This is a genomic window from Methylosinus sp. PW1, from assembly GCF_000745215.1.
Classification (GTDB): domain Bacteria; phylum Pseudomonadota; class Alphaproteobacteria; order Rhizobiales; family Beijerinckiaceae; genus Methylosinus.
On the sequence record NZ_JQNK01000008.1, the window covers coordinates 112,811 to 775,000 of the forward strand.

Sequence of the window (662,190 nt, forward strand, 5' to 3'; positions counted from 1 at the left end):
CCCGGTCAATGGCGTCCGCCTCATTTGCCGAACAGGTCTTTCATCTTCGCGAAGAATCCGGTCGCCTCCGGATGCGTCTGGTGGGACGATTCCTCCTCGAATTCGGTGAGCAGCTCGCGTTGGCGCTTGGTGAGACTTTGCGGCGTCTCGACGCTGATCTGCACATAGAGATCGCCCGATTCGCGCCCGCGCAGCAGCGGCATGCCCTTGGCTTTCACCTTGATCTGCTTGCCGGTTTGGGCGCCTTCGGGGATTTTGATCTCGGTCTCGCCGCCGTCGATCGTATGCACGGTGATCTTGCCGCCGAGCGCCGCGCGCACCATGGAGATCGGCACGCGGCAATAGAGATCGGCCCCGTCGCGCTGGAAGAACGTATGCGGCTTCACCGACAGGAAAATATAGAGGTCGCCGGAGGGGCCGCCGCGCAGGCCGGCCTCGCCCTCGCCGGCGAGGCGGATGCGCGTGCCGTCCTCGACGCCGGGCGGCACATTGACGGAGAGCGTGCGCTCTATGGTGGCGCGGCCGGTTCCCGAGCAGGCCGAGCAGGGGTTGTCGATCACCTCGCCGCGGCCCTGGCAGGTGGGGCAGGTGCGCTCTATGGCGAAGAAGCCCTGCTGGGCGCGGACCCGGCCATGGCCGGCGCAGGTGGGGCAGGTCTTGGGCTTGGAGCCCTTTTTGGCGCCGGTGCCGCCGCAGGGCTCGCAGGAGACGGAGGTCGGCAGCTTCAGCGTCGCCGCCTTGCCGTGGAAGGCCTCCTCCAGCGTGATCTCCATATTATAGCGCAAGTCCGAGCCACGCTCGCGAGCGGAGCCGCGGCCGCCGCCGCGCCGTCCCATCACCTCGCCGAAGAGATCGTCGAAAATATCGGCCATCGAGGCGGCGAAGCCGTCGCCGCCGCCGAAGCCGCCGCCGCCTTGCTCGAAGGCGGCATGGCCGAAACGGTCATAGGCGGCGCGCTTCTGCGTGTCGGAGAGGCATTGATAGGCCTCATTGACCTCCTTGAAGCGCGCCTCGGCCTCCGAGTCGCCGGGATTGCGGTCCGGATGATATTGCATCGCGGCCTTGCGAAAGGCGATCTTCAGCTCGACGTCGGTCGAGGTCTTGGATACGCCGAGAATTTCGTAGAAGTCGCGTTTGGACATGTCAGTCTTGGGTTGGTTCGTCCGAGGCGTCGCCGCGCGCGGCGAGCTCGGCGAAGATCGGCTGCAGGCTGTATATCAGTTCGGGAAGCGATGTCAGCACCGTGTCCCAGATCGTGTCCAAGTTCAGGTCGAAATAGCCGTGGGCGATCCGATTGCGCATGGAGGTCATGTCTCGCCAGGGCGCTTGCGGATATTTCTCCCAGAATTCGGAGTGCTCACGAGCCAGACGCGACGCCATTTCACCGATTACCAGCAGATTCATGATGACCGCCTGCTGGGTGCGCCGGTCGCTCAGAAAATCCGCCTTTTCCATTCCTTCGATGTAGGAAATTGCCCAATTCGCGCAATCCAGCATATGGCCGACCGGGGCGAGGGGAGATTTTCGCTTCATATCGGCCGGGCCTCGGCCAAGACACGCTCCCGAAAATAACGTGAAATATCCCCCGGCGTAAGCAGATCGACGCGAACGCCCAATATTTCCTCGAGTTCGACTTGCAGCCGCCCGAGATCGAAGAGTGTCGCCCCTGGCAGCGCGTCGACCAGAATGTCGATATCGCTGCCGTCCTCGTCGTCGCCGTGGAGAACCGAGCCGAAGACACGCGGATTGGCGGCGCGGTTGCGGCCGACCGCGGCGCGGATCGCCTCACGATTTGTCTGCAGTGCGACCGAGGGTTTCATAAGACTTTTCAATATCACATCTGCGGCCGCATCGAAAAAGGCGCGGCCAACGGGTTCTCCGCTCGCCGCGCCGATCGGCCATTCTGCCTTACTTCTTCTTGTCGTCGCCGCCGACTTCCTTGAAGTCCGCGTCGATGACATCGTCCTGCGCATGGGTCTCGCCCGCCGGGGCGGCGCCTTCGGACTGCTGGGCCTTGTACATCGCCTCGCCGAGCTTCATCGAAGCCTGGGTCAGCTCATTGGTCTTGGCCTTGATCGCCTCGGCGTCCTCGCCCTCGAGCGCGGTCTTCAGCGCCGCAATAGCGGCCTCGATCGCGCTCTTGTCGGCGCCCGACACCTTGTCGCCGAACTCGGACAGCGACTTCTCGGCCGAATGCACGGCCGCCTCGCCATGGTTCTTGGTGTCGACGAGCTCACGACGCGCCTTGTCCTCGGTGGCGTGCGCCTCGGCGTCCTTGACCATCTTGTCGATGTCGGCGTCCGACAGGCCGCCCGAGGCCTGGATGCGGATCTGCTGCTCCTTATTGGTGGCCTTGTCCTTCGCCGTCACATTGACGATGCCATTGGCGTCGATGTCGAAAGTCACCTCGATCTGCGGCACGCCGCGCGGCGCCGGCGGAATGCCGACGAGATCGAACTGGCCGAGCAGCTTATTGTCCTGCGCCATCTCGCGCTCGCCCTGGAAGACGCGAATGGTGACGGCGGTCTGATTGTCCTCCGCCGTGGAGAACACCTGGCTCTTCTTGGTCGGGATGGTCGTGTTGCGGTCGATGAGGCGCGTGAACACGCCGCCCAGCGTCTCGATGCCGAGCGACAGAGGCGTCACGTCGAGCAGCAGAACGTCCTTCACATCGCCCTGCAGAACGCCGGCCTGCACCGCCGCGCCGATGGCGACCACCTCGTCCGGGTTGACGCCCTTGTGCGGCTCCTTGCCGAAGAACTGCTTCACCACCTCCTGAACCTTCGGCATGCGGGTCATGCCGCCGACCAGCACCACTTCGCCGATCTCCGCCGCCGAGAGGCCGGCGTCCTTCAGCGCCTTGCGGCAGGGCTCGATGGTGCGCTGGATGAGATCATCGACCAGCGCCTCGAATTTGGCGCGCGTCAGCTTCAGGGTCAGATGCTTCGGGCCGGAGGCGTCGGCGGTGATGTAGGGAAGGTTGATCTCGGTCTGCGTGGCCGAGGAGAGCTCGATCTTCGCCTTCTCGGACGCTTCCTTCAGGCGCTGCAGAGCGAGCTTGTCCTTGGTGAGATCGATGCCCTGCTCCTTCTTGAATTCGCCGGCGAGATATTCGACGAGGCGGCTGTCGAAATCCTCGCCGCCCAGGAAGGTGTCGCCATTGGTGGACTTCACCTCGAACACGCCGTCGCCGATCTCGAGGATGGACACGTCGAAGGTGCCGCCGCCGAGGTCATAGACCGCGATCGTGCCGGCGCCCTTCTTGTCGAGGCCATAGGCGAGCGCGGCGGCCGTCGGCTCGTTGATGATGCGCAGCACCTCGAGGCCGGCGATCTTGCCGGCGTCCTTGGTGGCCTGGCGCTGGGCGTCGTTGAAGTAAGCGGGAACGGTGATGACCGCCTGAGTGACGGTCTGGCCGAGATAGGCCTCGGCCGTCTCCTTCATCTTCTGCAGGATGAAGGCGGAAATCTGCGAGGGCGAATATTGCTTGCCGTCCGACTGCACCCAGGCATCGCCATTGGGGGCCTTGACGATCTTATAGGGGACGAGGCCGATGTCCTTCTTGGTCATCGGATCGTCGAAGGAGCGGCCGATGAGGCGCTTGATGGCGAAGAAGGTGCGCTCGGGATTGGTCACCGCCTGACGCTTGGCGGGCTGGCCGACGAGACGCTCTCCGTCCTCGGTGAAAGCGACGATGGACGGCGTGGTGCGCGCGCCTTCCGCGTTCTCGATGACCTTGGGGCTCGACCCTTCCATGACGGCCACGCAGGAATTGGTCGTGCCGAGGTCGATGCCGATGATTTTAGCCATATCGCCGTTCCTTTCGTTCTTTCGAAATCGGGTCCCGAAGCGGCCCGTATGTCGCCGATCCTTCGGCGGCTCGCATTTTCAGCCCGCCGCGCATCGGCTGTTCATCGTCACTTCAGATTGTAATCGGCCTGCATCGGCGCAAGTGCGATCTGCATATAGAGCGCGCCGGGCATATAGAATGAAGGCTCCCATGGCGGCAAGCGCCGTCGGGGCCGGCATTTTCTCACCCTGCCGTCGCGGCTCTGCCGTTCCGGCTCGCTTTCGCTTATTCTCCGCGGGGCGATTCGCGAAGCGAAGCTCGGCCGCGGACGAGCCTGCGCCTATTTCCGAACTCCGATTGCCAACAGGCCGACGCGTGCTTCCCCACTCGATCGAACCCCTCCTGCGAATCGTCGCCGCCCTCGGCGACGCCGGCTTCGTCCTTCCGGCGAGCGGCGGGCTCGCCGCGGCGCTCTGGGCGGCCGGCGACCGCCGCGCGGCCGTCGCTTTCCTCGGCGCCATAGCGCTGTGCGGCGTCATGGCGACCGTCGCCAAAATCTTCTCCATGGCCTTCGGCCCGCCGGCGCTGCACAGCCCCAGCGGCCACGCCGCGCTGGCGGTGGCCTTCTTCCTGCCGCTCTCCGCAATTTTCATGCGCGTTCGCGAGAGGCGCGCCGGAATTTTCGCCGCCGCCCTCTGCCTGACGGCGGCCGTGCTCGTCGCCATCGTCAGAGTGGCGCAGGGCGCGCATACGGAGCCGGAGGCTTTCGCGGGATTTTTCATAGGCTTGGCGTCGTTCGGCCTGTTCCTGCGCGCCGCCCCGGCGCAGGTCTCGATCGGCGCGCCGGCGATCATCGTCTTCTTCATCGCCGCTGTCGCGATTCAGTCCCAAATCGGGCTCAGCATAGAAGTGGAGGGGCCGCTCGAGCGCATTGCGACACGGCTCGCCGAGATGCTGTCGCTCTAGCTCCAATGTTTCTATCTTGTTTCTTTAGCGCTTTCGAAAAAAGCTTCGTGGCCAAAGGCGGATAGCTCCCTCCTCGCGCGGCGCGTCCGATGGCGGACGATATTTGATTTTCATCACGAAGCGTGCGATTCGACCTTCAGGAATAGCGTTTTTGGCGGAGAATCGCCGCAATGCAGATGAGTCGATTGTTGCGGTCCGCGGCGGCGTTAACCGTGCTTCTCCTGCTTTCCGCCTGTGACAATTCCGCCCGCAAGGCCGAGGACCCGGCGCGGGTCGTGCTCGTCGCGCCCGTTCATTACGCGCCGCGCTCGCCGACGCGCCAATTCGTCGCCGCCATCCGTCCCCGCGTCGAGACCGACCAATCCTTCCGCGTCGCCGGCAAGGTGGTGCGCCGTCTCGTCGAGAATGGGCAATCCATCAAGGCCGGCGATCTTCTGGCCGTGCTGGACGAGGCCGATCTGCGCCTGCAGAAGGAGCAGGCCGAGGCGGAACTCTCCGCCGCGCGCATGGCGCTGGAGCAGGCCGCCGCCGACGAGCGCCGCGCGCAGACCTTGCGCAAGGACGGCTGGACCGCGCAGGCGGCGCTCGATCGCCAGAAAGCGCAGGCCGAGGAGGCGCGCGGCCGCCAGCAGCGCGCGCTGCGGGCCGTCGAGCTCGCCAAGAATGCGCTGGATTACGCCTCGCTGCGCGCCGATTCGGACGGGGTGGTGACGGCGACCTTCATCGAGCCGGGGCAGGTGGTCGCGGCGGGGCAGGCCGCGGTGCGCGTCGCCCGCGCCGGCGCGCTCGAGGCCGTCGTCGCTCTGCCGGAGGCCTTCGCCTCCCTCGCCGGAGCCGGGGAGGCGAGCCTCTTCCTCTGGTCCGATCCGGCCAAGACCTATCGCGCTAGCCTGCGCGAGCTCGGCGCCTCCGCCGACGCCGCCACCCGCACCTTCTCCGCGCGCTATTCGATCCTCGGCGCAGATGAGAAGGTGGGGCTCGGCATGAGCGCGACGCTGACGCTCGCCGGCAAGGATCAGGGCGTCGCCGCGGCCCTGCCGCTGGCGGCTCTGTTCGATCAAGGCTCCGGCCCCAGCGTGTGGAAGGTGGAGGAGGGCGGCAAGCTCACCCTCGCGCCCGTCTCCGTGCTGCGCTACGAGGCCAAGACGGCGCTCATCGCCGCCGGCGTCGCCGAGGGCGACCGCGTGGTCGTGCTCGGCGCCCATAAGCTCGATCCCGGCCAGCGCGTGCGTCCGGTCGACGCCGAGACTCTGTGAGGCGCGGGGCGATGGGCTTCAATCTCTCGCTCTGGGCGGTCAAGCGTCAGACGCTCACCCTCGCGCTGATCCTCGCGGTGGCCATCGCGGGGGTCTTCTCTTATTTCCGCCTCGGCCGCGCCGAGGACCCGTCCTTCACCATCAAGGTCGCCAATCTCACCGCGATCTGGCCGGGCGTCACCGCGCTCGAGATGCGCGATCAGGTCGCCGACCGCCTGGAGAAGAAGCTGCAGGAGCTTCCCTATCTCGAGAAGATCGAGACCTATGTGAAGCCGAGCTTCCTCGCCATGCAGGTGACGTTCAAGGACACGACGCCGCCCGCGCAAGTGCCGAGCCTCTTCTATCAATTGCGCAAGAAGCTCCACGACATTCAGCCGGAGCTTCCGCAGGGCGTCATCGGCCCGGACGTCAATGACGAGTTCGGCGACGTCGACGCCGTGCTCTACGCCGTCCATGGCGAGGGCGCCGATTATCACCAGCTCGACCGCGTGGTGGAGATGTTCCGACAGCGCCTGCTGGAGACGCCGGACATTGTGAAGGTCAATGTCTATGGCGAGCAGGATCGCAAGATCTTCGTCGAGTTCAGCCAGGCCAAGCTGGCCAATCTCGGCGTCACGCCGCAAGCGCTGTTCGAATCGCTCGCCAAGCAGAATGCGGTGAACGCCTCCGGCGTCTTCGAGACGCCGGCCAATCGCGTCGCCTTGCGCGTCACCGGCGCGCTGAAGGGCGCCGAGGCCATCGCCGCGACGCCGGTGGAGGCGAGCGGCCATGTGTTTCGCCTCGGCGACGTCGCCGATGTCGTGTCCGGCTATCAGGACCCGCCGAACTTTCTAGCGCGCTACAAGGGCGAGCCGACCATCGTCGTCGGCGCGGTGATGGCCAAGGGCGGCAATGTGCTCACCCTCGGCAAGAATCTCGAGGCCACAATGGCCGAAGTTCGCGCCGAGACGCCGGTCGGCATAGAGATCACGCAGATCGCCGATCAGCCGACCGTCGTCTCTCATGCGGTCGGCGAGTTCACGCGCTCCTTCGTCGAGGCGCTGGTCATCGTCCTTTTCGTGAGCTTCGTCTCGCTCGGATTTCGCACCGGAATCATCGTCGCTCTGTCGGCGCCGCTGGTGCTCGCCGTCGTCTTCGTCTTCATGAACGCCTTCGGCGTCGATCTTCAGCGCATCTCGCTCGGCGCGCTCATCATCGCGCTCGGCCTGCTCGTCGATGACGCGATCATTGCCGTCGAGATGATGACGGTGAAGATGGAGCAGGGCGAAGATCGCATCAGCGCCGCCACCTTCGCCTGGACGTCCACGGCCTTTCCCATGCTCACCGGCACTCTGGTGACGGTGGCGGGCTTTATGCCGGTCGGCTTCGCCGCTTCCTCGACCGGCGAATATACGGGCTCGCTGTTCTTCGTGCTGGCCGTGGCGCTCGTCGCCTCCTGGTTCGTCGCCGTGCTGTTCACGCCCTATCTCGGCGTGAAGCTGCTGCCGGACTTCTCGCGCCATGCGCATCACGATCCCGAGGCGATCTATTCGACTCCCTTCTATCTCGGCCTGCGCCGGCTCATCACCTGGGCGGTCGACAATCGCCTGCTCGTCGTTTGCGCCACGGGCGGGATTTTCGTCGCGGCGGTCCTCGGCTTCGGCCATGTGCAGAAGCAGTTCTTCCCTATTTCCGAGCGGCCGGAGCTGTTCTTCCAGCTGCGCATGCCAGAGGGCTCGTCCATATTCGCGACGGCCGCGGCGGTGGACGAGGCCGAGAAGCTGCTGAAAGGCGACGAGGACGCCGTCCATTACACGAGCTATATTGGCCGCGGCCCGCCGCGCTTCTGGCTCGGCCTCAGCCCGGCGCTGCCCAATGAGGCCTATGCGGAGATCGTCATCGTCGCCAAGGATCTCGAGGCGCGCGAGCGGCTGAAGGCCCGCCTGTCCAAGGCGCTGGAGGATGGCGCCGTCTCGCAGGCGCGCGCCCGCGTCGATCGCTTCAACTTCGGCCCGCCGGTCGGCTTTCCGGTGCAGTTTCGCGTCATCGGCCGCGATCCGGCGGAGGTGCGCGCCATCGCCTATCGCGTGCGCGATGTGATGCGCGAGGACAAGGCCGTCGTCGAGCCGCATCTGCAATGGAACGAGCAGACGCCCGCCGTGCGGCTCGTCATCGATCAAGACCGCGCGCGCGTCATGGGCCTCACACCGCAGGAGGTGGCGAACCGGCTGCAGATGATGGTCTCCGGCGTGACCATCACCAGCCTGCGCGACGGCATAGACCGCGTGGACGTCGTCGCCCGCGCCACGCCCGGCGAGCGCGGCGATCTCGGGCGGCTGGACGATATCGTGATCTTGACGCGCGCCGGCGCGCCCGTGCCGGTCTCGCAGATCGCCAAGATCGTCTATGAGCATGAGGAGCCGATCATCTGGCGGCGCAATCGCAACATGCTCGTCACCGTGCGCGCCGATGTGAAGGACGGCGTGCAGGCGCCGGACGTCACCAATCGCATCTGGCCGCGCCTCGCCGAGATTCGCGAGCATCTGCCGCCGGGCTATCGGATCGAGATCGGCGGCGCGATCGAGGAATCCGCCAAGGCCAATTCCTCCATCGCCGCCGTGGCGCCGGTCATGATTCTCGTGATGCTGGTGATCGTGATGTTCCAGCTGCAGGATTTCACGCGGCTCGGTCTCGTGATGATGAGCGCGCCGCTCGGCCTCATCGGCTCCTCGCTGGCGCTCAATCTGGCGAGCGCGCCTTTCGGCTTCGTCGCTCTGCTCGGCCTCATCGCGCTCTCCGGCATGGACATGCGCAATTCGATCATATTGGTCGATCAGGTGCGTCAGGATCTCGAGAAGGGCGCCAATTATCGCGAGGCCATCATCGGCGCCACGGTGCGGCGCGCGCGTCCGGTGGCGCTCACCGCCATGGCCGCCATTCTCGGCATGATTCCGCTGACGCGCTCGCTGTTCTGGGGGCCGATGGCGCTCACCATAATGGGCGGCCTCTTCGTCGCGACCTTTTTGACCGTGCTGTTCCTGCCGGCGCTCTACGCCATGTGGTTCCGCCGCAAGCTCGGCGACGTGCTGGTCGAGACGCCGCCGCCGCCTGCTGCTGCGCAATTCGCCTATCACGAGCTGCCGAAGGTGGCGGAATGATCGGGCGCCTCGTCCGCCGCGGCTGAGCGATTCGCCGAGCGGGCTATGGACGCTCGGTCGAAGCCTCGAATAGGATGTGGCCATTGAGCGAGCGCTCTTCGCCGAGCGCGCAATATCCTTTTCGGAGCGGCATATGCGAAAATCCCTGGCTGTGGCGGCCCTTTTGGCCAATCTCCTCTGCAGCGCAACCGCGGTTCGCGCGGATGCGTCGCTGGAGGACGTCCGCGTCGCGCGGCAAGTCATCGACGCGCTCCATTTGAGCGACCAGATGGCGGTGATTTTGCCGCAGCTCGTCGACGCCGTGGGGCGCGGGCTCACCGCACATTATCCGCAGCACGCCAAAGAGATTTCCGAGATCATGCCGCGGCTGAAAGTCAAAGCGTCGGCGCGGATCGACGAATTCATGAGCCTCATGGCCACGGCGCTGGCCCCGAAGCTGTCGTCGACGGAGCTGCGCGAGCTGCGAAGCTTCGCCACCGGTCCGCGCGACGTCGCAGCGCGCAATGATTTCGCGCGCTCGCCGGCTGGAATCAAATTCTTCTCCCTGCGCGAGGAGTTCACGCGCGAAATGCGGGAGCGGGGAGAGCAATGGGGCGCGAAAATCGGCCGTGAGGTCGATGAGGAATTCAAGGCCGAGCTGAAGAGCCGGGGCGTCCGTTTATAGGACCCGTCATCCTCGAAAAAGAGTCGCGCCGCTCCTTCGTCGAGAAGGGCGGCGCTGCAATCTTCGTCACCAGAGAAATGCGCTCAGGGGGAAGGATTGAGCCCGCCCTCAGCCGCCGTTCTTCTTCTTGCTCTGATCGCTGGCGATGGGCGAGGCCTCGGTGAGGCCCTTGTCGATCTTCTCGAGGATCTTCGGCAGATCATCGGGATCGGGGCTCATGTCGCGCGCGTGATTCCATTGGAAGCGCGCCTCGAGCTTGCGATTGACGCGCCAATAGGCGTCGCCGAGATGGTCGTTGATGACCGGATCGGAGGGCTTGAGATCGACCGCCTTCTCGAGCTCGCGCACCGCCTCGTCATAGCGGCCGAGCCGGTAATAGGCCCAGCCGAGACTGTCGACGACATAGCCGTCGCGGGCGCGCAGATCGACGGCGCGGCGCAACATTTTGAACGCCTCGTCGAGATTGACGCCCTGATCCACCCAGGAATAGCCGAGGTAGTTCAGGACCAGCGGCTGATCGGGATAGAGCTCCAGCGCCTTTTTGAGATCGGCCTCGGCGATCGGCCAGTTCTTGCGGCGCTCATTGGCGATGCCGCGATAATAGTAGAGCAGCCATTGGCTCTTGTCGGTCTGCGGCTGCAGGTCCAGCACCTTGGTGTAGGTGGTGACCGAATCGGCGAACAGCTTGCGCGAGCGCTGGATGTTGCCGAGCGCGGTCAGCGCCTCCTGATCCTTGGGATGCTCGACGATGACCGCCTGGAGGTGGTCGGTCGCTTCCTTCGTCTTGCCGAGCGTCTCCAGCAGCAGCGCCGCCTGCACATCGGCGTTGACGCGCAGCGGGCTGTCCTTCGGCACGCTGTCATAGAGATCGATGGCGATCTCCTCCTGCTTCATGCGCTCGTAAATGTCGGCGAGGGTGATCGTCGCCAGCGCATTGTCGGGCGCGAGGAAGAGCGAGAGGCGCAGATAGATCAGCGAGGCGAGCTCGTCGCCCTGGCGGCCGCCGATCGCGCCGAGACCATAGAGAACCTCGGCCGCGCCGGCGTCGGCGTCGCGAACGAAGGGGGCGAGCGGCTTGCCCGAATCGATGTCGCCGATCGCCGCGGTGACGATGGGATGACGCGGGGCGAGATCGTCGAAGGCGCGATAGACGCGCCGCGCCTCCTCACGGCTGCCATGCGAGACGAGAAAGCGCGCATAGGCGTCGACGAGGCGCAGCGTGTTGCGCTCGGAGCCATAGGCGGATTTGAAGCGTTTGGTCGCCTCGGCCTTGTCGCTGTTCTTCGCCGAATCGACGATGAGCGCCGCATGATAGTCGCGGAAGACGGCGAAGGCGTCTTCCTTGAGCTTGTCGGCCGTCGCCAGCGCTTGGCGGGTCTCGCCGGCGCCGGCATAGGCCCAGGCGGTGAGCAGCGTGGAGGTGACGTCATGTTTGCGGTCGAGCCCGCCCTTGGCGAGGACGGCGCGCGCCTTGGCGAATTTCTTGGCCTTTATCGCTTCGACGCCCAGCGTCAGATTGGCGAGGCCATTGTTTTTGTCGAAGGTCGCGACGCGGGCGGCGAGGGCGAAGGCCTCCTGCATATTGCCATTGGCGAGAGCGGCGACGAAGGCGCGCTCGGTCAGCTCGCGATTGCGCGGATCATTGCGCAGCGCCTCGCGGAAAAATGTCGAGGCCGCGAGCGTGTCGCGTTCCGCCCCGGCGACGATGGCGGCGAGATAATTGCCGGACGCGCTCTCGCCGACCTCGAAGGGCGTCGCGATGGAGAGAGTCGATTCGCGGGCGTGAGCCGAGCCCTCGCCGACGAAGGAGATTTTGCCGGCGAAATCATCGACCCCGAGCGAAAGCGCGCAAAACGCCGCGGCGGCATAGGCCGCGCGGGTCGAGAAAGAGCGAACGCGGCGCCGTCCAGGCGCATCGGACGAGAAGAATCTGTTCACGTGCTGTTTCCCGCAATCGGCCGCAGCGGCGCGGCGCCGGCGCGCCCCGAAAGAGGCCGCCGAGCGCCACCATCATGCGGGAAGATGGCTGTTTTGAGCCGCCCCCGCAAGTGCGAAATATCCCAACGGGGGCAGCCGTCTTTTGTCGCGAAAGCGTCGCGTCAGCTCCGTCCGCGCACGGCGGCGACGATCTTCTGCGCGGCGTCGTCGAGATCGTCGGCGGGAATCACATCGAGGCCCGAGCTGGAAATGATTTCCTTGCCGAGATCGACATTGGTGCCCTCGAGGCGCACCACCAGCGGCACCGCGAGGCCCACTTCCTTCACCGCGGCGATGACGCCCTCGGCGATGACGTCGCAGCGCATGATGCCGCCGAAGATGTTGACGAGAATGCCCTTCACCTTGGGATCGGCGGTGATGATCTTGAAGGCGGCCGTCACCTTCTCCTTGGTGGCGCCGCCGCCGACGTCGAGGAAGTTGGCGGGGTTCTCGCCATAGAGCTTGATGATGTCCATCGTCGCCATCGCGAGGCCGGCGCCGTTGACCATGCAGCCGATGGTGCCGTCGAGCGCGATATAGGCGAGCTCATATTTGGAGGCCTCGATCTCCTTTTCGTCCTCCTCGGTCTTGTCGCGTAGCGCGACCACGTCGGGATGACGATAGAGAGCATTGTCGTCGAAGGAGATTTTCGCGTCGAGGCAGCGCAGCTTCCCGTCCTTGGTGACGATCAGCGGATTGATCTCGAGCAGCTCCATATCCTTGGCGACGAAGGCCGAGAACAGGCGCTCGGTGAGCGAGACCGCCTCCTTCACCAGCGGACCGGCGAGGCCGAGCGCGTCGGCGACGCGGCGGCCGTGATGCGGCAGAACGCCGGTCGCCGGATCGACGGAGAAGGTCACGATCTTCTCGGGCGTCGCATGGGCGACGGCCTCGATATCCGTGCCGCCCTCGGTGGAGACGACGAAGGAGACGCGCGAGGTGGCGCGGTCGATCAGCAGGGAGAGATAGAATTCTTTGTCGATATCGGCGCCGTCCTCGATATAGAGGCGGTTGACCTGCTTGCCGGCCTCGCCCGTCTGCACCGTGACCAGCGTGGAGCCCAGCATCTCCTTGGCGAAGGTCTCGACCTCGTCGAGCGAGCGGGCGAGGCGCACGCCGCCCTTCTCGCCGGCCGAAGCCTCCTTGAACTTGCCCTTGCCGCGGCCGCCGGCGTGGATCTGCGCCTTGACGACATAGACGGGGCCGGGCAGGCCGCTCGCGGCCTGGCGCGCCTCGCCGGCGGCGAGCGCCGGAGCGCCTTCGGCGACCGGGGCGCCGAACTCACGCAGGATGGCCTTGGCCTGATATTCGTGGATGTTCATTTCTCACCGATCCTGATTGCGACCTTCGTCGCGACAACGCGCCCCTCGCCGGGGGCGGAAACGGGGCTCAGCGCGCTCAGGCGAAGGCGGGGTCGAGCGCCTTGCTGGCGGCGATCAGCGTCTTCACCGAGCCGACGGATTTGTCGAACATCTGCTGCTCGGCGGCGTCGAGCGCGATCTCGACGACGCGCTCCACGCCATTGGCGCCGATCACCACCGGCACGCCGACATAGAGCCCGCTGACGCCATATTGCCCGTCGAGATAGGCGGCGCAGGGCAGCACGCGGCGCTTGTCCTTCAGATAGCTCTCCGCCATGGCGATGGCCGCGGAGGCCGGCGCGTAATAGGCGGAGCCGGTCTTCAGCAGGCCGACGATCTCGCCGCCGCCCTTGCGCGTGCGGTCGACGATGGCGTCGATCTTCGCCTGAGTGGTCCAGCCCATGGCGACGAGATCGGGCAGGGGAACGCCGGCGACGGTCGAGTAGCGCACGGAGGGAACCATGTCGTCGCCATGGCCGCCGAGCACGAAGGCGCTCACATCCTCCACCGAGACGTTCAGCTCCTCGGCCAGAAAGAATCGGAAGCGGGCCGAATCGAGCACGCCCGCCATGCCGACGACCTTATTGGTCGGCAGGCCGCTCGCCTTCTGCAGCGCCCAGACCATGACGTCGAGCGGATTGGTGATGCAGATGACGAAAGCGTTCGGCGCATAGGCCTTGATGCCGGCGCCGACCTTGGAGACGACGCCGAGATTGATGGTGAGCAGATCGTCGCGGCTCATGCCCGGCTGGCGCGGCACGCCCGCCGTCACGATGACGACATCGGCGCCGGCGATGGCGGAATAATCGTCCGCGCCAGCGATGCGCGCGTCGAATCCCTCGACCGGCGCGGATTGGGAGAGGTCGAGCGCCTTGCCCTGAGGCACGCCGCTCGCGATGTCGAACAATACGACGTCGCCGAGCTCCTTGAGGCCGATGAGATGGGCCAGCGTCCCGCCGATATGGCCGGCGCCGATCAGGGCGATTTTCTTGCGCGCCATCTTTTCTCCTATGGGCGTGCCTGGAAATAAACTGCTAGCGCGCTTTTTCCCGTCTGAAAAGGCGAGAGTCGCTTCTAGCGAAGCTTCGCACGAAAATTGAGCAAGCGCGCGCGCCTGCGCCGCGCGGCTGTGGAAATAGGCTGTTTCGAACCCGCTCCCTTCCGACGCCGGCCCGCTCGGCCTAGAGCGCGTCCACGCCGCCGAGCGAGAGAATGAGCTTCCACTCCTCCTCGGAGACGGGCTGCACCGATAGCCGCGAATTATTGACCAGCACCATTTCGGAAAGGCGCGGATCGGACTTGATCTCGGCGAGCGTCACCGGCCGCGCGAAAGGCGCGACGGCCTTTATATCGACCATTCCGAATTTGCCGCTCTCATCCGTATGGTCGGGATAATAGGTCTTGATGACCTCCACCACGCCGACGACGGCCTTGTCCTCGTTGGAATGGTAGAAGAAGCCGCGCTCGCCGATCTGCATCGCCATCAGCTGCTTCTTGGCGAGATGGTTGCGCACGCCGTTCCAGAAGGTGCCTTTCGCCCCGGCGGCGACCTGCTGGTCCCAGGACCAGGTCTTGGGCTCGCTCTTGAACAGCCAATGCGCCATCAGAGCTCGGCCCCAACCACGCGCTTCCAAGGCTTGACCTCGACGCTCGCGAACAGCCCCGCCTTCGCGTAAGGGTCCTCTGCGAGCAGAGCCTGCGCCGCCGCCGCATCCGCCGCCTCGACGATCAGCAGCGAGCCGACGGGCTTCTCGGCCGCATCGAGAAACGGCCCGCCGAGCTTCACCTGCGCGGCATGGGCGGCGAGAAAGGCGAGATGCGCCTCGCGGGTCGCGAGCCGAAGCTCGACATGGTTCGGCTTGTCCAGGCAGAGGGCGGCGAAGAGCGGCAAAGCGGCCTCGTGAAAAGGGGAAGCGACGGCGCGGCGGTGATTAGCAGATCGCGGGGGTGCGGTCGATAGAATTGGACGTGAGAAGCAGGGAAGGCATTGGCGTAGACGCCTCCCGCTGCGGTGGGACGATAACACCGATGCGCCCACCTTGCCCCCACCGCCGTTCTCGCCTATAAGCCGCGCCATCCCACAGGCGAAAGTCTCACGGCTCCTGCTTCAAGGCGCCGTTCCGGTGGCCGGCTCTCCGGCTCATCCTGCTTTCGCCGAGGCTAGAACCGGAGAAGATGACAATGGCGATTCCTGATTTCACCATGCGCGGCCTGCTCGAGTCCGGCGCTCATTTCGGCCACCAGTCGCATCGCTGGAACCCGAAGATGGCTCCCTATATCTTCGGCGCCCGCAACAACATCCACATCATCGACCTCGCCCAGACGGTGCCGCTGCTGCATCAGGCGCTGAAGGTCGTCTCCGACACTGTGGCGCGCGGCGGCCGTGTGCTCTTCGTCGGCACCAAGCGTCAGGCGCAGGATCAGATCGCCGACGCCGCCAAGCGCAGCGCGCAATATTTCATCAACTCCCGTTGGCTGGGCGGCACGCTCACCAATTGGAAGACCATCTCCGGCTCCATCCAGCGCCTGCGCAAGCTCGACGAGCAGCTCGGCGCCGGCGCCGCGGGCGTCACCAAGAAAGAGCGTCTGCTGCTCACCCGCGAGCGCGACAAGCTCGAGAAGGCGCTGGGCGGCATCAAGGACATGGGCGGCACGCCCGATCTCATCTTCGTGATCGACACCAATAAGGAGCAGCTGGCGATCAAGGAGGCCAACCGCCTGAAGATCCCGGTGGTGGCGATCCTCGACACCAATTGCGATCCGGACGGCATCACCTTCCCGATCCCCGGCAACGACGACGCCGGAAGGGCCATTGCGCTCTATTGCGATCTCATCGCCCGCGCCGCGATCGACGGCATCTCGCGCAGCCAGGGCCTCTCGGGCCTCGATGTCGGCGCCTTGGAGCAGCCGACGGCGGAGCCGGCGCTCGGCCGCGTTCATGCCGATCTGCGCTCGACCGATGAGGTCGTCGCCGATGCGGCGGCCGCCGAGGTCGAGATCGCGCTCGAGCCCTTCGAGCTGCTCTCCGCTCCGCGCGGCGCGCCGGACGATCTCGCCAAGCTGCATGGCGTCGGCCCGCAGCTGGTCAAGAAGCTCAATGACGGCGGCATCTTCCATTATTGGCAGATCGCGGCGCTGACGCCCGCGGATCTCGAGAAGCTCGATCAGGACCTCAAGCTCAACGGCCGCATCGCCCGCGACGGCTGGGTCGATCAGGCGCGCTCGCTGGCTTCGGCCTGATTTCGCGCCAGAGCGTTTCCAGCCGAAGTGGATGCCGGTTCGGCGTCGGAAACGCGGCGATATAGGAGCGCGCTTTCCGATCGAACGGAATCGTTCGATCGATCAGAATTCGCTCCCAAATAGAGAAATGAGAGCGTCATCCGATCCCGATTGGATCGGATGACGCTCTAGCGTCACATTCACGACAGATTATCGCGCCGGCTCCCAAAGGGGCCGGCGTTAGCTCTAGCTAGAGGTGTCTAACCCCATGGCCCAGATCACCGCCGCTCTCGTCAAGGAACTGCGCGAGAGCACGGGCGCCGGCATGATGGATTGCAAGGCCGCCCTCAACGAGACCAATGGCGAAATCGAGGCGGCCGTCGACTGGCTGCGCAAGAAGGGCCTCTCCAAGGCCGCCAAAAAGTCCGGCCGTGTGGCCGCCGAGGGCCTCGTCGCCGCGATCGTCGAGGATGGCGTCGGCGTCGTCGTCGAGGTGAATTCCGAGACCGACTTCGTCGCCCGCAACGACGACTTCCAGAAGCTCGTCAACAATATCGCCCGCGTCGCTCTGGAGACTGGCGCGACCAGCGCCGAGGAGCTCGCCGGCAAGCCCTATCCGGGCGGCGGCGTCGTCTCGGAGGCGATCACCACCGGCATCGCCACCATCGGCGAGAATCTGACGCTGCGCCGCGTCGCGCCGCTGAAGGTGGAGGGCGCGGTCAATCGCTACGTCCACACGCAGATCGCCGATGGCCTCGGCAAGATCGCGGTGATCGTGGCGCTCGAGTCCAAGGGCGACAAGGAAGTCCTGTCGACGCTCGCGCGTCAGATCGCCATGCATGTCGCCTCGGCCAATCCGCTGGCGCTCGACGCCTCCGGCCTCGATCCGGCGACGGTGGAGCGCGAGAAGGCGCTGCTCGCCGAGAAGAACGCCGGCAAGCCGGCCAATGTGCTGGAGAAGATCATCGATTCGGGCCTCAAGACCTATTACAAGGAGGTTTTGCTGCTCGATCAGGTCTCGAACCACCCGGATCACGGCGGCAAGACCATCACCCAGACGCTCAAGGAGCATGAGGGCAAGGCCGGCGCGCCGATCACGATCAAGGGCTTCGCCCGCTATGCGCTCGGCGAGGGCATCGAGAAAGAGACCAGCGATTTCGCCGCGGAAGTGGCTGCGGCCGCCAAAGGCTGATCGCGTCTCGAGAATTCCCCGGCCGCTGCGGCGGCCGGGAGCCGGTCTCCGGCGCAACCGATCTTTCCAAAAGAAAAAGGCGAAGCGGACCGATGGTCGCTTCGCCTTTTTTGTTTTTGCGCCTGCCGTCCGACGTCCGCATGGCCCCTGAGAGAGAGGCCATGCGGCGTTCCGACTAGAACAGGTTGAAGTGGTAGTTGATGCCGGCGCGGACCGTGTGGAACTTGGCGCGCTGCGGACCGAAGGCGAAGCCGCCATTGCGCTCGAGGTCGGTGTAGAGATACTCGACCTTGGCCGACCAGTTCGGCAGGAAGGCGTATTCCAAGCCGCCGCCGGCGGTCCAGCCGGTGTGCACGTCGCTGCTGAAGGGCGAGTTCAGCTCGCCATAGGCGAAGCCGCCCGTGCCATAGACGAAGAGCTTCGAGTCGAGCAAAGCGAAGCCGGCGCGGCCGCGCACCGTGCCGAACCAGGGCAGGCTGACGTTGCGGAAGCCGATGTTGGAGCGCAGGCTCGTGCCCTGGAAGTCGGTCTCGATGCCGACGACGAAGAGCGGCGAGATCTGGTAGTTGTAGCCGATCTGGCCGCCGCCCACGACGCCGCTGACGTCGCCGCCGAAGCTGTTGTCCGCCTTGAAGCCGCCGCCGACATTGAGGCCGACATAGGCGCCCGTCCAGGAGAAGACCGGCGGCGGCGGCGCGAAGGCCGGCGCATCCTTGCGATAGGGCAGGTCGGCGGCGTGAGCGGCGCCGACGGAGAGAGCGGCGGCGACCGCGAGAGCCGAAAGGCTGTTCTTGATAAGCATGTGAACCTCCGAAGAGCACGAAAAAGGACGCCCAGCCGCCGCCTCGGCTAGAACGTGACCATAGGCGGAAACTCGTCGAGTCGGCCTGATTTGTCAACCACTGTTGATGTCTTCGGCGAGAGCCCCGTCGGGCGCGTCGGACTTCTGGTCCGGTCGAGCCCCGCCGGAGGCTTCACCATGCGGTGGACGAGCGTGACCTTGGCCTGCGAAAGGTTCACATTTCCCTAATAGGTAAAATACCGCGAAATTTTGACGAGAAGTCGGCCGGCCGCTGGAATGCCGATTGACGGCGCGTCGCGCGGGATCGATTGTGAATAAATATCGGGAGAAGGCTTCTCGATGCGGCCGGAAAAGTTGGAAAAGCGTTCGGGGGAGGCGACGCGGCGGCGTATTCTCGCCGCGGCCATCGCGCGTTTCGCGCATGCGTCCTTCGAGGAGGTGAGGCTGCGTGACATAGCCGCCGATGTCGGCGTCGATGTGGCGCTGGTGCATCGCTCTTTCGGCTCCAAGGAGCAGCTCTTCGCCGCCGCCGTCGTCGAGGCGTGTCCGGCGGCTCTCCTATCGGCGGATCGCAGCCGGCTCGGCGCGGTCTTCGCGAGCTTCGCGCTCGAATCGCAGCAGCATGACGGGCTGCATATTTTCATTCGCTCGCTGACGAGCCCGCTGGCGCGCGATCTCATTCGCGCCTGCTGCTATCGGGATTTCATCGGGCCGCTGGCCGCCAAGCTCGAGGGGCAGGCGTCGCAGCAGCGGGCGGCCCTGTTCGTCTCCTGCCTCATCGGCTTCTCCATCATGCGGGAGGTGCTGCGAGTGGAGCCGCTGCTCGCCGATAGCGACAGCGGGCCGATGATCCAGCGGCTGCTCGCAGCCTGCCTCGACGAGGTCGGACCGCTCGTTGCGAGCGATCAGAACTCCTCCCAATCGTCCTGAGCCGGCTGCGGCTTGCGCGCCGCGCCGCCGCCACGCCCGGCGGAGACCGTCTTCAGCGCCGCCCGCGGCGTGCTGGCGTGCGATTGGGCGTGCGAGCCATGCTTTTCGCCCAGCTCGAAGCTCGCCACAGAGCGCGTCAGCGCCTCCGTCTCCTTGCGCAGGCTGTGGCTGGCGGCGGTGGTCTCCTCCACCATTGCGGCGTTCTTCTGCGTGTTCTGGTCCATCTGATTGACAGCGGTGTTGATCTCGCCGAGGCCGGTCGCCTGCTCGCGCGCGCCTGCGGCGATATCGGCGACCACCTTGTCGATCTCCGCCACCTGCGCGACGATGGTGTCGAGCGCCTTGCCCGTCGCGCCGACCAGATCGACGCCCTGATCCACCTCTACCGTGGAGGTGGAGATGAGGCCTTTGATCTCCTTGGCCGCCTCGGCGGAGCGCTGCGCCAGCGCGCGCACTTCCGAGGCCACCACCGCAAAGCCCTTGCCGGCTTCGCCGGCGCGCGCCGCCTCGACGCCGGCGTTGAGCGCCAGGAGATTGGTCTGGAAGGCGATCTCATCGATGACGCCGATGATCTGGCCGATCTGCTGCGAGGAGCGCTCGATGCGGCCCATGGCGTCCACCGCCCGGCGGACGATCTCGCCGCTCTTCTCGGCCTCCATCTTGGTGGAGCCGACGATATTGCTGGCGTGAACGGCGCCCTCGGCGCTCTTCCTCACCGTGGTGGTGATTTCTTCCAGCGCGGCGGCCGTCTCTTCCAGGCTCGCCGCCTGCTGCTCGGTGCGGCGGGCGAGATCGTCGGCGGCGACGGCGATCTGGCTGGAGCCGGCGTCTATGGCCTTCGCGCCGCCGGCGACGAGGCCGAGCGCGGCTTCCAGCTGGCTCATGGCCGCGTTGAAATCATTCTGCAGCCGGCGATAGGCCTGGGGCATGGCGTCGGAGAGCCGATAGACGAGATTCTTGGAGGCGAGCTTCTCGAGACCCTCGCCGATCGCCTGCAGCGCCGCCTCGCGCTCCCTCTCGATCACGGCCTGCTCGGCCTTGCGCCGCGCCTCGGCCTCCTCGCCGCGACGACGCTCCTCGGCGGCGCGGCTCTCGGCGGCGCGCAGCTCCTGCGCATTGCGCTTGAACGTGTCCAGCGCGCGCGCCATCGCGCCGACCTCGTCGCCGCGCTCGACGCCCGCCACGACGGCGCCGAGATCGCCCTTGGCGATATCTCCCATCTGGCCGGTGAGGCGCGCGATCGGCGCGCCGATCTTGCGGCCGGAAATATACAGCGACGCCGCGCAGCCGATGAGAACGGCGAGGGCGCCGACGCCGATCATCGTCCAGATCGTCTGCTCGGTCTGGCGGCGCAGCTCCTCGCCGACGCGCTTGTCCTCCGCTTCGGCGGCTCTATAGATGGAGCGCATCTCATCGACGATGGCGCGGATTTCCTCATCGGCGCCGCGCAGCAGCGACACGCATTTGGCGAGCTGCTCCAGCTCATGCGGCTTCAGGCGCGCGCCGAGCTCGAGCGCCGGCAGCTCCTGGGCGATTGCGATCGCGGGCTTCGCCTGCTCGAAGACCTTGGCGAAGCGGTCGCGATAGCCTTTGATCTGCGCCGCATGGGTCGGGTCGAGCGTCATCGCCTCGCCGAGCAGCGTGTCGACGCGCGGGCCGACCGAGGCCGCCTCCTGCGCGGCGGCGCGCGAAATCGGCGTGTCCGCGTCATAGGCGATCATCTGATGAACAGAGAGGCCGAATTCGGTGATGGCGCGATTGGAGCGCAGCAGCTTCACCACGGCGGCGTAGGAATGCTCGGTCAGATCCTGGTAGCGCTGTCCGAGCTCGCTCATGCGATGGACGCCCAGCCCTGTGACGCCGATGAAGAGCAGACAGGTCAAAGCGAGGGGAAGAAGGCTCTTGGTGGTGAGCTTCAAATTGTCGAACCGCATCGAGAAAGCTTCCTTGTGATCGACGGCGAGCCGGCGCAGTTGTCGCGGGAGTGGCGCTCGCGGGAATACAGTGAAGCCTAAGCAGCAAAAGGTTTCTGAAAAATCTATGTTTTCCACTTTCGCGTGCGCCGGCGCGGTCGACGCGCAGCAGCCTCGCCGTCAAAAAGAGAGGCCGCCGGGGCGTCCCCGGCGGCCTCTCTGATCGTCGAAAAGAGCGAGCGTTCGGTCAGAACTCGGGCTTGCGGACAGCGCAGCCGCAGCCGCAGCTGGCGGAGGCCGCTCGCAGCGCCGGGCGCCGACGTCCGGCCAGCGCATTGGCTCCGCGGTGAGATGGCGACAGTCGCCGACGCGCTCGGAAACTCCGGCGAGCCTCATGCCTCGGGTCGGTCGAACATATCCAGCCTAGACCCGGAAAAGTTTCAGAAATATCTATGTTTTTGACGTATTTGAGCGACGAGACGGGGCGTCTGCTGCGCCGTCTCGTCACCTCTCGGCGCGGCGTTCCGGCGCGGCCCACAGCTCCTCCGCATAGCCGCGCCTGATCCAGCTGCGGAAGCGATAGCGGCGGGAAAAGCCGTAATCGGGCAGCAGCGCGCCCACCACCGATTGCCGGCCGGAGGAGCCGACCACGCGATTGGCCTCCTGATTGACGCTCAGCAGCAATGGCGCCCAGCGCCCGATGCGCGCGAAATAGCTGCGGCAGACGGCGTCGCCCATTTCTGGAAAGGAATCGCAATTGACGATGACGTCGCTCTCGATGAGCGCCTCGTCGTCGATGTCCGGCGCGAGGACGAGATCGACGCCCTCGCCGCGGGACCGCTCGTGAGGATGGCGGAACTGCACGCTCGCTTCGGGCAGGCCGCGGCGCAGCGCGAAAAATTGCATGGCCGCGACCGTCGGCAGGTCGACGATGGTGTAATGGCGCGCGCCGGCGAGCAGCGCATAGCGCGCCGCCTTGCCGAAGCCGCCGCCGATCTCGCAAATTCTGGGACGTGCGACGCCGCTCGCCTCTATCGCGCGCAAGGCGAGATAGAGCGCCTGAATATCGCGCCCATGCAGCACATTGCCGTCCATGGCGAGGCCATAGAGCCCGTCGAAGACGGCGGGCGGCGCGATGGGAAAGCCGAGCGCCGCCTCGATCTCGGCGACGAGCGCGCGCGAGGAGGCGATCAGCGTCTCGCCCACATAATCCTGCTCGGCGCATTCCACCTGCGCGAGGCCGATATATTGCGTGAGCGAGGCCAGCATGTCGTGGAAGGGCGCGACCGCGGCCCGGCGGCCCTCCGGCGAGGCGGCGAGAAAGTCCCGATAGGCCTGCACGCCCTGCTCGAGCCCGGTCGCGGCGGAGGATTTCTGCACATCGACGAGACATTGCGCCAACGCGCGAGGGTCGTCGCCGTCGAGAAGCGCGAGCAACGGCTGATGGCGGCTCGCGACGATATCGGTCCACATGGCGCCGCCGCCGCCCAAGCGCCGCGCGCCGCGGCCGCTGGCGTGCTGCGCCCAGGCGCTCTGCAGCTCGGCGGCGATCTCTATGTCGCGCTCGTCGACCGGCCGCAGCGACAGGGTCGGCTCCAGCCGCGGCAGGCCGCGCCGCGTGGAATTGAGCAGCGCGGCCGAAAGGCTGCGCCGGCCCGCATTCTCCAGCAGCCAGAATTCCTCGCCACGCACGCGGGCGGCCAGAGTCTCCTCGGGATAATCGCCGTTCGGCAGATCGAAATCGAAGCCGTAGCGTCCGTCGCCGAAGCCGGCGCGCGCTAAATCCTCGCGCGGCCGATCGGCGCGCGCGACGCCGATCACGGCGCCGGCGGAGCAGATCTCGACATCGAATCGATCGCGCAGCCGCAGGCGGTCATAGACCCAGCCGGACACGCGGCCGCCGCCCGCGAGATCGACATAGCCGGAGAATTCTCTTTGACGCTTGCGCGAGAAGAACATCGGCCGTGCTCCTATGGCGCGCGCGAGCGCTGCGTGTCACTTGCGCGCAAAAATCGAAAGCCCGGAGGAGCGGGCGCTCTCCGCCTCTCGTATGTTCGTAAAACCGGCTTCATGCAATGCGGCGATCAGATCGTCGTGGCGGAGCGAGGACGCCTCTCCACGCTGCGCGACTTGTGTGTGAATGTATAGCGCGTCGGCGCAGCGCGCGAGAAGCGCAATGGCCGCGAGCGGATCGGAGAAACGGCGCAGCGCGTCGCAGGCGACGACGAGATCATAGCGTTTGTCCGTATCGCGCAGAAACGCCTCCATATCGCCGAGCCAGAAGCGCGTTCGCGAGAGGCGCATCACCTCTTTGGCGACGAGGCAGCGGATGAATGCGGCGCGGCTCGGCTCGATCGCCTCGACATTGGCGCCTGCGGATTCGAGAAGAAAGCTGTGGCCCGCCTCGCCGGGCGACAGTTCGAGCACATTGCGGCCCTCGAGCGGGCCGAAACAGTCGATCGCCCACCGGATGCGCGCATCGTCGAAGGCCTCGATCCGACCGGCGGAGACGCCGCATGTCGGCGGAAAAGCGCAGCTCCATCCGCCGACCAAATCGATGGCGTTCTGCAGGCGCGGAACGCTCGACACATAGGAGTCGAAAACCTCCGCCGGAGGACGTGACGCTCCTCGTTTCGGCAGCATGTCTCGCAGCTTCCTAAGCATCGATACGATCATCCCTCGGCGATGAGCAGAAATGCTTTCGAATCGCATCGAAAACACGACTGATTTTTCTGTTAAAGGCGCCAATTCCATTCGCGCCGGGAGCGCGCACGGGCGCTCGACGCGGCGCGACGGATTACGCTGTCGCGACGCTTTTGGCAATCGGCGGGTCCTACACGCGGAAATGGCGGCCCGGCGGCAAGCTGCTCAGCAGCTGCAATCGTGGCGTCGCATTGTCGCGACTGTACCAGGGGTTGAATGCGGGGTCGACGTAACCGACGAGGTCGTATTTCTTGCGCAGCGTGTCCTGCTCGCGGCGAAAGCGCGCGATATTGGCGTTCGTCTCGTCGCTGCCGCGGCTCGCCGATTCATGATGATAGAGCGTTGCGAAAGGCGTCCATACGACGCGAAATCCGGCGCGGCCGGCGCGCATGCAATAATCCGTGTCATTATAGGCGATGGCGAAATTCTCTTCGTCCAGGCCGCCGACCGCCTCGAGGCAGGCGCGCGTGATCAGCATGCAGGCGCCCGTCACCGCCGCCATGGATTGGCGAACGTCGAGCCGGCCCATGGGACCGGGATAATCGCCGGGCATTCCGCAGAACCAATGTCCCGCCACCGAGCCGAGGCCCATGATGACGCCCGCATGCTGCAATGTTCCATTGGGATAGAGCAGCCGCGCGCCGACGATTCCCGTGGACGGAAAAGCGAGGCAGGAGACCATCTCCTTCAGCCAGCCGGCGTCTATGACCTCTATGTCATTGTTGAGCAGCAGCACGCAATCGCCGCGCGCCGCCCGCAGGCCGCGATTGACCTGCCGCGCGAAATTGAATTTCTCCTCGACGATGTCCACAGAGAAGAAAGGATGCGCCGCCTTCATCTGCTCATAGAGATCGAGAACGCGCTCATCCTTGGTGCCATTGTCGACGACGAGGATCTCCATGCGCGGATAGTCGGACCGCAAGGTGAGATCGTCGAAAAGGCGCGAGACGAGCGCGAAGGAATCGCGGCTCGGCACGATGATGGAGACGAGCGGCCAGGCGTCGTCCTTCGGCGCGAAGCGAACGCGATGCAGATCGGCGTTGCGCGCCGGCTCCACCACCGCCGGCGCGCCGTCGACGGCGTAGCTCTCCGCCAGCGAGCGGCGCGCGCTCGTCGTGGCGCGATCCAGAAAGCTCACCGAATAGCTCTTCCCGTCGCGGCGCCAGAGGTAGGCGGGGTAGGGGAGATGGACGATCTCCTCCGTCGCGAGGCCGCGCGTGTAGCGCAGCAGCAGGTCATAATCCTGCGAGCCTTCATAGCCTTGGCGCAGGCCGCCCAGCGCCTGCAGCCGCTCGCGCCGATAGAGCGAGAGATGATTGACGTAATTGACGCCGGAGAGCAGCACGGGGTCGAAGGCGGGCTTCAGCGAGTAATGCCTGGGCTGCAGCTTCGCGTCGGCGACGATCTCGTCGGTGAAGACGAATTGCGCGCCGGGCGTGCGCTCGATCGTCTCGAGCAGCGCATCGACGGCGAAAGGCGCGAGCGCGTCGTCGTGATCGATAAAGCCGACCCAATCGCCGCGCGCCGCGGCGAGGCCGCTATTGGTGGCGACGGCGATTCCGGCATTCTGCGCCGCGCGCAGAACCGTCACATGCGGCGTGTCGCGATGACGCTCGAGCCAGTCGATCGTCTCGCGCGACGTCGAGCCGTCGTCGGAGAGGATCAGCTCATAGGCGCCGGCCCTTTGAATCCGAAAGGAGTCGAGCAGCTGATCGAGATAGAGCGCGGGCGCGTCATAGACCGGCGTTACAAAGGAGAAGGCCGGCCGCTCGCCCGCCCATGCCGGCGCGCCGGCGTAGCGGGCGTTGGCCATGGCGATCACCTGCTCGAAATGCGGAGTCGCGCCGCGCACCTTGGCGACGCGCGCGCCGACGTCGGAAAGCTCCGGCGCGCCGGGCCGCGCAATGGTCTCGCAGAGCGGCGCCGCGCGCTCGCCGCGCGCGGCCTCGCGCAGCCTGCCGCCGACGAAGGCGCGCACGGATTTCTCGTCATAGGCGATGAAGGCGCGAAAACGAAACCGCGAAGGGTAGGAGGAGGGATCGAAACGGACATGATGCACGCGGCCGAAGCTGCGCAGCGCGATCACATAGAGGCCGTCGCGCGTGTGCTTGAGCTCGATCTCGTCATCCGGCTCGAAGCCCTTGCCGAAATCGATATAGATGCGCGGGTCGAGCGTCTGATCGGCGTCGGCGACCTCGAGAATGATATAGGTGGCGCGCAAAAAGCCCGTGACGAAGACGAAGAGCGGGTCCGCATTCGTGGCCTGCCAGCTCTCCCAGCCGAGCCGGCGCAGGCCGGATCGACGCACAGAAGGAATTCTCAGCAACAAGACCTTGCTTTCCCGACGGTGAGTCGCGGACGTGGGCTCCGCGCTCGCGTGATATAGTCGAGCCGCGGCGCCTTGGCCATAGACGAGGGCTCCTCTCGCGTATGGTGGGGCCATGGCGGAAAAGTGGCGAAATTAGGCCGTCGCGCCCGCGTGGACGCGGCGCTCGCGCTGGGCTATAAGGGCGCGGTTCGCGTCAATGGCGGTTCCCTGGCGAAATCTGCTCGAAGAGAAGATGATCCAACTCTTAGACGTCTTCAAATTCTATAAGACCGAGCGACACTCGAAGGTCATATTGGATCATGTGTCGATGGTTTTCGACACGAGCTACTCCTATGGTCTGCTCGGCGTCAACGGCGCCGGCAAGACGACGACCCTCAAGGTCATAGCGGGCACTGAGCTGCCGAATTCCGGCAGGGTGCGGCGCACGGTGCGCGTCTCCTGGCCGCTCGGATTCGGCGGCGGATTTCATACCGCGATGACGGGCCGCGAGAATGTGCATTTCGTGGCGCGAATCTACGGCGCCGATCCGCGCAAGGCGGCGATGTTCGTCGAGGAGTTCTCCGAGCTCGGCGATTATTTCGACGCGCCGGTCAAGACCTATTCGTCTGGCATGGGCGCGCGTCTGGCCTTCGGCATGTCCATGGCGATCGACTTCGACGTCTATCTCATCGATGAGATCACCGGCGTCGGCGACATGCGATTTCAGAAGCGATGCCAGGAGGCTTTCGAGCAGCGGCGCAAGAATTCGAGCGTCATCTTCGTCTCGCATTCGATGCAGGCGGTGGCGGATTATTGCGACCGCGGCGGCGTGCTCGTCGATGGCCGCCTCTTCATGTTCGACTCGGTCGCCAAGGCGATCGAGATGTACAATCGAATGAACCGATAGAGGCGAGGATGGACGAACCTCCGAAGTCTCCCGATCTTCGCACGGTCAATGCGCTGGAGCGCGCCGAGGCCGTTCAGCGCTTTCTGGCCGAAGCCGCGCGGCGCGCGCGCTTCTCGGCGCGGGCGCGCGGCGCCTATCAGAAATCCAGCTTCGCCGAGCGGCGCGGCGCAAAGGCGATGCGCATCGCCTTTCTCGTCCTTGCGATCGTCATGGTGGCGATCCCCAATGTCGCGGGCGGGCTCTATTACGGGCTGCTCGCTTCGGACCAATATGTCGCCGAGGCGAAATTCACCGTGAGCAGCGCGGCCATTCCCAAGCTCGACGGGCTCGGCTCCGTGACCGGCCTGCCGCAGATGATGATCTTTCAAGATTCGATGATCATCATCGAATATATCGAGAGCCGCACGCTGGTCGAGCAGCTCGAGCGCCAGGTGAATCTGCGCGAGCTCTATGGCTCGGATCGCATCGATTGGTGGGCGCGCTTCAAAAAGTCGAAGCCGATCGAGAATTTCACCGAATACTGGAAGAAGATGGCCACGGCGACGATCAGCTTCCCCTCCGGAATCGTCACGCTGACTGTCCGCGCCTTCTCGCCGGCCGACGCCAAGACGATCGCCGACAAGGTGATCGCCGATTGCGAGACTCTGGTCAATGATCTCAATGAGCGGATGCGGCAGGACACTGTGCGGGCCTCCGAGCAGGATGTCGAGCGCGCCGCCGAGCGGCTGAAGGTCGCGCGCGTGAATTTGGAGCGCGCGCGCAATACGGAAGGGCTGATCGACGTCCGCCAGACGAGCAAATCGCAGAGCGAGGTGCTCTCCGCCGTCCAGATCGAGCTGCTGAAATATCAGCAGGAATATCTCACCCAGTCGCGCTACGTCGACGAGAGCGCGCCGCAGATGCGCGTGATGAAGCGGCGCATCGAATCGCTCGAGAAGCAGATCGCCGGCCTAGAGGCGGAGATCACCACGCGCGAGCAGCAGGGGGTCGACGCGCTGGCGAGCAAGACGCTCTCCGGCAAGATGACGACCTTCGCCAATCTCGACCTCGAGCATAAGATCGCCGAGACGAGCTATCAGATCGCGACCGCCTCGCTCGACGGCGCGCGGCTGTTCAGCGATCGCAAGCTGCTCTATCTCCACCAGATCGAGGCGCCTGCTCTGCCGGAGGACGCGCGCTATCCGCGGCGCTGGCTCTATACGGGCCTGCTGCTCGCCGGCACGCTCACTCTCTACGGCATAGTGGTCGGACTCATCGCCTTCGTGCGCAACCATATGGCTTGAGCGCGCGTCAGCGTTCGCGCGCCACTTGCGTCAGATAGGCGCCATACTGGCTCTTGGCGAATTTCTGCGCGGCGGCGCGTAGCGCATCGGCGTCGATCCAGCCTTGGCGGAAGGCGATCTCCTCGAGGCAGGCGATGCGCTGGCCCTGACGCAGCTCGATCGCGCGCACATATTCGGCCGCCTCCAGCAGCGAGGCCGGCGTGCCCGTGTCGAGCCAGGCGAAGCCGCGGCCCAGGCGTTCCACATTCAGCTCGCCGCGCTGCAGATAGATATTGTTGAGATCGGTGATCTCCAATTCGCCGCGTGGCGAAGGTCGCAGCTCCGCCGCATATTGCGGCGCGCGCTCGTCGTAGAAATAAAGGCCCGTGACCGCCCAATTGGATTTCGGCGCTTTCGGCTTTTCCGCGAGCGATAGCGCGCGGCCCTGCGCGTCGAAATCGACGACGCCGTAACGCTCGGGATCGGCGACGTGATAGGCGAAGACAGTGGCGCCGCGGCGCGATTGCTTCGCCGTGGTCAGCGATTCCGTAAGGCCGTGGCCGTAGAAAATATTGTCGCCGAGCACCAGCACAGAGCTTTGTCCTTCGACGAAGCTCGCGCCGATGATATAGGCCTGCGCCAATCCGTCCGGGCGCGGCTGCACGGCGTAAGTAAAGGAGACGCCCCATTGCGCGCCGGAGCCGAGCAGGCGCTTGAACGCCGCTTCGTCATCGGGGGTCGTGATGACGAGTATCTCGCGCACGCCGGCGAGCATCAGCGCGCTCAGCGGATAATAGATCATCGGCTTGTCATAGACTGGCAGCAATTGCTTGGAGACGGCGAGCGTCGCTGGATGAAGCCGCGTGCCGCTGCCGCCCGCGAGAATGATTCCGCGCATGTCATGCTCCTCCATCTGTAGGGCTGGCGAGCAGCCTGTCGACGCAGGCCGCGAGCGATGGGCGCCAGTCGGGCAGAGCGACGCCGTAGATTCGCGAAAGCTTCGTATTGTCGAGGCGCGAATTGGCCGGGCGCCGCGCCGGCGTCGGATATTCCGCCGTCGTGATGCGGCGAACGCGCACCGGCGCCCGCCCATGCGCTTCCGCGCGCGCGAAGATCGCTTCCGCCACATCGGCCCAGCAGGCTTCGCCTGCGCCGGTCATGTGAAAGACGCCGCGCAGCTGCGGCGCGCCGTCGTCGCAAAGGCGCCTCGCAATGCGCAATGTCGCATCGGCTATGTCGATCGCGCTCGTCGGATTGCCGAGCTGATCGGCGACGACGCCGACCTCCGCGCGCGTCTCACCGAGCCGCAGCATGGTGCGTACGAAATTCGCGCCGAAGGGGCTGTAGACCCAGGCCGTGCGCAGGATGGCCGAGTTCGGACAGAGCGCCGCGACGCGTCTTTCGCCCTCGAGCTTGGAGCGGCCATAGGCGCCGAGCGGCGCCGTGGGATCATCCTCGCGATAGGGGCGCGCAGCGGAGCCGTCGAACACATAATCGGTCGAAAAATGAATGAGTGGAACGCCGAGCGCATCCGCCGCCTCGGCGACATGGCCGGCGCCCTCGCCATTGACGCGCAGGGCGAGCGCTTCTTCCTGCTCCGCTTTGTCCACCGCCGTATAGGCGGCAGCGTTGACGATCGCATCGCAGCGCGCATCGTTCAACGCCGCGCGCACGCTGTCGCGATCCGTCAAATCGAGCCGCGGCCTTCCGAGCGCGATGATTTGCATTTCTTCGGAGCCGCGCTCGCGCAGAGCGGTGACGATCTGGCCCTGCGTTCCGGTGACGGCGATGCGCATGGGCGTGCTCACGCGAATGTATCTGAGAGATCGCGCAGGCGCGGCCAGCGTCGATCTTTCTCCGACAGAATGGCGCGCGCCGGCGCGATCGGCCAAGAAATATCGAGATCGGGATCGTCGAAGGCGAGGCCGCGATCATTGGGCGCCGAATAGAAATTCGTTACCTTATAGACGACTTCCGTATCCGGCTCGAGTGTGCAGAAGCCATGCGCGAAGCCGATGGGAACGAGCAATTGCCGCCAATTCTCCGCGGAGAGCTCCACCGCGACGTGACGGCCGAATGTGGGCGACGAGCGGCGAATGTCGACCGCCACATCCAATATGCGTCCGCGCGTGACGCGCACCAGCTTGTCCTGCGCGAAAGGCGCGGTCTGGAAATGCAGGCCGCGAATGACGCCGGTCTCGCGCGAGAGCGAATGATTGTCCTGCACGAAGCGCAATGGCGGCAGGCCGCGCTCCTGCCAACGCTTTTCATTATAGCTCTCGGAGAAAAAGCCGCGCGCGTCGCCGAAGCGATCGGGCGTGACGATTTTGACGCCATCGAGCGCCGTATCCTCGACTTTCATGCTGTCCTCATGCGCGCGTCAGGCGACGCACCCGAGCCGCTCGCCGCGATATTTGCCTGAGCGTATGGCTTTCCACCAGGCTTCATTTTCGAGATACCAGCGCACCGTCTTGGCGAGCCCGCTGGCAAAGCTCTCCTCGGCGCGCCAGCCGAGCTCGCGCTCGATCTTGGAGCAGTCGATCGCATAGCGCAGATCATGGCCCGGCCGATCCTGAACGAATGTGATCAGCTCGCGATAAGAGCCGCGCGCGCGGGGCCTCAGCTCGTCGAGACGATCGCAGATCGCCTGCACCACTTCTATGTTGCGCATCTCCGAGCGGCCGCCGACATTATAGGATTGTCCGACGACGCCGGCGCGCGCGACGGTGAGCAGCGCCTCGGCGTGATCCTCGACAAAGAGCCAATCGCGCACATTCTCGCCGCGTCCATAGACGGGCAGCGGCTTCTCCTCGAGCGCATTGAGAATGGTGAGCGGAATGAGCTTTTCCGGGAAATGATAGGGGCCGTAATTATTGGAGCAATTGGTGACGATCGTCGGCAGGCCATAGGTCTCGCGCCAGGCGCGCGCGAGATGATCCGAGCCCGCCTTGGACGCGGAATAGGGCGAATTGGGCGCATAAGGCGTGTCCTCGCGAAACAGCCCCTCGGCGCCGAGCGCGCCGAACACTTCGTCGGTCGAGACATGCAGGAAGCGAAAGCCGGCGGCGGTCTCTACATCGAGACGGCGCCAATAATCGAGCGCCGCGGCGAGCAGAGTGAAAGTGCCGACGACATTGGTCTCGATGAAGGCGGCGGGGCCGTCGATGGAGCGATCGACATGGCTCTCGGCGGCGAGATGCATCACGACGTCGGGCCGAAACTCCGCGAAAGCGGCAGTGACGGCGTCGCGGTCGCATATGTCGGCGCGGCGGAAGGAATAGCGCGGATCGCCGGCGACGGGCGCGAGCGAGTCGAGATTGCCGGCATAGGTGAGCTTGTCATAGACGAGCAGCTCATGCGGCGTCGTCTCGATGATCCGGCGCGAAACCGCCGAGCCGATGAAGCCGGCGCCGCCGGTGACGAGAATGCGCATCTATCGCCCGATCCGGGCGGTGTTCGCCGCTGTCTCATGGAGGAAGCGAGAGGGAAGACGCATCCGCGAAAAGCACCTTGTTCCTGGTCCCGAGGATTCGCCTCGTCGCCGCCGCCGCAAGATTTTTCTCTTCTATTCACGCCTATTGAAAGATCGCGGCGCTGGCTGTCAACTCCGGCGCGCTACGCGGAAATATGTTTTTTATGCGGCGTTTTCCGGCGCGCTGGCGTCGGCCGCGAGAATTTGGACTCGTTCCAGACTGCTTGCGCAGCGTGTCGGTTTCGCGCTATCCCGCGATAGATCGGGCCGCGACGGATCGCCGGCCGTACAGAAGAGTAGTCGATGTTTCAGCGTCCCGGCAAGGCGGCCTTCGTCTTCATCCTCATCACTGTCGCGCTCGACATGCTGGCGCTCGGCGTGATGATCCCGGTGCTTCCCAAGCTCATCGTGGAGTTCGAGGGCGGCGATCTGAAAAGCGCTTCTATAGCGACTGGCGTCTTCGGTTTCGCCTGGGCCTTCATGCAATTTTTGTTTCAGCCCATGCTCGGCGCGCTGTCGGATCGTTTCGGCCGTCGGCCGGTCGTGCTGCTGTCCAATCTCGGCATGGGGCTCGACTATGTGTTCATGGCGCTGGCGCCCACTCTGTCCTTCCTCTTCGTCGGACGGCTGATATCGGGCGTGACGGCGGCCAGCGTCTCGACGGCGACGGCCTATATCGCCGACATCACCGAGCCGGAGAAGCGCGCCGGCCGTTTCGGCATGATCGGCGCGGCTTTCGGCGTCGGCTTCATCCTCGGCCCGGCGCTCGGCGGCGTGCTCGGCAATCACGGCTTGCGCTACCCGTTCTGGGCCGCGGCGGCGCTGAGCCTCCTCAACGCCGCCTATGGCTATTTCATCCTGCCGGAGTCGCTCTCGCCGGAAAAACGCACCAGCTCGGTCCTGTGGCGCAGCGCCAATGTGCTCGGCTCGCTGGATTTCCTGCGCCGCGACCGCTCGCTCGCGCTGCTGGCGCTCGCCATATTCCTCTCCTATCTGGCGCATGAATCGCTGCCGAGCCTCTTCGTGCTCTACACGGAATATCGTTATCAATGGGATGCGGAGACGACCGGCTGGGCGCTCGCCATCGTCGGCGTGTCGCAGACGGTGGTGTCCGGCGGATTGGTGCGGCCGGCGGTCAAGCGCTTCGGCGAGCGCGCGACGCTGGTCGTCGCTCTGGCGGCGGGGGCGCTCGGCTTTTCGGCCTACGCCTTCGCGCCCACGGGCGGGATATTCATGGCGGCGCCGCCGCTCATCGCCCTCTGGGCCATGGCCGGTCCGGCCTTTCAGGGCCTCGCCACGCGCTTCGCCTCAGCGTCGGAGCAGGGCCGGCTGCAAGGCGCGCTGGCGAGCCTGCGCGGCGTCTCCGGCATGGTCGGGCCGCTGTTCTTCTCGCAGATTCTCTCCTTCTCGATCGGCGCGGGCGACTTTCCGGGGGCGGGCTATTTCGTCGCGGCGCTGCTGCTCGCGGCGAGCCTTTTCGTGGCGCGCAACGCCGTGAGCGGAGCCGCGCAGCCTCCCGCCGCCTGACGTCGCATTCCGCCGCGCGGCCGCTTATATTGAGGCGGCGCGCCGTCCTGTCGGCCGGCGCTTTCGGAGATTCGCATGAGCTTCGTCGCTGCGGCCGTCTATTTCGCCATTCTCGCCTCCGCGGCGCTGGGCGTCTATCTGAAGGCTCGCCAGAGCCGCGCCGCGCGCGTCGATCGCGATGCGCCTCCGCCCGAATTCGCGGACACGATAACCCCGCAAGAGCATCGCCGCTCCGCCGATTACACGGTCGCGCGCATGCGCCTCTCCGTCGGCGAAACCTTGCTGGACGCGGCGATCTCCGTCGCCTGGCTCGCATTTCTGCTCGGCCCGCTCTATGCGCTGCTCGCGCAATTCATCGCGCCGGGCCTGACGCTCAGCGTCGCCGTCGTCGTCGCGGTGGCGGTCGTCGATCATCTGCTGCGCCTGCCGTTGTCGCTGGTCGAGACCTTCGGTCTCGAGGCGCGCTTCGGCTTCAACCGAACGACGCCTTTCATGTTCGTCCTCGACGAGGCCAAGGGCGCGGCGCTCTGGCTGCTGTTCTTCATTCCCTTGCTCTATGGGCTGTTCTTCGCGGCGCGCTTCTCGCCCGATTATTGGTGGCTGGCGGGCTTCGTCGCGGCGGTGGCGCTGCTGCTGGCCATGACGGTGATCTACCCTTCCATCATCGCGCCAATGTTCAACCAGTTCACGCCGCTCGAGGATGCGGCGCTGAAGGCGCGGATGGAAGAGCTGCTGGCGCGTTGCGGATTTCAGTCGGGCGGGCTCTATGTGATGGACGCCTCGACGCGCTCCACCCATGGCAACGCCTATTTCTCCGGCTTCGGCAAGGCGAAGCGCATCGTCTTTTTCGACACTCTGCTGCGCAAGCACAGCGCGGACGAGATACTCGCCATTCTCGCCCATGAGCTCGGCCATTATAAATTCGGCCATGTGCGGCAGCGGATTTTCCAAGCGGCGGCCTTTCTCTTCATCGGCTTCGCGGCTCTGCATCTCGCCTTGGAGCGCGGGCTCGGCGGCGCCTTCGGCCTGCCGAATGATCCGGGCGTCATTTTCGTCATCGCGCTGATGGCGGCCGCGCCCATTCTGCATCTTCTGTCGCCGCTCACCAATTTCCTGTCGCGCCGGGCGGAGTTCGAGGCCGATGGCTTCGCCAAATCCATTTATGGCGAGGAGCCCATGGTGAGCGCGCTCACCAAGCTCTCGCGCGACAATCTCTCGACGCTGACGCCGGACCGGCTTTATGCGCTGTTCTATTACTCGCATCCGCCGGCGCCGATCCGCATCGCCGCGCTGCAGGAGGCGAGGGGCGCTTGATGTTCAGGCGGCATGCGCCTTGCCGCGGAAATAATGGAAATCGCCGCGCGAGATCAACGCATCGCCGGGCGCGAGCTCATGCGGCGCGAGATCGGCTTCTGACCGTAGATGGTCGTAGATGGGGCCGAAATCGCGATAGCAGGCTTCGAGCAGGCGCTCGAATCCATCGACGACGAAATAGCACTGCTGGAAATCGTCGATGATGTAATTGGTGCGCATCACTCGCTCGAGGTCGAAGGCGATGCGGTTGGGCGAGGAATCCTCGAGCGAGAAGACCGTCTCCGCCGGCGAGGAGAGAATGCCGGCGCCGAAGATGCGCAGCCCCGCAGGCGTCGCCAGCAGCCCGAACTCCACCGTATACCAATAGAGCCGCGCCAGATTGGCGAGCTGGCCGCGCGCCAGCGCGCGCCGTCCGCCCTCGCCATAGGCCTGTAGAAAGCGCGTATAAACGGGGTTCGCCAGCAGCGGCACATGGCCGAAGACGTCGTGAAAGACGTCCGGCTCCTCGAGATAATCGAGCTCCTCCTCCGGGCGGATGAAGGCGCCGGCGGGAAAGCGGCGATTGGCGAGATGCTCGAAAAAGACATCGTCCGGCACGAGGCCGGCGACAGGAACCACGCTCCAGCCGGTGAGCGCGGAAAGGCGCGCGCTCAGCGCGTCGAAATCGGGAACGCCGTCCGGCGAGAGCGCGAGCGTGTCCTTCGACGCGAGATATTCGTCGCAGGCGCGGCCGGGCAGAAGCGCGGCCTGGCGGGCGTACAGCCGGCTCCAGCGATCATGCTCGGCCGCGCTATAGGAGGGCCAATTCTGCTCGATCGTCCAATCGGCGCGGCGGGGCGCGTCGGCGTAGCGGTTCTCGCCCTTCTCCATGCGGCCCTCCTTTTGCGGAAGCCGGGTTCTCGTCCGCGCCCCCTCCCCAACCCTCCCCCGCTTCGCAGGAGAGGGAGCAGATTCGGCGCTTCATCGAAGTTTCGCGAAACGTGGCCGCCTCCCTCGCCTGCGAAGCGGGGGAGGGTGAGGGAGGGGGCGCTCCGGTCTTCGATACGAAACACGCGAGCTATTAGATAAGCGCGCGCCGGCCCGCCGCAAAGCCGCTCAGCCGGGCGCGAAATGCGCGGTGAAATGGCGCAGGAAGGGCGCCTGCCGTGTGATGCGAAACGGCGGTATGGCGGCGCGCTCGCGGAACACATTCTCGATCGCCTCGATCACATAATCGAAATGGCTCTGCGTGTAGACGCGGCGCGGAAAGGCGAGGCGCACCAATTCGCGCGGCGCCGGCGTCTCCGTTCCGTCTTCCGCGCGACGGCCGAACATCACGCTGCCGAGCTCGACGCCGCGCACGCCACCCTCGAGATAGAGCGCGGCGGTGAGGCCGACGCCCGGGAAATCCGTCGCCGAAAGATGCGGGCAAAAGCCCGCGGCGTCGATGAAGACGGCGTGACCGCCCGCCGGCCGCACGATCGGAACGCCGCGCGCGATGAGGCGGGAGGCGAGATATTCCACCGTCGCATAGCGATAGCGCTGGTATTCCTCCTCCAGCGCCTCCTCGAGCCCGACGGCGATCGCCTCGAGATCGCGGCCCGCGAGTCCGCCGTAGGTGGGAAATCCTTCCGTCAATATCAGCAGATTGCGAAAATCCTCCGCCCAGCGATCATCATTGCAGGCGAAGAATCCGCCTATATTGGCGAGCCCGTCCTTCTTGGCGCTCGTCGTCGCGGCGTCGCAGAGCGAGAACATCTCCCGCGCAATGTCGATGAGCGCGCGATCCGCATAGCCGCGCTCCCATAGCTTGATGAAATAGGCGTTCTCGGCGAAGCGGCAGGCGTCGAGCACCAGAGGAATTCCACGCCGCGTCAGCAGAGCCTTGGCGGCGCGAATATTGTCGAGAGAGATCGGCTGCCCGCCGCCGGTGTTGTTGGTCGCGGTGAGCATGCAGAAGGGAATTTTCTTTCCCTCGCGCTCCAGCGCACGCTCCAGCGCCGCGAGGTCTATGTCGCCTTTGAAATGCGTCTCCGCATGAATATCGGCGGCCTTGGCGCTGGGCAGATCGAGCGCCGTCGCGCCGACATATTCGATATTGGCGCGCGTCGTGTCGAAATGGCTGTTGTTGGGCACGATATCGCCATGCTTCAGCCGCGTCGCAGCGAGAATGCGCTCCGCCGCGCGGCCTTGATGCGTAGGAAAAATATGCTCGAACCCCGTGATGTCGCGAATGGTCTTCTCGAAGCGGCGCCACGACCTGCTTCCCGCATAGCTTTCGTCGCCCATCATGAGCGCGGCCCATTGCCGATCCGACATGGCGCCCGTGCCGCTGTCGGTCAGAAGATCGATGGTGATGTCTTCCGCATCGAGCAGAAAAACATTGTAATGCGCGGCCTTCAGCCGCTCCTCGCGCTCTTGCCGCTTTGTTATCGGCAGAGCTTCTGTCATCTTGATGCGGAAGGGCTCGATGATGGTGCGCATATCGCTTCTCCTTCGCAGTGCGAGATAGGGCGCGGCGCCGACGCCGCTTTACGTAGCCGCGCCGGCTGTGGCAAAAGCGTCGGCGCGAAAACAGGAGACCTCATGGCGGCCGACGTTACTTATCCAGCCGCTGCGGCGGCGGGCGTGCTCTCTTTCCTCAGCCCTTGCGTGCTGCCTTTGGTGCCGCCCTATCTCACCTTCATCGCGGGCGCGAGCCTCGAGGAGCTGACCCACGCCGGCAAATCGCGCGCGCGGCGCGACGTGCTCATCGCTTCGCTTCTGTTCGTCGCCGGCTTCTCGACGGTCTTCGTTGCGCTCGGCGCGACGGCGAGCGTGTTCGGCAAGGTGCTGCGCGCCAATCTGGAAATTTTGTCGATCGCCGCCGGCGTCGCCATCATCCTCATGGGCCTGCACTTCCTCGGCGTGTTCAAGATCGGCCTGCTCTATCGCGAGAAGCGCCTCGAGGTCGGCCGTCCGGTCGGGCGTCTCGGCGCCTATGTCATGGGCCTCGCCTTCGCCTTCGGCTGGACGCCCTGCATCGGGCCGATACTCGCCGCCATTCTCGCCGTCGCCGGCTCGCAGGAGACCGTGGCCAAAGGCGCCGCTCTGCTCGGCGTCTATTCCGCCGGGCTCGGCCTTCCTTTCCTCGGCGCCGCGGCGGCGATGGGGCCGTTCATGGGCTTCATGCAGAAGTTCAAGAAGCATTTCGGCAAGGTGGAGAAGGTCGTCGGCGCGCTGCTGGTGCTCACGGGACTCGCCTTCCTCACCGGCGGAATGCAGAGCTTCTCCTTCTGGCTGCTGCAGACCTTTCCCGGTCTCGCGAATTTCGGATGATCGCCCATGTCACAGCGCATCGATGAAAATCTCTTCACCGGGCCGATCGGCGCCGAATATCGCATGCTCGAGCTCATCTGCCCCAATGCGGCGCTGCTCGCCCGTCGCGTGGCGGAGCGCGTCGCGCATTGGCGCGAGGGCGTCGCGCTCGAGGTATTGGAGATCGGCTGCGGCACGGGCGTGAGCACGCTTCCCTTGCTCGCCGGACGCGACGATCTCCATGTCACCGCGATCGACAGCGCCGCCAAGATGCTGGATCAGGCGCGCTCTCACCTCGCGGATTTCGTCGCCGCCGGCCGCGTGCAATTCGTGGAAGCCGACGCGCTCGCCTATCTTCGCGGCCTTCCCGAGGCGAGCGTCGACGTCGTCTCCTCCAATTACGCCGTGCATAATTTCCTCGACGATTATCGTCGGGAATTTCTCGCCGAGATTTTCCGCGTGCTGAAGCCGGGCGGCATTTTCGTCAATGGCGACCGCTATGCGATGGACGACCGCGCGGCGCATCTCTCCGCCACACAGGCGGAGGTGCGCAGCTGGTTCGCAAAGCTCGGGACGATCGGCCGCTATGATCTGCTCGAGGATTGGGTCGCGCATCTCTTCAGCGACGAATCGCCCGAGCATGTGATGTATCTGGCGCCGGCGCTGGAGCGCGTGACGGCGGCAGGCTTCGCCGATGTTCGCATCGAATATCGCGAAGGCGTGGACACGCTGCTGACCGCGGTCAAGCCGTAACGGGTCCCAGAAAAGAAAAACGCCGGACGTACCTCCGGCCCGGCGTTAGAGCCCGCGGCGGCGCGTAGCCGTCGTTTGCTCTTCGTCACAACTAGCGCCGCGCCATGACTGGAAAATGACAAGAGCGCGGCAATCCGATGATTGTCGCGCGTGACTTCTGCTACTGTCGGTCAGGGTGAAGCGCGCCGCGGCGGCTGCGCGCCGATGATGCGAAGACCGCGCTCTTACGGGTCTCGCCACGCCGGTGTCGGCCTGATTTTATTGGTGGGCGCACAAGGGCTCGAACCTTGGACCCGCTGATTAAGAGTCAGCTGCTCTACCAACTGAGCTATGCGCCCGTCCGTCGCTTCGGCTTGCGCTGAATGAGCGGAACGAGGTGGCAAATACCCAATGACGCCGCTCATGTCCAGCGCTGAAAAGAAAAAATCGTCACATTTCTGTTTCGATCTCTCTTCGCTCACGGCCGCCATTCCGGCGCGGGCTCGGCGGCCTTCGCCTCCTCATGCGCCGCCGTCTCCTTGGCGGCCGCCAGGGCGCGCAGGGCCGCCGTCACGCCTTCGCTGGTGGCGGAGGACAGCAGCAGCAGGGCAGGGCGCTCTGTGGCCCCCGTAGGGCCGGCGGAGGCCATTGCGCGTTTGAGCCGCTCTTTCTGCTTCTTCAAATGCTCGGGCTCGGCGGCGTCGATTTTCGACAGCGCGACGATCTCGCGCTTCTCGTCGAGCTCGGCGCCATAGGCCGCGAGCTCGCGGCGGACGATCTTGTAATCCTTGCCGGCGTGCTCGCCGGTGGCGTCCACGAGATGCAGCAGCGCGCGGCAGCGCTCCACATGGCCGAGGAAGCGGTCGCCGAGCCCATGGCCGTCATGCGCGCCCTCTATGAGGCCGGGAATGTCGGCGAGCACGAATTCGCGATCGTCCACCCGCACCACGCCGAGGCCCGGATGCAAAGTGGTGAAGGGATAATCGGCGATCTTGGGCTTGGCGGCGCTGACCGTGGCCAGAAAGGTCGATTTGCCGGCGTTGGGCAGGCCGATCAGCCCGGCGTCGGCGATCAGCTTCAGCCGCAGGATCAGCGTGCGCTCTACCCCCTCCAGGCCGGGATTGGCGCGGCGCGGGGCTCTGTTCGTCGAGGTGGTGAAATGCAGATTGCCGAAGCCGCCATTGCCGCCGCGCGCGATGATGGCGGTCTGCCCGACCTCGGTCAGATCGGCGATCAGCGTCTCGCCGTCCTCCTCGAGAATCTGCGTGCCGGCGGGCACTTTCAGCACGGCGTCGGCGCCCTTGGCGCCATGGCGATTCTTGCCCATGCCATGGACGCCGGTCTTGGCCTTGAAATGCTGCTGATAGCGATAGTCGATGAGCGTGTTGAGCCCGTCGACGCAAATCGCCACCACATCGCCGCCGCGGCCGCCGTCGCCGCCGTCCGGCCCGCCGAACTCGATGAATTTCTCGCGACGGAAGGAGACGCAGCCGGCTCCGCCATCGCCCGAGCGCACGTAGATTTTCGCCTGATCCAGGAATTTCATGGCTGTTTCGAACTCATGTCGCTTGCAGCTTCGGGCGCTTGGCGCCGAAGCTCGTCGGAATGGCGCCGCGGCGCAGGTCGAAAAGCTCCACATCGACCTCGCCGCCGCGCGCCGGCGCCGGGAATTTGCCCTGGCCCGCACGGGTGAATCCCAGCTTCTCATGCACCCGCAGCGAGGCGGCGTTGCTCGGCAGCGCGCTGGAGACGATTCGCTCCAGCCCTGTCATGCCGAACACCATGTCGATGAAGGCGCCCGCCGCTTCGCTCATCAAACCGCGCCCCCAATAGGGCCGCCCCAGCCAGAAGCCGATCATGCCCGCCCCGCGCGCATTCGCCCCATGCACGCCGATCACGCCGATCGCCTCGTCCGCCTGGCGCTTCTGCGTCAAGGCGAGGGTGAGGCCGGCGCCGCTGGCGTTCTCGGCGCGCGCGGCGAGAATGAAGCCCTCCGCGTGATAGGACTCATATGGGTGCGGAATCCGCGCCGTCTTCAGGGCGACCTCGGGATCGCCGGCCAGACGGCAGATCGAGCCCTCGTCGGCGGCGCGCGGCCAGCGCAGCCACAGCCGCTTGGTCTCCAATCTGAAAATGTCGTCGCGGGCAATTTCCGGGAACATCCGAGGCTCCATGGCGGCCGATGCGAAAAAGGGCCGAAAAATGACGAAGGGGAAGCGGGCGTTCCGCTTCCCCTATCGACCCTTTGAGGCCTTTTTCCGGATTTTGCGCCTGGAGCGTCGCCTTTATCGCGACTGCTCGAGGACCAAATCCGCCGGGGATCGAAACGCCGGCGGAAGGTCCTCGCAGATCCTCCGCCTATTCGGCGGCTGCGGCCGCCGGCTCGACGACCGATACCGAAGCGCGGCCGCCGCTGGATTTGAACAGGACCACGCCGTCGACGAGCGCGAACAGCGTGTGATCCTTGCCGATGCCGACATTGCGGCCGGGATGCCATTTCGTGCCGCGCTGGCGCACGATGATGTTGCCGCCGATCACGGCCTCGCCGCCGAACTTCTTCACGCCGAGACGGCGACCGTCGGAGTCGCGACCGTTGCGCGACGAGCCGCCCGCTTTCTTGTGAGCCATCGTTCCTGCTCCTCAAAATTTCACGCCGAGCCGGCGTTCGCCGCTCGGGGGGCCGCGCAGGGCGGCCGCTGAATTGGTGCGCGCGCCGGACGCGCGGCGCGCTTGGTTACTTCTATACGCCGCCGAGCGGCGTCACGCCAATTCTCAGGCGCCGGCCTCGATGCCGGTGATGCGCACGATCGTCAAGTCCTGACGATGGCCGCGCTTGCGCTTGGAGTTCTGGCGGCGGCGCTTCTTGAAGGCCAGCGTCTTGGGGCTGCGGGCCTGCTCGGCGATCTCGCCGGTGACGCTCGCGCCCGCGACCAGCGGCGCGCCGATCTTGGCGGAGCCCTCGGCGCCGACGAACAGCACCTCGTCGAAGGTGATCTTGTCGCCCGCCGCGCCCTCGAGGGCCATGACGGTTATCGTGTCTCCGGCGGTGACGCTATATTGCTTCCCGCCGGTCTTGATGACTGCGAACATCTCTTTTTCCTGTGTTCGTCCCGGCTCTGGCGACGATGCGCCGGCCGGCTTTTTTGCAGTAGACCGGTTTTCGCTCCGCTCCTCGCGCCGAAGCGTCGACGCAAAAAGAAAATCGCGGCGAAACCGCCGCGACGAAGCGGGAAAGCCCTAGACGGGCGCGGCGTCTTTGTCAATCGCCGTTCGGGGCGCCGATTCGGCCGCCGCCTCGATCTTCTGCCGCTCATAGGCGGAGATGATCGACTGCACCATGGGGCCGAAGCGCTCGGCCAGCTCGGCGCAGCGCGTGGAATTGATGAGCTCCACGCCGCGGCGCTCGCTGCGGATGAGCCCGGCCTCCCGCAAAATGCGAAAATGCTGGGAAAGCGTCGATTTGGCGAGCGGCGCCTGGTCGAGAACATTCAGGAATTGCGAGCAGTTCTGCGCGCTTTCCGACGCCGCCAGCCGGGTGAATATCTGCACCCGCACAGGATCGGCCAGGGCGTAGAGAATCCCTTCGACTGTGATCTCTTCCGGCCGCGGATGGTGGAGCTTCCTCATGCGCCACACTAGCACGATTGACATTCATTCAGTAGTTCCGTATTTCAGAACTAATGAATTTAGCGCGAAAGGAGCGCGGACATGGGTCGTCTTTCAGGAAAAATCGCGGTCGTCACCGGCGGCAATAGCGGCATAGGCCTCGCCACGGCGGAGCTTTTCGCCAAGGAGGGCGCGCAGGTCGTCGTCACAGGCCGACGGAAGGCCGAGCTCGACGCCGCGGTCGCGCGCATCGGCTCCGGCGTCGTCGGCGTGCAGGGGGATGTTTCGTCGCTCGCCGATCTCGATCGGCTCTTTGCCGAGGTGAAGGAGCGTTTCGGCCGCATCGACATTCTCTTCGCCAATGCCGGAGTCGTCCGTCTCGCGCCGATCGAAGCGGTGAACGAGGCCTTCTTCGACCACATGTTCGACATCAACGTCAAAGGTCTGCTGTTCACCGTGCAGAAGGCGCTGCCGTTGTTTTCCGAGGGCGGCGCGATCGTGCTCAACTCGTCGATCGCCAATACGGTGGGCACGCCCGGATTCGGCGTCTATTCGGCGACGAAGGCGGCCGTGCGCTCCTTCGCCCGCACTTGGACGGCCGAGCTGAAAGACCGCAAGATTCGCGTCAATGTCGTGAGCCCCGGCCCGATCGAGACGCCGATCTTCGACACGATGGGCCTCTCCGAGCAGCAGCACGATGAATTGGCGGGACAATTGGAGACCAGCGTTCCGCTCGGCCGCTTCGGCAGATCGGAGGAGGTGGCCGAGGCCGTGCTGTTCCTGGCCTCCAGCGCGAGCAGCTATGTCGCCGGCGTCGATCTCTATGTCGATGGCGGGCTTGTGGCGGTCTGATCGACTCATTCTGCATGCGCCGCCGCCATGCACCGACGCATGGCGGCGGCTCTTTCGTTCATGCGCCGAGATCGCGCCTGATCTCGTCATTCGCTCGGGCGAGATGACGCTCGACCGTGCGCACCGATACGCCGACGCGGGCCGCGATCTCGGCGCTGGTCAGATGCTCGAGGCGTTTCAGCAGAAGTATTTCCCGATAGAGCGGCGGCAGCCGCTCCAGCGCGGCGCGCAGCTTTTGAAATTCCATGAGCGTGGCGATCGCGTCACTGGAATTCGCTCGCTCCGCCTGATCGGCGTCTCGCGCGGCTTCCTCTGCGTAGCGTGACCGGATGCGATCCCGGCGTATTGCGTCGACCGAGAGATTGGCGGCGATGCGGAAGAGATAGGCGCGCGGGCTCTCGAGCTTGGCGACATCCACGCGCTGCAGCGCGTGGAGATAAATATCCTGCACCATATCTTCCGATTCTTGCATGCCGACGCGGCGACGCGCGAAGCGGCGGAGCGCCGGCGCATAATCCTGATAGAGCGCGCCGAGGGCTTTCTCGGAGGCGGTCATCGCACGCCCTCCCGCGTCCCGATGTGAGAAAATCTCGCGGCGGCGCCGCTTGCGGATTTCGTTCTCGGCATTGGAAAATCCCTTCATCGAGGGCGGGGCTCCGTCGAGCCGCCATTGTTTTTTGAAAAAAAAGCGAAGTCGGGCGCTGCGCGCGACGAGCGTCGCGCGCGACAAATCTCTGGCCGCGCGACAGGGCTCGCGGCGCGACATGTCGGGCCTCGGCGAGCGGCGACGCGCGAAGGGAATCGATAATGAGCCGTAGATGGAGATCAGATCGCGGCGGGCGGCCCGCGTGCGACGAAGAGAAGATGCGCGATCAGCGGGCGCGACCGCGCATCGCCCGGACGGCGCATCTGCGTCGGCTTCGACCATGGGACGAGATGCGCCGAGGCGAACGCCGTTTCGAGCCAAGACGCGTCATGCGATGCGCAGCCGAACATGCAGCAGTCGAGCGTTCGGCAATGACGATCTAGAGGCGCATCGCTCTTTTCCGTCGCGCTCGACGCGCAGGTCGAAGCCACAGCGCTATGCTGCGGCCGCGGCGCGGGGACGAGCGCGAACAGCGATTGAAAGACGAGCATGCAGAGCAGCATCGCGATATTTCGCGAAGCGCGGCGAGAGAGGAACAATCGGCCGAAGATGCGCTGCATGTCGACGAAACTAGCATCGACGCCACAGGAATACAACTAATACATGTATTCAGAATTATTACAATCTAATGTCGTAGCGCCCTCCGCGTTTCGCGCGCTCAGGCGGCGCGCCAATGTCCTGCATCCGCGAGGAAGGCGCCGATCGACTCGGCGATATAGGCGATATGCGCTTCGCTGAGGCCCGGATAGACGCCGACCCAGAAAGTGCGGCGCATGATGACATCGGTGGCGGAGAGCGCGCCGGCGACGCGATGCGGGCGGTCCTTCATATAAGGCTGGCGCAAGAGATTGCCGCCGAACAGCAGCCGCGAGCCGATGCGCTTCTCGGCGAGATGCTGCAGCAGCGCCTCGCGTCCAAAAGGCGCGCTCTCGCGCAGCGTCAGCGCAAAGCCGAACCAGGAGGGATCGCTGCGCGGCGTCGCCTCGGGCAGCAGGAAGATATCCTCATAGGGACGCAGCGCCTCTTTCAGCAGCGCGAAATTGCGCTTGCGGGCCTCGATGAAGCCCGGCAGGCGCTCCATCTGCGCCAGAGCGACGGCGGCCTGCATATCGGTGATCTTCAGATTATAGCCGAGATGCTGATAGACATATTTGTGATCATAGCCGAAGGGCAGATCGCCCGATTGCCACTCATAGCGCTTCTTGCACGTGTCGTCCTTGCCCGGCGCGCACCAGCAATCGCGGCCCCAGTCGCGGAAGGATTCGACGCTGCGGCGTAGCACGGAGCGCGAGGTGAGCACCGCGCCGCCTTCGCCCATTGTGATGTGATGCGCCGGATAGAAGCTCAGCGTGCCGATGTCGCCGAATGTGCCGACCTGGCGCCCGTCATAGAGCGAGCCGAGCGCGTCGCAGCAATCCTCGACGAGCCAGAGGCCGTATTTCTCGGCGATGCGCGTCACCTCGGCGAGATCGAACGGATTGCCGAGCGTGTGCGCGATCATGATCGCGCGCGTGCGCGGCGAGATCGCCGCCTCTATGAGATCGGCGCGGATATTGTAGGTCGGTATGTCGACATCGACGAAGACCGGCGTCATCCCATTTTGCAAAATGGGATTGAGCGTCGTCGGAAAGCCGGCGGCGACGGTGATGACCTCGTCGCCGGGCTGAAGCGCGCGCTCCTTCAGCAGCGGCGAGGTCAGCGCGGTGAGCGCCAGAAGATTGGCCGAGGAGCCGGAATTGGCGGTCAGCGCATGGCGGACGCCGATGAACGTCTCCAGAGCCTTCTCGAAAGCATCGTTGAAGCGTCCGGTGGTGAGCCAGAAGTCGAGCGCCGAATCGACGAGCGTCTGCATCTCGCGCGCGCCATAGACCTTGCCGGAGACCGGAACGGCGGAGGCGCCAGGGCGAAATTCCGGCTTCGCATGGGCGATCTCGGCGTAGCGGCCGACGAGCGCCAAAATCTGCGCGCGCAGCGCTTCTTTCTCATCCGCCGTCTCGGCGGGGGCTTGCAGGACGGAGGCTGAGGGCGGGGTCATATCGTTGCTCCGAGCGTGCGCGCGCCGTGCTCGGCGGCGTCCATGCGTCTCTCATAGGCGTCGATCTGGGCGAGCGATGCGGTCGCCACATCCTCGCCGCGGCGGCGGCGCGATTCCCAATCGACGATCGCCTCCAGCGCCTCGAAGATCGACCATTGCGGGCGCCAGCCGAGCCGGCTGCGCGCCTTGGCGGAATCGAGCTTCAGCAAATGCGCCTCATGCGGCTCGTCGCCGCCGCTCTTCATCCAGCCGGCGCCCTCGCCATAGGCGCGGCAGAGCGCGTCGGCGATCTCTCCCACCATGCGCTCGCCGGCGGGATCGGGGCCGAAATTCCAGGACTCCGCGAAGGGCGCGCCATCGCTCCACAGACGTTCGGCGAGCGTCAGATAGCCGGCGAGCGGCTCCAGCACATGCTGCCAGGGACGCACCGCGCGCGGAAAGCGTATTTGCGCCGTCTCGCCGCGCTCCAGCGCGCGCAAAATATCGGGCACGAGCCGATCCGCCGCCCAATCGCCGCCGCCGATGACATTTCCGGCGCGGGCCGTGGCCAGCGCCGCCCCGCGCGTGGGATGTTCGGGCGTCGCGAAATAGGAATTGCGGAAGGAGGCGGCGACGAGCTCCGCGCAGCCTTTGCTGGCGCTATAGGGATCGAAGCCGCCCATCGCCTCATTCTCGCGATAGGCCCAGGGCCATTCGCGATTCTCATAGCATTTGTCGCTGGTGACGACGATGATGGCGCGCGTCGACGGCGCGGCGCGCAGCGTCTCGAGCAGATGCGCCGTCCCCAGCGCATTGACCTCGAATGTCTCGATCGGATTGGCGTAGGAGTAGCGCACGAGCGGCTGCGCCGCGAGATGAAAGACGATCTGCGGCGCAAATTCCCGAACGGCGCGCGCGAGCCGCTCGGCGTCGCGAATATCGCCGATGACGCTTTCCATCTTCTGGTCGAGGCGCGCGAGTGCGAAGAGGCTGGGCTCGGTCGGCGGCGCGAGCGCATAGCCCGCGACATTCGCGCCGAGCCGCATGAGCCATAAGGAGAGCCAGCCGCCCTTGAAGCCGGTATGTCCGGTGACGAGGACGCGCTTGCCGGCCCAGAAGGAGGCGTTCACGCCCAGACCTTCCAGGGCGCGTCGCCGCCGCTCCACAATTGCTCGAGGAAACGCTTGTCGCGCAGCGTGTCCATGCATTGCCAGAAGCCGTCGTGGCGATAGGCGCGCAGCTGCCCGTCGGCGGCGATGCGGGTCAACGGCTGCTGCTCGAGCGCGGTGGAGTCGCCGTCGATATAGTCGAGCGCCTTCTTCCACATCACGAAGAAGCCGCCATTGATCCAGCCGCCGTCGCCGCGCGGCTTTTCGTCGAAGGAGAGAATGTCGTCGCCATCCATTGTGACGGCGCCGAAGCGGCCGGGCGGACGCACGACGGTCATGGTCGCGAGCCGGCCATGGGCGCGGTGATAGTCGATCTCGCCGGCTATATCGATATCGGCGACGCCGTCGCCATAGGTGAGGCAGAAGGGCTCGTTATCGGGGAGATAATCGGCGATGCGCTTCAGGCGCCCGCCCGTCATCGTCTCTATGCCGGTGTCGACCAGCGTGATGCGCCAGGGCTCGGCCATCTTGTTGTGGACGATGGTCTTGTTCTCGGCGAGGTCGAAGGTGACGTCGCTCATATGCAGGAAGTAGTTGGTGAAATAGTCTTTGATGAAATAGCCTCTATAGCCGAGGCAGACGATGAACTCGTTGACCCCGTGCTGCGAGTAGATCTTCATTATGTGCCACAGGATCGGCTTGCCGCCGATCTCGATCATGGGCTTGGGGCGATTGTCGGTCTCCTCGCTGAGGCGCGTGCCGAGACCGCCTGCGAATATTACGGCCTTCACGCGCGGTCTCCTCGAGAATGCGAGGGCGCTCCTCGGCGAATCGGGACGCGCCATCCACGCAGTCTAGCCTCGCGCCTTGCGCGAGCCTGTCGCGCGGCGCGAGTGGCCGAGGGGCGTGGTGCTTGCGTCCTCTCGTGCGCGGGCGCACATTATTTCTCGTTGTGTCGGGCGAGAAGACCGCTCGGCGATCGACATAGATCGTGTCGCCGAAAGCTCCGAGCCGCTCGGGTCGAAGCGGTATTCGAGCGATCATTTTCTTTATCGGGGGCGGGGGCCGCCAATGCGTTGGTGTATTTGCAAATCGCACGGCATTATCGACTATCGTTCCGCGGACGCCCCGCCGGCGCGCAAGCCGGACGAGGTTCGAATCTCCGAATCCGTCGGCCTCGGCGGCGTCAATTCCTATTCGGACGTGCTGAAGATTCAGCAGCTTCTCGACAAGATTCCGAAGATCAACGGCGGTCCTGCGCCGCTATTGGCGACAGACGGAATATGCGGACCGCTGACGCGCGGCGCCATTCTCGACTTCCAGAAGAAGCAGTTCCCGGCAAATCCGCAATTCCATGACGGCTGGCGCCCGGATGGGCGCGTCGATCCTGGAAAATGGACGATCGACAAGATGAATGTCATCGCCAATTGGGGGAGCCGAACCGATTTGCTGGAGATCGCGCGGGAGCAGGCTCCGGTCGCGCGGGCGCGGGTGATGAACGCGCTCCACCGTCTTTCGGTCGTGCGGTCCTCCTACGCATTGCCGAGCCCGCTATTCTCCAATGCGCAGCTGAAACGCGAGGCGGATTGGCATTTCAAATTCCACAAGGCGGCCTATCCGTTGGACAATATCGACGCGGTGTCGACGATCTACCAGCGCATGAACGCCGCCCTGAGCAAATTCATCGCCGGCAGCTTCCCGCTCTTCCAATTGTCGGATCACTATCGCGAGGACGCTCTCGCCTATGCGCATGTGGGCGGATATTCTTTCAGCATCGCAGAAATCGAATCCGGCGAGCAGGGCGCCTACATCTATGTCGCCAATGAGCGGTTCGGCAGCCTCCCGGTCATCATTCACGAGCTGGGCCATTATTGTGGCGGCCGTTTCAAATCCGGGCGGGAGATCGACCACGTCAGCACGCCGCATCCCAAGCCCAATGGCGCGGCGCGCGAAGCGGGAAAGCACGACTACCGGCGCATGACGCCGGAGGAAGCGCTGAAGAATGTCTATAGCTATCAGGTCTACGCCCTGCCGGAGATGGGCTATGGCCCGCCCGAGTCGGGCGTGATCTGAGCGCGGCGGCCGGAGCCCGCGGCGCGGCAGGGCGGGCGTCAGGGTTAATCGCCCCTTAACCCCGCCTGCCTACCCTCGGCCGTCACGTCAGCCGAGCGCACCCTTTTTCGGCGCGCTTCGCTGCATTTCTGATTCGTCGCGAGTGGGCTCGTTCGTCATGATGCGCAGCAACGCATTCCGTCACGTTTCCGAGCCGGTGCGCGAGTTCACGGCGCGCCGAGCCGCGGAGCTCGCCGGCGCGGCGCTGATAGCGGCCTCGGTCGCGGCGGCTCTGGCGCTGGTCTCCTGGTCGGCGCGCGACCCTTCCTTCAATCATGCGACCACCGGGCGGGTGCGCAATCTGCTCGGCTCCGGCGGCGCGGTCGCCGCCGATATATTGATGCAGCTGTTCGGCCTCGCGGCGATCGCTGCGATATTGCCGCTCGCCGCGCAGGGCCTGCGGCTCGTCACGCAGCGCGCGCTGCATCGGCCGCTGCTGCGCTTCGGCTTGTGGATCATCGGCGCGCTCGCGGCGGCGGCGGTCGTCTCGCTCCTGCCCGTCACCGATCGCTGGCCGCTGCCCACCGGGCTCGGCGGCGTGCTCGGCGACGCCGTGTTGGCGCTGCCGCGGCGCTTCTTCGGCGATTCGGCGGCGGCCATGGCGCTGGTGGCGCTGGTCGGCGCCGGAACCGCCATTCTCGCCCTCACCGGCGCCGCCGGCTTCGGCTTCGAGGCCGCTGCGGCCGCCCATGGCGAGGACGAGCCCGCCGGGCGCCGAATCGATGAGGAGGAAGAGGATGACGAGCCCGGCGTCGCCATCGTCTCGCTGGGCGCGCTCATTCACGCCGGCCTCACGATAAAGACGCTGGTCACACGTCGTTTCGCCGCGCTGCTGGCGCGCCGTCGTAAGCCGGTCGAGATCGAGGAGCCCTCCGGCCCGCCTTTGCTCTCCGCCCGCCGCGAGCCGGTCTTCGACGCTTTCTCCTTCGTCCCGCCGCCGGCGCCTGCGCGCGCCGCCGCGGCCGCCGCCGCTGCGCCGCGCGAGGAGGATTACGACGAGCCGCCGCCGGCCTCCGCCCGCGTGATGGAGCCCGCCGGCCCGCTGAAGCAGGGCAAGCGGGTGATGCGCGAGCGTCAGCCGACCTTGTTCGAGAGCCGCAACGAATCTCTGCGCTACGAGCTGCCGCCGCTGCTGCTGCTGAGCGAGCCGAAGAAGCAGGCCGCGGCCGCCAAAATCTCGCAGGATGCGCTGGAGCAGAACGCCCGCCTGCTGGAGGGCGTGCTCGAGGATTTCGGCGTCAAGGGCGAGATCATCAATGTGCGTCCCGGCCCGGTGGTCACGCTCTATGAGCTGGAGCCCGCGCCGGGGATCAAATCGTCTCGCGTGATCGGCCTCGCCGACGATATCGCCCGCTCCATGTCGGCGGTCTCGGCGCGCGTCGCCGTGGTCTCCGGCCGCAACGCCATCGGCATAGAGCTGCCCAACCATCGCCGCGAGACCGTCTTCCTGCGCGAGCTTCTCGCCTGCGAGGATTTCGAGAAGACCAAGCATCGCCTCGCCATTGCGCTCGGCAAGACGATCGGCGGCGAGCCGGTCATCGTCGATCTCGCGCGCATGCCGCATCTTCTCGTCGCCGGCACGACCGGCTCCGGCAAATCGGTCGCCATCAACACGATGATTCTGTCGCTGCTCTATCGGATGAAGCCGGAAGAGTGCCGCCTCATCATGGTCGATCCGAAAATGCTCGAGCTTTCGGTCTATGACAACATTCCCCATCTGCTGACGCCCGTCGTCACCGACCCCAAAAAGGCGGTGGTGGCCCTCAAATGGGCGGTGCGCGAGATGGAGGACCGCTACAAGAAAATGTCCAAGCTCGGCGTGCGCAATATCGAAGGCTTCAACCAGCGCGTCGTCGAGGCGCAGGCCAAGGGCGAGGTCATCACCCGCACGGTGCAGACCGGCTTCGATCGCGAGACCGGCGAGGCGATTTTCGAGCGCGAGGAGATGGAGCTGCATCCGCTGCCCTTCATCGTCGTGATCGTCGACGAGATGGCGGATCTGATGCTCGTCGCCGGCAAGGATATCGAAGGCGCGATCCAGCGCCTCGCGCAAATGGCGCGCGCGGCCGGCATTCATCTCATCATGGCGACGCAGCGTCCCTCGGTCGATGTCATCACCGGCACGATCAAGGCGAATTTCCCGACGCGCATCTCCTTCCAGGTGACGTCGAAGATCGACAGCCGCACCATTTTGGGCGAGCAGGGCGCCGAGCAGCTCCTGGGCCAGGGCGACATGCTCTATATGGCCGGCGGCGGCCGCATCTCGCGCGTGCACGGGCCTTTCGTCTCGGATGTGGAGGTGGAGAAGATCGTCGCGCATTTGAAGACGCAAGGGCAGCCGCAATATCTCGACGCCATCACCACGGAGGATGAGCTCTCCGAGGAGGCGGCGGAGAGCGCCGCGCCGGGCTCCATGGATGCGGAGGAGGGCGCCGATCTCTACGACCGCGCCGTGGCGATCGTGCTGCGCGACCGCAAATGCTCGACGAGCTACATTCAGCGGCGCTTGTCGATCGGCTACAACAAGGCCGCCTCGCTGGTGGAGCAGATGGAGCGCGAAGGCGTGGTGGGCCAAGCCAATCACGCCGGCAAGCGCGAGATTCTCGTCGGCGGCGGCATAGATCGCGGGGCGTTCGACATAGACGCTGCGTGAGGGGACTCGCGATGCGTCTCAATAGAGGGCGCATCCCCTTCTCCCACTTGTGGGAGAAGGTGGCCCGACGATAGTCGGGTCGGATGAGGGCGCCGCGGCGCAACCTCTCGAACGGCAGGGACCCTCATCCGACCCCGCTTCGCGGGGCCACCTTCTCCCGCGAGCGGGAGAAGGGGACGTCGCCGCACGTCAGGGCGACGCAATCGTGCTCGGCGAATATGATCCAACATTAGCCATATCGCCGTCCTAGTGAGGACGGCGGACGGCTTCCGATCAGCCGCGCCGAAATGTCCCGGAGCACCAATTCCCGTGAAATCGCCTCTCGCCGCCGCGCTGGTCCTCGCCCTTCTCGCCGTCTCCGGCGCCCAGGCCGTGGAGCCGAAGAAAAAGCCGCAACCGGCGCCGGCCGCCAAGGCTCAGGCAGGCAAGCCTGCGGCTGCGGCCAAGGGCAAGCCGGGCGCGGCCGACGCCAAGGCGAAGCCGGCGGCCGATTCCAAAGCGGCTCAGGCCAAGCCCGGCGACGCCAAAACAATTCCCCCCGCCGCGCCCAAGCCGCCCACGCCCGCCGCCGACGCCGCCAAAGCGGCAGTAGGCGCCGTCGCAGTGGGCGGAGCCGCGGCCGCTGTCGCAGTGGCGGCGCAGCCGCAGGCGCCGCTCACCCGCGACGAGGCGATCAAGCGCGCCGAGGCCTCGCTCAACTCCTCGCCCGTCATGACGGCCGATTTCGTGCAGATCGGCGGCGACGGCCGCCGGGCCGAGGGCAAGCTCTATGTGCATAAGGTCGGGCGCATGCGCTTCGAATATGCGCAGCCGGCCACGATGGAGGTCGTCTCCGACGGCGTGCAGGTCGCCGTGCGCGATCGCAAGCTCAACACGCAGGACCTCTATTTCATCAATCAGACGCCGCTGAAATTCCTTCTCAACGAGAAGGTCGATCTGCAAAAGGACGTGAAGCTCGTCGATGTCGTGATCGACGACGCGGGCGCCTCCATTTCGATAGAAGACAAGGCGACCTTCGGCGGCACGTCGAAGATCAAGCTGATCTTCGATTCCAAGACCTTCCTGCTCAAGCAATGGCAGGTCTCCGATCCGCAGGGCTATGAGACCTTGGTGTCGCTGTTCAACATCGACCGCAGCAGCGCGCCGGACGCCAATCTGTTCAAGATCGACAAGGGCTCGCTGCTCGATTTTCACTGAGCGTTTCCAGCCGAAGCGGACGCCGGTTCGGCGTTGGAAACGCGTCGCAACAAAGAGCGAGCGAGCCCTCGTGAGGCTCACGCGGCTTTCAGCGTCGCCATGTCGATGACGAAGCGATATTTCACATCGCTCTTCACCATGCGGGCGTAAGCCGTCTCGATCTCCTGCATGGCGATCGTCTCTATGTCAGCGACAATGCCCTTCTCGGCGCAGAAGTCGAGCATCTCCTGCGTCTCCTTTATGCCGCCGATCAGCGAGCCGGCGATTTGCCGCCGCTTGAAGATCAGCCCGCCCGCCGACGGCGAGGGATGCGGCGTCTCCGGCACGCCCACGAGAGTCAGCACGCCGTCGCGCTTCAGCAGAGCCACATAGGCGTCGAGATCATGCGACACGGCGACCGTGTCTAGGATGAAATCGAGGCTGCCGGAGCGCGCCGCCATGGCCTCCGCGTCCCGAGAGACGACGACCTCATCGGCGCCGAGCGCGAGAGCGGCCTCGCGCTTGCCCGGCGAGGTGGTGAAGGCGACGACATGCGCGCCCAGCGCATGGGCGAGCTTCACGCCCATATGGCCGAGCCCGCCAATGCCGACGACGCCGACCTTCTTGCCCGGCCCGGCGCCCCAATGCTTGAGCGGCGACCATGTGGTGATGCCGGCGCAGAGCAGCGGCGCCACGGCGGCGAGCTGCGCCTCCTCGTGACGAATGGCGAGCACGAAATGCTCATCGACGACGATGGCCGTCGAATAGCCGCCGTAAGTGTTCTCGCCGGAGCCGTCGAGCGCGCCATTGTAAGTGGCGACAAAGCCATGCTCGCAATATTGCTCGAGCCCATCGTCGCAGGAGACGCAGCGGCGGCAGCTGTCGACCATGCAGCCGACGGCGGCGATGTCTCCCACTTTGAACCGTGTCGCCTCAGCGCCGACGGCGGTCACGCGGCCGACGATCTCATGGCCCGGCACGCAAGGGTAACGCGTGCCCGGCCATTCGCTGCGCGCCGTATGCAGATCGGAATGGCAGACGCCGCAAAAGAGAATGTCGATCGCGACATCCCTCGGTCCCGGCGCGCGGCGCTCGATGGAGAAGGGCGCAAAAGGCGCCGTGGCGGATTGGACCGCATAGGCCTTGGTGGGCATGGGTGGGCCTCGGGATTTTTAAGAAAGAGCGGCGCGCGTGCGTCGCTGCACCGAAGCGATATTGATATCATAATGTTGCGGGTTGGTCACGACGGGTTGGCCGTAGCCAGAGAATGGACAAGTCGGCGATCTAACCCGTTACTTCCTCTTCAATTACTCCAGTCAAGGACCGCGTGCGTCGGCGAACCCATAGATGCTTCCAGCGTGCGTCTTTCCTGATTGTCTGCATGGCTTGTCTGATAGCTGCATCGTCTGCACGCCACCCGAAGGTGATTCCGCTAATCGCATTTGCGGGGATTTCAAAGAGGTAAACCGGTAGCTCCATCGGATCGATGCCTGTGAGTATTTCTTTCGCGTCAGACAGCAGTTTCATAACGCGCCACTCTTGTTCATATTGCCATGGAAGCTGCTTTCTTAAAAAAAGTTCTTTCGGAAGAAAGCCAAGTTCTCCACGAAGAATACTTGCCTTGTCCACCGTGTCGCCGCCAAATCGCACCCACCCTTGATTGATAGTTAATTGGACAGGCTGGTTCGTGTAAAGTATCGGTTCTGGGTGATTTGCGGCAAAGTATTCATTTTGAGGATCGAAGGCAATGCACACGCCCTGATGATTATTTGCATAATGAGCCCACATAGTTTCGTGATAATTTTCAGTAAGACTGAAAATGCCGATCGTTCGGTTGGCGAAAGCTTTTGCCAGTTCCACTGCTCGCTCAGCGAGCACTTTATCATATTCATCCAACGATTCGAATGGCTCCTCCCGAAGCGCTGGCTGACGGAACGGCCATAACCCCGGGAACGACTTTTCATCCATGCGGTGGGCGGGAAATGGCGTCAGGTATCTTGCAACCAGTTCGTTGTCCGACATTCCGCGAAATCCATCGCGGACTGAACGCGCCTTCGCAGCCGCGAGGTCCTCATTCGAATATGCGTTAACCAACAGGCCGGGAAGAGCTTCGTAGGCGTCATTCAATGCCGCCGGTTGGGAAAAGCGGAACAGGCCGTTATCTAGGAATTTCAGATTTGGTGTATACTTTAGCAAGCGATCCGGTCGGTTCATCCCCTTGCCCGCTTCTGAGATGATCAAACGATTCCTGTATAAAGTGTATCTCTCATTTCAGGAATTTCGAAGGGGCCAATAAGATCGGTGAGGCCCCAATACTGCACTTTAAAATTACCAGTTGCCCCCTCTCACCCCCACACCCCCCTCTCCGGCGGATACACCAGCGACCCCTCATACCGCAGCCCCGGCTCGCGGTCCTTCGCCAGCAGCAGCGGTCCGTCGAGATCGACGAACTCCGCTCCTTGCGCCACGATCAGGGCCGGCGCCATGGCCAGCGAGGTGCCGACCATGCAGCCGGCCATGATCGAGAAGCCGAGCCGCCTCGCCTCGGCGGCGAGCGCGAGCGCCTCGGTGAGGCCGCCGGTCTTGTCCAGCTTGATGTTCACGGCGTCATAGCGCCCGACCAGAGCGGAAAGGCCGATGCGGTCGTGCACGCTCTCGTCGGCGCAGATCGGCACGAGGCGGGGGAGGCGCGTGAGCGCTTCGTCCTCGCCCGCCGGCAGGGGCTGCTCGATCAGCCTCACGCCGGCTTTTGCGCAGGCTTCGCTATTGGCGACGAAATTTTCTTCGCGCCATGCCTCGTTGGCGTCCACGATCAGCGCCGAATCGCTCGCTCCGGCGCGCACGGCCGCAATGCGCTCGGCGTCGCCATCGCCGGCGAGCTTCACCTTCAGCAGCGGGCGATGCGCGGCCTTGGCGGCGGCCTCGCGCATTTCTTCCGGCGCTCCGACCGAGATCGTAAAAGCGGTGACGAGCGGCTCCATTCGCTCGAGCCCGGCGAGCCGATAGGCGGCGACGCCGGCGCGCTTCGCCTCCAAATCCCAGAGCGCGCAATCGGCGGCGTTGCGGGCGGCGCCGGGCGGCAGCAGAGCGGCGAGGGCCGCGCGGTCGGCGCCGGCCTCGAGGAGATCGCGCACGCTCTCCAGCTGATCGACGACGCTCTCCACGCTCTCGCCATAGCGGGCGTAGGGCACGCATTCGCCCTGGCCCAGGGCCTCGCCGTCGGCGAGTCGCGCCACGACGACGACGGCCTCGGTCTTGGCGCCGCGCGAGATGACGAATCGCCCGGCGATGGGGAAACGTTCGACGGAAATGGTCAGTTGGACGCCCATAGCGATTTTTCCAGTTGAAACAGAGAGACTAGGCGCGTCGCGGCCAGGCTCGCGCTCGACTCTGGCTGCGGCGGAAGTTAAGACGCTGCGGGGCGCGGAGAAAGGGAGCCGCCGGCCCATAGGGCCGAAAATAGGCATGGCCACGGACCTCGACCATACGGCCCGTCTCTCGTCACGACGCGAGGGCGAGGCCGCGCGCTTCACATTGGGCGGCGAATGGGTGCTCGCCGATTCCGCCGCCCTGGAGAAGGACGTCGCCGGCATGGCCGCCGCCGCCCGCGGCGCCGCTCGCGCTATCGTCGATCTCGCGCAAATCGTCCGGCTCGACACCGCCGGCGCCTGGATCATCGGCCGCGCCATGGACGAGCTCGCCCATGCCGGGATCGCCGTCTCGCTGGAGGGCGCGCGGCCGGAGCATGTCATCTTGCTGCAGGAGACGAAGTTTCGTCCCTTCGAGGCGCCGTCGCGCTGCCGTCGCCTGCTCGTCGTCGATATTCTCGCCGATCTCGGCCGTTCCGTCGTCTCGGCGGCGCAGGACGCCTATAGCGGCGTGGGCTTTCTCGGCGAGTTCGTCGTCGCCTCGGGCGTTTCGCTGCTGGCGGCGGGGCGCTTTCGCTTCACCTCGCTCGTCTATCATATGGAGAGTTTCGGCTTTCGCAGCCTGCCGATCATCGCGCTCATCAATCTGCTCGTCGGCGCCATTGTCGCGCAGCAGGGCATATTCCAGCTGCGACGCTTCGGCGCGGGCGCCTATGCGGTCGATCTCATCGGCATATTGGTGCTGCGCGAGCTCGGCGTGCTGCTCACCTCCATCATGATCGCCGGCCGCTCCGGCTCCGCCATCACCGCCGAGCTCGGCTCGATGAAAATGCGCGAGGAGGTCGATGCGCTGCGCGTCATGGGCCTCTCGCCGGTCGAGGTGCTGGTGACGCCGCGCGTTCTGGCGCTGGTTCTGTCGCTGCCGCTGCTCACCTTCATCGCCGATATGTCGGCGCTGTTCGGCGGCCTTCTGGTGTGCTGGGTCTATGAGGGCATCAGCCCGGCGGCCTATCTCTCGCTGCTGCAGGCGGCGATCGGCCGCAACACTTTCATCGTCGGCCTCATAAAGGCGCCATTCATGGCGCTGGTCATCGGCATGGTGGCCGCCATGGAGGGCATGGCGACCAGAGGCTCGGCCGAATCGCTCGGCCGCCACGTCACGGCTTCTGTGGTGAAGGCGATCTTCATGGTCATCGTGCTCGACGGCTTCTTCGCCATCTTCTTCGCCTCGATCAAATATTAGCCCGATGACCGACCTCGCCTCGCCGACGATCGAAAAGCCCGCCGCGACGCGCGAGACGGTCATTCGCGTGCGCGATCTCGTCGTCGCCTTCGGGCAGACCTCGGTGATGCGCGGCCTCGATCTCGATGTCTATCGCGGCGAGGTGCTGGGCTTCGTCGGCGGCTCGGGGCAGGGCAAATCGGTGCTGATGCGCACCATTCTCGGCCTCGTCGACAAGCGCTCCGGCCTCATAGAGCTGTTCGGGCAGGATCGCGACAAGCTCTCCGCCGCCGAGCGCCGGCGCGTCGAGCGGCGCTGGGGCGTGCTGTTTCAGAATGGCGCGCTGTTCTCCAGCCTCACCGTGCGGCAGAATATCCAAATGCCCATGCGCGAGACCGGGCATATTTCGGCGCGGCTGATGGACGAGCTGGCGATGCTGAAGCTCGAGCTGGTGGGCCTGCCCGCGAGCGCCGCGGACAAATTTCCGGCCGAATTATCGGGCGGCATGATCAAGCGCGCGGCGCTCGCCCGCGCGCTCGCGCTCGACCCGGAGCTGGTCTTTCTCGACGAGCCGACCTCCGGCCTCGATCCTATAGGCGCGGCGGAGTTCGACGAGCTGATCGCCACTCTGCAACATACGCTCGGATTGACCGTCTTCATGGTGACGCATGATCTCGACAGCCTCTATTCCATCTGCGACCGCATCGCCGCGCTCGCCGAGGGAAAGGTGATCGCCGCCGGGCCGATGGAGGAGATGCTCGCCTGCGAGCATCCTTGGCTGAAAGCTTATTTCCATGGCGTGCGCGGATCGCGCCTCTCCGGCGCGCTCGAGGAGCGCAAGACGAAAGAACTGCGAGGACGAGAGTAGGCCCCATGGAAACCCGCGCCAATTTCGCCCTCATCGGCGCTTTCGCCCTCGCCGTGGTGTTCGCGGCCTTCGGCTTCGTCTTCTGGTTCTCGGGAGCGAGCCAGACGGCGCAATACAAGATCTATGAGGTGCATTTCTACGGCTCGGTCAGCGGCCTGCTGCGCGGCGGCGACGTGCGCTTCAACGGGCTGAAGGTGGGCGAGGTGACGCAGCTCGCCATTTCCGAACAGGATCCGAGCCGCGTCGACGTGCTGGTCAGCATAGACCGCAAGACGCCGGTCAAGACCAACACGCGCGCGCGTCTCGAGCAGGCCGGCTTCACCGGCGTCTCCTATGTGTCGCTCACCGGCGGCACGCCGGGCGCGGAGGAGCTGCGCGCGAGGCCGGGCGAGACCTATCCCGTCATAGAGGGCGAGCGCTCCGAGTTTCAGAATATTCTCGAGAATGTGCAGAAGCTCTCGTCCACTGCGACCGAGGTTCTCGAGCGGGTGGGCAAATTGCTCGACGCCAATTCGCAGACCATCTCGGACACGCTGCGGAACACCGAGAAATTCACCAAGGCGCTCGCCGATAATTCCGGCGGAATCGACTCCTTCATTCACGACATGTCGGAGATCAGCGCCTCGATGAAGCCCCTCCCGGCGCGCATCGACAAGCTTCTCGCCGCGATCGACCCCAAGAAGCTGAACAGCATCGCGACCGACATCGCCGGCGCCTCGGCCAATCTCAAGAATTTCTCCGGCGGCGGCTTGAAGCAATATGAGCAGCTCGCCGTCGATGCCCGCAAGACGCTGGAGACGGTGGAGCGCGCCGTGCGCTCGCTGGAGAAGAATCCGCAGCAGGTGATTTTCGGCGCGAGTCCGTCTCTGCCGGAATATCGCGGCAAGTAGAGGCGTTGCTCTTTGATGGCCAGCGACGTTCGAGTAAGCTTGGAATCACTGTGGAAAGCGACGCGGCGTCGCGCGGGATCAGCGGGAAGGATCGGTCCATGACGCCGTCGAGAGCGTCGCTCTCCCTCATTCTGCTCGCCGCTCTGGCGCTCGCGGCTTGCGGCGGCGCGCCGCAGCGCGAGAGCTTCGATCTCGGCGGTCCTGGCGATGTGGGGCGCGCGCTGGCCCGGCCCTTGCGCGGCACGCTCGCCGTCGCCGAGCCGCAGGCGGTGCAGCCCATCGACTCCGATCGCATCGTCGTGCGCACCGGGCCGAACGAGGTCGCCAATCTCGCCGAGGCGCAATGGGTGGATCGGCTGCCGCGGCTCGTGCAGGCGCGGCTCATCGCCGGCTTCGACATCGGCCGCCGCGCCGGCTCGGTCGTGCGCGCCGGAATGATCGCGGACCATGTGCTTTCGACCGAGATTCGCCGCTTCGAGATCGATGTGACGACCTCCGAGGCGGTGGTCGAGATCGCCGCCAGAATGCTCGATTCGCGCGGCGCGCCGGTAGGCCAGGGCCGCGTCTTCTCGAGCCGCGCTCCGGCGCCCCATTCCACTGGCGCGGCGGCGACGCAGGCGCTGGACGAGGCGCTGACCGCGACCGTCGGGCAGATCGTGCGCTGGGCCGCGGCGCAGGTTTGACATCACGCCGTCGCAGGCTCGAGGAAAGACTAGCGCGCCCGCTCTGCCGATGATAACTGATCGCGCGATAGGACGAGCGTCGGGCCGAAGCTTCGGGCGAGGGACTTCGGCGGCCCGCCGAAACTTGCGCCAGCGGCAGGCGCGCCGACACGTCAACGGAAGAGACAGAGCACCATGGTGAAGACCAGCCTCTACGACCAAGCGACCCGCTATGGCGCCGAGCCCGGCGGCGGCGCTCCGACCAAGGCGAAGATCACTTTCGTCGATTCGCATGGTCAGGCCCGCACGGTCGAGGGCGAGACGGGCTCCACCGTCATGGAGACGGCGCGTCGCAACGATATCCCCGAGATTCCGGCCGAATGCGGCGGCGCCTGCGCCTGCGCCACCTGCCATGTCTATGTCGACGAGGCTTGGGTCGAGAAGGCCGGCAAGCCCTCGCAGATGGAAGAGGACATGCTGGACTTCGCCTTCGACGTGAAGCCCAATTCGCGCCTCAGCTGCCAGATCACCGTGCGGCCGGAGCTCGACGGCCTCGTGGTGACGACGCCCTCGCAGCAGGGCTGAGGGCTCCGCGGGGGCGCTGATATTCGACGAATGAAAGCGCCGCCTCGCCGCGGCGTTTTTTGCGTCGGCTTCGATCTCCCGAAGACATTTGCATGACGGCGCGGATGCTATAGACCATGGCCGTGAAGGGATCGGGCTTCGAACGGGGCAGGCTGCCGGACGGCCCGGTTCGATGGCGGCGGCCATGGTCGATCGAAGCGCGCTCGGCGCGTTTCGATCCGACGAGAGTCGCCCCGCCCTCGCGAAATTTCGTTTCGAACGCGGCGAAGGATGGACAATGACTGAGACAATCGAGACCGACGCGCTGATCGTCGGGGCCGGCCCGGCCGGTCTGTTCGCGGTTTTCGAATTGGGCCTTCTCGATATTCGGGCTCATGTCATCGATATTCTGCCGCGCGCAGGCGGCCAATGCTCCGAGCTCTATCCGGAGAAGCCGATCTACGACATTCCGGGCCATCCGCTCGTCACCGGCCAGGGCCTCACCGACAATCTGCTGGAGCAGATCAAGCCCTTCAATCCGACCTTCCATTTCAATGAGATGGTCGAGACGCTGACGCCCACCGGCACGCCCGAGCAGCCCTCCTTCGAGGTGACGACCGACGCGGGAACGAAGTTCAAGGCCAAAGTGGTCTTCGTCGCGGCGGGCGGCGGCTCCTTCCAGCCGAAAAAGCCGCCGATCGCCGGCATCGACGCTTATGAGAACAAATCCGTCTTCTATGCGGTGCGTCGCATGGAGGATTTCTGCGACCGCGACGTCGTCATCGTCGGCGGCGGCGATTCGGCGCTGGATTGGACGCTCAATCTGCAGCCCATCGCCAAGAGCCTGACGCTCGTCCATCGCCGCGACCAGTTCCGCGCCGCGCCGCATTCGGTCAATGCGCTGCAGGAGCATATCGCCGCCAAGCGGGTCGACTTCCGTCTCGGCCAGGTCACGGCGATCGAGGGCGCCGACGGCGAGCTCTCCTCGGTGACGATCCGCGGCAATGACAATGTCGATACGGTCGTCTCGGCGCATCGCCTGATGCCCTTCTTCGGCCTGACGATGAAGCTCGGCCCGGTGGCGGATTGGGGTCTCAACCTGCACGAGAATCTCGTTCCCGTGGACACGGAGAAATTCGAGACCAATCACCCGGGCATTTTCGCCATCGGCGACATCAACACCTATCCGGGCAAGCTGAAGCTCATTCTGTGCGGCTTCCACGAGGCGGCGCTGGCCGCGCAGAAGGCGCATCGCTACATCTTCCCCGACAAGAAGCTGCTGTTCCAATACACGACGTCCTCGACCAATCTGCAGAAGAAGCTCGGCGTCTGAGCAGCTGGCGGTCGAGCGGGAGAGCCCGTTCGACCGCTCGCGGCGTCTTCAATAAAGCGTCACTCGCAATGTTCCGCCGAAATAGCGAGGATGGTCTTGGAGCTGGTAGGAAGCCGGCGCGGTCGGCGTGCCGGCCGTCCAGCCTCCGCCGGTCGGCTGAGCGGGAATGTAGCGCGTGTCGAATAGGTTTTTGGCCCAGAGCTGCAGGCTATAGCGCTCGTCGGCTGTGCGCAGGCCGAGGCCGGCATTCACGATCGAATAGGCCGGCTGCCAATATTGGAACACCGACCATGGATTGGTCAGCTGATATTTGTCGGACCATGCGAGGTTGACATATCCGAAAGCCGTGAGCGGCTGGTCGGCCCACGGCCCAAAATCGCTGAAGATTCGCCCGAGCGGGTGTGAATAGTCGGCGCCGATGTTGAATGTCCATTTCGGCAGATTGGTGAAACGCGTATTGGACAGCGATAGATAAAGCGGAGCCGTTTTGCCCCAGTTCCAATCGTCCGGCACGGGAGCATTCGGGAAATCGACGTAGCGCGCGTCTGTATAGGCGCCGTTGAAAGTCAGCCACAACCGCTCGAGCGGGCTCCAGCGACCGACGCCTTCGACGCCGCGTAGACGCACATGCGGCACATTGCCGAGATAGGTCTGCCGAATGGGCTGGCCCGTCGAATCGGTGATGCTCGAATTCACCATATTGGCTTGGAAATTATAGATATCGTTCCAATAGAGGTTGAGCGTGGCGATGAGCTTGCCGTCCAGCCAGTTGGTCTTCGCGCCGATCTCATAGTCCCAGGAGGTTTCCGCTTCGGTGAGCAGCGGCTGCCATCCCAGGAAGGTCGTCCCGGACCAGATCGCCTGTGCGGAGGTGTTCACCGCGGGGGCCTTCTCGCCGCGTCCCACGAGGCCGTAGAGAAGAATATTGTCGTCGAGCTTGTAGGATGGATTGAGCATGCCGGTCACCATGTTACGGGACACGCTCTGGCCGCCCGTGTCGAAGTAGCCGGTTCCGCTCGCGCCTTTCACGGCGTTGTAGACCTGGGTGAGCGAATATTTGGCGCTTCCGGCCTCGACCCAGGCGAAGTTCGAGCCTTCCTTCACCTCATAGCTGTCGCGCAGACCGAGGGTCAGAGCCAACTGATCGTCGACGTGATAGGTCGCTTGGCCGAAGCCGGCGATGTTGAATGTCGTCGACTTGCCGTCCGCGTGCTGGCGGAAGCCCGCCATCAGCGCCGGATCGGTCGACGGCGACGCCGAATACCATTGCGCTGCGTCGGAGCCGTAGATTGTCTCCCTATAGGAAAATATTTTTTCGTAGAGACCGTACAGACCGACGGACCATTCGAGCGTCTGCTCCTTGGGCGACGAGAGGCGGAACTCCTGCGAATATTGATCCGTCCACACATTGACGTGGTCGTCGGAGATCTCGAGCTCCTGATTGCCCATCGAATTGCGCGGGTGAAGGACGAATTCGCCCCAGGCGGAGATCGACGTGAGCGTGTTCTCGCCGATCTGTATGTTGAATTCATTGGAGAGAGAATATTGTCTTTCGTCGAGCGTGCCGAGATGCGTGTAATAGGGCTTGAATGGATCCAAAGTGAGTATCGGCTTACGCAGCCTATTCCATACTGTCTGCGCATAGGTGGTTCCGAGCGTGCCATTGGCGTAGAGAGGCAAAGAATTTGAGAAAACACCAGTCGTGTTATTGTTGTATTCGTGAGACGTTCCAAAATTGAATATCAGGCGGAGCGCTTCGCAGAATAGCCGAGGTCTCGGCGTTTACGGTTTTTCGGCCGCAATCGACGGGCTTTGATGCGCCCGCGCGCCATCTGGCGCAATGCTCTGCGCCGTCAGCCGGTCATTTTTCGCATCCCTATCCGGTTCGAGACACACCTCTCCCCTCGCGGCGTCATGCCGCCGCTTCGAGAACCCGCGCCCGCTTCATGTTCATCGCCATGACGACGAACTGAAGATGACAATTGTTGCGCGCGAGGCTGCGGTAGCGTACTCGCGCCATCCCATACCAGTTCTTCATCGTCGCGTTGGCGCGCTCGACGCCGACGCGAACGCTCGACGCCGTCTTGTTGAACCATCTCTGCCAGTCCGGCTGTCGCGCTCCGCGCTTCGCCTTATAGGCGATCTTGTCGTCGATCTTCTTGTCGTTCAACGCCTTGCGTAGCGCTGCGCTATCATATGCCTTGTCGCCGTAATAGGCCTCTTCATCGCCCTGGATCATCGCCTCGCCGCGCTGGCTGTCGTGCAGATCGGCGCTCGTCATCTCCGCTTGGCGCACGATGCCGCTTTCTTCGTCGACCGCCAGATGCGCCTTGTAGCCGAAGTAGGTCTCGCCGTTCTTCTTGGTGAAGCTCGCGTCCGGGTCGCGCGGATTGACCTGCCCCTCGTCGTGGGGCGGCGGCTTCACGGCGGCCGCGATGATAGTGGCGTCGACCAGCGTGCCGCGCTTCACGATCAGCCCGCGCGCGTCGAGTTGTCGATTGACCTCGGCAAGTAGTTTCTCGTCGAGGCCGAGCTTGGCGAGCCGCTGACGAAACCGCCAGATCGATGAATGGTCCGGCGTCTCCTCGTCCAGCGGAACCCCGCAAAAGCGCCGAAACGACAGGCGATCGCGCACAGCCTCCTCGGCGGCGGGGTCGGACAGCCCATACCACTGCTGCAACAGCACGATCTTGAACATGGTCAGTGGCGGATAGGCCGGCGCGCCGTCGCTCGAAGAATGCAGCGGACGCAAAATAACGTCGAACGCGCTCCACTCGAACGTCTTGGCGATATCTTCCAGAAACCCACCAGGACGAGAATAGGCTTTCACGAATGCGTCGGCGAGCGAAGGTTGGCTGAAGTTGCGGCGTGACATCGGTGACTCACATCCCTCGGACGCCCCAGAGAATCACGGGTTCGCCGGTTTTGCAAAGCGCTCCAGGCGGTCGGTGAAATTATCGCCGACATAATAGAGCTGCCCGCGCGCGCCCCACCGGTTGTTGTTCAAAACGCCGGCGCCCGTGGCCTGATCGCGAACCCATCCGTCGCTTTTGTCGAGGTAGAAGGTGACGCGATAGGCCAGCTTGTCGTCGATGATCGGACCGGTGACATTCAGCTTCTCGATGATGTGGCTGTAATTGGCGAAAGAAGTTTCGAAGGTCGCCTTGCGCTCGAAAGAAGGCGTCTGCGTGCGGATGTTGACGGCGCCGACGGTCGTGTTCTTGCCGCCGGTCGTGCCGCGGGGACCGAGCTCGACCTCGAAGGAGTCGATGTCGACGAAGTCGGCCCATTGGAAGCCGACATGCTTGTAGAAGATATTGTCGACGATGAAGCCTGTGTCCGACTCGGCCCCGTCGCCATTGCCCGCGCCGACCCCTATGCCGCGGATCGCAGGACGTGATGTGCGTGGGTTGCCGATCGCGGGATTATAGTTGGGCACGAGCTGAGAAAAATCGGAGAGGCGTTCGAGATGCTGCTCCTCGGCTTTCTTGGCGTTGACATAACCGGCGGAGCGGGGCGTCCGGGCCAGAATTTTCTCTTCCCTTGCTGTCGGGCCGGCGTCGACCTCGGCGCCGACCTTCACATCTTCGACTCTCGCCTCGTCGCCATAGGCCGTGAACGTCTGCGACCCGGCCACGCCGAGCGCGGCCAATGAGACCGAAGAAACCCAGGAACGCAGGCGTCGGGGCCATACCGTGGTGTTCATGAGAGAAGCTTCCATATTAATCATATGGAATTTGTATTGTATCTAAATTTCCTGTTGATTTACCTATGGTTAATGCAAGATTGCCCAAGTCTCTTCGGAAAGCGAAAGTGTTTTTTTCAAGGTAAAAAAATGGGATAGTGCGACCCCGCCGCTGACAAAGGGGGATTTCGTGATGTCATCGCAAGCCTGGACCGAGGTCGACGCCTATATTTCAGATCGCCTGATCGGCCCCGACGCCGATCTCGATGCGGCCCTTTCCGCCAACGCCGCTGCGGGCTTGCCGGCGATCGACGTCTCGCCGCCGCAGGGCAAGCTGCTGCATATTCTGGCGCGCTCCATTGGTGCGAAACGCATTCTCGAGGTCGGCGCGCTCGGCGGCTATAGCACCATATGGCTGGCGCGCGCTCTGCCGGAGGGCGGCAGGCTGGTGACTTTGGAGCTCGAGCAGAAGCATGCCGATGTCGCCGCCGCCAATCTCGCGAAGGCCGGTCTCGCGAGCCGTGTCGAGATTCGCGTCGGCGCGGCGCTGGACACTCTGCCCAAGCTCGCGGCGGAGGCGGCCGGTCCCTTCGACCTCGCCTTCATCGACGCCGACAAGCCCAATAACGCCAATTACTTCGCCTTAGCGCTGACGCTCGCGCGGCCGGGGGGCCTCATCATTGTCGACAATGTGGTGAGGGAGGGCTCTGTGCTCGCGGGGACGGACGCCAACGCCGCCGGCGCGAGAGCGCTGTTCGAGGCGATCGCCGCCGAGCCTCGCGTCACCGCGACCGCCATTCAGACGGTCGGCTCCAAGGGCTGGGACGGCTTCGCCATCGCGTTCGTGAACGGCTGACGCGCGGCGTTCCGATACGAAGGATGGACGCAGATGGCGCGCCTCTACAGCGACCAAATTGTCGGCTATTGGCGGAAGGGGATGCGCGAGCTGAATTTCGGCGATGCGCTTTCCGAGCTGCTGTATCGAGAGCTGACCAAGCGCAGCATGCGCGACCGACGCGCCGGACGCTATAAAAGCGACTTCGACGTCGTTCGCTTGATCGGCAGCGTCATTTCCGATCATCAGATCGAGATCGACCTCTCCCATTCTCGCGCCGATCGTGCGCCGAAGATCGCCTTTTGGTGCTGCGGCAAGCGCGATCCGCATCCGCTGAGCGAGGAGCTGCAGCGGCATTGCGTCTTTCTGGGCGCGCGCGGACCGCTCACGCGCGATGCGCTGGGCTTGCCGGCGGAGAGACGCCGCTCGGCGATCCCGCATTGCTGCTGCCCTTGCTCTATGCGCCGCGCATCGATCCGGACCTCGTCGACAAGGCGATCTGCGTGCCGCATTTTCTCGAGCCGAAAACCGATCGGCAGCTGATCGAGGAAACCGGCGTCGATCTGGTCGTGCGGCCGAATATCGCCGCGAGCTTCGACGCCATTCGGCGGGCGATCGACCAGATCGTCAGCGCGCGCTTCGTTCTCTGCGGCGCTCTGCACGCCGCTATCCTGCGCTGCGCCTTTGACGTCCCTTTCGGCTATTTCGACAGCGGCTATGTCGATGTTCCGTTCAAATGGGACGATTTCGCCGCCTCTGTCGGCGTCGGCGCGCGCTTCGCATCGAATCTGCCGCAGGGCGAGGCCTTTTATGCGGAAGATTTCGCGGGAAAAATCCGCAAGCCCGATCTTCTGGCGATTCTCGACTGCGCGCCGATCATCGCGCCCCGCGCTTTGCGCGCCCGCGCCAAAGAGCTGAAATAAAATCAAGATCCTGAAACGCCGAGGGCGGCCTTTCGGCCGCCCTGCGTCTTGGAGTTCTGTCGGCGTCGCCCGCTCAGGCGTCGGCTAGGACCCGGTCGCGCGCGGCGGCGCCCTTTTGGACCGGCTCGCCGGCGGCGTCGAAGAAGGAGGCGTCGATCTGGCGGCCCCTCTCGTCATAGCGCCAAGCGATTTTGGCGACGCCGAGGCCCTTGCGCAGGGTCGGCTTGCCGTCGGCGTTGAAATAGGCTTCCTCGACCTTATTGCCGCGCTCGTCATAGCGGCGGGCGACACGCGCCGCGCCTATGCTCTTGCGCTTCACCGGGCGGCCGTCGGCGCCGAAGTAAGTCTCCAGCACCTCGATCCGCCTGCGCGCCGGCGGATTGGACTGGTCCTGAGCGGGCGCGGCCGCAGTTCGCGCGGCGCGCCGTCCTTCGCGGGGAGCAACATCGTAATCCATTGTCTCGACTCGGCCTCTCTAGCGATTTTCGAGTCGATCCCCGCGCATCGTGGCGCATGCGGAATCGATCATGAATTCGCTTTTGTCTTCTGATGGATGCGCCTTCCCTCCGCCGGGGGCGGGAGCGGAAAGGCGCGCCAGCGGCGCAGCCTCGTGGCTGCGGTCAGACGGCGAGGACGGGCGGAGCGCGCGCTCCGACAGGAAGTTGGGCGAGACGTTTGTGACCGCCGGATTCGCGCAGAGGCAGGAGAATTCCCACCTCGGGCGAGCGCGGCGGCTCGAGCTCGGCGAAGCCGCCGATGACGCCGCCGTCGAGCCCCGTGCAGTGCTGGACGCAGCAGGCGTCCATTCCATGCGTGGGCGCGCGCGGTCCTTGCGAGCGATCGTCGACCGCCTTGGCGGTGACGCAGATCGCACTGCCGAGAGCGCTCTGTCCGGCGCGGGCGCCGACGACGAGGCCCGTGGCCAGGCCCTGCAGAACGAGCAGATAGGCGACGAGCAGCGTGGCCGCCGTCTGTCCATACTGCCGAGATTTGTCGCTCTGCTGGGTCACGATCGCTCCAAGATAGGCGGGCCTCGCGACATGGTCAATGGAGCCTCGCCGGGCGGCTCTTGGAATTTGCTGAAAATGCGAGAGTTTCCGGCGAAAAAAAGTCCGCGGCGCGCAGCAAGGGAGATTTGGCTCCCGGGCAAATCTCGAATTGCGGAGCGTGGGCGACTGTTCTATTCCTAGCTCTAGGAATGAGGTCCGCCATTGGCTGAGATCCTGACGCATGCGCAAATCTGGGCGGCGCTGGACGCGCTCGGCGAGCGCTATGGCCTCACCGCCTCCGGCCTCGCCCGCAAAGCCGGGCTGGACCCGACCACTTTCAACCGCTCCAAGCGGCAGACCGCCGATGGGCGGCTGCGCTGGCCCTCGACCGAATCGATCGCCAAGGTTCTGCAGGCGACCGGCGCGAGCCTGGACGAGTTCATGTCTCTGGTCTTGGCCAAGGGGCAGCGGCCGACGCGCAGCGCCCGCCCGCTCATCGGGCTCGCCCAGGCCGGGGTCGGCGGCTATTTCGACGACGCCGGCTTCGCCACCGGCACGGGCTGGGACGAGATCGACGTCTTCGCCGACGCCGACGAGCATTCCTACGCGCTCGAGATTTCCGGCGACTCCATGGCTCCGCTCTATCGCGACGGCGATATCGTCATCGTCTCGCCGGCCGCGCCGGTGCGCCGCGGCGACCGCGTGGTGGTGAAGACCACCTCCGGCGAAGTGCTCGCCAAGGAGCTGAAGCGGCAGACGGCGCGCACGGTGGAGCTGAAATCCTTCAATCCCGCCTATCCGGACCGCGTGCTGCCCAAGGAGGAGGTGAGCTGGATCGCCCGCATATTATGGGCGAGCCAGTGAGCGGTCCGCGGCGTCATGTTCCATCGACGTCGAGACGCTAGATTTGCCACCCGACGAATAAATTCGGCGCGTCCCTGAGGCGCGTTTTACCTGGAGGACGCGAATGTCTCTCGCCAAACGCAACGCCGTCGTCACCGGCTCCACCAGCGGCATCGGCCTCGCCGTCGTCCGCGCCCTCGCCAAGGAGGGGGCCAATGTCGTCCTCAACGGCTTCGGCGACGCCGCCGAGATCGAGAAGGAGCGCGTCGCCATAGAGACGAAGTTCGGCGTCACCGCCATTTACGACGGCGCCGACATGACCAAGCCCGAGGAAATCGAGGCCATGATCCACAATGCCGAGGCGAAGCTCGGCTCGGTCGATATTCTCGTCAACAACGCCGGGATACAATTTGTCTCGCCGATCGAGGATTTTCCGATCGAGAAATGGAATCAGATCATCGCGATCGATCTCTCCTCGGCCTTCCATACCATCCGCGCGGCGACGCCGGGCATGAAGAAGCGCCGCTGGGGCCGCATCGTCAACACCGCCTCGGCGCATTCGCTGGTCGCCTCGCCCTTCAAGGCGGCCTATGTCGCCGCCAAGCACGGCATAGCCGGGCTCAACAAGGTGGTGGCTCTGGAGCTCGCCACTTATGGCGTCACCGCCAATTGCATCTCGCCCGGCTATGTGTGGACGCCTTTGGTCGAGAAGCAGATTCCCGACACGATGAAGGCCCGCAACCTCACCCGCGAGCAGGTCATCAATGATGTGCTGCTGCAGGCGCAGCCGACCAAGGAATTCGTGACCGTCGATCAGATTGCGGCGCTCGTCCTGTTCCTGTGCTCGGACGCCGCGGCGCAGATCACCGGCTCCAACATTTCCATCGACGGCGGCTGGACCGCGGGATGACCGACGAAAAGAAGAAGGTCACTCTGGCCTTGCAGGGTGGGGGCGCCCATGGCGCCTTCACCTGGGGCGTGCTGGACGCTTTTCTCGAGGATGGGCGGCTGGACGTCATCGGCATCAGCGGCGCCAGCGCCGGCGCGATGAACGCCGTCGTCTATGCGGACGGTTTGCGCGAGGGCGGGCCGGCGCGCGCCCGCGCGCAGCTCCAGGAATTCTGGCGGACGGTCAGCCTCGGCGGCGATCTCAGCAAGGCGCAGCGCGAACTCTGCGACATGGTGTTCGGTTTCTGGGATCCGTTGAAGCTGCGCAAGACGATCGCCCACAACGCCGCCAATTATTTCTCGCCCTATGAGTTCAATCCGCTCGACATCAACCCGCTGCGCGATCTCATCGAGGGGCTCGTCGATTTTCCGGCGCTGCGCGCCACCGACAATCTGAAGCTGTTCATCTCGGCCACCAATGTGCGCACCGGCAAGGTGCGAATCTTTCGGCGGCCGGAGCTCACCATAGACATGCTGATGGCCTCCGCCTGCCTGCCCACTCTGTTCCAGGCGGTGGAGGTGGAGGGCGAGGCCTATTGGGACGGCGGCTATATGGGCAATCCGGCGCTGTTTCCGCTCTACACGGAGACCGATTGCTGCGACATTATTCTGGTGCAGATCAATCCGGTCGAGCGCGACGAGATTCCGCGCACCTCGCAGGAGATCATGGACCGGCTGAACGAGATCACCTTCAACGCCTCGCTCCTGCACGAGTTTCGCGCCATCGACTTCGTGGCCCGTCTCATCGACGCCGGACGGCTGAAGGGCACGCATTATAAGAAGGTGCTGCTGCATCTGGTCGAGGGCGGCGCGGCGATGAAGCGCTTCGGCGCGGACACCAAGCTCGACGCCGATTATGATTTCCTGCGTTCGCTGTTCGATATCGGCCGCGAGGCCGGCAAGGCGTTTCTCGACGAGCATTATGATGCGATCGGCGTCACGGGAACGGCGCAATTGAAGGAGCAGCTCGTCTGAGCGGACCGGCCCAAGCGCTGTTTTTCGCAGGAAATTGCTCCGTGCCGCCCGCGGGCGCCGCGGCGATCGGCGGCTCGTGGCAAAGATCGGCCACATTTCTCTCTATTCCTGGTGGAGCGCGGCGAAGGCCGCACTGGAAATTTCATGCCGAGAGGGGTGTTTCGCGAATATTCGTGAAGGCCGCGATCGACGAAAATCGCGAATGATGGCGTCGAGCGCCGCGGGCTTTGGACCGACGCGCCGACGCAATCGGAGGACTGAAGATGAACGCGCCCGCCGACGAGAAGCTCATCGCCGAGTTCGAGGAGTTCAAGGAGCTGTTGCGCCACACCCCGCAGCCGGCGGAGGAGGCGGCTCATCTTCGGCTCGATCATCCTGCCGAGCCGCCGCCGGCCGCCGCCGCGCCCGAGGCCGTGCGGGCGCCGAGCGAAGTCGATCGGCAGCTGCGCGCGCGGCGCAGGCCGAAGGCGGATGGTTTCCAGAACGAGCGCGGCGCGGCGCCCCGGCGTGGGCGCGGATGGCTGATCGCCGCCGCCATCGTCATTCTCGTGGTCGGCGCGGGCGCTATCGCCAGCGTCTTCCTGCCCGGCGACTTGGAGGACGAGCCTCTCGCCTCGGCGACGCAGCGCGATTCCATCGACCCCGCCGAGCCGGCCGCCATGGACAATGCCGATGGCGGCAGCGCGGCAGAATCGGCGCCCGCCGCCGCGGAGGCCGCGCCCGAGACCGAGCCGCCCGCTTCCGCCGTCGTCGAAGAGCCGGCCGTCGCCGCGCCCGCCCCAGCCCGGGCGCCATCGGCTCTGCCGGAGGGCGCGCTGAGCCCGCCGGCCGCCAACGCCGTCCCGCTCACCACGCCGACCGCCGCGCCGATCCGCGTCATTCCGACGCCCAAGGCGCCGCCGCCGACCGCGCCGGTCGCCGTCGAGCCCGTGATCGCCGAGCCGCCGCCGACGCCGGAGCCCGTGGTCGCTGCGCCTCCGCCCGCCGCCAAGCCCCATGCCGCCAGGGCTGCGCCGCAGCCCAAGCCGCCGGCGGCGCAGCCCGCCAAATCCGCAGCGGCGCCGCCGGCCAAGCCCGCCGCTGCTCCGGCCAAGCCTACCGCCCAGGCGAAGCCCACCAAGCTCAAGCCCGAGACCAAGCCCGGCGCGGCTCCCGCCGCGGCCGCTCCCATCGCCGCGCCGGCCGCGCCCGCTCCCGTGGCGGAAGCGCCGGCCGCCGCTCCGCCGCCCCCCGCCTCTCCGAGAGAGCAGCCCGGCTTCATGGAGCGTGCGGTCGATACGGTCACGGGCGCGGTCGGCGATCTCGGCCGCATGGCGACCGGCGTCATTCCCTGACGGAGAGAAAGAGCGTCGCCTGGCTCAGGCCACGCGACGATCGGACCGTCGGCGGCGCAGCAGCTTGGATGCCTCGCCGATCGGCATCGCCTTACCGAAATAAAAGCCCTGGCCGATCTCGCAGCCATTCTCGGCCAAGCGTCGCAGCACCTCCAGGGTCTCGACGCCCTCGGCGACCGTCGTCACGCCGAGATGCTTCAGCAGGCTCAATATGGCGTCGACGATCCTTCCGCTCTCCTCGTCGTGCTGCATGGCCAGCACGAAGGAGCGGTCGATCTTCACCTTGTCGAAATGGAAGGCGCGCAGATGATAGAGGCTCGAATAGCCCGCGCCGAAATCGTCGAGCGAGATGCGCACGCCTTCCGCCTGCAGCGCGGCGAGCGTCGCGCGCGCAGTGTCGACATCGTCGATGAGCGCGCTCTCTGTGATCTCGACATCGAGACGCGAGGGCGGAAACCTCTCCTCCTCCAACGTCGACAGCAGGCGTGAGGCGAGCAGCGGATCTTTCAGCTGCATCGGCGAGACATTGACGGATAGCCGCACCTGCGCGCCCCATTGCAGCGCCTCGCGGCAGGCGCGCCGCACCACCGACCAGGTGAGCTCGGCGATGACGCCGATCTGCTCGGCGAGCGGAATGAAGACGTCGGGCGGAATAGAGCCGAGCTTGTCGTGCGTCCAGCGCGACAGCACCTCGAAGCCATAGACGCGATTGTCGCGCAGATCGACGAGCGGCTGATAGTAGGGGCGGATGTCGCCGGCGGCGACGGCTTTCCTCAAGGCGGATTCGAGCTCGGCGCGCCGGCGCAGATCCTCGTCCATGCTCTGCTCGAAGAAACGGAACAGGCCGCGTCCGTCGCGCTTGGCGTGATACATCGCAATATCCGCGGCGCGCAGCAGCGTGCTGACGTCGAGACCATTCTCCGGGCATAGCGAGACGCCGATGCTGGCGCTGAGCTCCACGCGCCGCTCGCCGATCTCGATCGGCTCCGCTATCGCGGCGAGCGCGCGGCCGGCGACGCGCATCGCCTGATCCATATGCGTCGCCGGAGTCATCTCCATCAAAATCGCGAATTCGTCGCCGCCCAGACGCGCGACGACGTCGCTCTTGCGCGACGCTTGCCGCAGGCGCCGTGCGGTCTCGCACAGCACGGCGTCACCGAAGCGATGGCCCTCGAGATCATTGATCGGCTTGAAACGATCGAGATCGACGAAGAGCAGCGCGCAGGCTGTGGCGCCATCCTCGACGCGCTCGATCGCGGCGTGCAGATCGGCGACCAGCATGCGCCGATTGGGCAGGCCGGTGAGCGAATCCTGACGCGCGAGAATTTGCGCATGCTCCTGCGCCGCGCGCGTCGCCTCATGCGCGCGCTCCAGCGCCTGCGCATTGGCGCGGAACACGTCGAGCGATTTCGCCATGACGCCGATCTCATCGTCGCGGCCGATCTCGGGAACCGCGACATAGCTCTTCCCCTCCGCCAGCTCGGTGAGCGCGGCGGTGATCGCCGCGAGCGGGCGCGTGATCCGCTCCTTGACGCGAAACAGCAGCCATGCGGCCAAAGCGAGGGCGAGCGCCGAGGCGAGCATTGTGACCTTCAGAGCGCCTTCGGTCACGCGCGCGGCCGTCTCCGCCTCCGCATGCGCCGACCATCTGAGCTCGTCGATCGCGGCGTCGGCGGCTTCGTCGGCTACCCTATAGAGCTGGTGCAGAGCAGTGACGCCGCGCGCGGCTCGGATCGCGGCGACATCCGGCTCCTTTGCGATCCAAGCGTCATGGGCGGCGAGATAGGCGGCGAGCGCCGCGCTGAACTTGGAGAGGTCGGGACGCGGCTCCGCGCCGAACAGCGCGAAATAGTCGCGTTGAAGCTCTTCGACCACGATGCGATGCTCGGCCGCCTGCCGCTCCGCGGTGATGCGTTCTTCTTCCGTCTCCGCCAGCCCGCGATAGGTCTCCTGGATTCTGAACTCCGAAATCCGGTCGGCCAATTCGCTGAGAATGCGCGTTCCGTCGATCCATTTCGACGCGAGCGCGTCTGTCTTGGCGTCGACGACGCGCAAGCTCTGCGCGGAAAGCAGCGCCAATCCCAGAACGATCGCCAGAAAAGCGCCGATGAACAGCGCCAATTGGGCTTGCAGCGAGAAGCGAAAGCTCGTCATGGAGCGCGGCCGAGGCGGTGAATTTGTCTCATCGACAATGATAATTGTAATATGAGCGGCGCATGTCCAGTTGCGCCGGGCGCTATCGCGAGCGCTCGATTGTCGCGGGGGCGGCGTCGCGGCCCTGTTCCAGAGGCGGGGCCGAAGGATAGGCGCGCCGCGCTTTCGCCTGCGACAGATAGAAGCGCTCGCCCTCGCGATAGGCCGCGTTTCCGCTCACCACCTCGAACTCGCAGAACGCCTGCGCCTCCTGCGGCGCGGCCAGCAGCCGCACGCTGCGCGGCAGCAGCGCGAAGCCCGCGCCCTCGTCCTTCTCCAAAATCGTCAGCAGAGCTTCCATAATATTCGTCCCGTTCCTTCGTCACGCTGAGGCATATGGCGCGGAGCTGCGGGGCGGTCCAATTGTCAATTTCGATTCGATGATGCATTTCTCGCATCATGGAGCTGCAGTGGATCGACGATTTTCTGGCGCTCTGCCAGACGCGCAATTTCACCCGCGCGGCGCAGGCGCGCGGCACGACGCAATCCGCCTATAGCCGCCGCATGCAGCGGCTGGAGGAATGGCTCGGCGCGCCGCTGTTCGATCGCGAGCGCCGCCCGGTGACGCTGACGCCGGCAGGCGAGGAGTTTTTGGCGCGCGCGCATCGCCTGCGCGACGAGATCTATGATGCGCGCCGCGCCGTGCTCTCCGTGTCCAGCCATTTGGAGAAGGCGCTGCGCATCTATGCGACCAACACGCTGGCGGCGACCTTTCTGTCGCCTTGGTTGATAAAACATGAATTGCGCAATTACTCCGTCGTCGTCGCCTCCGTCTCCGGCTGCATTGAGGCGGTCAAGCGCGGACATGGCGATCTCGCCATGGTTCCCGATTTCGGCGACGCCGATCATCTCGCCGGGCTCGCGCTCGAGCCTATCGGCGAAGATCGGCTGATCCTCGCGCAGCGCCGCGGCGGCGAGAGCCTCGTAGAGCTGGAGGGCGACTCTCTTATTGGGCGGCTCATGGTCTATGCGCCGGGCACGCATTATGGCGCGCGCATCGCCGCCATGCTCGCCGCGCATGGAATTCGAATGCGCGATCCGCCGATCTGCGAGAGCGCTTCGGCGGAAGCGTTGCTGGCGCAGGTCGAGGCCGGGCTCGGCGCCGCCTGGATTCCAGCCATTCTCTTGCGCGGCGAGAGCGTCGCGCGCTGCCCGCTCCCCGGCTATTTCGATATCGCTTATAAAATTCTGCTGGCGCGCGCGGCCGAGCGCGAAGCTGCGTGAGCGCGGCTATTTCTGATCGAGATAATCGAACACGACCTCGCCCAGCGCGAGCGTGAGATCGGCGGTGAAATGCGTCGCCGAAACAATCTCGCGCACCGGCAGGCGGGCGACGTCGCAGGCGACATGCGGATGCAGAGCGAGCGCCGCCGGCGAGGCCCAGGCGCCTTTCACCACCACATCGGTCATATGATAGCGCACCAGCTCCAGCACGCGCGGCGAGCCGTCGACATGGGGAATGATCTTCAGAAGAAAATTCGGCTGCTTGATCGCCTCGGCGATGGGCGCCGTCTCCAATATGCGATGCTTGTAGCCGACCGAAGCCTCGACGCAGAGGGCGGGGCCATATTTCAGCGTGCAGAGAATGACGTCGCCGTCATGCTCTATCTTGGGCGAGGCGAGCTTTTTGGGAAAGCCCCACAGCTCGCGGCCGCCGGCGATGGGCGCGTCATCGTCGAGATACATGGCGTGGACATAAGCGCCCTTCTGACCGTTGAAGCGCACCGGGATCACCTGGCCGCTCTCGGTATAGTCGCCGAAGCCGGTCGAATCCGGCATGCGGATGAACTCATATTTGACGATCGGCTCGTCCACTTCGAGCGGCTCCGGCACCACCGCGCGCAGCGCGTCGATGTCGGTGCGATAGGCGATGACGATGAATTCGCGATTGTAGAAACGATAGGGTCCGCGCGGATAGGCGGGATTGGTCAGCGGCATCGCATAGGCCGTCTCGAGCACCTCGTCGATCTTCATCTTCGCGGCTCCTGTCCATCAGATTCGATGTCATCGTATTCGAGGCAATGAAGCGAATAGATAGCGCGCTTTCGTGACGATCCGACGCTCGCGCGCCGTCGATCAACGCGCTGAGGCGTCCAATTGCACGAGCACCCATTGATTGCCGTAGAGGTCATGGAAACGAAAATGGAACGATCCTTCGTCGCTCTGGACCGTTTCCGCGATCTTCACGCCCTTGTCGGCAAGGCGTGCAAAATCGCCATGAATGTCGTCGGTGTAGACCACTCCGACGGGCTGACCGCCAGTCTGGTTTCCGACTCGCGCGCGCGCTTCGGCGCTATCGGCGAGAAGCAGCCAGACGCCGCCCTGACCGAAACCGAGATGCAGGAAGCGCCGGGCGCCTTCGCCTGCGTCGAAGAGCGTGTCGAGGCCGAGCTTGTCCCGATAGAAATTCGCGGCCTCGTCAAAGTCGTTCACCAGAATGACGATGCGTCCCAAAGTCTGCATCACGGTCCTATCGGCCTTTGTCCGCAAGCTGCGGAAGATTTGCGAAAAATTCGAGCGCTTCCGGATTGGACAGAGCGCCGACATTCTTCACCGGCCGCCCATGCACGATCTCCTTCACCGCGAGCTCGACGAGCTTGCCGGAGCGCGTATGCGGCAGATCGGGCGCCTCTATGATGACCGAAGGCACATGGCGCGGCGAGGCTTTCTCGAACAATTCGCGCTTGATGCGCGCGGCGAGCGCGTCGTCCAGCTCCGCGCCCTCGCGCGTTTTCACGAACAGCACGATGCGCGTCGTGCCGTCCCATTCCTGATCGATGGCGAGAGATTCGAGAATCTCCGGCAGGCGCTCGACGATATTGTAGATATCCGCCGTGCCGATGCGAACGCCCTGCGGATTGAGCGTCGCGTCCGAGCGGCCATGGATGAGGAATCCCTTGTGCTCGGTCTCGGTGGCGAAATCGCCATGGCGCCAAATGCCCGGATGTTCCGAAAAGTAAGCCTTGCGATATTTCTCGCCGTCGGCGTCGTTCCAGAAATAGATCGGCATCGAAGGAAAGGGCTGCGTGCAGACGAGCTCGCCCTCATGGCCAGTGATGCGCCTGCCCTCGTCGTCCCACACTTGCACCGACATGCCGAGGCCTGCGCATTGAATCTCGCCGCGATAGACCGGGCTCCACGGGTTGCCGAGAACGAAGCAGGAGACGATGTCGGTGCCGCCGCTGATCGAGGCGAGCTGCACATCTTCCTTGAAGTCGCGATAGACATAATCGAAGCTGTCCGGCAGCAGCGGCGAGCCGGTGGAGGCGATGCTGCGCACGGCGGAGAGGCCATGGCTCTCGCGCGGCTTCAGCCCTTGCTTCTCGATCTGCTTCAGATAGCCGGCCGAGGTGCCGAAGAAGGTGGCCTTCTCCTTGGCGGCGAAGTCGAGCAATATCGCGCCATCCTTGCCGGAGTTGAAGAATCCGTCATAGAGCAGCAGCGTCGCCTCGCTGGCGAGGCCGCTCGCCAGCCAGTTCCACATCATCCAGCCAGTGGAGGTCGCATAGAAGAAGCGGTCGCCGGGCTTTATGTCGCTCTGTAGCCGATGCTCCTTCAAATGCTGCAGCAACGTGCCGCCGGCGCCGTGCACGATGCATTTGGGCGCGCCCGTCGTGCCGGAGGAGAACATGATGTAGAGCGGATGGTCGAAGGGCAGGGGCTCATAGCGCAGCGCCGCGCCCTCATGCGCGGCGATCGCCTGCGGCAGCAGCAGCGCATTGGCGAGGCCGTCGAGCGAAGGCGACGCGCTGGTATAGGGAACGACGAGGATTTTCTGAACGGTCGGCAGCTTGCTGGCGATCTCGCGAATATTATCGGCGCGGTCGAGCGTCTTGCCCTTGTAGAAATATCCGTCCACCGCGATGAGAATGCGCGGCGCGATCTGGCCGAAGCGATCGAGCACGCTCTGCACGCCGAATTCCGGCGCGCAGGAGGACCACACCGCGCCGAGCGAGGCGGCCGCCAGCATGCCGATGATCGCCTCCGGCCCATTGTGGATATAGGCGGCGATGCGGTCGCCGGGCTCGACGCCTTGGGCGCGGAAGAAGGCGGCGAGCGCGCCGGCTTGGCGCTCGATCTCGCCGAAGGTGAGCCGCCGCTCGACCTTGTCCTCGCCCCAGAAGACGATGGCCTCGGTCTCGGCCGGGCGCGGGCGCAGCAGATTTTCCGCGAAATTCAGCCGCGCGTCGGGGAACCAGCGCGCGCCGGGCATTTTATCCGCGTCGATGAGGACGCGCTCGCCCTTCTCGCCGATGACGCCGCAAAAGTCCCAGATCGCCGACCAGAACTCGGGCGAATGGGTCAGGCTCCAGCGATAGAGCCCGTCATAATCGAAGCTCTCGGCGAAGGGCTTGGTCGCCTCGATGGATTGCGCGAAGCGGGTGAGAAGGGCGTTCTTCTGGCGATCGAGGTCGGGCTTCCAGATCGGCATCGATAAATCCTTGGGGCGCGGAATTGGGGCTCCGCTCGTCATAGAAGCTCCCGATTGCGCGCGATAGGGGACCGGCCCGCGTATTTTGGGACGGCGGTCGGCGCTGCGACAAGCTTTGGTTTCGGGCTCGGCGCCGCTATGTTGGGCGCCGCGGCGGTCCGTTCGGCATTTATTCATCTTGGCCGCGGCATTGTTTCGGGCCGTCCCGAGGACCCCCTCCCAGGACGCCCCCTCATAGAGGAGATCGATTATGACGAAGAAGTTGATCGCAGCGCTGGCTCTGGGTTTCGCCGTGGCCATGGCTCCGCTCGCCGCCTCGGCCCATCCGCGCGCCCACAAGCATCATCACCACCACCACCATCATCATCATCATCATCATCACCATCGCTGACGATTGGCGCGAGGCGCTCGGCTTCGGGCGCCTCGGTCTCACGTGGAGGGGCGCCGCTCCTAGCGCCCGAGAGCGCGTATGCGCGAAGTCAGCTCGTCCTGGTCATAGGGCTTGCCGAGGAATGGCGCCTCGCAGAGCGGCTCCGGCAATTGCCGCTGCAGATAGCCCGACAGCACGAAGAAGGGCAGATTGCGCGCCTTCAGCGCGTCGGCGATGCTGGCGCTGCTGGCGCCGCGCAGATTGGCGTCGAGGATCACGCCGTCTATGTCCGCGTCCTCGAGCAGCTTCAAGGCTTCGTCCACCGAGCTCGCCGTGCCTCCGATCTCATATCCGACCTCCTCGACGACGAAGCAGAGATCCGCGGCGATGGCCGGCTCGTCCTCGACGACGAGAATGCGGATCGGCTCGTTACCCTTCATCTAATCCTCTCCTTGCGCGGGCTCGATGACATTGTCGAGCGGCGCGCTCACCTTCCAGACGACGCCGCTCGGCGCATAATCGAGCGTCACCTGTCCGCCGAGCGCATGTTTGGCCATTTGCAGAATCACCATATGGCCGAAGCCGTGGCGCTTGGGCGCGACGACGGTCGGGCCGCCGCTCTCGCGCCACTCCATCTCGAAATGCGGCGCATCGCCGTCGCCGACGACGCCGAAGGCGATGCGCACGACGCCCGTGTCATTGGAGAGCGCGCCATATTTGCCGGCGTTGGTGGCGAGCTCGTGCAGCGCCATGCCTATGGCCTGGCTCGCCGCCGGCTTCACCACTGTCGTCGGCCCCTCCACGCAGATGCGCGAGCCGAACAGATCGCGGAAATGGGCGAGCTGCGAGCGCGCCAGCGCATGCAGCTCGACGCCGCGCCATTCGTTCTGCACCAATAGATCATGGCTCGCGCCCAGCGCCGCTATGCGCTGATCGAAGCGCTGCGAGAAAGCGAGCGGCGAGTCGCGTCGCGCCGTCTGCCGCGCCACGGCGCGCACCACGGTCAGAAGATTTTTGGCGCGATGCGTCACTTCGCGCAGCAGCAGCTCGACTCGCTCCTGCGCCTGCTTGCGCTCGGTGATGTCCTGAATCGTGCTGCGCAATCCGACGATGGCGCCGCGCTCGTCGCGCACCGCCTCGCCGCGAATGGTGACATGAATGGCGACGCCGTCGGCGCGATGCGCGGGCAGATCGAGCTCGAAGCCTTCGCCGGTGCGCAAGGTCTCGCTGGTCGCGGCGTCGAGCCGCTCCCAATCCGCGGGGGCGTAGAGCAGGCCCTTCTGCTCGGCGAAGCTCGGCGGCGGCGCATCGGGGTCGAGGCCGAAGATGCGTGCGAGATAGGGCGAGGCGCCGCCGCGATCGTCGTGGCGTCCGCTCCAGCGCCAGCTGCCGATGCGGCCGAGCCTCTGCGCCTCGCGCAGCTCGGCCTCCGTTCGCTGCAACGCCAGCTCGCGCACGCGGATTTCCTCGGCGCGCTCGCGCTCCGCCGCATAGGCGCGGGCGTCGGTCATGGAGGAGGCGATCTTGGCGGCGACGCGATCGAGGAAATAGGCATAGGCGGCGTCCAGCCGCTTGAACGGATTTATGGCGGCGATCAGCGCCGCGGCGGCGCGGTCCTGGCCGAGCAGCACGATGGGAAAGAGCACGGCCTCGTCCGCCGCCGCCGACCATGGCCCTCGAGGCGCCTCGCCGAAGCGCGCGTCGATCGTGCGAATGGCGACGCGTCCCGGCGTCAGCCGCGCGACCTCGGCCAGGCCCCAAATGTCGCCGCGAATCGGATCGGGGTCGCCGAGCGGTATGCGGTTCGGCGCGACCCGGCCGCCGGGCCGCACGCCGGTCGCCGCCATCAGCTCCGCCTCGCCGCGCTCATGGTCGAAGCGATAGATGGCGGAGAAGGGCAGGTCATAGCCATTGACGGCGAGCACGCTGGCGGCTAGGCGGCAGGCCTCGCCCTCGTCCTCGGCCCGGCTCAGCGCGGCGAGATCGCGCAATGTGCGCAATCGGCGCTCGCCGATGACGCGATCGGTCGTCTCCACCACCGGGCAGAAGACGCCGCCTATGCCGCCATCGTCATCGGGAATCGGGCTGTAGGAGAAGGTGAAATAGCCCTCGTCCCGGCGGCCGTTGCGGATCATGTGGAGCTGCAGATCTTCCGACCGCGTCGGCGCGCCATTGGTGAGCGCGCCCTCCAGCATGGGGCCGATGACGTCCCAAATCTCCGGCCACACCTCGCGGGCCGGGCGGCCGAGCGCGCGCGGATGCTTGTCGGCGAGCAGGCCGTGATAGGCGTCGTTATAGAGCAGGCAGAGATCGGCGCCCCAGAAGATGGCGATGGGGAAGGCGCTGTTGAGGCAAATCTCCAGAGCCACGCGCAGGCGCTTCGGCCAAGTCTGCGGCAGGCCGAGCGGCGACCGCGCCCAATTGGCGGCGGAGATGGCCGCCGCGGTCTCGCTGTCTCCGAAGAAAAATTGTCCGCCGGATCGCCTCTCCGAGACGTCGATCCAGGCTGCGCCGGCTGTCACTGCGACGACCCCGGGTCGTTGGAGGCCAGCCCCCCGCATGTCATATCGAGCCGCCGAACGGCCGCTTCAACCCCGGCGCGGCGAAACGCGCCGCTGGCTCTCCGGCGCGCCCTGGTGTAGCAATCGGCCGCGACCGCGAGGTACCATGAGCGAAGCCGAAGAAAAAAAGGGACTCTTCGCGCGGCTGTTCGGCCGTGGAGGAACGCCCGCCGAAGAAGCCGGCGCAGATCGTCCGAAAAAGCGTTCCTGGTGGGAGCGGCTGACCGGGGGGCTATCGCGCTCCTCGCAGGCCATCGTCCAGGGGATTTCCGATCTCTTCAGCAAGCGCAAGCTCGACGCGCTCACCCTCGAGGAGCTCGAGGATGTGCTGATCCGCGCCGATTTGGGCGTCGCCGCCGCGCAGCGCATCGCCGGCAAGGTCGGCGCCGCGCGCTATGAGAAGGACATAGGCCCGGACGAGGTGCGCGCCATTCTGGCGGAGGAGGTCGAGCGCGTGCTCGAGCCCGTCGCGCTCCCCTTCGATCTGGACCAGACGAAGAAGCCGTTCATCGTGCTCGTCGTCGGCGTCAACGGCTCCGGCAAGACCACGACCATCGCCAAGCTCGCCGCCAAATGGACCGGCGAGGGCAAGAAGGTGATGCTCGCCGCCGGCGACACTTTCCGCGCCGCCGCCGTGGAGCAGCTCCGCATCTGGGGCGAAAGGCTCAACTCGCCCGTATGTTATGCGCCAGAGGGCGCCGACGCCGCCGGCCTCGCCTTCGACGCCATCAAATCGGCGCGCGAGCGCGATTCCGACATTCTGCTGATGGACACGGCCGGCCGGTTGCAGAACCGCGCCGAGCTGATGGCCGAGCTGGCCAAGATCGTCCGCGTGATGAAAAAGGCCGAGCCGGAGGCGCCGCACGCCGTGCTGCTGGTGCTGGACGCGACCGTCGGCCAGAACGCCATCGCCCAGGTCGACGCCTTCGAGCGGACGGCCGGCGTCACCGGCCTGGTGATGACCAAGCTCGACGGCACGGCGCGCGGCGGCATTCTCGTGGCCATCGCCGAGAAATACGGCCTGCCCATTCACTTCATCGGCGTCGGCGAAGGCTCGGACGATCTCGAGCCCTTCACCGCGCGCGATTTCGCCCGCGCCATCGCCGGGCTCGACTCCGACGCCGAGGCGGGCGAGCAGCAATCATGACCCAAGAAACCACCGCAGCATCCGCCAAGAGGCGCCTTCATCCGGGACTGAAATTCGCGCTGGAGATGGGGCCGCTGGTCCTGTTCTTCATCGTCAATCAGAAGTTCGGCATCTTCCAGGCGACGGCGGCGCTGATGGTCGCCGTGGTGGCGACGCTCGCCGTCTCCTATTCCATCACGCGCCATTTGCCGACCATGCCGATGGTCACAGCGGTCTTCGTGCTCGTCTTCGGCTCCCTGACCTTCTTCTTGCAGGATGAGAATTTCATCAAGCTGAAGGTGACGATTCTTTATCTTCTGTTCGGCTCGGCGCTGCTCGGCGCGCTCTGGTTCGGCAAGCTGCTGCTGCCGGCGGTGTTCGAATCCGCCTTTCGGCTGGACGACGCCGGCTGGCGCAAGCTCACCTGGCGCTGGGCGCTCTTCTTCTTCTTCCTCGCCGCGCTCAACGAATTCGTGCGCCGCGGCTTTCCGACCGACGTCTGGGTGAACTTCAAGGTCTTCGGCATTTTGCCGCTGACGCTGCTCTACGCTCTGTCGCAAATCCCGCTGATGATGCGCCACGAGCTGAAGGAGGACGTCGGCGAAGAGCCGGACAGCCATTTCTAGAGCGATCTCGTCCTGCTGAATTTTCTCTCTTTCTCGTCCGGCGCGCCTTGTGCGGTCTCGCACAGGCGCCCTCGGACGGCGGCGCTAATTGTCATGGCGTTCGCCGCCGATGCGGCCGTTCCGACGAGAAGGAAGCCCGACATGACCGAGTTCGCCCAGCTCTTCGCCGCTCTTGTGGCCGCGATCGTCATCGGCGCCGCTTTCTCGCTGCTCGATGTGGACGCGGCCGTCGCCTCGGCGCCGGCGGGCGCCGGCGCCGTCCATTCGGTGATCTGCGGCGGCGGCTGGTGCGGCTGAAGGCGCACCCCAAAATCGCTTCTTTCTGTGCTAGCCGGGATGCGATCTCGATGTGGAGCGCATTCTCATGGCCGAATATGAATTGCTTTCGTCGCTCAGCCGCCGTGTCCTGCTCGTCTCGCTCGCCGCAATGGCGGGGGGCGCGGTCTTCCGCCCGGCTCGGGCGCAGGAGAACTGCCTCTTTCCGATCATGGCGGACGATGGCCAGCCGATCGCCAATTATCGTCTGTCCTCGGAAGTCTCGCCTGCCGATCTTCCCGGCCTGCTCTGGCATGGGCCGGCCACCGCCGATGTAATCGTGTTCGAGTTCTTCGACTATAATTGCCCCTATTGCCGCAAGGCCGCGGGCGATCTCGACGCGCTCGTCGCCAAGGACAAGAATCTGCGGCTCGGGCTCGCCGACAACGCCATGCTCGGCCTCGGCTCCTTTCTGGCGGCGCGGGTGAAGCAGGCGGTGCTGCGCCTCTATGGCCCGGAGCGCGCCTATCAGTTCCACAAGCAACTGTTCGCGCATCGCGGCGCCATTGACGGGATCTCCGCTCTCGCGGTCGCCAAAGCCATGGGCCTCGATACGTCCAAGATCGAGGAGTCGGCGAATTCGGAGATGATCGGCGGCGTGGTGAAGCGCCATGTCCAGCTCGGCGCCGATCTCGGCTTCGCGGCCTCGCCGTCCTTCGCCGTGAGCTCGGTCGGCGTGCTCGGCTATCCCGGTCCCAAATCGATGGCGCGCATGATCGCCGCCAGCCGCAAATGCGACGCGCCGGTCTGCGGCTGAACCGTTGCGCCGCTCTCGACTTTGCGGGCGATCTCTCGCAGATTGCGGCTCCGTTCCAGCCGAGACATTCCCATGACCATTCGAACTATTTCCATTTCGCTCGCCACCGAAGATGTTTCCCGTTCCGTCAAATTCTATGTCGAGGAGCTCGGCTTCGTCTGCCTGCTCAAATTGGAGGAGTTCGCGCGTGTGCGCTCGGGCGCGGCGGACATAATGCTCGTCTCTCCCAATGCGCATCGCGAATGGCGGGGGCCGCAGCTCACGGGGGCCATCTATCTCGGCGTCGACAATGTCGATGAATTATGGGAACGGCTGAAGGATCGCGCGCGCATCGTCTATCCGATCGCGACCATGGATTATGGCGTGCGCGAGTTCGGCTTGCTGGACGACAGCGGCTATCAGCTCTCGCTGGCGCAGCCGGTCGCCGGCTGAGCGAGAGAGGCGCGGATCAGACCTGCTCTTCCGCGTCGATCTCATAGGCCGCGAGCCGGCGGTCGTGAACGCCGAGCGCCTCCCACGAGTCGCGCCATCGGCGCAAATGGGCGGATTCGAAATGCGCGCTCAGCGCCGCGCGGCTCTCCCATATTTCCGTCACGCGGATGAGACCCGGCTCCAGCACGTCTTCCGCATAGGAATAGGCGAGGCAGCCCGCCTCCGCGCGGCTCGCGTGGATCATCGCCGCCATGGCCGGGCGCGCCCGCTCGAGCGCGCCCGGCGGGATGCGAATGGTTCCGACGATCAGAATTCGGTTCTGCGGCATAGGAAGCCTCCATTCGTCGCGCGAAGCGCTGTCGCATCATTGAAACAAACGTCGTGCAGTGATTATACTTCACGACGCCGGCGCCGCCGGCCATTGCGTGAAACGGCTTTCTCGCCTTCTTCCGGGCGCACCCATGAAGCTCGCATCCTATAATCTCGAAAATCTCTTCCTACGCGCGCACGCGCTGAACGGCGAAAGCTGGTCCGAGGGCAAGAAGGCGCTGGAGGCGCAGGCCGAGCTCTCCGCCATTCTCGGCAAGCCCGTCTATACGGCCGCCGATAAGAAGAAGATCATCAAGCTGCTCGGCGAGCTGAAGCTCGAGAAATCCGATGATGGCGGGCCTTTCGCGATCCTGCGCCAAAATCGCGGCCATCTCGTCAAGCGCGCCAAGACTGGAATCGAGGTCGTCGCCGGCGGCCGCAATGATTGGATCGGCTGGGTCGAGCTGAAACGCGAGGAAGTGAATGAGGAGGCGACGCGCAACACGGCGCGCGTCATCATCGATGTCGACGCCGATGTGCTCGGCGTCATCGAGGCGGAGAGCCGGCCGGCGCTGGTGCGCTTCAACGACAATGTCATCAAGGGGGAGGGCGGCAAGCCCTACGCCCACGCCATGCTGATCGACGGCAATGACGATCGCGGCATAGATGTCGGCCTCTATGCGCGCGCGGGCTATGAGATCGTCGCCATTCACAGCCATGTCGACGACGCCGACAACACTGGCCGCATCTTCAGCCGCGATTGCGCGCATTATGAAATCCGCACGCCCAAGGGCAATTTGCTGCATCTTCTGATCAATCATTTCAAGAGCAAGGGCTTCGGCTCGCAGACGACCTCCAACGCCAAGCGCGAGCGGCAGGCGGCGCGGGTGAAGCAGATTTACGACGCGCTGCGCAAGAGCGATGAGCATGTCGCCGTCATCGGCGATTTCAACGACACGCCCGACGGCGCGCCGCTGGCGCCGCTGCTGCTCCAGACCGATTTGAAGGACATCAGCGAGCACGCACGCTTCGACGATGGTGGACGCCCCGGCACTTTCGCCGCCGGCGCAGCGTCCAACAAGATCGACTATATTCTTCTGTCGCCGGCGCTATTCGCCGCGGCGAAAGGCGGCGGCATTTTCCGCAAGGGCGTATGGGGCGGCAAGAACGGGACGCTCTTCCCGCATTACCCCGAGATCACCAAAGCCTCGGAGGCGGCCTCCGACCATGCGGCGATCTTCGCCGAGATCGACGTCTAGAGGTCTGCGTCATTCGAGCTGAGGAGCCGAGCGACGCCGGTTCGGCGCGCTCGTCCGGTAAGACCGCGCCTGCGGGCGAAGGGGCGCCGCCTCGTTCCCGCCCGGCGTGAGCGCGGGCGTTTTCTATTCGTCAACCATAAAAAATGCTTCAGATTTACGATTAAAATTCAGGGTTTATTCTTCGCCTGGTTCAGCTAGAGCGTTTCCAGCCGAAGTGGATGCCGGTTCGGCGTGGGAAACGCGTTGAAGCAGTCTAGAGCAAGATGATCGCGCCGGCCCTCGGGCGGCGCGACGGGCGGTGCGTTTCATGTCCAAAAGAGTCTCCTGTCTCCTCGCCATTCTTCTTTCGTCTTCGGTCGGCGCAGCCGCCGCGGCTCCGCGCGTCATCACCGGAATCGGCGAGCGCGAGGCCGGCCGGCTCTTTCCGGCCGAGGAGCCGGCGCCCGAGCCGGCCTATGTCGCGCCGTCGCCGCCGGCCGCTCCGATCGCGCCGCCGGCTCCCGCCTATGTCGCGCCGCAGCCGCGCGTGGCGATGGCGCGCGCCGAGCCTTCCGCGGCCCCCGGCGCCTATGGCGGCGGCTTCATCGAGCTGCTCGTCACCGGCCAGACGCCGCAGCCGCAGCCGCAAGCAGGTCGTCGCGTCGCGGCCCTCGGCGCGGGCGAGGCCATTGTCCAGCGCCAGATCGATCCGGTCTTTCTCCGCACCGAGGTCGATTACGCCGGCGCCGAGCGTCCCGGCACGATCGTCATCGATTCGGAGAACAAGTTTCTCTATCTCGTGCAGGGCGGCGGACGCGCGCTGCGCTATGGCATAGGCGTCGGTCGTCCGGGCTTCACCTGGGCCGGCGTCAAGACCATCTCCCGCAAGGCGGAATGGCCGGATTGGACGCCCCCCGGCGAGATGCTGGCCCGTCGTCCCGATCTGCCGCGCCATATGGACGGCGGGCCGGCCAATCCGCTCGGCGCGCGCGCAATGTATCTCGGCTCCTCGCTCTACCGCATCCACGGCACCAACGAGCCCTACACGATCGGCCAGAACGTCTCCTCCGGCTGCATTCGCATGATGAACGACGATGTGGCCGATCTCTATGATCGCGTCCATGTCGGAACCAAGGTTGTGGTTCGTTGACTCTGGCGAGCGATCGCCCATGGCGGAACAGCCGTCGCGCGCCTATCTCACGAGGCGCGCAGACGGTTGCAAAACAGCCGGCTTCGGGCGATAGCTGCCATTCGTTTTCTTCGAAAGGGGCCGATTCTTGCCCAGCCTCATCCGCTTTTTGGTCATTGTCGGCGTGCTCGCGGCTCTCGCCTATGCGGGGATGCTGGCGATCGTGGCCTATGTCTCGCCGCAGCCGCGCGAGATGACGCAGACGATCGCGCCGCAGCGCCTCAACAAGTGAGACCTTCAGAATGGGCGACGGCAAGCGCCATCCGCTGATCGCCGCCTTTCTCGACATGCTGGCCGCCGAGCGCGGCGCCGCGCGCAACACGCTCGACGCCTATCGCCGCGACCTCGAAGATTATTTCGAATTTTTGAAGAAATCCGGCACCGATCCGCTGCGCGCCGACACGGATGGCCTGCGCGCCTATCTCGCGGCGCTGGAGGCGCGCGGCATGACCGGCGCGACCGCCGCGCGGCGGCTCTCGGCGCTGAAGCAGTTTCATAAATTCCTCTATGTCGACCGCTGTCGCGCCGATGATCCGGCGGCGGCGCTCGAAGGGCCGCGTCGCCATCGCAGCGCGCCGGATATTCTCTCGGTGGACGAGGTGACGCGCCTTCTGGACACGGCGCGGGAGGGGATAGACGACGAGTCGCGTCCTCTCGGCGAGCGTATGCGCGCCGCGCGCCTCCACGCCGCGCTCGAGACTCTCTACGCCAGCGGCCTGCGCGTGTCGGAGCTGGTTTCTCTGCCGGCGAGCGCGGCGCGCGCGCGCGAGCCTTTCGTCACCGTGCGCGGCAAGGGCGCGAAAGAGCGTCTCGTGCCGCTCTCCGAGCAGGCGCGCGCCGCGCTTCACGCCTATCGCGCGCTGCTCGTTAAACATTCGCCGGGGCTCGCGGCCTCGCCTTTCCTGTTTCCGTCCGATGCGGCGGAAGGGCATCTCACGCGCCAGGCCTTTGCGCGCGATCTCAAAAGCGCCGCCGCCGCCGCGGGGCTTCCGTCGCGCGACATCAGCCCGCATGGGCTGCGCCACGCCTTCGCCAGCCATCTTCTGCAAAATGGCGCGGATTTGCGCGTCGTGCAGGAATTGCTCGGCCACGCCGATATTTCGACGACGCAGATCTACACGCATGTGCTGGACGAGCGCATCCGCGCCATGGTGCGCGACCTGCATCCGTTGAACATGGCGAGTAGCGAGTAGCGAGTAGGGGGCGGTCGCCTGTGGGCGACTATTCGCTATTCGCTCACCCCATTCTCTCCACGAAATCCCCGATCGCCCGGATCGTCCCCTCATCCAGCAGCAGCGGCGCATGGCCTTGCCCCGGCACGGTGAGCCGCTCGAGCAGCGGATGGCCGTCGGCCATGGCCGCGAAGGTCTCCGCCGAGAGAAGATCGGAATTGCCGCCGCGGATGACGAGCGTCGGCACGGCGGCCATGGCCTTCCATTCGTCGTGGAGCAGAATCGGCCCGCTGTCCGGCCCCACCTCGTCGAGCGTATGCGAGAGCGCGGGATCATAGCGCAGCTGCAGATGTCCGTCGGTCTCGACGAAGGTCGTGCGCGCCCATTCCTCCCATTCCGCCTGGCCGAGGCTGGTGAATTGCGGTCCGGCGATGAGCTTCAGCGCGGCGAGAGCGATGGCCATCGTCGCCGAGCCCGGCTGACGGCCGACATAGCCCTTTATGCGGCGCAGCCCGCCGGCGTCGATCACCGGGCCGATGTCGTTGACGACCGCGGCCTGCAAAATCTCCGGCCTTCGCGCCGAAAAGCGCATCACATGAATGCCGCCGCGCGAGGTGCCGACGAAAATCGCTTTTTCGACGCCGGCCGCCGCGAGCGTGGCCAGAATGTCTTCCTCCTCGACATCGAGGCTGTAACGCGTCCAGTCCTCGTCCCAGTCGGAGAGGCCGCGGCCGCGATAGTCGAGCGCCAGCACGCGGCGTCCGCGCTCGGCCAGCGCTCGCGCCAGAGCGTCGAAATCCAATGCCGTGCGCGTGAGCCCGGCCAGGCAGACGACCGGAATGGCCGCGCCGTCGCTCGCCGGAGCGTAATCGACATAGTGGAGCCGCAGCCCATCCTCCGCAGTGAGAAATCGGCTTTCGCGCCGCACGCTCTGCTCCGCCATCCGCGTCCTCGGTATTGGCCTCTCGCCTGTGCGGCGGGCCTTCCGCGGATATAGGCGCCGCGGCGCCGGAATGTCTTCCCCCGCCCGGGCGGCGCCTAGAAATTCTCCCGCCTTGGCGGCGGCTGCGCATTCTGCCGCTATTTCGCGCAGGAGCCGAGCCCGCTTCCGCGCCAGTCAGCCTTGATGCGCGCGTCGTTTCTCAATAATTTGCGTTTTACCGCTCTTCGAAACGGCAAATAGCTCGTTTCGAGCGAGCAGATCGTCGCGCCGTCCGTGTTTCGAGCGGGCGCGCTTCCCGAATAAGACTGGCGGCGCTATTGCGCCCCGACGCCCCAGGGGCTCGAATGTCCGTCCTCATCGACAAGAACACCAAGGTCATCTGTCAAGGCTTTACCGGCAAGACCGGCACTTTCCACTCGGAGCAGGCGGTGCGTTACGGCACGCTCATGGTCGGCGGCGTCTCGCCCGGCAAGGGCGGCTCGACGCATCTCGACCTTCCCGTCTTCGACACTGTGGCGCAAGCGCGGGAAAAGACCGGCGCCGACGCTTCGGTCATCTATGTGCCGCCGCCGGGCGCGGCCGACGCCATTTGCGAGGCGATCGATGCCGAGATCCCCCTCATCGTCGCCATCACCGAGGGCGTTCCGGTCCACGACATGATTCGCGTCAAGCGCGCGCTGTCGGGCTCCAAATCCCGCCTCATCGGCCCCAATTGCCCGGGCGTCGTCACCGCGGGCGAGAGCAAGATCGGCATCATGCCCGGCAATATTTTCAGCCAGGGCTCCGTCGGCGTCGTCTCGCGCTCCGGCACGCTGACCTATGAGGCCGTGTTCCAGACGACTCGCGAGGGTCTCGGCCAGACCAGCGCTGTCGGAATCGGCGGCGATCCGGTCAAGGGAACCGACTTCATCGAGGTCTTAGAGTTGTTTCTGGCCGACGAAGCCACCAAATCCATCATCATGATCGGCGAGATCGGCGGCTCCGCGGAAGAGGACGCGGCCCAATTCTTGATCGACGAGGCCAAGCGGGGCCGCAAGAAGCCGATGGTCGGCTTCATCGCGGGCCGCACCGCCCCTCCCGGGCGGCGCATGGGCCACGCCGGCGCGATCGTCTCTGGCGGCAAAGGCGACGCCGAGAGCAAGATCGCGGCGATGGAATCTGCCGGGATCGTGGTCTCGCCGTCGCCGGCGCGGCTCGGCAAGACTTTGGTCGAAACGCTGAGCCGCTGAGGTTCGGCGACAATGCGCGTCGGCGAATCGCCGGCGCGTCCCCCGAAAAAAGAGCGCGGGGCGAAATCTTTAAAGAATTGTCAAAATGATTTCGCTCAACTTCGAGAAGTTTCGGCGCTCGGGAGACTGAACAGAATGGCGCGTCTCGAGACGAATGGCGGACCGGCGGGCGGCGAACAGCAGCCCTCGCCGCGCGGGAACGCTTCTGCCCAGAACGGACTGCTGCAGAGCGTCGACCCGAGATACCTCGAGCATCTGCTCGCAGCCTATGAGGCCGATCCCTCCTCGGTCGGCCCAGCTTGGCGCGACTATTTCGCGAGCCTCGGCGCCGATGCCGCGCTCGCGCAGGCCGGCGCGGCTGCGGGACCGTCCTGGGCGCGGCCGGGCTGGCCGGCGACGCCCGCGGACGAGCTGGTCGCGGCTCTGGGCGGCGAGGCGCCGCGCGAGACCGCCAAGTCCAAGGATGGCAAGCCCACGGATGGCAAGTCCGCGGCCGGCAAGGGGGCGTCGGCCGATCATGCGCCATCGGCGGAGGAGATTCAGCGCGCCGCGCGGGACAGCGTGCGCGCGCTGATGATGATCCGCGCCTATCGCATGCGCGGCCATTTGCACGCCAATCTCGATCCGCTCGGCCTCGAGCAGCGCCATGACCATGGCGAGCTGCATCCAGAGACCTATGGCTTCACCGATGAGGATTATGATCGCAAGATCTTCATCGATGGCGTGATGGGCATGAAATACGCCAGCGTCTTCGAGATGGTGGCGATCCTGCGCCGCACCTATTGCGGCCCCATCGGCTATGAGTTCATGCATATCTCCAATCCAGAGGAGAAGGCCTGGATTCAAGCGCGCATCGAGGGGCCGAAGAAGGAGATCGTCTTCACCGAGGAAGGCAAGAAGGCGATTTTGCGCAAGCTGGTCGAGGCGGAAGGCTTCGAGAAATTTCTCGACGTCAAATATACGGGCACCAAGCGCTTCGGCCTCGACGGTTCGGAAGCCATCATTCCGGCGCTGGAGCAGATCATCAAGCGCGGCGGCGCGCTCGGCGCCAAGGAGATCGTGCTCGGCATGGCGCATCGCGGCCGGCTGAACATTCTCTGCCAGGTGATGGCCAAGCCGCATCGCGCTCTGTTCCACGAGTTCAAGGGCGGCTCCTTTTTGCCGGACGAGGTCGAGGGCTCGGGCGACGTCAAATATCATCTCGGCGCTTCGTCCGATCGCGAGTTCGACAATAACAAGGTGCATCTCTCGCTGACCGCCAATCCGTCGCATCTCGAGATCGTCGATCCCGTGGTGCTCGGCAAGGCGCGCGCCAAGCAGGATCAATATCGCTGCACGGAGACCGACCGGCGCGAGGTGATGCCGCTGCTCATCCATGGCGACGCGGCCTTCGCCGGCCAGGGCGTCGTCGCTGAATGCTTCGGCCTCTCCGGGCTCAAGGGCCATCGCACCGGCGGCTCGGTGCATTTCATCATCAATAATCAGATCGGCTTCACCACCTATCCGCGCTACTCGCGCTCCTCGCCCTATCCGTCCGATGTGGCGAAGATGGTCGAGGCGCCGATCTTCCATGTGAATGGCGACGATCCGGAAGCGGTCGTCTACGCCGCGCGCATAGCGACGGAGTTTCGGCAGCAGTTCCACAAGCCCGTCGTCATCGACATGTGGTGCTATCGCCGCTTCGGCCATAATGAGGGCGACGAGCCGGCCTTCACCCAGCCGCTGATGTATAAGAAAATCCGCGCACATAAGACGACGCTCGAGCTCTATAGCGAGAAGCTGATCGCCGAAGGGCTGATGACGCGCGAGGAGATCGACGCGGTCAAGAACGAATGGCGCCAGCGCCTCGAGCAGGAGATGGAGGCCTCGCAATCCTACAAGCCCAATAAGGCCGACTGGCTCGACGGGCGTTGGGCGGGCGTGAAGCCCGGCTATCAATCCTCCGAGGACGAGCGGCGCGGCAAGACCGGCGTGCCGGTGGAGAGCCTGCGCCGCATCGGCGTGGAGCTGACCACGGTTCCCGAGAATTTCCACATTCACCGCACCATTCAGCGCTTTCTCGACGCGCGCCGCACGGCGATCTCGAGCGGCGCGGGCATAGATTGGGCGACGGCGGAGGCGCTGGCCTTCGGCTCGCTGCTGGCGGAAGGCTATAATGTCCGCCTCTCCGGCCAGGACAGCGAGCGCGGCACATTCTCGCAGCGCCATTCCGTGCTGATCGATCAGGAGGACGAAGCCCGCTATCTGCCGCTCGATCACGTCGGCGTCGGGCAGGGGCGGTTCGAGGTCATCAATTCGATGCTCTCGGAAGAGGCGGTGCTCGGCTTCGAATATGGCTATTCGCTCGCCGAGCCGCGCTCGCTGGTTCTGTGGGAGGCGCAATTCGGCGATTTCGCCAATGGCGCGCAGGTGGTCTTCGATCAGTTCCTCTCCGCCGGCGAGCGCAAATGGCTGCGCATGTCCGGCCTCGTCTGCCTGCTGCCGCATGGCTATGAGGGGCAGGGGCCGGAGCATTCTTCCGCGCGGCTCGAGCGCTATCTGCAGCTCTGCGCGGAGGATAATCTGCAAGTCGCCAATTGCTCGACGCCGGCGAACTACTTCCACATTCTGCGTCGGCAGCTGCATCGCGACATTCGCAAGCCGCTGGTGCTGATGACGCCGAAGTCGCTGCTGCGCCATAAGCGCTGCGTCTCGCGGCTCGAGGAGATGGGCGAGGGGACGATGTTCCATCGCTTCATCTCGGACGATGCGGAATTGCAGCCCTCGGAAAAATTCCGCCTCGCGCCCGACGACAAGATCGCGCGCGTGATCCTGTGCTCCGGCAAGGTCTATTACGATCTCTTGGAGGAGCGCGAGTCGCGCGGCGTCAACGACGTCTATCTCCTGCGCGTCGAGCAGCTCTATCCCTTCCCGCTGAAGGGGCTGGTGACGATGATGTCGCGCTTCAAGCAGGCCGATATCTTCTGGTGCCAGGAGGAGCCGAAGAATATGGGCGCCTGGTCCTTCGTCGAGCCCTATCTGGAATGGGTGCTGACGCAAGTCGGCGGCAAGTCCAAACGCGCTCGCTACATCGGCCGGCCGGCTTCGGCCTCGACGGCGGCGGGCACTATGTCCAAGCATCAGGCGCAGCTGCGGGCCTTCCTCGACGAGGCCTTTGCGACGCGCATTTCTCTCGCGGCGGAGTGATCATGACGGAAATTCGCGTTCCGACCCTGGGCGAGTCGGTGAGCGAGGCGACGATCGGCCGCTGGTTCAAAAAGCCCGGCGACGCCGTCGCGGCGGATGAGGCGCTGGTCGAGCTCGAGACCGACAAGGTGACGCTCGAGGTGAACGCCCCCGCCGCCGGCGTGCTGACCGATGTCGTCGCCAAGGATGGCGAGACGGTCACGCCCGGCGCGTTGCTGGGGCAGATCGCCGAAGGCGCCGCCGCCGCGCCGCGTCCGGCTCCCGCCGTGCCCATCGTCGCGCCGCCGCCGCCCGCCGCTCCGCAGCCCGCCGCCGTTGCGCCGGCCCGTCCGCCGGCGCCGTCCGCCGCCAAGATCGCGAAAGAGCAAGGCGTCGATCTTTCGGGAATCATCGGCTCCGGCAAGCAGGGGCAGGTGCTGAAGGGCGATGTTCTCGCCCTTGCGGCGCGCCCCGCGCCCGTTCCCGAGCCGGCGATCGCTCCGCCGGCGCCGCGCCCGGCCGCCCCGCCGGCCGACGCCGCCCGCGAGGAGCGTGTGCGCATGTCGCGCCTGCGCCAGACCATCGCCAAGCGCCTCAAGGAAGCGCAATCCAACGCCGCCATGCTGACCACCTTCAACGAGGTCGACATGTCCGCGGTGATGGCGCTGCGCAATCGCTACAAGGATTTGTTCGAGAAGAAGCATCAGGTGAAGCTCGGCTTCATGGGCTTCTTCGTGAAGGCCTGCTGCAAGGCGCTGGAGGAGGTGCCGGCCGTCAACGCCGAGATCGACGGCGCCGACGTCATCTACAAGCACTACTGCCATATCGGCGTCGCCGTCGGCACGGACAAAGGCCTCGTCGTGCCGGTGGTGCGCGACGCCGATCGCATGAGCGTCGCCGAGATCGAGAAGGCGATCGGCGATTTCGGCAGGAAGGCGCGCGAGGGAAGGCTCGATCTCGGCGATCTGACCGGCGGCACCTTCACCATCTCCAATGGCGGCATTTACGGCTCGCTGATGTCGACGCCCATTCTCAATGCGCCGCAATCCGGCATTTTGGGCATGCATAAGATCGAGGAGCGGCCGGTCGTCATCGCCGGCAAGATCGAGATCCGCCCGATGATGTATCTCGCGCTTTCCTATGACCATCGCATCGTCGACGGCAAGGAGGCCGTGACCTTCCTGGTGCGGGTCAAGGAGCAGCTCGAGGACCCGTCGCGCCTCGTCCTTGATTTGTGACGGTTTCGCGAAAAAATCTGGGACGGCGCCCTCAAAATCCGCCGTCCCGATGCACAGATATCTCCCGTGCTACGATGAGTAGGCGTCCGCCGGGCGGGTCGATCTGACCGCCGAGGAGTGTGAGATGGAAGGCAAGACCGCGACCGAGAGAAGAATTCCCCTGCTGACCCCCGAGCAATTCGCGCATCTGGGCGATGGAGCGATCGCCTATGTGCGGACGATGAGCTCGGAGGATGTCACGCGGCTCTACCCTCAGGCCCCGGCCATAGAGCCCGGCCTGACGCTTTTCGCGCTGCTCGGGGCGGACGGCACGCCGATCGTCCTCGCCGACACGGAAGAGGGCGCCCTCGCCAACGCCTGGCAGCAGCAGCTGCAGACCGTCAGCCTCCATTGAGGCTGACGCTCGCTTGGTGTAGCCTATCTGAAGCGACGTTTTTGGCCCGAGGGTCCAAAGGGTAGTTTCATGACCGACGCCTCGCGACAGGCCGCTTTTCGGGATTTCACGGTCACAGCGCCCGCTGACGACATATGGTTGGTCGACCGCGAAATTGCGATCGATCTGCACGCGGAGGCGAAGCGCAAGACAGCAGAGCTTCGAAAGCGTCTCGTCGAAACCATCGCGGCCCCTCGTCTGCTTCGCTCGATCGAGCGGCTGGAAAAACATCTCGGCGATTCTCTGGAAGACGTCCGTATCGGTCTTCTTTTATCCTCTTTCCATTCGCTCGAGGCAGATCGCCGGGCCTATAGCACCGACGAGGGTCGCAAGGAGCTCGCGTGCGACCTGCTCGCCATGTTGGACGACACGGCGGAATCGGTGCGCGATCTATTGAGTGTCTTTCCTGAGACTCGACGGTTCGAGCGCGAAGGTCTCGCGCTGTCGACGGAGCCGCGGAACCATCTCGATCGAATGATCGATAATCTCGCCTCTGCGATCACACGGTCCGACGTCGTCACGCCGGAGGCGGCCGCAGCGCTGAATGAGCCGACGCCTGTCCGAAAGGCGGAAATCGCGGCGATCTCCGATCAAGTGCATAAGCTCGCGAAATCGATGCAGGAATATCGAGAGGAATTGCGCAGCTACGCGGCTTGGGCAAAGAACTTCAATTAATTGAGCAAAGAATTTCAATTAATATCGAAAGAGCGCCGACATGTTTGGCCGGGTGTTCGTAGGCGCGAAGAAGCTCGCCGATCTCTATGCCGACATGGTGACGACGAGGGTCCAATTCGACGGGTTGCGGCAATACACGAAAGAATCGATCGATGAGTTCAAGCGCTTGCTCGAGCGGCAGAGCGACAAGATCGATCGCATCGAGCGGGAGAGGATAAAGGCCGAGGCCGAGCTGCAGGCCAGAATCCAAGGCCTGGAGCCGCGGCTGAACGTGCTGAGCGAAAAGGCGCTCCATGCCGCGGTCGCCGACATTGCGGCCGAATATGCTCGGCGCGGAGGAGGAGAGGGGCCGAATGAGGCGCTGGTTCCGCGGCCGCTTCCCGACGGCCGACAGGGCTGAGGCCCGTTCCGGCGCCGAGATTGCTTTGCTCTTCCCGACTTTGTAGCGATTCCGAGGAGGAACGGTATGGAAGAGCCGACACGCGAAATCTTCGCCGTTTGCCATGTGAACGATGTCGCAAAACGCCGGGCCGTCGGCTATGTGCTGGCCCGCGTCAATGACGAGGGCAAGACCGTGCCCTTCCCAGTCGTCATCGTGCGTCACGTCGGCAAATATTATGGCTATGTCAACCGCTGCCCGCACCAGGGCAGCCGGCTCGATTTCGAGCCGAAATCCTTCCTGGACCCGACGCAGCGCTTCCTGCTCTGCGGCAAGCATGGCGCGCAATTCGACATTCCGACCGGCGTCTGCAACGACGGTCCCTGCGTCGGCGCTCAGCTCGAGAAGGTCGAGGTGGTCATAGACGACAATGAGGTCTGCCTCGCCGGCGTGACCATTGCCGAGGAGGACGGCCTCGATCGCGAGGAGAACGACGTCTATCCCGAGGTCGTGATCACTGCTGACTGAGCTTTTCGCGGTCCCGTCATCGTCTCCATTCTGGACCTTTCTGTGTGATCGGCGGCGGCCTAGACTGCGCCGATCCGCATTTCGTCCTGCGAGGAAACGATGAAGACCGCGCTCGTCATACGCCATCTCGTCTTCGAGGATCTCGGCAGTTTCGCCGAGCCGATCGCCGCGGCGGGCTATTCGATCCGCTATGTCGAGGCGGGGATGCAGCCGATCCCCGCCGAGGCGGCCGACGCCGATCTCCTCATCGTGCTCGGCGGGCCGATCGGCGTCTATCAGACAGAAGACTATCCGTTTCTGACGGATGAGGCGGCGCTGCTGCGCGGGCGGCTCGGGCGCGACGCGCCGACGCTCGGCATTTGTCTCGGCGGCCAGCTGATGGCGGCGGCGCTCGGCGCCCGCGTCTATCCGGGCGGCGGCGGCAAGGAAATCGGCTTTGCGCCGATAAGCCTGACGCCGGCGGGACGCGAGAGCGCGCTCGCCGCTCTGGTCGAGCCGGAGGCGGACGTGCTGCATTGGCACGGCGACACTTTCGACCTGCCGGATGGCGCGGTTCTGCTCGCCTCTTCAGCGCTCTATCCGCATCAGGCCTTCGCCGTGGGGCGACGCGGCCTCGCTCTGCAGTTTCATCCAGAGGCGGAGAAGGATGGGCTCGAGCGCTGGCTCATCGGCCATACGTCCGAGCTTTCCGCCGCCGGCGTCTCAATCGCCGGGCTGCGCGCCGCCGCTGCGGCCAAAGCGCCGGGCCTCGCCGAGCGCAGCCGGCGTTTCATCGCACGCTGGCTCGCCGACATCGCCGCATAGGCCCAACAGAAAAGCGCGGTCCGCGGACGCCGGGAATGCGTCGGTGGACCGCGCGAGAGCGACGCCGTCGGGCCGAGACGACGTCGCTACCTTTCAAACGGAAATCAGCCGCGAACCGAGACCTTGCGGAACGGATTCTCGTGGTTCGTCGTGAACACATGGCCGAATTCGGTCTTGGTCCACTCGACGGCCTCGGCGGCCAGGAATTTCAGCGCCGTGACGGCGATGGGGAAATCCTTGGTGGCGGAAACGCTCGCCAGCTTGATCTCCGTATTGCCGGGGCCGACCGAGAGATCGACGACCGCCGTGCCGTCGGCCTTGGAGAGCCGCGCCCAGCCGGGCGTGCCGATGCCGCTGGCGATGACCGTGGCTTCGGCGAACAGCGGCGCGGCGGAGCCGTCGGCGGCGTCCGGGCCGAAAGCGGGAGACTGGAAGGTGAAGGTCGCCATCACCTCGCTACGGGTGATCTTATGGTCCGGTCCGATCGGACGTCCGGTCGAATACAGAACCAGTTTGCCGCCATCGAGCGCCGCCTTGATATCGTCGAGCGTCGCCGAAGCGAAAGCCTCCGCCAGTCTCATATCGCTTTCTCCACTTTGCGAAATGCACGCCGCTTTTGCGACAAAAGCGACATGCGGGACAGGTTCTCATCCCGAGCGTCGCAATTGTCGTGCCGCGCGTCTCACAATTTCAGGAGATCGATTAGCCTCAGCCGCCGAACAGCTTCTCGAATATGTTCTTCTCCTCGCGGGAGGGCGCGCGCCGGCGCGCCGGGGCCTGGTTCGGAATATCGGCCGGCGGCAGCAGCGCCTCCAGCCCATGGACCGAGCCGGTCGCATTGTCCTCCTCCTCGTCGCGGGCCTGCCGGCGACGCGAGGGCTTGGGCGGCTCGGGCTCTGGGTCGGAGGAGAAGAAATCGAGCAGCGGCGCGATGGGCGAGGCGCTCTCCGCCGTGGCGGGCGAGCGCCAGGAGCCGGAGGGCAGGGCCGCGACCGGCACGCCCTGATGCGCCGCTTTCATGAAACGGCTCCAGACCTCGACCGGCAGATTGCCGCCCGAGACCTTCTTCGTCGGCGAATTATCGTCATTGCCGAGCCAGACGCCGGCGACGAGATGCGGCGTGTAGCCGACGAACCAGGCGTCGCGGAAATCCTGGCTGGTGCCGGTCTTGCCGGCGGCGCGCCAGCCCGGCAGCTCCGCCTTGCGCGCCGTGCCGGTGGAGAGCGTCTCCTCCATCATTGTGTTCATCATCGCCACATATTGCGGCTCGATCACGCGGCCATTGCTGGAGCCTTTGCGTGCATAGAGCTGCTTGCCGCCGGCGGTGCGGACCTTGACGATGATATGCGGCTGCACGCCGACGCCGCCATTGGCGAAGGGAGCGTAGGCCGTGACCAGCTCGAGCGGCGTCACCTCCGACGTGCCGAGCGATATGGAGGCGTTGGGCTGCAGCTCGGAGGCGACGCCGAGCCGATGCGCGGTCTTCACCACCGTTTTCGGCCCCACCTCGAGGCCGACGCGCACCGCCACTGTGTTGAGCGACAGCGCCAGCGCCTTGGTGAGCGTGACCGGGCCGAAATATTCGTGGCTGTAATTCTCCGGCTGCCAGCCTTTCACATTGATCGGCCCGTCCTCGCGCACAGTGTCCGGCGTGAGGCCATGCTCGAGCCCGGCGAGATAGACGAAAGGCTTGAAGGCCGAGCCCGGCTGCCGTTTGGCGGAAACGGCGCGGTCGAACTGGCTCTCTGCGTAATTGCGGCCGCCGACCAGCGCGCGAATGGCCCCATTGGGGTCGAGCGCGACCAGAGCGCCTTGGCTGACGCCGAATTTGTCGCCCTTCTTGTCCAGCTCCTCGGCGATCGATTTCTCGCCGACTTCCTGGAGCTTGCGATCCAGCGTCGTCGTCACGACAATGTCCTGGTCGATGGCGCCGATCGTGTCGTCGAGCATGTCCATCACATAATCGGCGGCGTAATTTATGGAGCCGGCGCCGCGCTCGCGATGCGCCACGGCCGGGCGGCCGAGGGCGAGCTTGGCCATCGCCTCGGTGATATGGCCCTCCTGCGCCATCGCCGTCACCACCTGCGCCGCGCGCTCGGTCGCCCCTTCGGGGTTGCGATCCGGCGCGAGCTTGCTCGGCGCCTTCATCAGGCCGGCGAGAACGGCGGCCTCCGCGAGCGTCACCTGGCTCGCGCCATGGCCGAAATAGCGCTGCGCCGCCGCCTCCACGCCATAGGCGCCGGAGCCGAAATAGACGCGGTTGAGATAGAGTTCGAGAATCTGGTCCTTGGAATATTTGTGCTCGAGCCAGAGGGCGAGGATCGCCTCCTGAATCTTGCGCGTGATGGTGCGCTCCTGGGTGAGGAACAAATTCTTGGCGAGCTGCTGGGTGAGCGTCGAGCCGCCCTGCATGCCGCCGCGGCCGGTGACATTGCGCGTCAGCGCGCGGGCGATGCCGATGGGGTCGACGCCCCAATGCGAATAGAAGCGGCGATCTTCTATGGCGACGAAGGCCTTGGGCAGATAGGGCGGCAGATCGCCGAGCCGCACCGCGGCGCCGCCCGTGTCGCCGCGATTGGCCAGCAATTCGCCGTTCGACGCCAGAATGGCGATATTGGGCGGGCGCTTGGGCACGGCCAGAGTGTCGATCGGCGGCAGCTGCGCCGCATGATAGATAAAGAGGCCGCCGACGCCGATCGCGCCCCAAATGGAGAGCACGGCGCCCCAATAGACGAGGCCGCCGAGGCCGAAGCCGCCGCCTCTCTTGGCCTTTTTCGGCTTGGCGGCGCGGGCCGGCGGAGCGTCGTCCGGATCGTCCTCCGGCGGCGGCGCGCTTTTGCCCTTGCGTTTGGGTTTCGCCATGCGATCCTCTCGCGGGTCGGCGCGAAGGTCGCCGCTCCCGTCGCCGTCGAAACGCGGTTCGCGGCGTTGTTTCTCGCGCGCCATGGGGTCCGCCGCCTCGGTTTTGCTCTGCGCCGCGCCGTAATGCGCGCGGCCGACGCCGACACTAGCTTTAATGCTGTCGATTTAAGGGCCGGTTAAGCAAAGTGAGGCGCCGCGCTTCGCCGCAATAGGAACTTATGCACAGAGCGCCGCGGCCCTTGCGCTATTCGCCGCGTCTTGCGAAAATCCCGCCCTTGCTATGAAAAACGCGGCATGGATCGAGCGCAATGAAAGTCACCATCGAGAGAGCGGCGCTGTTGCGCGCCCTCGGACATGTTCACAGAGTGGTGGAGCGGCGCACGACCATTCCGATCCTCGCCAATGTGCTCATCGACGCTTCGGCCGGAACGCTGCTGCTGAAGGCCACGGATCTCGATCTCGAGATCACCGAGAAGGTCCCCGCCGACGTCGGCCAGCCGAGCGCCACCACTCTGCCGGCCCATACGCTTTATGATATCGTCCGCAAGCTGCCGGAGGGCGCGCAGGTCTCTATCGAGGGAAGCGGCGAGCAAGGGCAGCTGACGCTGCGCTCGGGCCGCTCGCGCTTCAATTTGCAGAGCCTGCCGGAGAGCGATTTTCCCGACGTCACCTCGGGCGAGTTCACGCACAGCTTCTCGCTCGCGCCGGCGGACCTCAAAAAGCTGATTCTAAAGACGCAATTCGCCATCTCCAGCGAGGAGACGCGCTATTATCTCAACGGCATCTTCCTGCATGCGACCGAGGTGGAGGGCCATCAGCTGCTGCGCGCCGTGGCGACGGACGGCCATCGCCTCGCGCGGGTCGAGCTGCCGGCGCCGGCCGGAGCGGCGGGAATGCCGGGCGTGATCCTGCCGCGCAAGGCGGTGGCCGAGGTGCTGCGCCTCGTCGAGGACGCCGATGGCGCGGTGGCGATCGAGCTCTCGACCAATAAGATGCGCTTCTCCTTCGGCGAGACCGTGCTGACGACCAAGCTCATCGACGGCACTTTCCCCGATTACGGCCGCGTCATTCCGGCCAATAACGACAAGCGGCTCACCGTCGAGCGCGGCGTCTTCCGCGAGGCGGTGGACCGCGTCTCCACCATTTCCTCCGAGCGCGGCCGCGCGGTGAAGCTGGCGCTCTCGGAAGGCAAGCTGGTGCTCTCCGTCACCAATCCCGATCAAGGCTCGGCGGTGGAGGAGATCGAGGCCGATTACGACGGCCCGCCGATCGATATCGGCTTCAACTCCCGCTATCTGCTCGATATCGCCGATCAGCTCGACAGCGACACGGCGCTGTTCCGCCTCGCCGATCCCGGCTCGCCGACGCTGATCCAGGACCGCGACGGCGCGAGCGCGCTCTATGTGCTGATGCCGATGCGGGTGTGAGTTTTCGCGCGCAGGCCCCCTCCCCAGCCCTCCCCCGCTGCCGCGGGAGAGGGAGTAGATTCCGCGCTTCATCGAGATGTTTGCGTAACGCCGGCCGCCTCCCTCTCCTGCGGAGCGGGGGAGGGTGAGGGAGGGGGCCGCGCCGCTCTCCGACGCCAAAACGGCGTCACTTCACCTCGAATTCCACAATCTCTATCGTCGTCGCGCCGGCGTTGCGCAGCGCGCGGGCCGGGCCGGCGTCGCGCCATTGGAAATCGCCCGGCTGCAAGGCCATGTTCTGCCCGGCGTCCTCCGCATCCGTCTCGATCAGCTCGCCGCCCTCCACCACGATCCGCACGCCGGGCGCGCTCTGCGTGAAGGCCAGCGTCGACTCTCCCGGCTTCAGCGCGAGACGCCAGCCGCGCAGTCGCTCATTGTCGATGATCTGCGCAAAGGCGGCGGGCCGCTCCGAGGGCGCGCGGCCGAGCGGCGCCTTCTGCAAAATCTCGAAGCCGACGATGCTCAGCGGCGCATCCCCGACATTTTCGGCTCTGTGGGTGAGGCTCTGTTTGGAAAAAGCGCCGAAGCCCACCGCGCCGCGGGACCAACGGATCGACGTCGGCGCGGGATCGCCCCAATTCTGGACGAGGGTCGGGCTCTCGCGCACCACCACATAGGCGAAATCGCGCGAATGCTCGTGATAGGGCGCGACGCGATGCGGCGGCGGCAGCACATTCAGCATGGCGACCGCCTCGTTGCGGAAGGCCGGCACATGAAAGGGCGTCCGCTCGACCGGCAGGATTTGCGCTCGCGCTTCCCCGCCCGCGTCGAGCGCCGCAGCCGGCGCGGCGGCCAGAGTCGCGACGAGCAGAAGAGGGAATGAAAATGTCCGCGTCACGCGCCTCTCCCGATGAAAGCCCGAGCCTTGCCAAAGATAGGGCCGTGACGCAATCTCGCGCAGGCCGGACCATGCGAGCGCCATGACATATCTCCTCACGCATTTCTGGGCCTGGGGCGTCTCGGCCTTCGCGGTCGGGATCGCGACGGCGCTCTCCATCGCGCGCCGATCTGAGCGCGGGCCGGTCGCCGGCTGGCTGGTGTGGTTCGCCCTCGCTTTCGCCGCGGGCCTGCCGGTCGCAATGCTCGGGCTGCTGCCGGGGCGCTCCGGCTTCTGGCTGGAGACGGCGCTGCTGCTGTTCCCGGCCTTTCTTCTCGGCGCGGCGGTCGGCGCGCTCATCGGGCGGCATTCGCTGCGGGATAATGAGGGATGGGCGCTCGGCCTCGTTCCGCTGGCGCTCATCTGGCTCGGCGCCGGCATTCTGGCCGGCCGTTCGATGGAGCAGGATTTGCGGCGCAGGGCGGCGAGCGCGATCGAGAAGATCGGCGGCGATCCCGCCTATCTCGACGTCGCCGGCCGCGATGTCCTGCTGCCGCGCAACGCGCCCAATCGCGCCGCGGCGGCGGAAGAGATCGCACATATCCCCGGCGTGCGGGGGATCGCCGATGTGGACGCGCTCACGGGCGCGGCCGCCAAGAATTACGAGAACGCCGCCATTGCGCGGCGCGCGGCCCGAGAGGGCGAGCCGTCGCCGACGGAGCTCGCACCTGCGCCCTCGCCCGCGCCCAACGGCGTCGCCGGACCGGCGCAGAATGGCCAGCCGCGAGCGTCCAATGGCGGCCCCGCCGTGGCGCCTAAGCCCGCGCTCGAGCCGAAGGAGCCGGGGCGGGGAGGGGTGAGGCCGGCGCCTTCGACGCCATCCGCCGTCGCGCCGGAGCTGGCGCGACCCTCCGTAGGCGCGCAGCCCTTCGAGCCGGCCGGCGCAGTGGAAGCCGGCAAGAAATATGAAGCCGGCGGAAAGGCGGAGATGGGCAAGCCTTCGGCGCCGGCCGAGCTGTCCGCCAAGCCTTTGGAACCTGCCAAGCCGTCGGAGATCGCTAAGCCTTCAGACCTCGGCAGGCCGTCCAATATGCCGAAGCCGGCGGCGGGGGAGGAGCCGAGCGCCGCGGTTCCCGCCAGCGGCGAGCTGGACCTCGCGAGCTGCCAGAAGGCGCTGAGCGCCGCGCTCGCCAGCGAGCCTGTGCGCTTCGCCAAGCGCGGCGCCGGCGTGCGGCGCGGCGCGACCAGGGCGCTGGACAAGGCCGTCGGCCTGCTGCAGCGCTGCCCGCAGACCGAGGTCGATGTGCGCGTGCGCGCCGAGGGCGGCGACCGCGCCGCGCGCGAGAAGGCGCGCGACCGCGCCGCCCGCATCGTCGATTATCTCGGCCGCATGGGCGTCGAGCGCGCGCGCCTCTCCGTCGCCGGCGAGAGCGGCAAGCCGGTCGCCAAGGGCGCGCCGGAGGGCGAAAGCGGGAGCGGCGTCGATTTCCTGCTCTCGCCACGGCGATAGGCGCCGCCTTCGCCGCAATGTGGACGCTATTGAATAGCCAAACTGCAGCGAGATTCGCACACCGGCTTCCGGCGGGCGCAAAGAGTTGCGGGCGGAGCGGACGCCGTTCATGAGGCATGAGGCGAGCGGCGGGATTATGCGACGGAGAGCTGAGCGTTGGGAGTCGGGCGCCTGCTTTCCCGCCGTCTATCTTCCCGCCCTATGTCTCGCGCTGACGGCCGCAAATCCCGCGCGGGCGGAGCATCTTCGCGGCGCCATAGCGCCGACGACGTTGAAGCCGACCCCGGTCGTCGAGACGCGAGACGCCGCCGATAATCCGGACTTGCCCGACATTTCCGGAAAACGCTCGGAGCTGCGCAGCCTCGAGGACACGATCACCGTCTCGGCCGAGAGCCGCCGCAAAATCGAGACGGAAATCGAGACGCTGCGCGCCGACCGCGTCAAGCTCAACGCTGCGCTGGTGGATGCGGTTCAGCGGGTCGGCGTGCTGGAGAAGCGCGTCGAGGAGGTGAGCGCCAAGCTCGAGGCCTCGGTGCGGAGCGAGCAGGCGCTGGTCAAATCGCTCGCCAGCCGCCGCGCGCTGATCGGCGAGGTGCTGCTCGTGCTGCAGCGCATGGGGCGCAAGCCGCCGCCGGCGCTGCTGGCCAAGCCCGAGGATATTCTGGAGAGCATTCGCGCCGCCATGCTGCTCGGCTCCGTGCTGCCGCAGATGCGCGCCGAGGTGGAGACGCTCAAGACCGACCTCTCCGAGCTCATCGCGCTGCGCGGGCGCATAGAGGCGGAGAGGACGAGCCTCATTGCCGAGCTCGAGCATTTGAAGGAGGAGCGCGTCCGCCTCGCCGCTCTGGTGGAGACGCGGCAGAAGGCGCTGATGCTGGCGCAGAGCGCGCTGGATTTCGAGGCCGAGCGGGCGCGTAATCTGGCCTCCAAGGCGACGAGCCTGAAAGAGCTGATCGCCCGCATGGAGAGCGAGGTGGATGCGGCCAAGCGCGCGGCGGAAGCGGCGCGGCGGGCCGACGCCGAGCGCGCCGCGGCCGACGCCGCAATGTCGCTGGACAGTCGCGCCAAGGCGTTGGCGGCGCCGTTCAAGGACCCCGCCCGTCTCGCTCCAGCCGTCGCCTTCGCCGATCTGAAAGGTCGATTGACGCTGCCTTCGGCGGGGAGCATCGTCAAGCGCTTCGGCGCCTCGGACGGCCAGGGCGCGACCGAGAAGGGCGTCTCCATCGCGGCGCGTGAAAACGCGGTCGTGGCCGCGCCCTGCGACGGCTGGGTGGTTTTCGCGGGGCGCTACCGATCCTATGGTCAACTCTTGATCATCAACGCCGGCGGCGGCTATTATGTCACCTTGGCTGGAATGGACCAGATCTCCGTCGCCGTCGGGCAGTTCGTCCTCGCCGGCGAGCCGGTGGCGAACATGGGCGGCGGCGCCGTCAGGACTGCGGCGGCCATTGCTATCGGCGCGAAACAGCCCATTCTCTATGTAGAGTTTCGCAAGGACGGAACGTCCATCGATCCGGGCCCATGGTGGGCGAAGCCGGAACTTCAGAAGGTTGGCGGATGATGCGCAAGGCCTCATTGATCATAACGGGAATCGTCATCGGGGCGGGATGCGCCACGCTCGGACAGAATGCGCGCGTGTTGATCGGCTCCCCGGCCTTCGCCGCAGCCGCCGATACGTACAAAAATCTGAGCCTCTTCGGCGATGTCTTCGACAAGGTGCGCGCCGATTATGTCGAGCGGCCCGACGAGCAGAAGCTCGTCGAATCGGCGATCAATGGAATGCTCACCTCGCTCGATCCGCATTCGAGCTACCTCGACGCCAAGGGCTTCAAGGACATGCGGACGCAGACCGAGGGCAAGTTCGGCGGCCTCGGCATAGAGGTGACGCAGGAGGACGGCCTGGTGAAGGTCGTGACGCCGATCGACGACACGCCTGCGTCCAAGGCCGGCGTCATGTCCGGCGATCTCATCTTCGCCATCGACGACGACAATGTGCAGGGCCTCTCCCTCAATCAGGCCGTCGACAAGATGCGCGGCCAGATCAACACGCCGGTGAAGCTCACCATCCTGCGCGGCAAGGACAAGGAGAAGATCGAGGTCAAGCTCACGCGGGCCGAGATCCATATCAAATCCGTGCGCTCGCATAAGGAGGACGAGGATATCGGCTATATCCGCATCTCCCAGTTCAACGAGGAGACCTCGGACGGGCTGCGCACCGCGATCCACAAGTTCCAGCAGGACATGCCGGGCGACAAGCTCAAGGGCTATATCGTCGATCTGCGCAACAATCCGGGCGGCCTGCTCGACCAGTCGATCCAGGTGGTCAACAGCTTCATCGACCATGGCGAGATCGTCTCGACGCGCGGCCGCACGGCCGATGAGACGCAGCGCTACAATGCGCGGGCGGCCGGCGACATCTCTCGCGGCAAGCCGGTTGTGGTGCTCATCAATGGCGGCTCGGCCTCGGCGTCGGAGATCGTCGCCGGCGCGCTGCAGGACCATAAGCGCGCGACCATTCTCGGCACGCGCTCCTTCGGCAAGGGCTCGGTGCAGACCATCATCCCGCTCGGCGGCAATAATGGCGCGCTGCGCCTGACCACGGCGCGCTACTACACGCCGTCCGGCCGCTCGATCCAAGCCAAGGGCATCGATCCGGACATCACGCTGCTGCAGGACGTGCCGGACGAGCTGAAGGGCAAGGACGACACCAAGGGCGAGGCTTCGCTCAAGGGCCATCTGAAGAATGGCGAGGACGAGAAGAGCGGCTCGCAGGCCTATGTGCCGCCGGACGCGAAGAAGGACAAGCAGCTGATCGCGGCGGTCGAGATTCTGCACGGCAAGTTCAAGCCGCAGAGCGCCGCCGAGCAGTCTAAGCCGTCCGATTCGTCGAAGCCCAAGGCTTCCAACTGATCGACTTCCAATTGATCGATCGGGCGGAGAGGGCGCTTCCCTGTCCGCCCGCCGCGTCTCGTTCCGCAGGCCGTCATGATCGCGTTTTCATCCTTAGCCAATCCCGCCGTCTTCCTGCGGCTGACGCAGCGCGTCCTGCCCTGGCTCGGCGGCGTGAGCGCGCTGCTGCTCGGCCTCGGCCTCTATCTCGTCTTCTTCGTCTCGCCGGCCGATTATCAGCAGGGTGAGACGGTCAAGATCATGTATATTCATGTGCCGGCCGCCTGGCTCGCCATGTTCGCCTATGTGGTCATGACCTCCGCCTCGCTCGGCGTGCTGGTCTGGCGCCATCCTCTGGCCGACGCCGCGCAAAAGACCGCCGCGACGCTGGGCGCCGCCTTCACCTTCATCTGCCTCGTGACCGGCTCGCTCTGGGGCAAGCCCATGTGGGGGGCTTATTGGGTGTGGGACGCGCGTCTCACCTCCATGCTGATCCTCTTCCTGCTCTATCTCGGCCTCATCGCGCTGCGCCAGACGATGGAGGACAGTCCCCGCGGCGCGCGCATAGCGGCGATCATGACTCTGGTCGGCTTCGTCGATATTCCGATCATCAAATTCTCGGTCGATTGGTGGAACACGCTGCATCAGCCGGCCTCTGTGCTGCGCGCCGGCGGACCCACCATCGCCGCCTCCATGCTGTGGCCGCTGCTCGTCATGGCGCTCGGCGCGACGGCGCTGTTTCTGGCGCTGCATCTGATGGCGATCCGCAACGAGATTTTGCGCCGCCGCGTCGCGCGGCTGACGCTGCAGATCGCCGCCGCCGGAGAAGAGGGCGGCGCTTCTGGACAATTGCTGGAGCCGGCGCAGTGACCGACGAGCATTGGGGCTATATTCTCCTGGCCTATGGCCTGACCGCCGCGACCATCCTCATCATCGCCTTTCGCATTCTGCTCGAGCACAGACGGCTTTCGTCCGAGCTGGCGCGGCTGGAGAAGAACGGCTCTGCCGCGCGAGGGGAGACGCTGTGAGCGCCGAAGATTCTGCGCCGCGCAGCCGTCTGGCGCTGTTCCTGCCGCTCGTCGTCTTCGTGGCGCTGGCAGGCCTCTTTCTCGCGCGCCTCTTCGCGGGCGACGCCTCGCGCCTGCCTTCGGCGCTCATCGGCAAGCAGGCGCCGCAATTCACGCTTCCCGCGCTGCCGGGACTCGCGGGCGTCGGCGGCCTCACCGGCGACGATCTGCGCAAGGGCCGCGTCAGCGTCGTCAATGTCTTCGCCTCCTGGTGCGCGCCCTGCCGGGCGGAGCACGCGCAATTGCTGGCCCTCGCCAAGGATCCCGCGCTCGCGCAAAAGGGCGTCGCGCTCGCCGGCCTCGCCTATAAGGACGAGCCGGCCAATTCGCTGCGCTTCCTCGAGGAGGTCGGCAATCCTTTCGCGGCGATCGGCGTCGATCTCGCCGGGCGCGTCGCGATCGACTTCGGCGTCTATGGCGTGCCGGAGACCTTCATCATCCGCGGCGACGGCGCCATCGCCTATAAGTTCGTCGGGCCTTTGACCCGGCAGGCTCTGGAAGAGACCTTGCTTCCCGAGATCGAGAAGGCGCTCGCGAGCACGCGGGCCGCGGCGCTGGCCGACACGCAGAAGTAGGCTTCTATTAACCTTAACTTAACGTCGGCTGAGCCATTTTAGCATCCGGCGGCGGTTCAGGATTCTCGGCCGCTCGGGCCTCGTCGCACGGGGCGGGCGGTCGATCTGCCGCGTCGCGAATTATTGCTTGCGGATAGGCGCAAATTAAAAGGGTGATCGGCTTGCGCGCTATTGTTCCGACGGGATTGCGAATGCGGTCGGCGGTGCTGCTGTCCGTCATCGCGGCCATCGCATTCGCGCAGGCCGTCGCGAGCTGGCTCCTGTTCGCCGGCCGCCTGGAGGCGACGCGCGATCCGAGATTGGCGGCGCTCTTCGTCGGGCCGGTTCTCATCGGCCTGCTCTGCGTTCTCGGCGCTGTGGCCGTGCGCACGCGCATCGTCCGGCCGCTCGTCGCTGTGACAGAGGCGGTTCGCCGGCTCGCCGATGGCGACACTTCCTATCGGCTCGAGATCGAAGATTGTTCCGAGAGCGTGCGGCGCCTCGCCGACGCTTTCGTCAATCTTCGGCAGGTCATCCTCGCGCATCGCGCCGATGAGCATCTCATCGCCGAGGCCAACGTCACTCAGGCGCGCATCGTCCAACTGCTCGGCGACGGGCTGGCCAAGGTCGCCGAGAAGGATTTGACCTATCGGCTGACCGATGAGGTTCCCGGCTCCTATCGCCGGCTGCAGACGGATTTCAACACGGCCGTCGGCCAATTGTCGGAAGCGATCGGCGAGATGGCGGACAGCACGCGACTGCTGGGCGCCGGCATGCAGGAGACTGTCGCCGCGGCCGATGATCTGTCGCGGCGCACGGAGAGCCAGGCCTCCAATCTGGAGGAGGCCGCGGCCGCCCTCGCGCAGATCACCGAGACGGTCACGCGGACGGCGGAGGACGCCGGCAATGCGCGGCAGATCGTCTCCGATATGAGCTCGGAGGCGCAGGCGAGCGGCGGCATCGTGCGGCAGGCCATCGGCGCCATGGGCGATATCGAGCAATCGTCGAAGAAGATCGCGCAGATCATCGGCGTCATCGACTCGATCGCGACGCAGACCAATCTTCTGGCGCTGAATGCGGGGGTGGAAGCCGCCCGCGCCGGCGAGGCGGGACGCGGCTTCGCCGTGGTGGCGGCGGAGATTCGCGATCTCGCGCGCCGCAGCGCCAAGGCCGCCAAGGAGATCGACACATTGATCTCGGTCTCCAACGCTCAGATCGGCCGCGGCGTCTCGCTCGTCGGCGACACCGGCGAAGCCTTGTCGCATATCGTCGAGGAGATCGCCCGCGTCAATGGCGTGGTGGCGGAGATCGCCGATCGCGCGCGCCAGCAGGCCGCAGCGCTGAACGAGGTGAATGGCACCGTCCGCCAGATGGACATGATCACGCAGCAGAACGCCGCAATGGCGGAGCAGACCACCGCCGTCAGCCATGGGCTGAGCGAGAAGACCCGGCGGCTGATCGAGATGATCTCGCGCTTCCGCATCGCCCGCGACATGGACGCGCGCGCGAGTGGGCCGCGGCTCGTCGCCTCGGGCGGCGAAAGCGTCTACGAGCCGCGCCGTGTCGGAGCGCCCGACCGGCGCCTCGGCGCGAGCGACCGTCGCAGCAGAGCCTGGACGGATTTTTGAACGCGCATGACAATGAGAGCGAAGCAATTCACCCGCATCCTTCCGCGCCGCGCCGCTATGGCGCTGACGGCCGCGCTCGGCCTTGCGGCCTGCGCCAAGACCACATGGGACATAGAGCCCGCGCCGGTCGATCCCGCGCTCTTCGTCGGCGCCGATTGCGCGCAGCTCGTGGCTCGGCGCGCGCGCATCTCGCAGGCGCTGATCTTCGCCGGCTCGGCGCAGGACCAGCTCGCCGCGGACGATCGCGTCCGCACGCTCGGCGTTCCGACGCCGATGGGCACGCCCTTCGACGACGATCGCGAGCCGCAGATCGCGCGGCTCAAAGGCGAGCTGCACGCCGTCAACGCGCAGATGGACGCGCAGCGCTGCGGGCCGGACTTCCGATGACGCGAAACGCGAATCGGCGGCGTCGCCGCAACGACGGGTTGTCCCGTGGATTGATTCCGGTGAGGCCTTGCTATAGGGCTCGAAGAAAGCGGCTGTCGAAGGTCAGCGTTTGGAGGTCGCCGTGACGCGTGTCGATCCACCGTCCTCGCCGGGCGGTGACGCAGGGTCGCCCTCCCAGGGCGGGCTCGGACCTATTTCTATCGCCGAGTGCCGCGAGCTCGCGCCACAGCTGCGTCGGGATTTGGAGACGCTCGATTACGAGCTGCGCGGCGCCGCCAATCGCCTGCTGGCCGAGGTGGATGACGCCAAGGGAGACGCGGCGACCTTCCTGCGCGCTGCGACGACTGTGCTGCTGTCCGTCGCCGCAGGGCTGATGGAGACGGCCTCCGAACGCGCGCATGAGCCCGTCGACGTCGATGCGTTCAAGAACGCCGCCGAGGATGCGGCGCAATGGGCGAAGAGCCGCAAGCTGCGCGATCTGCTCGCCGACGATGAGTGAGCGCGCGATCGGCGCTCAGAAGAATTCCAGCTCGCCGGCGGGGTGATCCGTTCGCCCGTCGTCGTCATGATCGCCGAGGCGCGCCGCCAGCTCCGCGAGCTTGACGCTGCGCGCCGCGGCGCCGCCGCAGAGCCGCCAATCCGCCGGCGCGAGCTCTGCGAGGGCGCAGACGAAATCCGATAGTCCCGAGAGCGTCTGCTCGATCGAGTCGATCGCCTGCGCCGAATGGATGAGCTCGTGCTTCTCCTCCACATTGCTCCATTCGACGCCGTCGACGAGGCAATGGAGGCGGTCTGTCTCCTTGGCCGCGTTGCGGAGCTCTGTGGCCAGCCGCGAGAGGACCTCGACCAGCGGTTGGGGTCGCTCATGCGCGCCGCAGGGCGAGGTCGTCTTCGGCTCTGTCATCAGAACAGCTCCAGTGAGCCCGCGGCCGGCAGCTTCGGCATGACGACCGGCGCCGGAGCGACGTTGGGCGTCGGGCCGGAGAGAAGGCTCTGCCGCGCGCGTCCCGACACGGGCTCGTATTCGACGCGTCGCCCTCTGTCGCCGCCGAGATGCTCGGCGACGAGGCGGATGCCTTCGTTCCTCAGAAAGCGCTTCGCGAATTCGGCGTTGCGCGCGCCGATGTCCGAGAGGCCTTCCATCATGCGCGCGCCGCCGAACAGCTTGCCTTCGAGATGGTCGCGGCGCGCGCCCTTCTTCAAGAGGCCGTTGACGAGCAGCTCCATGAGATGCACGCCGTAACGCTCTGCCTCGCCATTGCGCGACGAGGTGAAGTCGCCGGGCAGGAGGAAGTGGTTCATCCCTCCGACGCCGGCGCCGGCGTCCCGGAGGCAAGCGGCGACACAGGAGCCGAGCACCGTCGCGAGGACGACGCTGGGATCGTCGACCACCCTATACTCGCCTTGGATGATGTGGACTCGTTTCATGGCTGCGTTCATTTGCGTCACGCGATTTTGCCGATGATCGCTTCGAGCGCTTTTTTGAGAGCCGGAACGGTGAAGGGCTTGGTGAGGAAGTTGTTGACGCCGAGCTTCACCGCATTCTCGAGCAGCGCCTTGTCGGCGCGTCCCGTGAGCATGATGAAGGGGACTTTCTTGGTCGGATTGTAATTGCGGATCGCCTTCAGCAGGCCGAGCCCGTCGAGCTTGGGCATGTTGAAGTCGGAAATCACGAGATGCGCGGGAGTGGCCATCATGAATTGCAAGGCCTGCTCGCCGTCGCCGGCGAAAAAGATGTTGCGAACGCCGAGCTCCTCGAGACCGTCGCGAATGAGCATCCGGCTCGTGCTCGTGTCGTCCACGATCAAGACTCTCAACTGGTCGGCGATGGACATGGAATTCCCCCGTACTGTTACTGGTTCGTCGAAGTGAGGATTTGGGCGGCGATGCGCTGCAGCGTGAGCTGCTTGCCGACGCCGCCGATCTCGAAGGCCGCTTTCGGCATGCCGTAGACGAGCGAGCTCGCCTCATCCTGGCCGATCGTCTCCGCGCCGAGCTTGCGCATGGCCAGCAGACCTTGCGCGCCATCGCGGCCCATGCCGGTGAGAATCACGCCGAGCGCGTTGCGACCCGCGCTCTGCGCGACCGAATTGAACAGGACATCCACCGACGGACGATGCCCGTTCACCGCCTCCGTATTGCTGAGGCGGCACCGATAGCCGCCGACGCTCTTCACCACCTCGAGATGCGCGGCGCCGCCGGGCGCGAGATAGACGCGGCCGGGCAGGATCGGCGCGCCATCCGTGGCCTCGGCGACCTGCGGCTTGCACATGCGGTCGAGGCGCGCGGCGAAGCTCGCCGTGAACACCGGCGGCATGTGCTGGGTGACGATCGTCGGCGGACAATTTTCCGGAAAATGCGACAGTATGGTGAGGAGAGCCTCGACGCCTCCGGTGGAGGAGCCGATGGCGACGAGACGTCCATCCGGCGCATAGCGCGACGCCGCTGTCGGCGCCTCGCGTCGCGACGCGGCGGCCTCGACGCGGACCGACTCGCTGCGCAGCGGCTCATGGCGGCCGATGGGCGAGGCGGCGATCGCCTTGATCTTCGCCGGCAGCTCGTCGAAAGAGCGCGGATCCTTGGATGACGGCTTGGCGACGCAATCGAAGGCGCCGATCTCGAGCGCTTTGATCGTCGTCGAGGCTCCGCGCTCCGTCACGGTCGAGACCATGATGACGCGCGTCGGACGCAGCCGCATGATCTTCTCGAGAAATTCGAGGCCGTTCATATTCGGCATCTCGACGTCGAGCGTCACCACATCGGGATTGAGCGTCTTGATGGCCTGGCGCGCCTCCAGCGGATCGGCGGCCTCGCCGACGACGGAGATGGCGGGATCACGACAGAGGGTCGCTGCGATGAGGCCGCGCATGGTTGCGGAATCGTCGACGATCAGCACACGAACAGACATCTCACGAAATTCCTCTGGAGCGAAGCCGATAAGTGGTGACGCCGTCATATTCGAAGGCGGAGGTGGCCGCGCCGGACACGCGCTCGGAATGGCCGATGTAGAGGCGCCCCTCGGCATTGAGCAGAGGAACGAAGCGGCTCCATATGTTCTCTTGCGTCTTCTCCTCGAAATAGATCACGACATTTCGGCAGAAGATCGCATCGAAGCGGCCGCTCATCGGCCAATGGCCGATGAGATTGAGCTCGCGGAAGGAGACGAGCGAGGCGAGCTCCTCCGTCACGCCCCATTCGTCGCGGCCGCCGCCGAGCGGCGTGAACCAGCGGCTGCGCAGATGCGACGGCACCGCTTCCATGATCTCGCGGCTATAGACGCCATTGGCGCCGGCGGCGACCATGTTCGGATCGATATCTGTGGCGAGAACCTTGACGTCGAGATCGGCCGCATCCGGTATGACGGAGAGGATCGACATGGCGATCGAATAAGGCTCCTGGCCATTGGAGCAGGCCGCCGACCAGATGCGCAGCCGAGCGCCCTTGCGCACGGCGGCGGCGCGCTTGGCCAGCACATTCTCCTCGAGATGCTTGAAGTGATGTGGCTCACGGAAGAAGCGCGTCACATTTGTGGTGAGCGCCGCCATCATCTTCTGCCGCTCATCGACGCCATCCTCGCTGACGATGAGCGCGCAATAGTCGCGGAAGCTCTCGAGGCCGAGGCTGCGCAGCCGCTTGGCCAGACGCGAATAGACGAGCGTGGCTTTCGAGTCCGGGAGATAGATGCCGGCGTCCTCGTGCAGGATCGAGGCGATGCGCCGGAAATCCTCCTGTGTCAGCAGGAATTCCCCAGGGACGAGCGGAGCCGAGGCGAGTTGGCGGGTTTTCATGCGGCTGCTTGCGATTCTATCTGGAGTGGCGGCCCACGCGAGGCGTGGCGCGATGCTGGCGTCGAAGCGGCCTATTCCGCCGCCGCCGGCATTTCCGCGACGATCATATCGGCGCGTGGCCGCGCGACGATCGCATCGACGTCGAGAATGAGAGCGACGCGGCCGTCGCCGAGGATCGTCGCGGCGGCGATGCCATGCACATGGCCGTAGTTCGTCTCGAGGCTCTTGATGACGACCTGGCGTTGACCCTGGATGGCGTCGACGAGCAGCGCGCATTTGGCGCCGCTCTCCGACTCGACGAGAAGCGCGACCTGCGACGTCGGCTCGATCGGCTCGTCGCGATAGAGCAGCACGGCGCCGACGTCGATCAATGGCGTGAAAGTGTTGCGCGTGGCGATGACGCGCGAGCCGGTGCCGAGCTCGTGCACGCTCTCCTTCTTGGGCTGCAGCGTCTCGATGATCGCCGTCAGCGGAATGACCAGCGTCTGTCCGCCGACAGTGACGACCATGCCGTCGAGAACCGCGAGCGTGAGCGGCAGGCTCATCGAGAAGGTGGAGCCGCGGCCGGGAACGGAGGAGATGGAGATGCGGCCGCCGAGCGCTTGAATCGCGCGCTTGACCACATCCATGCCGACGCCGCGCCCGGAGATGTTGGACACGGAGGAGGCGGTGGAGAAGCCGGGCAGGAAGATGAGATTATCGATCTCATCGTCGGTGAGATTGGCTTCCGCCGGTATGAGCCCCTTGGAGACCGCGATCTGACGCACGCGCGCGCGATTTATGCCGGCGCCGTCGTCGGCGACCTCTATGACGATGCGGCCGGAGCGATGTGTCGCCGAAAGACGCAGCGAGCCTTCCTCCGGCTTGCCGGCGGCGATCCGGTCTTCCGCTTTCTCGATGCCGTGATCGACGGCGTTGCGGATCATATGGGTGAGCGGATCGGTCAGGCGCTCGATGACGGTCTTGTCGACCTCGGTCGTCTCGCCGTCCATGACGAGGCGCACGGCTTTTCCGGTCATCGACGCCACCTCGCGCACGGTGCGCGACATGCGCTGGAACACCGGCTTCACCGGCTGCGCGCGGATGGCCATCACGCTGTCTTGAATGTCGCGCGTCAGCTGCTCGAGCTCGTCGAGGCCGATCACGACGGAAGAGGCGCGCGAGAGGCCGGCCTCCGAAACGCGCTGCGACAGCATCGCCTGATTGATGACCAGCTCGCCGACGAGATTGATGAGGCGATCGACGCGATCGAGATCGACGCGGATCGTCGCCTGCACGGAGCCAGAGCCCTCGCCCTTCGCGGATTCCGCCTTGGCTGCGGCGGGATGCTCGTCGCTCGGCGCGGCGAAGGAAGCCGGCGTGGGATCGATGGCGACGCTCGCCTGCTTGGGCTCGGCGACGGCGACGGGCGCCTCCGGCGCCTCATGCGGCTCGAGCGACTCCTGCAGAGCCTCGAGCAGCTTGCCGACATCGGCCGTCTCGACCGAAAGCTCGCAATCCCATTCGACGAACTCGAACACCTCGCGCACCTGCGCTTCGGAAGCGCCGGTCGTCAGATGAATCGTCCACGAGAGATAGGCGCCTTCCGGGTCGAGCTCCGACAGCAGCGGAATCTCGGAGATATCGCATTCGACGCTCGTCTCGCCGAGGCCGCCGAGCTCGCGCAGCAGGCGCAGCGACTCGTTGGCTTTGGCGTAGAGGCCGGCGCTCGGCTTGAACCGAACGATGAAATCCTGCGTCGCCGGCGCCTCCGGCTCGCCGATATCGAAGATGGAATCGAGTGAGATGCAGACAGGCTGGAAGTCGAGCGCCTCGACGCTGACCTTGCCATCGTCGTCGCCATGTCGCGGAGCGCCGCCGAGCAGAGCGCTGAGCTCGTCCGCGATGACCTTCACCGCGCTCGCATCTGCGCTGCCGCCTTCGCGCGCGGCGCGAACGAGATCGGCGAGCACGTCGGAAGCGCGCAGCAGCGTCTTGGTGACGGCCGGCGTCGCTGCGAGCTTGGCGGATCTTATGAGATCGAGCGTGGTCTCGAAGACATGGACGAATTCCACGAGCTCGTCGAAGCCGAAGGCGCCCGCGCCACCCTTGATCGAGTGAACGGCGCGAAACACGGCGTTGACGGTCTCGAGGTCGTCGTCTCCATCCTCCATTCGGAGCAGCCCGCTCTCCAGCTCGACGAGCTGCTCCTCACATTCTTGAAAGAATGTCTGCTTGATGGCGGCCATCGGATCCACGGGCGATCTCCCTTGCAACGCTACGCTTTTACACAGCCACGCGGCGAATTGCGTCCACGAGCTTCACGGGATTGAACGGCTTGACGATCCAGCCCGTGGCGCCGGCGCGGCGCGCGCGGTCCTTCTTCTCGCCGTCGCTCTCGGTCGTCAGCACCAGAATCGGCACGCCGCGATGCTTCTCGTGCCGGCGCACGCCTTCGATGAAGCCGAAGCCGTCCATGCGCGGCATGTTGATGTCGGTGACGATGACATCGGGCGTCTCCTTCTCGAGCACTTCCAGCCCGTGCACTCCGTCTTCGGCCTGCACGACGCTGAAGCCCGCATCGGACAGTGCGAGCATCAGCATCTCGCGCATGGTTCGAGAATCGTCGACGGTCAGAATAGTCTTGCTCATTTCGTGCTTTCCTGTTCGGAAATATCGGTGAAGGGAATGCCGAGCGTCTCCAGGGCGTCGAGGAGAGGCTCGGACGGATGGGCGACATTCAAGGGCAATCCATCCGCCGTCCAGGTCGCATGCGCGGACAGCAGCACTTGGATGCATTGCGCGCCGACCTTGGCGACGCTCGAGGCGTCGATCGTCAGCGGATTGCCGCGCGCGTGCAGAAGCTCCGCGGCGAGCGGAGAGGCCGCGCGAATGTCGAGGATCTCGGGTAGGCTGACAGTGACCATCGGCTCGTCTCTGTGTCGTTGCGGGGGAAGGCGAGGCTTTGGCTCAAGCCGCGTCGAGAACCGGCTCCGGCAGCAGATTCTGGATGGTCAGCACGCTGATCATCTCGTCGCCCGCGGCGACGACGCCCTTCACGAATGTCCGCGCGATCTCGGAGGCGACCTCGGGAGTCGGCTGAATCGCGTCCTGCGTCAGCGTCAGAATATTCGACACAGCGTCGACGAGAAGACCGACGACCTGTCCGGACGATTGCACGACGATGACTGCATGACGCGCCGTCGGCTCGCTCTGCATCAGTCCGAGACGCGTGGCGAGATCAATGACCGGCAGCACCGCGCCGCGCAGATTGATGACGCCGCGCACGAAGGTCGGCGCGTGGGGCAAGGGCGTCGCCGGCGTCCAGCCGCGAATTTCGCGCACCGCCATAATGTCGATGCAGAATGTCTGGGCGCCGATGTGAAAGGCGATGAACTCCTTCGCCTCATTCGTCGCCACGCGGGAAAACGTCTCGGCCATGATCAAAACTCCTCCCAGCCTTCCTCGACCTGCGCAGGCTGCTCTTTCGGAAGTGCGCCGCCACGCGCCGTGACGCGCCGTGGCTGCGGCGGCGCTTTGTTCGTCGAATGCGGCTTTTGCCGCTTGGACGCAAAAGTCGCGGCGTCGCCACGCTCGCCGAGATCGAAGGCGGCGACGGATGTGGCCAGCCGCTCGATGTCGCTCTTCAAGCCATGGCTCGCGGCGGTCGTCTCCTCGACCATTGCGGCGTTCTGCTGCGTGAATTGATCCATTTGGGCGACGGCCGTGTTGACCTCTGCGAGGCCGGTCGCCTGCTCGCGCGCGCCATTGGCGATCTCGACCACCACCTTGTTCGCCTCGACCACCTGATCCACGATGCGATCGAGCGACTTGCCGGTCTGCGCGACCAGCGCCACGCCATCCTCGACTTGCGAGGAGGATGTCGAGATGAGGCTCTTGATCTCGCGCGCGGCCTCCGCCGAGCGCTGCGCGAGCGCGCGCACCTCGGAGGCGACCACGGCGAAGCCGCGTCCCGCCTCACCCGCACGCGCGGCCTCGACTCCTGCATTGAGCGCGAGAAGATTCGTTTGAAAGGCGATCTCGTCGATCACGCCGATGATCTGGCCGATCTGGCGCGAGGAGGTCTCGATGCGCCCCATGGCCTCGATCGCATTGCGCACGATCTCGCTGCTGCGCGTTGCGTCGGCCTGCGCCTCTGACACGACGCCGGCCGCGCGCTGCGCGCCATCCGACGTCTTGTGAACCGTCGCGGTGATCTCCTCGAGCGCCGCGGACGTCTGCTCGAGGCTGGCCGCCTGCTGCTCCGTGCGCTGCGCCAGCGCATCCGCCGCTCCGGCGATCTCGCCGGTCCGCGAGGTGAGTCCGTCTATATGGTCGAGCATATCCGCGAAGGCGCTGCGCAGCTTGTCGAGCGCGACATTGTAGCAATGGCGAATCTTCTCGTAATCGGATGAGAAAGGATCGTTCAGCCGGTGCTTGAGATTGCCGGCCGCGAGACGCTCCAGCCCTTCCGTGAAGGACTTCATGAAGAATTCGTGCGCCTCGACATAGCCGCGCGACTCGGCGTCCTGCGATGCGCGGCGCTCGGTCGCCGCGCGCTGCTCCGCGCTCGCTGCGTCGGCGCGACGACGGACATCGCTCTGCAGTGTGGCGCGAAGATTTTCCAGCGCGTCGAAGACGGCGGTCAGCTCGCCGCTCTTGCCGCTTTTCCCGACCGGAGTCTCGAGATCGCCATTGCGAATGCGATCGAGCGTCGCGACGAGAGACGTAGCCGGGCGGGACACGCGGCTCGCGATCACTCTATGAGCGGCGATCGTGCCGATGAGCGAGACGCTCGCTCCAGCGGCTCCCCATAATGGATCGAAAGAGGCTCCGCCTTGCAGCAAATGCGGGCCGAGCGATAGGAGCGGTCCGACTGCGATCCCGATGACGGGCGCAAGAAGTGTCGCGTATGTTTTCACCGCTCTGCCCCCGCTGCTGATGTAACGACGATCGGGTTCCGCCATGGCGGACGACCTTGCGATCACTGATGCAGGCGAAAGGACGCGAGGTCCCGTCACGCGCGCGCGGGGCTCTCGCGCATAGAGCGGCGTCGCGTTGGTTCGACTGATCGTGCGGAAGGAGGCGCCCCCGACGGGGACATGCCGGATCGCCGGCATATCGAGGCAGCTTCATGCTTTTGACCGACGTCTGAACGGTCAACCCGATATGCTTCGAGCCTAGCGATGGGCGGTTAAATCTTCATTAGCGGGCAATAGAGGCGTCCGCCGCGGGCGGACGCCATGATTCGAGACAATGGACACGCCGCTGCGCCGAAGAACCGGCGCATCGCTCCACCGACGGATCAGGCCACGCGATGCGCGGGAATATAAGGCGTGACGCGGGGGGAGGTGGCCCCGATGTCGCTCTTGTGACGGTCGAGCGCCGCCACTGTCGGCTTGTGCACGGGAGACTCGCTCGCCTGACCATTGGAGCTATCATAGATGCTCGAAAGCTCGCCGATGAACCGCTCCATGGCCTTCAACGCCTGATACTCGGGGATCTGCGTGAGCTGTTCGATCATCTGCTCGCGAAGCTGCTTCAATTCATTGATTGGGTGCATTGTGGAGTCTCCCAGGAACGGCGGGTCGTTAAGAAATTAGTAATCAAATCTGGTGCGAGCCTTGCGCCGTTCCCGCGCTACTCATTGAAGTGAATAGTACGGGCCGCTCATCCGCAGGAGCAATTTCTCATTGTGCGGCCAGCGGCCCTTCATCCGGCAGCCGGCGTCGACGCCATTTTGCCATATCACATTGGCGGCGAGCAGAGCTCCTTGCTGATCGTCATAGAGAATGATGGAGCGCGGCAGCGGCACACGCTGCGCGAGGCGTAGCCTGATGCCGCCGCCAGTCTTGTTCCTATAGAGAAATTCCGTCAGGAAGCGTTCGCCGCCGTCGAGGATCTTGCCGGACTGCAAATGTACTGGACGCCGCGCCTCTCGACGACGCTCGATGAACGACGGCGGCTCCTCCACGACGACAGAATAAGTGACCACGCCCTCGCGCGGAAGCATTCGCGACGTGACCGAGCGAAGCCATGCGCCTGCGCCAAGGTCCCGCGCCTTCATGCCGTTCAAAAGCGGCTTGATCGCATTTCGTCTCGTCAACTCCAACGCCCCTCTGTCGATCGCGCCGAACATCTCGAGAAGTCGAGCCTCTCGTCGGCGTGTGAAAGATAGGAGCGCGATATTATTTCGAGGTTAACCGTTTTCACCGAAAGCTACATTCGCGCGCAGCCGACAGCCTCACGCAAGCCTGGAGACTTCTAATCCCGGCGTCTCACGGATATGAAGGAATGACAGATGACGGCGAGCGCGCTTTTCAACACGTCGGTTATGGGCATGTCGGCGCAGACCACGGCGCTCAGCGCGGTCGCTGAGAACATCTCGAACTCGAACACGGTCGGCTATAAAGAGGCGACCACGCATTTCCAGACGCTGTTGACGAGCTTCCAGGGCGGCAATGACGCCGACGGCGGCGTCGCCGCGAGCAATGTCATCGAAGTCACCAAATCCGGCACCACGCTCAACACGACATCGGCGACCGATCTCGCCATTCAGGGCGACGGATTTTTTGTCGTCAGCGACACGGCCGGCAACACCTATCTGACGCGCGCCGGCTCATTCCTTCCCGACTCGCAAGGGCGGCTCGTCAACACGGCCGGCTATTATCTCATGGGCTACAGCTCATCGGCCGCCTCTGCGCCGACGGATCCCGCCGGCCTCAGCGCCGTCACCATTCCTTATGGCAAGGAGATCGGCACGGCTTCGACGAGTGGCTCGCTGACCGCCAATCTTCCCTCCACCGCCGCGACGATCGCGGCGGCCGATCTGCCTTCCGCGAACTCCGCGACGTCCACCTATACCGATAAGACCTCCGTCACCGCCTATGACAATCTCGGCAATGCGGTGACGCTCGACGTATACTTCGCTAAGACATCCTCCAATAACTGGGAAATGTCGGTGTTCAACGCCGCGGATGCGACGAGTGGCGGCTTCCCCTATGCGTCTGGCCCGCTCACCACTCAGTCGCTCACCTTCTCCGCCACCGACGGCAGCATCAGCAGCGGCTCCAGCGCTTCGATCGCCGTGCCCGACGGCGCGACCCTCGCGCTCGATCTCAGCGGATTGACGCAGCTCGGCTCTTCCTTCTCCGTCTCCAATCCCACGATCAACGGCAATGCTGCCTCGCAGGTCAGCAGCGTCAGCATCGCGAAGGACGGCACGCTCAGCTATGTGCTCGGCAATGGCCAGTCGGTGTCCGCCTATAAGATTCCGCTCGGCACGGTCGCGAGCCCGAGCAATCTGCAGGCGCTCTCCGGCAACACATTCGCCGTCACCAAGGAATCCGGCGCCGCCTATCTCGGCGACGCCAATTCCGGAAGCATGGGCGCGATCGCATCCGATCAGCTCGAGGGCTCGACGGTCGATCTCGCGACGCAATTGTCGAACATGATCGTCGCGCAGCGCTCCTTCACCGCGAACAGCCAGGTTTTCCAGGTCGCTTCGGAAGTGATGCAAGTGCTGAACAATCTGAAATAAGCGATAAAAAGATAGGCGGTCGCCATGTCACTCACGAATGCCGGAGCGATCGCCAATCAATCGCTCGGAACGATCGCCGCGCAAATAAATGTCGTGTCGCGAAACATAGCCGGAGTGAATGTCTCCGGCTATGCGACCAAGACCGCTCTGGTTTCCACGAGTTCCAGTGGCGGAACGCAAGTCGATGGCGTCGCACGCGCCACAAACGCCGCGCTCGTTCAGAATTCCTTGCAGGCGACCGCGACGCAAGCTTCAGCGGCGGCGCTGTCGTCTGGTTTCGACCAGATCGATCAGGCGCTCGGGCTTTCGTCCGGCACAGCGTCTGACACGAGCACAAATCGATCGCCGGCGTCGCTGCTGTCGGCGCTGAAAAGCGCATTGCAGAGCTATAGCGCGTCGCCTTCGAGCACGACGGTCGCACAAAATGTGCTCTCGAGCGCCAAGGCGGTGGCGCAGGCGCTCAACACAGCGAATTCGACCGTGCAGCAACTGCGGACGCAGGTCGATGGCGAGATCGCATCCTCTGTCGCGAATATCAACTCGATCCTGTCGCAATTTCAGCAGGTGAATGCCGAAGTGGTCGCCGGAACGCAGGTCGGGCGCGACGTCACATCCGCTCTCGACCAGCGCGAATCTCTTCTCAAATCGCTCTCGTCCGAGATCGGCGTCACCACGGTCACGCGCGCCAATAATGATATGGTGATCTACGCCGACGGCGGCGCGACGCTTTTCGAGACGACGGCGCGATCGGTGACGTTTCAGCCGACCGGCGCCTATACGGCCTCGACGACAGGCAATGCGGTCTATGTCGATGGCGTGCCTGTGACGGGCGCATCCGCGTCAATGGCGATTCAATCCGGAAAGCTGCAAGGCCTCACGCAGCTTCGCGACGTCGTCGCGCCGCAATATCAAAGCCAGCTCGACGAAACCGCGCGCGGGCTGATCGCCGCTTTCGCGGAGAGCGATCAATCTGGATTCGGAACCACGGCGCCGGGGCTCTTCACCTACTCCGGCGCGACGTCAGTGCCGAGCGCGAGCGTCGTGCCGGGCCTCGCCGGCCAGATCATCGTCAATCCGAATGCCGATCCGAGCCAGGGCGGCAATCTCGACAGGCTGCGCGACGGCGGCATTTCCGATCCGACCAACTCCGCCTATCTCTACAACACCACCGGCGCCGCGGGCTACACGGATCGTATAAATCAGCTCGTCGCATCCTTCTCGACAGCGCAGAGCTTCGATCCTTCCTCTGGCCTCGGCTCCAGCCTGTCTCTCCAGGATTATGCGACCTCCTCCCTCGGATGGTTCGAGGCGCAGCGTCAGCAGGCGAAGGACACCGAATCCTATCAGTCGACGCTGCTGTCGCAGACGACCGACGCGCTCTCCAGCGCCACTGGCGTCAATCTCGACGAGCAAATGTCAAAGATGCTCGATCTCGAAAATTCCTATCAAGCGTCGGCGAAGCTCATCTCGGCGATAGACGCCATGTATAAAGCGCTCTTTCAGGCGCTCTGACGAACGGACGGACAAATGGTCTCGATCACCTCGACCCAATCGCTCACCAACGCGCTGCGACGGTCCGTTCTCGACGTTCAGACACAGCTTTCGAAGACTCAATCGGAAGTCTCGACTGGACGCCTCGCGGATATCGGCCTCGGTCTCGGCTCGGCGATACAGCAGGACTATTCCTACGGATTTCACGCCGATGACCTCGCGGCCCTTACCGCGAGCAATAATGTGATTACGACGCGGCTCAGCGCGACGGATACGGCGCTCGGCTCGATCGCCAACACCGCCCAGAATTTTTTGCAGACGCTGGTGAGCGCGCCATCTGGCGCCGGCAGCGATCCCGGCGCCATAAAGGGCTATGCGGAGACCGGGCTGAAATCGCTGATCTCTGCGCTCGACACCAGCGTCGACGGCGTGCAGATATTCGGCGGCGTCAACACCGGCGTCGCGCCGCTCGCCGATTATTTCTCCACTCCGACGTCCACCGCCAAGCAGTCCGTCGATCAGGCGTTCTTCGGCGCCTTCGGAGTTGCGCAAGGGGACTCTGGCGCGAGCTCCATCACCGATCAGCAGATGCAGACCTTTCTCTCGGGTTCGTTCGCAGATCTGTTCTCTTCGTCGGGGTGGAGCGCCAATTGGTCCAGCGCGACGAGTGAGACGGCGACGAACAGAATCTCGTTATCGCAGACCTCAGAGACTTCTGTGTCCGCCAATGAGACAGCCCTGCGCCAGCTCGCTCAGGCGTATACTATGGTCGCTGATCTCGGCGTCGATTCTTTGAGCCGCTCCGCATATCAACAGATTCTCAAGACTGCATCGGCGACAATGTCTGACGCTATATCTGGGTTGACTAGTCTGCGGGCGACAGTCGGCGTGATGCAGAAAGGCGTCTCGGATGCGAACGACTCGTTGTCGGCGCAGCGTGACATGATCACGACGCAGATCGGCTCGCTCGAAAACGTCGACCCATATGAGGCGTCGACGCGGCTGAACAACCTGACCACTCAGCTCGAGACGTCGTACACGCTGACCGGAAAAATTCAGCAGCTCACGCTGTCGAAATATATCTGAGCGAACGAATGACCCGAAGAGAATCGCATGTATCGTAATGTCTATGCTCAGACGGTCGAAGACTCCCCCGCTGTGGCGCGTGGCCGTGAGCGGGCCTTGCTCGAGAGGGCCATCCGGCTGCTCGCGGTGGCCAAGGTCAAAGGGGTGCGCAGCAGCGAGTCCTTCGAGGCGACCGCGAACATGCGGCGAATCTGGACTGTCTTCATCGAAGATCTCGGCAGCGACGGAAATTCGCTTCCCGAGGCGCTGCGAGCCTCGCTCATCTCGATCGGCTTGTGGATTCTTCGTGAGCTCGAGGCGATCGACTGCGGTAGGTCGGATAATTTCGACGGCGTCATCGAGATCAATCAGATGATCGCCGATGGACTGAGCTGAGGGCGGCATGAATATTTCGTTACGGCGGGGCGAAAAGCTCTATCTCAACGGCGCGGTGATCCGCGCCGATCGAAAAGTCTGCATCGAGCTGCTCAACGACGTGACGTTCCTGCTCGAGAATCATGTGATGCAGGCGAAGGACGCCACGTCACCTTTGCGCCAGCTCTACTTCGTCGTGCAGCTGATGCTGATGTCGCCGAACGACACAGTGGCGGCATTGGACATGTGCCGCAGCATGCTGGCGTCCCTCAACACTGCCTTTCCCGACCCCCGAATTCTCAACGGGCTGGCGCTCGCTGCGAAATATGTCGAGGACAAGCGAATGTTCGATGCGCTGAAGACGATTCGCACGCTGTTCCCATTCGAGTCCGAAATACTGACGCCGAGCGCGGCGCAGGACAGCGGCAAAGCAGCCTGAGGAGGCGATACAGTGACTGTGATATCGACGACCTCCGTCACCAATGCGACCGCGACCTCGAGCGCGAGCTCGACGTCGTCTTCCAGCAGCTCGACGCAGACGCTGGGCTACGACCAGTTTCTGACGCTTCTCGTCACCGAGATGAAGTATCAGGATCCGACCAAGCCGATGGATCCGACAGAGACGGTTTCCCAGCTCGCCTCGTTTTCGTCGGTCGAGCAAGCGGTCAAGACGAACACGACGCTGACGTCCATTCTGAATTCCAATCTGCTCACGCAAGCCAGCTCGTTCATCGGCAAGACCGTGTCGTCCTCGGACGGCTCCACCTCGGGCGTCGTCGCCTCGGTGTCGACGTCGAGCTCCGGCGTGATCGCGACTCTCACCAATGGCGCGACGATTTCTCTAGGGTCGGGCGTCACGGTGAGCGAATGAACGAGGCGGACGCGCTCGAGATCATGCAGCGCGCGATCTTCACCGTGCTCATTGTCTCGAGCCCGGTGGTCGGCGCCGCAATGGCGGTCGGCATCATCATCGCGCTGCTTCAGGCCCTCACGCAGGTCCAGGAAATGACCTTGACCTTCGTGCCGAAGATCATCGTGATCTTCGTCGCGCTCGGGCTCTCCGCACCGTTTCTCGGCGCGCAGATTCAAGCGTTCACCGATTATGCGTATTCGCGTATCGAGAAGGGATTCTGAAGGCGGCAGCGCCCGCGACGTCGCGGGGCGCGAGGCGCGAGGCGCCGCTGGGAGCGAGAGATGACCGACGTCGCATTGGCTGGGGGCGCGCCCGAGGGACGCGCGAAGGACGTCGGATTCGCTCTGGCGATCATCTTCATCCTCTGCATTTTCTTCCTGCCGATTCCACCCTTCCTCATCGACATCGGCCTCGCATTTTCCATTGCGCTCGCCGTGCTGATATTGATGGTGTCGCTCTGGATCCAGAAGCCGCTCGAATTTTCGGCCTTTCCGACGATTCTCCTCGTCGCGACGATATTGCGTCTCTCGCTCAACATAGCGACGACCCGCCTCATTCTCGGACATGGCGCGGAGGGAACGGCCGCCGCAGGATATATAATCGCCGGCTTTTCCAAATTGGTGATGAGCGGCGACTTCGTTATCGGTCTGACAGTCTTCGCTATCATCGTAACGGTTAATTTTTTGGTTATCACCAAGGGCGCCACGCGTATCGCCGAAGTCGGCGCGCGCTTCACGCTCGACTCGATTCCCGGCAAGCAGATGGCGATCGACGCCGATCTCTCGGCCGGGCTAATCGATGAGAAGCAGGCGCAGCTGCGCCGCCGTGAGCTGGAAGAGGAGAGTTCCTTCTTCGGCTCCATGGACGGCGCGTCAAAATTCGTGCGAGGCGACGCAATCGCGGGCCTCGTGATCCTCGCGGTCAATATTTTCGGCGGCATCGTGATCGGCGTCACGCGTCATGGCATGCCTTTGTCGAACGCCGCCGATGTGTTCACCAAGCTCTCGGTGGGCGAAGGTCTCGTTTCGCAAATTCCGGCGCTCATCGTGTCGCTGGCTGCGGGCCTTCTGGTGTCGAAGGGCGGCACGCGGGGCTCGACAGAGCAAAACATCGTTCGGCAGCTCGGCAATTATCCGAAGGCGCTCTATGTCGCCTCGTCTCTGCTGTTCGTGCTGGCGATGATGCCGGGTCTGCCGCTCACGCCGTTCATGATGCTCGGCGGCGCCATGGCCTTCGTCGCCTATTCCACGCCGAAGCAGGCGGCAAAGCTCCGCGCCAGCGAGCAAGCCAAGAAGGCGGAGGACGATAGGCGCGCCCAGGCGGAAGCCAAGGATTCGATCCGAGAATATTTGAAGACGCCGGGTGTCGAGCTTTGTCTCGGCAAGCAGCTGTCCGCCCGTCTCCTGATGTCGCAGGATGAGCTCGCGCATCGCGTCGGCAAGATGCGGCGCAATTTTGCGCGTCAGTATGGGTTTGTGATTCCCGAGATCAAGCTCACCGACGATCTCGCGCTGAAGCAGAAGAGCTATCAGATCAAGATTCACGGGACAGTCGTCACCACGCAGGAATTGCAGCTCGGGCAGCATCTCATCATCGTCGGGCAGGGGCGCCAGCCCGATCTTCCGGGCGATGAGACGGTGGACCCGGCCTTCGGTCTAAAGTCTTTCTGGATTCCCGATGCGCTCGTCGCCGAGGCGCGGCGCGAAGGATTCGAGCCTGTCGATCCGATCTCCGTGCTGCTCACGCATCTTTCGGAAGTGCTGCGCAATAATCTCTCGCAGCTCCTGTCCTATCGCGACGCGCGCATGCTGCTCGATCGTCTCGAACCCGAATATCGCAAGCTCATCGACGAGATGGTGCCGAATCTCATCTCGAATTCTGGCCTCCATTCCGTGCTCAAGCTGCTGCTCGCAGAACGTGTCTCGATCCGCAATCTCGATCTCATCCTCGAGGCGGTCAGCGAGGTGGTGCCCTATGCGCGGCGCGCGGAGCCGATCGTCGAGCATGTCCGCACACGCCTCGCCCCGCAGATTTGCGGCGAAATAGCAGTTAACGGGACGCTCGGCGTGCTGCGGCTCGGCGCGCGCTGGGACCTGTTCTTCCATGAGAGTCTCCGCCGAGACGCCAAGGGCGAGATCGTCGAGTTCAATGCAGATCCGTCGCTCATCGAGCAGTTTGGCCAGGAGGCGGGAGCGGCGATTCGCGAACGCATAGAGCGCGGCGATATATTTGCGGTGGTGACGACGCCCGAAGCGCGGCCTTATGTCAAAATGATCGTCGGCCGTCTCTTTTCGGCGCTTCCCATTCTTTCGCATCTCGAGATCGCTCGCGGCGTCGAGATCAAATCGCTCGGGACGATATCGTGACGGCGGGGCTGACGAGCGTCGTCGCGACGCTCTTCGTGCTGTTCTGCAGGATCGGCGGCTGCATCATGACGATACCCGGCTTCGCGAGCCAACGGGTGCCGGTGCGCGCGCGGCTGTTCATCGCTATTGGACTGACGGTCGCGTTGGCGCCGGCGCTCGCGGATGTCGTCACGCCAGTGGTGGCGAACGCTACGCCGGGCGGCGTGCTCTTCGTCGTAATCGGGGAGCTTTTCATCGGCGTGCTCATCGGCTCGATGGCGCGTCTTTTCTTCTTCGCGCTGGAGACGATGACGACAGCGGCGGCGATGACGACCGGGCTCGGAAACATATTGGGGTCGGCGGTGGAGGAGGCGGAGCCGCTTCCCGCGATGAGTTCGTTCATCATGCTCGGCGCGACGACGCTGATCTTCGTGCTGGATCAGCATTGGGAGATGATTCGCGGGCTTTTCGCATCCTATTCCGCGATTCCGGTGAGGGATGGAATGCCCGCGGACGGAATGTTGCGTGAATATTCGAATGTGCTGTCGCAGTCGTTTCTGCTCGCGCTGCGCATCAGCAGTCCGTTTCTTTTGTTCGGCTTCATCGTCAATCTCGCCTTCGGCTTTCTCAATCGCATGACGCCGTCGGTCCCCGTCTATTTTGTTTCGACTCCGCTGTTGATCGGGCTCGGCATCTATTGGTTCTATGTGATGGCGGATGATTTCTTCACGGCTTTCGCCTCGGCGTTCGGCGCTTGGCTCTTGTCGGGATAATGGCGATGAATTGGAAAAATCAGCGGCGGATTCTCGCAGTTCATGAGCAATTGCATCGCATCGAGGTGGGGCGCCTGTCTCGGCTCGAGCGAAGGGCGCGCGAATTGAAGGAGGAGGAGACGCGAATCGTCGAATGTCTCGACGGCAATCGCAATATGATCGCGCTATTTCCGGAAGTGGTGCTGCAAAGGCTGAAGGCCAATATTCGCCAGCAGCAGGAGCTTCGCAGGGAGGTCGATAGGCAGACGGGCGTGACCTTGGAGCAGGCCAAGCGCGTGAAGCAGGCGGAACGGCTCGTCGCCGACGCTCAGATGGAGCGAGACCGCGCAATGGAGCTGGAGGCGCTGCGCGAGGTGATCGAGCATTGCGCGACGATGCGCGACTTCAGCGCGCCGTAAGTCTGCGCATGTAGAAAAGTCGCAGTCGAAGGATTGGGGACCGATGTCGATCTTTCCCGCTACCGATCTCGTCACCGAAGTCGCCAAAGCCGCGGATCCTGTTCGTCGCAATGCGGCGGTCACGCGCCTCAGCGAAGTCTCTAACGCTACGCCGAGAAATGTCGATGGCTTCGCAGCTGTTGTTGCGGACAATGGAAGCGCGTCGATGTCGACCAAGCCGGCCGTAGCCGCGCCGGTGGTCTGGGATGGGACGGCGGCCGCAACGCGGGCGACAATTCGTCCTGGCGAAGCGACGCAAAAGTTCGAGGCCTTCATCATTCAATCGTCGCTGGAGGCGATGCTTCCGAAATCGGAAAACGGCTATTTTGGTCATGGGACCGCGGGCGATGTGTGGCGCTCGATGATCGCCGAGCAGATCGGCGATCAGATAGCGAAAGCGGGCGGCCTGGGGCTGCGCAAGCTGCTCGATCACAATTTGTCTTCGAGCAACGATCGCACAAAGACGTCGTGATGTCGTCGGCGTTATCCGCGTCGGTGATTGGAACCGGTTCGAATGGATATAGGACATGGCTACGCATCGATATAGCAATGAGAGAGTGAATGGAGCGCCGTTCCGAAGCGATCATGCACAGGAGGCGCGGCGTGCGGCTTTCGTCGGCTGCGTCGATCGATTGACGCGACTGATCGAGCGCGAGACGGAAGCGCTGCGATCGCGCGCCAATGTGGACTTCGAAGATTTCAACGCGCGTAAGACTCATGCGCTGCTCGAATTTTCGCGCGCCTCGCGGGCCTATGCGGCGCCGCGTTCATCGGCGATCGAAGCGAAGGTCGAACTATTGCGCGCCACTCTCGTCGAAAATGGAAAGCTGCTGGAACGGCGCCTTCGCGCGATGCGGGAGATCGCCGGCATCATGATCTGCACGATCGAGATGGCGGAGTCCGACGGAACCTATTCCACGAGAGCGTCGGTGGAACGTTGATTTTGGAGCCCTATCGATGATGCGCATGGTTTTGATCGGGATCTGGGCCTGCGTGGTGACGCTCGGCTCGACCTTCGGCGCGTCCTATTGGAAATCGCATCGTAGCGCGCCGGCGGAAGCGGCGCAGCATGCGGAAAAGCTCGAGGTGAAGAAGGTCAAGCCGATCACGGTTCCGATCATCTCGGAAGGGACGCTGAAGGGCTATATTTCGGCGGAATTCGCGTATGTCGTCGAGGCGTCCAATAAGGGAGGCCATGGCGGCGGCGGCGCGCCGGTCGATGCGGACAGCTATGTGATGGATGAGGCGTTTCGTCGGCTCTATGCCGACAACAACCTCGATTTTCGGCGAATCGAAAAATACGATCTTAATTCGCTGACGAAGGAGCTCACCAAGAGCATCAACCAGCGGCTCGGCGGCGAGCTCGTGCGCGAGACATTGGTCAAGAGCTTCGCCTTTGTCCCAAAGGACGATATCCCGCACTGAAAAAAGGCCGGCCGGCGTAACGCCGGCCAGAGCCTTTCTCTCATTTGTCGAAGCTCAGAACGCTTTTCAGCCGACCATCATGTAGCCGAGGAAGCGTTGCGAATCGATCGGGTCATAGCCGAGGCGCGCACGCAGCTTTTTACGCAGCTTGCTCACATGGCTCTCGACGACATTCTCCTCGACCACATCGTCGAAGAGACCGTAGACCGCGTTGAAGATTTGCGACTTGGTCAGACGGCGTCCGCGATTCATCACGAAATATTCGAGAATCCTGCGCTCGCGTCGCGGCAGGTTGAAGGGCTCTCCGCGCACCAGCGGATCGCGGCCGTCGAAGAACACCTGCATCGGCCCGACCACCGCGTGGTCGCGACGCGTCTCCGCACGGCGACGAATAGCGTAGACGCGCGCGAGAATCTCTTTCACGTGAATCGGCTTGCGGACGACGTCATCGACGCCGGCTGTGAACAGCCCGAGCGTCTGCTCGAGAGACGGCGCCTCGTTCATCGCGATGACGGGCGCCTGAGACCGCTTGCGAATGAGCTTCGGCAGCTCTTCGCGCTCCGGGCACTCCCCGATCAAAAAGGCCTCCACGGCGAGCATATCCGTCTCGACCGCGGAGTCGACCCAATCGATGAACTGCCCGGAACAGAACCCCGCCGAGGAGATTCCCTCCTGGCCGAAGTGGCGCGCATACCCACTCGTCACCAGTTCACGCTCATCGACGATTATGAACATTGCCGTCCCCTTGACATCTGTCTCGCCCTGGCAATCTGCGCGAATCACTATACGGACTACTTAGCCGCATCGATTCCGCGGCGTCAACGAAATAGTAACCAAATAAAGTAATGCTTTCTTTACCAGCCTGTGTCGCGACGCTCGTCGCGCGCCGCGACTCGTGCAAGCCACACGCAAGGCGGATCGGTCAGCCTATGTTCCGTCGAACATAGACGTCGAGCCAGATCCCGGGCCAGATCCAATGTCAAATTTGCGAAAGGCGCTTCCGCTCGTCGCCGCGGCGGCGTTCGTCTCATGCGCCTTCGCCGTCGGGGCGGAGCAGAAGAAGGCGGAGCCTGTCGTCAAGGAGGAGCCTCCCCGGGTGCGCGAGGCGCGCGCAGCGCCGCCGCCTCCCGATGCGCGGCAATATTGCGCCGATATAGCCGCCGCCGCCGGAGCCGCTCGCAATGCGCGGCAGGAGAAGGAGCTGCTGGATATAGAGCAGCGAATCGCCAAGCGCACTGCGGAGCTCGAAGCCAAGCGCGCGGAGCTGCAGGACGTGCTCGATCGCTACGACACGCTGCTGAAGCAGACCGACGAGCGGCTCGTCTCTATCTATGGACGCATGCGGCCGGAAGCAGCCGCCGCGCAATTCGCGAATATGGAGGAGGACATGGCGGCGGCCATGCTCATGCGGCTGCAGCCCAAACAGTCCAGCGCGATTCTCAATGAGATGGAGGCCTCCCGGGCCGTCGTGCTGACCAAGAAGGTCGCCGCTCTGTCGAGCCTCGTCGGCGCTGGAAAGAAGCAATGAAGCGGCTGGCCATCGCGATCGGCTCGGCGCTGGCGCTCGCCGGATGCGCCACGGACCCGCGCGACATCGGGCGCGAGCCACATATGAGTCCCGTCGGCAGCGGCTTGTCAGCCTATGACGATCAGCTGCCGACTGGCTCGGTGCGCCCACCCGCCCTCGGTCCGCAGATGCGGCTCGACGAGAACAGGGTCAATCTCTATCGCGATGTGCGCGCGATGACGGTCGGCGATGTCGTCACCGTGAACATTTCTATGGACGACAAGGCGGTGCTCGGCAATTCGACCGATCGCTCGCGCGATTCGAAGGTCAAGACGACGTGGTCGTTCCTGTTCGACTTCCTCGCTGGCGCGTCATCCGCTCCGCCGGAGCGCAAATGGACGGGCTCGGTCAATAATGATCTGCAGTCGAGCAGCTCGACGCAGGGGCAGGGGTCGATCAACCGCTCGGAGCAGATTCGGCTTTCGGTCGCCGCCGTCGTCACCGCGGTTCTGCCCAATGGCAATCTCATGCTGCGCGGGTCGCAGGAGATTCGCGTGAATTACGAGCTGCGCGTGCTGACGATCGCCGGCATCGCGCGGCCGCGCGACATCGGCAAGGACAATATGATTTCCTACGACAAGATCGCCGAGGCGCGCGTCTCCTATGGCGGACGCGGGCGATTGACGGAGGTGCAGCAGCCCGCATGGGGCCAGCAGGCCTACGACATATTCGCGCCGTTCTGAGACAGGAAGGGGAACGAACGTGGCCGCGCCGTCTGGCACCACCACCGCCGCCGAAACGCATTCGTCGTCCTCCGGTCAGCTGGCGCTCGCGCTCATCGTCGCGACGGTTCTCGGCGCCGGAGGCGGGGGGTTCCTCGGTTTCACGCTGACCGGCGATCCGTCCACGGTCGCTAAGCCGGCCGAACCGGCGCCGGCCGAGAGCGCGGCGCCGAAAAAAAGCGCCGAGCCCGGCGATAAGGGACATGGCGCGCAGGGACATGGCGGGCAGGCGCATGGCGGACATGGCGCCGCCGCGCCCAGCGAAGGCGCGAAGGATGCGCCGCAGGCGAAGATGAAGCTCAAGGAGCTCGCGCCGATCGTCACCAATCTCGCCCTGCCAGAGACCGGATGGGTGCGCCTTCAGGCGTCGATCGTCTATGATTCCCAAGCCGTGCCGCAGCCGGACATATTGATCTCGCAAGTGACCGCGGACATCGTCGCCTTTTTGCGGACGATGACGCTTTCCTCGCTCGAGGGCTCGGATGGGCTGCGGCGCCTGCACGAGGATCTGACGGATCGGGCGGCGACACGTTCGGAAGGTCACATTCAGGAGGTCATCATTCAAGCCCTGGTCGTTCAATGAAGCGCGCAGCCGCGATCCTTCTCCTCCTCCTTGCGCCGACCGCCGCTCTGGCGCAGGGGTTCGACCTCAACGCTCTGCTGCCCGCAGGAGGCGGCGCGGCCAGCGGTAGGATCGTGCAGATCCTCGTCCTGTTGACGGTCCTCTCCATCGCTCCGGGCCTGCTCATCATGGTGACGAGCTTCACCCGCTTCGCCATAGCGCTGTCGTTTCTGCGCAGCGGCTTGGGGCTGCAGAGCACGCCGGCCAATCTCGTGCTCATCAGCCTCGCTTTGTTCATGACCTTCTATGTGATGGCGCCGACTTTCGACGCGGCCTGGAAGGACGGGCTGAAGCCGTTGATGGACAATAAGATCACCGAGGTGGAGGCGTTCGACAAAATCTCGCAGCCGTTCCGCAAGTTCATGATCGCCAATGTGCGCGACAAGGACATCAAGCTGTTCGAGAATTTGACCAAGGACAAAGGGACGACCGGAGATTATGAGAAGCTCGGCCTCCAGGTCCTCGCTCCCGCCTTTATGATCTCCGAGCTGCGCCGCGGCTTCGAGATCGGCTTTCTCATCGTGCTGCCCTTTCTCGTCATCGACATGGTCGTCGCGGTGATCACAATGTCGATGGGCATGATGATGCTGCCCCCGACCGCCATCTCCCTGCCGATCAAAGTGCTGTTTTTCATTCTCATCGACGGGTGGAATCTCCTCGTCGGCAGCCTCATCCGCTCCTACGGCTGAGGCGGCGTCCCCGGGAGCGCCAAGCCGCGCAGCGCGGCTCCAAATCCCTGTTAGCTCTTCATTAATCGCATTTTCTGCGATTTGTGGCGATCCTGCGCCCTGCGTGTAATATCCGATTGTCCGGCGCGGCCATGCGAGACCGCAGGCGCGCCGTCGACAGAGTTCTTCGGATAGGGCAGGGCGCCCAAGGCATGATGCCGCTTCCGTCGAGCCGGTGAGTTTCCGGGATGTCGCGTTCACCTCATCCAAGGATCGACGAGTCATGACCAGCATTTTGACCAACGCCTCCGCCATCACCGCTCTGCAATCGCTGCGCTCGGTTCAGTCGTCTCTCGCTTCCACCCAGAAGGAGATTTCGACGGGCCTGAAGATTTCCTCGGCTACCGACAACGCCTCGACTTGGTCGATCGCTCAGACGATGAAATCCGATCAGGGCGTTCTCTCGACGATCAGCGACTCGCTGTCGGTCAGCTCGTCGGTGCTCAATGTCGCGAATGCGGCGGTGACCAACGCTATCTCGGTCATCAACAACATCAAATCCGCCGTCGCGCAGGCCGCTCAGCCTGGCGCTGATACGGCGAAGATCGGCACCAGCCTCACGGGCCTCAGCGATCAGCTCAAGAGCATCGTCAGCTCGGCGAATTTCAATGGCTTGAATCTGCTCGACGGCTCGCGCAGCACCTTCAATTCCATCGCGTCCTATAGCGACGGAGGCGGCACGGCGGCTTCGGCGCTCAACACGATCAATCTCAACGCGTCCGCTCTGATCGGCGGCGGCGGCGCTTCTCCGGCGGTCGCGGCCGGCGCGGGCCTGTTGGAGGCCGCTCAGGCCACCGGCGCGACGGCGGCGACGAACTTCACGACTCTCTCCTCCGCCGACGTCGCCTCGAGCGCGACGATCACCGACACTCTGTCGAACGCCGACAAGGTGATCGCGGATCTGACTCAATATGCGTCGAAGATCGGCGCGACGCAGACCAGCGTCAACGGACAGGCCGCCTTCGTCAAGACGCTGAACGAGGGTCTGACCGCGGGCGTCAGCTCGCTGGTCGACGCCGACATGAACGAAGCTTCGACCCGCCTGCAGGCCTTGCAGACGCAGCAGCAGCTCGGCGTCCAGTCGCTGTCGATCGCCAATCAGAACAGCCAGATCATCCTGCGCCTGTTCCAGTAATACGCCGACGACTCACCTTTTTCGGCAAGAGGCCGCGCCCTTCGGGGCGCGGCTTTTTTTGTCGCCCGCGCGACGCAGACGCTTTGTCCGCTTAGACCTTTATTAAGGTTATCTAGTTAGGTTAACCACCGTGCAGGCTGTGCTGTAACCGTCGGGACCCGAACAGGTTTCGACGGGTCGTCGAGTGGACTGGCTCCCGCGATGTCGTGGCGCTCCGCCGATGACTGCTTCGGATAGGGCGTTTCCAGCCCAAAGGCATGATGCCGCTTCCGTCGAGCCGGTGAAATTCCGGGATGCCTTTCGTCACTAGTTTCACCCCAAAAGGGATCGATGAGTCATGTCCAGCATTCTCACTAACCCCTCGGCTATCACGGCCCTTCAGTCGCTGCGAGCGACGCAGCATGCGCTCGCGAGCACGCAGAAGGAAGTCTCGACGGGTCTCAAGATTTCGAGCGCCACCGACAACGCCTCGACCTGGTCGATCGCCGAGACGATGAAGTCCGATCAAGGCGTGCTGTCGACGATCGGCGATTCGATGACGGTGAGCTCATCGCTCCTGAACATTGCCCAGACCGCCGTCACCAATGCGATCTCGGTGCTCAACAATATCAAATCGGCGGTCGCGCAGGCGGCGCAGCCCGGCGCTGACACGGCGAAGATCGGCACGAGCCTGACCGGCCTCAGCAATCAGCTGAAGAGCATCGTCGCCTCGGCGAGCTTCAACGGCCTCAACATTCTGGATGGCTCGCAGTCTTCCTTCGCCTTCATCGCTTCTTACACGGATGGCGGCGGCTCGACAGCTTCGGCGCTCAACACGATCAATCTCACAGCGACCGCGCTGATCGGCGGTGGCGGCGCGTCGCCTGCGGTCGCGGCCGGCGCGGGCATTTTGGAAGTCGCGCAGGGAACGGGCGCGACCGCCGCGACCGATTTCACTAATCTGTCGACGACGGACGTCGCCTCGAGCGCGGTCATCACCGATTCGCTGACCAACGCCGACAAAGCGATCTCCGATCTGACCAAATATGCGGCCCAGATCGGCGCGACGCAGACGACGATCACCGGTCAAGCCGCCTTCGTCAAGACGCTGAACGAAGCCCTCACCAATGGCGTCAGCTCACTCGTCGACGCCGATATGAACGAGGCCTCGACCCGCCTGCAGGCTCTGCAGACCCAGCAGCAGCTCGGCGTCCAGTCGCTCTCGATCGCCAACCAGAACAGCCAGATCATCCTCAAGCTGTTCCAGTGACGATTTCGACGATCCGAGCATGGGGCTCGCCGCCGCCGGCGAGACCCTTCCTCGTCTCAGCCGAGACGATCGGCAAAGTTCGCGCAAGCCAGCGGCTGCACATTGGGGAACCGCATCGCGTCAACCCGATGAAACGCCCCCGATGGATCGCCTTATTCAGCTGCGAGACAATCTGCTCGGACTTGGTCCCCGCAAGCTCGCCGCACTCGCCATGATCTTTGTCCTCGTCCTGGCGGTGACCGGGGTCGCGGCCTATTATCTTTCACGTCCGAACTTCGAGGTGCTCTATGCCGGCCTCGATCGAGAGGATGTGAGCCGCATCGGCGCAGCGTTGAAATCGAATGGAATTCCATTCGATATCAATCCAGAGGGCAACGCCGTTTCGGTCCATTACGGCCAGACCGCTCAAGCGCGCATGATGCTCGCTGAAAGAGGCCTGCCCCAGAGCGCCAACGCGGGCTACGAGCTGTTCGACAAGGTCGGCTCGCTCGGCCTCACCTCCTTCATGCAGGAGGTGACGCGCATACGCGCGCTGGAAGGCGAGCTCGCGCGAACCATTCAGCTGATTCGCGGCGTGAAGGCCGCACGCGTGCATATCGTGCTCGCCGACGAGGGCTCGTTCCGCCGCGCCAAGCAGCCTCCCTCCGCCTCCGTCGTCATTCGCACGGAGAGTCCCGACGACTCCAAAGCCGCGCATGCGATCCGGCATCTCGTCGCCGCCTCCATTCCCGGCATGACGGTCGATCAGGTCACGGTGCTCAACACCGACGGCATGCTGCTCACCACTTCCGAAGGCGACGAGAGCGACGCCGTGCCGGGCAAGACGCTCACCCTCGAGCGCACCGTCGCCAAGGATATTCAGGACAATATCCGTCGCACCCTCACGCCCTATCTGCGCTTGTCGAATTTCCAGGTGAGCGTGCGAACGCGCATCAACACGGATCGCAAGCAGACCAATGAGACGATCTTCGATCCCGAGTCGCGGGTCGAGCGATCGGTGCGCGTCGTCAAGGAGAATTCGACGTCGCAGAACAACAGCACCACCGGATCCACCGGCTCGGACCGCAATATTCCGCAGGACAATAAGCAGTCCGCATCCGAGGGCAAGCAGTCCAACGACGAGAACAAGAAGAATGAGGAGCTCACCAATTTCGAGCTCTCGTCCAAGACGATCACCACGGTCAGCGGCGGCTACACGGTCGAGAACATCTCTATCGCCGTGCTGGTCAATCGCGCGAGCCTCGGCGGTTCCGGCAAGGATGCGCCGAAGCCGGACGCCGTCGAGCGGCAAATCAAGGAGATCGAGCAATTGGTCTCGACAGCCGCCGGCCTGCACAAGGAGCGTGGCGACACGGTCAAGATCTCGGCTGTCGAGTTCATGCCGAATGAGAACGACATGGGTCCGGTCGAGGCGCCGGGCTGGGCGGACGCGCTCACCCATCAGCTCGGCTCGGTCATCAACGCGCTGGCGCTGATCGCCGTCACCGTGATGCTCGTCATCTTCGGCCTGCGTCCCGCGACGCGCGCGCTGCTCGCGGAGACTCCGAGCGCGGCTCTCGCTGAGAATGCCTCGCCGATGCTCGATCTCGATGATGGCATAGAGTTGCCATTCACTCCGCTCGAGGCGCCAGAGTTCACAATGGCGGCGGCGATCGATACGGGGCTGATCGAGGATATCGCCGATCAGGAAAAGTTCACCCAGCAGAAGCGGCTCGAGCAGCTGATCGAGGCCGATGAGGCGCAGGCCGTCGCGATTCTGAAGCAATGGATGTATGCGGAGGGACGCGTTTGATGGCGCGCTCGGTCGCCTTCTATCTCCCCTGTTTCGACGAGCAGCCGAAAATTCTCGCGCCGGAGCCACCCCCGCTCGCAATCGAATTCGACGCGCTGGAGCCGACGATCGATCTCCCAGAGCCCGAGCCGGAAGATATCCGACCCGTTCTCACCGATGAGCTGCGCGAGCAATTGCTCGAGGAAGGACGCGCCGCCGCCAAGGCCGAATGCGACGAGATGATCGCGCGCGAGCGCGCCGTCGCCGCGCAGCGCCTGGAGGAGGAGCGGCGTCGCTGGTCGCGCGAGGAAGGCGAGCGGCTCGGTCGTGAATTTCGCGATTCGCTCGGCCGCTACTCCGCGCGCATCGGCGAAGATGTCGAGCACATTCTCGAGCCCTTCGTGGTGCGCGAGATCAGAGAGAAGATGCTCGTCGCTCTCATGGACACTTTGCGCGTCCTCATCGCCGATCGCGAAAATCCGGTGATTCACCTCAGCGGCCCTGTGGATCTGCTCGAGGCGGTCTGCGCCAAGCTCAATGGCGAGGATATCGCCACGAAGATCGAGGATGTCGGCGGCGTCGACGTGCGTGCGCGTCTCGACGCCTCGACGATCGAGACGCGGCTCGGCGAATGGATGGCGCAGCTGCGCGAAGGGGACGACTCCGCATGAGCGATCACGAGGAAAGCGAGATCATCTTCATCCGCAAGAAGCATGGCGATGAAGAGGAAGCGCATCATGGCGGCGTCTGGAAGCTCGCCTTCGCCGACTTCATGACGGCTATGATGGCCTTCTTTCTGGTGATGTGGCTCATCAATTCCACGTCGAAGGAGACCAAGGCGGCGATCGTTCAATATTTCAATCCTGTGCAGCTCATCGACTCCAATCCCGCGCATAAGGGGCTGCGTGATCCAGCCGAAGCGGGGCAGGGGAAGAGCCAGCAATCCAGCACGGCGCCGGACAAGGGCGCGCCGGCCTCGGCGCCGCCGGCTTCCGCGGAGAAGGACAGCCCGCAGCGCGAGGCCGCGCTCCTTTACGACCCGATGTCGACTCTCGACGAGATCGACAAAAAATCGGCGCAGCCTTCGTCCTTCGGCGACCCCTTCGATCGCAGCGCCCATGGCGTCGGCTATGTGGACGAGCGTATCGAGGACAGTGGCTCGCCGGACAAATCGACGACAACCGAGCCGCTGGAGGCTCCGCGCGCAAAGCCCGCGCCATCGACGCCGCAGAGCAAATCCGCGGCGCAGCCTCCGCGTGGTGCGGCTTCGGCGCAAGGCGAGGACAAGAAGGCCGACGCAACGGCCTCCAGCGTGAAGGCCGCAGTGGAGAAGGTCGTGAAAGCCGAGCTCTCGGCGTTGCGTGCGGCTCCGCATGTCGAGGTCGCGGAGACGTCCGAAGGGCTGCTCATCAGCCTCACCGACGACGCCGCTTTCTCGATGTTCGCCGTCGGCTCCGTCGAGCCGCGGCCGCAGGCCGTGCGCATCATCGGCCAAATCGGCCAGCTCCTCGCCAAGCAGAGCGGCGAGATCGAGCTGCGCGGACATACGGACGGGCGATCTTACAAATCGGCCGCCTATGACAATTGGCGTCTCTCTTCCGATCGCGCCAACATGGCCTATTACATGCTCGTGCGCGGCGGGCTTCCCGAGAAGCGCGTGGTGAAGATCGCCGGCTATGCCGATCGTCGGCCGAAGACTCCCAAAGATCCGCTCGCGGCGGTCAATCGCCGCATCGAAATCTTGCTGCGCAGGAGCGATCGGTGAGGATATTCGCGCGAGCCGTCATTCTCGCCGTCGTCCTGAGCTCCGGTTCGACATATTGCGCCGAAGCGGGCGAGCTCACCGAGCAGGTGCGTGCGCTCAACGCTTTGCAAGGGTCGATGGTGCAGGGCGCGGCCGGGGGCCGTGGCGCGATTCCCGCGCAGATCGAGCGCATAGAACAGGTCGTCGCTTCGCTCGAAGCCGACGCATGGAAGGAAAAGAGCAATTCCGTCGCCGCAGCGATCTTCCTGTTCTGCGGCGGGCCATCCCGCTCGATCCGAAAGATTCTCGACGCCCATCTCATCCCCGATGCGGACACGCCGCTCGTCGCCGGCGCCGTCGCCTATGCGGAAGGCCGTAATGATGAGGCCGCCAAGCTGCTTACGCCGATCGATGCGCGAACGCAGTCCGACACGCTCGCCGCGCATCTCGCATTGATCCAAGGCGGACTGCTGATCGGCGCCGATAGAGCGAAGGCGCGCGAGCTGTTCGATCTCGCGCGTCTGCTGATGCCGAGCTCCCTCGTCGAGGAGGCCGCCCTGCGACGCGAGATGTCGATCGTCGACGTGACGCAGGATCCCACCAAATTTCTCGTGCTCGGCCGGCGCTATGGCTCGCAATACGCAAGATCGCCCTTCGCTCGCAACTATTGGGACGAAATGCGCGCAGCGACGCTGCGCGCGGCCGTCAATGGCGATAATTCCCGCTTGAGCGAATTCCGTGGTCTGCTGAAAGGCGCTTCGCCAGGATTGCGTTTCGAGACGCATATGGGCGTCGCGCGGCAAGCGATTCTGAGCGGCCGCGTCGCCCTGGCGACGACGGAGACGCAATATGCAGGCCCTCTCGCCGACACGCCCGCAGCCCGCGCGCGCGTAGAACTCTATCGCGCTGCGGTCGCCGGGCTCGCCGGCGAGTTCGAGACGGCGGAGGCGGAGTTCCAAAAAATCGATCCGAGAATTCTGCCGTCGGCCGATGTCGAAGTTCGCAATATCGTGACCGCCGCGATCAGCCGTCTTCAGGGCGTGACCGACGGCGTCTCTTCCGCCGCGGCGACCACGCCGGCGCAAGAGGAGACGCGTCCCGATTCGACGGTCGAGCGCTCTGCGCAGCAGGCGTTGAGCGACGCGGACGCGCTGCTTCAGCGGGCGACACGCAGATGACTCTCGACGCTCTTTTTCCCAATCTTCAGACCGCGCGTCTTCTCGGTCGTCAGACCGACGCAGCTTCGTCCGGGCAACGTGATTCCGACACAACGGACGCCGATCAATTCGCTTCGCTGCTCTCCGATCTCGACGATCGAAGCTCTGTCTCTGCGCGCCTTCCCGTCACGGAAGCGACGACAGATCATAGGGTGTCGGATTCCGAGGAAGCTGCGGCCGCCGAGGCGACGAGCAATGTGGCGCCGCAGATGCTGGCTTTCGTCGCGGTCCCGGCATTCGACATGAGCTGGCGGCCCGCTGTCGATGCGCAATCGGCGCCGGCGCCATCCGATGGATCGTCCACCGATGACACGGCGGCGCCGACGCGCGAGGACGCGGGTGGATCACGAGCGGATAGTGGCGCGAACGAGGTTGCGCGCCGTTTCTCCGCTCCCGTGCTCTCACCGCGACTGAGCATGATCGAGTCCGAAAGCCGTATCGCGGAAAACGCTCGTCCCGAGGCTTCGCCACAGGCGCGGGCTCTGGATCCGGCTCCCTCGCTGCAGCAGGCCGACAAAAGCGATCTGCGGAACGCCATCGCTTCGGCGGCCAATGTCGTGATGTCGCGCAATCTCAGCGGTCGCGCATCAGACGACGAAAAAGCTGTTGTCGCGACGATTCCCGATCCACTCAGCGCTCCGGTTGCGGTTGTCTCGCCGGGGCTTGCGTCCGCCGCGGCCGCGCCGCAGCGAGCCTCGTCCATGGTTGGGCCGACGAGTTCGCAAACGCCGCCGACCGAAGCGCTCCCGTCGGACCAATCTACCACGCGAGAGGACATCGCGCCGCAATCTGCAGCCGCTTCGTCGGTCGCGACTTTGGTCGCGGAACCTCTGCGCGCGGAAGCCTCCTCGCGTGCGAATTTCGTCCACGTCGATGCGACTGTTTCGGCGCCGTCCGCTGGCGAGGTGAGCGGGGAGAAAGGACTCGACAATCGTTTGTCGGCGCGCCTCATCGGAGTCGATCCCGAGATCCCGGATTCATCGGCGCCGACAGAAGCTATCGACATCCGGCGTGCGAGCCGGCCGGTATCGGGCGATAAGATGTCCGCCACTTCGCTCGGCGCGCCGATCGCTCAGCCAAGCACATCACCCACAGCGACGCCGCAAGCGACATCCGTAAGATTTGCTTCGCCGAACGGCTCGGCGTCATTTTCGACGCCCATCGGGACACTCGGGGCCGGGCGCTCATCGGCGATAGAAGCGTCTGCCGTGTCGGAGCTCGCCGCTTCCGCGTCCGTCCCGAATGACACTTCTGCGCCGCTCGACGAGAATGAAGCGACGACGCAGAGACAGCCGCTTCCGGCCTCCACATCGCCGTCCGGGAAGACGTCGATCGCGCCGCGAGCCGCCGCCGTGGATGCGCGCCCGGATTCCGCCGCGGCGTATGATTCGGATGGTGCTCCCGTACGTTCGGCGTCGTCTGCGCTCGAGATGCAGACGCAGACCCAGTCGCCCGCGCGAAGCTCGGACGAGCGCGCTCCGGAGGCGCCGATCGCTCGCACGAGCGCATTCGCGCCGTTCGATTTGCGTGCTGCCGCGCGTCCATCGGCTCCCGCGTCTTCGCAAACCAATGCGCCGACTCCAACTGCGGACCTCGCTGCATCGCTTTCCTCGGCGCAAATCGATTCCGCTAGAGGCGAGAACGCTTACGCGCCATCCGTGTCATCGAGCCCCGCGTCGGCGCCTCGCTCGGCGCGGACATCCTCAGATGACAGCGCTATTGCAGCCGCTGATCGATCCTCGCTCTGGCAGGGCCGGCGCGCCGCGGTAGCGCCCTCGTCTGTCGATTTGCAGGGAGACGCTTTCGCGGCGGCTGCTCCGCATTCAACAGATGTTGCGAACTGGGAGTGGTCGTCTGACGCTCCAGAATCGACGCCTTCAGTCGCGTCCAATTTTGGCGCTCAGTCGTTCGCGCCCTTCGAGCTTCGCGGCGATGTGGCGCCGTCGGCATCCGATTCCCTTCGGCAGGCTCGATCGACGAGCGTTTCGTCGCAATCCGAGCTCGCGCCCTCGACGTTCTATGCGGCTCCTGCTCCTGACACGCGCGGGATTCCGTCCGACGATCTCGGCGGCGTCTCAGTCGCGCAAGCAGACAAAGCGAATGTCGTCGCTCCGTCGGCGCGCATCGACATCGATCCCTCGGCTTCATCTGTTTCACTAGACGAAGCGTCAACGACGTCGACGCCGTTGGATCGGCTTGACCCCGTGGTTGAAGCTGTTCCGACTTCGATGCGCGCTTATGCCAGCCCTGCTTCGCCGATCGCGGAATTCGCCGTCGGCAACGGCGCACGCACTGCGCCGGACAGCGCCGAGCCGATTGTGCAGGACACGTCAGCACGCGCGGCGGCGATCCAATCGCGCGCATATGGCGAGGTGACGACCGCGGACGCTTCCGCCCGCCGGAAGGCGACGTCTTTCGAAACCTCCGATCGTAGCCGAAGCGATGTTCCTGTGACATTGGTCGATGTCGATGATCGGCGCTCGGACTGGACGGGGACGACGAGCTCCGCATCGACGCGCGCGTCCAGTTTCTCGGGCGTGGCGTTGGATCGCCGCGCGCAAGTCGATCGAACCGCTAGCGCCGCGACCGAGCCGCCCGTTGCGGATACGCCGAGCCCATCGCTGTCTATGCCGCAGCAGGATATGGCGACCGCCGACACGGGCGGGTCGCAGCGATATGTCGCGACCGCAACGACCACGCCCGATTCGCAGATCTCGAGCGAAAGGCGCCGTTCGACGCCTGCCGCGGACATTGCTCGGTCCGTCGCCGCCGCATCGCGCGCCACGCCATCCTCTGTTGCGAGCGCCGCAGACTCCGGCGCTCCGCAGCAGGTTGCGCGGCGTTCGTCGGATGCCGGCGCCTCACAGTCCGCGCCGACTCCCAGCGCGCTTGCCGATCATGGGCGAGCGCGAGATCTTTCTTTCATAGGGTCGATCGACGATCGCGCGCCCGCATCGGCGCTGGCGGATCACATCCAGAGCGATGATCGAGCGCCGGCCGCATCGACAGGCGCGGCGCAGATCCAAGCCTCTTCGTCTCCCTCCAGTGGCGATGCGCCGCGCGCGGCCTTCGTTGCGTCGGGCGCCGCGCCGACCGCATCCCCGCCACAGCGCGATCGTATGAGCGCCGTTCGGTCGAGTGATCGAATTTCGGCCAATGATTGGCGCGCGAGCGCATCGACCGTGGCGGAGTCCGTCGATCCTACCAATGTCGCAACTTCATTCGGCGATGCGCGTAGCGTCGAAGCCGGCTCATCCAGCGGCGACGGAAGTTCGGATCGCCGCCCCGCGGCGGCGACTGCCGATTGGCCGACGCCGTCCGTCGACATGAGAGCCGCGACATTCGACGCGCGTGACAATGTGGCGACGCCGACGATAACGTCTGCCGTGGCGGGCGATGCGCCGAATGTATCCGCAGCGCCGAGCGCCGCGACGGTCGATGATAGAGCGGGCGCTGCTGCGCAGGAGCCGATCGGAACGCTCGCCATTCTCGCGCCTGCGACACAATTGCCGACGGCTTTCGCTGAGCTGCTCGCGCCGCAAGCGCGCAGCCTGATCGCTTCTGCTTCTCTGGCGCCTTCGGCTACGGTAACGGCGGCGGCGGCCGCGAACGTCGGCGAAGCGCAGCGACAGAGCGTCTCGCCCAAAATTCTGACCATAGAGCTCGAGCCTGCAGCGCTCGGCGCGGTCACTGTGAAGATGAAGCTGGCGCATTCGGGAATAGACATGCGCATCAGCGTCGAGTCCACCGAGGCGCTGCACCGGCTCGATGCGACGCGTGAGAAGCTCGTCGAGGCGATGCAGTCGTCCGGCTGCACGATCGACTCCTGCACCATACAGATCGGCCCGACCGCCGCCGGCGGCGCCAATGCGCAAGCCGCGCCCGAGAATGGCGCGGGCTTCGCGCAAGCTGGCGGAGGCGGACGCGAGGAGCAGAGCGTCGGTCGACAGGGAGCGGGCTATGGGGGATCGGGCGGTGATCGCAGGCAAGGCGCGAGCGAGGAGAATGGCGATCGGGCGCCGAATGGCGAGCCTCGCCGCGTCGCTGATCGCCGCGGCGGCGACGTCTATCTGTGAGGCGCACGCCGAGGGCCGGCCGATATCGAGCAATATTTGCGAAAGGGAGATGATCCGCGCTTCCAATGAGAATGCGGTTCCTCTCGCCGTGCTCTATGCGGTGGCGCTCACCGAGACGGGACAGAAGGGCGCGCTCAACGCCTTTGCGATGAATGTCGAAGGGCGCGCCGTGTTCAGCGCCGATTTCCACGAGGCGATGATGCGATTTCTCGCGGCGAAGCGTTCCGGCGCCGTGCTCATCGATATCGGCTGCATGCAGGTCAATCATCACTATCACGGCGCGCGCTTCGCCAGCGTCGAGGCGATGTTCGATCCGCGCGCCAACGTCGATTATGCGGCGCGCTTCCTCAAGGATCTTCACAAGCGGGAAGGGACATGGACCTCGGCCGTCGCGCGCTATCACGCAGGGCCGAAGAATGCGCCGGCGCAGAAGAGCTATGTGTGCGCGGTGATCGCCAACATGATCGCTAGCGGTTTCGGCGCCTGGACAGACGCCTCGCGGGATTTCTGCCGCCCGCGGCGCGAAGCCGCGTCGCGCTGAGCGCGGCTGGCGCTCAGCGTCGCTCGCCCTCGACCGCGGCGCGATGCAGATAGGACGCGAAGGCGTCGAATATCTTGCGCATCTGCGGCGGCTTGTAGGGGAACACGTCGACAGGATCCATGTCGTGGACCAGCAGCGTGTGATCGACCTTGAACACGACCAGCTCGCCGCTCTCCGTCTCGGCGCAATCCACGCCGAAATAGGTGAGGCCGACGCATTCCACCAGCGCCTCGAAGGCGTCCGAATGGCGCGTCACGAAGTCGCTGTCGAATGTCGCGAAGAAATGCTCTTCCTCGCGCCGGCGCCGCAGATCAGCCTCCATTCGCGCATCGACATAGGAGCCATTCCAGCCCTCGGACACAGCGAGATGACAGGCGTAGGGGCGTCGGTCGATGAACAGCAGGCGGATTTTTCGATAGAGACCGTCCCGTCCACGGCAATCGACGAATGGCGACACGAGATAGGCCCGGTCCGAGCGCTTCCCGAGATAGAGGCCGAGGCCGAGCGCCGTGTCGATCTTCTCGGCGCCGCGCTCATTGCGCTGCTCGATCGCTCGGATGACGATCGGAAAGCTTCGGTCGGCCGCGCTCGACTCGGCGACGTCGCGCAGCTCGTTGCGCAGCATGCGACGCAGAATAGGCGTGCGCAGCCCGGCTTCCGTCAGATTGGCGGCGAGCTCGATCGGCTCCAGCATGGAGACGCGGCCGGGAAGGTTGACGACCGGCGTCGGCCAATAGGCGAGCAGATCCTCGAGCTCGGCGAGCAGGCGCCGATTGAGGCTCGTCGCCGCGATCGCGACAAAGGCGAGATCATGATCCGGCAGGACGGTGGGCAGCTCGCGACCGGGCATCACATAGACCATCGTCAAGGCGATGTCGGAGCCTTCCAGCAGAAATTCGAGCGGCGTGTTGGCGCCTATGTCGGCGGCGGCGACGAATGCGAGAACGCGCAATCTCGGATTGGCGCCGCAGCAGGTGCTGCGGAACACGCGCTGCTTGCTCAGCGCCATAGCCTGCCGCTTCAATCCGGTTGCGAGATTGCCTTCGAGCTGATCGATGACCGCGAGATCCATCAGCGCGCCGGCGTGGTTCGGGTCGCGCTCGCACATGCCGAGCAGGCGGCCGGCGACGCGGCTCAGATCGACGCCGGCGAAAGCCAGCCTCGTCAGCTTGGCGAGGCCGATCGGCAGCGCATTCATGGGATCCGACGATTGCTCGATACGCATTAATTCACCGTCTGCCCGCTCCGATCGCCGAACGGAACTCGGCGCATCCTCCGCCGTCGACGCGGCTCGCGTCCGATGAGATAGCTAACGAGCCAACATTTCCCGAAGCTTGTCGAAATTTTGCAGCTCGATTCAACTTTGCTCGATTTTGAGCTATCCATTTCTAGTTCATCGATTCGAGGAACGGTCGCATGGTTGACGCTCCGACATTTCGCTCCGATGGCCCGCGTCGCGCGGCGACGCTGGGCAAGCCGAAGATCGCGCCGCCGCATCTCTTCGCGGAGCGCCGCACGCCGCCGACGCGCCCGACGCGCGATATCGGCGAGCTTGCCCTGCGTACTGTCGGGGTCGCTCTCGCGGTCGTGTCGACGGCCTTCGCCGGCTATATGATCTCGGATGCGGAACGGCGGCCGCAATTTGCCGGTCTCGAGCATCTCGCCATCTACAGCCGCCCCACGGTCATCGCCTCCAAGCGCATACAGACGCAGATCGCCGATCAGCGCGGCAAGGTCGACTTCACGCCCGTCGGCTCGATCGGCGAGCCGCAATCGGAGGCCGGCGTTCCCGGATTCGCGCTGCTCAGCGTGCGATCGGGAGTCGCTCTGCTGCAGACCCCGAATGCGATCATCAAAGTGTCGCCGGGCGATCTCGTGGAGGGGCTCGGCCGCATCACCGCGCTGGAGCGTCGCGGCGAGAAATGGGCGCTGGTCTCCAGCGCCGGAGTCGTCATCGGCGAGTGATCAGCGCCGGGCGGCGCGCGCATTGGCTCGCGCGACAGCCTGGTCGATCTGCGCGTTGAACTCCGCGAGCAGGCGCTCCGCTTGCCGCGCGCGCGATTTCTCCTGGCGATCCGGGTGGCAGGCCCAGGCGAGGCGTCGACGTAGCGCGCCGAGCTTCGCGATCGAGCCTTCGGCGCGCAGAAGCTCGACGAGAACCTCCTCACGCTCAGGCAGCCGTGCGACCTTCGGCTGCGGCGGCGCGGGCGGAGGCTCCTGCGGTATTGCGGGATCGGCGCCATAAGCGCGAGATATTCGCGCCGCGCGATCTTCCTGCGATAGCGGCGAGGGCGCCGCCTTCTCGCGCAGCAGCGTTCCCATTGGCGGGGGACGCACAGGCCCGGCGTCGCGCTCCGCGGGGCGGGACGCTTTTTCCAGGCTATCGAGAATGGTCGCGAAATTCGTCATGGTCCCGGGCCGCAGGCAGCGCCGGGATCATGACCGCGAAGGAATGAAAGATTGGTTGATCGGGCGAGCGCGCCGGTCAGCCGTGCGTCGCGTGCTGCAGCCTGTCCGCCACCTCGCGGAAAGGGTCGACGCTCGGGGGCGATTGGGGCGACTGCGTCAGCGCCTCATAGAGCTTTGGAACGAGCTGCACCGCCTGGTCCAGCTCCAAATCCGCGCCGCGCTGATAGCCGCCGAGCATGCGCAAGTCGCGCGTATCCTCATAGCGCGACACGAGAGCGCGGAGCTTCTGGATGAGATGCCGCTGCTCCGGCTTCCAGGCGTGATGCGCGAGGCGCGAGATCGACGCTTTGAGATCGATCGCCGGATAGCGTCCTTGCTCGGCGATGGCGCGGTCGAGCACGATATGGCCGTCCAGCGTGCCGCGCACGCAATCGGCGATCGGATCATTGTGATTGTCGCCGTCGACGAGCACGGAATAGACGCCGGTGATCGATCCGCGTCCTTCCTCGCCAGGCCCGGCGCGCTCGAGCAGTCGCGGAATATCGGCGAATATGCTCGGCGTGTAGCCATGCGCCACCGGCGGCTCGCCAGCGGCCAAGGCCACCTCGCGCGAGGCATGCGCGAAACGCGTCACGGAATCGACGATGAGCAGAACATTGCGGCCGATGTCACGAAAATATTCAGCTATGGTGGTCGCGGTCAGCGGCGCGAGACGCCGCATCATCGGGCTCTCGTCGCCAGTGGCGACGACGACGATCGATTCGCTCGTCTGTCCGGCCAGCACCTCGTCCAGAAATTCGCGCACCTCACGACCCCGTTCGCCGACGAGGCAGATTACCACCGTGTCGAAGCCCGGCGCGCGCGCCAGCATGGCCAGCAAGGTGGATTTGCCGACGCCGGAGCCGGCGAAAATGCCAATTCGCTGGCCGGCGCAGATCGGGGTGAAGCAATCGACGGCTTTGACGCCGGTGCGCACGGGCACGCTCACACGGCCGCGCCGCATCGCTTTGGGCGCGGAGGCGTCGACGTCGAAGGCCGTGTCGCCGTCGGAGAGCGCGCCACGCTCGTCGATCGGTCGCGCAAAGGCGTCGAGAACGCGCCCGGCCCAATCGGCGCTGGGCGCGACGGAGATCGGCCCCGCGCGATAGGCCGGTGAGTTCAGGCCGATGCGCACGCGATTGTCGAAGGATTTGACGATCGCGCCGTCCCTGCCGACGCGCACCACCTGTCCCAGCGCGCCGTCCGGCGGCGCGCCGATGCGCACGCATTCGCCGAGCTCGACGAAATCGGAGAGGCCGCTGACGCGGCAATGCGACGGCGTCACCTCGGTCACGAGGCCCAAGACGCGAATGTGATCGGCGCGGCGCTGGTCGCGCTCGACCGCCGTGCGGAGCCGCTGTAGCGAGGTCATGAGCCGCCGAGCGTGCGAATGGCCTCACGCTGCGAGCTGTCGAGCATGTCGTTCATCGAGCTCACGCTGTCGAAAGCGCGCGATGTGGCGATCAGCTTGGCCATCTCGTGAATCGGATTGACATTGGAGCTCTCGATAAAGCCTTGCTGCACGCCATTGCGCACGAAGTCGAGCACCGCTGTCGCCGGCTTGGAGGGAATGAGGCTGGCGTTTGGCCCGCGGGCCAAATCCGCGGTCTCGTCGAGGGTGAAAAGGCCGACGGCGCCGACTTGGCGACCGCTCTGGGTGATCATGCCGTCGCGCGAGATCATCGGCGGGCCGCCATTGGGATCGAGCACGACGGCGGAATTGCCCGCGTCGAGAATCGGAAAGCCAGAGACGGTCTGCAGATCGCCGGTCTCCGTCATGCGCATGCGGCCGTCGCGCGTGTAGGCGGTTCCATTCGGCGTGCGTATGGCGAAAAAGCCTTTGCCCACAATGCCGATATCGTAAGGATCGCCGGTCTTGGTGAGCTCGCCGACGGCGCGCGAGACGAAATCCTTGCCGGCCGACACATAGGCGGTCTTGCTCGTGTCCGTTTCGGAAACGACCTGCTGAAAGCTCACGCCATCGGCGCGATAGCCCGGCGTCGCCGCGTTGGCGATATTGTTGGCGAGTGTCTCCAGCCGCTTGTCGACGGAGACTTGCGCCGAAAGCGACACGTAAAAGGCCGATTGCATGTTGTCGAGGTCCGTGCCTGCGCTGCGGCCGCATCGCGCCGCTCCGTCGTGAAGCTGACCGGTTTTGCTTGCGTGAAGCTGAAAGAAAATGTCAGCCTCGCGCAAGGGAGGGTGACTAATTCGTTAATACGAATTTCCATCGGAGACTGGCGTCATGGGCTTTCTCGTCGGGCTGATCATCACGATGGGCTGCATGTTCGGAGGCTTCGCGGCGCTGGGCGGCCATTTGATCGTGCTATGGCAGCCATGGGAGTTCGTGATCATCATGGGCTCCTCGCTCGGCACTTTCGTCGTCGCCAATCCGACCAAGGTGATCATGGACACGGGCAAGGCGCTCGGCCAGGCGGTCATGGACAAAGGCCCCAAGCATCGCGACTTTCTCGACATACTCGGACTGCTGCACGCTCTGATGCGCGAATTGCGCAGCAAGCCGCGCAACGAGGTCGAAGCGCATGTCGACAATCCGGCGGAATCGAAGATTTTCACGGCGTTTCCGAAGGTGCTCGCCAATAAGGAAATGACCACCTTCATCTGCGATTACTGCCGTCTCTTCATCATCGGCAATGTCCGCACTTTCGAGATCGAGGCGCTGATGGACGAGGAGATCGCCGCCATTCGCTACGATCGGCTGAAGCCCTATCATGCGCTTACCTCGGTCGGCGACGGCCTGCCGGCGCTCGGAATCGTGGCGGCCGTGCTCGGCGTCATCAAGGCGATGGGCGCGCTCGATCAGTCGCCGGAGCTGCTCGGCGGCCTCATCGGCGCCGCCATGGTCGGCACATTCGCAGGCATCTTCGTTTCCTACGGCATTGTCACGCCGCTCGCCTTCAAGGTGAAGGTGGCGCGTAGCAAAGAGTGCCACCTCTACGTCATCGTCAAGCAAACGCTGCTCGCCTTCATGAATGGCGCCATGCCGCAAGTGGCGGTCGAGCATGGACGTAAATCCATTCCCGCCTACGAGCGTCCCTCGATCGACGAGGTCGAGAACGAGACGCTCTCCGGCGGCGCCGCCGAGGCGGCGTGATCGGCATGAGCATGGATGGAGCCGTGGAATTCGCCTCGCAGGGAGTGAGGGAGCGTCTGCTCTCGGGCGGCGGCCCCTCGCTCGATCGCATGCCGCTATTGCGAGCGGTGTTCGACGCCATGGCGTCGCAGGTACAGGATTCGATGCGTGGTCTCGCCGAAGGCGCGATGCAATTCGCCGTCGAGACGATGACGATCGCGCGGGCCGGCGAGATAGCGCTCGAGACGGAGCGCGCCGCGCTCGCCGCATCTTATGTCGCGGGCGTCGATTCAGAAGCCAAGACGATCATCGCCGCCGACCGGCGCTTCGTGTTCACGCTGCTCGAGGGATTGTTCGGCTCCGACGGCTCGGAGCCGCCTTACGACGCGGAGCGCGAGCTCACGACGATCGAGACGCGCGTCGGCATGCTGGCCTTCTCGCGCGTCACCAATTCATTGCAGGCGGCTTTCGCCGCGCTCGTCGGAGCGCGCTTCACGCTCGAGCCGGCGGAAGCGCGGGCGGAACCCGCAGGCGCGGCGCGCAAGAGCGGCGGCTTCAGCGTCGTTTGCCGTTGCCGGCTGAGCGCCTTCGGAGCCGAGGGCGCGCTGCTCATCGTCATTCCGCAGGCGATGCTCGATCCGCTGCGCGACGCCCTGTCGCAAGAGGCGCCGAAATCGGCGCCGGCGACGGATCCGCAATGGGCGAAGCGGATGAAAGAGCGCGTGACCGAGACCGAGGTTACGCTGAGCGCCGTGATGGAGAAGAGCGATCTCACGCTCGCGGACGTCGCCCGCTTCGAGGTCGGCCAGGTCATCGAGCTGCCGGTCTCACCGACGGGTCTCGTCGCGCTGATGTGCGAAGGGCAGTCGCTGTTCTGGTGCGAGATCGGCCAGAAGGACGGCTCCTACACGATACGCATCGACGATTTCGTCGATCAGCAGCAGGAATTCATCGACGACGTGCTGCGCGGATGAGCGCTGGCGCGATTGCGGCGTCGACAATGGAGAGATCGACATGGGTGAGTTCGATTTGGAGAGCTCCAAGAGCGAGGAGCTCGAGAGGCTGATCGGCGGCTCGCGCGCGATCGGCGAAGATCTGATGATGGAGGAGCGTGCGCGCGAGCCCGAGATCGACGCGCGCAAGTTCGAATCGATTCTGCGCATTCCGGTCGTCATGCAGGTGGTGATCGGCTCCGTGACCATGCCGGTCTCCAATCTGCTGAAGCTCGGGCGCGGCGCCATCGTGCCGCTGGACCAGAAGATCGGCGAGCCGGTCGATGTCGTCGTCAATGGACGTCTCATCGCGCGCGGCGAGGTGGTCGTCGTCGAGGACGACAATACGCGCTTCGGGGTCTCGCTCACCGAGATCATCGAGCCTGGGAGCGGCGCGCGGCGCATGTGACGGAGGCGGGAGCCCGCGATGACCAATCTGATTGCGGCCGATGCAGGCCGCACGCTCAACGGCCCGGAAAAAGTCGCGGCGCTGCTGTTGTCGGTCGACAAGGATGTGGCGCAGCGCGTTCTCAAGCATTTCGATCAGAACGAGCTGCGGCAGATCACCAAATTCGCCGCCGGCCTCGGCGCGGTTCCGGCGAGCATGATCGAGCCGCTCATCGAAGATTTCATGTCGCAGCTCGAGAGCGGCGGCTCTGATCTGCGTGGCACGGCGGGCGAGGCGGAGAAGCTGCTGGCGGGCGTGATACCGCCGGATCAGATCGCCGAGATCATGTCGGATGTGCTCGGCAGCTCCAACAGCGCAGTGTGGAATCGCGTCGGCGCCGCGCCGGAGGCGACCTTCATCGAATATCTGGCCATGGAGCATCCGCAAACGGCGGCGTTGACGCTGTCGCGGATAGATCCGGCGCGCGCCGCCAAGACGCTGTCCGTGCTGCCTCCCGACTTCCGCGACGATGTGATGCGCCGCATGCTGTCGTCCAAGCCCGTCAGCGATGAGGCGCTTCGGCTGGTGGAGACGACATTGCAGGAGGATCTCCTGCAGAATTCGGCGGCGACCGCCTCGGCGGCGAAGAACGCCAAGCTCGCGGCGATCATCAACAAGATGGAGCGAGAGCATGCCGAAGGCGTGCTGCGCAGCCTGTCCGAACGCCGCCCGCGCGACGCCGAAGCGCTGAAGGGCATGCTGTTCAACTTCGAGGACATTACCAAGCTCACTGTCCGCGCCCGCATGATTCTGTTCGACGCCATTCCCGCCGATCGTGTCATTCTGGCGCTGCGCGGCGCGGAGGTGGACGTTCGCGACTTCGTGCTCGCGGCGCTCTCTGCGCGCACGCGGCGCATGGTGGAGGCGGAGCTCTCCAGCGGCGCGTCGCCGCCGCGTCGCGATATCATGGAGGCGCGCCGCATCATCGCCGACACGGTTCTGCGGCTCGCAGAGCAGGGCAAGATCGATTTGTCCAACGCGGCTCCGGAGGAGGCCGCCGAATGACGGCCTCTGATCGATGAGCGATACGGAAGACGACGAATCACGAACAGAAGAGGCGTCAGAGAAGAAGATTCTCGACGCGCTCGAGCAAGGCAAGACTCCCGTATCGCGCGATCTCTCGGTCGCCACGCTCTTTCTCACCTTTCTGCTCTGTTCCGTCTTCGTCGTTCAGACGGTCGGCCCGCAGCTCGCCAGCGCGCTGGGATTGATGCTCGGCAATGTCGGCCAATTCGCTGTCGCCAATGGCGCCGACGCGTATATGCAGTCGCGAGTGGTGGTGCTGGAGACCGCGCGATTTCTGACGCCGATTCTCGGGATGTTCATCGTCTCGGCGCTTGTCGCCGCTTTCATTCAGGGCTCGCCGCGCCTCGTCTTCCAGCGTATCGAGCCCGATCTCTCGCGCATCTCGCCGCGTGAGGGACTGAAGCGCATCTTCAGCGTCACGGGCCTCGTAGAGCTCGCCAAATCGGTGGCGAAGATCATCATCATCGCAGGCGCGGTCATCTTTTCGCTCAATGTCGACCGCGGGCTCATCATCGATGCGATGCGCGTCGAGCCCGGCCAGGTGCCGGGCCTGCTGCTCAAGCTCGTCATTCGCCTCACCAGCGTCGTCTGCATTCCGGTCGTCCTGCTGGCCATGGCGGATTTCGCTTGGAGCCGCATGAAGTGGCGGCGCGACATGCGCATGAGCCGCCAGGAGCTCAAGGAGGAGCATCGGCAATCGGAAGGCGATCCGATGATAAAGGCGCGCCTGCGCTCCATAGCGCTGGATCGCTCGCGCAAGCGCATGATGGCGGCGGTTCCGCGCGCGACCTTCGTCATCGCCAATCCCACCCATTACGCGATTGCTCTGCGCTATGTGCGCGAGGAGGGCGGCGCGCCGCTCGTCGTCGCCAAGGGAACCGATCTGATCGCGCTCAAGATCAGGGAGATCGCCGAGGCGAACGGCGTTCCCGTGCTCGAGCGTCAGGCGCTGACGCGCGCGATGTACGATCATGTCGATGTCGACAGGATGATCCCGTCGGAATTCTATCGTCCGATCGCCGAGCTCATTCATTTTCTGCATAACAGCGGTCAGGCGTCGCGTCCTGCGTCTCGCTGATTGCTGGCGCAAGTCCAGCTTGACGCAAGACCGAACGGCTAATTTTCCGTTACCAAATCGGCGCGAGGCATCATGGTCGAGCCTGTTTATCTCTTCGATCTCGTCGAAAAGCAGCGGAGCTGGCTCTCTGCGCGTCAATCGGTGGTCGCCCAGAACATCGCCAACGCCAACACGCCCGGCTACAAGGCGGTCGATGTCGCGCCTTTCTCCAAGGTTCTGGATCACAGCGCTTTGGAGCTCGCGGGCACCAATGGGCTGCATATTCAGACAGCGGCATTCGATCCGCGCGCGTCCTCGCCGAAGGAAGGCGCGAATTGGGAGACGAGCCTCTCCGGCAATTCGGTCAGCCTCGAGCAGGAGATGATGAAGTCGGGCCAGATTCGCGGCGCCTTCTCGCTCAGCACCAGCATCATGAAGTCGTTCCACGGAATGTGGATGGCGACGTTGAAGGGATAATGTGAGATGGACGCTCTCGAAGCCTCCATGAAAATCTCCGGCGCGGGTCTCGAGGCGCAATCCTCGCGCCTGCGCGTCGTCGCGGAGAATATGGCCAATGCGCGCTCCACGGGCCAGACCGCGGGCGCGAATCCCTATGTGCGCAAGACCGTCACTTTCGCCAATGAGCTGGATCGCGCGAGCGGCGCCGAGCTGGTTCATGTCGGCGCGGTCGGCGTCGATCGCGCGCCGTTTCGCGTCGAGCATGATCCGGGCAATCCGGCTGCGGACAAGGACGGCAATGTGAAGTTTCCGAATGTGAATATTCTCACCGAAGTCGCCGATATGCGCGAAGCCAATCGCGCCTATGAGGCCAATCTCCAAGTCATGAAGCAGACGCGCGAGCTGCTCTCCATGACGATCGATCTGCTGAAGGGAAGCCAATGATCGGACTCGTCCCCGGAATCGTCGCATCCGTCGCTTCCAACGCCGGCGTCTCGGCCCTGAGCGGCGCGACGAAGAGCGCAGCCGCTTCGTCTGTCGACGGAGCGTCCTTCTCGCAAGTGCTCGATCAGCTCACGACGGATGTCGTCGACAAGGTGAAATCGAGCGAGGCGACCTCCATCGCCGGCGTGCAAGGCAAAGCCTCTGTGCAGCAGGTCGTGGACGAGATCATGTCCGCCGAGCGCGCCTTGCAGACGGCGATCGCGGTGCGCGACAAGGCGGTCGGCGCCTATCAGGAAATCAGCCGGATGACGATTTGAACAAGGATCGGTAGAACCATGCGAGCGCTCGCCATCGCGGCCACGGGCATGAACGCCCAGCAGCAGAATATCGAAGTTCTCTCCAACAATATCGCCAATATCAACACGACCGCGTTCAAGCGCTCCCGCGCGGAATTCACCGATCTGCTCTATCAGGCGGACCGGCTTCAGGGCGTGTCCAACCGCGGCCGCGACGCGACGATTCCGGAAGGCTCGCAGACCGGCCTCGGCGTGCGTCTCGCGGCGATCCGCAGCCTGCAGACGCAAGGCTCGCTGTCGCAGACGGGCAATCAGCTCGATCTCGCGCTGCAAGGCCGCGGCTGGTTCCAGATCGTCGGCCCGGACAGCGAGACCGTCTATACGCGCGCCGGCTCCTTCAGCACCAACGCCAACGGACAATTGGTGACGGGCGACGGCTATCTGGTGACGCCGACCATCGTCGTTCCGAACAACGCCACCGCGATCACGGTCAATCAATCGGGCATCGTCTCGGCCACCATAGGCGGGCAGACGACTCCGCAGCAGCTCGGCCAATTGACCATCGCCAATTTCGCCAATGAATCGGGCCTCGAGGCGCTGGGCGGCAATCTCTTCCGCCAGACGGTCGCCTCCGGCGCGCCGGTCGTCGGCGTGCCGGGCGATCCGGGCTTCGGCACGATCAGCCAATATTATCTCGAGAGCTCGAATGTCGATCCGGTCAAGGAGCTCGTCAATCTCATCTCCGCGCAGCGCGCCTTCGAGCTCAGCTCCAAGGTGATCCAAGCGGTCGACGAGATGGAAGGCACTGTCTCGAAGGGAATCAGATGATGCGGCCGCCGCGGCTCGTCGCTCTCGTGCTGGCCGCGGTCGCCTGCGGCCTCTCGCCGCTCGGCGCGGAGGAGCGCATGCTTCCCGTGCCGTTGGGCGTCATCTATCCCGGCGACGTCATTCGTGAATCCATGCTCGGCGAGCGCGCCTTCGGCCTCGGCGGCGGCGCGGATGGCTCGGTCGCGGAGACGAAAGGCGCGCTCATCGGCAAGGTCGCGCGGCGCACGCTGCTGCCGGATCGTCCGGTTCCGACGATCGCCGTCGATGCGCCCAAGGTCGTCGCGATAAATGCCTCGGTGAAGATCGTCTTCAATGAAGGCGGCATGGTCATCGTCGCTTACGGCTCCGCTCTGCAGGCCGGCTCGGTCGGCGATCTCATCCGCGTGCGCAATCAGGATAGCGGGCTCATCGTCACTGGCCGCGTCCAGGCGGATGGCTCCATCCGCGTGAGCGAGGGCTGATGCGCAGGCTCGTCGCGATCGCTCTGCTCGTGCTGATGAGCGCGCCGGCGCTCGCTTCGGTGCGGCTCAAGGACATCACTTTTCCGCGCGGCGTGCGGGAATATCAGCTGCTCGGCTATGGCCTCGTCGTCGGCCTGCAGGGCACGGGCGACACGCTGCGCAATGCGCCTTTCACCGAGCAATCGGTGTCGTCGATGCTGGATCGTCTCGGCGTCAATGTGCGCAACAGCGCGCTGCGCACGCGCAATCTCGCCGCGGTGATGGTGACGGCGGCGCTGCCGCCCTTCGTCGGCTGGGGCTCGACGATCGACATCACCGTTTCCGCAATGGGCGACGCGACGTCATTGATGGGCGGTACGCTGCTGCTCACCTCGCTCACCGGCATAGACGGCAATGTCTATGCGATCGCGCAAGGCCCGATCGCGGTGTCGGGCTTCGCCGTCGGCGGCCAGAACGAGACGTTGACGCATGGCGTCGCGACTGTGGGGCGCGTGCCCAATGGCGCGACGATCGAGCGCGAGGCGCCGCGTCCCTCCGGCGAGGATGGCGCGCTGATGCTGGAGCTGCGCAATCCGGATTTCCAGACGGCGGTGCAAATCGTCGATGCGATCAACCGCTACTCGCAGGCGAAATATCATCAGCGCATCGCGCGTGAGCGCGACAATCGCACCATCGCGCTGACGACGACGCGCGGCGGCGCGACCCGCCTGCTCGCCGAGATCGGCGAATTGCGCGTCGAACCGAGCACGCCTGCGCGCGTCGTCATAGACGAGCGCACCGGCACTGTGGTGATCGGCCAGGATGTGAAGATCTCGCCCGTCGCATTGACGCATGGCGGCCTCACCGTGCGCATCAACGAGACGCCGGAGGTCTCGCAGCCGGCGCCTTTTTCCAATGGCAGGACGACTGTGACGACCCAGACGCGCATCACCGCGACCGAGGAGGTCGGCGGCGTCGCCACGCTGGAAGGGCCGACATTGCGCACGCTGGTGCGCGGGCTCAATCAGATCGGGCTGAAGCCGACAGGAATCATCTCGATCCTGCAGGCGATCAAGACGGCCGGCGCCTTGCAGGCGGACCTCGTCATTCAGTGATGGAGACTTTAGTGTGAGCGGCTCGCGCGCAAGGCGCTCTCCAGCGCCATAATGACGGGTATGATGGCGCTTTTCTCACGTTGCGCCGCGGAATAGAGCTCGTCGCCATCGGCGTGCTCGATCTGCTGCAGCGCCTCTAGCTGACGCTCGAGGCTCTCGAGCAGCGTCGCTGCATCGACGCGCTCGAGCGTGAGCGAAAGCTCGATCTGATCGCCCATATTCTCCTCCGCTATGCGATCGGCCTCCACGCCTCATTTGGGCGCGGAGCCCGTCCGGAGGTAGTGGCGTCAATGCGCGTGACGATGGCTGGAGCTTTCCAGCCGGCCTTCGGTCGCGGCCGCGCCTGTTCCGTGATGCGCAGCATGGCCGCGATGGCCGCCATGGCCACGATGGCTTCCGGCTCCTTTCGCGTGGCCATCGTGACCGGCGCCATGCTCGGGAGCGCCATGATCGTGACTCTCGTGATCGTGGCCCTCATGATCGTGGCCGTCATGTTCGCCATGATCGTGGTCGTGATCCTCTTCCTCATCGCCGGCCATTTGGATGAGCGGCTTGCCCAGAGTGTCTGGAAACAGGCGCTGCAGCGAGAAGTCGATCGAGGCTATCCAGCCCACGGCGCGCCCGCTCTGGCGGTTGATCGGAATGATTGCCTCGGCGCCGATCTGGATCTTGTCGCCCATCCAGACGAGGCCGGGATTGACGGTTCCGACCGTCGAGGCCGAAGTGGGAGAGGTGGCGAAGACCCTTTGATTATTGGGCGTCAGCTCCACGCCGTAATAGGGCGGCAGGCTGGTCGTGCGCACGCCGGAGAGCGGCGTGCGGAACTGAACCTCGACGATCGGGTTGAGCTCATAGACGAAATCGGGGACGCCGAGATCGACCTTCAGCGTCTTCTTCAAATAGGAGAAGCTGTATTGCAGGCTCGCGCCATAGGCGAAGGTCGGCGAGTGGCGGCACTCGTCTATGCTCGGCATTGCCATGGTCATGTCGAATGTGAAGGGCGCCGGCATGTTCATGCAGGACATGTCCATCACGGAATTGAGCATGCCGGACATGTCCGCGCCAGCGGGGCTCATGCCGCTCAGCGAATAGGCGAGGGTGCGGCGCCATGTCGGCAGGCGCAGGCCGAATTGCCCGGTGGCGGCGAAGGCGCGCGCCCAGCCGAATTCTTCCGGCAGATCGCCGAACCCTTTGCCGATCCATAGCGACGGAACCAGAGTGGTGAAGCCCGGCGCGCCCGCCGAGCGATTGCCGACGCCGCCCCAATCGACGAACAGTCCCGCCGAGACGACGAGCTCGCTCTTCTTGTCGGTGAGCAGCTGATATTTGAACGTCGTCTGCAGATTCTGCCAGCCGCTCATCGTCATGCCGGGCATGTACATGCCCATCGGCATCAGCATGGGCATCATCATCATCGCGCCGTCGGGCGTCATGTGATGATCCATGATCATGCCCATGTAGGAGAGGTTCTCCGGCATCCACATGCGCGCCCATGTGCCGGCGATGGTGACGCCGAAATTCTTGGTGATGCGCTTGGAGAGCATCAGCGGGACGTCGAGCTCGCGCGTGTGATCGCCGTTTCGCGTTCCCATCGCCATGGGCATGAAATCATCCATGACGCAGGGCGTGTCTATGGCCAGCGTCATCGGGATCATGCGGGGGCCGATCATGCAATGGGCGGCCGCGCCTCGCGACGCCAATATGGCCGCGAGCCCGGCCGCGGCGGCGAGGCCGCAGCGAGCGAATGTCATGGGAAGTCCTGGTCGGGAATAGGCGAAAACGCGGCAGGCGCGACGCAACGCGTTGAATCGACGAGAGCGAATCTATCGATGCGGCGCGGCTTCGCCATTGGGGGATTTGCGCAGCGCCGAGCCTCGATCACCAAGCAGATTCAAGCTTCTGTGCAATATTTATACGCTACCGACGTGGCGTCGCCGAGCGGGCTTCGCGTAGCTTTCGAGGGGCTCGGCGGCCGGATTGCGGATCGGCGAAACTTCAAAGATAATCGGCGCCGACGCTCGAGCGTGAGCGTTCAAAAGAACCGAGGGCCTCGGATGCAGGCCCGACCGGCGAATCTGATTGAGGCCCGCAAAGGGAATTCGAGCGTTCTTCCGCTCCCGCTCTCAGGCTCGCCCAAGCGAGTGAGAGAGCAAGAAAATGGCAAAGAATTCCCTGATCGCCCTGTTGCAGGAAAAGCTCGATTCGGCGCGCCGCGAATTGCGGTCGGCGTCGGTCGATTTCGACATTTCGGACGAGCAGCTGCTGGATCTGCGGGCCAGCGCGCGGCAGATCTTCCTCGAGCTCAAGGAGCAGGACCGCCAGGTCGCGCAAAAAGGTCTGCTCGCCGCGTTGAAATTCTGGTGAGCGGCGAGGGGCGCTGCGGAAAATCCTACTGACGGGCTAGCAAGGCGCCCCCAATTGCATTTAAATGCAGGACACGATCATCGGCGGCCGCGATTAAATCGAAACGTTCAGTGACGATACGCGCGCCGCCGGATCATGAGGAAACGACCATGAAGCTCAAAACCGCCGCTCTCACGCTCGCTTTTGGCGGCGCGCTTTTCGCCTCGACGATCGCCCGCGCCGACGACCGGCTCGATCAGGCCTCCAACCACGTCGAGGAAGCGATCACTCAGGTCAAGCTGAAGGATACGGGGCTTCTCGCCTATCATGCCGATCTCGCGCTGGAGAAGGCCGAGTCGCTGCAGAAGTTCAAGCCGGACGCGCATCTCGCCGCGGCGATCGACCATCTGAAGGCCACCATCGACGAGGCCCGGCAGAACCATCTCGCGCAGGCCGCCGAGCATGTGAAGGCCGCCGACGCGGAGCTCAAGCAGGTCGCGAAGTAATTTCTCGCCCCAGGTCGGCGCGCCCCTCCTTGGGGGCGCGCTGCTGATTTTTCATGCCTTTCCGCCCCGATAGAGCACCAGCTCCGGCCGTCCGGAGGCGGCGGGGCGCACCACGCGGCGCCCGACCGGCTCCGAAAGACGAAAATGCGCCTCGCTCGGCGCGATGACGCGGAAGGACGTCAGCCGCAGCGGTTGGGCGGGCGCGACGCCGAGCCAGCGCGGTCGGCGCGCGGGCGCGATGGCGCCGAGAACGCGGGAATGCGTCTTGCCGAAATGACGCAGCGGCAGCAAGAGCAGCTCGAGCTCCAAGACGTCGCCCTCGTCCCCGGCGCGTCCTTCGACTCCCGCGACCACGGGAGCCACCCCGTCGATGACGGTCAGCATGACCGAGGCGAGCGTCCGGCGGTCCTCGGGAGACCACAGATCGAGAAAGGACTTCCCCTTCTGCTCGTCGAGCCATAGCGCATTCAGCCTCGTGCCGCACAGGCGGATCGGAAAGCGCCCCGCCTCGTCGATCTCGATGATGAAGGAATCGGGCAGCGCCTCGCGAATTTCCGCCGGGTCGATCTCGGATCGCTCTGGCGCCGATCGCGCCCCTTTCAAGCGGCTCCAATAGGCGTAGAGTTGCTGGTTGACCTTGTGTCTCATTTTGTTTCCAAAACGGCGTATCGTGAAGGACTTTGCGTCGAATCGGCGCGCCCTGCCGCCCGCCCCCGAGCGGCGAGAGCTGAAGAGCAGGCCGCATGCCAGCGGCAAGAAATCGGTAACCACGCGCAATGGCTCTGGCGAGCCGAGGACGGGCTCTGAGATGAACGATCGTTTCGAGGCGAGGCCCCAGAGGGAGAAAATCCTCAATCTGCCCGGCGAAGTCACGGCGCTGCTCGCCGTGCTGGCGGCGATTCAGTTCGCGCTCGGCGCATTGCCGGGCGCGACGGTCTCCGAGATCTTCTCCGCGCTGGCTTTCGTTCCGGGACGCATCTCGATCGTTTTGGCGCCGGACGCCTTCATGCGCTCCATAGCGGGGCAATTGGCTCCGGGCGTCGAGGCCGGCGACGTGGCCGAGGCTCTGGGCGCGGAGCGCCTGCCCTGGTGGACCTTCGTCACCTATGCGCTGCTGCACGCCAATTGGACGCATCTCGCCGTCAATGGCGTGACGCTGGCGGCCTTCGGCTCGCCGCTGGCGCGCCGTTTCGGCGCGGCGCGCTTCCTCGCCTTTCTGGCGCTGACGGCGGCGGCCGGCGCTGCCGCGCATTTTGCGATCCATCCTTTCGACCTCGGCCCGGTCGTCGGCGCCTCGGCGGCGATCTCGGGAACCATGGCGGCGAGCGCGCGTTTCGCTTTCGCCCAGGATTCGCGGATCGGGGGGGCCTATGCGTCGCGGCGCGCGTCGAGCCTCGCCGAGCTCTGGTCCAACCGGCGCGCGCTCGCCTTCGTCGGTCTCTGGTTCGCGGCCAATCTGATCTTCGGCCTGTTCCCCGGCGCGGCAGGGTCGACGGAGCAGATCGCCTGGGAGGCGCATGTCGGGGGCTTTGTGGCGGGGCTTCTCCTGTTCGGCGCCTTCGATCGTCGCGAGGGAGGCCGTGAGTAACCGCAACAGCTAGCCGCAAGTCGGGAGCGCTGAGATAAACTAGCGAGAGGGGAGGGATTTCATATGAATGTCGCCCGCATACTCGCCCGCAAGGGAGCCGAGGTCGTCACCATCGCGCCTGGACGGACATTGCTGCAAGTGGCGGAGGAGCTGACCCGCCGCGGCATAGGCGCGCTCGTCGTCGTCAGCGCCGATGACGAGGTCGTCGGCCTCATCACCGAGCGCGACATCGTCGGCGCCATTGCGCGTTACGGCGTCGAGGCGCTCCGCGATGAGGTCGCGCGCTTCATGACCGCCGATCCCATGTCGATCGCCGAGGATCATTCGCTGGAAGCGACGATGGAGGCGATGACGGTGGAGCGCCGCCGTCATCTGCCGGTTCTGCGCGAGGGGCGTCTCGCCGGCCTCGTCTCGATCGGCGACGTCGTCAAATGCCGGATCGACGAGATCGAGTCCGAGCGCCAGGAGCTTCGCGCTTATATAGCGACGGCCTGAGAGCCGCCGCTCCGCGAGGGTGACGCCGGAGCCGCTCGGCAGCGGCTCACGGCGTCGCGCCGACGAGCGGTATGTGGGCGAAGATGTTGGGCAGCGAGCGCCTCGTCGCCTCATGGCCGAGCTCGATCAATTCCTCGGCGCGGTGGAAGTCGAACATGCCGACATCCTCGTGACGCGCATGGATGGTGGCGTCCGGCGGATCGCCCGCCATGCGCGAGCGCAAAATGCGGTCCTGGATGATGTTGAACGCGTCGATCATCGAGGCCGCGACATTGGGCGCTGCGCCGGGACGGCGCTGGAAATAGCGCGGCAGAAGATGCGCCGCGAGGCCCGGCTCCGAGGCGTCGGCGAAGGGCGCGCTTTCTTTGGCGCGGCCGCCGCCCGCATGGGCGTGATGATCGTGGATCACATGGGAGCGATACATGGTGTCGGCGGTGACGTTCACCGCGATCACGAAATCGGCGCCCAGCGCCCGGCAGACGGTGATCGGAATCGGATTGACGAGCGCGCCGTCGAAGAGCCAACGGTCGCCGATGCGCACGGGCTCGAAAATGCCGGGCAGGGCGTAGGAGGCGCGCACGGCCGGCGCCAGCGCTCCGCGCTTCAGCCAGACCTCGTGTCCCGTGCCGACCTCGGTGGCGACGGCGGCGAAGCGGACCGGCAGATCCTCGATCGAGAGGTCGGTCAGCTCCTTCTCGAGCGCCGCGCGCAGCCGTTCGCCGCCGATGAGGCTCATGCCCGAGAAGGACAGATCCATAAAGGTGAACACGCGCCTTTTGGTCATGGAGCGCGCGAAGGCCTCCACGGCGTCCAGCTTGCCGGCGGCGTAGCAGCTGCCCACTACGGCGCCGATGGAGGTGCCGGCGACGACATCCGGCACGATCCCATGCGCCGCCAATTCACGCAGCACGCCGATATGCGACCAGCCGCGCGCGGCGCCGGCGCCCAGCGCCAGGCCGATCTTGGGCCGGGTGGCCATGGGCGGGGGCGTCGGCTCGCGCGCGATCGGCGGCGCATCGACCCCGCCGCCGCCATCCGGCGCCCATCTGTCGAAGGGATTGCGAAAAAAGGCCGTCATCGCGCCTCTCCTGCCTACCGTCTCCGCCCGTCTTCTGATTTTTCTTATATTGGGCGGAAGGCTGCGCGCTGAAAGTAGCGGGGCGGTTAACGGCGCCGGCGGCTGCGGCTCAGGCTGGCTCGGTTCCGAAAATCGACCAGCCCATGCGCCGCGCCAGCTTCTCCAGCGCGATGCGCCCGAGATGGGAATTGCCATTGGCGTCGAGGCCCGGCGACCAGACGGCGATGGACGCCTTGCCGGGCGCGACGGCCAATATGCCGCCGCCGACGCCGCTTTTGCCGGGCAGGCCGACGCGATAGGCGAATTCGCCGGAGCCGTCATAATGGCCGCAGGTCAGCATCAGCGCATTGATGCGGCGGGCGCGCTCGGGCGAGACCACCGACGATCCGGTGGAGGGGATACGGCCCGAATGCGCGAGATAGCGCCCCGCCATCGCCAGCTGCCGGCAGGTCATGGCGATGGCGCAATGGTGGAAATAGACGCCGAGCGTGAAATCCACCGGATTGGCGATCACGCCGAAGGATTTCATATAATTGGCGAGCGCTATGTTGCGAAAGCCGGTGCGTTTCTCCGATTCCGCCACGGCCCGATCGACATAGATCGTCTCGTCCTGGGCCAAAAACTGCAGAAAGCGCAAAATCTCGCCCAGAGCCTCGCGCGGCTGATGGCCCGACAGGATCACATCCGTCACCGCTATGGCGCCGGCGTTGATGAAAGGATTGCGCGGCACGCCGCGTTCGCGCTCCAGCTGCACGATGGAGTTGAACGGATTGCCGGAGGGCTCGCGGCCGACGCGCCGCCAGAGAAGATCGCCCACCATGCCGAGCGCCAGCGTCAGCGTGAAGACTTTCGATATGCTCTGGATCGAGAAGGGCAGGTCGGCGTCGCCGCCGGCGACGGCGTTTCCATCGGCGTCGATGACAACAATGCCGAAAGCGCCGGGATCGACGCCCGCCAGCTCCGGTATGTAGCTCGCCACCTCGCCGCGGTCCGGCCGCGCCGCCATTTCGGCGGCGATCTCCTGCACGGCTGTTTCGAGCTCGGTCACTTATGCCTCAGACGTCGCGGCTTTTAGCTGTCGAGAACGAGGCGGGGAGCAGCGCCGCTCTCGCCCAAATTCTCGACATGTCGATAGAAGCAGGATTTGCGGCCGGTGTGGCAGGCCTTGCCGTCGCCGCCGGGCTCGACCGCCAGCAGCAGCGCGTCCTGGTCGCAATCGACCTTCAGCGACACCACTTTCTGCACCTGGCCGGAGGTGTCGCCCTTGCGCCACAGGCTCTGCCGCGAGCGCGACCAATAATGCGCCACGCCGGTCTCCAGCGTCTTCTCGAGCGCCAGAGCGTTCATATAGGCGACCATCAGCACCTCGTTCGTCGCCGCCTCGACGGTGACGCAGACGATGAGCCCTTGGGCGTCATAGCGCGGCGCGAGGGCGAGCCCTTCCTCGAGCGCATGGGCCTCGGCCGGCGGCAGAGCGGACATTGGATTTCCCCAGGGAAGCGGTCAGCGGGCGCCGCGCAGCAGCGTGTAGAAATGCACCTGCTCGGCCGGATCGTCGCGGAACACGCCCGAGAACTGCACCGTCACCGTGGAGGAGCCCTGCTTCATCACGCCGCGCATGGACATGCACATATGCTCCGCCTCCACCAGCACGGCGACGCCGCGCGGCGTCAGATGCTGGTTGATCGCGGTGGCGATCTGCGCCGTCATCGCTTCCTGCGTCTGCAACCTGCGGGCGTAGACGTCGACGAGCCGCGCCAGCTTGGAGAGGCCGACGACGCCGCCGGTCGGATAATAGGCGATATGCGCTTTTCCGACAAAAGGAACGACGTGATGCTCGCAATGCGAGAAAAACGGTATGTCGCGGACCAGCACGAGGTCGTCATAGCCCTCGACCTCCTCGAAGACGCGCGCCAGCTCCTCGCCGGCGTCCTCCTGATAGCCGCGGAAGAATTCCTCATAGGCCTTCACGACGCGGCGGGGCGTCTCCTTCAGGCCTTCGCGCTCGGGATTGTCGCCCGCCCAGCGCAGCAGCACGCGCACTGCGGCCTCCGCTTCCTCGCGGGTCGGGCGCTCGACGGGAGTCTCGGCCGTCTCGTTACGGTCGAGCAAGGACTTAACCACGGCATCCATGTGGCGCCTCCAGATAGACGATTGGCCCGACCACTTCGGGGAAGACGGCCGCTTTCAACGCGGCCTGCGGAATTATATACTCAGTGGAAGGATTCCACGTAACCCCCCGCTAGCAACTTATCGGCCACAATGCTCGATCAAGTCTACAACCAGCGCATACTGGAGCTCGCCGCGCAGATACCGCGCGTCGGTCGGCTCGAGGCTCCAGATGCGAGCGCCACCGCCCATTCCAAGCTGTGCGGATCGACCGTCACGATCGATCTCACCCTATCGGATGGAAAAGTGGCGGATTTCGCACATGAGGTCAAAGCCTGCGCTCTCGGCCAGGCGGCCTCCTCGATCATGGCGCGCCATATTGTCGGCTCCACGCCGCAAGAATTGCGCGCCCTGCGCGAGACCGTCCGCAAAATGTTGAAGGAGAATGGCGCTCCCCCCGATGGAAAATGGGAGGAAATCGCCATTCTGGAGCCGGTGCGCGATTTCAAATCGCGTCACGCCTCGACGCTCCTGACCTTCGACGCCGTCGTGGACGCGATCGGGCAGATCGAGAAACGACAGGGCTGAGGGGGACGCTCCGGCGCCCCTCTTATCCGACGGGCGATCACGTCGATCGGGCCGGCTCGTGTTCGAACGGGCCGGCGACGACGCGCTGCGCGCTTTTCGTATCGCCGCGGCCCAGAAAAGGCGTCGGCGCGCGATGGCGCGCGCCATGGGAGAATGCGAGTGCCGACGACCTATCTCCCGCGCGTCACTGCGGCCGATCACGAGCTTTTGCGTCACAGCGTCGATAATTATCCGGCCGACACGCACGACAAATGGCTTCGCCTCCAAGCGAAGGAAATCGCCAATTGGCGCGCGAGCGGCTGGGATGTCGTCATGATCGACGTCAGCGCCGAGGATTTCGACCGCTATTGCCGCGAAACCCGAGCGAGCCCCAATTTTCATACCTTCCGCGGAATCGCCTCCGCCAAGGCGATCGGCAAATTCGCATGAGCGCCGCGCAATTCTCGAGAGACAAGCGATGATCATTTCATCCGCCGCCGATTATCGCGAGGCCGCGCGGCGACGCCTGCCGCGCTTTCTCTTCGACTATATCGACGGCGGCGCCGGCGCCGAGCGCACGCTGGCCGCCAATATGGCTGATCTTCAGAGCGTGACGCTGCGCCAGCGCGTGATGCAGGGCGTCGCCGGCGTCGATCTGTCCACGCAGTGGCTCGGCGTCGCGGCGGATTTGCCCGTGCTGATCGCGCCCATCGGCATGTCCGGCATGTTCGCGCGGCGCGGCGAGGTTCAGGGCGCGCGGGCGGCGGCGAAAAAGGGCGTTCCCTTCATTCTCTCCACGCTCTCGGTCTGCCCGCTGGAGGAAGTCGTCGCGGCGAGCGCGCGGCCGATCTGGCTGCAGCTCTATATGCTCAAAGATCGCGGCTTCATGGAGAATATGCTCGCGCGCGCGAGCGCGGCTGGGATAGAGCATCTCGTCTTCACCGTCGATCTGCCGGCGCTGGGCATTCGCTATAGGGACGCCCATTCCGGCATGGCCGGGCCATTCGCGCCGCAGCGGCGCCTGTTGCAGGCGCTCACCAAGCCCGCCTGGGCCTATGATGTGGGCCTCATGGGCCGGCCGCATGCTCTCGGCAATGTCGCGGCCTATCTCGGCGGCGCGATGAAGCAGAAAAATTATCTGCGCGACATCGCCGCCAATGTCGATCCCACGCTCGACTGGTCCACGCTGGATTGGGTGCGCGCGCGCTGGGGAGGCCGCATCATCTTAAAAGGCGTGCTGGACGAGGCCGACGCGCGCGAGGCTATGCGCTGCGGCGTGGAGGCGATCGTCGTCTCCAATCACGGCGGCCGCCAGCTCGACGGAGCGCCCTCCGTCGCCCGCATGCTGCCGCGCATCGCCGACGCCGTGGGCGACGATCTCCTCCTCCTCGCCGATTCCGGCGCCCGCTCCGGCCTCGACGTGCTGCGCCTGCTGGCGCTGGGCGCGAAGGGCGTTCTGCTGGGCCGCGCCTACGCCTATGCGCTGGCCGCGGCGGGGCAGGCGGGCGTGGAGACCATGCTGGATATTTTCGCGGCGGAGCTGCGGGTGGGGATGATGTTGTGCGGGGTGGGGGAGGCGAGGGGCGTGGGGCAGGGGATTTTGGAGTGAGGGGCTGCGACTGTTAAAGATTGACCTGCTCGTCGCGTGAAACTTCATGCGGACGGGCTCGCTGCCAGAGTTTGCGGATGAATTCTCGAGCGTCGTTTAGCTCTACGTCTGTGTCAAGGTCTCGCTCTTCAAGAACTTTTTCAACGAATCCAGGACCATGTGCGCCGATACTACGGCAGAAGCCTTCAATCTCGCCAACAGGGACGATCCAAAGGCCTAGCGAGGCGCATTTCTCGTACAACTGATCAAATTGCTTAATCGGCTCACCGGCCGGCAGCGCTCCGCGCCCACTTTGCTTTACGGGGCTCCACGGCGAAACGGTTTTGAATATTCGCTTTATGGCGCTTTCTTTCCCAGAAGGAAAATCACCGGTTCCGGTCACGTCCTCGATCTCGTCGGCTATCAATTTGGCCACTTGGCTAGCGTTCAACGGAGGTCTTTGCGAGATGACCGCATCACAAACTGCTTTCCAATGAGGTTGAATGTCCGACCATTGGCCGCCGAGCCTTTCGATCAGCCGCTTAAATGTGCCCTCTTCGCTCAGGACATCAATGTCGCTAATGACCGAAACGGGAACGTCCAGCGCGCTCAATGTTTCTGCCAACTTCGCCATCCGGTGCTTGCCCGCAGTATGAACGAATAAGACCTCTGGGCGCCGGTTTCCAGACACGGAAGGAAGATTGAGAACCGATTGATAGAACATGCAATCGGCATCGGACTCGCACACAACTACATGCTCAAAAAATATTCCTTCGAAGATGCGCGAAAAGCGCGCAAGTGTATCTTTTGCAATAGCTCGTGTTTGCTCTTTGCCAAGCTCTTTTACTCGGTTTACTTTACCGTCTCTCCTAAGCCGGACAATACGGATTTTGTCCAAGCCTCCCTCGATAAGTCCGTCGAGAATGTCAGTACTATGTGTTGCGATAAAGAGTTGGGACTTTTCGCGGCGGCTTTCCGCAATGAATCGGCCGAGTATTCGCGCCTGTGGCGGATGCAAGAAGGCCTCTGGTTCATCCAACAACTGGATCGAATGTGTTTTTGCTGCGAGGACATGGAGAACAACAGCTGCGAAGCTACGCATTCCATCGCCTTGACTGGTGAGTGGTACATTCGTGCGTTGTAGCGCTTCAACAAATTCGCGAGACAGTTCATCCTTGCCCGGTTTGAGAGTTGGCTTTGTTCCGACGTAGAGCGGGAAATTACTTCCTCCTGCACGGAATGGCGTCAGGTCCAGCCCAAACGCATGTCGGAACTTCATACTGATGTCAGCAGTCAATTCCTCGTCCATCAGTAGCATATGAATGGGGTGACTGGGTGGGCTGTCGAACAAGGGGATAGCATTTGCGGCGCTAGAGTCGTGGATGCGGGTCTCTGTCGGTATCCGCTTCGTGAAGAATGTAGCGACCGGGTGTCGGTCGATTGGCTGATCAAAAAATTGAATGGTGTCATGGCGAATATTATAACCAATGCCGCCGTAATGAATTTCTCCCGGTCCTCCAGATTTCTGTGCATTTTCTTCAAGAAAGGCGCGAAGGTCCTCGGCCGTGCCGCTTTTTCTCAAAGTAGCGGAAGTGACGACGACGCCACGGGTAGAGCGAGCGACCCATGCTTCTAGCTCTCTTAACGTGGCGCTTTTCCCCGCGTTGTTGGGGCCGACAAAAACAATAATGTCGTCGTCGTCGAGAGCGAGCTTCGTGCCATCGGAGAACGTGATCGTCTCGAACGATAGGGTCGGGCGCATCGACTTAGGTGCCGAATTAATTTTCGTTTCCCCTGTGAGTTGGTCAGCCATACGAAACCCTAAGTTTGCTTGCCGTTCCGAAGAATCGAAATTTTGCTGCTAGTTTGCTTAAACGCACAAATTAGTTCAATAGAACACGAATAGCGGTTTGGTCAAAATCAATTGATTGGGGCGCAATTGATCATGTAGCAGCCATCTACGCCAATGTGCGGCGAGGCGCCTCGGAAGTTCGGCGTGACGCCGAAACTCCGGCGGCGCCCGCCGGGGGATGAAATTCGTATCGTTGGAATTTTTCTTTGGTTTTTCAGCTGCTTGGCGTGGGTGGCCGGGACAAGCCCGGCCATGACGGTCGCGCAGGGCGATCGGGTGAACGAGAAGCGGTGATTGAAGAGGCGTTTCCACCTCTCCCTCAAGGGAGGAGGTCGAGCGCCGAAGGCGCTCGGGAGGGGGTGACGCCCCGAGTCTTTGCAGTTGGACCCCACCCCGTCCGGCTATCGCCGGCCGACCCTCCCCCTGAAGGGGAGGGTGAGCGCGTCCCTTTCGGCATTCACCCGATCGCGCTGGGACGGCCGCGGCGTCTCGCGATCTGCGCATTCGACAGCCCCTCGAAGGGTCGCCTCGGCGCGAGGCCGCCCCCCTTGACACAAGGAGACTAAATTCCTATCTTCCTCTCTGCCTCCGCCGGTGGGGCGTCGCCTTGAAGGGTAGGCGGCGTCGGCGGGGGCGCGGTTCGCAAGGGCGGGGGCAGACCCTCTCTCGTCTCGAGCGACGCCACGCCGCCGGCACGGCTTCTCCTTCGTGCGGAGGCATGTGGGAACACATGCGAAAGCTGCGCCGAATTTCCGAGGCTCGCGCGGGGATAGACTACCCGAAAGGGGAAAACAACCCTGAGCCCGCAGGCGGCGAACAGAAAAGGCGGCCGTGGTCCGGGATGCTTCCGGCTTCGATGCGCAATTCCTTTTACGCGACGGCCAAACGGAGCCGCCGCGTCCCGGACCTCCCATCCTCCCGCGCCGAATTTCGGCGGCGGGCGCGAAAGCGCGCGCTTTCGTCGCTCGCGCTGCATCCAAAAAGCTTCGCCCTCCACCCTCCCCTTTAGGGGGAGGGTCGGACCGCGGAGCGGTCCGGGGTGGGGTCAATGCCCGAGACTCGGGGATCACCCCCTCCCGCTCGCCTTCGGCGATCGACCTCCCCCCTCGAGGGGGAGGTGGGGGCGCCGCCCGGCGCGAGAGACGCCGCTACCCCTCGCGCGCCTTTCCCCCTAACCTCCCGCCATGACGGAAGAGACGATTCGCATTCTCGGCATAGACCCGGGCCTTCGCAACACGGGCTGGGGGCTCGTCGAGGCGTCGCGCGGCTCGCGGCTCTCTTTTGTCGCTTGCGGCTCGCTGCATTCGGACGGCGACGCCTCCATGGGCGAGCGGCTGGCGCAATTGCAGCGCGGGCTCGCGCGCATCATAGAGGAGCATGCGCCGCATGAGGCGGCGATCGAGGAGACTTTCGTCAATCGCGATCCGCAATCGGCGCTGAAGCTCGGACAGGCGCGCGGCGTCGCGCTGGCGGCGCCGGCGCTCGCCGGGCTCGAGGTGGCGGAATACGCCGCCAATGTCGTCAAGAAGACCGTGGTCGGCAATGGCCACGCCGATAAGGAGCAGATCGCCATGATGGTGCGCGTGCTGCTGCCGCTGAGCCGGGCCGAGAGTCCCGACGCCGCCGATGCGCTGGCCGTCGCCATCTGCCACGCCCATCATCGCGCCGGCCGCATCGCCGCGCGCAAGCTCGCCGCGGGGGCGAGATGATCGGCAAGCTCAAGGGAATCGTCGATTCCTATGGCGAGGATTTCGTCATCATCGACGTGCATGGCGTCGGCTATGTGGTGAGCTGCTCGGCGCGCACGCTGCAAAAGCTCGCGCCCGTGGGCGAGGCGGCGGCGCTCTCCATAGAGACGCAGGTGCGCGAGGACGCCATACGCCTCTTCGGCTTCTCGTCGGAGGCCGAGCGCGATTGGTTCCGCCTGCTGCAGAGCGTGCAGGGAGTGGGCTCGAAAGTGGCGCTCGCTATTTTGTCCATTCTCTCGTCGGGCGAGCTGGCCTCCGCCATTGCGGGGCAGGACAAGGCGATGGTGGCGCGCGCCTCCGGCGTCGGCCCCAAGCTGGCGGCGCGCATCGTCGCCGAGCTGAAGGACAAGGCTCCGGCCTTCGCCGGGATCGATCCTGTGGTGGCGCGCCTCTCCGGCGAGGAGCCGGCGGCGGCGCCCCAGGCGGCGCAGGACGCGATTTCCGCGCTGGTCAATCTCGGCTATGGCCGCCCGCAGGCGGCCGCCGCCGTCGCCAAGAGCCTCGAGGCGATGGGGGAGGGGGCCGACACCGGCGCGCTCATCCGCCGGGGGCTGAAGGAGCTGGCGGGCTGACGGCCGAGCGCCTCACCGCTGCGCTGGCGCGATCTGATTGCGCGGATCGTCCTTGGCATTGACGTAGTCGATGCTCCAAGGCCCCATGGCGTCGATCTGGAGCACCGTCTCCGCGTCGAAGAAGGCGTAATGCGCCACGCCCGGCGGCATGATGGAGAAGGCGCCCGCGGGCAGCTCCTCGACGCTCGCCCGATCCGCCGCCGGACCGAGGCCGAGCCGCATGCGCCCGGAAACGATCGAGACGACCTCCGCCTTGGGATGCGTATGCGGCGGAATGCGATAGCCCGCGGGCGCCTTCAGCCGCATCACGAAGATGCCGTCCTTGGCGGGATCGCCATAGAGGACGGCGGCCTCCGCTCCTGCCGGCAGCGACGGCGGGCCGGCCGTGAAGGGAATGTCGCCCGGCAGGAGGACCTTATGCGTCCCCACATGGTCGGCGCCCGACGGCGCCGCCGAAAGGAGCGCGGCGACCCCGGCCGCCGCAATGATCGCATGGGCGCGTCTCATCTTCGCCTCCTCTCCTCGCCAGAAACCTCGCGGCGGGCGCTGCGCCCGCGGCGGCTCATATAGGGCGCGGCTCTGACAGGCCGAGGGGCTGATTGAAATTGCGGCGCTATTTTGTTTGGCCGGCAGAAACGTCGGGCCAGTAACACTCGAGCAACCTCCTTGCGCCATATTTCCGCTCGTCTCGCGGAAAAGCGATTGTGTTCGCATGCGTCGTAAGTAACTTGTGCCGGAGAGTAGTGTCATGAAGTCGCGAGATGCCTTGGTTCGGCTGAAACGTTTTCACGCCGAAGAGTGCCGGCGCCGCGTGGCGCAGCTGCAGACGATGATCGCCGAATTCACCCGCATGACGGGCGATCTCGATCGCGAGATCGCTCATGAGGAGCAGCGGGCCAATATCACCGACCCCAATCACTTCGCCTATCCGACCTATGCTCAGGCTGCGCGCACCCGTCGCGACAATCTCCTGCGCTCGGTTGCCGATCTCAAGGACCAGCTGGTCGAGGCGGAGACGCATATGAAGGATGCGGCCGAGGAGCTGGGCAAGGCGCAGGGCCAGGAAGCCCGCGACCGCGGCGGCGATCGCATCATCGATCTCGTCGCCGAGCGGCGCGTCTGAGGTCTTTCTGGCTCAGGCCAGAAAATAGAAGAGGCGCGAGCCGAAAAGCCGCAGCCAAACGCCGACGCTGGGACGCCTCGCCGCGCCCGGCGAGCCGGCCGGGGCCGCATGAGCGCGTCGGTCCGTCGGGCGTGTCGAAATGTCGGGCCGGCGTGGCGGCCGAGCCGGAGCCGGTCGCTGTGGCCGGCATTCAGGCTTGCGGTCGCGGCGTGGCCATGCCAGTGAGAGCGCGCGCTCCGCACCGGGAGCGCCGAACCCACAGCGCCACATGAAAAAAATTTTGGAATTTGTCTGGCCTCTCGTCGGGCTGGTGGCTGTCATCGCCTCTTTCTACCTTCTCTATGGCGAATTTCGCGGGGAATCGGTCGGCGAGGAGGTCTGGGCCGATCTTCGGGCCATTCCCGTCTCCCATTGGATCGCGGCCGGCTTCTGCTCTCTGCTCGCCTATGCGGCGCTCGCCTGGTACGATCGGATCGCGCTGCTGCACCTCGGCGTGAAGCACATCTCCATGGTGTTCATCTCGCTGTGCTCCTTCACTACTTATGCGCTCTCGCACAATATCGGCGCGTCGGTGTTCTCCGGCGCCGTGGTGCGCTACCGGGCCTATTCCACCAAGGGCCTGACGGCTGGTCAGGTGGCGGTGCTGGTGGTGCTGTGCTCCTACACCTTCGGCCTGGGCACAGTGCTGCTCACCGGCCTTTTGCTCACCTATCAGCCGAGCCTGCTCGGCCGCCTTTCCGGCATGCTGCCGGAGATGCTCACCAATGAGCATACGGCGCTGATCATCGGCCTCTCCTGCCTCGGCGCCGTGGCGCTCTATGTCATCGGCTCGCTGATGCATTTCAAGCCGATCGATCTGGGCAAGATCCATGTGATGTATCCGCGGCCCGAGGTGATGATCCGGCAGATGTTCGCCGCGCCTCTGGAGCTGATCGGCGCCGCCGGCATTATTTATTTCGCTCTGCCGGAGGGCAGCGGCACGCCCTATATCGTCGTGCTCGGCACTTTCCTCCTGTCCTTTTCGGCGGCGCTGGTCTCCCATGCGCCCGGCGGGCTCGGCGTGTTCGAGCTCATCTTCATCAAGGCCATGCCGGATGTGCCGCGGCTCAAGGTGCTGACCGCGCTCCTGGTGTTCCGCCTGCTCTATCTCATCGTGCCGCTGCTGTTCGCGCTCGTCGTCGTGCTGGTGTTCGAGCGCGGACGTCTCGCCGAAACCTTGCGCGGCCGCGCCGATAGCGAGAACTGACGGCCGCGGGGGCGAAAGAGGCCATGAAACGACGAAGAGCCGGCCGCCTTGGAGGCGCGCCGGCTCTGCGTTTTTAAAAGAGGCGCCGCGATCGGGCGCCGAAATCACATGCGGTATTGCTGAAGGCGGGTCGTCCGCAATCCGGCGAGACCATGCTGGTCGATCGACATCTGCCAGCTCAGAAACTCGTCCACCGTCAGCGTGTAGCGGGTGCAAGCCTCCTCGAGGGAGAGGAGCCCGCCGCGCACCGCCGCGACCACTTCGGCCTTGCGGCGTATCACCCAACGCTTGGTCGTGGGCGGGGGCAGATCCGCGACGGTCAATGGGCTGCCATCTGGGCCGATGACATATTTGACACGCGGACGATGCGTCTCGGTCATTTTGTTACTCGCATACTCTCACGATCACTCGACCCTCCTTCTATAGGCGAGGCGATTTAACATTTGCCTAAGCCAAACTCCTGTGTTTGCGGCCAATTGAGAAATCGCCGTTTACCATAGCTCACGGTTGGCGCGGCCGCAGGGCGAGCGATCGGGAATCCCGAGCGATAGCGAGCCTATCGCTCGGGATTCCCCGCCGGGAACGACAGAGCCCGAGCTATTCGCCCGCGACCCGCTCCACCTTCACGCGCGCGACGCCCGCCGAACGGAAGCCGAGGCTGTCCGCCGCATGGGTGGAGACGTCGATCACCCGTCCATGCACGAAAGGACCGCGATCATTGATCGTGACGACCACAGAACGGCCATTGCCGAGATTGGTCACGCGCGCGCGCGAGCCGAAAGGAAGGCTGCGATGGGCCGCCGTCAGCGCCCCCACATGGCCCCCGCTCGCCGTCCGGCCATGATAGCCGTAGTAGGAGGCCTTCCCCACCCAGGATTGGCCCGCCGCCGTCGCTGTCGAACCTGCAAAAATCGCCGCTCCGATGATCCATTGTTTCAATGCGCTATCCCCCTTGCCGTTTCTCTCCCGACAGCCGACCGAGCTCGGTCGGGACTGTCGAGTAGACCCGCGGTAAGGGTGAGTTGTGATCAAATAGTGGCGAGAGCGCCAGCGCCGGATTTTGCCTAGTTCCGCGCCAGGCCGCCAAGTATGCCGCATCAATATTTCGATGTAATCTATACTAAAGCCTCAAATAAACATTTATGTATTTTGCAATATATTTGTCACAGAATTACTTTTCTGTGACTGAAATGACACAGGCTGCGAGAATCTGTCGTCCGGCTGTCAAGTCCCCTCATGAACGGATCTATCCAGGGCGAAGCGGCCGGGACCCGCAAGGGCGAAAAGCGCGAAGACGACGCCATAGACGAGCGCCAGCTCGCCGCCATTATGGATCGGCAGAGCGCCGCGGGCGGCGTGGCCGACGACATAGGCGACGACCATTTCCGCCACGAGCACGATGGCCGTCGGCCGGGTGAAGAGGCCGAGGAGCAGCAGCAGGCCGCCGAGGATCTCGATCGCCCCGGCGAGGCCGAGCAGAGAGACGAGCTTCAGCCCGTCGAACATGGCCACATGCGGAAAGCCGAAGAGCTTGGCCGTCCCATGCTGAAGGAACAGCGCAGCGGTGAGAATCCGCAAAAGGCCCAGCAGCGCCTGCGCGCGGCCGGGCGAAGCCAGAGAAGCCATGGGCGTTTCCTCATTTGTCGAGGATCGCGCCTCACAGGATCGAGGCGACCTCCTCAAAGGCGAAACGCGGACCCCGCGGATAGAGTTTCGCCGGATCGCCATAGCCGATGTTGATGAGGAAATTGGACTTCACCGTCCCGCCGGGGAAGAATTCGGCGTCCACCTTCGCATTGTCGAAGCCGCTCATCGGCCCGGCGTCGAGCCCGACGGCGCGCAGCGCCAGCAAAAAATAGGCGCCCTGCAGCGTGCCATTGCGAAAGGCCGTCGTCTCGATGAGCGGGGCGTTGCCGACGAACCAGGCGCGCGCGTCGGTCGCGGGATAGAGGCGCGGCAGATGCTCGTAGAATTGCGTGTCATGGGCGACGATCGCCGTCGCCGGTGCGGCGAGCGTCTTGTCGAGATTGCCGGGGGACAGCGCCGGCGCCAGCCGCGCCTTGGCCTCCGCCGAACGTATGAAGAGGAAGCGCGCCGGCAGGCAATTGGCGCTGGTCGGCCCCCATAGCGCGAGCCGCAGCGCCTGCTGGAGCAGGGCGTCGGGAACCTCGCGATCCGCCCAGCCATTATGGGTGCGCGCTTCGGTGAAGAGCTGCGCGAGCGCCTCGGCGCTCAGAGTTTCCTGCGAAATGTCGTTTTGCGCCATATCATCGCTCCTCGGCTCGCTCGCGTCGCGGCTCGCGGGAGAACGCGCGCGCCGCTCAGATGTCCCGGCCCTCGACTTCCAATCGCAGCCGCTCCTCCGCCTTGCGCCATTCCTCGCGGCGCGGATCGAGCGCGCGGGCGCGGCGATAGGCCTCGAGCGCCCGCGCCGAGGCGCCGGCCCGCTCGCGCAGCGCGCCCAATGCGCCGAGTGCGTCGAAGCGGCGGGGCTCCAGCCGCAGGGCGGATTCGAGATCGCGCTCCGCCCCGTCGAGATCGCCGAGCGCGATGCGGACATTGGCGCGGCCGACCAGCGCCTCCGCCCATTCCGGCTCGAGGATGACGATGCGGTCGAAGAGATCGAGCGCCAGCGCATCCGCGCCTATGCCGACTGCGACCAGCGCGCGGCGCATCAAGAGATCGACGGTGGGGGAAGCGGAGCGCGCCCAGAGCCGGCCGATCGCCTGGGCGAGAGCGCTCTCCTCCTCCTCGCTCTCGGCGAGCGAGAGGCGGCGGATGAGATCGTCGAGCGAGTCGCGCGCCGTCTGCGGCGCCCTCTCGGGCGCGAGCTCTGGCTCGACTGGGGCTGTGGGCCGACGCTGCGGCGAGAAAACGCGCGCGCCCGGCGGCAGCGGGATCGGCACGCGGCCAATGCCGGGAATGTCGAGATATTGCTGCTCGGTGAGCGGACGCTCCGCCCCGGCGGCGAGCGCCCCGGGAGCGGCGAACAAAGCGGCCGCGAGCATGGCGGCGAGACTGCGGGACGAAGGCGCGAGGCGCATGAGCGCGACTGTAGCAAAGGCGCTGGCCTCGAGACAAGGACCATGCGAGACGCAAAAAGGGCCGCCGCTGAGCGGCGACCCTCTCGTTTCAAGCTCAGATCAAAGGCTCAGAGCGCCTTGAGCTGGTCCGCCGAGGACTTGCCGGTGCGGCGGTCCTGCGCGATCTCGAAGCTCACCTTCTGGCCCTCGCGCAGATCGCGCAGGCCGGCGCGCTCCACCGCGCTGATGTGGACGAACACGTCCTTGTCGTCGCCATCCGGCTGGATGAAGCCATAGCCCTTCTGGGCGTTGAACCACTTAACCGTTCCAGTCGCCATTTGTCTCTCCAGACATAGAGGAGAAGGCCCGCCTGCGCGGGGCCGGGTCGATCGATGTAGGGAGAGGTCGTCAGCGGCTCCGTCTCCGAAGCGCGCCCAAGTCGCCGGCCGAAAATCGATGCTCGGGAACATAGAGGGCCGAACCGCCCCGGGCAATGGCGGATCACGCTATAGGCCATAAGTAATTCCCGAAAAAGAAAGGATTTCCTAACCTACACAATTGGAGGAGGCGCCCGGTTCACGCCACATTCATCGAGACGGCGCGATCTTAGCGTTGGATTTACGATCATCGCGTCGAATTGTCGCTGAATGATCGTGACCTGCGACGGCGGGGGGAGACCCCCGCGCGCAGCCAGAAGCGGAGAGCAAAAGTGATCGACCTCGTTCGGCAAGCGATCGACGAGAATGGACTCCTGCCCGCGCCCGCCTGCGACATAGCGGACAACGCCGACCTCTATGAGCTCGGCCTCACCTCATTCGCGGCGGTCAGAATCATGCTCGCGCTCGAGGACGCCTATGGCGTCCAATTCCCGGAGCATATGCTGCGCCGTCGCAATTTCGCCTCCATCGCCGCCATCGTCTCCTGCCTGCATGCGCTGGAGCGCAAGGCGGCTTGAGCTGGCGTTTATAGGCGGGCGCCCGAGGGGCAATAGCGCGCCTTGCGATCGGCTCCGGCCGAGAGCGCCGCTGGAAAGGCGTTCTGCTGCGGCGCGAAAGCCAGCAGCGCCGGCGTCACTGGCCGCGTCGAGGCCGCCCAGCTCTGAAAGGCGGCGGAGCGTCCCTCGCGCGTCACGACGCGCGCGGCCAGCTTCTCCGTCCCCGGCTCGGGCGTCAGCCCCTCGAGCCCGCAATGGGCGAAGAGCGGAATGCGATAGGCCGGCGGCGGCGCGGCGCAGGCGCGCTCCATCAGCACCACTATCGTGAAGAAGGCGAACGCCGAGAAGGCGACGAAAAGCGCGCCGATCCGACGCGCGCCCAAATCTGCTCGTGACATTTTGGACCCCCTTGGCCGCAAAACCGGCCGAAAGGGTCAAATGGAGCGCCGCCCGCGCCGCTCCAGCGCGAGCGTGGGACATGATTAGCAGGGAGTGACCGGAGGCCTCACGCCGGCTGCTGGTCCAGCGCCTTCTCCTTGCGCTCCGCCCCGCCGAGGCGGCGATAGACGAAAGGCGGCGCCGGCAGAAGCGACTCGTTCTGCCCCAGCGCGGCGAATTCCTCGTGATGGGCCGAGCGATGGCAGGCGGGGTCGGTCGCCGCGGCGTCGCCGGTGACGGCCAGCGCCTGACAGCGGCAGCCGCCATAATCGACTCCGCGCTTGTCGCAGCTGCGGCAGGGCTCCTGCATCCACTCCTCGCCGCGAAAGGCCTGGAAGGCCGCGCCGTCGCGCCAAATTTCTCCGAGCGGGCGGTCGCGCACATTGTCGAAGGAGAGGCCCGGCAGAGTCTGCGCGGCGTGGCAGGGCAGGGCCTTGCCGGAGGGCGTCACCACCATGATGCTGCGGCCCCAGCCGCCCGTGCAGGCCTTGGGGCGCGAGGCGTAGTGATCGTGGATCACGAAATCGAAATTGAGCACGCCCTGCAGGCGCTTCTTCGCCTCTTCCACAATGCCGACCGTGGCGAGGAATTTCTCGCGCGTCGGGATCAGCGCGGCGCGGTTCGCTTCCGCCCAGGCGTAATATTGAATATGCGCCACCTCGAGCCGCTGCGCCCCGACCTCCACCGCGAAATCGATGATCTGCGGCAGATGGTCGATGTTCTGGCGATGGATCGGCGCATTGATGGTGAGCCCGAGGCCGAGCTCTCGCGCCCAGCGCGCGACGTCGCGCTTCTTGGCGACGCCGCCCTCATAGCCGGAAATATGGTCCGAGCTTTCCGGCACGACGTCCTGCACCGAGACCTGCACATGATCGAGGCCGATCTCGGCGAGATGCGCCAAACGCTCGCGCGTCAGCAGCACGGCCGAGGTCACGAGATTTGTGTAGAGGCCGGCGTCGACGGCGTGGGCGAGTATCTCTTCGAGATCGCGGCGAATGGTCGGCTCGCCGCCGGAGAGATGCAATTGCAGCGCGCCGATGGAGGCCGCCTGTCGGAACACATCGCCCCATTCGCCGGAAGTGAGTTCCGTATTGGCGCGCTCGAGATCGAGCGGATTGGAGCAATAGGGGCACTGGAGCGGACAGCGATGCGTCAGCTCGGCGAGCAGCCCCGCCGGGCCGCGCTCGAAGGGCGCATAGGATTTCGCCGTCTGCGACAGGGGAGGGGGGGAGAATGCGTCCGGCCCGTCGCGCAGCAGGCGCTTGTCGGCGAGGTCTTGCAGCAGCTTCACCACATCCGTCTGGATCACCTCGACCGGCGCCGAATAGCTCTGCGCGAGACGTTGCGAAATCTCGGCGACGCTGGCGAGGCCATCGACATGGCCGAGCACGGCGAGGCCGATCGGGTCCAGCTCATAGGCGCGTTCCGGCGCGAGGATCACCTTGCGCTTGCGCACGACATCCTCGTGCAGGCGCGAATAGCGCGTGAAGGCCGGCTTCGACTCCGGCGCCACAATGAAACGCGCTTCGCTCATTCTCTCGTCCTTCACTTCTCTCCCGGCGTAAACGCGCCGGGCGGGATGAGGCCGGTCACATAGGCCTGATAGAGCGCGTCGAGCTGCGCCCATAGCACGTCGCATTTGAAGCGCACGGCCCCGACGCAGGCTTCCTGCTCCGCTCGCGTATAGGCGTGCTGGAGAATATACGACAGAGCGAAATCGCTGTCGCGCGGCGCCTGGGCGAGACGGCGCTTGAAATAGGCCATCACGGAATCATCGACGAAATTGTAATTCTCGAGCATTCCCGCGATGCGCTCGCGATGGATCGCCGGCGCGAACAGCTCCGTCAGCGAGGACGCCACCGCAATGACGAGCGGCTGCTCGACGACGAAGCGCACATAGGCCTCAACGGCGAATTTGGTCGCCGGCAGCGCGCCCTTGCGCGAAGTGACGTAATCGCGCGAGAGGCCGAGTCCGTCGGTGAGCACGAGCCAGCGCTCTATGCCGCCGCCTTCCTCGCCCAATCCGTCGTGATCGTGGATGCGGTGAATCCATTCGCGCCGCAATTCGCGGTCGTGCACGCGGCTCATGAAGGCGGCGTCCTTTCGCGGCACGGCCTCCTGATAGCAATAGCGATTGAGCGCCCAGGCCTGCACCTGGCCTTTGCTCAGCTTTCCGCCATGCAGCATCTTATGGAAGGGATGCTTGTCGTGATAGCGCTCCTCGCCGACGGCGCGGATCGCGGCCTCGAAGGCCTCCTTCGACAAGGGAGGAGCGTCGTGCCACTCGGCCGTCGAGAAGTCGTTCATAGCGTCACCTCCATGCCGTCCGCGCCGATCTCCCATCCGGCCGCATTCACGATGGCGCGTTCCTTGGAGGAAGCGTCGAGCGTCGGATTGGAGTTGTTGATGTGCACATAGATTTTGCGCGCGACGGACAGATCCTCGAAGGCTTTCATCGAGCCGTCCTCGCCGCTCATATTCACATGGCCCATGCGGGAGCCGGTCTTGCCGAGCAATCCTTGCTCGATCATCTCATTCTCATGGAATAATGTTCCATCGAAGAAGACGGCGCTCGCGCCGCGCAGGCGTTCCCGCAGCGGCTCGTCGATCTTCGCGCAGCCGGGAATATAGAAGCAGCTCTTGCCCGTCGCGGTCTCGATGATCTCGACGCCGAGCGTGTCGCCCACCTGCGTGCCGAAACCCGCGACGCTCTTGTCCTCGAGCCATAGCGCGATCTTGCCATGGACGGGAAAGGCCTTCACCGCGAGGCCGAGATCGACGCCGGCGCCATGCAGCGGGATCGCCTCGTCGAAGGGAAATTCGACGCGCGTCACCAGCTCGGGGACCAGAATGTCGAAGATGCGATTGCCGGCGAGCACATTCAATATGCGCCCCGATGAATAGATCGAGAAGGCCTGCGCCTCGCGAAGGTTCAGCAGGCCGGCGACGTGATCGACGTCGCCATTGGTCAGCACGACGGATTTGATCGGGCTCGCGCGCAGACCATCTTGCGGCCCGGGCGAGAGCTGCGGCGCTTGCGCGATCTGCTGGCGCAAATCCGGCGAGGCGTTGAGCAGCGCGAAATCGACGCCATTGGCGCTGACCGCGAGCGAGGATTGCGTGCGCGCCGAAAAGCCGGGCCGGCCTTCGCGCACGGCGCGGCAATTGGCGCAATTGCAGTTCCATTGCGGGAAGCCGCCGCCGGCGCCCGATCCGAGTATCTTGATGAACATGACGCGATCCGCGACGGCGCCGTTTTTTAAAGGCGCGGTCTCTCCTCTCGAGCCGACGTTCTAGAGCGAAACCGCCTCTCCTCGAAGCGCTGTTTCGCTCCCCTCCCGATTTTGCCGCTTTTTCCCATGGCGCATGGCCATGGACGGCTTGTTTTCGCAGGCACTATGTCGGCGCGCGCGGCCGCGCGCAAGCGCCACTTTGTCGCGCCGCTCGAGCCGCCGCGTCAGGCTGGCCGCGCTTTCTCCGCCGCTCTCTCCGCCTCCTGCCGCTCCAGTTCCTTGTAGCGCTTCACGCCGAAGGGGATGGCGGCGAGATAGGCGAGGCTCGCCAGCACCAGGGTCTCCATTGGATAGATGGCGAGCAGCAGCGCCGTCACGCCGACGCAGAACAGCACGAGAATGACATATTCGCGCGGAATGCGGCCGATGCGCTTGCCGGAGAAATGCGGAATGCGGCTCGCCATCAGAAAGGCGATGGCCAGCACATAGATGATGAAGAGCGGAACCAGCGCCTTGGAGCCGGGCAGATCGACCACCGAGAGATTGAGATAGAGCGGCAGCAGCACGGTCACGGCGCCGGCGGGCGCCGGCATGCCGACGAAGAAATCCGAATGCCAGGCCGGGCGTCCCGGATCGTCCACGGTGACGTTGAAGCGGGCGAGGCGCAGCGCGCCGGCGATGGCGAAGACGAGCGCCGCGAACCAGCCGAGCCCTTTGATCTCGTGAAGCGACCAGAGATAGAGCAGAAGCGCAGGCGCAACGCCGAAATCGACGAAATCGGCGAGCGAGTCGAGTTCCGCGCCGAAGCGCGACGTGCCTTTGAGCGCGCGCGCGATGCGGCCGTCGAGCCCGTCCAGCACGGCGGCGGCGATGACGGCGGTCACGGCCGTGTCGAACTTGCCTTCCGTGGCGTAGCGTATGGCGGTGAGGCCCATTGAGAGCGCCAGAAGCGTCACCAGATTGGGCAGCACCACGCGGATCGGAATGTTGCGGAAACGCAGCCGGCGCCGTTCCGAGGGCGACAATTGCGCGTCCCGGCTCTCGGGGCCGGCGTCGAAGGACGAAGGTTCGGTCATCGGAGAGGCCTTTGTCGCGGCGACGGCTCAGCCGGCCTTGAAGCTCAGAGGGGCGGCGGTGGAGTTCACATCGGCGAGGATCGTCTCGCCCGCTATCGCGCGCGAGCCCACGGCGACGCGGGGCTTGGCGGCGGTCGGCATGTAGACGTCGACGCGCGAGCCGAAACGGATGAGGCCGAAACGGTCGCCGACGCCGATCGGCTCGCCATCCTGCACGAAGCAGACGATGCGCCGCGCCACGAGGCCCGCGATCTGCACCACGCCATAGCGGCCCGACGGCGCGTCGATGACGACGCCGTTGCGCTCATTGTCCTCACTCGCCTTGTCGAGATCGGCGTTGAGGAAGATGCCGGGCTTATAGGCGACCTTGGAGATGCGGCCGGTGATGGGCGCGCGGTTCACATGCACGTCGAAGACGCTCATGAAGATGGAGACGCGCTGCATCGGCTCCGCGCCGAGGCCGAGCTCGGCCGGCGGCAGGAAAAAGCCGATGGAGCAGACGACGCCATCCGCCGGCGACACGACGAGTCCCTCGCGCAAAGGCGTCAGGCGCTGCGGATCGCGGAAGAAATAGACGCACCAGCCTGTGGCGATGAAGCCCACCCAGCCGAGCGTCGAGGAAATCCAATGCAGCAGCAGGGCGGCGATGGCGAAGGCGGCGATGAAGATATAGCCTTCGGGATGGATCGGGACGAGCGATTTGCGGACCGATTCGAGGATCGACATGGATGAGAGGCTCCGAATGCGGCCCGTCGCCGCAGGCGGGGCGAGTTCTGCCATTTTGCGGCGCGAAAGTCACGCGGGCGAGCCGTCTGCGCCCTTGCCCCTGCGGCGGATTCACGACAGATAGGCGCGGTCGAAGCCCAAAGAGGCCGACACCCCTCGGGGAGGAAACATGAAAGACAATATTCGCAACGGAACGGCCCTGGCCATAGCGGCCGTGTCTCTCGCGCTCGCCGGCGCCGTGACGACCGCCATTGCGGCGACGCCCGGCAAGGTGCAATGCATCGGCGCCAACAGTTGCAAGGGCAAGAGCGACTGTCACAGCCCCAAGAACGCCTGCAAGGGCATGAACGCCTGCCAGGGCAAGGGATGGGTGTTCACGGAGTCGGAGGAGGCTTGCAAGGCCGCCGGCGGCAAGACGCTGAACTGACCACGCTGTGCCGACCAATTACGGGACCGGCGGAGCGCGCCGGTCCCGTCTTTTCGCCAAAATCAAGGGGCGTCCCGAGAAGGCGGAAATTCTAGGCCGGAAATTCGACGGCCGCGCCGTGGCGAAGGCCGAAATTGGGCCGAAACCCTCCCTTCTCGACAAATGGCCGCTTTGGCGGCATGAGGGGGCGCATGTTTCGCCCCTTCGTCGACGACTTTCTCGCCTGCCTGCGCTTCTACTCCCGCCTGCCGGTTCCTGCGCCGCGGGGGCATGAGATGCCGGACTTTCGCACCGCGGTGCGGGCGCTGCCGCTCGCCGGCGCGCTGATCGCCCTCGCGCCGGCCTGGACGCTGCTCGGCGCCCGCGCGCTCGGCCTGCCGCCTTTCCTCGCCGCAACGCTGGCGCTCGCCGCGCTGGTCGCCGTCACCGGCGCGCTGCATGAGGACGGGCTCGCCGATCTCGCCGATGGTTTCGGCGGCGGCGCGACGCGGGAGGAAAAGCTCGAGATCATGCGCGATAGCCGGCTGGGCTCCTACGGCGCCCTGGCGCTGACGCTTTCGTCGGCGCTTCGCATCGGCGCGCTGACGGCGATCGCGCAGCGCGGCGGCTTCGAGGCGGCCGCCATACTGATATTCGCCGCGGCGCTCTCCCGCACGGCGGGGCTGCTGCCGATCATGATCCTCGCGCCCGCGCGCGCGGACGGCGCCGGCCACGCCGCCATGCGTCCGTTCAAGGAGGCGCTGCAGACGGCGGCTCTGCTGGCGGCCGCTTTCTCCGTTCTGCCGATCGCCATGGGCGTTTCGCCGGTCACGGCGCTCGCCGCCGGCGCGCTGGCCGTCGCCGCGGCCTATGCGACGTCCAAGCTCGCCGAGCGGCAGATCGGCGGCCTCACCGGCGATGTGCTGGGCGGCGCGCAGCAAATGGCGGAGATCGCGGCGCTGCTGGTCTTCGCCGCGCAATAAAGAGTCTTTGCGTGTTTCAATGTGGCGCGGAAAGACTCTAGAGACGCGCGACGACCCCTCGAATGAAACGGTCTTGCCGTCGGTATAGGCGTCGAGCTCTTCGGGAAAGCGCGCGGCCAGCTCCCGCCTCAGCGCGGCATACTCGTCTCTCAGCCTCGACGACTCGCGCAGCGCATTGCGGAGGGCGATCTGGCGTCGCCAGAAATCGCCGTCGACAGGCGTCGCATGAACATTGGCGCGTCGGGTCGGGGAAAGTCCCTTGTCCGCCCAGTCGACGAACATCAGTCGGCTCGCGCGGAACGGATCGAGATACCAATGCCAGAAGCCGTCGGATTCGAGAGCCTCGACCAAGGCGGCCACATCGGCGCCGCTCGGCCATTCGAGCATCACGTCAATGACGGGCTTACCGTAGAGATTCGGCACGGCCGTGCGCCGATATGTTCCACGCATGCGCGTAGGACGAGGCGCGCCAGCCGCCCCGCGATCGACATGAAGCGGGCCTCGGCGTCATGAAGAGGCGGCGCGAGATGAATGCGCTTTCCGAGCTTCACGCGTTCGCCACTTCCGCCATGCGCGCCGTTGCGCGCCGCACCTCGTCGACGGCGGCGAGCAGAGTCTCGACGCTGGCGCCGGGCCGCACCGACTCTCCCGCGAGTCGCCGACGGAAGGCGCGCGCGCCGGGCCGGCCGGCGAAAAGGCCGAGCATATGCCGCGTCATGCTCGAGAGGCGCTCGCCGCGCCGCAATTGCGCCTCGACATAAGGGATGAAGGCTTCGACCACAGCGAAGCCGTCGTCGAGCGGCGCCGCCTCGCCGAACAGTTCTGGGTCGACGCGGAGCAGAAGCTCCGGCTCATGATAGGCGACGCGGCCGATCATCACGCCATCGACATGGGAAAGATGCGCGCGCATCTCGTCTATCGTCGCGATCCCGCCGTTGATCGCGATGGGCAGATCGGGAAAGGCGCGCTTCAGCTCATAGACGAGGCCGTAGTCCAGCGGCGGAACGTCACGATTCTCCTTGGGCGAGAGGCCGGAGAGCCAGGCCTTGCGGGCGTGGACGACGAGCGCGTCGCAGCCGGCGGCGACAACGCGCTCGGCGAGGCCGAACAGCGCGGCTCTCGGCTCCTGATCATCGACGCCGATGCGGCATTTGACGGTAACGGGAAGCGCGACCGCATCCTTCATCGCCTTCACGCAATCGGCGACGAGATCGGGACGTAGCATCAGACAGGCGCCGAAAGCGCCGTTCTGCACGCGATCGGACGGGCAGCCGACATTGAGATTGATCTCGTCGAACCCATAGGGCTCGGCGATGCGCGCGGCCTTGGCCAGCTCGCCCGGATCGGATCCGCCGAGCTGCAGCGCGAGCGGATGCTCCGCCGCGTCGAAGCCGAGCAGCCGCGCGCGATCGCCGAAGATCACGGCTCCGGTCGTGAGCATCTCCGTATAGAGCCGCGCGCGGCGCGACATTAGCCGATGGAAGAACCGGCAGTGACGGTCCGTCCAATCCATCATAGGCGCTATACAAAATCGTAAGTCGCTGTTTTTGATGGTTTTCGTTTTCATAACAGCGAATTGGTCTCCGTCAATCGCCCGACATAACGACGGAACTTTTCCGATCTTTGACTATTCCGACACGACATGCACAACAATGTCATGCAAGCCGCAGGAATGTTGTGCAGGGGCGTCATGGGAACGATCGTTGTCAGGCCGAAGAAGGATGGATCGAAGAGCTTCATGGCGCAGATCATGCGCCGCAATGGCGGGAAGGTCCACCGGGAGTCGAAGACGTTCGAGCGTCGGCAAGCAGCGCTGGCGTGGCTGGAAAAGCGCGAGGCCGAGCTGGACGCGCCCGGAGGCATAGAGAAGGCTGCGGCCAAAGACCCGACGCTCGGCGAGGTCATCGACACATACACCGGCGAGTCGAAGCGTCAGATGGGGCGCACAAAGACCCAGGTGCTCAGAGCGATCAAGAAGCACGACATCGCGAATATGCGCTGCTCGAAGATCAAGAGCGAGGACATCATCTCCCTGGCCCGTTCGCTCGCCGATGAGCGGAGCCCTCAGACGGTGCTGAACTACCTATCGCACCTGGGGGCGATCTTCGCCGTCGCTAAGCCGGCATGGGGCTATCAGCTCGACCGCGAGGCGATGAAGGATGCGCTCATTGTTGCGAAGCGCCTTGGCATGACATCTCGATCAAGAGAGCGTGATAGGAGGCCGACACCTGACGAAATAAAACGCCTGCTAGAATTTTTCTCCGATCGCCAAAAGCGTCGTCCAGTGATGATGAAAATGACGAAGGTCATTATATTCGCCATGTTCTCGACGCGAAGGCAGGACGAGATATGTCGTATAGAATGGAAATACTATGAAAAAGATGCAAAGCGCGTAATGGTAAGAGACATGAAAAATCCAGGAGAAAAAATAGGAAACAACGTGTGGTGCGATCTTCCAGACGAGGCGATTAAAGTAGTTGAGTCAATTGAAAAAACAGACGGAAAAATTTTTCCATACACTAACAAGGCTATCACGGCTTCGTTCACTAGAGCCTGCAAGGTTTTAGAAATTGAAGATTTGCACTTTCATGATTTGCGTCATGAAGGAGTATCGCGTCTTTTCGAAACCGGAAGCACGATACCTAAGGCTGCATCTGTCAGCGGTCATAGATCGTGGAGCAGCTTAAAAAGATACGCCCACTTACGCCAGACTGGCGACAAGTGGGCTAAGGAAACGTGGTTGTGGGAGTTCGTGTGACACCCACATTCTAGGTTAGGGCGTGTGGGTCAAAGGTCCCACGTTTTGGCTCGGATAAACGCAGATACGATCTTAGCTGCTTCGATGTATCCGGTTGCGTTGAGATGGAGCGTATCTCCAGTCCTGAGCGCATCTGGCACCCAACCCTTTGCGTAGGCTGTCGCGTCTGGATATGGCCCGCTGGGCGCTCCGAGAGCGACGAGCAAATTAAAGAGGTCCAGGTAGTAGTTTGGATGGGCGGCAGCAATGGCTGCATTCTTCGCATCGATCGCGATCCGGCCAGGGTTGCTATACTCGGTGGACCCCGCAATAAAACCGATCCAATCGCCGACGATGACGAGATGCGCGTTCCCCGCGCCCATGCCATGCGCCGCCTCGACGGCGACTATCATCGCCTCATACTGGCCGTCCGGGTCCGTCCCGCCGTTTTTCCAAACATCCCCGAGATACGTGACCTTCGCCAACTGCGCCGCGGTGGCGGCCTGAAATCGCGCGTAAATCTGATCGCTGGTTTCGCCCGAGACGCCTTGATTCTCACAAGTGAGCCCACGCGCCGCCGCATTATAGGCGGCTGCATTCGCCATTTTCCCGCCGAGGCCGTAAGTCAGCGAATTTCCCCAGCCTATCCACAGCCGGTTATTGCCGCTGTAGTCGGTCGCGCGCGGCGCGTGGGACTTATATAGATGATCGGCGCGTAGTGATCCTTGCAGTCCATACTCCCACGCCAATGCCCCCTCGATGAGCCAGTAATTCGCGACCTGCTCGCCTCCACCAGGGAGCATCGCTGCATTGACCCGCAGATACCGAGCAAGATCAAATTTTGCCCTCACACTCGTCGCCGAGTCGTCGCCTCCGATATACGTGCCGGCCTCTGTTACTGCGCCCGTGGGCGCTGCGGTGGATGCGATCGAGTTGACATATGCGAGATTGGCGGCCCCGTCTGCTCTGACGCCAATTATCGCCTTGACGCCCTTACCGAAACCATCGCCGCTCGCGGGACTAGACCCGCCTCCGGGACCGAGCACGTAGATATGATCTTGCGTGGTGTCGCTGGTTGCCCTCTGCATGTAAGTCATGATGCGCAGATTGTCAGCAGCGCGCCCTGTCCGATATAGAGTCTTGTTGGTAGCGACAGCGTTCTGATCGGCTGACGAGCGACGCGCTACGAGAAATGACTGATAGGCGTCAATATGTGGCTCGTCGCCGCGGAGTATGTTGCCGCCATCGACGCCGTTGAACGACAGCACTGGGATGCCGGTCGCCCAACTATCGGCGGCGAGCGTCGGCTTTTCTGCGGTTGTCGATGCGGTAAACGCCCATGTCCCGCTAGCATCGCTCCACGTCGCGACTTTGTTGCTTCCATCGGCCGTCACATTGATGCGGCTGTCATAGTCGAGATATGAGCCGACCGGGAGCTGCGAGAGGGCGAACGGCGACGGAGCCATCCCAGCGCCCGTAGTTAGGGCGTTGGGGTTGCCGACGCGGTCGGGCCAGCCGGGCGCGATAAGGCCAAAGGGAGTCATCATCGTCACGCCCCGTAGGTGTATCGGACGCCTTCGCCGGAGACGGTCGCGTCGAGATAGATGCTCGCGAGATCGGCGACTGGCAGCGTGACCGCCTCCCCTGCCGCGAGGCGATGGCCCCTGCCTGTTCCCGTTGTGCCGCTGGCGCTCACAGCCGGCCCGCCATAGGCGATGTAGCCGGTGTTAGCCGGGTCCGCCTGCAGCGTCACCCATTTCGCCGGCGTCGTAGCTGCGAGCGTAACCGGAGTTCCGGCCGTCGTGACCTCTTTATGACCGTCGCCAATGCTGGTTGTCGCGTGATTGATCTTTCCGTCTTCGACGATGACGCCCGGCGTAGGATCAAGGCTACCGCCATTAGGATGTGCGCTCATTTGTTCCTCGCGGCTTTCCAGATTTGGATCATGATCGCCACCCAAATCTGAACGATCTTCGAAATCACCAAGGCGGCCGCGAGCCCAGGTCCGAGCATTGCCCCAACCTCTGAAACCTGCTTCGCCGCATCGAACCATAGCGGCGTCGATCCAACAACGCCGGCAGCAATGAGCGCCACTTTATCGCTCGCGGTTTCCGACAAGCCGGAGAGCAGTCCTTGCGCATGGCATGTTGGCGTCGGCATGTCACTTCACCTTCTGCCCACGGCAAATGCGCGCTTCTCCGTCGAGACGGAGCGTGATGTTGATGACTTTGGTGGCGGACGGCGTGCGCGTCGTTTCGACGAACCGCGCAACATCTTCCAGCTCGTCGTCGCTCAACGGCCTCGGGCAGGCCGGAGCAATCTGACGCTGAATTTCAGCTTTTCTGGCTGGTTGAAGGACTGCCGCCGGTGGATTTCCGTGCGCGCAGCCGGCGAGCAAGCTCGTCAGGATCATCGCTCGGGCCAGGGAGAGAGGACCGCTCGTCGGCAATCTCTGCGATTGCCCGCTCTGTTTCGACGGCCGCATCTGCGACAGCCTCGTGCTCATGTGCTTGGACACGATCTTCATCCTGTCGCTTACCTCGGAGCGCTGCGAACAGCGCTCCGAGGATGCTTGCGATAATGGTGGAGAGCCACGTCACGAGGTCGAACTCGTCGCGTTGGCCGCCAGCTTATAGTTGCCAGCGAGCAGGTCCCAGATCGCGCCGACGATCGCCCACGAGCCCGTGGTCGGGATGAACGATCGCGCATGGACGAGAATGTAGAGGATCACCGCGCCGGAGCCGACATAGTTCCAGATCGGATAGAGGAAGGCGGGCACCCACGACGGCGCGGCGATCAGGGGCGGGCCGACCTCGGACGGCGAGGGGAAGATGTAGAGCGTATTGCTGGCGTCGGCGGCGAGCGACGGCTCGGTCAGCGCGAACAGCGCCACGACGGAACTGAGCGCGAAGGCGACGAACGGGCGGCCGATGAAGGCGAGACTGGCGACGATGGCCAGCATGATCGTGGCGAACCAGAACGGCAACGCCGTGTAGCCGATCGCGACGGCGGCGAGAATGATCGTCATGTTCAGCAAGTCTCGCAAGATGTAGTTGTCGGCGTATTTCATTTCAGCTTCCTCGTGTTGCCGGCGATCCGGCTGTTGATCCGACGTTTGGCGTCAGAAGGCGGTATTGAAGGGCGCGCGACCGCTCAGGGCATTCATGAGCGTGTAGCCCTCCAGCTCCCAGAGCTTGTTGCGCGCATTGTCGAAGGCGATATTGCGACCAATCTCGGGGTCGAAATTTTCCGGCGACGCGCAAGCGCTATGGCCGATGGAGATGAAACCGTTGCGCAGCGTCAGCGCGCAAATGGTGACGGTCGTGCCGGCGAGGAGCGTGTAGGTCGTGTTGACGATCAGGCTGTCGATGGACAGCGGTGTGACGCGCGGCGCAGTCAGCCCCTTGGCGACGATCTCCGCGTCGAGCTTCGCTTCGTCACCGCTGGTGTGACCACGCTTCACTTGCGCTTCGAGCGCATCGTTCTTCGCCGCCACAGCCTTCTGGTAAGGCATCCACTCGGCGTATAATTCATTTGTTGGCCTATTTCCGTCCCCCTGCCAAAGCCTGACGCTCGTGCGGCCGTGGGAGCCGCCGTTCGGATCGAAGACGGCGATATTGATGAGCGTGTCGCTCCAGACATAGGAGACGATCGCAGCGAGCGGCTGCGTTCTTCCACAATAAGAGCTGAGTTCCGGGTCATGCTCGCCCGGCCAAAACCACACGACTCGTCCAATGGAAGGCTTGATCATTTTGTGTCACCCATTTCCGGGATACCGCCCGGCACGGATCAGTTGAACGACTTTCCGGTGATCGCTCGCCAAATCGTGTCGATGATCGGCGCGGCGATTGCGAACACGACGACTCCAACAATGAAGAGGCCGCCGTATTCGATGAATTTCCCGATTTCCGCGAGCATGACGCTCACTCCCTCTTGAGGTCGAGCCAGAGCTTGATGAAGGACGGAATGGTGGCGATGATAACGACGCCGATTGCGATGGCGATGGTCGTCTTGTCGGGGTTTGGAAAGGCGTAGGAAAACACGCCGATCGCAATCGCGCCGACGAGAATGGTTCGCACCATCATGGCTTCGAACTGGCCCATGTCACGCCTCGCTTCCGGCTTTGACCGCGCCGACGCGAAAAGCTCCGTCATGCGGAGCCTTCGGGAATGGAGCGCCGTGCGGCCACGAATATGAGTGAATGATCGAGCGCGGGAACTTCACGATGTTCACACGATCGCTCTGGTTGCCGCCGAGCCCCCACACATAGGAGCCGTCGAAATCGACGACGAAGAACACATGGCCGCCGCCATTGCGCTTCTTGGTCGCGATTGCGCCGACGACTGGGCTCGTCACCTTGTCGCCATACTTGGCGTAATCGAGCGCCCAAAGCGTGCCGGTCGAAGGAAGCCCCGCCTGACGCAAGCACGCGCCGACGAAAGCCGCGCACCATGGAACAGCGTCGTGCTTGACTTCCGGGTGGCCGGCAAGCGCGTAGAGCGCGACGACCTTCGGATTGTCGAGATCGCCGATACCCTCATGCAGGCCGATGTAGGAGCGCGCGATATCGATCCATTTGAGGCTCATCGAAGCACCTGTATGGTAACGCGCGCGACGCCAGCGCCGAGCATGGCGAGGCGGGCCGCAGCGGCGCGGGAGAGGTCGATTGACCGGCCGGTGTAAGCCGCCGGCCCGCGATCATTGACGCGAACGACGACGGAGCGGTCGCCATGCGAGACGAGAACCTTCGTGCCGAACGGGAGGGAGCGATGCGCCGCCGTCAGTGCGCCTGGATTGAAGCGCTCGCCGTTTGCTGTGTGGCGGTTCAGCCGCTCGCCGCCGCCATAATAGGAGGCGAATGACCACATCGGCGGCGTGCGCGTGCGCTTCAGACCGCTATTCGACGGATGAAGACGAGCTTCGTTCCACTGAAGCGAGCGGATCAGATCGCCGATCAAATCTGCCTTTGCGGCAGATGGAGCGACGGCGATCGACGCTGCGAGCAATATGGCGCGAATGTTCGGCATGAAATCTCCCCGACGAATTCCGTCGAAACATAGGAGATTTTCCGACGCTCGGCAATACGTCGATTGACATTTCCCGTCGCAATGCTAGGTAGGTAACTGCTTGAGCCCGCTGTTGTCAGCCCAGCGATGCTCGCTTAGAGGCCACCGACGATATCCGGCGTCGGTGGCCTCTTTCATCTCCGATAGATCGACGGCGCGGTCTCTTCCTTGATCCGATCCTCCAGCTTCGGATCGAGATCGACGCCAAGCTCCATGCGATCGTGCTTTTTCCTGAACCGCTTGGCCTCCTGCATGATCGACTTCGGCGTGATCCGCGCCTCCGGCACTTCGGCGTTATAGGCGTCCACTTTCTTCTGTGCCGCCGCAATCGCATCCTGGTCGCCACTCAGTCTGGCTCGTCCAGCCGCCCGAAGCGCCGCCGACTTCTCTCCATGGATGCGAGTTTGCGTGTTCGTCTGGAACGTGTTGCGTGCGTATTGGTCGGATATCTCGGCCGGCGTGAAGCCAATCGCCTGCTTGATAACATCCTGTATCGGAACATTTTCGACGACTGGATTTCCGTTTTTGTCCTGGACGCCTTCGACCGCATAGCGCCCGGCTTTGGCGATGTTACGCACCGCCGCCGGAGCCATCTTCTCGACGCCGCGAACGATATTGCCCTTCACGATCTCCGATCCGCCCTGATAGACCTGATGCAGGAGGCTGAGCGGAGCGCCGCCGAGCTGTTCGAGCCAGCTTGCCCATTGCTGATCGGCGTTCAACTCGCGATTATTCGCCCTGAACCAGAGATCGGCGAGACCGAGGCGGTCGGACAGCGCCGTCCCGGTGATGTAGCCGGGCGCGCCATCCATAATCATTCCGCCGACCGCGCGCCCGACCATCGTGTCGCCGGTGTGCTCCAGCACCCACTTCCGCAGCTCCTCGTCCGGATCGTCGCCGCCGAGGAATGCGCCGGCCATCATCATCACGAGGCTGTAGAAATAGGCCCCGCGAACGCCGGCCGCGCCAGCCGTGAGAAGCATGGTCGAGGCAATGCGCCCGATCGCTGCCTTGCGCGTCTCGGCGTCGGCCCCGCGTAGCGTCTGGTGCATGTCGCGGAATAGCCGGAACAGGATGTTCGCCTGGAACGCCTTCAGGGCGAAGGCGGCTCTGCCGATATCGCTCCGCATGATGCGCGGCTTGCTCGACGACTGGTTGTCGAAGTGCGTCATCCACGTCAGGTCGGCGGCCTTAGCGATTGACTTTTCCTGTGAGAGGCCAGCCGCCTTGGCGATACGATAGGCCGCCATGAATGTGACTTCACGGTTCAGGCGTTCCGTGTGGTGCATCGGGGCAGAGGCCGCCTTCATGATGTTGTGCCGGATCGGATTGTAGTCGATGCCGCTCTCGGCGACGTTGGCGAGATCATGCGCCTGCGTCTTGTCGATCACGCCGAGATCGTAGCCAGCTCTGATCGCCTTCCTCTCGTCGTCGGTGAGCGTTGAGGCATTTTCGATGAAGCCGCGCCCGACAAGCACATCACGAAGCGCGCGGGCATTCTCGGAAGCGGCCCTTCGAAGCCCTGCATTCGTTTCCTCGTCATAGGCGAGGTTCGGAATTCCCTTCGTCCACGCCTGATCCAGATTGACGATCGCCGAGGAGAGATTGAACGCCATTGTCCACATGAAGGCGAAAGACGAGAGCCTGTAGGCCCACGGCTCTCCCTGTGGGTTCATGGCGAAGTCGTGAGCGCGAACCATCTCGTTATAGACAGCGCCGGCCCGGATCGGGTCGTCCGCCTCTTTGACCTCGCGGCCGGCGCTATCGATGTGTTCCTGGAGCTCCATTCCGTAGCGCAGGCGCGCGAGCTGATGGCCGGAGTGGAACATATTGTTGGCGAAGGCGCGGAGCGCATCCGTGTCGAAGCCGAGACGGTTCTTGCGGTGAATACGGTTCTTGCGGATGGAAAGGTCGGGCAGTGTTTCGAGATATTTCTGCCAAATCTTGTCGCGAAGATCGTCTGGCGCGCCGGCCCCTTCCAGGAGCGCATCGACCTCAGCGACGAACTTCGGATCGAGCGCGCGCTCAACCTCGCTCTTCACGGTCGCCAAACCCTGCTCCACCCTGTAGCCGGGCGTCTTCTCCATTTCTTCGGCGAATTTGCGCTGCTCGCCGCGCGACTCGAAGCGCGAGAACGAGATCACCTTCCCTTCGCCATCGCGCACGGTGACGAAGTAGTTACCGAAACGGGCCAGAGGGAAGTAAGGGCCGGTCAGCCGGTTCGCCTCGAACATTTCCCGCATCTTCTTGATGCGAGCGGCGCGGTTCCGGCGCGCGACCGTCCGCGCCTTGGCGAGCGCCAGATCGGCCGCATCCTTGGCCGCGTCGCGCTCCCTGCCGACCAACCCCTCGTCGGTGATGCGCTGCATTTCGTCGCTGTGGATCTGCTCGGCTCGGCGCACGGTGCGATCGAGCGCCTTCTGGACGTTGGCGATGACCTCCGCCTCGGACTCGTCGGCGCGCTTCTCGTAGGCGTCGCGAACGTCGTTGTAGAGCTGCTTGGAAACGTCAGACATGGCGTCATAGCGCGTCTTCAGCTCGCCCCAGGCCGCCTTGCGCGCGGCGTCTTCATTCTGCTTCTTGAGCGCAGCCTCGTATCGCTCGGAGCCTGGGCGGAAGCGCCGCATATCGTCTCGGTCGGCCGGCGTCATCCCCTCCTGGCCCGACCATTCCTTGCTTGGGTCGGCCTGCGCGATCGTGCTCTCGTGCATCAAGTCCATGAGCGCGGTGTTCTCTTCCTTATTATTCCGCGCGTAGGAGAACCATTTTTGCAACAGCCCATCCGCCTCTTCGGCGAGCGTGTTGCGGAACTGGTCCATCGCCTGCTTCGTCGAGATGTAGTGCTTCGCTGAAGGAAGACCCTTCGCCAATTCGAGGAAGAGTGGACGTGTCGGGACTAGCGCCAAGGCGCTGAATTTCCCGACCTGATCGGTCGATCCTTTCGCGCCCACCATGACGCTCGTCAGGAAGTCGCTGGCGGCGTCGGCGGCTTTCTTGAAGAGGCCATGGGCGTCGGCGGCGATATCCTTCGGCGAGGCGATCGAATAGCGCGAGCCGCCCGGCCCCGGAATGGTCGGCTCCGGCGAGTCCGTGACCGATCGCAGAGCGGAAACCGCGAGCGCGCGGAGCTGCGCCGGAGTGACCGAGCCGAACTGCCGCCCGAAGGCGCGCACGGCCCATGCCTTCGCGAGACCGATGAGGCGATCGACCACATCCTTGATGCCTGCCGGCGCACGCTCGTAGTTCTCGACCGCATAGGCCGCCGCTTCTTCGGCGAGACGGCCGCCAGAGGCGCGCGCCTGCTCGATCGCGTCGGCCCAAAAGCCCTCGCCGTCGCCACGCGCCATCGCGTTATCGACCGCTGTCTGGACGCGCTCCATGAGCGATTTCCAGCCCCGCGCGCCGGTGAGCGCTTCGGCCCCGGCGTGGAAGGCTTCGTGCAGGAGGACCGCGCGCGCCGTCTCTGGCGTCAGATTTCCGGCTGCGAGATGGATCGTTCCGTCCGCCGTCGTCATACCCTGAGCGTTGGCTGGCGCGCTGCCTGGAAGCTGTTCGGCCGTGTCGTGCAGGACGATCCGGCCAGAGGAGAGGAGCTTCTGAATGAGCGGTCCATCCTTGCCGCGAACAAGATGGTCGCGAAGATCGGCGGCGGTCATATTGCCCGGCTCGGCTCCAATCGACGCCTTCGGCTCGGCCGGCTTCTTATGCTTCAGCTTGCCGATAACCTCGTTCCACTTCGCCTTTGTCTCGTCCAGTTCGGCGCGTTTCGTCCACTCGCCGACTTGGCCTTTCATGTTCTCGACCATGCGAGCCCGCGACTCGATTTGTCTTTCAGTCTTATAAATTTCCGTCTCATTCGGCAGCATGTTGATGATGCGCTGAGCGACGCCTTGTGCATCGGCAGAGTTCAGGTTGAAGACGCTCGACTCGTATTCGCCCTTGGCGCTCGCCACCAGGACATATGATTTCGGCGCGCTCACGCGGGCGAGCGTGAGGCCAAAGCCGCCGTAGGAGCCGATCTTGACTGCATTACCGCCAGCATCGTCGAGCGCCTTGGCTTCGTCGAGAATGCGCTCTCCTGCCTCGCGCCGCTTGTCGAAAACCTCGCCACGGATTTTGACCTCGAACTTTTCGGGGCGCTCCGTCGTGCGATCGGCGATCATGTCGGCAAGAAACTTGGAGTCGTGCTTATTCGAACTCTCATTGTATTTGATGGCGTCGCGGACACGATACTGGTCCTGCCTATGCGCGTATTCCTCATTCGTGAGCTTGCGAACCTTCTGGCGCAATTCCATTTCGTCGAAGACGAGCGGATTGCCGGAAGCGGCGGCTTTCATTTCGGCCGAGTTCATCGCCTCGCCGGCCACGTCCTCGACGCTGCGCTCTCCCGTTCCCTTGCGAATTTGTTCGATGAAATTCGCCTTGCTCTCGATCGTCTGCCACATGCGCGAGTCGAGCGTCTGCTTCGTCGCATAACGATTGATCTCGACTTCAAAATTGTCAGGATCGCGCGCGAACAGCTCATTGCCCTGGCGGATGATGCGCCCCTCGCGCTGCTCCAGGTCGGACGGCCGCCACGGCGCGTCGAGATGGTGAAGCGCGACAAGACGGTTCTGGACGTTGGTTCCAGCGCCCATTTTCGCCGTCGATCCAAAGAAGACACGGATGCGGCCAGAGCGAACCTTGGCGAAAAGGTCGCTCTTTTGCTGGTCGGTGTTGGCGTCGTGAATGAAGGCGATCTCGTCGGCAGGAATGCCGCGCGCGATCAGCTTGTCCTTCAGGTCGTCATAGACAGAGAACTTGCTGTCGAGCGCCAGCATTTCGTCTGGGCTCATATTGTCCAACTTCTCCTGCGCCGCCTCGTCGCCCGCCTCGGCTTGATCCATCAGCTCGCGAATGGCGCGCGCCTCCTTCGCCTGCGCGTTCTTCGGCGTCGAAAGGTCGATAAAGACGAGTTGCGTCCCCTTATCAGCGTGCCACTTGTCGTAGATTTGCTTGATGCTCTTGGCCGCCTCGTTCACCTTGCTACCGGCGTAATCCGGGTAGCTCGGATCGATAAGACGCATATCGAGCGCCGCCTTGCGCGCGTCCGACATGACCTTCAGCATATTGTCCGCGCCCTTCTCAGGACGCTTCGGAAGATGGTCGGCGCGCCAGATGAGAGAGCCGTTCGGGTATTCGTCGGACTCCTCATTGGTTCCAGGCTTGACGATCGGCTGGCCGATGTATCCCGCCTGATCCTGGCTACGATCGACCACGATATTCTGCGGCTTGCCGCCCTTCACGCGCGGGACCGGGAGACGCTTGCCCTGCTCGGCGAGCTGAGCGCGAATATCATTCAGGCCGATCACGTCCGCGAAAGACGTGTAGCTCTGCATGAGTTCCGGCAGATTGGTGAACTTCGCAAAACGGCTGTTGAGCTTGTATTTGCCAGCCGGCGATATCTCGAATGACGAGACGATCTCGCCATACATGCGCGCCCAGGCGTCGAAATGGCTCAAGCCTTGCTGTTCGAGCGTCTTCCCGTCGAGATATCGCTGCATGGTGAACATTTCGGCCATGGTGTTGCTGATCGGCGTTCCGGTAGCGAACGTCACGTTGCGCCCGCCGGTCGCCTGCAACACCTGATCGACCTTGAGATAAAGATCGGACGCCTTCTGGCTTCCCTGCTGATTGCCGAGGCCGGCGACGCGCTGCATGGAAGTCGAATATTCGAGGTTCTTGAACTCGTGCGCCTCGTCCACGAACAATCCATCGACGCCAAGCTCGCCCCAATAGAGCGCATCGTCCTTACGGCCTGTGTCGAGAAGCTTTTTCATCTTCTCGGTCTTTTTCTGGATTTGCTCCTGTATCTGCTTGACGTTGCGGCCTTCCTTGCCTTCGGCGGAACGAACCTCTTCCTGCGTTTTGACGAGATCGGCGACTTGCTTTTCGATGAAGGCGATTTGAGCCTCTGGCTCGACCTCGACGCGGCCGAAGGACGAATGCGCGACGATCACCGCGTCCCAATCGCCGGTCGCGATGCGCGCGAACAGACGCTTACGGTTTTCCTTCTCGAAATCCTTCTTCGTCGCCGCGAGGATATTGGCGCTCGGATAGAGACGGATGAAATCTGCCGCCCATTGCTCGACAAGATGGTTCGGGACGATGAGCATGGGCTTCTTCATGAGCCCCATGCGACGGCCTTCCATCACCGCCCCGACGATGGTGAACGTCTTTCCAGCGCCGACGACGTGATCCAGGAGCGTCGTGCCAGATTGGAGGATGCGCCAAATCGCGTTTTTCTGGTGCGGGCGAAGCGATATAATGTCGTCGCCGATCTTCCCAGGGAATGTCAGGTGCGATCCATCGAACGTGCGCTGGACGTTCGTATTGAACATATCGTTGTAGATGCGCGAGAGGCGGTCGCGACGATCGTCATCGTCGAAAATCCAGCGCTCCCATTCGTCCTTGACGGCCTGAACTTTGGCGTTCGCCGCTTCGGTTTCCGCCTCGTTGACGACATATTTGTCGTCTTCGGTTTTGTCGCGAATGACCATGGATTTTTGCGAAGCGGCGGCTTCCACGATGTCGGCGACGCGAGCACGGCTAGTCCCCCATTTGACGCTCGCATCATCGCTGGCGACGCCTGATATCGTCCAGCGCCCGCTCGCCGGATTGTAGAACGCATCGGCGTTGCGCGCTCCGGTCATGTGCTGGACGAAGGCGCGCATGTCCTCGCGCGGCAACCAATGCGCGCCCGGCTTCACGGATATGTCAGCCGCCGCGATATCCTTCGGTTGCACCTGTTCGAGCGCGGCAACATTGCGCTCGAAGTCGCCATCGCTTCGCGCCTTGTCTCGCGCCTCGGCGAGCTTCTGCTTGACGTTGCCGGATAGATATTCCTCGCGCGTCACTAGCCCGCGAACGGGATCATTGAAAACAAGATCGCCAAGCTCTTTGAGAACTTGATCTTGCGGCTTGTCGTAGAGCTTCGACATATAGTCGAGATCGACACGGCCGCGCTCGGACAGCGACGAAACGAGAGCATCTTTCGCGCTCTTCGCCGTGACGGGCGGCGAGTAGGGGGCCTGCGTGCGGCGCGAGAAGACGGCCGCCTTGCTGGCGCTCGGCCCGCGCGGCTTTTCGCCCGTCGTCTTGGCGATGGCCGCCGAGACACCCTTGTCGTAGCCTTCTTCGAGCGCGGAAATCTGCGGCCACGAAGGATCATCGCGAAACAGGCGCTTGTTGGCGTCCGAATTGATGTAGCCGTGCTCGCCTTTAAACACGTCATAGACGGAGTTCAATCGGTCGCGAGCCGCTTCGATGCGGCGATCGTCCGCGGTCGGATCGAGTTGCAGGCGGCGAAGATCGGCGAAGTGATCGCGAACCGACAGCATTCCGAGAACGCGCGCCTCGGCCCTCTCGTTCGGGAATTCGACCGCCTTGCCGCGTGGCTCACCGAGCTGGTCTTCTTCGCGGACGAACGCTTTGCCGTCCTGAACAAACATCGATCCGACGCGAACGTGCGAGAGGTTGGCCTTGATCGGAATGGCTTCGAGCGCCGGCTGCACGTCTGAGCCAGTCATGATATTGCGCGGCAGGCGCTCGATGGCCTCGGCGAGAAGCTTCGCCGTATCCTGTCCTTCTCGCGGGATGAGTGCCGGATCGACCTCGCCACGAGCGCGCGCAGCATACATCGTCCCGAAATCGCCGAACTCGCCGAGCATATTCTCGGGATGCGCGGCGAAATATTCGTTGATCGGAACGCTGACGCCGTTTTTGTCCTTGTGGACGAGCGTTCGTCCCCACGGATGACCGGATGGGGCCTCGCCGTCCGCGCGCTTACGCAGGATCACAATATCCGTCGTGACTTCCGTTCCCGCGTTCTTCGCGAAAGCGTCGTTCGGCAGGCGAATAGCGGCGACGAGATCGGCGCGGTCGCGAAGATATTGACGCGCCTCATCCGAGCGAGCATCCATCATTCGATTGGTCACAACCATCGCCATGACGCCGCCTGGACGCAGGCCATCGAGCGACTTCGCGAAGAAGTAGTTGTGGATCGAGAATGACGACAAATCCTTGCGGTTTGGATCGTAGAGCTTTTCCGAGCCGAACGGAGGATTGCCGATCACCGCGTCGAAATAGCCGTCCGGTATCGTGAAATTCTGGAAGCCCATGGGCGCGACGATCTTCGCGGCCGGATAAAGCTGCTTGGCGATGCCGCCTGTGATCGTATCGAGTTCGACGCCGTGGAGCGCGGAAGCCGAGCGCATGTCCGCTGGCATGAGGCCAAAGAAATTGCCGACGCCAACGGATGGCTCCAGCACGCGCCCGCGATCGAAGCCCAGGCGGCGCAGAGCGCTCCACATGCCCTTGACGATCTCGGGGCTCGTGTAGTGCGCGTTGCGCGTCGAGGCCGCCGCCGCCTTCAGCTCTTCGGGCGAGAGGAGATCGCGAAGCTCCGCAACCTCCTTCTCCCACCCCTTCGAGGTTGAGCCGTCGCTGCGCTCGAACGCCTGCGGCAGGCCGCCCCACCCGACCCATTTTGCGAGCGTCGCCTGCTCGGCGCGCGTCGCCGGCCGATCATCGGCCTTCAACTGGCGAAGCAGCCGGATTGCATCGATGTTCTGGCGGAACTTCGTCTTCTGGCCGCCTTCGCCGATCCGATCCTCGTCGGTGATAGCGAAATCGCTCGGGCGATCCTGAGCCGTCGAGCCAGAGGAGGGCTCTACTCCTCCTCGTCCCTCAGCATCCGGCTCTTCTCCCGCGCGATCTGATTGAACTGCCTCGCGGCCTCGCTCGCCACCGGCGGATCGCTCTGTTTTTCCTCCGGCGGGAACAGATACCGCTCCCTCACCATCTCCCAGGCTTCGTGCTCCTTGAAGCCCTGGCTCTCCAGCTCGTTCATTTCGAGGTTCGTCTGCTCGGCCGCCTTCTTCAGCTCGCTTTCCAGCGCCCCTGTCCGCCTCAGTTCCGCGAACCTCTTCGGCTGGAACTCCTTCCAGTGGCTTCTGGCCTGATTGATCCAGTTTTGAAGGTTCATTGGCGTCGTCCTTGGCGAGAATTTTGTCGATATCAGCGGCTTCGACCTCAGCCGCGCTCGTCATGCCTTCAAGAGACGTGCTGCGTGGATCGAACTTGACGCCAAGATACCACGATTTCAGATATGGGCGAATGTTGTCGCCGAGATCGGAAACCATGGCTTTCGCGAAGTCGGAAAAAGCGCGTGCGCCGGCTTCGATATGGAAACCGGCAAGCGTGAGACCATCGATAATGTCGGCCGGGTCTATGCCGGAATTGAACTGGCCTTTGTGACGGTCTGTGAAACGCTTGCGCGCCGCCTCATAGGCTTCCTTGGTGAAGATGGTGTTGTCGGAGCCGAGCGGCTTTTCGGATGGCTTTTGTGGCTCCGGCGCTTTTTCTGGAGCGCTTTCGACCTTCTGCGCCGGCTGAGGCGCCGATGGTTTGAAATTTATCTCTGACGGTCCAGAAACACTTCCGAACAAATAATCATTCAGCATGTCTCTATCGGACATGGAAAGATTGTCTGGGTTCATCGACTTCAGGATTGTATTGCCAATCCACGCATCGCCGCGCGCCTGTGCCTCCTTGCGAGCCTCGTCAACCAGCCACTGATTTTGCCTGTCGAGAGTCGCTGTGCGCTTGCGTGGCGTCGAGACATCCGCCTTCGGTGCGGCGGAAAGAGCGCGCCCAGAAGTGCTGTATAGCTGCGCGCCAGACGACACTGTGTAGCGACCGGCGTCGTCGTTCAGTTGCGTGACGATCGGCGGTGTCAGGTCGATCTTCTTGCCGAGAAGCTCCTTGCCGGCCTCGACGGCTTTCTGACGATCGACATCGGCGCTCGCACCAACGCGCCGCAATGCATCGCGTTGCGCCTCTTCCTTGGTATCACCATATCCAGCTTCAACGGACCACGGCGCTAAACGGCGCGCTACGGCAATAAACTTGCCACCCTTTAGCTGCGCTTCACGCTCATTTAGTGTTGTTGCCGGATCAACTTGATATCCTTGTGGTGCGACAACACTTTCTGCTTCGACATTGGCGCTCTTCGGTGCGACCTCGAACTTGAACTTCCCGCTCTGCTTGATTTCGTGCGTGCCGCCGAGGCCCTTCTTTTCGATGAAAGCCTCGGCCTTTTCGCGCGTGCCGAACCATTTGCCCTTCGCCACATCACCGGCCGGCGCGCTCTCCTGCGAAGTCGTGGCGCTCGGAAATTCCTTGACGGCTTCGAGCGCCTTCTCGACCGGCGCGTCGAGCACGATCGCTTTGACAGGCTCACCCTCGTCCTTGGCTGCGAGCCACTGGTGATGACCGTCGATCACATGACCGTCGTTCGACACGATGACGGAACGATCGCCTTCGCTGTCCTTCGCCTTTTCGACCTTCTCCGGCGAGAATTCCGCCTGCGTTGGCTTCAGCTCGTCGGCCGGAACTTCCTTCGTCTCGTGGTCGATGCCTTTGGCATTGAGGAAATTCGTCAGCGCGCCATGATGCTCGGCGGCGACTTGCGGCATTTCGGCGCGTGGAACGCCGAGAGTGCCGGAGTCCTTGTCGAACTGGACAAAGCCATTCTCGGCCTTTGGAACAGCGGAGAACTTGCGACCGTCCTGTTTGACCTCGTAGGTGTCGCCAATGCCATTATTCTCGATGAACGCTTCCGCCGCCGGGCGCGCACCCCACCAATTGCGCTTGGCGTATTCGACTGCCTTCGCGCGCTTTTCGTCGGTGACGGGAGCAGAGGCTGGCTCGACTGCCTTCGGCGCTTCCGTCTGAGCGCCAGACCGCGCCTCGATTTCCGTCTCGACCTTGCGGCGCTCGACCATGAGCGGCTTCGTCCAGCCCTTGCCAGCCTTGGCCTGCGAGGCGATGAATTTCAGGCGCTCGCGAAGCTCCGCCTCGGACATTTCGGCGAGCGAGCGCTCTTGCGCACGCGGCGCGGGGGCTGTGGGAGATTTGGCGATAGCCTCGTCGCCGACGGATTGCTCTGTGGGCCTACGGGGCTCCGGCTTCGGCTCTTCGGCCTTCGGCGCTTCCTGAGTGGCGGCGGCCGGCACTTCGGCGATCTTCGTCTGGCCAGAGGAGATTTCTTCGTGGCTGACGAGCTGTTCGCCGCCGCCCTCGTCCTTGACGAGAATGCCGTCCGCATCCTGGCCGATGACATGGCCGACATGATCGCCGCTCTCATCCGTCACTACCACGCGCTTGCCGACGACATCGGCCGCGGCCGCCGCGTCTGGCGCGCGCTCTTCGAGAATGCGCGCGAGAGGACCGCCGCCGGTCAACTGCCGCATCGCGCGCGCGCTCTCCGCGCCGGGGGCGAAATCGCGCTGCATAGCGTCGGTGGACACGGTTCCTGGCCGCTCAAGCATCTGCGGAGGCGTATTGCGGCCAGCGACAGCTCCGGGGCCGAAGTCGCGGCGCATCGCCTCCGCGCTCGTCTCGCCCGGCTGGTTCATCATGAGCGGGCCGTTCTGCTCCATGGCGGCGGCCGAGACCGAACCGGGGGGCGGCGGCGTGTAGCCCATGGCGCTCGGATCGCGCGGCGGCTCCGGCGGCGTCGTGTCCATGTTGTGCGTCGCGCCGTGGAACGCGCCGCCCATGCCGGCACCCATAGCCGCGCCAGTCACCGCGCCGCCGAGCGCCTGGTTCACCACGTCGTCCATGAGCTGCTTGTTCGGGTCAGCCTTCTGGACAGCCTCATTCTGTGCGAGCTGTTGCAGGGCGCTCTGCGGAAGCTCCTCGGCGAGACCTTCGCCCGCCGCGCTCTTCGCGAGATTAGCCGCGAGGCCCTTCGCGCCGCCGCTCTTGCCGATATTTTTGAGGAATGTATCGGTGATGATCCGATCGCCCATGCCGCCGAAAGCTCCGGTCACAATACCGCCGGTGACGAAGGCGCGCGTCCCGAGATCACGGGCCAGGGCTTGCTTTGCCGCCTCGTCCGACATGCCGGTCTGCTTCAGCGCATTGAAGGCGTCAGACTTCTGGAGCGTTTCGAGCGGGATTTTCTCGATCTCGTCGCGCACTTCGCGCGCGCTCTGAGCGCCACCGAGCGCGCCTTCCGAGACTGCGCCGCCGACACCAGCGATTGTCGCCGCACGCGCAGCGGCTTCCGCAGCCGGGACGCCCTTCGCGATAGCCTTGGCGAACGAGACTTGGGCGAGCCGCATCGCCGGGCCGGATGTGAGGACTGTTTCCGGCAGCGATTGCAGGATCGGCCCCATGTAGGCGCGCCAGTCGCCCCAGGCGTCTCCGAGCGCCCCCTTGTCGCCGTCCCACCATTTCTTTTGCGACGCAGAGCGCATCTGCGGCGACAGCTTCTCCATCAAATGATCGGAGATTTCCTTGCCGCGCTCCTCCATCGTCTTTCCGCCGATCGACTTATCGGCCCAATCGACGAAATCCGCTGCGAACTTCGGCATGAGCTTGTGCGAAAGCTCATTGAGGTCTTGGACCCCCATGTTGACGCCGAGCGCCACATTGAGCGCCGCGTCGCGCGCGTTGTCGCCAAAAGTCGCCGGAGGAGGGGCGGCTGGCGCTGGAGCTGGCTGCGGAGCGGGCTCGGGAAAATAGGTGTCTGCGAAGTGCTGCGAGCGCGAGAGAATTCCGTTCGCGTAATCCTCGGCTTCCGGCCCCCATTGGTCCTTGTCGGGACCGAACTTCGTCGCTTTCACGGCGTCGGGAACCGACATGCCGGAGTCGAGAAAGCCGCGCATCTTGCGCGCCGCAACGTCGATCGCGTGGGCCGGAATGTAGGGGTTCGAGCCCTTGTTCTCCGCAACGTCGCGGTCGGACATCTTGATGATGCCGCGCGTCTTATCTCCGGGGCCGCGCGAGCGGGAGAACTGGTCAAAGCCGGAGTCGTGCTCGGCGATGGCCATGAGCGCATCGGCCGGCACCTGATGCGCTATGGCCGCATTGGCGAAGTCGTTGACCAGATCGCCGTCGATCTGCGCCGGAGCCTGCGGCCTGACGCCGACAACGGAGCCGGCCGCAGCTTTTGCTCGCTCCACACCTGCGTTTGCCTCTTCGAGAGCGCGATCGGCGGGAGACGAGAAGAAATCGACCATCGGAAATCCTCGGGCATATCGTCGGAAGATTTCCGATTTATGCCTGAGAAAATCCGAAATTGGAAGTCGTCAAATGCCCCGCTGGCGTCTCCACATATCCACTTCGTCGGGATTGTAATAAAGCGGAGCGCCGTATTTTTGCGCGTATTGCTGCTCGACGGTGAGGCCCTGCGGCTGCTGCGCTTGCTGTGGAGCTGCTGGCGCTTGCGCGGGCGGTTGTGCGGCGGCCGGCTGGGCATCCGGCGCGGCCGGCGCGGGTGGTTGCGCGCGCGCGAACAGTGGCACCTGACGCGATGGCGCGACCTGTGGCGTCGTCTGCGCGCCGGGCATGATCGGGCGCGCGCCCGGCGTCGCGCCTTGCGTCTTCTGCCGGATGACGGCTTGATCCACGCGATCGGCTGCAGCGGCGATAGCTTCCTCGGCCGACATCGGAACAGATTTTCCGTTTGCATCCGGCTTCGACAACATGCCGTTGTCGGCCATGTTCTTGCTCATATCGAGCACGGCCTTCGTATATTCCTTCGGGTCCATGCCGATGCCATCGGCGCGCTTTTCGGCGATCTTCCCGGCAATCTCCATGCTCTTGAGGTCGGCTTGGCCTTGCTGCTTGAAGCCTTCCAGTTCGATTTGATCGGACAGCTTGTTGCGCTCACTGGCTCGCTGAGACTTCGCGGCAATCTCATTATCGTGAACCGTCTTCGCCCATTCGAACGCTGAATGCGGATTGATGATCGGCGAGACGAACTGATAAAGCTGGCCCGGATCGGTGAAATCCTTCGTCTGCGTCTGACCATCCGGCCCCGTCGTCGTCCCACGAACGCCGATCTGCTTGCCGGAGTCGTCTCGTATCGGTTCGACGCCAATCTTGTATCCATGCGGAGCCATATAGGCCGGATCGTCGAATATCGATTGAAGGTGCTTCGTCGCCCCGCCCCAATCGCCGACAGCGATGCTGTTGGAAAAGTTTCCGAACGACTTTATGCCTGCTTCGGTTCGCTTGTCGTTCGACCATTTTCCGAACGCATCAGCCTTATCGGTCTCGCCGCGAGACAAATAGTGTTGCTGTATCTTCGGAACCGCTACGGCGCGATAGGCGTCTTCGAAAGAGCCGTATTTTCCAGGATTGGCGTCCATTTCTTTTTGTGCAGCGGAGCCGGCCGCAGATTTTGCATCGCGCTCTGCCGACGCATCATTCAGTCCAGTCAAGATCGATTTGCGCTGAGCATCTTTGATCGGCTCATTCTTCGTCTTCTCCTCCTCAACGGAGTCGCGATCTTCCTGCTTCCACTTCCGATCCTGAGCATTGTTCTCGGCGTCGAGCTTCGCCTTGTCCTCCGCGCGCCTGTCCTGATTTTCCATGATCGAAAGCTGGCGCTCGCGGATTTTTTGAAGCTGATCGGCTTGATCCCACTGACGCGCCGCGTTGACGCCGCTCGTGAGGCCATTGATGAATGAGCCTATGCCGAGACCGATGTTGGCCATTATATCCTCACGAAATAATGCTGCGCTGCTCCGGGAACAGCTCGTTCATGATGTCTGTGGCGTCGGCCGATTTCTTCGAAGTCGTCGAGCCAGACGATAGAGATTTCGGCGTGGCTGTTTGCGCGCCGCCGACGAGATCATTGAAGCGCCGCAGCGTGTTCAATCGACCCGTGAAATTGTGACCGGCTTGCGGATTTGCCTTCGTGTAGCCCTGCGGCTGTTCGAAGTGCATTTGCGCAATCGCCAGTTGGTCTGGTGACGACGCTGCATCCACCATGCCCTTCTCTGGCCGGTTTCGAAGCTCATTCAGGGCGAAATCGCTTTGCTGCTGCCATGTCGGAGCATTATTGCCGGCGAACTTTCGCATGGCGTCGAGACGATCGAGCCTATGACCGAACAGGCCATATCCGGTTCCGCTGTCGTGTGAGGCGCTCGGATTAAAACCACTTTCCGATCCAGCCGCGCCGGTGAGGAGAAGCGCCTCGTTCTTCGATGCGCCCTTACTCGTCAGATAATCGAACATCTCGCGCGGCGACGGAGCGCCACCAGTCGATTTGTCCAGCGCGCCGCCGTAGGTGATGTTGATCGTCCCGTTGCCGGATGCGCCATTCGTTGATCCACTGGCTGGCGTCACAGGCGTCGTCTGGCTCGTTGCTGCCGGCGTCGCATCGCTGCTCGCCGCAGGCGTCGTCGAAGCAAGCGCCAGCTCGCGCTCGCGCGCCTTCAAGAGCGCATCGTTGAGATCGGCCTGCCGCACAGCTCCGTAGCCGGAGCCTAGCCCTTGGAAGAACGATCCGATGCCGATCCCCGCACTCATGCCGCCCTCTTCCTCATCTCTTCCTCGGTTCGCGACCCCTTCGTCATATTGTAAGCTGCCGTCACAACTTGCATATTGCTAGGGTGATGATCGCCGCCACGGGAGAGCGGAATTATGTGATCTACATGGTATTTTACGCCAGTTTGTAGCTCAAGTCTTGCCGCTTCCTGGAAGAGACGCTTAACATTTTCGTGATCTTCATTCGTCCAATTTATCTCGTGTCCACGCTTTAGTGCTCTCCGTTTACTTGTATGTTTAAGCCTTATCGCGTGGCCTTCTGGCGTAGCCCTATATATAGCTGCATATCCTTTAACTTTTACACCATTATCAGCCCTGTATCCATCTTGGTAATTAAGAAGTTTTTCTCTATTATAAGCATAGTATTTCTTGAAATATTTAGCCTGATAAATTCTAACATTATCTAAATTATCAATACGATATTTTGCTTCATATGCTCTTATTTCATGTTTTTTATCTGATCTATATTTAATCTTGTATTCTCTGACATGCTCAGTATTTTTCACAGCCCATGCGGCTGTCCCAGCACGTGAGCAGTCTACGCATTCACCATTCGATACCTTACGTTCAGATATATGACCATGCTTGCATCGATTTCCAGTGAAGTATCTTTTGATACCAGCCGTCTTCGCTTCGGACCTAGAAATAATATCTTTTAAAAACATTATGCGGCCCTCCTCGACATGATGCTTTTGGCCATCGTCCGACTCGACTCATTCACAGGCTTCTTTTCGTCATTGTCGGACTTGCCTTTTAGTTTTTCAACTTGTTCGGCCAATTCTTGCACACCGCCCATAACGACGCCTAGTGCGTCAACAACATGGATTGATCGACCGTCCCCCAATCCGGTCTCTCGTTGAAAATCTTGGGCCATGACGCCTACATGCCGTTCTCGATCCTGTCCATCCTTGTAGCGCCAAGCAGAAACCGGCATTTTCTTGAGTGCGTCGAGAATGCCTCTGACCTCGCGCTTGTCTTCCTTCGCGTCTTCATCGGACTTGTAGAGCCCGAGGCCGAGACCGGCGAGCGAGCCAAGTCCGCCGAGGAGCGCGCTCGTTCCTGACGCATTCTGTTGAGCTTGGTAATTGGCCTGACTCGTCGCGTTATTGTATATGTTTCCCCACATATTACCGGCAGACGAATTTGCCGATGATGCGCCGGAATAGCCGGTGTTCATGATACTCTGGTTGTTGAGCCATGACTGCTGCGTGGAGAGGTTGTTGCTGTTTGCGCTCGATCCAGCGTTGACGCCGAGACTCAAATTACTCGACGCGGACGACGGGAGGCCGTTGCCCATATTGATCGCATCAGCCTGGAGTGAGACGGCCTGCGTGCGAAGGTTGTTGCGTGCGACGTTCTGCGCTCCAGCCTCGGCGAGCGCGCCTTCTGTTCCAGCGGCGCGATCGATGCCGGCCCACGCACCGCTGTCGGGGCGAACGCCCTTCGCGGCCATGGCGCGCTCGCGCTGCTGATCCTGCAATGCGACATTGTTCGCGACATCAGCCTTGGCTTCAGCCGCCGCCTTCGCCTGATTGTCGGCGCTATCCCAATTGTTTGCCTTCTCGATAAACTTGTCCTGCAAAGGCTGAAACACGCTCTTGTAACGGTCGCGATCTTCCGCCGCCCAAGTGTTCGCCTGATTTTGCGCCGTGAGCTGCGAGTCTGTGACCTGCTTCGTCAACGCATCATTCGCCGCCTGACGATCGTTTGCGATACCAAATTGCTGCTTCGAGAAGTCGAGCCAATCTTGCCCGAGCGCAGTTTGCTTGTTCGCTGCGTCGGCTTGCTGAGCTGCGGCAAACGTGGCAAGCGCGCTGTTCGACGATCCAGACGACTTACCCATGCTCCGTCTCCTTGATCCAAATGCACTCCTCGCGGAGCATCCCCATGACGATCTCATCGTCGTGGGCTCGCGCGTGAATGAGGCGACCCTCGAATTGAAAGCCGAGATTGATGGCGTTTATAATAGCCGGCTTATTGCTCGCAGCGATCGGTGCCGTTATGCGCCGCAAATCGAGCTGCAAAAACGGAAACGCAAAAATGCCATAGAGCATTCCACGTGTCGCCCAGCTTCGCTTTCCATTCGTGGCGATATGCGCGCTACACGAAGCATCCATGAACATGTTATAAAGCGTCACTGCGCTCAGTTCGTCGCCATCATAAATCGCGAGCGCCTGCGTGTCGCGCGGCCAGACGACGCCGCCTATGCGCTCAGCCGCCCAAGCGATCTCGTCATCGCCCGCAATGACGAGTCGTTTCATCCCTGTGACGATAAGAGGTTCCATGGCGCGCCATTGTAGCGCGACGGATAAAATCCGACAACCTAGCTCCAATAGGTGATGACGATTATTCCTTGCGTCCCGAGGCCGCCTGCGGGCGTCGTTCCGAACGGGCCGCCTCCTCCGCCGCCGCCCGCGCCATAGAGGCCGCCATCACCACCAGGGGAGCCAGAGACGGGCGGATTGACCGAGCCGAATAGGCCGCCGCCACCCGAGCCGTGCGTCGCGTCCCATTCAGCGCCGGCTGCACCTGCCGCGCCGCCGAGGCTATTGTCGCCACGGCTGTCGTCAGCATCCTTGCCGGCCCCATTCGGCCCCGCCGCGCCGCCGCCCCGATTATGGCCGTTGCCGCCGGAATAGGTCACGTCGCCGATACCGCTCGCCGCTACACCGCCTGCGCCGCCATGGTTCCCAAATGCGTCGGAATAGCCGTTTCCGCCACCCTTAGCCGCGCAAATCGAAGCGCCGAACGTTGCCCCTCCGAACCATGTGTCGCCGCCGGGGCCAGCCGATATTCCACCATCGCCAACTGTGAACAGATAAAATGATCCTGGCGTCAGCGCATTCGCCTTCGATGAATAAGCGCCGCCGCCGCCGCCCGTGTAGCGCCCGCCGCCGCCGCCACCTAGGCATTCGACCAAGCTGCCGAACGACGCGATCAAATCAGGCGGCGCGGTCCACAACGAGCCCGAGAGGAGGAAAACCGTCCTCTTCGTCGGCGGGCCGCCGGAGTCCACCATGCCGCACAATCCGGGGAACATCAGCCGACGCTCTTCGCGAGAGAATATTGAATGAACGTGCTCGTGATGACTTTGTAGCTCAACAGGTCAACGGAATATGGAGACGTGGAAAGCACGATAGGAACCGAGAATGCCGTCTTCCAATATGATCCGAGCGTGCAAAGGCGACTTCCAACGCTATCCTGGACGATGCGTATTGTTCCACATTGCCCCACCTTTGCATTCGTCGGATTTGCGAGCGTGAAGTCTGAAGTTGGGCCGGCTATCAGGAAATTGATTCCAGCGCCGAAATCTGGCGTATATGTCGTCCCGGCCACAGTGATCGTTTTTTCCGCTGCATCTCCCCATACGATATCAGCGGTGAGTATCTTGCCTGTCGATCCTGATACGAAGTTTCCAGCCGCCGCAAGAAGATTGCTCGTCAGATAAAGCCCAGAAGCAAGCGCCGCATTGATCTTGTCGATCGATAATCCGGTTGTGGCGAGAATATCGTTCTTGGCGCTCGTCAGATCACCGACTAGGAGCGCGCGACGCGTCCCGTCTGCTCGCTCTCCTGTGAGGCTTTCGAGCTTCTCGCGCATCTTGTCGAATAGGCGATCGTCGGATGTTCTCATTGCGATCCTCCACTGACGATCGCAAGCTCGCTCGGAGACCACGCCAAGAATGCGCCAGTCACCATGCGCTCGCCGGTAATCTCTATCTCCCACGTCTTCGCGAGAAATCCAGCCGGAAGGCGCGCGACTGCATTTTCTTTCGTCACAGTGCTGATGAGATTGCCATCGGCGTAGACGCGAATTCCGAACGGAACGGTATTCGCGGACGGGGCCGATCCGAACGCCCCGCTATCACCTACGCCAGTGACGAACGTAGCATCTTCGATGACAATAAACGGGAGCGCCGTTAGATCGCCAATACCGACTTGAAGAGTCTCTGTGTCGGCCAAGATAGCGCCGAAATTGACATGACCAGAATGAACGAATTTCTTCGATCTCCACGTCACATTCATGAACGACTGACGGAGTGAGTCCCACTCAGTCGCGATCTGCCCATTCACGCCATAGAGCTTTCCAGCTCCTATCTCGAAAAACAGATAGTCTGAATACATATCAACTCTGACGATGAATGGCTGTTCGCCTGTTAGATCGATGATTATCGATCCAATCTCGTTCGATCCATCGACGTTTGTGTAGTTGTAGCAGGCGACATACCTACCATCATATTGCGCCGAAATGAACGTGTCTGGTGACATTTTCAGCCACTTTTCACGCGAGATAATCTGGCGTGTCGCAATCTGAGCGCCGGCGGACGAGATCGTGACAAGGCCATCCGTGGATGGATAGGCGACAACATAGCCGAGATCGACGATACCGCGCTTGTTAACGCACGGATAGTTGACTTCCAACTGCTCCATAATCATCTGGTCTGGCGTCGTGCCGGAGACGACATACGGCTGTCCCGTCGTCATGACCGCGACAGATGACCCAAACGAACCGAGCCCGACGATATCGAAGTTTGTTGTCTGGACGTATTTTTCTGGCCAAGCGTGAGGAAGCCACGGCTCCGAGAAATATAGCTTCTTGCCGACGAAGCCGGCCAACATTCCATTAGGAAGCGATATTATTCCAGTGAGATTGCTTGGTGGAGGATCGTAATTGAGAGAGGTGATCGGCTCTTGGATCGGATTGTCCTCGACGACATCAATCCAGCTCGGCGTCGGGACGGGGAGGACAACCTCAGCAATGAAATAGAAATCAGTGACGCCACTCGCGCTCGTTTGAGATCGATAAATGCGAATGCGGTTGTAGTTTCTATTGTCTGGCGGTGCGACGAAACCAGTCAGCGTCACATTCATGCCGCCACTACGCAAAACCTCGTTGCTCGATGGGCTAGGAGCTGACTCCTCATCGAATGCGGTGACGTATGTATATGCGTATATGACGGTCGCCTGCGTCGCTGGGTCTGGCGTTCCTGTGACAGATGCAGATAAAGCGGACGCTGGCGATTTTACGGCGAGCGGATAGACGGTCGCGCCATCCAAAACGATCTTCGGCTCACCGTCTCCAGTCATGTAGAGACGATTTGCGGCGATCGGTGCCGGAACGACATCTACGATTGTGTTCCACTCGAACCAAGTCGTTCCGCGCTTGTAGAACATGATATTGCCGGAGACGAGCTTACGATACTCGGCGGGGTGTCGAAACGGAACGATAGCGCCATCAATGAGCCGACAATTGCGCGCGAGCTGCGCTGCGCTATCTGGCAGAAGGCGCGGGATTGTTCTGGGGATTTCGCCGGAAAAGCCTGTGATCCCGATCACGATCTACCCCGTCAAAGTTCGAGCGTCGTTGAGCCGACAAAGCCAGCAGCGGCGGCGGCTTTGGTGCTTGCGGCCGTCGATCGCGCCGCATCTGCGGTAGCTGCTGTCGTCGTCACAGCCGCATCAGCATTGTTCTTGTTGACCAGGGCCGTCGCCACCGCTGCGGACGCATTGGCCGCTGTCGTTGCGGCCGCCGACGCCGCCGTGTGCGCCTGGGCCGCCGTCGCCGCCGCAGCATTGTAATCGGCCTGCGCCTGAAGCGCCGTCGCCTGATAGGCGGGGTTCTGAGCGGCGGCGACGAGCCAGACGTTCATGGCCCCGAGTTTGGCGTTCGCATCAGCGTCATAGGCCGCAGCGGCGGCGTTCTTGGCGTCGAGGTCCGCATTAGCCGCCGTGAGCGCTGAATTGGCCGATGCGTAGGCTGACGCCGCGCTCGCTGCGGCAATCGTCGCGTCATAGTGCGCGCTGTCTGCCGCCGCCGATGCTGCCTTTGCATTCTTCGCTGTCGTCACGAGTGCCACAAGTGCATTATCGGGAGATATCGTGCAGACGCCAGCATTGGCCGTTGAGAGCGTGCAATTTGTTGGAGCGGATAGTTTGGCGGAGAATTTCAGGTCGCGATCTGAAACCGCCAAGATCGGCACATCGAACGAATTTGATGTCTCCCCCGGCGCGAAATTCAGCGTCCCGCTGACAGGTGTAAAATCGGAGCCGGAGACCGCCGTCTTCCCAACCGTGGAATAGTTCATCGAGATCGCAAGCGAATGGGCTTGGCTCAGATTGACGGTGTATGTCGCTGTGCGCGTCATGCCGATGGCACCGTAATGTTGTCGATGTAGGCGACAGGCTGCGAATCAATAGCCGCGCCTGGGAGCGTGCAAAATGCGGTGTCGCGCTGGATCGTCGCCTTTGTCGGGGACGAGAGAGCAACGCTGAATTTTTCCTCGGCGCTTCCTGGAATATCGTTTCGAACTGGCACCGCGATCTGGGCAACCGTCTGGCCAGGGGAGAAGCTGAGCGTGCCGCTGACCGGCGTGAAATCGCTTGGCGAGACGGCGGAGCCAGGAACAGTCGTGTAGCCGACCGTGATAGTCTCGACGCTCGGGCGAGATAGATAGACGCGAAAAATAGCCGTGCGTGCCATCCGTCGAACATACGGGAAAAATCCGACGAAGGCAAAGTAGCGCCCGCGAGAAATTCGCGGTCCATTGGCTTCCTTGTTGGGGTTGGCATGGAGGGGGGTAGTGTGGTTTATGGATCGCCGCAATTGCACAAGGCAGTTGCAGGCCGATAGCTGGGCTGGTTCATGCCCGACCGTTACTTGGAGGACCGGATGTCCCTAAAAGCGGCTTTTGCTCGCCAGCGGGCCGTGATCATGGCGCTGATGCTCCGTAACATCCGCACGCGCTTCTTCGGTCACGGCCTGGGCTATCTGGTCGCGATCGCATGGCCGCTCGTGCATACGCTGATCATCATCGGAATCTTCTACTTCAATAACCGAATGGCTCCCGTTGGAGAAAGCACCCTACTTTTCGTGGCGACCGGCGCAGTGCCTTTTCAAGTGCAGGCCTATCTATCCACCTTCATGATGATGTCGGTCCTTCAGAGCAGACCTCTCTTCGCCTTTCCAGAAGTCAAGGTGATGGATGCCCTACTCGCGAGCATTGTGCTGGAGGTTCTCTCATCCTCCACTGTCGTTCTGATTCTAATTGTGATCGGCGCCGCTTTCGGCGAGAATCTGATGCCGCGAGACTTGGAGCAGGCGGCAAGCGCTTATGGAGCCGCTATACTGCTCGGCGTCGGCCTCGGATTATTCAACGGAATATTGGCTCTGATCATCCCAATATGGGCCATGATGTTCGCGGTATTCCGCATTTTGCTATGGGTTGCCTCAGGCACTGTTTTTTTGCCCGACAGCCTGCCAGAGCCCTATCGCGCGATACAATCCTACAATCCGATCGCGCAATCAATCGAATGGATGCGTTACGCCTATTATGACAGCGTGGGGGCCGGATTTCTGGACCGCGCCTATGTCGTAAAGTTCGGAGTCGTGGCGATTTTCGTAAGCCTGTTGGTCGAACGCATGACGCGCGGCCATGTATTATCGGCTAGATAGCTGAAGCGGAACGGTGTAGAATGCCAATTGTCCAAAACGAGGATAAGATATGAGCAGCATAACCGAGACTCAGAAGCTTGCTATCGAATACGTTCTCAGCACGGGCGCGGAGCGTGCTGTTCGAGCATGTGACGCCGATGGAAATTGCGGGGCCTATAGGGGAGAAAACGAAATCATCGCCTATGGCACGCTGCCGAGCATCGATCGCCCTGGCTGGTATTTTGCCGGCTATGCGGACGATCTAGCTGCGTGGCGGTGACCACCACTGTAGATCGCAAGTTCGCCCGTCAAGCCCTCGGCCTGAGCGCCGAGGGCTTTGTTATGATGGCCCCTACCAAGTGCAGGCTGTAGAGCCATCGGATGTCTTCACCCACGCCAACGCGACACGGTCCATTACGAATTTCGATCTGGAATATTTATTGCTGGTTTCTTGCTAAATATGTTTTTAGCACCGAAAATATATCCATTCCGCTCATGATTACAAATGGCAGCATAATTATTGCCATGACATAATCATGAGCAACCGCGATGATCTCGATAACCAAAAATCCCATGGCCTTAGCGCCGAGGAACATTCCACAGAACAGGGCATCAAATTCGTTCTTGCTGATTTTATCTTCGCTCATCTTTACATATCCTTGCTCTGGACGTTCACAGTCAATTTAGCCGCTCCGTGGTGATATAGTAACCAAACGCAGGTGTTCCAGTTACGCCAGCAAGGTTAATGCCCCAGCTTACGTTAGTGGAGACGTTTGCGAGAAGTATCCGACAATCTGACGATGTTTCCGCTGTGCTAGTCAGGTCAAGCGGAGCCGTGCTTGTAAATGAATGGGCAATGCCGTCGTTCCATGTTAAGGAGAAAGAGGCCGTTCCAGCAGTTCCGGCGGTTTGCGTGGTAAGGTAAGCGCACACACGATACAGGCTTGTCATCGATGCCTGGAAGAGCGTTCCACTCTGGTTATTCGTGCGGTTCGACGCGGACAACGTGGGGAATTCTATACGAGGCAGGTCTGTAGATATTCCTGTGACGTTCGGAGATATCGTAGCGCCGTTAACTTGCTGCATTCCATTTAGATAATTTGGGGCAGATGTATAATACGGAGAGCCTACTGTAAAAACGGCTTGGCCAAGCACCCCTGGGTCCTTAGCAAGCGCTCCACCTACAAGCGAATTTGCCGTTGGGTATATGGAATTTTTTGAGTAGTCGAGAACCAAACCATACGAAGCCGCAGAATACGCTCCGAAAATCAACGGGTTAATAAATAGATTGGTGTCAGCGACTGCGAGGTATATTCCGACTCCGACGTTACCCGGCGTAAGCGTTCCGACGCTAACATTCAAGTTTATAAATGTGTTCAGGGAAGGGTCGGTAGAGCCGTCCGCCGGACCGTCAAGAATAAGCCCTATAGCTCCATTGTGATCCGATGTTGCTATGAACATGTTTTCAATGATATTTCTTCCGGTATTATAAACCGCCGACCCCGGATAGCCAGCGCTTGAATACGTGTCCAGAACGACGCTATGGCCTATGAAGTTATTTGCGACGACACCCCGCGAATACCCGTCAGAGGCTGCATGTAGTTGGAATGCACTCGCCCCAGAATTGTTCCCGTAGAAATAGATATTTTCCAACCCCCAACCATTCAACGGCCCGTCGAACGAAACAACCGGGCCGCCGGAAGCCGGTCCGGTCCAGGAAAACTGCACGCACGGGAGTGGCGCGGCAGGGACAGGTGTCAGCATTACATCACCATTGCCGACGATATGCACACCACGCCTAGTGGACGGGGTGGTTGATGTCCCGTTTCCGATATGCACAGTGGAAGTGAAGTTGTAAAATCCGCACTGATTAATCTTAATCGTGCCGCCCTTATCAGGCAGAGCATCTATCAACGCCTGGAGTTTTACGGAGTTAGAAGATGATCCTGTGTTATCTAGCCCCGCCCATGCAGCATCCCAAACCGAGTTTGGCGTTTGCGCTATCCAGCACTTTCCGTCAGATGTGGGAAATTGTGTGACGCCGTTACCCGCGCCTGCGCCCAGCGAACAAGCAGAACCAGACGGGACGAAAATAAGAGGCTCGCTATCCCCGAGGGCGTAATAACCGAGCCGTGCGACCGCCGTCGCATAAGTGCTAGGAAGAGACGACAGCGCTGTATTGTTCGCCACGACAGCTTGCACCGCACCAAATGTTGCAAAACCATTGGCGCTATTCGCAGCATTACCAAGCGCAGTAGCGACGCCAGCACCAAGGCCGGAGACGCCCGTAGAAATCGGCAATCCAGTCGCGTTTGCCAAATTACCGCCGCTCGGAGTCCCGAGTGCACCGCCATTAATAATTGGCGATCCAACTATCCCAACATTTATCCCGAGCGCATCTGCAATTCCGGTCCCAAGTCCAGACAAATCCGTTCTAGGAACGGTCGTGCTAAATAGCACGGAACCGCCAGCCGCACCTTTCACGTATCCGGTTCCAGGAAGCTTCAAGTTTCCGAGGACCGTCGTGTCCTGATACGTCGGGGAGCTGTATGCGGCATGCGCGACGCCGCCGGAAACGACGAGCGCGATTATTGAGGCTGAACTTAGAAATCGCGCGGCATTCATGACGTCCCTCATTTCGATATCTCTGGCGATCCATCATTGTTCCACGCTGTTCCAGGCGATCCTGGAAACTTTGGCAAATATGATACATACGCTCTAAATAGAGCGTCGAATTGAGCGAGAGACATAATAAGCCTAACATCGCTCAAAGTTGACGGATTACCAGAAGATATCTCAGGTGAGCCATCATTGTTCCACGCTGTTCCAGGCGATCCTGGAAACTTTGGCAAATATGATACATACGCTCTAAATAGAGCGTCGAATTGAGCGAGAGACATAATAAGCCTAACATCGCTCAAAGTTGACGGATTACCAGAAGATATCTCAGGTGAGCCGTCGTTGTTCCACGCTGTTCCAGGCGATCCTGGAAACTTTGGCAAAACTGACGCATAAACACAAAACAATACATCAAACTCTTCTATTGATACAGTTACAAAACCGCTTGAAGATTGAGCATTAGACGGTGCGATATAAACAAGTATAGTATCAATTTTTATCTGACCATCGCTTGTGTAAGCAATTATATCAATTGAATATTTTGACCCTACCACTCCTCCAAAAATTTTGAACAAAGCTCCGTCACCACTGTCAACTATAGTGCTTGCATATATTGAAATAGCTGGAGACGTTGCTGGATTGCAATAAAAGTCAACGCTAGATATTGTTGAACCATAAGATAGCCAACGAGAGTAGTCGATGAAGTATGTGATTTCCTCAAGTGACCGCTGTCTGAACGATCCAGCGAACGAAACCCCCACGTCAGACGCATGGAAGCTTTGCATTCTCGACCTGTTGACCGCCAAAGCCATGACTATGCCTCAGAAGAAAGACGATCGAGAACGAACATGGCCACGCTGCTGGCCTCGCTTGTTTCGCGCGAAATATCGATCGCAGTCAGCGCGAAACTCGGACGACTTCAGCGTCGCCAATTGCGGATTTGTGTATGGTTGTTCAGGTATCATGAGAATGCGCGATAGAGCGCCATTAGCGATCGTCTCAGCGAACTCCTCGAACATGAAATTCGGTATCGCGTCAGCATCTTGAGATGGTTTCAAGAACAAGCTTATTTTCAGCGTCCCGACGCACGGCGGAAGCACAGCGACGGAGTTGTGGCGCACTTGGCAGATCGCGTCAGGAATAACGCCGTCGTTACTCTGCGCAGTCGTAACGGGCCAGGAGGAGGGCTTTACCTCGTCGAATGCAACTCTGTTTAGCGGGCGTTCCTGATACTCATATGCTCCGCTCAGCTTGAACCACGCCTCTTCGATCTCATGGATCGAAGCCTGTGAAGGGCATGGGAGCAGCTCGTATTCATCAGACGTAACGTCGATCTCCTGCACCAATCGCCAGCACCGTGTCTTCTTGCAAAAGTCGATTGCCGCGAGCAAAAGGTTCCGCTCGACGAGCGGATCGCTCGCCGACATCGCGTATGGCGACACATAGGAGTTGATGTCGCACAGCGGCGTCACGCTCTATTCTCCTGCGCTGGCTTGACGTTGAGATTGCGGTTCGCGTCATTCGCGATGCTCACGTTGAGCGCGTTCATGAACTGGCTGTAGTATGCCGCCGCGCGAGCCGCACTGCCTGCGAACTGAGCGTCCTTAGAGAAGGACCGATAGAGGATGTAATCGACGATGATGTTCTCGTAGACATCGTTGATGTCAGTGATCGGCGTCGAATAATTTGAGAGCAGCTCTGGATTGGCCGGCGATACGATCTCGGCGACGCCAGGATGGACGCGCGACACGATTACATCGACGACGCCGGTCCCATCATTCGGCGGATAGACCCAGAATGCGTTCGGATCGTTCTGGTCGAACGCGACATTGCGAACCACGCGAGCCTTCCGCGTCTTCACCTGATCCTGCCAATATGGCGTCTGAGCGTCTAGCATGTCCTTATCGACCGTCTTGATCGAAAGTCCAGGATCGCGCGGCGACTCCGTAACGGTTTTCAAATTCGTCGTGATGCGCAGAATGCCAGTATATTGGCCGTCGATCTTCTGATACGAGCCGACGCCCATAAGAGTGATGACTGGCTTGGCGAACGCAGTCGGCTTCACCAGGGAGATTTCTCTGAGCGCGTCGTTGAACCACAAGCGCATTTCAGCCAGCGGCCATCTCGTGCTGCCCTCGTCTTGCAGCACGATCTTGGCCCGGCTGAAAATGTCGCTCGGGATTACCGTCACTGACGCGCGGCCTTCTCACGGATGGCTTCGATGAGGCGTGGCTTCGTGAGCGAGCCAGACGGAGGCTCGTTGTAAAGCTCGATGTAGCGCTTCGTCAGCGCGATCTTGTCCAGCTCTTCGAGTCCGTTGTCGGCCGGCTCCTGCTCTTGCTCTTCGTCTGGCGTCGGCGCGGGCGCAGGCTCTTTCACCGCAGCCTTTTCGACGACCACGCGATAGGCTTCCGGGATGCCGAGGAAGCGCGCGATGTGATCTTCATCTTCGACATCGGAGACGTGCAGGCCATTCGCATCCGGCGCAAAATGGTATTTCTTTCTGCCGATCTCGACGTGCGTCCCGCCCTTGCGGAGAAGAGTGCATTGAATTTTCATGTCAACCTCTTTGCAATGAGTTGGTGGAGGGCCGTGGTCCTCCACCGTTTTCGGTGTCTCATGCAACTACGCGCAGCGGAGTCCCCACTTCACTGCGCGTAGAAGACCGTCAAATGGATGATCTGGCCGGCGGCCGCCGCGAGGTCGGCGCTGATCTGAAGACCAAGCGAGCGATCGGTGGTCGCGACCGCAATCTTCTGACCGGCGACGGCCGTCTGACGCACGATGCTCGTGTGAGCCGTCGCAACCGATACGGCAGAGTAGAGATCGGTTCCGACCGTGCGCGCGCTGTCGGTCGAGCCGACCGTGCCAGACATGACGCCAGCGCTGATCGTCTTCGCGCCGAGATCGGTCTCGGACCAAAAGAAGTAGTCGTAGATGTCCGCGCCGGCCGGGAGGATGCCGAGTTCGAGCTTGTCCACGGCGAGGAGGCCGGCTGAGGCGTCGTAGATGAACTCGGCGACGTGCAGTGCGCCGGCCGTTTGCGGACGCGGAGGCGTCTCGCGAAGGCGGCCGTATTTTCCCTGAATGATGGCAACCATGATCTTGCTCCGAGAAAGAGTTGTTCAGACGCCGCCGATCAATTCGGCGACGCTGCGGCGGTGTCGATGGCGATGACGCCGAAGTCGCGGCTGTTGAAGCGCGTCTTCTTCACGCCGATGATCGTGCCGGCGACGACGGTCGGCTCGTTGCCGTAGTCGTCCATCTCTTCCTTCCAGGTGAAGCGCAGGCCGCCCGCCGTGCCGTAGGCGACGACGCCGGCCTGACGGCCAAGGAACAGCGCCCGCGCGGCGGCGACGTTCGCGCCGGCTCCGTAGTCGCTGTAGCGGATGACGCTCGCGTGCGAATGCAGCACGACGTTGTTGATCATGCCGAGGCCGCCCTGGAAGATCGGGTTCTTCCGACCCTCGGCCGCCGCAGCCGCCTTCTGGATTTCGAGCCACCCGGTCGTATCGGCCGTGCGAAGATCGTATTCCTGGAACGGCGTCATCAAGCAGACGTAATGAGGCTCGCCGTTGACGGTGACGGGCAGCATATTGGCCGCGTTCGGATCGAGCGCGCGCATCATGGTCGAGGCGATGACCGCCTTCTCGACGACGCCCTTCGTGAACTTGTCGGTCGAGGCGAGCGACGCCTTCGACGTGGCCACGCCGCCGTAGATGATGTGCTGCGCATCAGGAGCCTGGAGCGCATTGCCCGCGTGGCCAGTGTAGTCGGTGTCCTCGATGAAGTCCTGATTGATGCCGCGCGCGCCCGCGAGATACATGAAGTGCATCTCGTCGATATACTGCGACCAATAATCGGACAGGCGATCACGCGCGACCTTGCGAAGATCATGCGACGTGCGCTTGCGGGACATCTTGCCGCCGGCCGAGACCGGGTGACGGAGCTGGTCAATCGCGACTTCATCGGTGTAGAAGCGGAGGTTTTCCTCCTTGCCCTTCACTCGATTGTCGCCGGCTGTGGGCTTTCCGCGCAGCAGAACGGAGAGGTCGAACGACACACGATCGCCCGCGTCCGACTCCAGCTCCGTCTTGCGCTGAATGATGCTGTTTGCTTCCTCGCCGATGAACTTCCGAGTGAAATAGCTCTTCTTGTTCTGCTCGACGGAAAGAAAGGCGCTCCAGCGCTTCTGCGCCTTCGGGTCGCCAAAAGGAATGACTGTTGCGGTCATAGGACGTGCCTCATGAGGGTTTTGAAACCCGCATCAGGCACTCTTGCGCCATCGCGTTCGACGGAAATTATCCGATTTCAGTTTTCACTTCAAGCGGTATTGAATTGGGCTTGTCAAGAATTTCTTTGCGGCTCGCTGAGTTGACGGTGACGGCGATATCCCTGTCCCCATCGATCGACAGTCGCGCCTTCTTGCCGGATTTCTCTTCCAGCTTCACAACCACGCCGCCTATTTCGATGCTATCGCCAGCCGTCAACTCAGCGAACCACATTGTTTTTGCTCCTATTATCGCTCGTAGGCGATGCGCTCTTCGTCAGTCAGCCGAGAGACGGCGCGCTCGTAAGCTGCCGGATCGGTTTCCGCCAGTCTGTCGAGCTGCGCGAAGCGGCCATCGGTCGTCTCCGTGATCTCCTCAGCCGGAAGCCTGGCGAGCGTCGGCGGAATGACCGGCTTCGGCTTTGGCTTCGGGGCTTCTCCGTCGCCGACCTTCTTCTCCGGCGCGCCGCCGAGGTCGGCGGTGAACTCCCGATACGCCTTGTCGAGCTGAGCGCGGTTCGAGAGATTGGCGTTCTTCGGATCGCCTGTGACCGACTTCACATACTGGTCGAACGCCAGGAGCGCGCGCTCTCCGCGATCGGCGATGTGCTTGGCCGTCGTCGAAAGGAAATCCGACACGTCCCGGTTCCACTGATTGACGATTGCGTTCTCGTGCGCCTCGCGGCCGATGTCGGCCTTCAGCCGTTCGCGCTCGATCTCGTTGCGCTTCTCATTCAGCGCTTCGAGGCCATCCGCGTATTCGCGCGCGGTAATGTCGCCGTCTTCGAACTTGGCGACGAGCGCGTCTCGGTCGGCCTTGATCGCCGCCGTGCGCTGTTCCGCATCCTTCGGGCCAGAGGTGGGGAGAATTGGCGCTGGATCGCTCCGCAGCTCTTCCGGCTCCGGTTCCTTGTCGGCCGGCTTCGCCGCTTCCTCGGCCGGCGCGACCGCAGGCTTCGCCTCCGGCTCGTCGTCTCCTGTCAGGTTGTCGATGAGCGCCAGCTCTTCGGCCCCGCCCTCGATCTCGGCGATCTCTTCCGCCGTGAGTCCTTCGTAGTTCGGCTTGTCGGTCACTTCCGTTCTCCCTGCTTCTCTTCGATCAAAAGGACGGCCGCAGCCGCATAGACGATCGCGCCGAGCAGTTCGTGCTTCGCCGCGTCGAGTTGTCCGCGCTCGACCATCGTCGTGGCCTCCTGCGCCTTCTTGCAGATTTGGAACGTCTGGCCGCCGACGCCGACCATGCGTGCGATCTCCATGATCGGCTGCTTGTCGAACGGCTTTCCGTTCCCGTGGCGCTCCTGGCCCTTTCCGCCTTTCGACTGGTGATAGGCCGCCGATAGGATGCGAAGAAGCGCAAAGTGAGTGTCAGGCTCTCCCGGCTTCGCGTGGCAATCTGTCATCGCTGCTATTTTTTTAGCGATAATAAGATCATCGACGAATTCATCCAATTGCCTGCTCACTTCGCAGCCTCCACCATCTTGTGCTCGAACTTCCCGCGAACGTGCGCGCCGAAGTGCTTGCCGATCGACTCGGCTTTCATGAGTTCCTGGTGCTGCTTCGGCGTCACGCCGAAATAGCTGTATTGCTTTCCGTTCGGAAACTTGACGTGCATCACCGCCGCCGCTTCGTCATATGCGACCTCGGAAATCATCGACGACTTGACCTTCGTGAAACTCATTGTCCTAGCCCCTGCTGCTCCAATTGACCGGCGACATTGCCAGCCTGTTGAACCTGTTGCTGTTGCGCCTGCTGCGTGGCGACGGCCGCTTGCTGGCGCTGTGCGTGCTGCTCCATCGCCTGCTGCAAGCTCGCCTCGTCTTCCTGCTCGGACCGGCTCTTGAAGCCGGCCTCATGCAGCAAGCCGTCAGCGACGCCGGCTGCTGGCGGAGCGCCCACGAGGAGAAGCGCTGCTTCGATCGCAGCCTTCTGGCTCTCGACGTTGAGACCAGCCAGCTCGGCTGCGATCCGCTGCGCCTTGTCGTTCGCGTCGGCCTGCGCTTTTCCGGCCTGCGCTCTCTTTAGCTGCGTGCTCGCGACCTTCTCGTCGAGCTCGGCTTGCTGCATCGCGTCCTGTAGCTGCTTCTGGCGAGCCTGCTCCTTCGCCTTCGCGATGTCCTCTGGCGTCGGCTGCTCTTGATCTGGGTCGCGCATTCCAGTCGCCTGCCGAATGCGGCGAACGATCTCGTCGCGGTTCGGGATGTCCATCTTCTCGACGAGAAGATCGAGCATGACGACGACGATCTGCGGGGCGACCGGCGCTAGTTCCATCAACAGCTTGATGAGTTCTTCGACTTGGTTCTGCCTGATCGTCGCATTCCAGTCGTCCTCGCTGATAACGAAATCAGCCTTCGTTCGAACGATATCGTTCTCCGGCATTCCGTCGTTGATGTTCACATACTCAGGCGTGCCGCGCATGTTTGTGATGCGGAATGCCTTCTGCTCGGTGAAGAACTGTTCGATGAGAGACAGCTCCTTCTCGCCGTGCATCTGCGACGCGAGACGAAGGTTGTCGAATATGCCGGTCGTAGCAAGCGAGCCCTGGCTCTGCCGCGCCTGGATCGCCTTGCCAGAGGTTGCGTTCGACTGCCGGCCCATATTCTCGTCGGTGACGCCAGATACCGACTGGATCATCTCGATGGAACGCGACATTAGCTGCATGTGCGCTTCGGATAGATCGCGATCGACATTCAGCTCTAGCTCATATCCCTTCTTCTTAACGATCACCGCGTCAGGCCGCGCGACTTCCTCGACATATTCGTCGATGTCAGGCACAGCTCCTTCTTCCATGATCGTCTTGTTCGTCGAGAGGATGTGCAGCGCCTTCGATGCGCGCTTGTTCACATCGTCCTGAAGATCGCGCACTCCGCGAATGACGCCATATGGAAGCCCGTCCTTTCCGCGCCTGTAGCACCAGATTGGCGTGAACGGGAAATCATTGTGGCGATACGGGCTCTGCGAAACCCACAGCAAGCCTTTCTGCGCCATGATAGCGCAGTGCATTCGCATCTTCACCTTGGAGATGACAACCGACTGGCCAGAGGAGATGGCTTCATCGTGGCTCGGGTGGCCTTCCTCGTAAACGTCGCCGCCGAAGTCTCCGCCTTTCAGGATGCGAACATTGACTGGAGCGCGGAACCAAATCTCTATCAATCGAAGGCGCTTGCGGCGATAGTCGAAATCTTGGCGGTCGGTTCTATACGTTCCGTCCGCAATCTCCATCGTATCCATCGGCGTGTCGCCCATGGAGCTATCAATCAGCAATCGATCCGACTCGATAGCTGATTGATGGATGATGAAGCTGCGATCTTTGAACATCGAGTCGGCTATATCCGTATCGACCCACTTCACGCGGATTTCATATCGGCAGTCGCTCATGTCCTTTTCGATTGAAGCGCTATCCCACAGCATGTTGCGCCATGACTCGGAGCGGGCGTAGACGATCTCTCCGTCGCTCTCGTCCTGCCCGCCTCCTTCTAGCCAACCGACGCCGACCTTCACCGCATCCTCGAATGCGCGGCTCTTGGCGAAGCCAAAACGGTTCACGTCGCCAAGATACTTCATGAGCTGCGTCTTGCGCTCGGCCGGCTTCGATCCATCCTTGCGGCGCGGCAGAATGCGATAGTCTGTCCTGGTCCGCTTCTCCGTTCCGGTGATCCAATTCACCATCGGCGCGATGACGTTGTAGTTCAGCGGCACCTGACCGCGCTCTTTGAGCACCTGTTTGTCGGTGTCGCTCCAAGCGTTGTTGTCGTAGAACTCCTCATCGCGATCCTGCTCATAGCGGTTCGTCTCCTGCCGGCGAAGCTCGCGGATGTAGAACGCCATCAAGCGATGATGAAGCTGCTGCATATCGAAGCTGTCGAGCTTGTGCGACTTCACCGCCGCCGACTGCGCGTCCTTGATGACAGGCAATCTATCGATCGCCGTCCCGCTTCTCTTCGAGTTCTTGAGGTCGAAGCCGCTATCCATCGGATCGTCAAACATTTTCGATGACCTCGTGATGTTGCTGCTTGCCGCTCTCGTCAGTGCGGATGATATCGGCGACGACAATGCTGTCTTCGATCGGCTTCGGCGGCATTGAAATGAGATCGCCGAGGCACTCGCGAATTATCGACGTGACGCGCATTACGTCTCGCACGTTCGCCGAGTTGAGACCGAGATAGTCTGCGAAGCTCACAGAAAGGCGAGCGCACAGCCTTCCGTCGCCCGTCTCTTCCGCCCACTTCCAGGCGCTCGAAAGCGGAACGACGCACGGAATGATTGGCGCAATGCCGAGCCGCGCTGTCGGAGCGAGAACGAGCGCCGGCCGTTTCTTCTGTCCGAACCACGCTCCTATCGCCGTGATGTCGCCGAACGTGCGAACGAAATGCGTCTTGGTCAAATCGAGGTCATGCTGTGTCATGCTGCCATTCCAGACGTGTTTCGACGACGCGGCCTCATCCCTGACGAAACGGCGTGCTCTGCCCAACCCTGTGCGAACTGACGATACGAGTCCGCAGCCTCGCTGTGCTCGTCGTGACGAGGAACGTCAGACCACACGCCTAGGCGCTCGTTCCACTGCTTGCGATACATCGCCAAATGCGCAAGGCCGGATTGGCATGTCTCTTCATCGAACCAGCACTTGGAGAACGCATCGCGCGTCATCTGAATTCCGTGCTGAATATCGTCCACGCGCGGAACGATCTCGAACTTCCACCCAGGCGCGATCTCTTCGAGCATCTGCTTCGGCGACGCTAGGCGTGTTCCTTGTTGGCGAACGTGGTCGGCGTCATGCGGGAGATAATGCGTTCCCCATATCCATCCGCGCGACTGCATCTTGCCGACGAAATACGAGTAGGGCTCACCCCAAGCCTCTTCGAAACCGATGAAGCGATGCTCTGCTCCGACCTTCTGGTGAAACCATATCGCCGTTCCGTCTCCGGCTCCGATATCCCAAAACGAATTGACCGGAACTCCAGAGACGAATGGAACCTTGCCGATCCTTCCATCGCGTCGCGCGGCGGCGAGCTGAACAGCGTAATAGGTTCCTTCTGTCGAGACTTTGAACGCTTCCTCCGGGTAGCTCGGATATTCCTGCCACATCTTCTCAGGATCGCCGGCGAAGTCGCTGTTGCGCGTTGCGACATACCAAGCGCGTTGGTCCATCGCGAGCTTTTGTCCGATCTTCGACTCGACGATATCGAAATACTCATGATCCTTGGCGGTTATGATGACGCCCCTCGGATCGATCCGATACTCAGGAGCCTGCCACCACGCCGCGAAGTGAAAACGATAGTCGCGCAGCGTCAGTTCTGCCTTCGACTCGGCGAGCGCCTGAGCGCGCTTCGTCATGTCGTGGAACTCACCGCCTTGCCCTTCGGCCGTGCTCTCGATGATCGTAATCCCGTCTAGCGGGACAGATGGCAACGATCCGGTAACGACTTCTGCCGCCTTATCTGGAAACTTCGCACATATCTTGCCGAACTCTGAAATGTGCAAACGATGGATCGTTCCAGATCGCATCGACGTGGCGACGCGAATTGACGAGTTGTTGTGCGCAAATAGAAGCTCGCTAGCACTGTCCCTTTCGAGCGGCATTACCTGTTGCAGCACTTCTGGAAGATTGTTGTAAGCGAACTTCACCTTGTCGCGGAAAATCTCCTGCGCTTTCTCACGATCTTGCGCGATAATGCCGCAGCGTTGATCGCTGTTGAACAGAGCATGATCGAGCCAGAGGATGGCGATCAGCGTCGTGAACCCTAGCTGTCTAGCCTTCAAGATCAGATTGCGGTGCCACAGCGATGCGAGCAAACGACGCTGCGCTCTGTTCGGCTTGAACGCGATATTCGTCTCGCCTGTGATCTCGTCAGGCGATTTGACGAGGATGCGATAGAGCTGGCCTGAGCACACGCGCCACATCGGATCGGCAAGCGCGAGCGCCATGTCTTCATTCGATTTCGGAACGAAGTCGATGCCGACGCTCATACAACGCTCCACTCGTCGCCGATCCGACGCGCATAGCGCGCGCGAGAAAGGCTTTTGAGCGCCATATTCGCCGCAGCGATCTTGCTTTGCTGACTCGCATTGCTCCAGCCTTCGATCTGCCAGCGCTCGACGATCTGCTCGACCGTCATTCCGGCGCTCGTCCGCATGATCGCGTAGGCGGCTCGCGCGTGCGGGTCGAGCGCTTCGATCGATTGCCGAGGCTGCTCGGCGAACTGCGGGAGGCTGCGCTTGATGCGGCGCTGAGGCGATTTCATTTGGCCGCCTCGCACCTAAAAGCGAACATGCCGCCTTCGTGAATTTCTGCCTTCCCGTGGCATCTAACTTCGGTGATCCATGACATGGTTTCGTCGTCTCTATGCTTCATGAGACGATCCACAGAATGACCGCATACAACACACAAGATCGACCTGCGCTCGCTGTCGATCTTCTCGTTTTCCGTGTAGGCGTCGGCCAGCGTTCGACCCCGCAAAATTCCATAAGCGTCAGCCATCGTCGTCCTCCATCGCCGCGCCTGGGAAGATCGACATGAAGCTCGCGCCGGTCGTAGCTGCTTCACGCAGCGCTCGCTCGGCGACGCTCTCCGCGCTCGCTGTCACGCTCTGTTCGCTCGACTGCTGCGTCTGCCCAGTCGGCTTGAAAGACGAGCCCTGCACCTGTTTGACGAGCACTGAGAGAGGATCGTCGAACTTGACGCGGACCGGGCTGAACATGCCCAGGTGCTTCATCAGCTTGTCGATCGCGTCTATCTTGTTCGCCAGCTTGACCTTCTTCATCGTGCCGACGAGCTGCCCGTCTTCCGTCACCTGTAGAACATCGAGACCCATGAGCGCGCGACGAGTATCTTCGTCGATCTCGTGAATAGGGCGAAGCGTTCCTTCCTCAGTGAAGGCTTTTCCGATGTCGAAGAATGCAAGTCGAGAAAGTTCCTTCAGCACTCTCTCTTGAGTAACCTCGGTTCGAACTTGCAGTTCGTTCTTACGTTCTTCGATACGCTTTGATACCTGAGGATGTCTTAGCAGCTTCGCCGCACTTACTTCCGCAGCGTTCCCTCTCGCCGAATAACCAGCGCGAATATAAGCTTGAGTGGCATTCAAATCGATCAAGTATTCCTCAATGAAGGCTCTCTGCCTTGCGTTGAGTTCATGCTTGTTGTTGGTCGATTTGGCGGCCATCGAAGAATTTCACATTCTCTATTCGAATGACGATTGACAAACTCGAAACCGACGCTCACGTTGACGGAGAAATTCCGTCACTCGTCTGATTTACGACGGATTTTCCTCTCAAGCAAGCCCCGGCTTTGCTCTCCGAGCCGATCCTCACTTGGTCAAGTGAGGCACGATTTGAGCAAGTGAGGAATGCAAGTGAGGATGACCTAAGCCGTTGATATCGGCTAATTTAGGTCAAGTGAGGCAAGTGAGACGACTCCTAGAGAGGTCTCTGCCTAAAAGATGAGCGCCTACAAAGTAGGCAGCAACCACTCCAAACCCTGTCTCACTTGCCTCACTTGCTTCTGCTTGTCTTTCTTCCTATAGTAATTTTAAATATATATTAAATATAAGAGAAGAAAAAGCTAATGAAATCAATACGTTAGCAGAAATGCACATATGCACATGTCTTTATGTCAGGAATAAATACCTAGAACCAAGTGAGGAATTGGGCTGATCCTCACTTGCTCGAAAACCATCCTCACTTGACCAAGTGAGACGGCGATCGACGGAAAAAATCCGTTGACTGTGCAATTTAAATAAATATCATACGTAAATAAGTTCACAAAAGGAGCTAGCCAAAATGGAAAATAAGCGCGAGTCCGCGATGCGAGCGGCGACCGTCCCGGTGCTCGTCAATGTGCCGGTCGATATCCTGACGGAGGTCGATGCGTGGCGACGCCGGCAGGCCAACCCGCCGTCTCGCACGAAGGGCGTGCTCCATTTCATCCGTGAAGGCGCGAATGCTGTCGCCAAGGCTGGAGAAGAGAAGTGAGCGTGGAAACGATCAACTCATACGCCATCTACCGCGACGAAGATTGCCAAGAGCGCCTATTCGAGACGGTTGCGCAATCGAAGGACGATGCGCTCGACCTGTTCGCGCAATATCGATCCGGCTACGACACGTTCGCTGAAATGTGCCGCTCTACCACCTTTCGCGAGTTCGCCAAATGCGTCGCGATTTGGATACTGCCGAAAACCCGTTGATTTGGAGGGCTGACGAGATGGCTGACAATGCCGAACTTTCGAAGTTCATCAACGAATGCCGGGAGGTCCGCGATGGCCGCCGTGGGTGGGCTTCTGCCAAGAAATCGCGCGCCGCTCTGTGCGGTATCACGGTTGAGGCGCTTCATCGTCATGCGAACTTTCGGGGTTGCGTCGTCGAGAAGCACGGAAAATACGGATATGTCGCTTGCCGCCCGCGAGACGAGGCAGGAAATTACGTCGATCATCCTCTTCCTGAGAAAGATTGATACAATGGAACCCACCGAACAAAACGCCATGATCGTTGGCGTCGATCCGGCCGCCGGTCCTGATTACAGCGTCGGAACCGCGCGCTGTGATAGCGCCGAGGAAGCGCGCAAGATATTCCCCTGGGCGAATGTCTTCATGCCATACCGTGGCGGCTATATGTGCTTTGCCACACTCGGCGACTATCAGGCATATCGCTGGTCTGGAGATCGGAAATAACTCACCCTGGCCAGTCAAAAAACCAAAAGCAGCGGGCTTCGGCCCGCTCTTTTTTTGACTGCGACGACGGAAAAAGCACGACGCGCCACTTGACGACGACGGATATTTTCCGATATTTGAAATTATCGACTTCAACCGGAGACTGACAGATGCCTTTCGATCTTACCCGCTTCAACCAGTTCGTCGCCGAAGGGCGCATCGTGCGTAATGTGTGGGAAAGCCACGACGACGACGGGCGTGAGACGGCGTGCTTGATTGCCGCCATCGCGCCGGGAATGCGCCCGTCGAAATGCCCGGCCGATCTCATGCCCGGGTGGCTCGCTACGATAACGCCTAGCTTCGACGACAAAGGATCGCTCGCTGTGTGGCCGGCGATGATCCAGCGCTACGCCGCCGCAGCCAACCGTTGGCATGTGCTCGGCGAAGCCGCGTGGCGTCGTGTCTTACTGAAAACGCTGCGCGCGAGCCTGGAGATTGCACTGCCACACGATAAGAGCCAGTCGTGCTCCAGTGTCATTGCTATGATCGACCGCGAGATCGGCGGAGATATCCCGACGCGAGACGAATGGGCTGCGGCGGAGGCGGCGGCGGAGGCGGAGGCGGCGCGGGCGGCGCGGGCGGCGGCGCGGGCGGCGGCGCGGGCGGCGCGGGCGGCGGCGGAGGCGGCGTGGGCGGCGGCGCGGGCGGCGGCGCGGGCGGCGCGGGCGGCGTGGGACAAGATCACCGACGCCTGCCTGTCCGCCATCGAGGTCGAGATCGCCGCTGCGGAGGCGGGCCGATGAGCGAGCGGAAATCCCCCACTGGCCCGTGGGCTCCGAGCGACGCCAGCATTGATGCGATGCTGAATGGAAGCGTCGATGCAGAAGACCAGCGTGATTTGATGCGTCAGCTTCTCACGCTGGCCGTCAACGCCGATCCACTCCTGCGCTCGGCCCCGAAGATGCGCGAGCAACTGACGTTCTCCATCGGCACGCTCGTCAATGCTCACGACGCTCTCAATATGGCGTTTCGTAGCATAGACGCCGAGCACGTCTGGCACCGCAAGGAAGCCATCAAAGACGTTCTAGATCGGGCAAAATTCGAAGGCTCGCGGATCGTCGTCACGAAGCGCGAGTTTGCGGGCGTCGAGAATGGAAGCATCATTAAGACACTGGATAGTGATTGCGACTTGGCCATCTACCGCCGCGTCGTCACAGTCAGCGATATCAGCGAAGCTCCGGGAACGCGCGAGCGCGATGTCGGCTTGCTGTCCTATGGCAGCGAAGAGATCATCGTGACGCTCGTCGAAGGCGTCGAATAACCAACAACGGGCGATAGCACAGTCTGGTAGTGCGCTGACTTTGGGTGTCAGAGGTCGCCGGTTCGAGTCCGGCTCGCCCGACCAACATTCATGGAGTTCAATCGTGGCTCTGCTCCTTCTCGAACGCGAGGCGAAAATCAGTGCGATAGCGCGCTGCTTGCGCCCGCTCAAAAACCTCGACGACGCCGATCCGATCAAGGTCGCGCTGAAAGCCGAATTCCAGCTCGTCGATGTCGAGCGCCTGTTCAAGCAGGCAATCGAGGTCGAGCGAGCCCGCCGGCAAGCAATGAGGATTGCAGCGTGAAAACCCCAAAGGTGGGCCGCCCGTTGAGCGGCAGTGGGCGCGTGCTCGTCACCATGACGCCGGCGATGATCTCGGCGCTCGACAATTGGCGCGGCGGCAGAGTGGACAAGCCGTCGCGCCCAGAGGCAATCCGGCAGTTGCTCGTATCGACATTCGAAAAGAAGGCGCGGAATAATGGATGACCGCAAGAAGCTCATTGATCGCATCAAAGCGCTCATGTCCAAGACGACCGAGAACGGCTGCACGGAAGCTGAAGCGATGATCGCGCTGGAGAAGGCGCGCAAGCTCATGGACGAGCACGATATCGCCAGTGCCGATGTGACGTTCGACGGCGAGAAGCCCGGCGAAGGATGTGTCGATCACAGCCGGCGCGATAGAATACCGTTCAATCTAGCCGAGAACATCGCGCAATTCTGCAATTGCCGCGCGTGGCATACGCATCGACGCCACGATGCTCAGGCGACGACGACGTTCTTCGGCTTGGAAAGCGATGTCATGTTCGCCAAGTTTTTGCTTTCCACGCTTTCTCAGTTCGTGAGAAGCGCCGCTGACGATTACATGAAGGAGCGGAAGAAGACCGGAGATCGCGGCGCATCTATCCAGGCCCGCAATGGCTTCATCTTCGGCTGCTGCAATCGCATCAACATTCGCCTGCGCGCGATGAAAGCGGCGTCAGACGCCGCCTCGCCGATCGTCGGCGGAACGGCGCTCGTCGTCGTCAAGAATGCGCTCGTCGAGCAAGCCTACGCCGAGCTGAATATGAAGCTCAAGAAGGCGCACGAGAGCAAGGCGACGCTCGATCCGATGGCTTTCATCTCTGGCTCGAAGGCTGGCGACGGAGCGACGATTGGCCGTCCGATCGAAGACAATTCGCAGCCCGTGTTGATGATCGGGAGGGTGGGATGAGCAAATTCATTCCAGCTATTGGCAAGAAGCCGCCCGTGAAGATTGCCGGCCCGAAGTGGCGCAACTCACGCCAAATTCGCGGCTATCTCGCGCATGTGAAATTCGCCATCACGCATTCTGACGATGGCTCCACTGTGACGCTCGACCTGAAGATTGCGGAAGCGCTGAAGGAGATATGTGAGCAGGCGATCCACACTGAAGAAGGGCATGGATCATGAGTGTCCTCACTAACAACATGAAGCAATGCTTGGATCGCCTCGACACCGCGACGAATTGGGCGACTACGTTTTGGGTCACAGGTGGGAGTGCGATGACATGCGCTCGCGCTCGCTACGCCCTCAACGCGCTGTTCGACCTAGATCTCGTCGAGAAGGAAAAGATCAACGCATCAAACGTCATGTGGAAGCTGACGCAGGTCGGCAAGGATGTCGTCTTTGCGCTCCACAAAGAAGAAAGAACCGGATCATGGCTGACCTGAAATCCATCGCAGAGTCGCGCGGCACGTTCCTCAACTTCGATCCGCGCAAGATCAAGATCAAACCCGATCTCAATGCGCGCGATCTCAATACCGACGACAACCGCGAGCACATCGAATGGTTGGCTGATAGCATCGCCATGGAAGGCGTCAAACAGCCTCTCGTGATCTTCTCGGAAGGCGACGACGTTTTCGTGTCCGATGGCCATTGCCGACTGACCGCGACGATGCTTGCGATCGAGCGTGGCGCAAACATCAAAACCGTTCCGTGCATTCCCGAGCAGCGCGGAACGAACGATGTCGATCGCATCCTCTCGCAAAACCTCTTCAACAGCGGCAAGCGACTGACGCCGATCGAGCAGGGCGTGAATTTCCGCAGAGCCATGGCGCTTGACGGCTCTTTGACGGTTGCCGATATCGCGAGGCGGGTCGGAAAGACGGCGCAATATGTGGCGTTCATCATCGACTTCCAGGCCGCCCCGGCCGAAGTTCACAACATGGTGAAAGACGGCGAGGTCAGCGCTTCGCTGGCGGCGCGCGTGATCCGCGAAGACGGCGCGGAGGAGGGCGCGAAGAAGCTCCGCAAGGCGCGCGACGCGGCCAAGGAGGAAGGTAAGGCGCGTGTCACGCCGAAGTCCATCGAGCCAGAGGATGCGCTGTGGGCGGATCTGCGCACGGTCGTCGGACGGAAGCGCCCCTCTGGCTTGTCGGATGATGCGGTGCGCGCGGCGATCGATGCTCTGAGGTGGCAGTGATGGCGCGAGCACGGAAGATCGCGGCGATCAAAGCCGCCTGGAGGCGCAAGCACTGTCTCAGTTGGCGTGCCGCGCGCTGGCTGATCCGCTACGGAGTCTGTGATGGGCGGCGGCCTGATCGCACGAAATGGGTGCGGTTCATGAACGATATCGCGCATGAGCGGCAGGCGCGGAAAGTGGCGAAGGAGAATGGTGATGGATGAGACATTGAAGGAGGCGACCGAAGTTGCTGCTCAAGCAATTTACGAAACATGGTCGGACGTTGATGGTTATGTTCCGTGGGTCGCTTACGGTAATAGTCTTCGGCAGGACGACGCGCGGCGAGTTGCATCAAAGATCGTCGTCCCTCTTATCGCTGAGCGAGACGCGACAATTTCGCGCCTTGTGGCCGAACGAGATCATTTTGGAGCGCGTAATCGCGAGCTTAACACGTCAATTTTCGCAGCCAGCGATGAGGTCAAGCGTCTTCGCGACGGCCTGTCTGCGCTCGCTAACTGCCAAGGTGGCGTGACGCGATCCGCCATCCGTGAGGCTTGCGTTGAAATACTAAATGGCGGCACGACAAATATGGAGGACCAATCTCCGTTCGTAGAAGCCATTGGGTGCCTGACGAAAGAACTCAATCACGCGAATAAGCGTAGCATCGAACTAGGTGAAAAAATTGTTGCCTTAATGGCAGATCGCGACAAAGCGCGTGACAAGCTCAATCGTCTGGAAGATGACTACGAGTCGATGCGCGCTGGCCGCATCGAGGATAGAGATCGACAGAGATCGAACTATCGCGCGGCTATGGCCACGCCGCAGTTCGATGCGCGAAAGGAAGTTCCGCTCGCGATAGACTACACGAACTGGCGAGGCGAGCGCCGCGAGCGCGGTATCATTCCACTTCGCCCTTTCTTTGGCTCGAACGAGTATCACAAAGAGCCGCAATGGCTGCTCGAAGCCATCGACACCGATGACTGGAAGACGAAGACGTTCGCATTCGCCGGGATGCTTCGTGGGCATGACGTGAGATACGCATTGCACGCAGAGCTTGCGGATGTGCGCGAGCGCTTTCGTAAGCTTCAATCATCAGCGCAAGAGCATGGCGTGAGAGACGGAAATGAGATCACATCGCTCCGCAACGAACTCCGCACAGCGCGCGAGATCATCGAAGGCCAGGAGGAGATGATCGCCGGATACGTCGTCAGGATCGGCGAGCTTGAGAAAACGCGCGAGACGATAGCGGATGAGCTGGAGTCGGACGGTGAGTATGTCGCCGCCGATCTTGTGCGCAACCCAGATTGTGAATAGGTGTAGACAATGGACACAATGTCAGACGACCAGTTTGTTCGTTATTGCGAATCGATGACAGAAACGCCACGCTGCGGAGCTACGCCAAGGCAGATGGAGCGTTTATGTCGATTGTCCGGTCACGTCGATTGGGCTAACGAATGGAAGGATGCGCCAAATGGGGTTTACGACGGTTACAAAAATGCCATCGTGGCCATGATTGACACGTATCGCTCTAAAGCTTGACGAAATGAGATAAATGAACGATGGTTGTCTCCTAACGACAATGGGCGACAACCATGAAAACCGTTTTTGAGACAATAGAATACGCGATTCTTGCCATATATGAAATCGTCAGCATGTCGATCGTGCCGCTGGCCGTTCTGTTCGTGCTCGGGTCAATGATGTCCTTGGTGACCAAGCCCTAATCCATACCGCCGCCAAGGCGGTATTTTTTTACCGCATGTCCGCCCTTTCCGCTCTTGACGACTTCCTCGACGATGAACCCGCCGTCGAGTAGCGTCTTTATCACGTCCTGCAAGTCGCGAGATTTCAGACGGCTCTTGAGCGCCTGAGAGATATCGCGATAGCTCGCGAAGCCGCCCTTATTCGTGATGATTCTGAGCACATTGTTGGCGCTCTTTTGATGATCCGTCTCGCTGATATAGAGGCCAGCTCCGCGTAGCATCGTTTGCGCCGAGAACTCCGCAACCTCTATGCCCCACTTCACATCCTGCGCCGTCACCTTCGGATCGCCGACGCCGAGGCGGGCCAGCGCCTGGATCGTCGCGAGCCGGATCGCGTTCTGAGCGGCGCGCGCGTAGTAGGGCATTCGCTCTGACGCCCCAGGTTGGCCGTGACGCTCGATAACCTCCTCCTCGTATTCGAGCCAGATGCGCTCGACGGCCTCGCTCTCCCAATCGACGATTACCGGCTTCCAGGTCGAGGCCCGCGCTTCAGGCGATAGGCACTGTGCCGACGTTCCGCTCTCGACGCCATCGCCGCCGGCATGGAGCGCCAGGAGCCCGGCGATGATGCTCGACGGGACGATGCTCGGATCGGCTAGCTCCGGCTTCTTCGGCGGCGGGCGATCGTCCATTTCTAGCATGAGAAAACGGTTCAGGAAGCCGTTTAGAATATCGGCCCCTTCGAACGCCGCCCAGAATTCATCTGGGTTGCTCGCGCCGAGGATCGTCAGCGACGCGGCGTAGATATGTGACGCCTTCCGGGAGGCATAGGCTGCCGTCGTCGTGCTGTTGAAATTGAGGCCCCACAGCTCGCGCAGCTCTTTCGAAATGCCGCGCTCGAATGACGACGCCCGCTTGGCGTGAACACGCGCCATGAACGCTCCGAACTCATCCTGCGCGCACAGGCTGACGGGCGTGTCGAGCACATGCGCCTGGATCGCCGTCTGCGACATGAACTCCTTCGGTCCGATAAGCGCGCTCAGTCCGATCGCCTCCAGCATCCGCCCAGGCGAGCGCACGAGGTGCTCTTTGTCGGCCCCGGTCGGCGCGAGGAGCGCCAGATAGAAATTCGTTCCTGATCGCGTCGGCCCCGCCCAATATCGCCCGCAGATGGCTCCGACCGTGGCGATAGCCGGCCCGAGCGCGAGCGCCCTATTTGGTCGGCGAGAGGTCGCGCATATCCAATCGACGATCTCGCCTATGAGCCCAGGCGGGCGCGTCAGGCGTTCGTCCATGCGCGCCGCTGCGCTCATCGCTGGCCGTTCGAAAACCTCTCCGGTCTCCGGGTCATGGAGCGTCCCATCCTCGTCCTCGACGAGCGTTCGCCCGAGCTGCGCCGCAAGCTCTGCGATGGCCGCATCCTCGTCGCGCCAGCCGAGTGCTTCCGCCGTCACGCCGAGCTTGTCGCACAGCCATTTGGCGGCGGCGGTAGCGTCTTCGGCCCCGCCCCATTCCATCGCCATGTCGATGGCTGTGCGCTTTCCTTGTTGCGGATCACCCATGTCGGCGACGCCGAAATCGACAATCCCGGTCGGCGCGAGCGCGATGTCTTCCTGGAGTTGGCGGCCGAGCGACTTCGATGTGACGCGGAACGCGCCCGTGCTCGGCTGGAATTTGGCGCTCGGGAAGATCGCCGTCACCCAAAGATCGAGATTGGCGAGCGCGCGCTCGTTTACTGCTCGGAAGAAGCTCTTGCCGTCGCTTTGAGGCTGATTCTCTCTGCGGTGGTCACCGCCTCTCGGCCTTACGATTTGCTGATGTTTTGGCTGATTTCCTTGCTCGGAAGTCACCGCCTTCGGAGTGTGCGCCGCGACGCGCGCGAGCAGCTGCTCGATCGTCTGCGGAGCAGGGCGGATGTCCTCTGGCGTCTCGTCGATGTGGTTGCCGGTGATCGTCAGGTAGCGCAGCGAGCCGTAAATCTCGACGTGGGCGGCGTCGCATTTCGTCGCGCTCGTGACCTTCCCTCTGGCCAGGAGGCGGACGCCTGTGCCGCTCGGGCTGACCTCGGCGTAGGTCTCCGCCAGCTCGATGATCTCGGCCGCCCACGGCTCCAGCTCGCCGGTCTCTGCGTTCCTGCAGGCGTCGAGATCGATGCCGGTGAGTCCGTCGCCATCCGTCAGGACGAAGCCGACGCCCGCGAGGCGCGAGAAGCGCGTGCGCCAACACGCCTTCTCATAGGCCGCCCATGTCTTCGGATCGCTGTGCGAGCCTGCGCCGCCAGTGTTCGGATCGACGGGCGGCTTCGTCGGCTTCGTCGTGCCTGGACGCAGGAAATATTTCCAGCTCACCCAATGTGGGATTGCGCGCAGCTCGTCGAGCGCGGAAGTCGGCGGCGCGTATTGGAGCGGGTCGAAAACGTCATCATCGTCGAGCATTTCGCGACCTAGAACGGAGGATCGAACGAGGCCACCTTTTTACACAAATCCTTGCCGAAGGCGTCAACGATTGTTTTGCAGAATTTCAACCATTCGTGTTGTTCGAGCTGCGCGAGATCGGTCTTGCCGATCGTGTCGAGATACTGCCCGGCTGCGTAGCCGGCCTCCTCGATCGCCTGAGTCTCGAACGTGTCAAATTCCTTGCGCGGCATTTTGAGCGCCTTGTTAGCGAGTTCGATATGATCGTCGCAGGCCCAGGCGATGCGAGGGTTTCGACGATCGTGCAGATAGACGCCAATTCCATCGCTACGCCGCCTGCATATGCAACAAACTTGCGAGTGCGACGGGCTCAGTGATTTGTAGCCGATGAAAGGAGGCATGGCGTCGAACTCAGAATGGGATGTCATCATCGAGCACCATGCTTTTTGATGTGAATTGATAGGCGTTCTGCCTGACGACATTCTGCCCAGGCGTCGTCTTAACCAAAACGACTTCCTGGTAGCGTCCGGTTTGGCGGACGATGATCGACGATATGCGCGAAAGCTCGTCAGGCGCGCGCGCTACCGCATCATCGACCGTAGTTGGAACTGGCATTTGCCCACCGAGCTTGCGCCACCACATCCGCGCCATGTCCTTTGGCTTGCCGTCGTGCTCGAAGCAAATCCATTGGCTGTAGTCGCGTATCTCATTGTGATATGTCACGCGCATCGTTGAGACCGATCCCATCTTCTCGTGCTTGGAGAAGGTGACGGACTCGACTTCGACCTCGGCCGGCTTCGCCGCTTCCGTCGTCAGGATCGGCACATTCTCGGCCGCGCGCGCCTCGTGGCGCGGCGGCGGCGCTGGCCATTCGAAGCCGCAAAGGCAGATGCGCGTCCCCGGCTCGACGAGGGCGCGACACTGCGGGCATTGCTTCGCCTTCACCGTGTCGTCTTCTTCGGTCGCAGCCTTGCTCTTCGACGATCCGCCACCGGCGCGCTGCGGGGAGATCGCATCCACTGGCCCGTGGCGCATGACGTTTCCGGCGAAGTCGAGAATGAGAGCATTTGGCTTCGGGCCAGATGCGATTGCCGCTACGCGGCCAGCGACTGTCGATAGATCGTATCCAGTCGCGTAGACTGGCCTAAATGCCCTGCCAACGATCTGGACGTATTTGCTTGTAGATAATGTGTCCATTAGCAACGACACCATGTCAACATGTGGGAAGTTCACACCAGTTGACAATACGTTGACTGACGCTAACGATTTTGTTCTTTTCGCCTTGAACTTATTGAATATAGATAGCCTGCATCCTTTTGGTGTGTCGCCAAACACTGCGTCGCACGATATTCCATGCCTAACTACCTCTTTAACAATATCTTCTGCGTGCTGTTTACCTGAACAAAACAATAGCCATCCGTTTCTTTCACTTCCATATTCTATAATTTCAGCAATAGCAGACTCGATGACGCCAGGGATGCGCGCCCGCTCTTCAATTTCTGATTGGATAAATTCCCCACCGCGACGATGGACGCCGCTCGTGTCGATACGCGATAGCGTCGCCTTGGATATCAGAGGCGATAGGTATCCTTGATTTATAAGGTCTATAACGAATGCTTCGTAAACAATCTTCTCGAAAATCGAGTCTTCTCTGCCGTAAAGAAGACCGCTATCAAGTCTGTATGGCGTAGCGGTAAAGCCAGCAATTCTCATATCTGGCACCGAATCAAGGCAGTCAGATATAAACTTTCCATACATCGTGTCTGAGCTTTTTGGGATAAGATGCGCTTCATCTATTATCAAAATATCAAAATCGCCTAGCCTAATCTTTTTATTATATACACTTTGGATGCCCATAAATAGTATCTTAGATCGTAGGTCTCTACGGTTTAGACCTGCCGAATAGATACCGATAGGCGCTTGGTTCCATACAGAAAGAAGCTCTGACGCATTCTGTGTCACAAGCTCCTGTATATGAGTTACGATACCAATTCTCATATCAGGATATGACGCGAGAAGCTCCTGGCAAAGCTTGGCGATAATCAGCGATTTCCCGCCGCCGGTCGGAATGACGATCAAGCCATTCCCGCCACCGCCTCCCCAATAGGAGTAGAGCGCGTCGATCGCCTCACGCTGATATGGTCTGAGTTCAAGAGCCATCACGCGCCTCTCAACTGCCGCGAAAGCTCCGCGCGGTCGATCTCTCCGGCCGCAAAGCGACGACAAATCGCCATCGTGTCGATGCGCGGCTTCTGATCTGGCTCTTTCGTGCGAGCGAACTTCGCGTTCATCCGCGCGCGATCTGAAGCAGCTTTCTTTTTACGGTCATCATCCGTCATGAGCGCCTTTCGCACAGTCCAGATTGGTAGCGATAGTTTGGTAGCTATCTTGTTGACGCTGCTTCCCTGGTCGCGGAGGCGATAAATTTCAGGTTCGAGTTGTCCAGCTTCCCGTCTACCCATTTCGTTCCGTCCTTCAGCGCATAGGTGACTGTTCCAGCAACCTCGTCAGCATCGATTTGCTCGCCTGGAACAATGTCTGGTATCCACAAATGGTTCGCGCAGCCTTTTTCCTGAGCTTCGCGCGAAAGATCGTGACCATGCTTCTCGCAAATCCATCGCGCATCGCCGTCCATTGCCGGCGTCGAATAGATGCATGTCCGACAATTGAAGCGCGGCCATAGATCGCGATGGCAGTGGTCGAGAGCGTGGCACTGGCGACAGGCCCAGGCCATCTTCGCTTCAGGGTCGGCGTGAAGCTTCGGCGGCGGACGATCGGCAGTGATGATCGAGCGTGCCTTGGCAGTCAGCCGCGCGGCGAAAACAGGATCATATTCGCAGCGCTCGCCATAGAGCGCATCGACACGATATTCGTCGAGCGCATCATCGTTTTTTCCATAAGCGATGTAGAAGGCGCGCGACAGCTCCATGTAGTGCATGTATGTCTGCATTTGCGCATAGTGCTGCGGCTTCGATTTGCGGACGCCTTCGTCGCGAAGTTTTCTGAATGATTTCGTGCTGTGTGTCTTTGCCTCGACGACATGCGGTGTCTTTGGTGCCTCTTTGAAGCCGAGGCCAATCCCATCGAGATGGCCTCTGAAGTGGCCGCCAATGTCGGAAATGCCGATCTGCTTCTTCGGATCATCAGGATCGCGGTCCCACACCTGGACGCCAATCCGACGAAGATCGTCAATCATGCGCTCTTCTTCGCGATGCCCGGTCTGGAAGAGGCGCAACAGCTCGCCATTGAACTTCTCTGGCTCGACGATCCATCGGAATGTGTAATAGAGCTTTCGCCAGCACTCGTCGCCGATGATCGACGCCCCGAGATATTCGCGTTCGACCTCATCGTTCGCCTGCTCGTAGGCGTCGTAGATCGCGCGGATCGTCGGTAGCGGCTCGTCGATAATCAGCATTCCGCATCCTCGTGCGAGAGCTTGTCGAAGCGCTCGATCGCGCCTTTCTTGAGAACGAATGTTTGTGCCGAAGCCGATCCGAACAGGCCGTCGCTTGTCGGCTCGATGTATCCACTTACGATTGCCAGCGTCGCCGCTCCAGGCGGTATTTCGACGCCGCTATCTCGCATGTGATATTCAATGCGTGTTTCGCCTTGCCGAGTGTTGCGAAACTGCTTCACGAGCGCGTCGCCGCCGCGCAAGAGTTCGATCACTCTCGCGAGTCGAACGGCTATGTGCTTGCGGCGACGCTTTGGCACGTCATGCGACCGTCGCCGGATCGGCGCGTTTCAGCCAGCCGGAGCGCGTGTCGTTCAAGCGCTCGTCGAGCTGCTCCTCAGTCTCCGGCCACAAGTGCATATCATGGACGAGGCGCACGTAAGCAGCCCGGAACCAGTCGCGAATTTCAACCGCCGGATGCTTGTAGCCGACGATCTCGAATGAGTGCAGCAAATGGAGCTGGAAGTGGTGCGGAATAGCGTCCAGCTCGCGAAGGTAGTCCGATAGAATTCGGTTCATCTCACGAGCCCAGTCGTCACCACGTTCGAGCGCGTCGTAACTCGGTCCCATGAAGGAGCCGCCGCGATGATCATGCGGGTTAGCCAAAACTTCTCCGTCCAGAGAGGAGACGAGAACGCAGCGCCGATACCAGCGCAGCAGCATTTTGACGCCGCCGTATTTCGGCAATCCATCCGGCCCGCGCACGGCGGTAGCGAGAACGGTTTGCTGCATGAATGAAAGCTCAAACGTCCATGGTTGCCAGACTGATGTCGGCGGAAGTCCATTGCGGATCATAGTCATCTCTCCTTGTGTCGCCTTACACCTTCGGTCCGTATGGCAATGGCTGCTCTTCTACTTTCTTGCAGGCATTCATCCACGCTTCGACGAGCGACTTGCCGCGTCCCGAACGAAGCCTTCCACCGCCGTCCATCCATTGGAACTGAACAAACCATGGCCCATCGTAATGTGGCAGCGGCGTGTGGATTTCTCCCGCGTAGGAGATACTGGTGTGCTGGTGCTCAGCACGATAGAGGAACCAGCCCTTCGGCTCTTGGAGAGCGTCCATGGTCACAGCCCCTTGCTTTTGACAGACTCGACGCCGGTCGGAAGGACACCCATCGCCTTGCGATAGTCGCGCGCCGCCGTTTTGATCGCGTCGGCGATCTTCTCCGGCAACACGTCATTGCGCTCGGCCAGGATGAACTTCAGCGCTGCGAGCGCATCGGTGATGACCAGTTCCTCGGTCGTGCGGCGCGAGAGCGCGCGGCCGACGCCGAGCGGATTGATCTTCACATGCGCGTCGCGTGCGGCGAACAGCGCGGCCCTGTCCGCCTTCTTGAACTCGCCGAACGTCTGATCAGCTTCGGCAGTGGCCGCGCCGACATCGGTGAACTCGCCCTCTGCCGCGTTCTCGATCGCCTCGCGTTCTTTGGCTTCTGCCTCACGGGCCAGACGTTCTGCCTCGGCGGCCTTCTTGCGCGCCTCTTCTAGAGCTTCAAGACGGCGCTTCTCCTCCTCGTCCATCCAGACATCGAGCCGCTTTTCCACTTCATCGAGCAGCTTCTTTAATGGATCGCGCGCCGTCTTGAATGTGCCGTTGATCTCGCTCACCTTCTCATTCAGTGGGCGGACGAGGCCGTCGCGATCACCTTCGAGCGTTTTGAGCACACCTTTGGCGTAGTTGATGACGGAAGCCGTCTCCTTCGCCTCGTCCTGCGTCTGGACGACAGGATGCTCTTTCAGGAATTCGGAAATGTGTTGGAACGCTTCCTGCGCGGTGATGATCGACTCGCGCGGAGGGTTGTTCATGCCGATGACGGCACGTTCGTTGTCAGCCTCGTCCATATTCGTTCTCCGTGGGGAAGCGGGCGGCCCTGCATGACCTAGGCCGCCCGGAGAAGCGTGGCGTCAGCGCGCCGGCCGTTGCCAAGGGCGGGAACCGCCGCCAGCCGCCGCTTGCTGTTGCGTGGCCGCTGCCGTCTGAGCCTGCGTGGCTCGCTGCGGTTTGGCGGTCTGCGGGCGCGCCGGTGGTTGCCCCGCGCCATCGAGCGGCTTGTAGGCTCTGATCGAGTTCTGATCGGCGTAGTTACCTTCGCCTTTGCGAATTCCGATCGTGCCGACAAACGGCTTGAAACAGATAGCCTGCTCGGCCTCTGACTTACGAAACGCCCCCGCGCCGACTGCAAAACAGAGCTTGGCGAGGCTTTCTCGGCCGATCTGTTGCGCTTTCTCACTCGCATTGCGGAAGTTATAATTCTCCCACAACATACGGCCTTCGTATTGGCCGTCGATGACCTCGAATGTGATCGCATACATCTCGCCGTTCTTCGTCTCCTTGACGACGGCCTGTGTCGCTTGAAGCGTGACCTCGGTTCTTGCCGGGATGAGCGGAATTTCTTCGATCTCGACAGTTGACGGGTCGAAGACTTCATCGTCGTCATAAGTGCTCACGACATTTCTCCTGTTTTTGCTGCGGTGGATTTCAGGCCGCCTGCTCTGAATCGGCGACGGCGTATTGCGGCGGCAGATACTTCGCCAGCTCAGCGAAGCCGTTCCCGCGCTCGTAGATGAAGTCGCTGATACCGTAGCGGTTCTTGGCCATATGGGCGGGGTTCGGGTTTGCATGGACGAATACGGTCGATCCGCCTTTGGCGATTGATCGCTTTTTCTTGAAGCCCAAATCCTCCTCCTGAAACGAAACTCGTGTTTTCAGAAAAAGAACGGCGTCCACGTCGCGCTCAACCATGCCGACTATATCTTTGTAAAGATCGAGCCCGTATCGGTCATATGACACGGAGTCCGGTGGCTTCATGGTTGTGATGTTGCTGTGGCTCAGGAATATGAGGCCCATGCCGCGCATCCGCCGCAGCTTCGCCAGCTCGTCGAGAAGCTCTTGGGTCACCTGAAGGGATTTTGCGTAGCCCTTGCCATACCCGAAGTCTTCGATGCTACTCTTGCTTTTTCCGTGTTCGTCGCCACGAATGCACGTCTCATCGAAAATCAAGCGCTGCATCGTGTTCGACGAAAAACTATCGAGAACGGCCCACATGAAATTATGGTCGCTCTCTTGCAGATCGACGATCGCGTTCATCACGTCGCCATATGTGTCGAGCGTTCCTAGTGATGCGAGTTCGACACCTTCCGGTGCGCCATCCTCACAGGCTTGTATAAACACAGCATCCCGGAACTCTGAGGCGAGCGTTGTCTTCCCGATTCCGGCTGGGCCGTAAATGACGATACGTGGCGGGCCATCATTTATGACCTTCCGCAATCCCGTTAGAGGTCTTGCCATGTGTTTTTTCTCCGGCTTTTCCCCGCTGTGTGATCAGGCCCGCCCGGCGCGCGGAGAAATCACGCCGGGCGGGCATTCACCTATCCGCGAGCGCGGCGTCGGCGAATTAGGCGGCCTTCTTGGCCAGGATGGTGTCGATCGCGACCGATTGCTTGATGAGGCCTTCCTTGCGGAGATAGGCCGTCACGGCGTGCGTCTTGACCTCCGCGCCGGCGCGCGCGCTCAGGTGCTTGGCGATGGCGCGGGTGGTCGCACCGCCGACGAACAGCGTCTTGGCCAGCTCCTTGTCGAAGTCGGCGCTGGGCTCTTCCTTGACGACATTGAAGCCGAGGCCCTGGAGCAGAGCCGCGCCATTGCCGACGAGCGTGCGGGCGATGTCGTATTTCTTCGCGACCTCGGCGGCCGACAGCTTCGTGTAGTCGGCGATGAAATCGACGAGATTGACGATCGCGCTTTCGTTGTCGTTGATGAACTCGTGATGCTGATCGTCGAAAACGGTATCGTTGTCGCTCATTGCTCTTCCCTCGGTTTGGTGCGGCGGTGCCGCTGGTTCACGCCACACTGGCGAGATGCGTTTTCACCCGCAGAAGACCCCACGCGGTCAGCACGTCCTGCGCTTCATCGCGCGAGCGCACGACGGCGAACGGAAGACCGTTGTGTTGGAGGCGGGCGATGAAATCTTCCTGGTCGTCGGAGAGCGAGCCGCGTTTCGTTTTCACTTCCATGAAGTGCGGGATGCGACGTGCCGGCTCTATAAGAATAATGTCGAGAACGCCGGCCATGACGCCGGTATCCTTCAGCGTTTTCGCGGTATTCCAGTCTCGCTTACCGCCGTTCGGAACAGCGAAATAGATCAGTTCATCGATCGCAGCGACGCGCAAAAGCTCGAAGATTTGCGCCTGTATGGCGTCCTCTTCCTGCCTCCGCTTGATCCGCGTGATTATCGTCTTCATACGAAACCAGCTCCGTCGTTATGACGGAAAATGGCAGGCGAAACGACGGATGTCAAGCGCGGTGGCGATTAGTGGTTGAAAAAATCCGACATTGCGTTTCTTATCTCCGTCATTGTATGACGGATTTTGAGTTGTTGTTTGCGCGTATCACGAGGAACCGGAACAATGGGAAAAACAAGCTCTATCCAGGATGTCATCCGTAAGCGTGTCAAACGGCGTATGGAGTCGTGCCGAATGAGCGCCGCTGCGCTTGATGAAGCGGCGGGGCTTGGTAAAAGTCACGTCAGCGACTACCTGTCTGGCCGTAAGGACAGGTTGAGCGATGATGTGTTGGAGCTGATTGCAGATGTGCTGAACACGACGCCGCAATGGTTGCTCACGGCGAGCGGGCCAGAGACGCGAGACGCGCTCACGAGGCAGAGGGTATCTGCGTCAGACGTGTTGCACATCGATAGGGCCAACATCATGGGTGTTGGTAAGCGCGATAATCGAGAGATAAAAATTATCAGCATGAATTTGATGAGTGGCGATTGCGAACTGGCTGACAAAGCAGCATCCGGCCTACATCGCGGCGTGATCGTCGATCCAGATATCTTCCTGCCAGGAAATGCATACGCAATGGCGATGGCCACGCACAACCAAATCAGCGTTTTGGTAAAGCGCGTCACCATGAAATCCGGTGATGACATTTGGTTCATAACTGACACGGCATAGGTCTCATCGATATTCAGCATCAAAAGCCGCAGGCGAAAGTCTGCGGCTTTTTTCATGGCTTTAGCGTAGGCATTAACCATCGGAGTCGGAAAATCTCCGTTGACTTTAATTAAAATGCGACGGATATTTCATATTGTTAACGGGAAAATTTGGTGGGCAGACATGGTTCAGAAAATTGGTAGGACGGTTATCGTCAGCGCAAAAGTCGTGGAATACGACACATCCACAGGACGCGCTCTCATCGTCCCAACCGACGCCGACTCGCCCGAAAAGGAGTCGATGACCATACCATTCAAAGACATTCTGAAATGGGAGGAACGAAATAAGCCGTCGCCTCAAAAAGAGGGCGATGCGGCATGATAGTCCCAGGCCACAAACTGCCGCTGTCGATCGTCACGCCGTTCAAACCAAGAACGATTTTCGACGGAATGTCGTTCGGCATGAGTCATGCCGGATATGATGTGCGGATCGCTCAAGACCTCATCATCTGGCCGGGACAATTCCGACTCGCAAGCACCATAGAACAATTTTCTATGCCGCTCAACATGGTCGGCGTCGTCCACGACAAAAGCTCGTGGGCACGTCGCGGGCTCGCCTGCCAAAATACCCTGATCGAGCCGGGGTGGAAAGGATTTCTCACCCTGGAGTTGTCCCTACATCGGCTTTGGCCGCTGCGGATCAAGGCAGGAAGTCCAATAGCGCAAATCGTTTTCCATCTCACTGACGGAACGTGTGTCGGTTACGACGGAAAATATCAGGATCAACCGGATCGACCGGTGCCTGCGATAATGGAGCGAGCATGACTCATCGATTGTCGTCTGAGCAAATTGGTCAGCAGCATCGCATCGTTAGAATGCGCAAAGTGGATAGCGCAACGCCAGAAATGCGTGCGCTCTACAATGAATATGGGACGGCGCTTGTTGGCCAGTTTATCGCATGTGGGGTGACGAAGCCAAGGCAAATCCGCCACCTTATCGAAGCAACACTAGACGAGTTCAGCCCAACTCGCGGCTCGTTTGCTAAGCAAGGCATTCGAACGCAGCACGAAAGATAAGCGAGCATGACTGACAAAATCGACGTTCTCGACCACGGCTTCATTCGCTTGGTCGAACATATGGGCTCTGACCTATCCATCGTGCGCGCGGCCCGCGTCTCCTACGATGCTGCATGGCGCGCCGGTGAAGACGAAGGGTCGGATCATAAATTGATCCATTATTTGTGGCGCAATCGCCACACGACGCCGTTCGAGTCGGTGGAATTCCAGTTCGAGGTCTTCGCGCCGATATTTGTCGTTCGCCAGTGGCACCGACATAGGACATGGACGTATTCGGAGTTGAGCGGCCGCTACCGCGAATTGCCGGAAATCTTTTACGTGCCAGACGCGGATAAGATCGGCGTGCAGTCAAAGGATAATAAGCAGGGACGTGATATCGCGCCACAACACCAGATATCCGCTGCGGCCGGGTGCGTGGCGCGAAACGACTACCTGCTTCACTGTGCTGAGGCGTTCAACACGTATCGTCAGCTCCTGAAATGCGGATGGCCGCGCGAGCTTGCGCGAACAGTTCTCCCACTCAGCACCTACACGCATATGTTCGCGAAGGTCGATTTGCGCAACCTGTTCGGCTTCCTCGACCTCCGATCCGATCCACACGCGCAATACGAAATTCGCGTCTACGCCGAGGCGATCGAGAAGCTGATCGAGCCGATCGTGCCGGTTGCGTTTGCGGCATGGAAGGCAGGCAAGAAATGAACACGCGCTTCCTCCTGATGGCGCAATACGGGGCGCGAGCGGTTATCCCGCTCGAACTCGTGTGCAAGGACTATTTCAGCCACCTTACGCCGCGCTGCTTCATGGATAAGGTCGGAAGCAAGGAAATCGCGATCCCGGTCGTCAGGATTGAGGCGTCGAGCCAGAAGGCGGCGCGCGGCGTCCACATCGACGACTTGGCGAATTGGATCGATGCGCGGCGTGAGGCGGCGACAAAAGAGCTGAAGGCGATGGTGGACTGACATGGCGACTGTGGTTTGCAGACCTAGAAAGGATGGCTCTGTCGCCTTTATGGCGCAGATTTTTATCAGAAAAATAGATGGATATGTGCGCGAATCACGCACATTCAACAGCGTTGAGCTAGCTAATGAATGGGTGGATAGCAGGGAGCGAGACCTTAAAAAAATACATACAAGCAATAGAGATGTTAGGCATAAAGATATTTCTGATTATAAGATAATGAACTCTATAGATAATATAAATGCTATGGATAGCAGGAGAAAGGAAATAGATAGTGACATTAGAAGAAAATTATCGTTGTATGGCTCGATTAATAACGAATACAAAATTGTATCTACTTATTTAATAAGGCCATCTAAGGATGGAGCCGGTATATCTAGTTTATCAGGAATATATTTTTTATGGAGCGGAGATGTAGTTGTATATGTTGGACAGAGCAAAAACCTAAACAAAAGGCTTCGTATTGGAGTCCACGAAAGGCTAAATATGAAGCTTATGATATCATATCTAATGTATGATGAAAAAGAGCTAAACTGGGCAGAGTGCTACTATATAGGGATACTCCGCCCACGCCTAAATTTCAATGGCACCGTTGTCGCGTCGAAGAAGCGTCGGTTGCTATGTAGCGATGGTGCATGACTGTGTGCATGACAATTTACGCTGAGCATTTCATACACGATTGAAAATTAAGAGACTACCGCGACGCCGGTTCCCATCCATCATCGGGGCAATGGAGAATCTAATCTCTTGATTTGTAGGCGATATCATCCTGGTCTCGAGGCCAGAGGTCGGAGCGTGCGCACTCTCCAGTCCGCCTCGATACGACACTTTTCGCTCCTTTTCGACTTCTCAGTGCACACAGAGCGCACACGAAATGGCGACCTTCACGAGGCTCAAATCCGGCTCCTGGCGCGCTCGAGCTCGACGCAAGGGGAAATACGTCAACGAGACGTTTCTCCGCCGGCGCGACGCCGAGGAGTGGGCGCTCGACATAGAGCGCCGGATCGACCGCGGCGAGTCGCCGTCGAAGCGGGCGCGCAAGGAGGCGCGAACATTCGGCGATCTCGTCCGGCTCCATAGAGACGACCTCGCGGAAGTCGGAAAGCGGATCGGCCGGTCGAAGGCCGCGAGCCTCGACTTTCTCGAGCGTCGCCTTGGCCGATTGAAGATTTCGGAGCTGGATCGAGAGCGGCTCATTCAATTCGGTCGCGATAGAGCGAAGGAAGGAGCCGGTCCCGTCACGCTCGGCATCGACCTCGGCTATGTCAAAACGATCCTGTCGCACGCAGCGGCGGTTCACGGCATCCAGCTTTCGACGGAGCCGACCGATCTCGCGCGCATCGCGCTGAACCGTCTGGGATTGGTCGGGAAAGGAAACGAACGTGATCGCCGGCCGACGCCGGACGAAATCGATCGCATTATCGCGCGAGCCGATGTGACGCCGAAGCTGACAATTCCATTGGGAAGGATCGTGCGGATCGCGATCGCGACCGCGATGCGCCTCGATGAAATTTGCCGCGTCGCTTGGGACGACTTCGATCCCGACCATAAGATGCTTCTCGTCAGAGATCGGAAAGACCCGCGCCGGAAGTCGGGAAACAATCAGAAGATTCCGCTTCTCGACGTGAGCGGCTATGACGCATGCGCTCTCGTTCACGAGCAGAAGGAAGCCTCGAAAAGCAGCAAGGGTCGAATTTTTCCGTATAACAGCCGGTCGGTAGGGATGGCGTTTCGTCGGACATGTCGCGCCCTCAAGATTTCCGACCTACATTTTCACGATTTACGGCATGAAGGCGCAAGTCGCCTTTTCGAGGCGGGCTTTTCGATCGAGCAGGTGGCGCTCGTCACAGGGCATCGAGACTGGAAGATGCTTCGACGATATACGCATCTCAAACCCGAGCAGTTGCATGCCCGGAAGAGTGGTGTGGCGGCGTGAAATCCGTGCGCGATGGGCTGTGGGAACCAACACCCCTGAGAGATAGAAGACGATAGATCGTGCGCGTCGGAAGACCCCAGCTCTGCCTGTGCGGCAATAGCGTGCCATAGCGTGCAAATTGGATAAGTGAAAGTCCGCTGCCAACTAGCTTGCATCGTATCGAACGCGAGCGTTTTGGATGTTCTCCTGATTGCTGTTCGCCCACGTAACGAGAGCCATTACGGGCGCAAGAAGCGTCCGTCCCACATTCGTCAACTCATAATCAACGCGCGGCGGAATAGTAGGAAACAATGTCCGCTTCACTAACCCGTCACGTTCCAGTCCGCGCAAGGTAATCGTCAGCATCCGTTGTGAGATGCCGTCGATCCGACGCCGCAGTTCATTGAACCGAATTGGTCCATCTTTGAGCGTTGCGATGATGTACAGGGTCCATTTGTCGCCGACGAGATCAAGGATTTCCCGAACCATCCGGCAGTCGTCACCTTTGCTGGGGGTAGGAAAATCAATGTCACTAAGTGTCATTGGAGTGCCTTCTTGCGAGGGACTTGGTAGTCACCTTAATAGTGTTGGTAACAAGAGTTTACTACCCTGTTCAGGTCGGAGCAACCATGACCAACATCCTCCTCGTCACATCGAGCCCTCGTGGCGCCGAGAGCCTGTCCACCCGCTTCGCGACCGAGATCGCCGAAGGCTTCAAGGTTCGCTTGGGCGGCGCCCTTTTGACTCGCGATCTCTCGTTCAACCCACCGCCGCATATCACGCAGGCCTATATTCACGGCCGCGTCGCGACCCCCGAGGCGCGCACGCCCGAGCAGGTCAAAGCGGTCGGCCTTGCCCAGGAGCTCGTCGATGAGGTGAAGGCTGCTGACGTGATCGTCTTGGGTTCGGGCATGATCAATTTCGGCCCGTCGTCGCAGCTCAAAGCCTGGTTCGATCATATCACTTGGCCGGGCGTGACCTTTGGTTATAGCGCAGCCGGCAGGCCGCAGGGATTGCTGACCGGCAAGAAGGTCTATCTGGTCACTGCCGCAGGCGGCGTCTTCTCGGAAGGCGACTGGGTCCCCTTTGATTTCCAGACCGGCTATCTGCGCCACCTCTTGGGCTTCATCGGCCTGACCGACATCGAAATCGTCCGCGTGGAAGGCACCGTCTTCGGTCCTGAGGCGGCCAAGGCCGCCATCGCCGCCACCGAAGCCCAGGTTCGCTCGGTCTTGGAAAAGGCCGCCTGAAGGCGGCCGGTCGGCTGCTCAGGCTGTGAGCGCGACATGCACGTCAGCAGCCAGAGCAGTTGATCCAAGCCAAAAGACTGCAAGGAAGATGAGATGAAGATTGCTCTCTTTGGAGGGACCGGACCAACCGGCAGACACATTATCGAAGAGGCGCTCCGGCGAGGATATAAGCTGTCCGTCTACACGCGGGATGCCGGAAAGTTATCGGCCTTCGGCGGCAAGATCGAGGTCATCGTTGGTGACCTGAACAATCGGGAAGCGATCAAGGCGTGCATCGCGGGCGCAGACGCAGCGATCAGCGCGCTGGGACCAAACAGTCTGAAAGCGCGCGAGAGGCGGCCGATTATGCGCGGCGTCAGCACAGTCATTTCTGTCATGGAAGAGCTGAACGTTCGTCGCCTCATTCAGATTTCGACGGCCATATATCGTGATCCGAAGGACGGTTTCGACTTCAAGTCGCAAGCGTTCGTCATGCTGTTCAAGATAATCGTTCGCAACGCCCAGGATGACATCAAGGCGACCGCTGAACTGGTGAGCAACTCACGCCTCGATTGGACCCTGGTTCGGATTCCCAACCTCAAGGATGGGCCCGCAACAGGTCAAGTGGACGTCGGCTGGTACGGCAAGACGAAGCTCGGCATGAAGCTGTCCCGCGGGAATCTCGCGAAATTCCTGGTCGATCAGGTTGCAGCCAAGGAGTTCGTGCGCGCTGCGCCCGGGATAGCCGATCGCAGCTGAGGGCGGATGGCTCATCAATTTGCGGGCATGCGCGCTGCGACTGCCGCCGATGCACCACTCGATTCGGCATGGCCGCCCGTAACTTCAAGTGCGTTCGGAGCGGCGTTCAGGAGCGACAGACCCAAATGCGCGTCGAGAGGGAGGAGAAATCTGTGCCATCCGAGGGATTCACGAACGCCGATGTGCCCGATCAGTCAGGCAAGTGCTTCATCGTCACGGGGGCCAATACGGGCATAGGCTTCGAAGTGGCGAGCGCGCTGGCGTCGCGGCGTGCGCGGGTGCTTCTCGCCTGCCGCGACGACGCGAAGGCGAGAGCCGCGATGAGCCGGATTCGTCAAAAGACTTCGGGAGCTGAGCTCGCGTTCCTGCCGCTTGACCTGGCGGATTTGGCGAGTGTGCGACGGGCGGCTGAACTCGCCGCCAAGGAGCCACGTGTTGACGCGCTCATCAACAATGCCGGCGTGCAGGGGCCGACGCTGAAGCACACAGCGCAGGGCTTCGAGCAGACGTTCGGCGTCAACCATCTCGGCTGTTTCGCGTTCAGCGCGCTCATGCTGCCCACGCTCATGGAAACGCCGGGGTCGCGCGTCGTCGTCACGAGCAGCGGGCAGCACAAGGGCGCGAAAATCGAATGGGAAGACCTTGACGCGCAGAAGGACTACAAATGGCTCCCGCGCTATGGCGCCAGCAAGCTCGCGAACCTGCTCTTCGTCTTCGAGCTGGACCGGCGGCTGAGGGCGGCAGGAGCGCCGGTAACGGCGGTGGCCTGCCATCCGGGTCTTGTCGGAACGAACCTCGCCCGCGGCAGCTGGTGGGGCAACATGGCGATGTCCCTGATCGGCTTGCTATTCGCCAAGCCCGCCATGGGCGCCTGGGGCGCGCTGCACGCAGCGACCGGGCGAATAAAGCCCGGCGGTTACTACGGGCCGACGGGATTATCTGGGCTGCGAGGTCCTTCCGGTGAAGGTGTTCCCTCTGAGGAGGCGAGGAATCCGCAGTTCGCCAAACGACTATGGGATGTGTCCGTCACGATGACCGGGATTGACCCTGGCTTGCCTCCCGTCAATGGCCCGTCATGACTTAGGGATGGAAGGCGCCGCCGTCGACGCGAAACGGGTCAGATTAATCCAAGACTGTCGGTTCAACGATCAGAAGGATGACACTATGCTGCAAATCGATCTTTACACCGAGATCACCTGTCCTTGGTGCATCATCGGGCATCACCGTCTCGATAAGGTCCTGGCGGAACGTTTCCCTGAGCTGGGGGACTGTCAGGAATCTTGTGTGCGGGGCCGGGTTCCCATCACGCCGCGACGAAGCGATCATCGAACATGATGGCGAATTGATTTTTCGCCTCGCACCATTCGCGAGGCGCCATTTTCCACTCTCCCGCGACTTGGCGCAAGACGAGATAGAGGAGCTTCATCGCCGCGTCATCGGTCGGAAAATGCCCTCTCGTTCGCACGGCGCGCCGCAGCTTCGCGTTCAAGGATTCTATGGCGTTCGTCGTGTATATGATCCGTCGCATCGCGATCGGAAAGGCGAAAAACGGGATGACCTGCTCCCAATTGCGCCGCCAGCCCTGCGCGATCGACGGATATTTCTTGCCCCAATGGCCGCCGTCGAAGGCCTCCAGAGCTTCGCGAGCCGCCTCGGCGGTCGGGGCGCGATAGATCGTCTTCAGCGCGCCGGCGATCGCCTTGCGGTCCTTGTATGAAGCGAATTCCATCGAGTTTCGAATGAGATGCACGATGCAGGTCTGCACGGTCGTCTGCGGAAACACCGCATTGATCGCCTCCGGAAAGCCCTTCAGGCCGTCGACAACGGCGATCAGTATGTCGCCGACGCCGCGGTTCTTCAGCTCGTTCATCACCCGAAGCCAGAATTTGGCGCCCTCCGAGGTCTCGATCCAAAGGCCCAGAATATCCTTGGTTCCGTCCGGCGTGACGCCGAGCGCGACATAGACGGCCTTGTTGCGAACCAGGCCCTCATCGCGGATTTTTACGCGCAGGGCGTCGAAGAAAACCAAGGGATACATCGCCTCGAGCGGCCGGTTCTGCCATTCGGCGACGGTCTCCAGCACGGCGTCGGTGACCGTCGAGATCAGATCGGGCGAGACCTCCAGGCCGTAGAGCTCGAGCAAATGGCCCTGGATCTCGCGCACCGTCATGCCGCGCGCATACATCGACACGATTTTCTCGTCGAAGCCGGGAAAGCGGCGCTGATAGCGCGCGATCAGCTTGGGATCGAAGCTCCCCTCCCGGTCCCGCGGAACTCTGATGTCGATCTTCGACGTCTCGGTCAGCACGGTCTTCTTCGAATAGCCGTTGCGATGGTTCGCCTTACCCGCCGCCGCTTCGCTCTCGAGATGGTCGTCCATTTCGGCGTTCAGAACCCGTTCCGCCAGCGCCTTCTTCAGCTCGTCGAACAGGCCGTCCTTGGAAAAAACCTCCTTCGGATCGCGTCCCGACAGCAATTGGTCCAGTGTGTCCTTCTTGATCGCCATAGCCCGCCTCCTGCGGTTCTACTATGGCCCCGCACACAAGATTCCTGACAGTCCCCTGAGCTGGACGTGGATATCCGTCAGCACCCGGTCCTTTTGCTCCCCGATGCGCCAGCGGAGGGCCTCTACATTCCCGATCTTCTCCGCTCGCGCTATGGCGTGACAGATCCGAAGGCGTCGTTCGCCCGGCCTGAGGCGGAGGCTCGGGCGTCCGGCCTTGACCTCGACCTGAGCCGCCAACCTTGGACTTACCGGACGCAGGCAGCGCACGGGTTGATCCTTGCGGCGCGAGCGCGAGGTACGCAGCATCAGCTCGCGGTCGCGATCACCGATGCCCATTTTCTGAAAGCAAAGAACATCTCAGACGCCGATATCCTCGCAGACGTCGCCGTGGCCTATGGGTTCGAACGCGAAGAAGCCCGCGCGATAGCGCTCGATCCAGAGCAACACCGACGTGTCGAGCGGGAGGCGACCCGATCGACGGCGGCCGGGGTCCGGTCAGTTCCTCACTTCGTCTTCGGCGGGCGCATCGCCATCAACGGTGGACGCAGCGAAGACGAGATTGCACGGGCCATTCGTGAAGCTGCTGGAGTCGCCGCGTCTGGCTAGCAGCGGCGGTTCGCGCATCGGGCCGCGTGCGGGCAGCTCCAACTCCACGCAGCCGATAGCGGCGAAGCGGGCGTGAATTGCTTGGCCGAGATTCTTCGGCGCGATGACGCCGCCGATCGCGCGACGCAGGATCTCCCGCGCTTCTTCTTCCATGGAGCGGCCATGTTCAGCGGCGCGCACGCGTAAGCGGCGCTTCAATCGTCGTCCAGATTGCGGATTGTGATGCTTGCCACGACAGCCTCCAACATCGTCAGCAAAATAGGCAATGATTGCACTGCAATCAAGGTCTCGCTGGCGAGCCCTCGAGGGTTCGGCCGCGGGAGCGAGGCTGTGGCGCAGCACGTCTAAGCGTTAAGGCGGTCGCGATCGCCAACTTTGGCCGCCGGACGAGCATCACAGAGGAGACGATCTTTGTAAGCATCCGGTGAGGCTTTCAATTACCCACAAGTGCACTCAGCGCTGCCTCTGCGCCTATCTCGATGTCGGTTAGGCGCGCGAGGCCGCGCCAGATAACAATGCTTCCCGGCGGCGAGTCGCCGGCCCTCGCGAGATAGCCGCCCAACCGAGCGAGCTTTATGAGGTAGAAGCTGAGCGTCCCGTGCTCGGCTCGTCGATTGCCGACATCGCCGACGAGTCGATCGAGCAAGGCGATCTCCTTGTCCGTGAATGCGATCGAGGGCGAGGCCTCAGGCTCGGCCCGCGCCAACATGGTCAGCCAGAGAACGCGCCAACTGACGATACAGAAAACAGCCATCAAGTTCGCGAGCCGTTCCGCAGTGCGCAATTTGGATGCTTCGGCCTGGCAGCCCGACTTCAGGACCTTGTGGAACACCTCGATTTTCCAACGCATCGCATACCAGTTGATCTTCTCGATCGCTTCGGCGCGCCCGCGCACAGGCAGATCTGTGATCAACTTCCAGACGATCGGCTTGCGGCCTTTGGGCGCATCGCGTTCGATGGCGTGGATGACAGTAAGATCGAGCGCAGGATATCGCTTCTGTTTGCCGATGGGTGGCTGAACGATGATGCGCTTAAACCTGATTTCCAGAACGATCTTCTCGATCTCGCCGTCGTCCGTCTGTACTTCAATGCGATGCAGCCCCTTGAGCCTCGTCGCGTCCATTTCGTCGGCGATGGTGTGGTCGCCATCGCCCGCCAGCCGATCCACGCAGGTCCGCACCAAAAAGTGCGAGCCGAGATCACGCGTCAGGCAGTAGAGTTCGAAAATGTCGCTCTCTCGGTCTCCGACATGGATGAAGCGCTCCGGCTGCCCGAGAAGCTCGATCGATTGCCGGAAATTTTCGAGCCACCGAACGCTCTCCTTCTTTTCGATCGGCACGCGCGTCGGGTTCACCTTCTTCTTCAGCGCCTTGGTTCCCCTGAATTTCTTGCGCGTCCAGAATTTCACCGCCGCCAAGCCGAGCGGCAGCCCTTGGGTTGTCACCGCTAAACTCGAATGCATGAGCATTCCGCATACTGTATGATGGCGGATGCGCCCCTGCTTGTCGCGCCCACTGTTGACGCTCTTCGTCACGCCAACGGCGCTCACATTGGCGCGTTGGAACGAGAATTCCGTGGTGTCCTGGAGCAACAAGATCGGGCCTTCGAATTTATCGCAGCGGGCGCGCGTCGCGGCGAAGTGACCGCTGAGAATGTCGCCCTCATCAACGCGCGCGTTCGAAAGAAACCGATAGGCGGCTTTGGTGTTCGCCCAGTCCTGGCAGGCGTACGGGATGCTCTCGCCCATGGCGTCGCCGATCTGCTTCAAAACCTCAGCGCATCGTCGTCCGAGACGGGGATCTTTGAAAGCGGCTTCGTCTACCTCGCGCTCAGTCCAATGCGGCGCCGGCCCTGATCTCCCAGCTCTTGGACGGCAGAAAGTCTTGGAAAAAGCGGTCTTCGAGGACATGGAGCACCTCGCGCAAGCGATTCGGTGCTCGATAACGAATCACAACCGATTCATCCGATTCAACTTTCTTCTTCCACAAATCCGCCCACTGAGTCAGCTACTTGTGGGTAATTGAAAGCCTCACCGGCTTTCAATTACCCACAAGTGCACTCAGCGCTGCCTCTGCGCCTATCTCGATGTCGGTTAGGCGCGCGAGGCCGCGCCAGATAACAATGCTTCCCGGCGGCGAGTCGCCGGCCCTCGCGAGATAGCCGCCCAACCGAGCGAGCTTTATGAGGTAGAAGCTGAGCGTCCCGTGCTCGGCTCGTCGATTGCCGACATCGCCGACGAGTCGATCGAGCAAGGCGATCTCCTTGTCCGTGAATGCGATCGAGGGCGAGGCCTCAGGCTCGGCCCGCGCCAACATGGTCAGCCAGAGAACGCGCCAACTGACGATACAGAAAACAGCCATCAAGTTCGCGAGCCGTTCCGCAGTGCGCAATTTGGATGCTTCGGCCTGGCAGCCCGACTTCAGGACCTTGTGGAACACCTCGATTTTCCAACGCATCGCATACCAGTTGATCTTCTCGATCGCTTCGGCGCGCCCGCGCACAGGCAGATCTGTGATCAACTTCCAGACGATCGGCTTGCGGCCTTTGGGCGCATCGCGTTCGATGGCGTGGATGACAGTAAGATCGAGCGCAGGATATCGCTTCTGTTTGCCGATGGGTGGCTGAACGATGATGCGCTTAAACCTGATTTCCAGAACGATCTTCTCGATCTCGCCGTCGTCCGTCTGTACTTCAATGCGATGCAGCCCCTTGAGCCTCGTCGCGTCCATTTCGTCGGCGATGGTGTGGTCGCCATCGCCCGCCAGCCGATCCACGCAGGTCCGCACCAAAAAGTGCGAGCCGAGATCACGCGTCAGGCAGTAGAGTTCGAAAATGTCGCTCTCTCGGTCTCCGACATGGATGAAGCGCTCCGGCTGCCCGAGAAGCTCGATCGATTGCCGGAAATTTTCGAGCCACCGAACGCTCTCCTTCTTTTCGATCGGCACGCGCGTCGGGTTCACCTTCTTCTTCAGCGCCTTGGTTCCCCTGAATTTCTTGCGCGTCCAGAATTTCACCGCCGCCAAGCCGAGCGGCAGCCCTTGGGTTGTCACCGCTAAACTCGAATGCATGAGCATTCCGCATACTGTATGATGGCGGATGCGCCCCTGCTTGTCGCGCCCACTGTTGACGCTCTTCGTCACGCCAACGGCGCTCACATTGGCGCGTTGGAACGAGAATTCCGTGGTGTCCTGGAGCAACAAGATCGGGCCTTCGAATTTATCGCAGCGGGCGCGCGTCGCGGCGAAGTGACCGCTGAGAATGTCGCCCTCATCAACGCGCGCGTTCGAAAGAAACCGATAGGCGGCTTTGGTGTTCGCCCAGTCCTGGCAGGCGTACGGGATGCTCTCGCCCATGGCGTCGCCGATCTGCTTCAAAACCTCAGCGCATCGTCGTCCGAGACGGGGATCTTTGAAAGCGGCTTCGTCTACCTCGCGCTCAGTCCAATGCGGCGCCGGCCCTGATCTCCCAGCTCTTGGACGGCAGAAAGTCTTGGAAAAAGCGGTCTTCGAGGACATGGAGCACCTCGCGCAAGCGATTCGGTGCTCGATAACGAATCACAACCGATTCATCCGATTCAACTTTCTTCTTCCACAAATCCGCCCACTGAGTCAGCTACTTGTGGGTAATTGAAAGCCGGTGAGGCACGCCGGTTGATCATTTTCGGCCAGTGACGGCTGCGCGCGGGTCAGGCGGCGACTTTTTTGGCTTGCTGGGCGGCGGCCCAACGCCACGGCAGCAAGGCGGCGAGATCTTTGATCTTGTGATCGTTGATGCGGGCCAGCACATCGGCGAGCCAAGCCTGTGGGTCGACGCCGTTGAGTTTTGCGGAGGCGATCAGCGTGTAGATCACAGCGGCGCGTTCACCGCCGCGATCTGAGCCGGCGAACAACCATGATTTTCTTCCGAGAGCAATTCCGCGCAGTCCACGCTCGGCGGCGTTGTTCGTCAGGCAGATGCGGCCGTCGTCGAGAAAGCGCGCGAAGGCGCTCCATCGTTTGAGCATGTAGTCCATCGCCTTGGCGACCTCGGCGTGACGCGACAACCGCGCCCGCTCGCCGCGCATCCATGCCTCGAGCTCGGTGACGAGCGGCGCGACATGCTCTCGGCGAACGGCCAGACGCTCCGCGGCGGGGCGGCCATTGATTTCGCGCTCGATGTCGAAGATCACGTCGATACGTTTGACCGCCTCCAGAGCCAGAGGCGCGATCGCAGTCTGCTTACCGAGCGCCTTGTTGCGAGCGTTGGCGGCAATGTCCGCGAGCACGAAGAACTTGCGCCTCCCATGGCTCCAGCATGCCGCTTCCATGATCCGCCCCGGCGACCTCTGCGGCGCATAGAGCCGGTTGAATCCGGCATAAGCGTCGGCCTGTAGGATCCCGGAAAAATGCGCCAAATGGCTTTCTGGATGCTCGGCGGTGCGATCCCGCGAGTAGAAGAAGACCGCCGCTGGCGGATCGGCGCCGCCGAAGGGCTTGTCGTCGCGCACATAGGTCCACAGCCGCCCGGTGCGCGTCTTGCCCTTTGCGAGGACCGGAACGGTCGTCTCGTCGCCATGCACGCGCGCGCCGGCGAAAACATGATCGCGAATGAGATCGTAGAGCGGCCGCAGCAGCAGGGCGCAGCCGCCGACCTGATCGGCGAGCGTCGACAGGCTCAGATCCACGCCCTCATGAGCATAGCGCACCGATTGTCGATTCAGCGGCTGATGCTGTCCATACTTCTCGAACAGGATCATCGCCAACAGGCTCGGTCCCAGAAAGCCGCGCGGCAACGGATGAAAGGGCGCGGGAGCTTGGCTGACCTTCTCGCAGTCGCGGCAGGTGAACTTCTCGCGCACATGCTGGACGACCTTCCATTGCCGCGGAACGATCTCGAGCGTCTCGGTCACGTCCTCGCCGAGCTTGTGCAGACGCGTTCCACCGCAGCACGCGCATGCCGTCGGCCCCGCAAGAACGATGCGCTCGCGCGGCAAATGCGCCGGAAAGGGCTGGCGCGACGGCTTCTTTCGCGAGAAGGCGCGGACCGCTGTCGTCTTCGCCGCTTCGGCCTTTTGTTCGGCGGCGAGATCGTCCGCGGCGGCGTCGGCCTCGAGCTCCTCGAGCTCGAGCTCCATCTGCTCGAGCAGCCGCGCCTTGCGCTCGCTGCGCACTCCATAGAGCTCGCGTCGAAGCTTCTCGATCGAGAGCTGCAAATGCGCGATCAGAGCGGTCGCATTCGAAGCTGTCGCGCGCGCCTGCGCCAGCTCCGCATCTCTGTCGCGGAGCATCGCCTTCAAAGCCTCGACATCGTCGGGAATAGAATCGGCGGCGCTCATGATCACGATCGAATCACAATGGCGCGCGCTGGCAAGGCCTATCGCTGCCCATCCCTTGAAAAATCTCAGCCTGCCGCCTCCGGCCTCCATGTGTATTGTGGAGCACGCCAGTCTATGCCGGAAAGAAGATAGCCGAGCTGCGCAGAGCTGATCGTCACTGCGCCGGATGAGGCCGAAGGCCAAAGAAAACGTCCACGTTCCAAGCGCTTGTAACTCACCAGAGAATGCAGCCGCCCCAAGCACAGCTCAGCAGTTAGTGCTGGTGACGCATCCGTTTCATCCTCTGTTTGCTCAGCAACTGCCGTGCGTCGGCAGGCGCTACAACCGATATGGCGAACGGCTTTTGCTGCAAGATCGCAACGGCGCCGTTTGGTCGCTCCCCCCGGGATGGACTGATGTTGCGAGCCCCGACCCGGACGTCGTCATGGGTCATGGGCAATCGCTTTTGCGGGTTTCCGATTTCCTGGAGCTTGCCGATCTGGTTAGCCGCCTCAGTGGCAAATCAGTGAGGCGGCCGCGAAGCGGTATGTAAAGGCAATTATGCCGCCATTGTAAAGCAGATTGCGCCGCAATCCTTCCCCGAACGTGATTCTCATGGACAAAAAGCTGCACAATATCGATCATAAGCTGGCGGAAAATGGTAGGCGCGGTCTTGACGCTGGTTCAGATGGCGGCGTAAATATGTTTACGTCAATATCGAATCACGCGCCCGGCGCCAGCGATGCCCGACAGCAAGCGATCGAAGAGGGACGCCCTCATCGAGGAGGGCACATTCAATCCCACCCCGGACAAGGTGCGCGATCCGAAGTTCCGCGGCGGCGAGTTCTTCGATCCGCACGACGCCGTGCAGGTCAAATACGAGATGCTGCGCCGCGTCTCCGTCGACAAGTTGTCGATCACGGAGGCTGCCGACGAATACGGCGTCTCCAGGCCGACCTACTATCAGGCCAAGGCGAACTTCGACACCGCCGGGATTGCCGGCCTGGTCCAGGCCAAGCCAGGCCCCCGCGGTCCCCACAAGCTCGACGACGACATCATGGTCTTCCTGAAGGCGCGACTGGTTCCTGGCGAACCTGTTCGCGCCCGGGAACTCGCCAGGCTGGTCCGCAACGAACTCAATGTCGAGCTTCATCCGAGAACGATCGAGCGGGCGTTAAAAAAAACGGGCCGGTGAACATCGCCGCGACCTCGACTTGTTCGATCCCGTCGTCGGCTCTTGCGTCCGATTACGAGGTGCTGCGCGCCGCCGCTCTCGGCGAAGCGCTGCCGCTCATGGCCCGCAGCGGCCTCATGCTGTTTCTGCGCCGTGGGATGTGGGGATGGGCGAAGGCGCTGACGGCGGCGGCAGACCCCACTCCAGAACCGATCGACCAGCGCCCGTTCGTCTCATCGAGGCCGGGCGGGCGCGGCGCCGTCGTTCATGTGCTCGCGACAATCGCCGCCGGCACAAACCACGCTGGCTTACATGAGGGGATATTCCCATGAACGCACAGATCAAAGTTCAGCGTCACCATCTCGAACGCGGCGCTTACCTCTACATCCGCCAGTCGTCGATGCGGCAAGTCGTCGAGAACGCCGAGAGCGCCAAGCGGCAATATGCGCTGCGCGGACGCGCTGTCGCCCTGGGTTGGCGCGACGAGCAGATCATCGTCATCGACAACGATCAGGGCGAGTCCGGCGCATCGGCGGCTTGGCGCGAGGGATTCCAGCGACTGGTCAGCGATGTCGGCCTGGGACGCGCCGGAATCGTGATGGGCCTGGAAGTCTCCCGTCTGGCGCGCAACAACGCCGATTGGCAGCGCCTGCTGGAGATCTGCGCCCTTGCCGACACCCTGATCCTCGACGAGGATGGCGTCTACGATCCGGCTAGCTTCAACGACAGGCTTTTGTTGGGTTTGAAGGGTACGATGAGCGAAGCCGAACTCCATGTCATCAAGGCGAGGCTGCGCGGCGGTATCCTCAACAAGGCGAAGCGTGGCGAGTTCCGCTGCCCGCTGCCGACCGGGCTGGTCTATGACCTCTCCGGCAACGTGGCGCTGGATCCGGACCTCCAGGTCAGGGAGACAATCGCTCATTTCTTCGAGACCTTCTCGCGCGTCGGCTCCGCGTCCCAGACCGTCAAGACCTTTCGCAAGGAAGGTCTTCTATTCCCCTCGCGCCTGCACAACAGCGAGACGGTCTTTCGGCCACTGACGGCTTCCACGGCGATGCGCGTCCTAACCAATCCGCGCTACGCCGGCGCCTACACCTATGGCCGACGACAGTTCCGGCGCACGATCGAGGGCAAGAAAACCGTGCGCGCCAGAGACGATGACGATTGGCTGGCCCGCATTCCCGGCGCCCATCCCGGCTATATCAGTTGGGAGCGGCACCAGGAGAACTTGAAGGTTCTCAAGGCGAACGGCCATGGCTATGACGCGGCGCGAACGTCAATTCCGAGAGAAGGCCCGGCGCTGCTGCAAGGACGGGCCATCTGTGGTCGATGCGGCGGGCATTTTAGGGTCCGCTATGCCGCCCGGCGGGGCCGACAGGAGGCGTGGTATGTTTGCGATCGCCCCCACAACTATCGCGGCGAACCCTCGTGCCAGTCGATCGCCGGACCTCCCGTCGATCAAGCTGTCGGCATGCTGATTGCCGACGAGATGACGCCGTTGGCCGTCGAACTGGCGCTCGAAGTGCGCAGGGAGATTCAGGCGCGTCATGAGGAAGCCGACCGGTTGCGTTGCCGTGCGATCGAGCGCGCCCAAACCGAAGCCGATCTCGCTCAGCGCCGCTTCATGCTGGTCGACCCCAACAATCGCCTCGTCGCCGACACGCTCGAAGGCGAGTGGAACGACAAACTCCGCATATTGGCCAACGCCCGCGAGGAGCGCCAGCGCGCCCACGAGCACGATCAATTCGTTCTTGACGACGCCATCCGTAAGCGGCTCATCGCCATGACGGTGGACTTCAAGAAGCTTTGGGCTGATCCCGATACCCCAAACCGAGAACGCAAGCGGCTGCTCGCCCACGTCATCGAAGACGTCACCCTCGTCAAGCTACAGGCGGAAGGAACCACCAAGGTTCATGTTCGGTTCAAGGGCGGCAAAATCCAGACGCTCACGACCTCGAGCCCGAAATCGTCCGCCCAGCAGATCAAGACACAGCCCGGCATCGTCGAACTGGTCGACAAGCTGCTCGACGACCACGTCTATTCCGAGATCGCCGAACTCCTCAACCAGCAAGGATATCGCCCGGGCGAGGCTGCGCGCCGCGGGCGCCACGACGCCCGCTTCACCCCCAAACGGGTTGCCTATCTCGTTCACGAATACAAACTGCGTCCCCGTTACGATCGACTGAGAGAGCGGGGAATGCTGACCAAGAAGGAAGCCGCGGCGCGTCTGAATATCCACGAGACCACCCTCACGAGCTGGGTCAAACATGGCCTCGTCACCGGGCATTCCTACAACGGGCACTTTTGCCTCTACGAAATTCCCGACAAAGACGTACCGCAAAAACAATGCAGCCGATGGAACCGTCTCGTTGACCGAGCCGCTGCCCGCGCACAAAACACCAGCGCGGCATAAACGATCAGCTGAAGCTGGAAGAGGTGTAGTATGAATGCAGATCGTTCACGAATAGGCATTGGCCCTGGCCGTCATGCCAGAGAATTTTTGCCAGATCGCCGCGGCGCCCACGAAAGACGAATAAATGTCCGCCATTGGGATTGCGGCGCAGCGTCTCCTGAACGATCAGCGCCAGGCTCGCATAGCCCTTGCGCATGTCGGTATGGCCGGTGACGAGCCAGACCCGCGCGTCCGCCGAGACCGGGATCATCGCCGCAACGCCTTGACCACGCGCGCCAAGGCCGAGGCGTCGACATCCGCGCCGACCATGATTCTCTCGCCCGTGGAAAGCGTGATCTCCATCCGGCCGATGGTGTCGGGCGCCGACGAGAGAGCCATCGCCGGCGTCGACGTGATCGTCACCGGCAAGATCGCCGGCGGCTCGCCGCTATCGCCGGCCGCGAACCTCCGACGCCAGGTGAACAGTAGATTCGCGTTCAGGCCATAGCGCCGTGCGACTTCCGCCACCGACGCGCCTTCCTCCAAGCTCTCCGCGACAATGCGGCGCTTCTCGTCTTTCTTCCAATTGCGACGCCGGCCCTTGAAACCCGCCGCACCGTCTTCATCCGCCTCGATCATCGGAGATAGTGTCCATCATCGATAGTGGACACGATCCCCGCGCCACGCGCGCAACTATCGACACCATCCGCCCCAATCGCCAGACGGCCTTCGGCGGCTTTCAATTACCCACAAGTGCACTCAGCGCTGCCTCTGCGCCTATCTCGATGTCGGTTAGGCGCGCGAGGCCGCGCCAGATAACAATGCTTCCCGGCGGCGAGTCGCCGGCCCTCGCGAGATAGCCGCCCAACCGAGCGAGCTTTATGAGGTAGAAGCTGAGCGTCCCGTGCTCGGCTCGTCGATTGCCGACATCGCCGACGAGTCGATCGAGCAAGGCGATCTCCTTGTCCGTGAATGCGATCGAGGGCGAGGCCTCAGGCTCGGCCCGCGCCAACATGGTCAGCCAGAGAACGCGCCAACTGACGATACAGAAAACAGCCATCAAGTTCGCGAGCCGTTCCGCAGTGCGCAATTTGGATGCTTCGGCCTGGCAGCCCGACTTCAGGACCTTGTGGAACACCTCGATTTTCCAACGCATCGCATACCAGTTGATCTTCTCGATCGCTTCGGCGCGCCCGCGCACAGGCAGATCTGTGATCAACTTCCAGACGATCGGCTTGCGGCCTTTGGGCGCATCGCGTTCGATGGCGTGGATGACAGTAAGATCGAGCGCAGGATATCGCTTCTGTTTGCCGATGGGTGGCTGAACGATGATGCGCTTAAACCTGATTTCCAGAACGATCTTCTCGATCTCGCCGTCGTCCGTCTGTACTTCAATGCGATGCAGCCCCTTGAGCCTCGTCGCGTCCATTTCGTCGGCGATGGTGTGGTCGCCATCGCCCGCCAGCCGATCCACGCAGGTCCGCACCAAAAAGTGCGAGCCGAGATCACGCGTCAGGCAGTAGAGTTCGAAAATGTCGCTCTCTCGGTCTCCGACATGGATGAAGCGCTCCGGCTGCCCGAGAAGCTCGATCGATTGCCGGAAATTTTCGAGCCACCGAACGCTCTCCTTCTTTTCGATCGGCACGCGCGTCGGGTTCACCTTCTTCTTCAGCGCCTTGGTTCCCCTGAATTTCTTGCGCGTCCAGAATTTCACCGCCGCCAAGCCGAGCGGCAGCCCTTGGGTTGTCACCGCTAAACTCGAATGCATGAGCATTCCGCATACTGTATGATGGCGGATGCGCCCCTGCTTGTCGCGCCCACTGTTGACGCTCTTCGTCACGCCAACGGCGCTCACATTGGCGCGTTGGAACGAGAATTCCGTGGTGTCCTGGAGCAACAAGATCGGGCCTTCGAATTTATCGCAGCGGGCGCGCGTCGCGGCGAAGTGACCGCTGAGAATGTCGCCCTCATCAACGCGCGCGTTCGAAAGAAACCGATAGGCGGCTTTGGTGTTCGCCCAGTCCTGGCAGGCGTACGGGATGCTCTCGCCCATGGCGTCGCCGATCTGCTTCAAAACCTCAGCGCATCGTCGTCCGAGACGGGGATCTTTGAAAGCGGCTTCGTCTACCTCGCGCTCAGTCCAATGCGGCGCCGGCCCTGATCTCCCAGCTCTTGGACGGCAGAAAGTCTTGGAAAAAGCGGTCTTCGAGGACATGGAGCACCTCGCGCAAGCGATTCGGTGCTCGATAACGAATCACAACCGATTCATCCGATTCAACTTTCTTCTTCCACAAATCCGCCCACTGAGTCAGCTACTTGTGGGTAATTGAAAGCTTCGGCGGAGCCTTACCGATCTTTTCGCGGCGACGGCATAAAGGACGTTCGTCTCGATCGACGTCGCGCCGCTCGCGCGCAGGAGAGACAGATTTGTCTCTCTGACACGCGAAAAAGTCTCGAAGTCGAGCTGCGCGAGCGTCCCGCGATAGCCGCTGCCCATCGCGATCGCCCACCAATCGTCCGGCGACTGGAGGTGATGACGGCCTGCTTCCGGTACTATATCGGCTCCACTCACGCCTGCGGCGCTCAGCATTTCGCGCAGACCCGCCGGTTGGGAAATGCGGTCCCATGGATTGAAGCCCCGATAAAGATCGGGGCGATCTTGCCGTATCGCGCTCCAGAAGGCGCTGTTCGCGGGCTCGAACAGGTCTGGACCCCAAGTCGTGATGGCGAGCCGGCCGCCTGGACGAACCATGCGCACAGCTCCCGGACCACCGCGGTCATATCGGGCACGAAAAAGACGCCGAACACGCAAATGACCGCATCGAACGCGTCGTCCGGATAGTCGAGGGCGAGCATGTCGGCGACGCGGAACTCGATATTGTCGAAGCCTTTGCTCTGCGCCTTCGCCGCGGCCAGTTCGATCAAGCGTTCGGCGAGATCGACGGCGATCACTTTGCCATTCGGCCCGACGCGCTCCGCGGCCGGCAAGGCCGATCCGCCGCTGCCGCAGCAGACATCGAGCACGCATGCGCCGGGAGAAAGACTCAGGCGATCGACGGTCTCACGTCCGAAACGATGCCAGAATGAGCTGACGGGGTGATCGAAATAGTCGGCGGCGGCATTGTAGGCGGCGGCTTTCGCTTTTGCGGCTTCCAGTTCGTTCATTCGATCTTTCCGATTCTCGCTCAGGCGCGTGCGGCGCCGGCGCTCTCGTACCATGTCCGCGAGCTGCGGACGATATGGACGACGGAGAGCATGACCGGCACCTCGACCAGCACGCCGACGACGGTCGCGAGCGCGGCGCCCGACTGGAAGCCGAACAGGGCGATCGCCGTCGCGACGGCGAGCTCGAAGAAATTGCTGGCGCCGATCAGCGCCGAAGGGCCGGCGACGCACCATTCGACGCCGAGGCGACGATTGAGGAGATAAGCGAGCCCGGCGTTGAAATAGACCTGGATCAGGATCGGCGTCGCCAAGAGCGCGATGACCAGCGGCTGACGCATGATCTCCTCGCCTTGCAGGCCGAACAGAATGACGAGCGTGAGCAGCAGCGCCACGAGCGAGAGCGGTCCGAGCACGCGAAGCGTCGCCGCCAGCGCCGCCGCGCCGCCCTTCGCCAGCAGCGCGCGGCGCCAGAGTTGCGATGCGATCACCGGCGCGATGATATAGAGGCCGACCGACAGCAGTAGCGTGCCCCAGGGCACGGCGATGGAGGACAGGCCGAGCAGCAGAGCGACCAGCGGCGCGAAGGCGACGATCATGATCGTGTCGTTGAGCGCGACCTGCGACAGAGTGAAATGCGGTTCGCCGTCGACGAGATTGGACCACACGAACACCATCGCCGTGCAGGGCGCCGCCGCCAGCAGAATGAGGCCGGCGATATAGGCGTCGATCTGATCGGCCGGCAGAAAGGGCCGGAACAGATGCGCGATGAACAGCCAGCCGAGCAGCGCCATCGAGAACGGCTTGACCAGCCAATTGATGCCGACGGTCACGGCGATGCCGCGCCAATGCTCGCGCACTTGCGCTAGAGCGGCGGGATCGATCTTCAGCAGCATGGGGATGATCATCAGCCACACCAGCGCCGCGACCGGCAAATTCACTTGCGCGATCGTCGCTTCTCCGATGGTGTGAAAAACGACAGGCGCGGCTTGGCCGAGCGCGATGCCGACGATGATGCAGAGCGCGACCCAGAGAGTGAGATAGCGCTCGAAAGCGCCCATGGCGGGCGTCGCGGATTGGCTTCGATCCGGCGCCGTGGCGACCGGAGTTGCGCGCAGTTCCATCGGACTTCCTTTCGGTGAAATATCAGGCTGTGGCGACGACGCGGCCCGCCAATTCCAGAAGGCGAGAAACGCCGACCGGCTCTTCCTTCAGCAGCGGGACGATCGCATAGCGCCGCGCATGTGTGGCGGCGACGGCATCGATCTCGCGTATTTCATTGCGCGCGCGCTGACGCAGCAGCGGCGAATGCGGATGCGCCGCGGCGACGCTATTGTTGATGATCCACGCCCAAGGCTCGATTCCGGCGCGCCGCAGATCGGCCTGGAGGGCGGCGGCTTCGAGCACGGGCGTCGTCTCGGCGAGAGTCACGAGCAGAACCTTGGTCTGCTGCGGATTTTGCAATTGCATCATCGGCGTCGTGTAATGCGCGCCTTTGGCGTCCAATTGGCGCGCGACCTCGCGATGATAGGCGCCCGTCGCGTCCAGCAGCAGCAGAGTGTGGCCGGTCGGCGCCGTGTCCATCACCACGAAGGTCTCGCTCGCCTCGCGGATGATGCGCGAGAAGGCCTGAAAAACGGCGATCTCCTCGGTGCAGGGCGAGCGCAGATCCTCCTCCAGTAGCGCCCGGCCGGCGGCGTCCAGCTTGGCGCCCTTGGCGGCGAGGATTTCGCGGCGATAGCGTTCCGTTTCCACATGCGGATCGATGCGGCTCACTTTCAGTTGCTCCAATGATCCATGGAGTGTTTCGGAAAGATGCGCGGCCGGGTCGGAGGTGGTGAGATGCACGGGCAAGCCGCGGCGGGCGAGCTCCACGGCGACGGCGGCCGCCAGAGTCGTCTTGCCGACGCCGCCCTTGCCCATCAGCATCACGAGGCCATGACCATCCGCAGCTATGGCGTCGACCAGCTCTGACAAGCTCGGCGCGTCGAGCACGATCGGCACATCCTCGCTCGCGCCCACCGGCGCCAGCGTCGCGTCGAGCAATTGCCGCAAGGCGTCGAGGCCGACCAGATTGAACGGCCTGAGCGCGACGCGATCACAGGGCAAAGCGGCGATCTCGCTGGGAAGCGCGCGCAACGCCGCCTGCTCGCGCTCATAGATGGCGGCGGCGAGCCTATCCTGCTTCGCCTCCTCTTCCGGCAGCAAGCCGTTGATGACGAGATATTGCTGCGCGATGCCGATCGCCGCCAGCTCCTTATGCGTGCGAGCGATCTCGTTCAGCGCCGACCGCTGCGCGCGGGCGACGAGCACGAGGCGCGTGCGCCCGGCGTCGGCCAGCGCTTCGACGGCCTGGCCATATTGAGCGCGCTGCTTGTCCAGCCCCGCCAGCGGTCCGAGGCAAGAGGCGTCGCCCTTGCCGGATTCGAGAAAGCCGCTCCAGGCGCCGGGCAATTGAAGCAGGCGGATCGTGTGCCCCGTCGGCGCGGTGTCGAAGACGATATGGTCGTAATCCGCGGTCAGCGTGGAATCGACCAGCAGCGCGGTGAATTCGTCGAAGGCGGCGATCTCCGTCGTGCAGGCGCCCGATAATTGTTCCTCGATCCCCTTCACCACCGCGTCCGGAAGCACGCCGCGCACTGGGCCGACGATGCGGTCGCGATATCCTCGAGCGGCGGCCTGTGGGTCGATCTCCAGCGCCGACAGACCTGGGGCGCCGGGAATGTCGGTCATCCGATTGCCGATGATCGTTCCGAACACTTGCGCCACATTGGACGCCGGATCGGTGCTGACCAAGAGGACACGCCGCCCGGCCTCGGCAAGCGCGATCGCGGTCGCACAAGCGATCGACGTCTTGCCGACGCCGCCCTTGCCGGTGAAGAACAGGAAGCGCGGCGGTTGCTCGAGGAATTTGATCACGGGCTTCAGCAACTGCCGCCGCCGCAGCATCCGCTCTGCTTCGGCTCCATCGCGGTCTCGACGAGACCCGCCCAACGGGCAAGCTCGCTGCGGCTCGGATAGCGCCCGGCGAGAGCGACCTCGCCCGCAACGAGCACCAGCGGCAGCGCCTCCTGTCCGGAGCGCTCGAGAAAGGCTTTCACCGTCGCATTCTCGGCGAAGGCGAGCGGTTGCTGCGCCAGATTGAAACGCTCGATGCGGGCGCCGTTCTGCTTGGCCCAATCGACATCGGCGGCGAAAGTCACCAGCGCCTGATCGACCTCGGTTCCGCACACGCCGGTGCTGCAACAGAGCGCCGGGTCATAGATTTCGATTGCCGTCATATCCCTCTCCTTCGATCGCTATTTCGTCGCCGCGCGTCGACCATCGGAATCGACTACCAGCTCGCCGTCCTCCTTGCGGAACTCACTGCGTTGCGGCAGCGGCAGGATATCCAGAACCGACTCCGACGGACGGCACAGTCTGACGCCCTCGGAGGTGACGACGATCGGCCGATTGATGAGGATCGGATGCGCCATCATTGCATCGAGCAACCGCTCTTCCGTCAGTGTCGGATCGCCGAGGCCGAGCTCGTGATAGGGCGTTCCTTTTTCCCTCAGAATCGCGCGGGTCGATTTCCCGATTCGTTCGATGAGCTGCGCCAGCAGCGCGGGCGTCGGCGGCGTCTTCAAATATTCGATCACATGCGGCTCTATGCCGGCGTTGCGGATGAGGCCGAGCGTGTTGCGCGAGGTTCCGCAATCGGGGTTGTGATAGATGATCACATCGGGCGCGCTCATGCGGGCTCCTTCGCGCCGCAGCACGCCGCCTTCGCGGGAAGCTCCGGCTTCGGCGGACAGCATTCGCCTTGCGGCGTCGTCGGCGTGCAGCAGGCGCGAGCCTCGCCCTTCAGCGCGTCCAGCGCCGGATCGCCGCCATAGACCGGGCTTTCTCCCGTCGTGAGGAAGGTTTCCCACATCAGCCCTTGCGGATCGGCGATCCAGGATTTTTCCGATTTCGCATAGCAACAGGTGGTCGCGCCCTCTTCATAGACGCGTCCGCCGGCCTGCTTCAGGCGGCCATAGACGTCGTGCAGCTCGTCGGTGGTTTCGACCTGAATGCCGAGATGCTCCAATCCGAGGCTCGTTCCGCCCCGCGCCGAAATGGCGAAATTCACGCGCGGATCGTCGAGCATCCATTTGGCGTAATCGGGCTTTGCGACCGTCGGCGCCGCGCCGAACAGCGCGCTGTAGAATTGGATGGATCGCGGCAGGTCCTCGACGGACACATGCAGATGCAGGCGCTTCATGGAACCCTCTCGGTCTGGCAGGTCGTATCGGCTTCCGTGACGCAACAAGTGGCCGCGTCGCCCTTGCAGCAATTCTCCGTCAGATAGGCGAGCAGCGCGTTCATGACGGGATAGGCGGCCGAATAGATCAGAGAGCGGCCGTCCCGACGGAAGGTCACGAGATCGGCGTGCTTGAGCTGATTGAGGTGGAAAGACAGCGTGGTCGAAGGAAGCCCCAGCCGCTCGCTGATTTTTCCCGCAGGCAGCCCCTCGGGGCCGGCCTGCATCAGCAGCCGGAAGATATCGAGCCGGGACTCGTGGGCGAGCGCCACGAGGGCCGCGATGGCGTCGTTCTTTTCCATGTTTCCAATATATTTGAAGTATGGGCTCCGTCAAGGGAACGAGTTCGTCGCAACGCCCGGTTTGTGGATTTAAAACCTTGGACCTATGCACATCGCAGTGATCGGCGCGCGGCAGGTTCCGCACAAAGCCGCGAGAAAAAGTGAGGAACACGCGTGCGGGACAACAAAGCGGCGGCGTTCGGCGGCGCAGCGATCATCGGAACGCTCGGCGGACTGATCGGGCTGGGCGGGGCTGAGTTCCGTCTGCCATTACTGATTGGCGCATTCCAGTTCGGCGCGCTCGAAGCGGTGATCGTCAATAAAGCGACGAGCCTCGTCGTTGTCGCCTCGGCCTTGCCGTTTCGGGCGTCAGCCGTGTCGCTGGGCGACGTCGCCGCTCAATGGCCGGTTATCCTCAATCTGCTGGCAGGAAGTCTCCTCGGCGCATGGCACGGGGCGGGATGGGCGACGCGCCTCAAATCGGCGACGCTATACCGCGTGATTGCTCTGCTGCTGGTGGGCATAGCCACCCTGCTGCTGTTCGGCCATGACCATGCGAGCGGACAAGCGCTTGCGAGCGGCAGTCTCCAACTCGTTGCGGGAGTTGCGGCGGGTTTCGTCATCGGGCTCGTCGCCTCGCTTCTCGGCGTTGCGGGAGGCGAACTGCTTATCCCGACCCTCGTTTTGCTGTTTGGCGTGGATATCAAGCTCGCGGGCAGCCTCTCGCTCGCGATCAGCCTGCCGACGATGATCGTCGGCTTCGCCCGTTACAGTCGCGATCGCAGCTTCGCAGTGCTGCGACACAATCGCTCCTTCGTCGGCGTCATGGCGCTCGGCTCCATCGTCGGCGCATTCATCGGCGGACGGCTGCTCGGCATGGCGCCGAGCGCGATCTTGCTGCCGCTTCTGGCCGCGATCCTCGTCATTTCCGCCGTCAAGATCTGGCGACATGAATGAGGAGGCGGAGCCTAACCCGGCTTCGCGCCGCCGTCCAACATATCGAGCACAGGGCATGACGGGGCGGGATCGCCGGAACAATGGGCGATCGTCTCGCCGAGAATGCGCTCGAGCTTCATGAGGTCGGCGAGCTTCGTCCGCACGTCGTCGAGATGGGTTCTCGCAATTTCGCGAACTTCGGCGCAGGAAGCGCGAGACGGCGCGGCGAGAGCGAGAAGGGCGCGAATGTCCTCGATGCTGAAACCAAGCTCGCGGGCGCGGCGGATAAAGGCGAGCCTGCGAATGTGCGCCGTGTCATAGGCGCGATGTCCGCTCGCTGTCCGCGCCGGCGGGGGCATGAGATGGATACGCTCATAATAGCGCACGGTCTCGAGGTTGACGCCCGCCGCCGCCGCGAGCCGACCGATCGTCAATGGCCGCATGGAATTTCTCTTGCACCCGTAGCCGCTACGGGTTGCAGGATAGCCCAACCGTAAAGGAAGGGCGAGCCATGACAGTGGACGATGCTGCAGACGAGATGACTTCACCCTCAGCCCCTCCTCCCGCCATACCGGCGACGTCGAAGTGGCTTGCTTCACTGGGGCTCGTCGCGGGTCTCGGCGCTGTCGTCGCCTCCTCATGTTGTGTCATTCCGCTCGGACTCGCCGCGGCAGGCGCGGGCGCGAGCGTTCTCGGCGGCCTCGAGATGGTCGCCGGGTGGCGCGTTCCGTTTCTGGTCATCAGCGCCTTGGCTATTGCCGGGGGATGGGGCGCCTGGTGGTGGAAGCGTCCGGCTCCTTGCGTTTCGCGTGTGGGCTGCGCCTCGCCGGAGCGATCACGCGCGACGCTGGGGCTGCTGCTGCTCGCCTCTCTCATCGTGGCGCTGGCTGCGAGCTGGAGCCACATAGACCCTGTGCTGCTGAAGTTCTTCTGGGGGCGGTGAATGCAACTCGAATCCACGATAACCTGTCCGGCTTGCGGCCATCGGGCGACCGAGACGATGCCGACCGACGCCTGCCGGTTCTTCTATGCATGCAAGGGATGTGGGGCTCTGCTCAGGCCGAAGGCCGGGGATTGCTGCGTCTTCTGCTCTTACGGCGACGCGCCGTGCCCGCCGATCCAGGAGGCGAAAGCGCGTGATCGCGCCGCCGAATGTTGTTCCGGCGCATAGCGCCATCGTTCACATGATCGCGCACATTCGGAAACGTGCGAGATCTCTTCCTCACGCCGCGCTCTTCACCGCCAGCTCCGTCGCCCCCTCCATCGTCGCAATTTCGGCGAGGCGGCTCTTCAGAGCGGCCCGGTCCAGCGACTCGAAGGGCAGATTGACGAAGGCCGTAAGCCGCGCGCCGAGGCGGCGATAGGCGTCCATGAAGGCGGCGCGCTTCTGGACATCGTCGCCCTTCGCCAGCGCCGGATCGGCGACGCCCCAATGCGCCAGCAGCGCATTGCGCGGCCAGGGGCCGCAGGGCTGCTCGCATATGTCGTCGCAGAGCGTGATGACGAAATCCATGCGCGGCGCGTCCGGCCTCGTGAATTCCTTCCAGCTCTTGGAGCGAAACGCGCGCGTGTCGTAGCCGAGCGACGACAGCAATGCGACGCCGATCGGATCGGGCCGCTCGGCGGGCCGGCTGCCGGCCGAATATGCGCGGAAGCGGTCGCCGCCCTCGCGGTTCAGGATCGCCTCCGCCAGAATGGAGCGCGCGGCGTTGCCGGAGCAGAGAAACAGAACATTGCGGACCCGCTTGCTCGCCGATTTGGGGCGCTTCTGCGGAAAGGCGGGCGCCGCGAGAGGGAGATCGTCGAGCGACGTCCCGAGATCGGCCAGCATTGTCGTAAGCACATGGCCCAATTTGCTCGAATTCGCGGCATAGATGACCGAGCGCCCCTCGCGTCGTCCGAGGACGAGTCCAGCGCGCTCGAGATGGGCGATATGGGTCGACAGCGTATTGTGCGGCACGGCGAGAAGGCGGGCGATGTCGCCCGCCGGCAGTCCGTAGGGAAGATAGCGCAGCAGCAGACGATAGGCCTCGAGGCGCGTCGTCTGCGCCAGGGCCTCGAAAATGCCGACGATCTCGGCTGCGGCGATCCGATCTTCCGCCATTTGTCCCTCGCCTCCTTGGACCGTCAGCGGTCCTTTGGCGAGAATAGTCGATTTCTCGACGTGTCCCTATCCGTCGACAAATCGTCCTGGAGTGGATCGCATCGATCGCCTGCCGGAGACCGATCCGCGGCGGCCGTCGCGGCTGCGGCTTCCTCGGCGAGCTGGCGCGCCGCCTCACGGCAGACGCGCCAGAGCCATGAGGCTTGGCGGAAGGCTTCCTCATGCTCAGCGCTCATCCCGCGCCATTGCTGTAACTCGACGCGATCGGCGCGTGTCGCTTCACCCGAATGCGCGCGGACGACCCATGAAACAGCCTCGCACAGCAGCGGGTCCAAATCGGAAGGCGGATCGTCCGGTTCCATCAGATCGCAAGTCCGGCGTTTCGAGCATGACCCAAGCCGTCCGCCTCCGAGCGCGACCCGCTCAGGCGGCTCCGTCGACAGGCGTCGCCTTGCCGATCTCCTCGAGCCGCCTCTGCAAGGAGAGCTTGTCGAGGCCCTTCATAGGAAGAGAGGCGAAGATCGAGATGCGGTTGTTGAGCATGCGGAAAGCGTCGGCGAAGGCCAGATGCTTCTCGACCTCGGTCCCTTCGACAGCGGCGGGGTCGGGCAAGCCCCAATGCGCGGTCATCGGCTGGCCCGGCCAATAGGGGCACTCTTCCTTCGCGGCGTCGTCGCAGACGGTGAAGACGAAATCGAGCGGCGGAGCGCCGGGCTCGGCGAACTCGCTCCAGCTCTTGGAGCGATAGCCGTCCGCCTTGAAGCCGGACTTCTCCAATATCGCCACTGTGCAGGGATTGACCTCGCCTTTTGGCCGGGAGCCCGCGCTATAGGCTTTGAAGCGACCGGCGCCCACGCGATTGAGGATCGCCTCGGCGATGATGGAGCGCGCGGAATTGCCGGTGCACAGAAACAGCACGTTATAGACTTTGCCTTCCGTCATTGCCTTCTCCCGGAACGAGTCGTTATGTCCATAGATATCGACATATCGATATATATATCGCTCGTCACTCCTTCTGCAAAGCGGGAGAGTGGCTTTGATGCGATTTTTTGATTGGCCCCAATACGCCCGCGTACGGTTCCGCCGCGCTCCGACGTGAATTACGAACATTCGCCCGGGACCGCAGGAATAAGAGGCGCTCCGCGGAGGCGAGGCAATCTGCTACGGTGTCGAACCGGGCGGGCTTCCGTGCAGCGCTATTTTCTGCCTTTTGGCGCAGCGCTCGCTCTGGACTCTCGTCATGGAAATGCGAGAGACGCTGGCGCGCAATCTGAGGAAATATCGACGGGCGCAACGCCTGTCGCAGGAGGAGCTCGGCCATCGAGCCGAACTCGACCGCACCTATATCAGCTCGATCGAACGCTGCGTCTATTCGGCGACGGTCGATGTCGTCGGTCGCCTCGCCGACGCTCTCGGAATTCCGGCGCTCGAGCTTCTGAGGCCTGCGAGCGAAACCGCGGAGGCGAAGTTGTCGTCTACGGCATCGACTGAAGGCACTCGCCCGAAGGCGCAGGCCGAGAAAGGCGCAAAGCCAGCTCGCAAGAGGGAGAGGCCCGCGCAAAGGGCCACTGCCCGAAAGAAGCCGGGTCCATAGCCGAGCGGCCATGGACCCGAGCACGAGGATCACATCGGCGAGACTGCCGCTTCCGGGGACGCCAACCGGGCGATATCCGCCAGCGCCGAGCGCAGTTCCGGCCAAGGAAATTCCGCATCTGTCGGGCTCGGCTCGCCGAGCTGAATGAGAATGGCGAGCTTGGCCGCGACGCCCGGCAGGCTGGCGGCTTTCGTCTTCGGGACCGACGCCACAAAATCGCGCTCCTTGCCGAGAGCGGCTCGGAGCTCCGCGTCGACGGCGTCGAAGCCGAGCGTCGCCGCCGCCTCGTTCCATCGCTTTTGCCGCTCGTCGAACGCGGCGATCAGCGCTTCTCTCTCGAGCGCCGGCTCGTGCGCGACCAGCTCCTCGATCTCGTCGACCGATTGCGCGATTTTCGGCTCCTCCTCGCCGGAAAGGCGGATCGCAACTTCGGGGATGCCGACCGTGCGAATGAGCTTCTTCTCGATGCGCTGCCACTGGCGAGTCAGCGCGATGACCTGCGTGTGATTGGCCTGCCAGTTTCGCCAGAGCTGCAGCGCGGGGTCGGACGGCGCCTCTCCCGTCTTTTTCGCAGGCGGCAAAGCGCCGGTTCCTCGCAGAATGGCGCGCCAGCTAACGGCGGGCGGAGTCGTGCTATCTTCAGAATCAGCCATGATCCAGGCTCCACTTCAGCTTGGGTTGTGGTCAGGCCGGGCGGGATGCTCGAACATCCCGTTCGGCCGCTGCTCATGAAATTGCAGCCGGGAGAAGGTAAGCCGCATAGAACGTTTTAGCAACGGATATTGGAAACGCTGGCGTCCATAGCCTTGCGCAGCAAAGCGGTCGGGCTGTTCGGGACGGCGCATCGATTGAGGAGGAATCGGGTCCGTTCGCCGAAAAACCTATAGCTTGCAAAGCGATAGCCGCTCGATCGACAGCCTTGAAAAGGCCATTTATTTTCAATGAAGTATGAAATATTAGAGCGATCGGCGGGGTCCGCGTCGTCGGCATGTCCGATTCTGGAAATCAGCTTGTGAAACCGGGCTTTTCAGGTGAATTCGGAACTTCGAGATCTGAAATGGGCTCTTGTCGCCTCGCGGCATCGAAGCCTTCGGCAAGCGGCGGAGACGCTGAAGACGCGTCAATCCACACTCAGCCGTCGATTGCACGATCTCGAATGTGAACTCGGCGTGGACTTGTTCGAGCGCACGACCGGCGGAACGAAGCTCACGCCGATCGGTCGCGAATTTCTGGATTTGGCGCGGCCCATTGTCGATGAAGCGGACCGGCTCTTCCTCACATTCAAAACGCGACGCAATGGCGGACGCGGGCCATTACGAATAGGGATTTGCTCGTCGCTTTCGGCCGGCAATCTGCGGGAGACGCTCGCGGAGTTGTGCCGCCAGATCGCGGATGCGGATATTCTCCTGGTCGACGGCGCCAAGGTGGGATTGCTCGGCGAGGTCGCCGCCGGCGCGATCGACGTCGCCATACTGACCTCCGGCGGCGGAAAGTGGAGCGACCGCGTTCTGCCGCTCTGGGGCGAACGGGTCGTCGTCGCCGTTCAGGAACATCACCCGCTCAATAGTCGGCCAGCGATCCAATGGCGGGAGCTTTGCGACAATCGGATATTGCTGACGCGGAGCGGCGTCGATTCCGAGCTCGAGCAAATGCTGAGCATGAAGGCCGGCGGCTCGGGTTCTTTGCGTATCAGCTATCAGGATGTCAGCCTCGACAGGCTACTGAGCCTCGTCGGCGCCGGTTATGGCGTCGCGCCACTGCTCGAAGGCGCTGCCGGATTTGGCTGCCCCGGAGTGACTCATCGCGAGCTGCATGGCGACTGTGGGCAAATGCGGCTTCAGTTCGCGGCGTATTGGAAAGAGACGAACAGCAGTCCGATGCTGCAACGATTTCTCGATCTGTTGCGCGCCCGCTATCCCGACCTTTCGGTTTCCGCGACATCGGGTTGAGGTTTCGGACGCGTCCGAGTCTTCGCGAAGGCTCTGTCGGTCGCGATGAAGCGCTGAAGCATCGGAACTATCAGCTTGAGCGGATCGGCGATCGTCTGCCCATTGGCTCGGCCGAGCGCGTCGGCATAGGCGGCAAGATCGCGATGCAGAGAGGCGGGAATCTCGACGGTGATTTTGACGGGCTTGTCGTCGGCGAGCGGACCGAGCTTCAATTTCGTCACGGTCCCTTCGGCCGGCTGCCATCCCGAGGATCGAGCGCGATCGTCTATCGACCAGTCGCTCGCGGCATGCGGCTGGCTTGTCCAATCGAAAGTCGACATGAACCTCGGGGCAGGAGTCGGAGTCGCCGTTCGGGAGTTCCAGACCGAATCGGGTCCCGTCGACTACGGCCTGTTCGTGGATCGAAGGCTCTGCGGCGTCATCGAGGCGAAAGCGGAGGGCGTGACCCTGTCCGGATTTTCCGAGCAGGCGGCGCGCTACATCGCGGATGTACCCAAGCATCTCGTTCGTGAAGAAGGACAGGTGCGATTCGAATATGTCGCGTCTCGAATGGAAATTCTGTTCCGCGACCATGCCGATCCGGAGCCTGTTTCTCGGCGTGTTTTTGCGTTTCATCGCCCGGAAACGCTGCAGCGGTGGATCAAGCAGCCGGCGACGATCCGCGCAAGGCTGAAGGAAATGCCGCACCTGGACAGGGAAGGACTGCGCGCCTGCCAGATCGATGCGGTCGCGGCTCTCGAGAGATCGATGGCGCAGAACCATCCGCGCGCGCTGGTGCAGATGGCGACGGGCGCCGGCAAGACCTTCACCGCCTGCACTCTGAGCTATCGTATCCTGGCCCATGCAGGGTTTCGGCGAATATTGTTCCTGGCGGATCGCGCCAATCTCGTCCGCCAGGCGCGGGACGAATACCTCGCCTACCGACCGCCCGGCGTCGGGCGTTCCTTTTCGGAAGTCTACAATGTTCAGAAGCTCGGAGCGGCCGGGCTCGACAAAGACGCGCAGGTCGTCGTCGCGACCATCCAGCGCGTCTATTCCGTGCTGACCGGCAAACAGCTTTCGGAGGAGGACGAGGAGGCTTCGTCATTCGAGGGCGGCGGCAGCAATGTCGACTGCCTCATCGCCTACAATCCGGCGATTCCGATCGAGAGCTTCGACCTCGTCATCACCGATGAATGCCATCGCTCGATCTATGGGACGTGGCGGCAAGTTCTCGAATATTTCGACGCCTTCACTGTCGGTCTGACCGCAGCGCCCTCGCTTCACACTCTGGGCTTTTTCGGCAGGAATCTCGTCGCGCAATACCCATACGAGCGCTCCGTCGTGGACGGCGTGAATGTCGCCTTCGAGGTCTTCCGCGTCCGCACGGAAATCGGAGAGCGCGGCTCGACCGTCAAAGCGGGATATGATCTGCCGGTGCGCGACAAGCGCACCCGCGCGGAACGCTACGAGACGCTGACGGAAGACTATTCCTACACGCCGGAGCAGATCGACCGTTCGGTCCTAGTGCCGAACCACATCAGAACAATCCTCGAGACCTACCGCGACACTCTATTCACAGAGCTGTTTCCAGGCCGGAAGGAGGTCCCGAAGACGCTCGTTTTCGCCAAGGACGATCATCATGCAGAGGAGATCGTCGGCATTCTTCGTGACGTTTTCGGCAAGGGCAACGACTTCGCGAAAAAGATCACCTATCGCACCGACGGCGCCGATCCCGAGACGCTGATCCGCGCCTTTCGCAACGACTATAATCCGCGCATAGCGGCGACGGTCGACATGATCGCCACCGGCACGGATGTGAAGCCGATCGAGGTCCTGATTTTCCTCCGCGACGTGAAGTCCGAGCTCTATTTCGAGCAGATGAAGGGCCGAGGCGCGCGAACCATCAGCGCCGAAAAGCTGCGCGAGGTCACGCCCGACGCCGAAGCCAAGACCCGCTTCGTCCTCATCGACGCTGTCGGCGTGACGGAGAGCCTGAAATCGGTTTCACAGCCGCTGGAGCGAGACCGCGTCATCTCTTTCGACAAGCTCGTCGACGAGATCGCCGCCGGCCGGCGGGACGACGACGCCTTCGCCACTCTCGCGGCGCGGCTCTCGGCGCTCGATCGGCGGATCGGCAAGAAGGACCGGGCGGCGATCGCGAGGGCCACGGGCGGGATCGACCTCGCCGGTCTCGCTCGCCGGCTGCTGGATGCGATCGATCCGGATTCGTTGGCGGCCCGGGCGCCCAAAGATGCTCCCGAGGCGGAGCAACGCGCGGCGCGGGAGGCGGCGAAGGATGAAGCGGCGTTCGTTTTCGACGATCCGGCTCTGCGGCGTCTCCTCAAGGACGTGAAAGCCGCAGCCGACATTCGCATCGACACGATCTCCACCGATGCGGTGATCTCGTCCGGCTGGGACGAGAACAAGGCCGCCGACACGATCGAGCGCTTCCGCCGCTTCCTCGAGGAAAAGCGCGATGAGCTGGTCACGCTGCAAATTCTCTATCGGCTGCCCTATGTGCAGCGGCATCTCACCTATGAGGCCGTGGATGATTTGAAAGAGGCGCTGAAGCGGCCGCCCTGGCTGCTCGAGCCGGTCGACGTCTGGCGGGCCTATAAGCGGCTCGCCGGCGAGAAGGTGCGGAGAAACCCGGCCGGCACTTTGGCCGACATCGTCATGCTCGTGCGCTATGCGCTCAGCGAGAGCGAGGCGCTGGAGCCGCTGCCGTCGGTCATTGCCGGTCGCTTCAACCTGTGGCTCGGCCGCGAGGAGAAGGCGGGCCGCCTCTATAGCGACGAGCAGAGGGAATGGCTCACGGCGATCCGCGATCATCTCGCCGTCAATATCGAGATCAGGCAGCAGGACGTCATGGACGCGCCGGATTTTGCCGCCCGAGGCGGAATCGTCCGGGCGCGCGCCTTGTTCGGCGCCCGCCTGCCTGTGCTTCTTGACGAATTGACCGATGCGCTGGTCGCATGATATCTATCACGGATAGATGACATTCCACTGAGGCTCGAGATGACCGCGAGCGCCGGCAAGCCCATCGAAGGGAAAGCGACCGCCAAGCTGTTCATGCATGGCCGCAGTCAGGCCGTGCGCCTGCCCAAGGAATTCCGTTTCGAGGGGAACGAGGTGCGAGTCAGCAAGGTGGGCGACAAGGTGATCCTGGAGCCTTTGGAAAAGGAGCCGTTCGACGTGGAGGCCTGGCGCGCGCGGCTCGACGCCTTGGGCGCGCGGGACTTCTTGCCCGATGGTCTGCCTGACGATCCGCCGCTCGAGCCCGACGACTCGATCTCATTCGATTGACGCGGACGATGTTTTGTCTCGACACCAATATCGTCATCTTCGCCCTGAACAAGCGGAGGCCCTGGATCGCCACGAGGCTCGACAATGAGCTGAGGGCGGGAACGGCGCTCATCGTCCCCGCGATCGTGCTGTTCGAGCTCGATTATGGAATCGCCAAGAGCGACCGAGCCGAACAGGCGCGCGCCCTCCTCGATGGCTTTTTGTCCGCCGGGATCGGCCAGCCGGCGTTCGACATCGAGGATGCGCGCGAAGCGGCGGACATAAGGGCGTTCCTCGAAAGGCAGGGGACGCCGATCGGCCCCTTCGACTATCTCGTCGCGGCGCAGGCGCGGCGGCGCGGCGCGGCGCTGGTGACGCTCAATCGCCGCGAGTTCGAGCGCGTGCCGGGGCTGCTGGTGACGGATTGGGCGGCATGACGCTCGTGGAGGAGATGCCGAAGGCTGCGGGCGGCGATGCGGCGAGCGGGGATGGGCCGTGGGAGTTGCCGGAAGGATGGGTGTGGGCGCGAGTCGATCAGGTTGTAGAGTCTGTTGCTTTCGACGGAGCCGACCGACCTCGCACGCATTGCGCTGAACCGTTTGGGATTGGTCGGGAAGGGAAACGAACGCGATCGCCGGCCGACGCAGGACGAAATCGATCGCATTATCGCACGAGCCGATTTGACGCCGAAGCTGACAATTCCGTTGGGACGGATCGTGCGCTTCGCGATCGCGACTGCGATGCGGCTCGATGAAATTTGCCGCGTCGCCTGGGAGGATTTCGATCCAGACCATAAGATGCTTCTCGTCAGAGATCGGAAAGACCCGCGCCGGAAGTCGGGCAACAATCAGAAGATTCCACTTCTCGGCGTGAGCGGCTATGACGCATGCGCTCTCGTTCACGAGCAGAAGGAAGCCTCGAAAAGCACCAAGGGGTCGAATTCATACAATAGTCGATCGGTGGGGACCGCGTTTCGTCGGACATGTCGCGCCCTCGAGATTTTTCAGGATTTACGGCATCGCCGGCGACGGCTACAACAACGCGCTCGCCGAGACGATCAACGGACTCTGCGATGCGAGCCCTGGCGAAGCTCCGAGGCCATGGAGTTCGCCAGGCTCGAATGGGTTCGGTTCGACAAGCACAGACTGCTGGAGCCGATCGGAAACATCTCGCCGACGCCGAAGCGCGCTATTACGCGCGACTCGAGGAGCCCGCCATGCCGGTCTGACTCAAACAAAATGGCCTCCAGCGAACCCCGGGGTGTTTCAACGTGATCCTCAGGCTCGCCCACGACCTACAGGCCGAAAGGCGCGCCGGAGCGCGCTGCAGAGGCGCGCCGCTGAGAGTTGCGCCCGTTCGTCAGGACTTGCGATATTTCTCATACAGGCGATCGGCGTTGGACCAATTGATCGCAGCCATGACGGCCTTCACATAGTCGGCGGCCTTGGCTCCGAAATCCATTTGGTAGGCGTGCTCGAACATGTCGAGAACCAAGATCGGCTCGCCTCCGGCGATGCTCTGAGTGTGATCGTTCGCCCATGAATTGACGAGCCTCTGCCCGTGCCTGTCATAGGCGAGGATGACCCAGCCGGATCCGCCGCCCAGCGCTTTGCCCATGCCGGTGAATTCCGAGCGCCAGCGATCGAAGGAGCCGAAGTCGCGCTCGATCGCCTCGGCGAGCGCCGCTCCCGGCTTGCTGGCTTCGCCGAGACCCGCGAAATAGATTTCGTGCAGGATCATGGAATTGGTCGCGATCAGCTCTTCGCGTTTCAGGCCGTTGATCTGGAACCCCGCCGCCTTGTCGAAGTCGAGCCCCGCGAGCTGCTCGACGATGGCGTTCAGTCGTTTGACCGCGCCGCCGTAATTGTTCTCGTAATGAGAGGTGATAATTTTTTCCGAGAAGCCTTTGACGCTTTTCGGATCGAACGGCAGTGGCTTTATCGTATGAACGAAAGGCTTTCGCGGAGACGCGGCGGCGTCTTCCGCCCGCGAGGGAGCCGTCGCTAACGCTGCGCCGGCCGTCATGGCGGCGCCGAGAAAAATTCTGCGATCGAGGTGATTGCTCATCGTCTACTCCTCAGGAATGTTCGGTTGGTGTTACTCGCGCCTCGTTCATCCATATGGCTGGACTTCATCATCTTCGGCGCGAGCGAATAATTGACGGCCGCCCGCATCGCTGCGCTTTCAGGCGCGGCCAGAGTCCGAGCCGCCGCCGGCGCCGCGCCGACGATAAACAGCAATACCCCGGCCGCCGTGCACAGCGCGAGGGTGCGCGGCGCGCCGAGACCGAAACGAAACAAGGCGAGCGCCGCGCCGATCGTCAATAGCAACGCCAGAGGATCGACGCTCGCGAGCAACGGAATCTCGAAGGAGAAGCCGAGCCCCCGCACGGGCGCCGTCTCGTGGAACAGGACATGGATGGAGAACCAGATCGCCAAATTGAGGATGACGCCGACGACCGACGCGGTGATGGCCGTGAGCGCCCCGGCGAGCGCGCGATTGTCACGCAGTTTTTCGACATAGGGCGCGCCCAGAAAAATCCAGAGAAAGCACGGGACAAAGGTCACCCATGTCGTCAACAGGCCTCCGAGAGCGCCGGCGAGGATCGGCGGGAGGACGCCGGGCTGCCGATACGCCGCGAGAAATCCGACGAATTGCAGAACGATGACGAGAGGGCCGGGCGTCGTTTCGGCCAGTCCGAGCCCGTCGAGCATTTCATGTGAGCGCAGCCAATGAAATTCATCGACGGCTTGCTGAGCGACATAAGCGAGAACCGCATAGGCTCCGCCGAAAGTCACCATCGCCATTTTGCTGAAGAACACGGCGATCTGACTGAAAACGTTCTCCGGGCCGAGCGTCAGCGCCAGGATCGTCACGGGCGCGAGCCAGAGGAACGAGCAGACAGCCACGCATTGCAAAGTCGCTCGAGCGGAAGCAGACGTATGGAGAGGCAGAAGGTCGCCGAGCAGGCTGTCGTCGCTTTTCACGCCACTCGCGTGAGCGCGGCCGGAGAATTGCGGCCATCCCTTCTTTCCGCCGAAATAACCGACGAGGCCCGCGCCGAGAATGATCAGCGGGAACGCCACATCGAAAAAGAAAATCGATGCGAAAGCGGCCGCGGCGATCCCTTGCAGCGCCCGGTTCGCGAGCGCGCGCTTCCCGATGCGGATCACCGCCTCGACGACGATGGCGAGAACGGCGGCCTTGAGACCAAAAAACGCCGCCGCCACGATGCCGATCTTGCCGAACAGCACATAGACGACGCTCAGCCCCATGATAGCGGCCGCGCCAGGGAGCACGAAAAGGCCGCCGGCCATGACGCCGCCGAGCGTTCCGTGCATCAGCCAACCGACATAGGTCGCGAGCTGCTGCGCTTCTGGACCGGGGAGCAGCATGCAGTAGTTGAGCGCATGTAAAAATCGGCTCTCGGAGAGCCAGCGCTTCTCCTCCACCAGAACCTTGTGCATGAGAGCGATCTGCCCCGCAGGACCGCCGAAACTCCAGAAGGCGATCCGCGCCCATACGTCGAACGCCTCGCGCAAAGAGACGCCATGAGCGCGCGCACGACTTCCCATCAGCGCGCTCATGGCGTCTTTCCCGACTTGGCCGGAGGCCAGTTGTGAGGTTCGTCGGCAGCGTCGCGGCGCCAACGATAAAAGGCGTCGTAGAGCGTCATTCCCGCTTCGAGCAGCTCGAGATCATCCGCATACATTCGAGACAAACCGAGCGAAGCCGCGAGCAGGCCGGCCGCTTCCGGCGCGAGATCGGTGCGGGCCGTGTCGGCTCCGCGCACGATGACGGCAAGCCGTCGCAAGGGCTCTATCGTCAGTCCCCATTCATCGAGCATGGCGTCGAAGGTGCAGCGTTCGCCCCTGTGGCTCCAGAAGGCGCCGTCGATGTCGAACGCAGCGCCGTCGAAGCGTTCGGCGACCGAGGAGACTTCGGCGGGCGCGACAAAGAGAAACACCGCTTTCGGATCGACGAAGCGGCGGATCAGCCACGGGCAGGCGATGCGATCGACCTTCGGCCGCGTCCGTGTGACCCAGATCGTCCGACCCAGACGGTCACGCGGAGGCAGCTTCGCTTCCGGGATGAGCGGGCCGCCGGCCTCGACCCATGCGACATGGCCGCCGCTCAGAACGTCCGCCGACGACGCGCCCGCTTGCCGCAGCCATGCCGCAACGCCTTCGCCGGATGCGCCGCCGGTCTGGTCGACGACGATGGCTGCGCGACCGGCGAACTCGGACGCCCACTCGGAAACAGAAGCCTGATCGCGGCGCAGGGCGCCCGCGACGAAACGCGGGTCCGCTTTGAATTCTTCCGTCGTCCGAACATCGACGAGCGCCGGACAATGGCGGACGCCGATGAGACGCGCGAGCTTGTCGGGAGAGATGGAGTTGATCGACGACATGATGCGCCCTTGGTGGAGAACCGGACGCGATTCTTGGGCATGTCGCCTCGTGGGGAGATCGCTTCCCCATGAGCGGACGTTACACCAAACCTGCCGAAGTCTGTCAATACCGTCCAGAATGCAGAAATTCGTCCTTTCGACAAATTTTGGTTGCTAACAATTTTCAATTAAAATCATTGGATTGGAGAGGTTCGTCGAGCTGGCTCCGGGTTCGAGAGTTCCGAGGTCGCCGCCGCGGCTCCTCGGACACGGGCGATGGGGCGATCTGGCAATCGGCGCCCAATGTAAGGCCGGCCCTACGGTTCGCGGCTGTGACTGTGTGACCCTTCGCCGGACGTTGTCGAAGGGCAGGATGCCCGCGAAATCTTCGGTGATCATGATGTCGATGGCAGCGGTCAGACTGTCGCGGCGCTTCCCGGCAGCCGGGTCCGTGCGCAATTCGGCCTCGGCCACCGCGCTAAAAGCAGCTTGGTCGAGTCCTGCGGGCTCAGCCGCGCCGAGATCGAGCGGCTCGGCAAGACGCTCCGCGCCGCCGCCGTGGACGGCGAGCATCCGACCGCGCCGGCCGCCATCCTGTTCCTTCTGCTGACCGGCTTTCGCCGCATGGCAGGACTCGGAGTCGAGCGCGGCTGGCTCGACGAGGAAGAGGGCGCGATCCGATTTCCCGATGAGAAGAGCGGCGCGCAGACCCGCGTGATCGGACACAATACAACAGTCGTTCAGTAGGAACTGCGTTTCGTCGGACATGCCGCGCCCTAGAGATTTTCGACCTACATTTTCGTGATTTGCGGCATGAAGGCGCAAGCCGTCTTTTCGAGGCGGCCTTTTCGATCGAGCAAGTGGCGTTGGTCACCGGCCATCGAAACGGGAGGATGCTTCGTCGATACACACATCTCGAGCCGGAGCGGTTTCATGTTCGGAAGAGCGGGATGGTGGCTTGAATTCAGAGCGTGAGCTGCATGAGAGGGGCTCTGCAGAGGCGTCACGCAGTTTGCCGGTCGAGATGCGATCGCATCACCAGTTCCGAATAGGTTCGTCCTTGGGAAACGAGCTCGTCGTGTGTGCCGCGTTCGACGATCTGGCCCTTCTGCAAGACGATGATTTGATCGGCCTGCCGCACCGTCGAGAGGCGGTGGGCGATCGTGATGGTCGTGCGTCCCTGCGATAGTGTCGCGAGGGCGCACGCCATGGCGTGCTCCGTCTTTGCGTCGAGGGCGCTGGTCGCTTCGTCGAGCAGCAGGATCGGCGGATCGCGAAGAATGACGCGCGCGAGCGCCAGCCTTTGCTTCTCGCCGCCGGAAAAGCGATAGCCTCTCTCCCCGACCAGCGTCTCATAACGGTCGGGCAAGGCCATGATCATCTCGTGGATCTGGGCGATGCGCGCGGCCCTCGCGAGCTGATCGTCGGACGCCTCCGGGCGGCCGAAGCGCAGATTCTCGGCGACGGTCGCATGGAGCAGATAAGGCTCCTGCGTCACGACGCCGAGCATGTCGGCGAGCGTCTCGAAACGAAGCGCGCGAATATCGACGCCGTCGAAGGAGATGACGCCTGCGTCCACGTCATAGAGTCGCGCGAGGAGATAGCCGAGCGTGGTCTTGCCCGAACCGGTCGCGCCGACAATGGCGAGATGGCCGCCGGTCGGAATGTCGATGGAGACATCGCGCAGAGCGGGAGTCGCGGCGCCCGGATAGAAAAAGGAGACATTCTCCACCCGCACCGCGCCGCGCATGTCGGCCCGGTCGAGCGCGATCGTGTCGGCGCGTTGCGTGATCTCGACCGGTCTGTCGAGATAAGCGAAGATCCGCGCGAAGAGCGCGCGGGTCGTTCGCATTTCCCGTCCGATTTCCAGAAGCTGCTCGAGCGGCCACAATAGCTGCTCCTGCAGCGCGATCATGGCGACGAGCGTGCCGATACTGATCGGCGCGCCGGCCTGCATCAGCAGTCCGCCGACCAGCAGCGTCAGCGCCGGAAGCACGGAGAGCGCGAGGTTGATGAGCGCCCATTGCCATTCGCCCGCCGTATGCGCGCGAGCTTCGAGCTTCGCCACCTCTCCGGAAAGGCGCGAGAAGCGATGCGACAAATGCTCGCCGCGATTCATCGTTCTGGCGAGGATCACGCCGGAGATCGAAAGCGTCTCCTGTATCGCCGACGACATGTCGGCAATGCGCTCCTGCTGCTCGAAAAGCAGCTTTTCGCGCATTTTCGCGACGCGATTGCTGATCGCCACCGTTCCGGGAACGATCAGAAATACGAAGAGAGCCAATCGCCATTCGAGCAGCACGATCGCCGCGGCGGTCATGATCACCGTGGCCGACGCCCGCGCCAGCTCGTTCGCGCTGGTGGTCACGAGCGATTGCAGCCCGGATATGTCGCTGGAGATGCGCGACTGAATTTCCCCTGCGCGCGTCGCTGTGAAGAAGCCGAGGGACAAGGATTGAAGGTGCGAATAGACCCTCACCCTCAGATCATGCATGATCGCTTGCCCGATCCCGACCGACAATATCACCTGCGCTGTGCTGAGGCAGGTCGACAGGACAGCGACGAACAGCAGGCCGACCACCAGCGCGACGAGCTGATGCAGATCGGAACTGGGCAGAGCCTCGTCGATGATTGCGCGCAGGAGAAAAGGCGATGACATGCCCGTGCATGCGCCGAGGAGCATCAGGAAGGCGACAATTGCGATCTTGGCGCGGTAAGGCCTGAACAGCTCGAGAACGCGGCGCAGAGACACATGCGTTGCGGCGACTTTCTCGTAATCGCTATCGGCTCTGTCTATCGCAGGCGCGGCAGTCATTCGATTGTCCATGGTCGTTCGATCAGTTTCGTGGCGGCGCCCTCATTCGGCTGGCGCGTCGCCGCCGATGCGATCGCGCGTTCGGGCGAGCGGCAGAATAATCTCGAAGATCGCGCCGCCGGCCGCGGAGGTTCTGTATTGCGCGCGGCCGTGATGCGCCTCGGCTATGGCGCGCACCACGGAGAGGCCGAGGCCCGCGCCGCCGTGGCGGCGCGAGCGCGAGGCTTCCGCCCGGCTGAATGTATCGAAGGCATGGGGCGCGAAGTCGGGAGCGAGGCCCGGCCCCTGGTCCTCGACGGCAATCATGAGCTCATTCTGTTCGATCCGGGTCGAAACGCGCAAGAGCCCTGGCGTCGCATAGCGTTTTGCATTCTCGAGAAGGGCGAGCAGCGCCTGCCGCAATCGAACCCCGTCGCAAGCCAGAATGACGCGGCGAGCGTCGATCTCGATCGTGAAGCCGGCCTCGACGAGAGCGGGCCGCATCGCCTCGACGGCCTGCCGAATCTCCCGCTCGAGATCGGTCGGCTCGAAGCGCATCTCCAGCCGGCGGCTTTCCGACAGAGTGACGATGCGCAGATCGTCGACGAGGCGCGACAAGCCTTCCACTTGCGACAGGAGATTTTGGAACAATTCGTCGCTCGGCGCGAACACGCCGTCTGCGAGACCGTGCAGCCGGCCCCGCAATATCGTCAATGGCGTGCGGAGCTCATGCGCGATGGCCGCGTTCCAGGAGGCCATCGCCGCGACGCTGTCCTCGAGGCGTTGCGCCATCGCATTGAAGTCGTCCACGAGTCGAGCCGTTTCGCCGAGCGATCTGTCGTCGGGCGAGGCCCGCGCCGTAAGATCGCCAGCGGCGATCCTGCGCGCGCCTTCGGCCAGCGAGTTGAGAGGCACGAGAATCCGCTTCGTCAAGCGAAGCGCAGCGAAGATCGCGATGACGAGAGCGACGAGCAGCAGGACCGCGTTCAGCACGAAGTCCGGCGCCTCGGGAAGCAGCGGCGGCGGGCCGGGCGGCGGCGGGTAGTAGGTCAGATAGATGCCGTAGAAGGTGAAGGAGCCGACGAAAACGATCATCACGGCGACGGCGACGACCGCGCTCATCGACAGCGTGATCTGTCGGCTCAAACGATGGAGGCTCATGGCGTCGTCAGCCGATAGCCGACGCCGCGCACGACATTCATCAGGCCGGTCGCGCCGCCTTCGTCGAGCTTGCGGCGCAGATTGCTCATGTGACTGTCGACGGTCCGCTCGAGCGCGTCGCCGCCGGGCAGGCAGGCGTCGACCAGCTCGCCGCGGCTGAACGCGCGCGAGGGCGATTTCGCCATATGGGCGAGGAGGCGGAATTCCGTCAGCGTCAAGGGCAGCGTCGCAGTGGCGTCGCCGTCTCGCACCCTGGCGAGAAAGCTTTGAAGATCGATCTCGAGCTTGCCGATGCGCAAGACGGGGATGTCGGCGCGGGCATTGGTTCGCCGCAGAACCGCTTTCACGCGTGCGACGATTTCCGCCGGATTGAACGGCTTCACCACATAATCGTCGGCGCCGAGACGCAATCCCTGAAGGCGCTCTATGTCCTCGTCGAGCGCGGTGATCATGATGACCGGCGTGTCGCCGCGCCGCCGCAGCTCGGCCAGAGTCTCCCAGCCGTCGACATTCGGCATGTTCACATCCAGCAAGACGATGTCCGGCTTCAGAATCGCATGTTGATCGAGCGCGATCCGGCCATCCGCAGCGCTCACGGTTCGCAGCCCTTCCCGCGCCAGATAGGCATCCAGAATCGCAGTGATTTCCGGTTCGTCGTCGGCGATGAGAACGAGCTCGTTCATCGTCGAACGCTCGCGGGCGTGCTGAATGGGCTCATCGGTCCTCGCAGGTGGGACGGCGCCTTCGCGCGCTCTGACCACCCCGACATATGGCCGAAATTCCGGCCGCTGCAAACGGCCCCCGACGCCTCGAGAGCGCGAACATCCGCGGTCTCCATCAAATCTCCATCAAATCTGCACGATTCTCGAACGGCGACGGCGTAGGTCACGATCGAACCCGAAACCTCGGCAATATTCTCGAAAGCGCGCCATGAATTTTCGCCCGACGATCGCCGCCTTCACCGCCGCCGCCGCGCTCGCCGGATGCGACTTCATGTCGAGCGACCGAAGCAAGGCGTCATCTGTGCGGCCAGAGGTGGGCGTGGTCACCTTGCATCCACGAAATGTCGCCATCGCTTCCGAGCTGCCCGGCCGCATCGTCGCTTCGCTGGTGGCGGAAGTCCGGCCGCAGGTCGCGGGGATCATTCAGAAGCGCCTGTTCCAGGAAGGCGGCGAGGTCGCCGAGGGCGCGCCGCTCTATCAGATCGATCCCGCCCCCTATCGAGCCGCGCACGACAGCGCCGTCGCCGCGTTGCAAAAGGCCGAGGCCGCCGTGCCCAGCGCTCGAGCCAAGGTCGAGCGCTATCAGGGGCTGATCAAAAAGAACGCCGTCAGCACGCAGGATCTCGAGGAGGCCGTCGCCGCTCTGGCCCAGGCGCGCGCCGAGGTGGCGACGGCTCAGGCGAATGTCGCCAGCGCGAAGATCAATCTCGACTATACGACGATCAAGGCGCCGATCGGCGGCCGCACCGACAAATCCTCGCTGACGCAAGGCGCGCTGGTGACGGCCGGTCAGGCCGACACGCTCACCACCATCCGCACGCTCGATCCGATCTATGTCGACCTCACCCGATCGAGCGCCGCCTTGCTCGAGCTGAGACGGGCCATCGACGAGGGCCACATCCGATCGTCGGAGCGCAAAGTCGATGTGAAGCTGAAGCTCGAAAATGGCTGGGTCTATCCCATGACCGGACGGCTCGAATTCACCGAGGCCAAAGTCAGCCAGACGACCGGAACGGCGACACTGCGGGTGGTCTTCCCCAATCCGTCGCGACTGCTTCTGCCGGGAATGTACGCCCGGGCGACCGTCGAGGAAGGCGCCGCGTATGGTGCGTTCCTCGTCCCTCAGCGCGCAGTCGCCCGCAATGTCAGGGGGCAGGCGACGGCGCTGGTGCTCGGCAAGGACGACAAGATCGAGGAGCGCGTGCTCTCCATCGGCAGGACGGTCGGCAATAATTGGTTGGTCACGGCGGGGCTCGGCGACGGCGACCGCGTGGTCGTCGAAGGCCTGCAGCTCGTACGCGCCGGGCAGCAGGCGACAGGCGTGGAGGTCGTGATCGACGACGCCACCGGCGAGCTGCGCGAGCGTGAGCCGACGACGACGAAAATCCAGGCGAAAGGCTGACGCGCGTGATCTCCACATTTTTTATCGTCCGTCCGATCTTCGCCTGCGTGATCGCGATCGTCGTCATGCTCGGCGGCCTGCTGGCGCTCATCGGCCTGCCAGTCTCGCAATATCCGGAGATCGCGCCGCCGACGATCCAGATCACCGCCACCTATCCCGGCGCCGATGCGCAGACGGTCGAGAATTCGGTCACCAAGATCATCGAGCAGGGCATGACCGGCCTCGACCATCTCGACTACATGACCTCGACGTCGACATCGACCGGCCAGGCCGACATCACCCTCACCTTCACCAACGCCGCCAATCCGGATGTGGCGCAAATGCAGGTGCAGAACAAGCTGCAGCTCGTCACAGCGCTGCTGCCGACCACGGTCCAGTCCAATGGCCTCACCGTCACCAAATCGTCGAGCGCCTTTCTGATGGTCGTCGGCTTCGTCTCGACCGACGGCAAGATGACCGGCACGGATCTGTCGGATTACGTCAAGAGCGCGCTCAATGACACGCTGAAACGGGTCGAAGGCGTCGGCAACACGCAGCTCTTCGGCGCCGGTTATGCGATGCGCATTTGGCTCGATCCGGACAGGCTCGCCGGATATGCGCTGAACCCGAGCGATGTCGCGAGCGCGATTCAGGCGCAGAACGCGCAAGTGTCGGCAGGACAGCTCGGCGGTCTGCCGGCGCGCAGAGGGCAGTAGCTCAACGCCACCGTCACCGCGCAGAGCCGCCTGCAGACGCCGGAGCAGTTCCGCGACGTTATCGTGAAAAGCGCTGCCGATGGATCGCTGGTTCGCATCGGCGATGTCGCGACCGTCGAGCTCGGCGCCGAGGATTATGTCAGCGCCTCCACCTACAATGGCGCGTCGGCGACCGGCCTCGCCATTAATCTGGCGACGGGCGCGAATGCGGTCCGCACGGCCGCGGCGATCAAGGCGGCGATCGATCGGCTCGCGCCGACTTTCCCCGAAGGCGTGAAGGTCGTCTATCCCTACGACACGACGCCTTTCGTCAAAATCTCGATCGAGCAGGTGACGCACACGCTGATCGAGGCGATCGCACTCGTCTTTCTCGTCATGCTGGCCTTTTTGCACAATATTCGCGCCACGCTCATTCCGACGCTCGCCGTGCCGGTGGTGCTGCTCGGAACTTTCGGCGTTCTGGCGGTCGCGGGATATTCGATCAACACGCTCACCATGTTCGCTATGGTGCTGGCGATCGGACTCCTGGTCGACGACGCCATCGTCGTGGTCGAGAATGTCGAGCGCATCATGCATGAGGAAGGCCTGTCGCCGCGCGAGGCGACGGTCAAATCCATGAGCGAGATCACCGGCGCGCTCGTCGGCATTACGACGGTCTTGTCCGCGGTCTTCGTGCCGATGGCGTTCTTCGGCGGCTCGGTCGGCGTCATCTATCGCCAGTTCTCTGTCACAATCGTTTCGGCCATGACGCTGTCGGTCGGCGTCGCGCTGATCCTGACGCCGGCGCTCTGCGCGGCGCTTCTGCGTCCGCCGAAGCCGGGCGCGGAGAAGGCCGGCTTGTTCCGCTGGTTCGATCGCAACATGGAACGCGGCGCCGACGCCTATCGAGACGGCGCGGCCGCTGTTCTGCGGCGCCCGAGAGGTGGATTTGCCGCTCTCGCCGTGATGACGATCGCGGTCGCCGCGCTGTTCACGCGCTTGCCGAGCTCGTTTCTGCCGCAGGAGGATCAGGGCTATCTGATGGTCAGCGTGCAGCTGCCTGTCGGCGCGACCAGCGACCGCACGGAACGTGCGCTCGATCGCGTGACTCGCTATTTCCTCGATCAGGAGAGCAAGGCCGTCGATGGCGTCATGACAGTGAGGGGCTTCGCCTTCAGCGGCCTCGGCCAGAATGTCGGCATGGCGTTCGTCGGCTTGCGCGACTTTTCGGAACGCAAGGCGTCCGACCTGTCGGCGACCGCGGTGACGGAGCGCGCGACGGCCGCGCTCACCGGCATTCGCGACGCGCAGGTCTTCGTGCTGGCGCCCCCGGCGATCGAGGGATTGGGCACGAGCAGCGGCTTCGATTTCTATCTCGAAGATATGACCGGCGCCGGCCACGAAAAGCTCTTGGCCGCGCGAGACCATTTGCTCGCAGACGCCGCGCGAAGCAGGCTCTTGAACGGCGTGCGGCCGAACGGCCAGGACGACACGCCGCAATTTGCGATCGATGTCTATCAGGAAAAAGCGAGCGCTCTCGGGATCGATCTCGCGACCGTCAACGCCACTTTGTCGACGGCCTGGGGCGGCGCCTATGTGAACGACTTCATCGATCGTGGCCGCGTCAAGAAGGTCTATTTGCAATCGGCGGCCGATTTTCGAATGCAGCCCGACGATCTCGACCGCTGGCATGTCCGGGCTGCTTCGGGCGAGATGGCGCCTTTCTCGTCCTTCGCGTCCGGCCGCTGGACGTTCGGCTCGCCCCGCCTCGAACGTTACAACGGATCGCCCGCCGTTCAGATCCAGGGCGAGGCCGGAAGCGGCGCCAGCTCCGGCGACGCGATGACGGAGATCGATCGTCTCGTCGCCGGCTTGCCGCCCGGATTTTCCCATGAGTGGACCAGCCTGTCGCGGCAGGAGCGGCTCTCGGGCAATCAGGCCGCTGCACTCTATGCGATCTCCGTCCTCGTCGTTTTCCTATGCCTTGCCGCGCTCTATGAGAGCTTGACGGTCCCTCTCGCCGTCATGCTGTGCGCGCCGATCGGCGTGCTCGGCGCGCTCGGCGCGGCGCTGATGTTCGGACAGGCCAATGACGTCTATTTCAAGGTCGGCCTGCTGACGACGATCGGGCTCGTCGCCAAGAACGCAATCTTGATCGTCGAATTCGCGCTCGACCACCAAAGGGCGGGAATGGATGTGATCGAGGCGACGCTGCTCGCGGCGCGCCAGCGGCTGCGCCCGATCGTCATGACCTCCTTCGCCTTCATCCTCGGAGTCGCGCCGCTCGCTTTCGCTAGCGGCGCCGGATCGGCCGCGCAAAACGCGATCGGCGTCGGCGTCATGGGCGGCATGATCGCGGCGACGGCCCTCGCCATCTTCTTCGTTCCCCTGCTGTTCGTCGCCACCCTGTCGTTGTCACGCCCCGCCAAACAAGAGCTGACGTTATCGAGCCAGCCATACGATTGGCGTTGATCGTGTTTCAAAGATTGTTTCGGGAGCAATTATCATGGAAAGGCGAATAACTCTCACTGACATAGACCGCCCTGGAGAGGCGCTCGAAGTCGATATCATCGCTGCCGACGAGACGTCGCAGGGCTCCGAATCCGGGTTAACGGGGTGAGGCTCCCAAGGCTATGGCGAGATAATCCTCGCGCCAGCTGGCGATTTTTCTGCGCTTGATGCTGGTGCGTGTGGGCTTTGTGGCCTTTCGTTGCGGTTTCATGGGCTTGTTCTCGGGCTCTGGCGCCGTGCGGATCATATTGACGGCGAAATGCCTGACGACGGCCATGTTCCGCGCGCCGTGGCTCTTGCGCAGGCGCGATTGGTCCTCGGCGAAGACGACGTCGAGAACCCAATGCAGCTGGTTTTCGATGCCCCAGTGGCCGCGCACGGCCTCTGCCGCCCGCTTCGCCGCGAGCCGGGCCGAGGAGATGTAATAGCGCGTCTCGAAGCGGCCGCGGTCGGCAAGCTCGGCCAGCGATTTGACGCGGATGATCGTCGCGGCGTTCGGCAGGCGCAGCGCGCCTGGAAAGCGTCGCTCGCCCCGTTCAGCCAGTCGACCTCGGCGATGACGCCGATGGCGTCGAAATGATCGCAATCGGCCATGGAGGCGCAGACGACGAGCAGCAGCGCCTCGCGCAATGGATGCGCGACGCGCCAGGGCTCGCGCGGGTCGTCGATGATCGAGAAATAGTTCCGCGGCGGCGACCGCGGGCGTCGTTCCGGCGCGGGAGCTGCATGACTCGGCAGGTGGTGAGCCATGTCACATTCGACGTAGCGAGCATTACTCGGGCAAACCATGTCGTGTCGCGGAAATCGGGCCGCGATGATCGCGCCGCTGCGTCTCACATGTGTACGGCTTGGAGATTCACGAGCCGTTCATCTGCGGAGCGCGATGCTGGCTCATATCGTCGCCGGGTCGAGCAAGTCCGCACGATGGAGTAGCGAGAATCGCGTGACCGTAACGCTGGGGAGAATGTTCATGGACAAGAAGACCGTCGGGCTGGTCGGCGTAATTTCGGCGTTGCCGCTCGCTGCGGCGCCCGCTGCCGACGCGAGAACACTCGAGCAAGTGATGTCACCCCGTTCCTATGCGGAGCTTCTGCAACCGATCCCGAATGCTGCGGCGCTCCTGCAGGAGGCCGAGGCGCGGAAGGCGACACAATCCGAGCCGCGCATCCAGATGGCGCAATATTATGGCAATCCTTACTACGACGGTCACGGCTACACCTACTATCCGTACCGACGGTGGCGCCATCATCATCATCACCACCACCACCACCACCATCATCATGGCTGGGGTTGGGGCGGCTGGGGCTACTACGGCCCGCCGCGCTATCACCACCACCATCATCACCACCACTGGAATGATGGGCGCTGGTAAGAACACAAGCCGCACCGTCATTCACGACGCGGCTTTTTCTGCTTCTCCTCGGCCGAACGCGCCGCGCCATGCATATGGCGATAGGTGCCGTCGAAAACCGTGTCGCTCGTCGATAGCCATTGCGAGTCGACGCCGAGCGTCTCTCGGCTCGCATGGATGCGTCGCGATTGCAATTCACGTTCGGCCGCCTCGTCGAAGCTCATCGGCTCGAGCTCTATATCGCTTTCCGCCGGAATCATGGTGAACTGAGCCATCGGCGCGCCAGTTCGGAAGATATGCGTTTGTCCTTCCATCGGCGATTTGAAGACGAGAAAATAGATCATCGGCCACCATTCCCGGATGATGGCCGGCACTGCGATCGGCGCGGCGCCGGCGCTGTCGGTATAAAAGCTCGGATGAGTCTCGACCTTGATCGCATAGCCGGGCTCGGGCTTGAGATCGAGCAGGAGCTGGTAGGTGTAGAAGCTGCCCCCAAAATCGCGAAAGGGCGGCCAGCTGCGGCCGGGACTCGGCGGAGCGCCGAAGTCGCCATCGAGCATCAGCCGGCCGTCCTTCTTCGAGACGCGCAGCTCGTTCTCGTAGGGGTAGAAAATTTCGACGCCATATTTGGCGTATTCAGAAAATGGCACGCAGTGCCAAGCGTGCTCATGCGAGCCATCCGTGCGCTTCTCCGGCTGCCCCGCCCAGCCGGGGATTTCCATGCGCGTGCGGCGGGGCGCGAGATCGTCGCCGCTCATCCGGAACTTGATTTTTTTCATGAGTATTTCCGTTCGTTCGGAGGCCGCTCCGGCAGCGCGCTCTGCTCGAATTGCCGCGGCGTTCTAGACGGCGGCGTCGGAAGTCTAATGATTCCGGCGGAACGCGAGCGGATCCGAGCAGTCGTCGATACGCAGTCACCTGGGCGTCATTACGGCGGCGAAATCATGGATCATGAGCGTCGCGACCATGCCCGGTCGCAACAACAGATCGGGATTGAACGCCTTTATGACGACCTGATACGTCGAAGCGTGGTCGGTATCCGGGGTCGAACGTGAAACTCGCTCGATGATTCCCGAGAATGCGCGCCCCGGCAGAGACACGACGCTGAAAGTGACCCGACTGCCGATCTTCGGTTGCCGTAGCTCGCTCGAATGTATCGTGACGACGATCTCGACGACGCTGAGATCGGTCGCGATCGTGAACAGTTGCGCAGGCTTATCTCGCGCTTCGATCGTGACGCCCGCTTTCGCCTCGCGCGCGATCACCGTCCCGTCGACTGTCACAGCCACGGCAGTCTGCGCCAAACGCTCTTCCGCTTCGCTCAACCGAGCTCGGCGCAGAGCGCGCGAGGCTTCTTCCTGATCCGCTCGCGCTCGCGCGCGGGAAAGAGCGACCTCGGATCGGGCGAGCGTCTTTTTCGACAAGGCTCCATGATCCGCCTCGGCTCGTTGGCGCTCGAGCCGCTTTTCTATCCGGGCGAGGGCGGCTCTGGTTGTTTCGCGGCGGGCGTCGGCGAGAGCGAGATCGGCTTTTGCTTGCTCGACGGCGGCGCGGTAAGGCTGCGGATCGATCTCGGCGCAAACCTGGCCTGCCGTCACCTTTGTCCCGACGTCACAATAAACTGCTCGAATGGTCCCCGATAGGCGTGTGGAGATCGGCGTGGCGTTCGTCGCCTCGATGACGCCTGTGGCCGTCACCCCATCTCGCGGCGCATTGCGCTCCCATCGGAAGTAGAGCCATCCGCCTCCCAGGAGGATTGCGAGAGCCGCCAGCGTCGCGAAAGCAGTTCGTCCAACGGCCCTTGCGCGAGACGCCGAACCTATGGCGCGATCAAAAGCGGCAGCCGCTTCGGATTTGCGCGTCTGCGGCTTTCGTAGTGATCCGCTTCCGCCGAGTTCCGACGCGGCCTGCTCATAGACGTCCTCCTCCTGCGCATTATGGACTCGAACGAGAGTCTCGATCGCTTCGATGATCCGCTGCGCGTCGCGGATCAGATATTTGTCGGGCTCGTGCGAGCGCAGTCCCTCGGCGAGGCGCGCCAGCAGCCTCGCCTGATGGCGGATCTCTCGATGCGCCCGGCTCATGGCGCCGAGCCCTTGCCCGCTCGGAAGATAATGCGAGATGCGTGGATAAATGTCGCTCTCGTCGTCGCGCTCGTGCACCAATATGACGTCGGCGACCAGACGATCGGCTTCGTCTATATATTCGGATGCGCGTCGCGGTGAGGCCGCGTCCAACGCATCGGCGATCTGCCGCAGGCGATCGAGGCTCTGCTCGATCTTCTCGTGATCTTCGCGCAACGCCCGCGTCGCCGTCTCCGGCAGAGGACGCCGAAGGAAGGTCGAGCCGCCGCCGAGCGCGCGCAGAGCGTTGAGGATGACGGCGATGTCGATCGCCTCTTGTATCAGCGCGCCGCCCACCGGGCCGATCCAGCCGAAGGCCGCCGCTCCCATCGTCGCGAAGGACAGAGTCATTCCGGCGATGATGCTCTGCAGCGCGATGAGGCGGGTTCGGCGCGCGATCGCCACCGCCTCCGAGACGCGGTCCAGCCGATCGACGAGAATGACGACATCCGCAGCCTCGGATGACGCGCTCGCGCCGCGCGCGCCCATGGCGACGCCGACATCCGCTGCGGCGAGGGCAGGGGCGTCATTGATTCCGTCGCCGATCATCAGCGTCGGATGCAGGCGTCGCTCGATCGCGACGGCGTCGACCTTGTCGGACGGGATTCGGTCGGCGAGGACCGCGTCGAGATCGAGCGCCGCGCCGATCGTTTCGGCGGCGTCGGCGCGATCGCCTGTGACCATGACGATTCGACCGACGCCCGCATCGCGCAGCGCTTGAATCGCGCGCGGCGTTTCGCGCCGGAGCTCGTCGGCGAGAAGGAGGACGGCGATGAGGCGCCCGTTCGACGAGACGAAGACGGTGAGCGCGGAGCGCCAGGAGGCGCGGCGGGCGGCGCGGGCGGCCCAATCCTCGAGCTCTTCGTCGCCTTGAACGAATTGCAGCGCGCCGACACGGATGTCGCGCCCGTCGACCTTTCCCTCGATCCCGGTTCCGAACGTCTCGCGGACTTCGGTGGGAATGTGCAGTGAGAGGCCTCTCTCCGACGCCGCGGCGACGATGGCGGCGGCGACGACATGATGGGACGCCTGCTCGAGCGATGCGGCGAGCCGCAAGGCTTCGTTTGCGTCATGGTCCGGCCCCGTTTCTATCGCGACGAGGCGCGCGCCGCCGACCGTGAGCGTGCCGGTCTTGTCGAACATCACCGTATGCGTTCGCGCGAGCGCCTCCAGCGGTCCGCCGCCTTTGATCAGGACGCCGCGTCGCGCGGCCCGCGAGGCGCCTGCGACGAAAGCCGCCGGCGCCGCGAGAATCAAAGGACAGGGCGTGGCGGCCACCAGCACCGCCAAGCCGCGAATAGGATCCTGCGAAAGCGCCCAGGCGGCTCCCGCCGCCAGCAGGGCCACGGGCAAGAACAGCAGCGCATAGCGATCCGCCATTCTGATGAATGGAGCTTTCGCTGTCTGCGCGGCGGTCGCGAGCTCGACGATCCCGGCATAGGCGCTGTCGCCCGGCGCGGCGGTCGCCTCCATCTCGAATGTCTCGCCGGCGTTGACCGTCCCGCTCGAGGCCGCTTCTCCATTGCGTCTCACGACCGGAAGCGGCTCGCCTGTCACCGCCGACTCGTCGAGCAGCGCATTCGCTCCGACGATCCGGCCATCCGTCGGCACCACCTCGCCGGCTCGGACCAGAAGGCGATCCCCGACTGCGACATTCTCGATCGGGACGTCCTCGATCCTGTCGTCGATCCGGCGATGAGCGATGCGCGGCGCGCGATCGATCAGCGCTTTCAGGTCGCGTTCGGCGCGACCGACAGCCAGATCTTCGATGACGCTGCCGCCGGCGTACATCACAGCGACGATCACCGCCGCCAGAGCTTCGCCGAGCGCCAGCGCCGCCGACATGGAGAGAAGCGCGATCACGTCGACGCCGGCTCGCCCGGCGAGCAAATCACGGGCGATCGAGACAGCGAGGCTCGCGGCGACCGGAACCGTTCCCGCCGCCCAAATCCATCTGGCCAGATCCGGGCGACCGAAAAAGGCGGCGCAAAGCCCCGCCGCGAGAGCGGCGGAGGCGAGCAGGATCAGCATCCGGCGCCAGATTCGTCCTTTTGCCGTCGGACTCATCCTCGTTCCGCTCTCGACGCTATCGACGCGCGAGAAGAGGCGACGAGGTTCGGTCTTCGGTCAATGATCGTGTCGGTGATGCGTGTCGGGCATATGAGGATGCGCGTGCAGCAGCGGCTCGTGCGCGTGCCAATGTATGTGCGGCTGGCCGTTCTCATGATCGGAGTGGTCTCCGTGCCGGTGATGTTCGTCATGAACATGCGAATGCGAATGTTCGACGGCTTCGTGCGAATGCTCGTGCTCGTGGCTTTCGGTAAGATGCAGCCATACGCCCGCGCCCATCAGCGCCGCTCCGGCGGCGAGTTCCATCGTCAAGGGCTCGCCGAGCGCCACGACGGAGACCGCGGCGCCGAGAAAGGGAGCCGTAGAGAAATAGGCGCCCGTGCGCGCCGCGCCGAGATGGCGGAGGGCCAGCACGAACAGCCCCAGGCTGAGGCCATAGCCGAGGAAGCCGACGACGCTCGCCGCGCCGATCAGCGGGATGGAGGGTAGAGAAGCGCCGGCGAATAGTCCGATCCCGAGATTGACCGCGCCGGCGACCATTCCCTTGATCTCGACGATTTGCAGCGGATCGGAGAGCGAGACACGACGTGTGAGGTTGTTGTCGACGGCCCAGGCGAGGCAGGCCGCAGCGATCGCGACAGGCCCGAGCGCGCCGGAGAGGCTAGGCGCTCCCGACCAGGCGAGGCAGAGCGATCCAGCGACGATGAGGGCCATGCCGAGGGCGATGCGCCGATCGAAAGGCTCGCGAAACACGAACCATGCTATGGCCGCGGTGAAGACGCCCTCGAGCGTGAGCAGCAATGAGGCCGTCGCGGCTTCCGCATGCGCGAGGCCGAACATCAGCAGCAATGGGCCGGCGACGCCGCCCGCCAGCGTCGCCGCTCCCATCCACGGCCAATCCGATCCAGTAAGCGTCGCCTCTTCTGCGCGGATGGCGAAGCCGAGTCGATAGGGGAGACGGCGCAGCAGGGCGACTCCGACGCCGGCGCCGCAATAGAGCAGGCCGGCGAGGATGCGCTGATCTATGTCCGCGAGGAGCAGCTTGGCGGCTGGCGTCGAGATCCCGAACAGAGCCGCCGAGAGCAGCGCATAGGATATGGCTTTCGATTTCATGTTCGGCGCAGACATTCAGTGTGTGACAGCGAGCGTGACGATGCGCGCCAGGACGAGCCCTCCGGCGAGCAGAAGATAGCAGCGTAGCACGCTCATCCATATGCGACTCGACATCGAGAGCTTCGCCGGCGGCAGCGCATGCAGCGGCGGCATGCGCCAGCTATCGCGGGCGTGACGGCCGATCGCGCCATGCGCTTTCGATCGCCGTCCCGTGCGGAGACTGCCCGTCCCGAGAGCGATCGCCGCCGCCAGAGCCGAGCCGCCGACGAGGATAGAGGAAATGACGGTCTCGCTCGTCTGTTCCGGGAACAAGACGGAAGCGGTCAATATGATCGACAGCATCACGAGAACCGCGACGATCGCGCCGGTGAAGAGATTCATGCCCCAGCCATTGACCCAGGGGCCGAGGACCGCCTCGTCATTGCAGAGAAGCAGCAGAAACACGGTCGCGCTCGGCAGCAGGACGCCGGCGAGCGTCTGCACGGCGTTGGTCAGCAGGCCGAGCGGCGCGCCGGGGGTCAGCACGAGCCCCGCCGAAACGACGATGAGCGCGAAATAAACGCCGTAGAAGCCCTTGGCGTCGGACGGCTTGCGATGCAGCGAATGCTTCAGCGACAACACATCGCCGAGCGCATAGGCCGTGGACAGCGACACAGCCGCGGCGCCGATGACGCTCGCGTCGATCAGCGCCAGAGCGAATAATATGCCCGGCAGGCGCCCGGCGTATCGCCCCAAGCCTTCCGCCACGCCGCCGGCGTCGGTGAAGCTTCCAGCTTCCGGACGTCCGGCGAAGGCCGCCGCCGTGAAGGCCATCATCGCCGCCGCGCCGATGACGACGAGCGCTATGCCGAGCCAGAGGTCGACGCGCTCATAACGAATGAAGCGCGGCGTGATGCGCTTGTCGATGACATAGCTCTGCTGGAAGAAGAGCTGCCAGGGCGCGATGGTGGTGCCGACGATCGCTATGACCAGCAGCATCACTTCGCTGAGCTTGCCGTCCTTCGGAAGCTGCACAAGGAACATGTCGCGGGCGACCTCCGCCATCGGCGGGTGAATCATCACGAAGATCGGAATGAGAACGAGGCTGCCTGCGCAGAGCATCAGAGCGAAGCGCTCGAAGCGCCGGAAGTCGCCCGTGCCGACCGCCGCCATGATGATGACGGCCGACAGCGCCACGCCGAGCTCCCGCGAGACGCCGAGATAGGAGAACGCGAGGGATATGCCGATGAATTCGGTGACGATGGTCAGCGCATTGAGCAGGAAGAGATCGATGACGCTGAAGGCGCCCCAGAATTTTCCGAAGCGCTCGACGATGAGCCTTGCGTGTCCGACGCCGGTGACGGCGCCGAGGCGCAACACCATCTCCTGATTGACGTAGAGAACCGGAACGAGCAGCAGCAGCGTCCACAGCAGGCTCGTGCCATAGTTCTGGCCCGCCTGAGTGTAAGTTCCGAAGGCGCCCGCGTCATTGTCGCCCACCATGACGATGAGGCCGGGACCGAGAATGGCGAAAAGCGTCTGGAGGCGGCGTTTGAAGCCGATGCGCGGGCCGTGATCGGCGTGATGGATCGTGCCCAGTGCGCCGCGAATATAGCCGATATGGGCCTCGTCGAGAACGGCGCTCTTTGTGGCTTCGGTCGGGTTGAAATGCCGCGTCATGGCTCGCCTTTTCTCCGGCGGAGGGCGAGCCTTCCCGAAAGCTCACGCCCTCTGGACCGCTCGCGCTCTCGCGCCCGGGCAAATTCGGATCGGAATGGATTTCGAAGCGCCCGCCGGGTCGAGCTCGCGCTCGCCGGCGGGCCTGGTTGGGCCGGGGTTCAATCGCTCTCTCCAGTCAAGCGGCGAGCCGTGAAGGGGGTGGCTCGCCATTGTCCTGCGCGAGGCGAGTATCGGCCTCCGCCTCGTCGGTCCATACGCACAGAAGCCGCCCCGAGGCGGCGTCGAGCCTCCAGACGCAATGAGGCGCGCGGCGCGCCTGGCGGCGAAACGCGACGATCCGCGCCTCGGCGCGGAAAGAATCCGCGCTCCGAGCGAACGGACGCGCGCATGCGATTGCGGTGAGCTTGTTCATCGCTCATCTCCTTTTTGGCCGTTGTGATCCACGGCCCGGAGCATGAGCGGCAGGCGGGAGCCTCTAGGCCCTCGCGACGCCTCTCACGCGGTCTCCGAGACCGCGGATGGTTTCGATGTCGAGTGGCGTCGCGAGCGCAGACGAGGCTGCGGGCGCGGCGCCGAAGCGGCTACTGCCCATGTTTCTTTCTTGGGTTGTCGGAGTCGACGGTAGGGGCGAAGCCCGGCCATCCGAGGGCGATATCGGTCCCGAAGCTGTGGTTGTCAAGCACAAATCGCAGGATAGGCGATAGCGATTACCAATCGATGAAGCGGGAAGCCCGAAGGAGTGCGCGCCGATGCCGCTCTCTGGAAACGCTCCTGTTCACTCGCCGGATAAGGTCACGTCGACAAGCGGAGATCGATCCGCTAAGCCGATACGGCCGAGCGTTTCCAAACGGCGAAATTACTTCGAGCGGATTGGCGGGGTCGAGCGACACGATCATACATAAATGCGAAGCTGCTCGATCTCATTTTCACGAGCCCTGTGGTCGCATGGTTCTCCCTCGGCATTTATGGCTCGTCCCAGATGATGGGCGCGTCCGAGGGACTGATCGTGAACTTCTCGCTCGCGGCCAATATCGTGCTTCTTGGTCTCATAATATGCGGGATCTTTCTGCGGCCTCCGTCTCTGCGGACCGCGAAAGGCGTTCTGCCGAAATTGGCCGGCGCGGCGGGCTTTCTCTTGCCGAGCTTCATAGTCGCCGTCCCGCCGGTCGATTTGTCACCTTCGACGAAGGTTGCTTCGGTCGGCTTGGTTCTCCTCGGAACGCTCGTTTCGATCGCGGCGACCATTTGGCTCGGCCGCAGCTTCAGCATTCTTCCGCAAGCTCGCGCTCTGGTGACGGAAGGACCGTATAGATTCGTGCGTCATCCGCTCTACACGGGAAAACTATTGGCTCTGATCGGCATCATGTTTCGATATCAGCAGCCGTGGGCGCTGTGCTTGACGCTGCTATCGATCGCCATGCAATTGCCGCGCATGAATTTTGAAGAACGCGTGCTCGAAGAAGCATTCCCATCATACCAGGAGTATGCGGGTCGCACCGCGAGGCTGATCCCCGGCGTTTACTAACCTTTCGCTCACGATCGAGAGCGGGAGACAAGCGTTGCCGCCATTGCCGAGAAGAGAGATCGACGCGGTAAGGTCCGGGGACGATGTCGGCGGCCGAACCAGGAGAGATCATCGTCTCTCGTTACCCGAATGCGCGAGCCAGCCCGAAGGCCGCCGAGGCTGCAAGTCCTCCCACTGCGAGTGTCTGAATTGCAGCGCGCACTCGATCGACGCCGGTGAAATGCCCTTTTGCCGCGCCGAACGCCAGCAACGCCACGCCAGTGGCGAGAACGGACCTCAAAAGCGCGGTGTCGACGCTGTCGGTGGTCATGTAGGGAATGAGTGGCGTGAGGCCGCCGACAACATAGGCGAAGCCGATGGTCAGCGCGCTCGCCAGCGCACGTCGCGGATCCGGCTTCTCCAGCCCGAGCTCGAAGCGCATCATGAAATCGATCCACCGTTCCTTGTCGGCCGATATGGCGGCGACAAGCGATTTCAGCGGATCGCCGGTGAGGCCGTAACCTTCGAGAAGCTGCTCGATCTCGTGAATTTCATGGTCGCGCATGAGGTCGATCTCTCGACCTTCCCGCGCCGCCTCGGACGCGTAGTGTTGAGCATCGGTCCGCGCGGCGAGAAAGCCTCCGAGACCCATTGCGATGGCCCCTGCGGCGATTTCGGCGAGGCCGGCGGTCACGATCACGTCGGTGCTCGCGACTGCGGCCGACAGGCCTGCGGCGAGAGCGAAAGGCACCGTCAAGCCGTCGGACATGCCGATCACGACGTCGCGAACCATTTCTGTGGCGGTGAAGTGCTTTTCAACATGGGGCGTTATAGGCATCGTTCGAGTTCCCGAGACAGCGCCAGCGTGGAGTAAGGAGCGATTGTGACAGCAGATCAACGGCGACCGCAGAGGATGTCGCGTCGAGAGAGCGAGGGCGCGATCGAGCGCCGCGGACTCTTGTCAGTCGGCCGAACTGGATTTACCGACCATTGAATAGGAAGCGATCGGACCACTTGTCGTCGACTTCTCCGAAATGGGTTCCGGGGTCGTATTCTTCGACGGTCAAAGCGAGGGAGCCAGCGGACAGCCGGCCCGCGGCCGCGAGAACCGCATATGAAGCCACGACGCGATCCCTCTGGGCGACAACGAGTCCGATACGTGCGCTCAGCAATTCCCGCTGGGCGTTGAGAATATCGAGCGTGGTTCGCATGCCTGCCTTCGCCTCCTCCCGGACGCCGAATAGAGCGCGTTCCGCCGCTGCGATCTGCGCGCGAGCCGCGACGATCTGAGCTGACGCAGATTGTAGAGCGCCCCAGTTCGAACGCATCGACGCCGTCAGCTCCGCGCGCGCTACATCGACGTCGAACCGCTTCTGTCCGGCGCTCTCCTTCGCTTGACGGACCCGAGCGGAGGTCGCGCCGCCTGTGTAAATTGGAACCGACAGGCGACCGAGCACTTGCGCGCCGACGGCTCGGTTGCTCCGCCCATCGACATCGGATTGCGTGAAGACATTCGCGACCATCGAGACGCTGGGCAAGAATTCCGCTTCAGCAATCCTGATCGCGAGATCGGCCACATCGGCATCATGCGCGGCGGCGAGAACGAGTGGATGCTCGCTCTGCGCCGCACGCTCCGCTTCCGCGAGCGACTTCGGCAACAAGCGATCGGCGGATCTCGCCGGGGCGAGCTCTTTGGGCTCACTCCCGATCACTTGCCTATAGGCAGCGATACTGGCGTCGAGCGTCGCGCGAGAGAGCGCCGCTTGTGATCGACCAGAGGCCAACCGCGCCTCGGCTTGTGCGATATCGGTTACAGTGATCTGGCCGGCAGCCGCGCGCTCTCTCGTTTGGCGCAATTGCTCGTCGAGCACCGCCACATTGTTCCGATGGAGACCGAGAGCCGCGGTATCTCGCAACACGTTCGTATAAGCGACCACGCCGTCGAGCAGAACGCGTTGCTCCGTGAACCGCAGACGCTGGCGAGCGGCGAATGCGCCCGCTTCTGCGGCATGGGTCGAATGGGTCGCCTTGAACCCGTCGAATAGCGGCTGCTCGACGCTCAACATCGCCGAACGGGGCAAAGAACGTCCGGCCTGAATGCTCTGGACGTAACTCGGATCCCAGACATTGCCGTTGTTCACGTCGATCGCGCTCGAAACCGATCTCCGTTGCTGGACTCCGAGATAGGAGTCGAGGCCGACACGCGGCCGCATTTGGGCGCGCGCCCGAGGAACATTTTCGTCCTCCGCTCGTACGCCGGCCCGGCCCGAATGGAGAATTGGATTCGATCGATAAGCCGCCGCCAATGCGCCGTTCAGAGTTTCAGCGTGAACGGTCGTCGCTTCCAGCAGCACGCAAAGTGCGACGCAGAGGCGGGTCATCTGAAAGCCGCCTCTTCGATCTCGCGCTTCCTCGTCGCAACGCCTTCGAATAGCGTGTAGAGCGCTGGAAGAACTAGCAATGTCAGCAGTGTGGCGCTGATCAATCCGCCGATCACAACCGTCGCGATCGGCTTCTGCACTTCGGCTCCCGTTCCAGTGGCGAGCGCCATTGGAACGAACCCGAGGGAGGCGACGAAGGCGGTCATGGCCACGGGCCGAAGCCTCGTCATGGCTCCTTCCTTGATGGCCGCGCGGACCGGTCGCCCGAGATCGATCAGCTGACGAATATAGGTTCGCATGACGAGTCCATTCAAAACGGCGACGCCCGACAGCGCGATGAATCCGACTGCCGCAGAGACGGACATCGGCATATCTCGAAGCCACAAAGCGGCGATGCCCCCAGAAAGCGCCAGAGGCACGGCGCTGAACACCAGCACCGCGTCCCACAACGCGCCGAGCGCCGAGAACAGCAGCAAGAGGATCATGAAAAAGCAGATCGGAACGACGATCATCAATCGTTGACGCGCTTCGACGAGATTTTGGAATTGCCCTCCCCAAGTGATCCAATATCCTGGAGGAACATGCACTTTGTCGCCGATCTTCTGCTGCGCTTCATTCACGACGGACGCGATGTCGCGACCGCGCACATTCGCGGTGACGACCACTCTCCGTTTGCCATTTTCTCGTGAAATCTGATTTTGCCCTTCGATGAAGGAAATCGAGGCGACTTGCTTGAGTTGAATCGTCTGCGGCCGATCGCCGCGATCGGATGGCAGCGAGATAGGGATATTTTCGATGGCGCGCATGTTCTCGCGCAGGCTGTCTTCGAGACGCACCAAAATCGGAAAACGGCGATCGCCCTCGAAGACCACCCCAGCGCGCTGGCCGCCGACGGCGACGCCGATGACGTCCTGCACTTCTGCGAGACTCAGCCCCAATCGCGCGATTTCCCGCTTGTCGACATTGATCTCACGAAACGGAAGGCCTCCGACCTGCTCGACCTTGACGTCCTTGGCGCCGTCGATTTCTCTCAGGATCGCGGCGATCTGATTGGCGGTTTTCAGCATGATGTCGAAGTCTTCCCCGAATGTCTTGACGGCGATATCGCCGCGCACGCCGGCCAGCAATTCGTTGAAGCGATTCTGGATCGGCTGCGAAAATTCGAAGGAATTGCCGATGAGGACGTCCAGCCTCGATTGGATTCGTCCGATCAGCTCCGGTTTGGGCAAATGGGGATCCGGCCAATCCGCCTGAGGCTTCAACATGATATATGTGTCCGTCAGATTGGGCGGCATCGGATCTGTCGCGGCTTCGGCCGTGCCCGTCTTGGAGAAGACATAGGCGACCTCCGGAACGTCGAGCAGAGCTTTCTCGACGCGCAGCTGCATGGCCTGTGACTGCGAAAGCGACGTGCTCGGAATGCGATAGGCTTGCATAGCGAGATTTTTCTCGTCCAGCGTCGGGATGAATTCCTGGCCCAGTCCGGCGAAGAGAAAGAGCGAGCCGACGAAGATGGCGACCGCGACGCCTATGGTCGGAGCCGGTCTCGCCGTCGCGCGGTCGAGCAAAGGGCGATAGAGCTTCTTCAAGCTTCCGACGATCACATTCTCCGTCTCTTCGATCCGCCCGGAAATCAGGATCGAAATCATCGCCGGCACGAAGGTCAAAGAGAGAACGAATGCGGAGGCCAGCGCGATTATGACGGTCGACGCCATGGGCTGGAACATTTTGCCTTCCACTCCGGAGAATGTCAGCAAAGGTAGATAGACGAGAATGATGATGCCTTGCCCATAGACCGTCGGCTTGATCATTTCCTCCGCCGACGCGATGATCGTGCTCGAGCGCTCGCCCAGCAGCAGATCGCGTCCGATCATGTGCCGCCGTTCCACGAGGCGTCGCAGACTGTTTTCGGCTATAATGACCGCGCCATCGGCGATCAGCCCGAAGTCGAGCGCGCCGAGGCTCATCAGATTGGCGCTGATATGACCCTCCACCATCGCCGTTATCAGCAGCATCATGGTGATCGGAATCACCAAGGCGGTGATCAGCGCCGCTCGAAAATTGCCGAGCAAGGCGAAGAGAACGATAATGACCAGAAGCGCGCCTTCCGCTAGATTTTTGGCGACTGTCTGGATGGTGGCGTCGACCAAGACGGTCCGATTCAGGATCGGCCGCGCCTCGATTCCCGGAGGCAGAGACTTGTTGATCTCCTGCATCCTGGCGTCGATTGCCGCCGATACGGTCCGGCTGTTTCCGCCGATCAGCATCAGCGCGGTTCCGATGACGACTTCTTTTCCGTCCATGCTCGCGCTGCCCGTGCGCAGCTCTCGCCCGACCCCGACTTGCGCGATATCCTCGACTCGCACCGGCACGCCGCCTCGGGTCGTCACCGGAACGGCGAGAATGTCCGCGAAGCTCTCCAGCCGCCCACGGCTGCGAATGACATAGCCTTCGCCATTGTCTTCGACGTAACCCGCTCCTCTGCTCACATTGTTGCGGTCGATGATCGCAGCGAGATCGGTGAAGGAGAGGCCGAGGGCGTAGAGCTTCGCGGGATCGGGGTGAACGCCGTAGGTCTTCACATATCCGCCGAGCGAGTCGACGCCAGCAACGCCCGGCACGAGTTTCAATTGCGGTCGAATGATCCAGTCCTGGACGGTGCGCAGATAGGCCATCTGCTCGAGATCGCTCCGCAGCGTTTCCCCTTCCGGCGTGACGAATGATCCGTCCGTCTGCCGACCGGCCCGTCCAGAATTCACGCTCGAGGCGGAGCGGCGGTCCGTGAATGTGACGCTCCACATATAGATTTCGCTGAGACCCGTCGCGACGGGTCCCGTTCGGACGTCCACACCGCTCGGAAAGTCGCCTTGCGCCTGGAGCAAGCGTTCCGAAACTTGCTGACGCGCGAAATAGATATCCACCTTGTCGCCGAATACCGCGGTCACTTGCGCGAAGCCATTGCGCGACAGCGAGCGCGTATATTCAAGTCCTGGAATTCCCGCGAGCGCATTCTCGATCGGAAACGTAACCTGCTTTTCCATCTCATTCGGCGACAATGACGGAGCCGATGCGTTGATTTGAACCTGGTTGTTCGTGATGTCCGGAACGGCGTCGATCGGAAGGCGGGTGAGCGACCAGGCTCCTGTGAGGCAGGAGAGCGCCGCGACCAGGACGACGACCCAAGGTCGTTGAACAGAAAATGAAATGATCGACTTGATCATATCCGACTCGTCACTTTCATCGAGACGTCAAAGGGAGCGAATTATTCGGCGAGATCCGGCAGCAGGCGGCCCAGTTCGGCTTTCAGCGCGAAAGTGTTGGCGGTCGCGATCAATTCGCCGGGAGCCAGATCGGCGACGACTTCGACCGACTCCTCGTCGGAGGTTCCCGTTTCGATCTTGCGCCGGATAAAGCCTTCGTCCACGCGCACAAATACGGAAGGCTCGCGGTTCACCAGCTGCACCGCGGTGCGCGGAATCATCGCGCCGACTTGCAGACGCTCCAGGTCGATCCGAGCGGTCAATAGGCCGCCCGGTCTTAGAGCGAGATCCGGATTCTGAAATCTCGCCACGACGCGCGCCGACTGAGTGCCCTGGCTGAGTAGCGGACTCACGAAGATGATGGATCCTTCCAGCTGCCGCCCGTCGCTGGCGGCGAGTTGGGCGGCCTGCTTTTGGCGCACGTTCGGAAGATCTGTCAGCGCTACCGACAGATCGGCCCAAACTACCGACAGATCTGCGATGACATAGAGCTCGCCATCGCCACCCACCGGTTGTCCGAGGCTCGCTCGACGTTCGGTCACACGTCCCGAAATCGGCGCGCGGATTTCTTTGCGGCGCAGCTGTGAAGTCGGTTGTTTCGGAAGAGCAGAGATCTCGGCCTCGCTCAAATCGAGGGCCGCGAGCTTCTGGCGCGCCAGATCGAGGCGCAGCTGGGCTTCGGATAGAGCGGTCTGAGCGCGGAGAAACACTTGTTCCGCAGTGATCTTCTTTTCGAACAGCCCTTTCTCGCGCTGGAAGAGCTGTTGCTGCAGATTGTAGCTCACAAGGCTCGCGAGGAAATCGCTCTTTGCGTCGGCGACTTCGCGACTTTCGAGATAGGCGATCGTTTCACCGCTTTCCACCCAGTCTCCGATGTTCTTGCGCAATTCGGCGACCGTGCCGACCACCTTGGCGGCGACATGTCCGACTCGGTCGGTATCGGCGGAAACAAGAGCTGGGACGTTGATGCGTCTCGTCAGGACGCCGCCCTGCACTGGTCGGACGGCGAACTCGGCCGCCGCGATCTGCTCGGCCGTCAATTTGATGAGTCCGTTGACCGTGTCCGACGCCTTTTGCGCGCCGATCATCGGCGATTTCGGCGCGAGAACGGAGCGGAATGGCTCCGCTATTTGCGGAAACCAGGAGCCGATCAATGCGCTCGCGACGCCCACGGAAATGAGGGCGCCCTTGCTCACGCGGGGCTCGGCGGATCGTCGCCAGTGAATAAAAGCTTCCAGCGGGCGCGGCATGCTCATGCTCTGGCCCGCCGACCCACCCAGAACAGCATGAACGCAGCGAGGCGACGGTTGAACAGCAGCATGTAGCTCACGTGTGCGATGACGAAGCCGAGCAGGAAGTTCGCCGACGCTTCATGGACCTCGGTGATCCAGGATTCGCTTTTGTCATTTTCGCGCCGATCGAGGCTCGCCTTCTCCGAGGAGCCGCGCAATTCTCGATTGCTCGGCGCATGCCACTCCGAAGCTGACGAAAAAGCGGCTTCGTCTCGGAGCGAAGGAAGACGCGAAGTCGGTCGATCCGCCAAGATTCCGGTCACGACCGTCGAGACCAGCGTAAGAGCCACTCCCGAAAGGAGGAGCTTGCTCACCGCGGGGTGATCGAACCAGCGGACGTGTCCGAGTTCCGTCAACCCCGGAAAAAACCGAGAGATTCCGAGCTGGCGAGCCTCGACGACGCCCCAGATAATGCGGACGATCAGGATGAACGTCACGCCATAGCCGAGCCATTCGTGAATGGAGCCGAGCTCCCCGCTGGCATAAGCCGATAGCGCCAGCCCTGCCAGGGCGGCATGATAAAGACGGATTTTTTCGGGAAGGGTCATTTCTGACTCCGTTCGAGGACGCCAATCGCAGGCCAAAGCCGGTTTCAACGGCTCTTTGGCTGCCGTGTTCGCGTCTCGTGTCGATCTTCGGGTTCGACGCCCAAAAGCCGCGGCGGCGCTGGGAGGAATTCCACCGTCGGCGCAGAGCGTGTTACGTGGTCTCGACTTGCCTCTGTGAAGGTGTGACGCGTTGTCGTATTTTCTCATGGGGTCGAGGAGGGGCAGATCTGCGTCGACGGGACCTGTTCTTACAGGACGAGACCTGTCGATCCGCTGTCGAGACGTGTCAGGGATTTGTCAGCTCTCTCGCGCGATACAGGGTCATGGCACGAAGAATCGGACATAGTTGTGTGGCCGTGCTGCTCCTCGGAGCGGCCGTCGCCATGGGCGCTGGCGACGCCCTCGCTGTGGAGGAGCGCCTTCGTCGCGAAGATCACGACGTCGCTCGAGCAGCGCTCGAAAGGGGCGAAATTCTGCCGCTCGAGAAGATACTCGCCAGGGTACGGGAGAGCGTTCGCGGTGACGTCGTCGGGGTCGAGCTGGAGCGAGATCGTGGCGCCTGGATATACGAAATCAAAATCATCGGCCCCGGCAGCGCCATGATCGAAGCGCGCGTCGATGCTCAGACGGGTAAAATCGTCAGGAGAGGCGACTGATGCGCGTCCTGCTCGCGGAGGACGACGAGCGTATCGCGCGAAACGTGAGCGCATCGCTGAACGAAGCGGGGTATGTGGTCGATTGGGAAGCCGATGGCCAGGAAGCCTGGTTCAAGGGCGACACCGAGGATTACGCCGCGGTCATCCTCGATCTGGGCCTACCGAGCATGGACGGCCTTTCCATTCTCAAGAAATGGCGATCGGGCGGTCGCTCCATGCCGATTCTCATACTCACGTCTCGCGACAGCTGGCTCGAGCGCGTGGACGGGATCAATTCGGGCGCTGACGACTATTTGCCGAAGCCTTTCCGAATGGAAGAATTGCTGGCGCGACTGCGCGCCATCGTGCGTAGATCCACCGGCTTGTTTGCGCCCATCGTCACAGTAGGAGATCTGCATCTGGACACGCGTCAGATGCGGGTCAGCCTGAACGGTGAACCCGTATCTCTTACGCCGCAGGAATACAGGCTGCTCAGCTATCTGATGCATCACTCCGGCCGAGTGGTGCCGAACGCGGAGTTGCTGGATCAGCTTTTTTCCCATGACTGCGACAAGACCGAGAACGCGGTCGAGGTCTTGGTCGGACGCGTGCGCAAAAAGGTCGGTTCGGAGCGCATCGAGACGCGGCGTGGATTCGGCTACATTGTCGGCGGCGGCAAATGAGGGCGAAATCGCTTCGCCTGAGATTGTCGATCGCCGCATCCCTCTCTCTTTGCGTCGCGCTGGTTCTCGCGGGCGTCGCGCTGGTGGCGCTGTTCGAACGATATGTGATACGTCGCGTCGGCGTCGAGCTCGACACTTACATTCGGCAATTGGCGGCGAATGTGTCATTAGGCCCCGACGGAGCTCTGCAACTCGGCCGACCGCTCGCGGATCCACGCTTCGACCAGCCGCTCAGTGGTCTCTATTGGCAAATCGTCGAGGATGGAGCCGGCGTCAAACTGCGGTCACGATCCCTATGGGATCATGTCATCGATTTGCCGAATGACGAGATCGAGCCTGGAATCGCTCACCATCACGACCTCCCCGGTCCAAATGGCGAGACCCTATTTCTGGGCGAGCGCCGCGTGAATTACGCGACGGAGGGCGGCAATCGGCGCTTGCGGATCACCGCGGCCGTCGACCGGAATGAAATCCTCGAGGCGAGAACGGAGTTTGCTGGCGATGTGGCTGCTTCGCTCGCGGTGCTGGCGCTCATTTTGTTGGCGTCGTCATGGGGGCAGATCGCGGTCGGCCTGAGGCCGTTGGAGGCGCTTCGGCGGAACGTCAATGCGGTTCGAGCAGGAGAGAAGAAGTCGATTACAGTCGATGGCCCCGAGGAGATCATGCCTCTGGTGGCCGAAGTGAACTCCCTGCTGGAAGCGAAAGCGAAAGCGGTCGAAAGCGCCAAGGCGCGCGCCGCCAATTTGGCGCACGCCCTGAAGACGCCTCTCGCCATTCTCGCGACGGATGCGGAACGGCTCCGGAAGGACGGTCGAGACGAGATCGCCGACGAGCTTCAGGAGCTCGCGTTCGGCATGCGGCGTCACATAAATCGGGAGCTATCGCGGGCGCGGTTGCAGTCGCTCGCCGGCTCGCCTGTCCAAGCGACGCCTCTTCGAAATGTGGTGGAAAGCTTGACGAGAGCGCTCATGCGAACGCCGCGTGGCGGCGCTCTGTCCTGGCGATTGGACATTCCTGCGGATGTGACGATCGGCATGGGCGTCGAAGAAGCCACGGAGCTGTTTGGCGCTCTCCTGGAAAATGCGGTCAAATGGGCGGCCACGGAAGTCCATGTATCGGCGGAACGCGAATGCGTGTTGTCGATTCTCGTCGAGGACGACGGCCCGGGAGTTCCCCCCGAGAAGCTCGTCGAGCTCGGGCAGCGTGGCGTTCGCCTCGACCAAAAGACCGAGGGCACCGGGCTCGGTCTATCCATCTCGTCGGACATCGTCGACGCCTATGGCGGGCAAATTCGCTTTGGAACTCGCAGCCCTCACGGGTTTCAGGCGATTATCACACTGCCTGCATGATGGCGCTCAGAAGCATTTGTTCGCCTTCAGCTCGTAGACCCAGGCGGCGCACTCGTTCTGGCGTCCGCCGTGCTGCCTCATGCAATTGTTGTAATTCGTTTCGATCGCCAGGCACAATGCGATTTTGGGATCCGCCTGCGGGACGAAGCGACGCCTGTTTTGGTCTTCGTCATAATCACGCGGCCCGTCTTGCCTTCGGCGCCACTCTTCATATTCGCGCCGGCGGCGCCGCTCGCGCCATTCCTCGCGCATCTCGTCGAGACGGGCGCACGCCTCTTCGTCGCCACTCTCGCAATCCTCATGAAGGCGATGCATGTAGTCTCTTCGGCGGTCCTCCTCTTCTTCTTGAGCGCGTGCCAGAGTAGGGGCCATCGTTACGATCAACCCGATGACAACCGCTTGTGTCCATTTCATGGATGGGCCTTTTCCATCGTACGGAAGGGACCACGCGACCTTCCTTCGAAACCATATAGATGGTGTCCGATTAACGAGTTATTAACAATCTCATTGTCGGGCTTTTTACGGCTATCATTACAATTGCTGTCTATTTCCGTCGAGATTAGACTCAGAATTTCCATTGAGAACTGACCCAGGTTGAGGATGGTTTCCGGGGCAGTCGGTCGTCAAGTTTTGGTCTTCTCCTTTGCTGGTTTGTCCGCTTTCGCCGACATGTCCTTGAACCGGAAGCTGTCGTTTCCGGTTTCGAGGATGTGGCAGCGGTGAGTGAGGCGATCGAGCAGAGCCGTCATCATCTTGGCGTCCCCGAAGACGGCGGCCCATTTGGCGAAATCGCATGCCGATGGGCGCCCGAAAGTCGCGCCAAGGAGAGGAGCTGCGTGTTCCAGCGCGGCCTGGCGAGCAGGAAGAAAAAGAGAACAATCTCTGCACACGGAGCGTGCTATCTATTTGAAATTACAAATATTTTAGTCCAGCCCATCATGGGCGCCGCGGAGAATATAGTCTCTTGATTTATAGGCGATATCATCCTGGTCTCTAGGCCGTGGCGGCTGTGCGCGCATTCTGCGCCACCTCGATACGACGGTTTTCGTCCGCTTCCTCGGACGTCATCTCATTGGCGCTGCACGCCGCGCGAGCGGATCCTTATGCGGTCCTTACGCCCGACGGGGCAAATCCGAATAGCCTCCTTACGCGCTCTGCAGGCATATCCCGAGCATTGTCGAAAGGGAGACTGATCATGCTCGACCTTGTCTATCTCGGCCTCGGCGCGATTCTCTTCGCGCTGATGGGGCTTTATGCGCGCGCCTGCGGGCGGCTCTGAAAAGGGAGCGAATGATGCTCGAACCGATCATCGGCCTGGGCGTCGCCGTGCTGCTCGGCGCCTATCTCGTCTACACGCTCCTTCATCCCGAGAAATTCTGAGCCGAGCGTCTCGGGCTCCGTAAAGGAAACGATCATGAACGCCATTGGCTTGGCGCAAATCGCCGTCGTGCTGGCAGCCGTCGTCTTCGCCGCCGTGCCGCTCAGCGCCTTTATCGCTCGCGTCCTCGCCGGCGAGCGCACTATTCTGACGCCCGTTCTGCTTCCCGTGGAGCGCGTCTTCTACAAGCTCGCCGGAGTCGATCCGGCGCGTGAGCAAAGCTGGCTCGTCTATACGAGCGCCATGCTCGCCTTCAGCGTCGTCGGCTTTGCATCGCTCTATGCGCTGCAGCGCCTGCAGAATGTGTTGCCGCTCGATCCGCAGGGCTTCGATCCTGTCCCGGCCGATCTCGCCTTCAACACATCGATCAGCTTCATCACCAACACCAATTGGCAGAATTATGCCGGCGAGACGACGATGAGCCATCTCGTGCAGATGCTCGGGCTCACCGTTCACAACTTCCTCTCCGCTGCGACCGGCCTCGCAATGGCCTTCGCGCTGGTGCGCGGCTTTGCGCGAGCAGAGTCGCCGACGGTCGGCAATTTCTGGGTCGATCTCACACGCGGCGCGCTCTATGTGCTGCTGCCGCTGTCGATCGTCTTCGCGCTCGCGCTGGTCGCGCTCGGCGTTCCGCAGACGCTTCTCGGCTCTGTCGAGGCGACGACGCTAGAGGGCGCCAAGCAGGTGATCTCGATCGGCCCGGTCGCGAGCCAGGAGGCGATCAAGGAGCTAGGCACCAATGGCGGCGGCTTCTTCAACGCCAATTCGGCGCATCCGTTCGAAAGCCCGAACGCGATTTCCAATCTCCTCGAAATATGGGCGCTGCTCGTCATTCCCTTCGCGCTCGCCTTCGCCTTCGGCCGCGCGGTGCTGGATTTTCGGCAAGGCCGCGCGATCGCCATCGCTATGCTCATCGTGCTCGTCTGCGGCGTGCTCATCGCCTATTGGGCGGAGGCCGCCGGCAATCCGCTGCTGACGTCGATCGGCGTCGATCCTTCGCCCGGCAATATGGAAGGCAAGGAGGTGCGCTTCGGCGTAGCCACCAGCGCGCTCTTCGCCGCAGCGACGACAGGCACCAGCACCGGCGCTGTCAATTCGATGCATGACTCCTTCATGCCGATCGGCGGCCTCGTGCCCTTGTTCAACATGCTGATGGGCTCGATCGCGCCGGGCGGCGTCGGCGCCGGTCTCTATGGCTTTCTCGTGCTCGCAGTCGTCGCGGTCTTCGTCGCCGGCCTCATGGTCGGCCGCACGCCGGAATATCTCGGCAAGAAGATCGAGGCGCGGGAGATGAAGCTCGCCATGCTCGCCGTGCTGATCTATCCGCTCTGCGTGCTCGGATTCTCCGCGGCTTCCGCGCTGCTGCCGGGCGCGCTCGCGAGCTTGAACAACGCCGGCCCGCACGGTCTGTCGGAGATCGTCTACGCCTTCGCCTCGACGACCGACAATAATGGCTCGGCCTTCGCGGGCCTTTCCGGTGAGTGTGATCACGGTTTCTGATGTCGTGCTCATCAGGCTTTTTGATGGGCTTCCCACTTCCGCTTCCCGCACGCTGTAGGGGTGGTGGGAAGCGGAAGTGGGAAGTCAACGTCTGAGTGACTTGAGAGGGCATGCGGCCACAGCGGGGCTGATTTGGTTGCGGCCGTTTATCGCGGCGTATCACTCAGCCCGTGGCGAGGCGATAGCCGTCCGTCGATTTGACGATGCGGCCCGCGGCGGCCATGGCGGCCAGACGCTGATAGAGCGTGGTGGTGCGCACGCGGCACAAGGCGCGCAGATCGGCAAAGGGCTGCGGCGCGCCGGCTTCCGCGAGGGCCGCGACGATGCGCTCGTCGATCGAGCGTGCTTCTGCGCCCTGTGCGGGTTGTGGCCTGCCGTCCACGACCTCGAGGGCGAGCGCGTCGGCGCGCTCGGTGAGCTCGAGCCTGATGGCGGGCATGGCCGACGCGGCGCGGTGCTCGACGGTCAGGGTGAGCGCGTCGCCGTCTCGGCGGAGATAGAGGTTGGAGTCGCCCCAGGCATGGAACTCTGAGGAACCACGTAGGCCTTGGCCCGCACGCATGCTGCTCGCGTTCTTTCTCGCGTGGTGGACGAGGATCACGGCGAGGCCGTGACGGCGTTGGAGCTGACGCAGGAACGCCAGCAGCGGCGCCACTTCGCCGCTGATGTTTTCGTCGATGCGATGCAGGCGCACGAAGGGGTCGAGGATGAGCAGGCGCGGCTCCAGCCGCGCGATGGTTTCCTCGAGGCTGGCGCGATCGGCGTCGAGATCGAGGCGCAGCGACGGGGCGGTGATGACCTGGATGTCGAGATCAAAGATGGAGAGGCCGGCCGCAGCGCCGATGCCCTCGATCCGGCGCCGGACGATGTGCGCCGCGTCCTCGGCGGCGTATAGCAGGACGCGGCCGGGCTTGGGTACGCCAAATCGCCTCAGGCAGGGCGCGCCGCCGGCGACGGCGACGGCCAGATCTAGCGCGAGGAAGGATTTGCAGCATTTGGGCTCGCCGCCGATGATGCCGACCGCTTCTTGGGACCACAACCCCGTGACCAGCCAGTCCTTGTCTGGAGGGCGATCGGCGAGCTGATGGGCGGGCGTGACGGGAAGCGGCGTCATCGTCTACGCCGAGTTCCGGCCGCAGTCGAGAGCGGGGCGGGCGGAGGGGCCATGGCGCAAGTCTCGAAAAACAGCTTCTCGTCGATCTGTCGGGCGTCACGCTCGGCGGCCGTCGCGAGCAGCTCGCCCGCAAGCGTCATGAGCGCGCGCAGATTGCCCTGGGAGTGATCGCAGAGGGTCACGATCAGCTCCGGGGTCATCAGCGTCGTCGCGCCGGCCTGCTGCAAGGCGTGTCTGAGACAATCCTGCAGCTCCTGCGGCGTCGCCCGGTCGATAGCGAGGCGAACTCGGATGCGGCTGCCGAGCGGGAGAAGCTCGTCGGACCGCAGACGCTCCACGAGCCGTCCGTCTCCCGCCAGAACGACGGTCAACAGAATATGGGAATCGAGTTTTGCCGAGGACAGCAAGCGCAGCTCGCTCAGGACGAGCGGCAGCATCTCCTGGGCCTCGTCGACGATCAGGACGGGCCTATTGAGAGAGTCGTCGATATGAGCCTGCCAACGCTGTCGCAGGTTCTTGGCTCCGCCCCAGCGGTTGTTCGGGCGAAGCTCGACGCCGAAGAGATCGCCCATCTCGCGATAGAAGTCGCCGATGCCGGCCTGGGGACGGCTGATCACGCCGACCTTGACGTCGCGCTGCGTCGCCAGATGCTCGGCCAGGATGCGCAGGGCGGCGGACTTGCCGGCGCCGGGCGAGCCGGTGACGAGGGCGAAGCCGCCCTCCTCGGCGAGTTGCGCCACGCGCCAGCAGAAGGAGCGCAGGCGCGGCGTGGCGAACAACGCTTCGGTCGGCGCGCCCGGCGCGAAGGGGTTCCACTTGAGGCCGTAGAGCGCCAATAGTTTGGGGTTCAAGACTCTTCTCCTTCGTCCTTGGGCAGGTAGGCGGGCGGCAACCCCGTTGCAGCCCGCTGCTCCATGAGCTTGGCGAGCAGTGGCGCCATGCCACCGGCAGGCTTGATGGCGATGGGCTCCGCCGCGATCGGCTCCAGCGACCGGCGGCGCCCATCGGCGTTCTTGGTCTTGTCCTGCGGGAACAGCCGGCACAGCACCGCGCCGGTTTGCGCGTCGACGAGATGGACCCAGCCGAGGTCCCAGCTGGCGAAGCGGACCTCCAGGCGCGTGAGGTGGCGGTAGCGGTTCGGGGCCTCGAAGCGGCGGCCCTCGATCAGGAGGCTGCCGTCGCTCTTGCGCAGCGTCCGCTGCTCGGTCCTCGTGAAGGCCAGCTTGAGGCTCGCGCTGTCGGGGCTCGGCCGCGTCACCTCGGGGCCGGCGAGAAAACGCGTGACGGGCGCCTCGCCGATCTCCGAATGGATGTTGCGGTTGTACTCGTACTCGACCCAGGCCTGCGTCGCCTCGTTGAGCGTCGCCAAGCTGAGGTCCTGCACATCCTCCAACATGGCCATCAGCCGGCCTTCGACTGGACCCCAAAACGCCTCCTGCTTGGCGTTCTGATAGGGGCTATAGGGGAGCGTCGTCTGGTGCAGGACTGCGAGCCGGCCGAGGCCCTCGCGGATCTCCGCCGCAGTCATCGCCGCGCCATTGTCGCTCATCGCGGCGCGCGGCAGGCCGCGCTTCTGGATCGCCTGTGACAGACCATGCGCGACGTTCTCGGCCGTCTCCGCCAAATACCATTGCAGATGACAGGCGAGTCGCGAACGGTCGTCGAGAATGCCGAGCAACATTGGCGTGCGCCACTCGCCACGCGGCGTCAGCACCTTGCGCGAGCCGTGATGGAAATCCCAATGCCACAGGCCGTTGACATATTCGGCCTCGTAGCTGCGGACCTCGCGTTGCTCGAGGCGCGCCTCGGCCCGCAATGCGCCCGCCGTCAGCCGCGAGGTGAGCGGCCGGCGTTTGTCCAGACCATTGGCCCTGAGGAAGCGAAGGACGGTCGCATAAGACGGCACGGGTTGAAGCTCGGGCCGACTCGAAGCCAAGGCGACCAGATTGTCCCAGTGCAGCCTGACGCTCCAGCTCTTGTGCGCAGCGTATTGGGCGAGCAGCGCCTGGCGCAGCGGCACGCCGAGCGCTGTCTGCTGGCCGGCGTCCTGGCGACGTTTGCGGCGCAGGACGGCGATAGGGTCCTGACGCTCTCCGAGCGCCCGATAATACCAGCGCTCGATCGTGGAGGCGCCAAAGCGCACCGGCGCGCCGGTCGTTGGATGGCGCCATTCGCGCGCCGCAAGCTCAACGAGCGCCGAACGGAGCGCGCCCTTCTCGGGCGGCGCAGCGAGAAGCTGCCCGATCACCGAAAAGCGCAGCTGCGCCCATTGCTCGTGCACCCGCCCTTTCGCCATGCCGACGCTCCTTGGAGTGGACTGGCGGACGGTAACGGCGGGGCCGTCGACCCGCGACGGGCGTCTTCTGCGGGCCGACGAAAACCCTCATGCAGCGAGCATCGGCGCGGCCCCTCCGGTGATCGGCAAAAGCAATCGCAGCAGCGCGGTCAGTCGTTCGGCGGTGGCGCCGGAAAAGCGATCCAGGAGCGCCGTCGGCAGCTCCTCTCGGGCGACGGGCGGCATGAAGGCGGCCGCGGCCACCCTCCAGAACGGGCTTGCGGCGAAGACATCGCGCCACCATTGGCGCCAGCGCTGAATCGTGTTGCGGCTTGCGCCGACAAGGTTGGAGAGCTCGCGAACCGACGCCGCCGCGCCATTGCGTATCGCCGAAACCAGCACGACGACCGCGCTGAGAAACACCTTGCGCCCGAGAAACCGGAACGACGAGGGCGTCGCGCGCTTGCGGCAGTCCTGCACAGCGCAGCAGAAGCTGAAGCGCAAATTGTGGTCTGCGCCGAGCCCGGCGGGACCGCCTCTGGGCTTGCGCAGGAAATTGCCTGAATGAAGCGCGCCGCCGCAGCGCGCGCATCTCACCTCGCGCGCCCTCGCCGCAAGATCGCGGTCGAAGGCGAGGAGAAGCTCGTGGAATCTGGCGTCCGCCAGCAGGGACCGATACAAGGGATGCCTCGTTCTTGTTCGAGAGTGAAAGCCGCGATGGCCAAGATCGGACGCAATGACGCCTGCCCCTGCGGCAGCGGCAAGAAGTACAAGCACTGCTGCCTCGCCAAGGATGAAGACGCCGAGCGCGCCGCCCACGCGGCACGCGACGCGGCCGACCGCGCGGCCCGTGTCGCGGCCGCCGAATTATGGAGCTTCGACAGCGACGAGGATATGGACGATGAGCTGACCGTGGCGTCGAACGCCGTTGTCGATCTCGTGCACGCGGGCGCGCTCGATGAGGCCGAGCGCGCCGCCCGCGAACTCCTCCAGCGCTTTCCTGACATGCATGACGGTTATGATCGCCTGGGCATGGTCTATCAGGCCAGAGGCGAGGATCGGCAAGCGGCCGACTGCTACCGGAAGGTCATCGACATCATCCGCTCGCACAAAGAACAATACGACGCCGAGTTCGAAACCGTCTTCCACAAGCTCATAGAGCAGCTCGACCCGCCAATCGCGCCTCCACACGAGAGTCAGTCTTCCTGAAATCACGATGAGTGAAGGGCTCGACTCGCAGCCCATCACGTATCCTGCTCAAAAAACCGGGTTCATGCCCTCATTTTGTCCGCGCACGCTCACCGGCAACACGCCTTGGTACAACACGACGCTCGGCATTGCGATGACGCTCGGCCGCTTCGCCTATGTCATTCCCGTGCTGGCGATGGCGGGCTCCTTCGCCGCAAAGAAAAAGGCGCCGGCGTCGCGCGGTACATTCCCGACGCATGGGCCGTTGTTCATCGGCCTGCTGCTCGGCGTCATCGTCGTGCTCTATCTGCTGCAATATTTCCCGGCGCTCGCGCTCGGTCCCGTCGTCGAGCATCTGCTGCTCGCCGCCGGCAAGACCTTCTGATCCGGAGATCAACGCAAATGTCGTCCAAAGTCGCTGCTCCTGGCCTGCTCGATCGGGCCATCATCGGCCGCGCGGCGATCGACGCTTTCAAGAAGCTCGATCCTCGCAGGCTCGCGCGCAATCCGGTGATCTTCGTCACCGAGGCCGTCTCGGCCGTCGTCACCTTCTTGTTCATTCGCGATCTCCTCGCGAATGACGGAAGCGCGCTCTTCTCCGGCCAGATCGCCGCCTGGCTATGGTTCACAGTCCTCTTCGCCAATTTCGCGGAGGCCGTGGCGGAAGGTCGCGGCAAGGCGCAGGCCGACGCGCTGCGTCGCACGCGCACGGACACGAAAGCCAAGCGAACCAAAGGTGGATCGCGTGACTATGACATCGTCTCCGCGCTGGAGCTGAAGCTCGGCGATGTTGTGCTCGTCGAAGCCGGAGACCTCATTCCCGGCGACGGCGAGGTCGTCGAGGGCGTCGCTTCTGTCAACGAGTCGGCGATCACCGGCGAGTCGGCCCCGGTTATTCGCGAGGCGGGCGGCGATCGCTCCGCCGTCACCGGCGGCACCACTGTGTTGTCCGATTGGGTGCGGGTGAAGATCACCGCCGCGCCCGGCTCGACCTTCATCGACCGAATGATCGCGCTCGTCGAAGGCGCCGAGCGGCAGAAGACGCCGAATGAGCTCGCTCTGTCGATCCTGCTATCGGGCCTGACCATCATCTTTCTGATCGTCTGCACGACGCTGTGGCCGCTCGCCAATTATTCGGGAACCGTGCTGTCGCTCACCGTGCTCATCGCTCTGCTCGTCTGTCTCATACCGACGACGATCGGCGGTCTCCTGTCGGCGATCGGCATCGCAGGAATGGATCGCCTCATCCGCTTCAATGTCATCGCGACGTCTGGCCGCGCTGTGGAGGCCGCGGGCGACGTGGACACGCTGCTGCTCGACAAGACCGGCACGATCACTTTCGGCAATCGCATGGCGGATGAGCTTCTCCCCGTCGGCGGCGTCGGTGAGCATGAGCTCGCGGAGGCCGTGCTGCTCGCCTCTCTCGCGGACGAGACGCCGGAGGGGCGCTCCATCGTCGCTCTGGCCAAGAGCCGCTATGGCCTCGCCGCTCCCGATATCGGCGCCGATGCACGCGTCGTTCCCTTCTCGGCGCATACGCGAATCTCCGGCGTCGATCTGCCCGGCCGCGCATTGCGCAAGGGCGCCGTCGACGCCATTCTCGCGCAGACGCAATCCATAACGGGCGATGCCGACATCGACGGCGCGGGCGCCGAAATTCTCGAGCGCGCGGCCGTCGCGACATTGCGCGCGCCAGAGGATTTCACCCGCGCGGTGGAGCGCATCTCGCGCGCCGGCGGCACGCCGCTCGCCGTCAGCGAGAACGGCCGTCTGCTCGGCGTCGTGCATTTGAAGGACATCATCAAGCCCGACATAAAGGCGCGCTTCGCCGAGCTGCGCGCCATGGGCATAAAGACGGTGATGGTGACGGGCGACAATCCGGTCACGGCGGCGGCCATCGCCTCGGAAGCGGGCGTCGACGACTTCATCGCGCAGGCGACGCCGGAGGACAAGCTCACTTACATCCGCAAGGAGCAGCAGGGCGGCCGCCTCATCGCAATGTGCGGCGACGGCACCAATGACGCGCCGGCGCTGGCGCAGGCGGATGTCGGCGTGGCCATGCAAACCGGCACGCAAGCGGCGCGCGAGGCGGGCAATATGGTCGATCTCGACAGCGATCCGACCAAGCTCATCGAGATCGTCGCCATCGGCAAGCAGCTGCTTATGACGCGCGGCTCGCTGACGACCTTCTCCATCGCCAATGACGTCGCCAAATATTTCGCCATCATCCCAGCCCTGTTCGTCGTGACCTATCCAGAGCTCGGCGCGCTCAATGTGATGAAGCTCGTCTCGCCGCAATCGGCCATTCTTTCCGCGGTGATCTTCAACGCGCTCATCATCATCGCGCTGATCCCGCTGGCGCTCAAAGGCGTCGCCTATCGGCCGATCGGCGCCGCCGCCTTGCTGCGGCGGAATCTGCTGATCTACGGCCTTGGCGGCGTCATCATTCCCTTCGTCGGCATCAAGCTGATCGACATGATCGTGTTGGTCCTGCATCTCGCGTGAAGGAGCTTCTCATGCTCTCCCAAATTCGTCCCGCGATCGTGATGATCGTTCTCTTCACCCTTCTCACTGGCCTCGCCTATCCTCTCGCGATCACCGGGCTGGCGCAGCTCGCCTTCCACGACGCGGCCAATGGCAGCCTCATAGAGCGTCAGGGCGTCGTCGTCGGCTCGCGTCTGATCGGCCAGAACTTCGTGGCGGATCATTACTTCCACGGCCGCCCCTCGGCAACGAGCGCGCCCGACCCCAATGATGCGAGCAAGACGATCGATGCGCCTTACAATGCGGCGAATTCCGGCGGCTCCAATCTCGGCCCGACCTCGCAAAAGCTCGTCGATCGCGTGAACGCTGCGATCGAGGCGGAATTCGCCGCCGGGCGCATCGATGTGGTCGCGGCGGATGCGGTGACGACATCGGCCTCCGGTCTCGATCCGCACATCTCGCCGCAATATGCGCTGGCGCAGGCGCCCGCCGTCGCTGCGGCGCGCAAGCTTCCCGAGAGCCGGGTGCGCGCCTTGGTCGAGAGCCGGATCGAGCAGCGCGCCGCCGGCTTTATCGGCGAACCGCGCGTCAATGTGCTGGAGCTCAATCTGGCTTTGGACGAGCTGCATTGATGGCGCCGGCGGCCTCGGTCGTCTGGTTCCCCTCTATCCGAGGCGCGGCGGCTCGTCGCGCCTCGCGCATTTTTCGCATTGGCTCCGCCAAAGTCGGCGGTTCATCATGCGTCCGCGGAAACTCGCGAGCGCGCAAGACGTGAGCGGCCGATAGCGGGCCGGGCTCAGCGTCCGCGAGACTTCGTCGGAACGCGCTTTTTAGACGGCTTCTTCGCCACGGGCTCCTTTTTCCGCGCCGTTCGGCGAGGAGCTTTCGCTGGACCATCCTTTTTCGGCTCCGGCGCGGCGCTCGGCTCCTCGGCGAGGCAGGCTGCGAGAACCCGTGCGATCAAGGGCCGCGTCTTGGCGCTATTGGCGTCCTGCAGCGCTTGCGCTCCCAAGACTTCGCGAAAGATCGCCATTCCGACGAGGCAGGCGTTGAACAAGGTTGCGCGCTCGATCGTCGATGCTCCCTCGAGAGCGGCGGCGACCGGGCCGATGAATTCGGTCAAGCTGCGGGCGCGCAATACCTCCCGCGCTTGTGGATTGGTCAGCGAGCGCACGACGATCTGAAGCGTCTCGTTCTGGCTCGCGCTGAAAAACCCGTCCGTGAAATCCTCGCTGAGGCGGCCGGCGTCGAGCGTCGATTGCGACTCGGCCTCCTTGGAGGTCGAGAGGACGGCCGAGAAGAGCTGCTCCTTCGAGCCGAAGGCGCGATGGACCAGCGCGACATCCACTCCGACCTCGGCGGCGATTTCACGGAGCTTCACATCCTCGTAGGAGGCGGTCGAGAAACGCGCGCGCGCCGCCTCGAGTATGCGCCGCCGTGTGATCTCTCCGCCGCGCTTTTCCTGAAGCTCAGCCAGCGTCGCCATATCGATCCGCCTCCCATTTCCGCGCAGATTATTCGTCTGCTGACAATGGTCAAATGAGACGGGAAGGCGCGAGTGTCAACATTGTTGTGTCAACAGTGTTGACATTCGGACGGCGTCGCGTATTTTCCTCCTCGGCTGCTCGGAGGGAGTCCGAGCGCAGGGGACCGGAAACATGATCGTGAGATATTCGACAGCTTTGACGCGGGCGCTTTTCGTCCTGGCCGCGAGCGCAGGCGCCGCGCCGGCGGCCGATCTTCCTTATATGAAGCCGTCTTTTGCGTTCGAGCCGCCGCCGCCCGCCTTCATCTGGACGGGCCTCTACGGCGGCCTCAACGCCGGCGGCGCGGTGGGAGCCGGAGTCGGCGCCTATGCCGACAAATCGCCGAGCGGCGTCGTCGGCGGCGGACAGATCGGCTTCAATTATCAGCTGTCGCCTCGCTTCGTCATCGGCGCCGAGAACGACTTGCAGGCGTCGAGCCTGAAGGCGCGAGACGGCAGCCCCTATCATCGCGATGCGACGCTTCCGTGGTTCGGAACGGCGCGCGGACGCGTCGGCTTCGCGCTCACGGAGCCGCGCTTGCTGATCTACGCCACGGGCGGCATGGCCTTCGGCGAACCGAAGATCGTCGATGACGGCAAGCTGCGCATCGGCTGGACGGCAGGCGGCGGCGTGGAATGGGCTTTCGCGCAGAAATGGTCTGCGAAGCTCGAATATCTCTACACGGATCTCTACCGGGATCTGCGGAAGGATGTCGCCGATCGTCACGCACGATTCCACACCATTCGCGTCGGCGTGAACTATCACTTCGATTTGTTCTCGCAGCCGTGACGACATGCAGGCGGGGACGAGCTCGTGACGCGACGCATCCTTCTTCTCGATTCCGATCGGCCCGACGAAGCGCTCGAGGTCGACGTCCTCGCTCGCGATGAAGTCGTGCTCGCTGTCGCCGTGCCGAACACGATCGTGAGCTTCGATCTGATACGCGGAGATGATCGCGCGCCTTATCGCGGGCGGCTCGGCGGCCGCAGCTTCTCGTTCGCCGCCGCCATGCCGGACGGGTCGAAGTCGGAAAGCGCCTCGGCGCGGCCGAAGACGTCGACTCGCGCGCGTTCCCGCAAGCCTCGAAAATCGATCCCGAACGATCACGCGGCGACGCACTCGAGCGGCGTTCGACGCAAAGGAGTATTATTGTATGGCGGCACTGGATAAAATGTTGCGACCAACCGTCGCGCTGCTCTGCCTCGGAACGAGCGCTTGCTCGAGCGTGGATCCCATCGCCTATTCCGGGCTTCCATCCTCGGCGCATTTGCAGCCCAATCGGCAGGACGACGCCAAGCGCATTCCGTTTCGCTATGCCGCCGCGACCGATTGGCGCGTTTATAATAGGGTCATCATCGATCCCGTCGCGATCTATCGCGGCTCCGATCATCAGTTCGGCGATATGGCGGTAGCCGACAAGACCTCGCTCGCCGAGCATATGCAGAGCGAGTTCGCGGAGAAGCTGAGGAGCCGCTTCACCATAACGGACCGGCCGGGCGCGAATACGCTGCGGCTGAAATTGACATTGACCGGCGCCGTCACGAGCACGCCCGTGCTCAGCACGCTTTCGCGCTTCGATCTCGCGGGCGGTCTCTACAATGGCGTGCAGACCGTGCGTGGCGGCGAAGGGCTGCTGACCGGCTCGGTGTTCTACGCGGTCGAGATACGCGACGCCTCCGACAATCGATTGCTCACCGCTTTCGTCGCCAAGCAATATCCCAGCCCACTGAACATTCCGGCGAGCGTCGGCGCGTTATCGGCGGCGCGGACGGGAATAGAGAAAGGCGCCGAAGACCTTCTGGAGCAGCTGTCGCGCGCAGCGAAATCCTGACGCCGCGCCAATGTCGATCGGCGCGCAGACCGCCGTCGGCACGCAGCGCGATTTTTCTTTCCATGTCACGGGCGGGGGCTTTCGACACATGCGCATGAGGAGACGAGCATGGATGCGATCACCATTCGACGCGGCTTCGATATTCTCGATCTGACGCCGTGCATAGGCTCTTCGATCGAGATGGATGTCGCGGCGCTGACGCGCGGCGAATATGCGGCGGAGATCCGCGACATTCTGGAACGACGCGGGGTGATCGTGTTTCCGCGACTCCACCTCGATGACGCGCAGCAGCTCGCTCTCTCCCGCACGCTCGGCGAGATCGTTCCGCTGCGCGGCGACGGGCTTTTGCCGATCACGCTCGATAAGAAGGTCGACGCATTCGCGGCCGAATATTTGAAAGGTTCGTTCTTTTGGCACTTCGACGGCGCGAGCGATGACGTTCCGGCGCGCGCGGCGATATTGAATGCGAAGCGTTTGTCGTCCGTCGGCGGTCAGACTGAATTCAGCAATTGCTACGCCGCCTGGGACGAGCTGCCGGTCTCGGTCAAGAGCGCTATAGAAGGGCTTCGCGTCGTCCATAGCGTCGAAGCGGCCCAGCGGCTCGTGAACCAAACGCCCACGGATGACGAGCTGCGCCGATGGCGCCGTCACGAGCCGAAAACACATCCGCTGGTGTGGACGCATAAATCAGGACGCAAGTCGCTCGCGCTCGGATGCACGGCGTCGCATATCGAAGGCCTGGCGCCGGATGTAGGCGGCGCGCTTCTCTCCGAGCTGACGCAATGGGCGATATCGCCGAGATTCGTCTATCGGCACGAATGGAGCGTCGGCGATCTTCTCATCTGGGACAATGCCGGAACCATGCATCGCGTGACGCCGTATGACGCCGAGAGCGGTCGGCTGATGACGCGCACGACCATCGCCGGCGAGGAGCCTCTGGCCTGACGAGAATGCGGACTCTGGCGAGCGATCGGGCCTTTCGTCAGCCGCTTTCTTTCATTGGAAGCGAGCTCTTATCGACCCGAAGCTGCACTCTGCCTCACCAAAAAACTTGCGCCCGCGCCAGGAACAGGCTCGGATGATCGCCGTTGAGAAATGCGCGATCGACGGGCGCGATCAACGTCATGGCGCGCGTCCAATTCGCTTGCAGGCGCACGCCGCGCACCGGATACCAGTTCAGCGCCACGGTGAGATTCTCCTGCCGGCCGCCGAGCGTCGCCGTATTGGCGACGGCTTTTTGCGCCGCCGAGCCCGTGGCTGTCGCGAGATAGACGAAGCTCGCCGGGACGAGTCCGCCATTGTTCAGATCGATCCCCTCATAGCGCGCGGCGACCTCGACGGCGCCATAGCCGCCTTTGTTCAGAGGGTCCTTGATCTTCACATCGGCGAAAGTGCCGGGCGCGCTCCAATTTTTGTCATAGCCTTCATAGGAGGCGGCGCGCGATTCACCGGTGAGGAACAAAGATGCAGCGACATGATAGGCGCTATAATGCAGCTGCGCGCCGCCGCCATTGGCGTAGAGGAAGGCGAGCGTGGCGTCGCGCTGATATTGAGCGCCGACATATTCCGCCTCGACAGAGACGGGACCATAGGCCGCGGCGGCCTCGAAGCCGTAATTATAGGAATATTTCAGGCAGCTGGGTCGCTGCACGAAAGGCGCAACCAGCTGGCCTGCGCCGGTCGTCGCGACATTGAGCGTCGCCGCCGAGGCCGCGCAGGAAAGATCTTGCGCCGCGGGCACGCGGACCGTCGCCCCACCCGCGCCGAGAATTCCGGTGAGCTCGCGCTCGAAGCCGGAGGCGCCGGGCGTCAGATTGGTGGCGTCGGTGGCCGCGGTCGTCCCATTGGGGCGATGATAGACGAAGGATCCGCCGAGGTGGAGCAGCGCATCCTCCTCGTGAATGGGCGCATAGACGGCGCGCGCCGAAGCGTCCCAATATTGCGCGTTTCCGGTGGGCGGGGCGCTCGCCGTATCCTGCGGGCTGGTGGAGAAAATGCCGCCCTTGAGCGCCCAGCTCGCATCGCCGACGCCGACGGCTGCGCCGATGTGGCGAGCGGGACCGAGATTGGCCGTCAGGCTGCGTTCGAGGAAGGTGATGTGCTTGTCGGAATCGAGCGCTTCCCGGCCGAAAGGCTCGTGGAAATTGCCGAGCTGGAAGGAGACCGGCTGGGCGCTGATCCACTCGGGCAGGAATTTGGCGCGATAGGCGAGATAGGCGTCGCGAATGCCGGCGACGCCTCCGGCGGCGGTGGCGAAATCATATTGGAAACGATAGATCCAATTGCCATAGGCGCGTCCCGTGACTTCGAGCTCGGCGCGGCGGAAGCCGATATTGCTGCGCCTTATCGTGTCCGCCGAGCTGGCGAAGCCGCCGTCCGTATGGATGCGTCCGCCGACCTTGAAATCGAAGCTCTTGTCCTCGCTCTCGACATAGAGGCCGGTCTTGAAGCTGACGAAGACGGGTGGCGGGACTGCCGCAGCCGGAGCGGACTTCGTCGGATCGTGGCGCTCCGTCGCCGCTCGATTTGCTCGGGACTGGGCGTCGAGCTTGGTCTCGAGGCGTTTCAGCTCCGCTTTCAAAGCTTTTATCTCACGGGCCGTATCGGCGAGACTCGAGACGGGGGCGCCCAACGCCGCTATGAGCGTTGCAGCTGCGACACTCCTTCGATCTGCTCGATTCCCGCCTTTGCCGAACATGCGCATTTCCTCCAGCAGCCCGATAGCTCGTTAATCACGACTCGCTCGAGCAGGCCTTGCGTTCGTCGGTGGAGCACCAGGGCGACCATGCCTCGCAATGGGCGGCGATCGCGGCAAAGATCGGCGGCAGCGAAACGCTGCGTGGCCGGGTTCGGCAGGCGGAGCGCGACTCCGGCCAGCGTCCTGGCCTGACGAGCGCGCCCGCGCCACGGCCCTCGAGCTTATCGAGGTGCCGCGTGAAGTCGACGCGGAACGCCATTTTGGATTTGCGGCGGGAGAGGCGGCGGGTGTCAGCGGCCGGAAAGAAGCAGCGATCGGCGAGCGCTCGAAATCTGGCCCGCGGCGCTCTCCTCGGGTTGCTGGCGCCCAGGCCGAGAATCAGGGTCGCAGAATTTCTCGATTCGGCAAGCGCCGACGGCACTCGCCCATGGTCTGTTCCGAGACGACGACGCGGAACTCCTCGAATGTCCACTGGCGCAGATCGACGATCCGCCAGCGCACTCGAGCCGTGAGGGTTGTCCGGGGGCCTTGCGATCGACGAGCCCGTCTGGCCCGCCGGCGTTGAAACGCAGCACCCAATCGCGAACGACTTGGAGAGTGACGCCGCCGATCTTCGCCGCCTCGCTTCGTGCGCCGCCATCATAGATCGACGCCAGGGCGAGGAGACGGCGCGCTTGCGGACCGTCCTTCGATCGCTTCGCTATCGCCCGCAAGGAGCGGGCATCGTAATCGCCTCGAAGCCCAATCGCTGCCGCCAAGACGAACCTCCCATAGTTCGCCAAGTCGAATCAAATTTCAGCCGATTCGGGAATCCCTCGACATGAGTCAGCATCTCAGAGGGTTGGTATGACGTTTTTCGACTTTCCTGCCGAGCATTGGACGCATTTGCGAACCTCGAATCCGATCGACAGCACCTTTGCGACGGTGCGGCACAGAACCGTGCGCACGAAAGGCGCGCTCTCGCAGGACACGGCGCGGCTGATGGTGTTCAAGCTGGTGATGGAGGCGTCGAAAAGCTGGCGCAGGCTGCAAGGACAAAAGCTGTTGCCGAAGCTCATCAGCGGTGTAAAATTCCGTGACGGAATCGAAACCGCGCCCGATCAAAAATCCGCCGCTTGATTCACGCCGTCACCTACATTCGGGCATAGCTCGCGACGTGCGGGGACTGACGCTCGGCGAAGCTCGCTTGGCGGCGCTGGTAGGCTCCGGGTTGGCTCCGAAGTCGGCTGCCGAGAGGCTCGGAATTTCGGAGCACGCGGCACGCGCCGTCCTCAAGACCATCTTCGCAGCGACGCCGAATTCGGTCGTTCGGCGCGCCGTGTCGCTTTGGGGTTCGCTGCTCCGAGGACGGTGTCCGAAATTCTCCCGGCCGATCGGCGGAACGCGTTGGTTCCCGGCGCCGGGTCCGCCTCCGATAGAGAGCGAGATGCGTTGACCGAGTCGGGTGGCGCCCATCGCCTGCGTCTGGCCGGCTGCGCGCCGCAGAGGCTTGAGACCCCTGCGCAATGTGAGCCAGCCGATCTAGAGCGCTATGGCGAGTGTCGGAGCCGTTTCCTGTAGAGCGTGGGAGAGATCGACGTAGACGTCATGCGTAAGCGTCGCTTTCAGGCCACAGCCTGTTCTGGCGCATTCTTGATATAGGCGAAGGGCAGGAGCTCGTCGATGCGGCTCATGGGGTGACGACCGACGATCTTCGAGAGGACGTCGGTGAGATAGGCCTGCGGATCGATTTCATATCTCTTGCACGTCTCGACGAGTGAAGCGAGAACGGCTCAATGCTGGGCTCCGCCGTCCGAGCCAGCAAAAAGATGACTTTTACGCCCGAGCCCAATCGGGCGCATAGCGCGTTCGACGGCGTTGGAGTCGATGTCGACGCGGCCGTCGTCGAGGAAGAGGACGAGCCCTTCCCATCGCGACAAGGCGTAGCGGATGGCGACCACGAGCGTGGATTTTCCTGAGATCGTCGCCAGTCTGGCCTCCAGCCATGGCTTCATCGCCTCGACGATCGGCTTGGCGCGGGCCTGGCGGGCGCTCTTGCGCGTCTCGGCGCTTTTGCCGTGAATGTCGCGCTCGATATCATAGAGTGCGCCGATGCACGCGAGCATCTCCGCGGCGATCGGCGCGGGCGTCGCCGCCTGGATCTCGAAGAAGCGACGGCGCACATGCGCCCAACAAAAGGCGAGCGTGACATCGCCGCCTCTCGCCAAAGCCTCATAGGCGCCGTAGCCGTCGACCTGCAACAGGCCTTCGAAGCCGGCGAGATGAGCGGCGGGCCGTTCGTGCTTGCGATCCGGCGCATAGATGTAGGCGACGCCAAGCGGCTCGGGGCCGTTCCAAGGGCGATCGTCGCGGGCATAGGCCCAGAATTGGCCGATCTTGGCTCGTCCTCGACCAGGATCGAGCCCCGGCGACGGGCTTCGTTGCGATCAAGACTTTCACATTGCTCGCCGGACGATCATCACACGGCCTTCGGAATGCGCAGGGCCATCTTCAAGGTCGCGGTGTCCGCATTCGGCGGAACGCGAACCAAAGCCGCACCTATGACGATCTCGATCATCGCATGATCCGTCGCCGTGGCGCTCGCGTTCGCCGCACCGACGACGACGCGCGCGAACGAGTGACCATCAGGCCCATTGGCGCCTGCTTGCCGCCGCGCCTCTCGCCGCCACCCGAATAGCTGCTGCGGCGTCATTCCATGTCGGCGAGCGATATGCGAAACAATCGCGTCCGGCGCCAGCGTCTCTTCGACAATACGCGCCTTCTCCGCGCGCGACCATGCTCGCCGCCGCCCGGTCCCCGTGATCGACTCGAGCCGCCGGACCACTTTCGGTTCGAGCTTATCATCATGCGTATGCACAGGCCGATCTCCCTATCAGAGACCAAAGCCTCGCAAATCACGCGAAAAATCGGAATGTGGGGTCAAAGCTGCGCTTACCGTCATGCGCGAGAGCCGTCCATTCGAAAGCGTAACCATAGACGGCGAGCATGGCCGCGAGCTCGGCGGACGATCCGGGAGGAATGGCGCAGATCGTTGGATTGAATGCCGCAAAGCGCAAGGCTTGGTGAGCTGCGTCAGCCAATTTCAACATGCCCTGCGAGGGAACCTAACGACAGCACGCTTTCCGTAGAGTCCGAGCCATACGAAAAAGACCGGATAGATCGGGCAACGTTCGCCGCGTTAGGTTATTTCAGCGCCTAGGCGCACCTCTTTCGGACCGCGACGGGCAGAGTGTTCACTCACCCGAAGTGCGGTAGCGTGGAAGAACGAACCGAGGCGCATCAGCAAAATTCGTCGTCGACGTCGAAACCTCTCGCCGAGTTCAGCGATCAGAATTTGCGCGCGCACCGTAATCGGGGTCGCATCGCACCAACCACTGAGCCGATTGCGTGGTGAACACGCGTCGTCTGCGCTCACGCGCCGAGTGCCGCTGAGTCTTCACGTCACTCGCTCGTCATTATAGAAACAGAGAAATGAGCATCGATTTCGGTTTCGATCCGAACGGTGGAGAGTCCAAAGTCGTGGCGGCGACTGCCGGCGACCGGAGTGAACCGTCTAGCCGCGATTATGCAGCGCTTGCCGGCTTGGATCGAGAACGCAGCGATTTTTTTGGGTGCGGAGATGTAGCGCGCGCAACGCCATTGGCTCCGGCGAGGGCCTGGAGTTTCAAGGGCAAAGGCTTGCGGGTGGAGAGGCGCTCGAGGCGGCGGTTTCGGTCCGGCGCGATTGTCTAATTGATTTGGCGGCGCGTCGGCGCACGGGTGGAGGACGGAATTGATGGAGCGCGCATACCGCATCTGCGCCAGTTGCGTAATGGACACGAGCGACAGCGCCATCACGTTCGACGAGCATGGAGTCTGCGACCACTGCCTGACGTTCGAGACAAAGATCAAGCCGAACTGGCATACTGATGTGCGTGGCCGCACCGAACTGGATAAGACCGTCGCTCGCATCAAGGCAGCTGGGAAGGGCCGCAATTTCGACTGCATCGTCGGTGTCAGCGGCGGCATCGACAGTTCCTATCTCACTTGGCTGGCGAAGGAAGAACTCGGGCTCAGGCCATTGGTGTTTCACGTCGACGCCGGCTGGAACTCTCAGGAAGCAGTGAATAACATTGAAAGGCTGATAGAGCATCTCCACCTCGATCTCTATACTCACGTCATCGACTGGGAGGAGATGTGCGATCTCCAGCTCGCTTTCTTCAAGTCAGGCTTGCCACACATCGACACGCCGCAGGACCACGCCTTCTTCGCCAGCATGTACAAGTTCGCCACCGAGCATGATGTGAAATACATCCTTACCGGCGCCAACTATTCAACGGAATGCATGCGTAACCCGATCGAGTGGATGTACTATCAGTCGGATGCGATGCAGCTCAGGGACATCCATAAGCGCTTTGGGACACGTGCGCTCGTCAAATTCCCCACCACCTCCATCCTGTACCACAAGGTCTACCTGCCATACATCAAGGGCATCCGCGTGGAGCGGCCGTTGAACTATATGCCATATCACAAGGAAGAGGCGATCCGACTGTTAAAGGAGAAGATTGGCTGGCAACCCTATCCGCGAAAGCATTTCGAATCGCGCTTCACCCGCTTTTACGAGGGCTACTGGCTACCGACCCGATTCGGCTACGACACACGCCGGGTGCAGTTCTCTAGCCTTATCGTCACCGGTCAGATGGCGCGCGAGGAGGCATTGGAGAAGCTTGAGAATCCGGCGTACGATCCCGAGACGATTGCTCACGACAAGGAGTTCGTGGCGACCAAGCTCGGCGTCTCAGTCGAAGAACTCGAGAGATATCTCCATCTGCCCAAGCGCACCTATCGAGACTACCGGTCGCAGAGCAGGATCTACGCCATCGGCGCGCCGATGATGCGGCTGCTCGGGCTAGAAATCGGAGGTAAGAGATGAATCGTGAATTCCGGAGAATTGTGAACGACCCTACCGTGACCGGAGGGAAACATCGTGCCACAGCGGTGACTGGCTGGACCGCAAGCTCTACCCGACGTTCGCACGGAACTGGGATGACCCGCTCTTTCGCGAGCGTATCCTGCGCGCCATCCGACCCGGCCGCACCATTCTCGACCTAGGCGCCGGCATCATCGAGCAACTAAACTTCAAGGGCCTTGCGCACCTTACGACGACTCCACGTTCGATATCGTGTTTGCCGACAATTTTCTTGAGCGCCGGACCGCATTTATCCGGCCATTGCGCGGAAGGCCGCGGCTGAAGGCGGCGAGGTGTTTTTCTGGGACGAGTCCGGGTTTCGCGCGCTCAAAAGCAAGGAACGGTGCCGATGCACAGAAAATTCTTGGCGTTGTTGGCCGACCAAAGACGCGCGAGCCACTAATGCTCAAGCCTACCAAATGCGAAGGCGAACACGTAATCGAAGGCTGGCTTTGTTCTTCAATTGCGCGCTACGCGATCCGCAATGGCATCCCTCGCTTTGTCAGCGACGAAGGTTATTCCCACAACTTCGGCTATCAGTGGAACCGCTGGGCAAAGGTCCAGTTCGAAAACGAAAACGTCGGGCGCCCGATGGAAGGTATTCGTCCGACAGCGACCGCCTTACGAATCAGCGCGTCGGATAAGACACTGTGACTAGCCACAGGATAGTCACAGAGAGCCATGGATCGCATCGAGGTCATCACGTCGGTCGAGCGACGTCGCAAGCACTCTCTCGCCGAGAAGGAGCGCTTGGCCATGGCGGCCGCGGCTCCGGGGGCGAACGTCGTGGAGATCGCGCGGGCGGCCGGCGTCGACCCGAGTCTTGTCTATCGGTGGCGAAGAGCGCTCTCGGCGGCGCCATTGATATCGAGCGAGCTCGACACGAGAGACGCGCCGACTTTCGTTCCTTTGACGATCGCGCCCCCGGCGCCAGCGCCCGCGTCGGAATCCGCGCCGTCGATGATCACCATCGAGTTCGCGGGCGGCGCACGTATGAAGATCGAAGGCGCGCCCGATGCGAAGATCTTGGCGAGCGTCATAGGCGCCTTGTCGAAGGCGGAGCGCTGAGCGATGATCTCCTTCGGCGGTGGCGTTCATGTGTTCTTATGCGCCGGCCATACCGACATGAGAAAGGGATTCGACACTCTTGCCTTGCTTGTGCAGGAAGGCATGAAGCGTGATCCTCACGCGGGCGATCTCTACGTCTTCCGAGGCCGTCGAGGCGACAGAATAAAGCTGATCTGGCACGACGGCCAGGGCGCATGCATGTTTACGAAACGTCTCGAGCGCGGACGATTCATATGGCCTTCGGCGGCGAGCGGCGCGGCGGCGATATCGGCCGCGCAACTGGCCTTTCTTCTCGACGGAATCGATTGGCGAATGCCCCAGAAAACATGGCGTCCGAGCGCCGCGGGATAAACGCGGCCGATCGCGCCGAGTGATAATTTGGCCGAGATTTTTCGACGCGAATATGCTCTACTTCGCTTCGTGACGACGAGCTTCGAGCCGCTTCCCTCAGACCTCGCGAGCGCGCATGCGCTGATCCTCGCGCAGCGCGAGCTGCTGGAGCAAGAGCAGGCGGCGCGCATCATCGCGCAGAGCGAAGCGAAGATTCGCGCGCTCGAGGTGGAGCGGTTGAAGCTGCTGCTCGCCAAAGCGCGGCGCGAGGCCTTCGGTCAATCATCCGAACGCGCCAAGCTGCTCGTCGAGCAGCTCGAGCTGGCGATCGAGGATCTGGAAGAAGCGCAAGGAGCCGAAGAGGCAAAGGCCGATCTCGCCGCGCCGAAAGCCGGCAAGACGCGGGCTCCGAGAGGACCGCGCGGCCCACGCAAGCTGCCGGAGAATCTCCCCGTCGAGCGGATCGTGGAGCCTGCTCCCTGCGCCTGCGGCAAATGCGGCGGCCTGCGCTTGCACAAGCTCGGCGAGGAGGTGACGAAGACGCTCGAATGCGAGCCGCGTCGCTGGAAGATCGTCGAGCATGTGCGCGAGAAGTTCACCTGCCGCGATTGCGACTCCATCACCGAGACGCCGGCGCCGTCGCATCCGATCCCGCGCGGCTTCGCCGGGCCGAGCTTGCTGGCGATGGTTCTGGTGAACAAGTTTCTGCTGCATCAGCCGCTCAATCTTCAGAGCGCGACCTTCAGGCGCGAAGGCGTCGAGATCGACACGTCGACGCTCGCCGATCGAGTCGGCGCCTGCGTCGTCGCGCTCGAGCCCATTCTCGACGCGCTACGTCGTCATGTGCTCGCCGCCGAACGGATCCACGCTGACGACACTACGGTTCCGGTGTTGGCGAAGACGAAGACGCGAACCGGCCGCCTCTGGGTCTATCTGCGCGACGATCGACCCTTCGGCGGAAAGACTCCGCCTGCGGCTTTCTTTGAATATTCGGCGTCGCGCCATGGCGAATATCCCAGCGCTCATCTTTCCGGCTGGGCCGGCGTCATGCAAGCCGACGCCTTCGCCGGATTCAATGAGCTCTATGATGGGAAACGAAAGCCAGGACCGATTTTAGAGGCGGCGTGCTGGGCGCATAGCCGGCGCAAATTCTTCGAGCTCGCCAAGCTCGCGAAGGCGCCGATCGCAATCGAGGCGGTGCGCCGTATCGACGAGCTGTTCGAGATCGAGCGCGTCATAGCCGGAAAGCCGCCCGACGAACGAAAGGCGGCGCGTCGATCGCAATCGAAGCCGCTGGTCGACGCGCTGGAAACGTGGCTGCGAGAGCAACGCGCGCTCGTCTCAGTCAAGAGCGATATCTGCAAGGCGATCAACTACAGCCTCAATCGCTGGGCGTCATTCACACGATTTCTCGACGACGGGCATATCTGTCTCTCCAATAATGCCGCCGAACGCGCCTTGCGTGGCGCAGCGATCGGGCGCCGCGTCTGGAAATTCGTCGGCTCCGACGAGGGCGGACGCCGAGCCGCCGCCGTTCTTTCACTGATCGAGTCCTGCAAGCTCAATGACGTGGACCCGCAAGCCTGGCTCGCGCATGTCCTCGCCAAATTGCCCGACCATCCGGCTACGAGGGTCGACGAGCTTCTGCCATGGCGCTGGAAGGCAGAGCGCGCATCCACGCCGAAAGCAGCGGACGAAATCGCCGCTTAAAGATTTCGGCCTTGCCGGAAATCTCTGCGGCCTTCGCCAGATGAATACGATGGAAGGCCACACCCGATCGATGTTCTGCAAGATTACCGAACTCGACGGAGACCTCTCCGGGAAACTAGTGCTCGACATCGGCAGCGGTCCGGGACGCTTTACAGACATTGCTCTGGCGCAAAGCGGAACGGTCGTCGCGCTCGACTATTCAAGTGCCATTGACGCCCTGCTCGAGAACGTCGGAGATCGGCGCGACGATCTGCTGATGGTGCAGGGAGATGCACTGCAGATGCCGTTCGCCGACGGCATGTTCGACGAAGCGTTTTCCATCGGTGTCCTGCACCACACGCCAGATCCCTATGCTGGCGTCGTCGAGGCACGGCGAGTCTTGAAGCACAGGGGAGCATTTTCTCTCTGCGTTTATGGCGCTGGCGGGGCGACCTACGACTTCCCGACGGTCACCCTACTGCGTAAGACGTTCAAGGCGCTGTGGCCGGTACTGGGGCATTATCCCGCGCTGTTCTACTCCTACGCTGCGGTCTACCTGATCTGGCCAATTTCGAGATTGTCGCGCCTCGTATCGCTGCCGTTCCGGGTGGTGCTGCCGATTGCTTGCCTGCCCGACATTCGCTGGTCCTTGCTCGATACGTTCGACAGCGTCACGCCGAGCTACCAGTCGACCCACAGTAGCGTGGACGTCTATCGCTGGTTCAAGAACGCAGGCTTTAGCGATGTCCACCCGACCGACTGGGGATTCACCAGTTACAGGGGACGGAGGTCAATTTCTTCGGGTAGTGTCTGCGCCAGCGAATAGATTGCGGACGACCTTGGTGCAGTTCGTGTGTAATTAGAGCGCCGGGAATGACGCTGATGTTGCGGGAACGTTCCTGGGCATTTGTTTCTATATCAACCACTTTAGAAGGAAGGCATAATGCCCCGTGGGAATCGTCGGGCGGCCAGCCGACCGCTAAGGGCCGTGAGTTAGTTATGATCGCCATCGTCGACTACGGCCTCGGCAACGTCACCGCCATCGCCAATATGTACAAGAGGCTCAACATCGAGGCTGTACTCGCGTCCACGGCCGATGACTTGCGGCGGGCCGACCGCCTGATCCTTCCTGGCGTCGGCTCATTCGACTGGGCGATGCAAAGCCTCGCGCGCTCCGGTTTGCGGGGGACGCTAGACGAACTGGTGATAAATGCCCGCCGGCCGGTTCTCGGGATTTGCGTCGGCATGCAGATGATGGCAGAGAAGAGCGCCGAAGGCATGGAACCGGGATTGGGCTGGATCGCGGCCAGCGTGGAGCGCCTGCCGTCTAGGCCAGGGTTGATGCTGCCGCACATGGGCTGGAACGACGTCTCGGCGGTCCGGCATTCTACGCTCATCAACGGGCTCGACATTGAGGCCCGCTTTTATTTCCTGCACGGCTACTGTTTTGTGCCCAAAGATGAGAGCGTGACTATCGCGACAGCCGATTACGGGCAGCCTTTCGCCAGCGTCGTGCAATCGGGCAATGTCTACGGAGCGCAGTTCCATCCCGAGAAGAGTCATGGCTGGGGTGTTCGGTTGCTTAAGAATTTCGCGAAGGCTTGACATTGCTCCGCCCCCGCATCATCCCCTGTTTGCTCGTGCACGAGCGCGGCCTCGTTAAGACGCGCCAGTTCACCGAGCCTACCTATGTCGGCGATCCCGTCAATGCGGTGCGCATCTTCAACGAGAAGGAAGTCGACGAATTATTCATCGCCGACATCGACGCTACCGTTCGCGGTGCGGAGCCGGATTACGCCCTGATCGCCAGCCTCGCCGCAGAGTGCCGGATGCCGCTCGCCTATGCTGGGGGCGTGCGCACGGTCGAGCAGGTGGAGCGGATCGTAGGGCTCGGCGTGGAGAAAGTGGCGCTTGGTGCCGCGGCTATCGTTACGCCGGAACTGATCACGGTCGCAGCGGCCAGGCTGGGCAGCCAGAGCACCGCCGTCGTCGCTGACGTGCGCAGGTCTGGCGACCGCTATGAGGTCTACATGCACAATGGTACGCGGGCGACGGGCAAGACCGTCGAGGAGTTGGCCTCCTGGGCCGAGCGGGCGGGCGCCGGCGAGGTCATAGTAAACAACATCGACCGAGATGGCATGATGACTGGCTACGATCTCGATCTCGTTGGGCGCTGTCGCGCCGCGACGAGCCTGCCGATGACGGTAATGGGCGGCGCCGGCAGCCTCGACGACATCGCCGGCCTCATCGCCCGCTTTCCCATCATCGGCGCCGCGGCCGGCAGCCTGTTCGTGTTCAAGGGCAAATATCGCGCTGTGCTGATTAATTATCCGGATCGTCTTCGCAAAGAGGAGTTGTTCGCCCGATAATCCTGAGTGAGTTTTCATGCGCTGTCACGCAGCCGCCGGACGCCCACGCCGCTCTCATCGTCGACCGCGTCGGCTGGCGCATGACCGACAAGCTGGTCGTTCCGTCCAACATCACGCTCGTTCCCTTGCCGGCGAAATGTCCAGAGCTGAACCCGGCCGAAAACGTCTGGCAGTTCCTGCGCGACAACTGGCTGTCCAACCGCGTTTTCAAATCCTACGATGATATCGTCGATCATTGTTGCGCCCGCTTGGAACAAGCTCGTCGAACAGCCTTGGCGCATCATGTCCATCGGCCTGCGTGAATGGGCGCATGGGTTTTGATCAGTGAGGATTGATATTATTATTGCTGGTTCTGGCTTGATCGGCTCTTGCTCATGGCTGCCGAATGTGTTCGGCGACACGGGCTACGCCGGAGACAAATTGAAGGATGCGCTTGAAGCCAAGTGCGATTGGACCATCGAAATCGGCGAAGCAGCTGTCGCGCGAGCGAGGGGTTTGGGCTTGTTGCGGGGCGTTGGATCATCAATCGGAAGACCGAGTGGCTTGAACGATGTCGGGCGCTCGCCAATGACACGAGCCACAATCGAAAACGTTCTCACCTTTGTCTCGTTCGCCCATTGCCACAGGCTCATGCGCAAACTCGCAAAGCGATGATATCTCGTGCAATCATTTTGAGTGAAGTCTGATTAAAGGACTATGCGATAGTGCGCAGGATGAAAATCGTAACCGTACTGGGCGCGCGCCCCCAGTTCGTGAAGGCCGCCCCAACAAGCCGGGAGCTGCGCCGCCGCCATGATGAAATCATTATCCACACCGGTCAGCATTACGACGCCAACATGTCGGACATATTCTTTGACGAACTCGGCATTCCGCAGCCGGACGTGCATCTGGGGGGCGGGGGCGGAAGCCATGCCGATCAGACAGCCAAGATGCTGGTGGGCGTTGAAAAACTGCGTTTGTCGGAAAAGCCTGACTGGGTGCCTATTTACGGTGACACCAACGGCACCGTATCGGCGGCGCTGGCGGCCGCGAAGGTGCATGTGCCCATCGCGCATGTCGAGGCCGGGCTGCGCAGCTTCAACCGCCAGATGCCCGAAGAAGTGAACCGGGTCGTGGCTGACCATCTGTCGTCGCTGCTGCTTTGCCCCAGCCAGACCGCGGCCGACAACCTCGCCAAGGAGGGTATTATCGCCGGGGTCGAGGTGGTCGGCGACGTGATGGCCGATGCGCTGCTAATGGCTGCAAGCGGCTCTTCCGATGTGGTCAGGCGGCTTGGGCTCGAGCCAGGCGCGTATGCGCTCGCGACTGTCCATCGGGCGGAGAACACCGATGATCCGAAGCGGCTCGGCGGCATCGTCACGGCGTTCGCCGCGATGGACCGGCCTGTCCTGCTCCCCCTCCATCCGCGAACCCGCGACGCCCTCGATAAGGCCGGTCTGTCTCTTCCGAGTAACGTCGTCGCCTGTGATCCGCTCGGTTATATAGACATGGTCACAGCCTTGCGGAACGCCGCGCTCGTGCTGACGGATTCGGGTGGACTTCAGAAAGAAGCCTATTGGCTTAAGGTGCCGTGCGTGACCCTGCGAGATGAAACCGAATGGGTGGAAACCCTCGAAACGGGCTGGAACCGTTTGGCGGGCGCCGACCCCTGCGCGATCCTCGACGCGACGAAATCGGCGGTGCGGCTCGACGAACATGCCGTGCTGTATGGCGGAGACGGCCGTGCTGTTGCGCGCGTGGTAGAAGCGCTCGAGAAAGAGCGGCCCTTGTGACAAAGGCGCCTACGGGTGCGAGAGTGATGCTTTCCACTCCTGCCGCCAAGCAGGGGCGGTCCATTAAGGTTGTCGCGCTTTCGCTGGGAAATGCCATGGCAATGCTAGGCGGACTGGCCTTAGCCATGGTCGCTTCGCGCGTTCTCAGCAAGGCAGACTTCGCGACCTATCGCCAGACCTTTCTGGTCTATGATTTTGTCGCGCCCCTGCTGCAACTCGGCATCCCCGCCACGCTCTATTATATGCTTCCTCGCGCAGGAGCGGATACCAAAGGCTTACTTGGGGATGTCTTCACCATTCTGACAATAGCGGCGCTGGCTTTCGCGGCTTTTTTCCTGCTGGGCGGGGCGACGCTGGTAGCCGATTTTTTCGGAAACACCGCACTCGCCACCACGCTGCCTTGGCTCTCGATATACCCATTACTAATGCTGCCGACTACGGTCATCTCCACAATCCTCGTCTATGGCGAGCGCGTGCGTTCCCTCGCCGTATTCAACATGATGGTCGGCATCGTCACGGGGGCGCTCACGATTGGCGCGGTCCTGTGGCGACCGGGTTATGCCTGGTTGGCAGCGGCGCGAATCTGCGCGGCGGCGATCTTCATGCCGATCGCTTTCCTGTTGATGAGCGCTCTCTTCGAGGGACATTGGCGGCCGCCGCGCTTGTCCGGCATGGTGGACATTCTGCAGCTGTCGCTACCGATGGGCCTCGCCTCCATGCTCGGCGTGCTGACTTTGCAGCTCCATTCCCTGATAGTCGCCACGATGACCACGCCGGAGCAATTCGCAATTTACGCCAATGGCGCGATCGAAGTACCGTTTGTCGGCATCGTCGTCAGCGCGATCGGCACCGTGCTTTTTGCGGAAATGTCCAATGCGTGCGCGGCGGGGGTGAAAGCGGAGGCTATCGCCCTGTTCCGCCAGGCGGCGGCGGAGACAGCTTGTATCCTGTTTCCGGTGACTGTGTTCATTGCTATTGCCGCTGGGCCGTTCATCGAGTTTCTCTATTCTGAGGCCTATGCCGATAGCGCTATCCCGTTCACCATCTATCTGGCGACTATGCCGACCCGGATCGTTGTTTATGGCGCGGCGCTAATGGCGCTGAGAATGTCGCATGTCGTGCTATTCCGCAGTATCGTCGACTTGATGATCAATGCCGCGACTTGCTATGTGTTCGTGCGCGCCTTCGGATACAAGGGCGCCGCGCTCGGCCTGGTTGTCACGCTATACTTCTGGACGGTGCCATATAACCTGTTCAAAATCGCGAAGGGGTTCGAAACCAGCGTGCGGAGCCTGTTGCCTTGGACGACGATCTTCAAAATCATCGGAGTCAGCCTTGCGGCTACTCCGCTTGAGTTTCTGGCCCTGTCTCTGACGGCGGAATACCCCCCATTTATCAGGCTCGCCGTGTCTTCGATCCTCTATGGAGTTGTTTTCCTGCCCTTGCTGGTTCTGGGGGCAGGGATTTCGCTTCCGGAGCCGGTGGCGCGGGTCATCGAGCGCGTTCCGCTTCTCGCGAGATTCGCCAATGGCTGAGCAAGGCGCAATCCCGTCAGACAAGAGGCGTCGAGTTCTGGTGATCGGCGCCGACCTCGTCATGCCAAAGCTCTTCTATTTCACTGATCACCTAAAGAGCCTCGGCTATGGCTACGCCGTCTATACCCATGACGACACCGACTATAGCCGCCGCGTTGCGAAGAATGCCGGCGCGACATTTCTCGCCGGCCCCCCCCACCGGCCTACAATCAGACGAATGCTGCGCGACATCTTAATGGCGTTGCTCGTGATCCGCCGCCGCGACTACCATCACGCGGACCTCTATTGTGACTATCATATACTCGCCGCCTCCGCCTATCTCCTGGTACTGAAGCTGAAAGGCATTCCGGTCGTACTGTGGTGCCGCGGCCTGCTAGAAGATTGGGACAACTTTGCTTGGTGGCAACGCCTGTTTTTCCGCACGGCGATGCATGCGTCGCAGCTCGTCGTTCTCAAGGAGCGTTACATGATCGACACGCTGACGCGCGCCGGCGTCTACGCGTCGGACAAAACAATCGAGCTTCACAACACGGTTCCGGTCAGAAACCGCGAAAGGGTGCCGATTCTTTCGGCGCCCGAGATACGGTTGCTGTTCCTGAACTCCTTTGTCCCAATGCGCCATGTCGGTTTCTGCGCCGATCTGGCGGCGGCGCTTCGCGACCGAGACGTGCGGTTTTCCATGACCATCGCGGGCGAAAAGGACAGTTCGGCCTTGCTCATATCCGAGGCGTCATCACTGAAACAGGCGATCGCCTGCCACGGCGTGGAACAGATGGTGACAATTGCGCCGTTCAGCAAGGATCCGCAATCTTTCTACCGCGAGCATGATATCTTCCTGCTCCCGGCGGACCGTATCTACTGCAACTATGCGCTGCTCGAAGCGATGGACTGCGGCCTTGTCCCGATTGTGTCCGACCAGGACGCGGACTATCGTTTTATCATCGAAGAAGGCGTTTCGGGATTCGGACGGTCGCTCGATGCCGGCGAATGGGCAAGGATCGTGGCCGAACTCGCAGCCGACAGGGAGCGCGCCCAGCGCATGTCGGACGCCGCTAGGCTCCGGGTGGCGGAGCGGTTTTCGACCGCCCGAATGTTCACCCGCTATGCATTTCACAGCGGGCTGATCGAAAGAGCCGAGAACGGACTGGCCAAGTGAACGAAACCGGCATTTACTGTCTGACGGCGATCAACCTGATCACCGCAGCCATACTAATCCCCCGCTATCTCAGGCATTCGACCGTTTATCAGGCCGCGTTCGTGCTGGGATGGACGATGCACTATGTCATTGGCAATCTGCTGGTGCTGCTGTCGCAAAACTCCACCTACACGCTTGCGTCCTTCTCCGACTTCTCCGGCGCCTATCTTGTCAGCCTTATCATCGGCCAGTATTTTCTCTGGAGTTATCTGTTCCTGTTCGAAACGACGCGGAAGCCGTCCATTGGCTCGGCCAAGTTTCGGCCTACAGCCACATCGACCCTGGTCGGAATTCTGGCGGTCACGGCGCTGTTCGCCGCACTGTTCATCTTCCAGATCGGCCCGGGGGCCTATTTCTCCCCCGACCTCGCGCGGTACCGCATCAATCTCGGCGAATATGCGGGCGTCGGCATCGGTGTCTACTATTATCTGGCTATGTTCCTCATCTCGGCGTCGATGCTCGTCGGCGGCTTCGCGATCGATCATCCGCGCCCCCGGAACCTGCTCTTGGCCCTAGTCTCGATCGTGCTCGTCGGCATCGTCTTCGTCCCCCTCGGCGGCCGCGGCCGGGTGCTGAACGTCATCATCATTCTCGCGCTGGCCTTCCTGCTTTCGCGGCGCGAAGAACCGCTGATGCGCGCGCTCAATCTCAGGACGATCCTCGTCGCCGTGTCGGTGGTCGGGATCGCCCTGGTGTGGGGCAGCTTTCGAGAGATGCAGGCGGATGCCGAGTTGGAGATGAACGGAGAACAGGCGATCGCCTCGCTGGCGATCGACACCACCCGCCTGCCTAACCAGGCTTTCATCTTCCGCACATTTCCCGCTACCGGCAGCTATTTCGGGCTCCATTACGTCGAGTCGCTGCTTGGCCCTTTCTACAACATGGCGTTTAATAGCAGTGTGGGGCTGATACGCGATTATTCGTCTTACTGGTACTTCACCACGGTGGGCAATTTCGACCAGCCGTCGGCGGTCTCACCCTCGTTTATCGGCGAGGTCTATCTCAACTTCGGGATTGTTGGCGTGATCCTGTCGCCGCTCTTCCTGTTCCTCTTCGTCACGATCGCGAGGCGGTTCGTGGGGTCTGGCCATTCGCTCGCAACCGCGTTGATCCTCTATTACTTCCAGTTCTGGGCATTCCATGGCGGGCTCTATAGCCTGTTCGATCTGCTGGTGCTGGTCGCGCCGGTCTTCCTCGCTCTCAATTTCCTTACGTCCAGGCAGGCGCTCGCGAAACCGCGCGGCGCCTCGCATTGCGCCCCCTGCGAGAGAGCGCGATGAAAAGCCTCATCAAGCGCATAATATCCGCCACGATTTCAGCCATTCCTTTTCTGCGTCAGCGGCGCGAATGGGGCTATGGCTCGGTACCGCGGCGCATCCTGCTAGTCAATTTTTTGTTCCAGCGGATATTTCGCATCAATTCGGACACCAAATGGTCCGTGCATTTCACCAGCCGCGTTCAGAGGCCCGACAACATCCGCATCGGCCGCAATGTCGCCAAATCATTTGCGGTGAGCGGCGGCTGCTACATTCAGGCCTTCAACGGCGTCGAAATCGGTGACGACACAATTTTCAGCTTTGGAGTGGGCATCGTCAGTTCCAACCACGATCCGTCGAATCTGTCCAACTCCATGCCCGATGCGCCGGTGAAGATCGGTCGCAATTGCTGGTTGGGAAAGAACGCGGTTGTGCTGCCAGGTGTAGAGCTCGGCGATGGGTGCGTCGTGGGCGCTGGCGCGGTCGTGACCCGGTCGTTCGGCCCCGGCGCGGTGCTGGCCGGCGCGCCGGCAAGGGAAATTTCGAAGCCTGGACCTGCATGGCCATGAAGATAATGATCCATGGAGCGTGGCGCTGGCCGCAATATGAAGAGGGGTTTGCCTGCGGCCTACGTGAAAACGGTGCTCTGGTGCTGGAGTCGCGGATCGTCAGCGCACCGGGCTTTCTTGGGAGCCTTTCAGAGGCGCTGCCCATTGCCGGGCCGGCTGCTGTCGCGGATGGCCGCCGACTAGTGGCGCGGGCCGAAAGCGAACGGCCCGAAGCGATTCTATTCTGGCGACCAACGCACATTTTGACGAGCACCATCCGTTCGTTGCGCGCCATGGGAATTACGACGATCTCATTTAACAACGATGATCCGTTTAGTCCGCAAGCCGCGCGCAATCCGAAGTGGCGGGTCCGCGAGATGTGGCGGCTCTATCGCAAGGCACTGCCAGAATTCGACTTCAACTTCTTTTTTCGGGACGTAAACTGCCAAGAGGCATTGGCCGAGGGTGCCAAGCAGGCGCGGACAATGCTACCATATTTCCTGCCCTGGCGGGATCGTCCGGTAGGACTCGATGCGGTTGACGAGGCACGGTTCGGCGCCGATGTGGCGTTTGTCGGTCACTATGAGAACGACGGCCGCGACGCGGACATCCGCGCGCTCACCGAGAGGGGAATTCGAGTTAGGGTCTGGGGAGATTCCTCGTGGCGTTACTCGAAAACAATTCAAGATATTCCGATTCCCAAACCAATCCGACCGGCGCTTGGGTCCGACTATGCCAAGGCGCTGGCGGGTGCGAAGATTTGCCTGTGCTACATGTCGAAGCTCAATCGCGACGGCTATACAAGGCGCTGCTTCGAGATTCCGGCTGTCGGCAGTGTGATGCTGGCCGAGCGCACGCCCGAGCTCATGCAGCTTTTTTGCGAGGATAAGGAAGCCTGCTTCTTCTCCTCGCGCGGGGAGCTGCTCGCGAAGGCCGAAAAACTCCTCGCCGACGGCCGGCTGCGCGCGCATATCGCTGCGGGAGGACGACAGCGGATCTGGGTCGACGGCCATGACGTGGTCAGCCGCGCGCGCCAGTTTTTGGAGACCTTGTCGACATTGAGAGCGGACACAAGAGACGCCGCCGAGAAGAAATCCGCCGCTTGATTCATGCCATCGTGGAATTCCAGCATAGCTCTTTCGGTTCGAACGACAAGCCGAAGCCCACCCCGTCTCGGCCGTCGCTCGCCCCAAAAGGGTCTGAAGTGTAGTGATCCACTCGGCTTGACCGGAGCGATTGTCCTCCTCCGCGATCGGAGATGTGGCTATGGACAGAACTACGGCTATGTTGCTCCTCAAGGGCACAGCTACATTCGTGCCGGGCTATCTGGGCTTCCACGCCAAGTATCGGGCGCAGCCGCCCGGCGGAGCAGTCACGGCCGAATACTGCTATTCCGTATGGCTGCGGCACCTGATCCACGCTGCCGAAAGCGGATTGAACGCGTCCCCCGAGGCGGTCGGCGAACTTGGCCCCGGCGCATCGCTTGGCGTTGGCATCTGCGCCCTCCTTACCGGGGCGAGCGCTTACTACGCGGTCGACGCCTCTCACTATGCGAATCGCGAAATTAGCCTACGGCTTCTGCCCGAACTTGTTGACCTTCTCAAAACCCGCGCGCCGATCCCCGGACAAGGGAGGCATAAGCCGGCGTTGGCCTCGTCTGACTTTCCCTCGCACATCCTCACGGGCGAGCGCCTGTCGGCCTCCCTCGGGCCGGACCGCATCGACGCCATCGGAAGAGCCGTTGTCCACGGTCAGGCGGACGGCCTGTCGGTTCGTTACTTCGCGCCGTGGGACGACCCCTCCATAGTCCCGGCCGAATCTCTCGACATGATCCTCTCCCAAGCGGTGCTGGAACACATTGAACGCATCGGGCCGATCTATTCAGCGATGTACCGCTGGCTGAGGCCGGGCGGCTTCATGTCGCACCAGATTGACTACAAGTCTCACGGAATGGCTTCCACATGGGATGGACATTGGACGCATTCCGATCTCACATGGACTTTGCTGAATGGCCGGCGACCGAAGGCGATCAACCGTCTGCCGCACTCCAGCCACATCGGCCAATTGCAACGGGCCGGCTTTACCCTCAGTCGGGAGATGAAAGTGGAGTCGGAAAGGAATATTTCCCCAAGGCAACTGGCCCCGCGGTTCTGCCACCTGTCCCAATCCGATCTCAAATGCTCCGGCGCGTTCATACAGGCCAGAAAGTAACCCTCACTCTCTTCGTTTTCCCGGTTGTAATACCAACCGTCTGAGATGCTGACTCATGTCCGCGTCGTCGTCTCGGAGCAGACCATGAGCCGCGAGCTGCGCAAAATGGGCTATCGCAAGCTGTCGGCGCGGCCGCGTCATCATGCCCAGGCCGAAGGCGCGATCCAGGATTTTAAAAAAGTTTCCCAACTCGTCTGGAGGAAATCGCGCGCGAAAAGCGCGTCGCCTCCGACAAGATAGAAATCTGGTTCGAGGACGAGGCGCGCATCGGCCAGAAGAACAAGATCACGCGCCGATGGGCGAAACGCGGATCGAGGCCGAGCGCGCCCCACGATCAGCGCACCGCCTCGACCTACATCTTCGGCGCCGTCTGTCCGAAGGACGGCAAGGGCGCGGCGCTGGTTCTCCCCGCCTGCAACACCTACGCGATGAATCTGCTCCTCGCCGAAATCAGCAAAACGGTCGCGCCGGACGCCCACGCCGCTCTCGTCGTCGACCGCGCCGGCTGGCGCATGACCGACAAGCTGGTCGTTCCGCCCAACATCACGCTCGTTCCCTTGCCAGCGAAATGTCCAGAGCTGAACCCGGCTGAAAACGTCTGGCAGTTCCTGCGCGACAACTGGCTGTCCAACCGCGTTTTCAAATCCTACGATGATATCGTCGATCATTGTTGCGCCGCTTGGAACAAGCTCATCGACCAGCCGTGGCGCATCATATCCATCGGGTTGCGCGATTGGGCGCATAGGTTTTGATCAGTGAGGATTGGTATAATGACTACTCCCGGCGGCTCCAACGGTCAACTTCAGTACAACAACAGCGGCGCATTCGACGGGGCGGCGGGCACGAATTTCGATGGAATGGATGTCAGCGCAACGAGGTTCTACGCGCCAGGGTCAGGTAACATCGCTACAAACACGGCCTATGGCCAAAGCGCCATTGCCTTTAATACAACCGGGAACTACAACACCGCGAGCGGATACCAAGCGCTCCAATCAAACACGACCGGAGGCTTCAACACCGCGATTGGAGCCAACGCGCTCCAATCAAACACGACCGGAGGCTTCAACACTGCGATTGGAACCAATGCGCTCCGATCAAACGCGACCGGAGGCGACAATACCGCGTGCGGATACCAGTCGCTCCAATCAAACACGACCGGCTTTAACAACACCGCGAGCGGAGCCAACGCTCTCCTTTCAAACACAACGGGCTTCCGCAATACCGCGATTGGAACCAACGCGCTCCAATTAAACACGACCGGAGGCGACAATACCGCATGCGGACATTCCGCTCTTCTAAACAATACGACTGGCGGCAGCAACACTGCGACGGGAGTCACCGCGCTAGGGGTGAACACGACCGGCAATGACAACAGCGCCCATGGATATGAATCGCTCTATAGAAATACGACCGGCAACAGTAATACAGCGAGTGGGCATTGGGCGCTTCTATCAAACACGATAGGCAGCTACAATACCGCCAGCGGAGCGAACGCGCTTTATTCTAATCAGACCGGCGATAGCAACACTGTGAACGGCTATCAGGCGCTCTACTATAACACGACCGGAGCCTACAGCGTCGCAAGTGGCGCTATGGCGCTTCTTTCGAACAGGACCGGCTCCCGCAATATCGCAGTCGGATACGGCGCGCTTGTTGATCTCGGTAAGGCGGTGACCGCAGGATCGTTCGTCGTTGGCGTGTCCTACAAAATCGCCAGCCTCGGGACCACCGATTTCACACTGATCGGCGCGTCCAACAATAATATTGGAACTGATTTTACGGCGACCGACGCAGGATCGGGAACGGGAACCGCCACGCCGAACAGCGCTGATCAAAATACTGTTATTGGGTATAGTTCCGGTGGTGGCATTATCCATGGTCAATACAACACAATCATAGGCTCCAATGTCCTTGACCTCGACGCCGGTCTGTCTAATGCGATCATTCTTGCGGATGGACAAGGCGGTATCAAATACGATTTTGCGAAGACAACGCCGGCCGTTCACACCTTCGCGGGCGGTCCTGTGAAGGTCCCATCTTACACCGTAGCGGGTTTACCTCCGGCCTCCATAGTTGGCGCAGGTTCGATCGCCTTTGCCTCTGACGCTTGCAACATAGGAGAGTCGACGGGAGCTGGGACGGGCTCGATTGTCGCGTCGGATGGGACCAACTGGAAAATTCCCGGCGTTGCTACAGCCGTCACGTCTTAAAATCGAGAAATGCCACAATGTCGTCCACCACTCTTACATTAGGGCCTGTTGGGATTCAGCGTGAGCTTATCACGGCGGCGGCGAGATGGATCATGGCGCAAAAGCTCTGATCTATCTTGTCGGCCCGCATCGCGATGGGTTTGAACTCTTTGAGCTTGCCGAAGAAATTTTCGATCAGATGTCGCCATTTAGATATTCCCAGATCGATTTTGCGCGGCTGACTGCGGCGCGGGTGTTGTGAAATCACGACCTTAGAGCAGTCTCCGAACGGTATGAATCGTTTTAGGATTCCCGAATCGGCCTTTCTCTGATTCAAACGACCCGCCGCGGAAGGAGGCGGCGGGGATGGCGCTTTCCGATGATCTTCGCGAGCGGGTGGTGAAGGCTGTTGTCGAGGAAGGCATGTCGCGCAATGCGGCGGCCAAACGGTTCGGGGTGAGCATTCCGAGCGCGGTGCGCTGGGTCAAACGCTTCGAGACCACGGGCGAGATATCTCCGGCGCCGAGCGGGGGAGACCAGCGCTCGAAACGGATCGAAGCGCATCGCGACTATCTCCTCGGCCTTGTCCGCCGCACGCCGGACCTCACCTTGCTCGAGATCGAGCATCGGCTGCTGCAAGCTTTCGGCGAGCGGTTCTCGTCGTCGGTGCTGTGGCGCTTTTTCGATCGCCATGACATCTCGTTCAAAAACGTATGGCCCGCCCCGTCTGCAAGCAGTTTTATCGAGAGCGCCTTCTGATGGGTCTGCGTCAACGTATCCGGCCTCGGGGCGAGCCCCCGGCCAAGATGGAGATACGCGCGTTCCGGTCCTCATAAAAGTCTCGGCGTCGAACGCCGTTTTTTGAACCAGGTTTCCAGAACGCCGTTCGACTATCAGTCAGGCCATCTTTCGATCCACCACCCGCAAACATCGTCGGACGATCAGCAGCACATGCGCCGAACGACCAGTCTCACGCCGCCAGGATCGCCTCCTTGTCGGCAAATGTTTCTCCACGCCGCAGCACCGCCCAGGAGATCCGCGCCAGCTTGTTGGCAAAGGCGACGACCGCGACATTCTGATGCACGCGGGCGAGCAGCGTCGTCAGCCACCGCCCGAGCGACGTGTCGCGTTTGGCGACATGGGGGAGCGCCGCCCGCGCGCCATGGATGAGTTGCCTGCGCAAATATCGGTTGCCCCGCTTGCTGATCCCGAGCAGTTTCGGCTTGCCCCCCGTCGTCGCCTGACGGGGGACCAGGCCGAGCCAGGCCGCAAGATCGCGACCATGCTCGAACGTCTCGGCCTTTCCGATCGCCGCCAACAAGGCCGAAGCGATCAGGGCGCCGACGCCCGGTATTGTCGCCAGTCGCCGGGCGTCCTCGTTCTCTTTGGCGAAAGCCGTGAACTCCGCGTCGAAGGCGGCGATGCGCTTGTCCAGCTCGCGCCATTGCGTGCGAGCGTCGTCGACGAGCCTGTACATCCGGTCGCTCAAAGTGTGTCGGCCCCCTTCGTCCAGCATGACGGCGAGATAATCCGCGAGATGACGTTTACCCTTGGGAACGACGATTCCGCGCTCCAGAAGGATCGCCCGCAGTTGGTTGATCAGCGCCGTCCGTTCGCCGACCAGTCGGTCGCGAGACCGATGCAACGTCTGGATGTCGAGCTGATCCTGCGTTTTCAGTTCCACAAAGCGCATGGTCGGCCGCGTCGCCGCCTCGGCGATCCCTTCAGCGTCGCGATCGTCGTTCTTCTGCGCTTTCACATAGGGGCGAACATATTCGGGCGACATCAGCCGAACCTCGTGGCCATGAGCCGCGAAGACCCGCCCCAGATGATGAGCGCCGCAGCACGCTTCCATCGCGACGACACAGGCCGGCAGCTTCGCTGCCAAGCCGATCAGCGTCTCCCGCGTCGCCCGCCGCCGCATGACCACCGTCCCGGCCGCGTCGAAGCCAACGAGACTGCAAATATTCTTGCCGATGTCGATCCCGAGCACGGAAACCTTCGTCTTCATGTATTCGTCCGACAGCGACCGCCTTACGAATCAGCGCGTCGGATAAGACACTGTGACTAGCCACAGGATAGTCACAGAGAGCCATGGATCGCATCGAGGTCATCACGTCGGTCGAGCGACGTCGCAAGCACTCTCTCGCCGAGAAGGAGCGCTTGGCCATGGCGGCCGCGGCTCCGGGGGCGAACGTCGTGGAGATCGCGCGGGCGGCCGGCGTCGACCCGAGTCTTGTCTATCGGTGGCGAAGAGCGCTCTCGGCGGCGCCATTGATATCGAGCGAGCTCGACACGAGAGACGCGCCGACTTTCGTTCCTTTGACGATCGCGCCCCCGGCGCCAGCGCCCGCGTCGGAATCCGCGCCGTCGATGATCACCATCGAGTTCGCGGGCGGCGCACGTATGAAGATCGAAGGCGCGCCCGATGCGAAGATCTTGGCGAGCGTCATAGGCGCCTTGTCGAAGGCGGAGCGCTGAGCGATGATCTCCTTCGGCGGTGGCGTTCATGTGTTCTTATGCGCCGGCCATACCGACATGAGAAAGGGATTCGACACTCTTGCCTTGCTTGTGCAGGAAGGCATGAAGCGTGATCCTCACGCGGGCGATCTCTACGTCTTCCGAGGCCGTCGAGGCGACAGAATAAAGCTGATCTGGCACGACGGCCAGGGCGCATGCATGTTTACGAACGATCTGCATTCATACTACACCTCTTCCAGCTTCAGCTGATCGTTTATGCCGCGCTGGTGTTTTGTGCGCGGGCAGCGGCTCGGTCAACGAGACGGTTCCATCGGCTGCATTGTTTTTGCGGTACGTCTTTGTCGGGAATTTCGTAGAGGCAAAAGTGCCCGTTGTAGGAATGCCCGGTGACGAGGCCATGTTTGACCCAGCTCGTGAGGGTGGTCTCGTGGATATTCAGACGCGCCGCGGCTTCCTTCTTGGTCAGCATTCCCCGCTCTCTCAGTCGATCGTAACGGGGACGCAGTTTGTATTCGTGAACGAGATAGGCAACCCGTTTGGGGGTGAAGCGGGCGTCGTGGCGCCCGCGGCGCGCAGCCTCGCCCGGGCGATATCCTTGCTGGTTGAGGAGTTCGGCGATCTCGGAATAGACGTGGTCGTCGAGCAGCTTGTCGACCAGTTCGACGATGCCGGGCTGTGTCTTGATCTGCTGGGCGGACGATTTCGGGCTCGAGGTCGTGAGCGTCTGGATTTTGCCGCCCTTGAACCGAACATGAACCTTGGTGGTTCCTTCCGCCTGTAGCTTGACGAGGGTGACGTCTTCGATGACGTGGGCGAGCAGCCGCTTGCGTTCTCGGTTTGGGGTATCGGGATCAGCCCAAAGCTTCTTGAAGTCCACCGTCATGGCGATGAGCCGCTTACGGATGGCGTCGTCAAGAACGAATTGATCGTGCTCGTGGGCGCGCTGGCGCTCCTCGCGGGCGTTGGCCAATATGCGGAGTTTGTCGTTCCACTCGCCTTCGAGCGTGTCGGCGACGAGGCGATTGTTGGGGTCGACCAGCATGAAGCGGCGCTGAGCGAGATCGGCTTCGGTTTGGGCGCGCTCGATCGCACGGCAACGCAACCGGTCGGCTTCCTCATGACGCGCCTGAATCTCCCTGCGCACTTCGAGCGCCAGTTCGACGGCCAACGGCGTCATCTCGTCGGCAATCAGCATGCCGACAGCTTGATCGACGGGAGGTCCGGCGATCGACTGGCACGAGGGTTCGCCGCGATAGTTGTGGGGGCGATCGCAAACATACCACGCCTCCTGTCGGCCCCGCCGGGCGGCATAGCGGACCCTAAAATGCCCGCCGCATCGACCACAGATGGCCCGTCCTTGCAGCAGCGCCGGGCCTTCTCTCGGAATTGACGTTCGCGCCGCGTCATAGCCATGGCCGTTCGCCTTGAGAACCTTCAAGTTCTCCTGGTGCCGCTCCCAACTGATATAGCCGGGATGGGCGCCGGGAATGCGGGCCAGCCAATCGTCATCGTCTCTGGCGCGCACGGTTTTCTTGCCCTCGATCGTGCGCCGGAACTGTCGTCGGCCATAGGTGTAGGCGCCGGCGTAGCGCGGATTGGTTAGGACGCGCATCGCCGTGGAAGCCGTCAGTGGCCGAAAGACCGTCTCGCTGTTGTGCAGGCGCGAGGGGAATAGAAGACCTTCCTTGCGAAAGGTCTTGACGGTCTGGGACGCGGAGCCGACGCGCGAGAAGGTCTCGAAGAAATGAGCGATTGTCTCCCTGACCTGGAGGTCCGGATCCAGCGCCACGTTGCCGGAGAGGTCATAGACCAGCCCGGTCGGCAGCGGGCAGCGGAACTCGCCACGCTTCGCCTTGTTGAGGATACCGCCGCGCAGCCTCGCCTTGATGACATGGAGTTCGGCTTCGCTCATCGTACCCTTCAAACCCAACAAAAGCCTGTCGTTGAAGCTAGCCGGATCGTAGACGCCATCCTCGTCGAGGATCAGGGTGTCGGCAAGGGCGCAGATCTCCAGCAGGCGCTGCCAATCGGCGTTGTTGCGCGCCAGACGGGAGACTTCCAGGCCCATCACGATTCCGGCGCGTCCCAGGCCGACATCGCTGACCAGTCGCTGGAATCCCTCGCGCCAAGCCGCCGATGCGCCGGACTCGCCCTGATCGTTGTCGATGACGATGATCTGCTCGTCGCGCCAACCCAGGGCGACAGCGCGTCCGCGCAGCGCATATTGCCGCTTGGCTGTAGATTTCCGTCGAGATTTGACCCGGGATTTCCATTGAGAAGTGACCCGGGTTGAAGATGGCTTGCGGCTCAGTCGGTCGTCAAGTTTTGGTCTTTTCCTTTGCAGGTTTGTCCGCCTTCGCCGAGCTGTCCTTGAACCGGAAGCTGTCGTTTCCAGTTTCGAGGATATGGCAGCGGTGAGTGAGGCGATCGAGCAGAGCCGTCGTCATCTTGGCGTCCCCGAAGACGGCGGCCCATTCGCCGAAGCTCAGATTCGTCGTGATGATGACGCTGGTTCGCTCGTAGAGCTTGCTCAGCAGATGGAACAGCAACGCCCCGCCGGAGCCGCTGAACGGCAGGTAGCCGAGCTCATCGAGGATGACGAGATCGGAATGAACGAGCCGCGCCGCGACTTGGCCCGACTTGCCTTGGTGCTTTTCGGCTTCGAGCGCGTTTACGAGCTCGACGGTGGAGAAGAACCGCACACGCTTTCTGTGATGCTCGATCGCCTGGACGCCGATCGCTGTCGCCAGATGCGTCTTGCCCGTGCCAGGTCCCCCGACCAGGACGGCGTTATGCGCATCCTCGAGGAACTCGCAGCGATGAAGCTGGCGCGCGAGCGCCTCGTTGACCTCACTGCTGGCGAAGTCGAAGCCGGCGAGATCGCGATAGTTCGGGAACCGCGCGGACTTGAGCTGGTAGGCGATCGATCTCACCTCCCGGTCGGCGGTTTCCGCCTTCAAGAGTTGCGACAGGATCGGCAGCGCGGCCTCGAAGGCCGGGGAGCCTTGCTCGGTCAGCTCGCTGACGGCTTGCGCCATGCCGTGCATTTTGAGACTGCGCAGCATGATGACGATGGCGCCGGCGGCGGGATTATGACGCATGGCGCGCCTCCCGACCCTTGCGCAGCGCGTCGTAACGCTCGACATTGGCCTGCGGCTCGGTGGTGAGCGTCAGCGCGTTGGGCGGTTTCACGGGCGGCGCGTCGACCGGCTTGCCGTCCACCAAGCGATGCAACAGGTTCAAGATGTGCGTCTTGGTCGGCGCGCCGGCCTCCAGCGCCAATTGGACGGCGGTCAGCACGGCCTGCTCGTCGTGCTGTAGGACCAGAGCCAAAATCTCGACCATCTCACGGTCGCCTCCCGGCTTCTCGAGCATGCGCTGTTGCAGCGTCCGTAAGGCGACCGGCAGTTCCGCGAAGGGCGCGCCATTGCGCAGCGCGCCCGGCTTGCGCTGGATGACGGAGAGATAATGCCGCCAGTCGTAGACCGTCACGCTCTTGTCGTCATGCGACCGGGCGAAGACGCGGGCGTGCTCGCACACGATCTGCCCCTCGGCGGCGACGACGACGCGCTCAGGGTAGACCCGCACGCTGACGGGGCGATTGGCGAATGAAGCCGGCACGCTGTAGCGATTGCGGTCCAGATGGATCAGGCACGTCGGCGTGACCCGCTTGGTGTGTTCGACGAAGCCGTCGAATGGCCGCGGAGGCTGCATCAGTTGCGGAACCTCCTCGCGCCAAGCCTCCGCGATCGTCCCCGGCTGCGCGCTGTGCGGAATCTCGGCCCACAGCTCGCGGCATCGCGCCTCCAGCCAGTCGTTGAGCGCCGCCAGCGACGGAAAGCTCGGGATTGGCTGCCAGAGGCGATGACGAGCATCCTGAACGTTCTTCTCGATTTGCCCCTTTTCCCAGCCGGAGGCCGGATTGCAGAATGCGGCCTCGAACAGGAAGTGGCTGACCATCGCGGCGAAGCGGGCGTTGACCTGGCGTTCTTTGCCACGCCCGATCTTGTCGATCGCGGTGCGCATGTTGTCGTAGACGCCTCGCCGGGGCACGCCGCCCAGCACGCGGAAGGCGTGGTTGTGGGCGTCGAAGAGCATCTCATGCGTCTGCTGCGGGTAGGCGCGAAGGAAGAACGCACGGCTGTAGGAGAGCTTGAACTGGGCGACCTGCAACTTCGTCCGCTCGCCCGCGATGATCGCCCAATCCTCCGACCAGTCGAACTGGAACGCCTCGCCGGGCAGAAACGTCAGCGGCACGAACGCGCCGCGCCCGCAGGTCTGCTGCTCCCGATGCCGCGCCGCCTTCCACTCGCGCGCGAACGCCGCCACGCGATTGTAGGAGCCGTCGTAGCCGAGGGCGACCAGATCCGCGTGCAACTGCTTGACCGTCCGCTTCTGCTTGCGCGATTTTGCGGCCTCCTGACGCAGCATGTGCGCCAGCTTGTCGGCGAACGGATCGAGCCGGCTCGGTCGATCGGGCGTGGCGAACCCCGGCTCCACGCTGTCCGAGCGCAGGTATTTGCGCACCGTATTGCGCGACAGCCCCGTGCGTCGCGCAATCTCCCGGATCGAAAACTCCTGCCGATATCGCCAGCGTCGGATGACGCTCAATAACTCCATGTCGATCACTCCAAGGTCCCCCACGACGGTCGAGGGGGAAAGGTTCGAACATGGGTCAGTTCTCGGTGGAAAAACTCGTGCTGCCTGGGTCAGCTCTCAGTGGAAATCAACAGCGAGGCCTCATCCGGCGCTTTCTGCCTGGGGCGGGGCTATTCATGCTGATCGAGCTCGTCAAGTGAGCGAGCGTGAAGAGTTAGGAAACGGCGATCTGCTCCAGCACAGGTGCCGGCGCTTCATAAAGGAGGCGACGCTGAAACGTTTAGACTGCATCGTCGGGACGCGACCCAATTTCGTTAAGATCGCACCGATTATTAGAGCGCTGCTCAGGCGCGAAGGTTTCGCTGTTCGTCTCGTCCATACTGGGCAGCATTATGACGTCGCCTTGAACGCCGTCTTTTTCGATGAGCTCGGTATTCCAGATCCAGACGTGAATCTCGAAGTCGGCTCGGGCACGCACACCGAACAGACGGCGCGCATCATGCTGGCGCTCGAGTCCGTGCTGACGAACGACCGCCCAGACATGCTGATCGTGGTGGGCGATGTGAATTCGACGCTCGCCGCGACGCTCGTCGCGAGCAAGATGCTGATTCCCGTGGCGCACGTCGAGGCGGGCCTGCGCAGCAACGACCGCGCCATGCCGGAGGAAGTCAACCGGATCGTCACCGACTCCTTGTGCGATCTTCTGCTGACGACCGAGCGTTCGGCTTCGGACAATCTGCTGCGCGAAGGCGCTCGGCCCGAACGGATCGGCTTCGTCGGCAATGTCATGATCGACACCCTGCACGCCTGCCTCGAACGTGCGGTCCCGGCCGGGCGGACCTTCGACGAGATCGGCGCGGGCGTCGTCGCTTCGCGTGCGGAAAAGAGCGGCTATGGCTTTGTGACCCTGCACCGGCCGTCGAATGTCGATGACGAAGCGCAGTTGCGAGGGCTGATCGAAGCCCTCTGCGAGATTACGCACGCCATTCCATTGCTGTTCGCTGTCCATCCCAGAACAAGAGCGAAAATGGAAGCGGCCGGGCTGGGACGCCTTTTCGAGGACGGCCGCCTTCTGGCAACGCCGCCTTTAAGCTATCTGCGCTCGCTCGGCCTGATGCGCGAGGCGCGGCTCGTCATCACCGACAGCGGCGGCATACAGGAGGAGACAACGGCCCTGGGCGTGCCCTGCCTGACCGTGCGCGACAACACCGAACGGCCAATCACCATTGCGGAGGGCACGAACACGCTCGTCGGAACCTCTCCGGCCGCTCTAAAAGAAGCTGCCGCCGACGTGCTGGTGAATGGTGGAAAATGCGGGCGCGTTCCCGAGTTGTGGGATGGCAACGCGGCAGAGAGAATCGTCGACCATGTGAGAACATTTCTCGCTTTTCGATGACCGATCCGCGCCTGTGGTTGAAAAACCACGCCGGGGTTTTCGGGCGCGCCGAGGGACCGGAGCAGAATTCGTCATGCGCATCCTCTTTTTTTCGCATTACTTTCCGCCGGAAGTGAACGCCCCTGCCTCACGCACTTTCGAGCATTGCAGGCTTTGGGCGCAAGCAGGGCATGATGTGACCGTCGTCACCTGCGCGCCAAATCACCCAAGAGGCAAAATATATCCCGGCTACAAAAACAAGCTTTTCGACCTCGAGATGCTCGAGGGCGTGCAAATCGCGCGCGTGTGGACTTTCCCTGCCGCGAACGAAGGGTTCTTGCTTAGGATCCTGAACTATCTCTCGTATATGATTTTCGCGACTCTTGCAGTTGTCCGGCTCGAACGGCCGGACGTCATCATATCCACGTCTCCTCAATTATTTTGCGGGCTGACGGGGCTTCTCGTCAAAGCGATCCGCGGGGCGCCGTGGGTTCTCGAAATCCGCGATCTTTGGCCTGAGAGCATCGTCACGGTCGGAGCTATGCGTAAAGGGGGCGCGATCCGATTTCTGGAGTGGCTGGGGTCGCTCGCCTACCGCAGTGCCGATCATATTGTATCCGTTACCGATTCATTCGTTATGCATATCGCCGCGCGCGGTGGCGCCGGCAAAATCGACGTTATCAAGAACGGCGCCGACCTCGAGTTCTTCAAGCTTGGCGCGGGAAACAAGCAGTTTAAGGAAAAGCTCGGGTTCGAAGGACGTTTCGTCGCCGCCTATGTCGGCACGCACGGAATGGCGCATGCGCTTGAGACAGTCCTCGACGCAGCCGAGCGGCTTTCGAATGATCGTCGCATCGGTTTTCTGATGGTAGGCGACGGCGCAGAGCGAGCGCGTCTCCTCGCCCGCGCGGAGACAATGAAGCTCGAGAACCTGCGCATAGTTGGGCAACTCCCGAAAACCGATATGCCCACCGTGTGGGCCGCGACGGACGTAAGTCTCATCCTTCTCAAGCACAGCGACCTTTTCAAGTCCGTCGTTCCTTCGAAAATGTTCGAGGCGATGGCGATGGGGCGTCCGATCGTGCTCGGCGTGAAGGGCGAGGCTTGCGCAATGCTAGAGGAAGCGGGCGCGGGAATCGCGATTACGCCCGAGAGCGCCGAGGAACTGGCCGCGGCGGTCGTAAAGCTCGCCGACGACCCAGAGCTTGCCGCAAGGCTCGGCCGCCAGGGCAGCGATTATGTGCGCGAGCATTACGACCGAACAAAACTTGCCCGAAATTACCTCGATCTTCTCGAAAGCGTCATTGCGAAATCAAGGATCCGAAAGCAGGAGGCAGGTTCGATCGAGGACGCCGCGTCGCGATGAATGGCGCGAAGGCTTTTGCGCGGGTCAGTCGCGCCTTCCATTTTGGCAGGCATATGCCGCTCGGAAAACTCCTGCGGCGTCTCGAGCTCAATGCAAAACGCGCCCTGCGCGATCGAGCGTCCTTCGACTCCAAAGCGGGGTCCGTCCGTCGCTCCGTCGCTCCGCCGCTTCCGCTGTTCGCTGCGCGGATCCAACTTGGCCCCAGCGGGGTCGACGGCTTTTGCTTTGTCTTTCTCAACCGCAGCGTTGCCATGCCTCGTACCGGCATTGACTGGACGGCGCCGGGGTCTGGAGCCGAGCATCAGCTCTGGCGCATGAATCTCCATTACATGGAGTATCTGGAGTGCGTCGATGATTGTTCATGGGTCGCGCTCGTCGAGAACTGGATCGCATCCAATCCGAGCGGTCGATCCGGCGCTTGGCGCGATAGTTGGAACAGCTACGCGCTGTCATTGCGCATTGTCGTCTGGCTGCAGCAGCTAGCGCGGCGCGCGGCGTGCATCGGGGAAGCTCCGCGTGAAGCGATAGAGGCAAGCGCGGCCGCTCAGCTCCGCTTTCTCGAAAATAATCTCGAAATTGATCTTGGCGGCAATCACTTGATCAAGAACATCAAGGCGCTGCTGTGGGCGTCGGCCTATTTCGCCGGACCCGAGGCCGCGCGCTGGCGCGCCAAAGGCCTACAGCTGCTCGAAAAAGAGCTTCCCGCCCAGATTCTTTCTGACGGCATGCACTACGAGCGCTCGGCGTCCTATCACTGTCAGGTTATCGCCGACTTGCTCGAATGTCGTCATGCGCTCGGCGCAGATCCTTTGGGCGGCGCGTTGGACGACGCGCTCGCGCGCATGGCCCAGGTTGTGGCCGATCTTGCGCATCCGGATGGCCATGTCGCGCTCTTCAACGACGCCGGGTTGAACATGGCCTATCAACCCGGAGAATGCCTCGACATCTTCGAGCGTATGTACAGCCGGCGACCCGTCCCCCGCGCGGTTTTCGCCCTGTCGTGGGCCGGCTATTTCGGATTCAGAAGCGGCGACGATCTTTTCGTGGCCGATTGCGGTCGCATCGCCCCCGACGATCTTCCCGCGCACGGCCACGGTGACGTGCTCTCCTTCGAGTGGTCTGTCGCCGGCAAGCGAATCATTGTCGATCAGGGCGTGTTCGAATATATCGCGGGCGAACGCCGTCAGGCCTCGCGTTCCGCGGCCAATCACAATACGCTCTGTCCCGAGGGCGCCGACCAAGCTGACTTTTTCGCGGCTTTTCGTTGCGGGCGACGGCCGAACGTCGAAGTGCGTTGCTGGGAACCCGGCGCGGAGGGGTTCGTTCTCGAAGGCGCGCACGACGGCTTCGCGCATCTCAAGGGCAGCCCGCGTCATGTGCGCCGTTTTGAGGTCTCCAGCAACGAAATCCTGATCCACGATCGAGTCGAGGGATCGACCGATCGGCGCGCGCGGATAAGCTTCCTTCTCCATCCCTCGGTGCAGGCGAAGAAGACCGCGGAAGGGTTCGAGCTGCGAAGGGAAGGAGTTCGAGTCGCCCTCGTCGCTACTTTCGAATTCGACGCCGAAGCGGCTGTCTGGTGGCCGGACATGGGCCGCGAACAGGCGACCCTGCGCATGGTCGGTTATGTGCCGCAGGAGGAAAACGGGGGGAGCGTGTCGTTGAGAGTGATTTCCAGAGGGGACGCAACCGAATGAAGCAGGTTGAGCAGAATTATCGCTCCGGTGAGCTTAAGGTCGTGGATACTCCCGCGCCGCGCCTGAACGATGGCGCGTTGCTGGTCGCGACGCGCGTATCGCTTATCAGTTCCGGTAATGAGAAGCAGCTCATGGACATCGCGAAGGCATCGCTCGCCGGCAAGGCGATGGCGCGCCCGGACTTAGTGCGCCGCGTCATTCGCAACGTCCAACGCGACGGCCTGCGGCCAACCATGGAAAAGGTCATCGCCAAGCTCGATACGCCAATCCCATTGGGATACAGCCTCGCAGGAGAAGTCCTCGCGGTTGGTCGACGTGTCGGTGGATTCGCTGTTGGCGATCGGATCGCCTGCGCGGGATCGGGCCTTGCCAATCACGCCGAGATCAATTCGGTCCCCAAGAACTTGACTGTACGAATCCCCGACGGCGTCAGCGACGAGGACGCCAGCTTTGTCACGCTCGGCGCCATTGCGCTGCAGGGCGTGCGCCAGGTGGCTCCGACATTGGGAGAAAAGATCGTCGTGATGGGGCTGGGCCTCATCGGGCTGCTCACAGTCCAACTGCTGAAGGCCAATGGCTGCCGCGTGCTGGGCTTCGATCCTAACGCCGAACGCGCGAAGCTTGCAAAGGAACTCGGCGCTGACGTTGCCGTTTGTGAAGGACTTGCCGCAGTCGCCTCTGGGTTCACCGAGGGCCAGGGCGCCGACGCTGTCATCGTCGTCGCCTCCACCCAGTCGAGCGAACCCGTCAATGTCGCCGCGGAAATCAGCCGGCTGAAGGGGCGCATCGTCATTGTCGGTCTTGTCGGGATGAATCTCGATCGCGAAGCCTTTTACAAAAGAGAACTCGATCTCAAGCTCTCGATGTCCTATGGACCGGGCCGCCACGATCCGTCGTACGAGATAGCAGGCCACGACTACCCTCTGCCTTATGTGCGCTGGACCGAGCAGCGCAATATGGCGGCTTTTCTGTCCCTTGTCGCCGACGGCAAGGTCACGCCGGCGCGGCTCGTCACGCATCGCTTCGCCATCGGCGACGCCGAGGAGGCCTACCGCCTCATGGAGCGCGGCGAACCGCATCTCGCCATGCTGCTGACCTACGCGAACGCGAGCCCCGAACATCCAGAGCGCCGCATCGCGCTCGCGCCGCAGCAGGACGAAATCGATCCATCGACAGTGGCGTTCATCGGGTTTGGCAATTACGCAAAGGGGGTGCTGTTGCCGGCGTTGCGCAAGATCGCAGGTGTGAAGCTTGCGACGGTCGTTACCTCAACTGGACTGAGCGCCAGACATGCCGGCGAGAAATTCGGCTTTGCGACGATCGCGACCGAATCCGAGGCGGCGATCGAGAATTCCTCGGTTGGCGCCGTTTTCATCGCTACGCGGCACGATACGCACGCTCCTCTCGCGGCTGCCGCGTTGAACGCCGGAAAACATGTGTTCTGCGAAAAGCCGCTGGCTCTCGACGACAGCGGGCTTGACGAGGTTCTTGCCGCCGCCGCTTCGAGGAAAGTGTTGACGGTCGGTTTCAACAGACGTTTCGCGCCATCACTGGTTTCGGCGAAGGCGGCGCTGGAGCCGCGTCCAGGACCGCTCGTGATGATCTATCGCGTTAACGCCGGCGCGATACCGGCGGATAGCTGGGTGCAACGCGACGAAGGCGGCGGGCGCATCGTCGGCGAAATATGTCATTTCGTCGACGCGTTGACTTGGCTGTGCGGCAGCCTCCCCATAGAGGTCGCCGCCGTCGCCGCTCGCGGACATGACGACGCCGTGTCGATTCTCGTCAAATTTGTCGATGGCTCGACAGGAGCGATCGTCTATTCGTCGCTCGGCGACGCTGCGGTGGCGAAGGAATATATCGAGATATTCGCAGCCGGGATCATCGTTCAGCTCGACGATTTTTGCAGCCTAGCCGTCACGCGCGACGGCAGGCGCAAGACGCAGAAGAGCGCACAGGACAAAGGCCAAACGGCGCTGGTCGCCGCCTTCATGGATGCGGCGAAGGGCGGCCAAGAGCCGCCGATACCCCTCATTGAGCTGGAGGCGGTGACGCGCGCCACCTTCGCGATCGAGGAGGCGATCCGCACGGGCGCGGTCGTGGAGATCAAAATGTTGCGAAACTAACTGAAGCGCGCCGTCCAACCAGGTCGGTGCGCTTCGAGCGAATAAGATCTGAGCTCGCAACACGCAACGTCCCGGCGCACACCCAATTCAAATGGAGGTAGTCGAAATGACCGGCTCTGTGGCGCAATGGATCGACCGGACATTCTACCCGTCCTTCGCCCATAATTGGGATGATGCGCTGCTGCGCGAGCGTATCCTCGCGCGATTGTCGCCGGAACAGTGCATTCTCGACCTCGGTGCGGGTGGCGGTGTTGTCACGCAGATGAATTTTCGCGGCCTCGTCACGAAGACCTGCGGCGTCGATCTTGACCCACGCGTGTGCGAAAATCCGATGCTGGACGAGGGGCGCGTCGCCGACGCCGGTAGGGTTCCTTATGGTGACTCGATGTTCGATATCGTATTCGCCGACAACGTGCTCGAACATCTCGACGAACCCGCGCAGGTGTTCGCGGAGGTGCGCCGGGTTCTGAAGCCCGGCGGCCGGTTCTTGTTCAAGACACCGAACCGCACGCATTACATGCCGCTAATTGCTCAATGCACGCCTCATTGGTTTCATGGCTTTATCAATCGATTACGCGGGCGTTCGGTCATCGACACGTTCCCGACGCGATATCGCACCAACGACGTGGCGACCCTGCGGCGTTTGGCCAGCGAGACCTGCTTCGATGTCGAGCGCATCGAGTTGATCGAAGGCCGACCTGAATATCTGCGCATGCTGTGGCCGGCGTATCTCGTCGGCCTTGTTTATGAGCGGCTGGTCAATTCGACCGAAATCCTTGCGATGTTCCGTGTCCTTTGCATTGGCGAATTCAAGAAGCCTGCGTGATCTGGCGCGCCGCCGGTAGATCGCAATACCGGCGAGGAGGCGCTTCCACGGTAAGCGTAGCGAGCCGGAGGCGCTCGTCTCGAACCACATTTGCAATCGCAGAAATGCGCGACAGTCGGCGCGCATTCGTCGATCGGCGCGCGACGCTTGCGGCCGGTGTCGACGCCGACGCCCTCGCAGGGGCGCTCGCGCATCTCGATCTCGCCCAGCGTGAGGCCGTAGCGATCGAGCAGCTCGGCCACTTTGCGCGCCGAGGCCAGCGCTTCCTGCTCGGTGCAGCCTTGCTCGACCGTCTTGGCGCGCAACGCCTGTATGCGTTGCAGAACGCGTGCGAGTTCGGCGTCGGCCTCGCTGTCGGTCGACTTCGGCCGGCGCGCCGCGAGCAATCGGCGCCGCAGCTCCTCGAATAGCGTGCGGACTTCAGCATGTGCGCCCTCATGCGCGACGGCGCGCTCGACGTCCGCCGTGCGCGCAGCGGCTGCGCCTCCTGGCAATCGGCTGGCGGATCAAGCGAAATCCCACGGATCGATTACCGACGCCCCGGTGTCGTCGAAGTCCGCGGTATTGCGCGTGACGACGATGAGATCGTGAACGATCGCGGTCGCCGCGATCAGTCCGTCCACATCGCTGCGCGGCCGGATCGCGGCGATCCGGCCCCATTCGACGGCGATCTGATCGGTGATCGGCAGGATGCGGTCGGAATGGTCGCTCCGCAGCTTACGAAGCCATTCGGCGAGATGGCCGGCGGCTTTGGGGTTAGACTTCTGCTTCAGCGCGATTCCACGCATGATTTCTCCCAGCGTGAGGACGCTGAGATGGACCCCGAGCGGATCGACGGAGCGCAGCCACGCTATCGCCCTTGGGGAGCCCCGCCGAGCATCGCAGACAACGTTGGTGTCGACCAGATACATCACAAGGGCGAGCTGCGGCTGGGCGTCTTGGCGCGCCGGACGATCGCCTCGGCGAACTCGTCGTCCCAGCTCGGGCCGGCGAGCAGATCGTCGACCAGCGACGGCTTGCCGGCGCGCAACGCGTCATAATCGCGCGCAGACAGCACGACCGCCGCGCGTTCGCCGCGCAAAGTTACGGTCTGCGGGCCTTCCTCGCGCGCCTTTTGCACCACTTTGGAGAACTGGTTCTTGGCGTCTTGCAGCGACCATTCCATGCGCTCGGGTTCCTGGCTAGCCTGTCTAGCTATATAGGACAGCGGCCGGAGACGTCAACGCAGCATTTTTCTGCTGTGAACTCTGTCCGTGTCGACATCCTGATTGGAAGCAATAGCGACACGCTTGCAGCCGGAGCCGACCGGACAGGTGCAATCGCTGCGGATCGTCGTCTTTCCCGCGGCCGAGCGCTCGACCACGATCGCATGCATATAGGGCGAGCGCTCATTGCCTTGCACCTTCGCCGAGATCGAGCCGCCGCCAATGGCGTATTGAAGCACGCGCCGCTGCTGGCGATAGATCCGGCCCGCTCCGAACGCATTCCGCCCGACATGCAACGTCGTTCTCGTCGTAGGTCATCGGCTCGGCCGGTTCGCAGGGACGCACGCAGAAAAGGGCGAGCGCCGCAGCGCGCGCCGCTCGCGTCGCCGATTTTGCGAGGCGGGCGCGAGAACACAATTGCGACCCGTCCCAGCGGCGTCTTAGGCACAAGGAAGGCGGCGAGCGGCGTCGACGGTCGCGCGCGGCTCCGGCGTCGCGTCTGTTCGACGCTCGCTCACGCCTTCTCTTTCGCCTTCATCTTCATCTTCAATTTCACAGTCACTTTGTTCCGTCCCTCCTTCTCGAGCATCTCCTGCTCGGCGAGCGCGCGGAACATTTCGATCTCTTCGCGCGCGCCCGGCGCCGAGACGCCCTTGGCGCCGTCGTAGCGCAGATGCGACAGATCGGCGGCGATGGTCACCTTGTCGATCGCCGTCTTCAGATTGGTGAGATAGATCAGCTTCGTGTAGCGCGTGCTCTCGCTCGTGCGCTCGTCGCTCGCGTGCCCGGTGATCTCTTCGACCCAGGCCGTGTTGAGGCCCGCCGTGTTCTTGAGCTCCGTCGTGACATTGTGCCGGAACGCCAGCGCCTCGAAAGTGTTGCGGGCCGAGCGCGTATTGTTCGGCATGTCCGCCTTCCACTCCTTCAGCGTCGTCTTGCTCTCGACGAAATCCTCCCAGGCGGCGAAGAACGGCTTTTCCGGCGCGGGGGCGGGAGCCGCCACGGGCTGCGGCGCCGGCTGCGCTGGCGCGGCCACATGTCGGGGCACGGGCTCGATCGCGCCGGTCTCGATGGCGAGCGTCTCGTCGAACAGGCTGACGAAGCCGCGCAGCGCCTCAGCGCTCGGCTGCAAATGCGGCGATTGCGCCGACTTGTCGCGCTTCCTCGACGATCCGACGCGCAAAGAATTCATCTTGCGCGCCGCTGAAGCGGCCCGATCGCATCTCGAACAGACGGACATCGACGCCAAGACCTTGGCCAGGGGAGGCCCTACAGCCTCGTCTGCACGAAGAACCGCGCCAGCTCTGGCCACGCTGGCGTCGTCGCATTCCACCCTCTTTCGAGATCGCCGCGCCGCCGCGCCCGGATGTCCGGCCATGCTGGCGACCTCGCTCTCACCAAACGATCATCCCGGCGCCGACGTGCTCGCCTTGTATCGCTTGCGATGGCAGATCGAGCTCGCCTTCGAGAGATTGAAGAGCCTGCTGTGGCTCGACTGCTTGCCGGCCAAGACCGAAAAGGGCGGGCGCAGCTGAATATACGCCCATCTGATCCTCGCCATCCTCACCGACGAATGCAGCCAGGACCTCCTGGACTCTTCCCCCCGAAGACCTGCTCGCGGCGCATTACGCGCCGTCGATCTGGCGCGCGCAAAAGCTCGTCATCGGGATACTGCGCGCCGCGATCCTCGGTCGCCTCACGCTCGACGCCTTGCTCGCCGCTTCCCCGAGATTCCACCACCTCCTCGCAGAACCCCGAAGAAAACGAAAATTGCAGTTCAAATACCCCGTCAGGCCATTATCCTAGCGCCTATGGGGATGACCGTGTCCGGTCCGAGCTGGATGATCTCGGACGAGATGAGGCCGCTGGTGAGCGAAACGAGAGGTATCCAGAACTCCAGCTCGCCGCCGGCCTTGGGGTTTTCGGAGCGGGCGCCTCTCCGAAACACGTCTTGACCGAAGACGAGGTCCAGCTATGCTCTATCGAAGGGCTCGCGCTCGTTCGTGCCTGCGGGGATCTCGATATAGATGCCGCCTGTGATGGCCGTATCGATCCAGCCCGCTCTTTGCGCCGTCGCGAGCAGCGTCGTGATCTGGCCGACGCGTTTGTTCACGGTCGGCGTCTTCAGGCCCGTCGTGAAAAGGTGGTCGCGGAAGGCGATGATGTGCGCACGCGTGATCTCGCCTATGTCGCGCACGCGAGCGCGCTTCTGAAAATCATCGATCGCAAGCTCTTTCTCGTCGGCTCCATGCCGGGTCGTTTTCTTGTTGGCCTGCTGACGATCGCTCTTCCATTGCTCGAAACAGTCGCGATGTCGATGCCGAGCGAGATGGCGCGTTGCTCGCGGAGCTGCTCCGCCGCCTTTCGCCACCTGCCTTTGATGGTGTCGGGAAGCGGGGCCTCTTCCATCTGGCCGCCCTCGCGATCGAAAAAGACCGCGAGATATTCGAGTTCCGCATGCAGACACGCACCCATGAAGCGCTCGAAATAGGGTAGGATTTCGACAACGACGGTGTCGTCACAGGATAAGAGCGATTCAGCGATCCCTAGGCATTTCCTGATGTCTCGAAAAATGGCCTGATTCAAAATGCAGGCTAGGACCGACTCAAACACCGCGCCTTCCGAGATAAGAGCGACTCAATGCGATCTGGGTCGACAGCAGCCTCCCAGGAGCGGGCGGCCCGCCCGGTTACGATGGCTTCGCTTTCAGAAGATGGCGCGTTTTAGGGCGGATGAGGCACGATTTTTCCCCGAGCCCGGCTTTGCGTTCAGGATGCCGGTAACATGTATGTTCCTCAGGATTTTCGTCTTCCTATTGCTGATGAGATTGGGGTTTTTGACGAGGTGCGTCGCTATCAGCCACTCCTCAAGGAAGTCGATAGAGCGCAGAGGCTTGCCGTTCGTGGGTCGCTTCCGGAGCTTTCCAGTTGGCGTGACCATCGGAAGCAGGAACATGACCGGGTTGCCCTTCCTGTGGGGCATATCATTGTATTTCGCGATGTTTGAAGGGTTCATCGCCTCTCCGATGAGAGGCGTGGCGCATGCTTGGCCCGCATAAAAGGGCGTGATTCCCTTGCCGGCCCGCATCGCGAAGACATAGCAGCCGCGGGCGCTCGAAAGCCCCATCCGCTTCTTTTCGGCCTCTTCTCGAAGGTCGACGAAGGACTGCTTGCTGATCAGATTCTTGGGGCCATGCCTAGTGATGACAAATGAGCCAAGGACGTCGAAATTCAAAGCCGTTCTCTTTAGCAGTTCTTGGCCAGAATCGAATTTAACCGGGATGCTTTCAGTGTCGCGGACTAAGCGGAGGCCTTCGGCGCAATGGCGCAGGCTTCTTCTAGGAACCGGTGGCAGGCCGCGTCGCCGCCTCCCGCGCGGGGATCGGGAATTGGCCAGTGTGTTTGCACAGATGGCCTTCGCCGGTGTTGCCGTCAAGGCAGAAACGCGGGTCGTGATGGACCCGGCTGTGCCCCGCCCGGAGCGACGCCGGCGCGCGTGGGCCGGAGAACCTGACAAGATAGAAGCGACTCAATTTAATGACATGGATTCAAATAGTTGAAAAAATTCTGGTAGGAAAAGAGCGACTCAAAATGTAATTTGGCAGGATAGGAGCGATTCAATTTGGGAGGACTCCTCCGACGTTTTTCCCAAGCTGGAAGGGGGGCGATAGGCTGGCTGTGCGTGCTCGCAGCAGACCGCGGGTCGATCTCGTAGCGATCACGACGATGTTCGGCGGCGCGTCGGGTCTGCCGTGTTCGACCATTTGGCGGCATAGGAAATGTATAACGTCGACGACTGTGAACTCGCCGTCCTTGACGTGGGCGTCGATGAGTATACCGCTGTCCGCATCGGAAACGATGAGGGAGCCGATGGACTCTATCCCGCCGACAGGCGGGTACAAGATGTCAACGCTCCACGTTGCTCCATTATGAACGTGACGCGTCGCGGCGTCGCTCGCGCTGCTCATCGCTTCTCGCCATGTTGAGGTAGATGTCCGATCGCCGCTTCCACGGACGCGCGAGGCCAAACAAGATTCTTGTTGCGGCTGACGTACGTGACGGGTTCGATGCTAGCCGCCGCAAGTTTGGTGCGAACGTCGATGTATTTCCACCCGCATCGATGGGCGATTTCGTTGGTGAGGATGTACTCGCGACGAAAGGCATCGACTGCCGTCCAGTCCAGCTTGTATTGGGTGGAGCCGTTGGTCGACAGGAGGCCTGATTTTATGAAGCCGGAGATTGCCCCTTTTGTGGAGTTTAGATACGCGGCGGCCTCGTGGACGTACATGCGTCCGCGTTCTTTTCCGTCGTGGATGGTCGTCGTAGCAGTTAGGAATGGAGTGAGTTCTGACGAGTCTACGATGTAGAGGGAGGCAGTCAGAGCGGAATTGCTCGGCGAGGGCTTGGCGACTACGCGGAGGCGCCCGTCGATGATCGCTTGCAAGATGCCATACCAATGAGGCCGAGCCACGGCGCCCCGTTTGACAGCCTTGGATAGGAGCGTCGCATTCTTTACTTCGAGAACGGAGGAGGCTTTGGACGTTATCGTGTCGATAAATGCATCTGCGCTTGTACGGGAATAGCATATGCCACCTGCGAAGTCCGCCACAGGGCGAGAATGCCGACGGATGAGGCCATTCTGCACCAGATCGTCGAGGGCGATCGAATCAACCCCGAGCCGCATCCGGAGCTGTCGTGCGCTGTAGAGGTCTTGACGCTGATCGACGATGGCGGCGATCTCGTTGCGGTCGACGAGAATGATAGACAAACGAGCTAGGGAGTTCCGCTCGGACCATATGAGACCACTCTTAGCCCAACGCGAAATCAAGCGAACGTTGAGATCAAACTCCGCGGCGGCGCGTCCGATGTTGACGATGGCTCCGTCCGGACGTTGCTCGGCTCGGCGGAGAATGACGCCGGACTTAGCCATGTTTTCGTTGATCAGGTCATGAAGCGCATGCTTGAGAGCGGGTGCGAGATAGGCATCGCGGGCGAGTCCCATGATCGGTCCGAGTTCCTTGTGCTTGCCCCAAAATCCGACACGTTGCTCGGATCTTGCGCGCATGTCGTCGGCAAGTGCATGGAAAGCGCAAGGCCAATCGAGAATGACGCGACCGGCTTGGGCGAGGACATTCGGTGTAAGCTTGTCGTCGACGGTTCTCACCGGCCGAGTAATCACGCGCGGAGCGCTGGGCTCGGTGGCAATCGCGGAGCCGAGGGCGATCACGAGTTCGAAGATTTCGCCATTGTCTAGATCCAAGCAGCCAAGAGCAGGGGGAACAGCGGACAAGGCACGGTTGTTGTGGCGCCGATCTGGGTGAACGAGATCAACAACGAAGTCGAGCGCATCGGCGTCGGCGGTGTCGATTATGGGCTGGCGATATTCGCGCAGGTCTACGCCGCAGTGCTCGCAATATGCTACGCCGAGCGTCCACCTCCAGCCCAGCCCTTTTCCGCAGGACGGGCACTCCGAGATCAGAACCTCACGGCTTTCTGGACAAAACGAAAAGACGCGCAAATCCCAGATCGCGCGTTGGTGAGATGACACGCACAGGGAGGAGGGCGATACTCGTCGACGCTTGACCTCGCGGTAAATCGAGCGGACCGGCGTGCCGAAGAAGTTTATGAAAGTGCCCTTGGGTCTCCCTTGAATCTCGACCCGGGGATGGCATCGCATTGTGATTTCCGCGGACGCCGTGCGGAGGAGGGAAGCAATCTCCTGTGACTTGCCGATATGCGTTGTCGAGATCGCTTCAGGAACAAGGGTGTGAATGCCGGCGACCTTCAAGGCTGGCGCGATGCGATCGAGCCCGTGCTTTGCGACGTTGCGCGCAAGCAGTCCGACGAGGGACTCACCGGGGATGGGCGGATCGCAGAACGGCAGACTACGGCAAGAATCCTGCGTCTCGGCAAGCTTTGCGAGGATGCTAGCGTGCTGTGCCATGATCGTTCCTTAGGTTCTCTCTTTGATGGTCTTGAGATCCCGGGCGCCGAGCATCCACGGATCATGGTCGGTGATGTCGAGCGACATCGCCCAGTGGCGCGTCGCGAGACTGAGATCCTCGCGGTCGATGGTCTTGGAGCCGCGGCGGATCGCGTATTCGGCAGCGGCCTCCGTCAGGCGTGATACGTCGCCGATGACTCCTTTGGAGACGTCGTAGTAGCAGGCGAGAAAGTCCTCGCGCGTCAGATTCTGCGGCTGCGGGAAGATGCCAGAGTCGTAGTAGTGGCCGCCGAGCGCGAAGACGTATCCCGCGAACAATTCGAGTTCATTGGGGACGGAGATGTCGAGGGGGTCGAGCTTGATCGGCGAGGTGCATCTGCCTGCAAACTGCGGATTATTCTTCGCAGAGATAATCCGACGTGCTTCGTAGGTGCCGATGACGGCAATCGGGCAAACCCCGGCGTCGGCGAGGCGTTTGAGTGTTTCGCTGACCGACCATGCGGTCTTGATCGAGCCGTCGGTGTGGACGAGATGATGGATTTCGTCGAGAGCGAGGAGCTGCACGCCGGCGATTTTGAGCGCTGTTGCCGCAGCGTACATGATTTGCGCGTCCTTGAGGTCATTCATTGGGTCTGCGACGCGCGCGCGGCGCCCGCGTTGGCGTCCGAGCATATCGGCGATCACCTCAATGGGTAGGCCGTTCTCGCCGAGTGCGTGCAGAATGTCGGCGCCGAGCGACTTGACAGTGGCTTTGGCGCTGAGGGTCACGTGCAGCACCGGGTGTGGATTGTGAGCGGGGATATTCTCCTTGACGACGATTTTGGCTCGCCATGCGTCGATGTTCGTGGACTTACCCGAGCCCGATGGTCCAATGATCGGCAAAATTTTCTGCGGCTTTCCGATCGTCTTCCGACCGATCGCACGCAGTCGATCCATACGCTCGAGCGCCTCGGTAAGACGCGGATGCTCGATGAGAAACGACTTTGCGGCTGTGCCGAGCAGGTTCAGTCGTTGTGAAGCGTCCGTCATTATTTCTTCTCCTTGGTTTTGTCGTTGACACCGGTGACCCAGGACAGGCTGCTGATCGCGCTGAGATTGAGTGATGCGAACGCCTCGTTGACTTTGGGGAACGGATCCCGCGAGGCCGTTTCCGGCTCGGGCCTCGGGGGCGTCACCGGACGCGTATCCGGCTTCTTTTTCGGCTTGCCCCCGTTGCTGGATTTCTTGGCGCCGCGGCGGGGGCCCTTCTCAGGGAATCCGCCGTCGTCGCGCGTTTGGAGCGTGACCTGCATCGCGACGTCCGCCGGTCCGAGGCCGTTGGCGGTTGGCGTCGCTGTGACGCGTTCCACGGTGTCTCCGGACAAGGGCTTGGGCGGATGCATGAGGCGACGCTTGTTCCGAATCCATTTGTATTTGGCGTCGCCTGCGGCCCTCTCGATCTCGACGCGTAGCTTGTCTCGCGCGAGCCACTTCTCCTTGTCCGATTGGAAATTCAGGTTTTCTTTCTTGGCGTATTCCCGGATCCTGTCGGCGTCAGCGAACGACAGGGCCTCGGCGAATTTGGAGTCGACGTTCGGCAGTCGGGCGTATGTCCGCGTGCGATCGTTCCACACGTTGATCGCGGCGGCATCGGACGGGTCGTATTTGAGCTTCACGCGCGCCGTGGCGCTGCCGACTCGACGCTTGCGGATAGGCGTATCCACGCCCAACGCGTCGAGCAGTCGCGAGACCTCATCCTTGTCGTGAAATCGCATGCCCCGAAATCGGATGCCTTCACGGGAGAGCATCGCTTCGCCGTAGGCCCCGTACGCGGTCCGGAGTACCGAGAGATCGTCGACAAATGGCCGGCCGCCTTTGTCGCCGGGCGCGTTTTTGGACTCCTGCCACGCGCGCGCCGGCGCCATGCCGATGCCTCTGTGCACACGCATCTGATAGGTGTTGCACAGGAATAAGCGTATGAAGGCGTGCAGGGACTCCAGTTCGACGCAGGCATCCTTCTTCGGGTCGAGATCGAATTTTTTCATAAGATTCGGAGGAAACGGGACTCCTCCTTGGCACTTGTGGAGGAGGCCGCTATTCAGGGTTCCGAAGATTCGCTCGCCGATCGCCTTGTATGGAGGCGTCGCGACCGGCGCCCATTCCACCGAAATCCCGGCGTCCTCGCACGCGTCCTGGAATGACACGCCGACCTGCTCCTTCGCGTTGTCCACGATGATGCAGTTAGGCTTTCCCCACCCGTCATAAGGCTTCAGTCCGGGCTGTTCAGCGAGCCAGTATTGTTTAGGCCGATTACACTCGTACAGTGCGCGCATCGCGGTGTACAATGACGGCGGTTCGAATGTCACCACTATCGCGAGGACCATTCGCGAATGGACGTCGATGGCGGCAGTGATCGTCGGCCGTCCGAGAGGAATTCCTCGCTCGTAATCGAATACCCAAACGTCGGCGATCGTCGAGTCGATCATCACATATTCGAGGATTCGCTCGGCGAAAATTCCCGGGGCCGTTCCGCGGAATCGCTCGCGCGCTTCGCGAGGCGTGGTTTTGGCGGCCCAGTTGTCGTGATTTTCGGCGGCGCGGATATGCGCGCGCGTCGTCTCTTCGTTTGGAGGCGTCAGATCCTTCCAGCCCTCGAACTGGCGGGACGCGCGTCTGTTGGTCTTATCGATAAATTTCACCAGCCACGCGTGCGCTTGACCATAGTCATGCGCGCGTTCGGCATAGTACCATGCAACGGTGCGCGTCATTATCTCGGCGACGCATTGATTCATTTTGGGCTGGCGCGGTACTTTTCCACGCCGGCTGGCGATGGCCGCTGTGGTCTGGCGTCCTTGATTTAGGTATGCGTAGATCGCGCGGCGCAACATCGCTTTTTTGGGCTTGAACTGGATCCCCCGAGCGCGGGCGATTGGCGCGGTTCTCTCGATGAATTGCTCAAGCTTTTTGTCGGATTTCGACGTTGGATTTTCGAGCCATTTTCTGACGTAGAAAATCTTCGCGCGCGCCTCGTCGGAGGCACCGTCCGGAGGAATCTCGGCGATGGGATTCGGCTCGTCCCGCCCGCGCGCGTTGCTATGCGTCGCGACGCGGCGGAATTTTCCGTCGGCGATGAGCTGCCCGATTTCGCGCTCGTCGAGTATCGTCTCTCCGAGCGTATCGTCTCGCACGAAGAGCAGGCGGTCGCCCGCCAGCTCGCGGGCGACGCGGAATCTGCCGCCTGGCATATCGATGATCTCGCCTGTTTTAATTCTCAGGGAAATCATCGCGGCGACCTCTTAGCGTCGCAGGATCTATCGACCAGAGTGACGGTGGCCTCGGCCCACCGGCGCGGCGGAGTATCGAGGTCGACGTGCAGGAGCCGCTGGATGACGAGCGCATGGAGGCGCGCCCATCCGTCGGCTCCGTCGCCCAGCAATTGCGCTAGGTTGCCCATGGTGGCGGGGCCTCGCGCGCTCATGTGCGCGAGGACGTCGAGAGTCTGCTGCGTCGTGACGACCGCCGGCTGGTGCGCGCAGACTCTGCGGGCGTTTCGGAATCTTGGCTCTCGCCGGATTTCGACGTCGGTCAAAATTCGAAATCCCCACCCCAATCCGGCGTACACCTCCTTCGCGAGACCGATTTTCTCAAGGTACTCTTTCTTAAGCACCTCGCAGGCACGCTTGATCTCGACGATCTCGACCGACCCGTCGGCCCGCGTGATCGTAGCGTCCGGGAGATAGATCAGCGGATTCTTGGCGCCGACATCGATCTCCAGCCGGTGCGGTTGCGCCATATAGTTAGCGACGTCGGTATCGGCGTCGCAGACGAAAAAGTGATCGCGCTCAGCGCGGGCCTCCCAAGGCTGCGAGCGACCCGTCTTGCTGGAATGCCATCTGCCGGTAGGAACCGTGCGCCGACCGGTGATGATGAATCTGATCGGGCCGCCCGAATCCGATTCGACTAATCTCGCGGTCCGGCGCAGGAGGTCAGAGATGGGAGCGTCGTCCATCACGCCCACCCCTCGATAATGTCCGAGACGTCGGGATCGATGTCGTCGTCGGCGAGATAAGGGAAGTCGTCGCCAGCGGTATGCGCGATGAAATCGTCGAGTTCCTCGTCCGTGAAGACGGGTCCAAAAAAGCGGTCATCCATCAGTGTTCTCCGGCCATACGGGATCGTTCGCTCGGACTGGTGTCCGGGCGTGGGTTCGCGTTTTTTGGAGGCCGGAAAAAAAGCTCTTGCGATCGCCGCGGGGAGAGACGATCGTCAGGTCGCTGATTCCGTCGACGTCACCACCGTTCGTGATGGGGCAGATGGTGACGTCGATGCCGGCCACGGGCGGTCCTCGCAAGGGGGCCGCCTTTGTCGTATCGGGGGGCTCGCTAGCTCATGTGGATTCCTCCTCCGCTAAATGTCTGACTCCGGAGGACGATCGACGCTAGGTGCCCTGCGAATCACTCGTCGCCGGAGAGGGGCTGGTCATCCATCGGGGGAGATCGGAAGATCCGGAGATTTCTCGCTTTTCGGGCGGGCGGACGTGCGAATCACTTGTCGGGATTCGATTCCGGCGGGGGTCGCTCGCAGGGCGTTTTCGCCGCGATCGTCGGCCTGCGAATGATTCGCGAGAGCGGGAAATCGGCGACTCGACCGCATCGAGGATGGGCGCGGGTCCGTCGTTCCGCCTCGTCGAGCACGGCGCGCGCGATCGCGTGTATCGCCGCCCGCGCCGCGGCGCGAAAAGTGGCGTCGCCGAGTCTTTCACGCACGCGCCACAGACGGGCCATCACATCGTCGAAGAGGTCGGCATCGGGGCTCGCTTGATCTCCTTTCATTGATTCCTCCCGTCGTCGTGGAGCGGGGCGTCGGCGAGATCCGCTGGCGTCGGCCCGTCTCCCGCGGCGATGCAAGCGAGGTCGTTCGCGAGGGCGCGGGATTTGACGAGCATCCGGTCGCGGTGGTCGGCTATGAAGTGGATGTGAGGCACCGGTAAATCTCCGTCGTTCGCGCCGGCGAGACGCCGGAGCGGGGCAAATGGGTGGCGATGCCGATCCCCGCGGATGGCGGGGATCGGTTGAGGATTCGCGAAGGGGGAGGGCCTTGGCAGGTGGGGCGCGATCAGGTGCTCACGGAAGGCAAGGTTCCGGTGTGGTGGCGACGTGGCGCCGAGGACGGAACATTGCAATATCGCGTGAGCAAGAACGCCTAAGCGGTCTGCTCGTAATCGAGGCATCCCGCGTAACCACTGTCGGCAGGCTGCTCCACGGCATGGAGAAAGACGGGCTCGACGTCATCGAGACCGTGGTTGAGCACATGCCGCAAGCCGCGACCAAGAGAAATTGGCCGACATCTTTGATCGCGCGGAAGTCGCGCCGTCCGCTGCGGGCACGTTGTCGGCCAATCGGGGGCTCAAGAGCGTTGGCAGCGGAATATTCGGCAGCTTTTTTTGTATTGGCCTCAAGGCCTCTGGATTACATGTAAGGAGACACAGATCAGACATTTACGCACGCTCACGGTAAGAGCCACCCAGTAATTGATATGCTGGGAGCTGGATTGAGTTGCAGCAGTATGGCGGTCTGGGTAGGAGCGAGTGCTTTGTTCAAATGAACTCGGCGGAGAAGCGGATACAAAGTTTTACGGACTATGCCTACTATGGAAAAATACCTGGCCGGAGAAATGTCCATCCGAGAGTTCGGCTCTGCTGATCGACGGAAGAGTTTACAGAGCGGATACCGCGGGTCTCGCGCAGCAAAGTCGCTCGAGGAGCTTCTCCCTATTGCCTTGACCTCTCGGCTTTGCCAATTGCCGACCATCGACGATTCATCGTCCATGAACGCGGCAATGGCGAAAGGCTGATTTGGGCATCCGATATAGAGACGGCCGAGATCGGGACGTCTAGGCGAAGAAATAGAGTTCCGGGACCGTGACATAAAGATCACGGATAGGGAGGCCGGCGGAGTATATTCTCGACCAGTACCGTGAGAAAATATCACTGCCGATCGGGAAGAACGCGCGAGAGGTTCGAATTTTCCTCTCTCCGCGAATTCCTCGCGCCCGGGCCGTCCCGGCAGGGCCGTTCAGTTCTCTATACTTTATAGCGGACGGGCGATTCCCGTCGCGACGGATGTGTGAATCTATAGGCGACAACCCGAATCGGAGGTTGTCGCATGCAGGTGTCGCTTCTGGAGATTTTGCGGGACATTCCGGATCATCGTCGCCGAGAAGGCAAGCGGTTCGATCTTTCGACGGTGCTGCTCTACGCGATCATCGCCATGGTCGGCGGCGCCAATTCTTATCGGCAGATGCATGAGTTCATTCGCGCGCATCGTCTGCGATTGAACGACGCCTTCGGCCTGAAGCTGCCCTACACGCCATCCTACACCGGTCTGCGGCTGATCCTGCAAGGCGTCGATCCGGCAGCGTTGGAGGCGGCGTTTCGACGTCATGCCGCGAGCATGCCGGCGCCGCCCGCCGTGCAGGGGCTGACGGCGATCGCCGTCGACGGGAAGACTCTGCGCGGCAGCTTCGATGCGTTCAGCGACCGGAAGGCCGCGCACATGATGTCGGCGCTGCGACACGCCGATCGGATCGTGCTCGCGCATGTGATGGTCGCCGAAAAGAGCAATGAGATTCCCACCGCTCCGGAGCTGATCGAAGCGCTGGGATTGAAGCGCTGCCTGTTCACGCTCGACGCAGAACACTGCCAAAAAAACTGTTCGAACGCGTGATCGCGTCCGGCAATCACCTGCTGACGCAGGTGAAGGACAATCAACCGGGCCTGCGTCGCCGGCTCGAACTCGGCGCGGCGGGCCGCAAGCCGAGCGGCTCTGCGACGAGCCAGTCGAAAGGCCGCAACCGCTGGGAGACGCGAAAGCTTTCTGTCTTTCCAGCGAAGGCGTGGTTCCGCCATACGGCGTGGGAGCCGCTCATAAAGACCGTGCTGCGGCTGGAGCGCACAATCTACCGCCGCGATCCGGCGACCGGTCTTTTGAAGCAGACGATCGAGACCGTCTATTGGGTGTCCTCGGCGACCGGCCCGACGCCCGAGCGTTGGAACGAATGGATCAGAGGCCATTGGCGCATCGAGAACGGCAGCCACTATGTGCGCGACGTGGCGTTCGCGGAGGACGCTTCGCGCATTCGCAAGAACCCGGACATCGTCGCGCGGCTCCGCTCCTTCGCCTATAATCTCCTGCGCGCCGATGGTTGCGACAACATCAAGAACGCCAGATGGCGCGCCGCTCTCAATATCCGAGCTGCCCTCGAAATGGCAGGGGCTCGTTAAGAACTGCACAGCCCTGGCCGTCCCGGGCTCCGCGCGAATCCATCCGAATCTCCGGGTCCGGAGCGGAATCCGCGCCGCCGGAGCCCGTCGCAGGGGACGGATTCGCTGGGGGATTCGAAGGGGAGTGAATGACGGTTCCGATCGCCCGCGCCTGCATCCGCCGTGCGGATCTAGTGGCGTTTCTTGCGTTCGTCCTCGCGGCGGCGTGGAACGAACGAGTCGCCGCGGCGGATGTATTGCCACGCGAAGCGGTGGCGCACAGTGTCCCCGAACAGATCCACGAACGTCGCCTCTCCGAGCAGGAACAGGGACGCGCCGCCTTCGGCCAATTTCCGGCTCTGCTCGTAGTCGAGTCGGATCTTCGCGACGAGGTCGACGCCGGTGCTCTCGACGCCGGCGCCGAGCACGTGGCGTTTGACGCGCTCGGCGGTCTCCGGGAGGGTCGCGGGGATGTCCGGAAGCGATTCGGCAAAGACGACGTCGCCACGCGTCTCGAGGATCGTGACTTCGGTCCTGCCGGTGTTGGCGAAGGCGAGGCTGACGTGGAACTCCACCTCGAGGGGCCACATGGCCGGGCTGTTCGGGTAGAGTTCGTAGGGTTCGAAGAGTTTCATGGCCTTCTGCTCGGCGATGCGCTCCGAGAGGACGCCGCGCTCGATAGCGAGGAGCGCATTGGCGGAGGCGGTCGCCGCATTGGCGGAGGCAGTCGCGGCTTCGGCGGATTGTCGGGTCAGTCTGATCGTCTTCCACAGGAAGAAGGCCTGCAATAGAATCCCGACCAGTTGGAGGAGGGCGACGAACACCGACGCCCCGGAAATCCACACCGTGTAAAATTCGAGCTGGCTTTTGGCCGCACGATCGTCTGCCTCCTGCTTGGCCTTTTCCTTGGCGTCGTCGGGGGGAAGTATCTTGACGATGGCAGGACGGTCCTCGGAGCCGCGATGGTCGGCGCGGGCATCGTCATTGGCGGCCTTGGCCTGCTCTGGTACTGGCTGTGGCAGTGGGGCTGGTGACGGGCCGGCCTTTTTCGCGAGCGCGGGCCCGACGCTCGACAGGAGCGCGATCAGCAGCAATCGTTTGAACAAGGGGGTCTCCTTTCTTTGGATGGCGTTCGAGCCGGCGCGGAGGATGCGCGCCGCCGACCTGTCCGTTCGCCCGAGCGAAATTCGATCAGGGCGTCGTCGGGTCGGCGAACAGCCAGAAGGTTTCCGAGTGACCGTGATCCGGTGCGGATTTGACCTGCCGGAAGATTTCGCCGCGTTTCGTGACGGCGTCGCGCAGCCTCGGATGGGGGTGCCGCCATCGCGGATTTCCGGGCTCGGCGGCAGCGACCCACGTCCGCGCGTCGCAGGCCGGATCGGTCGGATCGGAGTTCTCGATCGATCCGTGGTGCGGAAGCAGGAAGGTCGCGACCCGGTCGAGATCGTCGCCGTAGGCGCTCCTGAATTCCGCCAGAGCGCGCGGATCGCGCAGATCGGCGTCGCCCGTTCCCATCCACCCGATCTTCGTCGTGAAACGCCAGTCCCGATGCGGGCCGAATGCCGGCGCGCAATGGGGATCGGACGGGCCGGAATAGACGCAGAGCGAGGTCAGGTTCTTGTCGCCGAACGCGGTCCTGTAGGCGCGGGCCACCGCCGTTCTCTTCACGGTGGCCATCTCCCGCCGCACCGCCGGATCCCGCACCTTGGCGCGGAAGTCGCCCCGGCTCCACCCGAACGCATGCTCGATTCTCTTGCGGAAGGCCTCGAGCCGTTTGGGGTCGGCGCGCTTGACGTAGCTGCGAAGCTTCCAGAGTTCCGCGCCGCAGGGGTCGCGGGCGAGCAGTGCGGCGTTTCGCGCGACGACGTGCTCCACGGCGCCGGCTCGATCGGAGCGGGGGCCGGGAAGGAAGCGGCTCCACGCGCGAATGCCGGGGCCCGCGGCTTGCAGCGTCCAGGCGATCCCCTCGATGTCGCCGCCGAGGGGCCTCGGACCGACGGGCTCGAAGCCGGGGCCTTCAGGCGGATCGTCGTCGTCCGCGAGGACGAAATTGATCCGGCGGGGACCGAACGCCGACAGGGCCGCGAGCGGGTCGTCGACCATTCGCATCATGAAATCGTCGATATCCCGGTCGCCGGCGGCGGCGCGGGCGAGCGAGAGAATGCGCTCGTCCATGTCGACGTAGGGCATGACGATCGTGTCGACGCCGAACCCCCGCGGCGGGCCGGCGAGCAGATCCGGCACGCCGCATATGTGGTCGATGTCGAAGTGCGACAGCATCAGAACGTCGATGGTGTCGAACATGGCGCCGGCGCGGAGCCGAGCGATGACGCCTTGGGCATGGCGCTTCGGGATCGAGCCGCAATCGTAGACATAGACGGATTTTCGGCCGGCGAGCGGGCCCGCGCAAAGATGGATGCCTCCGATGTGGAAGCCGCCTTGCCCAACGGGCGCCTGCCACCTCTCGTGGAACAGCAGGGGTTTCGGGCTTGGGATTGGAAATGGATTGCGGCTCATCGTTCGGGCGGTCTTTCGAAGCTCGTCGAAGCTTTCGTCTGCCACGCCTCGCATGCGCGGAGCTGAAACAAAAAGCCGGCCCTCTCGGGCCGGCTTTCATTTTCGCGTTCGATCCGCGGGCGTCACGCCGCGACGAGTCCGTCCTCTGTTGATTTCCACTGAGAGCTGACCCAGGCAGCACGAGTTTTTCCACCGAGAACTGACCCATGTTCGAACCTTTCCCCCTCGACCGTCGTGGGGGACCTTGGAGTGATCGACATGGAGTTATTGAGCGTCATCCGACGCTGGCGATATCGGCAGGAGTTTTCGATCCGGGAGATTGCGCGACGCACGGGGCTGTCGCGCAATACGGTGCGCAAATACCTGCGCTCGGACAGCGTGGAGCCGGGGTTCGCCACGCCCGATCGACCGAGCCGGCTCGATCCGTTCGCCGACAAGCTGGCGCACATGCTGCGTCAGGAGGCCGCAAAATCGCGCAAGCAGAAGCGGACGGTCAAGCAGTTGCACGCGGATCTGGTCGCCCTCGGCTACGACGGCTCCTACAATCGCGTGGCGGCGTTCGCGCGCGAGTGGAAGGCGGCGCGGCATCGGGAGCAGCAGACCTGCGGGCGCGGCGCGTTCGTGCCGCTGACGTTTCTGCCCGGCGAGGCGTTCCAGTTCGACTGGTCGGAGGATTGGGCGATCATCGCGGGCGAGCGGACGAAGTTGCAGGTCGCCCAGTTCAAGCTCTCCTACAGCCGTGCGTTCTTCCTTCGCGCCTACCCGCAGCAGACGCATGAGATGCTCTTCGACGCCCACAACCACGCCTTCCGCGTGCTGGGCGGCGTGCCCCGGCGAGGCGTCTACGACAACATGCGCACCGCGATCGACAAGATCGGGCGTGGCAAAGAACGCCAGGTCAACGCCCGCTTCGCCGCGATGGTCAGCCACTTCCTGTTCGAGGCCGCATTCTGCAATCCGGCCTCCGGCTGGGAAAAGGGGCAAATCGAGAAGAACGTTCAGGATGCTCGTCATCGCCTCTGGCAGCCAATCCCGAGCTTTCCGTCGCTGGCGGCGCTCAACGACTGGCTGGAGGCGCGATGCCGCGAGCTGTGGGCCGAGATTCCGCACAGCGCGCAGCCGGGGACGATCGCGGAGGCTTGGCGCGAGGAGGTTCCGCAACTGATGCAGCCTCCGCGGCCATTCGACGGCTTCGTCGAACACACCAAGCGGGTCACGCCGACGTGCCTGATCCATCTGGACCGCAATCGCTACAGCGTGCCGGCTTCATTCGCCAATCGCCCCGTCAGCGTGCGGGTCTACCCTGAGCGCGTCGTCGTCGCCGCCGAGGGGCAGATCGTGTGCGAGCACGCCCGCGTCTTCGCCCGGTCGCATGACGACAAGAGCGTGACGGTCTACGACTGGCGGCATTATCTCTCCGTCATCCAGCGCAAGCCGGGCGCGCTGCGCAATGGCGCGCCCTTCGCGGAACTGCCGGTCGCCTTACGGACGCTGCAACAGCGCATGCTCGAGAAGCCGGGAGGCGACCGTGAGATGGTCGAGATTTTGGCTCTGGTCCTACAGCACGACGAGCAGGCCGTGCTGACCGCCGTCCAATTGGCGCTGGAGGCCGGCGCGCCGACCAAGACGCACATCTTGAACCTGTTGCATCGCTTGGTGGACGGCAAGCCGGTCGACGCGCCGCCCGTGAAACCGCCCAACGCGCTGACGCTCACCACCGAGCCGCAGGCCAATGTCGAGCGTTACGACGCGCTGCGCAAGGGTCGGGAGGCGCGCCATGCGTCATAATCCCGCCGCCGGCGCCATCGTCATCATGCTGCGCAGTCTCAAAATGCACGGCATGGCGCAAGCCGTCAGCGAGCTGACCGAGCAAGGCTCCCCGGCCTTCGAGGCCGCGCTGCCGATCCTGTCGCAACTCTTGAAGGCGGAAACCGCCGACCGGGAGGTGAGATCGATCGCCTACCAGCTCAAGTCCGCGCGGTTCCCGAACTATCGCGATCTCGCCGGCTTCGACTTCGCCAGCAGTGAGGTCAACGAGGCGCTCGCGCGCCAGCTTCATCGCTGCGAGTTCCTCGAGGATGCGCATAACGCCGTCCTGGTCGGGGGACCTGGCACGGGCAAGACGCATCTGGCGACAGCGATCGGCGTCCAGGCGATCGAGCATCACAGAAAGCGTGTGCGGTTCTTCTCCACCGTCGAGCTCGTAAACGCGCTCGAAGCCGAAAAGCACCAAGGCAAGTCGGGCCAAGTCGCGGCGCGGCTCGTTCATTCCGATCTCGTCATCCTCGATGAGCTCGGCTACCTGCCGTTCAGCGGCTCCGGCGGGGCGTTGCTGTTCCATCTGCTGAGCAAGCTCTACGAGCGAACCAGCGTCATCATCACGACGAATCTGAGCTTCGGCGAATGGGCCGCCGTCTTCGGGGACGCCAAGATGACGACGGCTCTGCTCGATCGCCTCACTCACCGCTGCCATATCCTCGAAACTGGAAACGACAGCTTCCGGTTCAAGGACAGCTCGGCGAAGGCGGACAAACCTGCAAAGGAAAAGACCAAAACTTGACGACCGACTGAGCCGCAAGCCATCTTCAACCCGGGTCACTTCTCAATGGAAATCCCGGGTCAAATCTCGACGGAAATCTACACCGAATGGCGTGCTCAGATGGACAAGCTCGTCGATCTGCGAAAGAACGCTACAATTGGCGAAGTGCTTGACCACCTGAAGCAGACCAAGCGCCCTCGGCTTACTGACAGGGTCGCGAAGCGCGAGGACGAGATCGCCACTCTCGGATCCGTTGAGACGGCGGACGAATCAAATTCGCTGAAGCGCCATCGAAAGCTCAGGAATGTCGCCTACTCGGAGATCGTCGCGCTTGTCGAGTTTATCAACGGCTTTACGCCGTTCGCCACGCAACACAGCGTCAAGGGCGCTGAGTTCGAGAATGTGCTCGTGATCCTGAGCGGTGGCTGGAACCAGTATAACTGGCCGAAGTATCTGGAGCTGCGCCACACCGGAATCATCGCTGCGAAGGATCAGGGCGGCTACTACCGCGCCCGCAATCTCTTTTACGTCGCGCTTTCACGACCGAAAAAGCGGCTCGCAATCCTTGCGACTCAGGAGCTAAACGCCAACGCAGTGGCGTCTGCGGTCGAGCTGTTCGGCGAGGAGCATGTTATACCCCTTTCGCCTCCGTAACGGAATCCTGTCTTCCTTGGCAGATCCAAATCACGTCGCTGTCGCGAAATATCGAGTGTTCGATGACACTCATATGAGTGAGATTCGCACGTCGCTATCAGCTTGCTTGTTTTCATCGAGCGCGAATTGGCGCTACGGTGCTTTTCTTGATTTTCCATCGTGAATCTCCGACGCCGTAGCTCTCCCGGCCTCGGCGCCTGCGGAACCTTCGTTCCTTGGCCGTAAATGCGCGAAGGTTCCCGATTCCCATGTCGCGAGGCCGAACAGCGCGACGACGATGATGGCGACGGCGACGGTCGTTCGCTTTTTTGTGCGGTCGTAGGCGGATATCGCGCTTCTGATCGGGCCGCTGGCAAGCGATTCGTAGTCGTCGCTGTCGAGATAGCCGTACAGCTTGTCGCGCCAGGCCGATCGCGTGTCGTCGACCACTTTCAGGAACTCTTTATTCGTTCGGAGCGTGATCCAGTAGGAGACCCAGATGTAGATCGCCGTCAGGGCGAAGATGATGGCGAACCCGGTTCTTGCGCCCTCGATCTTCGTCGGATCGAGACCGAAACGGATGGCCGTGACGCCGAGGGCGACGGCGATATCGCGCCAGACGTTGGCCGACAGATCCCTCGTCTGTTGCATCAGCTTCTGGATTTCATCCCCGAGGGTCTTGCGGAGATCCGAGAGGGACTTCAGCGTCTCCTTGCTGCCGGATTTAAGATGGGCTTTGTAAGCGAGCTTGGCCGCGTCCAAGGAGGGGCGGAGCCGGGTCCATAGGCCGTCGAGAAACGAGCGATCGTCGCGCCATTCCCGCCCGAGTTCGTTGGTCAGGAGAGTGTGACGAACCTCGATATCGGTACCTTCCTTGAATATCCAACGGGCGCAGGATTGGAGGGATTCGAATTCGTCGTCGGTCGGCGTTCTTTCGTTGCCGTAGTTCAGGCGCCGCGACGGCGTGCTGGCCAACACGCACTGCAATACGTCGCCGTCCATGTAGATTTCGTTCGTCAGGCTTCGGCAAAGGGCGACCGAGGCGACCTCCTTCCAGATATTGCGGAACTCGGACGGCCCGTGCGCGCCCGGCTTTTCGAGCCAAGGCTCGATCTCCGTCGGAGCCATCGCCTGCGGCGCGAGGCACTTCACGAATCTGCGCGGGCTGGCGTCGAGCCGCGGCGACCGCGGGGGCGCGGGTTGCGGAGCATCCGTCCAGGGAACGACGGCGAACGCTTCCGTCTCGAATGGGTTTTGCAATTTCGCAATTCTGACGACCGATACTGCTCCAAAATCGGTCGGCCGGGCCAGAAGGTCCCGGAACTGCTCGCGGACCATGAGATGCTGCGCGCCATCGCAATGCGGCAGCCTTACTCGGAAGCGCAGGCTCCCGCCGGCGGAGCCCGCCGCCAATCTGGCAGGAACAATCGCATCTCCGTCCTCGTCGAAACAGAGGACGCTTATGGCCTCGTCCTGCGCGCAGGCCTCCATGGCCTGCCGCCAAACGGCCAGACAGGATTCGTCAAAGGCTCCGCCGACGTCGAGGTTCCCATCGGTGACATTGATGAAGAACCGGTCGACGGCCCGACTGGCCTCAATTGCGTCGGCGACTATCGTCTGGTTCTGCGTCATCGAATGTCACGCCCGATGTCGTAATCGTGATCCGTTCCCCGCCGCCGGCCAAGGGGTCCCGCTTGATGGTATGGCCGGATGCGTCCTGGTCGAAGATGATCTGAACTCCCTCGTTTGTTCTTATCTGGCGCTTTCGAGGCCTCGGGACAGCCGCGGCGCTCACGGTGAACGACTCTTCCGACAGGCCGGCCCGGTCTAGAGCCTTCTCGAGGGTTTTGCGAACCGGGGAATCTGCCGACAACGGACCGAAGGCCGCATTGATCAGCGGCTCGATGTTTTCAGGATCGTATGAGGGCTCGGATCGCAGGGCGTCCAGAATGCGCTCCGTTCCGTTGCGGCGAATGGACTCCGGAAAGGCCTCCCGGTGCTTCTTGAACGTTTCCGTGAGCACTTCCGCGAGCTTGCCGCTCATGTCCTCCAATGTGTTGATGCGCTTGGCGTAGAGGAATTTGGCAAAATAGTCGGAGATGCCGTCCGGTTGGCTCCTGTCGCGCACGACAATCTTCGCCGTTCCGTCGTCGAAGCGGATGAGCGCGACCTTCTGCATCGCCTCAGGCTGAGCTATGCCCGAATGTGGGTGACGGCGTGAATCAAGCGGCGGACTTTTGATCGGGCGCGATTTCGATTCCGTCGCGGAATTTTACACCGCTGATGAGCTTCGGCAACAGCTTTTGTCCTTGCAGCCTGCGCCAGCTTTTCGACGCCTCTATCACCAGCTTGAACACCATCAGTCGCGCCGTGTCCTGCGAGAGCGCGCCTTTCGTGCGCACGGTTCTGTGCCGCACCGTCGCAAAGGCGCTTTCGATCGGATTCGAGGTTCGCAAATGCGTCCAATGCTCGGCAGGAAAATCGAAAAACGTCAGCAGCGCATCGCGGTCTTTCGTCAGGCAATCGACCGCCTTCGGATATTTCGCCGCGAATTTCTCGGCGAAAACATCCATCGCCGTCTGCGCCGCCGCGCGGCTCTCCGACAGCCAGATCTCGCGCAAATCCTTATGCGCGGCGCTGTGCAAGGCCTTCGGCAGCTTGTCGAGAACATTCAGCGTTTTATGCACCCAGCAGCGCTGATGGCGCGTCGACGGAAACGCCTCGTCGAGCGCTTTCCAGAAGCCGAGCGCCCCGTCGCCGACGGCGATTTCCGGCGCGATGACAAGCCCCCGCGCTTTCAAATCGACGAGCAATTCCTTCCAGCTCTGCGCGCTCTCGCGCATGCCCGCTGAGAGGCCGAGCAGTTCCTTCTTGCCTTCTGGCGTCGCGCCAATGATCACCAGCATGCATTCGGCCTGCGGCTCCATTCGCGCTTGCAAATAGACGCCGTCGGCCCAGATATACACGTAATGCCGCGCCGACAGATCGCGCTTTTGCCAGCGGCTATAATCGTCATCCCAGTCGCCCTTCAGCCGCGCGATCACGCCGGGCGAAAGATTGGGCGCGCTCTTGCCGAGCAAGGCCGTCAGCACATCCTGGAAATCGCCGGTTGAAACGCCGCGCAGATAAAGAGCCGGCAAGAGAACGTCGAGGCTCTTCGTGCGCCGCGCCCATTTCGGCAGGATCGACGAGGCGTAGCGGATGCGCTCGTCGTCGCCAGCGCCGCGGTCGCGCGCCTTTGGCTTTTCCACCTCGACAGGCCCAACGCCCGTCTGGATCGCGCGGACAGGGTCATGGCCGTGACGAACGACGCGCTGGCGCCCATCCGGCAGCTTCAGATCGGCGTGCTGCGCCAAAAACGCGGCGAACTCCGCCTCAACGGCCTGCTCGATCAGCCGCTTCGCGCCGGAACGCAGGATTTCCGTGAGCGGGTCGTCGATTGCGCCTTCCTGTTTGAAGGCGACAACATTATTCTCGGTCATGGCGTAACGCTCCTTCGGGAGGTTCGGGCAGGTTTGGTCACCAACCCCGTTACGCCGCCTGCCTCACGCCGTCATCACCCACTTTCGGCCATAGCTCCCTCAGGCTTCTTGACGAAGTTTTCGTTGAGGTGTTGGAGTTTCGCCTTGTGGTGGCCGCTGGAACGCGCCTCGATCTTGTAGTGAACGACGTCGTCGATGTCGTATTTGATCAGGGCAAATAGACTTCCGCGTCCCGCGCTGATTTGAAAAAGGAAGAAGACGCCGTTGCTGGCGCTTGTGATATGCTGGCGATGGAAGTCGCGGGCGATATCGCCGGAAACTTCCTGAAAAACCGCAGGCTCGGCTAGAATTCGCTTCAGGTTGGCTTCGGTCGGGGATTTCTCGCGAAATTCGAATAGGTTGCCGCGGAGAGCTGTCCGGATGCGCCCCAGAAAGAAGTCGTCGTGCTCTGGAGGGGATATTTCGTCCAATATTTGAGGTTCGTCCATGTCCGGTCCGACGATGTGGAAGATCATCCGTTCGATCGTCAAATTCTCTTTTTCTTCATCGGTCAGGAACGCCATGCCTGATGATCTCCGTAACGAATCTGCTCAAATGCCGCCGGGACGCTTCGTCCTTTTATCGATGGTTGCTGCGCCGGTCCAATTCTCGCTGGCGTTTATCGATTTGAGCCGGCGCGGCGCCATCCTGCTGCGACAGCTTCCTCCTCGGAGCAGAACCACCGGGCGCCGACGCCTTTCATCGTCACCCGATTGTAATCGCGACCGCCGGGTGCATGATAGATGCGTTCGCCCTTGCGATTGACGTTGCCCTTGATCGGGCAGGAGCGCGCGTCCACGTCTGCCTCGGGATTCGCGAACGCCGTGGGGGAGGTCTGGGAGTAGCGGTTGGCCTGCGCCATCGGCGCGGCTGCGGCCCATATCTGTTCGAAACGCGCATCGAAGCCCAATGCTGCGGTCCGCTCGCGCACGACGATGATGTCATTGTCCTGCCGCTTGAGGCCGGACGCGGAAAAATTGGCGGACCCCGAGCGAATCACCTCGCCGTCGAGGGAGTAGGACTTCAGATGCAGAAGATCGCCCGACGCTTTGATGCGGACGTTGTCCGCGATCTCCCGCAGGCGGTCGTATGCATGCCGCTGGGTAGGGTCGAGGACTATCCTGATGGCGACTCCACGGTGGCGGGCGTCGATCAGGGCGTCGATGACAGCCCGATCCGTCAGAGAATAGGCCGCCATGTCGATCTTGGCGCGTGCCGAGCGGAGCAGCCCGACGTCCACGCGTTCGAGGTTTTCAACCGGCGCGTAGTGGATCTCGACCTGCTCGGCGTGGGTAGGTGTTGCTCTCGATAGGACCAGAATAATCGCGAGTGCGAAGACGGCTCTCACTTCCAATCCCCCGACATCCCACTACCACCGTACCATTAAAGAACATATACGGAACAAATATGGCGTTGTCCATGGGGGAGAGCGTCGTTGTGCTCTGTTTGTGAGTGGAAGGAAGGGTTCGGACTTCGAGGGCGCTCGCCCTGGCTTCACTTCGCAGCCAGGTGTGGAATGCGCGTGAGGGAAACAGATGACAGGCTGGAAAGTGGCAGGGTAGGATCGTTCATGGCGGGGCGTTGCGGCGTCGAAATGGCGCGAGTTGGCCTAGACAACCAAATTCTACGTTGAATCAAAGTTCCGTACCCCTCCGCCAACCAGCCATGAATTTTCCGGATTAGTCGGAGGTGCCATTATCTTGGGTGGGCCGTAATGAAGCCGTCGACATAATAATATTTGTTAACATATGTTATCCGTATGATTGTCACTTTGCTTGATTGAGTGGGCAGATTCCAGAAACAAATTCAGTGCGTGTGTCTCAGCTCTTTTATAGAGGCGTGGATATTTATTCAACTCATAATTTTGCCCGACAAGTTTGCCGATGCTCCATTCGCCCTCCCACTCAATTTCTGACCATTTGCAGAGATTGCGCACAGTCGAGGCGCTCAACATTGGAAGCTGCGCTATTGAGAAAATATCAGACATGAATTCTGGAATGTCTCTTTTATTGTTTCCGAGAACTTGTGTATATATTTGTGAAATCCTCATAAGAGACAGGCAGTAATTCATCCAATAGAAATAAATAGCTTCAATTCCGGATGATGCGTGCTCTGATGTGCGAGATTTAACATGGATGTGCTTTATTGATGGCGCTATCTGCCGCCACTCAGATTTTTTTCTTGACGATCTCCTTGCGGCTTTATAGAATACAACATTTGCATTAACAATGTAGCACAAGTCTCGCTTTAGTGGAACTAGCATCGAATCTTCGGTTTCTATTTTGAAGTCAAGAAGCCTACCCCATGCATCTGAGCTGGCGATAGCCGTGTGATCTTTGGTCAGCGCCTTTGCGTGCTCAGAGAGCCAACGGTCGCTTGGGTCGATGGAGCCGGAAGTGGCGGGAATTTGCTCCTCTTGCGGGCGAGGACCATTTGGCGGTTTGGACATGGCACACTTGAGCGTCAGGAAATTCACAGCGGTAACTTGACTACAATGCTGTTAATAAATGCTGAGAGCAAAATTTCGGGCCGGCCACCGGGCAGGTGGTGACGAAAGCGCGCGTCTTCCTCGCTTTCCGTAGCTATTGTCCAGCGAGGCATTAGTGTGTCGATAGGCGCTCACTGCGGGCGGTCGGAGCGAACGGCTGGCCTTTCTGGAGACGTTTTTCAGCGCCTTCTAGAGCCTCGGAAGCGTCTCCGTCGCTTTGTGCTATCCGAAAAATAATGTATTATGGTAACCAATGTCAGTCTCTAATGTGGATGGAACCGCAGAATGCCGGCGATGGCCATTCAATCATGAAGGACAAGAAAAGCGATTCAAATTTCTAAGCATGCCATTTTCATGGGGAACTCAGGCGCCACCTCGACACATGGCGGGAGTTTCTCGAAAAGGCGTCGAGAGCTGTATGAGGTTATTTCGGCTATACGGCTCGCTGCCCCACTGGGTATTAGCAAGTTGAGTCGGTTCAAACCTGTGACGACAGACGGGCCTCCCTGGTGGGCCGGGCAGGACTCGAACCTGCAACCAGACCGTTATGAGCGGCCGGCTCTAACCATTGAGCTACCGGCCCAGCCGCCGTTTCGGCCGGGAATAATGTTCCTATAGCGGATTCGCGCCGCGCCGCAACGCCCGATCGAAAATTGGGCGCCGGCTGATTTTCGCGCGGCCAATTCCCTTGCGATGCGCTAAGTTGCGCCGCCCGCCCGCCGGACGCGCCCGGCGTCGGAGCCGGGCCAGAGCTATCGGAGCGGCGATGACCTATTGTTGTGGCATTCTCGTGCGCGGCGGCCTCGTCATGATCGCCGACACCCGCACCAATGCGGGGCTCGACAATATCTCCACATTTCGCAAGCTCCATGTCTTCGAGCAGCCGGGCGAGCGCGTCATGATGCTCGCCACCGCCGGAAATCTCTCCGTCACCCAGGGCGCCGTCACTCTGCTCGCGGAAGGGCTGGAAAATCCCGAGACTCATGAGATCGAGCGTCTCGTCGACGCGCCCGGCATGTTGGAGGCCGCGCAGCTCGTCGGCCGCGCCGTTCGGCGCTCGCACGCCATGGCGGGGGAGGGGGCGGAGGATTCGGGGGTCAGCTTCGACGTCTCGCTGCTGTTCGGCGGGCAGATCGGCTCCGGCCCGCTGCGGCTGTTCATGGTCTATACGGCCGGCAATTTCATCGAATGCACGCAGGACACGCCCTATCTGCAGATCGGCGAGCACAAATATGGCAAGCCCATCCTCGACCGCGCGGTCTCCTTCGACACGGATGTGCTCGACGCGCTCAAGATCGGGCTCATCTCCATGGATTCGACAATTCGCTCCAACCTCTCCGTCGGCCTGCCGGTCGATATCGCTCTGCTGCGCCGTGACGCGCTGCGCACTGACGTCTCGACGCGCATAGACGGCTCCGATCCTTATTTCCGTGATCTGCGCGAGAGCTGGTCGCGGGCGCTTCGCGCCGCCCATATCGCCATTCCCACGCCGCCCTATGGCGGGGCGCGATGACGCGCAGCGACGACGGCGCGGCGCGGCGCGCGCCGGCCGGGGAGAAGGCGATCGAACGAGGCGCGCGAATTTTGCGCGAGGGCGGGCTCGTCGCATTTCCCACTGAGACGGTCTATGGGCTCGGGGCGGATGCGACCTCGGCCGCGGCGGTGGCGAAAATCTACGCCGCCAAGGGACGGCCGAGCTTCAATCCGCTCATCGCCCATGTCTCCGATATCGACTCGGCGCGGCGGGAGGCGGAACTGCCGCTGGAGGCGCTGCGGCTCGCCGAGGCTTTTTGGCCGGGGCCGCTGACCTTGGTGGCGCCGCGGGCGGCGGGCGGCTCGGTCTGCGAGCTGGCGCGCGCCGGCCTCGCGAGCGTGGCGCTGCGGGCGCCGTCGGCGCCGGTCGCGCGGGCGCTGATTTTGGCCGCGGGGCGGCCGATCGCGGCGCCTTCCGCCAATCGCTCCGGCCATGTCAGCCCGGTGACGGCGGCGCATGTGCTGGAGGATCTCGGCGCGAGGGTCGATCTCGTCATCGATGGCGGGCGGGCGGACAAGGGCGTCGAATCGACGATCGTCGCCTTTCTAGGCGCACGGCCGCGGCTGCTGCGGCCGGGCGCCCTGGCGCGAGAGGCGCTGGAGGATGTCCTGGGCGCGCCGCTGGAGGGCGAGGACGGCGCGGCGGCGATCGTCGCGCCGGGGATGACCGCCTCCCATTATGCGCCATTGGCGCGGCTGCGGCTCGAGGCGAAAGAGCTGCGCGTGGGCGAGGCCGGGCTCGATTTCGGCGGCCGCCTCGCCGAGCGGGGCGAGGCGGGGCCGATCATGGATTTGTCCCCATCCGCCGATCTCGAGGAGGCGGCGGCCAATCTCTTCCTCTATTTGCGCGAGCTGGACGCCAGCGGCGCGAAGGCTGTGGCCGTCGCGCCGATTCCGGCGCATGGGCTCGGCGAGGCGATCAATGATCGTCTGCGGCGCGCCGCTGCGCCGAAGTAATCAGCGGCCTGAATATTCATGCCGCAAGGGCGGCTGCGCCGTCGCCGAGGCGGAAATCCATCGTCGCCGGCTCAGGCAGGCTGCGCCATGGCGCGCATTCATAGCCGCGCGCAGCGAGACCATCCGCGTGGCTCGAGCTCATCTCGACCACGAGGCGCGTCGTGTGATTGAGCACGGGCGGAATGGCCCAGGCGAAGGGCGCGGCGTCGGCGGATGTTTCGCGCATCAGCGCGCGGCGGGCTTCATTGTTCTCTGGCCCCATGCGCCCGCGCCAGCCGGCGCGCGGCTGCTGCCAATCATTGGCGACGATGACCGGGCCGCGCAGCACATTGGCCTCGCGCTCGGTCCGCTCGATCAGCGCGATCTCATGCGGCGCGGTTCCCGTCAGCGTGAACAGCACCGGCCGCGCCAGCGGCTCGCGCGCGAGCAGAGCGACCGCCTCCTCGAAGGTAGCGCAAGTCTCGAAAGCGTAGCGCAAGAGATGATCCGGCGGCCAGCCGGTCTCGTATTTCAGCGCATTGGCGAGGTTGAGTGTGAAGTCGTACGGGAATCCGGCGAGACCTTCGACGCGGCGGCGCATCGGCGCCTGATTGATCACGGCCGAGAAGCGGCCCGGCGCCATGGCCGTCAGCACGCCGATCGCCCCTGGCCAGGTCACATTGTAGAAGCCGCCAGCGGTCCCTGCGGCCCAGGCGATCTCGACGCCGCGGCCGAGGCCGCGAAAGGGCCAGTCGAGCGAGCGCCGAATCGTCGGCGAGCCGTCGGGCGCGACGAAGGCCTGGGTGGTGCAGGCGAAGAGATAGGACATGTTGAGGGTGGCCGCGCCGTGGAACCCCAATATTTCTGCGATGCGCTCCAAATCCTCGAAATAGCGGGAGGCGGATTTCTGCAGCCAGGATCGCGCCAGCCGATCGAGCGGCGCGAGGCAGACATGGCCCCAGCGTGGCATGGGCGCGAGACAGGCGTCGCGCAGCGCCTCGGCCGCCGCGATTCGCGCCGTCGCATGGGCGATCGGCCCGCCGTCTCTCACGTCCAGGAAAGGAATTTGCCGCACCGACGCTCCTCCGCTTGTCATCTGAACGATATAAATCACACATGTAAGTGTCATAATACAGTCAGAAAGCAACCGGCGTATATGGCTGCCGAGATCGGGCGGCGAAGCGATTCGCGCCATGGCGGGCGTCGAGAGCATGTTGCGCCGCAATGGCGCGCTTTCCGGCGGAAGGCCGAGAAGAAAATAACGAAGCGGCGCGCCGCGAGCGGTCGCCGTTATCTGGGGAGGAAACCCGATGTCCCGTCCGCGCGTTCTAAAAGCGATGGCGGCGCTGCAGGAGCGTGCGCCGATCTTGCGCGCCACGCGCACGCTCGATCTGTTTGCCGACGACGCCGATCGCTTCACGAAATTCTCGGTGGCGCTGGATGACTTCCTGCTGGATTTCTCCAAGCATCGGATCGACGGCGAGACCATGCGTCTGCTCGTCGATCTCGCCCGCGCCGCCGATCTCGAGGGCGCGCGCGCGTCGCTGTTCGCCGGCGAGCCCGTCAATGTCACCGAGGGCCGCGCGGCCGCCCATTGGGCGTTGCGCGATCTCTCGGATCGCCCGCTCATCGTCGGCGGCGAGAATGTGCGCGGCGCGGTCGAGGCGGAGCGCGAGAAAGTCTATGCATTTGCGCGCGCGCTGCGTTCGGGCGAGTCACGCGGCGCCGGCGGCGCGCCGTTCAGCGATATCGTCAATATCGGCATAGGCGGCTCTGATCTCGGCCCGGCCATGGCGGCGCGCGCGCTCGCGCCCTTCGGCAAAGGCGGCCCGCGCGCGCATTTCGTCTCCAATGTCGACGGCGCCGATATGGCGGACACGCTCGCCGGGCTCGATCCGGCGCGCACATTGTTCATCGTCTCCTCCAAGACATTCACCACGCAGGAGACCATGGCCAACGCCGCGCTGGCGCGCGCTTTCATCGTGGAGCGCCTCGGCGAGGCGGCGGTGGCGGCGCATTTCGCCGCCGTGTCGACGCGGCTCGACAAGGTCGCAGAATTCGGCGTCGATCCGTCGCGCGTCTTCGGCTTTTGGGATTGGGTCGGCGGACGCTATTCCATCTGGTCGGCCATCGGCCTCTCGCTCGTCATCGCCATAGGCCCGGAGAATTTCACCGAATTTCTGCGCGGTGGCTTCGACATGGACGAGCATTTCCGCAGCGCGCCGCCGGAGCGCAATATTCCGGCGCTGATGGGGCTGATCGGCGTGTTTCATCGCGACGTCGAGGGCAGGGCGGCGCAGGCGATCATTCCCTATGACCAGCGCCTCGCGCGTTTTCCCGCTTATCTGCAGCAGCTCGACATGGAGTCGAACGGCAAATCGGTGGCGCGCGACGGCGGCGTCGCGGAATTCGCGACCGGGCCGATCGTGTTCGGCGAGCCGGGCACCAATGGTCAGCACGCTTTTTTCCAGCTGCTGCATCAGGGAACCGACGTCACGCCGATCGATTTCCTCATCGCCGCCGAGCCGATCGACGCCGATGCGCATCATCACGCGCTGCTCGTTTCCAATTGCCTCGCGCAGAGCGAGGCCTTCATGCGCGGGCGCACGCTCGCCGAGGCGAAGGCGCAGCTCGCCGCCGCAGGGCTCGACGCCGCGCGCGTAGAGGCGCTGGCGCCGCACAAGGTCTTCACCGGTGATCGGCCGAGCAGCGTGCTGCTCTATCGCCGGCTCGATCCGCGCACGCTGGGTCGCCTCGTCGCGCTCTATGAGCACAAGGTCTTCGTGCAATCGGTGATCTGGGACATCAACCCCTTCGATCAATGGGGCGTGGAGCTCGGCAAGGAGCTGGCCAATCGTCTGGCGCCGATCGTGGAGGACAAGAATGCGCCGCTCGCCGGACTCGACGGCTCGACGGCGGGGCTCATCCGCTGGCGGCGGCGGGAAACCTGACTTTCCGCTTGCGCCATTGGCGGGGCGGCGCCGAGCCCTCGCTAGGCCAGGCGGTCCGCGGGCAGGAACGGGCAGGCGTTCGCGCATTTGCGCGCGCAGGAGATGGTGGTCGCGCTGGTCACGACGGATGCGCTGATCGAGTCCTCGGACAATTCGACGTCCGGCGGCGGCGCCTCGATCGCCATCGTGATCGCCAGCGCGCGCGCCTTCACGAATCGGCCAGAGGGACGACGCACGAAAATGCGCGAGGGATCATTCGGATCATAGCGCGCCTCGAGGCGCTTGCGCCCGGCGGCGAAATCATCGGCGATGGCGCGCGACCAATAGAGGCGGCCGTGCAGGCGCAGTCCGTCCTCGTCCAGCACGCCTTCGTCGTCCGGCAGCAGCGATAGGCGGAAGCTCACGCAATCGAGCGGCAGGCGCAGCAGATCGTCGCGCATATGCTTGCGCCACAGCGTCAGCGGCGCGCGGCCGAGATCGCGATGCTTGCGGCAATGATAGACGCCGGCGATCTCTGCGCCGATCCAGCTGTCGAGCTCGCGCAGCGTCAGACGTTGCGCATGCGGCCCGACATAGAGATCGCGCTCGCCGCGCTCCATGGGGCCGACATCGGTGATGAGCGGAACGCAGCCCAATCGGCTGCCGATCAGCTCCTGTATATGCGCGCCATAGCGTGCGCTCGCCGGCTCGCTCCAGACCGTCTCTATGCCGATCTCGCGACAGGCGCGCACGAAGGCGCGGCGACCGAAGAAGCTGTTGGAGTCGACATGGATCGCCTCCGGCAATCCGGCGACGGGCCATTCGAAATCGACGCCGCGCTCCTTCAGCCAGCGCGTCTTGTCGCAGACGGAGTGGAGGATGGCGAGGCTCGTCGACAGCCGCGTCGGCGGCGTGAGCGCGAGGTGAAAGCCCGTCGCCATGCGTGTGAGCGCGTCGACGCCGAGCGTGATCCACGGCCGGCCGAGCTCGCGGCCGGAGTCTTCGTCGACGATCATCACGTCGACTTTCGCGTGATCGATCTGCACGGCCTCGAGCGGCCGTGTGGCCTCTGATCTCTTCCGCACCTTGCTCGCCGCCGCTTTCGTTCTACTCGGTCTCGCTACGCCGCCGCGCCCGCGTCTGAATGTCGATGTCGTGCACGCGCGCCTTGATGGTGCGCCAATTGGGCGCCGGCAACCGCTCCTTCAAGCAGCGCTTGGCGATCTCGCGCACCAGCTGGCTGAACTTGGGCCGCGAAGGCTGCAGATAGAAGCTCTCGATCGTATCGCGAATGAGAGTCTCGCGCGCCGAATCGAGTACACGCGCGCCCTTTGGGCGGCCGACCGGACGCGTCATCGGCGCGGTGACGGCGCCGCAGCTGCGGAAGGTCTTGATCATGCGATAGGCGGTGGCGCGGGAAACGCCGAGATCGCTGGTCAGCTTGCGAATGACCTCTTGCGACAGGCGCTCGCCCTCGCGCGTGAGAACCTCGCGAATGACCTCCTCGCGATGACGATTCTCATCCGGGCGCCGGCTGCGTCTCTCGCGTCCAATCGACGTCTCGAGCTTGCGTTCGGGCGCCGGGGCCAGGCGGGGATGGTCGGGATCGAGAACATTTCCGCTCATTTCCAGGCGTTCCTCGTGCAGACTGAACTTCTCGCCTCATGCGCGCGTCGAGCTGATCGCCGCGCGGCGCTGCGAGGGGCTTTTTTCTCATGATTTCAAAACCGAAGACAATGTTCGATTTTGAACAGTCCACGCGCGCCTGTGGAGCCGCGCGGAGACGCTCGCGCGAGCGCGCCCGCCTCCGCGCCGGGCCGCAGGCGAGAAAGCCCTAGTAAACCATGTGTTTCGATGATGTTTCACGGAATTGGAATAGTTCAAAATAGCAGGAATGGCGGCCAAGAATCGAATAGAGCCAGTCTTGCTACATAATGTCGCAGCGTAGACTCTCGCCGATTCAGTGGAGCGTGTATCCGTACGTAGTTGATTTCACGAGGAGCGCAGCGAGTGGCGCCGCGGCCTCTATCGATTGCGGCCCTTTCGGTCGCGCGAATCGACTTTATGGAACGGTCGTCCCGCCGAGCGGCCGGAAGCGGAACATCTCCCATTTGTAAGGCTCGTCGCGGTCGCAAGCGACCGAGCCTGCCGGATTGGCAGAGAGATATTTGGCGTTGTGGCGAATGGTGAATTCGTCGTCCTCATTGTGAATGAGCTCGAAGGTCATGCTCTCTCGCCGCCCTTTGCTCGCGAAGGCGAGCGATCTATCGTCCATTACGGACAGCAGGAATCTCGTTCCGCCGATGGTCGCGAGCAGCGTGACCTCGGCGCCGTGGAATTCGGCCTCGACCAGAAATTCCCATGGCGTGAGCGGCCCGGCCTTGTGAATCGCTCTGTTCTCGGAGGCGTCATAGACCAGCGCTGTGTCATGTGTCGTCGCAATGGCGATGCGCGCGCCTGTCACGCTGGTGAGAAAAGCGCCGATCAGCCGCCGCTCCGCTGGATGGGGGATCAGCGAGGCATGTTCCTCGAAGAAGGCGACCGCGCGCGGCGCGCCGAACGTCTCCGCGATATGGCTGACGAGCTGTGGGAAATAGCGCCAATGTTCGCGCGGCAGCTCGCGATTGTCGGAGCCGGCGAGATAGGCTGCGCCGAGGCGCGGGAAGCGGCGCATCGCATATTGCAGAATGCGGCTCTGCCAGCGCCAATGGCTCTTGCGGATCTGACGCGCGATGCCGCGCAGCTCCGCCATGTCGCGCGTCAGCGCGCCGTCGATGAACGCGCGCAGATTGGCGGCGCCGGCGAAAACAGTGGTCACATGGTGGTCCACTCTCGGCACATTGATGAAATGCGCGTCCGGATAATTCTCCACGATCCTTCGGCAGTGAAAATCGTCGATCGCATTATAGGAGTCGGCGAATATAAACACATCGCTGGCGACGTCCGCCGTGCGGTCGCCATGCCGCGCATGGAGGAAATGAAGTCCTGCTGCCAGTCGGGTCTCTGCCGTCGCATTCCTCGCGATCGATCGACCATTGCGGACACATTGCGATGACATGTGTGGCGGCGAGAAGACGCGAGAATTTCACCGCGCCATAGCCGCCCATGGAGCCGCCATAAGCGACGCGCGTCTCATAGTCCGCGATCATCTCCAAAGCGATCTGCGACGCTCTGCGGAGATTTTCGGACGGATACCAATTGGCGCGCTTGGCCATCACGCCGATCGCCGAAATTTCCGATTTCCGCAAAGGCGTATCGGCAAAAAAAACGATGATCCTTGGCCGGCGTGATCGCATCGCCGAAAGTGATCAGAACGATTTTCGAATCGGCGGGAGCCCAGATGATGCGTATTTCGTCGTCATAGAGAATCGTCGTCGGCAAAGTATGATCCATCCCGCCGCCCGCGGTTTCGAGCCGCGGCGGATATAGACCAATTCGCTCGGCGCGGAAACCTTCCGCCGTTTCGGCGCAGGCGGATTTTCCCTGCCTGCGCCGCCCTTTGCGTGCGGCGAGCGCGCAGCGCTCGCGCGTCGCGCGCAGGATCAGAGATTGAGCGCTCTGTTCACCGTCGGAATGAAGATCGCGAATACGAAGACCGTGACGAGGATCCACAGCACGACCCATTTGAGTTCTTCGACCTTGTGCAGCATTCGAGCTTTCTCCTCCCGTTTTTTAAAATTGGTCCACGCCGCGCCTCGAAGGCGGCGCACGCTCTGTTTTTGAGCCAAGACGCCACGAGTCACAACAAGCATATGCGGGCGGCACAATGTCGCAGTGCTTAATAATACGGGACAATCTCATATTTTATAATTCGTATCATTCAAAAGCGCAGCGTAAAATGTGGAGATATCCGCGTAAGTCTCAATTTTTATAATATGAAAATATCAAAATATCGCGCTATATAAGTATTAACTGCAGTATATGCAGCATAATGTCGCATATGTATTCTTTATGATCAATTGACAAGCGCCGAGAGCGACATGGTAGGTTCCGGCATGCAAAGAGCTTTCGGGCTCTACTGCAAAGAGGCGCGGCGCCGAAATAGTTCCGGCGTCCGCGTCACGCGCCGAACGTGGCGCGCGGGGCTGCGACGCCGCTGGGAAGGCAGTCGCGGTCCCGCCGCACGGGGAGACGAAACGTCATTCGGAACGGCGGGAGACCGATTTCGAGCCGATGACTTTATAAAGAGGAGGAACCCGACAATGAGTTTGACAACGGAGAAAGCGGCCGGATCCGTCCGAGTCGCAGAGAGCGACACCATCGTCAATTACTGGCCCGCCTATTGGACGATGATCTGCCTCTTCGTGTTCTATGTGACGATCCGCATCTATGAGCAGTATTTCGGCTGGAAAGCGGGTCTCGATTCTTTCGCGCCCGAGTTTCAGACCTATTGGCTGAACCTGATGTGGACCGAGCTGCCGCTCGAATTCATCGCCTTCTGCGGCATCGGCGGCTATCTCTGGAAAACGCGCGACCGCAACATAGACGCTGTCACGCCGCGCGAGGAGATGCGCCGTCTGCTGACGCTGATCGGCTGGCTCGCGATCTATGCTTTCACTGTCTATTGGGGCGCTTCCTACTTCACCGAGCAGGACGGCACCTGGCATCAGACGGTTATTCGCGACACCGACTTCACGCCCAGCCATATTCTGGAGTTCTACCTCAGCTATCCGATCTACATCATCGCCGGCTGGGGCGCCTTCATGTATGCGCGCACGCGCATTCCGCAATTCGCGAACAAGATCTCGCTGCCCTTCCTGCTGTTCTTCGCCGGTCCGTTCATGATCTTCCCGAACATCGGCCTGAACGAGTGGGGCCACACCTTCTGGTTCATGGAGGAGCTGTTCACGGCGCCGCTGCATTGGGGCTTCGTGTTCTTCGGCTGGTTCGCGCTCGCCGTCTTCGGCACCGCCTGCCAGGTGCTCGATCGCGTGATCGAGCTCTCCAAGGAATATGAGAAGGACGCGCTCTCTCTCTGATCCTTCGCACGCTCGCACATTCTCCTCCTCGGCAAAGCGATCGCGCCTCGTGCGCGGTCGCGACGGGGGCGGAGCAAGCAAAAAAGAAATATCCGGCGCAGCTGCGCCGGGGAGGCGACAATCTCAAGGAGCAAGAACGAAATGTCCATTTCCACAGAGGCCGGCGCTCCAGCCGGCAAGGCATGGAAATCGAAGGAGGAGTTTCTCGGCTGCGTGATGCTGACCGATTGGATTCTCCTCGTCGTGCTATTCGCCGTGGTGCTCGGATCCTTCCACATCCACTATATGCTGCTCGCCGGCGACTGGGACTTCTGGATCGACTTCAAGGACCGCCGCATGTGGCCGACGGTGGCGCCCATTGTCGCAATGTGCTTCGCCGCCGCGGTGCAGTCCTTCCTGTGGCAGAAGTTCCGTCTGCCGATCGGCGCCACGGTCGCGACTCTCGCGCTGCTCACCGGCGAATGGATCAACCGCTACGACAATTTTTGGGGCTGGACTTTCTTCCCGATCAATCTGGTCTTCCCGTCGGCGCTCATCCCCATGGGCTTCTGGCTCGATGTGGTGCTGATGATGTCGGGCAGCTGGCTGGTGACGGCGCTGGTCGGCTCCATGGGCTGGGGCCTCTTGTTCTATCCGATCAACTGGCCGGTGCTGGCGCAATATCACCAGTCCGCCGAGATCGACGGCGTGCTGCTGACGCTCGCCGATCTCATCGGCTTCAACTACGTCCGCACGGGCACGCCGGAATATATCCGCATGGTCGAGCGCGGCACGCTGCGCACCTTCGGCAAGGACGTCGTTCCGGTCGCGGCCTTCTTCTCCTCCTTCATTTCCATGCTGATCTACTTCCTGTGGTGGAAGATCGGCACCTGGTTCACCAACACAAAATACATCGAGGTCGACGACATCTGATCCCGCGAATATTCGCGAGCGCGAGGCGGACCAGCGGCCCGCTTCGCCCAGATTTAGCGAGAAATCCAAGAGGCCCGTCGCGAATGACGGCGCGGCCGAGAAAACAAGGACAAGGGAGACCGATCGAAATGATGAACAAGCTCCTCGCGACACTGGCGGGATGCGTGAGGCCGCGGGCGCTGCGCGCTCTGGCCTTCGGCCTCGCCGCGGCGATCGCCGCCACCACTCTGCCGGCGGCGACGCCCGCATCGGCGCATGGCGAACGCTCGCAGCAGGCCTTTCTGCGCATGCGCACGCTCAACTGGTACGACGTGAAATGGTCGAAGACCGAGCTCAACGTCAACGAAGAGATGGTGCTCTCGGGCAAGGTTCACGTCTTCTCCGGCTGGCCGCAGGCCGTCGCCAAGCCGGATGTCGCCTTTCTGAACGTCGGCGAGCCCGGCCCTGTGCTCATTCGCAAGGGCGCTTATGTCGGCGACGTGCCGGCGCCGCGCTCCTTCTCTCTGCAGGTCGGCAAGGACTATGAGTATAAGCTCGTGCTCAAAGCCCGCCGGCAAGGGCGCTTCCACGTCCATGTGCAGATGAACGTCGAAGGCGGCGGACCCATCGTCGGCCCCGGCGAGTGGATCACCATCAAGGGCGACATGGCGAATTTCACCAATCCGGTGACTTTGCTCGACGGCTCGACCATCGATCTCGAGACCTATGGCATCACCTGGACCTACATCTATCATTTCGCCTGGATGGCGGCCGCTGCGGTCTGGATCCTCTACTGGTTCATGACCAAGGGCCTCATCGTGCGCTATTGGTGGGTGAAGGCCGGCAAGGCCAATGAGCTCATCACCACCCGCGAGAAGCGCATCGGCGGCCTGTGGCTGGCGGCCACTTTGCTGGCGGTCCTGTTCGGCTACGCCTGGGCCAATAGCGCCTTCCCGCGCACTCTGCCGATGCAGGCGGGCCTCTTGAAGGGCATCGATCCGATCGCTCTGCCGGCGGCCACTGTGAGCGCGCAGTTCAAGGGCGGCTCCTACACAGTGCCGGGCCGCGAGCTGTCGGTGAAGCTGCGCATCACCAATAGCGGAGCCGAGCCGGTGAAGATCGGCGAGTTCACCACGGCGGGCCTGCGCTTCCTCAACCCCGCTGTGTTCACCACGCGGCCGCAGTTCCCCGAATATCTGCTCGCCGATCGCGGCCTCGCCGTCAGCGACGAGACGCCCATCGCGCCCGGCGAGACGCGTGACGTGACGATCATCGTTCAGGACGCCCGCTTCGACATCGAGCGCCTGTCCGACCTCGCCTATGACACCGACAGCCAGTTCGGCGGCCTGCTGTTCTTCTTCAGCCCGTCGGGCAATCGCGTCGGCGTCGAGATCGGCGGCCCGGTGATCCCGCGCTTCGCGGCCGGAGCGACGCTCTGACCGAACCACGAGCTTCACGCGGTTCTCTTCACTCTTCTCCGCGTGTTGGTGTGAAACTTCCTCCCCCGCCCGGTTCGTCCGGGCGGTTTTTTTTGCCCGTGGATAGGGGAGGGGGCACGGCGCTTGCGTGCGGAGAGCGCATCCCGGCCTCCGCCGGGCGAGCGAGCAGGATCGCCATGCACGAGCACGAGCAGGCCGGGGACGTCCGCGCCATTCCGGCGCAAATATTGGAGCGCGGCTTTCGGCTTCTCGTGCTGCGGGAGTTTCGCGCGACCGATCAGCCGCCGGCTCTGGCTTTGATTCGGCAGAGTATCTTGCGCGATGTGCATCGAATTCATCGCCATGGCGTCTCCTTCGGCTGCGCGTTTCTGCCCGAGATCATGCAATGGCTGATCGAGCTGCTCGGCCGTCCCTCGCTGCATCCGCCGGATTATCCGGCGAGCCCCGCCTATCGCAACCCGGCCTGGCCGTCCTTTCATTGGCGCCAGGAGAGTCGGCTGTGGGAGGAGGGCGTTCAGACCATCGAATGGCATGTCGATGTGATCTTCGCCGATCAGGCGTCTTTCGAGGCCTTCGTGGCGTGCTGGCGCGACCGTCTGACGGAAGCCGACGCGCCGGGTGAAGACGGGGGCCGGTCATCGACCGCGCTCTGATGCTTTCAGCTCTTCGGGGCGCGTTCCCCCTCTCCCCGCCTGCGGGGAGAGGGCCGGGGTGAGGGGCTCGGGGCGTGAGCCACCGACGGAAAGCGCCCCGAGCCCCTCATCCTCACCTTCTCCCCGCTGGCGCACGGCTGTCCGGGGAATGAGTCGATAGGTCGCGGGCGCATGCCCGGCTTTCCCGAGAGTTTCGGGGTACTTTCTGGTTGTCGAGACTCAGAAAGAAAGAGCCGGACATGCGCCTCGAGAATAGCGTCTTCGTCGAGCTTCTCAAACCGATCGATCGTCGCAGCTTCCAGAAGATCGTGGATCGTCACGGCGGCGACGCCTACGACAAATCCTTCAGGAGCTGGAGCCATCTGGTGGCGCTGATCTTCGCGCAGCTGGGCGCGGTCGTCAGCCTGCGCGCCCTCGTCGCCGCCTTCAACGCCGAGGCCAATGGGCATTATCACCTGGGCGTCGGGCGTTTCGCGCGCTCGACGCTCGCCGAAGCCAGCGCCCGCCGGCCCGTCGCCGTCTTCGCCGATCTCTTCGCTCTGCTCGCCGCGACGCTCGACCGCAAGACGCGGCGCGAGGGAGCCGAGATGCTCCGCCTCATCGACTCGACCCCCATCCCTTTGAGCAAGTTCCATGCGTTCGCCCGCTCCAACGGCCGCATCCACGGGCTCAAAATGCATGTCGCCTATGATCGCGGGGCCGACCGTCCCTATCGCGTCGAGGTGACGCTCGCCAATGTCAATGATGTCACCATCGGCAAGAAGACGCCGATCGAGGCGGGCGCCACCTATGTCTTCGACAAGGGCTATTATGATTTCAAATGGTGGAAGGGCATTCACGACGCCGGGGCGCTCTTCGTCACGCGGCCAAAGACCAACACGCGCTTGAAGGTCGTCGCCGAACGGCCGCTCGATAAGACCCGCGGCGACGGCTTCACCGTGCTCGCGGACAGCGAGGTCGCGCTGGCCAGCAAGGGCGATTCCAAGCTGCGGATGCGCCTGCGCCGCATCCGCATCGAGCGCGACGCGGCGAGCCGGACGAAATCGCCGATCATCGAGGTGATCACCAACGACATGACCCGCGATGCGGTGGAGATCGCCGCGCTCTACAAGGCGCGCTGGGCGATCGAGCTGCTGTTCCGCTGGCTGAAGCAGCATCTCTCGATCCGCAAGTTCTTGGGCAAGAACGAGAACGCCATCAAGCTTCAGCTGCTGGCGGCGATGATCGCCTTCCTGCTGCTGCGCATCGCCGCGCACAGCCACGGCGTCACTCTGCCGCCGCTGCGCTTCGCCGAGCTGGCTGGCCGCTTCCTGTTCGCGCGCCGGCCCGTCGCATCGATCGACGAGCCGCCGCCCAAATATCGCGTGCCGAGCCGGTGGAAGTCCGACTGCCAGATCGAGATGATCTATGCCTGAGTTTCCCCGGACAGCCGTGCGCGAGCGGGGAGAAGGAAGGCGGCGAACGCCGCGCGAAGCGATCCGCTGGAAACGGCATGACGCGCGGCTAGGAAATAATTCAGCCCGCGCGGGCGCGCCCCGGCGCCTCGCGGCGGCGGGGAGGGAAGGGCGGTTCGGGACGCTCCGGCCCCTTCGGCCGGTGCGCGAGGAAATCATCCGGGGCCGGAGCGTCCCGAAACGCGGTTGTCGTTCTCGTCGACATCCCGAGGCTTGGTCGAACCCGCGAATCCTGGGATTTCTCGATCAAGACGCGATCGAGTCCGACGGCCTTGGATCACGGAGCGGTTCTTGTTTCTCCCTATGGACGGGAGAAGAACGCCGTCCGGCGACGCGCTGCCTGTCCATGGACGGGGGTCGCCATCCCGGATGGAGCCGCCCCCCGCCCGCGCTCCCTGACCCGAGAAACGCGCCCTTCTTGGGCGGAGGTGGGAGGGGTATAGGAATATTTTCAGGATGTGTCAAGGGGCGCGGTTCGGCGATCGGATTTCGGCTGATGATCCTGAGTGGACTCTCACGGAGTTTGCTCTGAAGCGAACATCGGCGCGTTCCTGCCGAGCGCGCAGAATGGTCAGAAGCTGGCTCATGGCGTTTGATTCGTTCGTGGAGGAAGGGGTCTAGGTGATCGCGGTCCACAACTATCCGAGCCTGCTGAGACGACGATGCCGTCCGCAGGCGTCGGTCACCGAACTCGCCAGATGGGTGCCAGCGCTACCAGCCCTTCATCTTGAAAAGCCGGCCATTGTCGCCCTCGTCGTGGAGTAGCGCCACAATCTCGGAAGGCGCAAAGACTGGGTCGTCATCGTCGCGCGGCGGCAGATCCGAATCGATCAGGGTGATGATTGATTGCAGCCCGAGCGCAGAGTAACGCCGGATCACGCCGAGAAGGTTCTCCTTCTTTCGATCGTCCAGTGATTCGAACACGCCATCATGGAAGGCGAAACGCGGGAACGCGTGGTCCAAATGGGCGCGCAACACAGCGAGGTCGAAGGCGATGCAGAGCAGCTTCTTGTAGCTGAACCCTCGGTCGGCGTTGGTCGCGATGCCGGCTTCGTCGAGCAGTTCCGCGCGGAAATCGAGGTGCCCGTAATGATTGACCACGACGCTGAGCAGCGCTTTCTGATCGATCACATCCTCGACTATCTCGTTGAAGAACAGCCGAATGCGTGAGAACAGGCTGTCGACATCCGCGTTCTTGGCCTCGACATCGGCCTCGATCGCGGCCTGCAAGTGCGTCTTCTCCTCGGCCAGATTGCGAATGTCGGTCCGGAGTTGCTGTAGGCGATGGACGAATTCGCGCTGCCGTTCGAGACCTTCGATATCGGCCCGCAGCGTCACCAAATCGCCGGACAGTCGCTTGTATTTGGCGAACGAGTCGGTGCTGCTGAGGAAAGCGAGCATCTCGGATCGGCGCTTGCCTAGCGTGTTCAGCTCCGCATTGACCGTTTTGAACTCGGCCTCAATCTCGGCGCGCTCCTCGACCAGATATCCGCGCCGCTCGTCTGTGATCGCCTTGTTGAAGGCAATAAGCTGCTGGAAATCGCGCTTGATCTGCCCGGCGAAGAGCACGCCAGCCTCACGGAACAGCTCACTCGCATCTTCGGGATCGAAGAGAATCTGGTCCTCCTCCAGTGAGGCGATCACCTTCTTTCGGTTCTGCGCGAGCGAGTAGCGGCGCTGGTTGAGGGCCGCGATCCGCTCATCGACTTGGTCCACCAGTTGCTTGGTTTCAGCCTTGTCCTGGCTCCTGAAATCGAATGCGTCGAGCAGTTGTTGCTTCTTGTCGACTTCCTGCCGCTTGAGTAGCAGGAGCCCATCGATCTTGCCCGCGTCCTCGATCTCTCCGCCGAGTTCCTGGCGGATTGTGCTCGCCGTCTGCTCCTTCTCCTTAAGCTCCTCCTCCTTTGCATAGTGTCGGGTGACGAGATTCGCGTCGAACCCCAGGATGTGGGCGAGGAAGGGCTTCCAGTCGGCGTGCGAGTTGGCGAATTTGCGAAGGTTGAAGACGTCACGGAAGTCTTCCTGCGATCGCAAGAGATAGCCAAGCCCCTTGCGATAATGCCACGGCTTCAGCGCCCGCCAATCAAGCAGACTGTCGAGCAGCTCCTTGGCGCGGTCGAAGGGCACATCGACATGATCCCATTCGATATCCGGCAGAGTCGAGAAGTCCTGGTGGCGGGCCGTATGCTTCTTGAAGGCGATTTTCGACGCCTCGGCGACGCTGCGGCGGACAGTGATGTAGGAGCCGTCGAGCAGCTCGATCTCAAGGAAGAAGACGAACTCCTCGAAGCGGTCGAGATGCTTGAACAGGAAGAATTTGGTGTCACGGCTGGCGAGGAAACCGAAATCCAGCAGGCGGCCGAGCGTCGTCTTGCCGAGGTTATGTGTGTCGCGGTCGCGGTTCTCCGGCAGCCGAATTTCCGCGAGCACGACGTTGAGCTCGGGCGTGAACTCGACCGGCGCAAAGATCGCAGGCCGGTTGGAGTAAAGCTTAGACGGCTTCATTCTGGCCTACATATTCAATGGCGTCGGTCTTAGGGTGATATTCGATCAGCCCCAGGAGATAGAGGAAGTTGAGTGACGGCAGGAACAGCACGTCTCCGCCGATCACGGCCTTCCGCACATAGGCGCGCAGTGCATCATATTCGCACAGTCGCTGGGCCCGAAGCCGGGCGAGCAGCAGCAGCGCCACGTTGATGACCGTACGATCGGGGTGCGCGTGCTTGCTAGCCGCGATTATGCAGCGCTTGACCGGCTTTCGCGGTGAAGTGGAACATTTTTTGGTTCCAGATGACGCGCGCGCAGCACCAGCGGCTCTGGCGGCGGGCCGGAGTTTCGAAAGGCGAAGGCTTGCGGGTGGACGGAAAAGGGTTCGGATTTCGGGGGCGCTCGCCCCGCCGGTCATGTCGCGAGGCGCGGAATGCGCGCGAGCGCGATGCGAAGGAATCGCTGGTCGGGACAGCTCGTCGGCAGATGGATTTTGATGGCGGTCTTCATCTCGACGACACGCGCGGCGATTTTCACGAGACGTAGACGCAGAGTGTCGAACTGAGCCGTCCGCCAAGCCGAGCGCTTGGGCGCCGCCATGCGCAAGCCCCACATGATCCAATAGGCTCCGGCGTGCAGGAACAGGCGAAGCTGATTGGCTGTCGCCTTCATGCATGAGGTTCGGTCGGCGCAAAGATGCGTCTTCCAGGATTTGATATGGTTCTCGGCTTGGCCGCGTCGGCAATAGACATCTTCATAGAGACGGCGGGCATTGCGGGCTTCGAGATTGGTGACGACGAAGCGCGTGTCGACGCCGTCGGGCCCTGCTTCGGTTCGTGCGATGATGCGCTCGACGCGGCTCCAGCTCTGTGCGCCGTCGAGGAATTCCTTGTAGCGCCGCGCCTTGCCGGCCGAAGGCGTCGCCTCGAACGCGGCCTTGGTTCTGGCTTCGAGGCCGAGGATATGCGATCTCAGCGTCGTCGTCGGGGCGACGCCGAAGATGAAGTCGAGGCCATTGGCGCGGCAGAAGTCGATCGTCTCGGGCGTGCAATAATGGCTGTCGGCGCGCAGCAGAATTTTCGTTCTCGGCCAATTGGTGCGAATGGCGCGCAGCAGGCGGCGCAGGAAGCGCTCGGCCTCCCTGCCGCTGGGGCGCTTTGCCGGCCGCAGCATGGCCGAGACGAAGCGGCCAGAGCCGTCGAACACGACGATCGGTTGAAAACCATATTCGTCATGATGCGCGTTGAAGAGGCGGAGTTGCTGGCCGCCGTGGACAGCGTCGAAGGTGTCGTCGATGTCGAGCGTGATGCGCTCTGGAACGCGATGGAACGACTCGCAATAGAGATCGACCAAGGCGCGGCCCATGCGCAGCAGAGCGCGAGCGTCCGGCAGATTCTCGAAGCGCGAGATCGTCGACTGCGAGGCGAGCTCGCGCTCGGACGGCGCGACGCCTTGCGCCATCTTGAAGATCGGATCGCTGCGCAGAGCCGAGGCGTCGTTGCCGTCCTCATAGCCGGCGCCGATCATGAGCAGGCGAAAGCGCATGATGTCGGCGAGCGTGTGGGTGACGAGATCGGGATCGCGCGGATCGCGGATGCAGCCGGCGAGCCGCTCGGCGACGCGCAGGCGCTGCTCGATCTCACGCAGCAGCAGCACGCCGCCATCGGAGGACACGAGGCCGCCGTCGAATTTGGCGACGACGGTCTTGCCGGAAACAGGTGACAGGCCGGAAAGCGGCAGGGTAAAATCGTTCATGGCGGGCGTGGCGGCTTCGAAATGGCGCGAGTTGGATTCGACACCCGAACTCTACGCTAAATCAAAAGGCTGTACCACTCCCGCCAACCTGCGGTGAATTTTCCGGGCTAGGCCTCAGCATTCGCGACCTCCCCGATGTCGCAATTCCAGTACATATAGAAAAGCACGGCGCGGGTCAGGCGCTTGTGCTGCCGCTGGCGCAGGATTGGATCACGCTGGAACAGAAGATCAAGAAGATACTCCATGACAGCGTCAAAATTCTGGAAGCTCTTGCGCTTCGAAATAATCTTCATCTGGAACTCCTCGGCGGTTACCTCATAAAATTTGAGGATTTCCAGATTCTCCGGAGCGGCCAGGAACGCCCGAATTTGCGCGGTATCTTTGAGATAACGTCTGCGCAACTCCTTCGCATATTCGGCGGTCATGTTGTTGAGCGCGTTCTTCTCTTCGTAGGAGGTTCGCTCGCCGGGCGGCGTGTCGAGGACAGCCGATAGATCGGCCTCATGGCTCGCAATTGCCTCGACGACGATGGCCAGCTCGTCGGGCGATACGATCAGCGGTGAATCGACCGGATCGAGTTCAGCTAGCGCCGGCACGTCCGGAAACTGCGTCAGATACAGTTCGAGTTGCTCCACGCCGCATAGGTAGATCGAGGCCTCCGGCAGATTGCATTCCTTTGCGATATGCTTGGTGATGTTTTGATCGGCATTGCCGGCGAGGCGGCGGTTGGCGAACAGCATATAGTAATCGAGTTGCTTCTCTTTACGCAGCTTGGCGATCCGCGGCACCTCCTTACCGATCACGGTGTCCTTCGCGGTCGAGCTGAAGAAATCCGCCTCCCCGAAATGCCGATTGTAGCCGTTAGTGTGCTTGGCCTGGATGATGATCGTCCCGCTCCAGGGCGCTGCCTTGCTCGGGTGGAGTTCCGCTGTCCCGACGTACTTAGCGTCACGGCCTCCGTCAGGGCCCTTTGCGAAGCCCTTCGCCGATATGCCGAGCAGCCGCTGGCACAGTAGTACGATCAGCTTCTCGAACTGATCCTCGCTCAGAGTCGGTCCGCGAACTTCATGCTTGATTACAAAGCCTTCTGAGCATGAGGCGGATGGAGGCGAGGTGTAGAAACGCCAATGCCTTACGGTTGAGGTTTTCGAAGTCCTTGGCCAACCTTCGGCAGCGACCGAGCCATGAAAAGGTTCTTTCCACGACCCAGCGGCGGGGCAAAACCTCGAAGCCTTTGGCCACATCGGAACGCTTGACGATCTCGGTGTCGACAAAGGGCAAGGCCTTCTTCTGGGCGTTGCGGAACTGCGGGCCCTGATAGCCGCCGTCTGCGAACAGCTTTTGCAGAAAAGGAAACTTTCCGAACATCGTGCGCAGCACGAGAACGCCGCCATCGCGATCCTGAATATCGGCGGGATGAACGAGGGCATGAAGCAGCAGGCCTATCGTATCGACGAGAATATGCCGCTTCTTGCCCTTGATCTTCTTTCCGGCATCGTAGCCGTGCGGATCGATGCAGCGCCCCCTTTTTCGGCGCTTTTCACGCTTTGGCTGTCGATGACCGCGGCTGTCGGGCTGACCTCGCGCCCTGCCGCTTCGCGACACTTCACGTAGAGAGCATGATGGATGCGATCGAGCGTTCCGTCGTATGTCCAAAGATCGAAATAGCCGTGGACCGTGCTCTTGGGCGGCAAATCCTTGGGGATCGCGCGCCACTGGCAACCGGTCGAGAGCACATACATCAAGCCGTTCATGACCGCACGCATCTCGACCGCGCGCTTCCCTCCACCCCGTTTCGCAGGTGGGATCAACGGTTCTACGAGCGCCCATTCGGCATCCGTCACGTCGCTCGGATAGCGCAATTTGCTACGATCGTAGCGCACGCGATTTTCATTCGTCCACATCGGCGGTCTCCGCGAGAATCAGACCGCCTCATTGAATCACAACCGATTCATCCGATTCAACTTGTCCTCGGACCGACACTCAGATCCTCATAGGCGAACTTCATCTTGGACATTCATAGGCTCCAACCTCAAGGAGAGGAGACCATCCCGGCGAGCGCGGTGCTGCTGGTAGCACGTGAGCCCGGCGACGGGGAACAACAATCATCGTGCCACAACTCTCCGCCGGCGAGCCGGCATTGGCACCGCGGCTGGCACTCCCGGCCTCAAGGGTCGCCCGCGCTCGCGCCTTCTCGCGGCATTTGTGACGCGGCGGCGCGCGTTGTATATGCCGATGCCGCGCGGGCCATGGGAAACGGCGCCGCGGCGGGAGATCGAGCCAGATTGCACACCGACGCCGAACATTCCCCGTCGCCGCTCAGCGCGCTCCGCGCCAGCGGCCTCACTGGACGCTGCCGGCCGCCCGGCGACAAATCCGTCTCGCATCGCTCGCTGATCCTGGGGACGCTGGCGGTGGGCGAGACGCGCGTCGAGGGGCTGCTGGAGGGCGATGACGTTCTGCGCACCGGCGAGGCCTGCCGCAAGCTCGGCGCGCGCGTCGAGCGGCTCGGGCCGGGTAGCTGGAGCGTGCGTGGGCCGGGCCTCGGCTCGCTGCTGGAGCCGCGCGAGACGCTCGATTTCGGCAATGCCGGCACGGGCTCGCGGCTGATGATGGGCGTCGTCGGCGGCCATCCGATCAAAGCGCGCTTCGATGGCGACGCCTCGCTGCGCAAGCGGCCGATGCGCCGCATTCTCGATCCGCTGGTCCTGCAGGGCGCCCGCGTGCTGGAGCAGGCGGAGGGCGGGCGCTGCCCGATTCTGCTGCAGGGAACCGCCGAGCCTCTGCCGATCGAATACAAGACCCCGGTCGCCTCGGCGCAGATCAAATCCGCCGTGCTGCTGGCCGGGCTGAATTCGCCGGGCCGCACTGTGGTCATCGAGAGCGAGGCCTCGCGCGACCATACGGAAAAAATGCTCATCCATTTCGGCGCCCGCGTCGCCTCCGAGCCTTATGGCGAGCATGGGCGCAAGGTGACGCTGGAGGGACGGCCCGAGCTGCGCCCGAGCCTGGTGCGCGTGCCGGCGGACCCGTCCTCCGCGGCCTTTCCCATTGTGGCGGCGCTGATCGCCGAGGGCTCGGAGATCGTGGTGGAAGGGGTGATGACCAATCCGCTGCGCTGCGGGCTCCTCGCCACGCTCGCCGAGATGGGCGCGAGGATCGCGCTCGAGAACGTCCGAGAGGAGGGCGGCGAGGAGGTCGCCGATATTCGCGTCGCCGCCTCGCGCCTCACGGGCGTCGATGTGCCGGCGGCGCGCGCGCCGTCGATGATCGACGAATATCCGATCCTCGCCGTGGCGGCCGCTTTCGCCGAGGGCGAGACGCGCATGCGCGGGCTCTCCGAGCTGCGGGTGAAGGAGTCCGATCGTCTCGAGGCGATCGCCGCCGGGCTGAAGGCCAATGGCGTCGATTGCGAGATCGTCGGCGACGATCTCATCGTGCGCGGCGGGGCGGGGCGCGTGAAAGGCGGGGGAAATGTCGAGACGCATCTCGACCATCGCATCGCGATGAGCTTTCTCGTCATGGGGCTCGGCGCCGACGCGCCCGCGGTGGTGGACGACGATCGCATGATCGCCACGAGCTTTCCGAATTTTCGCGCCCTGATGGAAGGGCTGGGGGCTCGCTTTGCCTGAACGGGGACTTGTCATCGCCATAGACGGGCCGGCGGCCTCGGGGAAGGGCACGCTGGCGCGCCGGCTCGCGGCGCAATTCGGCCTGCCGCATCTCGACACCGGACTGCTCTACCGCGCCACCGCCTGCGCGCTGCTCGATGATGGGCGCGCGCTCGACGATATTCGCGCCGCGGTGGAGGCGGCGCGCGGCCTCGCGCTCTGCGATTTCGACGAGGCGCGGCTGCGCTCGCGCGAATTGGGCGAGGCCTCTTCCGTCGTCGCCGCCATTCCGCAGGTGCGCGCGGCGCTCATCGAGGCGCAGCGCAGCTTCGCCTCGCGCTCGGAAGGCGCGGTGCTGGACGGGCGCGACATAGGCACGGTGATCTGCCCCGACGCCGTGGTGAAAATCTTCGTCACCGCCAGCGCCGAGAAGCGCGCGCAGCGCCGCGCGCTGGAGCTGGCCTCGCGCGGCGAGCGCGTCGATTATGCGCATATTCTCGAGGATATACGCCGCCGCGACGAGCGCGACAGCGGCCGCAGCTCGGCGCCGCTGAAAATCGCCGATGACGCCGTGCGGCTCGACACCACCGATCTCGACATAGAGGCCGCCTTCGCCGCCGCTTGCGCGATCGTGCAGGAGAAGACGGCGCTCGCCGGCTGAAGCGGGATGCGCGCGAATGAGCGGGGACGAGACGAGAAAAGTCTTTCGCTTCGCGCCGTCGCCCAATGGCTATCTCCATCTCGGCCATGCCTATTCGGCGCTGCTCGATTTCGATCTCGCGCGGCGCGAGGGCGGCCGCTTCTTATTGCGGATAGAGGACATCGACCAGGGGCGGGCGCGGCCGGAATTCGAGGCCGCTATCTATGAGGATTTGGCCTGGCTCGGCCTTTCCTGGGAGGAGCCGGTCCGCCGCCAATCCGAGCATTTGGACGATTACGCCGCGGCGCTCGCGAAGCTCGATGCGCTGGATCTGCTCTACCCTTGCGTTTGCTCGCGCGCCGATATCGCCGGCGCGAGCAGGGAGCGCGATCTCGACGGCGCGCCGCTCTATCCGGGAAGCTGCCGCGGCAAGAAGCTCGCGCGCGCCGGCGCCAATTTGCGGCTCGATATGGCGAGAGCGGCGGCGCTGGTCGGCGGCGAGGTTTCGTGGCGCGAGCATGGGAAGGAGATCGTCGCCGCGCCGCAGGAGTGGGGCGATGTCGTGCTGGCGCGCAAGGACATTGGAACGAGCTATCACATCGCTGTCACCATCGACGATGCGCTGCAGGGCGTGACCGATGTGGTGCGGGGCAGGGACCTCTATGAGGCGACGCGCATCCATCGGCTGCTGCAGGAATTGCTCGGCCTGCCGGCGCCGGCCTACCGCCATCACGCGCTGGTGCTGGACGAGGACGGCCGCAAGCTCGCCAAGAGCCGGCTCTCCAAGCCGCTGCGGGAATTGCGGGCCGAGGGCGCGACGCCGGCCGACGTGCGGGCCATGCTCGATCTGCCGTGACGGTCGGGGCTGGAGCGGCGCTTGCCGTCCGGGAGAAAATCAGACATGCTTGCTCGAGTTTAAATCTCCCGCCTTTCCGCGAAGGAACATCCCGTGAGGACATTGCTCGCCGTGCTGGCCGCCTTGGCGGCCACGACCTCCGCCGCCCGCGCCAATTACGGCTATTGCTTCACCCATGGCCTGCTGGGCGGGACCAAGGTCGTCGTTCACGATCAGGTGCGCGAGGCCGATTTTTGGGACGGCGCCACGGTGAACGCCTATCGCCAGAGTCTCGAGGCCTCGCATCGCTTCCGCTTTGGGGCGCTGACCTGCCCGGGCTTCGACACGGAGAAGGAGGCGCAGGACAGTCTCGCGAAGCTCCGGCGCGCCTCGGTCGAGCAGGGCTTCGCCGATTTCCCTTTTCCGCCGCAGCCGGCGGTCGATTGAGGCTCAGCCCTCGTCGCGCGGCCCTTTGTCGGAGAGCAGCGCCGCGACCCAGCGGCTCGACGGGAATTGATCGCACAGCGTCAGGAAGGCGATGGCGATCGGCACGCCGATGAAGGCGCCCGGCAAGCCCCAGAGAAAGGTCCATAGAAGGACGGAGAAGACGACGATTGTCGGCGACATGGCCAGCGCCGAGCCGGAGAAGGCCGGCTCCAGCCCGCTGCCGATGACGAGTTGAATAATGCTCAGCACGCCGAGCACGAGAAGCGCCATCTGGCCGGAATCGAACTGCGCATAGGCGAAGAGCGCCGGCAGCAGCGTCGCCGCCGCCGGGCCTATGTAGGGCAGGTAATTCAAGGCGAAGGTCAGCACGCCCCAGGCCGCGGCGAGATCGAGGCCGATCGCCAGCGCGAAGAGGAAGACGACCGCGCCGGTGGCGAGGCTCGCCACTGTGCGCACCAGCATGTAGCGGCGCAGCTTGGCGGCGATGCGTGCGCCGGCCTGCAGCAGAGAGCGCGCCGTCGCCTCGCTGCGCGAGGCGGCGAGCTTCTTCTCGAATCCAGACGCCTCGGCGAGGCCCATGATCACATAGATCAGCACCACCAGGGCGAAGCCGACGAATATGTTGACGCGCGTCGCCGCCGCCCGCAGCAGCGCCAGCACCCAGGCGGCGTTGAAATGCTCGGTCATCAGCGAGGCGACGAAAATATCATGCGCCTCCAGCCATTTTGTCGCATTCTCGAAGGCGGTCTTCACGCGCTCGATATTGCGGATGAACCAATCGACGATCTCGCCGCCGCTCCACACGATCAGCGAGGACAGAGCGATCATGACCGCGAGCGCGACGAGAATGCTGAAGGTGAGAGCCACCGGTCGCGGCGTCATCTTCTGCAGCCATTGCTGCAATGGCCAGATGAGCGCGATGATGAAGAGCGCGAAGACGACCGGCTCCAGCACGGATTGGCCGATCGAGAAGGCCGCCAGCATCACGAATGCGATGACGATGACCGCCGCCGTATCGGCCGCTCGCTCTCCCATGCTCGCTCCGCTTTTTCGTCAATTTTCTCGAGCGACGCGCTCGCGAGAAAAAGGTAGAGCGCCGCCGTCCCGGGAAAACGTCTCGCAATTGTCGAAAGCGCGCCGAGCGCTAATTCCCTGCGAGCGTTTTCGGACGAATTGGAGAGACGAGATGACGACCACAGTGGAAAACAAGGACGAAAATTTCTCCCGCCGCGCTTTCGCCGCCGGTCTTCTGGCGGCGCTGGTCGCCGCGCCGCTCGCCGCCGTCGTCGCTCCGTCCGAGGCGGAAGCGCAGGAGCGGCAATTCGTGCGCCCGTCCCATACGCCGCGCGTGCAGCGCCCGCGCAGCCATGTGCGTGGTCCGACGACCCATCGCAGCCTGTTCCGCCGGCGCGTCCGCATTCCCGTGCGTTGACGCGCAGGAACCCATTCGCGTGCCTCCAAGGGCAGGGGATAAAGATGAACGACTATAGCGTCGCGCCGGAATTCGGAGAGCAGGCCGTCGCGGCGCGGGCGGGCGCCTGGCTGAAGCGCAAGGCGCCCTATCTCATCGTGCTCGGCCTCGCCATTTTCGGCGTCGCCTACACCAGCCTCGCCCAGCAGCCGCTCTATGGCTATTGGGAGTTTCTCGGCGTCGCCATCGGCGTCGCCTGCGTCGCCATAGGCTGGCGCCAGGCGTCGGACCGCCAGGCGCGCTTCATTCTCGCGCGCACGCAGGCGCTCCACTGGGCGGCGTTTCTCGTCGCCATGAACATCGTGCTCTGGCCGAGCGTGAACAGCTTCCTCAATGCGCCGGCGACCGGGCTCGCTCTGCTGCTGCTGCTGGCGCTCGGCACATTCGTCGCCGGAATTCAGGTTTCCTTCGACATAGCCGTTCTCGGCCTCGCCATGGCGGTCGCCGTGCCGGCCATCGCCTGGTTCAAGCAATCGGCTCTGTTCCTGATCTTGGCGGTCATCGTGCTCGGCGCGCTGGCCGCGGCCTTTTGGCGACGCGGCGGCGAGGCCTCGGCGTGAGACCTCGGGCCTCAGCGCCAAGGGCCGATAAGTTGAAGCTTCCCTCATCCTGACGGGTGGACGGCCCCCGACGGCATCATGGCGCCAAGCTGGCCGGTGGTGATACGAGCCAGAGGCTGGGAGGGCCGCCCGACATGAAGTGTATCACGATCGGATTGGATATCGCGAAGAACGTATTCCAGCTTCACGGGATCGACGCTTCGGGGACGCGTGTGCTTTCCGCGCGGCTGCGGCGGGACAAGGTGGAAAATACTTCGCCGCGCTGCCGCCCTGCGTGGCCGCCATGGAGGCTTGCGGCTCGGCGCATCATTGGGCGCGGGTCATCGCGCGCTCGGCCATGAAACGCGCCTCTTTCCCGCCGCTTATGTGAAGCCTTTCGTGAAGCGCAACAAGACCGACGCGCGCGACGCCGAGGCGATCTGCGAAGCGGCGCTGCGGCCGAGCATGCGCTTCGTCGTGGTCGAGAGCGTCGAGCAGCAGAGCGCGCGGGCGTTGCAGCGGGCGCGCGATCTTCTGGTTCGCCAGCGCACGCAGCTCTGCAATTGCCTGCGCGGGCTTCTGGCGGAGACGGGCGTCGCGGCGGCGCAGGGCACGGCGGGACTCGCCGCATTGGTCTTGCTCGTCGAGGACGGGCGACGCGCGTGGCCGTCGTCGCACAGGCCGCCAAGACGACGTGCATCATTTGGACCCTGCTGACGAGCGGAGAGAGCTTTCGGGCGCGGCCGGCGACGGCCTGAGCGCCCGTAAGGAGGCGTAAGGAGCGAGAAAGGCGAGACGGCGAGACGACAAAATGGTCGGGAACCTCGGACGGAACATTCCAATTCCTCGGCGCGCGGCACAGCGCGTCATCCTGATTGGAATCCGTTCGGCGATGGGCCAGCGGTCATGCGCCGCGCGAACAGGCCGGATACATGACCGTTCCCAGCCGAGCCGAAACGCTGATCTTTCTCCTTGCGCAACGGGGGCCGTCCATACATGAGGAGCCCGCATCGATCTCGGGTTTACCCGAGATCGGCATGATAATGCCCAAGTCGGGCTTGCCCGACTTGGGTGCGGGCGTCTCGAAGGACGAGGAAACCGTCAGCGCCGTCTGCAGGAGTTCCCCTCGCGCTTCGAGACGCGCCCTTCGGGCGCTCCTCAGCATGAGGGGGAGGGGGCGGCTCTAGGCGATCGCCGCGCATTCGGAAAACCGGCGCTCTTTCCGGGCCGGCGCGAAAAAGAGTATTCTCTTCGCCTCTCATAGCAGCGGAGCCGTCGCTTGGTTTCTTCCGATCCGCAGAGCCTCTCGGGCAAGCGCATTCTGCTCGTCGTCGGCGGCGGCGTCGCCGCCTATAAGGCGCTGGAGCTGGTTCGCCGGCTGCGCGAGCGCGGCGCCTTGGTGCGCGTCGTGCTCACCGCGGCGGCGGCGCGTTTCGTCACGCCGCTGTCCTTCGCCAGCCTCTCCGGCGAGCGCGTTTATGAGGACCTCTTCTCGCTCATGGACGAGCAGGAGATGGGCCATATCCGGCTCTCGCGGGAGGCCGATCTCGTCGTGGTCGCGCCGGCGACGGCGCATCTTCTGGCGCGCATGGCGCAGGGGCTCGCCGATGATCTGGCGACGACGCTGCTGCTCGCCACCGACAAAAGGGCGCTGCTGGCGCCGGCGATGAATCTGCGCATGTGGCTGCATCCGGCGACGCAGCGCAATGTCGCGACCTTGCGCGGCGACGGCGCGCTTTTCGTCGGGCCGGAGGAGGGCGAGATGGCCTGCGGCGAATATGGCCCCGGCCGCATGGCGGAGCCGCTCGCCATCGTCGCGGCGATAGAGGCCGCGCTGCGCGAGGATACGGTCTTGCCGCTTCCCGTCGTCGCGGGGCGGGGGCCGCTCGCCGGGCGCCATGTGCTCGTCACCTCCGGGCCGACGCGCGAGCCGATCGATCCGGCGCGCTTTCTCTCCAACCGCTCCTCCGGCAAGCAGGGCCACGCCATCGCCGCGGCCGCGGCGCAGGCCGGCGCGCGCGTCACTCTGGTCAGCGGCCCGGTCGAGATCGCCGATCCGACAGGCGTCGCCGCGCGCCATGTGGAGACCGCGCAGCAAATGCTCGAGGCGGTGGAGGCGGCGCTGCCGGCCGATGTGTTCATCGGCGCCGCGGCCGTCGCCGATTGGCGCGTCGAGCCTTCCGCCGACAAGATCAAGAAAGGCGCCTCGCGCGCGCCGCCGACGCTGGTTCTGCGCGAGAATCCGGATATTCTCGCCAGCGTCGCGCAGAGGCGCGAGGGGCGGCCGACGCTGGTCGTCGGCTTCGCGGCGGAAACGCGCGACGTGCTCGCCCATGCGCAGGAGAAGCTCGCGCGCAAGGGTTGCGATCTCATCGTCGCCAATGATGTCGGCGCCGGCGTGTTCGGCGCGGACAGCAATGAGGTTCATCTCGTCTCGCGCGCCGGCGTCGCCTCCTGGCCGCGCTTGGACAAGACCGAGGTCGCGGCGCGACTCATCGCGCATATCGCCGAAACGCTGGGAGAGACGCCGTGACCAAGATCGCCATCCGCCGCCTTCCGCACGGCGAAGGCCTGCCGCTTCCCGCCTACGCCAGCGCCGGCGCGGCGGGGCTCGACCTTCGCGCGGCGATCGCGTCCGGCGGCAAGCTGGTGCTGGAGCCCGGCGCGCGCGATCTGGTGCCGACGGGCCTCTCGCTGGCGCTGCCGCCGGGCTATGAGGCGCAGGTGCGGCCGCGCTCCGGCCTGGCGCTGGAATTCGGCGTCAGCGTGCTCAATGCGCCCGGCACCATCGATAGCGACTATCGCGGCGAGGTGAAGGTTCTGCTGGTCAACTTCGGGACGCATCCATTCGAGATCTCGCGCGGAATGCGCATCGCGCAGCTCGTGGTGGCGCGCTACGAGCATGTCGAGCTCGTCGAGACGGCGGAACCGCTGGAGGAGACCGCGCGCGGCGATGGCGGCTTCGGCTCGACCGGGACGAGCGAGGTCGCGCCGGGCGAGGGCGGAGCCGAATGAGTCTGCTGCCGCGTCCCGCGCGTCTCGCCGTGCTGGCGGCGCTCGACATCGCCTTGCATGCGCGGGCGCGGCCGGTGTCGTCGCGGGCGCTGGCGGCGCGTCACGATCTGCCGCCGCGGCATCTCGAGAGCATGCTGCAGGCCATGGTGCGCGCCGGAATCTTGAAGAGCGTGCGCGGCCCCGCCGGCGGCTATGAGCTGGCGCGCGAGCGTCGCCGTCTCAATGTGGGCGAGATCGTGCGCGTCGCTCTGCGCGCGGAGGAGGGCGCGCAGGATGGCGAGGAGCCGCGTCTGCTGGCGCTCGCGGTCGATCCGCTCTTCGCGGAGGCGGAGCGCCAGGCGCTCGCCAGGCTCGACACGATCACGCTGGACGAGCTGCATGGGCGCGCCGTCGCCGCCGGCCTCGGCGAGATCGAGGCGAATGAGGGCGACTTCGAAATTTGATGGGCGCATGATAGCGACGAAAAAGCAGGAGGCGGCCTTGGATTACGAGACGATCGAGATCGAGACGCATGATCGTGTCGCGCTGCTGCGGCTCAACCGGCCGCGCGCGCTGAATGCGCTGAATGCGCGGCTGATCGGCGAGGTCGCCGACGCTCTGGCGCATTTCGAGGCGGACCCTCAAATCGGCTGCGTGGTGCTGACCGGCTCGGCGGAGGCATTCGCCGCCGGCGCCGACATAAAGGAGCTGCGCGACAAGACCGTCGCCGAAGCCTATCTCGACGATTTCCTGGCGCGTTGGGACGGCGTGGCGCGCGCGCGCAAGCCCGTCATCGCCGCTGTCGCCGGCTATGCTCTGGGCGGCGGCTGCGAGCTCGCCATGATGTGCGACTTCATTTTGGCCGCCGACACGGCCAAATTCGGCCAGCCCGAGATCAAGCTCGGCGTCATTCCCGGCTCCGGCGGCACCCAGCGGCTGGTGCGCTCCATCGGCAAATCCAAGGCGATGGAGCTGGTCCTCACCGGCCGGCTGATGGGCGCGGAGGAGGCGGAGCGCTGCGGCCTCGTCGCCCGAATCGTGCCAGCGGACAAGCTTGTGGATGAGGCGCTGAAGAGCGCGCGGACGATCGCCGCACTGTCGCTGCCGGCCGTGCTGATGGCCAAGGAGGCGGTCGAGCGCGCCTATGAGACGCCACTCTCGGAGGGCGTGCGTTTCGAGCGGAGATTGTTCTATTCTCTGTTCGCGACGCATGATCAGAAGGAGGGCATGACCGCTTTCATCGAGAAGCGCCCGCCGCGTTTCGAGCATCGCTGAGCGGGCCGCTCCGGCCCGGCCATTGACGAAACGACGCCGGCCCGAGTATAAGGCCGGCGAACTGGCCGCGATTTCGCGGCCGCTTTGCTTTTTTGGGCGGCGACCCCGCCCGCCTCGCCTCGACCGTCGAAGGAACAAAGATGGCCAACACCAGCTCGGCCAAAAAGGCCGTCCGCAAGATCGCCCGGCGCACGGCCGTCAACCGCGCGCGTCGCAGCCTGCTGCGCACGCAGGTCCGCAAGGTCGAGGAGGCGATCGCCAGCGGCGACGCCGCGACGGCCGCCGCGGTGCTCAAGAGCGTCGCGCCGGTCGTGATGCGCGCCGCCCAGCACGGCGTCATTCACAAGAACACCGCATCGCGCAAGGTCTCGCGTCTCACGGCGCGCGTGAAGGCTCTTTCGGCCTGATCTTTTCTTGCGCAAACGGCGTGTTTCGAAAGCCCGGCTCCGCCGGGCTTTTTTGCGTTCTGCGTAATATTTCGACGCGCGGGCAAACCGACTCCGCTAGTCTTCGTAGTGTAAGATTTTTTTTCACACGCTTTTCTTGTGCGCAGCGTATATGGTTTAAAAACAGTAAATTGCGTTAAAGGCCCGCTGCGTCGCCAACGCTCGCTGGGCTTGACAGGCCCCGTTCGTTAACGCGCGCGCTACGACAATGCGAAGATCGCCGCATCGCGCCTTCCATCGTCGTAAATTTTTCTGAGCGGCGAATCATGACTTTATCCTGGCAAAGTGCGTCACTGCGGCGGCGATGCGGCGACGTTCGGCGCATTCTGCGGCTCGACCATCGTTGCGTGCGCAAAAGCGGGCGTGTAGGTTCGAAAAGTGGCGTGGCGCTGAGGAGCGGCCGTCGCTTGGATGGGTGAGTAGACGCATGTAATCCTCCGGGTGACACCTTCTCTGCGATGGACTGCCCGACGCGTTTCACGAATGCGTCGACCACACCACGAATGCATCGGCCGATAGCCGCTAGGTGCGTTTTTGTCTGCGTATCTTCAGATCGATTATCAAGACCGCGACGGGCTTTCGCTCATCGCGGATGTAGGGGTGATGTGATGGCTTTTGGGCGGCGAGCCGACACGAGACCGAGCGACGACGCAGCGCAGCGCTGCGAGCCGCGAGGTCGCAGTCGAAAGGACGGACGAAGTCCCTTCGACCGCGGCGAAAACTCCGTGGGTCCCCCGAACCTGCCGTAAGCGTCCTTTAGAGCGTCGATCGCGCCTATCGATCGAAACCGACCATTTATCCGCTTCACTATGACGACGCTGTCGCGGCGCCGCGCCTCGACTCGTCTTCAGCGCGAAAGAAAGCCATGTCCGATAATAGCGATGACCAGTCGAATTCCAGCGAGCTGTCGGCGGAAGCCCGGCAGAAATGGGAGCGCGTGCGCGGGCGGCTGCGCGCCGAGCTCGGCGAGGCCGTCTACAGCTCCTGGTTCGCGCGGCTGGAGCTCGAGGGCTTGAAGGACGGCGCAGCGCTGCTGACGGTGCCGACGAAATTTTTGAAGAGCTGGATTCAGTCTCACTATGCGGATCGCATCCGCACGCGGCTGTGCGCCGAATTCACCTCGCTCGAGCAGATCGTCATCGACGTGCGCTCTCCGACGCGCCGTCCGCGCGCTCGTGATGCAGACGCCGTTTCCGGCGCCGTGGTCGAGAAGGCGCCGCCGGCGCCCGCCGCCATTGTCGTCGAGCGCGCGGAAGCGCCGCCCGCCAAGGCGCCTATGCGCCCCGCGGCGCGCGGCGATGGCGAGTCTTTCGGCGGCTCGCCACTCGATCGTCGTTTGTCTTTCTCGACCTTTCTGGTCGGCCCTTCCAACCAGCTCGCCTATGCGGCCGCCTGTCGCGTCGCCGACGCCCGTCCCGGCGAGCATCCGCTGTTCAATCCGCTCTACACGCATGCGGCCGTCGGACTCGGCAAGACGCATCTTCTGCAGGCGGTGGCGCGCTCGGCCAATGACAATAAGCGCCGCGTGCTCTATCTCACCGCCGAGAAATTCATGAGCGGCTTCGTCTCGGCGCTGACGCAGCAGAATTCGATCGCCTTCAAGGAGCGGCTGCGCAACATCGACGTGCTCATCATCGACGATGTGCAATTTCTGCAGGGCAAGTCCATTCAGCAGGAGTTCTGCCACACGCTGAACTCGCTCATCGACGCCGGCAAGCAGGTCGTCGTCGCCGCCGATCGCCCGCCCTCCGACCTCGAGACTCTCGACGAGCGCGTGCTGTCGCGCTTCAAGGGCGGGCTCTGCGTCGACATCGGCCCGCTCGACGAAGAATTGCGCATGAAGATTCTGGAGGCGCGCATCGCCGCTGCGCAGGAGGCGCAGCCCAATTTCCATGTGCCGCCGGCGGTCATGTCCTATATCGCCAAGACCATTGTCACCAATGGCCGCGATCTCGAAGGCGCCGTCAATCGCCTGCTCGCCCATTCGACGCTGAACGGCGCGCCGCTCTGCGTCGAGACGGCTGAGAACGCCATTCGCGATCTCGTGCGCAGCGCCGAGCCCAAGCGCGTCAAGATCGACGACATTCAAAAGCTCGTCGCCAGCCACTACAATATTTCGCGCGCCGATATTCTCTCCTCGCGCCGCACCGCCAATGTCGTGCGTCCGCGGCAGATCGCCATGTATCTGTCCAAGGTGCTGACGCTGCGCTCGCTGCCGGAGATCGGCCGGCGCTTCGGCGGACGCGACCATACGACCGTGCTGCACGCCGTGCGCAAGGTCGAGGAGCTCGCCTCCAAGGACAAGAGCCTGTCCGAGGTCATCGAGCTGCTGAAGCGAATGCTCGCCGAGTGAGCGGGGGAACACGGCCGCGCGCTCAGCGCGGCCGCCACATGCGCGCGTCCGGCTCTATCGGATAGGCGGCGTCCCAATCCGCGAGCTTGCGCTCATAGAGCGCGTGATAATCGGCGTCGCTCAGCAGCTCGATCTTCTCGAGATCGAGGTCGAGCCCGATCTCGTGATAAATGTCGAGATTGCGCAGGTCGGGCCGCGGCAGCTCGCCATTCTCATAGTCGCGCCACATGTCGCGATAGAGCTGCTCCAAATCGCCGACGAGCCGCGGCGTGTCGAACAGCAGCGAGGTCTCGCGCACATTGGCGAGCCGGTCGCGCAGGCCCGCGAGCTTGCGCCTGTCCTTGCCGAGCTCTATCGCGAGCGCGACATAATCCTCCGCGCTGGCGCAGGCGAGCTCGCCGACGCCCGCCGCGCGCACCAGGCTGGCGCAGACGCGCGAGGCGAAGCTGCGGCCGGCGAAGGTGACGATCGGCACGCCCATCCACAGCGAGTCGGCCGCCGTCGTATGGGCGCCATAGGGGAAATTGTCGAGAAAGAGATCGGCGAGCGGATAGCGCGCCAAATGATGCGGATTGGCCATCTTCTCGGCGAAGACGATGCGCTCCGGCGCGACGCCGCGCGCTTTCGCCTCCTCGCGCACGCGGGCGTTGGTCTGCTCCGTGCCGGTCAGCAGCCACAGCACGCTGCCGGGAACCGCCGTCAGTATGCGCGCCCAGCGATCGAAGGTGAGGGCGGTGAGCTTCTGCATGCCGTTGAGCGAGCAATAGACGAAGGCGTCCTCCGGCAATCCCGCAGCAGCGCGCGTCGGGCGCTGCGGCGCGACCACGCGCTTGCGATCATTGGGCTGGTAGCAGGCGAGCCGCGTCACCTTCTCGGAGTAGTAGAGCTCCGCGCCTTCGGGAATGATCACCGGATCGGCGATGATGTAATGATGATAGGGGCTGCCCATCGTGCCGGGGAAGCCGAACCAGTTGACGATGATCGGCGCCGGCCGCAGCGAGAATACCTTGGTGCGCGCATCCTTGGTGTAGCCATTGAGATCGACGAGAATGTCGATCTCGTCCTCGGCGATTTTTCGCGCCGCCGTCTCATCGTCCATTCCATTGATGTCGGTCCAGCGATCGACGGCCGCGGCGATGCGCTCGCGCGTCGGATCATTGCGCGCGATGCCGCAATAATAAGCGTAGATCTCGAAATGCGCGCGATCATGCGACTCCAGCACATCGGTCATGGCGAAGCCGACCGCATGCTCGCGCAGATCGGAGGAGACATAGCCGATACGCAACCGCTGCTTGCGCGCCCGCTTCGGCTCTGCTGTACGCAGGCCGCGTTTGGGCCGGCCGATGGAGCGCTTCTCGTAATGATGCGCCTTGGCGAGCTGGAACATCGGATCGTCGGCATGATTGGCGAGCGAAAGCGACGATATGCCATTGGCGAGATCGGCGAGGCTCACGCGCTCGGAGGGCTGCACGACCGGCCACTTGCATTGGCGCTGGCGCAGCGCGATCCAATGCTGCACGACTTCCTGCCGCTTGGGGTCGATCTCCAGAATTTGCCGCAGCGCGTCTTCCGCCGCCTCGTCCTTGTTGAGGCTTTCGAGCACGCGCCCGGTCTGCTGCAGCGCGCTGAGCTTATGCGCGACCGACTCGCCATTGACGGCGGCGGTCCGCTCGACGAGCGCCATCCATTGCGCGACCGCCGCGCCGACGAGGCCGGAATCCTCGAGCAGCCGCCCGAGATTGATATAGGGCGGCTGGAAATCCGGCTGAATGCGGACCGCCTCGCGCAGCGCATTGATCGCGCCCGGGCGATCGCCCGAGTCGGCCAAAGCCGTCGCATAATTGAAATAGGCCGCATAGACGACGGGATCGTCGGCGTTGAAGGCGATCCAATGCTTGTAGAGCTCGGCCGCCCGCCGATCGAGCCCCAGCGCTTTCAATTGCGCTGCGGCGGTGAACAGATCGGCGATCGTCAGCTTGCGCGAGTAGGATTTTTCGATCGCTGCTTGGAACAGCGCGAGGGCGGTCTCCGATTCGTTCGGCTGCGTGGTCATGTCGACGTCCATTCGAGAGGGCGGCGCCCGGGCGATGCCGCCCGGAGCGCCGTTGCGGACGGGTGACGAAAGTCACCGCGTCTCGCGCCCCTCGCCGTCAGCCGATGAGAGACACGAGCGCGATAGCTTGATCCACGGACATTGCCTGAATCTGGGTTGTCGTGAAGGCGTTGCCCTGGGTCGTGGACAAAGCGGCGATATCCGTCGTCGTTATGCCGGCGATCGCCGTCGTCGTGAGCGCCGGAATGCCCGTCGTGCTGGTCAGAGAGGTGAAATTGGTCGTGCTCAGCGCGGCGAGCTGCGTCCTGGTGAGGCCGGCGACCTGCGTGCTGCTCAGAGCGTCGATCTCGGTGGTGGTCAGCGAGTTGATCGCCGCCGCGGAAAGCGCGCCGATTTGCGCCGCCGTCAGCGCCCCGACTTGGGTCGAGGTGAGATTGCCGACCGCGGTCGAATCCAGTCCGCCGATCTGGCTCGTCGAGAAGTCGCCGGCGTCGATCGCATCCAGATAGCTCGCCGACAGCCCATCCAGCTGCGTCGCGGTGAGGCCGCGCACCTGCGTCGAGGTGAGGTCGGTGACCTGGGTCGTCGAGAGGTTCGAGATCGCGGTGGTGGTGAGCTTGCCGAGCTGCGTTGCGGTGAGGCCGGCGAGCTGCGTGGAGGTGAAGGCCTGCACTTCGGTCGAGGTCAGCGCGCCGAAGGCGGTGGCCGAGAGCGAGCCGATCTGGGTGGAGGTGAGATTGCCGACCTGGGTCGTCGAGAGATCGCCGACCGTGGCGGCTCCGAAGGCGGCGATCTGGGAGGTCGAGAAGTCCGCCGCATCGATGGCGTCGAGATAGGAGGCCGAGAGGCCGCCGATCTGCGTGGCGGTGAGGCCGCGCACCTGCGTCGAGGTCAGATCAGTGACCTGCGTGGTGGAGAGGTTCGAGATCGCCGTGGTGGTGAGCTTGCCGATCTGCGTGGCGGTGAGGCCGGCGAGCTGAGTGGAGGTGAAGGCCTGCACCTCAGTGGAGGTCAGCGCGCCGAAGGCGGTGGCGGAGAGCGCGCCGATCTGGGTTGAGGTGAGGTTGGCGACCTGGGTCGTGGAGAGATCGCCGACGCTTGTCGCGTTGAAGGCCGCGATCTGCGAGGTGGAGAAGTCGCCGGCGTCGATGGCGTCGAGATAGGAGGCGGAGAGGCCGCCGATCTGCGTGGCGGTGAGGCCGCGCACCTGCGTCGAGGTCAGATCAGTGACCTGCGTCGTCGAGAGGTTGGAGATCGCGGTGGTGGTGAGCTTGCCGATCTGCGTTGCAGTGAGGCCGGCGAGCTGGGTCGAGGTGAAGGCCTGCACTTCCGTCGAGGTCAGCGCGCCGAAGGCGGTGGCCGAGAGCGATCCGATCTGGGTGGAGGTGAGATTGCCGACCTGGGTGGTGGAGAGGTCGCTGACCGTGGCGGCTCCGAAGGCTGCGATCTGGGAGGTGGAGAAGTCTCCGGCGTCGATGGCGTCGAGATAGGAGGCGGAGAGGCCGCCGATCTGCGTGGCGGTGAGGCCGCGCACCTGCGTCGAGGTTAGATCAGTGACCTGCGTGGTGGAGAGGTTCGAGATCGCCGTGGTGGTGAGCTTGCCCAGCTGCGTGGCGGTGAGGCCGGCGAGCTGGGTCGAGGTGAAGGCCTGCACTTCGGTGGAGGTCAACGCGCCGAAGGCGGTCGCCGAGAGCGATCCGATCTGGGTTGAGGTGAGATTGGCGACCTGGGTGGTGGAGAGGTCGCCGACCGTGGCGGCTCCGAAGGCTGCGATCTGGGAGGTGGAGAAGTCGCCGGCGTCGATGGCGTCGAGATAGCTCGCCGACAATCCGCCGATCTGCGTTGCCGTGAGGCCTCGGACCTGCGTCGAGGTCAGATCAGTGACCTGCGTGGTGGAGAGGTTCGAGATCGCGGTGGTGGTGAGCTTGCCGAGCTGCGTGGCGGTGAGGCCGGCGAGCTGGGTGGAGGTGAAGGCCTGCACTTCGGTCGAGGTCAGCGCGCCGAAGGCGGTGGCCGAGAGCGAGCCGATCTGGGTGGAGGTGAGATTGCCGACCTGGGTGGTGGAGAGGTCGCCGACGCTTGTCGCGCTGAAGGCGGCGATCTGCGAGGTGGAGAAATCGCCGGCGTCGATGGCGTCGAGATAGGAGGCGGAGAGGCCGCCGATCTGCGTGGCGGTGAGGCCGCGCACCTGCGTCGAGGTCAGATCAGTGACCTGCGTCGTGGAGAGGTTCGACAGAGCGGTTGTGGTGAGCTTGCCGATCTGCGTGGCGGTGAGGCCGGCGAGCTGTGTGGAGGTGAAGGCCTGCACCTCGGTCGAGGTCAGCGCGCCGAAGGCGGTCGCCGAGAGCGATCCGATCTGGGTGGAGGTGAGATTGCCGACCTGGGTGGTGGAGAGGTCGCCGACCGTCGCCGCGCCGAAGGCTGCGATCTGGGAGGTGGAGAAGTCGCCGGCGTCGATGGCGTCGAGATAGCTCGCCGACAATCCGCCGATCTGCGTTGCCGTGAGGCCTCGGACCTGCGTCGAGGTCAGATCAGTGACCTGCGTGGTGGAGAGGTTCGAGATCGCGGTGGTGGTGAGCTTGCCGAGCTGCGTGGCGGTGAGGCCGGCGAGCTGGGTGGAGGTGAAGGCCTGCACTTCGGTCGAGGTCAGCGCGCCGAAGGCGGTGGCCGAGAGCGAGCCGATCTGGGTGGAGGTGAGATTGCCGACCTGGGTGGTGGAGAGGTCGCCGACGCTTGTCGCGCTGAAGGCGGCGATCTGCGAGGTGGAGAAATCGCCGGCGTCGATGGCGTCGAGATAGGAGGCGGAGAGGCCGCCGATCTGCGTGGCGGTGAGGCCGCGCACCTGCGTCGAGGTCAGATCAGTGACCTGCGTCGTGGAGAGGTTCGACAGAGCGGTTGTGGTGAGCTTGCCGATCTGCGTGGCGGTGAGGCCGGCGAGCTGTGTGGAGGTGAAGGCCTGCACCTCGGTCGAGGTCAGCGCGCCGAAGGCGGTCGCCGAGAGCGAGCCGATCTGGGTGGAGGTGAGATTGCCGACCTGGGTGGTGGAGAGATCGCCGACCGTGGCGGCTCCGAAGGCTGCGATCTGGGAGGTGGAGAAGTCGCCGGCGTCGATCGCGTCGAGATTAGAGGCGGAGAGGCCGCCGATCTGCGTCGCGGTGAGGCCGCGCACCTGCGTCGAGGTGAAGTCCGTGACCTGCGTCGTCGAGAGGTTCGAGAGCGCCGTGGTGGTGAGCTTGCCGATCTGCGTTGCGGTGAGGCCGGCGAGCTGCGTGGAGGTGAAGGCCTGCACCTCGGTGGAGGTCAGCGCGCCGAAGGCGGTCGCCGAGAGCGATCCGATCTGGGTGGAGGTGAGATTGGCGACCTGGGTCGTCGAGAGGTTGCCGACGCTTGTCGAGCTGAAGGCCGCGATCTGGGAGGTGGAGAAGTCGCCGGCATCGATGGCGTCGAGATAAGAGGCGGAGAGGCCGCCGATCTGCGTGGCGGTGAGGCCGCGCACCTGCGTCGAGGTCAGATCAGTGACCTGCGTGGTGGAGAGGTTCGAGAGCGCCGTGGTGGTGAGCTTGCCGAGCTGCGTGGCGGTGAGGCCGGCGAGCTGGGTGGAGGTGAAGGCCTGCACTTCGGTCGAGGTCAGCGCGCCGAAGGCGGTGGCCGAGAGCGCGCCGATCTGGGTGGAGGTGAGATTGGCGACCTGGGTCGTCGAGAGGTTGCCGACGCTTGTCGAGCTGAAGGCCGCGATCTGGGAGGTGGAGAAGTCGGCCGCATCGATGGCGTCGAGATAGGAGGCGGAGAGGCCGCCGATCTGCGTCGCGGTGAGGCCGCGCACCTGCGTCGAGGTCAGATCAGTGACCTGCGTGGTGGAGAGGTTCGAGATCGCCGTGGTGGTGAGCTTGCCGATCTGCGTTGCGGTGAGGCCGGCGAGCTGTGTGGAGGTGAAGGCCTGCACCTCGGTCGAGGTCAGCGCGCCGAAGGCGGTGGCCGAGAGCGAGCCGATCTGGGTGGAGGTGAGGTTGCCGACCTGGGTGGTGGAGAGGTCTCCGACCGTGGCGGCTCCGAAGGCGGCGATCTGGGAGGTGGAGAAGTCCGCCGCATCGATGGCGTCGAGATAAGAGGCGGAGAGGCCGCCGATCTGCGTCGCCGTGAGGCCGCGCACCTGCGTCGAGGTGAGGTCGGTGACCTGCGTGGTGGAGAGGTTGGAGAGAGCGGTGGTGGTGAGCTTGCCGAGCTGCGTGGCGGTGAGGCCGGCGAGCTGGGTCGAGGTGAAGGCCTGCACTTCGGTGGAGGTCAGCGCGCCGAAGGCGGTGGCCGAGAGCGAGCCGATCTGGGTGGAGGTGAGATTGCCGACCTGGGTGGTGGAGAGGTCTCCGACCGTGGCGGCTCCGAAGGCGGCGATCTGGGAGGTCGAGAAGTCTCCGGCGTCGATGGCGTCGAGATAGGAGGCCGAGAGGCCGCCGATCTGCGTCGCGGTGAGGCCGCGCACCTGCGTCGAGGTCAGATCAGTGACCTGCGTGGTGGAGAGGTTCGAGATCGCGGTGGTGGTGAGCTTGCCGAGCTGCGTGGCGGTGAGGCCGGCGAGCTGCGTGGAGGTGAAGGCCTGCACTTCGGTGGAGGTCAGCGCGCCGAAGGCGGTGGCCGAGAGCGAGCTGATCTGGGTGGAGGTGAGGTTGCCGACCTGGGTGGTGGAGAGGTCTCCGACCGTGGCGGCTCCGAAGGCGGCGATCTGGGAGGTGGAGAAGTCTCCGGCGTCGATGGCGTCGAGATAGGAGGCGGAGAGGCCGCCGATCTGCGTGGCGGTGAGGCCGCGCACCTGCGTCGAGGTTAGATCAGTGACCTGCGTCGTCGAGAGGTTCGAGAGCGCCGTGGTGGTGAGCTTGCCGATCTGCGTGGCGGTGAGGCCGGCGAGCTGCGTGGAGGTGAAGGCCTGCACCTCGGTCGAGGTCAGCGCGCCGAAGGCGGTGGCCGAGAGCGATCCGATCTGAGTGGAGGTGAGGTTGCCGACCTGGGTGGTGGAGAGGTCTCCGACCGTGGCGGCTCCGAAGGCGGCGATCTGCGAGGTGGAGAAGTCTCCGGCGTCGATGGCGTCGAGATAAGAGGCGGAGAGGCCGCCGATCTGCGTCGCGGTGAGGCCGCGCACCTGCGTCGAGGTGAGGTCAGTGACCTGCGTGGTGGAGAGGTTCGAGATCGCTGTGGTGGTGAGCTTGCCGAGCTGCGTTGCGGTGAGGCCGGCGAGCTGAGTGGAGGTGAAGGCCTGCACTTCGGTGGAGGTCAGCGCGCCGAAGGCGGTCGCCGAGAGCGAGCCGATCTGGGTGGAGGTGAGGTTGGCGACCTGGGTCGTCGAGAGATCGCCGACGCTTGTCGCGCTGAAGGCGGCGATCTGGGAGGTGGAGAAGTCGCCGGCGTCGATGGCGTCGAGATAGGAGGCCGAGAGGCCGCCGATCTGCGTGGCGGTGAGGCCTCGGACCTGCGTCGAGGTCAGATCCGTGACCTGCGTCGTCGAGAGGTTCGAGATCGCGGTGGTGGTGAGCTTGCCGAGCTGCGTGGCGGTGAGGCCGGCGAGCTGTGTGGAGGTGAAGGCCTGCACTTCGGTCGAGGTCAGCGCGCCGAAGGCGGTGGCCGAGAGCGAGCCGATCTGGGTGGAGGTGAGATTGGCGACCTGGGTGGTGGAGAGGTCTCCGACCGTGGCGGCTCCGAAGGCGGCGATCTGGGAGGTGGAGAAGTCTCCGGCGTCGATGGCGTCGAGATAGGAGGCGGAGAGGCCGCCGATCTGCGTGGCGGTGAGGCCGCGCACCTGCGTCGAGGTGAGGTCGGTGACCTGCGTGGTAGAGAGGTTGGAGAGAGCGGTGGTGGTGAGCTTGCCGATCTGCGTTGCGGTGAGGCCGGCGAGCTGTGTGGTGCTCCAAGCCTGGACTTCCGTCGAAGAGAGACCGGCGAAAGCCGTCGCCGACAGGGCTCCGATCTGCGCGGAGGTGAGGCCTTCCGCCTGAGTGGTGGAGAGATTGCCGGCTGCGGCGCCGTCTAGTCCGGCGATCTGGGAGGTGGTCAGATTGGCGAGATTGACCGCGATGAGATCGTCAGTGCTCAGCGCATTGAGCTGCGAGGTGGTGAGGCCGCGCACCTGCGTCTGGCTCAGCGAGGAAATCTGCGTCGTCGAGAGATTGCTGATCGCCGTGGTGGTGAGCTTGCCGATCTGCGTGGAGGTGAGCGCGCCGAGTTGCGTGCCGTCCCAGCCCTGGAGCTCGGTCGAGGTGAGCGCGCCGATCTGCGAGGTGGTGAGCGCCGCGACCTGAGTGGCGGTGAATTCATCGGCCTGCGTCGTCGTCAGATTGCCGATCTGCGCGAGCGAGAGGCCGGCGATGGCGTTGGCCGAGAGCGCCGCGATCTGCGTCTGCGCGAAAGATTGGAGATCGGTCGAGTTGAGCGCGTTGAGCTGCGTCGATTTGAGCGCCGCCGCCTGCGTGGTGCTGAGCGCCGCTATGTCCGTTGTCGTCAGATTGGATATGATCGTCGTGGTGAGCCCGGCAACCTGAGTGGCGGTGAGAGAGGTAAAGATCGAGGTCATCGGGCGCTCCGCTTCCAATGAAGCTGTTTACGAAGAAACGAAAGTGTGACGGCGTGACGGTTCTCGGCCCGAGCGCGCTCGGTCCGCATCGGGCGTGAGCGTAGGACGCAGCGAGGACGCGCGAGCGATCGCTCCGGCGCGAGGGGCCGGCGGCTGTGCCTTGGTCACGAAGGTTTTGGAGAACACCGTCGCGCTTGGCCGTGCCTCCAGCGGAGTCCTGCGAGCCGGAATGGGCTCGCGAGTTCCTGGCCGGGCCGGCGGCGGACAGATCATCTGTCCTGTTCGGCGCGAATACGAAGCGATCCCTTATCGGAGGCTTCGCGGTTTTGAAGATCGCATGGAGGTCTTAATAAACATCTAAATGAAAGAGCTAACGAATTCCTATGATTTCGGCTCGAGGATTCGTGTCCGAGAGCGTCGCTGGCGAACCGGCGTCGCCACGCTTGCGCGGCGGCGCGCTCACGCGTTTGCGCGGAGCTCTCTCTCGTCCAGAGCCACCGATTTCACCAGCGCATAGACTTGCGCGCCGACGCTCAGATTCATCTCGGCGACCGACAGCCGCGTCGTCGCCGAGATGAGCCGATCGCCGCCTTCGAGCTCCAGCCGCACGAAGGCGAGCGGACTCGCGTCCTCGTCGATCGCGGCGATGCGGCCGAGCAGCACGGTGCGTATGCTGGTGTTCTCCGGCTTGCGATAGGCGAGCGCCACATCGGTGGCGTTGATGAGCGTGCGCGCCTGCCGGTCGCCATTGGCGACATGCGCCGCGATGATGATCTCGCCCGCGGGATGCGCGAGCCGCGTCACGCCATAGCGCGCATCATAGGCGCCGACATGCGCCACCAGCGCGCTGACCACCGAGAAGCGGCCGCCTTCCGTATGCCGGCTCGCGGCGGCGAGCGTCTCCGAGGGCAGGCCCTGCGCGACGATGCGGCCGCGCTCGAGCGAGATCACCTCGTCGGCGAGGCGCAATATCTCGTCGGCCGCGTGAGACACGAGCAGGATCGGAATCTGGAATTCGTCGCGGAGGCGCTCGATCAGCGTCATGATCTCCTGGCGCCGGTCATAGTCGAGCGAGGCCATCGGCTCGTCCATCACCAAAAGGCGCGGCGAGCAGAGCAGGGCGCGGGCGAGGCCGACGCGCTGCCGCTCGCCGCCCGAGAGCGCGCCGGCGCGGCGGCGCAGCAGATGCGCGACGCCGAGCGTCTCGACCACGGCCTCGAATGGCACGCGGCGCTCCGCCTTGGGCGTGAAGAAGCGGCCGAATAATATGTTCGTCTTTACGTCGAAATGCGGAAACAGCAGCGCATCCTGAAACACGAGGCCGATTCGGCGCTTCTCCGGCGGCGTGAAGAGACGCTGCGCCGTATCGACGAGAAGCGCGCCATTGACGACGATATGGCCCTCGTCCGGCGCCGCGAGGCCGGCGACGAGATGGGCGAGCGTCGTCTTGCCGGAGCCGGACGGGCCATGCAGCGCGAGAATGCGGGCCTTCGAGGTGAAAGCGGCGGCGAGGGTGAAATCGCCCCGGCGCAATTTTATGTCGACGCCGATCATTTGCCGGCTCGCGTCGCATCGGCGCGCTTTTGCAAGATCTCCGAGACGACGAGCGCCGCCACGGCGATCGTCGCCGAGACGGCGGCGAGACGCAGCGCGTCGGCGTCGCCGTCCGGCGTCTGGGTGAAGCTGTAGATGGCGGACGGAATCGTCTGCGTCTCGCCGGGAATGTTGGAGACGAAGGTGATGGTCGCGCCGAACTCGCCGAGCGCCTTGGCGAAGCCGAGAATCGAGCCGACGATGACGCCGGGCGCCGCCAGAGGCAGCGTCACCAGAAAGAAGGTCCATAGCGGATCGGCGCCCAGCGAGCGCGAGGCCAGCGCCAGCCGCTCGTCTATGCTCTCGAAGGAGAGGCGAATCGGGCGGATCATCAGCGGAAAGCTCATCACGGCGGCGGCCAGCGCCGCGCCGGTCCAGCGAAAGGCGAAGACAATGCCGAAATATTCCGCGAGGAAGGCGCCGAGCGGCGTCTTGCGGCCGAGCAGCAGCAGCAGGGCGAAGCCGGTGACGACCGGCGGCATGACCAGCGGCAGATGAATGAAGGCGTTCAGCGCCGCATGGCCGGGGAAGCGCCAGCGCGCCAGCGCATAGGCGACGAAGACGGCGAGCGGCAGGGAGAACGCCGTGGCCGTCCCCGCCACCTTCAGGCTGAGGACGATCGCCGTCAGCTCCTGCGGGGAGAATTGGAGGGAAGGCGCGAAATCCGAGAGAGTCATCCCTCGGATTTACGCCTTCACTCCCGCTACGTCGAGCGCTTATATAGCGCCGTTGATCCAACGCAGCAATTCGCCCTTGGGCGCGGCGCCCACCTTCTGCGAGGCGGCCTTGCCGTCCTTGAAGATGATGAGCGTCGGGATGGAACGAATGCCCAGCATGCCGGCGACATTGGGATTCTCGTCGACGTTGAGCTTGACGATCTTGAGCTTGTCCTTGAGCTCGGTGGCGATCTCCTCGAGCGCCGGCGCGATGGTGCGGCAGGGGCCGCACCATTCGGCCCAGAAATCCACGACGACCGGCTGGTCGGATTTCAGAACCTCGGCTTCGAAGCTCGCATCGGAGACTTTGACGGTCGCGGCAGACATGGCTTTCCTTTCGAATTGAAACTTTGTCGAAAGAGTAGGAACGGCGCGGCGGCGCGTCAAGCCGAGGTCGACTGCCGAGGTCGACTGCCGAGGTCGACTGCCGAGGTCGACTGCCGAGGTCGACCCCGGCGCGGTCGATCCGGCCCGCCCGGCGCCCGACCGTTGACAGAGGCGGCGCCGAGCTGGTCTATGCGGCTGCGCGCCGTATTCGATCGAAGGAGGTTCGGCCTGTCGCTCGCTCAGATACCGCCCATCGCCTATGTCGCTCCCTTCGAGCGGGCCTGGCACCATAGGGAGCTCATCCGCGCCGTGGTGCGGCGGGAGCTCACCTCGAGGTTCCGCGGCTCCGTGCTCGGGCCGCTCTGGGCCGTGCTCTCCCCGCTGATCATGCTGCTGACCTATACCGTTTTGTTTTCTATAACGGTTCCGCAATTGTCCGCGGGCATGAGCACGACCGATTACGCCGCCGGCATCTTCATTGGGCTCATCGTCTTCAATGTGTTCAGCGAGCTCGCCTATCGCGCACCCGGCCTGCTGCACGAGCATGTGACCTTCGTGAAGAAATCGATCTTCCCCAGCGAGACGATCGCCTGGGTGGCGACGATTCGCTCCTTCGTCTATGGCGGCATCAGCCTCGGCGTCTATGTGGTCTTCCGCCTGGTGACGGCCGGCGAATTGCCGATGACGATTTTTTTCGCGCCGCTGCTGATTCTGCCCTTCGCCTGCTTCATGCTCGGCGTGGTGTGGTTCTTGATGGCGCTCGGCGCCTTCACCCGCGATGTGGCGCATATCATGGTGTCGGTCGTGCCGGTGCTGATGTTCGCGACGCCGATCTTCTATCGGCTCGATCAGATGCCGTCGCATATCTCGATCTGGCTGCGCCTCAATCTCGTCGGCGACTATATAGAGATGCTGCGCGGCGCGGCGCTCGACGGCGTCCTGCCCAATCCCATCGCCTATGTCGCGCTGTCCCTGGTGTCTTACGGGATATTCCTGTTCGGCTATCAGTTCTTCATGCGCTACAAATCGGTCATCGTCGATGTCATCTGAACCCATCATCCGCTGCGAAAGCGTCGGCAAGGCGTTCCAGCTCTATCTGCACCGCAACGATCAGCTGAAGCAGATCCTGTTCGGCCTGTGGAAGAAGTTCTATCAGGAGCATTGGGTGCTCCACGACATAGGCTTCGAGGTCGCCAAGGGCGAGAAGGTCGGCATTATCGGCCGCAATGGCGCCGGCAAGACGACTCTGCTGCAAATTCTCTGCGGCATCACGCGGCCGACGCGCGGCTCCTTCGAGGTGAAGGGCCGCGTGGCGCCGATTCTGGCGCTGGGCTCGGGCTTCGACGGCCTGCTCACCGGACGCGAGAACGCCATGATCGGCGGCGCGATCCTCGGCCTCAAGCGCAAGGAGGTGGAGAAGCGCCTGCCGGCCATCGCCGAATTCGCCGATATCGGGCCTTTCTTCGATCAGCCCATGCGGCTCTATTCCAGCGGCATGGTGGCGCGCGTCGCTTTCGCCATCTGCGCCAACGCCGACGCCGATATTCTCATCGTCGATGAGGCGCTGTCGGTCGGCGACGAGGTGTTCCAGGCCAAATGCGAGGCCTTCATCGCCGATTTCGCCAAGAAAGGGACCATTCTGATGGTCTCGCACGATCTGCGCTTCCTCGGCGATCTCTGCGACCGCGTGATCTGGATCGACGAGGGCGCGGTGCGCGAGACCGGCGCGCCGGATGTCGTCATTCCCCATTATCGCGAGGTGGTGCTCGCCGCCGCGTGATGTCGTCATTGCGAGCGAAGCGAAGCAATCCGGGAGTCGAGGGCGGTTCCTGGATCGCGCCGCGTCGCTTCGCTCCTCGCGATGACGAAGGTTGGTCAGGCCGCGACAGTCTGCGGCTCCGCGGCGATCGCCTCGAAGGCGGAGAGCTTGCGCATCGGGCTGGTGCTTCTGTTGCGCCGGTAGATCAGCAGGATCGAGACGCCGACCTCGAGCGCCGCCGCTCCCGCCAGAAGGAAAGCGAAGCGGGCGTCGGCGCGCAGCAGCGATTCGAGCGCCACCAGAAAGAAGATATGCACCGCCGGAATGGCGATGATGACGAAGGAGCTCATGCCGCCGCGTCGTCCGGTGATATTGCCGAAGGTCAAGACCAGCGCCATGGCGAGCAGCGTATGCGCAATGGCGAGCGACGGCACGCCGAAGCGCTTGGCCGCTTCCGCCATCCATTCGCCGGCCTGGCGGCGGTCGAGCTTGGCGGTCTGCCAATTGGCGATGAATTCCGGCAAAGTCAGCTCATAGACGCCGCGCCAATTGCGTGGCGGCAGCTGCTCGCTGCCCTGCATCGGCAGCGCCATCGCATATTCGTCGAAATTGGCGATGCGGACCTCGTCCGTGTCGAAGGGCTTGGTCTGAATGCTGCCGTTGGACAGCGCCACCACGACGCCGGAGGGCTGGCGGCGGAACTCTGCGCGCGCCGCGGTGATCGTCTCCTCCTGGCGCTTCTCGATGGAGATCTGCCGCACGAAGAGATTGACGGCTATGTCCGGCGTCTCCCAGCGCTGGAGGTAGAGCGTCTTCACGCCATTGTCGAAAGTGTAGAAATGCGCCGCGTCCAGCATGCGGTGATTGAGCGAGTTGCGCACCACATTGATGACGTCCTGCAAGCCGCTGGCGTAATAAGGCGCCATGAGATTGGCGAGCCCATAGCCGAGGACGACCAGCGCGCCGGCGCAGACGATCGCCGGCCGGCACACGGACCAGACCGACAGCCGCAGCGCATAGAGCACGGCGATCATGCCCTCATTGGACATTCGCGCGAATTCGAGCGCCGTGGCGACGCCTATGGCCATGGGCAGGGTGATGAAGCCGACCGTCGGCATGGTGCCGATGAGCGCCGGGGCCAGCAGGCCGGCGCGAATCGCCGCCGGCGTCAGCGTGTAGAGCAGATAGGAGAGCACGACCGGCACGATGAGCGCGAGCTGGACGACGAGCGTGGTGAACAGGATGCGCCGTGCGAGATAGAGGAAGAGTAGGCGAGGCATGTGTCCTGTTCCGTGCGACGAAATCGACCCGTCCCGGAGGGAGGGCCGCCGCCGCACGAGAGTCTCATAGCGGAATTCGGCCTATTTGCGAAATTTCGCCCAGGCGGCTTTGGAAAACTCCTTCCACGAGGCGTCGAAAACGCCCGTCGAGGGGAGGACGGTCGCTCCCGCCCAATGGCAGAAGTAGATTTCCTTGCCGTTTGGATCGAGCGGCTTGCCGTCGGCGAAGGTGATTCCGGGCGCCTGATAGAAGCTCTCATGCGAGGCGCGCTCGACGCAATGCGGCAAAAGCGTGATGGCGAGCCCGCGCCGATGCGTCACGAAATTCACCAGCGGCTGGGCGAAGAGCTGCCCGCGCTTGCGCACCTCATGGAAGAGCTTGGCGTCCTCGCGCATCGTCTCGATGAAATGGTCGAGCTTCAAATATTGGTTGGACGTGACCCAGAAGCCGTCATTGAACAGCAGCGCGTCGCGCAGGAAGGGGTAGTTCGCCTTCTTCTCGTTGTAGACATATTCGAAGCTCGGCGAGGCGACGATGAATTCCGTCTTCTTGGCCTCGAGCCGGCCGAAAATGGGCGAGAAATCGCGATAGAGCACCACATCGACATCGACATAGGCGACCTCGTCCAGCGGCAGGGCGAGGGCCTGCAGCTTGCGAAGCCGGCGGCGATTGCCGTTGAAGGGGCCGGGATAGAGTTCCGCGGCGAGCCTGTCGATCGCCTCGGGAACCTCCTCGATGAAATGCGCGCCGTATATGTCCGCCGCGCGGCGCGTCTGCGCGACATTCTCGTCATAGGGGACGAGATAGAGCGGCAGATGCGCGTTGGTCTGCGCATAGCTCTCGAGGAAGGGGAGCAGCCAGTCGATGATCTTGTCATTGCCGACGATGGCGATCCCATAACGCTTGCCAGCGGCGGCCCCGCTCTGGTCCGGGGCGGAGCGTAGTGGGGAAAAATCTGGATTTGCGGGTCGAAGGCTCATATACCCCGTCTACTTGGAAACGCCGCCGCAGGGCAAGCGGGGGCGGACGGACGGCGCCGGAGTCGGGGGAGGTGGAAACGCGCAGGAAGAGGCGTTTCCACCTCCCCCTTCGAGGGGGGAGGTCGAGCGCCGAAGGCGCTCGGGAGGGGGTGACGCCCCGAGTCTCGGGCCTTCACCCCACCCCGTCCGGCCATAGGGCGTTCTGAAAGAACGCCCGTCGCAAGCGCCGGGCTATGGCCGGCCGACCCTCCCCCTGAAGGGGAGGGTGAGGGCGCCATGCGTCCCATCGTCGCGCGGAACGGGAGGGGTCGATCGAGCAGCTGGTTTCCAATGACGCTTCCGTCGCCGCAGGCCCACTCGCGGGGAAGACGGTCGCGGTGGTTCACGCCGCCTGGCATTCCTGCGGCAGCTATCAGGTCAATGTAAGCCAGCTCGAGGCCTATCGCGCGCTCGGCGCGCGGACGATCTCCGTCGCTCTGATGGACGCGCCAGCCCCACGTCCGCCGCATGGGCCGCGCTGGGAGGCCTATTTCGCCGCTTCCGCCGATCTGCCGGCCGATAAGCGCTATTTCTGCGGTCCGAGCCGGCTCGCCGCCCTCTCGCCGTCCTTTCTCGCGCACGCGTGGTGGCGGCTGATTCATGGCGATCAGGCGACCTGGCTCGTCGAGCTCGCCAAGCTCGTCGATCTTCCTCCGGGCCTCGCAGACGAGAATGTCGATCTCGTGCATGCGAATCATTATTTCACGCTGCCCTTTGTTGCTCGACTGCTTCGTGGAAGAAATACGCCGGTCATGGTCGAGACGCAGGACATACAAGCGCGACAATATATTCTGCGCAATCAAGGCGGCTTCTTCCTGCCGCCCTATGTGTCCTATGACGACATGCTGTCGATTGAGCTCGAGTGGATGCGCGCGGCGGATATCTGCATACATCTCAATGAGGAGGAGCGGGCGGAGTTCGCCCGTCTGCTGCCGCAGGCGCGCCATCGTCTCGTCTATCCCGCCATCGCGCCGGTTCCCTGCGGGCCGGGCGGCGATCGCATCATCATCGTCGCCAGCGACAATTACGGAAATTTCGTCAGCCTGCGCTGGTTCCTGCGCGAGGTCGCGCCGCTCGCCCCTGGCGTCGAGGTGGAGATCTACGGCAATATCGACTCGGGCGTGAAGCGCCTCGACAAATCGCTCTACGAGTCCCATCGGGCGTTGTTCAAGGGGCGCGTCGACGATATCGGCGCGGTCTATGCGCAGGCCGCCTGCGTGCTGCTGCCCACAGTCGAAGGTCATGGCCTCTCGGTGAAGGCGGTGGAGGCGATGGCGAGCGGCGCGCCGCTCATCGCCACACGCCGGGCCTTTCGCGGCATGGCCATCGATCCCGAGCGGCTCGGCAATGTCATTCTCGCCGATGAGGCCGCCGATTTCGCCGCCGCTCTGCGCGAGATCGGCCAGCGTCGCGACGCTGGCGCGCGCGAAGTCTCCGACACGCGCCGCCTCTATGACGATATGTTCAGCCCCGCCGCCTATGCGCGCGCCTTGCGCGAGACGGCCGCGCCGTTGCTCGCGCGATGAAAGACACTGCTTCTCTGCCTCTCGCCGGGCGTCATGTCGCCATTGTGCATCCGGCCTGGCATTCCTGCGGCACATATCGCGTCGTGCTGGGGCAGGTCGCCGCCTATCGCGCGCTCGGCGCCCGCGTCGCGCCGGTCGCCATATGCGATCTGCCCGGCTTCACGCCGGAGCGCGCCTGGCGCTGGCGCGCTTTCGTCGAGGCGACGCCGGAGCTCTCGCGGGGCGAGCGTTGGTTCGGCGGCGCGCCTTTCCACGCTTTCGCGACGCCGCGCTTTCTGCGCGATGTTCTGTGGCCTTATCTGCATGGCGATCAGGCCATTATTCGCGCCGGCGTGGCCGAGCGCGCGGAGCTGGCGCTGGGCCTCATGGATCGGCGCTTCGATCTCGTGCATTGCAATCATTTCTTCCTGATGTCGGCGGCGAAGCGCCTCGCGCGCGGCGCGCCCATAATGCTCGACAGTCATGATCTGCAGGCGCGCCAATTCGCGCTGATGAACGAGCATAGGCCCTGGCTGCCGCCGCGCGTGACCTATGAGCAAATGCTCGCCCGCGAGCTGGAGCTGATGCGCGGCGCCGATCTTCTGCTGCATCTCAATGCGCAGGAATATGATGATTTCCGCGCGCTGCTGCCGGAAAAAGAGCATGCGCTGCTCTATCCGAGCGCGCCGGAAGCGCCGCTCGGCCCCGGCGGCGAGGATATTCTGCTCGTCGCCAGCAACAATAGCGCCAATGTCGATAGCGTTTGCTGGTTTCTGCGCGAGGTTCTCGGCGATACGCGCATTCCGCATTTGCGCATCGTCGGCAATGTCGACGCCGGAGTGAAGGCGCGCGACCCCGCTCTCTTCGCGGCGCATCGCGCATCCTTCGTCGGCCGCGTCGACGATCCCGGCGCCGCCTATGCGACGGCGCGGCTCGTGCTGCTGCCGACGATCAGCGGCCATGGCCTCTCCATCAAAACGGTGGAGGCGCTGGCGAGCGGCCTGCCACTCCTCTCGACGAGCCACGCTTTTCGCGGAATGCATGTCGATCTCACGCGCTTCGCCGATGTGACGATCGCCGACAACGCCGAAGATTTCGCGCGCGCGTTGAAGGCCGCGGCGGCCGATGCGCGCGTTCCGGGCGAGGCGCAGCGCGCGGCGAGCGAGATGCGCCGCTTCTATGACGCGCATTTCTCTCTCGACGCCTATCGCGCCAATCTCGCCGCTCTGGCGCCGGCGCTCATCGGCGCGCGTCACACATAATCCAGCATAGCCGCGAGATCGAAGCTCGAGCGCTCGCCCAGCGCATCGCCATTGCGCTCGAGAAACGCCTCCGCGCGGCGCCGTCCTTCCTCGCGCAGCATCAGCAGGAAATCCCATTCGGCGATCAGCTTGGAGGAGGCCGACAGCTCCGCCGCCATATCGGTCGCAATGGCGTGAATGCGCATGGAGGCCCAGCGCGCGCCTTCGCTATGGCCGGGATCGGCGACCTCGCGCAGCAGCGCGATCATGCGCAGCTCCTTGAGCAATGGCGAGTTGAAGGAAATCTCGTTCAGCCGGTTCAAAATATCGATCGCGCTGCGCGGCGTCTCCTTGCGCTCGATCGGATTGACCTGCACCAATATCGTGTCCTGCGACGCGCATTCGCGCACCAGCGGCGTGATGGTCGGATTGCCGGCGTAGCCGCCGTCCCAATAGGCCTCGCCGTCGATTTCTATCGCCTGGAACATGGTCGGCAGGCAGGCGGAGGCGAGCAGCGCCTCGGCGGAAAGGTCGGCGTTGCGAAAGACGCGCGCGCGGCCGGTGCGCACATTGGTCGCCGTCACGAAGAGCTTGATCGGCGAGCGCGACAGACGCTCGAAATCGATGGTCTCGCATAATATGTCGCGCAGCGGATTGGCGCCGGCGGGGTTGAGATCATAGGGCGAGACGAGCCGTGAAGATAAATCCATGGCGAGAAAGGCCGGCGAATTGTCGAGCGTCCAGCGGCCGAGCAGCACATCCAGCGGGCTGCGCTGCAGCGGGCTGAAGCGCGCCGCGGCGGCGACGCGCCGCCAGAACTCCTCCATCGCCGCGCGGGCGCCCTCGACGCCGCCCTGCGAGAACCCATGGATCAGCGCGGCGGCGTTCATCGCTCCGGCGGAAGTGCCGGAGACCCCGTCTATGCGCAGCCAGGGCTCCTCGATCAGCCGATCGAGAACGCCCCAGGTGAAGGCGCCATGCGCTCCGCCGCCCTGCAAAGCCAGATCGACGAGGATTTCGTCTCGCATCGCGCCCGTCCCGCCCAAAATCACATCCAGGAGAGATAGGGCGTCGGCTTCGCTCGCCATCCCGCGCGGCTCGTGCTGGCATAATATGCCAAAGGAGGCTATGATTATTAAAAGCGAGGAGTCCGCCATGCCGACCCGCAATGTCGTCCTCACGGAGAGGCAGGAAAGCTTGATCGAGGCGCTCGTTCAGAGCGGACGCTATCAGAATGCGAGCGAGGTTCTGCGGGAAGGCCTGCGCCTCGTCGAGAGCCGTGAGATCGAGGAGGCGCGCAAGCTCGAAGCTCTGCGCAGCGCAGCGCGAGACGGCGCTTCGGCTTTCGATCGCGCGGAATTCAAAGAATTCGCGGACGCCTCCGCGCTTCTCGCCCATCTCGACGCGCTCGCCGCTTCCGGGGCCGTGGAAAAGTGACTGAGGCGCCTTGGCGCATCCGCCTCGGCGCCGAGGCGGAGCGCGATTTTCTGCGTATTCTGCAATATACGGCGGAGACCTTCGGGTCGCGTCAGATGACGATTTATAAAGCGACGCTCATGGACGCCCTCGCCGAGCTGGCGCAAGGGCCGAATGTGGCGGGTAGCATGGCGCGCGACGAAATCCTTCCGGGGCTTCGTACGCTCCATTTGGCGCGGCGCGGTCGCCGCGGACGGCATTTCATCATGTATCGCAGGGCGGAGGGGAAGGTCGTCGAAGTGCTGCGCATCCTGCATGACGCCATGGACCTCGCTCGGCATATTCCGCCGGATATCGGTTGACGCTGTCGCCGGCATGGCGCGGAGCGCCTTTTTGAAATCCCTTCGCTCCTTCGCGCAGACCGGGCTTGACCCGCGCCGCCGAGGCGCCATTCTTCCGTCATGATCCGCATGGGCCATCCGCTCCCTCCCGCCGGCGCGCAGAGCTTCGCCAATCTCGGCGACCGGCCGCGCGAAATCTTTCGCCAGATCGTCGACACCTATCTGTCGAGCGGCGATCCCGTCGGCTCGCGCCAGCTGTCGCGGCTGCTGCCCATGGCGCTGTCGCCGGCCTCGGTGCGCAATGTGATGCAGGATTTGGAGGAGCTCGGCCTCGTCTATGCGCCGCACACCAGCGCCGGCCGCCTGCCCACCGAGCTCGGCCTGCGCTTTTTCGTCGATTCTCTGCTGCAGATCGGCGACGTCGCGGAGGATGAGCGCGCCCAGATCGAGGCGCAGGTCGAGGCCGCCTCCAAGGACCATGACCTCGAGGGCGTGCTGGCCGAGGCTACGAGCCTGCTCTCCGGCCTCACCCGCGGCGCCGCCGTGGTGGTGACGAGCAAGGACAATGCGCGGCTGAAGCAGATCGAGTTCGTGCGCCTCGAGCCGGAGCGCGCGCTGGCCATTCTCGTCGGCGAGGACGGCTCGGTCGAAAATCGCGTGCTGCAGGTGCCGCGCGATCTGCCGGCCTCCTCGCTGATCGAGGCGGCTAATTATCTCAACGCCCGCATTCGCGGCCTCACCCTCGGCCAGGTCCGCTCGGAGATAGAGGATGCGCGCAAGGCCGCGCAGACCGAGCTCGACGAATTGACCGCCCGGCTCGTCGACGCTGGGCTCGCCAGCTGGGGCGGGGCGGGGGCGGAGCATCGCCAGCTCATCGTGCGCGGGCAGGCCAATCTGCTCGAGGATTTGACGGCGATGGCCGATCTCGAGCGCATCCGCCTCCTCTTCTCCGATCTCGAGACCAAGACCGAGGTCATCGATCTCCTGGAGCGCGCCGAGACCGGGGAGGGCGTGCGCATCTTCATCGGCTCGGAAAACCGGCTGTTCTCGCTCTCCGGCTCGTCCATGATCGCCGCGCCGCTGCGTGACGGCAATAAGCGCATCGTCGGCGCGCTCGGCATCATCGGCCCGACGCGGCTCAATTACGCGCGCATTGTGCCCATGGTGGATTACACGGCGAAAGTGGTGGCGCGCGTCGTCGGCGGGTGACTAGCCGCCGCATAAGTTAGCACTGTTGAAGGCGTTGCTTCGACAAACTTGTTTCACGTGGATTTCATCATGGAAATTCGTTCAATCGCTAAACGTGTATGGAGCCACTGCCGAGTTTGTGCGCGGCTTACGAAACACGAGGTCTTGGCCGAAGATGAGAGCGTTACACATGACGACGACCTGGTTCTCCAGTGGGTCGATCGTTTCGAAATGGTCAAATGTTTGGGTTGTGAAACGGTTGCTTTGCGACACGTCTCCGGTTGGGTCGATGCTCCTGATGATATGACTATCATCACTTATCCTCCTCCGATGGCTCGGCGAGTTCCTTTGTGGCTTTCTCCCGTGCGACTTCCAGTAGAGAATCACATTCCACAGCTAATTCATGACCTCATGCGAGAGACGTACACAGCGGTTCAAAATAATTCGCGTCGACTTGCTGCGATGGGAGTGCGAGCCACGTTAGAGGCCGTGATGGTCGAGAAAGTCGGCGATTTTCATAGCTTTGCGGCGAATCTCGATAAGTTCAAGGGCGCTGGATATATTTCCGAACGTCAATTGGATGTGCTTACTAGCATATTAGAGGCGGGCCATGCGGCAATCCACAGGGCATGGGAGCCCTCAGCGGAAGATATTAGCAAACTTCTTGATGTCGCAGAAAGCATTATTGCGTCGGTCTATCTCCACGAAAAGCAAGCCGAGGAGTTGATGGCAAATGTCCCTAAGAGAAGGCGTTAGATGTAAATCGGCAAAACCCCTTTAAAAATGCCTATTTCCATTAGACAAAAACGGCGCCCCGAAGGGCGCCGTTCTGCTTTCGTGAGACGAAGCTCTCAGTAGTTGTAGGCGCGCTCGCCGTGCTCGGCGATGTCGAGGCCCTCGCGCTCCTGATCCGGAGCGACGCGCAGGCCGATCACCACATCGACGATCTTGTAGAGGATCGCCGAGCCTATGCCGGAGTAGAGGATGGTCGCGCCGACGGCGGTCGCCTGCGAGATCAACTGCTGCACGAGATCGTATTTGCCGGCGAAATTCTCGCCGATGTTGGTGTAGTCGGTGATGCCGACGCCGCCGAGGTCCGGGCTCACCAGAATGCCCGTCGCCAGAGCGCCGGTGATGCCGCCGATGGCGTGCACGCCGAACACGTCGAGCGAGTCGTCATAGCCGAAGAGGTTCTTCACCTTGGAGACGAAGAACAGGCTGATCGGCGAGACGATGAAGCCGAGCGCGATGGAGCCGATCGGACCGGCGTAGCCGGAGGCCGGCGTCACCGCGACGAGGCCGGCGACGGCGCCCGAGATCAGGCCGAGCAGCGACGGCTTGCCCTTCAGCGCCCATTCCGCCAGCAGCCAGGAGAGCGCCGCCGCGGCGGTCGCCACCATGGTGTTGACGAAGGCGAGCGCCGTCGTGCCATTGGCCTCGAGGTTGGAGCCGGCGTTGAAGCCGAACCAGCCCACCCACAGCAGCGAGGCGCCGACCATGGACAGCGTCAGCGAGTGAGGCGGCAGCGCCTCCTTGCCATAGCCGATGCGCTTGCCGAGGATCAGCGCGCCGACGAAGCCGGCGATGCCCGCGTTGATGTGGACGACGGTGCCGCCGGCAAAGTCCAGCGCGCCCGTGCCATGCATCCAGGGAGCGAGGCCGCCGGCGATCCAGCCGACCGAGCCGATCAGCGTGTCGATCTCGCCCTGAGCGGCGGTCTTGGCTTCATCCGTCGTGGCGGCGGCGAGCTTGGTGGCCGCGTCGACAATGGCGTTCGGATCGGCGACGCCCCACACCCAATGCGCGACCGGGAAATAGATGATCGTCACCCACAGCAGCACGAACACGAAGGCCGCCGAGAATTTGATGCGCTCGGCGAAGGCGCCGATGATGAGCGCCGGCGTGATCATGGCGAAGGTCATCTGGAACACGAAATAGGCGTATTCCGGAATGACATGGCCGGGGGTGAAGGTCGGCGCGTTGGAGGAGGCGTCCACGCCCTTCAGGAACAGCTTGTTGAAGCCGCCGATATAGGCGTTGAGCGAGCCGCCGTCGCCGAAGGCGAGCGAATAGCCGTAGAGCGTCCAGACGACGCCGACCAGCGCGACGATCGCGAAGGTCTGCGTGAGCACGGACAGCATGTTCTTCGAGCGCACCAGGCCGCCGTAGAACAGAGCGAGGCCCGGGACGGACATCATCAGCACCAGCGCCGAGGAAATGAGCACCCAGGCCGTGTCGCCAGGATTGGGAACGGGCGCGTTGCCGGCGGCGAGCGCGGGGTCGGCGAGGCTCACGGCGATCGCCGCGCCGACGAGAGTCGAAGCCGCAGACAGGCTCCGAGGCAGACGAAGTCTCATTTGGAACTCCTGGTGATTTTTCGAGAGTGGGTCAGAGCGCGTCGGCGTCGCGCTCGCCGGTGCGGATGCGGATCGTCTGCTCGAGGGGAAGGACGAAAATCTTGCCGTCGCCGATCTGGCCAGTATGGGCGGCGGTCGTGATCGCTTCGATGGCCTTGGCGACGAGCTCGGACGTCACCGCGACCTCGATTTTCAGCTTCGGCAGGAAGCTGACGGCGTATTCCGCGCCGCGGTAGATCTCGGTATGACCCTTCTGGCGCCCGTATCCCTTGACTTCCGTCACGGTGAGACCGTGGACGCCGATGTTCGTCAGCGCGTCACGGACCTCATCGAGCTTGAAGGGCTTGATGATCGCTGTCACGATTTTCATCTGCCTATCCTGTTGTTCTAGACCTTCATGGCGTTGACTGCTCGCCTTGCGAGACGGCGCCCAATGCGGCGATGGCCATGATGAGCACCGTTGTGCTCATGCCGCGAACCTTCAAATGCCGTGCCAGCTCTCGCGCCGCCTTGCCGCGAGACACGAATTGGAAAAGAACTGCGAAACAAATCAAATCCGTGGCGAAGCGACGCAGGAGATGGGAAGCGCGCTGCGCAAAGGGTTTGCGCCCGCGGCCGTGAGGCGCGGCGAGAGGGCGGGGGAAAGCGTAGGCGCCTGCAAAAAGGCAGCAGGCGCCTATGAAACAGTCAATCCGCTGCTCGAGTTTCGGATGAGTGATCGCGGATCAGGCCTTCTTGCGCCACAGAGGCGACGAGCCGTCCGTCCGAGGAGAAAATCATTCCTCGTGTGAGCGTTCGCGCGCCGGCGGCGGTCGGGCTGTCCTGCGTGTAGAGCAGCCATTCATCGGCGCGGAACGGGCGATGGAACCATAAAGCGTGATCGAGGCTCGCGACCTGTAGCCGCTCGTCGAAGATGGAGCGGCCGTGCCGCACCAGCGCCGTGTTGAGCAGCGTCATGTCGGAAAGATAGGCGAGCAGCGCTTGATGAATGGCGATCTCGTCGCCGATGCGTTCGGCGATCTTGAACCAGATGAATTGCCGAGCATCCGCCGCAGCATTGTTCAAAAAAAAGGCGCTCGGATCGACCACGCGTATATCGACCGATGGCGATCCGGCGATGCATTCCGAGGCGGCGAGCGGCAGAAAATCGGCGAAACGCTCGGCCAGCGCGTTTTTCGTCGGCAGAGTCTCGGGCGGCGGCGCCTCGGGCGCGGAAACGGCGTGCTCGAGGCCCCGCTCCTCGATATGGAACGAGGCCTCCATAGAGAAGATCGTCCGTCCTTTCTGCTTCGCCTCGCAGCGCCGCGTCGTGAAGCTCTTGCCGTCGCGCAGCCGGGTGACGAAGAAGTCGATCGGCTGGCGCGGGTCGCCGGCGAGGATGAAATAGGCGTGCAGCGAATGGGCCGGGCGGTCGGCCGGCACGCTGCGCTGCGCAGCGACCAGAGCCTGGCCCACCACCTGCCCGCCATAGACGCGCGCGTTCCTGCACCGGCTGTAGCCTCGGTAGGCGTCCGGGCCGATCGGCTCGAGATCGAGAAGCGCGAGCAACTCGCTCGTGGGGTTGAGCGCGTCCATCGGGTCAGTCGACCGGTCTGGCCTCCTCTGGCAGCATGATGGGAATGCCGTCGCGGATCGGATAGGCGAGCCGGGCGGAGCGGGAGATCAGCTCCTGGCGCTCGGAATCATATTCGAGCGTCGATTTGGTGAGCGGGCAGACCAGAATCTCGAGCAGGCGCGGATCGACCTTCGTCGCCTCGGATGCGTCCTCGCCCTCATGCGCGGGCTTATCGGATTTGTCGCTCATCTTGACGCCTTTCTGCTCTGCAGCCATGGGGCTTCGGGAAAACGCCGCATGCGGCCTCGGCCCGGTAGAGGTAAAACTATCTCGCTATATGCCGCAGCGGCGGAAAAAGTCTCTAATGAAATTGCGGCGGATCGTCGCTGTTCTGCGCCAGATCGAGCTCGGCCAGCGCGACCAGAATCTCGGCGCGCGAGCGCAGATCGACCGCCTCCAGCAGCGCCTGCTTCTCGCTGGCGCCGAAGGGGCTCATCATGGCGAGCGCATTGACCAGCGCCTCATTGGGAGCGGCGTCTATGCTGGTCCAGTCGACGTCGAGCTGCGAGCCGTCGGCGAACTCGCGCAGCATGCGGATCATTCCGGTGCGATCGACATTGGCCTCGCCGGCGCCGGGCTCGAGATCGACGAGGAAATCGTCATAGCTGACCCGGCAGCTGCGATAGGCCAGCGTCGTCGGCAGCTCGTCCTCTATGCGGAAGCGCGCTATGCCGGTGAGCGAGATGAGATAGCGGCCGTCGCCGGTCTCGGAGAAGCGCGTGATGCGGCCGGCGCAGCCGATCTTGTGCAGCGCGGGCGTCGGCTCGTGCTCGTCCTGGCCGGGCAGCGGCTGAATCATGCCGATGACGCGCTGCGAGGCGATGGCGTCGTCGACCATGGCCAGATAGCGCGGCTCGAATATGTTGAGCGGCAGCTCGCCGCGCGGCAGCAGCAGCGCGCGCGTCAGCGGGAAAACGGGAATGACGACGGGCAGGGCGCTCGTGTCTTTATAGGGATGATTGACGCTCATGTCGGTCAGCGGCGGTCGCCGCTACTCCTCGAGAAAACGCGCTCGCATCATGAGAACAGCAGCGACGACAGGCGTCGCCTGGCGCCTATGGTCGCTTTGTCGAGCGGTCCCCAGGCGTCGAAGAACTGGATGAGCTGCTTCCTCGCCCCGTCGTCGCTCCAACTACGGTCCTTTCGGATGATGTCAAGGAGCGCGGTGGCGGCCTCGTCGCGCTTGCCTTTGGCGTTGAGCGCGAGGGCGAGATCGAAGCGCGCCTGCAGATCGTCGGGATCGAAGGCGACGCGCTTGTGCAGCTCGTCGATCTCGCCGAGATCGGAAGCGGCGAGCGCATTCTCCAGCGACGCCGCCGCAGCGGCCACCAGAGAGTCGGCGCGGATCGGGGCGGGCAGGCCGTCGAGCAGCGCTTGCGCGTCGGCGAGGCGCTCCTGCTCGACATAGAGGCGGGCGAGCTCGGCCGCCGCTTTCGTGTAAGGGGGCTGGTGCGCGACGAGCTGCAGCAAGATCGCCTCGGCGGCCTCGAGCTGGCCCTCGCCGATCAGCGCCTCGGCGGTGAGGAAGTCGTCGGTTCCCTCGTCCTCGAGCGGGCCGGCGAGGCGCTCGATGAAGCCGCGCAGCTGCTTCTCCGGCAGCGCGCCGACGAAGCCGTCGGCCGGGCGGCCGCGCTGAAAGGCGACGACCGCCGGAATGGATTTGACGCCGAGCTGTCCGGCGACCTCGGGATGCTGGTCGATGTTCATCTTGACGAGCTTCACGCGCCCGCCGGCGGCCTTTACGGCGCGCTCGAGGGCGGGGGCCAGCTGCTTGCAGGGCTCGCACCAGGGCGCCCAGAAATCGACGAGCACGGGCTGGCGCAGCGACGCCTCGAGGACGTCGGCGCGGAAGCTCTCCGTCGTCGTCTCGGTCGTTCGGGCGTCGTCTTGCGCCGTCAGTTCCGCCGCCATCGCACTTCTCCCGCACCGTCCGCCAGAGCTTCGACCGGAATGCGTCCTAGGCGTCGCAAGCTCCGTCGCGACGCCGCTCGAAAGTCAGATAGACCGGTTTGCGTCCGGCCGCCATCGCTTTCGCCTCGTATTTCGTCTGCGTCCAGCCCCGCCAGGGCGTGAGCCAGTCCGCAGAGGCCGCTGCGCGCCATGCAAAATCCACAGACTCTCGGACGCGCGCCAGCGTCCAGCCGGCATAATCGTCGATATCTGTGGCGAAACGCAATTCCCCGCCGGGTCGTAGCACATGGGCGAGCGCCTCTAATGTCTCCTTCGAGACGAAGCGGCGCTTGCGATGTCGGCGCTTGGGCCAGGGGTCGGGATAGAAGAGGTAGGTTCGGCCGAGGCTCGCCTTCGGCAGCCAGCCGATCACCTCCGCCGCATCGCCCTGGTGGAGGCGGATATTGGCGAGGCCCTGCGCGTCGATCCGCGCGAGCAGCTTGGCCATTCCGTTGACGAAGGGCTCGCAGCCGATGAAGCCGACATCGGGCCGGGCGGCCGCGGCGGCGATCAGATGCTCGCCGCCGCCGAAGCCGATCTCGAGACGCACGTCCGTCACCGCGGTCGGAAACAGGCCGGCGGCGGACGGGCAGGGTTGCGAGAGATCGAGCGTCAGCCGCGGCAGCAGCTCCTGCAGCAGCCGCGTCTGGCCGGCGCGCAAGGCCTTGCCCTTGCTGCGGCCGTAGAGGCGGCGCGCCACATGGGCCGCGCCGCCGTCGATCGCTTCCAGGTCGCCGTCTCGTTCCATGGCTCAGTCTTGGGCGTCTTTGTCGCCGAAGATCGCCTGCGTCAGGAGAACTGCGCCTTCAGCGCATCGACGAGATCGGTGCGCTCCCAGGAGAAGCCGCCTTCCTCGTCCGGCGTGCGGCCGAAATGGCCATAGGCCGAGGTGCGGGCGTAGATCGGCTTGTTGAGCTGCAGATGCTCGCGAATGCCGCGCGGCGACAGGCGGATGATCTGCGGCAGAATGGCCTCGAGCTTGTCCTCGGGAACCTGGCCGGTGCCGTGCAGATCGACATAGATCGACAGCGGCTCGGCCACGCCGATGGCGTAGGAGAGCTGCAGCGTCGCGCGATCGGCGAGGCCGGCGGCCACGATGTTCTTGGCCAGATAGCGGGCGGCGTAGGCGGCCGAGCGGTCCACCTTGGTCGGGTCCTTGCCGGAGAAGGCGCCGCCGCCATGGGGAGCCGCTCCGCCATAGGTGTCCACGATGATCTTGCGGCCAGTGAGGCCAGCGTCGCCATCCGGGCCGCCGATGTGGAACTTGCCGGTCGGATTGACGTGCCAAACCGTCTCCTTGGTGACGAAGCCCGCGGGCAGCGCCTCGAGGATATAGGGCTCGACGATGGCGCGAACGTCCTGCGGCGTCAGATTCTCGTCGGTGTGCTGATGCGAGAGCACGATCTGCGTGGCCTCGACCGGCTTGCCGTTCTCATAGCGCAGCGTGACCTGGCTCTTGGCGTCCGGGCCGAGGCCCTTCTCCTTGCCGGTATGGCGGGCATGGGCGAGCTTCTCGAGAATCTTGTGGGCGTAATAGATGGGAGCGGGCAGCAGGTCGGGCGTCTCGCGCACGGCGTAGCCGAACATGATGCCTTGATCGCCCGCGCCCTCGTCCTTATTGCCGGCGGCGTCGACGCCTTGCGCGATATCGGCCGACTGGGCGTGCAGCAGCACCTCGACATCGGCGTTCTGCCAATGGAAGCCGGCCTGCTCATAGCCGATGGACTTGATCGCCTTGCGGGCGACGTCGACGATCTGCTCCTTGGAAATGGCGGGGCCGCGCACCTCGCCGGCGATCACGACGCGATTGGTGGTGGCGAGAGTCTCCGCGGCGACGCGGATCTGATAGGGGTCGACGCCGAATTTGGCGCCCTCGCGAAAAAACAGATCGACGATCTCGTCGGAAATGCGGTCGCACACCTTATCGGGATGGCCTTCCGAAACCGACTCGCTGGTGAAAAGATAGTTCTGTCGCGTCACATCCAATCTCCGTCCAATCGCCGCTCCGCCGTTCGTCGGCGGACAGACCAGTCCATTCGCCCAAATCAGTACAGGCGTCGTTCGTTTCGTCAAGCCGCATGTGCCGAAATGTTCTTTATAGAGAACTCGTGATAGAGAGCTCGTGCGGAGATCCGCCGAGCCTCGGCCTATTTGTCGGCCGTATCGCCTACATCCGGCTCCCGCGCGCCTTCGTCCTGCTCGGCCAGCGTCGAGATGAGGTCGATGACGCGTTTGCGCACCTTGGGGTCCTTGATGCGGGCGAAGGCGCGATTGAGATGCAGGCCTTCAGCCGTCGAGAGGAAATCGACGACATATTGCGACGAGGACTCTTCCGCGAAGCCGTCGCCGGCGGGCTGGGCGTTGGGAGCGCCCTCGAAGAAGAAGGAGGGCGGCACGTTCAGCGTCTTGGAGATCTGCTGCAGCCGGCTTGCGCCGATGCGGTTCGTGCCTTTTTCGTATTTCTGCACTTGCTGGAATGTGAGGCCGAGCGCCTCGCCGAGCTTCTCCTGACTCATCTTCATAAGGATGCGTTGCATGCGCACGCGACTTCCGACATGCCTGTCGATCGGATCGGGCGCTTTTTTCACTGCGAATGCTTCCTTTTTCTCATCAGCTGCCGCCTTTTGTTCGAAGATGCTGATCTACAGTGGATTTCGCCCTTTCGATCGCTGGCGCGGACGTGCTCGCCACTGTGTCGACGAGCGTGTCATCGCGCGCCCATGCGACCGGAAGTCGAACCCGCGAGGCCGCGAAAGCGTCCGAACAGGGCGAAAATTATTGTGAAGAACCAAAGCGTTGAAGTCCAGCGAAAAGGATGGGCGGCAAAGGGCGGCGCATCGGTCGCGCGCGGCAGGCGCGCATCGATGACGCCATCGACGCCGAGCGGCAGCCGGTGGAGAACGCGGCCATAAGGGTCGACGATCGCGGAGATGCCGGTGTTGGCGACGCGCGCCAGCGGCAGCCCTTCCTCAATGCTGCGCAGACGCGCCTGGGCGAAATGCTGATAGGGTCCGCTGGTCATGCCGAACCAGCCGTCATTGGTCACATTCAGCAGCCATTGCGGCCGCTCGCCGGCGGGCTCGACCGTCTCTCCGGGGAAGATCGCCTCATAGCAGACGAGCGGCGCGGCGAGCGGCAATCCCGGCGCGGCGAGCCGTCGCGGCCCGGTTCCTTCGTCCCATGTTCCGGGAACCAGCTGCGAGACGTTGAGCGGCGCGAGCAGCTTGGAGAATGGCAGATATTCGCCGAAGGGCACGAGATGCGTCTTGTCGTAGGCGGCGACGATGCGGCCGCCCTGAACGGCGAGGATCGAATTGAAGATCTTGGTGCGCCGCTTGCCGTCCTCGCGCCGCGCATCCTCCTCCGCGCGCGCCGCGCCGGTCAGCAGCACGGCCCCGCGCATGGTCGCGGCGATGCGCGCGAGCGCCTCCGGATCGCGCGACAGGATGAAGGGGAAGGCCGATTCCGGCCAGATCAGATGCGTCGCGTCGGCGACGCCGGAGCGGCCGGGCGCGACGGCGCGATCGGAGAGCTCGAGATAGCGGCTCACGATCGCCGGGCCGTTCTCGGGCTTGAATTTCGCGTCCTGCGGGAGATTAGGCTGCATCAGCCGCAATTTGACGCCCTCGACATATTCCGTCTTGCCGGCGCCGAGCCGCAGCGCGCCATAGCCTGCCATGCCGATGGCGAGGACGAGCGCGACGATGACGGCCGGCGTCAGGCGGCGCGGGCCGTCGACGAGCGTCGCCGGCGCGGCGAACAGAATGACGGCGAGAATATCCAGCCCATGCAGGCCGACGATCGCGGCGGTCTGATCGAGAAAGGGAATGGCGGCGAGCGCCATGCCGAAATCGTTCCAGGGAAAGCCGGTGAGGATGTGGCCGCGCAGAAACTCCGAGGCCCCGAGCCCGGCCGCGAGCGCGAAAATGCGCGCCGAGCCGCCCGACCACAACGCCCGCGCGAGCGCGAAGCCCAGCGCGGGAAACAGCGCGAGGACGGCCGGCGCGCCGATGACGGCCAGCGGCAGCGCCCAGGCGAACTGGTCCGGCTCGACCAGCATGGCCGCGCCGAGCCACCACAGCCCCGCGAGAAAATAGCCGAAGCCGAGCCACCAGCCGGCGCCCGCCGCGCGGCGCATGGAGCCGGCGAGATAGGAGAGGCCGCCGGCGCCGCGCGCGGAGGCCGAGCCGTCGAGCAGCCACACCGAGACGCACATGGTCACGAGCATGGCGGGCGCGAGATCGAGGGGAGCCAGCGCCAGCGCGCCCACGGCGCCCGCGGCAAAGGCGATGGCGCGGCGCGTCCAGCCCTCGGCGAGGATGATGCGCTGCGGAAGCGTCGGCCCCTTTCGCGCGCCATCGGCGAAGGATCGGGTGAGAAATTGTTGCGCCATGTGCATCCGTTCGATTCGAATTGGCGTAACGACTTTATCCCGTCCAACGGCTACGCCCTAGAGCCGCTCGAAAACGGCTCTCGCATTTCAATGGGATCGAATTGTGATCGCTCGCGCTATTTGCGAGAATCGCTATCATTTTCGTAACTGGCCGCGCTGTGCGGCGGCGCACGCGGCGACGGCCGCGAGAGACGAATCGAGAGACGAATTCGCCCGATGACCGCCAAGCGCCTTCTCATCCTCGCCCATGCGCCTTCGCCCAATACGGAGCGTCTGCGGGAGGCCGTTCTCGCCGGGGCGCGCGAGATCGCCGGGGTCGAGATCGTGATGCGCGCGCCGCTGGAGGCGACGCCAGAGGATGCGCTCGCCGCCGATGCGCTCATTCTGGGAACGACGGAAAATCTCGGCTATATGAGCGGCGCGCTGAAGGATTTCTTCGACCGCAGCTATTATCCCTGTCTCGAGCGCATGCAGGGCCGGCCTTACGCGCTCTATGTTCGCGCCGGCAACGACGGCGCCGGCGCGCGGCGTAGCGTAGAGACGGTCGCAACCGGGCTGTGCTGGCGCGCCGTGCAGGAGCCGCTGATCTTTCGCGGGCCTTGGCGGGAGGAGTTCGTCGAGGCGTGCCGCGAGCTCGGCATGGCGATGGCCGCGGGGCTGGAGGCGGGGGTGTTTTGACGGAGGCCGCGGTCGGTCGCGCGAGGCGTCGTCGATTCCGGCGCGCCTATCTTTCTTCGCGGTTTTTCGATATGTTCGCCTATCTATTTTCGAAAGGTGCGACTTTGCGCTCGGGATTTGTCATCGGCGGCGTCATTGCGTCGGCGCTGTTCCATTGCATCGCTTTTCTCCACGGTCGATGAGGCATGGCGGAGGAAGAGCCCGGCATCGAATTTTTCGGCCACGGTCTGGGGCCGAGACGCGCGGAGAGCCCGCGCAAGCGATCGCTTCGCGTCGAACGCGAAGGCATAGCGATCTATGGCCACGGCCTCGGACCGCGCCCGGCTCCGCCGCCTCGCCTAGAGGAGCCCGTCGGCGAATCTCTGCATCTGCCGTCAGAGCAAGCGTGGCCGCTCGCTATCGCGCTGATCGCGCTCGGCGCGATCTCGATCGGAATTTTCGCGTTGGCGCAGATCGTCGATCGTCAAATATGCGCGGCCGATCCGCGGCGCGATTGCGAACGCGGCAGCGATCCGGGAGGCGCGGAAGGCGGGGGCGGCAGTTTGTCGGGCTATCACGCCTATTACGGCGGATTCGGCGAAAGCGGCGGCTTTCACGCGGGCGGCTCGTGAGACTGCGTCTCGCGGCGCTTCTATCTTTCGTTCATCCGCTTTGCTAACCTCTTCGCGATTTTTACGAAAGGACTGACCTTGCCAGCAGATCTCGCATCCGGCCTTCTGTCCTTTGCGGCTTATTTTCTCGGGGCCATCGCCTATTGCGCCGCATTCTGCGTCGTCTACACGCGCTTGACGCCGCATTGCGAGTTCGACCTGATCGTCGAGGAGCACAACGCCTCCGCCGCCATCGCCTTCGGCGGCAGCCTCATCGGCTTCGCCATCGCGCTCGCGGGCGCTGTGCATAATACGCAATCGGCGCTCGAATTCATCATTTGGGGCTTTGTCGCTTTCGCCACGCAGATCATCGCTTTTCTTCTCGCGCGGCTCGCGCATCCGGGCCTTTCGCAGGCGATCGAGCAGAACGCCGTCGCCGCGGCGGTATGGCTCGGCGCCGTTTCCATTTCTGCCGGCGTGCTCAGCGCCGCCTGCATGAGTCCGTGAGAGCCATGGCCGAGCCGCCGCGCAAGGAATTCGGCCGCCGCGGAATGGCGCCGCCCATCGTCACCCATGCGCCCAAAGGGCTTCCCGGCGGCGCTTCTGCATCTCCGTTTCGCAAGCGCACGCTCGCCATCGCCGCGATAGCGGTCGGCTCGCTATCGATCGGCGCGCTGGCGTTGATGGAGAAGCCGCGGCGCGATTGTCCCGAGGGCGCCGATCCCGAGCGGCAGGATTGCAGCCATTCCAGCAGCCAATCCAGCAGTCACGGCGGCTCGGGCGGACATTCCTATTCCAGCGGCTCGTCGTCTTCCGCCTCGCATTCTTCCTCTGGCGACAGCGCGTCCGGCCATGCGGGCGGCTCCTCTCTCGGTCATGCCGTCTCATTCGGCGGTTTCGGCGGCGCCGGCGCTGGCCATGGCGGCGGCTCGTGAGACGCGAGCTTTCGCCGCCGCGGCCGGACTTCGCCGAGGAGGCGCGCAAAATCGGCTTTCAATATGCGCAGGCCGATGGCGAGCCCTATTGGGACGAGAGCGCGCGCTATGTTTTCTCCTTGCGCGAGATCGAGGACGATCTCGAGAAAGCGACCGCCGATCTTTCCGCGCTCAGCGAGGATGTCGTCGCGCGCATCGTGAAAGACGAGCAGGCGCTCGAGCGTCTGCGCATTCCGGATCACGCATGGGGGCTCATCGCAGAGAGCTTCGCGCGGCGCGATCCTTCGCTCTATGGGCGTTTCGACTTTTCCTATTCCGGCGAAGGGCCGCCGAAGCTGCTCGAATTTAACGCCGACACGCCGACGAGCCTGTTCGAATCCTCCGTCGTGCAATGGTTCTGGCTCGAGCAGATGATCGCGCGCGGCCATTTGCCGACAGGCGCGGATCAGTTCAATTCGCTGCATGATCGCCTGATCGCGCGCTGGCGCGAGATCGCCGACGGCGGCCCTGTGCATTTCGCCTGCATGACGCAGAGCGTCGAGGATCGCGGCAATGTCGCCTATCTCGCCGATTGCGCGACGCAGGCCGGCTCCTGGACCGCGCGCATCGACATGCGCGACATCGGCCTCGCAGGCGAGAGATTCGTCGATCGCCTGGGACGGCGCGTGGAGCGAATGTTCAAGCTCTATCCCTGGGAATGGATGTTCGCCGACGCTTTCGGCAAATCGGCGGCGATGGGCGCGACGCGTTTCGTCGAGCCGCCATGGAAGGCGATCGCGTCGAGCAAGGGATTTCTCGCCTATTTGTGGGAGGCGGCGCCGGGCCATCCCAATCTTCTGCCCTGCTTCTTCGAGGATGACGCGCGCACCGCGTTTTTGACGCGATATGCGCGCAAGCCGCTCTACTCGCGCGAGGGCGCCAATGTCGCGCTCTACGACGGCGAGACTCTGCTCGCGCGCACGGATGGCGACTATGGCGGCGAAGGCTTCGTGCGTCAGCAATTATGCGTGTTGCCGAGCTTCGGCGGACGTTATCCCGTGCTCGGCTGCTGGCTCGTCGGCGGCGAGCCGGCCGGCATGGGCGTGCGCGAGGATGCGTCATTGGTGACGACGGATCGCTCGCGCTTTTTGCCGCATGCGATCATCGATTGACGCTTACCCAGTCGGGGCGTACGCTCTTCCCTGCAAAATAAAAAATAAGGGAGGACGGCCATGCCCGATGTCACCTTCTCCACCCCTCTTCTCCATAAAAATGTGACGGTCTATGCGGTCGCCGGCGACACGCACACGATACTCGCCGTCGCCGAGGCGAATAAGATTCCGATCCCGCATGATTGCAAGGACGGCGAATGCGGCTCCTGCCTCATCGAGGTGACGCCGCTCGACGATAAGACCATGGGCGCGACGCTCACCGAGAAGGAGAAAGCGCAGCTGAAATCTATGGGCAAGATCACAGCGGAGGAGATTTCCCGAGCGGTTGTCGACGACATTCCGCCCAAATATCGGCTCGCCTGCCAATATGTGGTGCGCGACCAGGACATATTGGTGAAATTCACCGGAGAGCCCGGCGGCGCCTGACTCTGAGCCTGAGCGCTTTCGATCCAGAGCCGCCGGCCGGCTCTGGATCAGACGGGCCGACAGCCCCCTCGAGCAGGCGCCGCGCTATATCGATCCTCGGCGATTTTCCCGCCGCGTCCACCCCATGGCCGCGCCGAAGCCGGCTTCGGCGTAGGCGACGCCGGGGGAACTGGCCTTGCGTGCGCGCGCATGCTAACAGCGGCCTCCGCGCCCGGAACCTCCGGCGCCCACGCGACAGGAGCGGTCATGTCCGACATTTTCCACGAGGTCGACGAAGACGTCCGCCGGGACAAGGCGGCCAACCTCTGGAAGCGCTATCAGACGCCGGTGTTCGTCGGCGCGTTTCTGGTCGTCGTCGCGACGGGCGTCTACAGCTTCTACGAGAGCAATCGCTTGAAGACGGCCGAGGCCGCCAATCTCCGCTTCGACGCGGCCGCCGCTCTGGCGACCGACGGCAAGGACGCCGAGGCGGTCGCCGCCTTCGAGGCGCTGGCCAAGGATTCGCCGCGGGGCTACGCCACTCTGGCGCGCATGCGCGCCGCCGAGGGGCTGGCCAAGACCGACAAGGCCAAGGCCGTCGCCGCCTTCGCCGCCATCGCCGAGGACAAGGGCGTCGACAAGCTGACCCAGCAGGTCGCCAAGCTGCGCGCCGGCGTGCTGCTGCTCGAGCAGGGCGACCGCCAGAAGATGGCGGATCTGCTCGGCGAGCTCGTCACCGCCAATGGCCCGTTCCGCTACACGGCGCAGGAGCTCATCGGGCTCGACGCGCTGCAGGACAGCGATTTCGACGAGGCCGAGCGCGCCTTCAAGGTGATCCTCAATGATCAGGAGGCGCCGCACGCCATGCGCCAGCGCGCCGGCGCCTATAAGGCGCTGCTGGACGCCGCGCGCGGCTCCGCGCCGCCGGCCGCCAAAGAGCCGGCCGCTTCCGCACCCGCTCCCGCCAAGTAAGCGCGAGCTTCACAGGCGACGTCGCCGCGACGTTGGACCAAAGGGCCACAATGTCCTTCACGCTCGCCATCATCGGCCGGCCGAATGTCGGCAAGTCGACTCTGTTCAACCGGCTCGTCGGCAAGAAGCTCGCGCTCGTCGACGACCGGCCCGGCGTGACGCGCGACCGCCGCGAGGGCGAGGCGCGCCTCGCCGATCTGCGCTTCACCATCATCGACACGGCCGGGCTCGAGGAAGGCGCCTCCGCCACGCTGGAAGGGCGCATGCGCGCGCAGACCGAGGCGGCGATCGAGACCGCCGACGCCATTCTCTTCATGATCGACGCGCGCGTCGGCGTGACGCCGGACGATAAATATTTCGCCGATCTGGTGCGCCGCGCCGGCAAGCCCGTCATCCTCGCCGCCAATAAATCGGAAGGGCGCAAGGGCGAGGCCGGCCTGGTCGAGGCCTATGAGCTCGGCCTCGGCGATCCGGTGCCGCTCTCCGCCGAGCATGGCGAGGGTCTCGGCGAATTCTACGACGCGCTGCGCGAGGCGCTGCCGGAGGCGACCGCGGATTGGGAAGAGGATGAGGAGACGACGACCGACATCGCCGTCTCGGCCGATGAGGACGGCAGCGAGGTCGATCCCACCAAGCCACTGCGCATCGCCGTGGTCGGGCGGCCCAACGCCGGCAAATCGACGCTGATCAATCGGCTGCTCGGCGAGGACCGCCTGCTCACCGGGCCGGAGGCGGGCATCACCCGCGACAGCATTTCCGTGCCTTTCCGCTGGCGCGACCGCGATATGAAGCTTTTCGACACCGCCGGCCTGCGCAAGCGCGCCAAGGTCGTCGATAAGCTGGAGAAGCTCGCCGGCGCCGATGCGCTGCGCGCCGTGCGCTTCTCGGAGGTGGTCGTGCTGCTGCTCGACTCGGCCATTCCGTTCGAGAAGCAGGATTTGACCATCGCCGATCTCGCCGCGCGCGAGGGCAGGGCGGTGGTCATTGCGCTCGGCAAATGGGATGCGGTGGACGATCCGGGAACGCGCCTCGGCAAGCTGCGCGAGGAGGCCGAGCGCCTGCTGCCGCAGATCAAAGGCGCGCCGGTCGTGGCCGTCTCGGGCGTGACCGGCTATGGGCTCGATAAGCTCATGCGCGCCATTCTCGATGTGCATGAAGTCTGGAACCGCCGCATTTCGACGGCGCGGCTCAATCGCTGGCTCGAGAGCGCGATCGACGAGACGCCGCCGCCGGCGGTCTCCGGCCGGCGCATCAAGATCCGCTATATGACGCAGGCCAAGGCGCGGCCGCCGCATTTCATCCTGTTCGGCAATCAGCTCGACGAGCTGCCGACGAGCTATCAGCGCTTTCTCACCAATGGATTGCGCCGCGCCTTCGATCTGCCCGGCACGCCGATCCGCATTTCCGCGCGCTCGGGCGAGAATCCGTTCGACAAGGGGAGGAAGTAGGCCGACGGCTTCATTCGCCGCGCTTCTTTGTCGCGAGAGGAGACTTCGCCGGCGCCTCGACGATCAGCTCGGTCGCCTGATCTCTCCTGAATTGCTCGGGGCGCGTGATGGGGGTCAGCACAGGCCAAAAATCATAGGCGCCCGGCTTCGTCGGATCGGCGGAGCCCCGGTCGCCACGCTCCGAGCGGCCGACTGGCGGCAGGGTGAGCAGCGCGCCGAAAAGGGCGAGCGTCAAATCGAGCTCGCTCAGCAGAATGGCGGAAATGATGCGGGCGTGTCTTCGGAAGAATTGCATGTTCGGTTCGCGCGCTCTCAGCGCCCACTCTCTGAAATGTCGCTTTTGACGAAATGGCTCTGTGCGAGCTGGACGACAACGCCGGCGCCGACGGCGAGGACTGCTCCGTAAATTTCTTCCGGCGAGCCGGAGAGCAGCGTTGCGCCGACCACGACGCAAAACAGGACATAGCCCGGGTTGCGAATGATAGCGCTGAGGGTACGTCCGAGTTTTCGATATGGGGGCGCATCATCGATTATCGAAGCTGCCGTTCCGACGTTCTCCGCGCCGCGTGCGGTTTCGATGCGCGTCGCTATGATCTCCACGAGCCGCGCCGTGTCTATGCCGAGGGGCATAGCGGGCAGGAAAATTTCTTGCGGCAGTCGGCGATCACATCGGGCGATCCAGTTCCAGAAACCGTTGCGCAGAAAGCGTCGCGTCGCGACAGGCGTCAGTCGCAGCGTCCACCATTCGCGTCCGCCATGCTTCGTCCGGGAGATCGATTCGAAGTCCCGCCAGGGCAGGAGCTCGTCGGATACGGAGGGATAGACCAAGCCCTTCGCATCGATGATGAGGGCGGGAGATCGGTCGAGCAGCTTTCCGAACGCCGAGAGCGTCACCCCGCCGCAAAATAGCGCGCCGATCGCCGCCAGCGTCATGACGACGAGACCGAATCGTCCCGAGAACAGCACGGAGACGCTGGCGATGGTCAATCCGGCGGCGAGCAGAGCGCGGCCCCAAAGGTCGCCGCCGCGCAAATATCGCGCTTCGATCCTGCAATGATTTGGCGTCTGACCCATCGCCGCCTCCGGGACTTGCAATGGAGGCAGACTACAACGATCGCTGCTTTCCGGGAACGGAAATCGGTCGCCCCGCGCTCCCTCAGCTCGCCCCTTCGAACTGCGCCAGCAGCGCGTCGCGCGCCTCGGCGATGCGGCGGTAGTCCTCCGCGCTGCCGCCGGCGTCGGGATGGGCGGTCTTGGCAAGGCGGCGGAAGGCGGATTTGATCTCGGCCGGCTCCAGCGCGCCTTCCAGAGGCAATTCCAGCGTCTCGCGATGCTCCTGATTGTCGTCCTCGTCGAAATTGAACATCTTCTGGAAGGCGGCGCGCTGCTTGCGGCCCTCTAAGCGCAGCTCGACCTGATCTTCCTTCCAGCGTTGGAGCGACATCACGAAGCAGGCGCCGAAAGCGATGCGGCCCTGCGTCTCCAATTCGTCCAGGCTGAACGGACCCACCACATCATAGGGCGATGCGAGACAGGCCATGCGGACGCCGTCGACGATCTCCACGCGGCCGATCGTGACCTTGTCGGATACGCCGAGCGAGCCGTTCCAGACGACCCAGTCCAATTGATCCGCCATTCGGTCCACTCTCGTGCCGTCGGGCGCCCCGTCGCTTTTGTGCGAAAGGGGCCGCCGTATTCGTACAATCTCAGGTTACATGCAGTTTCGAAGCCAATATCGCGCTGCAGCACGGTTTTGACGCGCCGTCCCCAGCCAAACGCCCGATTGGCGCTTGGCAAGCGGTAATTTCAAATTATTCTAAACAAGGGCGTTCCGACTGGCCGTCGGGACAGCGGGCGTCCCCATGAGAGTACATCCAAGGAGCTTTAGTCATGGCTACGCTCAAGGGCACCAAGACCGAACAGAATCTGAAGGATGCGTTTGCCGGCGAGTCTCAGGCGAACCGCCGCTATCTCTATTTCGCTCAAAAGGCCGATATCGAGGGCCATAATGACGTCGCGACCGTGTTTCGCTCCACCGCCGAGGGCGAGACGGGCCATGCCCATGGCCATCTCGAATTTCTCGAGGTGGTGGGCGACCCCGCGACCGGCCTGCCGATCGGCAAGACCGAGGACAATCTGAAGGCCGCCGTCGCCGGCGAGACGCATGAATATACGGATATGTATCCGGGCTTCGCGCGCTCGGCCCGCGAGGAAGGCTTCGAGGAGATCGCCGATTGGTTCGAGACGCTGGCCAAGGCCGAGCGCTCGCACGCCGGCCGCTTCCAGAAGGCGCTCGACGAGCTGAAGTAAGCGGGCATCGCGAGACGCCGGCCGTCATGGCCGGGCCTGTCCCGGCCATCCACGCCGAGGAGCCGAGAAAACCAAAAGAGAGCGCCCGCCATCGATTTCATCCCCCGGCGGGCGCGCTCCCCGAGGCTTCGGCCTCACGCCAAACCACTGAGACGCTTCAACGTCTTGGCGTGGATGGCCGGGACAAGCCCGGCCATGACGTCGCGTGGGCGAGGAGAATGTGGGTAATCAATAGCTGTGCGCGGGGAGAGGGAGTGATGCGCCCGGAACCTACGAGCACATCGGAATAATTCGACCAGGGCATGGAAGCGATGAGAGAAGGCGGGCTCGAGGCGCCCTTCCGGCGTCCATTGGATTGGGAAAATCCAGATTTCTACGACGAGGCGAAGCTCGACGCCGAAATGCGCCGCGTGCTGGATATTTGTCACGGCTGCCGGCGCTGCTTCAATCTCTGCGATTCCTTTCCGCGCCTGTTCGATCTCGTCGACGAGTCGGCGAAAGGCGAAGTCGAGACCGTCGCCAGCGTGGATTTCAAAAAGGTCGTGGACGCCTGCACGCTCTGCGACATGTGCTTTCTGACCAAATGCCCCTATGTGCCGCCGCATGAGTTCGATCTCGATTTTCCGCATCTGATGCTGCGCTATCGCGCCGTCGAGGCGAAGAAGACGGGCGTCGGTTTCGCGGATCGCCAGCTCGCCGAGACCGACCGCAATGGCGCATTGGCGACGAAGATCGCGCCGCTCGCCAATTGGGCGACGGATCGCGCGCATACGGCGGCGCGCAATGCGCTGGAGAAAGTCGCCGGTCTGCATCACGAAGCCTTGCTGCCGAAATATTCGAAGAAGACGCTGGCCGCGCTCGCGAAGGAGCTGCCCGTCGAGGTGAATAGAGAGGCGCCGGGTTTTGGCCGCAAGGCGGTGATCTACGCCACCTGTTTCGGCGAATATAATGATCCCGGCGTCGGACTCGCGGCGCGCGCGGTGCTCGCCAAAAATGGCGTCGAGACGGAGATTCTGCACCCGCATTGCTGCGGCATGCCATTGCTCGAGCAGGGGCTCATCGGCGAGGTCGCGGCCTCGGCGAAGCAAGTGGCGGCCGCTTTCGAGCCATGGATCGACAAGGGCTATGACATTATCGCGCTGGTTCCCTCCTGCGCGCTGATGCTGAAATTCGAATGGCCGCTGATCGTCACCGATAATCCAAAAGTGAAGCGCCTCGCCGCCTCCACCTTTGATCTCAGCGAATATATCGTCGGCATCTCGCGCAAGGAGGGGCTGGCGGAAGGGCTGTCGCCGATCGAAGGCGGCGTCGCTTTCCATGTCTCCTGCCATTCGCGCGCGCAGAATATCGGGCGGAAGGGCGCCGAGCTCTTGAGTCTCATCCCGCAGGCGGATGTCGCCGTCATCGAGCGCTGCTCGGGCCATGGCGGCGCCTGGGGCTATAAGACGGCGAATTTCGAGACGGCGCTGAAGGTCGGCAAGCCGGTGGCGCGGCAGGCGCAATCTTCTGGCAAAGCCTATATCGTCTCCGAATGTCCGCTCTCCGGTCCGCATATCGCGCAGGGAATGGAGCGGCTGGACGCGGAGGCGAAAAAGCCCGAGCTTCTCGCCCATCCGATCGAGCTGATCGCGCGGGCCTATGGGGTGAAGTGAGGCCCCCTCCCTCACCCTCCCCCGCTGGCGCGGGAGAGGGAAGCGGCTGGCGTCTCGCGAAGCTTCGATGAAGGGCCGAATCTGCTCCCTCTCCCGCGAAGCGGGGGAGGGCCGGGGAGGGGGCTCGCGCAGCTTGAAGAATTGGAGCGATCAATGGCGCAAAAGCACCACATCACCGTCGCCGATCTTCTTCCGCCGGACGAATACGCCAAGGTGCGCGTCGAGAGCCGTCGCCGCATCGCCGCGCGCAAGCGCGATCGCCGCGTCGAGGTCGGGCCTTTCGTGACCTTTTATTTCGAGGATTTCGAGACGATCTGGCTGCAGATCCAGGAGATGATCCACATAGAGAAGGGGACGCTCGAGCAGGCGCCGAGCGAGATCGCCGCCTATGAGCCGCTGATCCCCAAGGGCCGCGAGTTGGTCGCCACTTTCATGATCGAGATCGACGATCCGCTGCGCCGCAAGCGCGTGTTGGACACGCTGGGCGCGATAGAGGAGACCGCCTTCATCGAATTGGGCGGCGAGCGCATCGCCGGCGTCGCCGAGGCGGACCAAGACCGCACCAGGGAGGACGGCAAGGCCTCCGCCGTGCAATTCGTGCATTTTCCCTTCACCGACGCCCAGGTCGCAGCTTTTCGCGAGCCGGGAGCGCGCGCGCTGATCGGCTTCACGCATCAGAATTACGGGCATATCGCGGTGATGCCGGAGGCGGTGCGGGCGGAGCTGGCGGGGGATTTTGCGTGATCTGCTCTCGCGTGAGGGGGACTGCGGCGGTCGCGCGACATTGACTTCGATCCGAGACCGGGGAAGCGCCCAATCCTATCGACAAACCGCGCAAATCCCGAGGTCTGGCGCGCGGCTCGATGCTCGGGCGGATGAGGCGGCGGCCGCACCTCGTTCGAGAGTCTCGCGGACGCATTTTCTACCGAAGCGGTTTATGCATCCGCATTGAAGATGCGTTTCTCAGAAGGAGCCGCGCAATGAGCTATGTCGATGGTTACGTGATTCCCGTGCCCGCGGAAAATAAGGACGTCTACAAGAAGATGGCCCTGCGCGCCTGGCCGGTCTTCAAAGAGTTCGGGGCCATGCATCTCGTCGAATGTTGGGGTGACGACATCCATGACGGCAAGCTCACCGACTTCAAGCGCGCCGTTGCGGCGCAATCCGGCGAGCAGGTGGTTTTCTCTTGGGTCGTCTGGCCGTCGAAGGACGTTCGCGACGCCGCCCACAAGAAAATATTTGAGGATCCGCGCATGAAATCGCTCGGCGACATGCCATTCGACGGCAAGCGCATGATCATCGGCGGCTTCGACATTCTGGTTGAGGAGAGCGCAGGCTAACGCCGGCCGGCCGCGCGCGCGACCTTCGGGCGCTCGACGCATTGGCCACTGTGGCCGGCGTCTTTGCCGGATCGCTGCGGTGGCGGCGCCTCCTCGTCGGCGCGGTCGGCGCCTTGCGACGCAGGCTCGGCGGAGCGGCGTGGGCGCGGGTCGATCGGCTCTCGGGCGTCGTCCGCGCCGGCATCGGCGTCGATGTCGCAGCTTCGGCTGAGCCGGGCCGGCGCGTCAGGCGACTCTGGCCTTATTCGGCGAATGCCCTTAAAGGGCGTGGCGAGCTTCCACCGTTCAGCGAGCCTGAAACTTGACCAACCCTTCCGCCGACCCCGTCTCGCGGCGGCGCACCTTCGCCATCATCTCCCACCCGGACGCGGGCAAGACCACGCTGACCGAGAAGCTTCTGCTGTTCGGCGGCGCGATTCAGCTCGCCGGCGCGGTGAAGGCCAAGCGCAACGCCCAGCAGACGCGCTCCGATTGGATGAGCATAGAACGCGAGCGCGGCATTTCCGTCGTCACCTCGGTGATGACCTTCGAATATGGCGATTGCGTCTTCAACCTGCTCGACACGCCGGGCCATGAGGACTTTTCGGAAGACACCTATCGCACGCTCTCCGCCGTGGACGCGGCGGTGATGGTGATCGACGCCGCCAAGGGCATAGAAGCGCGCACGCGAAAGCTCTTCGAAGTGTGCCGGCTGCGCGACATTCCAATCGTCACCTTCATCAACAAGCTCGATCGCGAGGGGCGCGATCCCTTCTCGCTGCTCGACGAGATCGAGAAGACGCTGGCGCTCGACACCGCGCCCGTCACCTGGCCGATCGGCTCCGGCCGCAGCTTCGCCGGCACCTACTGCTTCGCGACGAAATCCGTGCGCAAGATCGACGCCGACACCGAGCCGATGACCGTCTCCGGCCTCGACGATCCGGCGCTGCTCGCGCTGCTGCCGGCGCATGAGGCGGACGCTTGGCTGGAAGAGGCGATGCTCGCCGAGGAAGGCTGCAAGAAGTTCGAGCTCGCGGCGTTTCGCCAGGGGCATTTGACGCCGGTTTTCTTCGGCAGCGCTCTGCGCAATTTCGGCGTGCGCGATCTCATCGACGCAATGGCCGAATATGCGCCCTCGCCGCGCGGGCAGGACGCCGACAAGCGCCATGTCGAGGCCAAGGAGCCGAAGATGGCCGGCTTCGTGTTCAAGATTCAGGCGAATATGGACCCGAACCATCGCGACCGCATCGCCTTCATGCGCGTCTGCTCGGGCAAGCTCTCGCGCGGCATGAAGGCGAAGATCGTGCGCACGGGCAAGACCATCTCGCTCAATGCGCCGCAATTCTTCTTCGCGCGCGACCGCTCCATCGCCGATGAAGCCTATGCGGGCGATGTGGTGGGCATTCCCAATCACGGCATTTTGCGCATCGGCGACACGCTCACCGAGGGCGAGGAGATTTCCTTCCGCGGCGTGCCGAGCTTCGCGCCGGAAATTCTGCGCCGCATCGTCATCTCCGACGCGATGAAGGCCAAGAAGCTGCGCGAGGCGCTGCGCCAGCTCGCCGAGGAGGGCGTGGTGCAGCTGTTTCTGCCCAATGACGGCTCCGGCGCGCTGGTCGGCGTCGTCGGCGCGCTGCAGCTCGATGTGCTGGCGACGCGGCTCGAGGCCGAATATGGGCTGGAGACGAAATACGAGACCTCGCGCTTCGGCATATGCCGCTGGATAACCTCGCAGGACCCGATCGCGCTGAAGAGCTTCGTCGACTCGCACGGCTCCTCCATGGCGGAGGACATAGACGGCGCGCCCGTGTTCATGTCGTCTAGCGAGTTCCAGCTGCGCTATGACGCGGAGCGGCATCCGGCGATCGTGTTCTCGGATGTGAAGGATTATCAGAAGGGCGGGGCGGGGAAGGGGTGAGCGCTCCCTGTCGCCTGCGGCGCGATCGTGTTACAATTTTCGCGAGGAGAGCGCGGATGGCGAATGTCGAAAAGCGGAGCTTCAGCCTGCCGACCGAGAATTTGGCCTTTATCGAGGCGAAGGTCTCCGCCGGAGACTATGCTTCGGAGAGCGACGTGATCCGCGCGGCGCTTTCCGCCTTGCAGGAGCGGGACGCCGCCGTCGAGCGATGGCTACGGGAAGACGTTGCGCCCGTTTATGACTCCATGCGCGCCGAGCCGGACCGCGCCGTCTCTATCGACTCGGTATTCGACGAGGTGAGGGCGCGTCATGCGCTTCGATCGAAGGATCGCGGTTGAGACGGCGAGCGATCGTTTTCTCGCCAGAAGCGCGCGACGACATTCTGCAGATTTACGATTGGATAGTGACTCCATGCGCGCCGAGCCGGACCGCGCCGTCTCTATCGACTCGGTATTCGACGAGGTGAGGGCGCGTCATGCGCTTCGATCGAAGGATCGCGGTTGAGACGGCGAGCGATCGTTTTCTCGCCAGAAGCGCGCGACGACATTCTGCAGATTTACGATTGGATAGAAGAAAGGGCCGGCTCGGACGTCGCGCTCGCCTATATCGGCCGGCTCGAAACCTATTGCCGGGGTTTCGATATGGCGTCCGAAAGAGGGCGTCGCAGAGATGATCTGCGGCCTGGACTTCGTGCGGTCGGTTTCGAGCGGCGCGTGACGATCGCCTTTTTCGTCGAGGAAGAGCGCGTCACTATCCTCCGCCTGTTCTACGGCGGTAAGGACTGGGAGGTCGCTCTGGCCTGACGATCCTCGCCACGGCCAAGCGAGACAATCCGTTCACCTTCGCCTATGCTGCCCGATCGCAAGAGCAGGAGCACCGACCCATGTCCGAGGCGTCGTCCGGCCTCAATCTCGATCCGATCGGCGAGGATTTCATCCTGAGCCGGAAAGGCGACGATGGCGTGACGGCCAAAATCGTCCTCACCGCCGCCGATATTCTCGACTTGACCCGCTCCGCCCTGGCGCTGCGCGAGAAAGACCTTGCCGAGCGGCAGCCGGCCAGCGGCGAGGTCGAGGCCGTGCTGGCGACGCCGGTCGAGTCGATCGCGGTGCATCGGGAGATGCTCGGCGACAATCTGCTGCTCACCCTCGTCTCACCGGACGGCAATCGGCTCGCCTTCGCGCTTCCCTCGGCGGTCGCGGGCGATCTCGTGGAGCGGCTGGTGGGCGTTCTGGAGACGCGAGGGGCCGCGCCGGCCCGGCAGTGAGCCTTTCGCCCTCAGGGCGAGACGCGATATTCCTCGGTGAGATCGCCGCGGATCAGCGTGACGATCTTCTCCGTTCCCGAGCGGAGCCAGCGCGCGTGGCAGATTTTCGGCCCGCACAGAACCTCGGGGAAGCGATAGAGCGGCTTGCCGGAGGGGAGCTTGAGGCCGAAGCCGGCGTCCGGCCTCCAGCCCTGCGCAGCGAGCTGGTCGCGAAACTCCCGATAGATCGGCAATTGCGAGAAATCGGCGTCCTGCGCGACCGCCGCTCCCGACAGGAAAACGAAGAGCGAGCCGGCGCAGGCGAGCGTCGCGCGCCGACCGGAGCTGGAGGAATTCATCTTGACGAGCCCCCTCTGCGGCGCGGGCGAACGGGCCGGCGCCGCAGGCTTCATCGCATGATCGCGCGGCTCTGAAAAGTTCGACGCGACTTTCGTGACTAAAGATGAAAACGGCCCCGCTCGCGCGGGGCCGTTTCTCGTCGGTCGCGTCGCTCAGCGCTCGGCGGCTTCCAGCGCCCGCGCGAGGCTATGGACCTCCTCGTCGCGCGAGCCGAGCGGGGCGAGATGGTGGCGCTCCTCGATCAGCTTCAGGATCGAGGTCGTGTCGTAATTTGCATGATCCACCCCGGAGCGATCGAAGCGCTTGGAGATCAGCAGCGCCGGAATGCGCGTGCCGGGACCCCAGCGATCATGTGCGCCGCCGCCGATCTGATGGCCGTGGCCGTGATGATGCTGCTCTCCTTCCGCCACCTGCTCGGTCTGATAGGGCGGCGGCGGCACATGGTCCCAAGAGCCGCCGAATTCGTCATAGGTGACGATGATCAGCGTCTCGCGCCCATCCGGGCCGTTGATAATGGAGTCGATCAGATCGACGAGATGCGAGCTGCCGTCCGACTCGCTGGCGTAGCCGGGATGCTCGTTCTCCGCGCCGATCGGCTTCACGAAGCTGACGGGCTTGAGCCGGCCGGTCTTGGCGAGCTGGACGAACTCCGCCTCGTCGCGCAGATGATCGCGGCGCGCCGCCGCGCCCGGCGCATAGGCCTTGAAATAGTTGAACGGCTGATGGTGGAACTGGAACAGCTTGTCCGGGCAATTCGGAAAGACCGCCGTCGCCAGCGCGTTCGGATCGGCGCAGCTCGTCCCGGCGCCATTGGTCCAGCCCGGCGCGCCGATGTCGCCATTGGCGTTGGACCAACCGCCCGAATACCAGGCCCAGTCGATCCCATGCGCGGAGAGACGATCGCCGATCGTCGGATTTTCCAGCGGCGGCAGGCGCTTCGCATCCGCGGTTCCGGGCGCGTAGGGCTGATAATAAGGCTGGATCGTATTGATCGCGAAATCGCCACAGGCGACATTCGCAGGCGTCGCCGGACGTCCCGAGGGCGGATTGCAGGAGGCGGTCAGCGGCGCATCCTTGGCGGAAGAGCCGAGCAGATTCGTATAGAGCGCGGTGCTCGCCGCCATGCCATTGGCGTCGACCACGGAATGGAGGTCGTTCCCGCTCGCGTCATTGAGCGCATTGGCGAAGACCGGCGTCGCCGCGGCGATCAGCCATTGGTGATTGAGGAAGGAGCCGCCGAAGGCCGATTGGAAGAAATGATCGGCGATGACGTAATGCGGCGCGCCATGCTTGTGGAGCGCGGCATAGATCGGCAGCTTGGTGGTGTCGTAATAGCCCATGGAGAGGCCGGCGGCGTCGCTGCCCGTCACATAACGATTCTGCTTGCCGCCATTGATCTGGAACTGCTCGCTGTAATAGCGATGCACGAGATCGCGCGTGCAGCCGCCGGTGAGGGCGCCGGCCGCATTCTTCAGCACGCCATTCGCGGCGGAGACGCCGGGCGCCGGACAGGTCTTGTCGGTCGCGGCGATATAATCGTCGATCTCGAAGGGCTTGTTCTGAAAGGCGCTCCCGAAGGAGGTCGCGCCGGTCGCATCCGTGCAGCTCGTCGCCAGCGGCGACGGCGAGGCGAGATTCACATCGTTTTGCAGCAGGCAGGAATAGGCGGTGGTCCCGTCGGCGCGGACCTGCTCGGTGTGCGCGGCGTCGGCGAAGTGCAGTCCCTGCACCGGCTCTCCATTCACAGCGCCCCACAGGCCGAACAGATTGTCGAAGCTGTGGTTTTCCTGGTAGATGACGACGATATGTTTGAATTCATGCAGAGATTCTGAGCTGGCGGGAGTCGCGGACGCCGCGCAGGCGAGGGCCGCGAGGCCGCCGATCGAGTTTTTCAGGAACATTTTGCAGCCCCCTAATTTGGCGGGGCGGACGCTAGCGAGGCGACATATCGGGTCGATGACGGTCGCGGAGACGCTTCGATCGCCTGCGATGCGCCGGAAACGGGAGCGAATTGGCCGGCGCCGCGACAAACTCCGTCCCCGCGTCGGTTGCGCCTCTTTTCGTCCCTGCGAGAGCGTGATAAGCGAACCCTCACACCGATGCGCGAGCGCGCATTCTGCGGCCGGATTTCGATCGGCCGAGAGAATCTTGCGCTGAAAACGGGAGCTCGAGGCCGTTTCGGGATCGCCGTTTCCGGCGTCCCCGAGCGAAACCTCGCTTCCCGCGAACGGCTCCGCCCGAAGGCGCGGGCGAGCCGGGAGCCGCCGTCACTTGCCGCGCCTTGTCTCGATAGAGGATGCTAAATGAGCCAATCCGCTTTCTTCACTGCCTCGCTCGCCGATTCGGACCCTGATCTCGCCAAGGCCATCGGCCTCGAGCTCGGCCGTCAGCGCGACGAGATCGAGCTCATCGCCTCCGAGAACATCGTGTCCAAGGCGGTTCTGGAAGCGCAGGGCTCCGTCCTCACCAACAAATATGCCGAAGGCTATCCTGGCAAGCGCTATTACGGCGGCTGCCAGTTCGTCGATATCGCCGAGAATCTGGCGATCGAGCGCGCCAAGCAGCTGTTCGGGGCCGGCTTCGCCAATGTGCAGCCCAATTCCGGCAGCCAGGCCAATCAGTCGGTCTTCCTCGCCCTCGCTCAGCCGGGCGACACGTTTCTCGGCCTCGATCTCGCCGCGGGCGGCCATCTGACGCATGGCTCGCCGGTCAATCTCTCCGGCAAATGGTTCAAGCCGATCCCCTATACGGTGCGCAAGGACGATCAGCGCATCGACATCGATCAAGTGGCGGCGCTCGCGGCCGAGCACAAGCCGAAGATCATCATCGCCGGCGGCTCGGGCTATTCGCGCATCTGGGATTTCGAGGCCTTCCGCAAGATCGCGGACAGCGTCGGGGCCTATTTCATGGTCGATATGGCGCATTTCGCCGGCCTCGTGGCCGCGGGCCTGCATCCCTCGCCCTTCCCGCATGCGCATGTGGTCACCAGCACCACGCACAAGACGCTGCGTGGCCCGCGCGGCGGCCTCGTGCTGACCAATGACGAGGAGATCGCCAAGAAGATCAATTCGGCGATCTTCCCCGGCCTGCAGGGCGGCCCGCTGATGCATGTCATCGCCGGCAAGGCCGCGGCCTTCGGCGAGGCGCTGAAGCCGCAGTTCAAGGCCTATCAGCAGCAGGTGAAGGACAACGCCCAGACGCTGGCGCAGACGCTGGTCGACGCGGGTCTTGCGATCGTCTCCGGCGGCACCGACAACCATCTGATGCTCGTCGACCTGCGTCCGAAGAAGCTGACCGGCAAGGCGGCGGAAGCGGCGCTCGGCCGCGCCCACATCACCTGCAACAAGAACGGCATTCCCTTCGATCCGGAGAAGCCCTTCGTCACCTCCGGCATTCGTCTCGGCTCGCCGGCCGCCACCTCGCGCGGCTTCGGCACGGCGGAGTTCAAGACGGTCGGCGGCTATATCGTCGAGGTGCTGGACGGTCTCGCCGCCAAGGGCGAGGCGGACAACGCTGCGACCGAAGCCGCGGTGAAGGAGAAAGTCCACGCGCTGACGGCGAAGTTCCCGATCTATTGATCGGGGCTTTCCGCTGGGCGCCGCCGTCCCTTCGCCCCGCTCGCGGGGAGAAGGCTAGGATGAGGGGCCGGGGGCTTTTCCCGCTGTGGCTCACGCCCCGAGCCCCTCACCCTGACCCTCTCCCCACAGGCGGGGAGAGGGAAGAGCGTCCCTCGCGGCAGCATCGGCGGTAAGGTGAGTCCATGCGCTGTCCCTATTGCGGCTCGCCCGACACGCAGGTGAAAGACTCCCGGCCGGCCGAGGATTCCTCCTCGATCCGGCGTCGGCGCGTCTGTCCCGGCTGCGGCGGCCGTTTCACGACTTTCGAGCGCGTGCAGCTGCGCGAGCTGATCGTGGTCAAGAAATCGGGCCGCCGCGTGCCTTTCGATCGCGACAAGCTGATGCGCTCGCTGGAAATCGCGCTGCGCAAGCGGCCCATCGACCCCGAGCGCGTCGAGCGCATGGTCAATGGCGTCGTGCGCCAGCTCGAGAGCTCCGGCGACACGGAGATCGAGAGCACGCAGATCGGCGAATTGGTGATCCAGGGCCTCAAAACGCTCGATGACGTAGCCTATGTGCGTTTCGCCTCCGTCTATCGCGATTTTCGCGAGATCGGCGATTTCCATGCGCTGATCGACGAATTGTCGCATAGCGAGGGCGAGCAGCGCGCGGATACGGTGGTGGACCCCGAAACCGCGCCGGGCGGGAGATGACCGCGACGAAGCCGCAATCCGAGTCTCAGACCATCATAGACGACGCCTTCATGGCGGCGGCGCTGGCGCTCGGCCGGCGCAATCTCGGCCGCACCGGGCCTAATCCCGCCGTCGGCGCGATCATCGTCAAGGACGGCGTCGTCATCGCCCGCGGCTATACGGCGCTGGGCGGCCGCCCGCACGCCGAGACGGTCGCCGTGGCCGCCGCCGGCGAGGCGGCGCGGGGCGCGACGCTCTACGCCACTCTGGAGCCATGCTCCCATCACGGCGCGACGCCGCCCTGCGTGGACACGATCATCGCCGCTGGAATCGCCCGCGTCGTCTCCGCGCTCGAGGACCCGGACGATCGCGTCGCCGGCCGCGGCCACGCCCGGCTGCGCGAGGCCGGCGTGGAAGTGACGACCGGCGTGCGCGCCGGGCAGGCCCGCGCCGATCATCTCGGCCATATATTGCGGGTGACGCAGAGCCGGCCCATGGTCACTCTCAAGCTCGCCCAGACGGCGGATGGCTACGCCGCCGGGGCCGAGCACGACCCGCGTCTCTTCATCACCGGCGCGCTCGCCGATAGCGTCACCCATATCGAGCGCGCGCTGCACAGCGCGATCATGGTCGGCCATGGCACCGCCTCGGTCGATGATCCGCTGCTCACTGTGCGCCTTCCCGGCCTCGAGGCTTTCAAGCCGCTGCGTGTGGTGCTGGACGCCCGGCTGCGCCTGTCGCGCAACTCCCGCCTCGCCGCCACAGCGCGCGAGACGCCGACCCTGGTCATCGTCGGGGAGGGCGTCGCCGAAGCCGAGGCGCAGGATTTCGCCGCCGCCACAGGAATCGAGGTCGCGCGCGCCAGCGTGGACGACGCCGGCCGCCTCGCTCTGGGGGAAGCGCTCGGCCTGCTGGCGCAACGCGGCATCACCCGCGTCTTCAGCGAGGGCGGCCCGCGCGTCGCCGAGAGCCTGCTCGCCGCCTCGCTCGCCGATGATGTCGTTCTCCATACCGGGCTGAAGCCGCTCGGCCGTCAGGGCCGGCTCGCGCTCACTCCGACCGCGCGAGCCATTCTCGAGGATGAGAGCCGCTATCGCCTCGCCGAAACGGCCATGCTCGGCGTCGATCGCATGACCCGCTACGAGAGGATCGGCTGAAATGTTCACGGGCCTCGTCACCGACGTCGGCGAAATCCTCGCGGTCGAGCCGCGCGGCGAATTGCGCCGCCTGGCCATCGCCTGCGCCTATCCGCTGGAGAGCATCGCCCTCGGAGCCTCCATCGCCTGCTCCGGCCCTTGCCTGACGGCGATCGGGCTGCGCCGCGAGGGCGCCCGGACTGTCTTCGAGGTGGACGCCGCCGCCGAGACATTGGCGCGCACCACGGCCAGCGAATGGGCCGTCGGCCGCCGCATAAATCTGGAGCGCTCGCTGAAGATCGGCGACGAATTGGGCGGCCATATCGTCACCGGCCATGTCGATGGCGTCGCGACGATTGTCTCGCGCGATGATTTCGACGGCATGTCGCGCTTTTGGATCGAGGCGCCGCACCAATATGCGCGCTTCATCGCCGAGAAGGGCTCGGTGGCGCTGGACGGAACCTCGCTCACCGTGAATGCGGTGGAGGGCGACCGATTCTCCGTTCTCATCATCCCGCACACGCTCGCGGTGACGACCTGGGGCGGCTACAGGACAGGGGACCGCCTCAACCTGGAGGTCGATCTGATGGCGAGATACGCCGCCCGGCTGGCGGAAGCGAAGTAGGGCCGAAGCTATCCATCGCTGAGCCGATGCGTACGAGCGGTAGGCTTTCCCCGAAAAAATGTGTATCCATCGCCGCTTCGTTTCATAGAGCGTCGCGCGCCCCCTCCCCAACCCTCCCCCGCTTCGCGGGAGAGGGAGCAGGTTGCGCGCTTCATAGAGAGGTCGCGGGACGCTCGCCGCATCCCTCTCCCGCAAAGCGGAGGAGGGTGAGGGAGGGGGCAGCCCCTCCGCCCATGGAGTCTTGAATGGCAGGGTCCTACCGCGCCGATGACGATGATCTCGCGCCTGTCGAAGGCGCGCGCATTCTCGTCGTCGAATCGCATTTCAACGAAGATATCGTCGAGCTTCTGCACGAGGGCGCCGTCCATGCGCTGGAGGAGCTCGGCTGCGACGTCACCACCATCACCGTCCCCGGCGCGCTCGAGCTGGCGGCGGGCGCGGCCATAGCGCTCGACGCGGCGGAGGCCGCCGGCGCGCCCTATGAGGGCGTGGTGGCGCTCGGCTGCGTCATTCGCGGCGACACCTATCATTTCGAGATCGTCGCCAATGAGAGCGCTCGCGCGCTCACCGATCTCTCGGTCTCGCGGCGCCTGCCGCTCGGCAATGGCGTCCTGACCGTTGACAATGAGGAGCAGGCGACCGTGCGCGCCGATCCCAAGCAGGGCGGGGCCGACAAGGGCGGCGACGCCGCGCTGGCGGCGCTGGCGCTGGTGCGCCTGAAGCGCAAGCTCGGGGGCCGCTCGTGAGCGTCGAGGAGAGATCGGCGGCGCGGCTCGCCATCGTGCAGGCGCTCTATCAGATGGAGGTCGCCGGCAAAGGGCTCAACGAGATCTACGCCGAATTCGAGGTGCATTGGATCGGCCGCGAGATCGAGGGCGTGCAATATAAGCCGGCCGAGCTGCAGTTCTTCCGCGATATCGTGAAAGGCGTGCTCGACAATCAGGCGACCATCGATCGCGCGCTCGATTCTGCGCTGCAGGGCGGCTGGCCGCTGCAGCGCATAGAGTCGGTGATGCGCGCCATATTGCGCGCCGGCGGCTTCGAGTTGGGGTTTCGGCGCGACATACCTGTCAAAGTGGTCATCAAGGAATATGTGGACGTCGCCGGCGCCTTCTTCGGCGCGACGGAATCCGGCATGATCAACGCCGTGCTGGATCGCCTGGCGCGACAGGCGCGGCCGGAGCATTTTTCCGAGAAGTGAGGCGCGTGATGCGAGCCTGAAGGCTCGCGGTCCAGGGAGCGAGCCGGACTGCGAGCCTTCAGGCTCGCTCTACCGAGGGAGAAGCGATGGCGGAGCGCCGCTTCAACGAGGACGAGCTGATCGCCGAAATCTTCGCGCCGCTCGCCGCGGAGAGCGCCTTCGGCCTGCGCGACGACGCGGCTCTGCTGCCGCTGGGCGGGGCGCGGGAGATCGTCGTCACCACCGATGCGCTGGTTTCCGGCGTGCATTTCTTCGCCGACGATCCGCCCGGTCTCGTCGCCGAGAAGGCGCTGCGCGTCAGTCTCTCCGATCTCGCGGCCAAGGCGGCGGAACCTCTGGGCTTTCTGCTCACTCTGGCGCTGCCGCCCGATTGGACCAATGATTGGGCGCGCAGCTTCGCCGCCGGCCTCGCCGAGGATGCGCGCGAATTCGCCTGTCCGCTGCTCGGCGGCGACACAACGGCGACGCCCGGTCCTCTGACCATCTCCATTGCCGCCTTCGGCCGCGCGACGCGCTTCGTCTCGCGTTCGGGCGCGCGGCCGGGGGATCGCATTTTCGTCTCCGGGACGATAGGCGACGCCGCGCTCGGCCTCGGCGTTGCGCACGGCGAGGCTTTTGCCGTGCAGCTGGGCGAGGGGGCGAGGGCGGCTTTGCTCGAGCGATACCGCCTGCCACAGCCGCGCCTGTCCTTGATCGCGGCGCTGCGCGACCACGCGAGCGCCGCGATGGACGTTTCTGATGGGCTCGCCGGCGATCTCGCCAAGCTGCTTCGTGCGAGCGGGGCGAGCGCACGGGTGGAGCTCGAGAAGGTTCCGCTCTCGGCGGCGGCGCGGGAGGCGATCGCGCGCGAGCCGGAGCTGCTCGCCCGCGCAGTCACGGGCGGGGATGATTACGAAATCCTCTGCTGCGCTCCCGCCGAGGCCGCCCCCGCGCTGGCGCTGGCGGCAGGGGAGGCGAGGATCGCCCTCGCCGAGATCGGCGTCGTCACAGCCGGCGCCGAGCCGCCACAATTCTTAAATTCTTCTGGAACGATTATAAAATTCAACCATCTATCCTTCAGCCACTTCTAAGGGCGCGGCGGCGCGCGACCTTGGCCGCCATTGCCGAAAACCGGTGTTTCTGGCATGACTGACGCGCTTTTCCCCCGGCGCCGCAGCCGTACGATTCGACTGCGGTCGGACTATCGTTGTCGCGGGGACGAAATTGCCGCAAGCGCGGGCCACGAGAACAAATCAGCGCGCGCGGCCGAGGAACGGAGAGGGCGCAATCGTCATGGTATTGTTTCTCAGCATCGTCTTCGGACTATTGTCTGTCGCCTATGGCGTCAAGACTTGGCAAGAACTCGAGAAGGCGGACGCCGGCTCTGCGCGCATGCAGGAAATATCCGGCGCCGTCGCGGAGGGCGCGCAGGCCTATCTGAAACGCCAATATACGACGATCGCCTATGTCGGCGGCGTCATCTTCGTGCTGCTCGTCATTCTGCTCGGCTGGGCGGTGGCCTTCGGCTTCCTCATCGGCGCGGTGCTCTCCGGCGCGGCCGGCTTCATCGGCATGAATGTCTCCGTGCGCGCCAATGTCCGCACCGCGCAGGCGGCGACGAAATCGCTCGCCGGCGGGCTCGATATCGCCTTCAAGGCGGGCGCGATCACTGGCCTGCTGGTCGCCGGCCTCGCTTTGCTCGGCGTCGCGATCTATTACTTCATCCTCACCGTCTTCGCGGGCTATGCGCCTTCCGATCGCGTCGTGGTCGATGCGCTGGTGGCGCTCGGCTTCGGCGGCTCGCTGATCTCCATCTTCGCGCGCCTCGGCGGCGGCATCTTCACCAAGGGCGCCGATGTCGGCGCCGATCTCGTCGGCAAGGTCGAGGTCGGCATTCCCGAGGACGATCCGCGCAACCCCGCCACCATCGCCGACAATGTCGGCGACAATGTCGGCGATTGCGCCGGCATGGCGGCCGATCTCTTCGAGACCTATGTCGTCACCATTGTCGCGACCATGGTTCTGGCGTCGATCTTCTTCGCCGGACAGACGGGCCTCGCCTCTGCGATCGTCTATCCGCTGGCGATCGGCGGCCTTTCCATCGTTACCTCCATCGCCGGCACCTATTTCGTGAAGCTCGGCGCCGATGATTCCGAGATCGGCAAGATCGCCGGCCCGCTGTTCGACAAGATCGGCGTGCCGGACACGATCATGGGCGCGCTCTACAAGGGCCTCATCGCCGCCGGCGTGCTGTCGATCGGCGGCCTCTTCCTCGCCACCACCTTCACGGTCGGCTGGGGCGAGATCGGCAAGGCCAATGGCGAGGCGATCCACGGCTATGGCCTGTTCTTCGCCGGCCTCATCGGCCTCGCGGTGACGGGCCTCATCGTCTACATCACCGAATATTACACCGGCACGGGCAAGCGCCCGGTGGCGTCGATCGCCCAGGCGTCGGTTACGGGCCATGGCACTAATGTCATCCAGGGCCTCGCCGTCTCGCTCGAGGCCACGGCGGCGCCGGCGATCGTCATCGCGCTCGGCATCATCTTCGCCTATCAGGCGGGCGGGCTCTATGGCGTCGCCATCGCCGTGACGACCATGCTCGGCCTCGCCGGCATCATTGTCGCGCTCGACGCCTTCGGCCCGGTGACCGACAATGCCGGCGGCATCGCCGAAATGGCGGGCCTGCCCAAGGAAGTTCGCCACAATACCGACGCGCTGGACGCTGTCGGCAACACCACCAAGGCCGTCACCAAGGGCTACGCCATCGGCTCGGCCGGACTCGGCGCGCTGGTGCTGTTCGCCGCCTATTCCAATGATCTGCGGCACTTCACCGAGAGCGGCGTTCCCTACTTCAAGGATATCGGCAAGGTCGATTTCGATCTCGCCAATCCTTATGTCGTCGCCGGCCTCATCCTCGGCGGCCTCATTCCCTATCTCTTTGGCGGCATCGCCATGACGGCGGTCGGCCGCGCGGCCGGCTCTGTGGTGGAGGAGGTGCGCCGTCAGTTCAAGGAGAAGCCCGGCATAATGGACGGCACGGAGCGCCCGGATTACGGCCGCGCCGTCGACATGCTGACGCAGGCGGCGATCAAGGAGATGATCATCCCCTCGCTGCTGCCGGTGCTGGCGCCGATCGTCGTCTATTTCGGCGTGACCATCATCTCCGGCTCCAAGGCCAATGGCTTTGCGGCGCTGGGCGCGGCGCTGCTCGGCGTCATCGTCAACGGCCTCTTCGTCGCCGTGTCGATGACCTCCGGCGGCGGCGCCTGGGACAACGCCAAGAAGAGCTTCGAAGACGGCTTCGTCGATAAGGACGGCGTCACCCATTACAAGGGCGGCGACGCGCACAAAGCCTCGGTGACCGGCGACACGGTCGGCGACCCCTATAAGGACACCGCCGGCCCCGCCGTGAATCCGGCGATCAAGATCACCAACATAGTGGCGCTGCTGCTGCTGGCGATTTTGGCGCGGTGAGGCGAGGCGAGGCGAATAGCGAGTAGCGAATAGAGGCGGGGGCGACCCCGCCTTTTTTCGTTTCGGCTTCGGTCTTGATATGTCTTGACGTTTCCTGATACGCGCCGATGTTCATTTCCGAGATTTGAGTGAGACGTCATGACCATCGTCTGCGAGAAATTCGCCATACAAGTGGATCGGGACGTGCTGGCCGCGATCCGAAAGATCGCCAAGCGAGAGGGGCGGCAGCTTCAGTCGATCGTCGAGGACGCTCTCGGCGCCTATGTCGAAAAGCATAACAAGACGCGACGGCGGGCGCATGTCATGTCCGCTTATCAGTCGAGTCTCAAGCGTTATGGACCGCTTTATGCGAAACTCGCCAGATGATTTTCATTCAGGTGATTACGAGTCGCTTGTGTTGTCGTTCGGGATCGCCGGCTCGTCCTGTCGATCAAACTCGAAGCGGCTTTGAGCGTCGCTCGGCGGGAGTGGAAGGTCGGCAATGCCGATGACTTCGAAGCGGCCTCCCGCCATTTTCTTAATATGAGGGTCATCCGAGTAGATGACGGTCGCGCCTTCGACTGCGGCTATCGCAACGATCTGATCGTCGAATTTCGCCTTCGCGCGGGTAGCGCCCTCATTCTTCTGACCCGAGGCGACACGTTGCGCCTGGGTCGCTGCAAACTCAATTGCCGCTCGCTCATCAAATCCTGCAATACGGAAGTGTCGCGATTTGTGGAGAATCGCGAGCCACTCCGGCGCGGCTTCCCGTCCCTTGACGAGGAGCTCGCCGAGAGCGGGCGTCGGGATGACGATCTTGGCTTTGTCTCGCTGTAGTTTCGTGATCAAGAAATCTAAGCGATCCTTGCAGTTGGAGACAGGCGCGCCCGTAGCGGCGTCAATCGGAGCTTTGGCCTGTTCGTCGAAGAAATAGACGAGGATGTTCGTATCGAAGGCGACGATCAATTGGCGTCTCCGTTGCCGTGACGATCCTCGAGAAGCTCGCGAACGGGATCTGGAACCTCACGCCATGTGCTGCCCTTCACCTTGCGCAAACTCGCGACGACCTCCGACAACGGCCTGTCTTCGAGTTCCTCGAAATCATTGATCCTGAAACTTCTCAATTCCCACGTGCCATCGCCGTGACGGAACCATGTACCCTCGCCATGAAAGCGAAGAGTTGCGCCGAACAAATGGTGGCGTAGCCGGAGAGCGATCGACTCGCTAGCCACAAGGTCGGTGAACTCTGTCGCGCCGTCGCGGATGTGGACGTGCTTAGTGTCGTCTTTGCCGCCGATCCGGAAAATTTGTCCATCCAATGTGCAGTCTTGACGAAACGGGCCAAAGACAAGCGGCTCCGAGCGCATACGGCCAGGGAAGGGAATTATGATCGCGCCGTCATCGCCCGCGAGTGCGCCGCTGGCGTTGTCCTTGCGGAGTAATTCATCGAGCGCATCATATGCCTTACGCGCATCTTGCGGGCCGCCACCATCTCGAACCGCGTAAACGCGCTCGCGAACTTTGAGTTGAGCGGGCTCGTCCACCCGGGCCTTCAGCCTGACTGATCCAGGGATGATCGCTTGGAAATGAACGTGCGCACCCTCGCCGAGCAGCCTCGCGAGCGCGGTCATGTATTCCGCAAGCCGCCCCATCGGGAGCGTTGCAGGCGTGAAACTATCCGCGATGCGGAATTGGTATTCGCCGCTCATTTCGTTACGCCTTCTCGCCTCCCGTACTATCATGGAGCGAATTTACAATATGTTTCGTCGCCGCAGTCGAGACTGCGTCAAAGAACGAATATAGAACAGTCTAGCCGTCTCGTCGACCCCGCTGGATTGCGTTGTCTCACCCCAGCCGATCCCCGAACAAAAACTCCATCGCCCGATCCAGCCGGATATGCGGCAAGGGCAGGGGCTCCTTGTCGCGGCCGAGCGAAGCGATTGGCGGGCGGAATTTCAGGAAGCGGAAATCGGCGTCCTCCTCGGCCAGCGCCAGAGCGTCGCCGCGGAAGACACGGCGCGGATCGGCCGGCAATTCGCCGGGGAAGATCGCGCCCTCCGCCACGCCGTCGAACACGTCGTCGCCGATGCGCTCGCCCTCGATCGGCGTGCCGACGATGGCCGCGAGCTGCTCGCCGTCATGCTTGACGATGGCCTCGCGCGTCGCACGGACGGCGGCGAGCGCGATTACGTCTATGGTCGCGCCGACGCCCTCGGCCCGCTCGATCGCGCGCGAGGTGAGGTGGCGCAGTACGGCCTCGAGCCGATCATGGCTCGTGTGGTGGAGATGGTCGGCCTTGGTGGCCGCGAAGAGAATGCGGTCGATCTTCGGGCGGAAGATCGTCGAGAGCAGATTGGAGCGGCCGGTGCGAAAGGCGGTCAGCACATCGGCGAGCGCCGTCTCCAGATCGCGCACCGCGGCCGGGCCGGAGTTCAGCGCGGCGAGCGCGTCCACCAGCACGATCTGCCGGTCGAGCCGCGCGAAATGATCGCGGAAGAAGGGCCGCACCACATGGGTCTTATAGGCCTCATAGCGGCGCTCCATCATCGCCGCGAGGCTGCCGGAGGGGGGCGCGGAGCCTTCCTCCACTGGCAGCGGCGCGAAGGTCAGCGCCGGCGAGCCCTCGAGCTCGCCCGGCATCAGAAAGCGCCCCGGCGGCAAAGTGGAGAGGGCGAAGCGCTCCGTCTTGGCGGAACGCAGATAATTGGTGAATAGCGCCGCGAGCTTGCGCGCCACATCCTCGGAGGCGGGCTCCTTCGGATCGACGCCCGCCGTCGCGCCGCGCCAATCGGCGGCGATGGTCGCGCGCGCCGCCGCCGAGGCGGCTTCCAGCGTCTCGCGCGACCATTGCGCATAGGATTTTTCCAAGAGCGGCAGGTCGAGCAGCCATTCGCCGGGATAATCGACGATGTCTATGTCCAGCCGCGCCGGGCCGGGCCGGAAGCTCGACAGCAGCCCGGCGGATTTGCGCTCATATTCCAGCGTCACGCGCAGCTCGGAGATGCGGCGCGTCGATTGCGGCCAATGGCGATCGGCGCCGGTCAGCGCGGAGAGGTGCTCCTCATAGGAGAAGCGCGGCACGGCGTCGTCCGGCTGCGGATCGAGATGGGCGCTGCGCAGCCGATTCTCGGCGGCGACTCGGAAGACGGGCAGCTGATTCTTGCGGCCATGCGCGGCGTCGCGCGCGGCGACGGCGCGGGTCAGATGATGCACCAGCGAGGTGATGAACACCGTCTTGCCGGAGCGCGACAGGCCGGTGACGCCGAGCCGCAAGCGTCCGCCCGCCAGAAAATCCTTGAGGCTGGCGGCGGCGACGGTGGTGTCGAAGAGAAGATCGGAGATCTGCGACAAGGTGGCGGCTCGGGCGTGCGGGGTCGCCTCTCGTGTAACAAGCGGCCGGCGATTTGGGTAGGGCGCGCAATGTTCGCCAGCGCACAAACGCCGGGGAGAGCGGCGGCTAATCTCCACACATCGCAAATGACGCGAAACACAGAACGGAGCAAACCCCGATGAAGAAGCTTTTCCTGACCCTCGGCCTCATCGCCGGCTTCGTCTTCAGCGCCGCTGGCGCGCAGGCCTTCAATCCGCAGCCCGACCCGCCCGGCGTTCACGGCGGCGACGAGTGAGAGTAGCGGCGATATTTTTTCGAACAGTCACGAAATTTCGGAGCAAACCCCAATGAAGAAGCTTTTCCTGACCCTGGGCCTGATCGCGGGCTTCGTCTTCAGCGCCGCCGGCGCGCAGGCCTTCAACCCCCAGCCCGACCCGCCCGGCGTCCACGGCGGCGACGAGTGATACGGCCCACCCTCCCTCTCCCCGCGAGAGCGGGGAGTGGGCCGGGGTGAGGGGCTCGGGGCATTAGCCAGGGACGGAAAACGCCCCGAGCCCCTCATCCTCACCTTCTCCCCGCAAGCGGGGAGAAGGAAGGCGGCGACGCCGCGCGAGCCGATCGGCCGAAGATCGCGGGAGGCTGCGCTTCAGTCCGGCTCGTCGGCGATTCCGCCGCGCAGATCGCCCGGCGTCACGAATCGCTCGAGATGGCCGGCGCCTTCGCCGACCATCGCCCAATCCTCGGCGTCGAAATCCAGCACCGCCAGCGCCGCGGTCGGATATTTGGAGCGCATGCGGGTGAGCGCCTCGGGCTCGCCGTCGGAGGCGAGGGCGGAGGCCAGCTCGGCGAAGCCCGGATTATGCCCGATGGCGAGCAGAGTGGAGATTTCGGCCGGCGTCTGACGCACGGCGTCCAGCAGGCGATCCGGCGTCGCGAGATAGAATTCATCGTCCAGCCTGTGCTCGACCTCCTTGGGGAAGGCCTCGAGCGTCAGATCCAGCGTGCGCTTGGCGCGGCGCGCGTCGGAGGCGACGGCGAGATCCGGCGCCAGCCCGGCCTCGGCCAGATAGCGGCCGACGGAGCGGGCGTCCTCTTCGCCGCGCTTGGTCAGCGGGCGCTGGCGATCGCCCCCCGCGGAATGGGCGTCGGCTTTGGCGTGGCGCAGCAGGATGAGACGTCGCATCATTCTTTCGGCCCGATCGCTAGACGGCGGCCCGGAGCGGGAGCGCCCCGAGCGGCATTTTTTCGTAAAATCGCCACGTCGGCGCGCCGGAGCCCGTCCGGTCGGAAATCACTCTTTGCCGATCATAGCGAAAGTTTCGCGACGCGGCGCGCCCATATGCATGGCGCCGCCCGCCGGTCCCGCGAGCGAAATGCCGCGCCGATCCGCTCGCGCGCGAGGTTTTCGAAGCGGCTCGGTTGCGCTATAGCATTTTCCCCGATGGCGCCTCGCCGCCACCTCGCGCCCGCGTGGACGGAATCTCGCGCGCGCGGCCGATATCGACGATTGCGGCGCTCGCGCCGTGGGAACTGGGGGAAGGGAACGCATGATCCGCGAATTCCAATATCGTGGCGAAACTTTCAGGGTCAACGCGCATGGCGTCGCCGGTCACGAGGAGGTGTTCATCATGCACCTCGTCGACGGCGAGGAAGAGGGCGAGATCTCCATCGACCGCATGACCGAGGAGAACGACACCAGCGCGCCGATCGACGCCATCTGCGTGATGCTGTGCGACAAGCTCATCATCGAGAACAGCATCGCCGTCGCCGATCCGGACGGAGCCTTCGCCTGGGTCGAGATGAAGACGCTGCGCGACGTGCTGCCCACCCGCGACGACTGGGCCGCGCACTGAGACGGCGCCGGCCCGCCGCGAGCGTGGGCCGGCGGCGAGCATTCTTTGTCGAGAGGCCGCCCTCGTGCGGCTTCTCGACGAAAATCGGGTGCGCCAGGATTTTACGCATGAGCTTCGACCCCGCCGCGCCTGCGGCCGAACGGATCGATTTTTCGCATTTTTTAGCCGTCGACATTCGCATCGGCACGATCGTCGCCGCCCATGTCTTTCCCGAGGCGCGCAAGCCCGCCTACAAGCTCGAGATCGATTTTGGCCCGGGGCTCGGCGTGAAGCGCTCCAGCGCGCAGATCACGGCGCATTACGATGTTTCGACGCTGGTCGGGCGCCAGGTGGCGGCGGTGGTGAATTTCCCGCCGCGGCAGATCGGCAAATTCATGTCCGAGGTGCTGACGCTCGGCTTCCCCGACGAAAATGGCGATGTGGTTCTGGTCGCGCCAGAGCGGGCCGTGCCGAATGGAGCGCGGCTGTATTGAGGGAGCGGTCGCCGCCTTATTTGAAGACGTTGAGCCAGCCGAGCAGATCGACGAGAAACTCGAGCGTCGCCAGCCAATCGTCCCAGGCGAATATCCGCTCTCGAATCGTTCGTGGCTTTTCTTCCGACATCGCCGTCGCGAAACCGCCGTCGCGCCCCGCTCGAATTGAAATTTCGAGTCTGTATGCTATTGTCATACGCATGAAAGAGCAATCCACAGCAACCTCCGTCCTGAGCGTGCGGGTTTCGCCCGACGAGCGCGCGCTGCTGGAAGAGGCGGCGGCCCAGTCGCGCATGACGTTGAGCGAATTCATGCGTCGCAAAGCGGTGGAGGCGGCGGAGGCCGAGGTGCTCGAGCGTGGCGTCGTCACTATACCGGCGAAAGATTGGGAAGAGTTCGAGGCATGGCTCGACCGTCCCGCCGAGCCGATAGCCGCGCTTTCGGCGTTGGCGCGGCGAACGCCCTCTTGGAAAAAATGAAGATCGCGGCGCCGTCGCCGCCGCGGCCGCTCCGGGAAAGCGACGACCGCAGCCAGTTCGATTGCGGGCGAGCGTCCCTCAACGACTGGTTTCGCCGCCGCGCCTGGCTCAACCAGCTCAATGACGTGTCGCGCGTCAATGTGATGACGGCCGGCGACACGGGCCTCATTGTCGCCTATGTGGCGATGAGCGCGGCGCAGATCGAGCGCGCCTATCTGCCGAAGCCGCAGCAACGCAATCGCCCCGACCCTGTGCCCGTCCTATTGCTCGGACAGCTCGCGGTGGACAAGGCCTGTCAGGGAAGGGGATACGCCGCTGACCTTCTCTTCTTTGCTTTCGAGACGGCGTTGCGCGTTTCCGAGATCATCGGCGGCGCCGGCCTCCTCACGCATCCGCTCGACGATGATGCGCGGAGCTTTTACGCACGATGGGGGTTTTGCGAGCTGCCCTATGATCCGCGCCGCGCGATGATCATTCGCATGGCCGATCTGCGGCTGAGCTTCGCGGAGCGCTCTTGAGTCTGCGTCTGGCAGGAGGCGCTATTGGCGCACCTCAGAGTGTGTTCGAGCCGAGTGGCGCCGCCGCGCTTTGCCGGCGCGCCCGAGCGCCTCTATCGGCTGATGGGGATCAAGCTCCGCAGGCGATCGTTCCTCAAATAGAGAGCGCCCCAGAGCGCTATGCCGACATAGACGCCGAACAGCGTATGGCTGAAAAGCGGGCTTCCGATGCGCGCATGTGTCGCGACGGCGCCGCCGAGATATGCGGTGAGCAAAATGGCCCCGAGAATGGATGTGCTCGGAATCACGTACAACGCCGTGCTTATCAGCAAAACGAGCCCGAGCGAGACGACGGTCGTCGTGGGCCAGCCGAGCTGAACAGTCGTTTCCAATACGATGGGAAGCTGCGCGAGCTTCATGGCCACGTCCATGGTCATAAACAGACCGACGAGCGCGGTGAGGCCATAGCCTGTCCATCGCATCCAGCTTCGAGTCGCGGCCGTGTCTGATGGTGTCATATGCGCTTTCCTAGGTTCGAGACCCGCGGCGTGGTCGGTTGCGAGAGCCGCTATTCGGAGAGTGACTGTTTTGCTCCCTTGAGCACAGCGTAAATGGCCATGGCATGGCCGTGACCGAGTCCGAAATCCTCCTTGAGCCACTTGACGATCTCACCGGCCTTGACGCCTTTCTCGAGCGTTCCCTGTCGAGTGAAGCCCTTCTCGTCAGCGAGCTTCCTGAAGTCGTCGGCGTCCTTGCCCGTCTTCGCTTTGATGTTGTCGAGATAGGCTTGGAACGTCATGGGCGATCTCTCGGAGTCATATGTATTGAATATAGTGAGCTATATCTAAAATGTCGGCGAGTGGCAAGCGCCCCTATGCATCCACACTTCGGAGCCGATCTGCGGAGGCGACGAAGATTCGCGTTCTCGAGGCCGCGAAGGGACTTTTCACGAATCAGGGCATAGATGGCGTGACGATCGTCCGGATCGCCGAAACAGCGGGCGTCGCCGCAGCGACCGTTTATGCTCTGTTCAAATCCAAGGAGGGCATTCTGCGCGCCCTCATGCGGGCTTCGCTTTTCGGGCAGAGATTTCAGGACGCGCTCGCCAAGCTCGAGGGAGTGACCGATCCCGTCAGAGCGATTGCGCTCACGGCGCATGTGGCGCGCGCCATTTACGAGAGCGAGAGCGCCGAGCTCGGCCTCATTCGTGGCGCTTCGGCCTTCTCACCCGCGCTTCGCAACATGGAGCAGGAATTCGAGACGACCCGGTTCGAGATGCAGGAACAGCGCATCGGTCACCTCTTTGCGAAAGCGAAGCAGCGGGAAGGACTCGGATTGGACGAGGCGCGGCGCATTCTTTGGATGTACACTAGCCGCGACGTCTATCGAATGCTCGTGCAAGAGAGCGGCTGGACGCCGGATCGTTATCAGCAATGGCTGTCCGAAACGCTTGTGCGCGCCCTGGTGAATGACGCGGCGGGGCAAGAATGGGCGTCCGCGCAGGATTGAATCGCGAGGCAGCCTCTCTCGGCGCATCTCAGATCGAGGTCGGCGCCCAAGTCCGCGGATCGATCGTTTGTCTCACGTCTGCCCCGGCCGCAGCCGATAGAAGATGTGATTGCCGATCTTGTCCATCTTCTTCAGCTGCTTGGCCCAGCGCGGTTTCACGTAATTGGCGTGGTAATGCGTCGAGCGGCCCACGTCCGAAATATAGGTGTGGCCGTTCATCACCTCATCGGCGACGCGCTGGGCGGTCGCCCAGGAGTCGGGCTCGGTGACGCGCAGCTTGCGGCCTTCGCAGGCGAAGGAGAATTGGCAGGCCTTGTAATGGCTGCGGTTCTGATAGACGACGCCGCAGACGCTGGTCGGATAGAGTCCCGAGGACACGCGGTTCAGCACCACTTGCGCCACCGCCGCCTGGCCCGCCTCCGGCTCGCTGCGCGATTCGAAATAGACCGCCTCGGCGAGGCAGCGCTTCTCGCGCGCCAGCTTGTCCGGGTCGATCAGCGAGGCGTAATCGGGCGGCATCTTCGCGTCTTGCAGAGCGCGCGACGGCGAGAAGGAGGCGACGGCGATCGGCACTGCGTCGGGCTGCGCCGGCGTCGAGGAGGCGAGCGCCGCGGCGCGCGCGACCTGCGGCGTCGCGCCATGGGCGGCGCGCTCGCGCATCGCCTCGGAGATGCGCTGCGTCGTCGCCGAGCCGCGCTGCGAGGGCGAGGCCTGGCCATTGCCGCGCTGCGTCGTCGGCGCGCCGCTGGAATCGGCGGGAAGGTCGGCGGCTTCCGGCTCGGCGAGGGAGATGGTTGTCGTCTCGCTGTCCGCGCCGAGCGAAATCTCCACCGTCTCGCTGTCATTGCGCCGCGTGTCGAAGGAGGGGCGCATGGCGATGACGGGATCGCCCTTCTTCGTGCGGTCCACCTCGGGGAAAGCCTCGGCATGGGGTTTCAGCGCAGCATGCGGCTCGCGCTCGTCCGGCTGCGCGTGAATATCCTCCTGCGAGCCGACGGAAAGCCGCGCCGTCTGCATGCGCGCGAGATGCGGCGCGACATTCCAGCCTTGCGAAGGGTCCTGGCCGGCGGCCGCGGTGAAGGACACCAACAGGCCAGCGCCCAGCCACCAGGGCGCGATGACGCCTATGGCCCAGCTCACTCCCGACCGACGACTCATACGCTGACGCCCCGTCTCGACCCGCGGAAGCGTGGCCGAAACGCCACACGCAAACGCAGAAAAGCTTACGGGGAAAACTTATCGCTCATTAGGCTTGCGGGTCGGTTAAGGCGGCGCTCCTCGCATGTCCCGCTTTGGATCATTCGCCGAGGAGATGCGCCACCAGCTCGCGCGTCTGCGCGCCATGGCGATGCTCGAAGAGATAGATCGCCTGCCAAGTTCCCAGCACGAGCGCGCCGCGCGACAATGGAATGGAGAGCTGCGTCTGCGTCAGCGCCGTTCGTATATGCGCGGGCATGTCGTCCGGGCCTTCCGTATCATGCTCATAGAGGCGCGCGCCCTCGGGCGCGAGGCCCGAGAAGGCCCGCTCGAGATCGCGCAGCACGGCCGGATCGGCGTTCTCCTGAATGGTGAGCGAGGCCGATGTGTGCCGGCAGAACAGGGTGAGCAGGCCGGTCGTCAGCCCCTCGCCGCGCGCCCATGCGGAGACGACGCGGGTGACGTCGTAAAAGCCCTTGCCGCGGGTCTCGACATGGAAGTGATGGAGCGATTGGCGCATTGGCGGAATGTGCGGAGGAAGCGCGGAGAAGTCCAGCGCTCCTCATGCGCTCACGCCGTGCTCACCGCCTCCTTGCCCAGCGCCGCCTGCGCCGCGGCGAGGCGGGCGATCGGGACGCGATAGGGCGAGCAGGACACGTAATCGAGGCCGACGCTCTCGAAGAAGGCGATGGAGGCAGGATCGCCGCCATGCTCGCCGCAAATGCCGAGCTTGATAGCGGGACGTTGCGCGCGGGCGCGCGTCGCGGCGAGGCGCACCAGCTCGCCGACTCCCTGCTGGTCTATGGTCACGAAAGGATCGGCCGGCAATATTCCCTTTTGCGCATAGGCGCCGAGAAAAGAGCCGGCGTCGTCGCGCGAGACGCCGAGCGCCGTTTGGGTGAGATCATTGGTGCCGAAGGAGAAGAACTCCGCCGTCTCGGCGATCTCGGCGGCGCGCAGGCAGGCGCGCGGCAGCTCGATCATCGTGCCGATGTGATATTTGGGCGAGAGGCCGGTTTCGTCCTCCACCGCTTTGGCCATCGCCCTTATGCGCTCGGCGACGAAATCGAGCTCCGCCCTCGAGAAGACCAGAGGCACCATGATCTCGACCACTGCCGGAACGCCGGTCTGCGCGGCGGAGGCGATCGCCGCCTCGAAGATCGCGCGCGCCTGCATCTCGGCGATCTCGGGAAAGGCGACGGCGAGGCGCACGCCGCGAAAGCCGAGCATCGGGTTGAACTCGGAGAGCTCCTTGGCGCGCTGGCGCAGCTTGGCCGGGTCCGCGCCCATGGCCTGCGCCACCTCGGCGATCTCGGATTCCGTATGCGGCAGGAACTCGTGCAGCGGCGGGTCCAGCAGGCGGATCGTCACCGGCAGGCCGGCCATGATCTCGAACAGCTCCTGAAAATCGCCGCGCTGGATCGGCAGCAGCTTGGCGAGCGCGGCGCGGCGGCCCTCGACATCATCGGCGAGGATCATTTCCCGCACGGCGACGATGCGATCGTCCTCGAAGAACATGTGCTCGGTGCGGGCCAAGCCGACGCCCTCGGCGCCGAAGCGCCGCGCTGCGCGCGCATCCGCCGGCGTCTCGGCGTTGGCGCGCACGCGCATGCGGCGGGCCTTGTCCGCCCATTCCATGAGCACGGCGAATTCGCCGGTGAGCTCCGGCTGGCGCATCTTCACCGCGCCGGCGATCACGCGGCCGGCCGAGCCGTCTATGGTGACGAGATCGCCCTTGGCGAAGCGCCGCCCGGCGACTGAAAAGCTCTGGTCCTCATAGCTCACGCGGATGGCGCCGACGCCGGAGACGCAGGGCTTGCCCATCCCGCGCGCCACCACGGCCGCGTGCGAGGTCATGCCGCCGCGCGTCGTCAATATGCCCTCGGCGGCGTGCATTCCGCCGATATCCTCCGGGCTGGTCTCGACGCGCACGAGAATGATCTTGCGGCCCTGCGCGGCGAGCGCCTCCGCTTCCGCGGCGTCGAAGACGATCTCGCCGACGGCGGCGCCGGGCGAGGCGGGCAGACCGCTGGCCAAAATCGTCGGCTTCACGTCCGGGTCGATGGTCGGATGCAGCAATTGATCGAGCGACAGAGGATCGATGCGTAATATCGCCTCGTCGCGCGTGATGAGCCCCTCATTGGCCATATCCACGGCGATCTTCAGCGAGGCCGGCGCGGTGCGCTTGCCTGTGCGCGTCTGCAGCATCCAGAGCTTCCCGCGCTCGACGGTGAACTCCATGTCCTGCATGTCGCGATAATGCTTCTCGAGCAGGGCCGAGACGTGGCGGAACTCCTCGAACACATCCGGCAGCGCCGTCTCCATGGAGGGGCGGCTGGAGCCGCCGGCGCGGCGCGCCGCCTCGGTGATCGATTGCGGCGTGCGAATGCCGGCGACGACATCCTCGCCCTGGGCGTTGATGAGGAACTCGCCATAGAGCTCGCGCACGCCGGTCGAGGGGTTGCGGGTAAAAGCGACGCCGGTCGCGGAATTATCGTCCATATTGCCGAAGACCATGGCCTGCACATTGACGGCCGTGCCCCAATCCTCGGGAATATTGTGCAGCTGGCGGTAGATGACGGCGCGATGATTCATCCAGGAGGAGAAAACGGCGCTGATCGCGCCCCATAATTGCTCGCGCGGCTCCTGTGGAAAGGGGCGGGCGGTCGCTTTCTCGACAATCGTCTTGAATGTGTCGACGATAAAACGCCAATCATCGGCCGAGAGATCCGTGTCGAGCGAGAGGCTCTTCTTCTCCTTATAATGCTCGAGCGCGTCCTCGAACTCGTGATGCTCGAGGCCGAGCACCACTGTCGCGTACATTTCGATGAAGCGACGGTAGGAATCATAGGCGAAACGCTCATTGCCGGCGATCGCCGCCAGAGCCCCGACGGTCTTGTCGTTGAGGCCGAGGTTCAGCACCGTATCCATCATGCCGGGCATGGAGGCGCGGGCGCCGGAGCGCACCGAGACCAGCAGCGGCCATTTCGACTCGCCGAAACTATGGCCGGCGAGCTTGCCGAGACGCTCCAGCGCCGCGTCGATCTGCGCGTCGAGCTCGGCCGGGTAGGTCTTGCCATTCGCATAGAAATGCGAGCAGACCTCGGTGGTTATGGTGAAGCCAGGGGGGACCGGCAGGCCGAGCCCGGCCATTTCGGCGAGGTTGGCTCCCTTGCCGCCGAGCAGGTTCTTCATCGCGGCCGCGCCTTCGGCCGCGCCGCCGCCGAAATTATAGACCCATTTGGTCATAGCATCATTTTCCGGGCGCCACGCTGCGGCGCAACATACAAGAACCGGACCGCCGAGAGCTTCCCCCGAAGGTTTCGCATATTCGAGCTCACGCTCGCAACCGGCGGCGCCGGGATTGTCCGGCGAATGACCGGTCCTTGTCACAAAATAGGTCGGCCGAGACGAATATTCCGTGAACAGCGGCCTCGCCGGCGCAGAAAAGGGACGCGCGTCCCGATGCATGGCGAGCGGCGCGCTTTTCTGGTCTAATGCAATTCCGCGAGGAAAGCTTCGGGGACCACGCCATGATCGACGACCAGGATGAGCGTCCGCGCGCCGGAGTGGGAAGCGGCAAGACCGTCTCGCATGAGATCGGCCAGCCCCTGGACGCGCTCTCGGTCGCCGAATTCGACGCGCGCATCGCGCTGCTGCGCGCCGAGATCGAGCGGCTGGAGCAGGCGCGCGCCGCCAAGGCGGCCTCGCTCGCCGCCGCCGACGCGTTTTTCAAGAAATAGATCGGCGATTTGCTTTGCCGGGCCGCGCGCCTATAGGTTGGCGCCTGTTTTCGCTCCCGCCGGCAGGGCGATTCGTCCGCCGGCGCTCAAGGACTCGTCCATGCGCGTTCTCGGCATTGAAACCACCTGCGACGAGACGGCGGTCGCCGTCGTGGCGTCGCGCATCGGCGGCGATGGCGGCGACATTCTCTCCAATGAGGTGATGAGCCAGATCGCCCAGCATGCGGCCTATGGCGGCGTCGTGCCGGAGATCGCCGCCCGAGCGCATATCGATGTGCTGGAGCGGCTGATCGTCCGCGCGCTGGATACGGCGGGAACCGACATCGCCGGCGTCGACGCCATAGCGGCCTCGGCCGGGCCGGGCCTCATCGGCGGCATTCTCGTCGGCCTCACGGCGGCCAAGGCGCTGGCGCTCGCCGCCGACAAGCCCTTCATCGCCGTCAATCACCTCGAGGCGCATGCGCTCACCGGCCGCCTGACCGAGCGGCTGGACTTCCCCTATCTCGCTCTGCTGGTTTCCGGCGGCCATACGCAGCTCGTCGCCGTAATGGGCGTCGGCGATTACAAGCGGCTCGGCTCGACGGTCGATGACGCGGCCGGCGAGGCCTTCGACAAGGTCGCCAAAATGCTCGGCCTTCCCTATCCCGGCGGCCCGCATATCGAGCGTCTGGCGGAGGAGGGCGATCCGGCCCGCTTCGATTTTCCGCGGCCCATGTTCGGCCGCGAGGGGGCGGATTTCTCGCTCTCCGGCCTCAAGACCGCGGTGCGCCAGGAGATCGCCCGGATCGGAACGCCGACCGAGCGCGACGTCGCCGATCTCGCCGCCTCCTTCCAGGCGGCGATCGTGGATGTTCTGGTCGATCGCGTGCGCTCCGGCCTGCGCATCTTCACGCAGAATGGCGGCCAGCCCAATGGCCTCGTCATCGGCGGCGGCGTCGGCGCCAATGGCGCGATCCGCCGCGCGCTCACCCGCCTCTGCGCCGAGACCGGCTTGCGCTTCGTCTCGCCGCCGCCGGGGCTGTGCTCGGACAATGGCGCCGTGGTGGCCTGGGCCGGGCTCGAGCGCTTTGCGCGCGGCATGACCGATGATCTGACCTTCGCCGCCCGCCCGCGCTGGCCGCTCGACGCCAACGCCGGCGTGCTGCACCACGGCAAAGCCTGAGCGGGCGATGCTTTCGGCGGGGCGGAGATGAAGCGGCTCTTGCTGGCCGCGGCGGCGACCTTCTCGGTTCCGCCGCAGCCCGGCGGCCTGCTGTCGCAGGAGCCGCTCGCCGTCGGCGTTCGCGTCTTCTATGGACCGCGCCCCGGCTTCGAGGATCTCGATCTGCGCCTCATCGGCGGCGCCAAAAAATCCATCGATATGGCCGCCTATGTCCTCACCGATCGCGCGGTGATCTCGGCGCTGGGCGCCGCCGCCATGCGCGGCGTGCGCGTGCGCATCTATCTCGATGGCGAGGAGCGCGGCGGCCTCAGCCCGGCCATAGAGGCCATAGCGGCGGCGCGCAACATGCAGATCAAGCGCAAGGGCCGTTCGCGCGATCTGATGCATTTGAAGTCTTATCAGGTAGATGGCCGGGCGCTGCGCAGCGGCTCGGCCAATTTTTCGGTCTCGGGCGCCGAATTCCAGGACAATGACCTCATATTGATCGAGAGCCCGGCCGCGGTCGAGCAATTCGAGGAGACCTTCGAGCGGCTATGGGCGCGTTCGGACAATCAAAAGATCGGGATGCGATGACGAGCGAGGAGAAGATCGCCGTGCTGGGCGCCGGCGCCTGGGGAACGGCGCTCGCCAATGTGGCCGCGACCGGGCGCGACAGAGTCGCGCTCTGGGGCCATGATCCCGCCCATATCGCCGCTCTTTCGCGTGACCGCGAGAACCGCGCCTATTTGCCCGGCCTGCCGCTGGCGGCGGGCGTCGCGCCTTCCGCCGATTTCGAGGCCGTGGCGGGGGCCGGCGTCGTGCTCTCCGTCGTTCCGGCGCAGGCGATGCGCGAAGTGGCGCGGCGCTTTCGCGACATTCTCGCGCCTGGAACGGCTTTCGTCATCTGCTCCAAGGGCATAGAGCGCGGCACGCGGCGCTTCATGAGCGAGGTGGCGGCGCAGGAGTTGCCGCAGGCGAATATCGCCATTCTCTCCGGCCCGAGCTTCGCCGCCGATGTCTGCCGCGGCCTGCCGACGGCGGTGACGCTCGCCGCGCGCGACGAGGCGCTGGCCAAGCGCCTCTGCGAGACATTGTCGACGCGCGCCTTCCGCCTCTATCGCTCCACCGATGTGCTGGGCGTCGAAATCGGCGGCGCGGCGAAGAATGTGCTCGCCATCGCCAGCGGCATGGCGGCAGGCAGGGCGCTCGGCGCCAGCGCCGGCGCCGCGCTGATCGCGCGCGGCTTCGCCGAGCTGACGCGCCTCGGCCGCGCCTATGGCGTCAATCAGGAAACTTTGATGGGCCTCTCCGGCCTCGGCGATCTCGTGCTCACCTGCGGCTCGGCGCAATCGCGCAATTTCGCCCTGGGCGCGGCGCTGGGACGCGGCGAGGCGCCGCTGGAGGCCGCCCATGGCAAGCTCGCCGAGGGCGCCTTCACCGCCTCGGCGTTGGTCGCCATGGCGAGGGAGCGCGGCGTCGAAATGCCGATCGCCGAGGCTGTGGATGCGATATTGTCGGGCGCGATCGGCGTCGATCAGGCGATAGAGGCGCTGCTGATGCGGCCGTTGAGAGCGGAGGCTTGAGCTTTCGTTGACGGCTCGATGCAATCTTCTCGCCGATGCGAAATGAGCCGAAAGTCGCGCCCCCTCCCCAACCCTCCCCCGCTTCGCAGGAGAGGGAGCAGATTCCGCGGGTCATAGACGTTGCGCGTAACGTCGCCGCCCCCCTCTCCCGCAAAGCGGGGGAGGGTGAGGGAGGGGGCCTCGGCCGCTATCGCTCGATCCTCATCGCCCTCACCTTCATCGGCGCCGCCCTTCGCCTCTACGCCGCGCAGGGCGATCTCTGGCTCGATGAAATTTGGACGCTGCACCTGCTCGAGCGGGCGCATTCCTTCGGCGATGTCTTCATCGGCCTGCATCACGACAATAATCACGTCGCCAATTCCGCCTGGCTCTATCTCATAGGCCCGAACGCGCCGGTTCCGCTGATGCGATTGGCGGCAGTCGTGCTCGGAACTTTGGCCATTCCCGCCGCCGTTGCCGCCAGCCGCCGCTATTGCGACGCGGCCGGCCTCATCGCCGCTTTCGTCTTCGCGACCTCCTATTTCTTCGTCCATTACGGCTCGGAGGCGCGCGGCTATGCCGGCATGACGCTCGCCGTGCTGCTGGCCTATGGTCTCGTGGACGCCATTCTGGTCGAGGGCGCCTCTTGCCGACGCCTGCTGGCGCTGGCGGCGGCGATCGGCTTCGGGACCTTCTGCCATCTCACCATGATCGAGGCGAGCGGCGCGCTGGCGCTGACGGCGTTGCTGCGCTTTCGCAGCAGCACTCTCGGCCGGGCGGTCGCCATAGGGGCTGTCGCAGGGCTCGCCAGCCTTCCGGCTCTGTTCTGCTTCGCCTATGGCGCGCTGGCGCCGGATTTTCAGGTCGGGGCCATGGTTCCGCTGAGCCAGGCGATCTTCGCCGAGGGCGTCGCGGGAATGGCGCGGGCGACCTTGGGCTTTCCGCGCGGAGGCAATGATTTCGTCCTTCTCGGCGCCGCGGGTCTGCTCGCCGTCGGCCTGCTGGCGGTTCTGCCGGCGGAGCGGCGGGTCTTCCCGGCCATCGCCGTCTTCGGCCTGCCGCTGCTGCATATGGCCGCCGGCCTGCCGAGCCAGCAATATCCGCGCTTTCATTCGACCGCGGCGATCGGCCTCGCGCTGCTCGCGGCCGAAGGCTGCGCCGCCCTTTGGCGCGCCGGCGCGTGGCGGCGCGTGGCGGCGGCGGTCCTGCTTCTCGCCTTCGCACTCGGCGGCGCCGCGCAGCTCGCCGATTTCTACCGCGACGGCCGCGGTCATTACGCCGATGCGGTGACGATCATGGCCGAGCGCAAGGAGGCGCCCTTTGCCGTCGATTTCGCGCGCGGCGAGACCAGAGCCGTCGTCGCCTATCACGCCCGCAAGCTGGGCGTCGTCGCGACGATGGTCTCGCCGGCCGAATGGTGCGCGACGCCGCCGGCCTTTCTGCTGGTGGTCGATCTGCCCGATTCACAGGCGGAACATGCCGAGCGGCGCTCCGCCGGCCCGCAGGAGTGTCGCGCGGACTTCTTGCGGCGGGGATATTTCCCGGCCTCGGGCCTCTCGGGTTTCGCCTGGACGCTCTATGAGCGTGAGGAGATCACAAAGTCGGCGCGATGACGCGCACGCGCTTCTTGACGCCGTCGGCGCCGACGATCTCGCGCGTCGTCTCATGCGCGTCGACCGGGCGCTTCTCCGGCTGCGTCGCCTCCGTGGCGGGGAGATTGGGCGAGACCGCGCCCCGCGCCGTGCGCGCGATGACCGGCCGCGACATTTCTTCCGCCTTTTCCGCCGAGACGACGAGATCGCCCTTGTTGCGCTCGGCCAGCAGGCGCTCCGCCTCGGCGAGCGTCTCCGCCCAGCTGCGGCCGGGCGGCCGGCAGGAGCAGGTCGGATCATAGCTCTTGGTGAATTTCAGCGCATTGGGATGGTCGCCATAGGCCTCGCCATCCATCGACACTGCGGTCTCTATGTCGCGCGAGGGCGAGCGCGTGTAGAGCGTCACTTCCACATTGGGGCATTGCGCCCGGCACAATTCCTGGAGATCGGCGAGATTGGCGCGCCGCGCCGAATAGCTGATGGGGAAGAAGCCGCCGTCGCAGGCGCGCACGCAGACCGCCAGCGAGCCGCCGCGCGCGACAGGGCCGCCATTATCGTCCTCGCCGCGATCCTGCTGCCCGTCGAGAGGCAGCTCGCGGACAGGCGTCGGCTCCTCTTCCTGCGACCCGAACAGCTCCTCGAAAATATTGCGCTGACGGGAGGCGACGCGCACCGGCTGCTGCGGCTGCCGGCATTGCTGATCGAAGCGCGCCTGCAGCGCCTGCCGCGGGCCGTCGCCGGAATTCTGCTGGAGCGCGGCGAGATTGGAGCGCATCTGCGCAATGCGGCCGTTGATCGCGCCGCATTGCGGCGGCGGCGCATTGCCGAAGAAGAGAAACTGCTGCCGGTCGCAGCCGATGGAACGCCCATAGGCGACCGTGCGGTCGATCTCCTTCTGCTGGGTGGTGGCGGCGGCGCGATAGCGGGCCGAGGCGCTATTATTGCCGGCGGCGGCGATCTGCGCGCGCAAATTGTCGCAATAGGCCGATTGCGCCATCGCCTGCGCAGAGAGCAGGGCGGCGGCGGCGGCGAGAACGAGCGCGCCCGCGAGGCGCCGCAACGGCCCCTTCTGGGAAAGCGTCTTCCGAATGATATGTTTCGCCGACATTGGTCCTATATTTCGCGATTCGAAAGGCGAGGCGCCGCGGGCCGGCGAATCCGAAACCGTCGAGCTCGAGACCATATCGGCCATATCATCCGTCCGATCAATCGGCGCGCGATTGTCGCGAGCTTCTTGTCGCGAACAAGGCGCATCACGACATTTGTCGAGGGAATTTCCTGGCGCTCTGGAGGAACGCAGTTATGAAGCCGTCCAAATTCGTCCTGTCCGCTCTCATCGCCTCGGGGCTCGTCGCCGCTCTCGGCGCAGCGCCCGCCCGGGCCGACGGGCCGGATCTGATCTTTCGCAAGTCCACCGACTTCAAGCTGCTGACGCCCAACGATAAATTGGCGACCTATGTGCTCGACGATCCCGATATAGACGGGGTGGCCTGCTATTACACCGTGCATGAGAAGGGCGGCGTCGCGGGAATGTTCGGCGTCGCGGAGCAGACCTCCGATGTGTCGCTGTCCTGCCGTCAATATGGGCCGGTGAAATTCAAGGAGAAATTCGGTCAGGGCGACGAAGTGTTCAGCGAGCGCCGCTCGGCGCTGTGGAAGCGCCTGCATATCGTCCGCGGCTGCGACGCCAAGCACAATGCGCTGGTTTATATGGCCTATTCGGACCGGCTGATCGAAGGCTCGCCGGAGAACTCCACCTCGGGCGTGCCGATCCAGCCCTGGGGCGCCGGCGATGTCGCGCAATGCGGCGAGTTCTTGAAAAAATGACGCGGCGGCGGGCCTGCGCCCGCCCACGCTCAATCGCTGCAGGAGACGACGGCGGCTTCCGCCGTCAAGGGCTTGCGCGCCGAGGCCGGGCCGATCGCCGAGGTCACATCGTCGGCGCGGCCGAAGGCCACCGCGGGGCCGTGGCCATGCGACTCGCACCAGCTGTCGGCGACGATCTTCCCGCAATCTTTCTTCTGCGTGATGCATTCGACGACGCCATAGCCTTCGTGGCCGGAAATCAAATAGACGTTCTTCGGCGCCTCGACGGCGCGGGCTCCGCCCTGGGCCGCCGCGAGCAGCAATCCGCCCAGCAGCGGAATGGCGAGACGCGGGAGAACGAGACGCTGAAATTCGGTGGAGAACATCGGGGGCACGCCTCGCGCGGGGACGCTCATTCGCCTCACCGCGCCGGCTCCTGGTTTATGCGATCGCAGTTAAGGCGCGGTTAAGTCCGCGCCGATTTGGGTAAGAGACGTCGAGGGCGCGACCATTCACGCCCGCGTCGCCGTTCAGCGAATGTCGTATTCCGCGTCCACCTCGACGCCCAGCGCGGTGACGAGGCGGTTGGTCTCCGAGGCCATGCCGACGATGGCGAGCAGCTCGTTGAACTCCGCCTCGGTCATGCCCTTGGCGCGCGCGCTCGCCGTATGGGAGTGGATGCAATAGCTGCAGCCATGCGCGATGGAGACGGCGATATAGATCATCTCCTTCACCTTGGGGTCCAGGACGCCCGGTCCCATCACCGCCTTTATGCTCTCCCATGTGCGTTTCAGCGTCGCCGGATCATGCGCGAGGGCGCGCCAGAAATTATTGACGAAATCGCTTTTGCGCGTCGCGCGAATATCGTCGAAGACGGCGCGGGCTTCGTCCGAGAGCTCGTCGTCGCCGAGCAGCGTCACAGTGGCCATTTTTTCCTCGCTTCGTCGCACATTCGCATTCGGCCTATCATAGCGGCGGCGCGCGCGGCGCGCATGTTTCGAGATGGGGTGGAAAAATGTCGAATGCATCGGCTCGGAGCGCGTCGGCTGCGCTCGTCGTCGCGCTTGTGGGGGTGGCGTCGCCGGCGGCGGCGCAGCAGGGGCGCATTTGGAGCTTCTCTCTCGACGAGGCGAAGCCGCCGATGGCATTTCTCAACTATGGCGTTCCCGAAACGGATGATTCCCTCGGCGGCTTTCATTGCGACGCCCATAGCGGCGCGACGACGCTGTTCATCTCCGAAACCGACGGCAAGCAGAAGGCCGGCAAGGCCGCGACGGCGATTTTGGCGGTCGGCGACGCGCAGACGAAGGTCGCGGGAAAGCTCGTGCCGAATGAGGAGGCGGGCGTTCCGAGCTTCGAAGGGCGGGTCGCCGCTGATGATCCGATCTTCGCCGCCATGGCGCGCGGGGAGACGCTCATCGTGACGATCGGCGGCTCGAAACAATCCGCGCCGCTGAAAGGCGCAGCGGAGAAGATCGGCAAATTCGTCGAGGCCTGCAAGAAAAAGTGAGCGCCGCGACCTTCGTCGCGCTCGCTCGCCGTGGTTTTCAAGGGGCGCACTGGAAAGGAGCCCGCTGTCTCGACAGGGCCGATAAAATCGTTATAATCTATCGGCTTTGTATATTGTAGGCTCCGACATGCGCTTCACAGGTTTTCTCGCTTTCGCCGCGACGCTCGGCGGCGCGCTGCTTCCCTTCGCTGCCCATGGGCAGGCGCAACGCGTCGAGATCGACGCCGACGCCATCGGCGGCGTGGTGACGAGCCGATTCGGGCCGGAGGCGGGCGTCTGGGTCATCGCCGAGACGACCGAGCTCGGCACGCGCTACGCCAAGATCGTCGTGACCGACGATCTTGGCCGCTATGTCATTCCCGATCTGCCCAAGGCGCATTATCGCGTGTGGACGCGCGGCTATGGGCTGGTGGATTCCAAGAAGATCGCCGCCGAGCCGGGCAAGCTCGTCGATCATGAGGCTTCCGTCGCGCCGAGCCTCGAGGCGGCGGCGCAATATTACCCGCCGATCTACTGGCTCTCGCTGCTGCGCGTGCCGGACAAGGCCAAATTCCCCGGCACGGGGCCGTCCGGCAATGGCGTGCCGGAGAATTTCAAATCGCAGGAGCAATGGCTCGATCTCGTCAAGACCAATGGCTGCGGGCCGTGCCACCAGCTCGGCAATTATGCGACGCGCACCATATCGCCGGCGCTCGGCCATTTCGAGACGTCGCAGGAGGCCTGGGCGCGGCGCCTGCGCTCCGGTCAGGCGGGGTCGGCGATGGTCAACACGATTTCCCGTCTCGATACGACCGACGGCGGTCAGCTGGCGCTGTTCGCCGATTGGACCGATCGCATAAAGGCCGGCGAGCTGCCGCATGAGACGCCGCCGCGCCCCTCCGGCGTCGAGCGCAATATCGTCGTCACCGTGCGCGAATGGGCCTCGCCCAAACATTATCTGCATGATCTCGCCATCACCGACAAGCGCAAGCCGACCGTCAACGCCAAGGGCCTCATCTATGGCGCGACGGAGCTCGGCAGCGACGACATTCCGGTGATCGATCCGCAGACGAACAAGAAATGGCTCATCGACGCCAAGGTGCGCGACGCCGATACGCCGTCTTCTCTGCTCGGCAATCCGGTGGTCGATCCTTCGCCCTATTTGGGAAGCGAGGCGATCTGGAACAGCAAGTTCAACGCGCATACGCCGACATTGGACGAGACGGGAAAAATCTATTTCGCCGCGCAGGCGCGCGCGCCGAAGAATGCGCCCGCCTTCTGCGACAAGAATTCGTCGCTGCGCTCGGCGCAGCTCTATCCGCTCTCGGCGCGGCCCGAAGGTTTCTCGGGCGGTCAGCGTCAGGTGACGATCTATGATCCGGCGACGAAGCAATTCTCCTTCATCGACACCTGCTTTTCCTCGCATCATCTGAATTTCGCCGAGGATGCGAATAATACGCTGTGGCTCAACACGCTCGGCTCTCCCGATCTCGCCGTCGTCGGCTGGGTGGATACGAAGAAATTCCTCGCGACCGGCGACGCCGCTTCGTCGCAGGGCTGGACGCCGCTCGTCGTCGACACCAATGGAAACAGCAAGCGCGACGAGGGCTATAACCAGCCGGGCAAGCCGGTCGATCCGGCCAAGGACACGCGCGTTCCGCTCAATTACTACAGCATTTCCTGGAGCCCGCTCGACGGCTCGGTGTGGGGGTCGAGCCTCGCCTTTCCCGGCTATGCGGTGCGTCTCGCGCCCGGCGCCAATCCGCCGGAGACGGCGCTGGCGGAGGTCTATAAGGTTCCCGCGCCCGGCTACGGAATTCGCGGCGCCGATGTGGATCGCCACGGCGTTTTCTGGGCGGCGCTCGGCAGCGGCCATATAGCGAGCTTCGACCGCCGCAAATGCAAGGGGCCGCTCAACGGGCCGGGCGCCGAGAAGGGCGAGAAATGCCCGGAGGGCTGGAGCTTCTACCCGCTGCCGGGGCCGGGTTTCGCCGGCGCGGCGGGCGCCGCCGAGACGCCCTATTATCTGTGGGTCGATCAGCACGATATTCTCGGCCTCGGCGCCGATACGCCGATCGCCACAGGCAATCAGTCGGATTCGCTGCATGCGCTGGTCGGCGGCCGGATCTTCGAGCTGCGCGTGCCTTATCCGCTCGGCTTCTACGCCAAGGGAGTCGACGGCCGCATCGACGATGCGAAAGCCGGCTGGAAGGGCAGGGGCCTCTGGGTCACTTCCGGCAATCGCACGCCCTATCACATAGAGGCGATCGACGCCCCGGCGCCCGGCGCGCCGGGCGCGACGCCCGCCGCCTATTCGAGCCCGCTGGTGGTGAATTTCCAGCTGCGGCCCGATCCGCTCGCGCATTGAGCGCGCTATCCGCTCCTTCTCACGTCAAAGGTCGATCCCATGAGCGAAGCCGTCGATAGCCTACCCGTCGCCTCCAAAATTCGTCTGCCGAAACAAGGCTGGTTCGTCGGGCTCGGCGTCCTGCTGCTGCTCGTCGGCTTTGCGCCGACCTTCTATCTGAAGCCGGTCTTCGGCGCCGGCAAGCCGCTGACGCTGCTCGTGCTCGCGCATGGCGTGACGACGACGGCCTGGCTCGCCGTGTTCATCTATCAATATGTCGCCGCGAGCAGAGGAGCGCTGAAGAATCATCGCACGGTCGGCGTGATCGGCGCGGTCCTCTTCGGCCTCGTCATCGCATTGTCGATCGTCACGGCGGTGGGACGCGTCGCCGCGGCGAATCCGCAGGTCGCGGGAACGGCGCCATTGATCGGCCTCGCCTATCCTTTCTGGGTGATCGCCGAGGTCGCCTTCTTCGGCGTCGGGGCTTTCGTCACCGTCCGGCGTCCCGAGTGGCACCGGCATTTTCAGCTGGCGAGCTTCTTCACCTTCATCGCGCCGGCGACGGCGCGCGCGCTGCGCTTCGTCATTCCGGGCGGCCCGGCGGTGACTTATGGATCGCTGCTGATCTCGCTTCTGCTCTATGTCGGCGCGAGCCGTCTCGACGACGGCGCCGGAAAATTGTCGCGCGCGGCGCTGGTCGCCATCGGCGTTCAGCTCGCGGCGGCGGCGCTCCTCTTCGCCAGCCTCTCCGGCGCGGATCCTTGGCTGTGGTTCGCTTCCGCCATCACGGGCTATTCTTTGTAATCAGAATATTCCTTCGATGCGGCGCAGCGCCGGCGTGGCGAAATCCACGAAGGCGCGCACCGCGGGCCGCAGGAATTTCTGCGAAGGATAGACGAGAAAGAATTCGCTCGGCTCGATCTCGTGATCGGGCAATGCTTGGATCAATGCGCCGCTGCGCAGCTCTTCGGCGACGAGCAGGAGCTGTGTGGTGGCGACGCCGCGGCCGGCGCGCAGCGCCTCGATGAGAACCTGCGCGCTATTGGTCGTGAGCTTCGGCCGAACCGCTATGTCTTCCGTATTGTCGCCCTTGCGAAGACGCAGCGCGCCATTGCGCAGCGACGCATCGGTGACGAGAAGATCGTGCGCGGCGAGATCGGCGGGCGTGCGTAGAGGCGCTGCGCGCGCGAGATAGGCGGGCGCGGCGACGAGGATGCGCCGGCTGAAGCCGATGCGCTTTTGAATCAGCGATTGTTCTCTCGGTCGGCCCATGCGCAGCGCGAGGTCGATATTCTCGAAAATGAGATCGACCGGACGATTTTCGAGCGACAGAGCCACGGCGACGGAAGGATGCGCGTCCTGAAACGCCATCGCGATGCGAAACAAATGTCTTTCGCCGATGCAGCTCGGGCCATGCAGGCGCAATTCTCCAGCGATCGCCGCGCCGTCGTCGCGAAGACTTTCGAGCGCGGCGTCTATTGCCGCGAGCGGGCCGCCAGCGGCCTCATAGAGCGCGAGGCCTCTCGCCGTGGGACGCAGCGCGCGCGGGCCGCGCTCCAGCAGGCGCGCGCCGGCATGCGCTTCGAGATTGCGTAGCATTTTGCTGACAGCAGGTTGCGACACGCCGAGGTCGGCGGCCGCGGCGGTCATCGAGCCGCGCTCGACGATGCGGATGAAAGCGCGAAGGGCGGCGGCGAGGTCCATGCATAACTTTTAGTTATAATAACTCGATCTGCCCATTCGATAGACGCATGAGCGACGATCGGCAACTCTCGCGAAGCTTTCGAGGGAGGAGAGGATGACGATCGACAGACGGGCGTTTCTGGCCGCCGCTGGAGCCGTCGCGACGCAGGGATTCGTGGGGGCGTGGGCCGAGGAGGCGCGGCTTTTGCCGCTGGGGGCGGAGAGCCATTCGCTCACGCTCGACGGCGCGCGGCTGCATTTCGTCACAATGGGCGCGGGACCCACGGTCGTGCTGTTGCATGGCTGGCCGCAGACATGGTTCGCCTGGCGCGCGACGATGGAGCGTCTGGCGCCTCGCTTCACCGTCGTCGCGCCGGATCTTCGTGGCCTCGGCCTGTCCGAGCCTGCGCAGTCCTATGACAAGCGCGCGGTCGCCGGGGACATCGCTACGCTGATCGATCGCGTGGCGGGCGGGAGGGCGCATGTGATCGGCCATGACATGGGCGGCAAGGCGGCCTTCATGCTCGCGCTGCTCCATGCGGAGAAAGTGGAGCGTCTCGTCCTCGTCGACTGCCTCGTTCCGGGAACCGAGAATATGGACGCGCGGCGCGGCGGCGCTTGGCACTACGGCTTTCACATGGCGCGCGACATTCCCGAGCTGCTGACGCGCGGACGCGAGAGGGATTATATCGCCGCGCAAATTCGCGCCTGGTCGCATCGCAAGGACGCGGTCGGCGCGGCGGCGATCGACGAATTCGCGCGCCATTATGCGAGGCCGGGCGGCATGACCGCGGGCTTCGACTATTATCGCGCGCTGCCCGAGGATGCGCGTCTGGCAGAGAGCCTTTCGGATCGCAGGCTCGACATGCCGGTTCTCGCGATCGCCGGACGACATGGAGTCGGGCCGCGACTCGCCGAAGCGCTGGCGCCGCGGACGCGAGCGCTCGCCTCTGTCATCGTCGAGGAGAGCGGCCATTTCGTTCCCGACGAGGCGCCGGAGACATTTTTTCGCGAAGTCGAGCAGTTTCTCGCGTGATGCGCGAGATGGCCGAGACGCCGCCCCACTACCGCGCCCGTCGCACCACCAGCACGGCGTTGATGCCGCCGAAGGCGAAGGAATTGGACATGGCGGCGCGCATCGGCACGCGGCGCGCCTCGTGCGGCACGGGGTCCACCGGGCATTTGGGGTCCGGCGCCTTGAAATGGATCGTCGGCGGAGCGAGCTGCTCGCGCAGGGCGTTGATCGTGATGGCGAGCTCGAGCGCGCCGGAGGAGCCCAGCGCATGGCCGTGGATCGGCTTGGTCGAGGAGACCGGCAGACGCGCGCCACACTCGCCGAAGACGCGCAGGATCGCTTCCGACTCGGTGATGTCATTGGCGTAGGTGCCGGTGCCATGGGCGTTGAGATAATCGATATCGTCGGGCGTGAGGCCGGCGCTCTCCAGCGCTTGCCGCATGGCGGAGGAGGGGCCTTCGACATTGGGCCGCAGAGGATCGAAAGCGTCGCTCGTCGTGCCATAGCCTGCGAGCTCGCAGAGCGGCGCATGGCCGCGGGAATGCGCGAGCTCCTCCGTCTCCAGCACGAAGATCGCCGCGCCCTCGCCGAGCACTATGCCGTTGCGGCCGGCCGAGAAGGGCCGGCAGAAATCCGGCGTCAGCACGCGCAGCGCCTCCCAGGAGCGTAGCGAGCCATTGATGACGGCCGCCTCCGCCCCGCCGACGATGGCGCGATCGGCCGCGCCGGAGCGGATCATCTCCAGCCCGACGCCGATCGCCTGGCTCGCCGAGGAGCAGGCGCTGGCGATGGCGAAAGTCGGCCCGTTGCAGGAAAAGCGCATGCCCAGCATGGTGGGCGCGGCGCTGGGGATGAGGCGCGGCACGGTCAGCGGATCGGCGCGCTCACGCGTGTTGTATTCCTTATGCGCCTCGTCATCGATGGTCTTGGAGCCGCCTATGCCGGAGCCGATGACGACCGCCGTGCGCGGCCCGGCGATATCCTTGCGCGCGAAGCCCGCCTGCGCCATGGCCTCGTCGGCGGCGACGATGGCGTATTGGGTGAAAGGGTCGCAATAGGGGAGAATCTCGGGCTCGAGATGGGCCAGCGGATCGAAGTTCTGCGGCTGCGCGGCGATTTTGATGCGGCCGCCATAGGGGCGCTCGAGCTTCAGCGGGCGGACCTGACATTGGCCGTCGCGCGCCGCCTCCCAAAGTGGCTGCGCCCCGACGCCGGCGGCCGAAACCGCGCCCATGCCGGAGATCACCACACGTCTCTCGTTCGATTTCACCGCTGTCGCCAAAATAGAAATTCGCTCCGTTGCCGCCGTCTCCAGTCCGACGGGACCAGACGTTAATCCTTTTTGCCGTCACGGTCGCCTCACGCGCAAGCAGAGGTCCCCGCTTTTCCCCGAAAAGGCGCGTGGCGCGGCGCCGCAGCGGTCTCTACTCGGCTGAATCATAAGTGGTTCTACTGATGCGTGCGGATCTGCGCAGCCGCGGCCGCTGGTTTTTGCGGCGTCTTGACCTTCCGCGCCGGGCTGCCTATTGGCTCATCAGCCAGTCGGCTGGATGGCCGCTGTCCTTCGGGATAGAGGAAAGTCCGGGCTCCACGGAGACACGGCGCCGGATAATGTCCGGCGGGGGCGACCCCAGGGAAAGCGCCACAGAAAGCAAACCGCCGCGACCTTCGGGCTCGCGGTAAGGGTGAAAGGGTGCGGTAAGAGCGCACCGCTCGGGCGGCGACGTTCGAGGCATGGCAAGCCCCGCCGGGAGCAAGACCGAATAGGGGCGACTGGAGATAGCGATATTTCCTGGCCCGTCTCCGGGTCGTCGCCCGGGTTGGTTGCTAGAGGCGGCGCGCAAGCGTCGTCCCAGAGGAATGGCCATCGCGCGTGGAAGGGGCGACCCGACCGCGCCATACAGAACCCGGCTTATAGGCCGACTGGCGATTTTATCGAGCGAGGGGAGGAGCGGGCAGGGAGCAGGTCGTCTATTCCCGGCTCGCCAGCCCCCGCCTTGCCTAACGCGAAATGCGCGGCCCGCGCCCGCGTCAACGCTCTCTTAACCCTGACGACGGCTAATAATCGCAAGCGCCGCGCCGCCCGCGCCGCTCCAGTCGTCCGTGGTCTTTCATGATATGCGTTGTTGTTCAGAGCGATGACACGTTTCTCCGGGAGAAGTCGCGCCCGCGCCTTTCGCGCGTCGGCGCTTTCGCGTCTGCGCGCGGGCTCGGCGGACGGCCGCGTCGACGCCAAATATCCGCCCTGGAGGGCGCGTCCGACGGGCGCGGACCGGCCCTGCGGCGACATTTTCGGATCGGAGGAGAAATGAAGGCGAGCGGCGCTGAGCGGCATGTTCCCGTGCTGCTCGAGGAGGCGGTCGCCGCCCTCGCGCCACAGGCGGGCGGCGTCTATCTGGACGCCACCTTCGGCGCCGGCGGCTACACGCGCGCCTTGCTGGCGCATGAGGGCACACGCGTGCTGGCGCTCGATCGCGACCCGAGCGCCATAAGGGGCGGCTATGCGCTGGTGGAGGCGGCCGGCGGGCGGCTGACCCTGGTCGAGGCGCGCTTCTCCGAGTTGGCGCAGGTCGCCGAGCGCGCGGGATTGGCACCGCTCGATGGAATCGTCGCCGACATAGGCGTCTCCTCCATGCAATTCGACGAGGCGGCGCGCGGCTTCTCCTTCCGCAATGACGGGCCGCTCGACATGCGCATGGAGGGGCGCGGACCGAGCGCCGCCGACATCGTCGCGGATGCCGAGGAAGAGGCGCTCGCCGATATTTTGTATCACTATGGCGAGGAGCGCGCCTCGCGCCGCATCGCCCGCGCCATCGTCAAGGCGCGCGAGGCCGGCCGCATAGAGACGACGCGCGCGCTGGCGCAGATCATCGAGCGCGCCGCGCCCGGAAAGCCGGGCGACATTCATCCGGCGACGAGGAGCTTTCAGGCGCTGCGCATCGCCGTCAATGACGAGCTGGGCGAGCTGGTGGCCGCGCTCGGCGCCGCCGAGCGGGCGTTGAAGCCGGGCGGCCGGCTGGCCGTGGTGACGTTTCACTCGCTCGAAGATCGCATCGTCAAGCAATTCCTAGGCGAGCGCTCGGGCCGCGGCGAGACGCGCTCGCGCCGCCTGCCGGGCGAGCCAATCCCGCCGCCGCCCACCTTCATCAGCGAAGGGCGGCAGCCGGTGACGCCTTCGGACCGCGAAATCGCCGCAAATCCGCGCGCGCGCTCCGCCAAGCTGCGCTTTGCGACGCGAACGGACGCGCCGGCGCGCGCGATCGACGAGTCTCTGGCGCGTCTCGCCCGCCTGCCGGAACGCGCGAAAGGAAGACGCTGATGCTGCGCATTCTCAATGTCGTCGCCATTCTCGCGCTGATCGGCTCGGGCTTCTACGCTTATTCGATCAAATATCAGACCATGCTGCGCGCCGAGCAGATCAACAAGATGAAGCGCGAGGCGAAAAGCGAGCGCGACGCCATCGCCGTGCTGCGCGCCGAATGGGCCTTCATGACGCGGCCCGAGCGCGTGCAGGAGCTCGCCGACAAATATCTCGATCTGAAGCCGGTCGCCGTCACGCAGATCGCCACGGCGCAATCGCTGCCGGAAAAGCCCGAGCGCATCGACTCGATCGGCCGCAAGCTGGACGCGCTCGGCCTCGGCGGCGCGGCGACGACGCCGGCCGCGAGCGAGGCGCCGACGACGCCGAAAGGAAAGTCGCGATGACGACAGCCGACACTGTGACGAAAGCCGCGAAGCGAGGCCTGCGCGGGCCGCTCGACGGGCTGTTCACCACCTCGCTCGGCAAGACAGGCGCGCGCATGCGCATCGTCGCCGTGGGCTTTTGCTGCCTCTATGTCGGCATTGGCGCGCGTCTCGTCGCCATCGGCTTCAAGCCCGATCCGACGACGATGCGCCGCGCCTCCGGCGAGCCCATCGCCGCCTCGCGCCCCGATGTGCTCGATCGCAATGGCGAGATACTCGCGACCGATGTGAAGACCATGTCGGTCTTCGCCGAGCCGCGCCGGCTCATCGACAAGGACGAGGCGACGGAGCTGCTGACTGCGGTGCTGCCCAATGTCGACTCGCGCGAATTGCGCGAGCGTCTCGCCTCGCGCAAGGGCTTCGTCTGGGTGAAGCGCGAGGTGACGCCGAAGCAGCGAGACGAGGTGTTTCATCTCGGCCTGCCGGGCGTCGGCCTCGCGCCGGAGAACAAGCGCGTCTATCCCAATGGGCCGGCGGGCGCGCATGTGCTCGGCTATGTCAATATCGACAACGCCGGCATCGCCGGAATCGAGAAATATATCGACGGGCAAGGCCTCGCCGATCTGCATGACGCCGGCTTCAGCCTGACGCCGGAGGAGCTGAAGCCCATCTCGCTGTCGATCGACATCAAGGCGACGCACGCCATTCGCGACGAGCTGGAAAAAGGCGTCGCGCATTTCAAGGCCAAGGCCGGCGCTGCTGCGATCATGGACGTCAACACGGGCGAGATCATCGCGCTCGCCTCGCTGCCGGATTATGATCCCAACAAGCCCGGCGACATGCGCGATCCGACGATCATCAATCGCATGAATGTCGGCGTCTATGAGATGGGCTCCACCTTCAAGGCGCTCACCATCGCAATGGCGCTCGACTCCGGCAAGGTCAATCTCAACTCGCGGCTCGACGCGCGCGGCACGCTCAATTTCGGCCGCTTCCGCATCCATGATTATCACGCCACCAATCGCGTGCTCACCCTGCCGGAAGTGTTCACGCATTCCTCCAACATCGGCACGGCGCGCATGGCGCTCGGTCAGGGCGTCGAGCGGCACAAGGCGTTTTTGCGCAAGATGGGCCAGCTCTCGCGCATGCGCACCGAGCTGCCGGAGAGCGCCGAGCCGATCGTGCCGAAGAATTGGGGCGAGCTGAACACCATGACCATCGCCTTCGGCCATGGTCTCGCCGTCGCGCCGCTGCAGGCGATGATGGCGGTCGGCGCGCTGATGAACGGCGGCTATCTGATGACGCCCACTTTCCTCAAGCGCAGCGAGGAGGAGGCGAAGAAGAGCGCCGTGCAGGTAATCAGGCCGGAAACCAGCGAATCCATGCGCTATCTCATGCGGCTCAACGCCGAGATCGGCTCCGCCAGGAAGGTCAACGTCAACGGCTATTTCGTCGGCGGCAAGACCGGAACGGCGGAAAAGGTGATCGGCGGCCATTATTCCAAGACCCGCCTCTTCACCACTTTCATGGCGGTGGCGCCGGCGGACAAACCGAAGTATTTGTTCCTCACCATAATGGACGAGCCGCAGGGCCTGCCGGAGACCGGAGGCTACGCCACGGCCGCCTATAACTCGGGCCAGGTGACGGGGCAGATCATCGAGCGCGTCGGCCCGCTGCTCGGCCTGCCGCCGCGCTTCGAATTGCCGACGCAGCCTTTCCCGCTGCTCGCCAAGCTCGGCTATGGCATAGCCAATAATCCCGCTGTTCCCGGCGGGGGAGGGCATTGATGCGATTTTCCGACCTTCTCGACGAAGCGACGGCGGCGAACCTCGGCGATCTCGATATCGCCGGCGTCACCGCCGACAGCCGCGACGTGCGCGAAGGCTATGCTTTCTTCGCCGTGCCGGGCCACGCCGGCGACGGCCTCGCTTATGTCGCCGATGCGCGCTCGCGCGGCGCGCGCGTGGTCGTCGCGCCGCACGCGGCCGAGGTCGGGCTGCCGCTGCTGGTGGTCGCGGATGTGCGCGCAGCGCTCGCCCATGCGGCGGCGCGGTTTTTCTCGCGCCAGCCGCAGATCGTCGCCGCTGTGACAGGCACCAGCGGCAAAAGCTCGGTCGTCGATTTCCTGCGCCAAATCTGGCTCACCCTCGGCCGCGATGCGGCTTCGCTCGGCACGATCGGAATCGTCGACAAGAACGGCGCACATTACGGCTCGCTGACGACGCCGGGACCTGTGGCGCTGCATCAGTCGCTCGATGCGCTCGCCGTGCGCGGCGTCACCCATCTCGCTATGGAGGCGTCCTCGCTCGGCATAGATCAGCGCCGCCTCGACGGCGTGCGTCTGACGGTCGGCGCCTTCACCAATTTCTCGCGCGATCATCTCGATCATCACCGCGATCTCGAGGAGTATTTCGAGGCGAAGATGCGCCTCTTCGATACGCTGCTGGCGCCCGGCCAGACGGCGGTGATCGACGCCGACAGTTCCGTGGCGGCGCGCGTGATCGACATTTGCGAGAAGCGCGGGCTGACGATCTTCGATGTCGGCGAAAAGGGCCGCGCAATATCGCTGCTCGAGGCGGATGCGCAGGCGCTCGGCTCGCGCTTGCGGCTGCGTTGCGGCGACGAGACTTTCGCCGTCGCTCTGCCGCTCGCCGGCGCGTTTCAAATTTCCAATGCGCTGGTCGCCGTCGGCATGGCGATCGCTTGCGGCGAAGCGCCGGCGCAGGTTTTCGCGGCGCTGGAGAAATTGCGCGGCGCGCCCGGACGGCTGGAGCTCATCGGCGCGCGCGACGGCGCGCCCGTCTTCGTCGATTACGCCCATAAGCCCGATGCGCTGGACAAGGTGCTGGCCGCCCTGCGTCCTCTGGCGAAGGGACGGCTCGTCGTCGTCTTCGGCGCCGGCGGCGATCGCGACAGAGGCAAGCGTCCCTTGATGGGCGAGATCGCGGCGCGCGCGGCGGATGTGGTCGTCGTCACCGACGACAATCCGCGCAGCGAGGAGCCGGCCTCGATCCGCGCCGCCATATTGGCGGCGGCGCGCGGCGCGAAGGGCGCGGAGATTCACGAGATCGGCGACCGCGCCGCGGCGATCCGCGCGGCGGTCTCCTGGCTGCGCGAGGGCGATGCGCTGGTGGTCGCCGGAAAGGGCCATGAAACGGGCCAGATCGTCGGCGATCAGGTCCTGCCATTCTCCGACCGCGCGGCGGTCGAGGCGGCCTTGCAGGGTGGGACTTGAATGAAACAGCAAGCGCTATGGACCGGACTGGGGCTGATCGGGGCCTTGCGCGCGCGCATCAGCGGCGGCTTGCCGCGCGACGTCAATGGCGTCTCCATCGACACGCGCACGCTGGCGCCGGGCGATCTCTTCTTCGCCATAAAGGGCGAGGCGCGCGACGGTCATGATTTCGTGCGCATGGCTTTCGAGCGCGGCGCCGCGGGCGCGGTGATCGACGACGCGCACGCGAGCGAATTTCGTGATCTCTCGCCGCTCTATGTCGTGCGCGATGTGCAGGAATCGCTGGAATATCTCGGCGCCCGCGCGCGCGAGCGCTCGCCCGCCTTTATAGCGGCGATCACCGGCTCGGTCGGCAAGACCTCGACCAAGGACATGGCGAAGACGTTGTTCTCGCGCTTCGGCGAGACGCACGCCTCCGCCGCGTCCTACAACAACCAATGGGGCGTGCCGCTGTCGCTCTCGCGAATGCCGGCGTCGGCGCGCTACGGCCTATTCGAGATCGGCATGAATCACGCGGGCGAGATCGCGTCGCTCGTGCGCTTCGTCGAGCCGCATGTCGCCGTGGTGACGCGCGTCGCGCCCGTGCATCTCGAGCATTTCGCCTCGCTCGAGGCCATAGCGGCGGCGAAGTCCGAGGTTTTTTCCGGCCTCGTCGAAGGCGGCGTCGCCATCATCAATCGCGACGACGAGACTTATGAGACGCTGCTGGAAGGCGCCGCCGCCTCCCGAGCCGCGCATGTCTTCTCCTTCGGCGAGAGCGAGGCCGCGCAGGCGCGGCTGCTCTCCTACGACGGCGAGAGCCAAGTCGCCGAGGCGGAGATTTTCGGCCGCCGCCTGCGTTATCGCATCGGCGCGCCGGGCAAGCATTTCGCGATCAATTCGCTCGCCGTGCTGACCATCGCCCATGTCTTCGGCATAGATATCGCCGAGGCGGCGGAGACGCTCGCCGATTTCGCGCCGCCCAAGGGACGCGGCCGTCGCGAGACGCTCGCGATCGGCGGCGGCGCCCTCACGCTCATCGACGAGAGCTACAACGCCAATCCCACCTCCATGCGCGCGGCTTTCGATCTCATCGGCGCGGAGAAGAGCGCGCGGCGACGCATCGCCGTTCTCGGCGACATGCTGGAGCTCGGGCCGAGCGCCGGCGAATTGCACGCGGGACTCGCCAAAGACCTCGAGGCGGCGAGCGTCGATCTCCTCTTCACCGCCGGCCCGCTGATGGCGCGGCTGTTCTACGCCGCACCCGAGCCTATGCGCGGCGCGCATCGCGCCAACGCCGCCGAGCTCGAGGAAGCGGTTCTCTCCGCGCTCGCGCCGGGCGATGTGGTCATGATCAAGGGCTCGAACGGCTCGCGCATGGCGCGCATCGTCGAGGCGATCAGAACGAAATTCCCGGCCGAAACCGAAGCGGCCTCGTAAAGGAAAAGACGAATGCTGACGCTGCTCGCGGACTTCTCGCATCTCTTCGGTCCGCTGAACCTCTTCCGCTACATCACCTTCCGCGCCGCCGGCGCGGCGGCGACGGCGCTGTTCTTCGTCTTTTTCTTCGGCCCCTCCATCATCGATGCGCTGCGCATAAAGCAGGGCAAGGGCCAGCCCATTCGCGAGGACGGCCCGGCCTCGCATCTGCTCACCAAAAAAGGCACGCCGACCATGGGCGGGCTGATGATCCTCTCGGGTCTGCTCGTCGCCACTCTCCTCTGGGCGAATTTGAAGAACTCCTATGTGTGGATCGTCATTCTCGTCACCGCCTCTTTCGGCGCGATCGGCTTCTACGACGATTATCTGAAGGTGACGAAGCAATCGCACAAAGGCTTTTCCGGCAAGGCGCGGCTCGCGCTCGAGTTCGCGGTCGCTGGCCTCGCCTGCTATGCGCTCACCACGGTCGGCGGCGACAATATGTCCAAGCTGGCGCTGCCGCTGCTCAAGGGCTACGCCTTCTCGCTCGGCTGGCTGTTCATTCCCTTCGGCGCCTTCGTCATCGTGGCGGCGGGCAATTGCGTCAATCTCACCGATGGTCTCGACGGCCTCGCCATCGTGCCGTCGATGATCGCCGCTGGGGCTTTCGCCATCATCGCCTATCTCGTCGGCAATTCGATCTTCTCGGATTATCTCGGCGTCAATCACGTCGCTGGCACCGGCGAGCTCACCATCGTCTGCGCGGCGCTCATCGGCTCCGGCCTCGGCTTTCTGTGGTTCAACGCGCCGCCGGCGCAGATTTTCATGGGCGACACCGGCTCGCTCGCGCTCGGCGGATTGCTCGGAACCATTTCGGTCGCCATCAAGCAGGAGTTCGTGCTCGTCATCATCGGCGGCCTCTTCGTGCTCGAGGGCGCCTCCGTCATCGTGCAGGTGGCGAGCTTCAAGCTCACCGGCAAGCGGGTGTTTCGCATGGCGCCGATCCATCATCACTTCGAGCAGATGGGCTGGACCGAGCCGCAGATCGTCATTCGCTTCTGGATCATCTCCTTCGTGCTCGCCCTTCTCGGGCTCTCCTCGCTGAAGCTGAGGTGAGCGCATGACTCCGGCGACGACATTTGCAGGGCGCAAGGTCGCGCTCTTTGGGCTCGGCGGCTCCGGCCTCTCGACGGCGCGCGCGTTGATCGCAGGCGGCGCGAATGTCGCCGCCTGGGACGATGGCGAGGCCGGCCGCGCCAAGGCGCAGGCGCAGGGCGTCGAGATCGTCGATCTGACGAGCGCGGATTGGCGCGAGTTCTCCGCGCTCATTCTCTCGCCCGGCGTGCCGCTGACACATCCAGAGCCGCATTGGACCGTCGCGCGCGCGCGTGAGGCGGGCGTCGAGGTGATCGGCGACATAGAGCTGTTCTGTCGTGAGCGGCAGGCGAAGGCGCCCGGCGCGCCCTTCATCGCCATCACCGGCACCAATGGCAAATCGACGACGACGGCGCTGATCGCGCATCTTCTGCGCAGCGCCGGCAAGGACGTGCAGCTCGGCGGCAATATCGGCACGCCGATTCTCGATCTCGAGCCGCCCTCGGAGGCGCGCATTCACGTCATCGAATGCTCGTCCTTTCAGATCGATCTCACGCCTTCGCTCGCGCCGTCCATCGGCATTCTCATCAATCTGACGCCGGATCATATCGACCGGCACGGAACGATGGAGAATTACGCTGCGGTGAAGGAACGTCTCGTCGCCGGCGCCGATGTCGCGCTGATCGGCGTCGACGACGCTTTCTCTCACGCGATCGGCGCGCGGCTGACCGAGCGAGGCCGCGAGGGTCAGCGCATCTATCCCGTCTCCGCCGCGCGCGCGCTCGATTGGGGCTTTTTCATCGAGGACCGCAAGGCGCTCTATCGCGAGGCCGGCCATGCGCCGGAGGAGACCGAGACGCTCGGCGATCTCGAGGGCGCGCGCGCATTGCGCGGCGCGCATAATGCGCAGAACGCCGCCTTCGCCGCCGCCGCCGCCTGGCATTGCGGGCTCTCCTGCGCGGAGATCGCGCGCGGGCTGCTCACCTATCCCGGCCTGCCGCATCGCATGGAGGAGGTGGGGCGTCGCGGACGCGTCGTCTTCGTCAACGACTCGAAAGCCACCAACGCCGACGCCGCGGAGAAGGCGCTGCTCTCCTATGACGATATTTTCTGGATCGCCGGCGGCAAGGCCAAGGAGGGCGGCATAGAGCCGCTGCGTCCGCTCTTCCCGCGCATCGTCAAAGCCTATCTCATCGGCGCGGCGGCGCAGGATTTCGCGCGCACGCTCGAGGGCGCCGTGACCTATGAGCAATGCGGAACGCTCGATGCGGCGATCGCGCGCGCGGCCGAGGAGGCCGCGCTGAGCGAGGCGCGCGAGCCCGTGGTGCTGCTGTCGCCGGCCTGCGCCTCTTATGATCAATTCGCCAATTTCGAAGCGCGCGGCGACGCTTTTCGCCTGCTCGCGTGCGAGCTGCATGCGCATGCGCCCATTGCCGGAGAAAGCCTATGATCTCGCGCGCGGAGCGTTCCACTTTCTCTGATTGGGCCTGGACGATCGATCGCTGGCTCCTCGTCGGCGTCGCGCTGCTCATCGTCTGCGGCCTCGTCTTCGCCATGGCCGGCAGCCCGCCCGTCGCCGAGCGGCTGCATCTCTCCACCTTCTATTTCGTGCATCGGCAGGTGCTGTATCTCGGTCCAGCGGTCCTCGTGATGATCGGCGTCTCCTTTCTCACGCCGCGTCATGTGCGCCGTGCGGCGATACTGCTGTGGATCGTCTCGCTCGCGCTCGTCGTCTGCACGCTGTTCTTCGGCCAGGAGGTGAAGGGCGCCAAGCGCTGGATCTTCGGCGTTCAGCCCTCCGAATTTTTGAAGCCGGCCTTCGTCATCATGGCGGCCTGGGCGTTTTCGGAAGGCGCCAAGCGCAAGGACGTTCCCGGCAATCTGCTCGCCATCGCTCTGCTGCCCGTCACCGTCGCGCCGTTGGTGCTGCAGCCGGACATCGGCCAGACCATGCTGATCTCGCTCGTCTGGGCGGGGCTGCTGTTCATGGCCGGCATTCACTGGTTCTGGATTTTCGGCGTCGGCGGCGCAGGCGCGGTCGGCGCGGTCGCGGCCTATAAGTTTTTGCCGCATGTGCATGCGCGCGTGACGCGATTTCTCGATCCGCAAGCGGCGGGGCAGGGCGTCGCCGACACATTCCAGGCCGATACGGCGCTCTACAGCTTCATCAGCGGCTCCTGGTTCGGCAAAGGGCCGGGCGAAGGCACGCTGAAGCGCATCTTGCCGGATGCGCATACGGATACGATCTTCGCCGTCATCGGCGAGGAGTTCGGCCTCTTCGTCTGTATGGCGGTGGCGGCGATCTACAGCCTCATCGTGCTGCGCGGACTCTATTCCGCCTCGCGCAATGACGACGCCTTCTGCGGCTTTGCGACCGCCGGCCTCGTCATGCTGTTCGGCCTGCAGGCTGCGATCAATATGGCGGTCAATCTGCAGCTCATGCCGTCGAAGGGCATGACGCTTCCCTTCATCTCCTATGGCGGCTCCTCGCTCATCTCGCTGGCGCTCGGCTTCGGTTTTCTGCTCGCCGTCACGCGTCGGCGCCCGCATATAGAACCCATCGTCGAGACGGCGCATGTCGGCCCCGCGCCGATGGGAGCGGCGGCATGAGCGCGCCCGTTCTGCTCGCCGCCGGCGGCACCGGCGGGCATCTCTTTCCAGCTGAAGCGCTGGCGTATGCGCTGCGCGCGCGCGGGCTCGAGGTGGAGCTCGTCACCGATGAGCGCGCCTTGCGCTATGGCGGCGAATTTCCTGCGCGCGCAATGCACACGATCGCTTCCGCGACGCCGCGCGGCGGCTCGGCCCTCGCCAAGGCGAAGGCCATTGCGACGCTCGGCGTCGGCGCCTTGCAAGCGCTGCTTCTCCTGCGGCGCATTCGCCCGCTCGCCGTCGTCGGCTTCGGCGGCTATCCCAGCGTGCCGCCGCTCTTCGCCGCCTCGCTTTTGCGCATTCCCACCGTGCTGCACGAGGCGAATGCGGTGATGGGCCGCGCCAATTCCTTTCTCGCCGGCCGCGTCGATAGCGTTGCGTCGGGCTTTCCGCTCGCCGGCGTTTCGGCTGCGCTGGCCGAAAAGATTGTCGTCACCGGCAATCCGCTGCGTCCCGCCGCGCTCGCCGCCGCCGCGACGCCCTATCCGGGCTTCGAGGATAGCAAGCTGCGCCTGCTCGTCACCGGCGGCTCGCAGGGCGCGCGGGTGATGTCTGATATCGTGCCGGCGGCGCTCGAATCTCTGCCGAAGGATTTGCGCGAGCGCATCGAGCTGACGCAGCAGGCGCGCGAGGAAGATCTCGCGCGCGTCACCATGGCTTATGCGCGCGCCGGAATTGTCGCGCAGATCGCGCCCTTCTTCGCCGATCTGCCGGAGCGCATCGCGCATGCGCATCTCGTGATCGCGCGCGCCGGCGCCTCCACCGTCACCGAGCTGGCGGCGATCGGGCGGCCGAGCATTCTCGTGCCGCTGCCGCATGCGTTGGACCAAGATCAGGCGGCCAACGCCGCCGTGCTGGCGAAATCCGGCGCGGCGGAGGTCGTGCGCCAAGCCGATTTCACGCCGCAATGGCTCGCCGAACGCATCGCCGCGCTCGCGGCAGACGGCGGCGAATTGCAGCGGCGCGCGCAGGCGGCGAAAAGCGTCGGCGTGACCGACGCGGCCGAGCGACTCGCCGATCTCGTGCTCGCCGTCGCGCAGAAGAGAGAGAGCGCCGCGCCGGCGCCGGGGAGTCAGATATGAGAATGCCGCGCCGTCTCGGCCCCATTCATTTCGTCGGCATTGGCGGAATCGGAATGTCCGGCGTCGCCGAAATTCTGCTCGCGCAAGGCTATGATGTGCAGGGCACGGACGCCGCCGACAGCGCCAATCTGCAACGGCTCGCCGGCAAGGGCGCGTGCGTGCATGTCGGGCATGACGCCGAATGGCTGGGCGAGGCCGCCGTCGTCGTCGTGTCGAGCGCGATCAAGCGCGACAATCCCGAGCTCGTCGCGGCGCGCGCGCGGCGCCTGCCCGTGGTCAAGCGCGCGGAGATGCTCGCGGAGCTGATGCGCGACAAGCGCTGCGTCGCCGTCGCCGGGACGCATGGCAAGACGACGACCACCTCGCTGGTCGCCACTCTGCTCGACGCCGGCGGCCTCGATCCGACGGTCGTGAACGGCGGCATCATCAACGCCTATGGCACGAATGCGCGGCCGGGCGCCGGCGAATGGATGGTGGTGGAAGCCGACGAGAGCGACGGCACATTCTTGAAGCTGCCGGCGGAAGTCGCCATCGTGACCAATGTCGATCCCGAGCATTTGGATCATTTCGGCGATTTCGACGGCGTGAAGAAGGGCTTTCGTAGCTTTATCGAAAATCTGCCATTCTATGGCTTCGCGGCCGTCTGCCTCGATCATCCGACCGCGCGCGAGATCATCGGCCAAGTCGAGGATCGCCGCGTCATTTCCTATGGCGAGAGCGCGGAGGCCGAGGCGCGCTTGCTCGATCTCGATCTTTCCGGCGGCGTCGGACGCTTTTCGGTTCTGCTGCGCGATCGTGACAGCGGCGCAGAGACGCGGCTCGATGAGCTGCTGCTGCCGGCGGCGGGACGGCACAATGCGCTCAACGCCACGGCCGCCATTGCGGTGGCGTATCGGCTCGGCGTTCCCGCAGACAAGATTCGCGACGGGCTCGCGCGCTTTGAGGGCGTGAAACGGCGCTTCACCAAGACGGGCGAGTGGAAGGGCGTTTCCATCTTCGACGATTACGGCCATCATCCGGTCGAGATCGCCGCCGTGCTGCGCGCCGCGCGCGCCTCCACCAAGGGCAAGGTAATCGCCATCATGCAGCCGCATCGCTACACGCGGCTGCAATCCTTGTTCGATCAATTCGCCGACTGCTTCAGCGACGCCGATGTCGCGCTGATCGCCGATGTCTATCCGGCCGGCGAGAGCAAGATAGAAGGCGTCGACGGCCCGGCGCTGGCGCGCGCCGCTGATGCGCAAGGGCATGAGCGCGCGAGCGCCTTCGCTTCGCCGCAGGAGCTGCCGGGATTGATCCGCGAGATCGCCGCGCCGGGGGATTATGTGGTGTTTCTCGGCGCCGGCGACATTACGAAATGGGCTTATGCGCTGCCGGCGCAATTGGCGGAGCTCGCGCCATGACGCTTGCGCAGACATGCAGAACGCGCGCTCCTTCTCCCACTGGTGGGAGAAGGTGGCCCGGCGTAGCCGGGTCGGATGAGGGTCTGCGCCGAAGCTTCGGGCTCCTCGTTTCGCTGCGTTCTCATGTTGTAGGAAAAATCCACGGACCCTCATCCGACCTCGCTTCGCGAGGCCACCTTCTCCCGCGCGCGGGAGAAGGAATCGCGCACGGAGATTGCGGATGAGCTTTCCGGATATCTCGGCCGAGATCGTCGCGCTCGCGCCCGAATTGCGTGGGCGTCTTTCCGCCAATGAGCCGCTCGCGCCGCTCACCTGGTTTCGAGTCGGCGGGCCGGCGCAGCTTCTCTTCTCGCCGGCGGACGAGGACGATCTCGCTTACTTTCTCGCGCGTTTGCCGCGCGAGATCCCGGTCACAATCATCGGCCTCGGCTCCAATCTCATCGTGCGCGACGGCGGCGTGCCGGGCGTGGTGGTGCGGCTGACGGCCAAGGGCTTCGGCGCCATTACGGTGGAGGAGGGCGAGCGCATTCGCGTCGGCGCGGCCGTTCCCGATGTGAAGCTCGCGCGCGCGGCGGCGGACGCCGGCATAGACGGTCTCGCTTTCTATCGCGGCATTCCGGGCGGCGTCGGCGGCGCGCTGCGCATGAATGCGGGCGCGCATGGCGGCGAGACCAAGGATGCGCTGCTCGAGGCGCGCGGCGTCGATCGTTCCGGCAACGCGCGCGTCTACGCCAACGCCGATCTCGGCTTCTCCTATCGCCATAGCGATGCGCCGGACGATGTGATCTTCACGCAGGCGCTGTATCAGGGCCGCAAGGGCGATCCCGCGACGATCCTCGCGGAGATGGAGCGCATCACGCAGGCGCGCGAAGCCTCGCAGCCCATTCGCGAGAAGACGGGCGGCTCCACTTTCGCCAATCCGCCCGGCCATAAAGCTTGGCAATTGATCGACGAGGCCGGTTGCCGCGGGCTCGTGATCGGCGATGCGCAGGTCAGCGAGATGCATTGCAATTTCCTCGTCAATCGCGGCCAGGCGACGGCCGCCGACGTCGAGGCGCTGGGCGAGGAGGTGCGGCGGCGCGTGCGGGAGAAGAGCGGCGTTGTGCTGCGCTGGGAGATCAAGCGGATCGGCCTCGCCCTCTCATGACCGTCCTCGAGAAGAGCGCGCGCGCGAACGTCGAGAGCGACGGGCTCGCGGAGCTGCTTTCGAGCCCGCTGCTCGGCGCGGCGCTCGCTGTTGTCGCCGTCGCGCAGCAGCTCATCGGCCATATCGATTGCGACGTCTCCTGGTTCCTGACTTTCGCCGAGAAGGTTCTCGACGGGCGCATCGCCTATGTCGAGGCGAGCGATCCCAATCCGCCGGCGGCCTTTCTCTCGCTCATGCCGGCCGTGCTGCTGGCCCGCGCGCTGCATCTTCCGACGGAGGCGATGGTCGCGGCGCTGGTGTTTCTCGCCGCGGCGGGCTCCATTGGCTTGTCCTTCCTGCTGCTGCGGCATGGCGCGGCGCGCGGCCGGCGTGAATGGATGCCGCTGCTCAACGCCGCAATCTTTCTGCTGCTGGTCGCGCCGGAGATCGTCTTCGCCGAGCGTGAGCATATCGCTCTGCTCGCTCTGCTGCCGCTGCTCGCCGCGCTGGCGGAGGAGCGCGCGCCGGCGCCGCGCCTCGCGCGCCTCGTCGCGGGACTTTGCGGCGGTCTCGCCGTGGCGATGAAGCCGCATTTCATCCTCGCCATCATTTTGCCGGCGCTGGCGCTCGCGTGGCGGGAGCGCAGCGCGCGCGCCTTGCTACGGGCGGAGCTGGTCGCCGCGGCGCTCGCCGCCGTCGTCGCGATCGGCGCGACGCTGATCGCTTTTCCGGCGTATGTCGGCGAGGCGCTGCCGCTCGCGCTCGAGGTCTATGGACCGGCGCGCGACGATCTCGGCCATTTTCTCGCGCATTCGCTCGCGCTCGCCTATCTGGCGCTGCTGGCGGGCTTTCTCGTCGCGGCGCGCGGGGCTGCGCTCGGCCGGGCGTCGCTCGTCGCGCTCGCCGCCTCTCTCGGCTTTTTCGCCGCCTTTCTGCTGCAGGGGAAGGGCTGGATGAATCACGCCTATCCGGCGATGGTTCTGCTGCTGTTCGCCTGGATATTTTTCGCGCTTCGCGACGACGCGACGGGCCTGCGCGCGGCGCTGACGAAATTCCTGTTCGTGCCGGCGCTGCTCGCCGCGCCGGCCTATTTCGGAATCGTCGAGCAGCTGACCGATCGCGAGGAGCACGAGGGCCTCACGGCCGCCGTGGCCGCGGTCGCGCCGCCGCATCCGCGCATCGCGACCATCGCCAGCCAGCTCGATTTCGGCCATCCTCTGACGCGTCGGCTCGCCGGCGAGTGGGTCGGCCGCCAGAACGCGCTCTTCGTCACCGCGGCCGTCGGCCGCCTGCTGGAGACGGCGGGGCCGGAACGCCGCCAGCGGCTGGAGGCGCGGCGCAGCGCCGATCTCGCCGCGCTGGCCGAGGATATTCGCGCCGGGCGGCCGGACATTATCGTCGCCGAAGATCGGGCGACGCGGGAATGGGTGCTGAAGCGCCCGGAAATGGCCGGCGCGCTCGATGGCTACAGGCTCGCGAAACAGGCGGGGGATATCGAAATTTGGCGGCGGGCGGAGTGAGAGCGGGGGAGGCGGAGATGAGACGGTCGGTCTATGCGACGCTCGGAGTGGATCATCGGATCACGCTGCCGCGCGCCCTACGCGAATATCTCCGCTTGCAGCCGGGAGATTCTCTGCGTTTCGTGATCGACGACGAGGGTGTTTCGCTCGAGCGCGTCCCTCATATGGACCAGGATTGCTTCTCGACCTTTACGGAATGGGCGAGCGCTGACGACGACGAGGCCTATGCCAACCTGTGACCTGCGGCGCGCCGTCCGCGCCCCGCCGGCCCATTCGCAAATCCAACCGAGGGTCGAAGCCCTCGCACAACTCGAAGGTGCGTCATGACTGCTCCCGTCGCCGTTCACGTCGCCGTGCTCATGGGCGGATTCTCCTCGGAGCGAGAGGTCTCGCTGCGCTCGGGCGAGGCCAGCGCCAATGCGCTGGAGAGCGTCGGCTTTCGCGTCACCCGCGTCGATGTCGGCCGCAACGTCGCCGAGGTTCTGGCCAAGCTCGCGCCGGATGTGGCCTTCAACGCGCTGCATGGACGCTTCGGCGAGGATGGCGCCATTCAGGGCGTGCTGGAGATTCTGCGCATCCCCTACACGCATTCCGGCGTGCTCGCCTCGTCTCTGGCGATGAAGAAGGATGTGGCCAAGAGCGTGATGGCGGCGGCCGGAGTGCCTGTGCCGCGGGGCCGGGTCGTGCATCGTCTCGAGGCGGCCAAGGCCCACGCCCTCGAGCCCCCTTACGTGCTGAAGCCGGTGAGCGAGGGGTCGTCCTTCGGCGTCTTCATCGTCAAGGAGGGGCGCTCGCATCCGCCGCAGGAGCTGGCCGCCGCCGACTGGCGCCACGGCGATTTCATGCTGGCGGAGAATTTCGTCGACGGCCGCGAGCTCACTTGCGCGGTGATGGGCGACCGCGCTCTCGACGTCATCGAGATACTCCCCGTGTCGGAGGACTTCTACGGTTTCGACGCGAAATACGCGAAAGGCGGGTCGAAACACGTGCTTCCGGCGAATCTTAAACAAAATATTTACCAAGAGGTCCAACAGTTGGCGCTCGAGGCCCATCGGGCTCTCGGCTGTCGTGGCGTCAGCCGTGCGGACTTTCGATACGACGATCGACCCGGAGGTACGGGCGAGCTCGTCGTGCTGGAGGTCAACACGCAGCCGGGCATGACCGAGACCTCGCTGGTTCCCGAAATGGCGGCATATGCCGGATATTCGTTTGGCGAGCTCGTAAGATGGATGGTGGAAGACGCGTCCTGCGATCGTTGAGAGAGCCTGTCGAGGCTCTCTTCGATGTCGCGCATCCGCATCCCGTCCAAGCTTCGTATCAAGCCGGCGCTCTTCAGCCCGGCGCCTATTCCGCTCCTTACGTAAATCCCGTCGCTTCCCAGCCGGCCGAGCGGCGCTCCCGCCCGGCGGCGGCTCCGCGCACGGAGCGCGGGCGTCTGTCGCGGCTCGCCGCTCTGCCGGGAATCGGCACGGCGGCGCTCGCTCTGCTGTTCGGCGGCGTCGGCTTTGTCGGCGTCGCGCATAATGGCGGCTATGCGGAATTCGTCGCCCGCAATGGCGCGCCGCGTGATATCGTGGCGCGCGCGCTCGGCTTTTCCATCGAGGTCGTCACCATCAGCGGGCTCGGCGAGCTCTCCGAGGGCGACGTGCTCGCCGCTTCGGGCGTGAAGCCCACGCATTCGCTGCTCTTTCTCGACGCCGAGACGATTCGCGAGCGGCTGACCGCGCTGCCGCTGGTGGAGAGCGCGCGCGTGCTGAAGCTCTATCCCGATCGGCTCATTATTGCGCTCGAGGGGCGTCGGCCCTTCGCGCTCTGGCAGCGCGACGGCAAGCTCTCTGTCGTCGCCGCCGATGGCGTCGTCATCGACGAGATGCGCGACGAGCGATTTCTGGGCCTGCCCTTCGTCGTCGGCGAGGGCGCGGAGAAGCGGCTCGACGAATATATGCGGCTGCTGGAGGCCGCCGGCGATCTCAAATCGCGCGTGCGCGCCGGCATTCTCGTCTCCGGGCGGCGCTGGTCGCTCGACATGACCAATGGCGTCGAGGTCAAGCTCCCCGAGCAGGATCCAGAGGCGGCGCTCGCCATTCTGCAACGACTCCAGCGTGAGGCCAGGATCCTCGATAAGGATGTGATCTCGATTGATTTGCGCGCGCCGGGACGCGTGGCGGCGCGCCTCTCCGAGGAGGCGGCCGCTACGCGTGCGGCCGCGAGTTCGCGTGGTTCACACAAGGGCGGCCAGACATGAAGCCACATCTCTTCCCGCCGCGAATGAAGCAGCTCGGCGCTCGTCGCAGCGCGACCATGGCGGTGCTCGACGTCGGCACGTCGAAGATCGCCTGCATCATCGCGCGGCTGACGCCGGTCGGCGACGGCTCGCCGCGCGGGCGCACGCATCGTGCGCGCGTGCTCGGCATCGGCCATCAGCGCTCGCGCGGCGTGAAGGCCGGCCAGATCGTCGATATGGAGGAGGTGGAGAGCGCGCTGCGTCGCACGGTCGACGCGGCCGAGCGCATGGCGCGCTCGCAGATCGACGCCATCGTCGTCACCGCTTCCGGCGGCCGCCTCGCTTCGCAGCATTTCGCCGCCAAGACGCGCGTCGTCTCCGGCGCCGTCGCGCCCTCCGACGTGCATCGCGTGCTCGAGGCTTCCGCCGCCCATGTGATGGAGCGCGGCCGCGTGGTCGTGCATTCGCTGCCCACCGGCTTCTCGCTGGACGGCACGCCAGGCATTCGCGAGCCGGCCGGCATGGTCGGCGGCGAGCTCGGCGTCGATCTCCATGTCGCGAGCTGCGATCAGGCGGCGATGCGCAATCTTCTGGTCGCGGTGGAGCGCTGTCATCTCGGCATTGAGGCGGCCGCCGCGGCGCCTTATGTCGCCGGCCTCGCCGTGCTGGAGGCCGATGAGGCCGAGCTCGGCGCCATCGTCATCGACATGGGCGCGGGCGTCACCTCGCTCGCCGTCTTCGCTGGCGGCGCGCTGGCGCATGTCGATGCGGTGACGCTCGGCGGCAATCACATCACCATGGATATCGCCCGCGGCCTCGACTGTCGTCTGAGCGACGCCGAGCGTCTGAAGACGCTCTATGGCGCGGCGATCTCCTCTCCCTCCGACGATCGCGAGACGATCGCCTTCGATCATGTGGGCGAGAGCGGCGAGCATCCGGCGCATGCGCCGAAATCGCATCTCGTGCGCATCATTCGTCCGCGCGTCGAGGAGACTTTGGAGTTCCTGCGCGACCGTCTGGCGGCGTCCGGCTTCTCGGCGCATGCGGGGCGGCGCGTGGTGCTCACCGGCGGCGCCTGCATGCTCACGGGCCTGCCGGAGGCGGCCCGCCGCATTCTGGGCGGACAGGTGCGCGTCGGCCGGCCGGCCGGCATAGACGGCCTGCCCGAATCGGCCAGGAGCCCGGCTTTCGCCGCGGCCGTCGGCCTGCTCGTCTATCCGCAATTCGCGGGGCGCGAATATTTCGAGCCGCGTCGCGAGGCGGAGACGCGCGGGACCGGGACCAATGGGTACATCTCTCGGGTCGGACAGTGGTTGAGAGACAGTTTCTGAGCATTTCGAGCATGGAGAGCGAGGCGCGCGTCGGCGAAACGCTCCGGGGATGGCAACCGACGCGCAGTCGCATGAAAATCAGTCGAAAGGTCTGGCGATGACGATCAATCTCAAGGCGCCCGAGCTCCGGGAATTGAAGCCCCGCATTTTGGTGTGCGGCGTCGGCGGCGGCGGGGGCAACGCTGTCAACAATATGATCATGTCGGGCCTCTCCGGGGTGGACTTTCTGATCGCCAACACCGACGCGCAGGCGCTCGCCTCGGCGCGCGCCGAGCACATCATTCAGATGGGCCTGCAGGTGACGGAAGGCCTCGGCGCCGGCGCGCAGCCGGAAGTCGGCCGCGCCGCCGCGGAAGAGGCCAAGGACGAGATCCGCGAGCACCTCAATGGCGCGCATATGGTCTTCGTCACCGCCGGAATGGGCGGCGGCACGGGCACGGGCGCGGCGCCGGTCATCGCCGCCACCGCGCGCGAGATGGGCATTCTGACCGTCGGCGTCGTGACCAAGCCTTTCCATTTCGAGGGCGCGCGTCGTCTGCGCATCGCCGAGGGCGGCATCGCCGAATTGCAGAAGTCGGTCGACACTCTGATCATCATCCCGAATCAGAATCTTTTCCGCATCGCCACGGAGAAGACGACCTTCGCCGACGCTTTCGCCATGGCCGATCAGGTGCTCTATTCGGGCGTCGCCTCGGTCACTGATCTCATGGTCAAGGAAGGCCTCATCAATCTCGACTTCGCCGATGTGCGCTCGATCATGCGCGGCATGGGCAAGGCGATGATGGGCACGGGCGAGGCCACCGGCGAGCGCCGCGCCAGCCTGGCGGCGGAGGCGGCCATCGCCAATCCGCTGCTCGACGAAGTGTCGATGAAGGGCGCCCGCGGCCTCTTGATCTCGATCACCGGCGGCAACGACCTCACCCTATACGAGGTGGACGAGGCGGCGAGCCGCATCCGCCAGGAAGTGGACGAGGACGCCAACATCATCCTCGGCGCGACCTTCGATTCTTCGCTCGAGGGCGTCGTGCGCGTGTCGGTGGTGGCGACGGGCATCGATCTGCCCTCCACCGCCGCCGAGGACGCCGCCGCCGCGGAAGCCCGCGTGCTGGAGGCCGCCGAGCGTCTGCGCGCCCAGGTGGCGGCGCAGGGCCGGGTGTCTTTCGTCCAGACGGTCGCCGAGCCGGCTCCGCAGCAGGCCTATGCGGCTCCGGCCTATGCGCCCGAGCCCGCGCCGGCCCCGGTCGAGCGCCAGCAGCCCTCGCCCTATTATGGCGAGCCGCAGCAGGCGCAGGCGCCCTCGCGCGATGTCTATCTCGAGCAGGTGGCGACGCGTCCGGTCTATGCGCCGGAACCCGCGCCGCAGCCGGCGCCGATGATGGAGGCGCATGAGCCCTACATCCCGCCGGCCGCCGAGCTGCCGCGCATGCGCATGCCGCAGATCGAGGACTTCCCGCGTCCGGTGCAGGAGCAGTATCGCCAGGCGCGCGGCGACGCCGCCGCCCAGGCGCCGGAGGCGGCCCGCCGCCGCACGCTGCTGGAGCGTCTCGCCTCCTTCGGCGCGAGCCGTCAGGAGGATGCGCTGCAGGGGCCGGCGGCCGCCGCCGCGCCGCGTCCGCAGATGCGCCCGCAGGCTCCCGCGCCCTCCCAGGGACATGCGGAATACGCCAAGCGCCCGGTTCCCCAGGCGCCGCAGCAGCCGGCCGGACACGCCGGCCTCGATCCGCATGGCCGCCGCGTCGCGCAGGCCCGCTCGATCGAGGAGGAGCAGCTCGAGATCCCGGCCTTCCTGCGCCGCCAGATCAACAACTGATCTCTCGTCGCCGGCTCGCGAAAACTGTGAAAGGCCCGCTCCGGCGGGCCTTTTCTCATTCGTGTCGGCTGTAACATTTTGTAAAAAACCGTGACTGGAGCCCCGCTGCGGCGCGGATTATTCTGCGCCGGCGCCGCTTCGCCACAATCGCGCATCATCGCGCGCGCGGCGGACTCGACCGCTGTCCCGGAGTGAGACGAAATCGATGACGTCGCATCGACCGACGAGGACGCAGACGACGCTCGGCGCCGCAGTGGCGCTGGACGGCGTCGGCGCGCATAGCGGCCTCGCCTCGCGGCTCCTTCTGACGCCCGCCGAAGCAGGCTCGGGAATTGTGTTCTCGCGGCTCGGCGGCGTGGATGCGCTGCGCGCCGAGGCGCGCAATGTCTCCTCCACCGATCTTTGCGTGCGTCTCGGCGCCGGCGCCGCGTCCATCTCGACGATCGAGCATTTGATGGCGGCGCTGCGCGGCCTTCGGGTCGACAATGTCGCCATCGAGGTCGACGGGCCGGAGGTTCCGGCGATGGACGGCTCGGCGGCGGCCTTCGTCGCGGCCATCGACGAGGCCGGAATCGTGGCGCTCGACGCGCCGCGCCGCGCCATTGTGATTCGCGCGCCCGTGCGCGTCGCCGACGGCGCCGCTTGGGCGGAGCTGGCTCCCGCGCCCGCGGGCGGCTTCTCCATGGATGTCGAGATTTCCTACGCCGCCGCGCCCATCGGCCGCATGCGGCGGCGGATGCGGCTGACGCCGGCGAGCTTTCGCGCCGAGATCGCCCGCGCCCGCACCTTCGGCTTTCTGTCGGACGCAGAGCGTCTGTGGCGAGAGGGCAGGGCGCTCGGCGCCTCGCTGGACAACACCATCGTCCTCTCGGAGGGCCGCGCGCTCAATCCGCAGGGGCTGCGCTTCGCCGACGAGTTCGTCCGCCACAAGATGCTGGATGTGCTCGGCGATCTCGCCCTCGCCAGCGCGCCGATCGTCGGCGCTTTCCGCTCCTACCGCGGCGGCCATCGCCTCAATCTCGCTCTGGTCGAGACGCTGCTGGCGGCGCCTTCCGCTTTCGCCATCGTCGGCGGCGAGCGTCGGCCGCGCTCGCGCCCCGCCGCCCGTATCGGCGCGTCCGGCTGAGGCTGCGCTTCCGTTCGTCCGCCATGGCGTGGCGGTCGCGCCCGCAGCGCGACGCTCCGGCTTGACACCGGCCCTTCCCCCTGCGCTTCTCCGCGGCTAGAAACGTCCCTCCCTACGAGACAAAAGACACGCAAAATGCATCGCTATCGTTCGCATAATTGTGGAGAGCCGCGCGAGGCCCACGCCGGCGAGAAAATCCGTCTCTCCGGCTGGTGCCACCGCATTCGCGACCACGGCGGGGTTCTGTTCATCGATCTGCGCGATCATTACGGCCTCACCCAATGCGTGGTCGACCCGGATTCGCCCGCCTTCAAAGCCGCGGAGAAGCTGCGCTCCGAATGGGTCGCGCGCCTCGACGGCGAGGTGCGCAAGCGCCCCGCCGGCACAGAAAACCCCGACATGCCGACCGGCCTCGTCGAGGTCTATGTCACCGAGATCGAGGTGCTCGGCCCCGCCGCCGAGCTGCCGCTGCCGGTCTTCGGCGACCTTCCCTATCCCGAGGAGACGCGGCTCAAATACCGCTTCCTGGACCTTCGCCGCGAGAAGCTGCACGCCAACATCATGCTGCGCGGCCAGGTGATCGATTCGCTGCGCCAGCGGATGAAATCCCAGGGCTTCTTCGAGTTTCAGACGCCGATCCTCACCGCCTCCTCGCCGGAGGGCGCGCGCGACTTTCTGGTGCCTTCGCGCATTCATCCGGGCAAATTCTACGCGCTGCCGCAGGCGCCGCAGCAGTTCAAGCAACTGCTGATGGTGGCGGGCTTCGATCGCTATTTCCAGATCGCGCCCTGTTTCCGCGACGAGGACGCCCGCGCCGACCGCAGCCCCGGCGAGTTTTACCAGCTCGATATAGAAATGAGCTTCGTGACGCAGGAAGACGTGTTCGCTTCGGTCGAGCCCGTGCTGCGCGGCGTGTTCGAGGAATTCGGCGGGGCTAAGCCGGTCACACCGGTCTTCCCCAAGATCGCCTTCCGCGACGCCATGCTGAAATATGGCTCCGACAAGCCGGACCTGCGCAATCCGCTCATCATCGCCGATGTGAGCGCGGAATTCGCGCGCGACGATGTGAGCTTCAAGGCCTTCAAGGGCAAGGTGGTGCGCGCCATTCCGGCGCCGGGCGCCGCGTCGCAGCCGCGCAGCTTCTTCGACAAGCTCAATGATTGGGCGCGGTCTGAGGGCGCGCCGGGCCTCGGCTACATCATCTTCGACGAGGAGAATGGCGCGCTGATCGGCAAAGGCCCGATCGCGAAGTTCATCCCGCCGGAGGCGCTGGCCGCGCTCGCCGCCAAGGGCGGCGTGAAGGCCGGCGATGCGCTGTTCTTCTCGGCCGGCGAGGAGCTGAAGGCCGCCAAGCTCGCCGGCGCCGCGCGTCTGCGCGTCGGAACCGAGCTCGGCCTGTCGAAGACCGACGTCTTCGAATTCTGCTGGATCGTCGACTTCCCGATGTATGAATACAACGAAGACGACAAGAAGATCGACTTCTCGCACAATCCCTTCTCCATGCCGCAGGGCGGCCTGGAGGCGTTGGAGAGCAAGGATCCGCTCGATCTTCTCGCCTATCAATACGACATCGTCTGCAACGGCATCGAATTGTCCTCGGGCGCGATCAGAAACCATCGCCCGGACATTATGAAGAAGGCCTTCGAGATCGCCGGCTATGGCGAGGATGTGCTGATCGAGAAATTCGGCGGCATGTATCGCGCCTTCCAATATGGCGCCCCGCCGCACGGCGGCATTGCGCCGGGCGTCGATCGCATCGTGATGCTGCTCGCGGGCGAGGAGAATTTGCGCGAGGTGGTGCTGTTCCCGATGAATCAGCGCGCCGAAGATCTGCTGATGGGCGCGCCCTCCGAGGCGACGGCCAAGCAGCTGCGCGAATTGCACATCCGCTTGAACCTGCCCGAGAAGGGCTGAGTCTCGCCGCTGCTATCCTTCTCCCACTTGTGGGAGAAGGTGGCCCGACGTAGTCGGGTCGGATGAGGGCCGCCGCGGTTTGCGGCTCTCATGAAATTTATCGCCATGCGCCGGAATGCAACGAAAATCCGCGCATGGAATTTCGATCTCGCCCAATTCCGACGGACCCTCATCCGACCCCGCTGCGCGGGGCCACCTTCTCCCACGAGTGGGAGAAGGAAGGGATGCGGCTTTATTTTTCCGCGAGCGCTTCCAGAGCGGCGCCGGTCGTGCGGCAGATTTTCCATTCATGCATGAGCTTTGCGCCCTGCGCTTCATAAAAGGTGATCGAGGGCGCGTTCCAATCCAGCACCGACCATTCGAAGCGGCCGAGTCCCTCCGCGACGCAGCGCCGCGCGAGATGGGCGAGAAGCGCCTTGCCTATGCCGGCGCCGCGAAATTGCGGGCGCACGAAAATATCCTCGAGCCAGATACCGTGCCGGCCGCGAAAGGACGAGAAAGTATAGAACCACAGCGCGAATCCAGCCGGCGCGCCGTCCCATTCGGCGATATCGCAAAAGACGCGCGGAGCGCCGCCGAACAGCGCCTCGGCGAGCGTCTCCTCCGACGCTTCGACCTCATGCGAGAGCTTCTCATAATCTGCGAGCTCGCGCACGAAGGCGGCGACCAGCGCGCTATCCGCGCGCGCGGCGGGGCGGATGTGGATCACGGCTCCTCGTCCTCGGCGGTCTCGTCCGCGACGATCTTTTCCTCGACGATCAACGCCGCGCGCACTAGCCCGCGCACGGAATTGCCGAAATAAAATTCGGCGTCGCCGGAAAAATCCTCGAGCCGCAGCACGGCCTCGCGCGCCTTGCCGCTGGCGAGAAGATGCGCGCGCAATGTTCCCGGCAGCAGTCCGCTGGAGAGCGGCGGCGTCAGCAGCGCGCCGTCTCGCGCGAGAAACACATTGGTGCGCGCGCCCTCGCAAATCTCGTCGCGCTCATTGCGGAACAGCACTTCATCGGCGCGGCAGCGCATCGCCGCTTCGGCCAGCTCGCGCTCATAGAGCTCGCGCCGCGTCGTCTTGTGGCGCAGCATCGGATCATCGGATTCGAAGCGCGCCTCGGCGATGGCGACGCGCCAGATCGTGTCCGGCGTGATCGCGTCGATCGGCAGCGAGCTGGCCTCGAAACGGCCGTCGCGGCCGAGCGCATAGCGCACGCGCAGACGATCATCGAGCGGATCGGCGACCTCGTCGTTCAGCGCCGCGAGAAAGGCCTCGTCGCTATGGAGAAAGCCGAGCGCGCGCGCCGAGGCGGACAGCCGCGCGATATGCTCGTCGAGATAGAGAAAGCCGCCGTCCTGCGTCCACAGCAGCGTTTCGATCAGGCCGAAGTCTTCGCTCCGGTCAGGAATTTCGCCTTGATCAGACATTCCTCATATTCCTCGCGCGCCCGCGAATCGGCCACGACCGCAGAGCCGACGTTGCAGACGAGCTCCCCATCGGGGAAAACTGTGAGCGTGCGGATCGCCACATTGAAACGGATCGCCCCGTCGGGCGCGATGAGGCCGAGCGAGCCGCAATAGACGCCGCGGGGCGCGCATTCGAGATCGCGAATGATCTCCATGGCGCGAATCTTCGGCGCGCCGGTCACGGAGCCGCAGGGAAACAGCCCCGCGAAGAGATCGGCGAGCGTCACGCCCTCGCGCAGCTTCGCCTCTATGCCGGAGGTCATCTGATGCAGCGTCGGATAGGTCTCGACGGTGAAGAGATCGGTCACGCGCACCGAGCCGACCTCGGAGAGGCGCGAGAGATCGTTGCGCAGCAGATCGACGATCATCAAATTTTCGGCGCGGGACTTCTCGTCCTGCGTCAGCAGCGCGGCGCGCGCCATATCCTCGGTCGGCAGAAAGCCGCGGCGCGCGGTTCCCTTCATCGGCCGCGCACGGATAACACCTTCGCAGGCGTCGAAGAAAACCTCCGGCGAGAGCGAGACGATTCTCTCCGCGCCGAGCGCCACCACGCCGCCATAGGCGACCGGCTGGCGCTTGCGCAGCGCGCGATAGAGCGCCGTCGCCTCGCCCTCATAGCGCCCATGCATGGGGAAGGTCAGATTGATCTGATAGACGTCGCCCGCATAGATGAACTCGCGGCAGGCGTCGAAGCGCTCGGTATATTCGGCGAGGCTCCAGGCGGGGGTCAGCGCGACCTCGACCGGCGCAGTCTCGGTCGCCAGCGAGGCGGCGTTGCGCCACTCATATTGGCGCGGCGCGCGAAAGGCGCCGAAGAGCAGCAGCGGCGTGCGCGCCTGGGGCAGGGGGCCGCTCGCGAATTTCGCCTCCAGCGCATAGCCCAGCTCATAGCCGGCGTAGCCCGCGAGAAAGAGCCCGCGCCGAGTCGCCGCCTCCATGCGCGCGAAAGCCGCCGGAACCTCCGCCGCCGTATCGGCGCGGATGATCTCCTCCGGCTCGTCGAAGAGCAAAGCGGCGCCGTTTCGTCCGTCCTCGAAGACGACGAAGGGGCCATCGGGCGCCTTATTGGGGTCGAAAGGCTCGCGCCCGCGAAGCTCGGCGATATGGAACATGAGGGACGCGGCGCTCCGGTTCGGAAAGCCCATCTTATATCAGCCGGGCCTGCGGATGAAGCCGCGAGTTTGGGCGCGTTTCGCGCTCGGCGGCGAGCGCCCGATTCAGGAGCCGGGGCTCTTGGCGAATAGGCAATAGTTGCCTATAAATTGGAGGCGGGAGGCTCGATGCCGACGATCCGCCGTTTCGCCAATTGCAAGATAGCGATCTATGCGGACGATCATCTTCCGCCGCATTTCCATATCGAAGGGCGAGGCTTTCGAGCCTTGATCGAGATCGAGACTTTGGAGGTTCGGGCGGGCGACATTCGCAGAGCCGCTGAGGCGCTCGAATGGGCGGCTGCGAACCGAGAACTGCTGCGGGCCGAATGGAATCGCATCATTCGGAGGGATTGAGCATGGATGACCATGGCCCCAATATCCGCGCGATACGCGCGGGCGACGGCCGCGAGTTGCTGGTGACTTGGAAGGGCGGCGCCGAGAGCCCGGTGGATGTCGGCGCGCATATCGCGCGTTACGCTCTCCTCGCTCCCCTGCGCCAGGATGACGCCGCATTCCGCGCGGTGTCCGTCGGCGAATGGGGCTGGTGCGCCCATTGGAGCGACGAGATGGAAATCGGCTCCGATACGCTCTGGCGTCTGGCGCTGGAACAGGGGAGCGCGCGGCTTCGGCGCTGGCGCGAGGCGCATGGAATGACGCAAGCCGAAGCGGCGTCGGCCTTGGGCGTCAGCCCGCGCATGTGGCGCTATTACGAGGCAGGGGAGCATCTGCTGCCCAAAACCGTCCGTCTCGCTTGCGCCGGCTTCGACGCGAAGGCCAACGCGGCATGAGGCGGCGCGACGAGCTGGACGGTCTTGCCATTCATGGAGAGGCGTCTGAGCTTCTCGACGGCGCGATTTTTTCGAGCAGCTGGATCAGCTGCTCGATCTCGGCCGCGCTCAGCTCGGAAAAGGCGCTTTGCAAGGCGTCGGTCAGCAAGGGAGCAGCGCGTTCCAGCAGCTCTCTTCCCGAATCCGTCAGATGGTGGCGGATCGCGCGACCGGGCCCGCTGATGCGCTCCACGAGGCCGCGCGTCGCCAATTTGCTCACGAGCTCGCCGACGGATTGATCCGTCATCAGGCACGCCTCGGCGAGCGCATGGGTCGATTGCCCCGGATGGGCGCGAATGCGCTCGAGGACGACCCAGAGCGCCATCGTCAGGCCCACGCTCGCCAGAGATCGATCGAAGGCGGCGCTCTTTGCGGTTTGCGCGCGCTTCAGCCCGAGCGCCGCCGCTCTCAATCGGTCATCGATCATATAAGGCTCCTTGTATAACCGTCTCGATCGCTATATAAGGGTCCTTGCATAAGGGCCTTTAATTTTCAGGAGAGCGCTCATGTCCATCGTCGAGTCCGCCGATTCCACGGGCGATACCGCCCGCGTCGCTCTTATAACCGGAGCCACTGCCGGCATGGGGCTCGAAATCGCGCGTCAGCTGGCGGAAAAAGGGTTGAAGGTCGTCATCTGCGCGCGTGACGTCGAGCGCGGCGCCGCCGTCGCGACGGAACTTCGCGCGGGGGGAGGGGATGTTGTCGCGCTCGCGCTGGACGTCACCGATTCCGCCGGCGTCTCGCAGGCCGCGATCCGGCTCGCCGGCGAGATTGGTCGGCTGGACGTGCTGATCAACAATGCGGGGATCGCCAGGGACCAGCACAAGCGTCCGACGGAAACGACATTGCAGGATTTTCGCGAGACCTATGAGACGAACGTCTTCGGCGCGGCCATGGTGACGAACGCGTTTCTGCCGTTGCTCATGAAATCGGACGACGGTCGCATCATAAATCAATCCGCCTTGCTCGGCTCGCACAGCATGACGGCGCGCATGGAGCCGCCTCTGGTGAAGCTCAATTGGCTCGCCTACAACAGCTCGAAAGCGGCGCTGAACTCGATCACGCTGGAATATGCGAAGCATTTGAGAGAGACCTCGGTCAAAGTCTATGCGACCTCGCCGGGGCAGGTCGCGACCGCGCTCAATGGTTATCGCGCGGGCGGGGTGACGCCGGCGGAGGGCGCCGCGGTCGCCGTGCGTCTCGCGACGCTTGACCCGGCGCCGCCGAGCGGCGGCTTCTGGGGGCCTGCCGGGCGACTGGACTGGTAGCGTCGACCCCAGCGGAAAATTGCTCCCTGCCCCGTTGCGCTATATGGAACATCGGAGCTTTCCCTCCCGTCCCGCGAGCGTCCTCATGCCCCATTCTGCCGATCATTCGCCGAGCGAGCGCGGAATGCGCCTGCTCTTCATCGGCGATGTGGTGGGGCGGGCCGGGCGCAAGGCGATACAGGAGCGGCTGCCGGAGCTGCGCCGTCGCTGGGCGCTCGATTTTATCGTCGTCAATGGCGAGAACGCCGCCGGCGGCTTCGGCATAACCGAGGCCATTTGCGACGAGATGCTCGCCGCCGGCGCCGATTGCATCACCACCGGCAATCACGCCTTCGATCAGCGCGAGGCGCTGGTTTTCATCGAGCGCCAGCCGCGGCTGCTGCGCCCCGTGAATTATCCGCCCGGAACGCCCGGCCGCGGCGCCAATCTCTACACGGCGGAGAACGGCCGCCAGGTGCTAGTCGTGAACGTCCAGGGCCGCGTATTCATGGATGCGCTGGACGATCCTTTCGCCGCCATTGAGCGGGAAGTGGGCGCCTGTCCGCTGGGCATGGCTTGCGACGCTCTCATCGTCGACATACATGCCGAAACGTCCAGCGAGAAAATGGCCATGGGCCATTTCGTCGACGGACGCGCCTCTCTGGTGGTGGGCACGCACACCCATGTGCCGACGGCGGACGGGCAGATCCTGCCCCATGGCACGGCCTATATGACCGACGCTGGCATGACCGGAGACTATGATTCGGTCATCGGCATGGAGAAGGAGGAGCCGCTGCGCCGCTTCACCCGCAAAACGCCGGGCGCCCGTTTCGAGCCCGCCCAGGGCGAGGCGACGCTCTGCGGCGTTGCGGTGGAGCTTTCGGCCGATGGCCTCGCGCGGCGCATCGCGCCGGTGCGGATCGGCGGCCGGCTGGCGCAGGCCAAGCCGGACTTCTGGCAGGAGGAGGACGAGGCCCGGGCAGGGCGGCTCGTCGAAGCGATCGGAGCGCCAAGGCGATGAGATGGGATCAGCTCGGCCAGTCCGACAACATCGAGGATCGACGCAGCCAGGATTACGCCGACGCCGGCGCGGGGCCGAGCTTCGGCGGCGGCGGCGGGCTCGGTCTCGGCACGATCGTCATTCTCGGCGTCCTCGCCTATGCGTTCGGCATAAATCCGGCGCTGCTGATCGGCGGCGCGGAAGTGCTCAGCAATATGCGCGGCGGCGGACAGGTGGCGCAGCAGCGGCTCGATCGCCCGACGCGTCAGGCGCCGACGGGCGCGCCGGCCGATCGCCAGGGTCAGTTCATCTCCGCCGTGCTCGCCGGCAATGAGCGCGTGTGGTCGCAGATTTTGCCCGAGCAAAAGGGCATTCGCTTCACCCCGGCGCGGCTCGTTCTGTTCAACGGCGTCACCGGCTCGGCCTGCGGACGCGCGCAATCGGCCATGGGGCCATTCTATTGCCCGGTCGATCAGAAAATCTATCTCGACACCTCGTTTTTCCGCGACATGGATCGGCGCTTCGGCGGCGGCGGCGATTTCGCTTATGCCTATGTGATCTCCCATGAGATGGGCCATCACATCGAGAATCTGCTCGGCATTCTGCCCAAGGTGCAGCGCGCGCAGCAGATGGCGTCGAGCCGCTCCGAGTCCAATAATCTCTCGGTCCGCGTCGAGCTGATGGCCGATTGCCTCTCCGGCGTCTGGGCCGCGCACGCCGATCAGAATTGGAAGATTCTCGAGAAGGGCGACATCGAAAAGGCGATCAACACCGCGCAGGCGATCGGCGACGATCGTCTCCAGCGTTCCGCGCAGGGCTATGCGGTGCCGGACAGCTTCACCCATGGCTCCTCGGCGCAGCGCGTCGAATGGTTCCAGCGCGGTCTGCAGACCGGCAAGATCGACGCCTGCAATACATTCACGGCGCAGCGCTAGTGTCCCGTCTCATAAATTTGTAGCCATGTCTCCGCGATCATGATTCTTTGGTCCCAATGGAGATTCGGAGGGGCGGACATGGCGAAGGGCAGAGCGACCAAAGCGACCAAGATCGAGCTGAGCGAGGTCGAACGGGAAAACCTCAACCGGCTCGTTCGGCGACGCAAGGTAGCGCGCGGGGATGCGCAGCGCGCGGAGATCGTGTTGCGGGCCGCCGAGGGGCTCAACAACTGCGAGATCGCGGCCGCGGTCGGCGTAACACGGCAGACCGTGCGCACATGGCGCGAGCGTTTCGCCAAGCACCGTCTCGATGGTCTCGACGATGAACCGCGCTGTGGCGCGCCACGCAAGATCGGCGACGACCGCGTCGAAGAGATCGTGACCAAGACACTTGAAACGCAGCCCAAGAACGCGACGCACTGGAGCACGCGCGGCATGGCGAAAGCATCGGGCGTGTCGACTTCGTCGGTGCATCGCATTTGGCGTGCGTTCTCCCTGCAACCACATCGCACCGAGACCTTCAAGCTTTCGACCGACCCGCAATTTGTCGAGAAAGTGCGCGACATCGTTGGTCTCTATCTCGATCCGCCCGACAAGGCGCTGGTGATATGCGTCGATGAAAAGAGCCAAATACAAGCGCTCGATCGAACGCAGCCGTTGCTGCCGATGCGCCCCGGACAGGTCGAGCGGCGCACGCACGACTACGACCGGCACGGCACAACGACGCTATTTGCCGGCTTCATCGCGGCTGTCACGGCCGAGACGGCCGTGAAGGCTGGCAGCGTGATCGGCACGTGCATGCCGCGCCATCGCGCGCAGGAGTTCCGCAAGTTTCTCGATGAAGTCGAGCGCAATGTTCCCTCCGGCCTCGACATTCATGTCGTGATGGACAATGCTTCGAGCCACAAGACGCAAATGATCCGCAGATGGTTCGCCAAGCGGCCGCACTGGCACATGCATTTCACTCCGACATCGTCGTCGTGGATCAATCAGGTCGAACGCTTCTTTGCGCTTCTGGCCGAGAAGCAGATCAAGCCAGGCGCGCACAAGTCTGTCAAAGACCTCATCGCCGCTATCAAGGCTTTCCTCGCCCAACAGAACGCCGATCCGAAACCGCTGCGCTGGACCAAGTCAGCCGACGACATCCTGGCGTCAATCGAACGCTTCTGTCGTCGTACAATCGACCTCCACGCGAAAGCTGGATAGAAATTTCTGAATCAGGACACTAGCGTCTCGCATCATTGTTCGACTGAGAAGCGAGCCTTCAGGCTCGCGGTCCAAAGCGCTCCCTGGACCGCGAGCCTTAGAGGCTCGCTCTTCGAAGCGGTTTCGATTTTGCGGAGATCGATTGCAATGCCCGACCAGCTCATTCCCAGAGCGCATCTGTTCGGCAATCCGACCAAGGCGGGGACGCGGCTGAGCCCGGACGGGCGGCGGCTCGCCTGGCTGCAGCCCGATGCGGGCGTGCTCAATATTTTCGTTGCGCCGCTCGATCGTCTCGAGGATGCGCGCGTCGTCACCCATGATCGCAAGCGCGGCGTGCGGAACTTCTCCTGGGCCTATGACGGCCACAGCCTGCTCTACATGCAGGACGAGGGCGGCGACGAGAATTTTCACGTCTATGTCGTCGACTCCGAGGGCGGACCCGCGCGCGATCTCACGCCTTTCGAGGGCGTCGCCGCGCGCGTCAGCGGAACCAGCCGCAAGATTCGCGATCGAATCCTTCTTTCGATCAACCGCCGCGACAAGCGCTTTCACGATCTCTATTCGGCGATCCTCGCCACCGGCGAATTGACGCTGGTGCAAGAAAATCCAGGCTTCGCCGGCTTCATCCATGACGACGATCTCACGCCGCGCCTCGCGCTGCGCAGCGGCAAGGATGGAAGCAGCGCGATTTTGCGTCCCGACGGCGCCGGCGGCTGGAGCCAATGGATCATCTTCTCGCCGGAGGATGCGCGCACATCATCGCCGCTGCATCTCGACGCCGCGGCGAAGACGTTGTTCTTGCGCGACAGCCGCGGGCGCGACAAGGCGGCGCTGTTTCGCGTCGATGTCGCCTCTGGCGAAACCAAGCTCATCGCCGAGAGCGACAAGGCCGATCTCGGTCATGTCATCGCCGATCGCGATAGCTATGAGCCGCTCGCCTATAGCGTCGAGCGCGAGCGCTTCGAATATGTCGCGCTCGACGATCGCATAAAGGCGGATATCGATTTTCTGAACGCGCGCGACATCGGCGATTGGAGCATCGGCAGCCGCACTGAGGACGATTCGCTCTGGACCGTCTCGGCGCAATCCGACACCAGCCCATCCGCTTCCTATCTCTATGATCGCCGCGCGAAGAGCCTGCGCCTGCTGCATCATGCGCGGCCGCAGCTCATCGGCGCGCCGCTGCGGCCCATGCGGCCGGTGACGATCAAATCGCGCGATGGGCTCGATCTCATCTGCTATCTCACTCTGCCGCAGACGGCGGAGGCGAAGGCGCCGCAGCCCATGGTGCTCTATGTGCACGGCGGACCGTGGGGGCGCGATTCCTTCGGCTATAACGCCACGCATCAATGGCTCGCCAATCGCGGCTACGCCGTGCTCAGCGTGAATTTCCGCGCCTCGACCGGGCTGGGAAAGGCCTTCGTCAACGCCGGCGATCACGAATGGGGCCGGCGCATGGACGATGATCTCAACGACGCCGTCGATTGGGCGATAAGGCAGGGCGTCGCCGATATGAGCCGCATCGCCATAATGGGCGGCAGCTATGGCGGCTACGCTACGCTGGTCGGCCTCACGCGCAATCCGCAGCGCTATGCTTGCGGCGTCGATGTCGTCGGCCCGTCCAATCTCGAGACGTTGATCGCGACCATTCCGCCCTATTGGGAATCTGCGCGCGCGCAATTGGTGAAGGCGCTCGGCGATCCGGCGACGGAGGAGGGGCGCGCGCTGCTGCGCGAGCGCTCGCCGCTCAATTTCGCCGATCGTCTCGCCAAGCCGCTGCTGATCGCGCAAGGCGCCAATGATCCGCGCGTGAAAAAGGCCGAGGCCGAGCAGATGGTGGCGGCGCTGGAAGCCAAGAAGATTCCCGTCGCCTATCTGCTCTATCCCGACGAGGGCCATGGCTTCGCGCGGCCGGAGAATGCGCTCTCCTACCACGCCGTCGCGGAGAATTTCCTCGCCCGTCATCTCGGCGGCCGCGCCGAGCCGGTGCGCGCGGAGGAGCTTGCTGCGAGCAGCCTGAAGATAGAGAAGGGCGCGTCGGAGCTGGCGTTGCCATGAAGCGAGCCTGACGTTACGTCAGATCGCGCGGCGGGCTTTCGTCGTCAGCTCGGTCGCGCGCAGCTTTTTGGCGAGCGTCGCCAGATCGCCGGCGGCGCCGAAATCCTCGCGCCGCGCGACGAGGCCCACCGCTTCCGCCAGCCGTGGCGCGATGCGCGTCAGCAGCGAGCTGGGCGCCGCGCGCAGCACCAGCGCGCGGCCCTGCTCGCCATAGGACAGAGCGTCGCGCAATTCATCGACGAAGCCGCGCTCCGGCGCATGGCCGGCGCGCAGAACCAGCACATCGGGATAGCGCATCGCCGGCAGCGCGCGGGCGAGGCCGGAACGCGCGTCGACGGCTTCCACCAGCCCGCAGCCCGCCTCCTCGGCGATGATGCCGAGGCCGGAGTCGGGCGGCCCCACCAGCACGGCGTCGGCGACGAGGCCGGCGACGCAGGCGTCGATGAGCGAGGCGAGCGTGCGCACGATCGCGTCGCGCTCGGCCGATTCCCGGGCGCGCCCGCCCGTCGCCGGGGGCGTGTCGAATGCGAGTATGACGGCCGAGAGCATGAGCGTCGCCAGAGAGAGCGCCTGTCGTAAGACGCTCATATCCCACATTTTCGCCATGCTCGGCAAATGCGCCGCGTCAGGCCCGCCAAATGCGCCGCGTCAGCTTCGCAACGAGTCGAATGTCGAGCCGATCTCGGCGGCGGCGAAATCCGCTATGGCCGCGGGCAGCAGCGGGTCCTCGCCCGCGATCCAGCGCCGCTCGGCGTCCGCATCGTCGAGCGCTATGGCGACGGCGCCATTGAGCTCATAGAGGCGCCAGGCGAGGCTCGCCGAGCGCAGCGATGACATCAGCGCATTCTGCACCATGCTGCGGACCATGAGATGCGGCGTCGAGACGGCGGTGTCGGCGTCATGGCCGCTGGTCGCGGCGATGCAGGCGTTCTTGTCATAGGAGGCGTGGCCGCGGCAGGCGAGCGGCCGCAGCCGATAGAGCAGGCAGAGGCCGGCCTCTATGTAAGGGCAGGGCTGGCGCAGCGCCATGCGCGCGCTCTCCGAGCAGCCATTGGCGAAAGCGTTGATCGCCCCTATGCGCCCCGGCAGATCGACGCCGCGCTGCGCCAGCGCGCGCTGATTGGCGTTGACGAAACGCGCGATGAGAAACACCTCGGGAGCCGTGGCGACGACGCGCAGCACGCAGCAGGCGGGACAATCGCCGGCGCAGGCGATGGCCGGCGCGCCTTCCGTCTGAATGACGAGATTGCCCTCGAAGCTGTCGAAGGCCTGGAGGCACAGCGCGCCGATGAACTCCGGCCGCGCGCGGCGTTCGCGGATCGTCGCGTCGAAGGCGTCGGCCATAGCGTTGAAGAAGGAGGAGGGGCCGTCGGCGGTCGGTGTCGGATCGGTCATGGGCGCGCTCGGGTCGTGGCTCTCGTTGATGTTATGTAAACATGATACATAACGATGAGCAAGCCGCCGAGTCCCCCAAAATGTCGGCGGCCGGAACTCGCATCCTGCTCGCGCGTTTTCTACCGCTTCGGGGCCGGGCGCGCAAAGGGGAGGACGTCATGGGACGAAACCTGTCGAAACTGGCCGCGGCCGCCGTCGCAGTCTTCGGCGTCGCCGGCGCTGCGCAGGCGCATAATGATTTCACCGATCGCGCGGAATATTACGCCGCCACGCCGCAGGCCCCGGCCTATTACGAGCCGCAATATTATTATGCTTATCCGAGCTATTCGGAGCCGTATTATTCAGGGCGCTCGATCTATGTCGCGCCCCGGCGCAGGTGGCGCGATCGATAGGCGGGGATGTCTAAAGAGCGCGAGGCGCGAGCTTCAAAACTCGACCTCGAGCTCCTCGATCTCTTCCTTCTCGAGCAGCGCGGCCGCGATCCATTCCTGCATCGCCGGCAATTCGAAAATGCGGTCGCAATAGGCCTGGCTGACGTCGTCCAGCGGAACGTCGTAAGTGCGAAAGCGCGTCGCCACCGGCGCGTACATGGCGTCGGCCATGGAGAGCTGGCCGAAGAGATAAGGCCCGCCATAGGTCTCGAGGCATTCGCGCCAGATCTGCGTGACGCGCGCGATGTCGCCTTGCGCCTTCGACCAGACCTTGAACTTGGGGAAATGGCCTTTCAGATTCATCGGCAGCGCCGAGCGCAGCGAGGTGAAGCCCGAGTGAATCTCGCCGCAGATGGAGCGGCAATGCGCGCGGCGCATGCGATCGGTCGGCAATAGTCCCGCCGTCGGCGCGATCTCGTTCAAGAACTCTCCGATCGCCAGAGTGTCCCAAATCTTCGCGCCGTCATGCGTGAGGCATGGCACGAGGATGGACGGCGACAGCAGGAGTATTTCCGCGCGCGCCGCGACATCGTCGGGGCTGACGACGATTTCCTCGAAAGCGACGCCGGAGAGCTTGGCCATCAGCCAGCCCCGCAAGGACCAAGACGAATAGTTTTTGCTGCTGATCGTGAGCGTCGTCGTCGCCGCCGTTTTCGCCGCCATGAGAAACGCTTCCTCCTTTTCCTTTGGTGGACTGTGCAGCAAGCGCTGTGCCATGCTAGAGCCCGTCCATGGCACGGGGCTTGCTCGACCTGCCCCATCGGTAACGGAAGGTTTCGCTCAGCCGCATGATGTATGACGCATATCAGAGCTACGCCGACGTGAGCAATCGACTTCGTCTGGCGGCGGCGAGCGGCGAGCGACTGGCTCGCCTATGGAAATCGACGCCTTACGCCTCGCCTTTGCGGTGCTTCGAGGCTTATTGCGAGCTGGTCTCGCTGCTCGGCTTCACGCATGTGCGTCCCGACTATGGCGTCACGCAGATCACGACACACAATGGCGCCGTTATCGACGTGATAGAGGAGCCGGTCTATTCGACGCCCTTCTGCCAGCTGCTGCGCTTCGTGCGCAAGGATGCGGAAAATCTCCCGCGCGTGCTGCTCGTCGCGCCCATGTCCGGGCATTTCGCGACTCTGCTGCGCGGCACGATCCGCACGCTCGCGCAGGACCACGACGTCTACGTCACCGACTGGATCAACACGCGCGACATACCGCTCTCGCAGGGCGTTTTCGGCATGGACGAGTTCGTCCAGCATCTGATCGATTTTCTGCGCTTCCTCGGCCCGCCCGCCCATGTCGTCGCGGTCTGCCAGCCGACGGTCGCCGCGCTCTCCACCGTCTCGATAATGGCCGAGGACAATGACCCCGCGCAGCCGGCGAGCCTGACGCTGATGGCTGGACCGCTCGATGTCAGCGTGTCGCCGACCAAGGTCAATGAATTCGCCGTCTCCAAGCCGATCGAATGGTTTCACAACAATGTGATCGGCACTGTGCCGCGGATGCTGCCGGGGGCGGGGCGGCGCGTCTATCCAGGCTTTCTGCAAATCTCCGGCTTCATGAGCATGAACGCCGAGCGCCACGCCAACGCTTTCATCGATCTCTTCCGCCATCGCGTCGAAGGCGATCACGAGAAGGCGGACCGCATCCGCACCTTCTATGAGGAATATTTCGCGATCATGGACCTCGATGCGGATTTCTATCTGCAGACGATCGAGACCGTCTTCCACAAAAATGCCCTTTCTGCAGGCAGTCTGCTTTTTAAAGGGCGCAAGGTGACGCCGCGCGCGATCAAGAAGACCTTCCTGCTCACGGTGGAGGGCGAGAAGGACGATATTTGCGCCGTGGGCCAGACGCTCGCCGCCCAGGATATGTGCAGCGGCCTGCGTCCCTATATGAAGTCGCACCATTTGCAGGCTGGCGTCGGCCATTATGGCGTCTTCAACGGCAAGCGCTGGGACAATCAGATCTACCCCGTGGTGCGCGACCACATCCAGAACAGCCTGTGAGCGGGCGAAGGCTGCGCTCGCCGCGCCTTCCCTGACGAAGCTTCTTTGAGCAAAGTGGCGAGACGGTCGGTGCGGATATTTGTCCGCGGCGGGCGCGAGCCTGTCTCCATCGGAGCGCCCAATCGGCAGGCGGCCCGCTTTTCAGAAGGCGCGCGGCGGGGCCGCTCCATCCGTTGCAGCGACAATCAGGACAGCCTGCGCCGGGCCGGCCGAGGCCGGGACTGTGACAAATTGTTGCAGGGCGTCACGGCGGCGCCGCAAGGGCGCGGGCAGGGCGTTCGCCGGGGGTGGATGACCTCATATAAATATCTGAATTATAATAATATATAGTGGCTGTTGAGGCATCGTGAAGGTTACTGGATCATTACGTTCCTCTATAGCCCGACGGGAATTTTTCCTTGAAGTTTTTGTGCGGCGCAATATTCTAAGTTCACTGAATTTCGGCCCGCTCCGTCGGGCATCGTTCCCGCGCCGCGCCGCCGAAATCGTAATTTAGAGAAGCCTTCCGACCCGTTCGACGGTGGCTGCGAAGGCGAGACGAGGTCACTATGGAATCGATCAAGACTTGGTTTCAGGACTGGTCCGACGCCTGCGAATACGCCAAGGAATGCGCGCCCGACCTGTCTTTCCTCCCCGGCGAGCCCTTCACCGCGCTTTTCGGCATCGCCGCCGTCTGCTTCCTCGTCTGGTGGTGGAACGAGCGTTCCCTGCGCGCCAAAATGGCGATCGTCGCCAGCGCCTGGGCCACGCCGCTGCAGGTCGAGGCTCCCGCGAGCCCGGTCGCCACTCCTGACCGCGCATGGGCTCTCACCCCGGCCGCTCTGAAGCGCGCCGCTTGATCTCACCCGGCGGGCGGCGGCGCGAAAGCGCAGGCCGCCCGATCGCTTTCGGGCGAAAGGTCGACAGGGCGCCGGCCATAGGCTAGGCGTGGAGCAGGACTCCGCCGGATACGCCGCCGCGATGCGCATCGACTCACGCCACTACCGCACCATCTGGGAAAACGCCGACGGAAGCGTCGAGGCGATCGACCAGACCAAGCTCCCCCACAGATTCGAGACCAAAAGGCTCGCCTCGCTCGACGACGCCGTCGCCGCGATCGCGACCATGGTCGTGCGCGGCGCGCCGCTGATCGGCGTCACCGGCGCCTATGGGCTGGCGCTCGCCGCGGCCGTCGATCCGAGCGACTCGGCGCTGGACGAGGCCCATGCGCGGCTCGCCGCGGCGCGCCCCACGGCCGTCAATTTGCGCTGGGCGCTCGACCGCATGCGTAGGTTGCTGCTTTCCGCGGCTCCCTCGGACCGGCGCGCGCTGGCCTTCGGCGAGGCGGCCGCCATCGCCGATGAGGATGCGCTCTGCTGCGAGGCGATCGCCGACCATGGCGCGACGCTGATTTGCGCCGCCGCCGCCGAGCATCCGGGCCGGCCGGTCAATATTCTCACCCATTGCAACGCCGGCTGGCTCGCCGCCGTCGATTGGGGTACGGCGCTCGCGCCCATCTACAAGGCGGCGCGCGATGGAATCGACCTGCATGTGTGGGTCGACGAGACGCGGCCGCGCAATCAAGGCGCGAGCCTCACCGCCTTCGAGCTTTCGGGCGAAGGGATTCCCCACACCGTCATCGCCGACAACACGGGCGGCCATCTGATGCAGCACGGGCTCGTCGATCTCTGCATCGTCGGCAGCGACCGCACGACGCGCATCGGCGATGTCTGCAACAAGATCGGCACCTATCTGAAGGCGCTCGCCGCGCATGACAATGGCGTGCCCTTCTATGTCGCCCTGCCGAGCTCGACAATCGATTGGGCGATGCGCGACGGCGTCGCCGAAATCCCGATCGAGCAGCGCGATGCGAGCGAGGTGACGCATATCTCCGGCCTCGCCGACAATGGCGCAGTGACGCGCGTGCAAGTGACGCCGAAAGGTTCGCCCGCCGCCAATTACGCTTTCGACGTGACGCCTGCGCGCCTCGTCGGCGCGTTGATAACGGAGCGCGGCGTGTGCGCCGCGAGCGAGGCGGGACTGCGCGGATTGTTTCCTGATTTAGCGTAACCGATGTGCGCGATTCCTTCTCCCACTCGTGGGAGAAGGTGGCCCGGCGAAGCCGGGTCGGATGAGGGTCCGATGTGATCTGATACTAATCTTTATCTTCGCTTTTCGAATACGAACCGCAGCTTCATCCGCCCTCATCCGACCCTCGCTGACGCGAGGGCCACCTTCTCCCGCGAGCGGGAGAAGGAGAGAACGACGCGATTTCACTTAGCGGACTTCAATCCGTAATTCTCGAAACGCACGATCTCGCTCTCTATCTCGTCCTCGGAGATCAGCACCGGCTCGCCGGCGATGCGCGCCAGATAATAGAGTCGCGCCAGCGTCTCGAGCTCTACCGCGCGCCACATTGCGCGCTCCAATCCTTCGCCGAGCGCGATCATGCCGTGATTGCCGAGCAGCACGCCATGCGCGCGGCCCAATCCTTCCACGGCGAGATCGGAGAGCGCCTGCGTGCCGAAGGGCGCGTAATCGGTGCAGCGAATGCGCGAGGTGCGGAAAATCCCGATCATATAATGCACGGGCGGAATGTCTCGCCGCAGCGTGGCCAACGTCGTCGCATAAATGGAATGCGTATGCACGACGGCCTGCACATCCGGCCTCGCGCGTAAGATATCGCGATGCATGCGCCATTCGCTGGAAGGCGCCAGCGGTCCTTCAGACACGCCGTCGCCCGCGAGCGGCATGCGCGCGATCATCTGCGGGGTCATTGTGGCGTAGGAGATTCCACTCGGCGTGATCAGCATGGCGTCGCCGTCGCGCGCCGAAATATTGCCGGCGGTTCCTTGATTGAGGCCGAGCGCATTCATGCTCCGCGCCGCCTCGACGATCGCCTCGCGCTTGCTCTCTTCGGTCATGATCGGGTACTCCCCAGCCGCGGGCGCGCCCCTTGCCGAGCGACGCCTCAGTCCCTACATCCTCGAGACTCTTTTTCCAGCCGAGGCTCGGATGACACAAGAACAAAATACGAAACCGGCGAGCTGGCACGCGACGACCATCGTTCTGGTGAAAAAGAACGGCAAGACCGTCATCGCGGGCGACGGACAAGTGAGCCTCGGCCAGACCATCGTCAAGGCGAACGCCAAGAAGGTGCGGCGTCTCGGCAAGGGCGATGTGATCGCCGGTTTCGCCGGCGCCACGGCCGACGCCTTCACTCTGTTCGAGCGGCTCGAGGGCAAGCTCGAGCAATATCCCGGGCAATTGACGCGCGCCTGCGTGGAACTCGCCAAGGATTGGCGCATGGACCGTTATCTGCGCCGGCTCGAGGCGATGATGCTGGTCGCCGATCGCGAGGTGGGGCTGACGCTGACCGGCGCCGGCGACGTGCTGGAGCCGGAAGCCTTCGAGCATGGCTCGGTGGCGGCGATCGGCTCCGGCGGCAATTTTGCGCTGGCCGCGGCGCGCGCGCTGCTCGATCAGCCGATAGAGGCCGAGGCGATCGCCAAGCGCGCGATGGATATCGCCGCCGACATCTGCGTCTACACCAATCGCAACATCGTGCTCGAATCGATCTGAGCTTTCCGAGGAACTGATATGGCCGATTTTTCCCCGCGCGAGATCGTCTCGGAGCTCGACCGATTCATCGTCGGACAGAAGGACGCCAAGCGCGCCGTCGCCATTGCGCTGCGCAATCGCTGGCGCAGGCTGCGCCTCGAAGGCTCCATGCGCGAAGAGGTGCTGCCGAAGAACATATTGATGATCGGCCCCACAGGCTGCGGCAAGACCGAGATCGCGCGGCGTCTCGCCAAGCTCGCCAATGCGCCTTTCCTCAAGATAGAGGCGACGAAATTCACCGAGGTCGGCTATGTCGGCCGCGATGTCGAGCAGATCGTCCGCGATCTCGTCGAGGTGGCGATCCTGCTGGTGAAGGAGCGTCGGCGCAAGGACGTCGAGGCCAAGGCTCAGCTCGCGGCGGAGGAGCGCGTTCTCGATGCGCTCGTCGGCCCGGCGGCCTCGCCGGCGACGCGCGATTCCTTCCGCAAGAAGCTGCGCGCCGGCGAGCTGGACGATAAGGAGATAGAGGTCGAGCTGGCGCAATCGGGGCCGCAGGTTCCGATGTTCGAGCTGCCGAACATGCCCGGCGCCAGCGTCTCCGCCTTCTCCATCGGCGATATTTTCGGCAAGGCGTTTCAGGGCCGGCCGAAGCGCCGCAAAATGCTGGTGAAGGAGGCCCATGGCCCGCTGCTCGCCGAGGAGAGCGACAAGCTCATCGATCAGGAGGAGAGCATCCGCGAGGCGATTTCCGAGGTCGAGAATAATGGCATCGTCTTCCTCGACGAGATGGACAAGATCTGCGCTCGCGAGGGCAGGGGCGGCGCCGATGTCTCGCGCGAGGGCGTGCAGCGCGACCTGCTGCCGCTGATCGAGGGCACCACGGTCGCGACCAAGCACGGGCCGGTGAAGACCGACCATGTGCTGTTCATCGCCTCCGGCGCTTTCCATGTCGCCAAGCCCTCCGATCTCCTGCCGGAGCTGCAGGGCCGCCTGCCGATCAGAGTCGAGCTCGCCTCGCTCGACGAGGAGGATTTCCGCCGCATTCTCACCGAGACCGAGGCCTGCCTCACCAAGCAATATGTGGCGCTGCTGGCGACAGAGGGCGTCGCGCTGGAGATCGCGCCGTCGGCGGTGGACGCCATCGCCCGCGTCGCGGTGCAGGTGAATTCCTCGGTGGAGAACATAGGCGCGCGGCGCCTGCAGACGGTGATGGAGCGCGTGCTGGACGAGGTGAGCTTCTCCGCCTCCGACCGCGCCGGCGAGACGGTGACGATCGACGGCGCCTATGTGGAGGAGCATATCGGCGACCTCGCCAAGAACCGCGATTTGAGCCGCTTCATTCTCTGACGAGAAAGGACGAAAAGCGGGCTTGCGGCGCGCGACGGGCTGCACTATACAGCCCTCGCGCTGCAGCGGCGACGCCGCGGTTCGCCCCGCCCTCACCCCAGAGAGGGCGGCGATAAAAGTGGGGCCATAGCTCAGTTGGGAGAGCGCTTCAATGGCATTGAAGAGGTCGTCGGTTCGATTCCGTCTGGCTCCACCAAAACTCTCCTAAGCTACGGTATTCCCTAGCTTCCTTTGTAATCAGACACTTGCTCTGCCCTGGTGATACACTTCTGTGATACACAGAGGGGCATGGAGAAGGTGTCCGATACCCATCACCTCGTGAACCGCAAGGGCGTTTGGTATTACCGCCGGCGCGTCCCCAAGGCGCTCGTCAAGGCCGTCGGTAAGGCCGTGATCCAATACTCGCTCGACACGTCCAAGAAGGCGGAGGCAAAGAAGCGCCGCGAGCTGGAGGACGTGAAATGGTCGGCTCAGTTCGAGGTGTTGCTCGCCCCACAAACCGCATTACCGGCGACCGCCCCGGCTCATCCCCACGCGATCTCGAAGCGCCAGCTTGTCGAGCTGGTCCGCCAATATGTGGATCGCATGGATGAGCAGTTCCAGGACCGCTACGCCGCCGACCCGCCCGAGAGCGAAGAGCAAAAGGCCGAGATGCGGGTCGACGTCGAGATCGGCATCGGGATGCTCGTGAGCGCCGACGATCCGCGCGGTCAGGAACGTGTGACGGGCGTCGGAGAGCGGATCGTCGCCGCTGCAGGACAGAACGGCGTTGATGTCGCGCTCCCCTATGCCGCCTTCGCGGAACTCGTGCGCCGGGCGCTCCTGGAGATCGACAGGCGGAAGCTCGCCCGCCTGGATGACGATCACCAACACGTCTTTTTCGACCAGCTCTTCAATCCGCAGAGCCCCAAGCAGACGACGTTCGGCGAGCTTGCGGATCAATTCCTGAAACTTCGCCTTGCCGAGGCGACTGCCAACAATGTCGGGAAGAAGTTCATCGACAAGGTCACGGCGTTCGTCGCACTCGTCCGGGAGATCATCGGCCCTGACACGTCGCTGCACGACGTCAATTTCGACGCGTGCCAGAATGCGCGCGCCATCGTGGCGCAGATGCCGTCGAACCGAGTGAAGATTTATGGCGATCTGCCGTTGGATCAGGTCATCGAGCGCGCCGCCGCCGACGAGCGTCCGCTTCTGAGCGCGATCACGCAGCAAGGCTATCTGCGCACGCTCACCGACATTCTTGATCTTGCCGTTAAGAAGCGGTTGATCCCGAGCAACCCTGCGGAAGGATTGGCCCCGCTCAGGCGAGACGCGATCGCCCCGGAGAATAAGAAGCTCCCCTTTGAGCCCGCGCAACTCATCGAGTTCTTCAATTGCGACTACTACAGGCGATGTGCCGAGAGCGGCCCAATCCCGTACAAGCACGACAAGACAGGTTGGCGGTTCTGGTTGCCCCTCATCGACCTTTTCACAGGGGCGCGGCCGAACGAAATTTGCCAACTTGAACTGCGGGACATTCGCCAGACGGACAAGGGCGCTTGGTATTTCGACATCGTTGTCGCCTCGGACGATGACGATGAGGAGGATCGCCAGTCCCGTGCAACGGGGGCTAAGAGATTGAAGACCGCGACAAGCCGTCGCAAAATTCCGATCCACCCGCAGCTCATCAGGATCGGTCTGCTCCAATATGTCGAGGAGCAGCGAGAGGCCGGCGCAACTCGGCTCTTTTCTGCACTAAAGGCTGATGAGGCCGGGTACTTTTCATCTTACCCACTGAAGCGGTTCCGAGAGACGTTCTTGCCCAAAGCGATCAAGCTAAAGCCGCGCCAGAGCTTCTACAGCTTCCGGCACACGTTCCGAGATGCGCTCCGCGCCATCGAAGCCCCACCAGACACCTTGTTAGCCCTTGGCGCATGGAGCCAGGGCACGCTTACCAGCGACAACTACGGGACACGGTCGAACCCCGATATTCAAAAGGCGTATATCGACCAGATCGCCTTTCCGGGTCTCGACTTATCGCACCTCTGGATTGCGCCGTGATCCTACTCCAGGCAAGTGCACTTCAGCCCCTTCTGCATTCAGCAAGATAGGCGTCCAGATCCGATCGAAGGTATCGGGTCCGCCCGGCGTGCTTGTAATAGACGGGACCGATCCCCTGTGACGCCCAACGGGCAAGGGTCGCTATGCTGAGTCTGAGATAGTCGGCGGCCTGCCGTCGCGTGAGGAACAAGATTTCGCCGTTCACATGCGTCTCCACTGGACCAATCAAGAGTAGGGTATGATCTGCGCTGAAGGCATGGCTACTACGCCCTGAGCAACTTCATCGTAGGTCAAATGCAGCTTCTTGCAGTGCTGCGTGATTGCGTCCCTGGCGAGGAGCACCCACCGATCGACGTCGTCGCACGCCTTGAACGCTTCGCGCCAACCTGCAATGAAAGAAAGCATCTCAGCGACAACTTCGATGCACTTTTGCTTGTCGTGATGTCCCGCGAGATAGCCCTTGACGCTGAGTATCTGCTCCCATTCGGTGAGCCTCTTGTAAAACACGTTCTTGGCCCCCTCGCTGAGGCGCACCTGGACAGCGCCACCGACGGTCGTGCTCATCATGTGGCCCAAGAATTCGATTCCTTCGGTGGCGAGCCCTTCCGAGATCAACTTCAATTTGAAGGACCCGCCAGGCATCTCCGCCACGGAGCCAACCAGCTTCTCCACACGCTTCTCTAGTCGCAGCTTATTCGTGGCGACGACAAGGAAGTTGTCTGCGTAATTGAACAGCTTTGCTGTCTTGATCGGAACCCAATCAAGATGCGATACTGCGTTGACGCCGACGATGGGAGAGCAGATCGACCCGAGGGGAAGACCCCGGCGGGCTTCGTGTGTAAGGCTATGTAGTGTGTGGGGGTGAGGAAGGGGAGTGTGGTGGCTACCTTTACCTTCTACCTTGTCCAACACCGTTGCCAAATGTCGTCCTACGACGACCCGTTGAACCACTTCTTTCGGAAGCGGTAATTCTGGCGCGAGCATCTCCAGCTCGAAGCTTGGGAAGAACTCGCGCACATCTAAATGAGCGTAATAGCGGAAGCCGGAGGCGAGAGCCTCGGAGACTGCTGCAATCGCCACATGTGTTCCCTTATGAGTGAACTGGAACGGCTCCAGGATCACGGTTGGCGATAGGGCTCGCTTCACCATCCGTTGAGCTGTCCTGTGTTCGATGCCGAACAGGTGCGTGACCCTGATCCCACCGGAAGGCTTACCGCGTGCTCGTATTCGTGACAGCTCGTCAATCGGCCCGTATAGGTTCAACTTGCCTGCGACGGCGATGCAGCGGTCGAGCGTCGGTCGTTTCCGCAGCTTCATCCGCTTGGCCTCCCGAACAGCCATATGTTGATTTCCACTGAGAGCTGACCCAGGCAGCACGAGTTTTTCCACCGAGAACTGACCCATGTTCGAACCTTTCCCCCTCGACCGTCGTGGGGGACCTTGGAGTGATCGACATGGAGTTATTGAGCGTCATCCGACGCTGGCGATATCGGCAGGAGTTTTCGATCCGGGAGATTGCGCGACGCACGGGGCTGTCGCGCAATACGGTGCGCAAATACCTGCGCTCGGACAGCGTGGAGCCGGGGTTCGCCACGCCCGATCGACCGAGCCGGCTCGATCCGTTCGCCGACAAGCTGGCGCACATGCTGCGTCAGGAGGCCGCAAAATCGCGCAAGCAGAAGCGGACGGTCAAGCAGTTGCACGCGGATCTGGTCGCCCTCGGCTACGACGGCTCCTACAATCGCGTGGCGGCGTTCGCGCGCGAGTGGAAGGCGGCGCGGCATCGGGAGCAGCAGACCTGCGGGCGCGGCGCGTTCGTGCCGCTGACGTTTCTGCCCGGCGAGGCGTTCCAGTTCGACTGGTCGGAGGATTGGGCGATCATCGCGGGCGAGCGGACGAAGTTGCAGGTCGCCCAGTTCAAGCTCTCCTACAGCCGTGCGTTCTTCCTTCGCGCCTACCCGCAGCAGACGCATGAGATGCTCTTCGACGCCCACAACCACGCCTTCCGCGTGCTGGGCGGCGTGCCCCGGCGAGGCGTCTACGACAACATGCGCACCGCGATCGACAAGATCGGGCGTGGCAAAGAACGCCAGGTCAACGCCCGCTTCGCCGCGATGGTCAGCCACTTCCTGTTCGAGGCCGCATTCTGCAATCCGGCCTCCGGCTGGGAAAAGGGGCAAATCGAGAAGAACGTTCAGGATGCTCGTCATCGCCTCTGGCAGCCAATCCCGAGCTTTCCGTCGCTGGCGGCGCTCAACGACTGGCTGGAGGCGCGATGCCGCGAGCTGTGGGCCGAGATTCCGCACAGCGCGCAGCCGGGGACGATCGCGGAGGCTTGGCGCGAGGAGGTTCCGCAACTGATGCAGCCTCCGCGGCCATTCGACGGCTTCGTCGAACACACCAAGCGGGTCACGCCGACGTGCCTGATCCATCTGGACCGCAATCGCTACAGCGTGCCGGCTTCATTCGCCAATCGCCCCGTCAGCGTGCGGGTCTACCCTGAGCGCGTCGTCGTCGCCGCCGAGGGGCAGATCGTGTGCGAGCACGCCCGCGTCTTCGCCCGGTCGCATGACGACAAGAGCGTGACGGTCTACGACTGGCGGCATTATCTCTCCGTCATCCAGCGCAAGCCGGGCGCGCTGCGCAATGGCGCGCCCTTCGCGGAACTGCCGGTCGCCTTACGGACGCTGCAACAGCGCATGCTCGAGAAGCCGGGAGGCGACCGTGAGATGGTCGAGATTTTGGCTCTGGTCCTACAGCACGACGAGCAGGCCGTGCTGACCGCCGTCCAATTGGCGCTGGAGGCCGGCGCGCCGACCAAGACGCACATCTTGAACCTGTTGCATCGCTTGGTGGACGGCAAGCCGGTCGACGCGCCGCCCGTGAAACCGCCCAACGCGCTGACGCTCACCACCGAGCCGCAGGCCAATGTCGAGCGTTACGACGCGCTGCGCAAGGGTCGGGAGGCGCGCCATGCGTCATAATCCCGCCGCCGGCGCCATCGTCATCATGCTGCGCAGTCTCAAAATGCACGGCATGGCGCAAGCCGTCAGCGAGCTGACCGAGCAAGGCTCCCCGGCCTTCGAGGCCGCGCTGCCGATCCTGTCGCAACTCTTGAAGGCGGAAACCGCCGACCGGGAGGTGAGATCGATCGCCTACCAGCTCAAGTCCGCGCGGTTCCCGAACTATCGCGATCTCGCCGGCTTCGACTTCGCCAGCAGTGAGGTCAACGAGGCGCTCGCGCGCCAGCTTCATCGCTGCGAGTTCCTCGAGGATGCGCATAACGCCGTCCTGGTCGGGGGACCTGGCACGGGCAAGACGCATCTGGCGACAGCGATCGGCGTCCAGGCGATCGAGCATCACAGAAAGCGTGTGCGGTTCTTCTCCACCGTCGAGCTCGTAAACGCGCTCGAAGCCGAAAAGCACCAAGGCAAGTCGGGCCAAGTCGCGGCGCGGCTCGTTCATTCCGATCTCGTCATCCTCGATGAGCTCGGCTACCTGCCGTTCAGCGGCTCCGGCGGGGCGTTGCTGTTCCATCTGCTGAGCAAGCTCTACGAGCGAACCAGCGTCATCATCACGACGAATCTGAGCTTCGGCGAATGGGCCGCCGTCTTCGGGGACGCCAAGATGACGACGGCTCTGCTCGATCGCCTCACTCACCGCTGCCATATCCTCGAAACTGGAAACGACAGCTTCCGGTTCAAGGACAGCTCGGCGAAGGCGGACAAACCTGCAAAGGAAAAGACCAAAACTTGACGACCGACTGAGCCGCAAGCCATCTTCAACCCGGGTCACTTCTCAATGGAAATCCCGGGTCAAATCTCGACGGAAATCTACACTGCGCGGACTCTGTGCGCTCGGCGTGGTGGTCAGCCATCTGCGGGCGCTGCTCGTCGTTCCTTACGCCGAGGCGGCGCGGCATGGGCTCCTCGACAAATTTCTCTTCACGCTCGGCGGTCTCGGCCATGAATGCGTGATCGCCTTTTTCGCGCTCAGCGGCTTTCTCGTCGGCGGCTCCACTCTCGCGGCGATGCGCGCGGGGCGCTTCTCCTGGGCGGATTACGGCGCCGCGCGGCTCTCGCGGCTGTGGACCGTGCTGATTCCCGCGCTGGCGCTCACCGCGCTCTGGGACTTCGCCGGCGCGGCGCTCGGCCCAGCCGGGGCCTATCAGGGCGCGCTCGCGACGACGCTGCCGAGCGGGCCGACGCCCGCCGAGCCGGCGAATCATTCGCTCGTGACGCTGCTGGGAAATGTATTTTTTCTGCAGACGATCGAGACGCCCGTCTTCGGCTCCAACCGGCCGCTGTGGAGCCTCGCCAATGAGGCCTGGTATTATCTCGCCTTCCCGCTGCTCGCCTTCGCTTTCTTCCATCGCGCGCCGCTCGTTCGGGGCCTCTGCGCCAGCGCGGGCCTGCTGACTCTGGCGCTCCTGCCGGCGGAGATCGCGCTGCTCGGCCTGCCATGGCTCGCCGGCGCGTTGGCCGCGGATCATCCGGCGCGCCCGTCGCCGGCGCGCGCCATCGGCGGCGCGCTCGCCACCGTGGCGGCGATCGGCGTCGCCCATGCGTGGCGCAATATTCTCGGCGACGTGATTCTCGGCTGCGCCATCGCCTTCTGGCTGCGCGATCTCGCGGCCTTTCGGTCTTTCGGCGGGCTCTATGGCGGCGCGGCGCAGGGGCTCTCGGAAATTTCCTACACGCTCTACGCCGTGCATTTTCCACTGCTGCTGATGCTGTGGTTCTGGCTGCTGGCGCCCGGCCAGAGCCAGCCGGGCGTCGCCGTCCTCTTGCGAATGGCCGCGCTGATGCTCGTCGCGCTGCTCTATGCGACTTGCGTCTGGTTCCTGTTCGAGCGCCGCACAAATGTGGCGCGTGGCTGGATGCGAGGACTCATGCGCTGGCGGCCGCTCTGAAGTCGAGCGCGCGAGCCGGCGATCAATCCTTGGCGCGGAACGCCATTTTCTGACGCCAGGCGGCTCTTATCTGATCCTTCACCGCATGGGGCAGCGGAACATATTGCAGGGCTTTCGCCGCTTTGTCGCCATGAGCGAAAGCCCAATCGAAAAATTTCAGCAGAGCGGCCGTCCGCTCCGCCTTGGCCGGAGCTTTCGGCGCCAGCACGAAGGTCGCCGTCACCAGCGGCCAGCTTTTCTCGCCCGGCATATTGGTGAGATCGACGGCGAAATTATCAGCGGCCGCCCAATCCGCATTGGCCGCCGCGGCGGCGAAGCTCTCTTCATTGGGCGCGACATATTTGCCGGCGCGGTTGAGCAGCTTGGCCGGCGCGAGATGATTGGTCGTCACATAGGAATTCTCGGCATAGCCGATCGAGCCCATCGTGCGAGGGACCTCGCCCGACGTGCCGGCGCTGCCGTGCACGCCGACGCCGCCGGGCCATTCGAGCGTCATGCCGACGCCCATGCGGGTCTTCCACGCCTCACTCACCTTGGAGAGAAAGCGCGACAGCGCGAAGGTCGTTCCAGAGGCGTTGGAATGATGGATCGGAATGATCAGCAGATCGGGAAGCGCGAGACCATGATTGAGCGCGACGATGCGCGGATCGTTCCAGCGTGTGATGGCGCCGAGATAGATATCGGCGATGACCGGCCCGTCGAGCTTCAGCGCATTGGCGCCGACGCCGGGAATGTTGACGATGATGTCGAGGCCGCCGACGACGGTCGGAAATTGCAGAAGATCGGCTTCCTCTATGCGCTTTGCTTCCATGGCGACATCGGAGGCGCCGAAATCGACGGTTCCCGCCGCGGCCTGCTTTTGGCCGACGCCGGAGCCGGTCGCCTGATAATTCACTTGCACGCCGACGCTCGGCTTCGCCTCCTGCGCCCAGCGCGTGTAGATGGGCGCGGCGAATGCGGAGCCCGTTCCAGAGAGCGACGTCTCGGCGCGCGCGGCGTCGAGAGAGGAGATGGCGGCGATCGAAATGATGAAAATGCTGCAGGCGTTACGCATGGTCGTTCGTCCTGTTGCGAGAGAAGATCGTGAATGTCGCGCGCGTCAGATCGCGCGGTTGAGCGCGAGCGCGAAAGCGTCGAAATTCCGCAGGCGCGCATTGCTGTCGCGTCTGACGGGACGATTGATGAGCAGCGGAACCTGCTGCTCCGAGAGACCGCCATGCGAGCGCAGCGGCGCGGTCAATCCGCTGAGGTCGTGGCTCTTCACGGATGTTCCGAGCGCGAAGAGACGTTTTGCCAGCACGACGAGATCGCCGACGCGATCATTGGGCAATTCGAAGCGCGCGCAGGCGGTGCGATTGTCGAGCACATGATCGACGCCTTCGAGCGTGGCGACGCATTGCGTCGCCTCGTCGAGAATAGAGGCGGGCGCCGAGACGGTCGCATAGGAGCCGAGCGCGCCGTGATGCACGACATAAGGATCGGTGATCGGCAGGATCACGCGGCATGTCCCGGCGCCGAAACGCGCGTCCAATATGTCTTGCAGGAAGAGAATATTGGGATGCCCGATCGAATCCGTCTTGGCGTTCATGCCGTGATCGGCGGTGATTCCGATGACGGCGCCCATCGCGTCGAGCTGCGTGAGATATTTGTCGAGCATCGCATAGAAGGCGTTGGCGACGGGCGTTCCCGGCGCGTGCTTGTGCTGCACATAATCCGTCGTCGAGAGATACATGACATCCGGCCGCATCGTCTTCATCAGCCAGACGCCGGCGGCGAGAACGAATTCCGACAATTCCGCGCTATAGACGGCGGGAAGCGGCAGGCCGATCTTGGCCAGAAGATCGTCGACGCCGTTTTGCGCGAGCGTCGCCTCATTGGCCTTCTCGGCGGAAAAGCGCACGCCCTCGAGCCCGCAGCCGAGCAGAGCGCTGAGCTTGTCCTTCGCCGTCACCGTAGCGACCTTGCGTCCGGCCTTGGAGAATTCGGCGAGTATCGTCGGCGCGCGAAGATATTTCGCGTCGTTCATCAGAACTTCGACGCCTTGCTCGGGATCGAAGAAGTAATTGCCGCAAATGCCGTGGACGCTGGGCGGCGCGCCGGTCACGATGGAGATATTATTGGGATTGGTGAAGGAGGGCATCACGCAATCGGCCGTGAGCACGGCGCCGCGCTCGCCGAGGCCGGCGAAGAAAGGCGCGACGCCGGCGCGGATCGCCTGATTGATATAGTCTTGCTCGCATCCGTCGATGCAGACGACGACGGTCGGCTCGGAGGGCGCGGCGTAGCGCCTTCCGTTGATGGTGATCTTCGATGTCATATTCGCGCCCCGCATTCTCTCGTCGCATCATCGGCGACTTCGCTTCGGCGCTGGTTCATCTATCAGGCGGGCATGTCATCTCGAAACGAATAAATCTCACAGAGCCTGTGAGCGGAGCCGATATGCTTCACAAAAGCGTCACATCCGCAGGATGTTCATCGCATGATACGGCCAATGAGACAGTGGGTGACACGAGATGGCGCGCAAGCCGCTACCGCTGAAAATGCTGCAGACGCTCGAGGCCGTGGTGCGGCTCGACGGCGTCTCCAACGCCGCCAGAGAACTCGGCGTCACGCATGGCGCGGTGAGCCGGCAGATCGCCGCGCTCGAGGAATGGCTCGGGCGCGCATTGTTCGAGCGTGATCGCGGACGTTTGCGGCCGCTCGACGAAACGCGCGAATTCGTCGCCGTCATCACCGATGGCTTCGAGCGCATGGATGCGGCCATGGGACGCGTCGCGACGGCGCGCAGGCGTCTCAAAGTCTTCGCCCATGCGACTTTCGCGATGCATTGGCTGGTGCCGCGGCTCGAGCAATTCTACGCGCTGCATCCCGATATCGATGTGCATGTGCAGACGCGTCAGACTGGAGAAGATCCCGCTCTCGCGTTTTTCGATGTCGCGATCATGCGCGGCTCCGAGCAGATCGGCAATTGGGAGTCCTCTTCCGTAATGCAAGAGACGCTCACTCTGCTGACGACCCGTCGCCGAGCGGAGACGCTCGCCGCGCAGGGCGTCGCCGCTCTCCTCGGCGAGACATTCGCCGTCAGCGACACGCGGCCGGGCGAGACCGAGCGATGGCTCGAGGCTGCGCGCCTGCCGCCCCTGCAAAAATGGCGCGTGCGTCGTTTCGGCCATTTTCACACGGCGCTGATGGCGGTTCTCAACGGGCAGGGCGTCGCTGTCGGGCCGATCGAGCTGACAGCGGGACAAGCGACGGATGGACCGCTCGCGGCGCCTTTCCCGCAAATCGTCGCGCCCGGTCCGCGCCATGTCGCCTTCATCGATCCGCAATCGGAGAGCTATCCGACGGCGAAGCGTTTCGTGCAGTGGCTCGCCGAAGCCGCCAGCGCCGTGGCGCGTGGCGGCTAATACACGAATTTGGAGGTCGCGCCGCGGCCGCGCGGGGCAGGGCCGCTCTGCGCGCCCGGCTTGCCTTCGACGCCCGGCGCGCCGGCGGCGAGGGCGCTCGCATCCAGGGCGAAGCCTTCGTTCTCGTCTATGAAGCTCGAGCGTCCTTCCACGGATTTCTGCGTCACCGTGCTCGGCGTCACATTTTGTCCGACGGCGGGGCCGGAGGTGCGGCCGCGCTGCGTCATCTGCTGCTCGGCGATGGCCGCGCCGCCGAGGATCAGAAAGAGGCTCGTCGAAAAGAGCGCGAGCTTGCGCATGGTGTCTCCTCCTTCGCGAATTCGGTCCGGCCCTTACATCGAACCGGCAGGCCGCGCGGCAAGCGCAGGCGTTTCGCCTCAGCCGAGGCGAAGGCGCAGCGCCATCAGAGCGGCTGCGCAGGCGTTGGAGACATTGAGGCTCTTGATCCGCCCCGGCATGTCGAGCCGCGCGAGTATATCGCAGCGCTCGCGCGTCAGACGGCGCAGGCCCTTGCCTTCCGCGCCCAGCACCAGCGCCAGCGGCTTGCGCAGCGGGCTCGCCTCCAGCGGCTGCGGACCTTCCGAATCGAGGCCGACGATCAGAAAATCGCGCTCCGCCAATTGTTCGAGCGCGCGGGCGAGATTGACGACGGAGACGATCGTCACATGCTCGAGGGCGCCCGAGGCGGCCTTGGCGAGCACGCCGGTGAAATCCGGGCTGTGGCGCTCGGTCACGATCAGCGCATCGACGGCGAAGGCCGCCGCCGTGCGCAGAATCGCGCCGACATTATGCGGGTCGGTCACTTGATCGAGCACGAGGACGAGGCCGCTCTTTGGCTCTATGTCGGCGATCTCCGCCTCCGGCAGCGGGCGCGCCTCCAGCATCAGCCCTTGATGGACGCTCTCCTCGCCGAGCCGCTGCGACAGCGCGCGCGGGTCCACGATCTTCGGCGTGAGGCCGGCGGCGGCGGCGAGCGGCGCGATGCGCTCGGCGGCGTTCTCCGTCGCATAGAGCGCCAGCAATTTGCGCCGTCCGGCGACGAGCGCCTCGCGCACCGCATGGGCGCCATAGAGCACGACGACATCCGCCCCCGGCCGGCGGAAGGGCGTCTCCTCCTTGGGAGCATGGCGCGGTGGCGGCGGGCGGCGGCCGCGGTCGTTGCCGGCGGGCGGGCGGCTCATCTCAGCACCGCCGTTTTCACCCACCAGTCCGCATGCTGGCGGCGGATCACCGCCGCGGCGCGGGCGGCCGCCTGACGGGTGGAGAAAAGCGCGAAGCAGGTCGCGCCGGAGCCGGACATTCGCGCGAGCCGGCAGCCTTTGGCGGCAGACAGCACGGCGAGCGCATCGACGATGACCGGCGCCTCGACGCAGGCGGCGTCCTCCATGTCGTTGCGGCCGCGGCGCAGCGCGGCCGCTATCCCCTCCGCGCCGAGCGCCGCCGCGATCTCGGGATGCGGAGCCGCGCCGGTCGTTTCGCCCGGGGCGAGGCCGAGGCGGGCGAAGACGCCGCGCGTCTCAACCGGCGCGCCGGGATTGATGAGCAAAGCGGGCAGCGGCGGCAGGCCGAGCGGCGCGCCGATGGTCTCGCCGCGGCCGAGCATGTAGCGGGCGCGAGGGCAAAGGCAGACGGGCACGTCGGAGCCGGTGGCGCGGGCGGCCTCCAGCAGGCGCGGATCGTCGGCGGAAAGGCCATTGGCGCGGGCGAGCAGGCGCAGCGCCGCCGCGGCGTCGGAGGAGCCGCCGCCTATGCCGGCCGCGACCGGCAGATATTTGGTGAGATGAAAGGCGCCCAGACGCAGGCCGGGGACGCGCTCGGCGAGACGCTGGGCGGCGCGCAGGACCAGATTATCGGCGTCCGAGCCCGCGGCGGCGGCGGTGGGGCCGTCAACGGTCAACGACAGCGCTTCGCCGGGCTCGAGACGCAGGCCGTCGCCGCCGCCGGAGAAGGCCACGAGGCTCTCGAGCTCGTGATAGCCGTCGGCGCGGCGGCCGAGAATGTGAAGCGTCAGATTGATCTTGGCGGGGGCGCGCGTCGCGAGCATGAATTCCGGTGTCTCGGCCTGTGGAACGGTCCGGGCGCGCCGGAAGCGGGCGACAGATGCGCCGCCCGCGCCGGACCTGTCAAGAACGCGCCGACCTCCAGCTAGACCGCCGATGCGGCCGAAATTCGGCCGCGCCCCCGCCAGCTCGATGGAGACGATGTTCTCCGAAGCGATCCTCGTTGCGCGGCTTTTGACGGCCGTTCGCCGATCATGGGACCTTTTCGGCATGGCGAAGCTTTTAATCCGCTGACGCTCAGCACGACGCAGCTCGCTGTCGCCGGCGCGAAGCTGCTCGCGAGCCCGCGCAACTACGGCGGCGTCACCGTCGTCGAAAGCTCGCTCGGCGACAACGCCAACAGCTTCATCCTGCCAGGCTATGCGCTGCTCAACGGCATGATCGCTTATACGACCAAGATCGAAGACTTGACGGTCACAGCGCAGCTCAACTGCAGGAACATCACCGATACGATCTATTATCCGACATCGAGCAACAGGACGACGATCCAGACCGGGACGCCGCGTACCTTCGTGGGCTCGCTGCGCGTGGAATTCTGATCGGCGTGCGTCGCGGGACGGAAGATTTGGCGCTCGCCGCAAAAAATCTTTCGTCTCGACGTTCCTTTTTCGCGTCCTCGCGCGTCCTATGAAACAGGCGAGGCCCTCGAGAATTTTTGCGGCGGGCGGGACGCCCGGCCGAAAAGCGGAGGAAGTCGAGATGCGGATTTTACGAAACCTCGGATTTGCGGCCATGGGGGCCGGCTATTTTTGCGGCGTTTCCGGGCCGGTTCTCGCCGCCTCCAGCGAGACGAAGCCGGTGTCCATCTCCTTCGTGCTGATGGACGACGGCAAGGAGGTCGGCTGCGGCGCGCCGCTCGCCAATCTGGGGACGGGCCATCTGTCCGCCAAGCTCCATGAAGCGCGCCTCTACGTGTATGGCTTCAAGCTGATCGACGCCAAGGGCAAGCGCACGCCGGTGGCGCTGGAGCAGAGCGAATGGCAATATGGCGACGTCGCTCTGCTCGATTTCAAAGATGCGCGCGGCGGCAATAATCCGTGCACGCCGGGCAATCCGGCCAAGAACACGACGATCGTCGGCAAAGCGCCGGCGGGCGCCTATGTGGGCCTCGAATTCTCGGTCGGCGCCCCAGTGGAGACGATCATCGACGGCAAGCCCGTTTCGATCAATCATTCCAATGTCGAGACCGCGCCCGCGCCGCTCGATGTGGTCGGCATGGCGTGGAACTGGCAGGCCGGCCGCCGCTTCGTGACTTTCGAGTTCGATCCGGCGACGCCTGTCGTCAAGGCCGACGGCTCCAAGGCGCGGACGTGGATGGTGCATATCGGCTCCACCGCCTGCAAGGGCAATCCGGCGACCGGCGAGATCGTCGCTTGCGCGCATGAGAACCGCTTCACTGCGGCGCTCGATCGCTTCGATCCCAGGACGCAGCGCGTCGAGCTCGATTTGAGTCGTCTGCTCGAAAGCTCCGACATCGCCGCCGACAAGGGTGGGGCGGTCGGCTGCATGAGCGCGCTCGACGATCCCGAATGTTCTGCCATTTTCGCCGCGCTCGGCCTCAATCTCGGCGACAGCGCGGCGGGCGCCGGCGACGCCGGCAAGCAGACCAAGCCCGGCGTCTCGCCGATTTTCAAGGCCGGCGCGACGACGCCGGCGAAAGTCGTGGGCGCCAAGCAATGAGGCGGGCGGCGCTCTTCGGATTGACGCTCACCGTCGCGACGGCTTGCGCCGCGACGGCAGAGCCGACGGAATGGAAATGGGAGCTTCCCAAATATGTTCCGCCGCCGCGCGTGCCTGCCGACAATCCCATGTCGGAGGAGAAGTTTCAGCTCGGGCGGCGCTTGTTCTTCGACAAGCGCGTTTCCGGCAATGCGACCGTCTCCTGCTCCTCCTGTCATTTGCAGGAGCGCGCCTTCACCGACGGGCGCGTCGTCAGCGTCGGCTCCACGGGCGAGAAGACGCCGCGCAATGCGCCGTCGATCGTCAATTCCGGCTGGCATGCGACGCTCACCTGGGCCAATCCGGCGCTGGTGACGCTCGAGCGCCAGATGGAAAATCCGCTCTATGGCGAGCGGCCGATCGAGATGGGCGTCAATGACGCCAATAAGGCGGAGATCGTCGCGCGCTTCCGTAATGACGTGGACTATAAGAAATGGTTCGCCGCCGCTTTTCCGGAGAAGAAGCCGGCCGAGCAGATCTCCTTCGAGACGATCATCAAGGCGATCTCGGCTTTCCAGCGCGGCGTTGTTTCCTTCGACAGCCGTTATGATCAATATCTGCAAGGCAAGATCAAGCTGACCGAGGCGGAGCAGCGTGGGCATGATCTCTATTTCGGCGAGAAGGCGGAATGTCATCACTGCCATGGCAGCGTCAATCTCGACGATCAATTCGTGCACGCCAAGACGCGCGAGGCGGAGACGCCGTTCCACAACACCGGGCTCTACGACATCAACGGAAAGGGCGCCTATCCAGAGCCCAATCACGGCCTCTACGACATTACGCAAGATCCGGACGATATGGGCAAGTTCCGCGCGCCGGGACTGCGCAACATAGCGGTGACAGGCCCCTATATGCATGACGGAACGGTCGCGACGCTCGAGGAGGTCATCGATATCTATGCGCGCGGCGGGCGGAAGATCGCGAGCGGCCCAAACGCCGGCGACGGCGCGGCCAGTCCGTTGAAGAGCCCGCTGATCGTGAAGGTCGATCTGACGCCGCAGGAGAAGGCCGATCTGCTGGCGTTTCTGAAGGCGTTGACCGACGAGACGCTGCTCACCTCGCCGCGCTTCGCCGATCCGTGGAAGACGCAGGCCGCGGGGAAATAGCCACACAGACGAGCAATATTACCTATTCTGTTGTATGCATTGTGAGCGTATCGCTTCTATACGCATAGAAATTATAGATGGCGTCGTTATGTATTTTGCTTGTCTGAAGTTATTTTTATTATATATTCCTTGTTCATTGGCGTGCGAGGCGGTAGAGCAGGGCGCAAGCTCCGGCGGCGAGGAAGCTCGTCTCGGAGAACGATGAGAGATTGCTCGTCGAGCGCCGCGTCCAACTGCCGGAAGCGTCGTCGCATTCACCGAAACGTCCATAGCGACATTCATGCAAGCAGATTTCGACATGACCAATATTGCTCGAGATATGGATTCTAACGACGTCGACCCGGCGCGCGCCGCCGATGCTCGCGGCCTGATCGATGCGCTTCGACCCTGCTTGCCTCTCATGGCGCATCCGCGAGGACGATCGCTGGCTCTGTCGATCGCGGCCGCGCGGCGTCGCGGCTCGGACCGGCGATGCACGGTGACCAATGTTTTCGACGCCGGCGACGCCTTCGGCCTCATGTGCCAAATCGAGGTCGGCGGCGGCGCCGCTCCCGCGATCTTCGTGGCGCCGATCGCCGAACTCGCATTCGGACGGCATCCGATCGCGCGTGCGGTCGCCGATTATCGACGCCGCCGCGCGCGAGCGCATGTCGCCGCATCCTCGTGATGTTCGTCAGCGGACTTTCGCAACCGCGCATTTCGCGTCATGACGCTCCGCGATCCGGCAGCGCGAGGCCGAATGTCGCGCCGCCGCCCGGCGTCTCGATGACAAAGACGCTGCCGCCTTGCTTTTCCGAGAGCTCCTTGACGATGGAGAGGCCGAGGCCGGCTCCGCGCGTCGTCTCGGTCCTGCGCCAGAAGGGCTCGAAGACCAGTTCCCGCTCGCTCGCCGCGACCCCTTCGCCATGGTCGGCGACCTCCAGGCTGGCGCCGGCGCGCACGCGAAGCTCGATGGTTCCGCCGACGGGTTCCGCGCGCAGGGCGTTATTGATGAGATTGGACAGCATGCATTCGAGCGCTTGCCGATTGGCGCGCACGATCACCGGCGTCGCCGGGGGATCGAAGGCGATCGCCCGCCCATTGTCGACGATCAATGGCAGATAATCGGCGATCATATGGCGGGCGAGCGCGCCGAGATCTATGTCCTCGGCGAGGAGATCTCCACGCTCCGCCCCACGGGCGAGAACCAGCAATTGCTCGACGATGGACTGCATGCGCCGAATGTCGCGGGCGAGATCGCCGAGAAAGCCCGGCTCGCTCGGCGCATCGAGACGCGCGCGCAGAATCGCGATCGGCGTGAGCAGCTCATGCGCGGCGTTGGCCGTGAAGCGCCGCTGCTGCTTGGCGCCGTCCTCGAGCCGCGCCAGAGCGGCGTTGAGCGCGCCGAGAAACGGCGCGATCTCCTTGGGCGCCTTGGAGCCGTCTATGCGCTGATCGACCGATTTGAAATCGATGCCCGCGAGCTGCTCCTTCGCTTTGTAGAGCGGCGTGAGCCCGAAGCGCGTCACCAGCCAGGAGATGAGAATGGCCGACACGACGAAGGGCAGGAAAGGAATGATCTGCGTCCTATCCGCCAGCATGCGCATCACGGCGCCGAGATCGTCCCAATGCAGCGTGTAGCCATAGATCGCCACCCGATAGGGCGGCTTGGCCTCCCGTAAGACGCCGCGCGCGTCGGGGTCGGGATCATTCGGAAGCCGGAAATAATTGCGGATGGCGATGATTCCGCCGCCGCTCGGCAAAACGCGCGCGAGCGCCTCCGATGAGCCGGCGAGCGCGGCGCCGTTGCGGCTGTCGATGATCGCGAAACGGAAATTGGGATTGCGAGCCTGATAGGCGCGCAGCGCTGGCGTCGCCTCTATATGGGCGGAGCCGTCCGCGTCTTTCACCAGCGCCGCGTCGACCACCTCGATGGCCCGAAACTCCGCCCAATAATTGACGGAGTCGGTCACTGCGAGCCCCATATAAGTGGCGAGGATCGCCGTGACCGGCCAGATGAGAAAATAGGTGAGCAGCTCGATCGCGGTGATGCCGATGACGAAGCGCGTGAGCAGCGAGGGGCTTCTCATTTCTTTTTGCGCTCCGTCAGCAGATAGCCGACGTCGCGCGCCGTGTGGATCTCGACGCCCGCGTCGAGATCGAGCAGCCGGCGTCGCAGGCGCGAAACCAGCATGCTGAGCGCGGTTGCTTGCACATCGTCCGCAAAACCGTAGATTTCCGCGAGCAGCCGATCGCGCAGCACGGCGCGCCCGGTGTTGAGCAGCAGAGTGTCCAGCAGAGCGCGCTCGCGCTTATGAAACAGAACCAGCGCGCCATCGACGCTGATGTCGCGCGTATCGGGATGAAAGACGATCTTGCCGATCGCGATCGGCGGCGTCGCCTCGCCGCCCGGCCGCCGCAGGCAGGCGCGCACGCGTGCGATCAGCTCATTGGCGTCGAAGGGCTTGGTCACATAATCATCGGCGCCGGCGTCGAGCCCTTCGATCCGATCCTCGACGGCGTTGCGCGCGGTCAGCATCACGATGCGGATCGATGGCTGCGCGCGACGAATCTCCGGCAATATGGAGATCGCGTCGCCGTCCGGAAGACGACGGTCGAGCAGCACCAGCGAATATTTGTGCTGCCGCAGCGCCTCCATCGTCTCGTCCAGCGAGCCGACGCGATCGGCGACGAAGCCCGATCGCGCGAGCTTCCCCGCGACGAGCTTCGCCATCTCCGGCTCGTCCTCCACCATCAGAACCCGCATCTTCCGGCGCCGCCTCGCGTCAATCGGGAGCAATGATTATCACGGCCAATTGCGGCGGTGGCAAGCGGACGTGAACGTGACTGTTGCGTCGGCGCCACAGTCCACGAAAAGCCATGGAGGCGGCGCTCACGTTACATTCGGGTTAAGTGGCGCCCTTAGAGCGCTGCTCAGAGGGTTGGAGGCTGGCGGGCCTCGCTCCCCTGTCGGACGCTACGACATCCACGCCGTCGAGAGAGCGGCGATAAGGAGGCCACAAATGAATCGTCGTTTTTCCCTGCGATCGGTCAGCGCGCTCGCCCTCGTCGTGGCCGGCCTGCCCGGCGCCGCCGCGCAAGAGGCGCTGCCGCCCATCTCCATCGCTGCGGATGAGCGCCGCCCTGCCGCCGCAAAGACCGCCACGGATGTCGAGCACACCACCGCGGGACCGGTGCGCGGCTATCAGGCGCTGACCGCGCGCATCGCGCGCATGGCCACGCCGCTGAAGGAGCTGCCGCTTTCCGTTGTCGTCGTCCCGCGCAAGCTGATCGACGATCAAAACGCCATCTCGCAGTCCGAGCTCTTCCACAACATCTCCGGCCTCACGCCGCTCGATCCGCGCTTTCCCGGCGGGCTCGGCGTCAAGCTGCGCGGAATGGACGCGGAGCGCTACATCGACGGATTGCCGAATTATGGCTCGCTCGGCGAGCGCGATCTGCTCGTCAATGTCGAGCGGGTCGAGGTTTTGAAGGGTCCCGCCAATATATTGTTCCAAGGCGGGTCGAGCCCGATCGGAGGCGTGGTCAACATCGTGTCGAAGCTCCCCACACCGGATCGGTTCGCGGAAGTGGGCGTGCGCGCCGGCGGCTATCGCTTCGGCAGTCCTTATCTCGACATCAATCAGCCGCTCAATGAATCGAAGACGCTGCTGTTCCGCTTCGCCGGCCAGTTCGAGACATCGCAATCGATTGTCGACACGATCCGCCGCCAGAGCTACACGCTCGATCCGACGCTGACCATCACCAATAACGCGGGAACCTCGCTCACGCTGCAAGGCCATATCGCGCGGCGCGAGCAGCAGGATTATCCCGGCTTGCCGGCGGTCGGCTCTGTCGATCGCTCATTCTATTCCATTCGCCGCACGGCCTTCCTCGCCAACCCTGGCCTTCCCGTCACCTCCACGGAATCGCAGTCGGTGACGGCGCGCTTCGATCACGCCTTCGACGATACATTCTCCACTTTCACCACGGCGCGCTACTCGGTCACGAAAATTCACGAGCCGTCGCAGCTCCTCTTCGGCAATGAGCCGACCACGTACGACTTTGGTCCCTACGGCGTCTATGGCGGCCCATCGCAATTCTATGTGGCGAACGACATTCTCGATCAGAAGCTGACCGAATTCTCGATCAGCTCCAATTTCGTCGCGAAATTCGACTATGGCCCGACCCGCAATCGTCTGCTCGTGGGCGGCGATTTCAATCGCGTCGTCGATCACGGAATCATGGCGGGCAATAATGCGACAGGCGCCGATCCCTTCTTCGGATTCCCGCAGCTGATCGACTTTCGCGCGCCCTATTTTCCGGCCTTTCGGTTGCCGGTCGAAGGAGCGGCGGACACGGTGGTGTTCACGAAGATCGCCAATAGCTATCAGAACGCCGGAGCGAGCGTCCAATTGCAGTCGACGATCTTCGATCGCTTGCATTTCCTCGGCGCTCTGCGCGTCGCCACGGTCGATATCCACTTCACTGAAAATGCGGTCACGCCGCCGACCCACTATGACGCGAGCGCGACGCGCGTGCTGCCGCGCGTCGGCGCGACCTATGATGTGACCGACTGGCTCTCCGTCTATGGGAGCTATTCTGAAGGCTTGCGCGGGGTCAGCTATTTCGCGGGCGCCAATAATGCGCCGCCCAAACCCGAAGGATCGCGACAGCTCGAAGGCGGCGTGAAGCTCGACGGTCCGTTCGGCCTCTCGGGCACGCTGGCTTATTTCGATCTCACGCGCACCAATGTTCCGACAGCCGTGTCCGGCTCCCTCACTCAGAGGCAGACCGGCGAGCAGAACTCGCATGGATTCGAGGCCGACCTCGTCTGGCAGCCGACGCCAAATCTCTCTTTCCTCGGCAGCTACGCCCATATCGACGCCAAGGTCACCAGCGATGAGAACACGCAATATATGAACGCGCGCCTCGTCGGGACGCCCAGCGACTCCGGCCGTTTCTGGGGCCATTACGCCTTCGATGGCGAGCTGCAGGGCTGGTCCTTCGGCGCCGGCTTCTACGCCGCCTCATCCTCGCGCGTCGAGCTCGGCCGCACATGGACGACGCCGGGCTACATCACATTCGACGCCGATCTCGCTTACAAGCACGAGAATTTCATCTTCTCGATCGCCGCCAAAAATCTCGGCGATCGGCGCTATTACATCCAATATCCCTATCTCTCCGGGCGCGTCGCGCCGGGGGAGGGACGCACATTCTTCGCCACCGTTTCCGTCAAAATGTAGGAGGGTCCATTGGACACGCTCGATCGCCGCCGTTTCGGCGAAGCCTTGGCCGCATTCACCGCGCTCGTCGCTGGCGGCGCGCTCGATGCGCGCGCGGCTCAGAAGGTCACGGCCGATCACGATATGTCGAACATGCCGGCCTCGTGGTCCGGCAATGAGAAGATCGGCTTTCTGATCTATCCCGAGTTCACCGCGCTCGACATGATCGGCCCGCATTACATGCTCACCGGGCTGATGGGCGCGACGGCTTTCGTGATCGCAAAGAGCAAGACGCCGGTCGTCAGCGATACGGGATTGACGATTACGCCGGATGCGAGCTTCGTCGATGCGCCGGTCGATCTCGATATTCTCTGCGTGCCCGGCGGCGCCTCCGGCACGCTCGCCGCCATGCAGGACGAGGCGACGTTGCGCTTCATCAAAAGCCGCGGCGCGCGCGCGAAATATGTCACATCGGTCTGCACGGGCTCGCTTCTGCTCGGCGCCGCTGGCTTGCTCGACGGCTATCGCGCGACGTCGCACTGGTCGACGAAGCCGCTGCTGCCGATCTTCGGCGCGACGCCGACGCCCGGCCGTTTCGTGCGTGATCGCAATCGCATCACCGCGGAGGGCGTGACGGCGGGCCTCGATTTCGCCCTGGCTCTGGTCGGCGAATTGCGCGACCGCACTTACGCCGAGGGCGTGCAGCTCATCGCGCAATATGCGCCGGAGCCGCCTTTCGACGCCGGCCAGCCGGAGCGGGCTCCGGCGGCGGTCAAAGCGATGATGGAGCAAATGCTCGCCGGCTTCCGGCTCTCCGCCGACAAGGTCGGCCGAGACGCTTTCGCGAAATCGAAGCTGCTCTGAGGTCGAGGCCCGACGCGCCGCGCATGGATTTCGTCATCACCGTCTGCGACGACATATGCGAGCAGCCCTGCTGCGGCCCCTGGCCGCGCAACGCGCTGCTGGCGCATTGGGGCGTCGCCGACCCGGCGATAGTGAGGGGCGACGAAGCGTAGAGGCGCGCCGCCTTCATGGAAGCCTATCGCCGCCTCGGCGCGCGGCTGACCGCCTTCGTCAATCTGCCGTTCGAAACGCTGGACCGGGCGGCGCCGAAGAGCCGTCTCGCCGATATTGCGACAATGGACGGGGCGACGGAGCTGGCGGTGAATAACGCCGCATGACGAGCCGCGGTAGCAGGTTTCCCGAGCCTCGAATTCGTCGCACCCATTCCGCGGCCGCTCGGCCTTGACACCCACCATAGTTCAAATATATTCGAATTATGGAAAAGATATCCGCCATCACGGCCCTCGTCGCGCTCGCGCACGAATCCAGCCTCGATATCTTCCGGCTACTGATGCAGGCCGGCCCCGAGGGGCTGCCTGCGGGAAAAATCAGCGAGCGGCTGGGGCTTCCTTCGACCACGCTGTCTTTCCACCTCAATCAGCTCAAGCACGCCGACCTCGTGACCTTCCGCCGAGACGGCCGCTCCTTGATCTATTCGGCCGCCTATCCCGTCATGAACGCGCTGCTCGCCTATCTGACGGAGAATTGCTGCAAGGGCGACGCCGCCGCTTGCTGCGTCACCGAAGCCGATACGACCTGCCAGACCGAGAGGGTTCCATGAAGCGCCTGCATCTGCATGTGTCCGTCGAGGACCTGCCGCGATCCATCCATTTCTACAGCACGCTGTTCGGCTCCGCGCCGACAGTCGAGAAGCCCGATTACGCCAAATGGATGCTCGACGATCCGCGCGTGAATTTCGCCATTTCCGCGCGAGGTGGGTCGAGCCTCGGATTGGAGCATCTCGGCATTCAGGTCGAAACCACGGATGAGCTGCAAGACGTTTATGGCCGCCTGAAGCAGGCCGGCGGACGCGTCTATGAAGAGGGCGCGACCACCTGTTGCTATGCGAAATCGGAAAAATCCTGGATCGCCGATCCGCAAGGGCTGATGTGGGAAACCTTCCTCACGACGGGAGAAAGCCCCGTTTATGGCGGCGATCCGGCGCTGGACGCGCTGAAGGGCGAGGCTGGCTGTTGATTTCCACTGAGAGCTGACCCAGGCAGCACGAGTTTTTCCACCGAGAACTGACCCATGTTCGAACCTTTCCCCCTCGACCGTCGTGGGGGACCTTGGAGTGATCGACATGGAGTTATTGAGCGTCATCCGACGCTGGCGATATCGGCAGGAGTTTTCGATCCGGGAGATTGCGCGACGCACGGGGCTGTCGCGCAATACGGTGCGCAAATACCTGCGCTCGGACAGCGTGGAGCCGGGGTTCGCCACGCCCGATCGACCGAGCCGGCTCGATCCGTTCGCCGACAAGCTGGCGCACATGCTGCGTCAGGAGGCCGCAAAATCGCGCAAGCAGAAGCGGACGGTCAAGCAGTTGCACGCGGATCTGGTCGCCCTCGGCTACGACGGCTCCTACAATCGCGTGGCGGCGTTCGCGCGCGAGTGGAAGGCGGCGCGGCATCGGGAGCAGCAGACCTGCGGGCGCGGCGCGTTCGTGCCGCTGACGTTTCTGCCCGGCGAGGCGTTCCAGTTCGACTGGTCGGAGGATTGGGCGATCATCGCGGGCGAGCGGACGAAGTTGCAGGTCGCCCAGTTCAAGCTCTCCTACAGCCGTGCGTTCTTCCTTCGCGCCTACCCGCAGCAGACGCATGAGATGCTCTTCGACGCCCACAACCACGCCTTCCGCGTGCTGGGCGGCGTGCCCCGGCGAGGCGTCTACGACAACATGCGCACCGCGATCGACAAGATCGGGCGTGGCAAAGAACGCCAGGTCAACGCCCGCTTCGCCGCGATGGTCAGCCACTTCCTGTTCGAGGCCGCATTCTGCAATCCGGCCTCCGGCTGGGAAAAGGGGCAAATCGAGAAGAACGTTCAGGATGCTCGTCATCGCCTCTGGCAGCCAATCCCGAGCTTTCCGTCGCTGGCGGCGCTCAACGACTGGCTGGAGGCGCGATGCCGCGAGCTGTGGGCCGAGATTCCGCACAGCGCGCAGCCGGGGACGATCGCGGAGGCTTGGCGCGAGGAGGTTCCGCAACTGATGCAGCCTCCGCGGCCATTCGACGGCTTCGTCGAACACACCAAGCGGGTCACGCCGACGTGCCTGATCCATCTGGACCGCAATCGCTACAGCGTGCCGGCTTCATTCGCCAATCGCCCCGTCAGCGTGCGGGTCTACCCTGAGCGCGTCGTCGTCGCCGCCGAGGGGCAGATCGTGTGCGAGCACGCCCGCGTCTTCGCCCGGTCGCATGACGACAAGAGCGTGACGGTCTACGACTGGCGGCATTATCTCTCCGTCATCCAGCGCAAGCCGGGCGCGCTGCGCAATGGCGCGCCCTTCGCGGAACTGCCGGTCGCCTTACGGACGCTGCAACAGCGCATGCTCGAGAAGCCGGGAGGCGACCGTGAGATGGTCGAGATTTTGGCTCTGGTCCTACAGCACGACGAGCAGGCCGTGCTGACCGCCGTCCAATTGGCGCTGGAGGCCGGCGCGCCGACCAAGACGCACATCTTGAACCTGTTGCATCGCTTGGTGGACGGCAAGCCGGTCGACGCGCCGCCCGTGAAACCGCCCAACGCGCTGACGCTCACCACCGAGCCGCAGGCCAATGTCGAGCGTTACGACGCGCTGCGCAAGGGTCGGGAGGCGCGCCATGCGTCATAATCCCGCCGCCGGCGCCATCGTCATCATGCTGCGCAGTCTCAAAATGCACGGCATGGCGCAAGCCGTCAGCGAGCTGACCGAGCAAGGCTCCCCGGCCTTCGAGGCCGCGCTGCCGATCCTGTCGCAACTCTTGAAGGCGGAAACCGCCGACCGGGAGGTGAGATCGATCGCCTACCAGCTCAAGTCCGCGCGGTTCCCGAACTATCGCGATCTCGCCGGCTTCGACTTCGCCAGCAGTGAGGTCAACGAGGCGCTCGCGCGCCAGCTTCATCGCTGCGAGTTCCTCGAGGATGCGCATAACGCCGTCCTGGTCGGGGGACCTGGCACGGGCAAGACGCATCTGGCGACAGCGATCGGCGTCCAGGCGATCGAGCATCACAGAAAGCGTGTGCGGTTCTTCTCCACCGTCGAGCTCGTAAACGCGCTCGAAGCCGAAAAGCACCAAGGCAAGTCGGGCCAAGTCGCGGCGCGGCTCGTTCATTCCGATCTCGTCATCCTCGATGAGCTCGGCTACCTGCCGTTCAGCGGCTCCGGCGGGGCGTTGCTGTTCCATCTGCTGAGCAAGCTCTACGAGCGAACCAGCGTCATCATCACGACGAATCTGAGCTTCGGCGAATGGGCCGCCGTCTTCGGGGACGCCAAGATGACGACGGCTCTGCTCGATCGCCTCACTCACCGCTGCCATATCCTCGAAACTGGAAACGACAGCTTCCGGTTCAAGGACAGCTCGGCGAAGGCGGACAAACCTGCAAAGGAAAAGACCAAAACTTGACGACCGACTGAGCCGCAAGCCATCTTCAACCCGGGTCACTTCTCAATGGAAATCCCGGGTCAAATCTCGACGGAAATCTACAGCCAGTGGAGTGAATCATGATTCTTGTTTTGTTCGCAATGGCGGCGTATCTCGGGGGAGGGGAAAGCGAGGCTGGTGGCGCGGGTCGAATTTCCGTGAGGCGCCGCCCGGGAGGGGCGTTGATTCGAACCCGCGTCCGCAACGAACCGAGGGCCAAAAGGTCAATCGTCCTGGAGCTTTCGGCGTGTAAGGTTTAAACAAGACTTCCCTAATAGTTATCTCCATCGTCGAGTGCTGCTGCCAGCAGTTTTGCGCGCTCTCCAAGTCCATTTTGCTGTTCAAGAGCGAAAAGTCTTCGTTTAGCCGTATCAAAATCCATAAATGGAGAAATGTTGCCTTTTTTTAGAACTTTGAACCTGCCTAGATCGCTGCTGTCAATGATAGTCATCATGTGTTCAAGTGTCTCGATAAAACCCTCATCAGATATAATATTGCTTTCGAGGAGCCGACGTGGCCCTATTTCATCACCCCCTTGGCGCCAAGCGAAAAGCAGGCTTATTGGGTGAGGCGAGGCAAACACGTCCAAGATAGACATCATCCGATAGCGATTTAGCATTATTTTGGTTATCAAATCCAGTTCTTCATTCGTAAATAGCCACTCCCCGTCAGGACGCCGCTGTCTCTCGTCTATTCGACCTTGAGAAAACGTCTCGCGCCGAAGCAATGATGTTAGCCAACCGATCGCCAGTCCTTCTCTAAACATCGCTTCAATCACAGTACCACGATGATCAGGCTCAAGGCGGAGGAGAAGAAATGGAATCGGCTGCTGTGCCCGATCCCATATCGACCCGACCCAAAACAGATCGAAAGGGTTGCTTCGATACATCGTATCCATAATCTGTGATAGTGCTATTAGCATATTTTCGCATTGCTGAGATGATAATATTTTATATGCGCTACCACTTATACGGTCTAGCAAAAGGTCAGCCTTGGTTAGGGAGCCAGCTGCATGTTTGTTGTGAAGTCTTAGCAGCTCATCTCCTGCTTTTTCAGCGCTGTGTTCAGCAGCTGACCACATTGATGTAACGTCGTCTAGGGCAAGCGCATGTGACGGCCCAATCAGAGCAAAGTAAAGCTTGTAGTGATCTGGGCTTGCTAGCCGCCTCTTTTGTATATTATCGTCACGCTCACGGGTACTTATTTTCTGGAAAATTTTGAACGAGTTCCCATCGTCGGAATAGTCCGCTTCAACGCCCGGAAGAGCCTCAGCAAAATTGTGTCGATATATCAGGTCGTCAAAATGACCGGGTGGCACCATATTGTGTAGAGCTTCGAGTTTCTGCTTCTTCTCTGCTTCCTCTACGCGGGCTATGCCCAATGAGAGCACGGCGGCAGTTGAGCAATAATCCTCGATCCAGCGATAGAGGTTTGGATTTCCATCTTTGATAAATTGAAGCCACACGAAGTCAGCGAGATCGGCTTTTACCTCACGAAGCGCCGGCCAAAAAAATCGGATCGAATCGAGAGTTCGTACGACCGAGCGAGGTGTTTGCAACTGTCGGCCACCCTCGTAGTCTATTACAGTCTTTAGCCTTGAGAGTTCATCTTCATCACTTGCTGAAACGATCAGGTGTAATTCGTCAGAGAACCATTGGCGCAGTTGCAATTGCTCCGGCTTCGGAACCATCGCGGTCAGCTGAACAATCTTTTGCAGGTATGATTGACCATTCTTTACGCCGACTGCTTTCTCGATGCTGTGCGCAAGAATTTCGCCATCATAGCAGAGCAAATAGATTATATTAGGGAGGTCGATAACGGAGCGAACAAGCCGCAATATCTCAATAACCTCTGCGGGCTCAAGCCGATCTACGTCGTCTATGGTAATGATGAACCGCTGGCCGAGTTCGCGAAGCGATTTACCTAGCTTGTCTTTGAGGTCAGAGAGCGGAGGTGGGGCCTGCTTCCCACTCGCTAATTCTCCTGCTGCCTTGACGCCCTTACCAGCCAATTCGACCGACGCCAATCCCAAGGCATTGCCAGCGACTTCGATCGCGGCTCCCGCCTTACTCAAAACGCCCACAAAACTTCGAAGCGCTTCCGCGGCTTTTTTGGCCTTTGTAACCGATATAGGTTGCACGTCGCCCGCGCTTAGGGCGACTTGATCAAGCTTGTTAGCGAGTTCGCCGAACAGGCTCGTGATTAACGCATCCCGATTGCCTATCAACCAAGGCCGGAAATTTATTACTGTCGGCTGCCGGTCCTCTGGAAGCTTTCTAAATTCGTCTTCAATCAGGAATAAAAGACTCGACTTCCCCGAGCCCCAGGCTCCTTCGATCCCAATAACAAGACCGTCTTCGGATGCATGGTCCACAAGTGAAATAGCGAGCCGCTTAGCAACCTCACGAAATCCAAGCCTATCCTCGTCGCCTGAGCTAAGAGCCCGGTCTCCTATGATCGAATGATTTTGGTCTGCTTCCATTTTTATTTTACCACGTTGCTAAAGACGTTTTGAGGTGAAGTCAAGTTCTACGGCTAGTCCAGGGGGTGCTGCAATTGACTTGGTTGCGGTAGATCCGAGTGCTTGCTTTTTTCAGGCGATCAGAGGTCAGATTGATATTACATTACTTACTTAATCTTGGCTATTATGGTCTCGCGGCGCTCCCCAAAAACGTATGGCCCGCCCCGTCTGCAAGCAGTTTTATCGAGAGCGCCTTCTGATGGGTCTGCGTCAACGTATCCGGCCTCGGGGCGAGCCCCCGGCCAAGATGGAGATACGCGCGTTCCGGTCCTCATAAAAGTCTCGGCGTCGAACGCCGTTTTTTGAACCAGGTTTCCAGAACGCCGTTCGACTATCAGTCAGGCCATCTTTCGATCCACCACCCGCAAACATCGTCGGACGATCAGCAGCACATGCGCCGAACGACCAGTCTCACGCCGCCAGGATCGCCTCCTTGTCGGCAAATGTTTCTCCACGCCGCAGCACCGCCCAGGAGATCCGCGCCAGCTTGTTGGCAAAGGCGACGACCGCGACATTCTGATGCACGCGGGCGAGCAGCGTCGTCAGCCACCGCCCGAGCGACGTGTCGCGTTTGGCGACATGGGGGAGCGCCGCCCGCGCGCCATGGATGAGTTGCCTGCGCAAATATCGGTTGCCCCGCTTGCTGATCCCGAGCAGTTTCGGCTTGCCCCCCGTCGTCGCCTGACGGGGGACCAGGCCGAGCCAGGCCGCAAGATCGCGACCATGCTCGAACGTCTCGGCCTTTCCGATCGCCGCCAACAAGGCCGAAGCGATCAGGGCGCCGACGCCCGGTATTGTCGCCAGTCGCCGGGCGTCCTCGTTCTCTTTGGCGAAAGCCGTGAACTCCGCGTCGAAGGCGGCGATGCGCTTGTCCAGCTCGCGCCATTGCGTGCGAGCGTCGTCGACGAGCCTGTACATCCGGTCGCTCAAAGTGTGTCGGCCCCCTTCGTCCAGCATGACGGCGAGATAATCCGCGAGATGACGTTTACCCTTGGGAACGACGATTCCGCGCTCCAGAAGGATCGCCCGCAGTTGGTTGATCAGCGCCGTCCGTTCGCCGACCAGTCGGTCGCGAGACCGATGCAACGTCTGGATGTCGAGCTGATCCTGCGTTTTCAGTTCCACAAAGCGCATGGTCGGCCGCGTCGCCGCCTCGGCGATCCCTTCAGCGTCGCGATCGTCGTTCTTCTGCGCTTTCACATAGGGGCGAACATATTCGGGCGACATCAGCCGAACCTCGTGGCCATGAGCCGCGAAGACCCGCCCCAGATGATGAGCGCCGCAGCACGCTTCCATCGCGACGACACAGGCCGGCAGCTTCGCTGCCAAGCCGATCAGCGTCTCCCGCGTCGCCCGCCGCCGCATGACCACCGTCCCGGCCGCGTCGAAGCCAACGAGACTGCAAATATTCTTGCCGATGTCGATCCCGAGCACGGAAACCTTCGTCTTCATGACCAATCCCTCCGTTCTATCGCCGGCGAGCCTACTACGCCGGAAGGAGGGGCGGGCCATTCCATAAAAGTAGAGGCGCAGGGTCAGCTCTGGATCCCGAACGATCTCATTCTCCCTTCGTTTTTCTCGCCCGCCTGCGTCCCGGACCCGCGCCATCCGTCCCCCTCCGCTTCCGCGAGAATGGCGGCCGCAGCTTGTCCTGCACCCATGGCAGCAGGCGGATCGGGTGAGGCTGTAGATGCGCCGTCACGATCGGAATCTTCATGATGCTCGGCAGCATGTTGGCGAGCGCGATCGCATCGCAGTAGATTTCCTCGGTCGGGGTGGCGCCCGAATGCCCCATGATGTCGCTCCGAATCTCGCTATGAATCCCCTTCTGCTTCAATGAATTGCCGAAAGATTTGCGCATCGAATGGATGACCTTCTTGCGCTCCTTGGCGTCGGGAATGGCTTGGTGCAGCCCGTCGATCAGCTCGTCATAGAGCCGATCGCCCAGAGGTGACGAGGATGTCGGCGATTTGAGATCGGGGAAGACCATCTCATAGCCGAGTGCTCTCACGGCCGCGACATAATCGAGAAAGCCGAGGCGGATGAGCTCCGGGTGCAGAACGACCGAGCGTTCGGAATACAGATTTTTGATGCGCCGAATTTCGCTCGTTCTGATCTTTATATAGTGGAGGCGTTGTAACTTGCCGTCGATCACCGTGTCGACGTAGGCCACGTCACGGACGGAGAGGCCGCAGATCTCCTCGCGCCGCGCTCCGGTGTAGTGGAGCATGAGCGTCGCGAAATACAGCGCGCGGTGGAAGACGTGCGGGCCGGGGATCAATATCTCGTCGTCTTTCCAACCGGCGCAGCCGATAAAGAAGGCGAGGCGGAAGATGGCGCCGGCGTCGGCTTCGGTCAGGAGTCCACGCTTCGTGCGCCCGCGTTCCGTGGACTTGCGACGCATCAGCGTCATGTCGATGTCCCGGTCGAGCTTGTGGCCGCGGCTTCGAATATGGGCGAGGACCTGGCCCAGAAATGAAAAATGCCGATTGACCGTTCCGGCGACCAAGCCGCGCTCCGATGGCGGCTTGGCCGCGCCGATCGCGCGAAGCTGATCGAGCGTCCGGTGATTGTCTCGCGGGCTGCGGCCGTAGCTCTTGGCGACAGCGCCGAAGAGGTCGTCGAGATCGCCCAGGTGCTTCTGGTGGATGTCTTCGAACTCGACGACGCCCTGCTCGAGGAGGAGCCTCGCGAAAAGCCGCGAAATCTGAGGCGCCTGACGCTGGGATTTCGTGTCCCAGGCCTTGGCGTCCGCATTCTTCTGGATGACCCCCTCGGCGAGCACGACGAATGGATGCTCGTCGAGCGTCAACGGCTTCGTTCTCGCCGCCTTGGCGGGACTCGGCGTGGGCGCGGGGTCGGCAGGCGGCGGCGCATGTTCGTTTCGGGCGCCTTCGGCCGTCGCGGCCGCTTCTCGAGGGACCACAATCGGGGATGAGGCGAGGGGCGCAACGACGAGCCTCGTCTCGGCGTGATCGACCGAGTCGCGGGGCGCCTTGGCGTGATCCTTCAGAATGTCGGCGATGGTCTTCTCGATCTCGACGCGCACGCCGTCATGCCGGCGCTCCGACTGAAAATTCGCCTCGGCGAAGGCCCGGTAGACCGTCTCCTGCGCGAGCGCGAGATTCATCGGATTGGGCTCGCCGCCGACCTCCTCGACGAGCGTCGCGAGCCGCTCCTGCTTTTCGGCGGCGACGTTTTGGCGCTGCATGAGATCGAGCATGAAGGCGATCTCGGCGATCTCGTCCGGCCCCATCCCCTGCGCCGCCATTTGCGCGGCGGAGCGCTCGTCGACGGCGGCGGCGCGTCCGCGCGTCTCGAGCAGGCGATAGACGTGCCCCATCACGCGCTCGCTGCGGCGGCTCTTCTCGGGATCGAAATCGTTCTCCGTGCGTTCGCGCGCCGCCACGGCCTCGAGCTTGTCGAGGTGCTGCGTGAAGACGATGCGGAACACCTTCTGAATTTGCTGCTGCGAGAGGCGACTGGTCATGGCGGCCGGAAAAAAACAACGATCGGCGAGCGCGGAAATCTGGCCGGCGAGGTAGCGCGCTCTCCCGGGGTTGCTGGTGCGCAGGCCGAGAATCAGCGTCGCAGAATTTCTCGATTCCGCAAGCGCCGATGGCAGTCGCCGCCGCCAATAATAGAACGCTCCGCGACGCACGACATGGGGTATGGCGGGCACGAAAATCTCCGTGGTGTACCAGCCATGTGTCACACGGATGTGGAAACGCGCCCCAGCTGAGGCGGTTTTCTAGCGATTCCAATTATTTGCGGAATTCTGGCTGGGGCGGGAGGATACTGCCCCCGGGCGCCAGAATGCGCAAGTCATTGGCGTCGCATCACGTCCGGCGATGTTGGCCGAGTGGTGTCACGCGCATTTGTAGCACGCTGGCGCCGCGACGCAATTTTTGATCCGCCGCGGCTATCTTTGAGACAGAGTGCGATCGGTCGGCTCGGTCCCCAAATGGTCGCGGCGGCGAATGGCGCGCATGGCTGGCTCGGATTGAGCCGGCGAGCCTCGTCGCAGATCATCGTGCGGCAGGAGTTGGCGCGGCGGGGTTGATGAGGCCGGCGTCGCGCAGACGGTGCCAAAACCCCACCGGAGTGATCTCATCCATGGCGGCGCGATCTTCTGCAATTCGGCTCGGACGGCTCGCGCCGGGTATCACCGCCGCGACCGCCGGATGAGCGAGCGAGAATTGCAGCCCGGCCGCCTTCATGCCGACGCCGTGCTCGTCGGCGATCGCCTTGATCCGCGCCACCTTGTCGAGAACGGCAGGCGTCGCCGGCGCATATTTGAAATTGGGACCACCGACCAGCGCGTCCGAGCTGTAGGAGCCGCCGACGATGATGCGCAGACCGCGTTCCGCCGCCACCGGCGTCACACACTGAAGCGCCTTTTGGTGATGGAGATCACATTTTCGGAACGCTGTTTCAATTTCGACCCGTCTGATTGACCTATAAAGGGCATCCGTTGCCCGAGATGATGTTTTCCTCATCCGCACACTCGTGGCGTCAGGAGGGCCATTTGCGGGCGTTTTAGACGCATGCTTGTTTTTTGACGTATTTCGGATGCTTGAGCGCTGCCGGATGGGCTCACGTTTCGGGCAATAATATGGAGCCATCCGACTCTTCAACGGGTGGAGGCATCTCGTCTCGGAGGAATAGACGTTCGATCGCCGACCGCACAGCGTTTTGCACGTCATCCGATTTCTCGCCGTGTAACATTTGCCGTAGCTCGGCGACATCCGTTTCTGAATCGCCTGCCGGCCAGAGGGCCGATTCCGCTAACTTTCGCTTTCGCTGCATGAGGCTTTGCAGGAGGCAGTCGAACGTATTCTCGCGGTAGCCGGGGTGTATCGCCATCGGCAGATGAATAGATATTGGACGTGTTTGTCCGAGGCGATGTACGCGGTCGTTACATTGCTCTTCGACCGCCGGATTCCACCATCGGGATAGATGGATCACGTGCGTGGCCGCTGTGAGCGTGAGGCCGACGCCGGCGGCTTTTGGGCCGAGAACGAGAATATCGAATCCCTGATCTTGCTCCAGATGCCTTTGGAAACGATTCACGATCGCCTGTCGCTGACGGATAGGCGTATCGCCATTGATTAGGTCGATCCTGTCCAGGCCGAACTCGGCGCGGGCCAGTTCGATGAACCGATATTGCATCTCACGATGCTCGATGAAGACGAGGACGCGCTCTCCCTTCCGAGCGATGGCGGCAAGGATGTCGAATGTGGCGGCTAGCCGCGCGGAAGCGCTGACAAAATCGCTGGCGGAAGCCTGCACGTGCAAGCCAGGATGCACGGACACGGAGCGTATGTGATGCAGAGCTTTCAGCGCCGCGCCCAAGCCTCCTTGAGCGAGTTTCAACCTCGCGTCGTCATAGGCGATAACTTGGTCTTCTGGCATAAGACGGGGATGGAGGCGTCGTGTCTTTTTGGGTAGATCGCTAGCGACCAAGTTTTTGATGCGACGAATGGCGAGCGCCGGATGTTCGCCTGCCGACTTGAAAACGCGCGCGTGCAACTCGTTCATATTTTCGCCGTCAGGCGTTCCATAGCGACCGCGGAACTCCGCGAGAGTCCCGAGCGCTCCCGACGAGAGCTGTTCCATGACGGCCCACAGGTCGACGGCGCTATTTTCGATCGGCGTGCCCGTAAGGCCGATACGAAAGTCCGCCTTCATGAAAAGCGCCGCCTGCGCGCGAAGACTCGTCGGGTTCTTCAGCGTTTGAATCTCGTCGAAGACGAGCGCGCTGAAGCGAATACGACCCAGTGAATGCTGGTAATTGGTCAGCGTCGTATACGTCGTGAGCAACCAGAATCGGTGGGCGCGGCCTTCCTCGATTGCCTCTGTCAGGAATCCGAGATCGAGCTTCGTTTCGCCGCTGTCGATGTCGCGGCCGGCTTTTCCGGCAATTTTTCGGCTGGAGATTGCGCTTCCATAGAGACGAATGAGATGCCCGAGACCTGGTTCCTCGACGTGACGAGCGACCTCTTGTTCCCAGTTCTCCAGCAACGACGTCGGCGCAATGATGAGCACGGGGCCGCGCTGCTCTGCGCCTTGCTGCGCCATGTGCGATTTCAGCCAGACGAGAAAGGCGATTGTCTGAAGCGTCTTGCCGAGCCCCTGTTCGTCGGCGTTGAGAATGCCAGGGAGGCCCGCGCGCCACGCATCGACTTGCCACTCGAAGCTCTCGATTTGATGCTGCTTCAGAGGCGTGCGAATGGAGGTCGGCGGGCTGGCGGGAATGAGCGGGTGTCGGGGATCCAGCTTCGAGAACCATTCGAGTTGCTCGAAGTTTTTCTTTCCGTCGAGGACATATGGCCCTTTGTCCTGGAGTGGCTTGTCGTCGGTCTGGTCTTGCGTCTGTCTTTTTCTGTCGAGATGCGCATCAATTGTCGTGAGCGTTTCCGGACGAGCCGGCAGCGGGACATCGTCGAGGAAAACGGCCTCCTGACCACGCTCTATTGCGGCACGGACTTCGTCACGCAAACCCTCCAATCGTTCCGTCGGAAGATCGTCCAGCGCCTCCGCCACCCGACGCGCAAATTCTTCAGGCATCCATGTCGTTTCGCTGTTTTTGAAGCCATCGATGGTCGGCTTCTGAAACAGCGCAATTCCTGTGACGCGTTCCGAAAACTCGCGCGTCTCGACGAAGAGGGGACCGGCGGCGGCTTCGATGGCTTCTTCTTCCGCTTCGGGGCTCAGATTGTCGAGCTTGCCGTCGCGCCGCAGCGCCGCCTCGACGGCTTCCGTGATGCGAGGGCGTGGATTTCTGATAAACGCTTCGCGTTCGGCTTTCGGAGCGCGCTGCATTTCGGCCATCACATCGAGGGCAGGCAAAGCTGATCGGTCTATAACGAGGAAACTGCCCGGTCGTAAACGATAGGCCGGCAGTCCGCCGCGCTCTCGAACTCGCCGTTGAAAGACGCCGAGATCCGGCCCGTCAAGCTCGCTGTCGCTCTCGGAGACGACGGCATCGTCTCCGGCGTCGTTGATGCGCCTGCTCGAAAAAGGCAGCACGTCGAAGTCATCGCCAACGCCGTTCGAAGCGATCGAGAGACGATCGGCCATGCGCACCTGGAGGCCGGAGAGAAAATCGGTCATCGAAACTTTGGCCGCGTGACTCGCATCTCCAACGCGCACGCCGGGATCGAGCGCTTGGCGAAATCTCGCCAAGGCGCCCCAATGATCGACATCACCGCCGCCAGGCGGGAAGGATTCGGCGACATCGAGCGCGTCGAGAAGCCACAACGGCAAACGCCGCGGACCGTCGGATGTCTCGAGGATAGAACCTATTCGCCGGGGCGCCTGCCGCTGACCGTGCCTGAACCACTCCGCTTTGAGCCGGAAGTTTGGCGTGCCGACAAGACCTTCGGCATCTGTCTTCAGGGTGAGGTCGACGATCTGCGGCAGGCCGAGGATATGCGCCGCCTCGCCGGATAGCCCCGCCGCGAGGCGGTGAGAGAGGCGGATGTGATCGGCGCTGATGTTCAGCTCGTCCGGAGTGTCGCCTGCAAGCGCCCTGAGGTCGGCGACAGCAATGAGAAGCTCGCGGTCGGCCGGGGGCAGTCGTGTGAGGTCGCGCTTTTTCTCGTGCGATAATAGGCGGCTCAGCAGACCCTCGCGAGGCCGCTTCAGGGTGAGGTGAACGCCTGTCTTGTCGAATTGAAAATCGAACATGTCAACCTCTAAATTCGTTCTAAGACCCAGCCTTGCCAGTTTCCACGATGAGACTTCGCCGAGTTGCTTTTGCGCAGGATCAGGTCACAATCATATTCCAGCTGGTAGAGTTTCGGCGCGCCTTTGTTACTTTCTTCGAAAACATGAACTTTGTAGTCGTGCGAACCTTCGACGATGATCTTTTTGCCGATTTTCAAAATCAACAAAGATGTCTCCGCGCGATTTCCGCCTGCGGTCTGCCGTCCGAAGGCCAGAGCGCCTCGGGAGCCCTTGGAACGCAGCCGTTTGGTCGCAAGTTCGACGCCGCTGCCGCTGAACGCCACCCAGGCTGCATCTACCCGCTTCTGCTCGTGAAGACCGAGCCAGAATTTGCGGCGAGGCTCCCACATGTGACTTACCTCGACCGCCGAAACCACATCCAGGAAAAATCGAATGTTTTCGCCCGTGAGCCAACGCATGAGAATATCGAGGTGGGCCTTGGGCGCACCCGCCCAGGCGCCGCCGCCGTCAACCCGAGGGTCGCCGTAAAGACCGAGCAGGCTTTCGGTGATGAATGCGAGATCGTTCGGCGGCGGATCTTGTTTCAACCATGGCTCGATGACGGCCGTGATTGCTTCTGCGGCGCCGGACATTCTCGCCTGCTGTCCGGCCGGCTTCAACCAGGCGAATAGCCGCTCCAATCCCGTCCTGCCTTTCAGCGCAGGCCGCATCTTTTCGACAAAGGCGAGATGCGCATGGTCCATCACGCCCGGCGCATGCGGGCTGCGCAGACCGATTTCCTTCAGTTCGTTCCAACAAACCTCCATGCCCATCATTTTCGTGGCGATGGCCGCAGGCGCTCGGGCAGGATCGAGAGTTTCAGGGATGTTTTCGACGAGCTGCTTTCCCGCGGAGCCGACGCGCGGGAGAGCGCGTGTCATCGCTTTTGCCAGGCGCTTCGTGTGGTCGGCTCCTGGCTGATAGGAACCGAGATAAACCGACAGCATGGAATCGAGAAATGTGTGCTTCGTCGACGCCTCGATTTCGGCGTAATAAAATTCGCGAAGCTCCAACAGTTCGGAGCGATTTCGTCGCTCGGGGTCGAAGAGCGCCACCGCCGCGGAGGTGACGAATGACATGGGCGTGTCATCCCATTGATCGGCGTTCCAACGACGAAGCATTTCCTGAACAAGACGTTCTCGGTCTTTCTCATGCGGCGTGGCGACGACGTCGGGCCATCGGTCGACAATGTGATTCTTGCTGCTCGCCAGTAAATTGAGATCAGGCAGAGCCAGAATATTGAGATCCGGCGGCGCTGCGAATTTCATCTGGCCCCTCCCGCGGCGACGCCTTTCCGCAAATCGTCCTGCACTTTCCGAATCTCATCGATAGAGCGTGGGGAATACATGATGATGCGCAGATCGATGCGACGGTTCATGGCCTTGCCCTCCGTCGTGCGGTTGTCGGCCACAGGACGCATCTTGCCATATCCCGCGACAGAAAGGACCGGCTGCTGACGATTGTTGCGGTGCTCGACCAGGGTCGGTTCGCGTTTCAACATCGCGAAGAAGGTCTCGTTGGCGCGGCTGGTGGACAGTGTGAGGTTGTTATTGTCCTGCCCGTCCGAATCGGTGTGCCCTTCGATCTGGACAGCCTCGATCGCCGCGCCGGCGGCGTTGCAGCCGTTGTTCCAGGAAGAGAGACGGCCGAGCGTGTAACAGGGCAGCACCTCGCCGAGGCGCGCCGCAATCGTTTCGACGATGCGGCGCTTGTCGGGTCGCAATTCGCTCGAGCCTGTCGGAAAGAGACCGTCACCCTTGAAACGAAGGGCGTCCATTTCTTCGCTGATCACGACTTGCAAGTCCGGAAAGTCGGTCCGCAGCTTTGATTGTAAGTCTTGCAGGATACGCCGTCGCTCCGCCGCCACCGCTCCGAGATAGGTCTCTATCGGATTGTTCTTGAGCCGTTCCACTTGCTCCTTTAGGCTTTTCACTTCGTCTCGGAGCGCGTTGCGCTCGTTGACGACGCGATCATGGTCCTTGCGCGAGACGCTGTCCGGCTTGAGTTGGGAAGCAAAAAACGCAAGAAGAATCATGACAATGAAAAGGAAGCTTACCGTCATGTCCGTCATGGACACGAAGGCGGATTCTTCTTCGTCCTCATGCTGGCGCCGTCGAACGGCTCTCACAGCGGCCTCCTGCCGCTTTGCGGCCTGAATTGTTCCGCCTGCTCGACAATAGCCCGCAAAGTATCGAGCGCCGGGCTCAATTCATTCTGCATCTTCCGGACGTGGCCGAACAGGCTTTCGACCGCCATGGCCACCCGACTCGTATATTCCTCGAAAGCCTTGTCGAGCTTTGCGTCCATGTCGTCGAGGCGGCCTGTCTGGGCGTCGAGGCGATCTCCCTGGTCTTTCATGCGGTTCAGCATATCGCGCAGACCAGCCAGGGCCGCTTCGATCGCTCTGGTCTCGCCTCCAAGAACCTCCTTTGCCGCGGCCAAGGTTTCAGCCGCGTGGCGGGCGGTTTCCTCGGACGAGCGGACGACTGTGCTGGCCGCGTGAGACGTGCTGTCCTGCAATTGTGCGATCGCGGTCTCGATACGTTCGTTCGCCGATCGGATCGGCGTAACGGCGGCGGTCAAATCTTGCGACGCCGTCCTGAAGCTGCTGGCGGCTTGTTCGCCCGCCTGTGCCCCGGCGCGGACGCCGTCGGAAAAGCGGCGCATTTCGGCTGCTCCTTCCGAGAGCGTGCCCACGAGCGCGCCGAGCTGCCCGGTGACCTGCTCGAGCGGAGCGAATAGGTCCTGCGCGGCTTTTTGAGCGAATTGTTCGGTCTTATCGGAAATTTCCCTCGTCGTTCGGTCGACGGCGTCGACGACTGTGTCGCCGGCGGATTTGATGGCTTTGGCGGCGGCGTCCCCCTCGACGACGATCTGCTGCTGAGCGGCTTCTCGTCCATGCGCCGCGGCGGCTTCGATTTCAGCGCGAAAGCGTTGCGCCGCCTCGCGCATGTCGGCGGCGGCCTCGCTCAGCACGCGAGATCCCTCGCCGGTGTTGTCGCGGATGCCTTCAAGCGTCCGATTCATGACCGAAAGCAATTGCTCCGCGCCCTGGGTGAAAGCGCCGGAAGTTGTCTGGGCCGTGGCGTCCATCGAAACGCGCAGATCGTCGAGAGTTTGTGTCAAGCGTACCACGGCGGCGTCGATCTCTGTGCCGACTCGTCCCGAACTCTGATCCATTCTGTCCGATAGGGCCGCGATCCGATCGCCCGCAATGACGAGACTGTCGCTCGCTTTGGCCAATGCGCGCCCGACATCGTCGGAGAAGCGGGCCGATAGACCTTTCACCATCTCGTCCATACCATCGGCGCTCGCCTGACCCATTTGTTGCATGAGCGGCTCAATAGCCGAACCAATCGAGGCCGCGATGACCGCGGGAAGTTCCTCACGAAGCGGGCGGCCCAGTTCGGCGACCAGCTCGAGGCCAATCGTCCGGAAATGATCGCGCTGCTCTCTTGTGGCGGCCAATTGCTCGACGGCGAGATCCTCGAGGCTTATGAATTTCAGTCGCTCTTCGATCGAGGCGCAAAGGTTGTGCAACGCCTGCTCGACGACAGAAATACCTCGCCGCAAAACGATCGTGAATATAATAGAACAGAAAAGACCCGCAAGAGACATGATGAATTTGGCGGACGCGATCGTCAGAAGCTCTTTGAGAGACTTCTGAATATTTTCACCGCCGTTTAAATCCATAGAACTCAGGGCTGCAATGAGGCCGAGAAATGTCAGAAGGAGCCCTATACTGACAAAAAGCCCAGGCGCTGTCCGCCAACCTCCCGCCCCGAAGTGCAATTCTTCTGCATTGAAAAAGACAGACGGGCGCACTGAATTTCTCAGAACGTTGACCCCGTCCTCCTTGTGGATGACTAGCGTTTCCCGATATTCGCGCCAGGCGATGGCAATATGGCGACGAGCCTCGCTTTTTGCTTCCGTCTGGATTCTATGATCGACATCGGCGATCATTTGGCCGAAGGCTGCTTCATCGTCCGCTTGTTGGATGAGTCCGTTCAGCCAAAGTACTGCGTTGCGACGAGATGTCGCTTTTCGCCAGTAGACGATGGCCGCTATGACCAGCCCCACGACAAGGAACAGGGTCGCTATGCCCGGCGCCGCTTCGAATTTCAGGAGAGACGCAAAATTGAGAACCAGGTCTCGAACCGAAGTCCCGAGGCGCGCCACAATATCAATCATCCGGTGAGCGTGCGCGGACAAAATGAGGGCATGAACCCGGTTTTTTGAGCAGGATACGTGATGGGCTGCGAGTCGAGCCCTTCACTCATCGTGATTTCAGGAAGACTGACTCTCGTGTGGAGGCGCGATTGGCGGGTCGAGCTGCTCTATGAGCTTGTGGAAGACGGTTTCGAACTCGGCGTCGTATTGTTCTTTGTGCGAGCGGATGATGTCGATGACCTTCCGGTAGCAGTCGGCCGCTTGCCGATCCTCGCCTCTGGCCTGATAGACCATGCCCAGGCGATCATAACCGTCATGCATGTCAGGAAAGCGCTGGAGGAGTTCGCGGGCGGCGCGCTCGGCCTCATCGAGCGCGCCCGCGTGCACGAGATCGACAACGGCGTTCGACGCCACGGTCAGCTCATCGTCCATATCCTCGTCGCTGTCGAAGCTCCATAATTCGGCGGCCGCGACACGGGCCGCGCGGTCGGCCGCGTCGCGTGCCGCGTGGGCGGCGCGCTCGGCGTCTTCATCCTTGGCGAGGCAGCAGTGCTTGTACTTCTTGCCGCTGCCGCAGGGGCAGGCGTCATTGCGTCCGATCTTGGCCATCGCGGCTTTCACTCTCGAACAAGAACGAGGCATCCCTTGTATCGGTCCCTGCTGGCGGACGCCAGATTCCACGAGCTTCTCCTCGCCTTCGACCGCGATCTTGCGGCGAGGGCGCGCGAGGTGAGATGCGCGCGCTGCGGCGGCGCGCTTCATTCAGGCAATTTCCTGCGCAAGCCCAGAGGCGGTCCCGCCGGGCTCGGCGCAGACCACAATTTGCGCTTCAGCTTCTGCTGCGCTGTGCAGGACTGCCGCAAGCGCGCGACGCCCTCGTCGTTCCGGTTTCTCGGGCGCAAGGTGTTTCTCAGCGCGGTCGTCGTGCTGGTTTCGGCGATACGCAATGGCGCGGCGGCGTCGGTTCGCGAGCTCTCCAACCTTGTCGGCGCAAGCCGCAACACGATTCAGCGCTGGCGCCAATGGTGGCGCGATGTCTTCGCCGCAAGCCCGTTCTGGAGGGTGGCCGCGGCCGCCTTCATGCCGCCCGTCGCCCGAGAGGAGCTGCCGACGGCGCTCCTGGATCGCTTTTCCGGCGCCACCGCCGAACGACTGACCGCGCTGCTGCGATTGCTTTTGCCGATCACCGGAGGGGCCGCGCCGATGCTCGCTGCATGAGGGTTTTCGTCGGCCCGCAGAAGACGCCCGTCGCGGGTCGACGGCCCCGCCGTTACCGTCCGCCAGTCCACTCCAAGGAGCGTCGGCATGGCGAAAGGGCGGGTGCACGAGCAATGGGCGCAGCTGCGCTTTTCGGTGATCGGGCAGCTTCTCGCTGCGCCGCCCGAGAAGGGCGCGCTCCGTTCGGCGCTCGTTGAGCTTGCGGCGCGCGAATGGCGCCATCCAACGACCGGCGCGCCGGTGCGCTTTGGCGCCTCCACGATCGAGCGCTGGTATTATCGGGCGCTCGGAGAGCGTCAGGACCCTATCGCCGTCCTGCGCCGCAAACGTCGCCAGGACGCCGGCCAGCAGACAGCGCTCGGCGTGCCGCTGCGCCAGGCGCTGCTCGCCCAATACGCTGCGCACAAGAGCTGGAGCGTCAGGCTGCACTGGGACAATCTGGTCGCCTTGGCTTCGAGTCGGCCCGAGCTTCAACCCGTGCCGTCTTATGCGACCGTCCTTCGCTTCCTCAGGGCCAATGGTCTGGACAAACGCCGGCCGCTCACCTCGCGGCTGACGGCGGGCGCATTGCGGGCCGAGGCGCGCCTCGAGCAACGCGAGGTCCGCAGCTACGAGGCCGAATATGTCAACGGCCTGTGGCATTGGGATTTCCATCACGGCTCGCGCAAGGTGCTGACGCCGCGTGGCGAGTGGCGCACGCCAATGTTGCTCGGCATTCTCGACGACCGTTCGCGACTCGCCTGTCATCTGCAATGGTATTTGGCGGAGACGGCCGAGAACGTCGCGCATGGTCTGTCACAGGCGATCCAGAAGCGCGGCCTGCCGCGCGCCGCGATGAGCGACAATGGCGCGGCGATGACTGCGGCGGAGATCCGCGAGGGCCTCGGCCGGCTCGCAGTCCTGCACCAGACGACGCTCCCCTATAGCCCCTATCAGAACGCCAAGCAGGAGGCGTTTTGGGGTCCAGTCGAAGGCCGGCTGATGGCCATGTTGGAGGATGTGCAGGACCTCAGCTTGGCGACGCTCAACGAGGCGACGCAGGCCTGGGTCGAGTACGAGTACAACCGCAACATCCATTCGGAGATCGGCGAGGCGCCCGTCACGCGTTTTCTCGCCGGCCCCGAGGTGACGCGGCCGAGCCCCGACAGCGCGAGCCTCAAGCTGGCCTTCACGAGGACCGAGCAGCGGACGCTGCGCAAGAGCGACGGCAGCCTCCTGATCGAGGGCCGCCGCTTCGAGGCCCCGAACCGCTACCGCCACCTCACGCGCCTGGAGGTCCGCTTCGCCAGCTGGGACCTCGGCTGGGTCCATCTCGTCGACGCGCAAACCGGCGCGGTGCTGTGCCGGCTGTTCCCGCAGGACAAGACCAAGAACGCCGATGGGCGCCGCCGGTCGCTGGAGCCGATCGCGGCGGAGCCCATCGCCATCAAGCCTGCCGGTGGCATGGCGCCACTGCTCGCCAAGCTCATGGAGCAGCGGGCTGCAACGGGGTTGCCGCCCGCCTACCTGCCCAAGGACGAAGGAGAAGAGTCTTGAACCCCAAACTATTGGCGCTCTACGGCCTCAAGTGGAACCCCTTCGCGCCGGGCGCGCCGACCGAAGCGTTGTTCGCCACGCCGCGCCTGCGCTCCTTCTGCTGGCGCGTGGCGCAACTCGCCGAGGAGGGCGGCTTCGCCCTCGTCACCGGCTCGCCCGGCGCCGGCAAGTCCGCCGCCCTGCGCATCCTGGCCGAGCATCTGGCGACGCAGCGCGACGTCAAGGTCGGCGTGATCAGCCGTCCCCAGGCCGGCATCGGCGACTTCTATCGCGAGATGGGCGATCTCTTCGGCGTCGAGCTTCGCCCGAACAACCGCTGGGGCGGAGCCAAGAACCTGCGACAGCGTTGGCAGGCTCATATCGACGACTCTCTCAATAGGCCCGTCCTGATCGTCGACGAGGCCCAGGAGATGCTGCCGCTCGTCCTGAGCGAGCTGCGCTTGCTGTCCTCGGCAAAACTCGATTCCCATATTCTGTTGACCGTCGTTCTGGCGGGAGACGGACGGCTCGTGGAGCGTCTGCGGTCCGACGAGCTTCTCCCGCTCGGCAGCCGCATCCGAGTTCGCCTCGCTATCGACCGGGCGACGCCGCAGGAGCTGCAGGATTGTCTCAGACACGCCTTGCAGCAGGCCGGCGCGACGACGCTGATGACCCCGGAGCTGATCGTGACCCTCTGCGATCACTCCCAGGGCAATCTGCGCGCGCTCATGACGCTTGCGGGCGAGCTGCTCGCGACGGCCGCCGAGCGTGACGCCCGACAGATCGACGAGAAGCTGTTTTTCGAGACTTGCGCCATGGCCCCTCCGCCCGCCCCGCTCTCGACTGCGGCCGGAACTCGGCGTAGACGATGACGCCGCTTCCCGTCACGCCCGCCCATCAGCTCGCCGATCGCCCTCCAGACAAGGACTGGCTGGTCACGGGGTTGTGGTCCCAAGAAGCGGTCGGCATCATCGGCGGCGAGCCCAAATGCTGCAAATCCTTCCTCGCGCTAGATCTGGCCGTCGCCGTCGCCGGCGGCGCGCCCTGCCTGAGGCGATTTGGCGTACCCAAGCCCGGCCGCGTCCTGCTATACGCCGCCGAGGACGCGGCGCACATCGTCCGGCGCCGGATCGAGGGCATCGGCGCTGCGGCCGGCCTCTCCATCTTTGATCTCGACATCCAGGTCATCACCGCCCCGTCGCTGCGCCTCGATCTCGACGCCGATCGCGCCAGCCTCGAGGAAACCATCGCGCGGCTGGAGCCGCGCCTGCTCATCCTCGACCCCTTCGTGCGCCTGCATCGCATCGACGAAAACATCAGCGGCGAAGTGGCGCCGCTGCTGGCGTTCCTGCGTCAGCTCCAACGCCGTCACGGCCTCGCCGTGATCCTCGTCCACCACGCGAGAAAGAACGCGAGCAGCATGCGTGCGGGCCAAGGCCTACGTGGTTCCTCAGAGTTCCATGCCTGGGGCGACTCCAACCTCTATCTCCGCCGAGACGGCGACGCGCTCACCCTGACCGTCGAGCACCGCGCCGCGTCGGCCATGCCCGCCATCAGGCTCGAGCTCACCGAGCGCGCCGACGCGCTCGCCCTCGAGGTCGTGGACGGCAGGCCACAACCCGCACAGGGCGCAGAAGCACGCTCGATCGACGAGCGCATCGTCGCGGCCCTCGCGGAAGCCGGCGCGCCGCAGCCCTTTGCCGATCTGCGCGCCTTGTGCCGCGTGCGCACCACCACGCTCTATCAGCGTCTGGCCGCCATGGCCGCCGCGGGCCGCATCGTCAAATCGACGGACGGCTATCGCCTCGCCACGGGCTGAGTGATACGCCGCGATAAACGGCCGCAACCAAATCAGCCCCGCTGTGGCCGCATGCCCTCTCAAGTCACTCAGACGTTGACTTCCCACTTCCGCTTCCCACCACCCCTACAGCGTGCGGGAAGCGGAAGTGGGAAGCCCATCAAAAAGCCTGATGAGCACGACATCAGAAACCGTGATCACACTCACCGGCTCATCCACTATTAAATGCGCTGCTTTCCGCCCACGAATCCGACGTGTTATCAACCCATACGCATATCCGTCTTTTTGAAGCAACATACGATTCTCGGCGATCGAGAATGAGCGTCGAGTGCGAGGAGTGTGATGGCGGGACCAAGGCTATCGGATTGTGACGACGGGTTGCGGCCACGTGTTGCCGATCGTAGAGGTGCTGTTCAGGTTTTTGTCGCAGAGATACTCAGCGGCGTCGTCGCGAACAAAAATATTTTATAGCATTTGTAATGACGATTCTATAAGCGAGATTTTCATTGGAAGATGAACTGAATTGCTCTGATATAATGCTGAATACAGTCGGGGATTGGCGCTTCTCTGGCGCGTCTTCCCGTAACTCACTTCGTATTCCCGAATTCGGCCTTGTGGCTGATTGGCGGCAACGTCGAAATCGAGATCCTCGGCATGGCCTCCGGCGGCCTATCATCGCCGAGAAGACGAGTGATCCATCTCGACGTTGGGGGCGCGCTCGGCCAACGCCTTCTTCAGATCGTCGAGCAGGCCGTTCGGGTCGAAGGTCGTCTTGGGATCGGCGCCGGCCAGCAACTGGTCCAGAAGCGCGTCAGGGATGCGGGGCTCTTTGCGTCGGGCCATGGAGGATCTCCTTCTTCTCCATCATGCCCGCCCACACACGAAATTCCTGACACTCCCGACTGCGCCGAGCGAACCTGTTCGCCAAGGGATAGTGTTTGCTCGCCAAGAAGACGCCACTCCGCGGCGACCTTCATTTGATAGTTCCTTTCACTTCCTCGAGCTCGACGCCATGCGCATCTGAGGGCGGTTCTGCACCCTTTCCAGCATCGTCTCCCTTCCGCTCTTCAGGACTCGTTGGAACATCAGACTGTGGTTCGGGATCGGCGGCCCTCTTGGCGCGTGCGTCCTCGTGCTCGGCGCGGAGTAACCGTAGGGCTTCCGTCGATAATTCGTCGGCCCGAGCGCCGCCGCTCAGCTCGGCCTCTTCGCCATCGGCGTTAGTATGCGCGCGATCCTTGGCCGAGATAATTCGTTTGATCGATTGGTCGATGGAGATCATGGCCAGCTCCGAGACCGCGCGATCGATCTGCAATGTGAGCGGACCGACGTCGGCGCCGTCACCCCAATTGTCGGTCAGGCCGGCGATCAGCACCTCACGTGTTCTCCTCGAAATAGCGTGCTGTCTGCAAAATGCGTTAAACATCTTCACGCGCTGTTCCGGACTCGCCGCACTCTCGTAGCGAGACGAGAGGCCGATGAACAATTCGTCTTGCTCGAGCCTCTGGACATGGAACGATATGGGATCAGCCCAGGATCTGGTCGCGCGTGTCAGACGAATACGAGCGCTCCGTGTCATCTCACCGCGTTTCGAGACCTCGTCCCAGCCGACGGCCGAGGTGATGGCGCCGACGAAACTCGCGACCTGCGCCGTGATCTCACCTTCGATGCAGAGAGCGTCCTCTTCGATCAGAAGGTCGGCGCCGGCGTGGGCGATAGCGAGCGCCCATTCGCCGATAAATTTCCGCTCGATCGGCTCGTTCCCATGACTCTCGATCATGCACTGCCAGGACGCGCGGAGAAGGACTTCGCCGTCAAATCTCGCTGATCCCGGCGTGGGAAAAAGCGACGGCAGTCTTGTTGCGTATGCGGCGATCTTCGCTTCCACTCCGGCTCGTTCGGCGATGGCGATCTCTTCCGCGGCCGCCGCCTCCTCCCAAGTTTGCCGATCCTGGCGACCAGCGTCGAGCTCGGCGAGCGCATCTTTCGCGAAGTCGGTGTGCGGAGCGCGAAAAATGCCACGTCGACGAGTTCGTTCGGCTGGAGGCCGTCCTCGCTCCTCATTCGTCTCGGCGACGACTCGGATTTCGCAGCCATGACGCTCCGCGACAACATTGATTGCGGCCGCGACTTGCCGCCGCATTTCACGTCCATCGTCTTTGCGAAAAATACGATTCCATCGCCGCGCCTCGATCTTGGTTCGCGCAAATCCCGATGTCGTCATCGGGCGCGTCGAAATGAGGCCATGCAGATGCGGGTTTTCGCCCATGTCTCTGGCTGGCGAGACGTGAAAGTCGACTTGTGCGACGAGGCCGTCCGAGACGAAGGGGTCGTATATTTCTCGGACGAGTTCATCGACCCATTCGTAAGGAATGCCTCTCGGAATTTGCACATCCAGAATCCTGGCCTCCTGCGCGTTCCACTGTCGCTCGGCGCGAGCGGCGGCGCTCCAAACAGTCCTCGCGTCGGAGGCCCATAGCGGCGCATCGCTCGGCGTGAGCATCCAATGCCGGCGATGGCTCGCCGTCGATGCGAGAGTGAATTCATCGACATACGTACAATCCACAGGAGCGTGGCCCAGCTGGTAATCCGAGCGTGCGAGCGCCGAGCGGCCATGTCCGCGGCTCACGATCGCGAAGCGCATTCCGAGTGATCTTTCGCGCATGTTTCATGTCCGTCGCGGCGGTAGGTCGGCCTCGAGTGTATTAATGAAATCCTTCGTGGGACATGTTCCAATTTCGTCTGCGCGCATGCAAAGCGCAAGAGGCTGTGTGATCCGAGTCCGATTATCGGAGACATCTTATCTCGCTTCATGTTTGCTCACGGGCGAGCGTGATCGAACGTGAGGTGTCAACATTGAATTAGCGCTTTGCGCTTTCATGGCCTCATCGCATCATGAAGGTGAAGGAGATGTCTCATGAGCCTTGAAAGTCTACGCGCCGAATACGATCATGCTCGTGAAAACGAGCGCCTCGCCAAAGAGAGAACGAAAGCCGCACGCGCCAAATTGAATGCCGCGAAGCGGAAAGCCGACGCGGTCAGCAATACGGCGATCATGCGCGCGTTGCGGATCGGCTACGAGAAGGGGTGGGTCCAGGCGGATATCGATAAATTGGAAGCCCTGGCGCCGACGTTGCTGTCGACGAAAAACAAGGATCTCACGCCGTGGCTTCTCGAGATTTTGCGCGGGAGCCGGAAGAGCGATCCGGGCGTCACCGATGTCGCAGAGGAGTCGACGGCGCCGGAGGACGAATTGGATCGGATGATGGAGCCGTTTCCGGAGCCGACGGCGGGCAGCGAGTGATCCGATTCCGGCGCCACGGATTCTCCGTCCGCATCGTCTCAGCCTGCGACGTCCAGTCATCCTGAGATTTTGCGTGACAGCCCGGAGAGCGACCCGGTGGTCATTGATATGGCGGAGGAGCCGGCGGATGAACGGGATCGACTGATGGAATCGTTTCCACAGCCGCGGCCGAGCAGCGAGCGATCCGATCCCGCCGCCACGAAAAGTCCGCCGTTCTCGTCTCAGCAGGCGAGGTTCAATCGTCCCATCAGGCCGCTCGGTCAGACGGCGCCGAACAATTCGTCGTCCGAATGATGCGGAGAGCCTGCGCCGGCGGCGCTTCGTCGCCGGCCGTCGGGGAACGCGTCCGACATTTCGGGGCGCCCGAGTTGACACCACGGGCGTCGCCATATTGAGTCCGGCGGCCGGTCGCCAGCCCCCGATTCCTCGAAAGGACCACCGATGGCCGCCTCGTTTTTCGAGCAGCCGATTTTGAATAGTCCATATGAGGCGCCACGTTTCCATCACCTCTTGGATGCCGATGGCCAGCCGATCGACGCCCCGCCTGTCGCGGGTCGCAGGCGGTCGGAGCTGACGACGCCGGTCCCCAAGCCGCGCAATCGCCCGGGCCGCGAGCGCCAGACGACGATGGCGCTCGGCGACGCGCGCGGCGTGTCGGATGCGGAGCAGGAGTATAACCCGACCCCGGTCATCAATGAGATTCGTTCGCTGGTGGAGAGCTGGCGCGCTCTGCCCAATCCCGCCGATTGGGGCGTCACGCCGACGACGGCGCGGCTGCTCGCCTATTGGCGCGCGCACGAGTTCCATGGCGTGAAGCCGTTCTTCTGCCAGATCGAGGCGGTCGAGACGATCGTCTGGCTGACCGAGGTCGCGCCGAAATTCTCGCGCGGCAAAGCGATCCTCGCCAATATCGCGGCGGCCAACGCCGCCTCCAATCCCGAGCTCTATCGTCTCGCGATGAAGATGGCGACCGGCGCCGGCAAGACCACGGTGATGGCGATGCTGATCGCCTGGCAGACCGCCAACGCCGTCCGCTCGCCCGGAAGCGGAAAATTCAGCCGTGGGTTCCTCATTATCGCGCCCGGCGTCACAATTCGCGATCGGCTGCGGGTGCTGCGGCCGGAAGATCCCGATAATTATTATGCGACCCGCGAGCTGGTCCCCTCCGATCTCGTCGCCGACATCGCCAAGGCGAAGATCGTCATCACCAATTATCACGCGTTCCGGCGGCGCGAGACGACCGACATCTCGAAGACCGGCCGCGCGCTTTTGCAAGGGCCGCGCGGCGCGCCGGTGGTGACGATCGAGTCGGAAGGCCAGATGCTCGAGCGCGCCTGCGGTCCGCTGATGACGCTGAAGAACATCGTCGTCATCAATGACGAGTCTCATCATTGCTATCGCGAGCGGCCGCCGCGCGAGGACGAGAAGCTCGAAGCCGACGAGAAGGAGGAGGCCAAGAAGGCCAATGAGGCCGCGCGCCTCTGGATATCCGGCGTCGAAGCGTTGAAGCGCAAGGTCGGGCTCCAGGCGGTCTTCGACCTGTCGGCCACGCCCTTCTTCCTCCGCGGCTCCGGTTATCGTGAGGGCTCGCTCTTTCCCTGGGTCGTCAGCGATTTCTCGCTGATGGACGCCATCGAATGCGGGATCGTGAAGCTCCCGCGCGTGCCGATCGACGACAGCCTTCCGTCCGGCGACATGCCGCTCTATCGCAATCTCTGGGAGGAGCTGAAGAAGCGCGGACGCAGCCTGCCGAAGAAGGGCGCGAGCAAATCGGGCGAGCTCGATCCATTGAAGCTCGCGCCGGAGATTCAGACCGCGCTCTATTCGCTCTACAGCCACTACCGACAAGTCGATGAGGAATGGCGGCGCGCGGGCGTCGTCGTTCCGCCCGTCTTCATCGTCGTGTGCAGCAATACGGCGGTCTCGAAGCTCGTCTATGAATGGATATCGGGCTTTCAGCGCCCGAACGAAGACGGCGAGCCCTATATGGTCCATCAGGGCCATCTCGAATTCTTCCGCAATTTCGACGAATACGGGACGCGCTTTCCGCGGCCCAACACGCTGCTCATCGACAGCGAGCAGATCGAATCCGGCGATGCGCTCGATCCGGCCTTTCGCGACTTGGCTGGGCCGGAGATCGAGCAGTTCAAGCGCGAGATTTCCGCGCGCGACGGCGCCGACGGCAAGGCGCTCAGCGACGCTGATCTTCTTCGCGAGGTGATGAACACGGTCGGCAAGCCCGGCCGGCTGGGCGAAGCCATACGCTGCGTCGTCTCCGTCTCCATGCTGACGGAAGGCTGGGATGCCAACACCGTCACTCATGTTCTCGGCGTGCGCGCCTTCGGCACGCAGCTTCTCTGCGAGCAGGTCGTCGGCCGGGCGTTGCGCCGCCAGTCCTATGAGCTGAACGACAAGGGCCTGTTCAATGTCGAATATGCCGACATCCTCGGCATTCCGTTCGACTTCACCGCCAAGCCCGTCGTCGCCCCTCCGGCGGCGCCCAAGCCGGTCACGCGCGTCAAAGCGCTGAAGGAGCGCGCGGCGCTGGAAATCGTCTTCCCGCGTGTCGAGGGCTATCGCGTCGATCTGCCGGAGGAGCGGCTCGAGGCGCATTTCACCAATGACTCGCGCCTCGTGCTGGACGCGCAGATGGTCGGACCCTGCACGGTGCTCTTGTCCGGCATCGTCGGCGAGAGCGTCGAGATCGGGCCGAAGGTGCTCGAGGACATTCGCCCGAGCACGATCGTCTACCATCTCGCCAAGCGGCTGCTGGAGACGCGCTTCCGCGACTCGGGCGAGGATTTTCCCGCCCATTTGTTCGGCGAGGCCAAGCGCGTCGTGCGCCGCTGGCTCGACGAGGGCTATCTCGTCGTCAAGGACGTGCCGCCGGCCGCCGTCACCTATCTCGAGCTCGCCGATCAGGCGGCCGAGCGCATCTATCTCGCCTGCCAGCGCGCTGCCGAGGGCGCGCAGCGCATCAAGGCGATCCTCGACCCCTATAATCCACGCGGCTCCACCCGCCACGTCAGCTTCACCACGTCGAAGCCCGTCCATATGACGGCGCCGGACAAATCCCATGTCGACGCCGTCGTCTGCGACAGCGATTGGGAGGCGGAGATGGCGCGCGTCATCGAGCGCAATCCTCATGTGATCGCCTATGTGAAGAACCAGGGGCTCGGCTTCGAGGTTCCCTATCGCGACGGCGCGATCCCCCGAAAATATGTTCCCGATTTCATCGTGAAGCTGGACGACGGCGGCGAGGAGCCGCTCAATCTCGTCGTCGAGACGAAGGGGTTTCGCGGGCATGACGCGCAGTTGAAGGCGGAGACGATGCGGCGTTTCTGGGTTCCGGGCGTCAATAATCTCGGAACGCATGGACGCTGGGACTTTGCCGAGTTCCAGGACGGCTATCAGTTTCAGAGTGAGTTCGATGCGCTGGTCGAGCGATTGATGAAAGCGAGGGCGGCGTGAGCCCTCATCCGTCGCGCATTCGCGCGACACCTTCTCCCGCAAGCGGGAGAAGGAGGAACACCGCGGTTGCGGAACGAAAATAAGAAGGGCGCTTCCTTCTCCCGCAGGGCGGGAGAAGGTGGCCTCGCGAAGCGAGGTCGGATGAGGGCCCCAGAGGATGCACATGGCCAAGAAACCCGGCGGCAAGCCCGTCAAGATCGAGACGCTCACTCACGCCGAGGCGGCGCGGAAGAATATTCCGACGGCGGAATATCAGTCGCTGAATGAGCGGATCGAGGAGAGCCAGCCGTTTCCGCCCAAGCATTTTCCGCGCACGGCGCCGCTGGCCGAGGGCGAGACGCGCGAGCGCGACGAGGATCTCGATCCGCAGATCGTCTGGCGCGGGGCGCGCATTCGCCTGTCCAAGGAGCAGGCGCGGCAGCTTCTCGACAAGGGCGAGGTCGAGATCGGCGACGCGCAGCTCGTGTGGCGCGGCAAGGATCGTCAGGACTGGTCCGATCTCGTGGTCAATGCGCCGCCGCTCTATATTCAGGAGAAAATCCATCCCAAGGCGATCATCGACGATCTGCGCGCGCAGGCGCAGAAGGCGGAGAGCGACGCGCCCGATCTCTTCGCCGATTTCAACGGTCTCGACGACCCGGAAGCGCGCACGGATTTTTATCAGCACGACCAGCATTGGTCGAACCGCTTCATCTTGGGGGATTCGCTCGCGGTGATGGCGAGCCTCGCCGAGCGCGAGGCGCTGCGCGGAAAAGTGCAGTGCATTTATTTCGATCCGCCCTATGGCATCAAATTCAACAGCAATTGGCAGGTCTCGACGCTCTCGCGCGACGTGAAGGACGGCAAGCAACAGGATATTTCCCGCGAGCCGGAGCAGATCAAGGCGTTCCGCGACACATGGAAGGAGGGCATCCACTCCTATCTCACCTATCTGCGCGATCGGCTGACGGTCGCCAAGGAGCTGCTCGCCGAGAGCGGCTCGATCTTCGTGCAAATCGGCGACGAGAATGTGCATCGCGTGCGCGCGGTGATGGATGAGGTTTTTGGGACGGAGAATTTTGTTTCGCAGATTGCATTTCAAACGACGAGCGGCGCTGGCAGTCCCGCCATCGGGACAATCGCTCTTCCTGCAACCTTCAACCATTTGGTTTGGTTCGCGAAATCAAAAGAAAGCTTGAAATACAGACAAGTCTATCGCGCAAAAACGATTGAAGATGATGTTGGTCAACGATTTCGGCGTGTCCAGCTCGCCGATGGCGCACGTTATCCGCTTTCGTCTCTCGCAGAAGAGACGTCTCAAATGCGTATATATCGCCATGATAATTTAACATCTCAGTCAGGTGGACCGACTACGTCATTTGACATTCGATTCAACGGCGATGCGTTCCGGCCCGGTCGCTCGTTTTGGAAAACGAATGCCGTCGGGATTGATCGACTGGCGAAGGCGAATCGTCTCGGGGCACCGACGAAGAACTCTCTCGCTTACGTGCGGTTCCTGGACGACTTTTCATATTCTCCGGTTTCAAATCTTTGGACTGATACGCGTACGGGAGCCTTCACAGAGGACAAGCTGTACGTCGTCCAGACATCTGCAAAAGTCATCCAACGCTGCATCCTCATGACCACCGACCCCGGCGATCTGGTGCTCGACCCCACCTGCGGCTCGGGCACGAGTGCGTACGTCGCCGAGCAATGGGGCCGCCGCTGGATCACCATCGACACTTCCCGCGTCGCTCTGGCGCTCGCCCGCACCCGCCTGATGAGCGCGCGCTATCCCTATTATCTCCTCGCCGACTCGCCCGAGGGCCGGCGCAAGGAGCAGGAGGTCTCCGGCAAAATCCTGCCCGAGGCGCGGACGCTGGGCGATCTGCGCCAGGGCTTCGTCTATGAGCGCGCGCCGCATGTGACCTTGAAGTCGATCGCCAATAACGAGCAGATCGATGTGATCTACGACAAATGGCAGGCCGTGCTCGAGCCGCTGCGCGCCGCGTTGAATGCGGCGCTGGGGCGCAAGCCCACCTCCCCCTCGAGGGGGGAGGTCGCGCGAAGCGCGGGAGGGGGTGACTCCCCGAGTCTGCGGCGTGACCCCACCCCGCCGCTGCGCGGCGACCCTCCCCCTGAAGGGGAGGGTGGAAGACGTTTCGAGGACTGGGAAATCCCGCGCGAGGCCGGCGCCGGCTGGCCCGCCGCCGCCAGAGAGGCGCACGCCAAATGGTGGGAGGCGCGCATCGCGCGGCAGAAGGAGATCGACGCCTCCATCGCCAAGGCCGCCGATGTCGAGCTGCTCTACGACCGGCCCTATGAGGACAAGTCCCGCGTGCGCGTCGCCGGGCCTTTCACGGTGGAGAGCCTGTCGCCGCATCGCGTCGCGCCGGCCGACGAGGAGGAGCTGATCGATTTCCTCGAGGCCGACGAAGGCGCGCGCCGGCGCCTGCACAAGGCCATGCCGCCGACCGATTTCGCCGAAATGACGCTCGAGCATTTGCGCACCGCCGGCGTGCATCAGAGCGAGAAGCGCGATTCGATCCGCTTCACCGCGCTCGCGCCCTGGCCCGGCGAATATGTGGCGGCGGAAGGCCGCTTCATGGAGGGCGACACCGAGAAGCGCGCGGCGATCTTCATCGGCCCGGAGTTCGGCTCCGTGTCGCGAGTCGATCTCGCCGCCGCGGCGCGCGAGGCGGTGGATGCGCGCTTCGACGCGCTGATCGCCTGCGCCTTCGCCTTCGACGCACATGCGAGCGAGGTGACGAAGCTCGGCCCGCTGCCGATCCTGAAAGCGAAGATGAACCCCGATCTGCATATGGCCGGCGATCTGAAGAACACCGGCAAGGGGAATTTGTTCGTGGTGTTCGGCGAGCCGGACATAGACATATTGCACGAACCCGACGGGCGGGTGAAAGTGAAGGTGAAGGGCGTCGATATCTTCGATCCCAACACGGGCGAGATCAGGAGCGACGACACCAAGGGGATCGCCGCCTGGTTCGTCGACACGAATTACAATGAGGAGAGCTTCTTCGTCCGCCACGCCTATTTTCTCGGCGCGAACGATCCGTATAAGAGCCTGAAGACGGCCTTGCAGGCGGAGATCGACAAAGAGGCCTGGGAGACGCTCTATCGCGACGTCTCGCGGCCCTTCGAGCGCCCGGCGACGGGAAAGATCGCGGTGAAGGTGATCAATCACTTCGGCGACGAGGTGATGAAGGTTTTCAGGGTGTGAGGCGAGATGGCATTTTCGATCCCCAATCCCACGAACAACGTACAGAGAGAATTCAACAAGTATTGCGAGCTTGGGGGCGGCGTCAGAGGCGGGCCGGCTCGGGGACGCGTCCAAGAACTTCTTCGTTCGTATGGGAAACGACTGAACGGGCTGGCGCATGAGGAAACCAAGAAAGCCTTCTCGGAAAACCCCGGAGCCAATCCCTGGCACGTCTGTTTTGCTGTCGGCATGGTATGGGGGCATTTTGCCCAGCTCACGCCGGAGTTCATTGCCGCGTCTATTCGGCTGATGGAAAATTGGAATGATGCTGATCTGAAAGTTGCGAAGGCTTATCCCCTCGAAAAAGGAACGGACCCGATAGAGCACTCGTTGCGTGGCGCGCATGTGCTTTTCCAAAAGGTGGTCTTACCTGAAAGGCTCCCCGACACGCTGGTGGGTATCGCACGAGCACAAGATCGTTGGTTAGGCCGAATATTGGGTCCGGACCGTCCGTATTTCTTTGGCGGGTGGAACTCGACAGCGATGTTTATGGTTGCATTATTCGCTCAACCAGAGCTAGCGAAGACACATCTGTCGCCTCCACCTGTGTTGCCGCCGGGAGGGCCAATTTTCAAAGGACTACAATATCTGTATCAAGTGGGAATTCTTGCTCGTCCTCCGTCTGGTAGCGAGCTGGACAACGAAGGGGCTGAGCCCGGTGTGATATACGAAAATAATGCATTACTTTCAGAGGTATTGAAAGGCTATCCTGATTGGTCGATGATTGACGTGCACAGCGGTATCTACTTGCTTGGAACGAAACATCCGCACGCCGATTCTTGGTTAGAGCGCGCGGTCTGATGGAATTCCGCATCGCCGACACCTTCACCGACTCCCTGGCGCGGCTCCCCGCGCCAGATCAAAAAGCCGTGAAGACCTCGGCCTTCGATCTCCAGACCAATCCCCAAAACCCTGGCCTGCAACTTCATCGCATCGAGAATTCCAAGGACCGGAACTTCTGGTCCGTGCGCGTCAATCGCGACATTCGCATCATCGTCCACAAGACCGAGGCGAGCATGCTGCTCGCTTATGTCGATCATCACGACAAGGCCTATGCCTGGGCCGAGCGGCGGCGGATCGAGGCGCATCCCAAGACCGGCGCGGTGCAGATCGTCGAGGTGCGCGAGCGCGTCGAGGAGCTGCCGCTCTTTGCGCCGCGCGAGAGCGCCGGGGCGCCGTCGCCTTTTGCGAGATTGTCGGACGACGAGCTGCTCTCGATCGGCGCGCCGGCGGATTGGCTCGACGACATTCGCGCGGCGAGCGAGGACGGCTTTCTCGAGCTGGCGCCGCGCCTTCCGGCGGAGGCCGCCGAGGCGCTGCTGCAATATGTGACGACCGGCCTGCTGGCGCGCCCGGCGCCCGCGCCCGCCGATCCTTATGCCCATCCCGATGCGCTGCGGCGGTTCCGGGTCGTGGAGAATATCGAGGAGCTGGCGCAGGCGCTCGATGCGCCTTGGGACAAATGGGCGGTGTTCCTGCACCCTTCGCAGCGCGATCTCGTCGAGCGGAACTATTCCGGTCCGGCGCGCGTCGCGGGCTCGGCCGGCACGGGCAAGAGCGTCGTCGCCGTGCATCGCGCCGTGCGGCTGGCGCGCGCCTCGGTCCACGCCCGTGTGCTGCTCGCGACCTTCTCCGATCCGCTCGCCGCGGCGCTGGAGCGCAAGGTCCGGCTGCTCGCCGGCGCCGACTCCGGGCTGCTGTCTCGCATCCGGGTCGCCTCGCTCCCGGTCATGGCCGCGGAGCTGTTCGAGCTCGCGCATGGCCATCGTCCCCATGTCGCCACGCCGGACCGGCTCGCCCGCGCTCTGGAGAAGGCGAGCGAAGCCGCCGAGGGACCAGTCAGCGCCAATTTTCTGCGCTCGGAATGGACGCATGTCGTCGACGCCTGGCAGGTCGAGGATTGCGCCGCCTATCTCGCGGTTCCGCGTCTCGGCCGCAAGAACCGGCTCGGCTCCAAGCAGCGCGAGCGCCTTTGGCCGATCTTCGCGGCGGCGCGGGAGAGCCTCGAGACGCGCGGCTTCCACACTTGGCCGGGCGTCTTCTCCGCCGTGACGCGGCATTATGCGGAGCGGATGGAAAAGCCCTTCACCCATGTCGTCGTCGACGAGGCGCAGGATCTCGGCGTTCCCGAGCTGCGCTTCGTCGCCGCCGTTGCGAGCGTGGGCGAGAACGGGCTGTTCTTCGCGGGCGATCTCGGCCAGCGCATTTTTCAGCAGCCCTTCTCCTGGGGCGCGCTCGGCGTCGACATTCGCGGGCGCTCGTCCTGCCTGAAGGTGAATTATCGGACCTCGCATCAAATCCGCCGCGCCGCCGATCGGCTTTTGCCGAAGGAGATTCGCGACGTCGACGGCGTCGCCGAAGCGCGCGGCGGCACGGTCTCGGTCTTCAACGGCGCAGAGCCGCGCGTGCTCGTTGCGCCCGACGCAACCGCAGAGATCGACGCGGTCGCCGCCTTCCTGATGGAAGCTCTCGCGAGCGGCGTCGATGCGAGCGAGATCGGCGTCTTCACGCGCAGGACCGAGGAGCTTTCGCGGGCGAGGGCTTCCGTCGCGGCGGCTGGCCGCGAGCCGATGGAGCTGTCCGAGCGCGGCGACGATCCGGGCGAGCGCATCTCGATCGGCGTAATGCATCTCGCCAAGGGGCTCGAGTTCAAGGCCGTGGCGGTGATGGCCTGCGATGATGAAATTCTGCCGCTGCAATCCCGCATCGACTCGGTCGCCGACGAGGTCGAGCTCGAGGATGTCTACGAGACCGAGCGGCAGCTGCTCTATGTCGCCGCGACGCGCGCGCGGGACCGGCTGCTGATCAGCGGCGTTGCGCCGGGCTCGGAATTCCTGCGGGATTTTACATCCGAGCGCGGCGCGGCGTCATAGTGACCTCGCGACGCGAATCCCAATTCCAATGGCGCCGTCGAACTCCATCTCGACGCCGGCCTCCTCGAGCGCACGGCGAATATCCGCGAGCGTGCGATCATGCGGCACGCGCGTCTCCCGCTCGAAATTGTGCAGCGTCGCCTTCGACACGCGGGATTTCGCGGCGAGATCGTCCAGCGTCCAGCGGAGCCAGGCGCGCGACGCTCGGCATTGGGCGGGGGTGATCATTCAGTCTCCATTAACCATGGTCTTATCATCTAGTAGCAATACGATCATAGAATGGCAATATCCGCTCATGGGACGACGTTGTTCCTGTGAGGAGTGTTTTGAATGCGTAAGACCCAAATGACGATGCGCCGCTCGGGCGCGACCGAAATCGACGACTCGCTGAACAAGGCGGCGCGCGAGGCCGTGAAGGCGGCGATCGAGGCGGATCATGCTGTCGATCCGCTGTTCCGCCCCGAGGTGTCGCGGCTGGTCTCGGCCTATGCATCCGCCGCCAAAAGGCATGGCCCGCTGATCGAGCGCGCGATCGGCGATTGCCTCGAGAGCGCCGGTTGCACTGTGTTCCGCAATCTCGGCGTTCCTGTCACGCAGGGCGCGCTCGAGCTCGCGGAATCGCATGAATACGCCATGACGGCGACGCGGCAGATCCGATTCGTCGACGGCAAGATCGCGAGCTTCGTCGATATCGACATTCTCGCGATCGATGAAGAGCGCGAAGTCGCCTGGGCGCTCTCCATCAAGCGCGGCGGCGGCGCCACCGAGACGAAAAAGCGCCGCGCGATCGAGCGCGACCTGATGGCGCTGAGGCTGAATCTCGCGTCTTATCTGCGTCAGCAGGGCTATTCGCGGGTCACGACGGCGCATGCCTGCGTGGTCGATTATCTGGGATCGGCGGGATTTTCCAAAGCGATCACGCTGACCCGCGAGAAAATCGACGACACATTCGGCCTCCCGATCATGGCGTCGATCGACGCCATGACGCAGGCGATGAAGGCTGCGCTCGACGCCGAGCTGGCGCGCCTGCTCGCGCCGGTCGTTCGCGGCATGGAAAGGCCCGTTTTGCCGAAGCGTTCGGACGCGCTGGTCCGACCGACGCCCTTCGGGCTCCATGCGCATTCGCGCCGGCGCCGGGAGGGCGTTCCGGAGAAGCCGCCGATGAGCAGCCGTCCCTTCGACAGCCTGTCCTCCGAGGAGAGCGAGCAATGAGCGGGCTGCGCAATCTTCGCGACGACGGCGACATTTTTGACGCGGCCGATGATGACGCCGACGAGGCGTCGGCGAATAGGGCTGGCGGCGTTGCCGATGCGCTTGCATGGGAATGTCTGCGGGCGGCGCTGCCGTCCGACCTGCGCCGGCGCATCCGACGCGGAGACCCGGTCGCCGTCATTGTCCAGGCGCCCGGCGCCGAATGGTGCGGCCCGCTGACGCGCGCGCTGCGGCGCGACTCGGCGCGAGTCCTTTGTGTGTCGCGCGACGGCTCCTCCCGTCGCGAGCACGACCCGACGAGAGGCAATGACGAAGTGGCCTGGGGGCTCGCCGGTGGGCGGCCCGTCATCGGCGTCTCGCAGGATCCGCAATCGCTCCTGCCGTCCGCGCTTTTATCAGCGGCGGACGCGCGCATTTCCGTCGCGCCGCCCGACGCGGACATTCTCCGCCGGCTCCTGAGGAAGCACGCGCGCGGCAAGGCGCCGGCGGCGCTTCCCAACGGAACCGCGGCGGCGCTGACATTCGCCGAGACGGTCAGCGCTTTCCGCGCCGGCGCATCCGCACGCGATGTCGTCGCCAATCTCCTCCGCGCCGCGGAGTCGAAAAAAGCGAACGCCGGCGCCGTCGCCGCCGACGTTCCGCCGCTCGACTGCCTCCCCGCCGATCTCCGCCGGCTGGCGCAGGATATAGCCTCGGGCGTCTCCGATTATCGCGCCGGCCGCATCCGTTGGCGCGACGCGCCGGCGACCGCCGTGCTGCTCGCCGGCCCGCCCGGCGCCGGAAAGACGACTTTCGCCTCTGTCCTTGCTCGCGCTTTAGGGGCGCCGCTGGTCGCCGACTCATGTGGGAAAATGTTCGCGCGAAGCGGCGAGGCCGGCCATCTCGGCACGATCGCCCGCGCGGTGCAGGACTGCTTCGATGCGGCGCGCGCCGCCGCGGCTTCCTCGGGCCTTTGCATTCTGAGCATCGACGAATTTGATGCGGCCTGTCCGGACAGAGCGTCGATGGACCGCCGCGGGCGAGATTTTTGGGCGCCGCTCGTGACCCTCGTTCTGACTCTCCTCGAAAATCACGAGGGCGTGATCATCGTAGCCGCCTCGAATTGCGGCGACGCCATCGACGCCGCCGCCACCAGGCCCGGGCGGCTGCGACGCGTCGACGTCGGCCCGCCGGGCGCGGAATCGCTCATGCGCGTGCTGCGCTGGCGGCTCGGAGGCGCGCTTTCGACTGTCGCCGATGCCGACCTTCTTGCTGCCCTTCGCCTCGCCGGCCCGGCCGCGACGCCCGCGCAGGCCGCCGACTGGGCGCGCGACCTGCTCCAGGCCGCCCGCGAGGCCGGGCGTGAGCCGGCCCTGGACGATTTGCTGCGCATCATCGCGCCGCCCGACGAACGCTCACCCGCGGATCGCCGAGTCGCCGCCATTCATGAGGCGGGTCACTGCGTCGCCTATGGGGAGGCCGGAATGCAGATCGCATCGGCCTCGATCATCCCGCGCGGCGCATCGGGAGGGGAAACGCGCGCCGCCGGGCGACGACCCGCGTTCCCGACCAGGGCCGATCTCGACGTCGGCGTGATGATCCTGCTCGCAGGGCGGGCGGCAGAAAAAGCCATTCTCGGCGCGGCGTCGACCGGCGCGGTGGCGGATCTGGCCATGGCGACGCGCGCGCTCGCCGAGGGCCACGCCGCGCATGGGCTGGGGGCGACGCTGCTGCATCGAAGAGATGCGGCCGCATCTCTCGCCTATGACCGCGAGCTGCGCGACATCGTCGAGGCCGACCTCTCCCGTCTCTATGCGCAATCGCTCGCCCTGATGCGCAGGCGGCGCGCCGACGTCGAGCGGATCGCCGAGGCTCTGCTCGCGCGGAGATTTCTCACAGGCGAGGATATCGCGGCGCTCGTCACGGCCTCTGGAGGCCGCGGCCGTGGCCCGAAAACGCGCGGGAGGGATGCGTGAGCAAAGACGGCGACCTTCTCGACGACGTCGTCGCGCGCCTTTGGTAGGTGCGCGAGCGGCTCGGAACCGGCGTCTACCGCGCCGCCGCGAGGGCGGCCCTGCACGCTATTGCGGTCGCTGTCCTCGATGAGGCGAAAGGCGCGTAGGTTTGGATCGGCTTTCCGGCGTGGTTTTGCGTTGGAATTCGGCGGGAGAAAAGCAACCATTCCCGCTAGTCTAATCATGACGCAAAGCCTGGTCGTTGCGATCCATCTGCTGCGGCCGGAAGGCACCATAACCGCCCATATGCCGTGGGGTATGGCAGTCCGTGCCCAGTGCGGGATGGGCGATCCCTGTCCGCGATTTAAGCAAACGGCAACTTAAAGTCTCAATTGCACAGTGCTGTTGCGGTATATATGTAGAACTTGCTCGTATAATAGCTAATTTTTATTCCTTTTTTACAATAACAATTGTGTCATCAATATCGGTTATTTGGTATGACATCCCTAATGGAATACGTAGGTGTTTGAATGGCGATGGCGATACGCTAATATCAGCGCGACGATTTTCATTTCTAATGGATGCTGTGAGATGATTTCCTTTATTTCCAAGAAAAATTAAACACGTTTGCCTATCAGCGGTGGCTGATATAACGTCGTTTCTTTCAGCGCAATCGAAAATTTCTAAATTGTTTGGAGAGTTTAAAATTATAAATCCGCCACTATCTTCATCTTCTCCGCCTACTACGTAGTAGTTTCTGCCGAACCCTGCGCCAAAAGAGCCATGCACTAATTCGAACTTCTCGATATGGGAAATTTTTGTATTTTTCATCAGACGAATAATTGCTGAATGTCCGTCTCTAAAATCAAACCGCTTAGTTAATGGGTATGTCTTGACAACGCCGTCCATGTTTTGAGCAATATTCTGCGCTGTAAGCTCATAAAATTTCGTTGACGCAGGCAGCTTATTGCACTGAATTCGTGGAATTTCTGAAGCAGAAACGCCTCGCGGGATATTAATAGTATCTGCGACAAGGTTCCACTCGCTCTTTCCTTCGAGCCATGCCGCCGGATCAGGCAGGTAGGTGCGATAGGCATTCATTGTGTAGATATCTTCAAGCCCTGCAAAAGTGTGGGCTACCCCCGGGGGAATGGAAAGAATGCGCCCGATATCCGGCTGGAATGTTGTCTCGAAAAATGTCCCCCACGAAGGAGAGTCGTCGCGGCAGTCAACGAAGTGCGCGCGGAAGCTCTTATCCCTTGGCCCGATAAACGTGAGGCGATCTTCGGTGCCACGATGTATCCCGTAGTAGTCATATGAAAAATTTTTTTCATGTCCATGATAAACAACATTAACAGAGCGCTCGCCTTCATGTCGGATCGAGGCTGGTTTGTCGTCTTGCTGATTGAACGTATCATTGAACTCAATCTTCAGGCCAATGATACCCCCTAAGTCATAGGCTGCTTCTTTCAAGATCTTACAGGCCTTCTTAAAGAACTTATTCCGCTACAACTTCGGCTGTAAATCCACTCTTGCTAGCGTGCTCGACAAGGTCTTGGAGCGATGTATCCGGCATGGTGGCAAGAAGCTTGCCGATTTCACGACCAACACAAATCCAGCCGCCCCCGCTTAGAGCCGCGAAACGGCCGCTTTGTTCTGGCTTAACCTCTTTTTTCGAATGTAGATAATCGTATACAAGTTTATAGATTTTTTCGTCCCTGGGCGGTGTTTTACCTGGAACTTCAAGCGGGGCGTTCAGGAGCTTCTCTTGCAACTCCGCAAGGGTGATAGGGCCTTCATACATCGCGGCGATTGCGTCGGAAATCTCGCTTATCTTTTCCGCAACAGTTTCCGAGATTTTTCTTTCTTTATCAGACATGGGCTTCTCCCAACCGCTGAAATATGACTTTCAAGCATACCGTGACGGTATATGCGCCAGTTTCTTACAACGACGCCTTCTCGTCAATAGCGTCTCTGAAACGGCTGCGTAGAAATGAAGGCTACGCGCCCTGTCGTACACGGGGCTCGTCCATCAGTTAATTGCCGCAAAAGGCTAGGCTCAGGACCTATTAATTTCAAGTGAGGCGTGATTCTCATGTCCTTTTTCAAGCCGTTTGACCACAAGTCGTCGTTCCGCGGCGGCGGTTGAAGGATGCAGGCTGCGCATCGCCGGAGACGGAGGCTTCGAGACGACGGTTGATCAGACTCTGATGCGCGGATTGGGTACCGCAAGACCGCGTTTTCGTCTCGGGCCTGCCTCTGTCTCAAGCCGGGCGTCGATTTTGTCGGCCACAGAATCACAGCGAGGGTTGCCCTACCGTGCCCCCGCCTCCGGCGATGCGCAGATATGTTGTCAGAACGCTTGTTCTCCCTTGTTCAGCCGCTCGGATTGCTAGGCGACCGCGGTGATGGCGCTGTTCGTTGCGATCGCCCACACGAAGGCGACGAGTTCGCGCGCAATCGCGACACAGACGACGTTGATCGGTTTGCCCGCCTTGCTGAGCCGGCGATACCTGGCGCAAAGGCGCGCCTGGGCCTTCCAGGCGATCTCCTTGATGGCCTGCGGCAAGGCCTCGTTGCGCTTGAGGATATCCGCTCCCATCCGCGCGGGACTGTCAGGAATCTTGTGTGCGGGGCCATAGTAGAACCGCAGGAGGCGGGCTATGGCGATCAAGAAGGACACACTGGACCAATTGCTGTCGGGACGCGATCCGAAGGAGGTTTTTTCCAAGGACGGCCTGTTCGACGAGCTGAAGAAGGCGCTGGCGGAACGGGTTCTGAACGCCGAAATGGACGACCATCTCGAGAGCGAAGCGGCGGCGGGTAAGGCGAACCATCGCAACGGCTATTCGAAGAAGACCGTGCTGACCGAGACGTCGAAGATCGACATCAGAGTTCCGCGGGACCGGGAGGGGAGCTTCGATCCCAAGCTGATCGCGCGCTATCAGCGCCGCTTTCCCGGCTTCGACGAGAAAATCGTGTCGATGTATGCGCGCGGCATGACGGTGCGCGAGATCCAGGGCCATTTGCTCGAGCTCTACGGCCTGGAGGTCTCGCCCGATCTGATCTCGACGGTCACCGACGCCGTGCTGGAGACCGTCGCCGAATGGCAGAACCGGCCGCTCGAGGCGATGTATCCCTTGGTTTTCTTCGACGCCCTGCGCGTCAAAATCCGCGATGAGGGCCTGGTTCGCAACAAGGCCGTCTATGTCGCGCTCGGCGTCACGCCGGACGGAACCAAGGATATTCTGGGCCTTTGGATCGAGACCTCGGAGGGCGCCAAATTCTGGCTTCGGGTGATGAACGAGCTGAAGAACCGCGGCGTCGGCGACATACTGATCGCCGTTGTCGACGGCCTGAAGGGCTTTCCGGAGGCGATCAATGCGGTGTTTCCGCAGACGACCGTGCAGACCTGCATCGTGCATCTCATTCGAAACTCGATGGAATTCGCTTCATACAAGGACCGCAAGGCGATCGCCGGCGCGCTGAAGACGATCTATCGCGCCCCGACCGCCGAGGCGGCTCGCGAAGCTCTGGAGGCCTTCGACGGCGGCCATTGGGGCAAGAAATATCCGTCGATCGCGCAGGGCTGGCGGCGCAATTGGGAGCAGGTCATCCCGTTTTTCGCCTTTCCGATCGCGGTGCGACGGATCATATACACGACGAACGCCATAGAATCCTTGAACGCGAAGCTGCGGCGCGCCGTGCGAACGAGAGGGCATTTTCCGACCGATGACGCGGCGATGAAGCTCCTCTATCTCGTCTTGCGCCAAGTCGCGGGAGAGTGGAAAATGGCGCCTCGCGAATGGTGCGAGGCGAAAAATCAATTCGCCATCATGTTCGATGATCGCTTCGTCGCGGCGTGATGGGAACCCGGCCCCGCACACAAGATTCCTGACAGTCCCATCCGCGCCGGCAGGCGGTAGGTCCAGGCGCTCTCCACCAACATGCGTCTCGCCCGTGTGTTGCCTGCCTTGGTGATCGCTCCGCGCGCCGTCTTGGCGCCGGAGGAACGTTCGGTCGGCGTCAGCCCGAGATAGGCCATGAGCTGGCGCGGATTGGCGAAGCGCTTGAAGTCGCCGATCTCAGCCACGATAGTGATGGCCGCGATCGCAGCGATCCCGCGCAAGGCTTGAATCGCCGTGACCACCTTGGCGAGCGACCAGGAAGGCAGGAGTTCCTGCATCTGCTTGGCCAATCGATCACGGCGAGCTTTCGCCTCGTCCATCGCCTGCACCAGCTCCTCGAAGGCAATCTGTCGCGCCGGATGCTCGAATCGTTGCGCCGCGAGCCAAAATCGATGCTTCTTCGTCCAATGGTCGCCGTCGGCATAAATACGGCCGTGGCGCAGAAGGAAGCCCGACACTTGCTGACGCGCGCGCCGCAGCGCTTCTACTGCCGACTGCCGAGCGCGGCACAGATCGCGCATGGCTTCGTGAGCGTCGTCTGGAACCCAGACCGGCGTGAGTTCGCCCGAGCGGAACAAGGACGCTTGCGTCACCGCATCACGGCGATCGGTCTTCACCCTGTCGCCTGGTCGTGTCGGGATCAGGGAAGGCGCCACCACCACGCACTCGTGTCCAAGCAATGTGAGCTGCCGATACAACCCATAACCGCAAGGCCCGGCTTCATAGCAGAACGCCAACTTGCCGTGCTTCTTGGCGAGCCGATCGACCATCTTCGCCACGGTGTCCGGACGGTTCTGAATTTCGCCGACAAAGCGCGTCTCTCCGCGTCGGCCGCCATCCGCGAGCGCGATCGAAATCGTCTTCTTGTGCGTATCCATCGCCACATAGGTCGTCGTAGACTGTTTCATGGCTCGTTCCCCATGCATGAGGCTCTGACCGATTCGTCGGCCAATCCTCGTCTTTGCATGCCGCGGAACGAGCCACCCAAAAAAGGACATAGCGTCTCAAGGTCTCCGATATGGAGGCTTTGATGGGTGATTTGTTTTTGCTGAGCGAAATGCAGATGGCGCGAATTTCCCCTCATTTTCCCTTGGCGCATGGCGTGCCGCGGGTGGACGACCGCCGTGTGGTCAGCGGGATCGTCTACGTCATCAAGAACGGCCTGCAATGGAAGGACGTTCCGAAGAAGTATGGACCGCCCAAGACGCTCTATAATCGCTTCATCCGCTGGAGCCGGCTCGGCGTCTTCGATCGTATCTTCGCCGCGCTCGCAGGAGAAGGGCCGAAACCGGAGCGGATCATGATCGACTCCACTCATTTGAAGGCGCATCGGACGGCGGCGAGCCTCCTAAAAAAGGGGCTCTTTCCCGCTGTATCGGCCGCACGAAAGGCGGGCTGAACTCCAAGCTCCACGTCGTCTGCGACGGCGCCGGCAAGCCGCTCGTCATGATGCTGACCGAAGGGCAGATGAGCGATCACAAAGGCGCGAGGCTGATGCTCGACGCGCTGCCGCCGTCCTCGGCCCTGATCGCCGATCGCGGCTACGACAGCGACTGGTTTCGCCGAGCGCTCGCGGAGCGCGGGACCGACCCCTGCATTCCACCGACGAAGAGCCGTAAGAAGCCTCTCGATTACGACAAGGGGCTCTACCGGCAACGTCACGAGATCGAGAACCTCTTCGCCAAGCTCAAAGACTGGCGGCGCATCGCCACCCGTTACGATCGATGCGCCCACGCCTTCTTCTCGGCCATATGCATCGCCGCCGCTGTCGCCTTCTATCTCAATCAATGAGTCCTGAGCCTAAGTGAAAGTCGAGCGCCAGTTTGGTCCGAAGTCGGGGGCTTCCGCGAACGTCGACTCCGGGTCAGGGACGTATGTATTCTAGCGCTCTTCGGGCTATGTCATTCCCGGAACCGAGCTTCGTTCAGGAGTGGATGGCGCGCGGCATAGACGAGGCGTTTCACCTTCGGGTTCGTCGTCTTCATCGTTCATCCCCACATTCCCCGCATCTTCGCCCGCACATCGACCCGCAGCCCACCCCCTGCGAGACGCTCGCCCACGGTCGCAGCGGCCGGCCAACTCACGCATTCAAAAAACCGCAGCATCTCTGCCGGAATGAAGCGTGTGCGCGCGGCGTAGACATGCCGGTCGCCCTGCGCCGGCTGGCCGTGGGTGAAAAATCGCTGCGGCGTCACCAGCCGCAGGCTGTCCTTCGCGCGCGTCATCGCGACATAGAGCAGCCGGCGCTCCTCCTCTATCTCCGCCGCTGTTCCCGTCGCGAGATCGGAGGGGATGCAGCCGTCGACGGCGTTCAGCACGAAGACCGACTTCCACTCCTGCCCTTTGGCGGAATGGATCGTCGAGAGGATGAGATAATCCTCGTCGCGCAGCGGCGGGCCGGCCTCGTCGCTGGTCGCGTCCGGCGGGTCGAGCGTCAGCTCGGTGAGGAAGCGCTCGCGCGAGGGATAGCAGGCGGCGATCTGCTCGAGCTGGACGAGATCGGCGAGGCGGCTCGGCGCGTCCTCGTGCAGGCGCTCGAGATGCGGCTCATACCAGCGGCGCGCCGCTTCCATCTCCGCCGGCCAGCCCTCCCGCGCATGCAGCACTTGCATCGTCGCGACGAGGCCGCGCCACTCCTCGCCGGCGCGCGGCGGCGTCGGCGCCTCGGAGAGGCAGGTGAGCGGGTCCGGGCGCTCGATCAGGAAGTCGAGAATCTTCTGCGCGGAGGAGGGGCCGACGCCGGGCAGGATTTGCAGTATGCGAAAGCCGGCAACGCGATCGCGCGGGTTCTGCGCGAAGCGCAGCAAAGCGAGAACATCCTTCACATGGGCGCTGTCGAGGAATTTCAGCCCGCCGAATTTCACGAAGGGAATGTTGCGGCGGGCGAGCTCCAGCTCCAACATGGCGCTGTGATGCGAGGCGCGGAACAGCGCCGCCTGCTGCTTCAGCGTCATGCCGGCTTCGCGCGCCTCGAGCACGCGCTCGGCGATGAAACGCGCCTGATCGCTCTCGTCGCGCACGGCGACGAGCTGCGGTCGCTCCGAGGAGCGGCGCTCTGTCCAGAGGTTCTTGGCGTAGCGCTCGGCGGCGAGCGAGATCACTGCGTTGGCCGCGGCGAGGATCGGCTCGGTCGAGCGATAATTGCGGTCGAGCGTGACGATTTCCGCCGGCGGCGTGAAGCTCTTCGGAAATTCCAGAATGTTGCGCACAGTGGCGGCGCGGAAGGAATAGATGGATTGCGCATCGTCACCGACGACGGTGAGCCCTTGGCCCTTGGGCTTCAAGGCGAGCAGGATGGAGGCCTGGAGGCGATTGGTGTCCTGATATTCGTCGACGAGAATGTGATCGAAGCGGCCGCCGATCTCCTCTGCGAGGGCTTCGTCCTGCGTCATCTGCGCCCAATAGAGCAGGAGATCATCGTAATCGAGCACATTCTGCGCCTGCTTCGCCTCGACATAGGCGGCGAACAAGCGGCGCAGCTCGTCATGCCAGCGGGCGCACCAGGGGAAGGCGCCGAGCAGCGCCTGCTCGAGAGGGATTTCGGCGTTCACGGCGCGGGAGTAGATCGCGAGGCACGTTCCCTTGGTCGGGAAGCGGCTCTCGGTCTTGGAGAAGCCGAGCTCGTGGCGGATGAGATTCATCAGATCGGCAGAGTCTTCGCGATCATGGATGGTGAAGGCGGGATCGAGGCCGATGGCGCCGGCATATTCGCGCAGCAGCCTCGCGCCGATCGCGTGAAACGTGCCCGCCCAGGCGAGGACATCGCCGCCGCCCTTGGCGCCCAGCGCCTCGGCGCAGATGCGCTCGACCCGGCGCGTCATCTCGGCGGCGGCGCGGCGGGAGAAGGTCATCAGCAACATGCGCATCGGATCGGCGCCCCGGACGATGAGATGTGCGACCCGATGGGCGAGCGTGTTCGTCTTGCCGGAGCCTGCGCCAGCGATGATGAGCAGTGGGCCGCCGGCGGAAGCCGACGAGCCGTCAGCTAGGCCGTGCTCGACGGCGCGGCGCTGTTCGGCGTTGAGCTTTTCGAGATAGGCGACGGCGGTCATGGGCGAATCGGCAGGGTGAGCGAGCGCGTGGAGTGAAACATAATTCTTGTTTTGTTCGCAATGGCGGCGTATCTCGGGGAGATGAAAGTGACGCTGGTGGGGCGGTTCGAATTTCCAGGAGGTACCATAAGCGATATTTCGCTCCCGTACCAGCGACGTTTCGCCGGCTTTGATTTGCCCCGCTATACGATGATGCGTAGGATTCTATCTCAAGCTAGAAGTCGTGCATCCTAACCACCTGGGTATCGCTCAATGTCTGCCGACAAATCCTCTCCTCACCCTTCGGCTGATGACGAAAACGAAACTGCGCCTGACGCTATCGATGATGAAGATACTGGCCGAGGCGATGCATTTGTCAAACCCTGGGATCCCGGCAAAATCCGAATCACAACGAAGCACTTTTCTCTGCGGGACGTCGTAGATCAAATTCGCGATAAGGATATAGATTTGTCGCCTGATTTCCAGCGTGATTATGTTTGGAAGCAACGTCAACGTACACGGCTTATTGAGTCTATACTTCTTGGTATACCTCTTCCTGCGTTCTATTTTAATCAGGATAACGAAGGAAAATACCAGGTCGTTGACGGCGTTCAGCGGCTTTCAACTATATCACTATTCATGCAGGACAATCACACGCTGGACAAGGCCGATCTTGAGTATTTAACTGATCTTCATGATTTGAAATTTTCTGAGCTGGATTCTCCAGCTCTACGTCGCTTTCGAAGCACGCAAATCGTGGTTCATATTATAGAGCCACAAACGCCAGACGAGGTAAAATACGATATTTTTAGTCGAGTTAATACCCTTGGTAGTCCGCTTTCTGCCCAAGAAATTCGTCATGCTATGAGCAAGCAGCGATCTAGAGATTTTCTTACAGAGCTTTCTGAGATGCGTGAATTTGATGAGGCAACACAGTGGCATTATTGGCGTCGAACGCAAAACTCAAATGGTCGATTTGATAAAGTTCGAGATAGCGGAAGAATGACTAATCGTGAGCTTATTTTGCGATTCTGTGCATTCCGCAACTATTCTGATGCGGAGTATAGAAAGCATTCTAGCCTTGATGCGTTTCTGGTAGCGTATACTAAAAGACTTGATGGTTGCTCGAGCGATCAGCCAGCGGTCTCGGCCAAGGAAATGGATGAGCTCAAAGTGGATTTCTCGCGGGCGATGCAGAATGCTCATAACATTTTACAAAAGGCTGCATTTCGTCGCTTCCCACCTAACCAAGTAAGGCGAGGGCCAATCAATCGTGCTGTATTTGAAGCACAGGCTATAGCCCTGGCTGACTATCGGCTCGATTTATTGTTACCAAATAAGCAGAAGATTGTTGACGCATTTCGTTCTGTTTTTGCCGATCCGGAATACTCCCGATCTGTTACTGTAGGAACCGGTGATCCAAAGGCGGTAGAGAGAAGACTCTGTTATACTAAAGATATTTTGGCGGGGGCAATAAAATGATCACGGGAGTTGACATTCAAAACTTCAAGCGCTTTCAAAGTCAATATTTTAAACTAGGGCCATTGAGCATCCTGACGGGCTTGAATGGATCGGGAAAGACGTCAGTGGTCCACGCGCTTTTGTTGGCGTGGGAGGCATCGGCGGGAGCTTCGGACAATACGGTTCGATTGAATGGACCCTTCGGAATCGAACTTGGTACCGCTGAAGACGTACGAAATTGGAACTCCATCGATCCAATCGAGATAAAAATAAGCTCCAACTCGAAAGAGACTTCAAACTGGAAGTTTGGCGCGCCTGCTGATGACGCACTTTATCTGACTGTTGAGGAAAAGCCTGAAAGTCCACCGGCGGCGTATTCTGCGTGCCCGAGATCTTTTACGTATCTGTGTGCGGAACGCCTCGGCCCGAAAAGTATTTTAGGAGCCTCTCCGTATCCAGCGGAACAACTCGAAGTTGGAGTTCGCGGTGAGCAATGTGCGCAATTGCTGGCAACGCTCGGCGGAAAGTTGATGGAGGATATTAATCGGTTGCATCCCGATAGGGAAAAGAATGCACCGGCCCTTCTGAAGTATGAGGTAGAGCACTGGCTTGGGGAAATCGCGAGACCGGTCGAAATAAACGCTGAGCGCTACCAAGGTTCTTCCGTTACAGCTCTAAGTTTCAGAGAACCCGGAGGAACGTGGGTGCGAGCGCCGAACATGGGCTTCGGAGTGTCATACGCCCTTCCTGTGATCTTAGGTGGCCTCATCGCTATGACGGGAGGTCTTTTCATTGTTGAAAACCCCGAAGCGCATTTGCATCCAGCAGGACAGTCGCGCATCGGAATATTTCTAGCGTGGCTCGCCGGTCGAGGTGTCCAAGTAATCATAGAGACTCATTCAGATCATGTTTTGAATGGCATCCGCAGAGCGATCGGAGAGTACAATTACCTCGATCACGACAAGGCGGTGGTGCACTTTTTTGATTCGATTGAAGGTGATGATATTGCTGTCCACGAACTTCGCTTCACTCCCATTGGCGGCGTTTCCGACTGGCCCCTTGGCTTTTTTGATCAGTATCAGATTGATGTCGCCTCGCTGGGGCGACTTCGTAGAAAGAGGTGACTTTTGGCGTTCGTTGTGGATGGTTCCGAGTGGCATTTCGATGGCTGGTCTGCGGATGAAGTCGCTGCCAGCATCGAACTTATGCTCGAACGAGTTTCGACGGCCCAGGCCCGGCGGGAAGCTATTTGGATTGGGGATGACCTCCAGACGCGGCCAGTGCTGGGCGAGTTTGATATTTGGAGTTTGTTTTCTCCGGAGTCGCCTCTGAAATTATCACCTGAGTTGCGCCAAGAGCTTGCAGCATGGCTTGGAAAAGCGCTTCGTTATGCCGACGAGAATGTTTGGCCGGACGGTATGGAAGAAACAATTATTCGAGTTGACTGCGACCCGGCTATCGAAAATATTGACGTCGCATGGGCGCACCATAACGTCAGGAATAGGAGAGCAGTAGCTTGCCTATCTATCCGCCGATCTGGTCCACACCAGACAGTGTCAGGCAGAGGTGTTGCCACTATCTATTGGATTAATTGTGAAGAAAATCACAAGAACTTCTGGCGGTCTGCAATTGATGTTGAAGGTAATAACGAAGAGACATTGCAGAGCATTGCGCCGCACGCTTTCCCAAACCTCTATTTTTATCCGGCCGTTTGGCGTGGACTGAGGAGTCTTGTCGGCGGGTACTACGCGTTGAGTTTCGAAATTCGACGATATCTAAGTATACTTGATGATTATGGCGGTGCTGCTTTCACTTGCCCTCCACCAGCGCTTAGTCCTGCGGAGTTTGCAAATTCTAGCGACAGATCGTGCCCTCCAAACCAACTTGTTGAGCAGAGGTTTGAACAGTTAAATCTCTCGATGGCGCCGGAGAAGCCCAATGTATACAATAACTCCCGCTGCCGTCAGGCGCGCGAGGTTCAAATTGGACCACGTACACTCTATTGTGAGTGGCACGGCAAATTGGAACCGCATCAAAATAGATTGTACCTTCATCCGCCTATCCCGGAATGCGGCGATAAAATTGTCATCGCAATTTTCCACCCGCATTTGCCGCTGCCTGGAGATAATTAATTGCGACTAGCAATACCTGCACGCGTGATGCTATTTTTTCGAAATTGACGGCCTGAGTCGGGTCACGAGGGTTCTCATTCTCCCTTCGTCTTTCTCATCCGCCTGCGTCCCGGACCCGCGCCATCCGTCCCCCTCCGCTTCCGCGAGAATGGCGGCCGCAGCTTGTCCTGCACCCAGGGCAGCAGGCGGATCGGGTGAGGCTGTAGATGCGCCGTCACGATCGGAATCTTCATGATGCTCGGCAGCATGTCGGCGAGCGCGATCGCGTCGCAGTAGATTTCCTCGGTCGGGGTGGCGCCCGAATGCCCCATGATGTCGCTCCGAATCTCGCTATGAATCCCCTTCTGCTTCAATGAATTGCCGAAAGATTTGCGCATCGAATGGATGACCTTCTTGCGCTCCTTGGCGTCGGGAATGGCTTGGTGCAGGCCGTCGATCAGCTCGTCATAGAGCCGATCGCCCAGAGGTGACGAGGATGTCGGCGATTTGAGATCGGGGAAGACCATCTCATAGCCGAGTGCTCTCACGGCCGCGACATAATCGAGAAAGCCGAGGCGGATGAGCTCCGGGTGCAGAACGACCGAGCGTTCGGAATACAGATTTTTGATGCGCCGAATTTCGCTCGTTCTGATCTTTATATAGTGGAGGCGTTGTAACTTGCCGTCGATCACCGTGTCGACGTAGGCCACGTCGCGGACGGAGAGGCCGCAGATCTCCTCGCGCCGCGCTCCGGTGTAGTGGAGCATGAGCGTCGCGAAATACAGCGCGCGGTGGAAGACGTGCGGGCCTGGGATCAATATCTCGTCGTCTTTCCAACCGGCGCAGCCGATAAAGAAGGCGAGGCGGAAGATGGCGCCGGCGTCGGCTTCGGTCAGGAGTCCACGCTTCGTGCGCCCGCGTTCCGTGGACTTGCGACGCATCAGCGTCATGTCGATGTCCCGGTCGAGCTTGTGGCCGCGGCTTCGAATATGGGCGAGGACCTGGCCCAGAAATGAAAAATGCCGATTGACCGTTCCGGCGACCAAGCCGCGCTCCGATGGCGGCTTGGCCGCGCCGATCGCGCGAAGCTGGTCGAGCGTCCTGTGATTGTCTCGCGGGCTGCGGCCGTAGCTCTTGGCGACAGCGCCGAAGAGGTCGTCGAGATCGCCCAGGTGCTTCTGGTGGATGTCTTCGAACTCGACGACGCCCTGCTCGAGGAGGAGCCTCGCGAAAAGCCGCGAAATCTGACGCACCTGACGCTGGGATTTCGTGTCCCAGGCCTTGGCGTCCGCATTCTTCTGGATGATCCCCTCGGCGAGCACGACGAATGGATGCTCGTCGAGCGTCAACGGCTTCGTTCTCGCCGCCTTGGCGGGACTCGGCGTGGGCGCGGGGTCGGCAGACGGCGGCGCATGTTCGTTTCGGGCGCCTTCGACCGTCGCGGTCGCTTCTCGAGGGACGACAATCGGGGATGAGGCGAGGGGCGCAACGACAAGCCTCGTCTCGGCGTGATCGACCGAGTCGCGGGGCGCCTTGGCGTGATCCTTCAGAATGTCGGCGATGGTCTTCTCGATCTCGACGCGCACGCCGTCATGCCGGCGCTCCGACTGAAAATTCGCCTCGGCGAAGGCCCGGTAGACCGTCTCCTGCGCGAGCGCGAGATTCATCGGATTGGGCTCGCCGCCGACCTCCTCGACGAGCGTCGCGAGCCGCTCCTGCTTTTCGGCGGAGACGTTTTGGCGCTGCATGAGATCGAGCATGAAGGCGATCTCGGCGATCTCGTCCGGCCTCATGCCCTGCGCCGCCATTTGCGCGGCGGAGCGCTCGTCGACGGCCGCGGCGCGCCCGCGCGTCTCGAGCAGGCGATAGACGTGCCCCATCACGCGCTCGCTGCGGCGGCTCTTCTCGGGATCGAAATCGTTCTCCGTGCGTTCGCGCGCCGCTACGGCCTCGAGCTTGTCGAGGTGCTGCGTGAAGACGATGCGGAACACCTTCTGAATTTGCTGCTGTGAGAGGCGACTGGTCATGGCGGCCGGAAAGAAACAACGATCGGCGAGCGCGGAAATCTGGCCGGCGAGGTAGCGCGCTCTCCCGGGGTTGCTGGTGCGCAGGCCGAGAATCAGCGTCGCAGAATTTCTCGATTCGGCAAGCGCCGATGGCAGTCGCCGCCGCCAATAATAGAACGCGCCGCGACGCACGACATGGGGTATGGCGGGCACGAAAATCTCCGTGGTGTACCAGCCATGTGTCACACGGATGTGGAAACGCGCCCCAGCTGAAGCGATTTTCTAGCGATTCCAATGATTTGCGGAATTCTGGCTGGGGCGGGAGGATTCGAACCTCCGTATGGCGGAATCAAAATCCGCTGCCTTACCACTTGGCGACGCCCCATCGCGCCGACCGGCCGACTCGCCGGCGGCGGCTATCCCATAATGCCCCGGCGTCGCCTCCGCAACCGTCTCGCGCGCTTCAGTCCCAGGCGCGCAGCGGGGTGAAGCGGGCGAATTTCTTCGATTGGTGGCGATCCATGCGGGCCAGAACGTCGCGCAGGAACGTCACCGCCTCGGCGAGAAACGGCCCCTTGTTCAGCATCACGCATTCGGCGCGCTGCGCCATGGCGGCGTCTGTGGTCTCGGCCCGGCTCGGCGCGCCGTCCTTGATGAACTGGTCGAGCACCTGCGTCGCCCAGATCACCGGCACATGGGCGGCCTCGCAGAGCCAGAGAATCTCCTCCTGCATTTCGGAGAGGCGGGCGAAGCCGAGCTCGACCGCGAGGTCGCCGCGGGCGATCATCACCGCCGTCGGATGATGCTGCGCCGAGCGCAGAATGAGCCGCGGCAAATTGCGCACGGCGAGCGGCGTCTCGATCTTCAGCACGATCGTCTGCTTGGGCAGAGCGCCGCGCCGCGCCGCGAGATGGTCCTGGAGGAGATCGACGTCGGCCGTCTCCTGCACGAAGGAGAAGCCGACGAGATCGGCCTCGGCCGCGACGAAATCGAGATCGCGAAAATCCTTCGGCGTCAGCGGCGGCAGGCGCAGATCGATGGTGGGGAAATTGAGGCCCTTCTCGACCTTCAGCCGCTCGCCCTTGCCGCGCGCGCTGAACACTTCCAGTTCCACGGCGCCCGCGCTCGCGCCGACGACGCGCGCGCCGATCTTCCCGTCGTTGATCCACACTTCCGCGCCCGGCGCGAGCTGGCCGATCGTCTCGGGAAAGGACGGCTGGATGGCGACAGGCCCGGCGGCGCGCGGATCGAGCGCCGCGACCATGGCGAAGCGGTCGCCACGATAGAGGCGCAGCTTCTCGGGCGCGCGCAATTGCTCGATCCGGCACTTCGGTCCGGCGAGGTCCATCAGCACGCGGCAATTGCGGCCGAGCGCGCGCTCGCCGGCGCGTATGTTGCCGATCATCGCTTTCCAGGCGGCGGCGTCGTCATGCGCGCAATTTATGCGCGCGCAGCCCATGCCGGCCTCCATCAGGCGGCGGATCAGCTCGGGCTCGCTCGCCGCCTCGCTCGGCAGCGTGACCATCACGACGGCGTGCGGCGTCGTGGGGACGGCGCCGAAAATCAAGTCGCGCGCGGCGCTCAGAGCGTCCTCGCCAGCGCGCATGGCTGCTGGGGTGGGGTAGGGGGCGTCCGCCTCGCCGCAGAGCCGCCGCAGCGTTGCCAGAAGCGCATCCAGCGCCTCCATCACCTTGGCCTCGCTGCGGCCGAGCGAGGAGAGGCCGAAGGCCGATAGGCGCGCTTGCAGATCGCTGAGATCGCGCCGGCGCAGGGCGAGATAATGGGCGAGATTTTCCGCAGCCGGCGCGAACTCTGTCGAAAACGGCCCGCCCCAGCTCTCGATGAGCGCTCGGCCGTCGGCGTCGACCTCCTCGCGCAAGCGCGACAGGGCGGTCAGCAATTCATGGAGATCGGCGCGAGCTTCGCTCGCATGCCTGAATTCGGCGTCCTTCATTCGGGTGACGTCCAATCGCGGCGGGGGGCTGCAGCTTTCTCCCGATATTATGACGCTTTCGCAACGCTTCCGTGCGGCGCGCCGTCACACGGCCAGCGCGCCGGCGGCTGCGGCCGCGCCGCGCAGTGCGGCGATGTTCTCGCGATAGGCCGAGGCGCCGGTCCCGGCGAAGACGGCGGAGCCGGCGACGAGAACATCGGCGCCGGCCTCGACGATCGCCGTCGCCGTTTGCCGCGTCACGCCGCCGTCGACCTCGAGGAAGATCTCACGCCGCCCGATCATCTCGCGGATGCGGCGAATCTTGTCGATCTGCGAGGGGATGAAGCCTTGCCCGCCGAAGCCCGGATTGACGCTCATCACCAGAATGAGATCGACATCGTCGAGCACATAATCGAGCGCGCGCTCGCTGGTGCCGGGATTGAGCGAGACGCCGGCCTTCTTGCCGAGCGAGCGAATGAGCCGCAGCGAGCGGTGCAGATGCGCGCCGGCCTCGGCGTGCAGGGTGATGATGTCGGCGCCGGCCTCGGCGAAGGCGGCGACATAAGGGTCGACCGGCTCGATCATCAGATGCGCGTCGAAAGTGCAGGCGGCGTGCGGGCGCAGCGCCTTCACCACGCCGGGGCCGAAGGTGATGTTGGGCACGAAATGCCCGTCCATCACATCGAGATGAATCCAATCCGCGCCGGCGGCGACGACATCGCGCACCTCCTCGCCGAGCCGCGCGAAATCGGCGGAGAGAATGGAAGGGGCGATGATGATGTCATTCGTCATGCTGAACTCCATCGTTACCCTCGCGCCGAGACGCTCTCCTTCTCCCACGAGTGGGAGAAGGAGAGCGCGAACCTTCTTCGGCTGCGCCTCACTCCGCGGCCTTGGCTCCGGCGAATTGCGGATCGAGCGCGCCGCTGGCGTAGCGCTTGGCCATGTCGGCGAGCGGGATCGGCTTGATCTTGCTCGCTTGGCCCGCGGCGCCGAATTCCTCATAGCGCTGCTTGCAGACTTTGCGCATCGCCTCCTGCGCCGGCTTCAGATATTTGCGCGGGTCGAACTCGCCCTTGTTCTTCAGCAGAGTCGCGCGGATGGAGGCGGTGACGGCGATGCGGCAATCGGTGTCGATGTTGATCTTGCGCACGCCATATTTGATGCCGCGCTGAATCTCCTCGACCGGCACGCCCCAGGTCTGCGGCATCTCGCCGCCGGCCTCGTTGAACGCATCCTGCAAATCCTGCGGCACGGAGGAGGAGCCGTGCATCACGAGATGCGTGTTCGGCAGGCGATTGTGAATCTCCTCGATCACATGCATCGCGAGAATGGCGCCGTCGGGCTTGCGCGAGAATTTATAGGCGCCGTGCGAGGTGCCCATGGCGATGGCGAGAGCGTCGACCTTGGTGCGGGCGACGAAATCCACCGCCTGGCTGGGGTCGGTCAGCAGCTGGTCGTGGCTGAGCTTGCCCTCGGCGCCATGGCCGTCCTCCTTCTCGCCCTCGCCGGTCTCCAGCGAGCCGAGCACGCCGAGCTCGCCCTCCACCGAGGCGCCGACCCAATGGGCGAGATCCACCACGCGGCGCGTCACCGCGACATTGTAGTCATAGCTCGCCGGCGTCTTGCCGTCGGCCTCGAGCGAGCCGTCCATCATCACCGAGGTGAAGCCGAAGCGAATGGCGCTGGCGCAGGTGGCTTCGCTATTGCCGTGGTCCTGGTGCATGACCAGCGGAATGTCGGGATACATGATCGCCAGCGCCTCGATCATCTTGGCCAGCATCACGTCATTGGCGTAGGAGCGGGCGCCGCGGCTCGCCTGGATGATGACCGGAGCGTCGACGGAGGCGGCGGCTTCCATCACCGCGAGGCCCTGCTCCATATTGTTGATATTGAAGGCCGGCACGCCATAGTCGTGCTCGGCGGCGTGGTCGAGCAATTGTCTCAGGGTGATGAGCGCCATTTGCGGTGTCCTCCCAGTGCCGGAATTCGATTAAAGTCTACGACGGCGCCGCCAGAGCAATATGGGGGGCGCAGGCCGATTCCGCTGATAGCGATATAGCGGAGCGCGGGCGATGTCATCACCTCCCGCGGCCGCGCGCCGAGAATTGCGGCGCCCTCTCGCGAGGGTTTCTCTTGGTCTATTCGTTCGAGCTCGAAATCGACTATTCGTTTCTGCCGGCGCGACGCCCGCGAAGCCGCGGGCGCCGTTCCGATTACGCCGATCGTCAGAGTAGCGTTTGCGCGGTTCCGGCGACGCCTTCGGCCGTGATGCCGAAGCGGGCGTAGAGCGCATCCGCCGGCGCGCTCGCGCCGAAGCCGGTCATGCCGACGAAAGCGCCGCGCTCGCCGATCCAGCGGTCCCAGCCGAGGCGCGCGGCGGCCTCCACCGCGACGCGCGGCGCCGAGCCGAGCACGCTGGCGCGATAGGTCGGCGATTGCGTCTCGAACAGCTCCCAGCAGGGCATGGAGACGACGGCCGCGCGCACGCCACGCGTCCACAGAAGGTCGGCCGCGGCGAGCGCGATCTGCACTTCCGAGCCGGTGGCGATGAGCGTCACATGGCGCCCGCCGCTCGGCTCGCGCAGCACATAAGCGCCGCGGGCCGTGAGATTCTCGCCGATCGGCCGCTCCAGCGTCGCCAGATTCTGACGCGACAGGCTCAGCACGGAGGGCGTCGTCCGCGCATTGAGGGCGATTTCCCAGCTCTCCGCCGTCTCGATCGCGTCCGCCGGGCGGAACACATAGAGATTGGGCAGGGCGCGCAGCGAGGCGAGATGCTCGATCGGCTGATGCGTCGGCCCGTCCTCGCCGAGGCCGATGGAATCATGCGTCAGCACATAGACGACGCGCTGGCCCATCAGCGCGGAGAGGCGGATCGCGCCGCGCGCATAATCGGAGAAGACGAGAAAGGTTCCGCCATAAGGCACGAAGCCGCCGTGCAGCGCTATGCCGTTCATCGCCGCCGCCATGCCGTGCTCGCGCACGCCATAGTGAATGTAGCGGCCGGCGAAATTCTCCGCGGAGACGGAGCCGAGCCCTTTGGTGATGGTGAAGTTCGAATGGGTGAGATCGGCGGAGCCGCCGATCGTGGCGTCGGTCGCGGCGTTGATGACGCCGAGCACGGTCTCGGAGGATTTGCGCGTCGCCACCTTGGGCCGATCGGTGGCGAAGCTCTCGCGCAGCGCGCGCAGCGGCGCGGCCACGGCGCCAGCGACGTCGCCCTTCAGAAAATTCTCGAATTCGTCGCGCTTGGGCGAGGCCGCGAGGCGCTGCTCCCAGGCGAGCCTTTCGCTCGCGCCGCGACGGCCGGCGGCGCGCCAAGCCTCCAGCGTCTCCGCCGGAATCTCGAAAGGCTCATAGGGCCAGCCGAGCTCGGCGCGGGCGAGCTCGATCTCCGAGGCGCCGAGCGGCGCGCCGTGAACCGTCTCCTTGCCCTGCTTGCCCGGCGCGCCATAGCCGATGACGCTGCGGCAGGCGATCAGCGACGGGCGCGCGTCCTGCTGCGCCGTGGCGAGCGCGGCGGCGATCGCCGCCGGCGCATGGCCGTCCACGCGCTGCACATGCCAGCCGGAGGCGGCGAAACGCGCCAGCTGATCGGTGGAGGTGGAGAGCGTCGTCGGCCCGTCGATGGAAATGCCATTGTCGTCCCACAGCACGATCAGCCGGCCGAGCTTCAAATGGCCGGCGAGGTCGATCGCCTCATGGCTGACGCCTTCCATCAGGCAACCGTCGCCGGCGATGACATAGGTCCGATGATCGACGATCTCGTCGCCGAAACGCGCCGCCTGCAGCCGCTCGGCGATGGCGAAGCCGACCGCGGTGGCGAGGCCCTGGCCGAGCGGTCCGGTCGTCGTCTCGACGCCGACGGTGTGGCCGAACTCGGGATGGCCGGGGGTCTTGGAGTCGAGCTGGCGGAAATTCTTCAGATCGTCGATCGAGACGCCAGGATAGCCCAGCAGATAGACGAGGGCGTAGAGCAGCATGGAGCCATGCCCCGCCGACAGCACGAAGCGGTCGCGATCCGCCCAGTCCGGCGCCGCGGCGTCGAATTTCACGAACTGACGAAACAGCACCGCGGCGACGTCGGCCATGCCCATGGGCATGCCGGGATGGCCGGATTTGGCCTTCTCCACCGCGTCCATCGCCAGCGCGCGAATGGCGTTGGCGGCGCGGCGCTCGTCCTCGGCCGCGGCGACTTCGGCGACAGTCTCCAAAACATTCGACATCGGGTTCGTTTCCTCAGGCTTCGCCACGTTTGCGTTTCATCAGCTCCAATATCCGCGGCGTGAGTATGAGCTGCATGGCGAGATCGAGCTTATTGCCCGGAATGACGATGGAATTGGCGCGGGACATCCAGCTGCCGGCGATCATCGTCACGAGATAGGGGAAATCGACGCCGCGCGGATCGCGAAAGCGGATGACGACGATCGATTCGTCCGGGCTCGGAATGGAGCGCGCGACGAAGGGATTGGAGGTGTCCACTGTCGCGGCGCGCTGGAAGTTGATGTCCGTCTCCGAGAATTGCGGGCAGATGTAATACACATAATCGTGCATCCGGCGCAGGATCGTCTCGGTGACGGCCTCGGTGGTGTAGCCGCGCGTGTTGCGGTCGCGATGGAGCTTTTGCGTCCATTCGAGATTGATGACCGGCACGACGCCGATCTTCAGATCGGCGTAGCGCGCGACATTGACGTCCTCCGTCACCACGGCGCCGTGCAGACCTTCGTAGAACAGAAGGTCGGTATTGGCGGGCAGCTCGCGCCAGGGCGTGAAAGTGCCGGGCGGCGAGGCGAGCACGGCGCCCTCGTTCGCGTCATGAACATAATGGCGATATTGCCCGCTTCCGGTCTCGCCATATTCCTTGAACAGATTCTCGAGCTCGCCGAGCAGATTGGCCTCTGGGCCGAAATGGCTGAAATGGGCGTTGCCCTGCGCCTGAGCCTCGCCCATGGCGGCTTTCATCTGGTCGCGGTCGAAGCGGTGGAAGGAATCGCCTTCCACATAGGCGACCTCCACCTTCTCGCGGCGGAAAATCTGCTCGAAAGTCTGCTTGACCGAGCTGGTGCCGGCGCCGGACGAGCCGGTGATCGATATGATCGGATGCTTGATCGACATGACGACGCTCACCGCGGGCCGGAACGGGACGCGCGAGCCGGAAGGCCGCGCTGCAATTCTCCTACAAGAAAAGCCGGGCGTTTGCTCGGCCCGCGCAAAAAAAATCTCGAACGTCGCCACGGACCACCCGGCGGAACGTGGCCTGTTCTAGTTTGTCTTTGTTTTTCAGACTGTTGTGGCATAATAGCCGCGTTCTTGCTACGCCTCGGCCTCGGCGGTGGTCGGGCGCCTTCCACGCGCGATCGGTTGACGTCGCGGCGGGCTCGATTAGACAGGGCCGTCCGGCGCTCGCGCCCCCGTTCTGCAGCAGGTGATTTCATGTCCGCCACCTATGACGTCCTCGGCGTCGGAAACGCCATTGTCGACACACTCTCGCGCGCGGAGGACGATCAGCTGGTCGCCGCCGGCCTGAACAAGGGCGCGATGCAGCTCGTCGACGAAGCCCGCGCCGCCGCGATCTACGCGGCCATGGGGCCGACGACGGTCATGTCCGGCGGCTCGGCGGCCAATACTCTGGTCGGCGTCGCCGGCTTCGGCCTCGCCGCGGCCTTCATCGGCAAGGTGAAGGACGACGACGCCGGGCGTGAGTTCGCCCATGACATTCGCAAGGCCGGCGTCGCCTTCGAGACGCCTGTCGCCGCCGATGGCGCCGCCACCGCGCGCTGCCTCATTCTGGTGACGCCGGACGGCCAGCGCACGATGAACACTTTCCTCGGCGCCTGTCAGGCTCTCGGTCCGGAGGACGTCGACGAGGCGCTCGTGCGCTCGTCCAAAATTCTCTATCTCGAAGGCTATCTCTGGGATCCGCCGGCCGCCAAGGAGGCCTTTCTGAAGGCCGCCAAGGCCAGCCGCGCCGCCGGCAATCGCGTCGCGCTCTCGCTGTCGGACGCTTTCTGCGTCGATCGCTATCGCGGCGAGTTCTTGGGGCTGGTGCGCGACGGCCTCGTGGACATTCTCTTCGCCAATGAGAGCGAATTGCATTCGCTCTATGAGACCGCCGATTTCGCGACGGCGGCCAAGGCGCTCGGCGCTGAGGCCAATCTTCTCGGCGTCGTCACGCGCTCCGAGAAGGGCGTCGTCGTCGTCGAAGGCAATAAATGCGTCAGCGTTCCGGCCTATCCGGTGACGGAAGTGGTGGACACCACCGGCGCCGGCGATCTCTTCGCCGCGGGCTTCCTGGCCGGTCTCGCGCGTGGCGCGCTCTATGAGGGCGCGGCCTCGCTCGGCGCGCTGGCGGCGGCGGAGGTCATCGCCCATGTCGGCGCGCGGCCGCAGAAGGATCTGCTCCAGCTCGCCCGCGACCACGGCCTGCTGGCCTGAGCTGATCAGACATAGAGCGAGCCTGAAGGCTCGCGGTCCAGAGCCTCCTTGGACCGCGCCCCTTCAGACTCGGTCAGGGGAGGGGCGCCCTCAGCGCTTCGCCACGGCCAATTTGTCGGCGAGCGCCTGCGCTTCCTGCGTCAGCGCGGCGAAGAATTTCTCCGATTTCGCATGGTCCGCGAAGCAGCGACGGAAGCCGACCGAGCCTTCCGCCTGCAGATTCGCATAGTTCTCGAAGTCCTTCTCATTGGCGAGGCCGGAGGCGGAATAAGAATCCATCGCCTTCTTGGCCTTGGCCTGATGCTCGCTCCAGATTTTCTCGCAGGCGGGCGCGGATTCGATCTTCGCCTTGGCCGGCGTCGAGGCGATATAGAGCCGCCCCTCGCTGGCGACGGCGACGATGATTTCGTCCGGCAGCGCGCCGCCGGCGTCGTCCTGGCTGCGCAGATCGAGGACGGCGGTCGCCAGCGTCGCCGCCGCGGGCTTGGCGATGGGCAGATCGGCGTATATCTCGACGCCCGCGTCCGGGCTCACCGCCAGAGTGTAGAAGAAGGGCGAAGCCAGCGCCTCGCCGAGCGTTCGCGGCGGCTTCTCGCTCTTCTCCCAATCCTTGCGACGGGCGCGCAAAAAGGCCTCGGCGAGGCCTTGCGTCGAGACGGTGAGCTGCGATTTGTCGTCGTCGCCGGTGAAGGCGAGGCCGTCGAGCTGATCGGCGCCGACGCCGTCGAACAGCGTCTCTATGCTGTATTTGCCGAGCTTCTGAAAACCGGGAACGGAGACGGGGCCGATGATCGCCTCCATCTTCTCGCCGAGCTCTTTGAGGGTTTTCCGCTCTTCCGCCTCGGCCGCTCCGGCGGCTTTGCCGGCCGCTTCCAGCTTGCGCAGCTTGGCGGTCGCGCGGTCGCGGAGGGAAAGATAGGCCTCCTCCGGCGTCGCGGCCGTGGCGGCGAGAGACGTGAAGGCGAGCAGGAGCGCGAGCGAAGCCGTTTTCGCCATCATCGATCTCACCTCATCCAGTGAATGGCCAGCAGCGCCACTAGCACGACGGCCAGCATGAACCAGCGATCCGACCGCCGCCGCGCCCGCGCCAGACCTTCGAGCGAATCTTCCGAGAGGCGCAAGCCCTTCGTGCCGGCTGACGCCAGCATTTCGACGGCCGCCTCGGCGTCATTGAGCAGCTTGGGCAGTCGCGTCGTGAATTTGGCGACGTCGATCGCGGCGCGGCCGGCGTCCTCGAGCTTGGCCTTGGGGCCGAGATTATCCTCGATCCAGCTGCGCACGACCGGATCGGACGTCCGCCAAATATTCAGTGTCGGATCGAGCGAGCGAGCGACGCCCTCTGCCACCACCATTGTCTTTTGCAGCAGCACCAGCTCGGTGCGTGTGCGCATGTCGAAAAGCGCCGTCACCTCGAAGAGCAGAGTGAGCAGCCGCGCCATGGAAATATCTTGCGCATTCACCGTATGCAGCGGCTCGCCAATGGCGCGCAGCGCTTGCGAGAATTCCTCGACCGAGTGAATCGGCGGCACATAGCCCGCCTCGAAATGCACCTCGGCGACGCGCTTGTAATCGCGCGTGATGAAGCCGAACAAAATCTCGGCCAGAAAGCGCCGCTCCTTGAAGCCGAGACGGCCCATAATGCCGAAGTCGATGGCGACGAGCCGTCCCTTGCGATCGACGAAGAGATTGCCCTGATGCATGTCGGCGTGGAAAAAGCCGTCCCGCATCGCCGTGCGTAGGAAGGACTGCAGCACCTTGCGGCCCAGATCCTTCAGATCATGGCTCATGGCGGCGACGCGAGCGAGGTCCGACAGCGGCGCGCCGTCGATCCATTCGAGCGTCAGCACTTCGCGTGTGGTGCGGTCCCAATCGACGCCGGGGGCGCGAATGTCGGGATCGTCGGCCACATTGTCGCGAAACTCCGAGGCCGCCGCCGCCTCGAGGCGGAAATCCGTCTCGAGCTTCACCGAGCGGGCCAGCGTGTCGACGACCTGGATCATCCGCAGCCGCCGCGCCTCCGCCGAGAAGCGCTCGGCGGCGCGGGCGAGAATATACATATCGGCGAAGTCGCGGCGGAACTGGCGTTCCACATCCGGCCGCAGCACCTTCACCGCCACCTTGCGCTCGCCCTCCGCATAGGCGACGCGGGCGGGATGGACCTGGGCGATAGAGGCCGCCGCCACCGGCTCGCCGAAGGACAGGAAAATCTCGTCGATCGGCTTGCCGAAGGCTCTTTCGATGATCTCGACCGCGGCCTTGCGGCCGAAGGGCTCCATTCGATCTTGCAGCGCGGTCAGCGCGTCGGCGATCTCGCCGCCGACCACATCCGGGCGCGTGGCGAGAAACTGGCCGAGCTTCACATAGGAGGGGCCGATCTGCGCGAAGGCGCGCACCAGCGCCTGCGGCGCGCCGCCGGCGCTGCTGCCGGGCTTGGCCAAAAGATTGCCGAAGCGCAGCAGAAATTGCGCCGGGACGGGCAGGATGGCCGGATCGACGCTCTTGAACACGCCTTCGCGCGCCAGAATGAAGCCGGCGCGCGCCAGTCGGAAGAGATGCCCGAAGCCGATGAGCACGAAGAGCCGCCGTTCGTCTTTTGGTTTTCGGGAAAGGTCAGAGCTTCCAGCCGGAGTGGATCGCCACCACGCCGCCCGTCAGCCGCTCGAAGCCCGTGCGGCGGAAGCCGGCGCGACGGATCATCCGCTCGAACTCGTCCGCGCGGGGGAAGCGCTGAATGGATTCGACGAGATAGCGATAGGGTTCGCCGTCGCCCGCGACCAGCTTGCCGATCGCCGGGATCACATTGAAGGAATAGGCCTCGTAGATCTTGTCGAGGCCCGGAATCGCGACCTGCGAGAACTCGAGGCACAGGAACCGCCCGCCGGGCTTCAGCACGCGATGCGCCTCGGCCAGCGCGACCTCGATCCGCGGCACGTTGCGAATGCCGAAGGCGATCGTATAGGCGTCGAAATGCGCGTCCGGAAAGGGCAGGGATTCGGCGTTGGCCTGGACGAATTCCAGCTTGTCGGAGAGGCCGCGCTCCTGCGCGCGGTCGCGGCCGACGTCCAGCATGTCGCCATTGATGTCGAGCACGACGATCTCCGCCTCCGGCCCGGCGGCCTTGGCGATGCGGAAGGCGATATCGCCCGTGCCGCCGGCGACGTCCAGATGGCGGAAGGGGCCGCGGCGGGCGGGCCGCACCTTGGCGGCGAAGACATCTTTCCACAGCCTGTGCATTCCGCCGGACATCAGATCGTTCATAATGTCGTAGCGGCGCGCCACCTTGTGGAAAACATCGTCCACGAGGCCTTGCTTTTCGTCCAATCCGACTTCGGAGAAACCGAAATGGGTCGAGGTCTCGCGCTCAGAGGTCATAATCTCTCGGGTCCGGTGGCGTTCCGGGCGATATAACGCGCCTTTGCGCCTATGGCTATGGCTGGGGGCGAAATGGGCGTAGATGAGGGCGGGGAGCCCGAGCGCCCCCTCCCCAGCCCTCCCCCGCTTCGCGGGAGAGGGGGCAGGATTCGGGGGCGGCCAGGGTGTGGCGAAACGCCGATCGTCGGCGTCCCCCTCTCCCGCAGAGCGGGGGAGGGTCGGGGAGGGGGCGCGCGGAGCGCTTTGAAGAGAAACGAATGTCCGATCAGATCAAAGTCCTGGACCATGGTTTCGTCCGCCTCGTCGATCATATGGGCTCGGACCTCTCCATCGTGCGCGCGGCCCGCGTCTCCTATGACGCCGCCTGGCGCGCCGGCGAGAACGAGGGCTCGGACAAAAAGCTCATCGATTACCTCTGGAAGAATCGCCATACGACGCCCTTCGAGGCGGTGGAGTTCCAATTCGAGGTGATGGCGCCGATCTTCGTGCTGCGCCAATGGCATCGGCACCGCACCTGGACCTATAATGAGCTGTCCGGCCGCTACCGCGAATTGCCGGAGACCTATTATCTCCCCGACCCGGAAAACATCGGCGAGCAGGCGACGACCAATAAGCAGGGCCGCCAGCCCGGCGGCGATCTCGAGGCGCGCCGCGCCGAGGTGGAGAAGCTGCGCGCCGGCTTCGAGGCCGCCTTCGCCACTTATCGCGATCTGCTGGCCGCCGGCTGGCCGCGCGAGCTGGCCCGCACGGTTTTGCCGGTCTCCACCTACAGCCATATGTTCGCAAAGGTCAATCTACTGAATTTGTTCAAGTTTCTGTCGCTTCGGGCCGATCCGCACGCGCAATATGAGATCCGCGTCTACGCCGAGGCGATGGAAAAGCTCATCGAGCCCATTGTCCCGGTCGCCGTCGCGGCCTGGAAGGCGGGGCGGTTCTGAGCCCATGCCCGAGCTGCCCGAGGTCGAGACGGTCCGCCGCGGGCTCGAGCCCGTCTTCACCGGCTCGGGCCTCGCGCAGGTGGAGCTGCGCCGCGCCGATTTGCGCTTTCCCTTTCCGCAGGGCTTTGCCGCGCGGCTCGCGGGACGGCGCGTCGAGGCGCTGAAGCGGCGGGCCAAATATCTCTTGGGCGAGCTGGACAGCGGCGAGACGCTCATCATGCATCTGGGCATGAGCGGCTCCTTCCGCATCGACGCCGACGGCCCCGAGGGCGCCTATCACCGCGCCGTGAGCACAAAGCCGGCGCACGACCATGTCGTGTTTCGTTTCACGAGCGGCGCCAGCGTCACCTATAACGACCCGCGCCGTTTCGGCTTCATGCTGCTGGTCCCGCGCGGCGAGATGGCGACGCATCCGCTGTTCGACGGGCTCGGCGTCGAGCCGCTGGGGCCGGAGCTGACGCCGCAGCGTCTCGCCGAGGAGCTGCGCGGCCGCAAGGCGCCGCTGAAAGCCGCGCTGCTCGATCAGCGCATCATCGCGGGCCTCGGCAATATTTATGTCTGCGAGGCGATGCATCGCTCGCATCTCTCACCCTTGCGCGCCGCCGGAACGCTGGTCGACGCCAAGGGAAAGCCGAAGCGCGGTCTTTCCGATCTCGTCGAGGCGATCAAGCAGGTGCTGGGCGAGGCGATAGAGGCGGGCGGCTCCAGCCTGCGCGACCATCGCCAGACCGATGGCTCGCTCGGCTATTTCCAGCATTCGTTCCGCGTCTATGACCGCGAGGACGCGCCCTGTCCGACGGCGGGCTGCCGCGGCCATGTCTCGCGCGTGATCCAGAGCGGGCGCTCGACCTTCTTCTGCCGCGACTGCCAGAAGTGAGCGCGCCAGTCCCGCGCAAGCGGCGGCGATCAAAGCTCGCTCACATAATAGCGGATGATTCCAGCGCTCCGTCCTCGCCCGATCGACGCGCCGGCTATCGGGCGAGGATTTCATGGAACCTGCGGACCGTCTCCCTCCCTTCATCGAGCTCGCCGGGACCAGCGTCCCGCACAAGATCGTCGACATAGGCGCGCGCCATATCAGCGGCGAGCCGGTTTATGCGCCTCTGCTGCGCGGCGGCGAGGCGACCGTTGTCGGCTTCGAGCCCGACGAGGCCGCCGTCGAAGAGCTGAACGCCCGCAAAAATCCGAGCGATGTCTATCTGCCGCACGCGGTCGGCGATGGCGGACGCCATACGCTGCACATATGCGCGGCGCGCGACATGACCTCGCTGCTGAAGCCCAACCCGGCGGCGATGGAGATGTTCCACGGCTTTCCGGTCTGGTCGGAAGTCGTAGCGACGCAAGAGATCGACACTGTGCGCCTCGACGACGTGCCTGAAACAGAAGGCGCGACTTTCCTGGAATTGGACGTGCAGGGCGCGGAGCTGATGATCCTGCAAAATGCCGTCGAAAGACTGCGGCGCGCCTATGTTCTCCATATCGAGGTCGAGTTCCTGCCGCTCTATGAAGGCCAGCCGTTGTTCTCGGAAATAGAGCTGTTTCTGCGTTCGCAGGGCTATGTGCTGCATCGCTTCACGCCGATGATGAGCCGCGTGCTGAAGCCGCTGCTGCTCGGCAATAATGTCTTTGCCGGCATGAGCCAGATCGTCTGGAGCGACGCCATTTTCGTGCGCGACTTCATGCGTCTCGATCTGCTCGCCGATGACGAATTGATCGGCGTCGCGCAGATCGCGCATGATTGCTATCGCTCTGCCGATCTCGCTCTGCGCCTGCTCACCGAGCATGATCGCAGAAGCGGCCGCAATCTGGCGCGCGCTTATATGTTCGGCCTGCGCCATCGGACGCCGCGTGAGGCGGCGGAGTAGGCGATAGCGGTCGCGTGACTTCGAGGAGGGGCGAGCGCCCCTCTGCGTCCTTGGGCGTCAAAAGCCGAAGAATTTCTCGCGCAGCGCATCCTCATAGTCTTCCTTCGCGGCCAAGGCTCTGTTACGCGCCTCGTTTGTCGACCTCGGCCACGGAATGCGGCGCGACCGTGACGAGCGTCTCTTCCTTGCGGATCGCCGCGATCCATTCCTCCATCGCCGCTTTATACGCGGCCTGCAACTCGTCGAGCTCGGCGAATTCTTCGGCGGCTTGTTCATTCATGTCCGTCGTCCCTTTCCCGCGTTTGGGGAGGTTCAGGATATGCGGTCCAAATGAAGGGACCGCGACGAGCGACGCTCGCCGGATTTCCCGCACGTGCGACGGAATTTGCTTTCCCGACGCATTTTGCCGATAAGAAGCCGTCCTCCGCAAACCCCCGCACATCATGTCGCTCGAAACCGTTCCCGTCCTTCGCGTGGATGGCGTCTCCAAAACCTACGCCGAGACCGTGGCCGTGAAGCCGCTGAGCTTCGCGCTTCCCGCCGGCTCGGTGACGGGTCTGCTCGGCGGCAATGGCGCCGGCAAGACCACGACCATCGGCATGGTCATGGGCCTCATCGAGCCGACGACGGGAACAATCGAAATCTTCGGCCGCGACTTTCTGAGAGATCGCTATCACGCGCTCGGCCGCATGAATTTCGAGAGCCCTTATGTGGATATGCCGCATCGTCTCACCGTGCGGCAGAATCTCACCGTCTTCGGCCGGCTCTATGGCGTTCGCGGCGTCGCCGAGAAGATCGAGGAGCTGGCCGCCGATCTCGCCTTGAAAGAATTTCTCGATCGTCCGAGCGGGCGTCTCTCCGCCGGGCAGAAGACGCGCGTCGCGCTCGCCAAAGCGCTCATCAACGAGCCGGAGCTGCTGCTGCTCGACGAGCCTACCGCCTCGCTCGATCCCGACACCGCCGATTGGGTGCGCGGGCATCTCGAGGATTATCGCCGCCGGCGCAATTGCGCGATCCTGCTCGCCTCGCACAATATGGCGGAGGTGGAGCGCCTCTGCGATCGCGTGATGATGCTGAAAGAAGGAAGTCTCGTCGACGACGGCTCGCCCGCCGAGCTGCTCGCGCGCTATGGCCGCGCCAATCTCGAGGAAGTGTTTCTCGACGTCGCGCGCGGGCGCGGCAATGGAGGCGCCGCATGAGCGCGTCTTTGGAATTCTCGATCGCGCGCGTCGGCGCGATGACCTTGCGCTACTCCTATCTGCTGCGCTCCTCCATGCCGCGCATGCTGGAGATGATGTATTGGCCGACGGTGCAAATGCTCACCTGGGGCTTTCTGCAGACCTATCTCCTGCGCGCGCCGGGCGGTCTCGCAGGCGCGGACAAGACGACGATCGCCGCCGGCTCGCTGATCGGCGCTGTGCTGCTGTGGGACATATTGCTGCGCGGCCAGCAGGGATTTTCTTTTTCTTTTCTCGAGGAGATGTGGTCGCGCAATATCGCCAATCTCTTCATGAGCCCGCTGCGGCCGGCGGAATTCGTCGCCTCCATGATGGCGATGAGCCTCATTCGTCTCTTTGTCGGCATGGTTCCGGTGACGATCCTGGCCATTTGGTTCTTCGGCTTCAATCTCTGGGCGCTCGGCTTCGCCTTCGTGGCCTTTTTCGCCATTCTCATCATCTTCGCCTGGAGCGTCGGACTCTTTGTGTCCGGCCTGCTGCTACGTTACGGCCTCGGCGCGGAAAGTCTCGTCTGGTCGCTGATGTTCGTCATTCAGCCGCTCGGCTGCGTCTATTACCCGGTCTCCGTTCTTCCCGGCTGGCTGCAGCCGATCTGCTGGGCCTTGCCGCCGACCTATGTGTTCGAGGGGCTGCGCGCCGTGCTCGTCGATCACGCGCTGCGGCTCGATCTCATGTTTTATGGCTTGGCGCTGGATGCGGCGCTGTTCTCTGTCGCCGCTTTCGCTTTCGTGCGCCTGCTCGCTGCGGCGCGGCGCGCCGGGACCTTGCTGCAGACGGGCGAATGACGCGCCTTTCGGCGGCCTGTCTCGTCCGGCGCTGAAAGCGGATTTCCTGTTGCGGCATGGCGGTCGGCGCTCGATAATGGATCGACAGCCGCTCGTTCGGCGCGCCGACGCTCGGCGCGCGCGCCTTCGCTCCTCGCCTGTCGAGTTCGAAGGGAACAGCAGCTCGATGCGTATTCTGATCGTCGAAGATCAACCGGATATTTCCACGCTCATCGCCGATCGCGTTCGGCGCGCCGGCTATGCTCCCGATTGCGTCCAGGCTCTGGCCGATATTCCCGAGGCGCTCGGCTCCTGCGATTATTCGGTAATGCTGCTCGACCGGCGCTTGCCCGACGGCGATGGCCTGTCGATCGTCGCCGCGGCCAAGCGCATTCGCCCCGGCATTCGCATTCTTGTGGTGACGGCGGCCCGCTCGATCGAGGACCGCGTGGACGGGCTCGACGCCGGCGTCGATGATTATCTGACCAAGCCCTTCTCGACCGAGGAGCTGCTGGCGCGCATTCGCGCCAGCCTTCGGCGTCCCGGCGGCGAGCCGGCGCCGCCGGTCATCGTCGGCAGGCTCTCCTTCGATCTCAATTCGGAGAGCGCCTCCGTCGGCGGATTTCCGCTCATCGTGCCGCGGCGCGAGCTGATGCTGCTCGGCGCGCTGATGCGCCGCGCCGGACGCGCGGTCACTTTCTCGGCGCTGCTGCAAGAGATTTACGGCTCGGACGAGCATAAGCACATTGGCGCGCTGAAGATGGTGGCGATGCGATTGCGTCATCGCCTGGACGAGCAGGACGCCGGCGTCGAGATTCACGCGCCGCGCGGCATCGGCTATCTCATCCGTGAGGCGCGCGTGTCGTGAGGCTCGGCGCGATGAGGCTGCGCTCGCTGTCGTCCCGATTGATCGTCTATGCGATCATCGGCTCCATTCTCGGCTATCTCATTCTGCCGCCTGTGATCGTCGTCGCCGTCCTGGTCTTGGTCCGGCCGGGAGGCGTCGCCGCTCTCGACGAGCTGCTGCGCCCGCGCGTGCAGGAGATGATGCTCGCGGCGCTGCGCAAGGATGCAGGCGGCGCAGGATCGATCGCGATGACCGACGCATTGCGGGATTTTATTTCCGAGCACCCGGATTTTCGTTTCGGCGCCTTCGATCCGCGCATGGGGAAAGCGCTGTCGGGATCGTCGCCGGAAATAGCGGAAGCATTCGAAGGCGTCGGCCGTCTCAAGCTTTCGAGATCGCCCATTCAGGTCATTGTGGACGGATCGGCGCGCAAAGGCGAGTCCTTCGTCCTCGATTCGCAGGTCGGCGAGGTCGTCGTCGCCACCGGCGGAGCGCAGTATCGATGGCGTGATTTCATGCGCTTGCCCTTCTATACGACCACTCTGCCCGGCGCGATGTTCTTCCTTCCGAATTGGGTGGCCATGTGCCTCATTGCGCTCTTCGTCGTCCGTCGCGGCCTCGCGCCCATGCGTGCGGCGGCGGCGAAGATCGCGACGATCGACGTGAATTCGCTGAAGGAGGGCGTCGCTCCCGACGAGGCGCCGTCGGAGATGCGGCCTTTCATCGAGGCGGTGAACAAGGCTTTCGAGCGGGTGCGGGAGGGAGTAGAGCGCCAGAGGCGCTTCTCCGCCAATTCGGCGCATGAGCTGCGCACGCCGATCACCATTTTGCGCGCGCGCCTCGGCAAGATGGAGGAGGGGCCGCTCAAAGCCGAGCTCGAGCGCGACGTCCTGCGCGTGCAGACGATCGTCGAGCAGATGCTGCTGCTCGCGCAGATCAGGGAGCGCGGGCCGATCGCGCCGCAGAGGATCGATCTGCACGATATCGTGCTGAGCGTCGCGGCCGATCATGTGCCGATCGCGCTCGGCGACGGGCGCGACATTCAGTTCGAGGCGCCCTCGCGCCATGTGATCGCGCTCGCCTTGCGCTGGAGCGTCGAGAGCATCGTCGCCAATCTCATCGCCAATGCGGTTCGCGCCGAGCCCAGAGGCGGCGCCGTCGTCGTTCGCGTGCTGCCCGATTGCGTGATCGAGGTCGTCGATCACGGGAGCGGCGTGGCCGAGGGTGATCGCGGCCGCATCTTCGAGCCTTTCTGGCGCAAGGACGAGACGACGCCCGGCACGGGCCTCGGCCTGTCGATCGTTCGCGAGCTGGTCGAGCTGCAGGGCGGCGAGCTCGGCGTCGTGGAGACGCCCGGCGGCGGCGCGACCTTCCGTGTGCGTCTGCCTGCGGCCGGCGCCGAGCCGGAGCCGGCGGCGACCGGCGCCGTTCAGCCCTCGCTCGACCAGCGCTGCGAGCGCAGCGCCTGAGCGATCGCCTCGGCGCGCGCCTCGGGCGTCGCCGGCTCGATCGGCAGGCAGGCGTCGCGCGCCGTCTCCAGCAGCACAGCCTTGGGATAGGCCTCGCCGGGGCGCCCGGAATGGGCGGCGAAATCGCAGCTGCACACTTCCATCAGTAGGGCGAAGCTCTCCGGCGCGTCGAAGGCGCCGAGCCGCTCCAGCATTTGCGCCACCGGGCCGGCGCGCACTTCCGAGGCGCGATGCACGCGCTCGCATTCGCTGAGCGCCGTCAGCGCCAGCGGGACGCAATCGGCAGGGACGCCGAAGCGCTCGGCGATCCCGCTTATGCGCGGGCCGCCGCGGTCTATGTGCTTGTAATGATGCGGCAGATGCTCGCGCGGCGAATCCCCCTTGCCGACATTCATGACGAGCAGGGCGAAGCGCACGGGAAGCGGCGCGTCTCTGCGTCCGGCCTCGTCCAGCGAGCGCAGCAAATGGGCGCCGAGATCGACCTCCGACTGGCCATCCGACAATTGCGGAACGCCGAAAAGGGCGTCGACCTCGGGCAGAACGGCCTGCAGCGCGCCGCAGATGCGCAGCACGCGGAACGCCTTGCCGGGCGCCGGCCCGCTGAGCGAGAGCAGCAGCTCCGGCCAGATATCGGCCGGGTCGAGGCCGGCGAGGCAGCCGCTCTCGACCTGCTCGGCCATGAGATCGAGCGTCTCCTCGCCGGGATCGTCATCGGTCTCGGCGAGCAGCGCCGCCATTCGGAGAAGGCCGAGGCCGGGGTCTGTCTGGCCGAATTCGGGCAGGAAAAAGGGTTCTGAGGGCATGAGGCTTCGCGCGTGATACGAGTTCCGGCTGAACGGTTCGGCGCGCATTCCCCCTCTCCCCGCGAGCGGGGAGAGGGGCTCGGGGCGCGAGCCACAGACGGAAAACGCCCCGAGCCCCTCATCCTCACCTTCTCCCCGCGAGCGGGGAGAAGGAAGGCGGCGAATGCCGAGCGAAGCGATCAGCAGGAAATGAGTGGTCGGCTTACGGCCAAGCAAACTGCTTGCCGCGCGCCTCACGCACGGCCGGGGAGGGCGCCGCTCAGCCGCGGGGCGCGATTTTCGGGCGGCTGCGGCGCCGTGGCGCGGCGGCGTGCATCGGCGACCGTGCCGGCGTAGAGCGTCTCCGGCTCATGCAGCCCGGCCGAGAGCAGCGCCCGCCGCACGGCGGGTCGCGCGCCGGCGACGCAAACCACGGTTCCCGCCTTTCGCAGCCGCGTGACAAAGCTCTCCAGCGCCCGCGCCGCCGTGCTGTCGATCAGCGGCGCCTCGCTGAAATCGAAGATGAAGACATGCGGATAGCGGCCGATCTCGTCCAGAGCCGCGCTCACCGTCGCCGAAGCGCCGAAGAAGATGGCGCCGCTGATCTTATAGACCATCACCTCTGCGTCGGAGGCGGCGGCGGAATCATAGGTCGGGCGATGGCCGTCGTAATCATCGGCGCGATCCTCGTCGAGAAAGGCCTCGCCGGTCTGCACCTCGACGCTCTCGGCCAGGCGATGCAGGAAGAGGAAGGCGCCGAGCGTCACGCCGACGCCTATGCCGACGGTCAAATCCTCGAAAATGGTGAGCAGGAAGGTGGAGACCAGCACCAGAGCGTCGCCGCGCGAGGCGCAGAACAGAGCGACGAATTCCTTCTTCTCCGCCATGTTCCAGGACACGACGGCGAGCACGGCGCCGAGCGAGGCGAGCGGAATATAGGCCGCCAGCGGCGCGGCGATCAGCATGAAGCCGAGCAGGAACAGCGCATGCAGCATCCCTGAGACCGGGCCTTTGGCGCCGGAGCGCACATTGGTCGCGGTGCGGGCGATGGTTCCCGTCACCGGAATGCCGCCGAACAGCGGCGCGACGATATTGGCGACGCCCTGCGCGGCGAGCTCGCAATTGGAGCGATGGCGCCGCCCGCTCATGCCATCGGCGACGACGGCCGAGAGCAGCGACTCCATGGCGCCGAGCACGGCGATGGTCAGCGCGTCCGGCAGCAGCGCGCGCAGTCGCGCGAGATCGAAATGCGGGACCGCCGGCGCCGGCAGCGTGCTCGGCACGCCGCCGAAGCGCGAGCCGATCGTCTCTATGTCGAGATGCAGCGCCGCCGTCGCCGCCGCGCAGACCGTCACGGCGATCAGCATTCCGGGCCAGCTCGGACGCCAGCGCCGCAGACCGAGGATAATCGCCAGCGCCAGCGCCGAGACGCCGACCGTCGCCGGCTTCAGCGTGGCGCGCGCCTCCCATAGGGCCGCGAGCTTCGGGCCGAGCGCGGCCGGCTCATTGGCGAGGGAGAGGCCGAAAATCTCCTTGAGCTGGCTGGCGAAGATGATGACCGCTATGCCGGCGGTGAAGCCGACCGTCACCGGAAAGGGGATGTATTTTATGTAGGTGCCCCAGCGCAGCAGGCCGATGGCGAAGAGAATGACGCCGGCCATCATCGTCGCCAGCGCCAGCCCGTCATAGCCCTGACGCTGCACGATGGCGAAGACGAGAACGATGAAGGCGCCCGCCGGCCCGCCGATCTGGAAGCGGCTGCCGCCGAGCATGGAGACCAGAAATCCGCCGATGATCGCCGTATAGAGCCCGCGGTCCGGGCTGAGCCCCGAGGCGATCGCGAATGCCATGGAGAGCGGCAGCGCGACGATCGCCACAGTGAGGCCGGCGATGGCGTCGGCGCGCAGATCCGCGAGGCCGTAGCCTTCGCGCAAAATGGTGACGAGCTTGGGCGTGAACAGCTCGATGAAGCTCGGCTGGCGAAAACGTCGATCTCTCAACACTGGCTCCTTTGATCGAGGAGCGGCGGGATCGTCGGCGCGAAGTCGGCGGTCGTCGTCGCGATTAATCCTCAAGTCGTCGGTTTGGGCGGGCCGGGACGGCGCAGCCTCACGCCGCGTCCGGCGCCTTCGCTGCGGGCGTTCTCGCCGAGCAGCTCGACGCCGGCTTCGTTCAGCGCCTCGACGACCTTGGTGAGCGTCTCGATCACGCCGCGGACATTGCCGTCGCTCGCCTCCATGCGCTGTATGGTCGGCAGGGAGACGCCGGAAAGCTCGGCCAGCTTCTTCTGATCTATGCCGAGCAGCGCCCGTGCGGCGCGCAATTGAGCGGCGGTGATCATCTCATATGCTCACGCTTATTATATTAGCAGGCATGTTTTATCTCGCCAAGATGATGTTTGAAACATCATTCTCGCGTTTTTGCGACACGGCCGGGTTCTCGTCCGGCGCCGACGCATGTTAGCTTGGCGGATATGAACAAACCCGTGCAGATCGACGAGAGCTGGAAGCTGCGGCTTTCGGCGGAATTCGAGCAGCCCTATTTCGACGCTCTGCGCCAATTCGTGCGCGAGGAATACGCTCGCGCTCCGGTCTATCCCCCGGCCAAGCAGATTTTCCGCGCCTTCGACGAATGTCCCTTCGACGCCGTGGAAGTGGTGATCCTCGGTCAGGATCCCTATCACGGCCGCGGCCAGGCCAATGGCCTGTGCTTCGCCGTCGGCCGCGACATTCCGCCGCCGCCTTCGCTGCAGAACATCTTCAAGGAGATCGAGAGCGATCTCGGGCGGCCCGTCTCGCGCGATCCCGATCTCTCGCGCTGGGCGCATCAGGGCGTGCTGCTGCTCAACGCCACGCTCACCGTGCGCGACAGCGCCGCGGGCTCGCATCAGGGCAAGGGCTGGGAGCGCTTCACCGACGCCGCCGTGCAGGCGCTCTCGCGCGAGCGGGAGGGAATTGTCTTCCTGCTCTGGGGCAATTATGCGCGGCAGAAGGGCGCGGGCGTCGATCGCTCCAAGCATTTGGTGCTCGAGAGCGCGCATCCATCGCCACTGTCGGCGCGCGGCTTTTTCGGCTGCAGGCATTTTTCCAAGGCCAACGCCTATCTCGAATCGAAAGGACGCGCGCCGATAGACTGGTGAGACGCCTATATTACTGGAAGATCTCATAAAATTAGTCGTTTACCGAAATGTAACCGCGGTTTCGTAGTCCAGTATTCATTGGAGCGCCGACGCGAGTCGGCATAATTATGGGGCGCTCTCGTCGAGTCCGGCGGCGCGTCTCCAAATCATTTCGAGGCGCGAGTTTCGAGCATGCATTCTATGTTCTTTTGCACGTCTCTTCATGTTTCGCGCCGATTTTACGACCTCTGTCTCGATCATCTGCGATCGCGCTTCGTCGCCGTTCCATCGGCCGCCGCGCGGCTCAGCCTCGCGATGCTGGCGAGCGCCTATGTCGGCGCAAAAGCGACGGGAATGACGCTGCCGTCCTTCCCGGACCCGAGCCTTTTCTTCGTCGCGGTCGTCGCTCTCGATCTCTATTGTCGCTTCGCTTCGCCGAGCTTCGTCTCGCGCGCTGCGCCGATATTCGTCTACTCGCTGATCTATGTGGTGGCGACGTCGCTCGTAGGAATTTTCGCGAGCTATGCGACGCAGCGTCTCGCCATGCCGCTGCAGGACGAGCTGTTTCTCTCGCTCGATCGATGGCTCGGCGTCGATTGGCTGGCCTTCGCCCATTATGTCGACGATCGCCCCTTATTGGCGAAGTGGCTGCGGGAAGCTTATTCGAGCATGACCATGCAGATCATCGCGCCGGTGGTTGTGCTGGTCGCGCTCGAGCGTATCGGCGAATTGCGCGTCTATCTTCTCGCATTCGCGATCGCGCTCACGGCGACGATCGTCATCGCCGCCGTCCTGCCGGCCTCGAGCGCCGTTACTCTCGTCGATGATTCGCTGTTTCACGAGCTTCGCTTCGGCGGTCGGACGCCGCTCGATCATCTGAGCCGCCTGCGCGAGTCCGCGCCGCTGAATTTCGCGAGCAGCACGATCGGCGGCCTATTGAGCTTTCCCTCTTTTCACGCCGTGGTCGGCGCGCTGACGCCGCTGAGCCTGCGAACCGTGCGCCCGGCCTTCTATTTCTTATGCGTCGTCGATATCGCTCTGATGGTGGGCACGGTGACGGAAGGCGGGCATTATTTCGTAGACCCGATCGGCGGAGTGGCGCTCGCCTATTTGTCCTATCGAATGGCGCAGCGGATCGAGCGACGACGGAGTCGGTCCATTCCGTGTATCGGCGATGCAATTGGATATCGCGCCGAGCGTCTGATGATCGAGAATGCGCATCCGTCGCCGCTTTGCCGCGAGCTCGAGCGGTGAAGGCGCCGCCCCTCGTCGCCACTGCGGCGTAGAACTTGCTTTACTTCTCCTGAGGAGCGACGAGCGTCGTCGTGCGGATCGAAAGCCGACATTTTTGTCGGCTCCGCGTCAGCGACAATGAAACGAATCGCTCTCGCTCGATCTTTCGAGAGCGCTCCTTTTTTCGTTTTCCTCGATGATCGACCTCGCGACGCGTCGGGCGGCGCGTGCGCTGTCGACGCGAGCCATGTCTCATCTATCTCCCCGCGAAAATCGACCGTCACGGTCTCGAATGTTTCGAGAAGGGGCGGATAGCGAAAGCCGAACATGACGTCTATCGAAACGACCGCCTTCCAGCGCCTCGACGCCGAGGGCCGGCTCTTGAAGCCCAGCCACAAGGGAGCGACGCATCACGCCGGCCGTTTCGGCTTTCGCGGCGAGATCGCTGTCACGCTCGATCCGCTGCTCGCATTGGAAGGCGTTCACGCCACGGCGCAGGAAGGCGAGGGGGCGCTGTCGTTTCTCGCCGGATCGCTCGCCTCGTTTCGCGAGCTTCCCGCTCTCGTCGCGGCGCTCGGCGCGAGCGCGAAGCCGGAGGGCAAATATTTCATCTATGTCTCCGATCTCGACCGCGCCTCGCGCTATGAGATCAGCATAGAAGGCGTGCCGCTCTATGTTCTGCCGATCGACGACACCTCCGTCTACAATGAGCTGATCGAGCTTCTCTATCTCGATAAGACGAAGATGAAGAAATACGACACGGCGGAAAAGATCGACACGCTCGCCGATGGCGCCGCCAAATATGACCAACGCTTCGAGGCCATCAGCTTCGAGGAAGGGCTGAAGCGGCTCTGAGCCTTCGGCGCTCGTCGGCGCGGCGGCTTTCGCTCTACGCCGACGAGCGCCTTCAGTTCCCGCTCGGGCGGCGCTTAGCGAAGACGCCGACGATCACAGCGCGCGCGATATGCTCGGCCATGCATTGATAGCCGAGATCGTTGAGATGGAAATTATCGCGTGACATCATCTGCAGATTGGCGTGGTTCTGCGCGATGAAGCGCATCGCGTCATAGCGGCGCACATAGGCGACATTCTCCGCCGTCGCGACGCGCTGCAGAACGTTGCGGATCGCGAAATATTCCTCGTCGCGCGAGAAGCGCGAGCTATATTGCAGGCCGACCAGAACCACGTCGATCTCATTGGCCTTCAGCCAGCGTATGGTCGAGCTCACCGTGTTCTCGAATTCGTCCGGCGCGATGCGCACCAGCGCGTCATTGGTGCCGAGCTGCCAGAGCAGGAGATCGGGCTTTTCCCGCGCCACCTCGCTTTTGATGCGTTCGGCGGTGACGGCCGCCACCTCGCCGGAGACGCCGCGATTGGCGACCACGACATCGACGCCCTTCAGCGCCCCTTCCAAAATCGCCTCGAGCTGGGCTGGATAGCTCTTGGCGTCGGAGGTGGCGCCGACGCCGGAGGTGGAGGAGGAGCCGATGGCGAGAATGCTCGCTGTCTTGCGCTCACGTAGCGCTTTGGCGAAATGCGGCAGCGAGGCGGGCGCGGCGATATCGCCGGCCGGCGCTTCGCAGGCGGGACTGAGCGGCGGCGCCTCGGACGGCGGCGCGGATTCTGGCGCGCGTTCTTGCGCGAGCGCGAGCGACGCCGCGAGCGCCAGCGCTATGCAGGAGCCCGCGCCGATTTTGCCCGCAACCTTTCGCGCCATTCCGAAGCCCATGCTGTCGCCCCCATCGCAGCGATGCCGAACATAACGATAAACGCGTCGCTTACAACATCCCCGCTATAGGCGAAGCGGAAGATCTGCCCGGCGAGGCTCAGCAGAGACCCGGCGCAGAATACGTTGAGCGAATTGCGGCCGAGCGTCGACAAAAAATCGGCGATGCGCGGAAGGCGTCGCGCGATCGTGTGAAATGCGCCCGCGAAGACCGCGACGATGGCCAGATTGGAGAGCAGCCGCGCCGGCGACAAAAAGGTCTTGTCGAAGACGAAGAACAGCTTGGGCTCCGGCAGAGCGATCGGCGAGGGATCGAATTCGGTCCGCGCCGCGGCGACGCCGAGCAGCACGATCGGCAGCGCCGCCCACCACAGAGGCTTGCGATAGCGGCGCACGAGGCCGCCGATCCCATCCTCGCCGGCCAGCAGAAAGCCGAGCACGAAGACGAGCTGCCAGGCCAGCGGATCGAAGAACCAGGCGCCCTCCACCGGCCAGGTCGGGAAGTTGACGCCGAAGGCCAGCGCATAGGCCCAGATGGCGAGCGAGGCCGGGAGCAGCAGCGCTCGCGCATGGCGATAGGCGAGGGCGATCAGCGGCGAGGCCAGCATCAGCACGACATAGAGCGGCAGAATGTCGAAATAGCCGAGCTGAAAGGTCAGCAGCACGAGGCCGAGATTGGCGCGCACCGGATCGGAGAAAATCGCCGAGGCGTTGTTCCAGTCGAGCAGAAAGGGCGCGTCCAGCAGCAGCGAGGCGCCGGCCTGCAGCGCGACGGCCAATTGCGCGATCACCAGTTGCGCCAGATAGACGGTGAAGGCGCGCCCCTCGAGCCGCAGGATCAGATAGCGCGCCGAAAGCGTCCGCGCCGGCCCGTCCACGAGCTTGCGCAACGCCCAGCCGGCGAGAAAAACGAACAGCTCCGCCGAATCGGAGATCGCCACATTGCGAAAGGTGAAGCGCTCGAAGAAAATCCCTGGAATATGATTCACGAAAATGGTGACGAGAGCGAAGCCGCGCCAAAAATCGATTTCATTCGGCTCGCGCATGCGCTTCTTCAATGGTTCGGCGGCTGAGTTTTCGCACCGACGCGAGCGCCGGGGCGTGTCTGTTCAGGGCCTCGAATGCGGCCTTTTTTGGGAGCGTTGCGAAAGACTCACATCGCGCTCTCGATGCGCCCCGGAAAGACGCGCAGGAGCTGCGCGCGTCCGCCCAGCGTGGCGAACACTTCCGGATCGGCGCCCGTCATCCACACTTGTCCGCCGATGCGTTCCAGCTCGGCGTAGAGCGCCTCGCGCCGCAGCGGATCGAAATGCGCCGCCACCTCGTCCAGCAGCAGCAGCGGCGCGCGCCCCGTGGTCGCCGCCACCAGCCTCGCATGTGCGAGAACGAGACCGGCCAGCAGCGCCTTCTGCTCGCCGGTGGAGCAGGCGCGCGCCGCCTCGTCCTTGGGGCCGTGGCGCACGGAAAGATCGCTCGCCTGCGGGCCTTCCAGCGTGCGGCCGGCGGCGGCGTCGCGCCGGCGGGCGGCGGCGAGCCGCGCGCGATAGCGATCCTCCACCTGCAGCGCCGGCTCCTCGCCGATCATGCGCTCCAGCTCCCCCTCTATCGAAACCTCGGCCCAGGGAAAGGGCGAGCTGTCGTCGCGCTCTCTCGCGATGAGCGCGCGCAGCCGCAGCACGGTCTCGCCCCGCGCCGCCGCCACGGCGACGCCGAGCGCGGCGATCTCGCGCTCGGCGGCGTCCAGCCAGCGGGCGTCGGCGGTCTCCTCGGCGAGCAGCCGATTGCGATTGCGCAGCGCGCGCTCGAGCTTCGCCGCGCGCGCGCCATGCTCGGCGTCGAGGCTGAGCGCCAGCCGATCCAGAAAGCGCCGCCGATCGCCCGCCGGCCCGGCGAACAGCCCGTCCATCGCCGGCGTGAGCCACAGCGGGCGCAGATGATCGGCGAAAGCGCGGGCGGAGGAGACCGGCGCCCTGTCGATGCGAAAGCGCCGCGCCGCGCTCTGCTCGCCGCTGGCCGGCTCCAGCCCATGGCCGAGCTGCGTGACGACGCCGTCGGCGGAAAGCTCGATCGAGACCGCGAAACCGCCGGAGCCCTGCCGCCGCGCGCAATCGGAAAGCTCCGCCCCGCGCAGCCCGCGCCCGGCCGAGAACAGCGACAGCGCCTCGAGAATATTGGTCTTGCCGGCCCCATTCTCGCCGGTGAGCGCCACCAGCGGCGCCTCTATCGCGCAATCCAGCGCGGCATAGGAGCGATAATCGGCGAGCTGCAGCCGCCGCGCCATGGGGGCGAGAATCGCGGGGGAGGGGCCGGGCGTCATGCGGGACGCTTTGCCACGGCGGGGGGCGGAGGGCTAGCGGGGGGAGGCGGACCCGCTGTGTGGCAGGAGCGGAACTCCCAAGATTGCCAAATTGACAGCCAAAGAAGAACATATGACTCTCACAGTCATAGTCTGTCACTTATTGCGCGGGGGAACCGTGGAACGGCGTACGGGACATCCATTCCGCATCTTTGGCCGATGGACATTGCGCCTTGCCGCGGGCGCGGCTGTATTTATCACCGCGCTCGCTCTTGGAGGCGGAGTACACCATCACTTTGCATCGAGAGCCGAGCTCGCAGGGCTTCGTCCTCCCGGTCGGCTCGTGGCCGTGGAGGGTCACACGTTTCATCTCTACTGTACAGGTGAAGGGCGCCGGACCGTTATCCTCGAAAGCGGCGCCGGGGTCCCTTGGCTAGCTTGGGCTTGGATTCAGCCGGCAGTGGCCGAGGTAGCCCGCGTTTGCTCTTATGATCGAGCGGGCTACGGATGGAGTTCGACATCTACTTCTGCGATGGACGCCGAAAATGTCAGCCAACAGCTCCATGAGCTTTTGAAAACTGCGAGTATTCCAGGCCCTTACATCCTTGTCGGGCACTCCATCGGTGGGGCATATGCGCGCATGTTCACTGCAAAGTTCCCGCAGGATGTGACAGGACTGGTTTTGATCGATGCGACTAGCCCATCCGTCCTGGAGACTTATGCCGAGGTCGATCTCCCAAGGGTCGAGGATTGGACGCCCGCAACATTAAAAATATTTCCATATCTCGCTTCTGTCGGGGCCATGCGCGCCGTCGTCAACCTCGGATTGTTCAACCTTGCGGCAGGACTGCCTCCTCGATCGGAAGAGGTTGCGAAGGTGTTTCTGTACCAGGCCGCCTATATAGAAACGACTATTGAGGAGTACCGTTTTATTCCGGATACGCTGAAACAAATTCAGCACCTAAAGCCTCAATCCGGTCTACCAGTTGCGATCGTCGTGGCCGATAGATTCACTGGACTGGACGACGCCACCGAAGCAAGGTTCGTCCGGTGGCATCAAGCTCAGCAACGAAATTGGCTTGCTATTTCGGAAAACAGCTCGATCGAGGTAATTGCGGGAGCGGACCACATAAGCCTCATGACTAACAAACTCCATGCTCATGAGGTAGCGAACAGCATCACCAAGATGGTGGAGAAGGTCAGCGCTGGTGAGCCCAGGGAATTGCTTCCACAATAGAGATGGTCGCTGGTAGTGTTCATTGGTGCGGCTGTCATTGCGTCTTCCGCCCTCGGGAGGTCAAGCATTGACCGAACGGGGAGGCAACGCCACTTTCTCGTGACCTGCATTCCCTACGAGTCCATCCTCGGCTGCGTTGAAGAACAAGCGATCGTAGCGCAGAGCGTCTGCTTCGATGACCTGTTTATTCGCTGGTTTCCTGCATGGCTTGCTGGCCTCTCCACTCTCATGCGACTGGCTGCAACTTGTTTTAAGGCAGCCTCACCTGAATGAGCGGCTGTCGAGTGTGATCCAGACGTCGTGGGCTCCGGTGAAAGGTCGCTTCGGCTCCCAATCCAACGGAGCGCTTCGCAGAATAGCCGAGGTCTCGGCGTTTACGGTTTTTCGGCCGCAATCGACGGGCTTTGATGCGCCCGCGCGCCATCTGGCGCAATGCTCTGCGCCGTCAGCCGGTCATTTTTCGCATCCCTATCCGGTTCGAGACACACCTCTCCCCTCGCGGCGTCATGCCGCCGCTTCGAGAACCCGCGCCCGCTTCATGTTCATCGCCATGACGACGAACTGAAGATGACAATTGTTGCGCGCGAGGCTGCGGTAGCGTACTCGCGCCATCCCATACCAGTTCTTCATCGTCGCGTTGGCGCGCTCGACGCCGACGCGAACGCTCGACGCCGTCTTGTTGAACCATCTCTGCCAGTCCGGCTGTCGCGCTCCGCGCTTCGCCTTATAGGCGATCTTGTCGTCGATCTTCTTGTCGTTCAACGCCTTGCGTAGCGCTGCGCTATCATATGCCTTGTCGCCGTAATAGGCCTCTTCATCGCCCTGGATCATCGCCTCGCCGCGCTGGCTGTCGTGCAGATCGGCGCTCGTCATCTCCGCTTGGCGCACGATGCCGCTTTCTTCGTCGACCGCCAGATGCGCCTTGTAGCCGAAGTAGGTCTCGCCGTTCTTCTTGGTGAAGCTCGCGTCCGGGTCGCGCGGATTGACCTGCCCCTCGTCGTGGGGCGGCGGCTTCACGGCGGCCGCGATGATAGTGGCGTCGACCAGCGTGCCGCGCTTCACGATCAGCCCGCGCGCGTCGAGTTGTCGATTGACCTCGGCAAGTAGTTTCTCGTCGAGGCCGAGCTTGGCGAGCCGCTGACGAAACCGCCAGATCGATGAATGGTCCGGCGTCTCCTCGTCCAGCGGAACCCCGCAAAAGCGCCGAAACGACAGGCGATCGCGCACAGCCTCCTCGGCGGCGGGGTCGGACAGCCCATACCACTGCTGCAACAGCACGATCTTGAACATGGTCAGTGGCGGATAGGCCGGCGCGCCGTCGCTCGAAGAATGCAGCGGACGCAAAATAACGTCGAACGCGCTCCACTCGAACGTCTTGGCGATATCTTCCAGAAACCCACCAGGACGAGAATAGGCTTTCACGAATGCGTCGGCGAGCGAAGGTTGGCTGAAGTTGCGGCGTGACATCGGTGACTCACATCCCTCGGACGCCCCAGAGAATCACGGGTTCGCCGGTTTTGCAAAGCGCTCCAACGCTCACCCACCTCTCACGCCCGCCCATAAACCTCCGCGCCCGCCAGCAGCCGCAGGCGGAAGCTCGCCACGTCGAAGCTCGCCTCGCCGTCGGCCTCCTCGATCAGCGGCTCGGCGGCGGCGGCTTTCAGCAGATCGGGGTGGACGAGGCTGGCGCCGAGGCCGCCGCCGGGGGGCGTCCAGCCGCGCAGCGCATCGAGGCTCTGCAAGCGCAGCAGGGCGGTGACGCGCAGGTCTATGGCGACGGCGACGATGTCGGCCGTGTCGGTCAGCCCCCGGCGCTCCAGCATCTCATAGAGCCGGGACGAGCGGGAGCCCGAGGCCCAGCGCTCCTCGACAGGCAGCGCGCGCAGCATGTCCATGACCTCGCCGAGCAGATCGGCCGAGATCGGAATGCGATTCACCTTGTTCAAATAGTCCGACATCCCTTCCCTCATTCCATCGCGCGCGAATATAGACCATGGCGCCGCGCGCCCTGTGCCTCAGCGCCCCTGCCGCGTGGCGACATGGGGATTGTTCGGCGCCTTGGCCATCAGCTGATCGATACGGTCGCGCTCGCGCTTGAAATCGGCGAGCAGCCGACCGTCGAACTCGCGCGTGCGCGCCAGCTTGACGCGCATCGGATCGACGAAATGGCCGTTGACCATGACCTCGTAATGGAGGTGGGGGCCGGTCGAGAGGCCGGACGAGCCCAAAAATCCGACGATCTGGCCCTGCTTTATGCGCATTCCCTCGCGAATGCCGCGCGCGAAGCCGGACATATGATTATAGGCGGTCGAATAGCCATTGGCGTGCTGGATCTCGACGCGGCGGCCGTAGCCGCTGTGCCAGCCGGCCTCCACCACCACGCCATTGCCGGCCGCGAGAATGGGCGTGCCGATCGGCGC

The 662,190-nt window shown here is 63.6% G+C and carries 662 protein-coding genes, 5 tRNA genes, 1 other RNA gene and 22 pseudogenes (1 of these 690 running past the window's edge); 357 read left to right on the forward strand and 333 right to left on the reverse strand.

Annotated elements, in window-relative coordinates:
- Positions 1-20 precede the first annotated feature (20 nt).
- The 4 genes from dnaJ to dnaK all read right to left on the reverse strand — a co-directional run bounded on the left by dnaJ (position 21) and on the right by dnaK (position 3,810).
- Entirely contained in the window at positions 21-1,142 is a 1,122-nt protein-coding gene (gene dnaJ, locus K369_RS05985) for a molecular chaperone DnaJ (RefSeq protein ID WP_036289194.1), read from the reverse strand.
- 1 nt (position 1,143) lies between these two features.
- Positions 1,144-1,533, reverse strand: coding sequence for a DUF86 domain-containing protein (locus K369_RS05990; RefSeq protein WP_036289197.1), 390 nt, complete (start codon positions 1,531-1,533; stop codon positions 1,144-1,146).
- On the reverse strand, positions 1,530-1,820 hold the full coding sequence (locus K369_RS05995; RefSeq protein WP_036289200.1) for a nucleotidyltransferase family protein: 291 nt from the start codon (positions 1,818-1,820) through the stop codon (positions 1,530-1,532). Before K369_RS05995 ends, K369_RS05990 begins: the two co-directional genes overlap by 4 nt.
- Positions 1,821-1,908: 88 nt before the next feature.
- Positions 1,909-3,810: a molecular chaperone DnaK gene (gene dnaK, locus K369_RS06000; protein ID WP_036289202.1), complete on the reverse strand. Its 1,902-nt coding sequence runs from the start codon at positions 3,808-3,810 to the stop codon at positions 1,909-1,911.
- 355 nt (positions 3,811-4,165) lie between these two features.
- Here dnaK and K369_RS27025 point away from each other — a divergent pair, with 355 nt between their 5' ends.
- From K369_RS27025 to K369_RS06020, 4 genes are all read left to right on the forward strand, one after another.
- A complete protein-coding gene (locus tag K369_RS27025; protein ID WP_036289204.1) occupies positions 4,166-4,756 on the forward strand; it encodes a phosphatase PAP2 family protein in 591 nt (196 codons plus the stop codon).
- Between the two features lie 170 nt (positions 4,757-4,926).
- Positions 4,927-6,012 carry an efflux RND transporter periplasmic adaptor subunit gene (locus K369_RS06010; RefSeq protein ID WP_036289206.1) on the forward strand — a complete coding sequence of 362 codons (1,086 nt, stop codon included), beginning with the start codon at positions 4,927-4,929 and terminating at the stop codon, positions 6,010-6,012.
- Between the two features lie 11 nt (positions 6,013-6,023).
- Positions 6,024-9,149, forward strand: coding sequence for an efflux RND transporter permease subunit (locus K369_RS06015; RefSeq protein ID WP_036289209.1), 3,126 nt, complete (start codon positions 6,024-6,026; stop codon positions 9,147-9,149).
- Positions 9,150-9,282: 133 nt separating this feature from the next.
- A complete protein-coding gene (locus K369_RS06020) occupies positions 9,283-9,813 on the forward strand; it encodes a DUF2059 domain-containing protein (protein ID WP_036289212.1) in 531 nt (176 codons plus the stop codon).
- A gap of 108 nt (positions 9,814-9,921) precedes the next feature.
- Here K369_RS06020 and K369_RS06025 read toward each other — a convergent pair whose 3' ends face one another.
- From K369_RS06025 to K369_RS06045, 5 genes are all read right to left on the reverse strand, one after another.
- The gene (locus K369_RS06025) at positions 9,922-11,751 is read right to left on the reverse strand and encodes a tetratricopeptide repeat protein (protein WP_036289214.1); all 1,830 of its coding nucleotides are present in this window, start codon (positions 11,749-11,751) and stop codon (positions 9,922-9,924) included.
- A 161-nt stretch (positions 11,752-11,912) separates the two neighbouring features.
- The gene (gene sucC, locus K369_RS06030; protein ID WP_036289217.1) at positions 11,913-13,112 is read right to left on the reverse strand and encodes an ADP-forming succinate--CoA ligase subunit beta; all 1,200 of its coding nucleotides are present in this window, start codon (positions 13,110-13,112) and stop codon (positions 11,913-11,915) included.
- A 76-nt stretch (positions 13,113-13,188) separates the two neighbouring features.
- Positions 13,189-14,151 (reverse strand): malate dehydrogenase, encoded by a 963-nt coding sequence (gene mdh, locus K369_RS06035; protein WP_036289220.1) that lies wholly within the window; start codon positions 14,149-14,151, stop codon positions 13,189-13,191.
- A 181-nt stretch (positions 14,152-14,332) separates the two neighbouring features.
- Positions 14,333-14,755, reverse strand: a complete 423-nt coding sequence (locus K369_RS06040; RefSeq protein ID WP_036289222.1) for an EVE domain-containing protein — start codon at positions 14,753-14,755, stop codon at positions 14,333-14,335.
- Positions 14,755-15,042, reverse strand: a complete 288-nt coding sequence (locus K369_RS06045; protein ID WP_036289225.1) for a YciI family protein — start codon at positions 15,040-15,042, stop codon at positions 14,755-14,757. The genes K369_RS06040 and K369_RS06045 overlap by 1 nt, the downstream gene beginning before the upstream one ends.
- A 290-nt stretch (positions 15,043-15,332) precedes the next feature.
- On the opposite strand from K369_RS06045, the gene K369_RS06050 reads away from it, so the two are divergent.
- Positions 15,333-16,391: a 30S ribosomal protein S2 gene (locus tag K369_RS06050; RefSeq protein WP_036289228.1), complete on the forward strand. Its 1,059-nt coding sequence runs from the start codon at positions 15,333-15,335 to the stop codon at positions 16,389-16,391.
- Positions 16,392-16,638: 247 nt separating this feature from the next.
- On the forward strand, positions 16,639-17,562 hold the full coding sequence (gene tsf, locus K369_RS06055) for a translation elongation factor Ts (RefSeq protein WP_036289231.1): 924 nt from the start codon (positions 16,639-16,641) through the stop codon (positions 17,560-17,562).
- Between the two features lie 175 nt (positions 17,563-17,737).
- Here tsf and K369_RS06060 read toward each other — a convergent pair whose 3' ends face one another.
- Entirely contained in the window at positions 17,738-18,364 is a 627-nt protein-coding gene (locus K369_RS06060; RefSeq protein WP_036289234.1) for an outer membrane protein, read from the reverse strand.
- 339 nt (positions 18,365-18,703) lie between these two features.
- Here K369_RS06060 and K369_RS06065 point away from each other — a divergent pair, with 339 nt between their 5' ends.
- Complete coding sequence (locus K369_RS06065; protein ID WP_036289237.1) at positions 18,704-19,294, forward strand: TetR/AcrR family transcriptional regulator; 591 nt, start codon at positions 18,704-18,706, stop codon at positions 19,292-19,294.
- Here the strand turns inward: K369_RS06065 and K369_RS06070 are convergent.
- From K369_RS06070 to K369_RS06085, 4 genes are all read right to left on the reverse strand, one after another.
- Positions 19,270-21,228, reverse strand: coding sequence for a methyl-accepting chemotaxis protein (locus tag K369_RS06070; protein ID WP_036289240.1), 1,959 nt, complete (start codon positions 21,226-21,228; stop codon positions 19,270-19,272). The genes K369_RS06065 and K369_RS06070 overlap by 25 nt on opposite strands.
- Before the next feature lie 483 nt (positions 21,229-21,711).
- Positions 21,712-23,166, reverse strand: a complete 1,455-nt coding sequence (locus K369_RS06075; protein WP_036289243.1) for a hypothetical protein — start codon at positions 23,164-23,166, stop codon at positions 21,712-21,714.
- A gap of 36 nt (positions 23,167-23,202) precedes the next feature.
- On the reverse strand, positions 23,203-23,850 hold the full coding sequence (locus K369_RS06080; protein ID WP_051949099.1) for a bifunctional 2-polyprenyl-6-hydroxyphenol methylase/3-demethylubiquinol 3-O-methyltransferase UbiG: 648 nt from the start codon (positions 23,848-23,850) through the stop codon (positions 23,203-23,205).
- A 190-nt stretch (positions 23,851-24,040) separates the two neighbouring features.
- Positions 24,041-26,218 carry a glycosyltransferase family 2 protein gene (locus K369_RS06085; RefSeq protein WP_245278116.1) on the reverse strand — a complete coding sequence of 726 codons (2,178 nt, stop codon included), beginning with the start codon at positions 26,216-26,218 and terminating at the stop codon, positions 24,041-24,043.
- 253 nt (positions 26,219-26,471) lie between these two features.
- On the opposite strand from K369_RS06085, the gene K369_RS06090 reads away from it, so the two are divergent.
- Both K369_RS06090 and K369_RS06095 read left to right on the forward strand, forming a co-directional pair.
- Complete coding sequence (locus K369_RS06090; RefSeq protein ID WP_036290168.1) at positions 26,472-27,125, forward strand: ABC transporter ATP-binding protein; 654 nt, start codon at positions 26,472-26,474, stop codon at positions 27,123-27,125.
- 8 nt (positions 27,126-27,133) lie between these two features.
- Entirely contained in the window at positions 27,134-28,408 is a 1,275-nt protein-coding gene (locus K369_RS06095) for an LPS biosynthesis protein (RefSeq protein ID WP_036289251.1), read from the forward strand.
- A gap of 7 nt (positions 28,409-28,415) precedes the next feature.
- On the opposite strand, the gene rfbA is transcribed toward K369_RS06095, so the two are convergent.
- From rfbA to rfbB, 4 genes are read right to left on the reverse strand one after another with little or no spacing between them, the layout of a single operon-like run.
- Entirely contained in the window at positions 28,416-29,285 is an 870-nt protein-coding gene (gene rfbA, locus K369_RS06100; RefSeq protein WP_036290170.1) for a glucose-1-phosphate thymidylyltransferase RfbA, read from the reverse strand.
- Between the two features lies 1 nt (position 29,286).
- Positions 29,287-30,183, reverse strand: a complete 897-nt coding sequence (rfbD, locus tag K369_RS06105; protein ID WP_036289254.1) for a dTDP-4-dehydrorhamnose reductase — start codon at positions 30,181-30,183, stop codon at positions 29,287-29,289.
- Positions 30,184-30,191: 8 nt separating this feature from the next.
- Positions 30,192-30,749: a dTDP-4-dehydrorhamnose 3,5-epimerase gene (rfbC, locus tag K369_RS06110; RefSeq protein ID WP_036289256.1), complete on the reverse strand. Its 558-nt coding sequence runs from the start codon at positions 30,747-30,749 to the stop codon at positions 30,192-30,194.
- 18 nt (positions 30,750-30,767) lie between these two features.
- Positions 30,768-31,820, reverse strand: coding sequence for a dTDP-glucose 4,6-dehydratase (gene rfbB, locus K369_RS06115; protein WP_036289259.1), 1,053 nt, complete (start codon positions 31,818-31,820; stop codon positions 30,768-30,770).
- 342 nt (positions 31,821-32,162) lie between these two features.
- Between rfbB and K369_RS06120 the strand changes: the two genes are divergently transcribed.
- The gene (locus K369_RS06120; protein WP_036289262.1) at positions 32,163-33,386 is read left to right on the forward strand and encodes a TCR/Tet family MFS transporter; all 1,224 of its coding nucleotides are present in this window, start codon (positions 32,163-32,165) and stop codon (positions 33,384-33,386) included.
- Between the two features lie 75 nt (positions 33,387-33,461).
- On the forward strand, positions 33,462-34,700 hold the full coding sequence (locus K369_RS06125; RefSeq protein WP_036289265.1) for a M48 family metallopeptidase: 1,239 nt from the start codon (positions 33,462-33,464) through the stop codon (positions 34,698-34,700).
- 3 nt (positions 34,701-34,703) lie between these two features.
- Here the strand turns inward: K369_RS06125 and phhA are convergent, their stop codons facing one another.
- Complete coding sequence (phhA, locus tag K369_RS06130; protein WP_036289268.1) at positions 34,704-35,570, reverse strand: phenylalanine 4-monooxygenase; 867 nt, start codon at positions 35,568-35,570, stop codon at positions 34,704-34,706.
- 225 nt (positions 35,571-35,795) lie between these two features.
- Positions 35,796-37,163, reverse strand: coding sequence for a tryptophanase (locus tag K369_RS06135; protein WP_036289272.1), 1,368 nt, complete (start codon positions 37,161-37,163; stop codon positions 35,796-35,798).
- Between the two features lie 102 nt (positions 37,164-37,265).
- On the opposite strand from K369_RS06135, the gene K369_RS06140 reads away from it, so the two are divergent.
- Positions 37,266-37,997 carry a cytochrome c biogenesis CcdA family protein gene (locus K369_RS06140; protein ID WP_018264429.1) on the forward strand — a complete coding sequence of 244 codons (732 nt, stop codon included), beginning with the start codon at positions 37,266-37,268 and terminating at the stop codon, positions 37,995-37,997.
- Between the two features lie 6 nt (positions 37,998-38,003).
- On the forward strand, positions 38,004-38,729 hold the full coding sequence (locus tag K369_RS06145) for a class I SAM-dependent methyltransferase (RefSeq protein ID WP_036289275.1): 726 nt from the start codon (positions 38,004-38,006) through the stop codon (positions 38,727-38,729).
- A 262-nt stretch (positions 38,730-38,991) separates the two neighbouring features.
- On the opposite strand, the gene K369_RS06150 is transcribed toward K369_RS06145, so the two are convergent.
- The 6 genes from K369_RS06150 to K369_RS06175 all read right to left on the reverse strand — a co-directional run bounded on the left by K369_RS06150 (position 38,992) and on the right by K369_RS06175 (position 42,335).
- Positions 38,992-39,067 (reverse strand) — tRNA-Lys (locus tag K369_RS06150).
- Positions 39,068-39,186: 119 nt separating this feature from the next.
- Positions 39,187-40,254, reverse strand: a complete 1,068-nt coding sequence (gene obgE, locus K369_RS06155; RefSeq protein ID WP_036289278.1) for a GTPase ObgE — start codon at positions 40,252-40,254, stop codon at positions 39,187-39,189.
- 13 nt (positions 40,255-40,267) lie between these two features.
- Positions 40,268-40,870, reverse strand: coding sequence for a GNAT family N-acetyltransferase (locus K369_RS06160; RefSeq protein ID WP_036289282.1), 603 nt, complete (start codon positions 40,868-40,870; stop codon positions 40,268-40,270).
- A 196-nt stretch (positions 40,871-41,066) separates the two neighbouring features.
- Positions 41,067-41,336: a 50S ribosomal protein L27 gene (gene rpmA / locus K369_RS06165; protein WP_024878997.1), complete on the reverse strand. Its 270-nt coding sequence runs from the start codon at positions 41,334-41,336 to the stop codon at positions 41,067-41,069.
- A gap of 144 nt (positions 41,337-41,480) precedes the next feature.
- Complete coding sequence (rplU, locus tag K369_RS06170; protein ID WP_024878998.1) at positions 41,481-41,798, reverse strand: 50S ribosomal protein L21; 318 nt, start codon at positions 41,796-41,798, stop codon at positions 41,481-41,483.
- A gap of 147 nt (positions 41,799-41,945) precedes the next feature.
- Positions 41,946-42,335 carry a helix-turn-helix transcriptional regulator gene (locus K369_RS06175; RefSeq protein ID WP_036289288.1) on the reverse strand — a complete coding sequence of 130 codons (390 nt, stop codon included), beginning with the start codon at positions 42,333-42,335 and terminating at the stop codon, positions 41,946-41,948.
- A gap of 81 nt (positions 42,336-42,416) precedes the next feature.
- Between K369_RS06175 and K369_RS06180 the strand changes: the two genes are divergently transcribed.
- Positions 42,417-43,166 carry a glucose 1-dehydrogenase gene (locus K369_RS06180; RefSeq protein WP_036289292.1) on the forward strand — a complete coding sequence of 250 codons (750 nt, stop codon included), beginning with the start codon at positions 42,417-42,419 and terminating at the stop codon, positions 43,164-43,166.
- 58 nt (positions 43,167-43,224) lie between these two features.
- On the opposite strand, the gene K369_RS27030 is transcribed toward K369_RS06180, so the two are convergent.
- The 5 genes from K369_RS27030 to rfbF all read right to left on the reverse strand — a co-directional run bounded on the left by K369_RS27030 (position 43,225) and on the right by rfbF (position 47,726).
- Entirely contained in the window at positions 43,225-43,722 is a 498-nt protein-coding gene (locus K369_RS27030) for a sigma-70 family RNA polymerase sigma factor (RefSeq protein WP_036290172.1), read from the reverse strand.
- Between the two features lie 269 nt (positions 43,723-43,991).
- Positions 43,992-44,372 carry a hypothetical protein gene (locus tag K369_RS27035; protein ID WP_036289295.1) on the reverse strand — a complete coding sequence of 127 codons (381 nt, stop codon included), beginning with the start codon at positions 44,370-44,372 and terminating at the stop codon, positions 43,992-43,994.
- A 98-nt stretch (positions 44,373-44,470) separates the two neighbouring features.
- Positions 44,471-45,847: a lipopolysaccharide biosynthesis protein RfbH gene (gene rfbH, locus K369_RS06195; RefSeq protein ID WP_051949101.1), complete on the reverse strand. Its 1,377-nt coding sequence runs from the start codon at positions 45,845-45,847 to the stop codon at positions 44,471-44,473.
- On the reverse strand, positions 45,844-46,971 hold the full coding sequence (gene rfbG / locus K369_RS06200) for a CDP-glucose 4,6-dehydratase (RefSeq protein ID WP_371033308.1): 1,128 nt from the start codon (positions 46,969-46,971) through the stop codon (positions 45,844-45,846). Before rfbG ends, rfbH begins: the two co-directional genes overlap by 4 nt.
- The gene (rfbF, locus tag K369_RS06205) at positions 46,953-47,726 is read right to left on the reverse strand and encodes a glucose-1-phosphate cytidylyltransferase (RefSeq protein WP_036289298.1); all 774 of its coding nucleotides are present in this window, start codon (positions 47,724-47,726) and stop codon (positions 46,953-46,955) included. The genes rfbG and rfbF overlap by 19 nt, the downstream gene beginning before the upstream one ends.
- Positions 47,727-48,006: 280 nt before the next feature.
- On the opposite strand from rfbF, the gene K369_RS06210 reads away from it, so the two are divergent.
- From K369_RS06210 to K369_RS06220, 3 genes are all read left to right on the forward strand, one after another.
- Positions 48,007-49,008, forward strand: a complete 1,002-nt coding sequence (locus K369_RS06210) for a peptidoglycan-binding protein (RefSeq protein ID WP_036289301.1) — start codon at positions 48,007-48,009, stop codon at positions 49,006-49,008.
- A gap of 157 nt (positions 49,009-49,165) precedes the next feature.
- Positions 49,166-51,700, forward strand: coding sequence for a DNA translocase FtsK 4TM domain-containing protein (locus K369_RS06215; RefSeq protein WP_084570602.1), 2,535 nt, complete (start codon positions 49,166-49,168; stop codon positions 51,698-51,700).
- Between the two features lie 309 nt (positions 51,701-52,009).
- On the forward strand, positions 52,010-52,897 hold the full coding sequence (locus K369_RS06220) for an outer-membrane lipoprotein carrier protein LolA (protein WP_036289304.1): 888 nt from the start codon (positions 52,010-52,012) through the stop codon (positions 52,895-52,897).
- A 77-nt stretch (positions 52,898-52,974) separates the two neighbouring features.
- Here the strand turns inward: K369_RS06220 and K369_RS06225 are convergent, their stop codons facing one another.
- From K369_RS06225 to dgcA, 3 genes are all read right to left on the reverse strand, one after another.
- The gene (locus K369_RS06225; protein WP_036289308.1) at positions 52,975-54,030 is read right to left on the reverse strand and encodes an NAD(P)-dependent alcohol dehydrogenase; all 1,056 of its coding nucleotides are present in this window, start codon (positions 54,028-54,030) and stop codon (positions 52,975-52,977) included.
- 130 nt (positions 54,031-54,160) lie between these two features.
- Complete coding sequence (locus K369_RS25380) at positions 54,161-55,117, reverse strand: DUF2971 domain-containing protein (protein WP_084570532.1); 957 nt, start codon at positions 55,115-55,117, stop codon at positions 54,161-54,163.
- 104 nt (positions 55,118-55,221) lie between these two features.
- Positions 55,222-56,205: an N-acetyl-D-Glu racemase DgcA gene (gene dgcA, locus K369_RS06235; protein ID WP_036289315.1), complete on the reverse strand. Its 984-nt coding sequence runs from the start codon at positions 56,203-56,205 to the stop codon at positions 55,222-55,224.
- 136 nt (positions 56,206-56,341) lie between these two features.
- Between dgcA and K369_RS06240 the strand changes: the two genes are divergently transcribed.
- From K369_RS06240 to K369_RS06265, 6 genes are all read left to right on the forward strand, one after another.
- On the forward strand, positions 56,342-57,487 hold the full coding sequence (locus K369_RS06240; RefSeq protein ID WP_036289317.1) for an ABC transporter permease: 1,146 nt from the start codon (positions 56,342-56,344) through the stop codon (positions 57,485-57,487).
- Positions 57,488-57,491: 4 nt separating this feature from the next.
- On the forward strand, positions 57,492-58,334 hold the full coding sequence (locus K369_RS06245; protein ID WP_036289320.1) for an ABC transporter ATP-binding protein: 843 nt from the start codon (positions 57,492-57,494) through the stop codon (positions 58,332-58,334).
- A gap of 5 nt (positions 58,335-58,339) precedes the next feature.
- Positions 58,340-59,224: an MlaD family protein gene (locus K369_RS06250; protein WP_036289325.1), complete on the forward strand. Its 885-nt coding sequence runs from the start codon at positions 58,340-58,342 to the stop codon at positions 59,222-59,224.
- Between the two features lie 98 nt (positions 59,225-59,322).
- Positions 59,323-59,907, forward strand: a complete 585-nt coding sequence (locus tag K369_RS06255) for an ABC-type transport auxiliary lipoprotein family protein (RefSeq protein ID WP_036290186.1) — start codon at positions 59,323-59,325, stop codon at positions 59,905-59,907.
- Positions 59,908-60,081: 174 nt separating this feature from the next.
- Positions 60,082-60,471, forward strand: a complete 390-nt coding sequence (locus K369_RS06260; protein ID WP_018264485.1) for a 2Fe-2S iron-sulfur cluster-binding protein — start codon at positions 60,082-60,084, stop codon at positions 60,469-60,471.
- Between the two features lie 277 nt (positions 60,472-60,748).
- Complete coding sequence (locus tag K369_RS06265; protein WP_036290189.1) at positions 60,749-61,783, forward strand: NAD(P)/FAD-dependent oxidoreductase; 1,035 nt, start codon at positions 60,749-60,751, stop codon at positions 61,781-61,783.
- Positions 61,784-61,831: 48 nt separating this feature from the next.
- Here K369_RS06265 and K369_RS06270 read toward each other — a convergent pair whose 3' ends face one another.
- The 3 genes and pseudogenes from K369_RS06270 to K369_RS06280 all read right to left on the reverse strand — a co-directional run.
- Entirely contained in the window at positions 61,832-63,529 is a 1,698-nt protein-coding gene (locus K369_RS06270) for a TonB-dependent receptor (RefSeq protein WP_084570533.1), read from the reverse strand.
- Positions 63,530-63,695: 166 nt separating this feature from the next.
- A complete protein-coding gene (locus K369_RS06275) occupies positions 63,696-64,658 on the reverse strand; it encodes an IS5 family transposase (protein WP_051948759.1) in 963 nt (320 codons plus the stop codon).
- A 63-nt stretch (positions 64,659-64,721) separates the two neighbouring features.
- Positions 64,722-65,489: pseudogene (locus tag K369_RS06280) on the reverse strand (TonB-dependent receptor plug domain-containing protein); the annotation flags it as partial.
- Between the two features lie 172 nt (positions 65,490-65,661).
- Between K369_RS06280 and K369_RS06285 the strand changes: the two are divergent.
- Genes K369_RS06285 through K369_RS06295 form a run of 3 tightly spaced genes read left to right on the forward strand, consistent with a single transcriptional unit; the run spans position 65,662 to position 67,226 of the window.
- Positions 65,662-66,324 carry an O-methyltransferase gene (locus tag K369_RS06285; RefSeq protein ID WP_036289331.1) on the forward strand — a complete coding sequence of 221 codons (663 nt, stop codon included), beginning with the start codon at positions 65,662-65,664 and terminating at the stop codon, positions 66,322-66,324.
- Positions 66,325-66,357: 33 nt separating this feature from the next.
- The gene (locus K369_RS27040) at positions 66,358-66,846 is read left to right on the forward strand and encodes a hypothetical protein (protein WP_036289333.1); all 489 of its coding nucleotides are present in this window, start codon (positions 66,358-66,360) and stop codon (positions 66,844-66,846) included.
- Complete coding sequence (locus K369_RS06295) at positions 66,807-67,226, forward strand: hypothetical protein (protein ID WP_036289339.1); 420 nt, start codon at positions 66,807-66,809, stop codon at positions 67,224-67,226. The genes K369_RS27040 and K369_RS06295 overlap by 40 nt, the downstream gene beginning before the upstream one ends.
- Positions 67,227-67,299: 73 nt before the next feature.
- On the opposite strand, the gene K369_RS06300 is transcribed toward K369_RS06295, so the two are convergent.
- Both K369_RS06300 and K369_RS06305 read right to left on the reverse strand, forming a co-directional pair.
- Positions 67,300-67,683 carry a hypothetical protein gene (locus K369_RS06300; RefSeq protein ID WP_036289341.1) on the reverse strand — a complete coding sequence of 128 codons (384 nt, stop codon included), beginning with the start codon at positions 67,681-67,683 and terminating at the stop codon, positions 67,300-67,302.
- A gap of 163 nt (positions 67,684-67,846) precedes the next feature.
- The gene (locus K369_RS06305) at positions 67,847-68,236 is read right to left on the reverse strand and encodes a DUF2946 family protein (RefSeq protein ID WP_036289342.1); all 390 of its coding nucleotides are present in this window, start codon (positions 68,234-68,236) and stop codon (positions 67,847-67,849) included.
- Positions 68,237-68,437: 201 nt separating this feature from the next.
- On the opposite strand from K369_RS06305, the gene K369_RS06310 reads away from it, so the two are divergent.
- From K369_RS06310 to K369_RS24530, 4 genes are all read left to right on the forward strand, one after another.
- Positions 68,438-69,079, forward strand: a complete 642-nt coding sequence (locus tag K369_RS06310) for a helix-turn-helix transcriptional regulator (RefSeq protein ID WP_036289343.1) — start codon at positions 68,438-68,440, stop codon at positions 69,077-69,079.
- Between the two features lie 103 nt (positions 69,080-69,182).
- Positions 69,183-69,968 (forward strand): 3-hydroxybutyrate dehydrogenase, encoded by a 786-nt coding sequence (locus K369_RS06315; RefSeq protein ID WP_036289344.1) that lies wholly within the window; start codon positions 69,183-69,185, stop codon positions 69,966-69,968.
- Complete coding sequence (locus K369_RS06320) at positions 69,965-70,981, forward strand: patatin-like phospholipase family protein (RefSeq protein WP_036289345.1); 1,017 nt, start codon at positions 69,965-69,967, stop codon at positions 70,979-70,981. The genes K369_RS06315 and K369_RS06320 overlap by 4 nt, the downstream gene beginning before the upstream one ends.
- Before the next feature lie 263 nt (positions 70,982-71,244).
- Positions 71,245-72,315: a hypothetical protein gene (locus tag K369_RS24530; protein WP_156967758.1), complete on the forward strand. Its 1,071-nt coding sequence runs from the start codon at positions 71,245-71,247 to the stop codon at positions 72,313-72,315.
- A gap of 24 nt (positions 72,316-72,339) precedes the next feature.
- Here K369_RS24530 and K369_RS06330 read toward each other — a convergent pair whose 3' ends face one another.
- A complete protein-coding gene (locus K369_RS06330; RefSeq protein ID WP_051949104.1) occupies positions 72,340-74,469 on the reverse strand; it encodes a bifunctional diguanylate cyclase/phosphodiesterase in 2,130 nt (709 codons plus the stop codon).
- An 82-nt stretch (positions 74,470-74,551) separates the two neighbouring features.
- Positions 74,552-74,809 (reverse strand): hypothetical protein, encoded by a 258-nt coding sequence (locus K369_RS06335; protein WP_036289346.1) that lies wholly within the window; start codon positions 74,807-74,809, stop codon positions 74,552-74,554.
- A 98-nt stretch (positions 74,810-74,907) separates the two neighbouring features.
- On the opposite strand from K369_RS06335, the gene K369_RS06340 reads away from it, so the two are divergent.
- On the forward strand, positions 74,908-75,732 hold the full coding sequence (locus tag K369_RS06340) for a LysR family transcriptional regulator (protein ID WP_036289347.1): 825 nt from the start codon (positions 74,908-74,910) through the stop codon (positions 75,730-75,732).
- 6 nt (positions 75,733-75,738) lie between these two features.
- On the opposite strand, the gene K369_RS06345 is transcribed toward K369_RS06340, so the two are convergent.
- The 3 genes from K369_RS06345 to K369_RS06355 form a co-directional block, all read right to left on the reverse strand.
- On the reverse strand, positions 75,739-76,482 hold the full coding sequence (locus K369_RS06345; RefSeq protein ID WP_036289349.1) for an acetoacetate decarboxylase: 744 nt from the start codon (positions 76,480-76,482) through the stop codon (positions 75,739-75,741).
- Positions 76,483-76,584: 102 nt separating this feature from the next.
- A complete protein-coding gene (locus K369_RS06350) occupies positions 76,585-76,971 on the reverse strand; it encodes a VOC family protein (RefSeq protein ID WP_051949105.1) in 387 nt (128 codons plus the stop codon).
- 7 nt (positions 76,972-76,978) lie between these two features.
- Positions 76,979-78,940 carry an acetoacetate--CoA ligase gene (locus K369_RS06355; protein WP_036289350.1) on the reverse strand — a complete coding sequence of 654 codons (1,962 nt, stop codon included), beginning with the start codon at positions 78,938-78,940 and terminating at the stop codon, positions 76,979-76,981.
- Between the two features lie 250 nt (positions 78,941-79,190).
- Here K369_RS06355 and K369_RS26235 point away from each other — a divergent pair, with 250 nt between their 5' ends.
- Positions 79,191-79,331 carry a hypothetical protein gene (locus K369_RS26235; RefSeq protein WP_156967759.1) on the forward strand — a complete coding sequence of 47 codons (141 nt, stop codon included), beginning with the start codon at positions 79,191-79,193 and terminating at the stop codon, positions 79,329-79,331.
- Positions 79,332-79,390: 59 nt separating this feature from the next.
- Here K369_RS26235 and K369_RS06360 read toward each other — a convergent pair whose 3' ends face one another.
- Both K369_RS06360 and K369_RS06365 read right to left on the reverse strand, forming a co-directional pair.
- A complete protein-coding gene (locus tag K369_RS06360) occupies positions 79,391-79,750 on the reverse strand; it encodes a response regulator (RefSeq protein WP_036289351.1) in 360 nt (119 codons plus the stop codon).
- The gene (locus K369_RS06365) at positions 79,751-81,832 is read right to left on the reverse strand and encodes an HWE histidine kinase domain-containing protein (protein ID WP_036289352.1); all 2,082 of its coding nucleotides are present in this window, start codon (positions 81,830-81,832) and stop codon (positions 79,751-79,753) included.
- Between the two features lie 145 nt (positions 81,833-81,977).
- On the opposite strand from K369_RS06365, the gene ftsY reads away from it, so the two are divergent.
- The 5 genes from ftsY to K369_RS06390 all read left to right on the forward strand — a co-directional run bounded on the left by ftsY (position 81,978) and on the right by K369_RS06390 (position 85,127).
- A complete protein-coding gene (gene ftsY, locus K369_RS06370; RefSeq protein ID WP_036289353.1) occupies positions 81,978-83,018 on the forward strand; it encodes a signal recognition particle-docking protein FtsY in 1,041 nt (346 codons plus the stop codon).
- On the forward strand, positions 83,015-83,623 hold the full coding sequence (locus tag K369_RS06375) for a septation protein A (protein WP_036289354.1): 609 nt from the start codon (positions 83,015-83,017) through the stop codon (positions 83,621-83,623). The genes ftsY and K369_RS06375 overlap by 4 nt, the downstream gene beginning before the upstream one ends.
- A 141-nt stretch (positions 83,624-83,764) precedes the next feature.
- The gene (locus K369_RS06380) at positions 83,765-83,920 is read left to right on the forward strand and encodes a hypothetical protein (protein ID WP_156967760.1); all 156 of its coding nucleotides are present in this window, start codon (positions 83,765-83,767) and stop codon (positions 83,918-83,920) included.
- Between the two features lie 52 nt (positions 83,921-83,972).
- Positions 83,973-84,695 carry a thioredoxin domain-containing protein gene (locus K369_RS06385; RefSeq protein WP_245278118.1) on the forward strand — a complete coding sequence of 241 codons (723 nt, stop codon included), beginning with the start codon at positions 83,973-83,975 and terminating at the stop codon, positions 84,693-84,695.
- 72 nt (positions 84,696-84,767) lie between these two features.
- Positions 84,768-85,127: a VOC family protein gene (locus K369_RS06390; protein ID WP_036289356.1), complete on the forward strand. Its 360-nt coding sequence runs from the start codon at positions 84,768-84,770 to the stop codon at positions 85,125-85,127.
- 16 nt (positions 85,128-85,143) lie between these two features.
- Here the strand turns inward: K369_RS06390 and K369_RS06395 are convergent, their stop codons facing one another.
- Positions 85,144-85,455 (reverse strand): putative quinol monooxygenase, encoded by a 312-nt coding sequence (locus tag K369_RS06395; RefSeq protein WP_036289357.1) that lies wholly within the window; start codon positions 85,453-85,455, stop codon positions 85,144-85,146.
- Positions 85,456-85,588: 133 nt separating this feature from the next.
- On the opposite strand from K369_RS06395, the gene K369_RS06400 reads away from it, so the two are divergent.
- From K369_RS06400 to K369_RS06415, 4 genes are all read left to right on the forward strand, one after another.
- Positions 85,589-86,695, forward strand: a complete 1,107-nt coding sequence (locus K369_RS06400) for an endonuclease/exonuclease/phosphatase family protein (protein ID WP_036289358.1) — start codon at positions 85,589-85,591, stop codon at positions 86,693-86,695.
- 307 nt (positions 86,696-87,002) lie between these two features.
- Complete coding sequence (locus tag K369_RS06405; protein ID WP_036289359.1) at positions 87,003-87,824, forward strand: L,D-transpeptidase; 822 nt, start codon at positions 87,003-87,005, stop codon at positions 87,822-87,824.
- A 127-nt stretch (positions 87,825-87,951) separates the two neighbouring features.
- The gene (locus K369_RS06410) at positions 87,952-88,095 is read left to right on the forward strand and encodes a hypothetical protein (protein WP_036289361.1); all 144 of its coding nucleotides are present in this window, start codon (positions 87,952-87,954) and stop codon (positions 88,093-88,095) included.
- A 10-nt stretch (positions 88,096-88,105) separates the two neighbouring features.
- Positions 88,106-89,056: a site-specific tyrosine recombinase XerD gene (locus K369_RS06415; RefSeq protein WP_036289362.1), complete on the forward strand. Its 951-nt coding sequence runs from the start codon at positions 88,106-88,108 to the stop codon at positions 89,054-89,056.
- 43 nt (positions 89,057-89,099) lie between these two features.
- On the opposite strand, the gene K369_RS06420 is transcribed toward K369_RS06415, so the two are convergent.
- Positions 89,100-89,978 (reverse strand): alpha/beta fold hydrolase, encoded by an 879-nt coding sequence (locus tag K369_RS06420; protein WP_036289363.1) that lies wholly within the window; start codon positions 89,976-89,978, stop codon positions 89,100-89,102.
- Between the two features lie 344 nt (positions 89,979-90,322).
- Here K369_RS06420 and sucD point away from each other — a divergent pair, with 344 nt between their 5' ends.
- The 8 genes from sucD to K369_RS06460 all read left to right on the forward strand — a co-directional run bounded on the left by sucD (position 90,323) and on the right by K369_RS06460 (position 98,429).
- Positions 90,323-91,207, forward strand: a complete 885-nt coding sequence (sucD, locus tag K369_RS06425) for a succinate--CoA ligase subunit alpha (protein ID WP_036289364.1) — start codon at positions 90,323-90,325, stop codon at positions 91,205-91,207.
- A gap of 135 nt (positions 91,208-91,342) precedes the next feature.
- Complete coding sequence (locus K369_RS06430; protein ID WP_036289365.1) at positions 91,343-94,393, forward strand: 2-oxoglutarate dehydrogenase E1 component; 3,051 nt, start codon at positions 91,343-91,345, stop codon at positions 94,391-94,393.
- 2 nt (positions 94,394-94,395) lie between these two features.
- Positions 94,396-95,610, forward strand: a complete 1,215-nt coding sequence (gene odhB, locus K369_RS06435) for a 2-oxoglutarate dehydrogenase complex dihydrolipoyllysine-residue succinyltransferase (protein WP_036289367.1) — start codon at positions 94,396-94,398, stop codon at positions 95,608-95,610.
- Positions 95,611-95,734: 124 nt separating this feature from the next.
- Positions 95,735-96,004, forward strand: a complete 270-nt coding sequence (locus K369_RS06440) for a DUF1150 domain-containing protein (protein WP_051949106.1) — start codon at positions 95,735-95,737, stop codon at positions 96,002-96,004.
- Between the two features lie 69 nt (positions 96,005-96,073).
- Positions 96,074-96,718, forward strand: coding sequence for a hypothetical protein (locus tag K369_RS06445; RefSeq protein ID WP_036289372.1), 645 nt, complete (start codon positions 96,074-96,076; stop codon positions 96,716-96,718).
- A gap of 40 nt (positions 96,719-96,758) precedes the next feature.
- Complete coding sequence (locus K369_RS06450) at positions 96,759-97,118, forward strand: hypothetical protein (RefSeq protein ID WP_036289374.1); 360 nt, start codon at positions 96,759-96,761, stop codon at positions 97,116-97,118.
- A gap of 66 nt (positions 97,119-97,184) precedes the next feature.
- Positions 97,185-97,625, forward strand: a complete 441-nt coding sequence (locus K369_RS06455; protein WP_018264524.1) for a Rieske (2Fe-2S) protein — start codon at positions 97,185-97,187, stop codon at positions 97,623-97,625.
- Between the two features lie 99 nt (positions 97,626-97,724).
- Positions 97,725-98,429 carry a glutamine amidotransferase gene (locus K369_RS06460; protein WP_036289376.1) on the forward strand — a complete coding sequence of 235 codons (705 nt, stop codon included), beginning with the start codon at positions 97,725-97,727 and terminating at the stop codon, positions 98,427-98,429.
- 104 nt (positions 98,430-98,533) lie between these two features.
- Here the strand turns inward: K369_RS06460 and K369_RS06465 are convergent, their stop codons facing one another.
- Both K369_RS06465 and K369_RS06470 read right to left on the reverse strand, forming a co-directional pair.
- Positions 98,534-99,010, reverse strand: coding sequence for a hypothetical protein (locus K369_RS06465; protein WP_036289377.1), 477 nt, complete (start codon positions 99,008-99,010; stop codon positions 98,534-98,536).
- Positions 99,011-99,137: 127 nt separating this feature from the next.
- Complete coding sequence (locus K369_RS06470) at positions 99,138-101,375, reverse strand: transglycosylase domain-containing protein (RefSeq protein WP_036289378.1); 2,238 nt, start codon at positions 101,373-101,375, stop codon at positions 99,138-99,140.
- 224 nt (positions 101,376-101,599) lie between these two features.
- Between K369_RS06470 and dnaN the strand changes: the two genes are divergently transcribed.
- Complete coding sequence (gene dnaN / locus K369_RS06475; protein WP_036289380.1) at positions 101,600-102,718, forward strand: DNA polymerase III subunit beta; 1,119 nt, start codon at positions 101,600-101,602, stop codon at positions 102,716-102,718.
- A 166-nt stretch (positions 102,719-102,884) separates the two neighbouring features.
- Here dnaN and K369_RS06480 read toward each other — a convergent pair whose 3' ends face one another.
- A complete protein-coding gene (locus K369_RS06480) occupies positions 102,885-103,679 on the reverse strand; it encodes a hypothetical protein (RefSeq protein ID WP_036289382.1) in 795 nt (264 codons plus the stop codon).
- On the opposite strand from K369_RS06480, the gene K369_RS06485 reads away from it, so the two are divergent.
- From K369_RS06485 to K369_RS06525, 9 genes are all read left to right on the forward strand, one after another.
- Positions 103,678-105,084 carry a hypothetical protein gene (locus tag K369_RS06485; protein WP_036289384.1) on the forward strand — a complete coding sequence of 469 codons (1,407 nt, stop codon included), beginning with the start codon at positions 103,678-103,680 and terminating at the stop codon, positions 105,082-105,084. The genes K369_RS06480 and K369_RS06485 overlap by 2 nt on opposite strands.
- Positions 105,085-105,295: 211 nt before the next feature.
- Positions 105,296-106,645 (forward strand): peptidoglycan DD-metalloendopeptidase family protein, encoded by a 1,350-nt coding sequence (locus K369_RS06490; protein ID WP_036290203.1) that lies wholly within the window; start codon positions 105,296-105,298, stop codon positions 106,643-106,645.
- Positions 106,642-107,994, forward strand: coding sequence for a S41 family peptidase (locus K369_RS06495; RefSeq protein ID WP_024879064.1), 1,353 nt, complete (start codon positions 106,642-106,644; stop codon positions 107,992-107,994). Before K369_RS06490 ends, K369_RS06495 begins: the two co-directional genes overlap by 4 nt.
- A 75-nt stretch (positions 107,995-108,069) precedes the next feature.
- Entirely contained in the window at positions 108,070-108,843 is a 774-nt protein-coding gene (locus K369_RS06500; RefSeq protein ID WP_036289386.1) for a heme ABC transporter permease, read from the forward strand.
- A complete protein-coding gene (ccmD, locus tag K369_RS06505; protein WP_036289388.1) occupies positions 108,840-109,001 on the forward strand; it encodes a heme exporter protein CcmD in 162 nt (53 codons plus the stop codon). The genes K369_RS06500 and ccmD overlap by 4 nt, the downstream gene beginning before the upstream one ends.
- A complete protein-coding gene (locus K369_RS06510) occupies positions 108,998-109,615 on the forward strand; it encodes a DsbE family thiol:disulfide interchange protein (protein ID WP_036289390.1) in 618 nt (205 codons plus the stop codon). Before ccmD ends, K369_RS06510 begins: the two co-directional genes overlap by 4 nt.
- A gap of 191 nt (positions 109,616-109,806) precedes the next feature.
- Positions 109,807-111,222: a methyl-accepting chemotaxis protein gene (locus tag K369_RS06515; protein WP_051949107.1), complete on the forward strand. Its 1,416-nt coding sequence runs from the start codon at positions 109,807-109,809 to the stop codon at positions 111,220-111,222.
- 12 nt (positions 111,223-111,234) lie between these two features.
- On the forward strand, positions 111,235-111,609 hold the full coding sequence (locus K369_RS06520; RefSeq protein WP_245278120.1) for a hypothetical protein: 375 nt from the start codon (positions 111,235-111,237) through the stop codon (positions 111,607-111,609).
- 121 nt (positions 111,610-111,730) lie between these two features.
- Complete coding sequence (locus K369_RS06525) at positions 111,731-112,108, forward strand: hypothetical protein (protein ID WP_156967761.1); 378 nt, start codon at positions 111,731-111,733, stop codon at positions 112,106-112,108.
- 15 nt (positions 112,109-112,123) lie between these two features.
- On the opposite strand, the gene K369_RS06530 is transcribed toward K369_RS06525, so the two are convergent.
- The 12 genes from K369_RS06530 to K369_RS24535 all read right to left on the reverse strand — a co-directional run bounded on the left by K369_RS06530 (position 112,124) and on the right by K369_RS24535 (position 121,389).
- The gene (locus K369_RS06530) at positions 112,124-112,513 is read right to left on the reverse strand and encodes a hypothetical protein (RefSeq protein ID WP_036289396.1); all 390 of its coding nucleotides are present in this window, start codon (positions 112,511-112,513) and stop codon (positions 112,124-112,126) included.
- On the reverse strand, positions 112,513-113,037 hold the full coding sequence (locus K369_RS06535; RefSeq protein ID WP_245258395.1) for a chemotaxis protein CheD: 525 nt from the start codon (positions 113,035-113,037) through the stop codon (positions 112,513-112,515). The genes K369_RS06530 and K369_RS06535 overlap by 1 nt, the downstream gene beginning before the upstream one ends.
- 17 nt (positions 113,038-113,054) lie before the next feature.
- The gene (locus tag K369_RS06540; protein ID WP_018264542.1) at positions 113,055-113,444 is read right to left on the reverse strand and encodes a response regulator; all 390 of its coding nucleotides are present in this window, start codon (positions 113,442-113,444) and stop codon (positions 113,055-113,057) included.
- Between the two features lie 17 nt (positions 113,445-113,461).
- A complete protein-coding gene (locus K369_RS06545; protein ID WP_036289398.1) occupies positions 113,462-114,517 on the reverse strand; it encodes a chemotaxis response regulator protein-glutamate methylesterase in 1,056 nt (351 codons plus the stop codon).
- Between the two features lies 1 nt (position 114,518).
- Entirely contained in the window at positions 114,519-115,397 is an 879-nt protein-coding gene (locus K369_RS06550) for a protein-glutamate O-methyltransferase CheR (RefSeq protein WP_036289400.1), read from the reverse strand.
- Positions 115,398-115,468: 71 nt separating this feature from the next.
- Entirely contained in the window at positions 115,469-117,625 is a 2,157-nt protein-coding gene (locus K369_RS06555; RefSeq protein WP_036289402.1) for a chemotaxis protein CheA, read from the reverse strand.
- Positions 117,626-117,662: 37 nt separating this feature from the next.
- Positions 117,663-118,028 carry a response regulator gene (locus K369_RS06560; protein ID WP_036289404.1) on the reverse strand — a complete coding sequence of 122 codons (366 nt, stop codon included), beginning with the start codon at positions 118,026-118,028 and terminating at the stop codon, positions 117,663-117,665.
- Positions 118,025-118,303 carry an STAS domain-containing protein gene (locus K369_RS06565; RefSeq protein WP_036289406.1) on the reverse strand — a complete coding sequence of 93 codons (279 nt, stop codon included), beginning with the start codon at positions 118,301-118,303 and terminating at the stop codon, positions 118,025-118,027. Before K369_RS06565 ends, K369_RS06560 begins: the two co-directional genes overlap by 4 nt.
- Positions 118,304-118,346: 43 nt before the next feature.
- On the reverse strand, positions 118,347-118,817 hold the full coding sequence (locus K369_RS06570; RefSeq protein WP_036289408.1) for a chemotaxis protein CheW: 471 nt from the start codon (positions 118,815-118,817) through the stop codon (positions 118,347-118,349).
- Between the two features lie 2 nt (positions 118,818-118,819).
- Positions 118,820-120,343: a methyl-accepting chemotaxis protein gene (locus tag K369_RS06575; protein ID WP_245278121.1), complete on the reverse strand. Its 1,524-nt coding sequence runs from the start codon at positions 120,341-120,343 to the stop codon at positions 118,820-118,822.
- Between the two features lie 338 nt (positions 120,344-120,681).
- On the reverse strand, positions 120,682-120,939 hold the full coding sequence (locus tag K369_RS06580; protein WP_036289410.1) for a hypothetical protein: 258 nt from the start codon (positions 120,937-120,939) through the stop codon (positions 120,682-120,684).
- Positions 120,940-121,020: 81 nt separating this feature from the next.
- Positions 121,021-121,389, reverse strand: coding sequence for a hypothetical protein (locus K369_RS24535; RefSeq protein WP_210165043.1), 369 nt, complete (start codon positions 121,387-121,389; stop codon positions 121,021-121,023).
- A gap of 288 nt (positions 121,390-121,677) precedes the next feature.
- Between K369_RS24535 and K369_RS06590 the strand changes: the two genes are divergently transcribed.
- The 13 genes from K369_RS06590 (at position 121,678) to K369_RS06650 (ending at position 131,740) form a co-directional block, all read left to right on the forward strand.
- Complete coding sequence (locus tag K369_RS06590) at positions 121,678-122,916, forward strand: flagellar hook protein FlgE (RefSeq protein ID WP_036289412.1); 1,239 nt, start codon at positions 121,678-121,680, stop codon at positions 122,914-122,916.
- 24 nt (positions 122,917-122,940) lie between these two features.
- A complete protein-coding gene (flgK, locus tag K369_RS06595) occupies positions 122,941-124,428 on the forward strand; it encodes a flagellar hook-associated protein FlgK (RefSeq protein WP_036289414.1) in 1,488 nt (495 codons plus the stop codon).
- A 15-nt stretch (positions 124,429-124,443) separates the two neighbouring features.
- Positions 124,444-125,493, forward strand: coding sequence for a flagellar hook-associated family protein (locus K369_RS06600; protein WP_036289417.1), 1,050 nt, complete (start codon positions 124,444-124,446; stop codon positions 125,491-125,493).
- 27 nt (positions 125,494-125,520) lie between these two features.
- Positions 125,521-125,868 carry a flagellar biosynthesis regulator FlaF gene (gene flaF / locus K369_RS06605; RefSeq protein ID WP_036289419.1) on the forward strand — a complete coding sequence of 116 codons (348 nt, stop codon included), beginning with the start codon at positions 125,521-125,523 and terminating at the stop codon, positions 125,866-125,868.
- Between the two features lie 7 nt (positions 125,869-125,875).
- Positions 125,876-126,286, forward strand: a complete 411-nt coding sequence (gene flbT / locus K369_RS06610) for a flagellar biosynthesis repressor FlbT (RefSeq protein ID WP_036289421.1) — start codon at positions 125,876-125,878, stop codon at positions 126,284-126,286.
- 12 nt (positions 126,287-126,298) lie between these two features.
- On the forward strand, positions 126,299-126,718 hold the full coding sequence (gene flgD / locus K369_RS06615; protein WP_036289423.1) for a flagellar hook assembly protein FlgD: 420 nt from the start codon (positions 126,299-126,301) through the stop codon (positions 126,716-126,718).
- Positions 126,715-126,981: a flagellar biosynthesis protein FliQ gene (fliQ, locus tag K369_RS06620; protein ID WP_036289425.1), complete on the forward strand. Its 267-nt coding sequence runs from the start codon at positions 126,715-126,717 to the stop codon at positions 126,979-126,981. Before flgD ends, fliQ begins: the two co-directional genes overlap by 4 nt.
- 60 nt (positions 126,982-127,041) lie before the next feature.
- Entirely contained in the window at positions 127,042-129,126 is a 2,085-nt protein-coding gene (gene flhA / locus K369_RS06625) for a flagellar biosynthesis protein FlhA (protein WP_051949109.1), read from the forward strand.
- Positions 129,123-129,878 carry a flagellar biosynthetic protein FliR gene (locus tag K369_RS06630; protein ID WP_036289427.1) on the forward strand — a complete coding sequence of 252 codons (756 nt, stop codon included), beginning with the start codon at positions 129,123-129,125 and terminating at the stop codon, positions 129,876-129,878. The genes flhA and K369_RS06630 overlap by 4 nt, the downstream gene beginning before the upstream one ends.
- Positions 129,879-129,883: 5 nt before the next feature.
- Positions 129,884-130,276, forward strand: coding sequence for a hypothetical protein (locus K369_RS06635; RefSeq protein WP_245278122.1), 393 nt, complete (start codon positions 129,884-129,886; stop codon positions 130,274-130,276).
- A gap of 205 nt (positions 130,277-130,481) precedes the next feature.
- Entirely contained in the window at positions 130,482-130,787 is a 306-nt protein-coding gene (locus K369_RS06640; RefSeq protein ID WP_210165044.1) for a rod-binding protein, read from the forward strand.
- Between the two features lie 55 nt (positions 130,788-130,842).
- A complete protein-coding gene (locus K369_RS06645) occupies positions 130,843-131,256 on the forward strand; it encodes a hypothetical protein (protein ID WP_051949111.1) in 414 nt (137 codons plus the stop codon).
- 16 nt (positions 131,257-131,272) lie between these two features.
- Entirely contained in the window at positions 131,273-131,740 is a 468-nt protein-coding gene (locus K369_RS06650) for a flagellar basal body-associated protein FliL (RefSeq protein ID WP_245278123.1), read from the forward strand.
- Between the two features lie 66 nt (positions 131,741-131,806).
- On the opposite strand, the gene K369_RS06655 is transcribed toward K369_RS06650, so the two are convergent.
- On the reverse strand, positions 131,807-132,475 hold the full coding sequence (locus tag K369_RS06655; protein ID WP_024879095.1) for a response regulator transcription factor: 669 nt from the start codon (positions 132,473-132,475) through the stop codon (positions 131,807-131,809).
- Between the two features lie 241 nt (positions 132,476-132,716).
- Between K369_RS06655 and K369_RS06660 the strand changes: the two genes are divergently transcribed.
- The 10 genes from K369_RS06660 to K369_RS06705 all read left to right on the forward strand — a co-directional run bounded on the left by K369_RS06660 (position 132,717) and on the right by K369_RS06705 (position 142,456).
- Positions 132,717-133,268 carry a MotE family protein gene (locus tag K369_RS06660; protein WP_036289432.1) on the forward strand — a complete coding sequence of 184 codons (552 nt, stop codon included), beginning with the start codon at positions 132,717-132,719 and terminating at the stop codon, positions 133,266-133,268.
- Complete coding sequence (gene flgH / locus K369_RS06665) at positions 133,265-133,990, forward strand: flagellar basal body L-ring protein FlgH (RefSeq protein WP_036289433.1); 726 nt, start codon at positions 133,265-133,267, stop codon at positions 133,988-133,990. The genes K369_RS06660 and flgH overlap by 4 nt, the downstream gene beginning before the upstream one ends.
- 19 nt (positions 133,991-134,009) lie before the next feature.
- Positions 134,010-134,612: a flagellar basal body-associated FliL family protein gene (locus K369_RS06670; RefSeq protein ID WP_036289434.1), complete on the forward strand. Its 603-nt coding sequence runs from the start codon at positions 134,010-134,012 to the stop codon at positions 134,610-134,612.
- Positions 134,609-135,340 (forward strand): flagellar type III secretion system pore protein FliP, encoded by a 732-nt coding sequence (fliP, locus tag K369_RS06675; RefSeq protein WP_036289435.1) that lies wholly within the window; start codon positions 134,609-134,611, stop codon positions 135,338-135,340. Before K369_RS06670 ends, fliP begins: the two co-directional genes overlap by 4 nt.
- Before the next feature lie 262 nt (positions 135,341-135,602).
- Positions 135,603-136,514, forward strand: coding sequence for a flagellin (locus tag K369_RS06680; protein ID WP_036289436.1), 912 nt, complete (start codon positions 135,603-135,605; stop codon positions 136,512-136,514).
- 337 nt (positions 136,515-136,851) lie between these two features.
- Positions 136,852-137,763 (forward strand): flagellin, encoded by a 912-nt coding sequence (locus K369_RS06685; protein WP_036289437.1) that lies wholly within the window; start codon positions 136,852-136,854, stop codon positions 137,761-137,763.
- A gap of 142 nt (positions 137,764-137,905) precedes the next feature.
- A complete protein-coding gene (gene fliF / locus K369_RS06690) occupies positions 137,906-139,555 on the forward strand; it encodes a flagellar basal-body MS-ring/collar protein FliF (RefSeq protein WP_036289439.1) in 1,650 nt (549 codons plus the stop codon).
- On the forward strand, positions 139,555-140,205 hold the full coding sequence (locus tag K369_RS06695) for a hypothetical protein (protein ID WP_036289442.1): 651 nt from the start codon (positions 139,555-139,557) through the stop codon (positions 140,203-140,205). The genes fliF and K369_RS06695 overlap by 1 nt, the downstream gene beginning before the upstream one ends.
- Positions 140,202-141,299 carry a flagellar motor protein MotB gene (locus K369_RS06700; protein WP_036289443.1) on the forward strand — a complete coding sequence of 366 codons (1,098 nt, stop codon included), beginning with the start codon at positions 140,202-140,204 and terminating at the stop codon, positions 141,297-141,299. Before K369_RS06695 ends, K369_RS06700 begins: the two co-directional genes overlap by 4 nt.
- On the forward strand, positions 141,296-142,456 hold the full coding sequence (locus tag K369_RS06705; RefSeq protein ID WP_036289444.1) for a hypothetical protein: 1,161 nt from the start codon (positions 141,296-141,298) through the stop codon (positions 142,454-142,456). Before K369_RS06700 ends, K369_RS06705 begins: the two co-directional genes overlap by 4 nt.
- A 2,275-nt stretch (positions 142,457-144,731) precedes the next feature.
- Here the strand turns inward: K369_RS06705 and K369_RS27045 are convergent.
- The gene (locus tag K369_RS27045) at positions 144,732-145,247 is read right to left on the reverse strand and encodes a hypothetical protein (protein WP_198033054.1); all 516 of its coding nucleotides are present in this window, start codon (positions 145,245-145,247) and stop codon (positions 144,732-144,734) included.
- A 367-nt stretch (positions 145,248-145,614) separates the two neighbouring features.
- Between K369_RS27045 and K369_RS27050 the strand changes: the two genes are divergently transcribed.
- Both K369_RS27050 and K369_RS06715 read left to right on the forward strand, forming a co-directional pair.
- On the forward strand, positions 145,615-146,571 hold the full coding sequence (locus tag K369_RS27050; RefSeq protein ID WP_198033055.1) for a flagellar hook-length control protein FliK: 957 nt from the start codon (positions 145,615-145,617) through the stop codon (positions 146,569-146,571).
- Positions 146,519-147,112: a transglycosylase SLT domain-containing protein gene (locus K369_RS06715; RefSeq protein WP_156967763.1), complete on the forward strand. Its 594-nt coding sequence runs from the start codon at positions 146,519-146,521 to the stop codon at positions 147,110-147,112. Before K369_RS27050 ends, K369_RS06715 begins: the two co-directional genes overlap by 53 nt.
- A 13-nt stretch (positions 147,113-147,125) precedes the next feature.
- Here the strand turns inward: K369_RS06715 and K369_RS06720 are convergent, their stop codons facing one another.
- A complete protein-coding gene (locus K369_RS06720) occupies positions 147,126-148,337 on the reverse strand; it encodes a hypothetical protein (RefSeq protein ID WP_245278124.1) in 1,212 nt (403 codons plus the stop codon).
- A gap of 191 nt (positions 148,338-148,528) precedes the next feature.
- On the opposite strand from K369_RS06720, the gene K369_RS06725 reads away from it, so the two are divergent.
- Entirely contained in the window at positions 148,529-149,077 is a 549-nt protein-coding gene (locus tag K369_RS06725; protein ID WP_036289449.1) for a hypothetical protein, read from the forward strand.
- Here the strand turns inward: K369_RS06725 and K369_RS06730 are convergent, their stop codons facing one another.
- The 3 genes from K369_RS06730 to flgF form a co-directional block, all read right to left on the reverse strand.
- Positions 149,078-149,521 carry a hypothetical protein gene (locus K369_RS06730; RefSeq protein WP_036289451.1) on the reverse strand — a complete coding sequence of 148 codons (444 nt, stop codon included), beginning with the start codon at positions 149,519-149,521 and terminating at the stop codon, positions 149,078-149,080.
- A gap of 76 nt (positions 149,522-149,597) precedes the next feature.
- Complete coding sequence (gene fliI, locus K369_RS06735; RefSeq protein WP_036289453.1) at positions 149,598-150,932, reverse strand: flagellar protein export ATPase FliI; 1,335 nt, start codon at positions 150,930-150,932, stop codon at positions 149,598-149,600.
- Positions 150,929-151,651, reverse strand: a complete 723-nt coding sequence (flgF, locus tag K369_RS06740; protein WP_036290215.1) for a flagellar basal-body rod protein FlgF — start codon at positions 151,649-151,651, stop codon at positions 150,929-150,931. Before flgF ends, fliI begins: the two co-directional genes overlap by 4 nt.
- Before the next feature lie 154 nt (positions 151,652-151,805).
- Here flgF and motA point away from each other — a divergent pair, with 154 nt between their 5' ends.
- From motA to flgI, 11 genes are all read left to right on the forward strand, one after another.
- The gene (gene motA / locus K369_RS06745; protein WP_036289455.1) at positions 151,806-152,675 is read left to right on the forward strand and encodes a flagellar motor stator protein MotA; all 870 of its coding nucleotides are present in this window, start codon (positions 151,806-151,808) and stop codon (positions 152,673-152,675) included.
- Between the two features lie 5 nt (positions 152,676-152,680).
- Positions 152,681-153,628: a flagellar motor switch protein FliM gene (locus K369_RS06750; protein ID WP_051949172.1), complete on the forward strand. Its 948-nt coding sequence runs from the start codon at positions 152,681-152,683 to the stop codon at positions 153,626-153,628.
- A gap of 124 nt (positions 153,629-153,752) precedes the next feature.
- The gene (gene fliN, locus K369_RS06755; RefSeq protein WP_036290220.1) at positions 153,753-154,055 is read left to right on the forward strand and encodes a flagellar motor switch protein FliN; all 303 of its coding nucleotides are present in this window, start codon (positions 153,753-153,755) and stop codon (positions 154,053-154,055) included.
- A gap of 18 nt (positions 154,056-154,073) precedes the next feature.
- Complete coding sequence (locus K369_RS06760; RefSeq protein ID WP_036289457.1) at positions 154,074-155,099, forward strand: flagellar motor switch protein FliG; 1,026 nt, start codon at positions 154,074-154,076, stop codon at positions 155,097-155,099.
- A gap of 13 nt (positions 155,100-155,112) precedes the next feature.
- On the forward strand, positions 155,113-156,198 hold the full coding sequence (locus K369_RS06765) for an EscU/YscU/HrcU family type III secretion system export apparatus switch protein (protein WP_036289459.1): 1,086 nt from the start codon (positions 155,113-155,115) through the stop codon (positions 156,196-156,198).
- 72 nt (positions 156,199-156,270) lie between these two features.
- Positions 156,271-156,654 carry a flagellar basal body rod protein FlgB gene (gene flgB, locus K369_RS06770; RefSeq protein ID WP_036289461.1) on the forward strand — a complete coding sequence of 128 codons (384 nt, stop codon included), beginning with the start codon at positions 156,271-156,273 and terminating at the stop codon, positions 156,652-156,654.
- A gap of 6 nt (positions 156,655-156,660) precedes the next feature.
- Complete coding sequence (gene flgC, locus K369_RS06775; protein ID WP_036289463.1) at positions 156,661-157,080, forward strand: flagellar basal body rod protein FlgC; 420 nt, start codon at positions 156,661-156,663, stop codon at positions 157,078-157,080.
- Positions 157,077-157,397 carry a flagellar hook-basal body complex protein FliE gene (locus K369_RS06780; protein WP_026598020.1) on the forward strand — a complete coding sequence of 107 codons (321 nt, stop codon included), beginning with the start codon at positions 157,077-157,079 and terminating at the stop codon, positions 157,395-157,397. The genes flgC and K369_RS06780 overlap by 4 nt, the downstream gene beginning before the upstream one ends.
- An 18-nt stretch (positions 157,398-157,415) precedes the next feature.
- Positions 157,416-158,204: a flagellar basal-body rod protein FlgG gene (gene flgG, locus K369_RS06785; protein WP_036289465.1), complete on the forward strand. Its 789-nt coding sequence runs from the start codon at positions 157,416-157,418 to the stop codon at positions 158,202-158,204.
- Positions 158,204-158,665: a flagellar basal body P-ring formation chaperone FlgA gene (gene flgA, locus K369_RS06790; RefSeq protein WP_245278125.1), complete on the forward strand. Its 462-nt coding sequence runs from the start codon at positions 158,204-158,206 to the stop codon at positions 158,663-158,665. Before flgG ends, flgA begins: the two co-directional genes overlap by 1 nt.
- Positions 158,665-159,759 carry a flagellar basal body P-ring protein FlgI gene (gene flgI, locus K369_RS06795; RefSeq protein WP_036289469.1) on the forward strand — a complete coding sequence of 365 codons (1,095 nt, stop codon included), beginning with the start codon at positions 158,665-158,667 and terminating at the stop codon, positions 159,757-159,759. The genes flgA and flgI overlap by 1 nt, the downstream gene beginning before the upstream one ends.
- 8 nt (positions 159,760-159,767) lie before the next feature.
- Here flgI and K369_RS06800 read toward each other — a convergent pair whose 3' ends face one another.
- Together K369_RS06800 and K369_RS06805 are read right to left on the reverse strand one after the other, a co-directional pair.
- Positions 159,768-159,977, reverse strand: coding sequence for a hypothetical protein (locus K369_RS06800; RefSeq protein WP_156967764.1), 210 nt, complete (start codon positions 159,975-159,977; stop codon positions 159,768-159,770).
- 69 nt (positions 159,978-160,046) lie between these two features.
- Positions 160,047-161,510 (reverse strand): hypothetical protein, encoded by a 1,464-nt coding sequence (locus K369_RS06805; protein WP_036289473.1) that lies wholly within the window; start codon positions 161,508-161,510, stop codon positions 160,047-160,049.
- A gap of 406 nt (positions 161,511-161,916) precedes the next feature.
- Between K369_RS06805 and K369_RS06810 the strand changes: the two genes are divergently transcribed.
- On the forward strand, positions 161,917-162,123 hold the full coding sequence (locus tag K369_RS06810) for a hypothetical protein (RefSeq protein ID WP_018264604.1): 207 nt from the start codon (positions 161,917-161,919) through the stop codon (positions 162,121-162,123).
- Between the two features lie 149 nt (positions 162,124-162,272).
- Positions 162,273-162,608: a small metal-binding protein SmbP gene (gene smbP / locus K369_RS06815; RefSeq protein WP_036290223.1), complete on the forward strand. Its 336-nt coding sequence runs from the start codon at positions 162,273-162,275 to the stop codon at positions 162,606-162,608.
- A 51-nt stretch (positions 162,609-162,659) separates the two neighbouring features.
- On the opposite strand, the gene K369_RS06820 is transcribed toward smbP, so the two are convergent.
- The gene (locus tag K369_RS06820) at positions 162,660-163,256 is read right to left on the reverse strand and encodes a PAS domain-containing protein (protein ID WP_036290225.1); all 597 of its coding nucleotides are present in this window, start codon (positions 163,254-163,256) and stop codon (positions 162,660-162,662) included.
- 160 nt (positions 163,257-163,416) lie between these two features.
- Between K369_RS06820 and K369_RS06825 the strand changes: the two genes are divergently transcribed.
- On the forward strand, positions 163,417-164,196 hold the full coding sequence (locus K369_RS06825) for a rhomboid family intramembrane serine protease (protein ID WP_036289476.1): 780 nt from the start codon (positions 163,417-163,419) through the stop codon (positions 164,194-164,196).
- Positions 164,197-164,259: 63 nt separating this feature from the next.
- On the forward strand, positions 164,260-164,691 hold the full coding sequence (locus K369_RS06830; protein WP_036289478.1) for a CBS domain-containing protein: 432 nt from the start codon (positions 164,260-164,262) through the stop codon (positions 164,689-164,691).
- Between the two features lie 46 nt (positions 164,692-164,737).
- Here K369_RS06830 and K369_RS06835 read toward each other — a convergent pair whose 3' ends face one another.
- From K369_RS06835 to folE, 4 genes are all read right to left on the reverse strand, one after another.
- Entirely contained in the window at positions 164,738-165,769 is a 1,032-nt protein-coding gene (locus tag K369_RS06835) for a patatin-like phospholipase family protein (RefSeq protein ID WP_036289480.1), read from the reverse strand.
- A gap of 109 nt (positions 165,770-165,878) precedes the next feature.
- Positions 165,879-166,817, reverse strand: a complete 939-nt coding sequence (locus tag K369_RS06840; protein WP_036289482.1) for a glutaminase — start codon at positions 166,815-166,817, stop codon at positions 165,879-165,881.
- Between the two features lie 23 nt (positions 166,818-166,840).
- Positions 166,841-167,251, reverse strand: a complete 411-nt coding sequence (gene hisI / locus K369_RS06845) for a phosphoribosyl-AMP cyclohydrolase (RefSeq protein ID WP_036289483.1) — start codon at positions 167,249-167,251, stop codon at positions 166,841-166,843.
- 21 nt (positions 167,252-167,272) lie between these two features.
- Positions 167,273-167,902 (reverse strand): GTP cyclohydrolase I FolE, encoded by a 630-nt coding sequence (gene folE / locus K369_RS06850; RefSeq protein WP_018264614.1) that lies wholly within the window; start codon positions 167,900-167,902, stop codon positions 167,273-167,275.
- 129 nt (positions 167,903-168,031) lie between these two features.
- Here folE and K369_RS06855 point away from each other — a divergent pair, with 129 nt between their 5' ends.
- The 3 genes from K369_RS06855 (at position 168,032) to K369_RS06865 (ending at position 170,054) form a co-directional block, all read left to right on the forward strand.
- Positions 168,032-168,466, forward strand: coding sequence for an iron-sulfur cluster assembly scaffold protein (locus tag K369_RS06855; protein WP_036289485.1), 435 nt, complete (start codon positions 168,032-168,034; stop codon positions 168,464-168,466).
- A 153-nt stretch (positions 168,467-168,619) separates the two neighbouring features.
- The gene (locus K369_RS06860) at positions 168,620-168,895 is read left to right on the forward strand and encodes a cobalamin B12-binding domain-containing protein (RefSeq protein ID WP_245278126.1); all 276 of its coding nucleotides are present in this window, start codon (positions 168,620-168,622) and stop codon (positions 168,893-168,895) included.
- A 28-nt stretch (positions 168,896-168,923) separates the two neighbouring features.
- Positions 168,924-170,054: an L-lactate dehydrogenase gene (locus K369_RS06865; RefSeq protein WP_051949113.1), complete on the forward strand. Its 1,131-nt coding sequence runs from the start codon at positions 168,924-168,926 to the stop codon at positions 170,052-170,054.
- A gap of 13 nt (positions 170,055-170,067) precedes the next feature.
- Here K369_RS06865 and K369_RS25385 read toward each other — a convergent pair whose 3' ends face one another.
- Complete coding sequence (locus K369_RS25385) at positions 170,068-171,846, reverse strand: ATP-dependent endonuclease (protein WP_084570539.1); 1,779 nt, start codon at positions 171,844-171,846, stop codon at positions 170,068-170,070.
- 1,223 nt (positions 171,847-173,069) lie between these two features.
- Here K369_RS25385 and ruvC point away from each other — a divergent pair.
- A complete protein-coding gene (gene ruvC / locus K369_RS06880; RefSeq protein ID WP_018264620.1) occupies positions 173,070-173,594 on the forward strand; it encodes a crossover junction endodeoxyribonuclease RuvC in 525 nt (174 codons plus the stop codon).
- Complete coding sequence (gene ruvA / locus K369_RS06885; protein WP_036289491.1) at positions 173,591-174,205, forward strand: Holliday junction branch migration protein RuvA; 615 nt, start codon at positions 173,591-173,593, stop codon at positions 174,203-174,205. The genes ruvC and ruvA overlap by 4 nt, the downstream gene beginning before the upstream one ends.
- Positions 174,206-174,217: 12 nt before the next feature.
- On the opposite strand, the gene K369_RS06890 is transcribed toward ruvA, so the two are convergent.
- A complete protein-coding gene (locus K369_RS06890; RefSeq protein WP_036289493.1) occupies positions 174,218-174,712 on the reverse strand; it encodes a cupin domain-containing protein in 495 nt (164 codons plus the stop codon).
- A 241-nt stretch (positions 174,713-174,953) separates the two neighbouring features.
- Between K369_RS06890 and K369_RS06895 the strand changes: the two genes are divergently transcribed.
- Positions 174,954-175,328, forward strand: coding sequence for a flagellar export protein FliJ (locus K369_RS06895; protein ID WP_018264624.1), 375 nt, complete (start codon positions 174,954-174,956; stop codon positions 175,326-175,328).
- Positions 175,329-175,596: 268 nt separating this feature from the next.
- Positions 175,597-176,574: a UPF0104 family protein gene (locus K369_RS06900; protein WP_036289495.1), complete on the forward strand. Its 978-nt coding sequence runs from the start codon at positions 175,597-175,599 to the stop codon at positions 176,572-176,574.
- A gap of 104 nt (positions 176,575-176,678) precedes the next feature.
- Here the strand turns inward: K369_RS06900 and K369_RS06905 are convergent, their stop codons facing one another.
- The 6 genes from K369_RS06905 to K369_RS06930 form a co-directional block, all read right to left on the reverse strand.
- Positions 176,679-176,954 carry a DUF1153 domain-containing protein gene (locus K369_RS06905; protein ID WP_018264629.1) on the reverse strand — a complete coding sequence of 92 codons (276 nt, stop codon included), beginning with the start codon at positions 176,952-176,954 and terminating at the stop codon, positions 176,679-176,681.
- Positions 176,955-177,171: 217 nt separating this feature from the next.
- Positions 177,172-177,513, reverse strand: a complete 342-nt coding sequence (locus tag K369_RS06910) for a septal ring lytic transglycosylase RlpA family protein (RefSeq protein WP_036289497.1) — start codon at positions 177,511-177,513, stop codon at positions 177,172-177,174.
- Between the two features lie 285 nt (positions 177,514-177,798).
- Positions 177,799-178,200: a DoxX family protein gene (locus K369_RS06915; protein ID WP_051949114.1), complete on the reverse strand. Its 402-nt coding sequence runs from the start codon at positions 178,198-178,200 to the stop codon at positions 177,799-177,801.
- Between the two features lie 31 nt (positions 178,201-178,231).
- A complete protein-coding gene (locus tag K369_RS06920; protein ID WP_036289499.1) occupies positions 178,232-178,840 on the reverse strand; it encodes a malonic semialdehyde reductase in 609 nt (202 codons plus the stop codon).
- 55 nt (positions 178,841-178,895) lie between these two features.
- Positions 178,896-179,618: a hypothetical protein gene (locus K369_RS06925; RefSeq protein ID WP_036289501.1), complete on the reverse strand. Its 723-nt coding sequence runs from the start codon at positions 179,616-179,618 to the stop codon at positions 178,896-178,898.
- Between the two features lie 107 nt (positions 179,619-179,725).
- Positions 179,726-179,935, reverse strand: coding sequence for a cold-shock protein (locus K369_RS06930; RefSeq protein ID WP_018264633.1), 210 nt, complete (start codon positions 179,933-179,935; stop codon positions 179,726-179,728).
- 371 nt (positions 179,936-180,306) lie between these two features.
- Between K369_RS06930 and K369_RS06935 the strand changes: the two genes are divergently transcribed.
- Entirely contained in the window at positions 180,307-180,552 is a 246-nt protein-coding gene (locus K369_RS06935; RefSeq protein WP_036289503.1) for an acyl carrier protein, read from the forward strand.
- A gap of 8 nt (positions 180,553-180,560) precedes the next feature.
- Here K369_RS06935 and K369_RS06940 read toward each other — a convergent pair whose 3' ends face one another.
- The 6 genes from K369_RS06940 to K369_RS06965 form a co-directional block, all read right to left on the reverse strand.
- Positions 180,561-180,929, reverse strand: a complete 369-nt coding sequence (locus K369_RS06940) for a hypothetical protein (RefSeq protein WP_156967765.1) — start codon at positions 180,927-180,929, stop codon at positions 180,561-180,563.
- A gap of 107 nt (positions 180,930-181,036) precedes the next feature.
- Positions 181,037-182,503 carry a pyrroloquinoline quinone biosynthesis protein PqqE gene (gene pqqE / locus K369_RS06945; protein ID WP_036290232.1) on the reverse strand — a complete coding sequence of 489 codons (1,467 nt, stop codon included), beginning with the start codon at positions 182,501-182,503 and terminating at the stop codon, positions 181,037-181,039.
- Positions 182,504-182,514: 11 nt separating this feature from the next.
- Positions 182,515-183,276, reverse strand: a complete 762-nt coding sequence (gene pqqC, locus K369_RS06950; RefSeq protein ID WP_018264637.1) for a pyrroloquinoline-quinone synthase PqqC — start codon at positions 183,274-183,276, stop codon at positions 182,515-182,517.
- Entirely contained in the window at positions 183,273-184,202 is a 930-nt protein-coding gene (gene pqqB / locus K369_RS06955; RefSeq protein ID WP_036289509.1) for a pyrroloquinoline quinone biosynthesis protein PqqB, read from the reverse strand. Before pqqB ends, pqqC begins: the two co-directional genes overlap by 4 nt.
- Before the next feature lie 224 nt (positions 184,203-184,426).
- Positions 184,427-185,278: a CDP-diacylglycerol--serine O-phosphatidyltransferase gene (pssA, locus tag K369_RS06960; RefSeq protein WP_051949115.1), complete on the reverse strand. Its 852-nt coding sequence runs from the start codon at positions 185,276-185,278 to the stop codon at positions 184,427-184,429.
- A gap of 27 nt (positions 185,279-185,305) precedes the next feature.
- The gene (locus K369_RS06965; RefSeq protein ID WP_036289511.1) at positions 185,306-186,004 is read right to left on the reverse strand and encodes a phosphatidylserine decarboxylase; all 699 of its coding nucleotides are present in this window, start codon (positions 186,002-186,004) and stop codon (positions 185,306-185,308) included.
- Between the two features lie 169 nt (positions 186,005-186,173).
- On the opposite strand from K369_RS06965, the gene K369_RS06970 reads away from it, so the two are divergent.
- Complete coding sequence (locus tag K369_RS06970; protein ID WP_036289513.1) at positions 186,174-186,431, forward strand: hypothetical protein; 258 nt, start codon at positions 186,174-186,176, stop codon at positions 186,429-186,431.
- A 191-nt stretch (positions 186,432-186,622) separates the two neighbouring features.
- Positions 186,623-187,393, forward strand: a complete 771-nt coding sequence (cobS, locus tag K369_RS06975; protein ID WP_051949116.1) for an adenosylcobinamide-GDP ribazoletransferase — start codon at positions 186,623-186,625, stop codon at positions 187,391-187,393.
- Between the two features lie 75 nt (positions 187,394-187,468).
- Here cobS and K369_RS28170 read toward each other — a convergent pair.
- Together K369_RS28170 and dusA are read right to left on the reverse strand one after the other, a co-directional pair.
- Positions 187,469-187,843 (reverse strand): annotated as a pseudogene (locus tag K369_RS28170) (GrpB family protein); the annotation flags it as partial.
- A gap of 97 nt (positions 187,844-187,940) precedes the next feature.
- Positions 187,941-188,960: a tRNA dihydrouridine(20/20a) synthase DusA gene (gene dusA / locus K369_RS06985; protein ID WP_084570541.1), complete on the reverse strand. Its 1,020-nt coding sequence runs from the start codon at positions 188,958-188,960 to the stop codon at positions 187,941-187,943.
- 123 nt (positions 188,961-189,083) lie between these two features.
- On the opposite strand from dusA, the gene K369_RS06990 reads away from it, so the two are divergent.
- Entirely contained in the window at positions 189,084-190,151 is a 1,068-nt protein-coding gene (locus tag K369_RS06990; protein WP_036290238.1) for a site-specific integrase, read from the forward strand.
- Positions 190,152-190,180: 29 nt separating this feature from the next.
- On the opposite strand, the gene K369_RS06995 is transcribed toward K369_RS06990, so the two are convergent.
- From K369_RS06995 to K369_RS25405, 15 genes are all read right to left on the reverse strand, one after another.
- A complete protein-coding gene (locus K369_RS06995; RefSeq protein WP_036289517.1) occupies positions 190,181-191,677 on the reverse strand; it encodes a hypothetical protein in 1,497 nt (498 codons plus the stop codon).
- 2 nt (positions 191,678-191,679) lie between these two features.
- Positions 191,680-192,045 (reverse strand): hypothetical protein, encoded by a 366-nt coding sequence (locus tag K369_RS26240; protein WP_156967766.1) that lies wholly within the window; start codon positions 192,043-192,045, stop codon positions 191,680-191,682.
- Positions 192,042-192,290 (reverse strand): hypothetical protein, encoded by a 249-nt coding sequence (locus K369_RS26245; RefSeq protein ID WP_156967767.1) that lies wholly within the window; start codon positions 192,288-192,290, stop codon positions 192,042-192,044. Before K369_RS26245 ends, K369_RS26240 begins: the two co-directional genes overlap by 4 nt.
- Position 192,291: 1 nt before the next feature.
- A complete protein-coding gene (locus K369_RS07005) occupies positions 192,292-192,657 on the reverse strand; it encodes a hypothetical protein (protein ID WP_036289521.1) in 366 nt (121 codons plus the stop codon).
- 69 nt (positions 192,658-192,726) lie between these two features.
- A complete protein-coding gene (locus tag K369_RS07010; protein WP_036289523.1) occupies positions 192,727-193,200 on the reverse strand; it encodes a hypothetical protein in 474 nt (157 codons plus the stop codon).
- 51 nt (positions 193,201-193,251) lie between these two features.
- Positions 193,252-193,881 carry a Gp49 family protein gene (locus K369_RS27590; RefSeq protein ID WP_245278127.1) on the reverse strand — a complete coding sequence of 210 codons (630 nt, stop codon included), beginning with the start codon at positions 193,879-193,881 and terminating at the stop codon, positions 193,252-193,254.
- A gap of 38 nt (positions 193,882-193,919) precedes the next feature.
- Positions 193,920-194,048 carry a hypothetical protein gene (locus tag K369_RS27910; protein ID WP_256380978.1) on the reverse strand — a complete coding sequence of 43 codons (129 nt, stop codon included), beginning with the start codon at positions 194,046-194,048 and terminating at the stop codon, positions 193,920-193,922.
- Positions 194,049-194,053: 5 nt separating this feature from the next.
- A complete protein-coding gene (locus K369_RS07020) occupies positions 194,054-194,233 on the reverse strand; it encodes a hypothetical protein (RefSeq protein ID WP_036289524.1) in 180 nt (59 codons plus the stop codon).
- Position 194,234: 1 nt separating this feature from the next.
- Positions 194,235-194,717, reverse strand: a complete 483-nt coding sequence (locus K369_RS07025) for a TIGR02594 family protein (protein ID WP_051949117.1) — start codon at positions 194,715-194,717, stop codon at positions 194,235-194,237.
- Positions 194,714-195,157, reverse strand: coding sequence for a septal ring lytic transglycosylase RlpA family protein (locus K369_RS27055; RefSeq protein ID WP_051949118.1), 444 nt, complete (start codon positions 195,155-195,157; stop codon positions 194,714-194,716). Before K369_RS27055 ends, K369_RS07025 begins: the two co-directional genes overlap by 4 nt.
- 173 nt (positions 195,158-195,330) lie before the next feature.
- On the reverse strand, positions 195,331-208,266 hold the full coding sequence (locus tag K369_RS24545; RefSeq protein WP_051949119.1) for a PLxRFG domain-containing protein: 12,936 nt from the start codon (positions 208,264-208,266) through the stop codon (positions 195,331-195,333).
- Between the two features lie 69 nt (positions 208,267-208,335).
- Positions 208,336-209,748 (reverse strand): hypothetical protein, encoded by a 1,413-nt coding sequence (locus K369_RS07040; RefSeq protein ID WP_036289526.1) that lies wholly within the window; start codon positions 209,746-209,748, stop codon positions 208,336-208,338.
- A gap of 7 nt (positions 209,749-209,755) precedes the next feature.
- A complete protein-coding gene (locus tag K369_RS07045) occupies positions 209,756-210,565 on the reverse strand; it encodes a phage tail tip lysozyme (RefSeq protein WP_036289528.1) in 810 nt (269 codons plus the stop codon).
- Positions 210,562-211,248, reverse strand: a complete 687-nt coding sequence (locus tag K369_RS25400) for an HNH endonuclease domain-containing protein (protein ID WP_036289530.1) — start codon at positions 211,246-211,248, stop codon at positions 210,562-210,564. The genes K369_RS07045 and K369_RS25400 overlap by 4 nt, the downstream gene beginning before the upstream one ends.
- Positions 211,248-212,426 (reverse strand): tail fiber domain-containing protein, encoded by a 1,179-nt coding sequence (locus K369_RS25405; RefSeq protein ID WP_084570542.1) that lies wholly within the window; start codon positions 212,424-212,426, stop codon positions 211,248-211,250. Before K369_RS25405 ends, K369_RS25400 begins: the two co-directional genes overlap by 1 nt.
- On the opposite strand from K369_RS25405, the gene K369_RS27375 reads away from it, so the two are divergent.
- On the forward strand, positions 212,425-212,883 hold the full coding sequence (locus K369_RS27375) for a hypothetical protein (protein ID WP_210165045.1): 459 nt from the start codon (positions 212,425-212,427) through the stop codon (positions 212,881-212,883). The genes K369_RS25405 and K369_RS27375 overlap by 2 nt on opposite strands.
- Positions 212,884-212,906: 23 nt before the next feature.
- Here the strand turns inward: K369_RS27375 and K369_RS07070 are convergent, their stop codons facing one another.
- From K369_RS07070 to K369_RS07090, 5 genes are read right to left on the reverse strand one after another with little or no spacing between them, the layout of a single operon-like run.
- A complete protein-coding gene (locus K369_RS07070) occupies positions 212,907-213,623 on the reverse strand; it encodes a hypothetical protein (protein WP_051949120.1) in 717 nt (238 codons plus the stop codon).
- Positions 213,623-214,216 carry a hypothetical protein gene (locus K369_RS07075; protein WP_036289534.1) on the reverse strand — a complete coding sequence of 198 codons (594 nt, stop codon included), beginning with the start codon at positions 214,214-214,216 and terminating at the stop codon, positions 213,623-213,625. The genes K369_RS07070 and K369_RS07075 overlap by 1 nt, the downstream gene beginning before the upstream one ends.
- Positions 214,213-215,919, reverse strand: a complete 1,707-nt coding sequence (locus tag K369_RS26255) for a hypothetical protein (protein WP_036289536.1) — start codon at positions 215,917-215,919, stop codon at positions 214,213-214,215. Before K369_RS26255 ends, K369_RS07075 begins: the two co-directional genes overlap by 4 nt.
- Before the next feature lie 11 nt (positions 215,920-215,930).
- Complete coding sequence (locus tag K369_RS07085; protein WP_036289538.1) at positions 215,931-216,728, reverse strand: Calx-beta domain-containing protein; 798 nt, start codon at positions 216,726-216,728, stop codon at positions 215,931-215,933.
- Positions 216,725-217,063: a Calx-beta domain-containing protein gene (locus K369_RS07090; protein WP_036289540.1), complete on the reverse strand. Its 339-nt coding sequence runs from the start codon at positions 217,061-217,063 to the stop codon at positions 216,725-216,727. Before K369_RS07090 ends, K369_RS07085 begins: the two co-directional genes overlap by 4 nt.
- A 162-nt stretch (positions 217,064-217,225) precedes the next feature.
- Between K369_RS07090 and K369_RS07095 the strand changes: the two genes are divergently transcribed.
- Positions 217,226-218,035 (forward strand): ABC transporter permease, encoded by an 810-nt coding sequence (locus K369_RS07095; RefSeq protein ID WP_198033058.1) that lies wholly within the window; start codon positions 217,226-217,228, stop codon positions 218,033-218,035.
- Positions 218,036-218,084: 49 nt separating this feature from the next.
- Positions 218,085-218,294: a hypothetical protein gene (locus K369_RS26260; protein ID WP_156967770.1), complete on the forward strand. Its 210-nt coding sequence runs from the start codon at positions 218,085-218,087 to the stop codon at positions 218,292-218,294.
- 157 nt (positions 218,295-218,451) lie between these two features.
- Here K369_RS26260 and K369_RS07100 read toward each other — a convergent pair whose 3' ends face one another.
- From K369_RS07100 to K369_RS07175, 18 genes are all read right to left on the reverse strand, one after another.
- A complete protein-coding gene (locus K369_RS07100; protein WP_036289543.1) occupies positions 218,452-218,661 on the reverse strand; it encodes a hypothetical protein in 210 nt (69 codons plus the stop codon).
- A gap of 31 nt (positions 218,662-218,692) precedes the next feature.
- A complete protein-coding gene (locus tag K369_RS26265) occupies positions 218,693-220,498 on the reverse strand; it encodes a hypothetical protein (RefSeq protein ID WP_156967771.1) in 1,806 nt (601 codons plus the stop codon).
- 149 nt (positions 220,499-220,647) lie between these two features.
- On the reverse strand, positions 220,648-221,445 hold the full coding sequence (locus K369_RS26270) for a hypothetical protein (protein WP_156967772.1): 798 nt from the start codon (positions 221,443-221,445) through the stop codon (positions 220,648-220,650).
- 9 nt (positions 221,446-221,454) lie between these two features.
- Positions 221,455-222,105, reverse strand: a complete 651-nt coding sequence (locus K369_RS24560) for a hypothetical protein (protein ID WP_156967773.1) — start codon at positions 222,103-222,105, stop codon at positions 221,455-221,457.
- Positions 222,102-222,824, reverse strand: a complete 723-nt coding sequence (locus K369_RS07110) for a DUF6682 family protein (RefSeq protein WP_036289544.1) — start codon at positions 222,822-222,824, stop codon at positions 222,102-222,104. The genes K369_RS24560 and K369_RS07110 overlap by 4 nt, the downstream gene beginning before the upstream one ends.
- A complete protein-coding gene (locus tag K369_RS07115; RefSeq protein WP_198033060.1) occupies positions 222,821-223,237 on the reverse strand; it encodes a hypothetical protein in 417 nt (138 codons plus the stop codon). Before K369_RS07115 ends, K369_RS07110 begins: the two co-directional genes overlap by 4 nt.
- A 44-nt stretch (positions 223,238-223,281) precedes the next feature.
- Positions 223,282-223,734: a hypothetical protein gene (locus K369_RS24565; RefSeq protein WP_051949123.1), complete on the reverse strand. Its 453-nt coding sequence runs from the start codon at positions 223,732-223,734 to the stop codon at positions 223,282-223,284.
- Between the two features lie 38 nt (positions 223,735-223,772).
- Positions 223,773-224,867 (reverse strand): N4-gp56 family major capsid protein, encoded by a 1,095-nt coding sequence (locus tag K369_RS07125; protein ID WP_036289548.1) that lies wholly within the window; start codon positions 224,865-224,867, stop codon positions 223,773-223,775.
- Between the two features lie 67 nt (positions 224,868-224,934).
- Positions 224,935-225,138: a hypothetical protein gene (locus tag K369_RS07130; protein ID WP_036289550.1), complete on the reverse strand. Its 204-nt coding sequence runs from the start codon at positions 225,136-225,138 to the stop codon at positions 224,935-224,937.
- 14 nt (positions 225,139-225,152) lie between these two features.
- Positions 225,153-225,977, reverse strand: a complete 825-nt coding sequence (locus K369_RS07135; protein ID WP_036289552.1) for a hypothetical protein — start codon at positions 225,975-225,977, stop codon at positions 225,153-225,155.
- Positions 225,974-226,351 (reverse strand): hypothetical protein, encoded by a 378-nt coding sequence (locus K369_RS07140; RefSeq protein WP_156967776.1) that lies wholly within the window; start codon positions 226,349-226,351, stop codon positions 225,974-225,976. Before K369_RS07140 ends, K369_RS07135 begins: the two co-directional genes overlap by 4 nt.
- 8 nt (positions 226,352-226,359) lie before the next feature.
- A complete protein-coding gene (locus K369_RS07145) occupies positions 226,360-226,581 on the reverse strand; it encodes a KTSC domain-containing protein (protein WP_036289554.1) in 222 nt (73 codons plus the stop codon).
- A complete protein-coding gene (locus K369_RS07150) occupies positions 226,578-228,887 on the reverse strand; it encodes a hypothetical protein (protein ID WP_036289556.1) in 2,310 nt (769 codons plus the stop codon). The genes K369_RS07145 and K369_RS07150 overlap by 4 nt, the downstream gene beginning before the upstream one ends.
- Entirely contained in the window at positions 228,880-229,305 is a 426-nt protein-coding gene (locus K369_RS07155; protein WP_036289558.1) for a hypothetical protein, read from the reverse strand. The genes K369_RS07150 and K369_RS07155 overlap by 8 nt, the downstream gene beginning before the upstream one ends.
- Positions 229,302-230,867, reverse strand: coding sequence for a hypothetical protein (locus K369_RS07160; protein WP_036289560.1), 1,566 nt, complete (start codon positions 230,865-230,867; stop codon positions 229,302-229,304). Before K369_RS07160 ends, K369_RS07155 begins: the two co-directional genes overlap by 4 nt.
- Complete coding sequence (locus K369_RS27065) at positions 230,864-231,016, reverse strand: hypothetical protein (RefSeq protein ID WP_198033061.1); 153 nt, start codon at positions 231,014-231,016, stop codon at positions 230,864-230,866. Before K369_RS27065 ends, K369_RS07160 begins: the two co-directional genes overlap by 4 nt.
- Before the next feature lie 122 nt (positions 231,017-231,138).
- The gene (locus tag K369_RS07170; protein ID WP_036289565.1) at positions 231,139-231,378 is read right to left on the reverse strand and encodes a hypothetical protein; all 240 of its coding nucleotides are present in this window, start codon (positions 231,376-231,378) and stop codon (positions 231,139-231,141) included.
- Positions 231,371-232,060 carry a terminase small subunit gene (locus tag K369_RS07175; RefSeq protein ID WP_051949125.1) on the reverse strand — a complete coding sequence of 230 codons (690 nt, stop codon included), beginning with the start codon at positions 232,058-232,060 and terminating at the stop codon, positions 231,371-231,373. The genes K369_RS07170 and K369_RS07175 overlap by 8 nt, the downstream gene beginning before the upstream one ends.
- Positions 232,061-232,676: 616 nt before the next feature.
- Between K369_RS07175 and K369_RS07180 the strand changes: the two genes are divergently transcribed.
- From K369_RS07180 to K369_RS07205, 7 genes are all read left to right on the forward strand, one after another.
- Positions 232,677-232,868, forward strand: a complete 192-nt coding sequence (locus tag K369_RS07180) for a hypothetical protein (RefSeq protein WP_036289567.1) — start codon at positions 232,677-232,679, stop codon at positions 232,866-232,868.
- On the forward strand, positions 232,865-233,080 hold the full coding sequence (locus K369_RS07185) for a hypothetical protein (protein ID WP_156967777.1): 216 nt from the start codon (positions 232,865-232,867) through the stop codon (positions 233,078-233,080). The genes K369_RS07180 and K369_RS07185 overlap by 4 nt, the downstream gene beginning before the upstream one ends.
- 17 nt (positions 233,081-233,097) lie before the next feature.
- Positions 233,098-233,346, forward strand: a complete 249-nt coding sequence (locus K369_RS27070) for a hypothetical protein (protein ID WP_198033062.1) — start codon at positions 233,098-233,100, stop codon at positions 233,344-233,346.
- Positions 233,347-233,350: 4 nt separating this feature from the next.
- On the forward strand, positions 233,351-233,563 hold the full coding sequence (locus K369_RS27075) for a hypothetical protein (protein ID WP_198033063.1): 213 nt from the start codon (positions 233,351-233,353) through the stop codon (positions 233,561-233,563).
- Positions 233,564-233,712: 149 nt separating this feature from the next.
- Positions 233,713-234,345 (forward strand): hypothetical protein, encoded by a 633-nt coding sequence (locus K369_RS26275; protein ID WP_036289573.1) that lies wholly within the window; start codon positions 233,713-233,715, stop codon positions 234,343-234,345.
- The gene (locus K369_RS26280) at positions 234,342-234,863 is read left to right on the forward strand and encodes a hypothetical protein (RefSeq protein WP_156967778.1); all 522 of its coding nucleotides are present in this window, start codon (positions 234,342-234,344) and stop codon (positions 234,861-234,863) included. Before K369_RS26275 ends, K369_RS26280 begins: the two co-directional genes overlap by 4 nt.
- A gap of 7 nt (positions 234,864-234,870) precedes the next feature.
- Positions 234,871-234,947 (forward strand) — tRNA-Pro (locus tag K369_RS07205).
- Between the two features lie 13 nt (positions 234,948-234,960).
- Here the strand turns inward: K369_RS07205 and K369_RS07210 are convergent.
- On the reverse strand, positions 234,961-235,146 hold the full coding sequence (locus K369_RS07210; protein ID WP_036289576.1) for a hypothetical protein: 186 nt from the start codon (positions 235,144-235,146) through the stop codon (positions 234,961-234,963).
- 17 nt (positions 235,147-235,163) lie between these two features.
- On the opposite strand from K369_RS07210, the gene K369_RS27080 reads away from it, so the two are divergent.
- The 7 genes from K369_RS27080 (at position 235,164) to K369_RS26290 (ending at position 238,821) form a co-directional block, all read left to right on the forward strand.
- A complete protein-coding gene (locus K369_RS27080) occupies positions 235,164-235,349 on the forward strand; it encodes a hypothetical protein (protein ID WP_198033064.1) in 186 nt (61 codons plus the stop codon).
- Entirely contained in the window at positions 235,342-236,073 is a 732-nt protein-coding gene (locus tag K369_RS07215; protein WP_036289577.1) for a DUF2786 domain-containing protein, read from the forward strand. The genes K369_RS27080 and K369_RS07215 overlap by 8 nt, the downstream gene beginning before the upstream one ends.
- Complete coding sequence (locus K369_RS07220) at positions 236,070-236,291, forward strand: hypothetical protein (RefSeq protein ID WP_036289578.1); 222 nt, start codon at positions 236,070-236,072, stop codon at positions 236,289-236,291. Before K369_RS07215 ends, K369_RS07220 begins: the two co-directional genes overlap by 4 nt.
- The gene (locus tag K369_RS27085) at positions 236,288-236,551 is read left to right on the forward strand and encodes a hypothetical protein (RefSeq protein WP_198033065.1); all 264 of its coding nucleotides are present in this window, start codon (positions 236,288-236,290) and stop codon (positions 236,549-236,551) included. The genes K369_RS07220 and K369_RS27085 overlap by 4 nt, the downstream gene beginning before the upstream one ends.
- Positions 236,473-237,303 carry a ParB/RepB/Spo0J family partition protein gene (locus K369_RS07225; protein WP_210165046.1) on the forward strand — a complete coding sequence of 277 codons (831 nt, stop codon included), beginning with the start codon at positions 236,473-236,475 and terminating at the stop codon, positions 237,301-237,303. The genes K369_RS27085 and K369_RS07225 overlap by 79 nt, the downstream gene beginning before the upstream one ends.
- A 195-nt stretch (positions 237,304-237,498) precedes the next feature.
- Positions 237,499-238,596 (forward strand): hypothetical protein, encoded by a 1,098-nt coding sequence (locus K369_RS26285; protein WP_156967779.1) that lies wholly within the window; start codon positions 237,499-237,501, stop codon positions 238,594-238,596.
- An 18-nt stretch (positions 238,597-238,614) separates the two neighbouring features.
- Complete coding sequence (locus tag K369_RS26290; RefSeq protein WP_156967780.1) at positions 238,615-238,821, forward strand: hypothetical protein; 207 nt, start codon at positions 238,615-238,617, stop codon at positions 238,819-238,821.
- Positions 238,822-238,999: 178 nt separating this feature from the next.
- Here K369_RS26290 and K369_RS24570 read toward each other — a convergent pair whose 3' ends face one another.
- The 13 genes from K369_RS24570 to K369_RS07305 all read right to left on the reverse strand — a co-directional run bounded on the left by K369_RS24570 (position 239,000) and on the right by K369_RS07305 (position 249,095).
- On the reverse strand, positions 239,000-241,417 hold the full coding sequence (locus K369_RS24570; protein ID WP_051949127.1) for a DUF3987 domain-containing protein: 2,418 nt from the start codon (positions 241,415-241,417) through the stop codon (positions 239,000-239,002).
- An 8-nt stretch (positions 241,418-241,425) separates the two neighbouring features.
- Positions 241,426-241,797: a DUF6511 domain-containing protein gene (locus K369_RS26295; RefSeq protein ID WP_210165047.1), complete on the reverse strand. Its 372-nt coding sequence runs from the start codon at positions 241,795-241,797 to the stop codon at positions 241,426-241,428.
- A gap of 10 nt (positions 241,798-241,807) precedes the next feature.
- Positions 241,808-243,556, reverse strand: coding sequence for a DEAD/DEAH box helicase (locus K369_RS25415; protein ID WP_036289582.1), 1,749 nt, complete (start codon positions 243,554-243,556; stop codon positions 241,808-241,810).
- Positions 243,556-243,735, reverse strand: coding sequence for a hypothetical protein (locus K369_RS07260; RefSeq protein ID WP_156967782.1), 180 nt, complete (start codon positions 243,733-243,735; stop codon positions 243,556-243,558). The genes K369_RS25415 and K369_RS07260 overlap by 1 nt, the downstream gene beginning before the upstream one ends.
- A gap of 44 nt (positions 243,736-243,779) precedes the next feature.
- On the reverse strand, positions 243,780-244,811 hold the full coding sequence (locus tag K369_RS07265) for a hypothetical protein (RefSeq protein ID WP_036289587.1): 1,032 nt from the start codon (positions 244,809-244,811) through the stop codon (positions 243,780-243,782).
- A complete protein-coding gene (locus K369_RS07270) occupies positions 244,805-245,065 on the reverse strand; it encodes a hypothetical protein (protein ID WP_036289590.1) in 261 nt (86 codons plus the stop codon). The genes K369_RS07265 and K369_RS07270 overlap by 7 nt, the downstream gene beginning before the upstream one ends.
- Positions 245,066-245,111: 46 nt before the next feature.
- Complete coding sequence (locus tag K369_RS07275; protein ID WP_036290275.1) at positions 245,112-245,645, reverse strand: hypothetical protein; 534 nt, start codon at positions 245,643-245,645, stop codon at positions 245,112-245,114.
- A gap of 22 nt (positions 245,646-245,667) precedes the next feature.
- Positions 245,668-245,916, reverse strand: a complete 249-nt coding sequence (locus tag K369_RS07280) for a hypothetical protein (protein WP_036289592.1) — start codon at positions 245,914-245,916, stop codon at positions 245,668-245,670.
- Positions 245,917-245,918: 2 nt separating this feature from the next.
- Positions 245,919-246,695, reverse strand: a complete 777-nt coding sequence (locus K369_RS07285) for a hypothetical protein (RefSeq protein ID WP_036289594.1) — start codon at positions 246,693-246,695, stop codon at positions 245,919-245,921.
- Positions 246,696-246,758: 63 nt separating this feature from the next.
- Entirely contained in the window at positions 246,759-247,301 is a 543-nt protein-coding gene (locus tag K369_RS07290; protein WP_036289597.1) for a DUF669 domain-containing protein, read from the reverse strand.
- A 31-nt stretch (positions 247,302-247,332) separates the two neighbouring features.
- Entirely contained in the window at positions 247,333-248,142 is an 810-nt protein-coding gene (locus K369_RS07295; protein WP_084570544.1) for an ATP-binding protein, read from the reverse strand.
- Between the two features lie 106 nt (positions 248,143-248,248).
- Complete coding sequence (locus K369_RS07300) at positions 248,249-248,656, reverse strand: hypothetical protein (RefSeq protein WP_036289601.1); 408 nt, start codon at positions 248,654-248,656, stop codon at positions 248,249-248,251.
- Positions 248,657-248,693: 37 nt separating this feature from the next.
- Positions 248,694-249,095, reverse strand: a complete 402-nt coding sequence (locus K369_RS07305) for a VRR-NUC domain-containing protein (RefSeq protein WP_051949129.1) — start codon at positions 249,093-249,095, stop codon at positions 248,694-248,696.
- Positions 249,096-249,260: 165 nt separating this feature from the next.
- Here K369_RS07305 and K369_RS07310 point away from each other — a divergent pair, with 165 nt between their 5' ends.
- The 8 genes from K369_RS07310 to K369_RS07330 all read left to right on the forward strand — a co-directional run bounded on the left by K369_RS07310 (position 249,261) and on the right by K369_RS07330 (position 253,756).
- Complete coding sequence (locus tag K369_RS07310; RefSeq protein ID WP_084570545.1) at positions 249,261-249,809, forward strand: helix-turn-helix domain-containing protein; 549 nt, start codon at positions 249,261-249,263, stop codon at positions 249,807-249,809.
- 162 nt (positions 249,810-249,971) lie between these two features.
- Positions 249,972-250,169, forward strand: coding sequence for a hypothetical protein (locus tag K369_RS26300; protein WP_156967783.1), 198 nt, complete (start codon positions 249,972-249,974; stop codon positions 250,167-250,169).
- Positions 250,166-250,612 (forward strand): hypothetical protein, encoded by a 447-nt coding sequence (locus K369_RS07315; protein WP_036289605.1) that lies wholly within the window; start codon positions 250,166-250,168, stop codon positions 250,610-250,612. Before K369_RS26300 ends, K369_RS07315 begins: the two co-directional genes overlap by 4 nt.
- Positions 250,609-250,863, forward strand: coding sequence for a hypothetical protein (locus K369_RS26305; RefSeq protein ID WP_156967784.1), 255 nt, complete (start codon positions 250,609-250,611; stop codon positions 250,861-250,863). The genes K369_RS07315 and K369_RS26305 overlap by 4 nt, the downstream gene beginning before the upstream one ends.
- Positions 250,864-250,869: 6 nt before the next feature.
- Positions 250,870-251,562 (forward strand): FAD-dependent thymidylate synthase, encoded by a 693-nt coding sequence (thyX, locus tag K369_RS07320; protein ID WP_036289607.1) that lies wholly within the window; start codon positions 250,870-250,872, stop codon positions 251,560-251,562.
- Positions 251,559-251,822, forward strand: a complete 264-nt coding sequence (locus K369_RS07325) for a pyocin activator PrtN family protein (RefSeq protein WP_036289609.1) — start codon at positions 251,559-251,561, stop codon at positions 251,820-251,822. Before thyX (K369_RS07320) ends, K369_RS07325 begins: the two co-directional genes overlap by 4 nt.
- Before the next feature lies 1 nt (position 251,823).
- Positions 251,824-252,459 (forward strand): GIY-YIG nuclease family protein, encoded by a 636-nt coding sequence (locus tag K369_RS26310; RefSeq protein ID WP_156967785.1) that lies wholly within the window; start codon positions 251,824-251,826, stop codon positions 252,457-252,459.
- Positions 252,460-252,982: 523 nt separating this feature from the next.
- Complete coding sequence (locus tag K369_RS07330; RefSeq protein WP_245278128.1) at positions 252,983-253,756, forward strand: site-specific integrase; 774 nt, start codon at positions 252,983-252,985, stop codon at positions 253,754-253,756.
- 144 nt (positions 253,757-253,900) lie between these two features.
- Here K369_RS07330 and K369_RS07335 read toward each other — a convergent pair whose 3' ends face one another.
- Positions 253,901-254,278, reverse strand: a complete 378-nt coding sequence (locus K369_RS07335; protein ID WP_036289613.1) for a helix-turn-helix domain-containing protein — start codon at positions 254,276-254,278, stop codon at positions 253,901-253,903.
- Between the two features lie 86 nt (positions 254,279-254,364).
- Between K369_RS07335 and K369_RS07340 the strand changes: the two genes are divergently transcribed.
- The 4 genes and pseudogenes from K369_RS07340 to K369_RS27595 all read left to right on the forward strand — a co-directional run.
- Positions 254,365-254,985, forward strand: a complete 621-nt coding sequence (locus K369_RS07340; protein WP_036289615.1) for an FMN-dependent NADH-azoreductase — start codon at positions 254,365-254,367, stop codon at positions 254,983-254,985.
- A gap of 93 nt (positions 254,986-255,078) precedes the next feature.
- Positions 255,079-255,723 (forward strand): NAD(P)-dependent oxidoreductase, encoded by a 645-nt coding sequence (locus tag K369_RS07345; protein ID WP_036289617.1) that lies wholly within the window; start codon positions 255,079-255,081, stop codon positions 255,721-255,723.
- A 152-nt stretch (positions 255,724-255,875) separates the two neighbouring features.
- Positions 255,876-256,802 (forward strand): oxidoreductase, encoded by a 927-nt coding sequence (locus tag K369_RS07350; protein WP_036290281.1) that lies wholly within the window; start codon positions 255,876-255,878, stop codon positions 256,800-256,802.
- Positions 256,789-256,986 (forward strand): annotated as a pseudogene (locus tag K369_RS27595) (DsbA family protein); the annotation flags it as partial. The gene K369_RS07350 and the pseudogene K369_RS27595, both read left to right, overlap by 14 nt.
- Positions 256,987-257,026: 40 nt before the next feature.
- Here K369_RS27595 and K369_RS07360 read toward each other — a convergent pair.
- Positions 257,027-258,229: an IS256 family transposase gene (locus K369_RS07360; RefSeq protein WP_036289621.1), complete on the reverse strand. Its 1,203-nt coding sequence runs from the start codon at positions 258,227-258,229 to the stop codon at positions 257,027-257,029.
- A gap of 54 nt (positions 258,230-258,283) precedes the next feature.
- Between K369_RS07360 and K369_RS25420 the strand changes: the two are divergent.
- A pseudogene (locus K369_RS25420) lies at positions 258,284-258,835 on the forward strand (DsbA family oxidoreductase); the annotation flags it as partial.
- On the opposite strand, the gene K369_RS28175 reads toward K369_RS25420, so the two are convergent.
- From K369_RS28175 to tnpB (K369_RS27095), 6 genes and pseudogenes are all read right to left on the reverse strand, one after another.
- Complete coding sequence (locus tag K369_RS28175; protein ID WP_371033312.1) at positions 258,725-258,988, reverse strand: hypothetical protein; 264 nt, start codon at positions 258,986-258,988, stop codon at positions 258,725-258,727. The pseudogene K369_RS25420 and the gene K369_RS28175 sit on opposite strands and share 111 nt — an antisense overlap.
- Positions 258,989-259,177 (reverse strand): annotated as a pseudogene (locus K369_RS28180) (hypothetical protein); the annotation flags it as partial.
- A 91-nt stretch (positions 259,178-259,268) separates the two neighbouring features.
- Positions 259,269-260,744 carry an IS4 family transposase gene (locus tag K369_RS07375; RefSeq protein ID WP_245278129.1) on the reverse strand — a complete coding sequence of 492 codons (1,476 nt, stop codon included), beginning with the start codon at positions 260,742-260,744 and terminating at the stop codon, positions 259,269-259,271.
- Positions 260,745-260,874: 130 nt separating this feature from the next.
- Positions 260,875-262,350 (reverse strand): IS4 family transposase, encoded by a 1,476-nt coding sequence (locus tag K369_RS07380; RefSeq protein ID WP_245278129.1) that lies wholly within the window; start codon positions 262,348-262,350, stop codon positions 260,875-260,877.
- A gap of 170 nt (positions 262,351-262,520) precedes the next feature.
- Positions 262,521-264,149, reverse strand: a complete 1,629-nt coding sequence (locus tag K369_RS07385; RefSeq protein WP_036290287.1) for an IS66 family transposase — start codon at positions 264,147-264,149, stop codon at positions 262,521-262,523.
- A gap of 65 nt (positions 264,150-264,214) precedes the next feature.
- Complete coding sequence (gene tnpB / locus K369_RS27095; protein WP_245278130.1) at positions 264,215-264,367, reverse strand: transposase; 153 nt, start codon at positions 264,365-264,367, stop codon at positions 264,215-264,217.
- On the opposite strand from tnpB (K369_RS27095), the gene K369_RS28185 reads away from it, so the two are divergent.
- From K369_RS28185 to K369_RS07400, 4 genes are all read left to right on the forward strand, one after another.
- A complete protein-coding gene (locus K369_RS28185) occupies positions 264,316-264,681 on the forward strand; it encodes a DUF5372 family protein (RefSeq protein WP_371033302.1) in 366 nt (121 codons plus the stop codon). The two genes, tnpB (K369_RS27095) and K369_RS28185, sit on opposite strands and share 52 nt — an antisense overlap.
- Before the next feature lie 189 nt (positions 264,682-264,870).
- Positions 264,871-265,323, forward strand: a complete 453-nt coding sequence (locus tag K369_RS07390) for a helix-turn-helix domain-containing protein (RefSeq protein WP_036286500.1) — start codon at positions 264,871-264,873, stop codon at positions 265,321-265,323.
- A complete protein-coding gene (locus K369_RS07395) occupies positions 265,320-265,634 on the forward strand; it encodes a hypothetical protein (RefSeq protein WP_036286502.1) in 315 nt (104 codons plus the stop codon). Before K369_RS07390 ends, K369_RS07395 begins: the two co-directional genes overlap by 4 nt.
- Positions 265,631-267,715 carry a recombinase family protein gene (locus K369_RS07400; RefSeq protein ID WP_036286503.1) on the forward strand — a complete coding sequence of 695 codons (2,085 nt, stop codon included), beginning with the start codon at positions 265,631-265,633 and terminating at the stop codon, positions 267,713-267,715. The genes K369_RS07395 and K369_RS07400 overlap by 4 nt, the downstream gene beginning before the upstream one ends.
- A gap of 4 nt (positions 267,716-267,719) precedes the next feature.
- On the opposite strand, the gene tnpB (K369_RS07405) is transcribed toward K369_RS07400, so the two are convergent.
- The 11 genes from tnpB (K369_RS07405) to K369_RS07450 form a co-directional block, all read right to left on the reverse strand.
- Positions 267,720-267,965, reverse strand: a complete 246-nt coding sequence (gene tnpB, locus K369_RS07405; RefSeq protein ID WP_084570480.1) for an IS66 family insertion sequence element accessory protein TnpB — start codon at positions 267,963-267,965, stop codon at positions 267,720-267,722.
- Entirely contained in the window at positions 267,962-268,333 is a 372-nt protein-coding gene (locus K369_RS27915) for a transposase (protein ID WP_051949130.1), read from the reverse strand. The genes tnpB (K369_RS07405) and K369_RS27915 overlap by 4 nt, the downstream gene beginning before the upstream one ends.
- 100 nt (positions 268,334-268,433) lie before the next feature.
- Positions 268,434-269,909, reverse strand: coding sequence for an IS4 family transposase (locus tag K369_RS07415; protein WP_245278129.1), 1,476 nt, complete (start codon positions 269,907-269,909; stop codon positions 268,434-268,436).
- Between the two features lie 93 nt (positions 269,910-270,002).
- A complete protein-coding gene (locus K369_RS27380) occupies positions 270,003-270,284 on the reverse strand; it encodes a hypothetical protein (RefSeq protein ID WP_210165048.1) in 282 nt (93 codons plus the stop codon).
- Complete coding sequence (locus tag K369_RS07420) at positions 270,278-270,859, reverse strand: class I SAM-dependent methyltransferase (RefSeq protein ID WP_198033067.1); 582 nt, start codon at positions 270,857-270,859, stop codon at positions 270,278-270,280. The genes K369_RS27380 and K369_RS07420 overlap by 7 nt, the downstream gene beginning before the upstream one ends.
- Before the next feature lie 20 nt (positions 270,860-270,879).
- The gene (arsB, locus tag K369_RS07425; RefSeq protein WP_036290292.1) at positions 270,880-271,917 is read right to left on the reverse strand and encodes an ACR3 family arsenite efflux transporter; all 1,038 of its coding nucleotides are present in this window, start codon (positions 271,915-271,917) and stop codon (positions 270,880-270,882) included.
- An 85-nt stretch (positions 271,918-272,002) separates the two neighbouring features.
- Positions 272,003-273,772: an arsenical pump-driving ATPase gene (gene arsA / locus K369_RS07430; RefSeq protein ID WP_156967826.1), complete on the reverse strand. Its 1,770-nt coding sequence runs from the start codon at positions 273,770-273,772 to the stop codon at positions 272,003-272,005.
- An 8-nt stretch (positions 273,773-273,780) separates the two neighbouring features.
- Complete coding sequence (gene arsD, locus K369_RS07435) at positions 273,781-274,137, reverse strand: arsenite efflux transporter metallochaperone ArsD (protein WP_036289625.1); 357 nt, start codon at positions 274,135-274,137, stop codon at positions 273,781-273,783.
- Between the two features lie 18 nt (positions 274,138-274,155).
- Positions 274,156-274,593, reverse strand: coding sequence for an arsenate reductase (glutaredoxin) (gene arsC / locus K369_RS07440; protein WP_036289627.1), 438 nt, complete (start codon positions 274,591-274,593; stop codon positions 274,156-274,158).
- A complete protein-coding gene (locus K369_RS07445) occupies positions 274,590-275,102 on the reverse strand; it encodes an ArsI/CadI family heavy metal resistance metalloenzyme (RefSeq protein WP_036289629.1) in 513 nt (170 codons plus the stop codon). Before K369_RS07445 ends, arsC begins: the two co-directional genes overlap by 4 nt.
- Positions 275,099-275,443 carry a helix-turn-helix transcriptional regulator gene (locus K369_RS07450; RefSeq protein WP_036289631.1) on the reverse strand — a complete coding sequence of 115 codons (345 nt, stop codon included), beginning with the start codon at positions 275,441-275,443 and terminating at the stop codon, positions 275,099-275,101. The genes K369_RS07445 and K369_RS07450 overlap by 4 nt, the downstream gene beginning before the upstream one ends.
- Before the next feature lie 153 nt (positions 275,444-275,596).
- Here K369_RS07450 and K369_RS07455 point away from each other — a divergent pair, with 153 nt between their 5' ends.
- A complete protein-coding gene (locus tag K369_RS07455; RefSeq protein WP_036289633.1) occupies positions 275,597-276,379 on the forward strand; it encodes a sulfite exporter TauE/SafE family protein in 783 nt (260 codons plus the stop codon).
- A gap of 11 nt (positions 276,380-276,390) precedes the next feature.
- Here K369_RS07455 and K369_RS07460 read toward each other — a convergent pair whose 3' ends face one another.
- Positions 276,391-276,801, reverse strand: a complete 411-nt coding sequence (locus K369_RS07460) for a helix-turn-helix domain-containing protein (protein ID WP_036289635.1) — start codon at positions 276,799-276,801, stop codon at positions 276,391-276,393.
- 68 nt (positions 276,802-276,869) lie between these two features.
- On the opposite strand from K369_RS07460, the gene K369_RS07465 reads away from it, so the two are divergent.
- Positions 276,870-277,301, forward strand: a complete 432-nt coding sequence (locus K369_RS07465) for a hypothetical protein (protein ID WP_036289637.1) — start codon at positions 276,870-276,872, stop codon at positions 277,299-277,301.
- Positions 277,302-277,529 (forward strand): GDCCVxC domain-containing (seleno)protein, encoded by a 228-nt coding sequence (locus tag K369_RS27605; protein ID WP_084570547.1) that lies wholly within the window; start codon positions 277,302-277,304, stop codon positions 277,527-277,529. It begins immediately after the preceding gene.
- 51 nt (positions 277,530-277,580) lie between these two features.
- Here K369_RS27605 and K369_RS07470 read toward each other — a convergent pair whose 3' ends face one another.
- The 3 genes from K369_RS07470 to K369_RS07480 form a co-directional block, all read right to left on the reverse strand.
- On the reverse strand, positions 277,581-278,462 hold the full coding sequence (locus tag K369_RS07470) for a helix-turn-helix domain-containing protein (protein WP_051949131.1): 882 nt from the start codon (positions 278,460-278,462) through the stop codon (positions 277,581-277,583).
- A 23-nt stretch (positions 278,463-278,485) separates the two neighbouring features.
- Positions 278,486-278,824: a DUF4880 domain-containing protein gene (locus tag K369_RS28190; RefSeq protein ID WP_036289639.1), complete on the reverse strand. Its 339-nt coding sequence runs from the start codon at positions 278,822-278,824 to the stop codon at positions 278,486-278,488.
- 61 nt (positions 278,825-278,885) lie between these two features.
- Positions 278,886-279,404 (reverse strand): arsenate reductase ArsC, encoded by a 519-nt coding sequence (locus K369_RS07480; RefSeq protein WP_036289641.1) that lies wholly within the window; start codon positions 279,402-279,404, stop codon positions 278,886-278,888.
- A 304-nt stretch (positions 279,405-279,708) separates the two neighbouring features.
- On the opposite strand from K369_RS07480, the gene K369_RS25435 reads away from it, so the two are divergent.
- On the forward strand, positions 279,709-280,056 hold the full coding sequence (locus K369_RS25435; protein ID WP_245278149.1) for a helix-turn-helix domain-containing protein: 348 nt from the start codon (positions 279,709-279,711) through the stop codon (positions 280,054-280,056).
- 29 nt (positions 280,057-280,085) lie between these two features.
- On the opposite strand, the gene K369_RS07490 is transcribed toward K369_RS25435, so the two are convergent.
- The gene (locus K369_RS07490; protein WP_084570548.1) at positions 280,086-280,709 is read right to left on the reverse strand and encodes a hypothetical protein; all 624 of its coding nucleotides are present in this window, start codon (positions 280,707-280,709) and stop codon (positions 280,086-280,088) included.
- 378 nt (positions 280,710-281,087) lie between these two features.
- On the opposite strand from K369_RS07490, the gene K369_RS07495 reads away from it, so the two are divergent.
- On the forward strand, positions 281,088-282,005 hold the full coding sequence (locus tag K369_RS07495; protein WP_036289645.1) for a LysR family transcriptional regulator: 918 nt from the start codon (positions 281,088-281,090) through the stop codon (positions 282,003-282,005).
- Here K369_RS07495 and K369_RS07500 read toward each other — a convergent pair.
- On the reverse strand, positions 281,969-282,226 hold the full coding sequence (locus tag K369_RS07500) for a DUF2274 domain-containing protein (RefSeq protein ID WP_036289647.1): 258 nt from the start codon (positions 282,224-282,226) through the stop codon (positions 281,969-281,971). The genes K369_RS07495 and K369_RS07500 overlap by 37 nt on opposite strands.
- A gap of 97 nt (positions 282,227-282,323) precedes the next feature.
- Here K369_RS07500 and K369_RS07505 point away from each other — a divergent pair, with 97 nt between their 5' ends.
- From K369_RS07505 to K369_RS26325, 5 genes and pseudogenes are all read left to right on the forward strand, one after another.
- Complete coding sequence (locus tag K369_RS07505) at positions 282,324-284,966, forward strand: DEAD/DEAH box helicase family protein (protein WP_245278131.1); 2,643 nt, start codon at positions 282,324-282,326, stop codon at positions 284,964-284,966.
- Between the two features lie 39 nt (positions 284,967-285,005).
- Positions 285,006-285,293 carry an antitoxin gene (locus tag K369_RS07510; RefSeq protein WP_051949133.1) on the forward strand — a complete coding sequence of 96 codons (288 nt, stop codon included), beginning with the start codon at positions 285,006-285,008 and terminating at the stop codon, positions 285,291-285,293.
- 8 nt (positions 285,294-285,301) lie between these two features.
- Positions 285,302-285,709, forward strand: a complete 408-nt coding sequence (locus K369_RS07515) for a PIN domain-containing protein (RefSeq protein WP_036289649.1) — start codon at positions 285,302-285,304, stop codon at positions 285,707-285,709.
- A gap of 168 nt (positions 285,710-285,877) precedes the next feature.
- Positions 285,878-286,192, forward strand: a pseudogene (locus K369_RS27920) (tyrosine-type recombinase/integrase); the annotation flags it as partial.
- A gap of 94 nt (positions 286,193-286,286) precedes the next feature.
- Positions 286,287-286,500: pseudogene (locus K369_RS26325) on the forward strand (IS3 family transposase); the annotation flags it as partial.
- A 131-nt stretch (positions 286,501-286,631) separates the two neighbouring features.
- On the opposite strand, the gene K369_RS07525 reads toward K369_RS26325, so the two are convergent.
- From K369_RS07525 to K369_RS26330, 4 genes are all read right to left on the reverse strand, one after another.
- A complete protein-coding gene (locus K369_RS07525) occupies positions 286,632-287,339 on the reverse strand; it encodes a superoxide dismutase (RefSeq protein WP_084570550.1) in 708 nt (235 codons plus the stop codon).
- The gene (chrA, locus tag K369_RS07530; protein ID WP_084570551.1) at positions 287,336-288,859 is read right to left on the reverse strand and encodes a chromate efflux transporter; all 1,524 of its coding nucleotides are present in this window, start codon (positions 288,857-288,859) and stop codon (positions 287,336-287,338) included. Before chrA ends, K369_RS07525 begins: the two co-directional genes overlap by 4 nt.
- Positions 288,856-289,683, reverse strand: coding sequence for a sulfurtransferase/chromate resistance protein (locus tag K369_RS07535; protein ID WP_036289651.1), 828 nt, complete (start codon positions 289,681-289,683; stop codon positions 288,856-288,858). Before K369_RS07535 ends, chrA begins: the two co-directional genes overlap by 4 nt.
- Positions 289,684-289,836: 153 nt before the next feature.
- Positions 289,837-290,430: a hypothetical protein gene (locus tag K369_RS26330; protein WP_156967786.1), complete on the reverse strand. Its 594-nt coding sequence runs from the start codon at positions 290,428-290,430 to the stop codon at positions 289,837-289,839.
- Between the two features lie 8 nt (positions 290,431-290,438).
- Between K369_RS26330 and K369_RS25440 the strand changes: the two are divergent.
- Positions 290,439-290,624, forward strand: a pseudogene (locus K369_RS25440) (tyrosine-type recombinase/integrase); the annotation flags it as partial.
- Between the two features lie 41 nt (positions 290,625-290,665).
- Here the strand turns inward: K369_RS25440 and K369_RS28195 are convergent.
- The 4 genes and pseudogenes from K369_RS28195 to K369_RS07555 all read right to left on the reverse strand — a co-directional run bounded on the left by K369_RS28195 (position 290,666) and on the right by K369_RS07555 (position 294,300).
- Positions 290,666-291,514 (reverse strand): ABC transporter ATP-binding protein, encoded by an 849-nt coding sequence (locus K369_RS28195; RefSeq protein WP_371033309.1) that lies wholly within the window; start codon positions 291,512-291,514, stop codon positions 290,666-290,668.
- 39 nt (positions 291,515-291,553) lie between these two features.
- Positions 291,554-292,489 (reverse strand): annotated as a pseudogene (locus K369_RS28200) (ABC transporter ATP-binding protein); the annotation flags it as partial.
- A gap of 30 nt (positions 292,490-292,519) precedes the next feature.
- Positions 292,520-293,617 carry an ATP-binding protein gene (locus tag K369_RS07550; protein WP_036289655.1) on the reverse strand — a complete coding sequence of 366 codons (1,098 nt, stop codon included), beginning with the start codon at positions 293,615-293,617 and terminating at the stop codon, positions 292,520-292,522.
- A complete protein-coding gene (locus K369_RS07555; protein ID WP_036289657.1) occupies positions 293,614-294,300 on the reverse strand; it encodes a response regulator in 687 nt (228 codons plus the stop codon). The genes K369_RS07550 and K369_RS07555 overlap by 4 nt, the downstream gene beginning before the upstream one ends.
- A gap of 247 nt (positions 294,301-294,547) precedes the next feature.
- On the opposite strand from K369_RS07555, the gene K369_RS07560 reads away from it, so the two are divergent.
- A complete protein-coding gene (locus tag K369_RS07560; RefSeq protein ID WP_036289658.1) occupies positions 294,548-295,741 on the forward strand; it encodes an efflux RND transporter periplasmic adaptor subunit in 1,194 nt (397 codons plus the stop codon).
- Positions 295,742-295,749: 8 nt separating this feature from the next.
- Positions 295,750-298,887 (forward strand): annotated as a pseudogene (locus tag K369_RS07565) (efflux RND transporter permease subunit).
- Between the two features lie 136 nt (positions 298,888-299,023).
- On the opposite strand, the gene K369_RS07570 reads toward K369_RS07565, so the two are convergent.
- Positions 299,024-299,512, reverse strand: coding sequence for an ISAs1 family transposase (locus tag K369_RS07570; RefSeq protein ID WP_051949136.1), 489 nt, complete (start codon positions 299,510-299,512; stop codon positions 299,024-299,026).
- A gap of 23 nt (positions 299,513-299,535) precedes the next feature.
- Positions 299,536-299,715 (reverse strand): annotated as a pseudogene (locus tag K369_RS28205) (hypothetical protein); the annotation flags it as partial.
- 274 nt (positions 299,716-299,989) lie between these two features.
- Here K369_RS28205 and K369_RS25445 point away from each other — a divergent pair.
- Entirely contained in the window at positions 299,990-300,298 is a 309-nt protein-coding gene (locus K369_RS25445) for a hypothetical protein (protein WP_371033303.1), read from the forward strand.
- Positions 300,299-300,315: 17 nt separating this feature from the next.
- Here K369_RS25445 and K369_RS07580 read toward each other — a convergent pair whose 3' ends face one another.
- The 6 genes and pseudogenes from K369_RS07580 to K369_RS27105 all read right to left on the reverse strand — a co-directional run bounded on the left by K369_RS07580 (position 300,316) and on the right by K369_RS27105 (position 307,654).
- Positions 300,316-301,056, reverse strand: coding sequence for a hypothetical protein (locus K369_RS07580; RefSeq protein ID WP_036289660.1), 741 nt, complete (start codon positions 301,054-301,056; stop codon positions 300,316-300,318).
- A 135-nt stretch (positions 301,057-301,191) separates the two neighbouring features.
- Positions 301,192-301,974, reverse strand: coding sequence for an efflux RND transporter periplasmic adaptor subunit (locus tag K369_RS27615; RefSeq protein ID WP_245278150.1), 783 nt, complete (start codon positions 301,972-301,974; stop codon positions 301,192-301,194).
- Between the two features lie 201 nt (positions 301,975-302,175).
- A pseudogene (locus K369_RS07585) lies at positions 302,176-304,467 on the reverse strand (heavy metal translocating P-type ATPase); the annotation flags it as partial.
- Positions 304,468-304,527: 60 nt separating this feature from the next.
- Entirely contained in the window at positions 304,528-305,583 is a 1,056-nt protein-coding gene (locus K369_RS07590; protein ID WP_036290320.1) for a DMT family transporter, read from the reverse strand.
- A gap of 15 nt (positions 305,584-305,598) precedes the next feature.
- A complete protein-coding gene (locus K369_RS07595; RefSeq protein ID WP_036289661.1) occupies positions 305,599-307,242 on the reverse strand; it encodes an NRAMP family divalent metal transporter in 1,644 nt (547 codons plus the stop codon).
- A 175-nt stretch (positions 307,243-307,417) separates the two neighbouring features.
- Complete coding sequence (locus K369_RS27105) at positions 307,418-307,654, reverse strand: hypothetical protein (RefSeq protein WP_036289663.1); 237 nt, start codon at positions 307,652-307,654, stop codon at positions 307,418-307,420.
- A 594-nt stretch (positions 307,655-308,248) separates the two neighbouring features.
- On the opposite strand from K369_RS27105, the gene K369_RS07605 reads away from it, so the two are divergent.
- Positions 308,249-308,767 (forward strand): isoprenylcysteine carboxylmethyltransferase family protein, encoded by a 519-nt coding sequence (locus K369_RS07605; protein WP_198033069.1) that lies wholly within the window; start codon positions 308,249-308,251, stop codon positions 308,765-308,767.
- A 121-nt stretch (positions 308,768-308,888) separates the two neighbouring features.
- On the opposite strand, the gene K369_RS07610 is transcribed toward K369_RS07605, so the two are convergent.
- The 5 genes from K369_RS07610 to K369_RS07630 all read right to left on the reverse strand — a co-directional run bounded on the left by K369_RS07610 (position 308,889) and on the right by K369_RS07630 (position 316,275).
- The gene (locus K369_RS07610) at positions 308,889-309,584 is read right to left on the reverse strand and encodes a VIT1/CCC1 transporter family protein (protein WP_036289667.1); all 696 of its coding nucleotides are present in this window, start codon (positions 309,582-309,584) and stop codon (positions 308,889-308,891) included.
- 142 nt (positions 309,585-309,726) lie between these two features.
- A complete protein-coding gene (locus K369_RS07615) occupies positions 309,727-311,127 on the reverse strand; it encodes a TolC family outer membrane protein (protein WP_036289669.1) in 1,401 nt (466 codons plus the stop codon).
- Positions 311,124-314,348, reverse strand: a complete 3,225-nt coding sequence (locus tag K369_RS07620) for an efflux RND transporter permease subunit (protein ID WP_036289671.1) — start codon at positions 314,346-314,348, stop codon at positions 311,124-311,126. Before K369_RS07620 ends, K369_RS07615 begins: the two co-directional genes overlap by 4 nt.
- A 41-nt stretch (positions 314,349-314,389) precedes the next feature.
- Positions 314,390-315,637 (reverse strand): efflux RND transporter periplasmic adaptor subunit, encoded by a 1,248-nt coding sequence (locus K369_RS07625; RefSeq protein ID WP_156967827.1) that lies wholly within the window; start codon positions 315,635-315,637, stop codon positions 314,390-314,392.
- 2 nt (positions 315,638-315,639) lie between these two features.
- On the reverse strand, positions 315,640-316,275 hold the full coding sequence (locus K369_RS07630) for a cytochrome b/b6 domain-containing protein (RefSeq protein WP_198033070.1): 636 nt from the start codon (positions 316,273-316,275) through the stop codon (positions 315,640-315,642).
- A 359-nt stretch (positions 316,276-316,634) separates the two neighbouring features.
- On the opposite strand from K369_RS07630, the gene K369_RS07635 reads away from it, so the two are divergent.
- Genes K369_RS07635 through K369_RS07645 form a run of 3 tightly spaced genes read left to right on the forward strand, consistent with a single transcriptional unit; the run spans position 316,635 to position 318,894 of the window.
- Positions 316,635-316,883: a PepSY domain-containing protein gene (locus tag K369_RS07635; RefSeq protein WP_198033071.1), complete on the forward strand. Its 249-nt coding sequence runs from the start codon at positions 316,635-316,637 to the stop codon at positions 316,881-316,883.
- The gene (locus K369_RS07640) at positions 316,883-317,545 is read left to right on the forward strand and encodes a response regulator transcription factor (protein ID WP_036289677.1); all 663 of its coding nucleotides are present in this window, start codon (positions 316,883-316,885) and stop codon (positions 317,543-317,545) included. Before K369_RS07635 ends, K369_RS07640 begins: the two co-directional genes overlap by 1 nt.
- Positions 317,542-318,894: a HAMP domain-containing sensor histidine kinase gene (locus K369_RS07645; protein ID WP_036289679.1), complete on the forward strand. Its 1,353-nt coding sequence runs from the start codon at positions 317,542-317,544 to the stop codon at positions 318,892-318,894. Before K369_RS07640 ends, K369_RS07645 begins: the two co-directional genes overlap by 4 nt.
- A 6-nt stretch (positions 318,895-318,900) precedes the next feature.
- Here K369_RS07645 and K369_RS07650 read toward each other — a convergent pair whose 3' ends face one another.
- Complete coding sequence (locus tag K369_RS07650) at positions 318,901-319,308, reverse strand: hypothetical protein (RefSeq protein ID WP_156967789.1); 408 nt, start codon at positions 319,306-319,308, stop codon at positions 318,901-318,903.
- 209 nt (positions 319,309-319,517) lie between these two features.
- Positions 319,518-319,682: pseudogene (locus K369_RS26335) on the reverse strand (ATP-binding protein); the annotation flags it as partial.
- Between the two features lie 502 nt (positions 319,683-320,184).
- Between K369_RS26335 and kdpF the strand changes: the two are divergent.
- Both kdpF and kdpA read left to right on the forward strand, forming a co-directional pair.
- On the forward strand, positions 320,185-320,274 hold the full coding sequence (gene kdpF, locus K369_RS25455) for a K(+)-transporting ATPase subunit F (protein ID WP_084570557.1): 90 nt from the start codon (positions 320,185-320,187) through the stop codon (positions 320,272-320,274).
- Positions 320,275-320,308: 34 nt separating this feature from the next.
- A complete protein-coding gene (gene kdpA / locus K369_RS07655; protein WP_245278132.1) occupies positions 320,309-321,772 on the forward strand; it encodes a potassium-transporting ATPase subunit KdpA in 1,464 nt (487 codons plus the stop codon).
- A gap of 163 nt (positions 321,773-321,935) precedes the next feature.
- On the opposite strand, the gene K369_RS07660 is transcribed toward kdpA, so the two are convergent.
- The 4 genes from K369_RS07660 to K369_RS07675 form a co-directional block, all read right to left on the reverse strand.
- Positions 321,936-322,886, reverse strand: a complete 951-nt coding sequence (locus K369_RS07660; protein ID WP_036286335.1) for an AAA family ATPase — start codon at positions 322,884-322,886, stop codon at positions 321,936-321,938.
- Positions 322,883-323,737 (reverse strand): ExeA family protein, encoded by an 855-nt coding sequence (locus K369_RS07665; protein ID WP_051948640.1) that lies wholly within the window; start codon positions 323,735-323,737, stop codon positions 322,883-322,885. The genes K369_RS07660 and K369_RS07665 overlap by 4 nt, the downstream gene beginning before the upstream one ends.
- Entirely contained in the window at positions 323,734-325,182 is a 1,449-nt protein-coding gene (locus tag K369_RS07670) for a DDE-type integrase/transposase/recombinase (RefSeq protein ID WP_036286332.1), read from the reverse strand. The genes K369_RS07665 and K369_RS07670 overlap by 4 nt, the downstream gene beginning before the upstream one ends.
- An 87-nt stretch (positions 325,183-325,269) precedes the next feature.
- Complete coding sequence (locus K369_RS07675) at positions 325,270-325,842, reverse strand: hypothetical protein (protein ID WP_036286329.1); 573 nt, start codon at positions 325,840-325,842, stop codon at positions 325,270-325,272.
- 36 nt (positions 325,843-325,878) lie between these two features.
- On the opposite strand from K369_RS07675, the gene K369_RS27110 reads away from it, so the two are divergent.
- The 4 genes and pseudogenes from K369_RS27110 to kdpC all read left to right on the forward strand — a co-directional run bounded on the left by K369_RS27110 (position 325,879) and on the right by kdpC (position 329,465).
- Positions 325,879-326,370, forward strand: coding sequence for an SEC-C metal-binding domain-containing protein (locus K369_RS27110; protein WP_036286326.1), 492 nt, complete (start codon positions 325,879-325,881; stop codon positions 326,368-326,370).
- An 88-nt stretch (positions 326,371-326,458) separates the two neighbouring features.
- Positions 326,459-326,734, forward strand: a pseudogene (locus K369_RS07685) (potassium-transporting ATPase subunit KdpA); the annotation flags it as partial.
- A gap of 17 nt (positions 326,735-326,751) precedes the next feature.
- Entirely contained in the window at positions 326,752-328,854 is a 2,103-nt protein-coding gene (gene kdpB / locus K369_RS07690) for a potassium-transporting ATPase subunit KdpB (protein ID WP_036289686.1), read from the forward strand.
- An 11-nt stretch (positions 328,855-328,865) separates the two neighbouring features.
- A complete protein-coding gene (gene kdpC, locus K369_RS07695; RefSeq protein WP_036290326.1) occupies positions 328,866-329,465 on the forward strand; it encodes a potassium-transporting ATPase subunit KdpC in 600 nt (199 codons plus the stop codon).
- Between the two features lie 164 nt (positions 329,466-329,629).
- On the opposite strand, the gene K369_RS07700 is transcribed toward kdpC, so the two are convergent.
- Positions 329,630-330,319, reverse strand: a complete 690-nt coding sequence (locus K369_RS07700; RefSeq protein WP_051949137.1) for a TetR/AcrR family transcriptional regulator — start codon at positions 330,317-330,319, stop codon at positions 329,630-329,632.
- Positions 330,320-330,491: 172 nt separating this feature from the next.
- Between K369_RS07700 and K369_RS07705 the strand changes: the two genes are divergently transcribed.
- From K369_RS07705 to K369_RS07720, 4 genes are all read left to right on the forward strand, one after another.
- Positions 330,492-331,148: an outer membrane protein gene (locus tag K369_RS07705; protein ID WP_036289689.1), complete on the forward strand. Its 657-nt coding sequence runs from the start codon at positions 330,492-330,494 to the stop codon at positions 331,146-331,148.
- 24 nt (positions 331,149-331,172) lie between these two features.
- Positions 331,173-331,529 (forward strand): hypothetical protein, encoded by a 357-nt coding sequence (locus K369_RS27115; protein WP_198033072.1) that lies wholly within the window; start codon positions 331,173-331,175, stop codon positions 331,527-331,529.
- Positions 331,513-332,190, forward strand: coding sequence for a DUF3313 domain-containing protein (locus K369_RS07715; RefSeq protein ID WP_036289691.1), 678 nt, complete (start codon positions 331,513-331,515; stop codon positions 332,188-332,190). Before K369_RS27115 ends, K369_RS07715 begins: the two co-directional genes overlap by 17 nt.
- 108 nt (positions 332,191-332,298) lie before the next feature.
- Positions 332,299-333,135: a TauD/TfdA family dioxygenase gene (locus K369_RS07720; RefSeq protein WP_036289693.1), complete on the forward strand. Its 837-nt coding sequence runs from the start codon at positions 332,299-332,301 to the stop codon at positions 333,133-333,135.
- A 94-nt stretch (positions 333,136-333,229) separates the two neighbouring features.
- Here K369_RS07720 and K369_RS07725 read toward each other — a convergent pair whose 3' ends face one another.
- The 3 genes from K369_RS07725 to K369_RS28215 form a co-directional block, all read right to left on the reverse strand.
- Positions 333,230-334,822 (reverse strand): OprO/OprP family phosphate-selective porin, encoded by a 1,593-nt coding sequence (locus K369_RS07725; protein WP_245278133.1) that lies wholly within the window; start codon positions 334,820-334,822, stop codon positions 333,230-333,232.
- A gap of 100 nt (positions 334,823-334,922) precedes the next feature.
- Positions 334,923-335,147: a hypothetical protein gene (locus K369_RS28210; protein ID WP_084570559.1), complete on the reverse strand. Its 225-nt coding sequence runs from the start codon at positions 335,145-335,147 to the stop codon at positions 334,923-334,925.
- 31 nt (positions 335,148-335,178) lie between these two features.
- Positions 335,179-335,670 (reverse strand): helix-turn-helix domain-containing protein, encoded by a 492-nt coding sequence (locus K369_RS28215; protein ID WP_084570560.1) that lies wholly within the window; start codon positions 335,668-335,670, stop codon positions 335,179-335,181.
- Positions 335,671-335,734: 64 nt separating this feature from the next.
- Here K369_RS28215 and K369_RS07740 point away from each other — a divergent pair.
- Positions 335,735-336,007: pseudogene (locus K369_RS07740) on the forward strand (IS256 family transposase); the annotation flags it as partial.
- Positions 336,008-336,492: 485 nt separating this feature from the next.
- Here K369_RS07740 and K369_RS24585 read toward each other — a convergent pair.
- Together K369_RS24585 and K369_RS27925 are read right to left on the reverse strand one after the other, a co-directional pair.
- Positions 336,493-337,314, reverse strand: a pseudogene (locus K369_RS24585) (IS66 family transposase); the annotation flags it as partial.
- A 32-nt stretch (positions 337,315-337,346) separates the two neighbouring features.
- Positions 337,347-337,745 (reverse strand): transposase, encoded by a 399-nt coding sequence (locus tag K369_RS27925; protein WP_036289700.1) that lies wholly within the window; start codon positions 337,743-337,745, stop codon positions 337,347-337,349.
- Between the two features lie 918 nt (positions 337,746-338,663).
- On the opposite strand from K369_RS27925, the gene K369_RS07765 reads away from it, so the two are divergent.
- From K369_RS07765 to K369_RS26350, 18 genes and pseudogenes are all read left to right on the forward strand, one after another.
- The gene (locus tag K369_RS07765) at positions 338,664-339,800 is read left to right on the forward strand and encodes an N-acetyl sugar amidotransferase (protein ID WP_084570563.1); all 1,137 of its coding nucleotides are present in this window, start codon (positions 338,664-338,666) and stop codon (positions 339,798-339,800) included.
- A gap of 249 nt (positions 339,801-340,049) precedes the next feature.
- The gene (locus K369_RS26345; RefSeq protein ID WP_156967790.1) at positions 340,050-340,490 is read left to right on the forward strand and encodes a hypothetical protein; all 441 of its coding nucleotides are present in this window, start codon (positions 340,050-340,052) and stop codon (positions 340,488-340,490) included.
- A gap of 27 nt (positions 340,491-340,517) precedes the next feature.
- Positions 340,518-340,904: a transposase gene (locus K369_RS07770; RefSeq protein ID WP_036289703.1), complete on the forward strand. Its 387-nt coding sequence runs from the start codon at positions 340,518-340,520 to the stop codon at positions 340,902-340,904.
- A gap of 3 nt (positions 340,905-340,907) precedes the next feature.
- Positions 340,908-341,255: an IS66 family insertion sequence element accessory protein TnpB gene (gene tnpB, locus K369_RS07775; RefSeq protein ID WP_036289704.1), complete on the forward strand. Its 348-nt coding sequence runs from the start codon at positions 340,908-340,910 to the stop codon at positions 341,253-341,255.
- A 69-nt stretch (positions 341,256-341,324) separates the two neighbouring features.
- On the forward strand, positions 341,325-342,944 hold the full coding sequence (locus K369_RS07780; protein WP_036290333.1) for an IS66 family transposase: 1,620 nt from the start codon (positions 341,325-341,327) through the stop codon (positions 342,942-342,944).
- Positions 342,945-342,993: 49 nt separating this feature from the next.
- The gene (locus tag K369_RS07785; RefSeq protein ID WP_198033074.1) at positions 342,994-343,749 is read left to right on the forward strand and encodes a class I SAM-dependent methyltransferase; all 756 of its coding nucleotides are present in this window, start codon (positions 342,994-342,996) and stop codon (positions 343,747-343,749) included.
- Between the two features lie 173 nt (positions 343,750-343,922).
- Positions 343,923-344,528: an imidazole glycerol phosphate synthase subunit HisH gene (hisH, locus tag K369_RS07790; protein ID WP_036289707.1), complete on the forward strand. Its 606-nt coding sequence runs from the start codon at positions 343,923-343,925 to the stop codon at positions 344,526-344,528.
- A gap of 2 nt (positions 344,529-344,530) precedes the next feature.
- A complete protein-coding gene (locus K369_RS07795; RefSeq protein WP_036289710.1) occupies positions 344,531-345,292 on the forward strand; it encodes an AglZ/HisF2 family acetamidino modification protein in 762 nt (253 codons plus the stop codon).
- Between the two features lie 2 nt (positions 345,293-345,294).
- A pseudogene (locus tag K369_RS07800) lies at positions 345,295-345,613 on the forward strand (transposase); the annotation flags it as partial.
- A 392-nt stretch (positions 345,614-346,005) separates the two neighbouring features.
- Complete coding sequence (gene wecB / locus K369_RS07805; protein ID WP_036289711.1) at positions 346,006-347,064, forward strand: non-hydrolyzing UDP-N-acetylglucosamine 2-epimerase; 1,059 nt, start codon at positions 346,006-346,008, stop codon at positions 347,062-347,064.
- A gap of 26 nt (positions 347,065-347,090) precedes the next feature.
- Positions 347,091-348,599, forward strand: a complete 1,509-nt coding sequence (locus tag K369_RS07810; RefSeq protein ID WP_084570566.1) for a lipopolysaccharide biosynthesis protein — start codon at positions 347,091-347,093, stop codon at positions 348,597-348,599.
- The gene (locus K369_RS07815; protein ID WP_036289713.1) at positions 348,592-349,755 is read left to right on the forward strand and encodes a glycosyltransferase family 4 protein; all 1,164 of its coding nucleotides are present in this window, start codon (positions 348,592-348,594) and stop codon (positions 349,753-349,755) included. The genes K369_RS07810 and K369_RS07815 overlap by 8 nt, the downstream gene beginning before the upstream one ends.
- Positions 349,752-351,074 carry an O-antigen polymerase gene (locus K369_RS07820; protein WP_036289714.1) on the forward strand — a complete coding sequence of 441 codons (1,323 nt, stop codon included), beginning with the start codon at positions 349,752-349,754 and terminating at the stop codon, positions 351,072-351,074. Before K369_RS07815 ends, K369_RS07820 begins: the two co-directional genes overlap by 4 nt.
- Positions 351,071-351,619, forward strand: a complete 549-nt coding sequence (locus K369_RS07825) for an acyltransferase (protein ID WP_051949139.1) — start codon at positions 351,071-351,073, stop codon at positions 351,617-351,619. The genes K369_RS07820 and K369_RS07825 overlap by 4 nt, the downstream gene beginning before the upstream one ends.
- On the forward strand, positions 351,610-352,704 hold the full coding sequence (locus K369_RS24590) for a glycosyltransferase (protein ID WP_051949140.1): 1,095 nt from the start codon (positions 351,610-351,612) through the stop codon (positions 352,702-352,704). Before K369_RS07825 ends, K369_RS24590 begins: the two co-directional genes overlap by 10 nt.
- Before the next feature lie 178 nt (positions 352,705-352,882).
- Positions 352,883-353,809 carry a methyltransferase domain-containing protein gene (locus K369_RS07835; protein ID WP_198033076.1) on the forward strand — a complete coding sequence of 309 codons (927 nt, stop codon included), beginning with the start codon at positions 352,883-352,885 and terminating at the stop codon, positions 353,807-353,809.
- Between the two features lie 63 nt (positions 353,810-353,872).
- A pseudogene (locus K369_RS25485) lies at positions 353,873-354,561 on the forward strand (IS630 family transposase); the annotation flags it as partial.
- 18 nt (positions 354,562-354,579) lie between these two features.
- Entirely contained in the window at positions 354,580-356,019 is a 1,440-nt protein-coding gene (locus K369_RS26350; RefSeq protein ID WP_156967791.1) for a hypothetical protein, read from the forward strand.
- A gap of 55 nt (positions 356,020-356,074) precedes the next feature.
- Here K369_RS26350 and K369_RS28220 read toward each other — a convergent pair whose 3' ends face one another.
- Complete coding sequence (locus K369_RS28220) at positions 356,075-356,266, reverse strand: transposase (protein WP_198033078.1); 192 nt, start codon at positions 356,264-356,266, stop codon at positions 356,075-356,077.
- 98 nt (positions 356,267-356,364) lie between these two features.
- Between K369_RS28220 and K369_RS07860 the strand changes: the two genes are divergently transcribed.
- The gene (locus K369_RS07860) at positions 356,365-356,757 is read left to right on the forward strand and encodes a helix-turn-helix domain-containing protein (RefSeq protein WP_036289718.1); all 393 of its coding nucleotides are present in this window, start codon (positions 356,365-356,367) and stop codon (positions 356,755-356,757) included.
- Positions 356,758-356,968: 211 nt separating this feature from the next.
- On the opposite strand, the gene K369_RS07865 is transcribed toward K369_RS07860, so the two are convergent.
- Positions 356,969-358,009, reverse strand: a complete 1,041-nt coding sequence (locus K369_RS07865; protein WP_036286117.1) for an IS110 family transposase — start codon at positions 358,007-358,009, stop codon at positions 356,969-356,971.
- An 83-nt stretch (positions 358,010-358,092) separates the two neighbouring features.
- Between K369_RS07865 and K369_RS07870 the strand changes: the two genes are divergently transcribed.
- Both K369_RS07870 and tnpB (K369_RS07875) read left to right on the forward strand, forming a co-directional pair.
- Complete coding sequence (locus K369_RS07870; RefSeq protein ID WP_036289703.1) at positions 358,093-358,479, forward strand: transposase; 387 nt, start codon at positions 358,093-358,095, stop codon at positions 358,477-358,479.
- A gap of 3 nt (positions 358,480-358,482) precedes the next feature.
- The gene (gene tnpB / locus K369_RS07875) at positions 358,483-358,728 is read left to right on the forward strand and encodes an IS66 family insertion sequence element accessory protein TnpB (RefSeq protein WP_084570571.1); all 246 of its coding nucleotides are present in this window, start codon (positions 358,483-358,485) and stop codon (positions 358,726-358,728) included.
- 4 nt (positions 358,729-358,732) lie between these two features.
- On the opposite strand, the gene K369_RS07880 is transcribed toward tnpB (K369_RS07875), so the two are convergent.
- Genes K369_RS07880 through istA (K369_RS07890) form a run of 3 tightly spaced genes read right to left on the reverse strand, consistent with a single transcriptional unit; the run spans position 358,733 to position 363,099 of the window.
- A complete protein-coding gene (locus tag K369_RS07880) occupies positions 358,733-360,907 on the reverse strand; it encodes a recombinase family protein (RefSeq protein WP_371033310.1) in 2,175 nt (724 codons plus the stop codon).
- Entirely contained in the window at positions 360,798-361,580 is a 783-nt protein-coding gene (gene istB / locus K369_RS07885; protein ID WP_036286363.1) for an IS21-like element helper ATPase IstB, read from the reverse strand. The genes K369_RS07880 and istB (K369_RS07885) overlap by 110 nt, the downstream gene beginning before the upstream one ends.
- Entirely contained in the window at positions 361,570-363,099 is a 1,530-nt protein-coding gene (gene istA, locus K369_RS07890; protein WP_156967678.1) for an IS21 family transposase, read from the reverse strand. The genes istB (K369_RS07885) and istA (K369_RS07890) overlap by 11 nt, the downstream gene beginning before the upstream one ends.
- A gap of 50 nt (positions 363,100-363,149) precedes the next feature.
- Here istA (K369_RS07890) and K369_RS27930 point away from each other — a divergent pair, with 50 nt between their 5' ends.
- The 6 genes from K369_RS27930 to K369_RS24595 all read left to right on the forward strand — a co-directional run bounded on the left by K369_RS27930 (position 363,150) and on the right by K369_RS24595 (position 370,468).
- Entirely contained in the window at positions 363,150-363,278 is a 129-nt protein-coding gene (locus K369_RS27930; protein ID WP_256380979.1) for a hypothetical protein, read from the forward strand.
- Positions 363,275-364,474 (forward strand): non-hydrolyzing UDP-N-acetylglucosamine 2-epimerase, encoded by a 1,200-nt coding sequence (wecB, locus tag K369_RS07895; protein ID WP_245278135.1) that lies wholly within the window; start codon positions 363,275-363,277, stop codon positions 364,472-364,474. The genes K369_RS27930 and wecB (K369_RS07895) overlap by 4 nt, the downstream gene beginning before the upstream one ends.
- 73 nt (positions 364,475-364,547) lie before the next feature.
- The gene (locus K369_RS07900) at positions 364,548-365,819 is read left to right on the forward strand and encodes a glycosyltransferase family 4 protein (RefSeq protein WP_036289719.1); all 1,272 of its coding nucleotides are present in this window, start codon (positions 364,548-364,550) and stop codon (positions 365,817-365,819) included.
- Positions 365,816-367,516 carry an alginate lyase family protein gene (locus tag K369_RS07905; RefSeq protein ID WP_036289720.1) on the forward strand — a complete coding sequence of 567 codons (1,701 nt, stop codon included), beginning with the start codon at positions 365,816-365,818 and terminating at the stop codon, positions 367,514-367,516. The genes K369_RS07900 and K369_RS07905 overlap by 4 nt, the downstream gene beginning before the upstream one ends.
- A complete protein-coding gene (locus K369_RS07910; protein ID WP_036289721.1) occupies positions 367,513-369,642 on the forward strand; it encodes a bi-domain-containing oxidoreductase in 2,130 nt (709 codons plus the stop codon). The genes K369_RS07905 and K369_RS07910 overlap by 4 nt, the downstream gene beginning before the upstream one ends.
- 106 nt (positions 369,643-369,748) lie before the next feature.
- Positions 369,749-370,468, forward strand: coding sequence for a class I SAM-dependent methyltransferase (locus K369_RS24595; protein WP_051949141.1), 720 nt, complete (start codon positions 369,749-369,751; stop codon positions 370,466-370,468).
- On the opposite strand, the gene K369_RS28225 is transcribed toward K369_RS24595, so the two are convergent.
- The 5 genes from K369_RS28225 to K369_RS07940 form a co-directional block, all read right to left on the reverse strand.
- Positions 370,387-370,962 carry a DUF2786 domain-containing protein gene (locus tag K369_RS28225; protein ID WP_084570574.1) on the reverse strand — a complete coding sequence of 192 codons (576 nt, stop codon included), beginning with the start codon at positions 370,960-370,962 and terminating at the stop codon, positions 370,387-370,389. The two genes, K369_RS24595 and K369_RS28225, sit on opposite strands and share 82 nt — an antisense overlap.
- Before the next feature lie 12 nt (positions 370,963-370,974).
- Complete coding sequence (locus K369_RS07925) at positions 370,975-371,379, reverse strand: type II toxin-antitoxin system VapC family toxin (protein WP_036289725.1); 405 nt, start codon at positions 371,377-371,379, stop codon at positions 370,975-370,977.
- Entirely contained in the window at positions 371,379-371,633 is a 255-nt protein-coding gene (locus K369_RS07930) for a type II toxin-antitoxin system Phd/YefM family antitoxin (protein WP_036289728.1), read from the reverse strand. Before K369_RS07930 ends, K369_RS07925 begins: the two co-directional genes overlap by 1 nt.
- Positions 371,634-371,687: 54 nt before the next feature.
- On the reverse strand, positions 371,688-371,969 hold the full coding sequence (locus K369_RS07935; protein ID WP_036289729.1) for an SWIM zinc finger domain-containing protein: 282 nt from the start codon (positions 371,967-371,969) through the stop codon (positions 371,688-371,690).
- 218 nt (positions 371,970-372,187) lie between these two features.
- Positions 372,188-372,865 carry a hypothetical protein gene (locus tag K369_RS07940; protein WP_036289731.1) on the reverse strand — a complete coding sequence of 226 codons (678 nt, stop codon included), beginning with the start codon at positions 372,863-372,865 and terminating at the stop codon, positions 372,188-372,190.
- 61 nt (positions 372,866-372,926) lie between these two features.
- On the opposite strand from K369_RS07940, the gene K369_RS27935 reads away from it, so the two are divergent.
- Positions 372,927-373,208, forward strand: coding sequence for a transposase (locus K369_RS27935; protein ID WP_371033311.1), 282 nt, complete (start codon positions 372,927-372,929; stop codon positions 373,206-373,208).
- A gap of 254 nt (positions 373,209-373,462) precedes the next feature.
- Here the strand turns inward: K369_RS27935 and K369_RS26360 are convergent, their stop codons facing one another.
- From K369_RS26360 to K369_RS26375, 10 genes are all read right to left on the reverse strand, one after another.
- Entirely contained in the window at positions 373,463-373,621 is a 159-nt protein-coding gene (locus K369_RS26360) for a hypothetical protein (RefSeq protein ID WP_156967794.1), read from the reverse strand.
- A 24-nt stretch (positions 373,622-373,645) separates the two neighbouring features.
- Positions 373,646-374,140: a phage integrase SAM-like domain-containing protein gene (locus K369_RS28230; protein ID WP_371033304.1), complete on the reverse strand. Its 495-nt coding sequence runs from the start codon at positions 374,138-374,140 to the stop codon at positions 373,646-373,648.
- Between the two features lie 239 nt (positions 374,141-374,379).
- Positions 374,380-374,907: a hypothetical protein gene (locus K369_RS07960; protein WP_036289737.1), complete on the reverse strand. Its 528-nt coding sequence runs from the start codon at positions 374,905-374,907 to the stop codon at positions 374,380-374,382.
- A gap of 382 nt (positions 374,908-375,289) precedes the next feature.
- Positions 375,290-375,640, reverse strand: coding sequence for a hypothetical protein (locus K369_RS07965; RefSeq protein WP_036289739.1), 351 nt, complete (start codon positions 375,638-375,640; stop codon positions 375,290-375,292).
- Positions 375,637-377,616 carry a hypothetical protein gene (locus K369_RS07970; RefSeq protein WP_036289741.1) on the reverse strand — a complete coding sequence of 660 codons (1,980 nt, stop codon included), beginning with the start codon at positions 377,614-377,616 and terminating at the stop codon, positions 375,637-375,639. Before K369_RS07970 ends, K369_RS07965 begins: the two co-directional genes overlap by 4 nt.
- Positions 377,617-377,625: 9 nt before the next feature.
- Entirely contained in the window at positions 377,626-378,645 is a 1,020-nt protein-coding gene (locus K369_RS07975) for a TniB family NTP-binding protein (RefSeq protein WP_036289743.1), read from the reverse strand.
- Complete coding sequence (locus K369_RS07980; RefSeq protein WP_036289746.1) at positions 378,645-380,879, reverse strand: DDE-type integrase/transposase/recombinase; 2,235 nt, start codon at positions 380,877-380,879, stop codon at positions 378,645-378,647. Before K369_RS07980 ends, K369_RS07975 begins: the two co-directional genes overlap by 1 nt.
- Entirely contained in the window at positions 380,876-381,604 is a 729-nt protein-coding gene (locus K369_RS07985; RefSeq protein WP_036289748.1) for a TnsA endonuclease N-terminal domain-containing protein, read from the reverse strand. The genes K369_RS07980 and K369_RS07985 overlap by 4 nt, the downstream gene beginning before the upstream one ends.
- Positions 381,604-381,747, reverse strand: coding sequence for a hypothetical protein (locus K369_RS26370; RefSeq protein ID WP_156967796.1), 144 nt, complete (start codon positions 381,745-381,747; stop codon positions 381,604-381,606). Before K369_RS26370 ends, K369_RS07985 begins: the two co-directional genes overlap by 1 nt.
- The gene (locus K369_RS26375; protein WP_156967797.1) at positions 381,740-381,931 is read right to left on the reverse strand and encodes a hypothetical protein; all 192 of its coding nucleotides are present in this window, start codon (positions 381,929-381,931) and stop codon (positions 381,740-381,742) included. The genes K369_RS26370 and K369_RS26375 overlap by 8 nt, the downstream gene beginning before the upstream one ends.
- Positions 381,932-382,636: 705 nt before the next feature.
- Here K369_RS26375 and K369_RS26380 point away from each other — a divergent pair.
- Positions 382,637-382,801 (forward strand): hypothetical protein, encoded by a 165-nt coding sequence (locus K369_RS26380; RefSeq protein ID WP_198033079.1) that lies wholly within the window; start codon positions 382,637-382,639, stop codon positions 382,799-382,801.
- Positions 382,802-383,759: 958 nt separating this feature from the next.
- A pseudogene (locus tag K369_RS27645) lies at positions 383,760-384,877 on the forward strand (ISAs1 family transposase).
- A gap of 170 nt (positions 384,878-385,047) precedes the next feature.
- Here K369_RS27645 and K369_RS08005 read toward each other — a convergent pair.
- Both K369_RS08005 and K369_RS08010 read right to left on the reverse strand, forming a co-directional pair.
- The gene (locus K369_RS08005; protein WP_036289753.1) at positions 385,048-385,962 is read right to left on the reverse strand and encodes a hypothetical protein; all 915 of its coding nucleotides are present in this window, start codon (positions 385,960-385,962) and stop codon (positions 385,048-385,050) included.
- An 85-nt stretch (positions 385,963-386,047) separates the two neighbouring features.
- Complete coding sequence (locus K369_RS08010) at positions 386,048-387,373, reverse strand: hypothetical protein (RefSeq protein WP_036289754.1); 1,326 nt, start codon at positions 387,371-387,373, stop codon at positions 386,048-386,050.
- A 258-nt stretch (positions 387,374-387,631) separates the two neighbouring features.
- Between K369_RS08010 and istA (K369_RS08015) the strand changes: the two genes are divergently transcribed.
- The 3 genes from istA (K369_RS08015) (at position 387,632) to K369_RS08025 (ending at position 390,566) form a co-directional block, all read left to right on the forward strand.
- The gene (gene istA / locus K369_RS08015; protein ID WP_156967678.1) at positions 387,632-389,161 is read left to right on the forward strand and encodes an IS21 family transposase; all 1,530 of its coding nucleotides are present in this window, start codon (positions 387,632-387,634) and stop codon (positions 389,159-389,161) included.
- Positions 389,151-389,933, forward strand: a complete 783-nt coding sequence (gene istB, locus K369_RS08020; protein WP_036286363.1) for an IS21-like element helper ATPase IstB — start codon at positions 389,151-389,153, stop codon at positions 389,931-389,933. The genes istA (K369_RS08015) and istB (K369_RS08020) overlap by 11 nt, the downstream gene beginning before the upstream one ends.
- A 99-nt stretch (positions 389,934-390,032) precedes the next feature.
- On the forward strand, positions 390,033-390,566 hold the full coding sequence (locus tag K369_RS08025; protein ID WP_036289755.1) for a 3'-5' exonuclease: 534 nt from the start codon (positions 390,033-390,035) through the stop codon (positions 390,564-390,566).
- A gap of 132 nt (positions 390,567-390,698) precedes the next feature.
- On the opposite strand, the gene K369_RS08030 is transcribed toward K369_RS08025, so the two are convergent.
- The 7 genes from K369_RS08030 to K369_RS08055 all read right to left on the reverse strand — a co-directional run bounded on the left by K369_RS08030 (position 390,699) and on the right by K369_RS08055 (position 397,137).
- A complete protein-coding gene (locus K369_RS08030; RefSeq protein WP_036289757.1) occupies positions 390,699-392,177 on the reverse strand; it encodes a hypothetical protein in 1,479 nt (492 codons plus the stop codon).
- The gene (locus tag K369_RS08035; RefSeq protein WP_036289759.1) at positions 392,140-392,724 is read right to left on the reverse strand and encodes a nucleoid-associated protein; all 585 of its coding nucleotides are present in this window, start codon (positions 392,722-392,724) and stop codon (positions 392,140-392,142) included. Before K369_RS08035 ends, K369_RS08030 begins: the two co-directional genes overlap by 38 nt.
- A 43-nt stretch (positions 392,725-392,767) precedes the next feature.
- Positions 392,768-394,027, reverse strand: a complete 1,260-nt coding sequence (locus K369_RS08040) for an IS256 family transposase (protein WP_036286158.1) — start codon at positions 394,025-394,027, stop codon at positions 392,768-392,770.
- 74 nt (positions 394,028-394,101) lie between these two features.
- Complete coding sequence (locus K369_RS08045; protein ID WP_051949142.1) at positions 394,102-394,590, reverse strand: hypothetical protein; 489 nt, start codon at positions 394,588-394,590, stop codon at positions 394,102-394,104.
- A gap of 95 nt (positions 394,591-394,685) precedes the next feature.
- Entirely contained in the window at positions 394,686-395,414 is a 729-nt protein-coding gene (locus K369_RS08050; protein ID WP_245278152.1) for a phospholipase D-like domain-containing protein, read from the reverse strand.
- 393 nt (positions 395,415-395,807) lie between these two features.
- A complete protein-coding gene (locus K369_RS26385) occupies positions 395,808-396,515 on the reverse strand; it encodes a hypothetical protein (protein WP_156967801.1) in 708 nt (235 codons plus the stop codon).
- Between the two features lie 546 nt (positions 396,516-397,061).
- A tRNA-Ile gene (locus tag K369_RS08055) sits at positions 397,062-397,137 on the reverse strand.
- 183 nt (positions 397,138-397,320) lie between these two features.
- Between K369_RS08055 and K369_RS08060 the strand changes: the two genes are divergently transcribed.
- Both K369_RS08060 and K369_RS08065 read left to right on the forward strand, forming a co-directional pair.
- A complete protein-coding gene (locus K369_RS08060) occupies positions 397,321-398,067 on the forward strand; it encodes a peptidase (protein ID WP_036289761.1) in 747 nt (248 codons plus the stop codon).
- Complete coding sequence (locus tag K369_RS08065; RefSeq protein ID WP_036289763.1) at positions 398,064-399,044, forward strand: L-threonylcarbamoyladenylate synthase; 981 nt, start codon at positions 398,064-398,066, stop codon at positions 399,042-399,044. Before K369_RS08060 ends, K369_RS08065 begins: the two co-directional genes overlap by 4 nt.
- A 16-nt stretch (positions 399,045-399,060) precedes the next feature.
- Here the strand turns inward: K369_RS08065 and K369_RS08070 are convergent, their stop codons facing one another.
- A complete protein-coding gene (locus tag K369_RS08070; RefSeq protein ID WP_198033080.1) occupies positions 399,061-400,098 on the reverse strand; it encodes a hypothetical protein in 1,038 nt (345 codons plus the stop codon).
- 235 nt (positions 400,099-400,333) lie between these two features.
- Between K369_RS08070 and pgi the strand changes: the two genes are divergently transcribed.
- Positions 400,334-401,974, forward strand: coding sequence for a glucose-6-phosphate isomerase (gene pgi, locus K369_RS08075; protein WP_036289764.1), 1,641 nt, complete (start codon positions 400,334-400,336; stop codon positions 401,972-401,974).
- A gap of 41 nt (positions 401,975-402,015) precedes the next feature.
- On the opposite strand, the gene K369_RS08080 is transcribed toward pgi, so the two are convergent.
- The 3 genes from K369_RS08080 to K369_RS08090 all read right to left on the reverse strand — a co-directional run bounded on the left by K369_RS08080 (position 402,016) and on the right by K369_RS08090 (position 404,882).
- Positions 402,016-403,038 carry a Mu transposase C-terminal domain-containing protein gene (locus K369_RS08080; RefSeq protein ID WP_051949143.1) on the reverse strand — a complete coding sequence of 341 codons (1,023 nt, stop codon included), beginning with the start codon at positions 403,036-403,038 and terminating at the stop codon, positions 402,016-402,018.
- A 22-nt stretch (positions 403,039-403,060) separates the two neighbouring features.
- Complete coding sequence (locus K369_RS08085; protein WP_084570576.1) at positions 403,061-403,579, reverse strand: transposase; 519 nt, start codon at positions 403,577-403,579, stop codon at positions 403,061-403,063.
- Between the two features lie 436 nt (positions 403,580-404,015).
- Positions 404,016-404,882, reverse strand: coding sequence for a hypothetical protein (locus K369_RS08090; RefSeq protein ID WP_156967802.1), 867 nt, complete (start codon positions 404,880-404,882; stop codon positions 404,016-404,018).
- A gap of 269 nt (positions 404,883-405,151) precedes the next feature.
- Here K369_RS08090 and K369_RS26390 point away from each other — a divergent pair, with 269 nt between their 5' ends.
- The 6 genes from K369_RS26390 (at position 405,152) to K369_RS08120 (ending at position 411,330) form a co-directional block, all read left to right on the forward strand.
- Positions 405,152-405,382, forward strand: a complete 231-nt coding sequence (locus K369_RS26390; protein ID WP_198033081.1) for a hypothetical protein — start codon at positions 405,152-405,154, stop codon at positions 405,380-405,382.
- Positions 405,383-406,155: 773 nt separating this feature from the next.
- Positions 406,156-406,932: a bacterial ammonia monooxygenase, subunit AmoC gene (amoC, locus tag K369_RS08100; RefSeq protein ID WP_084570577.1), complete on the forward strand. Its 777-nt coding sequence runs from the start codon at positions 406,156-406,158 to the stop codon at positions 406,930-406,932.
- 141 nt (positions 406,933-407,073) lie between these two features.
- A complete protein-coding gene (amoA, locus tag K369_RS08105) occupies positions 407,074-407,844 on the forward strand; it encodes a bacterial ammonia monooxygenase, subunit AmoA (RefSeq protein ID WP_036289770.1) in 771 nt (256 codons plus the stop codon).
- 131 nt (positions 407,845-407,975) lie between these two features.
- On the forward strand, positions 407,976-409,262 hold the full coding sequence (gene amoB / locus K369_RS08110; RefSeq protein ID WP_051949176.1) for a bacterial ammonia monooxygenase, subunit AmoB: 1,287 nt from the start codon (positions 407,976-407,978) through the stop codon (positions 409,260-409,262).
- A 176-nt stretch (positions 409,263-409,438) separates the two neighbouring features.
- A complete protein-coding gene (locus K369_RS08115; protein WP_036289772.1) occupies positions 409,439-409,915 on the forward strand; it encodes a hypothetical protein in 477 nt (158 codons plus the stop codon).
- Positions 409,916-410,154: 239 nt separating this feature from the next.
- Positions 410,155-411,330 carry an IS4 family transposase gene (locus K369_RS08120; RefSeq protein WP_036289774.1) on the forward strand — a complete coding sequence of 392 codons (1,176 nt, stop codon included), beginning with the start codon at positions 410,155-410,157 and terminating at the stop codon, positions 411,328-411,330.
- A gap of 750 nt (positions 411,331-412,080) precedes the next feature.
- Here K369_RS08120 and K369_RS08125 read toward each other — a convergent pair.
- The 5 genes from K369_RS08125 to K369_RS08145 form a co-directional block, all read right to left on the reverse strand.
- Complete coding sequence (locus K369_RS08125; RefSeq protein ID WP_036289777.1) at positions 412,081-413,874, reverse strand: DUF2326 domain-containing protein; 1,794 nt, start codon at positions 413,872-413,874, stop codon at positions 412,081-412,083.
- Entirely contained in the window at positions 413,861-414,061 is a 201-nt protein-coding gene (locus tag K369_RS08130; protein ID WP_245278136.1) for an ABC-three component system middle component 8, read from the reverse strand. The genes K369_RS08125 and K369_RS08130 overlap by 14 nt, the downstream gene beginning before the upstream one ends.
- Positions 414,062-414,270: 209 nt before the next feature.
- Entirely contained in the window at positions 414,271-415,611 is a 1,341-nt protein-coding gene (locus K369_RS08135; RefSeq protein ID WP_036289779.1) for an IS1380 family transposase, read from the reverse strand.
- A 107-nt stretch (positions 415,612-415,718) separates the two neighbouring features.
- Positions 415,719-416,414: an ABC-three component system protein gene (locus tag K369_RS08140; protein WP_245278137.1), complete on the reverse strand. Its 696-nt coding sequence runs from the start codon at positions 416,412-416,414 to the stop codon at positions 415,719-415,721.
- A 262-nt stretch (positions 416,415-416,676) separates the two neighbouring features.
- A protein-coding gene (locus tag K369_RS08145; protein WP_156967804.1) for an IS5 family transposase occupies positions 416,677-417,515 on the reverse strand; the annotation gives its coding sequence in 2 pieces (ribosomal slippage) (positions 416,677-417,128 and positions 417,128-417,515; 840 coding nt in all).
- Between the two features lie 345 nt (positions 417,516-417,860).
- On the opposite strand from K369_RS08145, the gene aroA reads away from it, so the two are divergent.
- The 4 genes from aroA (at position 417,861) to K369_RS08165 (ending at position 421,144) form a co-directional block, all read left to right on the forward strand.
- Positions 417,861-419,243 carry a 3-phosphoshikimate 1-carboxyvinyltransferase gene (gene aroA / locus K369_RS08150; RefSeq protein WP_051949144.1) on the forward strand — a complete coding sequence of 461 codons (1,383 nt, stop codon included), beginning with the start codon at positions 417,861-417,863 and terminating at the stop codon, positions 419,241-419,243.
- On the forward strand, positions 419,236-419,883 hold the full coding sequence (cmk, locus tag K369_RS08155) for a (d)CMP kinase (protein WP_036289781.1): 648 nt from the start codon (positions 419,236-419,238) through the stop codon (positions 419,881-419,883). Before aroA ends, cmk begins: the two co-directional genes overlap by 8 nt.
- Positions 419,884-419,899: 16 nt before the next feature.
- Positions 419,900-420,718: a tRNA glutamyl-Q(34) synthetase GluQRS gene (gene gluQRS, locus K369_RS08160; RefSeq protein WP_036289783.1), complete on the forward strand. Its 819-nt coding sequence runs from the start codon at positions 419,900-419,902 to the stop codon at positions 420,716-420,718.
- A 93-nt stretch (positions 420,719-420,811) separates the two neighbouring features.
- Positions 420,812-421,144 (forward strand): hypothetical protein, encoded by a 333-nt coding sequence (locus K369_RS08165; protein ID WP_156967805.1) that lies wholly within the window; start codon positions 420,812-420,814, stop codon positions 421,142-421,144.
- A 3-nt stretch (positions 421,145-421,147) separates the two neighbouring features.
- Here the strand turns inward: K369_RS08165 and K369_RS08170 are convergent, their stop codons facing one another.
- Complete coding sequence (locus K369_RS08170) at positions 421,148-422,179, reverse strand: AI-2E family transporter (RefSeq protein ID WP_036289787.1); 1,032 nt, start codon at positions 422,177-422,179, stop codon at positions 421,148-421,150.
- A gap of 151 nt (positions 422,180-422,330) precedes the next feature.
- On the opposite strand from K369_RS08170, the gene K369_RS08175 reads away from it, so the two are divergent.
- From K369_RS08175 to dnaA, 9 genes and pseudogenes are all read left to right on the forward strand, one after another.
- Positions 422,331-422,576: a hypothetical protein gene (locus tag K369_RS08175; RefSeq protein ID WP_156967806.1), complete on the forward strand. Its 246-nt coding sequence runs from the start codon at positions 422,331-422,333 to the stop codon at positions 422,574-422,576.
- 44 nt (positions 422,577-422,620) lie between these two features.
- Positions 422,621-423,175 (forward strand): hypothetical protein, encoded by a 555-nt coding sequence (locus tag K369_RS08180; RefSeq protein ID WP_036289789.1) that lies wholly within the window; start codon positions 422,621-422,623, stop codon positions 423,173-423,175.
- 134 nt (positions 423,176-423,309) lie between these two features.
- A pseudogene (locus K369_RS08185) lies at positions 423,310-423,766 on the forward strand (IS110 family transposase); the annotation flags it as partial.
- Between the two features lie 667 nt (positions 423,767-424,433).
- Positions 424,434-425,687, forward strand: a complete 1,254-nt coding sequence (gene coaBC, locus K369_RS08195) for a bifunctional phosphopantothenoylcysteine decarboxylase/phosphopantothenate--cysteine ligase CoaBC (RefSeq protein WP_036289791.1) — start codon at positions 424,434-424,436, stop codon at positions 425,685-425,687.
- Positions 425,684-426,169: a dUTP diphosphatase gene (gene dut, locus K369_RS08200; RefSeq protein WP_036289793.1), complete on the forward strand. Its 486-nt coding sequence runs from the start codon at positions 425,684-425,686 to the stop codon at positions 426,167-426,169. The genes coaBC and dut overlap by 4 nt, the downstream gene beginning before the upstream one ends.
- A complete protein-coding gene (locus K369_RS08205; RefSeq protein WP_036289795.1) occupies positions 426,166-426,612 on the forward strand; it encodes an Rrf2 family transcriptional regulator in 447 nt (148 codons plus the stop codon). The genes dut and K369_RS08205 overlap by 4 nt, the downstream gene beginning before the upstream one ends.
- Before the next feature lie 37 nt (positions 426,613-426,649).
- Positions 426,650-427,423 carry an enoyl-CoA hydratase gene (locus tag K369_RS08210; protein ID WP_036290388.1) on the forward strand — a complete coding sequence of 258 codons (774 nt, stop codon included), beginning with the start codon at positions 426,650-426,652 and terminating at the stop codon, positions 427,421-427,423.
- A 140-nt stretch (positions 427,424-427,563) separates the two neighbouring features.
- A complete protein-coding gene (gene rpsT / locus K369_RS08215) occupies positions 427,564-427,830 on the forward strand; it encodes a 30S ribosomal protein S20 (protein WP_024879343.1) in 267 nt (88 codons plus the stop codon).
- A 904-nt stretch (positions 427,831-428,734) separates the two neighbouring features.
- The gene (dnaA, locus tag K369_RS08220; protein WP_051949147.1) at positions 428,735-430,222 is read left to right on the forward strand and encodes a chromosomal replication initiator protein DnaA; all 1,488 of its coding nucleotides are present in this window, start codon (positions 428,735-428,737) and stop codon (positions 430,220-430,222) included.
- Between the two features lie 22 nt (positions 430,223-430,244).
- Here dnaA and K369_RS08225 read toward each other — a convergent pair whose 3' ends face one another.
- The 5 genes from K369_RS08225 to trxA all read right to left on the reverse strand — a co-directional run bounded on the left by K369_RS08225 (position 430,245) and on the right by trxA (position 441,467).
- Positions 430,245-432,275, reverse strand: a complete 2,031-nt coding sequence (locus K369_RS08225; RefSeq protein WP_198033082.1) for a glycosyl transferase — start codon at positions 432,273-432,275, stop codon at positions 430,245-430,247.
- A 97-nt stretch (positions 432,276-432,372) separates the two neighbouring features.
- A complete protein-coding gene (locus K369_RS28040) occupies positions 432,373-438,831 on the reverse strand; it encodes an ice nucleation protein (RefSeq protein WP_156967807.1) in 6,459 nt (2,152 codons plus the stop codon).
- 459 nt (positions 438,832-439,290) lie between these two features.
- A complete protein-coding gene (modC, locus tag K369_RS08235) occupies positions 439,291-440,385 on the reverse strand; it encodes a molybdenum ABC transporter ATP-binding protein (protein WP_036289796.1) in 1,095 nt (364 codons plus the stop codon).
- Entirely contained in the window at positions 440,382-441,101 is a 720-nt protein-coding gene (gene modB / locus K369_RS08240) for a molybdate ABC transporter permease subunit (protein ID WP_036289797.1), read from the reverse strand. Before modB ends, modC begins: the two co-directional genes overlap by 4 nt.
- A 39-nt stretch (positions 441,102-441,140) precedes the next feature.
- Complete coding sequence (trxA, locus tag K369_RS08245; protein WP_018264919.1) at positions 441,141-441,467, reverse strand: thioredoxin; 327 nt, start codon at positions 441,465-441,467, stop codon at positions 441,141-441,143.
- A gap of 189 nt (positions 441,468-441,656) precedes the next feature.
- Between trxA and K369_RS08250 the strand changes: the two genes are divergently transcribed.
- Complete coding sequence (locus tag K369_RS08250) at positions 441,657-442,517, forward strand: ABC transporter permease (protein ID WP_051949179.1); 861 nt, start codon at positions 441,657-441,659, stop codon at positions 442,515-442,517.
- Positions 442,507-443,247, forward strand: coding sequence for an ABC transporter ATP-binding protein (locus K369_RS08255; protein WP_051949149.1), 741 nt, complete (start codon positions 442,507-442,509; stop codon positions 443,245-443,247). Before K369_RS08250 ends, K369_RS08255 begins: the two co-directional genes overlap by 11 nt.
- A gap of 95 nt (positions 443,248-443,342) precedes the next feature.
- Here the strand turns inward: K369_RS08255 and K369_RS08260 are convergent, their stop codons facing one another.
- Complete coding sequence (locus K369_RS08260) at positions 443,343-444,506, reverse strand: LptF/LptG family permease (RefSeq protein ID WP_036289798.1); 1,164 nt, start codon at positions 444,504-444,506, stop codon at positions 443,343-443,345.
- A gap of 81 nt (positions 444,507-444,587) precedes the next feature.
- Positions 444,588-445,487 carry a hypothetical protein gene (locus K369_RS08265; protein ID WP_036289799.1) on the reverse strand — a complete coding sequence of 300 codons (900 nt, stop codon included), beginning with the start codon at positions 445,485-445,487 and terminating at the stop codon, positions 444,588-444,590.
- 377 nt (positions 445,488-445,864) lie between these two features.
- Here K369_RS08265 and K369_RS08270 point away from each other — a divergent pair, with 377 nt between their 5' ends.
- Both K369_RS08270 and K369_RS08275 read left to right on the forward strand, forming a co-directional pair.
- On the forward strand, positions 445,865-447,052 hold the full coding sequence (locus K369_RS08270) for a glycosyltransferase (RefSeq protein ID WP_084570581.1): 1,188 nt from the start codon (positions 445,865-445,867) through the stop codon (positions 447,050-447,052).
- A complete protein-coding gene (locus tag K369_RS08275; RefSeq protein WP_036289802.1) occupies positions 447,049-448,293 on the forward strand; it encodes a glycosyltransferase in 1,245 nt (414 codons plus the stop codon). Before K369_RS08270 ends, K369_RS08275 begins: the two co-directional genes overlap by 4 nt.
- Here the strand turns inward: K369_RS08275 and K369_RS08280 are convergent.
- Positions 448,284-449,300: a patatin-like phospholipase family protein gene (locus tag K369_RS08280; RefSeq protein WP_051949180.1), complete on the reverse strand. Its 1,017-nt coding sequence runs from the start codon at positions 449,298-449,300 to the stop codon at positions 448,284-448,286. The two genes, K369_RS08275 and K369_RS08280, sit on opposite strands and share 10 nt — an antisense overlap.
- A gap of 127 nt (positions 449,301-449,427) precedes the next feature.
- Here K369_RS08280 and K369_RS08285 point away from each other — a divergent pair, with 127 nt between their 5' ends.
- The 4 genes from K369_RS08285 to K369_RS25500 all read left to right on the forward strand — a co-directional run bounded on the left by K369_RS08285 (position 449,428) and on the right by K369_RS25500 (position 451,973).
- Complete coding sequence (locus K369_RS08285; protein WP_036290405.1) at positions 449,428-449,709, forward strand: type II toxin-antitoxin system ParD family antitoxin; 282 nt, start codon at positions 449,428-449,430, stop codon at positions 449,707-449,709.
- The gene (locus tag K369_RS08290; RefSeq protein ID WP_036289804.1) at positions 449,706-450,050 is read left to right on the forward strand and encodes a type II toxin-antitoxin system RelE/ParE family toxin; all 345 of its coding nucleotides are present in this window, start codon (positions 449,706-449,708) and stop codon (positions 450,048-450,050) included. Before K369_RS08285 ends, K369_RS08290 begins: the two co-directional genes overlap by 4 nt.
- Positions 450,051-450,149: 99 nt before the next feature.
- Positions 450,150-451,238: a heat-inducible transcriptional repressor HrcA gene (hrcA, locus tag K369_RS08295; protein WP_036289806.1), complete on the forward strand. Its 1,089-nt coding sequence runs from the start codon at positions 450,150-450,152 to the stop codon at positions 451,236-451,238.
- A gap of 144 nt (positions 451,239-451,382) precedes the next feature.
- The gene (locus K369_RS25500; protein WP_198033083.1) at positions 451,383-451,973 is read left to right on the forward strand and encodes a DUF4145 domain-containing protein; all 591 of its coding nucleotides are present in this window, start codon (positions 451,383-451,385) and stop codon (positions 451,971-451,973) included.
- Positions 451,974-452,068: 95 nt separating this feature from the next.
- Here K369_RS25500 and K369_RS08305 read toward each other — a convergent pair whose 3' ends face one another.
- The 10 genes from K369_RS08305 to lnt form a co-directional block, all read right to left on the reverse strand.
- Positions 452,069-453,574, reverse strand: coding sequence for an ammonium transporter (locus K369_RS08305; protein ID WP_036289808.1), 1,506 nt, complete (start codon positions 453,572-453,574; stop codon positions 452,069-452,071).
- Between the two features lie 31 nt (positions 453,575-453,605).
- Positions 453,606-453,944, reverse strand: coding sequence for a P-II family nitrogen regulator (locus K369_RS08310; protein WP_003610684.1), 339 nt, complete (start codon positions 453,942-453,944; stop codon positions 453,606-453,608).
- A 317-nt stretch (positions 453,945-454,261) separates the two neighbouring features.
- On the reverse strand, positions 454,262-455,149 hold the full coding sequence (locus K369_RS08315; RefSeq protein WP_036289809.1) for an acyl-CoA thioesterase II: 888 nt from the start codon (positions 455,147-455,149) through the stop codon (positions 454,262-454,264).
- A 4-nt stretch (positions 455,150-455,153) separates the two neighbouring features.
- The gene (locus K369_RS08320) at positions 455,154-455,378 is read right to left on the reverse strand and encodes a Trm112 family protein (protein WP_018264933.1); all 225 of its coding nucleotides are present in this window, start codon (positions 455,376-455,378) and stop codon (positions 455,154-455,156) included.
- Positions 455,379-455,490: 112 nt separating this feature from the next.
- Positions 455,491-456,159: an LON peptidase substrate-binding domain-containing protein gene (locus K369_RS08325; RefSeq protein ID WP_036289810.1), complete on the reverse strand. Its 669-nt coding sequence runs from the start codon at positions 456,157-456,159 to the stop codon at positions 455,491-455,493.
- 47 nt (positions 456,160-456,206) lie between these two features.
- Positions 456,207-457,100: a co-chaperone YbbN gene (locus K369_RS08330; protein ID WP_036289811.1), complete on the reverse strand. Its 894-nt coding sequence runs from the start codon at positions 457,098-457,100 to the stop codon at positions 456,207-456,209.
- Positions 457,101-457,146: 46 nt separating this feature from the next.
- A complete protein-coding gene (trmB, locus tag K369_RS08335; RefSeq protein WP_198033084.1) occupies positions 457,147-457,887 on the reverse strand; it encodes a tRNA (guanosine(46)-N7)-methyltransferase TrmB in 741 nt (246 codons plus the stop codon).
- A 41-nt stretch (positions 457,888-457,928) separates the two neighbouring features.
- Positions 457,929-459,119 carry a methionine adenosyltransferase gene (metK, locus tag K369_RS08340; RefSeq protein ID WP_036290414.1) on the reverse strand — a complete coding sequence of 397 codons (1,191 nt, stop codon included), beginning with the start codon at positions 459,117-459,119 and terminating at the stop codon, positions 457,929-457,931.
- Between the two features lie 167 nt (positions 459,120-459,286).
- A complete protein-coding gene (locus K369_RS08345; RefSeq protein ID WP_036289813.1) occupies positions 459,287-459,727 on the reverse strand; it encodes a helix-turn-helix domain-containing protein in 441 nt (146 codons plus the stop codon).
- Positions 459,728-459,846: 119 nt separating this feature from the next.
- Entirely contained in the window at positions 459,847-461,532 is a 1,686-nt protein-coding gene (lnt, locus tag K369_RS08350; RefSeq protein WP_036289814.1) for an apolipoprotein N-acyltransferase, read from the reverse strand.
- Positions 461,533-461,748: 216 nt separating this feature from the next.
- On the opposite strand from lnt, the gene K369_RS08355 reads away from it, so the two are divergent.
- The 8 genes from K369_RS08355 (at position 461,749) to der (ending at position 467,711) form a co-directional block, all read left to right on the forward strand.
- Entirely contained in the window at positions 461,749-462,210 is a 462-nt protein-coding gene (locus K369_RS08355) for a flavodoxin family protein (protein ID WP_036289815.1), read from the forward strand.
- Between the two features lie 185 nt (positions 462,211-462,395).
- Positions 462,396-462,821, forward strand: coding sequence for a hypothetical protein (locus tag K369_RS08365; RefSeq protein ID WP_036289818.1), 426 nt, complete (start codon positions 462,396-462,398; stop codon positions 462,819-462,821).
- A gap of 78 nt (positions 462,822-462,899) precedes the next feature.
- Positions 462,900-463,307, forward strand: a complete 408-nt coding sequence (locus K369_RS08370) for a DUF350 domain-containing protein (protein ID WP_051949151.1) — start codon at positions 462,900-462,902, stop codon at positions 463,305-463,307.
- A gap of 5 nt (positions 463,308-463,312) precedes the next feature.
- A complete protein-coding gene (locus K369_RS08375; RefSeq protein ID WP_051949152.1) occupies positions 463,313-463,735 on the forward strand; it encodes a hypothetical protein in 423 nt (140 codons plus the stop codon).
- The gene (locus K369_RS08380) at positions 463,732-464,886 is read left to right on the forward strand and encodes a glutathionylspermidine synthase family protein (RefSeq protein ID WP_036289823.1); all 1,155 of its coding nucleotides are present in this window, start codon (positions 463,732-463,734) and stop codon (positions 464,884-464,886) included. Before K369_RS08375 ends, K369_RS08380 begins: the two co-directional genes overlap by 4 nt.
- 60 nt (positions 464,887-464,946) lie before the next feature.
- Positions 464,947-465,312, forward strand: a complete 366-nt coding sequence (locus tag K369_RS08385) for a 2Fe-2S iron-sulfur cluster-binding protein (RefSeq protein WP_024879375.1) — start codon at positions 464,947-464,949, stop codon at positions 465,310-465,312.
- A 246-nt stretch (positions 465,313-465,558) separates the two neighbouring features.
- The gene (locus tag K369_RS08390) at positions 465,559-466,263 is read left to right on the forward strand and encodes a tetratricopeptide repeat protein (protein WP_036289827.1); all 705 of its coding nucleotides are present in this window, start codon (positions 465,559-465,561) and stop codon (positions 466,261-466,263) included.
- A 50-nt stretch (positions 466,264-466,313) separates the two neighbouring features.
- The gene (gene der / locus K369_RS08395; protein ID WP_036289829.1) at positions 466,314-467,711 is read left to right on the forward strand and encodes a ribosome biogenesis GTPase Der; all 1,398 of its coding nucleotides are present in this window, start codon (positions 466,314-466,316) and stop codon (positions 467,709-467,711) included.
- Positions 467,712-467,721: 10 nt separating this feature from the next.
- Here the strand turns inward: der and K369_RS08400 are convergent, their stop codons facing one another.
- The 3 genes from K369_RS08400 to K369_RS08410 all read right to left on the reverse strand — a co-directional run bounded on the left by K369_RS08400 (position 467,722) and on the right by K369_RS08410 (position 469,347).
- Entirely contained in the window at positions 467,722-468,006 is a 285-nt protein-coding gene (locus tag K369_RS08400) for a hypothetical protein (protein ID WP_036289831.1), read from the reverse strand.
- A 17-nt stretch (positions 468,007-468,023) separates the two neighbouring features.
- Positions 468,024-468,785: a hypothetical protein gene (locus K369_RS08405; RefSeq protein ID WP_036289833.1), complete on the reverse strand. Its 762-nt coding sequence runs from the start codon at positions 468,783-468,785 to the stop codon at positions 468,024-468,026.
- An 82-nt stretch (positions 468,786-468,867) separates the two neighbouring features.
- Positions 468,868-469,347 (reverse strand): molecular chaperone DnaJ, encoded by a 480-nt coding sequence (locus K369_RS08410; protein ID WP_036289835.1) that lies wholly within the window; start codon positions 469,345-469,347, stop codon positions 468,868-468,870.
- 254 nt (positions 469,348-469,601) lie between these two features.
- On the opposite strand from K369_RS08410, the gene K369_RS08415 reads away from it, so the two are divergent.
- The 8 genes from K369_RS08415 to K369_RS08455 all read left to right on the forward strand — a co-directional run bounded on the left by K369_RS08415 (position 469,602) and on the right by K369_RS08455 (position 476,177).
- Positions 469,602-470,021, forward strand: a complete 420-nt coding sequence (locus K369_RS08415) for a rubrerythrin family protein (RefSeq protein ID WP_018264950.1) — start codon at positions 469,602-469,604, stop codon at positions 470,019-470,021.
- 311 nt (positions 470,022-470,332) lie between these two features.
- Positions 470,333-471,673, forward strand: coding sequence for a heterodisulfide reductase-related iron-sulfur binding cluster (locus K369_RS08420; RefSeq protein WP_036290419.1), 1,341 nt, complete (start codon positions 470,333-470,335; stop codon positions 471,671-471,673).
- A 153-nt stretch (positions 471,674-471,826) separates the two neighbouring features.
- The gene (locus K369_RS08425; RefSeq protein WP_036289836.1) at positions 471,827-472,417 is read left to right on the forward strand and encodes a DUF3501 family protein; all 591 of its coding nucleotides are present in this window, start codon (positions 471,827-471,829) and stop codon (positions 472,415-472,417) included.
- 236 nt (positions 472,418-472,653) lie between these two features.
- The gene (locus tag K369_RS08430; protein ID WP_036289837.1) at positions 472,654-473,013 is read left to right on the forward strand and encodes a DUF1428 domain-containing protein; all 360 of its coding nucleotides are present in this window, start codon (positions 472,654-472,656) and stop codon (positions 473,011-473,013) included.
- 301 nt (positions 473,014-473,314) lie between these two features.
- Positions 473,315-474,910, forward strand: coding sequence for a peptide chain release factor 3 (locus K369_RS08440; protein WP_036289840.1), 1,596 nt, complete (start codon positions 473,315-473,317; stop codon positions 474,908-474,910).
- 56 nt (positions 474,911-474,966) lie between these two features.
- Positions 474,967-475,248, forward strand: a complete 282-nt coding sequence (locus tag K369_RS08445; RefSeq protein WP_036289841.1) for a type II toxin-antitoxin system ParD family antitoxin — start codon at positions 474,967-474,969, stop codon at positions 475,246-475,248.
- Positions 475,249-475,410: 162 nt separating this feature from the next.
- Complete coding sequence (locus K369_RS08450; RefSeq protein WP_036289842.1) at positions 475,411-475,713, forward strand: type II toxin-antitoxin system RelE/ParE family toxin; 303 nt, start codon at positions 475,411-475,413, stop codon at positions 475,711-475,713.
- 80 nt (positions 475,714-475,793) lie between these two features.
- Positions 475,794-476,177 carry a hypothetical protein gene (locus K369_RS08455; RefSeq protein ID WP_036289843.1) on the forward strand — a complete coding sequence of 128 codons (384 nt, stop codon included), beginning with the start codon at positions 475,794-475,796 and terminating at the stop codon, positions 476,175-476,177.
- A gap of 11 nt (positions 476,178-476,188) precedes the next feature.
- On the opposite strand, the gene K369_RS08460 is transcribed toward K369_RS08455, so the two are convergent.
- Entirely contained in the window at positions 476,189-476,515 is a 327-nt protein-coding gene (locus K369_RS08460) for a hypothetical protein (RefSeq protein ID WP_245278138.1), read from the reverse strand.
- Between the two features lie 153 nt (positions 476,516-476,668).
- Positions 476,669-478,417 (reverse strand): alkaline phosphatase family protein, encoded by a 1,749-nt coding sequence (locus K369_RS08465; RefSeq protein WP_036289847.1) that lies wholly within the window; start codon positions 478,415-478,417, stop codon positions 476,669-476,671.
- Between the two features lie 402 nt (positions 478,418-478,819).
- On the opposite strand from K369_RS08465, the gene glyA reads away from it, so the two are divergent.
- The 9 genes from glyA (at position 478,820) to K369_RS08510 (ending at position 487,549) form a co-directional block, all read left to right on the forward strand.
- Positions 478,820-480,094 carry a serine hydroxymethyltransferase gene (glyA, locus tag K369_RS08470; RefSeq protein WP_036289849.1) on the forward strand — a complete coding sequence of 425 codons (1,275 nt, stop codon included), beginning with the start codon at positions 478,820-478,822 and terminating at the stop codon, positions 480,092-480,094.
- A gap of 182 nt (positions 480,095-480,276) precedes the next feature.
- Complete coding sequence (nrdR, locus tag K369_RS08475; protein WP_036289851.1) at positions 480,277-480,786, forward strand: transcriptional regulator NrdR; 510 nt, start codon at positions 480,277-480,279, stop codon at positions 480,784-480,786.
- Positions 480,783-481,922, forward strand: a complete 1,140-nt coding sequence (gene ribD / locus K369_RS08480) for a bifunctional diaminohydroxyphosphoribosylaminopyrimidine deaminase/5-amino-6-(5-phosphoribosylamino)uracil reductase RibD (RefSeq protein ID WP_036289853.1) — start codon at positions 480,783-480,785, stop codon at positions 481,920-481,922. Before nrdR ends, ribD begins: the two co-directional genes overlap by 4 nt.
- Position 481,923: 1 nt before the next feature.
- Positions 481,924-482,526: a riboflavin synthase gene (locus K369_RS08485; RefSeq protein ID WP_036289855.1), complete on the forward strand. Its 603-nt coding sequence runs from the start codon at positions 481,924-481,926 to the stop codon at positions 482,524-482,526.
- Between the two features lie 245 nt (positions 482,527-482,771).
- Positions 482,772-483,272, forward strand: a complete 501-nt coding sequence (gene ribH, locus K369_RS08490) for a 6,7-dimethyl-8-ribityllumazine synthase (RefSeq protein WP_026598123.1) — start codon at positions 482,772-482,774, stop codon at positions 483,270-483,272.
- Positions 483,269-483,727: a transcription antitermination factor NusB gene (nusB, locus tag K369_RS08495; protein WP_036289857.1), complete on the forward strand. Its 459-nt coding sequence runs from the start codon at positions 483,269-483,271 to the stop codon at positions 483,725-483,727. Before ribH ends, nusB begins: the two co-directional genes overlap by 4 nt.
- Before the next feature lie 86 nt (positions 483,728-483,813).
- Positions 483,814-484,797, forward strand: a complete 984-nt coding sequence (gene thiL / locus K369_RS08500; protein WP_036289859.1) for a thiamine-phosphate kinase — start codon at positions 483,814-483,816, stop codon at positions 484,795-484,797.
- A gap of 202 nt (positions 484,798-484,999) precedes the next feature.
- Entirely contained in the window at positions 485,000-487,183 is a 2,184-nt protein-coding gene (locus K369_RS08505) for a sodium-translocating pyrophosphatase (RefSeq protein WP_036290422.1), read from the forward strand.
- Positions 487,184-487,321: 138 nt separating this feature from the next.
- Positions 487,322-487,549: a hypothetical protein gene (locus K369_RS08510; protein WP_036289861.1), complete on the forward strand. Its 228-nt coding sequence runs from the start codon at positions 487,322-487,324 to the stop codon at positions 487,547-487,549.
- A gap of 15 nt (positions 487,550-487,564) precedes the next feature.
- Here the strand turns inward: K369_RS08510 and K369_RS08515 are convergent, their stop codons facing one another.
- The 4 genes from K369_RS08515 to K369_RS08530 form a co-directional block, all read right to left on the reverse strand.
- Entirely contained in the window at positions 487,565-488,128 is a 564-nt protein-coding gene (locus tag K369_RS08515) for a type II toxin-antitoxin system VapC family toxin (RefSeq protein ID WP_051949153.1), read from the reverse strand.
- The gene (locus K369_RS08520; protein ID WP_036290429.1) at positions 488,125-488,871 is read right to left on the reverse strand and encodes a hypothetical protein; all 747 of its coding nucleotides are present in this window, start codon (positions 488,869-488,871) and stop codon (positions 488,125-488,127) included. The genes K369_RS08515 and K369_RS08520 overlap by 4 nt, the downstream gene beginning before the upstream one ends.
- 136 nt (positions 488,872-489,007) lie before the next feature.
- Complete coding sequence (locus K369_RS08525; protein ID WP_036289863.1) at positions 489,008-490,513, reverse strand: YcjX family protein; 1,506 nt, start codon at positions 490,511-490,513, stop codon at positions 489,008-489,010.
- 626 nt (positions 490,514-491,139) lie between these two features.
- Positions 491,140-491,679: a histidine phosphatase family protein gene (locus tag K369_RS08530; protein ID WP_348983888.1), complete on the reverse strand. Its 540-nt coding sequence runs from the start codon at positions 491,677-491,679 to the stop codon at positions 491,140-491,142.
- 361 nt (positions 491,680-492,040) lie between these two features.
- On the opposite strand from K369_RS08530, the gene K369_RS08540 reads away from it, so the two are divergent.
- Both K369_RS08540 and K369_RS08545 read left to right on the forward strand, forming a co-directional pair.
- Positions 492,041-492,346, forward strand: coding sequence for a hypothetical protein (locus K369_RS08540; RefSeq protein ID WP_036289867.1), 306 nt, complete (start codon positions 492,041-492,043; stop codon positions 492,344-492,346).
- Positions 492,347-492,453: 107 nt separating this feature from the next.
- The gene (locus K369_RS08545; protein WP_036289869.1) at positions 492,454-492,819 is read left to right on the forward strand and encodes a tRNA-binding protein; all 366 of its coding nucleotides are present in this window, start codon (positions 492,454-492,456) and stop codon (positions 492,817-492,819) included.
- 16 nt (positions 492,820-492,835) lie between these two features.
- On the opposite strand, the gene K369_RS27120 is transcribed toward K369_RS08545, so the two are convergent.
- A complete protein-coding gene (locus K369_RS27120) occupies positions 492,836-493,132 on the reverse strand; it encodes a hypothetical protein (protein WP_198033094.1) in 297 nt (98 codons plus the stop codon).
- Here K369_RS27120 and K369_RS08550 point away from each other — a divergent pair.
- Together K369_RS08550 and K369_RS08555 are read left to right on the forward strand one after the other, a co-directional pair.
- Positions 493,020-493,298 (forward strand): DUF1778 domain-containing protein, encoded by a 279-nt coding sequence (locus tag K369_RS08550; RefSeq protein WP_036289871.1) that lies wholly within the window; start codon positions 493,020-493,022, stop codon positions 493,296-493,298. The genes K369_RS27120 and K369_RS08550 overlap by 113 nt on opposite strands.
- The gene (locus tag K369_RS08555; RefSeq protein WP_036289873.1) at positions 493,295-493,816 is read left to right on the forward strand and encodes a GNAT family N-acetyltransferase; all 522 of its coding nucleotides are present in this window, start codon (positions 493,295-493,297) and stop codon (positions 493,814-493,816) included. The genes K369_RS08550 and K369_RS08555 overlap by 4 nt, the downstream gene beginning before the upstream one ends.
- Positions 493,817-493,908: 92 nt before the next feature.
- On the opposite strand, the gene K369_RS08560 is transcribed toward K369_RS08555, so the two are convergent.
- Together K369_RS08560 and K369_RS08565 are read right to left on the reverse strand one after the other, a co-directional pair.
- Positions 493,909-494,313, reverse strand: coding sequence for a DoxX family protein (locus K369_RS08560; RefSeq protein ID WP_036289875.1), 405 nt, complete (start codon positions 494,311-494,313; stop codon positions 493,909-493,911).
- A gap of 50 nt (positions 494,314-494,363) precedes the next feature.
- Positions 494,364-494,594, reverse strand: a complete 231-nt coding sequence (locus K369_RS08565; RefSeq protein WP_036289876.1) for a DUF4287 domain-containing protein — start codon at positions 494,592-494,594, stop codon at positions 494,364-494,366.
- A 50-nt stretch (positions 494,595-494,644) separates the two neighbouring features.
- On the opposite strand from K369_RS08565, the gene K369_RS08570 reads away from it, so the two are divergent.
- Complete coding sequence (locus K369_RS08570) at positions 494,645-495,304, forward strand: TetR/AcrR family transcriptional regulator (RefSeq protein WP_036289877.1); 660 nt, start codon at positions 494,645-494,647, stop codon at positions 495,302-495,304.
- Positions 495,305-495,376: 72 nt separating this feature from the next.
- Here the strand turns inward: K369_RS08570 and K369_RS08575 are convergent, their stop codons facing one another.
- The 3 genes from K369_RS08575 to ppdK form a co-directional block, all read right to left on the reverse strand.
- Entirely contained in the window at positions 495,377-496,462 is a 1,086-nt protein-coding gene (locus tag K369_RS08575) for a cell wall hydrolase (protein WP_051949155.1), read from the reverse strand.
- A gap of 139 nt (positions 496,463-496,601) precedes the next feature.
- Positions 496,602-497,021: a secondary thiamine-phosphate synthase enzyme YjbQ gene (locus tag K369_RS08580; RefSeq protein ID WP_036289878.1), complete on the reverse strand. Its 420-nt coding sequence runs from the start codon at positions 497,019-497,021 to the stop codon at positions 496,602-496,604.
- A gap of 50 nt (positions 497,022-497,071) precedes the next feature.
- Positions 497,072-499,750 carry a pyruvate, phosphate dikinase gene (gene ppdK, locus K369_RS08585; protein ID WP_036289880.1) on the reverse strand — a complete coding sequence of 893 codons (2,679 nt, stop codon included), beginning with the start codon at positions 499,748-499,750 and terminating at the stop codon, positions 497,072-497,074.
- Between the two features lie 284 nt (positions 499,751-500,034).
- Here ppdK and K369_RS08590 point away from each other — a divergent pair, with 284 nt between their 5' ends.
- From K369_RS08590 to K369_RS08610, 5 genes are all read left to right on the forward strand, one after another.
- Entirely contained in the window at positions 500,035-500,244 is a 210-nt protein-coding gene (locus K369_RS08590; RefSeq protein WP_036290437.1) for a DUF1192 domain-containing protein, read from the forward strand.
- A 100-nt stretch (positions 500,245-500,344) separates the two neighbouring features.
- On the forward strand, positions 500,345-501,406 hold the full coding sequence (gene tsaD / locus K369_RS08595; protein WP_036290440.1) for a tRNA (adenosine(37)-N6)-threonylcarbamoyltransferase complex transferase subunit TsaD: 1,062 nt from the start codon (positions 500,345-500,347) through the stop codon (positions 501,404-501,406).
- A gap of 27 nt (positions 501,407-501,433) precedes the next feature.
- Complete coding sequence (locus K369_RS08600) at positions 501,434-501,979, forward strand: phospholipase D-like domain-containing protein (RefSeq protein WP_036289881.1); 546 nt, start codon at positions 501,434-501,436, stop codon at positions 501,977-501,979.
- Positions 501,976-502,968, forward strand: coding sequence for an NAD(P)H-dependent glycerol-3-phosphate dehydrogenase (locus K369_RS08605; protein WP_036289883.1), 993 nt, complete (start codon positions 501,976-501,978; stop codon positions 502,966-502,968). Before K369_RS08600 ends, K369_RS08605 begins: the two co-directional genes overlap by 4 nt.
- A 35-nt stretch (positions 502,969-503,003) precedes the next feature.
- Positions 503,004-504,560, forward strand: a complete 1,557-nt coding sequence (locus K369_RS08610) for a hypothetical protein (RefSeq protein ID WP_036289885.1) — start codon at positions 503,004-503,006, stop codon at positions 504,558-504,560.
- Here the strand turns inward: K369_RS08610 and K369_RS08615 are convergent.
- Entirely contained in the window at positions 504,541-505,599 is a 1,059-nt protein-coding gene (locus K369_RS08615) for a DUF2865 domain-containing protein (protein ID WP_245278140.1), read from the reverse strand. The genes K369_RS08610 and K369_RS08615 overlap by 20 nt on opposite strands.
- Before the next feature lie 242 nt (positions 505,600-505,841).
- Between K369_RS08615 and K369_RS08620 the strand changes: the two genes are divergently transcribed.
- Complete coding sequence (locus K369_RS08620; RefSeq protein ID WP_036289889.1) at positions 505,842-506,366, forward strand: CreA family protein; 525 nt, start codon at positions 505,842-505,844, stop codon at positions 506,364-506,366.
- A 29-nt stretch (positions 506,367-506,395) separates the two neighbouring features.
- Here K369_RS08620 and K369_RS08625 read toward each other — a convergent pair whose 3' ends face one another.
- Together K369_RS08625 and K369_RS08630 are read right to left on the reverse strand one after the other, a co-directional pair.
- Entirely contained in the window at positions 506,396-506,731 is a 336-nt protein-coding gene (locus K369_RS08625) for a hypothetical protein (protein ID WP_051949156.1), read from the reverse strand.
- A gap of 144 nt (positions 506,732-506,875) precedes the next feature.
- Complete coding sequence (locus K369_RS08630; protein WP_018264995.1) at positions 506,876-507,274, reverse strand: carboxymuconolactone decarboxylase family protein; 399 nt, start codon at positions 507,272-507,274, stop codon at positions 506,876-506,878.
- A gap of 86 nt (positions 507,275-507,360) precedes the next feature.
- Here K369_RS08630 and K369_RS08635 point away from each other — a divergent pair, with 86 nt between their 5' ends.
- From K369_RS08635 to K369_RS08645, 3 genes are all read left to right on the forward strand, one after another.
- Complete coding sequence (locus K369_RS08635; protein WP_245278141.1) at positions 507,361-507,855, forward strand: hypothetical protein; 495 nt, start codon at positions 507,361-507,363, stop codon at positions 507,853-507,855.
- Positions 507,856-507,982: 127 nt separating this feature from the next.
- Positions 507,983-510,202, forward strand: a complete 2,220-nt coding sequence (locus K369_RS08640; protein WP_036290446.1) for a carboxypeptidase-like regulatory domain-containing protein — start codon at positions 507,983-507,985, stop codon at positions 510,200-510,202.
- A gap of 39 nt (positions 510,203-510,241) precedes the next feature.
- A complete protein-coding gene (locus tag K369_RS08645) occupies positions 510,242-510,985 on the forward strand; it encodes a hypothetical protein (RefSeq protein ID WP_036289893.1) in 744 nt (247 codons plus the stop codon).
- On the opposite strand, the gene K369_RS08650 is transcribed toward K369_RS08645, so the two are convergent.
- Positions 510,986-511,885: a LysR family transcriptional regulator gene (locus K369_RS08650; RefSeq protein ID WP_036289895.1), complete on the reverse strand. Its 900-nt coding sequence runs from the start codon at positions 511,883-511,885 to the stop codon at positions 510,986-510,988.
- A gap of 94 nt (positions 511,886-511,979) precedes the next feature.
- Here K369_RS08650 and K369_RS08655 point away from each other — a divergent pair, with 94 nt between their 5' ends.
- A complete protein-coding gene (locus K369_RS08655; RefSeq protein WP_036289897.1) occupies positions 511,980-512,900 on the forward strand; it encodes an alpha/beta fold hydrolase in 921 nt (306 codons plus the stop codon).
- 28 nt (positions 512,901-512,928) lie between these two features.
- Here the strand turns inward: K369_RS08655 and K369_RS08660 are convergent, their stop codons facing one another.
- Complete coding sequence (locus K369_RS08660; protein ID WP_036289899.1) at positions 512,929-514,164, reverse strand: beta-ketoacyl-[acyl-carrier-protein] synthase family protein; 1,236 nt, start codon at positions 514,162-514,164, stop codon at positions 512,929-512,931.
- Between the two features lie 253 nt (positions 514,165-514,417).
- On the opposite strand from K369_RS08660, the gene rnpB reads away from it, so the two are divergent.
- The 20 genes from rnpB to aspS all read left to right on the forward strand — a co-directional run bounded on the left by rnpB (position 514,418) and on the right by aspS (position 538,476).
- Positions 514,418-514,810: RNase P RNA component class A (gene rnpB / locus K369_RS24610), an RNA gene on the forward strand.
- A gap of 377 nt (positions 514,811-515,187) precedes the next feature.
- A complete protein-coding gene (gene rsmH / locus K369_RS08665) occupies positions 515,188-516,198 on the forward strand; it encodes a 16S rRNA (cytosine(1402)-N(4))-methyltransferase RsmH (protein WP_036289901.1) in 1,011 nt (336 codons plus the stop codon).
- Positions 516,198-516,584, forward strand: coding sequence for a hypothetical protein (locus K369_RS08670; protein ID WP_036289903.1), 387 nt, complete (start codon positions 516,198-516,200; stop codon positions 516,582-516,584). Before rsmH ends, K369_RS08670 begins: the two co-directional genes overlap by 1 nt.
- Entirely contained in the window at positions 516,581-518,350 is a 1,770-nt protein-coding gene (locus K369_RS08675) for a penicillin-binding protein 2 (RefSeq protein WP_036289905.1), read from the forward strand. The genes K369_RS08670 and K369_RS08675 overlap by 4 nt, the downstream gene beginning before the upstream one ends.
- Positions 518,350-519,798, forward strand: a complete 1,449-nt coding sequence (locus K369_RS08680; RefSeq protein WP_036289907.1) for a UDP-N-acetylmuramoyl-L-alanyl-D-glutamate--2,6-diaminopimelate ligase — start codon at positions 518,350-518,352, stop codon at positions 519,796-519,798. Before K369_RS08675 ends, K369_RS08680 begins: the two co-directional genes overlap by 1 nt.
- Positions 519,799-521,217: a UDP-N-acetylmuramoylalanyl-D-glutamyl-2,6-diaminopimelate--D-alanyl-D-alanine ligase gene (locus K369_RS08685; RefSeq protein ID WP_036289909.1), complete on the forward strand. Its 1,419-nt coding sequence runs from the start codon at positions 519,799-519,801 to the stop codon at positions 521,215-521,217.
- Positions 521,218-521,229: 12 nt separating this feature from the next.
- Positions 521,230-522,312: a phospho-N-acetylmuramoyl-pentapeptide-transferase gene (mraY, locus tag K369_RS08690; protein WP_036289911.1), complete on the forward strand. Its 1,083-nt coding sequence runs from the start codon at positions 521,230-521,232 to the stop codon at positions 522,310-522,312.
- A 4-nt stretch (positions 522,313-522,316) separates the two neighbouring features.
- Positions 522,317-523,741 carry a UDP-N-acetylmuramoyl-L-alanine--D-glutamate ligase gene (murD, locus tag K369_RS08695; RefSeq protein ID WP_036289913.1) on the forward strand — a complete coding sequence of 475 codons (1,425 nt, stop codon included), beginning with the start codon at positions 522,317-522,319 and terminating at the stop codon, positions 523,739-523,741.
- Positions 523,738-524,901, forward strand: a complete 1,164-nt coding sequence (locus K369_RS08700; protein ID WP_036289915.1) for an FtsW/RodA/SpoVE family cell cycle protein — start codon at positions 523,738-523,740, stop codon at positions 524,899-524,901. The genes murD and K369_RS08700 overlap by 4 nt, the downstream gene beginning before the upstream one ends.
- Positions 524,898-526,022 (forward strand): undecaprenyldiphospho-muramoylpentapeptide beta-N-acetylglucosaminyltransferase, encoded by a 1,125-nt coding sequence (gene murG, locus K369_RS08705; protein ID WP_036289917.1) that lies wholly within the window; start codon positions 524,898-524,900, stop codon positions 526,020-526,022. The genes K369_RS08700 and murG overlap by 4 nt, the downstream gene beginning before the upstream one ends.
- The gene (gene murC, locus K369_RS08710; RefSeq protein ID WP_036289920.1) at positions 526,019-527,425 is read left to right on the forward strand and encodes a UDP-N-acetylmuramate--L-alanine ligase; all 1,407 of its coding nucleotides are present in this window, start codon (positions 526,019-526,021) and stop codon (positions 527,423-527,425) included. The genes murG and murC overlap by 4 nt, the downstream gene beginning before the upstream one ends.
- 220 nt (positions 527,426-527,645) lie before the next feature.
- Positions 527,646-528,572, forward strand: coding sequence for a UDP-N-acetylmuramate dehydrogenase (murB, locus tag K369_RS08715; protein WP_036289922.1), 927 nt, complete (start codon positions 527,646-527,648; stop codon positions 528,570-528,572).
- Positions 528,569-530,071 carry a hypothetical protein gene (locus tag K369_RS08720; RefSeq protein ID WP_036289925.1) on the forward strand — a complete coding sequence of 501 codons (1,503 nt, stop codon included), beginning with the start codon at positions 528,569-528,571 and terminating at the stop codon, positions 530,069-530,071. The genes murB and K369_RS08720 overlap by 4 nt, the downstream gene beginning before the upstream one ends.
- A 17-nt stretch (positions 530,072-530,088) precedes the next feature.
- Positions 530,089-530,310 carry an AbrB/MazE/SpoVT family DNA-binding domain-containing protein gene (locus K369_RS08725; protein ID WP_036290449.1) on the forward strand — a complete coding sequence of 74 codons (222 nt, stop codon included), beginning with the start codon at positions 530,089-530,091 and terminating at the stop codon, positions 530,308-530,310.
- A gap of 84 nt (positions 530,311-530,394) precedes the next feature.
- Positions 530,395-531,330 carry a D-alanine--D-alanine ligase gene (locus K369_RS08730; protein ID WP_036289928.1) on the forward strand — a complete coding sequence of 312 codons (936 nt, stop codon included), beginning with the start codon at positions 530,395-530,397 and terminating at the stop codon, positions 531,328-531,330.
- Complete coding sequence (locus K369_RS08735) at positions 531,327-532,316, forward strand: cell division protein FtsQ/DivIB (protein ID WP_084570584.1); 990 nt, start codon at positions 531,327-531,329, stop codon at positions 532,314-532,316. The genes K369_RS08730 and K369_RS08735 overlap by 4 nt, the downstream gene beginning before the upstream one ends.
- Complete coding sequence (gene ftsA / locus K369_RS08740; RefSeq protein WP_036289932.1) at positions 532,313-533,626, forward strand: cell division protein FtsA; 1,314 nt, start codon at positions 532,313-532,315, stop codon at positions 533,624-533,626. The genes K369_RS08735 and ftsA overlap by 4 nt, the downstream gene beginning before the upstream one ends.
- 97 nt (positions 533,627-533,723) lie before the next feature.
- The gene (gene ftsZ, locus K369_RS08745) at positions 533,724-535,436 is read left to right on the forward strand and encodes a cell division protein FtsZ (RefSeq protein ID WP_036290452.1); all 1,713 of its coding nucleotides are present in this window, start codon (positions 533,724-533,726) and stop codon (positions 535,434-535,436) included.
- A gap of 205 nt (positions 535,437-535,641) precedes the next feature.
- Complete coding sequence (gene lpxC / locus K369_RS08750; protein WP_036289934.1) at positions 535,642-536,562, forward strand: UDP-3-O-acyl-N-acetylglucosamine deacetylase; 921 nt, start codon at positions 535,642-535,644, stop codon at positions 536,560-536,562.
- A 135-nt stretch (positions 536,563-536,697) separates the two neighbouring features.
- Positions 536,698-538,476, forward strand: a complete 1,779-nt coding sequence (gene aspS, locus K369_RS08755) for an aspartate--tRNA ligase (RefSeq protein WP_036289936.1) — start codon at positions 536,698-536,700, stop codon at positions 538,474-538,476.
- Positions 538,477-538,708: 232 nt separating this feature from the next.
- Here aspS and K369_RS08760 read toward each other — a convergent pair whose 3' ends face one another.
- The 3 genes from K369_RS08760 to K369_RS08770 are packed head-to-tail and all read right to left on the reverse strand — an operon-like array spanning position 538,709 to position 541,043.
- Positions 538,709-539,185: a GNAT family N-acetyltransferase gene (locus tag K369_RS08760; RefSeq protein WP_036289939.1), complete on the reverse strand. Its 477-nt coding sequence runs from the start codon at positions 539,183-539,185 to the stop codon at positions 538,709-538,711.
- The gene (locus K369_RS08765; protein WP_036289941.1) at positions 539,182-539,892 is read right to left on the reverse strand and encodes an aminotransferase class IV family protein; all 711 of its coding nucleotides are present in this window, start codon (positions 539,890-539,892) and stop codon (positions 539,182-539,184) included. Before K369_RS08765 ends, K369_RS08760 begins: the two co-directional genes overlap by 4 nt.
- The gene (locus K369_RS08770; RefSeq protein WP_036289944.1) at positions 539,844-541,043 is read right to left on the reverse strand and encodes an aminodeoxychorismate synthase component I; all 1,200 of its coding nucleotides are present in this window, start codon (positions 541,041-541,043) and stop codon (positions 539,844-539,846) included. Before K369_RS08770 ends, K369_RS08765 begins: the two co-directional genes overlap by 49 nt.
- Before the next feature lie 168 nt (positions 541,044-541,211).
- Here K369_RS08770 and K369_RS08775 point away from each other — a divergent pair, with 168 nt between their 5' ends.
- Together K369_RS08775 and K369_RS08780 are read left to right on the forward strand one after the other, a co-directional pair.
- The gene (locus K369_RS08775) at positions 541,212-541,439 is read left to right on the forward strand and encodes a DUF4160 domain-containing protein (protein WP_036290455.1); all 228 of its coding nucleotides are present in this window, start codon (positions 541,212-541,214) and stop codon (positions 541,437-541,439) included.
- 2 nt (positions 541,440-541,441) lie between these two features.
- Entirely contained in the window at positions 541,442-541,873 is a 432-nt protein-coding gene (locus tag K369_RS08780) for a helix-turn-helix transcriptional regulator (RefSeq protein ID WP_051949159.1), read from the forward strand.
- A 31-nt stretch (positions 541,874-541,904) separates the two neighbouring features.
- On the opposite strand, the gene K369_RS08785 is transcribed toward K369_RS08780, so the two are convergent.
- Entirely contained in the window at positions 541,905-542,339 is a 435-nt protein-coding gene (locus K369_RS08785) for a MarR family winged helix-turn-helix transcriptional regulator (protein WP_036289947.1), read from the reverse strand.
- A gap of 79 nt (positions 542,340-542,418) precedes the next feature.
- Between K369_RS08785 and K369_RS08790 the strand changes: the two genes are divergently transcribed.
- The 5 genes from K369_RS08790 to K369_RS08810 all read left to right on the forward strand — a co-directional run bounded on the left by K369_RS08790 (position 542,419) and on the right by K369_RS08810 (position 548,358).
- Entirely contained in the window at positions 542,419-543,180 is a 762-nt protein-coding gene (locus tag K369_RS08790; RefSeq protein WP_051949160.1) for an SDR family oxidoreductase, read from the forward strand.
- Between the two features lie 124 nt (positions 543,181-543,304).
- Positions 543,305-544,180, forward strand: a complete 876-nt coding sequence (locus K369_RS08795) for a TIGR00282 family metallophosphoesterase (RefSeq protein ID WP_051079654.1) — start codon at positions 543,305-543,307, stop codon at positions 544,178-544,180.
- Positions 544,177-545,094 (forward strand): neutral zinc metallopeptidase, encoded by a 918-nt coding sequence (locus K369_RS08800; RefSeq protein WP_036289950.1) that lies wholly within the window; start codon positions 544,177-544,179, stop codon positions 545,092-545,094. Before K369_RS08795 ends, K369_RS08800 begins: the two co-directional genes overlap by 4 nt.
- Positions 545,095-545,172: 78 nt before the next feature.
- Complete coding sequence (locus tag K369_RS08805) at positions 545,173-546,300, forward strand: IS630 family transposase (protein WP_036289952.1); 1,128 nt, start codon at positions 545,173-545,175, stop codon at positions 546,298-546,300.
- 147 nt (positions 546,301-546,447) lie between these two features.
- On the forward strand, positions 546,448-548,358 hold the full coding sequence (locus K369_RS08810) for a S9 family peptidase (protein WP_036289955.1): 1,911 nt from the start codon (positions 546,448-546,450) through the stop codon (positions 548,356-548,358).
- 18 nt (positions 548,359-548,376) lie between these two features.
- Here the strand turns inward: K369_RS08810 and K369_RS08815 are convergent, their stop codons facing one another.
- Both K369_RS08815 and K369_RS08820 read right to left on the reverse strand, forming a co-directional pair.
- Positions 548,377-548,946 (reverse strand): transposase, encoded by a 570-nt coding sequence (locus K369_RS08815; RefSeq protein ID WP_245278142.1) that lies wholly within the window; start codon positions 548,944-548,946, stop codon positions 548,377-548,379.
- A 60-nt stretch (positions 548,947-549,006) separates the two neighbouring features.
- A complete protein-coding gene (locus tag K369_RS08820) occupies positions 549,007-549,753 on the reverse strand; it encodes a hypothetical protein (protein WP_036289958.1) in 747 nt (248 codons plus the stop codon).
- A 158-nt stretch (positions 549,754-549,911) separates the two neighbouring features.
- Here K369_RS08820 and K369_RS08825 point away from each other — a divergent pair, with 158 nt between their 5' ends.
- The gene (locus tag K369_RS08825; RefSeq protein WP_156967810.1) at positions 549,912-550,145 is read left to right on the forward strand and encodes a hypothetical protein; all 234 of its coding nucleotides are present in this window, start codon (positions 549,912-549,914) and stop codon (positions 550,143-550,145) included.
- A 33-nt stretch (positions 550,146-550,178) separates the two neighbouring features.
- On the opposite strand, the gene K369_RS08830 is transcribed toward K369_RS08825, so the two are convergent.
- On the reverse strand, positions 550,179-550,847 hold the full coding sequence (locus K369_RS08830) for a glutathione S-transferase family protein (RefSeq protein ID WP_036290469.1): 669 nt from the start codon (positions 550,845-550,847) through the stop codon (positions 550,179-550,181).
- A gap of 125 nt (positions 550,848-550,972) precedes the next feature.
- Between K369_RS08830 and K369_RS08835 the strand changes: the two genes are divergently transcribed.
- The 3 genes from K369_RS08835 to mtnA all read left to right on the forward strand — a co-directional run bounded on the left by K369_RS08835 (position 550,973) and on the right by mtnA (position 554,239).
- A complete protein-coding gene (locus K369_RS08835; protein ID WP_371033305.1) occupies positions 550,973-552,190 on the forward strand; it encodes a polyhydroxyalkanoate depolymerase in 1,218 nt (405 codons plus the stop codon).
- A gap of 548 nt (positions 552,191-552,738) precedes the next feature.
- Positions 552,739-553,029 carry a hypothetical protein gene (locus K369_RS08840; protein WP_036289966.1) on the forward strand — a complete coding sequence of 97 codons (291 nt, stop codon included), beginning with the start codon at positions 552,739-552,741 and terminating at the stop codon, positions 553,027-553,029.
- Between the two features lie 121 nt (positions 553,030-553,150).
- On the forward strand, positions 553,151-554,239 hold the full coding sequence (gene mtnA, locus K369_RS08845; RefSeq protein WP_036290472.1) for an S-methyl-5-thioribose-1-phosphate isomerase: 1,089 nt from the start codon (positions 553,151-553,153) through the stop codon (positions 554,237-554,239).
- 203 nt (positions 554,240-554,442) lie between these two features.
- On the opposite strand, the gene K369_RS08850 is transcribed toward mtnA, so the two are convergent.
- On the reverse strand, positions 554,443-555,093 hold the full coding sequence (locus K369_RS08850) for a class II aldolase/adducin family protein (RefSeq protein ID WP_036289970.1): 651 nt from the start codon (positions 555,091-555,093) through the stop codon (positions 554,443-554,445).
- Between the two features lie 91 nt (positions 555,094-555,184).
- Between K369_RS08850 and hslV the strand changes: the two genes are divergently transcribed.
- From hslV to K369_RS08870, 4 genes are all read left to right on the forward strand, one after another.
- On the forward strand, positions 555,185-555,751 hold the full coding sequence (hslV, locus tag K369_RS08855) for an ATP-dependent protease subunit HslV (RefSeq protein WP_036289972.1): 567 nt from the start codon (positions 555,185-555,187) through the stop codon (positions 555,749-555,751).
- An 18-nt stretch (positions 555,752-555,769) separates the two neighbouring features.
- Positions 555,770-557,077 carry an ATP-dependent protease ATPase subunit HslU gene (gene hslU / locus K369_RS08860; protein WP_036289976.1) on the forward strand — a complete coding sequence of 436 codons (1,308 nt, stop codon included), beginning with the start codon at positions 555,770-555,772 and terminating at the stop codon, positions 557,075-557,077.
- A 120-nt stretch (positions 557,078-557,197) separates the two neighbouring features.
- Positions 557,198-557,273: transfer RNA gene (locus K369_RS08865), tRNA-Ala, on the forward strand.
- 92 nt (positions 557,274-557,365) lie between these two features.
- On the forward strand, positions 557,366-559,120 hold the full coding sequence (locus K369_RS08870; protein ID WP_036289979.1) for a site-specific integrase: 1,755 nt from the start codon (positions 557,366-557,368) through the stop codon (positions 559,118-559,120).
- Positions 559,121-559,142: 22 nt separating this feature from the next.
- Here the strand turns inward: K369_RS08870 and K369_RS28235 are convergent, their stop codons facing one another.
- Both K369_RS28235 and K369_RS08875 read right to left on the reverse strand, forming a co-directional pair.
- The gene (locus tag K369_RS28235; RefSeq protein ID WP_371033306.1) at positions 559,143-559,337 is read right to left on the reverse strand and encodes a helix-turn-helix transcriptional regulator; all 195 of its coding nucleotides are present in this window, start codon (positions 559,335-559,337) and stop codon (positions 559,143-559,145) included.
- Between the two features lie 8 nt (positions 559,338-559,345).
- Positions 559,346-560,524: a hypothetical protein gene (locus K369_RS08875; protein ID WP_036289982.1), complete on the reverse strand. Its 1,179-nt coding sequence runs from the start codon at positions 560,522-560,524 to the stop codon at positions 559,346-559,348.
- Positions 560,525-560,574: 50 nt separating this feature from the next.
- On the opposite strand from K369_RS08875, the gene istA (K369_RS08880) reads away from it, so the two are divergent.
- From istA (K369_RS08880) to K369_RS08890, 3 genes are all read left to right on the forward strand, one after another.
- A complete protein-coding gene (istA, locus tag K369_RS08880) occupies positions 560,575-562,104 on the forward strand; it encodes an IS21 family transposase (RefSeq protein ID WP_156967678.1) in 1,530 nt (509 codons plus the stop codon).
- Entirely contained in the window at positions 562,094-562,876 is a 783-nt protein-coding gene (istB, locus tag K369_RS08885) for an IS21-like element helper ATPase IstB (RefSeq protein WP_036286363.1), read from the forward strand. The genes istA (K369_RS08880) and istB (K369_RS08885) overlap by 11 nt, the downstream gene beginning before the upstream one ends.
- Positions 562,877-562,958: 82 nt before the next feature.
- Entirely contained in the window at positions 562,959-564,032 is a 1,074-nt protein-coding gene (locus K369_RS08890; protein ID WP_051949161.1) for an acyltransferase, read from the forward strand.
- Positions 564,033-564,054: 22 nt separating this feature from the next.
- Here the strand turns inward: K369_RS08890 and pstS are convergent, their stop codons facing one another.
- Both pstS and phnA read right to left on the reverse strand, forming a co-directional pair.
- Entirely contained in the window at positions 564,055-565,086 is a 1,032-nt protein-coding gene (gene pstS, locus K369_RS08895) for a phosphate ABC transporter substrate-binding protein PstS (protein WP_036289985.1), read from the reverse strand.
- Positions 565,087-565,131: 45 nt separating this feature from the next.
- Complete coding sequence (gene phnA, locus K369_RS08900; RefSeq protein WP_036290477.1) at positions 565,132-566,349, reverse strand: phosphonoacetate hydrolase; 1,218 nt, start codon at positions 566,347-566,349, stop codon at positions 565,132-565,134.
- A gap of 196 nt (positions 566,350-566,545) precedes the next feature.
- On the opposite strand from phnA, the gene K369_RS08905 reads away from it, so the two are divergent.
- Positions 566,546-567,439: a LysR substrate-binding domain-containing protein gene (locus K369_RS08905; RefSeq protein WP_036289988.1), complete on the forward strand. Its 894-nt coding sequence runs from the start codon at positions 566,546-566,548 to the stop codon at positions 567,437-567,439.
- Here the strand turns inward: K369_RS08905 and K369_RS08910 are convergent.
- From K369_RS08910 to K369_RS08920, 3 genes are all read right to left on the reverse strand, one after another.
- Positions 567,436-567,738, reverse strand: a complete 303-nt coding sequence (locus K369_RS08910; RefSeq protein ID WP_036289990.1) for a hypothetical protein — start codon at positions 567,736-567,738, stop codon at positions 567,436-567,438. The two genes, K369_RS08905 and K369_RS08910, sit on opposite strands and share 4 nt — an antisense overlap.
- A gap of 78 nt (positions 567,739-567,816) precedes the next feature.
- The gene (gene rlmB, locus K369_RS08915; RefSeq protein ID WP_036289992.1) at positions 567,817-568,620 is read right to left on the reverse strand and encodes a 23S rRNA (guanosine(2251)-2'-O)-methyltransferase RlmB; all 804 of its coding nucleotides are present in this window, start codon (positions 568,618-568,620) and stop codon (positions 567,817-567,819) included.
- A complete protein-coding gene (locus tag K369_RS08920) occupies positions 568,617-569,483 on the reverse strand; it encodes a 4-(cytidine 5'-diphospho)-2-C-methyl-D-erythritol kinase (protein ID WP_036289994.1) in 867 nt (288 codons plus the stop codon). Before K369_RS08920 ends, rlmB begins: the two co-directional genes overlap by 4 nt.
- Positions 569,484-569,693: 210 nt before the next feature.
- Between K369_RS08920 and K369_RS08925 the strand changes: the two genes are divergently transcribed.
- The 4 genes from K369_RS08925 (at position 569,694) to K369_RS08940 (ending at position 572,991) form a co-directional block, all read left to right on the forward strand.
- Positions 569,694-570,038 carry a TonB-dependent receptor gene (locus K369_RS08925; protein ID WP_036289996.1) on the forward strand — a complete coding sequence of 115 codons (345 nt, stop codon included), beginning with the start codon at positions 569,694-569,696 and terminating at the stop codon, positions 570,036-570,038.
- A 193-nt stretch (positions 570,039-570,231) separates the two neighbouring features.
- Positions 570,232-571,179 carry an MbnP family copper-binding protein gene (locus K369_RS08930; RefSeq protein WP_198033087.1) on the forward strand — a complete coding sequence of 316 codons (948 nt, stop codon included), beginning with the start codon at positions 570,232-570,234 and terminating at the stop codon, positions 571,177-571,179.
- Entirely contained in the window at positions 571,176-572,324 is a 1,149-nt protein-coding gene (locus tag K369_RS08935) for a methanobactin export MATE transporter MbnM (protein WP_036289997.1), read from the forward strand. Before K369_RS08930 ends, K369_RS08935 begins: the two co-directional genes overlap by 4 nt.
- A gap of 319 nt (positions 572,325-572,643) precedes the next feature.
- Positions 572,644-572,991 (forward strand): hypothetical protein, encoded by a 348-nt coding sequence (locus K369_RS08940; RefSeq protein ID WP_051949162.1) that lies wholly within the window; start codon positions 572,644-572,646, stop codon positions 572,989-572,991.
- Positions 572,992-573,028: 37 nt separating this feature from the next.
- Here K369_RS08940 and K369_RS08945 read toward each other — a convergent pair whose 3' ends face one another.
- Together K369_RS08945 and K369_RS08950 are read right to left on the reverse strand one after the other, a co-directional pair.
- Positions 573,029-574,393 carry a cell wall metabolism sensor histidine kinase WalK gene (locus K369_RS08945; RefSeq protein ID WP_036289998.1) on the reverse strand — a complete coding sequence of 455 codons (1,365 nt, stop codon included), beginning with the start codon at positions 574,391-574,393 and terminating at the stop codon, positions 573,029-573,031.
- Positions 574,390-575,070 carry a response regulator transcription factor gene (locus K369_RS08950; RefSeq protein ID WP_036289999.1) on the reverse strand — a complete coding sequence of 227 codons (681 nt, stop codon included), beginning with the start codon at positions 575,068-575,070 and terminating at the stop codon, positions 574,390-574,392. The genes K369_RS08945 and K369_RS08950 overlap by 4 nt, the downstream gene beginning before the upstream one ends.
- Positions 575,071-575,326: 256 nt before the next feature.
- On the opposite strand from K369_RS08950, the gene K369_RS08955 reads away from it, so the two are divergent.
- The 8 genes from K369_RS08955 to istB (K369_RS08985) all read left to right on the forward strand — a co-directional run bounded on the left by K369_RS08955 (position 575,327) and on the right by istB (K369_RS08985) (position 581,976).
- Positions 575,327-577,549 carry a TonB-dependent siderophore receptor gene (locus tag K369_RS08955; RefSeq protein ID WP_036290002.1) on the forward strand — a complete coding sequence of 741 codons (2,223 nt, stop codon included), beginning with the start codon at positions 575,327-575,329 and terminating at the stop codon, positions 577,547-577,549.
- A gap of 9 nt (positions 577,550-577,558) precedes the next feature.
- Positions 577,559-578,392, forward strand: coding sequence for a DJ-1/PfpI family protein (locus tag K369_RS08960; protein WP_036290004.1), 834 nt, complete (start codon positions 577,559-577,561; stop codon positions 578,390-578,392).
- 23 nt (positions 578,393-578,415) lie between these two features.
- Complete coding sequence (locus tag K369_RS27945; RefSeq protein ID WP_256380981.1) at positions 578,416-578,544, forward strand: hypothetical protein; 129 nt, start codon at positions 578,416-578,418, stop codon at positions 578,542-578,544.
- Between the two features lie 15 nt (positions 578,545-578,559).
- A complete protein-coding gene (locus K369_RS26395) occupies positions 578,560-578,709 on the forward strand; it encodes a hypothetical protein (RefSeq protein ID WP_156967811.1) in 150 nt (49 codons plus the stop codon).
- A 98-nt stretch (positions 578,710-578,807) separates the two neighbouring features.
- Complete coding sequence (locus K369_RS08970) at positions 578,808-579,152, forward strand: helix-turn-helix transcriptional regulator (protein ID WP_036290006.1); 345 nt, start codon at positions 578,808-578,810, stop codon at positions 579,150-579,152.
- Positions 579,149-579,568, forward strand: coding sequence for an ArsI/CadI family heavy metal resistance metalloenzyme (locus K369_RS08975; protein ID WP_036290486.1), 420 nt, complete (start codon positions 579,149-579,151; stop codon positions 579,566-579,568). The genes K369_RS08970 and K369_RS08975 overlap by 4 nt, the downstream gene beginning before the upstream one ends.
- Positions 579,569-579,674: 106 nt before the next feature.
- The gene (gene istA, locus K369_RS08980; RefSeq protein ID WP_156967678.1) at positions 579,675-581,204 is read left to right on the forward strand and encodes an IS21 family transposase; all 1,530 of its coding nucleotides are present in this window, start codon (positions 579,675-579,677) and stop codon (positions 581,202-581,204) included.
- The gene (gene istB, locus K369_RS08985) at positions 581,194-581,976 is read left to right on the forward strand and encodes an IS21-like element helper ATPase IstB (RefSeq protein WP_036286363.1); all 783 of its coding nucleotides are present in this window, start codon (positions 581,194-581,196) and stop codon (positions 581,974-581,976) included. The genes istA (K369_RS08980) and istB (K369_RS08985) overlap by 11 nt, the downstream gene beginning before the upstream one ends.
- 289 nt (positions 581,977-582,265) lie before the next feature.
- Here istB (K369_RS08985) and K369_RS25510 read toward each other — a convergent pair whose 3' ends face one another.
- The 9 genes and pseudogenes from K369_RS25510 to K369_RS27125 all read right to left on the reverse strand — a co-directional run bounded on the left by K369_RS25510 (position 582,266) and on the right by K369_RS27125 (position 597,025).
- Complete coding sequence (locus K369_RS25510) at positions 582,266-584,476, reverse strand: P-loop NTPase fold protein (RefSeq protein ID WP_084570589.1); 2,211 nt, start codon at positions 584,474-584,476, stop codon at positions 582,266-582,268.
- Between the two features lie 450 nt (positions 584,477-584,926).
- Positions 584,927-585,967 carry an IS110 family transposase gene (locus K369_RS08995; protein WP_036286117.1) on the reverse strand — a complete coding sequence of 347 codons (1,041 nt, stop codon included), beginning with the start codon at positions 585,965-585,967 and terminating at the stop codon, positions 584,927-584,929.
- Positions 585,968-586,073: 106 nt separating this feature from the next.
- Entirely contained in the window at positions 586,074-588,197 is a 2,124-nt protein-coding gene (locus K369_RS09000; RefSeq protein WP_156967812.1) for a DUF6538 domain-containing protein, read from the reverse strand.
- Between the two features lie 346 nt (positions 588,198-588,543).
- Positions 588,544-588,927: pseudogene (locus tag K369_RS09005) on the reverse strand (aldo/keto reductase); the annotation flags it as partial.
- A gap of 184 nt (positions 588,928-589,111) precedes the next feature.
- A complete protein-coding gene (locus tag K369_RS09010) occupies positions 589,112-592,207 on the reverse strand; it encodes a DEAD/DEAH box helicase (protein WP_036290012.1) in 3,096 nt (1,031 codons plus the stop codon).
- An 8-nt stretch (positions 592,208-592,215) separates the two neighbouring features.
- Positions 592,216-593,514, reverse strand: coding sequence for an EH signature domain-containing protein (locus K369_RS09015; protein ID WP_036290014.1), 1,299 nt, complete (start codon positions 593,512-593,514; stop codon positions 592,216-592,218).
- Complete coding sequence (locus tag K369_RS09020) at positions 593,511-594,374, reverse strand: OmpA family protein (protein WP_036290016.1); 864 nt, start codon at positions 594,372-594,374, stop codon at positions 593,511-593,513. The genes K369_RS09015 and K369_RS09020 overlap by 4 nt, the downstream gene beginning before the upstream one ends.
- Positions 594,371-596,437, reverse strand: coding sequence for a hypothetical protein (locus K369_RS09025; RefSeq protein WP_051949163.1), 2,067 nt, complete (start codon positions 596,435-596,437; stop codon positions 594,371-594,373). The genes K369_RS09020 and K369_RS09025 overlap by 4 nt, the downstream gene beginning before the upstream one ends.
- Before the next feature lie 96 nt (positions 596,438-596,533).
- Entirely contained in the window at positions 596,534-597,025 is a 492-nt protein-coding gene (locus K369_RS27125) for an SEC-C metal-binding domain-containing protein (protein WP_036286326.1), read from the reverse strand.
- A gap of 36 nt (positions 597,026-597,061) precedes the next feature.
- On the opposite strand from K369_RS27125, the gene K369_RS09035 reads away from it, so the two are divergent.
- The 4 genes from K369_RS09035 (at position 597,062) to K369_RS09050 (ending at position 600,968) form a co-directional block, all read left to right on the forward strand.
- The gene (locus tag K369_RS09035) at positions 597,062-597,634 is read left to right on the forward strand and encodes a hypothetical protein (protein ID WP_036286329.1); all 573 of its coding nucleotides are present in this window, start codon (positions 597,062-597,064) and stop codon (positions 597,632-597,634) included.
- Positions 597,635-597,721: 87 nt separating this feature from the next.
- Entirely contained in the window at positions 597,722-599,170 is a 1,449-nt protein-coding gene (locus K369_RS09040) for a DDE-type integrase/transposase/recombinase (RefSeq protein ID WP_036286332.1), read from the forward strand.
- The gene (locus K369_RS09045; protein ID WP_051948640.1) at positions 599,167-600,021 is read left to right on the forward strand and encodes an ExeA family protein; all 855 of its coding nucleotides are present in this window, start codon (positions 599,167-599,169) and stop codon (positions 600,019-600,021) included. Before K369_RS09040 ends, K369_RS09045 begins: the two co-directional genes overlap by 4 nt.
- On the forward strand, positions 600,018-600,968 hold the full coding sequence (locus tag K369_RS09050; RefSeq protein ID WP_036286335.1) for an AAA family ATPase: 951 nt from the start codon (positions 600,018-600,020) through the stop codon (positions 600,966-600,968). The genes K369_RS09045 and K369_RS09050 overlap by 4 nt, the downstream gene beginning before the upstream one ends.
- A gap of 672 nt (positions 600,969-601,640) precedes the next feature.
- Here the strand turns inward: K369_RS09050 and K369_RS26400 are convergent.
- Both K369_RS26400 and K369_RS09055 read right to left on the reverse strand, forming a co-directional pair.
- Positions 601,641-601,790, reverse strand: a pseudogene (locus tag K369_RS26400) (IS256 family transposase); the annotation flags it as partial.
- Positions 601,791-601,920: 130 nt separating this feature from the next.
- Positions 601,921-603,591, reverse strand: coding sequence for a MobA/MobL family protein (locus tag K369_RS09055; RefSeq protein ID WP_036290018.1), 1,671 nt, complete (start codon positions 603,589-603,591; stop codon positions 601,921-601,923).
- 273 nt (positions 603,592-603,864) lie between these two features.
- Between K369_RS09055 and K369_RS09060 the strand changes: the two genes are divergently transcribed.
- From K369_RS09060 to K369_RS09075, 5 genes are all read left to right on the forward strand, one after another.
- A complete protein-coding gene (locus K369_RS09060; protein ID WP_036290020.1) occupies positions 603,865-604,251 on the forward strand; it encodes a hypothetical protein in 387 nt (128 codons plus the stop codon).
- Positions 604,252-604,692: 441 nt separating this feature from the next.
- The gene (locus tag K369_RS09065) at positions 604,693-607,722 is read left to right on the forward strand and encodes a BPTD_3080 family restriction endonuclease (RefSeq protein WP_036290023.1); all 3,030 of its coding nucleotides are present in this window, start codon (positions 604,693-604,695) and stop codon (positions 607,720-607,722) included.
- Positions 607,723-607,885: 163 nt separating this feature from the next.
- Complete coding sequence (locus K369_RS09070) at positions 607,886-610,939, forward strand: site-specific DNA-methyltransferase (protein WP_036290026.1); 3,054 nt, start codon at positions 607,886-607,888, stop codon at positions 610,937-610,939.
- 6 nt (positions 610,940-610,945) lie between these two features.
- Positions 610,946-611,779 carry a hypothetical protein gene (locus K369_RS25520; RefSeq protein WP_084570591.1) on the forward strand — a complete coding sequence of 278 codons (834 nt, stop codon included), beginning with the start codon at positions 610,946-610,948 and terminating at the stop codon, positions 611,777-611,779.
- On the forward strand, positions 611,779-613,851 hold the full coding sequence (locus tag K369_RS09075) for a 3'-5' exonuclease (RefSeq protein WP_036290029.1): 2,073 nt from the start codon (positions 611,779-611,781) through the stop codon (positions 613,849-613,851). Before K369_RS25520 ends, K369_RS09075 begins: the two co-directional genes overlap by 1 nt.
- Here K369_RS09075 and K369_RS09080 read toward each other — a convergent pair.
- Entirely contained in the window at positions 613,846-614,079 is a 234-nt protein-coding gene (locus K369_RS09080) for a helix-turn-helix transcriptional regulator (protein WP_036290032.1), read from the reverse strand. The genes K369_RS09075 and K369_RS09080 overlap by 6 nt on opposite strands.
- Before the next feature lie 102 nt (positions 614,080-614,181).
- On the opposite strand from K369_RS09080, the gene K369_RS09085 reads away from it, so the two are divergent.
- Together K369_RS09085 and K369_RS09090 are read left to right on the forward strand one after the other, a co-directional pair.
- The gene (locus tag K369_RS09085) at positions 614,182-615,063 is read left to right on the forward strand and encodes a hypothetical protein (protein WP_245278144.1); all 882 of its coding nucleotides are present in this window, start codon (positions 614,182-614,184) and stop codon (positions 615,061-615,063) included.
- On the forward strand, positions 615,060-617,018 hold the full coding sequence (locus K369_RS09090) for an AAA family ATPase (protein ID WP_051949164.1): 1,959 nt from the start codon (positions 615,060-615,062) through the stop codon (positions 617,016-617,018). Before K369_RS09085 ends, K369_RS09090 begins: the two co-directional genes overlap by 4 nt.
- 426 nt (positions 617,019-617,444) lie before the next feature.
- Here K369_RS09090 and K369_RS26405 read toward each other — a convergent pair whose 3' ends face one another.
- The 3 genes from K369_RS26405 to K369_RS09095 all read right to left on the reverse strand — a co-directional run bounded on the left by K369_RS26405 (position 617,445) and on the right by K369_RS09095 (position 619,599).
- Positions 617,445-618,470 carry a dTDP-4-dehydrorhamnose 3,5-epimerase family protein gene (locus tag K369_RS26405; RefSeq protein ID WP_198033088.1) on the reverse strand — a complete coding sequence of 342 codons (1,026 nt, stop codon included), beginning with the start codon at positions 618,468-618,470 and terminating at the stop codon, positions 617,445-617,447.
- Between the two features lie 25 nt (positions 618,471-618,495).
- Positions 618,496-618,876, reverse strand: coding sequence for a hypothetical protein (locus K369_RS26410; protein ID WP_156967814.1), 381 nt, complete (start codon positions 618,874-618,876; stop codon positions 618,496-618,498).
- A gap of 513 nt (positions 618,877-619,389) precedes the next feature.
- Positions 619,390-619,599, reverse strand: a complete 210-nt coding sequence (locus K369_RS09095; RefSeq protein ID WP_036290038.1) for a hypothetical protein — start codon at positions 619,597-619,599, stop codon at positions 619,390-619,392.
- A 61-nt stretch (positions 619,600-619,660) separates the two neighbouring features.
- Here K369_RS09095 and K369_RS09100 point away from each other — a divergent pair, with 61 nt between their 5' ends.
- Positions 619,661-620,863, forward strand: coding sequence for an IS256 family transposase (locus K369_RS09100; protein ID WP_036286195.1), 1,203 nt, complete (start codon positions 619,661-619,663; stop codon positions 620,861-620,863).
- Here the strand turns inward: K369_RS09100 and K369_RS09105 are convergent.
- Positions 620,821-621,831, reverse strand: coding sequence for an IS110 family transposase (locus K369_RS09105; RefSeq protein WP_371033307.1), 1,011 nt, complete (start codon positions 621,829-621,831; stop codon positions 620,821-620,823). The two genes, K369_RS09100 and K369_RS09105, sit on opposite strands and share 43 nt — an antisense overlap.
- A gap of 104 nt (positions 621,832-621,935) precedes the next feature.
- Here K369_RS09105 and K369_RS25525 point away from each other — a divergent pair.
- Positions 621,936-622,696 (forward strand): IS5 family transposase gene (locus K369_RS25525; RefSeq protein ID WP_156967816.1). Its coding sequence is split into 2 segments (ribosomal slippage): positions 621,936-622,269 and positions 622,269-622,696, totalling 762 coding nucleotides; the frame shifts between segments, so codons are not numbered across the junction.
- A 197-nt stretch (positions 622,697-622,893) separates the two neighbouring features.
- Here K369_RS25525 and K369_RS09120 read toward each other — a convergent pair.
- Positions 622,894-624,957: an ATP-dependent helicase gene (locus K369_RS09120; protein ID WP_036290044.1), complete on the reverse strand. Its 2,064-nt coding sequence runs from the start codon at positions 624,955-624,957 to the stop codon at positions 622,894-622,896.
- 252 nt (positions 624,958-625,209) lie between these two features.
- On the opposite strand from K369_RS09120, the gene K369_RS25530 reads away from it, so the two are divergent.
- From K369_RS25530 to K369_RS26415, 3 genes are read left to right on the forward strand one after another with little or no spacing between them, the layout of a single operon-like run.
- Positions 625,210-626,418, forward strand: a complete 1,209-nt coding sequence (locus K369_RS25530; RefSeq protein ID WP_084570593.1) for a DUF262 domain-containing protein — start codon at positions 625,210-625,212, stop codon at positions 626,416-626,418.
- A complete protein-coding gene (locus tag K369_RS25535; RefSeq protein WP_084570594.1) occupies positions 626,415-627,521 on the forward strand; it encodes a DUF3696 domain-containing protein in 1,107 nt (368 codons plus the stop codon). Before K369_RS25530 ends, K369_RS25535 begins: the two co-directional genes overlap by 4 nt.
- Positions 627,522-627,524: 3 nt before the next feature.
- Entirely contained in the window at positions 627,525-628,529 is a 1,005-nt protein-coding gene (locus K369_RS26415) for a hypothetical protein (protein WP_156967817.1), read from the forward strand.
- A 74-nt stretch (positions 628,530-628,603) separates the two neighbouring features.
- On the opposite strand, the gene K369_RS09130 is transcribed toward K369_RS26415, so the two are convergent.
- From K369_RS09130 to K369_RS09160, 7 genes are all read right to left on the reverse strand, one after another.
- Entirely contained in the window at positions 628,604-630,727 is a 2,124-nt protein-coding gene (locus K369_RS09130; protein WP_156967818.1) for a DUF6538 domain-containing protein, read from the reverse strand.
- Between the two features lie 97 nt (positions 630,728-630,824).
- Positions 630,825-630,899: transfer RNA gene (locus tag K369_RS09135), tRNA-Gln, on the reverse strand.
- 78 nt (positions 630,900-630,977) lie between these two features.
- Positions 630,978-632,468 (reverse strand): pyruvate kinase, encoded by a 1,491-nt coding sequence (locus K369_RS09140; protein WP_036290050.1) that lies wholly within the window; start codon positions 632,466-632,468, stop codon positions 630,978-630,980.
- 84 nt (positions 632,469-632,552) lie between these two features.
- A complete protein-coding gene (rpe, locus tag K369_RS09145) occupies positions 632,553-633,239 on the reverse strand; it encodes a ribulose-phosphate 3-epimerase (RefSeq protein ID WP_036290501.1) in 687 nt (228 codons plus the stop codon).
- An 88-nt stretch (positions 633,240-633,327) separates the two neighbouring features.
- The gene (gene fba, locus K369_RS09150; RefSeq protein WP_018264880.1) at positions 633,328-634,410 is read right to left on the reverse strand and encodes a class II fructose-bisphosphate aldolase; all 1,083 of its coding nucleotides are present in this window, start codon (positions 634,408-634,410) and stop codon (positions 633,328-633,330) included.
- Between the two features lie 265 nt (positions 634,411-634,675).
- Positions 634,676-636,676, reverse strand: coding sequence for a transketolase (gene tkt / locus K369_RS09155; RefSeq protein WP_036290057.1), 2,001 nt, complete (start codon positions 636,674-636,676; stop codon positions 634,676-634,678).
- 13 nt (positions 636,677-636,689) lie between these two features.
- The gene (locus K369_RS09160; RefSeq protein ID WP_036290059.1) at positions 636,690-637,565 is read right to left on the reverse strand and encodes a phosphoribulokinase; all 876 of its coding nucleotides are present in this window, start codon (positions 637,563-637,565) and stop codon (positions 636,690-636,692) included.
- On the opposite strand from K369_RS09160, the gene K369_RS26420 reads away from it, so the two are divergent.
- On the forward strand, positions 637,564-637,716 hold the full coding sequence (locus tag K369_RS26420) for a hypothetical protein (RefSeq protein WP_156967819.1): 153 nt from the start codon (positions 637,564-637,566) through the stop codon (positions 637,714-637,716). The two genes, K369_RS09160 and K369_RS26420, sit on opposite strands and share 2 nt — an antisense overlap.
- A 167-nt stretch (positions 637,717-637,883) precedes the next feature.
- The gene (locus K369_RS09165; protein WP_036290062.1) at positions 637,884-638,885 is read left to right on the forward strand and encodes an adenosine kinase; all 1,002 of its coding nucleotides are present in this window, start codon (positions 637,884-637,886) and stop codon (positions 638,883-638,885) included.
- Between the two features lie 90 nt (positions 638,886-638,975).
- Here K369_RS09165 and K369_RS09170 read toward each other — a convergent pair whose 3' ends face one another.
- Genes K369_RS09170 through ubiE form a run of 3 tightly spaced genes read right to left on the reverse strand, consistent with a single transcriptional unit; the run spans position 638,976 to position 642,257 of the window.
- Positions 638,976-639,884 carry a hypothetical protein gene (locus K369_RS09170; RefSeq protein ID WP_156967820.1) on the reverse strand — a complete coding sequence of 303 codons (909 nt, stop codon included), beginning with the start codon at positions 639,882-639,884 and terminating at the stop codon, positions 638,976-638,978.
- Positions 639,885-639,889: 5 nt separating this feature from the next.
- Complete coding sequence (gene ubiB, locus K369_RS09175) at positions 639,890-641,458, reverse strand: 2-polyprenylphenol 6-hydroxylase (RefSeq protein WP_036290068.1); 1,569 nt, start codon at positions 641,456-641,458, stop codon at positions 639,890-639,892.
- A 37-nt stretch (positions 641,459-641,495) separates the two neighbouring features.
- Entirely contained in the window at positions 641,496-642,257 is a 762-nt protein-coding gene (gene ubiE, locus K369_RS09180) for a bifunctional demethylmenaquinone methyltransferase/2-methoxy-6-polyprenyl-1,4-benzoquinol methylase UbiE (protein ID WP_024879320.1), read from the reverse strand.
- A 257-nt stretch (positions 642,258-642,514) separates the two neighbouring features.
- On the opposite strand from ubiE, the gene thyX (K369_RS09185) reads away from it, so the two are divergent.
- From thyX (K369_RS09185) to K369_RS09195, 3 genes are all read left to right on the forward strand, one after another.
- Complete coding sequence (gene thyX, locus K369_RS09185) at positions 642,515-643,195, forward strand: FAD-dependent thymidylate synthase (protein ID WP_051949165.1); 681 nt, start codon at positions 642,515-642,517, stop codon at positions 643,193-643,195.
- Between the two features lie 4 nt (positions 643,196-643,199).
- Complete coding sequence (gene mutM / locus K369_RS09190; RefSeq protein ID WP_036290070.1) at positions 643,200-644,072, forward strand: bifunctional DNA-formamidopyrimidine glycosylase/DNA-(apurinic or apyrimidinic site) lyase; 873 nt, start codon at positions 643,200-643,202, stop codon at positions 644,070-644,072.
- 112 nt (positions 644,073-644,184) lie between these two features.
- Positions 644,185-645,060 (forward strand): FkbM family methyltransferase, encoded by an 876-nt coding sequence (locus K369_RS09195; protein WP_051949166.1) that lies wholly within the window; start codon positions 644,185-644,187, stop codon positions 645,058-645,060.
- A 121-nt stretch (positions 645,061-645,181) separates the two neighbouring features.
- On the opposite strand, the gene K369_RS09200 is transcribed toward K369_RS09195, so the two are convergent.
- Entirely contained in the window at positions 645,182-645,340 is a 159-nt protein-coding gene (locus K369_RS09200; RefSeq protein WP_245278145.1) for a hypothetical protein, read from the reverse strand.
- A 163-nt stretch (positions 645,341-645,503) separates the two neighbouring features.
- Here K369_RS09200 and K369_RS09205 point away from each other — a divergent pair, with 163 nt between their 5' ends.
- The 4 genes from K369_RS09205 (at position 645,504) to K369_RS24600 (ending at position 649,378) form a co-directional block, all read left to right on the forward strand.
- Positions 645,504-646,259, forward strand: coding sequence for an ABC transporter ATP-binding protein (locus K369_RS09205; protein WP_036290073.1), 756 nt, complete (start codon positions 645,504-645,506; stop codon positions 646,257-646,259).
- Positions 646,256-647,083 (forward strand): ABC transporter permease, encoded by an 828-nt coding sequence (locus K369_RS09210; RefSeq protein ID WP_036290075.1) that lies wholly within the window; start codon positions 646,256-646,258, stop codon positions 647,081-647,083. The genes K369_RS09205 and K369_RS09210 overlap by 4 nt, the downstream gene beginning before the upstream one ends.
- 166 nt (positions 647,084-647,249) lie before the next feature.
- Positions 647,250-647,930, forward strand: a complete 681-nt coding sequence (locus K369_RS09215; RefSeq protein ID WP_036290510.1) for a response regulator transcription factor — start codon at positions 647,250-647,252, stop codon at positions 647,928-647,930.
- 11 nt (positions 647,931-647,941) lie between these two features.
- Entirely contained in the window at positions 647,942-649,378 is a 1,437-nt protein-coding gene (locus K369_RS24600) for a HAMP domain-containing sensor histidine kinase (protein WP_156967821.1), read from the forward strand.
- Here the strand turns inward: K369_RS24600 and K369_RS09225 are convergent.
- The 3 genes from K369_RS09225 to K369_RS09235 all read right to left on the reverse strand — a co-directional run bounded on the left by K369_RS09225 (position 649,339) and on the right by K369_RS09235 (position 652,501).
- A complete protein-coding gene (locus K369_RS09225) occupies positions 649,339-650,181 on the reverse strand; it encodes a tRNA nucleotidyltransferase (RefSeq protein ID WP_036290078.1) in 843 nt (280 codons plus the stop codon). The two genes, K369_RS24600 and K369_RS09225, sit on opposite strands and share 40 nt — an antisense overlap.
- Positions 650,182-650,414: 233 nt before the next feature.
- Positions 650,415-652,160, reverse strand: a complete 1,746-nt coding sequence (locus K369_RS09230; RefSeq protein ID WP_036290080.1) for a SulP family inorganic anion transporter — start codon at positions 652,158-652,160, stop codon at positions 650,415-650,417.
- Positions 652,161-652,231: 71 nt separating this feature from the next.
- Positions 652,232-652,501 (reverse strand): helix-turn-helix domain-containing protein, encoded by a 270-nt coding sequence (locus K369_RS09235; protein WP_036290084.1) that lies wholly within the window; start codon positions 652,499-652,501, stop codon positions 652,232-652,234.
- 132 nt (positions 652,502-652,633) lie between these two features.
- On the opposite strand from K369_RS09235, the gene ung reads away from it, so the two are divergent.
- From ung to K369_RS09255, 3 genes are all read left to right on the forward strand, one after another.
- Positions 652,634-653,299: a uracil-DNA glycosylase gene (gene ung, locus K369_RS09240; RefSeq protein WP_036290088.1), complete on the forward strand. Its 666-nt coding sequence runs from the start codon at positions 652,634-652,636 to the stop codon at positions 653,297-653,299.
- 171 nt (positions 653,300-653,470) lie between these two features.
- Entirely contained in the window at positions 653,471-654,532 is a 1,062-nt protein-coding gene (locus tag K369_RS09245; RefSeq protein WP_084570596.1) for a phosphatase PAP2 family protein, read from the forward strand.
- Between the two features lie 306 nt (positions 654,533-654,838).
- Positions 654,839-655,366: a hypothetical protein gene (locus tag K369_RS09255; protein WP_036290097.1), complete on the forward strand. Its 528-nt coding sequence runs from the start codon at positions 654,839-654,841 to the stop codon at positions 655,364-655,366.
- 52 nt (positions 655,367-655,418) lie between these two features.
- Here the strand turns inward: K369_RS09255 and K369_RS09260 are convergent, their stop codons facing one another.
- From K369_RS09260 to recF, 3 genes are all read right to left on the reverse strand, one after another.
- Entirely contained in the window at positions 655,419-656,228 is an 810-nt protein-coding gene (locus K369_RS09260; RefSeq protein ID WP_245278146.1) for a GDSL-type esterase/lipase family protein, read from the reverse strand.
- Complete coding sequence (locus K369_RS09265) at positions 656,183-657,283, reverse strand: OpgC family protein (RefSeq protein WP_036290516.1); 1,101 nt, start codon at positions 657,281-657,283, stop codon at positions 656,183-656,185. The genes K369_RS09260 and K369_RS09265 overlap by 46 nt, the downstream gene beginning before the upstream one ends.
- A gap of 107 nt (positions 657,284-657,390) precedes the next feature.
- Positions 657,391-658,554, reverse strand: a complete 1,164-nt coding sequence (gene recF, locus K369_RS09270; RefSeq protein ID WP_036290103.1) for a DNA replication/repair protein RecF — start codon at positions 658,552-658,554, stop codon at positions 657,391-657,393.
- Positions 658,555-658,666: 112 nt separating this feature from the next.
- On the opposite strand from recF, the gene K369_RS25540 reads away from it, so the two are divergent.
- A complete protein-coding gene (locus tag K369_RS25540) occupies positions 658,667-659,770 on the forward strand; it encodes an alpha/beta hydrolase (RefSeq protein WP_084570598.1) in 1,104 nt (367 codons plus the stop codon).
- Between the two features lie 504 nt (positions 659,771-660,274).
- Here K369_RS25540 and K369_RS09280 read toward each other — a convergent pair.
- From K369_RS09280 to K369_RS09290, 3 genes are all read right to left on the reverse strand, one after another.
- On the reverse strand, positions 660,275-661,237 hold the full coding sequence (locus K369_RS09280; protein WP_051948759.1) for an IS5 family transposase: 963 nt from the start codon (positions 661,235-661,237) through the stop codon (positions 660,275-660,277).
- Positions 661,238-661,317: 80 nt separating this feature from the next.
- Positions 661,318-661,728 carry a hypothetical protein gene (locus K369_RS09285; RefSeq protein WP_036290106.1) on the reverse strand — a complete coding sequence of 137 codons (411 nt, stop codon included), beginning with the start codon at positions 661,726-661,728 and terminating at the stop codon, positions 661,318-661,320.
- 57 nt (positions 661,729-661,785) lie between these two features.
- Positions 661,786-662,190: the end of a M23 family metallopeptidase gene (locus tag K369_RS09290; RefSeq protein WP_036290108.1), read on the reverse strand. 1,629 nt of this gene lie beyond the right edge of the window; the window shows 405 of its 2,034 coding nt (coding positions 1,630-2,034); its start codon lies beyond the right edge, outside the window; its stop codon occupies positions 661,786-661,788.

What these genes read in the sequence shown, in the direction of transcription:
- dnaJ (WP_036289194.1), bottom strand. Translation starts at nt 1,142, where the DNA reads ATGTCCAAACGCGACTTCTACGAAATTCTCGGCGTATCCAAGACCTCG.
- K369_RS05990 (WP_036289197.1), bottom strand. Translation starts at nt 1,533, where the DNA reads ATGAAGCGAAAATCTCCCCTCGCCCCGGTCGGCCATATGCTGGATTGC.
- K369_RS05995 (WP_036289200.1), bottom strand. Translation starts at nt 1,820, where the DNA reads ATGAAACCCTCGGTCGCACTGCAGACAAATCGTGAGGCGATCCGCGCC.
- dnaK (WP_036289202.1), bottom strand. Translation starts at nt 3,810, where the DNA reads ATGGCTAAAATCATCGGCATCGACCTCGGCACGACCAATTCCTGCGTG.
- K369_RS06010 (WP_036289206.1), top strand. Translation starts at nt 4,927, where the DNA reads ATGCAGATGAGTCGATTGTTGCGGTCCGCGGCGGCGTTAACCGTGCTT.
- K369_RS06015 (WP_036289209.1), top strand. Translation starts at nt 6,024, where the DNA reads ATGGGCTTCAATCTCTCGCTCTGGGCGGTCAAGCGTCAGACGCTCACC.
- K369_RS06020 (WP_036289212.1), top strand. Translation starts at nt 9,283, where the DNA reads ATGCGAAAATCCCTGGCTGTGGCGGCCCTTTTGGCCAATCTCCTCTGC.
- sucC (WP_036289217.1), bottom strand. Translation starts at nt 13,112, where the DNA reads ATGAACATCCACGAATATCAGGCCAAGGCCATCCTGCGTGAGTTCGGC.
- mdh (WP_036289220.1), bottom strand. Translation starts at nt 14,151, where the DNA reads ATGGCGCGCAAGAAAATCGCCCTGATCGGCGCCGGCCATATCGGCGGG.
- K369_RS06040 (WP_036289222.1), bottom strand. Translation starts at nt 14,755, where the DNA reads ATGGCGCATTGGCTGTTCAAGAGCGAGCCCAAGACCTGGTCCTGGGAC.
- K369_RS06050 (WP_036289228.1), top strand. Translation starts at nt 15,333, where the DNA reads ATGGCGATTCCTGATTTCACCATGCGCGGCCTGCTCGAGTCCGGCGCT.
- tsf (WP_036289231.1), top strand. Translation starts at nt 16,639, where the DNA reads ATGGCCCAGATCACCGCCGCTCTCGTCAAGGAACTGCGCGAGAGCACG.
- K369_RS06060 (WP_036289234.1), bottom strand. Translation starts at nt 18,364, where the DNA reads ATGCTTATCAAGAACAGCCTTTCGGCTCTCGCGGTCGCCGCCGCTCTC.
- K369_RS06065 (WP_036289237.1), top strand. Translation starts at nt 18,704, where the DNA reads ATGCGGCCGGAAAAGTTGGAAAAGCGTTCGGGGGAGGCGACGCGGCGG.
- K369_RS06070 (WP_036289240.1), bottom strand. Translation starts at nt 21,228, where the DNA reads ATGCGGTTCGACAATTTGAAGCTCACCACCAAGAGCCTTCTTCCCCTC.
- K369_RS06075 (WP_036289243.1), bottom strand. Translation starts at nt 23,166, where the DNA reads ATGTTCTTCTCGCGCAAGCGTCAAAGAGAATTCTCCGGCTATGTCGAT.
- K369_RS06080 (WP_051949099.1), bottom strand. Translation starts at nt 23,850, where the DNA reads ATGCTGCCGAAACGAGGAGCGTCACGTCCTCCGGCGGAGGTTTTCGAC.
- K369_RS06090 (WP_036290168.1), top strand. Translation starts at nt 26,472, where the DNA reads ATGATCCAACTCTTAGACGTCTTCAAATTCTATAAGACCGAGCGACAC.
- K369_RS06095 (WP_036289251.1), top strand. Translation starts at nt 27,134, where the DNA reads ATGGACGAACCTCCGAAGTCTCCCGATCTTCGCACGGTCAATGCGCTG.
- rfbA (WP_036290170.1), bottom strand. Translation starts at nt 29,285, where the DNA reads ATGCGCGGAATCATTCTCGCGGGCGGCAGCGGCACGCGGCTTCATCCA.
- rfbD (WP_036289254.1), bottom strand. Translation starts at nt 30,183, where the DNA reads ATGCGCATCGCCGTCACCGGAACGCAGGGCCAGATCGTCACCGCTCTG.
- rfbC (WP_036289256.1), bottom strand. Translation starts at nt 30,749, where the DNA reads ATGAAAGTCGAGGATACGGCGCTCGATGGCGTCAAAATCGTCACGCCC.
- rfbB (WP_036289259.1), bottom strand. Translation starts at nt 31,820, where the DNA reads ATGCGCATTCTCGTCACCGGCGGCGCCGGCTTCATCGGCTCGGCGGTT.
- K369_RS06120 (WP_036289262.1), top strand. Translation starts at nt 32,163, where the DNA reads ATGTTTCAGCGTCCCGGCAAGGCGGCCTTCGTCTTCATCCTCATCACT.
- K369_RS06125 (WP_036289265.1), top strand. Translation starts at nt 33,462, where the DNA reads ATGAGCTTCGTCGCTGCGGCCGTCTATTTCGCCATTCTCGCCTCCGCG.
- phhA (WP_036289268.1), bottom strand. Translation starts at nt 35,570, where the DNA reads ATGGAGAAGGGCGAGAACCGCTACGCCGACGCGCCCCGCCGCGCCGAT.
- K369_RS06135 (WP_036289272.1), bottom strand. Translation starts at nt 37,163, where the DNA reads ATGCGCACCATCATCGAGCCCTTCCGCATCAAGATGACAGAAGCTCTG.
- K369_RS06140 (WP_018264429.1), top strand. Translation starts at nt 37,266, where the DNA reads ATGGCGGCCGACGTTACTTATCCAGCCGCTGCGGCGGCGGGCGTGCTC.
- K369_RS06145 (WP_036289275.1), top strand. Translation starts at nt 38,004, where the DNA reads ATGTCACAGCGCATCGATGAAAATCTCTTCACCGGGCCGATCGGCGCC.
- obgE (WP_036289278.1), bottom strand. Translation starts at nt 40,254, where the DNA reads ATGAAATTCCTGGATCAGGCGAAAATCTACGTGCGCTCGGGCGATGGC.
- K369_RS06160 (WP_036289282.1), bottom strand. Translation starts at nt 40,870, where the DNA reads ATGTTCCCGGAAATTGCCCGCGACGACATTTTCAGATTGGAGACCAAG.
- rpmA (WP_024878997.1), bottom strand. Translation starts at nt 41,336, where the DNA reads ATGGCTCACAAGAAAGCGGGCGGCTCGTCGCGCAACGGTCGCGACTCC.
- rplU (WP_024878998.1), bottom strand. Translation starts at nt 41,798, where the DNA reads ATGTTCGCAGTCATCAAGACCGGCGGGAAGCAATATAGCGTCACCGCC.
- K369_RS06175 (WP_036289288.1), bottom strand. Translation starts at nt 42,335, where the DNA reads ATGAGGAAGCTCCACCATCCGCGGCCGGAAGAGATCACAGTCGAAGGG.
- K369_RS06180 (WP_036289292.1), top strand. Translation starts at nt 42,417, where the DNA reads ATGGGTCGTCTTTCAGGAAAAATCGCGGTCGTCACCGGCGGCAATAGC.
- K369_RS27030 (WP_036290172.1), bottom strand. Translation starts at nt 43,722, where the DNA reads ATGACCGCCTCCGAGAAAGCCCTCGGCGCGCTCTATCAGGATTATGCG.
- K369_RS27035 (WP_036289295.1), bottom strand. Translation starts at nt 44,372, where the DNA reads ATGCAGCGCATCTTCGGCCGATTGTTCCTCTCTCGCCGCGCTTCGCGA.
- rfbH (WP_051949101.1), bottom strand. Translation starts at nt 45,847, where the DNA reads ATGACCCCGCCCTCAGCCTCCGTCCTGCAAGCCCCCGCCGAGACGGCG.
- K369_RS06210 (WP_036289301.1), top strand. Translation starts at nt 48,007, where the DNA reads ATGCGTTGGTGTATTTGCAAATCGCACGGCATTATCGACTATCGTTCC.
- K369_RS06215 (WP_084570602.1), top strand. Translation starts at nt 49,166, where the DNA reads ATGATGCGCAGCAACGCATTCCGTCACGTTTCCGAGCCGGTGCGCGAG.
- K369_RS06225 (WP_036289308.1), bottom strand. Translation starts at nt 54,030, where the DNA reads ATGCCCACCAAGGCCTATGCGGTCCAATCCGCCACGGCGCCTTTTGCG.
- dgcA (WP_036289315.1), bottom strand. Translation starts at nt 56,205, where the DNA reads ATGGGCGTCCAACTGACCATTTCCGTCGAACGTTTCCCCATCGCCGGG.
- K369_RS06240 (WP_036289317.1), top strand. Translation starts at nt 56,342, where the DNA reads ATGGCCACGGACCTCGACCATACGGCCCGTCTCTCGTCACGACGCGAG.
- K369_RS06245 (WP_036289320.1), top strand. Translation starts at nt 57,492, where the DNA reads ATGACCGACCTCGCCTCGCCGACGATCGAAAAGCCCGCCGCGACGCGC.
- K369_RS06250 (WP_036289325.1), top strand. Translation starts at nt 58,340, where the DNA reads ATGGAAACCCGCGCCAATTTCGCCCTCATCGGCGCTTTCGCCCTCGCC.
- K369_RS06255 (WP_036290186.1), top strand. Translation starts at nt 59,323, where the DNA reads ATGACGCCGTCGAGAGCGTCGCTCTCCCTCATTCTGCTCGCCGCTCTG.
- K369_RS06260 (WP_018264485.1), top strand. Translation starts at nt 60,082, where the DNA reads ATGGTGAAGACCAGCCTCTACGACCAAGCGACCCGCTATGGCGCCGAG.
- K369_RS06265 (WP_036290189.1), top strand. Translation starts at nt 60,749, where the DNA reads ATGACTGAGACAATCGAGACCGACGCGCTGATCGTCGGGGCCGGCCCG.
- K369_RS06275 (WP_051948759.1), bottom strand. Translation starts at nt 64,658, where the DNA reads ATGTCACGCCGCAACTTCAGCCAACCTTCGCTCGCCGACGCATTCGTG.
- K369_RS06285 (WP_036289331.1), top strand. Translation starts at nt 65,662, where the DNA reads ATGTCATCGCAAGCCTGGACCGAGGTCGACGCCTATATTTCAGATCGC.
- K369_RS27040 (WP_036289333.1), top strand. Translation starts at nt 66,358, where the DNA reads ATGGCGCGCCTCTACAGCGACCAAATTGTCGGCTATTGGCGGAAGGGG.
- K369_RS06300 (WP_036289341.1), bottom strand. Translation starts at nt 67,683, where the DNA reads ATGGATTACGATGTTGCTCCCCGCGAAGGACGGCGCGCCGCGCGAACT.
- K369_RS06315 (WP_036289344.1), top strand. Translation starts at nt 69,183, where the DNA reads ATGTCTCTCGCCAAACGCAACGCCGTCGTCACCGGCTCCACCAGCGGC.
- K369_RS06320 (WP_036289345.1), top strand. Translation starts at nt 69,965, where the DNA reads ATGACCGACGAAAAGAAGAAGGTCACTCTGGCCTTGCAGGGTGGGGGC.
- K369_RS24530 (WP_156967758.1), top strand. Translation starts at nt 71,245, where the DNA reads ATGAACGCGCCCGCCGACGAGAAGCTCATCGCCGAGTTCGAGGAGTTC.
- K369_RS06330 (WP_051949104.1), bottom strand. Translation starts at nt 74,469, where the DNA reads ATGACGAGCTTTCGCTTCTCGCTGCAAGCCCAATTGGCGCTGTTCATC.
- K369_RS06335 (WP_036289346.1), bottom strand. Translation starts at nt 74,809, where the DNA reads ATGGAAGCTCTGCTGACGATTTTGGAGAAGGACGAGGGCGCGGGCTTC.
- K369_RS06340 (WP_036289347.1), top strand. Translation starts at nt 74,908, where the DNA reads ATGGAGCTGCAGTGGATCGACGATTTTCTGGCGCTCTGCCAGACGCGC.
- K369_RS06345 (WP_036289349.1), bottom strand. Translation starts at nt 76,482, where the DNA reads ATGAAGATCGACGAGGTGCTCGAGACGGCCTATGCGATGCCGCTGACC.
- K369_RS06350 (WP_051949105.1), bottom strand. Translation starts at nt 76,971, where the DNA reads ATGCAGACTTTGGGACGCATCGTCATTCTGGTGAACGACTTTGACGAG.
- K369_RS06355 (WP_036289350.1), bottom strand. Translation starts at nt 78,940, where the DNA reads ATGCCGATCTGGAAGCCCGACCTCGATCGCCAGAAGAACGCCCTTCTC.
- K369_RS26235 (WP_156967759.1), top strand. Translation starts at nt 79,191, where the DNA reads ATGACGAAGAAGTTGATCGCAGCGCTGGCTCTGGGTTTCGCCGTGGCC.
- K369_RS06360 (WP_036289351.1), bottom strand. Translation starts at nt 79,750, where the DNA reads ATGAAGGGTAACGAGCCGATCCGCATTCTCGTCGTCGAGGACGAGCCG.
- ftsY (WP_036289353.1), top strand. Translation starts at nt 81,978, where the DNA reads ATGAGCGAAGCCGAAGAAAAAAAGGGACTCTTCGCGCGGCTGTTCGGC.
- K369_RS06375 (WP_036289354.1), top strand. Translation starts at nt 83,015, where the DNA reads ATGACCCAAGAAACCACCGCAGCATCCGCCAAGAGGCGCCTTCATCCG.
- K369_RS06380 (WP_156967760.1), top strand. Translation starts at nt 83,765, where the DNA reads ATGACCGAGTTCGCCCAGCTCTTCGCCGCTCTTGTGGCCGCGATCGTC.
- K369_RS06390 (WP_036289356.1), top strand. Translation starts at nt 84,768, where the DNA reads ATGACCATTCGAACTATTTCCATTTCGCTCGCCACCGAAGATGTTTCC.
- K369_RS06395 (WP_036289357.1), bottom strand. Translation starts at nt 85,455, where the DNA reads ATGCCGCAGAACCGAATTCTGATCGTCGGAACCATTCGCATCCCGCCG.
- K369_RS06400 (WP_036289358.1), top strand. Translation starts at nt 85,589, where the DNA reads ATGAAGCTCGCATCCTATAATCTCGAAAATCTCTTCCTACGCGCGCAC.
- K369_RS06405 (WP_036289359.1), top strand. Translation starts at nt 87,003, where the DNA reads ATGTCCAAAAGAGTCTCCTGTCTCCTCGCCATTCTTCTTTCGTCTTCG.
- K369_RS06415 (WP_036289362.1), top strand. Translation starts at nt 88,106, where the DNA reads ATGGGCGACGGCAAGCGCCATCCGCTGATCGCCGCCTTTCTCGACATG.
- K369_RS06420 (WP_036289363.1), bottom strand. Translation starts at nt 89,978, where the DNA reads ATGGCGGAGCAGAGCGTGCGGCGCGAAAGCCGATTTCTCACTGCGGAG.
- sucD (WP_036289364.1), top strand. Translation starts at nt 90,323, where the DNA reads ATGTCCGTCCTCATCGACAAGAACACCAAGGTCATCTGTCAAGGCTTT.
- K369_RS06430 (WP_036289365.1), top strand. Translation starts at nt 91,343, where the DNA reads ATGGCGCGTCTCGAGACGAATGGCGGACCGGCGGGCGGCGAACAGCAG.
- odhB (WP_036289367.1), top strand. Translation starts at nt 94,396, where the DNA reads ATGACGGAAATTCGCGTTCCGACCCTGGGCGAGTCGGTGAGCGAGGCG.
- K369_RS06440 (WP_051949106.1), top strand. Translation starts at nt 95,735, where the DNA reads ATGGAAGGCAAGACCGCGACCGAGAGAAGAATTCCCCTGCTGACCCCC.
- K369_RS06445 (WP_036289372.1), top strand. Translation starts at nt 96,074, where the DNA reads ATGACCGACGCCTCGCGACAGGCCGCTTTTCGGGATTTCACGGTCACA.
- K369_RS06450 (WP_036289374.1), top strand. Translation starts at nt 96,759, where the DNA reads ATGTTTGGCCGGGTGTTCGTAGGCGCGAAGAAGCTCGCCGATCTCTAT.
- K369_RS06455 (WP_018264524.1), top strand. Translation starts at nt 97,185, where the DNA reads ATGGAAGAGCCGACACGCGAAATCTTCGCCGTTTGCCATGTGAACGAT.
- K369_RS06460 (WP_036289376.1), top strand. Translation starts at nt 97,725, where the DNA reads ATGAAGACCGCGCTCGTCATACGCCATCTCGTCTTCGAGGATCTCGGC.
- K369_RS06465 (WP_036289377.1), bottom strand. Translation starts at nt 99,010, where the DNA reads ATGAGACTGGCGGAGGCTTTCGCTTCGGCGACGCTCGACGATATCAAG.
- K369_RS06470 (WP_036289378.1), bottom strand. Translation starts at nt 101,375, where the DNA reads ATGGCGCGCGAGAAACAACGCCGCGAACCGCGTTTCGACGGCGACGGG.
- dnaN (WP_036289380.1), top strand. Translation starts at nt 101,600, where the DNA reads ATGAAAGTCACCATCGAGAGAGCGGCGCTGTTGCGCGCCCTCGGACAT.
- K369_RS06485 (WP_036289384.1), top strand. Translation starts at nt 103,678, where the DNA reads ATGACATATCTCCTCACGCATTTCTGGGCCTGGGGCGTCTCGGCCTTC.
- K369_RS06480 (WP_036289382.1), bottom strand. Translation starts at nt 103,679, where the DNA reads ATGGCGCTCGCATGGTCCGGCCTGCGCGAGATTGCGTCACGGCCCTAT.
- K369_RS06495 (WP_024879064.1), top strand. Translation starts at nt 106,642, where the DNA reads ATGATGCGCAAGGCCTCATTGATCATAACGGGAATCGTCATCGGGGCG.
- K369_RS06500 (WP_036289386.1), top strand. Translation starts at nt 108,070, where the DNA reads ATGATCGCGTTTTCATCCTTAGCCAATCCCGCCGTCTTCCTGCGGCTG.
- K369_RS06515 (WP_051949107.1), top strand. Translation starts at nt 109,807, where the DNA reads ATGCGGTCGGCGGTGCTGCTGTCCGTCATCGCGGCCATCGCATTCGCG.
- K369_RS06520 (WP_245278120.1), top strand. Translation starts at nt 111,235, where the DNA reads ATGAGAGCGAAGCAATTCACCCGCATCCTTCCGCGCCGCGCCGCTATG.
- K369_RS06530 (WP_036289396.1), bottom strand. Translation starts at nt 112,513, where the DNA reads ATGACAGAGCCGAAGACGACCTCGCCCTGCGGCGCGCATGAGCGACCC.
- K369_RS06535 (WP_245258395.1), bottom strand. Translation starts at nt 113,037, where the DNA reads ATGAAACGAGTCCACATCATCCAAGGCGAGTATAGGGTGGTCGACGAT.
- K369_RS06540 (WP_018264542.1), bottom strand. Translation starts at nt 113,444, where the DNA reads ATGTCCATCGCCGACCAGTTGAGAGTCTTGATCGTGGACGACACGAGC.
- K369_RS06545 (WP_036289398.1), bottom strand. Translation starts at nt 114,517, where the DNA reads ATGTCTGTTCGTGTGCTGATCGTCGACGATTCCGCAACCATGCGCGGC.
- K369_RS06550 (WP_036289400.1), bottom strand. Translation starts at nt 115,397, where the DNA reads ATGAAAACCCGCCAACTCGCCTCGGCTCCGCTCGTCCCTGGGGAATTC.
- K369_RS06555 (WP_036289402.1), bottom strand. Translation starts at nt 117,625, where the DNA reads ATGGCCGCCATCAAGCAGACATTCTTTCAAGAATGTGAGGAGCAGCTC.
- K369_RS06560 (WP_036289404.1), bottom strand. Translation starts at nt 118,028, where the DNA reads ATGAGCAAGACTATTCTGACCGTCGACGATTCTCGAACCATGCGCGAG.
- K369_RS06565 (WP_036289406.1), bottom strand. Translation starts at nt 118,303, where the DNA reads ATGGTCACTGTCAGCCTACCCGAGATCCTCGACATTCGCGCGGCCTCT.
- K369_RS06570 (WP_036289408.1), bottom strand. Translation starts at nt 118,817, where the DNA reads ATGGCCGAGACGTTTTCCCGCGTGGCGACGAATGAGGCGAAGGAGTTC.
- K369_RS06575 (WP_245278121.1), bottom strand. Translation starts at nt 120,343, where the DNA reads ATGGCGGAACCCGATCGTCGTTACATCAGCAGCGGGGGCAGAGCGGTG.
- K369_RS06580 (WP_036289410.1), bottom strand. Translation starts at nt 120,939, where the DNA reads ATGCACCCAATCAATGAATTGAAGCAGCTTCGCGAGCAGATGATCGAA.
- K369_RS24535 (WP_210165043.1), bottom strand. Translation starts at nt 121,389, where the DNA reads ATGCTTCCGCGCGAGGGCGTGGTCACTTATTCTGTCGTCGTGGAGGAG.
- K369_RS06590 (WP_036289412.1), top strand. Translation starts at nt 121,678, where the DNA reads ATGACGGCGAGCGCGCTTTTCAACACGTCGGTTATGGGCATGTCGGCG.
- flgK (WP_036289414.1), top strand. Translation starts at nt 122,941, where the DNA reads ATGTCACTCACGAATGCCGGAGCGATCGCCAATCAATCGCTCGGAACG.
- K369_RS06600 (WP_036289417.1), top strand. Translation starts at nt 124,444, where the DNA reads ATGGTCTCGATCACCTCGACCCAATCGCTCACCAACGCGCTGCGACGG.
- flaF (WP_036289419.1), top strand. Translation starts at nt 125,521, where the DNA reads ATGTATCGTAATGTCTATGCTCAGACGGTCGAAGACTCCCCCGCTGTG.
- flbT (WP_036289421.1), top strand. Translation starts at nt 125,876, where the DNA reads ATGAATATTTCGTTACGGCGGGGCGAAAAGCTCTATCTCAACGGCGCG.
- fliQ (WP_036289425.1), top strand. Translation starts at nt 126,715, where the DNA reads ATGAACGAGGCGGACGCGCTCGAGATCATGCAGCGCGCGATCTTCACC.
- flhA (WP_051949109.1), top strand. Translation starts at nt 127,042, where the DNA reads ATGACCGACGTCGCATTGGCTGGGGGCGCGCCCGAGGGACGCGCGAAG.
- K369_RS06635 (WP_245278122.1), top strand. Translation starts at nt 129,884, where the DNA reads ATGAATTGGAAAAATCAGCGGCGGATTCTCGCAGTTCATGAGCAATTG.
- K369_RS06640 (WP_210165044.1), top strand. Translation starts at nt 130,482, where the DNA reads ATGTCGACCAAGCCGGCCGTAGCCGCGCCGGTGGTCTGGGATGGGACG.
- K369_RS06645 (WP_051949111.1), top strand. Translation starts at nt 130,843, where the DNA reads ATGGCTACGCATCGATATAGCAATGAGAGAGTGAATGGAGCGCCGTTC.
- K369_RS06650 (WP_245278123.1), top strand. Translation starts at nt 131,273, where the DNA reads ATGATGCGCATGGTTTTGATCGGGATCTGGGCCTGCGTGGTGACGCTC.
- K369_RS06655 (WP_024879095.1), bottom strand. Translation starts at nt 132,475, where the DNA reads ATGTTCATAATCGTCGATGAGCGTGAACTGGTGACGAGTGGGTATGCG.
- K369_RS06660 (WP_036289432.1), top strand. Translation starts at nt 132,717, where the DNA reads ATGTCAAATTTGCGAAAGGCGCTTCCGCTCGTCGCCGCGGCGGCGTTC.
- flgH (WP_036289433.1), top strand. Translation starts at nt 133,265, where the DNA reads ATGAAGCGGCTGGCCATCGCGATCGGCTCGGCGCTGGCGCTCGCCGGA.
- fliP (WP_036289435.1), top strand. Translation starts at nt 134,609, where the DNA reads ATGAAGCGCGCAGCCGCGATCCTTCTCCTCCTCCTTGCGCCGACCGCC.
- K369_RS06680 (WP_036289436.1), top strand. Translation starts at nt 135,603, where the DNA reads ATGACCAGCATTTTGACCAACGCCTCCGCCATCACCGCTCTGCAATCG.
- K369_RS06685 (WP_036289437.1), top strand. Translation starts at nt 136,852, where the DNA reads ATGTCCAGCATTCTCACTAACCCCTCGGCTATCACGGCCCTTCAGTCG.
- fliF (WP_036289439.1), top strand. Translation starts at nt 137,906, where the DNA reads ATGGATCGCCTTATTCAGCTGCGAGACAATCTGCTCGGACTTGGTCCC.
- K369_RS06695 (WP_036289442.1), top strand. Translation starts at nt 139,555, where the DNA reads ATGGCGCGCTCGGTCGCCTTCTATCTCCCCTGTTTCGACGAGCAGCCG.
- K369_RS06700 (WP_036289443.1), top strand. Translation starts at nt 140,202, where the DNA reads ATGAGCGATCACGAGGAAAGCGAGATCATCTTCATCCGCAAGAAGCAT.
- K369_RS27045 (WP_198033054.1), bottom strand. Translation starts at nt 145,247, where the DNA reads ATGTCCGCGGCAGGCGTCGAACGGCGCCTTTCGCTCGAGATCTGCGAA.
- K369_RS27050 (WP_198033055.1), top strand. Translation starts at nt 145,615, where the DNA reads ATGAGCGCCGTTCGGTCGAGTGATCGAATTTCGGCCAATGATTGGCGC.
- K369_RS06715 (WP_156967763.1), top strand. Translation starts at nt 146,519, where the DNA reads ATGGCGAGCCTCGCCGCGTCGCTGATCGCCGCGGCGGCGACGTCTATC.
- K369_RS06720 (WP_245278124.1), bottom strand. Translation starts at nt 148,337, where the DNA reads ATGCGTATCGAGCAATCGTCGGATCCCATGAATGCGCTGCCGATCGGC.
- K369_RS06725 (WP_036289449.1), top strand. Translation starts at nt 148,529, where the DNA reads ATGGTTGACGCTCCGACATTTCGCTCCGATGGCCCGCGTCGCGCGGCG.
- K369_RS06730 (WP_036289451.1), bottom strand. Translation starts at nt 149,521, where the DNA reads ATGACGAATTTCGCGACCATTCTCGATAGCCTGGAAAAAGCGTCCCGC.
- fliI (WP_036289453.1), bottom strand. Translation starts at nt 150,932, where the DNA reads ATGACCTCGCTACAGCGGCTCCGCACGGCGGTCGAGCGCGACCAGCGC.
- flgF (WP_036290215.1), bottom strand. Translation starts at nt 151,651, where the DNA reads ATGCAATCGGCCTTTTACGTGTCGCTTTCGGCGCAAGTCTCCGTCGAC.
- motA (WP_036289455.1), top strand. Translation starts at nt 151,806, where the DNA reads ATGGGCTTTCTCGTCGGGCTGATCATCACGATGGGCTGCATGTTCGGA.
- K369_RS06750 (WP_051949172.1), top strand. Translation starts at nt 152,681, where the DNA reads ATGAGCATGGATGGAGCCGTGGAATTCGCCTCGCAGGGAGTGAGGGAG.
- fliN (WP_036290220.1), top strand. Translation starts at nt 153,753, where the DNA reads ATGATGGAGGAGCGTGCGCGCGAGCCCGAGATCGACGCGCGCAAGTTC.
- K369_RS06760 (WP_036289457.1), top strand. Translation starts at nt 154,074, where the DNA reads ATGACCAATCTGATTGCGGCCGATGCAGGCCGCACGCTCAACGGCCCG.
- K369_RS06765 (WP_036289459.1), top strand. Translation starts at nt 155,113, where the DNA reads ATGAGCGATACGGAAGACGACGAATCACGAACAGAAGAGGCGTCAGAG.
- flgB (WP_036289461.1), top strand. Translation starts at nt 156,271, where the DNA reads ATGGTCGAGCCTGTTTATCTCTTCGATCTCGTCGAAAAGCAGCGGAGC.
- flgC (WP_036289463.1), top strand. Translation starts at nt 156,661, where the DNA reads ATGGACGCTCTCGAAGCCTCCATGAAAATCTCCGGCGCGGGTCTCGAG.
- K369_RS06780 (WP_026598020.1), top strand. Translation starts at nt 157,077, where the DNA reads ATGATCGGACTCGTCCCCGGAATCGTCGCATCCGTCGCTTCCAACGCC.
- flgG (WP_036289465.1), top strand. Translation starts at nt 157,416, where the DNA reads ATGCGAGCGCTCGCCATCGCGGCCACGGGCATGAACGCCCAGCAGCAG.
- flgA (WP_245278125.1), top strand. Translation starts at nt 158,204, where the DNA reads ATGCGGCCGCCGCGGCTCGTCGCTCTCGTGCTGGCCGCGGTCGCCTGC.
- flgI (WP_036289469.1), top strand. Translation starts at nt 158,665, where the DNA reads ATGCGCAGGCTCGTCGCGATCGCTCTGCTCGTGCTGATGAGCGCGCCG.
- K369_RS06800 (WP_156967764.1), bottom strand. Translation starts at nt 159,977, where the DNA reads ATGGGCGATCAGATCGAGCTTTCGCTCACGCTCGAGCGCGTCGATGCA.
- K369_RS06805 (WP_036289473.1), bottom strand. Translation starts at nt 161,510, where the DNA reads ATGACATTCGCTCGCTGCGGCCTCGCCGCCGCGGCCGGGCTCGCGGCC.
- K369_RS06810 (WP_018264604.1), top strand. Translation starts at nt 161,917, where the DNA reads ATGGCAAAGAATTCCCTGATCGCCCTGTTGCAGGAAAAGCTCGATTCG.
- smbP (WP_036290223.1), top strand. Translation starts at nt 162,273, where the DNA reads ATGAAGCTCAAAACCGCCGCTCTCACGCTCGCTTTTGGCGGCGCGCTT.
- K369_RS06820 (WP_036290225.1), bottom strand. Translation starts at nt 163,256, where the DNA reads ATGAGACACAAGGTCAACCAGCAACTCTACGCCTATTGGAGCCGCTTG.
- K369_RS06825 (WP_036289476.1), top strand. Translation starts at nt 163,417, where the DNA reads ATGAACGATCGTTTCGAGGCGAGGCCCCAGAGGGAGAAAATCCTCAAT.
- K369_RS06830 (WP_036289478.1), top strand. Translation starts at nt 164,260, where the DNA reads ATGAATGTCGCCCGCATACTCGCCCGCAAGGGAGCCGAGGTCGTCACC.
- K369_RS06835 (WP_036289480.1), bottom strand. Translation starts at nt 165,769, where the DNA reads ATGACGGCCTTTTTTCGCAATCCCTTCGACAGATGGGCGCCGGATGGC.
- hisI (WP_036289483.1), bottom strand. Translation starts at nt 167,251, where the DNA reads ATGTCCGCTCTGCCGCCGGCCGAGGCCCATGCGCTCGAGGAAGGGCTC.
- folE (WP_018264614.1), bottom strand. Translation starts at nt 167,902, where the DNA reads ATGGATGCCGTGGTTAAGTCCTTGCTCGACCGTAACGAGACGGCCGAG.
- K369_RS06855 (WP_036289485.1), top strand. Translation starts at nt 168,032, where the DNA reads ATGCTCGATCAAGTCTACAACCAGCGCATACTGGAGCTCGCCGCGCAG.
- K369_RS06860 (WP_245278126.1), top strand. Translation starts at nt 168,620, where the DNA reads ATGCGAGTGCCGACGACCTATCTCCCGCGCGTCACTGCGGCCGATCAC.
- K369_RS06865 (WP_051949113.1), top strand. Translation starts at nt 168,924, where the DNA reads ATGATCATTTCATCCGCCGCCGATTATCGCGAGGCCGCGCGGCGACGC.
- K369_RS25385 (WP_084570539.1), bottom strand. Translation starts at nt 171,846, where the DNA reads ATGGCTGACCAACTCACAGGGGAAACGAAAATTAATTCGGCACCTAAG.
- ruvC (WP_018264620.1), top strand. Translation starts at nt 173,070, where the DNA reads ATGACGGAAGAGACGATTCGCATTCTCGGCATAGACCCGGGCCTTCGC.
- ruvA (WP_036289491.1), top strand. Translation starts at nt 173,591, where the DNA reads ATGATCGGCAAGCTCAAGGGAATCGTCGATTCCTATGGCGAGGATTTC.
- K369_RS06890 (WP_036289493.1), bottom strand. Translation starts at nt 174,712, where the DNA reads ATGAGACGCGCCCATGCGATCATTGCGGCGGCCGGGGTCGCCGCGCTC.
- K369_RS06895 (WP_018264624.1), top strand. Translation starts at nt 174,954, where the DNA reads ATGAAGTCGCGAGATGCCTTGGTTCGGCTGAAACGTTTTCACGCCGAA.
- K369_RS06900 (WP_036289495.1), top strand. Translation starts at nt 175,597, where the DNA reads ATGAAAAAAATTTTGGAATTTGTCTGGCCTCTCGTCGGGCTGGTGGCT.
- K369_RS06905 (WP_018264629.1), bottom strand. Translation starts at nt 176,954, where the DNA reads ATGACCGAGACGCATCGTCCGCGTGTCAAATATGTCATCGGCCCAGAT.
- K369_RS06915 (WP_051949114.1), bottom strand. Translation starts at nt 178,200, where the DNA reads ATGGCTTCTCTGGCTTCGCCCGGCCGCGCGCAGGCGCTGCTGGGCCTT.
- K369_RS06920 (WP_036289499.1), bottom strand. Translation starts at nt 178,840, where the DNA reads ATGGCGCAAAACGACATTTCGCAGGAAACTCTGAGCGCCGAGGCGCTC.
- K369_RS06925 (WP_036289501.1), bottom strand. Translation starts at nt 179,618, where the DNA reads ATGCGCCTCGCGCCTTCGTCCCGCAGTCTCGCCGCCATGCTCGCGGCC.
- K369_RS06930 (WP_018264633.1), bottom strand. Translation starts at nt 179,935, where the DNA reads ATGGCGACTGGAACGGTTAAGTGGTTCAACGCCCAGAAGGGCTATGGC.
- K369_RS06940 (WP_156967765.1), bottom strand. Translation starts at nt 180,929, where the DNA reads ATGTCACGAGCAGATTTGGGCGCGCGTCGGATCGGCGCGCTTTTCGTC.
- pqqE (WP_036290232.1), bottom strand. Translation starts at nt 182,503, where the DNA reads ATGAGCGAAGCGCGTTTCATTGTGGCGCCGGAGTCGAAGCCGGCCTTC.
- pqqC (WP_018264637.1), bottom strand. Translation starts at nt 183,276, where the DNA reads ATGAACGACTTCTCGACGGCCGAGTGGCACGACGCTCCTCCCTTGTCG.
- pqqB (WP_036289509.1), bottom strand. Translation starts at nt 184,202, where the DNA reads ATGTTCATCAAGATACTCGGATCGGGCGCCGGCGGCGGCTTCCCGCAA.
- pssA (WP_051949115.1), bottom strand. Translation starts at nt 185,278, where the DNA reads ATGACCGAACCTTCGTCCTTCGACGCCGGCCCCGAGAGCCGGGACGCG.
- K369_RS06965 (WP_036289511.1), bottom strand. Translation starts at nt 186,004, where the DNA reads ATGTCGATCCTCGAATCGGTCCGCAAATCGCTCGTCCCGATCCATCCC.
- K369_RS06970 (WP_036289513.1), top strand. Translation starts at nt 186,174, where the DNA reads ATGAAAGACAATATTCGCAACGGAACGGCCCTGGCCATAGCGGCCGTG.
- cobS (WP_051949116.1), top strand. Translation starts at nt 186,623, where the DNA reads ATGTTTCGCCCCTTCGTCGACGACTTTCTCGCCTGCCTGCGCTTCTAC.
- dusA (WP_084570541.1), bottom strand. Translation starts at nt 188,960, where the DNA reads ATGAAAACGAAAACCATCAAAAACAGCGACTTACGATTTTGTATAGCG.
- K369_RS06990 (WP_036290238.1), top strand. Translation starts at nt 189,084, where the DNA reads ATGGGAACGATCGTTGTCAGGCCGAAGAAGGATGGATCGAAGAGCTTC.
- K369_RS06995 (WP_036289517.1), bottom strand. Translation starts at nt 191,677, where the DNA reads ATGATGACTCCCTTTGGCCTTATCGCGCCCGGCTGGCCCGACCGCGTC.
- K369_RS26240 (WP_156967766.1), bottom strand. Translation starts at nt 192,045, where the DNA reads ATGAGCGCACATCCTAATGGCGGTAGCCTTGATCCTACGCCGGGCGTC.
- K369_RS26245 (WP_156967767.1), bottom strand. Translation starts at nt 192,290, where the DNA reads ATGCCGACGCCAACATGCCATGCGCAAGGACTGCTCTCCGGCTTGTCG.
- K369_RS07005 (WP_036289521.1), bottom strand. Translation starts at nt 192,657, where the DNA reads ATGAAGATCGTGTCCAAGCACATGAGCACGAGGCTGTCGCAGATGCGG.
- K369_RS07010 (WP_036289523.1), bottom strand. Translation starts at nt 193,200, where the DNA reads ATGAAATACGCCGACAACTACATCTTGCGAGACTTGCTGAACATGACG.
- K369_RS27590 (WP_245278127.1), bottom strand. Translation starts at nt 193,881, where the DNA reads ATGATCAAGCCTTCCATTGGACGAGTCGTGTGGTTTTGGCCGGGCGAG.
- K369_RS27910 (WP_256380978.1), bottom strand. Translation starts at nt 194,048, where the DNA reads ATGCTCGCGGAAATCGGGAAATTCATCGAATACGGCGGCCTCTTCATT.
- K369_RS07020 (WP_036289524.1), bottom strand. Translation starts at nt 194,233, where the DNA reads ATGGGCCAGTTCGAAGCCATGATGGTGCGAACCATTCTCGTCGGCGCG.
- K369_RS07025 (WP_051949117.1), bottom strand. Translation starts at nt 194,717, where the DNA reads ATGAGCCTCAAATGGATCGATATCGCGCGCTCCTACATCGGCCTGCAT.
- K369_RS27055 (WP_051949118.1), bottom strand. Translation starts at nt 195,157, where the DNA reads ATGCCGAACATTCGCGCCATATTGCTCGCAGCGTCGATCGCCGTCGCT.
- K369_RS24545 (WP_051949119.1), bottom strand. Translation starts at nt 208,266, where the DNA reads ATGGTCGATTTCTTCTCGTCTCCCGCCGATCGCGCTCTCGAAGAGGCA.
- K369_RS07040 (WP_036289526.1), bottom strand. Translation starts at nt 209,748, where the DNA reads ATGGCCAACATCGGTCTCGGCATAGGCTCATTCATCAATGGCCTCACG.
- K369_RS07045 (WP_036289528.1), bottom strand. Translation starts at nt 210,565, where the DNA reads ATGAGTGCGGGGATCGGCATCGGATCGTTCTTCCAAGGGCTAGGCTCC.
- K369_RS25400 (WP_036289530.1), bottom strand. Translation starts at nt 211,248, where the DNA reads ATGTTTTTAAAAGATATTATTTCTAGGTCCGAAGCGAAGACGGCTGGT.
- K369_RS27375 (WP_210165045.1), top strand. Translation starts at nt 212,425, where the DNA reads ATGCTCCGTCTCCTTGATCCAAATGCACTCCTCGCGGAGCATCCCCAT.
- K369_RS25405 (WP_084570542.1), bottom strand. Translation starts at nt 212,426, where the DNA reads ATGGGTAAGTCGTCTGGATCGTCGAACAGCGCGCTTGCCACGTTTGCC.
- K369_RS07070 (WP_051949120.1), bottom strand. Translation starts at nt 213,623, where the DNA reads ATGTTCCCCGGATTGTGCGGCATGGTGGACTCCGGCGGCCCGCCGACG.
- K369_RS07075 (WP_036289534.1), bottom strand. Translation starts at nt 214,216, where the DNA reads ATGAGAACATCCGACGATCGCCTATTCGACAAGATGCGCGAGAAGCTC.
- K369_RS07085 (WP_036289538.1), bottom strand. Translation starts at nt 216,728, where the DNA reads ATGACGCGCACAGCGACATACACCGTCAATCTGAGCCAAGCCCATTCG.
- K369_RS07090 (WP_036289540.1), bottom strand. Translation starts at nt 217,063, where the DNA reads ATGGCACGCACGGCTATTTTTCGCGTCTATCTATCTCGCCCGAGCGTC.
- K369_RS07095 (WP_198033058.1), top strand. Translation starts at nt 217,226, where the DNA reads ATGCCCGACCGTTACTTGGAGGACCGGATGTCCCTAAAAGCGGCTTTT.
- K369_RS26260 (WP_156967770.1), top strand. Translation starts at nt 218,085, where the DNA reads ATGAGCAGCATAACCGAGACTCAGAAGCTTGCTATCGAATACGTTCTC.
- K369_RS07100 (WP_036289543.1), bottom strand. Translation starts at nt 218,661, where the DNA reads ATGAGCGAAGATAAAATCAGCAAGAACGAATTTGATGCCCTGTTCTGT.
- K369_RS26270 (WP_156967772.1), bottom strand. Translation starts at nt 221,445, where the DNA reads ATGGCTTTGGCGGTCAACAGGTCGAGAATGCAAAGCTTCCATGCGTCT.
- K369_RS24565 (WP_051949123.1), bottom strand. Translation starts at nt 223,734, where the DNA reads ATGGTTGCCATCATTCAGGGAAAATACGGCCGCCTTCGCGAGACGCCT.
- K369_RS07125 (WP_036289548.1), bottom strand. Translation starts at nt 224,867, where the DNA reads ATGACCGCAACAGTCATTCCTTTTGGCGACCCGAAGGCGCAGAAGCGC.
- K369_RS07130 (WP_036289550.1), bottom strand. Translation starts at nt 225,138, where the DNA reads ATGTGGTTCGCTGAGTTGACGGCTGGCGATAGCATCGAAATAGGCGGC.
- K369_RS07145 (WP_036289554.1), bottom strand. Translation starts at nt 226,581, where the DNA reads ATGAGTTTCACGAAGGTCAAGTCGTCGATGATTTCCGAGGTCGCATAT.
- K369_RS07150 (WP_036289556.1), bottom strand. Translation starts at nt 228,887, where the DNA reads ATGTTTGACGATCCGATGGATAGCGGCTTCGACCTCAAGAACTCGAAG.
- K369_RS07155 (WP_036289558.1), bottom strand. Translation starts at nt 229,305, where the DNA reads ATGACACAGCATGACCTCGATTTGACCAAGACGCATTTCGTTCGCACG.
- K369_RS07160 (WP_036289560.1), bottom strand. Translation starts at nt 230,867, where the DNA reads ATGAGCGTCGGCATCGACTTCGTTCCGAAATCGAATGAAGACATGGCG.
- K369_RS27065 (WP_198033061.1), bottom strand. Translation starts at nt 231,016, where the DNA reads ATGACGGTCGAGCAGATCGTCGAGCGCTGGCAGATCGAAGGCTGGAGC.
- K369_RS07170 (WP_036289565.1), bottom strand. Translation starts at nt 231,378, where the DNA reads ATGGCTGACGCTTATGGAATTTTGCGGGGTCGAACGCTGGCCGACGCC.
- K369_RS07175 (WP_051949125.1), bottom strand. Translation starts at nt 232,060, where the DNA reads ATGGCCGCCAAATCGACCAACAACAAGCATGAACTCAACGCAAGGCAG.
- K369_RS07180 (WP_036289567.1), top strand. Translation starts at nt 232,677, where the DNA reads ATGGAAAATAAGCGCGAGTCCGCGATGCGAGCGGCGACCGTCCCGGTG.
- K369_RS27070 (WP_198033062.1), top strand. Translation starts at nt 233,098, where the DNA reads ATGGCTGACAATGCCGAACTTTCGAAGTTCATCAACGAATGCCGGGAG.
- K369_RS27075 (WP_198033063.1), top strand. Translation starts at nt 233,351, where the DNA reads ATGGAACCCACCGAACAAAACGCCATGATCGTTGGCGTCGATCCGGCC.
- K369_RS26275 (WP_036289573.1), top strand. Translation starts at nt 233,713, where the DNA reads ATGCCTTTCGATCTTACCCGCTTCAACCAGTTCGTCGCCGAAGGGCGC.
- K369_RS26280 (WP_156967778.1), top strand. Translation starts at nt 234,342, where the DNA reads ATGAGCGAGCGGAAATCCCCCACTGGCCCGTGGGCTCCGAGCGACGCC.
- K369_RS07215 (WP_036289577.1), top strand. Translation starts at nt 235,342, where the DNA reads ATGGATGACCGCAAGAAGCTCATTGATCGCATCAAAGCGCTCATGTCC.
- K369_RS07220 (WP_036289578.1), top strand. Translation starts at nt 236,070, where the DNA reads ATGAGCAAATTCATTCCAGCTATTGGCAAGAAGCCGCCCGTGAAGATT.
- K369_RS27085 (WP_198033065.1), top strand. Translation starts at nt 236,288, where the DNA reads ATGAGTGTCCTCACTAACAACATGAAGCAATGCTTGGATCGCCTCGAC.
- K369_RS26285 (WP_156967779.1), top strand. Translation starts at nt 237,499, where the DNA reads ATGGATGAGACATTGAAGGAGGCGACCGAAGTTGCTGCTCAAGCAATT.
- K369_RS26290 (WP_156967780.1), top strand. Translation starts at nt 238,615, where the DNA reads ATGTCAGACGACCAGTTTGTTCGTTATTGCGAATCGATGACAGAAACG.
- K369_RS24570 (WP_051949127.1), bottom strand. Translation starts at nt 241,417, where the DNA reads ATGCTCGACGATGATGACGTTTTCGACCCGCTCCAATACGCGCCGCCG.
- K369_RS26295 (WP_210165047.1), bottom strand. Translation starts at nt 241,797, where the DNA reads ATGCCTCCTTTCATCGGCTACAAATCACTGAGCCCGTCGCACTCGCAA.
- K369_RS25415 (WP_036289582.1), bottom strand. Translation starts at nt 243,556, where the DNA reads ATGGCTCTTGAACTCAGACCATATCAGCGTGAGGCGATCGACGCGCTC.
- K369_RS07260 (WP_156967782.1), bottom strand. Translation starts at nt 243,735, where the DNA reads ATGACGGATGATGACCGTAAAAAGAAAGCTGCTTCAGATCGCGCGCGG.
- K369_RS07265 (WP_036289587.1), bottom strand. Translation starts at nt 244,811, where the DNA reads ATGCTGATTATCGACGAGCCGCTACCGACGATCCGCGCGATCTACGAC.
- K369_RS07275 (WP_036290275.1), bottom strand. Translation starts at nt 245,645, where the DNA reads ATGATCCGCAATGGACTTCCGCCGACATCAGTCTGGCAACCATGGACG.
- K369_RS07280 (WP_036289592.1), bottom strand. Translation starts at nt 245,916, where the DNA reads ATGGACGCTCTCCAAGAGCCGAAGGGCTGGTTCCTCTATCGTGCTGAG.
- K369_RS07285 (WP_036289594.1), bottom strand. Translation starts at nt 246,695, where the DNA reads ATGGACGAGGCTGACAACGAACGTGCCGTCATCGGCATGAACAACCCT.
- K369_RS07295 (WP_084570544.1), bottom strand. Translation starts at nt 248,142, where the DNA reads ATGGCAAGACCTCTAACGGGATTGCGGAAGGTCATAAATGATGGCCCG.
- K369_RS07300 (WP_036289601.1), bottom strand. Translation starts at nt 248,656, where the DNA reads ATGAGCGACAACGATACCGTTTTCGACGATCAGCATCACGAGTTCATC.
- K369_RS07305 (WP_051949129.1), bottom strand. Translation starts at nt 249,095, where the DNA reads ATGAAGACGATAATCACGCGGATCAAGCGGAGGCAGGAAGAGGACGCC.
- K369_RS07310 (WP_084570545.1), top strand. Translation starts at nt 249,261, where the DNA reads ATGGGAAAAACAAGCTCTATCCAGGATGTCATCCGTAAGCGTGTCAAA.
- K369_RS26300 (WP_156967783.1), top strand. Translation starts at nt 249,972, where the DNA reads ATGGTTCAGAAAATTGGTAGGACGGTTATCGTCAGCGCAAAAGTCGTG.
- K369_RS07315 (WP_036289605.1), top strand. Translation starts at nt 250,166, where the DNA reads ATGATAGTCCCAGGCCACAAACTGCCGCTGTCGATCGTCACGCCGTTC.
- K369_RS26305 (WP_156967784.1), top strand. Translation starts at nt 250,609, where the DNA reads ATGACTCATCGATTGTCGTCTGAGCAAATTGGTCAGCAGCATCGCATC.
- thyX (WP_036289607.1), top strand. Translation starts at nt 250,870, where the DNA reads ATGACTGACAAAATCGACGTTCTCGACCACGGCTTCATTCGCTTGGTC.
- K369_RS07325 (WP_036289609.1), top strand. Translation starts at nt 251,559, where the DNA reads ATGAACACGCGCTTCCTCCTGATGGCGCAATACGGGGCGCGAGCGGTT.
- K369_RS26310 (WP_156967785.1), top strand. Translation starts at nt 251,824, where the DNA reads ATGGCGACTGTGGTTTGCAGACCTAGAAAGGATGGCTCTGTCGCCTTT.
- K369_RS07335 (WP_036289613.1), bottom strand. Translation starts at nt 254,278, where the DNA reads ATGACACTTAGTGACATTGATTTTCCTACCCCCAGCAAAGGTGACGAC.
- K369_RS07340 (WP_036289615.1), top strand. Translation starts at nt 254,365, where the DNA reads ATGACCAACATCCTCCTCGTCACATCGAGCCCTCGTGGCGCCGAGAGC.
- K369_RS07345 (WP_036289617.1), top strand. Translation starts at nt 255,079, where the DNA reads ATGAAGATTGCTCTCTTTGGAGGGACCGGACCAACCGGCAGACACATT.
- K369_RS07360 (WP_036289621.1), bottom strand. Translation starts at nt 258,229, where the DNA reads ATGGCGATCAAGAAGGACACACTGGACCAATTGCTGTCGGGACGCGAT.
- K369_RS28175 (WP_371033312.1), bottom strand. Translation starts at nt 258,988, where the DNA reads ATGGAAGAAGAAGCGCGGGAGATCCTGCGTCGCGCGATCGGCGGCGTC.
- K369_RS07375 (WP_245278129.1), bottom strand. Translation starts at nt 260,744, where the DNA reads ATGTCCTCGAAGACCGCTTTTTCCAAGACTTTCTGCCGTCCAAGAGCT.
- K369_RS07380 (WP_245278129.1), bottom strand. Translation starts at nt 262,350, where the DNA reads ATGTCCTCGAAGACCGCTTTTTCCAAGACTTTCTGCCGTCCAAGAGCT.
- K369_RS07385 (WP_036290287.1), bottom strand. Translation starts at nt 264,149, where the DNA reads ATGAGCGCCGCCGATTCTATTCCCGACGATGTCGAGGCTTTGAAGGCG.
- K369_RS28185 (WP_371033302.1), top strand. Translation starts at nt 264,316, where the DNA reads ATGAGGCCGAAGGCCAAAGAAAACGTCCACGTTCCAAGCGCTTGTAAC.
- K369_RS07390 (WP_036286500.1), top strand. Translation starts at nt 264,871, where the DNA reads ATGCCCGACAGCAAGCGATCGAAGAGGGACGCCCTCATCGAGGAGGGC.
- K369_RS07400 (WP_036286503.1), top strand. Translation starts at nt 265,631, where the DNA reads ATGAACGCACAGATCAAAGTTCAGCGTCACCATCTCGAACGCGGCGCT.
- tnpB (WP_084570480.1), bottom strand. Translation starts at nt 267,965, where the DNA reads ATGATCCCGGTCTCGGCGGACGCGCGGGTCTGGCTCGTCACCGGCCAT.
- K369_RS27915 (WP_051949130.1), bottom strand. Translation starts at nt 268,333, where the DNA reads ATGATCGAGGCGGATGAAGACGGTGCGGCGGGTTTCAAGGGCCGGCGT.
- K369_RS07415 (WP_245278129.1), bottom strand. Translation starts at nt 269,909, where the DNA reads ATGTCCTCGAAGACCGCTTTTTCCAAGACTTTCTGCCGTCCAAGAGCT.
- K369_RS27380 (WP_210165048.1), bottom strand. Translation starts at nt 270,284, where the DNA reads ATGCTGAGCGCCGCAGGCGTGAGTGGAGCCGATATAGTACCGGAAGCA.
- K369_RS07420 (WP_198033067.1), bottom strand. Translation starts at nt 270,859, where the DNA reads ATGAACGAACTGGAAGCCGCAAAAGCGAAAGCCGCCGCCTACAATGCC.
- arsB (WP_036290292.1), bottom strand. Translation starts at nt 271,917, where the DNA reads ATGGGCGCTTTCGAGCGCTATCTCACTCTCTGGGTCGCGCTCTGCATC.
- arsD (WP_036289625.1), bottom strand. Translation starts at nt 274,137, where the DNA reads ATGACGGCAATCGAAATCTATGACCCGGCGCTCTGTTGCAGCACCGGC.
- arsC (WP_036289627.1), bottom strand. Translation starts at nt 274,593, where the DNA reads ATGAGCGCGCCCGATGTGATCATCTATCACAACCCCGATTGCGGAACC.
- K369_RS07445 (WP_036289629.1), bottom strand. Translation starts at nt 275,102, where the DNA reads ATGAAGCGCCTGCATCTGCATGTGTCCGTCGAGGACCTGCCGCGATCC.
- K369_RS07450 (WP_036289631.1), bottom strand. Translation starts at nt 275,443, where the DNA reads ATGGAAAAGAACGACGCCATCGCGGCCCTCGTGGCGCTCGCCCACGAG.
- K369_RS07460 (WP_036289635.1), bottom strand. Translation starts at nt 276,801, where the DNA reads ATGCGGCCATTGACGATCGGTCGGCTCGCGGCGGCGGCGGGCGTCAAC.
- K369_RS07465 (WP_036289637.1), top strand. Translation starts at nt 276,870, where the DNA reads ATGACAGTGGACGATGCTGCAGACGAGATGACTTCACCCTCAGCCCCT.
- K369_RS27605 (WP_084570547.1), top strand. Translation starts at nt 277,302, where the DNA reads ATGCAACTCGAATCCACGATAACCTGTCCGGCTTGCGGCCATCGGGCG.
- K369_RS07470 (WP_051949131.1), bottom strand. Translation starts at nt 278,462, where the DNA reads ATGGCGGAAGATCGGATCGCCGCAGCCGAGATCGTCGGCATTTTCGAG.
- K369_RS28190 (WP_036289639.1), bottom strand. Translation starts at nt 278,824, where the DNA reads ATGGAACCGGACGATCCGCCTTCCGATTTGGACCCGCTGCTGTGCGAG.
- K369_RS07480 (WP_036289641.1), bottom strand. Translation starts at nt 279,404, where the DNA reads ATGACGGAAGGCAAAGTCTATAACGTGCTGTTTCTGTGCACCGGCAAT.
- K369_RS25435 (WP_245278149.1), top strand. Translation starts at nt 279,709, where the DNA reads ATGCGAGAGACGCTGGCGCGCAATCTGAGGAAATATCGACGGGCGCAA.
- K369_RS07490 (WP_084570548.1), bottom strand. Translation starts at nt 280,709, where the DNA reads ATGGCTGATTCTGAAGATAGCACGACTCCGCCCGCCGTTAGCTGGCGC.
- K369_RS07505 (WP_245278131.1), top strand. Translation starts at nt 282,324, where the DNA reads ATGAACCTCGGGGCAGGAGTCGGAGTCGCCGTTCGGGAGTTCCAGACC.
- K369_RS07510 (WP_051949133.1), top strand. Translation starts at nt 285,006, where the DNA reads ATGACCGCGAGCGCCGGCAAGCCCATCGAAGGGAAAGCGACCGCCAAG.
- K369_RS07515 (WP_036289649.1), top strand. Translation starts at nt 285,302, where the DNA reads ATGTTTTGTCTCGACACCAATATCGTCATCTTCGCCCTGAACAAGCGG.
- K369_RS07525 (WP_084570550.1), bottom strand. Translation starts at nt 287,339, where the DNA reads ATGAGCAATCACCTCGATCGCAGAATTTTTCTCGGCGCCGCCATGACG.
- chrA (WP_084570551.1), bottom strand. Translation starts at nt 288,859, where the DNA reads ATGAGCGCGCTGATGGGAAGTCGTGCGCGCGCTCATGGCGTCTCTTTG.
- K369_RS07535 (WP_036289651.1), bottom strand. Translation starts at nt 289,683, where the DNA reads ATGTCGTCGATCAACTCCATCTCTCCCGACAAGCTCGCGCGTCTCATC.
- K369_RS26330 (WP_156967786.1), bottom strand. Translation starts at nt 290,430, where the DNA reads ATGTCCGACGAAACGCAGTTCCTACTGAACGACTGTTGTATTGTGTCC.
- K369_RS28195 (WP_371033309.1), bottom strand. Translation starts at nt 291,514, where the DNA reads ATGCGAACGACCCGCGCGCTCTTCGCGCGGATCTTCGCTTATCTCGAC.
- K369_RS07550 (WP_036289655.1), bottom strand. Translation starts at nt 293,617, where the DNA reads ATGAGCCTCCATCGTTTGAGCCGACAGATCACGCTGTCGATGAGCGCG.
- K369_RS07555 (WP_036289657.1), bottom strand. Translation starts at nt 294,300, where the DNA reads ATGAACGAGCTCGTTCTCATCGCCGACGACGAACCGGAAATCACTGCG.
- K369_RS07560 (WP_036289658.1), top strand. Translation starts at nt 294,548, where the DNA reads ATGAATTTTCGCCCGACGATCGCCGCCTTCACCGCCGCCGCCGCGCTC.
- K369_RS25445 (WP_371033303.1), top strand. Translation starts at nt 299,990, where the DNA reads ATGTCACCCCGTTCCTATGCGGAGCTTCTGCAACCGATCCCGAATGCT.
- K369_RS07580 (WP_036289660.1), bottom strand. Translation starts at nt 301,056, where the DNA reads ATGAAAAAAATCAAGTTCCGGATGAGCGGCGACGATCTCGCGCCCCGC.
- K369_RS07590 (WP_036290320.1), bottom strand. Translation starts at nt 305,583, where the DNA reads ATGAAATCGAAAGCCATATCCTATGCGCTGCTCTCGGCGGCTCTGTTC.
- K369_RS07595 (WP_036289661.1), bottom strand. Translation starts at nt 307,242, where the DNA reads ATGACGCGGCATTTCAACCCGACCGAAGCCACAAAGAGCGCCGTTCTC.
- K369_RS27105 (WP_036289663.1), bottom strand. Translation starts at nt 307,654, where the DNA reads ATGAACAAGCTCACCGCAATCGCATGCGCGCGTCCGTTCGCTCGGAGC.
- K369_RS07610 (WP_036289667.1), bottom strand. Translation starts at nt 309,584, where the DNA reads ATGCCTATAACGCCCCATGTTGAAAAGCACTTCACCGCCACAGAAATG.
- K369_RS07615 (WP_036289669.1), bottom strand. Translation starts at nt 311,127, where the DNA reads ATGACCCGCCTCTGCGTCGCACTTTGCGTGCTGCTGGAAGCGACGACC.
- K369_RS07620 (WP_036289671.1), bottom strand. Translation starts at nt 314,348, where the DNA reads ATGATCAAGTCGATCATTTCATTTTCTGTTCAACGACCTTGGGTCGTC.
- K369_RS07625 (WP_156967827.1), bottom strand. Translation starts at nt 315,637, where the DNA reads ATGCCGCGCCCGCTGGAAGCTTTTATTCACTGGCGACGATCCGCCGAG.
- K369_RS07640 (WP_036289677.1), top strand. Translation starts at nt 316,883, where the DNA reads ATGCGCGTCCTGCTCGCGGAGGACGACGAGCGTATCGCGCGAAACGTG.
- K369_RS07645 (WP_036289679.1), top strand. Translation starts at nt 317,542, where the DNA reads ATGAGGGCGAAATCGCTTCGCCTGAGATTGTCGATCGCCGCATCCCTC.
- K369_RS07650 (WP_156967789.1), bottom strand. Translation starts at nt 319,308, where the DNA reads ATGAAATGGACACAAGCGGTTGTCATCGGGTTGATCGTAACGATGGCC.
- kdpF (WP_084570557.1), top strand. Translation starts at nt 320,185, where the DNA reads ATGATGCTCGAACCGATCATCGGCCTGGGCGTCGCCGTGCTGCTCGGC.
- kdpA (WP_245278132.1), top strand. Translation starts at nt 320,309, where the DNA reads ATGAACGCCATTGGCTTGGCGCAAATCGCCGTCGTGCTGGCAGCCGTC.
- K369_RS07660 (WP_036286335.1), bottom strand. Translation starts at nt 322,886, where the DNA reads ATGACGCCGCTTCCCGTCACGCCCGCCCATCAGCTCGCCGATCGCCCT.
- K369_RS07670 (WP_036286332.1), bottom strand. Translation starts at nt 325,182, where the DNA reads ATGGCGAAAGGGCGGGTGCACGAGCAATGGGCGCAGCTGCGCTTTTCG.
- K369_RS27110 (WP_036286326.1), top strand. Translation starts at nt 325,879, where the DNA reads ATGGCCAAGATCGGACGCAATGACGCCTGCCCCTGCGGCAGCGGCAAG.
- kdpB (WP_036289686.1), top strand. Translation starts at nt 326,752, where the DNA reads ATGTCGTCCAAAGTCGCTGCTCCTGGCCTGCTCGATCGGGCCATCATC.
- kdpC (WP_036290326.1), top strand. Translation starts at nt 328,866, where the DNA reads ATGCTCTCCCAAATTCGTCCCGCGATCGTGATGATCGTTCTCTTCACC.
- K369_RS07700 (WP_051949137.1), bottom strand. Translation starts at nt 330,319, where the DNA reads ATGGCGACGCTGGCTGAGCTTCAGGAAAAGCGCGGCGGAGAGATCACA.
- K369_RS07705 (WP_036289689.1), top strand. Translation starts at nt 330,492, where the DNA reads ATGATCGTGAGATATTCGACAGCTTTGACGCGGGCGCTTTTCGTCCTG.
- K369_RS07715 (WP_036289691.1), top strand. Translation starts at nt 331,513, where the DNA reads ATGGCGGCACTGGATAAAATGTTGCGACCAACCGTCGCGCTGCTCTGC.
- K369_RS07720 (WP_036289693.1), top strand. Translation starts at nt 332,299, where the DNA reads ATGGATGCGATCACCATTCGACGCGGCTTCGATATTCTCGATCTGACG.
- K369_RS28210 (WP_084570559.1), bottom strand. Translation starts at nt 335,147, where the DNA reads ATGGCGTTCCGCGTCGACTTCACGCGGCACCTCGATAAGCTCGAGGGC.
- K369_RS07765 (WP_084570563.1), top strand. Translation starts at nt 338,664, where the DNA reads ATGGAGCGCGCATACCGCATCTGCGCCAGTTGCGTAATGGACACGAGC.
- K369_RS07770 (WP_036289703.1), top strand. Translation starts at nt 340,518, where the DNA reads ATGGATCGCATCGAGGTCATCACGTCGGTCGAGCGACGTCGCAAGCAC.
- tnpB (WP_036289704.1), top strand. Translation starts at nt 340,908, where the DNA reads ATGATCTCCTTCGGCGGTGGCGTTCATGTGTTCTTATGCGCCGGCCAT.
- K369_RS07785 (WP_198033074.1), top strand. Translation starts at nt 342,994, where the DNA reads ATGGAAGGCCACACCCGATCGATGTTCTGCAAGATTACCGAACTCGAC.
- hisH (WP_036289707.1), top strand. Translation starts at nt 343,923, where the DNA reads ATGATCGCCATCGTCGACTACGGCCTCGGCAACGTCACCGCCATCGCC.
- wecB (WP_036289711.1), top strand. Translation starts at nt 346,006, where the DNA reads ATGAAAATCGTAACCGTACTGGGCGCGCGCCCCCAGTTCGTGAAGGCC.
- K369_RS07810 (WP_084570566.1), top strand. Translation starts at nt 347,091, where the DNA reads ATGCTTTCCACTCCTGCCGCCAAGCAGGGGCGGTCCATTAAGGTTGTC.
- K369_RS07815 (WP_036289713.1), top strand. Translation starts at nt 348,592, where the DNA reads ATGGCTGAGCAAGGCGCAATCCCGTCAGACAAGAGGCGTCGAGTTCTG.
- K369_RS07825 (WP_051949139.1), top strand. Translation starts at nt 351,071, where the DNA reads ATGAAAAGCCTCATCAAGCGCATAATATCCGCCACGATTTCAGCCATT.
- K369_RS24590 (WP_051949140.1), top strand. Translation starts at nt 351,610, where the DNA reads ATGGCCATGAAGATAATGATCCATGGAGCGTGGCGCTGGCCGCAATAT.
- K369_RS07835 (WP_198033076.1), top strand. Translation starts at nt 352,883, where the DNA reads ATGTTGCTCCTCAAGGGCACAGCTACATTCGTGCCGGGCTATCTGGGC.
- K369_RS26350 (WP_156967791.1), top strand. Translation starts at nt 354,580, where the DNA reads ATGACTACTCCCGGCGGCTCCAACGGTCAACTTCAGTACAACAACAGC.
- K369_RS07860 (WP_036289718.1), top strand. Translation starts at nt 356,365, where the DNA reads ATGGCGCTTTCCGATGATCTTCGCGAGCGGGTGGTGAAGGCTGTTGTC.
- K369_RS07865 (WP_036286117.1), bottom strand. Translation starts at nt 358,009, where the DNA reads ATGAAGACGAAGGTTTCCGTGCTCGGGATCGACATCGGCAAGAATATT.
- K369_RS07870 (WP_036289703.1), top strand. Translation starts at nt 358,093, where the DNA reads ATGGATCGCATCGAGGTCATCACGTCGGTCGAGCGACGTCGCAAGCAC.
- tnpB (WP_084570571.1), top strand. Translation starts at nt 358,483, where the DNA reads ATGATCTCCTTCGGCGGTGGCGTTCATGTGTTCTTATGCGCCGGCCAT.
- istB (WP_036286363.1), bottom strand. Translation starts at nt 361,580, where the DNA reads ATGCGTCATAATCCCGCCGCCGGCGCCATCGTCATCATGCTGCGCAGT.
- istA (WP_156967678.1), bottom strand. Translation starts at nt 363,099, where the DNA reads ATGGAGTTATTGAGCGTCATCCGACGCTGGCGATATCGGCAGGAGTTT.
- K369_RS27930 (WP_256380979.1), top strand. Translation starts at nt 363,150, where the DNA reads ATGGGTCAGTTCTCGGTGGAAAAACTCGTGCTGCCTGGGTCAGCTCTC.
- K369_RS07900 (WP_036289719.1), top strand. Translation starts at nt 364,548, where the DNA reads ATGCGCATCCTCTTTTTTTCGCATTACTTTCCGCCGGAAGTGAACGCC.
- K369_RS07905 (WP_036289720.1), top strand. Translation starts at nt 365,816, where the DNA reads ATGAATGGCGCGAAGGCTTTTGCGCGGGTCAGTCGCGCCTTCCATTTT.
- K369_RS07910 (WP_036289721.1), top strand. Translation starts at nt 367,513, where the DNA reads ATGAAGCAGGTTGAGCAGAATTATCGCTCCGGTGAGCTTAAGGTCGTG.
- K369_RS24595 (WP_051949141.1), top strand. Translation starts at nt 369,749, where the DNA reads ATGACCGGCTCTGTGGCGCAATGGATCGACCGGACATTCTACCCGTCC.
- K369_RS07925 (WP_036289725.1), bottom strand. Translation starts at nt 371,379, where the DNA reads ATGTATCTGGTCGACACCAACGTTGTCTGCGATGCTCGGCGGGGCTCC.
- K369_RS07930 (WP_036289728.1), bottom strand. Translation starts at nt 371,633, where the DNA reads ATGGAATGGTCGCTGCAAGACGCCAAGAACCAGTTCTCCAAAGTGGTG.
- K369_RS07940 (WP_036289731.1), bottom strand. Translation starts at nt 372,865, where the DNA reads ATGAATTCTTTGCGCGTCGGATCGTCGAGGAAGCGCGACAAGTCGGCG.
- K369_RS07965 (WP_036289739.1), bottom strand. Translation starts at nt 375,640, where the DNA reads ATGAGCAGCGCGAGCGACGCCGCGACGCGTCACGTTCATAATGGAGCA.
- K369_RS07970 (WP_036289741.1), bottom strand. Translation starts at nt 377,616, where the DNA reads ATGGCACAGCACGCTAGCATCCTCGCAAAGCTTGCCGAGACGCAGGAT.
- K369_RS07975 (WP_036289743.1), bottom strand. Translation starts at nt 378,645, where the DNA reads ATGACGGACGCTTCACAACGACTGAACCTGCTCGGCACAGCCGCAAAG.
- K369_RS07980 (WP_036289746.1), bottom strand. Translation starts at nt 380,879, where the DNA reads ATGATTTCCCTGAGAATTAAAACAGGCGAGATCATCGATATGCCAGGC.
- K369_RS07985 (WP_036289748.1), bottom strand. Translation starts at nt 381,604, where the DNA reads ATGGACGACGCTCCCATCTCTGACCTCCTGCGCCGGACCGCGAGATTA.
- K369_RS26370 (WP_156967796.1), bottom strand. Translation starts at nt 381,747, where the DNA reads ATGGATGACCGCTTTTTTGGACCCGTCTTCACGGACGAGGAACTCGAC.
- K369_RS26380 (WP_198033079.1), top strand. Translation starts at nt 382,637, where the DNA reads ATGCCGATCCCCGCGGATGGCGGGGATCGGTTGAGGATTCGCGAAGGG.
- K369_RS08010 (WP_036289754.1), bottom strand. Translation starts at nt 387,373, where the DNA reads ATGAGCCGCAATCCATTTCCAATCCCAAGCCCGAAACCCCTGCTGTTC.
- istA (WP_156967678.1), top strand. Translation starts at nt 387,632, where the DNA reads ATGGAGTTATTGAGCGTCATCCGACGCTGGCGATATCGGCAGGAGTTT.
- istB (WP_036286363.1), top strand. Translation starts at nt 389,151, where the DNA reads ATGCGTCATAATCCCGCCGCCGGCGCCATCGTCATCATGCTGCGCAGT.
- K369_RS08025 (WP_036289755.1), top strand. Translation starts at nt 390,033, where the DNA reads ATGGACAAGCTCGTCGATCTGCGAAAGAACGCTACAATTGGCGAAGTG.
- K369_RS08030 (WP_036289757.1), bottom strand. Translation starts at nt 392,177, where the DNA reads ATGACGCAGAACCAGACGATAGTCGCCGACGCAATTGAGGCCAGTCGG.
- K369_RS08035 (WP_036289759.1), bottom strand. Translation starts at nt 392,724, where the DNA reads ATGCAGAAGGTCGCGCTCATCCGCTTCGACGACGGAACGGCGAAGATT.
- K369_RS08040 (WP_036286158.1), bottom strand. Translation starts at nt 394,027, where the DNA reads ATGACCGAGAATAATGTTGTCGCCTTCAAACAGGAAGGCGCAATCGAC.
- K369_RS08045 (WP_051949142.1), bottom strand. Translation starts at nt 394,590, where the DNA reads ATGGCGTTCCTGACCGATGAAGAAAAAGAGAATTTGACGATCGAACGG.
- K369_RS26385 (WP_156967801.1), bottom strand. Translation starts at nt 396,515, where the DNA reads ATGTCCAAACCGCCAAATGGTCCTCGCCCGCAAGAGGAGCAAATTCCC.
- K369_RS08060 (WP_036289761.1), top strand. Translation starts at nt 397,321, where the DNA reads ATGACCTATTGTTGTGGCATTCTCGTGCGCGGCGGCCTCGTCATGATC.
- K369_RS08065 (WP_036289763.1), top strand. Translation starts at nt 398,064, where the DNA reads ATGACGCGCAGCGACGACGGCGCGGCGCGGCGCGCGCCGGCCGGGGAG.
- pgi (WP_036289764.1), top strand. Translation starts at nt 400,334, where the DNA reads ATGTCCCGTCCGCGCGTTCTAAAAGCGATGGCGGCGCTGCAGGAGCGT.
- K369_RS08085 (WP_084570576.1), bottom strand. Translation starts at nt 403,579, where the DNA reads ATGAGCGGAAATGTTCTCGATCCCGACCATCCCCGCCTGGCCCCGGCG.
- amoC (WP_084570577.1), top strand. Translation starts at nt 406,156, where the DNA reads ATGAGTTTGACAACGGAGAAAGCGGCCGGATCCGTCCGAGTCGCAGAG.
- amoA (WP_036289770.1), top strand. Translation starts at nt 407,074, where the DNA reads ATGTCCATTTCCACAGAGGCCGGCGCTCCAGCCGGCAAGGCATGGAAA.
- amoB (WP_051949176.1), top strand. Translation starts at nt 407,976, where the DNA reads ATGAACAAGCTCCTCGCGACACTGGCGGGATGCGTGAGGCCGCGGGCG.
- K369_RS08115 (WP_036289772.1), top strand. Translation starts at nt 409,439, where the DNA reads ATGCACGAGCACGAGCAGGCCGGGGACGTCCGCGCCATTCCGGCGCAA.
- K369_RS08120 (WP_036289774.1), top strand. Translation starts at nt 410,155, where the DNA reads ATGCGCCTCGAGAATAGCGTCTTCGTCGAGCTTCTCAAACCGATCGAT.
- K369_RS08125 (WP_036289777.1), bottom strand. Translation starts at nt 413,874, where the DNA reads ATGAAGCCGTCTAAGCTTTACTCCAACCGGCCTGCGATCTTTGCGCCG.
- K369_RS08135 (WP_036289779.1), bottom strand. Translation starts at nt 415,611, where the DNA reads ATGAACGATTTTACCCTGCCGCTTTCCGGCCTGTCACCTGTTTCCGGC.
- aroA (WP_051949144.1), top strand. Translation starts at nt 417,861, where the DNA reads ATGGGAAACGGCGCCGCGGCGGGAGATCGAGCCAGATTGCACACCGAC.
- gluQRS (WP_036289783.1), top strand. Translation starts at nt 419,900, where the DNA reads ATGAGCGGGGACGAGACGAGAAAAGTCTTTCGCTTCGCGCCGTCGCCC.
- K369_RS08170 (WP_036289787.1), bottom strand. Translation starts at nt 422,179, where the DNA reads ATGGGAGAGCGAGCGGCCGATACGGCGGCGGTCATCGTCATCGCATTC.
- K369_RS08175 (WP_156967806.1), top strand. Translation starts at nt 422,331, where the DNA reads ATGACGACCACAGTGGAAAACAAGGACGAAAATTTCTCCCGCCGCGCT.
- K369_RS08180 (WP_036289789.1), top strand. Translation starts at nt 422,621, where the DNA reads ATGAACGACTATAGCGTCGCGCCGGAATTCGGAGAGCAGGCCGTCGCG.
- K369_RS08205 (WP_036289795.1), top strand. Translation starts at nt 426,166, where the DNA reads ATGAGTCTGCTGCCGCGTCCCGCGCGTCTCGCCGTGCTGGCGGCGCTC.
- rpsT (WP_024879343.1), top strand. Translation starts at nt 427,564, where the DNA reads ATGGCCAACACCAGCTCGGCCAAAAAGGCCGTCCGCAAGATCGCCCGG.
- dnaA (WP_051949147.1), top strand. Translation starts at nt 428,735, where the DNA reads ATGTCCGATAATAGCGATGACCAGTCGAATTCCAGCGAGCTGTCGGCG.
- K369_RS08225 (WP_198033082.1), bottom strand. Translation starts at nt 432,275, where the DNA reads ATGACCACGCAGCCGAACGAATCGGAGACCGCCCTCGCGCTGTTCCAA.
- K369_RS28040 (WP_156967807.1), bottom strand. Translation starts at nt 438,831, where the DNA reads ATGACCTCGATCTTTACCTCTCTCACCGCCACTCAGGTTGCCGGGCTC.
- modC (WP_036289796.1), bottom strand. Translation starts at nt 440,385, where the DNA reads ATGATCGGCGTCGACATAAAATTGCGCCGGGGCGATTTCACCCTCGCC.
- modB (WP_036289797.1), bottom strand. Translation starts at nt 441,101, where the DNA reads ATGACTCTCTCGGATTTCGCGCCTTCCCTCCAATTCTCCCCGCAGGAG.
- trxA (WP_018264919.1), bottom strand. Translation starts at nt 441,467, where the DNA reads ATGTCTGCCGCGACCGTCAAAGTCTCCGATGCGAGCTTCGAAGCCGAG.
- K369_RS08250 (WP_051949179.1), top strand. Translation starts at nt 441,657, where the DNA reads ATGCGGCTGCGCGCCGTATTCGATCGAAGGAGGTTCGGCCTGTCGCTC.
- K369_RS08255 (WP_051949149.1), top strand. Translation starts at nt 442,507, where the DNA reads ATGTCATCTGAACCCATCATCCGCTGCGAAAGCGTCGGCAAGGCGTTC.
- K369_RS08260 (WP_036289798.1), bottom strand. Translation starts at nt 444,506, where the DNA reads ATGCCTCGCCTACTCTTCCTCTATCTCGCACGGCGCATCCTGTTCACC.
- K369_RS08265 (WP_036289799.1), bottom strand. Translation starts at nt 445,487, where the DNA reads ATGAGCCTTCGACCCGCAAATCCAGATTTTTCCCCACTACGCTCCGCC.
- K369_RS08275 (WP_036289802.1), top strand. Translation starts at nt 447,049, where the DNA reads ATGAAAGACACTGCTTCTCTGCCTCTCGCCGGGCGTCATGTCGCCATT.
- K369_RS08280 (WP_051949180.1), bottom strand. Translation starts at nt 449,300, where the DNA reads ATGCGAGACGAAATCCTCGTCGATCTGGCTTTGCAGGGCGGCGGAGCG.
- K369_RS08285 (WP_036290405.1), top strand. Translation starts at nt 449,428, where the DNA reads ATGCCGACCCGCAATGTCGTCCTCACGGAGAGGCAGGAAAGCTTGATC.
- hrcA (WP_036289806.1), top strand. Translation starts at nt 450,150, where the DNA reads ATGATCCGCATGGGCCATCCGCTCCCTCCCGCCGGCGCGCAGAGCTTC.
- K369_RS08305 (WP_036289808.1), bottom strand. Translation starts at nt 453,574, where the DNA reads ATGAGACTTCGTCTGCCTCGGAGCCTGTCTGCGGCTTCGACTCTCGTC.
- K369_RS08310 (WP_003610684.1), bottom strand. Translation starts at nt 453,944, where the DNA reads ATGAAAATCGTGACAGCGATCATCAAGCCCTTCAAGCTCGATGAGGTC.
- K369_RS08315 (WP_036289809.1), bottom strand. Translation starts at nt 455,149, where the DNA reads ATGGACGCGCTCAACCCCACGAGCGAGTTGCTCGCGCTTCTCGATCTC.
- K369_RS08320 (WP_018264933.1), bottom strand. Translation starts at nt 455,378, where the DNA reads ATGAGCGACAAATCCGATAAGCCCGCGCATGAGGGCGAGGACGCATCC.
- K369_RS08325 (WP_036289810.1), bottom strand. Translation starts at nt 456,159, where the DNA reads ATGAGCGTCAATCATCCCTATAAAGACACGAGCGCCCTGCCCGTCGTC.
- K369_RS08330 (WP_036289811.1), bottom strand. Translation starts at nt 457,100, where the DNA reads ATGGCGGCGGAACTGACGGCGCAAGACGACGCCCGAACGACCGAGACG.
- trmB (WP_198033084.1), bottom strand. Translation starts at nt 457,887, where the DNA reads ATGGAACGAGACGGCGACCTGGAAGCGATCGACGGCGGCGCGGCCCAT.
- lnt (WP_036289814.1), bottom strand. Translation starts at nt 461,532, where the DNA reads ATGGCGCAACAATTTCTCACCCGATCCTTCGCCGATGGCGCGCGAAAG.
- K369_RS08355 (WP_036289815.1), top strand. Translation starts at nt 461,749, where the DNA reads ATGACCGCCAAGCGCCTTCTCATCCTCGCCCATGCGCCTTCGCCCAAT.
- K369_RS08365 (WP_036289818.1), top strand. Translation starts at nt 462,396, where the DNA reads ATGGCGGAGGAAGAGCCCGGCATCGAATTTTTCGGCCACGGTCTGGGG.
- K369_RS08375 (WP_051949152.1), top strand. Translation starts at nt 463,313, where the DNA reads ATGGCCGAGCCGCCGCGCAAGGAATTCGGCCGCCGCGGAATGGCGCCG.
- K369_RS08385 (WP_024879375.1), top strand. Translation starts at nt 464,947, where the DNA reads ATGCCCGATGTCACCTTCTCCACCCCTCTTCTCCATAAAAATGTGACG.
- K369_RS08390 (WP_036289827.1), top strand. Translation starts at nt 465,559, where the DNA reads ATGTCCGACATTTTCCACGAGGTCGACGAAGACGTCCGCCGGGACAAG.
- der (WP_036289829.1), top strand. Translation starts at nt 466,314, where the DNA reads ATGTCCTTCACGCTCGCCATCATCGGCCGGCCGAATGTCGGCAAGTCG.
- K369_RS08400 (WP_036289831.1), bottom strand. Translation starts at nt 468,006, where the DNA reads ATGCAATTCTTCCGAAGACACGCCCGCATCATTTCCGCCATTCTGCTG.
- K369_RS08405 (WP_036289833.1), bottom strand. Translation starts at nt 468,785, where the DNA reads ATGGGTCAGACGCCAAATCATTGCAGGATCGAAGCGCGATATTTGCGC.
- K369_RS08410 (WP_036289835.1), bottom strand. Translation starts at nt 469,347, where the DNA reads ATGGCGGATCAATTGGACTGGGTCGTCTGGAACGGCTCGCTCGGCGTA.
- K369_RS08415 (WP_018264950.1), top strand. Translation starts at nt 469,602, where the DNA reads ATGGCTACGCTCAAGGGCACCAAGACCGAACAGAATCTGAAGGATGCG.
- K369_RS08420 (WP_036290419.1), top strand. Translation starts at nt 470,333, where the DNA reads ATGAGAGAAGGCGGGCTCGAGGCGCCCTTCCGGCGTCCATTGGATTGG.
- K369_RS08425 (WP_036289836.1), top strand. Translation starts at nt 471,827, where the DNA reads ATGGCGCAAAAGCACCACATCACCGTCGCCGATCTTCTTCCGCCGGAC.
- K369_RS08430 (WP_036289837.1), top strand. Translation starts at nt 472,654, where the DNA reads ATGAGCTATGTCGATGGTTACGTGATTCCCGTGCCCGCGGAAAATAAG.
- K369_RS08445 (WP_036289841.1), top strand. Translation starts at nt 474,967, where the DNA reads ATGGCGAATGTCGAAAAGCGGAGCTTCAGCCTGCCGACCGAGAATTTG.
- K369_RS08455 (WP_036289843.1), top strand. Translation starts at nt 475,794, where the DNA reads ATGTCCGAGGCGTCGTCCGGCCTCAATCTCGATCCGATCGGCGAGGAT.
- K369_RS08460 (WP_245278138.1), bottom strand. Translation starts at nt 476,515, where the DNA reads ATGAATTCCTCCAGCTCCGGTCGGCGCGCGACGCTCGCCTGCGCCGGC.
- K369_RS08465 (WP_036289847.1), bottom strand. Translation starts at nt 478,417, where the DNA reads ATGTTCCTGAAAAACTCGATCGGCGGCCTCGCGGCCCTCGCCTGCGCG.
- glyA (WP_036289849.1), top strand. Translation starts at nt 478,820, where the DNA reads ATGAGCCAATCCGCTTTCTTCACTGCCTCGCTCGCCGATTCGGACCCT.
- nrdR (WP_036289851.1), top strand. Translation starts at nt 480,277, where the DNA reads ATGCGCTGTCCCTATTGCGGCTCGCCCGACACGCAGGTGAAAGACTCC.
- ribD (WP_036289853.1), top strand. Translation starts at nt 480,783, where the DNA reads ATGACCGCGACGAAGCCGCAATCCGAGTCTCAGACCATCATAGACGAC.
- K369_RS08485 (WP_036289855.1), top strand. Translation starts at nt 481,924, where the DNA reads ATGTTCACGGGCCTCGTCACCGACGTCGGCGAAATCCTCGCGGTCGAG.
- ribH (WP_026598123.1), top strand. Translation starts at nt 482,772, where the DNA reads ATGGCAGGGTCCTACCGCGCCGATGACGATGATCTCGCGCCTGTCGAA.
- thiL (WP_036289859.1), top strand. Translation starts at nt 483,814, where the DNA reads ATGGCGGAGCGCCGCTTCAACGAGGACGAGCTGATCGCCGAAATCTTC.
- K369_RS08505 (WP_036290422.1), top strand. Translation starts at nt 485,000, where the DNA reads ATGGTATTGTTTCTCAGCATCGTCTTCGGACTATTGTCTGTCGCCTAT.
- K369_RS08510 (WP_036289861.1), top strand. Translation starts at nt 487,322, where the DNA reads ATGACCATCGTCTGCGAGAAATTCGCCATACAAGTGGATCGGGACGTG.
- K369_RS08520 (WP_036290429.1), bottom strand. Translation starts at nt 488,871, where the DNA reads ATGAGCGGCGAATACCAATTCCGCATCGCGGATAGTTTCACGCCTGCA.
- K369_RS08530 (WP_348983888.1), bottom strand. Translation starts at nt 491,679, where the DNA reads ATGATGCGACGTCTCATCCTGCTGCGCCACGCCAAAGCCGACGCCCAT.
- K369_RS08540 (WP_036289867.1), top strand. Translation starts at nt 492,041, where the DNA reads ATGATCCGCGAATTCCAATATCGTGGCGAAACTTTCAGGGTCAACGCG.
- K369_RS08545 (WP_036289869.1), top strand. Translation starts at nt 492,454, where the DNA reads ATGAGCTTCGACCCCGCCGCGCCTGCGGCCGAACGGATCGATTTTTCG.
- K369_RS08550 (WP_036289871.1), top strand. Translation starts at nt 493,020, where the DNA reads ATGAAAGAGCAATCCACAGCAACCTCCGTCCTGAGCGTGCGGGTTTCG.
- K369_RS27120 (WP_198033094.1), bottom strand. Translation starts at nt 493,132, where the DNA reads ATGAATTCGCTCAACGTCATGCGCGACTGGGCCGCCGCCTCTTCCAGC.
- K369_RS08555 (WP_036289873.1), top strand. Translation starts at nt 493,295, where the DNA reads ATGAAGATCGCGGCGCCGTCGCCGCCGCGGCCGCTCCGGGAAAGCGAC.
- K369_RS08560 (WP_036289875.1), bottom strand. Translation starts at nt 494,313, where the DNA reads ATGACACCATCAGACACGGCCGCGACTCGAAGCTGGATGCGATGGACA.
- K369_RS08565 (WP_036289876.1), bottom strand. Translation starts at nt 494,594, where the DNA reads ATGACGTTCCAAGCCTATCTCGACAACATCAAAGCGAAGACGGGCAAG.
- K369_RS08570 (WP_036289877.1), top strand. Translation starts at nt 494,645, where the DNA reads ATGTCGGCGAGTGGCAAGCGCCCCTATGCATCCACACTTCGGAGCCGA.
- K369_RS08575 (WP_051949155.1), bottom strand. Translation starts at nt 496,462, where the DNA reads ATGAGTCGTCGGTCGGGAGTGAGCTGGGCCATAGGCGTCATCGCGCCC.
- K369_RS08580 (WP_036289878.1), bottom strand. Translation starts at nt 497,021, where the DNA reads ATGCGCCAATCGCTCCATCACTTCCATGTCGAGACCCGCGGCAAGGGC.
- ppdK (WP_036289880.1), bottom strand. Translation starts at nt 499,750, where the DNA reads ATGACCAAATGGGTCTATAATTTCGGCGGCGGCGCGGCCGAAGGCGCG.
- K369_RS08590 (WP_036290437.1), top strand. Translation starts at nt 500,035, where the DNA reads ATGATCGACGACCAGGATGAGCGTCCGCGCGCCGGAGTGGGAAGCGGC.
- tsaD (WP_036290440.1), top strand. Translation starts at nt 500,345, where the DNA reads ATGCGCGTTCTCGGCATTGAAACCACCTGCGACGAGACGGCGGTCGCC.
- K369_RS08600 (WP_036289881.1), top strand. Translation starts at nt 501,434, where the DNA reads ATGAAGCGGCTCTTGCTGGCCGCGGCGGCGACCTTCTCGGTTCCGCCG.
- K369_RS08605 (WP_036289883.1), top strand. Translation starts at nt 501,976, where the DNA reads ATGACGAGCGAGGAGAAGATCGCCGTGCTGGGCGCCGGCGCCTGGGGA.
- K369_RS08610 (WP_036289885.1), top strand. Translation starts at nt 503,004, where the DNA reads ATGCGAAATGAGCCGAAAGTCGCGCCCCCTCCCCAACCCTCCCCCGCT.
- K369_RS08620 (WP_036289889.1), top strand. Translation starts at nt 505,842, where the DNA reads ATGAAGCCGTCCAAATTCGTCCTGTCCGCTCTCATCGCCTCGGGGCTC.
- K369_RS08625 (WP_051949156.1), bottom strand. Translation starts at nt 506,731, where the DNA reads ATGTTCTCCACCGAATTTCAGCGTCTCGTTCTCCCGCGTCTCGCCATT.
- K369_RS08630 (WP_018264995.1), bottom strand. Translation starts at nt 507,274, where the DNA reads ATGGCCACTGTGACGCTGCTCGGCGACGACGAGCTCTCGGACGAAGCC.
- K369_RS08635 (WP_245278141.1), top strand. Translation starts at nt 507,361, where the DNA reads ATGTCGAATGCATCGGCTCGGAGCGCGTCGGCTGCGCTCGTCGTCGCG.
- K369_RS08640 (WP_036290446.1), top strand. Translation starts at nt 507,983, where the DNA reads ATGCGCTTCACAGGTTTTCTCGCTTTCGCCGCGACGCTCGGCGGCGCG.
- K369_RS08645 (WP_036289893.1), top strand. Translation starts at nt 510,242, where the DNA reads ATGAGCGAAGCCGTCGATAGCCTACCCGTCGCCTCCAAAATTCGTCTG.
- K369_RS08650 (WP_036289895.1), bottom strand. Translation starts at nt 511,885, where the DNA reads ATGGACCTCGCCGCCGCCCTTCGCGCTTTCATCCGCATCGTCGAGCGC.
- K369_RS08655 (WP_036289897.1), top strand. Translation starts at nt 511,980, where the DNA reads ATGACGATCGACAGACGGGCGTTTCTGGCCGCCGCTGGAGCCGTCGCG.
- rsmH (WP_036289901.1), top strand. Translation starts at nt 515,188, where the DNA reads ATGAAGGCGAGCGGCGCTGAGCGGCATGTTCCCGTGCTGCTCGAGGAG.
- K369_RS08670 (WP_036289903.1), top strand. Translation starts at nt 516,198, where the DNA reads ATGCTGCGCATTCTCAATGTCGTCGCCATTCTCGCGCTGATCGGCTCG.
- K369_RS08675 (WP_036289905.1), top strand. Translation starts at nt 516,581, where the DNA reads ATGACGACAGCCGACACTGTGACGAAAGCCGCGAAGCGAGGCCTGCGC.
- K369_RS08680 (WP_036289907.1), top strand. Translation starts at nt 518,350, where the DNA reads ATGCGATTTTCCGACCTTCTCGACGAAGCGACGGCGGCGAACCTCGGC.
- K369_RS08685 (WP_036289909.1), top strand. Translation starts at nt 519,799, where the DNA reads ATGAAACAGCAAGCGCTATGGACCGGACTGGGGCTGATCGGGGCCTTG.
- mraY (WP_036289911.1), top strand. Translation starts at nt 521,230, where the DNA reads ATGCTGACGCTGCTCGCGGACTTCTCGCATCTCTTCGGTCCGCTGAAC.
- murD (WP_036289913.1), top strand. Translation starts at nt 522,317, where the DNA reads ATGACTCCGGCGACGACATTTGCAGGGCGCAAGGTCGCGCTCTTTGGG.
- K369_RS08700 (WP_036289915.1), top strand. Translation starts at nt 523,738, where the DNA reads ATGATCTCGCGCGCGGAGCGTTCCACTTTCTCTGATTGGGCCTGGACG.
- murG (WP_036289917.1), top strand. Translation starts at nt 524,898, where the DNA reads ATGAGCGCGCCCGTTCTGCTCGCCGCCGGCGGCACCGGCGGGCATCTC.
- murC (WP_036289920.1), top strand. Translation starts at nt 526,019, where the DNA reads ATGAGAATGCCGCGCCGTCTCGGCCCCATTCATTTCGTCGGCATTGGC.
- murB (WP_036289922.1), top strand. Translation starts at nt 527,646, where the DNA reads ATGAGCTTTCCGGATATCTCGGCCGAGATCGTCGCGCTCGCGCCCGAA.
- K369_RS08720 (WP_036289925.1), top strand. Translation starts at nt 528,569, where the DNA reads ATGACCGTCCTCGAGAAGAGCGCGCGCGCGAACGTCGAGAGCGACGGG.
- K369_RS08725 (WP_036290449.1), top strand. Translation starts at nt 530,089, where the DNA reads ATGAGACGGTCGGTCTATGCGACGCTCGGAGTGGATCATCGGATCACG.
- K369_RS08730 (WP_036289928.1), top strand. Translation starts at nt 530,395, where the DNA reads ATGACTGCTCCCGTCGCCGTTCACGTCGCCGTGCTCATGGGCGGATTC.
- ftsA (WP_036289932.1), top strand. Translation starts at nt 532,313, where the DNA reads ATGAAGCCACATCTCTTCCCGCCGCGAATGAAGCAGCTCGGCGCTCGT.
- ftsZ (WP_036290452.1), top strand. Translation starts at nt 533,724, where the DNA reads ATGACGATCAATCTCAAGGCGCCCGAGCTCCGGGAATTGAAGCCCCGC.
- lpxC (WP_036289934.1), top strand. Translation starts at nt 535,642, where the DNA reads ATGACGTCGCATCGACCGACGAGGACGCAGACGACGCTCGGCGCCGCA.
- aspS (WP_036289936.1), top strand. Translation starts at nt 536,698, where the DNA reads ATGCATCGCTATCGTTCGCATAATTGTGGAGAGCCGCGCGAGGCCCAC.
- K369_RS08765 (WP_036289941.1), bottom strand. Translation starts at nt 539,892, where the DNA reads ATGTCTGATCAAGGCGAAATTCCTGACCGGAGCGAAGACTTCGGCCTG.
- K369_RS08770 (WP_036289944.1), bottom strand. Translation starts at nt 541,043, where the DNA reads ATGTTCCATATCGCCGAGCTTCGCGGGCGCGAGCCTTTCGACCCCAAT.
- K369_RS08775 (WP_036290455.1), top strand. Translation starts at nt 541,212, where the DNA reads ATGCCGACGATCCGCCGTTTCGCCAATTGCAAGATAGCGATCTATGCG.
- K369_RS08780 (WP_051949159.1), top strand. Translation starts at nt 541,442, where the DNA reads ATGGATGACCATGGCCCCAATATCCGCGCGATACGCGCGGGCGACGGC.
- K369_RS08785 (WP_036289947.1), bottom strand. Translation starts at nt 542,339, where the DNA reads ATGATCGATGACCGATTGAGAGCGGCGGCGCTCGGGCTGAAGCGCGCG.
- K369_RS08790 (WP_051949160.1), top strand. Translation starts at nt 542,419, where the DNA reads ATGTCCATCGTCGAGTCCGCCGATTCCACGGGCGATACCGCCCGCGTC.
- K369_RS08795 (WP_051079654.1), top strand. Translation starts at nt 543,305, where the DNA reads ATGCGCCTGCTCTTCATCGGCGATGTGGTGGGGCGGGCCGGGCGCAAG.
- K369_RS08800 (WP_036289950.1), top strand. Translation starts at nt 544,177, where the DNA reads ATGAGATGGGATCAGCTCGGCCAGTCCGACAACATCGAGGATCGACGC.
- K369_RS08805 (WP_036289952.1), top strand. Translation starts at nt 545,173, where the DNA reads ATGGCGAAGGGCAGAGCGACCAAAGCGACCAAGATCGAGCTGAGCGAG.
- K369_RS08810 (WP_036289955.1), top strand. Translation starts at nt 546,448, where the DNA reads ATGCCCGACCAGCTCATTCCCAGAGCGCATCTGTTCGGCAATCCGACC.
- K369_RS08815 (WP_245278142.1), bottom strand. Translation starts at nt 548,946, where the DNA reads ATGAGCGTCTTACGACAGGCGCTCTCTCTGGCGACGCTCATGCTCTCG.
- K369_RS08820 (WP_036289958.1), bottom strand. Translation starts at nt 549,753, where the DNA reads ATGACCGATCCGACACCGACCGCCGACGGCCCCTCCTCCTTCTTCAAC.
- K369_RS08825 (WP_156967810.1), top strand. Translation starts at nt 549,912, where the DNA reads ATGGGACGAAACCTGTCGAAACTGGCCGCGGCCGCCGTCGCAGTCTTC.
- K369_RS08830 (WP_036290469.1), bottom strand. Translation starts at nt 550,847, where the DNA reads ATGGCGGCGAAAACGGCGGCGACGACGACGCTCACGATCAGCAGCAAA.
- K369_RS08835 (WP_371033305.1), top strand. Translation starts at nt 550,973, where the DNA reads ATGATGTATGACGCATATCAGAGCTACGCCGACGTGAGCAATCGACTT.
- K369_RS08840 (WP_036289966.1), top strand. Translation starts at nt 552,739, where the DNA reads ATGGAATCGATCAAGACTTGGTTTCAGGACTGGTCCGACGCCTGCGAA.
- mtnA (WP_036290472.1), top strand. Translation starts at nt 553,151, where the DNA reads ATGCGCATCGACTCACGCCACTACCGCACCATCTGGGAAAACGCCGAC.
- K369_RS08850 (WP_036289970.1), bottom strand. Translation starts at nt 555,093, where the DNA reads ATGACCGAAGAGAGCAAGCGCGAGGCGATCGTCGAGGCGGCGCGGAGC.
- hslV (WP_036289972.1), top strand. Translation starts at nt 555,185, where the DNA reads ATGACACAAGAACAAAATACGAAACCGGCGAGCTGGCACGCGACGACC.
- hslU (WP_036289976.1), top strand. Translation starts at nt 555,770, where the DNA reads ATGGCCGATTTTTCCCCGCGCGAGATCGTCTCGGAGCTCGACCGATTC.
- K369_RS08870 (WP_036289979.1), top strand. Translation starts at nt 557,366, where the DNA reads ATGGAGAAGGTGTCCGATACCCATCACCTCGTGAACCGCAAGGGCGTT.
- K369_RS08875 (WP_036289982.1), bottom strand. Translation starts at nt 560,524, where the DNA reads ATGGGTCAGTTCTCGGTGGAAAAACTCGTGCTGCCTGGGTCAGCTCTC.
- istA (WP_156967678.1), top strand. Translation starts at nt 560,575, where the DNA reads ATGGAGTTATTGAGCGTCATCCGACGCTGGCGATATCGGCAGGAGTTT.
- istB (WP_036286363.1), top strand. Translation starts at nt 562,094, where the DNA reads ATGCGTCATAATCCCGCCGCCGGCGCCATCGTCATCATGCTGCGCAGT.
- pstS (WP_036289985.1), bottom strand. Translation starts at nt 565,086, where the DNA reads ATGCGTAACGCCTGCAGCATTTTCATCATTTCGATCGCCGCCATCTCC.
- phnA (WP_036290477.1), bottom strand. Translation starts at nt 566,349, where the DNA reads ATGACATCGAAGATCACCATCAACGGAAGGCGCTACGCCGCGCCCTCC.
- K369_RS08905 (WP_036289988.1), top strand. Translation starts at nt 566,546, where the DNA reads ATGGCGCGCAAGCCGCTACCGCTGAAAATGCTGCAGACGCTCGAGGCC.
- K369_RS08910 (WP_036289990.1), bottom strand. Translation starts at nt 567,738, where the DNA reads ATGCGCAAGCTCGCGCTCTTTTCGACGAGCCTCTTTCTGATCCTCGGC.
- rlmB (WP_036289992.1), bottom strand. Translation starts at nt 568,620, where the DNA reads ATGAGCCGCCCGCCCGCCGGCAACGACCGCGGCCGCCGCCCGCCGCCA.
- K369_RS08920 (WP_036289994.1), bottom strand. Translation starts at nt 569,483, where the DNA reads ATGCTCGCGACGCGCGCCCCCGCCAAGATCAATCTGACGCTTCACATT.
- K369_RS08925 (WP_036289996.1), top strand. Translation starts at nt 569,694, where the DNA reads ATGGGACCTTTTCGGCATGGCGAAGCTTTTAATCCGCTGACGCTCAGC.
- K369_RS08930 (WP_198033087.1), top strand. Translation starts at nt 570,232, where the DNA reads ATGGGGGCCGGCTATTTTTGCGGCGTTTCCGGGCCGGTTCTCGCCGCC.
- K369_RS08935 (WP_036289997.1), top strand. Translation starts at nt 571,176, where the DNA reads ATGAGGCGGGCGGCGCTCTTCGGATTGACGCTCACCGTCGCGACGGCT.
- K369_RS08940 (WP_051949162.1), top strand. Translation starts at nt 572,644, where the DNA reads ATGGATTCTAACGACGTCGACCCGGCGCGCGCCGCCGATGCTCGCGGC.
- K369_RS08945 (WP_036289998.1), bottom strand. Translation starts at nt 574,393, where the DNA reads ATGAGAAGCCCCTCGCTGCTCACGCGCTTCGTCATCGGCATCACCGCG.
- K369_RS08950 (WP_036289999.1), bottom strand. Translation starts at nt 575,070, where the DNA reads ATGCGGGTTCTGATGGTGGAGGACGAGCCGGAGATGGCGAAGCTCGTC.
- K369_RS08955 (WP_036290002.1), top strand. Translation starts at nt 575,327, where the DNA reads ATGAATCGTCGTTTTTCCCTGCGATCGGTCAGCGCGCTCGCCCTCGTC.
- K369_RS27945 (WP_256380981.1), top strand. Translation starts at nt 578,416, where the DNA reads ATGGATTTCGTCATCACCGTCTGCGACGACATATGCGAGCAGCCCTGC.
- K369_RS26395 (WP_156967811.1), top strand. Translation starts at nt 578,560, where the DNA reads ATGGAAGCCTATCGCCGCCTCGGCGCGCGGCTGACCGCCTTCGTCAAT.
- K369_RS08970 (WP_036290006.1), top strand. Translation starts at nt 578,808, where the DNA reads ATGGAAAAGATATCCGCCATCACGGCCCTCGTCGCGCTCGCGCACGAA.
- K369_RS08975 (WP_036290486.1), top strand. Translation starts at nt 579,149, where the DNA reads ATGAAGCGCCTGCATCTGCATGTGTCCGTCGAGGACCTGCCGCGATCC.
- istA (WP_156967678.1), top strand. Translation starts at nt 579,675, where the DNA reads ATGGAGTTATTGAGCGTCATCCGACGCTGGCGATATCGGCAGGAGTTT.
- istB (WP_036286363.1), top strand. Translation starts at nt 581,194, where the DNA reads ATGCGTCATAATCCCGCCGCCGGCGCCATCGTCATCATGCTGCGCAGT.
- K369_RS25510 (WP_084570589.1), bottom strand. Translation starts at nt 584,476, where the DNA reads ATGGAAGCAGACCAAAATCATTCGATCATAGGAGACCGGGCTCTTAGC.
- K369_RS08995 (WP_036286117.1), bottom strand. Translation starts at nt 585,967, where the DNA reads ATGAAGACGAAGGTTTCCGTGCTCGGGATCGACATCGGCAAGAATATT.
- K369_RS09010 (WP_036290012.1), bottom strand. Translation starts at nt 592,207, where the DNA reads ATGTTCGATTTTCAATTCGACAAGACAGGCGTTCACCTCACCCTGAAG.
- K369_RS09015 (WP_036290014.1), bottom strand. Translation starts at nt 593,514, where the DNA reads ATGAAATTCGCAGCGCCGCCGGATCTCAATATTCTGGCTCTGCCTGAT.
- K369_RS09025 (WP_051949163.1), bottom strand. Translation starts at nt 596,437, where the DNA reads ATGATTGATATTGTGGCGCGCCTCGGGACTTCGGTTCGAGACCTGGTT.
- K369_RS27125 (WP_036286326.1), bottom strand. Translation starts at nt 597,025, where the DNA reads ATGGCCAAGATCGGACGCAATGACGCCTGCCCCTGCGGCAGCGGCAAG.
- K369_RS09040 (WP_036286332.1), top strand. Translation starts at nt 597,722, where the DNA reads ATGGCGAAAGGGCGGGTGCACGAGCAATGGGCGCAGCTGCGCTTTTCG.
- K369_RS09050 (WP_036286335.1), top strand. Translation starts at nt 600,018, where the DNA reads ATGACGCCGCTTCCCGTCACGCCCGCCCATCAGCTCGCCGATCGCCCT.
- K369_RS09055 (WP_036290018.1), bottom strand. Translation starts at nt 603,591, where the DNA reads ATGCGCTTCGCGATCGTGAGCCGCGGACATGGCCGCTCGGCGCTCGCA.
- K369_RS09060 (WP_036290020.1), top strand. Translation starts at nt 603,865, where the DNA reads ATGAGCCTTGAAAGTCTACGCGCCGAATACGATCATGCTCGTGAAAAC.
- K369_RS09065 (WP_036290023.1), top strand. Translation starts at nt 604,693, where the DNA reads ATGGCCGCCTCGTTTTTCGAGCAGCCGATTTTGAATAGTCCATATGAG.
- K369_RS09070 (WP_036290026.1), top strand. Translation starts at nt 607,886, where the DNA reads ATGGCCAAGAAACCCGGCGGCAAGCCCGTCAAGATCGAGACGCTCACT.
- K369_RS25520 (WP_084570591.1), top strand. Translation starts at nt 610,946, where the DNA reads ATGGCATTTTCGATCCCCAATCCCACGAACAACGTACAGAGAGAATTC.
- K369_RS09075 (WP_036290029.1), top strand. Translation starts at nt 611,779, where the DNA reads ATGGAATTCCGCATCGCCGACACCTTCACCGACTCCCTGGCGCGGCTC.
- K369_RS09080 (WP_036290032.1), bottom strand. Translation starts at nt 614,079, where the DNA reads ATGATCACCCCCGCCCAATGCCGAGCGTCGCGCGCCTGGCTCCGCTGG.
- K369_RS09085 (WP_245278144.1), top strand. Translation starts at nt 614,182, where the DNA reads ATGCGTAAGACCCAAATGACGATGCGCCGCTCGGGCGCGACCGAAATC.
- K369_RS09090 (WP_051949164.1), top strand. Translation starts at nt 615,060, where the DNA reads ATGAGCGGGCTGCGCAATCTTCGCGACGACGGCGACATTTTTGACGCG.
- K369_RS26410 (WP_156967814.1), bottom strand. Translation starts at nt 618,876, where the DNA reads ATGTCTGATAAAGAAAGAAAAATCTCGGAAACTGTTGCGGAAAAGATA.
- K369_RS09095 (WP_036290038.1), bottom strand. Translation starts at nt 619,599, where the DNA reads ATGGGAGCGGATATCCTCAAGCGCAACGAGGCCTTGCCGCAGGCCATC.
- K369_RS09100 (WP_036286195.1), top strand. Translation starts at nt 619,661, where the DNA reads ATGGCGATCAAGAAGGACACACTGGACCAATTGCTGTCGGGACGCGAT.
- K369_RS09105 (WP_371033307.1), bottom strand. Translation starts at nt 621,831, where the DNA reads ATGCATGGGGAACGAGCCATGAAACAGTCTACGACGACCTATGTGGCG.
- K369_RS09120 (WP_036290044.1), bottom strand. Translation starts at nt 624,957, where the DNA reads ATGACCGCCGTCGCCTATCTCGAAAAGCTCAACGCCGAACAGCGCCGC.
- K369_RS25530 (WP_084570593.1), top strand. Translation starts at nt 625,210, where the DNA reads ATGTCTGCCGACAAATCCTCTCCTCACCCTTCGGCTGATGACGAAAAC.
- K369_RS25535 (WP_084570594.1), top strand. Translation starts at nt 626,415, where the DNA reads ATGATCACGGGAGTTGACATTCAAAACTTCAAGCGCTTTCAAAGTCAA.
- K369_RS09140 (WP_036290050.1), bottom strand. Translation starts at nt 632,468, where the DNA reads ATGAAGGACGCCGAATTCAGGCATGCGAGCGAAGCTCGCGCCGATCTC.
- rpe (WP_036290501.1), bottom strand. Translation starts at nt 633,239, where the DNA reads ATGACGAATGACATCATCATCGCCCCTTCCATTCTCTCCGCCGATTTC.
- fba (WP_018264880.1), bottom strand. Translation starts at nt 634,410, where the DNA reads ATGGCGCTCATCACCCTGAGACAATTGCTCGACCACGCCGCCGAGCAC.
- tkt (WP_036290057.1), bottom strand. Translation starts at nt 636,676, where the DNA reads ATGTCGAATGTTTTGGAGACTGTCGCCGAAGTCGCCGCGGCCGAGGAC.
- K369_RS26420 (WP_156967819.1), top strand. Translation starts at nt 637,564, where the DNA reads ATGACGACGCTCACCGCGGGCCGGAACGGGACGCGCGAGCCGGAAGGC.
- K369_RS09160 (WP_036290059.1), bottom strand. Translation starts at nt 637,565, where the DNA reads ATGTCGATCAAGCATCCGATCATATCGATCACCGGCTCGTCCGGCGCC.
- K369_RS09165 (WP_036290062.1), top strand. Translation starts at nt 637,884, where the DNA reads ATGTCCGCCACCTATGACGTCCTCGGCGTCGGAAACGCCATTGTCGAC.
- K369_RS09170 (WP_156967820.1), bottom strand. Translation starts at nt 639,884, where the DNA reads ATGATGGCGAAAACGGCTTCGCTCGCGCTCCTGCTCGCCTTCACGTCT.
- ubiE (WP_024879320.1), bottom strand. Translation starts at nt 642,257, where the DNA reads ATGACCTCTGAGCGCGAGACCTCGACCCATTTCGGTTTCTCCGAAGTC.
- thyX (WP_051949165.1), top strand. Translation starts at nt 642,515, where the DNA reads ATGTCCGATCAGATCAAAGTCCTGGACCATGGTTTCGTCCGCCTCGTC.
- mutM (WP_036290070.1), top strand. Translation starts at nt 643,200, where the DNA reads ATGCCCGAGCTGCCCGAGGTCGAGACGGTCCGCCGCGGGCTCGAGCCC.
- K369_RS09195 (WP_051949166.1), top strand. Translation starts at nt 644,185, where the DNA reads ATGGAACCTGCGGACCGTCTCCCTCCCTTCATCGAGCTCGCCGGGACC.
- K369_RS09200 (WP_245278145.1), bottom strand. Translation starts at nt 645,340, where the DNA reads ATGAATGAACAAGCCGCCGAAGAATTCGCCGAGCTCGACGAGTTGCAG.
- K369_RS09205 (WP_036290073.1), top strand. Translation starts at nt 645,504, where the DNA reads ATGTCGCTCGAAACCGTTCCCGTCCTTCGCGTGGATGGCGTCTCCAAA.
- K369_RS09210 (WP_036290075.1), top strand. Translation starts at nt 646,256, where the DNA reads ATGAGCGCGTCTTTGGAATTCTCGATCGCGCGCGTCGGCGCGATGACC.
- K369_RS09215 (WP_036290510.1), top strand. Translation starts at nt 647,250, where the DNA reads ATGCGTATTCTGATCGTCGAAGATCAACCGGATATTTCCACGCTCATC.
- K369_RS24600 (WP_156967821.1), top strand. Translation starts at nt 647,942, where the DNA reads ATGAGGCTGCGCTCGCTGTCGTCCCGATTGATCGTCTATGCGATCATC.
- K369_RS09225 (WP_036290078.1), bottom strand. Translation starts at nt 650,181, where the DNA reads ATGCCCTCAGAACCCTTTTTCCTGCCCGAATTCGGCCAGACAGACCCC.
- K369_RS09235 (WP_036290084.1), bottom strand. Translation starts at nt 652,501, where the DNA reads ATGATCACCGCCGCTCAATTGCGCGCCGCACGGGCGCTGCTCGGCATA.
- ung (WP_036290088.1), top strand. Translation starts at nt 652,634, where the DNA reads ATGAACAAACCCGTGCAGATCGACGAGAGCTGGAAGCTGCGGCTTTCG.
- K369_RS09245 (WP_084570596.1), top strand. Translation starts at nt 653,471, where the DNA reads ATGCATTCTATGTTCTTTTGCACGTCTCTTCATGTTTCGCGCCGATTT.
- K369_RS09255 (WP_036290097.1), top strand. Translation starts at nt 654,839, where the DNA reads ATGACGTCTATCGAAACGACCGCCTTCCAGCGCCTCGACGCCGAGGGC.
- K369_RS09260 (WP_245278146.1), bottom strand. Translation starts at nt 656,228, where the DNA reads ATGGCGCGAAAGGTTGCGGGCAAAATCGGCGCGGGCTCCTGCATAGCG.
- K369_RS09265 (WP_036290516.1), bottom strand. Translation starts at nt 657,283, where the DNA reads ATGCGCGAGCCGAATGAAATCGATTTTTGGCGCGGCTTCGCTCTCGTC.
- recF (WP_036290103.1), bottom strand. Translation starts at nt 658,554, where the DNA reads ATGACGCCCGGCCCCTCCCCCGCGATTCTCGCCCCCATGGCGCGGCGG.
- K369_RS25540 (WP_084570598.1), top strand. Translation starts at nt 658,667, where the DNA reads ATGACTCTCACAGTCATAGTCTGTCACTTATTGCGCGGGGGAACCGTG.
- K369_RS09280 (WP_051948759.1), bottom strand. Translation starts at nt 661,237, where the DNA reads ATGTCACGCCGCAACTTCAGCCAACCTTCGCTCGCCGACGCATTCGTG.
- K369_RS09285 (WP_036290106.1), bottom strand. Translation starts at nt 661,728, where the DNA reads ATGTCGGACTATTTGAACAAGGTGAATCGCATTCCGATCTCGGCCGAT.